Source organism: Sorangium sp. So ce185, from assembly GCF_051526825.1.
In the GTDB taxonomy this organism is placed as follows: domain Bacteria; phylum Myxococcota_A; class Polyangia; order Polyangiales; family Polyangiaceae; genus Sorangium; species Sorangium cellulosum_D.
The window spans coordinates 1,267,752-2,190,497 of sequence record NZ_CP150316.1 but is presented as its reverse complement, the minus strand read 5'-3'; the positions used below and the strand labels follow the sequence as shown (position 1 = coordinate 2,190,497).

The 922,746-nt window shown below is 71.7% G+C and carries 640 protein-coding genes, 1 tRNA gene, 8 pseudogenes and 1 riboswitch (2 of these 650 running past the window's edge); of the genes and pseudogenes, 359 read left to right on the top strand and 290 right to left on the bottom strand.

The genetic code is table 11. From position 1 onward, the window contains the following. The 3 genes from WMF26_RS08025 to WMF26_RS08015 form a co-directional block, all read left to right on the top strand. Nucleotides 1–701, top strand: the 3' end of a protein-coding gene (locus tag WMF26_RS08025; protein ID WP_437999829.1) for a DUF1156 domain-containing protein. Its footprint begins 2,512 nt before the window's first position; the window shows 701 of its 3,213 coding nt (coding positions 2,513–3,213); its start codon lies off the left edge, out of view; its stop codon occupies nucleotides 699–701. Nucleotides 702–724: 23 nt separating this feature from the next. Beyond that, nucleotides 725–1,219: a hypothetical protein gene (locus tag WMF26_RS08020; protein ID WP_437999828.1), complete on the top strand. Its 495-nt coding sequence runs from the start codon at nucleotides 725–727 to the stop codon at nucleotides 1,217–1,219. 107 nt (nucleotides 1,220–1,326) lie between these two features. After that, the gene (locus tag WMF26_RS08015) at nucleotides 1,327–1,596 is read left to right on the top strand and encodes a hypothetical protein (RefSeq protein ID WP_437999827.1); all 270 of its coding nucleotides are present in this window, start codon (nucleotides 1,327–1,329) and stop codon (nucleotides 1,594–1,596) included. Nucleotides 1,597–1,772: 176 nt separating this feature from the next. Here the strand turns inward: WMF26_RS08015 and WMF26_RS08010 are convergent, their stop codons facing one another. Continuing rightward, nucleotides 1,773–2,204, bottom strand: coding sequence for a hypothetical protein (locus WMF26_RS08010; RefSeq protein WP_437999826.1), 432 nt, complete (start codon nucleotides 2,202–2,204; stop codon nucleotides 1,773–1,775). A gap of 9 nt (nucleotides 2,205–2,213) precedes the next feature. Here WMF26_RS08010 and WMF26_RS08005 point away from each other — a divergent pair, with 9 nt between their 5' ends. Next, the gene (locus tag WMF26_RS08005; protein WP_437999825.1) at nucleotides 2,214–4,760 is read left to right on the top strand and encodes a DEAD/DEAH box helicase; all 2,547 of its coding nucleotides are present in this window, start codon (nucleotides 2,214–2,216) and stop codon (nucleotides 4,758–4,760) included. Here WMF26_RS08005 and WMF26_RS08000 read toward each other — a convergent pair. After that, nucleotides 4,729–5,220 (bottom strand): hypothetical protein, encoded by a 492-nt coding sequence (locus WMF26_RS08000; RefSeq protein ID WP_437999824.1) that lies wholly within the window; start codon nucleotides 5,218–5,220, stop codon nucleotides 4,729–4,731. The two genes, WMF26_RS08005 and WMF26_RS08000, sit on opposite strands and share 32 nt — an antisense overlap. A gap of 282 nt (nucleotides 5,221–5,502) precedes the next feature. Further along, a tRNA-Asn gene (locus WMF26_RS07995) sits at nucleotides 5,503–5,578 on the bottom strand. A gap of 85 nt (nucleotides 5,579–5,663) precedes the next feature. Between WMF26_RS07995 and WMF26_RS07990 the strand changes: the two genes are divergently transcribed. From WMF26_RS07990 to WMF26_RS07975, 4 genes are all read left to right on the top strand, one after another. Further along, complete coding sequence (locus WMF26_RS07990) at nucleotides 5,664–7,427, top strand: lipopolysaccharide biosynthesis protein (protein ID WP_437999823.1); 1,764 nt, start codon at nucleotides 5,664–5,666, stop codon at nucleotides 7,425–7,427. A gap of 204 nt (nucleotides 7,428–7,631) precedes the next feature. Continuing rightward, nucleotides 7,632–9,305 (top strand): energy-dependent translational throttle protein EttA, encoded by a 1,674-nt coding sequence (gene ettA / locus WMF26_RS07985; protein WP_020733565.1) that lies wholly within the window; start codon nucleotides 7,632–7,634, stop codon nucleotides 9,303–9,305. 136 nt (nucleotides 9,306–9,441) lie between these two features. Then, nucleotides 9,442–10,563: an endonuclease/exonuclease/phosphatase family protein gene (locus WMF26_RS07980; RefSeq protein ID WP_437999822.1), complete on the top strand. Its 1,122-nt coding sequence runs from the start codon at nucleotides 9,442–9,444 to the stop codon at nucleotides 10,561–10,563. A 97-nt stretch (nucleotides 10,564–10,660) separates the two neighbouring features. Continuing rightward, nucleotides 10,661–15,091: a translocation/assembly module TamB domain-containing protein gene (locus WMF26_RS07975; protein ID WP_437999821.1), complete on the top strand. Its 4,431-nt coding sequence runs from the start codon at nucleotides 10,661–10,663 to the stop codon at nucleotides 15,089–15,091. 17 nt (nucleotides 15,092–15,108) lie between these two features. Here the strand turns inward: WMF26_RS07975 and WMF26_RS07970 are convergent, their stop codons facing one another. Continuing rightward, complete coding sequence (locus WMF26_RS07970) at nucleotides 15,109–15,921, bottom strand: phosphate/phosphite/phosphonate ABC transporter substrate-binding protein (protein ID WP_437945500.1); 813 nt, start codon at nucleotides 15,919–15,921, stop codon at nucleotides 15,109–15,111. 329 nt (nucleotides 15,922–16,250) lie between these two features. Here WMF26_RS07970 and WMF26_RS07965 point away from each other — a divergent pair, with 329 nt between their 5' ends. After that, the gene (locus WMF26_RS07965; protein ID WP_437999820.1) at nucleotides 16,251–19,820 is read left to right on the top strand and encodes a POTRA domain-containing protein; all 3,570 of its coding nucleotides are present in this window, start codon (nucleotides 16,251–16,253) and stop codon (nucleotides 19,818–19,820) included. A gap of 49 nt (nucleotides 19,821–19,869) precedes the next feature. Here WMF26_RS07965 and WMF26_RS07960 read toward each other — a convergent pair whose 3' ends face one another. The 5 genes from WMF26_RS07960 to trpD all read right to left on the bottom strand — a co-directional run bounded on the left by WMF26_RS07960 (nucleotide 19,870) and on the right by trpD (nucleotide 25,052). Then, nucleotides 19,870–20,286 (bottom strand): hypothetical protein, encoded by a 417-nt coding sequence (locus tag WMF26_RS07960; protein ID WP_437999819.1) that lies wholly within the window; start codon nucleotides 20,284–20,286, stop codon nucleotides 19,870–19,872. Nucleotides 20,287–20,444: 158 nt separating this feature from the next. Next, nucleotides 20,445–21,269, bottom strand: a complete 825-nt coding sequence (trpA, locus tag WMF26_RS07955; RefSeq protein ID WP_437999818.1) for a tryptophan synthase subunit alpha — start codon at nucleotides 21,267–21,269, stop codon at nucleotides 20,445–20,447. Further along, complete coding sequence (gene trpB, locus WMF26_RS07950; protein WP_437318684.1) at nucleotides 21,266–22,459, bottom strand: tryptophan synthase subunit beta; 1,194 nt, start codon at nucleotides 22,457–22,459, stop codon at nucleotides 21,266–21,268. The genes trpA and trpB overlap by 4 nt, the downstream gene beginning before the upstream one ends. 51 nt (nucleotides 22,460–22,510) lie before the next feature. Next, complete coding sequence (gene trpCF, locus WMF26_RS07945) at nucleotides 22,511–24,016, bottom strand: bifunctional indole-3-glycerol-phosphate synthase TrpC/phosphoribosylanthranilate isomerase TrpF (protein ID WP_437999817.1); 1,506 nt, start codon at nucleotides 24,014–24,016, stop codon at nucleotides 22,511–22,513. After that, nucleotides 24,009–25,052, bottom strand: coding sequence for an anthranilate phosphoribosyltransferase (trpD, locus tag WMF26_RS07940; protein ID WP_438002385.1), 1,044 nt, complete (start codon nucleotides 25,050–25,052; stop codon nucleotides 24,009–24,011). Before trpD ends, trpCF begins: the two co-directional genes overlap by 8 nt. Nucleotides 25,053–26,093: 1,041 nt before the next feature. Between trpD and tsaA the strand changes: the two genes are divergently transcribed. Continuing rightward, entirely contained in the window at nucleotides 26,094–26,516 is a 423-nt protein-coding gene (gene tsaA, locus WMF26_RS07935) for a tRNA (N6-threonylcarbamoyladenosine(37)-N6)-methyltransferase TrmO (RefSeq protein ID WP_437999816.1), read from the top strand. A gap of 287 nt (nucleotides 26,517–26,803) precedes the next feature. After that, the gene (locus tag WMF26_RS07930; RefSeq protein WP_129573679.1) at nucleotides 26,804–27,277 is read left to right on the top strand and encodes a response regulator; all 474 of its coding nucleotides are present in this window, start codon (nucleotides 26,804–26,806) and stop codon (nucleotides 27,275–27,277) included. A 251-nt stretch (nucleotides 27,278–27,528) separates the two neighbouring features. On the opposite strand, the gene WMF26_RS07925 is transcribed toward WMF26_RS07930, so the two are convergent. Then, nucleotides 27,529–28,116, bottom strand: coding sequence for a Uma2 family endonuclease (locus WMF26_RS07925; protein WP_061623629.1), 588 nt, complete (start codon nucleotides 28,114–28,116; stop codon nucleotides 27,529–27,531). Between the two features lie 236 nt (nucleotides 28,117–28,352). Between WMF26_RS07925 and WMF26_RS07920 the strand changes: the two genes are divergently transcribed. From WMF26_RS07920 to WMF26_RS07905, 4 genes are all read left to right on the top strand, one after another. Then, the gene (locus WMF26_RS07920) at nucleotides 28,353–30,776 is read left to right on the top strand and encodes a sulfatase (protein WP_437999815.1); all 2,424 of its coding nucleotides are present in this window, start codon (nucleotides 28,353–28,355) and stop codon (nucleotides 30,774–30,776) included. A 15-nt stretch (nucleotides 30,777–30,791) separates the two neighbouring features. Next, nucleotides 30,792–31,883, top strand: coding sequence for a formylglycine-generating enzyme family protein (locus tag WMF26_RS07915; protein WP_437999814.1), 1,092 nt, complete (start codon nucleotides 30,792–30,794; stop codon nucleotides 31,881–31,883). 90 nt (nucleotides 31,884–31,973) lie between these two features. After that, nucleotides 31,974–32,585 (top strand): SH3 domain-containing protein, encoded by a 612-nt coding sequence (locus WMF26_RS07910; RefSeq protein WP_437999813.1) that lies wholly within the window; start codon nucleotides 31,974–31,976, stop codon nucleotides 32,583–32,585. Next, a complete protein-coding gene (locus WMF26_RS07905; protein ID WP_437999812.1) occupies nucleotides 32,582–33,886 on the top strand; it encodes a guanine deaminase in 1,305 nt (434 codons plus the stop codon). The genes WMF26_RS07910 and WMF26_RS07905 overlap by 4 nt, the downstream gene beginning before the upstream one ends. Here the strand turns inward: WMF26_RS07905 and WMF26_RS07900 are convergent. The 4 genes from WMF26_RS07900 to WMF26_RS07885 form a co-directional block, all read right to left on the bottom strand. After that, the gene (locus WMF26_RS07900; RefSeq protein WP_236644493.1) at nucleotides 33,874–34,062 is read right to left on the bottom strand and encodes a hypothetical protein; all 189 of its coding nucleotides are present in this window, start codon (nucleotides 34,060–34,062) and stop codon (nucleotides 33,874–33,876) included. The genes WMF26_RS07905 and WMF26_RS07900 overlap by 13 nt on opposite strands. A 195-nt stretch (nucleotides 34,063–34,257) precedes the next feature. After that, nucleotides 34,258–35,583 carry a hypothetical protein gene (locus WMF26_RS07895; protein WP_437945490.1) on the bottom strand — a complete coding sequence of 442 codons (1,326 nt, stop codon included), beginning with the start codon at nucleotides 35,581–35,583 and terminating at the stop codon, nucleotides 34,258–34,260. Between the two features lie 379 nt (nucleotides 35,584–35,962). Further along, entirely contained in the window at nucleotides 35,963–37,348 is a 1,386-nt protein-coding gene (locus WMF26_RS07890) for a CCA tRNA nucleotidyltransferase (protein ID WP_437999811.1), read from the bottom strand. 52 nt (nucleotides 37,349–37,400) lie between these two features. Next, the gene (locus tag WMF26_RS07885; protein WP_437999810.1) at nucleotides 37,401–39,311 is read right to left on the bottom strand and encodes a protein kinase domain-containing protein; all 1,911 of its coding nucleotides are present in this window, start codon (nucleotides 39,309–39,311) and stop codon (nucleotides 37,401–37,403) included. A 228-nt stretch (nucleotides 39,312–39,539) separates the two neighbouring features. Between WMF26_RS07885 and WMF26_RS07880 the strand changes: the two genes are divergently transcribed. After that, nucleotides 39,540–41,273, top strand: a complete 1,734-nt coding sequence (locus WMF26_RS07880) for an ABC transporter permease (protein ID WP_437999809.1) — start codon at nucleotides 39,540–39,542, stop codon at nucleotides 41,271–41,273. Between the two features lie 66 nt (nucleotides 41,274–41,339). Here WMF26_RS07880 and WMF26_RS07875 read toward each other — a convergent pair whose 3' ends face one another. The 7 genes from WMF26_RS07875 to WMF26_RS07845 all read right to left on the bottom strand — a co-directional run bounded on the left by WMF26_RS07875 (nucleotide 41,340) and on the right by WMF26_RS07845 (nucleotide 48,978). Then, nucleotides 41,340–42,485 carry a hypothetical protein gene (locus WMF26_RS07875; protein WP_437999808.1) on the bottom strand — a complete coding sequence of 382 codons (1,146 nt, stop codon included), beginning with the start codon at nucleotides 42,483–42,485 and terminating at the stop codon, nucleotides 41,340–41,342. A 52-nt stretch (nucleotides 42,486–42,537) separates the two neighbouring features. Beyond that, nucleotides 42,538–44,439 carry a 4Fe-4S binding protein gene (locus WMF26_RS07870; protein WP_437999807.1) on the bottom strand — a complete coding sequence of 634 codons (1,902 nt, stop codon included), beginning with the start codon at nucleotides 44,437–44,439 and terminating at the stop codon, nucleotides 42,538–42,540. Between the two features lie 4 nt (nucleotides 44,440–44,443). Next, a complete protein-coding gene (locus WMF26_RS07865) occupies nucleotides 44,444–45,436 on the bottom strand; it encodes a DUF362 domain-containing protein (RefSeq protein WP_437939444.1) in 993 nt (330 codons plus the stop codon). A 102-nt stretch (nucleotides 45,437–45,538) separates the two neighbouring features. After that, the gene (locus WMF26_RS07860; protein WP_437999806.1) at nucleotides 45,539–47,341 is read right to left on the bottom strand and encodes a protein kinase domain-containing protein; all 1,803 of its coding nucleotides are present in this window, start codon (nucleotides 47,339–47,341) and stop codon (nucleotides 45,539–45,541) included. Nucleotides 47,342–47,482: 141 nt separating this feature from the next. Beyond that, nucleotides 47,483–47,800, bottom strand: a complete 318-nt coding sequence (locus WMF26_RS07855; protein ID WP_437999805.1) for a type II toxin-antitoxin system RelE/ParE family toxin — start codon at nucleotides 47,798–47,800, stop codon at nucleotides 47,483–47,485. Then, entirely contained in the window at nucleotides 47,797–48,036 is a 240-nt protein-coding gene (locus WMF26_RS07850; protein ID WP_061622802.1) for a hypothetical protein, read from the bottom strand. The genes WMF26_RS07855 and WMF26_RS07850 overlap by 4 nt, the downstream gene beginning before the upstream one ends. 63 nt (nucleotides 48,037–48,099) lie before the next feature. Further along, a complete protein-coding gene (locus tag WMF26_RS07845; protein ID WP_437336564.1) occupies nucleotides 48,100–48,978 on the bottom strand; it encodes a hypothetical protein in 879 nt (292 codons plus the stop codon). Nucleotides 48,979–49,793: 815 nt separating this feature from the next. Between WMF26_RS07845 and WMF26_RS07840 the strand changes: the two genes are divergently transcribed. The 10 genes from WMF26_RS07840 to WMF26_RS07795 all read left to right on the top strand — a co-directional run bounded on the left by WMF26_RS07840 (nucleotide 49,794) and on the right by WMF26_RS07795 (nucleotide 57,166). Next, complete coding sequence (locus WMF26_RS07840; protein WP_437999804.1) at nucleotides 49,794–50,150, top strand: DUF4398 domain-containing protein; 357 nt, start codon at nucleotides 49,794–49,796, stop codon at nucleotides 50,148–50,150. Between the two features lie 8 nt (nucleotides 50,151–50,158). Then, a complete protein-coding gene (locus WMF26_RS07835) occupies nucleotides 50,159–50,635 on the top strand; it encodes a hypothetical protein (protein ID WP_437336562.1) in 477 nt (158 codons plus the stop codon). A 213-nt stretch (nucleotides 50,636–50,848) separates the two neighbouring features. After that, on the top strand, nucleotides 50,849–51,283 hold the full coding sequence (locus WMF26_RS07830) for a universal stress protein (protein ID WP_437336561.1): 435 nt from the start codon (nucleotides 50,849–50,851) through the stop codon (nucleotides 51,281–51,283). A 135-nt stretch (nucleotides 51,284–51,418) separates the two neighbouring features. Further along, a complete protein-coding gene (locus tag WMF26_RS07825) occupies nucleotides 51,419–51,994 on the top strand; it encodes a CDP-alcohol phosphatidyltransferase family protein (RefSeq protein WP_437999803.1) in 576 nt (191 codons plus the stop codon). Nucleotides 51,995–52,154: 160 nt separating this feature from the next. After that, nucleotides 52,155–53,126 (top strand): DUF4349 domain-containing protein, encoded by a 972-nt coding sequence (locus WMF26_RS07820; RefSeq protein WP_437999802.1) that lies wholly within the window; start codon nucleotides 52,155–52,157, stop codon nucleotides 53,124–53,126. Nucleotides 53,127–53,140: 14 nt separating this feature from the next. Continuing rightward, complete coding sequence (locus WMF26_RS07815) at nucleotides 53,141–53,623, top strand: hypothetical protein (protein ID WP_061623830.1); 483 nt, start codon at nucleotides 53,141–53,143, stop codon at nucleotides 53,621–53,623. 89 nt (nucleotides 53,624–53,712) lie between these two features. Then, nucleotides 53,713–54,510, top strand: coding sequence for a hypothetical protein (locus tag WMF26_RS07810; protein WP_437999801.1), 798 nt, complete (start codon nucleotides 53,713–53,715; stop codon nucleotides 54,508–54,510). Further along, the gene (locus WMF26_RS07805) at nucleotides 54,507–55,784 is read left to right on the top strand and encodes a hypothetical protein (RefSeq protein ID WP_437999800.1); all 1,278 of its coding nucleotides are present in this window, start codon (nucleotides 54,507–54,509) and stop codon (nucleotides 55,782–55,784) included. The genes WMF26_RS07810 and WMF26_RS07805 overlap by 4 nt, the downstream gene beginning before the upstream one ends. Before the next feature lie 98 nt (nucleotides 55,785–55,882). Continuing rightward, on the top strand, nucleotides 55,883–56,719 hold the full coding sequence (locus WMF26_RS07800) for a hypothetical protein (protein WP_437336555.1): 837 nt from the start codon (nucleotides 55,883–55,885) through the stop codon (nucleotides 56,717–56,719). A 180-nt stretch (nucleotides 56,720–56,899) separates the two neighbouring features. Continuing rightward, complete coding sequence (locus WMF26_RS07795; protein ID WP_020733528.1) at nucleotides 56,900–57,166, top strand: NifU family protein; 267 nt, start codon at nucleotides 56,900–56,902, stop codon at nucleotides 57,164–57,166. Between the two features lie 236 nt (nucleotides 57,167–57,402). Here the strand turns inward: WMF26_RS07795 and WMF26_RS07790 are convergent, their stop codons facing one another. After that, nucleotides 57,403–58,254 carry a hypothetical protein gene (locus tag WMF26_RS07790; RefSeq protein WP_437999799.1) on the bottom strand — a complete coding sequence of 284 codons (852 nt, stop codon included), beginning with the start codon at nucleotides 58,252–58,254 and terminating at the stop codon, nucleotides 57,403–57,405. A 364-nt stretch (nucleotides 58,255–58,618) separates the two neighbouring features. On the opposite strand from WMF26_RS07790, the gene WMF26_RS07785 reads away from it, so the two are divergent. The 3 genes from WMF26_RS07785 (at nucleotide 58,619) to WMF26_RS07775 (ending at nucleotide 61,724) form a co-directional block, all read left to right on the top strand. Continuing rightward, nucleotides 58,619–59,212, top strand: coding sequence for a hypothetical protein (locus WMF26_RS07785; RefSeq protein ID WP_061624555.1), 594 nt, complete (start codon nucleotides 58,619–58,621; stop codon nucleotides 59,210–59,212). After that, entirely contained in the window at nucleotides 59,209–60,027 is an 819-nt protein-coding gene (gene map, locus WMF26_RS07780; RefSeq protein ID WP_437999798.1) for a type I methionyl aminopeptidase, read from the top strand. The genes WMF26_RS07785 and map overlap by 4 nt, the downstream gene beginning before the upstream one ends. Before the next feature lie 206 nt (nucleotides 60,028–60,233). Further along, a complete protein-coding gene (locus WMF26_RS07775) occupies nucleotides 60,234–61,724 on the top strand; it encodes an FAD-dependent thymidylate synthase (protein WP_437945464.1) in 1,491 nt (496 codons plus the stop codon). Between the two features lie 159 nt (nucleotides 61,725–61,883). Here WMF26_RS07775 and recN read toward each other — a convergent pair whose 3' ends face one another. The 3 genes from recN to WMF26_RS07760 all read right to left on the bottom strand — a co-directional run bounded on the left by recN (nucleotide 61,884) and on the right by WMF26_RS07760 (nucleotide 67,239). Next, the gene (recN, locus tag WMF26_RS07770; RefSeq protein ID WP_437336552.1) at nucleotides 61,884–63,581 is read right to left on the bottom strand and encodes a DNA repair protein RecN; all 1,698 of its coding nucleotides are present in this window, start codon (nucleotides 63,579–63,581) and stop codon (nucleotides 61,884–61,886) included. 34 nt (nucleotides 63,582–63,615) lie between these two features. Then, a complete protein-coding gene (locus WMF26_RS07765) occupies nucleotides 63,616–66,195 on the bottom strand; it encodes a hypothetical protein (RefSeq protein WP_437999797.1) in 2,580 nt (859 codons plus the stop codon). Nucleotides 66,196–66,426: 231 nt separating this feature from the next. After that, nucleotides 66,427–67,239, bottom strand: a complete 813-nt coding sequence (locus WMF26_RS07760; protein WP_061624180.1) for a hypothetical protein — start codon at nucleotides 67,237–67,239, stop codon at nucleotides 66,427–66,429. A 195-nt stretch (nucleotides 67,240–67,434) separates the two neighbouring features. Here WMF26_RS07760 and WMF26_RS07755 point away from each other — a divergent pair, with 195 nt between their 5' ends. Then, complete coding sequence (locus WMF26_RS07755) at nucleotides 67,435–68,643, top strand: DUF3829 domain-containing protein (protein ID WP_437999796.1); 1,209 nt, start codon at nucleotides 67,435–67,437, stop codon at nucleotides 68,641–68,643. Between the two features lie 93 nt (nucleotides 68,644–68,736). Here the strand turns inward: WMF26_RS07755 and WMF26_RS07750 are convergent, their stop codons facing one another. Continuing rightward, entirely contained in the window at nucleotides 68,737–70,416 is a 1,680-nt protein-coding gene (locus tag WMF26_RS07750; RefSeq protein WP_437999795.1) for a glycogen synthase, read from the bottom strand. A 29-nt stretch (nucleotides 70,417–70,445) separates the two neighbouring features. Further along, nucleotides 70,446–71,324: a shikimate kinase gene (locus tag WMF26_RS07745; protein WP_437999794.1), complete on the bottom strand. Its 879-nt coding sequence runs from the start codon at nucleotides 71,322–71,324 to the stop codon at nucleotides 70,446–70,448. An 88-nt stretch (nucleotides 71,325–71,412) separates the two neighbouring features. Between WMF26_RS07745 and boxC the strand changes: the two genes are divergently transcribed. Together boxC and boxB are read left to right on the top strand one after the other, a co-directional pair. Beyond that, on the top strand, nucleotides 71,413–73,155 hold the full coding sequence (gene boxC / locus WMF26_RS07740; RefSeq protein WP_437999793.1) for a 2,3-epoxybenzoyl-CoA dihydrolase: 1,743 nt from the start codon (nucleotides 71,413–71,415) through the stop codon (nucleotides 73,153–73,155). Then, on the top strand, nucleotides 73,152–74,591 hold the full coding sequence (boxB, locus tag WMF26_RS07735) for a benzoyl-CoA 2,3-epoxidase subunit BoxB (protein WP_437999792.1): 1,440 nt from the start codon (nucleotides 73,152–73,154) through the stop codon (nucleotides 74,589–74,591). The genes boxC and boxB overlap by 4 nt, the downstream gene beginning before the upstream one ends. Before the next feature lie 58 nt (nucleotides 74,592–74,649). Here boxB and WMF26_RS07730 read toward each other — a convergent pair whose 3' ends face one another. Then, on the bottom strand, nucleotides 74,650–75,099 hold the full coding sequence (locus tag WMF26_RS07730; protein ID WP_437999791.1) for a hypothetical protein: 450 nt from the start codon (nucleotides 75,097–75,099) through the stop codon (nucleotides 74,650–74,652). A gap of 79 nt (nucleotides 75,100–75,178) precedes the next feature. On the opposite strand from WMF26_RS07730, the gene WMF26_RS07725 reads away from it, so the two are divergent. Next, entirely contained in the window at nucleotides 75,179–76,255 is a 1,077-nt protein-coding gene (locus WMF26_RS07725; RefSeq protein WP_437999790.1) for an AAA family ATPase, read from the top strand. Continuing rightward, complete coding sequence (locus WMF26_RS07720; RefSeq protein WP_438002384.1) at nucleotides 76,255–76,887, top strand: hypothetical protein; 633 nt, start codon at nucleotides 76,255–76,257, stop codon at nucleotides 76,885–76,887. Before WMF26_RS07725 ends, WMF26_RS07720 begins: the two co-directional genes overlap by 1 nt. Before the next feature lie 85 nt (nucleotides 76,888–76,972). Here WMF26_RS07720 and WMF26_RS07715 read toward each other — a convergent pair whose 3' ends face one another. Further along, entirely contained in the window at nucleotides 76,973–79,615 is a 2,643-nt protein-coding gene (locus WMF26_RS07715) for a HEAT repeat domain-containing protein (RefSeq protein ID WP_437999789.1), read from the bottom strand. A gap of 141 nt (nucleotides 79,616–79,756) precedes the next feature. Next, nucleotides 79,757–80,860, bottom strand: a complete 1,104-nt coding sequence (locus WMF26_RS07710; protein WP_437945456.1) for a hypothetical protein — start codon at nucleotides 80,858–80,860, stop codon at nucleotides 79,757–79,759. Nucleotides 80,861–81,158: 298 nt separating this feature from the next. Here WMF26_RS07710 and WMF26_RS07705 point away from each other — a divergent pair, with 298 nt between their 5' ends. Both WMF26_RS07705 and WMF26_RS07700 read left to right on the top strand, forming a co-directional pair. Then, complete coding sequence (locus WMF26_RS07705; RefSeq protein ID WP_061629580.1) at nucleotides 81,159–82,073, top strand: hypothetical protein; 915 nt, start codon at nucleotides 81,159–81,161, stop codon at nucleotides 82,071–82,073. Nucleotides 82,074–82,247: 174 nt separating this feature from the next. Next, nucleotides 82,248–83,171, top strand: coding sequence for a hypothetical protein (locus WMF26_RS07700; RefSeq protein WP_437999788.1), 924 nt, complete (start codon nucleotides 82,248–82,250; stop codon nucleotides 83,169–83,171). 34 nt (nucleotides 83,172–83,205) lie between these two features. Here WMF26_RS07700 and purS read toward each other — a convergent pair whose 3' ends face one another. Together purS and WMF26_RS07690 are read right to left on the bottom strand one after the other, a co-directional pair. Continuing rightward, nucleotides 83,206–83,454, bottom strand: a complete 249-nt coding sequence (gene purS / locus WMF26_RS07695; protein ID WP_437999787.1) for a phosphoribosylformylglycinamidine synthase subunit PurS — start codon at nucleotides 83,452–83,454, stop codon at nucleotides 83,206–83,208. A 62-nt stretch (nucleotides 83,455–83,516) separates the two neighbouring features. Beyond that, nucleotides 83,517–84,479 carry a phosphoribosylaminoimidazolesuccinocarboxamide synthase gene (locus WMF26_RS07690; RefSeq protein WP_437336537.1) on the bottom strand — a complete coding sequence of 321 codons (963 nt, stop codon included), beginning with the start codon at nucleotides 84,477–84,479 and terminating at the stop codon, nucleotides 83,517–83,519. Between the two features lie 130 nt (nucleotides 84,480–84,609). Between WMF26_RS07690 and mdh the strand changes: the two genes are divergently transcribed. Next, nucleotides 84,610–85,551 carry a malate dehydrogenase gene (mdh, locus tag WMF26_RS07685; protein ID WP_437572033.1) on the top strand — a complete coding sequence of 314 codons (942 nt, stop codon included), beginning with the start codon at nucleotides 84,610–84,612 and terminating at the stop codon, nucleotides 85,549–85,551. Between the two features lie 182 nt (nucleotides 85,552–85,733). Here mdh and WMF26_RS07680 read toward each other — a convergent pair whose 3' ends face one another. Continuing rightward, a complete protein-coding gene (locus tag WMF26_RS07680) occupies nucleotides 85,734–86,870 on the bottom strand; it encodes a hypothetical protein (protein WP_437999786.1) in 1,137 nt (378 codons plus the stop codon). A 302-nt stretch (nucleotides 86,871–87,172) separates the two neighbouring features. Between WMF26_RS07680 and WMF26_RS07675 the strand changes: the two genes are divergently transcribed. Further along, the gene (locus WMF26_RS07675) at nucleotides 87,173–87,649 is read left to right on the top strand and encodes an N-acetyltransferase family protein (protein WP_437999785.1); all 477 of its coding nucleotides are present in this window, start codon (nucleotides 87,173–87,175) and stop codon (nucleotides 87,647–87,649) included. 143 nt (nucleotides 87,650–87,792) lie between these two features. On the opposite strand, the gene WMF26_RS07670 is transcribed toward WMF26_RS07675, so the two are convergent. Continuing rightward, complete coding sequence (locus WMF26_RS07670) at nucleotides 87,793–88,263, bottom strand: NUDIX hydrolase (RefSeq protein ID WP_437336533.1); 471 nt, start codon at nucleotides 88,261–88,263, stop codon at nucleotides 87,793–87,795. A 404-nt stretch (nucleotides 88,264–88,667) separates the two neighbouring features. Between WMF26_RS07670 and WMF26_RS07665 the strand changes: the two genes are divergently transcribed. The 3 genes from WMF26_RS07665 (at nucleotide 88,668) to WMF26_RS07655 (ending at nucleotide 93,676) form a co-directional block, all read left to right on the top strand. Continuing rightward, complete coding sequence (locus WMF26_RS07665) at nucleotides 88,668–91,967, top strand: S8 family serine peptidase (RefSeq protein ID WP_437999784.1); 3,300 nt, start codon at nucleotides 88,668–88,670, stop codon at nucleotides 91,965–91,967. A gap of 873 nt (nucleotides 91,968–92,840) precedes the next feature. Continuing rightward, nucleotides 92,841–93,047, top strand: a complete 207-nt coding sequence (locus WMF26_RS07660; protein WP_437999783.1) for a hypothetical protein — start codon at nucleotides 92,841–92,843, stop codon at nucleotides 93,045–93,047. 23 nt (nucleotides 93,048–93,070) lie between these two features. Then, entirely contained in the window at nucleotides 93,071–93,676 is a 606-nt protein-coding gene (locus WMF26_RS07655; protein WP_437999782.1) for a hypothetical protein, read from the top strand. A 40-nt stretch (nucleotides 93,677–93,716) separates the two neighbouring features. On the opposite strand, the gene WMF26_RS07650 is transcribed toward WMF26_RS07655, so the two are convergent. Both WMF26_RS07650 and WMF26_RS07645 read right to left on the bottom strand, forming a co-directional pair. Further along, nucleotides 93,717–94,598, bottom strand: coding sequence for a Uma2 family endonuclease (locus tag WMF26_RS07650; RefSeq protein ID WP_437999781.1), 882 nt, complete (start codon nucleotides 94,596–94,598; stop codon nucleotides 93,717–93,719). 1,061 nt (nucleotides 94,599–95,659) lie between these two features. Then, nucleotides 95,660–96,850, bottom strand: coding sequence for a hypothetical protein (locus WMF26_RS07645; RefSeq protein ID WP_437999780.1), 1,191 nt, complete (start codon nucleotides 96,848–96,850; stop codon nucleotides 95,660–95,662). Nucleotides 96,851–97,180: 330 nt separating this feature from the next. Between WMF26_RS07645 and WMF26_RS07640 the strand changes: the two genes are divergently transcribed. The 5 genes from WMF26_RS07640 (at nucleotide 97,181) to WMF26_RS07620 (ending at nucleotide 106,904) form a co-directional block, all read left to right on the top strand. Next, nucleotides 97,181–98,275: a DUF1566 domain-containing protein gene (locus WMF26_RS07640; RefSeq protein ID WP_437999779.1), complete on the top strand. Its 1,095-nt coding sequence runs from the start codon at nucleotides 97,181–97,183 to the stop codon at nucleotides 98,273–98,275. A 140-nt stretch (nucleotides 98,276–98,415) separates the two neighbouring features. Further along, the gene (locus tag WMF26_RS07635) at nucleotides 98,416–100,836 is read left to right on the top strand and encodes a type VI secretion system Vgr family protein (protein WP_437945445.1); all 2,421 of its coding nucleotides are present in this window, start codon (nucleotides 98,416–98,418) and stop codon (nucleotides 100,834–100,836) included. A 60-nt stretch (nucleotides 100,837–100,896) separates the two neighbouring features. Next, nucleotides 100,897–101,907 (top strand): DUF2169 domain-containing protein, encoded by a 1,011-nt coding sequence (locus WMF26_RS07630; RefSeq protein WP_437999778.1) that lies wholly within the window; start codon nucleotides 100,897–100,899, stop codon nucleotides 101,905–101,907. A gap of 18 nt (nucleotides 101,908–101,925) precedes the next feature. Continuing rightward, complete coding sequence (locus tag WMF26_RS07625) at nucleotides 101,926–106,092, top strand: DUF6531 domain-containing protein (RefSeq protein WP_437999777.1); 4,167 nt, start codon at nucleotides 101,926–101,928, stop codon at nucleotides 106,090–106,092. Between the two features lie 50 nt (nucleotides 106,093–106,142). Then, the gene (locus WMF26_RS07620; RefSeq protein WP_437999776.1) at nucleotides 106,143–106,904 is read left to right on the top strand and encodes a hypothetical protein; all 762 of its coding nucleotides are present in this window, start codon (nucleotides 106,143–106,145) and stop codon (nucleotides 106,902–106,904) included. Nucleotides 106,905–106,959: 55 nt separating this feature from the next. On the opposite strand, the gene WMF26_RS07615 is transcribed toward WMF26_RS07620, so the two are convergent. Next, nucleotides 106,960–108,123, bottom strand: a complete 1,164-nt coding sequence (locus WMF26_RS07615; protein WP_437999775.1) for a DUF2169 domain-containing protein — start codon at nucleotides 108,121–108,123, stop codon at nucleotides 106,960–106,962. A gap of 122 nt (nucleotides 108,124–108,245) precedes the next feature. On the opposite strand from WMF26_RS07615, the gene WMF26_RS07610 reads away from it, so the two are divergent. Then, a complete protein-coding gene (locus tag WMF26_RS07610) occupies nucleotides 108,246–108,911 on the top strand; it encodes a hypothetical protein (RefSeq protein WP_437999774.1) in 666 nt (221 codons plus the stop codon). A gap of 23 nt (nucleotides 108,912–108,934) precedes the next feature. On the opposite strand, the gene WMF26_RS07605 is transcribed toward WMF26_RS07610, so the two are convergent. From WMF26_RS07605 to WMF26_RS07595, 3 genes are all read right to left on the bottom strand, one after another. After that, nucleotides 108,935–111,076: a DUF2169 domain-containing protein gene (locus WMF26_RS07605; RefSeq protein ID WP_437999773.1), complete on the bottom strand. Its 2,142-nt coding sequence runs from the start codon at nucleotides 111,074–111,076 to the stop codon at nucleotides 108,935–108,937. Nucleotides 111,077–111,141: 65 nt separating this feature from the next. Next, on the bottom strand, nucleotides 111,142–111,705 hold the full coding sequence (locus WMF26_RS07600; protein ID WP_020733487.1) for a Uma2 family endonuclease: 564 nt from the start codon (nucleotides 111,703–111,705) through the stop codon (nucleotides 111,142–111,144). 35 nt (nucleotides 111,706–111,740) lie between these two features. Next, nucleotides 111,741–112,163, bottom strand: coding sequence for a VOC family protein (locus WMF26_RS07595; RefSeq protein WP_061623374.1), 423 nt, complete (start codon nucleotides 112,161–112,163; stop codon nucleotides 111,741–111,743). Nucleotides 112,164–112,439: 276 nt separating this feature from the next. On the opposite strand from WMF26_RS07595, the gene gpmI reads away from it, so the two are divergent. After that, nucleotides 112,440–114,071, top strand: a complete 1,632-nt coding sequence (gene gpmI, locus WMF26_RS07590; RefSeq protein WP_061623439.1) for a 2,3-bisphosphoglycerate-independent phosphoglycerate mutase — start codon at nucleotides 112,440–112,442, stop codon at nucleotides 114,069–114,071. Further along, nucleotides 114,072–115,526 carry a protein kinase domain-containing protein gene (locus WMF26_RS07585; RefSeq protein ID WP_437999772.1) on the top strand — a complete coding sequence of 485 codons (1,455 nt, stop codon included), beginning with the start codon at nucleotides 114,072–114,074 and terminating at the stop codon, nucleotides 115,524–115,526. A 110-nt stretch (nucleotides 115,527–115,636) separates the two neighbouring features. Here WMF26_RS07585 and WMF26_RS07580 read toward each other — a convergent pair whose 3' ends face one another. The 3 genes from WMF26_RS07580 to WMF26_RS07570 form a co-directional block, all read right to left on the bottom strand. After that, on the bottom strand, nucleotides 115,637–120,925 hold the full coding sequence (locus tag WMF26_RS07580; RefSeq protein ID WP_437999771.1) for an AAA family ATPase: 5,289 nt from the start codon (nucleotides 120,923–120,925) through the stop codon (nucleotides 115,637–115,639). Nucleotides 120,926–121,051: 126 nt separating this feature from the next. Continuing rightward, nucleotides 121,052–121,405, bottom strand: coding sequence for a YkgJ family cysteine cluster protein (locus tag WMF26_RS07575; RefSeq protein WP_061623436.1), 354 nt, complete (start codon nucleotides 121,403–121,405; stop codon nucleotides 121,052–121,054). Between the two features lie 53 nt (nucleotides 121,406–121,458). After that, on the bottom strand, nucleotides 121,459–122,475 hold the full coding sequence (locus tag WMF26_RS07570; RefSeq protein ID WP_437999770.1) for a peptidylprolyl isomerase: 1,017 nt from the start codon (nucleotides 122,473–122,475) through the stop codon (nucleotides 121,459–121,461). Between the two features lie 415 nt (nucleotides 122,476–122,890). On the opposite strand from WMF26_RS07570, the gene WMF26_RS07565 reads away from it, so the two are divergent. Then, the gene (locus tag WMF26_RS07565; protein ID WP_437999769.1) at nucleotides 122,891–125,119 is read left to right on the top strand and encodes an NADP-dependent isocitrate dehydrogenase; all 2,229 of its coding nucleotides are present in this window, start codon (nucleotides 122,891–122,893) and stop codon (nucleotides 125,117–125,119) included. A gap of 227 nt (nucleotides 125,120–125,346) precedes the next feature. Here WMF26_RS07565 and WMF26_RS07560 read toward each other — a convergent pair whose 3' ends face one another. From WMF26_RS07560 to WMF26_RS07550, 3 genes are all read right to left on the bottom strand, one after another. Continuing rightward, nucleotides 125,347–126,120 carry a ribonuclease HI gene (locus tag WMF26_RS07560; protein WP_437336512.1) on the bottom strand — a complete coding sequence of 258 codons (774 nt, stop codon included), beginning with the start codon at nucleotides 126,118–126,120 and terminating at the stop codon, nucleotides 125,347–125,349. A gap of 294 nt (nucleotides 126,121–126,414) precedes the next feature. Beyond that, the gene (locus WMF26_RS07555) at nucleotides 126,415–128,523 is read right to left on the bottom strand and encodes a proprotein convertase P-domain-containing protein (protein WP_437999768.1); all 2,109 of its coding nucleotides are present in this window, start codon (nucleotides 128,521–128,523) and stop codon (nucleotides 126,415–126,417) included. Between the two features lie 256 nt (nucleotides 128,524–128,779). Then, entirely contained in the window at nucleotides 128,780–129,214 is a 435-nt protein-coding gene (locus WMF26_RS07550) for a hypothetical protein (protein WP_437999767.1), read from the bottom strand. Nucleotides 129,215–129,729: 515 nt separating this feature from the next. Between WMF26_RS07550 and WMF26_RS07545 the strand changes: the two genes are divergently transcribed. After that, nucleotides 129,730–130,197: a hypothetical protein gene (locus WMF26_RS07545; protein ID WP_437999766.1), complete on the top strand. Its 468-nt coding sequence runs from the start codon at nucleotides 129,730–129,732 to the stop codon at nucleotides 130,195–130,197. A 49-nt stretch (nucleotides 130,198–130,246) separates the two neighbouring features. On the opposite strand, the gene WMF26_RS07540 is transcribed toward WMF26_RS07545, so the two are convergent. From WMF26_RS07540 to WMF26_RS07500, 9 genes are all read right to left on the bottom strand, one after another. After that, a complete protein-coding gene (locus WMF26_RS07540; protein ID WP_437945429.1) occupies nucleotides 130,247–130,807 on the bottom strand; it encodes a lysophospholipid acyltransferase family protein in 561 nt (186 codons plus the stop codon). 290 nt (nucleotides 130,808–131,097) lie between these two features. Next, nucleotides 131,098–132,546: a GuaB1 family IMP dehydrogenase-related protein gene (locus WMF26_RS07535; protein WP_437999765.1), complete on the bottom strand. Its 1,449-nt coding sequence runs from the start codon at nucleotides 132,544–132,546 to the stop codon at nucleotides 131,098–131,100. Between the two features lie 54 nt (nucleotides 132,547–132,600). Next, nucleotides 132,601–133,926 carry a glycosyltransferase gene (locus WMF26_RS07530; RefSeq protein WP_437999764.1) on the bottom strand — a complete coding sequence of 442 codons (1,326 nt, stop codon included), beginning with the start codon at nucleotides 133,924–133,926 and terminating at the stop codon, nucleotides 132,601–132,603. Between the two features lie 42 nt (nucleotides 133,927–133,968). Next, nucleotides 133,969–135,165 (bottom strand): glycosyltransferase family 4 protein, encoded by a 1,197-nt coding sequence (locus WMF26_RS07525; RefSeq protein ID WP_020733467.1) that lies wholly within the window; start codon nucleotides 135,163–135,165, stop codon nucleotides 133,969–133,971. After that, nucleotides 135,162–137,807 (bottom strand): efflux RND transporter permease subunit, encoded by a 2,646-nt coding sequence (locus WMF26_RS07520; protein WP_437999763.1) that lies wholly within the window; start codon nucleotides 137,805–137,807, stop codon nucleotides 135,162–135,164. Before WMF26_RS07520 ends, WMF26_RS07525 begins: the two co-directional genes overlap by 4 nt. A 110-nt stretch (nucleotides 137,808–137,917) precedes the next feature. Then, nucleotides 137,918–139,507 (bottom strand): glycosyltransferase, encoded by a 1,590-nt coding sequence (locus tag WMF26_RS07515; RefSeq protein ID WP_437999762.1) that lies wholly within the window; start codon nucleotides 139,505–139,507, stop codon nucleotides 137,918–137,920. 248 nt (nucleotides 139,508–139,755) lie between these two features. Further along, complete coding sequence (locus WMF26_RS07510; RefSeq protein ID WP_437999761.1) at nucleotides 139,756–140,757, bottom strand: glycosyltransferase family protein; 1,002 nt, start codon at nucleotides 140,755–140,757, stop codon at nucleotides 139,756–139,758. Nucleotides 140,758–140,763: 6 nt separating this feature from the next. Continuing rightward, nucleotides 140,764–140,892: a hypothetical protein gene (locus tag WMF26_RS07505; RefSeq protein ID WP_437999760.1), complete on the bottom strand. Its 129-nt coding sequence runs from the start codon at nucleotides 140,890–140,892 to the stop codon at nucleotides 140,764–140,766. After that, nucleotides 140,889–141,494 carry a DNA-3-methyladenine glycosylase I gene (locus tag WMF26_RS07500; protein WP_437999759.1) on the bottom strand — a complete coding sequence of 202 codons (606 nt, stop codon included), beginning with the start codon at nucleotides 141,492–141,494 and terminating at the stop codon, nucleotides 140,889–140,891. Before WMF26_RS07500 ends, WMF26_RS07505 begins: the two co-directional genes overlap by 4 nt. A gap of 224 nt (nucleotides 141,495–141,718) precedes the next feature. On the opposite strand from WMF26_RS07500, the gene WMF26_RS07495 reads away from it, so the two are divergent. Further along, entirely contained in the window at nucleotides 141,719–143,227 is a 1,509-nt protein-coding gene (locus WMF26_RS07495; protein WP_437999758.1) for a serine/threonine-protein kinase, read from the top strand. A 41-nt stretch (nucleotides 143,228–143,268) separates the two neighbouring features. Here WMF26_RS07495 and WMF26_RS07490 read toward each other — a convergent pair whose 3' ends face one another. The 3 genes from WMF26_RS07490 to WMF26_RS07480 form a co-directional block, all read right to left on the bottom strand. Continuing rightward, on the bottom strand, nucleotides 143,269–144,558 hold the full coding sequence (locus WMF26_RS07490) for a glycosyltransferase family 4 protein (RefSeq protein ID WP_437999757.1): 1,290 nt from the start codon (nucleotides 144,556–144,558) through the stop codon (nucleotides 143,269–143,271). Nucleotides 144,559–144,841: 283 nt separating this feature from the next. After that, nucleotides 144,842–146,842: a nucleotide-binding protein gene (locus WMF26_RS07485; RefSeq protein WP_437999756.1), complete on the bottom strand. Its 2,001-nt coding sequence runs from the start codon at nucleotides 146,840–146,842 to the stop codon at nucleotides 144,842–144,844. A 1-nt stretch (nucleotide 146,843) separates the two neighbouring features. Beyond that, nucleotides 146,844–147,764 (bottom strand): hypothetical protein, encoded by a 921-nt coding sequence (locus tag WMF26_RS07480; RefSeq protein WP_437999755.1) that lies wholly within the window; start codon nucleotides 147,762–147,764, stop codon nucleotides 146,844–146,846. A 342-nt stretch (nucleotides 147,765–148,106) separates the two neighbouring features. Between WMF26_RS07480 and WMF26_RS07475 the strand changes: the two genes are divergently transcribed. The 8 genes from WMF26_RS07475 (at nucleotide 148,107) to WMF26_RS07440 (ending at nucleotide 159,819) form a co-directional block, all read left to right on the top strand. After that, on the top strand, nucleotides 148,107–149,813 hold the full coding sequence (locus WMF26_RS07475; protein WP_437336495.1) for a DUF1592 domain-containing protein: 1,707 nt from the start codon (nucleotides 148,107–148,109) through the stop codon (nucleotides 149,811–149,813). Continuing rightward, nucleotides 149,813–151,198 (top strand): DUF1552 domain-containing protein, encoded by a 1,386-nt coding sequence (locus WMF26_RS07470; RefSeq protein ID WP_437999754.1) that lies wholly within the window; start codon nucleotides 149,813–149,815, stop codon nucleotides 151,196–151,198. The genes WMF26_RS07475 and WMF26_RS07470 overlap by 1 nt, the downstream gene beginning before the upstream one ends. A gap of 185 nt (nucleotides 151,199–151,383) precedes the next feature. Next, on the top strand, nucleotides 151,384–153,018 hold the full coding sequence (locus tag WMF26_RS07465; RefSeq protein WP_437999753.1) for a hypothetical protein: 1,635 nt from the start codon (nucleotides 151,384–151,386) through the stop codon (nucleotides 153,016–153,018). Between the two features lie 107 nt (nucleotides 153,019–153,125). Then, nucleotides 153,126–153,731: a hypothetical protein gene (locus WMF26_RS07460; RefSeq protein WP_437945413.1), complete on the top strand. Its 606-nt coding sequence runs from the start codon at nucleotides 153,126–153,128 to the stop codon at nucleotides 153,729–153,731. Nucleotides 153,732–153,953: 222 nt separating this feature from the next. Beyond that, nucleotides 153,954–155,204, top strand: coding sequence for a flavin-dependent oxidoreductase (locus tag WMF26_RS07455; protein WP_437999752.1), 1,251 nt, complete (start codon nucleotides 153,954–153,956; stop codon nucleotides 155,202–155,204). Between the two features lie 223 nt (nucleotides 155,205–155,427). Beyond that, nucleotides 155,428–155,763 carry a helix-turn-helix domain-containing protein gene (locus WMF26_RS07450; RefSeq protein ID WP_437999751.1) on the top strand — a complete coding sequence of 112 codons (336 nt, stop codon included), beginning with the start codon at nucleotides 155,428–155,430 and terminating at the stop codon, nucleotides 155,761–155,763. A 522-nt stretch (nucleotides 155,764–156,285) separates the two neighbouring features. Beyond that, the gene (locus tag WMF26_RS07445) at nucleotides 156,286–158,265 is read left to right on the top strand and encodes a thrombospondin type 3 repeat-containing protein (RefSeq protein WP_437999750.1); all 1,980 of its coding nucleotides are present in this window, start codon (nucleotides 156,286–156,288) and stop codon (nucleotides 158,263–158,265) included. A 150-nt stretch (nucleotides 158,266–158,415) separates the two neighbouring features. Then, nucleotides 158,416–159,819 (top strand): thrombospondin type 3 repeat-containing protein, encoded by a 1,404-nt coding sequence (locus WMF26_RS07440; protein WP_437999749.1) that lies wholly within the window; start codon nucleotides 158,416–158,418, stop codon nucleotides 159,817–159,819. 279 nt (nucleotides 159,820–160,098) lie between these two features. On the opposite strand, the gene WMF26_RS07435 is transcribed toward WMF26_RS07440, so the two are convergent. The 5 genes from WMF26_RS07435 to WMF26_RS07415 form a co-directional block, all read right to left on the bottom strand. Beyond that, nucleotides 160,099–160,710: an HAD family hydrolase gene (locus tag WMF26_RS07435; protein WP_437999748.1), complete on the bottom strand. Its 612-nt coding sequence runs from the start codon at nucleotides 160,708–160,710 to the stop codon at nucleotides 160,099–160,101. A 96-nt stretch (nucleotides 160,711–160,806) separates the two neighbouring features. Continuing rightward, entirely contained in the window at nucleotides 160,807–161,334 is a 528-nt protein-coding gene (locus tag WMF26_RS07430; RefSeq protein WP_061626808.1) for a hypothetical protein, read from the bottom strand. A gap of 156 nt (nucleotides 161,335–161,490) precedes the next feature. Then, nucleotides 161,491–162,285 carry an alpha/beta fold hydrolase gene (locus WMF26_RS07425; RefSeq protein ID WP_437999747.1) on the bottom strand — a complete coding sequence of 265 codons (795 nt, stop codon included), beginning with the start codon at nucleotides 162,283–162,285 and terminating at the stop codon, nucleotides 161,491–161,493. Between the two features lie 204 nt (nucleotides 162,286–162,489). Next, on the bottom strand, nucleotides 162,490–163,173 hold the full coding sequence (locus WMF26_RS07420) for a YqiA/YcfP family alpha/beta fold hydrolase (RefSeq protein WP_437999746.1): 684 nt from the start codon (nucleotides 163,171–163,173) through the stop codon (nucleotides 162,490–162,492). Nucleotides 163,174–163,244: 71 nt separating this feature from the next. Then, nucleotides 163,245–164,180, bottom strand: coding sequence for an NAD-dependent epimerase/dehydratase family protein (locus tag WMF26_RS07415; protein ID WP_437999745.1), 936 nt, complete (start codon nucleotides 164,178–164,180; stop codon nucleotides 163,245–163,247). 364 nt (nucleotides 164,181–164,544) lie between these two features. Here WMF26_RS07415 and WMF26_RS07410 point away from each other — a divergent pair, with 364 nt between their 5' ends. The 3 genes from WMF26_RS07410 to WMF26_RS07400 all read left to right on the top strand — a co-directional run bounded on the left by WMF26_RS07410 (nucleotide 164,545) and on the right by WMF26_RS07400 (nucleotide 167,296). Continuing rightward, a complete protein-coding gene (locus WMF26_RS07410) occupies nucleotides 164,545–165,015 on the top strand; it encodes an N-acetyltransferase family protein (protein WP_437999744.1) in 471 nt (156 codons plus the stop codon). 186 nt (nucleotides 165,016–165,201) lie between these two features. Further along, entirely contained in the window at nucleotides 165,202–165,600 is a 399-nt protein-coding gene (locus tag WMF26_RS07405) for a PAS domain-containing protein (RefSeq protein ID WP_061626803.1), read from the top strand. A 409-nt stretch (nucleotides 165,601–166,009) separates the two neighbouring features. Then, nucleotides 166,010–167,296, top strand: coding sequence for an MFS transporter (locus tag WMF26_RS07400; RefSeq protein WP_437999743.1), 1,287 nt, complete (start codon nucleotides 166,010–166,012; stop codon nucleotides 167,294–167,296). Nucleotides 167,297–167,420: 124 nt separating this feature from the next. On the opposite strand, the gene WMF26_RS07395 is transcribed toward WMF26_RS07400, so the two are convergent. The 4 genes and pseudogenes from WMF26_RS07395 to WMF26_RS07380 all read right to left on the bottom strand — a co-directional run. Next, complete coding sequence (locus WMF26_RS07395; protein WP_437336483.1) at nucleotides 167,421–168,668, bottom strand: ABC transporter permease; 1,248 nt, start codon at nucleotides 168,666–168,668, stop codon at nucleotides 167,421–167,423. Next, on the bottom strand, nucleotides 168,665–169,891 hold the full coding sequence (locus WMF26_RS07390; RefSeq protein ID WP_437999742.1) for an ABC transporter permease: 1,227 nt from the start codon (nucleotides 169,889–169,891) through the stop codon (nucleotides 168,665–168,667). The genes WMF26_RS07395 and WMF26_RS07390 overlap by 4 nt, the downstream gene beginning before the upstream one ends. Further along, a complete protein-coding gene (locus WMF26_RS07385; RefSeq protein ID WP_437999741.1) occupies nucleotides 169,888–171,009 on the bottom strand; it encodes an efflux RND transporter periplasmic adaptor subunit in 1,122 nt (373 codons plus the stop codon). Before WMF26_RS07385 ends, WMF26_RS07390 begins: the two co-directional genes overlap by 4 nt. Before the next feature lie 332 nt (nucleotides 171,010–171,341). Beyond that, nucleotides 171,342–172,013: pseudogene (locus WMF26_RS07380) on the bottom strand (ABC transporter ATP-binding protein); the annotation flags it as partial. Between the two features lie 456 nt (nucleotides 172,014–172,469). Between WMF26_RS07380 and WMF26_RS07375 the strand changes: the two are divergent. The 6 genes from WMF26_RS07375 (at nucleotide 172,470) to WMF26_RS07350 (ending at nucleotide 180,290) form a co-directional block, all read left to right on the top strand. Beyond that, nucleotides 172,470–172,787 (top strand): hypothetical protein, encoded by a 318-nt coding sequence (locus WMF26_RS07375; RefSeq protein WP_061626796.1) that lies wholly within the window; start codon nucleotides 172,470–172,472, stop codon nucleotides 172,785–172,787. Between the two features lie 188 nt (nucleotides 172,788–172,975). Then, nucleotides 172,976–173,785 carry an SDR family NAD(P)-dependent oxidoreductase gene (locus WMF26_RS07370; RefSeq protein ID WP_437999740.1) on the top strand — a complete coding sequence of 270 codons (810 nt, stop codon included), beginning with the start codon at nucleotides 172,976–172,978 and terminating at the stop codon, nucleotides 173,783–173,785. 356 nt (nucleotides 173,786–174,141) lie between these two features. Then, nucleotides 174,142–176,655, top strand: coding sequence for a TIM-barrel domain-containing protein (locus tag WMF26_RS07365; RefSeq protein WP_437999739.1), 2,514 nt, complete (start codon nucleotides 174,142–174,144; stop codon nucleotides 176,653–176,655). 142 nt (nucleotides 176,656–176,797) lie between these two features. Further along, entirely contained in the window at nucleotides 176,798–177,646 is an 849-nt protein-coding gene (locus tag WMF26_RS07360) for an SDR family oxidoreductase (protein WP_437945390.1), read from the top strand. 11 nt (nucleotides 177,647–177,657) lie between these two features. Continuing rightward, nucleotides 177,658–179,997: a tetratricopeptide repeat protein gene (locus WMF26_RS07355; RefSeq protein WP_437999738.1), complete on the top strand. Its 2,340-nt coding sequence runs from the start codon at nucleotides 177,658–177,660 to the stop codon at nucleotides 179,995–179,997. Next, nucleotides 179,994–180,290 carry a GIY-YIG nuclease family protein gene (locus WMF26_RS07350; RefSeq protein WP_437999737.1) on the top strand — a complete coding sequence of 99 codons (297 nt, stop codon included), beginning with the start codon at nucleotides 179,994–179,996 and terminating at the stop codon, nucleotides 180,288–180,290. The genes WMF26_RS07355 and WMF26_RS07350 overlap by 4 nt, the downstream gene beginning before the upstream one ends. Nucleotides 180,291–180,387: 97 nt before the next feature. On the opposite strand, the gene WMF26_RS07345 is transcribed toward WMF26_RS07350, so the two are convergent. The 3 genes from WMF26_RS07345 to WMF26_RS07335 are packed head-to-tail and all read right to left on the bottom strand — an operon-like array spanning nucleotide 180,388 to nucleotide 184,267. Next, complete coding sequence (locus WMF26_RS07345) at nucleotides 180,388–182,040, bottom strand: response regulator (protein ID WP_437999736.1); 1,653 nt, start codon at nucleotides 182,038–182,040, stop codon at nucleotides 180,388–180,390. Next, on the bottom strand, nucleotides 182,037–182,462 hold the full coding sequence (locus WMF26_RS07340) for a response regulator (protein WP_437336465.1): 426 nt from the start codon (nucleotides 182,460–182,462) through the stop codon (nucleotides 182,037–182,039). Before WMF26_RS07340 ends, WMF26_RS07345 begins: the two co-directional genes overlap by 4 nt. Next, complete coding sequence (locus WMF26_RS07335; protein WP_437999735.1) at nucleotides 182,459–184,267, bottom strand: sensor histidine kinase; 1,809 nt, start codon at nucleotides 184,265–184,267, stop codon at nucleotides 182,459–182,461. The genes WMF26_RS07340 and WMF26_RS07335 overlap by 4 nt, the downstream gene beginning before the upstream one ends. A 440-nt stretch (nucleotides 184,268–184,707) precedes the next feature. Here WMF26_RS07335 and WMF26_RS07330 point away from each other — a divergent pair, with 440 nt between their 5' ends. Then, nucleotides 184,708–186,186: a phytoene desaturase family protein gene (locus tag WMF26_RS07330; RefSeq protein ID WP_437999734.1), complete on the top strand. Its 1,479-nt coding sequence runs from the start codon at nucleotides 184,708–184,710 to the stop codon at nucleotides 186,184–186,186. Nucleotides 186,187–186,234: 48 nt separating this feature from the next. Here WMF26_RS07330 and WMF26_RS07325 read toward each other — a convergent pair whose 3' ends face one another. Next, nucleotides 186,235–186,807 carry a hypothetical protein gene (locus WMF26_RS07325; protein ID WP_437336462.1) on the bottom strand — a complete coding sequence of 191 codons (573 nt, stop codon included), beginning with the start codon at nucleotides 186,805–186,807 and terminating at the stop codon, nucleotides 186,235–186,237. Nucleotides 186,808–186,977: 170 nt separating this feature from the next. Between WMF26_RS07325 and WMF26_RS07320 the strand changes: the two genes are divergently transcribed. Together WMF26_RS07320 and WMF26_RS07315 are read left to right on the top strand one after the other, a co-directional pair. Next, nucleotides 186,978–187,562 (top strand): PH domain-containing protein, encoded by a 585-nt coding sequence (locus tag WMF26_RS07320; RefSeq protein WP_061629658.1) that lies wholly within the window; start codon nucleotides 186,978–186,980, stop codon nucleotides 187,560–187,562. Between the two features lie 43 nt (nucleotides 187,563–187,605). Then, a complete protein-coding gene (locus tag WMF26_RS07315) occupies nucleotides 187,606–187,824 on the top strand; it encodes a hypothetical protein (protein WP_020733417.1) in 219 nt (72 codons plus the stop codon). A gap of 154 nt (nucleotides 187,825–187,978) precedes the next feature. On the opposite strand, the gene WMF26_RS07310 is transcribed toward WMF26_RS07315, so the two are convergent. After that, complete coding sequence (locus tag WMF26_RS07310) at nucleotides 187,979–188,308, bottom strand: DUF2325 domain-containing protein (protein ID WP_061629657.1); 330 nt, start codon at nucleotides 188,306–188,308, stop codon at nucleotides 187,979–187,981. A gap of 511 nt (nucleotides 188,309–188,819) precedes the next feature. Between WMF26_RS07310 and WMF26_RS07305 the strand changes: the two genes are divergently transcribed. The 10 genes from WMF26_RS07305 (at nucleotide 188,820) to WMF26_RS07260 (ending at nucleotide 199,043) form a co-directional block, all read left to right on the top strand. Continuing rightward, nucleotides 188,820–189,899: a ferritin-like domain-containing protein gene (locus WMF26_RS07305; RefSeq protein WP_437999733.1), complete on the top strand. Its 1,080-nt coding sequence runs from the start codon at nucleotides 188,820–188,822 to the stop codon at nucleotides 189,897–189,899. Continuing rightward, nucleotides 189,872–190,786, top strand: a complete 915-nt coding sequence (locus WMF26_RS07300; RefSeq protein ID WP_437999732.1) for a hypothetical protein — start codon at nucleotides 189,872–189,874, stop codon at nucleotides 190,784–190,786. The genes WMF26_RS07305 and WMF26_RS07300 overlap by 28 nt, the downstream gene beginning before the upstream one ends. Before the next feature lie 207 nt (nucleotides 190,787–190,993). Continuing rightward, nucleotides 190,994–191,650: a hypothetical protein gene (locus tag WMF26_RS07295; protein ID WP_437999731.1), complete on the top strand. Its 657-nt coding sequence runs from the start codon at nucleotides 190,994–190,996 to the stop codon at nucleotides 191,648–191,650. Between the two features lie 229 nt (nucleotides 191,651–191,879). Beyond that, nucleotides 191,880–193,577, top strand: a complete 1,698-nt coding sequence (locus tag WMF26_RS07290) for a DNRLRE domain-containing protein (protein WP_437999730.1) — start codon at nucleotides 191,880–191,882, stop codon at nucleotides 193,575–193,577. Nucleotides 193,578–193,875: 298 nt separating this feature from the next. After that, nucleotides 193,876–194,019 (top strand): hypothetical protein, encoded by a 144-nt coding sequence (locus tag WMF26_RS07285; RefSeq protein ID WP_437999729.1) that lies wholly within the window; start codon nucleotides 193,876–193,878, stop codon nucleotides 194,017–194,019. A gap of 243 nt (nucleotides 194,020–194,262) precedes the next feature. Continuing rightward, nucleotides 194,263–194,949 carry a Vgb family protein gene (locus WMF26_RS07280; protein WP_437999728.1) on the top strand — a complete coding sequence of 229 codons (687 nt, stop codon included), beginning with the start codon at nucleotides 194,263–194,265 and terminating at the stop codon, nucleotides 194,947–194,949. 101 nt (nucleotides 194,950–195,050) lie between these two features. Next, nucleotides 195,051–195,710: a glutathione S-transferase family protein gene (locus WMF26_RS07275; RefSeq protein ID WP_437999727.1), complete on the top strand. Its 660-nt coding sequence runs from the start codon at nucleotides 195,051–195,053 to the stop codon at nucleotides 195,708–195,710. Between the two features lie 183 nt (nucleotides 195,711–195,893). Further along, nucleotides 195,894–196,646, top strand: a complete 753-nt coding sequence (locus WMF26_RS07270; protein ID WP_437999726.1) for a dienelactone hydrolase family protein — start codon at nucleotides 195,894–195,896, stop codon at nucleotides 196,644–196,646. A gap of 88 nt (nucleotides 196,647–196,734) precedes the next feature. After that, the gene (locus tag WMF26_RS07265) at nucleotides 196,735–198,219 is read left to right on the top strand and encodes a DUF5924 family protein (RefSeq protein WP_437999725.1); all 1,485 of its coding nucleotides are present in this window, start codon (nucleotides 196,735–196,737) and stop codon (nucleotides 198,217–198,219) included. Then, the gene (locus tag WMF26_RS07260; RefSeq protein WP_437999724.1) at nucleotides 198,216–199,043 is read left to right on the top strand and encodes a hypothetical protein; all 828 of its coding nucleotides are present in this window, start codon (nucleotides 198,216–198,218) and stop codon (nucleotides 199,041–199,043) included. Before WMF26_RS07265 ends, WMF26_RS07260 begins: the two co-directional genes overlap by 4 nt. Nucleotides 199,044–199,328: 285 nt before the next feature. On the opposite strand, the gene WMF26_RS07255 is transcribed toward WMF26_RS07260, so the two are convergent. The 4 genes from WMF26_RS07255 to WMF26_RS07240 all read right to left on the bottom strand — a co-directional run bounded on the left by WMF26_RS07255 (nucleotide 199,329) and on the right by WMF26_RS07240 (nucleotide 203,365). Then, nucleotides 199,329–200,156 (bottom strand): DUF4328 domain-containing protein, encoded by an 828-nt coding sequence (locus tag WMF26_RS07255; RefSeq protein WP_437999723.1) that lies wholly within the window; start codon nucleotides 200,154–200,156, stop codon nucleotides 199,329–199,331. 233 nt (nucleotides 200,157–200,389) lie between these two features. Continuing rightward, complete coding sequence (locus tag WMF26_RS07250) at nucleotides 200,390–201,523, bottom strand: formimidoylglutamate deiminase (protein WP_437999722.1); 1,134 nt, start codon at nucleotides 201,521–201,523, stop codon at nucleotides 200,390–200,392. Between the two features lie 61 nt (nucleotides 201,524–201,584). Continuing rightward, nucleotides 201,585–202,214, bottom strand: coding sequence for a hypothetical protein (locus WMF26_RS07245; RefSeq protein ID WP_437999721.1), 630 nt, complete (start codon nucleotides 202,212–202,214; stop codon nucleotides 201,585–201,587). Between the two features lie 173 nt (nucleotides 202,215–202,387). Next, complete coding sequence (locus WMF26_RS07240) at nucleotides 202,388–203,365, bottom strand: YegS/Rv2252/BmrU family lipid kinase (protein ID WP_437999720.1); 978 nt, start codon at nucleotides 203,363–203,365, stop codon at nucleotides 202,388–202,390. 280 nt (nucleotides 203,366–203,645) lie between these two features. On the opposite strand from WMF26_RS07240, the gene WMF26_RS07235 reads away from it, so the two are divergent. Continuing rightward, the gene (locus WMF26_RS07235; protein ID WP_437999719.1) at nucleotides 203,646–206,714 is read left to right on the top strand and encodes a PEP/pyruvate-binding domain-containing protein; all 3,069 of its coding nucleotides are present in this window, start codon (nucleotides 203,646–203,648) and stop codon (nucleotides 206,712–206,714) included. 66 nt (nucleotides 206,715–206,780) lie between these two features. Here WMF26_RS07235 and WMF26_RS07230 read toward each other — a convergent pair whose 3' ends face one another. Continuing rightward, nucleotides 206,781–207,374: a Uma2 family endonuclease gene (locus tag WMF26_RS07230; protein ID WP_437945371.1), complete on the bottom strand. Its 594-nt coding sequence runs from the start codon at nucleotides 207,372–207,374 to the stop codon at nucleotides 206,781–206,783. Nucleotides 207,375–207,570: 196 nt separating this feature from the next. Between WMF26_RS07230 and WMF26_RS07225 the strand changes: the two genes are divergently transcribed. Further along, a complete protein-coding gene (locus tag WMF26_RS07225; RefSeq protein WP_437999718.1) occupies nucleotides 207,571–208,086 on the top strand; it encodes a DUF1993 domain-containing protein in 516 nt (171 codons plus the stop codon). An 89-nt stretch (nucleotides 208,087–208,175) separates the two neighbouring features. On the opposite strand, the gene WMF26_RS07220 is transcribed toward WMF26_RS07225, so the two are convergent. After that, nucleotides 208,176–210,128 carry a sulfatase-like hydrolase/transferase gene (locus tag WMF26_RS07220; protein WP_437999717.1) on the bottom strand — a complete coding sequence of 651 codons (1,953 nt, stop codon included), beginning with the start codon at nucleotides 210,126–210,128 and terminating at the stop codon, nucleotides 208,176–208,178. Between the two features lie 5 nt (nucleotides 210,129–210,133). Further along, complete coding sequence (locus tag WMF26_RS07215; protein WP_437999716.1) at nucleotides 210,134–212,176, bottom strand: sulfatase-like hydrolase/transferase; 2,043 nt, start codon at nucleotides 212,174–212,176, stop codon at nucleotides 210,134–210,136. A gap of 154 nt (nucleotides 212,177–212,330) precedes the next feature. Here WMF26_RS07215 and WMF26_RS07210 point away from each other — a divergent pair, with 154 nt between their 5' ends. The 13 genes from WMF26_RS07210 to panD all read left to right on the top strand — a co-directional run bounded on the left by WMF26_RS07210 (nucleotide 212,331) and on the right by panD (nucleotide 227,631). Continuing rightward, complete coding sequence (locus tag WMF26_RS07210; protein WP_437999715.1) at nucleotides 212,331–213,614, top strand: SprT-like domain-containing protein; 1,284 nt, start codon at nucleotides 212,331–212,333, stop codon at nucleotides 213,612–213,614. A gap of 164 nt (nucleotides 213,615–213,778) precedes the next feature. Beyond that, on the top strand, nucleotides 213,779–214,243 hold the full coding sequence (locus WMF26_RS07205; RefSeq protein ID WP_061621756.1) for an SRPBCC family protein: 465 nt from the start codon (nucleotides 213,779–213,781) through the stop codon (nucleotides 214,241–214,243). Nucleotides 214,244–214,528: 285 nt separating this feature from the next. Further along, nucleotides 214,529–214,909 carry a c-type cytochrome gene (locus WMF26_RS07200; RefSeq protein WP_061623163.1) on the top strand — a complete coding sequence of 127 codons (381 nt, stop codon included), beginning with the start codon at nucleotides 214,529–214,531 and terminating at the stop codon, nucleotides 214,907–214,909. Nucleotides 214,910–215,145: 236 nt separating this feature from the next. Next, nucleotides 215,146–215,649, top strand: coding sequence for a hypothetical protein (locus WMF26_RS07195; protein WP_437999714.1), 504 nt, complete (start codon nucleotides 215,146–215,148; stop codon nucleotides 215,647–215,649). A gap of 70 nt (nucleotides 215,650–215,719) precedes the next feature. Further along, entirely contained in the window at nucleotides 215,720–218,410 is a 2,691-nt protein-coding gene (locus WMF26_RS07190) for a transglycosylase SLT domain-containing protein (protein ID WP_437999713.1), read from the top strand. A 122-nt stretch (nucleotides 218,411–218,532) separates the two neighbouring features. Further along, nucleotides 218,533–219,945, top strand: a complete 1,413-nt coding sequence (locus WMF26_RS07185) for a serine/threonine-protein kinase (RefSeq protein WP_437999712.1) — start codon at nucleotides 218,533–218,535, stop codon at nucleotides 219,943–219,945. Continuing rightward, nucleotides 219,942–221,018: a dipeptidase gene (locus WMF26_RS07180; RefSeq protein WP_437999711.1), complete on the top strand. Its 1,077-nt coding sequence runs from the start codon at nucleotides 219,942–219,944 to the stop codon at nucleotides 221,016–221,018. The genes WMF26_RS07185 and WMF26_RS07180 overlap by 4 nt, the downstream gene beginning before the upstream one ends. Nucleotides 221,019–221,065: 47 nt before the next feature. Beyond that, the gene (locus WMF26_RS07175; RefSeq protein ID WP_437945357.1) at nucleotides 221,066–222,169 is read left to right on the top strand and encodes a hypothetical protein; all 1,104 of its coding nucleotides are present in this window, start codon (nucleotides 221,066–221,068) and stop codon (nucleotides 222,167–222,169) included. A gap of 278 nt (nucleotides 222,170–222,447) precedes the next feature. Further along, nucleotides 222,448–223,257, top strand: a complete 810-nt coding sequence (locus WMF26_RS07170) for a tachylectin-related carbohydrate-binding protein (protein ID WP_437999710.1) — start codon at nucleotides 222,448–222,450, stop codon at nucleotides 223,255–223,257. 337 nt (nucleotides 223,258–223,594) lie between these two features. Continuing rightward, a complete protein-coding gene (locus tag WMF26_RS07165; protein WP_437999709.1) occupies nucleotides 223,595–224,140 on the top strand; it encodes a DUF1232 domain-containing protein in 546 nt (181 codons plus the stop codon). Nucleotides 224,141–224,256: 116 nt separating this feature from the next. Continuing rightward, nucleotides 224,257–225,312 (top strand): metallophosphoesterase, encoded by a 1,056-nt coding sequence (locus tag WMF26_RS07160; protein WP_437999708.1) that lies wholly within the window; start codon nucleotides 224,257–224,259, stop codon nucleotides 225,310–225,312. 526 nt (nucleotides 225,313–225,838) lie between these two features. Then, nucleotides 225,839–227,029: a hypothetical protein gene (locus tag WMF26_RS07155; RefSeq protein ID WP_437999707.1), complete on the top strand. Its 1,191-nt coding sequence runs from the start codon at nucleotides 225,839–225,841 to the stop codon at nucleotides 227,027–227,029. A gap of 152 nt (nucleotides 227,030–227,181) precedes the next feature. Continuing rightward, nucleotides 227,182–227,631: an aspartate 1-decarboxylase gene (gene panD, locus WMF26_RS07150; protein ID WP_437336433.1), complete on the top strand. Its 450-nt coding sequence runs from the start codon at nucleotides 227,182–227,184 to the stop codon at nucleotides 227,629–227,631. Nucleotides 227,632–227,722: 91 nt separating this feature from the next. On the opposite strand, the gene WMF26_RS07145 is transcribed toward panD, so the two are convergent. The 7 genes from WMF26_RS07145 to WMF26_RS07115 form a co-directional block, all read right to left on the bottom strand. Continuing rightward, entirely contained in the window at nucleotides 227,723–229,108 is a 1,386-nt protein-coding gene (locus tag WMF26_RS07145) for an MATE family efflux transporter (RefSeq protein WP_437999706.1), read from the bottom strand. A gap of 387 nt (nucleotides 229,109–229,495) precedes the next feature. Further along, nucleotides 229,496–231,118, bottom strand: coding sequence for a hypothetical protein (locus WMF26_RS07140; protein WP_437999705.1), 1,623 nt, complete (start codon nucleotides 231,116–231,118; stop codon nucleotides 229,496–229,498). A 35-nt stretch (nucleotides 231,119–231,153) separates the two neighbouring features. Continuing rightward, a complete protein-coding gene (locus tag WMF26_RS07135) occupies nucleotides 231,154–233,595 on the bottom strand; it encodes an alkaline phosphatase PhoX (protein WP_437999704.1) in 2,442 nt (813 codons plus the stop codon). Between the two features lie 212 nt (nucleotides 233,596–233,807). Next, complete coding sequence (locus tag WMF26_RS07130; RefSeq protein ID WP_061626777.1) at nucleotides 233,808–234,011, bottom strand: hypothetical protein; 204 nt, start codon at nucleotides 234,009–234,011, stop codon at nucleotides 233,808–233,810. Between the two features lie 129 nt (nucleotides 234,012–234,140). Further along, nucleotides 234,141–236,591, bottom strand: coding sequence for a sodium-translocating pyrophosphatase (locus WMF26_RS07125; protein ID WP_061626776.1), 2,451 nt, complete (start codon nucleotides 236,589–236,591; stop codon nucleotides 234,141–234,143). 442 nt (nucleotides 236,592–237,033) lie between these two features. Then, on the bottom strand, nucleotides 237,034–238,785 hold the full coding sequence (locus WMF26_RS07120) for a serine/threonine-protein kinase (protein WP_080682014.1): 1,752 nt from the start codon (nucleotides 238,783–238,785) through the stop codon (nucleotides 237,034–237,036). Nucleotides 238,786–238,990: 205 nt separating this feature from the next. Continuing rightward, complete coding sequence (locus tag WMF26_RS07115; RefSeq protein ID WP_437999703.1) at nucleotides 238,991–241,465, bottom strand: ATP-binding protein; 2,475 nt, start codon at nucleotides 241,463–241,465, stop codon at nucleotides 238,991–238,993. 131 nt (nucleotides 241,466–241,596) lie between these two features. Between WMF26_RS07115 and WMF26_RS07110 the strand changes: the two genes are divergently transcribed. Next, nucleotides 241,597–242,526: a MerR family transcriptional regulator gene (locus tag WMF26_RS07110; protein WP_437999702.1), complete on the top strand. Its 930-nt coding sequence runs from the start codon at nucleotides 241,597–241,599 to the stop codon at nucleotides 242,524–242,526. Between the two features lie 359 nt (nucleotides 242,527–242,885). On the opposite strand, the gene WMF26_RS07105 is transcribed toward WMF26_RS07110, so the two are convergent. Then, nucleotides 242,886–245,009: a TonB-dependent receptor gene (locus WMF26_RS07105; protein WP_437999701.1), complete on the bottom strand. Its 2,124-nt coding sequence runs from the start codon at nucleotides 245,007–245,009 to the stop codon at nucleotides 242,886–242,888. Between the two features lie 233 nt (nucleotides 245,010–245,242). Then, a riboswitch (cobalamin riboswitch) is annotated at nucleotides 245,243–245,450 on the bottom strand. Nucleotides 245,451–245,644: 194 nt separating this feature from the next. Between WMF26_RS07105 and typA the strand changes: the two genes are divergently transcribed. Together typA and WMF26_RS07095 are read left to right on the top strand one after the other, a co-directional pair. Next, nucleotides 245,645–247,531, top strand: coding sequence for a translational GTPase TypA (gene typA, locus WMF26_RS07100; protein ID WP_020733377.1), 1,887 nt, complete (start codon nucleotides 245,645–245,647; stop codon nucleotides 247,529–247,531). Nucleotides 247,532–247,634: 103 nt separating this feature from the next. After that, on the top strand, nucleotides 247,635–248,162 hold the full coding sequence (locus WMF26_RS07095) for a hypothetical protein (protein ID WP_437999700.1): 528 nt from the start codon (nucleotides 247,635–247,637) through the stop codon (nucleotides 248,160–248,162). Between the two features lie 12 nt (nucleotides 248,163–248,174). Here the strand turns inward: WMF26_RS07095 and WMF26_RS07090 are convergent, their stop codons facing one another. After that, complete coding sequence (locus WMF26_RS07090) at nucleotides 248,175–249,089, bottom strand: LysR family transcriptional regulator (RefSeq protein ID WP_437999699.1); 915 nt, start codon at nucleotides 249,087–249,089, stop codon at nucleotides 248,175–248,177. Between the two features lie 278 nt (nucleotides 249,090–249,367). On the opposite strand from WMF26_RS07090, the gene WMF26_RS07085 reads away from it, so the two are divergent. Further along, nucleotides 249,368–250,132: a haloacid dehalogenase type II gene (locus tag WMF26_RS07085; RefSeq protein ID WP_437999698.1), complete on the top strand. Its 765-nt coding sequence runs from the start codon at nucleotides 249,368–249,370 to the stop codon at nucleotides 250,130–250,132. Between the two features lie 45 nt (nucleotides 250,133–250,177). Here the strand turns inward: WMF26_RS07085 and WMF26_RS07080 are convergent, their stop codons facing one another. Next, nucleotides 250,178–250,915 (bottom strand): DJ-1/PfpI family protein, encoded by a 738-nt coding sequence (locus tag WMF26_RS07080; RefSeq protein WP_437999697.1) that lies wholly within the window; start codon nucleotides 250,913–250,915, stop codon nucleotides 250,178–250,180. Nucleotides 250,916–251,207: 292 nt separating this feature from the next. On the opposite strand from WMF26_RS07080, the gene WMF26_RS07075 reads away from it, so the two are divergent. Both WMF26_RS07075 and WMF26_RS07070 read left to right on the top strand, forming a co-directional pair. Then, entirely contained in the window at nucleotides 251,208–252,167 is a 960-nt protein-coding gene (locus WMF26_RS07075; RefSeq protein WP_437999696.1) for a GlxA family transcriptional regulator, read from the top strand. 712 nt (nucleotides 252,168–252,879) lie between these two features. Then, nucleotides 252,880–254,394, top strand: a complete 1,515-nt coding sequence (locus tag WMF26_RS07070) for an FAD-dependent oxidoreductase (RefSeq protein ID WP_437999695.1) — start codon at nucleotides 252,880–252,882, stop codon at nucleotides 254,392–254,394. A 75-nt stretch (nucleotides 254,395–254,469) separates the two neighbouring features. Here WMF26_RS07070 and WMF26_RS07065 read toward each other — a convergent pair whose 3' ends face one another. After that, entirely contained in the window at nucleotides 254,470–255,081 is a 612-nt protein-coding gene (locus WMF26_RS07065; protein ID WP_061627179.1) for an acyl-CoA-like ligand-binding transcription factor, read from the bottom strand. 369 nt (nucleotides 255,082–255,450) lie between these two features. Here WMF26_RS07065 and WMF26_RS07060 point away from each other — a divergent pair, with 369 nt between their 5' ends. After that, a complete protein-coding gene (locus WMF26_RS07060; RefSeq protein ID WP_061627178.1) occupies nucleotides 255,451–256,299 on the top strand; it encodes an SDR family NAD(P)-dependent oxidoreductase in 849 nt (282 codons plus the stop codon). Nucleotides 256,300–256,364: 65 nt separating this feature from the next. Here WMF26_RS07060 and WMF26_RS07055 read toward each other — a convergent pair whose 3' ends face one another. After that, complete coding sequence (locus tag WMF26_RS07055; RefSeq protein WP_437999694.1) at nucleotides 256,365–257,507, bottom strand: serpin family protein; 1,143 nt, start codon at nucleotides 257,505–257,507, stop codon at nucleotides 256,365–256,367. Nucleotides 257,508–258,237: 730 nt separating this feature from the next. On the opposite strand from WMF26_RS07055, the gene WMF26_RS07050 reads away from it, so the two are divergent. Then, nucleotides 258,238–260,418, top strand: coding sequence for an FAD-binding protein (locus WMF26_RS07050; protein WP_437999693.1), 2,181 nt, complete (start codon nucleotides 258,238–258,240; stop codon nucleotides 260,416–260,418). Between the two features lie 34 nt (nucleotides 260,419–260,452). On the opposite strand, the gene WMF26_RS07045 is transcribed toward WMF26_RS07050, so the two are convergent. Together WMF26_RS07045 and gdhA are read right to left on the bottom strand one after the other, a co-directional pair. After that, the gene (locus tag WMF26_RS07045; protein WP_437999692.1) at nucleotides 260,453–261,565 is read right to left on the bottom strand and encodes an ABC transporter substrate-binding protein; all 1,113 of its coding nucleotides are present in this window, start codon (nucleotides 261,563–261,565) and stop codon (nucleotides 260,453–260,455) included. A 70-nt stretch (nucleotides 261,566–261,635) separates the two neighbouring features. Beyond that, nucleotides 261,636–262,985, bottom strand: coding sequence for an NADP-specific glutamate dehydrogenase (gdhA, locus tag WMF26_RS07040; RefSeq protein WP_437999691.1), 1,350 nt, complete (start codon nucleotides 262,983–262,985; stop codon nucleotides 261,636–261,638). Between the two features lie 618 nt (nucleotides 262,986–263,603). On the opposite strand from gdhA, the gene WMF26_RS07035 reads away from it, so the two are divergent. Together WMF26_RS07035 and WMF26_RS07030 are read left to right on the top strand one after the other, a co-directional pair. After that, nucleotides 263,604–265,043 carry a carotenoid oxygenase family protein gene (locus WMF26_RS07035; RefSeq protein WP_437999690.1) on the top strand — a complete coding sequence of 480 codons (1,440 nt, stop codon included), beginning with the start codon at nucleotides 263,604–263,606 and terminating at the stop codon, nucleotides 265,041–265,043. Nucleotides 265,044–265,146: 103 nt separating this feature from the next. Next, nucleotides 265,147–266,001: a PAS domain-containing protein gene (locus tag WMF26_RS07030; RefSeq protein WP_437999689.1), complete on the top strand. Its 855-nt coding sequence runs from the start codon at nucleotides 265,147–265,149 to the stop codon at nucleotides 265,999–266,001. 89 nt (nucleotides 266,002–266,090) lie between these two features. Here WMF26_RS07030 and WMF26_RS07025 read toward each other — a convergent pair whose 3' ends face one another. From WMF26_RS07025 to WMF26_RS07015, 3 genes are all read right to left on the bottom strand, one after another. Next, on the bottom strand, nucleotides 266,091–266,765 hold the full coding sequence (locus tag WMF26_RS07025) for a hypothetical protein (protein WP_437999688.1): 675 nt from the start codon (nucleotides 266,763–266,765) through the stop codon (nucleotides 266,091–266,093). 86 nt (nucleotides 266,766–266,851) lie between these two features. Further along, nucleotides 266,852–267,301: a hypothetical protein gene (locus WMF26_RS07020; RefSeq protein ID WP_437999687.1), complete on the bottom strand. Its 450-nt coding sequence runs from the start codon at nucleotides 267,299–267,301 to the stop codon at nucleotides 266,852–266,854. Nucleotides 267,302–267,505: 204 nt separating this feature from the next. Next, nucleotides 267,506–270,505 carry a CHAT domain-containing tetratricopeptide repeat protein gene (locus WMF26_RS07015; protein ID WP_437999686.1) on the bottom strand — a complete coding sequence of 1,000 codons (3,000 nt, stop codon included), beginning with the start codon at nucleotides 270,503–270,505 and terminating at the stop codon, nucleotides 267,506–267,508. A gap of 101 nt (nucleotides 270,506–270,606) precedes the next feature. Between WMF26_RS07015 and WMF26_RS07010 the strand changes: the two genes are divergently transcribed. Then, on the top strand, nucleotides 270,607–272,010 hold the full coding sequence (locus WMF26_RS07010) for a sigma 54-interacting transcriptional regulator (protein ID WP_437999685.1): 1,404 nt from the start codon (nucleotides 270,607–270,609) through the stop codon (nucleotides 272,008–272,010). Nucleotides 272,011–273,309: 1,299 nt separating this feature from the next. On the opposite strand, the gene WMF26_RS07005 is transcribed toward WMF26_RS07010, so the two are convergent. From WMF26_RS07005 to WMF26_RS06980, 6 genes are all read right to left on the bottom strand, one after another. After that, complete coding sequence (locus WMF26_RS07005; protein WP_437999684.1) at nucleotides 273,310–273,876, bottom strand: Mov34/MPN/PAD-1 family protein; 567 nt, start codon at nucleotides 273,874–273,876, stop codon at nucleotides 273,310–273,312. Then, nucleotides 273,873–275,540, bottom strand: coding sequence for a HesA/MoeB/ThiF family protein (locus WMF26_RS07000; RefSeq protein WP_437999683.1), 1,668 nt, complete (start codon nucleotides 275,538–275,540; stop codon nucleotides 273,873–273,875). The genes WMF26_RS07005 and WMF26_RS07000 overlap by 4 nt, the downstream gene beginning before the upstream one ends. Nucleotides 275,541–275,722: 182 nt before the next feature. Beyond that, entirely contained in the window at nucleotides 275,723–276,859 is a 1,137-nt protein-coding gene (locus tag WMF26_RS06995) for an SMODS domain-containing nucleotidyltransferase (protein ID WP_437999682.1), read from the bottom strand. 10 nt (nucleotides 276,860–276,869) lie between these two features. After that, on the bottom strand, nucleotides 276,870–277,988 hold the full coding sequence (locus WMF26_RS06990; protein WP_437999681.1) for an SAVED domain-containing protein: 1,119 nt from the start codon (nucleotides 277,986–277,988) through the stop codon (nucleotides 276,870–276,872). 138 nt (nucleotides 277,989–278,126) lie between these two features. After that, nucleotides 278,127–278,375, bottom strand: coding sequence for a hypothetical protein (locus WMF26_RS06985; protein ID WP_437999680.1), 249 nt, complete (start codon nucleotides 278,373–278,375; stop codon nucleotides 278,127–278,129). Between the two features lie 37 nt (nucleotides 278,376–278,412). After that, a complete protein-coding gene (locus tag WMF26_RS06980; RefSeq protein WP_437999679.1) occupies nucleotides 278,413–278,676 on the bottom strand; it encodes a hypothetical protein in 264 nt (87 codons plus the stop codon). 544 nt (nucleotides 278,677–279,220) lie between these two features. On the opposite strand from WMF26_RS06980, the gene WMF26_RS06975 reads away from it, so the two are divergent. Both WMF26_RS06975 and WMF26_RS06970 read left to right on the top strand, forming a co-directional pair. Then, a complete protein-coding gene (locus tag WMF26_RS06975) occupies nucleotides 279,221–279,391 on the top strand; it encodes a hypothetical protein (protein ID WP_437999678.1) in 171 nt (56 codons plus the stop codon). A gap of 1,046 nt (nucleotides 279,392–280,437) precedes the next feature. Beyond that, nucleotides 280,438–281,928 (top strand): hypothetical protein, encoded by a 1,491-nt coding sequence (locus WMF26_RS06970; RefSeq protein ID WP_437999677.1) that lies wholly within the window; start codon nucleotides 280,438–280,440, stop codon nucleotides 281,926–281,928. Nucleotides 281,929–282,725: 797 nt separating this feature from the next. On the opposite strand, the gene WMF26_RS06965 is transcribed toward WMF26_RS06970, so the two are convergent. Beyond that, nucleotides 282,726–283,103: a hypothetical protein gene (locus WMF26_RS06965; RefSeq protein ID WP_437999676.1), complete on the bottom strand. Its 378-nt coding sequence runs from the start codon at nucleotides 283,101–283,103 to the stop codon at nucleotides 282,726–282,728. A 944-nt stretch (nucleotides 283,104–284,047) separates the two neighbouring features. Between WMF26_RS06965 and WMF26_RS06960 the strand changes: the two are divergent. The 5 genes and pseudogenes from WMF26_RS06960 to WMF26_RS06940 form a co-directional block, all read left to right on the top strand. Beyond that, nucleotides 284,048–284,440 (top strand): annotated as a pseudogene (locus WMF26_RS06960) (tyrosine-type recombinase/integrase); the annotation flags it as partial. Between the two features lie 384 nt (nucleotides 284,441–284,824). Next, nucleotides 284,825–285,991, top strand: a complete 1,167-nt coding sequence (locus WMF26_RS06955) for a hypothetical protein (protein ID WP_437999675.1) — start codon at nucleotides 284,825–284,827, stop codon at nucleotides 285,989–285,991. 179 nt (nucleotides 285,992–286,170) lie between these two features. Further along, nucleotides 286,171–287,400: a hypothetical protein gene (locus tag WMF26_RS06950; RefSeq protein ID WP_437999674.1), complete on the top strand. Its 1,230-nt coding sequence runs from the start codon at nucleotides 286,171–286,173 to the stop codon at nucleotides 287,398–287,400. 364 nt (nucleotides 287,401–287,764) lie between these two features. Then, the gene (locus tag WMF26_RS06945; protein ID WP_437999673.1) at nucleotides 287,765–289,042 is read left to right on the top strand and encodes a hypothetical protein; all 1,278 of its coding nucleotides are present in this window, start codon (nucleotides 287,765–287,767) and stop codon (nucleotides 289,040–289,042) included. A 440-nt stretch (nucleotides 289,043–289,482) separates the two neighbouring features. After that, nucleotides 289,483–289,626, top strand: a complete 144-nt coding sequence (locus WMF26_RS06940; RefSeq protein WP_437999672.1) for a hypothetical protein — start codon at nucleotides 289,483–289,485, stop codon at nucleotides 289,624–289,626. Here the strand turns inward: WMF26_RS06940 and WMF26_RS06935 are convergent. The 8 genes from WMF26_RS06935 to WMF26_RS06900 all read right to left on the bottom strand — a co-directional run bounded on the left by WMF26_RS06935 (nucleotide 289,623) and on the right by WMF26_RS06900 (nucleotide 296,353). After that, nucleotides 289,623–289,886 (bottom strand): hypothetical protein, encoded by a 264-nt coding sequence (locus WMF26_RS06935; RefSeq protein ID WP_437999671.1) that lies wholly within the window; start codon nucleotides 289,884–289,886, stop codon nucleotides 289,623–289,625. The two genes, WMF26_RS06940 and WMF26_RS06935, sit on opposite strands and share 4 nt — an antisense overlap. Nucleotides 289,887–290,071: 185 nt before the next feature. Next, nucleotides 290,072–291,964, bottom strand: a complete 1,893-nt coding sequence (gene tnpC / locus WMF26_RS06930) for an IS66 family transposase (RefSeq protein WP_437999670.1) — start codon at nucleotides 291,962–291,964, stop codon at nucleotides 290,072–290,074. A 50-nt stretch (nucleotides 291,965–292,014) separates the two neighbouring features. Next, a complete protein-coding gene (gene tnpB / locus WMF26_RS06925; RefSeq protein WP_437999669.1) occupies nucleotides 292,015–292,371 on the bottom strand; it encodes an IS66 family insertion sequence element accessory protein TnpB in 357 nt (118 codons plus the stop codon). After that, nucleotides 292,368–292,676, bottom strand: coding sequence for an IS66 family insertion sequence element accessory protein TnpA (gene tnpA / locus WMF26_RS06920; protein ID WP_437996734.1), 309 nt, complete (start codon nucleotides 292,674–292,676; stop codon nucleotides 292,368–292,370). Before tnpA (WMF26_RS06920) ends, tnpB begins: the two co-directional genes overlap by 4 nt. 63 nt (nucleotides 292,677–292,739) lie before the next feature. Continuing rightward, nucleotides 292,740–293,429 carry a hypothetical protein gene (locus WMF26_RS06915; RefSeq protein WP_437999668.1) on the bottom strand — a complete coding sequence of 230 codons (690 nt, stop codon included), beginning with the start codon at nucleotides 293,427–293,429 and terminating at the stop codon, nucleotides 292,740–292,742. A gap of 2 nt (nucleotides 293,430–293,431) precedes the next feature. After that, nucleotides 293,432–294,124: a hypothetical protein gene (locus WMF26_RS06910; RefSeq protein ID WP_437999667.1), complete on the bottom strand. Its 693-nt coding sequence runs from the start codon at nucleotides 294,122–294,124 to the stop codon at nucleotides 293,432–293,434. 72 nt (nucleotides 294,125–294,196) lie between these two features. Then, nucleotides 294,197–295,093 (bottom strand): helix-turn-helix transcriptional regulator, encoded by an 897-nt coding sequence (locus WMF26_RS06905; RefSeq protein WP_437999666.1) that lies wholly within the window; start codon nucleotides 295,091–295,093, stop codon nucleotides 294,197–294,199. Nucleotides 295,094–295,213: 120 nt separating this feature from the next. Further along, entirely contained in the window at nucleotides 295,214–296,353 is a 1,140-nt protein-coding gene (locus WMF26_RS06900; protein WP_437999665.1) for an RNA polymerase sigma factor, read from the bottom strand. A 216-nt stretch (nucleotides 296,354–296,569) separates the two neighbouring features. Here WMF26_RS06900 and WMF26_RS06895 point away from each other — a divergent pair, with 216 nt between their 5' ends. From WMF26_RS06895 to WMF26_RS06885, 3 genes are all read left to right on the top strand, one after another. Then, a complete protein-coding gene (locus tag WMF26_RS06895; protein WP_437999664.1) occupies nucleotides 296,570–297,748 on the top strand; it encodes a PEGA domain-containing protein in 1,179 nt (392 codons plus the stop codon). Nucleotides 297,749–297,846: 98 nt separating this feature from the next. Further along, the gene (locus WMF26_RS06890) at nucleotides 297,847–299,412 is read left to right on the top strand and encodes a hypothetical protein (protein WP_437999663.1); all 1,566 of its coding nucleotides are present in this window, start codon (nucleotides 297,847–297,849) and stop codon (nucleotides 299,410–299,412) included. A gap of 37 nt (nucleotides 299,413–299,449) precedes the next feature. Further along, nucleotides 299,450–301,000 carry a hypothetical protein gene (locus tag WMF26_RS06885; protein WP_437999662.1) on the top strand — a complete coding sequence of 517 codons (1,551 nt, stop codon included), beginning with the start codon at nucleotides 299,450–299,452 and terminating at the stop codon, nucleotides 300,998–301,000. 110 nt (nucleotides 301,001–301,110) lie between these two features. On the opposite strand, the gene WMF26_RS06880 is transcribed toward WMF26_RS06885, so the two are convergent. Further along, on the bottom strand, nucleotides 301,111–301,659 hold the full coding sequence (locus WMF26_RS06880; protein ID WP_437999661.1) for an imm11 family protein: 549 nt from the start codon (nucleotides 301,657–301,659) through the stop codon (nucleotides 301,111–301,113). A 29-nt stretch (nucleotides 301,660–301,688) separates the two neighbouring features. Beyond that, nucleotides 301,689–308,414: an RHS repeat-associated core domain-containing protein gene (locus WMF26_RS06875; protein WP_437999660.1), complete on the bottom strand. Its 6,726-nt coding sequence runs from the start codon at nucleotides 308,412–308,414 to the stop codon at nucleotides 301,689–301,691. Between the two features lie 1,448 nt (nucleotides 308,415–309,862). Between WMF26_RS06875 and WMF26_RS06870 the strand changes: the two genes are divergently transcribed. The 4 genes from WMF26_RS06870 (at nucleotide 309,863) to WMF26_RS06855 (ending at nucleotide 316,805) form a co-directional block, all read left to right on the top strand. After that, nucleotides 309,863–310,378: a hypothetical protein gene (locus WMF26_RS06870; protein WP_437999659.1), complete on the top strand. Its 516-nt coding sequence runs from the start codon at nucleotides 309,863–309,865 to the stop codon at nucleotides 310,376–310,378. Between the two features lie 422 nt (nucleotides 310,379–310,800). Beyond that, nucleotides 310,801–311,328: a hypothetical protein gene (locus tag WMF26_RS06865; RefSeq protein WP_437999658.1), complete on the top strand. Its 528-nt coding sequence runs from the start codon at nucleotides 310,801–310,803 to the stop codon at nucleotides 311,326–311,328. 71 nt (nucleotides 311,329–311,399) lie between these two features. Further along, nucleotides 311,400–313,151, top strand: coding sequence for a tyrosine-type recombinase/integrase (locus WMF26_RS06860; RefSeq protein ID WP_437999657.1), 1,752 nt, complete (start codon nucleotides 311,400–311,402; stop codon nucleotides 313,149–313,151). A 30-nt stretch (nucleotides 313,152–313,181) separates the two neighbouring features. Beyond that, complete coding sequence (locus tag WMF26_RS06855; protein WP_437999656.1) at nucleotides 313,182–316,805, top strand: serine/threonine-protein kinase; 3,624 nt, start codon at nucleotides 313,182–313,184, stop codon at nucleotides 316,803–316,805. A 122-nt stretch (nucleotides 316,806–316,927) separates the two neighbouring features. On the opposite strand, the gene WMF26_RS06850 is transcribed toward WMF26_RS06855, so the two are convergent. Continuing rightward, complete coding sequence (locus tag WMF26_RS06850) at nucleotides 316,928–317,317, bottom strand: hypothetical protein (RefSeq protein WP_437999655.1); 390 nt, start codon at nucleotides 317,315–317,317, stop codon at nucleotides 316,928–316,930. Nucleotides 317,318–317,832: 515 nt separating this feature from the next. Here WMF26_RS06850 and WMF26_RS06845 point away from each other — a divergent pair. Continuing rightward, nucleotides 317,833–319,092, top strand: coding sequence for an ATP-grasp domain-containing protein (locus WMF26_RS06845; protein WP_437999654.1), 1,260 nt, complete (start codon nucleotides 317,833–317,835; stop codon nucleotides 319,090–319,092). Then, nucleotides 319,089–319,859: a 2OG-Fe(II) oxygenase gene (locus WMF26_RS06840; protein ID WP_437999653.1), complete on the top strand. Its 771-nt coding sequence runs from the start codon at nucleotides 319,089–319,091 to the stop codon at nucleotides 319,857–319,859. The genes WMF26_RS06845 and WMF26_RS06840 overlap by 4 nt, the downstream gene beginning before the upstream one ends. A gap of 263 nt (nucleotides 319,860–320,122) precedes the next feature. Here the strand turns inward: WMF26_RS06840 and WMF26_RS06835 are convergent, their stop codons facing one another. Beyond that, nucleotides 320,123–322,081: a multicopper oxidase family protein gene (locus tag WMF26_RS06835; RefSeq protein WP_437945323.1), complete on the bottom strand. Its 1,959-nt coding sequence runs from the start codon at nucleotides 322,079–322,081 to the stop codon at nucleotides 320,123–320,125. A 474-nt stretch (nucleotides 322,082–322,555) separates the two neighbouring features. Here WMF26_RS06835 and WMF26_RS06830 point away from each other — a divergent pair, with 474 nt between their 5' ends. From WMF26_RS06830 to WMF26_RS06815, 4 genes are all read left to right on the top strand, one after another. After that, on the top strand, nucleotides 322,556–322,711 hold the full coding sequence (locus WMF26_RS06830; protein WP_437945322.1) for a hypothetical protein: 156 nt from the start codon (nucleotides 322,556–322,558) through the stop codon (nucleotides 322,709–322,711). A 1,954-nt stretch (nucleotides 322,712–324,665) separates the two neighbouring features. Next, the gene (locus tag WMF26_RS06825; protein WP_437999652.1) at nucleotides 324,666–325,925 is read left to right on the top strand and encodes a lipase family protein; all 1,260 of its coding nucleotides are present in this window, start codon (nucleotides 324,666–324,668) and stop codon (nucleotides 325,923–325,925) included. A gap of 290 nt (nucleotides 325,926–326,215) precedes the next feature. Next, entirely contained in the window at nucleotides 326,216–326,650 is a 435-nt protein-coding gene (locus WMF26_RS06820; RefSeq protein ID WP_438002383.1) for an IS3 family transposase, read from the top strand. A 32-nt stretch (nucleotides 326,651–326,682) separates the two neighbouring features. Then, nucleotides 326,683–326,883 carry a hypothetical protein gene (locus WMF26_RS06815; protein ID WP_437999651.1) on the top strand — a complete coding sequence of 67 codons (201 nt, stop codon included), beginning with the start codon at nucleotides 326,683–326,685 and terminating at the stop codon, nucleotides 326,881–326,883. A 244-nt stretch (nucleotides 326,884–327,127) separates the two neighbouring features. On the opposite strand, the gene dctP is transcribed toward WMF26_RS06815, so the two are convergent. After that, nucleotides 327,128–328,126, bottom strand: coding sequence for a TRAP transporter substrate-binding protein DctP (gene dctP, locus WMF26_RS06810; protein ID WP_437999650.1), 999 nt, complete (start codon nucleotides 328,124–328,126; stop codon nucleotides 327,128–327,130). A 527-nt stretch (nucleotides 328,127–328,653) separates the two neighbouring features. Between dctP and WMF26_RS06805 the strand changes: the two are divergent. Continuing rightward, a pseudogene (locus tag WMF26_RS06805) lies at nucleotides 328,654–328,824 on the top strand (sigma 54-interacting transcriptional regulator); the annotation flags it as partial. 276 nt (nucleotides 328,825–329,100) lie between these two features. On the opposite strand, the gene WMF26_RS06800 reads toward WMF26_RS06805, so the two are convergent. After that, complete coding sequence (locus WMF26_RS06800) at nucleotides 329,101–330,021, bottom strand: AraC family transcriptional regulator (RefSeq protein ID WP_437999649.1); 921 nt, start codon at nucleotides 330,019–330,021, stop codon at nucleotides 329,101–329,103. A gap of 70 nt (nucleotides 330,022–330,091) precedes the next feature. Here WMF26_RS06800 and WMF26_RS06795 point away from each other — a divergent pair, with 70 nt between their 5' ends. From WMF26_RS06795 to WMF26_RS06745, 11 genes are all read left to right on the top strand, one after another. Next, nucleotides 330,092–330,826, top strand: coding sequence for an SDR family NAD(P)-dependent oxidoreductase (locus WMF26_RS06795; protein ID WP_437999648.1), 735 nt, complete (start codon nucleotides 330,092–330,094; stop codon nucleotides 330,824–330,826). A gap of 107 nt (nucleotides 330,827–330,933) precedes the next feature. Further along, on the top strand, nucleotides 330,934–331,803 hold the full coding sequence (locus WMF26_RS06790) for an SDR family NAD(P)-dependent oxidoreductase (protein WP_437999647.1): 870 nt from the start codon (nucleotides 330,934–330,936) through the stop codon (nucleotides 331,801–331,803). Nucleotides 331,804–331,909: 106 nt separating this feature from the next. Beyond that, a complete protein-coding gene (locus WMF26_RS06785; protein ID WP_437999646.1) occupies nucleotides 331,910–333,010 on the top strand; it encodes an alpha/beta hydrolase family esterase in 1,101 nt (366 codons plus the stop codon). Nucleotides 333,011–333,279: 269 nt separating this feature from the next. After that, nucleotides 333,280–334,290, top strand: coding sequence for an SGNH/GDSL hydrolase family protein (locus WMF26_RS06780; protein WP_437999645.1), 1,011 nt, complete (start codon nucleotides 333,280–333,282; stop codon nucleotides 334,288–334,290). 343 nt (nucleotides 334,291–334,633) lie between these two features. Next, a complete protein-coding gene (locus WMF26_RS06775) occupies nucleotides 334,634–335,740 on the top strand; it encodes a BPSS1187 family protein (RefSeq protein ID WP_437999644.1) in 1,107 nt (368 codons plus the stop codon). Between the two features lie 400 nt (nucleotides 335,741–336,140). Then, nucleotides 336,141–336,965 carry a CAP domain-containing protein gene (locus tag WMF26_RS06770; protein ID WP_437999643.1) on the top strand — a complete coding sequence of 275 codons (825 nt, stop codon included), beginning with the start codon at nucleotides 336,141–336,143 and terminating at the stop codon, nucleotides 336,963–336,965. Between the two features lie 8 nt (nucleotides 336,966–336,973). Beyond that, entirely contained in the window at nucleotides 336,974–337,534 is a 561-nt protein-coding gene (locus WMF26_RS06765) for an amidohydrolase family protein (protein WP_437999642.1), read from the top strand. Between the two features lie 290 nt (nucleotides 337,535–337,824). Next, nucleotides 337,825–338,379: a hypothetical protein gene (locus tag WMF26_RS06760; RefSeq protein ID WP_437999641.1), complete on the top strand. Its 555-nt coding sequence runs from the start codon at nucleotides 337,825–337,827 to the stop codon at nucleotides 338,377–338,379. Between the two features lie 1,653 nt (nucleotides 338,380–340,032). After that, on the top strand, nucleotides 340,033–341,190 hold the full coding sequence (locus WMF26_RS06755; RefSeq protein WP_437999640.1) for a DUF3500 domain-containing protein: 1,158 nt from the start codon (nucleotides 340,033–340,035) through the stop codon (nucleotides 341,188–341,190). Nucleotides 341,191–341,315: 125 nt separating this feature from the next. Continuing rightward, the gene (locus WMF26_RS06750) at nucleotides 341,316–341,918 is read left to right on the top strand and encodes a hypothetical protein (RefSeq protein WP_437333559.1); all 603 of its coding nucleotides are present in this window, start codon (nucleotides 341,316–341,318) and stop codon (nucleotides 341,916–341,918) included. Then, nucleotides 341,897–343,276, top strand: a complete 1,380-nt coding sequence (locus tag WMF26_RS06745; protein ID WP_437999639.1) for a hypothetical protein — start codon at nucleotides 341,897–341,899, stop codon at nucleotides 343,274–343,276. Before WMF26_RS06750 ends, WMF26_RS06745 begins: the two co-directional genes overlap by 22 nt. A gap of 67 nt (nucleotides 343,277–343,343) precedes the next feature. Here the strand turns inward: WMF26_RS06745 and WMF26_RS06740 are convergent, their stop codons facing one another. Beyond that, nucleotides 343,344–343,913 carry a dihydrofolate reductase family protein gene (locus tag WMF26_RS06740; RefSeq protein ID WP_437999638.1) on the bottom strand — a complete coding sequence of 190 codons (570 nt, stop codon included), beginning with the start codon at nucleotides 343,911–343,913 and terminating at the stop codon, nucleotides 343,344–343,346. 86 nt (nucleotides 343,914–343,999) lie between these two features. On the opposite strand from WMF26_RS06740, the gene WMF26_RS06735 reads away from it, so the two are divergent. Then, on the top strand, nucleotides 344,000–344,620 hold the full coding sequence (locus WMF26_RS06735; protein WP_437999637.1) for a winged helix-turn-helix transcriptional regulator: 621 nt from the start codon (nucleotides 344,000–344,002) through the stop codon (nucleotides 344,618–344,620). Nucleotides 344,621–344,698: 78 nt separating this feature from the next. Here WMF26_RS06735 and WMF26_RS06730 read toward each other — a convergent pair whose 3' ends face one another. The 3 genes from WMF26_RS06730 to WMF26_RS06720 form a co-directional block, all read right to left on the bottom strand. Further along, nucleotides 344,699–346,078 (bottom strand): cytochrome P450, encoded by a 1,380-nt coding sequence (locus WMF26_RS06730; protein WP_437999636.1) that lies wholly within the window; start codon nucleotides 346,076–346,078, stop codon nucleotides 344,699–344,701. A 118-nt stretch (nucleotides 346,079–346,196) separates the two neighbouring features. Then, the gene (locus WMF26_RS06725; protein ID WP_437999635.1) at nucleotides 346,197–348,770 is read right to left on the bottom strand and encodes a hypothetical protein; all 2,574 of its coding nucleotides are present in this window, start codon (nucleotides 348,768–348,770) and stop codon (nucleotides 346,197–346,199) included. Between the two features lie 3 nt (nucleotides 348,771–348,773). Next, nucleotides 348,774–352,100, bottom strand: a complete 3,327-nt coding sequence (locus WMF26_RS06720) for a hypothetical protein (RefSeq protein WP_437999634.1) — start codon at nucleotides 352,098–352,100, stop codon at nucleotides 348,774–348,776. Nucleotides 352,101–352,369: 269 nt separating this feature from the next. Between WMF26_RS06720 and WMF26_RS06715 the strand changes: the two genes are divergently transcribed. Next, the gene (locus WMF26_RS06715; protein ID WP_437999633.1) at nucleotides 352,370–354,898 is read left to right on the top strand and encodes a catalase; all 2,529 of its coding nucleotides are present in this window, start codon (nucleotides 352,370–352,372) and stop codon (nucleotides 354,896–354,898) included. A gap of 96 nt (nucleotides 354,899–354,994) precedes the next feature. Here the strand turns inward: WMF26_RS06715 and WMF26_RS06710 are convergent, their stop codons facing one another. Together WMF26_RS06710 and WMF26_RS06705 are read right to left on the bottom strand one after the other, a co-directional pair. Continuing rightward, the gene (locus WMF26_RS06710; protein ID WP_437999632.1) at nucleotides 354,995–355,594 is read right to left on the bottom strand and encodes a hypothetical protein; all 600 of its coding nucleotides are present in this window, start codon (nucleotides 355,592–355,594) and stop codon (nucleotides 354,995–354,997) included. 386 nt (nucleotides 355,595–355,980) lie between these two features. Next, entirely contained in the window at nucleotides 355,981–356,739 is a 759-nt protein-coding gene (locus WMF26_RS06705) for an MBL fold metallo-hydrolase (protein WP_437945305.1), read from the bottom strand. Between the two features lie 90 nt (nucleotides 356,740–356,829). On the opposite strand from WMF26_RS06705, the gene WMF26_RS06700 reads away from it, so the two are divergent. After that, a complete protein-coding gene (locus WMF26_RS06700) occupies nucleotides 356,830–357,750 on the top strand; it encodes a helix-turn-helix transcriptional regulator (protein ID WP_437999631.1) in 921 nt (306 codons plus the stop codon). Here WMF26_RS06700 and WMF26_RS06695 read toward each other — a convergent pair. Continuing rightward, nucleotides 357,687–359,285, bottom strand: coding sequence for a glycoside hydrolase family 30 protein (locus WMF26_RS06695; RefSeq protein ID WP_437999630.1), 1,599 nt, complete (start codon nucleotides 359,283–359,285; stop codon nucleotides 357,687–357,689). The two genes, WMF26_RS06700 and WMF26_RS06695, sit on opposite strands and share 64 nt — an antisense overlap. A 554-nt stretch (nucleotides 359,286–359,839) precedes the next feature. On the opposite strand from WMF26_RS06695, the gene WMF26_RS06690 reads away from it, so the two are divergent. The 4 genes from WMF26_RS06690 to WMF26_RS06675 all read left to right on the top strand — a co-directional run bounded on the left by WMF26_RS06690 (nucleotide 359,840) and on the right by WMF26_RS06675 (nucleotide 365,999). Further along, nucleotides 359,840–360,520, top strand: a complete 681-nt coding sequence (locus WMF26_RS06690; RefSeq protein WP_437999629.1) for a hypothetical protein — start codon at nucleotides 359,840–359,842, stop codon at nucleotides 360,518–360,520. 371 nt (nucleotides 360,521–360,891) lie between these two features. Further along, on the top strand, nucleotides 360,892–362,331 hold the full coding sequence (locus tag WMF26_RS06685; RefSeq protein ID WP_437999628.1) for a DUF5050 domain-containing protein: 1,440 nt from the start codon (nucleotides 360,892–360,894) through the stop codon (nucleotides 362,329–362,331). A 293-nt stretch (nucleotides 362,332–362,624) separates the two neighbouring features. Next, entirely contained in the window at nucleotides 362,625–364,679 is a 2,055-nt protein-coding gene (locus WMF26_RS06680) for a sodium-translocating pyrophosphatase (RefSeq protein ID WP_437999627.1), read from the top strand. A 156-nt stretch (nucleotides 364,680–364,835) separates the two neighbouring features. Continuing rightward, nucleotides 364,836–365,999, top strand: coding sequence for a pyridoxal phosphate-dependent aminotransferase (locus tag WMF26_RS06675; protein ID WP_437999626.1), 1,164 nt, complete (start codon nucleotides 364,836–364,838; stop codon nucleotides 365,997–365,999). A 37-nt stretch (nucleotides 366,000–366,036) separates the two neighbouring features. On the opposite strand, the gene WMF26_RS06670 is transcribed toward WMF26_RS06675, so the two are convergent. Next, the gene (locus tag WMF26_RS06670; RefSeq protein ID WP_020733298.1) at nucleotides 366,037–366,948 is read right to left on the bottom strand and encodes a LysR family transcriptional regulator; all 912 of its coding nucleotides are present in this window, start codon (nucleotides 366,946–366,948) and stop codon (nucleotides 366,037–366,039) included. Between the two features lie 168 nt (nucleotides 366,949–367,116). Between WMF26_RS06670 and WMF26_RS06665 the strand changes: the two genes are divergently transcribed. Further along, a complete protein-coding gene (locus WMF26_RS06665) occupies nucleotides 367,117–367,524 on the top strand; it encodes a RidA family protein (RefSeq protein WP_437999625.1) in 408 nt (135 codons plus the stop codon). 1,143 nt (nucleotides 367,525–368,667) lie between these two features. Here the strand turns inward: WMF26_RS06665 and WMF26_RS06660 are convergent. Continuing rightward, on the bottom strand, nucleotides 368,668–369,291 hold the full coding sequence (locus WMF26_RS06660; protein ID WP_437999624.1) for an RNA polymerase sigma factor: 624 nt from the start codon (nucleotides 369,289–369,291) through the stop codon (nucleotides 368,668–368,670). Between the two features lie 1,162 nt (nucleotides 369,292–370,453). On the opposite strand from WMF26_RS06660, the gene WMF26_RS06655 reads away from it, so the two are divergent. From WMF26_RS06655 to WMF26_RS06625, 7 genes are all read left to right on the top strand, one after another. Then, entirely contained in the window at nucleotides 370,454–371,074 is a 621-nt protein-coding gene (locus tag WMF26_RS06655) for an HD domain-containing protein (RefSeq protein ID WP_437999623.1), read from the top strand. Next, nucleotides 371,049–371,495 carry a sigma factor-like helix-turn-helix DNA-binding protein gene (locus tag WMF26_RS06650; protein ID WP_437999622.1) on the top strand — a complete coding sequence of 149 codons (447 nt, stop codon included), beginning with the start codon at nucleotides 371,049–371,051 and terminating at the stop codon, nucleotides 371,493–371,495. The genes WMF26_RS06655 and WMF26_RS06650 overlap by 26 nt, the downstream gene beginning before the upstream one ends. After that, nucleotides 371,492–372,325, top strand: coding sequence for a nucleotide-binding enzyme (locus WMF26_RS06645; protein ID WP_437999621.1), 834 nt, complete (start codon nucleotides 371,492–371,494; stop codon nucleotides 372,323–372,325). The genes WMF26_RS06650 and WMF26_RS06645 overlap by 4 nt, the downstream gene beginning before the upstream one ends. Before the next feature lie 203 nt (nucleotides 372,326–372,528). Continuing rightward, nucleotides 372,529–373,227: a class I SAM-dependent methyltransferase gene (locus WMF26_RS06640; protein WP_437945280.1), complete on the top strand. Its 699-nt coding sequence runs from the start codon at nucleotides 372,529–372,531 to the stop codon at nucleotides 373,225–373,227. A gap of 145 nt (nucleotides 373,228–373,372) precedes the next feature. Beyond that, entirely contained in the window at nucleotides 373,373–374,215 is an 843-nt protein-coding gene (locus WMF26_RS06635) for a helix-turn-helix domain-containing protein (protein ID WP_437999620.1), read from the top strand. Nucleotides 374,216–374,257: 42 nt separating this feature from the next. Then, a complete protein-coding gene (locus WMF26_RS06630; protein WP_437999619.1) occupies nucleotides 374,258–375,499 on the top strand; it encodes a methylated-DNA--[protein]-cysteine S-methyltransferase in 1,242 nt (413 codons plus the stop codon). A 337-nt stretch (nucleotides 375,500–375,836) separates the two neighbouring features. Beyond that, on the top strand, nucleotides 375,837–376,559 hold the full coding sequence (locus tag WMF26_RS06625) for a glutathione peroxidase (protein WP_061622110.1): 723 nt from the start codon (nucleotides 375,837–375,839) through the stop codon (nucleotides 376,557–376,559). Nucleotides 376,560–376,605: 46 nt separating this feature from the next. Here WMF26_RS06625 and WMF26_RS06620 read toward each other — a convergent pair whose 3' ends face one another. The 3 genes from WMF26_RS06620 to WMF26_RS06610 form a co-directional block, all read right to left on the bottom strand. Next, on the bottom strand, nucleotides 376,606–377,652 hold the full coding sequence (locus WMF26_RS06620; RefSeq protein ID WP_437999618.1) for a cytochrome-c peroxidase: 1,047 nt from the start codon (nucleotides 377,650–377,652) through the stop codon (nucleotides 376,606–376,608). After that, the gene (locus tag WMF26_RS06615; protein WP_437999617.1) at nucleotides 377,649–378,641 is read right to left on the bottom strand and encodes an MbnP family protein; all 993 of its coding nucleotides are present in this window, start codon (nucleotides 378,639–378,641) and stop codon (nucleotides 377,649–377,651) included. The genes WMF26_RS06620 and WMF26_RS06615 overlap by 4 nt, the downstream gene beginning before the upstream one ends. A 158-nt stretch (nucleotides 378,642–378,799) precedes the next feature. Then, nucleotides 378,800–380,593 (bottom strand): AMP-dependent synthetase/ligase, encoded by a 1,794-nt coding sequence (locus WMF26_RS06610; RefSeq protein WP_437999616.1) that lies wholly within the window; start codon nucleotides 380,591–380,593, stop codon nucleotides 378,800–378,802. 213 nt (nucleotides 380,594–380,806) lie between these two features. Between WMF26_RS06610 and WMF26_RS06605 the strand changes: the two genes are divergently transcribed. Beyond that, on the top strand, nucleotides 380,807–382,480 hold the full coding sequence (locus tag WMF26_RS06605; RefSeq protein WP_437999615.1) for a protein kinase domain-containing protein: 1,674 nt from the start codon (nucleotides 380,807–380,809) through the stop codon (nucleotides 382,478–382,480). On the opposite strand, the gene WMF26_RS06600 is transcribed toward WMF26_RS06605, so the two are convergent. Continuing rightward, nucleotides 382,473–386,450: a protein kinase domain-containing protein gene (locus tag WMF26_RS06600; RefSeq protein ID WP_437999614.1), complete on the bottom strand. Its 3,978-nt coding sequence runs from the start codon at nucleotides 386,448–386,450 to the stop codon at nucleotides 382,473–382,475. The two genes, WMF26_RS06605 and WMF26_RS06600, sit on opposite strands and share 8 nt — an antisense overlap. Nucleotides 386,451–386,561: 111 nt before the next feature. Between WMF26_RS06600 and WMF26_RS06595 the strand changes: the two genes are divergently transcribed. The 3 genes from WMF26_RS06595 to WMF26_RS06585 all read left to right on the top strand — a co-directional run bounded on the left by WMF26_RS06595 (nucleotide 386,562) and on the right by WMF26_RS06585 (nucleotide 389,438). Continuing rightward, the gene (locus tag WMF26_RS06595) at nucleotides 386,562–388,409 is read left to right on the top strand and encodes a sigma 54-interacting transcriptional regulator (RefSeq protein ID WP_437999613.1); all 1,848 of its coding nucleotides are present in this window, start codon (nucleotides 386,562–386,564) and stop codon (nucleotides 388,407–388,409) included. 196 nt (nucleotides 388,410–388,605) lie between these two features. Then, a complete protein-coding gene (locus WMF26_RS06590) occupies nucleotides 388,606–388,956 on the top strand; it encodes an ArsR/SmtB family transcription factor (protein ID WP_437945272.1) in 351 nt (116 codons plus the stop codon). Beyond that, nucleotides 388,953–389,438, top strand: a complete 486-nt coding sequence (locus tag WMF26_RS06585; protein WP_437999612.1) for an SRPBCC family protein — start codon at nucleotides 388,953–388,955, stop codon at nucleotides 389,436–389,438. The genes WMF26_RS06590 and WMF26_RS06585 overlap by 4 nt, the downstream gene beginning before the upstream one ends. A gap of 100 nt (nucleotides 389,439–389,538) precedes the next feature. On the opposite strand, the gene WMF26_RS06580 is transcribed toward WMF26_RS06585, so the two are convergent. Continuing rightward, nucleotides 389,539–391,905 (bottom strand): LamG-like jellyroll fold domain-containing protein, encoded by a 2,367-nt coding sequence (locus WMF26_RS06580; RefSeq protein ID WP_437999611.1) that lies wholly within the window; start codon nucleotides 391,903–391,905, stop codon nucleotides 389,539–389,541. 922 nt (nucleotides 391,906–392,827) lie between these two features. Here WMF26_RS06580 and WMF26_RS06575 point away from each other — a divergent pair. Further along, nucleotides 392,828–393,613, top strand: coding sequence for an RNA polymerase sigma factor (locus WMF26_RS06575; protein ID WP_437999610.1), 786 nt, complete (start codon nucleotides 392,828–392,830; stop codon nucleotides 393,611–393,613). Between the two features lie 85 nt (nucleotides 393,614–393,698). Next, complete coding sequence (locus WMF26_RS06570) at nucleotides 393,699–394,166, top strand: hypothetical protein (protein ID WP_437999609.1); 468 nt, start codon at nucleotides 393,699–393,701, stop codon at nucleotides 394,164–394,166. A gap of 91 nt (nucleotides 394,167–394,257) precedes the next feature. On the opposite strand, the gene WMF26_RS06565 is transcribed toward WMF26_RS06570, so the two are convergent. Next, nucleotides 394,258–394,644, bottom strand: a complete 387-nt coding sequence (locus tag WMF26_RS06565) for an NFACT RNA binding domain-containing protein (protein WP_061622015.1) — start codon at nucleotides 394,642–394,644, stop codon at nucleotides 394,258–394,260. A gap of 16 nt (nucleotides 394,645–394,660) precedes the next feature. After that, nucleotides 394,661–395,641: a lysophospholipase gene (locus tag WMF26_RS06560; protein WP_437999608.1), complete on the bottom strand. Its 981-nt coding sequence runs from the start codon at nucleotides 395,639–395,641 to the stop codon at nucleotides 394,661–394,663. A 118-nt stretch (nucleotides 395,642–395,759) separates the two neighbouring features. Here WMF26_RS06560 and lon point away from each other — a divergent pair, with 118 nt between their 5' ends. Continuing rightward, the gene (lon, locus tag WMF26_RS06555) at nucleotides 395,760–398,171 is read left to right on the top strand and encodes an endopeptidase La (protein WP_437999607.1); all 2,412 of its coding nucleotides are present in this window, start codon (nucleotides 395,760–395,762) and stop codon (nucleotides 398,169–398,171) included. A gap of 21 nt (nucleotides 398,172–398,192) precedes the next feature. Here the strand turns inward: lon and WMF26_RS06550 are convergent, their stop codons facing one another. The 4 genes from WMF26_RS06550 to WMF26_RS06535 are packed head-to-tail and all read right to left on the bottom strand — an operon-like array spanning nucleotide 398,193 to nucleotide 402,398. Further along, the gene (locus WMF26_RS06550) at nucleotides 398,193–398,954 is read right to left on the bottom strand and encodes a hypothetical protein (protein ID WP_437999606.1); all 762 of its coding nucleotides are present in this window, start codon (nucleotides 398,952–398,954) and stop codon (nucleotides 398,193–398,195) included. A 2-nt stretch (nucleotides 398,955–398,956) separates the two neighbouring features. Next, entirely contained in the window at nucleotides 398,957–400,282 is a 1,326-nt protein-coding gene (locus WMF26_RS06545; RefSeq protein WP_437999605.1) for a PAAR-like domain-containing protein, read from the bottom strand. Then, on the bottom strand, nucleotides 400,279–401,379 hold the full coding sequence (locus WMF26_RS06540) for a 3-oxoacyl-ACP synthase (RefSeq protein WP_437999604.1): 1,101 nt from the start codon (nucleotides 401,377–401,379) through the stop codon (nucleotides 400,279–400,281). The genes WMF26_RS06545 and WMF26_RS06540 overlap by 4 nt, the downstream gene beginning before the upstream one ends. Next, entirely contained in the window at nucleotides 401,376–402,398 is a 1,023-nt protein-coding gene (locus tag WMF26_RS06535; RefSeq protein WP_437999603.1) for a DUF2169 family type VI secretion system accessory protein, read from the bottom strand. Before WMF26_RS06535 ends, WMF26_RS06540 begins: the two co-directional genes overlap by 4 nt. 139 nt (nucleotides 402,399–402,537) lie before the next feature. On the opposite strand from WMF26_RS06535, the gene WMF26_RS06530 reads away from it, so the two are divergent. The 5 genes from WMF26_RS06530 (at nucleotide 402,538) to WMF26_RS06510 (ending at nucleotide 412,621) form a co-directional block, all read left to right on the top strand. Continuing rightward, nucleotides 402,538–404,700 carry a type VI secretion system Vgr family protein gene (locus tag WMF26_RS06530; protein WP_437999602.1) on the top strand — a complete coding sequence of 721 codons (2,163 nt, stop codon included), beginning with the start codon at nucleotides 402,538–402,540 and terminating at the stop codon, nucleotides 404,698–404,700. Between the two features lie 82 nt (nucleotides 404,701–404,782). Beyond that, nucleotides 404,783–406,096 (top strand): TIGR02270 family protein, encoded by a 1,314-nt coding sequence (locus tag WMF26_RS06525; RefSeq protein WP_437999601.1) that lies wholly within the window; start codon nucleotides 404,783–404,785, stop codon nucleotides 406,094–406,096. Between the two features lie 86 nt (nucleotides 406,097–406,182). Continuing rightward, nucleotides 406,183–407,433, top strand: a complete 1,251-nt coding sequence (locus WMF26_RS06520; RefSeq protein ID WP_437999600.1) for a hypothetical protein — start codon at nucleotides 406,183–406,185, stop codon at nucleotides 407,431–407,433. Beyond that, on the top strand, nucleotides 407,430–411,236 hold the full coding sequence (locus WMF26_RS06515) for a caspase family protein (protein WP_437999599.1): 3,807 nt from the start codon (nucleotides 407,430–407,432) through the stop codon (nucleotides 411,234–411,236). The genes WMF26_RS06520 and WMF26_RS06515 overlap by 4 nt, the downstream gene beginning before the upstream one ends. After that, nucleotides 411,233–412,621 carry a trypsin-like serine peptidase gene (locus WMF26_RS06510; RefSeq protein ID WP_061626959.1) on the top strand — a complete coding sequence of 463 codons (1,389 nt, stop codon included), beginning with the start codon at nucleotides 411,233–411,235 and terminating at the stop codon, nucleotides 412,619–412,621. The genes WMF26_RS06515 and WMF26_RS06510 overlap by 4 nt, the downstream gene beginning before the upstream one ends. Nucleotides 412,622–412,742: 121 nt before the next feature. On the opposite strand, the gene WMF26_RS06505 is transcribed toward WMF26_RS06510, so the two are convergent. Continuing rightward, entirely contained in the window at nucleotides 412,743–413,600 is an 858-nt protein-coding gene (locus WMF26_RS06505; RefSeq protein WP_437999598.1) for an alpha/beta hydrolase family protein, read from the bottom strand. Nucleotides 413,601–414,413: 813 nt separating this feature from the next. On the opposite strand from WMF26_RS06505, the gene WMF26_RS06500 reads away from it, so the two are divergent. Next, a complete protein-coding gene (locus WMF26_RS06500) occupies nucleotides 414,414–416,102 on the top strand; it encodes a right-handed parallel beta-helix repeat-containing protein (RefSeq protein ID WP_437999597.1) in 1,689 nt (562 codons plus the stop codon). 72 nt (nucleotides 416,103–416,174) lie between these two features. On the opposite strand, the gene WMF26_RS06495 is transcribed toward WMF26_RS06500, so the two are convergent. Next, nucleotides 416,175–419,117, bottom strand: a complete 2,943-nt coding sequence (locus WMF26_RS06495; protein ID WP_437999596.1) for an SBBP repeat-containing protein — start codon at nucleotides 419,115–419,117, stop codon at nucleotides 416,175–416,177. 732 nt (nucleotides 419,118–419,849) lie between these two features. After that, a complete protein-coding gene (locus tag WMF26_RS06490; protein WP_437999595.1) occupies nucleotides 419,850–420,689 on the bottom strand; it encodes an NADPH-dependent F420 reductase in 840 nt (279 codons plus the stop codon). Between the two features lie 485 nt (nucleotides 420,690–421,174). Between WMF26_RS06490 and WMF26_RS06485 the strand changes: the two genes are divergently transcribed. From WMF26_RS06485 to WMF26_RS06470, 4 genes are all read left to right on the top strand, one after another. Next, on the top strand, nucleotides 421,175–421,495 hold the full coding sequence (locus WMF26_RS06485; protein ID WP_437945254.1) for a hypothetical protein: 321 nt from the start codon (nucleotides 421,175–421,177) through the stop codon (nucleotides 421,493–421,495). A gap of 246 nt (nucleotides 421,496–421,741) precedes the next feature. After that, nucleotides 421,742–422,998, top strand: a complete 1,257-nt coding sequence (locus WMF26_RS06480) for a DUF2169 domain-containing protein (protein WP_437999594.1) — start codon at nucleotides 421,742–421,744, stop codon at nucleotides 422,996–422,998. 100 nt (nucleotides 422,999–423,098) lie between these two features. Further along, nucleotides 423,099–423,662: a hypothetical protein gene (locus WMF26_RS06475; RefSeq protein WP_437945252.1), complete on the top strand. Its 564-nt coding sequence runs from the start codon at nucleotides 423,099–423,101 to the stop codon at nucleotides 423,660–423,662. Nucleotides 423,663–423,679: 17 nt separating this feature from the next. Beyond that, nucleotides 423,680–424,468 (top strand): TIGR02996 domain-containing protein, encoded by a 789-nt coding sequence (locus tag WMF26_RS06470; RefSeq protein ID WP_437999593.1) that lies wholly within the window; start codon nucleotides 423,680–423,682, stop codon nucleotides 424,466–424,468. Here WMF26_RS06470 and WMF26_RS06465 read toward each other — a convergent pair whose 3' ends face one another. The 4 genes from WMF26_RS06465 to WMF26_RS06450 all read right to left on the bottom strand — a co-directional run bounded on the left by WMF26_RS06465 (nucleotide 424,469) and on the right by WMF26_RS06450 (nucleotide 430,266). After that, the gene (locus WMF26_RS06465) at nucleotides 424,469–426,919 is read right to left on the bottom strand and encodes a hypothetical protein (RefSeq protein ID WP_437999592.1); all 2,451 of its coding nucleotides are present in this window, start codon (nucleotides 426,917–426,919) and stop codon (nucleotides 424,469–424,471) included. A gap of 13 nt (nucleotides 426,920–426,932) precedes the next feature. Continuing rightward, nucleotides 426,933–427,568 carry a peptidoglycan-binding domain-containing protein gene (locus tag WMF26_RS06460; RefSeq protein WP_437999591.1) on the bottom strand — a complete coding sequence of 212 codons (636 nt, stop codon included), beginning with the start codon at nucleotides 427,566–427,568 and terminating at the stop codon, nucleotides 426,933–426,935. 379 nt (nucleotides 427,569–427,947) lie between these two features. Beyond that, nucleotides 427,948–428,841, bottom strand: a complete 894-nt coding sequence (locus tag WMF26_RS06455; RefSeq protein WP_437999590.1) for an N-acetylmuramoyl-L-alanine amidase family protein — start codon at nucleotides 428,839–428,841, stop codon at nucleotides 427,948–427,950. A gap of 177 nt (nucleotides 428,842–429,018) precedes the next feature. Beyond that, on the bottom strand, nucleotides 429,019–430,266 hold the full coding sequence (locus WMF26_RS06450) for a DNRLRE domain-containing protein (RefSeq protein ID WP_437999589.1): 1,248 nt from the start codon (nucleotides 430,264–430,266) through the stop codon (nucleotides 429,019–429,021). A gap of 750 nt (nucleotides 430,267–431,016) precedes the next feature. On the opposite strand from WMF26_RS06450, the gene WMF26_RS06445 reads away from it, so the two are divergent. Then, on the top strand, nucleotides 431,017–431,964 hold the full coding sequence (locus WMF26_RS06445; RefSeq protein ID WP_437999588.1) for an oxidoreductase: 948 nt from the start codon (nucleotides 431,017–431,019) through the stop codon (nucleotides 431,962–431,964). 48 nt (nucleotides 431,965–432,012) lie between these two features. On the opposite strand, the gene WMF26_RS06440 is transcribed toward WMF26_RS06445, so the two are convergent. Beyond that, nucleotides 432,013–433,236, bottom strand: a complete 1,224-nt coding sequence (locus WMF26_RS06440; RefSeq protein WP_437999587.1) for an MFS transporter — start codon at nucleotides 433,234–433,236, stop codon at nucleotides 432,013–432,015. 195 nt (nucleotides 433,237–433,431) lie between these two features. Here WMF26_RS06440 and WMF26_RS06435 point away from each other — a divergent pair, with 195 nt between their 5' ends. From WMF26_RS06435 to nudC, 3 genes are all read left to right on the top strand, one after another. Continuing rightward, nucleotides 433,432–434,292 carry an MBL fold metallo-hydrolase gene (locus tag WMF26_RS06435; protein WP_437999586.1) on the top strand — a complete coding sequence of 287 codons (861 nt, stop codon included), beginning with the start codon at nucleotides 433,432–433,434 and terminating at the stop codon, nucleotides 434,290–434,292. A 423-nt stretch (nucleotides 434,293–434,715) separates the two neighbouring features. Then, on the top strand, nucleotides 434,716–435,762 hold the full coding sequence (locus WMF26_RS06430; protein WP_437999585.1) for an ABC transporter substrate-binding protein: 1,047 nt from the start codon (nucleotides 434,716–434,718) through the stop codon (nucleotides 435,760–435,762). A gap of 114 nt (nucleotides 435,763–435,876) precedes the next feature. Then, on the top strand, nucleotides 435,877–436,686 hold the full coding sequence (gene nudC, locus WMF26_RS06425; RefSeq protein WP_437999584.1) for an NAD(+) diphosphatase: 810 nt from the start codon (nucleotides 435,877–435,879) through the stop codon (nucleotides 436,684–436,686). A 49-nt stretch (nucleotides 436,687–436,735) separates the two neighbouring features. Here nudC and WMF26_RS06420 read toward each other — a convergent pair whose 3' ends face one another. Beyond that, nucleotides 436,736–437,812 carry an ABC transporter substrate-binding protein gene (locus tag WMF26_RS06420; RefSeq protein WP_437999583.1) on the bottom strand — a complete coding sequence of 359 codons (1,077 nt, stop codon included), beginning with the start codon at nucleotides 437,810–437,812 and terminating at the stop codon, nucleotides 436,736–436,738. A 51-nt stretch (nucleotides 437,813–437,863) separates the two neighbouring features. On the opposite strand from WMF26_RS06420, the gene WMF26_RS06415 reads away from it, so the two are divergent. Beyond that, complete coding sequence (locus tag WMF26_RS06415) at nucleotides 437,864–438,835, top strand: D-2-hydroxyacid dehydrogenase family protein (protein WP_437999582.1); 972 nt, start codon at nucleotides 437,864–437,866, stop codon at nucleotides 438,833–438,835. An 87-nt stretch (nucleotides 438,836–438,922) separates the two neighbouring features. On the opposite strand, the gene WMF26_RS06410 is transcribed toward WMF26_RS06415, so the two are convergent. Together WMF26_RS06410 and WMF26_RS06405 are read right to left on the bottom strand one after the other, a co-directional pair. Continuing rightward, nucleotides 438,923–440,083 carry an RCC1 domain-containing protein gene (locus WMF26_RS06410; RefSeq protein WP_437999581.1) on the bottom strand — a complete coding sequence of 387 codons (1,161 nt, stop codon included), beginning with the start codon at nucleotides 440,081–440,083 and terminating at the stop codon, nucleotides 438,923–438,925. Nucleotides 440,084–440,280: 197 nt separating this feature from the next. Then, nucleotides 440,281–442,692 (bottom strand): cellulose binding domain-containing protein, encoded by a 2,412-nt coding sequence (locus WMF26_RS06405; RefSeq protein ID WP_437999580.1) that lies wholly within the window; start codon nucleotides 442,690–442,692, stop codon nucleotides 440,281–440,283. 668 nt (nucleotides 442,693–443,360) lie between these two features. Between WMF26_RS06405 and WMF26_RS06400 the strand changes: the two genes are divergently transcribed. The 3 genes from WMF26_RS06400 (at nucleotide 443,361) to WMF26_RS06390 (ending at nucleotide 445,416) form a co-directional block, all read left to right on the top strand. Then, a complete protein-coding gene (locus tag WMF26_RS06400) occupies nucleotides 443,361–444,431 on the top strand; it encodes a GH12 family glycosyl hydrolase domain-containing protein (RefSeq protein ID WP_437999579.1) in 1,071 nt (356 codons plus the stop codon). Nucleotides 444,432–444,810: 379 nt separating this feature from the next. Continuing rightward, nucleotides 444,811–445,125, top strand: coding sequence for a DUF6968 family protein (locus tag WMF26_RS06395; RefSeq protein ID WP_437999578.1), 315 nt, complete (start codon nucleotides 444,811–444,813; stop codon nucleotides 445,123–445,125). 90 nt (nucleotides 445,126–445,215) lie between these two features. Next, on the top strand, nucleotides 445,216–445,416 hold the full coding sequence (locus WMF26_RS06390; RefSeq protein ID WP_438002520.1) for a hypothetical protein: 201 nt from the start codon (nucleotides 445,216–445,218) through the stop codon (nucleotides 445,414–445,416). On the opposite strand, the gene WMF26_RS06385 is transcribed toward WMF26_RS06390, so the two are convergent. Further along, nucleotides 445,406–448,426 carry a hypothetical protein gene (locus WMF26_RS06385; protein ID WP_437999577.1) on the bottom strand — a complete coding sequence of 1,007 codons (3,021 nt, stop codon included), beginning with the start codon at nucleotides 448,424–448,426 and terminating at the stop codon, nucleotides 445,406–445,408. The two genes, WMF26_RS06390 and WMF26_RS06385, sit on opposite strands and share 11 nt — an antisense overlap. 384 nt (nucleotides 448,427–448,810) lie before the next feature. Between WMF26_RS06385 and WMF26_RS06380 the strand changes: the two genes are divergently transcribed. Beyond that, a complete protein-coding gene (locus tag WMF26_RS06380; protein WP_437999576.1) occupies nucleotides 448,811–450,397 on the top strand; it encodes an SNF2-related protein in 1,587 nt (528 codons plus the stop codon). A 50-nt stretch (nucleotides 450,398–450,447) separates the two neighbouring features. Here WMF26_RS06380 and WMF26_RS06375 read toward each other — a convergent pair whose 3' ends face one another. Then, entirely contained in the window at nucleotides 450,448–453,039 is a 2,592-nt protein-coding gene (locus tag WMF26_RS06375) for an RTX toxin (protein ID WP_437999575.1), read from the bottom strand. Nucleotides 453,040–453,352: 313 nt separating this feature from the next. Here WMF26_RS06375 and WMF26_RS06370 point away from each other — a divergent pair. Continuing rightward, nucleotides 453,353–453,655: pseudogene (locus WMF26_RS06370) on the top strand (ATP-binding protein); the annotation flags it as partial. A gap of 55 nt (nucleotides 453,656–453,710) precedes the next feature. On the opposite strand, the gene WMF26_RS06365 reads toward WMF26_RS06370, so the two are convergent. From WMF26_RS06365 to WMF26_RS06355, 3 genes are all read right to left on the bottom strand, one after another. After that, nucleotides 453,711–454,112, bottom strand: coding sequence for a hypothetical protein (locus WMF26_RS06365; RefSeq protein ID WP_438002519.1), 402 nt, complete (start codon nucleotides 454,110–454,112; stop codon nucleotides 453,711–453,713). A gap of 1,041 nt (nucleotides 454,113–455,153) precedes the next feature. Beyond that, nucleotides 455,154–456,137 carry a hypothetical protein gene (locus WMF26_RS06360; protein ID WP_437999574.1) on the bottom strand — a complete coding sequence of 328 codons (984 nt, stop codon included), beginning with the start codon at nucleotides 456,135–456,137 and terminating at the stop codon, nucleotides 455,154–455,156. 293 nt (nucleotides 456,138–456,430) lie between these two features. After that, on the bottom strand, nucleotides 456,431–456,610 hold the full coding sequence (locus tag WMF26_RS06355) for a hypothetical protein (RefSeq protein WP_437999573.1): 180 nt from the start codon (nucleotides 456,608–456,610) through the stop codon (nucleotides 456,431–456,433). A gap of 700 nt (nucleotides 456,611–457,310) precedes the next feature. Between WMF26_RS06355 and WMF26_RS06350 the strand changes: the two genes are divergently transcribed. The 3 genes from WMF26_RS06350 to WMF26_RS06340 all read left to right on the top strand — a co-directional run bounded on the left by WMF26_RS06350 (nucleotide 457,311) and on the right by WMF26_RS06340 (nucleotide 460,068). Then, nucleotides 457,311–457,811 (top strand): hypothetical protein, encoded by a 501-nt coding sequence (locus WMF26_RS06350; protein WP_437999572.1) that lies wholly within the window; start codon nucleotides 457,311–457,313, stop codon nucleotides 457,809–457,811. 9 nt (nucleotides 457,812–457,820) lie between these two features. Next, a complete protein-coding gene (locus tag WMF26_RS06345) occupies nucleotides 457,821–458,303 on the top strand; it encodes a hypothetical protein (RefSeq protein WP_437939133.1) in 483 nt (160 codons plus the stop codon). A gap of 691 nt (nucleotides 458,304–458,994) precedes the next feature. Further along, a complete protein-coding gene (locus WMF26_RS06340) occupies nucleotides 458,995–460,068 on the top strand; it encodes an FG-GAP repeat domain-containing protein (RefSeq protein WP_437999571.1) in 1,074 nt (357 codons plus the stop codon). A gap of 30 nt (nucleotides 460,069–460,098) precedes the next feature. Here WMF26_RS06340 and WMF26_RS06335 read toward each other — a convergent pair whose 3' ends face one another. Beyond that, entirely contained in the window at nucleotides 460,099–462,567 is a 2,469-nt protein-coding gene (locus WMF26_RS06335; protein WP_437999570.1) for an ATP-dependent helicase, read from the bottom strand. Between the two features lie 179 nt (nucleotides 462,568–462,746). On the opposite strand from WMF26_RS06335, the gene WMF26_RS06330 reads away from it, so the two are divergent. Further along, nucleotides 462,747–465,224: a D-alanine--D-alanine ligase family protein gene (locus tag WMF26_RS06330; protein WP_437999569.1), complete on the top strand. Its 2,478-nt coding sequence runs from the start codon at nucleotides 462,747–462,749 to the stop codon at nucleotides 465,222–465,224. After that, nucleotides 465,221–466,423: a P1 family peptidase gene (locus tag WMF26_RS06325; protein ID WP_437999568.1), complete on the top strand. Its 1,203-nt coding sequence runs from the start codon at nucleotides 465,221–465,223 to the stop codon at nucleotides 466,421–466,423. Before WMF26_RS06330 ends, WMF26_RS06325 begins: the two co-directional genes overlap by 4 nt. Before the next feature lie 218 nt (nucleotides 466,424–466,641). Here the strand turns inward: WMF26_RS06325 and WMF26_RS06320 are convergent, their stop codons facing one another. Both WMF26_RS06320 and WMF26_RS06315 read right to left on the bottom strand, forming a co-directional pair. Continuing rightward, nucleotides 466,642–467,019, bottom strand: a complete 378-nt coding sequence (locus WMF26_RS06320) for an STAS/SEC14 domain-containing protein (RefSeq protein WP_020733235.1) — start codon at nucleotides 467,017–467,019, stop codon at nucleotides 466,642–466,644. 336 nt (nucleotides 467,020–467,355) lie between these two features. Continuing rightward, on the bottom strand, nucleotides 467,356–468,597 hold the full coding sequence (locus tag WMF26_RS06315) for a glycosyltransferase (protein ID WP_437999567.1): 1,242 nt from the start codon (nucleotides 468,595–468,597) through the stop codon (nucleotides 467,356–467,358). Nucleotides 468,598–468,866: 269 nt separating this feature from the next. Here WMF26_RS06315 and WMF26_RS06310 point away from each other — a divergent pair, with 269 nt between their 5' ends. The 5 genes from WMF26_RS06310 (at nucleotide 468,867) to WMF26_RS06290 (ending at nucleotide 476,022) form a co-directional block, all read left to right on the top strand. Next, complete coding sequence (locus WMF26_RS06310) at nucleotides 468,867–469,955, top strand: Gfo/Idh/MocA family protein (protein ID WP_437999566.1); 1,089 nt, start codon at nucleotides 468,867–468,869, stop codon at nucleotides 469,953–469,955. After that, on the top strand, nucleotides 469,952–470,962 hold the full coding sequence (locus tag WMF26_RS06305) for an NAD-dependent epimerase/dehydratase family protein (RefSeq protein WP_437999565.1): 1,011 nt from the start codon (nucleotides 469,952–469,954) through the stop codon (nucleotides 470,960–470,962). Before WMF26_RS06310 ends, WMF26_RS06305 begins: the two co-directional genes overlap by 4 nt. Beyond that, the gene (locus tag WMF26_RS06300) at nucleotides 470,959–473,484 is read left to right on the top strand and encodes a hypothetical protein (protein WP_437999564.1); all 2,526 of its coding nucleotides are present in this window, start codon (nucleotides 470,959–470,961) and stop codon (nucleotides 473,482–473,484) included. The genes WMF26_RS06305 and WMF26_RS06300 overlap by 4 nt, the downstream gene beginning before the upstream one ends. Before the next feature lie 73 nt (nucleotides 473,485–473,557). Beyond that, nucleotides 473,558–474,523: a hypothetical protein gene (locus tag WMF26_RS06295; protein WP_437999563.1), complete on the top strand. Its 966-nt coding sequence runs from the start codon at nucleotides 473,558–473,560 to the stop codon at nucleotides 474,521–474,523. 122 nt (nucleotides 474,524–474,645) lie between these two features. Continuing rightward, on the top strand, nucleotides 474,646–476,022 hold the full coding sequence (locus WMF26_RS06290; RefSeq protein WP_437999562.1) for an O-antigen ligase family protein: 1,377 nt from the start codon (nucleotides 474,646–474,648) through the stop codon (nucleotides 476,020–476,022). Nucleotides 476,023–476,097: 75 nt separating this feature from the next. Here the strand turns inward: WMF26_RS06290 and WMF26_RS06285 are convergent, their stop codons facing one another. Continuing rightward, nucleotides 476,098–476,829 carry a sugar transferase gene (locus WMF26_RS06285; protein WP_044985571.1) on the bottom strand — a complete coding sequence of 244 codons (732 nt, stop codon included), beginning with the start codon at nucleotides 476,827–476,829 and terminating at the stop codon, nucleotides 476,098–476,100. Nucleotides 476,830–476,921: 92 nt separating this feature from the next. On the opposite strand from WMF26_RS06285, the gene WMF26_RS06280 reads away from it, so the two are divergent. From WMF26_RS06280 to WMF26_RS06260, 5 genes are all read left to right on the top strand, one after another. Continuing rightward, on the top strand, nucleotides 476,922–477,482 hold the full coding sequence (locus WMF26_RS06280) for an ATP-binding protein (protein WP_020733226.1): 561 nt from the start codon (nucleotides 476,922–476,924) through the stop codon (nucleotides 477,480–477,482). Further along, nucleotides 477,479–477,778, top strand: a complete 300-nt coding sequence (locus tag WMF26_RS06275; protein ID WP_044985570.1) for an STAS domain-containing protein — start codon at nucleotides 477,479–477,481, stop codon at nucleotides 477,776–477,778. Before WMF26_RS06280 ends, WMF26_RS06275 begins: the two co-directional genes overlap by 4 nt. A 324-nt stretch (nucleotides 477,779–478,102) precedes the next feature. Further along, entirely contained in the window at nucleotides 478,103–479,659 is a 1,557-nt protein-coding gene (locus tag WMF26_RS06270) for a GumC family protein (RefSeq protein WP_061621413.1), read from the top strand. Next, nucleotides 479,652–481,484 carry a hypothetical protein gene (locus WMF26_RS06265; RefSeq protein ID WP_437999561.1) on the top strand — a complete coding sequence of 611 codons (1,833 nt, stop codon included), beginning with the start codon at nucleotides 479,652–479,654 and terminating at the stop codon, nucleotides 481,482–481,484. The genes WMF26_RS06270 and WMF26_RS06265 overlap by 8 nt, the downstream gene beginning before the upstream one ends. Nucleotides 481,485–481,670: 186 nt before the next feature. Continuing rightward, nucleotides 481,671–483,050 carry a hypothetical protein gene (locus WMF26_RS06260; protein ID WP_437999560.1) on the top strand — a complete coding sequence of 460 codons (1,380 nt, stop codon included), beginning with the start codon at nucleotides 481,671–481,673 and terminating at the stop codon, nucleotides 483,048–483,050. Between the two features lie 255 nt (nucleotides 483,051–483,305). Here WMF26_RS06260 and WMF26_RS06255 read toward each other — a convergent pair whose 3' ends face one another. From WMF26_RS06255 to WMF26_RS06240, 4 genes are all read right to left on the bottom strand, one after another. Beyond that, complete coding sequence (locus WMF26_RS06255; RefSeq protein WP_020733221.1) at nucleotides 483,306–485,000, bottom strand: SpoIIE family protein phosphatase; 1,695 nt, start codon at nucleotides 484,998–485,000, stop codon at nucleotides 483,306–483,308. A 316-nt stretch (nucleotides 485,001–485,316) separates the two neighbouring features. Next, nucleotides 485,317–486,651 carry a nucleotide sugar dehydrogenase gene (locus WMF26_RS06250; protein WP_437336309.1) on the bottom strand — a complete coding sequence of 445 codons (1,335 nt, stop codon included), beginning with the start codon at nucleotides 486,649–486,651 and terminating at the stop codon, nucleotides 485,317–485,319. A gap of 185 nt (nucleotides 486,652–486,836) precedes the next feature. Further along, nucleotides 486,837–488,318, bottom strand: coding sequence for an oligosaccharide flippase family protein (locus tag WMF26_RS06245; RefSeq protein WP_437336308.1), 1,482 nt, complete (start codon nucleotides 488,316–488,318; stop codon nucleotides 486,837–486,839). A 2-nt stretch (nucleotides 488,319–488,320) separates the two neighbouring features. After that, nucleotides 488,321–488,923 carry a polysaccharide biosynthesis/export family protein gene (locus WMF26_RS06240; protein WP_236644468.1) on the bottom strand — a complete coding sequence of 201 codons (603 nt, stop codon included), beginning with the start codon at nucleotides 488,921–488,923 and terminating at the stop codon, nucleotides 488,321–488,323. A 254-nt stretch (nucleotides 488,924–489,177) separates the two neighbouring features. On the opposite strand from WMF26_RS06240, the gene WMF26_RS06235 reads away from it, so the two are divergent. From WMF26_RS06235 to WMF26_RS06225, 3 genes are read left to right on the top strand one after another with little or no spacing between them, the layout of a single operon-like run. Continuing rightward, nucleotides 489,178–490,398 carry a 3-dehydroquinate synthase gene (locus tag WMF26_RS06235; RefSeq protein WP_437999559.1) on the top strand — a complete coding sequence of 407 codons (1,221 nt, stop codon included), beginning with the start codon at nucleotides 489,178–489,180 and terminating at the stop codon, nucleotides 490,396–490,398. Next, nucleotides 490,395–491,744: a metabolite traffic protein EboE gene (gene eboE, locus WMF26_RS06230; protein WP_437999558.1), complete on the top strand. Its 1,350-nt coding sequence runs from the start codon at nucleotides 490,395–490,397 to the stop codon at nucleotides 491,742–491,744. Before WMF26_RS06235 ends, eboE begins: the two co-directional genes overlap by 4 nt. Before the next feature lie 2 nt (nucleotides 491,745–491,746). Further along, nucleotides 491,747–492,628: a UbiA family prenyltransferase gene (locus tag WMF26_RS06225; RefSeq protein WP_061622203.1), complete on the top strand. Its 882-nt coding sequence runs from the start codon at nucleotides 491,747–491,749 to the stop codon at nucleotides 492,626–492,628. A 34-nt stretch (nucleotides 492,629–492,662) separates the two neighbouring features. Here the strand turns inward: WMF26_RS06225 and WMF26_RS06220 are convergent, their stop codons facing one another. From WMF26_RS06220 to WMF26_RS06210, 3 genes are read right to left on the bottom strand one after another with little or no spacing between them, the layout of a single operon-like run. Then, entirely contained in the window at nucleotides 492,663–494,036 is a 1,374-nt protein-coding gene (locus WMF26_RS06220; RefSeq protein WP_437999557.1) for an alkaline phosphatase family protein, read from the bottom strand. A 12-nt stretch (nucleotides 494,037–494,048) separates the two neighbouring features. Next, nucleotides 494,049–494,933: a TatD family hydrolase gene (locus tag WMF26_RS06215; RefSeq protein ID WP_437318375.1), complete on the bottom strand. Its 885-nt coding sequence runs from the start codon at nucleotides 494,931–494,933 to the stop codon at nucleotides 494,049–494,051. Between the two features lie 22 nt (nucleotides 494,934–494,955). Then, entirely contained in the window at nucleotides 494,956–495,804 is an 849-nt protein-coding gene (locus WMF26_RS06210; protein ID WP_437999556.1) for an EboA domain-containing protein, read from the bottom strand. A gap of 51 nt (nucleotides 495,805–495,855) precedes the next feature. Between WMF26_RS06210 and WMF26_RS06205 the strand changes: the two genes are divergently transcribed. From WMF26_RS06205 to WMF26_RS06195, 3 genes are all read left to right on the top strand, one after another. Further along, nucleotides 495,856–497,325: a PQQ-dependent sugar dehydrogenase gene (locus tag WMF26_RS06205; protein WP_437999555.1), complete on the top strand. Its 1,470-nt coding sequence runs from the start codon at nucleotides 495,856–495,858 to the stop codon at nucleotides 497,323–497,325. A gap of 100 nt (nucleotides 497,326–497,425) precedes the next feature. Continuing rightward, nucleotides 497,426–499,258: an MYXO-CTERM sorting domain-containing protein gene (locus tag WMF26_RS06200; protein WP_437999554.1), complete on the top strand. Its 1,833-nt coding sequence runs from the start codon at nucleotides 497,426–497,428 to the stop codon at nucleotides 499,256–499,258. A 144-nt stretch (nucleotides 499,259–499,402) separates the two neighbouring features. Beyond that, nucleotides 499,403–500,164, top strand: coding sequence for a YdcF family protein (locus WMF26_RS06195; RefSeq protein WP_437999553.1), 762 nt, complete (start codon nucleotides 499,403–499,405; stop codon nucleotides 500,162–500,164). A gap of 72 nt (nucleotides 500,165–500,236) precedes the next feature. On the opposite strand, the gene WMF26_RS06190 is transcribed toward WMF26_RS06195, so the two are convergent. From WMF26_RS06190 to WMF26_RS06180, 3 genes are all read right to left on the bottom strand, one after another. Then, nucleotides 500,237–501,361 (bottom strand): glycosyltransferase family 2 protein, encoded by a 1,125-nt coding sequence (locus tag WMF26_RS06190; protein WP_437999552.1) that lies wholly within the window; start codon nucleotides 501,359–501,361, stop codon nucleotides 500,237–500,239. A 157-nt stretch (nucleotides 501,362–501,518) separates the two neighbouring features. After that, nucleotides 501,519–503,942 (bottom strand): peptidylprolyl isomerase, encoded by a 2,424-nt coding sequence (locus WMF26_RS06185; RefSeq protein WP_437999551.1) that lies wholly within the window; start codon nucleotides 503,940–503,942, stop codon nucleotides 501,519–501,521. A gap of 2 nt (nucleotides 503,943–503,944) precedes the next feature. Beyond that, entirely contained in the window at nucleotides 503,945–504,676 is a 732-nt protein-coding gene (locus WMF26_RS06180) for a YdcF family protein (RefSeq protein ID WP_437999550.1), read from the bottom strand. A 227-nt stretch (nucleotides 504,677–504,903) separates the two neighbouring features. Between WMF26_RS06180 and WMF26_RS06175 the strand changes: the two genes are divergently transcribed. Next, nucleotides 504,904–505,725, top strand: a complete 822-nt coding sequence (locus WMF26_RS06175; protein ID WP_236644465.1) for an MBL fold metallo-hydrolase — start codon at nucleotides 504,904–504,906, stop codon at nucleotides 505,723–505,725. A gap of 93 nt (nucleotides 505,726–505,818) precedes the next feature. Here WMF26_RS06175 and WMF26_RS06170 read toward each other — a convergent pair whose 3' ends face one another. Further along, nucleotides 505,819–506,646 carry a sigma-70 family RNA polymerase sigma factor gene (locus WMF26_RS06170; RefSeq protein WP_061621450.1) on the bottom strand — a complete coding sequence of 276 codons (828 nt, stop codon included), beginning with the start codon at nucleotides 506,644–506,646 and terminating at the stop codon, nucleotides 505,819–505,821. A 517-nt stretch (nucleotides 506,647–507,163) separates the two neighbouring features. Between WMF26_RS06170 and WMF26_RS06165 the strand changes: the two genes are divergently transcribed. Next, entirely contained in the window at nucleotides 507,164–509,047 is a 1,884-nt protein-coding gene (locus tag WMF26_RS06165) for a S41 family peptidase (protein WP_437999549.1), read from the top strand. Nucleotides 509,048–509,053: 6 nt separating this feature from the next. On the opposite strand, the gene WMF26_RS06160 is transcribed toward WMF26_RS06165, so the two are convergent. From WMF26_RS06160 to WMF26_RS06140, 5 genes are all read right to left on the bottom strand, one after another. After that, the gene (locus WMF26_RS06160; protein WP_437999548.1) at nucleotides 509,054–513,268 is read right to left on the bottom strand and encodes a DnaJ domain-containing protein; all 4,215 of its coding nucleotides are present in this window, start codon (nucleotides 513,266–513,268) and stop codon (nucleotides 509,054–509,056) included. Continuing rightward, nucleotides 513,265–516,090, bottom strand: a complete 2,826-nt coding sequence (locus WMF26_RS06155; protein ID WP_437999547.1) for a protein kinase domain-containing protein — start codon at nucleotides 516,088–516,090, stop codon at nucleotides 513,265–513,267. The genes WMF26_RS06160 and WMF26_RS06155 overlap by 4 nt, the downstream gene beginning before the upstream one ends. Nucleotides 516,091–516,279: 189 nt before the next feature. Further along, entirely contained in the window at nucleotides 516,280–517,233 is a 954-nt protein-coding gene (locus tag WMF26_RS06150) for a 3D domain-containing protein (RefSeq protein WP_437999546.1), read from the bottom strand. After that, nucleotides 517,230–518,966, bottom strand: coding sequence for a hypothetical protein (locus WMF26_RS06145; RefSeq protein WP_437999545.1), 1,737 nt, complete (start codon nucleotides 518,964–518,966; stop codon nucleotides 517,230–517,232). The genes WMF26_RS06150 and WMF26_RS06145 overlap by 4 nt, the downstream gene beginning before the upstream one ends. Nucleotides 518,967–519,082: 116 nt before the next feature. Then, nucleotides 519,083–522,745, bottom strand: coding sequence for a protein kinase domain-containing protein (locus WMF26_RS06140; protein WP_437999544.1), 3,663 nt, complete (start codon nucleotides 522,743–522,745; stop codon nucleotides 519,083–519,085). A 187-nt stretch (nucleotides 522,746–522,932) separates the two neighbouring features. Here WMF26_RS06140 and WMF26_RS06135 point away from each other — a divergent pair, with 187 nt between their 5' ends. The 6 genes from WMF26_RS06135 (at nucleotide 522,933) to WMF26_RS06110 (ending at nucleotide 533,472) form a co-directional block, all read left to right on the top strand. Further along, a complete protein-coding gene (locus tag WMF26_RS06135) occupies nucleotides 522,933–524,075 on the top strand; it encodes an SDR family oxidoreductase (protein ID WP_437999543.1) in 1,143 nt (380 codons plus the stop codon). Continuing rightward, the gene (locus WMF26_RS06130) at nucleotides 524,072–525,448 is read left to right on the top strand and encodes a GDSL-type esterase/lipase family protein (RefSeq protein WP_437999542.1); all 1,377 of its coding nucleotides are present in this window, start codon (nucleotides 524,072–524,074) and stop codon (nucleotides 525,446–525,448) included. Before WMF26_RS06135 ends, WMF26_RS06130 begins: the two co-directional genes overlap by 4 nt. A gap of 133 nt (nucleotides 525,449–525,581) precedes the next feature. After that, nucleotides 525,582–527,027 carry a serine/threonine-protein kinase gene (locus WMF26_RS06125; RefSeq protein WP_437999541.1) on the top strand — a complete coding sequence of 482 codons (1,446 nt, stop codon included), beginning with the start codon at nucleotides 525,582–525,584 and terminating at the stop codon, nucleotides 527,025–527,027. Continuing rightward, complete coding sequence (locus tag WMF26_RS06120) at nucleotides 527,027–527,647, top strand: tetratricopeptide repeat protein (protein ID WP_437999540.1); 621 nt, start codon at nucleotides 527,027–527,029, stop codon at nucleotides 527,645–527,647. The genes WMF26_RS06125 and WMF26_RS06120 overlap by 1 nt, the downstream gene beginning before the upstream one ends. 489 nt (nucleotides 527,648–528,136) lie before the next feature. Next, nucleotides 528,137–532,423 carry a protein kinase domain-containing protein gene (locus WMF26_RS06115; RefSeq protein WP_437999539.1) on the top strand — a complete coding sequence of 1,429 codons (4,287 nt, stop codon included), beginning with the start codon at nucleotides 528,137–528,139 and terminating at the stop codon, nucleotides 532,421–532,423. A gap of 128 nt (nucleotides 532,424–532,551) precedes the next feature. Beyond that, entirely contained in the window at nucleotides 532,552–533,472 is a 921-nt protein-coding gene (locus WMF26_RS06110; protein WP_437999538.1) for a tetratricopeptide repeat protein, read from the top strand. Between the two features lie 96 nt (nucleotides 533,473–533,568). On the opposite strand, the gene rpsS is transcribed toward WMF26_RS06110, so the two are convergent. From rpsS to WMF26_RS06060, 10 genes are all read right to left on the bottom strand, one after another. Beyond that, the gene (gene rpsS, locus WMF26_RS06105) at nucleotides 533,569–533,865 is read right to left on the bottom strand and encodes a 30S ribosomal protein S19 (protein WP_061621683.1); all 297 of its coding nucleotides are present in this window, start codon (nucleotides 533,863–533,865) and stop codon (nucleotides 533,569–533,571) included. 2 nt (nucleotides 533,866–533,867) lie between these two features. Next, nucleotides 533,868–534,698, bottom strand: coding sequence for a 50S ribosomal protein L2 (gene rplB / locus WMF26_RS06100; protein WP_129573399.1), 831 nt, complete (start codon nucleotides 534,696–534,698; stop codon nucleotides 533,868–533,870). Between the two features lie 2 nt (nucleotides 534,699–534,700). Beyond that, a complete protein-coding gene (locus tag WMF26_RS06095; protein ID WP_020733177.1) occupies nucleotides 534,701–534,997 on the bottom strand; it encodes a 50S ribosomal protein L23 in 297 nt (98 codons plus the stop codon). Nucleotides 534,998–535,012: 15 nt separating this feature from the next. After that, nucleotides 535,013–535,636: a 50S ribosomal protein L4 gene (gene rplD, locus WMF26_RS06090; RefSeq protein WP_061621681.1), complete on the bottom strand. Its 624-nt coding sequence runs from the start codon at nucleotides 535,634–535,636 to the stop codon at nucleotides 535,013–535,015. Nucleotides 535,637–535,649: 13 nt separating this feature from the next. Next, nucleotides 535,650–535,961: a 30S ribosomal protein S10 gene (gene rpsJ / locus WMF26_RS06085; RefSeq protein WP_012233476.1), complete on the bottom strand. Its 312-nt coding sequence runs from the start codon at nucleotides 535,959–535,961 to the stop codon at nucleotides 535,650–535,652. 10 nt (nucleotides 535,962–535,971) lie between these two features. Beyond that, nucleotides 535,972–537,162 carry an elongation factor Tu gene (tuf, locus tag WMF26_RS06080; protein ID WP_020733175.1) on the bottom strand — a complete coding sequence of 397 codons (1,191 nt, stop codon included), beginning with the start codon at nucleotides 537,160–537,162 and terminating at the stop codon, nucleotides 535,972–535,974. Nucleotides 537,163–537,171: 9 nt separating this feature from the next. Next, nucleotides 537,172–539,286: an elongation factor G gene (gene fusA, locus WMF26_RS06075; protein ID WP_437999537.1), complete on the bottom strand. Its 2,115-nt coding sequence runs from the start codon at nucleotides 539,284–539,286 to the stop codon at nucleotides 537,172–537,174. Nucleotides 539,287–539,603: 317 nt separating this feature from the next. Further along, entirely contained in the window at nucleotides 539,604–540,074 is a 471-nt protein-coding gene (gene rpsG, locus WMF26_RS06070; protein ID WP_012233474.1) for a 30S ribosomal protein S7, read from the bottom strand. A gap of 29 nt (nucleotides 540,075–540,103) precedes the next feature. After that, a complete protein-coding gene (rpsL, locus tag WMF26_RS06065; protein WP_012233473.1) occupies nucleotides 540,104–540,502 on the bottom strand; it encodes a 30S ribosomal protein S12 in 399 nt (132 codons plus the stop codon). 511 nt (nucleotides 540,503–541,013) lie between these two features. After that, the gene (locus WMF26_RS06060) at nucleotides 541,014–541,859 is read right to left on the bottom strand and encodes a hypothetical protein (RefSeq protein ID WP_437999536.1); all 846 of its coding nucleotides are present in this window, start codon (nucleotides 541,857–541,859) and stop codon (nucleotides 541,014–541,016) included. Nucleotides 541,860–541,939: 80 nt separating this feature from the next. Here WMF26_RS06060 and WMF26_RS06055 point away from each other — a divergent pair, with 80 nt between their 5' ends. Then, nucleotides 541,940–542,890: a hypothetical protein gene (locus tag WMF26_RS06055; protein ID WP_437999535.1), complete on the top strand. Its 951-nt coding sequence runs from the start codon at nucleotides 541,940–541,942 to the stop codon at nucleotides 542,888–542,890. Between the two features lie 196 nt (nucleotides 542,891–543,086). Here WMF26_RS06055 and ppk1 read toward each other — a convergent pair whose 3' ends face one another. Next, a complete protein-coding gene (ppk1, locus tag WMF26_RS06050) occupies nucleotides 543,087–545,450 on the bottom strand; it encodes a polyphosphate kinase 1 (protein ID WP_437999534.1) in 2,364 nt (787 codons plus the stop codon). Nucleotides 545,451–545,493: 43 nt separating this feature from the next. Between ppk1 and panC the strand changes: the two genes are divergently transcribed. Further along, nucleotides 545,494–546,378 (top strand): pantoate--beta-alanine ligase, encoded by an 885-nt coding sequence (gene panC, locus WMF26_RS06045; protein ID WP_437999533.1) that lies wholly within the window; start codon nucleotides 545,494–545,496, stop codon nucleotides 546,376–546,378. Further along, the gene (gene tmk, locus WMF26_RS06040) at nucleotides 546,379–547,083 is read left to right on the top strand and encodes a dTMP kinase (RefSeq protein ID WP_437999532.1); all 705 of its coding nucleotides are present in this window, start codon (nucleotides 546,379–546,381) and stop codon (nucleotides 547,081–547,083) included. 101 nt (nucleotides 547,084–547,184) lie between these two features. On the opposite strand, the gene WMF26_RS06035 is transcribed toward tmk, so the two are convergent. Then, complete coding sequence (locus WMF26_RS06035) at nucleotides 547,185–548,540, bottom strand: hypothetical protein (RefSeq protein WP_437999531.1); 1,356 nt, start codon at nucleotides 548,538–548,540, stop codon at nucleotides 547,185–547,187. Between the two features lie 630 nt (nucleotides 548,541–549,170). Between WMF26_RS06035 and WMF26_RS06030 the strand changes: the two genes are divergently transcribed. Beyond that, a complete protein-coding gene (locus WMF26_RS06030; protein ID WP_437999530.1) occupies nucleotides 549,171–550,301 on the top strand; it encodes a vWA domain-containing protein in 1,131 nt (376 codons plus the stop codon). A gap of 84 nt (nucleotides 550,302–550,385) precedes the next feature. On the opposite strand, the gene WMF26_RS06025 is transcribed toward WMF26_RS06030, so the two are convergent. After that, a complete protein-coding gene (locus WMF26_RS06025) occupies nucleotides 550,386–551,558 on the bottom strand; it encodes a tetratricopeptide repeat protein (protein WP_437999529.1) in 1,173 nt (390 codons plus the stop codon). Nucleotides 551,559–551,893: 335 nt separating this feature from the next. Between WMF26_RS06025 and WMF26_RS06020 the strand changes: the two genes are divergently transcribed. Continuing rightward, complete coding sequence (locus WMF26_RS06020) at nucleotides 551,894–552,115, top strand: YdcH family protein (RefSeq protein ID WP_020733166.1); 222 nt, start codon at nucleotides 551,894–551,896, stop codon at nucleotides 552,113–552,115. A 325-nt stretch (nucleotides 552,116–552,440) separates the two neighbouring features. Here the strand turns inward: WMF26_RS06020 and WMF26_RS06015 are convergent, their stop codons facing one another. The 5 genes from WMF26_RS06015 to WMF26_RS05995 form a co-directional block, all read right to left on the bottom strand. Then, entirely contained in the window at nucleotides 552,441–552,953 is a 513-nt protein-coding gene (locus WMF26_RS06015) for a hypothetical protein (protein WP_437999528.1), read from the bottom strand. A gap of 154 nt (nucleotides 552,954–553,107) precedes the next feature. Next, the gene (locus WMF26_RS06010) at nucleotides 553,108–554,331 is read right to left on the bottom strand and encodes a serine/threonine-protein kinase (protein ID WP_437999527.1); all 1,224 of its coding nucleotides are present in this window, start codon (nucleotides 554,329–554,331) and stop codon (nucleotides 553,108–553,110) included. A 39-nt stretch (nucleotides 554,332–554,370) separates the two neighbouring features. Beyond that, nucleotides 554,371–555,783, bottom strand: a complete 1,413-nt coding sequence (locus WMF26_RS06005) for a serine/threonine-protein kinase (protein ID WP_437999526.1) — start codon at nucleotides 555,781–555,783, stop codon at nucleotides 554,371–554,373. Between the two features lie 86 nt (nucleotides 555,784–555,869). Further along, entirely contained in the window at nucleotides 555,870–557,258 is a 1,389-nt protein-coding gene (locus WMF26_RS06000; RefSeq protein ID WP_437999525.1) for a formylglycine-generating enzyme family protein, read from the bottom strand. After that, on the bottom strand, nucleotides 557,255–558,667 hold the full coding sequence (locus WMF26_RS05995; RefSeq protein ID WP_438002382.1) for a formylglycine-generating enzyme family protein: 1,413 nt from the start codon (nucleotides 558,665–558,667) through the stop codon (nucleotides 557,255–557,257). Before WMF26_RS05995 ends, WMF26_RS06000 begins: the two co-directional genes overlap by 4 nt. Nucleotides 558,668–558,959: 292 nt before the next feature. Here WMF26_RS05995 and WMF26_RS05990 point away from each other — a divergent pair, with 292 nt between their 5' ends. Beyond that, entirely contained in the window at nucleotides 558,960–559,907 is a 948-nt protein-coding gene (locus WMF26_RS05990) for a hypothetical protein (protein WP_437999524.1), read from the top strand. A 26-nt stretch (nucleotides 559,908–559,933) separates the two neighbouring features. Next, a complete protein-coding gene (locus tag WMF26_RS05985; RefSeq protein ID WP_437999523.1) occupies nucleotides 559,934–560,968 on the top strand; it encodes a PEGA domain-containing protein in 1,035 nt (344 codons plus the stop codon). Between the two features lie 126 nt (nucleotides 560,969–561,094). On the opposite strand, the gene WMF26_RS05980 is transcribed toward WMF26_RS05985, so the two are convergent. The 4 genes from WMF26_RS05980 to WMF26_RS05965 form a co-directional block, all read right to left on the bottom strand. Further along, complete coding sequence (locus WMF26_RS05980) at nucleotides 561,095–569,014, bottom strand: beta-ketoacyl synthase N-terminal-like domain-containing protein (protein WP_437999522.1); 7,920 nt, start codon at nucleotides 569,012–569,014, stop codon at nucleotides 561,095–561,097. Between the two features lie 11 nt (nucleotides 569,015–569,025). After that, nucleotides 569,026–576,804 carry an SDR family NAD(P)-dependent oxidoreductase gene (locus tag WMF26_RS05975; RefSeq protein WP_437999521.1) on the bottom strand — a complete coding sequence of 2,593 codons (7,779 nt, stop codon included), beginning with the start codon at nucleotides 576,802–576,804 and terminating at the stop codon, nucleotides 569,026–569,028. A gap of 27 nt (nucleotides 576,805–576,831) precedes the next feature. After that, nucleotides 576,832–578,481, bottom strand: a complete 1,650-nt coding sequence (locus tag WMF26_RS05970; RefSeq protein ID WP_437999520.1) for a PfaD family polyunsaturated fatty acid/polyketide biosynthesis protein — start codon at nucleotides 578,479–578,481, stop codon at nucleotides 576,832–576,834. A gap of 767 nt (nucleotides 578,482–579,248) precedes the next feature. After that, nucleotides 579,249–580,019 carry an SDR family NAD(P)-dependent oxidoreductase gene (locus tag WMF26_RS05965; RefSeq protein ID WP_437999519.1) on the bottom strand — a complete coding sequence of 257 codons (771 nt, stop codon included), beginning with the start codon at nucleotides 580,017–580,019 and terminating at the stop codon, nucleotides 579,249–579,251. 341 nt (nucleotides 580,020–580,360) lie between these two features. Between WMF26_RS05965 and WMF26_RS05960 the strand changes: the two genes are divergently transcribed. The 11 genes from WMF26_RS05960 (at nucleotide 580,361) to WMF26_RS05910 (ending at nucleotide 596,131) form a co-directional block, all read left to right on the top strand. Next, a complete protein-coding gene (locus tag WMF26_RS05960; protein WP_437999518.1) occupies nucleotides 580,361–582,949 on the top strand; it encodes an ATP-binding protein in 2,589 nt (862 codons plus the stop codon). Nucleotides 582,950–583,175: 226 nt separating this feature from the next. Further along, on the top strand, nucleotides 583,176–584,510 hold the full coding sequence (locus tag WMF26_RS05955) for an ABC transporter substrate-binding protein (RefSeq protein ID WP_437999517.1): 1,335 nt from the start codon (nucleotides 583,176–583,178) through the stop codon (nucleotides 584,508–584,510). 71 nt (nucleotides 584,511–584,581) lie between these two features. Then, on the top strand, nucleotides 584,582–585,712 hold the full coding sequence (locus WMF26_RS05950; protein ID WP_437999516.1) for a substrate-binding domain-containing protein: 1,131 nt from the start codon (nucleotides 584,582–584,584) through the stop codon (nucleotides 585,710–585,712). A 359-nt stretch (nucleotides 585,713–586,071) separates the two neighbouring features. Beyond that, on the top strand, nucleotides 586,072–588,312 hold the full coding sequence (locus WMF26_RS05945) for a HAMP domain-containing protein (protein WP_437999515.1): 2,241 nt from the start codon (nucleotides 586,072–586,074) through the stop codon (nucleotides 588,310–588,312). Between the two features lie 4 nt (nucleotides 588,313–588,316). Further along, the gene (locus WMF26_RS05940) at nucleotides 588,317–588,727 is read left to right on the top strand and encodes a response regulator (RefSeq protein ID WP_437999514.1); all 411 of its coding nucleotides are present in this window, start codon (nucleotides 588,317–588,319) and stop codon (nucleotides 588,725–588,727) included. Then, the gene (locus WMF26_RS05935; RefSeq protein WP_437999513.1) at nucleotides 588,724–589,299 is read left to right on the top strand and encodes a YfiR family protein; all 576 of its coding nucleotides are present in this window, start codon (nucleotides 588,724–588,726) and stop codon (nucleotides 589,297–589,299) included. The genes WMF26_RS05940 and WMF26_RS05935 overlap by 4 nt, the downstream gene beginning before the upstream one ends. 1 nt (nucleotide 589,300) lies before the next feature. Then, nucleotides 589,301–591,730 carry a TonB-dependent receptor plug domain-containing protein gene (locus tag WMF26_RS05930; protein WP_437999512.1) on the top strand — a complete coding sequence of 810 codons (2,430 nt, stop codon included), beginning with the start codon at nucleotides 589,301–589,303 and terminating at the stop codon, nucleotides 591,728–591,730. An 8-nt stretch (nucleotides 591,731–591,738) separates the two neighbouring features. Continuing rightward, complete coding sequence (locus tag WMF26_RS05925; protein ID WP_437999511.1) at nucleotides 591,739–592,104, top strand: hypothetical protein; 366 nt, start codon at nucleotides 591,739–591,741, stop codon at nucleotides 592,102–592,104. A 91-nt stretch (nucleotides 592,105–592,195) separates the two neighbouring features. Then, nucleotides 592,196–593,299, top strand: a complete 1,104-nt coding sequence (locus WMF26_RS05920; protein ID WP_437999510.1) for a substrate-binding domain-containing protein — start codon at nucleotides 592,196–592,198, stop codon at nucleotides 593,297–593,299. Between the two features lie 256 nt (nucleotides 593,300–593,555). Beyond that, entirely contained in the window at nucleotides 593,556–594,764 is a 1,209-nt protein-coding gene (locus WMF26_RS05915) for a PAS domain-containing protein (protein ID WP_437999509.1), read from the top strand. A gap of 179 nt (nucleotides 594,765–594,943) precedes the next feature. Beyond that, nucleotides 594,944–596,131, top strand: a complete 1,188-nt coding sequence (locus tag WMF26_RS05910) for a hypothetical protein (protein WP_061629365.1) — start codon at nucleotides 594,944–594,946, stop codon at nucleotides 596,129–596,131. A 28-nt stretch (nucleotides 596,132–596,159) separates the two neighbouring features. On the opposite strand, the gene WMF26_RS05905 is transcribed toward WMF26_RS05910, so the two are convergent. Then, on the bottom strand, nucleotides 596,160–597,506 hold the full coding sequence (locus WMF26_RS05905) for an MBL fold metallo-hydrolase (protein WP_437999508.1): 1,347 nt from the start codon (nucleotides 597,504–597,506) through the stop codon (nucleotides 596,160–596,162). A gap of 254 nt (nucleotides 597,507–597,760) precedes the next feature. After that, nucleotides 597,761–597,955, bottom strand: coding sequence for a hypothetical protein (locus tag WMF26_RS05900; protein WP_437999507.1), 195 nt, complete (start codon nucleotides 597,953–597,955; stop codon nucleotides 597,761–597,763). Nucleotides 597,956–598,496: 541 nt separating this feature from the next. Between WMF26_RS05900 and WMF26_RS05895 the strand changes: the two genes are divergently transcribed. The 8 genes from WMF26_RS05895 (at nucleotide 598,497) to WMF26_RS05860 (ending at nucleotide 609,278) form a co-directional block, all read left to right on the top strand. Next, complete coding sequence (locus tag WMF26_RS05895; protein WP_437999506.1) at nucleotides 598,497–598,856, top strand: hypothetical protein; 360 nt, start codon at nucleotides 598,497–598,499, stop codon at nucleotides 598,854–598,856. A 99-nt stretch (nucleotides 598,857–598,955) separates the two neighbouring features. Then, nucleotides 598,956–599,312 carry a hypothetical protein gene (locus WMF26_RS05890; RefSeq protein WP_437999505.1) on the top strand — a complete coding sequence of 119 codons (357 nt, stop codon included), beginning with the start codon at nucleotides 598,956–598,958 and terminating at the stop codon, nucleotides 599,310–599,312. 470 nt (nucleotides 599,313–599,782) lie between these two features. Further along, the gene (locus WMF26_RS05885) at nucleotides 599,783–601,693 is read left to right on the top strand and encodes a glycosyl hydrolase (RefSeq protein WP_437999504.1); all 1,911 of its coding nucleotides are present in this window, start codon (nucleotides 599,783–599,785) and stop codon (nucleotides 601,691–601,693) included. Nucleotides 601,694–601,970: 277 nt separating this feature from the next. Beyond that, nucleotides 601,971–603,842, top strand: a complete 1,872-nt coding sequence (locus tag WMF26_RS05880) for a glycoside hydrolase family 15 protein (RefSeq protein ID WP_438002381.1) — start codon at nucleotides 601,971–601,973, stop codon at nucleotides 603,840–603,842. A gap of 311 nt (nucleotides 603,843–604,153) precedes the next feature. Beyond that, nucleotides 604,154–605,272 (top strand): glucose 1-dehydrogenase, encoded by a 1,119-nt coding sequence (locus tag WMF26_RS05875; protein ID WP_438002380.1) that lies wholly within the window; start codon nucleotides 604,154–604,156, stop codon nucleotides 605,270–605,272. Nucleotides 605,273–605,304: 32 nt separating this feature from the next. Next, nucleotides 605,305–607,080: an IlvD/Edd family dehydratase gene (locus tag WMF26_RS05870; protein ID WP_437945141.1), complete on the top strand. Its 1,776-nt coding sequence runs from the start codon at nucleotides 605,305–605,307 to the stop codon at nucleotides 607,078–607,080. Nucleotides 607,081–607,106: 26 nt separating this feature from the next. Then, on the top strand, nucleotides 607,107–608,102 hold the full coding sequence (locus WMF26_RS05865; RefSeq protein ID WP_437999503.1) for a C-terminal binding protein: 996 nt from the start codon (nucleotides 607,107–607,109) through the stop codon (nucleotides 608,100–608,102). 165 nt (nucleotides 608,103–608,267) lie between these two features. Next, complete coding sequence (locus WMF26_RS05860; protein ID WP_437999502.1) at nucleotides 608,268–609,278, top strand: aldo/keto reductase; 1,011 nt, start codon at nucleotides 608,268–608,270, stop codon at nucleotides 609,276–609,278. Nucleotides 609,279–609,344: 66 nt separating this feature from the next. Here the strand turns inward: WMF26_RS05860 and WMF26_RS05855 are convergent, their stop codons facing one another. From WMF26_RS05855 to WMF26_RS05840, 4 genes are all read right to left on the bottom strand, one after another. Then, nucleotides 609,345–611,399 carry an amylo-alpha-1,6-glucosidase gene (locus WMF26_RS05855; RefSeq protein ID WP_437999501.1) on the bottom strand — a complete coding sequence of 685 codons (2,055 nt, stop codon included), beginning with the start codon at nucleotides 611,397–611,399 and terminating at the stop codon, nucleotides 609,345–609,347. A gap of 23 nt (nucleotides 611,400–611,422) precedes the next feature. Further along, nucleotides 611,423–611,791: an SCP2 sterol-binding domain-containing protein gene (locus tag WMF26_RS05850; RefSeq protein WP_437999500.1), complete on the bottom strand. Its 369-nt coding sequence runs from the start codon at nucleotides 611,789–611,791 to the stop codon at nucleotides 611,423–611,425. Between the two features lie 68 nt (nucleotides 611,792–611,859). After that, complete coding sequence (locus WMF26_RS05845) at nucleotides 611,860–612,453, bottom strand: HdeD family acid-resistance protein (protein WP_061629372.1); 594 nt, start codon at nucleotides 612,451–612,453, stop codon at nucleotides 611,860–611,862. A 376-nt stretch (nucleotides 612,454–612,829) separates the two neighbouring features. Continuing rightward, nucleotides 612,830–614,245 carry an RICIN domain-containing protein gene (locus tag WMF26_RS05840; protein WP_437999499.1) on the bottom strand — a complete coding sequence of 472 codons (1,416 nt, stop codon included), beginning with the start codon at nucleotides 614,243–614,245 and terminating at the stop codon, nucleotides 612,830–612,832. Nucleotides 614,246–614,593: 348 nt separating this feature from the next. On the opposite strand from WMF26_RS05840, the gene WMF26_RS05835 reads away from it, so the two are divergent. Genes WMF26_RS05835 through WMF26_RS05820 form a run of 4 tightly spaced genes read left to right on the top strand, consistent with a single transcriptional unit; the run spans nucleotide 614,594 to nucleotide 621,261 of the window. Beyond that, nucleotides 614,594–618,163 carry an AAA family ATPase gene (locus WMF26_RS05835; RefSeq protein WP_437999498.1) on the top strand — a complete coding sequence of 1,190 codons (3,570 nt, stop codon included), beginning with the start codon at nucleotides 614,594–614,596 and terminating at the stop codon, nucleotides 618,161–618,163. 49 nt (nucleotides 618,164–618,212) lie between these two features. Further along, on the top strand, nucleotides 618,213–618,836 hold the full coding sequence (locus WMF26_RS05830) for a hypothetical protein (RefSeq protein ID WP_437999497.1): 624 nt from the start codon (nucleotides 618,213–618,215) through the stop codon (nucleotides 618,834–618,836). Continuing rightward, nucleotides 618,833–620,152 (top strand): radical SAM/SPASM domain-containing protein, encoded by a 1,320-nt coding sequence (locus WMF26_RS05825; protein WP_437999496.1) that lies wholly within the window; start codon nucleotides 618,833–618,835, stop codon nucleotides 620,150–620,152. The genes WMF26_RS05830 and WMF26_RS05825 overlap by 4 nt, the downstream gene beginning before the upstream one ends. After that, the gene (locus WMF26_RS05820; RefSeq protein WP_437999495.1) at nucleotides 620,149–621,261 is read left to right on the top strand and encodes a formylglycine-generating enzyme family protein; all 1,113 of its coding nucleotides are present in this window, start codon (nucleotides 620,149–620,151) and stop codon (nucleotides 621,259–621,261) included. The genes WMF26_RS05825 and WMF26_RS05820 overlap by 4 nt, the downstream gene beginning before the upstream one ends. 154 nt (nucleotides 621,262–621,415) lie before the next feature. Here WMF26_RS05820 and WMF26_RS05815 read toward each other — a convergent pair whose 3' ends face one another. The 3 genes from WMF26_RS05815 to WMF26_RS05805 are packed head-to-tail and all read right to left on the bottom strand — an operon-like array spanning nucleotide 621,416 to nucleotide 625,196. Then, on the bottom strand, nucleotides 621,416–621,793 hold the full coding sequence (locus tag WMF26_RS05815; RefSeq protein WP_061621796.1) for a response regulator: 378 nt from the start codon (nucleotides 621,791–621,793) through the stop codon (nucleotides 621,416–621,418). 35 nt (nucleotides 621,794–621,828) lie between these two features. Beyond that, nucleotides 621,829–622,365: a chemotaxis protein CheX gene (locus WMF26_RS05810; protein ID WP_129573335.1), complete on the bottom strand. Its 537-nt coding sequence runs from the start codon at nucleotides 622,363–622,365 to the stop codon at nucleotides 621,829–621,831. Continuing rightward, nucleotides 622,362–625,196 carry a nitrate- and nitrite sensing domain-containing protein gene (locus WMF26_RS05805; protein WP_437999494.1) on the bottom strand — a complete coding sequence of 945 codons (2,835 nt, stop codon included), beginning with the start codon at nucleotides 625,194–625,196 and terminating at the stop codon, nucleotides 622,362–622,364. The genes WMF26_RS05810 and WMF26_RS05805 overlap by 4 nt, the downstream gene beginning before the upstream one ends. Before the next feature lie 457 nt (nucleotides 625,197–625,653). On the opposite strand from WMF26_RS05805, the gene WMF26_RS05800 reads away from it, so the two are divergent. The 3 genes from WMF26_RS05800 to WMF26_RS05790 all read left to right on the top strand — a co-directional run bounded on the left by WMF26_RS05800 (nucleotide 625,654) and on the right by WMF26_RS05790 (nucleotide 628,097). Then, nucleotides 625,654–627,225, top strand: a complete 1,572-nt coding sequence (locus tag WMF26_RS05800) for a hypothetical protein (RefSeq protein ID WP_437999493.1) — start codon at nucleotides 625,654–625,656, stop codon at nucleotides 627,223–627,225. An 18-nt stretch (nucleotides 627,226–627,243) separates the two neighbouring features. Further along, entirely contained in the window at nucleotides 627,244–627,699 is a 456-nt protein-coding gene (locus tag WMF26_RS05795) for a hypothetical protein (protein WP_437336237.1), read from the top strand. Nucleotides 627,700–627,770: 71 nt separating this feature from the next. Continuing rightward, nucleotides 627,771–628,097 carry a hypothetical protein gene (locus WMF26_RS05790; protein WP_437999492.1) on the top strand — a complete coding sequence of 109 codons (327 nt, stop codon included), beginning with the start codon at nucleotides 627,771–627,773 and terminating at the stop codon, nucleotides 628,095–628,097. A 531-nt stretch (nucleotides 628,098–628,628) separates the two neighbouring features. Here WMF26_RS05790 and WMF26_RS05785 read toward each other — a convergent pair. Further along, on the bottom strand, nucleotides 628,629–629,138 hold the full coding sequence (locus tag WMF26_RS05785; protein ID WP_437999491.1) for a chemotaxis protein CheX: 510 nt from the start codon (nucleotides 629,136–629,138) through the stop codon (nucleotides 628,629–628,631). An 801-nt stretch (nucleotides 629,139–629,939) separates the two neighbouring features. Here WMF26_RS05785 and WMF26_RS05780 point away from each other — a divergent pair. Together WMF26_RS05780 and WMF26_RS05775 are read left to right on the top strand one after the other, a co-directional pair. Further along, the gene (locus WMF26_RS05780) at nucleotides 629,940–632,105 is read left to right on the top strand and encodes a hypothetical protein (RefSeq protein ID WP_437999490.1); all 2,166 of its coding nucleotides are present in this window, start codon (nucleotides 629,940–629,942) and stop codon (nucleotides 632,103–632,105) included. After that, nucleotides 632,102–633,529: a M48 family metalloprotease gene (locus WMF26_RS05775; protein ID WP_437999489.1), complete on the top strand. Its 1,428-nt coding sequence runs from the start codon at nucleotides 632,102–632,104 to the stop codon at nucleotides 633,527–633,529. The genes WMF26_RS05780 and WMF26_RS05775 overlap by 4 nt, the downstream gene beginning before the upstream one ends. A gap of 30 nt (nucleotides 633,530–633,559) precedes the next feature. Here WMF26_RS05775 and gcvA read toward each other — a convergent pair whose 3' ends face one another. Next, nucleotides 633,560–634,462 (bottom strand): transcriptional regulator GcvA, encoded by a 903-nt coding sequence (gcvA, locus tag WMF26_RS05770; protein WP_437999488.1) that lies wholly within the window; start codon nucleotides 634,460–634,462, stop codon nucleotides 633,560–633,562. 219 nt (nucleotides 634,463–634,681) lie between these two features. Between gcvA and WMF26_RS05765 the strand changes: the two genes are divergently transcribed. Together WMF26_RS05765 and WMF26_RS05760 are read left to right on the top strand one after the other, a co-directional pair. After that, nucleotides 634,682–635,461, top strand: a complete 780-nt coding sequence (locus WMF26_RS05765) for an FMN-dependent NADH-azoreductase (RefSeq protein ID WP_437999487.1) — start codon at nucleotides 634,682–634,684, stop codon at nucleotides 635,459–635,461. Nucleotides 635,462–635,468: 7 nt separating this feature from the next. Further along, nucleotides 635,469–637,649: an alkaline phosphatase D family protein gene (locus tag WMF26_RS05760; RefSeq protein WP_437999486.1), complete on the top strand. Its 2,181-nt coding sequence runs from the start codon at nucleotides 635,469–635,471 to the stop codon at nucleotides 637,647–637,649. Nucleotides 637,650–637,686: 37 nt separating this feature from the next. Here WMF26_RS05760 and WMF26_RS05755 read toward each other — a convergent pair whose 3' ends face one another. Continuing rightward, nucleotides 637,687–638,529: a PfkB family carbohydrate kinase gene (locus WMF26_RS05755; RefSeq protein WP_437999485.1), complete on the bottom strand. Its 843-nt coding sequence runs from the start codon at nucleotides 638,527–638,529 to the stop codon at nucleotides 637,687–637,689. A 218-nt stretch (nucleotides 638,530–638,747) separates the two neighbouring features. Here WMF26_RS05755 and WMF26_RS05750 point away from each other — a divergent pair, with 218 nt between their 5' ends. The 5 genes from WMF26_RS05750 to WMF26_RS05730 all read left to right on the top strand — a co-directional run bounded on the left by WMF26_RS05750 (nucleotide 638,748) and on the right by WMF26_RS05730 (nucleotide 647,082). Beyond that, nucleotides 638,748–642,554 (top strand): M23 family metallopeptidase, encoded by a 3,807-nt coding sequence (locus WMF26_RS05750; RefSeq protein WP_437999484.1) that lies wholly within the window; start codon nucleotides 638,748–638,750, stop codon nucleotides 642,552–642,554. Between the two features lie 160 nt (nucleotides 642,555–642,714). Then, entirely contained in the window at nucleotides 642,715–643,020 is a 306-nt protein-coding gene (locus WMF26_RS05745; RefSeq protein WP_437999483.1) for a hypothetical protein, read from the top strand. Nucleotides 643,021–643,119: 99 nt separating this feature from the next. Further along, a complete protein-coding gene (locus tag WMF26_RS05740) occupies nucleotides 643,120–644,988 on the top strand; it encodes a sensor histidine kinase (RefSeq protein ID WP_437999482.1) in 1,869 nt (622 codons plus the stop codon). Further along, nucleotides 644,985–645,716, top strand: a complete 732-nt coding sequence (locus WMF26_RS05735) for a response regulator transcription factor (protein ID WP_437336225.1) — start codon at nucleotides 644,985–644,987, stop codon at nucleotides 645,714–645,716. Before WMF26_RS05740 ends, WMF26_RS05735 begins: the two co-directional genes overlap by 4 nt. A gap of 91 nt (nucleotides 645,717–645,807) precedes the next feature. Continuing rightward, entirely contained in the window at nucleotides 645,808–647,082 is a 1,275-nt protein-coding gene (locus tag WMF26_RS05730) for an AgmX/PglI C-terminal domain-containing protein (RefSeq protein ID WP_437999481.1), read from the top strand. A 123-nt stretch (nucleotides 647,083–647,205) separates the two neighbouring features. Here the strand turns inward: WMF26_RS05730 and WMF26_RS05725 are convergent, their stop codons facing one another. Continuing rightward, nucleotides 647,206–648,735, bottom strand: coding sequence for a right-handed parallel beta-helix repeat-containing protein (locus tag WMF26_RS05725; RefSeq protein WP_437999480.1), 1,530 nt, complete (start codon nucleotides 648,733–648,735; stop codon nucleotides 647,206–647,208). Between the two features lie 558 nt (nucleotides 648,736–649,293). On the opposite strand from WMF26_RS05725, the gene WMF26_RS05720 reads away from it, so the two are divergent. The 3 genes from WMF26_RS05720 to WMF26_RS05710 all read left to right on the top strand — a co-directional run bounded on the left by WMF26_RS05720 (nucleotide 649,294) and on the right by WMF26_RS05710 (nucleotide 653,722). Next, nucleotides 649,294–650,370 carry a DUF4082 domain-containing protein gene (locus tag WMF26_RS05720; RefSeq protein ID WP_437999479.1) on the top strand — a complete coding sequence of 359 codons (1,077 nt, stop codon included), beginning with the start codon at nucleotides 649,294–649,296 and terminating at the stop codon, nucleotides 650,368–650,370. A gap of 117 nt (nucleotides 650,371–650,487) precedes the next feature. Then, complete coding sequence (locus WMF26_RS05715) at nucleotides 650,488–652,245, top strand: DUF1592 domain-containing protein (protein WP_437999478.1); 1,758 nt, start codon at nucleotides 650,488–650,490, stop codon at nucleotides 652,243–652,245. A gap of 4 nt (nucleotides 652,246–652,249) precedes the next feature. Beyond that, on the top strand, nucleotides 652,250–653,722 hold the full coding sequence (locus WMF26_RS05710) for a DUF1552 domain-containing protein (protein ID WP_437999477.1): 1,473 nt from the start codon (nucleotides 652,250–652,252) through the stop codon (nucleotides 653,720–653,722). A 130-nt stretch (nucleotides 653,723–653,852) separates the two neighbouring features. Here WMF26_RS05710 and WMF26_RS05705 read toward each other — a convergent pair whose 3' ends face one another. Continuing rightward, nucleotides 653,853–655,193 carry a hypothetical protein gene (locus WMF26_RS05705; protein ID WP_437999476.1) on the bottom strand — a complete coding sequence of 447 codons (1,341 nt, stop codon included), beginning with the start codon at nucleotides 655,191–655,193 and terminating at the stop codon, nucleotides 653,853–653,855. Nucleotides 655,194–655,345: 152 nt separating this feature from the next. On the opposite strand from WMF26_RS05705, the gene WMF26_RS05700 reads away from it, so the two are divergent. After that, a complete protein-coding gene (locus WMF26_RS05700) occupies nucleotides 655,346–656,359 on the top strand; it encodes a DUF4423 domain-containing protein (protein ID WP_437336219.1) in 1,014 nt (337 codons plus the stop codon). Nucleotides 656,360–656,882: 523 nt separating this feature from the next. After that, nucleotides 656,883–657,359, top strand: coding sequence for a hypothetical protein (locus WMF26_RS05695; protein ID WP_437999475.1), 477 nt, complete (start codon nucleotides 656,883–656,885; stop codon nucleotides 657,357–657,359). A 42-nt stretch (nucleotides 657,360–657,401) separates the two neighbouring features. Here WMF26_RS05695 and WMF26_RS05690 read toward each other — a convergent pair whose 3' ends face one another. Further along, on the bottom strand, nucleotides 657,402–659,570 hold the full coding sequence (locus tag WMF26_RS05690; RefSeq protein ID WP_437999474.1) for a beta-propeller domain-containing protein: 2,169 nt from the start codon (nucleotides 659,568–659,570) through the stop codon (nucleotides 657,402–657,404). A 209-nt stretch (nucleotides 659,571–659,779) separates the two neighbouring features. Between WMF26_RS05690 and WMF26_RS05685 the strand changes: the two genes are divergently transcribed. Together WMF26_RS05685 and WMF26_RS05680 are read left to right on the top strand one after the other, a co-directional pair. Continuing rightward, complete coding sequence (locus tag WMF26_RS05685; protein WP_437999473.1) at nucleotides 659,780–661,264, top strand: aryl-sulfate sulfotransferase; 1,485 nt, start codon at nucleotides 659,780–659,782, stop codon at nucleotides 661,262–661,264. A gap of 23 nt (nucleotides 661,265–661,287) precedes the next feature. Beyond that, nucleotides 661,288–666,462, top strand: a complete 5,175-nt coding sequence (locus WMF26_RS05680; protein ID WP_437999472.1) for a phosphorylase family protein — start codon at nucleotides 661,288–661,290, stop codon at nucleotides 666,460–666,462. Nucleotides 666,463–666,479: 17 nt separating this feature from the next. Here WMF26_RS05680 and WMF26_RS05675 read toward each other — a convergent pair whose 3' ends face one another. Then, complete coding sequence (locus WMF26_RS05675; RefSeq protein WP_437999471.1) at nucleotides 666,480–669,596, bottom strand: tetratricopeptide repeat protein; 3,117 nt, start codon at nucleotides 669,594–669,596, stop codon at nucleotides 666,480–666,482. Between the two features lie 186 nt (nucleotides 669,597–669,782). Between WMF26_RS05675 and WMF26_RS05670 the strand changes: the two genes are divergently transcribed. Continuing rightward, a complete protein-coding gene (locus WMF26_RS05670; RefSeq protein WP_437999470.1) occupies nucleotides 669,783–675,359 on the top strand; it encodes an AAA family ATPase in 5,577 nt (1,858 codons plus the stop codon). Between the two features lie 29 nt (nucleotides 675,360–675,388). Here the strand turns inward: WMF26_RS05670 and WMF26_RS05665 are convergent, their stop codons facing one another. Together WMF26_RS05665 and WMF26_RS05660 are read right to left on the bottom strand one after the other, a co-directional pair. Continuing rightward, the gene (locus tag WMF26_RS05665) at nucleotides 675,389–676,495 is read right to left on the bottom strand and encodes a response regulator (protein ID WP_437999469.1); all 1,107 of its coding nucleotides are present in this window, start codon (nucleotides 676,493–676,495) and stop codon (nucleotides 675,389–675,391) included. A 426-nt stretch (nucleotides 676,496–676,921) separates the two neighbouring features. Continuing rightward, nucleotides 676,922–677,590, bottom strand: a complete 669-nt coding sequence (locus tag WMF26_RS05660; RefSeq protein ID WP_437999468.1) for a TetR/AcrR family transcriptional regulator — start codon at nucleotides 677,588–677,590, stop codon at nucleotides 676,922–676,924. Nucleotides 677,591–677,648: 58 nt separating this feature from the next. On the opposite strand from WMF26_RS05660, the gene WMF26_RS05655 reads away from it, so the two are divergent. Then, nucleotides 677,649–678,968, top strand: a complete 1,320-nt coding sequence (locus tag WMF26_RS05655) for a serine hydrolase domain-containing protein (protein ID WP_437999467.1) — start codon at nucleotides 677,649–677,651, stop codon at nucleotides 678,966–678,968. A gap of 57 nt (nucleotides 678,969–679,025) precedes the next feature. Here WMF26_RS05655 and WMF26_RS05650 read toward each other — a convergent pair whose 3' ends face one another. Together WMF26_RS05650 and WMF26_RS05645 are read right to left on the bottom strand one after the other, a co-directional pair. Then, on the bottom strand, nucleotides 679,026–679,793 hold the full coding sequence (locus WMF26_RS05650) for an MXAN_6577-like cysteine-rich protein (RefSeq protein WP_437999466.1): 768 nt from the start codon (nucleotides 679,791–679,793) through the stop codon (nucleotides 679,026–679,028). Nucleotides 679,794–680,336: 543 nt separating this feature from the next. Continuing rightward, on the bottom strand, nucleotides 680,337–681,953 hold the full coding sequence (locus tag WMF26_RS05645; protein WP_437999465.1) for a spherulation-specific family 4 protein: 1,617 nt from the start codon (nucleotides 681,951–681,953) through the stop codon (nucleotides 680,337–680,339). A 261-nt stretch (nucleotides 681,954–682,214) separates the two neighbouring features. Here WMF26_RS05645 and WMF26_RS05640 point away from each other — a divergent pair, with 261 nt between their 5' ends. Further along, nucleotides 682,215–683,117, top strand: coding sequence for a right-handed parallel beta-helix repeat-containing protein (locus WMF26_RS05640; RefSeq protein ID WP_437999464.1), 903 nt, complete (start codon nucleotides 682,215–682,217; stop codon nucleotides 683,115–683,117). 75 nt (nucleotides 683,118–683,192) lie between these two features. Here the strand turns inward: WMF26_RS05640 and trmB are convergent, their stop codons facing one another. Then, nucleotides 683,193–683,870 (bottom strand): tRNA (guanine(46)-N(7))-methyltransferase TrmB, encoded by a 678-nt coding sequence (trmB, locus tag WMF26_RS05635; RefSeq protein ID WP_437999463.1) that lies wholly within the window; start codon nucleotides 683,868–683,870, stop codon nucleotides 683,193–683,195. Nucleotides 683,871–683,959: 89 nt separating this feature from the next. On the opposite strand from trmB, the gene WMF26_RS05630 reads away from it, so the two are divergent. From WMF26_RS05630 to WMF26_RS05620, 3 genes and pseudogenes are all read left to right on the top strand, one after another. After that, the gene (locus WMF26_RS05630) at nucleotides 683,960–686,338 is read left to right on the top strand and encodes a hypothetical protein (RefSeq protein WP_437999462.1); all 2,379 of its coding nucleotides are present in this window, start codon (nucleotides 683,960–683,962) and stop codon (nucleotides 686,336–686,338) included. A gap of 84 nt (nucleotides 686,339–686,422) precedes the next feature. Next, nucleotides 686,423–686,893: pseudogene (locus WMF26_RS05625) on the top strand (hypothetical protein); the annotation flags it as partial. A 507-nt stretch (nucleotides 686,894–687,400) separates the two neighbouring features. After that, complete coding sequence (locus WMF26_RS05620) at nucleotides 687,401–687,772, top strand: 6-pyruvoyl trahydropterin synthase family protein (RefSeq protein WP_437725630.1); 372 nt, start codon at nucleotides 687,401–687,403, stop codon at nucleotides 687,770–687,772. On the opposite strand, the gene WMF26_RS05615 is transcribed toward WMF26_RS05620, so the two are convergent. Together WMF26_RS05615 and WMF26_RS05610 are read right to left on the bottom strand one after the other, a co-directional pair. After that, nucleotides 687,769–687,975 carry a hypothetical protein gene (locus WMF26_RS05615; protein ID WP_437999461.1) on the bottom strand — a complete coding sequence of 69 codons (207 nt, stop codon included), beginning with the start codon at nucleotides 687,973–687,975 and terminating at the stop codon, nucleotides 687,769–687,771. The two genes, WMF26_RS05620 and WMF26_RS05615, sit on opposite strands and share 4 nt — an antisense overlap. A 180-nt stretch (nucleotides 687,976–688,155) precedes the next feature. After that, nucleotides 688,156–688,725 carry a GrpB family protein gene (locus tag WMF26_RS05610; RefSeq protein ID WP_437999460.1) on the bottom strand — a complete coding sequence of 190 codons (570 nt, stop codon included), beginning with the start codon at nucleotides 688,723–688,725 and terminating at the stop codon, nucleotides 688,156–688,158. An 803-nt stretch (nucleotides 688,726–689,528) separates the two neighbouring features. Between WMF26_RS05610 and WMF26_RS05605 the strand changes: the two genes are divergently transcribed. Together WMF26_RS05605 and WMF26_RS05600 are read left to right on the top strand one after the other, a co-directional pair. Further along, nucleotides 689,529–689,921, top strand: a complete 393-nt coding sequence (locus WMF26_RS05605) for a hypothetical protein (RefSeq protein ID WP_437999459.1) — start codon at nucleotides 689,529–689,531, stop codon at nucleotides 689,919–689,921. A gap of 547 nt (nucleotides 689,922–690,468) precedes the next feature. Beyond that, the gene (locus tag WMF26_RS05600; RefSeq protein WP_437999458.1) at nucleotides 690,469–690,738 is read left to right on the top strand and encodes a hypothetical protein; all 270 of its coding nucleotides are present in this window, start codon (nucleotides 690,469–690,471) and stop codon (nucleotides 690,736–690,738) included. A 180-nt stretch (nucleotides 690,739–690,918) separates the two neighbouring features. On the opposite strand, the gene WMF26_RS05595 is transcribed toward WMF26_RS05600, so the two are convergent. Together WMF26_RS05595 and WMF26_RS05590 are read right to left on the bottom strand one after the other, a co-directional pair. Next, a complete protein-coding gene (locus WMF26_RS05595) occupies nucleotides 690,919–691,152 on the bottom strand; it encodes a hypothetical protein (RefSeq protein ID WP_437999457.1) in 234 nt (77 codons plus the stop codon). Then, a complete protein-coding gene (locus tag WMF26_RS05590) occupies nucleotides 691,149–691,790 on the bottom strand; it encodes an RNA polymerase sigma factor (protein WP_437999456.1) in 642 nt (213 codons plus the stop codon). The genes WMF26_RS05595 and WMF26_RS05590 overlap by 4 nt, the downstream gene beginning before the upstream one ends. 126 nt (nucleotides 691,791–691,916) lie before the next feature. Between WMF26_RS05590 and WMF26_RS05585 the strand changes: the two genes are divergently transcribed. From WMF26_RS05585 to WMF26_RS05540, 10 genes are all read left to right on the top strand, one after another. Beyond that, nucleotides 691,917–692,447 carry a YkgB family protein gene (locus WMF26_RS05585; protein ID WP_437999455.1) on the top strand — a complete coding sequence of 177 codons (531 nt, stop codon included), beginning with the start codon at nucleotides 691,917–691,919 and terminating at the stop codon, nucleotides 692,445–692,447. Between the two features lie 467 nt (nucleotides 692,448–692,914). Then, nucleotides 692,915–693,376 carry an ecotin family protein gene (locus tag WMF26_RS05580; RefSeq protein ID WP_437999454.1) on the top strand — a complete coding sequence of 154 codons (462 nt, stop codon included), beginning with the start codon at nucleotides 692,915–692,917 and terminating at the stop codon, nucleotides 693,374–693,376. Between the two features lie 348 nt (nucleotides 693,377–693,724). Beyond that, a complete protein-coding gene (locus WMF26_RS05575; RefSeq protein WP_437999453.1) occupies nucleotides 693,725–694,234 on the top strand; it encodes a chemotaxis protein CheW in 510 nt (169 codons plus the stop codon). Beyond that, nucleotides 694,231–694,722, top strand: a complete 492-nt coding sequence (locus WMF26_RS05570) for a response regulator (RefSeq protein WP_437999452.1) — start codon at nucleotides 694,231–694,233, stop codon at nucleotides 694,720–694,722. Before WMF26_RS05575 ends, WMF26_RS05570 begins: the two co-directional genes overlap by 4 nt. Nucleotide 694,723: 1 nt before the next feature. After that, nucleotides 694,724–695,131: a hypothetical protein gene (locus WMF26_RS05565; RefSeq protein ID WP_437945085.1), complete on the top strand. Its 408-nt coding sequence runs from the start codon at nucleotides 694,724–694,726 to the stop codon at nucleotides 695,129–695,131. A 54-nt stretch (nucleotides 695,132–695,185) separates the two neighbouring features. After that, nucleotides 695,186–695,767, top strand: coding sequence for a YfiR family protein (locus tag WMF26_RS05560; protein WP_437999451.1), 582 nt, complete (start codon nucleotides 695,186–695,188; stop codon nucleotides 695,765–695,767). A 144-nt stretch (nucleotides 695,768–695,911) separates the two neighbouring features. After that, complete coding sequence (locus WMF26_RS05555; RefSeq protein WP_437999450.1) at nucleotides 695,912–697,498, top strand: methyl-accepting chemotaxis protein; 1,587 nt, start codon at nucleotides 695,912–695,914, stop codon at nucleotides 697,496–697,498. Next, nucleotides 697,482–699,674, top strand: coding sequence for a response regulator (locus WMF26_RS05550; RefSeq protein ID WP_437999449.1), 2,193 nt, complete (start codon nucleotides 697,482–697,484; stop codon nucleotides 699,672–699,674). The genes WMF26_RS05555 and WMF26_RS05550 overlap by 17 nt, the downstream gene beginning before the upstream one ends. Continuing rightward, entirely contained in the window at nucleotides 699,671–700,618 is a 948-nt protein-coding gene (locus WMF26_RS05545) for a chemotaxis protein CheB (protein WP_437999448.1), read from the top strand. Before WMF26_RS05550 ends, WMF26_RS05545 begins: the two co-directional genes overlap by 4 nt. Further along, a complete protein-coding gene (locus WMF26_RS05540; RefSeq protein ID WP_437999447.1) occupies nucleotides 700,608–701,780 on the top strand; it encodes a CheR family methyltransferase in 1,173 nt (390 codons plus the stop codon). The genes WMF26_RS05545 and WMF26_RS05540 overlap by 11 nt, the downstream gene beginning before the upstream one ends. Before the next feature lie 31 nt (nucleotides 701,781–701,811). Here the strand turns inward: WMF26_RS05540 and WMF26_RS05535 are convergent, their stop codons facing one another. Then, complete coding sequence (locus WMF26_RS05535) at nucleotides 701,812–702,597, bottom strand: OmpA/MotB family protein (protein WP_437999446.1); 786 nt, start codon at nucleotides 702,595–702,597, stop codon at nucleotides 701,812–701,814. Between the two features lie 186 nt (nucleotides 702,598–702,783). Between WMF26_RS05535 and WMF26_RS05530 the strand changes: the two genes are divergently transcribed. Together WMF26_RS05530 and WMF26_RS05525 are read left to right on the top strand one after the other, a co-directional pair. Next, on the top strand, nucleotides 702,784–702,981 hold the full coding sequence (locus WMF26_RS05530; RefSeq protein WP_437999445.1) for a hypothetical protein: 198 nt from the start codon (nucleotides 702,784–702,786) through the stop codon (nucleotides 702,979–702,981). A 46-nt stretch (nucleotides 702,982–703,027) separates the two neighbouring features. After that, the gene (locus WMF26_RS05525; RefSeq protein ID WP_437999444.1) at nucleotides 703,028–703,714 is read left to right on the top strand and encodes a DUF4339 domain-containing protein; all 687 of its coding nucleotides are present in this window, start codon (nucleotides 703,028–703,030) and stop codon (nucleotides 703,712–703,714) included. 274 nt (nucleotides 703,715–703,988) lie between these two features. On the opposite strand, the gene WMF26_RS05520 is transcribed toward WMF26_RS05525, so the two are convergent. From WMF26_RS05520 to WMF26_RS05510, 3 genes are all read right to left on the bottom strand, one after another. Continuing rightward, nucleotides 703,989–704,330, bottom strand: a complete 342-nt coding sequence (locus WMF26_RS05520) for a hypothetical protein (RefSeq protein ID WP_437999443.1) — start codon at nucleotides 704,328–704,330, stop codon at nucleotides 703,989–703,991. Nucleotides 704,331–704,483: 153 nt separating this feature from the next. Continuing rightward, nucleotides 704,484–705,158: a hypothetical protein gene (locus tag WMF26_RS05515; RefSeq protein WP_437999442.1), complete on the bottom strand. Its 675-nt coding sequence runs from the start codon at nucleotides 705,156–705,158 to the stop codon at nucleotides 704,484–704,486. A 205-nt stretch (nucleotides 705,159–705,363) separates the two neighbouring features. Then, nucleotides 705,364–706,377: a hypothetical protein gene (locus WMF26_RS05510; RefSeq protein ID WP_437999441.1), complete on the bottom strand. Its 1,014-nt coding sequence runs from the start codon at nucleotides 706,375–706,377 to the stop codon at nucleotides 705,364–705,366. Between the two features lie 1,006 nt (nucleotides 706,378–707,383). Between WMF26_RS05510 and WMF26_RS05505 the strand changes: the two genes are divergently transcribed. Both WMF26_RS05505 and WMF26_RS05500 read left to right on the top strand, forming a co-directional pair. Next, entirely contained in the window at nucleotides 707,384–708,826 is a 1,443-nt protein-coding gene (locus WMF26_RS05505) for a glucose/sorbosone family PQQ-dependent dehydrogenase (RefSeq protein WP_437999440.1), read from the top strand. Nucleotides 708,827–709,071: 245 nt separating this feature from the next. Then, on the top strand, nucleotides 709,072–715,095 hold the full coding sequence (locus WMF26_RS05500) for an AAA family ATPase (protein ID WP_437999439.1): 6,024 nt from the start codon (nucleotides 709,072–709,074) through the stop codon (nucleotides 715,093–715,095). A 140-nt stretch (nucleotides 715,096–715,235) separates the two neighbouring features. On the opposite strand, the gene WMF26_RS05495 is transcribed toward WMF26_RS05500, so the two are convergent. Continuing rightward, nucleotides 715,236–718,292, bottom strand: a complete 3,057-nt coding sequence (locus WMF26_RS05495) for a carboxypeptidase regulatory-like domain-containing protein (protein WP_437999438.1) — start codon at nucleotides 718,290–718,292, stop codon at nucleotides 715,236–715,238. A 223-nt stretch (nucleotides 718,293–718,515) separates the two neighbouring features. Between WMF26_RS05495 and WMF26_RS05490 the strand changes: the two genes are divergently transcribed. Together WMF26_RS05490 and WMF26_RS05485 are read left to right on the top strand one after the other, a co-directional pair. Further along, nucleotides 718,516–719,160, top strand: a complete 645-nt coding sequence (locus WMF26_RS05490) for a TetR/AcrR family transcriptional regulator (RefSeq protein ID WP_437999437.1) — start codon at nucleotides 718,516–718,518, stop codon at nucleotides 719,158–719,160. 439 nt (nucleotides 719,161–719,599) lie between these two features. Beyond that, complete coding sequence (locus tag WMF26_RS05485) at nucleotides 719,600–721,372, top strand: lamin tail domain-containing protein (protein WP_437999436.1); 1,773 nt, start codon at nucleotides 719,600–719,602, stop codon at nucleotides 721,370–721,372. Between the two features lie 101 nt (nucleotides 721,373–721,473). Here WMF26_RS05485 and WMF26_RS05480 read toward each other — a convergent pair whose 3' ends face one another. After that, nucleotides 721,474–723,186 (bottom strand): delta-60 repeat domain-containing protein, encoded by a 1,713-nt coding sequence (locus WMF26_RS05480; RefSeq protein WP_437999435.1) that lies wholly within the window; start codon nucleotides 723,184–723,186, stop codon nucleotides 721,474–721,476. 649 nt (nucleotides 723,187–723,835) lie between these two features. Here WMF26_RS05480 and WMF26_RS05475 point away from each other — a divergent pair. The 3 genes from WMF26_RS05475 (at nucleotide 723,836) to WMF26_RS05465 (ending at nucleotide 728,653) form a co-directional block, all read left to right on the top strand. Further along, complete coding sequence (locus WMF26_RS05475) at nucleotides 723,836–726,256, top strand: alpha-glucuronidase family glycosyl hydrolase (RefSeq protein WP_437999434.1); 2,421 nt, start codon at nucleotides 723,836–723,838, stop codon at nucleotides 726,254–726,256. Between the two features lie 275 nt (nucleotides 726,257–726,531). Then, on the top strand, nucleotides 726,532–727,800 hold the full coding sequence (locus WMF26_RS05470) for a PAS domain S-box protein (protein ID WP_437999433.1): 1,269 nt from the start codon (nucleotides 726,532–726,534) through the stop codon (nucleotides 727,798–727,800). A gap of 220 nt (nucleotides 727,801–728,020) precedes the next feature. Then, nucleotides 728,021–728,653 (top strand): hypothetical protein, encoded by a 633-nt coding sequence (locus WMF26_RS05465; protein WP_437999432.1) that lies wholly within the window; start codon nucleotides 728,021–728,023, stop codon nucleotides 728,651–728,653. Between the two features lie 43 nt (nucleotides 728,654–728,696). On the opposite strand, the gene WMF26_RS05460 is transcribed toward WMF26_RS05465, so the two are convergent. Together WMF26_RS05460 and WMF26_RS05455 are read right to left on the bottom strand one after the other, a co-directional pair. Beyond that, a complete protein-coding gene (locus WMF26_RS05460; RefSeq protein ID WP_437999431.1) occupies nucleotides 728,697–729,119 on the bottom strand; it encodes a DoxX family protein in 423 nt (140 codons plus the stop codon). Between the two features lie 97 nt (nucleotides 729,120–729,216). Further along, nucleotides 729,217–730,134 carry a LysR family transcriptional regulator gene (locus WMF26_RS05455; protein WP_437336160.1) on the bottom strand — a complete coding sequence of 306 codons (918 nt, stop codon included), beginning with the start codon at nucleotides 730,132–730,134 and terminating at the stop codon, nucleotides 729,217–729,219. Nucleotides 730,135–730,248: 114 nt separating this feature from the next. On the opposite strand from WMF26_RS05455, the gene WMF26_RS05450 reads away from it, so the two are divergent. Then, entirely contained in the window at nucleotides 730,249–731,175 is a 927-nt protein-coding gene (locus WMF26_RS05450) for a hypothetical protein (protein WP_437999430.1), read from the top strand. A gap of 377 nt (nucleotides 731,176–731,552) precedes the next feature. Then, a complete protein-coding gene (locus WMF26_RS05445) occupies nucleotides 731,553–732,500 on the top strand; it encodes an STAS domain-containing protein (protein WP_437999429.1) in 948 nt (315 codons plus the stop codon). A 174-nt stretch (nucleotides 732,501–732,674) separates the two neighbouring features. On the opposite strand, the gene WMF26_RS05440 is transcribed toward WMF26_RS05445, so the two are convergent. Beyond that, the gene (locus WMF26_RS05440; RefSeq protein WP_437999428.1) at nucleotides 732,675–732,830 is read right to left on the bottom strand and encodes a hypothetical protein; all 156 of its coding nucleotides are present in this window, start codon (nucleotides 732,828–732,830) and stop codon (nucleotides 732,675–732,677) included. Nucleotides 732,831–732,948: 118 nt separating this feature from the next. On the opposite strand from WMF26_RS05440, the gene WMF26_RS05435 reads away from it, so the two are divergent. From WMF26_RS05435 to WMF26_RS05425, 3 genes are all read left to right on the top strand, one after another. After that, nucleotides 732,949–733,641 (top strand): RNA polymerase sigma factor, encoded by a 693-nt coding sequence (locus WMF26_RS05435; protein WP_437999427.1) that lies wholly within the window; start codon nucleotides 732,949–732,951, stop codon nucleotides 733,639–733,641. Next, nucleotides 733,638–734,882 carry a FecR domain-containing protein gene (locus WMF26_RS05430; RefSeq protein ID WP_437999426.1) on the top strand — a complete coding sequence of 415 codons (1,245 nt, stop codon included), beginning with the start codon at nucleotides 733,638–733,640 and terminating at the stop codon, nucleotides 734,880–734,882. The genes WMF26_RS05435 and WMF26_RS05430 overlap by 4 nt, the downstream gene beginning before the upstream one ends. Nucleotides 734,883–735,081: 199 nt before the next feature. Continuing rightward, a complete protein-coding gene (locus WMF26_RS05425; protein ID WP_437999425.1) occupies nucleotides 735,082–736,209 on the top strand; it encodes a hypothetical protein in 1,128 nt (375 codons plus the stop codon). 54 nt (nucleotides 736,210–736,263) lie between these two features. On the opposite strand, the gene WMF26_RS05420 is transcribed toward WMF26_RS05425, so the two are convergent. Continuing rightward, nucleotides 736,264–737,148 carry a transglutaminase-like domain-containing protein gene (locus WMF26_RS05420; RefSeq protein ID WP_437999424.1) on the bottom strand — a complete coding sequence of 295 codons (885 nt, stop codon included), beginning with the start codon at nucleotides 737,146–737,148 and terminating at the stop codon, nucleotides 736,264–736,266. A 371-nt stretch (nucleotides 737,149–737,519) separates the two neighbouring features. On the opposite strand from WMF26_RS05420, the gene WMF26_RS05415 reads away from it, so the two are divergent. Both WMF26_RS05415 and WMF26_RS05410 read left to right on the top strand, forming a co-directional pair. Continuing rightward, on the top strand, nucleotides 737,520–738,581 hold the full coding sequence (locus WMF26_RS05415; RefSeq protein ID WP_437999423.1) for a pectate lyase: 1,062 nt from the start codon (nucleotides 737,520–737,522) through the stop codon (nucleotides 738,579–738,581). Between the two features lie 251 nt (nucleotides 738,582–738,832). Next, nucleotides 738,833–739,921, top strand: coding sequence for an L-type lectin-domain containing protein (locus WMF26_RS05410; protein ID WP_437999422.1), 1,089 nt, complete (start codon nucleotides 738,833–738,835; stop codon nucleotides 739,919–739,921). Nucleotides 739,922–740,233: 312 nt separating this feature from the next. Here WMF26_RS05410 and WMF26_RS05405 read toward each other — a convergent pair whose 3' ends face one another. Next, nucleotides 740,234–740,866, bottom strand: a complete 633-nt coding sequence (locus WMF26_RS05405) for a DUF6151 family protein (protein WP_437999421.1) — start codon at nucleotides 740,864–740,866, stop codon at nucleotides 740,234–740,236. Between the two features lie 162 nt (nucleotides 740,867–741,028). On the opposite strand from WMF26_RS05405, the gene WMF26_RS05400 reads away from it, so the two are divergent. Both WMF26_RS05400 and WMF26_RS05395 read left to right on the top strand, forming a co-directional pair. Then, complete coding sequence (locus WMF26_RS05400) at nucleotides 741,029–741,997, top strand: LysR family transcriptional regulator (RefSeq protein ID WP_437999420.1); 969 nt, start codon at nucleotides 741,029–741,031, stop codon at nucleotides 741,995–741,997. A gap of 150 nt (nucleotides 741,998–742,147) precedes the next feature. Next, nucleotides 742,148–743,182, top strand: a complete 1,035-nt coding sequence (locus WMF26_RS05395; RefSeq protein WP_437999419.1) for a Kelch repeat-containing protein — start codon at nucleotides 742,148–742,150, stop codon at nucleotides 743,180–743,182. A 133-nt stretch (nucleotides 743,183–743,315) separates the two neighbouring features. Here the strand turns inward: WMF26_RS05395 and WMF26_RS05390 are convergent, their stop codons facing one another. From WMF26_RS05390 to WMF26_RS05375, 4 genes are all read right to left on the bottom strand, one after another. Beyond that, nucleotides 743,316–744,140 carry a hypothetical protein gene (locus tag WMF26_RS05390; RefSeq protein WP_437999418.1) on the bottom strand — a complete coding sequence of 275 codons (825 nt, stop codon included), beginning with the start codon at nucleotides 744,138–744,140 and terminating at the stop codon, nucleotides 743,316–743,318. A 250-nt stretch (nucleotides 744,141–744,390) separates the two neighbouring features. Beyond that, nucleotides 744,391–745,233 (bottom strand): carbohydrate ABC transporter permease, encoded by an 843-nt coding sequence (locus tag WMF26_RS05385; RefSeq protein ID WP_437945054.1) that lies wholly within the window; start codon nucleotides 745,231–745,233, stop codon nucleotides 744,391–744,393. Then, nucleotides 745,226–746,209 carry a carbohydrate ABC transporter permease gene (locus tag WMF26_RS05380; protein WP_437999417.1) on the bottom strand — a complete coding sequence of 328 codons (984 nt, stop codon included), beginning with the start codon at nucleotides 746,207–746,209 and terminating at the stop codon, nucleotides 745,226–745,228. Before WMF26_RS05380 ends, WMF26_RS05385 begins: the two co-directional genes overlap by 8 nt. Further along, nucleotides 746,209–747,573: an ABC transporter substrate-binding protein gene (locus WMF26_RS05375; RefSeq protein WP_437999416.1), complete on the bottom strand. Its 1,365-nt coding sequence runs from the start codon at nucleotides 747,571–747,573 to the stop codon at nucleotides 746,209–746,211. Before WMF26_RS05375 ends, WMF26_RS05380 begins: the two co-directional genes overlap by 1 nt. A 767-nt stretch (nucleotides 747,574–748,340) precedes the next feature. Between WMF26_RS05375 and WMF26_RS05370 the strand changes: the two genes are divergently transcribed. The 4 genes from WMF26_RS05370 (at nucleotide 748,341) to WMF26_RS05355 (ending at nucleotide 756,649) form a co-directional block, all read left to right on the top strand. Next, entirely contained in the window at nucleotides 748,341–750,944 is a 2,604-nt protein-coding gene (locus WMF26_RS05370) for an RTX toxin (protein ID WP_437999415.1), read from the top strand. 854 nt (nucleotides 750,945–751,798) lie between these two features. Next, a complete protein-coding gene (locus WMF26_RS05365; RefSeq protein ID WP_437999414.1) occupies nucleotides 751,799–754,399 on the top strand; it encodes an RTX toxin in 2,601 nt (866 codons plus the stop codon). A gap of 206 nt (nucleotides 754,400–754,605) precedes the next feature. Continuing rightward, nucleotides 754,606–754,935, top strand: a complete 330-nt coding sequence (locus WMF26_RS05360; RefSeq protein ID WP_437999413.1) for a hypothetical protein — start codon at nucleotides 754,606–754,608, stop codon at nucleotides 754,933–754,935. A gap of 382 nt (nucleotides 754,936–755,317) precedes the next feature. Further along, nucleotides 755,318–756,649 carry a trypsin-like serine protease gene (locus WMF26_RS05355; protein ID WP_437999412.1) on the top strand — a complete coding sequence of 444 codons (1,332 nt, stop codon included), beginning with the start codon at nucleotides 755,318–755,320 and terminating at the stop codon, nucleotides 756,647–756,649. Between the two features lie 91 nt (nucleotides 756,650–756,740). Here the strand turns inward: WMF26_RS05355 and WMF26_RS05350 are convergent, their stop codons facing one another. Continuing rightward, nucleotides 756,741–758,987: a prolyl oligopeptidase family serine peptidase gene (locus tag WMF26_RS05350; protein ID WP_437999411.1), complete on the bottom strand. Its 2,247-nt coding sequence runs from the start codon at nucleotides 758,985–758,987 to the stop codon at nucleotides 756,741–756,743. 335 nt (nucleotides 758,988–759,322) lie between these two features. Here WMF26_RS05350 and WMF26_RS05345 point away from each other — a divergent pair, with 335 nt between their 5' ends. After that, nucleotides 759,323–759,580 (top strand): hypothetical protein, encoded by a 258-nt coding sequence (locus WMF26_RS05345; RefSeq protein ID WP_061621162.1) that lies wholly within the window; start codon nucleotides 759,323–759,325, stop codon nucleotides 759,578–759,580. Nucleotides 759,581–759,790: 210 nt separating this feature from the next. Here WMF26_RS05345 and WMF26_RS05340 read toward each other — a convergent pair whose 3' ends face one another. Continuing rightward, nucleotides 759,791–760,699: a LysR family transcriptional regulator gene (locus WMF26_RS05340; RefSeq protein WP_437999410.1), complete on the bottom strand. Its 909-nt coding sequence runs from the start codon at nucleotides 760,697–760,699 to the stop codon at nucleotides 759,791–759,793. Nucleotides 760,700–760,811: 112 nt separating this feature from the next. Between WMF26_RS05340 and WMF26_RS05335 the strand changes: the two genes are divergently transcribed. The 4 genes from WMF26_RS05335 to WMF26_RS05320 all read left to right on the top strand — a co-directional run bounded on the left by WMF26_RS05335 (nucleotide 760,812) and on the right by WMF26_RS05320 (nucleotide 765,855). Beyond that, nucleotides 760,812–761,666: an inositol monophosphatase family protein gene (locus WMF26_RS05335; RefSeq protein ID WP_437999409.1), complete on the top strand. Its 855-nt coding sequence runs from the start codon at nucleotides 760,812–760,814 to the stop codon at nucleotides 761,664–761,666. 17 nt (nucleotides 761,667–761,683) lie between these two features. Beyond that, complete coding sequence (locus WMF26_RS05330) at nucleotides 761,684–762,334, top strand: NADPH-dependent F420 reductase (RefSeq protein ID WP_438002379.1); 651 nt, start codon at nucleotides 761,684–761,686, stop codon at nucleotides 762,332–762,334. A 370-nt stretch (nucleotides 762,335–762,704) separates the two neighbouring features. After that, on the top strand, nucleotides 762,705–764,963 hold the full coding sequence (locus tag WMF26_RS05325; protein ID WP_437999408.1) for a TonB-dependent receptor domain-containing protein: 2,259 nt from the start codon (nucleotides 762,705–762,707) through the stop codon (nucleotides 764,961–764,963). A 16-nt stretch (nucleotides 764,964–764,979) separates the two neighbouring features. After that, nucleotides 764,980–765,855: a hypothetical protein gene (locus WMF26_RS05320; protein WP_437999407.1), complete on the top strand. Its 876-nt coding sequence runs from the start codon at nucleotides 764,980–764,982 to the stop codon at nucleotides 765,853–765,855. Nucleotides 765,856–765,896: 41 nt separating this feature from the next. On the opposite strand, the gene WMF26_RS05315 is transcribed toward WMF26_RS05320, so the two are convergent. Next, nucleotides 765,897–766,265 (bottom strand): hypothetical protein, encoded by a 369-nt coding sequence (locus WMF26_RS05315; protein ID WP_437999406.1) that lies wholly within the window; start codon nucleotides 766,263–766,265, stop codon nucleotides 765,897–765,899. Between the two features lie 138 nt (nucleotides 766,266–766,403). Next, on the bottom strand, nucleotides 766,404–767,396 hold the full coding sequence (locus WMF26_RS05310; RefSeq protein WP_437999405.1) for a quinone oxidoreductase family protein: 993 nt from the start codon (nucleotides 767,394–767,396) through the stop codon (nucleotides 766,404–766,406). Between the two features lie 91 nt (nucleotides 767,397–767,487). Here WMF26_RS05310 and WMF26_RS05305 point away from each other — a divergent pair, with 91 nt between their 5' ends. Beyond that, nucleotides 767,488–768,426 carry a LysR family transcriptional regulator gene (locus WMF26_RS05305; RefSeq protein WP_020733042.1) on the top strand — a complete coding sequence of 313 codons (939 nt, stop codon included), beginning with the start codon at nucleotides 767,488–767,490 and terminating at the stop codon, nucleotides 768,424–768,426. A 186-nt stretch (nucleotides 768,427–768,612) separates the two neighbouring features. Here WMF26_RS05305 and WMF26_RS05300 read toward each other — a convergent pair whose 3' ends face one another. Both WMF26_RS05300 and WMF26_RS05295 read right to left on the bottom strand, forming a co-directional pair. After that, entirely contained in the window at nucleotides 768,613–769,692 is a 1,080-nt protein-coding gene (locus tag WMF26_RS05300; RefSeq protein ID WP_437999404.1) for a calcium-binding EGF-like domain-containing protein, read from the bottom strand. A gap of 484 nt (nucleotides 769,693–770,176) precedes the next feature. Next, the gene (locus tag WMF26_RS05295) at nucleotides 770,177–770,572 is read right to left on the bottom strand and encodes a LamG domain-containing protein (RefSeq protein ID WP_438002378.1); all 396 of its coding nucleotides are present in this window, start codon (nucleotides 770,570–770,572) and stop codon (nucleotides 770,177–770,179) included. Between the two features lie 79 nt (nucleotides 770,573–770,651). On the opposite strand from WMF26_RS05295, the gene WMF26_RS05290 reads away from it, so the two are divergent. After that, complete coding sequence (locus tag WMF26_RS05290) at nucleotides 770,652–771,527, top strand: hypothetical protein (RefSeq protein WP_437999403.1); 876 nt, start codon at nucleotides 770,652–770,654, stop codon at nucleotides 771,525–771,527. 205 nt (nucleotides 771,528–771,732) lie between these two features. Here WMF26_RS05290 and WMF26_RS05285 read toward each other — a convergent pair whose 3' ends face one another. Then, entirely contained in the window at nucleotides 771,733–771,885 is a 153-nt protein-coding gene (locus WMF26_RS05285) for a hypothetical protein (RefSeq protein WP_437999402.1), read from the bottom strand. Continuing rightward, nucleotides 771,869–772,291, bottom strand: a pseudogene (locus WMF26_RS05280) (transposase); the annotation flags it as partial. The pseudogene WMF26_RS05280 and the gene WMF26_RS05285, both read right to left, overlap by 17 nt. A 555-nt stretch (nucleotides 772,292–772,846) precedes the next feature. Between WMF26_RS05280 and WMF26_RS05275 the strand changes: the two are divergent. Further along, nucleotides 772,847–773,665 carry a hypothetical protein gene (locus WMF26_RS05275; protein WP_438002518.1) on the top strand — a complete coding sequence of 273 codons (819 nt, stop codon included), beginning with the start codon at nucleotides 772,847–772,849 and terminating at the stop codon, nucleotides 773,663–773,665. Between the two features lie 132 nt (nucleotides 773,666–773,797). Here the strand turns inward: WMF26_RS05275 and tnpA (WMF26_RS05270) are convergent. From tnpA (WMF26_RS05270) to WMF26_RS05260, 3 genes and pseudogenes are all read right to left on the bottom strand, one after another. Beyond that, nucleotides 773,798–773,947 (bottom strand): annotated as a pseudogene (gene tnpA, locus WMF26_RS05270) (IS66 family insertion sequence element accessory protein TnpA); the annotation flags it as partial. A gap of 499 nt (nucleotides 773,948–774,446) precedes the next feature. Next, the gene (locus WMF26_RS05265; protein WP_437999401.1) at nucleotides 774,447–775,811 is read right to left on the bottom strand and encodes a TfuA-like protein; all 1,365 of its coding nucleotides are present in this window, start codon (nucleotides 775,809–775,811) and stop codon (nucleotides 774,447–774,449) included. Next, nucleotides 775,808–777,064 (bottom strand): YcaO-like family protein, encoded by a 1,257-nt coding sequence (locus tag WMF26_RS05260; RefSeq protein ID WP_437999400.1) that lies wholly within the window; start codon nucleotides 777,062–777,064, stop codon nucleotides 775,808–775,810. The genes WMF26_RS05265 and WMF26_RS05260 overlap by 4 nt, the downstream gene beginning before the upstream one ends. 316 nt (nucleotides 777,065–777,380) lie before the next feature. Between WMF26_RS05260 and WMF26_RS05255 the strand changes: the two genes are divergently transcribed. The 4 genes from WMF26_RS05255 to WMF26_RS05240 all read left to right on the top strand — a co-directional run bounded on the left by WMF26_RS05255 (nucleotide 777,381) and on the right by WMF26_RS05240 (nucleotide 784,874). Continuing rightward, on the top strand, nucleotides 777,381–779,393 hold the full coding sequence (locus WMF26_RS05255; protein ID WP_437999399.1) for a hypothetical protein: 2,013 nt from the start codon (nucleotides 777,381–777,383) through the stop codon (nucleotides 779,391–779,393). Nucleotides 779,394–779,561: 168 nt separating this feature from the next. Then, nucleotides 779,562–779,756: a hypothetical protein gene (locus WMF26_RS05250; RefSeq protein ID WP_437336113.1), complete on the top strand. Its 195-nt coding sequence runs from the start codon at nucleotides 779,562–779,564 to the stop codon at nucleotides 779,754–779,756. A gap of 208 nt (nucleotides 779,757–779,964) precedes the next feature. Continuing rightward, the gene (locus WMF26_RS05245; RefSeq protein WP_437999398.1) at nucleotides 779,965–782,130 is read left to right on the top strand and encodes a hypothetical protein; all 2,166 of its coding nucleotides are present in this window, start codon (nucleotides 779,965–779,967) and stop codon (nucleotides 782,128–782,130) included. Then, nucleotides 782,127–784,874 carry a M23 family metallopeptidase gene (locus tag WMF26_RS05240; RefSeq protein ID WP_437999397.1) on the top strand — a complete coding sequence of 916 codons (2,748 nt, stop codon included), beginning with the start codon at nucleotides 782,127–782,129 and terminating at the stop codon, nucleotides 784,872–784,874. Before WMF26_RS05245 ends, WMF26_RS05240 begins: the two co-directional genes overlap by 4 nt. 33 nt (nucleotides 784,875–784,907) lie before the next feature. On the opposite strand, the gene WMF26_RS05235 is transcribed toward WMF26_RS05240, so the two are convergent. Then, complete coding sequence (locus tag WMF26_RS05235; RefSeq protein WP_061629424.1) at nucleotides 784,908–785,414, bottom strand: DUF1993 domain-containing protein; 507 nt, start codon at nucleotides 785,412–785,414, stop codon at nucleotides 784,908–784,910. A gap of 377 nt (nucleotides 785,415–785,791) precedes the next feature. Here WMF26_RS05235 and WMF26_RS05230 point away from each other — a divergent pair, with 377 nt between their 5' ends. Together WMF26_RS05230 and WMF26_RS05225 are read left to right on the top strand one after the other, a co-directional pair. Further along, complete coding sequence (locus WMF26_RS05230) at nucleotides 785,792–787,297, top strand: carboxypeptidase-like regulatory domain-containing protein (RefSeq protein ID WP_437999396.1); 1,506 nt, start codon at nucleotides 785,792–785,794, stop codon at nucleotides 787,295–787,297. Between the two features lie 119 nt (nucleotides 787,298–787,416). Next, nucleotides 787,417–787,944, top strand: a complete 528-nt coding sequence (locus WMF26_RS05225; protein ID WP_437999395.1) for a hypothetical protein — start codon at nucleotides 787,417–787,419, stop codon at nucleotides 787,942–787,944. Between the two features lie 107 nt (nucleotides 787,945–788,051). Here the strand turns inward: WMF26_RS05225 and WMF26_RS05220 are convergent, their stop codons facing one another. Then, nucleotides 788,052–789,956, bottom strand: coding sequence for a response regulator (locus WMF26_RS05220; protein ID WP_437999394.1), 1,905 nt, complete (start codon nucleotides 789,954–789,956; stop codon nucleotides 788,052–788,054). 91 nt (nucleotides 789,957–790,047) lie between these two features. Between WMF26_RS05220 and WMF26_RS05215 the strand changes: the two genes are divergently transcribed. Continuing rightward, complete coding sequence (locus tag WMF26_RS05215; protein ID WP_437999393.1) at nucleotides 790,048–790,971, top strand: RNA ligase family protein; 924 nt, start codon at nucleotides 790,048–790,050, stop codon at nucleotides 790,969–790,971. A gap of 159 nt (nucleotides 790,972–791,130) precedes the next feature. Here the strand turns inward: WMF26_RS05215 and WMF26_RS05210 are convergent, their stop codons facing one another. After that, entirely contained in the window at nucleotides 791,131–792,186 is a 1,056-nt protein-coding gene (locus tag WMF26_RS05210; protein ID WP_437999392.1) for a hypothetical protein, read from the bottom strand. A 206-nt stretch (nucleotides 792,187–792,392) separates the two neighbouring features. Next, a complete protein-coding gene (locus tag WMF26_RS05205) occupies nucleotides 792,393–792,899 on the bottom strand; it encodes a hypothetical protein (RefSeq protein ID WP_437999391.1) in 507 nt (168 codons plus the stop codon). Between the two features lie 37 nt (nucleotides 792,900–792,936). Between WMF26_RS05205 and WMF26_RS05200 the strand changes: the two genes are divergently transcribed. From WMF26_RS05200 to WMF26_RS05190, 3 genes are all read left to right on the top strand, one after another. Next, nucleotides 792,937–793,959: a trypsin-like serine protease gene (locus tag WMF26_RS05200; RefSeq protein ID WP_437999390.1), complete on the top strand. Its 1,023-nt coding sequence runs from the start codon at nucleotides 792,937–792,939 to the stop codon at nucleotides 793,957–793,959. Between the two features lie 174 nt (nucleotides 793,960–794,133). Beyond that, complete coding sequence (locus tag WMF26_RS05195; protein WP_437999389.1) at nucleotides 794,134–795,159, top strand: trypsin-like serine protease; 1,026 nt, start codon at nucleotides 794,134–794,136, stop codon at nucleotides 795,157–795,159. Between the two features lie 454 nt (nucleotides 795,160–795,613). Next, the gene (locus tag WMF26_RS05190) at nucleotides 795,614–796,639 is read left to right on the top strand and encodes a trypsin-like serine protease (RefSeq protein ID WP_437999388.1); all 1,026 of its coding nucleotides are present in this window, start codon (nucleotides 795,614–795,616) and stop codon (nucleotides 796,637–796,639) included. Nucleotides 796,640–796,907: 268 nt separating this feature from the next. Here WMF26_RS05190 and WMF26_RS05185 read toward each other — a convergent pair whose 3' ends face one another. Next, nucleotides 796,908–801,905: an FG-GAP repeat domain-containing protein gene (locus WMF26_RS05185; protein WP_437999387.1), complete on the bottom strand. Its 4,998-nt coding sequence runs from the start codon at nucleotides 801,903–801,905 to the stop codon at nucleotides 796,908–796,910. Nucleotides 801,906–802,244: 339 nt separating this feature from the next. Further along, a complete protein-coding gene (locus WMF26_RS05180) occupies nucleotides 802,245–807,134 on the bottom strand; it encodes an FG-GAP repeat domain-containing protein (RefSeq protein ID WP_437999386.1) in 4,890 nt (1,629 codons plus the stop codon). Between the two features lie 692 nt (nucleotides 807,135–807,826). Here WMF26_RS05180 and WMF26_RS05175 point away from each other — a divergent pair. The 4 genes from WMF26_RS05175 (at nucleotide 807,827) to WMF26_RS05160 (ending at nucleotide 811,154) form a co-directional block, all read left to right on the top strand. Next, nucleotides 807,827–808,312 carry a VOC family protein gene (locus WMF26_RS05175; protein ID WP_437999385.1) on the top strand — a complete coding sequence of 162 codons (486 nt, stop codon included), beginning with the start codon at nucleotides 807,827–807,829 and terminating at the stop codon, nucleotides 808,310–808,312. 457 nt (nucleotides 808,313–808,769) lie between these two features. Beyond that, nucleotides 808,770–809,180, top strand: a complete 411-nt coding sequence (locus WMF26_RS05170) for a hypothetical protein (protein ID WP_437999384.1) — start codon at nucleotides 808,770–808,772, stop codon at nucleotides 809,178–809,180. A gap of 347 nt (nucleotides 809,181–809,527) precedes the next feature. After that, nucleotides 809,528–810,577, top strand: a complete 1,050-nt coding sequence (locus WMF26_RS05165; protein ID WP_437999383.1) for an NAD(P)-dependent alcohol dehydrogenase — start codon at nucleotides 809,528–809,530, stop codon at nucleotides 810,575–810,577. A 16-nt stretch (nucleotides 810,578–810,593) separates the two neighbouring features. Continuing rightward, on the top strand, nucleotides 810,594–811,154 hold the full coding sequence (locus tag WMF26_RS05160) for a flavin reductase family protein (protein WP_437999382.1): 561 nt from the start codon (nucleotides 810,594–810,596) through the stop codon (nucleotides 811,152–811,154). A gap of 51 nt (nucleotides 811,155–811,205) precedes the next feature. On the opposite strand, the gene WMF26_RS05155 is transcribed toward WMF26_RS05160, so the two are convergent. From WMF26_RS05155 to WMF26_RS05140, 4 genes are all read right to left on the bottom strand, one after another. Then, a complete protein-coding gene (locus WMF26_RS05155; RefSeq protein WP_437938928.1) occupies nucleotides 811,206–811,583 on the bottom strand; it encodes a hypothetical protein in 378 nt (125 codons plus the stop codon). 134 nt (nucleotides 811,584–811,717) lie between these two features. Then, the gene (locus WMF26_RS05150) at nucleotides 811,718–812,608 is read right to left on the bottom strand and encodes a LysR family transcriptional regulator (protein WP_061625879.1); all 891 of its coding nucleotides are present in this window, start codon (nucleotides 812,606–812,608) and stop codon (nucleotides 811,718–811,720) included. Nucleotides 812,609–812,895: 287 nt separating this feature from the next. Continuing rightward, the gene (locus tag WMF26_RS05145) at nucleotides 812,896–814,305 is read right to left on the bottom strand and encodes a hypothetical protein (protein ID WP_437999381.1); all 1,410 of its coding nucleotides are present in this window, start codon (nucleotides 814,303–814,305) and stop codon (nucleotides 812,896–812,898) included. A 109-nt stretch (nucleotides 814,306–814,414) separates the two neighbouring features. After that, nucleotides 814,415–814,561, bottom strand: a complete 147-nt coding sequence (locus tag WMF26_RS05140) for a helix-turn-helix domain-containing protein (RefSeq protein WP_437999380.1) — start codon at nucleotides 814,559–814,561, stop codon at nucleotides 814,415–814,417. Between the two features lie 127 nt (nucleotides 814,562–814,688). On the opposite strand from WMF26_RS05140, the gene WMF26_RS05135 reads away from it, so the two are divergent. Both WMF26_RS05135 and WMF26_RS05130 read left to right on the top strand, forming a co-directional pair. Further along, nucleotides 814,689–815,747 (top strand): SDR family oxidoreductase, encoded by a 1,059-nt coding sequence (locus WMF26_RS05135; RefSeq protein WP_437999379.1) that lies wholly within the window; start codon nucleotides 814,689–814,691, stop codon nucleotides 815,745–815,747. Between the two features lie 462 nt (nucleotides 815,748–816,209). Continuing rightward, nucleotides 816,210–817,229: a trypsin-like serine protease gene (locus tag WMF26_RS05130; RefSeq protein ID WP_437999378.1), complete on the top strand. Its 1,020-nt coding sequence runs from the start codon at nucleotides 816,210–816,212 to the stop codon at nucleotides 817,227–817,229. A 141-nt stretch (nucleotides 817,230–817,370) separates the two neighbouring features. Here the strand turns inward: WMF26_RS05130 and WMF26_RS05125 are convergent, their stop codons facing one another. From WMF26_RS05125 to WMF26_RS05115, 3 genes are all read right to left on the bottom strand, one after another. Then, nucleotides 817,371–818,672: an aminotransferase class V-fold PLP-dependent enzyme gene (locus WMF26_RS05125; RefSeq protein ID WP_437999377.1), complete on the bottom strand. Its 1,302-nt coding sequence runs from the start codon at nucleotides 818,670–818,672 to the stop codon at nucleotides 817,371–817,373. Nucleotides 818,673–818,991: 319 nt separating this feature from the next. Next, the gene (locus WMF26_RS05120) at nucleotides 818,992–819,399 is read right to left on the bottom strand and encodes a bifunctional diaminohydroxyphosphoribosylaminopyrimidine deaminase/5-amino-6-(5-phosphoribosylamino)uracil reductase RibD (protein ID WP_437339445.1); all 408 of its coding nucleotides are present in this window, start codon (nucleotides 819,397–819,399) and stop codon (nucleotides 818,992–818,994) included. 74 nt (nucleotides 819,400–819,473) lie between these two features. After that, nucleotides 819,474–820,511 carry an aldo/keto reductase gene (locus WMF26_RS05115; protein ID WP_437336093.1) on the bottom strand — a complete coding sequence of 346 codons (1,038 nt, stop codon included), beginning with the start codon at nucleotides 820,509–820,511 and terminating at the stop codon, nucleotides 819,474–819,476. Nucleotides 820,512–821,211: 700 nt separating this feature from the next. On the opposite strand from WMF26_RS05115, the gene WMF26_RS05110 reads away from it, so the two are divergent. From WMF26_RS05110 to WMF26_RS05075, 8 genes are read left to right on the top strand one after another with little or no spacing between them, the layout of a single operon-like run. Continuing rightward, nucleotides 821,212–823,212 (top strand): hypothetical protein, encoded by a 2,001-nt coding sequence (locus WMF26_RS05110; protein WP_437999376.1) that lies wholly within the window; start codon nucleotides 821,212–821,214, stop codon nucleotides 823,210–823,212. 26 nt (nucleotides 823,213–823,238) lie between these two features. Beyond that, on the top strand, nucleotides 823,239–824,429 hold the full coding sequence (locus WMF26_RS05105) for a hypothetical protein (RefSeq protein WP_437999375.1): 1,191 nt from the start codon (nucleotides 823,239–823,241) through the stop codon (nucleotides 824,427–824,429). Beyond that, a complete protein-coding gene (locus tag WMF26_RS05100) occupies nucleotides 824,426–825,811 on the top strand; it encodes a hypothetical protein (RefSeq protein WP_437999374.1) in 1,386 nt (461 codons plus the stop codon). Before WMF26_RS05105 ends, WMF26_RS05100 begins: the two co-directional genes overlap by 4 nt. 28 nt (nucleotides 825,812–825,839) lie before the next feature. Then, the gene (locus tag WMF26_RS05095; protein ID WP_437999373.1) at nucleotides 825,840–829,622 is read left to right on the top strand and encodes a hypothetical protein; all 3,783 of its coding nucleotides are present in this window, start codon (nucleotides 825,840–825,842) and stop codon (nucleotides 829,620–829,622) included. 60 nt (nucleotides 829,623–829,682) lie between these two features. Next, nucleotides 829,683–831,191 carry a hypothetical protein gene (locus tag WMF26_RS05090; RefSeq protein WP_437999372.1) on the top strand — a complete coding sequence of 503 codons (1,509 nt, stop codon included), beginning with the start codon at nucleotides 829,683–829,685 and terminating at the stop codon, nucleotides 831,189–831,191. 23 nt (nucleotides 831,192–831,214) lie between these two features. After that, nucleotides 831,215–833,503: a hypothetical protein gene (locus WMF26_RS05085; RefSeq protein ID WP_437999371.1), complete on the top strand. Its 2,289-nt coding sequence runs from the start codon at nucleotides 831,215–831,217 to the stop codon at nucleotides 833,501–833,503. Nucleotides 833,504–833,516: 13 nt separating this feature from the next. Then, nucleotides 833,517–834,635 (top strand): hypothetical protein, encoded by a 1,119-nt coding sequence (locus tag WMF26_RS05080; protein ID WP_437999370.1) that lies wholly within the window; start codon nucleotides 833,517–833,519, stop codon nucleotides 834,633–834,635. Nucleotides 834,636–834,653: 18 nt separating this feature from the next. Further along, nucleotides 834,654–841,112, top strand: coding sequence for an RHS repeat-associated core domain-containing protein (locus tag WMF26_RS05075; protein WP_437999369.1), 6,459 nt, complete (start codon nucleotides 834,654–834,656; stop codon nucleotides 841,110–841,112). A gap of 73 nt (nucleotides 841,113–841,185) precedes the next feature. On the opposite strand, the gene WMF26_RS05070 is transcribed toward WMF26_RS05075, so the two are convergent. Continuing rightward, complete coding sequence (locus WMF26_RS05070) at nucleotides 841,186–842,085, bottom strand: LysR family transcriptional regulator (protein WP_437999368.1); 900 nt, start codon at nucleotides 842,083–842,085, stop codon at nucleotides 841,186–841,188. Between the two features lie 146 nt (nucleotides 842,086–842,231). On the opposite strand from WMF26_RS05070, the gene WMF26_RS05065 reads away from it, so the two are divergent. Together WMF26_RS05065 and WMF26_RS05060 are read left to right on the top strand one after the other, a co-directional pair. Then, complete coding sequence (locus tag WMF26_RS05065; protein ID WP_437999367.1) at nucleotides 842,232–842,807, top strand: YceI family protein; 576 nt, start codon at nucleotides 842,232–842,234, stop codon at nucleotides 842,805–842,807. Nucleotides 842,808–843,142: 335 nt separating this feature from the next. After that, on the top strand, nucleotides 843,143–844,771 hold the full coding sequence (locus WMF26_RS05060; RefSeq protein WP_437999366.1) for an alpha/beta hydrolase family protein: 1,629 nt from the start codon (nucleotides 843,143–843,145) through the stop codon (nucleotides 844,769–844,771). 145 nt (nucleotides 844,772–844,916) lie between these two features. On the opposite strand, the gene WMF26_RS05055 is transcribed toward WMF26_RS05060, so the two are convergent. Beyond that, nucleotides 844,917–845,804 carry an NmrA family NAD(P)-binding protein gene (locus WMF26_RS05055; protein WP_437999365.1) on the bottom strand — a complete coding sequence of 296 codons (888 nt, stop codon included), beginning with the start codon at nucleotides 845,802–845,804 and terminating at the stop codon, nucleotides 844,917–844,919. Between the two features lie 145 nt (nucleotides 845,805–845,949). Between WMF26_RS05055 and WMF26_RS05050 the strand changes: the two genes are divergently transcribed. Next, nucleotides 845,950–846,882, top strand: a complete 933-nt coding sequence (locus tag WMF26_RS05050; protein WP_437999364.1) for an AraC family transcriptional regulator — start codon at nucleotides 845,950–845,952, stop codon at nucleotides 846,880–846,882. Nucleotides 846,883–846,955: 73 nt separating this feature from the next. On the opposite strand, the gene WMF26_RS05045 is transcribed toward WMF26_RS05050, so the two are convergent. Beyond that, entirely contained in the window at nucleotides 846,956–847,567 is a 612-nt protein-coding gene (locus WMF26_RS05045; RefSeq protein ID WP_437999363.1) for a hypothetical protein, read from the bottom strand. 812 nt (nucleotides 847,568–848,379) lie between these two features. Here WMF26_RS05045 and WMF26_RS05040 point away from each other — a divergent pair. From WMF26_RS05040 to WMF26_RS05030, 3 genes are all read left to right on the top strand, one after another. Further along, nucleotides 848,380–849,384, top strand: a complete 1,005-nt coding sequence (locus tag WMF26_RS05040; protein WP_437999362.1) for a fatty acid desaturase — start codon at nucleotides 848,380–848,382, stop codon at nucleotides 849,382–849,384. A 114-nt stretch (nucleotides 849,385–849,498) separates the two neighbouring features. Continuing rightward, entirely contained in the window at nucleotides 849,499–850,557 is a 1,059-nt protein-coding gene (locus WMF26_RS05035) for a hypothetical protein (RefSeq protein ID WP_061626398.1), read from the top strand. 64 nt (nucleotides 850,558–850,621) lie between these two features. Beyond that, a complete protein-coding gene (locus WMF26_RS05030) occupies nucleotides 850,622–851,797 on the top strand; it encodes a trans-sulfuration enzyme family protein (RefSeq protein ID WP_437999361.1) in 1,176 nt (391 codons plus the stop codon). 20 nt (nucleotides 851,798–851,817) lie between these two features. Here the strand turns inward: WMF26_RS05030 and WMF26_RS05025 are convergent, their stop codons facing one another. The 3 genes from WMF26_RS05025 to WMF26_RS05015 all read right to left on the bottom strand — a co-directional run bounded on the left by WMF26_RS05025 (nucleotide 851,818) and on the right by WMF26_RS05015 (nucleotide 854,315). Next, nucleotides 851,818–853,191 (bottom strand): pyridoxal phosphate-dependent decarboxylase family protein, encoded by a 1,374-nt coding sequence (locus WMF26_RS05025; RefSeq protein WP_438002377.1) that lies wholly within the window; start codon nucleotides 853,189–853,191, stop codon nucleotides 851,818–851,820. Nucleotides 853,192–853,447: 256 nt separating this feature from the next. After that, nucleotides 853,448–853,972 (bottom strand): SRPBCC family protein, encoded by a 525-nt coding sequence (locus tag WMF26_RS05020; RefSeq protein WP_437999360.1) that lies wholly within the window; start codon nucleotides 853,970–853,972, stop codon nucleotides 853,448–853,450. Further along, entirely contained in the window at nucleotides 853,959–854,315 is a 357-nt protein-coding gene (locus WMF26_RS05015) for an ArsR/SmtB family transcription factor (protein WP_061626394.1), read from the bottom strand. Before WMF26_RS05015 ends, WMF26_RS05020 begins: the two co-directional genes overlap by 14 nt. A 661-nt stretch (nucleotides 854,316–854,976) precedes the next feature. Here WMF26_RS05015 and WMF26_RS05010 point away from each other — a divergent pair. After that, nucleotides 854,977–856,320, top strand: a complete 1,344-nt coding sequence (locus WMF26_RS05010) for a cellulose binding domain-containing protein (protein ID WP_437999359.1) — start codon at nucleotides 854,977–854,979, stop codon at nucleotides 856,318–856,320. Nucleotides 856,321–856,732: 412 nt separating this feature from the next. On the opposite strand, the gene WMF26_RS05005 is transcribed toward WMF26_RS05010, so the two are convergent. Then, nucleotides 856,733–857,824, bottom strand: coding sequence for a hypothetical protein (locus WMF26_RS05005; RefSeq protein ID WP_437999358.1), 1,092 nt, complete (start codon nucleotides 857,822–857,824; stop codon nucleotides 856,733–856,735). A 307-nt stretch (nucleotides 857,825–858,131) separates the two neighbouring features. On the opposite strand from WMF26_RS05005, the gene WMF26_RS05000 reads away from it, so the two are divergent. Together WMF26_RS05000 and WMF26_RS04995 are read left to right on the top strand one after the other, a co-directional pair. Continuing rightward, the gene (locus WMF26_RS05000; RefSeq protein ID WP_437999357.1) at nucleotides 858,132–859,886 is read left to right on the top strand and encodes a sigma-54-dependent transcriptional regulator; all 1,755 of its coding nucleotides are present in this window, start codon (nucleotides 858,132–858,134) and stop codon (nucleotides 859,884–859,886) included. A gap of 145 nt (nucleotides 859,887–860,031) precedes the next feature. Further along, nucleotides 860,032–864,210 carry a TOMM system kinase/cyclase fusion protein gene (locus tag WMF26_RS04995; RefSeq protein ID WP_437999356.1) on the top strand — a complete coding sequence of 1,393 codons (4,179 nt, stop codon included), beginning with the start codon at nucleotides 860,032–860,034 and terminating at the stop codon, nucleotides 864,208–864,210. Between the two features lie 51 nt (nucleotides 864,211–864,261). On the opposite strand, the gene WMF26_RS04990 is transcribed toward WMF26_RS04995, so the two are convergent. The 4 genes from WMF26_RS04990 to WMF26_RS04975 form a co-directional block, all read right to left on the bottom strand. Beyond that, the gene (locus WMF26_RS04990; protein ID WP_437999355.1) at nucleotides 864,262–865,323 is read right to left on the bottom strand and encodes a hypothetical protein; all 1,062 of its coding nucleotides are present in this window, start codon (nucleotides 865,321–865,323) and stop codon (nucleotides 864,262–864,264) included. A gap of 29 nt (nucleotides 865,324–865,352) precedes the next feature. After that, the gene (locus WMF26_RS04985) at nucleotides 865,353–865,856 is read right to left on the bottom strand and encodes a hypothetical protein (protein WP_061626389.1); all 504 of its coding nucleotides are present in this window, start codon (nucleotides 865,854–865,856) and stop codon (nucleotides 865,353–865,355) included. A 12-nt stretch (nucleotides 865,857–865,868) separates the two neighbouring features. Beyond that, nucleotides 865,869–867,197 carry a hypothetical protein gene (locus WMF26_RS04980; protein ID WP_437999354.1) on the bottom strand — a complete coding sequence of 443 codons (1,329 nt, stop codon included), beginning with the start codon at nucleotides 867,195–867,197 and terminating at the stop codon, nucleotides 865,869–865,871. Nucleotides 867,198–868,025: 828 nt separating this feature from the next. Then, nucleotides 868,026–872,021: a protein kinase domain-containing protein gene (locus tag WMF26_RS04975; RefSeq protein WP_437999353.1), complete on the bottom strand. Its 3,996-nt coding sequence runs from the start codon at nucleotides 872,019–872,021 to the stop codon at nucleotides 868,026–868,028. A gap of 63 nt (nucleotides 872,022–872,084) precedes the next feature. Between WMF26_RS04975 and WMF26_RS04970 the strand changes: the two genes are divergently transcribed. Next, the gene (locus WMF26_RS04970; protein ID WP_437999352.1) at nucleotides 872,085–873,728 is read left to right on the top strand and encodes a cell wall anchor protein; all 1,644 of its coding nucleotides are present in this window, start codon (nucleotides 872,085–872,087) and stop codon (nucleotides 873,726–873,728) included. A gap of 73 nt (nucleotides 873,729–873,801) precedes the next feature. Here the strand turns inward: WMF26_RS04970 and WMF26_RS04965 are convergent, their stop codons facing one another. Continuing rightward, nucleotides 873,802–874,317 (bottom strand): hypothetical protein, encoded by a 516-nt coding sequence (locus tag WMF26_RS04965; RefSeq protein ID WP_437999351.1) that lies wholly within the window; start codon nucleotides 874,315–874,317, stop codon nucleotides 873,802–873,804. A gap of 32 nt (nucleotides 874,318–874,349) precedes the next feature. Beyond that, nucleotides 874,350–874,844, bottom strand: coding sequence for a hypothetical protein (locus WMF26_RS04960; protein WP_061626411.1), 495 nt, complete (start codon nucleotides 874,842–874,844; stop codon nucleotides 874,350–874,352). 345 nt (nucleotides 874,845–875,189) lie between these two features. Here WMF26_RS04960 and WMF26_RS04955 point away from each other — a divergent pair, with 345 nt between their 5' ends. Beyond that, nucleotides 875,190–875,531, top strand: coding sequence for a hypothetical protein (locus WMF26_RS04955; protein ID WP_437999350.1), 342 nt, complete (start codon nucleotides 875,190–875,192; stop codon nucleotides 875,529–875,531). Further along, the gene (locus WMF26_RS04950; RefSeq protein WP_437999349.1) at nucleotides 875,528–876,862 is read left to right on the top strand and encodes a hypothetical protein; all 1,335 of its coding nucleotides are present in this window, start codon (nucleotides 875,528–875,530) and stop codon (nucleotides 876,860–876,862) included. Before WMF26_RS04955 ends, WMF26_RS04950 begins: the two co-directional genes overlap by 4 nt. On the opposite strand, the gene WMF26_RS04945 is transcribed toward WMF26_RS04950, so the two are convergent. Both WMF26_RS04945 and WMF26_RS04940 read right to left on the bottom strand, forming a co-directional pair. Next, nucleotides 876,828–877,535 carry a flavodoxin family protein gene (locus WMF26_RS04945; RefSeq protein ID WP_437999348.1) on the bottom strand — a complete coding sequence of 236 codons (708 nt, stop codon included), beginning with the start codon at nucleotides 877,533–877,535 and terminating at the stop codon, nucleotides 876,828–876,830. The two genes, WMF26_RS04950 and WMF26_RS04945, sit on opposite strands and share 35 nt — an antisense overlap. A gap of 129 nt (nucleotides 877,536–877,664) precedes the next feature. After that, nucleotides 877,665–878,558, bottom strand: a complete 894-nt coding sequence (locus WMF26_RS04940; protein WP_437999347.1) for a sigma-70 family RNA polymerase sigma factor — start codon at nucleotides 878,556–878,558, stop codon at nucleotides 877,665–877,667. Nucleotides 878,559–879,214: 656 nt separating this feature from the next. Here WMF26_RS04940 and WMF26_RS04935 point away from each other — a divergent pair. Further along, nucleotides 879,215–880,672 carry an endo-1,4-beta-xylanase gene (locus WMF26_RS04935; protein ID WP_437999346.1) on the top strand — a complete coding sequence of 486 codons (1,458 nt, stop codon included), beginning with the start codon at nucleotides 879,215–879,217 and terminating at the stop codon, nucleotides 880,670–880,672. A gap of 89 nt (nucleotides 880,673–880,761) precedes the next feature. Here WMF26_RS04935 and WMF26_RS04930 read toward each other — a convergent pair whose 3' ends face one another. The 6 genes and pseudogenes from WMF26_RS04930 to WMF26_RS04905 all read right to left on the bottom strand — a co-directional run bounded on the left by WMF26_RS04930 (nucleotide 880,762) and on the right by WMF26_RS04905 (nucleotide 887,964). Continuing rightward, entirely contained in the window at nucleotides 880,762–881,667 is a 906-nt protein-coding gene (locus WMF26_RS04930) for an NAD-dependent epimerase/dehydratase family protein (protein ID WP_437999345.1), read from the bottom strand. 17 nt (nucleotides 881,668–881,684) lie between these two features. Then, a pseudogene (locus WMF26_RS04925) lies at nucleotides 881,685–882,173 on the bottom strand (FAD-dependent oxidoreductase); the annotation flags it as partial. Between the two features lies 1 nt (nucleotide 882,174). Continuing rightward, nucleotides 882,175–883,407 (bottom strand): CmlA/FloR family chloramphenicol efflux MFS transporter, encoded by a 1,233-nt coding sequence (gene cml / locus WMF26_RS04920; protein ID WP_437999344.1) that lies wholly within the window; start codon nucleotides 883,405–883,407, stop codon nucleotides 882,175–882,177. Nucleotides 883,408–883,677: 270 nt separating this feature from the next. Beyond that, entirely contained in the window at nucleotides 883,678–885,354 is a 1,677-nt protein-coding gene (locus tag WMF26_RS04915) for a right-handed parallel beta-helix repeat-containing protein (RefSeq protein WP_437999343.1), read from the bottom strand. A 113-nt stretch (nucleotides 885,355–885,467) separates the two neighbouring features. Further along, nucleotides 885,468–886,667 carry a leucine-rich repeat domain-containing protein gene (locus tag WMF26_RS04910; RefSeq protein ID WP_437999342.1) on the bottom strand — a complete coding sequence of 400 codons (1,200 nt, stop codon included), beginning with the start codon at nucleotides 886,665–886,667 and terminating at the stop codon, nucleotides 885,468–885,470. Nucleotides 886,668–887,025: 358 nt separating this feature from the next. Then, on the bottom strand, nucleotides 887,026–887,964 hold the full coding sequence (locus WMF26_RS04905) for a helix-turn-helix domain-containing protein (RefSeq protein WP_437999341.1): 939 nt from the start codon (nucleotides 887,962–887,964) through the stop codon (nucleotides 887,026–887,028). Nucleotides 887,965–888,147: 183 nt separating this feature from the next. On the opposite strand from WMF26_RS04905, the gene WMF26_RS04900 reads away from it, so the two are divergent. The 3 genes from WMF26_RS04900 to WMF26_RS04890 all read left to right on the top strand — a co-directional run bounded on the left by WMF26_RS04900 (nucleotide 888,148) and on the right by WMF26_RS04890 (nucleotide 890,066). Next, a complete protein-coding gene (locus tag WMF26_RS04900; protein WP_437999340.1) occupies nucleotides 888,148–888,600 on the top strand; it encodes a nuclear transport factor 2 family protein in 453 nt (150 codons plus the stop codon). Continuing rightward, nucleotides 888,597–889,505 carry an NmrA family NAD(P)-binding protein gene (locus WMF26_RS04895; RefSeq protein WP_437999339.1) on the top strand — a complete coding sequence of 303 codons (909 nt, stop codon included), beginning with the start codon at nucleotides 888,597–888,599 and terminating at the stop codon, nucleotides 889,503–889,505. The genes WMF26_RS04900 and WMF26_RS04895 overlap by 4 nt, the downstream gene beginning before the upstream one ends. A 138-nt stretch (nucleotides 889,506–889,643) precedes the next feature. Beyond that, nucleotides 889,644–890,066, top strand: a complete 423-nt coding sequence (locus WMF26_RS04890) for a PAS domain S-box protein (RefSeq protein ID WP_437999338.1) — start codon at nucleotides 889,644–889,646, stop codon at nucleotides 890,064–890,066. 25 nt (nucleotides 890,067–890,091) lie between these two features. On the opposite strand, the gene WMF26_RS04885 is transcribed toward WMF26_RS04890, so the two are convergent. From WMF26_RS04885 to WMF26_RS04870, 4 genes are all read right to left on the bottom strand, one after another. Beyond that, complete coding sequence (locus WMF26_RS04885) at nucleotides 890,092–890,724, bottom strand: MarC family protein (protein ID WP_061623211.1); 633 nt, start codon at nucleotides 890,722–890,724, stop codon at nucleotides 890,092–890,094. Between the two features lie 90 nt (nucleotides 890,725–890,814). Then, complete coding sequence (locus WMF26_RS04880) at nucleotides 890,815–893,109, bottom strand: multiheme c-type cytochrome (protein ID WP_437999337.1); 2,295 nt, start codon at nucleotides 893,107–893,109, stop codon at nucleotides 890,815–890,817. A gap of 80 nt (nucleotides 893,110–893,189) precedes the next feature. Further along, nucleotides 893,190–895,325 carry an arylsulfatase gene (locus WMF26_RS04875; RefSeq protein WP_437999336.1) on the bottom strand — a complete coding sequence of 712 codons (2,136 nt, stop codon included), beginning with the start codon at nucleotides 895,323–895,325 and terminating at the stop codon, nucleotides 893,190–893,192. Nucleotides 895,326–895,787: 462 nt separating this feature from the next. Next, nucleotides 895,788–897,026 carry a YncE family protein gene (locus WMF26_RS04870; protein WP_437999335.1) on the bottom strand — a complete coding sequence of 413 codons (1,239 nt, stop codon included), beginning with the start codon at nucleotides 897,024–897,026 and terminating at the stop codon, nucleotides 895,788–895,790. Between the two features lie 228 nt (nucleotides 897,027–897,254). On the opposite strand from WMF26_RS04870, the gene WMF26_RS04865 reads away from it, so the two are divergent. Continuing rightward, nucleotides 897,255–898,595, top strand: coding sequence for an MFS transporter (locus WMF26_RS04865; RefSeq protein ID WP_437999334.1), 1,341 nt, complete (start codon nucleotides 897,255–897,257; stop codon nucleotides 898,593–898,595). Nucleotides 898,596–898,656: 61 nt separating this feature from the next. Here the strand turns inward: WMF26_RS04865 and WMF26_RS04860 are convergent, their stop codons facing one another. The 4 genes from WMF26_RS04860 to WMF26_RS04845 all read right to left on the bottom strand — a co-directional run bounded on the left by WMF26_RS04860 (nucleotide 898,657) and on the right by WMF26_RS04845 (nucleotide 906,602). Further along, nucleotides 898,657–899,904, bottom strand: coding sequence for an FG-GAP repeat domain-containing protein (locus WMF26_RS04860; RefSeq protein WP_437999333.1), 1,248 nt, complete (start codon nucleotides 899,902–899,904; stop codon nucleotides 898,657–898,659). A 260-nt stretch (nucleotides 899,905–900,164) separates the two neighbouring features. Next, nucleotides 900,165–902,963 (bottom strand): phage head spike fiber domain-containing protein, encoded by a 2,799-nt coding sequence (locus WMF26_RS04855; RefSeq protein ID WP_437999332.1) that lies wholly within the window; start codon nucleotides 902,961–902,963, stop codon nucleotides 900,165–900,167. A 312-nt stretch (nucleotides 902,964–903,275) separates the two neighbouring features. Next, nucleotides 903,276–904,148: an NAD(P)-dependent oxidoreductase gene (locus WMF26_RS04850; protein ID WP_437999331.1), complete on the bottom strand. Its 873-nt coding sequence runs from the start codon at nucleotides 904,146–904,148 to the stop codon at nucleotides 903,276–903,278. Nucleotides 904,149–904,322: 174 nt separating this feature from the next. Further along, on the bottom strand, nucleotides 904,323–906,602 hold the full coding sequence (locus tag WMF26_RS04845) for a hypothetical protein (RefSeq protein WP_437999330.1): 2,280 nt from the start codon (nucleotides 906,600–906,602) through the stop codon (nucleotides 904,323–904,325). A gap of 415 nt (nucleotides 906,603–907,017) precedes the next feature. Here WMF26_RS04845 and WMF26_RS04840 point away from each other — a divergent pair, with 415 nt between their 5' ends. The 7 genes from WMF26_RS04840 to WMF26_RS04810 all read left to right on the top strand — a co-directional run bounded on the left by WMF26_RS04840 (nucleotide 907,018) and on the right by WMF26_RS04810 (nucleotide 916,123). Then, entirely contained in the window at nucleotides 907,018–908,148 is a 1,131-nt protein-coding gene (locus tag WMF26_RS04840) for a beta-ketoacyl-ACP synthase III (RefSeq protein ID WP_437999329.1), read from the top strand. 28 nt (nucleotides 908,149–908,176) lie between these two features. Next, the gene (locus tag WMF26_RS04835; protein ID WP_437999328.1) at nucleotides 908,177–908,875 is read left to right on the top strand and encodes an iron-containing redox enzyme family protein; all 699 of its coding nucleotides are present in this window, start codon (nucleotides 908,177–908,179) and stop codon (nucleotides 908,873–908,875) included. 1 nt (nucleotide 908,876) lies between these two features. Continuing rightward, on the top strand, nucleotides 908,877–909,782 hold the full coding sequence (locus tag WMF26_RS04830) for a DUF6999 family protein (protein ID WP_437999327.1): 906 nt from the start codon (nucleotides 908,877–908,879) through the stop codon (nucleotides 909,780–909,782). 452 nt (nucleotides 909,783–910,234) lie between these two features. Continuing rightward, a complete protein-coding gene (locus tag WMF26_RS04825) occupies nucleotides 910,235–913,051 on the top strand; it encodes a PAS domain-containing protein (RefSeq protein WP_437999326.1) in 2,817 nt (938 codons plus the stop codon). Between the two features lie 901 nt (nucleotides 913,052–913,952). Beyond that, nucleotides 913,953–914,336 (top strand): hypothetical protein, encoded by a 384-nt coding sequence (locus WMF26_RS04820; RefSeq protein WP_437999325.1) that lies wholly within the window; start codon nucleotides 913,953–913,955, stop codon nucleotides 914,334–914,336. Between the two features lie 77 nt (nucleotides 914,337–914,413). Beyond that, nucleotides 914,414–915,004, top strand: a complete 591-nt coding sequence (locus tag WMF26_RS04815) for a hypothetical protein (protein ID WP_437999324.1) — start codon at nucleotides 914,414–914,416, stop codon at nucleotides 915,002–915,004. A gap of 3 nt (nucleotides 915,005–915,007) precedes the next feature. Continuing rightward, nucleotides 915,008–916,123: a hypothetical protein gene (locus tag WMF26_RS04810; protein WP_437999323.1), complete on the top strand. Its 1,116-nt coding sequence runs from the start codon at nucleotides 915,008–915,010 to the stop codon at nucleotides 916,121–916,123. 49 nt (nucleotides 916,124–916,172) lie between these two features. Here WMF26_RS04810 and WMF26_RS04805 read toward each other — a convergent pair whose 3' ends face one another. After that, nucleotides 916,173–917,090 carry a LysR family transcriptional regulator gene (locus tag WMF26_RS04805; RefSeq protein WP_437999322.1) on the bottom strand — a complete coding sequence of 306 codons (918 nt, stop codon included), beginning with the start codon at nucleotides 917,088–917,090 and terminating at the stop codon, nucleotides 916,173–916,175. An 89-nt stretch (nucleotides 917,091–917,179) separates the two neighbouring features. Between WMF26_RS04805 and WMF26_RS04800 the strand changes: the two genes are divergently transcribed. From WMF26_RS04800 to WMF26_RS04790, 3 genes are all read left to right on the top strand, one after another. Then, nucleotides 917,180–917,770 (top strand): malonic semialdehyde reductase, encoded by a 591-nt coding sequence (locus WMF26_RS04800; RefSeq protein ID WP_437999321.1) that lies wholly within the window; start codon nucleotides 917,180–917,182, stop codon nucleotides 917,768–917,770. Nucleotides 917,771–918,114: 344 nt separating this feature from the next. Continuing rightward, nucleotides 918,115–918,837: a peptidoglycan-binding protein gene (locus WMF26_RS04795; RefSeq protein ID WP_437999320.1), complete on the top strand. Its 723-nt coding sequence runs from the start codon at nucleotides 918,115–918,117 to the stop codon at nucleotides 918,835–918,837. After that, nucleotides 918,834–921,323, top strand: a complete 2,490-nt coding sequence (locus WMF26_RS04790; RefSeq protein WP_437999319.1) for a hypothetical protein — start codon at nucleotides 918,834–918,836, stop codon at nucleotides 921,321–921,323. The genes WMF26_RS04795 and WMF26_RS04790 overlap by 4 nt, the downstream gene beginning before the upstream one ends. A 63-nt stretch (nucleotides 921,324–921,386) precedes the next feature. Here WMF26_RS04790 and WMF26_RS04785 read toward each other — a convergent pair whose 3' ends face one another. Beyond that, nucleotides 921,387–922,746, bottom strand: partial view of a dipeptidase gene (locus tag WMF26_RS04785; protein WP_437999318.1) — the 3' portion only. 161 nt of this gene lie beyond the right edge of the window; 1,360 of the gene's 1,521 nt are visible here — the last part of the coding sequence; its start codon lies beyond the right edge, outside the window; the stop codon is at nucleotides 921,387–921,389.

The window sequence follows — 922,746 nt, the reverse complement described above, 5'->3', positions numbered from 1 at the left end:
TACGCAGCCTGCGAACGATGCTTGAGCATCATCAGAAGGCTGGTCTCCCAGAGGCCGACCTCCAAGTCATCCGTCGAGGCAAGGCTCTCGAGTACTACTCGCGGCACTACGGCAAGGTGCTTGTCGACGACGGGCGCTCGATGACGGTGCTCGAGGCGCTGGTCGGCATCAACCAGCTCCTCGACGAGGAGACGGGCGGCATTAAGGACCCGCCGCCCGTAACCGCCGAGCCGTTCACGCGGCAGCTCCTTCGGCTCTTCGACGGCGTGAAGGAGCTGCCGCGCGACCAGATCCAGAAGTTCCTGCGCGGCACCGGCATCGCCCCGTCAGACTTCGAGGCGCGTGGGTGGTGCTCGGAGGACAAGAAGACGTACTATCTCACGTCACCGCTCGACATCGCGCGCGCGTGGCAGGGCAAGCACCGTCGAGGCATGACCAGCGACTACGACCAAGCCGCGTTCCTCATTGGTGCGTGCTTCGAGAACAGCGGCATCAACGCGACCGACACTCTCTCGAACGACAACTTTAAGCCGCATCCCGCGCTCGGCTCGCTCTTGGAGTGGTTCTCCACGCACGGAGCGAACTCCGAGATCCGCAACGCAGCGTCACGAGCGCAGACCATCCTGCGCTCGTGGCGGTCAAAGCACGAGAAGCAGCACCAGCAGATGACTCTATTCTTCGGAGACCAGGGGGCGGCATGAGGGTCGAGAGGTCACAACGATGGATGCGCCGCGGCTTCTCACTGCTGTGGGAGCCGCGCGTTCTGATCGGTGTCATCGCACCGACTGCCGTGGTCTCGATGCGCGACTTCTTCGCGCTCCGAAAAGCCTGGCCCGAACACCTACCTGGTTCTGAAGGCGATGCGCTCGTCGTCGCTGGACTCGACGGCTGTCTCGATTCGCTCTCCGAGCAGAACGCGGTGACGTGGCTCGAGACCGATCTGAAGTCGATGGTGTTCAGCTTCCAGGAGCACTACGAGGGGCAGGCCGCGCTCATCCTCTGGCTCGCGTCGGGACGTACCCGCATTGGGATGGACCTCGCCGACGAAGAATACTTCTGGAAGATCGGTGCCGGTCGTGAGGGTGCGCGTTTGCCCCTCGGCCGCTGCCTCTGGGGCGGCGCCGAGGCAGACGCCGCCCGCATCCTCGTCTCCGAGGAGAAGGACCCGGACTTCGACGGCAACGCGTACGTCGGCCTGCACCACCCGAGGATTTCTTGATGCAGCCTTCGAGCTTCTGTCCAGACGGATGCCCTCCCGACGATGCCGGACCTGCGGTTGGCAGGATCTTTCGTTTCGTGCAGGGCTCCCCGCCTTGTCGTGATGACATGAAGTCGTGGGCCGAGCAGGGACGTAATCCGGGGCAAGGAACCGAGTGCCAACGGTGCGCTCTCAGCGTCCTGGTCGATGAAGACGATGTCGCCAAGGCACGGAAGGCTGTCCCGCTGTTCCGCAAACGGAAGGTCGCTGTCGCGGAGTTCGTTCCCGGCCAGGGGAAGATCAAGCAGACAGGAAACAACGAGTGGCACCACAGCCTGTGGGTCGCGCGCGCCATCGAAGCGACGGTGCATGAGCAGTTTCAGGTGGTGGCGACATGAAGCCTCTCACCTCGTTCCAGGGTCAGCGCACGCAGTTCTCGTGGCCCAACGAACGGCACTCGCTATTGGACTTCGATGGGCCGGCTGCAGTTTTGGCGATCGCGGATTCCAGCGCCGTTTACGTGGGCGTACTGGTCGATGAAGTTAACGAAGTTCGGCGCTGGCTTGTAGGCGAGCTAGCATCGGATCAAGCGATTGAGCTGCTTAGAGGGCGCCCGATCCTTCGCGAAGCGATTGTCCACCGCCAAGGTATCCTCATCGACCAACGCGCATTCGAAGCCATCGTCGACGCTGTTCGAGTCAAGGGAGAGCTCATCCCTGAGGAGTATCTTCCAACGCAAGATGCCATATTCGAGCTCACGCCAACGGCTCGACGCATCCTGGTTCAGCGCCTCGAACGGCTCCTTCCTGTCGCTCAGCCGGGCGCTCGAGTCTATCACGCTGAGTTTGGAGACGGCGTCGTCGTCGGCGTAGCGCACGAGGGGTACGCACGCGTCTTCTTCACTTCGAGTGAGCGACTCGTACCGATAGCGAAGCTGACGCCCACTCTCGCGTGGGCAGACCGTGTGATCGGCGGTGTTGCTGCGTCCGCCGAGCGCATCCGCCAAGCATCGCTTGTGTATGAATCGTTCTCGCTGCCCCTCATGGAGAGTGCGGCTGCGCTGACAGCCGCGCCGATCGACCTGCTCCCACACCAGGTGGTGCTGACCCATCGGATAGCGACCGCATCTCCGCGCCGCTATCTCGTCGCCGACGAGGTGGGACTTGGCAAGACGATTGAGGCGGCGTTGCTGCTTCGCGAGCTGGCCAGTCGAGGCGAGCTCAATCGCGCGTTGATGGTCGTCCCAGCGGGCCTCGTGAACAACTGGCACCGGGAGATGAACGAGGTCTTTCGCCTCGACTTCGAGGTGTTCGGCAGCGAGGGCGACGTCACCGACCGCAAGTCCAACGCGTTCGCGAAGCACGACAGACTCATCGCCAGTATCGACACGCTCAAGCGCCCGGCCCGCATCAGGCGCCTTCTCGAGGCTCCGCCGTGGGACCTCGTCGTGTTCGACGAGGCGCATCACCTGACCGCCTTTCGCAACGGCAAGAAGGTCACGAAGACCGAGAACTATAAGCTCGCAGAGGCGCTGAAGGGCCACGCGCGCGACCTCGTGCTGCTCTCGGCGACGCCGCACCAGGGCGACCACTTCCGGTTCTGGATGCTCATCCAGCTTCTGAACCCTACGCTGTTCAAAAGCCCTGAGGACATGGTCGAGAACCGGCACCGCCTAAATTCGGTGGTGTTCCGACGCACCAAGGCCGACGCGTGCCGCCCCGACGGATCGCCGCTCTTCGCCCGGCGCTGGGTTCACACCGAGTCGTTCACGATGGTTGACGAGGAGCGCATGTTCTATGCGGCGCTCAAGGAATACCTTGAGGACGGCTTCGCGCTCGCCCAGCGGCAGGGAAACCAGGGTCGAGCACTCGGCTTCGTGATGACGATCTTCCAGAAGATCGCCGCGTCGAGCTTCGCGGCGGTCCGGCGCACGCTCCGTCGGCGCATCCTGATGCTCACGCTGCACGAGGCGATCCTCAAGGATCAGGAGCTGGACATCGACGCGCGCGAGCAGCTCCTTGCGGAAGCCCGAGATCTAATCCACGACGAGTTCGGGCTGGCGCGCGACTCTGTGGGACGCGGGCAGGTCGACGCAATGCTCGCCGAGCTTCGGGTGAAGGTGCTCAAGAAGCTCAATGAGGAGGATCTGGAGCTCGCATCGGACGCGCGCGCCGGCGAGCTTGCCTCCAGCGGTAGCGAGGACATGGCTGCGATGGCCGTGAGCCTCGCGCTACCTGAGGAGCGGCTGCGCATCCGCGATTTGCTCCGCCTCTTCCCCGAGCGTCGCGAGACCAAGGTCGACAAGCTGCTGCGTGGACTCGGCGCGCTGTGGGAGCAGGACCCGACCGAGAAGGTCGTCATCTTCGCGACGTACCTTGGCACGGTGGACCTCCTCGGTCGCGAGATCGAGAAGGCCTACCCGGGCCAGGGCGTCGTCGTCCTGCGCGGTGGCGATCATGGCGCGAAGCTGGCCGCCGAGCGGAAGTTCAAGAAGGCCGATGGCCCGCGCGTGTTGGTGTGCACGGCTGCGGGGCGCGAGGGAATCAACCTTCAGTTCGCGCGCATCCTCTTCAACTTCGACCTCCCGTGGAACCCGATGGATATGGAGCAGCGCATCGGGCGCATCCATCGCTACGGCCAGAAGCACACCGCGCAGGTCTACAACTTGGTCCTCTCAGACACAATCGAGGGGCGCATCTTCCTGCTGCTCGACGAAAAGCTGCAGGAGATCGCGAAGACGCTCGGCAAGGTCGACGAGCATGGCGACGTCGCGGAGGACCTGCGGAGCCAGGTGCTCGGCCAGCTCTCCGAGCGGCTCACGTACGATAAGCTCTACCGCGAGGCTCTCGGCGATCCCGAGTTGCGCCGCACGAAAGAGGAACTCGAAGCCGCACTCTCGAACGCGTCGGAGGCGCGCAAGGTCGTCTTCGAGCTGTTCCAGGACCTTGATGGCTTCTCGCTCGACGACTACAAGCCCTTCGCCGACGTGAAGCCGGGGCTCGAGCGCGTGCTGGAGTTCCTCCGCGCGTCGCTCGCCGCGGAAGGACGGCGCGTCGAGGCGCAGGAAGACGGCACCTACGTGGTCAAGGACGCGGAACAGAGGACCGTGTGCCGCTTCACGCTCGACCGAGAGGCGGCTCGCTCCCGCGCCGACCTCGACCTACTCGGTCTCGACCATCCGCTCGTGCAGGAGGCCATCAAGCGCTGGCAGGCCACGTCGCCCGAAAGCATCGGCGTGGCCGTGTCGGGCGCGGAAGGCCCCGGCGTGCTAACCTGGTGGCTCGTCGAGACCCGCGGCCCCTCGGGCGAGCACCGCGCCAGCGTGTTGCCCCTGGGCGTGAGCGACGACGGCAAGCGCAACGCGCGCCTCGAGCGGCTCGGAGCGGGCGTGTTCACGCGACCGGGGCACGTCAACGGCAGGACGTCCTCAGCGCGCAAGGCGCTGCTCCACGAGAAAGTCGAACCGATGCTCGAGCGCGAGCTGCAGCACCGCGAGGTCGTTCCCGAGGGCGGCAGCTACGCGGCGAAGCTCATCGGCTGGGTCGAGGTCGATGGACCATGAACGCATCACACCTCGCTGCCAGCATGTCCCAGATGGCACTACGCGAAGAGCTTTGTATTCGGTTCGGCGGGCTACACGATGCGACGCGGAGCTGATAGACGTGTTTCGTAAGTGCCTCATCGACTCGGGCTGGCGGATTCGCACTGCGGGGCGCGTACCCGATGCCGACACGGGCCGCCGCAGGTTCCGTCGTCAGCGTGATGACGTCGAGGCAGTACTCGTTGTTGCTCGAGTCGACGAAGCGAATGAGCTGCGCCATGAAGGGATCAAACTCTATCCTGTTGTTGCCACCGTCGGTACCTACGAAGGACACCGCGGTCGCCGGCCTCGCCATGATCCGGCGCGCATCGCCGAGCCCCGAGCGCACCTCAGCGCGCAGTTCCTCCAGGAATCTCCGGTCCTCGACCATCCGCGCCCGGAGCTGTTTGCGCAACTGCGCCATGCTCTCGGGGTCGATCATTGACTCGACAGTCTACCAGAGCACGGGTGGCCAGTTAAGCGTCAGCGGCTCCGTCCCGCCCCCGAAGGCCCTCCGCTGCTGAACGCTCTCGGTTCCTCTCTCCCCGAGCGCCGTTGTAGCGCGCTTCTTCACGCCACGGCGCTCTGCGCGAACACTGTTCACGCCGCGTCGCGAGCGCCGAAGGTCGCGGAAACGTGGAGGAGAAAAGGCAAAGGCCCCGAGGATCGCTCCTGAGGCCGCTGATTACTGATGCCTTTCGCGAAGTTCGCGAGGAGGAAGAAGTGGCTCCAGCTGCTGGACTCGAACCAGCGACCCGGCGGTTAACAGCCGCCTGCTCTACCGACTGAGCTAAGCTGGAATGCGTCGGAGACGGGCGCGAGAATAGTCGGTCAGCCCTTCCCGTCAAGGGAATCCGCACGACGCTTCACTTTGGTGACGGGCAGGTGAGCTCGCCCGCTCCCCTCCCCGCCCTACCGACCTGCCCGCGCGCGCCCCTCGCCCTCGCCCGCTCCCGCGAGATTGCCCGCCTGGCGTGCTTCTGCGACAACCGCGCCGTGTCGCGCGCCGCCGAGCCCCTCCCGCCGCCGCCCGAAGCCCCTGCCGCGTCGCAGGCCCCCCCGGACCCCGCGCAGGCCACCCCGGCCCCTGCTGCGCCTCCCTCGGCCCCGGCTGCCGCTGCCCCCCCCTCCACCGCCCGCTCCGCCGGCCGCGGCGGCCTCGCCATCGCTGGCGCCAAGGTCTCCTTCATCGTCTTCGGCTTCGTCCAGCAGCTCATCCTCCCCCGCCTGCTCGGCACCGACGGCTACGGCGCGGTCTCCGTCGTCTTCGCCGGCGTCAGCGTCGTCAACAACGTCATCGTCGCGACCGGCATCCAGGGCGTCTCCCGCGCCGTCTCCAGCGTCGCCGACCGCGACGCCGCCGAGGCCTTCCGCCGCACCCTCGCCCTCCACGCCGTCCTCGCCATCGCCGTCTCCTCGGCCTTCGCCCTCCTCGCCGGCTCCATCGCCGACTTCTCCGAGGCCCCGCACGTCGCCGGCCCGCTCCGCCTCGCCGCCGCCATCGTCCTCCTCTACGGCCTTTACGCCCCGCTCGTCGGCGCCCTCAACGGCCAGCGCCGCTTCCTCACCCAGGCCGGCTTCGACATCGGCTACGGCGCCCTCCGCACCGCCAGCGTCGCCGCCGGCGCCCTCCTCTTCCTCCGCGCCGGCCAGAGCGGCGTCCTCGGCGCCATCGCCGGCTTCGTCGCCGCCGCCGCCATCATCGTCCCCCTCGCCGCCCTCAAGACCGGCTTCGGCCGCCCCGGCAACGCCGGCCCCTCGGTCCGCGAGCACCTTGTCTTCCTCCTGCCCCTCGCTGTCTCGCAGACCTTCCTGAACTTCCTGCTCCAGACCGACTTCTTCCTCCTGCGCCGCTTCCTCGGCCAGGCCACGAACGGCCTCGCCCTCGGCGCCAGGGCCGCCGACGACCTCATCGGCGTCTACCGCGGCGCGCAGCTGTTCGCGTTCCTGCCCTACCAGCTGCTCCTCTCCGTCACCTTCATCCTCTTCCCCATGCTCGCCCGCGCCCACGCCGAGAACGATCGCGCCGCGGTCCGCCGCTACGCCATGACCGGCGTCCGCCTCTCGTTCCTGCTCACCGGCCTCCTCGTCGCCCCCATCTCGGGCCTCGCGCCCCACGTGCTGCGCTTCGCCTTCCCCGTCGAGATCTGGAGCCGCGGCGGCGACACGCTCCGCGTCCTCTCCCTCGGCATGGGCGCCTTCGCCATCCTCGGCGTCGCCTCGGCCGCCCTCACCAGCCTCCACCGCGAGCGCGTCGCCGCCGCGCTCACCGCCGCCACGGTCCTCCTCGTCGCCGTCGGCTGCTCCGTCGCCGTCCCCCGCGCCGCCTTCGGCCCCGACATGCTCGTGAGCTCCGCGACCGCCACCTCGCTCGCCCTCGCCACCGCCGCGGTCGTCGCCGGCGCCCTGCTCCACCGCGCCGCCGGCGGCTTCGTCCCCGCGACGACAGCGCTCCGCGTGGGCGTCGCGCTCGCCGCCGCGATCGCCGTCGGCGCGCGGCTGCCGTGGCTCGGCAAGATCGCCGTGCTCGGCGAGGCGATCGCCGTCGCGCTCGTCTACGTCGCCCTCCTCGTCGCCACGCGCGAGGTCGGCCGGGACGACCTCGCCGTCCTGCGGCAAGCGTTCGGCCGCAGAGGCCGCCCGGTGTGAGCCGAGCGGCGATCGCCGCCCCGCCAGCGCCGCCCCCGCCGCCCGCCCTCGACGCCTCTTGACCGACAGCCGGCAATCTCGCATACGCGGGTCTCCCCGATCCCGAACGCGGCCGGAGCCCGCTCGGTCGACGCGCGGTCGACCCAGCGCCCGCCCATTCCCCGCTCCCCTCTGCCCGCCGGGCTCGCACACGCAGGAGATACCGTGGCGCCTCAATTCATCTTCACGATGCAGGATGTCCGGAAGGTGCACCCCCCGAACAAGGAGGTGCTCAAGGGCCTGTGGCTCTCCTTCTACCCGGGCGCGAAGATCGGCGTCCTCGGCGCGAACGGCGCCGGCAAGAGCACCCTGCTCCGCATCATGGCGGGCGTCGACAAGGAGTACCTCGGCGAGGCCAAGCCCGCCGACGGCATCCGCATCGGCTACCTCCCCCAGGAACCGCAGCTCGAGGCCGGCAAGACCGTGCAAGAGCACGTCGAGATGGCCGTCCACGACGTCCGCTCCCTCGTCCAGCGCTTCGAGGAAATCGGCGCCAAGCTCGGCGAGTCGCCCCCCGACATGGAGGCGCTCCTCGAGGAGTACGCCGCCCTCCAGGACAAGATCGAGGCCGCCAACGGCTGGGAGATCGACCGCGTCGTCGAGCGCGCCATGGACGCCCTCCGGCTGCCCCCGCCCGACGCCGACGTCACAAAGCTCTCCGGCGGCGAGCGCCGGCGCGTCGCCCTCTGCAGGCTCCTCCTCGAGAAGCCGGACATCCTGCTCCTCGACGAGCCGACAAACCACCTCGACGCCGAGAGCGTCGCCTGGCTCGAGCGCTTCCTCCACGAGTACCCCGGCACCGTCGTCGCCGTCACCCACGACCGGTACTTCCTCGACAACGTCGCGGGCTGGATCCTCGAGCTCGACCGCGGCGCCGGCATCCCGTACGAGGGCAACTACACCGGCTGGCTCGAGCAGAAGAAGAAGCGCCTCGAGCTCGAGCAGAAGCAGGAGAGCGCGCGCAAGCGCACCCTCGAGCGCGAGCTCGAGTGGGTGCGCATGGCCCCGCGCGCCCGCCAGGCCAAGAGCAAGGCCCGCCTCGCCGCCTACGAGTCGCTCCTCGCCGAGGACAAGTCGAAGAAGGTCGAGGAGAACGAGATCGCCATCCCCGCCGGCAAGCGCCTCGGGAACGTGGTCGTCGAGGCCGACCACCTCCGCAAGGGCTTCGGCGATCGCGTCCTCATCGACGACCTCACCTTCTCGCTCCCGCGCGGCGGCATCGTCGGCGTCATCGGCCCGAACGGCGCCGGCAAGACCACGCTCTTCCGCATGATCATGGGCCAGGAGCAGCCCGACGGCGGCGCGCTCCGCATCGGCGAGACCGTGGAGCTCGCGTACGTCGACCAGTCGCGCGACGCCCTCAACCCGACCAACAGCGTCTGGCAGGAGATCTCCGGCGGCGAGGACCGCCTGCTCGTCGGCAAGCGCGAGGTCAACTCGCGCGCCTACGTCGCGAGCTTCAACTTCGCCGGCAGCGACCAGCAGAAGAAGGTCCGCGACCTGTCCGGCGGCGAGCGCAACCGCCTCCACCTCGCCAAGCTCCTCCGCCGCGGCGGCAACGTCCTCCTGCTCGACGAGCCCACGAACGACCTCGACGTCGACACGCTCCGCTCGCTCGAGGAGGCGCTGCTCAACTTCGCCGGCTGCGCCGTGGTCATCAGCCACGATCGCTGGTTCCTCGACCGGATCGCGACCCACATCCTCGCCTTCGAGGGCGACAGCAAGGTCGTCTGGTTCGAGGGCAACTACGCCGACTACGAGGCCGACCTGAAGCGCCGCCTCGGCGCCGACGCCGCCGAGCCCCGCAAGATCCGCTACCGCAAGCTCACCGCGAGCTGACGTGGCGCAGCGCACGGCCGCCCGCGGCGCACCACCCTCGGAGCACGGTTCCGAGCTGGCGTGACGCGGGCGCCCGCACTAGCTCTTTCCCCCCATGGTCCGGAGCCCCCTTGGCGCGTGGTGCGCACGGCTCGGCGTGGCCGCCGCGGTCGCGACGACGGCCGTGGCCGGCTGCCGGGACGCCGCCGAGACCCGCTCGCCGTTCACGGCGTCCCCGTCGCACGCGGGCAGCGGCGGGGCCGCGGCGGAGGGCGGCGCGGGCGGCGCCGGCAGCGCGGGCGTCGGTGGCTCGGACGGCCACGGCGCCGGCGGCTCGGGCGGCCGGGCCGAGGGCGCGGGCGGCCGGGCCGAGGGCGGCGCAGGGGGCGCCGGCGGCCACGGCGCGGGCGGCTCGGACGGCGGCGGCGGGCCGGTCGACCCGCCGCCGGACGCGCCGCTCTCGATCGTCACGTGGAACACCAAGGATTTCTTCAACGACAAGGACGACACCGAGGGCGACGCCGAGATCGTGCTCAGCCCCGCGGAGTACCGCGAGAAGCGCGAGGCGATCGCGGCGGTGCTCGAGGAGCTCGATCCCGACGTGGCGGTGCTCCAGGAGGTCGAGCACCTCAGCGTCCTCAAGGACCTGAACCGCATCGAGCTCGGCGGGGCGTACCCCCATGCCGCGCTCGTCGAGGCGTACGATCCGCGCGGGATCGACGTCGGCGCGCTGTCGAAGATCCCCTTCGACAAGGTCGTGTCGCACCGGGACGACCGCTTCACGCTGCGCGGAACATCGGGGCCCGTCTACACGTTCACCCGCGACTGCCTCGAGCTCCACCTCTCCCGGGGCGGCCGCAAGGTCATCCTGCTGGGGGTCCACTTCAAGGCCAAGGCGGCCCCCGACGACCCCGACCGGCGCCTCGCCGAGGCGCAGCGCGCCCGCGCCATCGCCGACGCGCTCGCCGCGGAGCACCCCACCGCCGCGATCGCCGTGCTCGGCGACTTCAACGACGTCCCCGGCTCCCCCCCGGTCGAGGCCGTCGCCGGCGCCGGCCCGGGCGCGTTCGAGGACGCCGCGGCCGCGGCGCCGCCCGCGGACCAGTGGACGTATGACTTCCGCGGACAGCTAGAGCTCATCGACCACCAGATGGTCAACCCGCTGCTCTGGCGGATGCTCGACCCGCGCTCGATCCGGATCCCCCACGGGCCGTCGATCGAGGGCGCGAGCGACCACGCGCCAATCTTTTCCGGATACAGGATCACCCCGCCCACGTAAGCGTTCGACCGCGCATCAGCTAAGCTGCGCCCCGATGCACGGCACGAGGAGAAAAGGCTCCCCGCCGAGAGCCCGCAGGGACTGGGGGCGCCTCGCCGTGCGCGTGCTGTGCGTCGTGTTCGCGGCGATCGGGGCGATCCCGCTCGCGGTCGGCTTCCTCGTGCGGACCGAGACGGTGCGGGCCTGGGCGGCCTTCGAGACGGCCGCGCTGCTGGAGAACAAGCTCGGCATCACGGCCCGCTACGACGTGCGCGTCCAGGCCTGGCCGCTGATGGTCGGCCTGAACCGCCTCGTCGTCGACTCCTCGGACGGCGGCGCGCCGTTCCTCGAGCTGGAGCGCGTGGCGATCCGCCCGCGCCTGTTCTCGCTGCTCGCGGGGCGCATCGACGCGGGCGACGTCGAGATCATCGGGCCGCGCGTCCGCGCGGTCGTGAAGGACGGGGAGCTCCGCAACTTCAAGCTCCCCGAGACCGGCAAGAGCAGCGGCGGCGGCGGGCTCGACCGCGCGCCGCTCTCCTCGGTCGCCATCACCGACGCGCGGGTCGACCTGACGATCGACAATGTCCGCGTCCAGGCCCGCGAGGTCGACGTCGACGTCTCCGCCGAGCCGTCCAACGTGTTCGAGATCGCGATGCGCTCCGGCTTCGCCTCGGTCGTGCACACGCACCCCGCGCCCGGCCGCGAGGCCGAGGAGGACAGCGTCGACGAGGACGTGATCTGCCGCTTCGACACGCGCATCAGCGTCGAGCCGGACCGCGCGCTCGTCCGCCGGCTCATCCTGGAGGGCGCCGCCGACTTCGATCCGGATCCCGGCACCGCGCCGCCGTGCGGGCTCCAGGGCGGCGACTGGCGGCGGGTGGAGCTCGAGCTCGGCGCCCTCCGCGCCGTCGGCCTCGGCGGCGGCATGCCCCACCGGATCGAGGGCCGCGTGCGGGCGCGCCTGCCGGTGCCGATCGTGCACCGCTTCGTCGACCTGCCGCCCGCCTCGGGCTCGGTCGCGATCGACGTGGACGCCGAGTACGACGCGGCGGCGGCGCCGCTCGGCCTCGCGCTGCCGCGCGTGAAGGGGACGCTCGCGCTCGACCAGCCGGGCCTCGACGGCCGGGTCTTCGTGACGCGCCTGTCGGGCAAGCTCTCGACGACCCCCGACGCCGTGCAGCTCTCCGAGGCCGACATCGCCTGGGCCGACGGCACGCTGAAGATCTCCAGCGCCGAGGTCAAGCCGTTCGAGAAGGGCGTGCCGCTCCACGCGGGGCCGATCGACCTCGCCAACATCGAGCTGCCCGGCCTGCTGCGCGACCTCGGCGTGCACCCGCAGGCGCACGTCGCCTGGACGCTGCGCGAGGGCCGGTTCGACCGCTTCGGCGGCACGCTGGTCCCGCTCTCCCTCGAGGGCCCGCTCGCCGTGCAGACGCGCGGCTTCGACATCTTCGATCGCCCGACCAAGGACCCGGCCCGCCAGCGCCTGATGGGCGTGAAGGAGGGCTCGGTCCGCGGCTCGTTCCAGGTGCGGCCGAACGCCGTCGTGCTCTCCGGCTTCTCGATCGACACGCCGAGCTCGCACCTCCGGACCACCGTCTCGCTCGGCTTCAACGACCAGCTCGGGGTCGAGGTCCACCCGGGCTCGCGCGTGGATCTCGCCGAGGTCTCGCCGCTCGCCGACCTCGAGCTCGCCGGCGTCGCGTCGATGAGCGCCTCGATGCACGGCTCCTACGCGCACCCGAAGCTCAAGGGCGAGGTCGGCATCGAGAAGTTCGTGTTCGCCGGGTTCCCCATCGGCGACCTCGAGCCGTCGCCGGTCGCGTTCGAGCCGCTCGCCCTGACGCTCGAGAACGCGCGGGTGCGGCACGGGGCGAGCCGCATGCGGGTCCCCTCGCTCAAGGTCGACTTCGACCCGGCGGGCAACCTGCCGAAGGGCCGCCCGCTCGACAGCTCGTCGGGGGTCGTCGTCGTGGACGCGGCCGTGGACACGCGCGAGGCGCCGCACCTCGCCGCGCGCGACCTGCTCGAGATCCTCCGCCTCGAGAAGGATCCGCGGTACGTCGCCTACAAGGCGACCGCGAGCGGGACGGCGCGGGCCCACTTCGCGCTCGGCGGCCCCGAGGACCGCTGCGGCGGCGGCTACCTCGCCGTGAGCGCCGGGATGCGGCTCAGCGGCATCGAGCTGCTCGAGGAGCGCTTCGACGAGGGCGAGGTCGACGTCAACCTGATCTGGGACGATCAGGCCGCCGGCGGCGACGGGATGCGGCTCGACGTCCGCTCGGCGTCGCTGCGCAAGGGCACGGGCTCGGTGCTGGCGAGCGTGTCCATCGCGCACGGCGGCGCGCTGAAGGGGAGCGTCATCGCGAGCGGCCTCCCGCTCACGCGCATCGACGCGCTCGGGCCGGCGGGCTCGCTGTTCGACGGCTCGGTGTCGCTCGTCGCCAGCCTGGGCGGCAGCGTGAGCAGGATGGCCGGCTTCGCGGACGTCCACGTCTCGCGCATCGGCATCCGGCGCTCGCACGCGAGCCTGCCCCCGTCGCGCGTCGAGCTCACGATCGTGCCCCAGGACAAGCCGCCCAAGGTCCTCGGCAGGACGCCGATCTGCGGCAACCCGATCGGCGCGCCGTTCGACCCCGCGGAGTTCGAGCGCGACCTGCCCGACGGCTCCTTCGTCGCGAACGGCTCGCTCTTCGGCGGGCAGGTCGCGCTGGAGGGGGTCCGCGTCACGCGCCAGCAGCGCAAGATCGTGGACGGCAGGGTGCGCATGGACGCGCTCGACCTCGGCACCCTCGCGAACCTGATCCCGGGCGTCGCGTTCTCGGCGGCGACGCCGAAGGGGACGCTGACGGCGTCGCTCGACATCGAGCGGCTCCCGCTCGCGGATCCGAAGCAGGCGGCGCTCACGCTGACCGTGGGCGCGCTGAAGCTCGAGCGGGAGGGCCAGGGGGTCCACCTCACGGCCCCGAGCGGGCCGATCCGCCTCGCGGGCAACGCGCTCACGGTGCCGGAGCTCCACATGGAGGCGCACACGGCCTCGCGCCTGTCGGCCGCGTTCACCGCGTCCGGGGAGGTGAAGCGGGTGTTCACCGCGCCGGACCTCGACGTCGGGATCCGGGTCAGCCCGACGAAGCTGGCGAGGCTCAGCGCCGACATCCCGCAGATCCGGCACGCGCGGGGGACGGTGCAGGCCGACGTCCGGATCACGGGTCCCCTCCAGGGGCTGCGCTACGCGGGCTCGGCGACGCTCAAGGAGGGGGAGCTCGACGTCGTGGGGCTGCCGGTGTCGCTCGACGACATCGACGTGGAGATCGCGATCGACGACGACCTGGTGCGGCTCACGCGGGCGACCGCGCGGGTCGGCACGGGCACGGTGAGCGCGGTCGGGAACATGCCGGTGCGGGGCCTGAACCTCGGCATGGCGACGGCCTCGATCGTGGCGACCGGCGTGAAGCTGCCGGTCGCGGACGGGGTGAACCTCACCGCGAACGCGAACCTCACGGCGCGCTTCCAGCCCGGCGTCGAGGACGACGGATCGGGCGAGAAGAACCTCCCGCACGTCGAGGGCAGGATCACGCTCACGTCGTTCAACTACACGCGCCCGATCCTGATGAGCATGGACCTCGGCGACCTCACGGGCCGCCAGCGGACGACGGTGCAGACCTACGACCCCGCCGCCGACGCGGTCCGGTTCAACGTGGTCGTGCTCTCGCCGAACCCGCTCCACTTCTCGAACGATCTCGCCGACATGCGGCTCGAGGTCTCGCCCACGGGGCTCGAGCTCTCGGGCACGAACCAGCGCTTCGGCGCGCGCGGGTCGCTGCGCATCCTGCCCGACTCGAAGCTCATGCTGCGGAGCACCGAGTTCAACGTGCGGGAGGGCTACGTCCGCTTCGACGATCCGTTCCGCATCGCCCCGAAGGTCGACGTGCGCGCCGAGAGCGAGTACCGCCGCTACACGGCGATGAGCAGCGCCGCGGCGGACCCGGCCGCCGGCGCGGAGGCGCCGGCGGCCGCGAGCGCGGGCATCGGCGCCGGCGCGAACGCCAGCGGGCACTGGCGCATCAAGCTGCACGCGCAGGGCGACGCCGACAACCTGCAGCTCAACCTGACGAGCGATCCGCCGCTCAGCCAGGAGGACATCGTCCTGCTCCTGACGCTCGGGATGACGCGCGCCGAGCTCAACCAGGGGGTGGTGTCGTCGCTCGGCGAGACGGTGGGCCTCGAGGCGCTCTCGTCGCTGACCGGCGCGGACAAGGCGGTGAAGACCATCGTCCCGATCATCGACGAGTTCCGGTTCGGCACGGGTTACTCGTCGAAGAACGGCGCGCCGGAGCCGACGGTGACCCTGGGCAAGCGCATCACGGACGCGGTGCGGGCCAACGTCACGACGGGGCTCTCGCAGGGCAGCCAGGTGCGCGCGGGCGTCGAGGTGAAGCTCAGCGACCGCATGAGCGTGCAGGGGTCGTACGACAACGCGAACGACGCCTCGAGCTCGCCGGTCGGCAACCTGGGCGCCGACCTCCGGTGGCGGCTCGAGTTCGAGTGACGCCCGGGCGGCGGCCGTCAGGTGGCCGCGGCGAGCGCCGCGGTGGCCGCGTCGAGCGCGCCGTACCGGTCGTCGCGGCCGGACACCCACTGCTTGTGGCCCATGAGCTCGAAGATGCGCCGGTGCTTCGGGTTCTTCCAGGTCATGGCGAGCAGCGCGCGCTGGAACGCCTCGGCCTTCGCCTCGGGCAGCGCCGGCAGCGCGTCGAACATGGCGAAGTCGTAGGCCGGCGTCGTCCAGAGGACGTCGACCCGGCGGAGGTCGATGTGGCCGTTCGCCTGCTCGGCCAGCCACACCGCGTCGCCGACCGCGGCCGCCTGCGCCTTGCCCTCGTGCAGCGCCGCGAGCGCCTGGACCTCGCTCGTCGCGGTGTCCCCGTGCTTGCCGAGGTCCACCTCGAACGGCATGAGCTGGATCTTGTCGACGGCCACCCCCGCCTGCCGGAGGAAGTGGAGCGGCAGGATGCGCGCGTGCGCGGAGTCGGCGCTCCCCACCGCGAGCACCTTGCCCTCGAGGTCGCTGAGCGCGCCGACCGCGGCGTCGCGGCGGACGAGGAGCTTGCTGTGGAAGTCACGGTCGACCTCGCGCATGGCGAGCGAGCGGGAGCGGCCCTCGGTCTGCCGCTTGACCCGCACGTGCGACATGGCGCTGTTCCAGGCGACGTCGATGTGCCCGCGGATCAGCGACTCTACCTGGCGCTCGTAGGTAGAGAAGAGCGCGAAATCAATCAGGATTCCATGTTCGCGGAAGTGCTCGCGCAGGCTCTCCCACAGCGTCACCACCTTGAGGTCGTGCGCCACGGCGCCGACAAGCATCGCCAGGTCCTTCATCCGGTGCCTCGCACGGGCGGCGACGCTAGCACGAGGTCCGCCCGCCGAGAGCCCCGCGTCTGGCACATCAGCGCCTCGAGGCGTGGATCGGGTGGGGCCTGGGCCTGCGGGGCGCTGGAGCTCGCGCGTCCCGTGTTGGGGCGCGAACGGGGCGCGGCGAGCGGCGGAGGGGGGCGGGCGCGCGTCGACGTCGCCGGGGTGGGGCGCGCCGGCGACGTCGACGCGCGGGCGGCCTCTTGCCAAAACGCGGCCCAACCGGGCTACGCTGCGCTCCTCGTGCACGCCGGCGCCGGTTCATTTCGTTTTCGTGCCCCGGCGCTCCGCGCTTGATGGCTCGCTTTCGCTCCGTCCTCATTCCCCTGGCGTTCGGCCTTTTGCCGCTCGGTGTGATCGCCGTCCCCGCGCGCGCCGAGCAGGCGCCCGTGCGCGTGGCCCAGGTGGACGACGAGGACGCCGGCGGCTCGAACCAGGTTCCGGTCAACCCGGGTCGGGCCAACCTCAACCCGGGTCGGGCCAGCAACCCCAACCCCGGTCAGGTCAGCCCGGCCCAGCCGAACCTCAACCCCGGTCAGCTCAACCCCGGTCAGGTCGACCCGGCCCAGCCGAACCCCAACCCGGGTCAGGTCAACCGGGGCCAGCCCAGCCCCGCGGAGCGCGCCGGGCCCCCGGGCAACGCCCGCACCGACGCCACCGACGTGCCGTCGCTCCAGCAGCCGCTCGCCGTCGGAGAGCTCGTCGGCAAGCCGATCGTCCGCATCGACGTCGCCGCGCTGGGCGACCGCTGGGTGATCGTCTCGCCGGTCACCAGCGTCGAGCTCGGTGAGCCGCTCAGCCCCGACGCCGCGCGCCGCGCCATGCGCGAGCTGCTCGCCTCCGGCAACTTCGCCCGCGCGTCGGCCGAGGCCTACCTCCTGCCGGACGGCGCCGCGCTCCGGATCCTCGTCGTTCCGCGCCGGCTCATCGCCACCATCCAGATCGCCGGCGGCGCGCTCGATCGGCAGAACACCCTCGAAGCCGCCGGCATCGCCGAGAACGGCGAGATCACCGCCGCGGCGCTCGCCGAAATCGGCCCCCGCGTCCGCGCGTTCTACGCGGAGCACGGCTACCCCGCCGCCAGGGTCACGGTCCGCGCGGTCGACACCGACGATCGGTCGCAGATCCTCCTCGCCCTCGACATCGAGGCCGGCGCCCCGCGCGTCGTCTCCCAGCGCGTCTTCGTCGCCGACCCGCGCGCGCACCGGGAGCTCGGCTCGCTCAAGGAGCGCTACGGCCTCGGCGTCGGCGCCCGCGTCGACGAGCCCGCCCTCGCCGAGGCCGACCGCGAGATGACCGAGCTCCTCCGCCGGAGCGGCTTTCACGACGCCGAGGTCTCCCACCGCGTCCTCGCGGTCGGCCCGAACAACTACCTCTACGTCTACCTCAACCCGGGCGCGCGCATCGTCCCCGCCTTCGACGGCAACCGCGCCTTCGACGACGACGCCCTCGAGGACGCGCTCGGCCTCGGCGAGACCACCGAGACGACGCCGGACGATCTCGCCGACCGGCTCACCGCGTTCTACGTCGCCCGCGGCTTCCTCGACGCCAAGGTCACCCCGTCGCTCGGCGGCAAGCCGGACGATCCGGTCCGCTACCTGACCTTCACCGTCCGCGAGCACGAGCAGGTGCGCGTCACGAAACGCGTCTTCCCCTGCCTCACCGGCGACCTCGGCCCCGACGACCTCGGCCGCGAGATCGAGAGCTTCCTCGAGGAGGACCTGCCCGGCGCCGACGCCTTCTCGATGCCCGACCCGCGCGGCATCTCGGACCTGTTCGGCCCGACCCGCGGCGCCGGCGGCCGGGCCAAGCCGGTCGAGCTCATCCCGGCGATGACGTACGCGCAGGAGACCTACGAGCGCGCCCTCAAGCACCTGCGCGACCTCTACTTCAGCAAGGGCTACCTGAACGCCGTCGTCGGTCCGGTCTCGGTGCTCCGCGCCACCTGCTCGCGTCGCTCCCCGCCGGGCGCCTGCATCCCAGAGCCGGTCGCCGAGCGCGTCACGGCCCAGTGCCGCACCGACGCGCTGGGCCTCCCCCTCCCCGAGCCGCCCGTCCCCGCCGCCCTCACCTGCCGGCCCGACCCGGCGCGGCACATCGCGTGCGCCCCCGAGGTGACCCTCCGCATCCCGGTCCACCCCGGTCCGCAGACGCGGCTCTACGATCTCGCCTTCGAGGGGAACAAGGGCTTCTGCGGCCAGCCCGGCCTGAGCGAGCGGGATCGGAATTTCTGCGCCGAGGAGCGGCCGTTCAGCGAGCGCTGGCTCAGCGACGTCGCCGACCTGAAGGTCGGCCGGCCGCTCTCGACGCTCGACCTCGACGCCGCGCGGCTGCGCATCCTCGATGCCTACCGCGACCTCGGGTACGCGTTCGCCGAGGTCCGCACGGCCATCGAGCCCTCGCCCGACCGCACGCGCGCCCGCGCGCGGTTCATCGTGTCGGAGCGGGATCGGGTGATGGTCACCGGCATCGTCGTCAAGGGCGCCGTCCGGACCGACGAGCAGCTGATCCTCCGCCGCGTGCTGCTCCGCGAGGGCGCGCCGTTCCGGCAGTCGCAGGCCCGCCTGAGCGAGGAGCGCATCGCCACGCTCGGCCCCTTCTCCAGCGTGGCCATCTCGCTGGAGGACCCGGAGGTCCCGCAGAAGAACAAGCGGGTCGTCATCCACGTGGTCGAGCAGCTGCCGCAGTACCTGAACCCGCAGATCGGGTTCTCGACCGGCGAGGGCGTGCGCTTCGCCTTCGAGTACGGGCACCGCAACATCGGAGGCCTCGCCATCGGCCTCACGATGCGCGTCCAGCTCAGCTACCTGTTCGAGTTCATGGTCGTGGACCCGGCGGCGCGCCGCCACTACCACGAGCTCGACGACGACGATCAGCTGGAGCGCCGCAACACGATCGCGGTCACGCTCCCGGACATCGGCCTCGGCCCGCTCGTCAGCCTGTCCCTGTCGGGCATCGACGTGCGCGACAACCAGCTCGACTTCGGCTTCACGAAGCAGGCGCTCATCCCCGCGCTCACCTACCGCCCGCGGCGCGCCGTGACGACGCAGCTCGCCGTCTCGACCGAGCTGAACGACGTCGGCTTCTTCCAGGGCGCCGTCGGCACCGAGAAGCGGGACATCCTCAATCAGCTGCGCATGCCCGAGGGCCGCACGATCGCCCTGGCGCAGCGGATCGACGCGTCCTGGGACACCCGCGACACCCCCTTCGCCGCGACCCGGGGATTCCTGCTCTCCGGCGGGGTCGAGCACGTCGACGCGTTCGACGTGTTCGCCTCGGGCGAGTCCCAGTCGGACTTCCCCGAGAGCCACTTCCTGCGGTTCACGGGCCGCGTGTCGGGCTACATCCCGCTCGCGCGTCGGGGGCCCGTCCTCGCGCTGAGCCTGTCGGGCGGCTACATCCACCCGCTCGTGGCCAACAGCGGCACGTATCCCGACCGCCTGTTCTTCATGGGCGGCGTCGACTCGCTCCGCTCGCACCTGGCCGAGTCGCTGTACCCCGAGGACGGGCTGGAGGAGGCGAGAGACGCGCTGTCGAAGAATCAGGACCCCGAGGACGATGACGTCCAGATCTCGACGGACGACATCCCCCGCGGCGGAACGGTGATGGTGAATCCGCGCGCCGAGCTGCGCATTCCGCTGACCGATCTGCTCCAGCTCGGGATCTTCCTCGACGCGGGCAACCTCTGGATCCGCGCGAAGAACGTGAACCTCGACCCGCGGCTGCTCCGCTACGGGCTCGGCGCCGGCCTGCGGGTGAACACCCCCATCGGCCCCCTGGCCTTCGACTACGGCTTCAATCTGGCCCCGCGCGAAGAGCTCGACGAGATCGACGGCGCCCTCCACTTCTCCGTGGGGCTCTTCTGAGAGGCGGCGCCGCGCGCGACGTGCGGCGCGGCGCCGCGCGCCCGCCAGGTCAGCTCGCCGCCTGCCACGAGAGCCACGCGCGGACGCGCCCGCTGGCGAGCGCCTCGACGAGGCGGATCGGCGCGCGGTCGCCGCTGCGCGCCGGCGCGGCGTAGCTCACGCGGTGGACGGCGCGCAGGCCGAGGGCCGGGATCGCCACGCCGATGGCCAGGTGGGCGCGAGCCGGCGTGCCCGGCGGCCACCCGTCGCGGTGGCCATCCAGCGCGGCCGCGTGGAGCGCGATCGACACGGGGCCGGTCGTGAGGTGAAAGGACGCGGTCGCGGGGGCTCGGTCGGCGTACGGCGCGTACGGCGCGTCCGGCGCGTCCGGCGCTGCCAGCAGGGCGACGGCGGCCTCGAGGTGCGCCGCGGCGGCGCCGAGGGCCGCAGCGGCGAGGAAGGCGGTCGTGTTCGCGGTGAGCCGCATGGCGATCTCCTGGGCGCGACGGCCATCCTGGAGCTGGCCGCCCTGGTGCGGAAGCGACGTGCAGCGAACCGCGCGGCCGCTGCAGGGAGCGGGGCGGGCGGCGCGGCGAGCCGCGCGGCGGGCCTCGACCCGACCGCACGGCTCGCCCCGACCGAGGGTCAGCGCGCCGTGGCCGCCTTCATCTCGCGGACGAAGCCCGCGACGGCGCGCGCGGCCGCCTCCGGATCGCCGAGGTTCGCCGCGACCCGCTGCACCACCGCGGACCCGCTGACCACGCCGAACGCCCCGGCGGCGAGGGCGTCGCGCACGTGCTCGGGCTTCGAGATGCCGAACCCGAGGATCGCGGGCGGCGCGCCGAACCGACGCAGCGTCTCGAAGAGCGACCCATGGCTGAGGCGCAGCTGCTCGTCCGCCCCCGTCACGCCCTTGCGCGTGACGCAGTAGGTGTACGCGGCGCACCGCTCCGCGAGCAGCTCCAGCGTCGACTCCGAGGCGTTGAGCGGCGCGATCAGCACCGGTGCCACGCCCGCCGCGCGCGCCGCCGCGACGTACGGCTCCGACTCCCTCACCGGCACGTCGGCGACGAGCACGCTGTCGACCCCGGCCGCGGCCACCGACGCATAGAAGCCCTTGAGATCGCGGTGCTTCACCAGGTTCGCGTACGTCAGGATGCCGACCGGCACCTCCGGCGCCTCCGCCCGGAACCGCGAGAGCAGCTCGATGCAGTCGGGCGGCCGCACCCCGGCCGCGAGCGCCCGCACGGCGGCGGCCTGGACCGTCGGGCCGTCCGCGATCGGATCCGAGAACGGGATCCCGACCTCGATCGCGTCCGCGCCGCCCTCCACCGCCGCGCGGAGCAGCCGCGCGCTGGTGGCGAGGTCGGGATCCCCGAGCATCAGGAAGGGGACGAACGCCCCCTCGCCCCGCTGCCGCAGCCGCTCGAATGCGCCATCGTAGCGCGTCTTCACCGCCACCCGACTCATGCCGACCTCCCGGGATCGAGCAGCTTCTGGGCCTGCTCCATGTCCTTGTCTCCGCGGCCCGACAGGTTCACGACGAGCACCGCCTCTCGCCCTGCCTGCGCCGCCTCCGCCGCCATCTTCAGCGCGTGCGCGATCGCGTGCGCCGACTCGAACGCCGGGATGATCCCCTCGCTGCGCGCGAGCCGCTGGAACGCGTCGAGCGCCTCGTCGTCGGTCGCCGCGACGTAGGTCGCCCGGCCCGACGTCATGAGGTGCGCGTGCTCCGGCCCGACGCCGGGATAATCGAGGCCCGCCGACACGGAGTGCGTCTCGGCGACCTGCCCGTGCTCGTCCTGGAGGATGTAGGTCTCCGACCCGTGCAGCACGCCCGGCCGGCCCTTGAGCAGCGTCGCGCCGTGCTTGTCGGTCGACAGGCCGTGTCCGGCGGGCTCGACGCCCACGAGCGCCACGCCCTTGTCCGGGATGAACTCCGAGAAGATCCCCATCGCGTTGCTGCCGCCGCCCACGCACGCGACCACCGCGTCGGGGAGGCGCCCCTCGACCTCCAGGATCTGGGCGCGGGCCTCGCGGCCGATCACCCACTGGAAGTCGCGCACGATGGTGGGGAACGGGTGAGGCCCGGCGACCGTCCCGATCAGGTAGTGCGTGTCCTCGTAGCTCTCGGTCCAGTAGCGCAGCGCCTCGTTGAGGGCGTCCTTCAGCGTCTGGGTGCCCGAGCTCACCGGCACCACCTCCGCCCCCATGAGGCGCATCCGGAAGACGTTGAGCCGCTGCCGCTCGACGTCCTTCGCGCCCATGTAGATGCGCGTGGGCATCCCGAGCAGGGCGCCGATCATCGCGGTCGCGACGCCGTGCTGGCCGGCCCCGGTCTCGGCGATCAGCCGCCGCTTGCCCATGCGCCGCGCGAGCAGCCCCTGGCCGAGCGCCTGGTTCGTCTTGTGCGCGCCGCCGTGGAGCAGGTCCTCGCGCTTGAGGTACACCTTCACCCGCGGGTCGCCGGTCAGGTTGCGGCACAGGGTCAGCGGCGTCGGGCGCCCGGCGTAGGTCGTCAGCAAGGCGTTGAACTCCGCCGCGAACGACGGATCGCCGCGCGCCTCCAGGTACGCGCGCTCGAGCTGCTCGAGCGCGGGTACGAGGATCTCCGGGACATAGGCGCCGCCGAAGGCGCCAAAGCGACCGCTTTGCTGCATGGTGATTGCCTCGATCGTCGATGGTGCGTGGTGCGTTGTAAAAGATGCGGTTCAGGGGGACGCGCGGTCCGCCGGGGCCGCGGGGCCAGGGTCGTGGCGCGAGGGGCCGCGCGCGGCGTCGAACAGCCGCGCGAGCAGCTCGGCGCACTTCTCGCCGGGCGCGCGCTCGACGCCCGAGCTCACGTCGAGCGCCCAGGTCCCCACCCGGCGCGCCGCGGCGATGTTGTCCGGCGTGAGCCCGCCCGCGAGCAGGCTCCGGCCCCGCGCCGGGTGGCCCTCGAGCGCGCTCCACGCGAACGTCCGCCCGGTGCCGCCGCGCGCCTCGGCCGTGCGCGTGTCGAAGACGAGCCGATCGGCGCGGCGCTCGACCTCGGCGCCCGCGCCGGATGCGCCCGGCTGACCGGCCGCGCCCTCGCCCGCGGCGCCGGGCCCGCCGGCCGCGCCCGCGGCGCCGGCCGGCGCCATCGGGACCGACTTCCAGACCTCGCACCCCTCCGGGAGCGCGCGCCGCAGCCCCTCGACGTACGCGGCGTCCTCGTCGCCGTGCAGCTGCACGGCGCGGAGCCCGAGCGCGCGCGCCGTATCGGCGACGAAGTCCGCGGGTTGATTCAGAAAAACGCCGACGAACGGCAGCCCCGCGGCGGTGGCGATCGCGATCTCGGCCTGCTCGCGCGTCACCCGCCGCGGCGAGGCCTCGGCGAAGACGAGGCCGCCGAAGCGGGCCCCGAGCCGCTCCACCTCGCGCGCGTCCCCGGGCCGGGTCAGGCCGCAGACCTTCACCCTGCCGTTCACCAGCGCGCGCGCGGCGTCGGCGATGTCGGGGCTGCGCATGAGCGAGGTGCCGACGAGGAATCCATCGACCGAGGGCGCGAGCCGCTCCACGTGGGCGCGCGACTCGACGCCCGACTCGGCGATGACGATCCGGTCGCGCGGCACGCGCGGGGCGAGCCGCTCCGAGACGGCGAGATCGACCTTGAGCGTCTTGAGATCGCGGTTGTTGACCCCGATCACGGGCGCGGGCAGCGCGAGCGCGCGGTCGAGCTCCGCCTCGTCGTGGACCTCGACGAGGCAGTCCATGCCGAGCGCCTCGGCGGCGCCCAGGCAGAGCAGCGCGGTCGCGTCGTCGAGCACCGACAGCATGAGCAGGATCGCGTCCGCGCCGTGCGCCCGCGCCTCGACCACCTGGTAGGGGCTCACGACGAAGTCCTTGCAGAGGATCGGGACGTCCAGGACCGCGCGCACGGCCTGGAGGATCTCGAAGCTGCCCTGGAAGAAGGGCTCGTCGGTCAGCACGCTCACCGCGTCCGCGACCCCGTAGTAGGCCGCGGCGACGGCGTGCGGGTCGAAGTCCGGCCGGATCACGCCCTCGGACGGGGATGCCTTCTTGCACTCCAGGATGAACCGCGCGCCCGGCGCGGAGAGAGCGCGCCTGAGGCTCCGCGAGGTGGGCGGGGCGTTCGCCCTGAGGCTGGCGAGCGGGGTGCGCCGCTCGCGCTCTGCCACGTCCGCCCGCTTCCGCTCCACGATGCGCCCGAGCACATTGCCTTGCTCAGCCATGATTCGCCTCCTTGCGCGCTTCTTGAGACGCCTCCCGGCTCAGCGCCACGAAGCGCGCGAGCCGCTCGGCCGCGCGGCCCGAGCTCAGCGCCTCGAGCGCGGAGGCCGTCCCTTCGCGCAGGCTGTCGGCGCGCCCGCCGATCCAGAGCAGCGCCCCCGCGTTGATGGCGACGGCCTCGCGGTGGGCCCGCTCGCCGCGGCCGGCGAGGAGGTCGCGGAGCCACGCCGCGTTCTCGGCCGGGCCGGCGCCCCGGAGCGCCTCGGGCGGCGCGGGCGCGACCCCGGCGTCCGACGGGTCGATCGTGAGCTCCTCGACGACCCCGTCGCGGAGCCGCGCCGCGCGCGTCGGCGCGTGCAGGGCGATCTCGTCGAGGCCTCCGCCGTGCACGACGAGCGCGGCCTGACACCCGAGCATCCCGAGCGTGCGGGCGGCGTGGCCGACGAGCGCGGGGTCGTAGATGCCCATCACCTGGATCGGCGGCGCGCTCGGGTTCACGAGGGGGCCGAGCAGGTTCATGATCGTGCGCACCTTGAGGGCGCGGCGCACCGGCATCGCGTGGCGCATGCCCGCGTGGTACTGCGGCGCGAAGAGGAAGCAGAAGCCGACCTCGTCGAGCGCGCGGCGCGAGACCTCGGCCGCCGGGTCGAGCCGGGCGCCGAGCGCCTCGAGGACATCGGCCGAGCCGCACTGGGACGAGACCGAGCGGTTGCCGTGCTTGGCCACCGGCAGCCCCGCTTCGGCGGCCACGAACGCCACGGCGGTCGACACGTTGACGGTGCACTGCCCATCTCCGCCGGTGCCGCAGCAGTCGGCGTACGCGTAGGCCGGCCGCGCGAACGGCGCCGCGGCACCCCGGAGCGCGCGCGCGGCGCCCGCGACCTCGACCGGTGTCTCGCCCTTCGCCTTGAGCGCGACCAGCAGCGCGGAGAGCTCGATCTCGCTCAGCGCTCCCGCGAACGCGTCGCGAAACAGCGCCTCCGCCTGCTCGGCGGAGAGGTCCACCCCCGCGCAGAGCGCGTCGATCACTGCATGCATCATGGTTCGCTCCTCATGTTCACGGTCGTTCCGGCAGACACTGCTCCTCGGGATTCAAGCGTCGGACCGCGGCGCCCTGCATAGCGGACAAAAACGAAAAGGCCCACCGTTGTTCGGCGGGCCCTCTTTCTTCTTTCTTCAGGTCGGCCTCCCCGGAGGGGGGCGCGTTACCCGTCGCTAGGGCCCGCCTTGGTACAACACCAGCGCCACCAGCGCAGCCCGGCCACGCGCGAGCTCACCCGGGCGGCCGCGTGCGACGCGACGCCGAGGACGAAGGCCTCGGAGCCGGGGCGAGCGGGGGACGCGGTGAACGCGCTGGGCATGCGGGGAACATAGCTTGCGGTCACGCGGGGGGTCAAGCGGGTTCGCGGCGGTTTCCGCTTCGCGGGTTCTGCCGGTCTTGTCTGTCGACCTGCCCGTCTCCCGCTGGGCTGCCTTCCCGCGCGCGCGCTGTTACCCCGCGTCACCCAGCGGCGCCCAGCGGCGCGATGAACGTCCGTGGGGTCCGGCGCGGGCGCGCGAGACAGCTCCCGTCGGGGACGTGGTGGATGCACACGTTTCACGGCGCCGCGGTGGCCACAACGCTCGACGGGCCCAATCGAACATGAACCAGAGGACAACCGAGGCGACCAAAACACTCTCGGCCTGCTCAGAGCGATGATGCATATCGATGGTCGACACTGTCCAAGTTGGCCGATTCGGACTCAGGTGTTGCACACGTCGACATGAGCCCCGCCTGACCTGCGGCCACGGGTAGTGCTCAAATTTGCCCGGAGAGGGTTCACATGACGGCGGGAAGGCAGGAAGATCATTGATCTTTTCTTCCCGCCTTCCCGCCTTCATGTTCAATTTTGAGCACTGCCCGGCCACGTCCGCCCCGGCGCGCGGCAAACCTCCCTCGCCGCCGTCCGTGCGGCCGTCCACGAAGGATGGCCGCGCCGCCGCGACGCGGCCTCGGCCGAGCGCTCCTCGATCGCCCGTGGAGGAGCAACGCGCTTCTCCGTTGACATCCTCGAGCCGCCTCGCTTCCCTCCCTGGGACATGAGCAGCGTGGCGATGGAGGCGGCGTCGGTGGGAGCTCACCTGCGTCCGATCGGCGTGATCCGGTCCGCGCTCAAGGGCCTCGGCGAGGCGCCCAGGCAGGGGTCGGAGGGCGCGCCCGATGCCTGGGTCGAGGTGCACACGTGGGCGGCGGAGGCGCTGAAAGGCCTCGTCGCTGGCGACGAGATCCTCCTCATCACGTGGCTTCACGAGGCGCGCCGCGACGTCCTCCAGGTCCACCCGCGCTCTGACACGAGCAACCCGCTCACGGGCGTCTTCGCGACGCGATCGCCGGACCGACCGAATCCGCTCGGCCTCCACCCCGTCGTCGTGCGCGCGATCGAAGGCGAACGCCTCCGCGTCGGGCCCCTCGAGGCCATCGACGGAACGCCGGTCGTCGACATCAAGCCGGTCCTGAAGTGAGGGACCGCACGTCGAACGCACCTCGTGCCCGATCGACCTCCAGCCGGGCGCGAGCGTCGCGATCCGCGAGCTTGCCGGCGCGCGCCCGCGATCGATCGGCGCCGTCGGCTCCGTTGCGTCGACGGTGACGGCCGGTCCACGCAGGGCGTCCCGAACCTCCCCGGGTGGGGCAAAACTCCCCTGCTCGCGCCGGCTCCCGGGCCCTGGCGGCACGAGGCATACGACGTGCAAAGCGCGTGTGCTTGCCGGCCTCGTCGGCACGGGATGGCTGGCGGAAGGAGCTGTGCATGAGCCTCATCGACCCGTGGGTCGGCGATCCGCCGCCCCCTCCGCCCGCCGACCGGTATGGCGCGGGCTGCCGGGTGCTCGTGGCCGAGGATGACGACGAGATGCGGGCGCTGCTGGCGTCCACGTTGAAGTGTGACGGCTTCGAGGTCGTCGAGGCGAAGAACGGCCTGGAGCTCCTCGATTACCTCCTGCCCTGGTTCTCTGGCCGGGAGCCGCCTGCGCACGTGGACGCGATCGTCAGCGACATCCAGATGCCGTGCTTCACGGGCATGGAGGTGCTCGCGGGCCTGTCCGCGGTGCGGCGCCGGCCGCCCATCGTCCTGATCACCGCCTTCGGCGAGAGCTCCACCCACGCGCTGGCGCGCTCCCTCGGCGCCGCCGCGGTGCTCGACAAGCCGTTCGACCTCGACGCGCTGCGAGGGGTGATGAGCCGGGTGATCGCGGCGCGGCCGGCGCCGGAGGACCCAGGTTGAGCTCCCCGACCGGGGTTGAGCTCTCGACCGGGGTTGAGCTCCCGACCGGGGTTGAGCTCCCGACCCAGGTTGAGCTCCCCGACCCAGGTTGAGCTCCCCGACCCGGGTTGAGCTCCCGACCCAGCGCCCCGACCGGGGTTGAGCGCCCCGACCGAGGTTGAGCTCCCGACCCGGGTTGAGCTCCCGGAGATCCCGACCCAGGTTGAGCTCCCCGCTCCCTGCCTCGTCGAGCTGCCGACCCGACGGCCGAGCTACTCCTCGTCCGGGTCGTCCCCGAAGAGCACGCCGACGGGCCACGCGATCGCGTCGAACGGCTCTGCCCTGACCCGCTCGCCCCGCTCCGCCGTGAGCACGTTCAGATACCCGCCCTCCGTCCAGCGAAGCACGGTGAGCACCTCGTTCATGGGATCCACGATCCAGTAATGGGGCACCTGGCATCGGTGGTACGTGCGCTGCTTCTTCACGACGTCGTTGCGCGCGTTCGATGCGCTCAGCACCTCGCAGACCCAGTCGGGACGCACGAGGATCGGCGTCTTCTCGGGCAGCTCGGGGAGGCGCTCGCGCCGCCAGCCCGCCACGTCCGGACGGTAGACTTCGTGCTCCTCGAGCTCCACCTCGACCTCGGTGGCGAACCACCACCCCCCGGGCCAGCGCCCCCCCGGACGACGGTTGTAGGGTCGGAACACGATCCCGGCGAGCGACGCCTGGGCCCCGCCGTGCTTCGGCGAGGGCATCGCCTTCGGGACCAGCTCGCCGTCGACGATCTCGTGAAAGCGCTGCGCCTCGGGGATGGCCAGCAGGTCCGCGATCGTGGCGAGCTTGCGCGCAGGGAGCGGCACGGCTCCGCCATGGTGCCGCAGCTGCCCGCAGCCCGCCAGCGCGCCTGCGCCGCGCGGGCCCCCGGCGCGGCGCCCGAGCGCCCCCTTCCCCGCCGCCCCCAGCCCATCCGCTCCCGCAGGATACTTTCCGGTTCCGTGCGCCGATGGTAGGCCCCCGTTCTGCAGGGCGCACGACCTCGCGGCCAGGCGCGACAGGCCCTCGCGAGGCGCCCGCGCGGCCCTCCCCCAGTGTGCCCATGATCACCGCCGAACCAGGTCCCCCGCCGCCGAGCGCCGCCGGCGCCCATGACAGCGTCCCGCCGCGATCCCCGAGCGGTCCGCCCGCCCGCCCGAGCGCGCCGCCGGCGCGGTCCGTCCCCCCGCCGGCGCGGTCCGCCCCCCCGCCGCCGCGCCGCAGCGCCTGGACCACCCGCCTCGGCGAGGCCTGCGTCCTCGGCCTCGGCGTCGCGTCGCTCTCCGCGGTCCCGACCGCGCTGCGCACCGCCCGCGCCGGCGCGTCGTTCCTCGACGGGCTCCTCGTCGGCACCGCGGTCCTGCTCCCGCTCGTCACGCTCGCGATCATCCTCTCGCGCGCCGCCGGCCGCGGCTTCCGCGGCATCGTCGGCGCGGGCGGCGAGCGCCTCGCGGTCCTCCGCGTCGCGCTCTGGATCGGCGTCGCCGTGCCCGTGCTCGCCGCGCTCGCCGCCCTCCTCAAGGCGACGACCCACCACCGCGGCCTCGCCGGCGCGACCTTCGGCGTCCTCGGCCTCGCCGGCGTCGCCGCCGCGGCGCTCCTCACCCAGCGCCTCGTCGCGCTCGGCGACCGCCTCGCCGCCCGCGGCGTCAAGCCGTGGATCCTCGCCGTCGCCGGCGCCGCCATCGGCGCCCTGCCCCTCGTCGCCGCCTTCGCGCCGCTCGCCGCCTTCGCGGGCAGCACCGCCGGCGACGCCGGCGCCGCCGTGCGCGCCGCCATCGTCGACGGCGCCATCGCGCTCGTGGCGACCGCGCTCGTCTCCAGCGTCGACCTCAGCGCCGCGGTCGGCCGCGTCGCCAGCCTCGCGGGCGTCCCGCTCGCCGCCCTGGTCCTCATGACCGCGACCGCCCGGGTCGAGTCGTTCCCCGCGCTCGGCCAGGCCGTCCGCGCCGGCGGCGGCCTCGCGGCCACCCTCTTCGGCGCGCTCGAGCGGTGGACCGACCGCGACGGCGACGGGATGGGCGCGCACTTCGGCGGCCTCGACTGCGACGAGGGCGACCCCACCCGGTACCACGGCGCGCCGGACATCCCGGGCGACGGCATCGACCAGGGTTGCGGCGCCGCGGCCCAGGGCGACGCCTCCCGGCCCGCGAGGGCGCTCGCGGCCCTCCCTGCCCCTGCCAGCGCCCCGCCGGCCGCTCCCGCCGCGCCGGCGCGCGCCGCCGCCGCGCCCGCGACGCGCGACGATCGCGGCGCGGTCGTCCCGGCCGTCCTGACCAGGACCACCACCCCCGCCGACGCCGTGGTGGCCGCCACCGCCGCGGCCCCCGCCACCGCCGCGGCCCCCGCCACCGCCGCCGCAGCCCCCGCCGCTGCCGCGACGTCCGCGCCGGCGCGCCCCGACATCCTCCTCGTCACCCTCGACACGGTGCGCGCCGACCACACGTCGGCCTACGGCTACGGCCGCGACACGAGCCCGCGGCTCGCCCAGCTCGCGGCGCGCGGCGTGCTGTTCGAGCGCGCCTATGCCGCCTCGAGCGAGACGCAGCGGGCCATCGCGCCCCTCGTCACCGGCCGCCGCCTCAACCGGGCGGCGCGCGACCGCCGCGCGTGGCCGACGCTGCTGCCCGAGAACGACACCCTCGCCGAGCGCATGAAGCGCGCCGGCTACCTCACCGCCGCGGTCAGCTCGTTCACGTGGATCAGCCAGGAGCGCGGCTTCGACCAGGGGTTCGACCGCTTCGAGACCGTCTACGGCGAGGCCCACCCCGAGCGCGAGGCGACCGGCCACCTCGCCGTCAAGAAGGCCATCGAGCTCCTCGACGGCTACGCCCAGCGCGCCCAGCCGGTCTTCCTCTGGCTCCACCTCTTCGACGCCCACGAGCGCTACGTCAGCCACCCCGGCATCCGCTTCGGCGCCGGCAGGACGGCCGCCTACGACGGCGAGATCGCCTACGTCGACCGGCAGCTCGGCGCCCTGCTCGACGCCGTGGCCAGCGGCCCCCGCGCCGGCCGCACCGCGATCATCGTCCACGGCGCGCAGGGCGAGGGCCTCGGCGAGCACGCCTCCGTCGGCCACGGGGTCGAGCTCTACGAGGAGGCGATCCGCGTCCCCCTCGTCGTCGCCCTCCCCGGCGCCGCGCCCGGCCGCTACCCGCACCCGGTGAGCACGATCGACCTCGCGCCCACCGTCCTCGATCTCGGCGGCGCGGACGCCGCGGCCGTCGAGGGCGGCTCCCTCGCCACCATCGCCGCCGGCGCGGACCGCGCGCCCCGCGGACCGGTGTTCGCCCGCACCGCCCGCCGCGCGGCGGTCGTCGACGGTCACCTCAAGCTCCTCGTCCTCAAGCGCAAGAAGCGCGACCGGATGCTCCTGTTCGATCTCGCGAGCGATCCCCGGGAGACCCGCGACCTGTCCGACGAACGCGAGGGCGACGTGGCGCGGCTCCGCGAAAAGTTGTCTGCCTTCGAGTCCCCCGCGCAGTAATCTACGCGAGGGAGCATGCACAGGTACGCCCACTCGCCGCGGAAGCCCGCGCCGCCCCGCGCGAGGGCGCTGCGCGCTGCCGTCGCCGCCGGCTTCGCGCTGGGCGTCGCCGGCCTCGCGCTGCTCGTGCTGCGGCTCGCCGACGCGCCGGCCGTGCCGCCGACGCTCGCCACGGGCGCCATCACGGGCGCGCTGCCGCGCCGGCTCCGGTTCGAGTGGCGCCTCGTGCGCGACCGCCACTGGCAGATCGCGTCGTCCCCCGCCGAGTCGCGCGAGGCCACCGACCAGATCGAGGGCAACCGCGGCGTCTGTCCGACGGGCATGGTCGAGGTCTCCGGCCCCATGAAGCTCGACCCCACGCCGAAGGCCCAGGGCGACCTGCGCTCCATCGACGAGATGCAGCGGACGACCTGCAAGCACTGGATCAGCAGGGATTACCCGGAGCGATGCGCGGAGTTCGATCGCGAAAAGTGGCTCGCGATGTCGAGCGATCTCGACACGAAGCCGATGCATTTCTGCATCGATCGCTACGAGTACCCCAACCAGAAGGGCGTCTATCCGGTCATCCTCGTCTCGTTCTACGAGGCGGGCGAGCTCTGCGCCGAGGAGGGCAAGCGCCTCTGCGACGAGGCCGAGTGGACCTTCGCCTGCGAGGGTGAGGAGGCGCGCCCCTACCCGTACGGTTACGTCCGCGACCCGGAAGCGTGCGTCGTCGACCAGCCGTGGCGCCCGTACATCGAGACCGCGCTGCGCCCGCGGGGCGGCCCTGCCGCCATGGGCGAGATGGATCGGCTCTGGCAGGGCATGCCGTCCGGCGTCCAGCCCCGCTGCCGGAGCCCCTTCGGCGTCTACGACATGACCGGCAACATCGATGAGTGGACCCGTTCCGTCCGCGAAGGCGAGCGCCCCTCCATCCTGAAGGGCGGCTACTGGGGCCCGGTCCGCACGCGCTGCCGCCCCTCGACCCGCTCGCACGACGAGAACCACATGTTTTACCAGCAGGGCTTCCGCTGCTGCGCGGACCCGGGCGCAGCGGGCGCCGCGCCGGCGGACCGCGCCGCCTCCGGCGACCCTGCCGCCGCCCCGCTGCCGCGCGAGCTCCGCTGACGCGCTCGCCGGCCGGCGGATCCGCGGCCGCGGCGCCGCGCGCCGCCGCGCAGTCGACCGCGCTGGCCGCAGCGCGTATCCTCTGCGCTGATGGACGACTCCCCCGCCGGACAGGGTGCCTCTCCTGGCTCCCGCGACGTGCGCGCCGCGCACGCCGGCACGCACCTCGCTGCCCGGGCGGAGCCGCCGCCGGGCGCCGCGCCCGCGCCGCCGCGCGCGCGCCGGCTCGATCGGCTGACCGGGCTCGCGCTCTTCGCCGCCACCGCCGTCGCGGCGCTCCCGACGGCGCCGCTCGTGCTGCGCGCGATCGCCGACGATCGCTCGCCGATGCAGAGCGCCGGCCGGTTCGCGCACCTCCTGGAGGGGCGTTCCCCGGGGGCGGGCCGCGCGCAGGCCCGCGCCCGCTTCCCCTTCGACGACGACCCTGGCGCCGACGAGCCGCGGTCGCCGCACGACGACGGCCCTGCCGGAGGCGAGGAGGACGACCCGGACGCGCCCGCGCGCCTCCAGGCGGGCATCGCCTCGCGCAGCATCACGCTGCTCGAGGAGCCGCGAGCGGACGGCGCCCGGATCGGCGCCGTCGCCGCGGGGGAGCTCGTGATGGTCATGCGCGAGTCGGGCGCGTGGGCGCTCGTCATGAAGCACGACGGGGGCAACATGGTGATGGGCTGGGCGCGCCGGAGCGAGATCGCCATCCGATGAGCGCGCGGCCGCCGGAGTCGCCGCGCGCCTACCGCGGTCGCCTGCTCACCCCGCTCGCCGCGGCGACGAACGGCGCTCCGGTCCGCTACCTGGACGACGCGCTGCTCGTGGTCGGCAGCGACGGCCGCATCGTGGAGGCAGCGCCGTTCGCCCCGGGCGCCTTCCGCGGCCCGGTGCTGGACTTGCGGCCATCGGTGTTGATGCCGGGCTTCATCGACGCGCACGTCCATTTCCCGCAGACGCGCATCATCGGCAGCGCCAGCGGCTCGCTGCTCGACTGGCTGGAGCGGTCGGTCTTCCCCGAGGAGGCGCGCTTCCGCGACGACGGCTATGCCGCGATCGTCGCGGGCGAGTTCACGGCGCGCCTCGCCGCGTCGGGCACGACGACGTGCGTGGTCTTCTCCAGCTCGTGCGCCGGCGCGACCGACCAGCTCTTCGACGCCCTCTCGAGCGCCGGCTTGCGCGGCATCGCTGGCCTCACGCTCATGGACCAGAACTGCCCCGAGGCGCTCTGCGTCCCTCGCGACGACGCGATCGCGATGGCCCGGGATCTCGTGCAGCGCTGGCACGGCGCGGGCGGCGGGCTGCTCGAGTTCGCGATCACCCCTCGCTTCGCGCTGTCGTGCTCGCGCGGGCTGATGGAGGCGGCCGCGCTCCTCGCTCACGACCACGGCCTCCTCGTGCAGACGCACGTCGCCGAGACGCCCGCCGAGGGCGAGGCCACGCTGCGCGAGCACCCGTGGGCGCGCGATTACATCGACGTCTACGACCGCGTCGGCCTGCTCACCGGGCGCGCCTTGCTCGCGCACGGCATCCACCTCACGCCGCGCGAGTGGGATCGCCTCGCCGAGACCCGCTCGTCGGTCGTCCACTGCCCCGACTCGAACTTCTTCCTGGGCAGCGGCCGCATGCGCCTCGCCGACGCGCGCGCCCGCGCGGTCTCGGTCGGGCTGGGCAGCGACGTCGGCGCCGGGCGCAGCTTCGACATGCGCCGCACCATGTCGAGCGCCTTCGACAATGCCCTCTGTCTGGGCGACCGCCTCCTCCCGTCCGCGCTCTTCGTCATGGCCACGCAGGGCACGGCCGACGCCCTCGGGCTCGGCCGGGTCATCGGCAGCCTCGAGGCCGGCAAGGAGGCCGACTTCATCGCCGTCCGTTTCCCCGAGCACCTCCTCGGCGAGGCGGAGCTCCTGAATCACCTCGTCTTCGCCCCCGAGACCGCCGCGGTCCACCGCGCCTTCGTCCGCGGCCGTCCCGTCCACCTCCGCCGCCTCGGAGCGCACCCCCATCATTCGCCGTAGGTATCCGTGGATGCCTCGTAGACCTCGAGCTCCCACACGAGGATCTCGAAATCGCGCCGCAGGATGTACCGTGCCCCGTCGTCCCCGCGCACCTTGAAGTAGAGGTGATCGCCCCCTGGCCACCGGTCGAGGATCTCGGTCACCCGCACGCGGCGCTCCCCCAGGGTGAACGCCACGGGCTCCTCGCTTCCGCCGTGGCCGGCACGGCACGCCACATCGACCCGCATCTGCGTTCGCAGGGTAGCAGGCCCGGGCGCCCGGCTCCCACGGTCCGCGCGCCTGTCCGACCGCCGACGCGCCGACGCTCGCCGGCCGGGCGGCGCCTCGGGCCGGCGCTCCCGGCGCGATGCGCTCGGGAGCGCCTCCTCGCTTCAGTTGGGGTTGACCGAGCAGCCGTAGAGCAGGTTCATGCCCGCCGTGTTGTCCTGGACCGCCATGGCGCACGTGTCCGGGCACAGCCGGATGATCCCCTCGTCGATGTAGAAGGACATCGGCTTGCACTCCTCGGGGGTCTTCACCTGAGAGAAGGTCTGCTTCTGCCCGCCGTTGCTCGGCGTGAACTCGATCTGCACCGTCTCCAGATCGATCGAGTGGCCGCCTGGCGCCTTGGGCACCTCGATCTCGCACGACAGCTTCGCGCCCGAGATCACGCTGTCGGCGATCGCCTGGAACACGGCGTCGTAGGTGTCGTCCTGGTTGATCGGATACCGCAGCCCTCCGGTCATCACGCTGAGCGTCTGGTACGTCGTCCCGGGGTCGACCGAGCCGGGCCGGCACTGCTCCCAGGTGACGGGCTCCTCCGGCGGCCAGGGCGCGGTCGGCGGCGTGTTCTCCACGATGCCCACGAAGCTGAAGAACATGTAGTTGCGCGCGCTCGGCGTGCCGAAGTATTCAGGCGCGACCGCCATCAGGGCCGCGTCGAAGGTCTCCGCCGACTTGGTGCCTCCGGCCAGGGTCTCCATGTCATCGTCGTCGACGTCTTTGAGCGCGATGTCGCCCTCGTCGGTCTTCGCGGGGTCCGCGCCGAGCGAGATCGACGAGCAGTCGACGCCGTCGTCGGTGATCTCGACGAACACCTTGAGCGAGTCCGGCCGCAGCCACTGCGACCACCCGGGCGAGGTGGTCTCGCCCTTGGGCGGGATCGCGCCCTTCAGGGTGTCGATGGCGAGACAGAGCGAGTTGAGGCTGCTGACCTCCAGGCTGTACTGGTAGAAGTGCGGCGGGTTGGTGTTCGGGGTCGTCGGGACCGGCGAACAGCTCCCGCTGCCGAGCGGCGCCTCGATGCAGACCGACTGCTCCAGATCCGAGCTGCCGTGCTTCGAGATCATGATGACGCGGTAATCGATGCCGCTCCGCTCGATGATCGAGGCGAAGTTCTGGTTGATGTTCCGCTGGACGCTGTTGATCTCGTCCGTCATGCTCTCGGAATTGTCGATGAGGAAGATGATGTCGGCCGGCCGCTGCTCGTAATCGGCCTGCAGCTTCGTCGCGACACACGCGGTGTCCTCGTTGAGCGACGCGTCCCCGGTCCCTCCATCGAAATCGAACCCGCCGCCGTCCCCGATCCCGCTCCCGGTCCCGGTCGTATCGTCGCCCCCGCCGCCGCTGCCGCTGCCAGAGCCGTTGTTGCCGGAGCTCGCCTCACCACCCCCGCCGGAGCATCCACCGATGGATGCCGCCGCCGCAAGCAAACCCAAACCAATCAGCCCAACAAGCGTCTTCGTCGAGAGCTTCAAAATGGACCTCCCAATGGGGGGCGCGACAGTGCGCAGCAACGGATGTTACACGAGACACGTCCGGATGGATGCGATCGGCATGAAATAATCGAGGCTGACGGCAGGTAGACAACCGACCACCGTTGTCGGCTCATGTACCTTGTCTGCGACCGATGGACTCGCGATCTGGGACAGGCTCCCCTAAGGAGCGAGGAGATGGCCGAGCGCGGGTGAACGGGCGCGACGCGCGACAAGGAGGGTCCGCGCGTCCCGCCGATACCACCCTCGTGCACACGCGGAGCGCGCCGAGCAGGCCAGCGCAGGGCCGGGCAGCCTCGTCGACAGCTCCCCCCTTACAACCCTACGCGCCGGCCGTCTTCGCGGCGACGAGCTCCCGCGCCGCCGCGAGCAGCCGCTCGGGCGTGTTCGCCTCGGGCTCCTCGGTCACGACCTCGACGAGCCGCTCCAGGAGCTCCCCCACGAGCCTGCTCGGCGGGATGCCGAGCTCTCTCATCAGCACGCTGCCGTTCACCGCGAGATCCTTGGCCGACAGCGCCGCGCCCGCGGCGAGCATCGCCTCTACCCGCGCCCGGAGCCGCCCGATCGTCGCGATGTCCTCGGTCACCTCGCGCCCCTTGCCGAGCGCGTCGGCGACGCCGATCTCGTAGAGATCCGGCGCGAGCGCCGGCGTCACCCGCCGCAGCCACCGCCGCACCGCGGCGTCGGTCCACGAGTCGTCGTAGCAGATCAAGTGGTGACGGATGAGCGCCACGATCCGCGCCCGCTCGTCGTTGGAGAAGCGCAGCCGCGACAGGATCGGCTCGGCCATCTCGGCGCCGACCCGCTCGTGCTCGTAGAACGTGTAGTCGCGGGTCTTGTCCGAGAACTCGCGCGTCCTCGGCTTGCCGATGTCGTGCATCAGCGCCGCCACGCGGAGGATCGGCTCCGGCTTGCACGCGTCGAGGCAGGCCATCGCGTGCCCCCACACGTCGTACGCGTGCCAGCGGTTCTGCTCGCACCCGACCGACTCCATCATCTCCGGGCAGGTGATCCCGAGCAGCTCCGTGCGCCGCATGATCTCGAACGCCACGCTCGGGCGGCGCGCGCGCATCGCCTTGAGCCACTCGTCGCGCACCCGCTCCGCGCTCACGCAGCGGAACGTCTGGTGCGACCGCGCGGTGCCCATGGCGCGCTCGGTCTCGGGATCGAGCGCCCCCTCCAGGGTCGCCGCGAACCGCGCCGCGCGCAGCACCCGCAGCCCGTCCTCGGCGAAGCGCTCGCCCGGGTCCCCCACCGCGCGGATGACCTTCGCCTCGAGATCCCGCTGCCCGCCGAACGGATCGATGAGGTGCCCGTCGACCGGATCGAGCGCGATGGCGTTCATGGTGAAGTCTCGCCGCGCGAGATCGGCCGTGATGTCGTCCACGAACTCGACCCGGTCCGGCCGCCGCCCGTCGCTGTAAGTCCCGTCGCCCCGCAGCGTCGTGACCTCGTACGGCACGCCGCGCACCATCACGGTCACGGTCCCGTGCTGGATCCCGGTCGGGATCACCTTCCGGAACGCGGCCATGACCTCCTCCGGCCGCGCGTCGGTCGCGACGTCCCAGTCCTTGGCGGGCTCGCCCCGGAGCAGGTCGCGCACGCAGCCGCCGACGATCCAGCCGCGCTTGCCGCGCTCGCGGAGGCGGCGACAGATGCCGAGCACGTCCTCGGGGACGAGGTCGATGAGGTGAGCTATCTGGGTCACCCCCGCGGCTTATCACGGCGCCCGGAGAGCGGGGCCCGCGCCGCGCGCCCGCTCACTTCTTCTGGTTCTGGTTCGCCCAGGGGTCCCGGACGTCCGAGCCCTTGGGCGGCTTGGCCGTCGTCTGCGGCGGCGGGCGCGGCGTCCCGCCGGGCCTCACCTTCGCGCCGCCCTTCTCGTCGACCTCGACGAGCTTCACGAGCTTGCTCTGCTCCGTCCCATCGAGCACGACCGTGCTGGTGTGGTACCCCTCGGCGCGGATGTCGATCGTGACCGTCTGCCCCTGCTCCACGTCGATGCTCGCGGGCAGCCTCAGCTCCACGCCGTTGCGGTAGCCGACCGCCGTCTCCGGCACGGCGGCCAGCGCGACCACCGTCTTCTGGACGGCGGGCGGCGGCGCGGGGGCCGGCCTGACCGCCGGCGCCTCGACCGGCGGCTTCTGCGCCTGCGGGGCCGTGTCGCGCGCGGACCCGCTCGCGCCGATGACGAAGATGGCGGTCACGATCCCCACCGCGGCCGCCGCGCCGGCGACCCACACGTAGCGAGGCCACGGCGAGCGCGGCGGCGACGGCGGCGTCGCCGGGACGATCACCTTCGACGTCTTGAAGTAGTCGTGCGGCACGTTGAAGCCGCCCGAGCGCGCCATCATCTCCGCGACCGCGCCGGGCACGCCCCCGCTCCGCACGCGCTCCAGGTCGTCGTGGAGATCGCTCATCGACTGGTAGCGCGACTCCGGCTTCTTGGAGAGGCACTTCAGGATCACCGCCTCGAGCCCAGGCGGGCAGTCCGGGCCGCCGACGAGCGCGCGGATGGGGACCGGCGCCTTGTACATGTGCTGCGTCAGGATCCCCATGAAGTTGTCGGCGTTGAACGGCAGCTGCCGGCTCACGAGCTCGTAGAGCATCACGCCGAGCGAGTAGATGTCGGTCCGGTGATCGATCGGCGCGCCGGCGGCCTGCTCGGGCGACATGTAGTGCGGCGTCCCGAACACCGCCCCGGCGCGCGTCAGCTTGGTCGTCGTGCTCGTCGACACCTTCGCGATCCCGAAGTCGAGGATCTTCACGAAGTTCGGATCGCTGCCGCGCGGCACCACGAACACGTTGTCCGGCTTGAGATCGCGGTGGATGATGCCCGCGTCGTGCGCGGCGGCGAGGCCCGCGGACAGCTGCAGCGCGATGTGGCAGATGCGGTCCATCGGCAGCTCGTTCGGCGAGTCGATGAGCTGCGCCAGGCTCACGCCCTCCAGGTACTCCATGACGAAGTACGTGGAGCCGTCCGGCAGGTCGCCGAAGTCGGAGATGTCGACGATGTGCGGGTTGCCGATGCTCGACGCGGCGCGGGCCTCCTGCACGAAGCGCTCGAAGATCTCGCGGTCCCGCGCGAGCTCGGCGCGGAGCACCTTCACGGCGACGCGCTTGTCGATGACCTTGTGGCGGGCGAGGTACACGAACCCCATCCCGCCTTCGCCGAGCAGCCGCTCGATCTTGTACCGGTGATCGAAGGTCGTCCCGATGTACGGATCCTTTGCGCCGGGCGGCCGCCGCTCGCGCGGCTCGACCTCGTCCGGCGGCGGGATCTCCAGGGAGGGCTCCGCCTCGCTGATCGGGGCCGCGCTCGTCCTGCCGCTCATCTCGTCGGCGTCCGGCTCGCTCTGCCGTCCGAGCCGCGGGGTCTTCTGGCGCAGCGGCGGCGGCGCGCGGAAGCTCGGCGGGATCTCGCTGTCCGGCCCCTCGACCCAGCCCGACCTGGAGGGCCTCGACGAGGGCCGGAGCTCGACGTCCACGGGCACGTCGTCGCCCGCGCCCTCGGGCGCCACGGCGGGCGCGAACGCGGTGCCGACCCCGGACGAGCGAGCGCCGCCAGCCGCGCCGGTGGGGCGCGACGCCGGTGCCTCATCGAGCGCGCCTGCCTCTTCCTCGAAAACTCTGCTGCGCGCGGTGTGGTGCTCGTTTTTGGTGGCGCTCATGAAAGGCTCGCGGGCAGAGGTGCACGCCACATGCCGGCATCAGCGGCAGGGTCGGATCCTAGCAGGTGTTCGGTCCGGGAAGCGAGGGCCAGCGGACGTCGCCCGCGAAAGCCGGCGCGGCCGATGACGCCGGGGCGCGGCCGCCGCGTCGGGGCACAGCCGCTCTGCCCTCTGCGGCGCAGCGGGCACCGTGCCGCGCGCGCCGCGTTCTGCTAGGAGGGCTGCGCGATGAGCTACCCCCTCAAGGTCGCGCTCTACTCGGCCTGGATTGCCCTTAATGTCGTCGTTCTTCTGGTTCTCGCCGCGCTGATCTACGATATCGCGACGCAGCGCTACACCATCCGGGTCGCGCTGCAGTACCTCGGCTCCAAGAAGCGGGCGTTCGTTTCGGTCGGCACCACGTTCGCGATCCTCGGGGTCGCGCTCGGTGTCGCGGCGCTCGCGACCGTGATCAGCGTGACCGGCGGCTTCCGGACGGAGTTCCGCGACAAGGTCCTCGGGGTCAACGCTCACGTCCTGGTGATCAAGTATTCCACGGATTTTCGGGAATACAGATCGGTCATGGATCAGGTCGCCAAGGTGCCGGGCGTCATCGGCGCGGCGCCCTTCAGCATCAACCCCATGATGCTGACGCACGGCGACGCGACCGCGACCAACGTGCTCGTGAAGGGGGTCGACCCGGCCAGGAGCCTCGGTGTGGGCGCCGACGGCGCCGCCGCGCCCGTGCTCGATCTGCCTCGGTACGTCCTCCCGGGCGGCGATCTCAGCGGGTTGCGGCGCCCCGGGGCGAAGCCCGCCGAGCGCGCGCCGTCGCCGTCGCCGTCCTTGCCCGACGTTCCTCTCCTGGACAAGGGCGCCCGCGGCGCGCTCGAGCCCGACGCGGGTGAGCTCGATCTGCTGAAGGCGTACGAGGAGCGCATCCTGGAGGACGAGCGCAAGGCGGCCGCGCGGGACGCCGGCGCCGAGCCTGCGCCCCCGCCGGCCGAGCTCGACGTCGCCGAGGGTGCTGGCGCCGAGGAGGCCGAGCTCGCGATCGCCGAGGGGGCCCCCCAGGGGTCGATCGAGCCGGAGGGCGGGTACGGCAGCAAGCTGCCCGAGGACGACGAGCTGCCGCCCGAGGTCGATCCGGATCCCTGCGCGGACAAGGAGAAGGTCGCCAAGCTGCCGGGCATCGTCATCGGCGCCGGGCTGGCGAAGAACCTGTCCCTCGAGATCGGCGAGTGCGTCACCGTCACCTCGCCGACCATCGGCTTCTCGTTCTCGGACGGCGCCATCAAGCCGCCGGTCGCCAAGCAGTTCCGGGTCATCGCGCTCTTCGAGGCGGGCTTCGAGCAGTACGACACCAAGCTCGCGTACGCCGATCTCTACGAGACGCAGGCGTTTTACGATCACGGCGACACGGTGACCGGCGTCGAGATGAAGGTCGATGACATCGACAACGCCAGCAACATCGCGCGCGAGATCACGAACCTCCTCAGCAACGGGCTTTACTACACGATGGACTGGGAGGAGCTGAACCACGGGCTCTTCACCGCGCTGGTCGTCCAGCAGCTGCTCATGAGCGTCGTGCTGGGGCTCATCATCGTGGTCGCCGCGTTCACGGTGATCGCGACGCTGATCATGGTCGTGCTCGACAAGAAGAAGGAGATCGCGGTCCTCAAGGCGATGGGCTCGACGGACTCCGAGATCCTCCGCATCTTCCTCTACCAGGGTGGGATCATCGGCCTCGCCGGCACCACGCTGGGGCTCCTGCTCGGCGTGGCGGTGTGCAAGGGGCTCCTGGTCTACGGCTTCCCGCTCGACCCGAAGGTCTACTTCATCTCCCGCCTCCCCGTGCACGCGACCCCGCAGGCGTTCGCCATCACGGGCGACGTCGCCATCCTCATCTGCCTCCTGGCCACCGTCGCGCCGAGCCTGTACGCCGGGCGCCTGCGCCCCGCCGAGGGCTTCCGCGCGCAGTGATCTCCCCCGCCTGACCGCGCTCCCCGGCCCTCTCCCCGAGGGCCGGGCACCTCGCCGAGCCCCCCTTTACCGCCGCGAGGCCGCGTAGAGCCGCTGCCGCCGGTCGACCATGTCCAGGTCGGACGCGACGTAGAGCGTGCACTCATCGGGCGAGAGCGACGGCGTCATGACGGCGATCTCCGGCTTGAGGCTCGCCAGCAGCATCTTGGCCTTCTCCCCGGGCACGGGCAGCCCGTCGGCCCCGAGCCGCACATAGAAGCTCCGCAGCACCGACGCCTGCGCGCAGTCGCCCCGCGCGCTGTACGGGGCCTGGAAGAAGAGCACGCTCCCGTCGGGCGTCACCCACGGCGCGAGGTCGTCGCCCTCCGCCGGGCAGTCGCCGGGCAGGACGATGTGGAGCTCCCGCGCCTCCGCGTCGGTGGCGAGCATCGTGAGGAGCCGGCTCGTGATCTGCCCGCCCTCCTGGTGCTTGTTCATGAACCAGTACCGGTAGGGCCAGACGCCGTGGGCCACCGCCACCGAGTGGCTCCCCCCGTCCAGGTTGAGCGCCTCGAGCGTCGCCGCCTGGCTCGCCTCGAGCCGGTCCGCGACGAACACCAGCGGCAGGCTGCCCGGCCCCGGGAGGAGGCGATCGAAGAGCAGCGAGCCCGCGGGGAAGTCCGTGCTCGGCGAGCGCGCGTCGACCGGCAGGAGGAGCGGGCCCGACTCCGACTGCGGCGAGTTGACCGCGTCGCTCGCGACCACCTCGCCCGTCGTCCAGGGCCGCCCCGTCGCCGTGGCGATCTGCGCGTCGCTCGACCCGAACGTGGCCACGTAGACGAGCCGCTGCGTCGCCGCGCCCTCGCCCTCGCCGGGCTCCTCGCGCACGCGCGGGAACGCGGGCTTCGCCCCGTCGACCTCGATCGCCGTCGGCGCGCCGAACGACAGCGCGCCGACGCGGTCGGCGCAGCGCACGCACGTGTCGCTGGCCGTGCAGAACTCCCCGGCCTTGCACGCCGCGCACCCGCCCTCGCCGCCTCCTCCCGCCGAGGAGGACGACGACGTCGCGGCCCCGCCCCCGCCCCCGTCGCCGCCGCCTCCGCCGCCTCCGCCGCCCCCCGAGCTCGACGACGACGCGGCCGGCGCCTCGGCCGCCGTGAACGGCTCGCCGCAGCCGGGCGCGCCCCACAGCGCGGCCAGCGAGAAGATCCCGAACAAGCGAAGCGTGCGCACCCGAGCTGCCTCCTGCCGTGTTCCCGCCGCGCGGAGCAGGCGCGCGCCCGGGTCAAGATGCCTTGTTGTAATCCGTGTCCTCAAGGAGGATGACGTTCGTCTTCGACCGGGTCTCGCCGACGCTGGTGACGTAGACCGCGGGCTTGTCCTGCACCGGGCAGACCTTCTCGCACGCGCCGCAGCCGATGCAGAGCGACGGATCGACGTGCGGGCGCTGCACGTGGACCATCTTCATCGGCGGCTCCTTGCCGTGCTCCGCGGGCACGGGCTCGCGCTTCGGGATGTCGACCTCCTCGACCCAGATCGCCTTGGGCGACGTCGGGCAGAACTCCTCGCAGACGATGCACGGCACGCTCATCGACCACGGCAGGCAGCGCCCCTGGTCGTAGAACGCCGTGCCGATCGAGATCGGCTTCTGGCCGATCCCCATCTTCTGCTCCTCGGTGATCTTCTGGATCGCGCCGGTCGGGCACACGTCGCCGCAGAGGACGCACGAGTGCTCGCAGTACCCGATGCGCGGGATGACGATCGGCGTCCAGAGCCCCTCGATCCCCGCCTCGAAGAACGCCGGGTGGATCGCGTTGTTCGGGCAGACCTTCATGCACTCGGCGCACCGGATGCAGCGCTCCAGGAACTCGCGCTCCTCGACCGAGCCCGGCGGCCGGATGACGCGGTGGTCGTAGTTCGCGTCGAGCACGTCGGCGATGCGCGCCGTCGGGATGATCACCGCGCCGGCGGCGGCGGTCGCGAGGGCGGTGCGGCGGCCCGTGTCGGGCGTCACGAGGGCGCTCTTCCGGTTCGGCAGGAAGCGGAACTTGATGACGTCCTCGGGGCAGGCGTTCTCGCAGTTGAGGCACATGTGGCACTCGTCCTGCCGCCACTTCACCCCGCCCTGGGGCGAGTCGGCGCCCTGGCAGTGCACGAGGCACAGGTTGCAGTCGGTGCACTTCGCGTGATCCTTCTGCATCCCGAAGAGCGCGAAGCGGGCGAACACCCCGAGGAAGGCGCCGAGCGGGCAGAGCACGCGGCACCAGAAGCGCGGGATGAAGCGGTTCATGAACAGGATCGCGACGAACAGGATCCCGACGAACCACGCCTGGTGGAAGTAGAACTGCTTCGTCTGCCACACGCTCGCGGCCAGGAAGTCCTGCGCCTGGTCCGCGGCGACCTGCACCTGCCGGCTCCCGGTCGCGGCCGCGGAGCCGGTCACCACGGCGGCGACGTACTGCGCGGCCGGGATGACCGCGAGGCCGATCGCCCGGACGGCCACGCAGATCGGATCGAACAGGCCGCCGATCACGCTGCCGGCCATGCTCGCCGCGAGGAACGCGTACATCAGGTAGTACTTCACCCGCTGCCGCGCGTACGTCTTGTTCGCCTCGACGCGCTTGCCGCCCTTGCCGTAGCGCGACGGGAAGATCCACCCGAAGAAGTGGTGGAGCGTGCCGAACGGGCAGATCCAGCCGCAGAACACGCGCCCGAAGACGAGCGTCAGCGCGAGGATCCCGAGCGACCAGAGCAGGCCGCGGTAGACGGTGTGCGTCGAGAGCAGGGTCATCGCGCCGACGAACGGGTCGGCGAGGAGGAACCCCTCGACGGGCAGCGGCAGGCGGACGCGCGCCTCGGACGAGGCGAACGAGCCGCGGAAGCCGGTCTGGAACAGGAAGTAGAGGAACAGCCCGAGGCAGCCCGCCTGCACGGCGCGGCGCACCCAGACGAGCACCTGGATCACCTTGCGCGCCGGCAGCCCCGAGCCGGGCCGCCGCTTCGCGCCCGGCCGGACGATCGCGCGCGCCTTGCGCAGCAGGGCGGTCCAGGGAGCGACGCGCGCGGGCCCCGCGGGCGCACCGGGCACCGTCGCGCCGTGAGGGATCGCCTTCGCGGGCGCCGCGGCCGCTGCAGCCGCCGAGGGACGGTGCGCCGGCCCGGCCGGCGTCGGATCGGAGTTTGCCATGATACTACACCTCGGCGAGCCGCAGGTTCTGCCAGTGCATCGTGCCCAGGCCCCGCTCGTGGCCCATCTTGAGGTACGGGATCTCCTCGGGCTTGCGGCCGATGAGCTGGCACCCGTACGCGTCGGCGGCGACCTGGTCGGTCGTCGCGATCACGGTGTGCATGTCCTTCGCGTCGGCGACGTTCCCGCCCTGCGGCCCGTTGCGCATGAGGACGCGGACGGCGTCCACGATCGTGAGCGTCGGCTGGATGAACGTCGCGAGGTCGGCGATCGACACGTCGATGTTCTGGTGGAGGCGGTTGCGCCGGCCGCCGAGCGCCCCGTACCAGTTCTTCATCGCCGCGGTGTACTTCGACAGGTTGTGGTGCTTCGCGATCGGGACGTTGATGACCTTGTCCGCGTTGACGAGCGGCGTGTAGACGGGCCAGTCGTCGAGCACCTCGCCCTTCAGGCGCATGCCGCGGAAGCGGTGCGCGGCGGGGATGACGACCTCGGCGCCGACGTCGTACGCGGCCTTCCAGATGCCGGAGCGCTGGAAGCAGCGGTTCGGCTCGTTGCACGAGGCGTCGGTCACGATGACGCTCTTGGCGCCGGCGTCGTAGGCGAGGCGCACCACCTCGGCCACGACCTTGGGGTTCGTGTTGGCGGCGTGGATGGGCGTGCGGTCCCACCCGATGTTGGGCTTCACGACCACGACGTCGCCGCGCGAGATGAAGCGGCGCATCCCGCCGAGCGCGTCGACCGCCTTGCGGACCAGGGCGGCGGGGTCCGGCGCGCCCCCGGCGAGCGCCTCGGCGCCGGCGCGGGCGACGACGAGCTGGGGCACCCCGGCGGGCGCGTCGCGGAGCCGGTAGTCGCGCGTCTGCTGGCGCTCGGCGGCGGCGGCGGCGGTGCCGCCGCGGTCCCACCGGGCCGCCGCGACCCCGGCCGCGCCCCCGAGGACGAGGCCCGCTGCGCCCAGCCGACGCAGCACTTCACGTCGAGAGATGTCACCCATGGCCCTCGCCTTCCCTGGCCCTACGGATAGCCTCCCCGGGCGGCTGCCACAAGCAGAGGCGGCCTGGCGGCGACGACGTGGGCCGCCTTCCAGCGCCGGCGATCAGGGAGGAGCGGCGGTGGACGGCGGCGAGGCCGCCGGGGCCGCCGTCGCGCCCGCTGCCGGGGACGCGCCCCCTGCGGGGGACGCGCCGGCCGCGGGGGGCGCGCCCGCGCTCGCCGGCGGCGGCGGCAGCTGCGGCAGCGCGCCGCTCGCGGCGGGCGCCGCCGGCTTCCCCGGCGAGGGCGGCGCGTCGTAGGGATCGGCCGCCTCGGCCCTCAGGCGGTCGCGCTCGGCGGCGCAGCTCGCGCGCTCCGCGTCGCAGGCGGCGCGCAGCTGCGTCGCGACGGCGAGCTCGGCGGCGCGCTGCTCGGCGAGCGTCTTGGCCTCGTCGCGCTCGGCGGCCATCGCCGCGCGCGCCTTCTCGGCCTCGGCGAGCCGCTCGCGGTCCGCCATGGCGGCCTTCTGCGCGGCGGCGGCGTCGTCCTCGCAGGCCTTGAGGCGCGCCGCCTGGGTCGCGTGCAGCGACTGGATCTGGCGGGCGTGCTCCGCCTCGGTCATCGAGCCGCTCTTCTGGAGGGTGGCGAGCGTCTCGTTGAACTCCACGCGGTCCTGCTCGCGGGCGGTGCGGCACGCGTTCTTCTCCGCCTCTGCGATCTGGTGGGAGGCGACGCAGGTGTCGAGCTTGTCGAACGACTCGGCGCCCTTCTGGCGGGCGTGCTCGAGCTCGTTGGCGAGCCGCAGGGTCTCGCGCTTCGAGAAGCCGAGCAGCACGACCGCGCAGCCGACGAGGGTCATCGCGCCGGCCGCGATGCGCACGCGCAGGTAGGAGGTCTTCTGCTTGATCCGCAGCCGCTCGGCCTCGCGCTCGGCCTCGCGCTCCGGCTCGAGCAGCACGTCGAGCTCCTCGGCGAGCTGGGTCATCGACGGGCGCTCGTTCGGGTCGATCGCGAGCCACCGCCGGAGCGCGTCCTGGAACATCTGGCGCGGGCGCCCGGTGAGGTCGGGCAGCGCGTTGTCGGCGAGCGGTTTGTCGGCGCGGACGTCGTGGGACGCGGCGAGCTCGGTGCGGGTCTGCGCGGACTCGCCCGGGAAGTCCCGCGGGTTGACGAGCGAGTAGAGGAGGGTCGTGGCGAGCCCGTACGTGTCCATCTTCTCGCTGAGCGGCACGACGCCGGGGAAGCCGTTCAGCGCGCGGATCTGCTCGGGCGAGGCGTAGAGCGCCGTGCCTGCGCAGAACGAGGCCTCGCGCTCCGCGGCCACGCCGAGGTCGAGCAGGATCGGGTGGACGCGGCCGGCGAACCTCGCGAGGAAGATGTTGTCGGGCTTCACGTCCTGGTGGCGGAGCCCTGCGGCGTGGAGCGCCTCGAGCCCGCGCGCGACGGCCAGGAAGATGTCGTGCGCCTCGCGCATGCCGAGGGGGCTGCGCTCGAGGCGCTGCGCGAGGGTCTCGCCCTCGTAGACGGGCATGGTGAGCCACACGTACTCGGCGTTCATGCCGTGGTCCTTCAGCTGGACGACGTGCGGGTGGCCGACGGTGGCGAGCATGACGAGCTCGCGCTCCACGTTCCGCATCGCGTACAGCGAGCGGGGCATGAGCTTGAGGGCGACCTGGTGCTCGGGGACGTCGACGCGCTGGGCGACGTAGACCTTGCCGAACATGCCCTGCCCGAGGAGGCGCCCGAGGCGGTAGAGCCCGCCGACGATCTGGCCGACGTCGGGGAGGATCGAGGGGCCGCGGCTGCTGGTTCCGGGGTCGTCGGTGCCCCCGCGCGAGGTGGTGCGCACCAGGCTCGACGGGTCCGCCACCGTGACGGCGAACGCATGGACCATCGTGGTGCGGAGGCTCGGATCGGCGGGCGGCACGGCGGTTGCCAGGGTAGCGGAAGCGGCGAGCGCAGAGAAAAAAGCCGGCAGGCGAAAGACGGCGGGCGCCGGGAGTTTATTCGCGGAACCTGGCGAAAACGGAAGGCCGCGCGCGGAGCGCCGCGTCGACGCCGGGGCGGCTCACCGGAGCGAGAGCCGCGGCGGCCGGCCGCGCAGCGAGCTCCAGACGGCCAGCACGAGGATCTCTCCGCTCTCACGGTCGTGGACGTAGTAGACGAGGTAGCGCGTCGTCGGGAGCGGGGCGCGGCGAATCCCTTTGATGCGACGATGTGCGTGGGGCGCGCCGGCGTCCGGCGCTGCCCTGAGCAGGCTCAGCAGGGCGGCGAGCTCCTCTCGGAACAGGGAGGGCGCGGCCGGGCGGTTCTCGATCCACCACGCGGCCGCGTCCCTGGTCTGGCGGGCTGCGTCCGTGGTGAGCTGGACGCGGGCTCGCTTCATCCGCGGGCCGGCTCGAGGCGCGCGATCTCGGCCAGGAGCTCGTCCGCGTCGATCGTCCCTTCGCGTGCGCTCGCCAGGGACGCCTCCAGCGCCTCGTCGAGGTGAGCCCGCTCCGCGTCGTCCAGGTCGTCGTTGTCGGCCACCATGAGCTCGAGGACGGTCCCCTCGGCGAAGCTCGTCGGCTCGTCGACGACCAGCCGGCCGCCCTGTACCTTGGCTCGCAGCGCGCTGCTCATGACGCGAGCGTATCACCGCAGGTTCTGGCCGGGTAGCTCACGGGCAGCGCACGGGCCTGCGGCTCAGCCGTCGAGGGGCGCGGCCGGCGCCGCCGGCGAGGGCGCTGCGGGCGGAGGCGCCGCGGGCGCCGGGCCCGGCTGGGCCTTGGACCGCCGGGCCGCGGCGCGCTTGCGGCGCTCGTAGGCGCTCGTCACCTCGCGCACGATCTCGGGCTGGCTCCGGAACACGAAGCGCGCCGCGGACCGCACGAGGCCCATGCGCTCGATCAGCAGCGCCGCGAGCTTGTTGCGGAGCAGCAGGGCCTCCTGCGCTTGCCGGGAGATCGCCTCCGCCTGCGCCGGCAGGCTCCGCAGCTCGGCCGCCACGGCGCGCGCCTCGTCCAGGTACTCCGCCTTGAAGCCGCCGAGCCCGTCGAGCGCGTCGCGGTGCTTCTCCCCGAGCGTCGCGTAGTCGTGGAGCGCGCTCGCCAGCGCGTCCGCCGTGTCGGGATCCCCCGCGTGCGCCGCGTCGATCCGGGCGAGCATCTCGTCCCGCTCGTCCTCGACGCCGTCGTCGAAATAGAAGCTCAGCGTCGCCCAGATCTCTCCGAGCAGGAACTTCCCCCGCTCGCGCGGGCTCTTGTTCTTCTCGACGGTCAGGAGATAGCGCGTCTGCGCCTCCTGCGTCGCGCGCTGGAGCGAGAGGATCTCCTCCGCCGTCTTCGGCCCGAGGCGCGCCCCGTCGCCCTTCTTGCTGTCCTTCGGGACCGCCGACTCGAGGCCCAGGCGGGTCACCCGCTTCTGGGCGTCGACCTGGGTCTTCCAGTACTTCTCGAAGAACTTCGCCACGTCCACCGCCTCCCCGAGGAGCACGTGCAAGGGCACCGTGTTCGCCGGAAGCTCGGCGGCGTTCATCTGCTGCACGACGTCGGACCACCGCTCGATATCGCTCTTCTTCGTCATGTCGACCTCCCCTGGGCTGCGGCGCCGGCCATCCCGTCCGGCCCCGCCATCCCGGGCATCCATTCCGGAGAGCCCTGGCGGGGCTCCCCTCTTCTCAAGGACCTGAATCAAGGACCCGATCGCGTAACTCTCGATCTTTCTCGCCCCGCAAGCAGTCCAGGATGGAGTTCGAAGCGCGCGGGACGCGGGAGCTGCGCGACAGGGCGACGGAGATTCAAGCGCCGTGCCCGGGGGGCGCCGCGCCAGGGACACGCGAAGACGCGCCGGGGGGTCCCTGGCGACGCACCTCCTGTCCCTGGCGACCGGCTCCGTGTCCCTGGCGGCTCCCCGCATGTCCCTGGCGACTGGCTCCGTGTCCCTGGCGAGGACGCTGCCTGTCGCGCTCGGTTCGGGCACTTGTCCCTGGCGGCGCGCGTCCTGTCCCTGACCATCCAGATCGTGTCCCTGGCACCTCGCGACGAGCAGCGCGCCGCGGTCGTCACCGCTCCGCTCGGATTGCCATCGTGGAAGTTTACGGCGAGAGCTGTCGACTCCGGAGCGCCGCTCGCTGCGGGAGGTGCGCGTGTTCGAGCGCGGGACCGAAGGCCATCGTCGTCCGATGCGCAAGTACGCAATCCCTTGCGCAAGTGGCGAGACGCGCGACCACGAGGGCCAGCAGCATGGTGCCGCCAGCGCCACGCAGCGGAACGCCCCCACCGCAACGAGCAGCTCGCGCGCAGGGCGCTTACTGGCCTGTTCGATGCACTGCCGTGTCCCGGACGCGCGCCGGGAGCAACGGTTGCACTCGAGCGCTGCAAGATCGGGAATCCACGCAAATGCTCGCCAGAATCGCGCTCGTGATGGTGTCTCTGGAGCTCGCCGGGTGCGCCGCCATCCGCCCGACGGCGCCGCCGCCCGAGCTCGCCCGCGCCGAGGCGACGATCCGCGGGGCAACGCAGGAGGGCGCGGGCGCGGACCGGCGCGCGGCCATGCACCTCGCGCTGGCGCGGAGCGAGCTCGCCCAGGCGAGGCGGCGGCTGTCGGTCGGCGACCTGGAAGCCGCCCGCTGGCTGCTGCGGCGGGCCGAGGTCGACGCGGAGCTCTCGACGCTCATCGTGAGGGAGGCGGGGCTGCGCGACGCGGCGGGCCGCACGCTGGACCAGGCGAGCACGCTCGCCGAGGGGGCACGGTAGGAGGCCGCATGCGCGCCGGAGCTCCGCTCGCGATGGCCCTCTCGCTCGCCGGCTGCGCGCGGGGCGCGGCCGGGCCACCCCCCGAGCTCGCCACCGCGCGAGCCGCGGTCGTGCAGGCGCAGGACAACCCGCTCTCGCCGCTCGCGGTCGCCGAGCTGAAGCAGGCGGAGCAGGCGCTCGCGATCGCCGAGCGAGAGGCGCGCGAGCGCCCGCGCTCCGCCGCGGCGCGCGACGCCGCCTACGTCGCGCGGCGGCGGGCGCAGTGCTCGCTGCTCGCGTCGCTCGTGCGCGCGAACCAGAGCGCGCTCGCGCGGGCGCGGCAGACGCGGAAGACGTGGGAGACCCTCGAAGAGCTCCGCGCGCGAGGCGCGACCGGCGCGCCTGAGCCCGCGGCGCGCGATCTTCCCCCCGCTCCTTCCGACGACGTCGACCTCGAGCCCGACGTCGACCGCGCGCGCGCACGGCCCCAGCAACCCGCCCGGTGATCGCGGCCGCGGTCCCGCGCGGCGTCGCGCGCGGCGTACCGCCCCGGGCGTCAGCTCCCCCTCGGCGGAGCAGTTTCTCCTGGGACTGACCGGTTTTTGGATCCAAGATGCGCGCGGCACGCCTCCGCCGGCGGCGAAAGCGTCCCGGGGGCGGGCAGCGGTCGAAGGTCCACGATCGAAGGGACGCTCGGTCCCGCGTGCGAGGAGAGCGCGATGAAGGAAGGCGCGAACGTGATACTGGTCCCCGTCGACTTCGAGGCGGCGTCGATGAAGGCCGTCGAGCTCGCGAAGGACCTCGGCCAGAGGCTGGGGCAGAAGGTCGTGCTGCTGCACGTCTACCAGCTCCCGGTCTACACGTACCCCGGGCTGGAGCCGGCGCTGATGCCCGGGTTCCACGCCGAGGTGAGCGCCGCCGCGTCGCGCGCGGTCCAGCAGCTCTCGGCGCAGACCGGCGGGCTCGATACGGCGCTGCGCGAGGGCGATCCCGCGACCGAGATCCTGGCCGCCGCCGAGGAGCAGCGGGCGGCGATGATCGTCATGGGGACCCACGGCCGCCGGGGGATCTCGCACCTGTTCCTCGGCAGCGTCGCCCAGCAGGTGATCCGGAAGAGCAGCGTCCCCGTGCTCACCGTGCGCGTGCCCAGCTGATCGCGCCGCGCGCGTGCGTCTCCTCTAGGGCGGCCGGCGCTGCCGCCGGCCAGGGCGCGGCGGGCTCGATCGCGCTCGACGTGAGCAAGGACCACCCCCTTACGCGGCGCACCTGCGCCGCATGGAGCTCCTCGCATGTCGACCCTGTCTGCACGCGATCTCGCGCTCCCGCCGAACCTCATGAGCCTGGCCCGGCTGCCGCTCGCGGCGCTGTTCCCGATCGTGGCCACGCGCCCCGCGCTCGCCCTCGCCGTCCTCTGCTGCGCGGGGCTCACCGACGTGCTCGACGGCTGGCTGGCCCGCCGCTCCGGCCAGGTGACCCGCACGGGGGCGATCGTCGATCCGATCGCGGACAAGGTGTTCGCGCTCGCCGTGGTCGCCACGCTGCTCCAGAGCGGCGCGCTCCCGCTCTGGGGCATCCCGGCGCTGCTCGCCCGCGAGCTCCTCGAGCTGCCGCTCGCGCTCTGGATCGCGGTGAGCCGCCGCTTCCGCGGCGCGCGCCTCTCGACCGCGAGCGCCAACATCCCCGGCAAGCTCGCCACGGCGGTGCAGTTCGGGGCGGTCTTCGCCGCGATCGCGCTCCCCGGGGCGCTGCCGGCGGCGCTCGCGGCGGCGGCGGGCGCGGGCGCGGCGGCGGGCGTCTCGTACTGGGCGCGCCAGCTCCGGCGCGCTCCAGGAGCGGCGAAGGGCCCGCCGGACGCGGGCGGCTAGCTCGCCGCGCCCCTCCTCGGCTGCCGGAGGTGTTGCCGCGCTGCCCGGCCCCCGGCGATGGCGCGCGCCGCGCGCCACGGCGCGGGCGCCTCGGCATGGTGTAAGGTCGGCCGGGGCAGCGCGTTCTGCGCCTGTCACCGGCTCCACGCTCCGAGGAACCATGCGAAGAACGCTGCCCGCCTGGGCTCTCCTTGCCGTGCTCGCAGGCCCCGTCGCCTGCGCATCCAGCAGCTCCAAGGCGGGCGACGCCGCGCGCGCGTCGATGTACCCCGGGAGCGCCCCGATGTACGCGACGACGCAGGCGCCGGCCCCGCCGCCGCCGGATCCGACCACGGGGAGGGAGATCTCCGCCGTGAGGATCAGCGAGGAGGCGGCGATCGACGTCGACACGTCGACGAGCTCGGTCGCGCTCGCCAAGGCCGCGCCGCCAGCGCCCGTGGCAGCGCCGGCGCCCGGGCGGGGGGCGCCCGGCCCCGCGCAGCCCGCGGCGACAAGCAGGCCGGCGCCGACGAGCCCTGCGCCGCAGCCCGGCGCGGCGCCGGCCGCCACCGGGCCGCAGGGCGCCCAGCAGGGGGCCGCCGAGGCGAGCGCGGCGCCCGCGCCCCTCCTCGTCTACACGGCGCAGGTCGCGATGGCGGTGTTCGAGGTGGGCGCGTCGCTCGGCAAGGTCGAGGAGCTCGCGCGGGACCTCGGCGGCTTCCTCGCTCGCCGCGACGACCGGGCGATCACCATCCGCGTCCCCGCCGCCAGGTTCGACGAGGCGCTGAAGCGCCTGGAGGGCCTCGGCGACGTCCTCCAGCGCAACGTGGTCGCGGAGGACGTCACCGAGGAGTTCCTCGATCTCGGGGTCCGCATCCGCAACGCGCGGGTCGTGCGCGACCGCCTGGAGAAGCTCCTCGAGAAGGCCGCGAAGGTCGAGGAGTCGATCCAGCTGGAGCGCGAGCTCGCGCGCGTCACGAGCGAGCTCGAGCGCCTCGAGGGGCGCCTCAAGTTCCTGCGCGACCGGGTCGCGTTCTCGACGCTCACCGTCTCGTTCCAGCCGCGCTCGACGGAGACCATCACCCCGTCGGGCCCGCGGCTCCCGATCGACTGGCTCAACGAGCTCGGCCTCTCGCGGCTCCTCAACCTGTGACCGGGGCGCTTCCGATGATCCACTCCCTCCGCCACGCCTTCGTCCTCATCGCCTCGCTCGCCGGCGCCGCGGCGCCGCTCGGCTGCGGCCGGCCCTTCGTGCCCGCGACCCCGCCGGGCTTCGTCGACCTCGGGGATCGCTACGGCGACGACGAGTACCGCGCGACCACCGCCGAGGGGCTGGTGCTCGGCGTCCGCGCCTTCGACAACGATCCGGAGGGCGACCTCGCGTTCTGGTCCCGCGTGGTCGAGAAGCGGCTGCGCGAGGGCGGCGGCTACGCGCTGCTCGGCAAGGCCGACGTGAAGAGCCGGAGCGGCCTGCCGGGCGTCCAGCTGCGCTTCGGGCACGACGAGGGCAAGGAGGCGCACCTTTATTACCTCACCGTCTTCGTCGACGACGATCACGTCTTCCTCCACGAGGCAGGCGGCAAGAAGGAGCTGGTCGAGCGCCACCAGCAGCAGATCGACTGGTCCATCCGCAATTTCCTGCCGGATTGATCCGCGCGCTGCCCGCGGCCGCCGCGCGGCGTTCTCGGCCGGCGGCCGCCGCGCTTGCTCGCGGAAGCCCTGTTTGCTACCTGGCGGACGTGCGTTCCCGCCCCATGCTCTGCGACGCGCGGCGGCGCCGGTCGAGCCAAGCGCTGCTCCTCGCCCTCGCGGCCTCGCTGGGCAGCGGCGAGGCCCTGGCGCATGGCGAAGGAGAGAGGCCGCTCGCCACGGTGCCCGCGCCGCCGCCCGGCGACGGCGCCAAGGCGGCGCAGATCCTCCGCGAGATCGAGGGGAGCGTCGCGATGGCGCCCCCGCCCGCCGCCCGCGACGAGGCCGACGGCGGCGGCAAGGCCGACGGCGGCGGCAAGGCCGACGGAGGCGGCAAGGCCGACGGAGGGCCCGCGAGGAACGCCTCGAAGGTCGTGGCCGAGCCGGTGGCGCAGGCGAAGCGGGCGCTCCAGCGCGCGCACGGCGCGCGCGCGGCGGGCGACGCGACGAACGCGCGGCGGCTCGACGCGGTGGCCCTCGAGTGGGCCGAGGCGGCGAGGGCGGTGCTGCGCGCCGCCGCGGTGGAGGCAGCGGCGGCAGAGGCGGCGAAGCAGGCGCGCGAGGTCGAGACGAAGCTCGAGCGGGCGCGCGCGCTGCTCGAAGAGACGCAGGCGCGCCGGGGCCGCGCCGCGGCGGAGCTCGAGCGGATCGAGGTCGAGGCGCGCGAGGCGACCAGGGCGGCGACCAACGTGGAAGCGCAGCGGATCGAGGCCGGCAAGAAGGCAGTTACCAGGGGGGCCACGCCGCGGGCGGAGCGGGCGCCGGCCGCCGCGCAGGGCGCCGGGGCCAAGGGCAGCCGGGACGCCGGCAAGGCGGCGGCGCCGGCCGGCAAGGAGGGCACGCCGTGAGCGCGCGCCGCCTCGCAACCGTCGCCGTCGCGGGGGTGGTCCTCGCCGCGTGCGCGCCGATCCCGCGGCCCGCGGTGCTCGACGAGCTCGATCACGTCCGCGCCGGGGCGGCCGCCGCCGAGTCGAAGCGGTACGCGCCGGGCGCGTTCGCCCGGGCGGAGAAGCTCCGCGGCGACGCGCTCGCCGCGCTCGACGAGAAGGATCGCGCCGGGGCGCAGATCCTCGGCGAGCAGGCGGTCGCCGCGCACGCGCACGCGCACGCGATCTCGCGGCTGGCCCGGGCCGAGGCGGCCGAGGCCGAGGCGAAGGCGCAGCGCTCCGCCGGCGAGGCGTCCCTCGCGGGCCTCGAGGCGGAGCACGCGCGCGTCGCGGCCGAGGTCGACGCGCTCGACATGCGGATCAAGGTCGCCCGCGACGCGCAGCCCGTGGTCCCCTCGGGCAAGGCCGACGCGGATCGCGAGAAGGCGCGCCTCGCCGCGGCGCGCTCGCTCGCGCTCCAGGCCCGGCTGTTGTGCGGCGCAGCGCGCCTCCTGACCGCGCCGGCGGGGAATCCGCAGCCCGACGGTACGCAGCCCAGCGCCGCGCAGCCCGGCGCCGCGCAGCCCGGCGCCGCGCAGCCCAGCGCCGCGCAGCCCGGCGCCGCGCAGCCCGGAAGCGCCAGCCTTGCGGCGCAGCTCGACGAGGCGACCGCCGCGATCAAGAAGCTCGACGCGGATCTCGCGGAGGCGGGCGTCGCCGGCCGCGCCATCCCGGCGCCCATCGACCAGGCCTCCCGCGCGCGCGCAGGCTGCCTCGCCGCGCTGACCGCCGCCCGCCGCGCCGCCACGCCGGTGACCCGCGCGCCCGGCGCCGGCGACGCGCTGCTCGCAGAGCTCTCGGCCGCAGGCAACTGGTCGCCCGCCCGCGACGATCGCGGCATCGTGGTCACGCTTCGCGGCCTGTTCGCCGGCAACGCCCTCACGAAGACCGGCGAGGCGCGCCTCCGCGACCTCTCGCGGGTCGCCGCCGCGCACCCCGCGTTCCCCGTGGCCGTGGTCGTGCACACGGACCGGGAGATCAGCGCCAGGGAAGAGCCCGCCTGGGCCGCGCGAGCCAATGCTGTCGTCCGCGCCCTCGACCCGGCGCAGGGCGCGAGCGCCGCTGCAGCCCCTCAGGCCCCGCGCATCGCGCCGTTCCTCGCGGGCTCCGCGGCCCCGGTCGTCGACCCGAGCGGCAGCGAGCGCGGCCGCAACGCCCGGGTCGAGATCGTCTTTGTAACCCCGGAAACCCTTTGAGGAGCGATGGTCCCGGCCGACGGAACTCCGCTCCCCGTGGAGAGTCGTTCTCGATGATGCGCTCTTCAACCCTCGCCCGAAGCGAAAACAAGCCCGTCGTGCTCACGTGTGCGCTGGTCGCCGCCCTCGCGAGCGCGTGTCAGGAGGACGGCAAGACGTCGCAGAAGCAGGCCGCGGAGCTCTGCGCCAAGCTCGCGCCGGTCGTGGCGGAGGACGTCGGTCAGGTGCGGACCGGCCTCCCCGCGGGCTCGCAGAAGCTCGCGGCGCTGATCGACACCGACCCGGGCGCGAACCTGCTCGGGCTCCAGCGGGCGATCGCGGGCGCGCGCGCCTCGGTGAAGGAGCTCGAGTTCGCGAAGAGCACCTTCTTCTCGTTCGCCGATCCGAGCGGCACGGTGCTGCGCAGCGAGGCCGATCCGGACATGCTCGCCAACCGCTCCGTCCTGGCCTCGTTCCCCGACCTCAGGAAGGTGCTGGCGCCGGGCAGCGGGCTGGTCGAGGCGTTCGGGGAGATGCAGGAGATGCGCGGCGTCCGGAACGGCCCCGATCTCCAGTGGGTCGCGGTGCATCCAGTCAAGGCGAGCGACGGCGAGCTCAAGGGCCTCTTCGTCACGGGCTGGTCGTTCCGCGCCTACGCGTACCGGCTGCAGGAGGCGGCCAAGCGCGACATCGCCGAGATCGCCAAGCGCGACGGCCTGAAGTCGACGCCGCTGCTCTACGTCTTCGCGTGGAAGGGCGCGAAGGCCTACGGCGGGCCGGTGACGCCCGATGTCAACACCGAGGCGCTCGAGAAGCTCGACCTGCCGTCGAAGACCGCCTCGGGCCCGTGGAGCGGGACGGTCGAGATCGCCGGGCGCACCTTCGGCGCCGCGGCGCAGCGCACGCCGGAGCTCGCCGCCGACGCGGGCGTCGCCGCGCTCGTCTCGACGCTGTAGGGGCGAGCGCCGGGCAATCGGCGAGGGCGAGCGCCGGGCAGGCTGTGGGGGCGAGCGCCGGGGGTGCGGGCCCTCCGGGCCGCGGCCAGGGCGCCCGGCGCGCTGGGGGCCGGGCGATCTCCCGCGATCGAGCGCTGCCGTGCTAGGCTTGCAGCTGGCTCGCGCTGCGAGCTCACCCCCATGCCGGCTTCCATCGATCAGCTTCTCAAGGTCTGCCGCGAGGTCATCGCGCCGCTCGTCCGAGCCGACGGCGGTGAGCTCTACATCGTGGCGGTCGAGCCCGACCACCTGACGCTCCACCTGGCCGGCGCATGCTCGGGCTGCCCCGGGGCGATGCTCACCGCGCGCGCGGTGATCGAGCCGGCGGTGCTCGCGGTCGCGCCGTCCGCGCGGGTCGTCGTGACCAACGGCATGCGCGTCCCCGACGGCGCCTCCCTCATCTCGTAGGGCGGGCGCCCGCTTCGGATACGGGCCCATCTCGACGTTTTCGGTGCTCGGCGTACGAGAGTACGCCTCCGCGCCGAAAACGCCGATCTGGGCCCGTCTCCTGTGCGGGCGACCGCCGCAAGCGTGGCTCTGGAGATGGGAGGGGGCGGAAGGAGGAGCCCGCGGGCGGGGCTCTGGGGATGGGGGGCGGAAGGAGGAGCCCGCGGGAGGGGCTCCGAGGGGAGGAACGGAGAGGGCTACTTCTTCTTGCCGGCCTTGTCGGTGGGAGGGGGGGCCGGGGGGGGCTCGTCCTTGCGGACGGCGGAGGCGACGGCGGGGTCGATGGCGTTCGCGTCAACCGGCTTGTTGGGACGGAGCGAATCGAGGCTGCTCAGCGTCACCAGGTCCTCATAGGCGAAGGCGATCTCGCTCTCGCTGCGCTCGATCGCGCGGAAATGCGTGGCCGCGTCCTTCCAGTCGACCTCGGTGACGTAGCGGCCCTTCTCCGGCTCGGGCGGCGTCACGCGGCCAGGCACCCCGAACGCCGTCGCGAGCTTGATGACCGCCGACTGGTAGTCCTTGCCGCGCGGGTTGCCCTCGCCCAGCGCATGCTCATCGATGATCTTCCAGAGCTTGTCCTGGATGAAGAAGAAGTAACGCTTCCCGCCGTCGGCGCGGGCCAGCGTCATCATCGATTCCTTGTTGAGGTAGGTGTACTCGCCCTTGAGCGGCGTCGCGTCGATGCCCGTCGGCAGCTTGCCGAAGTCGATGCGGCTGCGGCGGAACGCGCTCTTCTCCTCGGCGAGCTCGGCGTCGAGCGCCTTCATCTTCACGCCGGGCGACGTCGCCTTGTACCGCGGCACGTACGCCTCATCGAGCATCTTGTCGATCAACGCCGCGACCTGCTTGGTGCTCATCCCCCACGCGAGCCCGGCAGGGGTCAGCGCGATCGTCTTCTTCGTCGCCGGCGGCTCGGCAGGCCGGGCAGGGGCCGCGGCCGGCGCCCCGCTCTTCCCCTTCGGCTGGGCAGCCACCACGGTCGTGCTCGTGATCGCCGCAAGGCCCAGCCCAACGGCCAACGCTGCTCCCAGGAGCCTCTTCGCTTTCATGTTCTTCCTCCAGCCGGCGCAGGCCCTGTCCCTGCGCGCTCTGCAATCGCAAAAGTTAGGAACCCAGCCCGGCAAGCCCGGGAACGCTAGCACCTGCGGTAGGACAGGAGAATAGGATCCCCGCCGACCGGGGCCGCCCGCTGACGTTGGACGGCGGCTCCGCCCCGTCGATGGAAGCCGTGAAACCGGTGAAGGACGAACACAGGACGACGAGACGATTCAACGCTGGGCGCACGAAGCACCGCGCCGCGCGCGCGGTACAGCGAGAACGACGAGGGAAAAACGGCCTCAACAGCGCTTGTGGCCGATGTGTGCGGGGTCCTGACAGGGGCGAGCCGACGTGCTACGAGCTCCGGTCCCAAGGATGATTTCCGCCACCGGTGCTGCTCCGCTTCGCCTCGCGCTCGCCGCGCTGGCGACCGTTGGCCCCGCCGGCGGCTGCGTCGCCGACCAGGAGCGCGCCGCGACGTCCGCCGACGCGCTGGGCGGGGCGCCCGCGTGGGAGGGGCACGCGCGCGAGGTCTTCGACGACAACATCGAGCCCGCCGCCGTGGGCTTCTCCCTGGACGGCCCCTCCCCCAGGTCCGACCCGTTCCTCCGCGAGAGGGCGCAGACGGCCGACGTCGTCGCGCGGGTCCGCGTGAGCACGGTGACCGTCGACTCGATCGGAGACCAGAGCACCTATCACCTCGGGATCCAGGTCGGCTACCCTCCCCTGGCTACACCCCGGGTGCCGGATCGGACGTTCGAGCTCCACATCCGCCCGCAGAGCCGCGCGTTCGCCATCGCCAAGGCGATCGACGCGCGGCTCCGAGGGCTCATCTTCATCGCCTTCATCCGGCGCTTCGCCGGCGTGGACGGCGAGCCGGAGATCCACTGGCACCTTTCACCTGATACAGCGGAGGTCGCCGCGGCCGTCAAGGAGGCCGTCGTCCTCGGGGAGCTGTCTGCGCCGTGAGCAACGTGAGCATCAAGACGGTCAAGGAAGTCGACGCCCTGCGGGTGGCCTGCCAGATGGCGGCCGAGACGCTCCTCGGGGTGGGCGAGATGATCCGCGCCGGCATCACCACCGAGGACATCAACACCTTCGTCCACGAGGACACCCTCCGCCGCGGCGGCTACCCCGCGCCGCTCAACTACCACGGGTTCCCGAAGAGCGTCTGCACCTCGATCAACGAGGTGGTCTGCCACGGCATCCCGTGCGATCGCGTCCTCGAGCCGGGCGACATCATCAACGTGGACGTGACCACGATCTACAACGGCTTCTACGGGGACACCTCCGCGACCTTCTACATCGGCAAGCCGTCGCCGGAGGCGAAGCACGTGACCGAGGTCTCGCGGCGCAGCCTGCAGCTCGGCATCGCGCAGGTCCGGGACGGGGCGCGCCTCGGCGACATCGGGGCCGCCATCCAGGAGTTCGCCGAGGCCGAGGGCTGCTCGGTGGTGAGGGCCTTCGTCGGCCACGGCATCGGGCGGCGCTTCCACGAGGCGCCGCAGGTCTCGCACGTGGGCAAGTACGGCAGCGGCGCCCGGCTCCGCGCCGGCATGTGCTTCACGATCGAGCCGATGATCAACCTCGGCACGTACGAGGTCGAGGTCCAGGAGGACAAGTGGACCGCGCTGACGGCCGATCGCTCGCTGTCGGCGCAGTTCGAGCACACCATCGTGGTCACGAGGACCGGCTGCGAGGTGCTGACCCGGCGGAGCAGGCCGCTCGCGAACAGCGAGATCTTCCCGGATCCGTTCGCCGTCTCCGAGGCGCGGGCGCTCTGAGGCGCGCGCCGGCGCCGCGCCAAGGTGGGGCGCGCCGCGCCCCGCGAACGTAGGGCGCCGCGCGCCGGCCGGCCGCGGCCAGAGGGCCGAGGTGGACCGGCGCCGACGAGTGGAAACCGAGTTTTCTCGACCGATCGGCCGAGGATTAGGGGTAGAAGCAGGGCATGGCCTTGGACGAAGCGTCGCGTGCCAGAATCGCGCCGTATGTGTCGAGCCTGACGGCTGACGTCTTCTCGCTGTCGGGTCTGCCGGAAGAAGTCATCGCCGTCCTGTTCGCGTACTACTCGCGCAGCCGCGACGATCTGCGCACCAACCTGGCGCGCCTGCTCGGCGACGAGGAGCTCGACGTGGCCCCCGGCGCCGGCGACCGGCCGCACCGGGGGCTCGCGTTCGCGTCGGACAAGGCGCGGAGCTTCCACGAGAAGTGGGTCGTCGGCTACGGCCACGCGTCGGTCGCAGAGCACGCCGTGGTGCACCTCGCGATCGAGAACGTGAGCATCGTCGCCTCCAAGGTGATCGAGGACCTGCGGCTCGGCTCCTACACGGAGAAGAGCACGCGCTACGTCGTCTTCGATCAGCACTCGTTCGTCGACCTGCCGGAGCTCGATCCGGAGCACGGCGCGAGGTACCGCGCCGCGAGCGAGCGGCTCTTCGCGACCTACCTCGACCTGGTGCCGAAGGTGACCGAGCGGCTGAGCGCGCGCGAGCCGAAGCCCGAGAAGATGTCGGACGCGGCCTACCGGGGCGCGCTGCGCGCGCAGGCGTGCGATCTCCTGCGCGGGCTCCTGCCGGCGGGGACGCGGACGAACATCGGCCTCACCGCGAACGCGCGGGCGCTCGAGATCCTGCTCACGAAGATGCTGTCGCACCCGCTCGAGGAGGTGCGCAGGGTCGCCCGCGAGATGCACGCGGCTGCGCTCGCCGTGACCCCGACGCTGGTGAAGTACGCCGCGCCGAACGAGCTCCGGAAGGGGCTGCAAGCCACCGTCGCCGAGGCGATGAAGCGCGTCTACACGCCGCCGGAGGAGGGCGTGAGCGCGACGATGGTGATCAACCAGCCCGTCCGGCTCGTGCGCTACGACAAGGACGCGCTGGAGCGCATCGCGCTGGCGCTCGCGTACGAGGGCAGCGACCCGGGCGTGCACGCCTACAACCTCGGCGACGCGCTCCGCCGGGCGACGCTGCCGGAGCTCATCGCCATCGCGCAGGCGGCGTGCGCGAAGCGCGGCCCCTACGACGCGCCGCCGCGCGCGTTCGAGGCGTCGACGATGACCTTCGAGCTGATGCTCGACTACGGCGCGTACCGCGACCTGCAGCGCCACCGGATGCTGACGCCCGCGACGCAGCGGCTCACCTGCCGGCTCGGGTTCGAGACCCCGCAGGCCCTGTCGGACCTCGGCCACGCCGAGGCCTACCAGGACGCGATGCTCGCCGCGCGCGACGCCTGGCACGCGATGGAGGAGCGCTACCCCCTGGAGGCGCAGTACGCGGTGCCGCTCGGCTTCCGCGTGCGGACCCTGTGGACGCTGAACCTGCGCGAGCTCTTCCACGTGATCGAGCTCCGCTCGGCGAAGCAGGGGCACACGAGCTACCGGCGCATCGCCCAGGGGCTGTACCGCACCGCGATCACGGTGCACCCGTGGCTCAAGGACATGATCCGCGTCGATCTGAACGACTACGCGCTCGCGCGGAGCTGATCCGCGCCACGGACCCGCCTTGGCGACGCCGTCGCAGAGCGGCGGTCACCCGCACAGGAGACGGGCCCAGATCGGCGTTTTCGGCGCGCAAGCGCACTCCAGTGCGCTGAGCACCGAAAACGTCGAGGTGGGCCCGTCTCCGAAGCGGGTGCCCGCCGCTCAGAGGCGGGCCGCTTCGATGAGCTCCGTCGCGGCCCTGAGCGACGCGCCGGTGACCTTCGCGCCCGACAGCATCCGCGCCACCTCGGCGATGCGATCCTTCTTGTCGACGCGCGTCACCGAGCTCTTCGCGATGCCGCCCGCGTTCTCCTTGGCGACCACGAAGTGCGCGCTGGCGAACGCCGCGATGGGCGCGAGGTGCGTGATGCAGAGCACCTGGTGGTGGCGCGCCACGTCGCCGATCGCCCGCCCGATCTTGTCGGCGACGGCGCCGCCGACGCCGCTGTCGACCTCGTCGAAGACGTAGAGCCCCGCCGGCCCGCACTCCGCGAGCACGCGCTTGAGCGCGAGCAGCGCGCGCGACAGCTCGCCGCCCGAGGCGATGCGGCGCAGCGGGCGAGGCTCGATCCCCTTGTTGGGCGAGATGAGGAACTCGACGCGGTCGATGCCGTCCTGGCCGAGGCGGGCGCCGTCGACCACGAGCTCGGCGCGGTCGCCGCCGTGCGGCTCGATGTCCACGACCACCCGCGCGCCGCCCATGCCGAGGTCGGCGAGCTCCGCCGAGATCGCGGCGCCGAGCTTCTCGCCGGCCTTCCGCCGCTTCGCCGAGAGCTTGCGGGCGCGCTCGGCGGCGACGGCGAGCAGCGCGTCGCGCCGCCGCTCGAGCTCCGCGACGTGGCTCTCGACCCCCGCGAGGTGCTCCAGCTCGGCCGCGAGGCGCGCCCGCGCGGCGAGCACGTCGTCGAGCGTCGGGCCGTGCTGCCGGAGCAGGCCCTCGAGGCGGTACATGCGGTCCTCGATCTCGGAGAGGCGATCCGGATCGGCCTCCGCGCGCTCGGCGTAGCGGGCGATCTGGCGGGCCGCCTCGCTGAGCTCCGTCCAGCAGCCGTCGACGGCGCGGGCGACGTCGTCGAGCGCGGGGTCGATCTCCGCGGCGGCCCGGAGCTCCGAGGCGAGGCGCGCGAGCTCGTCGCACATCGCGTCGTCCCCTTGATCGAGGCGGGACGCCGCGCGCCGCGTGATGTCGTGCAGGCGGCCCGCGTGGCGGAGCCGGTTGCGCTCGGCCGCGAGATCGGCGAGCTCGCCGGGGCGCGGCGAGAGCGCGTCGATGGCCTGGAGCTGAAAGGAGAGGAACGCCTCGCGCTCGCCGCGGCCGCGCTCCAGCTCGCGGGCGGCCCGGAGCTGGGCGGAGAGCGCCTCGAGCTCGCCGACGTCCGCCGCGAGCTCGCTGCGCGCCGGCACCAGGCGGCCGAAGCGATCGAGGTAGCCGAGGTGCGTCGACGGATCGGTCAGCGCGACGCTCTCGTGCTGCGAGGCGACGTCGGCGAGCTCCGGGGCGAACGCCTGGAGCTCGCCCGCGGTGCAGAGGCGGCCGTTCAGGTAGGCGCGCGAGCGGCCGGTCGCCTGGACGACGCGGCGGATCACGAGCTCGCCGTCGCTCGCGATGCCGGCGGCGTCGAGCATCGCCATCGCGCGATCCGAGCTGCGCACGTCGAAGAGCGCCTCGATCTCGGCCTCGTCGGCGCCGGGCCGGACCTGCTCCGCGCTCGCGCGGCCGCCGAGGACCAGCGAGAGCGCGCCCACGACGATCGACTTGCCCGCGCCCGTCTCGCCGGTGAGCACGTTGAACCCAGGTTCGAGCCGGAGCTCGAGGGCATCCATCAGAATGAAGTTCTTGACCCGAAGGGCGACCAGCACAGCGGCGGGAGGATAGGAAGCTTTCGGCCCGTCGTCAGCGGATCTTCACCTGCTTCATGACGGTGACCGGGATGCCCTCGAAGGGCGGCACCGTGGCGCTGCGGAACGCGGCGGCGATGCACGCGGCGGTGGCGGTCCCGACGAGGTCGCCCCCTTCCACGCGGGCCGACATGGTCTTGCCCGAGGGCGCGAAGGTGACGGCCACGCGCGCCGTGCCCGTGAGCCCCTCGCCGGTGCACCCGGCGGCGGCGGCGGCCGCGGACGCGAGCGCGCTCGTCGCCGCGCTCTGATCGAAGCGGGCCGGCTCGTCCTTCGCTGGCAGGAGCGCCGAGGTCGCCGGCTGCTTGGCCGCCGGCTTCGCGCGCTCGGGCGCGCTCGGTGCCGCGGCCCGGGCCGGCCTCTCGGCCGCCTGAGACCCCTCGCCGGCCTGCGGGCCGGCGACCGCCGCCGGCGCAGCGGCCGTCGCCGGAGCAGCGGCCGTCGGCGGCGCAGCGGCCGTCGCCGGCGCAGCGGCCGCCGCGGGCGCGGCGCTCGGCAAAGGCGCCGGCCCGGGCGCAATGCCCGCCTTCGCCGGCTCGGACGGCGGCGGCGCGGCCGGCTCGCCCGTCGGCATGGCCGCGGCGGAGGCGGCCGGCGCCTCGGCGGCGGCGCCGAGGGCGGCGGACGGCGAGTCCGCGACCGGCTCGTCGTCGAGGGACGGCTCCCGGTCGGCGGCCTGGTCGGCGGGGGCAGGCGCGGCGGGCGGCGGCGCCACCTCGGGCGGAGCCGCCGCCTCCGGCGGGGCCGCGGCGAGCGCGCCGCTGCTGCTCGCCGGCGCGGCGTGATCCGCCGCGGCGGTGGACGAGCGGCCGCGGGCCTGCGCCAGGTACAGCGCCGCGCCGAACACGACGAAGACCACGGTCACCCAGCCGGCGATCGCCAGGTACTGGCGCGCAGCCGGCGTCGAGAGGACGCGCAGGAGAGGGCCGGCGGTGCTCGAGGTGCGCGGCGGCGCCTCTTCCCCGGCGTCCTCGGCGGACGTGTTCCCCTCGACGGCGACGAGGTCGGGCTCGACGGGCTGCGCCGGGAACGACGGGGACGAGCTGCGCTCAGCGGCGGCCCCCTCGAACAGCCCGCCGCTGATGCTCAGGATCTCGTCGTCGGCCCGGTCCTCGTTGCGGCGCGCGCCGTCCTCCGCGCCGGGCGGCGGCGCCATGCTGCGGAGGTCGATCAGGCCCGAGTCCTCCTTGCGACCGGCGCGCCCACGCAGGTCGGTCTGGCTGATCCGGTCGCCCGCCGAGCGGGCGGTCGCCCTGGGGGCGCTGCTCGCGCGCGCCGGCGGCTCGCGCGAGGGGCGCTCGTCGCTTCCCTGCTCGCGCAGCCCTTCCGCGGCGCCCGGGGCCCCGGACGCCCTCGGTCTGCCGCGCTCTCGCCGCGACGCCTCGGCGGCGGGCGGCGGGCTCGGGAACGGCGGCGGGCCCGCGGTCTGCCGGGAGCTCGGGAATGGCGGCGGGCCCGCGGTCGGCGGCGGGCTCGGGAACGGCGGCGGGCCCGCGGTCGGCGATGGAGCGAGCGACCCCAGCAGGGCCAGATCCGCCGGAGAGGCGTCGGCAGGCGCCGCGGGGCCCGGGCCCGACCGGGCGCGGCGCGTGGACGGCAGGGGCTGCGGGGCGAGCGCCGCCATGGCCTGCACGTCCTGGAGGCGGAGCTCGGGCGACGAGCGGTGCGACGAGGGCCGGCCCTCGTCGATCGACAGCGGCGCGGGGGGCAGCTCGGACAGCGGCGCCGGCGGCATCTCGGACGGCGGCGCCACGGGCCGCGGGGAGGCGCCCGCGCGCGGGGCCGCGGCGGACCGCGGTCGCATCGCCGCCGGCGCCGCCGTGATGCGGTGCTCGCGCCGCGCCGGCGGGCGGACCGGGACCGGCGTCCGCGGGACGGCGCGCGGCCTCGGGGGCGCCTCGGGCGCTGGCGCGGGCTGGCTCGCGCGCTCGTCCTCGGCGGCGTCCGCCCCGAAGGAGAGCGAGGGCGGCTCGACCCCGGGAGAGAGCATCTGCGCGAGGTCCTGGATCGAGACGGGATCGGAGTCGGCAGGAGGGAGCGCGGACGGGCTCCGGCTGGCCGCCGGCGGCGCCGCGACGCTGCGGCGCGCGTCGTCCCAGGAGACGCCGGCGAACGTGCGAGGACGCATCTGGACCTCGCGCCGCCCCAGCCCCCCGTCCGGCGTCACCACCGCGTGCTCGAGCGAGGCCTCCGCCGCCGCGTCGAGCGCGTCGAGCGCGTGCGGCCTCGGGCTGGACGCCGGCGCGTCCTCCAGCTCCTGCTGCGCGATCCGCTCCGCGAGCGTGAGCCCTCGCCGCCGCGCGGGGGGCGCCGACGCCGCCGACGCCGCGCGCCGCTCCGAGTCGCGCGCGGGCGCCGCCCTGCGCTGGATGCCCGCGCCCGGGAGCGTCGTCTCGGCGTCCAGCAGGTCGCTGGACAGCGCGGGCTCCCGCTCGAACGCGCGCCCGGAGGACGGCTTCGCCCGCTCCGGGTCGCTCGGCGGCTCGCGCCGGTCGCGCCCGCTCGCGGAGCTCGGAACGACCGAGGGGGACGACCGCGGCTCACCCCGCTCGGACGCCGACTGCTTGCTCTGCATGCGGCAGGATTTGCAGACAAACGGCAGCGACGGACGCATCTCGCGTCCTACCCCGATCTCCACGTAGGCCCTGCAGACAGAGCAGGCGAGTTGCACCTTGATGAAGAGAATCGCGCAGCTCGTCTGGGCGCGCAATCTTCTTGGCAATTGACCGGGGCGGCCGCCCTCGGGCTCGCCCGCTCCGCTCCGCGGGGCTCCCCCTCCACCCGGACCTTCCGCGGGGCTCGGCCCTCAGCCGGAGGGTGTTCCGGCGCGCACGGGGAGCGGCGCGGGAGGGCGCACCCAGCGCTGCTCCAGCCACGCCAGCGAGACCGGCGCGCTCCGCAGGGCCGCGTCGACGGCCCGGGCGACCGGATCGGGGGCGGGCGGCGACCCGGGAGCGCGCGTCGACAGGATCCAGTTCGACAGCTCGTAGTGGTGGAGGAGCGGGGCGAAGCGGTGCGCGTCGAAGCCGGAGAGGACCTCGGCCGCGCGGCTCAGGCGATCGCAGGGCAGGAGCGCGGTGGTCACGTCGAAGAGCAGGGCGCGGAGGTCCTCGAAGGCGCGCTCCGGATCCGCGGACACGCTCTCGAGGAGCGCCTCGAAGCCGTCGTCGGAGAGCCCGGCGGCCTCGGCCGCCTCGGCCATCGCCGGCACCTGCGTGGCCAGGAACTCGGCGTTCGGCGCGTGCCCAAGGAGGCGCCCGACGAGGTACAGATCGAAGGCGCTCGCGATGGCCTCGGCGAGCAGGAGCGCCTCCGCGCTGGGCGGAGCGCCGGCGCTCGCGGCCGTGAGGGCGCGGTGGGCGAGGTGGTGCCACGCGACGTGCGCGACCACGTCCGCGGCGAGGTGATCGCTGGCGATCAGGTCGCCCTGCTCGCTCTGGCTCCAGAACGTCAGGTTCAGGAAGACGACCCGGTCCCAGCTCGCCTCGCCCTCGGGCACGCGGAAGCGGTACCCGTCGCGCCGGAGCACCTGCTTCAGATCGTCGTACAGCGCGACGTGCCGGAAAGAGCGCTCGTCGTCGATGGTGAGCTCGTCCAGGGTCAGGCTTCGCAGCTTCACGCGGCGACCTTAGACCCGGATCGTTCCATCAGCTACAGCGGAGGCGAGGAAGAACCCGGAGAGCCCGCGTGTTTGGGGCCGGAGCCGGGTTTTTCCCGACCAGCGCCGCACGTTCCCGCCCATGGCCGGTGTTGCAAGCGCCGCCGGCTTAGGCATGATGCGCCCGTTCCTGCGCCAGCCGAGGAGGCACTCCGAATGATTTCCGTCAGGTCTCTCTGTTCCATCGCGCTCGTGCTCGTCGCCAGCGGTGTCGCCGGCTGCAAGGAGGACCCCCCTCCCCCCCAGCCGGAGCAGCCGGCAAGCTCCGCGGCGGCGAACAAGGGCAAGAACCTGCGGACGCCCGTGTCGCCGATCGCGAAGGTCGACCCGCAGTCGATGAAAGAGTACCGCGTCGACGTCTGCTACTTCGGGACGCTCTCGCTGAAACAGGCCCGCGACGCGTACCTCGCGAGCCTCGGCAAGGACGAGCCCAGCGAGAAGAAGATCCCGAAGTTCGGCACCGAGGACCAGGCGAAGGCCGGCGACGCCCCGAAGGGCTTGCTCCCCGCCAAGCCGCCCGTGCCCGGCGCGGCCGCGGCCGCGGCGTCCGGCAGCGCAGCCGCCGGCTCCGCCAAGGCCGGGCCGACGCCGCCCGGCAAGGACGACCGCCGGCCGTTCAACTTCAGCGCGCGCGCCCCGCACGAGCGCAACGCGCGGGCCTGCACCGTCGCCCTCAGCCTGAAGGAGCCGGCCATGCCGGACGTCGACGCGGCGCTCGCCGAGTACGCGCCGTTCGCGACCGAGCTCGCGAAGAACATCGCCACGGCGGCCAACTACTACCAGCGCGAGGAGTACAAGAAGGACAGCTTCGCGAAGGGCAAGGAGCTCCACGCGAAGCTCATCGCCGACTTCCAGAAGCTCGACGCGCACTCCGACAAGCTCGGCCTCGCGGTGTCGGCGTGGCACTCGTCGCACCTGCCCGACCTCTCGAAGGCGGAGGAGGGCCAGAAGGCGGCGATCACGGCCCTCGAGGACGCGCGCGCGCTCATGGTGATCCTCGCCAGCAAGAACGTCGACCCCGCGGCGGCGAAGACCGCGCTCCAGAAGGTGGAGACGTCGACGGCGGCGCTCAAGACCCACGGCACGAGCCATCAGACCGACCCGTGGGCCAAGATCATGACCCCGGCGCTCGAGGGCTTCGTCCGCGACGTGAAGGCGGCCGAGCCGAAGCTGACCGACCAGGGGATCTCCTCCCCCGCCCTGTTCCTGCCGGTCGTCACGAGCTTCGTGTCGGTGGTCGAGGGGAAGCACCGGGCGCTCTCGCGCTCGCTCATGGCGAAGGGCCAGGCGGCGACGCGTGAGGCCGCCGGGGCCGCGCAGCCGGCGGCGCCCGCCGCGCCCGCGGCCGAGCCGCAGAAGGAGTAGCGCGCCCCGGGCGGCGCTCCCCGGAAGGGAGGCGCGCCCGCGGCCGCGCGGCCGCCGATCGCGCCGCGCCTCCTGTCGGGGGCGCGGGTGCGATCAGAACGGGCGGCCGGTGCGGCGGGAGATGGCGAGGCGGTAGAGGGCCTCGTACTGCCGCGCCGCCTGCGCCCAGCCGGAGTTCTTCTTCATCGCCCGCAGCTGCATCGTCCGGAAGTAGGCCGGGTCGGCGCGGTAGAGGTGCACCGCCCAGGCGACGGTGTTCCCGAGCGCCATCGACGACATCTCCTCGAACTTGAAGCCCGTGACGTTGTTCTCGACGGTGTCGTCGAGGCCGCCGACGGCGCGCACGACCGGCAGCGTCCCGTAGCGCTGGCTGTAGAGCTGGTTCAGGCCGCAGGGCTCGTAGCGCGACGGCATGAGGAAGAGGTCGGCGCCCGCCTCGATGCGGTGGGCGAGCCCCTCGTTCATGCCCACGTAGACGCGGAAGCGGTCGCTCGAGCCGGCGATCCGCGAGAAGAGGTCCTCGGCCCAGCGCTCGCCGGAGCCGAGGACCACGAGCTGGACGTCGAGCGAGAGGATGTGGTCGAGCGCGCCCGCGAGGATGTCGATCCCCTTCTGGGTGGCCAGGCGGCTGATGAGCCCGAGGAGCGGGACGTCGGGGCGCTCCTCGAGGCCCATCTCGCGCTGGAGCGCCGCCTTGCAGAGCCGCTTGCCGCTCAGGTCCTCGGCCGAGTACGTCGCCGCGATGTGAGGGTCGGTCGCGGGGTTCCAGATCGAATCGTCGATGCCGTTGAGGATGCCGATCACGTCGGTGCCGCGATCCCGGAGCACGCCGTCGAGCCCCTCGCCGCCCTCCCACGTCTGGATCTCCTGCGCGTACCTGGGCGAGACCGTGGAGACGAGCGTGGCGTTGTAGATGCCGGCCTTGAGCAGGTTGATGCTGTCGTACGCCTCCAGGCAGAACCTGTGGAACTGATCCCAGCCGAGCCCCGTCGTGGGGAGCTGGTGCTTGTTGAACCAGCCCTGGTACCCGAGGTTGTGGATCGTCAGCACCGACGCGGCGCGCGCGAGCGGCGACCGGTGCTCGAGGACGTTGAGGTAGAGCGGCACCAGGGAGGTCTGCCAGTCGTGGACGTGGACGACGTCCGGCCAGAAGCCGAGCGCGTGGCACAGCTGCAGCGCGCCGCGCGACAGGAGCGCGTAACGGGCGAGGTTGTCGCCGAACTCGCCGTGCGCGTCCCCGTAGATGCCGTCGCGATCGTAGAGCACGTCGTGCTCGAGCAGGTAAGCGCGGGGCGCGGGCGCGCCGGGGGTCTCGGGATCGAGGCGCGTCTCCCAGACGGCGGTCCACACCTCGCCCGTGCCGAGCGGGATGCCGAGCGGCTCCGGCAGCCGGCGCGGCATGAAGCGCTCCGCCGGAGCCGGCACGTCCCCGCCCTGCGGAGCGGCGAGCGCCGGCGCGTCGGCCGGCGCGGCGGCCGCCGGCGCGGCATCCGCCGGGGGAGCGGCCTCGACAACGTCGGCCGACGGGCCGGCGGCCGCCGCGGCCACCGCCGGCGCGGCGACCGCCGCGCTGCCCGGCGACTGCTGCTCGGCGCGCTCGATCTGACGGGCGAGGTAACGCTTGGCGACCCGGTAGGCCGGCATCACGACGCGCACGTCGTGGCCCGCCGCGGCGAGCGCGATCGGCAGCGCGCCCGCCACGTCGGCGAGGCCGCCGGTCTTGCTGAAGGGGACGCATTCGGACACCACGAAGAGAATTTTCATGCGCGGCATGGACATGGGAGGGGGGAACGCGCCCCCGCTCAAGGCGAGCGCGTCGCGTCCCTTCTACCAGCTTCACGAGCGATCTTGACCACGCGATCGACAGAGCGGGCGAGTCCGAGCGCCGACGTGTCCACCACGAAGTCGGCTTGCTCATAGAGCGCGCGCCGCGCCTGGAAGAGCGCCCGGAGCTCCTTCATGGCGTCGGCCCGGTTGGCCATGGGGCGCGCGTCGCCCTGCTCGACCACGCGCAGCCAGTGGTCCTCGGGCTTCGCCCGCAGCCAGACCGTCACCGCGCAGCGCCGCAGCCGCTCGAAGGTCGCCGGATCGGTCACGAGGCCCCCGCCCGTGGCCATGATCCCGTGCGCGCGGGCGTCGGCGAGCCGCGCGAGCTCCTCGCGCTCCAGGCGACGGTAGTAGGCGTTTCCGTGGATCTCGAACAGGGCCGCGAGGCTCATCCCCGCGCGCGCGGCCACGAGCCCGTCGAGCTCGAGGAAGGGCACCCCGAGCCGCGCCGCGGCGCGGCCGCCGATCGTGGTCTTGCCGGCCCCGCGCAGGCCGAGCAGCGCGACGAGGACCCCGCCCGCCCCCGCCTCGCCGGAGGCCGGGCCGCGCGGCGCCTCCTCCGGGGCGAGCTCGCCCTCCGCGAGCAGCGCGGCGGCCGAGGTGCCGAGCGCGCGGCCGATGTCCTCCAGCTTCACCACGGACACGTTCGCCCGCCCGCTCTCGAGCAGGACCAGGAAGCGCTCGCTCACCCCGGCGAGCTCAGCCAGCTCGCGCAGCGTGAGCGCGAGCTCCTGGCGCCGCTGCCGGAGCCGCCCGGCGAGGTGCGCGAGGATCGGCGGCGCGCCGGCGTCGCCCGCGGCGGCCTCCGGGCCCTGCCCGGGGCGCTCCCGAGGCGATGTCTGACGGGGTGGCATCTCGATACTGCACTATATTTCATGAGAAGCGGGTCATCAAGAACTATACTGCTTGACTGAAGCCCGTCGCGGTGGTGGGCTCGTCGGTATGGAAGCGACCACCTCTTCTCCTTCCGCGGCGCCGTCGCCGCAGCCCCGAGCCCGGGAAGAGGGCTCGTCCGCCGACGGCTCGCCCGTCCGCTTCGAGGCGGAGCCGGGCCGGTACCGGCACTGGAAGCTCTCGTTCGAGGGGGCGATCGCGCGCGTCGCGATGGACGTCGACGAGGACGCGCCGATGCGGCCCGGCTACCAGCTGAAGCTGAACAGCTACGATCTCGCGGTCGACATCGAGCTCGCGGACATCGTGCAGCGGCTGCGCTTCGAGCACCCCGAGGTGAAGGCGGTGGTCGTGACCAGCGCGCAGCCGCGGATCTTCTGCGCGGGCGCGAACATCTACATGCTCGGGTCGTCGTCGCACGCGTTCAAGGTCAACTTCTGCAAGTTCACGAACGAGACGCGGCTCGCGCTGGAGGAGGCGTGCTCCGAGAGCGGGCAGCATTACCTCGCGGCGCTGAACGGCGTCGCGTCGGGCGGTGGCTACGAGCTCGCCCTCGCGTGCGAGGAGATCTTCCTCTGCGACGACGGGAGCAGCGCCGTCTCGTTCCCGGAGACGCCGCTGCTCGCCGTGCTCCCGGGCACGGGGGGGCTCACGCGGCTCGTGGACAAGCGCAAGGTGCGGCGCGATCTCGCGGACGTGTTCTCGACGCTGGCCGAGGGGGTGCGCGGCAAGCGCGCGCAGGAGTGGGGGCTCGTCGATCGCGCGATCCCGAGGAGCCGCTTCGATCAGGCGGTGGCCCAGCGCGCCGCGGAGCTCGCGGCGGCGACGCCGGACCGGCCGGGGCCCGGGGTGAAGCTCGCGCCGCTCGAGCCGCGGCGCGCCGAGGACGGCGACGTGTCGACCTGCGACTACCGCCACGTCTCGCTGAAGGTCGACCGCGCCGCGCGGACGGCGGAGATCCGCGTGCTCGGGCCGGACGGCGAGGGGCCGTCGGACGCCGCCGGGATGCGCCGGGCGGGCGCGGACCTGTGGGCGCTCCGCGCGTTCCGCGAGCTCGACGACGCGCTCCTCGACCTCCGCTTCAACCACCCCACGGTGGGCCTCGTCCTCCTCCGGACGGCCGGCTCGCCGGACGCGGTGCGGGCCGCGGACGAGGCGCTGTGGGCGGCCCGGGACGACTGGTTCGTCAAGGAGGTCCTGCTCCACATGCGGCGCGTGCTCAAGCGGCTCGACCTCACGGCCCGCAGCGTGTTCGCGCTGATCGAGCCGGGCTCGTGCTTCGCGGGGAGCCTGTTCGAGCTCGCCCTCGCGGCGGACCGGTCCTACATGCTGGACGGGGGAGACGACGACGCGTCGCGCGCGTCTGCCGCGACGGTCGCGCTGGGCTCGCTCAACTTCGGTCCGCTCGCGATGTCGAACGGGCTGACGCGGCTCGCGTCGCGCTTCCTGGGCGCGCCGGAGCGCGTGGCCGCGCTGAAGGAGCGGACGGGCCTCCTGTCCGCCGAGGAGGCGCTGGAGGAGGGCCTCTGCACCTTCGCGCCGGACGCGATGGACTGGGACGACGAGGTGCGGCTCGCGATCGAGGAGCGCGTGAGCCTGTCGCCCGACGCGCTCACCGGGATGGAGGCGAGCCTGCGCTTCTGCGGGCCGGAGACGATGGAGACGAAAATCTTCTCCCGGCTGTCGGCCTGGCAGAACTGGATCTTCCAGCGCCCGAACGCGGTGGGCCAGCGGGGCGCGCTGACCATGTACGGGCGCCCGGAGCGCCCCGAATTCGACTGGAGGCGGACGTGAGCGCGGTCATCAACTCGGAGCGGATCCCGAACAACGTCGACCTCGCGTCGGACAAGAAGCTCCAGCGCGCCCTCGAGGCGTGGCAGCCGAAGTTCCTCGACTGGTGGCGGGAGACGGGGCCCGAGGGCTTCCAGGCGGACGACATCTACCTGCGCACGGCGATCAGCGTCGACCACGAGGGGTGGGCGCACTTCGACTACGTGAAGATGCCCGAGTACCGCTGGGGCATCTTCCTCGCGGATCGGGTGCCGGACCGGAAGATCGGCTTCGGCGATCACCTGGGCGAGCCGGCGTGGCAGGAGGTGCCCGGGGAGCTCCGGAACATGCTGCGCCGGCTGGTGGTGACGCAGGGGGACACGGAGCCAGCGAGCGTGGAGCAGCAGCGGCTGCTCGGCCAGAGCTGCCCGAGCGTCTACGACCTGCGGAACCTGTTCCAGGTGAACGTCGAGGAGGGGCGGCACCTCTGGGCGATGGTGTACCTCCTGCACAGCCATTTCGGCCGCGACGGGCGGGAAGAGGCGGAGGCGCTCCTGGAGCGGCGGAGCGGCGACCCGGACAAGCCGCGGATCCTGGGCGCCTTCAACGAGCCGTGCACGAACTGGCTCTCGTTCTTCATGTTCACCTACTTCACGGATCGCGACGGCAAGTACCAGCTGCTCGCGCTCGCGGAGAGCGGCTTCGATCCGCTGTCGCGCACGACGCGGTTCATGTTGACCGAGGAGGCGCACCACATGTTCGTCGGCGAGACGGGCCTGCTCCGCGTCGTCCAGCGGACGTGCGAGCTGATGAAGCGCAACAAGAACGAGGACGCGCGCGCCGAGGGCGGCGTCGATCTGCCGACGATGCAGAAGTACCTGAACCTCTGGTACTCGCTGTCGCTCGATCTGTTCGGCGGGGAGATCTCCTCGAACGCCGCGTCGTTCTTCGCCTCGAGCGTGAAGGGCCGCGCGAAGGAGGAGTCGTACGAGGACCACCGGGCCATCGAGGGCGTGTACCGGCTCGACGTGCCCGTGGCGGCGGCGGGCGGCGCGGTGGCCGGGTGGCGGCGCGAGGAGGTGCCGCTCCGCAACGCGATGAACGAGGTGCTGCGCGACGAGTACGTGAGCGACTCGCAGCGCGGGATCGACAAGATGAACCGGGTGATCGAAGAGGCGGGCGTGCCGTTCAGGCTGAGGCTGCCGAGCCGGCGGTTCCACCGGAGCTCGGGGATCTACGCGGGGCTCCACTTCGACGTCGACGGCAACCCGCTCTCGAAGGAGGCGTGGGAGCGCCAGCGCGACGCGTGGCTGCCGACCGCGAGCGACGAGGCGTACGTGAAGAGCCTGATGGAGAAGCCGGTGTTCGATCCGAAGCAGATGGCGAACTGGATCGCGGCGCCGGCGAAGGGGCTCAAGGGCAAGCCCGTCGACTTCGAGTACGTGCGGCGCAGCGGCTAGGGCGACCTGCCCGGCCCTCGGAGGGCCTGCGGTCTGCGCGGGAGCAGGGACGAAGCGCTCAGGGGGCCGCGCCCGCGTCCGGGGGCGGCGCGCCCGCGTCGGCGGGCGGCGGCGGCGCCTTCTTCGGCGGATCGCCGTGCTCGGCGGCGAGCTTCTTCACGAGGGCGTCGAGGAGCACCTGCTCGTGGTACTGCGGCATCGCGGGGAGCTGCACGGCGACGTGCACGCCGGCGCCGCCGTTCACGACCTCGATCGAGCCCTGCGTCGCCCTGCCGCCGCTCTCCGGGCTCCTGTACTCGAAGAGCAGGTAGCCGCTCGCGACGTCCTTCTCGACGAGCTTGAAGCCGAGATCGACGCGCACGAGGCGCAGCGCCGTGCCGAAGGTCTGCTCGAATGTGTAGGGCGACGCGTAGGCGACGCTGGCGCTGGCGTGCCGCGCGCCGAGGCCGCCGGCCAGGGGCACGGCCAGCGCGACGAGGAGGACCGCGATCGACGGGAGGCGGCGCATGACCGCGGCGTAGAGGGGCCGGCGACGACGGGCCAAGTTTCTTGCCGGCGCGCGCGCGGGTATGCTGGCGTCGACGTCGATGGACCGACCCTACGTCGAGCAGCTCCGTATCCAGGGCTACGGCTGCGTCCAGGATACGACCCTGGAGCTCACGCCGCTGCACGCGCTCATCGGGCCGAACGACAGCGGCAAGAGCACCGTGCTGCGAGCGCTCCGGACCCTCTCGTCCGTGCTCGAGCGGGCGCTCGGGGCGCCGGCGCCGGACCCGCTCGGGCGCGGCGCGCCGGCGAGCCGGGCGCTCGGCGGCGCCGTGTTCGAGGTGTCGGCGGCGACCACGACGTGGCGCGTGGAGCTCGACGCCGCGGGGCGGGTCCGCTCGACGTCGTTCCCCAGGGACCTGGAGCCCCCCTCGTTGCTCGACGACGCGGACGAGGACGACGACGCGAGCGGCGGTCCGAGCCCCGAGCGCCCCGCCCCGGACATCGTCCAGGCCCTGCGCGGCACGCAGATGCTCCGCTTCGACCCGGACGCGCTGCGGGCCCCGCACCCGCTGATCCCCGACGGGCATCCGCTCTGCTTCGCCGACGAGCGCGGCACCGGCCTGCCGGCCCTCTACGACGCCGTCATCAGCCGCGACCTGTCGGCCTACATCGAGCTGAACGCGGAGCTCACCCGCCTCTTTCCCAGCGTGCGCAGCGTCCACCTCGCCAACCCGAGCTCCACCACGAAGGCCATCGGGGTGAAGCTAGAGGGCGGCGCCGTCGTGCCGGCGGCGCTGATGAGCGAGGGGATGCTCTACTACCTCGCGTTCGCGGCGCTGCCGCACCTCGATCCGACGCCCCTGCTCCTCGTCGAGGAGCCCGAGCACGGGCTCCACCCCGCGCGCATCGCCGACGTGATGCGCGCGCTGCGGCTCGTCTCCGAGAAGACCCAGGTCCTCCTCGCGACGCACAGCCCGCTCGTCGTGAACGAGCTCCAGCCCGAGGAGGTCACGGTCATCACCCGCGCCGGCGAGCAGGGGATGAGGGCCACGCGCATCCTGCACACGCCGGGCTTCGAGGACCGGGCGCGGGTGTACGCGCTCGGCGAGCTCTGGCTCAGCTACGCCAACGGCGCGGACGAGGCGCCGCTCCTCGGAGGAGGCGCGCGGCCGTGATGAAGCCGCTCGAGAGGACCCGGGTCTTCCTCGTCGGCGAGGGCGAGAACGAGCTCGGCAGCCGCGCCGGAGCCCCGGCCTACCAGTCGGACAAGCACCCCGGCGTGCTCTTCACGCTGCTCTCGCGCGTCCAGCCGAACGGGTGGGTCGTCGGCGGCGCCCGCGAGTGGAAGAGCATCCGGAAGTACCAGGCGCGCGGCGCGGCCCACGAGGACACGCACCACGTGCTCGGCGCGGCCCTCGACGCGAAGGAGGCCGGGTGCGACGTCCTCGCGTTCTCCCGCGACATCGACCGCGATCCGGCGCGACGCGAGGCGATCGCCGAGGGCATCCGCCGCGTCTCGTCGAGCCTGTCGTCGCCGCCCGAGGTGATCGGCGGCGTGGCCGCGCCGGCGCTCGAGGGCTGGATCCTCGCGCTCCTCGGCGAGAAGGCGACCGAGGAGCTGTCGCCGCTCCGGGCGCAGGCGATGCTCGCGGCGAAAGGGATGATGCCGGACGACGGCGCCGCCATGGTGCGCGTCGCGGAGGACGCCGACCTCGACGCGGTGCCCCCGGACGCCACCTCGCTCGGCGAGTGGCTCGCGCGCGCGCGCGCGGTGCTGCCGCGGCGGGCCGGCCGCGGCGCGCGATGAGGTGAGCTCCGCGCGGGCGGGCGCTCGACGCCCGATCACCCGCGTCGTGGGTCGCGCCGTCGGCCGTGCGCCCGGCCTGATGGCCTCACCGGCGGCACTGCGGCGCCGCAGCCAGCGCGGCCCTCGCCGTCTCGCGCAGGCCGTGGGGCGTGTCCTTGTCGAGCAGCGGCTTGAGGCGCGCGGGCAGATCCGCCGGGTGCACCGCCCCGAGCGCCGCGAGGGCCGCCGAGCCGAGCCGCTGATCGCGCTCGCCGATCGGCGCCTTCGCCCGCAGCGCGAGCCGCGTCCACAGGTCGACCGAGCTCGCGTCGCACATCGCCCCGAGCGCGAGGATCGCGCGCGCGCGCACCTCGACGTCCTCCTCCTTGTCCTCCGCCCGATCGCGCACGGCCTCGATGTGCGCGGTGGCCCGGTGCGCGCCGAGGCCGTCGAGCGCGTGCCGGCGCACCTCGGGCGACGGGTCGGCGAGCGCCCCGACGAGCGCCCGGTCGCCCGCCGGCGTCGCCGGCATCGCGCCGATCGCGAGCGCGGCGCCGCCGCGGATGAACGTCCACGGGTCGGAGGCGAGCCGCGCCGCGAGCGCCTCGGCCGCGCCGGCCGGCAGCCTCGCGCCGGCGGACGCCGCGCGCGAGAGCGCCACGATCGCCGCCTCGCGCACGCGCACGTCCGCGTCGGAGGCCGCCGCGAGCAGATCCTGCGCGAGGGCCGGCACCTCCGCCGCGACCTCGGCGGCGCGCAGGCGCACGTGCGGGTCCGCGTCCTTCCGGAGCGACGCGCGGAGGTACGCCTCCGCCGGCGCCTCGCCGGCGCGGGCGAGCGCCGCGGCCGGCGCCTGGAGCAGGTAGCGCCGCTCGAAAGGCGCGGGCGCCGCGGAGGCGAGCGCCTGGAACGCCGCGCCGCCGCCCTTCACGCGCCCGAGCGCCGGCCCGAGCGCGCGCAGCAGATCGAGCTGCGCGCCCTCCGGGCGGGCGCGGAGCCGATCGAGCTGCACCTCCTCCTCGACCACGGGCGCGGCCCGCTCGCTCCGCGCCGCCAGCGCGAGCGCGGCCCGGAGATCCCGCCGCGTCGCGCCGCGCGCCCCGGCGAGGGCGTCGAGCAGCGCCGGGACGGCCTCGGCCGGCGCCACGAGCGCGAGCTCGCGGGCCGCCGCCACCTTGGCCGTGGCGGCGCCCCCCTTCACGATCTCCGCGAGCGCCGGCGCGGCCGCGCGCCCGCAGCGGCGGATGCGATCGCGCGCGTGGTGGAGCTCCGGATCGGGCTCGGGCGCCGCCGCGCGAGGGGCGCGCCCCGGCGCGGCGGACGTGGACCGCGCGGCGGCCGCGGCGGACGCGGCCGCCGCCGCGCCGGACGCGAGCCGCGCGGTGAAGAACGGGATCTGCACCGCGCACGGCGCCGTGTCGATCACGCCGCGAGCGAGCTGCTTGCCCGCCGCGTCGAGCTTGTCGTACCCGGCGATCGCCGCGTCGACGGCCTCCGGCCCGCTGCGCGCGAGCAGCGCCGCCGCCGCCCTGGATCGCTCGCCGCCGCCCGCGAGCGCGCCCACGAGCGCCCCCGAGCCCTGCCCGTCGAACGCGGTGCGCGCCGTGATCTCGGCGATCGTCACGCGCACCTCCGGCGCGGACGGCGCGCCGCGGTCGCCCGCGCCCCGCGGCGCGTACGCCTCGTCGAGGACGACGGCGAGGCACGAGGCCCTGATCTCCTCGGGGAGCTTCACCTCGTAGCCGGCGGGCTCCTTGAGCCACGCGTCCTCGGGCAGGCTCACCTGGAAGAGCCGATCGGGCGTCGCCACGAAGAGCGTCCGCGGCGCGGCGCCGCCGTCGACGCCGTCCTGCGGCTTGATGCGCAGGCCGAGGCCCGTGATCCCGACCTCGTCGGCCGACGAGAACGACACGAACTCGCCCCGGCCCGCGCCCGCCTTCCCCTCGGACCACGCGGTCTTCGGGTCGCCGTCGGCGATCTCCGCGAAGCGCTTGCCGACCGCGCTCGAGGCCGCGGTCGGGCGCAGCAGCCGGAAGGCGGGCGCCGCCGCGTCGGCCTCGCGGCGCTCCGCGACAAGCTTGCCCGCGGCGCGGCGCTCCTCCGCCGGGAGGTTCTGGAAGCTCGCCCCCTTGAGGAGCGTCATCGTCCGGGGATCGACCTCGCTCGCGCCGACCAGCGCCGGCCGCCCGCAGATCGTCACGTCCTCGCGCAGCTGCCCGACGAGCACGCGGCTGCCGCTGCCGAGCGGCTCCACGACCACCGCGTCGCTCCGCCCCTCGCCGTGCTCCCCGGTCGCGACGCCGGTCCAGCCGCTCCAGAGCACGATCGGCTCCGTCCCCTTCCCGGCGAGCGGCGCGGCGACCAGCATCGCCCAGCTGCCGCCCGCGGCGCCCGGCGCGCTCGCGGGAGCCGGCTTTCCCGCGGCCGGCACCTCGATCTTCGCGAGGTGCTTGCCGTCGGCCAGCGCGATCGGCACGACGCGCGCGCCGCCGAGCAGCGGCGCGACCTCGGGCGGCACGGCGAGGACCTTGCCGCCGTCGGGCGCGCACGCGGCTTTCGCGGGACAGGCGCGGGCGGTGATGCCGCCGGGGTCGACGCGGACGGCGAGCGCTTGCTGGCCCGCCGCGTGCGGGAGCACCACGGGCGCGACCTGCGCGGCGGCGTTGCCGAGGAGGGTCGAAGAGGCTGCGATCACCCCGACGGCGGCGCCGACGCGAGGCCGCCGGGAACGAAACGGCGAACGGCTCATGCGCGCCATCCTAGTCGCCTCGGGCGGCCGAGCTCTCGAGAGTTGAGCGCCTCGAGCGGGGCGCCGCAGCGACCCTGACCGCGCTGCGGCGCGTCGTCCGGTCGGGCCCCCCGCGCTCCGCCGCGGGCCCGCGCGCCCTCGCTACTTCGGCGTCTCGGAGGCGGGGATCCAGAAGCCGCCCTCGTCGGGCGGCGTCATCCCGAGCGCCTTCGGGAGCACGTTCGTCCAGCCCGCGACCGTCTCGAGCAGGTAGATCTCCGCGCCGGCCTCGATCTCGCCGACCGGCTTCTCCTTCTCGTCGCGCCGCGCGCGCACCGGGATCGACCGCGTCGCCTTCACGATCGGCGGCGCCTTGTCGAGCGCGAGCTGCGCGCCGGCCACCGCGGTCGTCGGCGGGATGTACTGGTCCATCATCTCGCCCTTCTTCAGCGCCTCCAGGTCCTTGAGGCGCCCCCAGGCGTCGATCGTGAGGTCGCCCCGCGACATCAGGTGGACGAACCCGTTCTTGGCCTCGGTGCTCCAGAAGAGCTGGGCCGTCCCCTCCAGCATCTTCAGCGTGAAGATCACGTCGCCGTTCGGGCGATCGAACAGCTCGATCGTCGACGTCTTCATCAGGTAGCCGCGGGCGCTGCCGGGGACCTCCATCTTGGCGGGGACGCCGCGCTGCAGCGAGAAGGCGTCGCACGAGGCCGAGGCCCTCGCCGTCTGCCCCTCGGACCCGGAGATCGAGAGCTCCGCGCGCAGCGAGTCGCCCGTGGCCGCGACGAGCTTCACCTTGTGCGCGCTCGAGATCCAGATGTGCCCCTGGACGACCGGGATGTCGCGCGTCGTGTAGACCGCGACGTCCGAGGGCGCGACGTAGCCGTCGATCCGCAGCGCCGGCCCGCTGTCCGACGTGCTCAGCCGCGCCCGGCCCGAAGGCGGGTCCGCCGGGATCGCGCTCAGCGTCATCGGGACCAGCGCGCCGGTGAAGTTCGCGATCGTCCGGCCGCCGCTCGGCGCGTCGTAGAGCCGGGCGCCCTTGCCCACCGGCGCCGTCCCCTTGAGCTTGCAGGCGGGCCCCGTCACCACCGGCGCGGCCGCCCCCGCCGCCTGCACCGCCGCGCCCGTCGCCTGCGCGGCCGACACCGCCACCTGAGCGGGCTCTGCCCTCGCCTCGGAGACGGCCGGCGCGCCCGGGAGCCCGGCGCCGCAGAGCATCCCCCCAAGAGCCAGAAGACCAAGTCCCAGAACGTCGCTTCTCATCCACTTCCTCCGACGTACACGGGCAGCCCCGCTCGCGGCGATCCCGGGCGCGGTCCCCTCCTGTCGCGTCTGCCTGAGCCGCCAGCCTCCTGCGCGGCGGCGCACTGCTGGAACGCCCGGGAGCGCCGAGCCATCCCTGCCGTTGGTCGGATCATCCTAGCGGATCATTCAGGGCCCGCCCGAGAAAGGTCCTCCGCCGCAGCGCTTACGCCATTTCGGGTGTATGGAGCAAGGCGCCCGACGCGGCTCGCGCCGGGCAGCCCGGCGGGGCGGTGCCCGCCTCCCCGGAAGCGACGCCATGCACGGATTCGACCTCGCCTTCGCCTCCCCCCGCAAGCTCCCCCGCGCCCGCGATCTGCGCGGCAACGTCGCCGTGCTCGACATCGCCTTCGCCTCCGAGGCGGGGGGCAAGAGCTTCGAGACCGTCACGCTCCCCCTCATCCAGGAGCTCGGGCCGCGGCTCGCCGCCTGGGTCGACCACCACGACAGCGCCCACCACGCGCGCTTCGCGGGCGATCCCCGCTTCGTCCTGTCGACAAAGGCCGAGCACGGCGCCTGCCCCGAGATGATCACCCCCGAGGTCGTCGCCCGCGCCGGGCGCGTCGACACCCTCGTCTGCCACGTCGACTTCGACGGCCTCGCCAGCGGCGCCAAGTGGATGCGCGGCGGCGTCGAGCCCTACCCCGGCTGCGACGACGACGCCCGCGCCATCGACACCCGCATCGGCGTCCCGGGGCCCGTGGCCACCCGCATGGACCGCGCCCTCCGCGCCCGCCCCCGCGACCAGGCCCTCTTCGGCCTCATCGTCCGGCACCTCGCGTCCGGCCTCTCCGACCCGTCGCTCTGGACCCCCATCGACGCGGCCGGCGCCGAGCTCGCCGTCATGGAAGCCGAGACCCGCCGGATCGCGCTCCGCTACGAGCGCGTCGAGCCGGGCCTGGTCCTCGTCGACGCCTCCCAGCGAGGCGGGCCCTACGACAAGACCCTGCTCCTCCTCATCGGGCAGGAGCGCGCGCCCATCTCCGTCGTCGTCGACAACGACAGCGTCACCTTCGCCGCCCGCTTCGACAGCGGGGTGAACTTCCTCGAGACCTTCAAGATCTCCGGAGGGATGCCGACCCGCATCTCCCTCCAGCGCTCCAAGCTCAAGGACGCGCTCGTGGCGCTCGGGGTCAAGCCCGCCGACGCCGGCCGGCTCGCCGCGGCCCCCTGACCTTTCTCCGCGCCCTCCCTCCCCTCCCCCTGCCCCTCCCGCGATTCAACGGCCTCACCGACATCGTTGACGCTGTGGGCCCCGGCTGCTAGGGGGGCATTGCAGATCTGCAATTTGCAATTCTGCAATGACCGCGTGACCTGAGGCATCACGCCTGCGCCGAGCACGAGGGGTATGGCAGCGAGAAACTTGTCTTCGACGTCGAGCAGCGGTGTCGACGAGCTCCTGTTCCGGAACGACGCTGTTTCGCTCTGTCTCCTGGTCAACCGACGGCACCGGACGCTCCGCATCATCGACTTCCGGGCGGGGCCGACGCCGTCGAAGCGGAACTTCGTCCTGTCGGCCGCCAAGCGCGAGGGGGTCGAGAAGATCTTCACCCTGGTCGAGCGCGACGAGGTGCCGACCTGGACCCGCCTCGGGTTCGTCCGGGAAGGCTCGATCCCCGGCTTCTACAAGCGCAGCGACGCGTGGATCCTCGGGGCGGTCGTGTCGCAGATGTCCTCGCAGCTCCGCGAGGAGAGCGACGACGAGGAGGGCGCCGAGGGCGAGGACAGGGCGGGGTCGCCGGCGGTCCTGCTCGCGGAGCGCACCATCGCCCGCGCGAGGCGGCTGCTCCGGGAGGGCGAGGGGCGGCCGATGCCCGCGATCAAGATCGCGCCGGCGAGCGCCGCCGAGCTGCGTCGCGCGGTCGCGACGGCGCAGCGGGCCGGGCGGGCGCTCACGGGCTTCGAGCCGTTCGGGCGCGACGCCGTGCGGACGGGCTACGCGCTGTCCGCGCGGGGCGGCTTCACCCTCCACGCGGCGTGGGAGATGCAGTCATGCTTCGGGAACTCGTTCCTCGAGCTCCTCACCTCGCCGCGCCACGAGTCGGAGCGGCTCGCCACGACGGCGGCCATCGGCGCCCTGTGCGAGCGCCTCGTCGAGGAGAAGGCCGTGAGCACGTTCACCTTCGCCCCCGCCGACGACCAGGAGCTGTGCGCCGCCCTGCTCGCGAACGGCTTCCGCCGCTCGGCCGTGCTGGCGCGCCACCTCGTCGTCGGCCGCGCCCGCAAGGACGCGATCCTCTGGGCGAAGAAGCTCGTCGCGCCCGAGGCGTGAGCGCCGCCCGCGGCCGCGCCGCGCGGCGGCGGGGCTACGGCGCGAGCGTGACCTCGTAGTCCTCGATGACGGTGTTCGCCAGCATCTCGTCCGCCATCTTCTTCAGCCGCGCCTCGAGATCGGGCGCGCTGCCGAGCGAGGGGTCGAGCTCGATCTCGATGATCTTGCCCACGCGCACGCCCTTCACGCCCGGGAACCCGAGCGAGCTGAGGGCGCGCTTCACGGCGTCGCCCTGGGGATCGAGGACCTCTTTCTTCAGTCGGACGGTGACGACGGCTTTCACTGGCTTTGCTCCAAGCGCTCTCTGCGCGACGCTAGCACGGGCACGGGCGAGGCCGCGCCCACCTACACTCCCAGGTTGCGCGGGATGCGCACGGCCGGGTCCTCGAGGTCGGGGACGAACGCCGCGCCGGTGATCCGCTCGAACGCCTCGATGTAGCGGCGGGACGCCTCGATCCGGACCTCGTCGGGGATCGGCGGGATCGGCCCGTCGCCCTGGAAGCCGCGCGCGGCGAGCCAGCGGCGCACGTACTCCTTGTCGAACGACTCCGGGTCCTGGCCGGCCGCGAAGCGCTCGTCGTAGGACGAGGCGAACCAGAAGCGGGACGAGTCGGGGGTGTGGATCTCGTCGATGACGACGATGTTCCCGCTCCGGTCCTTGCCGAACTCGTACTTGGTGTCGACGAGGATCAGCCCCTGGTCCGCGCAGAAGCGGGCGCCGTGCTCGAAGAGCGCGAGCGCCATCTCGGCGGCGGCGTCGAAGTCGCGCGGCGCGATCGTCCCGAGGGCGAGGATCTCCTCGCGCGAGGCGGAGAGGTCGTGCCCGCCCTTCGGCGCCTTGGTGCTCGGCGTCAGGATGGGCCGCGGCAGGCGCTCGTTCTTGCGGAGGCCGTCGGGGAGCCGGTGGCCGCAGAAGACGCGCTCGCCGCGCGCGTAGTGCGTCCAGATGCTGGTCGAGGTCACGCCCGTCACGTAGGCGCGCACCACCATCTCGACCGGCAGCGGCGTGCACTCGATCGCCTCGAGGACGTTCGGGTCGGGCTGGGAGATCATGTGGTTCGGCGCGACGCCCCGCGTGCGCTCGAACCAGAACGAGGAGAGCCGGTTCAGCACCTGCCCCTTCAGCGGCAGCGTGCCGAGCACGCGGTCGAAGGCGCTGATGCGGTCGGTGACGACGAGCAGGCGCCGGCCGTCCGGCGTCGTGTAGCAGTCCCGCACCTTGCCCTCGTAGCGGGCGAAGGGGCCCTCGAGCGAGGTGCGCTCGAGCACCCGGCCGAGCGCGGTGCGCAGATCGTCCTCGGTGACCATGGGGCGCGGCTTACCCGGCCTCGCGGGCCGAGTCGACAGGTTTCCGAAGACCCCGGCCGAGTTCCTCCCCCCGCGCCCCGGCCGGGACCCCCGTTGGTCTCCGGCCGGGGGGGTGGTAAAGGGGCCGCCCATGGCAAACCGAAAGAAGATCGCCCTCATCGGCGCCGGGAACATCGGCGGGGAGCTCGCGGCCCTCATCGCGCGCAAGGAGCTCGGGGACGTCGTGCTCTTCGACATCCCCCAGAAGACCGACTTCGCGAAAGGCAAGGCGCTCGACCTCGAGCAGAACGGCGCCGTGCTCGGCTACGACGCGTCCATCAAGGGGACCTCGGACTGGGCCGACTGCGCCGGCGCCGACGTCCTCATCATCACGGCCGGCATCCCGCGCAAGCCGGGCCAGAGCCGCGACGACCTCGTCGCGACGAACCTGCCGATCATCCGCAGCGTGGCGGACGGCGCGAAGCAGCACTGCCCGAACGCGCTGGTGATCGTCATCTCGAACCCGATCGACGCGATGGTCTACGAGTTCAAGCGCCGCACGGGCTTCCCGCGCGAGCGCGTGCTCGGCATGGCGGGCGTGCTCGACAGCGCGCGCTTCCAGCTGTTCCTGGCGCGCGAGGCGAACGTGTCGGTGAAGGACGTGCGCGCGATGGTCCTCGGCGGCCACGGCGACGACATGGTGCCCATCCCGTCGGCGTGCACGATCAACGGCGTGCGCGCGACCGAGCTCATCAGCAAGGAGAAGCTCGACGCGCTCATCGCGAGGACCCGCAAGGGCGGCGGCGAGATCGTGCAGCTGATGGGGACGAGCGCTTACTACGCGCCCGCGTCGAGCGCCGTCGTGATGGCCGAGAGCTACCTGCTCGACCAGAAGCGGCTGCTCCCGGCCGCGGCGTACCTCGACGGCGAGTACGGCTACAAGGACATCTACATGGGCGTCCCGGTCGTCATCGGCGGCAAAGGCGTCGAGAAGATCGTCGAGCTGCCGCTGACCGCGGAAGAGAAAGAGATGCTCGCGAAGAGCGCGAAGAGCGTCCAGGGCATCACCGACGTGGTGAAGGCCGCGAGCTGACGCCGGGTCCACGGGCGATCACGGGCTCACGAACGAGGAGAAACCGCGGAGAGCGCAGAAGATACGAAGGACATCGATGAGAGAAAAGCTCTCATCTCTCCCTCTGTGTCCGCTGCGCCTCCGTGGCTCCTCTCTGCTCCTCGCTCCGCAGATCTTCTCCTCACATCCGAGATCTCCGCAGCTCACTCCGCGGCGGGAGCCATCGAGAGCTCCGCGCGCCCGCGCGAGATGTCGCCGGCGACGACGTCGGGCGCCGGGAGCGCCGCCGCCGCGCCGCAGCCGCGCTCGGCGATGTCGCTGATGCGCTGGCAGATCAGGTTCATCATCTGCCAGCCCTCGATCAGCGCGCCCCGGAGCGGGGCGATGTCCAGGCCGGGGAGGCTCTTCAGGAGCTCGTACCCGAGCCTGAAGTGCTCCGCGTCCACCTCGGCGTGCGTGGCGAAATAGTCCGAGTCGGGGAAGATCTGCTGGGCGGCGCTGAGGAGGATGTCGGCGCAGCGCTCGATGACGAAGTGGATGAGGACGGTCCGCTCCTCGGTGGACGCCGAGCCCATCCGCTCGATGAACCAGGACGACGCCGCGGCGATGCCCCGGTCCCAGGACGGCGAGGTCGACGGGCCGTGCATCCGGGCGAGCCGCCGGTTGTGACCGACCTCCTCGGCCAGATGACGCTCGGCGATCTTGATCGCGGCGGGGTGCGACTCGAACACGACCCTGGCACACAGGACCTTCTGGAAGGCGTTCGACCAGATCTGGAGCGCGCCGAGCATCCGTCGCTTCACGTCGTCGCCGAGCGCGCGCTCCGATCGGATGAGCTGCATGAGGGGGCTGCCGGCGAACTCCCGCGCGTGGGCCTCGTTCTCCTCGACGAGGCGATCCAGAGGAGACTCCGATCGATCCGGGGGAGCGCCGCCCGGGGCGGCCGTCGCGCACAGACACGGCGTGTCCCAGCCGGCGTCCTCTCCCTCGAAGTGGATGGATATCGCGGAGAGCCCGTCCGGCGCCGCGCCGATGAGCCCCTGCAGCCCGCCGGGAGGCACCAGCACGACGTCTCCCGCCTGGACCCTCCGGACCGAGCCTCCGATGACCTCGCCCGAACCGTCGGTGATGACGATCATGCCTTTGCCGGGGAGCTGACGAGGCCTGATCGGCTGACCCGGGGCGAGGCGCACCCATCTCAGGGAGAGGCGGCACGCCTCGGGCAGGAAAGCCGAGAGCTCCTCGTGTTTCCGGATATCCCTGAACAGCCCGAGCAGGGTGCGCTCATCCGCCTTGAGAGACTCTATCGCGGGGATGCTGGCTGTGTTGACTACGCGCATCGACACTGTCCTCCGGATGACTTCGTGATGCGGTGACTCTGCACGGCTTGATCGCTCGTGTCCAGACGGCACACGGCCACGAAGCGAATCCCAGAGACATAGAGAAGAGAGAGAGCCTGTAGTTCGATTCAACCCCGCTTTCTCTCCTGTTCGCGTGCTCGCGCGCCGTGGCCGGCCCGCGAGGATGGTTTCACGCGGCGCGTCGCCGAGCTCCTCGCGGCGAGCACGTCACGCGGGCGCCGGGAGCGGGCGGGCGCTGCACGGCGCCCATCGCCGGCTCGGGATGAGGCAGAATGCCGGGCATGAGTCAGCCGCAGCTCGCACCGACCATCCGCCGCGCCACCGAGGCAGACCTGCCGGCGGTCGTCCAGCTCTTCTCGATCCAGGACGAGGGCATCCTGAAGACGGATCACCCCGGTCCACCGCTCGATCCGCGCTACCGCGAGGCGCTCGCGGCGATCGCGGAGGATCCGAACAACGCGCTGCTCGTCGCCGAGGTCGACGGGCGCGTCGCCGGCGCATTCCAGCTGACCATCATCCAGCACGTGGCGTACCTCGGGGGACGGGTGGCGCAGGTCGAGAACGTGATCGTGGATCCGAGCCTGCGCAGCCGCGGGATCGGCGAGGCGATGATGCGATGGGTCATCGACGAGGCGCGGCGGCGGGGGTGCTTCCGCGTGCAGCTCACGTCGACCAAGGTGCGGCGGCGGGCGCACCGGTTCTACGAGCGGCTCGGCTTCGTGGCGAGCCACGAGGGGATGAAGCTGAAGCTCACGTGATCTCGTCGGTCGAGCTGTCGGCGGATCAGCCCGGAGCTCAAGGAGCGCATGCAGGGCAAGTCGTGCTTCGACTTCGAGACGAGAGAGCCCGCGCTCCTCGGCAACAGGGGCGCCGGCTCAGCGGCCTGCCGACGCGCGCCCGCTCACCGCCCGCTCACGAGGAGAGGCTCCCCCTCGGCCCCGAGCAGCGACAAAGGGAACACCTGCGCCCCGGCCAGCACGTCGGCGCAGTACGACTCCGCGTCGGGGCCGCGCAGCGGCAAGGCCCGGAGCTCCTTCAGCGTGACCCACCGCGCCTCGAGCGAGTGCTCGTCCGGCTGGCTCTTCGGCGGCGTGCCGTCCGCAGGGCGCGCGAGGAAGATGACCCGGAAGCGCGACTCGTAGCGGCTCGGGCTGTGCTCGACGCGCAGGATGCCCTCCAGCTCCACCGGGACGCCCGTCTCCTCCAGCGCCTCGCGCCGCGCCGCCTCGGCGAACGTCTCCCCGGGCTCGACGCGGCCCGCCGGCAGATACCAGAGCTGGCCGTGCTTGCGCTCGTGCACCAGCAAGAAGCGCTGCTGGAGCCTCACCAGCACGACGGCGAAGCACCAGGTCGGAATGGGCGTGCGGGACATGATCGCTCCGGCCGACAGCTTATCCGGAAAGGCCGCTCGGAATAAGATGCACGCGCCGCGGCGCAGGGCGGCGCGGCGACGGGCCGCTGCCCCGCGGAGGCGCTCGCCCTCGACGCGGATCCCGCGCGAGGCGAGGTTCTAGGCGCCGCCGTCGCGCTGAAGACGGCGGCGGCCGTGAAATCGAGGCACGAGCGGGCGGCACCGCGTTTGCTCCTACCGCCTGTGACGGAGCGATCGGCGCACGGCTCGACGCCGTGCGCGGAGCGCCGCGTCGGACAACGCATCGCGGGAACCGCCGTGTCGACGCGGCGCCGGCCCGCGTCGCCGCCCGCCGCCCTCGCGGACGCCCCAGCGCCTCTCTGCGCTCTCCGCGAATGCCGAGCTCACCGGAGGAGGAGGAATCCATGCTCAAGCGCCCGTGTTTCAGGTGGATGTCGCTGGCGTGCGGGGCCGTCGCGGCCTGCAGCGCCGGAGGCGGCGAGCGCCGCGGCGACGCGCCGAGCCCGCCGAGCGAGGCGACGTTCTCCCAGGTCGAGCGGCCGCCGAGGCTCGCGCTGCGCCTCGACCGCGTCGTGTACGATGCGGGCGACGCGCTGTCGGCGACGCTCGACCCGGGGGGCGTCGACCTCGGCCCCGGGCCGCTGACGATCGCCGTCGCGGCGCCCGAGACGGGCGACGTGGAGCTCCTCGAGCTCGTCGCCTCGCGAGCCGGCTTCGCCTCGACGGCCCCCCTGCGCGTCCAGGCCGACGGGGGCGGCGCGCTCAACGACGGCGTGCTCAGCGCGCGGCCCGGAAAGCTGTTCTATGCGCAGTACTTCGTCGACAAGACGCGGGCGCCGCAGGGCGCGCTCGAGGAGGACGTGGTCTTCGACTTCGCCTTGCTCGCGGACCCCGCGGCGGCAGCGCCGACCGTCGACGCCGGCGTCGCGATGAGCGACGACGAGGGCCGCGCAGGCGCGAAGCCGAACGGCACCCTGCTCCCCAGGGGAGGGCTGCCCGTGCAGATCGCGACGCGGGAGCTCATCCTCTACCCGGCCGACGGCGACGAGCTCGAGGCGTTCCTGAGGGACACGGGCGGCAGCGTCAAGGCGACGCTCGAGAGCGACGAGGAGGGGGGCCGCGACGCGGTGCTCGTCGAGGTCGACCCGAGCCGCGAGCGGGCCTCGGACGCGGCCGCGCTGCGGGCGCTGCTCGGGGAAGACGATCCGCTGTACGCCAGCGACGCGGGCGCGCTGCAGATCGCCTCGCTCGCCATGAAGCTGCAGCTCGACGGCTACCAGGTGGGGGTGAACCCGCGCTTGCAGCTGCAGGGAGCGCCCGTCATCTCGGCGACGGAGGAGGGGCACCTCACGCACTCGATGAAGATGACCCCGGCGCGAGGCAGCCCGCTGCCCTGCGTGCCGGGGGACGCGAGCCGGCCGTGCGTGGAGAACGTGCCGGCGGTGTGGGCGTTCAACGCGCTGTGGGAGATTGACGAGGAGCGGATCAACGTCGCCGTCCTCGATACGGGGTTCGCGCCGACCGACGATCTCCGCTGGCCGGACCGCGGCGATGTCGTCGCGTGCGACATGACCGCGGGTTGGTTCGGCGGCGTCCGCTGCGGGCCCGGAGCCGCGTGGGGGCCGCCGACCGTCGGCAACAGCTTCTTCGGCAAGCGATCGTGGCACGGGACCGGCGTGGTCGCGACGATCGGAGCGAGGGTGAACAACGGCGTCGGCGCGGCGGGTGTGGCGGGCCAGGTCGCCGTCCCGATGCTCTACAAGTACGACGCGGCCGCGTACGCGTTCGAGATCGGGCGCGGCGTCAAGCTCGCCGTGTCCCAGGGGGCCTCGGTCGTGAACATCAGCGGCGGGTACCCGTGCCGGATCCTCACGAACCTCGGCCCCGACGTCGACATCTGCGCGCCGGAAGGCCGCCTCGGGATCTGCGGCGTCGTCCTGGCGGGAGCGCACGCCGCCGCCGCGGCCACGTGCGCGGCGGCCAGCGCGATCCCGATCGTCGGCGCGATCGCGTGCGCCGCCGCGGTGGGCTCGGCCGCCGTCGCCACCGCGGCCTGCGTCGCGACGCTCTCGTTCGGCGATCTGAAGGGCCCGATCAGCGCCGGCGTCCGCAGCGCGGCCGCCGCGGGCGTCCCCGTGGTGACGATCGCCGGCAACGCGCTGTCGCGCGGGTCGCTCCCCGCGGTGGTGCGCGACCTCGTCGACCTGAGCGACCCGAGGACGGAGCGCTGGGGCATCGTCCCGGCCATGATCCCCGAGGCGATCGTGGCGGGCGCCGTCGGCGCGGGGCTCGACAACGCGGAGTTCTACGGAGACCGCGTCGACATCTGGGCCCCCATCCGCACGGCGTACCTCGCGCCCGAGGGCGTCGACGACATCGACGCGCCGCGGGTGCGCCGCGAGCTCGGCGGCACGAGCGCCGCCGCCCCGTTCATCGCCGGCGTCATCGCCAACATGCAGGCGGCGAACCGCCGTCTGAACCCGCGATCCGAGGGCCTGAGCGCGGCGGAGCGCTCCCGGATCGTCGCGCGCATCAAGGAGATCTTGCTGTCGCCGGACAACACGTTCAGCAACGCCGAGCTCGCGGCGCTCGGCTACGCCGACCAGCCCGATCGGCGCCGCAAGCTGGTGAACCCGCTCGCCGCGGTCATGGCCGCGGCCGACGTGCCGGACGTGGCCGCCCTGGGGTTCTCCGATGCGTCGCTGAACTTCAGCGAGCTCCTCGCGCGGAACGACACCGCCGAGACCGCGACGCCGCTGCCCTTCGGGCGATCGGTCAGCGGGACCATCCTGACCTTGCCGACCGATCGACCGATGACCGCGGCCCCCGACGTCGACTTCTACCGGCTGCAGCTGCCGGCCTCCCCGGCCGCGCCGCAGGAGGTCACGGTGACGCTGGAGATGCCCGACGCGACCGCGTACGGTCATGTGACGATCGTCCAGGGCCGGCTGCTGGCGGTCAGCGCTTCGTCGACGCGGCGCACGTACCGCGTCGTCGCCGAGGCGGGAGAGCGCATCGAGTTCGCCGTGGGGGCGGCGATGGGCGAAGACAACGTCTACAGGGTCACCGCCTCCGCGCCGGTCCCGGCGCGGCCGGTCGGGCGCATCACCCAGCCGGCGAGCGCGGTGGAGGTCTGCGCGAACGAGGAGATGACCTTGATGGCCGAGGTCCTGTTTCCGGGGTTCGGCTCGGTGGTCGTGCCGGACGCGCGGATCCGGTGGCGCGCGAACGGCGCGAGCCACGGGACGGGCAGGTCGCTCACGACGTCGTTCGCGGAGGGGACCTCTCGCGTGGAGCTCCTCGCGTACGACGATTCGGCGCCGCTCGACAGCGTGCTCATCTCCGCGAGGACCTGCACGGACGACCCGCCCGCCGCGAGCATCGTGGCGCCCGCCGGAGACCTGGAGCTCGAACCGTGGGACGGCTACGACAGCGAGCGCTCCAGGTGGTTCAAGGACGTGACGCTGGTCGGCTCGGCGATGGACATCGAGGACGGCCCCCTGAGCGGCGAGAGCCTGGTCTGGACCACGGACCGGACGAACGATCAGCCGGCGGAGCTCGGGAGGGGGAGCAGCGTGGTCGCGCGGCTGTACTCGGGGGAATGCTTCGGCGACACGCACAGGATCACGCTCCAGGCGATCGACTCCGGAGGAAACCGATCCGCGCCGGCGACGCGCACCGTGACGATCTGGCAGGTGTGCTGATACGGCAGCAACACGGTCGCCGTGCCCACGGAGCGCGCGATCAGCGTCATCCACCGTGGACGGGCGAATCTCGAGGTCGTGGATTTCGGCGGCCCCGAGATCACGTGAACGGAGCGCGAGGTGGCGCGGCAGAACCTCACCGCGATGCACATCGACGGAGGCCTTCAGGACGTCGGCTTCCCCTTCGCCGCATCCGGCGCTCACCCAGCGCCGGACAGTCGTCGATCGCAAGCTGCACAGCATAGCGCGTGCGTCGCGCCCGCGCTCGACAGGTTCGTGCGCGCGGAGGCGCGCGTCGTCTCGTGTCTCGTGATCGCCTCGCGCCTCGCTCTTCTAGCGCTCCTTCTCCATTCCGGCAGGAGCGCACCTCGTCGGCGGTACCCGATCGCATCGCGGCGCTATGCGGCGCTACGCGGCGCGATGAAAGAGCCCCCGCGCGCTCTTTCGAGGTGAAACGGGTAGTCTCGCAAATCTTCGTATGATATTTGCCATGATGGAGATACTTCTTTGGCACACGTGGGAAGCGAGTTGTCCGCAGCCGATGGCGGGATGCTCCGCATATCGGCATCTCATGTAGGAGACTCTCGCCCAGCATCGCCGAGCTGCTTCGATTCGGCGGGGTTGGCCTGGAAAGGTGCCGTCACACGCTGTTTCGGTTCTTTGCCGCGGCAGCTCGCGTCGCGGCCGCGGCGCTTCACAGTGCGGTGCGCGTCGCCAACGTCGTGACTTGTTGATGCATCTCGGAGAGCGGTGTCATGACCCTGAACAGCATGCTGGCTTTTGCGCGGTGGTCCGGCGGGTGCGCCATTGCGGTGCTCGGGCTTGGGTGTGCCCAGCTCTTCGGCTTCGACAAGAGCTACGGGCTCGGGCTCGATGGCGGAGGCGCGGGCGCAGGAGGTGAAGACAGAGGGGCGGGAGGCGACGGCGGCGGGGGCGCGGGAGGCGCGGGCGCGGGAGGCGAAGGCGCGGGCGCCGGAGGCGAGGGCGCGGGGACCGGAGGCGGAGGCGCGGGGACCGGAGGCGGAGGCGGCGGCGCGGGCGGTGACGGCGGAGGCGGAGGCGCTGGAGCTGGTTGCGTAGAAGAGCCGCCGACGGGCGAACCCATGGACCTGTCGCTGATCGACGATATGGAGGACGGCGACGGCACCATCATCCCCATCGACGATGCCGAGAACCCCCGGCGAGGGGCCTGGTTCGTGGGAAGCGACGGACTCGGCACGCAAGAGCCCGGAAGGAACGAGACGTTCTTCATGACGTCTATCGAACCACCGCGCGGCAGCAGCCTGTCCGCCGCGTATTCCGAGGCGGACGACAAGTTCACCGACTGGGGAGCCCTCTTCGGCTTTCGTCTGAACAGCAATGAGACGGAGACCAACCCGGGCGTCCACGACGCCTCCGAGTTCCGTGGCATCACCTTCTTCGCCCGTGCTGACAGCGGCTCCTCGACGAAGGTGCTCGTGGACGTCGTCGACGTGCAGACCTGGAACAAAGGCGGCGTCTGCACCAAGTGCGACGACCATTTCACCAAGATAGTCACGGTGACGCCTTGCTGGACTCAGTACAAGGTAGCCTTCTCCGAGCTCAAGCAGTCAGGATGGGGCCAGGCGTTCGCGGCGGTCGATCTGACGAAGGTCTGGGGCATCCAGTTTCGCTTCGGAGCGCGCAGCCCCTACAAACTCTGGATCGACGACGTGGCGTTCTACAGATAGGAGCGGAGCGGAACGGCCCGGGGTTCGGCCTGGTTCGTCGTCACGGCCAGCGGCGATCGCGCTTCAGGTGCTCGCGCAGCGCGCCTAGCGCGGCCTCGTCCATCGCGCCGAGCGACGCCTCGCGATCCGGGGAGAGCGTGATGCCGAGCAGCTCACACAGGTCTCGCACGGCGGCGCGCAGGCCCTGCCTGCGCCCCTCGTCCAGCACCGCGTCGAGACCGTCGTACCCCTTGCGCTGCAGCAGGTTGCGCAGGGTCGCCTCGTGCGCGGCGCGCCGGTCGTAGAGCGCCTCGACCGGAACCGCGTTCCGGAGCACCCCGGGCGCCTCGAGCGTCTCGCCGGCAACCGCGACGCGCGCCGGCTGCCGCACCTGCGGCCAGGCGCGCGCTGCCGCTCGCGCGGCGGGCGCCAGCGGAGGCGTCGCGCGAGCCGGGAGCGGCGCTGGCGCCGCATGCGTCGCGGATGCCGGCGCGTTTGGCTCGGGTGCGTCGGGCGCCGCCTCATGCACCTCGACCCGCCGCGTCCCGTGCAGCCGCACCACCCAGACCCAGCGCGTCCCTGCCGCCAGCAGCTCCTCGATCTTGCGCTGCAGCTCCGCCTCGTCCTGGCCCGTGTCCGCGTACTCGACCGCGAGCGGCGGCGCCGCCGTCGCCCACCCGGGCTCGTCGGGGATGCTCCCCACCACGATGTCCGGCGCTCGCAGCATCTCCGGCCTCGGCGAGATGCCGATGTCCACGCCGGCGGCCTCGACCGCTGGATCCGTGTCCAGCACCTCGCCGCCCACCAGGTTGCTCCGACCGCCGCGCCGCCCGGTCGGCAGGCACTCGACGAGGCGTCCCTCGGACAGCTCGTACGGATCGCCAGGGCGGAGCTGGTCGGCGGTCGCGGGGGAACGGGGCGGCGCGCTCACGGGATGTTTCATACCTCCTTGTTCCGGGGAGGCGCACGCGATGATGTCGGTTTTTCGATCCGGCGGGAGCACTTCCGGCGCGGAGCAGCGTTGGACGAGCCGTGGAGAAAGCTACCGAGGAATCGTCACGCCCACCAGGGCGCGCAGCGTCGTTGCAACGGCGGAGAGCGGGATCCCCGAGAGCGAGACCTTGTCGCGGGCGACCTGGGCCTCGACGTCGGGGCGGCGACGTCGCGGAGGGCGACGGTGGCGGGCGGCTCGCCGGCCCCGTCGGAAGGGCTGTGCGAGCGCTCGCGCTCGACCGCAGCTCGTGATGCAGAAGCCGGCTCGCCCGTCGACACGACGCTCGCACGCCGCTGGACGCGAGGATGCGTATTACGCGTCACCTCCGTCCATCGTGCGAAAATCGGCGAGGATTCGCCCGCACACTGGGCAGGGATCCCACCATTCCTTCTGGCTCGCGCTCTCAGGTTCGACGACTGATCTACCGGCCATGACGAAGCCCGAGTTACCTCCGTTGAGGCTCATTACCGCCGGGCCCTTGAGATTGGCTGCCTTTCTCGAAGTCTACTTGCCAGAGGGGTGGAAACTATCCCCGGAGCTCTCGCTGACCGGGCTCGCAGCCGCTCTCGGGGTCCTCGTCGCAGTCGCCGCGGTCCTCCTCGCATGCCGGCGGCTGGCAGACGCCGGCATGGCAGCTCGGCGTGCCGCCGACGGCCGAACAGACGACATCGCACGCGCCGCAGTGCTCCGCGTCCGTCCTTGTGTCGACGCTTGTGTCGACGCACACGCCGCCGCCCGGGCCCCCGTCGCCGCTCCCGCCGCTCCCGACACTGGACGTGGATGTTTGTCCCCCGTCGCCGATCCGGGGCCGCCGTACGCGTCCCATTCTGCGCCGGTGATCTGCGCACATCCGGCGGCCACAGAGGCCGCAAAGCCTACCAGAGTCACCGTCGCACGCGAAGCCACCGAGCTTCTGTGGGCCATGGGACACAAGCCTCCAGCACGAGCAATTCGTCGTCAAGAATCAAGCCACGGAAACCCGGAACACCTCATCTGGACACGACGCTGCCCTAGCGCCTCGATGAGGCATAAAGCCTCTGCTGCCGGTCCACCGGATCCAGATCGGACGCGACGTAGAGCGTGCACTCGTCTGGCGAGAGCGACGGCGTCATGACGGCGATCTCCGGCTTGAGGTTCGCCAGCAGCATCCTGGCATTCTCCCCGCTCAGAGGCAGCCCGTCGGCTCCGAGCCGCACGTAGAAGCTCCGCAGCACCGACGCCTCCGCGCAATCGCCCCGCGCGTTGTAGGGCGCCTGGAAGAAGAGCAGCCTCCCATCCGGCGTCACCCAGGGCGCCAGGTCGTCGCCCTGCGCCGGGCACCGGCCGGGCAGGACGATGTCGAGCTCCTGCGCCTCCGCGTCCTCGGCGAGCATCGTGAGGAGCCGACTCGTGATCTGCCCGCCCTCCTGGCGCTTGTTCATGAACCAGTACCGGTAGGGCCAAGCGCCGTGGGCCACCGCCACCGAGTGGCTCCCCCCGTCCAGGTTGAGCGCGTCGAACGTCTCCGCCTGGGTCGCCTCGAGCTCGTCCGCGACGAACAGCAACGGCAGGCTGCCCGGCCCCGTGAGGAGGCGATCGAAGAGCAGCGAGCCCTCGGGGAAGTCCGCGCGCGGCGAGCGCGCGTCGACGGGCAGGAGGAGCGGGCCCGATTCCGGCTGCGGCGAATTGACCGCAGCGCTCGCGATCACCTCGCCCGCCGTCCAGGGCCGCCCCGTCGCCGTGGCGATCTGCGTGTCGCTCGATCCGAACGTGGCCACGTAGACGAGCCGCTGCGTCGCCGCGCCCTCGCCCTCGCCGGGCTCCTCGCGCACGCGCGGGAACGCGGGCTTCGATCCCTCGACCTCGATCGCCGTCGGCGCGCCGAACGACAGCACGCCGCCGCGGTCGGCGCAGCGCACGCACGTCTCGCTGGGCGTGCAGAACTCCCCCGCCTTGCACGCCGCGCAGCCGCCCTCGCCTCCCCCGCCCGACACCGCTGTCGACGACGCGCCACCCCCGGAGCCGCCGTCGCCCGGCGCGCCTGCGGCTCCGCCACCGCCGCCGGTCCCCACCATGCCTCCGGTGTTGTCTCCGCCGCCCCCGCGTCTCGCGTACCCGTCCCAGTCTGCACCGATGACCTGCGCGCAACCCACGGCCGCGGAGACCGCAAGCCCGACCAACACCACCGTTGCCCACGCGTCCGTCATCGTCTCGCCAGCCATGGCGCCGGAGCCTCCGGCACCGACGCTCCCGCGGCAAGAAAGTCGACGCCTTGACCGCCGCCGGCTGGCCAGAGCTACGATGGACGCCTCACCGTCGCCAGGCGCGCAGGGGGGCGCCGCACTGCTCGATGTTGAGCAACTGGCCCGGGCGGCCTTGGTCGATCGCGCAGCGATGGACCAGAATCATCGCGGCAGCGTCAGCGTGGGTTGTACACAGTCACCACTCGTGCCCGCTCACGGCGGCCCCATCCCGCTTCTTGACGCCAGGTGCGCATGGGGTTGACGCTCCACGGGATGTCGAGGGGCATGGTTGCGAGGACGTGTGCGGCGATGACTCTGGTCGGGCTGGCGGCCTTCGCCGTCCTCGGGTGCGCGCAGATCATCGACGCGCGCTGGGATGAGTACGCGACCGGAGAAGACGCCGGCGGCACGACTGGGACGAGCGTCAGCAACGGTGCCGCGGGCGCGCAGGGCGATGGAGGATCGGGAGGCGGAGGCTCCGATGGCGCCGGGGGAGGAGCCGGCGGAGGGACGCCCACGGTGCCGGTGACGTGGCCGGACTCGCCGACGAGACGCTGCTCCGACGGGACGATCGTGCTCGAGGCGTGCCCGGGGCCGTCGGAGCCCGTCTTCGGACAGGACGGCAACTACGAGATCGCCGTCCCCTCCTACACGGAAGACGACGGCACCGTGAAAGACTCGGTGACCGGGCTCACGTGGGAAAAGGTGACGGAGAGCGGGATGTTCACGCTGCAGGGCGCGCTGGAGCACTGCGCGGCGCGCAGCGCCGATCAGCTCGGCGGCATCGCGAAGTGGCGCCTGCCGACGCGGCGCGAGCTCGTCTCCATCCTGGATTTCGGCCACACCACCGCGTTTCCAGACATCTTCTTCACGAGCCCCCAGGACAGCTTCTACTGGTCCGCGACCGACGTCGCCGACGACGACGGCTATGCGTGGGGCGTGCTCGCCGCCGACGCGTCCGTGGGGTTCTTCCGGAAGGACATGTCCGGCGCGCGAGCGCTGTGCGTGGGGGGCGAGGGCGGAGTGGAGTCGCCCGATCTGTCGTTCGGCGAGGAGTGGGTGCTCGATGGGCGGACGGGGCTCGTCTGGGAGCGTCACGCCTCCCTGACCCGCTTCATCTGGAACGGCGCGCTCGCCCACTGCGAGGAGCTCACCCTCGCGGGCAAGGAGGACTGGCGGCTGCCGAGCGCGAAGGAGCTGCTCTCGATCGTCGACGATCGACGCTCCGGGCCGGCGCTCGACCCGGAGGCCTTCTTGGGCGCGCCGTCCGACGCCTTCTGGTCGTCGACGCCCGCCATCGGCAGCGCCGACAAGGCGATCCTCGTCAACTTCACGATCGGCACATCGCAGGACCACTCGGTCCGCGATCGGCGGCTCACGCGCTGCGTCCGCTCCGACGGGTGAACGCCGATCGCGCCGCACGCGGCGCGCCGCGCTCGGGCCGACCTCGGCCCGGCGAGCGGCAACGCCGTGACTTTGCCCCCAGTTCCAGCCGGCGCCCGGACAGGTTAGGGTGACCCCACCTTCAACGGGAGGTCCGCGCCGTGAACGACGTCGATTTCGCCTTCGCCTGGGAGGGCGCCTCGGAAGCAGCTGGGCCCTGGCGACACCTGCAGGTCGTCGAGCTCCGCGGCAGCGAGGCGATCTCGAGCCTGTACCGCTACGAGCTCACGCTCGCCGCCCACGAGCCGGCCCCGGTCGTGGACCCCGAAGAGCTCATCGGGGCCCGGGCGACCCTGCGCCTCACCACGCACTCCGAGCCGGCCTACCGCGTGGTGCACGGCATCATCACCGAGGCGGAAGAGCTCGCGCCGATCTACGACGGCATGCTCTACCGCGTGGTGCTCTCGCCGCCGCTCGCGCGCTCGATGCACCGCACCCGCTGCCGGATCTTCCTCGAGAAGACGACGCGCCAGATCATCGACGCCGTGCTCCAGGGAGACTCGTCGCTGCACCGCGACGACGGCGCCTCGATCGAGCCCGACGGGGGCGACGCGGTCACGTTCCAGACGGCGCGGGAGCTCTATGCATGGCGGGTGACCGACCCCGCCCGCATCGACGACGTGGCCACGCGGCCCTACTGCGTGCAGTACAACGAGAGCGACCTCGCGTTCGTGTCGCGCCTCCTCGAGGAAGAGGGCATCAGCTACCACTTCGAGCACGGCGACAAGACGTGCCTCCTCGTCCTCGCCGACGCCGACGGCGGCCGGGCGCGCCTCGCCCCCTTCGCCCCGCTCGGCCCGGGGGTGCTCGGCCGCGAGATCGCCACGATGAAGCTCGGGGCGCGCCTCCGGCCCAAGAAGGTGTCGCTCGTCGACTACAACTGGAAGAAGCCCGCGCTCGACATGGCCGTCACCACGACGGCCCAGGAGGACGGCGAGGCGCTCGTCGACCACGAGTACCCGGGGCGCTACCCGGACACGCCCGACCAGGGGCGGCCGCTCGCCCAGGCGAAGCTCGATCGGCTGACCGTGGAGGCGAGCTACGCCGTCGGCGAGGGCACGGCGCGGATGCTCGGCGCAGGCAGCGTGTTCGCGCTGGACCACCCGATGGCGCGGTACGACGGGGAGTACCTGGTGACCCGCGTCGAGTCGCGCGGCGAGCAGCAAGGCACGCTGCCGCCGGAGCTCTCGGGGCGCTTCGCGCTGCAGGGCGTGCCGTTCACGGCGCGGTTCGAGTGCGCGCGGCGCGGCAAGAACGGGAGCGTCGCCGAGTCGCGCTTCCGGCCGGCGCGCGTCACGCCGAAGCCGCGCGTGCAGGGGACGCAGACGGCGTTCGTCACCGCGGAGCCGAGCGCGAAGGGCGCGGAGATCCACGTGGGCGGCCCGCCCGGCGCGGAGATCGGCTGCGTGCGGGTCAAGTTCCACTGGGACCAGGACGCCGAGCGGCTCGCGAAGGAGCCGTCCTCGTGCTGGGTGCGCGTGAACCAGGTGTTCGCCGGCGTCGGCGAGGGCGCGGTGTTCCACCCGCGCGTCGGCGTGGAGGTGATCGTCGACTTCGAGGAGGGCGACCCGGACCGGCCGATCGTCGTGGGCCGCGTCTACAACGGCCAGAACCGCCCGCCGGGCGGCGCGCCGACCGTGAGCACCTTCAAGACGATGACGAGCCCCGGCGGCGGCACCCACAACGAGCTGCGCTTCGACGACACCGCCGGCAGCCAGCAGATCCTGCTGCACACGCCGATGAACTGGAACAGCGAGGTCGGCAACGACCGGAGCGAGCAGGTGGCGGCGAACAGCGGCTCGTCCGTGGGCAGCAACCGCAACGAGTCGACCGGCGCGAACCGCAGCACCATGGTCGGCGGGAACAACTCGGAGCTCATCGGCGCGAACGAGTCGACCACCGTCGGCGCGAATCAGAACGTGACCATCGGCGCGAACCAGACGGTCTCCGTCGCGGCGAACCAGACCCTCACCGTCACCGGCAACCAGAGCGCGAGCATCACGGGGAACCAGGAAGAGAAGGTCACCGGCAACCGCTCCGGCGACGTCACCGGCAACGACACGCTCACGGTCACCGGGACCCGGAGCGTGACCGTGACCGGGGCGCAGACGACGTCGTACCTGGCCACCCACGAGGTGAGCGTCGCCGCGAGCCAGAAGATCAACGTCGGCGGCGAGCAGACCGTGGCGGCGACCGGGCCTCAGGGGCTGAAGTCCTCGGCGAGCCAGAAGATCGAGGCGCCGTCGCAGGAGATCAAGGCCGACGGGGTGCAGGCGCTCAAGTCGACGACCCTCGCCGTGAACGCGTCGAGCACGATGAAGGTCGACACGTCGCTCTTCGACGTGAACGGCTCGACGCTGGAGCTGAAGGGCGGCCAGATCCTGATCAAGGGCGGCCAGGTGGTCATCGAGGACGGCGAGATCGCCATCAAGGGCGGCAAGGTCACCGTGAACGGCTCGCCGATCGAGATGGACGGGGGCGGGATGGTCCAGGTGACGGCAGGGCTCATCAAGCTGAACTGACGGAACTGACGGGACTGACGGAACTACGGAACTACGGAACTGACGAGATCGACGGCCGCGATGCGCTTCTCGAACGACACGCCGCTGCCCGCGGCGATGCTCCCGAACGCGGAGCAGGACGACCGGGTGACGGCGATCTTCCTGGCCACGATCACGTACCGGATCGCCGGCGGCCGGCTCGCCCTCGCGCCCGCCCAGCGGCCGCTCCTGCTCGACCCGTCGCTTCCGTACCCGCACGACGGGATGCTCCAGAAGAGCGTCGCGTCGGTGTGCGCGACGGGGTTCGTCTACCCGAGGGAGGGGCGCGCGCGCGAGGCCACCGCGGTGCTGCGGGTGGGCGATCGCGACGCGGCGATCGTGGCGTACGGGCAGCGCGTGTGGCGGCGCTCGGTCGGCGGAGGGCTCGCGCCGAGCGCGCCGCTCGCGTTCGAGCGGGTCGAGATGAGCTGGCGCAACGCCTACGGCGGCGTCGTGCAGGAGCCGGCGCGGGTGGTGTCGCTCGGCGACGACGACGGCGGCGGCGAGGCGTTCGTCCCGGAGCACGAGAGCGGGTATCCGCACAACTTCGAGGGCAAGGGGTTCATCACCGACGCGGCGCGCGCGCAGGACCAGCCGCTGCCGCAGCTGGAGCACCCGGAGCAGCTCATCCGGCGCTGGAACGACCGCCCCGAGCCGGTCTGCTTCGCCCCCTACCCGCTCTGGGGCGGCCTGCGCGCGGCGCACGTGTGGCACGACCAGCAGTTCGACCAGAGCGGCGCGAGCAAGCTGGCGAGCCGAGCGGCGCCGCGGACGACGTTCGACGCGATCGCTCCCGGGACGCGGATCGCGCTCGGCGGGATGCGGCCCGGCGGGGAGGCGCTGGTGTTCGAGGCGCCGGCGCCGCCCGTCGCGGTGACGGTGGCCGTGGGCGGCGCGTCCGAGCGGCTCGTGCCGGCGCTCGACGCGGTCGACATCGACGCCGAGGCCGCCGAGGTGCGGCTGCTCTGGCGCGCCAGCGTGAGCTACGGCCTGGTGCAGCTGGAGCACCGGCGCGCGCGGCTCGAGGCGACCGAGGCCTTCCCGCGCGGGTGAGGCAGGAGAGGGGCGAACGTGGCGCACAACTTCCACGACATCAATGGCTGGCTGATCGTGGGCCTGGAGATGCACCAGGGGTTCCACATCTTCCCGCCGGCGCCGATGAAGTTCTTGAAGCTCGTGCTCCTGCACCCCTTCACGCTGGGGGACAAGCAGAAGCCGACGGTGCTGTTCAACGGCGTGCCCTCGGTGGCGCACCAGCACGAGCCCAAGTTCCTCTGGCCGCACCTCGGGATCGTCCCGGATCCGCTGGACGCGTTGACGCCGCTCCACATCCTGTTCGGCTCGCACAAGTGCTGGCTGCCGCGGGGCGCGGTGGAGATCTGCGGGGAGAAGGCGACCTGCTGCGTGATCGGCGGGCCGGTGTCGCTCAACGCGGACTGCTGGGACATCGGCCGGTGGCCGACCTCGCTGGTGCTCAACCCGGGGACGGTGCAGACGACGCCGACCTTCGGGGACTTCGCGATGGGGGCGGTGACGCTGGCGATCGACCTGGTGCTCGACCTGCTGTTCGAGGGGGCGGCCAAGATCGCGGGCGGGCTGCTGCTGAAATTCGGCGGCAAGGTGCTGAAGCCGCTGCTCAAGAAGGGGAAGGACCTCGTCGGCAAGGGGCTGCGGGCGGCGACCAAGCAGATGGGGAAGGCGGGGAAGGCCCTCGGGAAGGGGGCGCGCGCGCTCAAGGGCAAGGCGGCGTCGGCCTTGAAAAACCTGAAGTGCCGCGTCACCGGTCACCCGGTCGATACGACGTCTGGCCGGGTGATCGACGCCAAGCTGGACATCAAGCTTCCCGGCGCGATTCCGCTCGCGTGGGAGCGCCGTTACGCGTCCGACAGGGCGCTCGAGCGGACCTCCCTCGGGCGCGGGGGTTGGACGCACAGCTTCGAGCAGTGGATCGAGCGGACCGAAGACAGCCTCATCCTCCGCGACGAGGAGGGCCGCGACGTCTATTTTCGGCTGCAGGCGCCCGGATCGAGCGCGTTCCACCGGCCGGACCGGCTCACGCTCACCGCGCTCGAGGACGGCGGGTTCACCGTGTACAGCCACGAGACCCGGCTGACGCGCCGCTTCGCACCGGCGGAATCAGGAGAGAAGGCGCTCCTTCGCTCGATCAGCGACGCCCATGGCAACACCATCGCGCTCGAGTACACGGGGAGCCGGCTCCAGCGGATCGTCGACACCGCGGGCCGAGAGATCCGGGTCAAGCTAACCCACGGCGCCCGCATCGCGCGCCTGGAGGTGTGGGCAGGCGGTCGCCTCGAGCAGTGGGTCGATTATGCCTACTCCAAGATGGGTGAGCTCGCGAGCGCCACCGACGCGATCGGCCACGCGGAGCGCTACGAGTACGATGAAGACCACCGGATGGTCAAGACCACGCTGAAGAACGGCGTGAGCTTCTATTACGCTTACGATGAAGAGACCGGCCGATGCACGAGGACCTGGGGGGACGGCGGGCTGCACACGGTCGCCATCGAGGCCGATCTGGAGAGGCGGATCACCCGCCTCAGCGGTAATGACGAGCCTCGGCTGCTCTACTGGAACGAAGACGGGCTTGTCGTCCGGGAGGAGACGCCCGACGGGCTACTCCTCCGCGCGTGGGAGTATGACGAGGATCAGTACATCGCCGCCGAGATCAACGGGGCTGGAGAGGCGACGCGGTTCGAGTACGACGCGCAGGGCAACAAGACCCGACAGATCGACCCTGCGGGGAACGTCACGCAATGGCAGTACCAGGACGACCTGCCCGTACTGCACGTCGGGCCCGACGGGCTCGCGACACGATACCGGTACGACAGGAAGGGATCGCTCGTCGAGATCACCTACCCGTCCGAGCTCCGGTACGCGCTGGCTTACGACGGCCGTGGCCACCTGCGCGCCATCGCGCAAGGGCAGCGTAACCTGGTTGAGTATGCTTACGATATCCGCCACGACCTCGTCGAGGAGATCAACGCCTATGGCGGGAAGACGCGCTACGAGCACGACGCGCTCGGTCGCCCGACGCGCAGCGTGGATCCGCTGGGCCGGAGCACCCGGGTCCAGTACGATCGCCTCGGACAGCCGGTCATGGTCATGCGACCCGATGGCACGGCGAGGCACGCGGCTTACGATCCGCTGGGCAACCTGAGCAGGAGCATGGACGCGCTCGGGCGCGTCGTGGAGATGGAGCACGCCGGCACCGGCGTGCTCACCAAGATCACGCAACCCGACGGGAGCACGTGGAGGTTCGCCTACAGCGCAGGCGAGTCGCTGCGCAGGATCGTGAATCCGAAGGGGGAGATCTACGATCTCGCTTATGACGAGGCAGGCCGCCTGACGCGCGAGGCGGCGTTCGACGGGCGCGCGCTCTCCTACCGCTACTCGACGGCCGGACGCCTGGAGCGGGTGAGCTATCCGGACGGCAGCTTCCGCGCTTTCTCGTACGATGCGCTCGGCGGCCTCGTCGTCGAGCAATCCACGGACGGTCCTGTCACGTACCAGCGCGACCGGTTGGGGCGCCTGCTGGGCGCGGTGCTGGAGCAAGACGGGCAGACCGTGGTGACGCGCCTGGAGCGCGATCGCCTCGGGCGCGTGGTCGCCGAGACGCAGGGGGAGCGCCGGATCGGGTATCACCTCGACGCCTCTGGCAGGCGCGTCGCGCGCATCATGCCGACGGGAGAGGCGACACGGTATGCGTACGACGCGCTCGGGCGGCTGTCTGCCGTCGAGCACGCCGGGCGCAGGATCGCCTTCGAGCGCGATGCAGTAGGGCGCGAGATCGCGCGAGGTGAGCTGGGGGGTCGCTTCTCGCTCCGAAGCGAATACGACGCGATGGACCGGATCGTCGAGCAACGGCTCGATCTGCGCTCACCCGGCGCCGAGGCGGCCACGATGGCGATGCGGCGGCTCTGGCAATATGACGCGCTCGGGCGGGTGCAGCTGGTCAATGACGCTCGGTGGGGAGCCACCGCGTATCGCCACGGATCCATCGACGAGCTGATCGAGGCGCGCAGCGCGCGAGGCCGCGAGGTCTTCACCTACGATGCGGTCGGCGCCGTCCAGAAGGTCTTGCGGGCGCTGGAGGCCGGCGAGGCCGATGAGGCGGATCCGCCCTGGGAGATCGCTCGCGGCGACACGGTGCAACGCACCGATCGCGCCGAATACGCCTACGACGGGCGGTCTCGCAGGATCGCACGGACCGAGACCGCCGGCGAGGCTCAGGACGAGCGCGCGCGGACGGAGTACCGCTGGGACTGCCGCGATCGGCTGCGCGAGATCAGGTTGCCTTCGGGAAAGAGCATCTCGTTCACCTACGATGCCTTCGGACGGCGGGTGCGCAAGGAGGTCCGCGCCGACGACCCCCGTGAGAGCCATGTGGTCGAGTTCCTGTGGGACGGTGACGCGCTGGCCGCGGATATCCGCAGCGACGGCGGCTACCGCTGCTTCGTCCACGAGCCCGACTCGCTCGTGCCGCTCCTGCAAGCCGAGCAGGGCGAGGTCTTCGTCTACGTGACCGACCACGTGGGCACGCCGAGGGAGCTCATCGATGCGGAGGGCAGGGTGGCGTGGTCCGCGGCCCACTCCGCCTGGGGGTCCGTGGCCGCGATCCACCAGGCGCCGGAGCGCCGGCGCCCGGTGGAGTCTCCGTTCCGGCTGCTCGGACAGTACGCGGACGAGGAGACGGGGCTCTGCGTCACGAGGTTCCGTTACTTCGACGCCGAGCTGGCCCGGTGGCTGAGCCCGGATCCGCTGGGGTTCGCCAGCGGGGGATCGCTCTTCGCCTTCAACGCTTCCCCGGTCACGACCGTCGATCCGCTGGGTCTCAAGCTCTGCGATGGCACGATCTACCGCGCGCTGAGCGCCGACGATTACGACGCGTTCTTGCGTGGAGAGCGGATCATGCCAAAGGGCAGCGGAGGTTCCATCGGCGATCATGTGGCCGGGAAGCCGACGAAGTACATCTCGGCGTCCGAGACGCCGGCCGGGACCAGCCATTATCAAGGGGGCAGCCCCGTGCTGGTCGAGATCGACGTCAAGGCGCTCAGGGAGACCGGCAGCACTGTCGTCGACCACAACAACGTGCTCCAGGCGGTCAAGCGAGAGGGGACCGCGCTCGACCTGAGGAACGCGATCAAGGCAGAGGAGGTCCTCATCAAGGGCGGTATCGACCCGTCGGCCATCAAGGTGATCAAGAAATTCTGGGACTGAGCGGCCGCCGTCGCGCGGCAGCGCGCCGCTTGCTGCAGGAGGGCGGAACGATGAAATTCGTGCTTCGATCGCTGGACCGGTTCGGTGCCCCGAGGTGGGAGCGGCTCAGCCGGAGCGACGCGGCGGTGCTCGTCGGCTACTGGTACGGGAGAGGCGCGGCGGCGGAGCGGCCGCTCGAACGGTTGACGTGCGCTCGAGGCATGATGATGACGCTGTTCTGCGCTGGCGCACCGTGGGACGAGATCGCGAAAGCAGCGGACGGATACGTCAATGAGGCCCTCGCCGCCCCGCGCGACGCAGAGAGCACAATCATGCGGGCGATCCATCTTACCGAGTGCATGCAAATCCAGCTCGTCTTCCCGGACGACGCCGCGAGGCGAGCGCGGCTCATCGAGGCGGGGTCTGCGTTGCTCGCCGAGCAATCCGGGACACGCGGGGTCCCGGGACACGCGGAGACGCTCGCCGATCTGAAGCTCCACTTGGCTGCGGTGGACGAGCGCCGGGAGGCGCTGCCCGCCCTCGAAGGGCTGGAGTTAGGGTGCTACTCGCTGCTCGAACCGGTGCATCGCGCCGACGGCGCCGCCTTCGCTGAAGCCATCGATGCGATCGTGAGGGGCGCGAGGGACCGGGGCACGCGCTGCGCGCGCCCGGACAGCGCCCTGTTCGTGCAGCGGATCCAGGGCTTCGAGGATGTCGGCTCAGGCTTTCTGTACGGCGGATCGCGCCGGATCGGCGCGGTCTTCGGCCTCCGGGTGCCGGAGCCGCCCCCTGACACCTTGCCCTTCTATCCGCCGGACGCGCGCAGCGGGTGAGGCGGGGCGAGGGGGCCGCGGGCGACAGCAGGATCCCCCCCGGCGGCCCGCGCGATCACCACCGCCCCCACGTCACCCCGAGCTTCGTCTCCGCGAGCTGCTCCTCCGCGATCGGCGCGAGGAGCCGGACCGCCCCGCACCACGTCAGCGACACCGTCCGCCGCTCCCCGTCGATGCGGACGGTCTGCAGCACCGCCTCCGGCGTGAAGATCTTCGGCGCTCCCGGCGGCCGCACCGACAGGCCCGGCGCCTCCCCGGGGAGCGCGAACTGCACCTCCGGCTGCCCCTGCACCAGGTACTTCAGGATCACGAGCTCGTCGCCCCGCAGCCGCTCGGTCGCCAGCCCCGGCGCCGCGCCCTGCACGAACCGCGGCAGCACCTCGTTCTTCCGGAACGGCCCCCCGAGGTCCGCCCCGTCCGCGAACGCCATCTCCCGGATCGGCTTCGCCGGCGGATCGTGCTCCAGGAAGGCGCCGAGCCCCCGCATGATCCGCGGGTACCAGGTGTGCGCCACCCAGCCGAGCCCGCCGGAGGCCGGCGCGTCGAGCCAGGCGCGCGGCGCCTGCACGAAGAAGCGCGACGCCGCGAGCGGATCCCCCGGGTCCTCGATCTGCGGCAGGAGCTCGCCGTCGGCCCGGTCCCGGTCCACGTCGAGGAAATACCCCCGCCCGACCTTGTTCCGCGGGTAGGCGAAGACGCCCTCCTCGCGCGGCGAGGGCTCGACCCGCCGCCCCTTGCGGCGCTCGGGCGGGTCGAGCTCGTCGTGGGCGTACGCGTCGTAGCCGCCGTAGGCCAGGTCCCACGACAGCGGCACGCTCTCGAACGGCGCCGGATCCGGGAAGCGCACCTGCCCCTCGAGCGAGACCTCCACCCGGCGCTCGCCGAGCACCCGAAGCACGCGCGCGCTCCGCCCCGCGGCCACGCCGACCATGAGCTCGCGCACCTTGCCCGGCGCGTGCGCCCGGCCGGTCACCACCACGTCGGTGGCCGGCTTCGGCGGGAACAGGTCCATGTCGTCGCGCAGCGTGCGGTAGCGGTCGTGCGGGTCGGTCTCGATGTCGGGGTCGATGACGACCGGCGCCTGCTCGTCCGCGAGCGTCACCCGGCCGCCCGCGAAGGAGTAGGTGCGCTTGGCCACGCAGACCATCCACACCTTGCCGTCGTGGCTCTTCGCGCACCGCACGGTCTGGGTCACACGCGGGGAGGCCTCTGCGCTCATCGGGCTCCTTGCAGGGTCGCGTCCGACGGGTATCTCCGCCCACGCGCGCACGCAAGGGCGAGGTCCGGCGCGCGCTCGCGGCTCACCGCGCGCGGCGCCCGCCCCTGCGCTACGATGCGGCCGTGACGGACGCGCCCGCCCCTCTCCCCCCGCAGCCTCCCTCGCCGCAGGATCCTGCGCCGGAGGGTCCTCTGCCGCAGGCCGGCGCCCTCGCGCCCGCGCCCGGCGCGGAGCTCGCGCCGCCCGCTCGGGTGGTGCCCCTCGCCTCGGGGCGCTCCATCGAGATCGCCGAGGAGGGCGCCGGCGAGCGGATCCAGATCCGCGCCGCGGCCGGGCAGATCCTTGTCTCCATCCGGATGACCGACGACGGGCCGGTGCTGTCGCTCGCGGGCGCGTCGCTGGAGATCGCCGCCGCGAAGACGCTCTCGCTCTCGTGCGACACGCTGCAGATCCAGGCGGCGCAGGACGCCGCCATCGAGGTGGGCGGGAGCCTGCACGAGCGGGTGCGCGGCAGCGCGGTGCGCGAGGCCGGCCGGAGCGCGCGCACCACGGCGCGCGAGGTGAAGGTCGAGGCGTCGCCCGGCGGCGTGGAGATCCGGGCCAACGACGACGTCGACATCGTCGGCGAGCGGGTGCGGCTCAACTCCGAGGATCCGCCGATGCCGCTGTCCTGGGAGGAGTTCCGCGCGCGCCAGGCGCTCGCCGGCGGCCCCGGTCAGCCCGCCGCGCTGGCCGCCGGAGAGGCGGCGCCGCGCGCGCCGGACGACCGCTCCCGCCCCGGGGGGTGAGCCCGGGGGGGTGAGCGCCGGGCTCACTCGGCCCGCAGCTTGTCCAGGAGCGCCATCAGCTCGGCGGAGAGCGCCATGTTGCCCGCGGCCTTCTTCGTCCACACCCGCACGATCGGCATCAGCGCCGCCCGCTGGATGGCGAGCGCGTCGAGGACCTCGCCGGCCGCGCCGCGCTCCAGCCCCACCGCGATCCGGGCGTACTCCTCCAGGGCGATCGGGCCGCGGAACGCCTCCACGGCCGCCACGTAGGCGGCGTCGTGCGCGGCGCGCAGCCGGCCGCCGGCGCGCGCGTCCTTGTCCAGGAGGGCCCGGAAGCGGCGCTCCACCGCGTCCCAGGCGCGCTCGCCGAGCCCGTGCGCGCGCAGCACCTCCGGCCGCGGCGCGCGCCGCTCGGCGATCTCGGCGGAGATCGCCGCGAAGCGCTCCACCGGCACGTCCTCCGGTCGCACGGCCGGCTCCGGCGCGGGCGCGGGCGCGGGCGCGGCGAGCGGCGACGGGGGCTCCTTCGCGGGGCCGGTCGCCGAGCTCGGCGGCGCGGAGGGCGGCGGTGCGTTCGCCTGCGCCGCGGCCGGAGGCGGCAGCGAGCTCGACAGCCGTTGACCGAAGAGCGGGGGCGGAGGCGGCGGCGGCGCGCTCGGCAGCCGCTGATCGAAGAGCGGGGGCGCAGGCGGCGCGCTCGGCAGCGGCTGACCGAAGAGCGGGGGCGCAGGCGGCGGCGCGATGCCCGGGTCGGGGACAGGCGCCGCCGCGGCGCGCGCTGCCTGGAAAGGCAGCGGCTCCGCGGGCACAGGCACGAGGCCCGCGCTCAGGGTGCCCGGCGTCAGCGTGCGCGGCGCCAGGGTGTCCGCCCCCTCCTCGAGGGCGCTGGCCGCGGCGCTCGGCCGCGGCGCGGCGGGCGCCGGCGGGAGCGGCGCCGACGGCCGGTCGCTCGGCGCCGCCCCGGAGGGCCGCGCGGGCGCGCCGCTCCCCTCCCCGGCCGAGCCCTGCGCCGCCGGCGCGAAGGGCAGCGCCGACGGCGAAACGAACGGCAGCACGCCGGAGGAGCCCGCCGCGCTCAGATCCGGCACGAGCGTGCTCACCATCGCCGCCGGCAGAGCTCCGCCCGCCGCCCCGGGCGCGGGCGCGCCGGCGTCGCCCCGCTCCGGCGCGCTGGCGGCGACCGCCGGCATCAGCGTCTCCGCCAGCTCCGCCTCGGCCTCCGGCCGCTCCGCGGTCACCACCACCGTCACGTCCTCGGCCGCGTGCCGCAGCGGCACCGCCCCGCGCCACGTCAGCGTGCAGATCCCGCGATCCGCGTCGATCCACAGCGTGTCGCAGCGCAGCCGCATCTCCTGCGGCGCGGCGTCGCCGCGGAGCAGCGACGCGCGCGGGATCACGCCCTCCAGCACGGTCGCGAGCTCGGGGTGCTGCGGGTGCAGGTGCGCGAGGACGAGCCGCTCGCCCGCGGGCAACTGGTCGAGCTGCTGGTCGGGCGGCGCCGCGTTGAAGTAGCCGGGATCGATGTCCTCCGGCAGCGGCCGCTCCGCCCAGGCGTCGTGGCCGAACGTGACGGCGTGCCGGCGCAGCCTCGCGGCCCGCTCGGGCCACGACGGCGCGATCGGCCCGAAGCCCGCGGGCGGCAGCGGCTCCGCCGGGCCGCGGAGCTCGGCGCCGGGCGGCAGGAGGCTCGGCGCCGGCCGGAGCCCGCGCGCGTCGGGCGCCGCGTTCGCGGGGATGCCCACCGGGTTCCAGCCGTCGCGCCCGCGCGCCGCGCGCTCCCACCGGAGCGACGCCCTGTCGAACGGCGCGGCCGCCGTGAGCTGCCCGCCCGCCGTCCACGCGCGCTGGCCGTGCACCTCGATCCGCTTGTCGATCGCGCCGATCGCGAGCCGCGCCACGAGCGAGGCCGCGGGCTCGCCGTGGGGCGCGTGGGCGTGGCCGACCACGAGCACGTCCACGCGGCGCTTGAACGGCGCGAGATCGCTCGCGGCCCACAGGCTCGCCCGGGGGTCGTCGCCCCACGGGACGTCCGCCTCCCACGGCGCCTCCTGCGCGGGCGCGAGGCGCGAGCGCCCCGGCTCGAGCGCGAAGGTCGCCTTGCAGACCACGGTGAGCGCGAAGGCCTCGGGGCGAGGCCGCCAGACGAGGGACGCGACGCGGAGCGGGCAGGTCGAGGAGACGCGCACGCCGGAAGCTTATCGCTCCCGGGCGGCCCGTGACGGCGCGCGATGCGCCCGGCGCCGCGCCGGCGCTACTCCTGCCAGAGGACGCCGAGCTCGATCTCCACGGCGTCGAACGGCGCCGCGCGCACGGTGACGTCGCCCTCCCACGCGCCCATGCGCGCGAACCGCCCACCGTCGATGCGGAAGACCTCGAGGCTCCGGAGCCGCGGATCGATGAGCCAGTAGTGCGTCACCAGCTCGCGCGCGTAGATCTCCATCTTGTCGCGGCGGTCGACCGCCTCGGTGGACGGCGAGATCACCTCGCACACCCAGTCGGGCGCGAGGAAGATGGCCGCGTTCCGCATCGGGATCTGCGGCATCCGGTCGCGGCGCCACGCGGCGATGTCGGGGATCACGATGTCCGGATCGGTGCCGAGGTGCAGCTCGGGCTCGACCAGGAGCGCCCACCGGCCGGGCCCCTTGATGCCCCGGCGAAACGGGAGGTAGAGCTCGCCGGCCAGGACCGACGTGACGTTGCGGCAGGACAGGGACGGCCGCGGCGTCGCGTGGAGGACGCCGTTCAGGATCTCCGCCACCTGATTGGGGGGCGTGTCAAGGACATCCTGGTACGTGGCGCGACGACCGTCGGACATGGTCGGAACTTAGCACGCACGCCGCGCGCAGCGGCTCACGTCGCGAAGATCTGACGCGCGTCCTGGAACGACTTGAACTCGAGCGCGTGGCCGCTCGGGTCGACGACGAAGAGCGTCGCCTGCTCCCCCGGCTCGCCGACGAAGCGGATGTGCGGCTCGATCAGGAACGCGACCCCGAGCCCGCGCAGCCGCTCGACCAGCGCGTGCCAGGCGCGCCACTCGAGGATGGCGCCGAAGTGGCGCACCGGCACGTCCTTGCCGTCGACCGGGTTCGTGGGGAGCACGGCGCCGGGCTCATCGACGAGGTGGGCCGAGATCTGGTGGCCGAAGAAGTCGAAATCGATCCACCGGTCGGCCTCGCGGCCGACGCGGCATCCGAGCACGTCGACGTAGAAGCGGCGGGTCGCCTCGAGGTCCGAGACCGGGAAGGCGAGGTGGAACGGCGGGGCCTGCGTCATCGAGGTCCTCCCTTTGCGGCGCCCGCCATCGTAGGGGAGGCGGCGGCCTCGGGACAGGCCCGCCGCCGGGCCGGCGCCGCCCGCCGCCGGGCCGGCGCCGCCCGCCGCCGGGCCGGCGCCGCCCGCCGGCCCCTCCGCGCCGCCGGGCGCCGCCTGCGGGCCTGCCGCCGCCTGCCCCTGGACGCCCCCGGGACCCCGGCCGGGGCGCCCCGGCGCGGGTCGAAAATGCCCGAGCAGCCCCCCGATCGCCGCGGCTTCGTTGTAGATTCCGCCGCCATGAGCGAAGCCGCACCCTCTCCCAGTCAACGCCCCCGCCCGCTCGTCCTCTGTATCCTCGACGGATTCGGCGAGCGCGAAGAAAAGGACCAGAACGCGATCGCCCTCGCGAAGATGCCGAACCTCGACGCGATCAAGCGCGACGCGCAGACGACGCTGATCGGGACGAGCGGCCCCGACGTCGGCCTCCCCGTGGGGCAGATGGGCAACAGCGAGGTCGGCCACCTGAACTTCGGCGCGGGGAGGATCGCGCTGATGGACATCTCGCGCATCGACGTCGCGATCGCCGAGAACAAGCTCGGCTCGAACGAGATCATCGACCGCACGTTCCGCATCGCGCAGGACCGCAAGTGCCGGCTGCACCTGTTCGGCCTCGTCTCGGACGGCGGCGTGCACTCGTCGCTCGATCACTTCTTGGCGCTGTTCAAGCTCGCGAAGTTCCACGAGGTGCCCGTGGTCCTGCACGCGTTCCTCGACGGGCGCGACACGCCGCCGAAGAGCGCGTGGGGGTACGTCGAGAAGGTCCAGGAGGCGCTCGAGGGCGTCGGCGTCATCGGCACCGTGTCGGGCCGGTACTACGCCATGGACCGCGACAAGCGCTGGGACCGCGTGACAAAGGCCTACACGGCGATCGTGCGCGGCGACGCGCCGCGGGCCGACACGGCGTTCGACGCGATCCAGCAGTCGTACGCGCTCGGCAAGACGGACGAGTTCGTCGAGCCCGTGCGCATCGGCGACTACAGCGGCATCAAGGGCGACTTCATGGCCGACTTCGCCTCGAAGGAGGCTCGCTGGGAGTGGTTCGGGGAGGAGGTCGGCCTCTCCGTCAACTTCAGGCCGGACCGCATGCGCGAGATCTCGGCGATGCTCACGCGTCGCAACCTGCCGCCCGAGGTCGAGGAGCTCCTCACCGATCGCGGCAAGCCGGTCTACGCCTTCCAGGAGCACTGCTACAGCTGCATGACCGAGTACGACGCGGCCCTGAAGCTGCCGGTCGCGTTCCCGAAGGACGAGGTGACCGACTCGTTCCCCGAGGTGATCTCCCGCGCCGGGCTCACGCAGCTCCGGTGCGCCGAGACCGAGAAGTACGCGCACGTCACGTACTTCTTCAACGGCGGCCGCGAGGAGACGTTCCCGGGCGAGGACCGGAAGCTCGTGCCCTCCCCGCGCGACGTCGCCACCTACGACAAGAAGCCCGAGATGAGCGCGGCCGGCGTCGCGAGCGAGGTCGTGGCCGCGATCAAGAGCGGGAAGTACGACTTCATCCTCGTGAACTTCGCGAACCCGGACATGGTCGGGCACACGGGCATCCTCGAGGCCGCCATCCACGCCGTCGAGGCGGTCGACAAGGGGCTCGGCGACATCGCGGACGCCGTGCGCGAGGCCGGCGGCGCGCTGATGATCACCGCGGACCACGGCAACTGCGAGCAGATGAAGGACGATCAGGGCAACCCCCACACCGCCCACACGCTGAACCCGGTGCCGCTCTATTACCTGAACAAGCACGACGCCGGCGTCGTGCTCCGGTCGGGCGGCCGCATCTGCGACGTGGCGCCGACGATGCTCGAGATCCTCGGCATCCCGCAGCCCGCGGCGATGACGGGGCGCTCGCTCCGCGTTCGACAGCGCTAAGTGGGCGCCGCGGAGAGGCAGCTCGGCCCGTACATCCTGCGCGAGGCCGTCTCGTCGCGGGCGCTCACGGTCACGTACCGGGCCGAGCATGTCGAGCTCGGCCGGGCGGCGCTGATCAAGACGCTGAAGCCCACGGTGTCGGCCGCGAGCGCGTTCGCGGCCGGCCTCGAGCGCGAGGCGAAGATCCTCGCGCGCATCCGGCACCCCAACATCATCGACATCCACGATTTCCAGCGCGACGAGGACCGGATCTGGCTGGTGCTCGAGCCGCTCTCGGGCCCGACGCTCGCGGAGCTGTGCGCGCGCGCCGGCCGCCTCGACGAGGGCGCGGCGGCGGCCATCGCGCTGGAGATCGCGCGCGGCCTCGGGCACGCGCACGAGCGCGGGGTCGTGCACCGCGAGCTGCGCCCGGAGCGGGTCGTCGTCACGGCGCCCGGCGGCGTGAAGATCCTGGAGTTCGCGGCGGCGTTCGACGGCCGGCTGCCGTCGCTGCCCGAGCCGTTCGAGGGCAGCGACACGTTCGCGCGGCCCGACTACATGGCGCCGGAGCAGATCCTCGGGGCGGAGACCGGGCCGCAGGCCGACGTGTTCGCGCTCGGCGTGGTGCTGTTCGAGATGCTCGCCGGCGCGCGCCCGTTCGACGAGCCGAAGCAGGAGCCGGCGGACGCGGACGCTGCGCCTTCCGCGTCCCGCGCGTCGCGCGCGCCGCGCGAGCGCGAGGAGGACCGGTGGGCGGAGGGCCGGGCCGTCGCGCACCGCATCCGCAGCGCGCCGCCGCAGCCGCTGCGGGCGCTCGCGCCCGACGTGTCGCGCGGCCTGGAGCGGGTGGTGCTCCGGTGCCTCGAGAAGGAGCCGGAGCAGCGCTACGAGAACGGCCGCGCCGTCGCGGACGCCCTGGCCGAGGAGCTCGCCGAGCGCGGTCACGCGCAGCCGAGGGCGCTCATCGGGAGGGCGCTCGCGGCGGCGAAGCTCGGCGGGGACGAGCTCCCGCCCGCGCAGGTGCCGTCCGTCCGCCCGGCCGCCGAGCGGCGCCACGCGCCGTCGCTCGCGCCGGACGCGGTCCGGCTGCTCGGCATCTTCTCGCTGGTCGTCGCGGGCGGCGCGCTCATCGAGCTCGGCTTGCGCGAGCACGACGCGGTCGGCCCGCCCAGCGCCGAGGCCAGACAGCCCGGCGCGCCGTCGGAGGGGCGCGGGTACCTGAAGGTGCTCGCCAGGCCGTGGGCGGAGGTCGTCGTCGACGGGGAGCTCGTCGACGTGACGCCGATGGCGCGGTCGATCCCGCTCCAGGCGGGGCGGCACTACGTCACGTTCCGCCACCCGAACGCGCCCGAGGAGAAGCGCACGATCACCGTCTCCGCCGGGCAGACGGTCACGCTCGACGTCAGCATGCGGATCGACCGCAGCGCGCTCGACGCGGGGGCGCCGCCGGTGGAGGACAGGGACGCCTCACCCTGAAGCGCGGCGCCCTCGCCGGCGCGGCGCCGGGGGAACCGCAGCGCCGGCGCCGGATCGCTCCGGCGCTCGAGCCCGTCGGTCGACCGCGCTCCGTGCATCGGCGGGAGGCGTCAGCCCGTACGCTCTTCGGCGCGGCCGTGATGCGCGCTCGACGAGGCTTGCCCGCCGGGCGGCGCGCTCGGGACCTGCCCACGGGCCTCCCGAGGGGGCTCGCGCGGCAGCTCCACGATGAACGTGGCGCCCGCGCCGGGCTCGCTGTCGATCCGGATGCTCCCGCCGAGCGCGTCGACGATGCGCCGCGCGATCCATAGCCCGAGGCCGAGCCCCCCGAAATGGCGCTCCGACACGCCGCGCTCGAACCGCCCGAAGAGGCGCGCCTGCGTCGCGCGGGCGATGCCGGCGCCGCGGTCGCGCACGACGAGCCGGGCCCTGCCGTCGTCCGCCTCGATCCGGACATCGATGGGCTTGCCCTCACCGAACTTGACGGCGTTCGACAGCAGCTTGTCCGTCACCTGAACGAGGCACACGCGATCCCAGAGGCCCACGACCCCGGGCTCCGCGTCGAGGGACAGCGCCGAGCCCGCGTGCTCGAGCGCCGCCGCGTGCCTCGCGGCGACGTCGCGGACCACGAGCGACAGATCCACCGGCTCCATCCGCATCTCCGGCTCGCCCGCGGCGAGGCGCGCGACGTCGAGGAGATCGTTCGCGAGCCGCTCGAGGCGCCCGATCTGGCGCCCGGCGCGCTCCAGCTTCCTGGCCGCGCGATCGGACCCCTCGGCCCTCATCCGGCCGGCGCGCGCGTCCCGGAGCAAGGTCTGGACTTCCATCTGGAGCGGCGTGAGCGGCGTCCTCAGCTCGTGCGCGGCGAGCGTGAGGAACGTGTCGCGCGCCCGCACCCCCTCTTCGGCCTGCGCGAGCAGGCGCGTCCGCTCCTCCAGCAGGCGCGTCCGCTCCTCCAGCAGGCGCTCGAGGTCGCCGTAGAGGAACGCGTTCTCCAGCGCGACGGCGGCCTGGGCCGACAGGATCGCCACCACCTCCACGCGCTCGGCCGTGAACGCGCCCGTCACGAGGTCGTTCTCGAGGTACAGCACGCCGCGCAGCGCGCTCCCCGAGAGGACCGGCGCGCACAGCACGGAGCGGGACTGCCGCGACGCCACGTAGGGATCGTCGCGGGTCGCCGGAGACGTGCGCGCGTCCTCGAGGACCACCGGCGCCCGGGTCCGGGCCACCGTGCGCACGACGGACAGGCACGCGCGATCGCCGGCGAGCTCGACGGGCGCGCCCCCCGCGCGGACGGCCCCGCGGGACGGGTCGCCGGCCGCCTCCAGGACGAGCGCGCCCTCCCGCTCGACGAAGAGCGCCCCTCGCTGCGCGCCGGCGTTCTCCATGGCGACGGCGAGGAAGCGCGTCGGGAGCTCGTGGAGCACCAGGCTGCTCGCGATCGCGCGCGAGGCCTTGAAGAGCGACGCCGCGTCGAGCAGGACGGCCGGCGCCTGCGACGTCGTGATCAGCGCGCCCATGGGGGTGTGCATCGGCAGGAGCGTCGCGTGCTGCTGCTCGAGCTGCGCGACCTTGGCCACGGCGCCCCACCGCGCGTAGAGCCGCCGCGCTCGCTCCAGGTAGGCGCGCGCCAGGAAGTCCCTGCCAGCGGCCAGCCAGAAGCGCCCGGCGAGCTCGCACGCGAACGCGGCGTCCTGCACGAACCCGTGCGCCTCCGCCCCGGTGACGGCCTCGTCGTAGAGCCTGGCCGTCGCCCAGGGGTGCTCGCCCTGGATCCCGGACCGCACGGCCTCGATGAGCGCGACGAGGTGCCCGAAGTTCATCGGGGCGTGCCGCGCCGCCTGCCGCAGCCCGGCGAGGATGCCGTCGGCGCGCGCGACGAGCGCGCCGCGCCGCTCCCCCGCCTCTTCCGCGGCGACCATCAGGCAGGCCAGCGCCTCCGGGATCTGCATCCGGGTGAACAGGACGAGCCCGGGCACGGCCGCGAGGTGCGGCTCGATCCACGCGATCTCCTCGAGGACGCCGCGGAAATCGCCGAAGAGGCTGAGCAGGAAGGTGCGATGGAAGGCGATGTAGAACAGGGAGAACGAGTCGCCGGCGGCCTCCAGGCCGGGGCGCGCCGCCTCCGCGTCGAACGCCTCGCCCTTCAGGACCGTCGGCTGCCCGCCCGCCCCCAGGAGGTTCAGCGTGGCCTGCTGGAGGACCCTCAGGTACCGCGCGGTGCGCTCCTGGTGGAGCGGCGCGAAGGAGCGGCGCAGCTCCTCGATCTCCTGCAGGAGCCCGCGGAGCGGCGCGCCGCTGATGTAGCCGTGGATGCAATACCCCATGCCGCAGTGGCTCGCCCACTCGAAATCGCCGTGCGAGAGCCCCTCCTGGTGGCCGAGGCGCAGCGGCGCGAGCGTGTCGCGGAAGTGCGCCGTGCGCGGGTGGATCATGCACTCGAAGAGGTTGACGATCATGGCCGAGAGCTCGCGAGCTCGCAGCCGCGCCATCACCTCCATCGCGAGCCGGCCGAAGCGCGCGCCCCCCTCGACGTCGCCCTCCAGGACGACGAGGAGGTTACCGAAAAAGACATACGACTGCGGGGAAGACGGCGCATTGCCGTGCTCGATGGAGAGCCGCACGCCCTCGGTGACGAGGAGCGGGTAGTGCGCCGGCGCCACCTGAAAGGCCAGGCCCACGACCTGGCGGATGAGCTGCATGGCGGCGAGGGCGCATGGATCGCGCATGGGTGGCAGCTTCGCGAGCTCCTCCACGCCCTCGCCCGCGAGCCGCTCGCGGATGGCGGAGATGGCGCGCAGCACGTCCTCGACCGCGGGCTTCTCGGGGAATGTGAGCCCGATCCGCCCGAGCGCGCGGAGGCCCAGGCGCAGGGCTTCCCTGCTCCGGTCCTGCGCTTGCGCGCTGCGGATGCGGAGCCCGTCGACCTCGACCTCCTCGAGGACCGAGGCCGCGTGGGAGGAGAGCGCGGAGACGAGCCGCTCGACGCCGCCGAAATCTCCGATGAGGCAGGCCGCGAGCGCCGTCGCCCGGTACAGCGAGACGGCGAGCTCGCGCGCCCGCGCGAAGCCCTCCTCGCCCAGCACCCGGACGCCCGCGCCGAGCAGGCTCGCGGCCACCTCGAACGACGCCGCGCCGAGGGCCCGCTGGCCGCCGCGCAGGAACAGCCTGGCCACCTCGAGCCGCTCCCCCTCGTCCGCGAGCAGCGCCTGGCCGGCCTTGAGCTGGTCCAGGATCACGAACAGGCGCTCGTCCAGGCGCTCGGCCGGCGTCATGGCGATGAGCCGCCGTCCGAGCTCGAGGTGCACGGCAGGTCGCTCCCGCTCCTCGATGAGCGCGTAGGCCGCCTCCCGGATCCGATCGTGCGCGAACGCGAACGTCGCGCCCGAGGGGTGGCCGGCGGGCGCCCGGAGGCGGAGCGGGATCAGCATCCCGGCCTCCACCGGCTCCCGCAGGTCCGAGAGCGTGTCCTCCGCGGGGGCGCGGCAGACGGCCGCGAGCGTGGCCGCGTCGAACGTATCGCCGAGGCACGCGCCCACGCGCAGCGCGCTCCTCGCGGCCGGCGAGAGCTCGCCGAGCCGCGCGCGGAGCAGCTCGGCGGCGCTCTCCGCCATCGGCGCGGCCTCGACGCGGGCATCGTCCCACGTGAAGGAGGCGGCGGCCGGGTCGAACGTGATGACGCCGTCGCGGAGCAGCCGCTCCAGGAGCTGGCCGATGACGAACGGGTTGCCCCCCGTCTTCCGCGCCACGATCGACGCGAGGGTCCCCACGCGCGAGACCGGGACCCGCAGCGCGTCGGCGACGAGCGCGGCGACGGCGCGCTCGCGGAGCGGCGAGGGCGCGATCGAGGTGACCCTCGCGGCGCCGAGGCGCATGCGCTCCATCGCCGCGGGCAGGGGGTGCCCCGCGGCGAGGTCGTTGTCGCGGTACGCGAGGATCACGCAACAGAAGCGCAGCTCCGGATCGGCGGCGAGCTCGCAGAGCAGGTCGAGCGTCGCGGCGTCCGCCCACTGGAGGTCGTCGAGGAACAGGACCAGCGGACGGCCGTCCCGACACAGCGCGCGCACGAAGTTGCGGAGCACCATCGTCGCGCGGTTGCGCGCCTCCACGGGATCGAGCTCCCGCAGCGGCGGCTGCGGCCCGATCAGCAGCGTCAGATCCGGCACGAGCGCCGTGACCAGGGCGCCGTTCTCGCCCAGCGCGGACAGGAGCTCCTGCCGCCACGCCGCGACGGCGTCCGGCTCGGCCCCGAGCAGGTGCCGTACGACGCCCTGCAGCGCCTTGGCGAGGACGTCGAACGGCGTCGCGCGCTGGGACCTGTCGCACTTGCCCGCGCCGAACATCCCGCGCTTGCCCGTGATGGGGCGCAGCAGCTCGTGGGCCAGCGCCGACTTGCCGATGCCCGGGGGTCCGCCGACGAGGATGACCTCCGCGCGCCCCTCGACGGTGGCGCGCTCCAGGGCGAGCGCGACGGCCTCGATCTCGTCGTCGCGACCGTACAGCCGGCGGGGGATCGCCAGCCGATCGGGGATGTCGCGCCGGCCGAGCGGGAAGGGCTCGATCCGGCGCGCGCTGCGCCGCGACTCGACGCATCGGCGGAGGTCCGCCTCGACGCCCCACCCCGTCTGGTAGCGGTCCTGCGGCTCCTTGGCCATCAGGCGGAGCACGAGGTCGGACACGACCTCGGGGATCGCGGGGTCGACCTCGCGGGGCGCGACGGGGGCGCACGCCAGGTGGCAATACACGAGCTCGAGCGGGTCGCTCCGCTCGAAGGGCCGGCGGCCCGTGAGCATCTCGTAGAGCGTCACGCCGAGCGCGTAGAGATCGGCGCGGGCGTCGAGCGGCCGGTTCATGCGCCCCGTCTGCTCGGGCGCCATGTACGCGAGCGTCCCCTCGATCTCGGACGGCTGCGCGAGCTCGGCTTGCTCCAGCGGCAGCTCGCTCGCGACGCCGAAATCGATCAGCTGAACGGCGCCCGTGCGCTCGTTCCACACGACGTTCGACGGATTGACATCCTTGTGAATGACGTGTCGGCGGTGCACCTCGGTCAGCTCGCCCGCGACTGCAGCGCCGATCGCGAGCGCCTCGTCGATCGCGAGCCGCCGCCGAGCGCAGACGCTGGCGACGGAGACGCCGCCGATGTCCGGCATCTCCAGGCACCGCTTGCCGTCGAAGCTGAGGAGCTGAAAGGCGCGCCCCAGGCGGCGGAGCACCGCGGCCTCGTGGTCGGGGCCCTCGCTCTCATCGCTGTAGATCTTGAGGATCACGGAGCGGGCGGCGCGCCCGTCCGTCGGCGCGACCGCACGGAGCACGTGGCCCGACCTCGTGCGGGCGACCGCCTCGATCTGCCCGTAGCCGGCGGACTCCAAGGCTTTGACGATCTGAGCTGCGACGTCCATGGCCCACATCCAGGTCGCCCGTCTCGCGCGCGGAGCGCCCTTGCGAGCGGCTGGCGCTCGGCGCGCGAGGGACCTGCGAAGAGGATAGCGACATCGTGGCACCGCGCTGGGCGCCCGCGGCAGGGGCTAGCCGTCCCGTCCGCCGCGCGGCGCAGCGGCGCGCCGCAGCCGATCGAGCGCGATCAGCGGCCGCTCCCGCTTCTCGTGGAGCTCGCCGATGCACGCGCCGCTGCCGCGCTCGAGCGCGCGGCAGCAGTCGGGCCGCACCTCGTAGATCGAGCACAGGAAGCGGCCGCGCTCCGCGTCCAGCGTGAGCGCGGCGCAGCGGCCGTCCTCGACGTGCATGTAGCAGCGGTTGCCGATGAACCGCGTGAGCGCCCGCGCGCGATCGTCCATGCGGTCGTAGTCGCAGCCGAAGACCCGGACGTACTCGGGCAGGGTCGAGAAGCAGCAGGTGCCGCACGCGGTGCACTCGGGCACGCCCGCCTCGCCGCGGCCGCCCGCGCCCGCCGCGCCGCGCGCGCCGCCGCCCGTCAGAGCCGGACCTCCACGTGCGTCCCGCGCTTCAGCTCGTCGAGCCACTTCTGCTTGGCCTTCTGCAGGATCTCTGCCTGCAGCCGCTGGAGGATCTCCGGCCGGGCGGCGTCGAGCGTCGTGAAGCGCGACGGCTGGCGGCTGAGGAGCTTCATCACCACGAACGCGTCGCCCGCGCGCATCGGCCCGACCACGCCGCCCGGCTCGACCGCCATCAGCGCCGCCTCGAGCTCCGGGGCCATCACCTCGCGCTGGCCGCTCGCCGCGGCCTGCGTCCCCTGCGGCGCGCGGACCCCGAGGTCGCCGCCCTCGTCGCGGGTCGCGGTGTCGTCCGAGAACTGCCGCGCGAGCGCCGCGAAGTCCTCGCCCCGCCGCGCGCGGTCGGCGAGCGCCGCCGCGAGCGCGCGCCGCTCCTCGATCGCCTCGGCGCTCGAGCCGGGCAGGATGCGCAGGACGATCCACGCCGGGTGGTACTCGCGCCGCCGGCGCTCCTCGCGCACCATCCGGTCGTAAGCGGACAGCACGTCCTGCTCGGTGATGCGCACCCGGCCCTTCACCCGGAGCTGCAGCATCTTCCCCTCGAGGATCTGCCGGCGGATCTCGTCGCGGTACTCCTGCTCGGTGAGCCCGGAGGTCGCCCGCGCCATCCGGAACAGCTCCTCGACCGTCGTCTGCTCCGCGGCGGCGATGTTCCGGAAGGCGTTCTCGATCTCGTCGGAGGTGACGCGGATATTGGCCTTCTCGGCGGCCTGGCCCTCGAGCTCCTCTTCCACCATCTTCTGGACGAGCTCGCGAAAGAGCTGCGACTCGGCCGCCGCCTGCTGCGGGCCCGGCGGCACCCGGGCCTGGATCTGCAGGAGGAAGGGGCGGGCCCGCTGCCGCAGATCCGAGAGCAGGATGGCGCGATCGCCGACGACCGCGACGATCCGCTCGCTCACGACCGCGTGGGCGAGCGGCGAGGCGAGGGCGGCGGCGGTGATGAGCCCGGCGAGGGCGAGGCGGAGCGGGGCGCGCATCGCGCGGCTCTACCATTTGACCCCGGCCGGTTCCACGCGTTTCCGGCCCGGCGCGGCCCGACATGACGCGCCGCGCCTCGCTCCGGAGCGCGCCGCGAGCGCGCCGCGCCGCGGCTGTCCAGCCTGTTGCCGCAGCGATCCCGGCGCGGTAAGCGGCCGCCATGACGACCTTTGCCGAGGCGCACGCGAGGACAGCCGATCTCCATCTCGCGGGCAGGCACGCTGGTCGTACCGGACAACCCCATCGCCTCCCTTCATCTTCATCGAGCGCGCGTGGCCCCGCTCGGTCCCGCAGGCCTTGATAGCGATGCGGGGGTGTGAGTAGTGAAGTTGTCCAGCACCAGGTGAATCCGACTCGCCCGCGGGTAGGCACGGGCGATCCGACAATCCCGGCCCTTCAACCCTCGAGGAACAAGTGGAAACGCAAAATTCTACCATCATCTACACGAAGACAGACGAGGCGCCGGCCTTGGCCACGTATTCGCTCCTCCCGATCGTCGAGGCGTTCACGAAGGCCGCCGGGGTCCGGGTCGAGACGCGCGACATCTCCCTGGCGGGCCGCATCCTCGCCAACTTCCCGGAGCGCCTGACGGACAAGCAGAAGCTCGGCGACCACCTGGCAGAGCTCGGCGAGCTGGCCAAGACGCCAAACGCCAACATCATCAAACTGCCCAACATCAGCGCCTCCATCCCGCAGCTCGTGGCCGCCATCAAGGAGCTGCAGCAGCAGGGCTACGCCGTGCCGGACTATCCCTCCGAGCCGAAGACGGAGGAGGAGAAGGCGATCAAGGCACGTTACGCCAAGGTGCTCGGCAGCGCCGTGAACCCCGTCCTGCGCGAGGGCAACAGCGATCGCCGCGCCTCGCCCGCCGTCAAGGACTACGCCAAGAAGCACCCGCACTCGATGGGCGCGTGGAGCCGCGACTCGAAGAGCCACGTCGCGCACATGTCGGGCGGCGACTTCTACGGCAGCGAGAGGTCGGTCGTGGTGGACAAGGCGCAGGAGCTGAAGATCGAGCTCGTCGCCGGCGGCAAGACGACCGTGCTCAAGCCGAGCGTCAAGGTGCAGGCGGGCGAGGTCGTCGACGCCAGCGTGATGAGCGCCAAGGCCCTGCGCGCGTTCTACGCCGATCAGGTGGAGGACGCGCAGAAGCAGGGTGTGCTGTTCTCCCTGCATCTCAAGGCCACGATGATGAAGGTCAGCGACCCGATCCTCTTCGGGCACGCCGTCAGCGTGTTTTATGCCGAGGCGCTCGACAAGCACGCGGCCACGCTGGCCAAGGTCGGCTTCGACCCGAACAACGGCATCGGCGACCTGTACACCAAGATCCAGGGCTTGCCGGCGGACGAGAAGGCGAAGATCGAGGCGGACATCAAGGCCGTCTACGAGCGACGCCCGACGCTGGCCATGGTCGACTCCGACCGCGGCATCACCAACCTGCACGTGCCCTCGGACGTGATCATCGACGCCTCGATGCCGGCGGCCATCCGCTCCAGCGGCAAGATGTACGGCACGGACGGCAAGCTCTACGACGCCAAGTTCACGATCCCCGATCGCTCCTACGCCGGCATCTACCAGGCCACGATCGATTTCCACAAGCAGCACGGGGCGTTCGACCCGCGCACGATGGGCAGCTCGCCGAACGTGGGGCTCATGGCGCAGGCGGCGGAGGAGTACGGCTCACACGACAAGACCTTCAAGATCCCCGAGAGCGGCACGGTGCGCGTCGTCGACGCCTCCGGCAACGCCCTGCTGGAGCAGAAGGTCGAAGCTGGCGACATCTTCCGCGCTTGCCAGACGAAGGACATCGCGATCAAGGATTGGGTCAAGCTGGCCGTCGCCCGCGCGCGCGCCACGGGCGCCCCGGCGGTGTTCTGGCTCGACGAGAACCGCGCCCACGACAAGAACCTCATCGCCAAGGTCAAGGCCTACCTGCCCGAGCACGACACCAATGGCCTGGAGCTCCCGATCCTGAGCCCGGTGGAGGCGATGAAGTTCACGCTCGGCCGCATGAAGGACGGCAAGGACACCATCAGCGTCACCGGCAACGTGCTGCGCGACTACCTGACGGACCTGTTCCCCATCCTGGAGCTGGGCACCAGCGCCAAGATGCTCTCCATCGTGCCGCTCCTTGCCGGCGGCGGCCTCTACGAGACCGGCGCCGGCGGCTCGGCGCCGAAGCACGTCCAGCAGCTGCAGAAAGAGAACTACCTGCGCTGGGACTCGCTCGGTGAGTTCCTGGCGCTGCAGGTCTCGATCGAGGACCTCGCGAGCAAGACCAACAACGCCAAGGCCAAGGTGCTCGCCAAGGCGCTGGACACGGCGATCGGCCTGTTCCTCGAGAACAACAAGAGCCCGGCGCGCAAGGTCGGCGAGATCGACAACCGCGGCAGCCACTTCTACCTCGCGCTCTACTGGGCGCAGTCCCTCGCCAAGCAGACCGAGGACAAGGAGCTGGCGGCCAAGTTCGGCAAGCTCGCCACGACCCTGACGGACAACGAGCCCAAGATCAACGACGAGCTGCTCGGCGCGCAGGGTAAACCCGTCGATCTCGGCGGCTACTACCACTTCGACGATCAGAAGACGTTCGCCGCGATGCGGCCCAGCGCCACGCTGAACGCGGCCATCGACGGCTTCTCCTGAGCCGCGCGGGGCCCCCGCCGAGCGCGCGTGTACACAGGCGACGCGCTCGGCGGCCACGGCCGCCGAGCGTCGACATCAGGGCTGCTGGGGCGCCGCCCCCAGGGCTGCTGGGGCGCCGCCCCCAGGGCTGCTGGGGCCGTCTCCAGGGCTGCTGGGGCGCCGCCCCCAGGGCTGCTGGGGCCGCCTCCAGGGAGCCGGAGCTCCACCGTCTGCCGGAGAGCGCGCGCTCAGCCAGAGCCGGCAGCGCCGGGGTACACCGTCCGCCGGGACGCGCGCTCGCGGACGGCCTCGCGCGCGAGCGCGTCGGCGCGCTCGTTGAGCAGCACGCCCGCGTGCCCTGGAACGTAGACAAGGCGCGCGCGCGGCCGCGCCGCGAGCGCGTCGCGCAGCGAGGCGATGAGCTCGGCGTTCGCCTTGGCCTTCCACCCCTTCTGGAGCACGCCGATCGAGTACTGGCTGTCGGTGTGGATGACGATGGGCCGCTCCGGCTGGTCCACCTCCTCGAGCGACCGGAGGATCGCGGTCAGCTCCGCGATGTTGTTGGTCGCGGTGCCGAGGTACTCGCTGCGCTCGATCCGCCGGCCGCCGTCGATGATCACCACGCCGAGGCCCGCGGGCCCAGGGTTCCCCGAGCACGCGCCGTCGGCGTAGACGATGACGGCCCCCTCCGGGACAGGCGCCGCGGCGGTCGCCCCTCGCGCCGGCGCCTTGCGCTGCCCGCGCGCCGCCCCGGCCGGCGCCGGAGCGCCTGCGCCCCCTGCCCCGTCGGGCTGCTCGCCGGCGCGCGCCTTCACGACCGCCTCGGCCGGACCGCAGGTGTCGTCGGGCAGCACCTTCGGGTCGACGATGGTCAGGTTGTCCAGGCGGGCCTTGTACCTGCGGCCGTCGTTCGGCTTGTAGCGGATCTCGACGCCGCCCCCTTCCTCCGCGGTCAGGGCACCGGCGGCATCGGCGCGGGCGTAGACGGTTTGACCTCGAAGCGATGCGCGAACCCAGGGCACGCGCGCACCCTGGCATGAATCGCGGGCCGGCGGTACGGGAGACCCGGCCAGCCGAGCGCGGACGATCGGACCGGACGGGCGAGGCCGGGCGCGGCTGGGCGCGGCCGGGCGCGGCCGGGCGCGGCCGGACAACTAACGGCCGCAGCGCGGTGCGAGCCACGCGGTGCGAGCCGCGCGGGCGCGCCGCGCGAGCAGCAGCTTCGTGCAGACGGTCCACGCGTCGGTCAGCCGAAATAGTTAATAAGTCTAACTAAATTTACTGCGCGGGTCCTCGATGCGCTCGCCGCGGCATGGTCACCGCTCGATGCAGAGGGCGATGGACCACGAGTTCAGCCTGCCGGAGTCGGACCCGGCGTCGTCCCCGACCCGGAGCGTCCACGTGCCGCTCGCCGGGCGGGACACGAACGCCGTGAACGAGGCCTCCGGGCGGAAACACCCGCGGAACGGCGCCACGCCCGCCGTGACCGGGGTCCTGCACCCCATGTCGAAGAGGGTCCCGCGGTAGTCGTCGCCGGAGCCCCCGTTGTCGCTCGAGACATCGACCCTCGTCCCCGCCGGAGAGGCGAGCGAGATGTCGACGTCCGCGTCGAACGAGTGCGCGATATCGACCTCGAGCGTCACGCGCCGCACCGCGCCGCTCGCGCCGACCGCAAGGACGCTGGCGGCGACCGCGCGATCCGTGACCGTCTTGGGCACGTCCGTGGACGACTCCACCCACAGCACCTGCCCCGGCGAGCAACCGCCCACGCCGCCATCGCAGCCGGTCGCGCAGTCCGGGTCGTCGCAATCCGTCTCGCCGTCGAGGTCGTTGTCCTCCGCGTCCCCGCAGTTGCGCTCGCTCGAGTAGGTACACACGCTCGGCGTGCCCCGGCACGTGTACCTCGCCTCCACGACGCAGCTCGCGCTGCATCCGTCGCCGCTCGCCGTGTTGGCGTCGTCGCAGCCCTCGACGCCGGCCCGCACGAACCCGTCGCCGCACCGCGCGACGCGGCACGTGATGGGGCAGCCGTCGGTGCTGTCGGTGTCGCCGTCGTCGCACTCCTCGCCGGACCGGATCGCGCCGTCGCCGCACCCTTCGCGGAGGCACCCGGGGCTGCACCCGTCGCCGGCGTTCCGGTTGCCGTCGTCGCACGCCTCGACGCCGGTGCGCACGAACCCGTCGCCGCACGCGGCCGCCGCGCAGCCGGCCGGGCAGGCGTCGGTGTCGCTGGCGTTGGCGTCGTCGCACGCCTCGACGCCGGCCTGCACGAACCCGTCGCCGCACGAGGCCGCCTCGCACGTCGTGAGGCACGCGTCGGTGTTGCTCGCGTTGCCGTCGTCGCACGCCTCGCCGGCGGCGTTGACGACCCCGTCGCCGCACGCGGGCGGCGCGCACGTCCCCGCCGCGCTGCAGACGTGGCTCAGGCAATCGCGCCCGATCGCGCAGCGCATGCCGGCGGCGCACCCGACGCACGCCGGCCCGCCGCAGTCGACGTCCGTCTCCGCGCCGTTCCGCGCGACGTCGGTGCACGACGGGAGGCACGTCGTCCCCGAGCACCTGCCGCCGAGGCAATCGCCGTCCGACGCGCACGCCTTGCCGGTGGCGCACGGCGGGCACGCCGACCCGCCGCAGTCGACGTCGGTCTCCGCCCCGTTCGTCGCGCCGTCGGTGCACGAGGACGCCCTGCAGCTCCCGTCCCTGCAGATCCCGCTCCGGCAGTCCGCGTCGGCGAGGCACGCCGCCGCGTCCGGGCACGGCACGCACGCGGAGCCCCCGCAGTCGACGTCGGTCTCCGCCCCGTTCGTCGCGCCGTCGCCGCAATCGGGCGCCACGCACCTGTTCCCGACGCAGACGTTGCTCAGGCAATCGCCCGGGGCGAGGCACTCGACGCAGGCGCCGTTTCCGTCGCAATAGCGCCCTCCGGTTGGATCGGCCCCGCCGCACACCGTCGTGGCCGGGGCCGGCGGGTTCTCCGGCGCGCCGGCGACGCAGACGTCGGCCGAGCACGGGTCTCCATCGGAGAAGACGTCCTGCTCGTCCTCGATCTCGATCACGGCGCCCTGCCCGTCGCAGACGCTCTTCTTGCAGTCGCCCGGCACCTGTTCGGCCACGGGCTTTCCCCGCGGCGCCGGGTCGAGGCCGCACCGGCCGCCCTCGCAGGTGCGCCGCCGACACGCGCCGTCGACCCCGGGGCAATCCGCCGCCACGCTGCACGGCGCCCCGCCCGCTCCGCTTTCGCCGCCCGCTCCGCTTTCGCCGCCCTCGCCGCTTCCGCCGCCCTCGCCGCTCCCGCCGCCGGCCTCCGAGCCCGACGGCTCCCGGGGCTGATCGCAGCCGGCGGCGGCGATGGCAGCGGCGATGACGAGCGGCGGCAGGACCCTCGTGAACGGAGCGCTTCTGAAGAGGTCCGCTGGCACTGGCACCTCGATCTCCTCCGCGGCTCGCGGGAACGGCGATGTCCCTTCAAGGCCCGATCCGAGCCTGACGGACTCGCGCGGTCGATCTTCAGCGCACTAGACTGATATGGAATCGAGAGGACGCCAGCGGCCAGACGGCTCAGGAGAGGCCTTATCCAGGGACGTCGCCCCGGACGTCGCATCGAGGGTCCGCGCGCCGCGCGGCGCTCCGCTCCCGTCGCGATCCGCGCGGGCGCCAGGCGGCGCCCGCCGAGGGAGATCGCTAGTACTCGACGTCCTGCTTGAAGACGAGCTCCGAAGAGGGCGATTCGGGATTGGCGTTCTGCTCGAGGCTGATGACGAGCTCGAACCGGGTGAGCGGCACGCTCACGTCCTTGAGCTTGCCGGTGCGGGCATCGGCGTCGAAGTTGAGCGCGCCGACCCGCTGCCAGGGGGAGTCGCTGTCCGGGCGCGCCCAGACGACGTAGGCGGAGCCGCTCGAATCGAGGCGCTCGGGCGGCGGGAGGTTCTTCGCGCTGATGTCGAGGCGGGTCATGGCCGCGTCGAAATTGACGTCAGCCACGATCACGGCGTCGGCGCCCGGCGCTTTCCCTATGCCCTGCGGCGTGTAGCGCAGCGGGCCGCCGCAGCCCGCCATCATCGCGCACGCGAACGCCACGACAGCGAGCCGCAGCACCTTGGAAACAGTTCCTCTCATCTCGGTCGCTCCTCCTTCGTCGCTCTTTTGCGGGCGAAGACGCCTCGCGAGCCGCCGGCACCGGCCGGCGGCCGAGACCGCGGCGGCATCATAGCCGCTTTCGGCGGCGCCGACGGCGCTCGCGGATGCATCTCGGCGGCCGGACGCGCTGGACGAGCCGGCGGACCCGCTGCGCGGAGCCCCTGGCTCCGCCGCCGCGCCCCCCTGCTCCGCCGCCGCGCCCCCCTGGCTCCGCTCCGCCGCCGTGCGCGCTTCGTCCGCGGCCCCGCCGCCGCGCGCGCTTCGTCCGCGGCCCCGCCGCCGCGCGCGCTTCGTCCGCGGCCCCGCCGCCGCGCGCGCCCCGCGGACCCCGCGCGCTCCGCCGGCCCACCGCGACCGCGGGGCCCGCCCGCCGGGCAGGCGGCGCTCGGCCGCGAGCACGACGCCGGCGGCCGATCCCCGGGATCGGCGAGCGGCGCGGCACGGACGGATCGCATGGCGAAGCGCCGGCTATCGACTAAAGTCTCGAATTCGAGATGGATTTGGCACACACGCGGCTCGGAGCGCGGGGCGATCGCTGGTCGACCTCGAGGGGGGTCCTGGACGTCCGCACGCCCGCGTCCGACGTCGTGACGCGGCGCTTCGAGGGGTACGCGACGCTCGATCTCATCGAGCCGGCGGTCAGGCACCTGGAGACCCTGATCGACTCGGGCCTGCACCCGATCGTGTTCGACGATTTCGAGCTCGGCGCCGGCTACGACAGCGACGTCCGGGCCAAGCTCACGGCGTGGCACCTGCGGAACCCCGGCAAGCTGAAGGAGGTCCACGTCCTCGTGAAGCCGGGGCTCGTCGCCATGGGCGTCACGGTGGCCAACCTCGCCACGGGCGGCCGCTTCAACGTCTACACCGACCGCTCGGCGTTCGAGTGGGCGCTCGCGGGCGTGCTGACCGCGAGGATCACGACGGGGCCCGCCTCGTCGGCGCGCGTGCCGTCCCTGCGCTGACGAGCGCCCCCGGCGGCGCGCGAACGACCCGCGCGCCGCCGACCCGCGCTCACGGGTGCTGCGCGACCCCGTTCGCCGGGACATTCCGCGGGCCGAGCGTGATCTCGCTCATCCGGCTCGCGTGCTTTCCCTCGATGCCCTCGTAGTAACGGCGAATCGCCGCGATATCGGCGTCGATGTCGCCCGTCGGGTAGAAGACGTGGAGGATGCCGCCGCGCTTCCTGGGGAAATCGAGGTATCCGAGGATGATCGGCACGCCGGCGCCGAGCGCCACGTAATAGAAGCCCGTCTTCCAGCGCTTCGTGCGCGAGCGCGTCCCCTCGGGCGCGATGATCAGCTTGAGCTCGTCGTGCTGCTTCAGCACGTCGACCACGGCCGCGACGAGGTTGTTGCGGTCGCGGCGGTCGACGGGGATGCCGCCGAGCCACCGGAAGAAAGGGCCGAACGGCGGCTCGAAGAGCGTGTGCTTGCCGAGCCAGGAGAACTCGAGGTCGAGCACGTAGCTCACCGCGAGGGTGAACGGGAAATCCCAGTTCGAGGTGTGGGGCCAGGCGATCAGCACCGCCTTCGGCGGCAGATCCGTCACGCCCTCGACGCGCCAGCCGAACACGGACAGCCATGTGTGGCCGATGAACCGGCGAATGGCGCGGCGGGTGGCTGAAAGACGCGGTGCAGCGGCGCTCGGCATGGACGACCTCGACGGTAAGCAGCCGGAGATTCGTCGCGAGCCGGGTGGAAGTCACGTCACGCTTCCGTCATCCCGCGCCGCGCCGCGCGCGCCGCTCGCATGTGCAGCGCGGCGCGCGCACGGCGCTACGCGCCTCTACGACCGTGACGGAGCGCCGCGCGCGCCGCGCTCATCGCCGCGCGCGGCGCGCTCACCGCCGCTCATCCGCGCGCTCACCGCCGCTCTAGCCCGTGCGGCTTGCCCTCGCCGTAGCCGGCCAGCGTCTGCACGCCGATGACGGCCTTGTCGTGGAGCTCGTCGAGGTTCGCCGCGCCGGCGTAGGTGCACGCCGACTGCACGCCGGTGATCATCTCGATGAGGATGGCGCCGACGCTCTCGCGGCCCTCGTGGATGTAGATGCGCGACGTCGAGATGCCCTCGCGGAAGAAGACCTTCTTGGCGCGCTCGAACGGGTCGAGATCGGCGGTGCGCTCGCTGACGGCGCGGGCGCTCGCCATGCCGTAGTTCTCCTTGTAGAGCAGCCCCTCGCGGTCCTCCATCACGTCGCCCGGGCTCTCGTAGGTGCCGGCGAGGGTCGTCCCGACCATGACGCGCGAGGCGCCCGCGGCGAGGTAGAGCGCCACGTCGCGCGGGTGGCGGACGCCGCCGTCGGCCCAGACACGCTTGCCGTGGCGGCTCGCCTCGCGGGCGCACACGAGCACCGAGGAGAACGTCGGCCGGCCGGCGCCGGTCTGCATGCGCGTCGTGCACATGGCGCCGGGGCCGACGTTCACCTTCACGATGTCGGCGCCCGCCTCGATGAGGTCGCGCGTGCCCTCCGCCGTGCAGACGTTGCCGGCCACGAGCGGGACGGCGTCGCCGATCGTCCTCCGCACCGCGCGGACCGCCTCGATCATGCGCCGCTGGTGGCCGTGCGCGGTGTCGAGCACGATCGCGGAGACGCCGATCTCGAGCAGGCGCGCGGCGCTCTGGGCCGCCTGCGCGGAGATGCCGAGCGCCGCCGCGACCATGAGCTCGCCGCGGGCGTCGAGCGTCGGCCGGAGCAGCTCCAGGCGCACGGCGTCGTCGCGGGTCAGCACGCCGTGGAGCCGGCCCTCCTGGTCGAGCACGGGCACCGCCTTCACGCGCGCGTCCTCCATCAGGAGGAACGCCGTGCGGTTCGGCGTGCCCGCCGGGATGGTGATGAGGCGCGACGACATGAGCGCGGACGCGGGCGTGTACTGGTCGCGGTTGCGCAGGTCGGCATGGGTGACGATGCCGATGGGGCGGCGCTCGTCGTCGACCACGACCACCATGTCGTGCGACCGCTTCCGGATGATGCCGTGCACGTCGCGGAGCGTCGCCCGCGGCGAGACCGAGAGCGGCGTGTCGTACCGCGGGTCGGCGCGCTTGATGTGGCCGACGATGCGCTCGACCGTGTCGAGATCCATGTCCTGCGGGAGCACGCCGAGGCCGCCGAAGCGGGCCATCGTCTCGGCCATCCGCTTGCCGGTGACCGCGTTCATGTTCGCCGAGACGATCGGGTGCGAGCCGCCGGGGAAGTCCGTGGGGCGGAGGTCGGTGTCGAGGCGGGAGCCGCCGGCGAAGTACCCGGGGGTCAGGAACACGTCTTCGAGGGCGAGCTCCAGCGACTCGTCACGCTCGGGGTGGAGAAAGCGCATGCACAGCTCCGATCCAGGGTGATGGCGCCGCGAAGGCGGCGCGGCGCGCGCAGTCTAGTGCTTGCCGGCGGCGCGAGGCGCGTCGGCGAGGACGCGGTCGAGGATCGCGGCGATCCGGGCGGCCGCGGCCTCGGACGAGAGGTCCGGGGGCGGCGGGGCGGGCTCCGGGAGGGCGCCCGTCTCGCGGAAGCGCGCCAGGTGGCGCGCGAGCGCCGCGGCGAGGCCGTCGACGTCGTCGGGCGGCACGCGCGCGTTGTCGCTCCGGTGCGCGAGCAGCTCGTCGATCTCGGGGTTCGCCGCGGCGCTGACGATCGGCATGCCCGACGCGGCGTAGTCGTACGTCTTCGCGGCGATCCGCAGCACGACGCGCGGGCCCACCAGGGTGAGCAGCACGTGCGCCCGCCGCAGCTCGGCCATCACGTCGCGCTGCGGGATCGGCGGGAGGATCTCGATGTACGGGGTGAGCCCGAGCCGCTCGAAGCGGTCGCGATCGTAGGCGGACGTCCGGCCGATCTGCCGCAGGACGAGGTCGCCGGGCGCGAGCCGCTCGCGGTCGATCAGCCGCCGCAGCGCGGCCCCGATCGCGTCGGCCGAGGTCTCCTCGCGCAGCGTGCCGAGGTGGAGGATGACGAAGGAGCGCGGCGGCTCCGGCGCGGGGGCCGGCGCGTACAGCGCGAGATCGAAGTGGTTGCGCACGAACGACGACTTCGTCGCGAGCTCGGGGAAGCGCGCGCGGTAGGCCTCGAGCGCGTTCCTCGTGTTGAGGATCACGTGGTCGGCGCCCGCGAGCCAGCGGCGCTCGAGGCGCGGCACGAGGGCGCGCCGCGCCCGCTCGGCCAGGCCGGACGGGGGGCCGTTGCCGGTCTCGTGCAGCGACCACGGATCGCGCAGGTCGAAGACGAGCGGCACGCCGAGCGCGCGCTTCACGTGGAGGCCCACCGGGCACGCGGAGAACGGGCCGGCGCTCACCACGACGGCCTGCGCGCCGGCGCGGCGGGCGAGCGCGACGGCCACGCGCGCGGCGTGGAGCGCGTGCGGGGTGTAGCGATCGGTGAGCGCCCGGAACGGGCGGAGCCCCACGAGCGGACCCCCGAGCCCCGCCCGGCGCGGCAAGCGCGCGCGCAGGCCGGCGAACGCGGCCTCCGCGGCGAGCACGGCCGGGTCGAGGAACGCATCGGCGACCTCCACCTCGGGCGACAGCGCCGCGAGGAGGCCGTCGTCGCGCGTGTCTCCGGGGAAGGTCCCGGACAGGACCACGGGGCGGAAGCCGTGGCGCGGCAGGTGCCGCGCGAGCTTCACCCAGCGGAACGCGCCCACGCTCGTCTGCGGCGCGAAATACGGCGAGATCAACAGGAACGGGCGCACGGTCGCGGGCTCCATCGCAACGATCCAGGCGCTCGGGCGCTCCGGCGCTCCGGCCGCTCAGCCATCGCGCCCGCCGCCGGCGCGCCCGCCCTGGCCGCGGCCGAGCAGGTCCGCGTACAGCGCGAAGAGCGCGTCGAAGTGCTCGTCGCTCGCGGGCAGCCGCTCGCCCGCGGCGCGGGCCGCCGCGGCGCGCTCGGCCCGGGGGCGCTCCAGCACCCGCTCGATCGCGGCGGCGACCTCGGCGGCCGGGGCGCGCGGCGGGTACGCCTCCGCGGCGCCGGGGCTCACGAAGTCCATGGCCGCGCCGGCCGCGGGGACGACCAGCGGCAGGCCCGAGCAGAGCGCCTCGCCCAGCACGAAGCCGAACGTCTCGGCGGCGCCCCCGTGGACGAACACGTCGGCGCTGGCGAGCAGCGCCGCGTACGTGGCGCGGTCCTTCGCGAAGCCGAGGAAGCTCACCTGCGGCAGGCCGGCCGCGCGCCGCTCGAGCCGCGCCCGCTCGGGCCCGTCGCCCAGCACCGCCAGCGCCACCGGGCGCCGCGCCGCGAGCTCCCGCGCGGCGTCGATCACGAGCGCGACCCGCTTCTCGACGGCGAGCCGGCACGCGACGAGCAGCAGCGCCGCCGAGGGGTCGTCCGCGAAACGCCCGAGCAGGCTCCTCCGCAGCGCGGCGTCGGCGCGCGAGGGGTCGAACGACTCGCGGCGCACGCCGAACGTGACGCGATGGACGCGCTCGCAGCCGTGCGCGCGGAGCTGCTCGGCGATGAACGTCCCCGGCGCGATCGTCGCGTCGAACCGCCGCGACAGGGCCCGCGGCCAGGCGAACAGCGCGCCCTCCAGGGCGCGGGCGACCGCGCGCGGGCGCAGCCGGTCGAGCAGCGGCGCGGCGTACGTGCTGATCTGGTCGGAGTGGTACACGAACGTGCGGAGCGGGACCCCGCGCTCGGTCGCCGCGACGAGCGCGGCCGTGTACGGCGCGCTCGCCTGCAGCACGTCGGGCGCCTCGCGGCGGATGATCGCGCGGACCGCGCCGAGCCGGAGGAGGGCGTGGTACGTCGGGTCGTAGGGCATCGGCGGGCCGGCCACCCGCACGATGCGGCCCTGCTCGAGCGGCACCACCTCGTCGCGCGGCCCGGGCGCCACGACGACCACCTCGTGGCCGCGCCGGCTCCCCTGGCGCACGAGCTCCTCGAGGTACGACCGCACGCCGCCCCCGCGCGACGAGAAGAACTCCGCGACGTCGAGGATCTTCACGAGTGGTGGCTCCCTCTCCAGAGCAGGCCGCCCCTCCAGGCGCGCTGGAGCGCCCCGGAGCGGCTCATCACGTGGAGCAGCGCCGGCAGGAACAGGAGCGCGGTCGCCACGCACGCGATCTCGCCGCTCACCGCGACCCAGCCGAACGAGTTCAGCGCCTGGTTGTCGGCGAAGATGAGCGACCCGTAGCCCAGCACGGTCGTGTAGCTGCAGAGCGCCACCGGGCCGGCCGAGCGCTTCAGCGCGAGCGCCACGTCGCCGCCGAGCAGGCGCGCGCGATCGAAGACGTTGAACGGGTACTCGCAGCCGATGCCGAAGGTGATCGGCAGCGCGATGAAGTTCAGGAAGTTGATCTTCACGTCGAGCATGGCCATCGCGACCGCCGTCGCGAGCACGCCGAGCACGAGGGCCGACAGCACCGAGAACGCGCCCATCAGGCTGCCGGTCGCGAGCACCACGACGAAGGTGACGGCCAGGAACGACGCCGCCGTCGCCAGCGGGCCGTCGCGCTCCATCGACCGGATCATCTCGGCGAAGACCGTCGGCCGGCTCGCCGTGACCACGTGCGTCCCGTCGGGGAGGACCACGTTGCCGGTCGTGTTCGCCATCCGGAGGAGGTTCTTGCCGTTCGAGAACGAGACGTTGTTCTTGTACTTCACGTAGAACACCGTGCCCACGACCCCGTTGTTCTCCTCGAACCGCCGCCGGATGAGGTCGGGCAGCTCGTGGGGCGTGATCACGCGCAGGGACTCCGGCGGCCGCATGCTCTGGACGCGCTCCCGATCCTCCGGGGACAGCGACTTCAGCACGCGCGGGGTCAGCCGGTCGCGGATCCGCCCCAGGATCTCGAGCTTCTGGCGCTGCTCCTCGGGCGAGCCGGGCAGGACGTCCGCGATGGTCGCGACGTCGGCCACGAGCTTGCCCTCCGGGTCCTTCGCGTCGTTCGCCAGGATCTGCGCCTTGATGGCCGGCACCTGCTCGGGGGTGTCCGCCAGCATCATCGCGCCCGCGACGTTCATCTTGCCGCCGAACACCTCGGACGCCTTGAGCGACCAGCTCCCCGCGCCCTTCTCCCGCGAGCTCTTCGAGCCGAGGCGCGCGAAGTTGTACTCCCACGGGTCCCTCACGTACGCGGGGAGCTTCCACGCCGAGAGGATCAGGATGAGCGGCGCCACGGCGAGGATCACGACCGGCCAGCGCCTCGTGACCCGGGCGAGCAGCCGCGCCCCGGGCCCGGCGGTGCCCTCGTCCGAGACGCGCGGCGCCGGATCGCGCAGCCAGCGCGGGAGCCTCGCCTGGATGCGCTCGATGGCGACGAGCGTCGCCGGCACGAGCGGCACGATGGACGCCCAGACCATGAGCATCCCGACGAAGCCGATCGTGCCGAACTGGCTGAACCCCCGGAAGTGCGTGATCGTGAGCGAGCCGTACGCGATCGCCGCCACGCACGCCCCGACGAGCTCGGCCCGGAACGCGTTGACGACCGCCTCGCGCCGCGCCTCGTCCGCCGCCATGCCGCGCGCGCGGAAGTCGCGGTACCGGGACAGGAGCACGATCGGGTAGTTGACCCCGTTGCCGACGATGATCGCCCCGAGGAACGCGCCGACCGTGTTCACGTAGCCGTACGTCGCCGTCGCGAACGCGTACCCCGCGCTCGCGCCGAACGCCGTGGGCAGGGCGATCACGATCAGCGACCAGGGCGAGCGGTAATAGAGCGCCACGCCGCCGAGGATCAGCACGAGGGCGATGACCGTGGCCCACACCGCCTCGCTCACGAGCGACTTCTGCTCGGCGATCGCGTTCGGGATGTCGCCGGCGTACCCGACCTGCATGGCCGGGTGGAACTTCGCCGGCTCGAGGCGCCCGACGAGCGCCGTCACCTCGTCGAGGAGCTGGGCCGCGCTGCGATCGCCCATCCCGGCGCTCCGCGAGACGATGCGGATCGCGACCATGCGCCCGTCGGGCGTGGAGAAGTAGCCGCTCGGGAACTCGTCGATCTTCTTGAGCCGCCGCTGGAGCTCCGCCCACGTGTCGTCGAGCGACAGGCCCTTCTTCGCCGGCGCGCCCGCCGCCTGGCCCTGGCTGGCGGCGCCGTTCGCGCCGCCGCCCTCGCCCGCGTCGAGGTCATCGATGAGGCCGCTGCGGAGCGCGATCTCGAGCTCGATCGCCTCGTCCGCCTGCTCGAGCTCCCGGACGCCCGCGTAGAGCCACTTGTTCTCGTCGAAGAAGCGGCGCACGTCCTTGGTGCCGGTCTCCACGTAGCGGATGAGCGACGCGGGCCCGCACGCGCTCCGGCACGCGTCGTCGGCGCACGCCGCGAGGCAGGCCGCGCGCGCGGCGTGGTGACGGAGCGGCTCCTCCAGCTGCTCCGAGAGCGCGTCGATGAACCGCTCGTTCGCGCCGCGATCCGGCGACTCGGCGATCACGATGAGCTGCGCGCCGCCGTCCACGCGCTTGGCCTGGCGCTCGTAGGCCATGAACGCCGGGCTGTCGCTCGGCAGGAGCTCCCGGAGCTCCGTGCGCAGCTCGAGCCGCGAAGCGTAACCCCATAGCCCTGCCATGGTGGCGATCGCCAGGCCGATCACGAGCCAGGGACGGCGCCCGCTGAAGTCGACGAGCGCCCCGATCATCCTGAGGAGCATGCGAAAGACACCTCGAGCCGGCGCCGCGCGGAGGGCGGCGCCGGGCCGGTCTTACCACGCGCGCGAGGCGCGCACGGCGGCCAATGGCGAGAACGACCTCACGCGCAGAATCACGCGCAGAACGACGGCTGGATGCCCTTCGGCCGCGGCGCCGCGGCCGGGCGCAGGTGACCGAAGGCGAACAGGCCGCCGGTGAAGCCCACCCACGAGCGGAAGTGCCGGAAAGTCTCCCACCACTGGAGCGCCTTCGGCCCCTCGACGAGCGGCCGGATCCCGGCCTCCCGGGCGTGCTCGCGCGCGTTCACGAAGGCGTTCGCGAGCATCCGCTGCACCACGATCGGCGAGGACCGCTCGCGCGCGCGCTGCGCCGCCGCGCTCCCGAGCCGCGCGGCGGCCTGCGGATCGCGCGCGAGCGCGAGCGCGGCGTTGCCGAACGCGGCGTTCGCCCTGTCCTCCGCGAGCGCCCCGCGGCCGGGATCGAGCAGCAGGCCGTTGTAGCCGCTCTGGATCTGCGAGCTCACGCCCATGCCGTCGGCGAACGCCACCGTCGGGGAGCCGCACCAGAGCGCCTCGCTGAGCACGTTGCCGAACGTCTCGCTCAGCGACGCGTGCAGGAAGGCGGTCGCGTGCCGGTAGTAGTCCGAGATGCGGCTGTACGGCACCTCGCCCGTCATGATGACCCGCCGGGCGACGCCGAGCTCCCGCGCGAGCGCCGCGTACGCCGCGCTGTCGGGCCCGTCGCCGACCAGCGTGAGCGTCGCCTGCGGGTGGTGCGGGGCGATGTGCTCGGCGAAGATGCGGATCAGGCGGTGCTGCGACTTCTCGCGCGTGTGGCGCCCGGCGCAGACGAAGCGCGGGCCGCGCACGTCGAGCCCGCGCTCCTCGAGCAGCGGCGCGTACGGGTCGGGGCCGAGCGGGCGATCGAACACGTCCTCCGGGACCATCCGCGGGATGACGTGGATGGGCACCGCCACCCCCCGTTCGCGCCAGTAGTCGCGCAGGCCCTCGCTCAGCACGACGAGCCCGTCGCCCTGGTTGTAGAGGTCCACGAAGAGCCGCTCCATCGGGGCGCGCAGCGTCTTGTGGAGCACCGTGTGGACCGCGCCGATCCGGGACACGCGCTCGGGCAGGAGCACGTCGTACGCGGCCGCGAGGTGCGTCGTGTTCACGCAGAGCAGCGGGATGCCGCGCATCTTGCGCAGCCAGATGCCGAACTCGACAAGGAGCGTCGTGGTCTGGGCGAAGCAGATGTCGAAATCCCACCGCATCGGATCGAACACGAAGGACTCCAGGGGCATCGGCAGGTGCACCCCCGGATAGGTGCGCAACGGCAGGCTGGGCAGGGCGACGGTGCCGGGGGGCATCTCGTCGGCCGAGGCGTCAGGATCCCGGGGTCCGATCAGTGTTGCCTGGTGACCACAGGTGTTGAGCGCGCGATACAGGGCCCGCGTCTGGAAGACGGCCCCGTTCGCGTAAGGAATGCGCGTGAAGTCGCTGAGGATGGCGACCTTCAGCGGCCGCCCGTTGGCTCCGGAGAGGGCAGCGAAGGGATTTTCAGGAAGAGCCGCCTGCGCCCGGGCGGGGGAATGCCCTCCCCGCGCCGATCCCGTCGATGGAGTGTGGCGCACCGACGCGATCGCGTCGTGCTGTGCGCGATCGATGCGGTGCTCACCCAGCGGCCGAATTGCATCCATGGTCATCTTCGTTGCTCCTTCGAGAAGCGGCGCAGCCCTTCGTCAACGGCCGGCGCGCGCGGCGCGACGGGCGATATGACGTTCGTGTCGCGCTCCTGGCAGCCGTGTCGTCCTGCGCCTGCGAGCGCAGCCTGCTGCTCGCCACAGCAGCGATTCCTCGCCCTCGTCACTCCGAATCGACGGGGACGTTTAGCAAACCTCGTGCCTATCTCACCACCTGCCATCGTCGCGCGAGTGCGAACACGGCGATGCACCTAGGCCATTCGGCGCGCCTCATCAAGCATGGCGAGCACGGCCGAGGGTGCGTCCGGCAACGAGCCCGCGAGGTCGACGCGCGCGAAGTCGCCTGCGCGGACGCGCTCGAAGAAGCGCGCCACGCAGCGCGACGAGAGCGACGCGAACGAGCTCGCGACGGCGACCCCCGCGGCCGCGGCCAGGCTCGCGTTGAGCGCCTGCTCGTGATCGCGCGCTTCGTGGAGGGCGAGCACGGGCTTGCCCGCGACGACGCACTCGGCGAGCAGGTTGCTCCCGGCCGAGGCCACGACGGCGGACGCGGCGGCGAGGTGGGCGAGGAAATCGCGGCTGTCGAACGGCATCGCCCGCACGCCGGGCACGCGGAGGTCCGGGTCGCCGAACGCGATCACGCGCCGCCCGCCGGCCGCGACGAGCTCGATCGCCGCGCGCGCGTTGCGATCGCGGAAGTAGCAGACGACGGCGCCGGGCTCGATATCCTGCCCCGCGCCCGCGGGCGGCCGCCGCGGCGCCGGGCGCGCGACGATCGTGCGCGGCATCGCCGGCTCGGCGGGCAGGAAATGGACGGCGACCGCGTAGGTCCGCCGGGTGACGGCCCACGTGGTCCGGCGGCAGGCGAGCACCCCGAGGCGCGGCAGCTCCTCGGGCAGGCGGCAGCGCTTGAAGAGGAGGTCGTGGCCGAGCGCGACCGCGGGGATCCCGAGCGCGCGGGCGGCGAGCAGCGAGGGCACGTCGCCGTCGCTCAGGATGGCGTCGGGCCGGAAGTCCGCCTGCTCGACGAGCTCCCTGGCGAGGCGGCGCGGGAGCTCGATCGCGCCCCCGAGGCCGGGGTAGATGGGCCGGACGAGGCGGTGCTCCGGGAGGGCGCCGAGCAGATCCGCCGCCTGGCCGCCGCCGTAGATCCTGAGCTCGTGGCCGCGCTCGCGGAGCGCTCCCGCGATCGCCAGCGCGCGGCTCGCGTGCCCGCGCCCGCGGCCGTGGACGTAGTAGCCGATCTTCGCCACGGGCCCTCAGGGCTCGCCCGGCGCGGCGCGGCCGTCGCGCGGGTGATCGCCCATCCGGACGCCGGAGCCGCCCGGCGCCCGGTCGCCGTGGTCGTGCTGCCCCTCGGGGACGACGCGCGCGCGCCCCTGCTTCATCGCCGCTTCTTCCCCGCGCCGGCCCGAGCGCCGGCGATGGCCTTCACCGGCTCGTACCGGAAGCAGCTCACGAGGTGATCGTTGACCATCCCGGTCGCCTGCATGAGCGCGTAGCAGATGGTCGAGCCGACGAACTTGAAGCCGCGGCGCGCGAGGTCCTTGCTGAGCGCGTCCGAGATCTCCGTCTTCGCCGGGACCTCCGCGAGGGCGCGGAACGCGTTGACCACGGGCGCGCCGCCGACGAAGCCCCAGAGGTACGCGTCGAAGCTGCCGTGCTCGCGCTGCACCTCGAGGAAGCGCTGCGCGTTGACGACGGCCGACGCGACCTTGAGCCGGTTGCGCACGATCCCGGGGTTCGCGAGGAGCTTCTCGACGCGCGCGGGCGTGAAGCGGGCCACGCGGGCCGGGTCGAAGCCCGCGAACGCCTCGCGGTACGCCGCGCGCTTGCGCAGCACGGTGAGCCAGCTGAGCCCCGCCTGCGCGCCCTCGAGGATCAGCATCTCGAAGAGCGCCTGGTCGTCGTGCAGCGGCACGCCCCACTGCTCGTCGTGGTAGGCGACATACTCGGGATCCGCGGTCACCCACGGGCATCGCTCCGGCATCGCGCGGCACTGTAGCAGCTTCCTCTCCGCGCGATTCCGCGCAATCTTGCGCGATCACGCGCGCCGCTCCGCGGGGGCGACGTGCGCTTTGACTCCCCGCCAGCGCGGCGCTCCAATGCGGCCTGCACCCTGGGCCGCGCCGCACCATGAACGCCTCGAGCAGCTCTCATCCGACGGGATCCCAGGGAGCCTCCGGCCCGAGCTCGACGGAGGAGCGCCGCGCGATGGCGCGGGGCCTCCCCACCGCGCTGGTGACCTGGCCCACCTTCGCGGCGCTCGACGTGTTCGTCGTGCTGGCGGTGTTTCCGAGCGCCTCCGTCGCGCGGCTGCTGCTCTACCGGCTGTTCGGCGAGATCATCCTGCTCTGGCTCTACCTGCTCGCGCGGCGCGGGCAGACCTCGGCCGAGCTCCTCGACGCCGCCCACGTGTTCGCGGTCTGGAGCACGGGGGGGCTGATCTCGGTGATGGCCCTGGAGTTCGGGGATCTCACCTGGAACTACATGCACGGGCTGTCGATCGTGATGCTCGTCGACGCGACGATCCTGCCGACGCACTTCACGCGCTCGCTGCGGATGACGCTCCCCGTGGCGCTCAGCTTCCCGATCATCATGGGCGCGGGGGCGTCGCTCGACCCGTCGCTCGCGGCGCAGTGGACGTCGCCGCGGTCGCTCGTCGTCTTCGCCTGCAACTACATCTTCGTGCTCGCCACCGCGATCCTCGTGTCGGCGGCGAGCCACGGCCTCTGGTCGGCGCGCCAGCAGGTCTACGAGGCCCGCAAGCTCGGCCGCTACCGGCTCGTGGCGCCGGTCGGCCGGGGCGGGCAGAACGAGGTGTGGCTCGCGTGGGACGAGTCGCTCCGCCGCGACGTGGCGCTGAAGCTGCTCCGCAGCGAGAGCAAGTCCGAGGGCGACGTGCGCAGCTTCGAGCGCGAGGCGCGCGCGACGAGCCGGCTCACGTCGCCGCACACCATCCGGATCTTCGATTTCGGGGCGAGCAGCGACGGCATCTTCTACATCGCGATGGAGCACCTGGCCGGCGCCGACCTGGCCACCCTGGTGCGCGATCACGGCCCGATGCCCCCCTCGCGCGTCGTGCACTTCGCGCGGCAGATCTGCCTCTCGCTGGCGGAGGCGCACGACGCGGGCGTCATCCACCGCGACATCAAGCCGCACAACCTCTACATCACGCGCGTCGGCGACGAGCACGACGTGCTCAAGGTGCTCGACTTCGGGATCGCGAAGCAGGTGACCCTAGAAGGGGACGCGAGCATGACGGACGTCGGCGTGATCAAGGGAACGCCGACCTACATGTCCCCGGAGATGATCTCGGCCGGCGCGGTCGACGCGCGCAGCGACATCTACTCGCTCGGCGTCACGCTCTATTACCTGCTGACGGGGGTGGCCCCGTTCGAGGGCCGGAGCTTCGGCAAGCTCGTCTACTCCCACATGACGATGCCGCCGATCCCGCCGTCGCTGCGCGCGCCGTGGCCGCTCTCGTCGGAGCTGGAAGAGGTGGTGATGCGGTGCCTCGCCAAGCGGCCCGGCGACCGTTACCAGAGCGCGCGCGAGCTGCTCGCGGCGCTCGAGGCGTGCGCGCCGGAGCCGCACTGGACGCCGGAGGACGCGAGGAGCTTCTGGGCCGCGCGCGCCGCGATGCCGCGCGCCGAGCCGCCGCCCCCGGATCCCGGCCCCACCGTGCGCCTTCGGCCGGACAAGGCCGTGCCGGTGGCCTGAGGCGGGCCCGCGCCGAGGCGGGCCCGCGCCGCGCGGCCTCCTCAGGCCTGGCTGACCGCGACCTCGGGGAACCGCCGCGAGGCGGGCGGCGGCGCCCAGCGCGTGGACGGAGGGGGCTGCCCGTCGAGCTGGAGCGCCGGGCGCTTCTCGACGATCGCCGGCAGCGGCCGCTCGCCCCGCGCGGCGAGGATCGAGTTGTAGAAGGCGCGGGCGCTCTCGTCCCACCCCTTGCACCCCGAGATCGCCGCGATCCGCTCGGGATCGTACGGCGCGTGCGCCGCGCGCACCATGGCCTGGGCCAGCGCGTGCAGATCGCCGGGCGAGACGAGCTCGCCGAGCTCGGGGCTGCTCAGCACGTCGGGGATGCCCCCGACCCGCGTCGCCACCACGCGGCGGCCGGACGCGATCGACTCGATCACGACGTTCGGCGTGCCCTCGTGGTGGCTCGGCAGCACCAGCGCATCGCAGGCGGCGACCCAGCGCGCCACCTGGTCGTGCGGCAGGCGCCCCGTCAAGAGGACGCGGTCGCCGAGCCGCTCCGCCGCCGCGCGGCAGGCCTGCTCGTCGGCGCCGCTCCCGACCAGCACGAGGTCGATGTCCGGGTGCGCCGCGGCGATCCGCTCGAAGGCGGCGATCGCGTCGAGCGCGCCCTTGTCGCGGAGCAGGTGGCCGACGTAGAGCAGCATCCGGCGGTCCGCGGCGCGGCCCAGCGCGGCGCGGGCCTCGCCCCGGTCGCGCGGCCGGAACATGGCGCGATCGACGCCGTTCATGACGACATCGATGCGATCGCGCGGGACGCCGAGCGCGTGGACCCCCTCGGCGAGCTGCTTGCTCACGGCGACGACGCGCGTCGCGCGCCGGAGCCCCCACTCCAGCGCGGGCCGCACCGCCGGCTGCTGGGAGAGCACGTCGATGTCCGAGCCGTGCACCTTGACGACGGCCGGGACGCCGAGCAGCTCCGCCAGGCACACCGCGGCGAAGCCGTCCGGGTAGGCGAACGATCCGACGATCACGTCCGGCGCCGGGTGGTGCCGCGCGAGCTCGAAGAGCATCGAGGCCGCGTAGAGCGGGCCGTTGAGGTACGGCGCGACCTTCGGCAGGTACAGGAACCGCGGGTGGCGCACCGGCAATCCCTCGATCACCTCCTCGCGAGGCGCGTTGTCCGCGATTGACCACCTGGAGAACCTGGAGGCCCCCGGAAACCAGGGGATGGTGGCGAAGACGTCGATGTCACAATAACGCGACAGCGCGGCGAACTGCCGCCGGTTGAACGGCGCCTGGCCGGGGTTCATCGCGTTCGGGAAGACCTTGGTGATAAGCAGGATGCGCATACCTCTGCTCCTCCGGACTCGCCCGCAGGCTCGACAGGAGTCCTCCAAATAGGGGGGTGCGCGGCTCGCGCGCGGTCGAGCCACGGTCAGCAGAGAACATGCCACCTCGGAGAAGCTGGAAACGAGGCCGGAATGGCAGCGGCAGGCCCGCGCCAGCAACGAGCGAGCATCCAGCCTGCCTCAGGCGAGGCAAATTTGCACAGGACCGGCTGGGGTCGCCTGCGTGAGACAGTTCAGCAGACAGCGGGTTTGTACATCAGGGCGCCAATTTTACAACCCTGGGTTACAGGGAAAGCTTCGTCAGAAACGCATCTCCCTGGCCCGCGCCCGAGAGCGCCCCGTGACCGAAGTTGACTTTTCCGTAGAAACGGCCGGCGAGCAGCACGCTCGCTCCTGAGCCCGCCGTGACATCCAGGCCGACCTGCGTCTGACCGTCCCCGAACAGCGAGCTGAACAGGTGATCGCCCGCGGGGCCGAGCTTGACCAGGTAAACGTCGGTCTTGCCCCGGCTCGTCAGCAGCCCGCCGCCGAAGTCCGCCGCGCCGAAGAGCGGCCCCGCGAGCACGATGTTGCCGGCGGCGTCCACGTCGGCGCTCGCGCGCGCGCCCGTCTCGAAGTCGGTGAGCAGCTGGTCCTCCGCGTCGCCGAAGCGCCGGCTCAGGACGTGCGCGCCGTCGCTGGAGAGCCGGGCGACGTACAGGTCCCGCCCGCCGGCCGTCGTCAGCCGCCCGCCGCCGAAGTCGATGGTCGACGCGAACGTGCCCGTGAGCACCACGTCGCCCGTCGCCTCGTGAACCGCGACGTCGTGGGCCTCGTCGGCCTCGGCGCCGCCGAACCGGGCGCTCCAGAGGTGGTCGCCCGAGGGGCCGAGCTTGGCCACGAAGACGTCCGAGAGCCCCGCGCTCGCGAGCGGCGCCCCGCCGAGATCGATCGAGCCCGAGAAATGGCCCGCGACGAGCAGGTTGCCGTCCGCGTCGGCCGCGATCGCGTGGGCGTAGTCGTCGCCCTCGTCGCCGGCGCGCAGGGCGAGCAGCGTGCGGCCGTCCCCCGGGGCGAGCCGCAGCACGAAGGCGTCGCGCAGGCCCGCGCTCGTGAGCACGGCGCCGTCGACGTCGACCGCGCCGTGGAAGCCGCCCGCCACGAGGACGTTGCCCGCCGGATCGACGGCGACGCGATCGCAGCGATCCGCGCCGGATCCGCCGATCATCCGGCTCCAGACGTGCTCGCCGCCCGCGTCGAGCTTGACGACGAACACGTCGTCGCCCCCGTGCGACACGAGCACGCCGCCGCCGAGGTCGACGCTGCCGAACGCGCGGCCCGCCACGACGACGTCGCCGGCCGGGTCGACCGCGAGCGCCATCGCGAACTGGTTGCCGTCGCCCGCGAAGCGCTTGCTCCAGAGGTGCGTGCCGAACCTGTCGAACTTCGCCACGTACGCGTCGGCGCCCGTGGCCGTCAGCGGCCCGCCGCCGAAGTCGACCGTGCCCTCCATCTGGCCGGCCACGAACACGTTCCTGTCCGCGTCGACGGCCACGGCGCGGGCGTACTGGCCGTTCGCGTCGCCGAAGGCGCGGCTCCACACCTCCTCGCAGGCGGGCGCGCGCCCGTCGCAGTCCTCGTCCTCGGGCGTGTCGCACGCGTCGAACGCGGGCAGGACCTCGCCCGTGCACGGGCCCCACGACGTGCCCTCGGCGTTGCAGGTGCGGGTGCCGTCCGCGCAGCGCCCGACGCCGCGCGTGTCCTCCGCGCCGGAGTAGCACGCCTCCTGCGCGCCGGGCGCGCACACGCACCCGGGGCAGCCGCAGTCGGGGCCGCTGCACGCGGCCGGCGCGAGCTCCGCGATCCACGCGGCCACGCACGCGAGCTCCTCGGACGAGTACGGAGCCCCGCCGAGCGGCATGCGCGCGCCGCAGGACGGCGCGTCCGCGAGCTTCGCGTAGAGCACGCTCTCCTCCGGCCGGTCGGGGTCGGCGAGCACGCCCGCGCAGCTCTGGGCCGGGCGCCCGGCGACGCGATCGCCGACGCCGAGCGTGACGAGGTCGAGGGCGGCCGCGGGCTCTCCCGGACCGTGGCAGCTCGCGCCGCCGCAGCGCTCGGCGAACACCGCGGGCACGTCGGCGCAGTCGGCCGGCGGGCGGTCGTCGGGCGTCTCGAACCGCGCCTTGTCGTCGATCCTGCCGGGACACCCCGCGAGCAGCGGCAAGGCCGGCGCGGCGAGCGCGGCCGCCGCCCAGAAGCCGCGGCGGAGGCCGGACGCGCCGCGCGCCGCGCGCGCTCCGCGCACCTCAGTACCCATAATAAGCGACCCCCAGGTGAGCGGCGAAGAGCTGATCGAGCGCCCCACCGGCGATGTACGGGTCCCCGGGCTCGGCGTCGAAGTCGTAGAAGAACCGCGCGTACGACGCCCCGGCGCGCGCCTCGAGCCCCGGCGCGAACGGGACGGCGACCGCGACGCGGAGGTCGACGCCGCCGGCGCTGGGCTCGCGGAAATACGACGCGAGCGCGCCCATCGAGAGCGGCGCCTGGTAGCCCGCGCCGGCCTCCAGCGCGACCGGGCCGACAGGGAGGCGGCCGTCCGCGCCGAGGCGCAGGGCGACGTAAGACACCGCCGCCGCGTCGCGCGACGGGTCGCCGGTCGGCGCGACATCGAAGTCGGTCCAGCAGAGTCCGCCGCTCGCGAACAGGACCGGACCAGCCTGCCCGGCCGGGCGGTAACGGCCCTTGAGCCCGGCGTGCAGCCGGCTGAAGGAGGTCGATACGCTCGCTCCCCCGCCGCCCTCCGAGTCGAGGCCGACGGCGCGGGCGTACGAGAGGGCGATCCCGAGATCGCGGAGCACCGGCAAGGCGCTGCGCGCGAGCGGGTACAGCTCCGCTCGGAGCGACGGCATGGGCACGCCGAGCACCTCGTAGGTGCGGAGGTTCTCGGAGAGCAGGTCCGTATAGGACAGCGTACGACCCGCGATCTCGAGATCGACTCCAGCGCTGAAGAGCTCGGTGCCCACGGCGGCCCTCACGGCGGCCCCCTCGGTGGCCCCCTCGGTGGGTAGAGCGCGCCCCTCGTCGCGCTCCGCCGCCTCGGGGCGGAGCGCCGCCGCGGCCTCGGCCGCGCGCGCGGCAGACGGCGCGGCGAGCGCCGCGAGCGCCGCGCCGAGCAGCGCGGCCGCATGGGAGCGGCGCGCGCGGCGCCGCGATTGCGCGGGAAACACAGGACAGGCGCGCGTTCGCCTCGTTGGCATCGAGCGCGAGCATAGTCGCTCTTCACGTCGCGGGTCGAGCGTCGCTTTCGAGATACCGAGTCGGCGACGCCCCGCGGAGATCCGGGGCAATCCGCCGCGAACCGCGGCGAACCGAGCCCGCGGTAAGGCGAGCGCGCATGGGAGGATCGCATCGGCCCCAAGCTCCCACTTGATTCGCCCCCTCCTCGCGCGGCGCCTATCCTGGAGGAGTGGATTGCCATAGGCTCCCTGGAAGATGGCGAGAGGGCGCGCGCGGCACGGCGGCGCGCGATCCCGCCGTCGGCTCCTCTCCGCGCTCGCTGACGAGGCATCATGGCTGAACCACGAAGTCTCCGCTGGCCCATCGGCCTGCTCCTCCTCGCCTCCTGCACCGGTCAGTACGGCGATTTGCCCGCGCACGACGGCGACGGCGAGGCGACGGCCCCGCTGTGCACCGCGATCGAGCCCGGCGAGTCGCCGCTCCGGCGGATGACCCGCGCGGAGTACGACAACACGATCTTCGATCTCCTCGGCGACGACAGCCGCCCTGCGAGGGACTTCGTGCCTGAAGAGGAGTCGCTCGGCTTCAACAACCAGGCGGCGGCGCTCGTGGTGAGCCCGCTGCTCGCCGAGCAGTACATGACGGCGGCCGAGGGCGTCGCGGCCCGCGCGGTGGGCAAGCTCGTCCGCGAGGCGCCCGCGTGCCTCGAGGCCGCGGCGGGCGAGGCGTGCCGCGGCGAGGTCGCGGCGCTCGTCGCGTCCTTCGGCAAGCGGGCGTTCCGGCGGCCCCTCGCCGACGACGAGATCGCCGACTTCGTCGCGCTCTTCCGGCGCGGCATCGCCCTCGGGGACACGCCCGACGACGCGTCGACCGGCCTCGCGCTGGTCCTCCAGGCGATGCTGCAGTCGCCGCACTTCCTCTACCGGGTCGAGCTCGGCATGCCGGATCCGGTGGAGGACGACGTCGTGCCGCTCACGTCCTACGAGATCGCCTCGCGGCTCTCCTACCTGCTCTGGGGCACGATGCCCGACGGCGCGCTCTTCGCCGCCGCCGAGCGGGGGGCGCTCGGCACCGCCGCGGAGATCGAGGCGCAGGCGCGGCGCATGCTGGAGGACCCGCGGGCGCGCGAGGCCGTGAAGAGCTTCCACCGCCAGTGGCTCGGGCTCGCCAAGATCGACGAGATCGCCGCGGGCGGGAAGGATCCGAAGCTCTACCCCGAGTACAAGGACGAGCTCTTGCCGCTCTTCCAGGCCGAGACCGAGGCGTTCCTGGACCACGCGATCTTCGAGCAGGACGCGAGCGTGAGCGCGCTGTTCACGGCGCCGTACTCGATGATGAACCGGGAGCTCGCCGCGTTCTACGGCGTCGAGGGCGGCCCGAAGGGCGACGCGTTCGAGCGGGTCGAGCTCGATCCGTCGCAGCGCGCCGGCTTCGTGACGCACGCCGGGCTGCTCGCGCTCTACGCGAAGCCGAACCGGTCCTCGCCGGTCCACCGCGGCCGGTTCGTGCGCCAGAGCCTGCTCTGCCAGATCCCGCCGCCGCCGCCGGACGTGGTGCCGGAGCCGCCGATGGTGGACGCGACGAAGACGACCCGCGAGCAGTTCGCCCAGCACGTCTCGGATCCGGGGTGCAAGAGCTGCCACACGCTGCTCGACCCGATCGGGTTCGGCTTCGAGCACTACGACGCGCTCGGCCGCTGGCGCGACGCCGAGAACGGCATCCCCGTCGACGCGAGCGGCGAGCTCACGCAGACCGACATCGACGGCCCGTTCGACGGGGCGGTCGAGCTCGCGCACCGGCTCGCAGAGAGCGAGCAGGTGCGCGCGTGCGTGGTGAAGCAGTGGTTCCGCTTCGGCTACGGCCGCGCCGAGCAGAGCGAGGACAGCTGCAGCCTCGCGCAGGCGACGCAGGCGTTCGAGGCGTCCGGGTACAACATCCGGGCGCTGCTCGTGGCGCTCACCCAGACCGACGCGTTCCGCTACCGGCGCATGATCCGCGCAGCAGGCGCCGCAGAGGGCGGCGCAGAAGGAGAGCCGTGATGAAGCCGTTCCGACTCAGCCGCCGCGCCGTGCTCCGGGGCCTCGGCGGCGCGGCGCTCGCGCTGCCGTTCCTCGAGGTGATGGGCTGCTCGAAGCGGCTCGCCCCCGCGTCGGAGCAGACCGGGCGGGCCGCGTTCGGGGCCGAGTTCCCGAAGCGCTTCGTCGTCATCTACACGCCGAACGGCACCGTCCCGCCGGACTTCTGGCCGACGTCGTCGCAGCTCAAGAACGGCGAGGAGCTGTCGCCCATCCTGGCGCCGCTCAAGGACCACAACGAGGATCTGCTGGTCCTCGGCAACGTGAGCGCGCTGTCGGCGCTCGTGGGGCCGGGCGACGCGCACCAGAAGGGCACGGGGCAGTGCCTGACCGCGCGCCCGATGCAGGAGGGCGATTTCCCGGGCGACGCCGGGCTGTCGTGCGGCTGGGCCGACGGCATCTCGGTCGACCAGGAGATCGCGAACCACATCGGCACGAGGACCAAGTTCCTGTCGCTGGAGCTCGGCGTGCTCGTCTACGGCGCGAACGTGGGCGCGCGCATCGCCTACCGCGGCCCGGCGCAGCCGCTGCCGCCGGAGAACAGCCCTTACGCCGCGTTCGACCGCCTCTTCTCCGATCTGGCGGTCACGCCCGAGACGGCGACCCAGAAGACCGAGCAGCGCAGGGCGGTGCTCGACAAGGTGGCCGCCGACTACAAGCGGCTGCAGCGGCGCCTCGGCGCGGCGGATCAGGAGAAGCTCGCCGGGCACCTCGCGTCGGTGGAGGACATCGCGTCGCGCCTCGACCGCGGCGTGGCGCCGACCTCCGCGGCGTGCGCGCAGCCGGAGCTGACGCCGGACGTCGACCCGGACAAGGTCGCGAGCATGCCCGAGGTCACGAGGCTCCAGCTCGATCTCATGGCGATGGCCCTCGCCTGCGATCTGACGCGCGTGGCGAGCCTCCAGTTCACGAACTCCGCGACGACGAAGGTGCTGAGCTTCCTCGGCCCGGACATCAGCGAGGGCCACCACCCGATGGCGCACAACGGCTACGCCGACCCGGTGAACCGCCAGCGCCTCACGAAGATCAGCCGCTTCTACGCCGAGCAGCTCGCGTACCTCATCGCGAAGCTGAAGAGCATGCCGGAAGGGAACGGCTCGGTCTTCGACAACACGGTGATCTTCTGGACGAACGAGCACGCCGACGGCAATCACCTGCGCCAGAACATCCCTTATGTGCTCGCCGGGAGCGCGGCCGGTCATTTCAAGACGGGCCGCTTCGTCTCCCAGGCGAAGCAGGTCGGGCACAACGACCTGCTCGTGTCGCTGCTCCAGGCGATGGGCGTCGACGCCGAGTCGTTCGGCGACCCGAACTACTGCACCGGGCCCCTGAAGGGGCTGACCAGCTGAGGGGCAGAGGCGACGGCGCGCGGAGGGCGCGCGATCCAGGCCCGATCTCCCCGGGTCGGTGCGCAGGGACGTCCTGACGGCACGCCGCGAAGCAGGAAGCGGTACGGCGTACGCGCTCGCGCCGCGCGAGGGCTGCTGATATTCGTGGAGGGCTCCCCACCGCGCCGCTCGAAGGAGGCCTCACCTTGTATTGGTCGACACGCACCGGCCGGAAATCCCGGTGGTCGCTCTTCGAGAGCTCCGGGCGTGAAGCGAGCTTCGGGGACTGGTTCGCCGTGTGCTGCGTGCTCGGCTTTCTCGTGCCCGTCGGGGCCGGCCTGGGTTTCGGCTGGTGGGGTGTCCAGGCGATGGCTGCGGCGGTGGATCCCCGCGACCCGGTCCACGCGCTCCGGCGAATCACGCCGGAAGGCGACGGCCATCCGGATCGGGTCTATCTCTCCGGGACGATCGCCAGCGGCGCGGCGGATCCGTTCGCGCTCTGCCTCGCCGTCCGTGAGCGCCCCGACACGCGGGGGAGCCTCGTCGAGGACTACCGCGGGACGGCCAACGCTGGGGCATCGCTCGTCGCCCATGGCCGCGCCACGCGGATCCTCGGGCCAGTCACCTTCGATCCGATGCACCTGCAGCGCACGCCCGATGCCCCACGTCTGCGGGAGATGCTTTGCGAGATGCCCAGAGGCGGCCGCGTGCTCGCTCAGTGCGTCTCCGCCGGAGATCTCGTCTTCGCGGAGGGGTGCATCGAGGCGTTGCCCGACGGAACAGAGGCCCTGAAGGGATGCGGCGGCGAGCCGGTGATCCTGACGCCGGGGGACGGTACGCCGGCGCCGCGCATCGAGCATAGGATCTTCCATCTCGCTGGGCGCATCTTCGGCTTCTGCGCGGCATGCATCCTGCTGCTCGCCTATGGATGGCGCGTGGTGAGGGCGAGCCCGCTCTTGAAGGCGATGGCGGGCTACGCTGGTCACCGATCGAGCAGCCGCCCCTGGGCCCTTGTCGGGCCTGACCTGCTCGGCGCAACGTCGCTGGGCGTCGGGGTCGTCTGGATGCTCGGTGAGGTCATCGATGGGTCCATGGCCCTTCGACATGGCCTCGTCTGCTCCGCCGTGCTCGCGACCGTCGCCGTCTTCATCGCCTCGGCGAGCGAGCGGCGCCGCGCGCTCCGCGCCGCGGACGCGCTGCTGTCGTCGTCCGCGCGAGCTCCGCTGGTTCAGGCGACCGGCGGCGTCATCTCGCTGGACGTCAACGTCAGAAGCGATCACGCGGTCGAAGCAGGGCTGCTCACCGGCGAGCCGCGCGCCTTCTCGCAGGTCAAGGTCTGCGAGGTCGCTCGATCGAGGACGCGCGCCGGCGCTCGCCTGGAGTGGAGCCAAGCGACGCCGCGCACCGTCGCCTTCGAGCACGCGTCGGGCGAGGGGACGCTGGAGATGGCGGGAGCGGAGGTGGATCTGCGCGCGCTGCGCGGCATCAAACCGGGCAGGGACGCGCACCGGTCCGGTTGGTCTCGATGTTTCCCGTCCGTCGACCCATCGTCCCGTTACGAGGTCGAGGAGAGCTACATGGAACCGGGAGAGCCGCTCTTCGTCGTCGGCGCGGTGAAGAAGACGGTTCCTTCGGCGCAGGGGGCTGGCTACCGGAAGCACGCCGTTGCTCCCGTCATCGGCCAGGGTGAGGGCGCGCCGCTCCTCGTGTTTGCCGGTACCGGAGCCGACCTGCGCCGCGAGCTGCGCCTGGAAGCGCGGTACCTGAAGGCCGCGATGGCCGTCGCGCTCGTCGCGGGGCTCATTGCCGCTTCGCAGATGTGCTGGCTCGTGCTGCCATGACGGAAGAACCACCCCGCTCCCCTCGGGCGAAGAGGACCCAGGCGGCGGAGCGTCCACTCGCAGACGCTGTTCCCCCAGCGCTCGCCGGATGGCGATACGATGCGGCGATGACGCTCTCACCTCGACACATTTCCTGGGCGATAGGGACGGTCGCGCTGCTCGTTCACGCCGGGTGCGGCGGCGCGGTGATCATGGACGGCGGCGGAGACGGCGCTGGCGGAGCCGGCGGCGCGGGCTCGACGACGACCGCCTCCGTCGGCCCTTCGCCGACCCCCCATCCGCCGACGCCCGATCCTCCGCCGACGACCTCCGGCAGCCCGGCGCCGGGGGTGAGCGCGATCGTCTACGGCGACGCGACCGTGACCATCCGCATCGCCACCCTCGCCCTGTCTTGCAGCGATCCCGACGCGCGCCCCACGTTCTCGCCCTGCAGCGACTGGTGGAACCTGGAGCTCAGCATGCCCGCGTCGATGCTCGCCGTGGGCGAGGTGGATACGGCGAGCGGCGATTTCACGATCTACGGGATGTCGTCTCGCGCGGATTGCAGCAGCACCGGGGCCGCCACCGGCGGCGGCGACGGGGGCTTCGGCAGGCTCACCATCACGGCGATCGAGCCGACGTCGGTCACCTTCGAGCTCGACGGCGCGGGCGCGCTGCTCCTCGACCAGGACCCGAACGGCCGGTACGTCGCGGCCCGCTGCCCCGCGCGCTAGCGGACGCCAGGACTGCGTCGGCGCGAGCAAGCGCGGCGCGCAACGCCGTCCCGATCACCGGGGGCACGGTCGCCGGTGGAACGCTCGTCAGCGGGCCGTCGGGTTCGGTGCTCCCCGGGGTGAGAGAACCACCAGCTCCTGGGATCGCGCCCGGAGCTGGACGCCGGGTGCGTGCTGTCCTCGAGCGACGGCATCGTGGTAAGAAATCCTACTGGAGGACATATGCAGGCGATCGTTGTGGGCGCTGGCATCGGCGGCCTGGCCGCGGCTCTGGCGCTGCACGCCTCGGGTCATGAGGTGACGGTGTTCGAGTCCACGCCCACCATCCTGCCGCTCGGGGTCGGCATCAACCTCCTGCCCAACGCCGTCGAGGTGCTGGGCGAGCTGGGCCTTGTCGAGGCCCTGTTGGCCCACGGGGTGGCGACCCGCGAGATGCTCTATTTCAACCGCTTCGGCCAGCGCATCTGGGGCGAACCGCGCGGCCGCTTCGCCGGGCATGCCGCGCCGCAGATCTCCCTGCACCGCGGCGCCCTGCAGGGCGCGCTGTTCGACGCCGTCGTCGAGCGGCTGGGCCCTGAGCGGGTGATCTGCGACCGGCGCTTCATGGACCACGAAGAGGGCGGAGGCCGCATCGTGGCGCGCTTCCTCGATCGCGCGGGTGCGGCGTGGGAGGTCCCCGCCGATCTCCTGATCTGCGCCGACGGCATCCACTCGGCGGCGCGCGCCCGCCTCTATCCGGACGAGGGGCCGCCGATCTACGGCGGTCACATCCTGTGGCGGGGGACCAGCCTGGCGGCGCCCTTCCTCACCGGCGCCAGCATGGTCATTGCCGGGCATCGGGACCAGAAGTTCGTCATCTATCCGATTTCCCCACCGGGGCCGGACGGCCGTCAGAGGATCAACTGGGCCGCCGATCTCGCGGTCGCGAAGAACCTGCGACGGGAGGACTGGAACCGGCCGGGCGACCCTGCCGAGTTCCTGCCCAGGTTCGAATCCTGGCGCTTCGACTGGCTCGATGTGCCCGGCCTGGTCCGGGACGCCGAGGCGATCTACGAGTTCCCGCTGGTCGACCGCGACCCGGTGCCGCGCTGGAGCCACGGGCGCATGACGCTGCTGGGCGACGCCGCCCATCCCATGTATCCGAACGGCTCCAACGGGGCGAGCCAGGCCATCCTGGACGCCCGCGCCCTGGTCCGCGCGCTCGCAGCCCACGCCGATCCGGTGGAGGCGCTGGCCGCCTACGAGGCCGAGCGCCTGCCCGCCACCGCCGCCATCGTCGCGGCCAATCGCCGCGACGGCCCGGAGCAGTGCCTGCAGATCGCCTATGAACGCGCGCCCGACGGCTTCGACCGGATCGAGGACGTCTTCGCCCCCGGCGAGCTGGAGGACATCGCCGCCCGCTACAGGGTGCTCACCGGCCTGAAGCGCGCCTCGGAGCCGCTCACGCGCAAGCCCGTGCCCAACGACACCTGAAGCGCCGTCCGTGCGCAGCACCAGCGCTTGCGCGAGGGCACGGCAACGACATCCCGAGCGATGGAGATGCCACACTCGACCGTGGACGAGCCCGCGTGTCGTGTGACTCGCCCCACCTCGCGACGTCCGAGCGAAACGCCCAGCGGATCTACCTGGCTGGCTCACAATTTACATCCTCCAAAGGGTGTGATCCCTTCTCCTCGTCCGCAAGGCTGAAGAGTACATGGCCGCGCACGCTGCGGAGCCCATCACGCTGGCCGACATCGTCGCCGCGGCGGGCGTGCCGGAGCGGTCCCTGCGAGCAGCCTTCGTGGCGAGCCGGGGAATGCCGCCGATGGATTTCCTGCGGCGCCGTCGGTTCGAGCTCGCGCGCCGCCGGCTGGCCGAGCCCTCGGCCGGCACGTCGGTCGCGGGCGTCGTGGCCGCGCTCGGGCTCGGCAACCCGGGGCGGTTCAGCGTCGACTACAAGCGCCGGTTCGGCGAGAGCCCCTCCGAGACGCTGTCGGCGGGGCGCGCGGCCGCGGGCCTGCCGCGCCTCCGGCCGCGGCGCCGACCCTGAACATCACGAGCGCTGGCCCCCCCCACGAGCAACGACTCCAGCGACAACGCCGCCCCGGGCCAACCGCCCGCAGCTCACCATGGCGTACCCGTCGTCGGGCTCGACCTCAACGTATCGCGCAGATCGCCATCGCTCGTGTGCGCGAACGATGGTGCCTGTCCAGAAACGGCAGCGAACTGTCCACGAACGGCAAGACAAGCGCGCGGCCGAGCTCGTCGCTGTTGCATCCTCGCCTGAACCTATGGTGGAACATCGCTCCGTCATCGAACTCGGCAGGGTCGCCGCGGTCGGTCACGGCGGTGCGTCGTGGTCTCCGCAGGTGAGGCATTCAGGCAGCAGAAGGCGGCGCGCGACTGGACCTGGGCGACGGGAACCCGCGGCGCGCACACACCGAATGCCATGCAGGGGCCTGCGTCAACATCCCCTCCGAAAGCGCCGATTCGACGCTGGCCTCGAGCTTGCACAGGCCGACCCGACCCTTCGCCAGGCAGCGCAAGCACAACCTTGAAAGGATGACCCCCCATGCGGTCTCTTGCAGGCTCACTTCTCCACTCTCTGACGATCCCGGCGCTCTCCACCCTGCTGCTCGCGGGCTGCACCAGCGCCGGCCCCTCCGCGGCCGACGGCGACGAAAGCGGGGAGGCCGTGGGCGAGGCCCATGACGCGCTCACCCCGGCGGCGCACGCCGCGGCGGAGAAGCTGCTGCTGATGGAGGTCGTCGTCTCCCCGACACAGGCCGAGTCCGTCGCGATCCGGAACCCCGGAAGCACGCCGATCGTCCTGACCGATTATTACCTCGCCGATTACAATACCTATTACGACGTGGTCATCGCCGGGGCCCCCGCCGTCACCAGCGACTTCATCGTGCGATTCCCCGCCGGTGCTGTCATCCAGCCGGGTGAGACCCAGTACGTGGCGATCGCCGGCGGCGAGTGCTTCAGGACCTCCTGCGGCGCGACGAGCGCGTTCACCGGCTACGGCATCTATCCCACGTACGAGATCGCGACGGGCGCCGCGGCCACGACGAGCCCCGATGTCCCTGACATGCTCGTGCCGGTCATGAACGGGGTCGGCGCCGCGTGGGGGTTCACCAATGGGAGCGAGCCGGTCATTCTGTTTCACTGGGATGGCATGACGAACCTCGTGACCGACGTCGATTACGTGTTTTATGGAGCGGCGGGGCCCCAAGCCCCGGTGAACAAGACGGGCGTCACGGTCAACGGCTCGACGTACCTGCCGGATACGGCGGACAACCCCGCGCTGCACGCACCCCTGTCGACGGGTACGACGACGATCAACACGTGCCGCGTGGACCTCGCGGAGACCGGCCAGGTCATGACGGGCAGCAACGGCGTCAGCGGCCGCGACGAGACCAGCGAGCCCTGGTCGACGACCTGGACCGCGTGCGCCGTGCCGAGCGCCGCCGACATCGATCTCGACACGGTCCTCAACAGCTTGGATAACTGCCTCACGGTGTCCAACACCGCGCAGACCGACACCGACGCCGACGGCGTCGGGGACGCCTGCGACAACTGCCCGACCGTGCCGAACCCCGACCAGGCCGACTCCAATGGCACGTCCACGACGCTCGCGCCCTGCACGGCGGCCGAGCCCGACCTGACTGCAGCGCTCACGGACTCGGCCGATCCCGCCTCGCTCGGGGACAGCTACAGCTACACGCTTACCATCGACAACGTCGGCACGGCCGATGCGACGAACGTCGGTGCCAGCACGACGCTCTCCGGCGCGACGGGTACCGTGACTGCTGCCGTTGCATCCCAGGGCTCGTGCACGGTGACGGGTGCCACCATCGACTGTGCGCTGGGTACGCTCTCTGCCTCGGGACAGGCCACGGTCATTATCACGGTGGAGCCTGGTGCCACCGGTATCATCACCGCAAGCAGCACGGTGAGCGCCACCGAAAATGATCCGGATCCCGGGGACGATTCCGACAGCGAGTCGACGACCATCAATAATGCGCATGGGTGCACCATCGTCGGAACCAGCGGCAACGACACGCTCAACGGCACCAGCTCGAATGACGTGATTTGCGGCCTGGGCGGCAACGACACCATCAAAGGCAACAACGGCAGCGACACCCTGTACGGGGGCTCGGGCAACGACGTGCTTGATGGCGGCAACGGTGACGACGAGCTGCACGGCGGGGACGGCGACGATACGCTGGGCGGCGGTAACGGCCAGGACACGCTGTATGGAGAAGCGGGGAACGATTCGAACTATGGAGAAACGTTCCTGGGCAGCCTGCTGTACCTGTTCGACAACGGCAACGACACCATCTACGGCGGGCCCGGCAACGACAACCTCGACGGTCAGAAAGGAGACGACACGCTGATCGATCACGAGGGTACGGACATCATGTCCGGCGGCCTCGGCAACGATACGATCGACGTGGCGGATGGTCAGGGTGGCGATACGGCAAACGGCGATCTCGGATTCGACACGTGCATCACCGACGGGGGCGACACGGCCACGGGCTGCTGAGCGCGTGACGTGGGCGCAACGCCTAGCCGGATACGAGCGGCGCCATCCTCGGCTGTTTCCAGGTCCTGGCCCTGAATCGGTGTGACGGTCTTCGGACTGACGCCACCCTGTGCCTTCCACTCTCTCCGGATTCAATGTAGGGTACGCCCCATGAAGAGCCTCGCCTCGATTCTCTCCTTCTCCACGATGGTCTTGCTTCCAGCGGCGGCGCACGCCGCGGCGGAGAAGCTCCTGCTGATGGAGGTCGTCGTCTCCCCGACACAGGCCGAGTCCGTCGCGATCCGGAACGCCGGAGACACGCCGGTCGTCCTGACCGATTATTACCTCGCCGATTACAATACCTATTACGACGTGGTCATCGCCGGGGCCCCCGCCGTCACCAGCGACTTCATCGTGCGATTCCCCGCCGGTGCTGTCATCCAGCCGGGCGAGACCCAGTACGTGGCGATCGCCGGCGGCGAGTGCTTCAGGACCTCCTGCGGCGCGACGAGCGCGTTCACCGGCTACGGGATCTATCCCACGTACGAGATCGCGACGGGCGCCGCGACCGCGACGAGCCCCGATGTCCCTGACATGCTCGTGCCGGTCATGAACGGCGTCGGCGCCGCGTGGGGGTTCACCAATGGGAGCGAGCCGGTCGTTATGTTTCACTGGGATGGCATGACGAGCCTCGTGACCGACGTCGATTACGTGTTTTATGGAGCGGCGGGGCCCCAAGCCCCGGTGAACAAGACGGGCGTCACGGTCAACGGCTCGACGTACCTGCCGGATACGGCGGACAACCCCGCGCTGCACGCACCCCTGTCGACGGGTACGACGACGATCAACACGTGTCGCGTGGACCTCGCGGAGACCGGCCAGGTCATGATGGGCAGCAACGGCGTCAGCGGCCGCGACGAGACCAGCGAGCCCTGGTCGACGACCTGGACCGCGTGCGCCGTGCCCAGCGCCGCCGATGTCGACCTCGACACGGTCCTCAACAGCTTGGATAACTGCCTCACGGTGTCCAACACCGCGCAGACCGACACCGACGCCGACGGCGTCGGGGACGCCTGCGACAACTGCCCGACCGTGCCGAACCCCGACCAGGCCGACTCCAGTGGCAATGGCATCGGCGACGCCTGCGACGCGTCCGGCGCGGGCGGCGCGGGTGGAATGGGCGGTGGTATGGGTGTCGGCGGCGCCGGCGGCGATGGCGCCGGCGGCGATGGCACCGGCGGCAATGGCACCGGCGGCGATGGCACCGGCGGCATGGGCGTCGGCGGCGCCGGCGGCAATGACACCGGCGGCATGGGCGTCGGCGGCACCGGCGGCAATGACTCCGGCGGCGCCGGCGGCATGGGCGTCGGCGGTATGGGCACCGGCGGCGACACGACATCCACGACCACGGCTGCCACGACCGGCACCGGCGGCGCGGGCGGCAGCGACGATGACGGCGGCTGCGGCTGCCGCGTGACCGGCGAAGAGTCGCCGCGGGGCGCGTCCTACGCTTCGCTCTTCACGATCGCGGCGGCAGCGCTCGGGGTGCGGCGCCGGCGCTCGCGATCCCGGTAGACCGACAGCCGCGAGGAGCCCCGGCGGCACCGCTCCAAGCTCCTCGACAGCGCGCAAGCCGCCGCGCTCATCGCGCCGATCTGCGGTCCGCCGCCCGAGCGACGAGCGTGGTGGATCACCGCCCTGCTCGCTGACGAGGCCGAGCGGCGAAAGACCGTTCGCTCGGTCAGCCGAGAGACCCTACGAAGGACCCTCGCCGACCAGGACATCGAGCGCTGGCGGGATTTCTGACCCGAGTTGCTACCGACCGAGAGCCCCGTCTCCCAGCGCGCGCATGGATCAAGGATCCGACCGCCCGGCGCGGAGCGCCCGGGGATCGACGAGGACCCACTGCATGCCCGCGGCCCGCGCGGACTCGATCCCGAGCACCGCGTCCTCGAAGACCAGGCAACGCGACGGCTCGACGCCGAGGCGCGTCGCCGCCGTGAGGAACGGCTCGGGCGCCGGCTTGGGCCGCGCATAGTCCTCCGCCGCGACGATCTCGTCGACGTAGCCGCGGAGCCCCAGGAACGCGAGCGTCTTCTCCACCGACACGCGCGGGCTCCCCGAGACGACGGCGCGCTTCGTGCGCGGGGGAGCGTCGCGGAGCGCGGTCACGACCTCGGGCACGCCGCGCACGGCCGGCAGCAGCCGGTGGTACGCCGCTTCCTTCGCCTCGAAGACCTCGGCCACCGGCATCCGTAGCCCGTACTTGTGGTTCAGGAGCTCGACGATCCGCTCGGTCGTCATACCCGCCCAGCCGTAGAAGTCCTCGTCGGTGAACTCGCATCCATGCGGGGCGAGCGCCTCGAGCCAAGCCTGATGGTGAATCGGCATCGAGTCCGCGATCGTCCCATCGCAATCGAAGAGGTAGGCAGCGAACGACCCGGAGGGGAACACGAGCCCAGGCATGGGTCGGCACCCTAGCTCATCAACCTTCTTCCTGCTACTGCCATGAGGACGGATCCGACGGCGTTCTTTCTACGGTCCGCCTGACCAAACCCTGGTTCAGCTGAAGCGCGCCCGGATCGGCGCGGGGCTCTCGCAGATCGGGCACGCGTCCGCGCGCTCGGCGATCTTGCCGCAGTCCTTGCAGTCGACGCGATAGCCGTGGAACCCGGGGTCGTGCAGCTCGACGCTCGTCTGTGCCTTGTCCGCGCGCTTCCCCTCGTACTTCACGCGCGCCGGCACGAGCGCGATGAAGCGCACCTCGATGTGCTCGCAGCGCGGGCACCGCTCCGGCACGGCGTACGCGTTGGTCGTCGTGAGCCCGCGCGCGAGGCCGCCTTCGGCGTGGCACCGCGGGCAGCGGTCGTCCGTGAACAGGAGGTGCCGGCACGCGCCGCACGCGATCTCGTACAGCCCGTCGACGAACATCTCCCCCTTGTAGACCCACTTGACCGGGCCGACGGGCTCGCCCTCCATGAGCGGCACGAGCCCGTCGACATACGAGCGCAGGTTGAGCTGCCGTCCCCCGCACGCGGGACACCCCGCCTCGACCATCTCGGCAAACGCGCGCTCGGAGATCCTGCTCATATGGGCCCCCTTCTAGCACGCCTCGGCGGCGCGCGACCCCGGGGAACGCGTGGCGCCTCGGAGGCGCTCTCCCGGCCGCGTCACGGGCGGCGACCCCCGCCGGCGAGGCCGCGCGGGCGCCGCCGGCGCTCTCGAATTCCCTGGCTCGCCGTGGCGCTACGGCCGGACGGCCGCCTGCTCGCCCGGCTCGCCGCGCAGGAAGGCGAGCGCCGCGCGGGCGAACGGCTCCTTCCATTCGCCGAAGATGGGCCCGTGTCCGCCGTTCGGCACGACCCACAGGCAGGAGCGCGGGATGGCGCGGAACATCTCCAGGGCGATCTCGGCGGGATAGAGGGGATCGCTGTCGCCGCTCACGATCATCGTCCGCGCGGCGATGGTCGACAGGTAAGGAGGCGTGAAATTCATGTCGTCGTAGCTCTCGGCGAAGCGCCTCGGCTGGCGCCACAGCGCCCGGATCTGCGCGTCGCCGAGCTTGTGGCGGCCCCTCATCTCCTCCCATTCCCCCTCCGATCGCCCCTCGTCGGAGACCTGCCGCATGATCGCCCTGGCCTGCTCGGGGAAGTACGGAGCCGCGGACACGAGCACCATCGACGCTACGCGTTCCGGCTGCTGCGTGGCCAGGTGCAGCAGGGATTTGGCGCCGAAGCTGAGGCCCACGGCCCGGAACGTCGTCACCCCGAGGTGGTCGAGGAGGGCGAAGACGTCGAGGGCGCACTGGCGGAGGGTCAGCGCGCCGTCCGGGTTTGTCGACCGGCCGTGCCCGCGCAGATCGGGGACGATGACGCGGTGATCGCGCCCCAGCTCGGCGAGGTCGAACACGTGGCCCCAGTCGCCGCCCACCCCGGTGAAGCCGTGGAGCAGCACGAGCGGCGGCCCCTCGCCGCGAAGCTCGTAGTACAGGTCGATGCCGTTGACGGACGCGGTCCGCCCGATGGCCTGCGCAGTCTCCATTCGCTCCTCCGATCGCTCGGCCGCGGCCAATCCGCAGCCGGATGCACCGGAGGGATAAGCGAAGCACGCCGCTCTTGATAGCTGTGCTCTTTGCGCATACAATGCGACTCGCCTGACGAGGGAACCGGCGGATCACGCGACGGCGCGATGCGCTGAGCAGACGTTCAGCTCTCGCGGGCACCTTGGCTGGGAGGAGCGCGCTCTTCAGCCCTCGAGGAAGCACCGCAGGAACTCGTCCGCCTCGCGGAGGATGCGCGGAATCGAGGCCACGAGCTCGTGGCCGTCGTCCACCTCGACGAGCCGGACATGCCGCTTCCCCGCCGCGAACGTCCGCGAGAGCTCGATGTCCACCACGTCGTCGTTCCGGCCGTGGACGATCAGCGTCGGGACCCGCACGTCGGGCCAGCCGCCCGAGCGGTCATCCACCTCGGCCGCGTCGAGGGCAAACCCATAATCCACCCGGGCGCGCCGCTTCTCGGCGTAATCGTCGACCTCGAGCCACCCCCGCTCCTCCCAGGCCCGATAGGCCTCCTCGCCGAGCCGCCGCCGCCATCGCTCCATGATCCGGAACGCCGGCGCGAGCAGCACCAGCGCGCACACCCGCGCGTCCTCCTCGGCGACGCGGCACGCGGTGAGGCCCCCGAGGCTCGATCCCATCACCACGGCCCGCTCGCGCGCTCCGCCGAGCGCCTGCTTCACGGCGTCGATCATCGCGCGGAGGCGCAACCGCTCGAGCGAGGGCACCCGCAGGTCGAGCCGCTCGAGGGCGACCCCGCGCCGCGCGTAGTGCGCGGCGATCTGGACGCCCTTGGTCGAGCTCGGGCCCGAGGCGAAGCCGTGCAGGTAAAGCCAGCGCGGGCCGACGGCGGAGGGCGGTGTCGTGCTCATCGAGGTGCGGAGAGCCTAGGACGGGCGCGCGGCGAGCGGCAAGCCGCGCCGCGCCCTCACGGGCGGGCGCGTCAGAGCCGCGGCAGGTCGAGCGCCCGGATGCCCTCGCGGATGCGAGGGTACTTGAGCTCGAACCCGAGGCGCTTCAGGCGCGTGTTCCTGTGGACCATGTTCGCGCTGAGCTGCCCGGAATAGAACGGCGGGAGGAGCTCCCGGAGCGCGTCCTCGGACAAAAGGCTCACCGTCGGCGGCTTTCCGATCGCCTCGCTCATGTAGTCGACGAAGCGGCTCATCGGGGCGGGCTCGTCGTCCGCCAGGATGACCTCGCGGCCGAGCGCGTCGAGCCGGGCGCCGTCGACCGCCATCAGGAACTCGAGCGCCCTCACGCAATCCTCGATGTGGAGGTAAGGCCAGATGGCGGGCGGATCGCGCAGGACGATCGGCTCGGCCGCCTGGATCGCCCGGAGGCAGTGCTCCACAAACCATGTACCGCGGCCATAGACGCCGCCCGGGAAGGCCGCGACCCAGTCGAGGTCCTGGCCGAGGCCCCGCAGCGCCTGGACCCCGAGCGCATAGGAGGCGCCAAGGCCGGTCGGCCGCCTCGTCGGCACGGTCTCGTCGAGCGAGCCGCCCTCCTCGGTCCGGCCGTAATACGAGGAGCCGAACACCACCAGGACCCGCCGCAGCCGGCGCGCGTCGAGCGCGCGGAGGAGGCAACGATCCATGGCCGAACGCTCCGACGGGCGGCTGCCGATCGACGGCTGAGCGCAGTGGACGACGTACGCCGCCCGGGCGGCCGCCTCCCGCCAGGCGGCGACCTCGTCGAGGAGATCGCCGAACACCGGCTCACCGCCCGCCGCCCTCACCCGCGCCGCCCCCTCCGCGCTCCGCACCAGCCCTCGCACCGGGCCCCAGGGGCTCCCGGGGCGCGTGAGGTGCTTGATGAGGTTCGAGCCGATAAAGCCGCTGCCGCCGCACACGAACACGCCGTCAGAGCCAGTGGTCATCTCTCCCCCTGAGATGCGGGGCGCCGGCGGGGCCCCGAGGCCCGGCGCGCTGCCCGTGTGATGCAAAATTACGCGGATCGCGGCGGTGGACGCAAGCCGCTCACACCGCGAGGATCGGTGAGGGAGGGGCGGAGAGAAAGGCGAGTGTTCTCCGGTTTATCCAACTCCCTTTCCCAACGTCGAAGCCGGCTCCCACGCCCGAAGCTCGTTATTTTCGTGCGATATCTGGCTACCGCCGCGCGCAACCGACGTACAACCGACGTACAACCGACGCACGATGGCAGCGACGGCCCGGCGACCCCATCGGCGCCGCGCAGCCCTTCCGCTCCGGCGGGGCGATGCGGTATGACGCGCCGGAGACGCCATGATCCGCCCCGCCACCGCCGCCGACGTACCCACCATCGCCCGCCTGATCCGGATGCTCGCCGAGTACGAGCGGCTCGCGCACGAGGTCGTCTTCGACGAGAAGGAGCTCGAGGCGCACCTCTTCGGCCCGAGGCCCGCGGCGGAGGTCGTCCTGGCCGAGGCGGAGGGGGTCGCGGTCGGCTTCGCCCTCTTCTTCCAGAGCTTCTCCACCTTCCTCGGCAAGCCGGGGATCTACCTCGAAGACCTCTTCGTGCTCCCCGAGCACCGCGGAGCAGGCCACGGCAAGGCCCTCCTCGTGCACCTGGCGAGGCTCGCGGTCGAGCGCGGCTGCGGGCGGTTCGAGTGGTCCGTGCTCGACTGGAACGAGCCCGCCATCGGCTTCTACCGGAAGCTCGGCGCCAGGCCCATGGACGACTGGACCGTCTACCGCCTCACGGGCGAGGCGCTCGCCCAGCTCGCCCAGGGCTGAAGAGCTCGCCGCCCGCCCAGCCCGCCGTGGCGCGGCGACGCTGGACCTCCACGGCCGACGCTCGACCGGGGCGCCCCCCCTCCCCGCCCGACGGAACGATGCGGTCGCGCCGGATGGGCGCGCTCTGCCGTCCCCCCTACGATGGCGAGCATCTGTCGGGGGCAGCGCACGTCGGGAGGTTGTCTGATGCAGTCGCAGGAGGAGTCCGCGTCCGGTGGTGAGTTCGAGTTCGACATCGGCGTGTTCAACCTGGATGAACGCGGCCTCGACGCGCAGCCCTTCGGGATCATCCGCCTGAATCGCGAGGGCACGGTGCTCTCCTACAACCTCTACGAGGAACGCCAGGCCCGCCGGAAGCGGCAGGATGTGGTCGGGAAGAACTTCTTCACCGACATCGCCCCCTGCAGCCGGGTCAAGAAGTTCCACGGCCGGTTCCTGGTCGGGGTGGAGCAGCGCGAGCTCAACGCCACCTTCGGCTTCGTGTTCCACTTCCCGCACAAGACACGGCACGTCGATGTCTCGCTGTTCTACAAGGCGGCCGCTCGCCAAGAGGGCGATACGGTCTGGGTCATCATCCGCGGTTGAGCGGCGCGGGCGCGGTTGAGCGGCGCGGGCGCGGTTGAGCGGCGCGGGCGCGGTTGAGCGGCGCGGGCGCGGTTGAGCGGCGCGGGCGCGGTTGAGCGGCGCGGGCGCGGTTGAGCGGCGCGGGCGCGGTTGAGCGGCGCGGGCCGGCGCGGCGCCGGGAGCTGCTCGCGGGGGCGCAGCGGAGCAGCAGCGGCTGCTGCCGGGGCAGCAGCGGCGGCGGAGCCTCGCGTCGATCGCGGCCTGATCGCGCGCACGGACCTCGAGACGCGCGCCGTGGCGCGGGTGTTGCTGGAGCGGCGCGTGCTGGTGTCGGTGGCGCGGCTCCCGGGCTCGGTCGCGACATGCGCTGTTGCTCATCGAGCGTGAGCGTGAGTCCCCACGGCCCATCGAGGGTCGCCGCAGGCGTCGAATGTCCTCCAACCAACTCACCGGGCTCGGCGTGCTGCGCCACCGGAGCTTCTCGTTCTACCTCGCGTCGAGGCTGCTCTCCGCGATCGCGGTGCAGATGCAGAGCGTCGCGATCGGCTGGCAGGTCTACGCGCTCACCGGCGACGTCTTCGATCTCGGCCTCATCGGCCTCGCCCAGTTCGCGCCGTTCTTCGCCCTGATCCTCGTCGCCGGGCAGGCGGCGGACCGGTTCGACCGGCGCCGCATCATCACGGTCGGCCTCGGGGTGGAGCTCCTCTGCTCCGTGCTGCTGCTCGCGTTCACGCTGTCGGGCCTCACGGTGGTGTGGCCCGTGTTCGCGGTGCTTGTGCTGTTCGGCAGCGCGCGCGCCTTCATGATGCCGGCGCAGCAGGCGATCCTGATGAACCTGGTGCCGGCCGACAGCTTCGGGAAGGCGGTCGCGATCAGCTCGTCGAGCTTCCATGTCGCGGTCATCGTCGGGCCGACGCTGGGCGGGCTCCTCTACCTCGCCGGGTCGACGATCGTGTACGCGATCGTGGCGGCGCTGCTCCTCGCCTCCCTCCTGCTCATGGGCCTCGCGCGCGCGACCCAGCAGGCCAGGCGGAGCGAGCCGGCGTCGCTCGGCGCGGTGCTGGAGGGGCTGCGCTTCGTGTGGTCGAGGCCGGCCGTGCTCGGCGCGATCTCGCTCGACCTGTTCGCCGTGCTGTTCGGCGGCGCGGTCGCGCTCCTGCCCGCGTACGCGCGCGACGTGCTCCACGCCGGGCCGACCGGCCTCGGCATGCTCCGCACCGCGCCGGCCGTCGGCGCCGCGCTCACCGCGGGCGTCCTCGCCTTCCGGCCGATCACGCGGCACGTCGGCCGCTGGATGTTCGGCGGCGTCGCGGTGTTCGGGCTCGCCACGATCGGCCTCGGGCAGACGCACAGCTTCCCCGCCGCGCTCGTCGCCCTGTTCCTCGTCGGCGCTGGCGACATGGTGAGCGTCTATATCCGCCACATCCTCGTGCAGTTCGAGACGCCGGACGCGATCCGCGGGCGGGTGAGCGCGGTCAACGCGGTGTTCATCGGCGCCTCGAACGAGCTCGGAGAGTTCGAGTCCGGCCTCACCGCCGGCTGGCTCGGCCTGCTCCCCGCCATCCTCCTCGGCGGCGGCGCCACCGTCGTGGTCGCCGCGCTGTGGGCCCTCGGCTTCCCCGTGCTGAGCCGCATGGACCGCTTCCCGCACGCGAAGCGGGATCCCGAGGAGAGCGAGGGCCAGGCCGGGGAGCCGGAGGCCGCCGCCGCGGCGTAGTCGTGGTCAAATTTGAACATGAAGGCGGGAAGGCGGGAAGAAACCCTCCATGATCTTCCCGCCTTCATGGGGACTCTCTCCGGGCAAAGTTGATCACTACCCACGCGTCACCGGGGGGCGAGCGCTACTCCGCGCGGAGCGCCTCGATCGGATCGAGGCGCGCGGCGCGGTAGGCCGGGTAGAAGCCGAACACCACGCCGATCGTGGCCGAGAGGCCGAGGCCGAGGGCGATCGACCAGAGCTCCACGTGGAAGGCCCAGCGGCCGACCACCTGCGCGAGCAGCGCGCCGGCGAGCCACGACAGGCCCACGCCCGAGAGCACGCCGAGCGCGCCCCCGAGCAGCGAGACGGCCGCCGCCTCGCACAGGAACTGCAGCAGGATCGCGCGGGGCGAGGCGCCGACCGCGCGGCGGATGCCGATCTCCCGCGTCCGCTCGGTCACGGTCACCAGCATGATGTTCATGATGTTGATGCCCCCCACGATCAGCGCGACGACGCCGGTGCTGAGCAGCAGCATCTTGATGATGTCGAGGACGAGCGTCTCCTGGGCGTGGCTGTCCTTGTCCTCGATCTTGAAGTTCTTCACCCCGTGGTGGCGGCGCAGGAGCGTCGCGTCGATGACGCCGCGGAGCGCGGCGAGCGGCGAGCGGAAGGCCGCGAGCGGATCCTGCCGCACGTAGATGCGGCCGGTCGTGTGCGCCGGCGCGTACAGCGCGTCGTAGGTCGTCTCCGGGACGAGGACCTTGCGGTTCCAGATGTTCGTGTCGTCCGTGGAGCCGACGATCGGCCGGTCCTCGAGCACGCCGACCACCGTCCATACGTGGCCGTCGGCCGTCATGTGGACCGGCTCGGCCTGCGCGACCCGCGCGGGCGGGCCGCCGAAGAGCTCGGCCCAGACCTCGTGGCCGACGACGCACACGCGCCGCCGCGCCGCGAGATCCGCCTCGCCGAGGAACCGGCCCGCCGCGAGCTCGAGGTCGTAGAGCGCGGGCGCCGCCGGCGCCGCGCTGACGAGCGTGACGCGCTTCTTCTTGCGGCCGGCGCGCGCCTCGGTGGGGCGCGCCGACTCGCTCAGGGCCGAGGCGCCGCCGAGGGCGCGCGACCCGGCGAGCGCGCGGGCGTCGTCCCGCGAGAGGTCGCGCCGGGTGCGCCGCCGGTCCTTGACGCTCACCTCGGCGGGGTGGACCTGGATGAGGTCGGCCTCCACGGCCTGCTGGCTCGCCCGGAGCAGCGCCTCCTCGCCGCCCGCGAGGAGCGAGGCGAGCAGCACGATCGAGCCGGTGCCGATGATGATGCCGAGCAGCGTGAGCGCGGCGCGGGTGCGGTCGGCCACGACCGCGCGCGTCGAGTGGAGGAGGTCGGCGAGCCTCATCGCCGCATCGCCGCCACCGGGTCGAGCCGGCCCGCGCGCCGGGCCGGCAGCCACCCGAACGCCACGCCCACGCCGGAGGAGACGAGGAGCGCCGCGATCACCGCCGTCGTCGAGATCGCGCCGACCCACCCCGGCGTGAAGCGGCGGATGATCGACGAGGCGAGCCCGGCCGCGAGCGCGCCGCCGGCGACCCCGAGCAGGCCGCCCGCGCCGGAGAGCAGCGCCGCCTCGCACAGGAACTGCGCGCTGATGTCGCCCGGCGCCGCCCCGAGCGCCTTGCGGATGCCGATCTCGCGCACGCGCTCGGAGACGCTGACGAGCATCATGTTCATCACGCCCACGCCGCCGATGAGCAGCGCGACGCCGGCGATGAGGCCGACGATCGCCTTCATCGTCGCGAACACCGCCTCGAACTGCTCCATGATGCTGCTGAAATCGTAGAGGGTGAAGTCGTCGACGCCGTGGTGGCGCTCGACGAGGAGCGCGTTGACGATGCGCTTCACCGGGTCGTTGTTGCGGACGTCGTCGGTCTTGAGGACGAGGAGCGCCGAGGAGCGCACGTCCTTCTCGACGTCCGCCGCGGTGTCGATGGGCGCGACGAGCAGGTCGTCCCAGCTGAAGCCGAAGTTGAAGCCCATCCGCTCGCTCGCGGCCAGGACGCCGATGACGCGGCAGCGCAGGGCCCCGACCGTGACCCACCGGCCGATCGGGTCGCCGCGCCAGAGCCGCGCGGCGAGCTTGGGGCCGGCGACGCAGACGCGGGCGCGGCGGCGGTCCTCCTCGTCGGAGAAGGCGCGGCCGCGGCCGACGGGCATCCGGAAGGCGTCGAGGAAGCCGCTGTCGGCCGCGACGAGATCGGTGCGGTCCTCGTCGCCCTCGTCGGAGGTCACGTCGCGCGAGCCGAGCATGGCGTACAGGGTGTGCTCGGCGACGTGGGGGATGCCGCGCGCGAGGTGGTCGCGGTCCTTGCGGGTGAAGCCGGTGACGTACATCGCCTTCTTGCGCTCGGCGCGCACCGGCTCCTTCGGCGCGATGAGGATGAGCCGCGCCCCGCCGAGCTGCTCGATGCCGCGGCTCAGCGTGAGCAGGCCGCCCTCGGCGAGCGATGTCATGAGCACGATCGCGAAGGCGCCGAGGGTGATGCTGAGGACGGTGAGCATCGACCGCAGCTTGTGCGCCGAGAGCGCCTTGGCGGCGATCGCGAGGTAGACGGCCCACCTCACATCTTGGTCTCGTTCTCGGCCGCGGAGGGCGGGTTGATGAGCACGCGGGCCCCCTCCGGGACGCCGCTCAGGATCTCGACCTCGCGGTCGTTGCGCGCGCCGAGCGCGACCTCGACCTGCTCGGTGGTCGGCTTGCCGTCGGGCCCGTCGACCACGCGCGTGACGAGCTGCTTGCCGCCGTCGGCGGAGACGGCCTCGATCGGCAGGGAGACCACGCCTGGCCGATGGTCGAGCCGGATGCGCACATCGGCGGTCATGCCGGGCTTGATGAGGCCGTCGACCTGGGAGAGCTCGGCCTCGACCGGGAAGACGTCGACCTCGCGCCCCTCGAGCTTCACCGAGGCGGGCGCGATCGTGGTGACCTTGGCCGCGTACGTCTTGCCGGGCAGGGCGTCGAGCGTCAGGGTCGCCGGCTGTCCTGGGGCGACCTTGGCGACGTCGATCTGGTTGAGGTCCACCTTGACCACGAGCGTCGAGAGGTCGGCCACGGTGAGCAGCGCCTTGCCCTCGAAGGTCGACTGCACCCCCGGGGTGACGACCTCGCCGGGCTCGATGTTGCGCTGGATCACGGTGCCGTCGAGGGGCGAGTAGATCTTCGTGTACCGGAGCTGGTCGCGCGCGGCGCTGAGCGCGACCTCGGCGAGCCGGACGGCGATGGTCTTCTCGGCGAGCTCGTGCTTGGCGAGGTCGAGGTCCTCCGAGGGGGTGACGCTGGCCTCGACGCCGGCGGTCCGCCGCTCGACGACGCGCTTGGCGAAGGCCGCGGCGGCCCTGGCCCGGGCGAGCTCGGCCTCGGCGCGGGCGACCTCGCGCGCGTTGTCGGTCGGGTCGAGCACGAGCAGGAGCTGGTCCTTGGCGATGCGGGCGCCCTCGTCCGCGAGCACCTCGGCGACCTGGCCGGCGACCTTGGATTTGATCTCGACCTTCTCGCGGGCCTCGATGCGGCCGGTCTCGAGGATCTCGACGGCGAGGTCGCCGCGCTTCGCGGTCACGACGAGCGCGGGGTCGATGGGCGGGGGGCCGCCGCTGGCCTTGGCGACGACGACGGCGCCGATCCCGGCGAGCGCCAGGGCGGCGATGAGCCACGGCCAGAGGCGCCGCCGCCGCCGGGCGCTCACGAGGAGCCTCCGGGGGGCGTCGACGAACGTCCGGGGGGCGATGAGGCCGGTCCAGGAACCGATGACGCCGGTCCAGGAACCGATGACGCCGGTCCAGGAACCGATGACGCCCGTCCAGGAACCGACGACCCCGGTCCAGGAACCGATGACGCCGGTCCAGGAACCGACGACCCCGGTCCAGGAACCGATGACGCCGGTCCAGGAACCGATGACGCCGGTCCAGGAACCGATGACGCCGGTCCAGGAACCGATGACGCCGGTCCAGGAACCGACGACCCCGGTCCAGAAACCGACGACGCCGGGACGTCCACGCGCCGGCCGCGGGGGCCGGTGTCCTCGACGATGGCGCCGTCCCGGAACGTGACGACCCGGGTGGCGTACGCGGCGATCGAGGGGTCGTGGGTGACGACGACGACCGTCATGCCCTGCCCGTGCAGGGCGCAGAAGAGCTCCATGACCTGCTGGGTGGTGGCGGAGTCGAGCGCGCCGGTCGGCTCGTCCGCGAGGAGGAGCGGCGGCTCGTTGACGATGGCGCGGGCGATGGCCACGCGCTGCTGCTGGCCGCCGGAGAGCTGGTTCGGCAGGTGGTGCGACCGGTCCGCGAGCCCGACGCGCGCGAGGGCGCGCGCGGCCCGCTCCCGCCGATCGGCCGGGCGGACGCCGGCGTAGACCATGGGCAGCTCGACGTTGGCGAGGGCGCTGTCGCGCGGCAGGAGGTTGAACGACTGGAAGACGAACCCGATCTTGCGGTTGCGGAGCCGCGCGAGCTCGACCTCGTCGAGCTCCTCGACCGGCTCGTCGTCGAGGAGGTACCGGCCGGCGGTCGGCCGGTCGAGCGTGCCGATGACGTTCAGCGTGGTCGATTTGCCCGACCCCGAGGCGCCCATGATGGCGACCATCTCGCCCCGGGAGAGCTCCAGGGAGACGCCGCGGAGCGCCTGCACCTCCACCTCGCCCATCCAGTAGACCTTGGTGATCGCGTCGAGCTTCACGAGTGGAGACATGGGCTTGTCCGCTGCGGCCGGCGCGACGTCACCGGCGGCGGCGCGCGATCTGGGTTCTCCCGGCGCGGGCCTGAGGTCCCAGGGCGCGCCGCGCTTGCTGCTCCCGCCATCGTGCCCATGAGGACCGCTCGTCGCGGTGAGGCGTAGGCGAAGTGCGGCAGCGAAGCAACCGAAGCGCACGGGCGCGACGGGAGGGCGACGCGGCCCCGAGCGGCGCCCCGTGACGGCGCACCTGCGCAGGCTGCATCGAGCGCGCCCGCAGCGGCCTGAGCGGGAGGGGCGCGATCGCCGAGTGGTGCAATCCTGCGCGAGCGTCCGCCTGCTGTGGCGGAACGCGACGCGCATCGTCGCGCGATCGCGCCCGCAGCCGCGAATCCTCGCTGCTGCACGCTTTCCGCTGGGCGGCCTCCCGATTGCATTGCCCCGGCCGCGCTGGGGGGAATCGAGGAGGTTGGAATGGCGAACGAGCAGAAGCAGGGAGTCGGCGCGCAGGGACAGCAGGGCTCGGGCATTCAGGAAGGCCGCACCGAGAGCAGCGTTGTCCCCGACAAGGACTACAACCTGGTCAGCGTGCTCTACCATGCTCTCCAGGGCGCGGAGACCTATTCGAAGTACGTTCAGGACGCGCAGAAGCAGGGTGATCAGGAGCTCGCCTCCTTCTTCAGCGAGGTGCGGCAGGAGGAGCTGCGGCTCGCGGAGCGCGCGAAGCACCTGCTCGGCCAGCGGCTGAGCGGCGGGCGCTCGGGCCAGGGCGGCGCGCGCGGCAGCGCCTGAGCGATCCAGCGGTCGAATCGACGAGGCGCCAAGGACGCTCGGGGAGCACGGTCTTCCTCGGGCGTTCTCGGCGCCTTGTTTTGTCGTCGGATCGTCGAAGCGCGGGAGACGAGCCGTGGCGGGCGCCCGCTCGCGGCGCGCGCCGGAAGCTCGCGCGTGAGAGAGCCTCCGTGGTATGCGCCTGCGCCATGCCCCTCCCCAAGCACCCCCGCGCCGTCATCACCGGCGCCGCCTCGGGCCTCGGCCGCGCGCTCGCCGTCGAGCTCGCGGGCCGTCAGGCGAAGCTGCTCCTCGCCGACCTCCACGAGGAAGGCTCCCGGGAAACGGCGCGCCTCGTCGCCAGCGCCGGCGGCGAGGCGCACGTGGTCCACTGCGACGTGAGCCGCAGCGACGATGTCGCCGCGCTCGTGGGCGAGGCCGACCGCGCCCTCGGCGGCGTCGATCTCGTCGTGAACAACGCGGGCGTGTCCGCGGGCGGGCAGGTCGGCGAGACCCCCCTCGAGGACTGGGCGTGGGTCATGGGCGTCAACCTCTGGGGTGTCATCCACGGCTGCCACGCGTTCGCGCCGCGCTTCAAGGAGCAGAGGAGCGGGCACTTCCTGAACGTCGCCTCCGCCGCCGGCTTCCTCTCCATGCCCGGCGCCGCCTCGTACTGCGTGACCAAGGCCGGGGTCGTCGCCCTCTCCGAGACGCTGCGGCTCGAGCTCGCCCCGTACGGCGCCGGCGTGACGGTCCTCTGCCCGACCTTCTTCCTGACGAAGATCGTCGAGAGCGGGCGCGGGTTCGATCAAGCCACCCGGGACGCCGTCGTGAAGCTCATGGGGCGCAAGGGCGTCCAGGCCGACTACGTGGCGCGGCGCGCCATCGAGGCGGTCGACGCCGGCCGCCTCTACGCGGTGCCCCACCGCGACGGCCGCTGGTTCTGGCGGCTGAAGCGCGCCGTCCCCGAGCTGCTCCAGGACGTCGTCATGCCCCGGCTGACGCGCAAGGGGCACTGATCCGGAGCGCGCCGGCCACGGCGGGTCGACAAGGCGCAGGTCGGCGAGATCCCGTTCGCGCCGGACCGAGCGCGCATGACGTCGGTGCGACGGTGCTCTGTCCTACCTTCTCCAGGCTCTCGGGGTGAACCGCTCGATGCGAGAGCTCGGGGTTTCGAGAATCGATGTGATCCAACGCATGAGATCACCCCGTCTTCCGGAGAACAGGTAAGCGAGAGCGAGCTCGCTCGATAAGCCTTTTCTTCAAGCAATACGGGCGAACACCGGGCGTCGTGGAGCGGCGCTCGCCTCATCGCGCCTCCGGGTCGTCGCGTGTGCGTCGGACCGCGCCGGCCTCTGGTACCGTGGCATCTCCTATGCGTTCGCCGCTCCCTCCGCCGCTCGCCCTCATCGCCCTGCTCCTGCCCGCGTGCAGCTCCACGGCGCCTCCGGGGCCCGAGGACAGGCTGCTCCGGTTCGAGTCCCCCGACGCCGCGGTCGAGATCAACACCGCGCCCTTCGCGCTGCGCATCCTCGACGCCGAGGGCAACACCGTGCTCGAGACCGCGAAGGGGGCCGGAGACGGCGCCTACGGCGGCCCGGCGGCCACGATCGACGAGGCCGTCCACCGCACGGGCTTCCTGCCCGGCTGGGACGAGTTCACGCCCATCGAGGGCCCCTGGCGGCGCGCCGCCCACGCGACGGTCCGCGCGGAGCGGAGCGACGGCGCCACGATCGAGCTCGCGCGCGACGGGCTCTTTCTCACGCTCGACGTGTCGCTGGACGGCCCGCGCGTCCGCCTCGCGCTCGACGCCAGCGAGGCCGAAGGCCAGGCGGAGCCCGGCGCGCTGAACAAGACGAGCCTCTCGTTCGCGCTCCGCCAGGACGAGCACTTCTACGGCCTCGGCGAGCGCTTCGCGACCGTCGATCACCGGGGCCAATCGCTCTACGCGTGGGCCGAGGAGGGCGGCCTCGGCCAGGGCGAAGACGCGCCCGCGGGGCCGGGCAATCCGTATCCGAACGGCCCGTCGATGACCTATTTCCCCGTCCCGTTCTTCCTCTCGAGCCAGGGCTACGGCGTCTACCTCGACACCACGTTCCGGAGCGAGGTCCACCTCGGCAGCGAGGCGAGCGACACGTGGCGGATGGCCGTCGACGCGCCCTCGTTCGCGGCCACCATCTACGTGCGATCCGAGCCGCTCGCGGCGATCGCCGATTACACCGAGGACACCGGGCGCCCCCCCGTGCCCGCGCCGTGGGTGTTCGGCCCGCGACGGCGCGTCAACCGAGGATCGATGATCGACGGGGTCGATGAATACCTCCTCATGCGCCAGCGCGACATCCCGATCACCGGGATCGACGACGCCCTCCACTTCCTCCCGGCGCTCTCGCACCTCGGCGTCGAAGACGAGGTCGCGCAATGGACGAGCGACCTGCACGCCGCCGGCTACAAGGTCATGGCCTACAACAACCCGTACATCGCCGAGAACGCGCCGAACGCCGAGGCCGATTACACCTACGCAAAGGACCATGGCTTCCTCGTGAAGGGCCCAGACGGCGAGCCCTCGCTCACCACCTTCATCTCCGGCCAGCTCCTCACGGTGGCCGCGGTCGATCTCACGAACCCCGACGCGGTGGCCTGGTACAAGGACCTCCTGCGCCGCACGCTCGACCTCGGCTACGACGGCTGGATGCACGATTTCGGCGAGTACACGGCGCACGACGCCGTGTTCCACGACGGCCGCCGCGGCGACGAGGTCCACAACGAGTTCCCGGTCCTCTCGGCGCGCGCGGCGCACGAGCTCCTGGAGGAGGAGCGCCCCGGCGATTACCTCTTCTTCGTGCGCTCGGGCTACAGCGGGACCCAGGCGCTCGTGCCCGCCGTCTGGGGCGGCGACGCCGAGGCGACCTTCGACGAGACCCAGGGGCTCCCGTCGGCGGTGCGCGGCGGGCTCAACCTGTCCATGTCGGGCGTGCCCTACTGGGGCAGCGACGTGACCGGATTCAAGTGCATCACCAGCGCTCCCAACGACAAGGAGGTCTTCCTCCGGTGGGTCCAGCTCGGTGCCGCGTCGCCGATCATGATGGAACAGGACGCGTGCTCCAATCCGGTCACGAAGAAGACGAAATGGAAGCTCTGGAACGACCAGGAGACGCAGGACGTCTATGCGAAGTACGCCCGCCTGCACACGCGCCTCCTGCCGTATTTCATGACGCTGGCCGAGGAGGCGGCGAACAGCGGCAAGCCGCTCTCGATGCACCCGTTCCTGCTGCACCCGCGCGACCCGGCGGCGTGGTCGGTCGACGACGCGTACTACCTGGGCCCGGCCCTCTACGTGGCGCCGGTGGTGCGGCGCGGCGAGACGTCGAGGAAGGCGTGGCTGCCGCCCGCCGCCCAGTATGTCGATCTCGACGATCTCACGGCGTATCCGGGCGGCAGCGAGCAGGTGATCCCGGCGCCGCTCGAGAAGCTGCCGCTCCTGCTCGTCTCGGAGCAGATCCTCCCGCTCCTCGACCCGAGCATCGACACGCTGGCGCCCGCGGCCGACCCGTCGGTGGTGACGCTCGAGCAGGTGAGCGACCGGCTCGACGTCCTGGTGGCGCTCCCGCCTGGCGGGCGGGCGCGCCTGACGCTCGCCGACGGCACCACGCTCGAGGCGTCGCGCGGGGCGGAGCAGGGCAACCCGGGCGCCCTCGAGGAGGCGAGCGCGGCCACCATCGAGGCGTGCGCGTCGTGCTTCCTCGCGACCAGCGAGGGCGGCGTGGAGCGCCTCCGCGCGACCTCGAAGCTCGCCGAGAGCTCGGAGATCGCGCTCGAGGACGTCACGCTCACCGCCAAGGGCGGCCCCGCGCGCCGCGTGCGCTGGGACGTGCTCCGGCTCCGGCCGTGAGCGCGCGCGGGGGCGCGCTCGGGGGCGCCGCCGGCCGCGCCGCCGTTCTGCCTGGAACGCCGGGGAACCCCGGGGGAACGCCGGAGAACCCCGGGACCGCCAGCTTGTGGCGCCGCCCGCTGACCCGTTGTAAACGCGGGGCGTGACCCAGGCGCGCTCGATCTTCGCCCCAGGACTCTTCGCCGATCAGGTCGCCCTCGTCACGGGCGGGGGCAGCGGGATCGGCCTCGCGTGCGCGCGAGAGCTCGCGTCGCTCGGCGCCAGGGTCGCGATCTGCGGCCGCAAGCCCGACAAGCTCGAGGCGGCCGCCAAGGCGCTCGCCGGGGACGGCGTCGCCGAGGCCGACGTGCTCGCCGCGCCCTGCGACATCCGCGAGCCGGAGCAGATCGCCGCCTTCGTCGGCCAGGTCCTCGGGCGCTTCGGCCGCATCGACGTCCTCGTGAACAACGCCGGGGGCCAGTTCCCGAGCCCGGCCATCGACATGACCCCGAAGGGCTGGGAGGCGGTCGTCCGCAACAACCTGAACGGCACCTTCTTCATGACCCGCGAGGTCGCGCAGCGGGCGATGTTCCCGGCCCGGCGCGGCCGCATCGTGAACGTCACCGCGTCGGTGAGCCGCGGCTTCCCGGGCATGGCCCACACCGGCGCCGCGCGCGCCGGCGTCGAGAACCTCACCCGCTCGCTCGCCGTCGAGTGGGCGGCGCACGGCATCCGCATCAACGCCGTCGCCCCGGGCAGCAACATCCGATCGAGCGGCACGTCGCAGTACGGCGACGAGCTCCTCGAGCTCGCGCGGCGCGCCACCCCGCTCAAGCGCCTCGCCACCCCGGAGGAGGTCTCGCGGCTCATCGTCTTCCTCGCGAGCGACCAGAACGACTTCATCACCGGCGCGGTCTACGGGATCGACGGCGGGCAGCCGCTCTGGGGCGACATCTGGTCCATCCCCGAGCCGGGGGGCGCGCCGGGCGCTCCGCCGGACGGCAAAGGCTGAAGGGGCGCGGCGTGAACTACCCGCCCCCGTCCGCCGCCGGCCAGGCCGCACCGGAGCCCACCTCCGGCGCGCTCTCCGACGCCCTGGCGCCGCCGTTCGGGCCGCCGCCGTCCGCGCCCCCCTCCTCCGCGCCGCCGTCGTCCGCGCAGCCGCCGGCCGAGCCGACCACCCTGCTCGGGCGCGTCGCCCGGCGCGTGCGCGACTACTTCCTCGCGCTCGACCCGACCTTCCTGTCCGCGGTCGCGCCGCTCGCCGTGATCGCGGTCATCCTCTTCACGCGCGCCCCGTCGACGAACTACATCTTCGACGAGCAGGAGGCGCTCCTCGCCAACCCGTACGTGAACGCGAAGGGCGGGCTCCGCTTCATCGACGCGATCCACCGCGATTTCTGGGGCCTGCCGCCCGACCGGAGCGTCGGCTCCTACCGCCCGCTGCCGAACTTCCTCTGGCGCACCGTCTGGGCCGTCACCAAGCAGCCGTTCTTCCACCACTTTTACAACGTCCTCTTCCACGCGGCGAACGCCGCGCTGCTCACGTGCGTCACGTTCTGGCTCACGCGCAGGCGCGGGCTCGCCTACCTCGCCGGGCTGATCTTCGTCGGCTGCGCGGTGCTCACCGAGGCGGTGAGCGGCATCGTGGGCATCGCCGACGTGCTCGGGGGCCTCGGCGCGATCGCCGCCCTCGCCGCCCTGGCGCTGCCCGCGTGGGCGATGCCGTTCGGCGTGTTCGCGGCCGTGCTCTTCGGCCTCTTCTCCAAGGAGAGCGCGCTCGTCTGCGTGCCGCTGATCCCGTTCGCCGCCCTGATCGCGGCGCCGCTCACGCACCCGACGCGGCCGGCGCGGCTCGTCCGGTCGCTCCTCGCGCTGCTCGCCGCGGGCGCGGCGTTCGTGCTGTACGTCGAGCTCCGGCGGCGCTGGTTCCCGGCGCCCATGCCGGCCGAGCTCGCGACGCCGCTCCCGGAGGGGACGCCGCTCGCGAAGCGCGCGCTGCACGACCTGCTCGTCTGGTTCCACCAGGCGCCCCTGCCGCGCGATCCGCTCAACAACCCGCTCAGCACCGCGGACACCCCGCACCGGATCGCCGGCGCGCTGCGCGTTTACTGGCGCGGCCTCACCCAGGTCGTGTTCCCGTGGACGCTCAGCGGCGACTACTCGTACCCGCAGGAGCCGGCGCCCGATCGGCTGGTCTTCTTCGGCAGCGTCGCCGGCGCCGCGATGATGGCGCTGCCCCCGCTCGGCTCGCTCGCCCTCTGGATCGCGGCCCTCCGCCGCGAGCACCTCGAGCGGCGCGAGCGGCGCTCGGTGCGCGCCGCCTTCCTTGTCGACGGCGGCCCGGCGACGTCGCGCCGGTGGTCGCTGCTCCTCGCCGGGGCCTTGCTGGCGGGCGCGGCGGCCGCGCTCGCCGCGTACGACTGGCACGTGCTCCGCCCGGCGGGGCGCGTGGCGCCGCTCCGGGCGCTGCCGCTCGTGCTCTGGCCGCTGCCGTTCCTGCCCGCGCTGCTCCTCGGCCTCGGGCTGCTCGTCGAGGGCGGGCGCCCCCTGCCCTGCCCCGCGACCGCGGACCGGAGCGTATGGGTGCCGCTGCGCCGCGGCTACGCGGGGCTGTGCCTCCTGGCGATCGGGCTGACCTGGGTCGTGGTCAGCTACTTCCCGCACTCGAACATCCCGGTCGTCCTGCCGACGGTGCGCGCCGAGCGCTTCTGGTACTTCCCGGCCATCGGCTCGTCGCTGGTCCTCGCGGTCGCGTTCTCGTGGCTGCACGAGGCGCTCGCGGGCTCGACCCTCGCGCCGCGCAGGCGCTGGTCGTGGCGGGCGTGGCTGACGCCGGCGCTGTTCGTGCTCTTCTTCGGCTTCCAGTGCGTGCAGGCCTACCGGCACGCGATGGACTACCGCAACGATCTCGACTTCTGGGCGGCGACGAAGAAGGCCGTCCCGAACAGCGCCAAGGCGCACCTCAACTACTCGGTCATGAAGGGCGCCCGCGGCGACCTCCCGGCCCGGCTCGCCGAGAGCCAGATCGCGGTGGAGCTCGCCCCGACGTGGCCGATGGCCCACGTGTACACGGGCGACACGCTCTGCCGCATGCACCGCGCCGACGAGGCCTTCCCGCACTACCAGCGCGGCATGGAGCTCGGCCCGAACGAGCTGAGCCTGATCGCGCTCGCGCTGCAGTGCCTGCACGACGAGCAGCGCCTCGCGGCGCACGAGGCGGAGCTCCGGCAGCTCGCGGAGGAGCACCCGGGGACGTGGCTCGCGTACCTCGCGGTCGACACGCTCGACAACGGCGCGAAGCACGGGGGCGTGGACCCGAAATACCGGCCGCGCGGCTACAACGAGGGGCCGAAGGAGTGACCGCGGCCTGGCACGTGTACATCCTGCGCTGCGGCGACGGGTCGCTGTACACGGGCATCGCGCGCGACGTTGCGGCGCGGCTGGCCCAGCACGAGGCCGGGCGCGGGGCGCGGTACACGCGCGGCCGGGGGCCGCTCGCGCTGGTCCACGTGGAGACCGCGGCCGACAAGGGCGAGGCGCTGCGGCGGGAGGCGGCCATCCGGAGGCTCGGGCGCGCGGGGAAAGAGGCGCTCGCGAGGGTAGTGGTCAAATTTGAACATGAAGGCGGGAAGGCGGGAAGAAAACATGAATGATCTTCCCGCCTTCATGTGGACTCTCCCTGGGCAAAGTTGACCACTACCCTTCGCGTCTTGGCGGTCCATCCCTCGCGCGATCGACGTGATCGGCGTTCTACTCGTCGCCGAGGTCCACGGCGGCGCCGGGGGAGCGCGGACCGGGCGCGGCGCCGTTCCCCTCGGCCTCCACGCGCCAGCCGGACAGATCAGCGACGATGCTCAGGAGGCGCGACGCCGAGACCGGCTTCGGAAGGTGCATCTGATAGCCCTCCAGCATGGCCCGACGGGCGTCCTCGACGCTCGCGTAGGCCGTCAGCGCGATCGCCGGGACGACCCCGCCCTCCTCGGGCGGCAGCTCGCGGATGCGCCGGATGAGCTCGTATCCGTCCATCCCGGGCATCCCGATGTCGCTGAGGAGGAGGCGAGGCCGCGACGCGCGGAGCGCGCGCAGCGCTTCCTCCCCGGACTCGGCGAGGATGACCTCGGCGCCGTGATCCTCCAGGATGTAGCGCACGAGCTCGCGCGCGTCGTCGTCGTCGTCCACGACGAGGACGCGGACACCGTCGAGCTGCACGGCGCCCCCCGCCCGACCTCGCGCGCCGTCGCGCGACGGCGCCTGGCGAAGGGGCAGCGCCACCGTGAAGGTCGCCCCGTTGCCCTCGCCGCCGCTCTCGGCGCTCACCGTCCCTCCATGCAGCTCCACGAGCTGGCGCACGAGCGACAGCCCGAGCCCCAGGCCCCCGTGGACGCGGCGGATGCTGTTGTCCTCCTGTCGAAACCGGTCGAAGACATAGGGGAGAAAGCCGGCGGAGATCCCCTTGCCCGTGTCGCGGACCTGGAGCTGCGCCGCGTTGCCCTCGCGCCTCAGCGTGACCTCCACGCGCCCGCCGGCCGGGGTGAACCGGACCGCGTTGGAGAGCAGGTTCCAGGCGACCTGCTGGAGCCGCGCCGGGTCGCCGGCGATCGCCCCGGTCCGTGGGTCGAGGTGGACGTGAAGCGCGATCTGCCGCGCCAACGCGGCGGGGCGGATGGCGTCGACCGCCGCCTCGACGACGGGCCCCAGATCGACGTCTCTCACGTGCAGCACGAGCTTGCCGGAGCTGAGGTGCGAGACGTCGAGCAGATCCTCGATGAGCTGCGCCTGGGCCCTCGCGTTGCGCTCGATCACCTCGAAGGCTCGCCTCTGGAGCGAGGGCGCGACGCTCTGCGAGCAGAGGAGCTGCGCCCAGCCCAGGATCGCGTTGAGCGGCGTCCGCAGCTCATGCGACAGGGTGGCGAGGAACTCGTCCTTGATCCGGTTGGCCGCCTCGGCCTCGGCCCGCGCCTTCCGCTCCTTGTCGAGCAGCGCGTCGCGCTCCCGCTCGAGCGCGCGCCGCGCGTCCCGCTGCCGTCGCTCGGCCAGCTCCCGCTCGATCGCGGGGACGAGGCGCACCAGGTTCTCCTTGCGAAAATAGTCGTGCGCGCCCGCCTTCATCATCTCGACCGCGATGTCCTCGCCGATGCTGCCCGAGACCACGATGAAGGGGATGTCTCTGCCGCTCTGCTTCACCATCTCCAGCGCGTTCCGCGCGGTGAAGCTCGGGAGGCGGTAATCGGAGAGGATCACGTCCCAGTCCTCCTCCAGCGCGGCGGCGAGCTCTCCTGCGCTCTGGACGCGGCGGAAGGGATCGCCCGCGTAGCCCCCGCGCAGGAGCTCGGCGCGCACGAGCCGCGCGTCGTCGTCCGAGTCTTCGATGATCAGGACACGAATACGCCTGCGCTCGCTCACGTGGGAGGCTCCTCGTTGAGCGTGAGCCAGTACAGGCCCAGGCTCCGCACCACCTCGTGGAAGTCCTCGATATCCATGGGCTTGCAGATGTAGCTGCTCACGCCGGCATCGTAGCAGCGCTCGAGATCGCGCCGCTCCCGCGAGGAGCTCAGGACGACGACCGGCAGGCGCCGCGTCCGCGGGCTCGTGCGGATGCGCTGCAGCACCTGCGCGCCGTCGACCTTGGGCAGCTTGAGGTCGAGGAGGACGACCGCGGGCAGCGCTGGAGGATCGCCCTGCTGCGGGAACAGGTAACGGAGCGCCGCTTCACCGTCCCACACATGGACGATCGGCCTCGTGATCCCGGCCTTGCGGAGCGCGCGCTGGGTCAGGTGCGCGTCGTCCGGATCGTCTTCCACGAGGAGGATAGAGCCATGGCTCATGCGTCACCCGAGCTCGAGGTGCCGAGCGTGAAATAGAGCGTCGCGCCGCGTCCGACCGCGGCGTCGAACCATGTGCGCCCCCCGTGCTTCGCGATCACGCGTTGCACGATCGCCAGGCCGATCCCCGTCCCCTCGAACTCCGACGCGGCGTGGAGCCGCTGAAACGGCCCGAAGAGCTTGTCGGCGTACTCCATGTCGAAGCCCGCGCCGTTGTCGCGGACGAAGTAGGCTCTCCCCGCTCCCGCGCGCTGGGTCACGCCGAACGCTATCTCCGCGCGCGCGCTCTTCGAGGTGAATTTCCACGCGTTCCCCAGGAGGTTCTCGAGCACCACGCGGATGAGCCTCGGATCGCACAGGTCGACGAGGCCGTCCTCGATCCGCACGTCGACGTCCCTCGTCGGATGGCGGTGGCGCAGCTCGCCGATCACGCCGCGCGCGAGCTCGCTCAGGTCGACCCGCTCGCGGCGGAGCTCCGCCCGGGTGAGGCGCGACAGCGCGAGCAGGTCGTCGATGAGCTGCCCCATGCGCCGCGCCGCGGCGAGGGCGCGCGCGAGGGTGTCGCGCCCCTCCTCGTCGAAGGCGCCGGCGTACTCCTCGTCGAGGATGCGGCAGTAGCCGGCCACCGCGCGCACCGGGGCGCGGAGATCGTGAGAGACCGAATAGCTGAACGCCTCCAGCTCCGAGTTCGCCTGCTGGAGCGCCGTCGTCCGGTCGGCGACGCGCATCTCCAGCTCGGCGTTGAGGCGCGCGAGCGCCTCGTTGGCCTGGGCCAGCGCGCGCTCCGCCTGCCTCTTCTCGGTGATGTCCTTGGCCACGACGACGCCGAAGCGGACCTCCCCTGCGGGGCCATGCACGGGCGCGGCGCTCGCCAGCATCCAGACCTCGCCGCCGTTGCTCGACGTCGTCACCAGCTCCTCGTCGGGGACGACCTCGCCGCGGAGGGCGCGCGAGAGCGGCAGCTCGTCGGGCCGGTAAAGCTGGCCATCGGCGCGGCGGAGCGCGCCGGGCCGCCCTCCGGCGGACGCCTGGCCGGTGAGCCAACCGAGCTCGCCCGTGAGCCCCTTCATGCTCTGGTTGGCGTACACGATGGCCCCCGTCCGGGGCTCCGCGAGCGCGACGCCCACGGGCAGCTGCGCGAGCACCTCGTCTCGCTCGGCGTCGGAGCGGCGCCGCTGCACCGACGTCCTCCACGCCGCGGCGCCGACCGCGAGCGCCAGCCCGAGCGCCGCGCCCGAGCTGCTCACGAGGAACACGGTGACGCGATCGCTCCGGTCCGCCGCGCGCCGCCGGCGCGCGAGCAGCGCCTCCTCCGCGTCGAGGATCTCGCCGACGCGGACGCGGATCTCGTCCATGGTCTGCTTGCCCAGACGGCTGCGCTCGAGGTCGAGCGCGTCCTTCACCCGCCCTTGCCGTCGGAGCTCGATGAGCCTGGCCAGGTTCGCAAACCACCGATCGGTCAGGGCGTCCAGATCGACGAGCGACCGCAGCCGGCCCCCGTCGTGGGCCATGAGCTCACGGAGGCGGCTCAGCCGGCTCTCCGCCTCGTGAATGCCGGCATGGTACGGCTCCAGGAACTCCTCCTCACCGCTCAGCAGATAGCCGCGTTGGCCCGTCTCGGCGTTGAGCAGCGAGGTGAGGAGCCTCTGGAGCTCCACCTGGACGTCGGCGGTCCTGCGCACGAGCGCGGTCGATCGAGAGAAGCTGCGAAACGAGTAGAGCGACGAGCACACGAGCACCGCAGCGGCGGAGACGACGACGAGCAGCCAGGGCGTCCTGGCGCTGGAGCGTGAGATCGGTGAGGTCATCGGAAGGTCGGTTTTCCCGCCAAGCGCGCCCAGCTGCGCGCGGTGCTGCCGTCCGGGCCCCGCGTCGCGCCGACCTACCGTCTAGCACCGGATCCGGAGCTCTGGCACCGAGCGAGCCGCACGGAATGCGCAGGGCCCGGCCGGCAGGCTCGGCCGATATCCGGAGTGAAAGGCGCGGTATGGCGAGCTCGACCGTCGGTGAGCGGGCCTGCGGGTGAGCTCGCTAGGGCGTTCTCCTGCGGGTCGCAGGATGGATGAGACAGCATCTCTGCGGTGCGCCAGAGTGGGACGCGCATGGCCGATCCCATCATGATGGAGGGCTCCGCGCGCCGGAGGGGGCGCGGCCCGAGCGCCTCGGCCGTTCCATGGCCTTTTTCGTTCCCCTCCAGGCCGCGATCGGGTAGCCCACGGCCGGCGATGGCGGCCGCGGACTTCGGGTCATGGATGTCGTCGTGATCGGCGCGGGCCCGAACGGGCTCGCCGCGGCCGTCGCGCTGGCCGGGGCCGGCCTCTCGGTGCGCGTCGTCGAGGCGCGCGACACCATCGGCGGGGGCGCGCGCACGGCCGAGCTCACGGGCCCCGGCTTCCGGCACGACGTCTGCTCCGCCATCCACCCCACGGCGGTGATCTCGCCGTTCTTCCGGACGCTGCCGCTCGCGGAGCACGGCGTCGCCTGGATCTACCCCGAGGCGGCGCTCGCCCACCCGCTGCCCGACGGGAGGGCCGCCCTGCTCCACCCCGATCTCGACCGCATGGCGGAGACGCTCGGCGAGGAGGACGCGGCGTCCTGGCGCGGCCTGTTCGGGCCGCTGCTCGCGCACGGCGACGCGCTCTTCGCCGAGCTGCTCCGCCCGCTGCGCATCCCGCCGCGCCACCCGCTCCTGCTCGCGCGGTTCGGCCTCTCCGCCGTCCGCTCGGCGGCGGGGCTCGCGCGCGACACGTTCCGCGGCGACGCGGCGCGCGGGCTGTTCGGCGGCTGCGCGGCGCACGCGTTCCTGCCGCTCGAGGCGCTGTTCTCGGCGTCCTTCGGCCTCGTGCTCGCGCTCGCGGCGCACGCGGCGGGCTGGCCGATGGTGCGCACCGGCTCGCAGGCGCTCATGGACGCGCTGGCCGCCCTCCTGCGCGCGCGCGGCGGCGAGATCGAGACGGGCCGCGCGGTCGCGTCGCTCGACGAGCTGCCCGCGGCGCGCGCCTACCTCTTCGACACGACGCCGGCGGCCATGGCGCACATCGCGGGCGACCGGCTCCCGCCGGGCTACCGGCGCCGCCTCGAGCGCTTCCGCCACGGCCCCGGCGTGTTCAAGGTCGACTACGCGCTCGACGGCCCCATCCCGTGGAAGGCGGCCGCGGCGGCGCGCGCGGCGACGGTGCACGTGGGCGGCACGCTCGACGAGGTGGCGGCCTCGGAGCGGGCGCTCGCCGGCGACGCGCCCGCGGAGCGCCCCTTCTGCCTCGTGGCGCAGCAGAGCCTGTTCGACGCCACGCGCGCCCCCGCCGGCAAGCACACCGCCTGGGTCTACTGCCACGTGCCGCCCGGCTGCACGGTCGACATGACGGCGCGCATCGAGGCCCAGCTGGAGCGCTTCGCTCCCGGCTTCCGCGATCTCGTGCGCGCGCGCGCCGTCCACACCCCGGCCGCCTTCCAGCGGTACAACGAGAACTACGTCGGCGGCGACATCGCCGGCGGGGCCAACGACTGGATCCAGATCTTCGCGCGCCCCGTCGCGAGCCTCGACCCCTACGCGACGCCCAACCCCGCGATCTATCTCTGCTCCAGCTCGACGCCGCCCGGCGGCGGCGTCCACGGCATGTGCGGCTACCACGCCGCCGCGGCCGCCCTCCGGCGCGTGTTCCAGAGGCCGGCGCCCGCCCTCGCCGCGCCGGCGCCGCAGGCCGCGCTGCCGTCGCGCGGCGGCTGAGGCGCGCCGGACGGGCGGCGCCCGAGCGAGCGCGCCCTCGCGGCGCGGTCACCCCCACGACACGTCGAACTCGCAGGCCTTGGCGCCGCGGAAGCGGCAACGGGTGTGCAGGCAGCGGCCCTCCCGGGCGCCCATGTGGGACATGAGCCGCTCCTGCCATACCGGGATGCCCACCGAGCAGGTGATCGGCCCGGGGCCGCGGTCCGGGAGCCGCGACGCGGTGAGGCGGACCGTGTAGCGCTTCGGGGCGACCTCGCTCGCCTCCATCGTGCCCTCGTCGAAGTAGCGCTCCCAGAGCGAGGCGGACCTGCGCAGCACCGTGGCGGGGGACGCGGCCTTGAGCAGCACGGTGAAGAACCGTTGCAGGTCCTCCTCGGCGATGGCGGCGGCGATGGGCCGGAAGCACTGCGGATGGCCGCCGCCGAACAGCGTCAGGTAGCGGTCGGTGAGGCGGTTCCAGAGGCCCACCGGGTACCAGCCGTGCGGCAGGATGATGCCGCCGACCTGCGCGGCTTCCTGCGGGCTCAGGCCCTCCAGCCACTGCTCCACGCCGGCAGCGCCGTGCTGCGCGGCCACGAAGTTCTTGAACCCCCCCAGCGCGTTGCCCTTGACGTTGCTCATCGAGTCGCTCCACCGGGCGGCCATCGCCAGGCCCGTCGCGTGCCGGGTGCCGCGGATCCTGACGAGGGTCCCGGGCAGATGCAATCGCGTCGGTCGGGCGCTCCGCGGAACCGGCGGGCGTGGTCGTCGGCGCGCTGTCCGCCGGCGGGCGCCGTACTACAATCGCCGGCGTGAAACCGTGCCCCTTCTGCGCGGAGCAGATCCAGGACGCCGCGATCAAGTGCCGCTTCTGCGGCAGCATGCTCGAAGAACGAGCGCCCGCGGCGGCCACGGCCCTGGCCGCGCCGCTCGCCCCCGCGCCGGGCGCGCTCTCCCCTGCGCCCGGCGCGCTCGCCTCGCCGGGCGGGGCGCGCGTCCTCTTCGAGGGGACGCCGAGCTGGAAGGCGTGGTTCTGGTCCTACGTGGCCGCGAGCGTGCTCTCGCTCGTGCTGGTGGGCCTCGTGTGGCTCGGCATCCTGCACTGGAAGCGCAAGAGCCTCCGCTACAAGATCACCGACCGCACGATCGACTATGAGGCCGGCCTGCTCACGCGGCGGGTCGAGACGCTCCAGCTCTGGCGGGTGCACGACCTCGACCTCCGCCAGACGTTCATGGAGCGGCTGCTCGACATCGCCGAGATCCGCGTGTTCACGAAGGACGCGAGCGATCCCGAGCTCGTGATCCGGGGCCTGCCGGCGTCGCGCGAGCTGTTCGAGGCGCTCAAGAACGCGGCGGAGCTCGCGCGCCAGCAGCGCGTGCTCGGGGTCGTGCAGTAGCGCGGCCTTCGCGCGGCGGCGCAGGCCTGATAGGAGCCCATCCATGTCCCCCAGGCGATCCCCGCTCGACGATCTCCCGGATGTGCGCGACGGCCTGACCCGCGCCGAGCGCATCATCCTCTGGAAGCTCTCCGAGCTCGAGCGGGAGTTCGGCGGCCGCAACGTGCCCACGGCCACGCTCTACGGCCGCGTCGTCGAGCACATCGATCTCTCGGTTCCCGAGTTCCAGCGCCTCATGCAGCGCCTCGTCGGCGTGCGCTGAGGGCGCCCCGGAGCGGCTCGGGCCCCTTGTCACCGTGACATGGGAGCTCCCGTGAAGGCGGGGAGAGCATGCCTCTTGTCTGCCCGGCTCGTCATCGAATCCGACCACATCCACGGAGCGGCCCGGAACAGACATCCACGGGCTTGACGTCGTGTCAGGCGGTCCGCTGCTCGAGGGCGGCGCGCAGCGCGGAGACCGAGGCGCTGCGCAGGTACACGACGGGAGCGCCGTCCGCCGCGAGGGTCTGCATCTGCTCGCGCAGCGCATGCGAGACCATCGTCACCATGATCACGATGAGCGCGATCCTCCCCACGCCGTGGCGCGCCCCCGGGGGCACGCGGTTCTCATAATGGCGCAGCGACCAGCCGTGCTTCTCGACCACATCGCGGTAGCGGCTGGACATGCCGCCGCTGCCCCCGATGACCAGCACCGTCTGCTCCTCGCGCTTCCTGTCGACCGCCTGGGAACGCCTCTGCGCCTTCATGCGATCCCCTGGAGCAAGGCGTAAGCCACGCTCCTCGAGCGGGCATTTCCGCGCAAAACTCACGGTTCGGGTCTATTCCCCGGCAAAATGTCGCCGCATCGCGGAGGGCTATGTCATCGTGACATGGCGCGCGCGACGACCGGACGCTGCCCCGCAGTCGCGAGCATCGGGGAATATTCCCGTTCACAGCAGCCCCCCGCCGGCACGGCCAACGAGGATCCGGAAGACAGGGGACAACCGCGGGCGCCCGCCGAAGCTCCACAGCGGCGCAAGGGCGTCCCTCGACACAGGACCCCCCCACGAGCACCGCGACAGACCTACATACCGTCCCGGTTGCGCGCGGCGGAGGCCCCCGCGGGGGGTGGCCAGGCTCGACGGGAAAGATGGCGCAACATGATTAGTTTGTGACACTAACAATCTGCACGCGGGCGCGCTGCGGACACACGCCACGGCGACCCGCCGGCGACCTCGAGCTGTGGTAGGGAGCAGCGCCCCCCTGCCCTGCCGTGCCATGATGTCTCCCGTCCCGCCCAGCGCCCCGCCTCTGCCTCCGCCGGGCGCCGTCGAGCCGCCTCCGCCGGGCGCCGTCGAGCCGCCTCCGCCGGGCGCCGTCGAGCCGCCTCCGCCGGGCACCGTCCAACGCTGGGCCTGGGATTACGTCCTCGCGACCGATCTCGCGCACAAGCTCGAGCCGCCGCCCGTGCCATCGGTCTGGGAGCCCGACCCCACGACGCCGCGCCGCATCGCTCGCCCGGGCCGACCCGCCGAGCTGCGCATCTCCGCGCGCGCGTCGAAGAGCCCCGGGCCCGAGGCGCTGCGCAACCCGACGCGACGCGCGCAGCTCTTCCACGCGTTCATGCACCACGAGCTCCAGGCCGCAGAGCTGATGGCCTGGGCGCTGCTCGCCTTCCCGGAGACGCCGCGCGCGTTCCGCGGCGGCCTCGTCCGGATCGCCCTCGACGAGGTGCGCCACATGCGGCTCTACGCGGCCTACCTCGCCGCGATCGGCCACCGCTTCGGCGACTTCCCGGTGCGCGACTGGTTCTGGTCGCGGGTGCCCGCCGCCGCGTCGCCCGCGCAATTCGTGGCGGTGATGGGGATGGGCCTCGAGGGGGGCAACCTCGACCACACCGCGCGCTTCGCCGAGCGCTTCCGCGCCATCGGCGACGACGAGGGCGCGGCGCTCACCGAGCGGGTCTGCGCCGAGGAGATCCCGCACGTGCGCTTCGGGGTCCGCTGGTTCCGCCGCTTCACCCAGGCGCCGGGCGGCGCCTCGCCCAACGCGCCGGGCGGCGCCTCGCCCAACGCGCCGGGCGGCGCCTCGCCCAACGCGCCGGGCGGCGCCTCGCCCAACGCGCCGGGCGGCGCCTCGCCCAACGCGCCGGGCGGCGCCTCGCCCCACCCGCCGGGCGGCGCCTCGCCCCATCCGCCGGGCGACTTCGAGACGTGGGTCCGCCACATCCCGCCGCCCCTCTCGCCGCTGCTCATGCGGGGCGAGCCGATGAACCGCCGCGACCGGAGCCGGTCCGGCCTCTCCGAGCCGTTCCTCGACGCGCTGGCCGCATGGACCGAGCGAGCGCCTGGGTCCTGAACTTCGACGCCGACGAGGAGCTCGCCCGCCCCGCGGGGTACACCCCTCGCGCCGCGGTCGCCGGCCGGGCCCCGGAGCTCGCCGGCCGGGTCGCGGCCCTGCTGCGCCCCGGCGACGTCGTGCTCATCCCCGACCTCCCCGCGCCGCTGGTGCCGCCAGCGCCGCCCGGCGCCGCGCTCGTCGGCCGCGCGTGGTGCCCCACGCCCCGCGCCCGGCGCCTCCTCGGCCGCGCCGGCGTCCCCCTCGCGGACGCGCCGCCGCTCGAGGTGCTCCGCCGCGTCAACCACCGGAGGTTCTGCGCCGACCTCGGCCAGACGCTGCCCGGCGCGCGCCACGTTGTCACCCTGGCCGAGCTTGAGGCCGCGATCGCCGCGCCCACGCCGACCGGCCACTGGCTGCTCAAGCGGCCGTTCGGCTTCGCCGGGCGCGGCCGCCGCCGGGTCGCCCGCGGCCCCCTGCCGCCCGACGCGCGGCCCTGGGCGGCCGCGTCGCTCGACCCCGCCTCCCCGGACAGCGGCCTGCAGGTCGAGCCCTGGGTCGAGCGCCGCGGCGACTTCTCGCTGCACGGCCACGTCGCCCGCGGCGGCGCGGTCCGCCTCGGCGCCCCGTGCGTCCAGCGCTGCGACGACCGCGGGGCCTACCTCGGCGCCGCGCTCGCCGGCGAGGGCGACCTCGACGGCGACGAGCGCCGGCGGCTCGTCGAGGCCGCGCTCGAGGCGGGCGAGGCGCTCGCCGGCGCGGGCTATTTCGGGCCCTTCGGGATCGACGCCTTCCGCTGGGAGGACGAGCGCGGGCGCCTGCGCTGGAACCCCCGCTGCGAGATCAACGCGCGGTACACGATGGCGTGGGCGATCGGCATGGGCAGCGCCCGGCCCGACCTCGAGTGACCGGCGCGACGGACACGCCGCGCGGAGGCCGCGCCCCGATCCCGACACCGACTCGTTGCACAAGAGGCTGGCCGCTTCCTCTATAGCGGTGCTCCGACGACGAGACGAACCGTCGAGACGCCAAGCGGCGAATCCGGACGGCGCGGCGGCGGCCTCCGCGCGCGACCCCGGCGCCCGGCCGACGATCGCGCGAGAGGAGGGATCGACATGAGTCTTCCGGCAAGGACAGGAGCGCAGCGACAAGCGCGGCGTCGCGCGACCAGGGGGAGGCGCAGCGCGCTTTGGCTCGCGAGCGCCGCGGCCGTCGCCGCGCTGCTCGCGGCGTGCGGGCCAGAGGGAGCGGGCGCGGAGCCGGGGCCGTGCGGCGGCGCGACGTGCACCCCGGACCAGGTCTGCGTCTATCCGCCGGGCGACTGCGGCGAGGGGGGCATCGTCCCCGGGAACTACGGGGTGTGCCAGCCGCGCCCCGCGTCGTGCGACACCGCGACGCCCCGGGAGGTCTGCGCGTGCGATGGGCGCGTCTACGAGAACGCCTGCGAGGCCGCGCGGGCCGGCGTGAGCATCGGGAGCGGCGAGGAGTGCGGCGGCGCCGCGCCGCCAGGGACGATCGCCTGCGGCAGCTACTTCTGCGACGCGGCCTCCGAATACTGCCAGAGCGTCGAGGATCCTCACGACGAGCTCTTCAAGATGCCGACGCGGAGGACCTGTGAGGAGATACCGACCACCTGCATGGCAGCGCCGTCCTGCGACTGCCTGGCCGCCGCCGCCGCCGATCCCCGCGAGGGCGATTGCTCCAGCGCGCCGGCCTGCACACGAGGCGAGTCGGGGAGCTTCGCCGTCCGGTGTACAGGAGATCTGTATTGACATGCCGCCGCGCCGAGCACCACGTGCCGGCCTGGCGAGGGGGTCCCACGGGGGCTGGACAGACGTCCTCGGCGGCGCCCTCATGCTGCATCGAGCGCCAGCGGCACATCACGGAAAGGACACCGAATCACCACCAAAACGTTGAGGCTTTATCGAGAGGTCTTCCCGTAATTTGCTCGCGCAACGCCCACATCGAGGCTCGAATCCAGAAGAAGGAAGGCACGCATTCATGCAGAATTCGCGCGCGCGAGATGAATTCCCCGGACACAAGCGAATGACGGCGAGCTGGTCTCGGCTGTCGAAGGGCGTCCTCTGCGCCGCCCTCCCCGTGATCGCGATCGTCAATGCCTGCGGAGCCGAGGGCGAGATCGAGGAGATCTCGGAGGCGCGACAGGCGCTGACCACCGTCTCCTTCCAGCAGGGGTCGCTCCCGAGCTCGTCGTACGCGGGCTCGACCGACGCGACGATCCGGCAGGCCGCCGCCGCCACGAATTACGGCGGGGCGACCACGTGCGAGGCCGACGGCGACGACGGCTCGGGCGTGGACAAGTCCTGCCTGCTGAAGTGGACCCTCTCCGGCATCCCCGCGGGGAGCACCGTCCAGTCGGCGTCGATCACCCTCCAGGTCACCGACGGCTCCTCGAATACCTACAACGTCTACGAGGTGAAGCGCTCGTGGGACGAGGCGCAGGTCACGTGGAACAACGCGACCTCCGCGACGGCGTGGGCCACCGCGGGCGCGCTGGGCTCGACCGATCGCGGCAGCCTCGTGGGCAGCGTCACCGGCAGCGCCGGATCGAGGACGATCACCCTGAACGCGGCCGGCGTGGCGCTCGTGCAGGCGTGGGTCGACGGGGCGTCCAACAACGGTATCGTCATCGCGAGCCCGTCGAACACGGACGGCATCGACTTCGCCTCCTCGGAGCACGCCACCGCGGCGCAGCGGCCCAAGCTCACGATCACCTACGGAACGTCGAGCGGCACCGGAAGCTCGACCGACCCGGGGCTCCTCATCGCCTTCATCGGCGACCAGGGGAACAACGGCAACGCGGACGCGGTGCTCCAGCTCATCGAGGACGAGGGCGCCGCGGCGACCATCCACAACGGCGACTTCGACTACGCCGACGACCCGGCGGCGTGGGAGAACCGGATCAACAGCATCCTCGGCCCGAACTATCCTTATTTCGCCATCATCGGCAACCACGACGCCGCGGCGTGGGGCGGCAGCAGCGGGTACGCCAGCTACATCCAGGCCCGCCACGCGCGCGTGCCGGACATGAACTGCACGGGCGAGCTCGGCGTCAAGGCGACGTGCAACTTCCGCGGGCTGTTCATCGTGCAGTCCTGCATCGGCACCGGCGAGCTCCGCTCGACCTGCGCCGCCAACGCGGCCGATCAGGTGAGCTTCATCCAGGACGCGCTCGCCAATGACAGCTCGATCTGGTCGGTGTGCGCCTGGCACAAGAACCAGCACGACATGCAGGTCGGCGGCAAATCGAACGAGGTGGGCTGGAGCGCCTACCAGGCGTGCATGAACGACGGCGCGATCGTCGCGACGGGGCACGAGCACTCCTACTCGCGCACGCTGACCCTCACCGACGTCGGCAACGCCTCGACCGGGCACGGCAAGACGGGCGCCTTCAACCTGGTCGAGCTCGGCCCGAACCGGAATTTCGTGTTCGTGTCGGGCCTCGGCGGCGTGGGGATCCGCGATTACGAGGCGGCGAGCCACGACGACGACACGTGGTGGTCGTCGTACTACGCGAGCAACAAGTGGGTGAAGAACGGAACGCTGATGTCCGGCACCGCCGATTACGGCGCCCTGTTCATCCGCTTCAACGTGGGCGGGGACCCGAAGCGCGCGACCGCGTACTTCAAGGACGTGGACGGCCGCCTCGCCGACGAGTTCACGATCCAGGTCCAGTAAGGCGCGGCGCGCCCGCGCCGTCGGGCCCCGCGGCCGCGGGCCCACCTCCTCTCCCGGTCTGGCGCGGGGTCGCTCGTTGCGCGGCGCCCTCTGCTGCAGGCGCGGCGCTCCGACGCTCGAGCCGCTGACGCCTCCTCCGGCGGCGCGCGCCCGAGCGAGCCGGGAGGCGGCGGTTTCCTCGGACCGAACGGTGCTGGGATCCGGAAGACCGGCTCTGGTACGTGTCGAACATCGGGGGAGAGGGCGAGCCGGGCTGGATCAGCCGCCTCGACGAGAACGGAACGGTCCTCGACGCGAGGTGGTTGGCACCTGGACGGTCGCGTACGACCTGGCCGCGGATCATGGCGTCGCCTCGGCCGCGGACATCGGCTACGATCCGGAGCGCCGCATCCTCTGCGTCCCCGATCTGAACACCAGCGTCGCGTTCATCACGGTGGAATAGGCCCGCCAGGCCCGGCGGCGTCGAGCCGGGCCAGCCCAGCGCTCGTCGGCGCCCCGGTCCACGCGCGGCCCCCGCGCCGCGCGCCGGAGCGGCGCCTGCTCGCCGAGGTCGCGGTGCTCGCGCCGCCGCTCGCCAGATTCGCGACAACCTTGTTGCTCCCAGGGGCGCTGCCGCTGCGTTAAACCTCTCGTTGCCGGCGGACGGCGCGCGAGCACGCGCCGCGCGGGCGAGGGAGACCCCAGCATGAAGACCACGGAGAACAGGGCGGGCCGGGGGGCGCGCAAGAGCCCGAGGCGCGCGGAGATCGTGCGCGAGTACGGCCCCTTCCCGGGCACGCCGCGCATCCACGGCGTCACCTACGACGGCCAGAACGTCTGGTTCGCCAGGACCGAGAAGCTCGCCGCGATCGACCCGGCGAGCGGAGCGGTCGTGCGCGAGCTCGACGTCGCTGCCCACGCAGGGACCGCCTTCGACGGCGAACATCTCTGGCAGCTCGTCGAAGACCGGATCCAGAAGGTGGACCCGAAGACGGGGCGCGTCGTCGGTAGCATCCCCGCGCCTGCGCAGGGGCGCGACTCGGGCCTGACGTGGGCGGAGGGGACGCTCTGGGTGGGCGAGTACCGGGCGCGCAAGATCCACCAGATCGACGCGAAGACAGGCGCGATCCTTCGGACCATCGAGTCGGATCGGTTCGTCACCGGCGTCTCGTGGGTCGACGGGGAGCTCTGGCACGGCGCCCAGGAGGGCGAAGAGAGCGAGATCCGGCGGGTCGATCCCGGGAGCGGCGAGGTGCTGGACCGGCTGGAGATGCCCGAGGGGGTCGCCGTGACGGGGCTCGAGGGCGATCGCAAGGATCTCTTCTTCTGCGGCGGCGGGACGAGCGGCAAGGTGCGCGCCGTGCGCAGGCCGACCGCCCGCGCCCAGCGCTGACGAGGCTCGTCCTGGGCCCAGCCTGCCCCGCGTCGTTCGGCGCGCGCGTCGCCGCCGGCGCCATCGCCAAGGGACACAACTCCACAGAGGGAAAGAAGCAGATGAACAAGATCACCGTCACGGGATTTCGATGGGCGCCGCCGTTCGCCCAAGGGCTCGTTCGCGACCTGCGCGTGCGCTGGACGCTGGAGGAGGCAGGGCTTCCCTATGAGGTCAGGCTGATCGACCGCGGGGATCTGAGCTCGCAGGCCTACCGTCAGAAGCACCCCTTCGGGATGGTGCCGGCCTTCGAGGCGGAGGGTCGGTGGCTGTTCGAGTCGGGCGCCATCGTGCATCACATCGCCGCGGAGTCCGAGGCGCTGATGCCCGCCGATCGGGACGGCCGCGCCAACACGGTCACCTGGATGTTCGCCGCGCTCAACACGGTCGAGCCGCCGATCCAGAACCTCTTCGTGATGGACGTGCTGAAGAGCGATGAACCGTGGGCGAAGCTGCGGCGCCCCGGCGCCGTGGACGAGGTGAAAGCTCGGCTGGACGCGCTCTCCGCCTGGCTCGACGGGCGCGACTATCTGGTCGATCGCTTCACCGCGGCCGACGTCCTGATGACGACCGTGCTGAGGCTCATCCGGCACACAGACCTGGTGGCCGGATTTCCCGTGCTCGACGCCTACGTCAAGCGCTGTGAGGCGCGGCCGGCCTTCCAGTTGGCCTTGCGCGAGCAAATGGCGGACTACGCTCGAAACGCTCCGGTCGCGGCCTGAGGCTGCGCGCTGCGCTCGGCCTCGGAGCGCGCGGGCCGCGCCCGCCGGTCCCTGGCGAGCCGCTGGTGCCGCCCCGGCGACCTGCCCACGGCCGGATGCGGGCCGCGGGCTTCCTGACCTGGCGGCGACGTGCGCATCCGGGCTAGAACGCTGGCTCGCTCGAGCTCGCAAGGGACAAGGACAATGCCGCCCAAGCCACCCCCGCACATCCACACCGAACGCCTCGATTACACCGAGGGTGAGACGGTCTGCGAGGCGTACGTCGCGCACGACGCCTCGAGCGCCGCGAAGCGGCCCTGCGTCCTCATCGCCCACGCGTGGGCAGGGCTGAACGAGGCCATGCACGAGAAGGCCGTGGAGCTGGCCGGCCTGGGCTACGTCGGCTTCGCGCTCGACGTCTACGGCAAGGGCGTCCGCGGCGGCGAGATGGAGGACAACTCGCGGCTCATGGCGCCCTTCATGGAGGACCGCGGCCTGCTCCGCAGGCGCCTCGAGGCAGGCATCGCGGCGGCCAGACGGCACCCGCTCGCCGACCCCGACCGCATCGCGGCGATCGGATACTGCTTCGGAGGGCTGTGCGCCCTCGACCTGGCGCGGAGCGCGCCGCCGGGCCTGAAGGGCGTGGTGAGCTTCCACGGGCTGCTGCACCCGCCGAACCTGGGACCGCAGGCGCCCATCACGGCCAGCGTGCTCGTGCTCCACGGCTGGGAAGACCCGATGGCGCCGCCCGCCGACGTGCTCGCCCTCGCGCGCGAGCTCACCGAGGCGAAGGCCGACTGGCAGATCCACGCCCACGGCCACGCGATGCACGCGTTCACCTACCCGGGCGCGAGCCTCCCGCAGGCAGGCATCCAGTACGACGCCGCGGCCGCCAGGCGATCGTGGGCGGCGATGCGGAGCTTCCTCGAGGAGGTCCTCGAGCGCCGGTCAGGCTGAGTCGGGCCCGGCGGCTGGGCCCGCGTCGGGCCATGCCTCCCGAGACGCTCGATGGCAGAGCACCCGTCGGGTACGCTGCGCACCGGACATGAAACAGCCCGCGCCGCGCTCCCCTGACGCCTCGGCCCCCGAGGCCCACGCGAACGCGCCCTCGCGGCCCTCGCCGCCGTCCTCCAACGCCACGACCCTGGTCCAGAAGCCGCGCGTGCCCGACGCCTTCGGGGAGGCGCCGACCATCGTGTACATGCCGAGCGACGAGCCCGGCCGCGCGCCCGGCGACGCCGCGCCGCGCGCGCCCGGGGGCGCCGCGGCCGCCGCCGCGCCCGGCGGCCGGGAGCGCGGCGCCATCGACGACGTCACCCTGCGCATGCCGCCCAAGGCCGGCGCCCCGGGCGGCGACCACGACGACCGCACGCTCAAGATGCCCGCGCGGCCGGCGCGGGCCACCGCGGAGGACGACGCGCCGACCGTCAAGGCCGAGCCCAAGGCCTCCTTCGTCGACCTCGACGCCGAGGCGCAGGAGGAGGGCCGGCCTCAGGACCTCAAGTCGGCCGCCCGCGCCTTCTTCAAGCGCCACCACAAGAAGCTCTGGTGGCTGCACACCGCCTATGCGCTCAGCCTCGGCGCCTTCGTGGTCGCCTTCGCGCAGAAGGGGTTCCAGCACGCCCGCTTCCTCGCGATCTCGGTCAGCGTCGCCTGGCTGCTCGTGCTCCTGTTCTTCCGGCTCTTCGGCACCGGCGCCCGCCAGGACTTCGCGACCGCGTGGCGCGGCGCCCGGCTGCGCTTCCTCGTGATGACCTATGTCCTGAAGAACCTCTATCAGGGCATGCTCTTCTTCCTCCTCCCGTTCTACTGGAAGAGCGCCAGCCTGGATGCGCCGAACCGGTGGTTCGTCCTCCTCCTCGGCGCCTGCGCGGTGCTCTCGACGCTCGATCTCGTCTTCGACCGCGTGCTCATGCGCTGGAAGACGCTCGCCTCGGTGTTCTACGGGGTGACGCTGTTCGCCTGCCTGAACCTCGTCATCCCCGCGCTCCTCCCCAACACCCGGACGCTCTACACGCTGCTGTCGGCCGCCCTCGTGTCCGTGCTCGGCTTCTGCACGCTTCACCTGCCGTTCGGGGCGCTGTGGAGCCGGGTGGGCCTGGTGTTCCTGGTCCTCGCTTCGGCCGCCGGGGTCGGGCTCGCCTACGGCACGCGGGAGATCATCCCGCCGGTGCCGATGCACCTGTCCTCCGCGGCCGTGGGCCCCTCGGTGCTCCCGGACGGCCGCCTGGCCATGTCCGTGAAATCGCTGCATTTTTCCGTGATTCGAGAGCTGCGCGCGGTGACCGACGTGGTGGTGCCGGGCGGCGACGGGGACCGCCTCGTCCACGTGTGGCGGCACGAGGGGCGCGAGATCCTCCGTGCGCCGGAGGAGACGCTGCGGGTGCCTGGCCCGGAGGGCGCGGTGCGGCTCAAGTCGCAGCTCGTGGGCGGGAGCCTGCCGCGCCGCCTGGCCGGGCACTGGACCGTGGATGTCGAGACCGAGGACGGCCAGCTCGTCGGCCGCACCGCGTTCGAGGTGACCGAATGAAGGCGCCGCTCCATGGCGACCGGGCCGGCGCCGCGCAGCGCGCGCGCTGGGTCGACGTCGGCAACATGGCGAACGGGTTCCTCGTGTTCGGCAACGTCGTCACGGGCTTCATCGCGATCGGCAACGTCGCGCGCGGGTTCATCGCGATCGGCAATGTCGCCGTCGGCGTCATCGCGATCGGCAACGTCGCGTTCGGGGTCGTCGGCGGGTTCGGCGCGACGATCGCGGTCGGCGCCTTCGCCGCCGCGGGCGTGCTCTCCTTCCCGGTGCTCGACGGCGCGGCGGGCGTGGCCAGCGCGACCGATCTGCACCTCATCCTGTCGGTGTTCCCGATCGTGCTCTGGTTCGTCGCGGCGCGCCTCTTCCCGGGGCGGCGCGCGCCCCGCCTGGGCCCGAGCCCCGAGCTGACGCCGCTCCGCGCGCTGCTCCGCGGCGAGCGCTCCGACGGCTGGGTCCGCGCGCGCGTCGAGCGTGCCGGCGCGGGCGCGCTCCGGCTCGCGCAGGGCGGCGCGCGGCTCGAGCTGCCGGCGACGCCGGAGGCGCTCGGCGCGGGCGGGGCGCTGCTCCCGGAGGGCGGGAGCGCGCGGCTGTTCGCGTACGTGCGGGCGGAGGAGCACGTGCGCGGCGGCGAGGGCGGCTACCGCGAGGCGCAGCGGCGGGAGCGGGTGCTCACCGTCGCGGATCTGGTGAAGCCGCCGGCGTGGGTCCCGCCGTGGCTCGACGGCGGCGAGGCGCAGTGGTGGCTCTCGCGCGCGTGGAAGGTGGGGGCGATCGCGGCGGCGGTCCTGAGGGCGGCGCAGCTCGTCATGTACGCGATGGGGTGAGTGCCCGACGCCTCGACGCACGCCGGGCCAGCGCGCCTCGAGCACACCTGGTTACGCCTGCCGGACGCCCGGCCAGGGATCCGGAGAGAGATGTCGACGCGCCAGCCATCGAGACATCCCAACCAACTGGACAAATAGAACCACAATCCAGAAATAGCTCGGATATCTGGAAATAACCGGGTTAAATCCAGAATTATCCAGCCTACATCCGGTCAATCAGAGACTGGATCCAGAAAATCGGTTCAAACAACTGGACAAACATGCCCTGGATCCAGAAAAAATCGCTCAGAAATCGCCGAAGCCGGTGATCTTCGCCAGTTCCCGCCGCAACAGGAGATCGCGCTCCACGACGAGGCGGTCGAGCTCCTCGTCGGAAGCATACGCCAACCTTCGCTGGCGCTCCGCGACCCGGCTGTCGATCGCCCGGACCATGCGCACCGCGAGCCACGCTGCAGCGAACGACGCCACGTCGGACGCAATGAACGCATACCGGGACCGGATGAACTCCGCCACGGTCAGCTGCGGCATGACAGAGGCCAGCCACCCGAGGCCGCGGCTCGCGAGATAGAGCCCCCACCACGCGCCGAGCGCGGCATGGTGCACCGCGCCCGCCCGCGGGGCGTGCGCCATCTCGACGCGCCGGTAACCACCCCCGCCGTCCAGGAGAGGGCGCGGCGCAGGCTCAGGCACGCCCGCCGGAGCAAGGCCGTCGTGGAGATCGCGCAGCACCCTGTACGGCTGCACCAGGTTCACGACGGGAATCAAGAACGCCACGACCGACTCGGACGGCGTCCAGGAAAAACCCCGCACGGGATCCAGCTCGCCAGCCAGCGCGACAGCCCTGGCGAGCCAGCGCAGGAACAACACGCCCGCAACGATCCCGAACCCCAGCTCGAGCACCCCCCCGGCCTCGCGGAGCGTGTTGGCAAGCTGCCATGTCGACGCCGAGACCTCCGTCGAGCCGAGCAACGCAATGTGCCATGCCCCGACCAGCGCCGTGAACGCCGCCACCGCCCCCATCGAGATCAGCCCGGCAACCGCCGCACGAGCGCGCCGGCGCACGACGCGGACGTCGCGGCCCCACCCCTCCCGAGCTTCGGCCCAACCGCTCACGGCGAGCGAGGCTATCAGCGGAACGCGCCGCATTGCAATGCAACCGCTGCCGCACGGCAGGCCCTACCCGGCAACCCCTGCCGCCCAGCGAGGTTTGCCGGGCGCGCTCCCGCGCGCCCGCGCGACGGATGCCCGGGAATAGAGCCGATTCGCTCCTCGCGCCGCGTGGCACCAATCCCACACACCTGCATCCGCGTCCCGTCGGCAAACGCGAGCTTCCGTGCCTGCCGACGTCAATCGCCCACGATCGCCGGGCTCCCGCTGTACACCACCGCGTCGAGGAGCCGCTCCTCCCGCACCAGCGCGAGCGCCGGCGCGTCCCGGCGGATCGAGATGCTGCCGCCCGCGTCCGCGAACCCGCACGCCTCCGCCCCGCGCCGCGAGCCGATCTCCCAGAGCGCCTCGGCCGGCGTCCCCTCGCCCTCGCCCCGCAGCGTCACGCGCTTGCCCGTCCGCAGCCGCTCGCCGAGCTCGACGCCCCGCAGGTCCTCGAACGGATCGGTGATCACGTGGCTGTCGATCCCCACGCACAGCCGCACCCCCGCCCCGCGCAGCGCCCCCACGTCCGGCAGCCCGTCGCCGAGGTCGCGCTCGGTCGTCGGGCACAGGCACGCGAACGCCTGCGCCGCGCCGAGGAGCGCCGGCTCGTGCGGCGCGAGGTGCGTCGCGTGCACCGCCACGAAGCGCTCGCTCAGGACCCCGCGCTCGGCCAGGAGCTCCACGGGGCGCCGGCCCGTCTCGGCGAGGCACGCCTCGATCTCGGCCGGCTGCTCGGCCACGTGCATGTGCACCATGAGCCCGCGCTCCGCGGCGTACCGCGCGATCTCGCCGAGCCACGCCGGGGGCACGGCGCGGACGCTGTGCGGCGCCACGCCGACGCGCACGTCGTCGCAGCCCGCGTAGCGCGCCCGGAGCGCCTCGACGTCCGCGAGCGCGGCGTCGAGCGAGCCGTCCGAGAACCGCCGCTGCGCCCCCTCGGGCGCCCGGCCCGCGCCGGCGCGCGCGTAGACGACCCGGAGGAGCGCGATCCGGAGGCCCTCCGCGCGCGCGGCCTCGATCACCGCGTCCGCGAGCACCGTGCGATCCGCGTAGGGCGCGCCGTCCGGCTGGTGGTGCACGTAGTGGAACTCGCCCACCGTGCGGACGCCCGCGGCGCGGAGCTCGCGATAGGCCACCTTCGAGATCGCGTGAATGGACTCGGGCGTGAGCGACGCCGCGAGCGCGTACATGGCGGTCCGCCACGACCAGAAGTCGTCCGACCCCGACGGCCCCGGCCGCTGCGCCTCCCCGCGCATCCCGCGCTGGAACGCATGGGAGTGGGCGCTCGCCAGCGCCGGCAGCTCGATGGCCCCCGCCGTCAGCCTCATCGCCGCTCGACCTACCACGCCGGGGAGGCCGGCGGAAGGCGCGGCGCCCTCGCGCTGCCGGTCACTCCTCTTCCGGCTCTTCCGGCAGCGCGAAGAGCGCCATGCAGCCGGTGCTGAGCTTGCCGCAGGCCTCCATGACCGCTTCGGTGTCTCGTTCCTGGTCGTACCACGCCACGGTGAGCGCGCCGCACTCGGGGAGCACGTTGAGAGAGTACTCTCTCGTCGCGGCGGCGCACGCGTCGAGCTCCGCGATGGTCGCGGTGCACTGCGTGGGCTGCACACAGGGTCGCTCCTGCAGCTCTGCGAGGAACTGCTCGATCTGCGCCGCCTGCGCCGGGTCGGCCATGCAGCTCTCGTAGTGCTCGGCGCACCTCGCTCGCACCCCGGCGTCGTCGGTCCCGGGATTGTCCCCGAACTTCGCGCCCAGCACGCCGAACATGCGGCAAAAATAATTCATGTCCAGCCGGTCGGCCTCGCACGTGCGGTATCCCTTGCACGCCTGCTCGGCCTCCTCAGGCGTGAGCTCATCGACCACCGTCGACGGGTCGAGCCCCGTGCACGAGGCCTCGCCGGTCCCCTCACCGACCGTCGCCTCCTCCGGCGCCGGCGCCCCGTCATCCCCGCAGCCGAGGCCCGAGAGACCACACGCCAGACACACCCCCACCACCCCCGCCCAGAACGTCGATCGCATGCTTCCAAGCTCCCTTGAAGGAATCAGGATCAAGCTCCGCCCCACCGGCGAAACCACCTTTCCTTACGCAGGGCCGCTGTCGCTTTCCCCTCGTGTTCCGCGTCACAATGCTGCTGTCGCGCCGCGGCGGGCGCGCGCGTCGCGACGGCCGCCGCGCCGGCCGCGCGGTCGCCTCAGGCCTTCGGCTCGACCTCGAGCTCGGGCAGCCCTTCCAGCTTCACCTCGACCTCGGCGGCGGGCGGCGGCGCGGGGACCTCCTCGCGGCGGGCGGCCATGACCGTCAGGGCGCGCGGGAAGCACTCGACCGCGAGGGGCGTGGTCCCGACCTCCTCGCCGTCGATGAGCACGCGCTGCGGCGGATCGGTGCTGATGAGGACCCGCCGGGCGGCGAAGAACCCGACGTTGTCGCGCTCGGCCGGCTCGCCGTCCATCGCGGTCCGGAGGAGGTGCAGGCCCGTCGCGACCGCCTCGACAAGCGTCGTCGCCGACACGATGGTGACGTCGAGCCGCCCGTCCTCCGGCGACACGACCGGCGGCCCCTGCGCCAGCACCGTGCGCGCAGGCGCCATGTTCGCGACCGTCACCGCCACCGCCCGGCAGTGGATCCGCTGGTCGTCGGTCACGATCTCGACCCCGAACGGCTCCAGGCTCATCAGCTTCTTCAGCCCGGTGCCGATGTACGCGAGCACCCCCCAGCGCTGCTTGGCGTCCTGCGGGGTCTCGCCCACGGTGTCGGCGTGGAGCCCGACCGCTGACAGCAGGATCATGGTCCGCCCGTTCGCGCGGGCGGCGTCGATGCGCGTCGGCTCGCCGCGGACGAGGACCTCGATGGCCCCCTCCAGGTCGGCCGGGATGCCCAGCGTGAGCGCGATCGAGTTCGCCGTGCCGAGCGGCAGGATGCCCAGGCACGTGTCCGATCCGAGGAGCGCCGACGCGACGCTCGAGATCGTCCCGTCGCCGCCCGCCGCGATGACCAGGGGGGCGCCCTCCCGGCGCGCCGCCTCGGCGCACGCGGCGGCGCTGCGGTCCGCGCTCGTCTCGTAGACGCTCAGCGCGAACTCGCGCTGGAGCCGCGAAGGAAGCGACTCGACCGCATCCCCGGCGTGGCCAGCAGCAGGGTTGAAGATCAGCGCCGCTCTCCGCTCGGTCATCGCCGTATCCTAGAACGCCGAAGCGGTTGAAACCCCAAGAAAATTCGTCATGGAGCCCGCGGGCCGCCGCGCCGGCGCCGGCGGGCCGAGGGCGGCGCCGGCGCGCGTCGACGCGCCGCCCGCCCGCCCGCCCGCTCGGGCGCGCTCCGGCGGTTGTGCCTGCGTGCGCCATGCGCGCGACAGGAACGCCCCGCCGCGCACCGCGAAGGCGCTCTCGGCAGCACGGTGGCACGACGATTGTACATCAGCGTCTCCCATGAGGTTTCAACGAATCGGTCGAATGGCTTGCCTTGCGCTGGCGCTCCTCGGCGCAGGCACGCTCACCGCGTGCGACGACGGCTCCTCGGGTGGCTCCGGGGGCAGCGGCGCCGCGGGCGGCGGGGACGCCACCGGCGGAGCAGGTGGTACGGGCGGCGAAGGCGGTGACGGCGGTGACGGCGGCGAGGGTGGCGGTGACGGCTACGAGTGGCCCGTCGAGACCTACCCGATCGACATCACCCCGTCCGAGCTCTGGAAGAACCAGATCGAGATCCCCTTCGACCCCTTCGCGGCGTACTCGTCGTACGACGGGCCGACCTGGGTGAAGTTCACCGTGCTGATGCACGACCCCACCAAGGTCTATTACCAGAACAGCAACGAGTACCCGTTTCACGCCGAGTTCGCCACGGAGCGGCTCGACCCGTTCGTCGAGATGACGCTGGACGAGTTCGACCAGGTGTCGCTCTACGAAGAGGGGCAGAAGGCCATCCTCGGCGCGGTGCTCATCTCGCCCTTCGCGGCCACCGACCCGGAGTACGGCGTCCAGCTGGTCCGTCAGGACGCCTACGATCCCGAGATGGCGCGCGTCGTCCTGGATCTCGTGAAGGACAGCATCGTCGCGCCCGAGGGGACGAAGCCCTTCTATTTCCCGACCTACGAGCAGGCCGAGTCGGCCGCGGCGAACAGCGCGTTCTTCGCGGAGAGCGGGTTCCCCGTGAGCTCGGTCGAGCGATGGTTGAACGGCGACGCGTGCTACTCGACCGGCTGGGCCGTGGGCCGGCTCCGCTATGTCCCGCCGGACATGATCGACGCGGCCTACGCGAGCGGCGATCTCCAGGCCGAGGACATCCTCCTCACCGACTCCGTTCCCGCGGAGGTGCCCTATGTGGCGGGCATCATCTCGCTGTCGCCGTCGACCCCGAACGCGCACACCGCGCTCCTGGCGACGTCGTTCGGCATCCCGTTCGTGTACGTCGGGGACCCGGCCACGGCCGAGCAGGCGAAGGCGCTCGACGGCAAGGAGGTCGCGCTGCGCGCCTCGCTGGAGTGGGGGGTCGTGTGCCGGGCCGCGCTCTTCGACGCTGACGGGAAGCTCGCGCCGGCGGACAAGGAGCAGCTCCTCTCGCTGAAGCGGCCGGGCGATCTCGGGATCCAGCCCAAGGAGCCGCTCGGGGCCTACTCGGGCTCCACCGAGGATCTCGGCCCCGCGGACATCGTCCACTTCGGCGGCAAGGCCGCGAACTTCGGCCTCTTGCGGGACGCCATCCCCGAGAGCTCCGATGTCGCTGTCGCGCTGTCGTTCGATCTCTGGGACGATTTCCTCGATCAGGTCATGCCCGGCGGCAGCACGCTGCGCGCCGAGATCGCCGAGCGCCTCGGCGGCTACACGTATCCGCCCGACACGCGGGCGCTCAAGGTCGATCTCGCGGCGATCCGCGATCGGATCACCAAGGACACCGCCTTCTCCGCGGGGCAGCGGCAGGCGATCGAGGCGGCGATCGCGGACTTCTCGCCCACGAAGAAGATCCGGTTCCGGAGCTCGACCAACGTGGAGGACAGCGCGGTCTTCACGGGCGCGGGCCTCTACGACAGCTACAGCGGCTGCCTGGCCGACGACCAGGACGCCGACGAGGTGGGGCCGAGCCACTGCGAGGCCGGCGAGGACGAGGAGCGCGGCGTGTTCCGCGCGATCCGCAAGGTGTACGCGAGCTTCTACAACGACAACGCCTTCCTCGCCCGGCTCCTGTACGGCGTGGACGAGGCCGAGGTCGGCATGGGCGTCCTCGTCCACTACTCCTATCCTGACGAGGACGAGATGGCGAACGGCGTCGCCACGCTCTCGCGCGGGATCCCGCCCACGGACGAGATCAAGATCGTGACGCAGCTCGGGGCGACGTCCGTCACCAACCCGGAAGGGGGAGCGCTGCCGGAGGTCGTGAGCGTGATCAGCGATTTCGGCGAGACCTACGTGCAGCTCCGCGCCGGCTCGACGCTCGTCCCGCTCGGGGACCACGTGATGAAGTGGGAGGACGACTACCGCGCGCTCGCCTCCCTGCTCGGCCGGGTCGAGGAGCGGTTCAGGGAGGTGCACCCGAGCAAGACGGCGTTCCTGCTCGACTACGAGTTCAAGAAGATGAAGCCCGGGGAGCTCGTGGTGAAGCAGGTGCGCGAGGTCTCGGTCCCGAGCACGACGCCGACCCTCACGCCGTTCCTGCTCCCCGAGCCGCAGGAGCTCTGCACGTTCCAGGGCGAGTTCGGCGACGTGTTCGCGAACCACCGGCTCAAGGTGCGCGCGCGCCTCTCGCCGAAGAGCGCGTTCCTCACGCCGGCGGCCCTCGGCGCGACCCTCTTCGAGGACGCGACGCTCGACTACCTCTCTTCCGGCTCGGTGGCGACGCTGACGGGGAGCCCCGCGGCGTGGCCGGGCGCGACGCACACGTACGCCGACCAGACGGCCACGGACGCGTTCGTGGACGGCGACGGGGCCTCGGCGGTCACCTTCGCGCTCGCCACCTCGGCCGTGCCCGAGCTGCTGCCGCCGTCGGTGGGGCCGCTCGTCGCGCTGCGCGATTTCGGGCTCGAGGTCCGCGCCGAGTACGCCACGCCGGTGTCGTCGCTCGACTGGGACGGCACGCCGCTCAGCGTGTCGATGGAGGCGGTGCGGCTCGGCGCCTGCCCCGCGGAAGGTCCGCCCGTGGAGGGCGCGCTGCTCCAGGAGCGCTCGCTCGCGTCGGCGTCGTCCAGCGTCCAGGTGGAGACGTCGTTCTACTGGCCGCCCTCCCCGAAGGGCCCGACGGCCGGGTACACGGCGCCTCTCCACAAGTGGGTGGAGACGCGCATCACGGGGCTGACGAGCAGCCCGATCGTGCTCAAGGGCTACAACGCGCAGACGTACCGCCCGGCGCACCACAACTTCTCGGAGGATTTCGTCTTCGAGCCCCGGCTCGAGCCCGGCCTGGACCCGGCGCCCCTCGCCGAGCTCGAGGACAAGGGCATCCGGTGGATCTACATCCGCACCTCCGACATCGAGGGGATCCCGCCGCAGATGTGGACCGCCGACGCGGCGGGCGAGTTCACCCAGATCGACTGAGCGCCTCGCGGGCGGCCCGCGGAGCCCCGGCGCGCCGCGCGGCCGCCCGGGGCTCCGCCGGGGCCGTCACTCGTCCTCGCGCTCGTCCCCGAAGAGCACGCCCACCTGGAGCTCGATGGCGTCGAACGGCTCGGCCCTGACGCGCTCGCCCCGCTCCGCGCGGAGCGCCACGAGGTACCCCTCGGGAGTCCACCGGTACACGGTCATCGTCTCTTCCCTGGGATCGATGATCCAGTAGTGAGGCAGCTGGCAACGCTGGTAGACACGCATCTTCTTGACCGTGTCGTTTCGCGCGTTGTCCGGGGAGAGCACCTCGCAGACCCAGTCGGGCCGGATCCGGACGGGGCTCCCGCTGGGGCGCTCGGGCGCGCGTTCGCGACGCCACCCGACGACGTCGGGCCGGTACACCTGGTCCGGCGCGAGCTCGACCTCGACCTCGGTGGCGAACCACCATCCTCCGGGCCAGCGGCCGCCGGGGCGCCGCTGGAAGGGGATCTTCACGTGCGCGACGATGGCGGACTGCGCGTCGCCGTGCTCGAACGAAGGTACGGCCTTCTGCATGAGCTCGCCGTTGACGATCTCGTGGAAGCGCTGCTCCTCGGGGATGGCGAGGAGATCCGCCAGCGTGGCGGGGTGTGGCCTCTGCGCGGCGGTGGGCACGCATCGAGCATAGCGCCTCCGGGCGAGGGGTCGCGTCCCTCCGGATTGTCAAGCAATTTCAAAAAGTTACGGTCTAGCTCGGCCGCTGCTCCGGGTCACGGCGCGCCGTGGACCGGGGCCGGCGTGCGGGGGTTGACGCGCGGAGGCTGCGGATGGACCAGAGGCGCCGGTTCTCACCGTCGACGAGGAGAAGATCATGAGCCTTTATGAAAGCTCGTTCCCGCAGATGGCGCGCATGCTCGGTCAGGTGCTGGTCTGGCTCGACAAGGCGCAGGCCTACGCCGAGCAGAAGAAGTTCAACCCGGAGGAGCTCCTGACGGCGCGCCTCGCGCCCGACCAGTGGAACCTCCGGCGCCAGATCCAGACCGTCGCTCACTGGCCGGTGCGGCTGGCCGCGCTCCTCACCGGCGAGGAGCCGCCGGCGCGCGAGGACGCCGAGCAGGAGACGATCGCGGATCTGCGCGCGCGCATCGGGAAGGCGCTCGAGCAGGTGAAGGCGCTGAAGCCGGAGCAGCTGAAGGGCGCGGAGGAGCGCACGATCCCGCTGTTCTTTTTGCCGGGCAAGGGCATGAAGGCGGCGGACTTCATGTTCCAGTTCTCGCTGCCCAACTTCTACTTCCACGCCACCACGGCGTACTCGATCCTGCGGCACAACGGGATCGACGTCGGCAAGGGCGACTTCATCGGCGCGCTCGAGCTCCGCGACCTGTGACCGCGGCGGCGTTCCCCGCCCCACCAGCCCGCGACGCCGGCCCTCCCCTCGGATGAGCGGTGGGGCGACGCCGGGCCGCCCCGACAGGCTCAACCGCCCCAGTCGACCTTCGGCCTCCCCGGCGGCGTCACGTTCGGCATCTCGTGGAAGAGCGCGCGCCCGAGATCGGGCAGCGGCGCGCACGCCTGCTCTCCCAGGTTGGTCAGCTCGAGCGGATCCTCCAGCACGTTGAAGCAGTGGAACTCGCCGTCCCACTCGCGCGCCTCGATCTTCAGCGGCCCCTGCATCATCCCCCAGTTGCGGAAGGAACACCCCCACACCCACGTGCAGTTCGTGAGCGGCACCGGCGCGACCGTGCGCTCCGGCCGCGTCAACGGGTGCCCCATCATCCGGCCGCGGAACGGCGCGAGCCGCGGCTCGTCCCAGAGGCCCATCAGATCGAGGAACGTCGGCGCGAGATCGAGGTGCCACACGAAATCGTCCCGCGCGCCCGCGATGCTCGCCCGCTCCTCCGGGGTCAGCGTCCCCTCCGGCGCGTCGATCCACGCGGGGACGAGGATCTCCTCGTCCCACAGCGAGCTCGTGTGGCCGAGCTGCCAGTGCTCCCGGAACGACTCGCCATGATCCGAGGTGTACACGATCACCGTGCGCTCGCCGCTCGGCGTCCCCCGGATGTGCTCGATGAGCCGGCCGACCGCCATGTCCGACAGGTAAACGACGTTGCGATAGTAGTTCTTGAAATGCTCGTTCTTGTCGGGCGCCTTGCTCAGCTCGCTGGGCTGAAAGGGCGCATGCATCGGATCGCTCACGTACGGGAAGTGGATGTTCGAGTAATGCACGACCGCGAAGAACGGCTCGGCGAGCTCGCCCCACTCCTCGATCACGCGATCCGTGAGCTGCCGGTCATAGGCGCCGTAATCGAGGTCGGCGCCCGGATCGAGCTGGGTCGCGACGACCCGGTGCGAGACCGGGATGTCCTGCACATAGAGCCGGGCGTTCCCGAACATGAGGTTCTGGCTCGTCCAGTACGCCGTGTCCCACCCGGCCGCGTGGGCGTAATCCCAGAGCAGCGGGGCCGAGCTGAGCGCCGCGAGGCTCTCCGTCGGGGAGACGCCGGACCAGATGTTCGAGATGGAGATGGCCGTCGTCGAGTCGTGCGCCCGCATCTGCAAGAGCGGCATGCGCGCCGGCGCGGCGGCGTTGGAGAACGGCGTCGCCAGCGCGCAGTCCGGGTCGTACTCGACGCACGTCACGTCCGCCCGCTGGCTCTCCTGCAGGATGAGCACGACGTTCCGCGGCCGCGCAGGCCGCGCGGCGAGCGGCGGCACGCGCTCCGGGTCGCGGCGCTGCACCCGCAGATCCGGCGAGTCGTCGGTGATGCCGAGGTGCTCTTTGACCACGGCGGTGATGCCGTGGAAGTAGATCATGTCGGCCGACGACGACTGGATCACCCGGTAGCTCACCGGGATCCTCGTCACGCCGATCAGCGCGAGCGGCACGAGCGCCGCGGCGACGCGCCGCCGGAGCCGCCGCGGGCGCACGAACCGGCGGGAGAGCCGGAGCGCCGCAAGGGCGAGCCCGAGCGCGACGGCGAAGTGGGCGAGCACGCGCGGGTGCCCGAGCGGGAGCGTGCCCACGATCGACCAGGGGATCGACTGGGAGTGGATCTGCGAGTCGATCGAGCAGTAGATGTTGTAGAGGGCGTGGAAGCCGCCCTGGACGCCGCACGCGAGCGTGAAGAGCGCGACGAACAGGCCGCCCGTCACGCCGCGCAGGGCGCCGCGGCGGCCCGAGGCGACGTAGAGCAGGACGCCCCAGAACCCCAGCGACACGGCGACGGTCGCGGCGTACCCGGCCGCGTGGAGCCGGTCGAACGTGGTCATGTGGCGGGCCCGCCGCAGCACGTCGACGACGAGGAGCCAGAGCGCCGGCGACGCGAGCAGGGCGAGGCCGTGGAGGCGGCGCCGGCGGCGCGCGGCCCGGCGCGCGGCGCGCGGGCGAGCGGCGGGCGCGGCGCCCTGTCGATCGAGGTCCTGCGCCATCCGGATCAGTCGCGGCGAGGCGCCGCCGCGAGGCCGCGGAGGTGGGCCGGGACGTCGACGCTGCCGGCGGGGCCGCCGTAGATCGCGTCGGCGAGCCGGGGCAGGTCGCCGCAGGCGGCGGGCCCGAGGTCGCGCTGCTCGCGGGGGTCGGCGAGCACGTCGTAGCAGTGCCACGCGGTGTCCCAGGCGCGGGATTCGAGCTTCATGTTGCCGCGCATCATCCCCCAGTTCTTGAACGCGCAGCCCCAGATCCCGGTGCAGTTCGTGAGCGCCAGCGTCGCCGGCCCCGGCGACGGCCGGAGCAGGCTGCGGCCGACCATCGCCGCCCGGTAGCCCGCGAGCGCCGGCTCCTCCCACAGGCCCATGAGGTCGAGCAACGTCGGCGTCACGTCCGTGTGGAAGACGAGCTCGTCCCGCGCGGCGCGCAGCGCGGACTCCTCCGCGGACGTCAGCGTGCCCGGCGGCGCGTCGATCCAGCCGGGCACCCGGATCTCCTCGTCGAGGATGGATCCCGTGTGGCCGAGCTGGCCGTGCTCGCGGAACGCCTCGCCGTGATCCGAGGTGAAGACGATCACCGTGCGCTCGCCGACCGGAGAGCGCCGGACGAAGTCGATGAGCTCGGCGATCGCCGCGTCCTGCCGGTAGACCGCGTTCCTGTAGAAGTTGCGGTACGCCTCGTTGTCGTCCGGCGCCTTGCTCTCGAGGGCGGGCTGGAACGGCGCGTCCTCCGGGTCGACAAGGTACGGGACGTGGGTGTTGCCGAAGTGGGCGACCGCGAGGAACGGCTCGCGCAGCGAGAGCAGCTCGGACCGCGCGCGCGCCGACAGCTTCCGGTCGTCGGCCCCGAGATCGATGTCGGCGAGCGGATCGAGCTCGGTCGCGCCGCACTGGTGCGAGACCGGCAGGTCCTGCACGTAGAGGCGCGAGTTCGCGAACATCATGTGGTGGCTGGTCCAGTAGGCGCCGTCGAAGCCGGCGGCGTCCGCGTAATCGAAGACGAGCGGCGCGGTGTGGAGCTCCTCGCGCGTGGCGATCGGCTGGAGGCCGGACCAGAGCACCGCGAGCCCGATCGCCGTCGTCGAGGCGTTCGAGCGCATCTGCGTGAGCGGCAGCCGGCCGGGCACCGCCGCGTCGATGCGCGGCGTGCCGGGGCACCCGGAGGGCGCCGCGCCGGCGGCCGCGGGCGCCGAGCACGTGACGTCGGCGCGCACGCTCTCGGTCAGGATGAAGAGCACGTTGCGCCGCGGGCCGGGCTTCGGGGTCAGCGGCGGCAGCGCGGGCGGCGTGCGGAGGCCGGGGCGCACCTGCGCCGTGGTCTGGACGCCGACGAGCTCCTTGATGAGGCCGCCGATCGCGTGGAAGTAGATGACGTCGGGCGTGGACGCCTGCACCGTGCGGTACGAGCAGGGCAGCACGAAGGCGGCCACCACGCCCGCGGGCGCGGCGAGGCGCGCGGCGCGGGCCCACGCCGTGCGCCCGGGGCGCACGATCCGCCGGCCGAGCCAGACGAGCGCGACCGCGAGCAGGAGCGGCGGGAGGACCGAGCGGAGGAAGTTCTCCCCGTCGGCCCGGAGCTGGCCGAAGAGGCTCGCGGAGAGCGAGGTCCCGAAGAGCGTGGCGTCGAGGTTGAGGTACGTGGCGTACTGGCGGTGGAAATAGAGCTGGCCGCCGAGCGAGAGCGTCGCGAGCGCCACGAACAGCAGGGCCGCGATCCACCGCGACGCGCCCCGCCGCGACGAGGCCGCGAAGAGCAGGAGCCCCCAGAGCGCGGCGCTCTCGACCATCGCGCCGAGGTAGCTCGCCGCGTGCCTGGCGCTCAGGTCGAGCAGGCGATCGCCGCGGATGTGGACGTCCGCGAGCACGATGAGGAGCAGCGGGAGCGCGAGGAACAGGCGGCCGTAGCGGCGCCGGGCGCGGGCGAGGGAGCGCAGCCGCGCGCGCGCCGCCGCGCGATCCGGGCCGAGATCGCGGGCGAGGCCGCGGGACGAGCGGCTGGCGGCGTCGGCGTCGGCCGCCGGAGGATCGTTCAACGGCTGGAACGGGTGCACGGCGCGCGCGAGTGTAGTCAGGGCGTGGCGACTCGGGAACGTTTCTGCGGCGGGTCGGTGGCGCCCCGATGACGGTTCAGGCTAGCCGGGGGGGCGGACGGGCGGAGAAAACCCTTCGACAGCCGCCCGAGGCGTGCCATGAGAGGCGTCCGACATGGCGGAGCAGCTCTTCCTGAACGGGTTGCGCGGCGCTCAGCAGGCCCGAGAGGCCGCCGCGCCGCCGGCCGAACCGTCCTCGTCCCCCGCAGCCGGCGCGCCGCCCCCCGCAGCCGGCGCGCCGCCCGAGCCGCGACCGTCCCCCGGCGCGCCGGCGCCCGAGCCGCCGCGCCAGACGGCGGCGAGGCTCAGCGCCGAGCTCGAGGCGGCGCTCGTGCGCGAGCTGATGGCGGCGTACCAGAGCCTCAACTACACGCATTTCCGGCGGAAGCTGCGCCCTCCGTCGATCGAGCTGTCCGACGCCGCGAGCCGGCTCGGGCGCTGGATGTCCGAGGCGCGCGCGATCGAGATCTCGCGGCCGCTCGTGCTGACGCAGCCGTGGGGGGTCGTGATCGAGGTGCTCAAGCACGAGATGGCGCACCAGTACGTGCACGAGGTGCTGGGCGTCACGGACGAGGCGGCGCACGGACCGGCGTTCCGCGAGGTGTGCGAGCGCCTGGGCATCGACGCGACGGCGTCCGGGATGCCGTCGGCGGACGCGGGCGGGGCGGCGCGCGGCGACGGGAGCGTGGACAGCGCGGACGCCCGGATCCTCGACCGCATCGCGCGGCTGCTCGCGCTCGCGGACAGCCCGAACGCGAACGAGGCGCAGGCGGCGATGAGCGCCGCGCAGCGGCTGATGCTGAAGTACAACCTCGACGTCGCGAAGGCGCGCGCCGCGCGGCAGTACGGCTTCCGCCACCTCGGCGCGCCGAGCGGGCGCGTGGGCGAGAGCGAGCGGATCGTCGGGGGGATCCTCGGGAAGCATTTCTTCGTCGAGGCGATCTGGGTGCCGGTCTACGCGCCGCTCGAGGGCAAGCGGGGCAGCGTCCTCGAGATCTGCGGGACGCCGGCGAACCTCGAGATGGCGGCCTACGTGCACGCATTCCTGCACCACACGGCCGAGCAGCTGTGGAACGAGCACAAGCGGACGCACGGCGTGAAGGGCAACAAGGACCGTCGGACCTACCAGGCCGGCGTGATGCTCGGGTTCCTCGAGAAGCTGAACGCGGAGCGGAAGGTGTCCGCGGAGCAGGGGCTCGTCTGGGTGAGGGACGCCGACCTGGACGGCTACTACCGGACGCGCCACCCGCACGTGCAGCACCTGCGTCACGCGGGCAACCAGCGGACGCCGGCGCACGCGCACGGGCGCGAGGCGGGACGGAAGATCGTGCTGCACCGCCCGATGCAGGGGGCGACCGGCGAGCGGGGCATGCTGCTGCCGCCGGGCAAGAAGGGCTGATCGCCGCGGTCGCCGGCGTCGCCCCGGGCCGCGCGCGGCCCGGGCGGGCGACGGCGCGCGGCCCGCATCTGGAGGGCGGCGCGCGCTCGACGGGCGCGTTGACGGGGATGGAGCGGTTCCGGCACGATGGCCCGGTGCGCGGGCCAACCTAGGAGAAGAACGAGATGCCGCTCCGGTTCACCATTGAAGAGCGATTCGATGCGTCGCCCGAGGATGTCTTCCGGCTCGCGACCGACATCGACTCCTTCGGCGACTGGATGCCGAATTTCGTGCGGGTGGAGAAGCTCACGGGCGACGTCGCCGGAAAGGGTACGATGTGGCGTGAGACCCGCAAGATGTTCGGCAAGGAGTCGACCGAGCTGTTCGAGGTCACGGCGGCAGAGCCCGGCAAGAGCCTGGACCTCTTCGTCGACGGGAAGAAGGGCACGACGGGGCGCGGGGAATACCGCTTTCGCTACGTCTTCGAGCCCCAGGGCGCCGGGACGCTGCTCCGGATGGATGGCGAGATCGCCGGGATGGGGTGGTTCATGGAGACGCTCGGGCGGCTGTTCATCGGCAGCTTCAAGAAGGCCGTGCACGGGGATCTCAAGGCGATGAAGACGCACCTGGAGCGGCGGCGGGCGAGCTAGAAGCGCGGCGTGGCGCGGCGCGGCGCGGGGACGAGAGCGCGCGTCGAGCCGCTCGGCACGGCGAGGGAGGCCTTGGCGGCACGGCGCGGGCGCTCCGCGCGGCACCGCCCACGCGGCGGCGCGCGCCGACCGGAATCGCATCTCCCCCGCATCGAGCCCGTCCGTCTTTGTTGACCCGGTGCGCGGCGCCAGGCACCATCCCGCGCGGCGCCCGGCTAGCCTGCATGGCTGGAGGCTCGAACCCGGCTCGCCACCGTTCCTCTAACAAGCTGTTGAGGTGCTTTGATGCGCGTTCGTACGATTTTCCTGCTCTGCCTTGCGCCCTTCGTCATCGGTTCGCTCCAGGGCTGCGGCGGCGATGACCCCGACCCGAAGGGCGAGGAAGGACCGCTCGGCGCGTGCCCGCCCGACTCCGCGGCGGAGCAGGCGGCGGGCCTGGATGCGCTGATGGGCAACTGCAGTATCTGTCACTCGACGACGAAGGTGGGGGCGGCGGCCCGCGCCAACGCGCCCGAGGGCGCCAACGTCGACGATCCGACGTATGTCAGCGAGCACGCGGAGAAGATCTACGAGGAGATCGACGAGGGCGCGATGCCCCCGACCGGCCGGCTCCAGGACGCCACGGTCGAGTCGATCCGGATCTATCTCGCCTGCGAAACGCAGTAGTCGCCCCCCATCCCTCACGCCTCGTCTGAACGCCAGCGCGCCGTCTCGCGAGACGGCGCGCTGGCGACCCAGCCCAGAGCCGCCCGGCCCGCTTGCAGGCCCCGCCAGAGCAGCGATACCGTGGCCGCGGCGCACGCGGCACCCCCGGGACACCCCACCTCGGAAGCACGACGGCTCCCTTCGACATGAGACCTGACCCGATGCGTTTACAGCGGAGCTTCAGCTTTGTTGTGGCGTTGACGATTGCCCTCTCGGCCTTCGGGTGCTCCGACGACGTCCCCGGGGGCGAGGGCGCCGGCGGACAGGCGGGGCACGGGAGCACCACGACGAGCGGCGCCGGCGGAGACGGCGGCAGCGCCGGCGGCGGCGGCGGCGGCGGCGGCGGCGGGGACGGCGGCAGCGCCGGCGGCGGGGGCATGGACGCAGCGCCGGACTTCGCGCTGTTCATCGTCCCCGCCACCGTCGACATCCCCTATGACGGGCTGACGTCCGTCGATCTCTCGATCCGTCGATTCAACGGCTTCGACGAGCCGATCGAGATCATCGTCAACGCACCTCCCGCCGGGCTCGTGTACACGCCGCTCACGCTGCCGCCCGACGCCGCGTCCGGCGCGCTGGAGGTCGGAGCCTCGGGCGAGCTCACGGCGGGCACGACCTTCAACCTCGAGCTCGTGGCCCGCGCGGAGGACCTCCTGCGCTTCGCCGCGGTCGCCGCCACCGTGGTGACCGCCTCGCCCTGATCGCCTCGGGCCCCGGCGCGCCGCTGCCTCGAGCGCTGTGCGACCGCGCGATCCGGAGTATGGTGCAGGCATGTTCAGGCTGGATGCCCGCTCCGGGGCCGCGCTCGCGCTGGCCTCCGCGCTCGCGCTGACCGCCGCGCTCGGCGCCTCCTGCGCCGGCGCGCCCCCCGCGCAGCGCGGGACCGCGGCCTGCCCGCCGCGCTGCCCGCAGCCGACGGCGCCGCCGCCCCCAGCGGCGCCGGGGCCCGTCGTGCCGGGCACGGCGGGCGAGGCCCCGGTGTTCGATCCCGAGCGCCTCACGCTCGTGCTGGACGACCCGAGGCTCGCGCCGGTGCAGAAGCTCGTCGCAGAGGAGGCGTACGCGAGCGCGGCCGCCGCCATGGCCCAGGCGCTCTCCGCGCCCCTGCCGCCCGCGGATGCAGCGGCGTTTCGCTACCAGCTCGGTCGGCTGCGCGCGCTCGCGGGCGACCCGCTGGGCGCCGCGAGGGAGTACGACGCGGCGGCGGCCGCCGGCGGGCCGCTCGCCGATTACGCGCGGTTCGCGGCGGCCGATCTCCTCGCCAGGGCGGGGCAGCCGGACGCGGCGATCGAGCGCGCGCGCGCCGTCGCCTCGGACGTCGCGATCGCCGACGAGCTCGATCGCGTGATCGCCCATGCGCTCGCCGAGAAGGGCGACATCGGGGCCGCCGCCGCGAGCTGGCAGGCGTACCTCGCCCGGAGCTGGCCGGCATCGACGTGGGTGCCCGAGGCGCTCCGCTTCGCCCGCGCGCTGCTCCGCCACCCGAAAGAAGACCACGCCGAGGAGGCGATCCGGCTCGCCCGGCGCGTCATCGACGAGGCGCCGGGCGGCGCGGGCGCGGGCGAGGCGAAGGAGATCCTGGAGCAGGCCCTGTCGACGCTGCCGTTCGCGCGGCGCAAGCCGTTCCTCGACCCGGGCCCCGCCGACCTGCTCGCCCGCGCGCGCGCCCTGCTCGCCTCGCGCCAGGACAAGGAAGCGCTCGCCGTCACCGAGGCGCTGATCGCCCTGCCCGAGGCGCAGGCGCCCTCGGCCTTCGCCTGCGACGCGTTCGCCGCGCGCGGCGAGGCGCTCGGGCGCGTCCGGCGGCGGGCCGAGGCCGCCGACATCTACGGCACGGCGATCGAGCGCTGCGGGCCGGCCGCGCCCGCGGCCGCCGCATCGGCGAGCGCGCCCGCGGTGGCCGCCGTCGCGAGCGCCCCGGCCGCCGTCACGAGCGCCCCGGCCGCCGCCGCGAGCGCCCCCGCCGCCGCTGCGAGCGTCCCCGCCGCCGTCACGAGCGCCCCGGCCGCCGCGAGCGCCCCCGCGGCGCCCGCGGCGGCAGGAGCAGGCGCGCCCGCCCCCCGGCGGCCCGAGACGCTCTACAACGCCGCGCGCGCGTCGTTCCGCGTCGATCGGCACGCCGAGGCCGCCGCGCGCTTCGCGCTGCTCGAGAAGGAGTACCCGGATCACCGGCTCGCGGACGACGCGCGCTACCTCGGCGCGCGCGCCCTGCTCGCGCTCGGCGATCAGGCGCAGTTCGTCCAGATGCTCACCGCCATGCCCGACGACTACCCGTCGGGCGACATGGTCGCCGACGGCCTGTTCGAGCTCGCGCTCTTCGAGATGGAGCGCGACGGCTGGGCCGGCGCGGTCAGGCCGCTCGAGCTCGGGCTCGCGCGCTTCCCCCACGAGCGCGCGTACCACGCGGCGGGCAGGTTCCCCTACTACCTCGGGCGCGCCCACATCGAGACCGGCTCGCCCGACAAGGGAAAGGCGCTGCTCGAGCAGGTGATCCGCGATTACCCGCTCTCGTTCTACATGGCCCTCGCCCACGCCCGGCTCGCCGACGCCGATCCCGCGGCCGCCCAGCGGGCCCTGTCCGCGGCCCTCGAGCGCGACGCGAGCGCGCCGTACGCCGAGCTCCGGAGCCCCCTGTTCGCGCGCCCGGCGTTCACCCGCGCGGTCGAGCTCGCGCGCCAGGGCGAGGCGAAGCTCGCGCGCCGCGAGCTCGACGCGCTCGGCGTGGGGAGCCGCACGGCGCCGCGCGAGGTGATGTGGGCCTCGGCGTTCCTGCTCGCGCGCGCGGGCGCGCTGCCGCAGTCGTACAGCATCCTGCGCACGGCGATGGCGGCGCCGTCGGCGGACGACGGCCGCGTCGAGCTCGCGGGCGACTGGGTCGACCACTACCCGGCCGGGCGCTGGCGCAGCGCGTGGGAGCTCGCCTACCCGCGCCCGTTCGCCGCCCTCGTCGCCGCGGAGGCGAAGCGCAGCGGGATCCCCGAGGCCCTCGCCTACGCGATCATGCGCGAGGAGTCGGCCTTCGACCCGAAGGTGGCCTCGCCCGCGCAGGCGTACGGGCTCATGCAGCTCATCGTGCCGACCGCGAAGCGCATGGCCAAGCCGCTCGGGCTGCCGTCGAGCGCCGAGGCGCTGAGGCGGCCCGAGGTCAACATCGCGCTCGGCTGCCGGTACCTCTCGGTGCTGCGCGGCCAGTTCTCGGACAACCCGCTGCTCGCGATCCCCGCCTACAACGCGGGCGGCGGCGCGCCGAAGCGGTGGATCGCGGAGCGCCCCTCGCAGAGCTTCGACCTGTGGGTCGAGCGCATCCCGTACGAGGAGACGCGGCTCTACACGAAGCGCGTGCTCACGAGCCTCGCCGTCTACGAGCTCCTCTACGGCGGCGATCAGCCGAGCGAGGCCCTGCGCACCCCGCTGCCCGCGAGCCCGGCGGCGCGCTCGGCCGTGGCGAACGCCGCGCCCTGACGCGCCCCGGCGCGCCCCGTGCGCTCGCCGTGCGCCGGCGCCCCACGTCGACGGCCTGCTCGCGCGCCCCGCGCCGAGGTTTCGGCGAGCGGGCGGCGCGGAAGCTTTGGTAGAGTCCGCGCGTGGTCGACCCCTCGAGCCCTTCCCACCAGCTCGTGGGCGCCGTGCTGAACGGGCGCTTCCGGATCGTGCGTCTCCTCGGCGAGGGCGGCATGGGCGCCGTCTACGAGGCCGACGGGCTGCGCGGCGAGGGCAAGCGCGCCATCAAGGTGCTGCACCCCGAGTTCACGCAGGAAGAGCAGGTCCTGCAGCGCTTCTTCGCCGAGGCGGAGGCGACGAAGGGGTTCGTCCACCAGAACATCGCCTCGGTCTTCGAGGCGGCCCGCGCCGAGGACGGCACGCCCTACCTCGTCATGGAGCTCCTGCAGGGCGTCCCGCTCGCCGCGTACATCGACACGGGCAACCCCATCCCGCCGGCGCAGGCCGTGCCGATCATCCACGAGGTGCTCCAGGCCCTCATGGCGGCGCACAGCCACAGGGTGATCCACCGCGATCTGAAGCCGGAGAACCTGTTCCTCGTGCGCGATCCGCGCGGCGGCTTCCGCGTGAAGGTGCTCGATTTCGGCATCGCGAAGGTGATGGACGCGGCCGGCGGCATGGGCCTCAAGACCCGCGCCGGCACGCTCCTCGGCACCCCCGGCTACATGAGCCCCGAGCAGATCAAGAACGCGCAGGCCGTCGACGCGCGCACCGACCTCTGGAGCGTCGGCGTGATCTTCTACGAGATGCTCACCGCGACGCAGCCGTTCCCCGCCGAGAACGAGTTCGCGCGGCTCACCGCCGTGCTCGCCAAGGAGGTGCGCCCGATCGAGCAGGTCGCGCCGCACCTCGCCGCCTGGGGCCTCTTCTTCCAGCGCGCCCTCTCCAAGGACGTGAACGGGCGCTTCCAGACGGCCGAGGAGATGGCGCAGACGCTGAGCGCCGTCGCGCACCGCACCGGCATCGCGACGCCCGGCGCGTGGGCCGATCCGCAGGCGTCGCTCCCGCCGCCGCACCACCTGCCCTCGCTGCCGCCGCCGGCGCAGCCGCACCCGCAGGCGCACGCGTCGCAGCTGCACGCGTCGCAGCCGCAAGCGGGGCAGCCGCCGTCGCAGCTGTACGCGCCGCAGCCGCCGTCGCAGCTGCCCCCGCCGCCGCACGGGCCGGGCTCGACGACGAGCATGCCGGTCATGCCGAGGCCGGAGTCGGCGCCCCCGCCGCGCCCGACCGCGCCGCCGCCCCCGACGACCTCGCAGGTGGCGCCCACGGCGGCGTTCGCGGCGCCCCCGGTGCCCGCCGGGCCGACCCACGTCAGCGCGCAGCGGCCGACGGGCGTGCCGACGCTCACGGGCGGCCACTACGACGTGCGGGTCGTGGAGGTCCCCCTCCCCGCCGAGACGGCGCCCTCGGAGGGCGCCGCCTGGTGGCTCGTCGCGGTCATCGGCCTCGTGTGCCTCGGCGTCGGCTTCGCGCTCGGCGTGCTGGTGAGCGGATGAGCGCCGGAGGCCGCGTCCGCGCCCTGCTCGCCGCCGCGTGCGCCGCCTCGGCCCTGGGCGCGCCGCGGCCCACGCGCGGCGACCCGCCCGCCGGCGGCGGCCGCGAGCCCCCCGTGCACGTCGTCGACCTGCACGTCGACGTGCCCTGGCAGGTCCACTTCAAGGGGCGCGACCCTCGCCTGGGCGAGGGCCACGCCCGCAGCGACACGCTCGTCGCCGGCAACTATCTCGGCATCGTGCTGCCGATCTACCTGCCCGACCGGGCGCGGCCCGAGGGCCCGCAGATCGAGGACGCCAGCGCGGTCCTCGCGACGATCGAGGCGATCATCGCCGCGAGCCCCGTGCTCCTGCCGCTCGGCGCGGCGCGGGCCGAGCCGGGGAAGATCAGCACCTTCCTCTCGATCGAGGGGGCCGGCGCGTTCGCGGAGGACATCGCGCAGATCGACCGGTTCATCGCGCGCGGCGTGCGGCTCATCAGCCCGAACCACGCGAAGAACACGCGGCTCTCGTCGTCGGCGACCGGCGAGCCGGCCGCGTTCGGGCTGACGGAGCTCGGCAAGCGGTTCTGCGAGCGCGTCTACGCGCAGGGCGCGCTCATCGACGTCTCGCACATCTCGGACGCCGCGTTCGCGGACCTCGTGCCGATCGCGGCCGCGCACGGCGCGCCGATCGTGGCGACCCACTCGAACGCGCGCGCGGTGGCGAACCGGCCGCGCAACCTGACCGACGAGCAGCTGCGGCTCATCGGGCGGAGCGGCGGGGTCGCGGGGCTCAACTTCCACGCGCCGTTCGTGAACGGCACGAGCGAGGCGGACCTCGACGACGTGCTCGCGCAGGTCGACCACATGGTCCGGGTGGCCGGCGTCGATCACGTCGCGATCGGGTCGGATTTCGACGGCGGCATCATCCCCCCGAAGGGGCTCGACGACGCGTCGGCGCTGCCGGCGCTGGCCGCGCGGCTCCGGCAGCGCGGGATGTCGCGCGAGGACGTGGTGAAGATCTTCTCGCAGAACGCGCTGCGCATCCTCGGCTGGCGGCCGGCGGCTTCTGGCGGGGGGCAGCCGCCCAGGTAGGCGTCGACCGGCCGCGCGCCGCCGGTGCGGTCGTGGTAAGGGCACGCATGCGCACGGAAGTCGCTCGGTCGCCGCGAGGGCTCCTCGCCCTCGCGGTCGTGGCGTGCATCCCGGGCCTGAGCTGCGCGGAGCTCGGCCACATCGAGGGCGTCGGCGAGGCCGTCTGCCCCGAGCTGCGCGGGCCGGGCGACGTCCTCGGCGCCCAGTTCTCCGCGGACGCGCGGGCGAACGCCAAGGTGCGGACGTTCGTGCAGGCGGCCAAGGACATGGCCGCCGTGTCCGCGGCGATCGAGGCGCAGGTGGCCGACGCCTGCCGCCGGATCGGCGCGGACCTCGGGATCCCGCCCGCGCAGATGGCGCCGCGCGACGAGGCGGGGGGCCAGGCGAGCGGCGCCTGCGGCCCGGTCTCGGCGGCGATCGACGCCATCCTGCGCCAGGGCGCCGGGGTGCAGGTGGCGGTGACGCCGCCGGCCTGCCAGGCGAACGCCCAGGCCGGGGCGCGCTGCAGCGGCGCGTGCGACGTCCAGCTGGATCCGGGGCAGATCGTGGCGCAGTGCGAGCCCGCGCGGCTCTCCGGCTACTGCCAGGGCCGCTGCGCGGGGCGGTGCGAGGGGCGCTGCGCGGGGCAGTGCCGGGGGCAGTGCTCGGCGTACGACGCGCAGGGGCGCTGCGTGGGGTTCTGCAACGGCGAGTGCGACGGCGGCTGCGACGCGACCTGCCACGCGCGGTGCGAGGGCACCTGGCAGGCGCCGCAGTGCGCCGGGATGGTGCGGCCCCCGAGCGCCGACGCCGAGTGCGAGGCGAGCTGCCGCGCGCACGCCGACGTCTACGCCGCGTGCACGCCGGCGCTCGTGCAGGTGCGCGCGTCGTACGGCGCCGAGATGGCCGCGCGGCTCGCGGCGACGCTGCAGGCCAACCTGCCGGCGCTGCTGCACGCCGAGGTGGCGCTCGGGCGCAGGCTCCTCGGCGACGCCCAGACCGTGGTCCAGGTCGGCGCCGCGCTGCCGCGGATCGTGGGCGACGCGGGCGCGCGCGCGCTCGCGTGCGTCGCCGGCGCGGCCGAGGCCTCGACGAGCGCGTCGGTGCGCATCCAGGTGAGCGTGCGCGCGAGCGCGAGCGTCACGGGGCGGGTCGGGGCGACGGGCGGCTGATCCAGCGCGCGCCGCTCACGCGCCGCGCTCCCCTCCGCGCAGGGAGGCGATCCTTCGTTCGTCGGTCCCCCACCACACGGGTCGCCCAGGCTCCCGGCTCGTCCGGTGCTGCCCAGGTTCCCGATCCTCGCCGTCTCCTCGGTCGTCGGTTCGCGCCCGCGGCTTCGCGACCAGGCGCCGACCACCGAGGCTTCCCGCCGCGCCATGCGGCTTCATGAGATCCGGGGACGGAGCGCGCGCGACGAGGCGCCGAGCTCCTGCGAGACGAGGGGGAAGCGATGATACGAAGGGCATTCATCAGGGCGGTCGCTGCAGCCGCGGGGCTCTTGTCCCTCGCTGCGATCCAGGGAGCCGCCGCCCAGGAGAGCGTGATCTCCGCTGGCAGCGGCGTCATCTATGGCACCCGGCAGAACGGGAGCCTCCAGTGGTATCTCCACCGGGGCTGGCAGGAGGGAAAGGCGAGCTGGGCCGGCCCGCAGAGCGTCGGGACCGGCTGGAGCTCGTTCACGCGCGTGGTTCCGGGAGAAAACGGCGTCATCTACGGCATCCTGCCGAACGGGGACCTCCGCTGGCATCGCCACGACGGCTGGCAAACCGGGACCGTCGACTGGGCCGACGCGCGGACCGTCGGGACCGGCTGGAACGCGTTCACGCGCGTCTTCTCCGCAGGGCGCGGCGTCATCTACGGCGTCCTCCCGAACGGGGATCTCCACTGGTATCGCCACAACGGCTGGCAGACGGGCGCCGTCGACTGGACCGGTCCGCAGAAGGTCGGCAATGGCTGGAACGCGTTCACGAACGTCTTCTCCGGCGGGCGCGGCGTCGTCTACGGCATCCTCCCGAACGGGGATCTCCACTGGTATCGCCACAACGGCTGGCAGACGGGGGTCGTCGACTGGACCGGCCCGCAGAGGGTCGGCACGGTCTGGAACTCGTTCGCGCACGTCTTCTCCGGCGGGCGCGGCGTCATCTACGGCGTCCTCCCGAACGGGGATCTCCACTGGTATCGCCACAACGGCTGGCAGACGGGGGCCGTCGACTGGGCCGGTCCGCAGAAGGTCGGTGCTGGCTGGAACGCGTTCCTCTGAAGCGCTCGCGCGAGGGTGGTGGCCCAATCACCCCGGAGTGATTCCCATGAAGGCGGGAAGGCAGGAAGATCATCAATCTTGTCTTCCCGCCTTCCCGCCTTCATGTTCAAATCCGGCCCCCCGCGCGAGCCTGGCTCACCGAGCGATCTTGAAGAGCACGAGCTCGGCGTCCCGTCCTCGACGGAGCGCCACGAGGCGGGGCGTGCCCCTCATGGCCGGCGCCTCACGGCGGCCGCGCGTTGAGCGCCAGCAGGCGCCGCGCGCCGGCGTCCGCATCGACGGCATGGACGGCGCCGCGCCGGTCGGACTACCCTCCCGCTCCCGCCGGGAGGATCCCATGACCGATCTCGACGACCGCTGTCTCGACACGTTCCCCGAGTGGCTGCGCAGCCTCGCCTCCGACGCCACGGACCTGGCCGGCCTGCTCGCCTCGCCGGACAGCCCGGAGGCGGCGCGCCGCTCGCTCGCGGCCGGCCTGAACTACCTCTTCAAGTCGCTCGACCTCATCCCGGACGGCATCGAGGATCTCGGCTTCCTCGACGACGCCTTCGTGCTGCGCGTCGCGGCCTCCTTCGCCGCGGCCGAGAGCCAGGAGCTGCGCGACCAGGCGCCGGCCCTCGCGCGGCTCGCGCGCGACGCGGAGCTCATCGCCGAGCTGCTCGGCGGCGACTACGCGCGGCTCAAGGGCTACGTGCGCTCGCTGGAGAAGGGCGCCGCGCGCGGCCGCACCGTGGACGACATCCTCGGCGACGAGCAGGTCCGCGCCTCGTTCATGCACGAGATCGCCGGCTGGGCATCGAGCTACACCGCCCCGACCTTCAGCCGCGACGCGAAGAACCTGATCAAGCTGAAATCGTTCCTCGCCGCCAAGCTCCCGGCCTGACCGCCCGCGGGCGGCGCGCCGCCGCGCGGCGAGCCGCTGCAGGCGCGCCGCTCGCCGCGGCGCGCCCAGCCCCCGCGTAGTACATAACGCCCAGCCACCCCGGAGGACCGCGTCCGATGTCAGCCGCTCCCTGCCTCTCCGCGCTGCTCGCCGCGCTGCTCGCCGCGGGCTGCGACGCCGATCGCCCCGCCTCGACGGCGCAGCGGCCCGCGCCCGCCGCCACCTCGGCCGCGCCCGTCCGCGCCGCCGCCTCACCCGCGCCGCCGCCCGACACGGATCGCTCCTACGCCTACCCGGCCGCCGAGCGCGTCGTGGCCATCGGCGACGTCCACGGCGACCTCGCGGCCACCCGCGCGGCCCTGCGGATCGCGGGCGCGATCGACGGATCGGATCGCTGGATCGGCGGCAAGCTCGTGCTCGTCCAGACGGGCGACGAGATCGACCGCGGCGACGGCGAGCAGGCGATCGTCGACCTGTTCGATCGCCTCGCCGTCGAGGCGCGCGCGGCCGGCGGCGCCGTGTACGCGCTGAACGGCAACCACGAGGTGATGAATGTCCAGCTGGACTTCCGCTACGTCACCGAGGGCGGCTTCAAGGACTTCGAGGACGTGCCCGGGCTCGACGCCTCGTCGCCGCGCCTCGCGCCCGTGCCGCCCCCCGCGCGCGCCCGCGCCGCCGCGTTCTTCCCCGGCGGCGTCTACGCCAAGAAGCTCGCGGCGCGCGACGTGATCATCGCCGTCGGCGACACGGTCTTCGCGCACGGCGGCGTGCTCCCGTCGCACACGCGCTACGGCATCGCGCGGATCAACCGCGAGGTGCGCGCGTGGATGGAGGGGAAGAGCCCGTCCGCGCCGGCCGTGATCGCGGCCGAGGACAGCCCGGTGTGGGCGCGCCTCTACTCCACCGATCCGGCGCCGACCCCGGGCTCGAGCCCCTGCGCGGCGCTCGACCAGACCCTCGCGGCCATGTCCGCGAAGCGCATGGTCGTCGGCCACACGGTCCAGAGGAACGGCGTCACCTCGGCCTGCGGCGACAAGGTCTGGCGGATCGACGTCGGCATGGCCGCGCACTACGGCGGAAAGCCAGCGGCGCTGGAGATTGCCGGCGACACCGTGCGGATCTTGACAGGCGAGGCGACCGGCGCGAGCAGCGCGAGCGGCGAGAAAAAGTAGACGATCTCGTGAGAAGCTCTCGTCGCCGTTTGCAACGCGTTCTCGCGCGCGAGCTGCAGCGAGCGCGAGCGACGCAACCGACGCAACCGACGCGAACGACGCGAACGACGCGAACGACGCGAACGACGCGAACGACGCGAACGACGCGAACGACGCGAACGACGCGAACGACGCGAACGACGCGAACGACGCGAACGACGCAACCGACGCGAACGACGCACGCGGCGAGAACAGCGCGGACAGCGCGAGAAGCGCCGCGGCGCCCGTCTGCTCCATTGACGGGCGCCGCGCGGACCGGATAACGTCGATGGCAAACTGGGGCTCTTCGATCCCCAGGGGAAGGGAATCAGATGCCTGAGCGTCCGCTCGCGCTGATCCACGAGGCGAATCGGAGCAACGGGGAGCCCCCCCTGGTGTCCGGCGAGCAGCGCCTCCCCCTCCCGGCTCCTCGTGTCGCACCCACGCTGCTGCGCCGGTGCCGGCCGCCCGAACGCCGTACACCGCGGCGCGACGCGGGGAGCGGCTGATGGACGACGACGAGCTGCTGCGCACCTTGAAGCGCATCGCGCAGCAGGATCCGCCGGGCGATCCGCGCCGGCGGAAGCTCGGCGAGGCGGCGCGCCCGGACGACGCGCAGAGCGCGCAGCGAGACGCCGCGGACGCCTCGGGGCCCGCGGACGCCGCGACGACCGCGGGCGCCGAGGCGCCCACCTCGGGCGCAGGGCGCGAGGGGCGCGGGGCGCGGGTGCCCCTCGACGACGAGACCCGCGCCCGGCTCGCCGACGAGCTGATCGCCCAGCTGCGGGACACGCGCGGCGACGCGCCCGCGCCGCCGCCGCTGTCGCGCCCGATGGTCGACCGGAAGTCCGGGATCCGCTTCCGGAGCCCCCACGAGTGGGACGGCGACGCGGACGAGCCGGGCGACGCGGCGGACACGCCGCCGCTCGGCGCCGACGCCGACTCGCTCAGCGGGACGAGCTCGCCGTCCACCACGGATGCGCCCGTCTGCCGCGCGATCGGCGGCGAATCGGTGCCGCCCGGGCCCTCGGAGCCGCCCCGCGCCGCGCGCCCGAGCCCGGCGCCGGCGCCGCCCGCCCAGCGCGCGCCGGACGGGGCGGACGCCGGCGCCCTGGCGCCGCGCCCGGGGCCGCTGGTCCCCGAGCTGGTCGTCGAGCGGCGGAGCGCTCCGCGGGCGAAGCTAGGGGCGCGGGTGCGGACCGCCGTGGGCGTGGCCGGCTGGGTCGTGTCGGCGGCGCTCGTGTCGCTGCTCGCGCTGCGCCCTGCGCCGTTCGCGCCCGGCGCCGCCGCGCTCCCCGACTACACGATCGCGACGACCCTCGTCGGCGGCGCGCTGCAGGGCGATCGCGATCCGAGCGCCCCGCGCCGCGTCGGGCGGGGCGCCCGGATCACGATCGCGCTCTCGCCCGGCGCGCGCGTGCCCTCGCCGGTCGCCGTGAGCGCCTTTCTGGTGCAGGGCGGGAAGGCGCGCCCGTGGCCCGTCGACATCGAGCTCGACGGCAGCGGCGGCGCGCGCGTGTCGGGCACGCGCGAGGCGCTCTTCCGGGACGCCGCGGCGGGCCCGTGCGAGGTCGTCTTCGTGATCGGCCAGCCCGGGTCGCCGGCGGTCGACGTCGACGACGTCGAGGCGCCGCCCGACCAGGCCGCCGTCCAGCTCGCGGGCGGCCGGCTCCTCCGGCAGCGATTGTTCCTTGACTGACGGCCACTTGGACTAAGGAGAAAGGCTGTCCTTCCCGGCGGCCCTCGCGGAGCTCGTGACCGCGCGCGCCTCGCTCGCGGACCGACGCCGCGCGCGCGGTCGACAGCGCACGCGGCGCCGGCCCGAGCCGGGAGGAGCAGAGGTCAGCACGCATGAATCGACGGATGTTCAAGAGCAAGATCCACCGCGCGACCGTGACCCACGCGGATCTGCACTACGAGGGCAGCGTCACGATCGACGTGGACCTCCTGGAGGCCGCCGACATCCTGCCCTACGAGGCGGTCGACATCTGGAACGTGACGCGCGGCTCCCGGCTGACGACCTACGCGCTCGAGGGGGCGCGCGGCTCCGGCGTCGTGTGCATCAACGGCGCCGCGGCGCACCTCAATCAGCCCGGCGATCTCGTCATCATCGCCACGTTCGCGGACATGGACGACGCCGAGGCGCGGCGGCACGCGCCGCGCGTGCTCCGCGTCGACGGGCAGAACCGGCCGCTCGCCGACCAGCCGCCCGAGGCGCCGGGGCCGCTCGCGCCGGCGGCGCCGCTCGCGGGCCAGCCGGGCCCCTCGCCCGAGGCGCCGGCCCCGCGCGCGCCGAACTGAGCGCGCCGAACTGAGCGCGCCGAACTGAGCGCGCCGAACTGAGCGCGCCGAACTGAGCGCGCCGAACTGAGCGCGCCGAACTGAGCGCGCGTCACCCGGCGTGCGGCAGCACCCGCGCCACCGGCGCGCGGGCCAGCCGGACGAAGCGCATCGAGAGCACCCCCGCGACGGCGATGAGCCCCGCGGTGAGCCCGAACCAGAGGCCGCGGACGCCGAGGTCGAGCCCGAAGGCGAGCCCGATCGACAGCGGCAGGCCGAAGCCCCAGTGGGCCACGAGGTTGGCCCAGAAGGGGAACCGCACGTCGCCCGCGCCGCGCAGCGCCCCGGCGGCGACCGCCTGGATGCCGTCGAAGAGCTGGAAGAGCGCCGCGATGCGGAGCAGCGAGACGCCGATGGCGATGACCTGCGCGTCCGGGGTGAACGCGCCGATGAGGGCGCGGGGGAACGCGGCGTACGTCGAGGCGCTCACGCACATGACGCCGGCGCCGAGCAGGAGGCCGAGCAGACCGGGGCGCAGCGGCGGCCGGCCCGCGCCGACGGCGTGCCCCACGCGGACGGCGGTCGCCCCGCCGACGCCGGCCGCGCCCATGAACGCGAAGGCGGCGAGCCCGATCGCGACCTGGTGCGCCGAGACGACGGCGGCGCCGAGCCGGCCGGCGAGCAGCGCCGTCATCCCGAACACGCCGATCTCGGCGAGCAGCTGCAGCCCGATCGGGACGCCGAGCCGGTAGATCACGGCGACCGGCACGGCGGCCGCGTCCTCCGTGGACGGCCCGCGGCGGCGCCGCGCGGACCAGAGCACGATCGACGAGAGCACGGCGGTGGCGAGGCTCGCGGCGAGCCCCGCGCCGAGCGCGCCGAGCTGCGGCAAGCCGATCGGCGGCAGGCCCACCCAGCGCAGCGCCTCGTCGCCGCGGACCATCAGGTTGCAGGCCACGAGGTTGATGAGGTTCGCCACGATCACGCCGACGAGCGCGGGCCGCGTCGCGCCGTGGGCCTGGAGGAAGCTCTTGCTGGCGAGGAAGACGGGCCACAGGAAGATCCACAGCGCGTGGCCGAGGATGTACCGGCGCACGCCCGGGACCAGCGCGGGGTCGACGCCCATGGGGGCGAGCGCGAAGGTCGCGGCGAGCGCGGCCCCGAACGCGACGACGCTGACGAGCAGGCTCGCGCGCAGGGTCGCGCGCAGCGCCGCCCAGGCCTGCCCCGGGCGGCCGGCGCCGATCGCCTGCGACGCGAGCGGCTCGACCGCGGCCGAGACGCCGACCCCGACCGCGTTCGACATGTGGACGATGGTCCTGCCCATGGCGCAGGCGGCGAGCTCGTTGACCGAGACGCGCCCCACGATCGCCACGTCGACGAGCGACATCGCGACGAGCCCTGCCTGCGCGACCGCGATCGGCAGCGCGAGGCGCGCGAGCACGCGCAGCTCGGACCGCGCGCTGTCGGCGGCGAGCGAGGAGGAAGCGGGGTTCACGGGAGCACCGAGGGCGAAAAGGGGCGCCACCATAGCGCGCCGGCGGAGGAGCGCTCGCCGGAGGTGGGGTGAGCGCACAAAAATCTAATGATTACGCAAATTTATCGAAGCACGGACGAGCCGACTCGAGAGGAGAAGAAGAGAAAAAAACGCAAAGGCGCAAAGGCGCAAAGGCGCAAAGGCGCAAGGGAGAGAGATAGAACCTCTCCCAGCGCCGGGCGTCGTCTTGGGCAGACAGAACATCTCCGAGCTCCGGCCGCCGTGCGCTCAGCAGCGCCCAATCATTCCTCTCTCTTTTTTGCGCCTTTGCGCCTTTGCGTTTTTGCGTTTTTTCTTCTCGTTCCCGCCGCGCGTCGCTCCGCCCTCTTCGCGCCCGCGCCCCAGAGATCACCAGGCGAGATGCGCCCGCCCGTCGAGGTACACGCGCTCCGCCTCCGCGAGCCCCGTCGACTCGCCCTCCACGACGCGCAGGATCCCCGTCGCGGGCCCGAGCACGACATCGCGCCCCGCCTCGAAGCGCTGCGCCCGGACCAGGGCGCGGTAGGCCTTGTCGAGCAGCAGCGCCCGCTCGCGCGACGGCGCGACGAGGTACGCGAGATCGCGGTCGCCGCCGGGCGCGCCGCGCCGCACCTCCGCCTCGTCGAGCGCGCCGCCGGGGAAGAAGCGCGCGAGCATCTCCGCGTTCCCGCGGTAGTCGTCGGCGCCGCGGGCGCGGCGCAGGTAGGTCAGGACCTCCGGCTCCGCGTGGCCAGCCTGCGGCACGTCGGCCATGCCGCGCAGGTCCTGGTGCCGCCAGCCGGCGGCGCCGGGCACCTTGCGCGCCAGCGAGAAGGTGTGGTCCACCGTGACGCCCACGGCGCCGTGGCAGCCCATGCACGCGCGGTGCTCCTCCGCCGTCTGCAGGCGCAACCGGCCCCGCTCGTCCTCGATGAACGCCTGGATCTGCCAGCCGAACGCGTTCCGAAGGCCGACCTCGGGCCCGCCGGCGTGGAACGGCGGCTGCCCCTCCGCCTTCTCCTCGGCCTCGCGCTCGTACGCGCGCGCGATCGCCCAGTCGTCCGGCGCCTCGACCTTGCGCGCATAGCGCAGCTCCTTCATCCGCGCCGACAGCAACGTCGGGCGGTCCGGATCGAGGTACCGCACCGAATGCAAGAGCTCCGCCCCGCGCGGGTAGAGCCACGCGCGAACGGGGACGCCGGCCGCCCCGCCGGCGTACCGCGCGGGCAGGCGAACGATGCGCGTCACCGCCGGCTCGAGCGCGCCGTCGCCGTCCAGATCGAAGCCGGCGAGGAGCTCGCTCACCGGCTCGACCTCCCGCCCGGCGGGCGCCTCCGCGGGCGGCGCCGCGCCCCCCACGGGAAGCGGCGACGGCGACGCGATCGCCGCCTCGAGCAGCGCGAGGTTCAGCTTGTAGACCTCGCGCGACGACGCGCCGGAGGCGTCCTCGCGGAACGCGGCCGGCAGCCGGACGAACACGTCGCCGGCGCTGCCGTTCGTGGGCCAGAAGCTCCCCGGGAACGGCTTGTACCGCACCGCCCGGAAGCCGCTCCCGTCGCGCGCGAAGCCCTCGTCGTCGAAGCCGGCCTCGAGGTCGAGATCGGGCACGTAACCGGGGTAATCCGGGCGCGCGGCGAGCGCCTCGCGCAGCGGCGCGTAGTTGTCCTCCCGGATGTACTCGAGGATCTCCGCGTCGCTCGTCCGGGCGGCGGACGCCGAGAGGTCCTCGAGCAGGTTGGTCCAGGGGTTCTTCCGCGCCGCGTCCGAGAAGCTGTACGCGCGCTGGAGGTCGTGATCGGCGAGCGTGTTCGGGCCTCGCCCGATCGTGTGGCACGTCCAGCAGCCGTTCGCGCCGCCGGCCGTCGCCGCGTAACACATCGGCGGGATCGACGCCTCCGGGTTGCCCGCGTGCCCCGCGCGCGCCGCCGCGGCGGCGAGCGGATCGTAACCGCCCCCGCCGCAGCGCGGGGCCGCGGCGAGGACGGCGGACAGCGCCGCGAGGACCAGGGGCACGGACAGCGCGCGTTCGCGGCGAGCACCCACGGAGATCACTCGGGCAGGAAGGTGACCGCGATCACGCTCGACATGGCGCCGTCGCCCTTCGGCCAGGTGCTGTAGGCGTTCTCGCCGGGGTGCTGCACGGACATGAAGATCGTGCCCATGTCGGGCGTGAACGACGGCCCGGTCGCCTCCGCGTCGCTCGGCAGGGCCACCACGCGGAACGCCTTGCCGAAGCTCGGCTGGGTCACGCCCGGCTGGCCCTCGCGGTGGGTGGGGTCGAGATCGAGGTAGTAGAACGCGTCCGCGTGCGAGGCGACCCCGAAGTTGCCGTCCGTGCCGAACCACACGCCGCCCTCGCGGTCGAGGAGCAGGTTGTCCGGGCAGGAGGCGTCGAAGTCGCCCTGCGTCTTGGCGCCGTGCCACACCTCGAAGTACCGGAACGAGACCGACGCGCCCGGGTTCGCGGGGTCGGCCTCCTCCAGGGCGAAGATCGAGCCCACGGCGTCCGCGCGCTTCGGGGACGTGGTCGCGTGCGTGGCCGGATCGTAGAGCTTGCCCCCCTGATCGAGCGCCGTCTGCCCCGTGTGGTTGGTGAACGCCACGTAAACCCGCGGCGTGCCGCTCGGATCGCGCGGGTTCCACTCGATGTCCTCGGGCCGGTTCAGCTCCAGGATCCCGACCTTGTTGCTCGCCGTGAACAGCGCGCGCCACACGTCGTGGTCCGTCGCGAAGCCGCCGAGTCCGTTCCAGCTCGCGTCGCGCAGCGCGGCGCCGACGGTCCTCGTCGCGTCGCCGAGCGCGGCCGCGTTCGGCGCGACGGCGGCGCTGTCCACCGAGAGCTCGATCCACTGCCCCTCGCCGGGGGCCGCCTCGGTCGGGGCCGCGCCGGTCGCGAGCAGCGTGTTGCCGGTCGTGTTGTCGAGCCCCGCGAGGTGCGCCGCGTAGAGCTTGCCCTCGTCGAGCAGCCCGCGGATCTCCGCCCGCGTCATCCCGGCCGTGTAGCTGCCGGCCGTCACGTACTTGTAGATGCGACCGCCGCGGCGATCGTCGGTCCCGTAGACCACGATCGGCCGGCCCGGCAGGAGCTTCCAGTCGCCGTCGACGGCGAACGTCGCGGCCTCCCAGCGGGCGCGGCCCATGAAGCCGAACTTCTTGTGGCCCGTGCCCGCCGCCGTCTTGCCGTCGTACTCGTCCGCGGGCTTCCCGGGGTCGATCTCGGTGAGGTACCCGTAGTGATCGCGGGGCTGCCTGCCGTTCGGGTCCGAGATGCGCCCGAACTCCGCGCTGGTGCTCGCCTCGAAGGTCGGGCTCACCGGCGCGCCCGGGTCGAAGCCCCGGCCGGTGAGGAGCTTCTGATCGCCCGACCAGTTCGCCTCGAGATCGCCGTAGTAGTCCTGCACGTTCTCCTCGGCGGTGATCACCGTGCCCCAGGGCGTCTGCCCGCCGGCGCAATCGCCCATGATGCCGGCCACGATCCCCTCAGGGAGCGGCGCGCCCGTCAGGTCGTCCTTGCCCGGGCCCGAGAGCTCGTGCCCCGCGACCCGGCTCAGCGTCTTGCTCGTCGCGTCGTAGCGAACGGCGCGCGCGCTCCGGTCCACCGACCACGCGCCGGTCGCCGGGTCCTGCACGATCCGGAGCCAGGAGCCGCCGACCTCCTTCTTCTCCCAGCGGATGTACGTGTCGACGTCCTCCTGCGCCCAGACGTTCGCCTCGACGTCGTTGGCGAGGACGCCGAGCCTCTTCAGGTGCCGCGCCAGCGTGAGGTGCTGCCCGGTCGGCGCGGAGCTGGCCGTCGGGCTCTTTCCGGAGACGTACTCGTGGTTGACCCAGAGCCAGCCCGCGCTGCCGGAGCCGTTCCATTGCGGCGCGTTGCCCGCGGCGGCGGACCACCCCTCGCCGAAGAAGGCGGTGTAGTCGTTGTTGGCGCCAAACCGGGGCGCGTCCGGCGCGGTGCTGAAGGTCAACGGATCGAGCCAGGTCACCACGATGTCCGAGCGCACCCCGGCGAGCGTCCGGATGGTGTCGGTCGCGGCCGCGTGGAGCGGGAACTGCTCGCCCGCGGGCAAGGCGCCGGCGGCGAACATCTCCACGCGCTCCTTCACGTAGCCCGCGATGCTCGCGGCGCTGGTCCACGGGACCGCGTCCTCGCCGTCCTCGCCCTTGGGCCCGGGCGGCCCGTCCTGGCCCGGCGCCCCGTCCTCGCCCGGCGCCCCGTCCTGGCCCGGCGCCCCGTCCTGGCCCGGCGCCCCGTCCTGGCCCGGCGCCCCGTCCTGGCCCGGCGCCCCGTCTTCGCCGTCCTGCCCGTCCTCGCCGTCCTGGCCCGGCGCGCCGTCTTCGCCGTTCTGCCCGTCCTTGCCATCCAGCCCCGGCGCGCCGTCCTTGCCGGGCGGGCCCTGCTTCCCATCCTCACCGCAACCGCCTGCGCTCGCGGCAAGGCCGCTCGCGAGCACCAGAAGCAACGCTGTCCTCAGGGTCCGCCTCGTCATCATCGCATCTTCTCCGCCGGGGATTTGGCCGGAGACGATGCCTGCCCACCGTGGCGCCCCGATGCGACGATGGCGACGAGTTCTTGTCAGCGATCGTGCGGAGCGCGGGGCGCGGCGGCGCGCGCTCCGCCGCGCGGCGCTAAAAGCGCGAGATCACGGCGGGCATGGGGGGCGAGCTCCCCCTCGGAGGCGCCGCGCGCCTCGTCGGCGCGGCGCTACTCGTCGTCGTCGTCGGGCACGACGACGTCTTGATCGAAGCGCGCGCGCGCCTCGAGCAGCTCCTTGTCGGAGATCCAGGTGCGCTCGCAGCCCTGGAGCGGCGCGACCTGGTAGACGTCCTTGCGCTGCTCACCGTGCCCGTCGTCAAGGACCCGGACTACCTCGTGGTGGAGGCCGCAGGAGGGGCAGAGCGCTCGCATGAGGGGTCACTATAGTGCGGCCGCGCTGGGTGCAAGACCCTCCCCCGGCGCGCCCGTGGACGGGCGGCGGGGGAGGTCAGCGCGGGGGGAGAGGGGGCGCGGAGGGCGCGGGAGGACGGGACGCCCGGCTCAGGCCGTGGCGTTGGCGCGGACGGCGGCGGTCTTCTCGGCGTCCGACTTGATGCGCATCCCGTAGAAGGAGCGGTACACGAACACCATCGAGAGCACGAAGAAGATGGCCGCGAGCACGAGGCTCGTCGTGCGGTCGATCTCGATCGCCAGCTCGACCGCGAGGAGGCCGAACAGGGTCGTGAACTTGATGATGGGGTTCATCGCGACCGACGAGGTGTCCTTGAAGGGGTCGCCCACGGTGTCGCCGACGACCGTCGCCGCGTGGAGCGGCGTGCCCTTCTCCTTGAGCTCCACCTCGACGAGCTTCTTCGCGTTGTCCCAGGCGCCGCCGGCGTTCGCCATGAAGATCGCCTGGTAGAGCCCGAAGAGCGCGATGCTGATGAGGTAGCCGATGAAGAAGAACGGCTCGAGGCAGGCGAAGGCGAGCGTCGAGAAGAAGACGCCGAGGAAGATGTTGAACATCCCCCGCTGCGCGTACTGCGTGCAGATCTCGACGACCTTCTTGCTGTCGGTGATCGAGGCCTTCTCCACGCCCTCGAGGCGGATGTTCGCCTTGATGAACTCGACCGCGCGGTAGGCGCCCGTCGAGACCGCCTGGGTCGACGCGCCGGTGAACCAGTAGATGACCGCGCCGCCCGTCACGAGCCCGAGCAGGAACGGCGGGTGGAGCAGCGAGAGCTTGTCCACGTTCGTCGTCAGCTTGTTCGTGAGCACGACGATGATCGAGAAGATCAGCGTCGTCGCGCCGACGACCGCCGTCCCGATGAGCACCGGCTTCGCCGTCGCCTTGAACGTGTTGCCCGCGCCGTCGTTCTCCTCGAGGTAGTGCTTGGCCTTGTCGAAGTTCGGGGTGAAGCCGAAGTCCTTCTTGAGCTCGGCCTCGACGTTGGGGACGTTCTCGATGAGCGAGAGCTCGTAGACCGACTGCGCGTTGTCGGTCACCGGGCCGTAGGAGTCGACCGCGATGGTCACCGGGCCCATGCCGAGGAAGCCGAACGCCACGAGGCCGAAGGCGAAGACGCTCTCGGCGATCATGAGCCGATCGAGGCCCTGGGCCGAGAAGAAGTACGAGACGCCCATCAGCACGACAAGGACGATGCCCATCCAGTACGCGCTGAAGTTGCCGGCGGTCAGGCCCGACAGCACGTTCAGCGAGGCGCCGCCCTCGCGCGACGCGGTCACGACCTCGCGGACGTGGCGCGACTCGGTCGAGGTGAAGATCTTGATCATCTCCGGGATGATGGCGCCCGCCAGGGTGCCGCAGGTGATGATCGTCGACAGCTTCCACCAGAGCGTTGTGTCGCCGCCGAGGTTCGGGATCATGAACGCCGAGACGGCGTAGGTGAGCGCGACCGACACGATCGAGGTCAGCCAGACGAGGCGCGTCAGCGGGGCCTCGAAGTTCATCTTGTCGGCCTCGGCGTAGGACGCCTTCGCGATCGCCTCGTTGAGGAGGTACGAGCCGATGCTCGCGAGGACCATCACGATGCGCATCACGAAGATCCAGACGAGCAGCTGGACCTGGACGGCCGTGTCGGGGACGGCGAGGAGGATGAACGAGATGAGCGCGACGCCGGTCACGCCGTAGGTCTCGAAGCCGTCGGCGCTCGGGCCGACCGAGTCGCCGGCGTTGTCGCCGGTGCAGTCGGCGATGACGCCCGGGTTGCGCGCGTCGTCCTCCTTGATGTTGAAGACGATCTTCATGAGGTCGGAGCCGATGTCGGCGATCTTCGTGAAGATGCCGCCCGCGATGCGGAGCGCGGAGGCGCCGAGCGACTCGCCGATGGCGAAGCCGATGAAGCACGGGCCGGCGTAGTCGCCGGGGATGAAGAGCAGGATCACCAGCATGAGCATGAGCTCGGTGCTGATGAGGACCGCGCCGATGCTCATGCCCGCCTTGAGCGGGATGGCGTACGTCGGGAACGGCTTGCCCTTGAGGCTCGCGAACGCGGCGCGCGAGTTCGCGAACGTGTTGATGCGCATGCCGAACCACGCGACGCCGCAGCTGCCGGCGATGCCGACCAGGCTGCTCAGCAGGATGACCACGACCTTCGTGGCCTCCATGTGCCGCAGCACCCCGAAGTAGAGGACCATGACCGCGCCGATCAGGACCTCGAGGACCAGGATGAACTTGAACTGCGTGACGAGGTACGTCTTGCAGGTCTCGTAGATGAGCTCCGAGATCTCCCGCATCGCGCGGTGCACGGGGAGCTTGTTCAGCTGCGAGAAGATGACGATCCCGAACACGAACCCGAGGGCGCAGACGCCGATGCCGCCGAAGAGGAGCGTGCGGCCGTCGATGCCGCCGAACGACTGGGTGCCTAGGTCGGGGAGGACCAGATCGGATTCACTTGCGCTGGCGAGCCCGCCGCTGAGCAGCAGGGCGAGCGCAGCGAGCCCGGCCAGCAGCGGTGCGAGCCAGGCCTTTTGAGACCGGATGACGTTCATGGACGGTGTGCCTCCATCGCAAAATCCGAGGCAGAGGACGGCGCTATCGCCGCCCGCAGCTTCGTGGTTCCGAGGGGTTGGCCGCCTGCGTAAAGGGGAAGGACCGGCGCGCTGCCGGAGGGATCTTGCTCTAACGCCGACGCTTCAGCACAGCCTCGTCCCTCAGCGGCCGGTGGTGGCGGGGCGCCCAGAGAGTTTCCTCGCAAGCCCCCCGCCTCGACCGGGAACGCCGAGGCGCGCGCTAGCTACCATGTGTGGCAGACGCCGTCGAGAGGGTGCGATGCGCGCGCACGACGAGAGCGCTTGTCAGCGCCGCGATGTCAGGAGATCACGTAGGGAGATTGCGTAGGAGGATGGCGCGGAGCGCGGGGAGATCGCGGTGGAGGATGGAGCGGAGCGCGCATTGGCGCGCTCCTTCACCGATTGTCGCGTTCAGCCCTGTTCAGTTGCGCTCGGTCGCGTTGTTCAGCCTCCGGTCCGAGCCGGAGAGCCGCTGATCCGAGCCGGAGTCCGCGTTGGGGCTGGCGTGCGAGGTGAGGAGCTCGGCCACGAGGTCCCGGCATTCCGGCTTGTTGCGGAGGTGGCTGAGGAGCAGGTTCGAGGCCTCGCTGAACGACTTCTCGTAGGCGAGCCCCTCGCGCGTGCGCGCCGCGACGCGCTCGCGCCCCTGCGCGAGGTCCTCCTCGAGCGCCTCGGCGTAGCGGGCGAGCTGGGCGCGGAGCTCGTCGATCTGGCGGCGCAGGTCGCGCGCGTTCGCCTCGCGCGCGTTCTTCTTGTGCTCGTAGCGCCCGAGCTGCTCGCGCTTCGCCTGCGCGGTCGCGCCGGCGGCGCCGGCGCGCTCGTAGACGAGCGGATCGTGGTTGCCCTGGCGAGCCGCCGCGTCCGCGAGCTGGCGGGCGGACAGCGCGAGCTTCTCGGCGGCGGCGAGCTCGACGCGGACCTTCTCGACGTCCTCGCCGTCGGCCATCGCCTCGCGCATCACGCGCGACTCCTCGTGCGCGAGCTCCTCGACCTTGCGGCCGATCTCGGCGCGCAGCGCGCGGCCGCGGCGCTCGAGCGCCTCGAGCTTGCGGGTGAGGCTCGCCACCTCGCCCTCGAGCTTGTTGGCGCGCGCGGCGAGGTCCCAGGCCTGCGCGAGGCCGTTCTGGACCTCCTGCGGCACCTGCCCGGACGGGTAGGCGCGGGAGACCATGCGCGAGAAGAGGGCCGCGCGGCTCGCCCACTCGATGACGCCGGCGCTCTGCGGCGGCGGCGGGGGCGGGGGCACCGGGACGCCGTCGCCGCCCTCGACCTCCCACGCGTGGGCCGGGAGCCCGCGCTGGAGCGCCTTCAGCTCCTCCTGGAGGTGGTGGGCGTCGCGGTAGCGCTTGCGGATGTCCTTCTCGAGCAGGCGCAGCACGATCGCCTCGCCCTGCGAATGCGCGTCGGGGCGGATCGAGCGGGGGCGCGGCGGCGCGTGGGTCCGCTGCATCTCCAGCAGGGTGTCGCGGTCGTTCGCGCGGAAGGGGAGCTGCCCGGTGAGCATCTCGAAGAAGAGCACGCCGAGCGCGTAGAGGTCCGACTGCGCCGTCGCCTCCTCGCCGCGGGCCTGCTCGGGCGACATGTACTCGGGCGTCCCGAACACCGCGCCCTTCGGGGCGAGGCGCGGGTCGCGCGCGATGGCGGCGAGGCCGAAGTCGAGGATCTTGACGAAGTCCTTCCGGCCGCCGCGGTGGGTGAGCAGGATGTTGTCGCTCTTGAGATCGCGGTGCACGACGCCGAGGTCGTGGGCGCGCGCGAGCGCGGCGCACATCTGCTCGAGGATGTCCACCGACCGCGCGATCGGCATCGGGCCGCGCGCGAGCTCCGCCGAGAGCGGCGTGCCGACGAGGTACTCCATGACGAGGTAGAGCTCGCCCTCCTCGGTCTCGCCGATGTCGTGGATATCGATGATGTGGGCGTGATCAACGCGGTTTGCGGCGCGCGCCTCGCGCAGCATCCACGCGCGGAGATGGGTCTCTCCGCGGAGATCGGGCCGGATGAGCTTCAGGGCGACGACCCGGTCGATCAGCACGTGACGGGCGCGGTAAACGACGCCCATGCCGCCTTCGCCAAGCCGTGCCTCGAGCCGGTACCGGCCGGCCACGACCTTACCGATCAACGGATCGGTGCTCGAAGCCTTGGGACCTGCCGGTCGCTGAATCGCGCGCTCCATGGTGCCTTCGTTTCTCCTCAGCGCTCCCCGGAGAGCCGTTCGCGTCTCTCAGGGGCCTTATTGCGCTGTGCGGTGAGTCGGATCGCTCGCTGAACGTATCCGGTTTGAAACAGCCGGTCTACGGGGCCGCGGTCGGGTGCGGAGGAATCTGGAGCGCGCTCCGCGTGGAGGTGGGGTGGGAGACCGGCGCCGATTGCGCGCTGGTTCAAGCCTCCGCTGTCCGCGGAGCGGGGCGCGCCTCCGCCGTCCGCGGGGCCGGGCCGCCGTCGGAAGACGGCCGTGCAGGCGGGGGCGCATCGCCTTGCGGGCGGGCGCTCCCCGGGCGAGGATCGAGGGGCAGGCGACAGACGAAGCGCGCCCCGGCGGGCGCGCCGCAGCGCAGATCTCCAGCGCGGCCGTCCGCGGGGGCGAGGGCGAGCGTGCCGCCGTGCCGCCGGACGATGTCCGTCGAGATGGAGAGCCCGAGGCCGGTCCCCTGCCCTCGCGGCTTCGTGGTGAAGAACGGATCGAAGATGCGCTGCGCGAGGTCGGGCGGCACGCCTGGGCCGCTGTCGGAGATGGCGACGGCCGCCATGTCCTCGTCGATCCAGGTCTCGACGCAGATCACCGGCGCGCCGGGCGGGCCCTTCGCCGCGCCGCCGGCGCCCTCCGCGTCCGCCGCCCCGGCCGGCGCGGCGCTCGCCTCCTCCAGCGCCTGGATGGCGTTGACGAGGAGGTTCATGAAGACCTGGTTGATCTCTCCGCTCCGGCAGGTGACGGGCGGCAGCTCGCCGTAGCGCCGGACCACCTCGATGCGCGCCTGGCGGAGCCGCGGGCCGAGCAGGAGCAGCGTCTCCTCGAGCCCGGCGTGCAGGTCGACGGGCAGCGCCTCGCCGGAGACGCGCGAGAAGCTCTTCAGGTTGGTGACGATGCGGACGCTGCGCTCGACCGCGCGGTGGACGAGGGTGGAGATGCCGACGAGGTCGTCGAGCGCCGCCTCGGTCTGGAGCTGCTCGCGGAGCGCCTCGAGGGCGCGGCGGCGGTCGTCCGGGAGCTCGCGCTCGGCGGCGCGGTAGGCGTCGAGGACGGCGCGGAGCTCCGCGGCGAGCTCCTCGATCGGCTGGGCGGCGCCGGCGATGGCGTTCAGGGGGTTATAGATCTCGTGCGCGACGCCGGCGACGAGCTCGCCGATGGAGGCGAGCCGCTCGCCCTGGATGAGCGCGGCCTGCGTCCGCTTCAGCTCGGAGAGGGCGCGCGTGAGCTCCGCGGTGCGCGCGGCGACGTTCTCCTCGAGGCCGGCGCGCTCGCCCTCGAGCTCGGCGATCGTTCGGGACAGCGCCTGCCGCATGCGCTCGACGCTCTCGCCGAGGCCCACGACCTCCTTCGGCCCGGACAGCCGCGGCACGGCGGCGCCGAGCTCGCCGCGCGCGACCTCGTCGGCGGCGCGGGCGAGCTGCGCCATCGGCCGCGAGAGCTCGCGCGCCGCCCGCGCGACGACGCCGAGGGCGGCGAGCACGAGGAGGGAGAACGAGGCGAAGAGCGCGGTGATCGCGTTGAAATCCTCGTTGAACGACGAGCGGGTCGCGAGCGCGCGGTAGAGGCCGATGGAGGAGAAGAGCGAGAGGAGCCCGGTGAACAGGAGCGGCAGCCCGAAGTCGCGGAGCATGCGCCGCCGGAGGGGCGTCGGGGGCGCGCCGCCGCGCTCGGGGGCGCCGGTCCACGCGCGCAGGAGGTCGACGGCCCGCGCGACGGAGTCCCTGTGCCATGCGCGCTGGTAGAACGAGACGCCGAAGGCGAAGAGCGCGCCGAAGCCGAGCTGCATGAGCGCGTCGGCGGCGCTGAAGGGGGCGCCGGGGCGGAAGGTGGCGCCGGGGCGCACGTAGGCGATGCCGATCGCGGTGCACCCGAGCCAGAGCGCGAAGTTCAGGGAGGCGAGGACGTCGGGGAGCCGCTCGGCGCGGGCGAGGCCGCGGGCGAGCAGGGCGCGGTCGCCGGACGGGCCGGCGCGGAGGGCGGCGACGATCGCGCCCGTGGCGGGGCGCACGGCGAGGGTGAAGCCGAGGGTGCCGGAGAGCGCGAGGAGGGGGACGACCTCGAACCACGCCTGGAACACGACCTGGCTCTGGGTGCGGAGGAACGCGACGCAGAAGAGCAGCATGACGTGGCCGCCGACGATGCCGGCGGCCGTCGCGGACTCGGCGAGGCGCGGCCGGAGCGCCGCGGCGAGGGCGCGGGCCGAGGCGGCCTCGGAGGCGCCGCCGTCGGCCGCGTCGGCGCGGAGCAGGCTGCGGTAGATGGCGAGGCGCATGCCGCCGGCCATGACGCCGAAGGCGACGGCCGTGACCAGGAGTCCGAGCCACGACGGCGGCGTCGCGTGGCCGATCCCGAGCGGCCCGGGCCAGGAGGCGGGCGCCGCCGGGGCGCCGCGGAGGGCGAGCGGCGAGACGGCGAGCGGCCACGAGAGGGTGCGGATCGCCGCGGCGATGGCGAAGCCGCGGTCGCCGCGGCGGGCGAGCAGGCCCGAGAGCGCGGCGGAGAGGGCCATCGAGGCGAGCAGGAGGATCGCCGGCCACGGCGTGGTGAGGGCCGCGGGGACGACGGCGGAGAGGAACAGGAGGGCCGAGAACAGCTCCCAGCCGGTCGCGACGAGCTCGGCGCGGGCGCGCGGCGCGCGGAGCTTGGGGGGCGGCGGGGTGCTCACGGGGCCGGCGGCATGGAAGCCCAGGGCGCGCGGCTTCGCAACGGCGGCCGGCGGCGCGGGCGCGGCGCCGGCGGAGGATCGTGGGTGCTGGCGCTTGACTCTCCAGCCGCTGGAGACCTCAGGGTGGGGTCGTGGCGAAGGAGCGGCTCACCATCGGCGCGCTGTCGCGCCGGACGGGGATTCCGGTGAAAACGCTCCGCTTCTACTCCGACGAGGGGCTCCTGCCGCCGTCGGCGCGGTCGCGGAGCGGTTACCGGCTCTATGCCGAGCGCGACGTCGTCCGGCTCGATCTGATCCGCACCCTGCGCGAGGCGGGGCTGGGGCTGCAGGCGATCCGGGCGGTGCTCTCCCGCGACATGTCGCTGGGCGACGCGCTGCGGCTGCGCCTCACCGCGGTGGAGGCGCAGATGGCGGCCTTGCGCCGCGTGGCCGCCGCGCTCCGCGCCGCGCTGCGCTCGGAGCCCACCGAGCAGGAAATCGGGAGGTTATGCGCCGTGACTCGGTTATCGCATGAGCAGAGGAGAGCCACCGTCGAGCGCTTCTTCGCGCGCGTGTCGGACGGGATTGCCATCGACGAGCAGTGGGTGCGCGGGATGATCGAGGCGAGCACGCCGGAGCTGCCGGACGAGCCCACGCCCGCGCAGCTCGACGCGTGGATAGAGCTCTCCGGGATCCTGTCGGATCCGACGTTCGTCGAGGGCATGCGCGCGGCGGCCGCGAGCACGTGGGACGGGGGCTTCGATCTCGCGGCCTACAAGCGGGCGAACGACGAGGCGGCCCGGGCCGCGCGCGACGCCAGCGCTCGCGGCGTCGCGCCGTCGTCCGCCGCGGCGGCGTCGATCGTCGAGGCCTTCGTCTCGGGGCTCGCCGCGGCGGCCGGCAAGCCGGCGGACGGGGCGTTCCGCGCCTCGCTGCTCGACCGGTACCGCAGGCACGACCCGCGCGCGTCGCGGTACTGGGAGCTCGTCGCGATCATGAACGGACAGCCCGCCCAGGCGGGGCGGGCGCCGGAGTGGGACTGGCTGACGGAGGCGATGAAGCACCACCTCGCGGCGCCGTGACGTGTCACCGGCCGGAGAGGCGCACGCCGGGGAGGACCTTGCGGCGCTCGACGACCTCCTCGAGCGCGTCGGCGTCGATGAGGAGGTGCGCCCGCAGGCTCCTCAATCGGCTCGTTCCTCCCGTCTCCCGTCCTCGTATGGCCTCCGCGTGCGCGTGCGCGTGTTCGCTCTGGTTCGAATGAATCGCGCACGCGCACGCGCACGAAGAAGGGAGACGGAAGACGAGAGACGGAAGACGGGAGATGAGAGACAGGAGACAGGAGACAGGAGACAGGAGACAGGAGACGGAAGACGGGAGATGAGAGACAGGAGACGGAAAACGGAGGGCGGGGAACGACGGCCGGCGCTCTTGGCCCTGGCTACTCCCAGTACAGCGTCGCCCGCCCGATCGCCGTGAACGGCCACCCCGGCGAGTAGTGGATCCCCGTGACCGCGGCCGGCTCGTACGGCAGCCTCGAGTCGCTCGCGAACTGCACCTCGCGCCACGTCGCGTCAAAGAGGTTCTGGATGTCCACGGCCGCCTCGACGTTCCTCCACCGGAGCCCCGCGTTCGCGTCGACCACCGTGAACCCCTCGGCGGTGAGCGACTCGTCCTCGGTCGCGGGCCGCGCGCCGATCGCCTTCACCCGGAGCGCCGCGAACGGCGTGAGCGCGCCGAACGCCCTGCGCACCCCGATGCCCGCGGTCAGCGTCCGCGTCGGCGCGAGCGCGACCGCGCTCCCGTTGCCGGCGTTCGCGCGGAAGCGCGCGCGGGTGAAGGTCGCGTCCACGTCGGCGAAGAGCCAGCTCCCGAGCCGGTAGCGCGCGCCGATCTCGATCCCGTAGCGCCGCGTCTCCCCCGACGCCTCGGTCTCGCCGGCGTCGCCGCTCCAGACCAGCTCGGAGTCGAGATCGAGCAGAAACCCGGCCGCGCTCAGCGAGAGGCCGCGCACGGGCGCGACCCTCGCCCCGACCTCGTAGCCCTTCGCCGGGGTGATCAGCGTCGCCGCCCCCCGGCCCAGCACCGCGCCCCGGGCGTCGTTCGAGTGGAAGCCGCGCCCGTAGTGGGCGAAGAGATCGAGCCCGCCCACCGGCGAGACGACCGCCGTGAGCTTCGGGAGCAGCTGCATCTGCCCCCGCGCGCCGCTCGACCGGTTCCCCGTCCCCTCGAGGTCCTCGCGCAGATCGTCCACGTTGACGTCGATCCACTGCCCGCGCACGCCGAGCACGAGGCGGAGCCAGCGCCGGAGCCGGGCGTCCTGCTCGACGTACACGCCGATCTGGCCCTCGTCGACGTGGGTCCGATCCCGCTCCTCGAGCCGCTCGCGCGCCTCGTCGTGGTGGAGCGACTTGTCGATCGCGTCCGCGCGGACCTGCGCGCCGAGCGAGGTCGTGAACCTCGCCCCGCGGTGCTCGATCTGCTTGCGGAACCGGAGGTCGGCGCCCAGCACGGTGCGGTCGTCGTTCTGCTCGATCGCATCGCCGTGCACCGGATCCTCGGCGAAGAACGTGAAGTTCGAGTACAGCGTGAAGCGATAGCGAAGGAAGTAAGCCATCGCGCTCAGGTCGGCGTCCCGCCACGCGGTCGATGCAGAGACCGACGCCATGTGCCGCGCGGTCGCCCCGCCCTCGGTCGGATCGACCGCGCCGAAATGATCGATGCACGGCTGTCCGAAGGCGGAGGGCGGCGGGTTCAGGCCGCCCTGCTCCCCCTCGCCGCACACGGCGCGCGCCGGGATCTGGCCGGAGCCGTACCAGGTCGAGCCGTAGGACATCCACGTCGCCTGGACCTTGCCGGTGCTGCCGAGGTCGCGCGTCGCCCTCAGGAACACGTTGAAGCGCTTGAGCCGCTCCGGGCTCTGGAACGGCCCGTCGTTCCGGTAGACCTCCGCCGCGGCCACCGCGCGCCAGTCGTCGCCGAGCTCCGGCGAGGCGATCACGAGGCCGCGCAGGATGCCGTACTGCCCCACGCCGAGCTGCGCGGAGCTCTCGTCGAGCTTCTCGGCGAAGCGGAGGTTGACGGCGCCCGCCGTGCCGAAATCGCCGATGCTCGCGTAGTAGGGCCCCTTGTAGCCGTCGAGCCCGATCACGAGCTCCGGGATCATGAAGTAGAGGTCGGTGAAGCCGTGCCCGTGGCCGTGGCTGACCAGGTTGACGGGCACCCCGTCGACGAAGAACGCGACGTCCGTCCCGTGATCGGCGTCGAAGCCGCGCAGGAAGTACTGGTTCGCCTTGCCGCCGCCGGCGTGCTGCACGGCGAAGAGCCCGGGGACCGACTCGAGGAGATCGCCCGGCCGGAGCCTCGGCCGGAGCTCGAGCTCGCGGTGCCCGACCGAGACGCGCGAGGCGGCCTCGCTCCCCGGCTTCTCCGCGTGCACCGTGACCTCGATGGGCTCTCCCTGGGCCCGCGCTGGCCGCGCGGCGGACAGCAACATCGCCAGCGCGGCGATCCGAGGGAGTCGATGGCGGTGTCCGTGGCCCTTCGTGACGTTCTCGCGCAGCATTCATGTCCTCCTTCGCGCAATCGCGCGGAGCGGCGCCGGGCCGCTCGCATCGAGCTCCACGAGGAGGAAAAAGGACGCCCACGGCGCGATGCCCTGGACCGACCTCTCGCCCCCGCGGGCGACCGAGAGGCAACGCGGGGGCGGCTCGGGATCCGGGACGTGCGCAGGGCTGCACCGGCTCGGACCTCACCGCCTCCCTCGAGGCTCCCAGGTCGAACCGGCGTCGGATGTGTCCCCGTCGCCGGGCGCGGGCAGGTCTTCGGGCTCGCGAGCGCTCCGGCCGGGCCGGCTTCCTACTGTCCACCGCTTCCCAGCCCTCATCGGGCCAGTGCGTGTCGTGGAGGTCGTTCTCGCTTACCGCTGCGGGGCAGCCCCGGAATCTCACCGGGTTCCCTATTCAGCCTGAGCGAGCGCCCAGGCACCAGCGCGGCGCGCACCCTAGGAGGATGCGCCTCCGGCTGTCAATCGCTCCCGCTCACCTCGCCCGCTCCGCGCCGCGTCCGTCGCCACGCGCCCGCCTCGCGCGGGCCCCTGCGCGCGCGGCCCGCGCGCTCCTGCCCGCGCGACGCGCCACCTGAACGCGAGCGCTCGCCGCGCGACGTCCGCGCGGGCCGAACGTTCGGGCTCTGGCGAGGATGGGCTCGCTCCTCCGTGGGTCGCGTGCTACACGGCCGCCGCCGTATATGCCGCGTAACGACCTCCGCAACATCGCCATCGTCGCCCACGTCGACCACGGGAAGACGACCCTCGTCGATCACATGCTCCGCCAGTCGGGCGCCTTCCGAGAGAACGAGGTCGTGGCCGAGCGGGTCATGGACTCGAACGACCTCGAGCGGGAGCGCGGCATCACCATCCTCGCGAAGAACACCAGCATCCGGTACCGCGGGGTCAAGATCAACATCGTCGACACGCCCGGCCACTCCGACTTCGGCGGCGAGGTCGAGCGCACCCTGATGATGGCCGACGGGGCGCTGCTCCTCGTCGACGCCGCCGAGGGCCCGCTGCCGCAGACGCGGTTCGTGCTCTCGAAGTGCCTCCAGCGCGGCTTCCCGGTCATCGTGGTCATCAACAAGATCGACCGGAGCGACGCGCGCGCCCACGAGGTGCTCTCCGAGGTGTTCGACCTCTTCTGCGATCTCGAGGCGAGCGACGCGCAGATGGACTTCTCGACGCTCTACGCGATCGCGAAGTTCGGCCAGGCCAAGCGCGAGCTCGAGCACGAGGCCAAGGACCTGGAGCCGCTCTTCGAGACCATCCTCGAGCGCGTGCCCGGCCCCTCCGGCGACCCCGACGGGCCGCTCCAGGTCATCGTCTGCAACACGACCCACGACGACTACGTGGGCCGGCTCGCGGTCGGCCGCGTGGTCCGGGGCACCGCCCGGTCCGGCGCCGACGTCGCGCTCCTCGGCGAGGGCGGCCAGTCGCGCGGCTACGTGAAGATGCTCTACGCCTACGAGGGGCTGAAGCGGGTCCCGGTCGAGAGCGCCGCCGCGGGCGAGGTGATCGCCATCGCGGGGCTCGAGTCGGTCACGATCGGCGACACGATCGCGGACCCCGCGACCCCCGAGGCGCTGCCGCGGATCGTGGTCGAGGAGCCGACGATCAAGATGAGGATCGGCGTCAACACGTCGACGTTCGCCGGCAAGAGCAAGCAGTCGAAGTACCTGACGAGCCGTCACCTGAAGGAGCGGCTCGAGCGCGAGGCGATGAAGAACCTCGCGATCCGGGTGGAGCCGACCGAGGTGCCCGACACGTTCGTGGTGCTCGGCCGCGGCGAGCTCCAGCTCGCGATCCTCGTGGAGACGATGCGGCGCGAGGGGTACGAGATGCAGCTCTCGAACCCCGAGGTCGTGACGCGCGAGATCAACGGCGAGGTGATGGAGCCGATCGAGCTCGTGGTCGTCGACGTGCCCGACACCTACGTCGGCGTGGTGACCGAGCGCCTCAGCACCCGGCGCGGCCGGATGGTGAAGATGACGAACCCCGGCTTCGGGCGCGCCCGGCTCGAGTTCCGGGTGCCGTCGCGCGGGCTCATCGGCTTCCGGGGCGAGTTCCTGACGGCGACGCGCGGGACGGGCCTGCTCAACACGATGTTCGACGGCTGGGCGCCCTGGGGCGGCCCGATGATGCGCCGCCCGACCGGCGCCATCGTCGCCGATCGCGCCGGCGTGGCGACCCCGTACGCGCTGCACCACCTCCAGCCGCGCGGCATGTTCTTCATCGTCCCCGGCGTCGAGGTCTACGAGGGGATGATCATCGGCGAGCACAACCGGCCGAACGACACCGACGTCAACGTGATCAAGGAGAAGAAGCTGTCGAACGTGCGCAACCACGGCAAGGACGAGAACGTCCTCCTGGCCAGCCCGCGGCTGCTCACGATCGAGACGGCGATGGAGTGGATCGACGGCGACGAGCTCGTCGAGGTCACGCCCGACGCGGTGCGCGTCCGCAAGAAGGTTCTCGCGTGCAACCGCCGGGAGCGCCGCGAGGACGCGATCGAGCAGGCGCAGGCCGTGGAGTGAGCGGCGAGCGCGCGCCCGGCGAGCGCGCGCCAGGCGAGCGCGCGCCCGGCGAGCGACCCCCGCCCCTGCCCGCGCCGGCGTGGACCGGTGTAGACTCCCGGGCATGAGAACGACGCTGCATTCGGCGCTCCTCGCTTCGCTCATCGCCCTCGCGGGGGCGAGCGCTTGCGGCGGGGCCGTCGTGGTCGACGGCGCCCCGGGGGGCGACGACGGCTCCGGGGGCGCCGGCGCGAGCGCGACGTCGAGCGGGCGCGCGAGCGTCGGCGCGGGCCCGCAGTCCTCGAGCTCCAGCGCGGCGGGCTCGGGCGGCGGAGCGCGGGCCTCGTGCGATTTCTTCTGCGCCCTCTTCGACGGCACCGCCTGCCCGGACCCCGGCTGTCGCGACGCCTGCGACGAGCTGCTCTCGGTGCCACGCCCTTGCAACGACCTGACCGCGCCGTTCTTCGACTGCATGGGCAGGATGGTCCAGATCCCGTCGGTCACGCGCTGCGAGCAGATCTCGGCGTGGCTCGATCCGCTGTTCGCGTGCATGCCGTCCAGCGACCCGGCGTGCGACCCCGACTTCATCTACGTGGACTGCGCGCCGTTTTACGAAGATCAGCGGGCCTGCCAGCTCAGCGAGGGCCGGTAGCGGCGGGGCGCGTCACCGGCCGGGGCGCGGCCGCGCGCCTGGCCGGAGGGCGCCTCGCAGCGGCCCGAGGGCGTCGGTGACGAACGCGACGAGCGCCTTCACGCGCGGCACCCCGCGCGTGTCGCGGTGCACCCCGAGCCAGAGCGCGCGCTCGGGCGGCGGCGACGGCGGCGAGAGCAGGCGCAGGCCCGCCGTCGCGTCGCCCAGGTAGCGCGGCAGGCAGACGAGCCCGACCCCGGCGGCCCCCATCGTCGCCTGGGCCTCGCGGCCGTTGGTGCGGGCGGCGACGCGGGCCTTCGCGGCGACGGCGCGCAGCCACGCGAGGTCGGCGACCGCCGGCGGATCGTCGCTCATCGTGACGAGGGCGTGGCCCTCGCACTGCCGGTCGAAGTCCGGCGGGCCGCGCTCGGCGAGGTAGGCCTCCGACGCGTAGAGGCCGAACCCGATGCGCGCGACCTCGCGCTGGAAGACCTCGCGGTGCTCGAACGCGGCGGGGCGAAAGGCGATGTCCGCCTCCCGCCGCGGGAGGCTCAGCCAGCGCCCGTCCGCGACGAGCTCGACGGAGATGCCGGGGTGACGCGCGAGGAAGGGGGCGAGCAGCGGCCCGAGGACGCGGGCGGCGAGCCACTCGGACGCGGTGACGCGGAGGTGGCCTGCCAGGCCGGCGTCGCGTCCGGCGGCGGCGCGCTCGGCGGCGAGCGCGCCCTGCTCCATGCGCTCGGCGTGGCCGAGCACGCTCTCGCCCGCGGCCGAGAGCGCGAACCCCGACGGCGAGCGCCGGAAGAGCTTCGCCCCGAGGCGCCGCTCGAACGCGTCGATGCGCCGCCCCACGGTCGGCTGGGTGACCTTCAACGCGCGCGCGGCGGCCGAGAGGTTGCCGTGCCTGGCGACGGCGAGGAAATAGCGCAGATCGTCCCAGTCGAGCATGGTCTTCGCGCGGGGCGCTGCTGCGCGAGAGCGCCCCGCGCCATGCACAGATGCATGACGAGTATACGGCGATGGCGGATGTCCGGGCAACGGCGGAGGGTGCATGCTCTCTCCAGGCATTCGCGCGATCGTCTCTGGCGCAGCGCTCGCGTTTCTTTGCGTGAGCTCTCTTCGTGACGCTGCGCGCGTCTCGCGCGCTCGCGCGTCTTACCCACTCCATGTCGGATGACCCGATCGAGGCCAGCATGCATTCGAGTCGTCGTACGTTTCTCCATCGCGTGGCCGGGACGGCCGCGACAGGCCTGCTGGGCTCGGCCCCGCCGGCCGTGACCGCCTCGTGCGCCGCGGAGCGCGGGCCCGCGCCGGGCCGGAAGATCAAGGCCATCGCCTTCGACGCCTTTCCGATCTTCGATCCGCGGCCGATCGCCGCGCTGGCGGAGGAGCTCTGTCCGGGCAAGGGCGCATCGCTGAGCGACGCCTGGCGCACCCGTCAATTCGAGTACACGTGGCTCCGGGTCGCGGCCCGCGAGTACGCCGATTTCTGGCAGGTGACGGCGGACGCGCTCGTGTTCGCCGAGCGGGCGCTGCGGCTCGATCTCGGCGAGGAGAGGCGGGCGCGGCTCCTCGGGGCGTACCTCGAGCTCGAGGCGTGGCCCGACGCGCTCCCCGCGCTCGCGTCGCTGAGGCGCGCGGGCCTCCGGCTCTCGTTCCTGTCCAACTTCACGCCGAGGATGCTCGGCGCCGCGATCGAGCGCTCCGGCCTGGGAGGCCTGTTCGATCGCGTGCTCAGCACCGATCTGGCGAGGACCTACAAGCCGGATCCGCGCGCCTACCGGATGGCGCTCGACGCGCTCGGCCTCGAGCGCGAGGAGATCCTGTTCGTCCCGTTCGCCGGCTGGGACGCCGCGGGCGCCCGCTGGTTCGGCTATCCCACGTTCTGGGTCAACCGCCAGGGCCTGCCGGCCGAGGAGCTGGGCGTGAGCGCCGACGCCGCGGGAGCGAGCCTGAACGATCTTGTCGAGTTCGTCGCGGCGGGGGCGTGACCGCCGCCGGGCGCGACGGCGGAGAGGCGCGACCCGGAGCGCCGCTCAGGCGATCTCCAGCCGCCGGGAGGCGCGGATGCCCACCTGGCGCATCTCCTCGATCAGCGGCGCCATCCTCTGGAGCGACCGCGCCGTCCGCTCTGGCCCGGCGAGCTCGGGGCTGCCCGTGCCGTAGGGCGGCTCCGGCGCATACTCCATCTCCAGCTCGCACTCCCTGGCGACCTCGTCTCCGCACAGGCGCCCGATCAGGCGCAGCGCCAGATCGAATCCGCCGGACACCGGCCCTGAGGTGAGCCGATTCCGGTCTTCCACCACGTTCCCCTGGGTCGGGATGGCGCCGTAGTAAGGGAGCTGATCGTGCAGGTGAAAGTTGGTGGTAGCCCGGTAGCCCTTGAGCAGGCCCGCGGCGCCCAGCATCAGGGCGCCCGCGCAGACGCCGGACAGCCACGCCGCGCGGCCGCCGTACTCTGCGAGGAACGCGAGCGACTCCTTGTCCTCCATGACGTGGGGCGGAATCGCCGGCACATGGAGGACGTCGAGCGCCTTCGGGCATTCGGCGAAGGTGGTGGTGGCCCGCGTCGTGAAGCGCGGGACGCCCGCGATCTCGTCCCTGTTCTTCCAGACGAGGTGGAGGTCCACGTTGGGCAGGACCCCGAACACCGTCTGCAGGCCGATGTTGTCGGGCAAGAAGAAGCCGGGGCAGACGAAGAGCGCCACCTGGAGCTTGCGCTCCACGGGGAGGCTCAGGGGCAAGGTGAACGAGGCATCGTCATGAACGCTCATCGAGGAATCCTTTCTGGCTTCGCGCGAGGACGCGAAGGAGGCGCGCGTGAGCATGCGCCCCGCGCGGGGAGCCGGAGGGACAGAGCCCCTGCGTTTCCTGCCACGCGTCGGGCCCGCGGCGCGGCGGCGCCCTCGGCTCCGACCTCGGGAGACCTGGCAGGAAATGCGGGTGCTTTGTCGTTGCGGTCAGGTGCGCGGCGGGTACCGTCGTCGCGTGAGCCGGCCCCGTCCCTCGAAGCGCGCTCCGCGAAGCTCGCCGAGCGCGAGCCCGCACGCGCCGACGCGCAGGATCGTGGTCGTGGTCTACGACGGCGCGGGCGCCATCGACGTGATGGGGCCCGTCGATGTCTTCGCCTTGGCCTCGGAGTGCGCCGTCCCGAGGAGCCCTGGGGCTCCCCCGGCGTACGCCGTCGAGATCGCCTCCGTGTCGGGCGGCGTGATCCGGACGCTCTCCGGGGCGCAGATCGTCGCCCACAAGGCGCTCGAGGACGTGGCCCCCGGCGCCGATACGGTGCTCGTCGCGGGCGGCGATCCTCGCGAGGCGATGCGAGACGCCCGGCTGCTCGGCTGGCTGCGCGCGGCGACGCCCGAGGTGCGGCGCATGGGCGCCGTCTGCACGGGCACCTTCATCCTCGCCGCCGCGGGGCTGCTCGCGGGGCACCGCGCCGCCACGCACTGGCGCGAGGCGGCCGCGCTCGCGCGCCAGTTTCCCGCCATCGAGGTCGATCCCGACGCGATCTTCGTGCGGTCCGGGAAGATCTACACCTCTGCGGGCACGACCGCGAGCATCGATCTCGCGCTCTCGCTGGTGGAGGAGGATCTCGGGTACGACGTGGCGCTCGAGGTGGCGCGCGGCATGGTGGTGTTCCTCAAGCGCCCTGGCGGACAGTCGCAGTTCAGCCGCCCGCTCCGCGCGCAGGAGGCCGCCGCGGGGCCGCTCGGGCGCGTGATCGCGTGGGCCCTGCGGCACCTCGACGCCGACCTGCGCGTCGAGGTGCTGGCCGAGAGAGCCGGGATGAGCCCCCGCAATTTCGCGCGGACCTTCGCGAGGGCGCTGCAGACGACGCCCGCGAAGTTCGTCGAGGCGGCGCGGCTGGAGCAGGCGCGCTCGTGTCTGGAGGGGGGGCGAGCGTCGATCAAGCAGCTCGCGCGCGACTGCGGCTTCGGCACGGACGAGCGGATGCGGCGCGCCTTCCAGCGCACGCTCCAGGTCACGCCCGAGGAGTACCGGCGGCGCTTCGGGCGCTCGTGAGACGACGCCGCGGGGAGCGGCGGACTCGAGCGCGAGAGGCCGTGGCGCCGATCTGCGCGCAGCGGCCTCGGCTGAGCCTGCATGCATTCATGTGGAGGTACGCCGGCGGCGGCGGCGGCGGCGTGATAAATCGATTTCTTCGACACCGATGGATCAACATAGTTCTTAACAATTCATTGAACGATACGGGTGGCCGGGGAACGGCGGATCGATAAGCTGCCCGGAGCGCCTCCTCGTTCTGGGCCTTGCCCGGCGAGGCGCGAGCGAAAGGAGCTCTCGATGATGAGGATGGTTCGACGGGCTTTGGCCTCCGTGATTTTGCTTTCCGGCGTGGGCCTCTGGGTGTGCGCCGCCGGCGCTCCTGCGGCGGCGGCCACGGAGGCCCCCGCGGCGGAAGAGGCGCAGCCCGCGGCATGTTGGGAGTGCGTCAAGGACAGCGATTGCGACGCCAGATGCGACGGCCCGGGCACCGGTGTCTGCCGGTGGTCCGGCTGCACGCGCTGCCTCTGTACCCAGTAGCCGATCCCCGCGCCTGGCTGTCCGTGGGTCAGACGCCTGGTCGTCCGCCGCTTCGTTTGCCCCGGACGGCCCCTTTCGACATCCCTCGAGATCCTCATCCATCCCCAGGACGGCCGACGCCCGGAGGATCCGAGGGACACCTTGCCTCGCCCGCCGGAAAGCCTACGCTGCCTCGCGGGGGGGCTCCGACGACATGCAGTCGACGTCGCGCAGGGGTGCGGGCCAGCGCCATGTGGTCGTGATCGGCGGCGGGCTCGCGGGGACCGCGGCCGCCGTGCTCCTCGCCGAGCGGGGCGTCGCGGTGACGCTCGTCGAGCGCGAGGCTTACCTCGGGGGCCGCGCCGGGGCGTGGACCGAGCGCCTGCGGGGCGGGACGGCCTTCGAGATGGAACGAGGCTTTCACGCCTTCTTCCGGCACTACGCCAACGTGCGGGCGCTGCTCAGGCGCATCGATCCCGACCTCTCGCTCCTCACGCCGCTCTCCGACTATCCGCTGCTCGGCCCCGGCGGCGCGGTCGAGTCGTTCTCCGGCCTCCCCACGCGCACGCCGCTCAACGTCGCGGCGCTGCTCCTCCGCTCTCCCAGCGTGCGCCTCTCGGACCTCCTCCGGGTCGACCTGCGGGGCGCGCTCACGATGTTCACCTTCGATCCGGAGCAAACGTACCTCGATCTCGACGCGACGACCGCGAAGGAATACCTCGACGGGCTGCGCCTCGCCCCGGGGGCGCGGCAGATGCTGTTCGATGTGTTCGCGCATTCGTTCTTCAATCCGGACAGCGACTATTCGGCGGCCGAGCTCCTCGCGATGTTCCATTTCTATTTCCTGGGCAACCGGGAGGGGCTCGTGTTCGACGTCGTGAAGGAGCCCTTCAGCACCGCGGTGTGGCGGCCGATGGAGCGTTATCTCCGCGCCCGGGGCGTCGCGATCGCCTCCCGGCGCGAGGCCAAGGCCGTCGAGCGGGAGGAGGGGCGCTTCGCGGTGCGGCTCGGCGCCGGCGAACGGATCGCGTGTGATGGGGTCGTCCTCGCGGTCACCGTCCCGGCCGTGCGGCAGCTCGTCGCCGCCTCGCCCGCCCTCGCCGCGCTGGAGGGCGGCGTGGCCAGCCTGGAGGTCGCCCCGCCGTTCGCCGTGTGGCGGCTCTTCCTCGATCGCCCGTGCGCGCCCGAGCGGGCGCCGTTCGCGGGCACGACGGGGTTCGGCCTGCTCGACAACATCTCGCTCTATGAGCGCTTCGAGGGGGAGAGCCGGCGCATCGCCGGGGCCACGGGCGGGTCCGTGGTCGAGCTCCACGGCTACGCGCTGCCCGAGGCCATGGACGAGGGCGCGATCCGCGCCGACCTGCTGTCGAGCCTCCACCGGGCGTACCCCGAGACGGCCGCGGCGCGCGTCCTCGACGAGCGCTTCCTCCTCCGGCGCGACTGCCCGGCCTTTCGCCCGGGCTCCCACGCGCGCCGCCCCGGCGTCCGCACGCCCGTGCCCGCCGTCGTCCTCGCCGGCGATTACGTGAAGCTCCCTTTCCCGAGCGGCTTGATGGAGCGCGCGACGGCGAGCGGCTTCCTCGCCGCGAACGCCCTGCTCGAGCGCTTCGGGCTGCCGGCCGGCGAGGTCGCCCACGGGCCGATTCGCGGCCTCCTGCCCGCGCGGCTCGCGCGGCTGCTGCGTCCCTCGCGGACGGCGCCCGCGCGGCCTGTCCCTTCCGCGGCGTGAGCCCCCTCCCTCGCGCTCCGGCGGCCATCCGGCCCGCGGCCGACGTCGGCCCCGGACGCCGCCGCCGCGCCGGCCCTACCGGGCGCGCTCGTGCTCGAGCGCGAGCGCCCGGAAGCCCTCGTCCACGAGCTCGAGGAGATCCTCCGTCGCGCCGCGCGCGAGCCACGCGTCGATCGCGCACCCCATGATGGCGACCGCGCAGCTCGCCAGCACCCGCGGCGCGAGGTCGCGCCGCGGATCCAGCCCCATGCGCGCGGCCAGCGGCTCGCTGATGGCCTCCGCGCAATGGCCGAGCCGCTCGCTCTGCCTCGCGCGGATCGCCGGCGTCTTCGCGACGAACTGCTGCACCGCGACGAAGCGCGGCAGATTCCCCTCGTAGAGCCGGCCAAGGGTATCCCGGACCGCATTGCGGGTCGCGACGAGCGGCGGCTCGCTCCGAGGGCGCGCGCGGATCGACGCGCACGCCACCTCGATGAGCTGGTCCATCCAGGCGATGAGCAGATCTTCCTTCGACTCGAAGTAGCGGAAGAACGTCCTCCGCGAGATCTCGACCGCTCCGAGCACCTCGTCGAGCGTCGTCTGCTCGTAGCCATGTTTCAGGAAGAGGTCGATCGCGGTCTCGATGATCTGCGCGCGCGTCCGCTCCTTCTTGCGCTCTCGGAGCCCCGGGGCCTGGCCCTCCGCCATGGCGCCAGCCTACCACACGCAGGATCCGGGTGCCTCTCCTTGACAAATGCTACTCAGTAGCACATTCTTTCCCCTGTCGCGGCGCCCCGCCGACGTCGAGCGATCTCGGGCGGTTTCGGGCGAGGGTGCGCGCGTCCACGGGTCCACGGGTACGGAGTCGATCCATCGCCGCCGCCCTGAGCGGCGCCGAGGCCTCGGCGCGATCGTCGCGCGCCTGGGTCCTCGCGCCCGGGCGCACCGCCGGACGCCGCTTTGCTGCGGACACCGACATTTCTGTTGTACGCGCGCTGGTCGGCTCGGGCGACCGGCGCGCCAACGGCCGTCGTCCGCCGGAGGACGCGCGGAGAGGCGGCCCTCACAGGAGCCACGATGATCACCAAGGGACACGACAAGGTCGCGCTCATCACGGGCGCAAACCACGGTATCGGACTCGAGCTCACGCGCCGCCTGCTGTCGGAGGGCTTTCAGGTCATCGCGCTGAACCGCTCGGGGTTCCCCGAGGACGATCCCCTGATCCGGGAGAGCATCGAGCGCCGCAGGCTCCGTGTCCACCGGGCGGATCTGTCCGATTTCGAGAGCCTCAGACGCGCGCTCGGCGCGATCAGGGCGAGCGAAGAGAGGATCGATGTGCTGTTCAACAACGCCGGCGGCAGCGTCCCGGAGCTGACCTTCTCCAGGCAAGGCCGCGAGCTGCACTTCGAGCTCCAGACGGTGGCGCCGTACGTCATCGCGATGGAGCTCAGGGAGCTGCTGCGGAGGGGGTCCTTGAAGACGGTCGTGAACACCTCCTCGAACGCGTTCGACATGACGAGGCGCTTCGACCCCGACGCCCTGGAGCGCCCGGCGTCGTTCAAGCAGCTCTTCGGCCCGTACGCGACCTCCAAGCTCGCGCTCTCCCTCTGGACGCGTGAGGTGGCGCCGCTGCTCGAGAAGGACGGGATCAAGATCCGGAGCGTGGATCCAGGGGGCAACAACACGCTGAGGAAGGGGAAGCGGTCGGGGCTGCCGTTCTTCGTGAAGACGCTGATGAGGCTCTTCTTCCCGCCCCCGACCCAGGGCGCCTCGCGGCTGTACGAGGGGGCGTTCGGCGCGCACCGGGAGCTCTCGGGCGTCCATTTGAAGAAGGATCGCGCGATGGATCTCCCGTTCCGGGAGCATGGTCCGCGGGTGCTGGAGAAGGTGCGCTCCATCCACGAGCGGGAGTTCGCCGCCAGCTGATCGCCCGCTTCCTCGGGGCGGAGGCGCCCTGGCAGCGGCCTCGCTCCCCGGCGGGCTCGGAGCTCCTACTTGGACGGGTCGGCCACGCGGCCCACGAAGAGGATCGTGCGGGCGTCGTTGTCCCGGATGAAGAAGACGAACGGCCGATCGAAGCGGATGGCCGCGGCCGGGGACGCGCGTTCGTCGATCGCCACCGCCGTCGCCGCCGCGGCCTCGGTGCCGGCCTCGTTCACGTCGACGAACGCCTTGTGGACCACGGCGCTGATGGCCAGGTTTCGCGACCCGTCGATGCCCGAGAAATCCGCGTTGACGAACGGGGCGGTCATCCCCAGCTCCTTGAGGGGCGGGATGAGATCGAACCGCGACTCCACCCTGAACTTCGGCAACGTGATGGTGACGTCCCGCGTCTCCTGGAAGACGAGGAGGGTGCTGAGAGCCGAGAAATCGAGGCCCGCCTCGAACTCGCCGAGGTCCGAGGGCAGCACGAGCACCATCGACAGGCGGTCTTCCTGGTACGGCACCTCGACCGCCTGGTACCCGTCGTCCTCGTGATACCGCATGGGTGCCTTGTTGGTCATCATCGGCACGGACGCCTTGGACCCGTCCGCCAGCGTGAAGTCGCCGGGGGCCGTCGCGTCCTCGTCGAAGGGGAACTTCCAGGCCGCGTTGAAATAGATCGCGTTCGTCAACACGAGCCGCGTGGTGCTCTGGATATCGTTCTGCTGGAGGAGATCCTTGATCCGGTCCTCGGTGCGCTCGGCCACCCAGTTATTGATGACCTTCCGCGACGCCTCGGCCGCCCCGGCGAAATCGAGGAGGGTCATCCCCGCCCCGTAATGCTCCGCGAGCACGTCGAGGAACGAAGGCAGGAACGGATGGCCGTTCTGGCCCCAGAGCGCATTGGCGATGTTGAGCTGGAACTTGCCGCCGCCCGCTCCGCTCGCCCCCTCGCCGCGGCTCTCGAGCACACGATTGAGGGCGTTGAACGTCGGGTGCAGCCGCTCCTGGGACAGCGTCGTGAAGTGCAGCGTGCTCGCCATCTGCTCTTCCGTCTCCGTGCGCGCCCCTGCGTACGTCATCGCCAGCGCGCTCGAGATGCTGTAGGGCGAGTAGAAGAGGTTGCCCGGCTCGGCGCCGAGCTCGTGGTAGAGGTCGAGCGCGAACCTCGTGTTCCCGTCGGCGAGGTCGTCGCGCTCGACGTCCGACACCTGAGGGTCGAGGATCCGCTCTTTGTCGGAGGCGACGGCGCACGGCGGCGCGCCTCCGTCGCTGCACGCTGACTGTGGATTCGGTTCGGTTGTGTCGGAGACGCAGCCGGCGAAGATCAGGGATAGTGGGAGGAGGGCTGAGAGGACCTGGAGCTTGCGCATGCGCCCCGGCAGAGCAGGTGTTGTGCCAGGGCGGCGCGAGGAGCGTCGCGGCCCGTGGCGCCCCGCTCTCCGCCGACCCAGGGCGCCTGCCGATAACGACGCTCCGCTGGCCGGCAGCGCGGCGGCGGCCGCGATCGATGAGGCAGGGTTGGCCCACTGTGGCGCAGCTCCCGCGGTGCTCCTTGCGAAGCGCCGGGCGACGTGATCCCCTCGGCGCGCCGCCCCGCCAGCGCGGCCGTGGAGGCGCGCCTCGTGCTCCGGGCGGCCGCGGGAGAGGACGCGGAGCTCGCTCGGGCGGGGCGATGTGCTGGCGGGGCCGTCGGTCGAGCTCGTCGCCCCTCCCCGTCGCTCCTCCCGCGGAGCGCCTCGCGGCGGCGAGCGGGCTCAACGCAGCTGTGGCGTGAAGGCGGCCCGTCGGCGCACGCAAACGCCGATGAACCGCCATCGCTTTCCGGTGAGGTGGAGATCACCGGCGTCACCTTCTGAAGGCAGGAAGATCACTGTTCTTTTCTTCCCACCTCCCCGCCTTCATGTTCCAATCCGACCACCACCCGAACGAGGAGGTCAGATGTCACCGCCGATTTCCATGGGCTCCGATGGCTATTATCACCCTTCGACCGAGGCCGAGCTCGCCGCGCTCGTGAAATGGGCGCACGACACGAACCGCCAGGTGCGCGTCCGCGGCTCGACCCACACCTTCCCCCATCGCGCCATTTTCACCGATCGAGATCCAGGCAAGGTCAGGCTCGAGATCAACATCATGCTCGACCGATACCGCGCCGTTCGCTGGGTCGATGAGGTCCAGGGTATCGTCGAGGTCGAGGCGGGGTGCAACCTGTCGATCAACCCGTACGATCCGACGGGCACGTCCACCGTCGAGAACGGCCTCCTTTATCAGCTGCAGCAGAAGGGGTGGGCGCTCTCGGACCTCGGTGGCATCTCCCACCAGACGGTCTCCGGGTTTCTCGCCACGGGATCCTCGGGCGGGTCGCTCAAATTCGGGATCGACGAGAACATCCTGAAGCTCCGCTTGATCGACGGCACGGGTCAGATCCATGAGGTCTCGCGCGACCAGGACCCTGACCTCTTTCACGCGGCCGGCGTCTCGATGGGCCTCCTCGGGGTCATCTCATCGGTCACCTTCCAGTGCGTTCCCACGTACAACATCAAAGGATCCGAGTCGACCACCGCGGCCCACGACTGCGAGATCGATCTCTTCGGCCCCGGCACGGACGACAAGCCGAGCTTCGAGCAATTCCTCCGCGAGACCGACTATAGCCGCCTGATGTGGTGGCCTCAGCGAGGGTTGGACCGCATGGTGGTCTGGAAGGCGCGCCGGATCCCGGCATCACCCGGCTTCGTCCCGAAGCCCTACGAGGAGATGGGGCGTTACCCGGAGGGGTCCGAGGTGCTGGCGGGGTTGCTCCTGAGCATCCTCGGCAACCTCGACGATCTGCGCCTCCTGCCGCAGAAGGTCGAGCCCATCTTCAGCCAGCTCGACGCCACGCTGCTGGAGGACATCGAAAAGATGGGTTTCGAGCCGAGGGTGGCGGAAGCGCTCTCCACGGTCGTCGCGGCTCTCCTGGAGGCAGGGGTGGACGGCCTGCTCGAGTTCCCGGGCATCGAGCTCGCGGGGCGCCTCTTGAAGGAGGCCCTGCCGTCCATCGTGCCGGTGATCTACAAGGAGTTCGTCCCCCTCGACGGCGAGAAGCAGCCCCCGGGGCCGCAGGAGTTCTGTGACTACTGGTGGACCGGCCTGCCGATGGACAACGGGATGGATGACATCCTGATGCCCACGTGGTTCACGGAGATATGGATCCCCGTATCGAAGACGCAGGCCGTCATGACCACGCTGCGCGATTTCTTCGCGACCGGCGGTCTGAAGGCGACCGGGACCTTCTCCTTCGAGCTGTACGGCACGAAAGCGAGCCCGTTCTGGATGAGCGCCTCGTCGGACGGCGAGCCGGTGGTGCGCGTGGACGTGTTCTGGTTCGGCTACAACGCGGGGGACCCCGCGATCGATTTTTATCCGCAGTTCTGGGAGCTGCTCAAGCCGTTCGGGTTCAAGCTGCACTGGGGCAAGTTCCTGCCGAACGACCCGCCTCCGGCGAAGGTGTGGTCGAAGTACCTGGCGAAGCAGTTCAAGCGCTGGAACGACTTCATGGCCTTGCGGGCGCGGCTCGACCCGAAGAACATCTTCCTCACGGCCTACTGGCGGGAGCACCTCGGGCTGGAGGACGCGATGCCGAAGCGGCCTGTCCCCGCGCCGCTCCCCAAGCCTGACCCGTTCGCGACCGAGGCCTGGGCCTCGGCGGAGCGCGCGGTCACGCTGTACTCGTGGCTCATCCTGGTGGCCGTGGTTTACGGGCTCCTCGCCGCGCATATCCCGTTCTTGATCGGACATCCGTGGACGACCTGCAAGCCGTACGCGGATCCGCTCGGGTGCGTGATCACGTTCCATTTCTGGGAGGTGCCGATCGTGCTCTACCAGATCGCGTTCGCCGTTTATGGCCTGCGCGGGCTCAAGGCGCACGCGGCTCGATACGCCTCGCTCGTCGCGTTCACGGCGGCGCTGCTCGCGATCTTCGCGCTGTTCGAGGTGCTGCTCATCCTGGATAGCTTCCAGCGAGGCGCGCCGGCGTGGGAGATCGCGGCGCTCTTCTCGGTCGCGACGATGCTGATGGCGGGCGTCGCGCTCGGGCTCTACACCCGCCTGAAGCTCGCCAGCGCGCTCTCGCCCAAGCGCTGACCCGCGGGCCGGGCAGTCGGACCTCTGCGCTCGCTCAGCCGGCGTGAAGGATCCGAAGGCGACCGGGTTCCGCCGGATCTCGATCGACGACTTGGACCGGCGGCCAAGCCCATTGCCAGACGTTGACGCCCGGCGTGCGGGAGAACCGGATCTGCCCGCGGGTGCCTTCGACCGCGACGCGCGCCCAGGATCCGGCGACGCGCGCCCGGTCCGCGCCGTGAGAACGCAGCACATCGGCGAGGACGGCGACCGTGTCGTAGCCCTCGAAGGCGACGAAGGAGGGCGCTTCGGCCAGCCGCTCGCGCAGGGCCGTCTCGACTCGAGCGCCGAGTGGGCTGAGGCGCTCGGGCAGGTAGCGCAAGAACGGGATCGCGGCGCCGTCGCCGCCCAGCGACGTCGCCCATTCGGCGAACTCCGGTTGCCCGGCCGGAGCACCCATCATGATCCCGGCGACGCGCCGGTCGCGGCGGACGGACTTGACGAGCGACACCGCCGGCTCCGGGTAGCCGACGAGAAGAAGGAGGGCTGTCGCGCGATGGTCGACGAGCTCGTCGCACACGGCCGAGGGGGCGAGCGCGCGCATGTCGAGCTCGATGACGCTGCCGCCGCGTGGAGCGAGGTAGTCCCGCAGGACGCGGGCCCCAGACGCCCAGTAGACGCTCGGATCGGCGGCTACGGCGATGCGCCTGTGGCCCGCGTCGAGGAGGAAGCTCGCGTAGATCCGCCAGCCGTGGGACTGCGCCGGGGCGAGGCGCGCGACCCATTCCGTCGGCTGCTCGGTGAGCGCGTCGAGGACCGCTGACGAGCAGAGGAACGGCAGGCCGAGGGCGTCGGCCCTGGCGGCAGCCGCGCGAGCGACGACGCTGTGATACTCCCCCGCCAGGGCAGCCACGCCCAGGCGAGCCAGCTCATCGACCGCCGCCGCTGCCCTCTCTGGATCAGCCGCGGTGTCTCGGACCACCAGCTCGAGCGGTCTTCCGGCGATCCCGCCGGCGTCATTGACCTCGCGGGCGGCCAGCTCGAGCCCAGCGAGCAGGTGCCGGCCTGCCTCGACCCAGCCGGGCCGAGTCAGCGGAACGAGAGCGCCGATCTGGATGGATGAGCCGTCAGCCCGCTCCTCTCCAGGCAGCGACAGCGGCGTATCCATGCGTCGGCGTCTCCCCTGCGACGACTTCTTGTCGCCGCGTGCTCGGTTTTCTGTCCCTCGCGGCCAGCCGTCAGATCACGCCGAGCGCGATCATGGCGCGTGCGACCCGCAGGAACCCCGCGACGTTCGCGCCAACCACATAGTTGCCCGACACGCCGAGCTCCTCGGCCGTGTCGTAGCACGTGCGATGAATATTCGTCATGATCTCGGCGAGCCGCTTCTCGGTGTGCTCGAACGACCACGAGTCGCGGCTCGCGTTCTGCTGCATCTCGAGCGCCGAGGTCGCCACGCCGCCGGCGTTCGCCGCCTTGCCGGGGCCGAACGCCACCCCCGACTCGAGGAAGACGCGCACGCCGTCGGGCGTGGTGGGCATGTTCGCGCCCTCGGCGACGGCGCGGCAGCCGTTCTTCACCAGCGTCGCCGCGTCGCGCGCGTTCAGCTCGTTCTGCGTCGCGCAGGGGAGCGCGATCTGACACGGCACCTCCCAGACGTTGCCGCCCGACGCGAAGCGCGAGCGCCGGCCGCGCCGCGTCGCGTACTCGCTGATGCGAGCGCGTTCGACCTCCTTCACCTGCTTGAGCAGCGCGAGATCGATGCCGTCGGGGTCGTGCACGTAACCGCTCGAGTCCGAGCACGCGATGACGCGGGCCCCGAGCTGCTCCAGCTTCTGGATGGCGTAGATCGCGACGTTGCCCGAGCCCGACACCACGCACGTCTTGTCCGCGAGCTTCTCGCCGCGCACCCGCAGCATGTCGGCGACGAAGTAGACGGCGCCGTAGCCGGTCGCCTCCTTGCGCACCAGCGAGCCGCCCCAGGAGAGGCCCTTGCCGGTGAGCACGCCCGACTCGTAGCGGTTCGTGAGGCGCTTGTACTGCCCGAACATGTACCCGAGCTCGCGCTCGCCCACGCCGATGTCGCCCGCCGGCACGTCGGTGTACTCGCCGAGGTGGCGGTGGAGCTCGGTCATGAAGCTCTGGCAGAAGCGCATGATCTCGCCATCGGACTTCCCCTTGGGGTCGAAGTCCGCGCCGCCCTTACCGCCGCCGATCGGCATCCCGGTGAGCGCGTTCTTGAAGACCTGCTCGAACCCGAGGAACTTGATGGTCCCGAGGTAGACCGTCGGGTGGAAGCGGATGCCGCCCTTGTAAGGGCCGAGCGCGCTGTTCACCTGTACACGGAAGCCGCGGTTCAGCTGCACCTCGCCGCGGTCGTCGACCCACGGCACGCGGAAGATCACCTGGCGCTCGGGCTCACAGATGCGCTCGATGATCTTCTGCCGCGTCAGCTCGGGGTGCTTCGAGAGCACCGGGCCGAGGGACTCCAGGACCTCACGGACCGCCTGGTGGAACTCCGATTCGCCGGGGTTGCGGCGAACGATTTGCGCGAAAAGGGGCTCAACTTTCTCGTCCAAATGCACCATGTCGCGGGTGGTATACACCGGCGCAGCGCGCGGTGCAGTCGTCGTCGCCATCGCACCTGATGATTCGGAGTATGCAGCCCGCCGAGAGGGGCAGTATCGACGTCAAATTGTTGATACGATGTAACTTCCAGGAGAAGGCGGCTGACTGCGCGACGCGTCGAATGGATTCCTAGGACAGTAGTGATCCAGATCACCACTTACATCCTCCTTCGGCGCCGCTCCGGAGCCGGGCCATCGAGGCTGCGCGCTTCGCCAGCAGGCAGCGCCTGCTGGTCGGTGTCGTCGCGGGCCTGAACGACAGCGAGCGCCGACCCCGGAGAAAACCGCTTGACCCTCTCGCAGCGGCACGGTCTAGGATGCCTTCGACGCGAGAAAGAACGCATGTTTCTGAGGACTGGCGAGAGAGCCCGGCATCGACGACTGGCGCGTGGCGCAGCGCCGGCGGCATGACCACGCTGCGCCAGCACGACGTCGCGCAGACCGACGCATGGCCGCCGCTCATCGCCGAGCTCCGGCGACGGAGGACGGCAGACGCGCCTGCCGGCGATGCCGGGCGAGCCATCGCACGACGCGACGCCACGTCGACCTCTTGAATGAATTGAACCCCGAAGGCCTCACGTGAACGCAAAAACGCAGAAGAATCCTCATTTCTTTACCGGCAACTACGCGCCGCTCCGCGAGGAGCACGACATCGCGGCGCTCGAGATCGAGGGCACCCTGCCGCCCGGGCTGGAAGGGAGCCTGTACCGTGTCGGCCCGAACCCGCAGTACACGCCGCGCGACGACAACTACCACTGGTTCTCCGGCGACGGTATGGTGCATGCGTTCCACATCGGCGCCGGCAAGGTGTCGTACCGCAACCGCTGGGCGCGCACGCCGAAGTGGCAGCTCGAGCACGAAGCCGGGCGCGCGCTCTTCGGCACCTTCGGAAACCCCGCCACCACCGACCCGCTGGCGCAGGGCCGCAACGGCGGCACGGCCAACACCAGCATGCTTTGGCACGGCGATCGGCTGTTCGCGCTCGAAGAGTCGCATCAGCCCTTCGAGCTCGACCCCGGCACGCTGGCTTCCAAGGGGCACCAGAGCTTCGGCGGGCGCGTGACCTCGCGCTTCACCGCGCACCCCAAGATCGACCCCGAGCGCGGCGAGGTGCACTTCTTCGCGTACTCGCCCGACGGCCCCTGCTCGCCGAGCATGCTCTATGGCGTGATGGACGCGCGCTGCGAGGTCACGCAGCTTCAGTCGTTCACAGCGCCGTATGCCAGCATGGTGCACGACTTCATGGTGACGCGCGGGCATGTGCTCTTTCCCGTCACGCCGCTGACGCTCAGCGTGGAGCGCGCCATGCGCGGCAAGCCGCTGCTGGCCTGGGACGCGAGCTTGCGGACCCACGTCGGCGTGATGCAGCGCGGGAACGCGGCCGGCGCGCCGCGGTGGTTCCACACCGACGCCTGCCACATGTTCCATGTGATGAATGCCTGGGACGACGGCGACACCATCGTGGCCTACGTCATGCAATCGGAGGCTGCGCCCGGCCTGCCCGACGCCGAGGGCCGCCCCGGCGACCCCGAGGCGATGGCCGCGCGCCTGTGCCGCTGGACCTTCCACCTGGCGGACGCAGGCGCCGGGTTCCGGCGTGACTACCTCGACGATCTCGTGGCGGAGTTTCCACGGATCGACGAGCGCTACACGGGGCGGCGCAACCGCTACGGCTTCTACACCTGCCATGCGACCTCGCGCGCGCGAGGCGACTCGGAGAGCGTGCTCTACGACAGCCTCGCCCGATTCGACTTCGACACCGGCGAGCGCGGCATTCACACGCTGCCGCCCGGCGACGTGGTGTCCGAGCCGGTGTTCGTGCCGCGCGCGGAGGACGCGGCCGAGGGCGACGGCTGGCTGCTCGCCGTGGCCTGGCGTGAACGGGAGAAGCGCAGCGACTTGCTGGTGTTCGATGCCATGGGCCTCACCGCTGGACCCGTCGCGGTCGCCCGCTTGCCGCACCGCGTGCCATTCGGGTTCCACGGCACCTGGCGGCCCAGCCCCCCTCGAGCGCGGTGAGCGCGACGCCGAAGTTGCCGGGCGGCCGGAGCATCCCTTGAGCCGGCGGTCGTTCCTTGGTATGAAGGAAGCGGATGTTTCCAGCGGGGGTGCGCGAGTTGCAATGACCAGCCTCCCTGTCGATCCCTTCACCTGGCACCGCGTCGAGCTGCTCCAGCGCATCATCGATACCCTGCCCGATCCGATCTTCGTCAAGAACCGGGCGCATCGCTGGGTCGCCGTCAACGAGGGGTATTGCAAGCTCATCGGGCACCCGCGGGAGGAGCTCATCGGCAAGGACGACACGGGGTTCTGGCCCGCCGAGCAGGTCGCCGTCTTCTGGGAGCACGACGATCTCGTCGTGAACACGGGCGAGCCCGACGAGAACCAGGAGGTGGTCACCGGCGGCGACCGCGTCGAGCGGACGATGTGGACGCGCAAGTACCCCGTGCGCGACGACACCGGGCAGGTGGTCGGGCTCTGCGGCATCATCACGGACATCACGAACATGAAGGGCAAGCTCGTCGCGGCCGAGCGGCTCGAGGCTGAAAATCGCGCGCAGCTCGGCATCATCGAGGCCCAGCGCACGCTGCTCGAAACGCTCGCGGTGCCGGTCGTGCGCATCTGGCAGGGCGTCTTGCTCCTGCCGCTCGTCGGCGCGCTGAACCAGGAGCGGGCCGCGCAGGTCACCGAGAGCGTCCTCGCCGCGATCAGCGACGCTTCCGCGCGCTTCGTGATCATCGACGTGACGGGCGTCCCGCTCGTCGACACCATGGCCGCCGAGGCCCTGCTGCGCACCGTGCAGGCCGCGGCATTGCTCGGCTGCGAGAGCGTGCTCGTGGGCATGGGGCCCGCCGCGGCGCAGACCCTGGTCGGGCTCGACGTCGACCTCGGACGCATCACGACGCGCGGCAGCCTCGAGCGCGGGCTCGAGTATGCCCTCCGCCGCCTGTCCTACCGGATCGTCGCAGCGAGATAAGGTGCCCCCCGGGGAGCGGTGATGTCGCGGGCCCGTCCGCGCCCGGCCGGCGAGCAGGGTCCGGCACGTGGCGGGGGGCGCCGGTCGGATCACAGCGGCATCGGCAGCGCCTCGTCCTCGCGCGCGAGGTAGGACACGACCACCACCTTGCCGGTGTCCGGATCGCTCACGGGCATCGCGAAGAACCCGCCGTTCCAGGGCCTCTTCTGCGGATCCATGAACGCCTCCTGCATGAACTGCTGCATCTGCGCCATGTCGTCGTGCTCCGTCTCGATGCGGCACATCGAGCTGCGGCACTCCAGCGTGCGCAGCGACGATCGCTCGGGGAGGGCCGAGCTCAGCTTCTCGCGCGCCGTCTGGCTCGCGCGCGCGGTCCACTGCGCGTCGGTCCCCTGCTGCGCGAACGCGTCCTGGATCCGCGCGCTCACCGCGGCCATATCGACCGGGCGCGGCTCGGCCGGCGCGGGGCTCTCGCCCTCCTCGTCGTCGGGCTGCCCCGATGTTTCGGCCTCCTCCCCGGACGCAGGCCGCGGCGCGGCGCTCGGCCGGGCGGCGGCCTCCAGACGGCGCTCCAGCCGCCGCACCGACTCGGCGCTCGCGATGCCGCCGCGCGCCTCCTCCAGGTCGCGCGAGAGCTCGCCCATCGCGGCGCGCATGCGCGCGAGCTCGGCCTCCTGGGCCTTTTGGCGCCGCCACTCGACGCCGAACATGGTCACGGCGCCGATCACCGCGAGCGCGGTGAGAACCTGCCCTATCCGCTTCATGCCCATGACTCCCTCCGTTGCGCGGCCAGCCGGCCCGAGCAAAGCCGCGGGAGCCCCCCCGGCTCCCGCGGCGCACGCCGTCGATCTCAGTAGCGGACCTGGTTCACCTGCCCGCCGGGGCCGACGTAGCATCCGACATAGGCCGCGCCGTCGGGGTAGAAGAACGCCCCAGGCAGCACGATGTCCTGCCGCGAGCCGAACGCGGGCAGGTTCTGGTATTGGCCTCCCCAGTAATACCCCGTCGGCCTGTCGATCCCGAACGACGCGCACTGCACAAGCCCGGTCGCGTTGGGCGCATACGCGGTGACGGTCGCGTTCAAGTAGTTGTTGAAGGGCCCCGGATCCATGCTCACCGGGATGATCAGGAGCTTCGTGGTGCTGCAGTTGTTGACCGTGCTGCCGAAGATCTCGCCGAAGCACCCCGCGTCGGCGGGGTTCTGGGCGCGCCCGAGGAAACCGACGGAGCTGCGGGCCGCGGCGGGCAGCGTGATGGCGCCGAGGGCGAGGGCGGAGGCGACGACGAGGGTGCTTTTCACGAGAAGGTTCATGGCGAATCCCCTTTGATGGTTGTCGAGTCCGTCGCAATGTCGCGACGCCGGACTCGCCAGACTCTTCAGCACGCGCCGGGCCAAGGGCGCAGTCCGCCGATCTCCGCGGTATTCGCACTGCGGTGCGACAGCGCGGGGGCACCCCGCGCCCCGCCGTCCCCCGTCGGCGCGACAGCGCGGGGGCACCAGGGCTCACCCGGCGTTCGCGGAGCGCCTCGCCGCCCTCGAGCCGGCGCGTCGCCGACGGGCGGCCGCGGCGAGGCCGGCGGCGAGGCCAGCGGCGAGGTCGAGCCGCGGCGCGCCGCCGGCCGCTCCGCCCTGGACCTCGCAGGCGCACCCCCTCGGTCCCGGCCGCACCGGCTCCACCGGGTCGGTCTGCGGCTTCGAGGCCGCGCGGAGGAGCGGGCCACCGCGGAGCGGGCCACCGTTCCCGGACACGATGAACGCTGCCCAGTAGAACGGGTGCGCGGTGTCCGGTTGCCCCTTCAGCGACAGCTGGGCTTCCCGCAGGGCGCCGCTGCGCGCTCGCCCGGAGGCCAGCCGGTCGTAATAGGCCGTCATCAGGTGGCGCGTGGCCTGGTCGCCGATGCGCCAGAGGCTCATCACCTGGGTCTCCGCCCCCGCGATGACCAGCGCGCGCCGTAGCCCTTGCACCCCTTCGCCGTGGCTCGGCTCGCCGACGCCCGTGTCGCACGCGGAGAGCACGACGAGCTGCGTACCGGACAGGTCGAGCCCGGAGACCTCGGCCGCCGTCAGCACGCCGTCGTCGCCGCCGCTCTCGCGCAGGTTCGCGCCCGCGAACGCCAGCCCCGAGCGCAGGAGGGCGCTGTCCACCTCGGACACGGACGCGGCCACGGCCGCGCGAGCGACCGCATCGAGCCCATGGCGGGCCGGCGCCGGGGCAGAGGCCGCGGGCAGGAAGAAGCCGTGGGTCGCGATGTGGAGGATGCGCGGCCTGGCGAGGCCCTTCACGGCGCCCTCGGTCGCGCTCGCGCCCGTGAGCACCCGCGCGCCCGTGAGCTTCGCGCCGACCTCGGCCGCCTCCTTCGCGGTGCCCGGGAGCGGCAGGAACCTGAGCCTCGACAGATCGACGCCGCGCTGCGCCTGGCAATCCCAGCTGCAGGGCTCCTTGCCGGAACGCGGCGCCGGCGCGCCGCCGTCGAAGGCCGGATCGGCGATCACGACGAGCGCCTGCCCCGGCTCGGCAGGCGCCGTGAGCCGGAGGAGATCGCGTCCGGTGGTGAGATACGTGATCTCGTAGCGCTCCAGCAGGGATCTCTGGTCCTCGTCGATGAGCGCGCCGAAGGGCAGCAGGCTCAGCGCGCCGTCGGGGCTGATCAGGAGCTTCCGGGCTGGGCCAAGGAGCGGGCGCACCTTGGCCATGAGCTGGGCGTCCAGGCCGCGCGCGAGGCGCGTGGGGTCGCGCGACGGGTCGGACAGGGCGCGGCGCAGCTCCTCCACGGCCGCGTCGATCGGCTTCACCTCGCCGAGGTCGGCGAAGGCGGGCCCCCCCTTCCGTCGAAGGACGTAGGCGACGTAACGGGGCTCGCCCAGCCGGTCGCGTTGCGTGGCCCGGGGCTGGTAGGGCCGGTAGGCGAAGAGCTCGATCAGCGCCGCGTCCTCCGGGATCGCCGCCTGCACCTCGGCGAGGAGCACGGGGCGCTGCTCCGCCCGGAAGGCGGCGCTCCGCCGGCTCACCTCGGCCTCGACGCCCTCCCGCTCCTCCTCGAGCGCCTGCACGCGCGCGCGCTGCCCGGCGGGGTCGCGGTACGCGCGGGCGCTCAGCTCGGCGTCGATCTCACCGAGCCGGTCGAGCAGGGCCTGATCCTGCCTGGTCATGCTCCTGCGCAGGCTGGCCAGGCTGTCCGCCATCGCGTCGAGGGCGCGCGCCTTGCGGCGGAGGACGGTCGTGAGCGCGAGCGCCGCCGCTTCGGCGTTCTTCGGGGCGGAGATCGCGTGGAGCGAGATCGCCGCGCTCGTCGAGGGCTCGAGCCTGCCGAGGAAGGCGCGCTTCTCGCGCTCGGCGCCGCTGGTGAGCAGGCGCGTGAGGTGCCGATCCTCGGCGGAGACGGCGGCGAGCCGCAGGGTCAGGGCCTCCCGCAGCTTGCCCTGGGCGAGGGCGAGCCCCTCGAGGGCGCCCTCGCACTCGGCGACGCGCGGGTGCTCGGGTCCCAGGGCCTGCTGGAGGAGGGAGAGCGCGCGCCGGAACGTCGCTTCGGCGCGGCCGTACTGCTTCCTGTCCCGGTAAAGCGCGGCGAGGTGCGCCATGGGTTCGGCGACGTCGGGGTGCGTCGGCCCGAGCTCCTTCTCACGGATCGCGAGCGCCCGCTGGAAGAGCGGCTCGGCGCGCGCGTCGTCCCCCATGTCCTGGTAGAGGAGCGCCTGGTGGTCGAGGCACGTGGCCAGGGAGAGCTCCGGCCCGCCGCTCCATCTCTCCAGGATGCTCACGGCGCGCCGAAAGAGCGCTTCGGCTCTGGGATGGGACCCCTGGAGCCGGTAGACCTCCGCGAGGTTGTCCAGCGCGGCGCCGAGCTCGTGGCTGTCGAGCTTCGCCCCTTCGCTCCTGTTCCTGGCGTTCTCCTTCTCTTGTGCCGCGAGGAGGCGCTCGTAGAGCAACGCGGCCCTGTCGAGATCCCCCTGGGCCTTGGCCAGGGCTGCCAGCCCACGGAGCGCGTCGTCGCCGCTGCTCCCCACCAGCGCGTGCTCGGCCAGGAGGCGCCGGTAGAGCGCTTCCGCGCGCCGGAAGTCGCCCATCTCGCGGTACACGAGCGCGAGGGCCCCCACCTCGGCGAAGAGCAGATCGCCCGGGATGCGCTCCCGCTCCAGGAGGGCGAGGACGCGCTCCAGCAGGGACGCTGCCTTGTGGTACTCCGCGACCCTCCGGGAATGGCTCGCTGCCCAGATCGCGGCGAGCGCGGTCTGCAGGTGCTCCGGCCCGAGCACGCGCTGGCGCAGCTCGAGGAGCCGCTCGGCGGCGGAGAGCGCCTCGAAGTACCTCCCCTGCGCCGTCAGCTCCCAGAGCTCGTGGTCCAGGGCGCCGTCCAGCCGCTCGTCCTCGGGCGACGGCAGCGCCGTCCTCGGCGGGACCCACAGGGGCTGGGACTGCGCCTCGACCGGGGCCGGGGCCACCACCGCCGTGCAGAGCGCGGCGAGCGCGCCGCGGAGCCACGGTGTCCATCGCGTCCTGGCCATGAGGCTGCGGAGGATAACCCGGTGCCCGCGATCGCGTCGCGGCCGCGGGGGCCGCGGGCGATCCCCAGGCTGGGGATGCGCTTCCCGCCTATACTCACGCCGTGGCACAGGAGCTCACCCAGCCGCTGGAGCGCGACGGCAGCGCGTTCAGGCTCGCCTCACGCAAGATCCGCGTCGAGGTCGTGCACGGTCCGGATCGGGGGCTCGTCGCGGAGCTCCCGGGGCCGGAGGCGCGCGTCGGCCTCGGCCGGGAATGCGATCTCGTCCTCAAGGACCCCACGGTCAGCCGCCTGCACCTCGTCGTGCGCGTCGAGGGCGAGCGCATCCGCGTGATCGACGCCGGCAGCCGCAACGGCACGGCGGTCGACGGCGTGGAGGTGCGGGACGCCTACGCCCGCCCCGACGCGGCGATCTCGATCGGCGGCACCACGATGCGGCTGCGCATGCTGAGCGACGTCGTCGAGCTGCCGCTCTCCCAGCGCGAGCGCTTCGGCGGCATGCTCGGGCGCAGCGTGGCCATGCGCCGGCTGTTCGCGGTGCTGGAGCGGGTCGCGGCCACGGACGCCACCGTGCTCGTCGAGGGCGAGACCGGCACGGGCAAGGAGCTCGTCGCCGAGGCGGTGCACGAGGAGAGCCCGCGCCAGGGCGGAGCGTTCGTGGTCTTCGACTGCTCGGCGGTGAGCGCCACCCTGATCGAGAGCGAGCTGTTCGGCCACGTGCGGGGCGCCTTCACGGGCGCGTTCGCCGATCGCCCCGGCGCCTTCGAGGCGGCGGACGGCGGCACCCTGTTCCTCGACGAGATCGGCGAGCTGCCGCTCGATCTCCAGCCCAAGCTCCTGCGCGCCCTCGAGCGCCGCGAGGTGAGGCGGGTGGGGGCGAACGTGCCGCGGCGGGTGGACGTGCGCATCGTCGCCGCCACGAACCGGAACCTCGCCCGCGAGGTGGAGCGCGGGAAGTTCCGCGAGGATCTCTACTACCGCCTCGCGGTCATCCAGGTCGCGCTGCCGCCGCTCCGCGAGCGGCAGGGCGACATCCCGCAGCTCGTGCGCCACTTCGAGCAGGAGCTGCGCCCCCGCTCCGGGTCGCCCCCGCCGCTCTCCGAGGAGGTGGTGGCGGGGCTCGCGTCGCGCTCGTGGCCTGGCAACGTCCGCGAGCTGCGCAACGCGGTGGCCCGGGCGCTCTCGCTGGGGCCCGCCGGCGGCGCGGGCGGTCGTCCGGCGCACGCGGCGGCGCTCGATTCATCGCTCGATTCATCGCTCGATTCACGCGCGCCGGGCGAGCCCGCGGTGGACCTGAACGAGCCGCTGCTCGCGGGCCGCGAGCGCGTGGCCGAGGCGTACGAGAAGGCGTACCTGGACGCCGCGCTCCGGCAGACGGGCGGCAACGTGTCGCGCGCGGCGGAGCTCGCGCGGGTGAACCGCAAATTCATCCAGCGCGCCATGAAGCGCCACGGCCTGCGCGGGGACGCAGAGGGGAGCGGCGAGGGCGGGGACGCGGCCGGGTAGGCGCGCCCGCAGACGGCTCGACGCGCGCTAGTTCCGCCCGCCAGAAGTCCGGCCAGGGATCCGGAGAGAGAGTTCAACGCAAAGGCGCAAAGACGCAAAGGCGCAAAAAAGATTTGTAGTTTTGCGCCTTTGCGCCATTGCGTTTATTTCTCTATCGCTCGCGAGGCAGATCCCTGGCGGGACTGTTCCCCGGTGGCGAACCGTCGCGATCCGTCGCATCCCTGGGGATTCGGGGAGGGCGTGACGACGGATCGCACCCCTCGGAACGCATGGACCCAACCCGGGCCCAACCGCCGGGCCTCAGCCCCCGGGAGCTCGCGCGGGCCGAGCCACTACCTCGTGCCGCCGTGGTGGCCTCGCTCGCCGAGACGCTTACCCGCGCCGTCGCCCTTGGGGACGAGGCGGCAGCTCAGGTCGTTCACCAGGCGATCGGTCAGCTGCTCGGTCTGACGTCAGCACCGGAGCGGCGAGCGACCTTGGGTCAGTAGTCGGGCCGGGGGCCTATCCTGACCGCCCCGCTGAGCCCAGTAACTCCCAGGCCCGCCGGCCCCGCTGAACGCGGGAGGACTGGGTGAGCACGCGGCGCAGGGGGCCAAGCGCCCGCCCGCCGCGCCGACACAACCGCCACCGGTCACGATCGGACCCGAGGCGATCCTCGCTGAGACCTGGCTGCTGCACCACATGCTGACCAGGTGCGGCGTGCCTGCCCGGGATCGAGACGACGTGCTCTAAGAGTCGTACCGCCGCCGCGAGATCGCCGTCCCCGAACCGCGCGCTCACGTCGCCGGCCGGGTGCCGTAGATCGAGGCTCGCGCCCTCCTGGACCTGCTCTGGCGGGTCGAGCCCCGGGAGCTGCCCCTCGGGAGCGCGTTCTCGCGGCTCCGCCGAGGTCGTAGCCACTTTGCCGCCCTGCTGAAACGGTGGCGCCGCTTGTAGGCTCCGCCTTCTTGGCCTCAGCTGAAACCGGGTGGACCGGCGTACAGCCCGGCCCGCAATGCGCCGCCATGTAGTCGCTCGTGTACCTCCAAGCGAAACCACGCGCAAGCAGCATGCTCGACGCGCGGGTCTGGGCAGCATCGATGCTGGCGCGGTAAGAGCTGCGTGCGGTACTCGCGGCAGGAGGCGTCGATGCCGCGGGCTGCTTCGCGCGCCCGAGGGCGGACGCTGCCGGCGTGGCCGAGCACTGGGCGGAGAGCAGCCGCGCGGCGACGGGCCAGCGCTTGTCGCCGTCGAGCGTGTCGCCGGCGTCTTCCGTCGCCCCCGGCTCGGTCCGGCAATGGCCAGGGAACTCCGTGCGTCTCATACGCTCCGACGGAAGGCGGTCGTGCGCGAAGCTGGGGCCGAGCCCGCGGTCGATGCGCGCCCGGAGCTATCAACCGAAGGCCGAAGCTCCAACGGAGCACAACCTGCTGGGCAGACGAACGCACGAAGCGCGCGCGCGCCTTCGTGGGAGCCAGCGCCGAGGATGAGGAGTAACGGCGCCTTGCAGTCGTACTCCCTCCCCCGCGCTATCTCGAGCATCTGCGCGAAGTCCTCGGTGCTGGGTTCGACAGTCTGGACCGGGTGGAAGTGCCACTCGCCGACGTAGTAAGTCCTCTCCTTCGCTCGCCATCTCCGGCCAAGCATGTCGCGAAGGCCGCTGACGCCTCTCACGAACCAAGACCGCCCCCGGCGTGAATCTGCAGGTGGCGGCGTGGCCTCGCGCACGACAGCGACGGCGAGGTCATCGGAGTACCGACCGATCAGGATGCCCCCCGTTTCGGAGGCACCTGCTTCGCTGCAAAAGCGGTCAAGGTCGCGCAGTACGGGTGCCTGAAGGAGCACCGCATAGGATCCATCCACGGTTTGCGCCCTCCAGTCCGTCATGACGCCATCACCTCCACGGTGGGCAGGATGGTCTGAAGGAGGAAGCCCTGGAAGCCCTCGGCGGAATCGCTCTGCGAGAACACACGGAAACGAGGAGTATGCGGCTTCTGCGCCACGAGTGTCTCGACTTCCTTCACGCACGTTGCGGCCGCCATCACGACGTCATCGTGACGAGCCGGGAACAAGGGCGACCAGCATCCGGCTCCCTCAAGCACCTCTTCCCCGCCGGCCCAGGTCGCGGCCTCGTGCTCAAGCCACGGCCGCAGGCGCGCGGTGAAATCCTGCTGCGGAAACGCATGGCCGCTCACGCCGAACGAGAAGAGTCGCTTCCCGCCGTAGCCCATCGAGAACGAGGCGAACACACGAGGAATCGACCACCATGCCGTCGAGAGCAGCGCTACGACCTCGTCGGATGCGGTGCAGTCGATGATGACGTCGTACGGCTCGAGCTGATCGACAATCGTCTGCGCACTACCGCGAAGGTCCTTGTTCGTCTCAGCAACCCGAACTGCCGGCGAGATCTGTCGAAGTTGTTGAGCAACGACTTGCACCTTGCTCTTTCCGACATCGACGAGTGTTGCCACATGACGGCATACGTTGCCGGCCTCCACTAGGTCATCATCGACTAGAGCGATGTCGTTGAGGCCAGCGCGCACGAGTTGTTCGGCGAGGCTCGAGCCGAGGGCGCCGACACCGACGAGCGCCACTCGCAGGTCACGCACTGCCTTCGGAAGTCGGCCGCGAGCTTGAAGGCGCTCGCTGCTCCAGTTTTCGGTGAACAGGTATTCGAGCGGAACGTTGTCCGCGAACGCGCCGTACCGATCGCGGTGCCACCAGCCGCGCGCGTTCGGACGAAAACCGCTGGGCGGCTTCCCGGCCGCTTCGGCCAAGTGCGGGAGCAGCAGGGCATCCCAGTGCACTTCGCAAGGGGACGCCCCGACACGCAGCGGGACCGGGTAACCGAGCAGCAGAACGTGGCTCGTCTTGGAACCACGGAGCGAAGGAAAGAGCCACCGCAGCATCGCGTCGACGTCGAGCCCCATCGCCTTCGCGATTCGTCGAAGCTCTCCCCATGTGCTGGGTGCCTGCCACGGAGGCAGGACGATGGGCTTCGGCCACAGCCACCAAAAGCCTCTGACGTCGCTCTTACCCAGCTCGCGGCCAGACCATTCTCGGACAGCCGCTCCCTGCTGCCTTTCGAAGCGAGCCACTCCGATCGCGTTACCGATGTCGGTGAACGCACCCATGCGGGCGATCCCAAAGGTGCCTTCTCGTCCTCTCCACGCATGGAAGCATGCGGACGTATCGTCATGCACCACGCGTTGACGGAGCCACGCGCGTGCCGTCGTATGACGGAGGGCCGGCAGCTCGAACGGGTCCCCTGTTGCTAAGAGTTGCCCATCGGCTGCGCGCTGAAGCCAGTGCAACGCGCGCTCGACATGCCACCTGAGGCGCGCATCCGCGTCGCCGATGGGATCACGAACGACGGTCGGTCGTCGCTCACCACCGAACGGGGCGTCGAGACAGAGCTTGCCGTCTCGCCATCCTCGTCGCTGCCGGTCGGCTGCGTTCCGCTCTTGGTGTGGAAACGTCGACGTGAGCCCCCCCTCCGCAGCGGGGTAGAACGCGATGCTACCGGAGGGATAGATCTCGTCGATCAGCACGCACCAGCGCGTTGACGCTGCGACGAACGGAGCACCGGACTGGCGTCGAAGGCTCAACGTGATGATCCAGCACTTCGATCCGGTGTCAAACCTCGGCCCGTCCTCGACCGCGCATGCTGCTATGCCCCGCAGGCCCCGCAGGCCCCGTTCGATTGCGAGCGGTATGACGGGGGGCGTAGAGGTCACGCGAACCTTCCACTCCCCGGAACGGCCGGTCCCGTCGGCGGCGTGTAGCCACCACCGCGCGATCCTCCCGAGCCACCGTTCTCGGGCGGCTTCGGAAACTTGTTCCCAAGCAGCTCGCGCCAAAGATTGCCGCTTTCGGTCCGGTCCTCCGAGTCGAAGGCGCGGCGCGCGACCTCTGCACCGGTCTTGGCCTGCTCGTAGAACTTCCTGAACTCATCTGCCGTGATTCGCTTGAAGACGTCGTGCGTCGATACGCCGTAATCCGGGAGCTGCGGCTTGCTACCGGCCAGGACGAGAGGTGCATACTTGAAGGCGATCATCTCGAGCGTCTTCACAACACCTTCTGCGACGCTCGTGATGCTATCGGGGCAGCATTCGCCTATGAGCCGCTCGAGCGGGAAGCCCTTGGGGTGTTTGGGCTCCTCGTACTTCTCGACACGCCACCACTTGATCGCCTTGACGACGTTGACGAAGTGTCCATCGGTGCTAGCGTTCTTGTCGCGCGTCCAGCGAATCTGCGCGAGAGGATGCGTGGGTTCCCACCTGTTCGCGTCGCGGTCGGGGATGTGTAGCGGTTGCGCCTTCCACTCGTCCTGCCCCTTGGCCTCCGCAAGTAGCGTTCTCGCGTCGCTTCGGTATCGTGCGTCGAGCGCGAGCCAAGAACGATGCAGACGCCAGTCCTTCGCTTCTTCGAGGTCGTCATCGCTCGTGACGGCATCGGATTGCAGGATGCCTACCTCCGCTTCCGATGGGGCCGACGTGAGAACCAGGTCGAGCTCGACGTACGACAGCTCGATGCCGAACGAGCGGCCCTGCTGTCGCCACTTGCCCTTGTAGTATTTGCTGAGGAAAGGCTTGAAGAGGTCCATCGCCTGCGCGGGCGTGCACTCCTGCTCGGAGAGCTTCGTGACGACGATGATGTCAACGTCGGAGCGGCGGTCGTTCCTCGGACGGATTGCCGTCGCGCGTCGATAGCTCCCCTGGAGGAAGTCCGAGATGATGTACGTCTTCAGGTCCTCGTCGGCATTCAGCCGATCGCGTAACGTCTTGTGCCCGGTCTGAAGATCCTCACCCTGACTCTCGGTCGGCCGAATCTCACCCAGGAAGGTCTCGAAATCGCTCTTCAATTCCATGAGTCCCTCGTTATACCGGCAGGCGAATGCTAGGCGAGTACGAGCCTCCCCGTTCACCTTCGAAATCGAATTCGTAGAGCTGCACCTTGCCGAGCGCTCCTCGGTGTTGCCCGAGAAAGAACGCGAGGGCGTTGGGCGCTGCGATGAAGAGATGGGTCGTCCCGCCGCCCGTGGGCCGATGCGTCCGAATCAGCTCGGCGAGGCTGTCTGCGAGAGCTACGGCGTGATCGGCGTCGGCCACTGCGCGCTGTCCGACGCCCGAGACGGGCCTGGCATCGACGACGGCTCCGATCGTCGACGATCCACTCGCGTACGCCGTCACATCGGCGAGGGCATCGCGGGACACCGAAACAGCAATCGCCACATCCGAGCCGCCTCCAGTGGCGTTCCGGATCGTTCTCCATGTGCTGTTCGCCGTGCTCGTGGTCGCTCCGGGCTTCCAGAGCGCTTTCCGAACACCCTTTTGAACCGGGAATACCTGCGCCCCCGACTTGCGATCGAGCTCGTAGCCAGCGACGAATGCGAGCGAGCTGTGGCACTCGAGCAGGAGATGGTACTCGTCGGTGCGGAGCGAGGAGTCTTTCAAGAACGACGTGACCGCAGGCAGGATTACGCTCTGCCAGGCGTCAGGCGAGCGCACGTGGCGGCCATCGAAGTTAGCTGCCACGCAGACGAAGGCGTTGCATTCATCCTCCATGCGCTCTGCGAACCGCATGAAGCTGCGGATGCCAAGTACCGGTGGTCCGCCCGACGGCGCCGAAGCGAGCAGCCCCTCTCGTTCGCACATCGAGCGGAACGTCTGCGGGTCGAACGAGTTGGTCCCGTTCATGATAAACTGCTGCGTGAGCGAGTCGTAGACGTTCTGCGCCTTGTCGACGGGTATCTCCCGCAGGCCGACGTTGATGAAGCGCTCGTTCAGCAGCTCTTTGAGAGCCGGACGGCTGAGATAGTCGACGCGCAGGCGCAGCCGACGTGCGAAGTCCGCGAACTCGTCATCCGAGAGCCCGAGATGATCGCGCCATTTTCGCCGGATCTTGCCGAGTTCCGAGCGCGGCCCATCGGAGAAGAAGCGGTCAGGGAGTGCACCTTCCTCCGATTGACGCAAGGACGGTCCGAGCTTGTCGCTCACGGCCCACTGCCAGTTGCTGACTAGGTTCAAACGATGCCATCCGTCGCCGTCTCCGAGCCGAGCACGCGCGTCGTGGAAGCGCTGAAGAAGCGAGCGAGTGGCGCCGATGAACGATGGGTCGCAGAAGATCGCGGACGCTTACTCGGAGCTGCGGTCGACGTGATACTTCACTTGGAAGTAATCGGCCGCACACAACCGTCCACCGGCGTTGATACCAGGGGCCGCGTAGTGAACCGAAACGTCGTCGACTCCTGCCGCCTGATCGTGCTCGATCGACACGCGCACGACCTTCGAAGATGGCCGGAGAAGCATGGCCGCGTGCAGCCAGAAGACCATCCCCTGGAAGACGTCGCCTTCGATGCGGGCAGCGACTTGCTTCAGCGCCATGCTGCTTCTCCTTCATGGGTAGCCACGGTCGTCCTCATCACCCGACCGCCGTCTTCGTGACACCGCCGTGGCGCGTCACGCGAGGGCGGCAGCGGACCTTCACGGCGCCCTTCGTGAACGCCTCGTTCGTTGCCTTGCTGGACCAGATCAAGGCCTCTCCCGGACGCAGGTTCGTCATCTTGGCAGGCCATAGCTCGCCGAGGGCGGCGTTCGTCTTGTGGTTGTGGATGTGATTCAGCCACGCGGGCGAGCCCAACCACCCGTTGCTCGTCGGCTCCCGGCTGGTCGCGGCGTCGCGCACGCAGCGCGCCTTCGAACTACGCGAGCTCGGCGCGTCTCCAGGCTCCTGCGCGGCGGCGCGCACCCCGTGACCATGGCCGGCGAGGTGTAAGGGATCGACAGGCCTGCCGCGCTCGACCGGCTCGACGGGCCCCCGCGCTTCTACCGGCGTACGCGCATCGCCCTCGAGAATGTCAGGGCCCCCCTTCTCAGATCGCGCCCGGACCGGCCAAGCGGATCGCGGACAAGCGCCGCTCGGACCGCGCGCGGAGCAGGCACGGTGCTCGCTCGCGTCAAGGGTCCGCTGCGCGAGAATCATAACAAATTCAAGCCCTTGACGTGAGCTGCGCGCGGCGCGCTGGAAGGGCAGGTACGGGGTCCGAGCGGGGATTTTTGGCAGCTCCAGTCGTGATCCATTCTGCCGATCGCGTGGTGGACCATGAGGCCGGTCTCTAACACGAGGACGGCGCCGTCGTCGAGACCTACCTCCTCGCGCCCGAGCAGGTCGAAGGTAGCCCAGTCATCGCATCGGGCAGCTGGCGTGCGCGCCGGAAGGAGTGGAGACCATGAAAATCGTTATGAGAGACGGGCGCGTGTTCCAAGGCACGCCCCCCCCGCAGAGCAGCCGCGCGATGCAGGCCATCGCGTTCGGCGTCGAGGACTTCACGGTGCCGAAGTACATCGGGTGGGTCGCCGCGAACCCACGCAAGTTCGAGAAGGTGGGGCTCAGCGTGTAGGGCGAGCGATGAGCGTAACCCGAGGTGACGCCGTCGCTGCAGCCGGCGCAGCTGCGCTCTCGGCGGACGTACTCCTCGGCGCACCGGCCCGCTGCGGTGAGGCCGTGGCCGACGTGCTTGACTCAGCGCCCGAGCGCGAGCGGTGGGGCCCGGCCCGGGGGGGGGCGGTGAGGCCCGTTACAATCATCGCGGTCTTGTGCCCTCGGACGTGTTGGAAAGACGCATGGCGGGCCGATCCCGCCGCGCAGTCGCACCGCATCGGCTCCCGCGGGTCGAGCCCGGCACCGAGCGCGGACCGCACCCTCCGCGCGTGGCGATCATCTGCGCAAGAGCGCGCTGCCCCGGGCGCCGTGGCGTCGGGGGTAGGCAAGATCGGCGCAGTGGCGAAGGCCGACCGAATCGCGGCGCCTTGGCAGTCCTTCAAGGCAGTGAAGGCGGTAGGTCGGGCTGCCGCACCGCGCCCAGCTGCGTGTTACGCTGGAGTTCCACCTGTACGCGGCCGACACGTTCGCGGCGTTCTGGCGCTGCGGCGGGTGGCGGCGGAGGTCGAGGTGGGGAAAGCCAAGCAGAGAAGAGGCCGCGCTAATGCGTCAGGACGTAGCGCTCGTCGCCGCAAATAAGCGCGACGTTCAGCCGCCTGTCCATCGGATGCTCTCGGTACATCTTCTGGCACACTGAGCATACGGCGCTTGCCGCCGCCTTCGGCCATAGGCCGTACTCGTCCCGGTACCGGTGGCAGTTCTCCGGCAGGCCGGCGTCACACGGCCCGCACGGGTGGTTGTTCCGGAACAAAGAGCAGCCAGGTAGCGCCATCGGGTGGATGGTACGCCGGAAAACCAAAGGCCGCTACCCGATCGCATGCCTCGAACAGGAACTCCCTGGCGGCGTCGGCGCCACGCGCCGCATCGCGTCATCGCCGAAGCCGAGACGCCTAGCCTGGCGCAGGTCCACCAGCAGCGCCGGAGCTTCCTCCCGTCCGCGTGACCGCGTCCGTTGCGGAGTCGGCGCCATGTGGCAGGCATCCGATTCCGGCCATACCCGACGTCGTGGCCGGCGTCATCAAGAAGTTGTACAATCACATCGTGACAGGTATTCAAAAGTCCAGTGGATTGACTCCATCCGAGCAGTACTTGAAGAAGCTGTGCGAACGAAGCTTCTTAAGCCTCTGGAGCTATCCGAACTTATATAGGGATCAGGGGAGCGGACACGAATTATGCGATCTACTCGTGGTCTTCGAGGACGACGTCATTATCTTCTCTGACAAGTCCTGCTCGTTTCAGGACACCGGAGATCTGGAGAAGGACTGGGGTAGGTGGTTTCGCAGTGCAGTCTCGGAGTCCGCCAAGCAGATCTTCGGGGCGGAGCGGTGGATCAAGAACCACCCCGATCGTATCTATCTAGACAAGCGTTGTACTCAGAAGTTTCCGCTCGATCTGTCCAACGCGTCTCGGTTGCGGTTTCACCGCATTGTCGTCGCGCTCGGCGCTGGCGAACGCTGCAGGAGAGAGCTGGGCAACAATGGCAGTCTCGTGCTGATGCCGAAGCGCTCAGACGGGACTGAGAGCCCGTTCAACGCACCGTTGTCAGTTGGGTGGGTTGTCCCTGGAAAGCCATACGTTCATGTGCTGGACGACGTTTCTCTCGACGTGATCCTGAGAGAGCTCGACACGGTCGCCGACTTTACCAAATATCTTCGCAAGAAGGAAGATTTTGTTGCGTCCGGCCGCTTGTTGATTGCGTCGGGCGAATTGGATTTGCTCGGCTTGTACCTTCGTACAATGCGCGGAGAAGAGCACGACTTTTCGACTCATGATACCGATCTGGTGGCCCTTGATGACGGTGTTTGGGAGGAGCTTGTCGCCAGTCCAGAGTATAGTGCGAGGAAGCGGCGCAATCAGGTGTCCTACCTTTGGGACGGTCTGATCGAGGCATTTGCGACGCATCTCCAGGACGGCACCCTTGCGATAGGGCGAGATCTCGGTATACAAACGGTAGAGCCCGCGCTTCGATTGATGGCCTCAGAGTCACGTCTGGCTCGACGAATGCTAGGTGACGCCCTTGATGACTTGTTTCACAAAACTCCAACAAACGGAAAAAACACCCGGGTAGTTACCTCTCGCGATCGCGGGGAGCGCGCCTATGTTTTATCTTTGGTCAGCAGTCATGGGTATCCTGATTATAGCGAGTATCGCCGCATACGCGAAAATCGCCTGCTTGCCTACTGCCACGTAGCAAAGCACTTGTGGCCCAATCTTGAGCATGTCGTTGGTGTCGGTGCAGAGCCGGCCGGTTCTGCCGGCGGCTCCGAAGACCTTCTCTACCTCGACGCGCGCACTTGGACGCAGGAGCAAGAAGACTGGGCGCGCAGGCTCCACCAGGAGCATGGCTTGCTGAAGAGGGCAAGGTTCACCCAGACGATGGAGAACGAGTTCCCAGATCCTAGGCGAGCGACTATGACGATGGCTCAAAAGAGGGTGCTTCGCAATCAGAAGAAGAGGGAGCGACGGGAGAGGGCTAACAAGAACAAGAAGCGTTAAACCGCTTCAACGCCCACCGAGATTGGACCTCATGTGATCGGCGTGGGCCATCCAGGTTACCCCACCAGAGAAGCGAGTGGTTCTGTTGACCCGACCCGGTGGCGAAGCTGGCGGATGCTCACCGCTCCGGGCGCCCGCGCTCGCTCTCTTTCGGAGATCAATTGCGTAAGGGTGGAGGCCGACGCATGCCGCGATCCCAGCGACGCGAGCATCCCGGTCACTGACTGGTCGATCGCGCTGCTGGGCGACGACGTTAGGTCCTCGGCGGCTCCGCCCCGCTGCCGGCCGCCTCGGTGCCGGCGCGGCCGCGGTCGAGGGCGGGGGGGTGACGGAGCTGGCTTCCCCTCTGGCCCGAACTGGGGCACGTTACCGGCGACGAGGAGTTCGAGGGCAAGCTCGGACCGCGGTGGCTACGCCGAGCTCGCCGGCCCTGTCCCCGTCGCCGCGACGCGGCCGGATCTCCTCGCGAAGAGGCGAGCCGCCCAAACTCCCCCGGCACCCCTGGGCGATCCCATGCCGCTGCTGGACACGTCCCGCCTCGTCGAGTTACAGGCGAGCTCGGGGGCGAGACGGCCGAGCGATCCCCGGTGCCCTCGTCGCATCCACGCTGCCGCTGGCGGGCGCCCTCGTCGAGAGGGCAAGCATCCTCAGCACACCCACGCTGCCGCTGGGCGGCGCAGGTGGCGGCGACGCCGAGCTGGGCTCAGCGCGGCCGGCGTAGAGGCACTGGAGCGCAAGCTCGTCGAGCAGCACAAGGCTCCTCCGGGAGCTCTACCGCCTGGCCGTCGCACTCCAGGCTAATCACAGGTCTGATAATCTAGCGACGCCCTGCGCATATATCCGTAATTATATCCGGGTACTGAGTTGACATAGACGATGGTAAATTCGAGGCCGTTGTACGAGTCGGTGCCACCGCGCGGGCCGCTGATGGGGTCCCAATAGTCCTTTACCAGAAACGGAGTCACGTCCATGCGGGGCAAGTCGCGAACGCCGGAGTGATCCCAGCGAACCCGATAATAGTTCGTTGTACATAGTGCACCTTTTGCCTCGCCTATCTCCTCAACGGACTCGTTTTGCGGAGCCGTTGTCTCGTCATCTAGAGCGGCAACACAGCCGACCAGACCGACGCCGGCGACTACGGCCGCTATGAAAACCAATTTTATGCACATGCTCATTGACGTTTCCTCCTGTCGTGCCGGGCTCTTCCGTTGGTGCAGCCACCAAGCAGATCGGCGTCCGAGGATGCTAGCACGGATCGTGGTTCGCGGGTACAGCCGATTCAGAATCCTGCGCGAGAGCAAAGCAATGATGTTCGAGAATGCTGCCTTCTCGGGCGTCGGTGACTCCGGTGGGTAGCCGAGCCGCCCGAACTCCCACCGTGGCGCACCCACGCCGCCGCTGGACGGCGCTGCGGCCCTATGAGCGTGTCCACGCTCCTGCTGGGCGGCGCTGGCGGGTCGCCTCGCCGAGCTCGGCGCGGCCCGCGGTCCGAGCTCAACCTTGAGCTCCTTGTCGCTGGCAGCGTGCCCGAGCTCGGGCCAGGGCGAAGCCAGCGCCGCCACGCCTCGAACTCGACGCCATGGGCCGGGAGGCCTTGGGGCGAGAGCTCGCCGAGCGTATCGGCGTCGAGAGGCGCCAGCCGAGTACGCAAACGCGCCTGTTGGGCTTGCGTAGCACTACCAGCGCGTCGGAAGTTGGCTGTCTGGCGTCGAGGCGCGTTCCAACGAGCTCGGGGCGACGCCGGCGACGCGAACCTCGACGGCGTGTCCGGCCTCCGGCGGCGCATGCCGCTGAGGCAAGAGGCGCACGTCGGTGAACTCGGCGCCGTCGCTGGCTACGCCGAACTCGCGCCCCTATCCCCTGCGCCCGTGGCACGTCCGTGGTGTCGAGGCCGGCTTTTGCGGCGCTTCTACCTGGAGTAGTAGCGCGCGGGCGACAGGTGTCGCGAAGGCCGCAGAACCCAGGGAATCCGGAGCCGCTCGCGCCCGCTCGCGACGGCCGCCGCCGTTTTGGCGGCCCCTGCCGCCGTTTCGGCAGCCGACGCGGCGGCCCTCTCCGAGGAAATCCACGGGCTCCTCGCAGCCGGCCAGCTCGCCGCCGCTCGCGGCTTCCCACCGCCGTGCGCGCCCCGCACGCCGCCGATGTCGCGGCCGGCGCCGGCTGGGTGGCGCTCCCCGACGCCCTGAACCGCAAGTATCCGAACGCCGGCCGGGAATGGCCTGGCAACGGGTCTTGCCCGCGACGCGCCCCTATCGCGACCGGGAGATAGGTCAGCTCCGGCGGCATCATCTGCACGAGACGGTGCTCCAGCGCGCGGTGAGAGAGGCCGCCCTCGCCGCCGGTCTCTCGAGGCGCGAGCTGCCACACCCTGCGTCACTCCTTCGCCACGCACCTGCTGGAAGCCGGGTACGACATCCGCACGATCCAGGAGCTCCTCGGCCACCGCGACGTGAGCACGACGATAATCTACACCCACGTGCTGAACCGCGGCGGCCTGGCCGTCCGCAGCCCCCCTCGACGGCCCCTTCGGTCCGAGGTTGTGAACGGACCGGTATGTGTCCGGCAACGTCCCGATGAGGCGGCCGCGTCGGTCACCCAGGCGCGACGCCTCCGGCTGCGCGTCCGCCGCGTCTCGTCCAGGCGCCCCCGGCCCCCCGGAAAGGCGGCGACGGGCTCGGTGTTAGTGTTAGATGGATGTACCCTATGGCGCTGGACGGCATTTGGGGCTTGCAGCGCAGAGTCGATCCGTGAGACGTTTCGTGGGGAGGCGAAAGGCAACGATCTAGGCAGACCTGGTCCGGAAGATTCGGTTGGCCAACCGAGTGATAGTTCGGCAGGGTTCTGTGAGGCTCTTCATTATTGAGAATGATAACAGCGATACTGCACTGAGGCTCCAATGACCGATGATGCACAGCCGAGTTCCAATGGGCCGCGCGAACCGCCACCCCAACTGCGCGACCTCTTCGCGCAGTTGATCGCCATTCCATGGCCCCAGGTCGAACAGCTCAACGAGAACGTGGAACGAGCGATCCAGCTGTTGCGCTATGCGACGCAACCTGGCGCTCCGAATGATCCGAGCCGCGCGGACTCGTACGTCCCCTGGGCATGGCTTATCAGAGAGATCGCGAAGTCATCCACGCCGATCGCCGTCCGCATCGCACGAGAATGGTACGCTCACCTGCACGGGCATGATGTTCAGGTAGGTGCGTTCTCGAAGTCGCGGGGAATTGCGGCGTACGCTGCTGGGTCACTGGACCTCCAACGCGGCAATGTCGCAGCGGCGCGTCGATGGCTTCATCTTGCCGCGTTGGAGGACTCTCGTCATGGGCACCGCGGCGCAGCTCGCACCGTTCTCATGGCGTCACTCGCCGAGACAAGTGATGTGCTCGATGGCCTCGAGGCGGTCACACGCAGTGCTCCGATCGCTCCCGAGAAGCTTGGGGCGCAGGCTGAGTATATCCTCACGAAGTGGTATCTATCACAAGACATCCGACGCTCCGATCAATCCTTAGACGCCGAACATGCCGTCAACCCGCACGTCTTGTCGCTATTTATCGATCACATCCTGGCGCCCTTCGATACCACCAAGGCTCAGGGCGATGCGCTTGAGGAGCTTGCCGCATACCTACTAACCCACGTTGTGGGGTGCTTTCCAGTTCGCGGCGTGACGACGCCCGATTTCGAGAACGACCTCGTCGTCCGAAACCTCTCGCGCAACGTATCCCCCGCGCTCGATGTGCTGGGGAGGTACTTCGTTGCCGAGTGCAAGAACTGGACAAGCCCTGTCGGAAGCTCGCAACTGGCCTACTTCGCCAATCGTATCCGATACTGTCGCGCTAGCTTCGGCATCTTATTCGCACGAAAAGGGATTACAGGGGGAGGAGAGCGTCAGCTCGCGGACGCGCGGTTTATGCTTCATCGTGCCTACAGCCACGATGGTGTCGTGCTTGCGGTGATAACGCTTGAGGACCTTCGATCAATCGCCGCCCAGACTGAGACTGTGCTGCAGCTACTCCTTCGAAAACATGACGAGGTGCGCTTCGGCACCCGTGTCATCGCATGACGGCACTGCCGAACAAGGGCTTGCTGACCGACGCGTGGGTGCGCCCAGCGCACCGACGCGCGGCAGAAGCCCAGACGTTAGGCGGGCGGGCTTCTAGCTGCGCTTCCACCCGAGCCCTTGACATTCACGCGAGCCGGCGCGTACTGTGACGATGCAGTTGTGGGAGGTGTCACGCGTCCATGCGAGCTCTTGCCAACGTTCTACTCACCCAGGACCCGCCGAGGGATGACGCCACCATCAACGAGAGATCCTGGCTTCTCTCGTCCATCTCGACCTTCGCAGATCACCAGGTCCTAGCGTTCTTCGAGGACGGCGACAGCAGCGCCAGCAATCTTGGCAGCCACTTCTCCAGAGTATCTCCGAAGTCTGATGGGACATTTGACCTCGAACTTGGCGCCGTCCTGCCAGATTGGCTCCCGAATATCGAAGACGACCGAGCGGAATACACCCTCGAGGTTCGTGCTGGGGACGGCAACCTTTATGAGATCTGCGTGTCCAACCAGATGGGGCGGATGAGCTACCTTCGCGAAGAAAAGCAATATCACATCCTCTTTCCAAGGCACAAGCTCTGGCGTGCTTACGCCGCGGACTTTGCGAAGGTACCAGCCGATGCACCCGAAGTTGCGACGCGCTCGGTTGCCACTGCGCGGTTCTCGATCGAAGGTATCAATGCAGTCGAAGCTCTTGAGAATCACGTCAAGAGATGCCAGCGGACGCTTATTGAATGCCTCAACAACATAGCAACATCCGTTGTGGCGCTCACGCGCGCAAGCTTTCCGACACTGCTGGCGCCCATCTACGACGAGTCGACCTTCGATGCGTTCTATCTGCTACTTCGTGGCGAGCGCACTGACCTCATTACGAGTTGGCGAGTGGTGTCCTCATTGCGTCAGGCGATGCGTCGACCATCGATGAGATTCGATGCAGACACCGCCAGTCGCATGCGTGCCTCCCTCAAAGAGGCTGGAAAACTCGACGATCTTACAAGAGTCATTCACATGGCACGGTGTTACGCCGAGGGCGGACTGCTTGAATTCGCGCTTCTTCAGCTTGTCATCGCCGCGGAGGTCGCCACCGATAGGTTTGTAGCCCAGATGCGGGGCAAAACGAAGAGGTCGTCAGGCGCAGGGTTTGCAACGCTGCTGAACGTCGAGTTGCCAAGGCTCTGTCCCACCAGCATGAAGCCGGACGCGGTACTGATTGGCAGGCTTGACCTCGCTCGTCAGCAAAGAAACAAGGTCATGCACGAGGCTGTTTTTGCCGCGAGCAGAGAGTACATCCGTGCGCTTCACGACGATGTGCAGGCATTTGTGGAACACTTGAACGGCGTTCTCACACATTTGGGACACCGACGTTTGACCGCCGGCTCAGCGGCTCAGACCAACTTCGCACGTTCAGAGGCGATGTGAAATTGCACTGCTTCGCGGCGGGTGGCTCCCAACAAGCGGCTGCTGGCCGACGGTGCCACGCGCTTCGCACGCGTCCCCGAAGCAGAGCCGCAAGTCGTCGGACTGATGGGATGATGCGACAATTATGACCACGCTGGACTTTGCGGTTCTGCCTTTCGTGCGTGCGGACGCACCCATCGAGGTCGGCACACTCCACCTGTGACGCAATGACCCCCAGGCGTGGCAGTCACGGTTTGGATGCCAGCCACCCAGCCTGCTGACTCTCTACCGTGACCGTAATGGGAGACCGATTGATGGCGATCTGTCCATTCTGAGCCGTCCCAAAGGTGAACAGACCAGCTTTTCGGAGTACCAAGATGCCGTCGTGGTGCTCTCGACCGCCGACTGGGTGCGAGGTATCTCTGGCTCCGCATCCGACTCCTGGATCTTCGAACCGTGGCGAATCGATAGCGGTGACGATGATCATATTCGGGTTGGCAAGTTCTCTGTGAACTTGACCGACTCGGGTCACGATCGCCTCTACCCTGACCCCTATACGCGTTTCGTTCGCCTCAACGTCCTCAGTACGGCAAACGCCATAAGGAAGCTGAGTCCGCTCCTTACCGCCGATGACGCGGCATCGCGCGCGAAACTGACTGCTCTCTGGCATCTTTATCTTGCTCGCAGAGACGCCCCGTATTTCGGGTCTCCGTTCGAAGACCTTGAAGCTGTATGGTCGGCTTTTGAAGCATGGTATCGCTTACCCAAGTCTACTGGATACCGTGACGACTCGCCTTATGCCCGGTTCTTGAGAGAGTGGACGCCGCGAGCTGTCGCTCGGCGCTTGCGCAACGGTGTATGGGAACGACGCCCTCGGAGCGCACTCGTCTACGATGGCGTATCTCAGAGCCTCCACAAGATCCTCGACGCCCGCATCGAGCGTGACCTGAGCGGTCTCATTGACGAGTTGTACGCTTTGCGGAGCGAACAAACGCATGGCGGCGCTCCAGAGCGAGAACGACTTCGGCGCGAAGAGCAGGACGCGCATGTGTTGGGGCTTGCGTTCGCTGTCTGGCGATATCTCATCGAATATGAACTTTTCGAAGATAATATATTCGTCGCAGGAGAGCTCGCCTCCAAGTTGCGCGATACTTTTCTGGAGCGATCCATCTACGACCGCCTTCTGCAAGCCTTCGACAAGACAGACCGCAAAGACTGGTGCGACGACACCGGCGTTCCCAGCAATCCAGATATGGTGGCGTCTTGTCGTGGTCTCTTTCAAGAGGTACTTGATATTACGGTTGTTCCGCGTCGCTACCGTCATACGACTAAGGCACGCGACGCTCGGAGAAAGGCTCTTCTCGTACTGTCGGCCTGGATGAAGGCGGCGGCAACGAAGGACCCGACCACCTCCAACGAAAGACCGATTGTTGGATTGCTTCAGGAAATCAGCTCGGCAGCTGCCACTTACAAGAAGCAGTCGCCGGACAAGATGGACGACGCGATGGTCAAGGCGCTGCTTCGGCGCAACGTTCACGAAGAAGACTCTTTCGACGCTCACCTCCTTGCCAAGATGGGAGACCTCGCTGGCATCCATTTCCCGACTTGGTGCAGGCTTATCGTTCGCCTTCATGAACTCGCGTCGGGGTACCAGTTGATGTAAACAGTAACAGCCCAACAAGCCGCTGGTGCTGACGCCGCGCCGAGCCTCGCTTCGCTCGGCAAGGCGCGCCGCAGCACAGCGGCCATCCGTTCGGCGGCGGGGCAACGCTCCACCATTGTTTGTGGAACGGAATCCGTCGAGGCGATGCTTGACCTCCCGGCCCATTTCGCGCTCTCATGCCGGCAGAGCCGACGCCGGCCGTTCCGCCGTCGGGGGCGATGTGGCCGAGCTCGACCAGGCGGACGGCGACGGCCCCGAGCTCGCCAGCGTCCTCCTCGACGCTGTGGCCGCGGTGCCTGCTCCGGCGCCATGTACGACGCCAGCGCGATCACGCGCTCGCCGGCGTCCATCTCGACCCCGCGGCCGCTCCGCAGCCCGTGGCGCGGAGCCCGCGCTCGAGGAACTCGCCGGCGACGGTCCCGAGCTCGACCAGGTGGACGGTGGGCGGCGACAGTCCCGAGCTCGCGCGGCGCTGGGAGCTCCGCGGGCTCCTCGCGACCGGTCAGCTCGCCGCCGCTCGCGCCGTCCACGCCCGCCTCGGCGCCGTCGTGGCGCTGCTCAAGCTCCTGCCACCGCCCCGCTAGCGCGCCGAGGAGGACCGCCACGACCTCGCGCCGGTCCTCGGCGGCTCCGCCCCGCTATCGCCTGCGCGGTGCCGCCCTGGCGCCGCTCCTATCCTCGGGGGCGAGAGCTCGCCACGGAGCACCCTTGCCACGGCGGCGAGCGCCTCGGCGGCGGCCGCGAGCGCCACCGCGGAGGCGTCGAGCTCCGCGGCGGCCGCGGGGAGGGCCCGCCCTCCGAACAGCGTGACCGTGCTCGCTCTCGTGGCTTCCTCCTGCGACATTTTCCAATCCTCTGTTGTTAGAGGAGTCCAGATCTGCCCCTTGCTGCGCTTGCTCAGCTTCGATCGGCCACCGCTGCCGGGCGCGGAGCTCGTGCGACGAGTCTTACTGGTAAGCGCTGCGCGAAGCGCCGTAGCCCCCAACGTCGGTCAGCTGGTGCAGGATGGGCGCGATGGAACCGGCCCGGTCAGCTCGTCGCGCGCTGCTCTTCCGCGGGAAGCGGGGGCGGGACGGTGATCGGCCCGAGGGGCAGCTTCATCTCTTCGGCGACGAGGCGAGCGCGGGTGCGCGCCCAGTACCTCGGGGCGAGCTCGAGGTAGCGCTCGCGCGGCCAGTAGGGCATCACGCGGATGACGTCGGCGAGGTAGGCCTCGGGGTCGAGGTGGTGGAGCTTGCAGCTCGCGACGAGCGAGAAGAGGTTGGCCGCGGCGGAGGCGTGGTCGTCGCTGCCGAAGAACAGCCACGCCTTTCTCGCCACAGCGATGGATCGCAGAGCTCGCTCGCTCGCGTTGTTCTCCAGGCGCAAGCGGCCGTCGTCGAGGAAGCGCCGCAGGGGCTGCTCCTGGTTGAGGGCGTAGCCGAGTGCGGTGGAGACCAGGCCGCGCTCGCGGGGACGCGCGTGCTCGGCCTTGACCCAGGCGAAGAACGCGTCGACCAGGGGGCGGACGGCCGCGTCGCGGCGCACCTTGCGCTGCGCTGGCGCGAGATCCGCCAGCGTGCGATCGGCGGCGAACAGGGCATTGATCCGGCGCAGCCCCTCGACGCCGAGCTCGTGCTTGCAGACCGCCGCCTCCCAGAAGTTGGTGCGGCAATGCGACCAGCATCCGACCTCCGTCGGTGGCGGTCCACGTCCCTCGTCGGCGGAAGCGCCCCTTGGGGGCGTGCCGCGGAAGAGGGCGTCATAGATCGCGTGGGCGTCCGCCTGGATGTATCGCGAGAAGCCGCGGAACATCTCGCAGACCGCAGCGCTGGTATGCTTGGGCTGGTACTCGAAGAAGACGTGATCCTTGTCCGCGAGGACGACGAAGAAGTGTCCTTTGCGGCACGGTCCTGGCTTCTTGTCCTTGCGCTCCTGGATGGGCCCGGGCTGGATGGAGACCCCGGTGGCGTCCGTGGAGAGGCAGAAGGCGGTCTCGAAGGCCTCTTTCCGTGCGGCCTCGACGATGGCGCCCAGGGTCGCGCCCACATCTTCGGCGTAACGGCACATCGTGCCGCGATCGAGCGACGCCCCCTGAAGCTCCAGCTGCTGCTCCAGCCGATAGAACGGGACACCGAGCAGGTACTTGCTGGTGAGTATGTGCGCAACGACCGACGGCGCGAGAAACGACCTCCGGAACAGCTCCTTCGGAAGCGGCGTCGTGATGAAGACCGTGCAGGTCTCGCCCGTCGGCGCCGACGGCGGCGTGTCGAGAGGTGCGGACGAAGCGCTCGGCGCGCCGGCCGCGGCCGTGTCTTCCGGGCTGACGCTCACAGCAGGCGTCGGCGTCGGGACTTCTTTCGCGACGACCTGGAGCGGGGCAGCTTCCCCCTCGGCCGAGCTGCTCGCATCCGTGACGGACCTCTCGGCCTTGTACACGACGCGTGCGAGCACGATGCGGCGCATGCCTCCACGCTCGTAGCCGAGTCGTGAGGTCTCCTCGACCCCGATGCGCATCGCCGTCGCATCGAGCTCGGGACAGGAGAGCTCGATGCGGACGACGGGGAGGTCGGACTCGGACAGGTCGCGGCGGCCCTTGCCGCCGGGCCGTCGTTTCGGCCCCTTGGGGTCGTCGTGCTGCCGCTCGTCGCCGCTCTTGCGCTCGGCGGCATCCAGGGCCTTCTCGAGGCGCTGGACTTCGAGGAACATCGAGTCGAACGCGAGCTGCTCGGCGCTCACCTCGGCCCGCTCCGCCTTCGCCACGAACAAGCGGCGCCGCAGAAGCTGGAGCTGCTCGAGCGCACGTGTGTAGGCGCGCCGGAGCTGCGCGAGCGCGTCGCGCGCTCCCACGAGCTCGCTCTTCGCCGCGGCGAGCTCAGCTTCGAGCTGCGCGATGCGCTGCTGCTCGGGCGTCTGCGTCGGCTTGTCCGCAGCGTCGTGCACGGCGCCGCTCTACGTGCGCCGATCGTACTTGTCGAGCAAATTCGGCGGAGTCAGTGAACGCGGCGCGGGGCGCGCCTTGTGGGCTTCGGCGTGGGCGCGATCTCGATGCCGTCGAGCAGCGTCTCGAGCGTCGCGTCGTCCACCTCGACGTGCGTCGCGCCCTCGGCCGGCGGGTCGGGGAGCACGAAAGTACCGCGATCGAGGCGTTTCGAAAAGAGACAGAGTCCGCTGCCGTCGAAGAAGACGATCTTGATGGTGGTCCGCCGCTTTCCAATGAACGCGAACAGCGCGCCGCATCGGGCCTCGTACCCCACGCGTTCGCGAATGAGACCCGAGAGCCGCTCGAAGCCGTAGCGCATGTCCACCGGCTCCAGCGCGACAAACACCTGCACGCCCGCCGGAATCATCGCGCTGCACCGCCCAGGGCGCGGACCACCTCGGCCAGGAGCGTTGGGTCGAACCCCGCGACGACGCGCACCCGCGCGCCGCCGACCTCGACGACGAGCTCCGGAGCGCTCATCGCCGCTGGCGCCTTCGGCACCAGCCGCAGAAAGCGCGGGCGCTCCGCCCGCGAGAGCCGGCTCGACCAGCCGTGCAGCGTCGATGCCGCAAAGCCGCGGCTCCGCGCGAACTCCTCGGCCGACTCGCCGCTCTCGCGCCACGCCCGGACTCGATCCGCCCATTTTTCTTCTGTCGTCGATGTCCTTGTCATGCGCGCCATCATGCGCTGGACGTGGCGGCTGGGGAGAGACGGCGCTTCATGCAGCGCTTACTCTTACTGGCAGCCATGGTCTTGCTCGTCTACTCGCTTGGTGCAGCCCCAGAAGCGGCCCTCGGTCGATAAATAGAAGCGATCAAGGTACGCTAGCAGCGGTTCGCCAGGGCGCCGGATCACGCCTGCATCCTTCGCCTCGCCGTACATTCTCCACATGTCTGCATGACGGCAATGCGGCCCGTCTTTAGGGGGCTCCTGGCATCCGTGCCATTCCAGCCCGCATATCTCGCACGTGTCGAGCGGCGAGTCGATCTCGATAAGTTCGGTGGCAAACCGCTGGATCGGTCTGCGCACGTACGGCTCCGCATCTGGCACGAGCTCGGCTGCGCGGCGAAGATGCCGGATGGTTTCGAGCACCTTACCCGCTCGCTCGATCTGCTCCGTGCGGGACGGTTTCGGCGCACTGGCTTGCGACACGCGCGCTTGCATGCGCCGGAGCATCTCCCCGGCCCACCAGAACTGGCGGATCCCAAATTCTTTCCACTCATCAAGCGCGTCAAAACTGCGTGGGCGGAGCGGGCTATCGAGCTCTTGCAACGGGTATCCGATCTCGGCGAGCGCCGCCCGGATGTCAGCCATGGCCCGCTGCGCGCCCTCTCGCCGCGCCTCATCCTCGGCGGAAACCTTCATCAGGCGCCGATACTCCGCCACCTGCTGATCCGCCCGAACGATCCACGAAAGATCGATCATGTCTAGTCCTCCTTGTCTAGCGTGCAATCGAGCTCCTTGAGGCGCTCAAGCTCCGCGCGGAGAGCGGCACGAGCGCGAGCACGCATCTTATAAGCCGTCGACAGTGGGATTCCCGCCACCTCCGCGACCTTTCTCATCGGTCTTTCGTCCAAATTCCGCGCCAACAGGATCCCCGCGGCTTCGGGGTCGGCGCGAAGGAGCGCGTCGAGCAGATCGAGCCTGCTCTGTTCCGCGATCAGCTCCGCCTCAGCGTTCCGCCGAGGGTCAGGCGTCTCAGGATCGAGCGGCTCCTCCGTCAGGATCTCAACGGAGCGGAAGTGCTGCCTAAAGTACCTAGACACGCTCCGTGCGACAATGCGGTGTAGCCAGCGTGAGAAGAGCTTCCGGCGCCTCTCTGATGTCGCTGCGCTGCTTTCTTGTCCTGGCCGATTGAAATCAGGATTGAATCGGGGCCAGGCAGCGGCCGCCGTCTCCAGCGCGCACTGCGTAACGTCGGCCCGGTCGTTCCGTGGAACGCCCATGCCTGCGATCCATGCCGCTACAACCGCGAGCCCCCGCTCGCCCGCGGTGCTCCGGAGCGCAGCGAGCAGAGCAGCAAGCGTAGCGGGATCGCCGGACGTGGAGATTCGAGCAATCGCCAGAATAGCCGCCGCGAGCGCGAGCAACAGCGTTGTCGAGCCGTGTTCGGCGAGCATCGCATCACTCCGAATGAAGTGTGTACCGCCGGTCGCACGCCCGTTTCCACAGAACGCGAGGCGCGGCCGCGGTCACCCATGGCTCCCTACTCCTGGAAGTGTCGTGTTCAGCGCGGAGCGCTCAACGTCCTCCCAATCCGATCCGCGTGCAGGACTGGACCCGCCTTGGTCACGCTGCAGCGGGAAGCTCGTCAGCGTTGCAGCGCGGCGCGCGAACTCGGTCCCCGCCTCGACGCGAGCAGGCAGCGGCGATCTCAGCTGCGGCTGTGGAGGCGGCGGGAGCTTGGCGCGTGGGCTCCTGGCAGCCGGGTCAGGAGCCGGCACCACGGGCGGCGGAACATCAGGCGCGCGAGGGGGTATCGAGGGCGGGTTCGGTGGCACCGAGATCGACGCGGGCGAGGCCGCCGTACGCGTCGCGCTCTCGCGCCTGGTGGTCGGTTCATCAAGCTTGATCACGACCGTTTCGTCCGCGTCGGTTCGGTAGTCATCGTGCAGCCGCCACAGGCGCTCCCAGTACCGAGCGGGCGTGCCCGTGAAGACCTCCAACTGCCGCGCGAGGCCGGGCGAGATCGGGAGGTCGCTGTTCAGCAGCCGCTCCACGTCCCTCGGCGTGAGCCCCGTGCTCTCGGTCAGTCTTCGCTGCCACGCAGGTATCGTCGCGCAGAACGCTTCGAGAACCCTGCCCGGCCACGGGATAGGGCGCGCTCGGACGTCGGCCGTCGCAGCGATCAGCGCATCGACATGGCAGTCCAGCAGGCGCTGATACCGCCCCAGCTCCTGCTCGGCCTTTTCCTTCGCATCGGTGAGGGTTGCCTCCTCGTCGTCATGCGCCTGCTCGCGCGCCTCGCGAAGCCCGTGTTCGCGTCCCATCGCCTCGCGCGCCGTGACCGCGAAACCGATCGCGACGCAGGCCATCATTGCGAGAACGATCGGCGAGACGAGCCACATCGCACACAGCATGTCTTCCATGATATTTCGCCTCCTGGACGTGCGCGTTCCTGTCCGACGCAAGGCGGATCTCGGCCTTGTGCTGCCGGAAGACATCACCGGCGCCGCCGCCTGCTCAGCTGCTGATGGACGACCGACGATTCAGCGAAGCAGTTTGAGGAGTGCTTCGCGCTCGGCGGCGAGCCGCCCACGGGGGAACTCCCGCGCGTGGGCCTCAAGCAGCCGTAGAGCCTCGACGTCGGCCATGGCGTCGTGGGCCTCGATGGCTCTTCGGGCCTGGTTGACCAGGCTCCTCTCACGATCGCTGACAGTTGGTCGAGCGGCGCTCGCCGGAGTCGACGCGGGCCGGCGAGCTGTCGTCTCGACGGGAGCAGGCGTGCTGCTCACAATCGCCTCGGCGCCCGCGTTTCGTTGTTCCCTCGACGACGAGCTCTCGTGCGCGATCGGCGCTGCGGGCGCCGCGGCGCCCTGCGCGCCTCCACCTCTGGCAGGCGCCGCGGCGCTGAGCGCGCTGTCTCGCACGGGAGACGTGGCGGCGTCCCGCGCTCGGGGCGCGGTGGTAGGGGCGCGGACCGCCGCCGCCCCGACCCTCGATTTCAGGTCGGGCGGGGATGGCACTGAGGAGACGAGCGCGCCGGTCAGCAGGACGAGCGCGCCCTGAACGAGGACCCTCACCCCCAGACGGCGCAGCCAGGCCACCCACGACGCGCGACGGCCGAAGCCCAGTGCAAGCGGCACGCAGGCGCTGTCGTCCCATCCCCGAGAGCGCTGCTGCGCCTGCCACCGCTCCAGCTGCACCCGGAGCGCCTTGTGCGCCCGCCAGTGTCGCGTCCTCACGGTGTCCAGCGAAAGCCCCTGCTCGGAGGCGATCTCGGCCAGCGGGACCTCTTGGAGGTCGTGCTTGATCAAGAGATCCCGGTACTTGGGATCGAGTTGGTCTAGCAGTTGCCGCGCGAGCTTTTCCCGCTGCCGTCTGCGGAGCAGCTCTTCCGGCGTGAGACACTCATCTCGGATCTCGCACCCATCGAACGACGTCAGCACCTCGCCGCGGCAGCGTGCGTCACGGACGTGATTGCGCGCCTGGTTGACGGCGATCGTGACGCGGTACGGGGCCAGGTCTCCACCTAGATCGAGCCGCTTGTCGGCCTCTAGCCCCCGCAGCAGCGCTTCCTGGGCGACATCCTCGGCATTTCGCGCCGGCACACCGTGGCGCCGGGCGAGGCGCCGGAAGAGCTCGAAGCCGGGGGAGACGGTCGCTGGCCTGTCCACGGTAAGCAGCACACTTGAGCCGGCCAAAACGCTTCACAAAAAAGGAGCTGAGGAGCAACTTTGGTCGGATAATGTGCTCCAGGGTAACACCTTCGTCCACATAGAACCGGGCCCGCGAGGAAGGCTGAGCACATTCCGTCATCCGACCGCCAATTCTCGTCCAAGCGGCCGAGACGTTGCGGCTTCTGCCGGTTGACGCCGAGCGGCCGGCGTAAGTACCGTCACTGGATGCGTTACATTGCGCATTCGCTCTCGATTTTTCTCACACTCGGGGCCGCAACAGGTTTCACGAAGTCTGCCAGCGCCGATGATGTCTCCGCGAAGGCGCAACAGGATTCACGAAGTCTGCCAGCGCCGACGATATCGCCCCCGGCGGCGAGACGGAGCGACAGCTCATCGGTGAAGGACCATGTTCGCCGTGGTCAGAGAGCGCGCAATGCCGGGCGGTGGATCGAGGCACACGCTGCCTACAAGGCTGCCTTCGATGCCGTAGACCCGGCGACCAGCACCGAGCGAGAGCGCGCGGAGCTCGCCGGCGAGCTCGGCCTTTGCGAGATCGCGCTGCACCGATACCGCGATGCTGCCGAGCACCTTGCCAAGAGCCTCGAGCAGCGCGAAGTGCTGCCCGATGCGCTCCAGCGGCGATACGAGGCAGCACAGCGCGAGACAGCGAAGCGCGTCGCTATGCTTGTTCTCTCGGTCGACCCGCCCGACGCCGAGGTGCTCGTCGACGGCGAGCGCATCGGGCGGACCGCGCGGACCTACACGCTCTTCTTCGAGCCGGGCAAACACATGGTGCGGGGCCGTGCACCGGGCCATGAGGACGGGCTTCATTCGTTCCTCGCCGCGGCGGGCGCGGAGCACGAGATCACGATGAAGCTGCCGCGCACTGCGGTGAGCGGCACCAACGAGACCGCGCTGGTGTCACCGAAGGAAGCACCTAAGACCCTGAGCCTTTCGTCCGGGTCCGATGCTACGAGGAAGGCACAGCCTCCCAGCCCGTGGGTTTCCTGGCCGGGAGCGCTGCGCGTCGCGGGTATCGCCGTCACGACGGGCACCGTGCTCGGGGGCGGCGTCTTCATGCTCAGGGCCCGCAAGCTGAATGATGACCTCAGCGAGCGGCGCGACGGGCTCACGCGCGGCTCCACGTCAAGCTCGACGATGTGCTGGCAAGCGCCGCCGGACTCCCCATGCGCTGACCTGCTCCGCCTGCGAGACGCCCGCAACTTGTCCGCCGGCGTGGGGACTGCCCTAGTCATCACGGGTGGCGTGATCGGGGCAGTGACCGCCGCGTCGTTCTTCACCGATTTTTCCTTCCTGGGGGGCACGCCGACTCAGGAGCGGGTTCACGTCACGCCCGTGGCGGCCGGGGGTGAGACCGGCGTGAGGATCGAGGGACTCTGGTGAGGATGCGAGGAGCAGACGGGAGGCGTTCGCAAGCAGGTCCGGAGGGCCGAAGCGCTGCAACGTCCGTCGTCGCTGTCACGCTCTGCGCGGCGAGCGCGATGAGCTCGCTGACAGCGTGCGCTTACACCGACCTTTGCTCGGAGGTGGCGGGGTGCGCGCCTGAGCCGGAGCCTCCGCCAGGACCTTGCGCGGGAGAGCCCGGCACGGCACCGGCGCTCGACCAATGCGGGGTGTTCGTGAGTGCGTCAGGCAACGACAGCAGCCCGGGCACGAAGGACGCGCCGGTGAAGACGTTGCAGCACGCCATCGGGCTCGCCACGAGCGGACGAGAAGACGGCGAGGCGCCGACCCGGCGCGTGTACGCTTGTGGCGGGTCGTTCGAGGAGGCAATCACGCTGCGTTCGGGGATCGACCTCTGGGGCGGCCGTCGCTGTGATGACGGCGGCGATTGGTCGTATGAGGGGTCGTTCGGTGGACCGGATCACCCAACGTTCATCGCTCCGCCGGTGGGCATCCCGCTGCGGGTGATCGCGGGAGAACAAGAGGACGCGACGTCAACTGTGTTCGGCGTGCGCGTCGTGGCGGCGGACGCCTCGGCAATCGATGGGAAATCGTCGATCGCGATGATCTTGAGTCCTGGGGCCAGGGCGATCGTGCAGGCGAGCGCGATCGTCGCGGGTAATGGCAAGGGCGGGGAGCCGGGAGAAGACGCGCGCAGGGAGCGGGCCAACGACGGCCTGGAGGGAAACGACGGCGTGTCCGCCTGCTCCGCGGACTTCGCCACGGGCGCTCTCGCGGTCGTGACGGTGTGCGACGACGGGACCGAGTCCACGGGCGGAGACGGCGGTTACGGCGGGCTCGAATCGGGGGGGGACGGTGCGCCCGGGCAGCCGAAGCCGGCGGAGAATCCGGAGGGCCACGGCCGCGCAGGGCTCGGCGCGCAGATGACGAGATGCAGCGAAGGAAGCGATGGCGCGAAGGGTGCTGACGGGGGTCGCGCCGGCGGTGCGGTTGGCATAGGCCACCTCACAGAAGACGGTTGGATCGGCATTCGCGGTGAGGATGGGAAGAAAGGCGGCGTCGGTCAGGGCGGCGGGGGTGGCGGTGGCAGCAAATCGCGAGGCGAGATGACGGCGTGTCCAGCAGGCCGCCCGCAGGCGGGTGCGGCTGGCGGGTCAGGGGGCAGTGGCGGTTGCGGTGGCCTTGGAGGGAAAGGCGGCGGGTACGGCGGGTCGAGCATCGGCATCGTGGCCTTGTCGGGGAGCGCGTTGACCCTTGAGGCGACTCGGGTGACAACGGGCATCGGCGGCAACGGGGGTGTTGGCGGGACTGGCCAACCGGGCGGCTACGGTCGGTGGGGTGGCGACGGTGGGCAGGGCTTCACCGGCCCCGCCATCACATGGGGCGCATGTCGTGGAGGCGCGGGCGGCAACGGCGGCCGCGGCGGTGATGCCGGCGGCGGCCTCGGGGGGCATTCGTTGGGCGTCGCATCGGTGGGCGCGTTCGTGTCCCTTGCGCCGAGCGCGACCTTCAATCAGGGAAAAGCCGGCGCCGGCGGGCTCGCGGGCAATGCAGTTCCCGGCGACGAAGTCGGTAAGGGCAACGATGGAATTCCGACGTTCTGGTACAGGTTCGATGCGCCCGACCCGGAACCGCCTCGTTGAACCGCCCTGCACGGGCGGCAACCGTCAGGAGACGCTCATGGGAAAGACCACTGCCGCTGCTTTCTTCCTCTTGTTGTCACCGTCGGCAACCGGGTGTGGGACAGCACCCGGCATCAACGGTGCTGGCGGAGCGCCCTGCGATGGACTCTCGTGCCAGGACGAACCGCCCCCGGAGTCGGTCTGCATCGAGCACGTAGCCGCCCATATCCTCGACGATGGCTGCGGCGTGTTCGTTGCGGCAGCTTTGGGTGGCGGCGACGACAGGAACCCCGGCACGAAAGCGAAGCCAGTGTTCACGGTCCATCGCGCCGTCGAGCTCGCACGCGCTGGACGAGGGCGCGTGTTCATCTGCAACGACGGATTCGAGGTGAAGACGCACATCACGCTGCCCTCCGGCGTGGATCTCCTCGGGGGCTACGACTGCCGGCGATGGGTGCGCGACCCCGAAGACACGGTGTCCACGTTTGTTCACACGATGGATACCGACCCCTTGGTGATCATCGAGCCCTCGGGTTCCGAAGATAGGGGGGCCGCGGACGGGGTTTCGATCCTCGCCGATCTTGATATGCGGGCGAGGGGTCCGGTTGCGGTGCTCGTTCAGTCCAATACGGAGGTGGAGATCCTCCGAAGCCAATTGAGGGCTGGGGACGGCTGGGCAGGTCGCCCTGGCAAGCCATGGTCTGGGCTGAATCAGGCAGCGGCAGGAGCCGATGGGCTGTATGGGGGGGATGAGTGCTCGGCGACTATCGTCCACGGCGGCCCGGCAGTGGTGAACCCGTGCGAGGGTGGAATCCCGAGCACCGGCGGCAAAGGAGGCGACGGCCTTTCCGATGGCGCTGGCGACGGGGAAGATGGGCAGCCGATCACGAGTTCCCACCCGAGTGAAGGGCGCGGGGGAGATGGGAACGGGGAAGTGACGGGCATCCACTGCTACAACGGGGGCCCGGGGGCCCCCGGCGCGTTGGGCACCATCGGCGCATCGGGGCAGGGTATCGGGCATATCACCGGAACAGGATGGGTAGCCGACAGAGCAGGCGACGGCGGGAGGGGCATGCCGGGTCAAGGCGGCGGCGGCGGGGGCGGCCGTCGAGGCGGGCTCGCGGTGTGCGGCGTGGCCACCAAGGGAGGCGCCGGCGGCGGCTCTGGAGGCGCTGGCGGCTGCGGCGGTCGAGGGGGCCAAGGGGGCGAAAACGGGTACCCGACGATCGGCATCGTCGCGCTTCACGCTAAAGTGACGGTGCGCGATAGCGTGATCACCACCCTCCGCGCGGGCCCGGGCGGCGACGGCGGGCTGCCCGAGGAGGGCGGCGATGGTGGCCGAGGCGCACCGGGCGGCGCCTTGGGGGACGGCACGTGGTCCTGCGGCGGTGGCAGCGGGGGCCGAGGAGGCGACGGTGGTTACGGCGGCCCGGGGCGCGGCGGCGACTCGATCGGCATCGCCTACCTCGACGAGGACCAGCTCACGCTGGAGGGGGTCACGTACGAGCTGGGGCCGCCGGGCAAGGGCGGCGTGAGCTGGGATTGGTCTGGCGTCGAAATCCGAGGGGCGGACGGCATCGCTGTCAAAACGCTTCGGTTTCCCGAATAGTCGGAAGCAGCCCGCGGTGACGCATTGGCTTGGCGCGCTGAGTTGGCTGCTGGGCAACGGCGCCGGGTGTCAGCGGACACGGGCCCAGCGGACGACGACCGCCAGCACGCTCACGCCCCCGAACGCGAGCTCGAGAGCGGCACCTCAACAAACTTCGCTCCGAGGCATCCAACTGATTCCATACCAGCCTTCACAGCATCCGAGACAATCAGCTCCACAAGCGAGCCCTCGATGCGGAAGAAATGGGCATCATTCGGAAGCGCACTTTCGTTCAGCACGTGCTTCGTGATCTGTCGATACTGCCCGGCAAGATCCGATCGGTGATCCTGCATGGTCCATTTGATGAACTCGGCTCGTTCCTCGTCGAGGCATCGGATGACGCGAACCGAGTTCAGGACGAGCATGCCCGTCTGCCCCGCAATCTCCAGGGGAATGCACTGAACATCACGTCCCGCCACGGAACTCACCGCATTCGCGAGCTCCGTCGTCGCGACGGGAACATTGAAGCTGGTGAGACTGAATTCTAGGATGCGACCCGCGTGGGTTACTTCACCTCGCAATGGCTCAGTAGCATCCAGTCGATGACCCGCATCGAGCAGCGGTTCTAAGCCACTGCGGAGCCGGATTTCGCCCAGGTGCCATCGCCCTTTAATTGTCATCTCATCTTGAAGCAGAAAGAACCGTCGCATCACTGCCCCGTGAGGAGCCGGTTGAGTCCGGATCCGGCTGTGCCTGCCTCGATCCGAATCGCGTCGAGCTCCGCTCGGAACGCGTTCGAATAGGCGTCGCCCTGCAATCCACGTGTAGCCCTGCGCAGTCGGTTGAACACCTCCTGGTGATACGCCTCCGGATGCGGCCCTCGGTGACCGGGGATTCGAACTCGATTAGCCGCATCGTCCAGCGTCATGCCAGCTCGCTTGGCCATGTCCTCAAATCGCGGCGTCCACGGTCCTCCTTGGGTCGTCGACACGCGATTCTTGTTCGTCATGATGTGATGCTCGGGTTCCCCCCCTGCGGCAGGCGCCGCGCCCTGCGAGCCCGCACTGCCTGACCCGCTCGACATCAGTGCCTGCGACAGCCCCTGGAGCCCCGCCGCGATGTTACCGACCCCACCGACGACGAGCCCGGTCGACACCGCGATCGCAGGCACACCGATCGCCGCGCCGATTCCGGTGGCGCTCGTGATGCCCCCGAAGACCTCCCCCGTCAAGCCCCCGATCGTGACGGTGAGCCCACCCACTATCTGCCCGATGGCCAGCCCCATCCTGGCTTCCGGCGTCCCATGGGCCAGCACGCCCGCGGCGTCCAGCAGCTCATGACCCACGCCGGCGAACGGAACCAGACCGAGCAACAACCCGGCGACGAACCCGCCCTCAACCTGGACATAGGGGTTCTGCGACCAGTCGATCGGCGCCGTGGTCACCGGCTGCGGCACATACCCGGACGCGCTCCCGGTCGTGCTGACGTCGACCGGCGGCGCCGCCGCGCCGACCTCCGCGGCCTCGCGCGAACCTTCTACCTCGTTGGAAGGCGGTTTGGACTTGGAGCATTCGAAATCGCCGAAGCCGGCGCAACTCAATTCCTGGAGTCGCTGCACCTCGGGGTCCTTGGCGTACTCCGGATCGATGAAGAGCTCCTGGTCCGCTGGCTGAAATCCGGTCGGATCCACGAAGTTGAGCGGGCTGTTCAGCACGTAACTGTATGGATTCCAGCTCTGTCCGAAGAACGGAAAGGACACGATCGGGTCCGTGGTCAAGAACCGCCCGATCTTGGAATCGTACATCCTGCCCTTCAGGTTCACGAGCCCGAGTTCGTCGTCGCTTTCGTGCCCCGTGAACCCTTGCGTCGTCTTGCTGGCAAATGACGCCGGTGCGGGCTCTCCCCACACGGGGTTTCTCCGCTGCCCGAATGGGTCGTAGCTCCGCCGTTCGATCACGTCGCCGTCCTCGTCGGTGAGCGCGTCGACGGAGCCGAGGTGGTCGACATGAACGTACCGCGTGCCGTCATCCGCGCCGCCCCGGGTCACGATCGCCACGACCCGCTCCGGCGAGTGGACGTGGTATCGATGCTCTACGGTGCCCGACGCCGCGTCGGTAGCGCGCTCGAACAGGTCGCCGAGGTAGAGCGTCTCCTTCTCCGGCGTGGTCTTGCGGATCCGCTGCTGGTCGCCGTCGTAGGCGAACGTGATGGTGCTCGTGCCTTGCGTGATGCGCGCCGGCAGGTCGAACGGCGTATAGCGCACGGTCGTGGCGCCGGGGCGCGCGATCTGGTTTCCTACAGCGTCATAACCAAAGCTGCCGCCTGTGCCCGCATCGGTAACGGCATGCGGGTGCAACGGATCGTCGTAGGCGAGCGTGCCGACGTCGGACTTGAAGATGAGGTTGCCGTTTGGGTGGTAGTCGTAGCGGAGCGCGCAAGGCGCCGACGCTCTCTCGACCTCGCTGAAGTACGCGCAGGTCAGCCGGTGGAGCGCGTCGTACCTGAAGCGCTCCGTCGTGTTCCGGGGCTGAAGCGCATCGGTGCGGCGCGTGAGATTCAGCAGATCGTCGAACCCATAGTCCAGGTCTTGCACCTCGCCCGCGCCGCTCTGCGTCACCATGTGCCTGAGGCGCTGCTTGTCGGCGAAGTAGCTCCGCTCCGTGACGGCGCCGTTGCCAAACACCTCCTCCCGGAAGCGCCCCGCGTTGTCCACGTCCGTCAAACGCCAGTAGGCGAAGCGCGTGCTGCTGTCGCGCACGGCGAGCACATGGCCATGCGCGTCGTGCTCGTGTGCCACGACAAACGGCGCTGCGCCGGCCGACGCCGGATAGGTGACCGTCTCGACGCGACCGAGATCGTCGTAGCCGAGCCTGGCCTCCAGCGACGCGCGCTCTCCGTCGATGCGGAGCGAGGTCGTCTCGAGCTGGCTGAAGCGGGTGTAGCCGTACGTCTTCTCGCCATCGGGGCTCGTGAGCGTGTGGAGCTTGCCGATGCCATGCGCCGCGGTGTCCCAGGTCCACGTGGTCGTCAGACGCTCGGCGCCGTGCTGGTCCATGCGCGTGCGGGGTCGACCGAGCGCGTCATAGTCCCACGAGATCTCGCGCCCGAGCGCATCGGCCTCTGACATCAGCTCGCCGAAGCCGTCGTGGATCGAGACGGTCGTGCCCCGATCGGGGTCGTCGAGCTGCCGGACGCGGCCGAATGCGTCGCGCGTCGTGCGCGTCACGGCGTCGCCCGGATCGGTGACCGTGTGCAGCAGGCCGAATGGGCCATAGGCGTAGCGGGTCTCCCCGCCGGCCGCGTCGGTGATGGTTCTGATGCGCCCCAGCGGATCCTGCTCGGTCACCGTCACGTGATCGAGCGGGTCGGTGGCGCGCACGAGCAGGCCGTCGTATTCGGTGGTCGTGACCGCGTTCCACGGCGTTGTATGCCGCACCTCGCGGCCTACAGCATCGTGTTCATAGCGGTCGTAGAGCATCTCGCGCTCGGGCGTATCCTCGCTGACCGGCACCGAGCGCCGCGCGACGTGCTCACCGAGCGCGTCATACACGATTTCCTGCATCAAACGCGGCGCATCGCGCGACCCTTGCGACGGGTCGGGCCCGTACCACAGCCACCGGATCGCGCGGCCAAGGGTGTCGAATTCGACCGTGTCGTCGGCCCCGCCGGTGGTGGTGCTCCGCTGTCTCACCCGCCACGCATCCCGCCCCGGGCCGCCATCCTTGGTACGCGAGACCGTGACCGTCGTGGTGCCGTCTGGGCGCGTTTCGACGCCGACGCGCCCGAAGCCGTCGTACGCCCACGTCGTCACGAGCTGATTCGGATCGACCCGCTTGAGCAGCACGCCGAGCGCCCCGTCGAACTCCACGAGCGTGGTGTGCCCGGCCGCGTTCACGTACTTCTCGGGGAACATGCCCTCCGCGTCGTAGGGCGTGCTGAATGTCCGATGGTGCCCGAAGGCGTCCTCTGCCGTGACGCCGGTGATGTTCCCGAAGTCGTCGCGCGTGTATGTGAGCTTCAGCTTCGTGTCGGGAAGGCCGTCGTCGCTCTCGGCGGACTCGGTCTCCACCTCGCCGTAGATCGTGGTCGTTCGCGTGAGGGTCCGGCACTGCGACATCCCCGCCGCCGCGCTGCACTCCTTCTGCGTCTCGAGCTGGCCGAGGACCCAGCGCTCGGCGTCGTTCTTGAACGTCCGCGTGACGTTGAACGTCAGGTCGACGCCGCTCGTCGAGACCTCCTCGGCGCGCACGTTGCCGAACGTATCGAAGTCCGTCACCTTCGACACCGAATCGCGCAGCAACGTCGCGCCGTCGCCGCCGCGCTCGACCTCCCGCATGTATGCCTCGATGGCAGGCGTGGATCCGTTCGGTGGCGGATAGATGCCCTGCGCTTGCCTCATCCGGCGCTCGGTCGGCAGCGTGAAGTACGTCGCGCCGTCGTTCGTCGGTACGAGCGTCCGCCTTACGTCGGCGAACGAGAGCTCTATCTGCTCCGGCCTGGGCTGGCTCGGCAGTCCCGGAGCCCCGCGCCACGTCCGCTGGACGCGCCCCGCGAAGGGAAAGACCTGGAGATCGTCGTCGAAGGTGACGTGGTCGTAGGCGTCGATCGTCACATCGCCCGTGTCCAGGTCGGTGACGATCCGCTCGCCGAACCCGAGAAATCCGCGGCCCAGTCGGTGGTAGCGCCCGTCGCGGTAGCCGACCTCGAAGCGCCGCGGTCGATCGGCGCCGTTGTTGAGGGCATACGCGCTGACCACCCGCCGCGGCCCCACCGCGCAGCGGCGCGGATAGCCGCAGTCGTCCGGCGTGCCGGAACGCGCGAGGTAGAGCGCGCTCCGCCGCGCCGGATCCTCCGCAACGCCTTCGTTCGTGACCGAGGCATCGGTCATGTGGCCGTACGAGATGCTCACGTTGGGCACGAAGTCCGGCTCGGTCGGGTCGTGCGCGTTCATCCCGTCGGAGACCGCGATCAGCAGATCCTGATCGGCCGAGAGGTTCTGGAAGACGTTGAACACGCCGCCGAGCGACAGGATCACGTCCTGCGCGCCGTCCCCATCGACGTCGCCGGTGCGCGGCCCGCGCGGATCGGCGAGGGTGACCGCCGCATCGCCGAGGCTGGCCTCGAACGGCAGCCCCGGGTCGACGAGCCGGAAGGGCGGCCCAGCGCGGTCGCCCGTCGCGAGCAGGACGGCCCACGACGGGAGCGCATCGGAGCCGCCCAGCAGCATGCCTGGAGGAACCGGCATGACCAGATCCTGCCGCCCATCGCCATTAAAGTCGAGCGGTACGGCGAGCGGGAAGAACACGTCCTGATCGGGAAGACCGAACAGATCGCCGAAGCTGAACGCATCGACGGTCCGGAACGGCGAGGCCACGAAGGTCGGGCCCGTGTTGAAGTAGGTATAGAGCTGGTGGTCGCCCGGGCCAGATTCGACGGCATCGGGCAAGCCGTCGCCGTTCGCGTCGAGAAAGACGACGCGGCCCCCGGGCCACACGACAGGGAGCTCGGTGCCGATCACCTCCCAGCGCCCCTCGCCGCGGCGCATGATCGCGTCGTAGCTATCTCCGAGGAGGACCGTCCCGTCACCGAACCGTCGCAGGGACGGCACGATGAGATCGATCTTGCTGTCGGCATCGACGTCGAGCGTGTGGAGCTCCGTACCGCAGGGATAGCCGATGAGCAGCTCGATCGATTCGCCCGTGGAGTCGAATCCCGCAGGCGTCGCGCCGCTTGCCGGCCGCCACAGGTGGACGGTCCACACGGAAGAGGCCGGGATCGGCGACTGTCCCAGGCGGTCGTGGTCCTCGCACTGGATCAGATCCGGCACGCCGTCGCCGTCCAGGTCGGCGAGGTGCATCGAGGCGCCGGGGCTGCTCAGGCCTGGCGGCGGGGGCGTGCCCCCGAGCGGGAACGGCCGGCGGATGCCCGTGTCGTGGAGCGCGAATGTCCAGTCCGGCCGGGACAGGAGCACATGCCACGTGACCTCGGCACCGTAGACGTCATGGACCAGCACGTCCGTTCGCCCATCGTCGTCGTAGTCCAGGACCGTCCCGAGCTCCGGCTGAAGCATCGCCGGATCGGAGGGTCCAACCGGATCGGCGACGAACAGCCAATCCTCTAGGAAGGCGAGTTCGGCCGGTGCGAGAAAGGACGGCGAGGCAGGTGGCCCGAGGTTCCGCGCCACCTGCCACGCCGTGATCGGATTGCTCGGTGTGCTGAGCGCCGCGACCATGTCCGGAACCACGAGGTCGTCGCGCCCATTGCCGTCGACGTCGAACACCATCGGGCTCGCCCTCTCGGAGACCGGTTTGTCGATGTCCGTCGTGAGCCGCTTGAACCCGGGCTCTCCGCGGCTGTACTGAAATCGTGTTGGAGGCTTGCACACACCATCGCTTGCGCACTCCTCGACCTCGGTCAGGAGCGTGCGGCTCGTCGTCGGGCTGAGCTCGTAGCGGAACCCGTAGCTCCGGACCAGCGCGTCGCCAGGACCGAGCATCTGGATCTCTTCGAGGCGAAGCGAGTGCTGGAGCGCCATGCCGCCCGAGTACCCGGTGCGAATGGCAGCCGGATCCTTCGTCGCGTACACGAAGCGTACCGCCCGCGAAGGCTCGAGCGACGGCGTTCCCTCAAAAGCCGTGTAGCGGATCTCGTCCACCGCGTACTCGGCGGCATGGCCGTCCTCCGCCTCGGCGACGCAATATGCGTACGTCATGGCGTTGCCGCGGCCGTCGCGGGCCTTGTTCGCGAGCCAAACGCGCGGGACGCCGCCCCGCGCGAGCGGCTTGCTGCCCTCGGTGCGCCCGTATTCGACGACGCGGCCGGAAGGCAGAAACGCCTCGAAAAAGAGCGCCTCGGCAGGAGCACCGTCTTTCGGAGGGTAGTGCCCGACCACCTTGACGAGGGTATCCGGGAACGTGCGGTACTCGATGGTCCCCGGCGCCTGTCCCACGGGGACGAGGCGCTGGCCGTCGAGGCAGAGCGCGTCGTCCCCGTCGTACCTCACGCCGCGGATCTCCCCGTCTTGCGCGAGGCTCTTCGGACACCGCGCGATCGCGGACAGCCCGGCGATGGAGAAGCCGGCGCCGAGCACCCCGTCGCCGCTGTCGCTGTCGCTGCGATAGACGAGCTCGATCCGAGGACCCACGCCCGCGCGCGACGGCGGGGAGGCCAGTTCCATGGTGTATACGGCCTCCCCGGTGCTCGAAATGTAGAACGTCCCCGGGATCGTACCGGCGGCGACGGTCTCGACCTCCGGCACGGGGCGATCCGCGGCAGGGCTGTGTGCGCCCTGGGTCCGGCAGGCGATGAGGCCAGGAGGCGGCTCCAGGGGCGGGTCGCCGAAGATGCACTGGCATCCCCCCTGCGCGAGCACGCAAGCGAGAAACATCAAGAGCGGGATGATCGCCCGGAGCGCACATCTCGGAACGAGCGGCATTGCAGCCTCCCTCGCACCGAGGAGGCCACGGCGCGGCGGCCCGAGTCAAGCGTTGTTCTGGAGTCGATACCCTTCCCGATGCTGAGCTCAAGGCATTCATCAGGGTGTCTGTGCCCGGCTGGCGTCCGTGCAGCAACAGGGATGGCGCTGTGTCGAAAACGTCTTCGGCCGTCCGCGCTGGAGGCGCAGCAAGTCGAGCTCGATCGGACGGTGCATTCACACCATCGCCCGCCATCGTCCTGGTTGTGGCCCTTGCGGCGCTCGGCGGGGTCGGTCGTGCAATCGCCGGGGCCATGATGCCCTGCTCGACGAGCGTTCTCCTGCGCGTTGCCGACTTCCGCACTCCGGTTGTGCGTGATCAGCTCGGCCGCGATCCGAAGCGCGGCGCGCTGCTCGTGTTCCTCGCCGGGCGGCGAGGCCGCCGGGTGGACGTGCTCTTCCGCGGTCGCAGGGATGTCGTGGTCGCCGCTGCCGGCACGGACCTCCGCGACGGCGTCCCTGGGCAGCAGATCGGCGCCGGCCACCTCGGCGGCCGTGAGCCTCGGCGTGGGCTGGCTGCCGCCGGGAGCCAGAGAGAGACGCATGCTTCCTCGGCGGCATGGGCGCGCGCCTCTCAGGCCAGGCGTGCAGGTTCATCGGCATGCCGCACCGTGAACGCCCGGGCACATGCAGTGTCATTTCGGACGCCCTGCTGTAAACATCCGGGCACACGTAGTGTCATTTCGGATGCCCTCCTGTAAACGTTTGGGCACACGTAGTGTCACTCAGCGGGCTGGCGGGACGGTTCGGCCATGGCCAGGTGTCCCCGGCCTCCTGGTCGCCCTGGTTCCGTGGGTCCAATGCCCCGGGCGACCTGGCACAGCTGCGGCGGTGAGCCCTTGCGACGGCGGGCCCCCCCCGAGGAAGGCGGCCGAGGCGCACCGGGTGGCGCCTTGGGGGACGGGACAGCTTTGGGTCCTGGAAGGCGCGACGGCGGCCGAGGCGACGCCGACGGCTACAGTCGTCATGGGCCGGGCGGCGACTTGATCGGCATCGCCTACCTCGACGCGGACCAGCACATGCTCGAGGGGCGGCCTGGCGTCCTACGCGAGCGTCACGGGCCCGTCACGACGAAATCCTGCTGCCGTTGGCGCGCCTCGACGCGCGCGGGCGCTGGTCGCGTTCTGGGCGACGTGCCTACCGTGGCGCACCCGTCTGTGTCGCGTCCATGCGCGGTGCCGACGGAGCGCGCAGAATTACCAAAATTGACCCCTTCGCTCCCCCCTTTTCCGGCCGCTCAGCGGCGCTGTCCAGAACACCGAAATCCGCGATGCGACATAGCATTTTTCTTAGGCGCGTCTCCGGGTAATTCGAGGCGAATTACCTCAGGCGCAGAATTACCTTTTCGGGCTCCTTCCGGCGGTATCGGTCACCGTTGCTCGCGAACCCAATACGGATGGAGGTATGGAATGGCACAAGCGGCTCTCGCGCGTGTATCGGCACCGCTTGCTCTTCTTCAGGCGGACAGCGGCATGCGAGCGACCGAGAGAATGGTCCTGGAGCGGCCCGTCGGCGGATCGCAGCGCCCCAGCACGTTCAACCCCACCGCCACTGCGACGCTCGCGATCCCGCTGGACGGGCTCACGATCTCAGCGCCGCAGCCAGAGATGCTCTCGCAGAAGAACGTCGAGGCGGTCACCGGCATCCCGGCGCGCGTCTTCCTCGACACGATCCGCGCGCCGGGCTTCCCCTTGCCGGTCACGAAGCTCGGCAAGCTGCGCCTGGTTCAGCGGGAGGCGTTCGTCTCCCACCTCCAGGCGCTGGCCACTGCCCCTGCTTCGCGCCGTGACGCAGAGGGGGATGAGCGCACGCGGGTTGCTGCCGTGCTGGCGGCTGCCGGCCTCGAGGCGGTTCCGCGCGCATGTTCACGCCGCCCCTGCGCTCCTCCCGGAGGTGCGAGCCGTGGTCGGCTTCCGTCGAAGTAGAACGGGCTTGCTCGGCGGTGGCTCGCCGGACGAGCCCTTGATCGACCCCCACGCGACGCAGTTCCGTTGGCAGCGTGTGCCGATGTGCGACGGTGAAGATGCGATGCCGCCGATGATCATCACCGCCACGGCCGGCCACGCCCGCGATCGCAGCCGGTCCCGGCACGTCTCGGCGGCGCTTCGCCGGGCGGTGCCGACGGGTCGCGCAGAGATACAAAATCGACCCCTTCGCTCCCCCCGTTTTCGGCCCCTCTTGGGGGCCTCCCAGAACACCTAACCCCGCGACACGACGTGATTTTCCCCAGGCGCGTACCGAAGGTATCTCGTGAAGAGATACCTTCGGCTCAGAGATACCTTTTCGGGCACCTTGCAGCCGAGTCGGTCACGGTTGCGCACGAACCCAACACGGATGGAGGTATGGCATGACACGAGCGGCTCTCGCGCGTGTGTCGGCACCGCTTGCTCTTCGTCTTGCTGACAACGGCGTGCGCGCCATCGACGGAGAAAGCCTGGAAACGCCCGCAGGTGGGTGGTCCAGCCCGAAGGTGATCGACCGACCAGCGACCGCGACGGCAACCGCGACGCTCGCGATCCCGCTGGACGGGCTCACGATCACGGCGCCGCAGCCGGAGATGCTCTCGCAGAAGAACGTCGAGGCGGTCACCGGCATCCCGGCGCGCGTCTTCCTCGACACGATCCGCGCGCCAGGCTTTCCCCTGCTGATCACAAAACTCGGCAAGTTGCGCTTGGTCCAGCGCGAGGCATTCGTTGCCTACCTGCGATCGCTGGCCAGTGAGCCGGCCTCGCGTCGCACGACAGAGGCCGATGAGCGCACGCGGGTTGCCGCCGTGCTGGCCTCCGCCGGCCTCGAACCGGTCCCGTGTCCCCGCACCGGCCGGGCGAGCGCTCCTCATGCAGCGACAAGCCGTGCTAGGCTGCCGCCGAAGTAGAGCGGGCCCGCCCGGCGCTGCGAACGCCGGACGGGCCCTTGATCGACCCCCGAATCACCGGAGACCGATCCATGACCGACGTACCCCAGCGACGGGCGCGCGCCAAGCGCTCGGCTTCGTTCCCCACCTCATCCCTTCCTGCCCCCGCATCGACCGACCGGCGTTCGCGTTCGAGCCGCTCCGGCGGACGCCCCGCTCCGGCCGCGCCGGCAGTTGCACCCTTCGCCACCTCGCCGGGCGCTGCGAGCACGACGGAGCGCCCGAAGCCGGGCGCCCGTGCTTCCAGCAGGCCGGCAGGAGACAAGCGGGCCAACGGCTCCGGGTCCGTCCGGCTGCGCGGGAAGACGTGGACCGCACGGCTTAGCCTCGGCGAGGCCGGTCGACCGACGTTCAGCTTGCCGACGTGCCGGACCGAGCAGGAAGCCAACGCGCGCCTGGAGGTGCTGGCCGACCTCGCCGGCCGCCTGCTCGCAGCCGGCCAGATCGTGCTCGGCCTGCCGTTGCTGGAGCAGGCGGCCGCGCGCGAGGGACGCGCACTCCATGACGTCCGGCTTGCCATCGAGCAACTCTGCAAGGGCGAAGCGCGTGCTCGCCCGTCCGGGGAAATCACCTTCGCGGAGTTCGCCGAGTTGGTTGTCTCTGGAAGGCTCGCCGAGCAGTACCCGCTTCATGTGAAAGCGCTCCGTCGTCCCGAACCATACCGACACAAGCTGAATCATGTTCTGGATGTGCTCGGTCCCATTCCTCTCCCTCGTTTGACACTCGACCACGCGGATCGGGCGATCTCCATGCTGCCGGCGCACCTTGAGGCTTCGTCGCGTCAAGGCATCGCAAAGTTCATCCACAGGATACTCGCGCTCGCGACCTATCCGGCGCGGATCATCGCGAACAATCCGCTGCCGCGTGGCTGGATCCCCAAAGCAGACGACAACAAGGCCAAGGGCTCCCTCTATCCCGACGAGGATAGGCGTCTCATGGCGGCGGTGGACATTCCACTGTCCTATCGGATCTACTATGGCTTCCTGATCCGCGAGGGAATGCGGGCAGACGAGGCGGGAAGGCTGGAGCCGTCCGATCTCGATCTCGATCGCGGCGCCGTGGTGCTCGACGAGAACAAGACGGATGACCCACGCGCCTGGGCACTCTCACCAGATGTTGTGCGCGCGCTTCGGGCCTATTTCGCGATATGTCCGCCGAAGGAGCGTGTCTTCATCGGGCCGAACGGTCCCCTGCCGGGCCGCAGTGGAGCGAAGAACTTTCGGAATCACCTGCGCCGCGCTGGTATCGATCGGCCTGAGCTCTTCGAGACCACGCAGTCGAGGCTGAACATACGTTTGCACGACACCCGTGCGACCTTCATCACGATCAAGCTCGCGAACGGCCGCACGGAGACGTGGATCTCCGATCGGACCGGACATAAGTCGAGCCGTCAGATTCACAACTACAAGCGCGCGGCGCGCAAGGTCGCTGAGCTCGGCTTGGGGGACTTCGCGCCTTTGGACGAGGCGATTCCCGAGCTAAACGGCAAGGGCGGCCCCGTAGGTGGAAGTGCTCCTACGTCCGCAGGACTGGAGGCGCGCTCGCCGTCGCCGAGCCACGACGCGTCCCTTGTCCGCGCGCTGCCCGACCGAGCGCCCAGCGCGGTGGATGACGACGCCGGCCAGGCCGCAGGGGGCAACGCGACGGCTACCAGCGACGCGTTGGGCCCGCGTTGGGCCAAGCCGGCGGCTCGCCCGGCTGCGGATCGGCTAGAAGCATCTGAAATCGTTGAAGTTTCGTCCGACCCTGCCGCGTCGCCTCAGGAATCCTGGCGGGAATTCTGACCCGCGATACTAGCATTGCACCCGGCCCGGATGCCGTCCTCCGCCTCCTCCGCCGCGTCCGTTTACCTCCAGCGCCCCGACGCGGAGCGCTGGCTCGGCCCCTTCCGGCTGATCCGCCAGCTGGGGCGCGGCGGCTTCGCCCCCGTGTGGCTGGCCGAGGAGATCTACGACCGGCGCAAGCTCCGCGACGCCGCGGTCAAGCTCTTCTTCCTGCCGGACGGCATCGCCCCGGCCTCGCCCGCGGCCACGTCCTGGCGCGACGCCATCCTCGACGAGGCGCGCGCCCTCTGCCGGGTCGAGCACCCCAACATCGTCCGCTTCTACGCCCTGCACCGCGACGACGCCTGGGGCGCGGTCGGGCTCGCCATGGAGCACGTCGCCGGCCTCAGCCTCGATCGCCGCCTGGAGCAGGCCGGGTGCCTGAGCCCTCGAGACGCCGCCGAGGCCGCGCTGGCCGTCGCCTGGGCGCTCTCCGCCGTCCACGACGCCGGCCTCGTGCACCACGACGTCAAGCCGAGCAACATCGTCGAGCGCGCGGCGGCGCCGGAGCCGCCGTCCGCGGGCCGAGGCTCGGCGGCGCGCCCCGCGTACAAGCTCATCGACTTCGGCATCGTCGTCGACGACCCCTCCGTCGTGCCCGCGGGCGCGGCCGAGCGGCCGCTCTTCGGCTCCCCCGGTTACATGGCGCCGGAGCGGCTCCTCGGGGGCGCCGCCTCGCCCGGCACCGACCTCTACGCCCTCGGCGCCACGCTCTTCCGCCTGTGCACCGGCATGCTCCCGGTCGACGCCGTGGGCGGGCTGGAGGCCCTCCTCGACCGGCGGCGCCCGCCCCGGCTCGACGCGCTCTTGCCGCCCGGCGCGCCCGTGCTCGAGCCGCTCGCGCGCCTCACCGCGCTCCTGCTCGAGCCGGATCCCGGCGCGCGCCCGCGCCACGCCGAGTGGGTCGCGCGCGAGCTCGAGCGGGCGCTCGCCCTCTCCACGAGCGAGCGCCCGCCGCCGACGATCCGCGTCGGGCGCGGCTCCCCGGGCGCGGAGCCCGCCCGGCGCGACCTGCCGACCGCCGACCTGCCGCACGACGTCACCCTCCCCGCCGCGCCGGGCGCCATCCGGACGAGCGAGGCCGGAGGCCCGCCCGAGCCCTGCACGCACGCCGCGCTGGTCGGCCGCAGCGACGCCCTCGAGGTGCTCGCCCGCCTCGCCGCGGAGGTGCAGGAGGGCGCCGTCCGCGCCGCGGTGATCACAGGCCCGCTCGGCATCGGCCGTACCCGGCTGCTCGCCGCTGCGGTCGAGCGCGCCGGCATCGGCGACGCCCGCGTGCTCCGCGCCGCCTGCTCACCGGAGCGGAAGAGCCCCCTCCGGCCGCTGCTCCGCGCCCTGGAGGCGCTCCCGCCCGAGGCCGCCTCCGCGTTCGGCCTGCTGCAGGACACCATCGAGCGGGCGCTGTCGCCGAGCGTGCTCCCGGGCGCGCCGGACGCGGCCGCCGCGATGGAAGCCGTCGAGGACGCCTTGCTCTGGGCGAGCGTCGAGGCGCCGCTGCTGCTCGCCATCGACGACCTGCAGTGGGCCGACGCGCCCACCCTCATCCTGCTGCGGCTCGTGCTCGAGCGCGTCGGCGCGCGCGCAGGCGCGGCGAGCGCCCGCCCCGGCGCGGCGCCGCGCCTCCTCGTCCTCGCGGCCGCGCGCGACGAGCCGAACCCTCCGCCGCCGCTGCGCGCCCTGCTCGCCGAGCTGCGCGGGCGCACCCGCCCCGGCGCCCGGCACGTCGCCCTCGGCCCGCTCGGCGACGAGGACGCCGCCCGCCTCGTCCAGGCCACGCTCCCCGTCGCGCCCGCGCTCGAGCGCGCGGTGGTGCGCGGCGCGGGCGGCGTGCCCTTCTTCATCGTTCACGCGCTCGTCGCCTGGCGCGAGACGGGCGCGCTCGTCCACCGCTCCGGCGCCTGGGACGTCGCGGCGCCGGACGCCCTCGACCGCGGCGTCCCCGGCGTCGCCGACCTCGTGTCCGCGCGCCTCGCCGGCTACCTCGATCCGGCGAGCGACGCCGGGCGGCTCGCCCTGCGCGCGCTGGCCGCGGTCGCGCTCTATGGCGGCGGCCTCGGCGCCGACGTGCTCGCCGAGGTGATCGACAGCGACGATGACGCGCTGGAGGTCGCGTTGCTCGCCCTCGTCGATGCGGGCATCCTCGTCGCCGCGAGCGACGGGCAGGGGCACGGCTTCGCCCAGGAGATGGTGCGCCAGGCCGTGCTCAACCTCGCGCGGCCGCGGCCCTGGCTGCGCCGCCTGCACCGCGCGCTGCTCGACGCCATCGCGCGCGGCCCCACCGCCGCCGCGGACGCCGCGTTCCTCGCCACGGGCTACGAGCGCCTGGGCGCGGCCCCGGAGGCGCGGCGCTGGCTCGGCCGGGCCATGGAGGCCGCGCTGGCCTCGGGCCTGTTCGTCGAGGCGGTGGAGTTCGGCGACCGCCTCGCCGCGCTCGCCGAGGACCCGGACGAGCGCGCTGCCTTCGAGATCGAGGCGGTGCGCGCCCTCCTGCGCGGCAGGAAGCTCGAGGAGGCCCGGCGGCGGCTCGACGCGCTCGACGCGCGCGCGGCCGTGTTCCCCGCCCGCTGCGCGGCGGTGTCGCTGCGCCGCCGGCTCTGCCGGCTGGAGGTGGCGCGGGGGCTGCGGGAGGAGGGCTACGACGATCCGGTGCTGCTCGCCGACGCCGACGCCCAGCCCGACCTTTCGCTCCGCTGCGAGGCGCGCATGGCGCTCGCCGGCGTCGCCGCGCCGGAGCGGGCCCTCGCGCTCGCGGGCGAGGCGGTGGCGCTCGCGTCGCGCGCCGGCGCCGCGCTGGAGTTCGGGGCGCGCGTGCTGCGCTTCGAGCTGAACTACGCCTCGAACCACCGCGACCTCGCGCTGGCCGAGGAGGACCTCACGCGCGCGCTCACCATCGCGACCGCGCTCGGGTCGAGCTGGCACCGGCTGCACATCGAGGCCGATCTCGCGGTGCTCGAGGCGGAGCGCGGCCGGCTCGGCGCCGCGATCGACCGGCTTGGCCGCCTCGCCGCGCGGGCCGAGGCGGAGGGCATGCGCGGCCAGCTCCGCCTCGTGCTCACGAACCTCGCCGCCTTCCTGCTGCGGGAGGGTCGCGCGGCCGAGGCGGCGGAGACGGCGGGCCGCACGGCCGAGCTCGCGGCCGAGGCCGGGGATCCGGCGCTGCGCGCGAGCGCGCTGTCGCTGCGCGCGGACGCGCTCCGCCGCACCGGCGATCTCGCCGGCGCGCTCTCCGCCGCCGACGAGGCCGAGGCGCTGCAGCGCGCCCACCGCGACCGTCGCCAGGCGCTCACGCTGCTGCGGCGCGCGGAGATCCTGGCCCTGGCCGGCCGCTCCGCCGAGGCGCTCGCCGACGCCCGGGCGGCCCGCGAGGTCGCCGAGGCGCGAGGCGACCGCGACCTCGCCCTCGGGGCGCGGCTCTGGGAGCTGCTCTTCGTGGCGCGGCGGGGCGAGGTCGGGGCCGAGGCCATCGAGGCGGCGCTCGCGGAGGCGGCTGGATCGGGCGTGACGTTGCGCCCGCTCACGCTGGGGCTGATGGACGAGGCGCGCGCGTGGGTCGCTGCGGCGCGGAGGGTGCTGGAGCCGACGCTCCCGTCCGAGCCGGCGCCGGCGTCGGGGTGAGGCCGCGGCGCGCCGCCCTCGGCGCCCGACCTCTCCAGCCCCTGGCGCTCACGGTCCCAGGAGCCGTCGTTCGCCGGAGCGGCGGACGGCGCCGATCTCGGCCTGCCCGGGGCGCGCGCGGGTCACTTCGACGGCGTCGACGCTGGCGGCTGGATCGACGTCGGCGCTGGCTTCGGGACCAACGTCGGCGCGGGGCGCGGGTCGCGCACCGGCTCTTCCGGGCGCTGGTCGACGATCACGCCGCGATCCTGGATGCACTTCTGCTTGGGGCCGCTCCAGATGCAGCCCGGCGGGCAGACCGGCGGGTCGCCTGTCGGCTGCTGGTCCGAGCAGAGATCGTCCTCCTCGGAGGCCTCGCGGGTGTTCGGCACGGTCTCCGGCCCCGCATTCCGGGGCGTCTCGGCGGACGATGCCCCCGTCGGGGTCTCGACGGGCTGCGGCGGTGTGCTCGAACAAGCGGCGGCCGCGAGGGCGACGGACGAGAGGAGCATCGGGATCAGGCTTCGGCGCATGAGATCTCTCCGCGGATAAGCAGGTGGAAGGCTGCCCGCGGCCGGGGCTTCCGGCGCGGGTGGTGTCGCCGTTGTGTCGCACCAGGCACCCTCCTGGCAACGGGCATTCCACCGCCCGACAGGGCACCGGGCGTCCCGCGCCGCCGCCCCGAGGCGAGGAGAGGCCGCGGGCGAGGCGGGGGGCATCACGCCAGCGAGGCGTCCGCGACGTCGCCCCTGCGGGTTCCAGCGCCTGAGAGGCGCCCTTCGGCGGCGCCGTAGCTTTCCGGTGACGTGTCGACGTGGCCGGTGCGGTCGCCTTATTCGGAGATGCGACTTTCGGGACGGGAACGAGCCACGCGCTCGACCCGTCAGCGAGCGCTGCAAAGAGTCTATTGACTACCGGCGCCCCGTCTGGTTCGATTTCCCACCGTCTCCGCACCTGTCGACGTAGGAGTCCGCGCTTCTCGAGACTGTTGACCATTCTAGGGTAAATGGCGGACCCGGAGGGACGAATCCGAATCATGGGCCAACGGATGGGGATCCTCATCGACGGCTACTCTGGAGCCGCAGCCCTGCCGCGCGCGCTTCGGCGCTTTGGTTACGAGTGCGTGCACGTCCAAAGCATGCGTGAGATTCCTCGCGATTACCTGTCCGCTCACCGGGCGGGGCAGTGGCGAGAGGCCCTGGTCTTCACGGGTGACGTCGACGGCCTCGCGGCGCGGCTGCGCGAAGAATTCGCGCCAGCCTTCGTGGCCGTCGGCGCTCACGAGAGCATCTGGCTCGCGGACGTGCTGAGCGAGGCGCTGGGCCTACCAGCGAACGGGGAGATCGGCCGGCGGCTCTACCTCGATAAGCATTTCGCCGCGGAGGCCCTCGCCGCCGCGGGCGTGCCCGCTCCGCTGACCTTTGCGGCGACGACAGTGGCCGAGGGGCTCGAGAGCGCGGCTCGCATCGGCTCGTGGCCCGTGGTCGTCAAACCCATCAACAGCTCGGGCTCCGATGGGGTGTCGTTCTGTCACGGGCCGGCCGATGTCGAGCGTGCCTGTCGCGCGCTGCTCGGCGAAAGGAACATCTGCGGACAGATCAACGATAAGCTGGCGGTGCAGCAATTCGCCTCGGGGCGGGCCTACGCGACACATACCGTCAGCCTCGACGGCCACCACGTGCTGGTGGCTGTGTTCGAATTCGCCAAGAGAACCGGCCCGCTGGGGGGAGCCATTTACGACTGCTTTCGCTTGATCTCACCGGCCCAGCACGAGTCATGGCGAGAGCTGTACCACTACTCGCGCCGATGCCTGGACGCGCTGCACGTCAAGACGGGTCCGGTCCTCGGCGAGATCATGCTGACGGCTCAGGGGCCCATGCTGATCGAGATCAACGCCCGGCTCGCCGGGGCCGGGACCGGCTCCTGCGCCGAAATCGAGGCCGCCCTCGGGCACAGCCACGCGAGCGCCTACGCACAGCGCCTCTGTGATCCCCAGGGCTTCTTGCGGCGCTTCGAGGCGCCGATGACCATGAGCAAACACGTGTGGTTCGTCGCCGTGGCGGCGCTCGAGGCCGGAACCGTGAACTCGCTGGCCGGCCTTTCGCGCATCGAGTCGCTGGTGAGCTTCAGCGATTACATATGGAAGCCGGGGCTCGGCGATGCGCTGCGACCGTGCATCGATCAACAGTCCATCCCCGCCCTGGTCGTGCTCAGCCACCAGGATGAAGCCGTCGTCAGAGCTGACTACGAGGCCATTCGCGCGCTCGAGGCAGCCGACGTGTTCGGGCTGAAGGAAGAGCGACGATGACTGCCACGCGCGTCTGGCCGGTAGATGAGCCGCTCCAGCGCCCCGAGAGGAGCGCGCGCTTACTGACGACCCACAATTTTTTAGCGGTCGAGCTACTCGAGCGCTGGCGTCGCCACTGCGAGCGAGCCGAGCTCCCCGGACCCGATGGCGAGTGGAGCTACACGACCAACGACGGCACGGCCAAGATCCGCAGCAACGAAAACATCGTCGAGCGGCGGCGTCGCGTCGAGGCCGCCTACAAACGAGGCGAGTTCGCCTACTCCAAGTGGGAACCCCAGCGCACGTCGGCGTTTCATCAGGAGGTGCAGCGACACATGAGCTCGGCGGCGACCCTCGCCCAGCTTTCGGCGATCGTCGGGGAGGAGGTCGTGCGAATCAGCGATGTGTACGTGACGATTTTTCAGGATGGCGACTTTCTCAGCCTCCATGACGATCGTGGCCTCGGCAAATACGCATTTACCATCTCGCTTTCCAGCCTGGCCGAGGGCGAGGGAGGGCGGCTGCGCCTGTACGCGGCTCCCGAAGGGGGCGATGGCCAGCCCCGCATGCTCGGCGAGCTCCGCCCGCGGGCCAACGAACTTTTGATCTTCTCGCTCAGCCCCACGCTGTTGCCCCACGAGGTCGAGCCGGTTACCGGCACCACCCGTCGCTCGACCATCGCCGGCTTCCTCGAGACCCGAGACTTCACGTGCAACCAGGCCTTCATCGACGAGGCTGCGGGGGTCGACGCTCGAGCACCCTCGGATGCGCCCCACGCCGGAGCATGAACTTGCATAGCAGGCAACCGCTCCATCCCCGCACGCTGCGCTCATGACCGAAAACTCACGCCCGCCGGAGCGCCGGTCGCTCTGCCGAAGCACACCTTCTCCCTTCCAGGTTATGGCGGAGCGCAGCACTAATACGCCGAGCGGCAGAGACCGTGCGTCAAGATGTCGCACGGGAGGCGAATCGGTGGTGGCGGAGGTCGGGTTACCGGAGGCGCGCAGGGGCTCCGGGTCACCAGCGAGGACGAGGTGTCGGCGGGGAAGGCTCAGGGGCAGGTCATGTTCGAGGGCGGCGTGCAGATGCCGTCCTTTTCCACGTCGATGAGCTGCATCATGCCGAGGTCCTCGTGCTGCAACATGTGGCAATGCAGCACGTACGCGCCTTCGAAGTGCAGGAAGCGCGAGAGGAACGTGAACGTCCCGCCGAACCCGTCCATGTCGTAGCCGTCCCTGGGCAGGAGCAGCGTGTCGCGCCAGATGGGATACGCGGGCGGCTTGCCGTTGAGCGACGTCACCAGGAACGAGTTCACGTGGATGTGGAAGGGGTGCAGCGAGGCGCTCTTCTGGATGTTGTTCACGGTCCACTCCTCGGTGGCGCCCGTCGCCATGCACTGATCGACCCGGCCCTCGCAGAACTCCTTCCCGTCGATCGTGAAATGGTAGCCCGAGGTGCCCGTGGCGCCCTTGTCGACCACCACCTTGAACTCGAGCGAGCGCTTCTTCGAGACCATGTTGCCGGGCTTCATCGTGTCGTCGAAGCCCGGGTAGAGCGCGGGCGTCTTCATCGTCGCCGGGATCTCGATGCTGGTGTCCGGCTCCCCATCGACGATGATCGTGCCGAGGACCTGCGGCTCGGAGCAAGCGAAGCCGAGATCATAGCCGAGGGTCACCATCTGATAGGTGCCCTTCTGGAACTGGGCGAGGATGTCCACCCGGTTCCCCGGCCCGATGAGGTACTCGACCTCCGAGACCGCATCGGCCATGGGCATCGATATCGGTTTGGGGTAGGTGACCCCGTCGGTGGCGACCTGCACGTAGGGGACCGACTGCGCGCGCAGAGCGTTCTGCGCTGCCAGGAAGCCGGGGTCCTGCTTGCTGTCGAAATGCTTATTCGCCGGGCAGGCGTAGCTGAACGGCGTGTACCCTGCCTTCGGCAGCTTCGTCGCAGAGTCCACCTGATCGTCAGGCACGCGGACGAAGGCGACGTCGAGCGGCAGGTGGAAGCCGGCGTGGATCAGGCGATAGCGCTGCACCTCGCTCGGGCGCATGCGGATGATCGGGTTGACCTGGCCATTGACGGTGAAGAAATCGGTCGTCCCGTCCGCGTCGGTGACGATCTCGTTGTACGTCGCGAGGCGGGGCGCGCCGGGGCACGTATCCAGCGTCTGGAGCATGAACTCCCCGATGACGAGGAGCTGCTCCTTGCCCTGACCCGCCTGCGGCTCGGGCGCGAAGAGGGCGTCGAGGTCGTCGTTCGCCGGGTCGCGGATGAGAATGGCCCCGGCCATGCCGCCCATGACCTGGATCGCCGTGGAGCGGTGCACGTGCGGGTGATACCAGTACGTCCCGGCGGGGTGATTGGCCACGGTCCCGTCCGGCATGGGGAGATCCTTGGGGATCTTGAAGACGAAATCGTACGATTCGCCCGGAGCGATCTCGAGCAGGACGTCGTCTCCGGGCGGCCCGGGATCGACGTGCAGCCCGTGGACGTGCATGTTCGTGGTGTTGTTGGAGAACCCGGGGACGTGGTGCGAATCGCCGCCGGTGGTGCTCGAGCCGCTCGCGTTCGCGATGCCGCAATCGGTGGGATCCACGTTGAGGTTGTCGCTGGGGAGCTTGTTCATGAGCTTCATGATGATCGTGTCCCCGGGGCTGACCTCGAGGGTCGGGCCGGGCAGCTTGCCCGTGTAGGTGCCCGTGAAGCTCGCCGTGCCCTTGTTGACCGTCAGGCCCGTATAGGCGCGGGTCTTGAACGTGTATGCGCCCACCGTCACATCCGTCTCGGTGATGGTGATCTCGATATCGAGCACGCCGTCCTTGGAGCGGACCCAGGCGGGCTTCTGGATCTCGGGGTTCGGCGGCGTGACCGTCCCGGGGCTCACGGGATCGGAGCCGCAGCCGAGGACCTCGGGTAGGAAGAGACCCGCGCTCACCGTGGCGCCGAGCCTCAAGAAGTTGCGCCGGTCGATCGAAAGCGCGAGACCGGACGAACGCGTGTCACGCATGTTTCCGTTGTTGCTCATGAGAAGAATCTCCTGTGACCTTTCGTGAAAAGGACGTGTGCGAGCGCGCGCGCCCTGGCAGCGCGTCGCGTTCGTCATCGACGAGCACGGTCCCGCAATCCCCCGCCGTGCTCGCGGATGACTTCGCTTGAAACTAACATTTTACTTGGCGCTGACGGGACTGCCCTTGTGGACATGGATTCGCTCTCGCTCTTGTGCCGCCTCGCGGCCAGCGTCCCGCCGCCGCGCTTTCACACCGTCAAGTACGCTGGCGTGCTCGCCTCGGCAAGTCGCCCACGTTGGCGCGCAAGCGCATCGGACCGCGCCCTGCGAAGCCACAAGAGCCTACGAAGGCGGACGAAGACGCCGCTTCGAAACGCAAGCGTGGCGGCTGTCGGGCGATCGACAAACTGCGCCGAGCTCTTGCGCCGCACATTTGCGATCGATGTGCTCGAGTGCCCAGCTTGCAAGGGGCGGATGAAGCTCGTCGCCATGGTGACCGAGCCAAGGAACATCGCCCGCTTCCTCTCCGCGCTCGGCGAGCCGACCGATGTTCCAGCTCGCTCTCCCAGCGCCGACGCGGCGGCCGCCGTACTGGAAGAGCACCGTTGTGCGCTGCAAGGCGCCCGGTGACGCCGCATAACGTCTCGCGACGCGCCTCCCGGGCCAGACCAACGCCCGGACGGACACGTGTGCCCACGGCACGCCGATGCGCCCCGTAGCGCGCTCGGCGCCGCCCGGACCACGCTCTTTCGACCCAGGACCGAGCCATCACGACGCTCGCGGTCCCACTCTTTCGGTTTGCTGCGCTACACTTCCTCGCGCTGCGATCCGGCTTAATTTACCTACGCGTTGCGCCGCCCTGCAGGTGCTACTTGGCGGAGACGGAGATGACGATGTTCTCGGTCTTCGGCACGCTCCAGCAGAAGCTGGACAGGGTCACCATCATTGAATGTCGCTGGCACACCAACGACGTAGCGCCTGTCCCGCGTGCTGCGGATGACGTATGACATGCGAATGCTCACTTGCATGTCGTCCCATGCGCGTCCGATGGAAGACCTGGGGACGGGTTGTGTTGCACCTGCATGGTGCACTCCTGATCTACTTGCTCATGAAGGTTGCCTGCTCCGCGGCGAGAAACGCAGAGGTCACGTCCCTCGCCGGCGGTGCCTCGAGCCGTTTGTAGAGCCGCGTCATCTCGACCCGCTGCCCTGCCGGGTGCAGCTCGCATGCCAGGCGCTCGAACCGTCTCTCCCACGAGCCGCCGACGTGGCGATCGGCGCGGCGGCGTGCGTGGGCGGGCAGGGGCCTGCCGGCAGCCGGCAGCGACCGGGGCTGCGTGCGTCACCTGGAGACGCAGCGCCTCTTCTGAAGATGCACGCGGCCGGTCCGGCACCCCAGATGCGCTCGGCGCGCCGTGCTACGACGTGGTTGCGCTGGGTGGCCGGCCAGTGCCCAGCTCGCAAGGGGCGGTGAAGCTCGTCGCCATGGTCACCGAGCCCCGGAACATCGCCTGCTTCCTCTCCGCGCTCGGCGAGCCGACCGATGTTCCAGCACGCTCTCCAGCGTCCACGCGGCGGCCACCGTACTGGAAAAGCACCGTTGTGCGCCGCAAGGCGCCCGGTGACGCCGCATAGCGTCTCGCGACGCGCCTCCCTGGCCAGACCAACGCACGGACGGACACGTGTGCCCACGGCACGCCGATGCGCCCCGTAGCGCGCTCGGCGCCGCCCGGACCACGCTCTTTCGACCCAGGACCGAGCCATCACGACGCTCGCGGTTCCACCCTTTCAGTTTGCTGCGCTACACTTCTTCGCGCTGCGATCCGGCTTCGTTTACCTACGCGCCCGGTGACGCCGGCGCCGGCGTGCACCAGGCGGCCCGCGCGGTCGGCGGCCTCGCCGAGCGGGAGGTGCCCGCGGAGCACGCTGCGCCCGCTGGCCAGGGCGACCCGCGCCTCCGGCCAGCGCTCCTTGAGCCGCAGCGCGCACCGCGCCGCCTGCACGGCGAGGTCGGTCGCGGCGCCGTGGCGCGCCTGGTCCAGCGTGGCGATGATCGAGCCGTCCGCGAGCCCTCGACATGGCCGCCGTACGCCGAGCGGCGCCGCAGACGGCCTGGTGCGAGGCCTGCGACCGCGCGGCCTCGCCGGCGTCGATCATCGAGGCGCCGTCCACGCCGTGGTCGTGCGGCGAGGCGAGGATGACGCTGACGACGCCGTCGAGGTGGCCGTCCTCTCCTGGAGCCTGCGTCTGCGGGAGACGCGGCGCTGCATGCAGGGACGCAAGCCTCCGCTCCGCCGCCCCCTGCCTTGAACGAGCGCGGGTGCTTGCGCATCACTTTACTGCCTCGGTCTACGCCCACGTAGCCCAGCGGCACGAGCTTTGCCATCCCTTTGCCATCCGACGACGGCACGGCAGCGCGGCATGAGGCTCGCCCCTGCACCATGTCCGAAAGGGACAAGCCCACCAGCACACATTCGAGAGGAAACCAACGATTGTCATCTCTCATCGAGACTGACACCTTTCGCCCGCCTGACCCCACCCGGGAGTCAGTCGTGATTGGACATAGCGCTCAAGGAGGAGAAGCCATGGTACAGCAGGAGAACGCGGGAGTAGGGACCGACGTGAAGCAGCAGGTGATGATGACATTGGCTGGTCTGGCGTCGACGGCGCAGAATACGCTCCCGGGCGAATTGCCCGACCAGCAGACTGCGCGCATCCAGAAGGGCATCGAAACGCAGCTGGCGATGACGTCGCTGGCCACCGCCGGCCAGTGGACGTTGAAGTGGGTGCAGCAGTCGGGTTTCGGGTTCAACATGGCCTACATCGCGCAGAACGCCGCGGCCTCCGCGTTCGCGGTGGTATTTCGCGGCACAGTCAACCTCTTCAACTTCATGGAAGACTATGACGTGGCGACTCCGGAGGACTTCCTCGGCGGCGCGCAGTATGGCAAGGTGTCCCATGGATCCAATGTCGCATTCGCCGCGATCACGAACGATACGAATCTGGCGTCGACGCTCCAGGGATTCGTGAAGGAAAGTTCCGGTCCACAGACTGTATATGTCGTCGGCCATAGCCTCGGCGGAGCCATGGCCACCATGTTTAGCCTCTACCTTCGGGACCAGCTGAACGGCTATGGTTGCACCGTGCAGTGCTACACCTTCGCCGCGCCGAGCGCGGGTGACAGCAAGTTTGCCACCTCGTTCAACAACCAGCAGCCTGCGCCCGTTTGCGTCTGGAACGCATACGACGTCGTCCCCCACGCTTGGGCCGCGCTGGAGACGGTCCGGGATACTTTCTATCCCCTGCCGGGGCTCGCCGCCAGCAAGGACATGAAACAGCAGATTCAGAGCGCAATAGACAAGGCTAACGGGGTGGGCACACATTCCCAGTATACGCAGGTGGCCCAGCAGCCGCCGCTCAACACGAATCTATCTATTTATTTTACTGATTCCCGCCACGTTCTCAGAAATGACGAGGCGATGGCCGACGCCTATTGGAAGGAAGAGATGGCGTACCAGCACGGGGCCAACACCTACCTCGAGCTCCTCGGGCTCTCCGAGCAGCAGCAGCTCCCCAACCCGCCGGTGGCGACCAGCGTGAGCCCGAACAACGGGCACATGAACGACCTGCTGACCATCACCGGCAAGAACTTCTCCCAGGACTGCAAGGTGAGGTTCTACTTCTTGATCGGGTTCGGGGACGCGACCGATGTCACGGTCAAAGACGATAAGACCATCACATGTAAGGCACCGTTTGGCATCGGGGGCGCCGTCGCCGACGTGCGCGTGATCAACTGCGCCGGCGCCTCGGATCAAAGCGCCGCCACCCAGTTCAAGTTCGACTAAGCCGCTCGGTCCGCCAGTCAACGCCCGCGCGGGCGCGATGCTTCCTCCCCCTGATGTTCCATCGCCGGACCAAACAGACTGTAAAGCGCGATCGGTGTGGTCACCTGGCTCAACAAAGCCGCGGTCAGGTGACAGAGCTAAGAAGGGTAGCGAGAGCACCCATTGCCGCACGGGCACCGCTGGGAGCACGCGGTCCGTTATGTGCGCCGCCGTATTGCACATCCGGCGAGCATCGCAGCTCGGACACACGCTGGCGGCGCAGGCTCGCCCAGGACGGGGCGTTGTTCGGCGTGCTGACCCGCATCTTCGTCGAGAGCGTGGAGCGGTTCTACGAAGAGCGCGCCGCGCGCCGAGGCGCGTGCGGCGCGGTCAAGAGCGGCGCGGTGACCGTCGTGCAACGCACGTCCGGCGACATGCGGCTCAATCCGCATCTGCACGTGGTCTTCCTCGACGGGGCTTATCACGAAGACGGCACCGAGCTCGTGTGGACTGCCCTTGTGGACATGGATCCGCTCTCGCTCTTGTGCCGCCTCGCGGCCAGCGTCCCGCCGCCGCAGGCGGAGCTGGTCGAGTACGAGCGCTACCCGACGCGAGCGGCCGCCACCGCCTCGGTCAGAGACTACATCGACAACTTCTACAACCTGAAACGCCGGCACTCACGGCTCGCCTACATGAGCCCGATCGAGTTCGAATTGAAGACCTACGTGGCCGCGCGCGCGGCATAGTGAGACTGTCCGAGGAAGCGGGGGAGGATCACTTGTGGCTCATCGGGGACGACCCCGACACCACCGTCGGTAAGCAAAATTGCGCTTACGATCGAGTCGTCGTGGCAGGCGACGAGATGCGGGTGAATGCCGCGCAGGCTCGCACCGTGTATGTGGACGAGAGATTCAAATTGAACGGGGACGAGATGAGGGCGGAGAGCGACCGTTTTCCGATCGAGTTCGTCATCAAGTGATCGAGGCCCTCGAGGCTCGCTCTCGCTCCGTCGACCTCGATCTGTAAGTCATACGAATCGAGCTGCGCGCGCGCGACGTCATGCACCTCGCCATCCGTCGAGCGCCGGCACGCGCAGAGAGGACAGGCTGTCTCCAGCCAACTCCTCGCGCGGCACAACCACTTCATCCAGCGCCAGCGTATGCGCATGGGCATTCGGCCCAGGTTGATGCGAAAGTGGCGCGCAGCAACCGACCGCTCGAAGGCTACTTCGCGTAGCCTTCGACCTTCTTCACGAGATCCGGCGAGAAGGTGCCCTGGCCGAGCTTCTGCCGGGTCTGCTTGAAGACGGCCTCCCACTTGGTCTTGTCGTCGGCCGACGGCGTGGTGACCGTCATCTTCGCCTTGAGGCGGCTGCAGGCGGCGTCGTCCTCGCTGCGGACCTGGGTGGTGAGGGCGCTCACGGCCACCTTGCCGGTGTCGGTCAGGATGGCCTTGAGGTCGGCCGGGAGCGCGTCGATGGTCTTGCTCGAGAACACGACCGCGCCGATCGCGGTCGCGATCACGGCGTCGTTGATGTTGTCGAGCTTGCCAGCCCACTGGAGCTGCTCGGCGGCGAGGCACGGCGCGCTGACGACATTGACCGCGCCGGTGTTCAGGTTCGGCAGGACCTCGGGCACGTTGAGCGGCACGCCGGAGACGCCGCCGATCGTGGAGTAGAGCACGGGGAGGATGGCGTCGGCGCGGATGTAGTGCGGCTTCTTGCCCTTGAGGTTGCCGGGCACCTTGATCGCGAAGCCCTTCGACATGGTGCGCACGAGGCCGACGTCGAACCATCCAGAGATGAAAAAGCCCGCATCCTTCGCGCCCTTCTCGAAGTCCGTCTTGAGGGCGTCACGGGCCTCGTCGAGCTTGCTCCAGCTCGTGAACAGGCCCGGCATCTGCAGCGCGAGGATCGGCTTGTAAACCTTGCCGAGGCCGACGCCGGTGACGGCCGCGCCGTGGAGCTGGCCGCCCTTGATCTTGGCGATCATCGCGTCTTCATCGCCCTGCGTTCCGTTGTAGAAGAACTGGAGCTCGAGCCTGCCCGAGCTCTTCTCTTTGACGGCCTTTTCCCAAATCGTAAAGACCTTGCCCCACGTGCTGGACTTGGGCGCCAGCGTGCCGATCTTGATCGCCTCGGCGGCGCGTGCTTCGCGCGCCAACCCGAACCCGGCCACGAACGCCAAGGCGCCGAGGAACGCCATCACCTTCTGCAGCTTCATTGCGATTGCCTCCATGCAGGACGATGCGACCCGATGTCGCGGCCTTCTGCTCGGCGCTCCGGATCGCCCTGGGGCGGGTAGCAAATCCTAAAGCCCTTGTGAATGTCAAAGAAATTCATTCGCTCCAGTCTCATGGCCGGGCCGAGTTGACGTGATCGCCCTGTGCGAGCTCGCTCGCGTGACGAAAATTCAGAAGTTAAGATAGTGGCTCGCAGTGCCCCTACGTCGCCCCGGCGCGCTGCCCCTGTTCCTCGCACACCTCATATCCGATCGAGTACGAGATCGAGGGTTCGAGGCCCATCCAGCGCCAGCGTATGCGCATGGACATTCCGCCGCAGCGCCGGATCGAATCGCCGGAGGGCCGTCACGGCACGGCCAGCAGCTCCCGCGCCGCCCGCACGATGCTGGTCGCGTCGAGGACCCGAGCGGCGCCCGCGTGGAGGGCACCGGCTACATCACGTCCGCCAACGTGTGGCGATGGGTCGCGGAGCACCGCTGCTCGATCTCGATCGACGTCCACGTCGGCGGCGGGCCTGCTCCGCGTGCTGGAGGAGCGCCGCTTCCGCCCGCTCGGCGAGGACGCGAGCGAGCAACGCGCAGACGTGCGCTTCCTCGTCCGGACGAACGCCGACCTGCACGCGGACGTGCGCTCGGGGCGCTTCCGCGAGGACCTGTACTACCAGATCAACGTCCTGCCCGCCGGACCAAGCCCGATCCCGATGCCTACCTGACGACTACGGAGAAGCTGGGCCTGAGCCGCGGGCTGGGTGCCGCCGCTCCCCGGCAGCGCAGCGGGCCGACGAGGCGCCGCGCTCGATCACCGACCTGGCGAGGTCCGAGAAATCCTGCGACCGGGACCACGCATGCAGCGCCGCGTTTGCACGGATTACCTATGAACGTGCCAACCGCATGCTCTACCTCCACAAGGATCACAACGTCTCCGGTGGTGTGCTCGCCAGGAAGCAGCGCGCTCCTCAACCGACGCTCCGTGGCGGATATCCGAACGTGCGCTTGAACGCATGGGCGAAGGCGCTCTGCGAGCTATAGCCGACCTCGGCCGCCACGCTCGCGATGGGGTCCCGCCCTTCGCTCAGCAATCGTCGCGCCAGCACCATGCGCCAATGAGTGAGATAATCGAGCGGCGGCCGGCCAACGCGCGCCACGAAGCGGGCCGAGAAGGCGGAGCGCGACATGCCGACACGCGCTGCCAGCCTGGCCACCGTCCAGGGCTCGGCCACCTCGCTATGCATGAGCCGGAGCGCCGCGCCGACCTGCCGATCTGCCAGGGCGCCGATCCAGCTGACGCGAGCCTCGGCACCCATCGCGATATAAGCGCGGATCGCCTCGACCAGGAGGATTTCCGCCAGGCGGTCGGTGATGAGCGGGGCCCCCGGCCGGTCCTCGCCGATCTCCGCCTCCAGGCACGCCAACGTCCGCGCGACGGCTCCCGCCCCGGGCGAGGCACGATCGACCCGGAGGAACGCGGGCAGCGCCTCCAGGATGAAGGCCGCATCGCCATCGGCGAAGTCGACGCTCCCGCCCAGAAGCCCTGTCTGGAGGCCGTCGCCCAGGCGCAAGACGTCATGGTCCGGCTGCGCGTAGAGCGGCGCGCCGTCCACAGGCTCGATCGCAGGGTCGCTCGCTACCGTATAGGGAGTATCGCCGATCAGGAACACGTCGCCCTCGGTCAGCGCCTCCGGCGGGTGGTCGGGCAGGAGCATCCAGCACCGCCCGCGCAGGAGGGCGACGAACTTCAGCCTCGCCTTGCCGGGAAAGGCGAGCGCCCAGTCGCCCGACGCCTCGAACCGCGTGGACCTGACGCTGCGCACGCCCAGGGCCGACAGCACATGGGAAAATGGATCCAGCGTCTCTCTGGACGATCGCGACAAAATCATGGCCGAACAATCATGGACCGGCCGGCCTCGCCCGACTAGCCTTATTCGAACACAACCCAGGAGGCATCTCATGACCATCGAGGGCAAGGTCGTCGCGATCACGGGCGGCGGCAGAGGGATTGGCCGGGCCACAGCGATTCTTCTGGCCTCGCGCGGCGCGCGGATCGTGATCGGCGCCCGGCGCGAGGCGGAGATCGCGGCGGCGGCGGGAGAGATCGAGGCGGCCGGGGGGCGTGCGATTTATCGGATCACCGACGTCACCAAGCGAGCGGACCTTCAGGCGCTGGTGGACTTCGCCTGCGACCGGTTTGGACGGCTCGACGTCCTCGTCAACAACGCGGGCATCGCCCCGATCTCGCGCTTCGACGCGCTGCACGTCCATGATTGGGACGCAATGATCGACGTGAACCTCAAGGGCGTTCTTTACGGCATTGCCGCCGCGCTGCCCGTCTTCGGTCGGCAGAAGAGCGGCCACATCGTCAATGTCATTTCCGTCGCCGGCCTCAAGGTCGTGCCCACGATGGGCGTCTACGGCGCCACCAAGAACGCGGTCCGCACGATCACAGAGGCGCTGCGCCAGGAGTCCGGGCCGAACCTGCGCGTCACCGAGATCTCTCCCGGCATGATCGCGACGGACCTCGCGGACACGATCACCGACGAGGCGTCGCGGAGCGCGATCCGGTCGACCGCCGATTCAGTCGCGATCCCGGCGGACTCGATCGCCCGCGCCATTGCCTTCGCGATCGAGCAGCCGCCCGAGGTCAATGTCGGCAGCGTCGTTGTGTGGCCTACGGCGCAGGGCTGAGGACAGGGCGAGGGGGTGACGGCCCTCGTGCACGCGGAAGAACAGCGAAGTCCTGAAATGTCCGTTCCTTCCAATCGGTCTTTCGCGACAGGCGATAGAAGAGCGGCATGACGAACAAGCAACATCCGATCGGCAGCGGCTTCAGCGCAGCATCCACCGCCGACGACGTTCTCCGGGGCATCGACCTCAGCGGCAAGAACGTCATCGTCACCGGCGGTCACGCCGGCCTCGGCCTCGAGACGACGCGCGCGCTCGCGAAGGCCGGCGCGTCCGTGACCGTGGGCGCGCGCGATCCGGGCCGCGCTGCCAGCGCGGTCGCCGGGATCGAACGCGTCGAAGTGAGCCAGCTCGATTTGATCGATCCGAAGTCGATCGACGGATTCGCGGAGCGCTGGCTCGCGTCGGATCGGCCGCTTCACGTTCTCATCAACTGCGCCGCGCCGCCAGCGCCCAAGGAGATCGCGCGCGACGCGCGCGGTTACGCCGCCCCCGGCCCGCCGCTCCGCCATGGCGCCGCCATGGGCGATTGCCCGGCGGGTGCGCGGTCGCGTACGACAAGCCGCTGTGCGCTTCGTCCGTTTCCTCTCCGCGCTCGGCGAGCCGACCGATGTTCCAGCACGCTCTCGCAGCGTCCACGCGGCGGCCACCGTACTGGAAGAGCACCGTCGTGCGCCCCAAGGCGCTCGGTGACGCCGTATAGCGTCTCGCGCCGCGCCTCCCGGGCCAGACCAACGCCCGGACGGACACGTGTGCCCTCGGCACGCCGATGCGCCCCCGTAGCGCGCTCGGCGCCGCCCGGACCACGCTCTTTCGACCCAGGACCGAGCCATCACGACGCTCGCGGTCCCACCCTTTCGGTTTACTGCGTTACGCTTCTTCGCGCTGCGCTCCGGCTTCTTCTACCTACGCGCCCGGCCTCTTTTACCTACGCGCCGAACGATACGGTCGCGGCCGGTATGGTGACGCGCCAATTTTGAGCTGTTGCTTCACAACTGAACCGGCGCGCCTCAATCCATTGCTGGTCGGGAGGCCATGAGCTAGGGTCGAGTCCCAGTCGCGCCGTTCGCGCGCGCGGAGTTACCGATGACAAGCGCCCGTTGCTCCTCCCTGGTCCTCGCCCTGTTCTCATTCTCGGGTGTTGCTTGTTCGTCGAGCAGCACCCCTCCGTCGGAAGAACCGGGGGTCGCAGGCGCGGGCGGCCAAGAGCAGGCGGGCGCCGGTGGTAACGCCGCGAGCGCGGGCAGCACCCCGAGCGGTGGCCAGCCCGGCTCCGCGGGCGCGGGCGGAGCGGCCGCAGGCGACGCCGGCGCCGCGTCGGGTGGCTCCGATCCCGGCGGTGCCAGCGGCGGCGCGGGCGGCAGCGGCGGCAGCGGCGGCAGCGCAGGCGGCGCGACCGAGACGGACGCGGTCAAGAGCGCTGGCTGCGGCAAAGCGAAGACTCTGCAAAACGGCACGATCGACATCTCGTTCGGCGGCGCCTCTCGCAAGTACATCCTTCGCGTGCCGAGCGATTACGACAAGGACAAGCCGTATCGGCTCGTGTTCGCCTTCGCGGAGTCCGGCTCCTCCGCCATGTCGGTGGCGAACCGGAACTACTTCACGATGGCGACGCTCGACGCTGGAGCTACCACCATCTTCGTCGCGCCGGACGCCGCGAACGGCGCCGGTTCCTGGAGCAAGTCGGACGTGGAGCTGACGGACGCGATCCTGGAGGAGCTCGAGGGAGATCTCTGCATCGACAAAACTCGGATCTTCGCCACCGGCTTCAGCTTCGGGGGAGCGATGTCGTTGGCTCTCGCCTGCACCCGCGCGGACGTGTTCCGAGGCGTCGCCTTCTTCTCGGGGGCAGATCTCACGGGCTCCTGCACGGCGACGTTGACCAAGCCGATCGCCTACTACGCGTCGCAAGCCAGCGGTGACAGCAGCGGCCCCCCCCAGCCGACCAGCGGTCGCGTCAAACAAGCCGAGTTCGCGAAGGTCAACGGCTGCATGGAGGAGCCGTCGGCGACCACCTTCCCGGCAGCTGGCCAGCCCCACACGTGTACCGAGTACAAGGGCTGCTCCGCAGGTCACCCCACCAAGTACTGCGTGTTCGACGGCCCGCACGGCTGGGAGCCGAAGGACCCCGGGCAATCGACGAGCTGGAACGCCCCCGAGGCGTGGAAATTCATCACGCAATTCTGATTTCGAGTCGAGGGCTGCGTCGGGCGCAACGACGATGGGGAGGCGGTCGCCGGGCGACGCCGTCAAAGCTCGCAGTTGGCGGCGGAGTCGGCGGCCTCTACGAGGCACACGTCGCCGTCGGCGCCGTTGAGCTGCAGTTCTCGATGCGGGGCACCGGATGGGCGACCGGCGTCGCGCCGTGAGATCGCCATAGGCTGCCCGATCGTCGATTCCGGCTGCCGTCGTTTCAGTTGACAACGCCGTAGCCTTCGGCATTACCATCCTCCGGCATGAAGCCGATCACATCTTGGCCGGTCGTGGCCGGGCTCGTCGTCATCGCTCTCGGCTGCAGCGGCGGCAGCGCGGGCGCCGGCGGAGCGGGCGAAGCGGGCGGCGGCGCAGGCGGAACGAGCGACGGCGGCGGCACGGACAGCGCTGCCGCGAGCACCGGCGGAACGACCTCTGCGGCCGGCACCGGTGGATCGCTCGCGGGAACGGGCGGTGGCGGGGATGGCGGCGGCGCGGCGGCCGGCGGTAGCGGCGGCGCGGCGGCCGGCGGTAGCGGCGGCGACTCGGGCGCGCAGGGTGGCGCCGGCGGCAGCGCGGGCTCGACCTATCGGCCCTGCCCGACCGACGGTACGGCATGCAAGATCATGCCGTTCGGCGACTCTATCACCGACGGATACAACGGGGACACGCCGGGCGGCTATCGCGTCGAGCTGTTCCGGCTCGCGCACGCGGCGGGCAAGAACATCACGTTCGTCGGTTCGGGATCGAACGGACCGAACACCGTTGGCGGCGTGGCGTTCCCGCACAACCACGAGGGCCACAGCGGCTGGACGATCGCCCCCGCCGGCGGAAGGAGCGGCATTTCGACGCTGGTGTCGACCGTCATGCCGCAATACAAGCCCGACATCGTGCTCTTGATGATTGGAACCAACGACGCAATCGACAATTACGACATGCCCAACGCCCCCAAGCGTCTGGGCGCGTTGATTGACAGCATCTACGCGCAGCTCCCCGATGTTCTCATCGTGGTGGCCGCGCCCGTCCCGTCGCGCGGCGATGCGAGCAAGGGCGACGACACCGCGCTCAGCGCGCGCATCAAGACCTACGACGACGCCATTCCGGCGGTGGTGAAGGCCCGCGCGGACGCAGGCCGACACATCATCTCCGTCGACATGTACACGCCCTTCAATCCGAACAAGGCCACGTTGCTCGAAGATCAGTGGCACCCCAACCTCCAGGGCTACGTGCTGCTGGGCGAGCAGTGGTACGCGGCGTTGCAGCCTCTGCTCTGACGGCGCGGTCGCTCCTCCCGCCCGAGGAGCTCGAGGGAGGCGCCGCGCCTTCGAGGCCGCGGGATGCGCGATGGCGGGCGGCGTCTGCCTGCCGGCGGGCAGCTGCGTGCCGGAAGGGGGCACGGTCGCGTCCGGAGGGACGGGCGGCTGCCGGTTCGACGACGGTCCCGCGGAGTGCTGGCTCGCAATTTCGAGCGTGCCCGCGCCGCCGGACCGGCAGCCTTCTACCCGCGCGGGAAAATGACGGCCACGCGCGCCCGCACCGCGCTGCGCGACCGAGAGAATCGGGAGATCCGGCTCGTCCACCGCGTGGCGCCGGCGATGATCTGGTAACGTTTCGAGCATGCGGCTCACGGCGTGGATCGTTTGCGCCTGGTGGGCGCTCGGGTGCGTGGCGTGCGGCGGCTCGTCGAGCGACGGCGACCCCCCGGGCGCTGGCGGCGGAGCAGCCACGGGCACCGCGACTACCGGGACCGGCGGCGCCGCCGCGACCTCCGGAGTCGGTGACTCTGCGGGCGGCGCGAACGGCGCGGGCGGCGCGGGCGGCGCGAACGGCGCGGGCGGCGCGAACGGCGCGGGCGGCGCGGGCGGCGCGGGCGGCGCGCCGCGCGAGTTGCACGTGGACACGAGCTCGCCCGAGCTCAGCGAGATCCGGTTCAAGCCCAGCGAGCTCGATCCAGAGGTCTCCGACCGCGACCTGGAGCAGGTGGCGCTCCTCGACACTCGGGTCGCGCGGTTCGCGGGCAAGCTCGTCGTCACGCTGTCGGGGAGCAGCCAGCCTCCCGGCCCGCTCGACCTCACCCGCTTCGTCGCCGCGCGCGGCTTTCACGCGTTCGCGGTCGCCTACAAGAACGACTACAACATCGTTCAAAATGATCCGGACACGTTCGGCGACGCGCGGCTTGAGGCGTTCGACGGTCAGGACCACACCGCGCTCATCGAGGTGGCAAGGGCCGACAGCATCGAAGCGCGGCTGGCGAGGGCGCTCGCGCACCTGAAAGAGGTCCACCCGCGAGGCGACTGGGGCTACTTCCTCGAAGACGACGGGAGCCCGCGCTGGTCGGTCATCATCTTCAGCGGCCACTCGCACGGCGCGAGCTCGGCCGCCCGCATCGGCAAGGTCGTCCGGCTCGACCGGGTGGTGTCGCTCGCCGGGCCGCGCGACACGAACCCGGTGAGCGCCACCTGGCTCTCGGAGCCGTCGGCGACGCCCGTGGATCGCATGTTCGGATTGACCGGCGAGCGCGATGAGCAGCACCCGGATCACCTCAAGGCGTTCGACCTCATCGGCCTGCCCGGCGAGCTCGTCGAGGTGGACGTCCCGGGCGCGGCGCCGCCGTACGGCGGGTCGCACCGGCTCGCGCTCAAGGACGGCGACCACGGAGCCGCCGGCAATTGCGCCGCGCACGTCGCCGTCTGCGAGACGATGTTCGGCTTGCCGCTGCCGTGATGTCGCACTTCCCGTCGAGTGAGGCTGCCGCGAGCACCCGTTAGCGCTCGCCGGCCCATGCACTCCGCTGCTCAGTCAAGAGCCGCGCAGCGCCGACGATCCCGACGCTACGCGCGCGTCAGCGCGACGACGAACTCCAAGAAGGCGCGAACCTTGGCCGACATGAGCTGTGCGGCAGGGCAAGATACGCCGTTCACCAGACTTTACCGTGAACCGCTCGTCGCAATCTGGACTCTGCGTGGCGTGGACCCACGCGGCGTCGGTCGACATCAAGAGCTGTCCGTAACGAAGCGAGCGGTTGGAAGCGAATCTCGTCCAAACGCAGCGGAATTTTCGAACGCCTCGCGTCATCCTTCTTTTTACTTGATCGGTCAGTCGCAGCAGCTCCACAGTTGCAGGTATGCGTATCGCTTCCTTCAGCGTGCTCGCGTTCACATTCGCCTGCTCCAGCTCGCCGGACGAGCCCGGCGGCTCGGGAGGCGCAGGGGGCGCCGCCGCGGGCGCCCCGGGCACGAGCGGCACTGGCGGCGTCACCCAACCAAACGGAGGCGCGACGAGCGCCGGCGGCAATGCGACGAATGGCGGCGCAACGACAGGAGGAGCCGCGATGGGCGGAGCGTCGACGGGCGGCGAGCCAGCCGGCGGCTCCTCGGGAAGCGCGGGCACAGCGAGCGGCGGAGCGTCGGCAGGAGCTGGCGAAGCGAGTGGCGGAGCCGGCGGGGCGAGCGGCGGAGCCGGCGGAGCGAGCGGCGGAACCGGCGGCGGCGAGGCCTGCGTCAAGAACCTCGCCTGCAAGCTGGACCCACCGCCGAGCACCGGCGACCTCGCGCAAGACTGCGTCGATCGCATCAACCAGTTCCTCACGCAGTGCGCTTGCCTGCCGGCGCTCAAGCGCCGCAAGGACGGCGAAGCCTGCGCCAACGAGATGGCGAAATACGACGCCGATCACAACATGGCTCACGCCGGCATCCGAGCAAAAATCTGTGAGCCCGGCGGCTCGCAAAACTCCTGCCCTGGCTACTCCTCCAACAAGCAAGTCATCGGCCTGTGCATGCAACAGATGTGGGACGAAGGCCCGCCACCCACCGCAGACTGCACCGGCGACTGCTACGAAATGCACGGCCACTTCATCAACATGACCGACGACTCCGTCACCCAAGTCGCCTGCGGCTTCTACACGACGAGCAGCGGCAAAGTCTGGGCCGTCCAAAACTTCACGCGCTGAGAGCGCGGGTGGGCCCCGCGCTCGAGATCGAGGGCGGCGTCCTGCCCCGCGACGGGTTGGTGCCGATCGGCGCCTTCTCCAGGGGCCTGTACTTCAAGACGCGCTTCGGCCAGCACGCGTGCTCTCACCCGATGGAGGCGATGATGGCGCTGCTCTCACTCATCGAGGGCGGCGTCCTCGAGGCCCACCCGACGCTGCGGGTGGGCCTGCTCGAGGCGGGGTGCGGCTTTCTCCCATACTGGCTCTGGCGGCTCGATCACGTCGAGTGCGCGCAGATGCGCGGCGAGGTGCGCGGCCGGGTGCGCCGGCCGCCGTCGGAGTACTTCCGGCGGCAGTGCTGGATCGCGCTCGAGCCCGGCGAGGCGATGCTCGACCGCGTGGTGACGGAGATCGGCGCGCCACGGATGGTGTTCGGGACCGACTTCCCCCACCTCGACCATGGCACCGGGATGGTCGACGAGATGATGGCCCTGCGAGGCGTGCTCGGGGACGAGGCGCTGCGGGCGATCCTCTGGGATAGCCCGCGCGGGCTGATGGGGATGGACGCCAGAGCAGGGCGTGGCGCGTAGGGTCGGCACCTCTGGACGGCGGAAGAGGCGCTGCTTCTCCCCGGGAAGCGCAGCTTCTCCTCGGGACGCAGGCCCAGGACCGCCGGAGCGCCGGCGGCCGGCTTTGGCCTGCCGCCGAGGGTCTTTTCACCTGGCACGCGCGGTGCAGTGGGTCCTCGACGAAGTGAGAGCGCTGCCGCGCACACGGATGGGAACTGCCATCGCGAAGCCGGCAGCATCAACCGTCGCCCTCATCGCAATCGAAGCGAAATGAGGGTGACGAGCACGAGCGGAAGGAAGAGAGCAACGACATGGCTGACAGCGACACGTACGACATCCTCATCCTCATCGACGTCAATAACCAGACGGTGCAGATGTATGCTGCCGATACAGGCATCGTCCAGGCGGGCTCGCAGGGCACGAACGAGCTCTGGGTGAAAGTTCCGGCCGAATCGAACCTGCGGTGGCGCGTGGAGCCGCTCCAGGCCGCGACCTTCGAGAACGGCGAGCTCAAGCTCTACCACACGCTCATCACGAAGTTCCACCTCTGGGCGGCGAACGCCCAGGCAACCCCCCCCCAGGGTGACGCCAGCAAGTATCTCACCGAATGGGGGTGCGACAATGGCTCCGGGAATGCCCCCTTCTACGCAACCCCGGAGACCATCACGCCTGACACGAACATCGGCACCAGCACGCAGGGCATCTATCGCCCCTACATCCAGTGCACCACGGCGCTGGGCCGCGACGAGACGCAGAGCCAGAAGCTCGCCTATACCTTCTACGTCCAGGTCTACAAAGCGGGCAAGCCTTACGGCCCGCCGATCTCCTGGGATCCCTACGTGACGGTATACAGGAGCGCCGACTGAGGCCCGAGGCCCGAGGCCGCGACGCTGTCCCTCCCCTCCCCCTAGGCCCTCAGACGCCCAAAGCGTCCGACCGCAGCAGCAGCCCGCCGACAGACGGCCATAGCGGTCCGGGGTATGGGGGGTCCCACGGGCTTTGCCCGTGGGGGGAGAGGGCGCGAGCCCTCTCCCGGGACTAAAGCCCCACGGGCTTTGCCCGTGGGGGGAGAGGGCGCGAGCAGCACCAGCATGCTCCGGATGCGCTGCTCGGATGGGCCGGCGAGCCGTCGAGGAGCGGCGCTGGCGACGCCTCCGCCCCCAGGTCGATGAGCCGCGCGCGGACAGCGACCCAGACCTCGGTCGACACGAACGGGCCCTGCCACCACCCGAGCCACCGGCGCACCGTTCGCGCCGGCACCCCTCGCGCCCGCAGCACAAGCTGAACCGGCGCACCGACCCCTCTGCCCCAGGGGCGAGCCGCCCTCCGCGAGGTTTGCGGTCGTCGTCGCTGCGGTAAAGCGGGCCTTGACACACCGAGCCCCCCCGGCCGCGACCTGCACCGCGATCCGCTCGTCTTCCTGCTCCAGCAGCGCGAACAACTCGCGCTCGAACGAAAGCTGCTCCACCATCGCCCACCTCCGGTCCTCACAACCCCGGAGGCAAGCCACCCGCCCGAGATCGTCGGGCCTGCGGAGGACGTGGGCGACGACGATCGCCGTGCCCCCCCTGCCTTCGGCGACCGGCGTTCGCGCCTCGGCCAAAACGCTGGGGTTGCCGGCGGTCACGTCGATCACCCTCCGAATTTGGACCGTTTCGCCTTGCAAGTCGAAACCCAGGTCGAGGTCGAGCGCGATCCGGTCCCCTTCGCCGAGGTCGGGCTTGACCGTGAAACGGAATGGCATGCTGCCTGGCGCGTCCAGCCTGATCTCCGCCCCCACGCCTGGCGTCGCCAGGATATGAGGCGTCATGAGCACGCCCACGTCCGCTCGCGCAAGAGCTCTTGAATCGACGCGCTCCGCAGATCACGCGGACGCTTGGCGGGAACCACGAGGATTAGGACCTCAATGAAGACGTTCGGCACGCCGGCAGCCGGCGAGGAGACCTCCGGCGAAGGCGCGCACGGCGCGACCATCTGGGCGCGGAGCCTCGGCAGAGGGTCGGGCTCGGGCGACGACCCGCCGCACGAGCAGATCGACACGGCAACCCACAGCGACGGGAGCAAAGCGATTCGGGATCTACAGTGGCCTCGCACGCATTACATTATTGCTGGCGCCGTGCCACCGCGAAATACGCGGCATGCAGAGCTTTCGAGCCATGCGCCCCGTGTCATCGAGGCAGGACCTCGCGCTAGTTTTGGGCCTGCCGAGACAACTTGTCACTGCCATTGCGACCTCAGCAGGGCGCCGGCCAGGACCAGTTGGCCCAGGAACTCCGAGGAAAGCGACGGATCGCGGCGATTCGCCACCGTGGCGGAATCCTCGCGGGATTTCCGACACGCCGAAGTAGGCTACGCGCATGCGGAGCATCGCCGGGCGCGCCGCGGGCGCGGACACAGCGGGACATCGCCTCGCCAGCCCGGGCGACGGCACGATCGCCCGCACCGCTGCGCCTCCGCGCGCGCTCCGGTCGCGCTACCCCCGCCTATCCGGGCCGGGCTCGCGGATCGCGGCTACCCTCATGCTGGCGATGACGACCTCCTGCAACAGCATGCGACCCCAGGAAGCCCCGCCCGGCGAGCCCGCGGCCGCGCCGGCCAGCCCGTCCGCGCCGGCCCAGCAGGCCGCCGAGCCGGGCCCCCCGCCCGCCCCGCCCGCGCCGCCCGCGCCCGCGGGGCCTCCCGGCGCCGCGCCTCCGCCCGGCGGAGCCGCGGGGCGGGCCACGGCCGAGGCGATCGCGGCCTCCGCGCGCGCCTTCGTGGACGGCCTCGACGGCGAGGCGCGCGGCCGGGCGCTGCTCGCGTTCCAGAGCGGCGAGCGCGAGGACTGGCACTACGTCCCGCGCCGCCGCGCCGGCCTCGCGCTCGGCGACATGGACGGCGGCGAGCGCGGCGCGGCGCACGCGCTGCTCCGGGCCGGCCTCAGCCCGGAGGGATACCGCAAGGTGGAGGGCGTCCTGCTGCTCGAGGGCATCCTCGGGGGCATCGAGGGCAACCCGGCGTTCCGCGACCCGGGCCGCTACCACCTCGCCCTCTTCGGCCAGCCAGGGCCCGAGGCCCCGTGGGGCTTTCGCTTCGAGGGACACCACGTCTCGCTCAACTTCACCTCCGCGGGAGGCGGCGTGGCCACCACCCCGGCGTTCCTGGGCGCCAACCCGGCCGAGGTGCCCTCGGGGCCCCGCAAGGGCCTGCGCGTGCTCGCGGCCGAGGAGGATCTCGGCCGCGCCTTCCTGGCCTCCCTCACCCCCGCGCAGCGCCAGCGCGCCGTGATCGCCGCCACGGCGCCGCCCGACCTCGTGACCGAGGCCTCCCGCCGCGCCGCGCTGGCGAGCGTCGAGGGCCTGCCCGCGGCCGAGATGACCCCGGCCCAGCGCGCCGCGCTGCTGCGCCTGCTGGAGGCCTACGCCCGCAACTTCCCGGCCGACGTCGCCGACGGGCACCTCGACCGCATCGCGCGCGCCGGCGTGGAGCGCCTGCACTTCGCCTGGGCGGGCAGCGCCTCGCCGAAGCAGTCGCATTATTACCGCATCCACGGCCCCACCCACCTCATCGAGTACGACAACCGCGGCGGCGACCACATCCACACCGTGTTCCGCGACCTGCAGGACGACTTCGGCGACAGCCTGCTCGCGCGGCACCTCCAGGAGGGCCACGGCGCCCCCGCCCGCGGTCGGCCCTAGCACCAAACGCCCCCGATCCCTTCGGAGCGTTCACCGACGACTTCCGCCTCAACGCATGATCGTCGCCTGAGCCTGGCTGCTGCAGGCTTTCGTCGCTGTGGGATGCTCGTCGTAGGGAGGGCATCATGACGACGGACACGGCGACGACACAGGCGAGCGAGGCGCCGCAGCAGGCGTGGGTACGCTGGCAGCGCGAGCATGCGGACGTGCTGGAGGGGTCGACACGGTCGGAGCAAGTGCTGCTGGAGGCGGCGGTGCGGTTTGGGGCCGCCATCGCGGCCCAGCCGATCCTGCTGCGCGTCGCAGCCTATTTCCTCCTGCATGCGGACATGGGCCTGACCGCAGCGCAAGTGGGCGCGGCGGTCGGTCGCACCGACCGGGCCATGCGCACCGTGCGCACGCTCTCGGCCCACCAGATGCTCGAATCGATCTGGGCGGAGCTCGGGCGGCACCGGCAACCGCGGCTGCGCCCGGAGCATGCCGGTCCGATCGCGAAGTACCTCGTCGACCATCCGCGATGCACTCAGCCCGAGATGGTCGCGTTCATCGCGCGCGAGCTCGGTGTCGAGATCGAGCAGCAGACGCTCCGCCGGTTTCTCGACGCCTACGGCCTGTACGTCTTTCGCCCGGATCACGATCGCGCGGAGGCGCATGTCGCGCGCCCCACCTCATCGGGCGCACCCATTTCGGGGGCACCTTCCTCCTGTTGCCGGCCGCGCTCGCCCTGAGCCGCGTCGCGGAGCGCACGCTGGCCAGGGCGCTGGGAAGCGCGGACAAGGCGCGGCGCCTTGCGCTGTCGCTGTTCTTCCGCGCGGCCTTGGGCATCGAGCGCATCTTTCACTTCGAGACCCTCGACGATCCGGGCTTCGCGATCCTGTCCGGCGGCAAGAAGGTCATCTCTCGGTCTCGCCTCGGTGGGCTGGTGCGCGCGGTGACGACCGAAGGGGTCAAGAAGCTCACGCGCGCCACCGAGGCGTGGGGCGCGCTGCGAAACCGCAGGGTGACACTGAGTCTCGACGAGCACGTCGTCGCCCGCTTCACGCGCAAGTTCAAGATCCCGAAGGGCTTCCATACCCTCCGCAACAAGAAGATGCGCGCCGAGAAGCTCTTCTTCCTGCACTGGCCCCAGGCGCGCCGTTTCCTCGGGCTCGTTGTTACCCGCGGCAACGGCAAGCTGATCGAGCGGACCCTCGGCTTCCTCCGCGCTGTGCGTCGGTGCGTCCGAGTCCGTCAGCTGCGCTTGATCATCGACGCAGGCGCATCCGCCACCAACGAAGGCCTCCGGCGCCTCGACCGCTTCGGCAAGACCGTGTTCTTGATCCGCGCGCCTCGTCGGCCGGGCTACGTCGACGCCTGGAAGCGATTGCCGCGAACGCGCTTCACCCCCTACGAGGAGCCCGGCCGGTACAAGGGCGCCAAGCTCAAGAGGATCGAGCTCGCCGAGACGACCACCACGATCCGCGGCATCGCTCGGCCCCTGCGTACCGTGGTCGTGCGCGAGCACGCGATGAAGGGCAAGGACCGCTGGCACGCGCTCTTCATCTTGCACGACACCACGACGCCGGCCCTGGAGCTGCTGCACGAGTACCGCACTCGCCAGCACCACGAGCAGGGCCACCGCATCGGCGTGCACGACCTCTGGCTCGACACGTCGGCGAGCGGTTATCCCAAGCGCGGCCGTCCCGACCGCCCCGGATTTCGCCAAGGACCGCTCGCGCTCTGCGCCTGGCTCGCCGCGCTCGCCTGGGACGCGCTCCGCGCCTTGGGCGACGCTCTGCCCCCCCGCTTCCACTTCGCCCACCCGCGCACGCTGCGGCGCTGGGTCCTGATGCGCGACGCCGACCTGATCCTCACGCCCTCGCACCTGCTCGTCGTGCTGGCCTTCCTGCCGCATCGAGCCTGGCTCCGCTCGCTGGTCCAACGCTTCAATGCGGCAGGGGTCGGCTTGCCGTGGCTCGGCGGGCGCCGCGTCGTGATGGGGTTCGATGCCAGGGGCCGCACGCCGTCAGACGCACGGCCTGTGCTGCCAAATGCCGCGGAAGTGGGTTCTGGCAGCGCGAAGAGCTGTGGGAGCGTTTGGTGCTAGCGCTCTGACACGATTCCAGGATGCCGAGTCGCCGCGCCGCGGCGCGCGCGATCGTCCGGCGCGCGCGTCACCTCGGCTCGTACGTCGCGACGATGTTGCCGTTCTGGAAGGTGCGCTCGGAGACGCGGCGGAGCGCGATGGGGCGGTCGAGGCCCTCGAAGAGGGTGCGGCCAGCGCCGAGCAGGATCGGCACGATGACGAACGTGTAGCCGTCGATGAGCCCGGCCCGCGCGAGCTGCGCCACGATCGTGCCGCTCCCCATCACCAGGATCGGCTCGCCGCTGCCCTGCTTCATCGCGGCGATCCGCTCCACCAGGTCGCCGCGGAGCAGGGAGGCGTTCGTCCAGCCGACCTGCTCGAGCGTGCGCGAGACGACGAGCTTCTCCAGCCGGGACATGCCCTCGGCGACCTCGGGCATCTGCTGGCGCGCGGCCTCGGTGGTCCAGAAGCCCGCCATCAGCTCGTAGGTCTTGCGGCCAAAGAGCAGCGTGCCCCGGCCGCCCTTCGCGTTCTCGGCGGAGAAGCGCGCCCACTCGGGATCCCCCGCGGAGGACGCGTGAGCCCAGCTCATGTCGCCCCGCGCATCGACGAAGTAGCCGTCCAGCGAGACGTTCTCGAACACCGTCAGCCTTCTCATCGCAACCTCCTCGCGCGACCTCGTTGGAAGATCGTAGTCCTAAATTAGGACTGGACGGTCCTGAAGTCAAACTCCATCGTGTGCGCATGCGTAGCTACCAGGATCCGTGCGGGATCGCGCGCGCCCTCGACCGCGTGGGAGAGCGGTGGGCGCTCCTCGTCGTGCGCGAGCTCCTCCTCGGCCCGCGGCGCTTCACCGATCTGCGCGCCGGGCTCCCGTCCGCCAGCCCCAACGTGCTGTCGCAGCGGCTGCGGGAGCTGGAGGACGCCGGCGTGGTGCAGCGGCGCGCGCTCCCGCCGCCCGCCGCGGCGACGGTCTACGAGCTCACGCCCCGGGGGCGCGAGCTCGAGGCGGTGCTCGTGTCGCTGGCCCGCTGGGGGAGTCGGGCGGTCCCTCGGCCGCAGGGCGAGCTCAGCCCGAGCGCGCTGATGATCGCGCTCCGCACCACGTTCGACCCCGGCGCGCTCTCACGCGGGAGGCTCGCGGTCGTCCTCGACGGCGAGCCGTTCTCGGTCGAGATCGCGTGCGGCGCCCTGTCGGTGGCGCGCGGCGAGCCGGAGGCGCCCGACGCGACGATCACCGCGACCGCGCGCGCGCTCCGCGCCGTCGTCTTCGCTGGACACGAGCCGCGCGGGGTCGAGATCGCCGGCGACGCCGCCCTCGCGACGCGCTTCCTCGGCGCGTTCGCGCGCCCCGCGCCCGCCTGAGCGCGCACCGGCGGTTTCGGCGTGTTCGTCGCGCTCGCTCGCGGGGCGCGCGCTGCGTTACAGCCGGCCCACGCCGCTTCAGCCGTCGAAGCGGACGCGCGTGCCCGCCGCGGGCCGGAGCACCGGGAGGTAGCGCGAGGCCGGGAATCCGCCCTGGAGCCTCGGGCCCGAGGCCGGGAGCGCCCGCCCGAGCGCGACGAGGAACTGGACGATCTCCATCCAGGCGAGGTGATAGCCGAGGCAGAAGTGCGCGCCGCCGCCGAACTGGGCGATCTCGAGCGGCGATATCGCCTCTTTGCGGTCGAGCCAGCGCTCGGGGCGGTAGCTGTCCGGATCCGGGTAGAGCTCGGGATCGCGCGAGAGCAGGACCAGCGGGATCGCCACGTTGGTCCCTCGGGGGACGGTGCGGCCTTCGAGCTCGAAATCGGCGACGGCGCGGCGGGCGTCGTGGGGCACCGGCGGGTGGAGGCGGAGCGCCTCGCGGAACACGGCCTCTGCGAAGGGGAAGCGGCGGAGCTCCGCGGGCGAGCGTGGGAGATCCGGCGCGCTCGACGCCTCCTCGCGGAGCGCGCGCCAGATCGCGGGGCTCTCGGCGAGGTGGGCGACGCACCAGGCCATGGTCGAGGCCGAGGTCTCGTGGCCGGCGAGGAGGAGCAGGCGGAGGTTGCCCACCAGATCGTCCTCCGAGAGCGGCTCGCCGTCCTCGTCGCGCGCCGCCAGCAGCGCGGGCAGGAGCCCCTTCGCCTCGCCGCGGGCGCGCACGTCGGCGAGGATCCGGCGGATGCGCGCGTCGAGCCAGCCGCGGGCGTGGAGGCCGCGGCGCCTCGGCGAGCCTGGCACGTCGAAGGGCAGGTTGAGGATGAGGAGCATCAGATCCTCGTAGTGGCGGCGCCACTCGGGGAGCTCGTCGTCCTCGACGCCGGTGATCTTGAACATCACCTCCAGGGCCAGCTCGCGGGTCTCGCGCAGCACCAGGACGTCGCGCCGGCCGACCCAGGAGCGGACCTTGCGCTCGACGCTGGTCGCGACGATCGCGCCGACCTCCGCGGCGTCGAGGCCCTTGGGCGAGAAGGGACCGTTCATGGCGGTGCGGATGTGGCGGTGGGAGGCGCCGTCGTGGGCCATCAGCGACTGGCCGAAGAGGTGGCCGACCCCGCCTTCGGTCAGATACGAGGAGTCGACGGTCTTGCTCTTGAAGAGCGAGAAGGCGTCGTTCGAGGCGTAGATGAGCTGCCAGGCCTGGAAGCCGTGGGTCCAGAAGAACAGGGAGCCGAAGCGGCGCTGGCCCTCGCGGAGCAGGCCGAGCTCGTCGACGGCGATCGCCGGCATGTGGCCCACGACCGGGAAGCCGCCGGGGAGGACGGGGAAGCCATGCCGGGTCTGGACGCGGCGGGCGACGGGGTTGCGGCCCCGCAGGAGCGGGAGGGCGGTGGAGGAGAGGAGGCGGGGGGTGCTCATGGCGGGGGCGGGGTCGTGTTGTAGCATTGCGCTGGCGCGGATTGGGCGCCGGAATCGGCCCGGAGCGGCGTGGCTCGCGGGTCTCGCAGGAGCCCGCAACGGCTCGCTCGGCGACGAGCTACAGGAGCTCACGCACGATGCTCGGATCGCGGCTCGCGGCGAGTGTAAAACGGGATCGTAACCCGTCGTCGCGCCGCTCCGCGAGCCACCTCAGCGCGTCTTGGGCGCCGGCGCCTTCGCGCAGCAACGCGCCGTAGAGATAGACATACTCGTCTCCCAATGACGTTGCAAAGCTGATCGGGTCATCCGTATTGATCGACAGCTGTATCGCCTCCCCTTCACGACCTCGCCGGCCGGGAAGGGGCTGGAAGCGAAACGCCGGATGCGTGTCGATGACCCCCATGTCGTTGATGAGCAGGTTGCTGGTGGGGTTGGCCTCGATGGTCATCTCTCGGCGAGCGATCTCGCTCCGCAGCCAGGCGCCCGCGCGGGCGAGCATCCGGACCTCGCCCTCGCTCGCGCGAACTTCGAGCGGCTCCTGCCCGCGCGCGAACACCCCCGCGTCCGTCAGGTATCGGTGCACGAGCCGATCGACAGGATCCTCAGGGATACGCCCATGGACGAACGGATACCCGAGGCGCTGTAAAACGGAGCTCACGTGGAGCCGCTGCCGCGCAGCGCCCAGTTGGTCGAGATCCACGAGGGTGTTGAAGATCTTCTGCGCCAGGCGATGGGCCTCGGCACGCACCTGCTCGATGCGCGCGGCGTCCGCAGGCAACTCACCGGCCTTGTAGCGATCGATCTCCCACAACAGATCGTGCAGCCGCTCCTCGGCGGGCTGAACCGTCACGGAGTGATAGCGTGCCCAGAGCTCGGGATCGACCCCGGCAGCGAGCCCGTGGCCGATGCGATCGCTCGCCTCGAGGAGCCCGAACTGCAAGAGCTCGTGGATCCGGCGAACGCCCTCGACGAGGCGCCGGAAATCTTCCCCCGCGTGATAGGTGGCGCGCAGGTGGGTCACGTTCCACCGAGGACGCGCGCGCGAGAGCCTCGCCGCCGCTCGATGAGACGCGCGGCGGACTCTCATGAACGGTGGTACGAACACCCAGGTCGGCACGGACAGCTCATCGGAAGCGACGTCGATGCCGCGGAGGACGAGCAGCAGCTCCGGATGATGAGCGAGCGCCGCTTCTATCGCGGATGCCTCTTCCATGCGCGCAAACGAGAACGCGCCGAACCGGCAGCCGTGCCCCAGCTGGCGTGGGTCGGCGTTCAGCATCTTCTTTCCCGCGCGTGAACGCGACCCTTGCTTCAGGAAATGGAGGACGAGGCCGACCTCGGGTCGGCCATCGCCAGTGACCCGTGGGACCGCTGCTTCGCGGACGAGGTCGCGCACGCTCGCCCACGCCGGCTCCGGCGCCGTACGCATCTCCACCGCCGAAAGCCTGATGCCTCGGCCCGAGCAATGAACTGCCGCATCGAACCGCGCATGGTCGATGCACGCGCGCATGGGAGAGATCCGGTCGTAATGCTGCTGAAACCAGCCAAGACCTGCGGTGCCTGGCTCGACGGTGAGGTGGCGAAACGTCAGCGCTCGTATGCGCTGATACTGCCAGAATGCAGTTTCAAACCCGTCATCGCCGCGCCCCGCATCGAGCAGGTACATGAGGCCGCGTCGAGCGAAGCGCGTCTCGGGCGACGCCGCTGCGCCGCCGCTGCGGAGCCATGCGGCGGCGGGATCCGCGGCGAGCAGTTCCTCCACCGTCTTGGCCGAGGACCACTTCGACGGGCCCAGCAGGTGGCGATGCACCGAGGCCATAACCGCTGCGGAGGGCGACGGAGCCGCATGGATCGTCGCGCGGAGCGCCTGCACGCACGCGCGCTTGAAGTCATGTGGACCAGCGGGCCAGGCAGCGCGCGGCGCGATCTGGGTCGCGAGCGGGCCGTCGGGGTCGTCGACGAAGTCTCGGAACGAGGACGGATGGCCGAGGCGATCTCGGCGCCACAAGAAGCTCACCAGGAGGAGCCGCGTCACGGAGGCGGCTTGCAACATCCTCAGGAACTGATCGACCGTTCCGAAGGGGGGCTCTCCGCCGCGGGCGAGCTTCTTTCGATCCAGCGGATGGCGCGACAGGGCGGTCATCAGCCCGATCCAGACGAAGTGAAACGACACCGCGGCGCCCACATGCAAATGCGTGTCGGCAACGCCTTCTTGGAGCAGCCTCGCGACGTGTGGGGTCGAGGTGTCGACGTGGTCCGACGCCGGGTCGGTCGGCATATCCACAGAGCGAGCCGCGACGAGGAGATCGGCGGGTAAGAGCAGCGAGAGCCAGCGGAAGTGAGCGAGCGGCACGTCTATGGTCGGCTCGGTGCGAAGGGCGACGTGGCCGCCACGATGCGTCAGATGCCGCTCTGCAAGGCGGACCAGGTAGTCCGCCATGCTGACGGGTCGTGCTTCCTTGCCAAACCACGCGAGGTCGCGCACCTGCCGCAGCGAGTCGAGAGAATGGCCGCGGGCACGGAGCCGGATCCAGGCTTCGAGCTCGTCGGCGAGGCGTTGCGTCGGCCCGTCGAGAACGAGGGATGGGGTCTTGCGGAGCGCGAGGACGGCTTGTCGGTGCGATGCCTCCGACGCCAATGGGAAAGCCTCGCAGGCGGCACAGAGATAGGCGAAATCGACGGGGCCGGGCATGGCTCACGGACCGGAGGAGGCGTCGGGAGGCGTCTTGGGGCGAAGCGGCTCCTCGATGAGGACGGTCCAGGGGTGATCCGGGAAGGCGCCGTCGGCAGTGTTCGCACTCATGATTCTTCTTAATGTCGGCGGCATCGACTCGATCCAGTCACGGCGAAGTCTAGCGAGCTGTTCACGACGCTGATCCAGATCGGGTATACCCGCGAGGATGTTCTCGGCTACGGCACCGCTCAACCCGGACTCCGGGGCCGCAAGGAGTCCAATTCTGTCGAGCCATTCGTAAAATATGCGACGATGCAGAAACGGCGTATTCTGATCGCTCTTCCTCCGCCGGAACCATTCCCGGACTCTCGCTCGCCACTCCGTCGGGTCGGACTCGATCCTGAATTCCAGATGTTCTAGATCGCATCGCTCTAGGCTCATGTGGTCGATGGTGGTGACGTACCAGTACGCAGCGGAGTCACCAAAGACCTCGGTGCTGCTACCGGTGTCGGCAGCTTCTTGGGCGAGCGAGGCGACCCTTGGCACCACCTTGTCGTTCCATGCATCAATCAGGCGCTCCCAATCCAGGAACGTCGGCCACGCTGGTGCGGGCCACGGACATGGGATGTTCAAAGCTTGCGACAAAACCCCTCCCCCGAGCGGCCACCATGCGCGCAGAGGTGATATATCGTGTCCCTTCGTATCGCTCTCGATATCCCACACCATGCGTAGGACGGCGAGAATGGGTAGACCTACATTCTTGCCCAAAGACCAAAGGAGCTGCCCACGGGACAATCGAAGCATCATCTTGCCGGCGTCGCTCGAATCCAAGAGCAAACACTCAGTCGAATCCGCCTGGAGCACCGGATGCCCCGATTCTGCGAAGGCCTTCTCGCTATTTAACTCCAGCTTCCCGAGGTAGGATACCGCCTCTTTCAAGGCCGCGGAGGCGTCCTGCGTCACGACGCGCCAGAGCCTTTCGATCGCAGGAAGACCTGTATGTCCACGCTGTTTTGCCAGCTCTTCGAGAACATTCTTCAAGCGCTCGATCGTTCCGACGGGCGCGCTTCGCAGCTCTTGCCTGCGGCTCGGCGTCAGGTAGGAGAGCAGTGTCCCCGCCGAGCGTTCGCCCGGCACGGAGATCTGGTCCATTCGATTCAGAAGCGCTCGGAACGTGACGTCGGCGTCGCGTTCCACCATCGTGAGCCACGCGTATTCAGGCAACCTCCTCTTAATTATGCTCAGATCTCGCTCGACCAGCTTCGTCCCGTTCTCATCGAGCATATCGTGAGAGGGAGAAACGGTTCCAGCGTACGCCTTCCGAATCCGCGACCGCCGCCGTTCCATCAACATTGCGCGAAGCACGTCCCATCGTTCCTGCGTGAACAGCGCGCGCACCGCGTTTATCCAGGCGTTGGCGTCGTCCACGTCGAGGCCCGACTCAGGGGTCGCGAGCAGGGGGGCATCCAGGAGCGCCCAACCCTTCGTCGCAGCATCGGCATTCGGGTCCTGGAGAATAGCGCTCAATTGCTCCGCGCGGCTGCGCCATGGTTCGTTGCCGGTATGAGGCTCGGCCCCGAGCACCGAGTCGAGATAGGCCAGCGCTAACGCCGCCACGTTGTGTGTCTTCGCCCGCATCAGGTCGTTCAGCTGCCGAGACCAACGGTCGGCGAACGCAATATAGTCCAAGAACCTCGTCCATTGTGGCAATGGCCACGGGACCCAGGGCAGTTCGTCTCCCAAGCGCACGAGGACGGCGCCGAACTCGCTCGTTTCGATCGAAGGCGGGACCAGCGAGATCACGTGCCGGTTTTCCGGATTCGAACCGAGATCGAGCAAGGGAACGACGCAAGCCGCAAGAGCCTCGGGCACGAGCGCCCCGCCGGGCCCGTACACCGCGAGGTGCCATTCGCGTGCCACCTCGAAGCGCGTCTTTTCCGGCTCGCCGAACGGATGCATGCGTGTGGAGAACCGGAACTTGTTGGCGACATCCAGCCGGACGACGACCCGACGCTCGTCGTCCTCTGTCACCCAAGCCTCGAACTGCGGTATCGGCCATGCCTCATGGCTCGCGGAGGTCCACAGGTAGTGTAAGACTCGCGCCTCAACGACTCCATCCTCGATCGATTGGCCGCGATTGTAGATACCGCCGACCCAGAGCGCGAAGTCCTGCAAAGGCCGAAGCCGCCCGGGAAGCGCTGCCTTCAGGCCGGGATACCGTTCGAACAGCGCCCTCACGCGGGAGATGCGCTCCATCTCGACGGGCTTCGTTCTAGCCTCGAACCATCGTTCGAGCAGCGAATGTCGCTCGTGCACCCGCAGCGCCTTCAGCTCGAGGCGATGAAGCGGCGGGACGACTTTGTCGTAGATGTCTCTCGGCAAAGCCCGAACCAGGCGCTCCGCGGAGGCATCCACCTTTTGCCAAGTGCCCGTGAGCTCTCGCTCTGTTCGTAACTGAAGCGCGGCCAAGAACAGATTGGTATCGCCGGTCAACAGAAACACCACGCGTGGGTGCCAGAGCGTGCGTACGATGTCCAGAAGCTCTGACGACCTCGACACGTTCATGTCGGCGTCGTCGATGGCCATGACGAAAAGCGGCGGCTTATCTCGTGGCAATCGCCCCACATGCGCGTAGTCCGCCACGAGCGCGTCGATGAACCGCCGGAAGCTGGAGATGACGTCGAGCCTCTGCTCCTCCGCTTGCTCCAGCTCCACCGCATACGTCTCGGGGTCCGAGCGCGCTCGCCTCCCCTCGAGCGAGCCATCCCAGCCCGCCGCCGCAGCCTGCAAGAAGCTCCGCCATTCGGTCGCGCTCTTCAGGCCCTCTGGCTCGGCCGCGTGCCACGGCGCGCGCGCGCCGTCATGGCCCGTCGACATCTCGATCGCTTCGACGATGCGCTTGAACCGCGTCGCCACATAGACTAGCAGATTGGCGGCTTGCGGCAACGGCTGCAAATCGAGCAGCCCCACGGGGACGATCCTGCCGAGCGGCGCGAGCGCCTCTTGGAGCTCCTTGTCCGGCGCGCCATCGATACCCACCCGGGCTCCCTCGTGACGAACGCCGAAGCTCCATACGGCGATATGGGTGACGAGCAATGCGGTCTTCCCCGAACCTCGCCCGCCATCCAGGAGAACGACGTGATTCCTCCGCGTTGCATCGATAGGCGGCAGAAATCGTTCAGGGCCCTTCTGAGGCACCATGGGCGAGAAGGGCAGGTCCCCTAGGTCTCGCACGAGCTTGCCGACGCGTTTCGTCGCCTCCCTTTGCTCCTCGGTCATCTCGGCCCATGTGAGCGGCCGGGCTTCGGGACGAGGTTCGATCGAGTCGAGGCTCTCCGGGGTCAGCATCGCCGCCAGGGTAGGAGAAAAGCCAGAAGGAGGTCAACGCGTCGCCTTCCCTCGCGCTGGACTTCCTTCTCCCAGCCCTGCTCGCCCCGTGAGTCGCCCGCCCGGCCGTCGCCGCGGCCGGCGGCACGTCAACGCCCTGCGAATCCGCGGCGGGCCAACCGAAGCGCCGCCACGGCCCCGGCCGCGCGTCGGGCGACCGCACGGCGGCCCCAAGCTCGACCGTTGGTGCGCTCCTTGCTGAAGCCCCGGTCCCCCCAGGAGGCCATCTCATGACCGATCGCAAAGACCCTGCGAAGTCATCATCCAAAGATCCGGCGCCGGCCGAAAAAGGCGCCGGCAGCGCGAAGCAATCGATGGGCGGACCGTCCGCGAAGCCGCGGGCGGCGCGGCCCAAACGCAGCCTCCTCGAGCGCGCGGCGACCGCGCTCGGCAGCGGGACCAGCAGCGACGACGCGGGGGTGCGCAACCTCGCGGCCGCCGACCGCCTCGACGCGAAGGTCGACGCCACCGAAGCGCTCGTCGCCGCGATCCCCGAGAACGTGAACAAACCCGCCGAGTACGCGCTACGCGGCAAAGTGCCACAGCCGCCGCAAGGTGCCACAGCGAAGCCCGAGAACCTCGACGCGACCGCGAGCACGATCACCGAAAGCAACGAGTCCGAGAAGAACGGCGCCAAGGCGGCGCCCGGCGAGAACCTGAACCAGGGGCCGCTGCAGAAGCACCGGGCCGACTCGCTCGGCCGGGCCCTGACGACGAACCAGGGCGTGCCCGTCGGCGACAACCAGAACTCGCTGCGCGCGGGGCTGCGCGGCCCGACGCTGCTCGAAGACTTCATCCTGCGCGAGAAGATCACGCACTTCGACCACGAGCGCATCCCCGAGCGCGTGGTGCACGCGCGCGGCTCGGGCGCGCACGGCTACTTCGAGTGCACCGAGGACATCACCGCGCTCACCAAGGCCGCGCCCTTCGCGAAGGTCGGCAAGCGGACTCCGGTGTTCGTGCGCTTCTCGACCGTGGCGGGCGAGCGCGGCAGCGCCGATACCGTGCGCGACACGCGCGGCTTCGCCGTGAAGTTCTACACCGACGAGGGCAACTGGGACCTGGTCGGCAACAACATGCCGGTCTTCTTCATCCAGGACCCGATGAAGTTCCCCGACGTGGTTCACGCCGTGAAGCCCGAGCCGCACCACCAGATGCCGCAGGCCTCGAGCGCGCACGACACCTTCTGGGACTTCATCTCGCTCATGCCCGAGTCGACGCACCACATCATGTGGCAGATGAGCGACCGGGCGATCCCGCGCAGCTTCCGCACGATGCAGGGCTTCGGCGTGCACACCTTCCGGCTCGTCAACGAGGCCGGCCAGGCGACGCTCGTGAAATTCCACTGGACGCCCGTGCTCGGCACGCACTCGCTCGACTGGGACGAGGCGGTGAAGATCGCGGGCGCCGACCCCGACTTCCACCGCCGCGACCTCTGGGAGGCCATCGAGGGCGGCGCGTTCCCCGAGTACCTCTTGCAGATCCAGACGTTCACCGAGGAAGAGGCGGAGAAGTGGAGCTTCGACGTGCTCGACGCGACAAAGATCGTGCCGGAGGAGCTCGTGCCCCTGCGCACCGTCGGCCGGCTCGTCCTGAACCGCAACCCCGACAACTTCTTCGCCGAGACCGAGCAGGTCGCGTTCTGCACGCAGCACGTCGTCCCCGGCATCGACTTCACGAACGACCCCCTGCTGCAGGGGCGCAACTTCTCGTACCTCGACACGCAGCTCTCGCGCCTCGGCGGGCCGAACTTCCACGAGATCCCGATCAACACGCCGGTCGCCCAGGTTCATAACAACCAGCGCGACGGGTTCCACCGCCAGACGATCAACCGCGGCCGCGTGAACTACGAGCCCAACTCGCTCGCCGGCGGCTGCCCCTTCCAGGCCGGCGCGCGCGGCTTCGCCTCGGTCGCCGAGCGGCTCCTGGCGCAGCAGGCCGCGACCGCGCCGACGAAGCTGCGCGGCAAGCCCGAGAAGTTCGCCGACCACTACACGCAGGCGCGCCTCTTCTGGGCGAGCCAGACGCCCGTCGAGCGCGAGCACATCGCGCGCGCCTTCCGCTTCGAGCTGACGCGCGTGCAGACGCAGGCCGTCCGCGAGCGCGTGGTCCGGATGATTCGGAACGTCGACGAGGCGCTGGCCGCGCGCGTCGCGGCCGACCTCGGCATGCCGCTCCCCGAGCCGCTCCCGGTGGCCGTGCCGCCCGTCGAGAACCCCGAGGTCGCGGTGTCGCCGCCCCTGTCGCTGTTCGCCCGGCCGGGCGACGGCCGCATCCTCGGCCGCCGCGTCGCGCTCCTCGTCGCCGACGGCGTGAGCGGCGCGGCGGCGGGCGCCCTCTACGACGCGCTGCTGACGGCGGGCGCGGTGCCCCGCTACGTCGGCGAGCGCCTCGGCGTGGTGCGCACCGCCGAGGGCGACGAGCTGCCGGTCGAGGTCACGTTCGAGACCGCCCCGAGCGTCCTCTTCGACGCGGCGGCGCTGCCGACCGGCGCGAACGCGGCGGCGCTGGCGCGCGACGGGCTCGCGGTCGAGTTCGTCCAGCTCCAGTACCGCCACTGCAAGCCCCTGCTCGTGCCCGCGTCGGCCGCGCAGCTCGCCGCGGCCGCGGGCGTGAAGGCCGCCGCGGCCGGCGCGGACAACGACCCGGGCCTGCTCGTCCTGCCCGACGACGCGGTGGCCGAGGCGGCCCCGGCGTTCATCAAGGCGATCGCCATCCACCGCGCGTGGCAGCGCCAGACCGAGCCGCCGGCGGTCTGACCCCGGCGCGCCCGCGCCGAGAACATCCTCGGCGCCCGGGCGATACCGCCGTTCGAACCTCACCTCGCCAGCGTCGGCAGCGCCCGGTTCGGCGGCCTACTCGAGCGGAGCCTCGCATACTCCGAAGACGCGCTGCTTGTACCGCCGTCCCGAATCGAGGTCGACCTGCCGCCAGTCGAGGACCTGCCCGCCCTCATCGAGGAACAGCTCGGCCCCACGCGGGTACTCCTGCCCCCCGACGATCGACGGCGAGGCGAGCACCACGACGCTCGGACGGCCATCAGGGTAGACCCAGGCGTGAAGCTCGGCGGAGCACGGGAGCCCGCCGACCAGCTGATCCGCCTCCAGCCGCTGCGAGCGCTCGAGCAGCCGCCCGGCCTCGTCGAGCGTGACCCGCGCACGGGCCGGGACCGGCACGCCCGTGAACTCGTGGTCGGTGGCGAGGGTGGCGTTCAGAAGAGCGCCGCTCTCGTGAAGGTATACGATGCCGGAGGCGCAGGCCACGCCCCCGATGACCACCGGCCGGGAGAGCGAGGCGAGCCGGAGCCGGCCGCTGGAGAAGAACACCACGTCGCAGCCGCCGGCGCACGGAAGTCCCTGGATGTCGGTGTCGCGGGCAAGGGTCGCGTCGTGGATTGAGCCGTCGGGGAACAGCTCCGCGCCCTCATCCAGGACCTCGATGCCGCTTACCACCATCCGCGCCTCGCCTCCTGCCGCCGAACACCGCAATCAGCGATGCTGCACGACATATCTTCGCGCCCTCGCATGTAAGCCGCGAAGCGTGGCGCCTATCCCCGTATTCTCGGCGTGGTCAGTCCTCTCGACCGCTGACCGCGGCATCCGCGTGGAGCGCCTTGAACCCCGACCCTCCCCATGTGCGGCCCCCACGCATGGTGGCAAGATAGCGTAGCCGACGTCTGCCCCGCCTTGTCAAGGAGGGCCCACCGCTCGGTAGTGGTCAACTTTGTCCAGAGAGAGTCCACATGAAGGCGGGAAGGCGGGAAGATCATTAAGGTTTTCTTCCCGCCTTCCCGCCTTCATGTTCAAATTTGACCACTACTCACCTCTCCGTGGGACCGCGCTCACCGCGGCTGGGGCATCCGCTGCAGGTGCGGCACGCCCGCGACGGAGCCTGCCAGCACGCGGGCGTGCCGCCGCACCTCGCCGGCGCCGAGCGGCCCTCCGTGACCCAGGTGGAAGGTCTGCACCCCCTCGTCGACCAGCCGCTCCAGCGCGACGCCGACGGCGCGCGGGTCCAGCTCGAAGGGGGGCCGGATCGCATGGCCCAGCCGCGCCAGCCCGCCCAGCATCACCCCCGAGGCGACAAGATCCCCGACAAGCGCCTCGCGCGACTCGAGGACGACCGAGAGCGAGCCCCGGGTGTGCCCGGGCGTGTGGCGCACGCTGCCTGCGACCCCGTAGGGAGCCAGGTCGAGCGTCTCGTCGCCGGACAGCACGAGGTCGGGCGCGACGGGGGCGTAGCGCTCGTGCACGAGCGGGGCACGGACGAACACGCGACCGAACCAACCGGTCGGGCAGAAGGTCATCGGGGCACGCCCGTTGAGGTGCTCGACCTCGGCCTCGTGGGCGACGACGAGCGCTCCGGATCGCTCGCGCAGGGCGGCGGCGCTCCCGGCGTGGTCGACGTGGGCGTGCGTGACCACGATCAACTTCAGGTCGGACCAGCCGCGGCCCGCGCGGGCCAGCGCCTCGCCCACCTTGGGCGCCGCTTCCGGCACGCCGGCATCGACCAGCACGCAACCCGCAGCGCCGACGAGCAGGTGCGCGTTGACCATCCGAAAGGGTAAAATGGGCACGCGAATGATCTGGACCGCAGACATGATGTTCCTCCGGGGCCGAACGTCTGGCCCCAGCGTGCGGCGCCGCGGCGGGCGGCGCCTGGCCGGATCCGACGCGGCGGGTGGTCCACGATGGAACTGACCCACCTGGCGGCGCCTCCGGACGCGATGCTCGAGCGCGCGGTGCGGACCGGCCCGGGCGAGCTGCTCTGGCTCGGCGCCGAGCCGTTCGAGGTCCGCTGCGAGCCCGCGCGGGCCACGGGGCTGCTCAAGATCGTCGCCGTGGCCGAGGGCGAGGGGGTCATCGCGCAGGGCGGCCGCCGGACCCTCCTGCGCGAGGGGATGTTCGCCTGGGTCCAGTCGGACGCCCCCTTCGAGCTCTCGATGAGCCGGGGGCGGCGGCTGCTGCTGCGGCTGCCGGTCTCGGTGGTGCAGCAGCGGCACCCCGGGGTCGACCTCCGGACGGCGGTCGCGCGCGGTGAAGAGCACGCAGGCGAGCGGGTCGTGGCGGGGCTCCTGCGCCAGATCCTGCGCGAGGGCTCGTCGCTGTCGGAGCGCGACTGCGCGGCGGCCGTCGGCGTGGTGCTCGAGGCGATCGGAATGTGCGGCCGCGCGCCCGAGCTCTCGCGGACCCGGGTCGAGCGGGCGCTGGCGGAGATCGAGCTGCGCCTCGGCGACCCGGCGCTCCAGCCGGCGGACATCGCGCGGGCGCAGGGGGTGAGCCGCCGCTATCTCGACGGCGCGATGGCCGAGCAGCTCGGCAGCTCGCTGGCCGCGCACATCCGGCGGCGCCGCCTCGAGCGGGCGGCGAGCGAGCTCGCGACCCGCCAGGACGACGCGGTGTTCGAGATCGCCGCGCGCTGGGGCTTCCGCGACACGAGCCACTTCACGCGCCTGTTCCGGGGACACTTCGCCACGACGCCCGCGGCCTACCGGCGCGCGGCGCAGGAGCGGCCGGGCGACGCGCGGCCGGGGGCGCTGCGGCCCCGTCAAGGCATCGGGATGACCAAGGTGGTGACGGAGAAGGCGGGGGCCGTGACCACCAAGCGATAGTCTTCGATCGCGATGTCGGGGAGCCGCTCGAGGTCCTCCGTGCGCGAGGTGCGGTGCGCTTCCGCCGCGGGGCCGACCGTGGGGAGCCGCGTGAGATCGAGCGTGTAGCCGCGGCTCGCGTCGCGATCGCCGTTGCGGACCACGAGCGTGAGAGCGCGCCCGTCGGCGCTGACCGCGGCCACCATGTCCTCGCTGTCGACCTCGACGAAGGTCGCGCCGGGCCGGATGTACCGGCTGAAGCCGGCGTGCATGTAAAAGCGCTTGATGGGCGCGTAGGACTGCTCGCGGTCGTTCAGCGTGAAGCTCGCCCAGCTGCGCGACGGATCGCCCGACTGCCAATCCACCCAGGCCTCCGGCTGCAGCTCGCGCAGATCCCGGATGATGCGCTCCGCCATGAACAGCGCCGCGTCGGTGTCGTCGCTCAGGTTCTGCCCGAGGGGCCCCGACTCCGATTGCCACAGACGCTTGCCGAGCCGGGTCGCCAGCTGCCGGAGCTCCTTGCGCTGGCTGCCCGCGTAGGAGTGGACGTTGATCTGCTGGAGAGCGGCGAGCGTCTCCGCGCCGAACGCGCCGATGTTCCGGACGGCATCATCCATGCTGTTCTCGTCCGATGCGCTGACCACCGTCTCGTCGAGGCCCTTGCTGGCGAGCTGCGCGGCCACCTCTCGGATGATCTTCTCCTGGCTCGCCCGGTCGAAGTGGCAACCTTCCTGGGAGCCGTCCGACTTCCACCAGTTTGCGTAAGGCTCGTTCAGCGGCTCCAGCGTGCGAAAGGCGATCCCGTGCTCGTCCCTGTAATGACGCACGACCTCCGTGAGGTAGTGGGCGAAGTCGTCGTAGTGGTCGGCCTTGAGGTTGTCTCCGCCGCCCCTGCTGCCCGAGGCGCAGCCGCTGCTCGTCATCCAGTACGGGGGCGAGTTGGAGAACGCCTCGAAGATCAGGTCCGCTCCGCGCTCCGCGATGCGCAGGAGGATGGCGCGCTGGTTCTCGTCGTTCTCCCACGTGAAGGTCCCGTCGGCGCCCTGGAACCCCGGCATCTCGCGGTGCTCCTTCATGTGCTCGTGGGACGGGTTCTCCCCGCCACCGATGTTGTAGCGGAAGATGTTGTAGCCGAGCCCGCTCACCGGATCGACGACCGCTTCGACGACCGCGTTGCGCTTGGCTTCCTCCCATCCGCCAACGTGATGGGCCCACCAGCACAGGCTCGTGCCCCAGCCCTCGAACGATTGGTGGAGCACGCCCGTGTCGATCCTGACGAGCTCCGTGCCCGGCGCGGCGGTCACCGTGGGGCGTGGCTCGCTCGGTGAGCCCCCGCTCCCGCCCACGGCCCCCGTGCCGCCGGTGCTGCTCGGCGATCCGCCCCCCGAGCCCGCGGTCGATCCGCCGCCCGAGCCCGCGGTCGCGCTGCCTGCGCTTCCCCCCTGGCCGCCGCTCCCCGCCGCCGCGGCGTCCACGGAAGGGCCCGGATCGCTCGGGGAGCACGACACGGCCACGGTGAGCGCGGCGAACGACGCGACGATAGCTTGAAGTTTCATGGAGGTGCGTGCGGTTGCGGTGAGCGCGGTCTCGCTCACGACGGCGTGATGCCACTTCAGCGAGGCGCGGGCGGATCCCCACGGCCTCAGGAGCTTCTCATGAGCGAGTCTCGTCGAACGGGCAGCGTCTTTGCACTCGAAAAGTGCCTTCTGCAGAGAGGGCATGGCGCTCGGGGCGCAAGATTGCAACGAGCTTTCACCCAGTCGTACGCCGCGTGGCAGCGCTGCCAGCGCGCCGCTCCGGTCAGCGCCTCCGCTCCTTCGCGATCGACCCGCCGCTTCGCGGGCCCGGCGGGCTGCGCCCGCCCTCGCCCACGTGCACGGGAGCAGGGAGCTCGCCGAGGTGGAGGCGCGAGCCTCCATCGCCCTGCCGATGGAGGAGGCTGCCGCCTCCATCGCCTGGCGAGCGGCGATCAGCCCATGGCCCGCGTCGCAAACTTGCGCCGCGAGATCGTTGAACACGCAGGAGCGCTCGGCGGGATCGCCGTAGGCATGCTCCCTGCTCCTTGGTCGGGCGCGGTCTGACAGGCAGGCATACCAAGGGGAGTCGCACCATGAAGATTGCTGCGTATCATGTCGGTCTCGGTCTCATCACCTTCTCGAGCGTCATGGGCTGCGTGGCGGCGGAGGACGGCAGCTTCGGCGAGGAAGACACGGCGGAGAGCGCCGAGGCGCTCGGAGGAAACCCTGACCCCTGCGCGATGGGGCTCGACCCGAACTTCACCAGCCCGCAGCTCACCGCGGTCGGAGCAAGCGAGGATTACGCCCGCTCCTACCAGTGGATCGACAGCATCTGTCCGGCCGGCGGGCTGGATCGAGCGACGACGATCGTGGATTTCCCCGTGCCCAACTACTACCAGCACCAGTCCCCGGAGACGTACCGCTTCGACGTGGCGCCGACCTTCTGGGGCTCCTCTTCCACCTCGTGGAGCAACGCTTCGCAGGCGATGAGCGACTGTGAGAACACCAAGATGGCGACGCGCATGCAGCGCTGGGACTGGGCCACGAACAAGTTCGTGGAGCTCACGTTCAAGGAGCAGGCGGGCGCGTGGGTCTGGGACAACCCACTGGCCGGCCGCGGGCACTGCTCGACTCCGACGTTCACCTACTACCACGAGAATTACGGGACTGCGCAGCAGGTCGCCACGAGCAAGTACCGCGTCCGCACCTGGGCCAAGCAGTCCGACGGCTCCCACGCGACCGTCTGGATCACGGGGACGCACACCGCCCTGTAGCCCTGCGGCGCGGCCGCTCCGGTCGGGCCCGAGCAGGACGCCGCCGCCCCGCCCCGACGACCCATGAGCGGCCGGCGGCACGCGGTGCGGCTGCACACATGGGAAACCCCTGACGGGCAAAGACCATCGCAACTGCATACCTGGGGTTAACCCTGACATGTAAAGACTGCAGCGACTGCACGCGTGGCAAAACCCTGACGGGTAAACACCGTACGTTGTCTCGTGCTCCAGCTCAGCTCGCCAGCCGCGATTCAGGCGCTACGCTGTTGATTGGATCAATGGTGATGCCGCAGCCGCGCCGAGGGCGAGCTCAGCAGAACCATGGCCTTCCATGACATGGCGGCGACGGCCGCCCGCGGAGGAGCAAAGCGATGACAAGGAACTTGGTGTTGGTGTTGGCGTGCGCGGCTGCCGCGCTGAGCAGCGCGTCGTGCGGTGGGACGGACAAGGGCGACGAGGGTACCGACAGAAGCGATACGGGCGGCGGCGAGACCGGCGGCGGCGACACGTCGGAGACCGGCGCGCAGCCGGCGTCCGGCCAGTTCTCCGTCGACGCGCAGGGCGGGACCTTCACCGCGGAGGACGGCTTCACGATCGAGGTGCCGGCGGGCGCGGTGAGCGAGGAGACGGTGATCACCGTCGAGCGCGTCGACGACGCCCCCGAGGGCGCGGTGGGGCCCCTGTACGTCCTCGGCCCGGAGGGCCAGACGTTCGACAAGCCGATCACGCTCACGCTGCCGATCACCGTCGCGCTCAAGGCGGAGCTGGGCGAAGACACGGTCCTCGGCGCCTATGGCTTCACCGCGCAGGAGGGCTCGAACGCGTTCGCGCCGCTCGCGCGACACGACGTCTCCAGGGACAGCGTCATCACGGAGACCGACCGCCTCTCCAGCGTTTACCCGGGGATGCCCCTGCCGACCGCGATGGCGAGCCAGCACCGCTACCCGAGCGCGCTCGCCGCCGACGGGTCCTTCCTCTACTTCGCGAGCGGCGGCACCGAGGACGTCGCCACCGGGGACAACAACGACGGCTTCATCTACCGCGTGAAGCCGGGCGCCGACGCGGCGGAGGCGATGATCCCCGCCGATCCGGATCCAAAGTCGCTGTGGGTCAACGACTCCCACGTGTACTGGGCGAGCGGCGGCGACGATGATCCGGTGATCCCCTCCGCGCTCCGGCGCGTCGACAAGGCGAGCCAGGAGGTGGAGACCCTCGTCGAGGTCGGCTATGTCGTGAGCGTCATCGGCGACGCGTCGGCCCTCTACTTCGGCGACGGCTTCGGCGAGAAGATCTACACGATGCCGCTCGACGGCGGCGAGCCCGTCGTCCTCGCGGAAGGCGCCGGGAATCCCGAGCACCTCGCGCAGGACGCAGAGAACATCTACTGGACCGGCGGCTCCGCGACCAACAAGGTCTACAAGGTGGCGAAGTCGGGCGGGGAGGTGACCGTCATCGCCGAGAACGAGGCCGAGCCAACCGGGATCGCGGTGGACGCCGCGTTCGTCTACTGGGCGAATGTCGGCGACGGCGGCGTGTTCAAGGCGCCCATCGGCGGTGGGCAGAAGACGCTGGTCTATCAGGGGGTCTCGATGGCGGGGCTCGCCCTCCGGGGCTCGACGCTGTTCTCGACGGACACGGGCGGGAACCGCAGCGTCAACGCGCACGATCTCGAGAGCCACCGGACCGTCGTGCTCGCGCTCGGACAGCCCGTCGCCTGGCGCGTCCTCGCCCCGGAAGGCCAGGGCGTGTTCTGGTCCAACGCCGGCGACTATCGCTACCAGGGTCAAGTCGTGTCCTATCACGCCCCTTGATCGCCCCCGTCCGGACGGCGACCGCGAGCGCGCGCCAGCAGGGGCGACCCCGACGTACGCGCCTCGCGCATCATTTCTGCCTGTAATATTCCAACGCCACGGTCACCGCCGGCAGGCGCGGGCCCCAACAGGACGACGCCGCGGACGCCACGTTCCGCTGACGCTATCCCCGATTTCGCCCAGAGCGGCCCGGGGAACCGCGGCGCCACCATTTCCTACTTGATCCGCCGTCATGGACGGAAGAGGGAGCCGGCGCTCGCTCCGGCCGGGAGCGATCGAGAGGACCATCACCCGTGGATGCATTGTCGTATCAGTCGCTCGTGACGGGCGCCGTCGCGCTCGTGGTCGCACGCACCTTCTACGTGCGCGTCAAGAAGGCCCCCGAAGGCAACGAGACGATGGCGCGCATCGCGCGCTACGTCCGCGAGGGGGCGATGGCCTTCCTCGCGCGCGAGTACAAGGTGCTCGCCGTCTACGCCGCCGTCGTCTTCGCGCTCCTGGCCGCGACGCTCGGGCTCCTCGCCGCGGGCGCCTTCGCCGCCGGCGCGTTCCTGTCGCTCATCGCCGGCTTCTTCGGCATGAAGGCCGCGACGTACGCCAACGTCCGCACGGCCGAGGCCGCCCGCGCGCACGGCAAGCCCACCGCGCTCGTCACCGCGCTCGACGGCGGCGCCGTCATGGGCCTCTGCGTCGCGGGGCTCGGCCTCATCGGCCTCGGCGGCATCTACGCCCTGTTCCGCAACCACGAGCACCTCGCGACCATCGTCCACTCGTTCGCGGTCGGGGCGAGCTCGATCGCGCTCTTCGCCCGCATCGGCGGCGGCATCTACACGAAGGCCGCCGACGTCGGCGCCGACATCGTCGGCAAGGTCGAGGCGAACATCCCCGAGGACGACCCGCGCAACCCGGGCGTCATCGCCGACAACGTCGGCGACAACGTCGGCGACATCGCGGGCATGGGCGCCGACATCTACGAGAGCTACGTGGCCGCGGTCGTCGCCGCGATCGCGCTCGGCCTCACGATGCCGATCGCCAAGCTGCAGCAGCTCGCGCCGTCGGCGGGCGAGGTGGAGCTCCGCGCCATGGCCGTGTCGCTGCCGCTGCTCCTCGCGACGATCGGCCTCGCGGTGTCGGTCGTCGGCATCTTCATCACGCGCGCGCTCAAGAACCTGCCCCCGGCCCGGGTGCTGCGCCTCGCGCTCATCGTCCCGCCGTTCCTCGTCGTGCTCGCGGCGGCCGCCATCCTCCCGGGGCTCGGCTTCAGCTCCGGCGCGGTCGTCACCCTCGCGGCCGGCGCGGCGGGCGGCGCCATCGTCGGCCTCGTGACCGACTACTACACGTCGATGGGCCCCATCCACAAGGTGGCCCAGAGCTCGCTCACCGGCCCCGGCACCAACGTCATCCGCGGCATCGCCGTCGGCCTCGAGAGCGTCGCGATCCCCCTCGTGACCCTCGTCGCCGTGGGCTGGATCTCGAACCACTACCTCGGCCTCTACGGCATCGCGCTCGCCGCGGTCGGCATGCTCGCGGGCACCGCGATCGTCATGACCGTCGACGCGTACGGCCCGATCGCCGACAACGGCGGCGGCATCTCCGAGATGGCCGGCCTCGGCAAGGAGGTCCGCGCGATCACCGACGAGCTCGACGCGGTCGGCAACACCACCGCGGCCGTCGGCAAGGGCTTCGCGATCGGCTCGGCGGTGCTCACCGTCGTCGCGCTGTTCGCCGCGTTCAACATGGAGGTCGACGCGGTCCGTCGCGCGAAGGGGCTCCCGGAGCTCGTGCTCTACCTGACGGACGCGAAGGTCCTCATGGGGCTCCTCTTCGGCGCCCTCCTCCCCTGCCTCGTCGGCGCGCTGACGATGACCGCCGTCGGCCGCGCGGCCGGCTCGATCGTCGAGGAGATCCGCCGTCAGTTCCGCGAGATCCCCGGCCTGCTCGAGGGCAAGCCGGGCGTCGACCCGCAGCCGAAGGTCATCGTCGACATCGCCACGTCGGCCGCCATCCGCGAGATGATCGCGCCCGGCGCCATCGCGGTGCTCGCGCCGGTCGTCGTCGGCTTCGTGGCCGGCCCCGAGGTCCTCGCGGGCACGCTGGCCGGCGCGCTCGTCGTCGGCGCGGTGCTCTCGCTGATGATGGCGAACGGCGGCGGCGCCTGGGACAACGCCAAGAAGCACATCGAGAAGGGCGGCCTCGACGGCCACGCGAAGGGCTCCGACGCCCACAAGGCCGCCGTCGTCGGCGACACCGTCGGCGATCCCTTCAAGGACACGTCCGGCCCCGGCATCTCGATCCTCATCAAGGTGATGGGCGTCGTGTCGCTCCTCATCGCCCCGCTCATCGCCTGAGCGGACGCGCCGCCGCGACGCTCCTATCCGCGTCGTCCTCGCCCTGCCTCACGGGCCGAATCTCCTCGGCCGACGACATCGCTTCAGCGCTGCAGATGGCCGTTGAGCCGCTCGGGGTGATGGCGTAAACGTCATCATCCCGACTCGACAGGTCTCATGAGGATCAGCCGCCGTTCGCAGGTGCCGCCGTTCGCGGTCATGGAGGTGCTCGCCGCCGCCAACGCGCGGCGCGCGGCGGGCGAGCCGGTGATCAGCCTGTGCGCGGGCCAGCCGGGCTCCGGGGCGCCCGCCGTCGTGCGCGCGCGGGCGGCCGCGCTCCTCGCGGACGGCGACCTCGGGTACACCGAGGCGCTCGGCATCCCGGCGCTGCGCCGCGCGCTCGCGGAGCACTACGGCCGCTGGTACGGCGTGGACCTCGACCCGTCGCGCGTCGCCCTCACCACCGGGTCGTCGGGCGGGTTCCTGCTCGCGTTCCTCGCGGCGTTCGAGCCGGGCGACCGCGTGGCGCTCGCGCGCCCGGGCTACCCGGCGTACCGGAACATCCTCCGCTCCCTCGGGGTGGAGGCGGTCGAGCTGCCGTGCGGCCCGGAGAGCCGCTTCCAGCCGACCACGTCGCAGCTCGCGGCCGCGCACGACGGCGGGAAGCTCGACGGCCTGATCCTGGCGAGCCCGGCGAACCCGACGGGCACGATGATCGACGCCGCGGAGCTCGACGCGATCGCGCGCTGGTGCGCGGAGCATGGCGTCCGGCTGGTGAGCGACGAGATCTATCACGGCCTCACGTACGGCGCGTGGGCCGGGCGCCAGGCGACGGCGGCGCGCTACGGCGACGCGGGCGCCGTCGTCGTCTCGAGCTTCTCGAAGTACTGGGCCATGACGGGGTGGCGCCTGGGGTGGCTCGTGCTCCCGCCGAAGCTCGTCGCGCCGGTCGACGCGCTGGCGGGGAACCTCGCGCTGTGCCCGCCCGCCCTGGCGCAGCACGCGGCGCTCGCGGCCCTGACCCCGGAGGCGTACGCCGAGGCGGACCGGCTGGTGGAGGGCTACGCGGCGGCGCGCGACCTGCTGCTGCGACGGCTACCCGAGCTCGGCTGGAAGGTCGCGCCGCCCGACGGCGCCTTCTACCTGTACGCCGACGTCGGCACGGACGACTCGGTCGCGTGGTGCGAGCGGCTGCTCGCCGACACGGGCGTGGCGCTCACGCCGGGCACGGACTTCGACGGCGAAGGTGGCGCGCGGTGCGTCCGGCTGTCCTTCGCGGCCCCGGTCGAGCAGGTCGACGAGGCGGTGACGCGGATCGTCGCCTGGCAGCGCGCGCGGTGACCGACGCGCGACATCGGCGGCCTGCCTCGCGACCGCGTCAGCCGCCCTCCGGCATGAGCACGGCGAGCGCCGTATCGATGAACGCTCGCAGCTTCGCCTGCGTCTGCGCGCGGGCGGGGAAATAGAGGTAGAACCCGGGCCCCGTCGGCGCGCGGCGCTCGAGCGCCGTCGCGAGCGCCCCGCTCGCCAGGTCCTCCGCGACGGCGAGATCGAACACGTACGCGAGCCCGAGCCCCTCGCGCGCCAGGGACACCGCCAGATGGGCGTCGTTGACCGTGAGCGCGCCGGGAGCGTGCACGGCGACCTCGCGGTGATCGCGCACGAACTCCCAGCGATAGAGCGCGGCGCTCTGGAATCGGTACCGGATGCACGTGTGCGCGAGCAGATCCTCGGGCTCCTCGGGGCGGCCGTGGGCCGCGAAGTACGCCGGCGCGCCGACCACGAGCCAGCGGAGATCGCGCGTGAGGCGCACGGCGGTCATGTCCTGGGCGAGGCCGTCGCCGAGCCGCACGCCGGCGTCGAAGCCGGCGTCGGCGAGATCGACGAAGGCGTCGTTCACCGAGATCTCGACGGCCACGTCGGGGTAGGCGCGGCGGAAGCGCGGGAGCACCGGCTCGACCACGACGGGCACGGCCGTCCGAGGGACTGTGAGGCGGAGCAGCCCCGCAGGCCGGCTCCGGAGCTCGTCGAGCGCCTCGAGCGCAGCGCCGATCTCACCGGCCGCGGGCGCGAGGCGCTCGTGGAGCCGCTCGCCGGCCTCGGTGAGCCCCACGTGGCGCGTCGTGCGCGAGAAGAGCGGCAGGCCGACGCGGCGTTCGAGCGCGCGGATCGCCTGGCTCACGGCGCCCGTGGTCACGCCGAGCTCCGCGGCGGCGGCGCGGAAGCTCCGGTGCCTCGCCACGGTGAGGAAGACGGTCAGCCCTTCGAAGCGGTCCGCCGCGCGGTTCATGGCTCGATTGTATAGCAGCGCTCATCGGTCCGTTTCGCGCGGCGGGCCTACCGGTCGCGGCGGGGCGGGCGCATCTAGCCTGTGCGCGGCGGGGCATGCCGCCCTGCTCGACGGTCGGATGATTTGGAGAACACGAGCCCACGGGCTCCTACGATGAGGAGAAGCGGCATGGCCATCACACTGGTGAACCCCAGCGGGTTGCCGAAGATCGAGGCGTACCGACAGGTGTCGATCGCCACCGGGTCGAGACTGGTGTTCATCGCGGGCCAGGTCGCCTGGGACGCCGAAGGGCGCACGGTCGGCGTGGGCGACTTCGCCGCTCAGGTCGAGCAGTGCTATCTCAACGTCGCCACCGCCCTGGCGGCGGTCGGCGGCACCTTCAACGACGTGGCGAAGCTGACCATCTACGCCGTCGGCTGGACTCCCGACAAGATGCCCTTGTTGCTCGCGGGGATCGCTCGGGCGGCCGCGAAGCTGGGCGTGGTCCCGGTCCCGCCGGGCACGCTGCTGGGCATCAGCGCGCTCTCCGACCCCGATCACCTGGTCGAAGTCGAGGTCACCGCGGTCCTCGACTGAGCGCGGGACGGTGCGGCGGCGCGGACGGGAAACCCCTCACGGAACCAGCAACGCACCTCGGCGGCGCGGCGTTAGTTACGCCGGGCCGGACAGCAGAGCGCAGCGTCGTCGCTGGCTTGAGTGAGCCCCCTCGGCGGAGCGGCCGCGGTCATCGGAATCGCTATTTCCCCCCCAGCTTGCATCGGAGCCAGGTCAAGAACTTGAGACTCGCGCATGGATCTGGCGGAGCTTCGGTCCTGGGATGCGGGACATCTGTTGAGGGCCCAGACGCAACCGGACTCTCGGCGTTTCTCAGGCAATCCGCACGTAAAGACCCCTTGATGCTTGCACACGGCCCCGGCGCGGCTTCGGTATTGGCACGTGGACTGTCCGTTGAACGCCCTGGTGCAGGCGGAGCTGCGGAGCTCCTCAGGCAGCTCACGCGTAGAAACCCTTTGAGGCCCGCGCACGGATCCGGCGCGGTTTCGAGCTTGCGACGCTGGCCATTGGCTGCAGGTGCACGCCCAGTTGCACGCCACGCTTCGCAGCGCTGGCGTTCCAGGAACTTGAAACCCGCACACGGGTTCCATGGGGCTTCGGGCCTGGAATGTGGTGCATCAACCGATCGCGCCGGCTCAGGCGTCCGCGGTAGCCCAGGCGTCCGCTCTGGCTCAGTAGCCGGCACAGCTGCATCAGGCGGGCTCGCGGACGCCGAGCCCGCAGCTGCGGGGAACGCCGTCGCCGCCCCCTGGTCCACACTCCCGTGCGGCTGATGTACCCGCTCCATCAGTTCGTCTGGTTTGATTTCGACCACGGGTTCTGCCGCGGCCTGCTCCGGGGTCGGGATGAGCAGACCTCGCCCCACGACCACGAGCGCCAGCGCGAGAGCAACACCAAAGGAGGCCACCCCTACGACCCCCCAGTTGCCACGTCCTCGTGCCTCGTTCGCCCTGGGGGAATCGTGGCCATACACCGTGGCCAGGACACGCGACCTCCAGCCGGCGGGCGGTTTGACCGGCTGTCGTGCGGATGGCAGTGCGGCGATAAGGTTCACGTATGCCCGGTAGGCATCCTGGCAAGGCGCGCACGACGTGACGTGCTCGTCCAGCGCTCCGCCCCGCTCGAGCAGCAGGACGATGTCCCTTCCGAAGCGATCGCAGCCCGTCACAATCGAACTCCTTTCGCCTCCAGACACCGGCGCAGCGCCGGCATGGCTCGCGCCACGCGGGCCTGGAGTGTCGCTGGACGCTCTCGACACACCTGCGCCATCTGCTCGTAGGTGAACCCCTCCTGGTAGCGCAGGAGGACCGCGATGCGCACATGAGGACTCAGTTTTCCTAAGCAAGCGTCGATTTCCGACGCGAGCGAGCTGCGGACGAGCCTTTCCTCGCTGTTCGGCGCTGGATCCGGTTCTTCCGGCATGGAATCGCAGAAAATGAATCGCTTGAGCCAGCGCCGACTCACCTTGAGGGCGTCAAGGCACCGGTGATGAGCGATCGTGTAGAGCCATGGACGGAACGACGTTCCGGAGAATGTCTCGATGTCCCGGAAGGCCTGTACGAAAACGGACTGGTGGACGTCGTCGGCCATCGTCGCGCTGCGGACCACGTTGTAACAGTACCGGTATAGCGCGTCGCCGTACGCCTCCATCAAAATTGCTAGAGCCGCCGCCCGGTCGTGTCGCTCGAGCGCGTTCAATGCCCGCCGATCCACCCCGATCTCGGCAGAGTCCAGGCCCAGCTGGCCGCTGCCCGACGTTGCATCACCCAGCTTTCTGCTGCGCGCCATTCTCCACACGCATAGGCGACACAGGTGCGGTGACTGCAACAAAAATTTCGATCACGACACGCAACCCGTTAGAATTGTTTAGGAAACAAAGAGACCCGTCGGTTCGCTGTCGTGCAGGGACTAGGCGGGGCGCTCTGGTCGGTGCGGGCTCTCGGAGCGCTTGCCCGGTGCTCCACGGAGCTCCGGACCAACCACGAAGGTTACTCATGTTCACCGATGATAAGACAACTCCTGGCCGCATCATCGCTTCCGTCGTGGGCGTACGAGCTCCTGGCCTGCTCAGCGCTGCATGTCATATATCAAAGCGCTGGCGTCATATCCATCATGTCTCTTGAGAAGGAGGTCGCATGGCGCTCACATCCACGATCAACGTTTATCACCCCGACGGCTCGCCGTGTCGAAGGGTCCGGGTCGTGCTCGGCTTCCAATTTGGGGGGATGACAAAGGAGTCCCATACTGACGATCATGGTCGGGCTCAGATCACGCACAGCTCGACAGGTAATGCGACCGTCTACGTCTCCGGAAAGAACGTCGGGTCGTTTCACGCACCGGGGGCTACGACAGTCACCTACCGATAACGGGCACGGAGCGATCGTGCTTGCTGCGTGTGAGCAAAATTTGGCTTGCTCGGTCGATGTGCGATTAGGCGGTGGGAACCTGCCCCCGTCCGGCGGAACGGGCACGTCCGGCCGACCTGGCAGTTCGGGTCGTGGTGGCGGGTGGCCGGGATTGGGGAGGCATGGGCGCCGAGGCCCCAACGTGAAGTCAAGCGAAGGGACGCCGTCGCTCGTGAGCCGCAACAAGGCGGCTTGGTTGCGGGAAAGTGAGAAAGGCCGTCCCGGTGTAGCGAACACCTACCGGCGCGAGCCCGCTCGGCCCTCCGGTTCCACCGGCGGCCCGAGCAGCCGCCCGATCGCCTCGTGAATGATCCGGGCTGTCTGCTCATCGCCGAGCACGACGGCGCGGGTCAGGGTCTCGGCGAGCGACGCGACCCGGGGGCCGAGAGGAGGGATCGGTAGGCGCGAGCTCGTCGAGTCCGAGGCCCGGCGGTGGGGCCTGGGTTGGGTCCATGCCCCCCGAACGGAGGCGATCCGTCGTCAAGCCCTCCGGAAATGCCGGCGAATCCCACGGCTCGCGACGGTTCGCCACCGCAGATTCGTCCTTGGGCGACGCGCTACTCTTCTTCCCCTGCCCCGGCCAGCGCGGCCTCCCGGTGGGTGTGGCCGCGCCCCAGGGTGAAGGGCACCGCTCGCCCGCGCCCCGCGGGCGGCCCAACCGCCCTCCCCCGATGCACCAGGACCTCCTCGATCTCCTCCTCGCCCTCGACCGCGTGCCGCAGGATCCGCGCTGGCACCCCGAGGGCGACGCGCTCTTCCACTCCCTGCAGGTCTTCGACCTGGCCCGCCGCGAGACCGCGGATCGCTCGCTCTGGGCCGCGGCCCTGCTCCACGACGTCGGCAAGGCGTTCGCCGCCGCCGATCACGCCGAGGACGGGGCCGATGTACTCGCGGAGCTCGTCTGCCCGCGGGTGGTCTGGCTCGTGCGGCACCACCTGCACCTCTTGCGCGCGCCCGGCCCGACGAAGCGGCGCCTCCGGCGCACGAGGGCCCTCGCCGACCTCGCGCGGCTCCGGCGGTGGGACCTCGGCGGCCGCTCGCCGGCCGCGACCGTGCTGAGCCCCGAGGCCGCCGTGGAGCTCCTGCTCGGCGGCGCGGACCTCTCCCTGCTCTCGATCGGCGGCGAGCCCGCCCCCGCCCATGATCTGCGAAAGGAGCTCGCGTGAGCGCAAGGCGCGCCGGGAGGTCCTCTGCGGCGACGTAGATCGCTGGGGCGACGATCGCCGGCTCTGGGGTGACGAGGCCGGGTCGCCGGGGCGAGACCGGCTCTGCGCCGCGGTGCGGGATGCGGTCGAGACCGCGCTGACGGAGAAGCAGCGCGAGGTCGTCGAGGCCTATTTCTTCGACGGGCTGTCGCAGGGCGAGATCGCGCGCCGCCTCGGGGTGGCGCAGCAGGTCGTGCAGAAGCGCCTGTTCGGGGCGCCGCGGGGCGGCCGGCTGGTCGGCGGCGCGATGCTCCGGCTGCGGCAGGCCCTCGGGCCGGCGCTCGCCGCAGCGCCGGCAGGGCGCGGCGCCGCGGCAGGGCGCGGCGCGGCGGCAGGGCGCGGCGCGATGGCAGGGCGCGGCGCGGCGCGGGTGAGCCGATGAGCGCCGGGCGATCCGGCGGGCTGCGGACCCGCATCGCCGCCGAGGCCGCGCGCCTCATGTACGAGGAAGGCGTGGACCAGTACTTCACCGCCAAGCGCATGGCCGCGAAGCGGATCCTCGGCCAGGTCGAGGGGCGGCGGGCGCGGTACCGGCCCGCGGACCTGCCCTCGAACGGGGAGATCCGCGAGGCGCTGCTCCTCTTCGCCGAGCGCGCCGAGGGGAGCCAGCGCACGCGCCGGCTGTTCGCGCTGCGCATCGTGGCGCTGGAGGCCATGCGCGCGCTCGCGCCGTTCTCGCCCCGGCTGATCGGCTCGGTCTCCACCGGCCATATCCGCCGCGGCAGCGACGTCGATCTGCACGTCTTCCCCGCCGACGAAGAGGCGCTGGAGCGGCACGCGCGGGCGCTCGGCTGGACCTTCGAGCGCGAGCGCGTGACGATCCAGAAGGGCGGAGAGCTCCGGGAGTACGTGCACTATCACGTGGCGGACGTGGCGCCCCTCGAGCTCACGGTGTACGCCCCGCGCGAGCTGAGGGCGCGGCCCCGCAGCAGCACCGACGGGAAGCCGATCGTGCGCCTGGGCATCGCCGCCCTCTCGGCGCTCTGCGCCCGGGATCACCCCGCGGCGTGGGAGCGCTACCTCGCGACCGGCGAGGTGGAGGGGATGGACGCGCTGCTCGAGGCGGACGAGGACGAGCCGCTCCCGGGTCCGTTCGATGGGTTGCTCGGCGACACCGGCGGCACCGGAGCCGACGACGAGCCGGTCTGGGCCGAGCCCGGCGAGGAGGACGACCCCGAGCAGGCGTACGATCCGCTGCCCGGCTTCGAGTAGTGGTCAAATTTGAACATGAAGGCGGGAAGGCGGGAAGAAAACCTTAATGATCTTCCCGCCTTCATGTGGACTCTCTCTGGGCAAAGTTGACCACTACCCGGCCGGGCTTCGTGGGCCGGCGCGGGCGCACGCGCGACCCGGCAGGTGTAATGAGCTCGCGGCCGGTGCGTCGTCCCCGGCGAGACCCCCAACGAGGAGACGCCATGCAGACGAACGTTCGATATGTCCACGCCCTCGGCCCCGCCGCCCTGACGCGCTTCTACGACCCGGCGATCCGGCTGCTCTTCCGTGAAGACGCCTTCCGGAGCCAGCTCGTCGCGAATCTGGAGCTGGCCCCCGGCCAGCGGGTGCTCGACGTGGGCTGTGGCACCGGCACGCTCGCGGTGCTCGCGCAGCAGCGCTGCCCCGGGGTGGAGGTGCACGCGGTCGACGGCGACGCCGAGGTCCTCGCCCTCGCCCGCGCCAAGGCCGCGCGCGCCGGCGCGGGCGTGCGCTTCGAGCGGGCCATGGCGTGGGCGCTGCCGTATCCGGACGGGACCTTCGATCGCGTGGTGTCGAGCCTCATGTTCCACCACCTCGCCGCCGACGACAAACGGAGGACGGCGGAGGAGATCCTCCGCGTGCTCCGCCCGGGCGGCGCGCTGCTCCTCGCCGACTTCGGGTCGCCGCGCAACGCGCCGGGCCGGGCGGCCGTGCGGGCGCTCCGCTGGTTCGGCCGCATCGCGCACCGCCACGACGACGCCCTCGCGCGCCGCTTCGACGACAACCTAGCAGACCGGCTCCCCGCGGTGCTCACCGGCGCCGGGTTCTGCGACGTGGCCGAGATCGACCGGATCGGCACCGCGATCATGCCGATCGCGACGGTCAGGGGCCACAAGCGCGCCGACGCCCCGCAGGCCTGAGCGGCGCACGGGCGCGCGCGACGAGCGAGACGAGCGAGACGAGCGAGACGAGCGAGACGAGCGAGACAAGCGCCGCCGCGGCCGCGCGAGGCGGCCCGGGGCGCGCGTTGCTCCGCCTCTCCGCCGCGGGTACAGTCGGCGGGGCATGCTCGTCACGACGGTGCTGGCGCGCGAGGCCATCTCGGTGCTCGACTACCGGTGCAGCGCCGGCCCCGCCGACGCGCCGTTCGTCGAGCAACACCGCGGCTTCTCGCTCTCCTACGTGCGCAAGGGCAGCTTCGGTTACCGCGTCCGGGGGGCGTCGTTCGAGCTCGTCGCCGGGTCGCTCCTCATCGGCCACCCCGGCGACGAGTACATGTGCACGCACGAGCACGTCCGCGGCGACGAGTGCCTGTCCATCCACCTCGAGCCGCCGCTGCTCGACGCGCTCGGCGCCTCCACCGAGGCCTTCCGGACCGGCGGCGTGCCGCCCCTGCCCGAGCTGATGGTGCTCGGCGAGCTCGCCCAGGCGGCCGCCGACGGCAGGAGCGACATCGGCGTCGACGAGGCGGGAATGCTCTTCGCCGCCCGCTTCGTCGAGGTCGCCTCCGGGCGGGAGCAGCGGCCGCCCGAGGCCCTCGCGCGCGACCGCCGCCGCGCCGTGGAGGCGGCGATCTGGCTCGACGAGCACGCGCACGAGCCGGTCGATCTCGAGGGCGCCGCGCGCGAGGTCGGGCTCAGCCCGTTCCACTTCCTGCGGCTGTTCGCGCGGGTGGTCGGCGTGACCCCGCACCAGTACCTGGTCCGCGCCCGCCTGCGCCGCGCGGCGCGCCTCCTGGCCGACAGCGCCCGGTCGATCACCGACATCGCGCTCGACGTCGGGTTCGGCGACCTCTCCAACTTCGTCCGCACCTTCCACCGCGCCGCCGGCGTCTCCCCCCGCGGCTTCCGCCGGGCGGCGCGCGGGGATCGCAAGATCTTCCAAGACCGGCTCGCCGGGCGCTCCTAGGATGGCCGCCGGACGCGGACGCTCGGCCCGCGCCGCCCCCTCATGACGGCACACGGTTTCCTCCTCTTCGATACGGCGATCGGCCGGTGCGGCATCGCGTGGGGCGCGCGCGGCGTCGCCCTCTTGCAGCTCCCGGAGGGGCGCGAGGAGGGCACGCGCGCGCGCCTGCTGGAGCGCATGCCGGGCGCGCTCGAGGCGCCGCCCCCACCCGACGTGCAGCGCGCCATCGACGGCATCGCCGCGCTCCTCCGCGGCGAGGCGAGCGATCTGTCCGGCGTCCCGCTCGACATGGAGCGCGTGCCGCCGTTCCACCGCCGCGTCTACGAGGTCGCGCGCGCCATCCCGCCGGGCGCCACGCTGACCTACGGCGACATCGCGGCGCGGCTCGGGTCGATCGGCTCGGCGCGCGCCGTGGGGCAGGCGCTCGGGCGCAACCCGTTCGCGATCCTCGTGCCGTGCCACCGCGTGCTCGCGGCCGGCGGCAAGGTCGGCGGCTTCTCCGCCGACGGCGGCGTCACGACCAAGCTCCGCCTCCTCGAGATCGAGCGCGCCCGGCCGGCCGGCGCGCCTCAGGCCGGCGGCGCGGCGGCCAGCGCCCCTCAGGCCGACGGCGCGGCGGCCAGCGCGCCTCAGCCCGGCGGCGGCGACGCGTACGGCTTCGATCCGGCCGTCGCCGTCGAGCGCCTGCGCGCGTCCGACGCGGCCCTCCGACGGCTCATCGATCGGGTCGGGCCGTTCGGCATGCGGCTCGACCGGACGTCGAGCCTCTTCCTCGCGCTCGCCGAGTCGATCGTCTACCAGCAGCTCACCGGCAAGGCCGCGGCGACCATCTTCGCGCGCGTGCGCGCGCTCTTCCCCCCGGCGCACGAGGGCTTCACGCCCGAGCAGCTCCTGCGCGCCTCGGACGAGGAGCTCCGCGCGGCCGGCCTCTCGCGCGCGAAGCTGCTCGCGCTGCGCGACCTCGCGCGGAGGACGAAGGACGGCGAGCTCCCCACGCTCGCCGAGGTCCACGGCATGGACGACGAGGCGATCATCGAGCGCCTCACGCAGGTGCGCGGCATCGGCCGGTGGACGGCGGAGATGCTCCTCATGTTCCGGCTCGGCCGCCCCGACGTGCTGCCCGTGGACGACTACGGCATCCGCAAAGGTTTCGCGTTCGCGTTCAAGCAGCGCGACCTGCCGGGGCGCAAGGACCTCGAGCGGCGCGGGGCGCGCTGGAAGCCGTACCGCACGGTGGCGAGCTGGTACCTGTGGCGCGCGGCGGAGCTGGCGCGGGAAGACTGACCTCGCGCTCCCGCGGCGGCCGGGGCTGTCCCCGCGCCGCGCCCAAGGCGGCGCGGCTGTCGGCCGGCCCTGGCCTTGAAGCGCGGCCTGCGCAGGGGTCGCCTGTCAGGCACGCTCTGACGCCGGCGGCTGCAGAAACGCCACAGCGGGCTGTGCCGCATGGCGCGCGGCCGCGCGCACGACCTCCGGAGCACGCGCGACGGCTGGCCGGCGTCGATGCGCGGGGTTAAGTTCTCGCCGGCCACAGAGCGAGAGCGCCGCGTGGAGCGCCGCACGACGTTGGACAAGGGTCGCCGTCCCGACGGCGCCAGAAGAGCACTGGAGGAGCACGACAGTCATGCTGAAGAACCTCGAAGGGCAGCGCGTTCCGGATGTCACGTTTCGCACGCGTGTCGACGGTCAGTGGAAGGACGTGACCACGAAGGACGTGTTCGCGGGCAAGAAGGTGGTGGTGTTCGCGCTGCCGGGCGCCTTCACGCCCACCTGCTCGAGCAGCCATGTGCCGCGCTACAACGAGCTCGCGGCAGAGTTCAAGCGGCGCGGGGTCGACACGATCGCGTGCATCTCGGTGAACGACGCGTTCGTGATGGACGAGTGGTGCAAGGCGCAGGAGGCGGACAAGGTCCTGTTCCTGCCCGACGGGAACGGGGAGTTCACCGAGAAGATGGGGATGCTCGTCGACAAGGCGAACCTCGGGTTCGGCAAGCGCTCGTGGCGCTACTCGATGCTCGTCGAGGATGGCGTCATCAAGAAGATGTTCATCGAGCCCGAGAAGGACGGCGATCCCTTCGAGGTGTCGGACGCGGACACGATGCTGAAGCACCTGGATCCGTCGTCGAAGGCGCCGAACGACGTGCTGATGTTCACGAAGCCGGGGTGTGGCTACTGCGCGAAGGCGAAGCGGCTCCTGGAGGAGCGGGGCCTGGCGTACGAGGAGGTGGCGGCCTCGCCGCGCCGGCTGCGGGCGGTGAGCGGGAAGTCGTCGACGCCGCAGGTCTTCATCGACGGGAAGTACATCGGCGGGGCCGACGAGCTCGAGGCGTACTTCGCGAAGGCCTGATTGACACGGAGGCCTGGCTCCTCGTGGCCAGGTCTCTCCCTCTCGCTCAGGGGCGGTACCGCGGATCGTCGAGGAAGGCGGGATCGGTCAGCGACCGCAGGAACGCCGCCAGATCGGCCTTCTCGTCCGGCGAGAGCCCCAGCTCCTCGATCTGCGGATCGGTGGAGACATGGCCCAGGCCGCCGCGATCATAATGGTCGACAACGTCCTCCAGCGTCGCCAGCGATCCATCGTGCATGTAGGGGGCGCTCGCCGCGATGTTCCGCAGGCCGGGCACCTTGAATTTCCCGAGGTCTCCCGTCCGCCCGGTGATCCTTTGCCGCCCGACGTCGCCGCCGTCGAGGTAGGTGCCGTTGTTGAAGAAGCCCTCGTTGGTGAGCCTGCCGGCCGGGTGGCAATGGAAGCAGCCAGATCGCTCGCTCAGGAACAGCGCCTCGCCGCGGCGCTCCGCGTCTCCGAAGCTCGTGTCGTCCCCGCGCAGGTGCCGGTCGTAAGGGCTGTCGGCGCTGACGATCGAACGGACGAAGCTGGCGATGGCCTGGCGCAAGGGCTCCTCGCCGGGCGGCCCGCCATAGGCATTCGCGAACGCCTCGACGTAGGCGTCATCGCCGGCGACGCGAGCGACGGCCTCGGCGAGCGATAGACCCATCTCGTCGGGGTGCTCGATGGGCATCCCCGCCTGCTCTTCCAGGGTGGCCGCGCGGCCGTCCCACAGGAAGCTCTCGCCCCACGCCAGGTTCACAAGCGCGGGCGCGTTGCGCTGCCCCAGGTGGCCGTCGACCCCCCGGGAGACGGGGTCCGGCTCGGCGAAGGCGTGCTCCTGGCGGTGGCAGCTCGCGCACGCCACCTCGCCGGTGCGAGAGAGGCGCTCGTCGAAGAAGAGCCGCTTGCCGAGCTGGGCCCTCGCCTCGGTGAGCGCGTTTTCGGCCGGCGCCCTGGCCGCCGCGGCGCGCGCCGGAAACCCGGCGGGGATGGCGTCCGTGACGAGCGGCGGCACAGGTCCGGAGCCCACAGGCCCGTCGGCGCCGCATCCGCCCGCGAGGAGCAGCGCCGCCAGGCCGACGGCGCCTCCGCGGCGCAAGCTCGGCGTCACGGACCGAAGGCGAACACCGTCAGGTCGGGGAGGCTGCGCCGCAGGCGCTCGCCCGCGAGGAGCTCGTCGCCCACGGGCCCGGGCGGCCCCATGTACCCGGTCAGGTCGACGTCCGCCGTGGCGCCCGCGAAGACCTCGTCCATGGCGACCCGGACGACCTTGCCCGTCGAGCCGCTCTCGGGCACGGACACGGCGCCTCGTACCTCGACCCTGGGGACGAGATCCATGACCAGGTTGCCGCCCATGTGGACCGCCGGCGGGACCGTCCCGTCGTCCGGCTCGACGGGCTCACCTCCGGCCGGCGGATCCACCCTGCCCTCGTAGCGCAGCCAGAGGTAGCCGGTGTGCGGCCACGTCATCTGGGAGGCGTCCGACAAAGGCGCGACGTTTTGCGCGGGCTGGGAGACATTGCAGGCCTGGTGCAAGCCCCAGACGAAGCTGACGCCTTCATAGCTGCCAGCCGGAGCGCGCAGCCGGAGCGTGGCCGAGCCCGGGTCCTCGGCGTTGTAGAAGTAAACCCCGTGAGGGGCGGGGGCGCCGTCCGGGCCGACGATATCGACGGGCACGAGATCGCCGCCCGCCTGGATCAGCGCCGCGTGCGAGACGTAGAAGCGGGCGTTGAGCGGCGTGACGGTGCTGCCGTCCGGCGCGGCGTTCGGCTCGCCGAACACGAACGGCTCGCCGCCGAGGACGAGCTCGAACGCGAGCTCGACGATGGCGCCCTCGGTCCGGATGGGCGCCGGCTGCTGTGCGCAGCCGGCCGGCCACGTGGCCTCGGCCTCTCCGCCCGCGCCGCCGTCGCCGCCCGCACCACCCGCGCCGCCGTCGCCGGGTGCTCCACCCGTGTCGCTTGCTCCTCCGGCCTCGTCGGGCTCGCTGCCGCCCGCGCCGCCGGTCCCGGAGGCCGTCTGCTGAGGCGAGGGCGCGCCGCAAGCGGCTGCCACGCCCAAGAGCACCCCGATGAAGCCGAACAAGCTAGGAGATTTCATGGCGGGCTCGATTGTACGCGAGGACGCCCCCCACGGGAACGGGTGACGCATCTCAGGGATGGGCGAGAGGACGCGATGTGTCCTCTCCCTGGCGCGGCGTTTTCTTGCTCCGCGTACTCGGCCGACTCGGTTTACTCGGCCGACTTGGTTTACTGGGTTTACTCGGCGTACATCTGGTCGATCACGCCGCGGAAGCGCTGCTCGATCACGTTGCGCTTCATCTTGAGCGTCGGCGTCATCTCGCCGTCCTGCACCGAGAACTCGCGGCCGAGGACCGTGAACCGCTTGATCTGCTCGAAGCTCGCGAGCCCCGCGTTCAGGGCGTCGATGTGCGCCTTCACCTGGCCGACCACCTCGGGGGTCGTGATCGCGGCGTCGCCGTTCAGGGCGCCACGGCCCTTCAGCTCGGCGAGCTTCGCCTCGGTCAGGGTGATCAGCGCCGAGAGGTACTTGCGGCCGTCGCCCACCATGCACACCTGACTGATGATCTCCGCCGCCTTGAGCTTCTCCTCGATCGGCAGCGGCGCGATCATCTTGCCGCCGGAGGTCTTGAGGATCTCCTTCTTTCGACCGCGGATCTTGAGCTGCCCGCGCTCGTTCCACTCGCCGAGATCGCCCGTGTGCAGCCAGCCGTCCTCGAGCGCGGCCGCGGTCGCCGCCTCGTCCTTGTAATAGCCGACGAACACGTGCCGGCCGCGCGTCAGGATCTCGCCGTCGTCGGCCAGCTTGAACTCCACGCCGGGCACGGGCTTGCCCACGGTCCCCGCGCTCTCGACGCCAGGCTCGGTCATGCAGATGACGCCGGTCGACTCGGTCTGGCCGAAATCCTCGAGGATCTCCAGGCCGAGCGCGCGGAACCACGTCGAGATGTGCGGCGCGAGCGCCGCCGCGCCCGAGGCCAGCATCTCGGCCTTGCCCAGGCCGAGGGCGGCGCGCACCTTGCCGAGCACGAGCTTGTCCGCGAGCTTGAGCTGCAACGCGTCGAGCGGGCTCGGCGCCCGCTTCGCATACTTCGCCTCGGCCACGCGCGCGCCGACCGAGAGCGCCCACTCGGCGAGCTTCTTCTTCGCGCCCTTGCCGCCGCGCACCTTCGCCATCACGCCTTCCATCATCTTCTCCCAGAGGCGCGGCACGCAGAGCAGCAGCGTGGGCTGCACCTCGGGGAGCTCGACCGAGACGTTCTCGAACTTCGAGCAGAAATTGACGGCATAGCGCTGGGTGATGCCGACCCCCACGTTCTGCAGCTTCTCGGCGATATGACAGAGCGGGAGGAACGAGAACATCGTGCCGCGCGCGAACGGCAGGCCCCAGTACTTCACCACCATGTCCGACGTGTAGGCCAGGTTGTCGTGCGAGATCATCGCCCCCTTGGGGTTGCCCGTCGTGCCCGAGGTGTAGATCAGGAACGCGCCGGCCCTGGGGTCGATCTTCGCCAGGTAATCGGCGTACGTCTTCGCGCCCGGCCGCTGCGCGAGCGCGCGGCCCTCGGCCAGCGCCGATTCGTACGAGATCGCCTTCGGAGAGATCGACGTGTCGCCGTCGAAGACGAGGATCCATCGCACGCTGTCAGGGGCGGCGGATTCGCCCTTCTCCCCGGAGATCTTCTGGAAGTATTCCCGGTTTTGCACCGCGAGCAGCGTCGCCTCGGTATGCGTCAGGATGTAGTGGATGTCCTTCGCCGTGGAGTTCGGATAGAGCCCCGCCGACTTGCCCCCGACGAGCAGCGCCGCGAGATCGACGTGCACCCATTGCGGGCAGTTGTACGAGAGAATCGCGCCGATCTGGCTCGCGTCGAACCCCCTCGACTCGAGGAACAGCGCCAGGTGGTGGATCCGGTCGCGAACGTCTCGCGCCGTCAGCGTCGTCCATTCGCCCCCGGATTTATAACGCTGGGCCGGCGCGTACGGGGATTCGTTGGCCCACTGATCCAGACGGTGGAGAACGGTGCTCATGGCATCTTCCTGCGGCCTCGGGGCCTCGGGTGGGTGATCGGAGCCCAGGATGCGGGAGCCGCCAGGGCATTGTCAATCAGCCTCGAAAGCGCGCTGGCGCGCCGGTCCACCACCGGAGGCTTCCGAGGTTCCGGAGGCCGCGCTCGACGCTGGCCGCCGAGCGCCACGACCTGATACGGTCGCTCCACAGGGACCTCACCTCGCGTAGCCGCCATGCCGCATGTCCCCGAGCGCTTTCAGATCGTCCGGCGGCTCGGGGCAGGCGGCTTCGGGATCGTGTACGAGGCGCTCGATCGCGCGCGCGGCGAGCGCGTCGCCCTGAAGACCCTCGCGCGCGTGAGCGCGCCGGCGCTGTACCGCTTCAAGCGGGAATTCCGGGCGCTGGCCGACATCGCGCACGACAACCTGGTCCGGCTCCACGATCTCATCGGCAGCGGAGACGAGTGGCTCTTCACCATGGAGCTCATCCACGGTGTGGACTGGCTCACCTACGTGCGCGGGCAGGGCGCCGCAGGCGGCGCCGCGCCAACCACGGCCCCGGCCCCGGAGACCCATCTCCCGAGCACGGCGCCCCCGGACGAGGGAATCGATCTCGACGTCACGCAGGAAGAAGCCGTCGTGCGCTGGCCCGCATCGCCCACGTCGATCGATGTCGGCGCGGACCATCGCCCGGAGGCGCGCGCCGACGTCGCGCGGGTGCGGTCGTCGCTCGTCCAGGTCGCCCGGGCGCTGCTGGCCGTGCACGAGGCGCGGCTCGTCCACCGCGACCTCAAGCCCTCGAACGTGCTCGTCACGCCCGAGGGGCGCGCCGTCGTGCTCGATTTCGGCATCGCCTCGCGCCTGTCGCACAGCGGGCAGAGCGCGACCGACGCCGAGCAGCTCGTGGGGACGCCGCGGTACATGGCGCCGGAACAGGTGAGCGCGCGCGCCGTCACGCCGAGCGCCGACTGGTACGCCCTCGGCGTGATGCTCTTCGAGGCGCTCGCAGGAGAGCCGCCCTTCGCGGGGACGCCCCTCGAGATCCTCGCCGAGAAGCAACGCGCCGCGCCCCGCCGGCTCCAGGACGTCGCGCCGTGGGCGCCGGACGACCTCGCCAGCCTCGCCGACGATCTCCTGTGCACGGCGCCGGAGCGGCGCCCCTCCGGCCCCGAGGTGATCCGGCGCCTCGGCGGTGCGGGCAGCCCGGCGGCCCCGGCCCCGGCGCAGGGCGGCCGCGGCGCGCGCGCGGCGCGCCCGCCCGGGCCGGAGCTCGACGCGCTCGCCGGCGCGCTCCCGCGGGCGCGCGGGGGGCAGCCGTGCCTGGTCCTCGTCCACGGCGCCGCCGGGGCGGAGCCGGGCGCGCGCGTGCGCGCCTTCCTCGACGGCTTCGCCGAGGACGCGCTCGTCCTCGAGGGCCGGTGCCACGAGCGCGAGCAGGTGCCGTTCAAGGCGCTCGACGGCGCGATCGACGCGCTCAGCCGCCACCTCGTGCGGGCCCCGCCCGAGCAGGCCGCCGCGCTCATGCCCCGCGGCGCCGCCGCGCTCGCCCGCGTCTTTCCCGTGCTCGCGCGCGTCCCGGCCGTGCGCGCCTCGCCGCGGGGCCCCGCCGACGACGAGGGCGAGCCGCGCCTCCGGGCGCGCGCGTCGGCCGCGCTCCGCGACCTGCTCGGGCGGCTCTCCGATCGCCGCCCGGTGATCGTGTTCATCGACGACGCCCACTGGGGCGACGCGGACAGCGCCGCGCTGCTCGCGGAGATCCTGGCCCCGCCCGACCCGGCCGCGCTCCTGCTCATCGTCGCCCACCGGGCCGAGGGCGACGATCGGCAGGAGCGCGGCCCGCTGCTCGCGGCGCTCCGCGCCTCGCCGGCGATGGCCGCGGTGCACACCGTCGAGATCGACCTCAGCTGAACCCCGGCGCGAAGATCGCCGCGATGCGGGCCGGGTTCCGGATGCCCTGGCCCGCCATCCACGCGTCCGCGGCCTCGATCAGGGCGCGGCCCTCCTCCCCGCCGAGGAGCTGGCCGCGGCGGCGGCGGGCGCAGGCGGCGAACAGGGCCATCTCGCTCCCGTCGAACGCCGCCGCCGCCGCCTCGAGGAGCGAGAGCGCCCGGGCGGCCTCACCCCGCTGCGCCGCGATCGCGGCGCGCAGCGACGTCGCCATCGGCGCGACCCACGGCGCGCCCTCGCGCGAGAGCCGCCGCGCGTCCCGCTCCGCCTCGCCGAGCAGGCGCCGCGCGAGCCGGGCGTCGCCGGAGGCCGCGTGCGCGGCGGCCTCGAGCGCCGCGGAGGCGCGCAAATGATGAATCAATACGCGGTAGTACTGGAACCTCGGCAGGAACGACCAGGCGATCTTGCGCCAGCGGTCCCGGATCCGCCGCCGCGCCGCGAGCGGCGCCCCGGCGTAGAGATCGATGCGCCCGAGCGCCACGGTCTCCAGGCAGTCGAGGTGGTCGAACGAGCGGCGCGGCCACCGCGCCATGGCGGCCAGCACCTCGTCGCGCGCGGCGTCCGGCCGGTCCGCGGCGAGCGGCACGATGTACGTGAGCCCCACCCGGAAGAAGCTCGCGGCGTAGAGGTCGCCGCGCGCGTCCGCGTCGGCGATGCGCGGGGCCGCCAGCCGGGCCAGCGCGTCGAGCTCCCCGCGGTGGTAGTGGGCCACCATCATGAACCGGCTGCTCGTGCCGAGCTCCCACGCGACGCCGGCGCACCGCGCGCGCAGGAGATCCTCGGCCTCGCGGCAGAGCGCGAGGCCCTCGGCCCAGCGCCCGGAGAGGCACTCGACGACCCCGAGCATGCACTTGTTGACCGCGACGAGGTACGGATCGCCGACCTTCTCCGCGAGCGCCGCGGCCGTCGCGTAGCGCCGGTGGGCGAGGCGGCGCCCCACGACGTGATCGGTGCCGAGGTGCCCGATCTCGGTGGCGATAGCGCGGGCGAGGCGGTAGGGCTCGCCCGCGCGGAGCGCGAGGTAGAGGTGCCGCGCCTGGAGCGCGGCGCCCTGGAGGACGTCGGCCATCGCGAGCCCGACCGAGGCCGACCAGCAGATGTCGAGGCGCGTCAGGGTCTCGGCCGGCAGCGCGCGCGCGTCGCGCTCCCGGAAGCGGAACCCGCGCAGGCGCAGGAGGATCCGCCAGAACAGGAGCGAGAGCAGGACCGCCCACCGGCGCTCGGCGAGCCGCATCCCCACCGAGGCGAGCACCCCCGCGAGCGCGCGCTTGCCCTCCTCGATGTGGCCGCTCACGAGCAGCTGCTCGGCGGCGCAGCGCCGCAGATCGAGGCTCTCCCGCGGCGGCGCGCCCTCGGCCGCGGCGGCGTACGCCCGGGCCGCCTCGGCGCCGCGGCCGGCGTTGCGCAGGGCGTGGGCGAGCTTGATCCGGAGCGCGCGCGCGTCGTCCGCGCCGTCCGCGCCTGCGGGCGCCGCCTCGAGCGCGGCGGCGTAGTGCTCCGCGGCGCGATCGAACGCGAGCGCCTCGGCCGCGCGATCGCCCGCCTTCACCGCGTAGCGCGCCGCCTCGTCGGCGCGCCCGCCGCGCCGGAAGTGCATCGCGAGCACGTCCGCCTCGGCCCGCCCGGACGCCTCCAGGACGGCGGCGAGCGCGAGGTGGACCTCCGCGAGCTCCGCCGCGCCGAGCTGCGCGAGCGCCGCCTCGCGGATGCGGTCGTGGAACGTCTCGAGCTCCTGCTCGTCGCGCTGGCCCCGCGTGCGGATCGCGCTCCCGGCCCGGAGCGCCGCGAGCGCGGCCTGCTCCTCGTCGGGGGTGAGCCCCGCGGCCTCCCGGGCGTCGCGGCGGCCGAGCGGCTTGCCCGACACGGCGACCACCTCGAGCAGCCGCCGCGCCGCCGCGGGCAGGCGCAGGAGGCGGCCCGCGAGCACCGACCCGAGCCGGACGCCGGCGCCGCGCGACGACTCGGGCGCGGCGCGCCCCTCGACCTCGCGCGAGAGCTCGAGCACGAAGAACGGGTTCCCCTCGGCCTCCTCCGCGATCGCGTCGGCCTGCGCGGCGGCCCGGTCGCCGCCGCCGAGGAGGGCCAGGGCGAGGGCGCGCCCCTCCTCGGGCGAGAGCGCGCCGACGGCGAGGGCGCGGACGTCGCCCGCGTCCGCGCCGGCCGCGTCGGGCGGGAGCAGCCGCGCCACGAGCTCGCTCCGCGCGGCGTCCTCGCTCCGGTAGCAGAGGAGCAAGAGGAGCGCGGGCGCGTCGGGCTCGCGCAGGAGGTCGGTGAGGAGCGCGGCGCTGTCGGCGTCGCCCCACTGCAGGTCGTCGATGAACAGGACGAGCGGCCGCCGGTCCGCGATCCGCGCGAGGATCTCGCGGAGGGCAGCGAACCCGCGCCGGCGGAGCTCCCGGGCGTCCGGGGGCTCGACCTCGCGCCGCGGCGCCCGGGCGATCGCGTCGACCTGCCCGAGCACGGGGAAGAGCCGCACGACCGCGTGCACGTCGCGCGGCATGAGCTCGGCGGCGTCCAGGCGGGGGAGGCGCGCGAGGTGGCGGCTGAGCGCGTCGATGAGGCTGTCGACGGCCTTGTACGGGACGGACTCCCGCTCGTAGCAGCGGCCTTCGAGGACGACCGCCTCGCCCGCGGCCGAGAGCTCGTCGAGGAAGCGGCGGACGAGGGCGGTCTTGCCCGCGCCCGAGGTCCCGTGGATGTGCACGGTGGTCGCCCTGCCGCCCCTCGCGCGCGCGAAGGCGCCGCGCAGCGCCTCGAGGTGCCCCGCTCGCCCGACGAACGGCGCGCCCGGGGCCGGCGCGCTGCTCCGGGCCCGGGGCCGCTCGGGCGCGCCCGCCTCGCCGCGGGCGCGGCCCTCCGCCTCGCCGTCCGGCGGCGAGAGCCGCCGGAGCACCTCGTGCGCCGGGGGCCGCTCGCCGGGCTCGGGCCGCAGGAGCTCGGCGCAGAGCGCGTCGAGGTCGCCCGGGATCCCGTCCGCCAGCTCGCTCGGCGGGGGCGGCCGGTCCCGCTGCTTCTGCACGATGACCTCGAGCGCCCCGCCCTCGAACGGCCGCCGGCCCGTGAGCGCCTCGTAGAGCATGACGCCCACCGCGTACCAGTCGCAGGCGGGCGACAGCGTCCCGCGCCTCGCCTGCTCCGGCGCCATGTAGGCCGGCGTCCCCGCGATGTGGCTGCCGCTCTGGTCGATCGAGCCCGTCGAGAGCTCCGTGACGAGGCCGAAGTCGAGGATGACGACCCGGCCCTCGGGCGTCACGAGCACGTTCGACGGCTTCAGGTCGCGGTGGAGCTTGCCGGCCGCGTGGAGCGCGGCGAGGCCCTGGGCGAGCTGCAAGAGCGCGCTCCGGAGCGGCCCCCAGCGCGGCGGCGGGGCGGCGGCCGGCGCGCGCGCGGCGCCGCCAAGGCCGCGCGCGGCGTCGTCCAAGCCGCGCGCGGCGTCGTCCAAGCCGCGCGCGGCGTCGTCCAAGCCGCGCGCGGCGTCGTCCAAGCCGCGCGCGGCGTCGTCCAAGCCGCGCGCGGCGCCGGAGGCGACCGGCTCGGGCCACATCGACGAGACGACCGGCGCCGTCTCGTCCGGATCGCCGCCGGCGGGGGCGCGCATCGAGGCGCTCTGCGCCGGGGCGCGCTGCGCGGAGGGGCCGCGCACGGCGGAGAGGAAATCGGCGCCCTCGATGAGGTCCATCGTGAAAAACCACCGATCGTCCTCGGAAAACAGCTCGTGAAGCGCGACAAGGTTCGGGTGGACGACCTCGGACAGCGCCCGGAATTCGCGCTTGAACCGATAGAGCGCCACCGGGTCGAGGCGGTGGAGCGACTTCATTGCGACGCGCGCGCCTCGCTCGCGGTCGTGCGCCTCGTAGACGACGCCGAACGCGCCCTCGCCGAGGCGGCGGCCGATCGTGAATCGCGCTGTGCTGGAGAGCGGCCCCTGCATTCAATCGCTCTGCAATCCCGGCCTGCGGGCGGCGAGCCTACCATGCGGCGTGTCGCGGTTCCTGCCTGTGCAAGCGGTCGCCGGCGCCCGCCGCTAGCCTTGCGCGCGCTGGTGCCGAATGAGAGAGTCGGCCGCGAGGGGATGAGCGAGGCCACGGCGTCCTGGGGTCCGACCCGAACAGATGACGCGCCCCGCGGGGCCGGCGAGGGCGGCTCGTACCTGCTCGTCGTGCAGGGGAGCTCCTCGTCGGTGCTCCGCCTCCCGCGCAGCGGCGTGGTGCTCCTCGGCCGCGGGCCCCGGGCCGACGTGCGCCTCCGCAACACCTCGGCGTCGCGCGAGCACGCGAAGATCGTGCTGCTCGACGGGCGCGCGCAGCTCGTGGATCTCGGCAGCCGGAACGGCACCCTGCTGAACGGCGTCCCCGTCGACGGCGCGAGGCCGCTCGGCTCGGGCGACGTCGTGTCGATCGGCGACACGGTGGTGGTGATGCGGTGCCCCCGCCCCGCGCGGAGCCGGCAGATCCTCGAGCTCGCCGAGCTGCGGCGCCGGATCGAGGCGGAGATCGACCGGGCGCTGCGCCACGACCGGCCGGCGGCGGTGATCGCCGTCCAGCTCGGGGCGGCCGCCGCCCGCGAGGCCGTCGCCGGCGCGCTGGAGCGCGAGCTCGCGGTGACCGATTTCGCGGGCTTCGAGGCCGACGACCGGCTGCTCGTGCTCCTGCCGGAGGCGGACGCCGCGGCGGCGGGCCATGTCGTGCAGCGGCTGCTCGACGCGGCGCGCGCCGCGGGCGCCGCCCCGCCGGCGCACGCGGCGCCGAGGGCCGGCGTGGCGACGGCGCCCGCGGACGGGTGCGACGCGGACACCCTGGTCGCGTCGGCGCGCGCCGCGGCGGAGGTCGCCCTGCCCGGGCAGGCGGCGGCCGCCGCGGAGGCGGTGACCACGCTGGAGATCGGCGGGCAGCGCACGGTGCTCGCCGACGCGGCCACGGTGCGCGTGTTCGACCTGATCCGGCGGCTCGCGGCGACGGACCTCCCGGTGCTCGTGACCGGCGAGACCGGCGTCGGCAAGGAGAGCGCGGCGCGCGCGCTGCACGAGTGGTCGCCGAGGGCGAAGCGGCCGCTCGTCACGCTCAACTGCGCCGCGATGCCCGAGAGCCTGGTCGAGAGCGAGCTGTTCGGCTACGAGCGCGGCGCGTTCTCCGGGGCGGCGGGCCCGAAGCCCGGCCTCCTGGAGCACGGCAGCGGCGGGACGGTCTTCCTCGACGAGATCGGCGATCTCTCGGCGAGCGCGCAGGCGAAGATCCTGCGCGCGATCGAGGCCAAGAAGATCCTCCGGCTGGGCGACGTGCGCGAGCGCGAGGTCGACATCCGCCTCGTCGCCGCGACGCACAAGGATCTTCAGGGCGAGGTGAAGGCGGGCCGCTTCCGGCAGGATCTCTATTACCGCCTCGGCGCGGCCACCGTGATCCTGCCCCCGCTCCGGGAGCGCCCCCGGGAGATCCTCGCGCTCTCGCGGGCGTTTTTGGCCGACGCGTGCGCGCGGGCGGGGCGCGAGGAGATGGTCCTGTCGACCGAGGCGACGGAGCTCTTCGCGACCCATGCGTGGCCGGGCAACGTGCGCGAGCTGAAGAACGTGATCGAGTACATCGCGGCGACGGTCAGCGCGCGCATCGTCGAGCGGGGGCACCTGCCCGCGCCGCTCGCGCCGGCCCCGCCGCGCGCCGAGAGCGCGCCGCCCTCCGTGGCGCCGGCGGGCGCCGCGGCCCCCGCCTCGAGGGGGCCCGGCCGGAGCTTCCGGCCGCTCGCCGAGGAGGTGCGGGAGCTCGAGCGCACGCGCATCGCCGAGGCGCTCGCCGCGGCGGGCGGGGTGCAGACGAAGGCGGCGGAGGCGCTCCACATGCCGCTCCGGACCTTCGTGCTGAAGATGAACCGCTACGGGCTGGCGAAGCGCAGGCGGTGACGCGCCGCCGGGCGCGGCTCCGGGCGGAGTTGGCGAGTCTCGGGGCCGCGGGCCCCTTCCGGCGCTCCGCCGGCGGGGCAGCGCTCGGCTCGAGACTCGGCTCGAGAGCAGAGGGCGCTCGCCGAGGGGACGAGGCGCCCGCCGCGCGATCAAATATTCACTTGCATGTATATATACCAGTGCGTATGTTTAGCCCATGCCCAGCTCGGAATTGTTCGAAGTGCTGGCCGACCCGACGCGGCGTCTGATCCTGGAGGCGCTGCTCGACGGCGAGCGCGCGGTCGGTGAGCTCGTCGAGCTCGTCTCGATTCAGCAGTCCGGCGTCTCGCGCCACCTGCGCATCCTCGGGGAGGCCGGGTTCGTGGAGGTGCGGGCGGAGGGCACCCGGCGGCTCTATTCGCTGCGCCCGGAGCCTTTCCGAGAGCTCGACGACTGGGTGGGGCGCTACCGGTCGCTCTGGGAGAAGCGCCTGGATCGGTTTGGCCAGGCGCTCGAGGCGAGACGAACGGCGCGAAACAGCGGGACCAAGAAAGGACGAAGTGAATGAACGCGACAGCCGAAAAAGCCACCATCCTCATCGAACGCACCTATCCGGCGTCGGTCTCCGAGCTCTGGGAGCTCTGGGCGACCAAGGATGGATTCGAGTCCTGGTGGGGTCCGGAGGGGTTCCGGGTCGAGGTCCACGCGCTCGAGCCGAAGGAGAACGGGCTCCTTCATTACACGATGATCGCCGACGACCCGAAGGTGATCGAGGCCATGAAGCGCGGCGGGCAGCCGACGTCCACGGAGGTGCGCGCCCGCTTCAGCGCCTTCTCGCCGCAGAAGGCCCTCACCATCGCGAGCGTTATCGACTTTCTCCCGGGCGTCGAGGCGTACGAGAGCCGCATCGACGTCCTCTTCACCCCGCTGGCGCACGGCGCTCACATGGCCGTGACGCTCCACGCGATGCACGACGCGCAGACCACGGAGATGCAGAGGGCCGGCTTCACGAGCCAGCTCGGAAAGCTCGACAGGCGCTACACGAAGTGAGGGTCCCCTCGCGGGGCGCTCCCCGGCTCCGGCGGCTTTCCCGCGGCCGTTGCCCCGGCGGGCGCGGCCGAGTCGCCGCGCCCACCCGGGCTGTCGCGGATCAGTGAACGCGCCCGATGCCGCGGCGGATGAACGCCGAGCGGCTCGCGGCCGCGCCGGGCCGCTCCGCGGCCGCGGCGGCTGCGAAGCCCGGGACGGGCGCGCAGACCAGCGCCTTCAGATCCTGGTTGCGGCGCGCGAGGTCGTTCAGCATGCGCGGCGCGCCGGTCACGGGATCGGGGACCTCGATGCCGGTCATGAAGCCGGACAGCGTCCCCTCGTTCCCGGGCGCCCTCACGTTCACGTGCAGGAACGGCGTCCCGGTCTCGGCCGCCCCGTGGCACCCGTTGCAGGTGTTGAGCGAGAACTTGTGCCGCGCCTCGTTGTTGAGGATGCCCGGGGCCATCCACGCCGTGAGGTTGTTCAACGACGAGCCGGCGAGGAACGGGCTCCCCTGGAACGTGTCGGGCACCGTGTGCTGCTCCAGGAGGATCGCGGCCTCGTTCTGGTTCACGTAGGCCGCGAGCGTGGCCGAGCCGTCGAAGCCGATGTCCGGCGTCAGCTTGACGGTCTCCGGGCGCAGGAAGCCCGTCTCGGGCGAGAGGACGAACTCGCGCAGCTCCCACGGGTCCGAGAGCGCGATCTCGTTCGTGCGGAGCTGGCCGAGCGCGCTCCCGTTCGGCCTGCCGGGCGCGGCGTTCCGGCCCGCGAAGCGCGTGGTGATCGCCTGGAGGGCGGCGTTGTACTGCTCGGACGGGAAGGGCAGGCTGCCGAGCGCGTGCCACGCGTTCGCCCAGTCGAGCACGTCGGCCTCGGTCGACGCGGGGAGCTTGTACTCCAGGATGAGGGTGAACTGCTGCGCGAAGCCCTGGCTGAAGACGCCGAACACGAACCGCCCCTCGCCCGCGTGCCCCTCGGCGAGGTTCCGCACGTCGATCCTGTTGACGATGCCGAGCAGCATCAGCGGGGCCTGCCGGAGGTCGAGCGACCCGTCAGGGCTCCTCGGCCACTCGTCGAACACGACCTGTTGAATGGCCGGGCGCGCCGGCACCGTGAAGCCGTTCACGGCCTGATCGGTCAGCCAGGTATCGAACATCTGCTCGACCATGGCCGGCGCGTCGGCCGGCGTGGGGGCCATGTCCTCCATGAGCCGCGCGAACGTCCACGCGCCCGTCCGGGGATCGCCGGCCGGCCCGTTGAACGTGGTGCGGATGGGATCTTCGACGACGCTGAGGTGCTTCACGAAGATCTCGCGGTTCGTCCGGACGAAGCAGCCCGCCGGCGCGATCATCTCGTAGGTGAGGTTCCCTGACGCGACGAAGAAGGAATCGGGCGAGTCGGGGTTGATCACGTCGTACGTGAGCTGATAGACGCCCGGGTCCACGGCCTCGGTGCCGGTCACGGTGACCGAGAACGTCGCCGTGCTCCCGGGCCCGACGTCGGGGATGCTCCCGGGGCTCACGGTGGAGAGGATCCCCGGCCGGCCGAAGAGGTTGAGGCCGTACTTCCGGGGGCTGCACTCCGCCTCATCGTTGTTGGTGACCGCGATCTGGTACGTCACAGGCGTGCCCGGGGGGCCGCTGCTCTCCGGCGTGGCGACGACCGTGCCGAGGTGCCGGATGCAGGTGAGCTGGGCGATCTCGTCGCCGGTCAGCGGGTTGGCGGAGACCCAGACCTCGTCGATGAGGCCCGCGAAGCGCTGCCGCTGCGGGTTGTTGCCGATCTGGATGGGCGCGTTGATATCGCGGATCGCGCCCGTGGCGCTGGCCTGGCCGGCCTGCTGACCGTTGAGGAAGAGCCGCACGAGGCTGCCGTCGTAGATGCCCGCGACGTGCGTCCACACGTTGGCCTGGATCGGGGCGCGGGCGGTGACCGTCCGCCCGTTGGCCAGGGTGACGGCGAACCTCGCCTCGTTGCTCTGGACGGCGAGCGAGAAGCTCGATCCGCTGTTGTTCCGCTCCTGCGCGATCGTCCGCACCGTCGACCCCGACACCGAGGTGGGGTTGACCCACGCGGCGACCGCGAGGTTCTGCCCGAACGTGAAGCGAGGATCGTCGGCGATCGTGACGGTGTCGTTGCTGTCGTCGAAGGAGATACCGAGGCCGCTCTTGCCCTGCGCGCAGGCCGCTCCGGCCGAGCGGGTGGCCGTCGCGCCATTGCCCGACGCGTCGGACAGCTCTGTCGTCGAGCTGTCGCAATCGTCGAACCGCCAGAAGCCGACCGCCGACCGGGGCGCCGAGAGCGGCGCGATCGCCGCGCCGATCGGCGCGTCGGCCTGATCGAGCGCGAGCTCTGCATCACCGGATGAGCCTTCGCCGACATCATGGCTTCCGCATGCGGCGGCGCCCAGGGCGATGAGGGCGAGGACCGCGGCCGCGCTGGTTTTGGTCGCAAGAGGATGGGCGAAGCCGAAGGAGAGGTTCCGCATTGACGTTCTCGTTGGGTGAGAGTTGACCGCACGGGCTCCGACCGAGCGCGGAGCGCTGCAGCGGGTGTCCGTCTGACTCGACCGGGCTGTTCGGGTTTGGCGCTCGCGCGAGCCGTGGTCTCCAAGAGTCACCACGACCGCGCTGGCATCGAGCGCTTCCACCTGGCAGCTCGCGCTCCAGGCGACCGACGACCGGCCGATTCCTTAGCGAGCGGAGCTGCTCAATTCAATGCTCCAGCGCTGCTGAAGCAAGAACCTGACATCGTTAACGTATCTTTACATATCCCCAGTCCGGCGAGCCCATGTCTAACCGCGAAGCGGTCGCCTCGCAACTCATCGCCATCATGTGGCCCATGCAATCAATTCATCTTCCTGGCGGCGCCCGCGGCGGGCGCGGGCGGGGCATCGCGCCGCGAAGGCATCTCTCCGCCGACGCCGCGCTGGCGGCGGAGGCGGGCGCAACGCGGCGGCGGCCGGGCGGCCAGGTCCGCGCGGCGAGCGGCGCGCCGAGAGGCTCGCCCCGCGCAGGAGACCGCGCGCGACCGGGGGAGCCGCCGGATGCAGGAGTTACCGGGATCAGGCAAGAGTTACATGGCCCGGTCGTGCAAGAGTTGCACGAGCCCGCCCGGAAGGCGCGCCCTGCCCGGGAGAGCGCGCCGCGCCCGCGGCGACGGCTCAGGCACACGGGCTGCTAAGACGAAAGACGAACGACGACAGGGCCCGAGCTCCTCGCAGGACGCTCGAGCCACCGATGACGCATCAGGGCGTCGCGCGGGTCACGTCCGCCTCCTCGGCCTCTCGCCTCATGTCGCCTTCCTTCCTTGCGCGCGCGTACGCGCGCGGGCGCAGGCGAGGACCGCCTCCGAGCGGCGAGACGAGAGAGGAGAGGACGCTCCCCGCCGGCAGCCCCAAGGAGATCTGCTTGCCCGACTCCCCTCTGACGACCTCCGTTCTCGCCTCCGCGCTCGGCGGAGAGATCCAGTCACTCCGATCCGTGATCGCCGCGCTCACGCCGGTGATCCACGCGCGCGTCGGCCGGGCGCTCCACCGGCGCTTTGCCCGCTCCGCGGGCGGGGCGGACGACCGCCTGGACGACCTCGTGCAAGACGTGTTCGTCGAGCTGTTCCGCGACGGCAGCCGGGCGCTCCGCGCCTGGGATCCGGCCCGCGGGCTGAGCCTCGCCAACTGGGTGGGCCTCATCGCCGACCAGCGCGTGGCCGCGGCCCTCCGCCGCTGGCGGCGGCACCCGGAGGCCGCCGCGCTGCCGCTCGACGACGCGCCGGAGGAGGGCGCGCGGTCCGACGACGATCCGGAGGCACGGGTGCTCGCCCGCGACGCGCTGGAGCGCCCCCTCGGCCTGCTCCGCGCGGAGCTCAGCCCCCTCGGGCGGGAGCTCTTCGAGGCGCTCCTCATCGAAGAGGAGCCGATCGCCGCGGTGTGCGCGCGGACGGGGATGAGCACCGCCGCGGTGCAGGCCTGGAGCAGCCGCCTCAAGCGGCGGCTCGCGGAGCTCGCCGCCGGGGGCGGCCAGCGCGCGCCGAGCGCGCCCGGAGGACGGCGCAGGGCGATGGCGGCCGACGACAGCGGGACATCGCTCGACTCCGCGCGATCCCACGGCGCGCCACGAACCGCAGGCCGGGTCGCGCCGGGGCAGCGCACCAGAAAGAAGTCGGCGTCGGATGTCAGCCGCGTAGAGCATCGCTCCTAAACCCTCATCGACAACGAGGAGGCGCCGGCCCCCCGCGGGGCGGGAGCGGCAGAGCGCCTCTCATCGCAGGAAGGAAGAAGAACTCATGTCTCTTCAGAAGGCAGTGTTGCGCTCGGCCCACGGAGATCTCGTCTCGTATTCGGCGCTCGCCGCGATGATGGCGCTCGCGGCGCTCCTCCCCGCGTGCGGCGCCGCGCCCGCGGACGACCTCGAGCTCGGCGAGGCGGCGGCCCTCTCCGAGCAGGCCACCGCGGTCGTGGGGCCCGTGAAAGGCCGCGACGCCTGCGCCGGCGTCCGCTGCAAGGACGGCTTCGTCTGCGAAGCGCAGAACGGGAGCCCCGCGTGCGTGGCCGCCCCGCCGCCGGAGTGCCAGACCGACGACGATTGCAGCCTCCTCGCCAGCTATTGCGGGGACTGCACCTGCAGCGCCGTCCCGTCAGGCGAGGTCGAGCCCAAGTGCGTGGAAGGCGAGGTGGCGTGCGCGGTCTGGCCCTGTCTCGGCCTCACCGCCTCCTGCCAGGCCGGCACGTGCGTGCTCGCGGGCGAGCTGTGATCGGCGGTCCGGGGCAGGCGCGCTGGCCGGCGGCGGCCGGCGCGCCGCCCCGGCCCCGCGCCTCGCGGCGGCCGGTCCGCCGCCGCCCCGCTCACCCCGGCTCGCGCCCCGGGATCTCCGGCCGTACGCGCACGCTCTTCCACCGCGCGAGCTGCACGAGCCCGGCCGGGGCGCCGCGCGGCTTGCTCACGTCGGCGACGCGGCAGACGTGGACCTCCACCTTGGCCGCGCCCCGCGCCTTCGAGTACCACGCGGCCGCCGCGGCGGCGCGCTCGACCACCTCGCGCGGGACCTCCCCGCGCCCCGGGTTGCGCACGATCACGTGGCTGCCCGGCGTGCCGCCGGCCACGTGCAGCCAGAGGTCGTGCGGCTCGGCGATCTCGAAGGTGAGCGCGTCGTTGTCGTCGTCGCCGCGGCCGACGAGCACCTCGAAGCCGTCGAACGAGAGCGTGCGGTACGGCCGCCCCTTGCTGCCCATCCCCAGCCCCTCGCCGTCAGCCGGCCGCGGCGCCGGCGCTCGGCCGCGCGGGCCGCGCGGGCGCCGCCTCGGTCTTCACCTCGGCGTCGAGCCACGCGAGCAGGTCCCGCACGACCTCCTCGCGGTTGATCTCGTTCAGCATCTCGTGGCGCCCGCCGGGGTAGATCCGCTGGGTCACCCGGCGGAGGCCGGCGGCGCGGTACGCCTCGATCATCTGCGTCACGCCCCGGAGCGGGCCGCCGACCGGGTCGCGCGAGCCGGAGAAGACGTAGACCGGCAGATCCTTCGGGATCCGCGCCTGCCGCTCGGGCCGCGCGATGTCCACCAGCGCGTCGAGCAGGTCGATCCACAGCGAGACCGTCGCGGGGAAGCCGCAGCGGGGATCGGCGATGTACCCGTCGACCTCGGCGCGATCGCGAGAGAGCCAGTCGAAGGGCGTGCGCGCCGGCGCGAACAGCTTGTTGAAGCTGTCGAAGCTCATCGACTGGAGCAGCTGGCTCTTGCCCCGCTCGCCCAGGCGCCGCCGCTCCGCGCGCGCCACGAGCCGGCCCGCGTCGACGAGCGGGCTCGGCTTGCCCGAGGAGCCCGAGAGCACCGCGCCCTGGATCGATCCGCCGCGCTCGATCAGGTACTCCTGCACGAGCGAGGAGCCCATGCTGTGGCCGAAGAGCACGACCGGCAGGCCCGGGTGCTCCGCCTGCTCGCGGGCGATGAGCGCCGCGAGATCGCGCACGACCCGCTGGAAGCCGCCCTGGCTCGCGAAGAAGCCGAGCTCGCCGCGCTCGCGCGCCGTCCTGCCGTGGCCTCGGTGGTCGTTCGCGTAGACGGCCCACCCGGCGGCAGAGAGCGCGTGCGCGAGGCGCGCGTAGCGGCCCGCGTGCTCGGACATGCCGTGGGCGATGTGGAAGATGCCGCGCGCCCCGTCGTCCGGGAGCCAGCGGTACACGAAGAGCTCTCGACCGTCGTCCGCCTGAAACGTGAAGGTGTCCGCGGGCATCGGGAGAGGACCCTACCACCGCTCCGCGCGCGACTGACCACGATTCTCGATGCTTCCGCGCCGAAAGGACTTTTCGGTACGGTCCTCCGTGGCATGAGGTTCGCACGACGACGCGGCCATGCCCGAGCGCCGATCGATGCCCGTGCTGTCGTTGCGCGACACCGTGCTCTTCCCTGGGATAGCGACGCCCATCACGGTCGGACGGCTGAAGACGCTCCGCGCGGTGGAGGCCGCCCTCCGGATGGAGGGAGAAGACAAGCGCATCTTCGCGGTCGCCCAGCGGGACGCCGCCGAGGAGCCCACCACGGGCGGCCTCTTCTCGATCGGCGTGATCGCCCGCATCACCCAGGTGCAGCGGTTCGGCTCAGGCCTCCAGCTCGTGCTGTACTGCGAGCGGCGAGCGGCCGCGCCCCGCTACACCGAGGTCGATGGCGTGATCCGCGCCCCGGTCATCGAGCTGGCCGATCTCCCCCTCCGTCCAGAGGAGGACAGCGCCCTGGAGGCGCTCGCCCGCGAGGTGCGCGAGCGCGCCGTCGAGTACGGCCGTCACCGCGGCGCGCCCGAGGACGTGCTCAAGCAGTTCGTCGGCAGCATGTACGGGCCCGCCGAGCTCGTGAACCACATCGCCTTCTACCTGGACCTCCCGACCCCCGAGAAGCAGGCGCTGCTCGAGATCCTCTCGACGGAAGAGCGGATGCGCAGCCTCGCGCTCCACCTCTACCGGCAGATCGGGATCGTGGAGACCCAGGAGAAGATCCGGACGACCGTCGAGGAGGAGCTCGGCGAGCGGCAGCGGGAGCTCTACCTCCGCGAGCAGCTGCGCGCGATCCAGAAGGAGCTCGGCGAGGAGGACGACGAGAACGCCGCGGCACGTCTGGAGCACAAGCTGCAGCGGGCGGGCCTCCCGGCCGACGCCCTGCAGGAGGCCCGGCGCGACCTCTCGCGGCTCAAGCGCATGGGACGGGAGACATCGCCCGAGGCGCAGGTGCTGATGACCTGGCTCGAGTGGGTGGCCGATCTGCCCTGGAGCCAGCGCACCGACGACCACGTCGATCTCGATCGGGCCCGGGCGATCCTCGACGAGGATCACCACGGCCTCGGCGACGTGAAGGACCGGGTGCTCGAGTTCCTGGCGGTCCGCAAGCTGCGCGTCGAGCAGGCGCGGGGCGAGGGCGAGCGGAGCCGCGCGGTCTCCCGCGGCCCGATCCTGCTCTTCCTCGGTCCGCCCGGGACCGGCAAGACGTCCATCGCGGAGTCGATCGCGCGGGCGCTCGGGCGCAAGTACGTCCGCGTCTCGCTGGGCGGGGCGCGCGACGAGGCGGACATCCGGGGACATCGTCGCACCTACGTGGGCGCGATGCCGGGCCGCATCCTCCAGGGGATCAAGCGGGTGGGCTCGAAGAACCCCGTGATCGTCCTCGACGAGGTCGACAAGCTCGGCGCCTCGTTCCAGGGCGATCCGGGCGCGGCGCTGCTGGAGGTGCTCGATCCGGCGCAGAACGAGGGCTTCGTCGATCACTACCTCGGCCTGCCGTTCGACCTGTCCGAGGTGCTGTTCATCTGCACGGCGAACTTCCGGGAGACGATCCCCGCGCCGCTGTTCGACCGGATGGAGACCGCGCTGTTCGCCGGATACACGGAGCAGGAGAAGCACGAGATCGCCCGGAGGTACCTGCTCCCCCGGCAGCGGCGGGAGTGCGGGCTGATCGAGGATCAGCTGCGCGTGACGGGCGCGGCGCTCGGCGAGATCATCAGCGGCTACACGCGCGAGGCGGGCGTACGTCAGCTCGAACGGACGCTCGGCGCCCTGGCGAGAAAGGCCGCGCGCCGGATCGCGGGCGGCGAGATCGAGCGGGCCGTGGTGAGCGCGGGAGAGGACGTGAAGGAATTGCTCGGTCGCGCGAAGATGCGCCTGGAGCGGAGGCTGCAGCACGATCTGCCGGGCGTCGCGACCGGCATGTATTACACGCAGATGGGTGGCGACATCATGCACGTCGAGGCGAGCGTGATGCCCGGCAAGGGCGATTTCGTCCTGACGGGGCAGCTCGGCGAGGTCATGAAGGAGAGCGGCCGCGCGGCGCTGAGCTACGCGCGCGCGCACGCGGCGGAGCTCGGCGTGCCGCTCGATCGGCTGCTGCGGCGCGACGTGCACGTCCACGTTCCGGCGGGGGCGGTGCCCAAGGACGGCCCGAGCGCGGGCGTGACGATCGCGGTGGCGCTGGTGAGCGCCCTGTCGGGCAGGCCGGTGCGGAGCGACATCGCGATGACCGGGGAGATCACGCTGCGCGGCACGGTCCTGCCGATCGGGGGCCTCAAGGAGAAGGTGCTGGGGGCCCACCGGGCGGGGATCTTCGAGATCCTGATCCCGGCGGACAACGAGGCGGATCTCGACGATCTGCCGGCGGAGGTGCGGCGCTCGCTGGAGTTCACCCTGGTGAGCACGCTCGACGAGGCGATCGCGGTCTGCCTGCGGCTCCGCCCGATCCGCCTGGAGGCGCCGGAGGAGATGCCGCACGCGCGGGCGTCCTGAGGCGCGCGCTCCGGGACGGCCTCAGCGGCCCTCGGCGCTGCCGGTATTGACGGACGCGGCCCCGCGCCACTCGATCAACCCGGCCGAATCCTCGACGATCGCCTGGAAGCTCCGCAGCTTCGCGGCGTCGCGCATCCCCACACGGATGGAGAAGCCCGGCTCGTCCGGGCGCCGGTAGAGCAGGATGGCCGCGTCCTGCCGCTCGAACAGCAGGCAGCGCCGCGGGTACGGGAGCCGCGTGAACCCCAGCCGCTCGAAGACCACGGCCGCGTCCTCGGCGCTCGGAGGCGCGCCCGCCGGCCCGTCCGCGGAGAGGTGCTCGGCGCGGTGAGGGAAGGTCGGCAGGTGGACATTCCTCATCGCCAGCACGAACAGCATCTCCCGGAGGCTCGCGAACCGCCGGGTGAGTCGCGTCTTCCACGTCTGCTCGCCGAACGGAAAGCGGACGACCTGGCAGTCCTCGGCCTCGGACGGCGCGTCGAGATCGAGGAAGGTGTGCTGCCCGTCCGGGGAAGCGTCGCCGAGGATGTAGAGGAAGCGGCGCGGCGGCATCCACGGGGCAAGCTCGTAGAGCTCTGCGATCTTGGAAGGATGGTACTCGTGGAGGCCGTCGAGGAGCGGCCCGCCCTCGGCGCCCATCGCCAGGGCGAACGACCGGTAGAAGCCCGGGCAAGGGCGGCCGAAGCGCTCCTCGAGCTCGTCGAGCCGCCAGCCGTAGACGCCCTGGATCCGGCCGCGGTACCCCGGCGCGTACCGGTCCAGCAGCGCGAGGAGCTCTTCCATGATCAGGGACACTCCGCGTGGTTGTCACAGAGCATCTCCGGGACGAGCGCCTGGCAGGTCTCGCACGAAGGCACCGACTCTTCGTGCTGGAACTCCTGCGGGCCCCTCGCGCTCACCTCGCCCTCCGTCCTCGTGTACGTGACCTTGACCAGCTTGCCCAGGGGCGAATACCACTTCTCCGACATGGTCTTGACCTTGTGCCCGCCCGCGCCTCCGGCCTGGAGGAGCTTGGGAGCGGCGCAGTCCCAGGCATTGCGGTCCATCTTCTCGAGGGCGCTCTTCTGCCGCTCGCTCTGCGCGAAGCCGTCGACGAGCGCGAACGTCCCGGTGGCCTTCACGGCATCCCTGAAGCCGGGCGTGACCTCGCCGGAGGCGGCCGCGAGCTGCTTGGGGCTGCTCGTGCACTTGCAGATGCACGCGCCGATCATATAGGCCTTGGTGTACGTCCCGGACTTCTCGTCTTCCCCGAGGATAGGCCCCAAGTCCTTGATTTTATTGTTGATCTCGCGGAGCTCCGCCGAGAGGGCCTCGGTCGCGCGCTCGGCATCTCGCCGGAGGGCCTTGATCTCGTTCTCCTTCGCCGTGACCTTGCCGCGGGCTTCGCCGTAAGCCTCGCCGAGCGTGGCCTTGTCCTTCGCGGGCGCCTTCTTGAGGGCCGCAAGGGCGGACGCCGCGGTCGCCTGCAGCGCCTCCAGCGCCTTGCTCTCCTTGTCGATCTCCAGCTCGAGCTCGGCCCGCTTCTCCCGCCGCTCCTTCAAGGCATCGAGATACCTGCGCAGGTGCGCCTCTTGCGCGCGGAACCTGTCCCGGAGCTCCTTGAAGAGGTCGAGCAGGGTCGCCACCACCTCGCCCGTCTCGTGGACCCGGTGGCTGTCGACCGGCTTGTCGCACACCCCGCACGGCGTGTCGTCGCCATAGGCCAGCCCCGTCTGCCCGTTCGAGATGAACGCCGTGTTGAAGGTGTTGCCGTTCTGCAGGGTCGGGTCGAGGAACCGGGCCACGCCCTTGCCCTCCACCTTCACATCCATGCTCGACCCGCCCCAGGTCAGCTTGCCCTTGATCTTCGACGAGATGACGCCCCCCGCCGCCCCCGGCTCGTCGCCCGTGCTCGTGCTGAGCTCCGAGCTCGCGAGGGCCACGGGGTTGCCCGCGATGCTCGTCTGCTTGCTGCCCTTGGCCAGCATCGCGTCCTGCGCCGTGTTCACGAACGGCGTGGGCACCGGGCCGGCCGGCGTGGGCACCTTGCAGACGTCCGGCGGCGCCGCGACGTGCGTGAGGCCGTCGCCCTGATGCAGGACCAGCCGGCCGTTCGCGAAGACGTTGCTCATCGCCCCTCTCCTCCGCCGGCGCCCCCGACGGCCGCTTCCACCACGCAGGCCCCGACGCGCCCCCCGCGGCCCCGCGCGCCGTCCGCGCTGCCGTACACGAGCGCGCGCGGCGCCCGCCCCGCCGCCCGCGCCGCCTGCGCCCGCCTCCGCCGCCGGTGGAGCGCCGCGGCCAGCATCACCGGCGCGGCGCCCGCGCCCGCGTCGCCCAGCCACTCGCCCGCCGCGCGCAGAGAGAGCGGCTCCGGCATCCACGCGGCGTTGCGCAGGTACGCGCGCGAGAGCTCCGTCGCCCAGAACGACTCGCCCGGCTGGCAGCTCATCACCTCGTCCACGCGCCGCGCCCCCGCCGCCTCGTCCCCCCGGAGCGCGCGGAACACGCCCGTGAGCCCGTCGGCCGCGCTCGGCACCCGCGACGCGAACGGCGCGGGCTCGGCCCCGAGCGCGACGCCCAGCACGACGCCCAGCGCCTCGAGGCCCATCCCCGCCGCGGCCCCGGGCCGCGCCACGACGACGAAGCCCGCCGCCTCCCCCGGGATGCGCCCGTCGCGGTTCTGCGGCGAGAGGTGCAGCCGCGCCGCCGAGAGCGCCGCGAGCGAGTCCGCGTCGCAGAGCGAGTCGACCGCGCCCACCACCGCCATGGAGCCGACCCGGCCCGCGCGCAGGTCCCCGATCGCCGCGGAGAGCGCCTCGAAGAAGGCCGCGCGCCCGCCCTCGAACGCCCCGACCAGCGCGAGCGCGCCCCCCGCCTGGCCCGGCGGCGCGGAGAGGAGCGCGCCGAGGAGCGACTCGCGCGCCACCGGCGCGCCCAGCGACGGCTCCGGCAGCCCCAGGTAAAGCGGCACCCGCCCCATCGGAGAGGCCTTGAGCCGCTCCCGCACGCCGTCCAGCGCGGCGCGGCCGAGCGCGATCATCCGCTCCGTGCGGGTGGACGACGGATCGAGCGTCGCGAGCCGCGACGCGCGCACCGGCTCGCCCGCGCCCGGCGCCGCGGCCTCGGCGAAGCGGGCGAGCCCCGCCCGCATCGACGCGAGCGTCATCTCCTCGGTCGTCCCGATCGGCGTGCACAGCCCGAGGCCCACGACGCGCTCGCCGCTCACGGCGCGTTCTCCCAGGGCTCCAGCAGGCGGACGGTGGTGACCTCGTGCCCGGCGAGCTCGCCGTGGGCCGCGAACGTCGCGCGGTAGACGAGCGAGACGCGCCGCTCGTCCGGCTCCAGGTAGACCGCGTCGAGCGTCATGAGCCGCCGCTCCACGCGCCGCCCGAGGGCGCACTTCGCGACCACCCGGCACACGGGCAGCGAGAACGCGATCGGGCCGTCCGGCGAGACGCCGTCGAGGAGCACGGGCTCGCCGCCGCGCAGGTGTGGCGAGGCGGCGAGGCGCCGCGGCGCCGCCTGGAAGAAGCGCTCGTCGAAATCGGCGGGCCAGAGCGGGGCGCGCCGCTCGACCCACGCCGCGTCGTACGTGCCCGCGAGCCCGAGGCGCGGCTGCCAGCTCCGGGCCACCGGGCCGAAGCCGCACGGCGGAGGCCGGTCCGACCAGCCCTCGATGAGCGCGTCGGGGTCCTCGATGAACGGCAGGGGGCGGCCCTGCGCCTCGCGCTCGCTCGCATAGAGGCCCATGCCCACCGGGTTGCGCGCGTCGTACGCGCCGGCCGCCGCCCCGCCGAAGCTCTGCTCGTAGCGGAGCGGCATCGACCGGAAGGGCTCCGGGCTCGAGGGGGAGAGCCCCGCCCTGCCCCGCTGCCAGACGCGCGCGCCGAAGACCAGCGCCCGCTTCTCGACCCGGCCCACCCGGACCGCGACCGAGGCCGTGTTCGCCCGCCGCCCGCCGGCGGTCCACGCGTGGCCGTGGAGCAGCACGTCCGTCATCGGGCGCGTGTACGCGGCCTCCGATTCATAGCGAAGGCTCGACGCCCCGGGCTCGCCCCAGTACGCGTCGGCCGCGCGCGGCGCGGGCTGCTCGTCGCAGAGGCGCAGCGGCCCCGCGGCCGGCCGCCCCGGCGCCGGCAGGACGAAGCTGCCGGCGGCGACGACGACGAGGCATTCCACGCCGTCGCGCGTGAGCGAGGGGAAATCGGCCGCCGCGAGCGGGGTGAGGTTGTCGAGGGCGGGCATCCGGCCGGTGAGCGAGGATGGTTTCAGACTCGCTGGCCCGCGACAAGCCGCTCGACACCGCCCGGCGCGGAGCATGTAGTATCGGGGCGAGCTCGCGCGCGCGCTCCCGTGCGCTCGCCTCTCGGGAGGAGCGGGATCCGTGCACACATTCCAGATCGAAGGGGTCGGCGGAGATCTCCGGGTCGTCCATTTCGAGGGGCAGGAGGCGATCTCCGAGCTCTTCCGGTTCGATATCACGCTCGTGAGCCTCGCCGGCGATCTCGCCCTCGGCGCCGCGGTCGGGAAGCGCGCGTCGCTCGGCTTCCGGGTCAGCGAGGACGTCCGCCGCGTCCACGGGATCATCGCCCATTTCGAGCTCGGCGAAGAGGGAAAGAAGCTCACCACCTACAGGGCCGTGCTGGTGCCCGACGTCTTTCGCCTGCTCCACCGGCGCGACAGCCGCATCTTCCAGGAGCTCGCGGTCCCCGACATCCTGAAGAAGGTCTTCGAGGCCGCCGGCGTCGCCCCGGGCGACTGCCGCTTCGCGCTCCGGGGGCGCTACGCGCCCCGCGAGTATTGCGTGCAGTACCGCGAGACCGACTGGGCATTTGCCTGCCGGCTGATGGAGGAAGAGGGCATCGCCTACTGGTTCGATCACGACGCGGACGCGCACAAGCTCGTGCTCTGCGACGACCCCTCGGCCCACCCCCCGATCGACGGCGAGGCGACGCTCGTGTTCCGCCCGCCGCTCGGCGCGCTCATCAGCGGCGAGCACGTCTCCCGCTTCCGCTACGCCGAGCAGGTCCAGCCCGGCAAGGTCACGCTGCGCGATTACAATTTCAAGAAGCCGGCGCTCTCGCTGGAGAGCTCCGAGCAGGGCGAGCGCGACGACGATCTCGAGATCTACGACCACCCCGGCGATTACGACGCGCCAGGCGCGGGGCGCGAGCGCGCGCGCGTCCGCCTGGAGGAGCTCGCGGCGCGGCGCCGCATCGCCGAGGGCGAGGCCGCTTGCCCGCGCATGCTCGCCGGCCGCACGTTCTCGCTCGCCGAGCACCCGCGCGACGACGTGAACCAGGCTTATCTCCTCGTCCGCGTCGAGCACAGCGGCCACGAGCCCGCCATGGAATCCGTGATAGACGAGGGCAAGCCGCCCTGTGAAACGCGGTTCCAGGCCATCCCCGCCGGCGTCCCGTTCCGCCCGCCGCTCGTCACGCAGAAGCCCTCGATCAAGGGCGTCCAGACCGCGATCGTCACCGGCCCCGCGGGCGAGGAGATCTACACGGACGAGCACGGGCGCATCAAGGTGCAGTTCCACTGGGACCGGCAGGGCAAGCGGGACGAGCGCAGCTCGTGCTGGATCCGGGTGAGCCAGGTGTGGGCCGGCAGCGCGTGGGGCGCGGTCGTCCTGCCGCGCATCGGCCACGAGGTCGTGGTCGATTTCATCGAGGGCGACCCGGATCGCCCGCTCGTGGTCGGCAGCGTCTACCACGGCGCCAACGTGCCGCCGTACGCGCTGCCCGCCGAGAAGACGAAGAGCGCCTTCAAATCGAACAGCTCGTCCGGCGGCGAGGGCTACAACGAGCTCCGCTTCGAGGACCGGAAGGGCTCCGAGGAGGTCTTCCTCCACGCCCAGAAGGACTGGAACACCGTCGTTCGCAACGACAGGACCCAGGACGTCGGCCGCGACGAGGCGCTCCACGTCGCCCGCGACCGGACCAAGCGCGTGGACAACGATCAGCGCGAGGTCGTCGGCGGCCACAAGGCCATCGAGGTCACGAAGACGCACACGGAGAGCATCGGGCAGGACGAGCGCCTCGACGTCGGCGGCGACCGGACGGTCGCGGTGTCGGGCAGCCACGCCGAGTCGGTCGGCAAGGACCAGTCGATCGACGTGGGCGGCGGCCAGAGCGTCTCGATCGGCGCGTCGGCGACGATCTCGATCGGCAAGAGCAAGACCGAATCCGTCGGCGAGGCGAGCGACGAGACCGTCGGCAAGAGCAAGTCGGTGAGCGTGGACGAGGCCTACGCCATCACGGTCGGCAAGGACATGACCGTCACGGTCAGCAAGAGCGCGCGGGACGAGATCGGCGAGAACAAGGCCGTCATCGTGGGCAAAGCGCTCACCATCCAGGTCGGCGACGCGCAGATCCTGATCAAGCAGAGCGGCGAGGTCGTGCTGCAGGGAAAGCAGCTCGTCGTGAAGGCCGACGGCCCGATCCAGGTGGAAGGGCAGAAGCTCGCGGTCAAGTCCGGCGGCGACGTGAGCGTGCAAGCCTCGGGCAACGTGAGCGTCAAGGGCGGCAAGATCGGGATGAACTGACGGCGAGTCCGATCGAGGCCACGGATGGATCGAGCGGAGGAGGGCGCATGGCGAGGCGAGCGAGCGGGGGCGGAGCGGCGGCGTGCACCGGATCCGGGGCGGCTCGGCGCAGGTCGACGGAGCGCGCGGGCGAGAGGGGATGAGCGCGACCCTGCAAGCCTCGCTGTGCGAGGAGCACGCCGATCAGGCGGCGTTCCTGTGGCTCCTCCGGGATCGCGCCGCCCGGAGCGCGGCCTACGGCCTCGAGGACCTGGCCGAGCTCGACGACCGGCTGGAGGCGCACCTCGACGGGCTCAGGCTGGCGGGGGACGCCGGCTGGGAGGCGTGCCGCGCGCTGCTCCAGCAGGCCGAGGGGGGCGAGGTGTTCGGCGCGGCGATCGTGGCGGTGCATCGCTGGGATCTGCGGGGGCTCGCGCGGGTCCTCGACGTGGGCGGCGGGGCGCCGGACGTGTCGCGGGGCATCGCGTCGGCGCTCGGGTGGACGCCGCTCGAGCGCGTGCGGCGCCTCCTGCCCGGGCTCCTCTCGGGCCGGTCCCCGCCGGCGCTGCAATGGCTCGGGATCGCGGCGTGCGCGGCGCACGGCGAGGACCCCGGCGCGCCGCTCGGCTACGCGCTGCTCGCGCGCGACCCGCGGCTGCGCGCGCGGGCGCTGCGGGCCGCGGGGCAGCTCGGGCGGGTCGACCTGCTCCCCGAGGTGCGCGCGTCGCTCCGCGCCAACGACGAGGCGTGCCGCTTCTGGGCGGCGTGGTCGGCGGCGCTGCTCGGCGAGGGCGCGTCCGCGCAGGTGCTCTGGGAGCTCGCGAACGGCGGCGGGCCGTTCGCGGCCGAGTCCGCGAGCATGGCGATGCGGCGGATGGCCCCGGCGGTCGCGTCCACCTGGCTGCGCGCGCTGGAGCGGTCGGCGCGCGATCCGCGGGTGCCGGTTTCGGCGGCGTGGGCGCTGGGCGACCCGGCGGCCGTGCCGTGGCTCCTGGAGGTCGCGGGGGATCCGGCCCTCGCGCGCCTTTCGGGCCAGGCGATCTCGCTGATCACGGGGCTCGATCTGGCGGCGGAGCAGCTCGCGCAACGGGCGCCGAGCGGGCTCCGCGCGGGGCCGACGGACGACCCGAGCGATCATGACGTGGCGATGGATCCGGACGGGGATCTTCCCTTTCCCGACGTCGCGGGCGTCTCGGCCTGGTGGCGCCGTCGCGCGGCGGAGTACCGGCCGGGGACGCGGTACCTGCTCGGCCGGGCGATGACGCGCGAGGGGTTGGAGCACGCGCTGCGGGAGGGCCACCAGATCGCGCGCGGGGCCGCGGCGGTGGAGCTGAGCTTGCGGGAGCGAGGGCGGGCGGTGTTCGAGGTGCGGGGGCCGGGCTTCGCGCAGCAAGAGGCGCTCGGGCGACTCGGCTAGCTCCGCCCACCAGGAGTCGGCCAGGGATCAGGAGAGAGAGCTCAATGCAAAGGCGCAAAGGCGCGAAGGCGCAAAGAGAATAATTTATGCATGGCGTCGAAAAAGGCGCGTTGTCCTCCGCAAGCGCCCCTGCGATCGTTGACCGCACGACGAACGTTCCGCTGGCAATCGATGGAATGCGGCGCGCGGGGCAGACGGTCGTACGTTGCGCGCGGGCCCTGGCCTCCGTCGTGCTCGTCATGAGCTGCGCTTGCGGCGAGCTGCCGATCGCCCCGCCCGCGGCGGGACCGCCCGCGGCGGAACCGCCCGCGCCGACGTCGCTGCCTCCGCGGCCTCCGTCGGCCTCTCCATCCCCGCCTTCGGCTCGACTACCGTCCGTTCCGCCGGACGTCGAGGTCGCCTTCCAGTCTTCACCGGGAACCTGGACGGCTCTCGACGCGCGTGCGGTGAAGATCGGCGCGACGCGCACGGTCCTCGCCAACGACGAGGATCTGCTCGCCGTGCTGGAGAAGGCAGGCATCCAACCCGACGGTGAATCGCTCGGTCTGCTCTACGAGCTCAACAGCGCCCAGCTCACATCCACGCTGCCGAAGGGGTTTGCCATCGTGCTGCCTACGGTCGACGCAGCCGACGGCGCGACACCGCTCCCGAACGGTCGCCTCCGTCTCACGCGCGCGACGCCCGTGAAGAAGAGGATCGAAGACAACGCCGTGCTGCTTCAGCAGCACGCCGCGCCGCTGAAGCGGCAGCTCCCCAAGCTCAACGCATCCGTTTCCAAGGACATGAAGCGCGCGGCGCGATTCCGTGAGCTGGCCGGACCGCTGGTCGATCAATTCGATCTCATCCGGCTCGCCGTCCTCAGCCGGCGGCTGGCGCTGAACACCGAGGCGTTGGAGCAGATCGCCCTCGCGAGCGATCGGCTCGTGTCGCTCCTGCGCGACATCCGACGGCGGGGTCTGAACAGCGCGGATCTCGATTGGCTGAAGACCCTCGCCGAAGACATGGACGTCTGGATGCTGGCGTTCAAGGAGACCAAGGCGCCGGGGGAGCTCCCCGGCCGCTCGCGCCTCGTGAAGGTCCGCGTTCGCACCGTTCGAATGAGCGGGGGCGCGAAGGTCGAGGTGCCCGGGCTCCGCGTCCAATACGCGCCCGAGGCGCTGGCCTCCGCCGGCATCGGCGTTCGGCAATTCGCGCGCTTGACGTCGCCCGCGGAGCAACCGTTACCCGAGGCGAATTATCGGATCTGGACGGGCGACGGCCCGCCGAACGCGAGCTCGGTCCGCGCGGAGGTGCGTATGGCCTTCGGTGAGCACGAGGTGGAGCTCCTCGTGCCGTGAAGCCGACACCGCGACAGTCGATCTCCGGACTGCTCCTCCTCCTGGCAGCGAGCGCATCCGCCGCGCTGCCGTCCTGCCATCCCGAAGCGCCGCTCGTTGCGTCGGTCAGGCACGATATCGTCGCGTACAGCCCCGACAGGCGCGAGTTCATCGCTCGTCCGAGCCCCGACAGCGGCATCGTCACGCTCTACGACGCCACGACGTCCAGACCGATCCAGACGTACCGGGGCGGCGACCCCTTCACGGACTTCCAGTTCTCGAGCGACGGCCGCTACATCCTCGGAGTCAGCTCGACGAACGGGAGCGCCTGGCTCTGGGACCGCAGAACGGCGCGCGTCGTGGTCCATCGCGACGACGGCGTCACCGCGGGCGAGCTGTCGCCCAGAGGCGACCACGTGCTCTTGCGGCACGGCTGGTACGACACGTTCTTCTCGCTGCTGGTCGCCGAAAGCGGCGCGCAGCGGATGACGCTCCGGGGAAAGATGGTGCGGTTCGCAGACGGCGGGAGGACGCTCGTCTCCGAAACGGAGGTCGCCATCGACACGTGGGAGCTGGACTCGATGGCCCACAGCTCCAGGCCCAAGTCGTCGAGCCCGCCGACGTTGGTGCCCAATCGAGGGCACCCCCAGGGCGCGACCGTCGTCGCCTTCTCGCCGGACGGACGGGAGATCGCGACCGGCGGGGCCGACGGCACCGTTCGCTTCTGGAGCCTCGATGGCCGCGAGACGGGCCGCCTCGTTCCCAACGGCACCGTCAAGCGCCTCGAATATTCACCGGACGGCCGCCTCGTCCTGACGAGCGGCAGCGGAGGTGCCAACCTCTGGGATCGCGGCGGCGCCTCGCTCCGGAAATGGAAGGTCGACGCCGCGCAGTTCGCCGCCGATGGTCGACAGGTTCTCCTGGGCGGCACCTTCTCCCAGCGCGTGCCCTCGATCCACGACGTCGCCGCCGGAGCCGACGTCCTTTCGCTCGGAGAGCGCGTAACGACGCCGTCGTACTCTCCGCACCAGGACTTCATCATCGGTCGAGGCGAATCGCACGCTCGGGTCTTTCGCAGCTCGTCCGCCGAGCCGCTGGCCTGGCTCAACGACCTGCGTCTCCCCAGCGATGCGTTCGCGTTCTCCGATGACGATCGTTCGGTCCTCGTCTTCGCCGGGGATGTCGTCACGAGCAGGGCGGCCGCGAACGGCGCCGAGAGCTGGCGCGTCGCGATTCCGGGACTGCTCCAGAACAAATTCGTCCGCTGGCTCACCGGGAATCGGTTCTTCGTCACGGCCTCGTGGTTCAGTCCACCCGACGACTGGTTCGCGAGGACCACGTCGCTCCGGGTCTGGGACGCAGACGCCCGAACCGAACGCGCTTGGATCATCCCGCTCCAGGTGAGCTTGTGGGACTTCGCCGTCCCCCCCATCGCCGATCAGCTCCTGGTTCGAGCCGGAGGTCCGCTGCAGCTGCGAGACGCCGCCACGGGCGCCGTCCTCGTGCGGTTCGAAGGCCCTGCGCCGGCCCCGACGGAGGTGAAGTTCTCTCGCGACGGTCGCTACGCGGTCGCGCCGGGGGGGCCCGGGTTCCTCCTCTGGGACGCGCGAACGGGGAAGCTCCTCCAGCAAAGCGAGCGTGCGCCCTACATCTCCCGGATCGCGTTCTCGAAGAACCGTCGCCTCCTCGCCTTCACCGCGGGCGACGAGGCGTTCTTTTGGGATCTCGACGTAGGTAGAGAGGTCGCGCGGGTCACCGCCGCGGGCGCGAGCCGCGGCCATATCGCGGTCAGCGACGACGGGATGCACGTCGCCTTGAGCACCCATAACAAGGTCATCGTCTATTCGCGCTCGGGCCAGCTGAAAACGGTAATCCCCTACAACTTCATCAGCGGATTCAGGTTCTCCCAAGATGGGCGGTTTCTCTTCGCGAACTCCGGAGAGCAGCTATGGACGTTCTGCTTCGACCTCGCGATGCGTCGGCCGTGCAGCGGTCGCACGCGGTTTCCAGGACACCTGATGGTCCTGTCGCCCGCCGGCGACCGGCTGCTCTTCCACGATTCGTTCGCCGAACGGGGCGAGGTCCTCGATCCGCGCACGCAACGCCGCGTCGCCGAGTTCAAGGTCCCCTTCCGGCCCGCCTTCGGGCGCTTCGCGTCGGCGAGCTCGCGCTTCTTCGCAGTGTCCGGCCTCTCCGGCGCCGTCACGCAGTGGTACGAGACGGCGACGGGGAAGCCGGTCACGGCGGACGTCGCAGGAGAGGCAGGGAAGCCCGTCACCCGTCCGGCCGCTCCGCAATATCCCAGCGACCTGACGGAGCGCATCGCCATCGGTTCGTCGGCCGGGATGTTGACGCTGACGCAGACGAAGCCGGAGCGGAGGGTGCTCGCTCACCTCGGCTCCTTCCCCGACGGCGCGTGGGCCGTGACGGATCCGAGCGGCCGCTTCGACACCGATCTCGACCGAGCGAGCCTGCTGTCGTGGCAAGTGGAAGGCAAGGCCGCTCCCCTGCCCGTCGAGGTCTACAGCCGTGCGTACTTCGAGCCACGACTTCTCCCGCGGCTCCTCGCGGGCGAACCGTTGCCGGAGATCGCGCCGGTCACGCACCTCAGCACCGTTCGTCCCCGCGTCGAGATCACCTCCGTACGGCCGGTGACGCGCGATCTCGTCGAGGTCTCGATCCAGCTCGCCCCTGAGAGCGCGTCCGAGCCGCTCGGACCGGTGCACGACGTGCGGCTGTTCCGCGACGGCCAGCTGGTCGCTCGGCACCCGGCTCCTCAGCAGCGGCCAGCCTGCCGGCAGAGCGACGCCGTGGAGCGGTGGCGCTGCGAGACGCTCGTCCCCGAAGCCGAGAAGACGCACCCCATCACGTTCCGCGTCCGGGTGTCGGTGCGCGACGACATCGAGGACGTCGACTTCGCCGCGTACGCCTTCAATCGGGACCGGATCAAGTCGCCGACGGCCCGCGCGCCGTTCCAGCGACCGAAGGAGTGGGCCCGCAGGCCGGAGCGGCGCGCGCACGTGCTCGCCATCGGCGTCGGGTCGAACGACAACCTGGTCCATTTCGGGCTGACCCACCCCGAGAAGGACGCCCGAGATCTCGTCACGGCGCTCGAGGGCCGACTCACGGGCTTCACCGGCCCGAAGGACGTCGTCCTCCTCACCGACCCGAACGGGCCAGCCCCCGTGAACGGCGCGCCGACGAAGCGCGCGATCCGATCGGAGATCGTGAAGCTCGCGCGAAGGGCGGCGGCCGAGGACCTCGTCGTCATCTATTTCTCCGGCCACGGCGTGCGCGACGAGCGGGGCGAGTTCTATCTCGTCCCCTCCGACATGCCAGCCGGCGACCCGAAGAGCGACCTCGATCGGTTTCTCCCCCACGCCATCTCGTCGACCGAGCTCACCGGCTGGCTGGTCGACATCGACGCCGCGCGCGTCGTCTTGATCATCGATGCGTGTCACTCCGGCGCGCTCACGGAGGGCAGCGGGTTCAAGCCGGGCCCGATGGGCGACGCTTCGTTCGGACAGCTCGCGTTCGACAAGTCGATCCAGGTGCTCGCGGCGACGCAGCCGCAGTCTCTGGCGACGACCGCGAACCGCGGGCGGAGCCTGCTCACCGACGTCTTGATTCACGATTGCCTGTCGAGCTCGAAGACGCTCAGCCTGGCGCTGGCATGCGCCGCGAAGGCCGTACCGGAGCGCCAGCAGCGCGAGGAGCGAACGTCGGCGGAGGGGTCGGAGCGGCAGGTGCCCGCCCTCTTCGATTCTGGACGCGTCGCCCTCGAAGTGCCGCTCAAGGCCGAGGCGGGGGGACGCGCGCGATGAGCCCGGCGCGGAGAGAGCTCGTCGCGCGGCTCGCGCAACCCGCGGCCTTCGCCCTCGCGATCGGGGCGCCGCGCCTGTTGTGGACGGTGCCGCGAGAAGCGGACGCGTGGCTCGTCTCGGCCGCGAGCTCGCTCGCTGCGCTCGGCCTGTTCTTCGTCGCTCGGCGAGCGCGCTCCGCGACGGAGCGGCGGCGCCTGTGGACGGCGACCCTCGTGCTCGCGTCCGCGGGGGTCGTCCTCGCCGCGATCCTCTACGACAGGCACCTATCGCAGCTCACGTTCTTCTGGCCGCCCGAGCTCCCGACGGAGCGACGCGTGTGCGGGGCCCGGCTGACGGCGCTCGCCCAGGCGTGGCGCGACGCAAATCCGACGCTCGGTCTCTCCTCGGTGGTCGCCGACTACGGCGGGCTGGACAACACACACCTCGTGTGCCCCGAGGACGGCGTCGCGCGGGCGAGCCGCCTGCTCACCTTCGAGCTCGCCGGGTTGAGCGTCTCGCTCGGCGTCGCGCTCGCGACGGCGGTGACGCTGCTCGCGACCGACGAGCCGATCCAGCCCCGCACCACGAGCGCCAACCTCGAGAAAATCGTCCGGCAGCGCGCCGTGTTCGTCGACGTGCAGACCTGGCGGCGGGAGCTCTCGCGGTGCGAATCGACCGTGTGCCGCGTCGAGGTCCGGAGAAACGGCCAGTGGAGGCCCGCCGGCACCGGATTTCTCGTCGGCGCCGATCTGGTGATGACAAACCATCACGTGGTGGCCCTCGTGCTCGGCGAGGGCGCAGCGGCCGACGCGCTTCGCTTCCGGTTCGACTTCTTCGCCGTCGCCGGAGGGGCGGCTTCCGGCGGCGTCGTCTTCGAGCCCGTCGACGCGGACATGACGCTCGCCATCGTCGCGCAGTCGCCGCCGAGCCGGGCCGACGAGCTGCCCGACGGCGCGGCGCCCCCGCCCACCGACGACGAGCTCGACTTCGCCGTCGTGAGGCTCGCGAAGCCCGCGGGGACCCTCGCGATCGCGAGCGAGGACCCCACGGTCGCAGGCCGCGCCCGCGGCTGGCTCCACGTCCGCGAGGACAGCGCGGGGTTGCTCGTCGACAAGGGGACGGATCTCTTCGTGCTCCAGCACCCGAGCGGGGAGCCGCTGAAGCTCACGTTCGGCCAAACCCTGGCCGTGCTCGAACGACGCGTGCGCTACTCCACCAACACCCTCGAGGGCTCTTCCGGCTCACCCTGCCTCGACGCGAAGCTCCAGGTCGTCGCGCTCCATCATGCCGGCGATCCCGGGTATGGGCACCTCCAGCGTCCGGAGTACAACCAGGGGATTCCGATCTGGCGCATCGCCGCCGCGTGCCGCCGGCAGGGGCTGACGTTCGCGCCGCCGCCAGCCTGACTCCGATCGCTCCCGGGTCAGCCGCGCAGCTCGGAGGGCATGCGTCGATTGGCCTGCGGGGCCTCCTCGTCGGTCGAACCGCCCTGCTCCTCGGAGCAAGGCGGTTCGAGGGCGATCCGCGCTACGGCAGGTTGGCAGAAGAGATCTGCCAGCTTCTGTCGCTGCAGAAGCGGCAGCTCGCGCCGACGAGCGCGCCCTTGCCGGTGGCCGCCTCGTCGCCCTTGAGCCACCAGTTGAGCCACGCCAGGTTGACCTGGGTGAACTCGCCGCCGTTCCGAGCCCACAGATCGCCGCCATGGTCCGCGCCGACCTTGGCGAACATCATGACCGGGATATTGCCCAAGGCGGAGATGTTCTGGAAGTCTCTCGCGCCGTTCTCGTGCGCGCCCAGGCTATCCGCGGTGCCGGTGACGATCAACACGGGCGTGTGAATCGAGTTGTAGAAGGCCGGATCTGGCGAGAAAGTGCCGCTGCTCGTGTGTCCCCAGGTCGTCATCCTGGGATCTGCGGCGGTCCCCGCCGCCATCAAGCCACCGCAGGAGAAGCCGTTCGCGGCGACCTTCGTGGTCTCGATGCTCTTGTAGTAGGCGCTGCAAGGCTTCTCGTTCTCGGCGATGACCCAGTCGACGTAGGCGAGCAGCACGTCGCCTCCGCCCCCGAGATCGCGGTTGGGCTCCTTGCCTCCCGGTGTCCCGTCCGCCACCACGAAGTAGCCATGCGAGGCAATTTCGGCCATGGCCGCTTCAGTCGAGAGCCCGTCTCGCGAACATCCGCCCTGCCCCCAGACGAAGATCGGATACTTGGCGCCCCCACCGAGATCCGCCGGACGGAAGATGGTGCCCTCGTTGATGCCGGGGTCCGGGTTCGTCTCGACGACCACCTGATGAGGGCCGCTCCCCGACACCCTTCGATCGGTCGGTCGTGACTCGGTGCACGTGCCGGTGAAGACGCCGCCCGAGCCTCCGTCCCCGCCCGTCATGTCGCCGCCGCCGGCGGGCGCGCCTCCGCCTGCGGCGCCCGAGCCGGAGGGCTCTGCCCCTCCGGCCGTGCTCTGTGAGCCGCCCGAGCCCGCAGGCTGAGGCCCTCCGGTGGAGCTCGCCTGCTCGCCGCTCGAGCTGCTCGCGCCCCCTCCTGTGCCCGCCGCGGCTCCGCCGCTTCCCCCAGCGTTGCCGTCGTCACTCGAGCCGCTGCAAGCGCCGAGAATCATGCCCAGCGCGGCCCAGGTGAAAGCCCAAGTCGATTTGGTCTTCATAGCGACTCCATGTCAGATCGAGCAAGCAAAAGGATGACTTTTGCGGATATTGTGAGCGTTCACATTTCCGATGTCAATTCCAATCGTCAAGCCCCGGACCTGGGGAGCTCGCCGAGACCGATCCGTCGCCTCGGGCAGCCGTGGTCGCCCCGCTCGCCAGCCCACCGCGCCCGGCGCGCGCAGGCGGCGCTCGCCGAGCCGCCCGCACAGGCGAGCCCCTCAGGAGCCCACGACCGGGTGGGAAGGAGCCGTGGCGCCCTCTCTCGACGTAAACTTACCATCTGAGGGGAACCCTTCGTGTCCTCGATCACAAAGTCGAGCGACCCGTGATTGATCGAGAGCGCTCCAGTGCACGGGGAGAGAGGGACGATGCGCTCCCGATCTCCGTCGCCGCGCCCCCGGAACCACGCTCGGCGATCCGCGGTACTGCACCGGGCCGTTTCACGAACCTGACATAGCCGCTCGAACGAGACGCGAACAACTGGCAACAAAATCGGACGCTTCTTGTCGGCGACTTCACTCTCTCGCGAGGCTACACCGATGATCATGAATCGAAAGCAGTCTTTGGCGGCGACCTCGACGACCGCGGGCCTCTTCGTGCTGCTGGCGGCCGGATACGCGCGCGCCGCGGAGCACTATGTGGCCCCGGACGGCAGCGACTCCAACCGCGGGACCAAGGACGAGCCGTTCGCCACCCTCGCCAAGGCGAACAGCGCCGCCGCCGCCGGCGACACCATCTGGGTGCGCGGCGGCACCTACACCATCACGACCCAGCTCGTCCTCTCGAGGAGCGGCACCTCGGAGACGAGCCGCACCAAGATCTGGGCCTACCCAGGTGAGAAGCCGGTGCTCGACGCGTCGAGGTATGTCACCAGCAACCCGGCCGTCGACGTGCCGGTGGTCCTGGTGACCGGGAGCTGGATGCACCTTCGAGGGCTCGAGATCGGCAACGCCAAGGTGGGCAGGAGCGGCGACCACTCGTATTCACTGCTCCGCACCAAGGGCTCCAGCAACAACGTCTTCGAGCTGCTCGACCTCCATCATGGCTTCGGGTCCGGCCTGTTCATCGACAAAGGCAACGGCGGCAACCTGGTCCTCAACTGCGATTCGCACGACAACTACGACCAGAACGGCAGCCAGGGCGACGGCCAGAACGGAGACGGCTTCGGCGTCCATTACCAAACGACGGGTCCCAGCACGATCATCCGGGGGTGCCGCGCCTGGAACAACTCGGACGACGGCTACGACTACATCTCGCAGGAGGTGCCGGTCATCACCGAGGGCAGCTTCGCCATGTCGAACGGTCGGGGCAGCGAGGGCAACGGCAACGGGTTCAAGGTCGGCAGCAGCAAGACGGGCATCCGGCACGTCGTGCAGAACAACGTGGCCTGGAAGAACAAGGCCGCGGGCTTCTACGCGAACCATTCGTCGGGCGGCAATACCTGGCTCAACAACACGGCATACAAGAATGGAACCCAATACAACATGCTGGCGAGCCCGCCCGACGACAGCAGCCAGACGATCATCTTGACCGGAGCGCTCGCGCACAAGATGCGGAACAACATCGGCTTCCCGAACAAGAACTCGAACATGGGGGGCGTCGACACCGCGTTCAACTCGTGGGACCTGGACATCACGGAGGCGAGCGCGGCCTTCGAGAGCACGTCCGACGCCGGTTGCACCGGCCCCCGCGAGGCCGACGGCCGCATCCCCTCCGCGTGCGCGTTCATGAAGCTCACGGCCGAGAGCGGCTTGATCGACGAAGGCACGGACGTGGGGCTCCCGTTCGTCGGGTCGGCGCCGGACCTCGGCGCTTACGAGTTCGGCGCCGAGCCGACCGGAGGGACAGGCGGCGGCGCCGCCGGCGGCTCGGGCGCCGCAGGCGGCGGCACGGCGGCCCAGGGAAGCGGTGGCGACGGGTCCGGTGGCACGGTCGGCACCAGCGGTGGAACGGGCGCGGCGGGTGGCGCTGGTCAGGGTGGCGCGCCGGGTGTCGGCGGCTCCCCGGAGACCGGCGGCGCCGGCGGCGAATCGGCAGGCCGCGCCGGAGGCGCAGGGACCTCGGAAGACGAGAGCTCCGCGGCGGGTTGCGCGTGCGCCGTCGCTTCCGAGGACGCCACCGCCGGGTCGGGCGGGTTCGCGTTCCTCGCGCTCGCCTCGGCGTTCGCAACGCGCTCCCGCGATCGGAGGACGGCGCGACGCGAGGGCTGCCGGCGGTCGAGGTCCTGATCCGGCAGGCCCCTCGACAGCACGGCTACTGGCACGTCGTTCCCTGAAGCTCTTCGGCAGGGGTCGACGGCGTCAGCGCCCCTGGACCTCGATGTTGGTCACGCCCCAGCCCTCGTCGAACAGGCCGGTCAGCCCGGTCGCGGACAGGTCGAGCGCGAGGTCGGGCGCGGAGTGCGGGAAGACCAGCTTCATGCGGTATACAGAGTCGCCGTACGGATAGGCGAGGGTGTTCACCTCGCGCGCGCCCGACCCGGCCAGGCTCCCGTCCAGCGGATAGCTCTGGGTGCTCAGGGTGTTGGAGAAGGTCTCGGTGAGCAGCTCGACGCCATCCGCGGAGGCGGTCCACACGCTGGGACCCAAGGGCCCTTCGCCGTCCCAGGCGTTGATGAGGTAGAGGTCGAAGCTCACGGTCAGCTCGGTGTGGGGGGCGAGCTCGTCCAGCGTCAGGTGCGCCGTCTCGTTGCCGAACTGCCCCAGGAAGGTGCGGTCTCCGAGCGGGGTGACGCTGGTGACGATCGACTCCCACTCCGGGCCGATGGATCCGGTGAAGTTGTTGAAGTAGACGCTGCGGGGGCTGTCGATGACCGGCCCGCCCTGCCCGTGGCTCGCGAGATCCGTCGCGGCCTCCTCGGCCGAGTGCGCGAAGCTCGCGTCGCCGGTGAGGCCCACGTCGAGGATGCACGTCCGCTTGATCACCTCGTCGGCGATGCCGGCGCAGGCCAGCTCGCCCGCGGCCCTCTGCGCGGGGGTCAGGTCGTTGAGCCACACCGGCTGCCCGGGACCGGCCGGACCGCCGCACGGGGTGCCCTGCTGGATGAGCGCGACGTCGCCCGGGGCGGCGCCCACCCGCCAGACGTCCGCGTAGCTGTTCGTGTCCTGGTACATCTCGAAGAACGTCAGCCCGCTGCTCAGCGCGCTGCCGTCCCGGGCCATCATGAACTCGTTGGTCGGGTCGTCATCGGCGTTCCCGAAGAGGCCGACCATCTTGCCCACGCTGGCCGGCGGGACGAGGAAGAGCGTGTCCAGGTACAGGCCGAGGGAATAGCTCCTTGGACGCATCGCCAGCCGCTCTCCCGTCGGCCAGGCCAGCACGGTCCTGCCGCTCGCGGACGCGTAGACGCTCCCGCCGCCGGCGAGCGCGAGCGCGCCGCTCGACGGCACCGTCGTCGGCTGCCCGTTCACGTAGAGCGCGCCGTTCGCGTGATACTCCACGAGATCGCCCGCGATGCGCGCGCCCACCGCCCGGCCGGTCGAGACGCCCGGCGACACGGGGCACTGCCGGATCTGGATCTCCAGATCGGGCGTGGCCATGCTGGTCGCCAGCACGAAGTCGCCCTCCCCCTGGAAGTCGAAGGCGACACGATCGAAGCTGACGTAATGGGGGTCTCCGTTGCACGTGGCGGGCTTGCAGGACGGCTCCGGGGTGTCCACGCGGCACCCCTTCATGACCTTGACGAGGAGGGCGTCGCTGCCACCGCCGCCGAAGGAGTGACCGCAGAACGGCGCGTCCGTCCTGCCCGTCAGGAAGACGTTGCCCCTCGGATCGACGGCGACGCCTTGTCCCGCCTCCATCGCGTTCGTGCCGATGTACTCGGTGCGCAGGTGTGCCCCCGCCGCGCTGTACTCGCGCAGGTACATGTCCGCGCTCCCGAGGGGCGCGTCGGAGTCGAGGTCGCGGGCGGTCTGGCCGGTCAACACGACGGAGCCACCGACGACGACCACCGACGTCGCGGAGACGTTCTCGCTCGCCGATGTCTGCCGGATCCATTGCGTCGTGAGGCTCGCGTCCAGCTTGGCGAGGAAAGCGTCATACGTCGTCGAAGAGGCATACGAAGGGAAGTTCCCGTTCGTCGTGCCGGAGACGTAGACGACGGTCTGCCCCGCCTCCACCGCGGTGGTCAGGCTGAACGCCTGATCCTGGAGGTTCGTGCCGAGGAGGGCCACCCCGCCCAGAGCACCGCTGTCGCTGTAGCGGGCGACAAACGCGTCAGCGCTGCCGCCCGCGTACGGTTGGCCCGCCAGCGCGCCGGTGGTGTAACCGGCGACGTAGACCTGCCCATCGGCGCCGACGGAGACGCTGCGCGCGATGGTCGTCTTGTTGTTCACGCCGAGCTGCCTGGTCCAGACCAGATCGCCGCTCGGCGAGTACTTCGCCACGAACAGCGACGTGGTGCCGCTCGTCGGCGGCGGGCTCACCCCGGCGAGATTCCCGCCCGTGGAGCCCACCACGTAGACGCTGCCGTCAGGCGCGTGGGCCACGGACCACGCTTGATCCACCGCAGCCGTACCGAGCTGGCGCCGCCAGGCCTCGGTCCCGTTTGCGTTCAGCTTGACGAGGAAGGCGTCCGAAGATCCCTTGTGCTGGCCGGCCTCGATCGCGCCGCTCGTGTGGCCGACCACGTAGAGCGACGCGTTGCCGCTCGCGGGGCACTGGGCCGAGGAGAGGGCGACGCCCGTCGCCTGGTCGCTCGCCGACGTGCCGATCTGCGCGCCCCACACGAGGTCCCCGTCCTGACCGACCTTGCGGACGAAGGCGTCGCTCCCGCCGCTGTTCACCTCGCCCGAGATGGCCCCGGTGGTGGACCCGACCTGGTAGACGGCATCGCAGGACGCGGCGACCGCGTTCCCGAGGTCCGCGCCGGCCGTGGGCGTCTCGTCATGCCACGTGAATCCCTCGAAGCTCGGGCAGGTCACGTTCTGCAAGGGGAGCGGGCGGCCTTTCGCGCGATCTCCCCCCATCGGGTCGAACGGGAGGGTGGACAGGGGGGAGTCGTCCTCCTTGGGCCTCAGCTCCTCCTCGGTCGCGCTCGTATCGTCGTTCAGCGCTCCGCCGGGCGCGGGATCCTCCCCCTCCGCTCCGGCGCCGTCGTCCTCGGAGGAGATCGGCGCAGCCTGGTCGGGCTGGGGGCCCCTCGCCGAGCCCACCGGCAGAGGATCGCCGGTCGAGCCGCTGCAAGCGGCGACGCCTGCTGCCAGGATGCACACGGAGAGCGTCTCACCATGAAATCGTTTCATGCTCGAACCTCGCAGGAATGATGTCGACTCGAAATGGCCTGAGGCTGGGAGAAACCGATGTTTCATTCTCTTTGTCGGGTCCCTCCGAACCATCCAGCCGCCAGGGGGCCGCGAGCCCGGCCTCGACGCCGCCGGTCCTCGACGAGCGCGCGCTCCTCGTCACCGAAAGCTCAGAGCTCCCGGACGGCCCCTCATCGCGCTTCGATTCTCGCGGGGGCCACAAGCAACGAGAGTGCCAGACCTTTCAAGCTTCAGATCTGCACCGCCTGGCCGCAGGCCAGCTCCTCGGCCGGGCCCGTGGCGCGCGCAGGCGAGCGCCGCTCCAAGGACGGGATCGTTCCGCCTCCGCGCAGGGGGCACACGCGGCAGCGCGCTCGTCACCCAGGGACGCGGCGCTTCATCCAGGGACGCGGGCTCCATCGCGGCCCCCCTCTCCGGCGACCGCTCGCCATCGACCGTTCTCCTGTCGGTCCTGTTCCGCGGGGGCGAACCGCCGCGATCCGTCGCTTCATCCGGGATTTGGGGAGAGCGCCGGGCCCGCCGCTCGCGGCGACCCGCTGCCGGAGCTTTGCGGCTCGCCAGCGCCCGCAGGCTCTGCTGAGCGCGCCCGCGCGCGATGGTTACGGGGTGAAAGCGTCGAGCGTGACAGCGGTCCCGCCACTTGGGGAACTACCTGTCGTTGGCGTCGAGCGAGGACGGGAGCGGAATGACCCACCTCGCCGGCGAGATCGCTCACCTATGCACGGGCTGGATGGTGAGCGACGTGAAGAGACCATGGCCCCTGGCGCCGATGTGGAGCCGAATGAAATCCCCCACGGCCTCGAGGAGCCGGGCGCGTTTGAGCTCGCCGCTGTCGATGCCCACAAAGCCCAGCTCATCGGCGAGCCCCTTCACGATGGCCTTTGCCGCCGCGTCGTCCGAGCATAAGAAGACGGAGATGCGCTGCGGGGCGAGCTTGTCGCGCCCGAGCTCGGCGACCACGTGGGGGATCGTCTGGAACGCCGTGACGATCTTCGCCTGCGGCACGTCCGCGGCGAGCCGCTCGGCCAGCGAGGCCTCCGGCGTCGGGCGATCGACGCGGGCGTCGAAGTCGCGGTTGTTGCAGTCGATCACGACCTTTCCGGCCAGCGCCTGCGGGGCGCGCAGGAGCGTCGACGGAAAGGCGCCGCGCACCGTGTAGAGGATCACGTCGCCGAACGCAGCCGCGTCGTCGAAGTCACCCGCGCGCGCCCGCTCGTGCCCTGCGGCGACCGCCTCGGCCTTGGCGCGATCCCTCGAGCCGAAGAGGACGTCGTGCCCGCTGGACGCCCAGAGCAGGCCGAACGTACGTCCCATGTTCCCTGTGCCGATCACGCCGATTTTCACATCCACGCTCCCTTCGAGCGAGCGATCGCTCCGGACCCGCCTCTCGCTCTCGTGCGGGGGCCGGGCCTCCATTCTTGGAGTCGGCGCGGCGCGCGACCATGACCTTTTGTCTGAAATACGTAGCCGTTCGTCCGACGCCGCCAGAGAGGGCTCGATTCGCAGGCGCCCGGACCTTGCACGATCGAAGCCAGGGGCGGCGAGCGGCATCCGATGGCGGTTGTCTCCTACCTCGTGCCAACGATGTGTGGCGACATTGAAGTGTGTAAAGCATACGTGAAGATGCATGAACAAGGCGCATCGCCGGATGCGCTCCGCCACGGAGTCCTTCAAGCTCGTCCCCGGGTTCGGCGGAGCGTCGCGGTCGTTTGCGTAGCTCACGCGTGCCCTGTTGTTCGAGCGCTCACGTGAGCCTCGAATGACGAACGTAGATGGCTGGTCATCCGTTCGAGGGCGCTGGGAGGGCGGCGCGAGGCGGCTGAGCCGCTCCAGCTCCGGACTCCTGTGGCCCTCGGCGGATGGACGTCGTTCGCGGCGCGCGGCGCGCAGTGCGTCAGCGCGTCGGGGCGACAGCCCGGCATTCCGTGGCGCAGGTGTGGCGACCTCCGGGTCGCCCGGAACCGTGAAAGGCGAGGAAAGCAATGAACTTCATGCGGTTTGGTGTTGGCGGAGCTTTGATTGCTGGCGCGGCCCTCATGCTGCCTGCTTGCGCGGCCGAGTCGGACGACGGCGAGTCCTCCGAGATCGCGAGGACCTTCGTCGACATCGACGATCCGGCGGAGCTCGAGGGCGAGCAAGAGCTCCTTGGGACGTCGTCGGAAGCGCTGACGTCCTACTCGTTCCTGGCGTCGTGCGTCGACGTGACGATCGCGGAGTACTCGGATGGCTCCGTGCTGGTGGCCCACGCGTATTGCAGGAAGCGAGACGGCTCCTGGCATCACAGCTCGTGGGGCCGCGGGTACTGCAGCGGCGATCTGGCGAACTGTGACGGGAGCGTCGTCTGCGGGAGTTGCTGACAGCCCCTCCCGACGCCAGCGGCCGCGGCCGTGCCCGCGCCGATCTCGCGACGCCGGGGTAGCGCCCTGGTAGCTCCGGCGCGCTCGCGCTCCAGGTGAGCTCGACGCGCCGTGGATACCTGCCGGCGCTCGCCCCGGCGATCCCCACCCCACCATGCCTTCCGGGCATGCCCAAGACGTCCCTCACCCGCGGAGCCGCGCATCGCCCTCGCCTCGGGACGACGCGCCGTGGTACTGCCATGGACCGTGCGCTCCCCTCGATGGCCTGTCGCCATAACGTCGCTCGGCCGCGCCTCGGCCGCGACGCTGGTCTGGCGGCTGCGGGGGCAGCGGTACGTGACCGCGGTCGTCAAGGCGACGTTCGGGCTCGTGGCCGAGGGCACGATGACGCTCGGTGAGCCGGACCCGATCGTGCCCGACGAGGTGCCGGATCCCTCGGGCGTGGGGCTGCGCTCGGCGGGGGATCTGGCGCCGTACCTGCGCGAGGTGGACGTGCTGCTGACCGGACACGCCGAGGTGCCTCCGACGGTCGCGGGGGAGATCCAGGTCCGGCTGGCCGTGGTGCAGGAGGGCGCCCTGCGGCTCGACCGTTGCGTGACGCTCGACGGCAGCGCGCCGGGAGGCGAGGGTCAGCGGCGCGTGCGGGTGGACGGGATGGGGCCGCTGTCGCGCCGCTGGCCGCGGCGCGAGGCGCTGCTCGGGGCGGCGGATCCGAGGCGGCTCGAGGGCGTGGCGCTGGAGGTGCCCGAGGAGCTCGACTGGGGGTACTTCCAGGCGGCGCCAGCCGAGCAGCGGATGGAGCGGCTGCTCGGCGACGAGTGGGTGGTGCTGGGGGGCATCGTCGCGCAGCGACCGCGGCTGCGGACGCAGCTCGCGGGCGCGCGGGGCGTCGCGCGGCTCTACCGGCGCGAAGAGCGGGCGCCGCGCGAGGGAGCGGCGCTGTCCCTGCGGGCCGACACCCTGCAGATCGACGCGGATCGGCGGTGCTGCTCGGTGGTGTGGCGAGGGTACGCGGCCGTGGGCGAGGAGGATCTCGAGGCGCTCCGGGTCGTGGCCGGCGTGGAGCTGCCGGGCGAGGCGCTGCCGTGGGTCGACCCCTTCGCGCCGGAGGCGCGGGAGGCGGGGCGAACGGCGCCGCTTCCGGCCGCGCCCTCGCGCGCCACGCTGCCGCTGCCGGCCCAGGCGGCGCCGGTGGTGACGAACGTCGAGGATCATCCGCTCGAAGGCACCGTGGAGCCGCTGAGCGCGTACGTGCGCAGGCCGGCGACGCCGTTCGAGGCGCGGCCCGAGCTCCCTCCGGCCGCGCCCGCGCCGCTCACGCCGCCCGCGCCTGCGCCGCTCCTCTCGCCCGCCCCCGCGCCGCCCCCGTCGCCCGCGCCCGCTGCCCCCTCGGGGCCCATCGCCGCGGCCCCGCCGCTGCTGGACGCGGAGCTCTCCGCCGATCCCGCGGGCCTCGGCGACGCGTTCCTCTCCGCCATGACCGAAGCGGGCGCCTTCCCGTGACGATCGCGCGCCCGGCCTCGGATCGCCCCTCGCCTCGGGGCCTTCCTTGCGCAAGGGCGGGCTGATACGCTCGCGCGAGCCCGGGAAGGAGCATGGTGCTTTGAAGCGGCTGCTATCGCTGGGTCCGCGGCGCTTCGCGATCGAGCTCGCCGACGGCCGTGAAGGCGGCGCCGACCGGCTCGGCGATCGCGCGCGGGAGGCCGCGTGGCTGCGCCAGCTCTTCGCGGAGCCGCAGAACCGCCCGGCGCTCCGGCGGCTGCTCGACGACGCCGCGCCCGCGAGCGCCGTCCGCCGCCTGGCCGACGCGGACGTGCTCGGCGCGCTCGGCCGGCTGCTGCTGAGCGGCCGCGTGCGGCTCCGCGAGGCTCCCCTCCCCTGGCTGCCGTCCTACGGCGGCGACGAGGCCAGCGCCGAGGACCAGGCGCCCGCCGACGCCGCCCCGCGCGCGCCGAGGACCGAGCTCACCTGGGTCGAGATCCGCCTCATCGGCGAGGACGACAAGCCCATCCCGCACGAGCGCTACCGGGTGGAGCTGCCCGACGGCTCGATCCGGGAAGGCTCGCTCGACCACGAGGGCCGCGCCCGGCTCGACGGCATCGACCCGGGCACGTGCCTCGTCACCTTCCCGGCGCTCGACCAGGAGGCCTGGGAGCGCGTCGGTTGACCGCGTAGGCTCGCGCGGTGGCCACGGAAGCCGACCTCCTCCGCGATGTCCTCGCCGCGCCGGACGCCGACGCGCCGCGGCTCGCGTACGCCGCCTGGTGCGACGACCAGGACGACCCGGCCGTCGAGGCGCGGGGCAGCTTCATCCGCGCGCAGATCGCGCTGCTCGCGACCGACGAGGCCGCCGAGTCGGATCGCCACTTCCGCCTCTCGTGCCAGGCCCGCGACCTCGAGGAGGCCCACCGCGCCGCGTGGATCGCCGCGTTGCCGCCGGAGGCGCGCGATCCCGTCTTCGACCGCGGCTTCGTCGAGCTCGTCACCCTCGACGCCCGCGCCTTCCTGCAGCGCGCTGGCGCGCTCCTCGCGCTCGCGCCGATCCGCCACCTGACGATCGACGCGCTCGGCGGCGCGGCCGAGGAGCTCTTCGCGTCGCCGCGCCTGGCCGGCGTCCGCTCGCTCCGGCTCGACCGGGTGGGCCTCACCGACGACGACGTGGAGCGGCTCGCGGCGTCGCCGCACCTCGCCGAGCTGCGCTGGCTCTGGATCGGCAACAACCGCGTCACGCGCCGCGGCGCGGAGGCGCTCGCGGCGTCGCGGCGCCTCCCCGCGCTCGGCTACGTGGGCTTCGTCAACAACCCCTTCGACCCCTCGGAGCACCAGGGCCACGATCAGGGCGTCATCGTCGACCGCTGGCTCCCGCCCGAGGGCCGCGCGCTGGAGGCGAAGTTCGGCGCGCTGCGCTGGCTCCACACCGAGGCGCGCACGCTGCTCGAGGTGGTGCCGGACCGGCTGCGCATGCCCGGCTGATCAGTACACGAGCTCGTCCGCCGGCCGGTACTGGGCGGTGAGCTTCGCGATCGGCGCGTCCCAGGACGGCTTCCAGCCCGTCCGCGCGAACTCGGCCACCTTCGTGAGCTCGCCCTTGATCTTCGCCTTGAGCGCCTCGCGGTTCTTCCAGACATCGTCGAAGAGCGCGCCGTCGGTTCGCCTCACCGCGTCTCGCGCGTCCGCGATCTTTCCGGCCAGGACCTCGTCGTCGCCCACCTGCTTCGCGATGTTGTGGGGCTGTTTGTTCAGCGTCTTGTCGAAGCTCTTCCAGCCGTCGTACTTGCCCTCCCACCCCTCGGGCAGCGGCTCCGCCTGGCCGAGCGCGTGGCGAACGAGCGCCTTCTTCAGCTCGGCGATCGTCACGTACCCGCTCTGCGTCTTCTTCCGGACCTCGATGATCCTCCGCGCGAGATCGACGTCCCCGAGGAGGGCCTCGAGCTCCTTCTGGGACATGGTGTTCACGTTGGTGTTCGGGGCCTTGCCATTGCCAGGATCGAAGTAGTGATTGGCCTCCGCCACGTTGAGGGCGGAGAAGACGAATCCCACGAAGATGATCCGCCCCTGCGCCGGGAGCGTCTCGTGGTACGCGCGCATCTTCTTGACCGCGGCGTCCTCGGCGCTCACCAGCGCGGCGTTGCCGGTGGCGGCGGCGCCGAGCACGCGCACGGACTCGTCCTTGGTCTGGAGCCCGACCATCCGGCCGTCGGCGGGGGACACGAGGGGGACGAGCTCCAGCATGGCCGCGATCTTCTCGGCTTGCCCCACCTCGCGGATGTCCTGCCCCGCGCAGCGGATCACCCGGTCGTAGCTCCTGGGATCCTGGATCGCCTGCGGGCGCGCATAGCTGTCGTAGAATTTGAAGGCGCCGCCCTCGAGGTCGGACACCTGCTCGTCGTAGTCGCGGATCAGCGCGGGGATGGGCTGCTTGCTCATCTCGGGCGCGTTCGGCACCTTGTCGTACTTCGCGTCGGGGCTCTGCTTGAAGGTGACCCGGAGCCGCGGCGCGGCCTCCTCGACCCGGTCGAGATCGCACCCCTGGCCGAAGCGCCACTTTGGCTCCGCGGGCAGGATGACCGCGAGCTGATCGTTGCGCCCATAGGCGAAATCATCCATCCGCATCGGCTGACCTCGCCGCTCGCTCGCGCTGTCGGCCGGGTGCTTGAGCAGGATGTCGTTGCGGCCGATGGGGAACGACTCGTGCAGCGTCTTCGTCGCGAGCCAGTCGACCCATTTGTCCGTCTCCTCGGCGCGCTCCACCATGTTGACGCCGACCCCGCCCCCGCCCATCACGCAGTAGCGCTCGCCGACGCTCCAGTCGGTCTCTCGATAGAGCCCCTCGGTCCCGGAGAGGATGGCCCGCCGCTTCTTCGCGTCGTCCCAGCGCTCGACAGGCTCCCAGAGCCGGGTGCGCACCGCCTCGTAGAGCTCCGACGTGACCATCGTCTCGTCCACGGCGCGCGGCTTGCCGGCGCCGGTGCAGATATCGATCTTGTCGGCGTAGAGCCAGTGGAGGTGCGCCGTCGTGTCGGCGAGGAGCAGCCGGTAGCGCGGGAAATCGCGCGGGTGCGGCCAGCGGAGCATGAAATCGAGCTCGCCCTCGTCGATGCCCTCCCGGAGGATGGCGCCTCGGGCGCTGTCGTGGAGGGCCGTCGTCCCGCGCGGCACGATGGCGAGGACGCACATGGCGAGGCGCAGCAGCTCCAGCGGGCGCACCGCCGGCCCGTAGGCGGTCGCGATCAACAGCCGCTTGTTCGCGCGCACGTGCTCCGCGAGCCGCGCCCGCTCGGCCCGCGTGTCCGCGGCGAACCTCGTCGAGTCGCGCGGCCCGGTGACGTCCTCTTTCCCGTCCTCGTTCGGCCCGCCGAGCGCGGGCCGCTGCGCGAGGCCCGGCAGGCCGAGCAGCTGGGGGAACTGCCCCATCTTGTGCTGGTTGTAATGGCTCCAGGGATCCTCGAACCCGACGTGCAGGATCTCCGCCGGGGCGACCCGGGCCTTGCCCCACGCGCTCTGCCGCAGCGTCGTGTGGTCGACCGTCGCGGCCGTGCCGTCGCCGATGATCACATAAGGCGGGATCGGCCTGCGCAGCGCGTTCTGCCCCTCCCGCTCGGCGTGGGCCTCCGCCTTGTAACGGTCGTAGATCTCGGTGACGCGCTTGACGCTGCGGCTCTCCTTGTAGACGAACCGCCAGTTCTTGCCGAGCCCCGCGGCGATCGACCGGAGGACGATGAGCAGCAGCTCGCTGCTCACGGTCTTGCCGTGATAGACGACGCTCGCGGGCTTCGTCTCGCCGTCCCCTCCGACGATCAGCAGGCCCTTGTGGTCGCGCGGCCTCGACAGCTCGGTGCTGACCTTGTTCCTGGCCTCGTTGCCCGCGACGGAGGTGCCCGCGTCGGCGTCGGTGATCGTGATCTCGGTCCAGTAGATGTGCACGGCGCGCCCCTCCTCACTCCTCGTGCCTGCGCTCGATCTCCTGGAAGGTGTCGTCCTCCGGCAGCGACTCGTCGAGGTCGTGCGCGGCCCGGAAGCGGGCCAGCGCGTCGGCGAAGGCGGGGCTCCGATGCCCGTCGACCTCACCGTGATAAAAGCCCAGGTTGGCGAGGCGAGACTGGATGCCGCGGACCTCGTCCGAGGGCTGGAGGTGGCCGAGCGCGATCGTGACGACCTCCTCTCCGCCGGACAGGAAGAGCCGCGCCTGCCTGGCGTTGTTGGGGATGAACTCCTCGATGCGCCCGTCGCCGTCGGCCTTCTTGTCGTTCGGGCGGAGCTCGCCGTCGACCTCGAGGAAGTACTCCTCGTTCGCGCGGGGCCTGCCCTCGTGATCGAGGAGCCGGATCCTGAGCTTCGCCGGGACCCCGCGCCGCCGGAAGGTGTGCACCTTCGCGGTCTGGCAGCTCTCCTCCCTGGGCCGCGGATCCGGCACGACGACCTTGTCGGCGCCGGGGACCAGCGTGAACGGGTCCCTCCGGAGCTCGCGGAGCGCCCGGTTCTCCGGGTGATCCCAGAGCGTCTGCCAGAAGAACCCGTTCTCGTAGGCGATGCTGGTGAAGCAGTCGCCCGCGCGGACGCGATGCGCCTTCATCCCCGCCTCCGCGCAGCAGGGAGCGTCGCCGGGCGGCGCCCGGGTTCAGCGCCGCCCGCCACGCCCGCGCCCCGCCCACAGCCCATCTCATCAAAAGACCAAAGGGCCCCCGGGAAGTCAAGCGCCCGGCCCGCTCGACAGCGGTCGACTTTGCCCAGGGAGAGTCCACATGAAGGCGGGAAGGCGGGAAGATCATTGATGTTTTCTTCTTCCCACCTTCCCACCTTCCCACCTTCCCACCTTCCCACCTTCCCACCTTCCCACCTTCCCGCCTTCCCGCCTTCATGTTCAATTTTGACCACTGCCGCCCGCTCGACGGCCGGCGCCGGCGGCGCGCTCGCCACGCGCATTGCCCCTGTTCGCGCCGTGCCGGCGCGCTTCAGGTCGGCGGGTGCGACGCCAGCGCGCCCTCGCCGCCGAGCGCGTCGGCCAGCGCGGCGGCGGCGGCGGCGGCGAAGGCGTCGAGCGTGGCAGGCTCGGTCCAGCGGGTGGCCTCGCGGGCGTCGAGCGCGTGGTGGGTCTCGATGAGGATGGAGGGCATGGAGGGGCGGCGCAGGACGAAGATCCGCTGGTCCTGGGGCCGCCGGTCCACGAAGACGCCCGGCTGGGCGGCGTCCGGCGCGTACAGGCCGCTGTACGCGGCGCCGCCGTAGGGCAGCAGGCCGGCTTCCTCCATGCGCCGCGCGAAGGCGCGCGCGAGGGCGAGCCGGCGGGTGCCGAGGGCCGGGTCCCCCTCGTCGGACCAGAGCACGGCGAACCCCGGCGCGGCGAGGCTGAGCGGGCACGCGCGGCCTTCTGCGGGCGACCACGTGTCGATCCTGCCGCGCACGTCCGAGTGCAGGCTGACGAACGCGTCGGCGCCCCACCGGGCGGCGTCCTCGACGCGCTCCGCGTAGGGCAGCGGCCGGTCGCCGGTCCTGCCCACGCGCGCCTCGAAGCGCCGGGTGGCGTTGAGCCGCTCGGCGAGCGCGCGCGCCGCGGAGAGCGTGAACTCCTGCTCCTCGACGCAGAAGCAGGAGACGTTGCCGGTGTTGCCCGGGGCGCCGTGGCCCGCGTCGAGGTAGATGCGGCGGACCCCGAAGCCGGGCGGGAACACGGCGGCGGGCGCGACGACGCGGGCTCCCGGGAAGGGCCACCCGCTCGGCGCGATCGGGAGCTTGAGGGCGCGCCGCGCCGCGGTGTCGCGCGGGAGTCCGGGGGCGAGCGCCCGTGAGAGGGCGGCGGCGCCGGCGGCGCCTGCGAGACCGAGGACGAGCTTCCTGCGCGAGATCACCGCGGCCCCGCTTGCTACCAAAGGCGGGGCGCGGCGTCAGGTTCTCGGCAAACCAGCCCGGAGGAGGTGGCCGGGCTCGCCGCGACGAGCGACATCCCGGGATCGCCCGGGACGTCGGGATCGCGACCCGGCGCGGCCCTCCGCGCCTCGTCCGGAGACCCCGAGTCGGCGACTGCGCTACTGGGCCGACGTGTAGCAGACCTCGAGCTTCGGCCGGACGGCGATGTTCGCTTGCTCGCTCGACCGGATGTCGGTCCGGCCGTTCACGTCTTGGAGCGCGATGCCGTGGTTCGGCTGGGCGCCATCCACCCAGGTCTGGACGAGGGCCGCCACGTCGGCGGTCGCGACGGCGTCCGCGGCGACCGTGGACAGGGTGGCTTCGAGGGCCGCGTTGTACCCGGGGACGTTGCCTGCGTGGACGGTCGACTCCTGCCAGGGGCCGTTCACGCGGTGCAGCTCGATGGTGCCGGCGCTCGCCTTCCACGCGTGGGAGAGCGAGAGGGTCGCGGAATCGACGTCGGCTCCCGCCGGGATGAACGACAGATCGAAGGCCAGCAGGCCCACCTGCGGGCCCTCCGGGAGCGTGTTCAGGACGACGTACGGGTAATCGCCGTACGGCCACGAGACGCCGGGCTGGATATGCGCGTCCGCCACGCTCCCGTTGGTGCCGCGCTGCACGACGACGCACTGCGACTGGGCCGGGGGCTCGCAGGCGTTGCCGATGCCGTCGTTGTCGGCGTCGGCCTGGGAGGGGTTGGGCACCGCCGGGCAGTTGTCGCACGAGTCGAAGACCCCGTCTTGATCGGTGTCGGCGGCGACCACGGTCACCCGATCGAGGAGCGTCCCCTGGCCGTTCGAGAGGCCCAGATCGTTGAACTGGAGGCGCGTCGTCGCGCCGGTGGCCACGAGGGTATAGGTATAGTAGACCCACGCGGAGCTGGCGGTCGTGAGCGTGGCGACCTGCTGGCCGCCCCAGACGACGCCGAGCACGTTCTGGCTCGCGCTGGTGCCGGGGCGCGCGGCGAAGGCGAACCGGAGCTGGTACGTCGCGCCCGGGACGGTCGTGAGATCCTGGTAGATGCCGCTCGAGTTGCTGGCGTCGAGCTCGACGTGCTGGTCGAGGTGCGCGGGGCTCATGCCGTTCGAGTGGTCATGGATCTGGATCTGACCGTAGGCGGCCTGCCAGCCGTTGATCGAGCTGTAGATGGCCGAGTTGTTGCGCGTCACGTTCGGCTCTTCGAAGCTGCCGTTCCTGACGATGTCGCCGGAGGGCAGCACCGAGCAGGAGACGAGCGCCGCCGCGCCCTCGCCGACGGCTTCGTCGTTGTCCTCATGCGGCTCGGCGGCCGCCATGCAGCCGGAGATCATCGAGGCGAGCGCGAGGACAGAGACAGAGACAGAGATCGACGGATAGGTGGTTCTCATGGGAGAGCTCCTCGTTGCGGCGCCGGCATGGCGGCGCCGCGCCGTGCGGCGAGCTGCCGCACGCTATGGATTGAAAAACGTGTTTACAAAGTGTGAGCGATGCTGATAAACTGTTGGGTTTGCCGCGAAGGCGGACCGACGAAGGTCGTTATTCGTCCATCAGCGCGCGCGGCACGACGGCACGACGGGACGGCCGTTGCGAGGCGCTCGCCTCGCGCATCGTGCGCCGACCTCGAGCTGCGTCGACCGAGGAGGCCCGCGTCCCCCTGGGGGAGGACCACCGGCCTGCGATCGATGGACGGAGTCGGACGAGCGCGATCACGAGCATTTCTTGCAACTGCCAGCCGAGGCGCTGTCTTCGTTATATCATGAAATGGGCGAACGGATCACCATCATTCGCACCCGGTGTGCAAATCGAGAGATGGAACCACAGAGGCACAGAGGGAAGAGGAGAGAGAACAAATTTGAGAGAGATAAAATTTTCCAATCTCTCCTCTGTGCCCTCTGTGCCCTCTGTGGTTCCATTTTCTCCCCATCACGGGACCAGGGGGCGGCGGGGAGCGGCGGGATCAGCGGCCGCGGCGAGCGCGTCGCCCAGCGCCTTTCGCGAGCCCCGCCTCGCCCGCGCCGGCGAAGCAGCCGAAGAACGCCGCGTCGACGCGTTGACGCGTTGACGCGTTGACGAACCGCGCGCGCGTTCCGATCGTCGAAACCGGAACGGCCGTCCCGGTTTTGTGCGAGGAGAGGGCGATGGACCAAGGAAGAGATTCTCGCGCGCGGTGGACCGAGGCTGACATCCCCAGCCAGGCGGGCCGAGTCGCGGTCATCACGGGCGGAAACACCGGCATCGGCCTCGAGACGGCCCGGGCGCTGGCGGAGCGCGGGGCCACGGTCGTGCTCGCGTGCCGCGACCTGGAGAGGGCCGGCGCCGCGGTGGCGCAGATCGAGGCCCGCGCCCCGGGCGCGACCGTGCGCGCCGTGCGCCTCGATCTCGGCGCGCTCGCGTCGGTCCGCGAGGCCGCCGGCGAGCTCCGGGCCGCGTACGACCGCATCGACCTGCTCATCAACAACGCCGGCGTGCTGTCCTTCAAGCGCGAGGTCACCGCCGACGGCTTCGAGCTCCAGCTCGGCGTGAACCACCTCGGCCACTTCGCCCTCACCGGCCTCCTGCTCGACCGGCTGCGCGACGTCCCGGGCTCGCGCATCGTGACGGTGGCCAGCATGGCGCACCAGCAGGGCGCCATCGACTTCGACGACCTGCAGTGGGAGCGGTCGTTCCGGGGGTTTCCCGCGTACGGGCGGTCCAAGCTCGCGAACCTGCTGTTCACCTACGAGCTCCAACGCCGGCTCGCCGCGGCCGGCGCGAAGACGCTCGCGCTGGCCGCGCACCCCGGCGGCTCGAACACCTCGATCGCCCGCAACGGGCCCGGCTGGATGCGCGCCCTCGGCAAGATCACCAAGCGGTTCGACGTCTTGCAGAGCGTCTTGCAGAGCGTCCCGATGGCCGCCCTCGCGTCGCTCCGCTGCGCCGTCGATCCGGGCGCGCGGGGCGGCGAGTACTACGGGCCCCCGGGCCGCTTCGGGATCTCCGGCTTCCCCGAGCGCCTCGAGTCGAGCGCCCGCTCCCACGACGAGGTCACGCAGCGCCGCCTCTGGGAGGAGTCCGAGCGGCTCACCGGCGTGACGTACGGCCTCTGACGAGGACGAGGCCCCGTCGCCCGACGGATGGCGCGCGGCGAGGCCCGCTCACCCCTCGTCCGCGGTCCGCTCCCGGAGCGGCACGAGCAGCCCGAGGAAGGCGATCGAGAGCGCGGTCCCGAGGGCGAACAGCCCCGCATAGCCGAGCCGCTGCGCGAGGGCGCCCGACAGCCACACCGCGGGGGATTTCCCGAGCACCTCGACGCTCGCCAGCAGCGTGTAGTGCGTCGCGCCGACCGAGCGCCGGACGCGCGACATCATGAAGGCGAACACCGCGGTCGTGAGGGCGCCGCCGAAGAGGTGCTCGGCCACGGTGACCGCGATGACGGCCCCGGCGGTGGGCGGGCCGGCCGCGGCGAGATACCACTCGCCGGCCATCGCGGCGGACCGGAGCGCCGAGGTCACGCCGACGGCGGCGAGCAGCGGCACGCGCTGCGCGAGGAGGCCGCCCGCGAGCGAGCCGGCGATCGACGCGACCAGGCCGTACGTGCCCACCCAGAGGCCGATCTGGTGCGGCGGGAAGCCGGCGTCGACAAGGAAGGGCTTGAACATCATGTCGACCATCGCCTCGCCGAGCTTGTAGGTCCCGAGGAACGCGACGACCCAGAGCGCGCCCGGCGCCCGCAGGGCGACGGCGACCGTCGCGAGCACCTCGCGCAGCGAGCGGCGCGCGCGCGCCTCGACCTCGCTCGCGGGGGGCTCGCGCAGCGCGAGCGAGGCGAGCACCGAGGCGAGGACGAGCGCGGCCATCGCGCCGAACTGGCCGCGCCAGCCGATCCACGCGCTCGCCCAGACGAGGAGCCCGCCGGCGGCGAGCATGCCGACCTTGTAGCCGACCACCTGCGCCGCGTTCGCGAGGCCGAGCTCGCCGCGCCCGAGCAGGTCGATCGCGAGCCCGTCCACCGCGATGTCCTGCGTGGCCGCGAGCAGGTTCATGAGGAAGACGAGCGCGAGCAGGGCGCCGAGGTGGCGCGACGGCGGGACGAACGCCGCGGCCGCGCACGTGAGCGAGAGCAGCACCCCGAGCGGCAGGATCCACGAGCGGCGCCGGCCGAGCCGCTCCCACCCGAAGCGGTCGACGAGCGGCGCCCAGAGCGCCTTGGCGACCCAGGGGACCGCGAGCGCGCCCGCGAAGCCCACGCCGGCGAGGGAGACGCCGCTCGCGCGCAGGAAGACGGGCAGCGCCGTCGCCTGGAAGCCGAACGGGATGCCCTGAGCGAAGTAGAGCGCGGCGAGGGCGGCGATCTTGCCGGCGGACGTTCGGTCTGCCACGACCGACAATCGTAACCGAGCGGACGAGCTTTGGTCGCGCCAAACACGGATGCTGGCGCAGATCTCGATTCGGCCGCGGGCGCGGCGCGACCTCGATGAGCACGCCGCACCGACCTCGATGAGCACGCCGCACCGACCCTCGATGAGCACGCCGCACCGACACACCACGTCGACCGACCGGGCGAGCCCGCGCCGATGATCGCCGACACGTTCTCCCCGCGATCGCTCGCGCCGGCGGGCACGGTCCGGGTGCGGTGGCTGGGCACGGCGGGGTTCGCGATCGAGCACGCGGGCGCGGTGGTGCTCATCGATCCCTACCTCACGCGCGCCTCGCTCCGCCGTTGCGTGCTCGGCCGGCTCGCCCCCGACGCGGCCGCCGTCGCGCGCCACGCGCCGCGCGCCGACGCCGTCGTCGCCGGCCACACCCATTTCGATCACGCGCTCGACATCCCGGAGATCGCGCTCCGCACCGGGGCGACCGTCTTCGGCTCGCGCTCCGCGGTGGCGCTCTGCCGCGCGTCCGGCGTCCCCGCGGCGCGCGTGCGCGACGTCGAGCGCGCGCCGGGCGGCCAGCCGGTCGTCGCCGAGGTCGGCCCGTTCGAGCTGCGCTTCCTCCCGAGCGCCCATTCGCGCCTGCTGCTCGGCCGGGTCCCCTTCCCCGGCGACATCTCCGATTGCGACGAGGTCCCGCTCCGGGCCGAGCGCTACCGGTGCGGCGCCGTCTTCGCGGTGGAGATCCGGGTCGCGGGCCGGCGCATCGTCCACCTGGGCAGCGCGGAGCTCGTCGAGGCGGGCCTCGATTGCAGGGAGCCCGACCTGCTCCTGCTCTGCGTCGCCGGCTGGACCGCCTCGCGCGGCTTCCCCGAGCGCGTCGCGCGCGCCCTGTCGCCGCGCGCGGTGCTCTTCTCGCACTGGGACAACTTCTTTCTGCCCCTCGATCGCCCCGCCGTGGCGCTGCCCGCGATGCAGGGAGAGCGCCTGGCAGAGCGCCTCGGCCGGGCGGCGCGCGACGTGAAGATGGGCGTGCTGCCGCTCCTCGGCGAGCTGTGGATCTAGAGCGGTTTTTAGCTGGAACTGACACATCGTCCTCCGTCTCTCGTCCCCGTCTTCCGTCTCCGTCTTTCGTCTCCGTCTTTCGTCTTCGCTCTTCCGTGCGCGTGCGCGTGCGCGCTGACTCCGGGGAATCGCGCACGCGCACGCGCACGAAGGACGAGCACGGGAGACGGGAGACGGGAGACGGGAGACGGGAGACGGGAGACGGGAGACGGGAGACGGGAGACGGGCTTCTTGCTGCGCCGCTGCTCGAATTTCAGCAGCTCACCAACACCATTGCTGCTCCAGCAGCAGCTCCGCCGCAGCGCGACCGGCAGGCTCCTCGCCGCTGGCGATACCCGCTTTCGCAGGGCGACCGCGTCCGTTATAGTGGACGCGTCGTCGCTCGATAGCTTGCGAGGGACGCCAACCGGAAGGGAACGTTGCATGAAGTCCTTGTTGAGATTGCTCGCCCTCGTGCTCGCGCCGCTCGCCATCGCGCTGAGCGCCCGGGCCGCCGAAAAGCCCAGCGAGATCCGCGTCTCCAACCCCGGCGTGGGCGTCGGCAATCGCCCGGTGGTGGGGGGCTCGGCCTGGGCGCTGCTCAACCTGCGGGGCGCGCTCGAGAGCGAGTTCAAGAGCGACGGCTTCCCGGTGCGCTGGAACTTCCTGCGTGGCGCCGGGCCGGCCGTGAACGAGACCTACGCCAACGGGCTGACCGACTTCTCGCTGCTCGGCGATCTGCCGTCGATCATCGGCCGCGCCGGCGGCTTGAAGACCCGCATCCTCGCGAGCGGGCCGAAGACCAACCTGTACATCGCCGTGCCCGCGGACTCGCCGATCCAGAGCGTCAAGGATCTCAAGGGCAAGCGCTTCGCGGTGTTCAAGGGCACCTGCCTGCAGCTCTCGGCCGCGCGCATCCTCGAGGCCCACGGGCTCAGCGAGCGCGACGTCCGCGCCATCAACATGGACAACGCGACCACCAAGGCGGCCCTGGCCACCAAGGACGTCGACGCTGCCATCGGGCTCAATGACCTGCTCGCCCAGCGCGATCAAGGCCTCGTGCGCATCATCTACTCGACCAAGGGCGACCCCCGCTACACCTGCAACAGCACCATCATCGGCTCGGACGATTTCATCCGGAGGTACCCCGAGGTCACCAAGCGCGTGGTGCGGCAGTACGTCCTGGCAGCCAAGTGGCTGGCGGATCAGGACAAGGACCTGAGCGAGGCGTACCGCCTCTGGGCGCGCTCCGGCACGCCGTTCGCGTCGTTCAAGGAAGACTGGGCCGGCGAGTCCGCGCGCGAGAAAGACAGCCCGCTCGTGGACGCGTACGTGGTCGCCCGCTACAAGACGAGCATCGCGGACGCCAAGCGCCTGGGCTTGATCCGCGCGACGTTCGACTTCGAGCCCTGGGTCGATCGCAGCTTCCTCGATCAAGTCCTGAAAGAGGAGAAGCTCGAAGGCTTCTGGAAGCTCCGCCCGGCGCCCTGACGGCGCCTCGAGCCCGGAGCGAAGCTGCCGGGTGAGGCAGGCCGGATCGCCGCTGCCAGCCGTCGCGCGCGGCGCTGGCGGCGCTCGGCGAACGGCGTACACTGGCGCTCCGAGATGACGACCAACGACGATGTCGTGGTGATCGTGCGCGAGCTGGACGTCGTGGTGGAGCGCGCCGGCGGGCTGTTCCTCGGCCGGCGCGGCGCCCTCCCGGCGTTCGCCGATCCGCCCGTGTTCCTCGGCAGGTTCGACGATCGCGGCTGGTACGCGGCGCGCGCTCGGCCCGACGTCGCGCTCCCGGACGAGCTCGCGTTCGCGTCGGTCCGCTCCCTGTTCTCCGAGCTGCCCGAGCCCACGCTGAACATCCTGGGGCGCGCGCTCGCTGGCGTCGAGTTCGCCGAGACGCACCGCCACTGCGGGCGCTGCGGGACAGCCACCGAGCCGGGGCCGGCGGCGTCGGACGCGCGCGAGCCCAGCGCCGGGGAGCAGACGCGGCGCTGCCCGAGCTGCGGCTTGAGCGTGCACCCGCGGATCGCGCCCGCGGTGATCGTGCTGGTGGAGCGCGAGGACCGCGTGCTCCTGGCGCGCAGCGCGCGTTTTCCGCCCGGGCGCTTCAGCGCGGTGGCAGGCTTCGTGGAGATCGGCGAGTCGCTCGAGCAGGCGGCCGCGCGCGAGGTCGGCGAGGAGGTCGGCGTTCAGATCCGCGATCTGAGGTATTTCGGCAGCCAGCCGTGGCCGTTCGGCCGCTCGCTGATGATCGGCTTCTCGGCCACGTACGCCGGCGGCACGCTCACCCCGGACGGCGTCGAGATCGTCGAGGCCGACTGGTTCTCGCGCGACCAGCTGCCCGACCTCCCGCCCAAGGTCAGCATCGCGCGCCGCCTCATCGACGCCTTCGTTCAGCGCCCCACGCCGCGGTCTTGAGCGACGCCCGCGCGGCGCGCCGACGGGACAGCGCCGCTTCCGGCGCTCCCTATTTCACGGCCTGCTCGTTCGCGTAGGGGTTGAACTCGTTCGTGTAGAGGCGGCTCAGGGCGATCTCGCCCGGCTCGAGCTCGCCGCTCTTCACCATCCAATCGAGCCAGATCTGGAAATCGCGCTCCGCGATCGAGCCGCCCTTGCCGGCGACGCCGTAGCTGCGCCAGAACCGGATGGCCGCGTCCTCCTCGTTCCGACCGCGCTTCTTCATCAGCGCGATGAAGCGCTCCACCACCGTCTCGCGCGGGGTGCTCCGGGCCCACTCGATGGCCTTGGCCGTCGCCTCGACGAAGCGCCGCACGGTCTTGGGATTCTCCTTGATGAAGCTGGTCTTCATCACATAGCTGCCCGCGGTGAACTTGCCGTAGAGCTCGTAATCCGAGAACAGCGCGCGGACGCCGCCGCGCTCGAGCGCGCGATCCCGGTAGATGTCGCCGAGCGACGCCACGTCGACCTGCTTCTCGCGGAGCAGCTGCTCGCCGTTCACCGGGGGGACGACGAGCAGCGTGATGCGCCGGGCCTCCTCCAGCGTGATCTGGTTTCGCGACAGGAACTCCTTGACCATGAACTCGCTGTGAGCGCCGAGCGTGTTCATGGAGATCGACTTGTCCAGGAGGTCGCGCGCGGCGCGCAGCGGGCTGTCGTTCAGCACGTAGAAGCCGCTCTGGCGCTGCTCGTCGACGCCGTAGTAGCCCGCGACGGCGATGATGGGCGCCTTGGCCGCGATCAGCTTGATGATGGCGCCGTTGAAGGCGCCGCCGAAGTCGGTGTCCCCGGTGACCACCGCCTGCACGCTCTGCGGGCCGCTCACCGTGCTGCCGATGAAGTTCAGGCGGATCGGCGCGAGGTAGCCGAGATCCTCCGCGAGCTCGATCGGCGACACCGTGCCGTTGTTGCCCTGATACCGGAGCTCGAGCGTCTCGAATTCACCCTCCGGTCCGGCGGCGGAGGCGCGCGACGCGCCGTCGCGCGAGCAGCCCGCCGCGCCGCACAGCGCCAGCAGGACGAGCAGGAAGATCACAGGCGACGCGGCGCGGAGCAGGCCAGACCGGACAGGACGCGAAGGAGCCACGTCCGCAATATTGGACAACCATCCGCTAAAATGCAAGCATCCCCGGCAAGCATGTCCTCCAGCACCTCGCCTGCCTCGTTTCGTGTTGCCGTGCTCGACGACTACCAGCGCGTGGCGCGCTCGCTCGCGCCGTGGGGCTCGCTGGGCGCGGGCGTCGAGGTCGAGTTCTTTCACGATCACGTGGCCGACGCGCGAGCGCTCGTGAGCCGGCTTTCGCCGTTCGATGCCATCGTGGCGATGCGCGAGCGGACGCCGTTTCCGCGCGCCGTGCTCGCCGAGCTCCCCAGGCTGCGCTTGCTGGTCACCACCGGCGCGCGCAACGCCGCCATCGACGTGGCCGCCGCGCGCGAGCTCGGCGTGGTCGTGTCCGGCACCGGGGGCCTGCCCTACCCCACGGCCGAGCTCACCTGGGGCCTGCTGCTCGCGCTGGCGCGGAACATCCCGCGCGAAGATCGCGCGGTGCGCGCCGGCGAATGGCAGACGACCCTGGGAATCGGCCTGTCCGGCAAGACGCTCGGGCTGCTCGGCCTCGGCCGCCTCGGCGCGCAGGTCGCCCGCGTCGCGCTCGCTTTCGGCATGCGCGTGACCGCCTACAGCCAGAACCTCACGCGCGAGCGCGCCGCCGAGCACGGCGCGACGCTCCTCCCGCTCGACGAGCTCTTGGCCGGCGCCGACGTGGTCAGCATCCACCTGGTGCTCTCCGAGCGGACGCGCGGGCTGCTCGGGGCGCGCGAGCTCAACCTGCTCAAGCCCGGCGCGCTGCTCGTGAACACCTCGCGCGGGCCGATCGTCGACGAGCGCGCGCTGATCGACGCGCTCACGAGCGGTCGGCTCGCCGGCGCGGCGCTCGACGTGTTCGACACCGAGCCGCTGCCCGCGGAGCACCCCTTGCGCCGGCTGCCGAACACCGTGCTCACCCCGCACCTCGGGTACGTCACCGAGGAGACGTATCGTATCTTCTACCGCGACGCGATCGAGGACATCGCCGCGTTCCGCGCCAACCAGCCGGTGCGCGTGCTCTGATCCTGCGAGCGCTCGTCTACAGCGATTACGGCGATCTCGAGCGGTGGCTCGATATCCGCGCACGCCTGTTCCAAAGCGACGCCGAGGCTACAGCCCGAACACGCGGACATCGCCGCTGCCGCGCCAGGACCAGCAGGCGATCTCCCCGCTCGCGAGGGCGGCGCAGGTCTCGTCGTAGCCGACGGAGACGTGAACGACCTCCCCGGGTTCGACTTCCTGCGGTGTCGCCGTCGAGGAGGCATCCCAGCAGACGAGCCCGCCGCCCTGCCGCACCGCGCAGGTCCGGTTGTACCCGGCGCTCACCTGAATGGCATCGTCGATCCCGAGCACGTGGAGCGGCCCGCGGGCGCCGTCGTCTCCCTGGTAGTCGCCGCCCCAGCAGACGACCTTGCCCGACGCGAGGCGGGCGCAGTCGTGCGTCCAGCCGGCCGTGATCTCGACGGCGCCCTCGACACCCTCGACCTTCACGGCCGTCACCGCCTCCTCACCGGTGGTGAGCCATCCCCAGCACGCCACCTCTCCGGTGGCCCGCAGCGCGCAGGTGTGATCGATGTTCGCCGCGACCTGCACCGCGTCGTCGAGGCCGGTGACCGCGACCGGGGCCTGCGTCTGCCCGACGCCCTCGACGCCGAGCACCGGCGCGGGGGACGGGCCGCCCCAGCAGATGACCTTGCCCAAGCTGCGGACTCCGCAGACGTGGTGATGACCCGAGGACAGCTGGACGACGTCCTTGACGTCCCGCAGCATGAGCGGCTCCGCGCTGGACACGCCGACGGGAACGGCCTGCCCGAGCTGCCCTTCGTGGCTGAAGCCCTGGCAGGAGACGCGCCTGGTTGCGTGGAGGAAGCACATCTGCTCGGCCAGGCCGGACGCAGAGACGATATCGTCGAGGCCCGGCCGCTCGACCGGACCGCCGGTCAGGCGCTCTTCCAGCGTGACGCCGCCCCACCAGCAAAAGACCTTTCCGGAGGCGGCGACAGCGCATTTCGGCGCGCCCGCCGCGATGCGCACGGCGCACTCCGCGGCGACGCAGGAGGGCGTAGACACCGGGTCGGGAGGAGCGCCGCCCGAGCCGGTCGGGGACGCGCCCTCGCCGCCGGCACCGGAGCCGCCGGTGCCCACGACGGCAGGACCGCCGCCGGTGGCGCCAGACGTGTCGTACGGGACGATCTCGACGGAACCGCAGGCGGCCAGGGCGGCGGGGAGCGCGACGGTAGAGAAGAGAGGAGCGACGATGGAGCGGGGCATGGGATCCTCCGTTCGGCGGGCGTCTCCGCCGAACGGAGGAACTATGGAAGCGGGCGGCGGGGGCGCTCCTTAAGGAGACCTTAAAGCGATGCCGGCCCCGGCGTGCCTACCCTCATGAGTCGCTCGGCGCGCCGACCTGCGCGCGGAGCCGGCGCGCCCCGGCTCGGCCTCCGGGCCGGGGGCGCGCCGCCGCCGGCTCACGGAGCGAGCGCCGTCTTGTCGAGGCGACCGAAGTCCCAGACCACGGAGGAGCCAGGACCGTAGTCGACCGTCACCGGCTCGTGCGCGGCGAGGCGGTCGAAGGCGGCGCGCGGGAGCACGAACTGGACGGTGTGGAGATCGCCGTTCGGATGGCGCGCTCGGATGCTCCGCTCGGCGCCGACGGTGAGCACCAGGCTCGTGGCGCGGAGGTCGAAGAACTCGGCGCTGGTGAGCGTGAGCTCGACGGCGTCGGGGCCGCTGATCTTCAGGCTCTTGATGGCGTTGCCGGCCGTGATCCGCCGCGGCGCGAGGGCGGTCGCGCCGGCGGCGCGGGCGATGGACATGGGCGGCGCCGCGCTCGACAGGGCGGGGGCGAGCCGCGCCGCGGCCGCCGGCGCCTCGGTGGTGGCGCGCGTCGCGCGGAGGTTCGCCACGAACACGCTGTTTCCGTTGAGCGGGGTGGTGAAGGTCAGCCGAGCCCCGCGCACCGAATCGAGCGTGGCGCCGGTGAACAAGGACAGCGGGATGCGCGCGGTCGGCAGGGTGCTGCCGCCGCGCGGCGGCGGGCCGAGCTCCAGGTAGTCGCCGATGGCGACGGCGCTCGATCGGCTATCGTCGGCGTTCACGAGCTCCACAAGGAACGACGCCTCGGCCGGGTCGGAGCCCCAGCTGCGGTCGGCGCGGAGATCGAGGTAGTCGTACCCCGTGAGATCGAAGCCCGTGCCGACGGGGGACCAGTTCGATTGGAAGAACGTCGAGCTGCCCTCGACCACGTCGTGGATCCAAGCGCCCGAGTGCGAAGGATCATGTCCGCTCAGGGAGATGTGCTCCACCGTGATGGTGCCGCCGGTGGTGTTCGGCAGGCCGTAGGAGCTCGTGCCGGTCGGGCCGATGAAGTCCTCGAGCAACAGGCTGTCGGCGGAGTCGCCGCCCGGGTGATAGCCGCGGCGAACGCGGAAGGGGACGTTCGGGAACGGGAAGGCGGGGTCGAACAGGGCGTTCGCGGCCTCGTCGCGGTCCACGCCCACGTTGGCGGTGAAGAAGGAGACGGCCGCGAGGCGCCCCGTCTCGCGCTGCGCCGGCGACCCGTACTCCGTCGGGTCGAAGAGCGCCTCGTGATCGATGCAGCCCGTGATCCCGCCGCCGTTCGCGTCCGCGAGCTGCCACTCGCTGTTGTAGTAATTGTGGTTGGCGCCCCACACATGATAGAAGGACTTGAAGTAGGGCTCCGGCTCGGGGATGCTCATCATGCGATCGAACGGGCGCAACCCGGGCAGGTCGCTCAGGTCCCAGTCGCAGGCCGGCAGGATCACGTTCCAGGCCGTCTGGTCAGCGTTCAGGCGCTGGCCGTTCTGGCCCTGATCGGTCGGGCCGATCTCGAAGATCCCGCGGAAGCTCACCGGGCTCTCGATCAGCGCGGGCCACGGGCTGCCGCTCCGGCGGTATTCGTTGTAGGCGAACCGCACGGCCTCGCCGCCGCGCGAGTGCCCCATCAGCCCGACCTGATCGAAGTCGATGCGATCGTGCAGATCCACGCCGAGCGCCGTGGGGGTCGGCTCGGCGCCGCTGTCCCAGCGGCTCAGCCGCTCCAGGTGGCGGAGCAGCAGGCGCCCGCGCGGCCCGATGACCAGCTCGTCGGTCGGCGAGCTCGAGGCGGCGTGGATGCCGCGGTTCGTGTTGATGGACACCACGAAGTAGCCGCGCGCGGCGAGGTCCGTGGCGATGTAGTCGTAGCCGCGGTGGTTGGGGACGACGACGTAGTTCGCCGGGCACGTCCCGGTCGCGGCATACTGGTTGTTGTTGTCCACCCGCGGGTTCTGGCCCGTGCCGCAGGTGGGGTGGTTTCCGTGCATGAACACGAGCAGCGGATACTGCCGGCCGGCCTCGAGGCTCGCCGGGCGGTAGAAGGACGCCCAGAGCTCGGTCGCGTAATCAGGGCTGACGGTCGCGTCGATCGCGGCCGGGAACTTGTACTCCGCGATCGCCACGCCGTTGCCCATCGGCGGCAGGTCGCTGCTCACCGACAGGATGACCGGCTGGATCCCCGGGCTCGGGATGTTGGCGCAGAAGCCGAGCTGGACGTTGCCCGACGCGGGGATCGCCGCGTTGTTGCCCTGAGGGGTGACCGTGATCTGACCCGTGCTTCCGCTGAACGTGCCGTTCCAGCTCGAGAAGATGGCGCCCGAGCCGACGTCGAGCCCGACGCTCCATGTCCCCGTCGTGGCGGTCGCGTGCTGGTTGCTCACGGTGACGCTCGCGCAGTACCCCTGACCCCACTGCGAGTCGATCACGAGGTTGGCGCTGATCCCGTTCGCGCCCTGCAGCGCGGCCTGGGATGTGCCGATCGGCTCCGTCGAGCCTTCGCCGCATGCCGGCACGAGCGCCAGCGCTGCAGCGGCTACCCACATGTCCCATCTGCTCTGGAGGTTGTGCATAGATCTTACCCAAGTTGATGGCAAAGCGCCCCATCGTCGCGCCCTGGTTCGGCAGGGCCACGACGCGGCTGGCCCTCGGCCTCGCGAGGGAGGCGTCCAGCGAGCGCGGACACGAAAACGACGATGCCCTCATCACGAGGGCACAGGAACGATAAGCCCGCCGAACCGGTCACCCGTGTTGTTAGACGCGAATTTTCGTCTCGTCAATGGGCGCGCTACGTCGTATTCCCGGCATTCGCCATCACGGCCTGCGCGCGCGCGACGCTCGACGTCATCGTGTGAAGTATCGTAAAGAACCATGAAGTTGACTCATGGCTTCCTCACGAGAGCTCCCTGCGCCGCCGGCGACTCTGGTGGATGGTTCGACGGGTCGAGCAGCAGGCTCAGCGGTTGCCGACCGGCCTTCGCGCGAGCGCCGCGCCGTGGCGCGCGGCGCTGCTCCCACGCGAGGACGCAGAGCGTCAACATCGACGGAGCGACGTCAGGTTCGCGATGCGGCTGGTTCGAAGCACGCCACACTTTTGGAGCCGGGCGGTGGCGCCGTCGCTGTTGCTAAAATGTTCAAGCCGCGAGCAGCTTTTTGGCGAAACGGCATCACCGCGCGCCGCCGTGCGCCGGTATTCAGGTGTATGTTCCGCGGCATGCAAGCGCTTACCCTGACCAAGTCTTTCGCACGGCTCACGCTGACGGCGACCCTCGTCGCGGGTTGCTCTGGATCTTCTGACCCCGGAGGTGACGGCGGAGCGACGGGCTCCGGCGGGCTGCCGACCGCGAGCGGCTCGACGAGCGGCGGCGCGGGCAGCGGCGACGGCTCGACCACGGGCGGCACCGGCGGCACGAGCGTCGGCACCGGCGGCGCCAGCGGCGGCACCGGCGGCGCGGGCAGCAGCGTCGGCACCACGGCGGGGACGGGCGGCGGCGGAGCGGCAGGTACGGGTGGCGGCGGCGCGGGCGACAGCACCGGCACGGGCGGCACCGCGAACCCGGGCTCGGAGCTCGGCACCGGTGCCATGGAGGGCTCGGGCAGGTCGAGCGAGCGGTACGAGACGGGACTGGTCTCCCGCGATGGGAGGCCGTACGTGCTCATCACCAACGGCTGGGGCCCCGGGTTCGACAGCCACACCGTCTCGTGGGAGGGCACGTCGTTCACGGTGGAGAGCATGAGCGGCTCTGCTGGCTCGATGGGGCAGCCCGCCTCGTATCCGACCGTCTTTTGCGGCCGCTACTCGGTGAGGGAGGTGCCCGATTGCGGGTTGCCTGCGCCGAGCGCCTCGATCACGAGCCTGCGCACCGGCTGGCGCTGGGCCAAGAACGGGAACGAGGGCCAGTACAACGCCGCGTACGACATCTGGATGGGCAACGGCACGCAGCTCCAGGGCTACCTCATGGTGTGGCTGCGCGATCCGACGCGCTTTCAGCCCGCCGGGCAGCCGAACGCCGCGCACCAGGGCGTGACGGTCGCGAACGTCCCCGGCACGTGGAACATCTGGAACGGCATGGTGAACGGCCTGCCGATCGTGAACTGGGTGCGCGCCGAGGGCAACGACAGCTACGAGATCGAGTTCGACGTGATGGACTTCGTGCGCGACGCGCAGACGCGCGGGCTGAGCGTGCCCGGCAACCAGGTGAACGCGGTCGCCGTCGGGTTCGAGATCTGGGAGGGGCCGATCACGAACCTGAAGAGCGTCGATTTCTACGTCGACGTGAACTGACGCGAACTAACGCGAACTAACGCGAACTAAGTCGATCACAGCGGAAGAAAGGTGCCAGGACGCGGTAGACAAGGGGGTCGACATCTGGCATCTCATGTGCGGATCAGCGCTCGAAGTATTTATGACGCGTCCGCAGACAGCTCACTGCATTTCGGAGAGCAGCGAAGGGCGAGCCACGGGCTACAAGAAGTGTCGTTCCAGCTGCCCTACTGCATGCTTCGCGCTGTCGACGCGCTGGGAGCTTTACTGCCAAGAGCGCGCGCCCCTGCTCATGAGGAGCATTTGCGAGCAAGCGCGCAGAAATGGACAGAAGAAGTGCCTGAGCTCCTGTTGAGCTAGGGCGCTTGACATCATCGACGAAGGCGCTAGCTGGAGGGGCATGCCGGACATGATCGCCGAACGTACCCTCGAGCTGACACTTCCGAGCGGGACGCAAGAAAGCATTCGAGTTCGCGTGTGGGCCCCCCAGTACAGGCCGAGGCCATCCGCTCCGTTCTGGGAAGCTGATGTGGAGGTCGCGGGAGCGGGCAAAGCTCATAAGACCCAAGGAGTCGGGGTCGATGCTTTCCAGGCACTGTACAGCGCGCTTTTCTTGATTCCGGCGATGCTCGCCATCTATGAGGATGATGGCCGGCTCTCGTGGCTTGATGAGCCGCGGCTCGGGTTCCCTGAGTTCAAGCTGACCGCGCCGTGACTCCGGCGCGGTGGAGACACGTCTGTAGGTTCATCGGGAGCCTTCATTTCTGCCTGTATCAGGGTGGACGTCATGAATGAGGGCGCGCACGTGGGACTCACATTCGCATCGCAACCCCGGCTCGCGCGCCGCGCCGTCGCCAACGGCGAGCGGCTCGAGGTGCTCAAGGACTACCCAGCGTCGCCGGACTGCACGCCTCCGTTCGCGCCGGTGTGGATCGCGGATATGGTGCGGCGGCAGGAGGCGGGGCGGGTGATGGGGGGCGGCTCGCCCCTCGGCTTCAGGGATTGAACGTCGCGACGAAGATATCGGAGCCGCCGGCGTGGGGGATGGGGCCGGTCCCGAAGTCGACCGCCGCGCTCGCAGCGCCTGTGAGGGCGATCATGCCGCTCGGAGAGATCGTGATGCCATGCGCGCTGGCGTCGAAGCCGAGGGTCCAGAGCTCGGCGCCGCTCGGATCGAGCTTGGCGAGCCCGTCTCCGGCGACGACGATGTTACCGGCGGCGTCCAGCGCGAGCGTGTCGCCGAAGGGGATCGAATCGCTGAACACGTAGGCACCCGCGGCGTCCAGCTTGAGGAGCACGGGGCCGGCGGGCAGCACGCCCCCGCCGAGATCGACGGTCCCGTCCGCGACGCCGGCCACGAAGACCTCGTCAGCCGCATTGACGGCCACCGACCAGGCCGCCTTCCCCGCGCCGCCAGGGGGGATCGACGGATCCGGCGCGAACGGGCGGCTCCAGAGCAGGGCGCCGGTCGGGTCGAACTTGCTGACCGTGAGATCCCCTGCGGCGGACTCCGGCGCGGTCACGGTCAGCGCGTTGCCGGCGCTGTCGATCGCGAGATCGGCGTTGTAGAGCGGGTGGCCGTAATCGTCGGGAGGGGGCGTGATCTTTTGGTTCCAAAGGACATCGCCGCCAGGGCTCAGCTTCAGCAGGTAGGCACCGTCCGTCCAGATGTTGACGAAGACCAGGTAAGTGTTGCCGAGCGCATCGACGGCGATCCGCTCGGGAAAGCTGTAGATGTCGATTGAGTCCGACGGGTAGATGGGGGCTTGACTCCAGATGACGTCGCCATCGCGGTCGACCTTGGCCACGAAGGCTGCGGCATTATAGGCCGGAAAGGCGGGGAGGCACTGGTTCAACACCCTGGCGCCGTCCGGCCAGTATGTGCCGGCGAGCAGGAGGTCGCCGTTGCCGTCGACGGCCATGACGAGCGGGTGTCCGCTGGGCAGGAGTTCGCTCCAGAGCGGCGCGCCCGATGGATCGAGCTTGAGCAGGAAGCGGCCTCCGAGCGAGTAGGGGCCGGTCAGAGGGCCCGCGCCGAAGTCGACGGTTCCTGTGAAGGTGCCGGCCACATAGTAGTTGCCTGCGTCATCGCTCGCGATGTTCAGGCCCTCGTCGGCGCCGGTGCTGCCGAACCCGCGCGCCCACGACAGCATCGGGCAATGGGGGTCGCCGTCGCAGTCCTCGTCCTCCGGCGTGGAGCAGATATCCTCGGCAGGCGTCACCTCGCCCACGCAGTCGCCGAAGCCAAGGCCGTTGGGCCGGCAGGTCTGCGTCCCCGCAGCGCAGGGTCCGACGCCCCTGGTTCCGGCAGGGCCGGAGTAGCACGCGATGACCGAGCCCGGCACGCACGTCTCGGACGGGCCGCCCCCGTCGCCTCCTCCTCCTCCCTCGCCGCTGTCGCCGCTCGCCGGCGGATTGAACGCGGCGACATAGATATCCCTGCCTTCTGTATACGCGATCGGGCCGGTCCCGAAGTCCACCGGGCCACTCACAACGCCGGTGACGGCGACCGCGCCGTTCGGAGAGAAGGCGATGTCTCCCACGGAGGCCGCGAAGTCGAGCGTCCAGAGCTCGGTGCCGCTCGGGTCGAGCATCGTGAGCCCGCCCCCGCCGAGGAAGATGTTGCCCGCGGGGTCGACCGCGATGTTGCCGCTGCGGTGGACGGGCAGGGTGAACACTTCTTCGCCGTCCTGATCCAGCTTGATGAGAGCTCCCTCGACCAACACGAGGATCTCGCCCGCCGAGTCGACCGCCACCTTGTCACGGTAGCCGTAGCCGGACAACATCCGGGACCAGAGCAAGTCGCCATCCGGAGACAACTTCGAGACGTACGTATAGAGGAGAGTATAGTCGCCATTGATACCTGCGAGATCCACTGTCACCACGTTGCCGGCGCTGTCGAGCACGAGGTTCCTGTGGAAGCTCGGGGCGCCCGGAGTTCTACGACTCCAGAGGACATTGCCCATCGCGTCCACCTTCACCACCGCGGTCGCGTCCTCCAGCTCGACGGCGAGGTACGCGTTGTCGAGAGCATCGATCGCCATCTGCGTCACCGCAAAATCATACGGGGAGTAGAATTTGAATCCTTCGCTCCAGATGTGGTTGCCGTCGGGGTCGAGCTTGGCCATGAATTGCCCGGGACGATGGGACGGATCCGGTAGGGCGCACCCGCCGAAGCCGGGGTCCCTGCCAGTGGCAGACACGCCGCCCGTGTAGTTGCCGGCGATCAGGACGTTGCCGTTTCCGTCCATGGCCAGGGCATCTCCTGTCTCGCGCAAGGGCGAGCCGAAGCGCTTGCTCCAGAGCGGCGCGCCCGAGGGGTCGAGCTTGAGGAGGAAGATGTCGCTGTCACCGGCGCTGGTCAGAGGGCCGGCGCCGAAGTCGACCGTCCCTTCGAAGTCGCCGAGGATGTAGTAATTCCCCATGGCGTCGACGGCGATGGACGGCGTGGGAGAGGTGGTCTCGATGCCGAACCCGCGCGCCCAGGCGGCCGGCCGCGGGCAATGGGGGTCGCCGTCGCAGCTCTCGTCCTGCGGCGTGGCGCAGACCTCCGCAGCAGGGGTGATCTCACCCGTGCAGGGCCCGTAGCCGAAGCCGTCAGGACGACAGGTTTGCGTCCCGGCCGTACAGCGCCCGACACCGATGGTCCCCTCGGGGCCGGAGTAGCACGCGACGATGGATCCCGGCACGCATGTCGCGGTGGTAGCGGAGCCGCCGCTCCCGGTCGAGGTGCTCTCGTCGCCGCCGCCGTGGCCTGCGGAGCCGCCGCTGCCCGTGGCAGCGGAGCCGCCGCCTTCTCCTGTGGTCGCGGAGCCGCCGCTGCCCGTGGCAGCGGGGCCGCCGCCTTCTCCTGTAGTTGCGGAGCTGTACCCGCCGCCGCCCGCGGCGCCGCCGCTGCTGCCCGGCGCGCTCGGATCGCATTCGTTCGTGGGGCCGAGGGCCGCGAGGAGCACGGCGGCGGAGGCGCGCCGGTGAAGCCTGGATCTCGAACCGATGGATTCGGAGGCTCTGGCCATGCCGCCTCCGATGCTCGCGGCAGACGCCACATTCAACCCGCGAGCGAGAATGACGCGCGTCCGGGGACCCGAGGGCTAGCAAGCTCCCCCTCGGCGCTGGCTCGCAGCGGCGGCCGCCCACCGTACCCGCGATCGTCCCGAGCGGGTTCCTCCAGGCGCGTTCGCGGGGGCCACCCGTGGCGCCCGGCCGGCCCGGCGCGCTGGCTGGGGAGGCTCGACCCCTCGCCATGAAGACCGATTCCTGCGCAATCGCGCGGCCGCGCTGGTATCAGGGCCGTCATGACGACGATGCGCGCCAAGCGAAGTGTCTCGGCCCCTCGTAGAGCCCCCGGCGCGGCCGCTCCAGCGGTCGCTGCTCCGCGTACGGCGCCGGAGCGAGCCCATGTGCTCGACGTCCCGTTCGCGATGCGCGCGGTCGCGTCCGCGAGCGGCGCGCGCTGGGACGCGGCGCACGGCGTGTTCGTCGCTCGCGCAGAGACGCTCCCGCCGGCCCTCGCGCCGTTCCGCGCCGCGCCATACTCGTGGGAGCGACGCATCGAGCGCGAGCTCAACGACGACCCAGCGCCCGCGCCGGCCGCCCCCGCGGGGGCGATCGTCCTCCGCCCGCACCAGCTGGACGGCGTGCGGGCCATCGCCGCCGCGAAGGGCGAGAGGCGCGCCGGGTTCCTCCTCGCCGACGACGTCGGCCTCGGCAAGACGATCACCGCCTGGGCCGCGGTCCTCCGCATGCCGGACGTCGCGACGGTGCTGATCGTTTGCCCGCTCGCCGTCGTCGCGCACTGGCGCCGCACGGTCGAGGCGATGGGCGACGCAGGCAAAGAGATCGTCATCATCAATTATGATCGGCTCGGCAAGCTCTTCGAGGTGACCCCGGAGGCGCGGCGGAGGATCCGATCGAAGAAGGGCCTCGCGCGCGCCGGCAGCGCCGCGGAGTTCGACGTGGTGATCTGGGACGAGAGCCACCGCTGCAAGAACCCGGCGGCGGCGCGCTCCAAGCTCGCGGTGAAGCTCAACGCACGCGCAGGGTTCGCGCTTTGGCTCTCGGCCACCGCGGGGCAGAACCCGCTGGAGCTATCGTATCTCGCGCCGCTCTTGGCGAGCGCGACCGGGAGCCGCTCCGCGGATCTCAAGGACTTCGAGCAGTGGTGCGAAGGCCAGGGGCTCGGGGTCACGCGCGGCGCGTTCGGCAGGTGGGACTGGCGCGGCGATCCGGCGGACTGCGAGAAGGTGCGCGCGCTCCTGTTCGACGGCCGTCCCGCGGTGGGGATGCGGCGTCGCCCGGAGGACGTGGCCGGCTGGCCCGAGATCAACCGCATCCTCACCCCCATCGAGCTCGACGCCTCCGCGCGCGAGCTCTACGCGCGCGCGTGGACCGCGTTCCGCCGGGAGATGGAGCTCGTGCCGAAGGGCGCGAACCCGAGGTCGGCCCTCGCCGCGACGCTGCGCCTGCGGCAGAAGAGCTCGCTCATCCGCGTGGCGGGCACCGTGGAGCTCGTGCGTGAGCTGCTCGACAACGGGCATCAGGTCGCGGTCTCCGTCGCCTTCCTGGAGACGCTCGAGGCCGTGCAGGCCGCGCTGGCCCGCGAGCGCGTCCCGTGCGCGCTGATCCACGGCGCGATGCCGGCCGGCGAGAAGGAGGCCGAGCGCCTCCGCTTCCAGCGCGGCGAGCCGCGCGTCGCGCTCTTCACCGTGGAAGAAGGGATCTCGCTCCACCAGGGAGAGCACAACGAGGTCCCGCGCTCGGAGGTGATCCACGATCTGCGGTGGTCGGCGATCCAGATGGCGCAGATCGAGGGCCGCTGTCACCGCGATGGACGTTTCGCGCAGGTCTACTGGGCCTATGCCGACGGCACCGTCGAAGAGAAGATCGCCGCGATCGTGTGCCGCAGGATCCAGTCGATGAAGGCGATGGTCGGCGACGACGTCGAGACGATGCACGAGATCGAGCGGCTGCTCGCCGGAGCCGATTGAGGCGCGCCCTGCAGTGAAGCCGACGACTAGACCTGTCTCTCCCTCGGTCGTCACTCCGGGAGCGGGGGCACGATCTGGTAATACGAGTTGGCGCCCCAGCACTGGACCATGCCGTCCGTCCTCAGCGCGCAGGCGTGGTCGGCACCGACGGCGATCTGGGTGAAGCTGCCGGACGGAGCGCTCGCGGTAGCACCATAGATGTGCCCCCAGCAGGTCACCGTGTTGTTCGACCTCAGCCCGCAGGAGAAGTAGTTGCCGACGCCCACCTGGGTGAACGTGCCCGACGGCGGCGTGGCCCGGCCGTACAGATCAGTCCCCCAGCACTTGATCGTGCCATCTGCCTTCAGCGCGCAGCTATGCGCGTAGCGCGTGCTGACCTGGGTAAACGAGCCCGTGGTCTGGTCGGCGCTCTGACCGGAATAGTTCTCTCCCCAGCAGTTGATCGTGCCGTCCGCCATCACCGCGCAGGCGTTCAACAACCCCGCGCTGATCTGGGTGACCGTGCCGGAGGGAGTATCGACCGTCTGGCCATGGTCGTGGTAGGGGTCCTGCCAGCAGTGCGCCGTGTGGTCGGTCCTGATCCCGCAGGTGTGGGAGCCGCCCGCGCTGACCTGAAGGAATTGGCCGCTCGGCACGGTGATCGTATCGGCTTCGAGCGATCCCTGGCAGGCCACCGTGCCGTCCACCTTCACGCCGCACGTGTGGCTCTGGCCGGCGCTGATCTGGGTGAACGTGTGCGGGCTCTCGTCGCTCCGGCCGTCCCAGTTGGCGCCCCAGCATTTCAGCTTCCCATCTGCCTTCAAGCCGCACGTATGATCCCTGCCCGCGGTGATCTGGGTGAACACGTCGGTGGGCGGCACGGTCCGGTCCGACATTTCCCATCCCCAGCAGTGCAGCCCCATGTGGATATCTACGCCGCACGTATGGTCCCTGCCCGCGCTGATCTGAACGAACTTGCCGACCGGCTCCGAGGTCTGGTTGTGCGTGTTGTTCCCCCAGCAACGTACGTTCCCGAAATCGGTGATCGCGCAGCTATGTCCCATCCCTGAGGTGACCTGCCTGAACGTGCCGGTCGGCGTCGAGGACTCCACGTCGTCCGCGCCCCAGCAAACCACTGTACCGTTCGGCCTCACGCCGCAGCTATGGTTGCCCCCAGCGCTGACCTGGATGAACGAGCCGACCTGCTGGGCGGACTGGCCCTCGCTGTTTGCGCCCCAGCAAACCACCAGGCCGCTCGTCCGCAGCGCGCACGAATGGCTGGCGCCCGCGCTGACCTGCGTGAACGTCCCGGTGGGCGGCGCCAATTCGAGAGAGGAGTCGATGCCCCAGCAGGACAGCGTGCCGTCGGTCTTCACCCCGCAGCTATGATTGCTGCCCACGCTGACCTGCGTGAACGTCCCGGTGGGCGGCGTCGACTTATCGAAGAGGTCGCTGCCCCAGCAGGACACCGTGCCGTCGGTCCTCACGCCGCAGTTGTGACTGTCGCCCGCGCTGATCTGGGTGAACGTCCCGGCGGGCGGCGTCGCTTGTAGAGAGGAGTCGCTGCCCCAGCAGAGCACCTCGCCGTTCGGCCGCAGCACGCAGGAGTGCCAGCCGCCCGACGAGACGATGTTCCGCCCGAAGGTGTCGCTGGGAGGGTTCGTCACCCCGGCATCCACGCCCCAGCAGATCATCGCGCCGTCAGTCCGTGTGGCGCAGTTGTTCCCGTACTGCACGCTGATTTCGGTGAACGTGCCCGTGGGCGGCAACACTGAGACATCGTACACAGAGCTGTTGCCCGAGCACGCGATCTCTCCGTTCGTCTTCAGCCCGCACACGTGGTTATCTCCCACGCCGACCTGGGTGAACGTGCCGGAAGGGGGCGAGAACAACGACGACCCCCAGCAAGCGATCGTGCCGGTCATCGTGACGCCGCAGCCGCGGCCACCGCCGACGCTGATCTGGCTGAACCTCGAGGAGAGCGACAAGGAAGTCCCGGTGTACCCTTGCCCCCAGCACACCACATCGCCGTCCGCCTTCAGCCCGCACGAAAAGTGGAGCCCCGCGTCGACCTGGACGAAGGTGACGCCAACGGGCGGCGAGGCTTTGTCGAGCGTGTCATCTCCCCAGCACACCGCCGTGCCGTCCACTTTCAGGCCGCAGGTGTGGAAGCGGCCTGCGTCGACCTGCACGAACTCCTCGTTGGGCGCGTCGAGCTGACCTTCGTTGTTGCGCCCCTTGCAGTATACTGTGCCATACTCGTACAGCGTGCACGTGTGATACCTGTCTACGCTCACCTGATAGACATTCTCGTCAGACCATGTAGACTGGCCCTGAGCATTGCCCCCCCAGCAGGCGAGCGTGGCGTCCGGCTTCACCGCGCAAGCATGGGCATAGCCCACGCTCAAGCGAGGCTTGCGGGCGCGGATGTCGAGCGGCGTGTCGTCCGACACGAGCGCCTGCGGGGCCGCGATGAGCTCGGAGTCGTCCGCGGCGAGCTGCCCGGGCTCGTCTCCATGGCACCCGAGCACGGACAGCGCGACCGCCGCGAGCGCCAGCCAGACAGAGGGCCTCCGCGCGGATGCATCGCGCGGGGGCGGGGTGAAGGGATCGCCGTCGCGCGAGCGTACGGCGAAAGAATCGTTATCTGCTTCGAGGGACATGAGGGAAAGCACCTCCAGGCCGGTCCGGAGCGCCAGACCGGCGCGAAGCGACGGACGTAGAGAGAGCGGCCCCGGCGGGCCCGGGTCCGCGGCTGCCCGGCGTCGCGCCGTGGTTCGGACCGGCGCCGGGCGCGCGCCCGTTTTGCCGTTATACAAGCGGCGTGCCAGTCCGCCGCAGGCGCGTCGCCCTCGCCTCCAGGCGCTCCTCCGCGCGCGGCGCCTGCCACGGCCAGGAGCGCGCCGCCCGGGAGGCGCTCCGTCTCGATGACGCCGCGCCGCGTCCCGGGGGACGTGTCACGCTCTGTCCCGTGACATGTCCTGGTCCCACCGTGACATGTCACGCTGGCGGACCCCGGGCTCGACGAGCCGACCGCGGCGCAGCGGCGCCCGGGCGGGCGCGCCGCAGACAGCCGATTCCGCCATCGGTAAGGTCGGATTCATCCGGCGGCAACCTGATGCGAGACTTGCTGGTATGATGTCTCGCTCGGAGGATGCGTGGATTCGGGAGCGCCCTCGCCTGTCCTTCGTCGATGGCACGCGCAACATCGTGCTCTTCGCTCCCCGCGGGCTAGGCAAGACGATGATCGCGCAGAACATCGCGCACCAGGCCATCCTCGCCGGCCACTCGGCCCCCCACCACCCACCCCCCGGCACCGCAGCGGAAGCGCCCTTCAATCACCTTCCCGAGTCTGGGGGTCATCCGGGAAGCCCTCGAAGTTGTCCCACCCCTCGTCCGGTCCGGCGATACCGAAAGCTTCAAGGAATTCGCGCGCTGCCTGCACGATCTCTTGGGGAATCTGGTTCGATGGCGTCCAGGCGGAGAACAGCTCACGTAGCTTCAAAGCATGCGGTGTCGTGTCTTGCCGGGGGATGCACCCTACTGGCGCAGTCATCTTGGGGGCGATGATCAAATAAGCCTCCAAGTGCTCCAGAATCCCTTCGCGGGGCGGCACGCGACCGATCTTTGCGGCCAGCTTCGGAGCGGCGAACAGAGCCATGGCGTCCAGCAGGCACACCAGCGATGCCATGGTCCTCGAGAAGGCGGCCTGTCTTGCCGATTCGCTGTCGCTCATTGTCACAAAGGCCAGCCGGATTGCCCGTCCACCATGCAGAACGATACCGGAATGCTCCTGAACCTGCTGATGAGGGATCCGGCAGATCCGACGACCTCAGCGTCAACCATGCAAACATAGGAGCACCACGCAGACATGACGATCCTGGAGAAATCTCCGAACCATTCTGGACAAGCCCTGCACCGCGCGTCGGCGCAGTCATTGGGCGCACACACTGCCGGCCTACCCTTGGAGGGAGACCAGCATTTCAGAGTATAAGGGCATCCGAACTCGTCTGCGCACTCGTATCTTAGTGGATGGCCCATGGGGAACATGGACAGTGTTGCAGGATCGACCGTGGACAGCCACGCGTCAGCTTGCCCCATAGCCCATGGCAGGTAAGTAGCTACCAGGGAGTCGAGCGCCTCACGGTCGAGGCTTTCGGGATCAATCCCCTCAGACTCGATCGAACCGTTGATCAGGTATCCGACGAAGCTCGCCTTGGCGGTAGCAAGGGCGACTAGCTGAGGATCCGCCTGTTGTACCGCATCAAAGGCCGCTTGCTCTTCGGGGATTGAGTCGCCTCCCGCGCCGGAGCCTGCCGGCTCGTCCCTGCCGCCCGCCGCGCCGGGAGGGTTGGGTTGTGTTCCAGCTCCGCCAGCTGGGTCAGGCTACCTTCCGTCCGTTTCGTCCACATCCTCTTTCCCGATGCGGATAGTGCATCCTGGCACCATCAACGAGACGGTTGAAGCTGAGAACAAAAGAGCGGCGACGCAGGCTGGAGCACGTTTCGGCATCGAGCGTCCTCACTGAGGGTTCATATTACTCCGACGGAAGCAAGCTCGCCAAGCGTCTGCTTCGCGGCGGCGGTCACTGCGCGGCGTGAGCCGTTTCGCTGTTCAGCCGTCACCAACCAGACACAGCCGTGTAACAGGAATCGACTCCAGATTCCAGCGTCGGATGCGGCTTGTAACTTGCGCTCGGACACCCGGGACGGGCGGCCTGCGCTCAACCGATCGAGGTACCCCTACGTTGGTTCAGTGCGAGGACATGGCCGACCGCTCACCCAGGGCACGACGCGTCGCACCCCTTGCCGCCGCAGTCCACGCCGAGCTCGTCGCCGTTCTCTACGCCGTCCTTGCAGCTGGGCTCCTCGCACGCGCCGGCCCAGCAGACGCCGCTCGCGCAATCCTCGCCGGACGTGCAGCCGCCGCCGTCCGGGCAGCGGCGGGGGCATGGACCGCTGCAGTCCACGCCGGTCTCGTCGCCGTTCTTCACGCCGTCGTCGCACGTCGGCGCCTTGCAATGCGCCATCGTGCAAACCCCCGATTGGCAGTCCGTCGCGGCGTCGCATGGATCCCCATCCCTGCACGGCGCGCAATCCCCACCACAGTCCTGAGCGGTCTCTCCGCGACCGGCGTCGAACACCATGTTGACGCAGTGGGGCGGGACGCAGAACACACCGTCACACGCGAACCCTGCAGCGCAGTGCAGCGTGGGGTCGTCGTGGAGGCACTCGACGCACCGCCCCTCATGGCACCGACCCGAGCCCGAAATTGGACAGATCACCCCGTCGAGCAGCGCGTTGAGCGGCCGATCATAATCGCAGAGATCGTTCGTGCACTGGTTGCCGTCGTTGTACACGTCGTACGCCGGCACGCTGACCACGCGCCCCTCCTCCGTGCACTCGTCCTGCTTGCAGTCGCCGCGGAGCTGCGATGCGAGCCGACCCGGCTTGATGTCGAGCTCGCATTTTCCCTCGACGCAGCGCCCCGCGCCGCACCGCGGATCCGGCGGACCGGGGCACTCCGTGTCGGTCTCGCACTGCGCCGACGGGTCGACCACGCCCGAGCACTCCGCCGTCCCCTCCGCGCACTCGTCGCAGGGCCGGCACATCAGGAAGCAGCCCGGCTCCTCCTCGCCGCGCGCGCAGCAGACCACCTTGCCCGGCTCGACGCACGTGCAGCGCTCGTTGATGCACACCGTCCCCGGCGCGCTCTGCCCCTCGGACAGGCAGTCGTCCGTGGTCGCGCAGTCGCCCCCCACGTACGGCTCGTCACCACATGCGAAAGAAAGCGCTACGCCCGTGAGAAACAAAAAACTCCCGATACAAAGCTTGATAGAGCTCATCGTGCGTCCAGTCCTCCGGCACAAGGCTGGGCAGCCGGCAGCCCCGGCGGCCCCAATCCGCCGGGAGAGTCGTTGGCCTGATCCTCGAACGAGCCCACTATGCCGCGCTCTGCCCGCGGCCGTCACGCAAGTTTTCGCAAGTGAGCGGCGCGCGGACGCCGCCGTCCGGTCACGCGCGGGTCAGGCCAGGATCGATGTCGAATCCGTGGTCAGAAGACGCCGCTGACCGTAAAGCCATCCGCGGACACCCGCACATCGGCCTGAGCGCGCGGGTAGAACGTGTATCCGAGCGTGACCGCCAGGACCGCGCCACCGGTGACGAGCCCGGCCACCCCGAGCTGCCGGAAGGTGCGCATCTCGCCGTGGGCGGCGGCGGCATGCTGGCACATCGGCCAGCGCGAACGCCGCGGAGCCGGCAGCCAGGGCGCGCGAGGGCTCACGTACCGAAGGGACGGCGGCCGTGGAAGCAGCAGCGGCGCCCAGACGGGGGTCGCCCCCCCTTCGGACCTGGCCGTGCAGGGGTGGGAGCGGCGGTCGATCCGCGCGGGAGCTGGCCTTGTGCCTGCTCGAGGGGGGTTCGACCCCCCCCGCACGCCTGGCCGGACATCTGCTCGAGGGGGGGGTCGACCCCCGTCACGCCTGGCCGGGCATCCGATCGCGCCGGGGTCGACCTCCGCGGGAGCTGGCCTGGTACCCGATCGAGAGGGGCGCGATGCCCGTCGAGCCTGGCCCGGCACCTGCTCGCCGGGGGTTCGACCCCCCGCCGGCCTGACCTGCGCACCGGCTGGGGGCGCATTGACGGCGGCGGTGCGCCATGTAACTCCGGACTTCCGGAAGGAGGGGCGATGTCCGGCAAGCCAGGTCCGACACTGTCCGCCGTCCTGCTGGCGGCAATAGTGGGATACATTACGGTCCCGGGGTGTACGATCACGATCCGACCAGGGCACGGCGACCCCGCCTGAGGAGGGGAGCGCGGCGGGCGAGGCCCCAGAGGAGCCGGGGGGCGAGACGACCCCCGAGGCGCCGGGCGAGCCGGAGGAAGCGGCCGAGGAGGCGGCGGCCGAGCCGGAGGAGCCGTCGTTCGAGGACATGGATCCGCAGGAGCTGGCGCTCGCCTCGGCGAGGGCCGGGTTCGCCGCGTACTACCTGACGGGAACCGTGGAGTCGCTCGGCCTCGATCCCGCCACGCTCGACGAGGCGACGCTCGCGCAGCTCATCGAGCAGTACCTCCCCGTGGCGGTGGCCGAGGCGGACAGGTGGCTTGCGACCCTCGATCCCGCCACACTGCCGCTGGCCGTGATTCCGAGGACCGAATGCCTGGAGGACTTCGGCTGCCCCTACCGCACGCCATGTTCGCTTTTTGGTCCGCCCGTCAATCACCAGTGCTACGTGACCGACTGTGCTGATGCGAAGTGCCGCCAGTGTCCCGAGATCTTCGGCGAGCTCGTGTCGCATCTCGTCTACAAGTCTTGGTGCTCCTATGTTTGTGTACAAACTGGAACCTCTCCGCCCAAGGAGGTCGCTATCGGCATCGGCGTCATCACCTACTTCGGCGGCCAATTCGCCGGGCCCTGGTGCCTGCCGCCGTGAGGTTTCGCCATGACCAAGCGCGACGAGCAAGCCGCTCACGAGCTGGCGAACGAGGTGTACGAGAGCTTCGAGGCCCTAGATCCCGCCTACGCAACGCCACGGGTTAGAGCCGGGCTCCAGGAGGCCTGTAAGCATTTGTTGCTCATGGCGACCGTCGAGCTGGTCATAGGCGTCCTGGCCGCGCGACGCTTCCGTGAGAAATTCGCCCTGAAAGCACCGACGCGAGAGGAGCTCCTCGAGCTCCTCGACAGGTATCTTGCTGCGATCTCTACGGTCAACATGGCGCCGACCGCACCCGCGCTGCGTACCACCGAGCCCACGCGCAAGTTGCGCGCCCTGCTGGAGACGTGGGAGTTCAGCCTCGATGTCCCCGAGCCGATCGTGAGGCTCGCCCGCGCATGGCTCGCGGCCAACGGAATCGACGAGCCGCCCGAAGGCTGGGACGACTGGCCCGGTCCAGACGACGCCCCGCTTCGATCGCCTTCTCGGTAGCTCTCCCGATGTGCTCGCGGCCCACGAGACCTCCGAGCCGCCCGAAGGCTGGGACGAGTGGCCTGGCCCCGAAGACATGCCTCAATTCGAGCTCCCTGAGCAGCCCTCGCGAGGCGGCCCATAGGCCCGACCGGCGCCGTTTCGTGGGCGCCCGCACCGGGTATCCATCCCCTGATTCTTTATCCACCGTAGGCCACCGGACCCGCGCTCGCCCCCCCCGCCCCCTACGACCCCGCCCGCAAGAACGCCAGGCCGCGCCAAGCACGGGTGGTACCCACTTCGAACATGGAAGGCGGGAAGAGAAGATCAAGGATCTTCCCGCCTTCCTGTGAATCGCTCCGGGGCCATTGAGGCCACCACCCAACGACGACCTTCCCCTCGGCTGTGGACATGCTCGCGCCGCTGGTTGCGCCCGGAACAGCCCGACGGCCCGAGTTGTCGGATCGCCCGGGCGCCGTGAGCAGAGGCGATCTCCCCCGATGCCCTCGACGCCCCGGTGATTCTCCTCTTCCGAGGGCGATCCCCTGTGCGCGCAACGCCGGGGTTCGGCGCGGAGGCGGGCTCCGGATGGCATGGACCGGCATTTGCCGCCTCTCCCGGCGCGTGAGCCGCGCGCCCACGGGCGGAGGCCAGGCGGCGGCCGGACATCGCCGGCGGCCAATGCACCGCACGCGCGGCAGGAGAGGCGCGCGTGAGAACGTCCATGAATGTCGTGATGACGCTGTGTGTGGCCGCGGCGCTCCCTGCGGCAGGCGGCTGCGCGCGCGGCGCCGGCCTGGACGACGAGGGCCGCTCCATCGAGCCTTCGGCCCCACCCCCCGGCGCCGCGAGGCAGCGGCGCGACGGCCGCGGTTGGACGATCACCCAGACGGCCGACTTCAACGCCGACAGGATGGCGGATGTGGTCTGGTACGACGCCGAACGAAACCGGATCGCCGTGTGGTTGATGAACGGAAGCGACCTCCTGGCGCCCGGACCGTTCATCCCGGGGCCCGGCGGCGACGGCTGGATCGTCTGGGCGAACGATTTCGACGCCGACGACATGGCGGACCTGCTCTGGTCCCACGACGAGCGGAACCTGATGGCGGTCTGGCTGATGGACGGCAGCCGCCTGCGCGCGCCCGGACCGTCCATTCCGGGGCCGATCGGCGATGGCTGGATGGCCCTGCCCGGCGATTTCAACTTCGATCGAATGTCGGATGTGCTCTGGATCGATGCCGAGCACAACCGGATGGCGGTCTGGCCGATGAACGTCACCCAGCCGCTCGCGGCGGAGCCCCCGATCCCGGGGCCGATCGGCGGCTTCGCCTTCGGCTTTCCGATCGACGTCGATTTCGATGGAATGGCGGATGTGGTCTGGAACGATATCGAGCGGAACCTGCTGCGGGTCTGGCTGATGCACGGAGGTCAACCGCTCGCGGAAGGACCGGCGATCCCCGGGCCGATCGGCGACGGCTGGGTCGCCGGCGGCGTGGGCGACTTCAACGCCGACGGCGTGCTCGACGTACTCTGGAGCAACCGAGAGAGAGGGCTGATGGCCGTCTGGATGCTGGAGGGGACCCAGCTGCTCGCGGCGGGACCCGTGATCCCGGGGCCGATCGGCGACGGCTGGGAAGCGCGCGCCGCCGGCGACGTCAACCTGGATCGGATGGCGGATGTGATCTGGCAGAGGGCCGGGACGGGCGAGATGGCCGTGTGGCTGATGGACGGGAGCCGCGTCCTCGCGCCGGGACCGGTGATCCCGGGCCCTTACGGCGGCGACTGATCGGCCGCCGCCGGTCGTCGCGACGCGCCCTCACGATCCGGCGCGCAAAAACGCCGCCTTGATCCGCTTCTTCCCCCACCCCGAGAACTTCACCGTCGCGATCGGATCCGCCCCCGGGTCCACGCTCTCCACCACGCCCGGCCCGAACCGCTCGTGGAACACCCGCATCCCGCGCCGCAGCGCCACCCCCTCGCCGCCCTCGCCCCCCGCGTCGACCGCCTCCCGCTCGACGTACCGCTCGCCCGGCGCCCGCTCGACGCGGTCCACCCCGCGCGCCGCCGGCGCCCTCGCCGCCTCGCCGTCCCGGGCGAACCGCGACCACGCGAGCCGCTCCTCGGGCTGCGCCGCGGGCCTGCGGCCCTCCCACGAGCCCCGGCCCTCCCACGCGCGCTCACCGGAGCCGCCGAACCTCCCCCCGGACGCCGCGTACCCGCCGCCCCCGACGTCGACCCGCCGCTGCGCCATCATCGACGTCGGCGTCGCCATCGGGCGCACCGACGCCGGCGGGAGATCCGCGAGGAACCGGCTCGGCAGGCAGTAACGCGTCTGGCCGAAGATCGCCCGCCGCGCCGCGTGCGTGATCCAGAGCCGCTGCCGTGCCCGCGTGATCGCGACGTACGCGAGCCGGCGCTCCTCCTCGATGTCGCCCTTGCGGTTCGGATCCTGGCTCCGGAACGGGAACAGGTCCTCCTCCATGCCGGTCAGGAACACCGCGTGGAACTCCAGCCCCTTCGCCGCGTGGATCGTCATCATCGCGACCTTCGGCATGTCCACGAGCGCGTCGACGTCCGACACCAGGCTCACCCGCTCGAGGTAGCCCTCGAGCGTCGCGTCCTCGCCGGCGGCGATCGCCTCCTGCTCGTAGTCCACGATCGACTGCACGAGCTCGCGCAGGTTCTGGAGCCGCGCCTCGGACTCGACGCTCTCGTCCTGCTCGAGCATCCGCGCGTAGCCCGACCGCGCGAGCACCTCCTCCGCGAGCGCGCTCGGCGACGCGCCCCTCGCCTCGGTCATGAGCCCCTGGATCAGATCGCGGAAGCCGAGCAGGCTGCGCTTCGCCGCCGTGGCGAGCGGCTCGAGCTTGGCCCCCGGCATCGCCGACGGCGGCACCCGCCCCTCGATGATCGGATCGATCGCCTCGAAGAGCGACACGCCGAGCAGATCCGCCGCCTGGATGAGCTTGTCCACCGTGCTCTGGCCGATCTTGCGCGCCGGCACGTTGATGATGCGGTTGAGATCCACGTCGCTGCGGGGGTTGGCCACGACGCGCAGGTACGAGAGCAGGTTCTTCACCTCCGCCCGCTCGAAGAAGCGCGTGCCGCCGATGATCTGGTACGGGATGCGCGCCTCGCGCAGCACCTCCTCGAGCACGCGCGACTGCGCGTGGATCCGGTAGAACACCGCGATCTCGTTCGGCGACACCCCCTGCGCGATGAGCTCCTTGACGCACTCGACCACCCACGCGGCCTCGTCGTGCTCGCTGTCGGCCGCGACCACGTCGATCTGCGGGCCGTCCGCGTTCGCCGTCCAGAGCTCCTTCGGCTCGCGGTCCGACGCGTGGCGGATCACGCCGAGCGCGCCGCGCACGACGTGCCCGACCGAGCGGTAGTTCTGCTCGAGCTTCACCACCGTCGCGTGCGGGAAATCGCGCCGGAAGCCGCGGACGATGCGCACGTCCGCGCCGCGCCAGCGGTAGATGCTCTGGTCGTCGTCGCCGACCACGCAGAGGTTGTCGTGGGCCTTGCAGAACGCCCGGACGAGCCGGTACTGCACCTGGTTCACGTCCTGGAACTCGTCGACGAGCACGTGGCGGAAGCGCGCCCGGAGATCCTCGCCGGCGAGGCTCGTCGGGTCCTCCGCGATGCGGAGCACGGAGAGCAAGAGGTCGTCGAAGTCCACCGCGTTCGCCGCCTTGAGGTGCCGCTCGTACGCCTCGAAGCACCGCGCGATCGCGTCGTCGAAATAGCCGTTCCGCTCGAACTCGCCGGGCCCCCGCCCCTCCTGCTTCTCGGCGTGGATGCGCGAGAGCACCTGGCGCGGCGGGTAGCGCCGCTCGTCGAGGTTGAGCTCCTTCAGCACGCGGTTCATGACGGCGCGCTGGTCGTCGTCGTCGTAGATGACGAAGTTCTTCTCGAGCCCGGCCGCTTCGTGGTGCCGGCGCAGGAGGCGCGCGCACACGGCGTGGAACGTGCCGACCCAGAGGTCCTTCACGATGTCGGGCCCGATGAGCCCCTCCAGCCGGCGCTTCATCTCGGTCGCCGCCTTGTTCGTGAACGTCACCGCGAGGATCCGGTAGGGCGGGACACGGTGCGTCACGATGAGGTTCGCGATGCGGTACACGATGACGCGCGTCTTGCCGCTCCCCGCGCCCGCGAAGATGAGCAGCGGCCCCGCCGCGTGGCGGGCCGCCTGCGCCTGCGGCTCGTTCAGCTCCTCGTGGGGGAGGCCAGGCTCGGGCGGCGGAGAGCGGTCGGCGTCGGGTGCGGCAATACGATCCACACGGGGTCGCTAGCACGACCATCGCGCGAGCGGGAGCCCGGCCAGGCCCCTGGACCACCGCGCCGCTGCCCCGTTTTTTCCGCCGCAAAAAAGGCGCGCTCGCCGTAATCTGCCCCGCGCGTGCGCCGCCGACAGGGCACAGGAACGACGCGGCCCGGACGAGCGGCCCAGGAGAGATCATGCGCATCGCGCTCACGCACAACCTGAAGATCACGGGGTCCGCCGAGGAAGCGGAGTTCGACAGCCCGGAGACGATCGCCGCCATCGCCGGCGCGCTCGAGCGGGCCGGGCACGAGGTGGAGCGGATCGAGGTCAGCGGGCCGGCCTCCCGGGTCCTGGCGCGGCTCGAGGCGCTCCAGCCGGACCTCATCTTCAACACGGCCGAGGGCCACAAGGGCAAGACGCGCGAGGCGTTCTACCCGTCGCTCTTCGACGAGCTCGGCATCCCGTACACCGGCTCCGACGCGTACGCGCTGAACGTCGCGCTCGACAAATCGCTCACCAAGCGCGTCCTCGCGAGCTACGGCGTCACGACCCCGCGCGCCCGCCTCGTCAACCGGACCACCCTGGAGAGCGGCGCCCTCGACGACGTGAGCTTCCCGGTCATCGTGAAGCCGAACTTCGAGGGCTCCTCGAAGGGGATCCACCGGGAGTGGAGCGTCTGCGAGGACGCGCACCACCTCGCCGAGGTGGTCGAGCGGCAGCTCGCGCGCTTCGAGGCGGGGCTGCTCGTCGAGCACTACATCGCCGGCATCGACGTCGCGTGCGCCTTCGTCGACGGCCTCAAGGAGGCGAGCGGCGCGCGGCCGAGCGCCGCGGGCGTCCCCGAGGGGGTCCTCACGCCCATCGAGTTCGTGATCGATCCCCAGGTGGCGGGCAGGCACAACGTGTACGACTTCAACCTGAAGCACGCGAAGCCCGAGCACGTCACGCGCCGGCCCGCGCAGCTGCCCCCGGCGACGATCGAGCGCATCCGGTCGCTCACCGCGCGCATCGTGCGCGCCCTCGACCTCAAGGACCACGCGCGCTGCGAGTTCCGGGTCACGCCGTCGTCGGCGCGCGGCCTGGAGCACGACGTGCACTTCCTCGAGGTCGACGGGCTGCCCACGCTCCAGCCGGGCGCCAGCGTCTTCGTGGCCGCGGCGCAGCGCGGCGTCGACTTCGACGGCGTGATCCGGGCCATCGTGAGGAGCGCCTGCAAGCGGCGCGGGCTGCTGCCGCTCCTGGAGAGCAACCCGCCGCGCCGGGCGAAGCGGACCGCGCTCCGCGTCGGCTTCACCTTCAACATGAAGCGGAGCGACACGGCCGCGACCGACGGGGGCCCCGGCAAGGGGGGCGGGAGCGCGGCGAACGACTCCGAGGCCGAGTTCGACTCGCCGCGCACCATCCAGGCGATCGCGAGCGCCATCGAGAGCTACGGCCACACCGTGGTCCCGCTCGAGGCGACCCCGGATCTGCCGCGCGCGCTCGGCGCCTCCGGGGTCGACGTCGTCTTCAACATCGCCGAGGGGCTCCGCGGCCGCGGCCGGGAGGCGCAGGTCCCGGCGCTCTGCGAGCTGCTCGGCATCCCGTACAGCGGCTCGGACGCGACGACGCTCTCGCTGGCCCTCGACAAGGGGCTCACGAAGCAGATCCTGCGGGCCGCCGGCATCGAGACGGCCGAGTGGCAGGTGGTCACGACCGGGCGCGAGAAGCTGAAGCCGTTCCGCTACCCGGTGATCGTGAAGCCCAACGCCGAGGGGACCTCGAAGGGGATCACCTCCGCGTCCGTGGTCAAGGACGAGGCCGCCGCGCGCGCCGCGGCGAAGCAGCTGGTCGATCGCTACCACCAGCCGGCGCTCATCGAGGAGTACATCACGGGGCGCGAGTTCACCGTGGGCCTGCTCGGGGAGCGGCGGCCGAAGGTGCTGCCGCCGATGGAGGTCGTCTTCGTCGACCCGCCCTCGTACCCCGTCTACGGCTACGACGAGAAGCAGTCGGACACGCCGCGGGTGCGCTTCGAGTGCCCCGCGCAGCTCACGCCGTCCGAGCTCCGCCGCATCGAGAAGGTCGTGCGCGACACGTTCGCGGCCCTCGCCTGCCGCGACGTGGCCCGGGTCGACCTGCGCATGACCAAGGACGGCCGGGTGTACGTCATCGAGATCAACCCGCTGCCCGGCCTGACCCCCGACTTCAGCGATCTCTGCGTGATCGCGAAGGTGGCGGGGATGGATTACCGCATGCTCATCGGCGAGATCATGGCCGGCTGCCTCAAGCGCTACCGGGACGCCCGCGCCGCGGCGCCGCAGTCCGCGGGCGCCGCGGCGCCGCAGGCCGCAGGCGCCCTCGCCGCGGCGCCGCAGGCCGCAGGCGCCCTCGCCGCGGCGCCGCAGGCCGCGCCGGCCTTGCAGGCCGAGCCGGCCCCGCAGGCCGCGCCGGCCCCGCAGGCCACGCCGGCCTCGCAGCCTGCGCCGGCCCCGCAGCCTGCGCCGTCCTCGCAGCCCGCGCCGGCGCCGCAGCCCGCGTCGGCCTCGCAGCCCGCGTCGGCCTCGCAGCCCGCGTCGGCCTCGCAGCCCGCGTCCGGCCCTGCGCTCGCCGGGCCGGCGCCGCTCGCGGCGGAGCCCGCGCCACCGGCGTCCGCGGCCTCGGCCATGGAGCGCGAGGTCGCCGGCCCGTGAGCGCGCCCTCGATCTCGATCAGGCGCCCTCGGCTGCGCGATCTCGGCGTCGCGATCGGCCGCTTTCCCACCGGTCCCGAGAACGCGATCACGGACGTCGCCGGCGTCCGGGTCCACCACGTGACCAAGGTCGAGGGCGGCGGCGAGCTCCTCCCCGGCATCGGCCCGGTGCGCACGGGCGTCACCGCGGTCATGCCCGCCGACGGCGACATCTTCCTGGATCGGGTCTTCTCCGCCAGCTACGTGCTGAACGGCGCCGGCGAGGTGACCGGCCTCGCGCAGATCAACGAGTGGGGCCTCTGCGAGACGCCGATCCTGCTCTGCAGCACGCTCTGCGTCGGCCGCGTCCTCGACGCGACCGTCGCGTGGCTCTCGCAGCGCCATCCGAAGATCGGCAAGGAGTACGACGTCGTGATCCCGGTCGTCGCCGAGTGCGACGACAGCTACCTCAACGACGCGGTGGGGCGGCACGTGACGCAGGCCGACGTCGACGAGGCGCTCTCCAACGTCCGCGGCGGTCCGGTGGCCGAGGGGTGCGTCGGCGCCGGCACGGGCATGCAGACCTTCCATTTCGCGGGCGGGATCGGCACCTCCAGCCGCTCGGTCCCGGTCGGCGGGGTCGACTCGATGGTCGGCGCGCTCGTGCTCTCGAACTTCGGCGATCGCGAGCTGCTCCGGGTCGATGGCGTCCCGGTGGGCCGGCTCATCAGCGATCGCTTCACGCACGTCCCGCGGCGGGGCCCTGCCGGCTCCATCATCGTGCTCGTCGCCACGGACGCCCCGCTCATCCACCGCCAGCTCGCGCGCCTCGCGCGTCGCGCCGCGCTCGCGATCGGCCGGACGGGCGGGTACGCGGCCAACAACTCGGGGGAGATCGTCCTCGCGTGGAGCACCGCGAACCGGGTGCCTCGCGTCGCCACCGAGCAATGGAGCGCCCCGCGGTCGAGCCGCTCGCTCAGCGTTCACCCCCTCGCGCCCGGGCGGCACATGGCCGAGCTGGTCCTCGACACCGAGATCGACGGCCTCTACGAGGCCACGGTCGACGTGGTGGAGGAGGCGATCCTCAACGCCATGTGCGCGGGCGTGGACATGACCGGCCACAGCGGTCACCACGCGCCCGCGTTGCCGCTCGACGCCGTGGCCGAGGTCCTGAAGCGGTACCGGCCACCGCACCCGTGCGACCCGCCGCCGCTGCGCTAGCCCCACGCACCAGGGGTCCGGCCAGGGTTCCGGAGCGAGATTTCAACGCCAAGACGCCAAGGCGCAAAGACGCAAAAATGCCTGAATCTATTGTTTTTTTGCGCCTTTGCGCCTTTGCGCCTTGGCGTTGAAATCTCTCCGCTCGCGCGGCAGAGCCCTGGCAGGACTTCTGCCCCGAGGTAACCGGGCGCTGCCCTGACGATCGGCCGCCCGCCGCGCTATTCGGGGTCGCCGTGGAGCAGCCACTCGTGCGCGGCGTCCTCGTCCCAGAAGCGCCGGAGCACCTTGTCCGTGCCGCTCTCGCGCGCGACGCGGTTGAGCTGGAGCGCGACGATGTCGCTCTCGATGATCTCGGCCACGCGCATCACCCCGAGCTCCAGCCCGAACTCCTGGACCGCGCGGATCTTCTCCGCCACTTCCGGGGACATCGGCCGGAAGCCCCGCACATCGGCCTTGATCTTGATCTCCCGCCCCTGGAGGCCCTCGCACGCCTTCCTCAGCTCGCTGACGAAGTTCTCCATCTCTTCGAGGCGGACGCGCCCCTCGAGGACGAAATCCACGATGGAGTGGATCCGGTCGACTTTGATCTCGAACACGTTGGGGGACCTCCTGCCGGTTCCCGAAGGGGCGGGATGGGGCCGCGTAATCATACTCCGGATCGCGCTGGGCGAGCCCCGGGATCGCGCCGCGCGCGCGGCGGCGATGCTGGCGGTCGGCCGTGGGGAGAACGCCGGGAGCGCGGACGGCGCCGCTCCGGCGCGGCGCGGACGGCGTGGTTTTCCTGGAAAGGCACCGCCCGCAAGCGCCGCGCCGGAGGGCCTGAAGGGCCCGCGGCGCGCCGTGCGGGGCTCACGCGCGGCGCGCCGTGCGGGGCTCACGCGCGGCGGGAGCGCGCCGGGCGCCGCGCCTCCCGGGCGCCGGCGCGCGGCGGCTCACGCCGCGCGCGCCTCGCCGGCGGGCGACTTGCCCCGCCCGCGCCGCGCGGCGATCGCCTGCTCGTAGATGGCCGGGTACCGCGAGAGCAGCGTGGGCCACTGCCGCTCCTTGAGGATCCACTCCCGCGCGTTCTTGCCGACCCGATCGAGGCGCTCCGGATCCTTGAGGGCCTCGACGCAGCGCCGCGTGAGGTCGGCGCTGTCGCCCGCCTTGAAGACGAACCCGGTCTCGCCGTAGCGCACGAGCTCCCCCATCGCCGGCACGTCGCTGACCATCACCGGCCGGGCCATGGACATCGCCTCGAGCGGCTTCAGCGGCGTCGTGAGCGCGGTCGTCCGGGTCCGGATGCGCGGATACACGAGCAGGCTCGCCATCGCGTAGATGTTGAACACCTCGTCGTGCGGCACCCGCCCCGTGAACGTCACCTTGGACTCCACGCCTCTCTCGCGGGCGAACGCCTTGAGCTCCATCTCCTGGCCGCCGGCCCCCGTGATCACGACGTGCGCGTCCGGGATCTCCCGCGCGATGTCGCCGATCGCCGCGATGAGCGTCTGGAGCCCCTCGTACGGCTGGAACGTGCCGACATACCCGATGAGCCTCTTCCCGGCGAGCCCGAAGCGCTCCCAGGCGCCGGGCGGGGCCTCCCGCGGCGCGAACTTGTCCGAGTCGACGCCGTTGCCGACCACGTAGAGCGCGTCCGTGCTGCGCACCCGCGGCGCGACGGCGTTCTTCAGGCTCTCGCAGATCGTCACCGTCGCGTCGGCGTACTTGTAGACCACCGTCTCGAGGCCGGCCGCGATCTTGTAGGGCACCGAGTCCTCGGCGAACTTGCCCCGGTCGACGGAGGCGTTCTCCCAGAGGTCGCGCACCTCGTAGACGAGCGGCAGCCCGAAGCGGCGCGCCGCCGCGAGCGCCGGCAGCCCGACCAGCATCGGCGAGTGCGCGTGCACGACGTCGGGCTGGAACTCCCGAATCGCGTCCTCGACGCGCGCCTCGAGCGCCCGCACGAGCGAGAGCTCCCGGACGAGCGGCAGCTTCTTGCCGGAAGGCTCGCGCGTCCGCCAGTAGGAGATGCCGCCGATCTCCTCCTTCAGCGCGTCCCCGGACCCCTGCTGCGCCGACGTCACCACCGCCGGACGCATCCCGTGCTCGGCCTGATGCTTGACGATGTAGTCGCTGCGGATCGTGTACCCCGCAATCACCGGCAGCGACGTATGAAGAACATGAAGCACGCGCACGAACCACCACCCTTCTTTATGATGATGCGCCGCGCAGCCTACCCGAGGCCGCCGCGACCGTCACGAGGCTCGTCCACGCCGAGGCGCGCTCGACGCGGACGCACGACCTCGACGTCGCCGCCTCGCCCGGCGCCACCTCGCGCGCGGGGTGGCGCCGGACGACCCGCCGCGGCCTCGCTGCGATCGCCGCGCGCCGGCCACCCCGCGCGCGGCGACAACCCCGAGAGCCTAGCTCTCGCCTGCCCCGTTGCGGTACGCTCCGCCGCCCCATGACCCTCAAAATCGCGATCGTCGGCTGCGGCAAGATCGCCGACGGCCACATAGAAGAGATCCAGAAGATGCCGGAGCGGGCTCGGGTCGTCGCCGTATGCGACCTGGAGCTCCTGATGGCCGAGCAGATCGCGGTGCGCTACGGCATCCCGAGCCACTACGACTCGTTCGACCGGATGCTCGACGTCGAGAAGCCCGACGTCGTCCACATCACCACCCCTCCGCAGTCGCACCTGTTCCTCGCGCGGCGGGCCATCGAGGCCGGCGCCCACGTCTACGTGGAGAAGCCGATTGCGCTGAACCTCTCGGACGTGCGGCGCCTCATCGAGCTCTGTACCGCCGCCGGGAAGAAGATGACCGTCGGCTGGGAGTACAACTTCGATCCGCCGGCCATCGAGATGCGGCGGCTCATCGGCGACGGCGTGCTCGGCGACCCCGTCCACGTGGAGAGCTGCTTCGGCTACAACCTCTCCGGCCCCTTCGGCGCGGCGCTCCTCGGCGACGGCTCGCACTGGGTCCATCGCCTCCCGGGCAAGCTGTTTCACAACAACATCGATCACCTGCTGAACAAGATCGTCGAGTTCGTGGACGACGAGCAGCCGAAGGTGACCGCCACGGCCTACGCCCTCCGGGAGAAGCGGTTTGGCGACGCCCGCGACGACATGCTCGACGAGCTCCGCGTCACGGTGCAGGGCGCGCGCGTCAGCGCCTACGGGACCTTCTCGTCGCACGCGCGGCCGCCCGGGCACTTCCTCCGCGTCTACGGCACGAAGAACACGCTCCACGTCGACTACACGAGCCGCACGGTCACGCTCGACGCGTCGCCGAAGCTCCCGAGCGCCATCGGGCGCGTCGTCCCCGCCTTCGATCAGGCCCTCTCGTACCTGCGCGAAGGGGGCAAGAACGTGGCGAGGTTCGCCCGCAGCGACTTCCACTTCTTCTCGGGGATGAACCGCCTGTTCGGGCTCTTCTACGACAGCATCACGCGGGGCGCCGAGCTGCCCATCTCGTACCGGGACATGATCCGGGTCGCGTGGATGATGGATGAGATCTTCCGGCAGGTCCCGCAGGAGAAGGCGCGCACATGAAAGTCCTTGTCACCGGCTCCAACGGCTTCCTTGGGTCGGCCCTCGTCGACCGGCTGCTCGCCCACGGCGAGACCGACCTCCGCTGCCTCGTCCGCCCCGCGAGCAACCGCGCGCGGCTCGAGGAGATCGAGCAGCGCCGCGGCGTCCCCCTCGAGGTCGTCGTGGGCTCCCTCGCCACGAAGGAGGCCGCCGAGCGCGCGGTCGAGGGCGTCGACGTCGTCTACCACGTCGCCGCGGCCATGGGCGGCGCGCCCGCCGACATGTTCCTGAACACCGTGGTCGCCTCGAAGAACCTGCTCGAGGCGCTGGTCCACACCGGGAGGTCGCCGCGCGTCGTCCTCATCAGCTCCTTCGGCGTCTACGGCGTGGCCGACCTCCCGCGGGGGTACATCGTCGACGAGAACACGCCCCTCGAGGCGAAGCCCGCGCAGCGGGATCTCTACTCGCAGGCGAAGCTCCGGCAGGAGAAGCTCTTCTGGGAGTACCAGGCGCGCTACGGCTTCCCGCTCACGGTGCTCCGCCCCGGCGTCATCTACGGCCCGGGCGGCAACGCCTTCTCCAGCCGCGTCGGGATGAGCCTGTTCGGCGTGTTCCTGCACCTCGGCGGCAGCAACATCCTGCCGCTCACGTACGTCGACAACTGCGCCGAGGCGATCGCCGTCGCCGGCCGGAGCGAGGTCGCGAAGGGGCAGGTCTACAACGTCCACGACGACGACCTGCCCACGGCCGACGTCTACCTCGCCCGCTACAAGCGCGAGGTGAAGCCTATCCGCTCGCTCAAGGTGCCGTATTTCGCCCTCGCCGGGATATCGAAGCTCGTCGAGCGCTACCACGCCTACTCGAAGGGGCAGCTGCCGGCGATCTTCACGCCCTACAAGGCCGCGACCTCGTGGAAGGGGAACCGGTTCGACAACACGAAGCTGAAGGCGCTCGGCTGGAAGCAGCTCGTCTCGACGGAGGAGGGCCTGCAGCGGACGTTCGCCTATCTCCGGGACCGCGCGACATGACGCGTCGGCGGTCGCTTGCGTCGTGCGCGCCCCTCGCGCCGCTCGCGCCGGTCACGCTAGCGCTCGGCCTCGCGGGCCTCTCCGCCGGCTGCGACCGGCGGATGACCCCGGGGCCCCCCGCGGTCCACAGCGGCGCGGATCCGCAGACGCAAGCCGCCGCCGCGGCCGTGCAGGCGGCAGCGCCGGGCGTCGCGGCGCCGCGCTTCGAGGCGCCGCCGGCCCCGCCCGCCGCGCCGGTCACGGGGCACCCGCGGCTCTGGGTGCGCGCGGCCGACCTGCCGAAGCTCCGGGCGCGCGCCACGCCGGCGAACCCGATGTTCAAGGAGCTCGCCGCCGTCGCCGCCGAGGCCGCGGCCGCGATGGACAAGGGCAGCATCCCCTCCGAGGGCGACTGCGAGTTCAGCCGCGTCTACTGCGAGGCGCACGCCGAGCTCTTCGCCTTCATGTCGCTCGTCTCGAGCGACGAGGCGGCCCGCAACGACTACGCCGCCCGCGCGCGGAAGATCCTCCTCTACATCGTCGACCGCGTGAACAAGGGGGATCCGAAGGATCCCTTCAACCACCCCAAGTTCTCGACCGGCGACCGCGCCCGCTGGGCCGGCGAGTCGTTCGGCCTCACGGTCGACTGGATCTACGGGTACCTCTCGCCCCAGGACAAGGCGGCGATACGGCCCGTCTTCCTGCGATGGGCGGAGGCCCAGCTGACCTCGTCGACGACGAGCCACGACCACCCCGAGCCGGCGGGCAAGCTGAACGACCCGGCCCTGCTGAAGGAGCCGCGGAAGCGCAGGTACGCCGTGAACAACTACTTCACGTCGCACATGCGCAACCTCGCGCTGATGTCGCTCGCGTTCGACGAGGCCGACGATCCGCCGGCCCCGAACCACAAGGGCACCTACCCGCGGCTCAGGGACTACTTCGCCAACGTCACCGGGGCGTGGCTCTACATGACCGACAGCGTCCTCCGGAACGACGCGCGGGGCGGCACGCCGCCGGAGGGCTTCCAGTACGGCCCCGCGACGCTCGCCTACGTGACCCAGACGATGCTCGCCATCCAGACGGCCGGCGAGGCCGACCCGGCGAAGTGGGGCCCGCAGGTGCACCTCGACGGCAATCCCTTCTGGCACGAGTTCATCCCGGCCCACCTCCACAGCCTGAGCCCCGCCGCGCCGGCGGGGCGGATCGGGCCGACCCACGAGGCCGCGTGGACGGGCGACGGCCAGCGCTACGAGTACACCGATCACATCGATCCGTTCGCGGCGCTCGGCCTCCACGCCCAGAACAGCGGCAACGCCGAGCGCCTCAACGCGCTGCGCTGGATGGCCGTCCACGCGGGCCCGGGCGGCGCCGCCGGCCTCGCGCGGCGCGCCCGCTCGCAGCTCGGCCAGGTCCACAAGCGCCACTCGATCCTGTACTTCCTGCTGATCGACCCGGCGGTCACCCCGACCGATCCGCGCCCCTCCGTCCCGCTCACGCACTACGGCCCCGGCATGGGCCAGGTGTTCGCGAGGACGAGCTGGGGCCCCGAGGCGGCGTGGTTCCAGTTCCAGCTCGGCTGGGAGCACATCGACCACCAGCACGGCGACGGCCTGAGCTTCGGATTCTACCGCGGCGGCGAGTGGCTCACGAAGGAGCGCATCGGCTACGGCGCCTTCTTCGGCAACTCCGAGCAGCACAACACGCTCGCCGTCGAGAACGACAGGAACCGCCGCCACGACGACCCGAACCGCGGCGGCCTGTGGCAGCGCGGGTCCCAGTGGCCGCTCGTGCACACGCACGATCCCCGGGTGCTCGCGAAGAGCTTCGCGCAGGACTACGTCTACGTCCTCGGCGACGCGACCGCGCTCTACAACTCCGACTACGAGGACATCCACGACGTCACGCACGTCAGCCGCTCGCTCGTGTGGCTCAAGCCGGACCACCTCGTCATCTACGATCGCGCCGCGACGGGCAAGGCGGGGCGGTTCAAGCGGTTCTTCCTGCAGACGCCGAGCGCCGCGCAGATCGCGGGGAAGCTCGCGACCGTCACGACGCCCAAGGGGCAGAAGCTCTTCGTGACCGCGCTGCTGCCGGAGAGCGCCGTCCTCGTGGCCGAGCCGTACAAGCCGACCGGCACCTGGGACACCAAGCCGGCCGAGTTCGAGCCGATGCTCGCGACCCTCAGGACCGAGCCGCCGGCGCCGATGCCGAAGGACGCGCGCTTCCTCCACGTGATCGAGGGGGCCGCCGCGGGCGCCGCGGCGCAGCCGGCGACGCTCGTGCGCACGAAGCAGGGCACGCCGTACGCGGGCGCGGCGGTGAAGGGCACCCTGGTCCTGTTCCCGGTCGCGCTGGGCGCCGTGTCCCAGGTGCAGTTCACCTCGCTGCCCGGCGTCACGAGGCACCTCGTCACGGGGCTCACCCCCGGCGCCTCGTACGACGTGATCAGGGAGCCGGCGAGCGGCGGGGACGAGATCACGATCCGCCCCGGCTCCGGCGCCAGCGCCGTCAAAGCCGACGAGGGCGGCGTCCTCGCGCTCTGAGCCGGCGGCTTGTCCTCGGCGCGCCGCGCTGCGATAATTTAGCTTCCCTGCCCACGTCCTCCACGGAGATGCCATGAGCAAGAAGCACCTCGTGTCTGCCGGCGCATTCCTCGTCGCGCTGGGCGCCCTGTTCATCCCCATCGAGGGCAAGGCCCCCGCCGCCACCGGCCCCATCGCGAAGGCCGGCTCGCTCGACCTGTCGGGCTTCTCGAGCGCCCCGCCCGGCGCCCCGCTGGATCTGCTGTTCATCCACCACTCCGTCGGCGGCCAGCTGCTCGCGGACCCGGGCCCCGAGAAGGAGAAGGCGTCGTGCGTCTACGAGACGCACCCGAACGGCGGCGGCCTCAAGAAGCGGCTCCTCGAGCAGGGCTACCGCGTCCACGAGGCCTCCTACGGCAGCGCGATCGGCGAGGACACCGACCTCTTCCACTGGGCGCCCAAGTTCCGCGACAGGATGGACAGCGTGCTCCGGGTCGCGCTCAACGACCAGAAGCACCCGGACGGCGTGGTCAACCGGATCGTCGTCTTCAAGTCCTGTTATCCGAACAACCGCTTCGTCGGCGAGGGCGCCGCCCCCGGCAACCCGGCCGGCCCGGAGCTGACCGTCTGGAACGCGAAGGCCACGCTCTCGTCGCTCCTGCCCGAGCTCGCGAAGCGCAAGGACACGCTGTTCGTCTACATGACCGCCCCGGCCAACATCCTCAAGCGCTCGAAGGAGCCCGCCTGGAAGTGGAGCGCGAAGAAGATCCTCGGCAAGCCGTCGGAGGCCGAGGTCGCGCAGCGCCAGGCCGACCTCGCCCGCTCGTTCAACAACTGGGTCAAGTCGCCCGAAGGCTGGCTCAGCGGTTATCCGGAGAAGAACGTCGTCGTCTTCGACTACTACGACGTGCTCACGAACAAGGGCGAGTCCAACTTCTCGCAGCACGGCTCGGAGGGGAACACCGACAACCACCCCTCGCGCGAGGGCAACGAGAGGGCCGCGGACGAGTTCGTGCCGTTCCTGAACCAGGCCGTGCGCCGCATGGGCCTCACCACGTAGCGTCGCGCGCGCGGCGACGGCGATCTCGCCGGGAGGCGCCGGCGCAAGCCGCTTGACGCGGGCCGCGATCCTCCGGAACGTCCCCCTCCACCCGAACCGCGTCTTCGCTGAGGACCCTCGTCATGCTCGCGCTCCCCGGGGTCATCCTTCTCATCATCTTCATCTACGGCAGGCCCCAGGAGTGGGACGAGCGCTTCGAGAGCCTGCCGTTCCTGTACCTCTGGCTCGCCCTCGCCTTCATGGGCATGGGCCTCGACCTCGCCCTGGGCAAGGTCAGGCTGAAGGCGACCCCGCAGCTGCGCTGGGCGATCGTCGTCTACTTCTGGTGCGTGCTCACGCTCGGCCTGCGGAACCCCGCCGAGTTCTCCGAGGGCTTCGTCTCGATCAGCGTGACGTTCGTCCTCTTCTTCCTGATCGGGCACAGCCCCGAGGGCTTCAAGGGCTTCCAGAAGCTCGCCGGCACGGTGCTCATCATGGGCCTCTTCGTGGCGGGCGTCGCGGTGCACCAGGGGTTCTCGTCGTTCCAGTGCCTCGCGATGACGCAGACCATCGGCGGCTCGCGCGGCGAGGCCGGCATCCCCGACGGCCGGCCCTGCGAGATGCGCGTGGACTGCCGCGAGGGCCCCGGCGCCGATCCCGAGGCCGAGTACCTGTGCGAGCGCGTCGGCCTCTTCAAGACGTCGACGATCAACGGCCGGGTGCGCTGGCGCGGCGTGCTCCAGGATCCGAACGAGCTCGCGCTCACGTCCGGCATCGTCCTGCCGTTCAGCTTCGCCCTGTTCGAGCAGAAGCGCTCGTTCACGCGCGCGCTCCTGGTCCTCGTCTCGCTCCTCGTGATCGCGACCGCGATCATCCTCACGCAGTCGCGCGGCGGCCAGCTCGTCTTCGCGACGGTGCTGGGCGTCTACTTCGTCAAGAAGTACGGCGTCCGCGGCGCGATCTTCGGCGCGGTCTTCGCGGCGCCGCTCATGCTCCTCGGCGGCCGCGGCGGCGGCGAGGCGGACGAGTCGGCGAACGAGCGCACGGAGATCCTGGCCGAGGGCCTGCTCATCTACCGGGCGTTCCCGCTGATGGGCGCGGGCTTCCGCCAGTTCACGGAGCACCACTGGCTCACCGCGCACAACGCGTACCTCCTCGCGCTCTCGGAGCTCGGTCCGCTCGGGATGTTCGCGTGGACGGCGATGATCTACCTCACGCTGAAGATCTCGCTGGTCGCGCTCAAGCGGTACGAGCACGGCGCCCAGTTCGCGACGATCCGCGCCTGGGCCATGGCGGTCATGGCCGGGTTCTGCGGGATGATGGTCGGGATCTTCTTCCTCTCGTTCACCTACCACTACGTGCTCTGGATCTACTTCGGCCTCGCGGGGGCGCTGTACTGCGCCATCCGGAGCGTCGATCCGAACTTCTCGATCCGGCTCGAGAAGCGCGACGTCTACCGGCTCATCCTGGCCGACCTCGCCATCGTGCTGGTGATCTTCGTGCTCAGCAAGCGAGCATAGCGCCGCCCGCCGGCGATCCCGCCGGGGATCGCTGGCGCGCGGCGCTGGGGCGGCCGCGCCGGGCGCGGCGCCGGCTCAGCGCCCGAGGCCGAGGACCATCACGAGCGGCGTCTTCAGGATGATGGAGAGCTCCATCGACAGGAACGTCGAGAGCTTCTCGAGCGACGCGGCGTACGCGAGGTCGAACAGCAGCTTCATCCGCATGTCGTCGGCCTCGGCCCCCTCCGCCTCCTCGAGGCCGAACGGGTTCGTCAGCGTCGCCTCGAACGCGGCGACCTCGCTCTCCGCCGGGGCGCGGCCGGTGTAGCCCAGCGACACCTGCGCGAGCCCCGTGATGCCCGGCTTGATGTCGCGCATCCGCTCCTCGAAGAACGGGATGGCGAGCGCCAGGTTGACGAGCAGCTCCGGCCGCTCGGGGCGCGGCCCCACGATGCTCATGTCGCCCATGAGCACGCTCCAGAACTGCGGGATCTCGTCGAGGCGCGTCTTGCGCAGGAAGCGCCCGACGCGCGTGATGCGCGGGTCGTCCTGCTGCGCGAGCACGGGCCCGGTCATCTTCTCGGCATCCACGCGCATGGAACGGAACTTGCGCATATGGAATTCGACGAACCGCGGGTAGCTCACGCCATCCCGAACTTCCGTGCCGATCAGCATGCCCGCGCGGCGCTGCATGTAGAAGATCGGCCCGGGCGACTCGAGGTAGATGGCCGCGCCGATGATCGGGTAGAGCGGGAGGGTCAGCGTGAGACCCACGAGCGAGCCCGCGATGTCGATCGCACGTTTCGCTACACGAACGCCAGGTGTCACTGTTTACCTTGTGGCTCCCATAGTCGAGAACGTGGTAGGGTACAAGCTCGGATGGAGGTTTGGGCGTGATCCGACTCCGCGTACCAGGTTCGTTGACCTATCGCCACCTCGCCCTCCGCGTGGTGGCGGCCGCATGCAAGATGGCCGCGCCTGGGAGGGTCGAAGGCGGATCGCCCGGCCTGACCCAGGAAGACTTCGAGGACCAGACAGTCTCGGCGTTCGGGGAGGCGTTCAACAACATCGCGATTCATGGATACCGGGCTGGCCCGCCCGGCGACGTGGACATCGAGATCGAGTCCGACGCGGACGGCATCATCATCCGCCTGATGGACACGGGATGCAGCTTCGACCCCGCGGCCATCGACAACCCTCCCATCGACGACCTCCCCGAGTCCGGCATGGGGCTCTTCATCATCAAGTCGTTCATGGATGAGGTCGATTACTGTCCCGGCAGCCCGAATGTCCTCCGCCTCGTGAAGCGGCGGGAGGGCAGCTCGTGCGTCGCCGGCGACGGCAGTGAAGGCAGCAGCGAACAAGAGCATTCCGATGCCGATTTCGCCGAGGCGACGGGGCATCGGACGAGCAGTTTCCGAATGCGGAGCGTCTCCCGCTTGGGCGCAGCCCGCGCCGCTGGGGGAATCAAAATCCAATGAGCTATACGCGGACCGATAACGGCAATGAGACGGTTGTGCAGTTCGAGGGGACCCTCGACGCGGTGACCGCACCGGAGTTCAGGACGTTGGTGGACGAGCTGGTGGCCGAGAACCGGCAGAACATCACGCTCGAGCTCTCGTCCCTCCGGCTGATCGACAGCTCCGGCGTCGGCGTCATCGTCTCGCTGTTCAAGCGGGTACGAGCCAACGGCGGCCAGGTGCGCATCGTGGGCCTCCGGGATCAGCCGCGCGCCATCTTCCGCCTGCTGCGCCTCGATCGGGTGTTCCCCACGTGACGCTCCGGGGCGGCGCGCTCGCCGCCGGCCCTGCGGCAGCGGCCGGTGCCGCGCGCGGGGGCGCGCGGGGCGGGGGCGCGCAGGGGCGAGGGCGCGCGGGGACGGGAGCGCGCCGCGCGCCGTGATCCTGGCCACGCCGCCTCACGCGTGTGCCGGGGGCGTGATGGGCTCGGGGCCAGGATCACGGCGCGCGGCGAGCGCGGGCCGCGTGCAACAAGCTGGCGCTCGGGCGGCACACGTCTACGATAGGCAGCCGTCCGCCGGACGTAGGTGCGCGTTCTCCGGGTCGGACGGAGCAAGGGCAACCTTCGAGGAGCGCGAACAATGGACAAGAAGATGAACCAGCAGACCTCCGGGCCTCTCCCGCCCCAGGAGGCGCTCGGGGCGCTTCCCGTCGATGCGACGGCGCGACCTGCGGGTCCGCAGCCGCCCAGCATCAGCGCGATGATCAACCGGACCCTGGCGCACTGGTACGTGGCCGTGCTCGTGGCGCTCGCGGGGATCGCGTTCACGGTGCTCGTCGTGCAGTCGAGGAAGCCCGCGTACCGCTCCGAGACGGTGATCTTCTACCGGGAGGGCGTGAAGGCGACGTACCTCGGGCCGGACGGGCCCGACCCGCTCCGCACCCTCTCCGCGCGCCTGAAGGAGACGCTGCTCGCGCGCTCCAACCTCGAGAAGGTCGTGACCGAGTTCAACCTCTTCCCCGACGTCCTCGAGAAGCGGGGCATGGTCGACGCGGTCGACCGGCTCCGCATGAAGATCACCTTCAAGGCCCGCTCGACCGACACCTTCGCGATCTCGGCCGAGGGGGAGACGCGCGAGCAGGCGCAGGAGGTGACGCAGCGGCTCGCCGACATCCTCGTCGAGGAGACGACGCGCATGCGCAGGTCGCAGGCGAAGCTGACCAACGAGTTCCTCGACGCCGAGCTGAAGCGCGCCGAGCAGGACGTCGAGAAGGCGGAGACCGAGCTCGCGGCGTTCCTGGCCGAGCACCCCGAGTTCGCCGCCGAGCAGGCCGCGCCCGGCGGCGCGCAGACCGGCGCCGCCATCCGCGCGCAGGAGCGCCGCTCCACCACCACGGACCCGACGCTGGAGGCCCTCGAGCGGCAGGCGCCCCGCCTGCGGGCCCGGCTCACCGGCAAGCCGGAGCAGGCGGCGCCGAGCGTCGGGGGGGCGCCCTCCCCCGTGCTGGTCCGCCAGAGGGATCAGGCCGAGCAGGAGCTCGCGACCGCGCGGCGGGACCTGGCCGACAAGCAGTCCCGGTTCACCGAGCAGCACCCGGACGTCCGGGCCGCGGCCGCCCGCGTGAGCAACGCCGAGGCGGCGCTGCGGCGCGCCGAGGAGGCGCTGATCATGCCGCCCGCGCCGGTCGTGGAGGTCGCCGCGACCGACGAGGCCGAGAAGGCGAAGATCAAGGCCCAGCTCGCGAAGATCGAGCGGGAGATCGCCGCGCGCAGGAGCGCGAAGATGGGGAACCCGGCCGACGCGAGCGAGACGGCCAAGGCGATCATCAACACCGAGACCGAGTGGTCGCGGCTCAGCCGCGAGAAGGCGCGCGCGCAGCAGCGGCTCGCCGACCTCGAGGGCAAGTCGTTCCGCGCGGAGATGGCCGCGAGCTCGGAGCAGGGCGGCTACTCGGCGCAGATCGAGGTGCTCGACCCGGCGTACAGGCCGAGCGCGCCCTCGAGCCCGTCGCGGCTGATCCTCGCCATCGCGGGGCTCTTCGTGTCCGTCGCGGCCGGGATCGCCGCCGCGGCGGCGCGTGGCATCGTGCTCGACGATCGGGTTTACGACATGGAAGATATCGATCGAATGGCGCTCGCTCCGGTGCTCGTCGTCGTGCCGGCCAACGCGCGCGGGCCCCGAGGACGCCGTGGCTGAAACAGGCGGAGCTGAGCCGGGGAAGCCCCCGCCGGTCGCGTCTCTGGAGCGGGCGCTCGATCAGGTCTGCGACTTCCTGAGTCGCGCGGAGCAGACCGCGCGGGTCCGCGCCCTCGTCATCGAGGCGCGCCGGCTCCGCAACGTGGTCGGCAACTGGCGCTCGATCGCGCCGGATCCGGACGTGCGCGAGGAGATGATCGCCCGCGTCCTGCGCCTCGCCAACGACGCCGAGGACGTGGTCTCGGCGGAGCGCCCGAGCCAGGACGACTCGGGCGCCGCGTTCGACTCGCCGACCATCCGCCACGACCTGCCGCACGCGGGGCAGCACGGGATGGGGCTGCGCCTCGGCCCCGGGGCGGCGGCCGGCGGTCATCCCGGCATGCAGGCGCCGCTCCGGTCGCCGCCCCAGGCGGCGGCGATGTTCCTGGCGGGGCTGTCCGGGGAGCACGGGGAGCACGGCGCGCCTCACGGCCACCCGGCGATGCACGGCGTGCCCGCGCCCGCGCTGCCGCCCGGCCCCGAGCGGCCCTACGCGGCCCCGGTGGTGACGCGCGTCGTCGATCTGAGCGCCACGCTGAGCAGCCCCGGGCTCGCGCCGAGCGGCCCGGGCGCGCCGGCGATGCCGGTGCCGATCGAGCGGGTCATCGCGCCGCCGGCGCGCGACGTGGGCGTCCGCGAAGCGGCGCCGCACGCCGCGGGCGCGCCGCCCCTGGAGCGCTCGTTCAGCGGGACGTTCCCCTCGCCCCCGTCGCTCGTCTTCGACCGCGTGGTGCCGGGCGCCGCGCGCGAGGTGACGGTGCGCGAGGTGCCGCAGCCGCAGCCGCAGCAGCCGCCGCCGCCCGAGAGGCCGCTGGAGCGCTCGGGCACCGCCACGTTCTCGTCGCCGCCGTCGCTCATCTTCAACCGCGTGGTGTCGACCCCGGCGCAGCAGGCCGTGGACGCGAAGCTGCAGTCGCTGGATCCGACGTTCGAGGAGCCGCCGTCGCTGCACATCGAGCACATGCGCTCGCTGCCGAGCGGCCCGGAGAACGCCGGGCTGCTCCCGGAGGAGGGCCTGGGCGGCTTCGGCGAGGTCACCGTGCGCCCGCTGCCGCTGCCGGACGCCGTGGCTCCGAGCATCGTGATGATCCACGCGCCGTACTCGCCGCAGGCGGACGCCTACCGGACGCTCCGGCGCAAGCTGCCGTCGGCCGTCGGGACCACGATCGCCGTGACGAGCGCCGGGCCGGGCGAGGGCAAGACGTCGTGCGCCATCAACCTGGCGCTCGCCCTGCGCGAGACCGTCCGCGGGAAGATCCTCCTCGTCGAGGCGAACATCCGCCAGCCCGGCATCGCGAAGGCGCTGCGGTTCGATCCCCCGAGCTGCTTCAGCGAGCAGCTCCAGCGCCACGCCGCCGATCGGTTCGCCCCCTGGGTCGTGGTCGACCAGGCGGCGCCGGCGCCCGCCGTGGCGCCCGGCGACGACGGCCTCGACTCGTCGGACAGGAACGCGGCGCCGGCGGGCGGCAGGTCGCCGGACCCGAGGCTCTCCCTCCAGACGCCGGTCCACATCCTGGCCGTCGACCCGCGCACGGAGCGGCCGCCGATCCTCGACGCGGTGGCGTTCTCGAGCGCGATCGAGAGCCTCAAGCGCGCGGGTTACTCGTACATCATCATCGACACGCCCCCCGTGCTCGGCAGCATGGACATGAACGTGATCGGCGACTCGGTGGACGGCGTGATCCTGACGTCGCAGGTCAAGAAGTCGACCCGCAAGGCGATCCGCCAGGCCATCGAGCAGCTCCGGCCGGCGCCCATCCTCGGTGTCGTCCTGCTCGACGCCTAGCTCCGCGTGTCAGAAATCCCGCCAGGGATTGCTGACGCGCGGAACTGCGGCGGCCGCGAAGCGGACGCCGGGGTGCGGAGCGGGGCGGAGCCCCGAGGGGGCTCGGCGCGCGGCCCGCGGCTTCCCTGCTCGAAAGGTCGGGGAGGCGTAGCCGCGCGCCGGCTCCATTGTTACCTTGCGGCCCTCATGCGCTCCGGACGAGGCATTGCGGTCGCGGCCTTCGGCTGCGCGATCCTCACCCACGACGACGCTCGAGCGCAGGACGCGTATCTCCAGGGCGTCTTCACGGGCTCGATCGGCGTCACCGACAACGTGAGCTCGGCGGCCGAGCCCCCGGCCGGGCCCGGCCCCGACGCCGACGGCTTCGGGACCGTGAGCCCCGGCCTGATCTTCACCTACACGACGCCGCGGACCTCGCAGACGCTGTCGTACACGTTCTCGGCGAGCTTCTTCTTCCGGCACTGGGAGGCGAGCTCGTACTCGAACATGGCCATGTGGTCCGGCCGCTTCGTCACGTCGCCGAGGACCACGCTGACGCTCGGCGCGGCCGGGTCGCAGGGCCAGCTCAACACCTTCCAGCTCGAGCAGACGCCGGGGACCACGACGATCCAGGGCACCGCGGGCGGGACGACGAACTTCGTGCAGGCGTCGTTCAACGAGGGGTTCTCGTTCCAGCCGTCGCCGGTCTGGGCGCTCGGGCAGGGGGCGACGTTCCTCGTCTACAACCCGCTCCAGGATCTCCCGCAGCGCACGTTCACCGTGTCGAACACGCTGAGCGCGCAGCGCATCTTCCGCCACGACACCGTGTCCGGCGCGCTCTCGGTCGGCTACACCCACTTCGACAACGTCCCGGTGACCGCGGACGCGGTCGAGGATCGCGATCAGCTCCTGACCACGCTCGTGGCGAGCTGGCAGCACGACCTCGGCCGCCGCTTCTCGAGCCAGCTCGACGTCGGCGGGGTGGTCGCGACGGACCTGAACGGCGGCGCCGACTCGCTCGTGCGGCCGGCGGGGCTCGCGGCGCTGCGCTACACGCACGACCGTGGCGAGGCCGAGCTCGCGTACGCCTACACGGCCACGCCCAACGTCTTTTTGCAGCAGATCCAGCTCTCGCACCAGCTGACGCTCCGCGCCGCCGCGCCCATCCGCCCGGCGTGGCACCTGTCGGTCGAGGGCTCGGCCGGCGGTCAGATCGCGCAGCCGCTCGAGGCGAACGCGGCCGGGGAGCTCGTGACGGGGCCGACGACGATCGCCGTGGTCACCGACGTGGCCTTGCTCTGGAGCCCCGTCGTCGTCATCCCGGATTTCGCGCTCGCGCTCCGGTACCAGCACACGAACCAGCGCACCGAGGCGAGGACGTCGGAGCTCCCCGACACGCGCATCGTCCGCAACGCGGTCCTCGTGTCCGTGTCGGGCGCGTTCCCGCGGCGGATGGAGCCCGGCTCGCGCATCACGATGACCCAGCCGTTCGGCTCCGCGGGCCCCGTGGGGCCGCCTCACCGCGATCCCACGCCGATCGAGCCGCCCGAGGGCACGGAGCCGTCGGCCAACGACGCCACGCCCTAGTTCCGCCCACCAGAGGTCCGGCCAGGGATCCGGAGAGAGAGTTCAACGCAAAGGCGCAAAGACGCAAAAAAGATCTGTAGTTTTGCGCCTTTGCGCCTTTGCGCCCTTGCGTTTATTTCTCTTCGCTCGCGAGGCAGATCCCTGGCGGGAGTTCTGCCCCGCGGTACTAGCCACCAGCACCGCGTCGCCGACGCTCGTCCCGGCCCCGCGCCCACCGTAGCCCCCTCCGCCGGGGCCGGGCAGCTCGGCGAGGCCTCAGGTACGCCGCGCGAGCAGGAACGCCCTATCGTCCTCGGGCAGCTGGTCCCCGCGGAACTCCTCGAGCATCTGCGTGAGCTTGTCGGCGATCGACGCCACCGGCCGCCCCGCGCTCGCCGCGCACAGCTTGGCGAAGCCGGTGCCGAGCGCGTGCAGCCCGAGCATCTGCTTCGACGAGTTCCGCAGCTCGGTGAGCCCGTCCGTGTACATCGCGAGCACCTCGCCCGGCGCGAGCACGCTCTGGTGCGCCTCCATGGGCACCGGCCCGATCCCGAGCGCCGGGTTGACCGCCGCCTGGAGGTGCCGCAGGCCGCCCTCCGCGGTCGCCACCAGCGCCGGCGGGTGCCCCGCGTTGACGCACTCCATGCGGCCCGTCGCCGGGTCCAGGGCGACCGCCACCATCGTCACGAACGACTGCTCCGGCAGGTACTCGCAGAGGTAGGCGTTCAGCCGGTCCATCATGCCCGTGATGCCGCGGCCCGCGTCGACCGTCGCCCGCACCATCGTGTGCACGCTCGACCCGATGAGCGCGGCCTGGAGCCCCTTGCCGCAGACGTCCGCCACCGCGAGCATCAGCCGGCCGTCGGGCATCGGGACGATGTCCACGTAGTCGCCGCCGACCCACCGGCACGGCTCGAAGCCGAGCGCCACGTCGAGCGCCTTGAACTCCAGCCGCTTCGGGACGAACGTCCGCTGGATCTGGTGCGCCATCTCGAGCTCGCGCTCGATCGCCGCGTGCGCCTGCGCGTGGCGCCGCGCCTCCCACGCCGACTCGGCCTGCTGGTAGACCTCCGCCGCGAGCGCGATGAGCCCGAGCCACTCGACGCTGCCGAAGTCGGGCGGCAGGGTCACGTAGAGCAGGTTCATCAGCTGCTCCTCGACGCGCAGCGGACAGGCGACGACCCAGAGCGCCATGACGTCGCGCGACATCGTGAGCTCGACCGTGGCGCTGTCGCTCACCAGGTTGCCGGCGAGCACCGGCTCGCGCGTGTCCTGCACGGCCGCGAGCACGCGGCGCGAGATGTACGGCGGGGCGACCGAGTCCTCGCGCCGGAGCGACTGGAACGGGCGGTGGGGCCCGGACAGGATCGTGAGCGCGCCGTTCTGCCGGAGCCGCAGCGCGAGCGCCATGCTGCCGTGGAAGTCCTCCCGGACCATCAGCTGGCAGAGCGCGTCGAACCGGTCCGTGGCGTCCTCGATGCTGAGGAGCCGCCGCGACAGGTCCATCAGGGTGAACAGGTGCTTCGCGGCGATCCGCGGCGGGTCGAGCTCGCCGAGCTTGCGGATCGCGGTCGGTTTGTCCTCCTCGAAATGGAGCCCGCCCGGGTCGAGCGGCACGCGGGGGGCGCGCGCCGTGAGCTGGAACTCGAGGATGTAGTCGCCGATCCCGATGCGATCTCCCGGCTTCAGCACCTTCTCGTTGATCCGCTCGTCGTTGACGAGCGTGCCGTTGGTGCTGCCGAGGTCGCGGATCCACCACCGGCCGAACGGGTCGCAGAAGAGCTCCGCGTGGCGCCGGGAGACCGTGTAGTGGTCGAGCGTGAGCTGCACGCCCGGCGCCCTGCCGATGACGATGTGCGACTCGGTCAGCGGCCGCCGCGTCCCCGGGAGATCGCCGAGCCGGATCTCCAGGTGCCCCTTCCAATCCGAGCTCGACGGCGCAGGGCCCAGGTTCTCATCTGCAGGCGACATCGTTCGACCTGGCCCGACCATGGGCGGCGGCGTGGACATGGACCGTCTTCGATGGGTACCGAACCGGCGCCCTGACATCAAGGGGATGCTCGCGATTTCGCGAGCGCAGCGAGATCCGCGTACGTAAAGGCCGTTGTTCAGGCGTTCGCAGGCGCTCGCGGGCGCCCGCGAGCGTTTCCGCGCCGCGGCGCCCACAGCGCGGGCGCTTTGCGACACGCCGCGGCGCGGGCGGGCGAGGCGGCGAGGACGTCGCCGATGGGTGCCCGGTCACCAAACCGCCGCACCCGCCGGCGCGTGCCGCTCGGGGCGTCCTCGGCTAGGCCTTGATCACCTTGGGGTGCACGTTGCGGTAGACGCCGCGGGCGTCGACGATCAGGGCGGCGTGGTTGAGCACGAAGTCGTAATCGACCACGGAGTGATCGGTGACGACCATGACCGCGTCGTGGCTCTTGAGGGTGGCCTCGTTGAGGGGCACCGACGAGAGCTCCGGCAGGTGCGGCCAGGTGCGCATGCGCGGCAGCTTGGGCACGTGCGGGTCGTGGTAGCTGAGCACGGCGCCGAGGCGGCGCAGGAGCTCGATGATCTCGAACGCAGGGCTCTCGCGCGGATCGTCGATGTCCTTCTTGTAGGCGACGCCGAGGAGCAGGACCTTCGTGCCCTTCATCGGCTTGCCGCGCTCGTTCAGCCCGAGCTGGAGCTTGTTGACGACGTAGTGCGGCATCTCGACGTTCACCTCGCCCGCGAGCTCGATGAACTTCGTGGACACGCCGAACTCGCGCGCCTTCCAGGCGAGGTAGAACGGGTCGAGCGGGATGCAGTGGCCGCCCCAGCCCGGGCCCGGGTTGAACCGCATGAAGCCGAACGGCTTGGTCGAGGCGGCGTCGAGCACCTCCCAGACGTCGATGCCCATGGCGTCGTAGACGACCTTGAGCTCGTTCACGAGGGCGATGTTGATGGCCCGGAAGATGTTCTCGGTGAGCTTCGCCGCCTCGGCCGCGCGCGCCGACGACACGGCCACGGTGCGCGCGATCGCCTGGGAGTACAGCGCCTGCGAGAGGACCAGCGACGCGCGATCCACGCCGCCGACGACCTTCGGGATGGTCGCGGTGCTGTGATCGCGGTTGCCCGGGTCCTCGCGCTCGGGCGAGAAGGCAAGGTAGAAATCCTCGCCCATGCGGAGGCCTGATTGCTCGAGGATGCCCTTGACCAGCTCGTCGGTGGTGCCGGGGTACGTGGTCGACTCGAGGACGACGAGCTGCCCCTTCCGCAGCCGCTCCTTGATCTTCTGGGCCGAGATGACGACGTAGCTCATGTCGGGCTCCCGCTGGGCGGTCAGCGGGGTGGGGACGCAGATGAGGATGGCGTCGGGCTCGTTGAGCCGGCCGAAGTCCGCCGTCGCCTCGAACCGACCCGTCTTGGATGCCGCCGCGACGCGCGAGGGATCGAGGTGCTTGATGTAGCTCTTCCCCTCGCTGAGCGCGGTGACCTTCTCGGGGTCGACGTCGAAGCCCAGCACGCGGAAGCCCTTCTCGATGAACGTGAGCGCCAGCGGCAGGCCGACATAGCCCATGCCGATGATGCCCACCTGGGCTTCGCGCGAGTTGATCTTCGCCAGGAGGCTCTCGACCGCAGCGGGATGCGTCTCTGCCATTTCCTTTGATCTCCAGTGGTGGAAGGGAGCCGCCACGCGGACCCCGACCCATGTTGAAGAGAGGGGCCCGACGCTACCACAGGCCCCCAAATTTCGCTCGATTGTCGAAAGGGGTCCCGCGGTCGACCGTGGAGCGTCGGCGGCCGGCGGCTGGCGGCCGTCAGCCAGCAACCGCGCGTCACACGTCAGCGACGGCGGCGCACCGCCTCGCGGGCGAGCTGGAGGAAGTCGCGCGACGCCTGCCGCGCGATGATCAGCGCGGAGCCGGCGAAGACCAGCGCGCCCGCGAGGACCTCGGCGCCGAGGCGGAAGCCGCGGGGCAGCTCGCCGAGCGGCCGTATGGCGTAACGGACGGCGAGCACAGCAATGACCATGGGCACGCACGCGACCAGCGGGCGGACCAGCGGGCGCAGCAGCCGCATGTACGGCACGCCGTCGGCGCGCTTCACCACCCAGAGGCTCCCGAGGGCGTGCACCCCGAACGCGACGCCCACCCCGGCGCACGCCCAGAGGACGCCGCCGATCGTGCCGAGCAGCGCGATGCCGCTGACGATCGCGACCACCTTGAGCCACTCCAGGACCATGATCGCCCGCGTCCGGCCATAGACCTGCATGTACGAGGACATGACCCAGCCGATCGGGCGGGTGACGCCGAGCGCCGACAGCACGGCGAGGAGCGGGCCGGCCGGCTCCCAGGCGTCGTTGAAGAACGTGTCGTTGAGGATCGTCGGGGCGACCGCGCCGAGGCCGACGGCGAGCGGGAAGATGAGCAGCGAGAGCAGCGTGAGCGCGCGGACCAGGGCGACCTTGCGCTGCTCCGGCTCGAGCTTCGAGAACGACGGGACGAGCACGTCGCCGATGCGCTCGCCGACCTGCGAGGCCGGGATGTCGGCGAGGTTCCACGCGAGGTTGTAGAGCCCGCCGACGTGCTCGCCGAACAGCCGGATCATGACGAGGTTGTCCCACTTCGAGGCCCCGAAGTTCGCCAGCGACCCGAAGTTGAGCGGGATGCCGAAGGCGAACAGGTCGCGCGCCTTCTCGCGCGACAGCGGGCTCGGCGTCAGCCACTCGGCGAGGCTCACCGCCGGGACCGTGGTGACGACGCGGACGAGGGCGCGCAGGAGCGTCGCGACCACGATGGCGTTGCCCCCCCAGCCGCGCACGGCGAGGAGGACCGACGCCGCGGTGTAGGTGAGCTCGCCGGCCGCGTTGCGGAGGCTGACGCTGCGGAAGCGCATCTCGCGGATGAGCAGGCGATCGGGGACGTACCAGATCCGATCGATGAGCATCGCGACGATGAGCCCGGGCATGAACTCGAGCATCCCGGGCGCGCCGACGAGGTGCACCGCGATCGGCTCCCGCAGGAGATAGATGACGCCGATGGCGAGCAGCCCCGCCGCGTGGAAATAGACTGTGGCGTTGAAGACGGTCTGACGGTCGAGCTGCGGCTGCGACGCGATGTACTGGCCGATACCGAGGCTCGACACGAAGTGCGCCGTCATGATGACGACGGACGCGGCCGAGACCTCGCCGTACACGTCCGGCGCGATGAACCGGGTGAGGACGAGGGTGCCAATCAGCCCGATGACGCGCGAGCCGAGCCCGGTCGCGATCGTCCAGACCGCGCCGAGGACGGCCTTGCGGGCGAGCGCGGAGGAGCCGGCCACGATCAGGGCACGAAGACGGTATCGCCCGCCTTGAGCACGAGATCCTGCTCGGGCCGCTTGCGCGAGGCGATATCGTCGTAGTTGATGGGGATGTGCCGGTATTTACCCGGGCTATCCATGCGGATGAGCAGGATCTGATCGGTCGAGGCGAACTGGTTCGGGCCGCCGGCCATCGCGAGCGCCTCGGAGACGGAGACGAAGTAGTTCGCGTTGAAGATGCCGGCGCGCGCGACGTTGCCGCTGACCACGAACCGGTAGCTGTTGATCCCGGTCACGGCGACGGTGATCACGGCCGTCTCGTCCTTCACGAACTCGGAGAGCCGCTTCTTCAGCTCCTCGCGCACCTGGGTCGGCGTCCTGCCGGAGACGTAGACGTCGCCGATGAGCGGCATCGTGATGTACCCGTCGGCCCTGACCAGCGCCTCGCTCGACAGGTCGGCCATGCGCCACACGTTGACCCGGATCTGGTCGCCCACGCCGATCACGTATTCGTGCTTGCGCGGATCGTACTCCTTCGCGTAGTTCGCCGGGTTGTAGACGTACGTGGGCGCGCACCCGGCCGAGAGCGCGGCGAGCGCGAGGGCTGCCGCTGCTGTCAAAAGCACTCCTCTCATGAAGGACCGTTTCGTGGGACGGGTTGTGCCTTCCATGGGCGTCTGCATTGAGGAGGATGTCAGGCAGTACAGGGTTGCGATCACGAGGCGATCGCGGCCGTAGGGCCGCGCAGCTCACGAGCGGGGCCAGCATTGCAGGAAGGCCGTCCGCCGCCAAGGGGAAGTTTTCATCCTGCGGCAGGGCGCGGGATCCTCGCGCGGAACGAGCTTGACGGCCCGATGGCCGCTCTCAAAGCTCGGCTCTGATGCTGCTTCACGTCCAACGGATCGCCGTCCCCTTCGAGTACCCCGTCTACCTCACGGACGGCGTCTTTTCGCCGAGCAACGGCGATCTCGCGTCCGCCATCGCCTCGAAGGAGCCGCGCCGGCGCCACCGCGTGCTGCCGGTGATCGACGGCGGCGTCGCCGCGGCGTGGCCGTCGCTCGCGGAGGACATCGCGCGGTACGTGGGCGCGCACGCGGACAGGCTCGCGCTCGCAGCCGATCCGATCGTGGTGCCCGGCGGCGAGGCGGCGAAGAACGACGCCGCGGCGACGGCGGCGCTGCAGGCGAGGCTCGACGCGCTCGGGATGGATCGGCAGTCGTTCGTGATGATCGTCGGCGGGGGCGCGGTGCTCGACATGGCCGGCTACGCGGCGGCGACGGTGCACCGCGGCGTGCGGGTCGTGCGCGTCCCGACCACGGTGCTCGCGCAGGCCGACTCCGGCGTCGGCGTGAAGAACGGCGTCAACGCGTTCGGGAAGAAGAACCTGCTCGGCACGTTCGCCCCGCCGTTCGCGGTGATGATCGACCCGCGCTTCCTGGAGACGCTGCCCCTGCGCGACAAGGTGGCCGGGATGGCCGAGGCGGTGAAGGTCGCGCTGATCCGGGACGCAAGGCTGTTCTCGTGGCTGTCGGAGCACGCCCCCGCGCTCGCGTCGGGCGCGCTCGCGCCGCTCGCGGAGCTCGTGCGCCGCTCGGCGGAGATCCACCTCCAGCACATCGCGACCGCGGGCGATCCGTTCGAGCTCGGGAGCGCGCGGCCGCTCGATTTCGGGCACTGGGCCGCGCACAAGCTCGAGTCGCTCACGAGGCACCGGCTCCGTCACGGCGAGGCGGTCGCCATCGGCATCGCGATCGACACGCTGTACGCGGAGCTCGCCGGCCTCTGCGGCGAGGCGACGTCGGCCGCGGTGGTCTCGACGCTCGAGGCGCTCGGCTTCGCGCTGTGGGACGACGCGCTGGCGCTCTCCCGGCCGGGGGGCGAGCGGGGCGAGCGGCTCTGCGTGCTCGACGGGCTGGACGAGTTCCGCGAGCACCTCGGCGGCGAGCTCACGGTGACGCTCCTCGAGGACGTGGGGCGCGCGCGCGAGGTGCACGCGATGGACGAGCGGCACATCGTCGCGGCGATCGCGCGGCTCCGCGAGCGCGCCGGGCGGCGGGGCGCGCTCGCGGCGGCCGGCGCGGCCGGGGCGGCGCGGTCGTGAGGCTCGCGTGCGCGGGGGCGCCGCACCTCACCTACTGCACGAACATCCACCCGGGCGAGACGTGGCCCGAGGTGAAGCGGAGCCTGGAGACGCACCTGCTCGAGATCTGGTCGCGCGCGGCGCGAGGGCGGGAGGACGCGCCGGAGGGCGGAGGCGCAGCGCGCGCGGGGACCGCCGAGCGCCGCCGCTCGGGCGTGGGCCTGCGGCTCTCGGCGCGGGCGGCGGCGGAGCTCGCGGCCCCGGCGGAGCTCGAGGCGTTCCGCGACTTTCTCGAGCGGAACGGGCTCTACGTGTTCACGCTGAACGGGTTCCCTTACGGCCGCTTCCACGGCGCGCCCGTGAAGGAGCGCGTGTACCTGCCGGACTGGCTCTCCGACGAGCGCCTCGCGTACAGCGATCTCCTGGCGACGCTCCTCGCCGCGCTCTTGCCGGCCGAGGAGGGCCTGATGGGCAGCGTCAGCACCGTGCCCGGCGCGTTCCGGCCGCGGGTGCGCGGGCGGGACGACGCGGAGGCGATGGCGCGGCGGCTGGTCCAGCACGCGGCGCACCTCGTCGAGATCCGCCGCCGCACGGGCAAGCGCGTCGCGCTGGCGCTCGAGCCGGAGCCGCGCTGCTTCCTCGAGACGACGCCCGAGGCGATCGGCTTCTTCACCGAGCACGTGTTCGCGCGGGAGCGGGCGCGGGAGCTCGCGGCGCTCTCCGGGATGAGCCTCTCGGCCGCGGAGGAGGCGCTCCGCGAGCACCTCGGCCTCTGCTTCGACGCGTGCCACATGGCGGTCGAGTTCGAGGACGCGCCGGCGTCGCTCGCGGCGCTCCGCGCGGCGGGCGTCGGCGTGCACAAGGTGCAGATCAGCGCCGGGCTGCGCGCGCGCGTGGCGGAGCGCGATCCGGCGACGATGGCGCGGCTGCGCGCGTACGCGGAGGACGTCGTGTACCTGCACCAGGTGGTCGAGCGCCGCGGCGGCGCGGCCGGGGGCGAGCTCGTCCGCTACCTGGATCTGCCCGAGGCGCTGTCCGCGCTCGAGGGCGCGGGCGCGGCGCCGCCGGAGGCGCGGCCGGAGGAGTGGCGCATCCACTTCCACATGCCGATCTTCCGGGGGTTCGAGGGCGCGCTCGCGACGACGCAGCCCGAGCTCGCGGCGCTGCTGTCGCACCTCGGGGAGGTACCCGCGACGCAGCACCTCGAGGTGGAGACCTATACCTGGGATGTCCTGCCGGAGGATCAGCGGCGCGGCGGCGTGGTCGAGGCGGTGGCGCGGGAGCTCCGCTGGGTGGAGGAGCGGATGGTGGCGGAAGGGAGCGGCGATGACGGCGTCCTCGGCGCCGGCAGCGGAGAGGGGGTGTGACGATGAGCTCACGCGCGCGGGTGTATCTGCGGCTCGGCCGCGTCTCGAACTTGCCGACGGTCTGGACGAACGTGCTGTGCGGCATGGCGCTGTCCGGGGCCGGCGTGCGGGCGCCCGAGGTGGCGCTGGTGGGGTTCGCGGTGTCGCTGATGTACGTGGGCGGCATGTTCCTGAACGACGCGTTCGATCGGGAGATCGACGCGCGCGAGCGGCCCGAGCGGCCGATCCCGTCCGGTTTGGTGAGCGCCCGCGAGGTGTTCGCGGTGGGGTACGGCCTGCTCGGCGCGGGGGTGCTGCTCGTGGGCGGCCACGCGCACCTCGCGGGCCGGGGCGCGGCGCCGGCCGTGGCGAGCGCGCTGCTCGCGGGGGCGATCGTGCTGTACGACGCCTGGCACAAGGGGAATCCGCTGAGCCCGGCGCTCATGGGGCTGTGCCGCGTGCTGGTCTACGGGACGGCGGCGCTCGCGGCGGGGGGGCAGCTCGGGAGCGCGGTGCTCGGCGGGGGGATGGCGCTGCTCTTCTACCTGATCGGGCTGACGGCGATCGCGAAGCAGGAGAACTTGCTGGCCGTGCGCAGCCTGTGGGCGCTCGGCTTCATGGCGGTGCCGTTCCTCTACACGCTCGGGGCGCCGCTCACGGGGCTCGTGGGGACGATCGCGTACGGCGCGCTCGCGGGCTGCGTGATCCACGCGGTGAGGCTCTTGCGGGGGACGCGGAAGGACCGGATCCCGCGCGCCGTGGTGACGCTCATCGCCGGGATATCGCTGCTCGACGCGGTGCTCATCGCGCGGACCGGGGCGCCGGGCGCCGGCGGCGCGGCGGCGCTGTCGCTGCTGGGATTCCCGCTGACGCTGGCGATGCAGCGGGTGGTGCGGGGGACGTGAGGCAGCGGGGGGCGAGGGTCCCCCGCCCCGCCGATCAATCGAACAGGTGGCTCAAGACGACCTTGCCGACGTCGGTGGCGTGGACGCTCTCCCCCGGCGGCAGCGAACCGCAGCTGGACATGAGCAGGGGTCCCCGCCCGGGCCCCTCGAGCAGCCGCCCGTGGGACCCCCGGACGAGCCCGGCGTCGAGCGGGATCACATCCATCAGGTACCGGAACCCGAGCTTCTTCTTGAGCAGCCTCCACGCGACGCTGGCCGGCAGGGCGCGCAGCGCGGGATCGGCGAACAGCTCGACGGGGTCGTAGCCGGGCTTGCGGTGGATATCGACGGTCCTCGCGTACTCGGGCGCCTTCTCGTCGTCGAGCCAGTAGTAGTAGCTGAACCATCGATCCTCGCGTGAGACGGCGACGAGCTCGCCGGACCTCGGATGATTCAGGCCGGCGGCGCGCTTGCCCTCCTCGTCGAGGACGACGTCCACGCCGGGCAGCGCCTCGAGCAGCGCCTTCACCTCGGCGACGCGCTCCGGGCGGCGCACGTAGACGTGCGCGACCTGGTGGTCCGCCACCGCGAACGCCTCGGACGCGCCGGCGTCGAGCTTCTCGAGCCCGCGCTCGACCCGGACGCGCACGAGGCCCTGCTCCCGGAGCGCCCGGTTGATGTGCACGACCCCGGACACCCGCGTGATGCCGTATTCGGACAGGACGATCACCCGCGCCCCGTCCTTGCGCACGTGGTCGATCAGCTCGCCGCACACGGCGTCCACGGCGCGCAGATCGTCCTGGATGGCGGGATCGTCCGGCCCGAGCCGCTGGAGGTTGTAATCGAGGTGCGGGAGATAGACGAGCGTCAGCGTCGGCCGCCGCGTGTCGTACACGTGGCGCGCGCACCGCGCGATCCACGCCGTCGACCGGATATCCGCGTTCGGGCCCCAGAAGTTGAAGAGCGGAAACTCGCCCAGCCGGAAGACGAGCTCATCGCGCAGCGACGCCGGCTCGGTGTAGATGTCCGGCAGCTTGAGCCCGTCCGCCCAGTAGATCGGCCTCGGCGTCACCGCGTAATCGGCCGAGCTGTACATGTTGTACCACCAGAACAGCTTGGCGCAGGTGAAGGTCGGATCGCGGCGGCGCGCCGCCTCCCAGATCTTCTCCCCCGCCACGAGCTGGTTCGCCTGGCGCCACAGGTTCACCTCGGCGATGTCGCGGAAGTACCAGCCGTTGGCGACGCAGCCGTGCCCGCTCGGGAGGAGGCCTGTCGTGAAGGTCGACTGGACCGCGCACGTGACCGCCGGCAGCACGGTCTCTAGCGGGCGCATCGCCCCTTCGCGCGCGAGCCGCTGCAGGTTCGGCGTGGCGTCGCCGAGGAGATCGCCGGTGAGCCCGACGACGTTGAGGACGACGGTGCGGTGCATGGGCGCGCTCGGTCAGCCCTGCACGACGGGGGTTTGCCCGCGCAGGACCGAGTTGCCCTCGAACAGCGCGCGCTGGTCCACGGCGGGCGCCTCTCCGAACTCCGCGAGATCGAGCCGGCCGCTCTGGGCGAAGAAGGCGAGCGGGTTCTTCCAGACGATCCGCTGGATCACCTCGTCCGCGATCCCGTTCTCGCGCATCCGCGCCGCCGTCTTCGGCACCTTCAGGGGATCGCTCACGCCCCAGTCCGCCGCGCTGTTGATCAGGATCCGCTCGGCGCCGTATTTCTTGACCAGCGCGACCATCCGGTCCTCGTCCATCTTCGTGTTCGGGTAGATCGAGTGGCCGGCCCAGCAGCCGGTCGCGAGCACGAGCGGCAGCGTCTCCTCGTTGTTGTGATCGACGAGCACGCGCTCCTCGGGGAACTTGAGCTCCCGCACCAGGGCGAGCGTCCGCTCGGTCCCGCGCTTCTTGTCGCGGTGAGGCGTGTGCACGAGGATGGGAAGATCGTGCGCGCGCGCGAGCTCGACCTGCAGGGCGAAGTACTTCTCTTCCTCGGGCGTCATGTCGTCGAACCCGATCTCGCCGACGGCGACCACGCCCTCCTTGTCGAGGTAGCGCGGCAAGAGATCGATGACGCCCTGCGCGACGCGCGGGTTGTTGGCCTCCTTGGGGTTGAGCGCCAGCGTGCAGAGGTGGCGGACGCCGAACTGGCTGGCCCGGAAGCGCTCCCAGCCGAGCAGGGACGCGAAGTAGTCCTCGAACGTGCCGACGTGCGTCCTCGGCTGACCGAGCCAGAACGCGGGCTCGAGGACGGCGGCGATGCCGGCGTCGGCCATCGCCTGGTAGTCGTCCGTGGTCCGCGATGTCATGTGGATATGGGGATCGAATAGCTTCACTTGTCCCTCCGCCTCGCGCGCTTCACTCGGGGATGCGCGTCGCGCGCTCGTGCTCGTGCTCGTGCTCGTGCTCCGGCGTGAGCAGGCCGATGTCCGCCGGGACGCTCCGGCCGGCCGCCCTGCGCTCGCTCGCGAAGTCCTCTGCCATCCTGGCGAGCTCGCTCGTTCGCCGCCGCTCCAGCCCGACGATCCGCGCGAGCGCGACGCCCATGAACATGGCCTTGAGGACCATCTGGTTGAAATTGAGGTCCGGAAAATACGCCGCCGGGTAACGATTCTCGCAGGCGATCGCCTCGAACACGGGCAGCTCGTTCGTGCGGCACGCGTCGACCGCGAGCGGCAGAGAGCGCTCCGCGCCGGTCACGAGCGGCAGGGCCCGCAGGAGCGCTTGCCGTTCCCGGCTATCGCCCTGCTGATAGCAAGTCCAGAGCAGCGACTCGACCTCGATTTCGGGCAGGCGCCTCGACACGAGCGCGAGCAGGGTCACCCGGCCCAGCTCGTCCAGCCGCCAGCCCTCCGCCGCCCTGGACCCCAACGCCGCTTCCAGCGCGTCGCGCTCGTCTGCCTGAAGCGCGAGCGGCGCCTTGCCGAGCGCGCGCGCAGCGGCGGTGAACGTCGACAGGAACTGGTCGCGATCGAACCAGGTGGACGTCTCGCCGGCCACCGCATCAGGCGCCTCGCGCACAAGCCGGGCGCGCGCACCAATCCCGGTCACCTGCTCGACGCGTTTTCGCCAGGAGGCGGCCGCAGACGGAATCCGGCGTGACAGGATTTCGAGCAGCAGTAGGGAAGCGTCTTGCATTGTAGTTGCGTTCACCGTTCCCGGGTGGATGCGGAATCGCGACGTGCGACGTGCGAGATGCGGCGCCATGAGGTGGAAATTTATACCAATGGGCGCGTTGTTCGGATAGTCTCCTACGGCATGATGGACCAGAAGCGTTTCCTTTTGTCTTTCATGCCCATCGCGGCCGCCGTCGTCGGTCTGAGCTTCACCTTGAATGGGTGCGGGAGCGATGAAAATAGCGGATCAGGGGGCAGCGGCGGGGCCGGTCCTGGCGGAACCGGCACGGGCGGCGGCGCCACCACGGGGCCGGGCTCGGGGCCGGGCTCGGGCTCGGGCTCGGGCTCGGGCGCCACGACGGGCACGGACGCTTCCGCGACGGGCAGCGGAGGCGGTCCGGCCGCGACGACGAGCGGGACGGGGGGGTCGGGCGCCGGCGCGACGACCGGAACCGGCGCGGGCGGGAGTGGGACGATCGAGTGCGACGAGCCGGGAGGGACCGTGCCGCCGCTCAAGCTCACCGAGGTGGCGAGCGGCCTGCGTAGTCCCGTGTTCGTGACGAGCGAGCCGGAAGATGCCAGCCGGCTTTACGTGGTGGAGCAGGGCGGGACCATCCGGATCATCAGCGGAGGCGTGGTGCAGAGCACCCCGTTCCTCGATATCACCGCGCAGGTCCAGCAGATCCAGTACGACGAGGATGAGCGAGGTCTCCTCGGGCTCGCGTTCCACCCTGACTACGCGACCAACGGGCGGTTCTTCGTCTACCACAACACGAGGTCGAGGACGCTGGCCCTCCGCGAGTTCAAGCGTTCGGCGTCCAATCCAGACCAGGCGGACGCGGCGCAGGTCCGCGAGCTCTTCTCGTTCCCGGTGCTGGTCGGCAACCACAACGGCGGGATGCTCGCGTTCGGTCCCGATGGAATGCTCTACGTGGGCGTCGGAGACGGCGGCGGCGACACCTCGAATCCGGACCCGGACAACAACGGGCAGAACATCGAGGTGAAGTACGCGAAGATCCTCCGCGTCGACGTCGACAACCACCCGACGCCGCCGGCCGGGAACGTCGCCGGCGGAGACCCGTTCGTGTGGAATTACGGGCTGCGCAACCCGTGGCGCTTCAGCTTCGACCGCTGCCGGGGCGATCTCTACATCGGAGACGTCGGCGGCCGCCTGTTCGAGGAGATCAACGTCCAGCCGCGCGGCGAGGGCCACAAGAACTTCGGTTGGAGCGTCACCGAGGGGGACGTCTGCCTCCAGAGCGACCAGGGAATTCCGTGCACCTCGCCGATGATCACGCCGCCCGTCAAGCGCTATGATCACGACAACGGCGACGGCTCGATCACCGGCGGCTACGTCTACCGCGGCAGCAAGATCCCGGCGCTCCGGGGCAAGTACCTGTACGGGGACTTCGCGTCGGACCGGGTGTGGATGTTCACCTGGCGGGACGGCGTCGCCACGCCCTCGAGCCCGACCGATCTCGGCACCCAGCTCAGCCAGGATCTCAACTCCGTGAGCACCATCGAGGGCCTCGCCTCGTTCGGCGAGGACGCCGCGGGCGAGCTCTACATCGTCTCTTACGGCGGCAAGATCTTCCGGATCGATCCGGAATAGGTCGCCCCGCGCCGCGAGGCCATCACGCCGTTCATCGTCGGTTCACGCTGTCCGAAGAGCAGCTTGCCAGATCTGGATCCGCGCTATGCAGAAGAAGTCGATGTTGGGGGTTGGTTGGGTGCTCGCGCTCGGGTTGCTGAGCGGCGGAGCAGCAGCCGGAATCGATGATCTCCAGGGGACCAAGGCGGGCGCGATGCCGCAGCCGAACAACCTCGGCACCGCCGAGCGCTGCGCTGGATGCCACCGCGCGGAAGGCCAGGACCCGCTGGATTACATGCCCACGGACACGTGGGCAGGCACCATGATGGCCAACGCGTGGCGCGATCCGGTCTTCAAGGCGGCGCTCACGATCGCCAACCAGGACGTGCCGGGGATCGGCACGTTCTGCTTGCGCTGCCACACTCCGGTCGGCTTCGTGAACGGGAGGGCGACGCCGCCGGACGGCTCCGGGCTCGACCCGAACGCCGCGTCCGACGGGAAGATCGTCGATGGCCAGGGCGTCAGCTGCAACGTGTGCCACCGCGCGAAGCCGACCCTCGGCGAGGACGATAAGCCGTCGTACCACCTCGGCAACGCGCAGCTCGTGTTCGACACCACGCCGGAGGCCGCCGGGTTCACCAGCACGCCCGTGATGTACGGGCCCTACGAGAACGTGGAGTCGAACTCCCACGTCGGCGAGCGGGACCCCATGCTCGCCAGCTCGCAGTTCTGCGGGCAATGCCACCAGGTCACGAACCCGGAGGTCATGCTCAGGAACGCGGACGGCACCGAGACCACGATCGAGTTTCCGCTCGATACGACCTTCGAGGAGTGGGCCTCCAGCGACTTCCGCGACGGCGGCGCGGACCCTCGGAGCTGCGTCGACTGCCACATGAAGAGGAAGACCGGGGAGCTGGCCGTGGCCGATCTCGGCCCGCTCCGCACCGATCCGCGCGACCACGTCCTCGTCGGCGGCAACCACTGGGGCATCCAGGCGGTCATGGCGGCCGAGAAGGAGTACGTCGCGGAGCGCGAAGCCTCCTTCCAGCTCGCGCTCGACCGCACCCTCGAGAGCCTCGCGTCGGCCGCCTCGGTCGCGCTCATCGAGGCCCCCGGGGAAGCGAGGCCCGGCGACGAGATCACCGTCGCCGTCCGCGTCGAGAACCTCACCGGCCACAAGTTCCCGACCGGCTACGCCGAGAGCCGGCGCGCCTGGATCGCCGTGTTCCTCGTCGGCGAGGACGGCGTCGAGCGGCCGCTGCTCGGCGGCTACGACGCGGACACCGGCGAGATCCAGCACGAGCCGCCCACCCACGAGTACCGGGCCGTGCACGGGCGCTGGGACGGCGACGCGGGCGCGGGGGAGAAAGAGGAGCACCTCGCGCTCCACGACATGATCATCTCCGACACCCGCATCCCGCCGAAGGGCTTCGTGCCGTCGCAGAAGACCCAGCCGACGCCGGAGATCGACTTCGGCGACGGGAACGGCGGATACCGCAACTACGACGAGGCGCGCTTCACGCTCACCGTCCCCGCCGGCGCCTTCGGCGCCCAGACGCTCTCGGCGCGCGTCTACTACCAGTCGATGACGAAGGAGTACATCGACTTCCTGCGCTCCGAGAACGTCACGGACGACCTGGGAGAGCGGCTCCACGCCATCTACGAGGAGACCGGCGAGGCGCCGCCGATCCTCGTCGCGAGCGCCGACGCGTCGATCGATCTGGGGGAGGCGCCCGACAACACCGGCGGCGGCGACGCGAGCGGCGGCGGGGACGCCAGCGGCGGCGGCGGCGACAGCTCGACCGGCAGCGGCCCGGACGGCGCCCGCGAGGCGGGCGGGTGCGGCTGCCGGACACCCGAGAGCGGCCACGGCGGGTGGCTCCCCGCGGGCCTCGCCGGGCTCGCCCTCGCCTCCGCCGCAGCCCGGCGGCGGCGCGCGCACCGGCGGCGCTGAGCGCCGTCCGTCGCGAGCAGCAGCGCCGGGGCGGGCGCGTCGCGCGCGCCCGTCCCCCACCTTCGCGGCGCGCCCTTTTCGCTCGCCTCACCCCCCGACGACAGCATAGATAAAGCGCCGAGCGCCTCCTCGGCGAGCCTCGCCTTGTCCATCTCCCGCCTCGTCGATCCGCTCCTCGTGCTCCTCGTCGTCGGGGGCATCGGCCTCGCGCTCTCCGGCGGCGGCTTTCCGTACCGCGCGCGCTGGTCGAAGGTCGGGCGGGCGCTCGCGTGGAGCGCCTGGCTCGCGCTGTGGCTCCTCTCGATGCCCGAGGTCTCCACCGCGATCTCGCGCCGGATGAGCACGGCGCCGAGGGACCTGCGGCCGGAGCTCGCCCAGAGCTCGCCCGAGCGGCGGGTCCTGATCGTCCTCACCGCCGGGATCGACGCCGACGAGTTCGGCACGCCCGCCCTGGAACGGCAGACGGCGGACGGCATCGAGCGCGGCCTCGGCGCCGCGCGGGTCTACCGCACCTACGGCTTCGGCCACGTCATCGTCTCGGGGCGGGACCTCCGGCGCGCGCCCACCGAGCTCGCCGGCGCCATGGCCGACCTGCTCGTCGAGCTGGGCGTGCCGAGGAAGAAGATCATCCTCGAGACCGAGTCGCGCGACACCCGGGAGAACGCGCTCCACTCCGCCCGGATCGCGCGCAGCCTCTCGCCCGACGCCGTGGTGCTCGTGACGAGCGCGCTCCACATGCCGCGCTCGCTCCGCATGTTCGAGCGCGCGGGCCTCGACGTCCTCCCCGCGCCGGTCAGGTTCCAGGCGCCGCCGCACGAGGGGCTGGGGCGGCTGCTCCCGTCGTCGCTCGCCCTCCTGCGATCGCACCGCGCCGCCCACGAGCTCGTGGGCCTGCTCGAGCCGTAGCCCGCGCGATCGCCGCGAGCGGCCCGCGAGCGCGCGGGCCTCGGCTGCGGCGATGACGGCTGCGCCCCCGCGCTACCAGGTGACCTTCTGCGAGCCGCGGACGAAGCGCCAGAGGCCGACCACGGCCGCCGCGTTGAGCACCACGAACGTGCGCGCGAGCGCGCCGAGCTTGCCCGCGGCGCCCCCGAGCGCCGCGAGCAGGTAGAACGCCGCCTGGCCGCCGAACAGCGCGCGCGCCGCGTAGAGCGTCCACGACGCGTCGCCGCTCGCCTCGGCGCCGACCCAGGCGACCGTCGACGTGAGCAGCAGCGCGACGAGCGCCCAGGGGCACACGAGGCGAAGCAGCTTGTGAGAGAAGATCTCGAACCAGGACGGGTTCCGGAACGGGACGAGCAGCGCCGGGAGCAGCGAGAAGAGCTGGTAGTTGCCCGCCAGCGTGCGCACCTTGCGGCCGAACTCGCGCTCGTCGCCGAAGGCGTCGTCGTACGCGATCGCGTCCTCTGCGAAGAGGATCGAGCGGCCCTCGAGCCGGAGCCGCATCGGCACCCACATATCGTCGAGGATGACGCCCTCCGGGAGCTGGCTCATGTCGGCGCGGCGGATGGCGTAGATGGGGCCGGTCACCCCGACCATGCTCCTGAACCGCCCCTCCTGGAGGCGGATCCAGTTCTCGTAACGCCAGTACGCCCCCGAGCCCGCCGAGCCTTTCAGCACCAGGTTGCCGGAGACGCAGCCCGCGCCGGGATCGGCCAGGAGCCGCACGAGCGCGCGCAGCGCCCCGGGCACGAGCGGCTGGCGGACGTCCGTCATGAGCAGCACCTCGCCCGTCGCGACCCCGAGCATCGTGTTCACGCCGATCGGCTTGCCGCGCCGCGCCTCGCTGACGATCACCTTCACCCGGGGGTCGCGCTCCGAGAGCTGCTGGGCCACGCGTACCGTGTCGTCGGTCGACCCGTCCGAGTAGAGCAGGACCTCGAGCTTGTCCCTGGGATAGTCGAGCGCGAAGAGGCTCTCGACCTTCGCCGGCAGATACGACGCCGCGTTGTAGACGGGGATGCACGCCGTCACCGTGGGGACGTAGCTCGGGTCGTCCTTCCGCTGCGCGGGCCAGAGGCGCGCCAGGATGCCGATAACGATCGGGTACCCGAAGTACGTGTACACGAGCACCGCGACGGCCAGGAAGGAGGCGATGACCACGCTACACTGTAAAGCGCCGGTCGGGGGCGCTTGTCAATCGACATGGAGGGACGCCGCCGAGCCCCAGCGGTTTGCGTTTGCGTTGCTCGCGCGTCGCGCGTCGCGAGCGGCGCGCGCGGTGATGCGCGTCGCGAGCGGTGACGCGCGCCGCGCGCGATCAGTCGCGCACCTTCACGCTCCGGATGGCGTCCCCGTCCACGAGCGCAGCCCACGGCCCGGCGGCGACGCCGACCGCCGCGTACTGGCCGTCGAGGTGCGGCGCGCGCGCGTGCATGACGAAGAGCTGGCTCGATCCGGTGTCGCGGCCGGCGAGGGCCACGCCGACGCGCAGCGGCTCGAACGGGACCGGCGACGTCTCGCAGCGGAGCGCCGGCCTGCCGGGCGGCCCTCCGGCGCCGTCGCCGAACGGAGCGCCGAACTGGGTGACGAAGCCCGGCACCACGCGGTGGACGATCTTGCCGTCGTAATAACCGGAGCGCGCGAGATCCACGAAGCGGGTCACCGCGACGGGCGCGAGCGCGGGGTCGAGCGTCATCGTGAGCTCGCCGGCGTCCGTGTCGAAGGTCAGCGCCGCCGGCGCGCGCGCGAGCGCGGCGGCCTCCGCCGGCAGCTCGCCGGCCGGCGGCGCGGCGGCCGGCCGACCGGCGTCGCCCGGCGGCCCGGCGTCGCACGCGATCTTGCGGCCGCGGAGCACGCCGAGCGCCGTCCCCGCGCGCGCCCGCGTCGTGGGGTAGCTCGAGCGGCAGAGCTCCTCGAGCCGCGCCTCGGCCTGCTTGAGCGAGAGCGCCCCCGCCGCGTCGATGACCGCGCCGATCAGCTCCGGATCGTCGCGCACGCCGGGGCGGTCGAGGAGCGAGAGCAGCGCGCCCTCGATCGCGGGCGACGTGACCGCGGCGGGCGCGCCCTTGTCGTCGAGCCGCCGCTTGCGCTTCCGCTTCCCCTGCGCCGGCGCCTCCGACGCGCGCTGGGGCTGCCGCGCGATGACGTCCGCCGCGGCGGCGACGAGGCCCGGCTCCTCCGCGGCGAGCGCCTTCGCGAGCAGGTCGGGCGCGCCGTCGATCTCCTCGTGCGAGGCGATGAGGTCGATCGCAGCCTCCCGCGCGCGCAGATCGCCCGACCCGGCGTAGGCGCGGTACGCGGCGAGCCGCGCGCCCGTGATCGCCTCGCGGCCGATCACCTCGACGACCGCCCGGGCGCCGATCGAGCCGCGCACCGGCGCGGCGGCGTCCGGCTTGCTCCCCGGATCCGGCGGCACCGTGACGTCGCAGCCGAGGAGCAGCGGATCGCGGTGGTTCGCGCCGGCGAGGAGCTTGGCCGCGCCGCAGCGGAGCCACGCGAGGCGGCGGAGGATCGCCGCGGGCGCGCTCGGCGGCGGCGGCAGGGCGGCGAGCTCGCGGAGCGGCTTGCGCGCGGCGCCCGCGGATCCGAGCGCGTCGAGGGCGGTGAGCAGCACGCCGAGGTCCTCGCCCACGAGGCCGGTGAGCGCGATGGGATCCGCGCTCGGGACGAGCGCGGGGAGCGCGTCGGCGAGGGCGCGCTGGCCGGGCGCGCCGAGCCGCTTGAGCGCGCGCGCGGCCTCGGCGCGCTCGCTCGGGGCGAACACGCCCTTCGTGCCGAGCACGCGCGCGAGCTCGGGGGCGGCCGCCTCCCCTGCCCGACCCAGCGCGCGCACCGCGAAGAGCCGCGCGTCGCCCGCCTCCGCGAGCCGCGCGGCGGCGACGTCGCGGATGCGGGGGATGACCGTGAGCGGGACGTGCTCGAGCCGCCCGATCGGGTAGAGCGCCTCCGGGACCGGCGGGCTGGCCGCGCTGCCCGCGGCGAGGTTGAGCAGCGCGACGAGCGTCTCCTCGCGCAGCTTGAGCTTGATCGCGGCGAGATCCCCGAGCGCGTACGCCGCGTGGATCGCGCGCTCGCGCGGCCCCTCGAGCCACGCGACGAGCGTCGGCTCCGACGCCTCGGCGCCGCACCGCCCGATGGCCCGGGCGAGCGCGCCGCCCGCGTCGAGCCGCGGCGCTCCCGCGGACGCGGCGGCGCTCGCGGACGCGGCGGCGCTCGCGGACGCGCCGGCGCTCGCGGACGCGCCGGCGCTCGCGGACGCGCCGGCGCTCGCGGACACGGCGCCGTTCGCGGACGCGGCGGCGCCCGGCGCGGCCGCCTGAGCCGGGCGGGCGTCGCGGGCGAGCGCGCGCGCGACGAGCGCGGAGACCGTCTCCGCCTCGTGGCCCTTGCACGAGAACCCGAGGCCGTAGGCGGCCCACGCGACCACCTCGTCGTCCTCGTCGGCGAGCGCGCGCGCGAGCCCGGGCCGCGCCGCGTCGCCGCCGATGCGCGCGAGCGCCCGCGCGGCGGCGCGCCGCACGTCGACGTCCCGGCTCTGCTGATCGGCGGCGCTCACCTCCAGGGCGGCGCGGCGCTGCTCCGCGGCGAGGAGGGCGTCGAGCCGCGCCTTCGCGCTGGCGCTCGGGGCCGGCGCCGCCGCGGAGCTCCCCGCGTCCGGCGCGGGGCCGGGCGCGGGCTGCTCGGTGCAGGCGGCGAGCGAGAGGAGCAGAGCGAGGAGCGGGGAGGGGCGCCTTCTCGGCATGATCACGTCTCACCCCGGCGCGCGCCGTCGAGCAGCCAGTCGGCGCTCTCGCAGAGGATCTGCCGGCGGCGCATCGCGCGCGCGTCGAGCCACATCGAGACCACCTCGTGACCGCGCAGCCACGCGCGCGCAACCATCGGAGCGCGCACGTGCGGCGATGGCAGCGCGCAGGCGTCGATCCCGACCTCGCGGAAGTTCTGGAGAGCCCTCGCCATGTGCCAGGGGCAGGTGACGATCGCCGCGCGCCGCGCGCCCATGCGGCGCAGGAGGGCCGCGCTGAAGATCGCGTTCTCGTGCGTCGTCAGCGACCAGAGGTCCTGCAGGATGGCGCGGGCCGGGACGCCGGCGCGCAGCAGCTCGGCGGAGAGCACGCGCGCCTCGATCTGCGCGCCCCAGCGCCGCCCGCCGCTGGCGATCACCCACGGCGCGACGCCGTCGCGGTAGGCCTGGGCCGCGCGCGCCGCGCGGCGCGCGCCGGGGGCCGCCGGGCGCCCGGACGGGAGCATCCTGCAGCCGAGGACGACGATGGCGTCCGCGTGGAGCGGCATGCGCCCGACCATAGCCCATCGGCCGTGGCCGTCGCGCGTCTGCTGCGCGGGGCGTGCCCTGCCCTCCGGCCGCCAGGACGCCGCCGCGGCCTCCCGCCCCGCCGCCCGCGCCGCCGCCTCCCCCGGCGCCGCCGCCGCCGCGGCCTCCCCCGCCCCGCCTGCGAGCCCCCGCGCCGCGGGCTCCATGCCGAGACGTGGCCGGCTTCCTGGCGCTTTTGCGGCCTGTCGCTGGGCTGCCGCCTACCCTGCAACTACATTGGCGCCGTGCCCCTGCTCCCCCGGCCAGGTCTCCACGTCTGCGACCTTCCTTGCTCCCGGTGCACCTGCCGGCTTGACGCTGCCCGCGCTCGGAATCTAATAGCTCTACCTTGAAACGGGCGGGGTTCAGCGAGCGAGGCAGGATGCGGATCAAGATGTGGGGGGTTCGCGGAAGCATCCCCACGCCCGGTGCAGGCACGGTCGAAGTCGGCGGCAACACGAGCTGCTACGAGATTCGTGCCGGCGAGACGCTGGTCATCCTCGATGGCGGGACGGGGCTCCGTCTCCTCGGCCAGGAGCTGGTCAAGGAGATGCCCTTCGAAGCCTGGATGTTCTTCAGTCACGTGCACTGGGATCACATCCAGGGCTTCCCGTTCTTCACGCCCGCGTTCGTGCGCGGGAACAAGATCCATCTCTACGGCGGCCTCAACGTCTCGCGGACGCTCGAGGAGACGCTCGCCGGGCAGATGGACTACCCGAGCTTCCCGGTGCACCTCACGGAGATGGGCGCGGCGATGACGTTCCGCGATCTCTACGAGGGCGAGGTGGTCACGATCGGCCCGAACGACGACGTGCGCGTGACCAACGCGCGCGGCAACCACCCGAACGGCGTCTACGCGTACCGCGTCGAGCACGAGGGGAAGGTCGTCGTGTACATCACCGACTCCGAGCACTACGCCATCGTGGATCCGAAGCTGAAGAAGCTCGCGATGGGCGCCGACGTGTTGATCTTCGACGCGATGTACACGCCCGAGGAGTACGCGGGCGAGGTGGGCGGCGGCCCGAAGACGGGCTGGGGTCACGCCACGTTCGTCGCGGGCTGCGAGCTCGCGAAGGCGGCGGGCGCCAAGCAGCTCGTCCTGCACCACCACGACCCCAACCAGACCGACGCGATGGTGCGCGAGAAGGAAATGCGCGCCCGCGAGCTCTTCCCGAACACCATCGCCGCGCGCGAAGGCACCGTCATCGAGATCTAGCGCGCCGCCCCGCCGGCCGTGGGGCGGGCGCCGCTCGGCGCTCTGGAGGAGGCGGCGTCGCTCGCCGCCCACCCCGAGCGCGCTCTCTCCGGATCACGCGCTCTTGGCCATCGGCTCGCGGGTGATCTCCTCGATGCGCGCGCGCATCCGCTTCTTCGCGCGCTCCTCGATCTGCCGCACGCGCTCCTTGCTGACGCCGAAGTCGGCGCCGAGCTGCTCGAGCGTCACGGGGCTGTCGGTCAGCCAGCGCTGGCTCATGATGCGGCGCTCGCGGGGCGACAGCTCGCTCACGACCTTCTGCAGCGCGCGCGAGAGCTGCTCGCGCTCGTCGGCGGCGCAGGCCTCCTCCTCGGGCGTGTGCGAGCTCGACGCGAGCCGCTCCATCGGGGCCACGCCGTCGTCGCTCGGAGAGCGCTCCAGGCTCACGTCGCGCGCCATGAGCAGCGGCAAGAGCTCGGCCGCCCGCTCCTCCGACAGGCCGCTCAGCTCCGCCAGCACCGCCGGGTCCTTCTCGTGCGTCTTGCGGTAGATGCGCAGCGCGCGGCGCTCGCTCTTCGACGAGCCGAGGCGCACGATCCGGTACCCCCGCGCCACGTGCTCGCGGATCTCCGCCCGGATCCAGTAGGCCGCGTAGGTCGCCAGGCGGCAGCCGCGGTCCGGATCGAAGCGCTCCGCCGCCTTCAGGAGGCCGATGTTCCCCTCCTGGACGATGTCCTCCATCGGGAGCCCCCACCGGCGGTACTCGAGCGCGATCGTCATGACGAACGGCAGGCACGCCTCGATGAGGCGCCGGCCCGCGTCCCGGTCACCAGCGCGCCAGCGGAGCGCGAGCTCCCGCTCGGCCTCCGGGCTCAGGGTGGCGTAGTTCGCGAGCTCTGTACGATAAGCCGAGAATGCCGCACGATCCCAGGTGGTGCTCATGGTCTCTTTGCTCTCCGCCGCGCGCCGATCAAGGAGGACGTGGGTCGAGAGACCCGTGCGAACCCGGTGGGCGGCACCAGGCCAGATGCAGGCGCGATGCCGGGATAAACCCTACGAAATCGCCTTTTTTTGCGCTGGAATGCGCAACGTGTTCGGATCCCCGGAGGGACGCGAAAGCTTTGCGGGAAAGCGGAGGAGCACGGATGCGCGGCGCTGAGCGCAGATCCAGGGCGCGCGAGCGGCGAATGAGAACGGGATGTTGCGTCCAGGTTTCGGGCGCGGACCGGGCCGCCCGCGCGGAGGGCGTGGGCAGCGCCCGCAGGGCCGTCCGCGCGTCGCGCGCGCCGATGACCGCGGTCGCCCCTGCCCCCGCGACGCGCGCACCGATGACCGCGGTCGCCCCTGCCCCCGCGACGCGCGCGCCGATGACCGCGGTCGCCCCTGCCCGCGCGGCCCGCGCGCCGATGACCGCGGTCGCCCCTGCCCGCGCGGCCCGCGTCGTGATATCCGGAGAGCAGTGAGGACACGCGTCGCGAGCTCCGTCGCGTGCATCGCCGCCTGCCTGGCGACGCTCGCCTTGCTCTCGCGCGAGGCGGAGACGCCCGCGGCGAAGGCGCGGCGCGGGCTCTCGCGGCCCCTGCTCCACGCCCTCGCGCCGGACGACGAGGAGATCGACGGCGTCGGCTGCGACCCGAACGCCCTCGACCGCGGCATCGCCGTGCCCACCGGGGCGCCGACCTCGCTCGGCTGCGAGCAGGCGCGCGCCATCGTCGCCCAGGCCCGCACCACGCTGGCCGCCCCGCCGCTCCGCATCGATCCCGCAAAGTTTGCCGAGGCGACGTCCGACTGGCTCGATCCGCACGGGCTGTGGTCGGTCGCGCCCGACGCGCCCGTGGGGGCGTCGCTGCGGCGGGAGGCCGCCGCGCTCCTCGCCGATCTGCAGGCGCCCGTGGGCAGCGGGCCGTGCTCGGCGGCGCTGCGCGTGGGCCAGGAGCTGTCCCGGTGGTCGCGCGAGCTCGACGGGGTCTTCGACGAGGGCTACCGCCGCGGGCTGGCCCGCCCGCCCGCGACGGCCGCCGAGGCGTGGGCGCTGATCTCCGCGGCGCCGTTCGAGGACGGCGAGGTGACGCGGAGCGCCCGGGATCTCGCGCGCGAGCTCGGCCGGGAGGTCGGCGCGCTGCGCGCGCACTTCGGGGAGCCGCTCGCCCGCTACGCCGACGCCGTGCGCGAGCGCGCGGCGCCCTCGATGAGCGACGAGGGCTGGGCGCGCACGGTGATCGCGGCCGCGGTGCGCGCCTACGTGCCCCAGCTGGACGCCCACGGCGCCTGGGCGCCGCTCGAGGAGGAGGTCTCCATCTACGACCTCGATCTCGAGGCGCACCCGCCGGCCCGGCTCTGGCAGGAGATGACGCGCACCGCGATCGGGGTGCGCATCGATCGCGGCGCGCTCGCGCCGCTCGCGGACGGCGACGTGGTGATCCGGATCCAGGATCTTCCGATCTCCGGGATGAGCGTCGAGCAGGCCGAGCAGCTCGCCGTCCTCGCCGACGTGCGCCCCGGGACGACCGCGCGCGTGGCGCTGCTCCGGCGCGGCGCCGCGGCGCCGCTCGAGCTGAGCGTGGCGCCGCACCCGATCGGGCCGCAGCCCGCGGAGGCCGCGCCGGCGGAGCTGCCGCTCGATCTGGTGCGGTTCGGCGACGGCAAGGTCGCGGTGATCAGCATCCCCGACGTCCCCGACGACCTCGGGGACCGGGTCGCGGCGGCGCTCCACCGCGCGCGCGCGCAGGGCGACACGCGGGGCGTGATGCTCGACGTGCGCGCGAACGGCGGCGGCTCGACCGACGGGGCGATCGCCGCGCTGGGGCTGTTCCTGCCGGGCGTGCCGCTGTTCCCGATGCGGCGCCGCGACGGCGGCGTCGAGGTGGAGCGCTCGCCCGACGTGCCCACGGAGCGCGGGTGGAGCGGGCCGCTCGCGGTGCTCGTCGACGGCGACTCGGCGAGCGCGGCCGAGATGATCGCCGGCGCGCTCGGCAGCTACCGGCGCGGCGTGGTCATCGGCGATCGCACCTACGGCAAGGGGTGCGCCCAGGAGTACCTCGACGACGACGCCCACGTCGGCGTCCTGCGCCTCACCACGCTGCTCTACGCGCTGCCGGACGGCGCGCCGGTGCAGAAGGTCGGCATCGTGCCGCAGGTGCAGCTCTCGCTGCCGGCGACGAACGAGCGGGAGGCGCGCGTGGACCGGGCGCTCGGCCCGTGGCGCGGCCCCGACGTGCGCGATCTGCACCGCGTGCGCGAGGTGCCCTGGCCGGCGCACGCGGGGCGGGTGGGGCCCTGCCGCGACGAGACGATCTGCCGCGCGCTGCGGTCGCTCGGCGCCGCGCCGGCGGCGGCGCGCTGACGCGCGTCAGCGCTTCCAGAACTTGCCGAGGAGGCCGCCGGCGGGCGTCGGGTCGTTGGTCGTGCGGCTGCGCATCTCCTGCACGCGCACCTCGCGGATCGCGTCGAGGTTCTTCGGGTTGATCTCGGCCGCGAGGCGGAAATCGCGGATCGCGCGGTCGATCCGGCCCGAGCGCTTGAGGAGCATGCCGCGGTAGAAGAGCGCCCGCTCGTAGCGGGGCTCCTTCCGCAGGACGACGTCCAGCGTCTGGATCAGGTCGTCGTAGTGCGCGCTCGTGGCCCCCTCCGCGAGCGCGGGCGGCTCGCCGCGCCGCTGCGCCTGGATCCAGACGAGCAGCGTCATGTACTCCGGCTGCTCCGGGTCGGCGTTCAGCGCGCGGCGCGCGCGGATCTCGGCGCCGGCGAGGTCGTTCTTCTTGAGCAGGATCTCGGCCTTCTGGAACTCGAGCGCGGCGTCGACGACGCGGGCGATCTTCTCCTCGTCCTCCGCGGGGGGCGCGGCCTCCTTCGGCCCCTGCAGGTACTCGGCGCGCCGCTTGGGGTCGCTCAGCGTCTGGTAGGCCTCGCTGATGCGGGCGAACACGCGCGCGACGAGCGGCTTGACGTCCTGGAGCTCCGGCGGCGTCCGGTCGGGGTGCCACTGCTTGGCGAGCGCGAAATAGGCGCTCTGCACGCGCTCCGGGGGGACGTCGTCCGCGACGCCGAGCATCTGGAAGAAGCTCTCGCCGTCGATCGCGGCGGCGCGCGCCTCGATCTCGGCGCGGCGCGCGGCCAGCTCGGGGCTCAGCGCGGCGCGCGGCGGCGGCGGGAGATCGGAGGCAGGCGCGGCGCCCGCCTGCGGCCTCGCGGGCTCCGGCGCGCGCGGGGGCGGGAGCGGCGACGCCGCCTCGGTCCGCCCCGCCCGCGCGGCCCTGCCCTCCGCGCCGACGGCCGCCATCTTGACGGTGGGCGCCTGCTGCATCGGCGGCTGCGCGCGCGCCCCGGCGAACGACGGCGCGAGGGGCTGCTTCGGGACCCTCGGCTCGGCGCCGCGGGGCGCGCCGCCCGGCTCGCCGCCGGCCGCGCGCGGATCGAAGGGCGCCGCCGGGCCCGGGAGCGGCGCGCCGCGGCCGTCCGGCGCGCCGGACGGGGGCGGCACGGTCGACCGGCGCGGGGCGATCGGCTCGGCGAACGGCGACCCCGACCGCCTGCTGGACGGCGCCGGGGCATCGTCGGGCTGCCGCGGCGACGCGCGGCCGTCGGCCTCGCCGCGCGCCGCGCGCGCCGCGGGCGCCGTCGAGCCCGAGGTGGGGCGCGGCGACCGCGCCGCCGCGCCGGCCGGCTCGCGCTGGGCCTGGCCCGCGTCGGCCGGGGCGGCGCTGGCGGACCGCTCCCGGCCGGAGCCGGCGGGCGCGCCGAGCCCGACGGGGCGCCGGCCCGGCGCGCCGAGATCGAGGTGCCGCGTGATCGCGAGCGCGTAGATCGTCAGCCGCACGACGCGCTCCTGCGCGACGCCCGCCCCGACGAGCTCGGCGAGCGTCATGCGCCGCGTGCGCAGGAGGTCGACGACGGCCGCCTCGTCGCGGTGGAGCTGGAACCGCTTCATCTCGGCCTCGACGTGGAGGCCGAGCTGCCGGCTCTGGATCCGGTCGAGGGTCGCGTCGATCAGCGGATCGTCGGCGTGGAGCCGGACGCCCGCCATGATCACCGCGAGCGGCTCGCACCCGATGAGCTCCGGGCCGCCGTAGGACGACAGCAGGTTCTGGCCGTCGTAGTAGGCGTAGCGCGTCTCGGGCGGGAGATCGTAGAGCGCGACGAGCTTGCGCACGAGCTGCTCGCGCAGCACGCCGAAGACCGTCTCCCGGTCGAGCAGGCCCCGGGAGACGAGCAGCCGGCCGTGCAGCACCCGCCGCTTCGTGATGTCCCGGAGCGTCTCCCGGAGGGTCGCCTCGTCGAGGAGGCCGAGCTCGAGGATCACCCGATCGAGCGGGGCGACGATCGTCCCGGTCCAGATCTTCGCCGGCACGCCGTCGCTGAAGAAGATGCCGTGGCGGACGCCCTGGGGGTCGATGAAGCACGCGGTGCCGGTGAGGCGCCGGTCGAGCATGTACACGAGCAGGTGGACGAGCGGCGTGCGCGCGAGCGCGCCCTCCGCGGTCGGCGGCTCGCCCGGCAGCGACAGCACGGCGATGGGGCCGGCCATCGCCGAGGGCGGCAGCTCCGACACCGGATCGCGCTCGCGCCGCGATGGCTGCTCTCCCCAGCCGCGGGCGCGCAGCGCGGCCGGCCGCGCGCTCTCCTCGGGGACCTCGTCCGGATGATCGCTGTCTGTCTGCACCGACCACGACTCCTCTCCGTGAGCGCCCTTCGGGGGCGGGTACGGGTCCGCCGGCGCGGCGGGCTCCTGCGGCTGCGGTGGATCCGGCCAGCGCGCGGTGGTGCGCCCGGGCTGCAACGTGGGCGAGAGCCTGCCGGACGGGGCCGGCGGCAGATCCGCGAGCATCCTGGCCTCCGCGCCGCCGTCGTCGACCGGCGCCGGCGGCGCGGCCTCGGGCGGCGAGGCGGGCCCGCGGCCGGCGTCGCCGGGCCGCGGCTGCGTCCTCCGGCTCGCCGGCGAGCTGGTCATCGGCAGCGTCGGCGACGAGGGCCGCGTGATCGGCTGCGGCGGCGGCATGCGCAGGCTGGCGAGCGGCGACGCCGGCGCCTGCGCCGAGCGGACGGGCGGCTCTGCAGGGATCGTCGGCGTCCTCAGCGACACCTGCGGCGCCTCCTGGACGGCCGCGTGGGCGCGCATCGACGCGGCGGCGGGGTCGTCGCTGGTCGCGACGATCCGGCGGATGTGCCGCGTCGGCTCGCCCTGGCGAGGCCGCTCGGCGAGATCGACCTCGAGCGCGCGCCCGATCGGCCCGCCGGAGGCGTCGAGGACCAGCCGGACGCGCGGTTGCGAGTAGCGGGCCGGGTGCGCCGGCGTCTGCACCACCAGCGCGACCTCGCCGGTCGAGAGCTCCACGAGCGTGCCGGTCGGAAAGATGCCGAGCGCGCCGACGAGCAGCCGCAGCACCGCGCGGTCCGCCGGATCGGTCGCCTCCTGCTCGAGCTTGGCGATCGCCTCGTCGGCGGAGAGCGGCGCCTCGCCCGGCGCGGGCGTCAGGAGGTCGTTGAAGGCGCGGGCGGTCGCGAGGATGCGCGCCTGCAGCGTCGGCTGGCGGAGGCCGCGGTAGACCGGGCCGAGCGCGGCCTGGCGGCGCACCCAGTGCGCCTCGTAGGCGACCACGGTGCGCGTGACGCTGGGCTCGTTGACGAGGCCGAGCGCGGTCAGCACGACCGCCGTGCCGGCCGGGACGTCCGCGTCCTGCTGCTCGCTCAGCTGCGGGACGAGCCCGCCGCCGCCGCTCCGCGCGACGCCGGTGAGCCGCGGCCGCGCGATGTCGAAGAGCAGCGCCGCCATCGAGAGCCGCTGCAGGAGCACGACGTCGCCCGTGATCTGCCGGGCCATGGCGAGGCTCAGGATCGCGGTGTTCACCGCGCGCCCGGCGTCGTCGTGGTTCTGGTTGCGGAGCGCGGTGACGCCGAGGAACGCCGGCGTCTCATTCGCGGAGAGATCGACGAGGCGCTGCGTGATGCGCTTGACGCCCTGCCGCAGGGCGTAGCGGCCCTGCCGCAGGTCGTCGTAGAACCGGCGGAGGATCACGATCGCCGTCGCGTAGGTCCGCACGATCGCCGACGTCTCGTCGCCCTCGCGATCGACGGCCACCTCGCGGCGGAGCACCTCCTCGTCCACGGCGCGCAGGCGGACGCGCGGCGCCGGGCGGTCCGCGAGCGCCGGCCTCGCGCTCCGGAGGGCCTCCGCGAGCGCGGAGGCGAGCGCGTAGAGGTCGCTCGCGCGGACGTCCTTCGCGATGCCGATCTCGGAGTAGCCGCAGCGGCCCAGGATGTCGCCGAGCTCGAGCGCGCCCTCGTAGACGGCGCGGTTCGCCTTGAGGAGCTGCCCGGAGACGAAGACCGAGCCGCGGGTGAACAGGATGGAGACGTTGTGGCCGGAGCGCTGGCCGAAGTCCTGGACCAGCGAGACCGTCTCCTCGACCTGCCGCACCATGGCCTGGTTGTCGATGGCGTGCAGCGTCGAGAGCTTCACCAGCCGGAAGAGCGCCTGCACGACGCTGGCGGCGAGATCGCGCGCCTGCTCGCGCCGGATGTTCTCGGACACGTTCTGGCTGATGACGTCGACCTGGGGAGCCGTCACGGGAGATCTCCGACCGTCGAGATCCGCTTGCCGAGGCGGCCGGCGATCGCCTCGGCGGCGGCGCTCGCGGCGTCGCGCAGCGCCTGGCTGTTCCAGGGCCGCCGCTTCGAGGCCGCGAGCGCGGCGTCGAGCGCCTCCTGGGAGCGCGCCTCTCGGCCGAGCAGCTCGGCCGAGAGGCAGCGGGTCTGCTCCGCGGCGTCGTCCGCGAGCAGGCCGTGCCGCTGGAGCAGCTCGACGGCGACCGACTCGCCGCGCGCCGGGTTCAGCGTGTAGAGCGCGCCGAGGAACTCGCGCCGCTCGTCGAGCGTGAGCTGGTGGAACGAGCTGTCCTGCACGCGGCGGACGAGCAGCGGGCCGGCCGCGCGGACCTGGTGGTGCGCCAGCGTGCGGAGCGCCGCGACGCGCACCTCCGGGGGCGCCGACTCGGCGAGCGAGAGCAGCTCGTCCCGGATCTGCTCGGGGCTCGTCGCGAGGTGGGCGATCGCCTCGCAGCGGAGCGCCGCGTTCGCGCACCCGGAGAGGCGCTTCAGCGCGCCGGTGGCGCCCTGCGTCCGCGACGCGGCGAACATCTTGAGGATCGGGCGGGCGACGTCGAGATCCAGGGTCATGAGCGCGTCGACGACCCCCTCCTCGTGCCCGGGCAGCGTGCGCTCGAGGTGGCCGAGGAGCGCGCGGCGCAGGGGCTCGTGGCCGACGTGCCCGACGACCTCCATGGCGACCGGCAGGGTCTCGCTGCCGAGCTTGTGCAGGATGGGCGCGAGGCGCTGCGCGACGAGATCGAGGTCCACGGGCGCGGGCGGCGCCGCGGCGCCGGGGGCGCCCGGCGCGACGACGCGCGTCGCCTCGCGGAGGAGCAGCCGCATCGTGTCGGGCGGGAACATGCCCCGGGCGAGCTCCGTCGCGAGCGCGCCGCCCTGCTGCCTCGGCGCGAGCGCGTCGAGCGCCTTCTCCAGCGCGTCGTGCATGCCGAAGAGCACGTCGAAGCGGCGCGCGAGGATGAGATCGCGCGCCGAGGCGGCCATCGGCTCGGTGACGAGCTCGACGTCCTGGTAGCGCTTCGCGTTCAGGAAGGCGTCCGCCACGATCTCGACGAAGCGCTCGCTCCAGCGATCCGGGCTGAGCACGAGCTGCGTGCCGAGCGCGCGCTGCGCGACCGGGTCGAGCGCGAGCGCGCTCGCGGCGCGGCGCGCCGCCCGCAGCGCGGCCGCGTCGGTGTCGATCACCATCGCGGCCGCCTCGGCGCGGTTCGCCCGCTCCTCGGCGGCGCGCCGGGCCATGCTCTCGACGTCGTCGGCCTCGTGCCAGAACTGCTCGCGATCGGCGGCGTCCCCCTCGGCGAAGACGCTCACGACGTCGTAGCGCACGTGCTCGAGGCGGCGCTCCCACAGGGCCGCCGCGACGTCGTCCTCGGGGGCGAGGTCGCGCAGCGGGTCGAGCAGCAGCACCTCGCAGAAGGCGCGCAGCTCTTCCTCGGTGATGCCCGGGAGCAGCTGCACGCGCCGCACGCCGGCCGCGAAGAGGTTGTACGGGACGAGATCGAGCGGGTGCTGCGGCTCCCACACGGTCCGCCGGCGGTGCTCGAAGGCGTACGGCGAGAGCGCCCAGTGGACGAGGCCCCCGTCCGCGCGCAGCGCCTCCACGATCGCCTGGAAGGTCGCGCGGAGCTTGTTGTCGGCGTCCGGGTGGGTCCAGCCGTAGTGACGCACCGCCGGGAGCAGCCGCTCCATGCGGCGGAACACCTCCGTGAGGCGCGTGACCGCGGGGTCGTCCGGCTCCGCGTCCCCCGGCTCTTCCTGGGGCGCGGGCTCCGCTGGCGGCCGCATCCCGACGGCCGTGGGGGACTCGTCCGGCGGGGGGCGCCCCGTGCTCGGCGGCGCGGGGCGGCGCGGGACGGCCGCGCCGAGCTCCTCGAGGACGCGCAGCACCTCCTGCCGCATCTGCGCGGCCGAGTCGAAGCGGTTGCGCCGATCCCAGGCGAGCGCCTTGTCGACGAGGCCGATGACCGAGGCGGGCAGCTCGGGCGCGATCCGCGCGAGCGACGGGGCCGGCGTCGTCGCGGCGAGGATGAACGCCTCGTTGTCCGAGCGGCCCTGGTGCAGGCGCTGCCCGCTGAGCACGGCGTACAGGGTCGCGCCGATCGAGAAGAGGTCCGCCCGCCCGTCGACCCCCTCGGTCAGCCCCATCGCCTGCTCCGGCGCCATGAACGACGGGGTCCCGAGCGCCGTGCCCGCCTTGGTCTTGTCGCCGGGCGCGCCGCGCAGCCTGGCCACGCCGAAGTCGAGCAGCTTCACCACGTTGTCCTTCGTGATGAAGATGTTCGCGGGCTTCAGGTCGCGGTGGACGATGCCCTCGGCGTGGAAGCTCTCCAGCGTCTTGAGCACCTCCCCGGCGATCCAGAGCGCCTCGGCGACGGGGAGCTTCCGGCTCTTGCGCTTCCAGAGCTGCTGCACGGTCTCGCCGTCGAGCAGCTCCATGACGAGGAACGGCTCGTCCTGCTCGGTGATGTCGTCGTCGAGGATCGCGACCCGGCCGGGGTGATCGATCTTGTTGGCGACGTACCCCTCGCGCAAAAAGCGGTCGCGGATGCCGACGTCCCGCGCGAACTCGGCGTGGAGGATCTTCAGCGCGGCGCGCGAGCCGTTCCGGTGGGTGGCGGCGTACACCGACGCCATGCCGCCCACGCCGAGGAGGGCGTCGATCCGCCACTTGTTCTTGAGGGTCATCCCGACGCGGGCGCGCGCCCGCTGCTTCTCGTCCGGGGCGTCCGAGACCTCCGAGGGAGGAGGGATGACGGACTCGGGGATGACGCCACGTGAGGTCATTCGGCCACCGGAAGGCGGGAAATCGTATCACCTCCGCGCCCTCGCCAGGTTCCGGATTTCACCCGGGAGCGCGGCCCGCCTCACGGCCGTCGCGCGCCGTCCCTCGACGTCGCTCGACCTCCTCGGCTCGCCGGCGTTTCCGCGCATTTCCGAGCATTTCCGCGCACTTCCGCGGGGGTGGACCGCCGGTCAGGACGGCCCGGGCGCGGCGACGACCGCGCGACATCGCGCGTCATCGAGCACGAGGCGCACGCCGCGGTTCGACGGGAAGAGCGCGTTGAGCCGGGCGGTGACCGCGGGATCGCCGGTGAAGACGTCGATCTGCCGCCCGACGACCTTGATGCCGCGATCCTCGGCGACGAAGCAGCCGTCGTGGCGGCCCCCGCCCGGGAGCGGCAGGCCGACGAGCTCGGGCACGTAGAGGGCCGTGCCGAGCGGAATGACGCTCGAGTCGACCGCGACCGTGCGCAGCGGCGTGATGGGGCGCCCGGTCGCGCCGCGGCCGTACGGGAAGCGCCGCGGGTCGAGCCGCTCGAAGCAGACCTGCTGGTCGGTGCGCGGGCAGACGTCGGCGCACGCGCACCCGCGCCGCGCGAAGCTCACCGTGTCGCCCGACGCGAGCCGGCCGCTCCCCTGGACGCAGACCTGGTCGTGGAACGCGCGCGGGACGCTCGCGAGCGGCGCGCACGCGGCGTCGTAGAGCACCGCGTCCTTCGGCCCGCCGCCCTCGGTCGGGAAGTCGTAGTAGGTGTTCCGGAACAGCCCGGGCGCGAGCCCCGGCGCCGCGGCCGCGCGCGCCGCGCGCGGGGACGGTGCGGCGCGCGCGGGCCGGCCGTGCTCGCGGACGAGGATCGCGGGCTCGTCCTCCGCGGGAGCCGCGCCCGCGGCGCCGCGCGGGTCGGCGCGCGCCGCGTCGGCCGCCTCGCCCGGCGCGGCGGCGTCGCGGCCCACGGCGCCGGCGCCCGGGGCGCGATCGCCTTCGCCCGGCGGCGGCGCGTGGAGCCAGCCGCCGCCGCCGCGCGCGATCCGCGGATCGCTCGCGCCGTCCTGGACCCAGTCCGCGCCGCCCTTCGCCGCGCACCCCGCGGCGAGCGCGAGGAGCAGCGCGCCGAGCCCGCGCACGGCGGGCGCCGCGCTCGTCAAAAGGCGGCTCCGAAACGCGCGAGCTCCCGGATCGCCGCGGCGGCGACGTCGGCGCGCGCCCAGAGCGCGGCGGGGGCGCCGGCGCCGGCCGGCGCGGCGCCGGCGGCGATCACCACGGGCGCCGGATCGCCCGCGCCCGGCTGGCCGAGGCGGTTCGCGACGAGCCGCAGCGGCTCGAGCACCAGCGCGAACGCGATGTCCGCGCCGAGCGGGGCCAGCGCGGCCTTCATGGCCGGGACGTCGCCGAGGCTCTCCCCCTGGATCGCGGCGACGGCGCTGCGGAGCCCCGCGCTCGGATCGTTGCCGACCGACGCGAAGAGGCCGTCGTCGCGGATCAGGTAGTGCAGCTCGATCGCGGGCGGCGGCGCCGCGCCCGGCGCGCCCTTCCGCGCCGGCCGCGCCGGCGGCGCGCCCGCGCCGCCGGGCTGGCCGGCCGCGGCGGTCTGCTCGATGCGCACGCGCCGCACCTCGCCGCCCTGCGGCGCGACCTCGGCCTTGCCCGCGGAGACCCGGAACCCCTCCCGCTTGAGCGCCGCCTGGATCGGCGGGAGCTCGGCGGTCCCGACGAGGTCCTGGATCGCGGCCTCGAGCTTGGTCCGGTCGGCCACCGCGGCGCGCACGAACGCCGTGGGGCCCGCGCCGTCGAAGCGGAGGCCGCCGGCGAACCACTCGCCGCGCGCGTCCGACGCCGCGCGGATCGCGGCGCCGATCCGCTCCCGCTCGGCGGGGGGGAGGCCGCCCTCGACGAGCCCCGAGACGGCGTCGACGAGCTTGGGCACGTTCTCGGCGCGCGACGCGGCCCGGTCGCGGACCAGGATCCCGACGAGCGCGTCGGCGGGCAGATCGAGCAGCGGCGTCACGTCGCCGACCGCGAGATCGGCCGACGCCTTGGACGCCGGGCCGCCCCCGGGCTTCGGCGTCCCGGAGGCGCGCAGGTGCGCGCTCTCGTCCAGCGTGAGCGTGAGGCGCGCGCGCTCGAGATCGCCGAGCACCGCGAGCGCGCCCTCGACCATCGGGGCGAGCGGGACCGCGGTGGCGGCCGGCGCGCCGTCCGGCCCGCGCGCCCTGTCCCAGGCGCTCCGCGCCGCCCTGAGCACCGGGCCCTCGAGCGCGTGCCGCGGGAGCTCGATCGCGAGATCCTCCTTCGGCACCTGCGCCTGCGGCATCGTCCGCGCGACGTAGGGGCCCAGGGCGGTCAGGTCGCCCGGGGTCTCCGCGACGAGCAGGTAGTTGCCGAGGACGCCGAGGGCCACCGGGCTCGCCCCCTGCAGCGGCTCGAGCAGCGCGATCGAGGTCGCCGCGTCGGGCGTCGCGCGGAAGCGCGCCCCCTCGCCCCGCGTGAGCTGATCGATCAGGCGCGCGCCGTCCTTCACGTGGAGGCCGAGCGCGGCCCGGGGGCGCGGCCGGTCGGGGGCGTCCACGGCCACGCCGAGCGCCGGGACGTTGCCGTCGATCTCGGACGCGACGGCGATGGGCAGGCCGAGCAGCGACGCGGCGAGGGCGCCGACGCTGCCCGGGAGGAGCGCCGCCGAGCCGCCGATGAGGGCGCGCATCTTGGCCCAGGTGGCGTCGGGCGTCGGCAGGAACGCCTCGGCGATGAGCCCGGCCGGCGCAGGCACGGGGCTCGGGCCCTGGACGCCGGCGTCGTCCGGCGCGCCCCGCGATTTGCAGCCGAGGGCGCCCGCGCTCAGGCCGAGGACGAGGGCCAGGAGCGCGGCGGCGCGCCGGGACATGGCGGAGGTCGATCGTACGCTCACGCCCGAACCGTAGCGCCTTCCTGCCGCGGTCGACCACGAACCTGCAAAACCGCCGCGCGCTGCGGCGCGGCGCGGGGGCGCGTCAGGGCCTCTCAGGGCCTCGAGGGGCGGCGGGCCGCGGCGACCCCGGCGGACTCCCCGAGGCAGATGCGCGCGAGCGAGAGCAGCATCGCGTTCTCGCGGACGCGGTGCAGGAAGCTCTCGCGCAGGGCGGGCTCCGGGATCTCCGCGGCCCGGGCGAGGAGCCGGTCGCGGCCCCGGGCCGCGGCGGCGCGGGCGCCCTCGGCGTCGCCCGCGGCGCGCGCCGCCTCGACGACGGCCACGAGGACGAGCGACTCGAACTCCTCGATGCCGCCGTAGCGCGCGAGGATGCCCTCGGCCTCGCGCGCCGACGAGAGCGCGGCGTCGGCGCGCCCCTGGGCGGAGAGGGCGCGCGCGAGCGCGGCGAGCGCGCCGGCGCGGGCGGGGGGCACGACCTGGAGGAGCTCCGCGGCGTCGCGGGCGTCGGACTCGGCCGCGGCGAAGTCCCCGGCCGCGTGGGCGATGAGGGCGGCGTAGATGCGAGAGCCGCCCTCGAAGCGCAGGTTGCCCTGCGCGCGGGCCTCCAGGATGACCTGCCGCGAGAGCGCGAGCGCGTCGTCGAGCCGGCCGCTCGCCGCGAGCACGCGGCCGAGGTTCTGCCGGGCGCGCGTGGCGACGGTGCGCAGCCCCATGCGCTCGGCCGCCGCGAGCGCGGCGGTGAGCTCCTCGCCGGCCCGCTCGAAGTCGCCGAGCTCGAGGAGCGCGAAGCCGAGGCTGACGCGCGCGTTGCACGCGTCGCGGACGTCGCCGGCCCGCTCGAACGCGTCGACGGCGGCCGCGTAGCCCGCCACGTCGCCCGCGGGATCGCCGAGGTGCCGCGCCCGCGCGCCGCGCAGCCGGTGCACCTCGGCCGCGGCGCGCGGCGCGAGGGTCGCGAGATCCCCCGCGAGGGCGCGGACCCGCGCGATCAGCGCGTCGGCCTCGGCGTAGCGCCCCGCGGGGAAGAGCTGGCGCGCCGCCGAGCACAGGGCGATGACGCGCGCCGATCGGATGTCCGCGGCGATGCGGGCCCCGGGCGGCGCGCTGCCTGCCGGCGCGCTTCCAGGCGGCGCGCTTCCAGGTGACGCGCTCCCGGCCAGCGCGCTCCCGGCCAGCGCGCTTCCAGGTGGCGCGCTCCCCGGCGCCCCCGCGTCGCCGGGGGCGCCCTCCGCGGCCGCGGCGCCGCCGCACGCGGCGACCTCCTTCGCCCAGGAGGTCGTGAGCACGTAGTCGCCCCTCCGGCCGCTCGCGCTCATCAGCTCGTCGGCGGCGCGGAACCAGAGCGGCGCGCCGCGGGGCAGGCGCCGCGCCGCCTGGGCCGCGCAGCGCTGGGCCTGCTCGAACTCGCCGCGCCAGCGGTGCGCCTCCGCCTGGACCAGGCGCAGCGCGCTCAGCGTGTCGCCTTCGCGCGCGCCGCTCGGGCCGGCCGGGGCGCCGTGGTCCCCGGCCGGCTCCTCGCCCGCGAGCCGATCGCAGAGGTCGCCGTGCCGCGCCCCCCGCTCCGCGAGCGTGATCGCCGCGGCGAGATCGCCGCGCTCGAGCGCCTGCTCGGCGCCGCGCAGGAACCACTGCATCGCCCGGCCGTGCTCTCCGCCGTGGTCGAAGTGCTCCGCCAGCGCGATCGCGTCGCGCTCCCCTGCCTCCTCGAGCCACGCGCCCGCGAGCCGGTGGCCGAGGAGCCGGTCGCCCCGGGTGAGCGTCGCGTAGGCGGCCTCGCGAAGGCGCGCGTGCCGGAACGCGTACTCCTCCTCGCCCGGGAACCTGCACGCGGGCCGCCGCTCGATGAGCGCGCGCGCGGCGAGCTCGAGGAGCCACCTGTCCAGGTCCTGCGCGCCCTGCGCCCCGCCGAGCAGGGCGGCCACGCCGCCGCGCCAGAACGCCTCGCCGAAGACGCTCGCCGCGCGGAGGATGCGGCGCACCGCCGGGTGCAGATCGTCGAGGCGGGCGTGCGCCATCGCGAGCACCGTCTCGGGCGAGCCCTCGGCGTCGCCGCGGGCGACCGACCGGATCAGCTCCTCGAGGTGGAACGCGCGCACCGGCGCGCGGCCGTCGGCGCGCGCCTCCGCCGCGGCGCCCGGCCCGAGCGCCTCGCGGGCGAGCTGCCCCGGGGCGCCGGGAGAGCGCTCCCCGGGCCGAGGCTCGGCGGGGCCCGCGCCGGCGCAGAGCTCCGGGAAGAGGCGCTCCATCTCGCCGCGGCCGAGCGCGAGCAGGCCGGCCGTCACGTCGTCGATCAGCACGCCGCCGCGCGGCGGGGCGCCGTCGCTCCCGTCGCTCCCGCCGGCCGCCGCGCGCTCGCCCCCGGCGCGCGGGCGGGCGCCGAGCAGCGCCGCGGCGCGATCGATCACCTGCCGCGCCGGCCAGCGACCGGAGGCGACGTCCTGGCCCGTCGCGAGCGCGATGGAGACGTCCGCGGGCAGCAGCGCGCGCAGCGCGAGCGCGCAGCGCGCCGCGTGCGCCGCCTGGTCCGTCGGCGCCCTCGCCTGCGCCCCGGGGCGCGGCGGCTCCGCCAGCAGATCCGCCTCGCCCGGGATCGTGACGAGGAGCCACCTGGCGGCGAGCCGGTCGACGCGCCCCCCGAACGGCGCGACCGCGGCCCGGACCGCCGCCTCGGTCGCGGCCCTCGGCGCGGGCTCCTGGAGCTGCGGCGGCGGCCGAGCGGCGCCCGGCGCGCCGGGCCCGGCGCCCGCGCCGTCGCCCGGGAGCGCGCCGTGGATGAGCACCACGCTGATGAGCCGCGGCTCGCCCGCGGCGCTCTCGGCCAGCGCCCGGGGCCTCGTGCTCGGCGTGCCGCTCTCGCCGGGATCCCTGGCCTGCTCGCGGGCGACGCGGAGCTGCGCCGCGCTCGCGAGCACCTCGTTCCCGTCCCGCGGGCGGCCGTCCGGGTCCTTCTCGAGCATCCACGCGACCAGCTCGTCGAGCGCGGCGGGCACGTCGGGTCGCAGCTCCGAGAGCCGGCGCGGGCCCACGAGGGCGGCCTTGGCCAGGATCGCCATCACCTGGTCCCCGGCGAAGGGCGGCCGACCGGTGAGGCAGTTCCAGATCACGCACCCGAGCGAGAACACGTCCGCGCGGGCGTCCACGTGCGCGTCGCCGCGCGCCTGCTCGGGCGCCATGTACCCCGGCGTCCCGAGCGTCACCCCGTTGCGCCCGCCCTCGCCGTCCCGGAGGACGGCGCCGTCGTGCCCGCGCGCGGGCAGCCCCGCGGAGGCCCCCGCGCCCGCGCCGGCGCGGGCGATGCCGAAATCGACGATCTTGGCGCCCTCCAGCGCGCCGCCCGGCAGGAAGATGTTCCCGGGCGTGACGTCGCGGTGGACGATGCCCCGCTCGTGCGCCGCGCCGAGCGCGCCCGCGAGGCGCTCCAGCAGCGTCACCGCGCCGTCCACGCTGAGCCGCGCGCGCGCCACGCGCGCGGCGAGATCCTCGCCGTCGAGCCACTCGAGCGCGAGGTACCGCTGCTGATCCGGGGTGACCCCGTGCGCGACGTAGCGGACGATCCCCGGATGGCGCAGCCCGGCGAGCAGCTGCGCCTCGCGCTCAAGCCGCCGCTCCTGATGCTCGTCCCCGCGGTGCGGGATCTTCAGCGCGACCGGGCTGTCGTCGGTCAGGTCGGTGGCCCGGTACACCGAGCCCATCCCGCCCGATCCCGCCAGGCCCTCGATCCTGAAACGGTCCGCGACCGTGACTCCCGGGCGCATCAACCGGGCGATTATACGTGGGGCCGCGGTCGGGGATAGGGGAAGCCCTCGGCGCCGCGGCGGCGCGCGACCCCGGCCGGCGCCCGGCGCGCGCCGCCGCCATATGCCCCCGTCGCTCCGCGCGCGTCCGAGGCGGCGTCAGCGGAAAGCTGCGGAGCAGGCGCACCGCTGCGGTAAGCTCTGGTCGATGCCTCGCCCCGGCTACGACAGCGTGGTGCTCATCACCGGCTTCCCCTCGTTCATCGCGCGGAAGATGCTGCAGCACGTCCTCGCGGCGGAGCCGCGCGCGCTCGTGTATGCCGTGGTGCTCGCGAAGTCGTCGGCGCAGGCGAGCGCGGAGCGCGACGCGCTCGCGCCGGCGGATCGCGAGCGCGTCGTGCTGATGGAGGGGGACGTCGCGGCGATGGATCTCGGGCTGTCGGGCGCCGAGTTCCGGCAGCTCGCGCGCGAGGTCGACCGGATCCACCACCTCGCGCACGTGGGCCACGCCGGCGCCGACCGGAGCACCGCCCACGCCCAGAATGTCGTCGGGACCGCCGAGGTGCTCGAGCTCGCCCGGGCCTGCACCTCGCTCCAGTGCCTCGTGCACCAGTCGACCGCGTTCGTGGCCGGAGATCGCACCGGTACGGTGTACGAGGATGATCTCGAGGCGGGTCAGGCGTTCCGCAACCCCGTGGAGGAGACGCGGATGCGCGCGGAGGTGCTCGTGCGGCGGGCGATGCGCCACGTGCCGGCGGCGGTGGTCCGGCCGACCACGGTGGTGGGCGACTCGGCGACCGGGGAGATCGACCGGCTCGACGGGCTGTACCTCGTCGTGCTGCTCATCATGGCGGCGCCGGCCGACATGGCGATCCCGATGCCCGGCCGCGGGGACGTGGCGCTCAACATCGTCCCCATCGACTTCGTGGTCCGCGCGACGCACGCGATCGGCCTGCACCGGCTCGCGCCGCGCCGCACGTTCCACATCGCCGACCCGCACCCGCTGTCGGCGCGGCGGGTCTTCGACCTCATCGCGCGGGCGAGCGGCCGCCGCGCCGCGCGCGGCCACATCCCGTCGAACCTCGCCAAGGCGCTGCTCCGCACGCCCGGGATCGAGCGCTTCGTCCGCAGCCCGCGCGCCTTCGTCGAGCAGCTGATGACCCCGGTGCGCTACGACGCCCGGAACGCCGATCTCGCGCTCGGCGGCGCCGGGATCGCCTGCCCCCCCTTCGAGTCGTACGTCGACGTGCTCGTCGGCGCCGTGCAGGAGCGCGTCCGCGAGCGGCGCGAGCGCCAGGAGATCGAGGCCAGCGCGGACGCCGAGCTCGACATCGAGGATCCGCTGTCGTGAGCGGCGCAGCCTGCGCCGCGGCCCGCGCGGACGTCCCGGAGCGCCTCCGCGCCGCGCCGCCGCGCCGCCTCGCCGCGGCGCTGCTCGCGGCCGCGGCGCTGGCGCTCGGCTGCAGCTCGACGCGCGAGCACGTCGCGCCGCCGTCGCCCGAGGTGGGGGCCGCGCCGCCCGCGCCCGCCGCGCCCCCGCCCCGCCCGGCGGAGGCCGCCGCGCCCGCGCCCGCCGCGCCGCGCGTCGGCGACGCCCCGCTGGCGCGCCCGCCGGAGCTGGAGCTCCTGCGCCCGGAGGACGGGCCCTACGCCCACTTCTTCGCGGCGCTCCGCGCCCTCGAGCAGGGGCGCCGCAAGGACCACGTGCGCGTCGCCTGGCTCGGCGACTCGCACGCCGCGGCGGACTTCTGGAGCGGCGCGGTCCGCACGGCGCTCCAGCGGCGCTTCGGCGACGGCGGCGTCGGCTTCGTGCACCTCGGCTACGCCGCCTACCGCCACGACGGCGCGCGGCTCACGGCCGACGGCAAGTGGCGGACCCGCCCGAAGGCGCCGGGCGGCTCCACGCCGGTCGACGACGGCGTCTTCGGGCTCGGGGGGATCCTCTTCAGCGCGCATCAGGGCCCGGCGCGGGCGGAGATCACGGTGACCGGGGCCGGGCCGTCCACGCGGCTGCTCTGGGACGTGTGCTTCCGGTCCAGCGCGCCGACCGACGAGCTCGCGGTGACGATCGAGGGCGGCCCGAGCGAGATCCTCCGCGGCGCCGCGGGCGACGACCCCGGGGCGCTGCAGCACGCGAAGCTCGCGAGCGTCGGCGCGACGAAGCTCGGCGTCGTGCCGTCGGGCGCGCCCGAGCTGTGCGGGCTCGTCGTCGAGGCCGATCCGGAGGTGAAGCCCGGGGTGGTGCTCGACACGCTCGGCATCAACGGCGCCCGCCTGGCGACGCCGCTGCGGTGGAACGAGCTCGCCTGGGCCGCGGAGCTCGGGCGGCGCTCGCCGGAGCTCGTGGTGCTGGAGTACGGCACGAACGAGGCGGGCGACGTCACCACGGATCCGTCCCTCTACGCAAAGCAGCTCGCCGAGCTGCTCGCGCGCACGCGCAGGGTCGAGCCGGACGCCGACTGCCTCGTCCTCGCGCCCACGGACCGGAGGGACACGCCCGAGCGCACGCCCGTCGTCCGGGACGTGCTGCGCGACGCCGCTCGGGAGGGCGGCTGCGCGTTCTGGGACACCTACGAGGCGATGGGCGGGCGGGGCTCGATCGAGACCTGGTACCGCGAGCGCCCGCCGCGCGCGTCGCGCGACGGCGTCCACCTGACCTTCCGCGGCTACCGCGAGCTCGGCGTGAAGCTCTCGAACGAGATCCTCGAGCGCTACCGCCCCTGACGCGCGCGTCCGCGGGGCGGCGCCGTCCGACGGCGACGGCGGATCGAGGGGCCCGTGGCCTTGCTCGTGCCTTTCGGCTCTCGGTGCCCGATCGGCGTGAAGGCTTCTCACGCGCGATGGGCGAAGGGGGCACATGCTGCATGCCGGGGACGTCGCAGGAGGTCGCTTCCGACTGATTCGGCCGATCGGCTCGGGCGGGATGGCGAGCGTCTGGTGGGCGCGCCACGAGCTCATCGGCCGGGACGTCGCGCTCAAGCTGTCCCCGGCGCTCCGGGACGACCAGGTCGTCGCGCGGTTCATCCGCGAGGCGAAGATCATCGGCAAGTTCCAGCACCGGAACATCGTCGGCGTGGTCGACGCCGGGGAGCTCCCGGACGAGGGCTACCTCTTCCTCGCCCTGGAGCTCCTGCGGGGCTCGCCGTTCGCGGATCGCCTCGTCCCGAGCCGGCCGCTGCCGCCCGAGGAGGTCGTGCCCGTCCTCATCGAGGTCTGCTGCGGGCTCTCGGCCGCCCACGCCGAGGGCGTCGTGCACCGCGACATCAAGCCCGAGAACATCGTGATGGCCATGGTCCCCGGCGAGGGGATCGTGCCGAAGATCGTCGACTTCGGCATCAGCCAGCTCACGGACGCGGGCGACGCGATCACCGTCGACGGGCAGCTGCTCGGGACGCCCTCGTACATGAGCCCGGAGCAGGCCCTGGGCAAGCGCACCATCGACGCGCGCGCCGACATCTGGGCGGTCGGCGTGATGCTGTACGAGGCGCTCAGCGGCGCGCAGCCGTTCCGGGGGGGCAACCACCACGCGGTCCTGCGGCGCATCCTCGAGACCGACCCCGCGCCGCTCCCGCCCTCCGTCCCGCAGCGGCTCCGGAAGATCGCCGCCCGCTGCCTCGAGAAGGACCCGGCGCGGCGCTACCCGGACGCGGCCTCGCTGCGCGCCGATCTGACGGCCGCGCTCGACGACCTCGGCGCGAGCGCGCCCGCGCCGATCGTGATCCTCTCGCCGGCGTCCGTGGGCCGGCGGTCGCTCGAGACGACGCGCCCCCGCGGCGCGCTCGCCGCGCCCCCGCGGCTCGCCCTCCGCGCCCTCGGGCGGCTCTGGACCTCGGGCGCGCGGGCGCCCCGGTGGCGCGAGGCGACGACGCTCGGGAGCGCGCCGCGCGCCGCGCCGCCGGACGCGCCGCGGCGCGCGCGGGCGATCACGGCGCTCCGGGTCGCGGGCGCGGCGGTGCTCGCGGCGGCGGCGCTCAGCTCGGCCGCGCTGCGCGCGCCGACGGACGAGGAGGCCGGGAGCGCGGCGCGCGAGAGCCTCCGCCCCGTGCTGGCCGCGGCCTTCGCCGAGAGCGGCGCGTGGCGGCGCGGCGCGGGCGCGCCCGGGGCGGCGGGGGTCGACGCGCCGCACGCGCCGGGCGCGCCCGCCGGCAAGGCGGCGGGCCGCGGCGGCGCGATGGGCTCGCCCGAGCTCGCCTCGGCGGACCCGGGCGGCCCCGAGATCACGGCGGCGCCCGAGGACAAGCCCCCGCGCTCGCAGGCGCCGCGCGGCGCCTCGAGATCCCGCATCACGAGCCCCGGGTTCTGATGAGCGGCGCCGCACGGATCCCCGCTCTGCGCGCGCGCCCCCGCCGGCGCGCCGCCGCGCTCGGGCTCGCTGCCTGGGCGCTGCTCTCGGCGCCCTGGGTCCACGCCCAGGACGACGGCGCGACGCGCGCGCTGCGGCTCCAGTTCGCGCAGGGGCTGACGCTCGAGGGCGCCGGACGCTGGGCCGACGCGCTCGCTCGGTTCGAGGTGATCGCCCGCCACCGGCCCACGGCGAACGTGGCGTTCCACATCGGCCTCTGCCACGAGCGGCTCGGCCGGCTGCGGACGGCCGAGCGGACGTACCAGGACGCGCGCGCCACCGCGCGGGCCGCGGCGCCCGCGGTGCTCGCCGAGATCGACGCGCGCCTCCAGGACCTCGAGGGGCGGATGCCCCGCATCGTGCTGAACCTCGCCGGCGCGACCGAGGGCGTGACGCTGCTGCTCGACGGCGAGGTGGCGCAGCCCTCGCGCGCGATCCGGGTCGATCCGGGCCCGCACGTGGCCGTGGCGCTGCGGCGCGGGATCCCCGTCGCCGCGAGCGCGTTCTCGAGCCACGAGCGCCGCACGCGGTTCGTGACGCTGACCGTTCACCCCGTCGCGATCGGCGCGCCGCGCCCCTGATCTGGCCGGGCCGCCGGCCTCGCTCGCCCGCGGCCCCGCGATCCCGGGCGGGCTCTCTGCCGCGTGGAGCGCGCGCGCCTCGCCGGCCGATCGCCGGCGCGCCGCGCTCCGCCTCGCGCGGCGCCGACCGGGACGGCCCGCGCCGGGCCCCCCACACCCGAGCACTTGTGTGCGCGCGGAGGTGCCGCACCCCTCGCCGCGAGCGCAGGCGCGCCGCCGCCACGCTCGCAGCAAGAGCGATCGCGTCGCGCGGCTTAGCGCTCGTCGCGGTCATGTCAAGCCGCGAGCGCGGCGGCGGCGCGCCGTCGAGAACGCGCCGATTTGAACGCTTTTCGCGGCGCGCGCGGCGCTGGCCAGCGGCGCCAGGCGCCCGCGCGGACCGCGCTCTAGGTTCGCCTGACAGGGAGCTCCGGACACGGCCAAGCTCGCCAAGTCCTCGGCCATGAACGCTGGATCCAGCTTCTGACGTCCTGATAGCATGCAAGTCCCATGGCGCTCGACAGGCCGCCCGGTGCGGGCTCTGCTTCGCGACTCGGCAATTATGAGCTGCTGAAAGAGCTCTCCGGCGGCGGGATCGGGTCCACGTGGCTCGCGCGGGCGGCGTCCGATGACGGTGAGGCGACGAGCGCCTCGCCGGTCACGATCCTGCGCATCTACCGGCACCTCACGAAGAAGCCCGAGACCGCGGACGGCATCCTCCGCGAGGCCGGGATGGCGCAGCAGGTCCGCTTCCCCAACGTGCTCTCGGTGGTCGACGCGCGCGTCGCCGACGGCGAGGTCTTCATCGTCTCGGAGTACGTGGAGGGCGAGCCGCTCGGCGCGCTCGTCTCGGCGGCCGGCGCCGAGGGGCTGCCGCTCCCGGTCGCGCTCCGGATCGGGGTCGACGTGCTGCGCGCGCTCGCGTCCGCGCACGCGACCGAGCCGGCGCCGCTCGTGCATGGCGAGCTGAACCCGACCCACGTCACCGTCGGCATCGACGGGGTCGCGCGGGTGAGCGGGCTCGGCGTCGCGCGGGCCATCGCCGGGCTCGCGCCCATGGGGACGAGGAACCCCGATCGCCTGGCCTATGCCGCGCCGGAGCGGGTCAAGGCGATGGCGGCGCACGCGGAGGCCCCGCTCGATCCGCCCGCCGATCTCTTCTCGGTCGGCGTGATCCTCTGGGAGCTGCTCGCGCGGCAGCGGCTGTTCTCGTCGAAGCTGGAGTCCGCGGTCATCCAGAAGGTGCAGAACGCGCCCATCCCGCCGCTCGCGGCCGGCGCCGTCCCGGCCGAGGTCGCCGAGGTCGTCCGGACCGCGCTCGAGCGCGATCCGGCGCGCCGGTTCGAGAGCGCGTCGGCGATGCTCGCGGCGCTGGAGGCCGCGGGCGCGGGGCGGATCGCCGCGGCGGAGGACGTCGCCGCGACGGTGAGCCGGCTGGCCGGCAAGACGATCGAGCCGCGCAGGACGATGATCGCGGCGGCGATGGCCGGCGCCGCCGGCGCGATCGGATCGCCGCTGTCGCCGCCGCCGCCGCGCGCGCGCGGCGCGACGCTGGTGGGCGTGGCGATCCCCGGCGTCGAGAGCGCGCTCTCCCCGCGCGGCGATGGCCCGCGTCACGCGATCACCGCGCCGTCTCCGCGCCCGCGTGGGACGCCAGGCCCGCCGGCGGTCGCGGGCGCCGCGGTCGCCGCGAGCCAGCTCCGCCCGTCGGGCGGCGCGACCGCGCCGAAGGAGGCCGCGGCGCTGAAGAACGGCCTCGCGGCCAAGGCAGGGGCCGGCGCGTCGAACGGCGCCGGGCCGGCGGCGCACGCCGACGTGGACGTGGACGTCGACTGGGGCTCGCCGGACGACGTCGCCGGCCGCGGCTTGCCCGCGCCGCGGCCCCCCGCGGCGACGCTGCCGCGGATCGAGCTGTCGAGCGAGAGGACGGAGAGCCGCGACGCCGCCGTGGCGAGGCCCGAGGTCCCCGCGCCGACGGCCGCGCGGAAGGAGCAGCCGCCTGCGCGGCCGGGCGTGCCGCGGCCCGGCGATCCGGGCGACGGCCTCGTTGCGGCGCGGATGACGCCGACGCCGGCCGAGGGCACGGTGCCGAAGCGGCCGACGCCCGTTCCGGCCGCGCCGCTCGCGAGGCCGCCGCGCCCGCCGGCCCCGCGAGGGGTGCCGTCGCCGCCTGCGGCGCCCGCGGCTTCCGGCGCTGCGGCGCCCGCGGCCGCCGGGCCTGCGACCGCGGCGAGCCCGGTGACGCCGCGCGTGCCCGTGCCGCCCGCGGCGCCGCCGGCTCCTGCCGCGCCGCGCGTCCCGGTGGTGCCCGCCGTGCCGCCGGCGCCGCGCGCCGCCGGCGCGCCCGCGGCATCGCCGGCGCCGGCCACGCCGCGCGCGCCGGTGGTGCCCGCCGTGCCCGTGGCGCCGATCATGCCGCGGTCCCCCGCCGCGCCCGCGCCAGCCGCAGCGCCCGCCGTGGCGGCCGCCGCGCCGGCGACCCCCGCGCCCGCCGCGGCGCCTGCGCCTCTCCAGGCGCCGCCCGCTCCTGGGCCGGCGTCGTCCACCTCGCCGGCCAGCCCTGCCGCGCTGAAGGCCCCGCCCGCGCCGGTGTTCGCCCCGCCAGGCGGCGGCGCGGCAGCGGCGCAGGAGATCGCGATCGTCGGCGAGCCGGCGCCGACCTCCGGCAGGACGCTCCACACGCCGACGGGAGCCCAGGGCCCGACGAAGCTGTGGGGTCGCGCCGCGTCGGCGGTCGACCGCCTCGGGCCGGGGAGCACCCTCGGCCGGTACGAGATCCTCATGCCGGTCGCCAAGGGAGGCATGGCGGCCGTCTGGGCCGCGCGCCTGCAGGGCACCCGCGGCTTCCGGAAGATCGTCGCGATCAAGACGATGCTGCCCGACGTCTCCGACGACCCCGACTTCGAGTCGATGTTCCTCGACGAGGCGCGGGTCGCGGCGCGCATCCGGCACCCCAACGTGGTCGAGATCCTCGACCTCGGCGAGGAGGACGACGTCCTCTACATCGTCATGGAGTGGGTCGACGGCGAGACGGCCGGCACGCTGCAGAAGGCCGCCAAGCGGCTCGGCGGCATCCCGCAGCGCATCGTGCTCCGCATCGCCTCCCAGATCTGCGCGGGCCTCCACAACGCGCACGAGCTCCGCGACGACAGCGGCGCGCTGCTCGACCTGGTCCACCGCGACATCTCGCCGGCGAACGTGCTCATCTCGACCGCCGGCTTCGTGAAGATCGTCGACTTCGGCGTGGCGAAGTCGAAGGGGCGCCTGCACGTCACGCGCGCCGGCGGCATCATCAAGGGGAAGACGCCGTACCTGTCGCCCGAGCAGCTCGGCGGGCTCCCCATCGATCGCCGGAGCGACATCTTCTCGCTCGGCGCGCTGCTGTACGTGCTCACGACGGGCCTGCACCCGTTCCGCGCCGAGACCGAGCTCTCGACCGTCGAGAACATCACGATCAAGAACCCGCTCCCCCCGCGCGAGCTGAACGGCGCGATCCACCCCGAGCTCGAGCGGATCATCCTCAAGGCGCTCGAGAAGGATCGCGAGAACCGCTTCTCGACGTGCGCCGAGATGCAGCGGGCGATCGATCAGGTGGCGTCGACGCTCGGCGAGCCCACGACCGACGAGGACGTCGCGGCCTTCGTGCGGCAGGCGATCGGCGAGATCCAGTCGAAGCGCGCGCAGGAGCTCCGCGACGCGATCGCCGCCGTCGACGCCGGCGCGGCCCTGAACTCGGAGCCGCGCTCCAACGCATCGCCGGATCTCCACGCCGCGCCGCCCGACCCGGGCCCCGGCGCGCGCGAGGGCGCGGCCGCCGCCGGCGCGGCGGCCCTCGCGACGTCGGCGCCGGCCGGCGCCGACGCGGCCTCGAGCGCCGCGGCGGCGCCCCCGGCTGCAGCGCAGGAAGAGGAGAGCCCCGTCAGCCTGGAGCCGATCTCGTTCGAGGAGATCGCCGCGCCGGCGAAGCCCGCCGAGGCCCCGCCGCGGCTCATCATCGCGCCCGCGCTGCAGGCCGACATCTCGCCCGCCGAGCCGGCCGAGCCGTCGAGCCCGCGGCCCTCCTCGCGCGACGGCAAGCCGCTCGGCTCGTCCGTGCCGCGGGTCCTCCCGGCGGCCGGCATGCCCGCCACGAAGGTGCTCGCGGCGGCGGACCCGCCCGCCTCCAGGGCGGCGGCGCTCGGCGCGCGCTTCACGAGGGGCGGCTCCCGCAGCCTGGCCAACGACGTCGGCGAGGTCACGGCCGTCGACCGGTCGTTCGAGACCGGGCAGCGACGCAAGCGGCTCCAGCTCATCGTCGCCGGCGCGGCGCTGTTCTGCGTGGCGATCGGCGCCGTGGCGCTGGTCGTGCGCGGCGGCGACGAGCGCGCGACCTCGGAGAGCGGCAAGGCGCGCGTCGACGCGCTGCCCGCGCCCGAGACCACGGCGTCCGCCGCGCCCGCGGGCGCGACCACGAGCGCGGCGGAGGCCGTGCCGGCCGCGCCGCCCGCGACCGCGGAGCCTCCGCAGGCAGCGCCGGCGCCTCCCGAGGAGGCGCCGGCCCCTGCAGCCGCGCCTCCTGACGAGCCGCCGGCGCCTGCCGCCGCACCTCCGGACGAGGCGCCGGCACCGGCGGCCAAGGCGCCCCCGGCGCCGACGCCGGCGCCCGCGGCGACGCAGGCCGCGCGCCCCACGTCGACCGCGCGCCCCACGTCGACCGCGCGGCCTCGGCCGACGTCCACCTCGACGAAGCCTGCGCCCAAGCCGGCATCGACGGCCAAATCGACCACCAAAAAGAAGTACAACCCCTCGGGTATCTGACCACCGTGCGACCTCGACCCTGGCTCCGTGCGCTGCTCTTCGGTGCGGCCTCTTGCCTCTGCCTGTGCACGCTCCCCGCGCCCGCAGCGGGCGCGGACGCCCCTGCGGCCACGCCGTCGCCGGACGCGGTGGAGAAGGCGCAGAGCCTGTTCAAGAAGGGCGCGGCCCTCTACGAGAGCAAGCGCTACGCGCTCGCGCTGGAGCAGTTCCGGGCCTCGTACGCCGCGGTGGCGAGCCCGAACTCACGCCTCTACATCGCGCGCTGCCTCGCGGAACTCGGCGAGCACACCGAGGCGTACCTCGAGTTCGACCAGGTCGCGGCGGAGGCCGCGGCCCGCGCGGCGACCGAGGCGCGCTACGCCCAGACAGAGCAGACGGCGCAGCTCGAGCGCGACGAGCTCGCGCGCAAGATCGCGCTCGTGACGGTCTCGGTGGCGCGCCCGGACGCCGCGATCGCCGTCTCGATCGCCGGCAAGGACGTCCCGCGCGAGCGGTGGGGCAAGCCGTTCCCGGTCAAGCCCGGCAAGACCGAGGTCGTCCTGCGCACGAGGACCACCTCGATCCCGCAGACCCTGGATCTCTCGGCGGGTGAAGCGAAGACCGTCAAGCTCGACCCGGAGGAGCCCGGCCAGGCCGGCGCTGCGGACCGCGGTCCGGCGCTCCTCGACGAGGGGCCGAGCTTGCCCGAGGAGGTGCCCTCGGCGCGGGCGTACCTGCGCCCTTACGCCTATGCCGCCGGCGGCGTGGGCGTGGCGGGGCTCGCGGTGTTCACGGTCGCCGGCTTAATGGCGAACAGCACCTACAGCGATCTCGCCGAGAGCTGCCGGGGCCCCTGCCCCGCCGAGCGGAAGGACGACGTCGACGCGGGCAAGGCCCAGCAGACGGTCGCGAACGTCGGGGTCGTGGTCGGCGCGATCGGGCTCGTCGCGGGCACCACGCTGCTGGTCCTGAGCTTCACGGGCGGCAGCGCCGGCGAGCCGCAGCGCAACACCGCCTCGACGCAGCTGCTCGTCGGGCCCGGCTTCGCCGGCGTGCGCGGCACGTTCTAGCTCCGCCCGCCCGAGCTCGGCTGCAAAACGAACGGGCGGGATCGCTGCCGCGACCCCGCCCGCCTGCCGTCGATCGCTCTCGTTACCGCCGAGCGATCAGCGACCGCCACCGCCCTTGGCGACCTTGGCCTTCTTGTCCCCGGAGTGGCCGTGGAACGTGCGCGTCGGCGCGAACTCGCCCAGCTTGTGGCCGACCATGTTCTCCGTCACGAACACGGGGACGAACTTCCTCCCGTTGTGCACGGCGAAGGTCAGGCCGACCGACTCGGGCAGGATCGTCGAGCGGCGCGACCACGTCTTGATCACCTTCTTGGCGTTGGTCGCCTGGGCCGCCTGGATCTTCTCCAGCAGGTGACCGTCGATGAAGGGCCCCTTCTTGATGCTCCTCGGCATGACTAACCCTTGGTCCCGCGCCGACGGACGATCATCGTGTCGGTGCGCTTGTTGTTCCGCGTCTTGAGGCCCTTGGCGAGCTGACCCCACGGCGAGCACGGGTGGCGCCCGCCGCTCGTCCGGCCCTCACCGCCGCCCATCGGATGATCGACGGGGTTCATCGTCACGCCGCGGTTGTGCGGCCGGCGACCGAGCCAGCGGGATCGCCCCGCCTTGCCGAGGCTGATGTTCGCGTGCTCGGCGTTCGACACCTGCCCGATCGTGGCGCGGCAGTCGAGGTGCACCTTGCGGATCTCGCCGCTCGGGAGGCGGACCTGCGCGTAATCGCCGTCCTTCGCCATGAGCTGCGCGGCGACGCCGGCCGAGCGGACGAGCTGGCCGCCCTTGCCCTTCTTGACCTCCACGTTGTGGATGGAGGTGCCGGGCGGGATGAAGCGGAGCGTCAGGCTGTTGCCCGGCTTGATGTCCGCGTTCCGGCTCGCGAGCAGCGTCGCCCCGACCGCGAGGCCGTCGGGCGCCAGGATGTAGCGCTTCTCGCCGTCCACGTAGTGCAGGAGCGCGATGCGCGCCGTCCGGTTCGGGTCGTACTCGATGGCGGCGACCTTCGCCGGGACGCCGATCTTGTCGCGCCGGAAATCGATGATCCGGTAGCGCTGCTTGTGACCGCCGCCGCGGAACCGCGACGTGATGCGGCCGTTGTTGTTCCGACCGCCGGTGGACGTCTGCTGCTCGAGCAACGACCGCTCGGGCTCGACCTTCGTGATGTCCTTGAAGTCGCTGACCGAGTAGTAGCGCCGCGCCGGCGAGGTCGGCTTGAAGGATCTGATTCCCATGGCTATTCCGCCTTCTCGTCGAAGAACTGGATCTCGTCGCCCTCTTTGAGGGTGACGATCGCCTTCTTCCAATTGCGCAGCTTCGCATAGCCGCGCCCCATGCGCTTTTCCTTGCCGCGCATGATCATGGTGTTGACGTCCACCACGCCCACCTTGAAGAGCGTCTGGATGGCGTCCTTGATCTGGATCTTGTTCGCCTCGCGGCGGACCTCAAAGATGACCTTGTTGCCTTGGTCGCGGAGCCGGCTCGACTTCTCCGTGAGGATGATGGGCCGGCGGATGATCTGCTCGGGCTGCATGGCGGACTCCCCTGACTAGCGAAGGCAACGCGCCTCGAGCGCCTTGGCGGCGTCCCTCGAGACGATGAGGTGGTCGTGCCTGAGGAGGTCGTAGACGTTGACCCCCTCCGGCGGCAGATACTGGTGGTTCTCCAGGTTGCGGAGGCTCTTCACCAGCTTCTCGTTCCCGGCCGTGTCGACGACCAGCGACTTCTTGTCCGCCTGCAGCGTCGTGAGCGTGGCCGCGATCGCCTTGGTCTTGACCTCGGGGACCTCCAGGCTGTCGAGCACGATGAGCCGGCCCTCCTTCGCGAAGAGGGAGAGCGCGCTCTTCAGGGCGCCGATGCGCACCTTGCGGGGCGGACGGTACGACCAGTCCTTCGGCTCCAGGGCGTGCGCCATGCCGCCGCCCGCGTGGTGCGGCGCGCGGATCGAGCCCTGGCGAGCGCGGCCGGTGCCCTTCTGGCGGTAGAGCTTCTTCGTGGAGCCGGCGACCGCGCTCCGCTCCTTGGTGGCCTTGGTGCCCGAGCGGCGAGAGGCGAGCTGCGCCTTCACGACCTCGTAGAAGAGGTGCTCCTTCACCTCGGTCCCGAAGACCTCGTCCGAGAGGTCGAGCTCGCCGACCTGCTCCCGCTTGAGGTTGTAGACGGTAACCTTCATGGTACCTGGACTCCTAGCTCTTGATCTCGACGTCGACGCCGGCCGAAAGGTCGAGCTTCATCAGCGCGTCGAGGGTCTGTTGAGTCGGCTCGATGATGTCGAGAAGCCGCTTGTGCGTCCGGATCTCGAACTGCTCGCGCGACTTCTTGTCGACGTGGGGCCCCCGGAGCACCGTGTAGCGGCGGATCTCGGTGGGCAGCGGGATGGGTCCCGCGACGTGCGCGCCGGTCCGCTTCGCCGTCTCGACGATATCGCTCGTCGACTTGTCGAGCAGCTGGTGGTCGAACGCTTTGAGGCGAATCCGGATCTTCGTTGTATCAGCCATGGTGCTCTTCCTACGCGAGGATCTTCGTGACGACGCCGGCGCCCACCGTCTTGCCGCCCTCGCGGATGGCGAAGCGCATCTGCTCCTCCAGCGCGACCGGGGCGATGAGCTCGATCGTCATCGTGATGTTGTCGCCCGGCATCACCATCTTCACCCCCTCGGGGAGGTTCACCGTGCCGGTCACGTCCGTCGTCCGGATGTAGAACTGCGGCCGGTAGTTGGTGAAGAACGGCGTGTGGCGCCCGCCCTCCTCCTTCTTGAGGACGTACACCTCACCGGTGAACTTCGTGTGCGGCGTGATCGACCCGGGCTTCGCGAGCACCTGGCCGCGCTCGATCTCTTCCTTCTCCACGCCGCGGAGCAGACACCCGACGTTGTCGCCCGCCTGCCCCTGATCGAGCAGCTTCCGGAACATCTCGACGCCGGTCACGACCGACTTCTTCGTGTCCTTGAAGCCGATGATCTGCACCTCGTCGCCGACCTTGATCACGCCGCGCTCGATGCGGCCCGTGGCCACCGTGCCGCGGCCCTTGATCGAGAACACGTCCTCGATCGCCATCAGGAACGGCTTGTCGATGTCGCGCACCGGCTCGGGGATGTAGCTGTCGAGCGCGTTGAGCAGCTGCTGGATCGTCTCCTCCCACTTCGGGTCGCCCTGCAGCGCCGGCAGCGACGCGCCCCGGACGACCGGCGCGTTGTCGCCGTCGAACTTGTACTTCGACAGGAGCTCGCGGACCTCCATCTCGACCAGGTCCAGCATCTCCGGGTCGTCCACGGCGTCGCACTTGTTCAGGAACACGACGATGTGGTTCAGGCCGACCTGCCGGGCGAGCAGCACGTGCTCGCGCGTCTGCGGCATCACGCTGTCGAGCGACGACACGACGAGGATCGCCCCGTCCATCTGCGCCGCGCCCGTGATCATGTTCTTGATGTAGTCGGCGTGCCCGGGGCAGTCGACGTGCGCGTAGTGGCGCTTCTCGGACTCGTACTCGACGTGCGCGGCCGCGATGGTCACCGTCTTGGTCTCGTCACGGACCGTCCCGCCCTTCGCGATGTCGGCGTACGAGATCGCCTTCGCCAGCTGGCGCTTCGACTGCACCTTGACGAGCGCGGCCGTGAGCGTGGTCTTGCCGTGGTCGATGTGACCGATGGTGCCCACGTTCACGTGCGGCTTCGTACGAGTGAATTTCTCCTTGGCCATGGCGTCTTCTTAACCTCGCTGCTTGGCGACGATCTCTTCCTGGATCGCGGCCGGAACCGGTGCGTAATGAGAGAACTGCATCGAATGAGTCGCGCGGCCCTGCGTCTTGGAACGGACGTCGGTCGCGTAACCGAACATGGTGGCGAGCGGGACCTCCGCGCGGATCACCCGGGTGTTCGCGCGTTGCCCCATATCGATGATGCGGCCACGTCGCGAGTTGAGGTCGCCGATGACGTCCCCGAGGTAGTTCTCGGGAGACACAACCTCGACGGCCATCATCGGCTCGAGGAGGACGAGGCCCGCCCTCTTCGCGCCGTCCTGGAAGGCCATCGACGCGGCGACCTCGAACGCGGGCCCCGAGGAGTCGACCTCGTGGTAGCTGCCGAAGTGGAGCCGCACCTTGATGTCGACGACCGGGTAGCCCGCGAGCACGCCGCGGCCCATCGCGTCCCGGATGCCCTTCTCGATCGAGGGGATGAACTCCTTCGGGATGATGCCGCCGACGATCGCGTTCTCGAACACGAAGCCCGCGCCGCGCTCGGCCGGCTCGATGTCGATCCGCACGTGGCCGAACTGGCCGTGCCCGCCCGACTGCCGGACGAAGCGCCCCTCGACGTCGGTCGCCTTCTTCGAGATGGTCTCGCGGTAGGCGACCTCGGGCTTGCCGACGTTGGCGTCGACCTTGAACTCGCGCTTCAGGCGGTCGACGATGATCTCCAGGTGGAGCTCGCCCATCCCGGCGATGATCGTCTGCCCCGTGTCCTCGTTCGTGTAGGTGCGGAACGAGGGATCTTCATACGCGAGCTTCTGCAGGCTGAGCCCGAGCTTGTCGAGATCGACCTTGGTCTTCGGCTCGATGGCGATCGAGATCACCGGGTCGGGGAACTCCATCCGCTCCAGCACGATCGGGTGCTTCTCGTCGCAGAGCGTGTCCCCGGTGCGGGTGTCGCGCAGCCCGACGGCGGCGTAGATGTTGCCGGCGTAGCAGACGTCGATCTCCTCGCGCTTGTTCGCGTGCATCCGGAGGATGCGCCCGAACCGCTCCCGCTTGCCGCGGGTCGAGTTGAGCACGCTGACGCCGCTCTTCGTCGTGCCGGAGTAGACGCGGAAGAAGGTGAGGTTGCCGAACTGGTCGTTCATGATCTTGAACGCCAGGGCGGCGAACGGCTCGTCGTCGCCCGCCTTGCGCGCGACGACCTTGTCCTTCTTGTCGGGCAGCGTCCCCTCGACGGCCGGGATGTCGACCGGCGACGGCAGGTAGTTCACCACGCCGTCGAGCAGCAGCTGAACCCCCTTGTTCTTGAACGCCGAGCCGCACAGGACCGGGACGAACTTGAAGCTGAGGGTGCCCGCGCGGAGCGCCGCGTGGATCTCCTGCTCGGTGATCTGGTCGAAGTCGCCGGCGATGAACTTCTCCATCACCTTGTCGCTCGCGTCGGCGCACGCCTCGATGAGCTTCTCCCGGAGCTCCTTGCACCGCGGCAAGAGGTCGGCCGGGATCTCCTGCCACTCGTAGCGCTGGCCCTTCGTCTCCTCGTCGAAGACGGCGGCCCGGAGGGTCACGAGGTCGATGACGCCGCGGAACGAGTCCTCCGCGCCGAGCGGGTAGTGGATCGCCACCGGGGTCGCGCCGAGGCGCTCGCGGATCGAGTCGACGCACATCTCGAAGTCGGCGCCGACCTTGTCCATCTTGTTGATGAACGCGATGCGGGGGACGCCGTACTTGTCCGCCTGCCGCCAGACGGTCTCGCTCTGCGGCTCGACGCCGTTGCCGCCGTCGAACACCGCGACCGCGCCGTCGAGCACGCGGAGGCTGCGCTCGACCTCGATCGTGAAGTCGACGTGACCGGGGGTGTCGATGATGTTGATCCGGTGAGAGACGCCCTTCTGGGGCCCCTGCTCCGGCGACCAGAAGCAGTTCGTCGCGGCGGACGTGATGGTGATGCCGCGCTCCTGCTCCTGGACCATCCAGTCCATCGTGGCGGCGCCCTCGTGGACCTCGCCGATCTTGTAGTTGACACCCGAGTAATAAAGGATGCGCTCGGTGACCGTCGTCTTGCCCGCGTCGATGTGGGCCATGATCCCGATGTTGCGCGTCCGTTCCAGGCTGTACTCGCGTGCCACTTTTCCTTCTCCGTCGTGTGATGCGTGGGGTGAGGGTTCCGGACTCAGGATGCAAAACACCCTCTCCAGCCCGTCCCGCCTCCGTTGTGGCGGGCACTTGAACCTGGAGAGGGTGTCGGGGTACAGCAGCAGCTTTTCTAGGTCTCCGGGCGGCGAGCGCTGTCGCGCTCCCTCGAGAAGACCGGCTCTGTAACCCGATCCTTATGTCGACTGTGCCATCTCGCTCTACGCGTCTCCTCGCCTGGGAATGCGACGTGACGAATCGTCAAATGGCGAACCAGCGCAGATCCGGGATCCGCGCTGGCCGCCTCGGTGACCTACCACCGGTAGTGGGCGAACGCCTTGTTGGCCTCCGCCATCTTGTGCGTGTCGTCCCGCTTCTTGACCGCGTTGCCGCGGTTCTGCGCCGCGTCGACGAGCTCGGCGGCGAGCCGCTCGCGCATCGTCTTCTCGCCGCGGCCGCGGGAGTAGGTCACGAGCCACCGCATCGCCAGCGCGACGCGCCGCTCCGGGCGGACCTCGACGGGGACCTGGTAGGTCGCGCCGCCGACGCGCCGGCTCTTCACCTCGAGCTTCGGCTTCACGTTGTCGAGCGCCTTCCGGAAGACGTCGATCGGCTCCTCCTTGAAGCGGTCGCGCACGATGTCGAACGCGCCGTAGAGGATCCCCTCGGCCGTCGCCTTCTTGCCCGACTGCATCAGGGAGTTCGTGAACTTGGCGACGAGCTTGTCCTTGTACTTCGGGTCCGGAATGATCTTCCGCTTCGGGACTTCGCGACGACGGGGCATCTTCGTTCCTCTGCTCGGCTATCGACCGGTCAGGCCTTCGGGCGCTTCACGCCGTACTTCGAGCGCTTGCGGTTGCGGGTGGCTTTGTTGGTGGAGCTCGGCCCGGCGGCGCCGGACGCGTCGAGCGTGCCGCGGACGACGTGGTAGCGCACGCCCGGCAGGTCCTTCACGCGGCCGCCACGGATGAGGACGACCGAGTGCTCCTGCAGGTTGTGGCCTTCGCCCGGGATGTAGCTCGTCACTTCCATCTGGTTGCTCAGCCTGACACGGCAGACCTTGCGGAGCGCCGAGTTGGGCTTCTTCGGCGTCGTGGTATAAACACGTACGCACACGCCTCGCCGCTGCGGGCAGGACTTGAGCGCAGGAGAGGCCGTCTTGTAGCGGGCGGCCTCGCGGCCTTGGCGGATGAGCTGGCTGATGGTCGGCATAGAGACGCGGATTTCCACCTGAGGGATGGGGACGCGCAGGATACCCAGGAGCCGAACCATGTCAAGCGGTACGACGCCCGTTCCTGCTGGATGCGTCCGCGCGCTGATTTTTGGCGGATCTTTGGCGCTTCTTCGGCGTGGGTGCGGTGCGCGGGCGCGTCCTCGACGCGGTTGATCGGCGCGCGACCCGCGCGCTCTGGTTGACCGGCGCGCGACCCGCGCGCTCTGGTTGACCGGCGCGCGACCCGCGCGCTCTGGTTGACCGGCGCGCGACCCGCGCGCTCTGGTTGACCGGCGCGCGACCCGCGCGCTCTGGTTGACCGGCGCGCGACCCGCGCGCTCTGGTTGCCCGGCGCGCGACCCGCGCTCTGGGGGCGCGGCGCGCTCGGGAGGAGCGCTGCGCAGGGCGCTGGCGCGCGGCACGAAGCGGACGCCGATGTGCGCCCGCGGCTCTTGGCGGCCCGGCTGCTGTTCGGTACGGTCGCTGCGTGGCGAAAAAGCTTTCACGCGCTCAGCGTAAAGAAAGCCGGCGGAGGGCGCCGCAGAGCGGCGCCACGTCAGGGGCTGCGTCCCGCGTGGACGCGAGGATCGCGGGACCGCCGTCGCGCAGCGACCCGGTCGACGGCGCGGCGGATCGAGCACGGGCCGATCCCGCGACGGGCCGCGAGGGACGCGCGGGCGACGACGCGCTCCGCGCGCGAGCGCGCGGCGCCGCCGCCGCGAAGGCCGCGGAGCCCGCGCGAGCCCGCGGCGGCGGGGCGCGCTCGAAGGCGGGGAGAGATCGCGTGCTCCTCGTCTTCCTGGGCATCGTGGCGCTCGCCGCGGTGATCGTGTTCGTCGCGCAGTCGCCCCGCGCGCCGGAGCGCGCCAGGGCAGAGCCCGCGAGCGCCGCTCGCCCGCCGCAGGAGCCCGCCGCGCCGGAGGCCTCCAGCGCGCCTCCTGCTGCGCCGGCGGAGGCGAGCGAGCCGCCGGCGCGGCCTCCCGTCGACTCGTCGCCGCCGACCATCGTGACGGCCGAAGCGACCGCAGCGGCGCCGGCGAGCGCTGCAGCCTCGCAGCGCGCTGCGACCAGCGCCGCCCCGCCGGCGGAAACGGCGGGCGCGGCGTCGGCGGCGGCAGCGCCGCCGAAGAAACGCGCGAGCGCGGCGAAGCCAGCCGCCGTGCCGGCCGGAGCCACGCCGCAGGCCTCGGCAACGCAGGCAGCGGGCACGACGGCGCCGGCCGGAGCCACGCCGCCGGCCGGAGCCACGCCGCCGGCCGGAGCCACGCCGCCGGCCGGAGCCACGCCGCAGGCCGGAGCCACGCCGCCGGCCGGAGCCACGCCGCAGGCCGGAACCACGCCGCCGGCCGGAGCCACGCCGCGACCGGAGCCAGCGCCGCGGCCCGCCGACGCTCCGTACGATTGACCGAAACCGCTGCGATGAAAGGACGCCCGAGATGCTTCGCTTGAATGCTTCGCCCGACGCCTCCCGAACGCCGCGCCGATCGCCGCTCTCCTGCGGGCGGACGCTCGCCGTGCCGCTCGGCGTCGCGCTGTCCGGCCTCCTCATCGCGACGACCTCGGCCGCGCAACCGGCGCCGCAACGGCAGCCTCTTGGGGCGCCGCCGGCCCATCCAGGGGCCGCTCCACGGCAGCCCGGCGCGGCCGCTGCGCCGCCGGTCACGGCGCAGCCGGGCGCGGCGCCGCCGGGCGCTGCGTCGCCCGCTGCGCCGCAGCCCGGCAGCGCTCCCCCGGCGGCGACGGACGCTGCGACGCCGGCTCCCGTTGCGCCCGACGGCGGCGCGCCGCCCGGCGCCGCGCCGCCCTCCCCTGCGGCCCCGTACCCTGCGGCGCCATACCCCGCGCCGCCGCAGCAGGTCCCTCCGCCCGCGCCGGGAGCATCGCCCGGCTACCCGCCGCCCGGCTACCCGCCGCCGCCCGGCTACCCGCCGCCCGGCTACCCCGGCGGCTACGCGCCCTACGGCGGCGCCTACCCGCCGCTCCCGCCGGGCTACCCGTCGCGCGCCGAGGACATGCCGCCTGCGCCGCCGCCGGTCCCGATGCGCCGGAACAGCCCGGGCTTGATGCTGGGCGGCATCGCGCTCACCGCCGGCGGCACGATCGCGTTCTTCGCCGGCACCGGCCTGCTCGCCTCGGCGAGCGAGCGTTACGAGATCTATTGCGATCGCGACGGCTTCATCGGCATCTGCGACACGCGCACCGACGGCCCCCGCCAGGTCGCCGGCGCGCTCGTCGCGATCGGAGGCGGCATCATGCTCGCCGTGGGCATCCCGCTCTGGGTCATCGGCGGCAAGAAGGTGCCGGCCAACGCCGAGGCGCCCGAGGAGCCCGCCCAGACGACGCTCTCGTTCGGCCCGGGCTCCGCCGCGCTGCGGACGCGGTTCTGACGCCGCTCGCTCGCCCGCACCCGGCCCGCGCACCGCGGTTCTGACGCCGCTCCCTCGCTCGCGCCCGGGTAGTGCTCAAATTTGCCCGGAGAGAGTTCACATGAAGGCGGGAAGGCAGGAAGATCATTGATCTTTTCTTCCGCCTTCCCGCCTTCATGTTCAATTTTGAGCACTGCCCGCCCGGGCGCGCCGTCGCTCAGGACAGGCCCTTCTTCTTCTTGCCGCCCTTGCGGTGCCGCGACTCCCCGTCCGGCGCGCTCGCGGGCACGCGGAGGATGTGGAAGCGCCCGCCGCCGCGCGCCAGCGGATCGCTGAGCTTCACCCGCTCGCGCGCGAGCTCGATGAAGCGCTGCTGCGACCGCAGCGGCGGGGCGCCGCCGGGCAGCTGGAGCTTGTGGTAGCTGCCGTCGCTCGCGAGCTCCCAGGTCTTCGCCGTGTCCGAGGTCACGGTGTTCAGCATGTCGTCGACGCGCGAGCGGATGGCCGGCTCGATGATCGGGACCATCAGCTCCACCCGGCGGTGGAAATTGCGCGGCATCCAGTCGGCGCTCGACATGTAGACCTCCTCGTTGCCGCCGTTCGCGAACCGGAACAGCCGCTTGTGCTCGAGGAAGCGATCGACGATCGCGCGCACCTGGATCCGCTCCGAGAGGCCCGGGATCCCCGGCCGAAGGCAGCAGATGCCGCGCACCGCGAGCTTGATGTCGACCCCGGCCTGCGACGCCGCGTAGAGCGCGTCGATGACGTCGACGTCCACGAGCGCGTTCATCTGCGCCACGATCTCCGCCTTGCGCCCGGCCCGCGCGTGCGCCGCCTCGCGCGCGATGAGCCCCAGCACCGCCTCGTGCAGGCCGAGCGGCGCCACGATGAGGCGGTTCCACTTGGGCGGCGCGCTGTAGCCGGTCAGCAGGTTGAAGAGCGACGTCATGTCCTCGCCGATCTCCCGGTTCGCGGTGAACAGGCCGATGTCGGTGTAGAGCCGCGCGGTCTGCGGGTTGTAGTTGCCCGTCGACAGGTGCACGTAGCGGCGCAGCTTGTCCTTCTCGCGCCGCACGACCAGCAGCGCCTTCGCGTGCGTCTTCAGCCCGAGCAGGCCGTAGATCACCTGCACGCCGCTCTGCTCGAGCGTCCTCGCCCACTGGATGTTGCTCGCCTCGTCGAAGCGCGCCTTCAGCTCGACGATGGCCGTCACCTGCTTGCCGCTCTCGGCCGCGCGCGCGAGCGCCTTCAAGATCGGCGAGTCACCGCCGGTCCGGTAGAGCGTCTGCTTGATCGCGAGGACGTTCGGATCGTCCGCCGCGCGGGAGACGAACTCGGCGATCGGATCGAACGACTCGTACGGGTGGTGCAGGAGCACGTCCTGCTCCCGGATGACGGCGAAGATGTCCTCGACGTCGCGGAAGAGCGGCGGGACCTGCGGCGAGAACGGCTCGTCGCGGTACTCGCGACGCTCGTCGTCCGCGACGATGCCCATGAGATCGGCGATGTGGAGCGGCCCAGGCACCCGGTAGACGGCGAGCGACGCGTCGACCTTGAGGGCGCGGCAGAGCCGCTGGACCGAGGTGCCGGCGCCCTCGCCGATGCCGATCTCCAGCCGCACGGCGTTGCCGCGGTCGCGCCGGCGGAGCTCGGCCTGGATGGTCTCGAGGAGGTCCTCGCCCTCCTCCTCGTCGATCTCGAGGTCCCAGTTCCGGGTGACGCGGAAGGGGTACGTGCCGCGCAGCCTGCCGGAGGGGAAGAAATCCTTCACGTGGCGGGCGATCACGTCCTCGAGCAGGACGAAGGCGCGCGTCGCGCCCTCCACGCGGACCTTCATCAGCCGGCTCAGCATCGGCGGCACCTGGATGACCGCGAAGCCGGGCTCCTGCGCCTCGTGCTCCCGGGAGAACATGATCCCGAGGTTGATCATCTTGTTGCGCAGGTGCGGGAACGGGTGCCCCGGGTCGATGGCGATCGGCGTGAGGATCGGGAAGATGTCCGTGCGGAACCGATCGTCGAGCGCGCTGAGCTCTGTCGGGCCGAGCTCGTCCGGCTTGACGATCACGATGCCGGCGCGCTGGAGCGACGGGATGAGGTCCGAGTTCCACAGCTGGTAGGCGTCGTCGACGAGCGCGTGGACCCGCGCGCCGATCGCCACGAGCTGCTCGTGCGGCGTGAGCCCGTCCGGCGGGACCTCCGCGATCGTGCGCAGCGTCTGCGCCTGCAGGCCGGCGACGCGCACCATGAAGAACTCGTCGAGGTTGGAGAAGAAGATGCTCAGGAACTTGAGGCGCTCGAACAGCGGCACCTCGTGCGATCTCGCCTCCGCCAGCACCCGCGCGTTGAACTCGAGCCACGAGAGCTCCCGGTTCAAGTAATGATTCGGGTCCCCCTCGATCGGGATCGGCCCCGACGCGGCAGGGATCGACACCGGGCCGCTCGCCGGGGCGGCGCTCGACCCCGACCTCGCGCCGGCCGAGTCGCCGGAGCCCGCGGCGGGCCGGTCGGCCTGAGCGGTATCCGAGTCGCCGCCTGGGCCGGAGGCGAAGGTGGTGTCGCTGGAAGAGGGCAGGTCGATCATGGTCGAAGCTCCGAATTTAGCCCAGGTCTGGTAGGGTCCGCCCATGGAATTCTGGCGACATCCGGACGAGCTGAGGCGCGCTTGCGAGCGGGCGCGCGCGGCGGGGCGCCGCGTCGGCCTCGTTCCGACGATGGGCGCGCTCCACGCAGGCCACCTCGCGCTGATCGCCGAAGCGCGGCGGAGAGCGGACTTCGTGGCGGTGACCATCTTCGTCAACCCGACGCAGTTCGGCGCGGGCGAGGACCTCGCGCGCTACCCGCGGACGCTCGAGCGCGACCGTTCCGCCTGCACCGAGGCCGGCGCCGCCGGCGTGTTCGCTCCGGACGTCGACGCGATGTACCCGCCCGGCGAGGAGACGCGCGTGCGCGTCGGCGCGACGGCGGCCCCGCTCTGCGGCGTCCACCGGCCCGGGCACTTCGAGGGCGTCGCCACCGTGGTCGCGAAGCTGCTCGCGCTCGCCGGCCCGTGCGTCGCCGTCTTCGGCCGGAAGGACTACCAGCAGCTCCAGGTGATCCGGCGGCTCGTCGCCGACCTGTTCCTGCCCGTCGAGGTCGTGGGGTCGACGACGGTGCGCGAGCCCGACGGCCTCGCCATGTCGTCGCGCAACGCCTACCTCTCGCCCGAGCAGCGGAGCGCGGCGCGCGCCATCCCGCGCGCGCTGGCCGAGGCGTGCCGCGCCTTCTCCCGCGGCGAGCGGCGCCCCGCCGCGCTCCTCGAGCCGGCGCGCGCGCGCCTCGCGGCCGTGGCGACGAGCATCGATTACGTCGACCTCGCCGACCCGGAGTCCCTCGCGATCCGGAGCGAGGAAGCCGCGGTCGGCGACCGGGCGCTGCTCGCGGTCGCCGTCCGCCTCGGGACGGCGCGCCTCATCGACAACGTCGTCCTCGGGGAGGACGCGCCGCCCGTCGCGGCCGAGGAGATCGGGTAGATGATGGCGAGGACGAGCGCCGAGCAGGAGGGCCCCACCCCGTCCCCGCGCCCGGCCGGACAGGCCGGCCGCGGCGTCTTCCTCGTCTTCGAGGGCATCGACGGCGCCGGCACGAGCACGCAGGCCGAGCGCTACGCGGCGCACCTCAGGGCCGCGCGGCGCCTCGTCCATGTCACCCGCGAGCCGAGCGCCGGGCCGGTGGGTGCGCTGCTCCGGCAGGTGCTGACCCACCGGATCTCGCTGCCCAGCGCCCGCCAGGCCGAGGTGATGGCGCTCCTCTTCTCGGCCGACCGCCTCGATCACCTCGGCGCGGAGGTCGAGCCGCTCCTCCGCGACGGGTACGTCGTGATCTCGGATCGCTACGACCTCTCGAGCCTCGCCTACCAGTCCACGACGGCGGCCGGCGGCGGGGAGCCCGGGGATATCCTCGAATGGATCCGGACGCTGAACCGTTACGCACGGCGGCCCGACGCCACGGTGGTGATCGACGTCGCGCCGGAGATCGCCGAGCAGCGGCGCCGCCGCCGCGGGGGGGCGGAGGAGCTGTTCGAGAAGACCGAGCTGCAGGCGCGGCTCGCGGAGGCCTACCGCCGGGCGGAGGAGCTCGTGCCGGGGGACCGCGTCATCCACATCGACGGGGGTGGCGCGGTCGAGGAGGTCTCCCGCGCGATCGCCGCCGCGCTCGCGCCGGTCGTGGAGCGGTGAGCCGGGGCGGCGGCTCCTCGAGCCGCCGCGCGGAGCGCGCAGCGCCCCTGTGCCGCCGCGCGCCCTCCGCGCCTCGCTGGCCCGAGCCTCCGAGTCGCGCGCTACGGGCAAGCCGCGTTCGCGATCTCCACGTCGTCGATGTTCCAGCTCGATACGGTGTCGACGAAGGAGTCCCGCCCGATCTCGTAGCCAAACCGGATCCGCAGGCGCGCGCTTTTGTGGGGGGTCAGGTCGTAACGGATCTTCGTCCAGGCCGGGTCGCGGACGCCTGGGTAGGTCCCCGACTCGAAGAGCACATGCCACCGGACGCCGTCGTGGACCTCGACCCGGTTCGTCATGTGGGGCGCCTCATCGCTGTTCAGGAGGCGCCAGAAGGTCAGATACACGCCGCCCTCGACATCGGCGTCGATCACCGGGCTCGTCAGATAGAAATACGGGTGAACGCCGGGAGGCGCGTTCCCTCCGATGACCACGCCGGCCACCCCGTTGTCCGGCGTCTCCGTATGATCGAGCGCCGGATCGGCGTGCCCGTAGCTCTGCCCGGTGGACGCCGCCGCCGGGCCGATCTGCCAGGTCGGACCGAGCTCCCACCCGGCCGCGTTGCTCTCGAACGTATCCCGGAAATAGACGGCCGGCGTCGCCGCGGCGCCGCCGCCCTGGCAGACGCCGGCCAGGCAGGACTCCCCCACGGTGCACCAGTCGCTGTCGACGCAGACGCCCCCGTCGGGGACCGAGCGCGCCGTGCACACCCCGGCGTCGCTGCAGACGCCGCGCGTGCAGCCGACCGTCTGTGAAGAGCACGACGCCCCGGGGGTAGGCATGGAAATACAGGCGCCGTGCTCGTCGCAGACGCCACGATTGCACTCGTCGGTCCCGGAGAGGCAGGCGCCGCCCGGCGCGATCGGCTCAGCATAGCAATTGCCAGAGCCCGGATCACAGGCGCCATCGTTGCACCCGGCGCTCAGCGCGCTGCAGTCCTTGGGGACGCCTCCCTCGCAGCGGCCGCTCTGGCAGGTCTTGCCGACCATGCACAGGTCGCCGGAGTCCGCGCACGGCGCGCCCTCGTTCCCGGGGACCGCCTCGCACGCACCGGTGGCCGGGTTGCACTCGCCCACATGACAGGAGTCCGGCACTTGGAAGAAGAAGCAATCCCGCTGGGTCCCGACGCACGCGCCGTCCGCGCACGCGGCGTTGAGGACGCAGCGATCTTCCGTCGCGCACGGCGCCCCGTCCTCCTTCGGCTCCACCCCGCAACGGGGCTCGCCGCGCGCGTCGACGCACGTGACGACATGACAGCTGTCCGGCTCGATACCGCAGTCCTCCTGCGCGCCGCCCTGACAGGCGCCGTCCGCGCACGCCTCGCCGACCGTGCAGGCGTCCCGGTCGTCGCAGGGCTCCCCGCCCGCGCTGGGGACGAGCTCGCACTTGCGCGTCGCCTCGTTGCACACGGCCGCCATGCACTGCGGCGTCGGGACGAGCGAACAGTCGATCTCGCACGGAGCGCCGGCCCCGCCCCCGCCGCCCCCGCTCGCGCCCGCCGCGCCGGCAGCGCCGCCGTCACCCGCCGCGCCCGAGCTGCCAGCGGACGTCGCGGTCGAACAGCCGAGATCCGTCAGGGCGACAGCGTAAATTACCCATGGAATCCACCTAGTCATGTTCGCCTCTCTCGAGCAATCGTGACGCACCTCGTGGGAATTACGCGTCCTTCGCGGCTGCGCAAGGAAACATGATGTTCCGGCGCGCGAGCACCCGGAACGGTCCGCGCGCGCCGCGGCCACCGGCGGCCGCGGCGCGCGCCGAACGCGGAACGCGGGGAGCAGCGCGCGGCGTCGACGAGCACACGAGGCCTCTCGCGCCGCGAGAGGCCGTGAGGAGCCACGAAAGCAAAGACAGCGACGAGAGCAAAGACATCACGTCGCCAAGAAGGCCCACAAACCGGAGAGCCCCTATCGCCCCTCCCTCGAGAGTTGCAGTATGCTGACGAGATCGTCTCGGAGCTCGGCCACCCCTCGATAGACAGACCACTTCGCGCGTGGAGCCCTCGCGACCGCGAGCCACATCGCATCAATTTGAAGAGGAGCGCAGAGATGTCCTTCCGACGTCATTTGGTGTTTGCCCCTTTCCTCGTCGCCGCCGGGCTGGCCGCGCCATCGGGCGGCTGCGCGGCCACCGACGAGAGGAGGCCCGCGCGCGTCGACCCGCCGGAGGACGGCGGGGACGGCGGCGGCACCTTCGGAGCGAGCGCCACGGGCGGAGGCGCGTCGCTCGGCGCGGGAGGGTTCGGCGCGACCGGCGAGGGCGGCTTCGACGAGGGGTCCTCCTGCGCCCAGACGAGCGCGGCGGCCGCGCTCATGCCGCTCGATATGCTCATTCTGCTCGATCGCTCCGGGAGCATGCTCGGCGAGAAATGGAGGGGCGTCACGAGCGCGCTCTCCACGTTCGTGAACGACGCCGCCTCCGCCGGGATGAACGTGGGGCTGACCTACTTCCCGCGCGGCAACAACGGAACGAACGACTGCGAGCACACGGCCTATGACGAGCTCGCGGTCTCCATCGGGGAGCTGCCGCTGCACACGCCGGAGATCTGCGCCTCCATCCAGGGCACCGCGCCGGGCGGGGGGACGCCCATGCGCCCGGCCCTCCAGGGGGTGCTCTCGAACGCGACCGCCTACAAGGACGCCAACCCGTCCCACAAGGTCATCGTCGTGCTCGCGACCGACGGCGATCCCTCCGGGTGCGCCGACAACACCGTCGCGAGCACCGCGCAGATCGCGCAGCGGGCGCTCAACTACAACGGTGTCCAGACCTACGTCGTCGCCGTGGAAGGCTCGACCGTGGCCAACCTGGATCAGATCGCCGCCGCGGGCGGGACGGCGCGCGCGTTCGACGTCACCGCGGACGTCGCCGCGTTCTCGGCGAAGATGGCCGAGATCCGCGCGTCGGCGCTGCCGTGCGAGCTCCTCATCCCCGCCCCGCCCGCGGGCGCGACGCTGGACACGAGCCGGGTCGCGGTGAAGTTCGCGACGGCGAGCGCCAGCGCGCTGGAGATCCCGAAGGCGGACGGCGAGGACGACTGCGGCGCGGGGCCAGGGTGGTATTACGACGACGAGCTGCTCCCGAAGAAGATCGTCCTCTGCCCCGCGTCCTGCAGGGCGGTGCAAGGCGAGGTGCATGCGAAGCTCGACGTGCTCTTCGGGTGCGAGCCGACGCTGAACTGAGCGCCGCGCGCCCGGCCGCCGCCCCCCGCGCATGGCCTAGGGCCACCGCCCGCGCGCGGCGCTCGGGCCGCCGCCCGCGCGGGATCACGGCCGCCGCGGCGCCTCGGTCTTCAGGGCGTCGAGCGCGGCCAGGAGCTCGGTCTCGGTGAACGGGAGCCGCGCCAGGGCCGCCTGCTCGTCGGCGAGCGAGAGCTCGATCTCGCGCTGCGCGTCGCGGGCCCGGAGCACCCACGAAGGCGCCTCCCCGGTGCGATCGCCGAGGCGCACGGTGCCCGCCAGCATCTTCTGCCCCTTCTCCAGGAGCACGCGGTAGCGCAGGCGCATCGCCCCCTCGAAGAGCTGCTTCTTCCTCGGGGTGTCGGCGCTCGGCGGCGGCGGGACCTGCATCACGTCGCGGTGGAGCTCCTTGTAGAGCTGCCCGATGCGGTAGCCGGCCATCGCCGACCAGTGGGCGTCGAGGCTCCGCATGGCCTCGGTGTAGGCGCTCTGCGCGTCGAGCAGCCCCTGGCAGCGCCGCTCCAGCGCCTCGGCGAAGTTCGCCGGCACCGGCGCGAAGGTGATCGCCTCGCTCCGGCGCCGCCGCACCTCGCCGAGCGCGAAGCTCACCTGCGCGAGCTCGAGCGGCGGCTTGCCCGCCTCGCCCAGCCGGTGCGCCTCGATGAGATCGCGCGCGAGCCCGACCTGACGCGCCGCCTCATCCACGAGATCCTGCTCGACGAGGCCGAGCGCGAGGGCGCCGCGCGCCTCGATCGCCTCGAGGACGCTCAGATCGCCGAGGCCGAGCAGGCGGCGCGCGACCTCGACGAGCTCGGGCCACCGCTCGAGGGCGGCCGCCGCGCGCGCGAGCCGGAAGAGGGCGCCGCGCGCGACCGCGTGGTCCGGGAAGCGCCGCGCGACCTCGCGGTAGCGCTCGGCCGCGAGCGCGCGATCGCCGAGCGCCTCGTGCGCGAGCCCGGCGTTGAACAGGCTGGGCGGCGCGACCTCGCCGTCCGGCGCGAGGCGGACCAGCCGATCGAACAGGGGCGCCGCCTCGCGCGCCTTGTCGGCCAGGAGCAGCGCGCGCGCCCGCTCGAACTCCGCCGCGAGCTCCGCGTCCGAGTAGGGCGAGACGACGACCGGCGCGAGCTCGACCGGCGACCGCGCCGAGGCCGCCTGCGGGGACCGCGCCGGGGCCGGCGCCGTGGCCTGGGAGGTGCATCCCACCAGGGCGACCACTGCGATCAGGACGGCGAGCGGGGCGATGCGTGGAAGCGACATGGCCCGGGAAGAATAGCCCCACGGTCGAGGTTGTCCCTCTCGCGCGGACGGAGACGGAGATGCCAGCCTGGCCGTCCGGAACGAAGGTGTACTGCTGTGCGCCTGTAGGGCAATCCCTGGTTTCAGCTGATGATCCGGGATGTTACAGAGGGTACCCCCCGACAAAAAGCCTGCATCGAGCCGCCATGATGCGGTAATCTCGCTTCGTTCAACAGGCCGCTGTTCGCTCATAGCTCGCGGCGGCGATCTCCTCTCCAGCGACGATCGGAACGAGGGCTTCTGCTGTGGGCTCTCGAAGGCATCACGGCCCTCTTGTGGGCCTTGGAGGTGGGTACATGAAGCATCAGATCATCTCTCCTCGCGCGGTGACGGCAGTCGGCCCGGAGCAGCGGCTGAGTATGGCGGAAGCGCGTCATCGCGAGCTCGATTCGCGGCTCAGGCAGCTGGGTCGACGGGCCTTCTTAACACCGGGGGAGAGGATGGAGGCAGCCCAGCTCAAGAAACACAAGCTCGCAGCGAAGGACGAGATCGAGTCGCTGCGCCGGCGGATGTCGTAGCGCGACCCGGCTGACCAGCGATCCCACAGCGCCGCGCACGGCGCCCCGCCCTACGTCTCCTCTCGCAGTTCCTGTCCAGGCCATCCAGCGCGCCCACACGGTGGGACGCTCGCACGAAGCGCACCACGAGCGCGCGGTGCAGTACCGGTGCGCGACGCGGGCGCGGAACGATGCAGGCGCCCGGAACGACGCGGACGCGCGGAACGACGCGGGCGCCCGGAACGATGCGCGAGCGCGGAACGATGCGCGAGCGCGGAACGACGCAGACGCGCGGGCGCCGGTGATGCGCAGGGGCGCGAGCACCGCGGACGCGGGCGCGCTGCGGTCAGAGCGTGGGCGCCGAGGGCTCCGGCGATTCGGCGGGCGATGCAGGCGCAGCGTCGGGCTGCGGCGCGGCTCCGGGTGCGGCGCCCTCCGGCAGCGTCTCGGCGCCGCCGTACACGTCGCGGTTGAGATCCGCGAGCGTCTCGGTGAGCCGGCCCTTCTGCTCGCTCGTGATGCCGCCGGGGGTCTGCTTCTCGATCGCCGCGGCGAGCCCGAGCCAGTGGCGCGCGTTGTCGCGGTAGCCCTTGCGCGGATCGGCGACACCGGTGCCCTGCGGCGCAAGATCGGCCAGGCGGTAGTCCGTCATGCCCCGGAGGTAGGCGTACTGCGCCCGCTCCGGGACCGAGAACGAGTCCATGTCGTGCTCGAGCACGCGGAACAGCGCCAGCGCCTGCTCGAACCGGTTCGCCTCGTAGTGGCTGCGGGCACGATCGAGATCCTGATTGTAGGTCGCGCAACCCGGCGCGAGGGCGAACGACGAGAGGAGAAGGACGCACGAGACCAGGCGGCGCATGCGCGGAGGGTATCTCCCGCGTCGCGGCGCGATCAAGCGGGAAGGCAGCGCACCGCGCGACACGGCGACGGGGGCCGCGATCGGAGCGGAGCGTCGAGGCGCCGCGCCCGAGGGTCGGGGGCCCGCCCGCGCGCCGCGAGACCGCCGGCGCCGCTCACCGCAGGAGGGTCGCCGCGAGCACGCCGCCCACCGCGAGGAGCGCGATCCCGAGCACGACGACCGCCCAGATCAGGCCGCGCACGGCCGGCGGCGCCGCCGCGACCGCGCCAGGCGCCGCCGCCGAGGCCAGGGGGGCCGCCGGGGCGCGCGGCGCGGCGGGGACCGACGGCGCGACGGCCGGCGGCGTCACGGCGGCGACCGCCAGCGTCGCGGCCGGCAGCGTCGCGGCGGCGGCGGGCGGGGCGGCGTCGCTCGAGGCCAGGGCGACGGTGTCGGCCGCGTCCCACGCCTCGGCCCGGGAGCCCGCGGCGGACGGCGACCGCGCGCCCGGGAGGCCCGCCGAGGGGCCGCGCTCCATCGAGTCGGCCGTGCCCGACGCCACCATGAACGCCTCCGCGAGCTCCCTGGCCGAGGCGAAGCGCGCGTCCGGATCGACGGCGAGCGCCTTGCGCATCCAGGCCTCGACCTCCGCGGGGATGCGCGCGGAAGGCGCCGCCGCCGACAGCGCGGGCGCGGGCGTCCCCAGGATCTTCGCGATGAGCGGGCCGAGGGCCGGGGCCGTGAAGGGGCGCTGGCCGGTGAGGCACTCGAAGACCACGATTCCCAGGGACCACAGGTCAGACCGGTAATCGACGCTCTTCAGGCCTTTCGCCTGCTCCGGGCTCATGTAGTAAGGCGTCCCGAGGAGCGCGCCGGTGCGCGTGGGATCCATCCCTGCGATGGAGAGCGCGTCCGTCGCCTTCGCCACCCCGAAATCGAGGATCTTGACGATCTCGCCGTCATCCTCGCGCGCCATGAAGATGTTCTCGGGCTTGATGTCGCGGTGCACGAGCCCGGCCTCGTGGGCGCGCGCGAGGGCGCGGCACACGTGAGACACGATCTTCGCCGTCTCCGACAGCGTGATTCGCCCGCGCGCGGAGAGCCGGTCGCGCAGCGTCTCGCCCGCGAGGCACTCCATCGCGATGTAGGGCAATCCATGGTCGGTCAGGCCATGGTCGAGCACCTTGACCACATGGGCGCTGCGGATCCGCGCGGCGAGCTGCGCTTCGCGATCGAACCGCGCGCGGGCGCTCGCGTTCTTCGCGACCTCGACGTCGATGAGCTTGATGGCCACCGGCGTGCGGAGCGACAGGTGCTCTGCCAGCCACACCGAGCCCATTCCGCCCTTGCCGAGGAGCCGGGCAAGGCGGTACTTCCCGGCGATACATTGACCTTCCATGGCGTGCGCTCACGGTAACGCGGAGCGCGCCGGTCGTCATCAGTACGGGAGTTGGTCGACGATCCCCCTCGCCGGCTGGCTCGGCGCCGGGGGCGTCACAGGCGGCGTCGCCGAGGGCGCCGGCGCCTTCGCCGCCGTACCGGAGGGCGCCTTGGGCGAAGGCCGCCTCGCAGGAGGCACGGCGGACGGCGCGGCGGCCTCCGCGGCGCGATCGTCTCGGGCGAGGGCGGCCGGGGGCGCCGCGCTCGGCGCGGGGGACGGAGGGGGCGCCGGGCCGGACGCGCGCGCGCCCGCCGCTTCGGCCGACGTGGACGCCGGAGGCGCGGGCGCGCCCTCCGCTGCGGCCGGCGTGGAGACCAGCGGGGCGGGCGCGTCCGCCGGAGGGCGACGGAGCGCCACGAACGCCGCGACGCCGATCGCCGCGAGGAGCGCGGCGCCTGCGCCCGCCCGCCTCAGCGACCTCGCGGGGCCGCCTCGATCCGTGACGGCGGCGGGCGCGGCGGAGCGCGGGGGCGCGGCGAGCGGCGCGAGCGCGCCGACCACCTTGCCGCCCGCGAGCGCGCCCGGCGACGCCGGGTCCGCGTGGCGGCCGAGGACCTCGACGAGGGGGCCGAGATCGGCGAGCCGATCCTCGCGCCGCTTCCGCAGGCAGCGGTCGAGCACGTCGGCGACGTCCGCGGGCAGGTCGGGGACGGCCGACCGGATCGACGGCACCTCGCGCTGCAGGAACGCCGTGTACATCTCGCCGAGGGTCTCGAATTCGAGCGGCCTCCGGCCGGCGAGCGCCTCGAAGAGGATGACGCCCATGGCCCAGATGTCCGCCCGATGATCGATGTCCTTCTCGCTCATCGCCTGTTCGAAGGACATGTAATGCGGCGTCCCGAGGATCGAGCCAGTGCTGGTGTTGGCTCCATGGGTCTCCGCGCTGATGGACGTCGGGTCGAGCACCTTGGCGATCCCGAAGTCGAGCACCTTGGGCACGCACCCGCCGGCCTGGGGCTCGGAGAGGAAGATGTTGTCCGGCTTGAGATCGCGGTGGACGATCCCCTTGTCGTGCGCGGCGCGGAGCGCGGCGGCGACCGGCGAGAGGAGCCGCGCCGCCTCGTGGAGGTGCAGGGCGCCCCTCCGCCTGCGCAGCGCGGAGAGCGGCTCGCCGCGGAGCAGCTCCATGACCATCACGGGCGTGTGATCGTCGCCCTCGAAGACGTCGAGCACCTCGATCACGTTCGGGTGCTGGATCGCGGTCGCCGCCCTGGCCTCGCGGAGGAAGCGCCGAGTCTGCGCGGTGTCGGCGACGCCGCGGACGACCTTGAGCGCCACGTCGCGCCCGGTGCCGAGGTTCCTGGCCGCGTACACCTCGCCCATCCCCCCGCGGCCGATGAGGCGCTCGATCCGGAAGTGCCCGGCGACGACCTTGCCGGCCGGGAAGGAGCCCTGGAGATCGTCCGACACGAGCGCAGCGTACCGTGGTTCCCGGCCGGACCCAATCCTCGGCGGCGCGGTCACATCGGTCACACCGGTCACATCGATCACATCGATCACATGGATTGCGCGCACCGGAAGCCCGTCGCCTGATTGAACGTCGACCGCCCGTCATGGCTGCGCGCGGTGGCCTGCGCCGAGAGCTTGTAACCCGCCCAGGAGCTCCCGCGATAGGAGAAGGCCTGCGCCGCCCCGGGCGCCGGCGCGCGGCACACCGGATCGACGAGGAGCGCTCCACCCGGCCGCCAGCACGGCGCCGTGTAGGGGGCGAAGGTGTCGGCCACCCACTCGGACATGCTGCCCGCGAGGTTCCGGACGCCGAGCGCGGTCACGTCGCCCGGCGCGCCTCCGGCGACCGGCCCCCAGGGCACCGTCCCGCCGAGCGGGCGACAGCCGGCGTTCTCGAACACGCCCGCGTCGGCTTCCATGGGGTGCCGGCCCCTGCCGAGCAGGGCCGTCGCGCAGAGATCGCCGGCGTTGCCCCACGGATAGGCCGTCTCGTCGGCGAGGTTGCCGGCCGTATATTCCCACTCGGCCTCGGTCGGGAGCCGCTTCCCCAGCGCGGAACAGACCTCCTCCGCCTGCGCGTGCGTGACGCAGTTGACCGATAAGGCGTCGTCGTCGCGAACCTCGGCGCCGAGGTACGTGCACGCGCCCCGGCCGGACCCCGGCGCGTCGAGGTCCCGGACGCCGGGCTCGGACCGGAGCTGCCCTGTCGCCACGAGCTCCCGGACCGCGCCCACGGTCACCTCGTCCACGTCGATGGCGAAGGCGCCGAGCTGCACGAGGTGCTCGGGCTGGCTCAGCTCGTCGAGGTCGACGGCGAAGCTCGGTCGGGGCGCGCCGAGCAGGAAGACCCCCCCGGGCACGCACACCATGCCGGCGGGCGCCGGCCCCGCGCAGGGCACCAGGGCCGCGCCCGGCCAGGAACCGGGCCGGGGCTGGGGCTCGACGTCGGAGAGCAGCGGGAGCACCGGCTCCGGCGCGAGCGCGCCCGTCTCCGGGTCGCAGGTCGCGCCCTCCTCGGGGGCGCTCGGGACGCCGAAGCAGCGCATGGACAGGTCGAGGGCCACGCGCGTCTCGCCCTCGAGCAGCGGCGGGAGCACGGCGACGGCGTCGATCAGCGCCGCGGCGTCGGGCAGGCCGTCCGGGCCCGCCTGCTCGGCCCGGTAGAGCCGCGCGCGGACCCGCACGGCGGCGCCCTCGCTCCGCGGGACCACACCGAAGCTGACCGGGAGGCTGTCCGGCCCGTCCACCCCGATGAGCCGCATGCACCCGGTGCAGCTCGCGTCGGTGCCCATCACCTCGAGCAGCAGGTGATCGCCGAACCGGGGCACCGGCGCGTCCGTCGAGACGCTGACGAGCCACTGGCGAGGCTCCGCTCCGCACCCGGAGAGCAGGAGCCCCGCGGCCGCGAGCGCCCCCAGGGAGCGCCGGGCCGTCACGGTGCCCCTCCCGCGTAAACGCACCGGAAGCCGTGCAGCGCGTCCAGCACATCGCCCCTCCGGAACGCAGCGCGGGTGTTCGCGGGGCCGCTGGCCCAGTCTCCCCCGCGGGCAGCGCGCGACCTGGTGGTGTCGTCGTCGCACCGGGGATCGACGAAGATCCCGGGAGCGCCCCAGCAGCCCTCTCCGTAAGGAACCAGCCTGTCGGCGCACAGCTCGCTCAGGTTCCCGCCGAGATCCAGGACGCCATCCCTGGACACGTCGCCGAGGCCGCCGCACGCCGCCGACGGCGGATGGGCGCCGACCTCCTCCGGCCCCGTCCCGCCGGGGCACAGCGTCCCGCGCCCAGCGCTCGCCGTGCAGCACGCGGGCGACGCGTCGCCCCAGGGATAGACGCGCCCCTGCCCTCGACCTCGCGCGGCGTGCTCCCACTGCGCCTCGGTGGGCAGATCGCCGCCGCTCGCCCTGCACGCCTCCCGCGCCAGCTTCCACGAGAGGCAGTTGAGGGGGTGATCGTCGTTCGCGCCGTCCGCGGCGCCGAGCCAGCGGCAGCCCGCGAGCGCGCCCCTGTCCGGATCGGGCCCGCTGGGGAGCTCGCCCGCCGCGGCGAGGAGGCCGTCGTTCAGCAGATCGCGGAAGCGGCCGACCGTGAACTCCGTGCGACCCATGAAGAAGGGGCTCACGTAGACCGGCCGCGGGGGCGCGGCGGCGGCGTCGCTCTGCTCGTCGACGTCGGCGAGCTCGGCCTGGCCGAGGAAGCCGAGCCCGCCCGGGATGCAGACGGCGTCGGCGCCCGGCGGCGCGGCCCCGCAGGGCACCTCGCGCGCGCGGCGCCATGTGCCGGCCCGCGTCGCGGAGGCCGGGCCGACGACGAGGCCCTCGGCGGGGGCCGCCGCGCGCCGGGAGCCGTCGAGGCACGTGCGCGGCGGATCGCGCAGCGACACGGGCACGCCGAGGCAGTCGGCGGAGAGCACGAGCAGGGCCGTCTCCACGCCGGACGCGGGGAGCGCGACCTCGAGCAGCCGGTCGATCGCGGCCTCGGGCGGAGGATCGATGGTCGAGAACGCCCTGCCCTCGACAGCGTCCTTGCCTCTCGTGGCGACGGCGCCGCGGAACGCCCGGATGCGCAGGCGGAGCACGGCGCTGCCCGCCTCGGGCGTGGCCACCCCGAAGGAGAACGGCCAGGACGACGGATCCGGCAACACGAAGTTGGCCGTGCAGTCGACGTCGTCGATGCAGCTCGGGCGCCACGCGTCGTCGAACCTGTCGATACGCACCGTATCGACGACCGCCTCCGGAGAGATCGACGGATCCGCGAGGAGCTGCGCTGCGACCGGCGCGTCGGTGTCCACGACGACGAGGAGCTGCGGTCGCTCTCGCCCGCCGCAGGCGCCCGAGTGCACAGCCATGCTGATCACGGCGAGACTCGAGAGCGCGCGCCTCGGTTCCACCACGTTCCGCCTTTCTCGTTGCCGTTCGACCTGCGCCAGGGGTAGCATTCACTGCTACCACCTAGGAGAGGCAGAGCCAAGAAAGATCGAAGGAAGATCGAGTACGAAGATCGAGTACGAAGATCGAGTACGAAGATCGAGTACGAAGATCGAGTACGAAGATCGAGTACGAAGATCGAGTACGAAGATCGATTGCCGCTCTCGCCGACCGACGAACGCCAAACGCTGCTACCGCTCGCGAGGAGATTGTATGTCGTGGGTAACCCGGCCCGTGCTCGCCGCGCTCTCTCTCTCCCTCGCGGCGGCGCTCTCCCCCGCGTGCGACGGGGGCCCCCTACCCGCGAGCTCGGGGACGTCGACGAGCACGGGATCGGGGATCGGCGGAGGCGGCGGCGCCGGCGGAGGCGAGGTCACCTACCGGACGAGCGCGTGCGGCGCGTGCGTCGTGGAGACAGCGTGCGTGTCCCAGGTGAACGCCTGCGCGGCCGATCCGGGCTGCGCCGCCTACCTCGACTGCCTCGACGCGTGCCCGCTGGGCCCGAACGGGGACGCGGACGTCGCGTGCGAGAGGGCATGTCCGCCCGTCTCCGGCTCCGCTGGCCAGAGCGCGCAGCAGGCCTTCATCGACTGCCGCGCCTCGGGTCCGGGCGCGCGGTGCGCCGGCTGCGGCCAGGTCCCCGCCGCGAACGACCCGGACTTCAACCAGACGTGCCCGCCGTCGATGGAAGAGAACGAGTGTTACAAGTGCGAAGACGAGCGCTGCTGCGAGACCTACCAGGCGTGCAAAGACGACCAGGACTGCCAGGATCTCGTCGCGTGCATCAAGGCTTGTCCCGGGGGCGCGGACTACCCGCCCTGTGAGGGCCAGTGCTACCAGGATCACGCCGCCGGCTACGAGCGCTACGGTCACCGGGTCGCCTGCATGGAGCACTTCTGCTTCGACGACGACGCCTGCGGCGAGGAGCCGCTCCACCCTTGTGTCGAGTGCCAGATCTCGCACTGCGCCGACGAGATGGCGGCTTGCCATCACGATCTCCAGTGCGCGTTGCTCGAGAGCTGCCAGGTCCAGTGCGAATCCGGGGACCAGGCGTGCCTCACGGCGTGCGAGGAGACGTTCCCGACCGCGGTGGAGACGCACAACGCTCGCCTCGGCTGCGCGCTCGCCCACTGCTTGCCCTCCTGCGGCGGGACCGAATGACGAGGCCGTCGGCGGAGAGCGGCGCGATGCGGACGCGATGGATCCTGGGTGGCCTGGTCGTGGCGGGGTTCGCGCTCTTGGCCGAGGGGCGCGCGAGCGCCGAGGAGCCGAGCGGGCACGCGGCTCCGGCGGAGGCGCCGGCGGCGGACGAGCGCACCGCGCGCGGTAGGGCGGCGTTCCTGCTCGGCGTGCAGCGGTCGAAGGACGCGCAGTGGGGCGAGGCGCTCGCCGCCTTCGAGGAGGCGGCGGCGGCGCGGGACGCGCCGATCGTGCAGTACAACATCGGCTTCTGCGAGCGCGCGCTGGGCCGCTACGTCGCGGCGCGCCGCACCTTCCGCCGCGTGCTCGCGAGCGCGGACGGCCTCGCGCCCGCGCAGCTCGACGACGCCAGGGCGTTCGTCGCCGAGCTGGACGAGCTCGTCGTCCGCGTGGCGGTGACGCTGGATCCCGCGGGGACGCCGCTGACCGTGGACGGGCGCCCGCTCCGCCTGGACACCGAAGGCGGAACCAGGGTCTTCGTCGCGCTTCCGGGGCCGGCGGGGCGCGCGGAGGCGCCGGCGGAGAAGACCTTCACGGTGGAGCTCGATCCCGGCGTCCACCTCTTCCGGGCGGCGCGGCCGGGGCGGCAGGATGCGTTCGTCCAGAAGACCTACCGGCCCGGGGAGAGGGCCACGCTCGATCTCCGGCTGGACCTCCTCCCCGCGCGCGTCGCGGTGCGCGCCGAGCCGGCGCAGGCGCTCGTCCGCGTGGACGGCCGCGAGGCCGGGCTCGCGCCGATCGACATCGAGCGGCCGCCGGGGAAGTACCGGATCGAGGTGGTGCGCGACGGGTTCGAGACGTACGCGGCGACGCTCGATCTGCACGCGGGGCAGCGGGCGGATCTGACGGCCAAGCTGGTCCCGGTGCGACCATCGGTGCTGAAGACGTGGTGGTTCTGGACGGGCGCGGCGGCGGTGCTGGCGGGGGGCGCGGCGCTGACATACGCGCTGACGCGACCGCCGCCGCCCTACGACGGGGGGAGCCTGAACTGGGTCGCGGAGCCGACGGCGATCCGGTGGTGAGGGAGGTGGCGGCCAGGAGCGACGACGAAGGCGGAAGCAGGAACAAAGCTCAACGATTTTGCATATTTGTCGCGAGCTCCCGTTGCGCCGTGCGATCAAGCCTGAGGGGTGTCGTCCCCGCCCGGCTCACCCCACGAGCCGCCTCCCCAGGAGCCGCGCCGCCAGCTTCCGCAGCCAGTCGGCCCGCCGCGCGTCAGGCGGCGCGAGCCGCCCCGTGCGCGCGGCCTCCACGATCGCGGCCGTCTCGGGCGTCGGGTCGGCGCACGCCTCCAGCACCCGGAAGACCGTCGCGTCCTCGTGCCCGACCCCCGCCTCCGCCACCCACGCGTCCACCGACGCCGCGAACGCAGGGTCGCCGGGGAACGGCTGCTCGACCTCGTTGCTCGGCCCGAGCCCGTTGATGCCGGCGATCACGAGGTCCTTGCGCTCCTTGTAGGTCAGCCCCGCGAGCTCCTCGGGCAGCAGCGGGCGGCCGATCCAGATGTCCTGCACGCCCATGCCCAGCGGGAACTCGAGCCGCTTCTCGAGCGGCTCCGGCGGCAGCGCGCCGGCGAAGCGCACCGGCACCACCGGGACGCCCACCGCGAGCGCCATGTCGATGAACGCGCCGCTCATCTTCCGCACCGGCGTGCGGCACTCGAGCGACCTCGTGCCCTCGACGTGCACCATCACCCCCTTGCCCGAGCCCTGCATCTCCGCCCCGAGCTCCGCGATGATGCCCCCGAGCGACGCCTTGTCCTCGCGATCGAAGTACGTGATCACCTTCGGATCGCGCGCGCCCGGGTACGCGAAGCAGTGCGCGAGCATCGTGCCGAGCCACGTGGTCCGGTGCTCGGCCTTGGCCAGCGTCACCGTGGAGACCTCCGTGAGCCCGGAGACGGCGATGCCGAACAAGAGCGACTCGACGCCGACCTGGTGGTTGCCCAGGTAGAGCAGGCTCCGGCCCTTCACCGCGCGGAACGCGGCGGGATCGGCGACGTGCACCCGGCGGATGAACCGCTCGATGAGGCCGAAATACAGGTCCTCCGCGGGCCACCGGCCGAGGCCCATGGCCGCGCCCCAGTAGCGGCGCACCGGCGCGATGTCGATCGCGGGCGGGCCCGCGTCGCGGACCACGACCTCGGAGCCCTCGCGCGCCACCGCGAACGGCCAGCGCGTCAGCGGCTGCGCCGAGGAGACCCCGGCGAGCGAGACCGTCGACGGGTGCACGCCGGCGCGCCGCGCGACGTGATCCTTCACGGCCACCGCCTCGACGAGATCGCCCGACGCGTCGTACAGGTGCGCCACCGTGCCCGGCATCCAGTCCATCGTGCGCACGTCGGCCGGGCTGCAGCGCGCCTCGCCCGACGCCGCGTCGACCCGCGAGACGCCGAGGTCGACCGGCGCGCGGTCGCGCAGGAACGCCCGGCGGATCCCGGGCGGCGCGCCGCCCACCGACCCCTGCGGGAGCAGCACCTCGACGAGGCGGAGCTCCAGCCAGACGCGCTCGCCGGCGGCCTCCGCCCCGGCGCCCGCGATGGCCTGCACCCGGAACGAGACGAAGCGATCGTCGCGGCCCTCGTAGCGCACCTCGACGCGCACCGGCGCCTCGGGGATCGGCCCGTAGAGGCGCAGCGACGGGATGCGCGACGGGAACGCGATGTGCGCGGGCGGGCTCGCCGGATCCCACTGGAACAGCCGGTCGTGCGGGATGGTGTGGGTCAGCGCGTCGAGCATGCCCTGGTGCAGCGTCCCGGGAGGCACCGAGCCCTTGCCGGGATCGAGCACCGCCGAGGAGCCGCGCGCGCCGAGCCGGAGCGAGGTCAGGTACTGGAACGCGGGGCCGTGGAACAGCGTGCCCGCCGCGTAGGGATCGTCGGCCTCGGGCGCGTCGAGCGCCGGCTCCGGCGCGGGCGCGGGCGGGTACGCGCCGGCCACGCGCACGCGGCCGGTGCACACGGGCTCGAACCGCGAGAGCGCCGGGTTCGAGGCCTCGCGCCACGCGAGGAGCCGCACGTCGAGGACATCGCCCGTGCCGGTGGCCTCGGCCTTGATGCGCACCGGCCCCGGCACGGTCAGCCAGCGGAGCACCACCACGTCCTCCACGGCCACGACCACGCTCCCCGGGCGCGCCCGCAAGGCGGCGCCGGCCAGCCGATCGACCATGCTCATCCCCGGGAGCGCCGGGACCGTCCAGGTGGGGCAGTGGTCCGCCACCCAGCCGGCCGGATCCAGCACCTCCTCGGCGCCCTCGGCCTCCGGCGGCGCGGCGCGCCCCGCGAGCGCTCGCGGGCTCCGGCCCTCGGCCTCCGGCGGCGCGGCGCGCCCCGCGGCCTGCTCGTTCGGGCGGGATCCCTGGCTCCGGAGCACGGCGCCCGGCAGCGAGGCGAGGTGGCGCGCGCCGCCGCGCGGGTCGAAGCCGACGTCGCGGCGCGCGCGGGGCGGCGAGGCGCCGTCGACGATGCGCACGCCGAGCGTCGCGCCGTAGATGCGGAGGCCGTCCACCCAGAGGTAGGACTCGGCGACGACGTACGGCCCGCGATCGTCGCGGCCGACCTCGAGGATGTCGGTCTCGACCGTCACCCGCCGGCTGCTCGGCAGCACCTGGCCGCGGTAGCGCCAGCTGTGCTCGTGCCCCGTCATCACCGGCTCGAACCGCGGGTCGCGGAGGCCCGCGTGGAGGTCGTGGTGCAGCATCCAGAACTGGATCGTCTGCAGCATCGCCTCGATGCCGAGCGAGCCGGGTTGCACCGGATCGCCCAGGAAATGGGCCTTGAAGAACCACTCCGACGGCTGGACGTCCCGCCGCGCGTGCAGCCGGCCGAGCCCCTTCCGGCCGCCGCCCTGCCACAGGCCGTCGATGCGGTCGATCATCAGCAGCGACGGCCGCGCGAGCCCGAGCTTGCCCCCGCAGTACCGCTCGGGGCGCGCGCGGAGATCGACCTCGAAATCGGACGGCGCGTCCAGCGCGGCGACCTCCTCGGGCTTCGGCGGGATGCCGATCTGCGTCGCGAGCGCGGCCTTCGGGAAGAAGCCGAACACCGTGTCGAGGTCGTACACCCGGATGGCGCCGACGCTGCACTCGACGCGGAACGACAGGATGATCATGCCGCCCGACCGCGAGATGTTCGTGAGCTGCGACGTCGTGCGCAGCGCGCCCGCGTCCGGCAGCACCTCGGCGCGCACCGTGCCCTTGCCGTCGAGGTTGCGGAAGTACAGCGCGCCCTCGCTCGAGAGCGCGCAGCCGGCGTAGCTCGCGAGCCAGCCGCACGTCTGGAGCGCGGCCTCGAGCACCACCGCGAACGGCATGGTGAGGCTCGCGTTCTCGTCGAAGTACCAGGCGTCCGCCGGGACGTCGTACTCGACCTCGACCTTCGCGCCGGCCTTCATCGCCGCCATGGGGCTCGAGACCGAGAGGACCCGGCTCATGAAGTGGTACGGCGGGCCCGGGAGCCGCGCGACGTGCCGGCCCTCGTCGAACCTGCGGTAGAGCGGGCCGAACGCGTCCGACGGCCTGCCCCAGGCGCACGAGAGCAGGCTCTTGTAGTCGAACGGGAACCCGCCGGCGTCCACGGCGCCGCCGGCGGGCGGCGCGCCGAGCTCGGACCAGGGGACCCGCGCGACCGGCTTCGGCTCGACGTGGCCGTCGAGCAGCTCGGGGGCGCTCGAGAGCGGCCAGTCCGGCCGGAGGCGCAGGCCGACGCGGCGGGCATGGAACGCCTTGAGGCCGTCGACCGTGCACAGGAAGTCAGCGAACACGGTCGGCTGGGGGCCGTCGTGGACCTCCTCGACGAAGACCTCGTACGTGAGCAGCCGGCTCTGCGGGACCACCTGGCCGCGGCAGCGGAGCAGGTAGGGGATCTCGGGCACGGGCTCGAAGCGGAAGCCGTCCGCGTCCACCGTGAAGCCCATGGCCGCCATGTAGAACGCGAGCGCCTGGAAGCAGCCCTCGAACATGAGCGTGCCCGGCATGCACGGGTCGTCCTTGAAGTGGCCCTCGAAGTACCAGCCGTCCTTCGTGATCGGCAGCGTGGCCCTGAGGTAGCCGCGCTTCCACGGGCCGCCCGCCGGGTCGAACACGTCGACGCGCTCGAAGAACAGCATGGGCGGCGCGCTGATCCGCGGCGTCCGGACGTGGGTGCTCAGGCGCTCGAAGCCGGGGCCGAACGCCGCCGCGCCGTCGCCGGCCGCGAACGCGAGGAGATCGGCGCGGTCGAAGGCGGATTTCTGGCAGGCGATGCGCGGCGGATCGAGGCGGGCGGTCGCCGCGTGCTCGGCGGAGTCCGCGTCCCAGAGGACGCCGCCCGAGTTCGCGAGCTCCTCGTCGGTGAAGAAGCCGGCCTGGCCCTTGCGCGTCTTCAGGCGCAGCTCGCCGTTGATGCGGCAGTCGTAGTGGAAGAAGAAGAGGCGGACGTCGCCGTGCTTCGCGTGCCCGTCGACGTGGATGTCGTAGACGAGGGTGTCGCCCGGGCGCGGCAGCCCGCCGTAGAAGGTGAGCTCGCAGCCGAGCAGCCGGTAGACGCGCTCGCCCTTGTTCTCGAAGTCCGCGCCGAGCCAGCTGATGAGCAGGAGATCGGCCTGGCCGCTCTCGATCATGATGCCGGCCGGCATCGCGCCGTCGTGCAGGTACCAGGAGTCCCACCGCACGTCGGTCTCGGTCCACATCGTGCCGAGCTTCATCGAGCCGGGCTCGGCGTCGATCCCGGTGACCCGATCGGCGAGCAGCAGCGGCGGCATGGGCATGCGCACCTGGCGGCGGTAGCCGTCCTGCCGGGCGAAGAGCGGGCCGAACACGTCGGAGATCCGGCCCGAGGCGAGGTGCTCGAGCTGCTCGCGGCTGAACCGGGGACCGCGCGGCGCGAGGGCAGCCGCCGCGGGGAGGTCCGGCGCCGCGGCGTGGCGCGGCGGAGGCGGCGGCGCGGCGGCGGAGGCGCGCGGCGGGGGCGGCGACGCGGCGGGGGGGCGCGGCGGATCGATCGACCGCGGCGGCTCGACGGGGCGCGGCGACTCGGCGCGGGGCGGGCGCGGCGGCTCGACGGGGCGCGGCGCCTCGACGCGGGGCGGGCGCGGCGGCTCGACGGGGCGCGGCGCCTCGGCTCGGATCAGGCGCGGCGCCTCAGACGGCCGCGGCGACTCGGCGCGGACCGGCGCGACGGGGACGACCTGCGCCGACGGCGCCGCGTGCACCGCCGCAGCCGCGCCGGACGACGCCTCGACGAGCGCGTCCAGCGCGCGCTGCCGCATCTGCAGGAACCGGCGGTGGACCTGGGCCTGCTGCTCCGCCCACGCCTTGTGGATCTGCGCCATCTGGACGGTGAACGCCGCGGCGCCGGCGATCACGTCGCCGGGGATGTCCACGGCCGCGGCCTCGACGAACGCCGGCGCCATCGTCAGCGGCGCGACCGCGGTGTCCGCTGCGGCCTCGACGAGCGCCGGCGCGACCTGCAGCGGCTCGACCGCGACGCCCTCGGCCGCGGCCTCGACGAGCGCCGGCGCCATCGGCGGCGGCTCGTCCCAGGACGGCGGCGAGGCCGCGTCGGCGGCAGAGAACCCCGTGGGCCCGGGGTACAGCGGCGGCAGGTCGTCGAGGGCGGACGGCAGAGGCGGCGCAGGTTCCATCGAGTCTCCAGGGGATGAGCGGGGGGCCGCGCCGGGCACGACGATCGCCGGCGGGTGGGCGGGGAGCGTGAGCGCCGGCCCCGCCGAAGGTCGCGGCGGCGGGAGCGGCGCGGCCGGACCGCCGGCCCCGATGCGGACCGACAGCGAGCCCCCGCCGAGGCCGGCGCAGCGGACCTCGGCGACGCGGACGTCGTCGGTCCACGGCGCTCCGTCGGGCTTCCGGGCATGACGGCAGGCGAGCACCGCGGCGGCGACGTGCAGCAGGCCGGAGGCGGCGTGCGCATGGCCGAACCGCGGCGCGAGATCCGTGGCCGACAGCACGAGGCCCGGCTCGGCCGGCTCGTCCACGACCACGGCCAGGACCGGGTGCCGCTCCCGAACGGCGTCGTCGAGCCGCTCGAGCACGAGCACGACCGCGGCGTCGCCGGGAGGCAGGTGGACGCCGAGCGCCTCGAGCGCGGCCACGTGGGCGGGCTCGCACGAGAGGTCCACGGCGCCGACGATCGCCGCGTCCACGGCGCCCGCGCGCAGGGCGCGGGACGCGACGCGCAGCGCCCAGGGCCCGGAGAGCTCCTCCGCCGCGATCGTGAACGACGGCCCGCCGACGTCGAGGTGGCTGTTCAGCCGGTTCGCCGGGATGTTGGGCATGTTCCCGACGACGCCCGCCGCCCGGAGGGGCGCGATGATCGCGTCCTTGAGCGCGTCGACGTCGACCGACGGGCCGAGCCGCGCCGGCGCCGACTCGGCGAGCCGCCAGCGCGCCATGTACCGGCACACCTCGGTGTCGGCGCCCATGCCGATGAGCACGGCGGTGCGATCGCGCGGCAGCGCGAGCCCCTCGGTCGCCTCGATCGCCGCCTCGAGCAGCAGCGTCTGCTGGGCGAGCGCCTGCTCCAGATCGCGCGGCGGGAACCGGAGGCGATCCGCGGGCAGCGCCACGGTCGCGCGGCGGGGCTCCGCGCCGCCGCCCGAGAGGAGCGGCTCGGCGAAGGCGCGGACGCCGCTGAGCTCACCGACGCACACGCCCATCGCCACCACGGCCAGGTGGCCCGCCGGGGCGGGGCGCGCCGCCGGGGCGGCCGGCGCGGCGGGCGCGGCGCGGCCCTTCGGCGCGGCCGGCTCGTACGCCTCCACGAGCAGGTGCGCGTTGTTCCCGCCGAACCCGAACGCCGACAGGCCCGCGAGCCGCCGGCCCTCCCAGGGCTCGGCCCGCTGGAGCACCCGGAACGGGCTCGCCGCCACCGCGTCGCTCAGCGGATCGGCGTGCAACGTGGGCGGGCGGATCCCCGCCGCCATGGCGCCGAGCAGCTTGAGGAGCCCGGCCGCGCCGGCCGTCGTGACGAGGTGGCCGAGGTTCGACTTGAGCGATCCGAGCGGGACCTCGCGGCGGCCGAACACCTCGGTGAGGGTCGCGATCTCGGTCGCGTCGCCGAGGGGCGTGCCCGTCGCGTGGCACTCGAGGAGCGAGACCTCGCCAGGATCGACGCCGGCCATGGCGTACGCGGACCGCATCGCGCGCAGCTGGCCCTCGACCGCCGGCGCGAGCAGGCCGCGGCCGCGGCCGTCGTTCGACAGGCCGATCCCGCGGATCACGCCGAGGATGGGCCTCTGCGCGGCCTCCGCGTCGGCCAGGCGCTCGAGGACCACGAACGCCGCGCCCTCGGCCGGGACCAGGCCGTCGGCCGCCGACGAGAACGGGCGGCTGCGCCCGGTGCGGCTCAGGGCCGACAGCGCGCAGAACCCGATGTGCATGAAGAGGTCGTCCGACCGGCACACCGCGCCGGCGAGCATCCGGTCGACCTCGCGGTCCTGCAGGCGCTCGCAGGCGAGCGCGATCGCGTAGAGCGACGACGCGCACGCGGCGTCGAGCGCGAACGCCCCGGCCCCGAGGCCGAGCGCGTCGGCGAGCAGGTGGGCGGGCAGGCCCGACATGAACCGGTTGCGCGGATCGGGCCGCGCGACGCCGGCGAGATCGCCGAGCCACGTCGCCTCGGCCCACGCCGACATCGCCGACGAGGGGAACGAGAGGTTGCCGAGCACCGCGCCCGCGCGGTCGGACCTGCCCTCGTGGCCGGCCTCGCGCAGCGCCTCGCGGCCCGCGTAGAGCACCCACTGGAAGAGCGGATCGAGCGCGAGCAGCGACTCGGGCGGGCCGCTCCTCTTGGGGAACGGGTCCCGGGCGAGCACGCGGCGGAAGTGCTCGTCGAACCCGGCGACGTAGCCGCCGCGGTCGCTCCACGCGCGGTCCTTCGCGTCGCGCACGTCGCGCGCGCCGCGCCCGTCGCCCTGGCCGGAGGCGAGCGCGCGCTCGCGCGACAGGCGCCAGCGGCCGTCGGGGGCGGCGGACAGGAGGTCCCTGCCCGCGAGCACGTTGTCCCAGAGGGCCGCGGGGTGGAGCGCGCCGGGCAGGACGCACCCGCGGCCGACGATGGCGATGGGCTCGAACACGCTGGCCTCGATCACGCCTGGCCGCGCGCCGTGTCGGGGCGGAGCACGTACTGCACGTCGCGCAGCTCGGCGACCATCGCGCCCGTCTGGTCGACGAACGCGATGTCCGCCTTCGTGCGGTCGCGGGCCACGATCTGCCCGCGCACCACCGCGCGCAGCGGGCCGTCGGACGGCCCCTCGGCGAAGGTGTGCAGCGCGCCCACGGACATCGGGAGCGCCGCGCCGCCGAGCACGTGCTGCGTCCACAGCGTCGCGAGCTGCAGCCCGCCGTCGAGCGCCGCCGGGTCGGTCTTCCACGGCTGCGCCACCCAGCCGGCCTCGCGCAGGCCCACGACCGTCCCCGCGATCCCGTCGCGGCTCACGCCGTCGAGCTGCCGGATCACCTGGAAGTCGCGGCCGTGGAACAGCGTGCGGCCGTCGTACAGGTCGCCGCCGGAGGGCCACGGGCCGAGCGACGGCAGGGCCGGGCCCTTCGGGGCCGCGCGCCCCTCGGGCTGCGCCATCTCGATGGTCGCCGCGTAGTGCAGCGCCCCCTGGGGCCCGCGCAGCTCGGCCGCGAGCACCGCGCCGTGGCCGTTGCTCACCTCGCGGCAGTCCACGCGGAACACCTCGCCGCCCGACTCGTACGCCGCGAGCTTGATCCCGCGCAGCACCCGCACGTCGCGGAGCTCGGTCACGACGAGATCCGGCCGGCAGGCGCGCGCGGCCCGCGCGAACCACTCGAGGGCGATCACCACCGGCACCACGGGCACGCCGTTGATGGCGTGATCGCCGAGGTAGGGGTGCGTCGCGCGGTCCGCGCGGACGGCCAGCGCGACCCGGCGGCCGTGGCCCTGGGCGGCGAGCGTCGTCGGCTCGGCGCCGAGCACGAGCTCGACCGCGCCGCCGTCGCCCGAGCCGTCGCAGAGCTCGTCGAGCAGCATCCTCGCGCCCACGTCGAGCGGGATGAGCGGCACGCTGAGCTGCGCGAAGTGCGCCTCGAGCGCCGCGTTCACCATGCCGCCCTGCCAGGGCCCCCAGCCGAGCGACCTCACGCGGCAGCCCGGGCGCCGGGCGGCCTCGGCGGCGGCGACCTTGTTCAGGACCTCGTTCGCCATCGCGTAGTCGCACTGCCCCTTGTTGCCGCTGCGCGCCGCGATGGAGCTGAAGAGCACGATCGCCTTGAGCGGGTCGCCCTCGGTCGCGCCGAGCAGGGCCCGGAGGCCGTCGACCTTCGTGCGGAACACGCGCTCGAGCTGCTCGACCGTCTTCTCGGCGATGAGCTTGTCGGCGAGCACGCCCGCGCCGTGGACGATCGCGGTGACGGGGCCGAAGGCGCCGCGCACCTGGTCGAGCGCCGCGGCCACGGCGCGCGGGTCGTTCACGTCGACCGGCACGTAGAGGGCCTCGCCGCCGGCCGCGCGGATCGCGTCGAGGGTCGCGCGGACCTCGCGGCTCGCGAGGATCTTCGCGACCTGGCGGCCGATCTCCGCCGGCGTCGCCTTGTGGCCCGCGGAGGCCGCGGCCTTGACGAGCGCCGCCTTGAGCGCGGCCTCGCCGCCGACGCCGCGGCACACGGCCGGATCCTCCTCGAGCGCGGAGCGGCCGAGCAGCGCGAACCGCGCGCGGCTGGCCTTTGCGAGCGCGATCAGCGTCGCCGCGGTCACGCCGCGGGCGCCGCCGCTCGCCACGACCACATCGGACGGCCCGAGGGGGAGCGGCCCGGGCTGCGCGTCCTGCCGGACGCTGCGCAGCGTGGTGCGGCGGCCGTCCGCGCGCAGGCCGATCTCGAGCTCGACGCCGCCGGACAGGAGCTCCGCGGCGATCGCCTCGGCGAGCTCGGCGGCGGGCCGGCCGCTCCGCTCGAGGTCGATCGCGCGGCACGACGCCTCGGTCCACTCCAGGGCCGCGGTCTTCACGAGGCCCGGCAGCCCGCCCACCCAGGCGCGGTCCGAGCCGGCGAGGCCGAAGTCGCCGCCCGTGTCCTGGACCGTGACGAACAGCGCCGGCTGCGCCGCGATCGCCTGGGCCGCGAGGAACGCCTCGCGGTGGACGGCGAGCGCCTCGTCGGCCGTGGCGGCGCCGCGCAGGCCGCCGAGGAACACGGCGCCGCGGGCCCCGCGGGGCACGGCGGCGGCGTACTCGGCGGCGATCCCGCGCGCCGCGAGGGCGGCGGCGAGCGCGGGGCCGACCGCGTCGTCGCCGGTGACCACCACGGCGCCGGCGTCGAAGAGGCCGGGCATCGCCATGCCGGCGGCGGGCGCCGGCACCTCGACGAGCGTCCACCGGCCGAGGTGCGCGGCGGTGGGGTCCTCGGCGGGCTTCGCGGGGGCGTCGTCGCCGGCGGCGGACCCGAGGCGCGCGCGGAGGTGATCGACCACCTGGCCGAGCGTGCGCAGCTGCGCCAGCGCCGAGGCGTCCACCTCCGACAGCCCGGGCGTCCGGTCCCGCACCGCCGACAGGATCTCCACCCGCTTGATGCTGTCGATCCCGAGGTCGCTCTCCAGCTCCATCTGCAACCCGAGCATCTCGGCCGGGTACCCCGTCGTCTCGGCCACCACCGCCATCACCACCCGCTCGACCTCGGCGGCACCGGGCGTCGCCGCGGAAGCGCTGGCCGGCGCGGGGGCGGGCAGCGAGGCGCGGAGGTGATCGACCACCTGGCCGAGCGTGCGCAGCTGCGCCAGCGCCGAGGCGTCCACCTCCGACAGCCCGGGCGTCCGGTCCCGCACCGCCGACAGGATCTCCACCCGCTTGATGCTGTCGATCCCGAGGTCGCTCTCCAGCTCCATCTGCAACCCGAGCATCTCGGCCGGGTAGCCCGTCGTCTCGGCCACCACCGCCATCACCACCCGCTCGACGTCGGACGCCGCGGGCGACGCCGCCGCGGGAGCGGCGGCCGGCGCGGCCGGAGCGGCCGGCGTGACCGCGGCGGACGCCGTCGCGGCGGAGGGGGCGGCAGCCGGCCTGACGGCGGCCGCGGGCGCGGCGGCGGGCAGCGAGGCGCGGAGGTGGTCGACCACCTGGCCGAGCGTGCGCAGCTGCGCCAGCGCCGAGGCGTCCACCTCCGACAGCCCGGGCGTCCGGTCCCGCACCGCCGACAGGATCTCCACCCGCTTGATGCTGTCGATCCCGAGATCGCTCTCCAGCTCCATCTGCAGCCCGAGCATCTCGGCCGGGTACCCCGTCGTCTCGGCCACCACCGCCATCACGATCCGCTCGACGTCGGCTGCCGCGGGCGACGCCGCCGCGGCGGCCGGTGCGGCCGCAGCAGGAGCGGCGGGCGCCGTCGCCGCGGCGGGCGGGGCGGCAGCCGGCCTGACGGCGGCCGCGGGCGCGGCGGGCAGCGAGGCGCGGAGGTGATCGACCACCTGGCCGAGCGTGCGCAGCTGCGCCAGCGCCGAGGCGTCCACCTCCGACAGCCCGGGCGTCCGGTCCCGCACCGCCGACAGGATCTCCACCCGCTTGATGCTGTCGATCCCGAGGTCGCTCTCCAGCTCCATCTGCAGCCCGAGCATCTCGGCCGGGTACCCCGTCGTCTCGGCCACCACCGCCATCACGATCCGCTCGACCTCCGCGGATGCCGCGGGCGCCGCCGCGGCTGCGCCCGCCGGCGCGGCTGCTGCGGGCGCCGCTGCGGCGGCGGGGGCGGCGACGGCCGGCGTTGCGCCGACCGACGGCGCGGCGGCGGGCATCGAGGCGCGGAGGTGGTCGACCACCTGGCCGAGCGTGCGCAGCTGCGCCAAGGCCGAGGCGTCCACCTCCGACAGCCCGGGCGTCCGATCCCGGACCGAGGACAGGATCTCCACGCGCTTGATGCTGTCGATCCCGAGATCGCTCTCCAGCTCCATCTGCAGCCCGAGCATGGAGACGGGGTATCCGGTCTTGTCCGCGACCACCTCGAGGACCATCCGCTCGAGATCGACCCCCGGCGCGGCGGCGCCTGCCGCCTGCGTTGCCGTGGCGGGCGACGCGACCGCCGGCTTCGCTGCCGCGGTGGGGGCGGTGGGCGGCGGTGCGACCGCCGCCTTCGCTGCCGCGACGGGCGCCGCGGCCGCCGGCGCCGCGGCCTTCGCTGCCGCGACGGGCGCCGCAGCCGCCGGCGCCGCGGCCTTCGCTGCCGCGGCAGGCGCCGCCGGCACGGGCGGCGCGACCGCCGCCTTTGCCGCGACAGGCGCCGCAGACGCCGCTGCGAACGCCGCGTGATGCTCCCCGCCCGCGCCGTTCAGGCCGTCCTGGATGGCGTTGCTCCTGTCGCCGCCGAGGAGCAGCGCCGGCGCCCCTGCGGACCGCAGCGACGCCTCCGAGACCGGCCCTCGATGCACCGGCGCGAGGATCGTGGGCGAGATCCGCGCCTCGGGCGCCGCCGTGACCGGGTACGGAGCGCCGGTCGCGAGCGCGGCGAGCCCTGCGAAGGAGGCCTCGGCCGCCTGCAGGAAGGCGATGTGGGTCTCGGCCATGGCGCGCTGGTACACGCTGTGGGCTTCCGCCGTGGCGCGTTGCGCCTCCTGGTAGGCAGCGAGCCACGACGCGCTCGCTGCCGGCGCCGGCGGACGCACCACCGGCGCAGACGCGCTCACCACCGGCGTCGACGCGCGCACCACGGCCGGCGACGATGCGCTCACCGCCGCCGACGACGCGCTCACCGCCGGCGACGATGCGCTCACGGCCGCCGACGACGCGCTCACCGCCGGCGACGATGCGCTCACCGCCGGCGACGATGCGCTCACCACGGGCGCAGACGCGCGCACCACCGGCGCAGACGCGCTCGCCACCGGCGCAGACGCGCGCACCACCGGCGCAGACGCGCTCGCCACCGGCGTCGACGCGCTCGCCACCGGCGCCGGCGCGCTCGCAACCGGCGCCGCCGGCCTCACCGCCGCCGGCGCGCTCGCCACCGGCGCCGCCGGCCTCGCCGCCGCCGGCGCCCGCGCCGCCTCGGGCGCCGGCCTCGCCGCGCTCGCCGCGCTCGCCTTCGGCAGCTCCTTCGCGCCGCCCTGCGGCGGGTACGGCTTGCCGTAATTGCTCCCGTTGATCGCCAGCGACAGCTTCGGCTTCGGCAGCGCCCGCGGATCGACCGGCGCCGCGACCCCGTCCCAGAGCACCCGCGCGTCGAGCGGGACCCCGGCCACGGCGAGCCGCGCCACCGCCTCGAACAGGCTCGTCACCCCGTGCTTGCCCTTGCGGTCGAGCGCCACGGCGCGGTGCGGCCGCCCGCTCAGGATGTCGCCGACCAGGTTCGTGAGCACCGAGCCCGGCCCGACCTCCACGAACGTGCGCACCCCGGCCGCGTACATCCGCTCGATCTCCTCCACGAACCGCACCGGCTCGGCCAGCTGGCGCGCCAGCCGGTCGCGCACCGCGTCGCCGCCGCCCGGGTACGGCTCGACCTCCGCGTTGCTGTACACCGGCGCCCCCGGCGCCTGCACCGCGATGCCCCCCAGGAACTCGCGGAACGGCGCGCTCGCCTCCGCCACGAGCGGCGAGTGGAACGCCGCCGCCACGTCGAGGCGCCGCGCCTGGATCCCCATGCCCGCGAGCCGCTTCTCCGCCGCCTCGATCGCCGCGACCGACCCGGACAGGACCACCTGCTTCGGGCCGTTGTGGTTCGCGACCACCACGTCGCCGAGCCCGAGCCCCCGCACCTCCTCGATCGCCCGCGGGACCGCGATCATCGCGCCCCGCTCGGACGACGCCGCGCCCATCAGCTCGCCGCGCCGCCGGGCCACGCGCAGGAGGTCCGCCGCGGACAGCGCGCCCGCCGCGTGCAGCGCCGCGATCTCGCCGAAGCTGTGGCCCGCGAACGCGTCGGCCCGCACCCCGAGCGCCCCGAGCAGCGCGAGGTGCGCGAGGCTCGTCGCGCCGATCGCCGGCTGCGCCCACCGCGTCTCGCGGAGCCGCGCGTCCTGCGCCGCGCGGTCCTCGTCCGAGAACACCGGCCGCGGGAACACCACCTCGTGCAGCGCCGCGTCCGCGAGCGGTACGCTCGCCGCCGCGTCCCACGCCTCGCGGGCCGCGTCGAACGTCATCAGCACGTCGGCGCCCATCGCGAGGTACTGGCTCCCCTGCCCCGGGAACAGGAACGCCACCTGCCCCGGCGCCTCCCCGTTCGCGTAATGCACGAGCGGCGCGGCGAGCGCCTGCTCGGGCTTCGACCCGAGGTGCGCCGCGACCTGCTCGAGCTTCTTCCGGAGATCCGCCTCGTCCGTGGCGCACAGCCCGAGCCGCGCGGGTCGCGACCCGTCGAACGAGAGCACCGACTCCCGCGCGAGGAAGCGCAGGCTCTCCGGGGTCTCCGCCGCCTTCGCCGTCGCCCGGACGCGGTCCGCCAGCGCCGCCGGGGTGTCCGCCGACAGGAGGACGAGCTCCGCCGGGACCGACCGCACCCGGTGCGCCCGCGGCGCCGGGCCCGTGTACTCCTCCAGCGCCACGTGGAAGTTCGAGCCGCCGAAGCCGAACGAGCTCACCGACGCCCGCCGCGGGTGGCCCGCCGGCCGGATCCACGGCCGCGCCTCGGTGTTGAGGTAGAACGCGGTCTTCTCGATCTCGAGCTTGGGGTTCGGCTTGTCGACCTTGATGGTCGGCGGCAGCACCTTGTGGTGCAGCGCCATGATCGCCTTGAACAGGCCCGCAGCGCCCGCGGCCGCCTTGGTGTGGCCGATCTGCGACTTCACGCTGCCGAGCGCGCACCACTGCCGGTCCTGCCGCCCCGACTCGTCGAACATCGTGCGCAGGCCCTCGAACTCGGCCGCGTCGCCGGCCTTGGTCCCGGTGCCGTGGGCCTCCATCAGCTCCACGGTCTCCGCGCCGTACCCGGCGGCGGCGTAGGTCCGGCGCAGCGCCTTGGCCTGCCCTTCCGGCACCGGCGCGTACACGCTCTTGCTCCGCCCGTCCGACGACGACCCGATCCCGCGGATCACCGCGTACACCCGGTCCCCGTCGCGCTCGGCGTCGTCGAGCCGCTTGAGCGCCACCATCGCGATGCCCTCGCCGAGCAGCGTGCCGTCGGCCTTGTCCGAGAACGGGCGGCAGTCGCCCGACCGCGACAGGGCCGGCGTCTTGCTGAAGCACATGTACATGAAGGCGTCGTTCATCGTGTCGCAGCCGCCCGCGATCACGAGGTCGGACTGGCCGAGCGCGAGCTCGTTGATCGCCATCGACATCGCCGACAGCGACGACGCGCACGCGGCGTCGGTCACGCAGTTGGTCCCGCCGAGGTCGAGCCGGTTCGCGATGCGCCCGGCCACCACGTTGCCGAGCAGGCCCGGGAAGCTCGACTCCTGCCAGGGCACGTAGCTGCCCGCGATCCGGTCGCAGGCGCGCTTCACCTCGTCCTCCGGATACCCGAGGTCCCGGAGCGCGTTGGCCCAGACCGGCCGCTGGATCCGGCTCACCATCGAGGCGAGGAGCTCCTGCGCCGAGGTGACGCCGAGGATCACGCTGATCCGCTCGCGGTTCATCGCCTCGAACTGCCCCTGCGCCGCGTCCTCCAGCACGCGCTTCGCCACGATCAGCGCGAGCAGCTGCGTCGTGTCCGTCGCCGGCACGATCGACGGCGGCACGCCCCACTCCAGCGGATCGAACGGCACGTCCCTCAGGAAGGCGCCGCGCTTCGCGTACGTCTTGTCCGGAGCGGACGGATCGGGATCGTAGTAGTCCTCCACGAGCCAGTGGGTGCTCGGAACGTCGGTGATGAGGTCGGTTCCAGCGAGGATGTCGCGCCAGAAGCCGTGAGCGTCGAGCGAGCCGGGGAAGATGGCGCTCACGCCGACGACGGCGATGGCCGGAGTACGCGGGGACGAAGGGTGCATGACGGACCTCAGCAGGGGTTCGGGCGCTCAGGCGAGCGGGCGAGGGGTGAAGTGGAAGGCGGCGCTCGGCACGGGGACGCCGTAGGTCCGCAGCTGCTGCGCGCGCGTGACGACGGCCGCGCCCTCGAGCAGGTTGCGCGCGACCTGGACCACGGTGCGGTTCGCGGGGTCCTCGAGGAACGACCCCTTGACCCAGCGGTTGAAGGCGCCCATGGCCGGGCCACACCAGATCTGATAATCGGCGCGGCGCTTCGGATCCCCGGCGATCGCCCACTTGCTGGACATGCCGAGATACCACCGGAAGATCAGCGCCATCTTGTGCTTCGGATCGCGGGCGGCGCGCTCGAGCTCGGCCGGGTCGCGCTCGGCGAAGAACCGCTCGCAGCCGGCCCACACCTCGTCGCACGACATCTGGAACTGCTCCCGCTCGACGCGCGCGCGCACGCCTTCGGGCAGCGACTCGATGGAAGCGTGGGCGACGTACAGGTCGTAGAGCCGCTGCGCGCGGACGCCGAACATCGTGCCGCGCTTGAGCACCTGGACCTGCACGCCGAGCTCGAACATGTCGGCGGCCGGCGTCATGGTCACGTCCGGCAGGTCGGCCTGGGCCAGCATCTTCTTGCCCTCCTCGGACAGGCCCGACTCGACGCATGCCTGGTTGACCGAGCCCGTGAGCACGTACGCGGCCCCGAGCGCGAACGCCGCGGCGACCGTGGACGGCGTGGAGAGGCCGCCGGCGGCGCCGACGCGGATCGGGCGCTGATACCCGTGCTTGGCCGCGAGCTCGTCGCGGACGCCGAGGATGACCGGGAACAGCGCGACGAGCGGCTGGTTGTCGGTGTGCCCGCCGGAGTCGGCCTCCACCGTGATGTCCTCGGCCACCGGCAGGGACCGCGCGAGCTCCGCCTCTTCCCGGGTGAGCCACCCGTTGCGAACGCACGTATCGAGGATCTCGGCCGGCGCGGGCGACAGGAAGCGCGCGGCGACCTCCGGGCGCGAGATCTTCGCGAACAGGTGGTTCTGCCGGTCGATGCGGCCGTCGGGCAGGCGCCTGATGCCGCTGTAGGCGAACCGCACGACCATCGGGTTCAGGCCCATGTAGGCCGCGGCCTCGGCCCGCCGGACTCCCTTCCTCAGGTAGAGCTCCACCGTGTCGCTCTCCAGCCGCGGCTGGTTCGGAGCGTGGATGAGGTTACAGCCCCAGGTGGGGCCTTCCGTGCCGAGCGCGGCGACGATCTCGTCGACCGCCTGCTCGATCCGGTGGAGCCCGAGGCCGGCGGCGCCGAAGAACCCCATCATCCCCGCCCTGGCCATCTCGATGGTGAGCCGCGTGGTGTGGATACCGTTCGCCATCGCGCCGGCCACGTAGGGGAAGCGCAGGCGGTGGACCTCGAGGAAGGAGCGGTCCCCGAGCCACTCCGGATACAGCGCCGGCAGCGTGCCGAGGAGCGGGAACGTGGGGACCCCGTTGACCTGATCTTCGCGGATGACGGCGCCGCCGCGCGAGACGCCGACGCGCCCCTCCGGCGTCTCGCGCACCACGTGCACCGGCTCGCGCACGCAGGAGATGGCCTCCCGCAGATCGGTCGACGTGAACGCGGGGAGCCACGGTCCGCTGCGCCAGATCCCGATCGGCTGGAGGCCGGCGCTGCGGAGGGCCTGCGGTTCCTTTATCATGCTGAGCTGCCTCCCAATGACAAGCTCGCGGTCTATAACATCCGTGGTCTCCGGCCCGCGGTAATGGTTCGGTCACGGAACGACGGCACGCCCCGATCGCGCCGTCCCCCGGGTTCGGCCCATGAAAGCGCTTTCCCTCGGCACCTTCGCGCCCGCGCCTCATGACGCATCGCGCCTCCGTTTCCCTGGCGATCCCTGAGCCGAAGGCTTCGAAATCGCTTGCTTTTTTCAGCGCCTCGCGTCTCCGGGTCGAGCGCCGCGCGGCACCCCGGGCGCGGGCCGGCGCGCATTGTCAGCGTCTCGTCATGAACCCCTTACCGGCCGGCGCGGCGCGCCCTCAGAGAGAGAGACTGAACCGCCAAGGCGCCAAGGACGCCAGGAGAAGAGAACAGGCGTGCTCCCTGGTTCTCCTCACGCTCTTCACGTCCAGGCGGTTCAACCCCCTCTCCCGCTGGAAGGCGGTTTGCTCTCGCCTAACTACGTCCCCGTAAAAGAATTCGAACCACAGAGGCACAGAGGGCACAGAAAAAAAATAGGATTCTATTTCTCTCCCCTCTGTGCCCTCTGTGGTTCATTTCCTCGAGGTTTCAGACCGTTCCGTGTCCTAGAGCGGTTTTCGCCCGTCTCTGGTACATGCGTTACAGAGCGGCGGTCACCCGCACAGGAGACGGGTCCAGCTCGGCGTTTTCGGCGCGGAAGCGCACTCCAGTGCGCTGAGCACCGAAAACGCCGAGATGGGCCCGTATCCGAAGCGGGTGACCGCCGCTCTAGAGCGAGTACCCGCCGTCGCTGACGAGGAGCGCCCCCGTCATGGTGCCCGACGCGTCCGAGAGCAGGAACGCGATGAGCCCCGCGATCTCGTCGGCGCTCGCATACCGACCGAGGGGCGTGGACATCGCCGCCATCTGATCGAACGCGGCGCGCTCGCTCCCGGCGGTCGCGACGAGCTCCTGGAAGAATGGCGTCTGCGTCCAGATCGGCGTCTCGACGCCCCCGGGCAGGACGCCGTTCACGCGGATCTTGTCGCGCGCGCCCTCCTTCGCCGCGACGCGGACCAGCTGCGCCGCGCCCGCCTTCGAGGCCGCGTACGCGGCGATGCCCGGCTCGGCCTTGACGGCCGCGACCGAGGAGACCACGACGGCCGTCCCGCCCTCGCCCGACTTCCTGAGCAGGCGAAGGCCCGTCCGCAGCGTCAGAAAGGCGCCATCGAGGTTCACCGAGAGCACGCGCCGCCAGTCCTCGAACGAGGTCTCCGCGAGCGGCGCCCCGTGGGCGATACCGGCGTTCGCCACGACATGGTCGAGCCTCCCGAACCGACGCTCGACCGCCTCCTCGATCTCGGCCCACGGGGCCTCGGTCCCCACGTCGCCGTCGCGCACCAAGAGCTCCGGCCCACGGAGCTCCGCCGCGAGCGCGTCGAGCGCCGCGCGGTTCCGGTCGACGAGGACCAGGCCACCCACGGTTTGCGAAATCCTGCGTGCGGTGGCCGCGCCGATACCCGACGCCGCCCCGGTGACGAGCGCGACTCGACCTGACATAGGCGCAGCTCCTCTACCACAGCGAAGCCGCCGTGGGCACCCGCTCCGTCCCGCGGCGGGTGGCTCGGAGAGAGGAGACGCGCTCTCGCTGGCACCGCCCGCCATGAGCCAGGTGTCTTTCCACGCGGACGCACGCGGACGCAGCCGGGCGCGCCGCAAACCAGGGCTCGCCAACCGCGACGGAACGGTTCCATGGAGGGCACACCCGGCCGGCGCAACACGAGAACCGCCGCGCTCGTTCGCCGGATCTCCCCGCCGGCCGCCCGTGCTCGGCTACGTTCCGGTGCGGTGATGCTTTGAGGTCGCTCGCGCTCGTTTTATGCTGTCGCGACGAGCCAACGATGCGACGCCCCTACCGGCTCTCTGCCAGGGTCAGCAAGCTCCTCCAGGCCCGTCGAGCGCGCGCCGAAAAGTCACGGGCGTCCAGGGCGGTGTCACCGGCCGAGGCGCGGGTGCACGCCGCCGACATCGCCGCGCAGCAGCAGGCTCAGGCGAGCCTCGAGCGACAGCAGGCGGTCCTCAAGTACGTCATCGCCAACGTCCCCCACGCCATCTTCTGGAAAGACCGTGAGGGCCGGTTTCTCGGAGGAAATCAGAACTTCCTCAACGACACGAACACGAGGGTCCTCGAGAATCTCGTCGGCAAGACCGACTTCGATGTGTGGGGGAAGCAAGACGCTGAGTCGTTCGTGCGCGTCGACCGGGAGGTCATCGAGCGCGGCACACCGATGCTCGACATCGAGGAGCCGCTGCTCCGCCCGGACGGCGAGCGGCGGGTCCTGCTCACCAGCAAGGTGCCCATCCGCGACGAGCGCGGCGACATCATCGGGCTCCTCGGGATCTACGCCGACATCACCGAGCGCAAGCGGATGGAGGTCGAGCTCCAGAAGGCCAAGGAGGCCGCCGACGCCGCCGCCCGCGCCAAGGGGGAGTTCCTCACGGTGATGAGCCACGAGCTCCGGACGCCGCTCTCGCTCATCCTCGGTCCGCTCCAATCGCTCCTGTCGAGCCAGGACGAGCCGCTCTCGGCGCGGGTGCAGGCCGATCTCGAGCGCATCCAGCGCAGCGGGCGGCGGCTCCGCCGGCTCGTCGACGACGTCCTCGACTACCAGAAGATCGAGGCCGGCAAGATGCACGTCGACTGGGAGGCGGTCGACGTGACAGAGCTCGTCGCGGACATGGTCGAAGAGGCTCGCCCCGCGGCGGAGCGCGGCGGCGTGAGGCTGTCGCTCGAGGCGGATCCGGCGCTCGGGACGGTCCCCCTCGATCGGCGCAAATTCGAGAAGATCGCGCTCAACCTGCTGGGCAACGCGCTGAAGTTCACCCCGGCGGGCGGCCGGGTCGACGTCCGGCTGCGGGCGGCGGACGGGCTCTTCGAGCTCTCGGTCGAGGACACCGGTCCTGGCATCCCGCCGGACCAGAGACACCTGCTCTTCCAGCGGTTCCAGCAGATCGACGCGTCCGCCACGCGCAAGCACGAGGGGACCGGGGTCGGGCTGTCGCTGGCCAAAGAGTTCGCGGAGCTCATGGGGGGCACGGTCGGCGTGGAGAGCGAGCCCGGGGTCGGCTCCCGCTTCTTCGTGCGGCTCCCGCGCGCGGCGGACGGCGTGATGGCGTCGCGGGCGCCTCGCGCGCCGGAGCCGCCGAGGTCGTCGGGGCCGCCCGGCGGCGCGGACGACCCCGCGGCGTCCAGGCCGCGCGTCGCGGACCACCTCGCGGCGCCCGCGCCTCGGGCCGCGCCGGCGGTCCGCGGAGACGGCCGCGCAGAGGCGCCCGCGTCGCGCGTGCTCGTCGTGGAGGACAACCCGGACATGGCGTCTTACCTGGAGGGCATCCTGGCCACCGAGCACCAGGTCCTGCGCGCGACGAACGGCCGGGAGGCGCTCGAGGCGGTCGGGGCGACGAGGCCCGACGTCATCGTGTCGGACGTGATGATGCCCGAGATGGACGGCTTCGAGCTGGTCCGGCGGCTCAAGGGGGATGCCGGGCTCCGAGACATCCCGATCCTCCTGCTCACGGCCAGGGCGAGCCGCGCCGAGGCCGTCGGCGGGCTCGAGGTCGGCGCCGACGAGTACCTGAGCAAGCCGTTCGACCCGCTGGAGCTCAAGGCGCGGGTCCGCGCGGCCGAGCGGCTGCACCGCGCCTACCTGGAGCTCGCCGCGAAGAATCGCGAGCTCGCGGACGCGCTCAAGCGGCTCTCGGAGACGCAGGAGGAGCTCCTCCAGGCGGGCAAGATGGCGGCGATAGGCACGCTGGTCGCGGGGCTGTCGCACGAGATGAACAACCCGGTCTCGGTCATCGTGATGACCGCGCAGCTCCTGCTCCGGCGGCACCGCAAGGGGCACGGCCTGCCCGACGAGGCCGCGATCGTGAAGGCGCTCGGCACCATCGAGCGGCAGGCGAACCGCTGCTCGGACCTCGTGACCGCGCTGCTCGAGTACGCGCGCGGCAAGCCGGTCGGCCGGCAGGCGTGCGACGTGCGCGAGGCGCTCCGCCGCGCGGTCGACCTCTCCGCGCCGCGGGCGCGCGAGCGGCGGGTCCACCTCCAGGCGAACAGCGCCGCGTCGGCGCTGCCCCCGGTGCTCGTCAACACGTCGCAGCTCGAGTCGGCCCTGCTCAACGTGATCGGCAACGCCCTCGACGCCAGCCCCCAGGGCGGCGCCGTCGTCGTCGGGGCGCGCGCGCTGCCGCGCGGCGACGTCCACGGCGTGGAGATCGACGTGCGCGACACCGGCTGCGGCATCCGCGCCGAGGACCTGAGCCGCATCTTCGAGCCGTTCTTCACGACGAAGCCGCCCGGGCAAGGGACCGGGCTCGGCCTGTCGCTGACGCACCGGTTCATCCAGGAGCACCAGGGCAGCATCCGTGTCGAGAGCGCGCTCGGCGAAGGCACGACGGTCCGCATGTGGCTGCCAGCCCTTCAGGAGTGAGCGCGCAAGAGGGCGCCTGAGGCGCGCAAGAGGCGCGTCAGAGAGCGGCCGGCCCGAGGCGTGAGTCACATCAAGTAATACGGGCTACAGCGCATCATCTCCCACTTCAGCCCGCATCGTCGACTCTTCCACGTCCTTGACAGACACATCCTGTTTGGGATGTCATCGAGAGGCCTGCATGTACCTTGGGAGCCATGCCTCTTCGCGGTGCGTCCATCGAGCCGGCATGGGATCCACGCATCGCGGACGACGCCTGCGCTGCCTGGAGGCCGGGCTGCTCGTCGGGCTCGCGTCCCTCCTCTCGGCGTCCTGCGCGCCGAGCGAGCCCGAGCGCCCCGAGAACGCGGTCGTCATCGGCGCCCTCCTGCCCTTCACCGGCAGCGAGTCGGCCATCGGCCGCAACCTCGAGCAAGCGATGCTGCTCGCGATCGAGCACCTGAACGCCGCGGGCGGGCTCGACGGGCGGCCGTTCGACCTCCGGAGCCGGGACAGCCACTCGAGCTCGGAGCGCGGGATCCACCAGCTGGCCGCGCTGCTCTACAAGGATCAGGTCGCCTACCTGGTGGGGCCCGAAGAGAACGACCTCGCCAACGAGATCTCGCGGGACGTGAAGGAGCTCGACCGGTTTCACATGCTGCCGGGGTATGCCGCCCCCCCCGTTGCGCGCAGCGAGAGGAAGGGGGGCTGGATGCGGCTCGCCCCTACCCCGTTCGACATCGGCTGCGCGCTGGCGAAGGACGCCATTCGCGACGGCATCCGCACCGTGAACAGCCTCGCCGCGTGGGACGACTACAACGCCAAGGTCAACAGCGAGTTCACGACCAACTTCGTGGCGCTCAGGGGAAGGGCGTTCCCGTCGGTGCCGCTCACCGCGGGCGAGCATACCTACACGGACAAGATCGCGTACGCCTTCGATATGCTCCCCGACCGCACGCTCCTGGCCGCCTTTCCTGCCACCGCCTCGACCGTCGTGACCGAATGGACCGTCGCCGGGCGCCCGGGCGCCTGGCTCCTCGGCCCCGCGCTGCGCGCCGAGGCGCTCCTCGCCAACATTCCTGCGGGCGTCCTCGATGGCTACTCCGGCGTCTCGCCCTCGCTGAGCCTGCGGAGCGAGTGCCAAATCGTGGACGAAGCGGAGGAGAGGGTCGAGTGCACGACCGGGAACGCCGCCGCCTTCATCGACCACTTCTCCCGCCGGTGGGGCGGGGAGGTGCCGTTCCCCGCGGCGCACTTCTATTACGACGGCGTCGTCCTCATCGCGATGGGCCTCGTGTACGCCCAGGCCACGAGCGGGGAGATCCCCTCCTCCGGAAACGCGCTGCAGAAGATCATCCGCGAGCTCAACAGCCCCGACAACGAGCCGGCCTCGTGGCGGGATCTGAAGACGGCGCTGACCAGGCTTCGCGAGGGGGTCCCTCTCCGGTACGTGGGTGCGGCCGCGGAGTATGAGTTCGACATCTACGGGGCGAACAAGCACCACTTCATGCAGAAGTGGACCATCCGCGACGAGACGTTCGTCGATCTCGACCCCGTCCCCGTCACCTGCAGCGTCAGGCAATGATCTCGCGGCGAGCGTGACGTTCACGCAGGAGTGCGCACGATCGACGAGCCACGGGCGAGGAGGAGCTGCTCATGGGGCGGATTGGACGATGGAGTACGACGGTCCTCGGTCTCGCGCTGACGACGGCGTCATGCGGGTCCGACCAGCCCCCCGGCGCGGGCGAGCAGCTCACGCCCATCCAGCGAGCCCCGATCCCCGACAACGAGTTCACGCCCGTGGAGCTCGAGGACACGGTCGACCGCCTCGTCGCCGAGATCAACGCGAGCGCGCTCCGGCCGATGCGGATGGCGGTCGTGCTGAAGAACGCCGCGGGCTTCTGGGGGCCGGTCGTGACGGCCGCGACCCGGGCCATGGCGGAGCTCGGGGTCGTGGGGAGCGTGATCGGGCCGATCGCGCTGTCGGAGGACGGCCCTCAGCCGGATGAGGTCCAAAACGAGCAAATCGCGCAGGCGGTGGAGGACCAGGCGGAAGGGATCGGCCTCGCGCCCTTCGGCGACCTCCAGACCACCGCCGTCGACGAGGCCGTGGCGAGCGGGGTCCACGTCGTGACGCTCGACAACGACGTGGCGGCCTCGAAGCGCTCGATCTACGTCGGGACGCTCAACGAGTCTGCCGGCACCACGGCGGCGGAGACCCTGCTCGCGATGCTGCCCTCGCCCCCTGGGACGGTGATCCTCCACGGCAGCACCGACGAGGCCGGGAGCGCCGGCCTGGAGCGAACGCAGGGCGCCCAGGACAGGCTCGAGGCAGCCGGCTACGAGGTCGTCGTGGGCCAAGCCCACTGGGACCTCTCGGGCGAGACCGACGACGTCGAGTGGATGACGGCCCAGATCGAGGAGGCGGACCCGCCCGTCGTGGGAATGCTCGGCCTGTTCAACGTCTCGTACCGGTGCGCGATGGCCGCGGAGGCCGCGGGCGAGGCGGCTCTCCCCATCGTCGCCTTCGACTTCGATCCGATAACCGTCGAGTACATGCGCCAAGGGCGCATCCGGGCCACGCACATCCAGCGGCAGTACTACCAGGGCTATCTCGTGCCCTACATCCTCTACGGCATCGAGAACCTCGGCCTCGAGGCGACAAAGAACATCCTCGCCCCGCAGATGGTCGACGGCACCCGGGTCAACACGGGCCTCGACGTGGTCCGCGGGGACAAGGTCGACGACTACAACGACTTCCTCAGCTCGATCGACGCGAACCAGTAGCGGCGCCGCGGCCCAGCGCCCGAGCTCGCCCGTGACTTCATGAGAGCGCCGCGCCTGCCCCGCGCCGCGCGCCCAGCGCCGGCACGCGCCGTGAGCAGCGGGTCATACAACAGGCGCCACGAGCCGACATGTCTTCCAATGTGGGTAAGGAAATTCCTGTTGCAAATATGAAATAAGCTACGTACCGTCGGGGACTGAAGGGTATTCTCCGTGCGCCTGTCCTCGCTCCTCCGGGGGGACGCTGACACTGCGCGCCGGCGCCCGGACATGCCTTTGTCTTTCGTGGGGGCGCGGATGACGTACGCTCTTGGATTCGACCGTTCCTTGCATCGGGTACGAGCTGCCGCGCCGGTCGCCTGATGCTGGACGCCGGCGCCGCCTCCACGTCCTCGACGCCCGACCGGCAGCGCGCCGGGCGCGCCGGCGTTCCCCTCGGCATCGGCGTCAAGCTCGCGGCGGCGACCGTGGTCGTCCTCACCAGCGTCACCGTGCTGGTGGCCAATCAGGTCATCGAAAAGACACGGGATGATCTCGTGTCGGCGAAGGCGAACGCCGCCTCGATGATGGCGGATCTGCTCGCGGGGTCCCTGACCGCGCCGCTCGATTTCGGCGATCGCGACGCGGCCCAGGGCGAGCTCGACCAGCTCCGGTCGAACCGGGCGCTGATCGGCGCGATCGCGTGGGGCAGCGACGCCGAGCCCGTCGCCAAGGTCGGGGATCCGCCAGAGGGCCTGTCGGTCTTCATCGCGCGCGGCGCCGAGAACCAGGTCCTCGAGCGCGAGATCCGCGTCGCCCGCGCGGTCGTGCGCGACGACGGGCGGCGCCTCGGGACGCTCGCCCTCGTCTTCTCCCTCGATCCCGAGAACGCCGCGTTCGCCGCGGCGCGCCGCGACATCCTCGAATACGCGGGGCTCGTCGGCGCGGTGACCGCCTTCCTCCTCCTCGGGTTCGCCCGGTGGCAGATCGTGCGCCCGCTCTCGCGGCTCGTCGACGCCGCGCGGCGCCTCGGCGAGGGCGACCGCACCGTCCGCGTGCGCGTCCGCACGAACGACGAGCTCGGCCGGCTCGCCGACGTCTTCAACGCGATGAGCTCCGCCATCCTCGAGCGCGAGGGCAAGCTGGAGATGGCCACGGAGAGCCTCCGCGAGCTCTTCGACAACATGCGCGAGGCGATCGTCGCCTTCGGCCCCGACGGCCGGCTGGGCGTCGAGGCCTCGAAGCACGCGAGGCAGCTGTTCGGCGAGCGCGCCGAGGCGGGCCGACACGTCGCGGAGCTCCTCTACGGCGACGAGCCCCTCGGCGTCGAGAGCCAGGCGCTCCGGCAGTGGATCGACGCCGCGTTCGGCGCGGAGCTCGACCTCTTCCCGGAGGTCGCCGAGCTCGCCCCGCGCTCGCTCTGGTTCGAGCGCGCGCCGGGCGACCGCAGGTTCTTGCGGCTCGAGTTCTGCCCCGTCGTCTCCGGCCAGCAGGTCGCGCGCATCATGCTGCTCGCGACCGACGAGACCGAGCTCCGGCGCCTCGAGGCGAGCGTCAAGACCAAGGACGAGGAGCACGCGCGCCAGATCGCGGCCATGCGCCGCCTCGTCGCCGGCGGCGGCCAGGTCTTCGTCCGCTTCGTCGAGATCTCGCGCGAGCGCGTGGCCCGGTGCGCCGAGATCCTGGGCGACGGCGGGCGGCTCGGCGCCGCGGACCTCGACGAGCTCTTGCAGCAGCTGCACACCCTGAAGGGCGAGGCCCGCTCGTTCGACCTCGAGCGCCTCGCGGACGAGGTCATGACCCTCGAGGACGAGCTCGCCGCGGCCCAGGCGCGCGCGCGCTCGGAGGACGAGCTCTCCGTCGACCTCGGCGCGGCGGCCCTTCGCGCGCGGCTCGAGCGCGTCGCGGAGGAGCTCGCGCGCGCGCAGGAGACGTTCGTCGACGCGTCGCCCGTGGGCCGCGCGGTCCTCGACCAGATCACCGTCCGCCGCACCGACGTGAGCCGGCTGGGCGAGCTCCTCGCCGGGCAGGGCGGCGAGGCCGCCGAGATCGCCCGCCGCCTCGCGGCCCGTCCGTTCGGCGAGGTGCTCGCGGCGCTGGTCGAGCGCGTGCCGCGCTGGGCCGAGAAGGAGGGCAAGCGCGCCCGCCTCGAGATCGAGGGCCGCGAGGTCCCCGTCCCCGCCGATCTCGCCGGCCTGCTCCCGGGCGTGCTCATCCACCTCGTGCGCAACGCGATCGCCCACGGCATCGAGACCCCCGACGCGCGCGCCCAGGCGGGCAAGCCCGAGCTCGGCGTGATCCGCGCCGTCTGCGCCGAGGCTCAGCCGCTGCCCACGATCGTCGTCGAGGACGACGGCCGGGGGCTCGACCTCCACGCCCTCGCGGCGCGCGCCGGCGTCGACCCGACCGATCTGCGCCGCGCGCGCGAGCTCCCGTTCGCCCCCGGCGTGAGCACGAAGGGCGACGTGAGCGACCTGGCCGGCCGCGGCGTCGGCCTCTCGGCGGTCCGCGCCGACCTCCTCTCGGTCGGCTGGCTCATCGAGGTGGACGCGTCGCGCCAGACCGGGACGGCGTTCGTGATCCGGCCCCGCGACCGGGCCGTTCCCCTCAGCAACGGAGATTGAACCGATGGCACAAGGCGGACGCATCCTGGTGATCGATGACAGCGAGATCGTGCTGATGCGGATCCGCGTCGAGCTGTCGAGCGCCGGCTACGACGTCGTCACGACGACGCAGCTCGTCGGCACCGCCCGCCACCTGCGCGGCTGCGATCTGGTCATCATCGACTTCTTCATGCCGGGCCTCGACGGCGGCGCCGTCCTGCGCTCGCTCAAGGCGGCGGTGCCCGCGACCGAGCGGCCTCCGCTCTTCTACCTCTACACGACCGACGCCAAGGCCGGGGCCCGGTACGCGGAGCTCGGCTTCGACGGCGTCTTCGGCAGGAAGGGCGATCTCCTCGCCCTCACCCCGCAGGTGGAGGCGGCGCTCCGCATCCGCAAGCTCTCCAGCCTCGCCCGCGCCAAGGAACGCAGGGCGTGACGCTCTGCCGGCGCGCCTTCGTGCTCGGCCTCCTCGCCGCGGCCGCCCTCGCCCCGCGCCGCGCGCGGGCCGAGACGGCGACGGCGCCCTTCGACGTGCAGGCGGAGATCGTCACGCGCATCCTGCCGTACGACCGGGGCTTCCCGGAGCGGGTGAAGGCGCAGGTCTCCTTCCTGCTGCTCACGAGGGCGCGCGACGCGGACTCGGCGAGCGCCGCGCACCAGATGAGGCGGGCGCTCCTCGACATCGGCAAGGTGCGCGACCGGCCGATCCGCGTCGAGGCCATCGAGTACTCCAGCGCGGCCGAGCTCGCCGCGGCGTGCCGCGCGCGCGACATCCACGTCGTCTACATCTCCTCCGGGCTCGCGAAGGACGTCGCCGCCATCCGCGGCGCGCTCGCGGACACGGGCGTCTTGAGCTTCGCGGCCGTCGAGCCCTACGTCGCGCAGGGCGCCGTGCTCGGCGTCGACGTCGCCAACGGCAAGCCGCGCATGAGCATCAACCTCGCGCAGGCCCGGGCCCAGCGCATCGATTTCCCGGCGTCCATCCTCAAACTGGCAAGGATCTACTGACGTGCGCTCGCCCGGTTTGGCACTGCTCTGCACAGCGTCGCTCGCGTGGTCGACCGCCGCCTCGCGCGAGGCGCGGGCCGAGGACGTCAGCTCCCTCCTCGAGATCCTCGAGGAGAACGTCGTGTCCGGCGCCTCCCGCGCCGCGGAGCGCGCGAGCGACGCGCCCGCCATGTCGTCGGTGATCACCGGCCAGCAGCTCAAGCGCTTCGGCATCCAGCGCCTCGCCGACGCGCTCAACTTCCTCGGGAGCGGCGTCTTCGCGCACTACCGCATGTCGGCCCCCGAGGTCGGCGCGCGCGGGGTCGCGCTGACCCGGGACGCGAACAGCCACGTGCTGCTCGTGCTCGACGGCATGGTCGTGAACGAGCAGGGCGGCGGCACGGTCTTCCTGCACGACATCCCGGTCGACGTCATCGACCACATCGAGGTGGTCCTGGGCCCGGGCTCCGTGCTCTACGGCGCGCAGGCCATGCTGGGGGTCATCAACGTCGTCACGAAGAAGGCCGCCGACCACCAGGGCCTCCACGCCTCGCTCATGCTCGGGGCGTCGCCGCCGCTCGACGAGTCGGGGAACATCAGGACCCCCACGGTCGACAGCCCCGGGGGCGAGAACACGGTGGCGCTGAGCCTCGGGCGCAGCTTCACGGTGCTCGGGCAGCCCGCGGGCGTGGTGGCGGCGGCCGACATGCACACGTTCAAGGGCCCGCACTTCGCCTTCCCGAAGCAGCCCATCCCGGTCGGGCCCGACGGCGCGCCCTCGCTGGATCTCGGCTCGCACGCCGAGCCCGGCACCTGGGGCGGCCCGGTGAAAGAGCAGTGGTTCCGCCGCAAGGCGGGCGCGTTCCTGCGCGTCGACGTCGGCGACCTGAGCGCCGCCGCGCAGGTGACGCGCTCGGTGTGGGCGGCGCCCCAGATGGATCTCTACGAGAACCGCATCGGCGCCTACGACGACGCGCACAACAGCAACACGCAGTCGCTCTCCCTGGCGAGCGTGCGCTACCGCGCCCGCTGGAGCGAGCGGCTCGAGGGCGTGGCGCGCGCGTATTTCGGGTACAGCCGCCTCCTGCGCTCGCGCTACGTCGTCGGCCACGACGCGCTCTTGCCGGGCGTGCCGATCGCGCTGATGGATCCGGAGCAGTGCCCGCGCGGGCCGTCCGGGCCCTGCCGGAAGGAGGCGCTGTTCCTCTCCCGCTGGGTCGGGCTGGAGCTCCAGGCGGTGGTCGACTGGGCGGGCGACGGCGCCTTCTCGACCCTGGCGGGCGTCGACGGGCGCCTCCGCACGTCCGCGTACGAGATCGTCGCCTTCGACGACCTCACGGGCAAGAGCTACGGCTCCGACCCGTCGCTCACGCGCTGGCACGGCGGCGGGCACCGCCTCGAGGACGAGGCCGCGCTCGGGGCCTACGTGCAGCAGACGCTGCGCCCTTTCCGGCCCATCGCGCTCAACGCGGGCATCCGGGTCGACCTCGACTCGCGCATCCCGCTCGAGCACCTGCCGTCCGCGATCTCGCCGCGCGCCGCGCTGATCGCCGAGCCGGACGATCGCGTCTCGCTCAAGCTCATCTATTCGAGCGCGTTCCGCGCGCCCAGCTTCGTCGAGCTCTACATGCTGAGCGGCAGGCTCCTGCCGGACCCGGACGGCCTCAAGCCGGAGAAGGTCTCGTCGGTGGAGGCGGTGTCGTCGTTCCGGACCGGCGCGTACGCGATCACGGCCGGCGGCTTCGCCTCGACCTGGCGGGACGTCATCGAGCTCCAGATCGTGAAGGCCAAGGCGCCCAGCGTCTCGAGCTTCAAGAACGTACCGGGCATCCGGAACTACGGCGCGAACCTCGGGTTCGAGGCGAGCTTCCTCGATCGGCGGCTGCGCGTCGGCGCGAACTCCACGTTCGCGGTGACGCGGCGCCGCATGTCGGAGCAGCAGATCAAGGACAACGCGAGGTTCGGCGTCGGGGACGAGGTCCCCCTCACCGTCGCGCCGTCGGTGTACGGCAACGCGCACGTCTCGTACGAGATCGGCGCCGGCGCCGTGTCGCTGGCGGCCGCGTACATGGGCCGCCGGATCGCGGATCAGGCGTATTACGGCGGCAATCCGTCGAACCTCACCCCGCGCCCCGAGGTGTCGCCGCAGCTCGAGCTCCGCGCGGCGCTGACGGGCGCGTTGCCCGGGGTGAAGGGCGCCGGGTACACGCTCGGCGGGCAATACGCGTTCTCGGCCTACGAGCCCTACGTCGTCGGCCCCAACCAGGGACGGCCGCGCCACCTCGTGGAGCACGGCCCCAGCGCGGATTTCGCGCTGACGAACCGGCTCACGGTCTTCGCCGGGATCGAGCTTCACCTGGGCGGCGATGACGCCGCCGCCGGCCCGCCCGCGGCGGCCGGGCCCTCCTCCCGCGCGACGGCCTCGCGCGCGCACCTGGGGGCTTTGCCGTGAGCTTTGCCGTGAAGAAGAGATCGCCCCTCTCCTCATTCCTCGTCGGCGCGTCGGCCGCCGCGTGCCTCTTTTCGTGGGGCTGCATCGAGGTCGGCCACCCCGTCGAGGTGGGCTGTTACGTCGAGGTCGACAACCCGAATTGCGTGGACACGGGCGTCTCCGCGAGCTCCTCCCACGCGAGCGGGACCGCCTCGACCGGCGGCGGGGGCGGCGGCGGCGCGGACACTGACGGCGGGACGGGCGGCCATGGCGGCGACGGCGGCGCTGGCGGGACGGGCGGCCATGGCGGCGACGGCGGCGCTGGCGGGACAGGCGGTCACGGCGGCGACGGCGGCGCTGGCGGGACAGGCGGTCACGGCGGCGACGAACCGTGATGGATAACGAGCGTCGACCGCCAAACATCTCTCACCCAATCGCAACATCGTTCTCGACGGCTCTTTTGCATCTCGAGCGTGGAGGGGGTTCATGCGCCATCAAACATTCTCCGGTATTCTCCTGGCGGCCAGCCTGGTCGCCTGCAGCGAAAGCGAGAGCGCGACGGGTGAGCCGATCACCATCGCCTACATCACGCACAACAAGTGCAATCGGTTCCACGACCTCGGGCGCGAGGGCGCCAGGCAGGCGAGCACGGAGCTCGCGGCCACGAGCGCGCGCCCGGTCGAGGTGAGGATCATCGATCCCGAGTGCCCGGAGCTCGACGAAAACGGCGATCCGCTCGTTGCCGACGACGAGTGCTACTTCTCCCGGCCGCAGATGGCGGAGCTGGAGAAGGTCATCGACGAGAAGGTGGACGCCATCTCCGTCGACGTCTTCGACGGGGTCTGCGAGAACGACCTCATCAACCGGGCCGTGGACGCCGGCATCAAGGTCGTCACCTACGGCGGCGACGCGCCGGACAGCAGGCGCCACACCTACTACGGCATGGACAACAAGGCCGCTGCCGCCTTCCTCATGGACGCGCTCGCGACCATCAACGGGAAGACCGGGAAGATCGCCTTCCAGACGATGATGGAAGAGAACAGGGACGGCGGCTACACCCCCACCGCCGCAGGGACCTTCATCGACCGGACCGCCGGCTTCTCCGAGGCGCTGAAGAAATACCCGGGCATGACGAACGCCGCGACCCTCCCCTGCCTCTGCTGCGACTATCAAGACCCCTTCTGCACGCAGCAGGCGCAGCAGGCGCTGGAGGACGACCCGGAGATCACGGGCTTCTTCTTCTCCTACAGCAAGCTCCTCGGCGAGCCGGACCTCGAGGCCCACGCGCCGTTGCTCGCCGAGAAGGCGATGGCGAAGGAGATCCACTCGGTCGCGTTCGATACGCTGCCGGAGTACCTGGATCGCATGCGCGCCGGCTACGTCGACGTGCTCCTCGGCCAGAAGCTGTTCGGCTGGGGCTACGACACCGTGATGCTGGCGTACGACCTGGTCACCACCGATCGGCGCGTGGACCCCTTCACCGACGCTGGCTGGTACGTCGTCTGTCCGAACAACCTGGACGAGTTCGAGCGCAATACCCAGGCGATGGACTACCGGACGCCCCTGTCCGACTGCAGCCTGCTCCCCTGAGCCCGGCGGTGCGGCGCGCCGCAGGCGACGCCGCGTGACGCGCGCCGCGAGCGACGTCGCGTGACGCGCTCCGCCATCGCTGCTCGCGCCTGTGCCAAGTGGCTGGCGCGCCGCGCCGGGCGCCCTCGACGACGAGGCGGCACCGTCGATTCGGCCGCGCGCCCCGCGGCCAGTGGCTATCATGTGGCAAGCTCAGGCCCGCGCGCTTGCCGCCGCCCGACGTCGAAGGAGCCACCATGAACAAGGCCGTGCCGGGATGAAAGAGACCAGGGGCAAGGACCACCCTGAGGCGACCGGCGGGCGCGCTCAGCGGATGCTCGACGCGACGCCGGCGATCCTGTGTGTCGTGGACATGAGAGAGCGGCGGCTCACCGCGCACAATGCCGCCCTCGCCCGCGCGCTCGGCTGCTCCGACGAGGAGCTCTCGACGCGCGGCCTCGCGGCGCTCTCGGCCCGCATCCACCCCGACGACCTCGCCGGCCTGGCCGCGCGCGCCGAGCGGCTCTCGGCGGCGCGGGACGGCGAGGTCGTGGACGGCGAGCTGCGGGCGCTGGGCCGCGAGGGGGACGAGCGGGTCTTCGCCGTCCGCGCCGAGGTCTTCACCCGCGGCGAGGACGGCGCCGCGCGCGAGATCTTCCTGTCGGCCGAGGACGTGACCGAGCGGCGGCGCCGCGAGCGGCGCCTGCTCCGGAGCGAGGCGCTGCTCGCCGCGTTCTGCGAGCGCGCGCCGGTCCTGCTTTACGCGAAGGACGGGGACGGCGCCTTTCTCCTGGTGAGCCGCTCGCTCGAGGAGATCGTCGGCGCGGCCCCGGGCAGCATGGTCGGCAAGACCGACAAGGACTTCTTCCCGCCGGAGGTCGCGGCGATTTACAACGATGTCGACGCGCTCGTGCGCAGCAGCGGCACCCCGTTCGAGGCCGAGGATCCCGTGCCGCACCCCGGGGGCGAGAAGACGTATTTCACGATCAAGTTCCCGGTCTCGGGCGAGGGCATCCCGGAGGGCTCGATGGCCGGCGTCTCGCTCGACATCACCCGCGTCAAGGAGGCGGAGCGCGAGCGGGAGGCGGCGCGGGACGAGCTCATCGTCGCCCAGCAGGACACGATACGGGAGCTCGTCACGCCGCTCTTGCCGATCGCCGAGGGCGTCCTCGTCATGCCGCTCATCGGCTTCTTCGACAGCGCGCGGGCGGGCGGCATCATCGAGACGCTGCTCCAGGGCGTCGAGCGGCACGCGGCCCGCATCGCGATCATCGACATCACCGGCGTCAAGGCGGTCGACGAGCGCGTCGCCGAGATGCTGGTGCAGGCCGCGCGCGCGGCCGGGCTGCTCGGCGCCGAGGTCGTCTTGACCGGCATCCAGCCCGCGATCGCGCGGACGATGATCGAGCTCGACATCGACCTGCGCGGCCTGGTCACGGAGGGCACCTTGCAAGGCGGCATCGCGTACGCCCTGAAGCGCCGGTGACGGGCGGCCGGCCGCGCATCGGCGCGAGGCCCGCGGACTCCCGTTCGATCCATCGGTAAAGTTGCGCCACGAGCGCCGATCGCCGGCCTCCGGCGCGCCCGCGCGGGCGCTCGCGCGCGCGGCGTTCGTACGGGCTTCGATGAAGGATGTGGCGCGCCCCCGTGTGGTAACTTCGGCGCATGACCAGCGCGAGCGTGACGCTGCCAGTCCCGGTCGCGGCGCCGCGCCGGGAGGCCTCGGGCGCCCGCCTCATCGAGTTCCTGCTCGTGGGCGGCGCGACGCTCGTGCTCTTTCCGCTCGCGTGGCTGCTCCGCCGGGCGGTCGGGCTCGACGCGTCGGAGCTCGCGATCGGCTTCTTGACGTTCCACGCCGCGTCCGTGATCAACGATCCTCACTTCGCGGTCACGTACCTGCTGTTCTACAGGGACGCGAGGCGCCGCGCGTTCGACGGCGCGCTCCCCCCGGCGCAGCGGGCCCGCACCGTCGTCGCGGGGCTCCTCGTCCCGCTCGCGCTGCTCGCCTGGGCGGCCTTCGCGCTCTCGACCGGCTCCGCGCGGGCGATGGGCTTCATGATCCAGCTCATGTTTCTCCTGGTGGGCTGGCATTACGTGAAGCAGGGCTTCGGCGTCCTGACGGTGCTGTCGGCGCGGCGCGGGTTCCGGTTCAGCCCGCTGGAGCGCAGGGTGATCCTCGCGCACTGCTTCGCGGCCTGGGCCTATGCGTGGGCGAGCCCGGCCGATCCGGGCAGGGAGCTCGAGGAGAAGGGCGTGGTCTACACCTCGATCGCGCACCCGCCGGCCCTCGAGCCCATCGCCGGCGCGGCCTTCGCGCTGAGCGCGCTCGCGCTGTGCTGGGCGCTCGCGCGGCGGTGGCGCGCGGACCGGCGGCTACCGCCGCTCTCGCCGCTCGCGGGGTTCCTCATCACGGTGTGGCTCTGGACGGTGTACTCGAGCCTCGACCGGCTCATGATGTACGTGATTCCGGCGCTGCACTCCGTCCAGTATCTGTATTTCGTCTGGCTCCTGAAGCGGAACGAGGCGCGCGACGCCGAGGGCCCGCCGCTGTTCGGGAGGCCGACAAGCCTGCGCCTCGGCCTCCTGGCCGCCTCCGCCGTCGGCCTCGGGTGGGTCGTGCTCCGCGGCGCGCCCGCGCTCCTCGACGGCGCGCTGGTGCTGAGCGCGAGCGGCGACGAGACGATGGCCGGGCTGGGCCCGACACCCTACCTCGCGGCCATCTACGTGTTCGTGAACATCCACCACTATTTCATGGATAACGTGATCTGGCGCCGGGAGAACCCCGAGACACGGTACCTGCTGCGCCAGGACGGCGAGGACGGCGAGGACGGCGAGGACGGCGCGAGCGGCTGAGCGGCGAGCGCGCGCCCCCGCGCCCGCGTCACGCCCTCCGCTTCACCACCGCCCCCACCGCGCGCGCGGCGAGCCAGACGACGGACGCCGCGGCGCCGATCGCGCTCGCCGCCGCGAGGGAAGCCCGCATCAGCGCCGGATTGACCTTCTCCGGCCGGTGATCGGGCAGGTACGGGTGGAGGGCGCGCGGCAGCACCCACGCCTCGCTCCCGGGGCCCTCGCCGCCGATCGCGCGCACCGCGCGGGCGATGCGGCCGCGGGGCTGCACGCGGCTCTGCACCCAGGGGATGAAGCGGGCGATCGGGAGGCGGCCAGGCGCCTGCCGCTCCATCCAGGCCACCGTGCGCCTCAGCTCGTCCGCCGTCGCGGCGGCGCTGCCGTCGCCGTCGAGGCGGTGCCACTCGCCGTGGCTGGGCAGGAGCCACGCGAACCGGAGGTGGCCCGCCTCCGCAAGGGCGACCAGCCGGCGCACGGAGCCGGTCTGGCGCTCCCAGTCGTGCCAGCACTGGAGCCGGAACGCCATGATCTGGCCGAGGCGGCGCGAGTAGGCGAGGTGATCGCCGGTGAACAGGAAGCGGCCGCGGTACAGCAGGCACATCGACCCCGCGGTGTGGCCGGGCTGCGAGAGCACGGCGAGCTCGGCGCCGGCGAGCGCGGCGTCGGCGAGCGGCGCGCCCTCGAGGGTCATGGGCTCGGGGCGGTCGGGGAGCTGGATCTCCACGTCGGTGGTGACCGCGGTGTACGCGCCGCCGCGCGCGCTCACGTCCGCGTAGCCGAGGATGCGGCGAGCGCCGGGAAAGCGGGCCGCGAACTCGGCGTGGTGCGCGGTGTTGTCACTGTGGGTGAGGAAGATCCACCGCACGCCGCCGCGCTCCTCGAGGAAGCGGAAGATGGCCTCGCTCGGCTTGGGCAGATCGACGAGCACGTTCCCGCCGGGGCGCTCGATGAAGTAGGCCGTGGCCCCGACGGTTTCCCTCGAGGGCTCGCCGAGCGCCCAGACGTCCTCCTCGATGCGGCGCGGCCAGGTGCTGAAAGGAGCGCCGAGCTCGCCGGCGCGAGGGCGCGCGGCGGGCGGCTTGAGGCGCAAGGCGTTGACCGGGCAGGAGGCCACGGCCGTGCGCGCCGCCTCGAAGTCGGCCCGGCTCCGCGGCTGGCGCAGGACGCCCGTGAACGCCCCCTCGTCGTACGTGCCCTCCAGCACGGCGGGGCCGCGACGCTTCACGTCGCCGTCCATGGCCTCCCAGTGCGCGGGCGCCACCTCGCCCAGGAGCTCTGGCGCGAAGTTCCTGCAGACACCGACGCCGCAGCAAGCTCGCGTGACGTGCAGTCGTCCCCAATCTTCCCCATCGATGCCGTCGGTAGGCGTGTTGTTCATGGGCGCGCAGACTATCACGCTCCACCCGGGCCGCCATGGGCGCCCAGCTGTCCGAGCCGGTGAGTAATCGCACCGAAGCAGACCGAGCGCTGCCGCTCCGCCGCCCTCCCCGGTCGTCCAGGTTGTACACACCCGCGGTTCGCGCGAGCAGCTTTACGACGCTGCGGCGGCGCCCGTCATCCGCCGCGCGCTCCCGCCCCGGTGACCCGGGTCCTCTCCGGCGCCGGCGAGGCCGCCGCGCCGGCCGCCTCCTCTCAGGCGCCGAAGGTCTTCGACCTCTTCTGGCCGCAGGTGGAGGTGATCGCCGCGCCCTCGGCGTCGCGCCCGCGGGCGATCGGCGCGCACCCGAACCGAGGCACGTTATTGCGCGCGTCGAAGGGTTGCCACTGCCCACCACGATAGGCCTCCAACCACACCGAGGAGTCCATGGCCCCGTGGAGAGGACTCACGCCGATGTCGCCGAGGTATCCAGCGCACGACCGGGCCCGATTCGCGCCCGAGGTGATAGTGCCGAGGAACGAAATCACAGATGGCCCGCGCGCGGGCCCACGGGCTCGCCCATCGCGGGCTCGCCTCACGGACGAGATCGAATCGAGTGGCGCGGGGACATACTCGCGCGACAAACGCGGTTCCGGAGTTGTCGGATTCGATGCCCTACAAGCGCCAGGTCGCCCGGCTGGACACCGGGGCCGCGGGCGCCGAGGGGTGAGCGCCCTCCCCGGAAGAGACAGCTCGCACCACGCCCGAGCAGCCACGACGCGAAAAAGCGTCGCCCCGGCGAAATCGGCGCCTGCTGCGCCGATATGCGTGGTGCCGTGGCGCATCTTTCTGCTATACATTGGCGTACACGCAGTGAAGTTGTCGGCGATGCCGTCTGGCCCATCGACCAGGCCCGGCAAACACGGCCGTCATGCGACGTTCGAGGCAACTTTCGCACAGCCGTGGGATGCACGCGCGTCTCGTGCCTTCCACCGTCGGAGGAACGTCGAGATGACTCACACGTGCACGCCGAGCATCACCGCCGCGCCGGTCGAAGCGACCCAGGGCGACAGCCCTGCCTCGGCCACGAGCTCGCGCGCTGAGCGCGGGGAGGTACAGACCGTGAAGCCGTGGTTGTCGCGGGTGGTGGACGGTGTGGAACAAAGGCTCTGCTGGCGCTTCCAGGTGCACGGGCGGAGCGACGTCACGTACGAGCCGGCGAGCGGCCAGCACGGCCCCTTCGATCGCGACAGGCAGCGGCACCTCAAGACGGGTGAGACGTTCCAGCGGCTCGACCGCTCGGGCTCTCCTCGGAAGTACGGCGGGCTCGTCTGGCAGTCGAAGCGCTCGCTCGCCGGCTCGGGCCGGTGAGCGACGGCTCCACGCGAGCCCGGCCGCCAGGCCGTCACGGAAAGACACGTCACCCGGTCCGCACGCAAGGGCCGTCCACGGAGCTTGTTGATCACCGCCATGTCCATCCCCCAGAAGCCAGTCGCCTCCGCCCAGTTGCTCGCCACCGCTGCCCCCCTCAGCTTCCGCGCCACGTCGCGCGACCGGAGCGGCTCGACGCTCGGGGTGCTGCTCGACGCGTCCGGCGCTCAGCAGCACCTCGTGATCGAAGAGGGCGGCCAGGAGGGTACCTGGATGCTGTCGAGCGCGTTGCCCTACGGCCACGCCTCCTTTCTTCTGTACGAGAGCGCCGCCAACGTGCTGCGCGGCGGAAACCTGAGTGAGGGCGGGAGCATTTCGTACCAGGGAGCGCTGTACACGATCGAGACGTCGCTCGACGGGAATACCCGTACAGCGAAGGTGAGCGGCAGCGTGTGATCGGCCGCCGGTCGCTCACGCTCACCGGCCGGATCGATCCGCGGCCGCTCGTGCGGCGCCGTCGCCGTTCTCCGGGTCGGAGCGGCGAGCGCGGCGACGACCGTCAACGCGGCTGACGCAGGGCGCGCCCCTTCAGGGCGTGAACGATCCCCCACATCCGGCGGATCGAAGGTGAGGGTCGGCGTCGCGCCGGCGCCCTCGATCACCGCGCCAACAGCACAAGCGAAAACTTCCGTTACAGGCGCCCCCCCGGGTGATTCTACCCGGCGTGCGTTCCGCGCCGCCGCCGACCCCGAGCGATCCAGGCGCGCCGCTGACCGTGATCCCGGCAACATGAACCGGTTAACTTTGTGGGCCCGACGCGGCCCGAAACTGACGACGGCCCCTCGTACCGGAAATCGGCATTGACGCTGAACCGATTCAGATCTTACTGCTTCCCCCACCACTCGTATCTTCGCGGGGAAGCCACCATGAATCTCAACCAGCTCAGCCCACGCCTGTGCGCCGCGTTCCTTCTGTGCTTGGCAGCCGCGTGCGGGTCGTCGAACGACGGCGCGCCGCCGGGGGATCCCCCTCCCGGAGACAACCCGCCCGGAGACGACCCCCCGGACGACAACCCCCCGGACGACAACCTGCCGGACGACAATCCGCCGGACGACAACCCCCCGGACGACAACCCGCCCGGCGATGATCCGGAGTTCCCGGACACGCCCCGGGGCAAGCTCCTCGAGGACCTCTGGACCTCGTCGCGAGCCGGCAAGTTCCGGTTCGGATACGAGCACAGCATCCTGTGGGGGCTCTACGACCCGGGCACGAAGGGGCTCATCTCGACCAACGACTGGTTCGCGACCCTCGCGGGCGCGGCCAGCCGCGACGAGCGCGCGTGGGCGTCGGACGCCGGCGCGACCGTGGGAGAGAACCCCGGGCTGCTCGGCCTCTCCCTCGACGCGATGGTCTTCGACCCGGTCGCCTGGAACCGGCGCGACGTCGCCGCCGCCGCCGTGGCGTACACGCTGGAGCAGCCGGGCGGCATGGTGGCCATCGACTGGCACACGCCCCCGTGCAACTACGACATCGCGAGCTCGGACTTCGCGGCCGACATCGCGACGCCGCTCGCCACCATCACGGTCGACGGCCAGAGCGTCCCGATCCACGCCCAGGGCGGCGGCACCCCGTTCTACGCCGAGACGTACTATTCGGCGTCCCTGGGCTCCAGCGCCGATATCCCGGAGAACCTGAAGTGCGTCTGCAAGATCGCCAATGACGTGCCGATCGCGGAGGGGACCTTCGCCGGGATCTCGGCGCGCGACTGGCTCGTGGCCCACGCGAAGTACGTGGCCCAGTTCTTCCGCGACCACGGGCTCGACGGCAAGCCGGTCGTCCTCAGGCCGTTCCACGAGCACACCGGCGCGTGGTTCTGGTGGGGTCAGCCGTACTGGAACTGCCAGGCCCTGCTCGGCGACGATCAGGCCGTCACCGGCCCCGACGCCTACCGCGCCGCGTACCGCACGTTCGCCGAGGCCGTCCGGAGCGAGCCGGGGATGGAGAACGTGATCTTCGCGTACTCGACCGACAAGCTGCGGAAGCTGAGCGACAGCGAGGTGACGCCCGCCGAGGCGAAGATCCGAGATCCAGAGAGCCTCTCTCGCGACCTGCTCCGAGCGCGCCTGGTCGAGGAGCTCTCCGAGCTCGGCGCGGCCTACGAGAGCCCGCCCCAGCAGGCGATCCTCGACCACGACGGCCAGCCGCCGTCCGAGCTGCTGGAGGCGTACTACCTTGAGGCGTACCCCGGGGACGACCTCATCGACATCCTCGGCATCGATCTCTATTACCCGTACGAGCGGGCGGCGTCCCCGGCCGACCTCGAGGACATGAAGGCGATGGCGAGCGCCGTCGCGGCGGTCGGCGCGGCCAAGGGCAAGCCGCACGCGCTCAGCGAGACGGGCACCTACCGGCTGCACCTCCTGCACCGGATCAGCAAGCTCGCGGCGGGCCAGTCGCTCGCGCTGTATCCGGCGGACCACGTGAGCCGGTGGTACGACACCCTGTTCGATCAGGGCATGAAGGCCGAGTTCCTGGACAACTACGGCCTCAGCGCGGCGTCCGCCGTCGCGCTCTCCTCGACCGAGGTGACGAGCCTCTTCCCGGACGCGGGGCAGGGCGCCGTCACGGAGGACTGGTACAACGAGCACCTGCTCGAGATCGCGAAGAGCGCGGGCGTCTCCTACGCGCTGACGTGGCAGACCTACTATGACGGCAGCGACTTCGACGACAAGGCCGTCTACTATTATGTCCCGTTCCCGGGCCACCCCGAGGCGGACAACTTCCGTCGCTTCGCGGAGGACCCCGCGGTCTGCTTCGGCCCGATGGCGTGCGAGTAGGCGCCGCCGCGGGGTCGCCCGCTCCTCGAGCTCCACCCGGCTTTCACCCGGCAGGGGTCCTGCCCGGGATCCGGAGAGAGAGATTTCAACGCAAAGGCGCAAAGACGCAAAGACGCAAAGACGCAAAAAGGGAACAAATATCATGCATTTTTGCGCCTTTGCGCCCCTTGCGCCTTTGCGCTAAAATTCATCTTCGCTCGCGAGCCAGATCCCTGGCAGGATTTCTGATCCGCGGCACCAGGATTGCGGTCCAGGCATGACCCTGCATATTGCAGCGATGCCAGCTCCGCTCGAACACTACGGTCTCATCGGTGACACGACCACGGTCGGTCTGGTCTCACGTAACGGCTCGCTCGACTGGCTCTGCTTGCCACGCATCGACTCAGACGCGTGTTTCGCGAAGCTGCTCGGACGCGACGAACACGGCTACTGGACCATCCGGCCAGCCACGGCGATACGAAGCTTGGAGCGGCGCTATCGGCGGGACACGCTGGTCCTCGAGACCGAGTTCGTCTGTGAGAGCGGCCGCGCGCGCCTGATCGACTTCATGCCCCCAGGCGTGGCCGCGCACGAGGCCCCCCGGCTCGTCGACGGAGCCTATGGCATCGTCGAGCACGACGTCATCCGGATCGTCGAGGGAGTCGAGGGCGAAGTCCCGATGCACTCCGATCTGAGGGCGCGGTTCGGCTACGGCCGCGTGATCCCGTGGATCCAGTGTGACGGAGGCCGCGCGACGCTCACGTCTGGACCCGCCGCGATCGCGTTCAGCAGCCCAGCGTCGCTCAACCCCGACTGGAACGCCGCCCGGTTGGAGACGAGCTTCGTCGTCCGCGCGGGTCAGCGCCTGCCGTTCACCCTCACGTTCTACCCGTCGCATGAGCACGCGCCGGCCCACCCCGTCGACGCGGAGCAGGAGCTCGCGCGAACCGAGCGTCACTGGCGCGAGTGGGCGGGCCGTTGTCGTTACCAGGGCCGCTGGCGTGATGCCGTCGTGCGGTCGCTCCTCACGCTGAAGGCGCTCACCTACGCGCCTACGGGTGGGATCGTGGCGGCGCCGACCACGTCCTTGCCGGAGGACCTCGGCGGCGTTCGCAACTGGGACTATCGCTACTGCTGGTTGCGCGACTCCACGCTCACGCTCGACGCCCTGATGCGCGGCGGGTACCTCGAGGAAGCTCGGGCCTGGCGCGACTGGCTCATGCGCGCGGTCGCCGGTGCTCCTGCGCAGCTGCAGATCATGTACGGCGTCGCCGGGGAGCATCGGCTCACCGAGGTCGAGCTGCCGTGGCTCCCGGGATACGAGGAATCGAGACCGGTGAGGATCGGCAACGGCGCATACGATCAGTTTCAACTCGACGTCTACGGTGAGGTGCTCAACACGCTCTACGATGCCCACGCACACGGCCTGCCGGATCTGCCGCACACGTGGGACCCTATCGTGGAGATCGTGGACTTCGTCGAGGAGTCCTGGCAGCGGCCGGACGAAGGCATCTGGGAGGTACGCGGGGGAAAGCAGCTGCACTTCACGCACTCGAAGCTGATGACCTGGGTGGCCGTGGATCGCGCCGTACGCATGATCGAGGAGTTCGGTGTAGGCGGACAGCATCGACTGGAGAAGCGGCTCCAGCGCTGGCGCGCGTTGCGCGAGCAGATCCGCGGCGACCTGCTCTCGCGCGGATTCAACACGCGCGTCGGCGCCTTCACGCAATCGTACGGCTCGGAAGCCCTCGACGCCAGCGTGCTCCTGATCCCGCACATGGGCTTCCTGGCCGCCGATGATCCCCGCATGCTGTCCACCGTCGCGGCGATCGAGAAGGGCCTCACCCGGGATGGCCTCGTCCTGCGCTACGCGACCGAAACGGGCGTGGACGGTCTGCCGGGGGACGAAGGGACCTTCCTCATCTGCAGCTTCTGGCTCGCCGACAACTACGCGATGGTCGGTCGCCTCGACGAGGCGGAGGCGCTCCTCGATCGCTTGGTCTCCTTCGGCAATGATGTCGGCCTGCTCGCCGAGGAGTACAGCCCCGAGCTGCGCCGCCAGCTCGGCAATTTTCCACAGGCGTTCTCTCACGTCGGGGTCGTCAACACCGCACACATCATCGACGCAAGGAGAGCCGGGAAGGAAGTGTCCTTGCCATCCGCGGCGTAAGCCTTGCTGACGGTAACTGACGATAGCCGACGGTAGCCGACGGTCGCTGGCGACAGTGGGTAAGCGGCCGGTCGAGTCCCGTCAATTCCTGTCAAACGCGATCGAGCGAGAAGCTCACCGCCGCCGCGCTCGTCGGGGAGCGACCGCCTTCTCCGAAGCGGTGGGTCACCGGCGGGTGGTCGCCTCGGGCTTGCCGCCCCCGAACGAACGCCCCATGGGACCCGTCGCCGACGTGCGCTGCCTGGCACGCACGACGACGAGCGGGCACGGCTCGCAGGAAGGGGGGACGCGTGAAGTCGGTCGCTGCCTTGATGGCCGAGAGGGTGGTGTGTCTCGTGGAAGAGGAAGACCAGCCGGACGCTCGGCGGCTTCCGTACGGGCACGCGCTGCTCCGCACCCTCGCAGTCGGACTGTGCGGAACCGACCGGGAGATTGCCGCGTTCACCTACGGGTCCGCCCCGGCAGGGACGGACCGGCTCGTGCTGGGACACGAGGCTCTCGCCGAGGTCGTACAGACGGGTGACGGCGTGGTTCGCCTTCGTCCCGGAGATCTCGTGGTGCCGACCGTGCGTCGGGCCTGTACCAGAATCGAGTGCCCGGCCTGCCGCGTCGGGCACCAGGACTTCTGCGCGACGGGCGAGTTCATCGAGCGCGGCATCTGCGGAGCGGACGGCTTCATGACCGAGCTCTTCGTCGAGGAGGAGCGTTACCTCGTCCCCGTCCCTCAGGCGGTCGGCGAGCTCGGCGTCCTCGTCGAGCCGCTGAGCGTCGTGGCCAAAGCGTTCGCCCAGCTCGACGCCACCCTGACGCGCCTGCCATGGGAGGACGGCGGGGCGCGGGGCCTGGTCCTCGGCGCCGGACCGATCGGCGTGCTCACGGCGATGGGGCTGGTCGCGAACGGAGCGCGGGCGGTCGTGTATTCGAGGGAGCCGAAGGACGGCGATCGGGCGCGCTTGGTGCGCAGCATCGGCGCCGACTACGTATCGAGCGAGGCCACCGACGTGCCGGGGCTGGTGAGGCGCCTCGGGCGGTTCGACGTGATCATCGAAGCGGTCGGCGTGCCGGAGTTCGCGTTCAAGACCCTCCCCGCGCTGGCGGCGAACGGCGCGTTCATCCTCACCGGCATCCCTGCGCCGCGGCCCGCGATCGACTTCGACGCATCCGGTCTGATGCGCGATTTCGTCCTCCAGAACCAGCTGATGTTCGGGACCGTGAACGCCGGACGCAAGTCGTACGAGGCAGCCGTCCGGATGCTCGAGCAGTTCCTTCTCCTGTTCCCCGACGCCGCGCGCCGGGTGATCGCGCGGCGGATCGCGCTCGACGAGGCGCCGGCCTTGCTGCGAGCAGCGGGGGGCGGAGCGAAGACGGTGATCCACATCGCAGCGGCCGGAACGGCGATGCGCGACGAAGGGCTTCGGGCTGCTGGGTAGGCCGTAGCGCCCCCCGTCCAGGAAGGTGAACGATGAACCAGAAGCGAAGGCTGCGGAGCCAAGCGTGGTGGGACGACGCGACAAATCCGGATATGACGGCGCTGTACCTCGAGCGCTACCTGAACTTCGGGCTGACCCGCGGAGAGCTCCAATCCGGCCGCCCCGTCATCGGGATCGCCCAGACGGGGAGCGACCTCGTGCCATGCAACCGCCATCATCTGAGCCTCGCCGTCCGAGTCAAGGAGGGCGTGCGCGACGCCGGCGGGATCCCGCTGGAATTCCCGGCGCACCCTCTCCAGGAGACAGGCAAGAGGCCCACCGCAGGCCTCGACAGGAACCTCGCGTACATCGGGTTGGTGGAGGTGCTCTTCGGATACGCCATCGACGGCGTCGTCCTCATGACGGGCTGCGACAAGACCACGCCGTCCTGCCTGATGGCGGCGGCGACGGTCGACCTGCCGGCGATCGTGCTCTCGGGCGGGCCGATGTTGAACGGATATTACCGGGGAAGGCTCGCCGGCTCGGGGCTCGTGATCTGGGAGGCACGCCGGCTCCTGGCGGCCGGCAGCATCGACTACGCGGAGTTCATGGACATGGTCGCCGCGGCGGCGCCCAGCGCGGGACACTGCAACACCATGGGAACGGCCTTGTCGATGAACGTCCTCGCCGAGGCCGTCGGGATGTCGCTGCCCGGATGCGCGGCGATCCCGGCGCCCTATCGGGAGCGGGCGCAGATGGCATACGCGACCGGGCGCCGGATCGTGGAGATGGTGCACGAGGACCTGACGCCGAGCGCGATCATGACCAAGGCGGCGTTCGAGAACGCGATCGCCGTCGCTTCGGCGATCGGCGCGTCGACCAACTGCCCCATCCACATGAACGCCATCGCGCGCCACGTCGGGGTCGACTTGACCAACGACGATTGGCAGAGGGTCGGGCAAGACGTCCACTTGCTCGTCGACTGCCAGCCCGCCGGGCGATTCCTGGGAGAGGATTTCTATCGCGCGGGGGGCGCGCCCGCCGTCATGAACGAGCTGCTCCGCGCGGGCCGTCTCCACGGGGATGCGCTCACGGTGTCCGGACGAACCGTGGGTGAGAACGTGGCGAGCGCCGTCGCCGCCAACCGCGACGTGATCCGACCGTACGAAGATCCGCTGCGCCGCGCCGCCGGCCTGCTCGTCATGAGCGGGAACCTCTTCGACTCGGCCGTCATGAAGAGCTGCGTCATAGGAGAGAGCTTCCGCAACCGCTACCTCTCGGACCCCGCGCATCCCGACGTCTTCGTGGCGCGGGCCGTCGTCTTCGAGGGGCCGGAGGATTACCACGCTCGCATCAACGATCCGTCGCTCGGCATCGACGAGAGCTGCATCCTCGTCATGCGCAACACGGGGCCCGTCGGCTATCCGGGCTCCGCGGAGGTCGTGAACATGCAGCCGCCCGACGCGCTGGTTCGGGAGGGGACGACGCTGCCGACGCTCGGCGATGGCCGCCAGAGCGGCACCTCGGACTGCCCCTCGATCCTGAACGCGTCGCCCGAGTCCGCGGTGGGCGGCGGCCTCGCGCTGATCCGGACGGGGGATCGCATCCAGGTCGATCTGCGCCGGCGTCGCGTGGACGTGTTGCTCTCCGACGAGGAGATCGAGCAGCGCCGCAAGTCGCTGAAGCTGCCGGAGCTCGAGAGCCAGACACCATGGCAGGAGATCTACCGGAACGCGGTCGGTCCCCTGTCCACCGGCGCCTGCTTCGAACCGGCCGTTCGGTACCAGCACCTCGTTCAGCTTCACGGGCTGCCTCGTCACTCACACTGAACGGCACGGGAACGGAGGTAAGGACCATGAGCGTGGAACGGACGGGGCAGGTCGTCGTGCTGGACTACGATTTCGGCGACGTCGACATCGAGCGCTCTCTCGTGGAGCCGGCCGGCTTCGAGGTGGTCGCCGCACAGTGCAAGACCGAAGAGGACGTCGTGGCCGTCGCGCGCGACGCCGTCGGCGTGCTCACGCAGTACGCCGAGGTCAAGGGGCGAGCCATCTCGGGGCTCCGGCGCTGCCAGGTCATCGCTCGGTACGGCACCGGGGTCGACACCGTCGACGTCGCGGCAGCGACCCGCCGTGGGATCCGCGTGACGAACGCGCCGAACGACTGGTGCGCCGACGAGGTCGCTGACCACGCCGTGGCGCTCTTGCTCACGCTCGCCCGCAAGCTGCCCGCGTACGATCGTGCCACGCGCGGTGGATCCTGGTCCTGGCAGGATGGCCGGCCGATCCACCGGATGCGGGGCGCGACCCTGGGGCTCCTGTCGTTCGGCGCGATCGCCCGGAACATCGCCGCGCGGATGGCGAGCTTCGGTGTGCGCGTCACAGCGCACGACCCCTTCCTCGACACGGACGAGGTCCGCGCCGCCGGCGCTGCCCCGGTGTCCTTCGACGAGCTCCTGGAGCGCTCCGACTACCTCGTCATCCAGGCGCCGCTGACCCGCGGGACCCGTGGTCTCATCGGAGAACGCGAGCTCCGGCGCATGAAGCGGACGGCGATCCTCGTCAACACCGCCCGTGGTCCGATCATCGACGACGGCGCTCTGTACCGGGCGCTCGCGGAGGGATGGATCGCGGGGGCCGGGCTCGACGATATCGCCGAGGAGCCGGCGAAGCGCCGGGACTGGAGTCCGACGAGCCCGCTCTTCTCGCTCGAGAATGTCGTCATCTCGCCCCACGCAGCTTACTACTCGGAAGAGTCGATCGAGTTCGTCCGACGATTTGCGGCGAGCGAGGTCGTTCGGGTCCTGTCCGGGCAGGAGCCGATGTCGCCCGTGAACCTCATGGCCGCTTGAGCCCGCCGTCTCGCCGGCGCCGGCGGGTATGGCGGATGCATTGAAGGAGATGGAACGAGATGGGAGGAGATGGGAGGAGGTGAAACGAGATGGGAGAGGATTGGAGGGCTCCCGCGCGGGTCATCTTGCGTCGGCGGCGAGCGGAAGAAACGAAGGAGGTGCACCATGGAGCGAGCGAACATTCGTGAGGTCCCGATTCCAGCGAGCCGGGTCGGCCTAGGGACCTGGGCCATGGGCGGGGTTCAATGGGGGGGCGCCGACGACGACGCGTCGGTCCGCACGATTCACGCGGCGCTCGACCTCGGGATCAACCTGATCGACACCGCGCCGGCCTACGGGTTCGGTCACTCCGAGGAGGTCGTCGGACGGGCCATCGCCGAGCGGGGCCAGCGCGAGCGGGTGGTCCTCGCGACAAAAGTGGGCCTCGAGCGGCGGGGCGATGCGCTCTTCCGGAACGGGACGCGCAAGCAGATCCTGGAGGAGGTCGAGCTCTCGCTCATGCGTCTGCGCACCGACTACATCGATCTGTATCAGGTACACTGGCCGGACCCACAAACGCCCTACGAAGAGACGGCCCAGGCCCTCCTCGATCTCCAGCGTGAAGGCAAAATCCGCGCGATCGGCGTCTCCAATTACTCGATCGACGCGATGCAGCGGTTCCGCTCCGTCGCGCCGATCGCCTCGGCGCAGCCGCCGCTCAACCTCTTCGAGAGGCAGGCGGAAGGGGACATCCTGCCTTGGTGCCGCGACAACGGGATCGCCACGCTCACGTACGGCGCGCTCTGCCGCGGGCTCCTGAGCGGCGCGATCGACGAAGAGACCGCGTTCAAGGGGGACGACCTCAGGAGGACCGATCCGAAGTTCCAACCTCCACGCTTCGCGCAGTACCTCGACGCGGTGAGGGACCTCGATCGATTCGCGCGCGACCGCTACGCGCGGGGCGTGCTCGCGCTCGCGGTGCGCTGGGTGCTCGACCACCCGGGTGTCTCGGTGGCTCTCTGGGGAGCTCGACGGCCGGAGGAGCTCGCGCCGATCAACGATGTGGTGGGATGGAGCCTCGACGACGAAGCCCGCGCCCACATCGACGCCGTGCTCACCCGAGCCGTGCGCGACCCGGTGGGTCCAGAGTTCATGGCGCCGCCGGAGCGCCCCGCCGAGGCGCGCAGCGCAGCCTGACGCTGCCGGGGCACGGCTCCTGCGAATCCATGGCGACGGCTACGGGCCAGCCGTCGCCATGGCGATTCACGCCGCCCGGAGGCCCGACTCCGGGCGCGCTCGACCGAAGGCGTCGCTCCTGCCCCAGCGCCCGGGGATGTCGAGCAGTCGGATCTCCCCGAGCTCGGCGGGGACCGCCGGATCGACGAACAGGCGATTGCCCATCGGCTCCAGCCCGAGCACGGCGCGCAGAAAGAGCAAGGGAGCCCCGGCGGCCCAGGCCTGGGGGCTGCACGCGGTCGGATACTCGACCGGGAACTTGGTGAGCTCTCGTGGGTACCCGGCAAACGCCTCCGGCAAGCGGTAGTGGAAGAAGGGCGCCGCGGCCAGGTTGCCCGTCGCGATACGCCCGGCCTCCACGCTGAAGCCGTAACGCCGGAGCCCGAGCGCGATCAGAGAGTTGTCGTGCGGCCAGACCGTGCCCACGTGATATCCGATGGGATTGTACCCGCCCTCGTCGTCGGCCAGGGTACGCACGCCCCAGCCGCTGAACAGATGAGGTCCGAGGAGGTGCTCCACCACTCGTTCGGCCTTCGATGTTTCGACGATACCGCTCCAGAGCAAGTGGCCGATGTTCGAGGTCAAGGAGTCGACCGGTCGCTTCCGGCCATCCAGCGCGAGCGCGAAGAACCCGCGATCGTCGAGCCAGAAGTCCTGATTGAATCGACGTTTCAGCTCAGCCGCGTCTCGCTCCAGGCGCGCCGCCAGCTCGGGGTCCCGCCAGAGCTCGCGCGCGAGCCGGGCGCAGCGCACCTTCGCGTCGTAGACGTAGCCCTGGATCTCACAACACGCGAGAGGCCGCGGCGCGAGCGATCCGTCATGAAAGACGATGGCGTCCCACGAGTCTTTCCAGCACTGGTTCTCCAGGCCGGTCTCGGGGTTGCGCGTGTCGTATTCGACATACCCGTCGCCGTCGCGGTCGCCCCACTGGTCGAGCCATCGAAGCGCGGCGCGCGCGGTGTGCTCCATCGACAGGACGAGCTCCGCGTCGCCGGTCCAGCGCTCGTACTCGTCCAGCAGGATCAAGAAGAGCGGCGTCGAGTCGGCAGCGCCGAAGTAGGGAGAATGCGGCCGCTCTTCGAAGGCGGTCAGCTCGCCCCAGCGGACCTCGTGGAGGATCTTCCCCGGCTCCTCGTCGCGGAAATCGTCCCGGCGGCTGCCCTGGCGGCGCGCGAGATAGCGGAGCGTGGAGCGCGAGAGCTCGGGGACGAACGGCAACGCTTGCAGGCTCGTGATGATGCTGTCGCGGCCGAAGGCCGCCATGAACCACGGCAGACCAGCGGCCGGAATGGCGGCGTCCGGCATCAGCTTGGAGAAGAAGCGCAGCGCGGCCAGGTCGATGAGGCTCCGCTCGTACGTCCGGGCGAGCGTCTCGTTCGAGGTGACGAGCCGTGGGGCGTGGTCCATCCAGCTCTCGAGGCTGATGCCGATGTTCGGGCGCGCGTGGCGCTCGCCGTGGGCGTACTTCACCCGGGTGTGCCGCTCCTCGAGGCCGTCGATCGCCGCCACGACGTCGAGGCACGTGCTCCAGCGGCCGTGCGGCGCGATGCTCGCCCGAAAGGTCAAGCCGTTCGGATCGATCTGCGCGGGCTGCGAGGCGGAGATCCACGTCTCGCGCACGAAGCGCTCGCGTCGATAGCCGAGGACGAGCCGATTGTCTTCGATGCGGTGATAGCGCTCGCCCTTCTTCGGGAGCATGTCCTTGACCTCGAACAGGTCGGCGAAATCGGCGGCGGCCTGGATGCGGACCTCGAGGTCGACGGGATCCTTGCCGTGGTTCATGAGCAGGAGGTCCTCGTGGAAGCCATCGCCCGCAAACCGGCTCCGGACGATCGAGAGGGTCGATTGGACGTACATCGCCGCAGGCCTCGGGACGAGGAAGAACTGGGCCTGGAAGTACTGCACGTCGTCGGTGGACAGCGCGGCGGGGACGACGCCGTCGATCGTCAGGATCCATTCGGAGAGAAAGCGCGTATCGAGGTGAAAGAGGCCGAGCGGCCGGCTGACGGAGTGTTCGATGTTGCCACGCAGATCGCTGACGACGAACGTGCCGCCGTCCAGAATGCTCACTTGCCGTTCCATGGGTCCCCTCCGATGACGGTGGCTCAGCGCGTCGCTCCTGGAGTCTGTTGGTCCCCCGGGGAGAAGACGCTCTGAAACATCTGGGCGACGCCCAGGTCTCCTCGCACGCCGACGCGGCCCTGCATGATCGCCGTGATCAGGTTCTGCTCACCGCGAAAGATCCGCAGGAAATCGTCGAGCGAGCAGGAAAGCTGGCAGTCCTCGCTCGCCCCGTCGGGCGCGATTCCGAAGGACCCGTCGGCGATCTCGACGACGATGCGCTCGTCGTCGCTGAGCTGCACGGCGCACACCTTCCGTATTCCTCGCAGACGGGCGTCGTAGCGTCCTGCCGCGAGGGCCTCGATGAGCTTCCTTGCTTGCGACATGGCCAAAACGTGTGTCCGGGTTGTCAACCTAGCCTTCGCGCTTCGCACCCCACGCAAGGGATGTACCCTTCTGCACGGCGCGGAGGCCGCCTCCTTCACGCTCGCGTGTGGAGCACGCGAGCGCCGCCCAGCGCGATCAGGATCATCGACGTGCCGCCGGTCAGGAGGCTGATTCCGACGAGCAAGCCGAGCACCCTCGCGGCGGTGGTGACGCCGCCCGTGACGATCAGCACCCCGAGCCCCAGCGCCAGGATGCCGTCGAACACGAGCCACCCCGAGCCCCGCAGCCCGCGGTGCTGATAGGCGCGGACGAGCTTGAGCGCGCCCTCGGCGGCGAAGTACGCCGAGGCGAGCACCATCAGCGCGAGCTTGCCGGTCATCGGGAAAGCCACGAGGAGAAGGCCGAACGCCACCTGCACCAGGGCGCTCACGAGCTCCCAGCCGGCCCCGGCCCAGCCGCGGCTCTGGATGGCGTGACAGCCCTCGGCCACGCCGGCGACCACGATCAACCAGCCGAGCGCGATGGCGGCGACCCGAGAGGCGACGAAGGGCAGGAGGAACGCGAGCACGCCGAGCACCATCGAGGTCACGCCGATCGCGAGGAACCAGCCGCGGTTCTCCCGCACGGTGTGAAGGTCGACCGGCGCAAAGCGTAGCGGCTTCGTGGACTCTTCGAGCGGACCAACCATGGGCACCCCTCTGGTTCGTGGAGCACGCGTATCCCGTCGGTCCCCCGCCCCACGCGGACGAGGTGGCCGGGACCGCGTCCTCTTCGAGCATCGTCGTCGAGCATCGTCCGTGCCAGCGCGCCGGCGGGAACATTGTGCCTGGCGCTCGCGGGAGACGTCACGGCCGAGGGCGGCCAGGAGCGCGCCGCCTCATCAGCAGGCGATTGCCCGCGCGGCCCTGACGCGCGGAGCGGCCGCCCTTCGAGCCCTGCTTCGCGCGATTTTCACGCTTGCGCGTCGACGTGAGCGACCGGCGCTCCCGCGCCGGGCCTTCCGGCGTCGCGTTGGCCTTCCGCGCCCTCCGCATCGACGCGCCGAACGCGCTCCGTGCCGCGGATCACGGGCAGAAGGTGACCTCGAAGCTCGTCTCCGACGAGCAGGCGTGGAGCCCGGCGGCGTCGTCGTAAGCATAGCTGTACGCGGTGGGGCACATCTGGTGCATCCGGATCACGTAGTCCGTGTGCTCCACGCTCCGCGGATCCGCGGTGTCCCGGCACGCGTCCGACGTCATGCACCCTCGCTCGGCGGTGCACTGGCCCGTGGCCGGATCGATGGGCGTCGGACAGCAGAGGTGGAGCCCGGGATCGGCGCTCTCCGGCTGGCCCAGGCCCCAGGGCGCCGGGTAATTCCACTTCTTGCACGGGGCCATGCAGCCGACCACGACGCCGTTTCTGTCGCGCACCCGGAGGTCCTGGTGCGCGTATCCGGGAAACTGGCCGTTGCCGAGGTCCTCGTCGCCGGGGCAGAGCGAGAGCGACAGCCCGGAGCAGTCCGAGGTGATGCAGCTGCCCTGCTCGGCGCCGGCGCCCTTGGGGACGACCTTGAAGGGCAGCGTGTAGCCGTCCACCTGGCTGAGGTTGTACCAGGTCTGGTCCGCGCTGCCCCTGGGCGCGAAGGTGGCCTCGAACTTCGACTCGATCGGCGGCTGACAGCCGCCCGCCGGACAAGGGGCGACGCTGTCGCCCGTGGTGCAGTTGCGGCCGCCGTCGTCACAGCCGGTCTTCGGCCAGAAGCGCGTCGCGCTGATGCCGCCGTCGGGCACGTCGTAGGTGTACGCGGCGCCCCGGGTGAGCTTGACGTTCTGCGGGCCCTGCACGTTGGTCGAGTGGGCGACCCAGATCGGCGCCGAGCAGTTGTTGACGATCGTGAGGGTGCGGGCGCCGGAGCCGGTGGAGGAGCCGCCGCTCACCTTGTCGAGCGTCCAGCGCTGGTTGGTGGTGCCGCCGTAGGGATACTGGAGGATATCCGTCCCGTCGGCGGCGTTGCCCCACGCGAGGTCGACGACCTGATCGGTGTGGCGCGCGTGGATGCTGAACTGGTTGCCCCCGCGATTCACGAGCTTCCACTGCTGGTTGGCGCCGCCGACATAGGTCCACTGGTGGATGACCGCGTTCGGCGCGGTGCTCACGTCGCGCACGTCGAGGGCCTTGTTGCTGCCCACGTTGACGATCTTCCAGTAGCCGTCGGTCGTCGGGGAGATGTGGAATTTCTGCGCGTTCGTCCCGTTGCAGGTCCACTGCTGCATCCGCGTGCCGTCGGCGGTGCTGGCCCCGGGCACGTCGAGGCACTTGTTCGTGGCGACCGAGCGGATGACGTAGTCCCCCTCGGTGACGCTGGACACGAGCACCGCGTCCGCGTCCTCGGCGCTGGCCTCGGTCCGCGCCGCCTCGTCGTCGGCGACGAGACACCCGCCCAGCAGCACGATCCACCCCAGCGCCAGCGACAGACCCCCCACCGCGATCTTGCGAGCCATGATGCCCTCCTCGTGGTTGCGATGCGCCCTGGATGCCGGCGCGACCGCTGGTCGAGGCGCCAGTGCACGCGACGTTCCACGCCGGCGGCGCGGGCGCGCACGGCCAGGCCGCGGGCGCGCACGGCCAGGCCGCCGAGGCTCCACCGGGCTTCGCCGAGATCCGGCGGGGCCCGGGGGCGATCCGCGGGATCGCCCCTCGCCAGCGCGAGGCGATCCGCGCGATCACCCTCCGGCCTCGAGGGGCGATCCCGCGGAGCGCTCCCGCGCCGCGCAGCAAACCGGCGTTGGGCGCATCACAGTCCCGCGTGGAAGCCATTTACCCACGTGGTGCGCGGGTGTTATTCAACGATGATGGGCAGTGACGACGATCGCGGTCACGGGCTGCCCATCCCGCAGAAGCTCTATGGCCGAGACGCGGAGATCGCGGCGCTCCTCGCGGCGTGGGAGCGGGCGAGCCGGGGCGCCGCCGAGCTCGCGCTGATCTCCGGTCACGCCGGCATCGGCAAATCGGCGGTGGTGAGCGAGCTGCACCGGGCGATCGCCGGGCACGGCGCGCGCTTCATCTCGGGCAAGTTCGACCAGTTCAACCGGAGCGTCCCGTACGCCTCGCTGGCGCAGGCGTTGCGGGAGCTCGCGCGGCACCTGCTCACCGAGCGCGGCGAGGCGCTCTCGCGCCTGCGGCGCAAGCTCGCGACCGCCCTCGGCCAGAGCGGGCAGGTCCTCGTCGACCTGCTGCCGGAGCTGGAGCTCATCATCGGCCCCCAGCCGCCCGTGCCCGAGCTCGGGGCGGCCGAGTCCCAGAACCGGCTCGACCTTGTATTTCAGAGCTTCCTGCGCGTCTTCGCCACGGCGGAGCACCCGCTGGTCCTCTTCCTCGACGATCTGCAGTGGGCGGATCTCGCCTCGCTCCGGCTCCTCACGCTGCTCCTGTCGGATCCGGAGCGCGGCCACCTGCTCGTGATCGGCGCCTACCGCGACGACGAGGTCGACGCGGGACACCCGCTCTCCGCGGCTCGGGCGGAGCTCCGGAAGGCGGGGGCGAGCATGGTCGAGATCACCCTCGATCCGCTGCGCCCCGCGGACCTCAATCAGCTCCTCGCCGACGCGCTCGGCTGCGGCCCGGAGCGGTCCGCCGCGCTGGCGACGCTCGTCCTCGACAAGACCCAGGGGAACCCCTTCTTCATCAATCAGTTCCTCGTCTCGCTCTACAAGGACCGCCTGATCGCCTTCGATCCGCAGTCCGGCGCGTTCTCCTGGGATCTCGATCGCATCCGGAGGGCGGGGATCACGGACAACGTGGTCGATTTCATGGCGAAGAAGCTGCGGCGTCTCTCGCCGAGCGCGCAGCGTGTCCTCACGCTCGCCGCGTGCATCGGCCACAAGTTCGACCTGGAGACGCTCGCGCTTGTCGACGAGCGGCCGCCCGAGGCCACCGCCGCCGATCTCCGGGAGGCGCTCCGGGAGGGCGTCGTCCTGCCCCTGGACGCCGAGCACCGGTACGTCCGCGCCGCGCCCGACCACGGCGGCGAGGGCGGGCTGCCGGCCGGGGACATCGACGTCTCTTACCGGTTCTTGCACGATCGCGTGCGGCAGGCGGCCTACTCGCTCGTCGACGAGGACCGCAAGCAGGACCTGCACCTCCGGATCGGGCGCCTCATGCTCGCGCGGCGGGAGCTCGGCGAGCGGGACGAGCACCTGTTCGACACGGTGAACCACCTGAACCTCGGCGCCTCGCGGATCGCCTCGCCGGACGAGCGGACCATCCTCGCGCGCCTGAACCTCGCCGCCGGCATGAAGGCGAAGGCGTCGGCCGCCTACGACGTGGCCGCCGGCTACTTCGGCGCCGGCGTGTCGCTCGTCGACGACGAGGGGTGGGAGCAGGACTACGAGCTCGCGTTCGCGCTCCACCTCGAGGGCGCCGACTGCGGGTTCCTGAGCGGCCGCTCGGCGGAGGCCGAACCGCTGTTCAACGTCTCCCTGACCCGCGCCAGGACCGACCTCGATCGCGCGCACGTCTACGCCCGGCGCATCTTGCTCTTCAACACCGTCGCGAGGTTCGACGAGTCCGTGCGCTGCGCGCGCACGGCGCTCGCCCTGCTCGGGATCGAGCTGCCCGAGCGCGAAGACCGGATCCGGGCGGCCCTCGCGGCGGAGCTCGCCGAGGTGCCGCGCAACCTGGCGAGCCGCCAGATCACCGAGCTGTGCGACGCCCCGGAGCTCAAGAGCCCCGAGCACAAGGCCGCGCTGACGATCCTCACGAACGTGAGCGCCGCCATCCTCGTCGCGGAGCCGTCCCTCCACGCCCTCGTGTGCGTCAAGCACGCCAACATCTCGCTCAAGCACGGCCACGCGGAGGTCTCCGCCTGGGGATATCTGATCTACGCGATCGTCCTGATCGAGCAGGGCCGGTACGCGGAAGCCTACGAGTTCGGCAGGCTCGCGATGGATCTCGACGAGAAGATGGGCTGCGCCGTGATGTCGTCCAAGGTGAAGTCGAGCTTCGCGGTGTTCATCTCGCCCTATCGGGAGCCGCTCCGGCGGTCGTTCGCGTACCTGGCGCAGGCGCACCGGGACGGGCGCGAAACGGGGGACTTCCAGTTCGCCAGCTACTCCCTCCTCCACGGGGTCACGAGCCGGCTGAGCCACGGCGTCGCGCTCGGCGCGGTGTCCGAGGAGATCGAGCGGTCCCTCCCGTTCTTGCAGCGGACGAGAGACGTGATGTCGGGCCTCATCGTGACCTCGTCGAAGCAGATGATCGCGAACCTGCGAGGCTGCACGCTGGGCCACCACACCCTGAGCGACGGCGTCTTCGACGAGGACGAGTTCAGCGCGACGCTTGGCGCGCCGAACCACGAGTTCATGGCGGCGTTCTATCATATCCAGAGAGCGCAGCTCGCGTACCTCTACGGCGACCACGAGCGCGCCCTCGCGCTCATCGCCCTGGCGGAGCCGCTGCGCCCGTACCTGGCGAACATGTGGATGTCGACCGAGGTCCCGTTCTACGCGAGCCTCATCCTGCTGGCCCTCTGCCCGAAGGCGCCGGGCGCCGAGCAGGCGCGCTACGCGCGCGAGATCGCGCGCCACGCGGCCGACGTCGCGGCGTGGGCGGAGAGCTGCCCGGAGAACTTCCGCCACAAGCATCTCCTGGTCTCCGCCGAGCGCGCGCGCGTCTCGGGGGACGACGCGGCGGCGACGGATCTCTACGAGGAGGCGATCAGGGCCGCTCAGGAGAGCGAGTTCCTGCACCACGAGGCGCTCTCGAACGAGCTCGCCGCGAGGTTCCACCTGGCGAAGGGGCGGACGAAGATCGCGCGCATGTACATGGCCGACGCCGTCCACGGCTACGCGCGGTGGGGCGCGGAGGCCAAGGTCGCGCAGCTCCATGAGACGTACGCGGAGCTCACGCCGCGGGGGCCCGCGGCGGAGACGGCGAGGCCTCCGCGCCGGACGATGAACCCCGAGCCCGGCGCCACCTCGATCGAGGACGGCCCACTGTACGGCGCGCTGGAGGAGAAGGTCCGGGAGCGCACGGCAGCGCTGGAGGAGGCGCAGGCGAAGGTGATCCGGCTGGAGCGCGAGGTCGCCGACAAGCGGATGGCGGGCGGCTTCGCGCGCGAGATCGAGGACGCGCTGGCGGGCGCGAAGCTGGCGCTCGCGAGGGCGCTCGGACAGGACGAGTCGAGCTCGCGACCGTGCCTCACCTTCGACTCGGGGGTGGAGCTCGGCAAGCTGCACGAGGAGCTGAGCCTGCGCTTCTCCGACGAAGAGATGGAGCGGATGAGCGGGCGGCTCCAGCACATCTTCGAGAACCAGGAGGAGCTCGACGCCGCGCTGAGGCTCGCGTTCAAGGCGACGGACCACGCGCTCGCCGTCGCCAGGGAGATCATCCGCCTCTCCGCTGAAGCCCACGGCGGATAGACCTGCGAACGGACGCCGCCGAGGCGCCCAGGCACGCTATCCTCGGCGCATGGCCAAGAAGCGAGACCTCGTCGTCAACGACCTCGCGCGTTACGAGAAATCGTCGGAGCGCCTCGTGCTCGAGGACTACTCGAGCTGCGAGGTCCCGGCGGGGTGCGGCGGCGGGATCCTTCGCTGGATCGATCCGCAGGAGGCGCTGCCGCTGACGCTGCGCCTCTGGACGGCGGGCAAGGCGGAGGTCTTCTTCGACGGCGCGCCCGTGCGATCGAGCCGGATCCTGGCTCGCCCGGGCGCGCACGTCCTCGCGGTCGCCATCCGAGCCGCGGACGACGCGCCCGCCCGGCTCGCGCTCTCCCTGCGCTACAGCGACGAGGCCAACACCCGCGCCCCGCTCGAGCCCCGGCGCGACAGGTCGATCGGGCGCACGCTCGACGTCCGCTCGGGCGCCGGCGCGGCGATCGTCGGGACCACCCGCGACCCCGGCGGCGACGCGTGGAAGCTGCCCGGCTTCGACGAGCGCGGCTGGCGCGCGCTCGCGCCCGCGCAGGGCGGCGCCGGCTGGCACTTCAACGACCTCATGAGCCGTGGAGCGCGCGCCGTCGGGCTGCCGGACGCGCAAGGCGACCTCTGGGCCCGGTGCTCGTTCGACGTCGACCTCGGGGGCGCGCCGTGACCGCGCGCCCGCCGCTCGCCCTCGTCCCGCAGCACTTCGGGTCGACCGTCTTCGACCGCCGCACGTCGCGTTACCTGCCGTTCGATCACGAGACCACGGATATCCTGCTCCGCGCCCGCGCGACCCCGATCGGCGCGATCGTCGACGCCGCGCCGCCCGAGCGCCGCGGCGCGCTCGCCGCGTTCGCCTCCGCCTTCTACGAGCGGGCCTTCTTCACGCACGACCTCCTCTTCGACGGCGTCGCGCTCGACGTGATGCCGCCCGCCGATCACCTCACCGGGCCGCTGGCCGTGCACCTCGAGGTCGTCGCCGCGTGCAACCTCGCCTGCACGCACTGCTTCGCGGGCGAGCTCCCGCGCCGAGAGCCGCCGCTCACCCTCGCCGAGCTGGACGCGCTGTTCGCCTCGCTCGCGCGCCTCGGCTCGTTCCGGCTGGGCCTCACCGGCGGCGAGCCGCTGCTCCGCAAGGATCTGTTCGACATCCTCGATCTCGCGACCTCGCACGGCCTGCACCCGTGCCTCACCACGAACGCGCTCCTCCTCACCGAGGAGACCGCGAAGAAGCTCGGCGAGCGCTCCCTCGTGTGGCTCAACGTCAGCCTCGACGGCGCCACGGCCGCGACGAACGACGCCGTCCGCGGCGAAGGCACGTTCGCGCGCGTGCTGGAGAAGGTCGCCCTGCTCCGCGAGCACGCGCGCTTCTCGCTCGCGTTCACGATCATGCGCCATAACGCGTCCGAGGCGGCGGCGTTCGCCGAGCTGGCCGCGGCCGCCGGCGCGCACACCGCTGTGTTCCGGCCGCTCTACCCGGTGGGCGCCGCCGGGTCGCGCGCCGAGCTGTGGCCCTCGTTCGACGACTACGAGGCCGCGCTGGGCGCCCTCTGGACGCTCGGCGCGACCGGCGACGGCCGCGCCACGGCCGCGCGCGCGATCGACCCCTTCTCGCCGAGGAGCCGCGGCGAGACGCGGGCCGTCGTGCACGACAACTGGGGCTGCGGCGCTGGCAACACCGTGTGCTCCATCTCGGTCGGCGGCGACGTGAACCCGTGCAGCTTCCTCGGCCCCGGCTTCGTCGCCGAGAACCTCCGCCGCGCCCCCTTCGAGCACATCTGGCGCGAGAGCGAGCGCTTCCGCGCCATCCGCGGCCTCCCCGGCGACGGCGCCGGCACCGCCTCCTTCGGCGGCGGGTGCCGCGCGCGCTCGCTCGTCATGGCCGGCGACGTGAACGCCCCCGATCCGTGGCTCGCGCGGCACGAGGCGGCGCCGCAGCGCCACAACCCGCTCACCGTGCTGCGCGCGCAGCGGAGGCTCGCGTGAGCGCGCCCGACCCGACCTGGCTCCTGTCCGCGGACCGCGAGCTCCCCTCGGCCGCGGAGCTCCTCGGCCTCGCCGCGCGCCTCGCCGGGGAGGGGCGCCTCGAGCTGGCCGCCACCGCCTGCGACGCCGCCTTCGGCCTCGCGCCCGGGGACCCGGCGCTCGCCGAGGCGCGCGCCCGCCTGCTCGATCGGCTCCAGATCGAGGAGCACGGCCTCGTGTTCCGCTACGTGCCCGCGGGCCCATTCCTCATGGGCGCGGACGACGGCGACCCCGACGAGCGGCCCGTGCACCCGGTGGAGCTCGGCGCGTTCTGGATCACCGACGTGCCGATCACCTGGGCCGCGTACCACGCGCTCATCGGCTGGCCGCCCCCGCCGGACGGCGGGCCTCCGTCGAAACCGACGAGGGAGGGCAAGATCGACGTGGACGCGTTCCGGGTCTACAACGACGGCAAGATCCGCCGGCAGTACTGCGAGAGCGAGACGGTCCGCGCGCACGACTGGCATGCCCATGCGCCGGACGCCGAGTGGCGGTCGGGCGGCCGTGTCATGACGGCGCGCGAGCTGTTCGGGGAGGTCGCGCGCGGCGATCCGGCGCGCCCGTGGACCTACGATCAGAAGCCCATGGTCGCGGTCCGGTGGGATCAGGCGGTGGCGCTCGGCGATTCGCTCTCCGCAGAACAGGAGCAGGTCACCTATCGCTTGCCGACCGAGGCCGAGTGGGAGAAGGCCGCGCGCGGCGGACTCGTCGGCTGCCCGTACCCCTGGGGCGACGCGCCGCCGTCCCCGGCGCTCTGCGATTTCGATCGGTTCGAGGATTTCTCGCTCCGCCCGCCGCGCAGCTTCCCGCCCAACGGATATGGCCTGTTCGGCATGAGCGGCGGCGTCCGCGAGTGGACGGGCGACGGCTACGACGCGCTCTATTATGCCGAGGGCCCGCGCGCCGCCCCGGTCGGGCCGGCCGCCGCGAAGCAGCGCGTCCTGCGCGGGGGTTCCTGGGCCGACTGCGCGTGGGCGGTGCGCGTCTCGTTCCGGATGGGCAGTCCCCCGGATCTGCACGGCGATCCCACGATTGGCTTCCGGCTGTGCCGCGTCGCGCGCCCCGGGTGAGCGCCTCTTCGTGGACCCCTGCCCCCCTTCGATGCATGGATAAAGCTGTTGCATCAGCGTCGTTGGGGGGAGCTAACCAGCCCTAGGCTGGAGCGACAGACGGGTTGAAACGGCGGAACAGGTCGTAGAAGCCGCGGGCGGCGCGACCGGCGCATCAGGGCTCGCCGGCGAGCTTCTTCACCGCGGCGAGCAGGAGGTCCGGCTTGAACGGCTTGATGATCCAGCCCTTCGCGCCGGCCTTGCGGGCCTTGTCGATGAGCTCGGGCTGCCCCTCGGTCGTGAGCATGAGGATCGGCACGCCGGACGCGAGGCCCTTGTCCCGCAGGCTCTCCAGCATCTCGATGCCGTTCATCACGGGCATGTTCACGTCGGCGATGATCATCGCCAGATCGCCCTTGTGGGCGTTGACCGCCGCGACCGCGTCCCGGCCGTTGTCCGCCTCCACGATGCTGTAGCCCGCCCCGGACAGGAGAATGCCGACCTGCTGGCGGACCGTGTTCGAATCCTCGACGAGAAGAATTTTCTTGGCCATCTGTCGTATCTCCTTCGGCGCGCGCGGTCCGCGGCTCAGAACAGCAGCACTTCCCCCTCGCGCTGCGGATCGGGCATGTCGACCTCCTCGAGCTCCAGCGCCGTGTCGGGGGCCATCGCGTCGAACAGCACGGCGAGCCGGTCGGTCCCGGCGTCGAAGAGGAGCCGCCGGAAGCCCTCGCTCTGCTCCTCCCGGGCGCGCAGGTGCTCGCCGATCGCGGCGCTCGGCGTCGAGAGCACGATGATGAGCCCGAGGTGGCGCAGCCGGTTCTTCACCCGCCCGAGGAGCTGGTTCGCGAGCTCGCTCGCCCAGTCGCACACCATGTCCTCGTCGAGCTGGCGCCGCTCTCGCAGCGGGTGGCAGCGGGTGATGAGCGCCACGGGAGCGACGATCGTCAGGCTCCCGCGGAGGTGATCGCCCGTGAAACCGATGAACGAGACCACCGCGTTGCCAGGCGTCGCCTCGGAGTCCTGGTGCTCCAGGAGCCGGAGCTCGACGCCGTTGTCGCGAAACAGGTGGACGCACGACGCCGCAAGCTCGTCATAGATGCGGTGCCAGCTCTCCGAGTTCATTGCGCTCTCCTCGATCTGTCGCTGTCCATGGTCGACGCGCTCATCGCGACACCCGATCCGGGCGGCTCGCGCCCGGCGAGGGGGCCCGCGCTCGAGCCGCGCGGAGGGCCGGCGAGGGGCGCGCCGCGCCGGCTCGACGGCGGCAGCGGCGCGCCGGCCGCATCGAGCTTCCGGGGGAACCGGAAGCGGAAGGTCGTCCCCTGCCCTCGCTCCGTCTCGATCTCCACCCGGCCGCCGAGCCGGCGGCACTCGTGGAGCGCGACGCCGAGGCCGACGCCGCGGCCGGAGACGTCCGTGACCTGCTCGGCGGTGGTGAAGCCGGGGGCGAACAGCGCGGCCTCGAGATCCCGCCGCGTGGCGTTCGGCAACCCGACCGCCCCGGCCTTCTCGCGCACGCGCTCCCAGTCGATGCCGGCGCCGTCGTCGCCCACCTCGATGAGGACCTCGTCCGCCGTCGCGCTCGAGCGGAGGGTGAGCGCGCCGCGCGGCGGCTTGCCGGCCGCCTCGCGCGCCTCCGGCCGCTCGATCCCGTGGTCCATCACGTTGCGCACGACGTGCCCGAGCGCCTGCCACATCGCGGCGAAGCGCGGCGCGGGGAGCCGGACGCCGCCCGCGTCGATGCGCACGTCGGGCCTCGGCTTGCCGAGCTTCCGCGCGAGCGTCTCGGCCTGATCCTTCATCCGGTTGAACCGCACCTCCGTGCGCTCGTCGCGGAGGGACGCGACGGCCCGCTCGAGATCGGCGTGGTCGCGCCGCTCCTGCACCATCGCGAGCAGGGCCTCGACCTCCGCGTCGTCGACGTCGACGCGCGAGGCCTGCCCCGCCCCGGCGAGCAGGCCGCCTACCCGCGCGACGAACGCGGACCACGCGTCCTTCAGCGCGTCGATCTGCTCGTCGGGCGGCAGCGAGCGCTCCTCGACGACGAAGCTCTCGATCTCGTGCGCCACCTTCGCCACGCTCGTCACGTCCCAGAGCCCGGCGTTCCCCTTGATGGTGTGCACGAGGCGCATCACGTGGTCCACGTCGGCGATGCTCCGCGCGCTCACCGCGTCGACGAGCTTGCTCGTGTCGCTCACGAACCCGAGGAGACCGAGCCGGTCCTTCACGGCGCGCTCGAACACCTGGATGTGCTCGCGCTGCCGCTCGGCCTCCCGCAAGGAGTCCATCGTGGCCGTGACGTCCGTGATCACCATCAGCGCGCCGCTGAACTGGCCCTCGTGGGACAGGATCGGCTTGAAGCCGAGCGTGAGGTGGCGGCCCTCGCGGTGCAGGGCCTTCGGCAGCTGATCGAGGACGACCTCGAGCGGGAGGAAGTCGTCGCACGCGGCCTCCCACCCCATCGTGAGCAGCGCGCGGGCCCGGGGGTCATGGCCGGCGATGCGCTCGGCGAAGTGCTCGTCGTGCGCCGGCACGCCGAAGAGGCGCTCGAAGGCGGCGGAGCGCGCGGGCTCCATCGTGCCGTCGCGGTGGATCGTCACGAGGGCCTGGTCGACGTTGTCGAGCACGAGGCGCATCTCCCGGTTGCGCTCCGCGAGCTCGCACGTCCGCTGGGCGACGGTGGCCTCGAGGTTCTGCCGGTGGCTCTCCAGGGCCTCGTCGCGCGCCTGGATGCCCGCCAGCATCTCGTTGAAGGCGTCGGTGAGCGCCCCGAACTCGTCGTCGGCGGTCTTGCGGGCGCGCGTCGTGTAGTCGCGCGTCCGCCGGACGTGGGCCGCGGCCTCGCCGAGGACCTCGAGCGACCGGGACAGCCCCCGCACGAGCACGAGCGCGAGCGCGCCCGACACGAGCAGCACGACCCCGGAGACCGCGATGCCGTTGAGCACCGTCCTCCGCGTGTCCGCGACCTTGTCGGAGGCGGCGCGCCGCATGCCCGCGATCGCCTCGTGCTCGATCGCGGCGAGCCGGTCGAGGCGCCCTTGCTGCGCGTCGAACCACGCGTCGTGGTCGATGGCCAGGTCCTCGTCCGTCGACGCGATCGCCGCGGCGCGCAGCTCGTCGGCGCGCCGCACGCGCGGGTCGTCACGGGCGGCGTCGTGGAGCGCCCGCGCCGGCTCCGACGCGTTGGCCAGGAACATCTCGCGATAGAGCTGCTCCTCCGTCATGAGCGTCACGAGCGTCTTGAAGGCGCCCGGCTCGAACTGCGTCGACGCGAAGGCGTGGGCGAGCAGCGCGTGCTGGCGGCTGGCGCGCTCGGCGAGCTCGTGCACGGCGACGATCGACTGGATCCTCCGCAGGAGCTCGCCCTCGTCGCTCAGCTCGGAGAGCCCGGCGTTGGCCCGGATCAGGCTCGCGTTGATGCCGCCGAAGATCTGGAGGGCGCTGTCGAGCGGCGCCGCCTTCGCGTCGGCCTGGCGCCGGAACGCGCCGAGCTCGCCGACGTGGGCGCGCGCGTCTGCGAGGTCGCGCGCGAGCCGGGACGGCAGGCGGGAGAGATCGCGCTCGGCCAGGAACGCGTCGAGGTGGGCGAGGCTCTCGTCGGTCGCCGCCCGCGCGGTCTCGAGCTGGGCGCTCGCGCGCGCGAGCGCCACGGCGCGCTGGAACGGCCGCGCGGCGCCCCGCGCGGCCTCGGCGTCCCGCGCGTCCGGCGGCCGGATCTCCAGCCCCTCGACCAGCGCGGTCCACGCCCGCTCCCTCTGGAGCGCGTGCAGCGGCTGCGCCATGATCGACGAGAGCTGCGCGAGGTCCTCAATCGAGCCGATCGCCGCCGCCCTCGCGGCCTGCTGCCGCGCGTCGCCCGCGATCATCGCCGCGAGCAGCAGGGCGCCGACGACGGGCACGCCGGCGAGCGACCACAGCTTCAGACGAATCGACGCCTTACGCAAGGTAGGCATGCCCCCGTTTCCTCGACGCGGCCTCTGCGGCGCGACGACGGCTCGCCCTCTCTACAGCGAGACGCCCCGCGAGCACGCATGAAATCGCGCGCCGTGTCCTCACGTTGGCCCCAAAAGGATTGAAGCTGACGAGCGACCGGCGAGGCGCGCGGACGCGGCCGTCATCGCCGCGCCTTCGCGCACCATGTGCGTCTTCCTGATTCAGGCTCTTTCTTGTTGCGACGTTTCACTGGCCGTGTTCTGCGGACCCGGGCGGATCGCGTTGTTTCCCCGCGGCATCGACGCTGTGTATGCTACGCGTGAAGGTCGCGAGTCCGCAAGAGCGCGCGCGGCGCCGCGCCTGTACCGCAATGGAAGCTCTTCGGACAGGGAGAGAGCAATGATCATGGGTCGGAGTTCACCGCGGCGAGCGCGCGCAGAGCGCCTCGCGCGCGCTTCGAGCGCTGCGATCGCAGGGGTGCTTGTCACGGCATCTCTCGCGCACGCGCAGAGCCCTGCCGCCGGCGTCGCCCCGCGGCCCGCTGCGCCTGCGGCCGCCGCTGCGCCTGCGCCCCCTGCGCCAGCCGCTGCGCCTGCGCCCGCCGCTGCGCCTGCGCCCGCCGCTGCGCCTGCGCCCGGCGCGACCGCCGCCGCGGCTGCGCCCGCCGCTGCGCCTGCGCCGCCCGCTGCGCCTGAGACGGGCGCGGCCGCCGCCGCGCCTGCGGCCGACGCTGCGCCCGCCGCGGCCGGAGAGGCTGCCATCCTCGCGCGGCTCGAGGCGGCGGAGAAGCGCTCGGCGGACCTCGAGAAGCGCCTCGCGGCGATCGAGGACGCGCAGGTCGCGCCGGCGCAGGATGAGGGCAGAGAGCTACTCCAGCTCTACGGGTTCATCGACGTCGGCGTCCAGCGCACGTGGGCACCGGAGAACTCGGGCCTCGCGGCCGCCCTCCCGCAGGCCAACGCCCTGAACTTCGTCGTGGGGAATTTGAACCTCTACCTCGACGCGCAGCCGAGCGATCATTTTCGCTTCCTCGGGGAGCTGCGGTTCACGACCGCGCCCGGCGGCGCCCCGGTCCCGGTGACGACGCCGCTGCCGCCCGACGTCGCGTACCGGATGACCACGCAGGAGTACGGTGCCTTCGACTCGACGTCGATCGCGCTCGGCTCGCCGACCTTGTATGGCGGGCTGGTGTCGATCGAGCGCGCCCACATCGACTGGACGCGCTTCAACCTCTTCAAGGTGCGCGTCGGGCAGTTCTTCACCCCGATCGGCATCTACAACGTCGACCATGGGAGCCCGGTGCTCATCACCGCCGCCATCCCGTATTTCATCACCTCGCGCCTGTTTCCCACGCGGCAGACCGGGGTGATGATCTACGGCAATGCGTTCGCGGGCCCGTGGGACCTCGGGTACAACGCGTACGTGAGCAACGGGCGCAACGAGAACGCGCCGTTCGCCTTCGACGACAACCGCGGGTTCGGCGGCCGCCTGCACGCCAGCTACGAGGACCCCGGCAAGCTGACCTTGAAGCTCGGGGCGTCGTTCATCGCGAGCCACGCTCGCGACTGGGTCGTCGATTACAAGCTCAACGCCCCCAGCCCGGACATCCATTCGACGTGGTCCTTCCAGGAGTACACCGGCGCCGGAGACGTCTCGCTCGACATCGGGAAGACGCGCGTGCGCGCGGAGGCGGCGGTCGTCCGCGTGGTGTACGACGAAGGGAAGCGCCAGGGGGGATTCGGGTCCTACGCGCCGGACGCCTGGAAGACCTCCACGTATGCCGTGGCGGCGCACCGGCTGGATTTCCTGAACATGGAGCCGTTCGTCATCGGCGCCATGTTGCACGCGCCGTTCCTGGGGCACGACACGATGTTCCAGGTCGGCGGCGGTCTGAACTTCTACATCACGCCGGACGTCACGCTTCGGACCCAGGTGCTGCGCACGATCATGACCGTCCTGCGCGAGCAGGAGAGCACGGCGCCGGCGCTCCCGTCGCCGGAGGACTTCCACACCACGGCCGCGCTCGCTCGTCTGATTCTGGCCTTCTGAGAGAGGTTCAACGCAATCATGAAGCGTTTATCCCTTCTGCTCCTCCTGGCCTTGCTCGGCATGACCCCGTCGGCCTCGTCCTTCGCCGACGCGGATGAGATCGTCGTCGTCGTCAACCAGGCCAATCCCGTGCGGTCGGCCGGGCGCGACACGCTCCGCCCGATCTTCCAGACGACGCGCACGGAGTGGTACGGCAAGTCGGCGGTGCCCGTGAACCTCCCCGAGGACTCCCCGCTGCGGCAGCGCTTCGACATGGCGGTGCTGGGGCTCGATCCCGACGGCGTCGCCCGCTACTGGATCGATCGGAAGATCCGCGGCGGCGAGCGGCCGCCGCGCAAGGTGCCGACGGCGAGCGCCGTCCTCCGCGCGGTGGGCGAGGAGGCGGGCGGCATCGGGTACGTCGCTGCCAGCGATCTCAACCCGACCGTCAAGGTGATCGCGCGCATCCGCGACGGACAGGTGGTGCCGCCGTGAGCCGGTCGAGAGAGGAACGAACGATGGATATCCAGCCGTCTTGCGTGTTGCTGCCCAGCCGCCGAGGCGCCTTGGCTTCTGCGCTCGTCGTCACGTGCGCGGCGCTGCTGGCGGGGTGCTGGGATTCCGATCCTTGCGATCCGGGCCAGCTCGTCGTGTGGAATGTCTGCGCTGACCCTCTTCCGCCGATCCCCCCCACCACGGCCAGCGGCAGCGCCACCGGGACGGGGAGCGCCACGGGCGCCGGCGGCGGCGCCACGGGCACCAGCGGTGACGGGGGCGCCACGGGCACCGCCGGCGGAGGTGGTGACGGCGGCGCCACGGGCACCGGCGGCAGCGGCGGTGACGGGGGCGCGATGGGCACCGCCGGTGGGGGGGGCGGAGGCGGAGGTCCCTAGGCTAGAGCGGTGTTCAGCTGGTCCTGGTACACCGTCTCTCGTCTCCGTCATCCGCCCTCCCTCTTCCGTCTCCCCTCTTCCGTCTCCCCTCTTCCGTCTCCCCTCTTCCCTCTTCGTGCGCGTGCGCGTGCGCGATTCGCCCGGAGTCAGCGCGCACGCGCACGCGCACGCAGAAGCGCACGGAGACGAGAGACGGGGGACGAGCGACGGGGGACGAGAGACGGGGGACGAGCGACGGGGGACGAGAGACGGGGGACGAGCGACGGGGGACGAGCGACGGGGGACGAGAGACGGGGGACGAGAGACGGGGGACGAGCGACGAACCACGGAAGATGTCTGCATTGATCCCGAGCGAAAACCACGTCGCCCGGCCGTCCGTCGATCCCCGCCCCGGCCACCCGCGCCGCCGAGCGGCGGTCGCCCGCACAGGAGACGGGCCCAGATCGGCGTTTTCGGCGCGCAAGCGTGCTCCTGCACGCTGAGCACCGAAAACGTCGAGATGGGCCCGTATCCGAAGCGGGCGCCCGCCGCTCAGAAGAGGATGACTTTGCCGTCGAGGGGGAGCGGGGACGCGTTCGAGAACACCAGGGAGCTCTCGTCGAAGTCGCCGCTCAACGTGACGAGCACCTCGCCCTTCAATGTCCTGAAAGAATAACAGCACTGCTGCTTACAGCTCCGGCTCCGGCGCTCCACGTCGCTCGGGTGGCGCAGCTGCGGCAGCTCGGTCTGAAGCGCTATCTGGAACCGGGCGAGGCGGCTCTTCACCTTCCCCATGAGCTGATTGGCCACCTCCCGCATCCAGTCGCCGACGCCGTCGACCATGGGCGGCACCCCCGTCATGGCGCGAAACACGCCCTGGTTCGCGGACAGCGCCAGAAAGCCGGAGAAGCCGCGCGCCGAGAACTCCACCGTGCTCGCGGGATCGGTGTGAAGGCGCACCTCCTCGCGGCTATCCCCGGTATTCGCCGGCGCGATGGCGACGCCGTAAAAGTGAAAGAGCTCCACGGTCGCGCCCTGAACGAGGACGTCGATCGTCCGCACCTTGCGCGACGCGGGCGGCCGAGACGACGGCGAAGGCGGAGGCGACGGCTCGCTGGGCGGGCTGGGGCGCCCCGACGAGGACGGCGGGGGCCGCTGCGAGGAGCTCGGGGCGCGGCGATCGGTGCTCGGGCGTTCATGGATGCTAGGCCCGGGCCGCGCCTCGGACTGCCCATCGCTCGCGATGCCCCGCCGATGCCCCATGATAAACGCACAGCGTAGCTCATCTATCCCATATGGAGCAATGATGTTCTCAAAAGAGATGCGCGAGCACGCCGCGACACGTGCACCCACGTCGATCGACATATCGACGACATCGGCGCCCCCTGTGGGCATGTCCGATTGCGGAAATTTCACGCGCGGCCGCCCAGACGCGGCGCGCCAACATCGGGCCTGAGGTTGGCGCCCGCTCCGGGGAGGGCAGTGCTCAAAATTGAGCATGAAGGCGGGAAGGCGGGAAGGCGGGAAGAAAAGATCAATGTTCTTCCTGCCTTCCCGCCTTCATGTGAACTCTCTCCGGGCAAATTTGAGCACTACCCCGGGGAGACACCGCACGCGCGGTGACCGCGCTTACCGGCTTACCGGCTCCGGCAAAGGGCTCATGACCGAATTTTTCACCGGAGAGCGACGGCGGTGGGCGCGGCCCGGCGGGACTCTGCTCCAACGCCGCGCGCCGCGCGCCGCGTGCCGAGGCGCGCCCGATCCGTTCAGAAGAGAGCGCTGCTCCGCGCGGCGCCTCCCGCGGCGACGCGCTCCTGCGCGCCTCTTCCCAGTGGAGCGGAGCGCCCAGTAACGTGGTCGTTCATGGGTGGCGTGGATCGGGACCCCGCCGGGCTCCTCGAGCGGGTGCCAGAGCTCGCGGATCTGGCGCAGATGAACCCCGGCGTGCGCCGGGCGATCGAGCAGGGTCGTCCGCACGCCGTCTACCGGCGGCTCTTCTGGATGCGGTGGCGCGAGCGCCTCCTGCCGCGGCCCGGCGCCGCGGGCGCCCAGCTGCGCGCGTTGCTCGACGCCCTCCTCGCGCGCCGGCGGCTCTTCCTCGAGCCCATGCGGCGGAGCCCCTGGCTCATGACGATGAACGGCGTCGGAGCCACGGTGTACGGCGAGTCCGACCGCGACCCGGAGGACGGCACGTACATCAAGACGCTGTTCTTCGTCTTCCTCTTCGTCCCGCTCTATCCGTTCGGGAGCTACCTGGTCGCCAACGGCACAGAGGCGCGCTCGTGGCGGTTCATCGCGCGCGCGCCGCTCGGCCCGGCGCTCTACGCCTGGCAACGCGCGGTGGCGCTCGGGATCACCACGGTCGTCGCGCTCGGCGCCTGGAACGCGCTCGCCGCCGCCCGCTATACCACCGTCCGGGTCGCGAACGCGCTCCCCTACCCCGTCGAGGTGAGCGTCGGCGACGCCTCCGTCCAGGTGCCGGCGCAAGGCCTGGAGCGGCTCGAGGGCCGTGTCGGGCGGAGGCCCGTCAAGGTCACCGCCCAGGGCCGGACGATCGAGGAGGGCGAGCTCGACGTCCCGCGCGGCACCGACGTCGTCGCGTGGAACGTGCTCGGGCTCGCGCCCATCTACCAGCTGGAGGTGCGGTACACGGCCGACCGCAACGCGGGCTCGAGCGACGACGCGGCCCCGACCCTCTTTTGCGGGCAATCGGCCGTGATCGTGGACGACGTCGACTTCGTCTTCGAGCCCCCGCCCGAGCAGCTCAGCATGCCCAAGGGGGAGTCGTTCGTCTCGCGCACGCTCGTGACGATGGCGCCCGTGGAGCCGGGCGGGTGCGCCTTCGCGCTCGTCAGCGCAGGGAAAGCGGCGCTCGGCGCCGAGCTCGCGGCGCGCTACGCGGAGCACACGGGCTACGACGTCCCGGCCTCGGAGCGGGCGGTCGGGCTCCTGATGAACGCCGAGGACGAGCAGGGCGCCGCCGCCGTCGCGGACAGGGCGCGGCGCGCTCACCCGGATTCCATCGAGCTCCACCGCCAGTACCAGAAGGTGATGACCATGGTCGGGCGCCGCCACGAGCTCATCGACGAGTACAAGGGCCGCCACGAGGGCGACCCGGGCTCGGCGGACGCGGCGTACCTCTACGTGCGCCTGCTCTCCGGGCCGGCCGCGGACGAGGTCCTCGCCGGCATGCTGGAGCGCTTCCCGGACCACCCCTACCTGCTGCGCACGCTGGCGTACCAGGCCGGCCACGGCGGAAAACATCAGCTCGCCCTCGACACCCTGGAGAAGCTGCGCGGCGTCGATCGCGCCCTCGCCGAAGACAGCGTCGCGCTCGAGGTGACCGCCGCCGTCGGGCTCGGGCAGGTGGAGCGGGCGCGGAGCCTCGTCGCCGCGGCCCTCGCCGCGGGCCAGGAGAGCCCGCTCGAGCGCCGCGAGCTCGCCGAGCAGGCCCTGCTCCTCGCCCAGATCGAGCCGAAGGCCTCGATCGAGCGCGCGCTCGATTCGCTCCGCGGGAAAAGCGACGAGGAGACGGCGCTGCTGCGCCTCCGGGCGCGCGTCGACGCGGGGCTCGAGGTGAGCGCGCCCGAGCTCGCCCGGGTGAGCGACCCGGCGCTGCGCGACGCCCTCGAGCTCGCGGTGCTGTCGCGCGCCGATCCGCGCGCGGCCGTCGCGCGCCTGACCGGCGCCGAGAGGGCCGTCTTCCACCACCTGTCCCTGCCCGTCTGGGTGCTGCTCATGGCCGAGGCCGTCCACGCGGAGGGCGCAGGGGCCGCGCTCGCGAGGCTGGAGCAGCACTCGCAGCTCGGGCGCGCGTTCACGCGCGGGCTCATCGAGTACGTGCGCGACGGGACCCGCTTCCCCGAGATCGACGATCTGCCGGACGCGGTGCGCGCCGCCCTGCACTTCGGCCGGGCCCGGCACCGCGCCCTCGCCGCCGAGGAGCGGCGGTCGCTCCTCGCGCTGGCGCGGCGCGAGGACGCCCTGCACGGCGCCGTCAGCGTCGCGATGGAGTCGTGGCCGCCGTGAGGCCGCGCGGCCTGGCGCACCGCGCCGCGTGGCTGCTCGGCATGGCGGTGGGCTTCTACCTGCTCGCCGCCGGGATCGCGCTCGGGCTCTTGTGGGTGCCGTACGCGCAATCCGAGTACGGCGACGGCATCGAGCCGTCCGGCTTCCTCTGCGGCGCCGGCGCGCTCTGGGTCGCCTGGGGCCTGGTCCCGCGGCGGCGGCGCGCCCAGGACCCGGGCGTCCCGCTCGGCGAGGGCCGGCACCCGCGCCTCCAGTCGTTGATCCGCGACGTCGCCGCGCGCACCGGCCACGCCACCCCGGCCGACATCCACCTCTTCCACGACGCCAACGCCTTCACCGCGGTGCGGCGCGAGGCGTGGCTCCGGAGCCGCACGGTGGTGGGCGCCGGGCTCCCGCTGCTCGCCTGGCTGAGCCGGAGCGAGCTCGAGTCGGTGATCGCGCACGAGTTCGGGCACCACGTCTCGGGCGACCTCGCGCTCGGCCCCTGGGTGCACAGGACGCGGCGCACCATCGGCGGCGCCCTCGACCACCTCGACGGCTCGAGCTTCTGGCTGCACCTGCCGTTCGTCGCGTACGCCGAGCTGTTCGTCCGCTCGAGCTCGGGGATCTCGCGCGCGCAGGAGCTCGAGGCCGACGCGGTGGCCGCGCGGATCGCCGGGCGCGGTCCCACCGCGCGCGCGCTCCGGATCACGCACGAGAAGGGGCCGCTCTGGACCGCCTACCTCGAGATGGAGGTGCTGCCCGTGGTCGCCGCCGGGCGCTTCCCTCCGCTGCTCGAGGGCTTCCGGTGGTTCGAGGGCGCCGTGGCCGCGGAGCAGGGCGCCCTCGCCGAGCGGCAGGCCGAGCGGGCGGGCGAGAAGTCGACGGTCTACGACACGCACCCGTCGCTGTCGGAGCGGCTCGCCGCGCTCGGCGCCGAGGCGGGCGGGCCGGAGCCGGGCGCGCACTGCCTCGACCTCCTCGACGACGTCGCCGCGGCCGAGGAGGCCGTCCTGCGGTCGCTGCTGATCGACCCGTCGCGGCCCCTGCCGCGCATCGCCTGGGCGGACGTCACGCGCGAGGTGTGGCTGCCGCGCTGGCGCCAGCAGCTCGAGGCGCACCGGGCGCATTTCCGCGAGCTCCGCCCGAGCCAGCTGCCCGAGGCGCTGGCGCAGATCGACGCCTGGGCGGAGCGCACGCGGGTGGGCCTGGCGCTGCTCTCGCCCGCGGCCGAGCGCCGGCGGATGACGGGCCTGTTCAGCGTCTGGCTCGCCGCTGCGCTGGCGGAGCTCGGCTTCGAGCTCGACGGCCTGCCCGGCGCGCCCGTCCGCGCGCGCCGCGGCGAGCACGCGCTGGAGCCGTTCCTCGTGGTGCGGCGCCTGCTCGACGGCAAGCTCGACGCCGGCGCGTGGCGCGCGCGCTGCGCCGAGGCGGGGGTGCCGTAGCCCCGGCGCCAGCGCAGAGGGGCGTCCGGCTCACCGCTTCGGCCGCGGCCGCTCCCCGGTCGTGGCCGCGGCGAGCCAGCCCCGGAGCGCCGCGAGCTCCTCGCGCGCCGCCGCGCCCGGGAGGTGCACGAAATGGTAGCGATAGCCGTCGAGCGCCGGGCCGAAAGGCTGCACGAGGGCGCCGCTCTTCAGGTCGTCGGCGACGAGGACCAGGCTGAGGAGCGCGACGCCCTGGCCGGCGATCGCCGCCTGGATCGCGTGGGCCTCGTCGGAGAACGTGGTGCCGCCGTCGTCGCGGACGCCGGAGAGGCCGGCGCGCTCGAGCCACAGGCGCCACGTCGGCGTGTCGCGCTCGACGCGCCGCCACTCGAAGTGGAGCAGCGGCGCGCGGCGCAGGTCCTCCGGGCGGCGGACGGCGAGCCCGGGGCTGCAGACGGGCGCGAAGCGATCGGCGATCAGCGCCTCGGCGGCGAGCCCGGGGTACGGGCCTCGCCCGTACCGGATCGCCGCGTCGACCTCGCCCGCGGCGAGGTCGACCGGCTCGTCCGACGCGTGGAGCCGCAGGTCGAACCCGGGGCACGCCTCGCGGAAGGCCGCGACGCGGGGCACGAGCCACTTGGCGGTGAACGCGGTCGTGGCCGACAGGGTGATCCCGCGGCGCGCGCGGCGGGCGGTCAGCTCGTCGATCGCCCGCGCGAACGCGTCGAACCCGTCGCGGAGCACCGGATAGAGGCGCTGCGCCTCGCGCGTGGCCACGACCTGCCGCGCGTGGCGCTCGAACAGCCGGACGCCGATCGTCTCCTCGAGCAGCCGGACCTGGTGGCTGATCGCGGTCGGCGTCACCCCGAGCTCCCGGGCGGCCCGCTTGAAGCTGAGGTGGCGCGCGGCGGCCTCGAAGGCGCGGAGCGCCGTGAGCGGTGGGAGCCTTCGCATGGGGGTGAGATAGCTGATCCCAGCTCATCTATCAGCTGAGAATTACTCGTTGGTCATCCGCGCGCGGCGGCCCATATTCATCGCGTGAACGCGCCCGCCACGGGCCCAGGAGCAGAGAGATCGGCGCCGCGCCGGCGCTTCGACAGGTGAATGTCGATCATCCCGGATCGACCCCGCTCGGCCGCGGGCGGCGCCCCCACCCCGCTCAGGAGACAGGCCATGTCCACGATACTGCACATCGACTCGAGCGCTCGTCCGGGCGGCTCGGATGCGATCCGCCACGGCTCTCACACCCGGCGCCTCACCGCCCGCTTCGTCGCGCGCTGGCGCGCGGCGCGTCCAGGCGACGAGATCCTTTACCGGGACGTCGGCCAGAGCCCGCCCTCGCCCGTGACCGGCCGCTGGATCCAGGCCGCGTTCACGAAGCCCGACCGGCGCGAGCCCTGGATGTGGCAGGCGCTCGCGGAGAGCGACGCGCTCGTCGACGAGCTCCTCGCCGCCGACCTCGTCGTGGCCGGCGTGCCGATGTACAACTTCAACGTGCCCGCGCAGTTCAAGGCCTATATCGACAACATCGTCCGCGTGGGGCGCACGTTCGGCTTCGACCGCGCGCGGCCGGGCGAGCCGTACTGGCCGCTCCTCGACGGGCACGGGAAGAAGCTCGTCCTCCTGACGTCGCGCGGCGACCACGGATACGGCAAAGGCGGGCGGATCGAGGCCATGAACCACGTCGAGCCGAGCGTCCGGACCGCGTTCGGCTACATCGGGATTACCGACGTCGAGTCCGTGGCGATCGAGTACGACGAGTTCGCCGACGAGCGGCTCACGGCGTCGATCGCGAGAGCAGAGCTCGAGGTGGACGCCCTCGTCGACCGCCTGCTGTCGGCGCGCCGAACGGCGGCCGGATCGTCGCCCGCCCGTCGAGATCTTGCTCACGCGCCGGCGCGGGGCGGGGTCCACAAGGAGGTTGACACCGGAGAAAGTTCCAGGATTCCCTGAACGCGCGATGCTGAAGCGCAGAGAGTTCCTTCGAGCCACCCTCGTCACCGCCGGCGCGCTGGTCGTCCCGGCCTGCGGCGATCCCGAGATCGTCAATCCGCTCGGCGCCGAGCCCGGGCGCGAGCTCGCCGACGGGTCGGCGTACTTCCCGCAGTCGATCGCCTCCGGCGACCCTCGCCCCGGCAGCGTCGTCCTCTGGGCCCGCGTGCAGGACGGCGACGAGGATCTCGATCTCGAGGTCGAGGTCGCGACCGACGCCGAGTTCACCCAACGGGTGGCGCTCGACGCCGAGCAGGCGAAGCTGAAGGCGCTCGCGCGGCACGATCACTGCGTCAAGGTGAAGGTCCGCGGGCTCTCGGCGGGCACGGTCTATTACTACCGCTTCATCTACGTGAAGGGCGGCACGGCCTACGTGTCCCGCGTGGGGCGCACCAAGACCGCGCCGGCCGAGGACGACGACGTCAAGGTCCGCTTCGCGTACGTGTCGTGCCAGGACTACATCGGGCGCTTCTACAATACCTACCTGGCGCTCGCCGAGGAGGAGCTCGACTTCTTCGTCCACCTCGGCGACTACGTCTACGAGACGACCGGCGATCCGAGCTTCCAGAGCACCTCCGGGCGCCGCGTCGTCTTCACCGACGCGGCCGGCGCCATCGCCCTCGGCGAGGGCGAGAACGCCTATCAAGCGGCCAGGTCGCTCAGCAACTACCGGGAGCTCTACAAGACGTATCGCTCCGACGCGAACCTCCAGCGGGTCCACGAGCGCTTCCCGATGATCGCCACGTGGGACGATCACGAGTTCTCGAACGACTGCTACGGCGCGACGGCCACCTACTTCGACGACCGGGAGGACGAGACCGACGTGGAGCGCCGCAGGGCCGCGAACCAGGCCTGGTTCGAGTACCAGCCCGTCGATTACGGCGACGACGTCGAGCAGGACCCCGGCGCCTCGCTCCCGGACGATTTCCGCATCTACCGCGACTTCGTGTTCGGCAAGCACGTCCACCTGGTGATGACGGATCTGCGCAGCTACCGGCCGGATCACCTCGTCCCCGAGGGCGCCTTCCCCGGCAAGGTGGTGCTCGACCAGGCGACGCTCATCGAGGAGCTCGAGGAGCTCCCCGAGTTCGCCATGCCCTACGTCTCGGACATCGAGACGTACGAGGGCGGCCTGTACGCCTCGGTCCTCAAGGAGGCCGCGGAGGCCGCCGGCTACGACGCCGCCGACGTGACGGGCGATATCAGCGTGCTCGTCATCAACCAGATCGTCGCCGGCGTGAACGAGGGTTTGCCGGAGGACATGCAGATCCCGCTCATCGACGCCGCGGCCTCGGCGTCCTTCGATCGGGGCATCGCGTACGTGGATCTCGGCAAGTTCAGCGCCCACGGCGCGGTCGGCTCGCGCTACCTCGCGGTCAAGGACACGTTCGAGCTCTACGCCGCCTTCCGTTACAAGGAGACGCAGGGCGCGAGCGAGGACGTGATGGGCGCCGAGCAGGAGGCCTGGTTCCTCGAGACCATGGAAGGCTCGAAGGCGACCTGGAAGGTCTGGGGCAACGAGTTCTGCCTGCTCCCGCTCGCCGTCGATCTCTCCCCCTACGCCATCCCCGAGCAGTTCAAGCGCCGCTTCACCATGAACGTCGACGCCTGGGACGGGTTTCCCAACAAGCGGAACGAGCTCCTGGAACGGCTCGTGGACGTGGGCGGCGTCGTGGCGATCACCGGCGACATCCACGCCTTCTACGCGGGGACCGCGGGCCTCGCCGGCGACCCCTCGAAGAAGATCGTCGAGCTCGTGGGCGGCGCGGTCTCGTCGGGCGCCTTCCGCGAGCTGCTGACGAGCCAGGTGACCGGCGATCCGGTGCTGGGCTCGGTCCCGGGGGCCGCGCTGCTCGCCGCCGGCATCGACGATCTGCTCACGTCGGCCGAGACGAAGGTCAACCCGCACCTCGCGCACGCCGACAGCAACGCCCACGGCTACGTGGTGGTCGAGGCGAGCGGGGAAGAGCTCGTGGCCGAGATGCGGCGCATCGGCGCCGCCGACGCGCTGATCGACTACTCGGACAAGCGCGGCGAGCTGGAGATCGGGAGCAAGCGCTTCCGCACCCTGCGCGGGGAGAGCGAGCTCTACCTGCACGACCGCGGCGCCTGGAAGCGCTGGGATCCCGACACGCAGACGTGGATCTGAGCCGGCGCGCGCGGAAGGCGCTGGCGCCGCGGCGGGATCACGGCGAGACGAGGGGGATCTGCGTCTCGAGCGGATCGATCCCGCGCAGCACCGCGGCGCCGTGCGGCCCGGCGCGGCGACAGGCCTCCTCGACCGGGAGGCCGTGGGCGAGGTGGAAGGTGAGGGCGCCGGCGAAGCTGTCGCCGGCGCCGTAATCGCCGAGGACGCGGTCGGGCGCGGGCGGCGCGTCGACCAGCGCGGCGCCCCCGGGGCGGAGGACGCGGACCGGGCGCGGGCCGTCGGTGAGGACCAGCGCGCCGGGGCGAGGGTCGTAGGCGTCGAGCGGGGCGTTCTCGCGCGGGTCGGAGGCGCTGCCGAGGACGACGTCGGGCGCGACCGCCGCGGCCCGGAGCGCGGCGCCCCTGCGGGCGGTCACCACGAGGCGGCGGGCGGCGCGCGCGAGGCGCAGGCTCTCCGGGTCGGCGCCGGTGAAGTAGGCGGCGTCGCAGCCGGCGAGGATCGACCAGGGGAGCGGGTCGGTCGCGGCGGGCTGGAGCGGGGCGCCGGTGACGATGATGGTGCGGCGGCCCTCGGCGTCCACGACGACGACCACGCGCGGGTGATCCACGGCGCGCACGGCGGCGTGGACGTGGACGCGGCCCGGCGCGACCCGGATGCGCGCCTCGACGGCGCGCGCCGCGGCGTCGTGGCCGAGCGCCGTGAAGAGGTGGATCTCGGCGTCGCTGCGGCAGAGCTGCGCGAAGGCGAGGCCGCCGCCCCCGCCGGGGAGGAAGCGCGCGTCGAGCAGGTGCACGATGTCGCCCGGCGCGGGGACGCCCTCGGCGCGGCCGAGCGTCACGTGCTCGACGTGGCCCACGACGGCGATGCGCGGCGCTGGCATGGGGGGCGACATACCACGGCGGCGGGGGCGCGGCGGGAAAGGACGGCGAGGGCTGTCAGAAGCCGGAGGGACGCGGCGTAGGAAAGGGGGTGGCCCGAGAACTCATGTGCAGAGGAGATCATCCCCATGTCCCAGGACGCATTCGACAGACCCATTCCTCACCCAGCGTCACGCCTCGCCGCCGCGATCGTCGCGGGCCGCGAGAGGACGGACGCGTCATGAGGCGGCTCGGCAAGAGCGCGCTCCCAGCGGTCCTCGCCGCGCTGGGCATCTGCGCGAGCACGGGCGACGCGCGCGCGGCCGAGGGCGCCACCGCGTTCTGGAACAACGCCTTCGAGGTGCAGGTGGGCGACGGCGCGCTCACCCGCGGCCCGGGCTGGGGGTGGAGCGCCGGCGCGTCGTCGGTCCAGCAGATCGAGGCGGGCGACGGGTTCGTGGAGTTCTCCACGAACGAGGCGGACCGGACCAAGATCGCCGGGTTGAGCCACGGCGACGACAGCCAGGCGTTCTGGGACATCGATTACGGGCTGCTCCTGCGCGCCGACGGGGGCGTGGAGATCCTCGAGCAGGGGTCCGGGAAGGGCTACTTCGGGACGTACCAGGCCGGTGACGTCTTCCGCGTCGAGGTGTTCGGCGGCCAGGTGCGCTACCGCAAGAACGGGGTGGTGTTCTACACGAGCGCCACGGCGCCCACCTACCCGCTCGGGCTCGACGCCAGCCTGCACGACGAGGGCGCGACCGTCACCAGCGCCCAGGTTTCGAGCTGCGCTGCCGGGGACACGAGCTGCATGCCGCCGGGGTTCTGGAAGAACGTCCGTTACGCCCCGGCCAACGGGACCTTGCTGACGCGCAGCCCCGGCTGGGGCTGGCACGCCGGGGCCTCGTCGGTCGAGCAGATCGAGGCGGGCGACGGGTTCGTGGAGTTCTCCACGAACGAGGCGAGCCTCCAGAAGATGGCGGGCCTCGGCAACGGCGACGCCGATCAGGGCTTCGGAGACATCGATTACGCCGTCTACCTGCGCGCCGACGGAGGCCTGGAGATCTTCGAGCAGGGAGCTGGGAAGGGCTATTTCGGGACCTACCAGGCCGGCGACGTCTTCCGCGTCGAGGCGTTCAATGGCCAGGTTCGCTATCGCAAGAACGGGCTCGTGTTCTACACGAGCCACACGCCGCCCACCTACCCGCTCGCGCTGGACACGAGCCTGCACGACGAGGGCGCGACCGTCACCAGTGCCCAGGTCGCGAGCTGCGCGGCCGGCGACACCAGCTGCATGCCGCCGGGGCTGTGGAGGAACGTCCGCTACGTCACCGCCAACGGAGGCTTGCTGACGCGCTCCGCCGGCTGGGGCTGGCACGCAGGGGCCTCGTCGGTCGAGCAGATCGAGGCGGGCGACGGGTTCGTGGAGTTCTCCACGAACGAGGCGAACCTCCAGAAGATGGCCGGGCTCAACAACGGCGACGGCGATCAGGGCTACGGGGACATCGATTACGCGGTCTACCTGCGCGCCGACGGAGGACTGGAGATCTTCGAGCAGGGGTCCGGACAGGGGTACTTCGGCACGTACCAGGCCGGCGACGTCTTCCGCGTCGAGGTGTTCAACGGCCAGGTGCGCTACCGGCAGAACGGGATGGTGTTCCACACGAGCAACACGGCGCCGACCTACCCGCTCGGGCTCGACACGAGCCTGCACGACGAGGGCGCGACCGTCACAAGCGCCCAGGTCATGAGCTGCGCGGCCGGCGACGCGAGCTGCATGCCGCCGCAGGAATGGAAGAACGTCCGCTACGCCACGGCGAACGGAGGCCTGCTGACCCGCGACGCCGGCTGGGGCTGGCACGCAGGGGCCTCGTCGGCCGGCCAGATCGAGGGGGGCGACGGCTACGTGGAGTTCTCCACGAACGAGGCGGACCTCCAGAAGATGGCCGGCCTCAGCAACGGCGACGTCGACCAGGGCTACGGGGACATCGATTACGCGATCTACCTGCGCGACGACGGGGGCGTGGAGATCCTCGAGCAGGGGGTCGGACAGGGATACTTCGGGACCTACCAGGCCGGGGACGTCTTCCGCGTCGAGGTGTTCGATGGACAGGTGCGCTACCGCAAGAACGAGCTTGTGTTCCACACGAGCAACGCGGCGCCCACCTACCCGCTCGGGCTCGACACGAGCCTGCACGACGAGGGCGCGACCATCGCCAGCGCCCAGGTCATCCGCTGCGCGCCCGGCGACACGAGCTGCATGCCGCCGGGGCTGTGGAGCGACGTCCGGTACGTCACCGCCAACGGGGGCTTGCTGACCCGCAACGCCGGCTGGGGCTGGCACGCCGGGGCCTCGTCGGCCGAGCAGATCGACGCGGGCGACGGCTATGTGGAGTTCTCCACGAACGAGGCGAACCTCCAGAAGATGGCGGGCCTGAGCCACGGCGACGCCGATCAGGGCTACGGGGACATCGATTATGCGATCTACCTGCGCGCCGATGGAGGGCTGGAGATCTACGAGCAGGGGTACGCACAGGGCTACTTCGGGACCTACCAGGCCGGCGACGTCTTCCGCGTCGAGGTGTTCAACGGCCAGGTGCGCTACCGCAAGAACGGCCTCGTGTTCCACACGAGCCTGACGGCGCCGACCTACCCGCTCGGGCTCGACACGAGCCTGTATGACGAGGGCGCGACCGTCGCCAGCGCCCAGGTCGTGAGCTGCGCGGCCGGGGACACGAGCTGCATGGCGCCGGGGTTCTGGAAGAACGTCCGCTACGCCCCGGCGAGCGGGAGCTCGCTGACGCGCGCCGCCGGCTGGGGGTGGCACGCCGGCGCCTCGTCCGTGCAGCAGCTCGCGTCGGGCGACGGCTACGCGGAGTTCTCCACGAACGAGACGAGCCGGTACAAGATGGCGGGCCTCGGCCACGCCGACACGGATCAGGGGTACGGGGACATCGATTATGCGATCTACCTGCGCGGCGACGGGGGCCTGGAGGTCGTGGAGCACGGCTATGTCCAGGGCTACTTCGGGACCTACCAGGCCGGCGACGTCTTCCGTGTCGAGGTGCAGGGCGGCCAGGTGCGCTACCTGAAGAACGGGACCGTGTTCCACACGAGCAGCACGGCGCCCACCTACCCGCTCGAGCTGGACACGAGCCTGTACGACGAGGGCGCGACCATCACGAACGCGACGCTCTCGGGCGCCGGCGGCGGGGGCGACCCGACCACCGGCTGCGGCGAGGTGGGGCCCGGCGACGAGCTCAGCGACACGAAGACGCCGACGTTCTGCAATCACCCCACCACGATGCCGAACGGCGATGCGCCCCCCATGGGCCAGTACTTCGGCCACACGTGCACCTCCGTCGTGCTCCAGACCGTCTATTACACGCACACCTCCGGCAACCACAGCGGGCTCGATTTCTCCGTCCCTGCGCGCAGCCCCCTGTACTCGGTCGGCTATGGACAGGTCATGTGCGCCGGGCCGAGCGCCTGCACGGGCCGGTACCCCACCGCCCGCGGCGCGCCCTCCCAGATCGATCTGACGATCCGCTACGGCTCCGTATACGTCATCTACGGCCACGCCGCGTCGAGCCTGGTCGCGGAGGGCGATCTCGTCGTCCCGGGGCAGGAGATCGGCGAGTCGTCGGACTGGCCGGGCAACGACCACCTGCACTTCGAGGTCCGCCGCGTCGCCGACAACAAGGCGCCGAATCCGGTGCCGTTCTTCTCGCAGGACCTCCGGAGCTATCTCGAGGGCACCGTCACCGACGCGCACTTCTGCACGGGGCACTTCGACGATCAGGCGGACGTGGGCTTCACGTCGCACACCCAGCTCGACGAGCGGCCGTGCACCGACGCGAACGACGGGACGACCGGCCCGATCCGCTGCGAGGGGGTGTGCACCCAGTACAGCATCGAGGACTGCGAGGTGAAGACCTACCCGAACGGGCGCAAGGAAGTGCACGAGTACTGCAGCGTCTTCAGCTGCGGCGGAGGCGCCTCCGTCTGCGGGCTCCGCCGGAACACGGCCGCCCAGGCGTGCCAGTGACGCCCGCGCCGTGACGCCGCCCCTCCACCCCGCCTGCTGAGCCGAGCTCGCCGGCGCCGCCGCCCCGTGGCCGCGCGGCGCCGGCGAGCGAGCCGCTCACCGGTCACGGAGCACGACGGCGCCGCTGGACGGCTCGCGCGCCGAAACGGAGGATCAACGCATGCGCCCGCGCACCTCTCGCATCCTTCAGCTCGCCGTCGGCGCCTTCGGCCTGGCGGGCCTCCTGCTCTCGGCCAGCATCCTCCACCGGGTGATGCGCTCGCCGGGGGACGACAACCCCATCGGCATGCTCGCGGCTTTCGGCGTCTACCTGTCGCTGATTCCGAGCTGGGGGCTCGTCCGCGCCGCCCGTGGGCTGCCGCTCGGCTCCGGGAAGCTCGGGAAGCTGTGGGCGGCGGCCGCCGCGCTGTCGCTCGTGCCGCTCGGGTTCCTCATGACGATGTTCGCCGCGATCTGGATGGCCTGAGCGGCGCGGCAGGCGCGCGCTCCGCCGGCGGCGAGGAGGCGGCCGCGCGCCTCCCCCGCCCGTGACACTCCGGTGACCTTCCCGTGCGATCCTGCGCCCGTGCTCTCCCCTCGGGCCAGCCGCCTGCGCGACTGGGCGCTCTTCGCCGCCGCCGCGAGCGTCCCCGCGATCTGCGTCGGCGTCCTCGGCCTGCGCGCCGTCTCCAACGAGGCCGACGGCGCCCGCCGCGAGGTGACGCTCGGGCTGGCCACCGCCTCCGCGCGCCTGTCGCGCGCCATCGACCAGGAGACCGACCGCGCCGAGGCCGCCCTCGCCGCCCTCCCCCTCACCGGTCCCCTCACCGACCCCCTTACCGGCCCCCCCGAGGCCGCCGCGGCGGCGCTCGCCGAGATCGCGCCGCCGTTCGCCGCGCCGGTGCTGCTCGCCCCGGATCGCTCCGTGCTGCTGCCGCCCCAGGCCGCGCCGCCGGCCGCGCCCGCGCCCGACGGGTGCGCCGCGCTCGCCCGCGCCGCCGCCGGGCCGGACGCCCAGGCCCGCGCCGCCGCGCGGCGCGACTTCCTCGCGCGCTGCGCCGAGGCCCGCTCGCCCGCGGGGCGGTGGCTCTGGCCCGTCCTCGCGCTCGACGCCGCGGCCGATCGCGCCGTCGACCAGGGCGCCGTCGCCGCGTGGCTCGAGGCGCACGCGGCGGGGCTCTCCGAGCCGGAGCGGAAGGCCGCCGCGCTCGAGGTCGACGCCGCGCTCTCGGGCGAGCCGCGCGAGCGGGCGCGCGCGGCCCTCGCGGCCCCGCGCCCCGAGCGGGACGCGCTCGTCGCCGAGCTCCGGCGCGGAGGCCTCGACGCCGCGCTGCGCGCGCGCCCCGACGCGCGCGGGCTCGTCTCCTTCCGCGCGGGCGCCGCCGCGGGCGCGCTGCGGGCGCTCCCGGACGGGCGCTCCGTCGGCTTCGTCATCCACGCGAGCTCGCTCGCCGGCTGGCTCCGCGGCGACGCGCGCCCGCTGCCGCCCGACGTCCGCGCCGACGTCCTCGCCGGGGCCGCCGCCGCCGGGGCCGGCCGGGCGCCCGTCGCGCCCGAGCTCGGCGGCGCGCCCGCGACCCTCCTGCCGATCGCGCCGGAGCTCGCCGTGCGGCTCTCGCCCGCGGATCCGGCGGCCGTCGAGCGGCACGCGGCGCGCGGCAAGCGCCTGCTCGTCGGCGTCGGCGCCGCCGCCACGGCGCTCGCCCTGGGGCTGGCCGCGCTCCTGTTCGCGCGCATGCGCGCCGCCCGGCGCTCCAGCGAGCTGCGCACCGACTTCGTCGCCGCCGTCTCCCACGAGCTCCGCACGCCGATCGCGTCGGTGCGCATGCTCTCGGAGCTGCTCGAGGAGGGGCGGCTCGCGCCCGACGAGCACCGCGAGGTGTTCGACGCGCTCGGCCGCGAGTCGCGGCGGCTCGGCGAGACCGTGGAGCGGCTGCTCGGCTTCAGCCGGATGATGGCCGGACGCGCGGCCGCCGAGCGCGCCCCGGCCCGCGTCGCCGAGGCGGTCGCGGCCTCGATCGACACGTTCGAGGAGCGGAACCCGGAGATGCCCAGGGTCGTGCGCGATCTCGACCCGGCCGCGGAGGCGAGCATCGACGCGGGCCAGATCCAGCTCGCGGTCGACAACCTCCTCGCCAACGCCCTGAAATACGCGCCGCTCGCCGCCCCCTACCGCGTGCGCGTCGCCCGCGAGCGGGGCGGCGTCGCGATCGCCGTCGAGGACCGCGGCCCGGGCATCGCCCGGCGCGACCAGCGCCGCATCTTCGAGCCGTTCGAGCGCGCCGACGACCGGCTGAGCCGCGCCGTCTCCGGCAGCGGCATCGGGCTGTCGCTGGTCCGGCACGTCGCCCGCGCGCACGGCGGCGGCGCCCGCGTCGACAGCGAGCCGGGCCGCGGCGCCGCGTTCACCCTGTGGATCCCGGGACCCCGAGGGCCGAAGGAGCAGACGCCATGACCCAGAAGACGCCCGAAGGCAGGCTGGAGACCGTCCTCGTCGTCGAGGACGACCCGACGCTGCGCCTCGGCCTCCAGAAGACGCTGCGCTCCGCGGGCTTCCGCGTCGAGGTGGCGAAGACCGGCGCCGAGGGGCTGTCGATGGCGCTCGCCGCGCGGCCCGACCTCGTGCTGCTCGACGTGATGCTGCCCGGGCTGAACGGCTTCGAGATCTGCGAGGAGCTCCGCCGGCACGACGCCGACCTGCCCATCCTGATGGTCACCGCCAAGGGCGAGGAGCAGGACAAGGTGCGGGGGCTCCGGCTCGGCGCGGACGACTACATCGTCAAGCCGTTCGGCGTCTCCGAGCTCCTCGCCCGCGTCGACGCGGCGCTGCGGCGGCGGCGGCTCGGCGAGGCCGAGCGCGCCGTCGTGCGGTTCGCGGAGGTCGTCATCGACTTCCGCGCCCACCGCGTGGAGCGGCGCGGGGCGCCGGTCGAGCTCACGGCGCTCGAGATGAAGCTCCTCCGCTTCTTCGTCGAGCGCGAGGGCGCGCTCCTGCCGCGCCAGCGCATCCTCGACGCGGTCTGGGGCGCGGACTACTTCGGCACCGATCGCACGGTCGACAACTTCATCAACCGGCTGCGCGCGAAGCTCGAGCCCGACCCGAGATCGCCGCGGCACCTCGTGACCGTGCGCGGCGCCGGCTACCGGTTCACCCGCGCTCCGGCGCCGGAGACAGAACGGTGACATGGCGAAGACGGAGCCAACAAGGCCAGTGTGCAGACTCCCCCTCACGCGCCGCCGCAAACGGGCCGCGCGCAGGAGGACATCGATCGTCATGAACATCATCCATCGCTCCGCCGCCGCCGCCGTCGCCTTGAGTCTGATCTCGCTCGCCTCGTGCGTGGAGGGGCCGGAGACCGCCGCGCCGGGCGCCGAGGCGCGCGTCGACCTCGCCGCCGGCGCGGACAGGCGGCCCGACGTCTCGCTCGCGATCGAGCAGGCCGAGCGCCGGCTCGACGCGGGCCGGGAGATCGCCGCCGCGCGGCAGGCGCTCTCCGAGGCGCTCGCCGATCCGGCGCTGACGCGGGATCAGCGCGATCAGGCGAGGCTCGCGATGAGCCGGGTGCTCGAGGCGGAGGGCGACCGGGAGGCCGCGATCGCCGCCGTGGAGTCGATGCTCGGCGAGCACGCCGTCGACGAGCCCTGGCCGCTCCAGCGGGCCGCCGAGCGGCGCCTGCGCCTCCTGGTCACCGGGAGCGAGGAGAAGCCGCTGCCGGACGAGCCGGCCGACGCGGAGCAGGCGTCGCCGTTCGCCCGCGCGCTCGCGCGGTATTTCCCCGTGCCGGAGTCGGGCCCCCGGGAGCTCACGGTCACCGTGCTCACGTTCGGCGGGAGCCGGGAGGCGAGCGAGCGCCTCAAGACCTTCGCGATCCCGACCGCGATCCGAGCGCTCCGGCAGGAGGCCTGCCCGCGTTGCGACAAGGTGTCGATCAACCGCATGTCGCACGGGACCGACGGCTGGACCCAGATCCCGGCGGCCCGGCCGCTGCTCGGGTCGAGCCTCGCGGTCTTCTACTTCGATCTCGGCAACCAGCGCATCCCCGCGCGGTACGACGCGGACCTGCCGCTGCCCACGGCGGACATCGTCGCGCGGCTCGAGAAGGGCGAGGGGCTCATCGCGGTGCGCGAGCGCGCCGGGGCGCCGCCCGCGATCCTGATCGCCGCGCCGCGGAGGGCGCAGCTCCCCGCGGTCGAGGAGGCGCTCGCCGCGATGGCGGAGGTGCCCGCGGGGCCGGTCGCGGTGCCGCTGCCGGACGGCCTCACGCCGGCGGAGATCCAGGCCGTGGTGCGGAGCGCCTTCCCGGCGTACCGGACCTGCTACGACGCGCTGCTCGCGCGGCGCCCGGACGCGGCGGGGAAGATCCCGCTCTCGTTCGCGATCCACGGCGACGGGACGGCGGCCGACGTCCAGGTCGACGCGGCGGCGGCGACGCTGCGCGACGCGACGACGGACCGTTGCATGGTGGAGGCGACGAGGGGGCTGCGGTTCCCGGCGATCGGGAAGAAGACCACGGTCGTCTATCCGATCGAGTTCTCGCCCGGCGACTGATGAGAGAGGGCCGGTGACCGAGGCGGGCGCGCCGGCGTCGATGCGCCGCGGCCCCCGCCTCGCGAGCGTGGCTGGGCGCGGCGCGCCGCGCATCGACGCCGGCGCGCCCGCCCGCCCTCCAGCTTATTGCGCGAACGCGCCGATGGTGAGCTTCGCGCCGTCGCTGCGCCGCTTGGCCTGCTGGTGCGGCTCGTACTGGTAGTCGACCGCCGGGAGGCCTTCGAGCGCCGCGCCGGCCTCGATGAGCGGCGCGCCCGAGGCCGGGATGAAGTCGTGGCTCGCCGCCGAGGCGAACGCCGGGTCGACGCCGAAGATCGAGCTCTCCAGGCCGTCCACCCTCCCGATCACCTTCGGGCCCGGCACGGGGTCGAACGCCGTCCACCCCTTCCTCACCCAGTTGCCGGCGAGGACGAGGACCCCGGCCGCCACGTCGTCGCGATCCCCGAGGAAGGTGACCGCGCGGATGTCCGTCGGCTCCTGGGTGCTGGCGAACACGTTGTTGCGCGCGTGGATCCGCTCGTCGTTGGTCGAGGCCTCGAACACCGCGGAGCGCTGGTAATCCCGGTACGTGTCGTTCTTGACGAAGACGGTGTTGGAGAAGAAGTGGAGCGTGCCCTTCCGGTAGTACTCCTTCTCCCCGCTGTCCCCGCCGTAGTGGATCATCGACGCGCCGTAGCCGGTGCGCAGGAGCACGTTGCCGTAGATGAAGGTCTCGTGGAACGACGGCAGCGCGACCGAGTCGGTCGCCTCCTGCGCGTCGACGAGGTCGATCAGGTGGGCGCCGTCCTCGATCCAGTTGTACCGGATCACGACGCCGGCCGAGCGCTCCTTGATGTTGTTGCCGTTCCCGCCGCGCGTGGGGCCGAAGCGGTTGAACTGGTAGATGACGTTCGACGCCTCGTTGTAGACGTTGTGCTCGTTATAGTCGCTCAGGCTGCCGTTGTCGTGGATGTAGTTCGACTCGATGAGCACGTTCTCGGTGAGGATGTCGCCGCCGGCGGTGCCGACGAAGAGGCCGTTGGCGTTCTCGTGCACCTCGCAGGCGCGGATGGTCACGTAGTCGCCGCGCTCCACGAAGATGCCGGCCGCGTTGTCCGCGTAGGACGCCGCCGACCCCGACTTGTCGGTGAAGCGGTGGGGGGGCGAAGCATTCTTGATCTCGAGCCCCTCGATGACGATGTGGCTTGGATCGAGATCGTACGGGTCGTCGTGCTTGTGCCCGACGATGATGAGCCCCCGCACCTGGTGGCCGTCGAAGGGGAAATCGAGCTCGGGCCGGGTGGTGGCGCCCTCGCCGTCGATCACCGGCAGCTCGCCGTTCGGCCCAGGGACGCCGCAGAGCCGGATCGGCTGCTCCGCCGTGCCCTGGCCGCCGAGCATGATCTTCTCGTGGTACCCCTCGGCGCGCCAGAAGACGCGCACCGTGTCGCCGGCCGCGAGCGTCTCGAACGGCACGTCGCCGAGCGCCTCGAACGCCTTGCCGGGGCCGACCTGGAAGTCCCGGCCGCTCCCGACGTGCGTGCAGTCGATGCTGACCGGCGGGATGTTGACCGGCGGAGGGAGGGTCACCGGTCCGTCCGCCGTCGCTCCACCGAGCTCGCCGGTACACCCGGCCGTGAGGAGCAACCCGATCGCGCAAGCTCGAATTTTCACAGAAGCGTCCTCCTCGTCATGGGCTACAAAAGCTCCACTGTAATTTTTCAGAGACACGGTGAGGCATTCTCGCCGTGGCGAGGCAAGATGACACAACATTGCCCGTTGTCATGCGACCAGACACTGCTGTGGTCGCAGATCCTGCGCTTTAGGTAGCAGGATGTAATCCAGCCTGTGCTCGATGCGGCTTCGGCGGATTCGTCACGGCACGCGCCGACCACCGAGAATGTCAGTGTGCTGGCGACGAGCTGTCGAGTCGTCAGGGCGAGAGGACAACGAGAGAGGAATATTCCTGAGCGCTCTCGGCGCCCCTGACCTCTCGGCGGCTCGCATCATCGGCCGCTTGTTCACTGGTTTCGAGGCGATGACGTGCGCCATGCACGGTGTGCATGCATCGCATGCGGCCTATGAGTTGGCTCGCACCGATGAGCTGGTTAGTTATCCAACCACGGAGACGAGCCCCGGCTCGGCGCTCGCTCGAACCCTGCCTTCGGCGGGTCGACGGGCGCGCCGCACAGCACGGCTCGACAATTCCTGAGAGAATCCGTTAGGAGGACCATGCGCCCGAGTCCGCTGTTTTCCGCGCCCGTCGTGCTCACCGCGCTCGCCCTTGGGGGCGTCGCGCTCGCCTCCGCGCCTGGGTCGATCTTCACGACCCAGACGCCTGCCGTCTTCGCCAACGACGGTTTTTACGAGCTGGGCACCCGTTTCCACACGCTCCGCGACGGCAACATCACCAAGGTACGGATCTACACGAACGCCGCGGAGAGCGGCGCCCACGGGGTGCGGATCTGGGGCCTCGGCGCGGACGCGCCCCTCGCCTCCCACACATGGAACATCCCCGGTGGAACCGCTGGATGGAAGGAGTTCACGCTGCCTGCACCGGTGCGGGTCGCGGCCAACAGGACCTATACGATCTCGGTGTCGACAAGCGGAGATCACTGGTACGCTGCTACGAATGGAGGGTTCAACGCCCCGATCGTGAACGGCGATCTCGTCACCGAAGTCGGCAGCGGCGTCTACGGCACCTCGGCCGGCGAGAGGCCCTGGATGGTGTACAAGAACAGCAACTATTTCCGCGACGTCGTGTTCGAGCCGGAGCCGCCGAGCACGTTCGCCGACGATTTCGAGGACGGCGATCTCGACGGCTGGGACCAGTCCTACGCGGGCTTCCTCATCACGACGGACGGGAGCAACAAGGTGCTGTCGTACTCGACCACCGACTCGAACGCCAAGCTCTTCCCCGAGGCGACCAACTGGCAGGACTCGGTCGTGGAGGCCAGGATCAAGATCCCGAGCTGGTCGGGCCCGGGGAGCGTGGGGCTCAACTCGAGGTACAACATCTATGAGCTCGACCGGTATACCTTCATGTACAAGAGCACGGGCGAGCTCGAGATCGCCGTGCGCGATCTCGATGTGATCGTGTCCTCCGTGTCGAAGCCGCTCACCCTGGCCCCGGGGACGTGGCACACCTTCAAGGCGGTGACGGTCGGAACCACGCTCGAGTTCTATATCGACGGGGTGCTGGAGCTGACCACCACGGACACGACCTACGCCGCCGGCACGTCCGGGGTCGAGGTCCTCCGGCAAGGGGGCGCGGCGTATTTCGACGACGTCTCGATAACCGCGCCGTGATTGGGCACCGCGCCGTGATTGGGCACCGCGCCGTGATTGGGCGCCGCGCCGTGAGGGCGCGGCGCTGCGATCCCGTCCCTAGCTTTCTCTTGCTCTGACCGCGCGAGGACCGAAGCCATGAAGCGAACGAAGCCGGACGGCGTGATCCCCCTCGAAGAGCTCCAACGCTCGGCCGCGCGCCGGCGGCGCGGGGCGGCGCTCCTCGGCGCGGCCGCCCTCGCGGCGTCGGGCGCGCTCTCGGGCTGCGTCGGCGACGTCGGCGGCGACCGCGACGGGCGCGACGAGGCGCCGGGCGACAGCGGGCTCGTCGACGTCGCCAGCGCGGGCATGCGCCGGATGACGCCGGAGCAGTTCACGAGCTCGATGCGCGACCTGTTCGGCGATCCGGGGCTCGAGCTCGACCTCGACCCGGACGCGGGCGAGGTCGCCTCGCTCCTCGCCGTGGACAAGCTCAACGCCGCGGCGGAGGCGATCGTCGCGCGGCGCGCGTCGTGGGGGACCCAGGTGTTCCCGTGCGACACGCGCGGCGCCGACGACGAGGCGTGCGTGGACGGCTTCGTGCGGACGTTCGGGCGCCGCGCGTTCCGGCACACGCTCGACGAGGCCGAGGTCGCGATGCTCAAGGGTCAGTTCGCCCGGGCGCGGGAGGAGCAGTCGTTCGAGGACGCCCTCCTCGTCGTGCTCAAGACCATGATCCAGTCGCCCAACGTCTATTATTTCGTCGAGCTCGGCCGCGACGGGGACGGGAGCGACGCCCTCGCCTCCGGCGTCCGCCCGCTCACCGGGTGGGAGCGGGCGTCGCGCCTGTCGTATTTCCTGTGGAACACGACGCCGGACGACGCGCTGCTCGACGCCGCCGAGTCGGGCGCGCTCGACACGGCGGAGGGCGTGCGCGCGCAGGCGGAGCGGCTGCTCGCGCACGACCGCGCCCGCGGTACGGCGAAGCGCTTCTTCGCCGACTGGCTAGAGCTCGACGGCACGAACAAGCACGCTTCGCTCGAGAACGCGCCGAAGAGCCGCGAGCTCTACCCCGAGGACTCCCCCGCGCTGCGCGCCGCCATGCGCGCCGAGATCGAGGCGCTCGCCGAGCGCGTGCTCTTCGAGGGGGACGGCCGCTTCGAGACGCTGCTCACGACCACGGACGCGTACGTCAACGGGCCGCTCGCCGCGCTCTACGGGGTGGAGGGCCCCGCGGGCGACGGCGCGTTCGCGTGGGTCTCGCTCCCGGCCGATCAGCGCGCGGGGATCTTCACGCGGGCGGCCTTCCTGAGCGTGTTCGGCAGCGTCGAGGTCAAATCGCCGATCCGCCGCGGCGCGTACATCCTGAAGGAGGTGCTCTGCCGCCCCCTCGGCCCCCCGCCGCCCAACGCGAGCGACGTGCCGGTCAAGGGCGGCGCCGTCGAGGAGGACGGCGCGCTGGTGCACAGGACGATCCGAGAGGACGTCGAGGCCAAGACGTCGAGCGAGACCTGCGCGAGCTGCCACAAGGCCATCAACCCGATCGGGTTCGCGTTCGAGCATTACGACGCGCTCGGGCGCTGGCAGGCGCAGGAGACGGGCGGGGACGCGGAGAACCCGTACGCGCTCGACATCGACGCGCGCGGCGTCCTCCCGGCGCTCGGTCCGGACGAGGAGGGCGTGGAGGTCGACGGCGGGGTCGAGATGTCGGCGGCGCTCGCGGCGAGCGCCGCGGCGCGCGCTTGCCTCACGAGGCACTTCTTCCAGACGGCGCTCCGGCGCGTCCCCGTCGACCAGGATCTCGCGTCGGTCGAGGCGGCCACGCCCGCGCCCGAGAGCGGCGGCAGCCTGCGCGACCTGATCCTCGACCTCACGACGAGCAATGCCTTCTTGCACCTGCGAAAGCCCGAGGGGTGAGCCCATGAACCGCGCCGCATTCAGCCGAAGGAATTTCCTCCGAACCGCGACCGGCCTGTGCATCGCGCTGCCGTTCCTCGAGGCGACCCACGGCGCCGTCTGGGCCGCGGACGGCAGGGCCAGGCGGTTCATCGTGTTCTTCAGCCACGGCGGCACGATCACGTCCCGCCACAACTCGGGGGAGCTGGGCGATCCGTGGAAGCCGGGCGCCTGGAGCATGCTCGACCTCTGGCGCCCGGGCGGCGAGGGGCAGGCGCTCGAGGTCCTCGGCGAGGAGATGGCCGCGCTCGAGGCCCACAAGGGCGATCTCACCCTGCTCCGCGGGGTCGACGACGCCGCCGGGTACGTCCAGGGAGACTACGGCGGGCACCACGGCTGCTCGAACGCGACCGTGCTCACGTGCGCCGACACGACCTCGGGCGGCGACGACGCCAGGGCGCTCGGCCCGTCGATCGATCAGGTGCTCGCGGAGCGGCTCGCCGCCGAGCGCCCGACGCCCTTCTCGTCCATCGATCTCATGGTCGACGGGCACAACTACGGAGAGCCGCTGTACCGCGCGTCGGGCGAGCCGTTGTCCACCGAGAAGGACCCGACGAGCGCCTTCGACCGGCTCTTCAAGGACGTCACGGAGACCGGTTCGGGCCCGACGCCCGAGCAGCTCCGGATCCGCGCTCAGCGCAAGAGCGTGCTCGACGGGGTGAGCGAGCACCTCGCGGCCTTGAAGGGGCGCGTGAGCGCGAGCGACAGGCACCTGCTCGACGCGCACGCGGAGCACATCCGCAGCCTGGAGAAGAAGCTCGAAGGCGTCGCCAACCTGGCGGCGTGCACGAAGCCGGACGTCGGCGGCGCGCCCGTGTACCAGGGATACGGGTCCTACACGGGAGGAGGGATCAAGGAGGCCGCGCCGCTCCTTGTCGACATCCTCCTGCACGCGCTCCGCTGCGGCCTCACGAACGTCGCCACGTTCCAGATCGCCGACGTCCTGACGAGCTGGCTGCCCCAGCCCTACAACACCGACCTGGGCCACAGCCTCGGCCACGCCGGCCTCGACGTCGGCCCGAACGGCGCGGAGCCCGACAAGCTCGAGGACTGGCGCGCGACCATCCTCGCGAACCGCGGCTGGCGCATGGAGATCTTCGCGCGCCTGCTCGACGGGTTGAAGAGCACCCCCGAGGGCGACGGCACGATGCTCGACAACAGCGTCGTGCTGTTCACGAGCGAGTTCGGGTGCGGCGGCGCGCACTCGCCCCGCGACATCCCGGTCCTGCTCGCCGGCAAGGCCGGCGGCAGGTGGCAGGGCGGACGGCACGTCAATTACAACAAGCGCGCGGGCGAGGATCCTGGGCAGTCCGCGTACGAGACGGACGTGTCGATGCACAACGTCTACACGTCGATCCTGCGCGCGTTCGGCTACGAGGACGCGCACTTCGGGAACGACACCGCGTACAAGAAGGGGCCTTTGGCGGAGCTGCCGTGAGGGCGCGCTCCGCGCGAGGCGCGGACGTGTACCGGCCGCGCCTGGCTCCTTAGCTCCGTGCGTCAGAAATCCCGCTCGGACCCCGTACCTGCTCTTCCACCGCGCGGCGCGCGCAGCTCACGTCAACGGCTCAGGGCGCCCAGGTGCCGTCGCCGAGCTCGGTGATGTCGATGCCCTCGCACCCGCCGCCGGGGTTCGAGGCGGGATCGCTCACGCACTCGGGCACGGTGAGGCCGAGCACCTTCAGCGCGCCGGTGCTGCTGCCGCCGGTGAACGTGCCGCGCACGATGGACGACGCCTCGTCGTAGCCGCTCACGTCGAAGCCGGTGATCCCGTACGTCGCCTCGAAGTCGTCGGGCGCGACGCCGCGCATGCGCACGCTCTGGAACGAGGCGTCGACGAGGCGCCCCTCGGCGTCGGCGAGCGCGTACACGTCGACGTCGGTCTCGAGATCCACGCGGCCGTCCTCGGTCACGAGGTGGAGGCGCGCCGGGATGCGCATGCCCGCCTCGTCGAACTCCCCTCCGAGCGACACGCACGCGACGTCGTCCGCCGCCTCGAGCGACAGCGCGATCCGCGTCGTCGTCCCCTGGTCCCAGGTGAACGTCGCCGCGACCTCGGCGTTCTCCGCCAGCACGTCGGCGGCGGAGAACGCGAGCAGCGCGGTGTCGAGGGGCAGCGGCAGGCCGCCTCGGGCGCACGTCTCGGCGGTCGGCCACGACGCGAACGAGCGGAACCCCGCGCCTGTCACCTCGCCGTCCGAGTACTCGAGCCGCGCGCCGATCGATCCCCACGAGGCGCCGGCCGCCATGCCGCCGCGGATGGTGAGATCGGCCAGCGCCCAGCCCTCCCTCTGCGGCGTGAAGACCAGCGATCCGGAGAGCGCGTCGGGATCGAGCTCGGCCTCGAGGGCGACGTGGCGCGGATCCGACGACGAGAGGACGGCGGGCACCGTCTCCGCGAGCGCGCCGCCGCTCGTCGCGATCGTCAGCTCCACGTCGATCTCGATGCGGCTCTTGCACAGGTCGCCGGCGATCGCGGGGCCGCCCTCCATTTCGTCGTTCGACTCCCGGGGCCGCGGCTCGACGAACCGCGACTCGACGAACCGGATCGCGCCGCCGCCGTGGGCGACGTTGATCGTGATCTCGCCTTCGCCCTGCTCGGGGCCGGCGTTCACCATGTCGCCGGGTGGCGCCCACACGATGGGGCTCTCGAACGTCCCCTCGGCCTGGGCCAGCACCTCGCCGGCGGTGAAGCCGAGCGCGGTGGCCTCCTCGAGCGAGCCGACGACGATGGATGTCTCCTCGCAGGCGCCGTCGCCGGTCCCGAGGCCGTCGTGACCGGTCTGGCTGCCGCCCTGGGGGGCGGTGCACGCCGCCGCGAGGAGCGCGGCGACGACGAGGAGACCGCGCCCACCGGCGCGAACGGACGAGTGACGAAGCGAAGACGAGCGACGAAGTGAAGACGACACGGCGACCTCCCGGGCGCGCGCGTCACGCGGCGCCTCATGCGGTTCGAGACCAGCTGCGATCACGATGCTGTGCCTCGCCCCCGTCTGTCGCAAGGGCCGTTTCGCACATATCGTGTGGTCGGGCGGCCCTCCAGTGTGCAAATCTCCAAGACATGAACAACCTCGATCTCGACGTCCTCGCGAGCGAGCTCCTGCGCGCCGTGCGGGGAAAACGCTCGCAGCGCGCGTTCAGCCGCCGGCTCGGGTACCGCACGAACATCGCGTACACGTGGGAGTCGGGGCGCAGCTTTCCGACGGCGGCGAAGGCGTTCGCAGTGGCGGAGCGGGCGGGGGTCGACACCGCCGCCGGGATCGCCCGCTTCTTCGGCGCCGCGCCGCCGTGGCTCGCGCGGGCTTCGCTCGGAACCCCGGAGGGCGTGGTGCAGCTCCTCGGCGAGCTGCGGGCCGGGCGCACCATCGTGGAGATCGCGCGGAGCGCGGGGCGGAGCCGCTTCGCGGTCGCGCGCTGGCTGCAGGGCGACGCCGAGCCGCGCCTGCCGGACTTCCTCCGCCTCGTCGACGTGTGCTCGCTGCGCCTCCTCGACTTCCTGGCGACGCTCGTCGACCCCCGGGCGCTGCCGAGCGCGCGCGCGGCGTGGAAGCAGCTCGAGACGCGCCGGCGCGCTGCCTACGAGGTCCCGTGGTCGCAAGCGGTGCTCCTCGCGCTCGAGCTGCGCGCGTACGAGGAGCTGCCGCGGCACCGCGACGGGTGGATCGCCGAGCGGATCGGCATCACGCCCAAGGAGGAGCGCGAGTGCCTCGCGCTCCTCGAGCGCACCGGACAGATTCACCTGGTCGGCCGCAAGTACGCGATCGCACCGTCGCGCACGGTGGACACGCGGCGCGATCCGAAGGCGGCGCACCAGGTGAAGGTGTGGTGGAGCCAGCGCGCGGTGGAGCGGCTCGAGCTCGGCGCGCCGGGGCCGAGCTCGTACAACCTGTTCACTGTCTCCGCGCCCGACCTCGAGCGCCTGCGCGAGCTGCACCGCGCGTATTTCCAGCAGATGCGCGCCATCGTCGCGGCGTCGCAGCCGTGCGAGCGGCTCGTGCTCGCGTGCGCGCAAATGCTCGACCTCTCGGTCCAGCCGGCGCCGGCGATCAGCGGCGGATCGCCAGCACCGGCGTGAAGACCGCGCGCCGCCGGGCGACGGCGAGCTCGGTGCCCTGACGGGCGTGCTTCCACTTCACGGCCCCGCCGGCCTACCTGACCGAATCCGGGTGCGGGGCGTTGAACGTGCTGCTGTTCCTGGCGGTGACCGCGCTCTCCGTGTTCCGGCCGTCGCTGAGCCTGGCCAAGGGGAATCTCCCCGCGACGGATGCGAGGTGACAGGCGGCATCCGCCTCCCGTCTCCCGCCTCCGCCGAACGGGTCGGGGGAGCGAGCGCCGGTCTGCCCCCCTGGCGCGGCCTGCGCGATCGTGTATCCTCGGCGCTGCCGAGGTGGCGCCATGAAGGTCTTCCGGTAGCAGCGCGGTCCCTTTCGCCGGGCGGGTTCTTCCGCCGCCCGCGTTGCTCGCGCTCCGGCGCCGTTGCCCTCTGTTTCGCCTGTTCCGCGCTCCCGTCGCGCGGGCGGAGCGGCGTGCGTTCGACCTTCGACTCCACCCCTCGGGCCCGCTCGGACGAGCCGAGCGGGGCCTCGAGCCCGTGCATCATGGCGCCTCGTCTTCCGCTCTCGATCAAGCTCACGCGCCGCGCGGTCGCGCGGCGAGACCTCTTCTGCGAGCTCGTGCAGAAGGCCGTCCGTCCGTGCCAGGCCGACGCCGCTTTCGCCTTTCACGCGTTCGCGTTCAAGGCCGATGAGGATGGCTTCGCGCGCGAGCTCATGGACCGCCGGACCGAGCTCTGGCTCTTCCGCTCCAACCAGCGCGCCTCCTGCGGCGACTTCCTGGCCGTCGACATGTCGAGCCCATGGCCGGCCCGGCGTCGCGCTTACGTGATCGAGCTGAAGCGCGGGATGCCGGTGCGGCTCGGGGGCGGCGCGGTGGGCGTGCAGCTGCGCAACGCGGCGAGCGCCGTGCAGGGGCTCGCGCAGCAGGGGGACGTGCTCGGAGCCGAGGCGGCGTATGTCACGGTGTCGGGGGACGGGGCGGAGATCGCGGCGATGCTCGCGAGGGGCGGGCGGAGCTAGGCACGTCGCGGCGGCACGGCCCCTCGCCGGAGGGCAGCGCCGTTACTGCATCGTGAGCGTGACGAGCTCCTTCGACGGGGCCTGAATCCGCCGCACCTTCACCTCCTGGTCGCTCACGGAGAGCACGTGATCCCCGGTCACGAAGCTGCGCTTCACCGCGGAGGACGCGCTCGACCACCAGGCGCCACAGAACGCCTGTCCCTGCGCGACGCGGCCGAGCGGCTGGAAGCCGCGCTGCGCGCTCGCCCGGTAGAGCAGGAGACCCGAGAACTGCGAGGTGCCGTGCTGGGGCCCCTGCCCTCCCTCGCAGATCGTCATCGGCAGACTCAAGAGCTCCTTGGGCGCGAAGTAGGTGAAGGCGAGGTGATTGGTGAGCGCCTCGGAGCTCGATCCGCGCGTGCCGATCACCGCGCGATGGAGGAGCCGCGGCTCGCTCGGTTTCTGTACGTCGAAGATCTGGAGGAGCACGCCCTGGAAATAGGCGAATTTGCCCTGATCCTCGGCGTCGTACCCGATCGTGAGCAGGTGCTCCGGGTCCATCAGGTGCATGTAGGTGGAGAACCCGGGGATCTTGAGCTCGGCGAGGACCCGCGGCGCGGTCGGCTGCGACAGGTCGAGCGCGAACAGGGGATCGGTCTTCTTGAACGTGACAACGAACCCCCGCGGGCCGTCGAAGCGCACCGAGCGGATGTCCTCGCTCGGCGCGAGGCGATCGAGCACGCCGACCGTGACGAGCTCGGCTCGCTGGCGGCGCAGCACGCTCACGAGGCTGCGGGCCGCCGGGTCCGGGGCGCGGCCGACCGTGGTGGCGACGCGCAGGTGGCCCTCGTGCTCATCCATGGAGAACTGGTTCAGCAGGCGGCCGCGCACCACCCCGCTCGCCGCGTAGGTCGACGCGCCTCCGGCGAGGTCGAAGGCGTGGATCAGCGTGTCGCCGGTGTGCGCCCAGTCAGGGTAGAGCTCGCGCCGCGCGAGCTGCGGGACGGCCAGGTAAAGCGCGCCCTTCGAGGCGTACGCGAAGCCCGGCTGGGTCTGCACCATCTCCCGGTGGAACCCGCCGGACGCGCCGAGATCGAGGCTGATGATCGAGGTGAAGCCCGCGGCGTCAGCCCCCGGCGCGAGGTGGATCCGGCACGCGCCGGCGCCAGGCTGCCCGGCCTCCCGCGCGCTCGGCAGGAACACCGCGGGGTCCGCCGCGAGGATGGCGCGCCGGTTCTCCTCTCGGAGCCGCGCGAACTCCCGCTCTGCGTCCTCGGGCCCGGCGAGCGGCCTCTCCGGCGCGAAGCGCAGCCCGGGCGGCCCGATCCGGTCGTCGTGGACGACGGTGTGCACCGCGTCGCCGATGCGCCGGGCCGCGATGAAGGAGCCCGAGACGTCGATCGTGCGCAGCGTCTTCGGGGCGCCTGGCTGGGAGACGTCCAGCACGCTGATCCGCGTCGCGGCGCCGTCGCCGGCGGGCACGCAGTCGTAGCCGTACGTGCACTCGGGCGTGGCGGCGCGCCCCGCGGGCGGGTCCATGGACGAGTACACGACGAGGCGATTGCCGGCGGCGAACAGCTTGCGCGCGGGGCCGTCGAGCGTGGCCTCGCCGACCGCGCGCGCCCTCGCGGGCGCGGCGACGTCGAAGATGCGCAGCTTCGTCCCGCTGAGCGTGTAGAGGCGCGGGCCGTCGAGCTTCACGAAATCGGGCTCGTCCACCCCCGGCACCTGCACGTTGGTCCCGGACTGGCGCACGACCGACCCTTTTTCGGAGACGAAGACCAGGCGCGGAGGCGTGCACTGGAACAGCAGGTACTCGCGGCGCGCCGCCTCGATCCGATGGTCCGCGGCGCGGAGCGCGACCTCGCGCAGGCGGGGCGCGTGCTCGGCGCAGCCGCGGGTGGACGGCGCCACCCCGGCGCCCGCCGGCCTGTCGACCCGCGGCGGCGGCACCGGCGCCTCGAGCTGCGCCAGGAGCTCGGGGCTGCACTGCCAGTTCGGCGGCCGGTCGCCGGGGCCGAAGTCTCGCCGGGGGGCGACCGGCCGTGGCTGCGGCGGCGGTCCGCTCGCGACCGCCGCAGGGGTCGCGCTCGCGCTCGCCACGGGCGCGACCGCGCCGCGCTCCGCGACCCGCGCGCCGCAGGCCGCGGCGGCAACCCCGCTCCCCGCGAGGATCGCCGCGCCGGCGAGCCGCCATGTCCTCCCGTCCACCGTCGCGCCGCCTCTCGCCATACCCGCCTCCCGCAACGTCAACCACGCCGCCCGATGCGGCTCGCGAGCATACTCCGGTGCTGGCCAGCTGCTCCCTGCGCAGCAGCGTTGCGCCGCGGCGCTCGGCGCCACGCCTTCGCGCGCGGCTTCTGGCCCTGGTACGCCGCGTGCACCTCCATGCCAGCCGCCACGCCGTCCTTGCCTTCACCGCAGACCTGGAGACGCGAAGCATGGGCCATCCGACCATCTACCCCACCGGGGTCACCCTCTATGACCCCGAACGAAGCTGGAACGGCTACACGATCTTCCAGGCCGCGGGCCTCGGCGCGCTGCTCATCGACATGAACGGTCGCGAGGTGCAGCTCTGGAAAGGGCTGCACGGGTTCCCCAACAAGCTCCTGCCCGGCGGACAGGTGTTCGGCAGCACCGGCGAGCGCAACCCGAAGCACGGCACGCAGGACCAGATCGACCTCGTGCAGGTCGACTGGGAAGGCAACGTGGTGTGGCGCTTCGACCGCCTCGAGCACATCCACGATCCGGGCGAGGCGCCCCGCTGGTTCGCGCGCCAGCACCACGATTTCCAGCGGCAGGGCAATCCGGTCGGGTATTACGCGCCCGGCCAGGAGCCGCTGATCGACCGGGGGAGCACGTTCCTGCTCGTGCACGAGAACGTGCAGAATTACGCGATCTCCGAGCACCCGCTGCTCGACGACAAGATCGTCGAGGTGGACTGGAAGGGGAACATCGTCTGGCAGTGGCGCGCCCACGAGCACGTCGAGGAGCTGGGCTTCGACGAGGCGGCGCGCGCCGCCCTGCGCCGCGATCCAAACCTGCGCGCGCCGGGCGCGGGCGCCCTCGGCGGGAGCGCCGCGGCCGGAGGCGTCGGCGACTGGCTGCACATCAACTCGATGTCGCTGCTCGGGCCGAACCGGTGGTACGACGCGGGCGACGAGCGGTTTCACCCGGACAACCTGATCTGGGACGCGCGCGAGGCGAACATCATCGCCATCGTCGACAAGAAGACGGGGCGGATCGTGTGGAAGCTCGGCCCGCGGTACGACGGCAGCGACGCGGAGCGCCGCCTCGGCTGGATCATCGGCCAGCACCACGCCCACCTCATCCCGCGCGGGCTGCCCGGCGAGGGTAACCTCCTCGTCTTCGACAACGGGGGCTGGGCCGGCTACGGCGCTCCGAGCCCCGGCGCGCCAAAGGGCCTCAAGACCGCCCTGCGCGACCACTCGCGGGTGCTCGAGATCGACCCCACAACGCTGGAGATCCGGTGGCAGTACACGCCCAGGGAAGCGGGCTTCGTGATGCCCCTCGACGCGTCGCGCTTCTACAGCCCCTTCATCAGCAGCGCCCAGCGGCTGCCCAACGGCAACACGCTGATCACGGAGGGCTCCGACGGCCGCATCTTCGAGGTGACCCCGGGGCACGAGATCGTCTGGGAGTACATCAGCCCTTACTGGCGCAAACCGCCGCTCAGCCTCAACCTGGTTTACCGCGCCTACCGCGCGCCGTACACGTGGGTGCCCCAGCTGCCCGCGCCGCGGCAGAAGCCGGTGCCGCGGCTCGACGTCGCCACCTTCCGCGTTCCGGGCGCGGCGCCCCTCGGCCGGGACCGGGTGGTGGAGCTCAAGGGCGCCGAGGGCTACGCCGCCGAGGGCGACTTCTGCGTCGCGCCCGCCGCGGGGAGCGGCGCGACGCGCCCCTGAGCCGGTCATGATAGAAGGGCGCAATGGCGTCCTTGAAGCCTCGTCCGGCGCCGGGGCCCGCGCCCGACGAACGCGCCCGAGCGCTGCGCGATCGCGTGACGGTGGGGCTCGTCACGGCCCTGCCCAAGGAGCTCGCGGCGGCGAAGGCGATGCTCGACGGCCCCGTCGAGCACTCGGCCGGGGGCGAAGGCGCGGGCCGGGACTACGTGCTCGGGGAGATCCCGGCGAAGGGCGGCGGCGCGCACGCGGTCGCGCTGGTGAGCACGGGCATGGGCAACAACCTCGCGTCGATCCGGGTGACGCAGATGCTCGAGCACTTCCCGCAGATCCGCAGCGTGGTGATGGTCGGGATCGCCGGCGGGGTGCCGCACCCGGACAAGCCCGCCGAGCACGTGCGCCTCGGCGACGTCGTCGTCGTCGATCGGCGCGGGGTGGTGCAGTACGATTTCGACAAGGAGACCGCCCGCGGCAAGACCCCTCGCCCCTCGCCGAGGGCGCCGGGCGCGTGGCTCCTCGAGGGCGTCGACGCGCTCGAGGTCCTGGCCTACGAGCGGAAGGCGCCGTGGGTGAAGCTGATCGACCGCGGGCGCAGGCTCGTGGGCGCAAAGCGGCCTCCCGACGCGGAAGACGTGCTGCGCGATCCGCTCGACCCGTCGGAGGTCCGCCCGCACCCGGCGGATCCGCAGCGCAAGAAGGGGCAGCCGCGCGTCTTCCAGGGGCCGATCGGGTCGGGCAACACGCTGCTCAAGGCCGCGCGCCGCCGCGACCAGCTCCGCGACGAGCTCGGCATCAAGGCCGTGGAGATGGAGGGCTCGGGGCTCGCCGACGCCGCGTGGCAGCACGACGTGGGGTACCTGGTGGTGCGCGGCATCTGCGACTACTGCGATGAGCAGAAGGGCGACGCATGGCAGATGTACGCGGCCATCGTGGCGGCGGCCTACGCCCGCGCGGTGCTCGAGCGGATGCGGGCGAGCCGCGCGAGCGCGACGGAGCCCCCCGCCGCGGCCGCTCGAGGCGCGCGGGCGCGCGACGGGGGCGAGCGCGGCGAGCGCGGCCGCGCGGGGGACGACGAGCGCGACGAGCGCGACGAGGACCTCCTCGACCACGTCGTGCGCATCTGCCGGATGCGCGAGGAGGCGCGCGGCAAGCGCGTCACGATCGCCTGGCGGGAGGCCCCGCCCCCGTTTCATGCGGTCGCCGAGGTGGTCACGGCCGAGCCGCTGGGGCCGGCGCTCCTGGGGCCGGCGCTGGCCTTCGCCGTGGGCGCCGTGGCGGGCCCCGTCACCCCCGCCGCGATCGAGCTCTTCCGGACCCAGGTGCACGCGCGCACCCAGCGGCGCAGCGCCGGGACGTTCTCCCAGCTCGTCTACGACGGCCCGCCGGCGCCCGAGGCGCTCGTGCGGGAGGCGCACCGCAAGGGCGTCTGGCTGGCCAGCATCGCCGAGTACCAGGGCCTGATCCACTTCGGGCCGTATGTCGAGCGGCTGATCCACCGGCTGGAGCGCGATCCGATCTACCCGCCGCGGCTCTATGTCCCCCAGCGCGCGGCGCTGACCGCCGCCGGCGGCCCGAGGCAGGAGGTCGACCACGCGCTGGACGCGATCGACGACCTGCTCGCCTCGCCCGCGGCCCGGTTCGTCCTGGTCCTCGGCGACTTCGGGACCGGAAAGACCTTCTTGCTCCACGAGCTGGCGCGCCGCCTCGGGGCGCGGGAGGGGCCGCCGTACCCGGTGCTCATCGAGATGCGATCGCTCGAGAAGGCGCACTCGCTCGACGCGCTGGTCGCCAACCACCTCGCGCTCTCGGGCATGGAGCGGTTCGATCTGCCGAGCTTCCGGTACATGCTCGCCGAGGGCCTGATCGCGCTCCTCTTCGACGGCTTCGACGAGCTGGCGCTCCGCGTGCGCTACAGCCGCGCCGCCGACCACTTCGACACGCTGATCCAGGCGGCGCAGGGCAAGGCCAAGGTCGTGCTCACCAGCCGGACGCAGCACTTCTATTCCGACGACCAGATCCGGACCAAGCTCGGCGAGCAGGCGGAGCGGATCCCCGGCCACCGGATCGCCACGCTCACGACGTTCTCGCCGGTCCAGGTGCGCCAGTTCCTCGTCAACCTGCTCGGCAGCAGGGAGGCCGCCGACGCCCGGGTGCGGCTGCTCGACGACGTGAAGGACCTCCTGCGCCTCTCCGAGAACCCGCGCCTGCTCGGCTTCATCTCCGAGATCCCCGAGCGAGAGCTCCTCGAGGCGCGCGACCGGACCGGGAAGATCACCGCCGCCGGGCTGTACCAGAGCCTGATCGACCGGTGGTTCCGGAGCGAGGACGCGCGCGTCCACGTGCGGGGCGCGGCGGCGTCCCTGGTCGCCGAGGATCGATGGAAGGCCGTGACGACGCTCGCGCTCCGGCTCTGGTCCAAGATGGAGCCGAGCGTCCACGCGGACGAGCTCCCCGCCGAGGTGGCGAAGGCGATCGCCGACCTGAGCACGCGGCAGATCGATCTCGAGGAGGCGGTCCACGCGGTCGGCTCCGGCACGCTGCTGGTGCGCGATCCGGAGGGCAATTTCTCGTTCCTCCACGCCTCGGTGCTCGAGTGGCTCGTCGCGCGGGAGGCGGCCGCCGAGCTCGGCCGTGGCGGCGAGGCCACGGTGCTCGGCTGGCGCGAGATGTCCGACCTGATGGTCGAGCTCTTCACGGCGATGGCCGATCGCGAGGCGAGCGTCGCCTGGGCGAGGCGGGCGCTCAGCGGCACGTCGGGCGAGATCGCCAAGCGGAACGCCATCGGCGTGCTGAAGCGGCTGAACGTCGAGGCCGAGGAGCGGGTGAACCTCGCCGGCCAGGACCTGCGCGGCAAGGACCTCTCGCGCCGGAACCTCCGCAGCGCGGACCTCCGCGGGGCGGATCTGCGGGAAGCGCTGCTGATCGAGACCGACCTCGGCGGCGCGTCGCTCGCCGGGGCCGCGCTTTCGCGCGCCGACCTGTCCGGGGCGCGGCTCGCGGGGGCGGACCTGGAGGGCGCCGACGCGTCGTCCGCGCGGCTCCTCGGCGCCGATCTGCGCGGCGCGCGGCTCGCGTCGGCCCGGCTGCGCTACGCCCAGCTCGTCGGCGCGCGGCTCGACGAGGGCGCGCTCGCCGGCCTGGACGCGTTCGGGAGCGCGGCCCCCGGCGCCGCCCACGCCGACGTCGTGACGGCCGCGGCCGCGTCTCCCTGCATGGCCGTGGCGGTGAGCCCCGACGGGCAGCTCATCGCGTCGGCGCACCGGAGCGGCCCGGTGTGGCTGTGGGACGCGGCCACCGGCGCGGCGCGCCGCGCGCTGGCCGGGCACGCGGCGACGGTCCGGAGCGTCGCGTTCAGCCCGGATGGCGCCCTCCTGGCCGCGGGCAGCAGCGACGCGACGATCCGGCTCTGGGACGTGGCCACGGGGCGGGAGGTCGGTGTGCTGCGAGGCCACGCCGCCCCGGTCACGAGCGTCGCGTTCGGCCCTGGAGGCGCCGTGCTCGCGTCGGGCAGCAACGACAGGACCGTCCGGCTCTGGGACGTGGCCACGCCGGCCGAGCCGCGCGTGCTGACGGGGCACACGGCCATCGTCCGGAGCGTCGCGTTCAGCCCGGATGGCGCCTCGCTGGCCTCGGCGGCGGACGACCAGACCGTCCGGCTCTGGGACGTGGCCAGGGCCGCCGAGCGGCGCACCTTGATGGGCCACGCCGGCATTTCGAGGAGCGTCGCGTTCAGCCCGGATGGCGCGTGGCTGGCCTCGGGCGCGCACGACAGCACCGTCTGGCTCTGGGATCTGACCGCGGGGGCCGACCCCCGCGTCCTGATCGGCCATGAGGCGTCGGTGAGGAGCGTGGCCTTCGACGGGAGCGGCCATCTGCTCGCGTCGGCCGGCAACGACAACACCATCCGGCTGTGGGACGTGACCCTGGCGGCCCAGCGCGAGGTCCTCCGGGGCCATGCGGCCACCGTCAGGAGCGTCGCGTTCAGCCCGGATGGCGCGACCCTGGTCTCGGGCTCCACGGACAGCGCCGTCGTGCTGTGGGACGTGGCCACGGGGGCGAGGCGCAGGGTCCTCCGGGGCCACGCGTCGACGATCCGGAGCATCGCCTTCAGCCCGGATGGCGCCTCGCTCGCGACGGCCTCGGAGGGGGGCGCCATTCGCCTCTGGGACACGGGCGCGGGGGCGGAGCGCGGCGTCCTCGAAGGCCACGTGGACCACGTGAGGAGCGTCGCCTTCAGCCCGGATGGCGCCTCGATCGCGAGCGCCTCCGCGGACGGCACCGTGCGGCTGTGGGATGCGGCGACGCGGGCCGGGCAGCGCATCATGAAGGATTTCCCCCTGTCGGCGATCACCATCGCCTTCAGCCCCGATGGCGCCTCGCTGGCGTGGGGTGGAAAGGACAGGACGGTCCGGCTGTGGGACGTGGCCACGGGCGCCCAGCATCGCGTCCTGAAGGGCCACGCGGACGCCGTCCGGAGCATCGCCTTCAGCCCGGACGGGGCGTCGCTGGCGTCGGGCGCCGACGACGGGATCGTCCTCCTGTGGAACGTGGCCGCGGGGGCGGTGCGTCACGTGCTGAAATGCCGTTCGGCGCTCGTCAGGAGCGTCGCGTTCCACCCGGACAGCGCCTCGCTGGCGGCGGGCGCGGGCGACGGCGCCGTGCAGGTGTGGGACGCGGCCACGGGCGACGAGCGGCTCGTCCTCCGAGGCCACGCGTCCGCCGTGGCCGGCGTCGCCTTCAGCCCGGATGGCGCCTTGCTGGCCTCCGCCGCCGAGGATTGCGCGATCCGCCTCTGGGACGCGCTCACCGGGGCCGAGCGCCGCGTCCTGCTGGCCCACGCGAGCGCCGTCCAGGGGATCGCCTTCAGCCCGGACGGCGCCTGGCTCGCGAGCGCCTCGGACGACGGGACCGTCCGGCTGTGGGAGGTGGCGACAGGGGCCTGCCGCGCGGTGCTCCTCTCGCGCGCCGAGGGCTGGGCGGCGTTCACGCCCGACGGCCGCCGCTACAAGCTCGGCGGCGCGCTCGCGGGGTCGTTCTGGTACGCGATCGGCCTCTGCCGGTTCGAGCCGGGGGAGCTCGACGCGCTCCTCCCCTCCCTCCAGCGCGTCCCCGACGGCGAGCCGCTCCTCCTGTCTCCGCACCTCACCGCCGCGGGGGGCGCGCCCGACGGGCGGCGCGCGGGCTCGCCGCTTCGACGATGAGCTGGCGCGGTGAGCGCTCAGGCGCCCGTCTTCCCGGACGCCGGCGCACGCTCGACGGCGGCGGCTTGCTGCTGCACCGCCGCCGCGCCGGCAGGACGGCCACTTAACCGGTTTACCTTTGCGAGCTCGGAGAGCAACCTTGCCTCTTCGATCCGGTTGCCGGTCTGTCCCGCGATCTCGAGCGCCTGCGCATAGAGGGCTCGGGCGGCGTCGACCCGACCTTGGACGGCGTGTGCCATCCCGAGGCTCGCGAGCGTGTCCCCCTCGGTCGCCGGGTTGCCCGCCTCGCGCGCGGCGCGCAGCCCCTCTTCCCAGTACGCGCGCGCGCCATCCGGCTGCTGCATCGCCCAGCACGCGCGGCCGAGGCCGAGCAAGCCGAGCGCCTCCGACGCGCGATCGCCGAGCTTCTGCGCCTCATTGACCGCCTGGCGGTGCTCCTGCTGCGCCTCAGGATACCGCCCCATCCGCTCGAGCACATCGCGCGCGAACTCGGAACGGACGGCGACGCTTTCGCGCGTCGGGCCCGGTGAGAGCTTGAAGTAGATGCGATAGAAGCACGTCGCGTCCTCGTGGGCGTAGCGCGCGGCCGCCCTGCGCGCGCCCGCGAGGAAGTAGCGGCGCGCGTCGTCCACCTTGCCCGCGCGACGACAGTGGTGGCCGAGCGCCACGAGCTGGCCCTCGAGGTCGTCGCCGTGGACGCTCTCGATCGCCTCGGCAGCGAGCCGGTGGAGCTCCTGGAGCCGCGGGCGGGACTGCGAATCGTAGGCCGCGTCGCGCAGGAGCGTGCTGCTGAACTGAAAACGGCGCTCGCCCTTCGCCGACCAGATGCACTCCGCCTCGCCGATGCGCAGGTGCTCCTCCATCACCGACGCATCGGCGAGCATCAGCGCGAGCACGCGCAGGTCGAACTCGCGGCCGATCACCGCCGCGGCGGCGACGGTTTGCTTCACCTTCGCGTCGAGCCGCTCGATCCGCGAGGTGAGCAGCCTGCTCACGCTCCTCGCCGCCGTGAACGTGGTCGAGAGGGAGAGGGTCATGGAGGCGGAGCTCGAGCCCGATCCGTGTCCGTCGCGCCCGTCCTCGACCCAGTGGGCGAGGAACTCCTGCGCGAAGAACGGGTTGCCGCCCGCCCTGTCGCAGAGGGTCGTCGCGAGGATGTCCGGCATCGGGCCGCCGAACAGGGGGAGCGCGAGCGCGAGGAGCTGCTCGCGCGACAGCGGCTTCATCTCGATCGCCCGCACGGAGATGTCTGGGTCGAGCGGGATGCGCACCGGGCTGCCGTCCTCCTTGCTCCGCGCCGTGCAGAGGATCGCGAGGGGCAGCTCCTTGCATACCTGCGCGATCACCCGCACCGCCTCGCGCGAGCCCGCGTCGGCCCAGTGGGCGTCCTCGAGGTGGAGGATCACTGGCTGGAGCGACGCCTCGGCCATGAAGAGACAGCACAGCACCGAGAGCGTGCTCGTGTACCTGTGCTTCGGCTGCAGCCGCTCGTAGGGCGAGTCGTCCCAGCGGACACCGATGAGCGCCGCGAGGACGGAGCGCGCACGTTCGAGCTCCCGCTTCAGCGAGCGCTGGCTCGCTGGCAGCCGCTCGAGGAGGGATTCGAGCGCGTCGTCGAAGCTCGTGAGCCTCTCTTCCTTGCCGAGCTCGGAGGGCGCCCGAAAGTGCTCCTTCAGCGCGAACTCGAGCGCGTTCAGCGAGCCGCGGAGCGTCGGATCGCAGCGCGCGTCGCGCCACAGGAAGGGCCGATCGTGCCGGCGCTCCTCGCACCGGTCGCGGAAGCGCTGAACGAGGTAGCTCTTGCCCATCCCCGCCTCGCCGTCGATGTAGATGATCCCGGCGGGCTTGCCCTCGAAGATCGGCTCGACATGGCGCGACAGGAGCTCGAGCTCGGCTTCGCGACCGAGGAGGCCGAGCTTGTAGAACTCCTTATGAACCGAGATGCGCCGCCGCTGGAGCGAGTAGACGAGGACCGGCAGGTCGAGGCCCTCGAACCGGAAGAGGTTCTCCGTCCTCCACTGATAGCCCGCCTCGCTGACGGAGAAGACCTGCGCGTCGACCCAGACCGCCGACCAGGGGGCCTTCTCGGCGAGGCGCGCGGCGAGCCTCGTCGCGCGGCCGAGGCACGCGAGCTCGCGCCGCCCCGCGCCGCCGCTCAAGCCCACGTACCCGACGCCGCGGGCGATGCCCACGCGGAGGCGCGGCTGCCGCAGGCCGCGCTTCTTCAGCTCGAGCGCGAAGTCGAGCGCGCGATCGTTGTCGTTCCCGAGGGTGATCGGCGCGCCGAAGTGGATGAGCGCGGAGACGCCGAGATCGCCCGCCTCGACGCCGGTGAAGGTGCCGCCGTGGAGGTCCGAGAGCTCGTGCAGCAGGCGCGTGAGCTCCGCGACGCCCGGGATCTGCTCGAACGAGAGAAAGACGCTCGTGACCTCGCGGAGCTCCCCCTCCGAGGGCACGCCGGCGACGCCGCTCGCCACGAACGCGGCGCCATCGCCGGCGGGCGGGCACCTCGGGACCTCGGGCAGCTCGCGCACCGGCGCGTCGCCGACCTTATAGACTTTCCGCCCGTGGCGCCCGGCTCTCCCGGGCCGAAGTCGCTCGTACAGGGCGCGACCGATGAGGATATCCGCAGTCTGCGCCTGTCGCTCGAGCGCGGCGCACTCGGACAGCGCCTGTCCACGAAAGTGGTAGTAAGCCCGCTCCGGGGAGATGCGCACGATCCCCCATTCGACCGCTCCCCACGCGATCCCCATCCGGAACGAGAGCGGGAAGCTGCCGGACGGCGTCTGTCGCGCCGGGCGCTCGGCGAAGAGGCGGCGCATCGAGAGCGCCGCGGCGAGCGCGTGCTCTGCGACGTCGCGCTCCGGCGCGTCCGGGAACAGCGCGGTGAACCCGTCGCCCGTTAGCCTCGCGATGAAGCCTCCGGCGCGATGCACCGCCTCGATCAGCGGGTCGAAGCAGGCCTGGAGGGAGCGCGCGAGCTCCTCCGCGCCCGCGCGCCCGTGCGGCATCAGCGCCTCGGCGATCTCGACGAGGCCGGCGAGTTCGATCCTCAGCGCCGCCCCCGTGAAGCTCCCCTCCGCCCGACCGAGCGCGTCTTGCTGGAGGATGAAGTCGGGGACGAGCGGGTTCATTTCCTTGCTCCTCGGCCAGGCACGCCCTCTGGGCCCAACCCTCAATCCAGCGCTCCCGCGCCGCGGAGGCAAGCTGGACCTCGCATATCCACCCTACAGCAGCGCTCCGCCAGCCGTCCACGCTCGCCGCGGCGCGGCGCCGCAGGAAAGCGACACGCGGCGCAGGACTTCGGCGAAGATGAACCGATGCCGATGGACTACCGGCTCGGGAAGGTGCTGTACACCGGCGTGGAGACGCGGGTCGTCGCAGGCGTCGACCTGACCAGCCGGGCCGACGTCGTGCTGAAGATCCCGCGCCACGAGGTGCCGGACGCCCGCGTCGTGGCGCGGCTCCGCGGCGAATACGCGCTGCTCCGCGAGCTCGGCCTCCCCGGGACCGCCCGCGCCCTCGACCTCGTGCCCTACGGCGCCGGGGTGGCCCTCGTGCTGGAGCGCTGGGGGGACTGCTCCCTCGACCTCGCTCTGGCCCACGGGCCCCTGCCGGTCGAGGCCGCGCTGCGCCTCGGCGCGTCGCTCGCGCGCCTGCTCGGGCAGCTGCACCGCCGGGGCGTCATCCACCGCGACGTCACGCCGCAGAACGTCCTCGTCGACGCCGAGCGCGCCCAGGTCCGGCTCATCGATTTCGGCCTGGCCGCGCGGCGGGCGGCGGCCGGCGACGCCGCCGAGGCGGACGGCGCGGTCGTCGGGACGCTCGCCTACGCGGCGCCCGAGCAGACCGGCCGCATGAAGCGCGCCCCCGACGCGCGCGCGGACCTCTACGCGCTGGGCTGCGCGCTCTACCAGATGCTCACGGGCAAGCTGCCCTTCGAGCAGACCGACGAGCTGTCGCTGATCCACGCGCACATCGCCCGGAGGCCGCCGCCGCCGCACGAGCGCGCGCCGGCGCTCCGGATCCCCGAGGCGGTCAGCGCCGTCGTGATGCGGCTCCTGGAGAAGAGCCCGGAGCAGCGCTACCAGACCGGCGACGGCGCGGCGCACGACCTCTCGCGCGCCCTCGAGGAGCTCCGCGCGACGGGCGCGATCCGGCCGTTCGCGCTCGGCGCGCGCGACTGGGAGGACCGCCTCCGCAGGCCGTCGCGGCTCGTCGGCCGGGAGCGGGAGCAGCGCGCGCTCCGGGAGGCCCTCGCGCGCGCGCGGGGGGGCGAGACCGAGCTCATGCTGTTCTCCGGGCCGTCCGGCGTCGGCAAATCGGCGCTCGCCGGCGCGCTGCGCGAGGAGGCGCGCCTCGCCGGCGGCCTGTTCGCGCCCGGCAAGTTCGACGCTCTCCAGCGCGGCGCCCCCTGCGCGGCGCTCGCGCAAGCCTTCCGCGCCATCGCCCGCCGCAGGCTCTCGGACAGCGCCGAGGCGCTCGAGGGGTGGGCCGCGACCTGCCGCGCCGCGCTCGGCGAGAGCGCGCGCGTCCTCGTCGACATGGCGCCGGAGCTCGCCCGCATCCTCGGCGAGCCCCCGCCGCTCCTCGAGGTGAGCCCGGCCGACGCGAAGCACCGCTTCCAGCGCGCCGTGCAGCGCTTCGTCCGGGCGACGGCGAGCGCCGAGCCCCCGCTCGTGCTGTTCATCGACGACCTCCAGTGGGCCGACGCGCCGTCGCTCGCCCTGCTCGAGGCGATCGCGACCGACCCGGAGATGAAGCACCTCCTCCTGCTCGGCGCCTGCCGCGACGGCGAGGTGGGCGAGGCGCCCCCGCTGCGCGCGCTGCTCGAGGCGATCCGGGCGAGCGGGCGGCGCGCCGAGGTGCACGCGCTCGGGCCCCTCGACGGCGAGGCGCTCGCCGGGATGGTCCTCGACATGCTGCCGGGCGCCGGCGACGAGGCGCGGGCCCTCTGCGCGATCGTGCGGGCGAAGACCGACGGCAGCCCGCTGTTCGTCGAGCAGTTCCTGCGGGCGCTGCACGAGCAGGGGCTGCTCTCCCGCGACCTCGCCACGGGCCGGTGGCGGTGGGAGGCGGAGCGCATCGAGCGGGCCGCGGTCACCGACAACGTCGTGGCGCTCTTGACGGCGAAGATGGGGCGCCTGCCCGAGGAGCTCCGGCGGACGCTGGCCGCGGGGGCGTGCGTGGGGGCGGGCTTCGAGGCCTCCCTGGTGAGCGCCGCCGCGGGGCTCCCGGCCGCGGCGCTGCGGAGGGGGGCCGAGGCGCTGCTCCACGAGGGGCTGCTCGTGGCCGCGGGCGAGGGCGAGGGCGAGGCGTACGCGTTCGCGCACGACCGGGTGCAGCAGGCCGCGTACGAGCTGCTCGGGGACGGCGAGCGCCTCGACCTCCACCTCGCGCTCGCGCGCGAGCTCGATCGGCGCTGGTCCGACGGCGGCGGGGACGCCGAGCTGTTCGCCCTCCTCGACCACTACCTCCGGGCCGCGGAGCGCCTGAGCGCGCCGGCCGAGCGGCGCCGGGTGGCCGACCGCTGCCTCGCCGGCGGGCTGCGGGCCAAGGCGGCCTCGGCCTACGCCGAAGCGGCGCGGTTCCTGCGGGCGGGCCGCGAGCTGCTGGGCGGCGGCGGCGGCGCCCCGGCCGCCGACGGCGGCGCCCACGATCTCCACTTCGAGATCCTGCTCGCGCTCGCGGAGACCGAGTGGCTCGCCGGGCAGCCCGAGGTGGGCGAGCGGCTGTTCGCGGCGTGCCGGGAGCGCGCCAGGGACGCCGTCGCGCGCGGCCGCGTGGCGCTCGCGCAGGTGCCGCTGCTCACCGTCGCCGGGCGCTACCCCGAGGGCCTCGGCGTCGGGCTCGCCGCGCTCGTGGAGCTCGGCTGGTCGTTCCCGCGCGAGCCCGAGGCGCTGGCCGCGTTCTTCGCCGCCCAGGCAGCGCGCATCGCCCCGCTGATCGCGGCGATGAGCCCGGCGTCGTTCCGCGCCCTGCCCCGCTGCGCCGATCCGGTCGCCCGCGTGGCCGGCGAGCTGATCGGCGCCTCCATCACCGCGGCGGCGCTCAGCGAGCCGCCGCTCGCGGCGAGCCTGATCTTCGCGATGCCGGAGATCGCCCTGCTGCACGGGCTGTATCCGCGCGCGGCCTACGGGCTGAGCATGAGCGCCGTCGTGTTCACCGGCGTGCTCCAGGAGCTGCCCCTGGGGGCCCGGTGCGTCGAGCTCGTGTACGCCGCGGAATCGGCGCAAGGCCTGCTCCTCGCCGGCGCCCTCCACACGGGCAGCATCGCCGCCCAGTGCGTGCACCCGGACCTCGCCGCCGTCCACGAGCGCTGGCGCGACGTGCCCGAGCTCGGCGCCCGCGAGGGGGCCATCACCCACAGCGAGGTCGGCCAGGTCATCCTCCCCGCCGCGCGGATGGCCGCGGGGGCGCGGCTGTCGAGCTGTCCGATCCCCGCGAGGCCCTGGAGAGACCTCATCGCCGGCCAGAGCGCCCCGGCGTGCCGCGCCGTCCACGAGCTGCTCGCCCAGGCGGGCGAGGCGGACGTCGGCGAGGCGATCCGCCGCATCGCCGCGCTCCCCGCCGGCTCGCCGATGCTGCGGGTCATCGTGCTCGGCGCCGCCGCGTTCGCCGCCGCGCACCTCGGCGAGGATCGCGACGCGCTGCGGCTCGCCGCGGAGGCGAGCGCCGAGTGGACGGCCGGCTGGTGCAACCCGCCGGCCCTCTGGGCCCTCGAGATCGTCACGATCCTCGGCGCCGCGCTGCCGCCCGCCGCGGCCCCGGACGCCGCCGACGAGGACCGCGGCGCCCGCGCCGCCTTCGCCGCCCAGCGCGCGCGGCTCGCCCGGCTCTCGGCGTTCAACCCGGCGACCTTCCGCCACGCCCTCCTGCTCGCCGAGGCGCGCGAGGCGCAGGCCGCGGGGCGGCACGAGGACGCCGAGCGCCTCTACGACGACGCCATCGAGCACGCCCACCGGCAGGGCTTCGTCAGCGGCGAGGCCCTCGGCCTGCGCCTCGCGGGCGAGCACCTGCTCGGCCGCGGCCGCGCCCGGATGGCGCGCGCCTACCTGCGCGACGCGCACGGCGCCTACCTGCGCTGGGAGGCCGCCGGCGCCGCGGCGGTCCTGCGCCGCCGGCACCCCGAGGTCTTCCCGGCGGCCGAGGCGGCCCGCGACGAGCCGGCGGGCGCCGCGGCGTACCCGGCCGGGGCGCGCGCCGCGACGACCGCGGCGGGCCCGGCGAGCAGCCGGATCGACGTGGTCTCGCTGCTCAAGGCCGCCCAGGCCCTGGCCAGCGACCGGGATCCCGGGTCGCTCATCGCGCGCATGATGCGGCTCCTCGCCGAGAACGCCGGCGCCGAGCGCGCCGTGCTGGTGCTCTCGCGCGGCGAGCGCCTCGTCGTCCGCGCGGAGCTCACCGTCGATCCCGAGCGGATCACGCTCCACCCCGACGAGCCGGCCCTCAGCTCGGCGCTCCTGCCCGAAAAGGTCGTGCGCTACGTGGCCCGCAGCCGCGAGCCGCTCGTGCTCGGGCGCGACGGCGGCGACGGGCGCTTCGACGACGACCCGTACCTCGAGCGCCGCGGCCCCGCCTCGCTGCTGCTCGTGCCGCTGCTCCACCAGGGCCGGCTGCTCGGCGTGATGGTGCTGGAGCACGCCGGCGTCTCGGGCGCCTTCCCCGAGGCGCGCGTCCAGGTGGTCTCGCTCCTGGCCGCGCAGGCGGCGACCGCCGTCGAGAACGCCGCCCTCTACAGCGAGCTCTCGAGCTCGCACCACCGCCTGGAGCAGCTCGTCGAGGAGCGCACCGCCGAGCTCAAGGCGGCCAAGGAGGCGGCCGACGCGGCGAGCCGCGCCAAGAGCGATTTCCTCGCGAGCATGAGCCACGAGCTGCGCACGCCGCTCAACGGCATCCTGGGCTACGCGCAGATCCTGGGGCGCCTGGACGGGCTGTCGCCCCGGCACCTGCGCGCCGTGCAGATCATCCAGTCCTCCGGCGAGCACCTGCTCACGCTGATCAACGACGTGCTCGATCTCGCCAAGATCGAGGCCGGCAAGCTGACCCTGATCCCCGACGAGGTGCATTTCCCCTCGTTCGTGCAGGCGGTGCTCGGCATCTGCCAGGTGCGCGCCGAGGCCAAGGGCCTGACGTTCCTGTTCGAGCAGGAGGGCGCCGCGCTCGGGACCGTGATCACCGACCAGAAGCGGCTCATGCAGGTCTTGCTCAACCTGCTCGGCAACGCCATCAAGTTCACCGAGAGCGGCCGCGTGGTGCTGCGCGTGACGGCGGGCGAGGCCCCTCCGGGCTCGGGCGCGGGCGCCGCGCGGCCGGCGCGCTTCCGCGTGGAGGACACGGGCCCCGGCATCGCGCCCGAGCACCTCGAGCGGATCTTCGAGCCGTTCGAGCAGGTGCCGACCGAGGGCGCGCCGGTCGAGGGCACGGGCCTCGGGCTCGCGATCGCGCGGCGGATCGTGGCGCAGATGGGCGGCGCGCTGCGGGTCGAGAGCCAGCCCGGGCAGGGCAGCACCTTCGAGTTCGAGGTGCCGCTCGTCGACGCGAGCGCCGCGCCGGCCGACGCCGCGCCCGCGCCCGCGCCCGCGCCGGAGCGCTGGGCGCGGGTGATCGCCGACGAGGGGCCAGGCCGCGCCGCGGTCGAGGCGCCGGGGCGCGCGCTGCCGCCGGCGGAGACGCTCGCCGGGCTGCTCGACCTGGTGAACCGAGGCCGGCTGAGCGGGCTGCTCCTGGAGATCGAGCGGCTCGAGCGCGAGGACGCGCGCCTCCGCCCGTTCCTCGACGAGCTGCGCGGCCTGGCCAGGGGCTTTCAGGTCAACCGGCTGCGCGAGCTCCTCCGCGCCGCCGCCGGCCCCGCCCCGGCGGCGGCGCCGTCCGAGAGCGGCGCCGCGCCCCGGTGAGCGTCACCCGCGCGCCGGACGCCGCCGCGTCACTCGCGCGCCGCGGGCGCCGCCGCGCGGCGCGACGGCGCCCGCGTCATGCTCATCGCGTAGGCGATGCCGTCCTGGAGCGTGCTCTGCGTCACCATCCCCGTCATCTCGGCGCCGAGCGCCACCAGCTCCCGGGCGACCTCCGGGCGGATGCCGGTGATCACGACCCGCGCGCCGAGCAGGCGCACCGCTCGGGCCGCCCGCACCAGCGCCTCGGACACGCGCGCGTCGACGCGCGACACGCCGGTGATGTCGAGGATCATCACCGCCGCCCTGCGCGCGCTCACCCCCAGCGTCGCCGCGTCGACCATGCCTTGCGCGCGCTCCTCGTCGACCACGCCGATGAGGGGCATGACCAGGATCTGGTCGTTGATCGGGATGATGGGCGTCGACAGCTCGGCCAGCCTCGCCGCCTGCCCCCCGATGATCTGCGCCTGGAGCGCCGAGCGGGCCTCCTCGAGCGACGCCCGCTCGGCGAGCTCGCGCTCGAGCCGCTCGTTCGCGCGCTGCAGCTCGCGGGTGCGCCGCTCCACCGTCTCCTCGAGCGACTCCTTGGCGCGCTCGAGCTCCGCCACCGCGCGGGCGAGCGCCTGCGTCCGCTCTTCCACCCGGCGCTCGAGATCGTCCGTCAGCCGGGCGAGATCCGCCTGCGCGGCGGCGCGCACCTCGATCTCGTTCTCGAGCTCGGCGTTCTTCCTGGCCAGCGCGGTCAGGGCGCGCCGGAGCGACAGCTGCGTCTTCACGCGCGCGAGGAGCTCGTCGCGCGCGAACGGCTTTGTCACGTAGTCGACCGCGCCCAGGCGGAACCCACGCAGCTTGTCCGCGATCTCGGCGTGCGCGGTGGTGAAGATGACGGGGATATCGGCGGTCGCGGGGCTCGACTTCAGCCGCTCGCAGACCTCGAAGCCCGTCATGCCCGGCATGGTGACGTCGAGCATGATGAGGTCGGGAGTCTCGTACTCCAGACGTTCGAGCACCATGGGACCGTCGGTCGCGACGCTGACCTCGATCCCCGCGGACTCCAGCGTGCTTGAGAGCACCTCGAGGTTCACGAGAACGTCGTCCGCGATGAGCACGAGCCCTGGCGACGGCTGCTCAGCCCGCATCCCTTCACCTCCCCTGAGCGCCTGCGCAGGAACGCTCGCGTTCCCCCCGGCGTGAGTGCGTTATCCGATCAGCCTCGTGGCTGACCTCGGCCGCATCGTCACGTACCCGGTTTCGGCTGTCAAGCGCCTTACATCGCGGGCCTCATCGGCCGCAGTCCCGCCCTCGCGACGAGGGCATGAGTCGACCAGCGTCGGCGACGCGCGGCGGAGCACCCAGGCGTTCGCCGCGTAAGCCATGACCGTCGGCGCGAGGACGCAGAAGGCGGCGAGGAGGGAAAGAGGCAACGAGATGGATGGATGAAGAGAGACGCGGAGGGAGAACGAAGCCACTACCGTACAGGTCACGTCCTGTCGTTTCTCGTCGTCTCATTCCCCTTGAACGTCGTGGGGTCCTTTCGTCGTTGCGTCTTCGTTCTTCTCGCCGGCTCACCGCGCCGGGAGCGCTCGCCGGGCGCCGCGGGTCGCGGGCGCCGCGCCCCGCCGACGCCGCGGCCACGCCCGGAGGGCGGCCTGCGCGACGCGCTCCAGCTCTTCCCTCGAGGCGCCGTCGCGCGCCTGCACCGACATGCCCTGGATCACCGCGCCGTAATACTTGGCGAGCGCCGCCCCGTCGGTGTCGGCGGGGAGGTCGCCCTCCGCGATCCCCTGCTCGATGCGCCGGCGGAGCGCGGCTTCGCTCGCCGCCCGGCGCTCGCGCAGCGCGGCCTCCACCTCGGCGGACCCCGGCGTGCAGTTGGCGGCCCCGTGGACCATGAGGCACCCGAGCGGATGATCCGGCGAGCTCGAGAACGCCGCGAACTCCAGGAGCACGCGTGCCACCGCGGCCCGGGCGGTCGGCTCCTCGGACAGCGCTCGCGGGACGCTCGCCCCGTACATCTCGGCATACAGCGCCACCGCCTCGAGGAACAGCTCCCTCTTGCTGCCGAACGCCGCATACAGGCTCGGCGGCGTGATCTTCATCGCGGCCGTCAGCTCGGCGAGCGACGTCGCGTCGTATCCGTGCCGCCAGAACACGCGCAGCGCAGCCTCGAGGGCGACACCGCGATCGAAGGCGCGCGGCCGGCCGCGCGCCGCCCGGGGGGACACGTTCTTCATAGCGATCACTATAGAATGCCTTGACGGGCGGGCTCCTCCAATTTACATAGCGCTCACTATGAAATTCTTCCGTTCATCTGCTGTCGTGCTCGCCTCGGGCTTGTTGCTCTCGCTGCTGCCTGCCGCGCTGGGAGGGTGCGCGAGCCCGGCGCCGCCGGCCGCTGCCTCGGCGCCGGCCGCTGCCTCGGCGCCGGCCGCTCCTTCGACGCCGCCGGCCGAGGCGGCCGCACCTCGGGGCGATGAGGCGCTTCAACGCCGGCTCGACGAGGTGGTCGAGGCGGCCACGGCCCAGGGGCGGATCGTGGGCGCGGTCGTCGTCGTGGCGCGCGACGGCCAGGTCGTTTACCGGCGCGCCGCCGGCTTCGCCGATCGGGAGGCGCAGCGGCCGGTGCGCGAAGACACGGTGTTTCGCCTCGCGTCGATGACCAAGCCGATCGTGTCGGCGGCGGCCCTCGCGCTCGTGGACGCGGGCACGCTCGGGCTCGACGATCCGGTGACGAAATGGCTCCCTTCGTTCGCGCCGCGGCTCGCGGACGGCCGGGCCGCGACGATCACGGTGCGCCACCTGCTCACCCACACCGCGGGCCTCAACTACACCTTCATGGAGGCCCCGGACGGGCCTTATCACCGCGCGCGCGTGTCCGACGGGCTCGATCAGCCCGGCCTCTCCCTCGAGGAGAACCTCGCGCGGATCGCCAAGGCGCCGCTCCTCTTCGAGCCTGGCAAGGCGTGGCACTACTCGCTGGCCACCGACGTGCTCGGGGGCGTCGTGGCCAAGGCGGGCGGCGCGCCCCTCCCGGACGTGGTGCGCCGGCTCGTGACCGGGCCGCTCGGGATGGACGCCGCGTTCACGGTCGCCGACCCGGGCCGGCTCGCGGTCCCGTACGGCGACGCGGGCGCGCGCCCGGCGCGGATGGCCGATCCGCAGGTCGTGCCGTTCGGGCCGGCCAAGATCACGTATTCGCCGTCCCGGATCCTCGATCCGCGCTCGTACCCGTCGGGCGGCGCCGGCATGGTCGGCACGGCGGACGACTACCTCAAGTTCCTCGAGGCGCTGCGCACCGGCGGGGGGAAGATCCTGCGGCCTGCGACGGTCCAGGCCATGACCTCGAACCAGACCGGTGAGCTCGAGGTGCAGCAGCCGGGCGGGAAATGGGGGTTCGGCTTCGGGTTCGCGGTCCTGAAGGCGCCGGACCCGGGCACGATGCCGTCCGCCGCCGGCACGTGGCAGTGGGGCGGCGCCTACGGCAGCAACTTCTGGGTCGACCCGAGCGCCAAGCTCACGGTGATCGTCTTGACCAACACGGCCCTGGCCGGCATGGCGGGCGAGTTCCCGGACGCCGTGCGGCGCGCTGTCTACGGCCAGGCGCAGCCGTGACGCCGAGGCGCGCGCCGCTGCCGAGCGGCGCGGCCCCCGGCGGGGTGAACCGGCCCGCTACCGGCAAATACCCGTGACGCACATCTGTCCATCGGGACAGACGGTGCCGCAGGCTCCGCAGTTGCCCTCATCGTTGCTCAGGTTCACGCAGCGGCTGCCGCAGTACGCCAGCCCCGCATTGCAGGTGCACTCGCCGGCGGTGCAGAAGGAGCCGCCGCCGCACGCGTTGCCGCACGCCCCGCAATTGAACTGATCGAGGTTCGTGTTGGTGCAGAGCGGATCGCAGTAGGTCTGCCCCGTCAGCGGGCAAGTGCAGGCGCCGGCCTGGCAAGTCGAGCCTCCCGCGCACGTGGTGCCGCAGGCCCCACAGTTCGCGTTGTCCGATTGCGTATCGACGCACACGGGATCGCAGAACGTCTCGGTCGGGGCGCACGGAGATTCGCTCTCGCCGCCCTGTCCACCCGCGCCGCCGAGGCCACCTTGCCCCCCGGCGCCGCCGACGCCGCCCTCACCGCTCCCTCCTTGGCCTCCTGCGCCGCCGGCGCCGCCCTCACCGGCCCCGCCTTGGCCCCCCGAGCCGCCGGTGCCGCCAGCGCCGCCCTCGCCGCTCCCTCCAGCGCCGCCTATCCCCCCGGTGCCCCCCTGAATGTCTCCGCCACTCCCGGCGCCCCCTCCAGCGGTGCCGCTCGTGCTCGTGGCGGCGTCTGACGTGGTGCTCGTCGCCTGGCTGCTCTCGCCGCCGCCGCACCCGACCACCGGCACCGAACAGGCGACCACGCCCGCCATCCAACCCAGGATCCACATGCGTACGCGCGCACGATGCATCTCGTCCTCCAATGTAAGTGGAGCAATGCTCAAGATCTGTTCTGTCCTGGGGAATCACCACGACTCCCACGCATCGCTGTTGCGGCAGGCCGCGCGCGCGGCTCAGCTTTTCTCATCTCCCGATCAGAGAAGCGACGACATCTGTCGGGGAAGCCACAGAGCACCCGGGCCGAGGCCCTCCGCTCGAGCCATCGAGTAGCCCCCATGACATAGGCAACGGTGTTTCCGCAGGAGAGATGAGCCAGGATACGGGCGGACCGGTCCATCCGTGCTCGCGGCGAAGAGGCGCTGTACCCCAGCTTGCTACATCACGTCGGAACCGGTCCACGACAGGAGTCGGCGGCGTACATGCAGCGATGTGCGCCGCTCCGAGCGCAGGCTTGGCTTCCTCGCGCGATTCGGCAGCACCTGGATCGCTGACGTGCGGGCCCTGGCGAGCCCAGAGAGCGAGCGGCCTCCGCCGCGCAGCCGGCGGTCCCCGCCCCGTGGTGATTCAGGAGCAGCCGCGGGGAGCTCCCGCAGACGGGGAGCGACGTCGAGGGCTCAGCAGCCCGTGCTCTGCGAGACCGTGAGCGTCGCGCTGTAGGCGTCGGGCGAGCCGGCCTGGAACACCACCACCTGCGTGGCCGCCGCCCCGACGAGCGCGCTGACCGGCACCTCCCAGACGTAGACGTCGTCCGTCGTGGAGACCAGCGGCGAGACGCCGCTCACCTGGACCCACGCCCAGCCCGGGCCGACGTACCGGTACAGCGCGCCGTTCTCGATCATGTGATCGACGCCGGCGGGCTGCCCCGGAGGGAGGTGGTAGCCGGTGGTCGTGTCGTTGTCGCTGTCGATGAACACGCGGTGATGGGTGAACGGATCCACGTACGCGGCCTCGTACCGCGCGACCGAGGCGCTCAGGCACGAGGACGGGCTCAGGATCGACGCCGAGGCCGGCGCGGGCGTGGTCACGGTCAGCGGGTCGCTGAGGTCGCTCACGTTGCCCGCCGCGTCCCAGGCCTTGACCTGAAATCCGTAGCTCGTGGACGGCGAGAGGCCGGTCACCGTCATGCGGTTGTCGTACGTCGTCCCGATCGACACACCGTCCTTGAACACCTCGTAGCCCGCGGTCGCGACGTTGTCCCAGGGGTTGTTCCACGTCAGGGTCGCGCGCGCCGTCGAGGTGCCCGACACGGCCGCCGCGCCGAGGCCGTCCGGCGGATCCGGCACGAGGGTGTCGTCGACGCCGGCCGCCTCGACAAGCTCGGCGTCCCAGTAGGCCGGGAGGGTGTCCCAGGGATGGCCGAGCGCGGCCCCGTTCGCGTCGAGGACGAGCTGGTCGTCGGTGACGTACACGAAGCCGGCGTTCTGCTGCTTGCTGCGCGCGACGACCGCGGCCATCGCCGCCGCGTCCGGCACGTCGTAGACGAGGTGCCAGAACTTCTCGGGATTCGCGCTCTCGAGCTGCCACGGCGCGGTCGGAAAGGCGTCGTCGTCCATGTAGCTGGCGTAGCTGCCCTCGAACGTGACGATCGTATCGGCGATGTCCTCGTAACACGGCTCCACCGGCATGCCGGGATTGAGGATGACGTACGCCCCGGGGTAGTTGTCGCTGATGTAGTCGCTGACGGCCGCGTACAGGTCCACGTAAAGGTCGGGATCGGCCGCGGTGCCGCACTGCGCGGTGACCTGGTCGAGGAAGATGCCGTCGACGCCGTACGCGCCGTAAAGCGCGAACCAGTCGTCGATGTCCTGCTGAATCTGCGCTGTCCAGTCGGCCACCGAGCTGCCCCCGCCCCCGGGGCCGTCCGGCCTGGTGGCGTGCGGCGCCGCCGGCGGGAAGCCGAAGCCGTAGTAGCCGGTGTCGACGTACACGATGGCGAGGGAGCCCGCGTCGTGAACCTTCGCGATCGCGTCGGCCCACGCCTCGTGGAACGGCGCCTCTGGCTTCGAGGCGCTGCCGTTGACGACGACGATGTCGCTCGTCGGGACGTTCTGCGCGAGCCGCGCGAACATCTCGGCCCCGCCGGCGGTGTCCGGCCCCCAGTACGCCGGGATCGCCGTGCGCTGGTGGGCCGCCTCGTTCGGCGCGGCCGCCGCGGGCGCCGGCGCCAGCAGCGCTGCTCCGGCGAGCGCGGCAGCCGCCGCGCCCGGGGGGTTCCTGTGCTTCCAGGTCATCTCGGCCTCTTCGAGCAAGAAAGTCGACAATGGATGATGCCGGAGCCCCCGAGGCACGCCGGGGAGGCCTCCAGACATCGAGCCTCCGGCAGCGTACCGGCAAACGCTGCTCGGTCAAGCGACGATGGCGAGGCAGATCCCTCGCGGGGGCGGTCGCGAGCGGCGGAGCTCGCGTTTTCACCGAGAAAGCGAGCGCCGGCGTGGCTCTTTGAAGTAGTGCAAAGACCCACGCCCCGCCCTGGGCTGTAGTACGCTCGGACGATGCGGATCTCGTTCGGCGGTGTCCTCGTCGTGCTGTCCTCGATCGCGTGCTCCTCGAGCACGGGAGCGCCCGGCGGCGCGGACGGCGGCGGGGGTGGCGCGACGGCGAGCGCGGGCGCGTCCGGCGGCGGTGCGCTCCTCCCTGGCTGCCTCACCCCGGCCCCGAGCGAGTGGCCGACGGCGGAGACGACCGGCGTCCCGCCGGGCACGCCGCCGCTCACGCCGATCGCCGACACGATCCACACCGAGCGCGAGGGCCAGGTGTTCGATGCGGTCGAGCTCTTGGGCCGGCTCTATGTGGACCACCCGAACGTGACCATCCGGAGATCGCGCCTGGTGGGCGACGAGCATTATGCGGTCTACACGACGATCGAGGACGCGCATCTGACCATCGAGGACTGCGACGTCACCGGCGGCCTGCTGCTCACCGATCACAGCGTCGCGCGGCGCAACCACCTGCACGCCGGCGATGGCAAGGGCCGAGACGACGGCTTCATCTTCGGCGCCAGCCATGTCGTGCTCGAGCACAACCTCATCGACGGGCTGCTCGGCGGCGCGGGATCGCATATCGACGGCATCCAGGTCATGGCCGGACAGGACATCGTGATATGCCACAACTGGATCGATCCCTCGGCGCCGCCGGTCGACGACGGCGGCGTGAACGCCGCGCTCTTCTTCGGCCCCGACAACGGGCCCATCTCGGACGTGGTGGTGAGCCACAACCGGCTGCTCGGCGGCGGGAGCTGGTACACGCTCCGCCTCGACTGCGGCGGCACCATCGACGTGCGCGGCAACCGCTTCGATCGCGACGTGATGGGCACCCCGGTCCTGAACAACGGCGACCCGCCCACGACCTGGGAGGACAACGCGTTCGACGACGGCACGCCGATCCCGGCCCCGTGACGGGGGAAGGATGACGTGCCCTGTTCACCCGACCCGGCGCGAGGATCGCCCGCGACGACGGCTGCCGGAGAGGGCTTATCCGCCGTCCGCCGGCGCTCCGTCCCCGGCGCCGGCCTCACGCGGCCGCCTGCGGTAGAGCAGCCGGCTCACCGGCAGCCCGTCGGCGATGGCGTGGTGCTCGCGGGGGCTCCTGGCGCCGTAGGGGTTCTCGCCGAGGTGCGGCGAGCCGGGCGCGTCGCCCGCCGGCTCGAACGCCGGGTGCGCGCCGATCTGCTCGGCGTACAGCGCGGCGCGCTCCTCCACGTCGGTCTGCACGAACAGCTCGCCGCCGTCCACGAGCAGGCGCGCGAGGCTGTCGAGCAGCGCCGGGCCCATCACCAGGCGCTTCTCGTGGCGCTTCTTCCACCACGGATCCGGAAAGTGCAGGAAGAACCGCGCGATCGACGCGTCCGGCCGCAGCCGTCCGAGCGCCTCTCGCGCGTCGGCGTTCAGCGCCCGCACCCGGCCGCCCAGGCCGCCTTTGCGCAGGCGCTCGTCGACGATGGCCGACCACTTCAGGCGGATCTCCAGCCCGAGCAGCCGCGACGCGGGGCTCGCCGCCGCGCGCTCGAACAGGAAGCCGCCGCGGCCGGGGCCGATCTCGATCTCGACGGGGCCGGTGCCCGGGAGCAGGTCGTCGATGGAGACGTCGTCCCCGTCGGGGAAGCGGGGCGCGTCGGCGTAGGGGTGGTTCGGGCGCGGCTGGAAGACCATGGAGCCCCGGCGCTCTACCAAATGCCGGCCACGCGCGCGCGGGAAATCGCGGCCCCGGGGCGGGGGCGCGGTGGTATTCGTCGGGCCCCATGGCGGCTCCCCAAGCGCCCTCCCCGCTGCGCGCCCTCGCCGCGCGCGCCCTCCCCTACGCGCCCGCGCTCGCCGCGAGCGGCGCGCTCGGGGCGCTGTGCATCCGGGCGGTCCTCGATCAGGCGGGGCGCCCGGCGCTGCCGCTCGACGACGCGTTCATCCACATGCAGTACGCCCGGCGGCTCGCGGAGGGCGGCTTCTTCAGCTTCGTCGCCGGCGAGGGGTACTCGACGGGCGCCACGAGCCTGCTCTGGCCGCTGCTGCTCGCCCCCTTCTACGCGCTCGGCCTGCGCGATCTCTCGCTGGTCTACGCGATCTGGGCGCTCGGGCTCGTGTTCCACGCCGCCCTCGCCGTCGAGACCGCGCGCCTCGCGCGCCCCCTCGCCGGCCCCGCCGCGGCCGCCGGCGCGGGCGCGATGTGCGCCGGGTTCGCGGCGTTCGCGTGGTTCGCGTGGAGCGGGATGGAGACGGTCGCGTTCGCGTGGATCCTCACCCGGACCGCCCGGCTGGCCGCCGGGCTCCTCGAGCCGGCGAAGGCGGAGGCGGCCGAGGATGTCGGGGAGCCTGCGATGCCGGCCGGGTCCGGTGCGACACCGAGCGGCTCCGATGCGATGCCGGCCGGCTCCGATACGATGCCGGCCGGCTCCGCTGCGCCGCTTGCCGGCTTCGCTGCGCCGCCGAGCGGCTCCGATGCGCCGCTGGCCGGCTCCGATGCGACGCCGACCGCCTCTGCCCTGCTGCCCTCCGCTTCCGCCGAGCGGCCCCCCGCCGCCGTCGCCCGCGCCCTCGCGCTCGCCGGCTTCGCGGCTCCCCTGCTCCGCCCCGAAGGCGCGCTCGCCTCCCTCCTCGCCGCGCTCGCGCTCGCCGTCTGGGCGGCCCGCCCGGCGCCGCCATCGCCCCTCCCGGCGTCGCCGCCCCCGGCGCCCATCGCGCCGCCTCGCCGCGGCAGCGCCATCCCCCGCCTCCTCGACCGGCGCCTCCTCGTCCTCGCGCCGCTCCTCGGCCCGCTGGTCGTCCCGGCCTTGAACCAGCTGCTCGCGGGCCACCCGACCTCGTCGACGACCACGGTTAAGTGGCTGCTCGGCAACCCCAACTACGACGGACCGGCGCTCCGGGACGCCCTTCTCCAGAACATCCGGCTGCTCGTGACCGACGTCCTCGACGGCGGCCAGTGGACCGCCGTCTTCCTCCCCGAGGGCTCCGCCGTCGTCATCGCGCTCGGCGCCGTCGCGCTCGCCGTGGCCGCGCACCGGCGCGGCCGGCCCGCGCACGCCGCGATCGTGGCCGCGCTCGCGCTCGGCGCGCTGCTGCCGTGCACGTACCTGAGCTTCCTCTGGAACCGCGTGCGCTACGTCTGGCCGTTCGCCCCGGCGTGGCTCGTCATGGCCGCGTGCCTCGCGCGCGAGCTCGGCGACGCCGCCCAGCGGGTCCGGCGCTCGCTCCATTACGTGACGCCGCTCATCGCCGGCGCGTTCGCCGGCGCCCTGGCCGCGCGGCTCCCGTGGGCCATCCACGACCTCGCCAACTCCGCGCGCGCCATCGACCGGCAGCAGGTCTGGCTCGGCCGCTGGGCCGCGCAGCACCTGCCCGAGGACGCGCGGATCGGCGTCAACGACACCGGCGCGCTCGCCTACTTCAGCGGCCGGAGGACCTTCGACGTCGTCGGCCTGACGACCGAGGGCGAGGCGCGCTACTGGGTGGCCGGCGCGGGCTCCAGGTTCGAGCACTACGAGAAGCTGCCGCCGGAGCGCCGGCCGACGCACTTCATCGTCTACCCGCACTGGATGGCCTGCGCGCCGGTGCTCGGCCGCGAGCTCGTCGACGCCACGGTGGAGGATCAGGCGATCCTCGGCGGCACGACGATGATCGCGTACGAGGCGCGGTGGGACCTGCTCGGCTCGGGGGCGCTGCCGGTGCGGTCGGCGCCTGGCGAGCGGATCCTCGATGAGGTCGACGTGTCGGATCTCGAGTCCGAGGCGGCGCACGGATATGCGCTGGAGCCGCTCGCCGACCAGCGCAACGTGGCGGTCGCGCTCGCTGCGCCGGAGAGCGACGCGCCCGGAGAGGTCGACAGGGCCCGCGCGGAGATCGCCGACGGGGGCCGGTACTACAGGGCGGCCGACCGGTTCGTCGTTCACGTCGCCGCGCCGCCGGCCGAGGCGCGCCTCGTGATGCGGGTGGCGTCGGACGATGGCGCCGAGCTCGCGATCTCGGTGGCAGGCGAGGAGGCCGGGACCGTCGAGGTGCCGGCCGGAACGTGGGTGGAGCGGGCGGTGCCCCTGCCCGCCGCGCGCCTCTCCGGGGCGACGCCGATCGCGATCACCCTGCGGCGCGGGGCTGGATTTCACGCGTTTCATTACTGGCTCGTAGGACGCTGACGCGCTGTTGCGTCACCACCGCGCCTGCGCCCGGTGGTGACGCCTGCATCCGGTCGCGCGGCAATCCGATGCTGCCGATCATCCCCTGAGGGCGTCCCGGTCGTCACGGACGCCGAGCAGGCGAAGGCGGCGCCCGAGGTGGTCGTGCTCTCGGCGATGGCGCACGGGCAGGAGGAGGCCGGTGAGGCGATCGGCGTGGCGTTCCTGGCGGCGGCAGCCGGGCTCGATCAGGAGCGGCGCGGCCTGTACGCGGACGTGGTGCTATCCTCGCTGAACGCAGCGGCGAGGCGGACGTTGGAGGCGATGATGAAGAGCGGATACGAGTATCAGAGTGAATTCGCGCGCAGCTACGTGGCAAAGGGTCGGCAGGAGGGGCTCCTCGAAGCCAAGACGCAGAGCGTGCTCGCCGTGTTCGAAGCGCGCGGGCTGGAGGTCCCCGCCGACGTACGGGAGCGCGTCGTCGCGAGCAAGGACCTCGCCGAGCTGGACCGGTGGATCCGCCGCGCCGCGGTCGTCAGCGATGCCAGGGAGCTGCTCGACACGAACGGCTCCTGAGTGCGCGGGGGCTCCGGAGGCTGCCGCGCGGCGGTCCCGTTCCTCCGGAACCTGATCGTAGAGCTGCTCGTAAGCAGGGGGCGACGTCGATCAATCCGCTCGAGACGCACTGATCCAAGGAAGCCCCCACCTTCCCTCCTCCAGCACAGTGCGGGAGAGCCAGCGTCAATGACGCTCTACAGGCTGATTGCTGCATCGATCCCTGGCTCTGATTGCGGCGATGGCGCCAGTCCGTCAGGCACGGACCCGGGGTCGACTCCGCCGGCTCGTGCGCGCCGTGCGGTGCCGTGGAGCCCCTGCCCTCGCGTCACCCGCCACGCTGGTTTCCGGCTCGCGCTCTCTCACCGGGTCGGCTGAGGCTTGGGCCGGGCCAGCGGATCTCATGCCCCGGTGCTATGATTGCCGCCGGCGAGGGGACGTGTACCTCGCCGTCGCGCGCGTGGCCGAGGTGCTGGCGAGCGTCGGGGCCGATCGCGCCCGGGGGGGCGCCCAACCGAGGACACCGAGATGTACGAGCTCACGATCGAACGCTTCCTGCATGTCGCCCACGCGCTGCGACTGTACGACGGCAAGTACGAGCCGCTGCACTGCCACCGGTGGCAGGTCCAGGCCCAGGTGTCGGCGGAACGGCTCGACGCGATCGGCGGGGTCATGGACTTCAACGAGCTCGACCGGTTGCTCGCCGACGCTGTCGGCACGCTCGACGGCAAGACGCTGAACCATCTGTCCGAGTTCGCGGACGTCAACAGCTCCAGCGAGCGCATGGCCGAGGTCCTCTATCGCAAGCTCGCGCCGCGGCTACCACCTGGCGTACGCCTCGACTGCGTAACCCTCCTGCGCGACGAGGCGATCCGCGCCCGGTTTGCGTACAGACCCTAGCCTATCCACGCTTCACCCGCCGCGCCGCCTCCCGCCTTCGCCACGCGCGCGACGGCGGTGTGTGAGAGCTGCTCGACCCAGTACACGTGCGACGCGTCGACCGCGATGCCGTGATCGATGGACACGTGCTTCCCGGCGTGCGCGAGCACCGTGCAGCCGCCGGCCGACACGCCCACGGGGAGGCACGCGCCATTGCAGGACACCTGCGCTGCTGGGCAGTCGGCGGGCCGCTCACGACTGCGCCGAGGTCGCCCCTCGGTGTCCGCTCCCTGGTGGCCCGCGACTCGCTCAGGTAGCGAGCCGCCGGCTCGGCGCCTGCCCTGGAGCTCCGCGAAGCCCCGTACCCTCGCGTCACCCGCAGCGGTGGCTTCCGGCGATCTCGCTCATACCGGGTCGTCTCTCCCGCCGGGTTGTTCGGTTCGCCATCTCTTCGCAGCGCTCAACAAAGCGGTGACGGCGTGACCTTTGTGTTCCGAGTACGTCAGAAGGGTCCTCGCCCCGCTCTGCCACGCTTCCTCTTTCGAGCGCGCATACTCGGCAGCCGCGCCCTCATTCGCCCGCAGGAAGTCCCGAAGGAGAAGGTTGTCGCGCCAAAGGTTGGCCCCCCACTCGACGACCGCAAGGTTGGTATCGTGCGCGCCTCTTCGCCTGAAGTACTCGCGTCCGGCTACGCCAGCTTCGCCGAGGTACTGGTACCCGAGCGCCTCGAGTGCTCTCCTGTCATGCGCGGCCAGCGGCCACTCTACAGGCGCAACGAGAATGTCGATGATCGGCTTGGCCGCCATTCCGGGCACCGAGGTGCTACCAAAGTGCTGCACCTCTCGGATCCGGGCGCCGAGGGTGTTCGACAATTCATCCGCATCTGCAGTGTACCAAATCGGCCAGGAGGGGTCGTATTCGACCACCTTGATCGGCTCATCGATGTCTTCGCTACATCTGTTCAGACGGCTCATAATCGTTTCTATCCCCGGGTCCGCGGATCCAGCCGCTGCTGCGGCACCGTATATCAGAGGCGCGACGGCGACGGGAGGCGAGACTCTGGCAGAGGGACCGCGCCGCACTGCGGCCACCTCCGCTCGGCCTCAGGGACGGCGCGTCTCGCACCGCAGGCGGGGGGGAAAGCGGCGCGAGCGAAATGCGGACGCGGCGGCACCGAGGATCTACCCTGCCGCCACCGTGATCCGCCTGCGCCGTGAGAGTCTCTTCCGCGCCGATGTCGCTACGCTGGAGCGCCTCGCCCGGTGGCTCGGTCTGCCGGAGCCGCGGCGCTGGCGAACGGAGCGCGAGCGCAAGGCGAAGATCGTCGAGGCGATCGAGAGGTGCGAGAAGCGGCTCGCGAAGGTGGAGGGGGCCGGGTCACGGGTCATGACGGGCGGGCGGTAGCTCGCCTGCCTTGACGAGAGCGCGGCCAGTCCGCCCTCCGCGGGGGCTCCGGGCGCGGGGCTGTCATTCAGAGCCTCGCTCGTAAGCACGGGTCGGAGCCCCTCGGGGCCAGCGCACGGCTCGCGCCGCAGAGATGAAAACGATGCGGACATAATTGCAGCCTGGGTTACCCGTTGACGCCGACTTCCCGTAGGAGGACGGTGCCCGTGGGGGTGGATGCATGGGGTACGGGCCGAAGGGGACGGCGAGCGCGCTCGTGTTGTGCGGCTGTGCCTGTGCGCTGGTCGTCCCTCCGGCGCCGGCGAGGGCGCTCGAGTTCAGCGGTGGCGTGAGTGTGGGCGGGCTCCAGATTGGGACCGGCCCGAGGCTCGCGGTGAGCCCCTTCGGCGGGTTGCTCTGGCGCCGAGAGAGCGAGTTTCAGCTCGAACTTCACAACATGTTCAGCGTCGTTCCTGGCGCCCGCATCGGGATCTACGATCGAACGGCGATCTCCCTGGTGCACGTCTGGAAAACAGGCAAAGTCGGGCTTGGGCCGGCCCTGTCGATCTACTCGATGCCGGTGTGCGGCCTCATGAGCTGCAACCGAGTGCTGGGGATCGCTCCAGGCGGTCACACCCAGACCGACTGGTACTTCTCCGAGCCCTTGGGCGTGTCCGTGAGCGCCAACCTGGATTGGGCCGGCGGAGATAGTCGCGTACTTCATGGTGACTGGGTGGCGATGGTCACCGCTGGACCTGTCTGGAGATTCGGGGGAGAGTCGAGATGAACAGAGCTTTTGTTGTCCTGCTCCTCGGGCTTACCGCTTGCAACTACGACGTCGGGGAGTGTTGGCTCCCCGGTGATGACCCGAGCGGCGCCGGGGGCGGCATTATCAACCCGACAGGTGCCGGAGGATTCGGCGATGTACCGAGGAAGCCGCAAAGCACCGACGATGACGACTACTCCTACGATCTATGTAGCTCGCAGTCGGCAACGTGTACGGTTACATGGAAAGCGGGTTCGGCTGCTTGCAGAGGAAGCACATCCAGCTGCACGACCCTGTACCAGGGCCAGCATGCGTCGCTCGATGAAGCCGAGGAGGAGTGCGAGAGGGTTAGTGGGGTCGGAAACGGCTCCGGAGCGCAGTCGTGTGGCTCTTGTGAATGGGGCACGAGATCGAGCTCGTCCGACTGCAAAGAGGCATGCAAGGAAAAGTGCGATCAGATATTAGGACTCTGCCGTGACAACTGCCCGAGGGGCGACAAGAACTGTCTAAAGGAGTGCAGCGACGAATATAGCCGGTGCCTCAAAGATTGCGACAGGAGGTGTAAGCAATGATCGAGCTGACGTTTAAGCTAACCCCAGAAGAAGGCGACCCGCGCGAAATCCTAGTGCGCATCCACGAGCCGACGCGAAACCCTCCGGAAAAAAAGTGGCCTTGGGCTGTCGTTGTTGACATCGATGGGCGCCCGTCTACTACATACGGGGTAGATCCTCTCGATGCAGTCGAGAACGGAGCCCAGCACGCCGCGATCGTGTTGCGTGGGGTCCATGGCGATGCGCTCGATCCGCCCCTCGAGCCGCGAATGAAGGATAGCCAATGAGCGACTCACGGATGCGCCAAGCCTCCCATGGCCCGGACCGAGGCGTACTCCGCTTCGGCTCCCTGGTGCTGCTCGAAGACGGACGGCTCGCTCGACGCTGAGGGTCAGCCTTTGGCAGGGTCTCGGTAGGTTTCCACGATGAGACGAGCGCCACCCCCAGCGCGTCGGTGGCGCTCGCCTTCAGCGCGCCGCCAGCGCGAGGAGGCAGGCGCGCAGCTCCTCGGCGCACTCGGGGCACAGGTCGAGGTGCCGCGCGGCCTCGCGCAGCGCCTCCGGCACCGGGGCGCCCTCCGCGACGAGCTCGGCGTACTGCGCCGCGTAGTCCAGCCATTCATCGCACGTCAGCTCGTCAGGCTTCGTCGCGAGGACTACCTTGGCCAGATCGCGGATCTCTTCCTGGGACAGGCGCTTCATGGCGCTCCTCTCGAGGGCATCCCTCCCTGGGACGGAGTATCGAACGCTTCTCTTACGTCGTCCTCGCCGAATCCGGCCGCAGCGAGGCCTTCTCGCAGCTTGAGGCGAGCGTCGTGGGTCAGTTTGTACAGGGCATTCCGGGTCGTCCCGAGCTGCTCGGCGATCGCGGCCTGGGGCATGCCCCTGAGCTCGGCGATGAGCGCCCGGCGCTGCCGATCCGTCAGCTCGGTATCGAGCACCTGGTACAGGGCGGCGATCATTCGCTCCCTGGCCACGTGAGCGCTCGCGTCAGGGGCCGCGATCGGGATCGGCCCGCCCGCGCTCTCGGTCATCTGATCCAGCGACACGTCCTTCCACCGGGCCCTCCGCAGCTCGGTGAGCGCCACGCGGATGGCGATGGTGATCGCCCAGGTGGTGAAGCGGCTGGCGCCCCGGAAGGAATCGAGCGCGCCGAGCACCTTCAGCGTGGCGTCCTGGGTCAGGTCGTCGATCACGGCGTCCCCCACCCCGGCGCGTCCGGCGAGCGCCCTCCGCAGACCTCCCCGCACGACGTCCCGCAGCTCGGCGACAGCGGCGCTCGCCTGCGCCTCGGGCTCGCGGAGGAGCCGCAGCCACTCCTCGTTCGTCCGCTCGCTCATCCGGCCGCCTCGAAAAGAGTCGCCCCGCGGAAGTAAGAACCGGCGCCCCCACGGCGTCCCATGGACCGAGAAGGGGCCGCCGACGAGGCGGGCCCGAGAGACCGAATCCATGAGGGAGAGACCACCATGTCGACCGCCGACCGCACCGCCCAGCTCGCCGACATCCACATTACGAAGCGCACGGAGCCCAGCCTAGCCGAGTGGGGCGTCCGGATCGAGGCCCTCGGCGGCCGCCTGCTCCGCGCCGGTCTGGCGCTCACGCTGCTGTGGATCGGCGGCATGAAGTTCACCGGGCTCGAGGCGCAGGCGATCCGCCCGTTCATCGAGAACAGCCCGCTGTTCGCCTGGACGTATCCCGTGCTGGGGTTCCAGGGGATGTCCAACCTGCTCGGCATCACGGAGATCGCGATCGGGCTCGCGATCCTGTCCCGGCCGTGGTCCGCTCGGATCGCGGCCGTCGGCAGCCTGCTCGGGGTGCTGACGTTCCTGAGCACGCTGAGCTTCCTGATCACGACGCCCGGGGTGTGGGCGGATGACATCGGCGGGTTCCCCGCGATCGGCGCGCTCGGTCAGTTCCTGATCAAGGACGTGGCCCTGCTGGCGATCTCGGTTTGGTCCCTCGGAGAGGCGCTCCGCGCTGCAAGTCGCGAGGCGTAGGGCCGAAGCAGCGACCATGGCGACGAGCGTCCGTCGATCGAATCGAGACCGATCACCACGAACGAACCCAGGCTGCGTTCCGCGAGGCCGAAGTCTTCGCTCGGCCGCGCAGGTCGAGTCCGTCGGCCTTGCGCAAGGCCCTGAAACATGAATCCGCTCGTCGAGCCCGGCCGCCGTAGGCAGGCGATGGCTCGATCCAGCCAGGCCGCCCGGCGGAGCGCGCGTCCCTCCCCCAGACGCTCTCCGGCGCTGCGTCGCGCCTGCTTCAGGTCACCGCGCCAGGCGGCGCATGGAATGGACCCTGTAGGCCCCCGCGGCGGCGCCAGCTGCCGCATTCGCGCCACCACGTCCAGAAGCAAGCTCATCACGGCGCCGGGCGCGCCGGCACGGATCCACGAGCCGCTCGCGCTCGCCGCGCGCCTGACCGACGACACACGTTGCGCATCAAACAGAAAAGGAGACTCCCAATGAAACGTCTCATGCTGCTGCTGACCGCCACATTGCTCGCCACGCCCGCTTCCGCGTACGACGTCGAGAATCTGAAGCCTTACCCGCAGACCATGAACGGCAAACGTCGCATCGTCATCGATCTCCCTCAGCTCGAGCACGAAGACCGCGCACGCGTGGAGATCTCGTTCTCCAAGCTCCTGGAAAATTCAGACTGCAATCACAAGTGGGTCAGCGGCACAATCAAGGAAGGCACGATCGAAGGCTGGGGTTACCCCTACTGGGAGGTGAGCAGCAACGGCGAGATCATGAGCACGCTCATCGGCTGCGGGAACACGCCGACAAAGACCGAACCCGTATTCGGCGCGAGAGAAATGATCCGTTACAACTCAAAGCTTCCGCTCGTGATCTACGTTCCGGATGGCCTCGACGCGGCATTCCGGACGTTCACCACGCCTGGCGGGTTCCAGACGAGGAGCTGAAGCCGCTTCCATGATGGGATCCGGTCGTGGAGCATCGCGCACGCCGAGCCGAGCCGCCTGGACCACCATGTCGGCGCCTCGGCCGAAGCCGCTCACGGACGCCGCCAGGCGTCCAGCTGCACTGGGGTCAGGCTCGCGCGCGGGCGTCACTGCGCGCGCGCTCAGCCAGCGCGCCGCCCGGGCCCAGCGCAGCGCGCCACCCCCGAGCGCCGCATGGGAGGGAGAGGGCGCCGCAGGACAGCGCGGCTGGCCTGGTGAGTCAGAAGACGCCCGATACCCCATGAATCCACGAGGGCGAGCGCAAAACCAGCTCCCCGGCCTCAGCCGTTGTGGTACACCGAGGACACCTTGTCCGACGCGCTCACGCACGTTCACGCGCTGCTCGACCTGCGCGACGACGCCCCGGACAAGGGGCCGCGCGAGAGGGCCGCTGTCGACCTCCTGCTCTTCGAGCTCGGCCCGGTGACCTTCGCCCTGAGGGCGCAGCAGGTCGAAGAGGTGATCGCGTGGCGCACGCCCCTGCCGCTGCCGCGCGCCGATCCGCGGGTGATGGGCATCCTCCAGGACCGCGGCAGGATCGTCGTGATCGTGTCGGCCCCGCTCGCCGCGCCGGCGGCCGCGCCGCTCCGCATCGTCGTCTGCCGCACGCAGCGGGGTTACCTGGGTTTGCCCGCCGGCAAGACGCGGTGTGTTGCCGCGGTAAAAGTGTTCGGAGAGCTCGCGCCGAAAGCTGTGGTCGACACCAGCGAGGGAGTAGTAACCTTCCTCGACGTGATCCACCTGCTCGACGCTTCCGAGGGCGCGCCGCAGCCGTCCGTCGCGCCGCGCGGCGATCCGGCCGCCTGGTCGGGTCGATGAGCGATCCGAGCTCCCGGACTCCCACGACGAGGCCCAGACCACCGGCCGATCCGGTCGATGAAGCGGGGACGCCCGCGAGCGCGTTCCCGCCGCCGAGATCGCCGTCGAGCGCGCCGCCGAGCCCCCCGGTGCTCGTCATCGATGACAGCGAGATCGCCCGGGAGGAGGTCTCCCGCTTGCTGCGCGCGGCCGGCTTTCAGGTGGTCGCGCTCCCCTCCCCCATCGGGGCGACCCAGGCCATCGTCCGGCATCAGGCGCGGATCGTCGTCGTCGACGTCTTCATGCCGACCATCCGCGGGGACCGGCTGCTCACCCTGTTCCGGAAGAACCAGCGGCTCGGGCACCTCAGCGTCATCCTGATGTCCGGGCACTCCGAGCGCGAGCTCGAGCAGCTGCAGATGGAGGTCCAGGCGGACGCGGTCCTCTCGAAGCGCAACCTCGATCGCCTGCCGGCCCTCGTCCGGCGGCTCGCCGGCAAGGAGCGGTGACGTGGGAGCCGTGGTCGCCATGCTGCACGCCGGGGTGCGATGCGCGGTGCCAGCGCAGCAGGTGCTCCTCGCCGAGGGCGACCCCGCGCCAGAGCCCGGCGCCTGCCTTTGGGGCGACCCCGCGCCAGAGCCCGGCGCCTGCCTCTGGGGCGACCCCGCCCCGGGCCGCGCGGCGGACGCGGCCCCCGAGCCGGCCACGCGGACCGTGCGCCTGTCGACCGGCGGCGCCCCCAGAGCGATCGCCTGCGCGCGCCCCCGGCTCGTGGAGGTCGACCGGGAGCGCGTGTGGCCGCTGCCGGAGCTCCTCGCCGACATCCTGGCGCTGCCCCACGTCGTCGGGCTCGCCGAGATCGACGGCGCCCTGCACTGGGTGCTCGACGCCCGCCGCCTCCCCGACATCGGCGCCTGATGCGGCGCGCATCGAAGATCCCGTTCGAGGTCGTTCAAGGCTGATCAGAGACACATGGCGTTTCCGAGCTCCTCGATTCGAATGCTGACGGCCCTCCTGCTCGTCACCACCGCGAGCGCCGAGGGCCGCTCGGCCGCTTCCGTCCCGTACGAGCTGAGGGGCGCCATCCTCCTGCGCTCGATCGGCTACGAGAGCGGGTTCGCGAGCCGGAAGGGCGCGGCCGTGCTCGCCGTCGTCGGGGGGGAGTCGGGCGAGAGCGCGGACGACGCGAACGCGATGGCCGCCGTGCTCTCGAAGCTGGCCGCGAAGACGACCGTGGCCAGCCGGCAGGCGACCGTCCTGCGCGTGACGTACACCGGAAAGGCCCAGCTGCAGGAGGCGCTGCGCGCCGGCGGCGCCGAGGTGGTCTACGTGGCGCGCGGGCTCGCCGCGGCCATCCCGGACATCCCGCCGCGCGAGGGTCCCGTGGTCCGCATCGTCGTGTGCGGCGACGGCGACGACACCAAGCGCGGCTGCGCCGTGGCCGTGACGCTCGCCGGCACCAAGCCCGAGCTCCTCCTGAACGTGAAGCACGCCAACGCCATCGGCCTCCGCTTCGATCCGCAGTTCCTCCGGCTCGCCCGCATCGTCGACTAGGGCCCTCGCGACGCCGGCCGCCGGCCGGCCGACACGGCGCGTCGCCCCTCTCAGGATTCACGGTTCACGGCTCGCGACTCACGATCTCCGCTCCAGCGTCCGCCATCGATCAGCGACCCTCATCGATCCTCCTCCTCCGCCGCCATGCTCAACTTTCGCTCCATCCGCTGGAAGATCGCCGCCCTCGTGGCGTCGGTCGCCATCGTGCTGTCGGCGCTCGATCTGTGGCTGATCCCCGACCGCACGGCGCGGGCCAGCGAGGCCGAGCTGCGCGAGCGCGCCGGGATCCTCGCCACGATGCTGAAGGAGCCCATCGGCGTCGCCATGGACCTCGAGCAGCCCCCAGAGACCTTCCCGGACACCCTGCGGACCGCCATGACCGATCCCCTGGTCAGCTGGGTGTCCGTCTACGACGCCAAGGGCGCGCGCATCGCCGCGATCGGCGCGGTGCAGGCGCCCGGGAGCGCGGCGGACGTGCAGGGCGAGGGCGACGGGGGCGTCGTCGTCAGCGAGGCGCCGATCCGGTCGCGGAACGGCGACCGCCAGCTCGGGACGCTCGCCGTGGGGCTGCGCAGCGACCGGATCGCCCACCGCCGCGCCGACGCGCGCAGGACCATCGCCCTCCAGTCGGCGGGGATCATGCTGCTCGGCCTCGGCCTCGCGTGGGTCATCTCGGCGCGCATGACCCGCTCGATGGCCCACATCAAGGAGGCGGCCGACCGCATCGCCCGCGGCGACGTGTCGGCGCGGCTGTCGCTCCGGATCTCGGGCGACGAGCTCGGGGACATGGCCAGCGCCTTCGAGCGGATGAACACCCAGCTGCGCGAGCTCCAGGAGACGGCGAAGCGGGTCGCGGGCGGCGATTTCACCTGCAAGATCACCGGCGACGGGGAGCTCTTCGCCGCCTTCCGGGCCATGGTCGCGAGCCTCCAGGGGCTCGCCACGCGCATCGGCAACACCTCGTCGGAGGTCGCGTCGGCCGCGGCCGGGATGTTCTCGTCGGTGCGCGAGCAGGAGACCACCGCCAACCAGCAGAACGCGGCGCTCGAGGAGATCCGCCGGACCGTGGAGGCCCTGACCGCCAGCGCCGATCACATCGCCAAGGACGCGGCCACCGTGCACGAGATGGCCCAGCGGAGCCTCGTCAGCGTCCAGCGCACCGCGGAGCAGACCCGCCTCGTCAGCTCCCACTCGGACCGCATCGGCGAGATCCTCTCGCTGATCCAGAGCATCGCCGACAAGTCGGACCTGCTCGCCCTGAACGCCGCGCTCGAGGGCACCAAGGCCGGCGAGGTGGGGCGCGGGTTCTCGCTCGTGGCCGCCGAGATGCGCCGGCTGTCCGAGCACGTCATGGACTCGGTGCGCGACATCCGCAAGCTCGTGGCGGACATGCACGCGGCCTCCCACGCGTCCGTGCTCGCGACCGAGGACGGCATCAAGCTGGCCCGCGACACGGCCGCCGCCGCCGCCAAGATCTCGGACGCCGTGGACCACCAGCGCGAGGGGACGGCGCAGGTGAAGACCGCGATCGTCGACATCGTCGGGGCGGTGAACGACACGCTGACGAGCAGCGCGGACGCGACGCGCTCGGCCGAGTCGCTGCTCCAGCTGTCGCACGCGCTCAAGGCGACGGCGAGGGCCTTCCGGGTGAAGCCGGCCGGGGCGAAGCGCGAGGCGACGGCGCCGGCGCCGGCCAACGACGAGGCGGACGCGGATGAGGAGCCGGGCTGACCTCGTCGCCGCGTTCCACCGGGCCATGCCGGACCGCGTGGCCCAGGCGACCGACCTCTGGCTCGGCTTCGAGCAGGGCCAGGCCGGCAACCTCCCGGTCCTGCGCCGCCTCCTGCACACGCTGAAGGGCGAGGCGCACATGCTGGAGCTCGCCGCGTGCGGCGACCTCGCCGAGCTGACCGAGACCGTCATCGACGCGGTGCGGGGCGGCGCGCGCCCCACGCAGCTCACCGGCGACAGCCTCCTCGGCGCGCTGGAGGCGCTCGGGCTCCTGTCGGCGAGCGCCGGCGAGGCGGCCCCGCTCGACCTCGGCCCCGTGCAGGAGACCCTCCGCGCGGCGCACGCGGAGCTCACGGGCGCGGGCGCCCCCGCCCGGGAGGCCGCGCCGCCGCGCGCCCCCGCGACCGAGAGCGCCCTGCCGCCGCGGTTCGACCCCGCGGCCGCGCCGGACCCGGCCGCCCCGCCCGCGGCCCTCGACGCCGCGGCGGTCGGGGCGCTCCTGCACGAGATGCAGCGGCTGCACGGCGAGCGGGAGGTCCTCCAGCGGCGGCTCCGCGAGGCGCAGCGCATGCTCCGCGCGCTGCTCGTCGAGATCGACCCCCGGGGCGCCGCGGACCGGGTCGCGGAGCGCATCACGAAGACGCTCGGCTACGGCGCGGAGATCGAGCGCCTCCTCGGCGCCGTGCGGGCCGACTGGTCGAGCAACGAGTTCGCGGCCGGGCGCGCGCTCGGCGAGCTCGACGAGGTGGTCCGCAGGGCGTCGGTGGTGCGCACCGAGCGCCTCCTGAACCAGGTGTCGCTCGCCGCCCGGAGCGCGGCGCGCATGCTCGGCAAGGACGTCGAGGTGCGCGTCGAGGGGACGGGGCTCCTCGACGCGGCCGTGGAGCGCCGCCTCGAGCCGGCGCTGCTGCACCTCGTGCGCAACGCCGTCGACCACGGCATCGAGCCGGCGGACGTCCGCGCCCGCCGCGGCAAGCCCGCCCGCGGGGCGGTGGCGGTGACCGTGGTCCAGACCGACGCCGCCGTGCGGGTCGAGGTGAAGGACGACGGCGGCGGGGTCGATTTCGCGCGCCTGCGCGAGGTGCTCGCCGAGGCGGTGCCGGACGTCGCGTCCCTCGACGACGCCGAGCTCATCCCGTACCTGTTCGCGCACGGGCTCACCACGACCCGCAGCGTCGGCGCGATCTCGGGCCGGGGCGTCGGGCTCGACGTCGTGGCGCGGGAGATCGGCGCGCTGGGCGGGCAGGTCCGGGTCGACTCAAGGCCCGGCCTCGGGACGACGATCCTGCTCGTCGTGCCGAAGAGCCCCCACGGCGAGGAGGTGGTCCCCGTCACCTGCGGCCGGTTCCGGTGCGCGGTGCCGACGCACGCCGTGCACTCGGTGATGCTGCTGGAGGAGCTGCTGCACACCTCGGACGGGCCGCGCGTGCGCCTGGCCGGCGGCTCGGGGGTCGAGCTCGTGCCGCTCTACGCGCTCGGGGCGGTGCTCGGCGACGGGGGCCAGCCCGCGCCGGGGGACGCGGCGCTCGTGCTGCACCACGCCGCGGGGCTGTTCGCGGTGAGCGTGGACGGCTACGAGAACCCGCGGCTCGTCGCCCTCGTCCGGTCGGAGGAGCTGCCGTGGAGCTCGCCGCTCGTGCGCGGCGTGGCGCCGACGGCGGACGGCGAGGCGATGCTGCTCCTCGACGTCGAGCGGGTGTTCGCGTGGGCGCGGCAGGCGCCCCGGGAGGCGCCGGCGCGCGCCGCGGCCGCCGCGCCGAAGCGCGAGCCGCTCGCGCTGGTCGTCCCCAAGCGCGAGCCGCTCGCGCTGGTCGTAGAAGACGCCCCGGTCGCGCGGGAGCTGCTCTCCGGGATCCTGCGGGCGATCGGCCTGCGCGTGGAGGAGGCGAGCGACGGCCGGGAGGGGCTCGCGCGGGCGCGGGCGGCGCCGCCGGACGTGGTGCTGACCGACCTCGAGATGCCCTACATGAACGGCCTCGAGATGGTGGCGGAGCTCCGGCGCACGCCCGCGCTCGCCCGGGTGCCGGTCGTGGTGCTGACGACGCAGACCGCCGCGACCCACGCCGAGAACGTCGCCGCGCTGCGCGAGCTCGGCGTGCGGGCCGTGCTGTCGAAGCAGCGGTTCGTCGAGGAGGAGCTGCGCCGGATCGTCGCGGAAAGCCTCGGTGGCGCGTGACGACGCGGGTCGTGATCGCCGACGACTCGGACATCGCCGCGGGCCTGCTCGAGGCGATCCTCGAGGAGGACGCGGGGATCCGCGTGGTGGGCCGGGCGCGGACCGGGGCGGAGCTCCTGGCGTTGCCGGCGGTCGCGATCGCCGACGTGGTGCTCGTCGACCTGCTCATGCCCGAGCTCGACGGGCTGTCCGTGATCCGGGCCATCGCCGCCCGCGCCGGGGTGATCGTGGTCAGCTCGCTCCCGCGCGGCTCGGCCGCGGTCCGCGAGGCGCTGGCGCAGGGCGCCGTCGACGGCCTCGAGAAGCGCGACCTCGCCGGCGCCCCGGCCCGGGCGCGGCTGCGCGCCGCGGTGCTCCGCGCGGCCCGGCGGCCGGTCGCGGCGCGGGGCGGGCGCGTGATCCTCGTCGCGGGCTCGACCGGGGCGATCCCCGCGCTGGAGGCGCTGGCGCGGGGGCTCGGGCCCCTCGAGGTGCCGGTGCTGGTCGTGCAGCACCTGCCGGATCGGCGGGAGCGCGACCTCGCGCGGGCGCTCCGCGCGCTGGGCGCGCGGGCGCGGCCGGCGCGGGCCGGCGACGCGCTCGCGCCGGAGTTCCTGCTCGCGCCGTCGGGGTCGCACATGGCCCTCGACGGGCGCGGGCGGATCCAGCTGACGGGCGACGGGCCCGTGGGCGGGCACCGGCCGTCGGCGGAGGTCCTGTTCGCGTCGGCGGCGCCGCTCGCCCGGCGGGTCGCCGCGCTTGTGCTGTCGGGCCTCGGGAGCGACGGCGCCCGCGCGCTGCCGGCGCTCGTGGACGGCGGGGGCCTCGGCTTCGCGCAGGATCCCTCGGAGTGCAGCGCGCCGGCCATGCCGCGCGCGGCGCTGCTCGCGTCGCCGCGGGTGAGGCCGATCCGCGTCGCGGATTTCGTCGAGCTCGCGCGGAGGTGGGTGCTCGGTGAAGGATGATCGCCCGCTGGAGCGCGCCCTCGCGCGGGTCCTGTCGCCGCGGCTCGGCCACGCGCCGTCGCGGTGGCCCGAGACGCTCTACCTGCACGTGCGGGAGCGCGCGCAGCGGGCCGGGCTGGGCGAGGCGGAGTACGTCGAGCGCGCGGGCCAGGCCGGGGAGGCGGCCTCGCTGGCGATGCTGCTCGACGCCGCAACGATCGGGCACACGGCCGCTTACCGGCACCCGGAGCAGTTCGAGCGCCTCGGGCGCGTGCTGGCCGACCTCGCGCCGCGGCGGCCGGGCCCGCTGCGCCTCTGGTGCGCGGGCTGCTCGACGGGCGAGGAGGCGTACAGCGCCGCCGCGTGCGCGGAGGCGGCGGGGGTGGACGCGGCGGTGCTGGGCACCGACGTCAACCCGGTCGCGATCGCGGTGGCGCGGAGCGGCCTGCTGCCGCAGCGGCGCTCGGTGGGCGCGCCCTTGCCGGCGCCGTGGGCCGAGGGGGTGCCGGAGGCGCTGCGGCGGCGCGTGCGCTTCGAGGTGGCGTCGCTGACGGACGCGCAGCCGGCGCTCGGGGCGGGGCCGTTCGACGTCATCCTCTGCCGCAACGTCCTCATCTATTTCGAGCGGGACCAGGTGCCGCGCCTGCTCGGGCGGCTCGCCGCGGAGCTCGTCCCTGGCGGCCACGTCGTCCTGTCGCCGGCGGAGGGCATCTTGCCGCTGCCGCCGGAGCTCCGGCGGGGCTCGGCGCCGGGCTGGCTGCAGCGGCCGGAGGGCGACGACGGGGCGGCGCCGGCGAGCCGGGTGGAGCCGTCGAGCGGGGTCGAGCCGGCGAGCTCGCGGGCGCCCGGCGCGCAGGCCGAGGAGGGGCCGGCGTCAGCGGGCGCGGGCGCGGGCACGGCGACGCGGGAGCCCGGCGCGGAGGCGGCGGCCCGGCTGCTGGGCGCCGGGCGCGCCGACGAGGCAGAGCAGGTGCTGGCGGCGCTGCTCAACGCAGACCCGGAGCACCTCGAGGGGTGGTTCCTGCTCGGGGAGGCGCTGCTGGCGCGGGGCGAGCGGGCGCAGGCGCGGGCGGCGTTCCAGCGGGTGCTCCGCTGCTCGTCCGCCGGCGCGCGCCACGTCGACGCGGGCGCGCTGCGGCGCGCGGCGGCGCGGCGCGCCGAGGCGCTGCGCGACCCGCGCTGAGCCGCGGGCGCGCCGCGCCTCCGCGCGCCGGTCACTTCGCGTCGCCCGGCTCGCCCGGCAGCGCGATGGAGATCTCGACCCGCCCCGCGGGCAGCTTGCTCTCTCCGAGCGCGGCGCCGGCGGGGTCGTGCTCGGCGTGCCCGACCGCGGACAGCCGGGCTCCTGGCAGCGAGCACGCGTCCTGGAGGGTCTGCGCGACGCTCGCCGCGCGGGCCGCGGAGAGCGCCCACGGCGTCGGATAGCCGCTCTGCAGCGCGGGCGACTCGAGGTCCGGAGGGCCGCTGACCGCGCCCACGCGGATCGGCGCCTGGCCGATGGCCGCGACGGCGCCCGCGACATGGCACAAGAGGGCGCGGCCCTGCGGGCTCACGTCGAGCTTGTGGGGGAGGAACACCGCCGTCTCCGGGAGCGCGACGAGCGCCTGACCGTCCGCGACGGCGACGGCCGCGGTCCCCTTCTTGATCTGCTTGTCGAGCTTCCCTGCGAGCTCGGTCTTGAGCTGCTCGACCCGCGCGAGGCCCGATTTCTTGGCGTCCTCGGTCTGCCGTCGCTCCGCTTCGACCTTCTCGACCTGCGCCGTCTTCTGCTGGAGCTCTCCGCGCACCTGGCTCAGCGTCTGTTCGAGGTCTTTGCCCCGCTGGTTCGACCTGCGCTGCTCCTCGATCAGGAGCAGGTGAGCGCGGCGGAGCGGAACGTAGTAGGCCGCCACGAACGTCGCGCTCGCGACGAGGAGGAGCGCCGGCACGAGCCGGACCCAGCGCCGGAAGCCGGACGATCCAGCGCTGTTGCTGGCCCCGACCTCATCCGCTGTGCTCATGAATGCCTCCATGCTCCGCCCCCATCGGCCGCGAGAATACCTACATGGCGAGGATCCCGCCAGCGCCACGGGTCGCGCCTCAATTCGCTGAAAAAATCCGTACCGTCTCGAAAGCGCGCCGCGCCGCATGTCGGTGTGTACAGGTGCGCTCGGACCGTGGCATCCTCACGCGCGCAAGGGAGGACTTTGTATGAAACCGCCGCCCCTTCCGGCCAGGCGTCCGGCGCCGCCCGCTTCAACTACCCGCTCTGCGCCGCCTGCTTCGACCATGCGCCCGGCGCCGCCTGCTTCGACCATGCGCCCGGCGCCGCCTGCTTCGACCATGCGCCCGGCGCCGCCCGCTTCGACCATGCGCCCGGCGCCGCCCGCTCCGGCGACCGATGATCGCGAGAGCCTCTGGCACGTCGCGATCGCGCCCGACGACATTAAGGTGCTCACGTTGGAGAAGCTCGACGATCTGTTCCGGCTCGACGTCATCGACGAGTCCACGAAGATATGGAAGCCCGGGATGGCCACCTGGCAGCCGCTCGGCGTGGTGGCGGGGCTCGACTCGGACCCGCCGGCCGAGTCGGCGCGGGCCCCGGCTCCGGCCAGCACGGCGCGGCGGGTCCCGCCGCCGCCGCCCAGTCCTCCGTCGCGGAACATGGATTCCGATCATCCGACGCCGGTGGTGTCGAGCCTGTCGTCCATCATGTTTCCGACCTCACCCACGATGCCGATCGGGGAGCTGGACAGCTCGCCGCATCTGGTGACGCGGACCGAGGTGCAGGCGCCCCCGGCGGCGATCCTCGCGGCGTCCCGGCCGACGCCGCCGCCCGGGATGCCGGATCTGCGCGCCCCGCTGCTCATGATCCAGCCGGCCGAGGCGGTCGAGGCGCCGCCGCGCGCGCGTGCGCGCGACACGGGCCGTGCGCAGCGCCTGATGCTCGCGCTGTCGGTCGTGACGGGGCTGATGATGACGCTCTACCGCAATGACGTCCTCCTCGACGCGGCGCGCTCCGCGGGGCGGGAGGGCGTGTATCAGAAGATCGAGACCGCGCTCGGCGGCCCCGGGTTCGGGACCCCGCGCTCGATCGAGCCGCTCCGCGCGCCCGCGGAGCCGGCGCCCGCCAAGTAAGCGCGCGGCGCTCCTGCGCGCCTGCAACGAGCGGCGCTCAGCCCTCCCGACATCGCCACCCAGAGAAGAAGACCGCCGAGGCGCGAAGGACGCCGGGGGAATCGAGCGATTCTCTCCTTGGCGTCCTGGCGGTTTATCGTCTTCTCACCAGAACGCCTCGAACGAGAGAGCCACAAAGGCGCCAAGGACGCCAAGAAAATGAAGAGAGAGGCTCTACGAGAAACGAGGCGAACAGCACCTGTCCAGCGTCACGTCGGCAGCTGTCCGCCTGCGGTTACGCGCGTTTGCCGACACGCCCTGACAGGATGGCGATGTCTTGCGGCTTGATCCCGTACTTCGCGGCCGAGCTCAACCTGTTTTTCTCATCAGCGTTGCGCCGATGCCAACGCTCGAGCGCGCTGACGAGGGCCGCGAGGAGCCTGCCCAACGCTGCCCCGAGGCCAGGCGAAGGCTCGTCGCACAGCGTCGGCGCGACCGAGAGTCGCAGCCGGTCCTGGAGGATCTCCTGAGCGCGGCGAATGGATCGTGGATCCCGGCGGTCGAACCAGATGGCCTCGCCAAGCGACTCGTTGGCCTCGGGGCCCTGGTCCTCCGCGGGCCCGAGGTACAGGGTCACGGTGTGTCGTCCCAGCGTGGCTGGTGGATCGATCCGCATGTTCCTGGGGAACAGCTTGCCTCCGCGCTCGTGACAGATCGGTGGCGCAAGCGAAGACTCTCCGTTACAGCGCGGCGCTCGCCCCGCAGGTCGTGGAGCGTCGACGTCGCGACGTCAGTCGACGGAGAGCTCGACCGCCGTGTCGTCCGGGTACGTGAACCCCTGCTCGACGGTGAACGGCTCGCTGAGGGAGCATAGACCCTCGTCTTCACACGTGGCCGCGCCGAAGAGCTCGAAAGCGATCTTGAACGCTCCGGGCTGCACGGCGACCGCGCGCGGGCAGTCGTCGGCGAACGGATTGTCCGGCTGCGCCGCGCAGGCGATCGGCATCTGCTGGGTCTCGTACAGCAGGCCGCTCCAGGAGAACGTCGCGCTCTCTCCTGCGGCGATCTCGAACGTGCTTCCGCCGAAGCAGTCTTGCGGCCAGTCGTCTGCCGTCTGGACCTCTTCGCAGGTCATATACACCCAAGGGTAATCCGCCGTGCCGAGGCGCCCGCCGTCCGGACCGATGCGGAAGCGCTCGACGCACTCGTTGTCAGGGTAATAGATGGACGTCGCGCGGTGGTTGGTCACCGTGATCGACACCGGGGTTCCCGGCGCGTCGTCCTCGAACGCCGAGCAATCGACCTCGCCGCCGCTGCCACCGTTGCCGCCGCTGCCGCCCCCTCCGCCGGAGCCGCCGTCCCCGCCCTGGCCGCCGCCGCTGGCGGAGCTGCTCGTGGAGCCGGACGGGCTCCCCCCCGTCGTGTCGTCGCCGCATGCGGACGCCAGCAGACAAACGCAAACCATCGCCAAGAATCTCGCCATGAGGGCCACCTCTCGAGCCCGCGGGCTGCAAGCGGTGGGCCAGGCTGGGAGATCCCGAAGGACGCGTGGGTTTGCCGCGTCGTAAGAGGTATCGTGTGCCTCGGTGAGCCTCTCTGTGTCGGAGAGGCGAGGACGTCGAATGCCCCTTCGAAGACACGTGAGCGGATCGAGGGGCGGCGCGCGGGCGTCAGGGCGTCAGCGCAAAGCAGTAGATCCCGCCGTAACCGCCGCCGGCGCCGACGCTGGTCGAGCCCTGCTGCGGTCCCCCCGCGTCCACGAGGTTGACGCCCGGGGTGCACCCGGGCGCTTCGTGGGCCGACATCCAGTGGGCCATGTTGATGCCGCCCGGGCCGCCGCCGCCGAAGTTCCTCGGCCACGAGTGCCCGAGACGCGGTTTCGAGTTCCTGTCCGCTACGGCGCTCGTCCAATCGCTGCACGTGGCCGTCGGGCCATAGAGCCGCCCCTCCGCGTTGCTCCCGGTCAACGTGTCGTGGTTGTCCACCTCGGGCTGGCTCGGCTCGGGCTGGTGGTTGGGGACGCCGTCCTCGTTCGGCAGATCGTCGGCGACCGCCTCGTCGGCCCCGGAGGGGCGCTCGTTCAAGAGCTCTTCCTTGTTGTTGGCGACCAGCCGGCCGAGGCGGTCGTACCAGGGCCCCTCGCCGATCCGATCGATCGCGTCGACCTGCTTGCCGTCCTCGCCTGCCGCGGCGCTCAGGAACGCGCGCCACGTCTTGCTCCCCGCGCCCGGCAGGCTCTTCTCGGCGATCGTCGCGCAGATCTTGTCCGCGCCGCGGAGACCGGCGCCCGGGCCGGTCTCCCCGAAGCGGAGATCGCCCCCGAAGCCGTCCTGGGAGCCCGACAGCTCCCGCATGGCGGCGAGGCTGGTTACGAAGAAGCTGAACTTTTCGGTCGTACCGCCGCCGGTGGACGCGGTGGTGGTGCCGCCGCCGGTGGTCGCGGTGGTGCCGCCGCCGCCGGTGGTCGCGGTGGTGCTGCCGCCGCCGGTGGACGCGGTGGTGCCGCCGCCGCCGGTGGTCGCGGTGGTGCCGCCGCCGCCGGTGGTCGCGGAGCCGCCGGAGCTCGACGACGCGCCGGTCGCTCCGTCGCTCGAGGACCCGGTGTCCGAGCCGGAGCAGCCGAGCGCGGGAGAGAGCAGCGCCAGGGTGAGGGGGAGCAAGGAGAGGGGGTAAGCGCGTTTCATGGTCTCGTTTCCTTGTCTTGGTAAGCTGGACTGTCGGTCGCGCCGCGATCGGCGAGGCTCACTGGCAGGTGAGATCGGGCTGGCAGGTCTGGCCGTCGGGGCACTTTGCGCTGTGTTGCAGGAGGTGAGCCCCGCGCTCTCCACCGGTCGCTCGACCTGCGACGAGACGACCAGATCGACGAGCGGGCTCACGCCCTTGGCCTCCACGCCGGCGCGGCCTCCGCACCAAGGGGAGAATTTTACAATTCCCAGGCGTTCTCTGTGACATCTCGATGACGAAGTGGAGGTGTCGCAGGAACGGGCGTCAATCTTTTTTATGGGCGCCGCGCCCGCGCGTTCGAGGCGCGGCGCTTCGCCCGCGAGGCCATGGGGTCTCCCGTGCGACGTGGGACGGGGCTCCGTCCCAGATCAGGTGCACGCGTCGCGCGTTGCGGCATTCGTGGCGTACCTCGGGCAGGATCGCGCGCAGGCGCTCGCTATCGTTCCGGTCGGGGCCCCCATCGAAACGATTGAGATGTCTGCCGTGGCGCCTCGGCGCCGGAGAGGTCCTCACGGCGCCTCGTCGATTCATCTCTTCGCGTGCGAGCATCGCTATCGTGCGCTCGCCGCCAGCGATGGCTCGCTCCGAGGGTCGCCTCCGCGTCGCGCTCCGCGTCGCCATCGCGTGACGCGCTGCCCAGAGCAGCAACCTCCGTGCCACTGGACTCGTCGTCTCGGCCACGCGCTGTTACTGTGCCGGCGTCGTAAATCAACCTTGACAGTGCGGACGACCTCTGCGCTTGCTATAGTAAAGACCTTACCCTAATCGGGGGTCCAACTTACCGGAAGCCATGCGGTCCCCGGTAGATGCCGGAGCTTTGTCCAGCGCGTCCACCGCGCCTGGAGCGGTGGCATTTGGTCGGCAACGTCACTTGAAACGAAACAGTGAGGTAGTTCTATGTCGCTTGTTATCTCACGCGGCCCAGCTGTTTTCCTGGCTCAAGTTGGTTTGCTCGCCACGGCTTCGTTGGCCGTCATCGGGTGCGTCCAGGCGGATCCCCTGGACGAGCCGGTCGAAGCGGACGCCGATGCCCTCGTCGCCCATGACTTCGACCATGACCATGACCAGGCCGCCGCCGACGATACGTCCTTCACGTCGCGCGAGATCACCCGGGGTTTCGACTATCCGATGCGGCTCGTCTGGGGGCCGGACGACCACCTGTGGTTGACCGAGCGCACCGGAAAGCGCGTCGTGCGCGTGAGGCCGGAGGACGGCGTGCGGACCACGGTGATCACCATCTCGGAGGTGTACCAGGCGGGGGGCCAGGACGGCCTCCTGGCCCTGGCGCTGCACCCGGATCTGCTGAAGGGCAAGGGGAGAGACTACGTGTACGTCTCGTACACCTATGACGCCGATCCCGGCACGGCGGTGGACCTCAGGACGAAGATCCGCCGCTACACGTACGACCCGGCGACCGAGACGCTGGGGAGCCCCTTCGACCTGATCAAGGGCCTGCCGGGGAGCAACGATCACAACTCCGCGCGGCTCCTGTTCGGCCCTGATCAGAAGCTCTATTACACGATCGGCGATCAGGGGAACAACCAGTTCGACAGGAAGTGCCTCCCGATCCGCGCGCAGGCTCTGCCCACGAAGGCCCAGGTCGCGGCGAAGGACTGGTCGACGTACGTCGGCAAGGTCCTGCGCTTGAACCTCGACGGCTCGATCCCGCACGACAACCCGCGGATCGATGGCGTCCGGAGCCATGTCTACTCGTACGGCCACCGCAACCCGCAGGGCCTCACGTTCGGGCGCGGCGGCAAGCTGTATGCGAACGAGCACGGGCCGAAGACCGACGACGAGCTGAACCTCATCAAGCCCGGCAAGAACTACGGCTGGCCTCACGTCGCGGGGTATCAGGACAACCAGGCCTACACGTACGACAACTGGTCGGCCTCGAGCCCGACGCCGTGCGAGGAGCTCGCGTGGAACGACTACCAGGCCCCGCCCTCCGTCCCGCAGCAAGAGGAGAGCGCCTTCAGCCATCCGGACTTCAAGGAGCCGCTCCTCACCTTCTTCACCGTCGAGGACGACTACCAGTTCTTCGATCCGGCGTGCGGGTTCCTCCAGTACATGTGCTGGCCCACGATCGCGCCCTCGTCGCTCCACTACTACCCCACCGGGTGGCACGGCATCCCCGGGTGGGGGAACTCGCTCCTGATGACCAGCCTGAAGAAGGGCGCGCTCTACCGGGTGAAGCTGAGCCCGAACGGGAAATCCGTGGTCGGCGAGCCCGTCGTCCACTTCGACACCACGAACCGCTACCGCGATCTCGCCTGGAGCCCGGACCGCCGGACGCTCTACATCATCACGGACACCGCCGGGAACACGGGCGGACCGAACGGCGGCGCCACGAACGTCCTGGAGAACCCGGGGGCGCTCCTCGAGTTCAAGTACACCGGCTCGCCCTGAGCCAGCGCCGGAGTCGCGGGCCCTGCGCCGGTGCGGCGCAGGCCCGCGACCGCGCCCGGTCCCGCGCTCGGAGATCCCGCTCGGCCCGCGCCTGGCCCCTCCCCTGCGCGGCCGCGGCTCACGCCAGGCGCTCGAGCTCCAGGGTTCCCGCGGAGCGGCCCCTCGACGATCGCCCCGCTCAAAGCGATGGCGATGCGCGCCGACCATGGCAGCATGCGTCGCACATTCCCCGTCGCACCGCTCCCGTGAACACGATTCCCGTCTGCACCGATCACGGGGCGTCGTCCCGTTATGCCATCATCGCGGTCCTCCACGAGGGTTCAGACACCCTTCTCTACCGGGCCGTGCGCGAGGACGACGGCCTCCCCGTGGTGCTCAAGGTCCTGCGACGCGACCACGCCGACGCTCGCGCCCTCGGGCGGCTGCGCCACGAGCGCGAGGTCGCCGCGGCGCTGAGCACGCCGGCCATCGCCAAGGTCTACGCGCTCGGATCGGCCGGCGGCCAGGCGGCGCTGATCCTGGAGGATTTCGGCGGCCGCTCGCTCGAACGGCTCCTCGGAGAGCCGATGCCGCTCGAACGCTTCTTCCCCCTCGCCCTGCGCCTCTCCGACGCGCTCGCCGAGCTGCACCGGCACCACGTCATCCACAAGGACATCAAGCCCCAGAACCTGCTCTACAACGCCGAGACCGGGCAGGTGAAGATCACCGACCTCGGGATCGCCTGCCTCTCGCCCCGGGAGCCCCAGGACGTCGTCCACCACGGGCTCATCGAGGGGACGCTGGCCTACATGGCGCCCGAGCAGACAGGCCGGATGAACCGCTGGATCGACGAGCGGACCGATCTTTACTCCCTTGGCGTCACCTTCCACGAGATGCTGACTGGCACCTTGCCGTTCCGGGCCGGCGATCCCGTCGCGTGGGTCTATTGCCACATCGCGAAGAAGCCGCCGGCGGCGCACGCGATCGTCCCCTCGATTCCCCCGCTCCTGTCCGCGCTCGTGCTCAAGCTGCTCTCCAAGGCCCCCGAGGAGCGCTACCAGAGCGCGCTCGGGCTGCGGCACGACCTGGACGAGTGCTTCGCCCGGTGGCGGGCGAGCGGCGCCATCGAGCGCTTCCCGCTCGGGCAGCGCGACCTCTCGGACCGGTTCCAGGTCCCGCAGCGGCTGTACGGGCGCGAGCGCGAGGTGGAGGCGCTGCTCGCCGTGTTCGAGCGGGTGGTGACGCAGGACCGGCCAGAGCTCGTGCTCGTGTCGGGCTATTCGGGCATCGGCAAGTCGTCGCTCGTCGCCGAGCTGCACCGGCCGGTCGTGAGGGAGCGGGGGTTCTTCCTCTCCGGCAAGTTCGACCAGCTCGAGAGGGAACGCCCGTACCACGCCTTTCTCCAGGCGTTCCGGGGGCTGGTGCAGGAGATCCTGTGCGTGAGCGAGGGGGAGATCGAGCGCTGGAGGCAGCGCCTCCGGGAGGCCCTCGGACCGAACGGCGGGCTGCTCGCCGGCGTGCTCCCCGAGCTCGAGCTGCTCCTCGGCCCGCAGCCGCCCGCGCCGGAGCTCCCCGCGGTCGAGGCCCGGCACCGCGTCCACGCGACGCTCCAGCGCTTCGTCGCGGCGTGCGCGCAGAAGGAGCGCCCGATGGTGCTCTTCCTGGACGATCTGCAATGGGCCGACGCGGCGAGCCTCCAGCTGCTCGATCAGCTCATCACGCACGCCGAGGCCGAGCACCTGCTCTTGATCGGCGCCTGCCGGGACAACGAGGTCGGCCCGGCGCACCCGCTGTCGCTCATGCTGGCCGACGCGCGGAAGCGCGGCGCCGCCATCAGCGACATCGTCCTCGCGCCGCTCTCGACCTCCGACGTCGGCGCGCTCGTCGCCGGGGCGGTCCACGCCGGCGCCGACCGGGTCGAGCCGCTCTCGCGGCTGGTCTACGAGAAGACCGGCGGCAACCCGTTCTTCGTGCTCCAGTTCCTGCTCGCGCTGCACGAAGAGGGGCTCATCGCCTTCGACGCGGGCGAGGCGGCGTGGCGGTGGGACATCGCCGCGATCCGCGACAAGGGCTTCAGCGACAACGTCGTCGACCTGATGGTGGGCAAGCTGAAGCGGCTCTCGGCCTCGACGCAGGACGCGCTCAAGCTCGCCGCGTGCCTCGGCAGCAGCCTCGCCCTCGACACCCTCGCGGTGGTCGCGAACCGCAAGGCGGCGGAGCTCCGCGACGCGCTCGAGGAGGCGGTGCGCGAGGGGCTGCTCCTCCGCCGGAACGGCGACTACCGGTTCCTCCACGACCGCGTGCAGCAGGCCGCCCACGCGCTCATCCCGGCGGCGCAGCGCGCCGAGGTGCACCTCTGCATCGGCCGGCTGCTCCTCAGGGGTCGAAGCGCGGGAGAGCGCGAGGAGACGCTCTTCGACATCGTCGGCCACCTCAACCGCGGCGCCGCGCTCATCCGCTCCCCGGCGGAGCGGGCCGAGCTCGCCGCGCTGAACCTCCGCGCCGGCAGGCGAGCCCGGGCCGCGGCGGCCCACGAGTCCGCCGCCGCCCTCTTCGCCGCGGGCATGGCCCTCCTCGGCGAGGATCGCTGGGAGACGCAGTACCAGCTGACCTATGACCTGAGCCTCGAGCGCGCGCGCTCCGCGTACATCACCGGCAGCGTCGAGGAAGCCGAGCGGCTCCTCGAAGAGCTCATGGATCGCGCGAGGACCAAGATCGAGACGGCCGCCGTCGTCGAGCTCGCCGCCGCCGTCTCCCAGACCCACGGACAATGCGCTCGCGCGGTGGAGCTCGGGCTCTCGTGGCTCCGCGCCTGCGACATCGATCTTCCGCTTCACCCCTCGAGCGCGCGGCTCGAAGAGGAGACGAAGAGCGTCTGGCAGGCCCTGCGCGACCGGCCGATCGAGGACCTGATCCGCCTGCCGCCGATGACGCACCCGGAGATCAAGGTCATGATGGACGTGCTGCAGGGGGTGACGGCCCCTGCGATCTTCGTGGACCACGACCTGCACTGTCTGCTCGTCATGCGCATGGTCAAGCTCAGCCTGCACCACGGCAACGCCGAGAGCTCCGCCCTCGCGTACGCCGCGTTCGCGAGGCTGATCGGCCCGAGGTTCGGGCGATACCAGGAGGCTTACCTGTTCGGCAAGCTCGGCCATGACCTGGCGGACAGGAGCGGCTCTCTCACCACGAAATCGCAGGTGTTCACCCTCTTCGGACAGATGGTCGTCTTCTGGACACGCCACTACCGGGAGACGTATCCGTATACGCGCGCCGGCTTCAGCGCCGCGACCGAGTCCGGCCATCTGAACATGGCTTGCTTCAACGGCATCTGGGCCGCGCTGTTCCCGCTGCTCTCTGGCGAGCCGCTGGAGGACGTGCTCCACGAGGTCGAAGAGCGCCTCGGCTTCGTGCGCAGGGCCGGCTACGCGTTCGCGCACAGCGCCCTCGTCGGCGTCCACGCGATGATCCAGGCGCTGCGAGGTCGGCCGGTCCGCTTCCCGGTGCTGGATGGCTCCGATCTGGATCGGCCGGCGTTCGAGGCGCGGCTGGAGGAGGGGGATCTCCTGGGCGCTCGCGGGCTCTATCACAGCCTGGAGGCCCAGGCGCTCTTCGTGCTCGGCTCTCCCAGGGAGGCGCTGGCGGCGGCGACCCGCGTGACGGTCGAGCACCCCTGGAGGACCGAGCCGTACGCGCTCATCGCCGAGAACGTCTATTACCTCGCGCTCTCGCTCGCGACCCTCGGCGGCGAGGCGCAGCCGTCCCCTCCCGGGGCGCTCCCCGCGCAGCTCCTCGATTGCGAGCGGCAGCTCGGCGAGTGGGCGAGGAGCTGCCCCGACAATTTCCTCCACAAGCACGCGCTGGTCCGCGCCGAGATCGCCCGGCTCCGAGGGCACGACCCGGAGGCCGCCCGGCTCTACGAGCAGGCCATCGCGTCGGCGCGGGAGGGCGGCTTCGTCCAGCACGAGGCCATCGCCTGCGAGCTCGCCGCGGGGTTCTACCGCGCGCGCGGCCTGTCCATACCCGAGGGCGCCTACCTGCAAAAGGCCCGCGCTGGCTTCTTTCGCTGGGGCGCCCACGCCAAGGTGGAGCAGCTCGACCAGCGCTATTCCCACCTGGTCGACCGCAAGCCGATCGCGCCCACCGTCACCTTCGCCGTGCGGGCCGAGCAGTTCGACGTCCTGTCCGTGGTCAAGGCCTCGCAGCGCATCTCCGGCGAGCTCAAGCTCCCGCGCCTGCTCGAGATGCTGCTGCGCATCGTGGTCGAGCACGCGGGCGCCGAGGTGGGATGCGTGTTCCTGGTCCGGGGTGAACACGCGTGGACCGCGGCGATCGAGGCGCCGAGCGGCGCGGTGCGGCTGCTCGGCGCCGACGAGGCGTCTTCGGCCGCGCTGCCGCAGTCGGTCCTCAACTATGTTCGCCGCAGCCACGAGCGCGTGCTGCTCGACGACGCCACCGCCCGCCACCCCTTCATGGAGGACGAGTATTTCCGGCGCAGGCGCCCGAGATCGGTGCTGTGCCTCCCGATCGTGCGCCAGGACCGGCTGCTCGGCCTGCTCTACCTGGAGAACAACCTCGTCACCGGCGCCTTCACCCCCGGGCGGCTCAGCGTCGTCGAGCTGCTCGCCTCGCAGTCGGCGATCTCGCTGGAGAACGCCCTGCTCTATGCCGAGCTGGAGCAGGAGAACGCCGAGCGACGGCGGGCGGAACAGGCGCTGAAGACCAACCAGCAGATCCTCCAGGCCATCATCGACAACTCACCGGCGTCCATCTACGTCAAGGATCACCGAGGCCGGCACCTGCTCGCCAACCGGCACGTGAGCAGCACCTTGCGCCTGCCGCCCGAGCAGATCCTCGGCAAGACGATCGCCGATGTGTTCGCCGCTCCGCTCGCCGCGGCCATCGAAGACCACGACCGGCGGGTGCTCGCTGCGGGCGTGCCGATGGAGTGGGAGGAGGAGGTGCCGCTGGAGGACGGGCTGCACACCTTCCTGTCGGTCAAGTTCCCTCTCGGCGAGGGGCCGACGCCCTCCGCGCTCTGCGGCATCTCCACCGACATCACGGAGCGCAAGCGCGCCGAGCGGGCCGAGCGCTTCCTGGCCGAGGCGAGCCGGAGGCTGATGGCCCTCGGCTACAGCGCGACCCTCGAGAGCGTGGCGCAGCTCGCGGTGCCCGAGCTGGCCGACCAGTGCGTCATCGAGGTCGACCTCGCCCGCGGCGGCCTGGGACACACGGTGACCGCAGGGGTGCCCGCCGAGCTGGCCGACGCGGTCGTGGACGCGCTGCGGCCCCTGGCAGCGGCGTCGCTCGACCGGCCCGAGGTGGGCGACCTCCGCGCCGCGCCCCGGCTCCAGCAGCTCGATCTCCACGCGTTCCTCCGGGTCCCGCTGGTCGCGCGCGACCGGTGCTTCGGGGTCATGACCCTCCTCTCGACCACGCCCCGGCGCCGCTACGGCCCCGCCGACCTGCGGCTGGCCGAGGAGCTCGGGTACCGCGCGGCGCTCGCGCTCGACAACGTCCGTCTGTTCGCCGACGCCCAGGAGGCCATCGCGCGGAGGGATGAGTTCCTCGTCGTCGCCTCCCACGAGCTCAAGACGCCGCTGACCTCGCTGCAGCTGCAGGCGCAGCGCGTCGAGCTGCTCTTGCGTCGCCACCAGCGCGCGGAGCTCACCCCGGAGCGGATCGAGGGGGCGCTCCGCGTCTTCCATCGTCAGCTCGCGCGGCTCGGACACCTCGTGAACGAGCTGCTCGACGTCACGACGCTGAACGCCGGGCGGCTGACGCTCGCGCGGGCGCCCGTCGGTCTCGCGGAGCTGATCCGCGACGTGATCGAGCGGCTGAGCCAGCAGCTCGCCGACGCAGGCTGCCGGACCGAGCTCGATCTGGACGAGCCCGTGATCGGGCGCTGGGACCCGTCTCGCGTGGAGCAGGTCGTGCTCAACCTCCTGTCGAACGCGATGAAATACGGCTCCGGCGGCCCCATTCACGTCAGCGCGCGCCAGCGGGAAGGCCGCGCCCTGCTGGCGGTCCGAGATCACGGGATCGGGATCGCGGAGGCGGATCAGGCCAGGATCTTCGAGCGCTTCGAGCGCGCGGTGTCGGTCTGCAACTTCGGCGGCCTCGGCCTTGGGCTGTATATCGCGCGCTGCATCGTAAGCGCGCATGGCGGATCCATCCGCGTGGAGAGCCAGCCGGGCGCCGGCGCGACGTTCATCGTGGAGCTCCCGCTGAGCCCCACAGAGGCGGACGAACGCGGCGCCGAGCCTGGACTGGAACGCCGAACGGGTTGAGACCCTGAGACAATGAACCACCGAGGCACAGAGGACACAGAGGAAGAGGAGAGAGAGCTCAGGATTTTTTCTTCATCTCTGTGTCCTCTGTGCCTCTGCGGTTCGAATCTCTTCATTCTCGGGCTCCTCGGGCGCAACCGTCACCGCGCGGGTACGCCGGCCGGCAACCCCGGGGGCATCGGCATTTCGCCGGCCGTGATGGAGACGGCCGCCCCGCGCGAGAGCCCGAGCGTCACCTGCGTCCCCGCGGGGACGGTGGAGAGCGGCCGGTAGAGATACGCCATCTTCCCGCGGACATCGTGGCCGTCGACGGACACGATCGCGTCGCCCACCTGGAGGCCCGCCCGCGCGGCGGGCCCTCCGGGGCGCACCTCGCTCACCTCCAGGGTCTGCGCGGACAGATCCATGGCGAAAGCGTCCTTGATCGAGAACCCGAGATCGCCGGGCGGATTCTCCGGCCCGACGCGGCGCTTCGCCATGACGACGCGCCCCACGTCGGTCGCCGCGCCCGGCTGCGCGTCCACCGGGAGCACGGCGGTATCGTAGGGTGAGCCCATCGGATCGGACGGCGCACAGACGAGCATGATGGGCCCGGAGGGGGCCTGATTCACCTCGAAGCGCCCCGCCTCGTCCGTGCGGAGCTCCTGCTGGAAGCTGCCCGGGCCCACGGACGGCCCCCCCTTGCGAGGATAGACGTTGATCCGCACCCCGGCGATCGGCGCGCCGCCGTCGAGCGACACCACCTGCCCTGTCAACGAGGCGCGCGGCGCGAGCGCGAGCACCACGCCGCTCCGCTGCTCCCCTGGCGCGAGCGCGACGTCCACGGACGCCGTCCCTTCCTGCGTCTCGGTGGAGAGCTCGTATTTCCCCTCCGGGAGGTCGCTGATCGTGAATGCGCCTCCCGTGAAGGCGAAGGTCTCGGCGCGGAAGAGCGCCGCTTCCCGCTCGAGCGCGCGGACGGTGAACTGCTCGGGGACCTTCCCGGACGGCACCGAGAGGGTGCCCGAGATCGCGCCGGCCGGCTTCAGGGTGAGGGTCACGCTGTCGCCGGTGTGGACGTGCTCGGCGAAGGCCTCGCCCCCTCCCTTGCGGTACGCGTGGACCGTGTAGGTGCCCTGGGGCAGGCTCCCGACGACGAACTTGCCCTCGGGATCGGTGAGCACCGGCGATTGCGCGAAGGCGCCCCACCGCGCCCTGCCCTGGTTGCTCGCCCCCGGCGGGCTCGCGCCCTCGAGCTCGCGCTCGGCGTGGACGAAGGCGTCCGTCACCGGCTCGCCGATGTCGTCCACGACGCGCCCGTGAATCTCGCCGTTCCGGCGCTCCACGACCAGCGTGACGCGCGCGCTCGCCCCCGCCTGCACGCGCGCGGAGACCGCCTGCGGCGCCCCGCCGAGCGCGCCCGGGCCTGGCGGCGGCAGCGCCGGCGGCGCGTCGCTGGCCGAGACCCGGTAATCGCCCGGCGGGAGCCCCCGCATTGCGAAGCTCCCGTCGTCGAGCGATCTCGCCATCCCGCCCGCGGGCGGCCGCATGGGCCCCATCGCCGCGCCCGGCGCCCCCATGTCCGGCGGAGTCCCCAGGATCGAGACGTTCACGCCCGCGACGGGCTTCCGGTCCTCGTCGACGACGACCCCCTCGATCGCGCCCCCGCGGTCGACGACGATCGTCACCTCGGGGGCGCGCTCGTCGCGGAGCTCGACCTCGACGGGCGCGGGCTCGGCATGGCTCACCGGGCGCGTCATGATCATGTACTTCGCGGGCGCGAGCCCCTTCAGCGCGAAGGTCCCGTCGGCCTCGGTCCGGGCGGCCGCTCCGGTGGCGCCTCGGGCTCCCATCATCGCGGGCGCGTACGCGTGCACGGCGGCGAGGACCGGGTTCTGGTCGCGGTCCACGACCCGGCCGCGGATCGCCAGGCCGGCGCGCACGGTCCACACGAGGTCTTCGACGTCGGCGTCCCCCACCTCCACGACCGGGTAGGTCGGCTCTGCCACGTGGTCGGCGCAGGCCACGAGCACCTCGTAGGAGCCGCGGACCACGGCCTCGAAGAGCACCGAGCCGTCGGCCTCGATGGCGGCGCTCTGGATCCCGGCCTGCCCCGGGCTCAGCAGGGCGACGTTGCCGCGCTTGCAGGGCGCGCCGTCCGGCGCGACGTCCACGCGGCCCGCGACGACGCGCGCGGGGTGGACCTCGATCACCACCTCGCGCGAGGTCTGGCCCAGGCCGAGGAGCACGCTCTCGCGCGCCTGGCCGAGCTTGCCGAGCGCGCGGGCGACCAGCCGGTAGCGCCCCGGCGCGAGCCGCTCGACGCGGAAGCGCCCGTCCGCGTCGCTGCGCGCCGCGGGCATACCGTGCATCGGCCCCCACGCGCCCTCGCTGTCGATGGAGATCGTCGCCCCCTCGACCGGCGTCCCGGTGCCTGCCTCGACGACCCGCCCGACGAGCGCGGACGCCGGCGTCAGCAGGAGCTTGAGCGAGGGCCCCGGCGCCACGCCGTCCCTGAACGCCTCGGCGTAGCCGTCGGCCTGAGCGCGCGCGAAGTAGGGCCCCTCGTCGATCCACGCGGCGTATCGGCCCTCGGCGTCGGATCTCGCCACCACCGAGCCCATTCCTGGCTCGAGCCAGTCGAGCGTGACCAGCGCGCCGGAGATGGCGCCGCCGCCGATGTCCTCGACCTGCCCCCGGACCTCGACCCCGCCGGCCGGGAGGACCAGATCGACGCCGGCGCGCGCCTCGCCGGCGCCGAGCTCGACGAACGGCGTGCGGGCGGCGTCGGGAGAGGCGTGGCGCGCTGGGCGGTGATGCGGCGCCGAGGCGGTGATCATCCAGCGCGCGGGCGGCAGGCCGGAGAGCTCGTAGCGGCCGTCCTCCGCGGAGGGCGCGCACACCGGCTCGCGCGCCTCCGCGGGCGGCGGCGCGCCCGGCGCGGCCGGCTCGACGGCGGCGCAGACCAGGGCGCCGGCGATCGGCGCGCCCGCGGGCTCGGCGACGCGGCCGGCGATGCTCCCGGGCTCGCGCGGCTTTGGCTCGGTGGCGCGCCGGCGCGCCTTTCCCGCGGCCGGCGCCGCGCTCGCGGGCGGAGGCGCGGCGCTGCTCGGCGGCGCCGGGGTGGAGCGGGAGCAGGAGGAGCGGACGAGGAGAACCAGGAAGGCGAGCCAGAGCACGCCGAGCACGCCCATCGTCTTGGTCCAAGGTCGCTTCATCGGGCTTTCTCCGGGGCGATCGCGAGGGCCGCCAGGGTAGGGCACGGGGAGCGAGCGGAGCACGAAGAGCACGTCGCCGGCGCGGAGGCTCCTTCGTGATGCCGTCCACGCGCACCGCCGCGGCGTCGCGGGGGCTGCGGAACGCTCGCTGCGGCGCCTCGCCGTCGATACCGTTTGTCAGGGGCGGAGCGCTGGCGCACGATTCGACCGAGGCAGGGACGACGTGAAGCCATCGGCGAGAGCAGAGAAGCCCGAAGCGCAGGGGCCTGCGGCGCGGGGCGTGCGCGCCGACGCCCAGCGCAACCTCGACGCGCTGCTCGAGGCGGCCAAGGCCGTCTTCGGCGACAAGGGCGTGGACGCGCCCGTGCGTGAGATCGCCGCGCGGGCCGGCGTCGGCGTCGCGACCGTCTACCGTCACTTCCCGCAGCGCTCCGACCTCGTCGCGGCGGTGTTTCGACGCGAGGTCGACGCATGCGCCGCCGCCGCCCCCGCGCTTTCGCGCGAGCACGAGCCGGTCGAGGCGCTGGCGCGTTGGCTTCGCCGATACACGAGCTTCATCGCGACGAAGCGCGGGCTCGCCGCGGCCCTGCACTCCGGAGACCCTGCCTTCGACGCCCTGCCGGAGTACTTCCGGCAGCACCTCGAGCCGGCCCTCCAGTCGCTGCTCGACGCGGCGGTGAGCGCGGGTCAGGTCCGCGCCGACGTCGAGCCGTACGAGCTGTTGCGCGCGGTCGGCAACCTCTGCATCGCCCCCGGCGAGGACGGAGCTCTCCATGGTCGGCGCATGGTCGACCTGCTGATCGACGGGCTGCGCTACGGCGCCCCGGGGGCGGGTCTCGCTCCGGGAGAGCGACGCCGCGCGCGCTGAAGAGGCGCGACGACGTTCTGCGCCAGCCGTGGCGCCTGGGGAGCGGCGGCGACGCCGAACAGGTTGGTGTCGAACACCGCGCGCGGCGCATCGAGGGATGCGTTGCTCACGAGGGGCGACTTGGCGTGATCGTTGAGGCTCCCGTTGATTTCGGACTGGCCCGACGCCAATGCGCGCTCTCTTGTGCGCGAGTTGCTCCGGGTCCGAGATCACGCGCACGCGCACGGGAGAGGGAAGACGGGAGACGGAAGACGGAAGGCGGGAGACGGGAGGTCCGGGGCTCGCGACGGAACTGGCGTAAGGCAGAATACGCAACTTTAGCGCACATGGGCTCCCAATGGCTCAGATGGGGACCGCGCCCACGATCAGGGTATCTGCCGCGCTCGTCTTCATGCTCTCATGAAAGGAACCAAGAAAGGTCCGGTGTAACGAGATGCGCGTGTTGTCTTCCTTGACCGTGGGGCACCTGCTCCTGCGGCTCTCCTTGCTCCTGTCCGCCGTCGCCGGAACCGCCTGCGGCGCCGATTCGCCGCCGGTGGAAGGGGAAGACCTCCCGTCGTCGGCATCGTCCGGTGGGGAGGGCGGCACCGCGGGCGCCGGCGGGCTGGGCGGCGGCGGCGATGCCAGCGGCGGGGGCGGCGCCGGCGGGCTGGGCGGCGGCGGCGGCCAAGGCGGCCAGGGTGGCGCCGGTGGTCAAGGCGGCGACGGCGGCCAGGGCGGCGACGGCGGCCAGGGCGGCGCCGGCGGCCAAGGCGGCGCCGGCGGCCAAGGCGGCGCCGGCGGCCAGGGCGGCACCGGCGGCCAAGGCGGCGCCGGCGGCCAGGGTGGCGCCGGTGGCCAAGGCGCTGGCGGCGAGGCCGGCTCCGGTGGCTCCGGCGGCGAGGCCGGCTCCGGCGGCTCAGGTGGCTCCGGCGGCGGCGAGGACGTCCCCCCGGTGCGCGTCCGGCTCATGGCCGCGAACCTCACGAGCGGAACGCGCCAGAGCTACGACCCCGGCCACGGCCAGCGCATCATGCAGGGGGTCAGACCGGATATCGTCCTGCTCCAGGAGCTCAACTACGGCACCAACGGCGCGGACGCGCTCCGCACCTTCGTCGACGACACCTTCGGCAGCGCGTTCAGCTACTACCGCGAAGCGGGCGCGCAGATCCCGAACGGCATCGTGAGCCGCTATCCGATCCTCGAAGCCGGCGAGTGGGAGGACAGCGAGGCGCCCAACCGGGACTTCGCCTGGGCGCGCATCGACATCCCCGGGCCGATCGACCTCTGGGCCGTCAGCGTGCACTTCCTGACCGCCAGTTCGAGCGTGCGCCAGGCCGAGGCGCGGCAGCTCGTCGAGCGCCTCCGCGAGCGCATGCCCGAGGGCGATTACCTGGTCATCGGCGGCGACTTCAACACCGATAGCCGGACAGAGCCGTGCATCTCGTCCCTGTCGGAGGTCGTCGTCACGTCCAGCCCCTACCCCGCCGACAGGAACGGAGACACCGATACGAACGCCGGCAGGAGCAAGCCGTACGACTGGGTGCTCGTCGACACCGACCTGGATGCGCACGAGACCGCCGTCGTGATCGGCGAGAGCAGCTTCGCGAACGGCCTCGTGGCGGACACCCGCGTCTACACGCCGATCGCGGAGCTCAGCCCCGCCCTCGCGACCGACAGCGGCGCCGACCAGATGCAGCACATGGGCGTCGTGCGCGACTTCTTGATCCCCGTGGACGCGTCCCCCGTCGATCCGACGCCGGGCACGGCCGCCGTCTTCCTCAACGAGATCCTCGCCAACGAGCCCGAGAGCGTCACGGCCAGCGAGTTCGTCGAGATCGTGAACCTCGGCGCGTCGGCCGCCGATCTCGGCGGGTGGACGCTCTCCGACCGCGTGTCGGCGCGGCACACCTTCGCCGCCGGGACGACGCTCGCGCCCGACGCGGCCATCGTGGTGTACGGCGGCGCGACCGCCGTGCCCCCCGGCGCGAGCTGGGCCGTGGCCGCGTCCACGGGGCGCCTCGAGCTCACCAACGCGGGCGACACCGTGACGCTCAAGGACGCGTCCGGCGCCACCGTGGACGCGATGACCTACGACGCGACCCTCTCCATCGACGGCGTCTCGATGAACCGCGACCCCGACGCCACCCCGGGAGAGCCCTTCGCGCTGCACACCGCCCTCGCCGCGAGCGACAGCTCGCCCGGCACGCGCGTGGACGGCTCGCCGTTCTGAGCCGCGGCGGCCCGCCGGGCGCCGCCCCCCGCCGCGCCCGGCAGCGGCCGCCGCGCCAGGCGGGCGGCCGCCGCGACGCCGCGCCCAGAGCGCGCCCGCGCTCAGTTCCAGAGCCGCGCGACGAGGCCGTACGTGGGGAACGTCTGCCGCGTGCCGGCCACGAGCAGCTTGCCGTCGGCCGAGACCGTCATCGACTGCACGGCGTTCTCCTCGCCGAGGAACACCGCCTGCACCCCGCCCTCGCCGAACGTCGGATCGAGCGCGCCGTCGGGCAGGAAGCGCGCGAGCGTGGGCCGGCTGGCCGCGTGCTCCCCCACGTTGCCGGCGACCACGATGCGGCCGTCGGGCTGGAGCGCCATGTCGACCGCCGCGCCGCCCGGGACCCCGGCGAGCGCTTGCCCGTCCTCCCCGAAGGTCTCGTCGATCGTGCCGTCCGCCTCGAAGCGCACCACGAGATAGTCGCTCGAGCCCGCCTCCTCGCTCCGCGCGGCCACGAGGATGCGGCCGTCGGGCTGGACGGCCATCGCGACCGGCTCCTGAAGGCCGGCGCGCTTCACCTGCATCATCCCGAGGCCGCCGATCGCGCCTTCCGCGGTGAGCTCCAGCAGCACGAGGTCCCGATCGCCGCCGTCCTCCACCCAGCCGGCCACCAACGTCGAGCCGCGCGCGCCCGCCGCGAGCGCCGTGCCCGCGCTCGCGCCCGGGCTGCCCATGAACGGGACGGTCCACCCCTCCGCGCCGAAGTCGCGGTCGAGCCACCCGTAGGTGGGGTTGATGGCCGCCACGAAGAGCTGGTCGTCGCGCTGGCCGGTCACGAGGAGCCGCTCCGAGGCCGACAGATCCATGGCCGCGACGCGCTCCTCGCCGCCGAGATCGATCAGATCCATGCCCGTATTTGCCGAGTCGACGCGGTCCAGGGTCCCGTCGTCGCGGTAGCGGAGGAAGGCGATGTCGTCCGTCGTGTCTCCGGGGGCGTAGCCGACGAGGAAGACGGAGCCGTTCAGGAGCCGCGTGATCCCGCGGAGCACCTGGTACTTCGTGCATCCGCAGAAGCGCTCCGACACGCCGCCGCCGCCCGCGAAGGACGGGTCGGCCGCGCCGTCGCCGAGCAGGCGGAAGCCCTCGAGGCGGGCCCCGCCGAGGCCGTCGATGCTGTTGCCGGCGGTGAGGATCTTCCCCTGCGCCGTCTGCCGGAGGTCGTAGAGGCCCCCGCCGTCGGAGCCGAGGTTCCAGGCGGAGATGCCCGCCTCGCCGAAGCTCTCGTCGAGCGTGCCGGGCTTTCCCGTGACCACGGCGCGCACGGTGTCGGTGCGCGCGGTCCCGCCGGAGGTCGCGATGAGCTCGAGGTCGAACGCGGTGCCCAGCGTGAGCGCGCCGGAGGCGCCGACCTCCAGCCTGCCCGCGCTGCTGCCCGGCGGGATGGTGATCGCCTTCGCGACGAGGCCCGGGGGCGGCGCCTGCACGTCGACATCGACCGGCCCGTCGAAGCCGCCGATCCGGGTGATCGCGACGTCGACGTGATTGACGCCGTTGTAGGGCACGTTGACCCCGGTCGACTGGATGGCGAACGTGAAGTCGCCCTGGGCCTGGCCCCCCTGCCCTCCGCCCCCCTCGGCCGGCCCCCCGCCGTTCGTCGAGGCCGAGGCCGAGGACGACGACACGCTGGCGCCGCCGCCGCCCGCGCCCGGGTCGAGCGACACGTCCTCGATGCCGAGGAGCGCCTCGCAGCCGAGGAGCGCCGCGGCGCCCCCGAGGAGGGCCGTGCGGGCGATGGAGGCCAGGAAAACGGTGGTTCGGCGGGGTGTGCGGTTCACGGCATCGAGCAGGCTAGGCCACCGGCGCCACCGCGTCGAGACGGCGGCCGCGGCGCTCGCGCTCGGGGGCGCCGCGCGCGCAGCCCGACGTGCCCCGTCCGGGCCCCCTGACCTGCTCCGCCGGCGCCGTGACATGTCACGGCGCCGGCGGAGCAGCAGCGACATGATCGCCGGCGCCCGGCCCCGCTCGCGCCGCAGCTCACGGAGGTCGTCGACGGGGATCCGTACGAGTTTCGATTGACGGTCACCGACCTGGTCCAGCCCGGGACGAACCAGCTCTCCTTCCGTGTGAACCACTATCTCATCTGAGATCCCGGGCTCCAGGCGAAGGTCGAGGACCTCCCGGTCATCGCGCCGCGAGCCGGGCGCCGCGCGCGGCTCCGCCCGAGCGCACCGCCACCCGAGACGGAAGCCACCATGATGAAAAAAAACGCAAGCAATGCAGTGAGACGGAGCGCGCCGGAGTCGAGCCGGAGCCTCCGTGTCAGCCCGAGGCGAGCGTCGCGATTCACCCTTGACGCCGGCAAACCGCTTTGGTCTTGCTTCTCCCTGGCCCCCTCCACTGGAAAGGCTGATGCAGATGATGCCTCCTTCGGAAAATGAGATTTCAAATCGCTCAGGCCCACCGCCGGCAAAGCGATCCCCTTCGATGACGATCCGGAGAGCCCCGCTCCTCTTCGTCGGGCTCCTCGGCGTCGCGCTCGCGAGCGCCTGCTCCTCGAGCGGCGCCGACGGACCGAACGGGACGACCGGCAGCGGCGGCGGGTCCAGCTCGACGGGAGGCTCCACCGAGGCGACCGGCTCGACCAGCGCGAGCGGCGGCTCAGGCGGCGGCGCCACGACCGGCGCCGGCGGCGATGGCGCCGGAGGCGAGGGCGGAATGCTGGGCTCCGACGAGGAGTACCCCTTGCCGGACTCCCTGCCGGACGAGACCGGAGCAGACCTCTGGCTCCGGTACCCGAAGGTCCCGATTCCGAGGCGCCTCGCCGAGTACCAGGCTGCCTTCAAGCGCGTCGTCAAATCGGGCAGCGGCGCGAGCCTCGACATCGCCGAGGCCGAGCTGGTCAAGGGCCTGAGCGGCCTCATCGGCGGGACCGTCGAGACCGGCGCGGCCGTCGACGGCCCGGGCGCCGTGGTGATCGGCACGGCCGCCGCCGACATCATCAAGGGCCTGCCGCTCGCGGCGCGCCTCGGCGACCTGGGCCCCGAGGGCTACCTCGTCGAGGCCGCGGACGTGGGAGGCCAATCGGTGATCGCCGTGGCGGGCAACACGGAGGTGGGCGTGCTCTATGGCGCCTTCGCCCTCCTCCGGCACCTCCAGAGCCACAGCGCCCTCGCCGGGCTGTCGCTCGGGGGCTCTCCCAAGATCGAGCATCGCATCCTGAACCACTGGGACAACCTCGATCGCAGCGTGGAGCGCGGCTACGCGGGCCGCTCCATCTGGGACTGGAGCGCGCTGCCGGGCACGCTCTCCCCCCGTTACAAGGACTACGCGAGGGCCAACGCCTCCCTCGGCATCAACGGGACCGTGCTCACCAACGTGAACGCCAACGCGCAGGTCCTCACGCCGTCGTACCTCACGAAGGTCAAGGCGCTCGCCGACGTCTTCCGCCCTTATGGCATCAAGGTCTACCTCACGGCCCGCTTCAGCGCTCCGGTCGAGATCGGCAACCTGAGCACGGCCGACCCGACCAACGCCAACGTCAAGCAGTGGTGGGCGAACAAGGTCGACGAGATCTACCGACAGATCCCCGACTTCGGCGGCTTCCTCGTGAAGGCGAACTCCGAGGGTCAGCCGGGGCCGCAGGACTATAACCGCACGCACGCCGACGGCGCCAACATGCTCGCCGACGCCCTCGCGCCCCACAAGGGCATCGTGATGTGGCGCGCCTTCGTCTACTCGGACACGAGCCCTCCGGACCGCATCAAGCAGGCGTACGAAGAGTTCAAGCCCCTGGACGGCAAGTTCAAGGCGAACGTCCTCGTGCAAGCCAAGAACGGCCCCCTCGACTTCCAGCCTCGAGAGCCGTTCCATCCGCTGTTCGGGGCCATGCCGAAGACGCCGCTGGTCCTCGAGCTCCAGATCACCAAGGAGTACCTCGGCGAAGATACGCACCTCGCCTACCTCGGCCCGCTCTACGAGGAGGTCCTCAGGGCGGACACCCACGCGAACGGCGAGGGCTCGACCGTGGCGCGGGTCATCGACGGCTCCCTCCACGACTACGCGACCACCGCGATCGCCGGCGTCTCCAACGTCGGCGACGACGCGAACTGGACCGGGTCCCACATGAACCAGGCGAACTGGTACGTGTTCGGGCGGATGGCATGGAATCCGGACCTCTCCGCGGAGGCCATCGCCGAGGAGTGGGTCCGCCAGACGTTCTCGAACGACCCCGCCGTCGTCGAGCCGGTCGTTCAGATGATGATGAGCTCTCACCAGACGCTCGTCGACTACATGACGCCGCTCGGCCTGGTCCACATCATGGGCAGCGACCACCACTACGGGCCGGCCCCCTGGGTGAACAACCTGGGCCGCGCCGAGTGGAACCCGGTCTACTACCACAAGGCGGACGCGACCGGCATCGGCTTCAACCGCTCTCCCTCGGGCAGCAACGCGGTCGCCCAGTACGCCGCGCCCGTGGGGCAGCAGTTCGGGAGTCGGGACACGGTGCCTGACGACTTTCTTCTCTTCTTCCACAAAGTCGGCTGGCAGGACGAGCTGAGCTCCGGGCGGACGGTCTGGGAGGAGCTCGTCCATCGCTACAGCCTCGGCGTGGACGGGGTGGGGCTCCTGCGAGATGCATGGAAGTCCGTCGAGGGTCGCATCGACGCCAAGCGGTTCAAAGACGTGACCGATTTCCTGCAGATCCAGCACTACGAGGCGCGCTGGTGGCGCGACGCGTGCCTCACCTACTTCGCCCAGGTCGGGAGGCTGGAGGTCCCGAGCGGCTATGCCCCCCCGGCGAACTCGCTGAGCTTCTACCAGGGGCTCGGCTGCCCCGCCGACGCAAAGAAGCCCCGCTGCTCGCAGGTCTACAAGGGCGAGCCGTCGCCCGCCATCCTCCCATGAGCTCGTCCGGCGCGCTCGGCCCCGCCCGAGCGGCCTGAGGCGCGACACCGGATCATCGATAGCAACCGGGCTGTGCGGCGCGCCGCCGCGCCCCTCCACGTCTCTCGCCACGCGCACCGGCGCGCTGGGGGCGACCAGGTGCCCCGGTCTCCTCCTCGTCCACATCCCCGCGGCGACGCCGCGGGGATGCGCGCGCTGGGCCATGTGGCCTGGCCCTCTGTCGAGCGCGCGGCGAGTCGACGCTCAGCGCCGAAGCTGATACCGATAGACGGCACATGACGGAATCATGGCAGCTGGACGAGCTCGGCCGCTTCTTCGAGCTGTCCGTCGATCTGGTGGGCATCGCCGGCTTCGACGGGCACTTCAAGCGCATCGGCCAGGCCTGGGAGCGCACGCTCGGCTACTCGCGCGAAGAGCTCCTCTCCAAACCCTTCCTCGACTTCGTCCATCCGGACGATCGAGAGCGCACCCTCGCGGAGTCGGCGCAGGCGTTCGCCGGCACCGGCAGCGTCACGTTCACGAACCGTTACCGGTGCCACGACGGCTCGTACCGATGGATCGAGTGGAACTCATCGGCCAACCAGGAGGCGCAGGTCGTCTATTTCGTCGCGCGCGACATCACGGACCGCAAGCGCGCCGAGGAGGCGCTGATCGCGGCCGAGGCCCGGTTCCGGGCGGCGATCGACGGCAGCCTGGACGTCTTCTGCGTGCTCCGGCGCGCGCCGGGCGAGCGCGGGGCGGACGGGGGCTTCGAGTTCACCGAGGCCAACGCCAAGCTGGTCGAGATGTTCGGGAGGCCGCGCGAGGCCGTCATCGGCCGGTCGGTCGACGAGATCACGCCGGAGACCCGTCAGGTGGGGGTCGTGGCGCTGATGGAGCGCGCCCTCCGGACCCGCGAGCGGGTGCTCGAGGTGATCGAGTTCCGCGCGCCCGACGGCGGGAGCTTCTGGATGCACTACCAGATCATCCCGCTGAGCGACGACGACGTCGCGGTCACGGCCAGGGACATCACGCCGTTCAAGCGGCTGGAGGGCGACCTCAGGGACTCGCTCCAGCGCCGCGAGGCCGACGCCGAGGAGCTCGAGCAGAAGAACCGGATGCTCGCGGAGGAGAACGCCGAGCGCGAGCGCGCCGAGGCGCTCTTGCGGCAGCAGCAGGACACGATGCTCGCCATGTCCACGCCGATCATCCAGGCGTGGGAGGGGGTCCTCGTGCTGCCGGTCATCGGGACGGTGGATACCGCGCGGGCGGCGCAGATCATGGAGCGCCTCCTCCCCGAGATCGTGCGCACGCAGGCGCGTTATGCCGTCCTCGACCTGACCGGCGTCAGCGCCGTGGACGCCGCGACCGTGTCTCACCTGCTCGCCGTGGTGCGCGCGGCGAGCTTGCTCGGCAGCAGGTGCCTCGTCTCGGGGATCTCGCCCGCGATCGCCCGGACCATGACCGAGATCGGCGGCGCCGAGGGGGCGTTCATGACCTTCGGCCTGCTCCAGAACGCCCTGCGCTACGCGCTCTCCCGTTGCACGGGCGGCGGCGCGGGCTGACGCGGCGCGCCCGCCCGGAGCTTTGCGCAGGCGCGCTGCGCGGCTGCCGGAACCGTGCTGGACCGCGCCGCGGCGCCCCGCGGGCGTGGATCTCGCTTGCTGGCCCCGCGTGTGGGTGAGATCCTCGACACATCTGCTTATCACCCAGCCTGGATGGCACGACCCCGCACCGGAGCTCCGGCCAGCCCACGGCGCGTTCGCCAGCGTCAACGAGGGTATCATGAAGGAGACCGACACCTCGGCCGCAGCCATCCGGAGCATCGGGCCGTCCTCCTCGCGGCGCGGGGGCCCCCACGCCGGAGGCGGGCGGCGCGGCCGGGCGGCGCTGCGCGCGGCCGCCGCCGGGACGGCCCTGTTCGCGCTCGCCGCGCTCGTCGCCGGATGTCCGTTGTGCAACGGCAACGACGTCGGCTGCTCGGACGGCGCCCACATCTCGGGGCCTATCGGGCTCGCCGCGAACGCGTCGGCGCACATCGAGGTCCGGGCCTGCAGGAACGGGAGCTGCGGGGAAGCGACGCTCGGCTCGGACCCGGGCGATTCGCGGAGCTCGCCGGGCCCGACCAACGCCGCGACCGCCAGCATCGACGGCGGGCGGTTCGCCATCTCGCTCTTCGATGACGACCCGACCAACGCGCAGTGGGAGCTCTCGATCGATTTCTCGCCGGACTTCGGCAAGGAGCTCGAGGACGGAGACGTCTACTCGGTCAGCGTCATCGACGCCGACACGCAACGCGAGCTCGTGAGCTTCGAGCGCACCATCCTCTACGGTGAATTCCAGCCCAACGGCGAGGGCCCCGTCTGCACGTCCTGCAACGTCGCGGACGTCAAGCTCCCTCCGCCCGCGGCGCCGTGATCGCGAGAGCGCCGCCGGCGGTGGCGCTCCGCGGCCGGCGGGGTCAGCCGCGCTGGAGCCGGCTGACGGCGAACGCGCCGTCGCCGAGCAACGCCTGCGCGCCGAGCCCGATCATCAGGAAGGCGACGTACTCCCAGCCGCCCCCCTGGCCGGAGAACATCCAGCCGTTCGGGAGGTGCACGAGCAGCGCGCCGGCCATCACGGGCAGGAGCGCCAGCGCGACCAGGCGCGTCCGGAGCCCGGCCAGGAGCGCCGCGCCGCCGAGCAGCTCGGCGAGGAACACCGGGTACGCCGTCCAGCCCGGGAAGCCGCTCGCCGCGAAGAACGCCACGGTGCCCGGCAGCGTGAACACGAGCGGCTTGGCCAGCGCGTGCGCCAGGAACACGGCGCCCAGGCCGAGGCGCAAGAGGAGCGCGGCCAGGTCGGTCGAGCGGGGGGCGGTGAGGATCGTGTCGATTCGGTTCATGGGTGATGCCTCCATGCCCCGAGGAGTAAGCCCCGGCGCGGCGCGCCGGTAGAGCGCGCCCCGGAACGAATTGTTCTCTCCGGAGAACGATCCGCCGCTACGCCCACGAGACCCCGCGGAACGCCGCGGCCAGGTGCTCGACGAGCCGGCGCACCCGCGCGGGCGGGCGCCGGCCGGCGGCGTGCACGGCGTAGATGCCCATGGGCCGGGGCGCGAAGGCGTCGAGCAGCGTGACCAGGCGCCCGGCCCGGAGATCCTCGTCGACCATGAAGCGCGGCAGCACCGCGAGGCCGATCCCGGAGACGGCCGCCTCGCGGAGCGCCGTCCCGTTGCTCGCCGTGAGCGGGCCCGAGACGGGGACGGAGATGCGCCCCGAGGCGCCGTAGAAGCGCCACTCGTCCTCGACGCGCAGGTGCAGGTACCGCAGGCAGTCGTGGCGCAGGAGATCCCCCGGCTGCTCGGGCCGCCCCCGCCGCTCGAGGTAGCCGGGCGCGCCGACCACGTGCAGCGCGGTCGTGGCGAGCTTCTGCGCGACGAGGCTCGAGTCCTTGAGCTTCGTGATCCGGATGGCCAGGTCCACGCGCTCCTCCACCAGGTCGACGAGCCGGTCGTTCAGCGCGAGCTCGACGTGCGCCCCCGGGGTCGCCCGCAGGAACCGCGCGAGCGGCTCCGCCAGGTACATCTGCGCGAAGGTGACCGGCGCGTTGAGCCGGATGCGGCCGCGGTCGGCGTCGGACGCGCCCCGCACCGCCGCCGCGGCCTCCTCGAGCACGCGCGCGCAGCGGGCGTAGAGGTTCATGCCGGCGTCCGTGACGGTGAGCTTGCGCGTGGTGCGCACGAGCAGCCGCTCGCCGAGGCGCTCCTCCAGGCGCGCGACCCGGGTGCTCACCATCGACTTCGACACCCCGAGCTCGGCCGCCGCGGCGGTGAACGAGCGGCGCTCCACGACGCGGGCGAAGCACAGCATGGCGGGCAGGTCGTCGAAGAGCGGGTCGAGCATGCGCCCACGGTGCACGGCGGGGCGGATTGTTCGCAAGGGAGAACGAGACCCGCGGCCGCGAGGACCGGGCGGCTCCGGCTTGCCTTCGCCCCTCCCCCTCCGGTAGCGTCGGCCCCGGGTAGAATTATCGTGGCGGCCCCGATCGTCGTCGACATCGCGTCGGGCCCTGCCGTGGACGGCGAGCTGCCGGCGCTCCTCATCGAGGCGTGCTCCCGCGCCGCCGGGGGCGGCGGGTGCGCGCTCGGCGACCCGAAGCGCACCGGGACCCCGGTGCGGGCGCTCGCCGTGGTCTGGCTGGACGGGCCGGACCACCGCCGCCTGCGGGTCGACGTCGCCTCGCTCGGCGCGCCCGGGGGCACGCTGTCGTCGCGCGAGATCGAGTTCCGCGAGGAGGATCCGCTGCCCGACCGCTACCGCACCGCGGGGCTCCTGGTCGCGGCCCTCTCGTCGGAGCGCGCCGGCGCCCCCGTCGACGCCGCGCCGGTCGACGCCGACGCCGAGCAGGCCGACGCCGAGCAGGCCGCGGGTGCGCCGCCGCCGCGCCCGCTGGGCTGGTTCATCGGCGCCGGCGGGCTCGCCGGCAGCGGGCTCGAGGGCGGCCCCCCCAGCGCCGGCGGCTGGGTCATGGCCACGGCGCTCGACCGGCGCTCGGGCTTCTTCGGGGCGCTGTCGGCGTCCTATGCCACGACCCTGCGCGAGCCGGCCCCGGGGCTGTCCGTCCAGTGGCTCGGGCTGGGGGTCGGCGGCGGCATCGCCGCGCCCGTCGCGCCGCTCGACGCGCTCGTGCGCGCGAGGATCCAGGCCGCGACCGAGTGGGTGATGGGCTCCCCGCGCGACCCGAAGGCGCCGGAGGAGACGGGGCACGGGTGGACCTTCGGGACGCGCACGGCGATCGACCTCGCGTGGCCCGCCGAGGGCAGCGTGGCCCTCTTCGGCAGCGCCGAGGCGTTCGTGCGGATCCATCAGACCGATCTCCACGTCCACCCGAAGCCCAAGGCGACGCTGCCGAGCGGCGGCTTCACGGGGATGCTGGGGGTACAGCTGCGCCTGCGCTAGGTAGCTCCGCACCCCTCCTGGGAACGTGACGCTCTACCAGCGACTTACTCATGCATCGAGGAAGCCGCTTTCACGCCACAGCCTGCGGGCCGATGCGCTCCCTCGAAGAGCGGATCGCCGATGAGACCGCGATACGCGCGCTCCGGGCCATGGCGGTTTCGGCGAGGACGGCCGGCGCGACGCGCTGGTCCGGCGCGCGGCGACTGGCGCGCCGCGCGCGAGCGATGGAGCGAACGAGGCTTTGGATGTCGCCCCGCTCGGTGAGCACGGTAGAGGCCGACGGTCTGGCTGTGGTCGACGTGCTCTGAGGGGGCTGCCGTGGCATCCCGGTCCTGGGCGCTTGCGCTCCCGGCAGCAACCGATCGAGCATGACATCGATGAACACGAGTGACGACCTGACGCAGCTACGCCGGCGGATCGAGGAGCTCGAGCGGGGCGAGGCGCGTTACCGCGGTATCTTCGAGAGCTCCCCGATCTCCCTCTGGGAGGAGGACTGGTCGGCGGTCAGGCGGCACATCGACCAGATCATCGCGTCGGGCGTCACCGACCTGGACAGGCACTTCCAAGCCCGTGTCGACGATGTCTTCACGGGCATCGCCCTCGTGAAGATCCTCGACGTGAACAAGGCCACGCTGGAGCTCTGCCGCGCCTCGAGCAAGGAGCAGATCCTCGCCGGGCTGTCGGTCATCTTCGACGAGCCCGCGGTGATGACCTTCCACCGCGAGCTCGTCGCCTTGGGGGGCGGGGCGACGTCCTTCGAGGAAGAGACGTTCATCTCCACGCTCGACGGCGAGCGGAGGACCGTAACGCTCCGGCTCGCGATGAGCGCGGGCTCCGAGCAGACGTGGGAGCGCTGTTTCGTGTCGCTCCTGGACATCACGGATCGCAAGCGGGCCGAGGAGGCGCTGCGCCAGAGCAAGGAGGAGACCATCCGCGCGCAGATGACCATGCTGGCGCAGCTGTCCACGCCGGTGATCCCCATCAGCGACGACGTCATCGTCATGCCGCTCATCGGGGCGCTGGACCGAGCCCGGATGCAGCAGGCCACGGGCGCGCTCCTGGACGAGCTCCAGCGACGCGCGGCGAGGGTCGCCATCCTGGACATCACCGGCGTCCCCGGGATGGACGCGGAGGCCACCCACGGGATCCTCCAGGCGGCGGGCGCCGTGCGGCTGCTCGGGGCGAAGGTGGTGCTGACGGGGATCCGCCCGGAGGTCGCGCGGTGCCTGGTCGATCTCGGCTCCGACCTGCCCGACATCGTGACCCGCGGCACCCTGCAAGCCGGGATCGCCTACGCGATGCAGGGCGGCGCCGGGCGACGCTGAAGCTACGGGGCCACGTCCGCGACCTGGTCCTCGGCGAGCCGATGACCGGAAGCTCCAATCACGATCTGATGGACTTCACTGCCCCCATGCTGCTTCAGGTCGTCAGCCAGAACCGTCGTTTTCGATCGGCGGATGGGGGGAGACGGATCCCGGAGCCGAGGTGTCGGCGCCGGCTCAAGCGCGGGAGTCCGCGGTGAGCAGGTGGCGAGCTCGGTCGTAGAGGCGCTGGGCGACGGCCGGGTCCAGGGTCGGCAAGGACGTGGGGAGCGGGGTGCGGCGGTCGTAGGCGAGGAGGCGGCCCGCCGGCGGGTCGTCCATGAGGTGCGTCACCCGCGCACCCCGCGGCAGATCGGGGTCGACGTGTGGCGGGCGGGACCAGGGCGGCGGCGCGGCGGGCGTCGAAAAAAGCGCCGCGGCTCAGCCTGCTTTCCGGCGGAACGGCTACTGCATGAGCATGGGAACCGCCGAGCCACGACCAGCTGACCGCCGGCTCAGGCTCGTCTCCGCCCAGGCCGACGGGCAACCCGCGCCCGCCAGCGACGAGGAGCTCCTGCGCGCCTTCCACCGGGGCGAACGCGGGATCGGCCTGCGCCTGTACGAGCACCTGCTCCCCGTGGTCGACCGGACCCTGTACCGGATCCTGGGTTGCCGCGAGCAGGACCACGCCGACCTCGTGCAGGGCGCGTTCGAGCAGATCGTGAGCACGCTCGCGAAGCGCCGCTTCGCGGGGGAGTGCAGCCTGGCGGGCTGGGCGTCCGTCATCGCCTGCCACGTCGGGCTGAGCGCGCTGCGCGCCCGCCGGCGCGAGCGCAAGGTCATCGATCGCGCGCCGGGGCCCTCGGAGGACGCCGGCGCCGCGCCCGAGCCGCCCGCGCAGAGCGCCGACCCCGAGCGGGCGGTGAGCGCGCAGCGCGACCTCGAGGCGCTGCGCCGGCACCTCGCGGCGATGGACGGCGACCGCGCGACCGCGCTGCTGCTCCACGCCATGGGCTATTCTGTCAATGAAATCGCACACTTGACCGGCGTCTCCGAGGCCGCGGCCCAGTCGCGGCTGTCGCGGGGGCGGCGGGAGCTGAAGGCGCGCTGCGAGCCCGACGCAGCGGCGCGACGCGACGCCGATCGGCCCGAGGAGCCACGATGAAGCAGGACGACGTTGACGCCACCCCGGAGGACCGCGCCGATGCGCCCGGCGTGGAGGCCTCGCTGCGGGCGCTTGTCGAGCAGCCGGTGCCGCCGCTGCCCAGGGCCCAGGCGCGGTACCTCCAGCAGCGGATCGCCGGCCGCATCGACCAGCTCGCCGCCGAGGAGGCGGAGCGGCGCGGCCGCGTCGCCCGGCGGAAGCGGGACGCCCTCGTCGCGGGGGCGCTGGCGGCCGCCCTGGCGGCGGCGGTCGCCGGCGTGCTGATCGGGGTCCGGGCGCAGGACGCCTCGCCCGCGGCGGCGCAGGTGACGGCGCTCCAGGGCGCGGTCGAGATCGCGGCCGGGGGCGCGACGCGCTCGCCGCCGTCGCTCGCCCTCGTGCCGCTCACGAGCGACGAGGAGCTGCGGACCGGCGAGGGCGCGCGGGCGAAGGCGTCGCTCGCGACGGGCGCGACCGTCGAGGTCGGGCCGTCGACCCGCGTGCGGTTCGCGCCGGTGGGGGCCGGGCGCGACCGCCTCGGCGATGTCGTCACCCTCGAGCAGGGCAGGATCGCCGTCGAGGTGCCGCCGCTGCCAACGGGCGTGACCCTGTCGGTGCGGACCCTGGACGCCGTGGTCACGGTCCACGGGACGCGCTTCTCCGTCGAGCGGCAGCCCGGCGCGGCGGGGGCGCCGGCCGAGACGCGCGTGTCGGTCATGGAAGGTCGGGTCGCCGTGCACAGCGACGCGGTCGAGCGCGCCCTGAGCCCCGGCGAGACGTGGTCGTCCCGCGACGAGGAGCGCCGGGTGGACCGGCCCGCCGAGGGGCGGCCGGGCGACGCGCCGGCGCCGCCGCACGGGGAGGCGCAGGACGGCGCCGCCGGCGAGGGCGGCAAGGCCGGCGGCGGGGCCGGCGAGGGCGGCAAGGCCGGCGAGGGGGAGCCGCGCGCGCCGCGCGACGCGCGCGAGGCGCCGGCGCGGGCCTCGCTCACGGCCGAGAACGCGCTGCTCCAGAGCGCGATGGCGGCCCGGAGGGGCGGGCAGCCGGGCCGGGCGATCGAGCGGCTCGACCTCCTCCTCGGCCGCTACCCGGACTCGCCGCTCGCCGAGATCGCCCGCGTGGAGCGCCTGCGCGCGATCGAGATGCTCGGCGACAAGCAACGCACGGCGGCGGAGGCGCGCCGCTATCTCAAGGACTACCCGCAGGGCTTCGGGCGCGAGGAAGCCACGTCCGCCTCGCGCCCGAGCGGCGCTCGCCCGTGAGCGCCCGCGCGCGGCGCCGTGTCGATTTTTAGACAACGCCTGCCTGCTCTCGGCGCCTCCGGCGACTTTCACTTCATCAGAGGCAATCGCCGCCCCGGCGAGCGGGTTCGCCGGCGGCGGCAGGGTCGTGCTTGCTCTTCGATTTGGGAGGATCCCGATGCGTTCGTTCGCGTTGACTGGGTGTTTGTGTGGTGGGCTGTTGTCGCTCGCGATCGTCGGCCCGGCCTGTACCGTGCTGGGGACGGGAGATGCCGGCAGCAACATGGTCTCCGGGGACGACTGCGTCCCGTCGGACGAGGGAGGGAGCGCGCCGGCGCCGAGCTTCCCGGGGTCCGGCACGTCGGGCGCCGGCGAGCCGATCACCGCCGATCTCGATGCGCTGTCGTGTGGAGCGAGCCGCCTGGGCACCCCGGTGGACGAGACCGCCCAGGTCGACTGCTATTACACGAACAGCAACCCGACGACGCCGATGGCCTTCGTCGAGCGGGTCGTCGAGATCGCCGAGAGCGAGGAGCTCGTGCACGTGCGGCTGACGCTCAACCCCGCGTTCGTCGACAACACGTACGGCGAGACGGCCATCGGCTGGGGCGGCGAAGAGCAGGTCGGGCAGCCGCCCGCGCCCGGCGGCGGGCCCGGGCAGCCGCCCGCGCCCGGGCCCGGGCCCGGCGGCGAGCCGAAGCCGAAGGGGCACAAGGGGCACACGTTCAAGGATCTCGTGGGCAGCGACAAGGCCCAGTTCCAGATGACGGACGGGAAGGGAGAGCTCGTGCTCGACTTCTTCGTCGACTACATCTCGGCCGACGAGACCGAGCCGTCGGGCTACGGATCGCTGGGCGTCGTCGGCGGAGAGGGCAAGATGCTCCTCGGAGACGCCGGGGCCGTCGTCGCGGCGACCACCTCGCTCGACCGCGATCTCAACGCGTGCGGGTACGGCGCGTACGTCGTCGACTCCCCGGAGACGGACGAGAGCTACACCCCGAATCCGCAGACGCCGGGCTGGGATTACCGGGTCGTGTACGACGTGTGGGTGAGCGCCTCGGCGTTCGGCGCGGCGGGCTTCGGCGACGCGACCATCAGCTATGTGCACGCGTCGCCGAGCAAGTACCCGTCGGACACGCTCACCGTGACGCCGGGGCCGTGCCCCCCCACGACGTGCGAGGGCGAGGACCCGCCCGCCGGCGAAGGCGGCAGCGATCCCGGCGAGGAGCCGGGCGGGGGTGAGGAGTGCAGGGATTCGGGTGGGGAGTGCACGGCGAACGCGGACTGCTGCTGGGACAGCGACGTGTGCCTGGGCGGCGTGTGCCAGCCGTTCGATATCCCCCAGTGATGCGGCGCTCCCCGGCGCCGGGGCGACCGTCCGCCCCGGCTCGGGCGGCCCAGCTCAGACCGGGTCCGGGCGGTCCAGCACGGCGTTGAAGACGGTCGGCGGCACCCGCAGGCGCTCGTCGCTCTCGTAGCGCTGGCGCAGCTCGGCGAAGCTCGCGTCGGGCGAGCGCGTGAGGGCGGCGAGCCGGTCGAACAGCGCGAACCGCTCGTCCCCGTGCGGCTCGTTGGGGCGGCTCATCCCGCCCCAGCAATCCCAGGGCAGCATCTCCATGTTGTTGAGCGCCGCCGCGTCGCGCACGATGTTCCCGTCGATGAACCAGTACCCGTGCTCGTCGAGGAAGCCGAACTTCGACGGATCGGCCTCCCCGGCGCGGCACCGCGCCCAGGCGTCGCCCGCGACGACGAAGCGGTCGCGGGGCACGTCGAGCGCGTCGAAGTCGGGGTTCAGCGCCGCCCGCTGGACGTCGTCGAGCTGCGCGTCGACGAGGACCCAGCGCGCCTCGGCGGCGTTCCAGTGCTCTGCGACCCAGTGGTCCATGAAGCTGTCGGGGTGGAAATAGCCGCCGAAGCCGCAGCGCGCCCGGGCGGGGACCCCCTTGGCGCGCAGCAGGGCGACCAGGAGCACCGTGAAGTGGCGGCAATTGCCGACGAGGCGCGCGCCGGGCGGCCGGGCGGCGGAGAGCGGCCGGCCGTCGTGGGCGAGGAGGCGCTCCAGCATCCGGTCTGCGGGACGGAGGTGGGGCTCGCCGCGGCGCTCGTCGGAGAGCTCCACGCCGTAGGCCTGCGCCCAGTGCTGGTGCAGCAGCAGGCCCTGCACGACGCGGACGAGCGAGGCCACGTCGCTCGGCAGCTCGTCGAGCCGGGGCGCGTGCGCGCCGGCGGACGTCATCGCGCCGGGGCGCGTGTAGAAATCGAAGATCTCGTGTGCAAGCGTTGTCATCCGTCGTCCGCGAGGTGTGGTGTTCCAGGGGGGTGCAGCGCGCTGCCCGGTGGAGTCTCCCATCCATTCGGGGATGCGGGAAGAGCTCGGGGCTGAATCCGCGGCGCCGAGCTGCCGCGCGGCCGGCCTGACGCCGGGCGTCCCCTCCCCCGCTTCCGCCGTCAACCAAGGGTTGACGCGGTTGACGTCAGCGGTGTTGACCGCACGCCGACCGGCGCCTGCATTCCACGAGAGCTCCGCCGGCGCCCCCATGGACGCCGCCGCCCACGCCGGCAGGCGCCGCGATGACAGGGCGATCGTACCCGCATGGGGCCTACGGGCACACCCGTTGCACTGGCGACCTCCGGAAATGTTCTTCTGAGCGAGGTCCCATGTCGACGAGAGCTTTCAATGCGTCTGCCCGGCTCCGGGCCGGTATCCTGATCCCCGCGGTCTCTCTCATGTGGGCGTGCTCGTCGCCGTCCGACGACGCGGCGTCCGAGACGGGCGGGAGCACCAGCATCGGCGGCTCGGGAGGCGGGCCTGTCGCCAGCGGAGCGGCGAGCTCGAGCGCTGCAGGCGCGGGCAGCGGCGGCTCCGGCGCCGGCGCGACGAGCTCGAGCAGCGGCGCGACGAGCTCGAGCGCTGCGGCTTCAGGCAGCGGCGGCGCCGCCGCGAGCTCGAGCGGCGCGGGGGGCGGGGGCGTCGTCCCGACCGGCGATCCGCTCGACATCCTCAGGGAGCTCACGCCGTCGGACGAAGAGCTGGCCGAGGCCTACGAGGGATATATCACCGACGAGGTCGGACCGCTGACCTACGCCACGGAGGGGACGGGGACCGCTCGGACGATCTCCCAGACCATCTTCGTTCCCCCTCATGCCGTGTACGACGGCAAAGGCGAGACGCTGAGCGCCGACGTCGACGCGATGAAATGCGACACCTCGAGCGGTGAGCAGGGCGAGAGCCAGCGGCCGTTCTTCCTCCTTGCGCCGGGCGCCAGCGTGAAGAACGTGACCATCACCTACCCCGGCTGCGAGGGGATCCACATGATGGGCGACAACGCGCTCGAGAACATCACCTGGGAGGACGTCGGAGAGGACGCGGCCTCGGTCCGCAGCTACTTCCCCGGCGGGCGCATCACGATCAAAGACAGCAAGGGGTTCAAGGCCGCCGACAAGATGTTCCAGTTCAACGCGCCCTGCGACGTCCGGATCGAGAACTTCACGGGCGCCGAGATGGGCAAGCTCCTGCGCCAGAACGGCGGGACGGAGTTCGAGCTGAACATCGACCTCAACACCGTCACGGTGACGGGCGTCGTCTCCGCCGTCGTGCAGAGCGACAGCCCGCTCTGCTTCGTCCGTCATCACGACCTCACGTACGAGTTCACCGGCTCGGGGGACAAGAGCGACCGCGTCTTCCGCGATGTTCCGCCGGAGAACATCACCGAGTACTGAGCCTCTCGCTCGCCCGGGTCGCCCGGGTCGCCCGGGTCGCCCGGGCGCTCGGTGTCCGGCGTCGTCGCCGAGGGCTGCCGCCAGCGCTCGCCTCAGGCGCAGCCCCCGGGCTGCGCGCGGGGTCTCGGCCAGGAGGTCGCCCGGAGGCGCGCTCCGCTCGATTTGGTACACTGCGGCGCAGAAAGGGCTGGCGCGCGAGGGTGCTCCGCATCGATCGCGCGATCCCCGGTCGCGCGCCGCATCGACAGGACATGCAGCCATCCCAGCCAACCTCCTCCTCACGCGCGGCGCCGCGCGCAGACCAGCGGCCGCGCGCGCGCCTCCTTCTCCCGGCGCTCGCCGCCGCGCTCTCCACGTGCGGCGGCCGGAGCGACGTCCTCGAGGAGGGCGGCGCCGAGGAGGTCGCCCCAGTCCCCGCGTGCGAGCCCGCGCCGGAGGTGTGCGACGGCCTCGACAACGATTGCGACCGCGTCGTCGACGAGGGCTGCCCTTGCGCGGAGGGGCGAGAACGGGGCTGCTACTCGGGCCCGCAGGGCAGCGTGGGCATCGGGGCGTGCAGGGCCGGCGTGCAGGTCTGCTCCCGGGGCGCGTGGGGTCCGTGCACCGGCGAGAGCACGCCGGCGCCCGAGGCGTGCGACCTCGTCGACAACGACTGCGATGGACAGACCGACGAGGGCACGTGCCCCGACGGAACGGCGTGCGGCGCGAGCCTCACCGCGGACATGGCGTCGCCGCCGGAGGGATGGTCCTTCAACGGGTCGGCCTTCTGGGACCCGGAGTCGCGGACCGCCGTGCTCACCGAGGCCAGGGGCCAGCAGGCCGGCACCGTCGTCTACCGGAATCCCCTCGTCGCCGACGCCTTCACCGCGACGTTCCAGTTCCGCCTCGGCCGGGGCGACGGCGTGGGCTTCATGCTCCAGGCGACGGGAGCGACGGCCGTGGGCGAGCCCGGCGGCGGCCTGGGCATGGCCGGGCTCGCCGGCTACGGCGTCGAGTTCGATACATACGAGAACTTCGATTGCGATGACGCGAGCGGCGAGCACATGGGCATCGCCGATCTCGCCCGGCCTTGCGCCGGGGGCGTCCTCGGCTCGCTGCTCCAGGTGGAGGGCGACCTCCGGCTCGGCGACGCCGCGTTCCATACGGCCCGCATCGAGCTCAATCAGGGCGAGGCGAGCGTGAGCCTCGACGGCAAGCCGCTGATCGAGAAGTTCGCCATCCCCGGCTTCCCCGTCGGGTCGGAGCTCTTCTATGGCTTCGCCGCCGGCACCGGAGCTGCCGTCGCGCGCCAGGAGATCCGGAATGTGACGATCGCGTTCCCCGCTCCACGCTGCCTGTAGAGCGGTTTTCGCTCGGGTTCAACGCAGGCGTCTTCCGTACTTCGTCTCTCGTCTCCGTTCACGTCTGCGTGCGCGTTGACTCCGGCGAATCGCGCACGCGCACGCGCACGCGCACGAAGGACGAGCACGGAAGACGGAAGACGGAAGACGGAAGACGGAAGACGGAAGACGGAAGACGGGGACGAGAGACACCGTACGTCGTCTCTCATCCCCGTCTTCCGTTCTCCGCTCCCTCTTACTTCTTCCCTCTTCCGTCTCCCCTCTTACGTCTTCGTGCGCGTGCGCGTGCGCGATTCCCCGGAAATCACGCCGTCACGCGCTCGCGGGGCGCGGGCCGCACAGCGGGCGCAGCGCGTCGCGCTCGGCCTGGGGCAGGACCGTGACCGGGTACTTCGGATTGCCGCTCGCGCGATCGAAGAACGGGTGCGGCCACGTCTTGCCGCGGATCTTCCAGCCGAGCACCTTCCCGATCGTGCGCGCGAGCAGCGGCACGTTCGGCTTCACCGTCCCGGGCGGAGGCTCGCCGATCGCGAACTTGCCGAAGATCCCGCCGCGCGGCGGGCCGAAGACCTCGTCGCACGGGCTCGCGCTCGGCGCTTGCTGGAACAGCTCGGTGGCGATGCCGAGGACCGGCAGCCGCGGCGTCGGCGTGTTGCCGAGCGGCGTCTTGCAGCAGCTCGCGTACCACCGATACAGGCCCCGCGGCGTGAGGCGCACGGCGGCGATGACCTCGGCGCCGCGGTCGAACGAGATCGCCGACGGAGGGACCTGCACGATGTCCGAGCCGCCGTGCTCGTCGAGCAGGTCCGCGCGGCCGAGGTGGTGCAGAAACGCCTGGCAGTCGGCGCAGTAGCAGATGGCGCGGTTCACCGCGCTCGGCGACGCATCGCGCAGCCATCCGTGGAGCTTTCCGCAACGACACTGGAGCTCGATATCTCGGGACATGGAGCCCACATATCATGTTCTGACGCGCGGCGCGCGCGCTTCTCGACGCGCGCGCTTCTCGACGCGCGCGCTTCTCGACGCGCGCGCCTCCCCTGAGCCGCTGGCGACCGCCGGCGCCGCGGCGCGACCCGGGCCACGGCTGGCAGTGTTATTGCTCGCACGATGAGCCGCCGCGCCCGCCTCGCCTCTCTGGATCTGAACTTGCTTGTCGTGCTCGACGAGCTGCTCCGGAGCCAGAGCACCGTCGTCGCGGCGAAGCGCCTCGGTCGGGCGCAGTCGTCGGTGAGCCACGCGCTCGGCCGGCTCCGCGAGGTGTTCGGCGATCCGCTCTTCGTCCGCACCGGAACGGCGCTCCGGCCGACGAGCTTCGCCGAGGAGCTCGCGGCGCCGCTGCGCGCGCAGCTCGACGCGCTGGAGCAGCTCCTCGAGCCGACGGCGGGCGTGGAGCCGTCGCGCCTCGAGCGGACGTTCACGCTCTCCGCGCCTGACTGGGCCGTGATCCTGATGCTGCCGCCGCTCATGGCGCGGCTGCGCCGCGAGGCGCCTGGCGTCGATATCGTGCTGCGCTCTTTCAGGATGGATGTGGATCGGGCGGTCCAGTCGAGCGAGATCGACGTGGCGCTCGGCGTGAGGTTCCAGCCGCTCTCCGGCCTCGTGATGCAGCGGCTGCTGGAGGAGCCGTTCGTGTGCATCGCGCACCGCGACCACCCCGACCTCGGGGAGCGCATCACGCTCGACGCGTACGCCGCCGCCGCCCATGTCCTGGTCGCGCCCTACGAGCTGCCCGGGAGCCCTCTGGACGACGAGCTCGCGCGGCTCGGGCACCGCCGGCGCGTCGTGCTCCGGGTCCCGCACTTCTCGGCGGCCCTGTTCGTCGTCGCGCAGACGGACCTCATCGCGACGCTTCCGAGCAGCTTCGTCCACGCGACCGCGCCGCTCCTCCGCCTCCGCGTGATCGAGCCGCCGCTCGCGATCCCGCCCTTTTCGTTCTCATGCCTCTTCAGCGCAACACGGCGGAAGGATCCCGCGCACGTCTGGCTCCGCAGGTGCATCTCCGAGATCTGTCGCGAGATCCATGCCGGGACGCCGCGCGCGGTCGCCGGCCGGCCTATCGACACCATCGATAGATAGTAACAGCCAGTCGGGCGCGCCCCGGCGTGGACCGCCCTCGGGGCCGCCATTACGCTTTGGTCCGACGACGGCAGGCCGTCGCGCGGCGCTACGCGCCGCCGCGATCCGCGAGGCACGGGGCCTCGCGAGCCACCGAAAGGAAAGAACATCATGCGATCCATCACCGCGCTCGGCTTCTCTCTCTGCCTCTCCCTGGCCGCGGCCGCGTGCGCCGACGACGGGTCGGGCGGGAGCGAGGGCAGCGCGGCCTCCGGCGACGGCGTCGACCAGGGCGCGCGCCCGGGCTGGCGCGGGCTCGCTCCGATCGCGGGCGGCCCGCGCCAGGAGCACGGCGTGGTCGCGCTCGACGGCAAGATCTATGTCATCGCGGGCGTCGGCGGCGAGCTGCTCAACACCGGGCGCGTCGAGGTCTACGATCCTCGCGAGGACGCGTGGTCCGAGGCCGCGCCGCTGCCGATGGCCCTGAACCACCCGAACGTCGCTGCCCTGCACGGCAAGATCTACCTGCTCGGCGGCATGATCGGCGAGTTCCCCTGGACGGCCGTCGGAAATGCGTTCGAGTACGATCCGGAGTCCGATACGTGGACGGAGATCGAGCCCATGCCGGAGGGGACCGAGCGCGGGAGCGCGGCCGTCGGCGTGGAGGGCACGAAGATCTACCTCGCGGGCGGGCTGCGTTCGCTGACACCCCGCTTCCAGGACACGGTGCTCGACGTCTCCTCGTACGACGTCGTGACCGGCGCCTGGGAGGCGCTGCCGGACCTGCCCGAGCCGCGCGATCACGTCGGCGGCGCGGTCGTGGGCTCGACGTTCTACGTGCTCGGCGGCCGGGCGAACGGCCAGGGGAACGTGAAGGACACCGTGTTCGCGTACGACCTCTCGGAGCGCGCCTGGTCGACGCGCGCGCCGATGCCGACGGCGCGCGGCGGCGTCGCGGCGGCCGTGAAAGGCGAGACGATCTACGTCATCGGCGGCGAGGGCAACGAGGAGCCGGGCTCGCTGGGTGTCTTCGACGACAACGAGGCCTACGACGCCGCGCGCGACGCGTGGCAGGTGCTCGCGCCGATGACGACGCCGCGCCACGGCACCGGCGCGGTCGCGGTCGACGCGGCGATCTACGTTCCCGGCGGCGGGACCCAGCAAGGCTTCGGCTCGACCGACGTCACGGATGCGTTCATGCCCTGAGCGGGGCGCGACCGCGCGAGGCCGGAACGACCGTGTTCCATCGCCGGCACGTTCGAAGAGGGAGCAGGGCCGCGCCAGGATAGGGATATCACGGCGCCGGGCGTCCCGGCGCGAGCGCTCTGGCGACCGAGCGCTACTTCTTCATCCACGCCGCGCTTTCGGGATGGACTTCGACGAGCAGGTGGATGGCCGCGGCGGTCACGGCGATGGACGGACGCAGCGCGGAAGGCGCGTCGCGCGCGATGTACGTGCGCCGAAGGCCCGCGGTGATGTCGACCGCCCCGATGATGCTGCCGTCGGCCAGCACGTAGTAGCCGCCGACGTTGCTCGAGCGCACCGTCTGGTGCGCCCACTCGACCAGGAGGACGCGCCCGTCCTCGCTGCGCACGAGCGCGTCCCAGTCCAGCAGCTCGCGCGGTTCAGGCTTGGGTCCCCCGAGCTTGCGCATCTCCTTCACCCACTCGGGCACCCACTCGGGCTCTTTCGGCCAGGTGCTGTTCAGATCGACGTCGAACCGCATCGCCCAGGCGCGCGTGCCGTCGTTCAGGCGGCAGCCGAGCTGGCGCGAGTCGCGGTGCCTCCAGGGGTCGCTCGGTCCGGCGCAATCGATGCTGCCCGCCGGCATGTCGGGCCCGGTCATGGCGGCGCGGAGCCGCCAGCCGCCGTCATAGCTCCCCTTCACCGAGCCGAAATTCAGGGCAACGCCCTTGCCGGGGTCGTAGTCGATGGCGGTCACGCGGTAGCGGCCGATGCGGAGGTACTCAGGCGGAAAGAAGCCAAACGCCCTCTCCATCGGCAGCTCTTCCGCCCGGGGGGCGAACTTGGGATCGAGCTCGAGCTGCGGGGCGCAGCCCGCGCAAAGCCAGCCCATCAGGAGAGCGCCCAGCGCGGACGACATCGCACGGCGCCGCGGGGTCGCCGTCTCTCGGAGCGAGCAGTTGACCGGGGAGTTCGACACGAAGGCGCTCCTGGAAGGTGGAGGGGAAAGGGCACGCGCCGAGCGCGTCGCGCAGCGACGAGCGCTCGTCGTCGGTGAATCAGCCGCCGGCCACCAAGCAAGCCACGTGCCTCGCGGTCCGGCGCTCGGACCGCCGGAGCGCCGCGCGCGCGAGCACGCAGCGGCCAGGCGTGACGCCCGGGCGACGCGGCGGCTGTAGCTGCCCGTTCATGGTCCGGACGAGGTGCCCCCCGGTCTCCCTCCAACCCGGTCAGGTCTTCACGGCGCCCGCGGTGAGCCCCTGGACGAGGTAGCGCTGGAGCAGGAGGAACCCGGCCACCACGGGCACGCTGACGACCACCGAGGCGGCCATCACCTGGTTCCAGTAGATGTTCGACTGCGTCGCATACCCCTGCAGCCCCACGGCCAGGGTGCGGCCGTCGTCGTCGGTGAGCACGGAGGCGAACAGGACCTCTCCCCACGCGGTCATGAAGGCGTAGATCGCGACCGCGACCACGCCCGGCTTGGCCGCCGGGAGCACGACTCGGAGCAGCGCGGTGAGCGGCCCGGCGCCGTCCACGAGCGCGGCCTCGTCGAGCTCGCGCGGGATGGTGTCGAAATACCCGGCGATGAGCCAGATGGAGAACGGCAGCGAGAACGTCAGGTACGTGAGGATGAGGCCGAGCCGCGTCCCGTGCAGCGCGAGCCCGGTGGACCGCTCGATCGTGACGAAGAGGAGGAAGAGCGGGAGCAAAAAGAGGATCCCGGGGAACATCTGCGTCGACAGCACGGTGGTGAGGAACGCGCGCCGGCCCCGGAAGCGGTACCGGCTCACCGCATACCCGGCGAGGATCGCCAGCGCCACCGAGAACACCGTCGCGGCCGCCGCGACGACGGCGCTGTTCACGAAGTAGCGCGCGAGCGGCACCGTCCGCCACATGTCGACGAACGGCTGGAGCGTGACCTCCGTCGGCACCCAGGTGAAGGGCCCCTGGACGTCGCGCAGCGGCTTGATCGCCGAGATCAGCATCACGTAGAGCGGGACGACCGTGAAGAGCGCGAGCGCCGCGAGCACGGCGCGCCGCAGCCAGGCGACCCACGCAGCCTCACGCATGGCGAGCGCTCCTGCCGGTGATCAAGAGATAGCCTGTCGTGACGACGAGCAGAAAGCCCACGAGGAGCACGGACATCGCCGAGCCCAGCCCGAAATTCCAGGTGATGAACGACGCCTGGTAGATGTGGATGGCGATCACGTCGGCCTCCGGCGGCGCCGCCCGCCCGAAGAGCGTGTAAGGCGTCGTGAAGTCGTTGAAGCTCCACAGGAACAGGACGAGCAAGAGCACCTGGTTGACCGGCCGGAGCATCGGGAGCGTGATCGACCGGAAGCGCGTCCACGGGCCGGCGCCGTCGACGCTGGCCGCCTCGTAGAGGTCCGACGGGATGGCCTGGAGGCCCGCCGTCACCGTGAGGAAGGCGAACGGCCACGTCCGCCAGATCGCCACCACCACCAGGCTGAGGAAGCTGTTGCCACCGAGCAGCCAGAAGGGGCGATCCTGGATGAGGCCGAGCTGGTCGACGAGCACCGTGTTCACGATGCCCGTGTCGCGCTGGAGCATGAAGCTCCACGTGATGACGCCGGTGAAGATCGGCATCGCGAACGGGATGAGGAACAGCGTCCGCAGCGCCGAGCGGCCGCGGAACGGCTTCTGCAGCGCGACCGCGGCGGCCGTGCCGAGGAGCCACGAGCCGCTGACCACGAGGACGCTGACGGCGACCGTGATCGCGAAGGAGCGCAGGAGCTCGACGCCGATCGGAGAGCCGAAGTCGACCGCGATGCGGTAGTTGGCGAGCCCCGCGAACGGCGCCTTGCCCCAGTTGCGGATGTAGCGCTGCGTGAGCTGGAGGAAGCTCATCCACGCCCCGACGAACATCGGGACGATATGCACGGCGAGCTCGGCGGCGAGCGCGGGCAAGAGGAGCACGTACGGGAACGCCCGCGGCCAGCGCGAGCCCGCCCGCGGCCCCGCGGCGCCGTGCGCCGCCCCGGCGGGCGCCCCTCCCCCGGCGCCTCCCGCGCCGCCCTCCCGCATTACTTGCCGCTCACCATCTGCTGGTTGGCCTTGGTCAGCTTGGCGCGGATCGCGGCCTCGTCCACCGCCTTGCCGGAGGCGGCCTCGGCCAGGAGATCCTTCATGGCCGTGCCCACCAGCGTCTCGAACTGCGTCGTCTCCTCCATCATCGGCATCGACTCCGCCGTCTCGGCGAGCACCTTCTGGAACACCTGGATGTTCGCGGTCTTGAAGCGCTCATCGGAGTAGGCCTCGGTCACGACCGGCAGCGAGTTGAAGGCGGCGTTCAGGATCCGCTGCTCCTCGGGGCTCGTCATGAACGCGACGAGCTTGAGCGCGGCGTCCTTGTGCTTGCTGTCCTCGAAGACGGCGATGTTGATGCCGGCCACGTGGCTGTTCACCCGCTTGCCGTTCGCGGGCAGCGGGTCGGGCAGCGGGATCGGCGCCACGCCGTAGGCGTCGCGGGCGAGGCCGTTCTGCTCGATCGCCGTGGCGGCGTAGCTCTGGATCATGAGCATCGCCGCCTTGCCGGCGGCGAAGTCCTTGAGGATCTGCGTGTCGTTCACGTACTCGGCGTTGCTCGGGTTCACGACCTTGTGGACGCCGAGCAGGTCGATGTACTGCTTGACGCCGGCGACGAGCTCCGGGTCGTCGAAGCGCGCCTGCTTGCCCTCGAAGATCCTGGCGCCCTGCTGGCGGCCGAACATGAACGCGAAATGAGCGTTCTCGGTGTAGCTCGCGCCCATGATGGCGAGCCCGTAACGGCCGCTCTTCGCGTCGGTCAGCTTCTTGGCGACCGCGACGAGCTCGGCCCACGTGGCGGGCGGCTTCTCGACGCCGCCGTCGGCGAACATCTTCTTGTTGTAGAAGAGCCCATAAGCGAGGCCGTAGAGCGGCACCGACGCGGGCGGCTGGCCGGGCGCGCCGGTGGCGGACATGCTCGCCGGGATGAACCGGTCCTTGCCGCCGACCTTGGCGAGCGCGGCGTCGTCGAACGGCAGGAACGCGCCGGTCGCCTGGAGCGACGCAGACCACGAGTTGCCGATGTTGAGGACGTCGGGCCCCTTGCCGCTCGTGGTGGCGCCGAGGATCCGGTTGAGCAGGTCCGGCCAGGGGATGACCTCGAGCTTGACCTTGATCCCGGTCTGCTTCTCGAACTTGTCGAGCTCGGGCTGCAGCACCTTCTTGTCGTCCTCGAGACTGGGCCCCTGGTTGCTCGCCCAGTACGACAGCGTCACCGGCCCGGACCCCGGCGGAGCCGCGGCGGCCGACCCTGACGGCGAGGGTGACGACGACGGCGCGTCGCCCCCGCTCTTGCCGCACGCGGCGGCCCCGAGGGCGAACAGGGCAAATGCGGCTACGGCCTCGATCGTGCGTGACCTCACGGTAGGCTCCCTCTCCGGCTTGCAGGTTCACATGCAATCGCGCGCTGTCGCGCGGCGACGCGCAGACTATCCGCGGCGAGGCCAGGCCTGCAAGCCAGGTATGGCGAGCAGAGCGCCGCGGCCGATCGCAGATCCACGGCGCACCGGGCGAGTGCCGCGCAACCCCGCTCGGCGCACGCAGCACGCGCAGGCTGCCCCCTGCGACATTTCCAGGCGTTCAAGCACGGCGACGCGAGTGAAGCACTTAATCGGTTCAGTGTCAACGGTCGTCGCGCCGCAGGCGATGGGCTGCTCCGGCGGCGTGCCTCCAGGTGGCACGTGCCACCCGGGCGCGTGCCACGTGCCACCTGCCCGGGCACCGCCGGCCTGCTGCCGGACGGGGAGCGCCCGCCGCGAAGCACCTCGGAGCGCGACGCGCGCCGTGAACACCGCCGCCCGGCGGCGGGCTGCGCGTCGGGATCGAGCGGACGCTGGCACGGCACGCCGATTGCCACTCACTTCTCCGCCACGCGACGTCGTGTGGCGGCCAGCGCGCACCGCTCGGGGACATCACCGCCGCCAAGAAGGCAGGCGAGGAGCTCCGCGCACGAACGACATCGAGGCCGAGCGGCCACGCCCATCGAGGCGGATGCGCAGCGCGCTGGCCGTGTCGTTTCATTCGCGACTGTCGTGAGCAGGGCGTCCGGTCCGGCGGAGCGCGCCGGGCGCCCTGCCGCTGCAGCGCTCACCTTGGGTCGACATAACTTCTGCCATCACATCGAGGGTCCATGACCATGCATTTGCCTGAAAAACCTGGGGCCACGCGCCCGCGCGAGAGGGGGGGTCGGCGGCTCGGCCCCTGGCTCGCGCTGGGGGTCGTGGAGGTGTCCCTGCTCGGGTGCGCCGCGGAGGCGCCGAAGGAGCCCGAGCCTGCGGCCGGCGAGGTCGCCACCGTCGCGCAGGCGGTGCGCGACGACGACACGCCGTTCCATGCCGGCTCCGAGGATCCGATCGTGAGCGTCGGTGAACTCCATGCCTGCGCGGTGAAGCCGAGCGGCGAGGTGCTCTGCTGGGGCCTCAACGGCGACGGCCAGGCCGATGATCCCACGAACGACATCTCCTACATCCAGGTCGCCGCCGGCGCATACCACAGCTGCGCGTTGACGCGGTCCGGCAATATCGACTGCTGGGGGCGCGATACCGACGCTCAGGCGACGCCTCCCGGCGGTTCATGGTCCCCTGTCCCGTGGCCACCAGATCCCGATGACACCTACATCCAGATCAGCGCGGGCAAATACCACAGCTGCGCGCTGACGGCGGCCAACGAGGTCGATTGCTGGGGGAGCAACACCGCTGGACAGGGCAGCGATCCCGCGGGCGTCTTCACGCAGATCAGCTCGGGCGATTTCCACAACTGCGCGATCAGACCGGACGGGACGGTCCACTGCTGGGGGTACAACATCATGGGGCAGAGCACGCACCCCGCTGGCACCTACGTTCAGATCAGCGCGGGCGCCTACCACAACTGTGGGGTGAAGACGGACGGGACGATCCACTGCTGGGGACGCAACCTCGAAGGCCAGGCCACGGCTCCCACGGGCACGTTCGTCCAGGTCAGCGCGGGCTACCTCCAGACGTGCGGGTTGAGGACGAACGGCGCCGTCGACTGCTGGGGGGACAACGCGGATGGCGGCGCCGTCGATCCGACGGGGTCCTTCACCCAGATCAGCACGAGCCACGGGCTCACCTGCGGCGTGAGGCTGAACGGCACCATCGAGTGCTGGGGAGAGGACGACGCAGATCCGCCCAGCGAGGCCGTTTTCGGCCGCCTCGCGGTCGCGTCGGGCGACCAGCACACCTGCGCGCTGAGGGCGAACGGCACGGTGATCTGCTGGGGGGACAACTCCGACGGGCAGGCCACGCCGCCGGCAGGTGTCTTCCGGCAGCTCAGCGCGGGCGCGTGGCACACGTGCGGCGTGCGCCCCAGCGGCGCGGTGCGCTGCTGGGGCGACGACAGCGACGGCCAGGCCGCGGATCCTTCTGGCACGTTCACCCATGTCAGCTCGGGCTACAACCACAACTGCGGGATCAAGACGGATGGCACGATCCACTGCTGGGGGAGCAACTCCGAGAACAAGGCCACGGCTCCCCCGGGCACGTACACGCACGTCAGCGCGGGCGATTACCACACGTGCGCGGTCAGGACCGACGGCACCATCGACTGCTGGGGGAGCAACCTCGAGGGCCAGGGCACGGATCCCGCGGGCACGTTCACCCAGGTGAGCGCGGCCAACCACCACAACTGCGCCGTCCGGACCGACGGCGCCATCCTCTGCTGGGGCGAGAACGACCACGGCAAGGCCACAGCCCCGTCCGGCACGTTCACCCAGGTCACCACGGGCTTCGACCACAGCTGCGGGCGGCGGCTCGATGGCGTCGTGCAGTGCTGGGGCATCAACGACCAAGGCCAGTCGTCGCCGCCCTTCACCAGCTCCATGTTCGTTCAGATCAACGCGAAAAGACACCATACCTGCGGCGTGACCTCGACCGGCGCCATCACCTGCTGGGGGGACACCCTGCACGGGAAGGCCACGGTGCCGTCGGGGCCGTTCGCGCATGTGAGCGCGGGACAGCACAACAGCTGCGCCGTCACGGCGGGCGGACAAAAATGGTGCTGGGGGGGCGACGAGGAGGGCGAGAGCACGGAGCCTACCGGCTTCTTCTCCCACGTCAGCACGGGCTATCTCCACACCTGCTGGCTGCGGACGAACGGCACGCTGCACTGCCACGGCAACGACAGCTACGCACAGGTCTCCGACAAGCCCAGCGGCACCTTCGTCCAGCTCGATGCCGGCACCTTCCACACCTGCGCCGTGAAGGCGGACCAAACGGTGGACTGCTGGGGGCGCAACAGCTCCGGCGAAGCCGCGGATCCGGCAGGCGCGTACCGCCAGGTCAGCGCCGGCACCGCTCACAACTGCGGGGTGAAGACGAACGACAAGGTGCACTGCTGGGGAGCCAACATCAGCGGTGAGGCCACGGCTCCGGCGGGCGACTTCCTCGAGGTCAGCGCCGGCGACTTTCACAGCTGCGGGGTGAAGACGAACGGCACCGTCCACTGCTGGGGGCGCAACGTGGAAGGCCAGACCACGGCTCCCTCGGGCACCTTCAGCCACGTAGGCGCGGGCCGCCTTCACAGCTGCGGGTTGAGGACGGACGGCACCATCCGCTGCTGGGGGAGAAACGAGGAGGGAGAAGCCACGGCTCCGCCGGGCACCTTCGTCGAGCTCAGCGTGGGTGAGTTTCACAATTGCGCGTTGAGAGCGGACGGCTCGGTCCACTGCTGGGGGCGCAGCGACCTCGACCAGCTCTGGCCCCCGCTGGCGAACTGACGCCGCGCTCTCCGGTCGGCGCCGCCGTCGGGTGGACCGGGAGGGCTCCTCCGTCGCGGGGGACGGCTCGTGGTGGCGCCGAGGATCCGGTTGAGCAGATCCGACCAGGGGATGACCTCGATCTTGACCTTGATCCAGGTCGGCTTCTCGAACTGTCGAGCTCGGGCTGCAGCACCTTCTTGGCCTGCAAGCAGAGCATGGCGAGCAGAGCGCCGGATCGGATCGCAGGTTCACAGCTGGCCGCGCGCGCGTGGCGCCGCCGTGCGCCGCGCGCGATCCCCTGCGAGCTTTCCGGGCGTACCAGCAAGGCGCGTCGCGCGAAGCACTTAATCGGCTCATATTCAACGATCATGCGCGGCGCCCGATGGGCTGCTCCGGCGGTGCGGCTCGGGTGGCACGTGCCACAGGCCCGGGTGGCACGTGCCACCCGAGCCGCGCCGCCGGCTTGCTGCCGGACGGCCAGCGCCGCGCGACGAGGGCCGCTCGTCGCGCGGCGCGCGCCGCGGAGGCTGCGGCCGCGTCGATGGGCTGCGCGGCGGGGCCGAGCCGGCGTCGACCCGGGCACGCCGATTGCCACTCGCCTCGTCGCCACGCGGCGCCGCGTGACGGTCAGCGCGCATCTCTCGGAGGAACCACCGCCATGAACAAGGCAGGTAAAGAGCTCTACGCACGATGAGCGTCGAGGCTGCGCGTTCAGGCCCACCGCGGCGGACGCGCAGCGCGCTGGCCTTCTCGTCATTCGCGCCTGTCGCGAGCAGGGCGCCCGGTCCGACGGAGCGCGCCGGGCGCCCTGCCGCGTTAGCGCTCACCTTGGGTCGACATAACTTCCACCATCCTATCGAGGCTCTATGTCCATGCATCTTCCTGAAAGACCTGCGGTCACGGGCACGCGCGAGCGGGCGGGCCGGCGGCTCCGCTCCTGGCTCGCGCTGGAGGTCGTGGCGGTATCCCTGCTCGGGTGCCTCGGCGAGGCGCCGAAGGAGACGGCGCCGGCGGACGGCGAGCTCGCCTCGATCGCGCAGGCCCTGCGCGACGACGACACGCCGATCCATGCCGCCTCCGAGGAGCCGTTCGTGAGCGTGGGCGAGGCGCATGCCTGCGCGGTGAAGTCAAACGGCACGGCGCTCTGCTGGGGCCTCAACGACCATGGCCAGACCACGGTCCCCTCAAACAGTGGCCCCTACGTTCAGGTGAGCGCGGGCGGCCACCACAGCTGCGGGTTGACCCCGTCCGGCGGGATCCACTGCTGGGGGCGCGACGACGACGGTCAGGCCTCGCCTCCCGTCTCTCCGTGGAGCCCTTTGCCGGAACCGCCGGATCCCAATAAGACCTACGTTCAGGTCAGCACGGGTGCATACCACACCTGCGCGCTGAGGACGACCGGCACGATCGACTGCTGGGGGCGCAACAACTTTGGAGAGGGCGGCGACCCCACGGGCACCTTCACGCAGGTCAGCTCGGGCGAATACCACAACTGCGGGCTGAGGGAGAACGGCACGGTCACCTGCTGGGGGTACGGCGTCTTTGGACAGACCGCGGCCCCCGGGGGCACCTTCGTCCAGCTCAGCGCGGGCGCCTACCACACCTGTGGGTTGAAAACGGACGGGGCGATCCTCTGCTGGGGCCTCGACGACGAAGGCCAGGCCACGGCTCCCACGGGCACCTTCGTCCAGGTCAGCGCGGGCAACCTCCAGACGTGCGGGCTGAGGTACAACGGCACAGTCGATTGCTGGGGGGACAACGCGGATGGCGGCGCTGTCGATCCCTCAGGGACCTTCTACCAGATCAGCACGAGCCGTGGGCTCACCTGCGGACTCAAGATGGACGGGACGGTGGACTGCTGGGGAACCGACGAGGCGGATCCGCCCAGCTCGGGCCCCTTCGGTCGCCTCGCGGTCGTGTCGGGCGACAGGCACACGTGCGCGCTGAGGGCGAACGGCGCTCCGATCTGCTGGGGGGACAACTCCGACGGTCAGACCACGGTGCCGACCGGTTTCTTCAAGCAGCTCAGCGCGGGCTCCTCGCACACGTGCGGTTTGCGCCCCAACGGTGCGGTGACATGCTGGGGGAGCAACTCCGACGGCCAGAGCGCGCATCCTTCTGGCACATACACCCAGGTCAGCTCGGGCTACAACCACAACTGCGCGATCAAGACGGATGGTACGCTCCACTGCTGGGGGAGCAACTCCGAGAACAAGGCCACGCCCCCCTCGGGCACGTACGTGCACGTCAGCGCGGGCGATTATCACACGTGCGCGGTGAGGACCAATGGCACCATCGACTGCTGGGGGAGCAACCTCGAGGGTCAGGGCACGGACCCGACGGGCACGTACATCCAGGTCAGCGCGGGCAATCACCATAATTGCGCGGTCAAGACCGACGGCACCGTCCACTGCTGGGGAGAGAATGACAACGGGAAGGCCACGGCGCCGTCCGGCACGTTCACGCAGGTCAGCGTGGGCTTCGACCACAGCTGCGGGCTGGCGACCGATGGCTTCGTGCGCTGCTGGGGCGCGGACGCGGACGACGAGTCGTCGCCGCCCGTCACCTACTTCGGTTTCGTTCAGATCAACGCCCGGCGCCATCACACCTGCGGCGTGACGTCGAACGGCCTGATCGCCTGCTGGGGGAACACCCTGTACGGGAGCACCGCGCCGCCGACGGAGACGTTCTCCCATATCAGCGCCGGCGAAATCATCAGCTGCGCTATCAGGCCGAATGGAACCTCGGAATGCTGGGGTGACGATTCGGACGGTCAGGGCGCAGAGCCCTCCGGATCGTTCACCCAGGTCAGCGCTGGCTACCTCCACACCTGCTGGTTGAAGACGAACGGCTCCCTGGACTGCCGGGGAAACGACTCTTACAATCAGGTCTCCGGCAGGCCCACCAGCGGTAGCTTCCTCCAGGTCGACGCGGGTACCTTCCACAACTGCGCCGTGAGATCGGACCACAAGCTGTTCTGCTGGGGGGACAACACCACCGGCAAGGCCGTGGCTCCGACGGGCGACTTCCTCCAGGTCAGCGCAGGCGCCACTCACAGCTGCGGGGTGAAGACGAACCACAAGGTGGCGTGCTGGGGACACAACGGCAGCGGTCAGACCGCGGCGCCGACGGACGACTTCCTCCAGGTCAGCGCCGGCGCCCACCACAGCTGCGGGGTGAGGACGAACGGCACCGTCCGCTGCTGGGGGCGCAACGTCGAAGGTCAGACCACGGCTCCCTCGGGCATCTATGCCCAGGTGGGCGCGGGCGACTACCACAGCTGCGGGCTGAAGACCGACGGCACCATCCACTGCTGGGGAGCGGACGCCCAGGGAGAATCCACCGATCCCGCGGGCACCTTCGTCGAGCTGAGCGTGGGCGGCGAGCACAGCTGCGGGGTGAAGACCAACGGGATGGTCCACTGCTGGGGAAGCGCTGACCACGATCAGCTCTGGCTCCCGCTGCCGAACTGACGCCGATCCAAAAGGCGTGCGCCGCCGTCCGATGGCCGGACGGCTCCTCCACCGCGGAAGACGCCGGAGGAGCCGCCCGGTCGGGCCGGCGAAAGCGGCGCGCTGTCGCTCCCCACGGGCCTCGGAGGACGCCGGGCGGCGGGCATGCCGGCGCGGGGAGCCGCGCCGGCTTGACGCGCCGCGGATGCGCAGGGAGTCTCCGCGGCATGGCGCCTTTGCCCCCCACGGGCCGCGATCGGCTCATCGCCATGCTCCGCGCCCCGGACGCCCGCGACCGGCTCCCGATCCGCGTCGGGGGGCCCACGCTCCAGGTCGGCGTCACCTGCGAGGACGGGCGGTGGCGGCTACGCCGGCTCGTGCTCGATCACGACGCGCTCACGGAGTTCGGGCGCCGGCAGCTCGCCGCGGGTCGAGGGTTCTTCCCCGACCACGCCAACATGTTCCTCATGCCGGTCGGGGAGGTGCTCGCCGAGGCGGGCGATCTCGATGCCTTCTGCGAGGCGCTCCGGCGGCTCGCCTGGGATCCTGGCTGGTGAAACGACGACGTGACAACCGGGCGACCTCATGCATGCCGTGCATAGCGTCCATGCTGCATTCTCATTGGAAAGATACTTTCCAATGACATAGACATCGCCGTCGCGCCGATACGACGAGACCTCGCGCAGGCGGTCCCGCTGGACGGCCGCGCCTGCCCTTGCGCTCGACGTGGGATCACCACGGGACGCGTCCTCCACTGACGTTCGCACCTCGGAGAGCGAGACACGGCGCGTGCGCGCCGCGTCGAGCGCGAGCGCGGCCGACGGAGGACGCCGGCCCGCGGGCACGGAGCGCGAGGCGGGCGACCGGGCGTGGTGCTCGAGACCATCGGGGCGACAGGAGAAGCCACCAGTGCGCGCACCTGTATATGCTTTGCTCTCATTGTCCTTGGTCGCCTGCAGCGTGGAGGGCTACGGCGAGCCCTCCGAGGAGATCGGCGCGGCGGATGACGCGCTGATCGGGGGGCGACCGGCGCTCGAATCGGAGTATCCGTCGACGGTCCTCGGCCCGGGGTGCACCGCGGCGAAGGTCGGGCCGCGCCACTTCCTCACCGCCGCTCACTGCGTGGATGACGAGTACAACGCCGCCGTGTCCCCGAGCTACGGGCCGGGCGGCTCCTACTGGGTCAGCGCCACGAACACGCCCCCGATCTGGCCCTACGTCGAGCTGACGATCGAGCAGACGTACATCCACCCGCAGTGGCTCGCGGACTGCGCCGCCGCGCTGAGTAACGGAGCGACCGATTGCGCGGTCAACGTCCTCAACCCGGGGCACACGCCCGACCTCGCGCTCGTCGTCGTCAACGAGCTCTCGCCGACGATCCCGGCCGCCGTGGTGGACGGGGCGCCGGTCGCGGTGGGCGATCCCGTCGTGGCGACCGGCTACGGCTGCGAGGACCCGAGCGGCACGGGCGGCGGCCTCTTCAAGCTCCAGGAGCTCACCGCGTCGGCCTCCTCGATCCTGAATCACCCAGGCTCCTACGTCTCGGGCCAGGGCATCATCGACGTCGCGGCGGCGTACGTGCTCACGCCGGGGTACGCCAGCAGCACCAGCTACGCCAGCCTGTGCCCCGGCGACTCGGGCGGCCCGCTCTATCGCCAGAGCTCGACGAGCCTCGTGGTCGTCGGCGTCAACGCCTATTACACGTTCCCGTCCGGCTGGTCTGGCCCGGCGCCCTCGCAGACCAACTGGCACACGCGGCTCGACACGTCGGCGCGCTACCCGGTGACGTCGTGGCTCCAGTCCCTCGGGGTGAGCGTGATCAACGGCGGCACCGCGCCGACCTGCACCGACGGCGTGCAGAACGGCACCGAGACCGACGTGGACTGCGGCGGCACGTGCGCGGCCGACTGCGCGAACGGCGATACGTGCAGCACCAACGCGGACTGCACGAGCCAGAACTGCGTGGCCGGGGTGTGCCAGCCCAGCACCGGGACGGCGCCGTGCAGCAACCTGTGCACGAGCCCGACCGCGTTCACCGGCCCGAGCTACAACTCGGGCAACCTCGGCACCGGCGCGCGCTGCTTCGAGACCACGGCGAACCTGACCGGCGCCAACTGCGGCAACTTCGCGAGCGGCCGCACGTTCTCGGTCAACGGCACGGCCGTGACCTGCAACGGCGGCAACATCTCGCTGCCCGCGAAGCGCAACGGCGGCTACTGCTTCCAGGCGTCCGCCGGCAACCAGTCGTGGGCGTACTTCAGCACCTGGTAGACGAGATCTCGTGAACCGAGGCGCCTCGACCGAGGCGCGCCGTGACCGGGCCGCGGCCGCACCCCGAGCGGGGGCGGCCGCGGCCGCTCCATCACCGGAGCTTCTCGTTCGCCGGCGGCGCCTCGAGCCCGAGGTGCTTGAAGAGGAACGCGAACACGTCCGTTTGCTCCTCGATCTTCTCCCCGAGCGGCGTCCCGATCCCGTGGCCCGTCGAGCCGCTCGCCCTGAGCAGGATGGGCGCCGGGCTCGACGTGGCCGCTTGCAGCCGCGCCGCCATCTTCCTCGAGTGGAACGGGTCCACCCGCGCGTCGTTCGCGCCCGTCAGCAGCAGCGTGGCCGGGTACGCGGTCCCGTCCTTCACGTGGTGGTACGGCGAGTAGGCATAGAGCGCCTTGAACTGCTCCGGGTCCTTCACCGTGCCGAACTCGGTCACGTTGAACGCCCCGTTCGGCGTGAGCTCGACCCGGAGCATGTCGTAGATGCCGACGTGCGAGATCACCGCCTTGACCATCTCCGGGTGCTGCGTGAGCTGCGCTCCCATGAGCAGGCCGCCGTTCGAGCCGCCCATGATCGCGAGCCGGTCCGGGCGCGTCATGCGGCCGTCGACGAGGTGCTTGGCGCAGGCCGCGAAGTCGTCGAAGACGTTCTGCTTCTTCGTCAGGTTGCCGCCGTGGTGCCACGCCTCGCCGAACTCGCCGCCGCCCCGCAGGTTGGCGACCGCGAACACCCCTCCCTGGTCGAACCACAGCCGCCAGAGCGGGTTGAACCCGGGAGCGATGCTCATCCCGTACCCACCGTATCCGGTGAGCAGCGCGGGCGCGCTCCCGTCGAGGGCCGTGTCCTTGCGGCGCAGGATGTTGATGGGCACCTTCGTCCCGTCCTTCGAGGTGCACGCCTCGCGGACGACCTCCACGTCGGCGTAGGACACCGGGGACGTCATCGCGAGCGGCGTCTTCGTCACCTTGCCGTCCTTGGCCGCGACCGCGAACCAGGCCGCCGGCTCGGTGTAGCTGACCCCGCGGAAGAGCATGTCGTCGCCGTCCGCGCGCACGAGCTGCCGCACCGAGGACACCGGCGGGATCGGCACGGCCCCGAGCGCCTTGCCCTTGAGATCGAAGACGCGGACCTGGGACGGGCCGCCGAGCAGATCCCGGACGTAGAGCCGGCCCTTCGTGGGCAAGAAATCCTGGATCACCGCCTCGCTCTCGGGCACGACGAGCTCCGCCTTCGCGAGATCGAGCTTGCCCGGCGCGAGGCGCACCACCTTGCCGCGCGGCGCGTCCTTGCGCGAGAGGAGGTAGAGCCGGTCGTCGGCGCCGAACTCGGCGTGGATGATCTTGTCGGGGAGGTCGGCGAAGCGGGTCCACTTGCCCGCGGCGTCGAGGAGGTAATGCCAGTACTCGCCGCCGTCGCCGTTCTGCACGCTGGCGAGCACGAGCTTGCCGCTCTCGCTCGTCCGGAGCTCCACCTCGGCGATGCGGGGGAAGTCCTTGCCGAGCGAGTACTTGTCTTCCTTCTCCGGCGCGCCGAGCTTGTGGAAGTAGATCTGCTGGTAAAACCCCATGTCCTCCTGCGGGCGCTCGCCGGCGTGCGGGTGGCGGGTGAAGTAGAACCCCTTGCCATCGCCGGTCCAGGCGAGGCTGCCGCCCGCCGTGCCGGTGCTCGCGTAAGGGACGATGTCGCCCGTCTCCTTGCCGGTCGCGACGTCGTAGACGCGCACGGTGCCGTTCTCGCTGCCGCCCTGGGACAGGGAGACCGCGACCTTCTTGCCGTCGCGCGAGGGGACGAACCAGTCGATGGTCGTGTGCCCCTTCGGGTCGACGACCTCCGGATCGACGACGATCCGCTCGGAGCCGGGATCGTTCGCGGATTTCATGACCACGAGGAAGGGCTGCTGCTTCGGCGGCTGGTCCTTGAGGGCGAAGAGCTGCCCGCCGGCGTCGTCGACCGCGTAGTAGTTCGTGGAGGTCGCCGACATGATCGCCTCGACGCGCGCCCGGACGGCGCCGCGCGCGGGCAGCGCGTCGAGGGCGCCGCGCGTGAGCCGGTTCTGGTCCTCGATCCAGCGCTGGACCTCGGGAGAGCTCGAGTCCTCGAGCCATTGATACGGGTCGACGACCTTGGTGCCGTGGTACTCGTTCGTGACGGGCCGCTTCGGGGTCTCCGGGTACGGCAGGCGAGCTCCGCCTGCCGCGGGCGCGGCAGGCGCGAGGGCCGGCGGCGGGGCCGCGGCGGCGGGCGCGGCCGGCTCGTCCGGCGGCCTCGGCGCGGGCGCGCTGCACGCCGCGAGCAGCGGCAGCGCCAGGGTGATGGCGGGGATCGGGCGCAGGCGGTTCATGCCGTCGAAGCTAGCCCCCGCCGCGCCCGCCGCGGAAGAGAATCGGCCCGTCGGCGGCGCCACGCGATCCTGCAACGCTGCAACGCCGCCCTCGCAGGATCGAAACCGCCGGGTCGACGTCCCCGACAGAAAATGCGGGGAATTCCGGGGGGATGAGCTTGGTACGGAGGATGCTTATCCGCCGGCCAGCTCCGCCGGCGGCCTCCGCTACCCCCTGAGGCGCCCGGCGGCGCTGCTATTTTGTGACTTGATCTCGGGCGGCGCGTTCCCCGAGCCCACGCGGTTGCGGCGCCGCGCGCGCCGGGCGCGGCGCCCTTCGTGCTAGCGTGCGCCGCATGGCGAACGACGTGAACGAGGGAGCGACCACGACCGCTGACGTCGAGGTCCGCGAGGTCGACGACAGCGTCCTGAAGGACCTCGAGTCGAAGTACGCCGACGTGGCCTGTCCGATGCACGGCGGGCCGCCGACGTTCGAGCTCGCCTCCGACGGGTCGGTGGTGGAGCGCTTCTGCTGTCCGGCCCTGCTCTCGATCGTCCGCGAGCTCCAGGTCGCCGCGGGCGAGCGGCCTCCGCCGCCGGACGAGGGCGCGTGAGGGTCCAGGGAAAACCAGCGGAGATCGCTCCAGGACGCGGCCCTGGTCCAGTTCCGCGGATCAGAACTCCCGCAAGGGTTCTGCCTCACGAGCGATAGAGCAATAAACGCAAAGACGCAAAACTACAAATCTTTTTTGCGTCTTTGCGCCTTTGCGCCTTTGCGTTGAACTCTCGCTCCGGATCCCTGGCCGAACTTCTGGCGGGCGGAACTAGGCCTCTCCACGGCAGATGGCCTGAAGGATCTCGCGCGTGAGCCCGCGCAGCCACGCGTGCGCCTTGTCGCTCTCGAAGCGCTGGTGCCACAGCTGGACGATCCGGACCTCCGGCACGTCGAGCGGCAGCGGCCGGGCGCTGAGGTGGAGCGCCCGCAACATCGGACCGCAGACCCGCGCCGGCAGCGCGACAACGAGGTCGCTCTCGCGGGCGAAATGGGCGGCGGCCGCGGTCGTGGGGGCCGCCGCGACGACGCGCCGCCGGAGCCCCTGGGACTCCAGCGCGTCGTCGATCCGATCGCGCAGGCGGCCGCGCCGCGACACCGTGACGTGGAGCGCCTCCGCGTAGCGCCTGGCGGTGAGCCGGCCGCGCGCGAGCGGATGACCCTGGCGAACGGCCACGACGAGGCGATCCTCGCCGATCGACTCCCCGCGGATCTCCGGGAGGGCCGGCTCCGTCGCGCCGATCTCGAGATCGACGCGCCCGTGACGCAGCTCGTCGGTGTCCCCGGCGGGCTCGCCGAGGAGCCGGAGCTTCACGTGAGGAGCCTGCTCCTGCACCGCGAAGAGCAGCCGCATACCGAGCGCCGTCGTGAGCGCGTCGTGGCAGCGGACGGTGAAGGTCCGCTCGAGCTTCTCGAGGTCGAGCGCCCGCTCCGGCGCGAACACCGCGTGCGCCCGCTGGACGAGGGCGTGGACCTCCTGACGTAAGGCCAGCGCGCGGGGCGTCAGCGTCATCGTCCGCCCGGTGCGCACGAGGATCGGGTCCCCCGTGGCGTCCCGGATGCGCCCCAGCGTCCGGCTCATCGCGGGCTGCGAGAGGTGCAATCGGGCCGCGGCGGCGCTGACGCTCCGCTCCTCGAGCAGCGCGTCCAGCGCCGTCAACAGGTTCATGTCCACATGCATCTGGGTAATCCTTCGTATAGCAAGGATGCATTGGACGACATACCATGTCCAGGGTTTACTCCTCCGCGCTGGAGCTCGCGAGGACGCGCGAGCCGCACGCCCAGGAGGATTCATGTCGACCCATTCGGAGCCGATGACCGACCATTCCATGCGACGGGACCCGAGCGCGGCCCGCGCGGACGACGAGGCCCTGCTGCCCGCGGTCGTCGCGGCGCTCACCGCGGCAGGAGAGCGGCTCGTCGCTCGCTTCTCGACAGCGCCGCGCCTCGGGAGCCGCGAGGAGATCTTCGCCGCCCTCGGCGACAACGACGCGGTGTCGCTCGACGCGCTCCGCGAGCCGCTCGCGCGCGCTCGCCCGGGCGCCGGGTGGGTTGAGGACGAGCTCGAGCGCGGGCCGCTCCCGCCCGGCGAGTGGTGGGTCACCGACGCGGTCGAGGGGAACATCAACCACGTTCACGGGATGACGGACTGGTGCGTCACGGCGACGCTCGTCCGCGACAACGAGCCGGTCCTGACGGCGGTGCACCTGCCCCTCCGCGACGAGACGTACACCGCCCGGAAGGGCGCCGGCGCGACCCTCGGGTCGAGGAGGCTCCGGGCCTCGACGAAGACGGCGCTCGACGCCGCCTTCGTCGGGACCGGCCAGGCCATGCCGGGCGAGGACCAGGAGACGCACCGGCGGATCGGCCAGTCGGTCGCCGCGATGCTAGGAAGCGCGCTGGTGCTGCGCGTCTCGGTCCCGGCCACCCTCCAGCTCGTGGAGGTCGCCGCCGGCCGGATGGACGTCTTCTGGCAATACAGCCAGGTCCTCTCCGGGCTCGTCGCTGGCGCGCTGCTCGTCGCGGAGGCCGGGGGCGCGGTCACGGACACCCGCGGAAACCGCTGGAGCCTGACCAGCGAAAACTTCCTGGCCGCAGCGCCGGGGCTTCACGCCGGCGCGGTCGCCGTCCTGTCCACCGTTCGCTGAGGAGAGAGGTCTTGAAGATGGAACGCGTCTCGGAAAACATCGGAATCCTCGGATCGGGCCGGGTCGGAAGGGCCCTGGCGGGCAAGCTCGCGAGCGCCGGACACGCCGTCACCGTCGGCACCAGGGACCCCGCGCGCGCGGCGGCGAGCTTTTCGGGGGCGCGCGTCGCGTTCGGCGATCCCGCGGAGGCCGCGCGGAGGGCCGCGATCGTCGTCAACGCCACCCCCGGAGACACGAGCGTCGAGCGGCTCGGCGCCCTCCGCGACGCGCTGAAGGGGAAGATCTTGATCGACGTGTCGAATGCGACGCTGCGCGCCGAGGACGGCCTGCCCGGCAGCCTGCTTTACCCGAACGGCAGCGTCGCCGAGCGCCTCCAGGCGGCGCTGCCGGAGACGGCGGTGGTCAAGACGCTGAACACGATGCTGTTCACCGTCATGGCGGATCCCACGAGCCTCGGCGTCCGCCCGACCGCGTTCCTCTCCGGCAACGACGAGAGCGCGAAGGCGGTGGTCGCGCGGCTCCTCGGCGATCTGGGGTGGCCGGCGGACTGGATCGAGGATCTCGGGGACATCGCGACCGCCCGCGGGCCCGAGGCGGCCGCCTTGCTCGTTCTCTCGGTGCTGCGGCGGCGAGGGCTCGCGCCGTTCGCCATCGCGCTCGCCCGGTGACGTCGCGGCGCGGCGATGGGCCTCCCTCCGCGCGAACCGCACCGGGCGCGTCGTTTTCGTGCTGGGCGGGCGGATGCGGCCGCGCCGTTCGGCCGGCAGCGATAGAAGCGGCGGCGCGCTGCGGGCATGGCGCCCGCTCCGCGGGGCCGAGCGCGAGAAATCGTCAGGCATGGTTAAAGGGCCCCGGGTGTGACGCGGAATAGGCTCATCGATGAGGCTGCGCTACCCGGGCACACATCGGCTGCAGATCGCGGATCGCGCGCCGGTCGCGGCACCAGGGCGCGCTCCTGGGCCGCGGGCGTGGCGCGGCCCTCCCCTCGCCTCGCGAACGAAGCGCGGGGCGGGCTCGCTGCTGCCACGGCTCCTCGGCATGGCGGGGTGGCTCCTGCCGGCGCTCGCCGGAGCTCAGCCGGCCGCCGGCCCCCAGGGGTCGCGCGAGGCCGCGGCGACGCCCTCCGAGGCGCAGAGCTCGGTGGTCCCCCCACGCCTCCTGTCCGCCCCCGAAGCGCCGTATCCGCCGGGGGCGACGGGCGACGCCGCCGTCGTCCTCACCGTGACCGTCGATGCAAAGGGGTCTGTTCGCGAGGCAGCGCCGGTCGAGCAGCACGAGCCGTTCTCCAGCGCCGCCGTCCGCGCCGCCCTCGCCTATCGCTTCGAGCCTGCGACCCGGAACGGCGTCGCCGTGGCGGCGAAGATCCGGATGCGGGTGGACTTCACGGCGCCCCGCGAGGCCGCCGCGCCGCCGCCGGACGCGGCGCCCGCCCCGGCGCCGGGCGCCGCGCCACGTCACGACCGCCCGGCAGACCGGGACGCTAGCCCGGCGCCGATCGAGGTCGTCGTTCGCGGCGAGCAGCTCCCGCCCGCCACCCAGTCCATCGCGCGCGGCGAGGTCCGGCAGCTGCCCGGCGCGTTCGGGGACGCCTTTCGCGCCGTCGAGATCCTCCCCGGGGTGATCCCCGCCATCTCCGGGCTTCCGTACTTCTATGTCCGCGGGGCGCCGCCGGCGAACGTCGGATATCTCCTCGACGGCGTCCGCGTCCCGCTCCTGTACCACTTCGCCGCCGGGCCGTCGGTCGTCCATCCGGCGCTCGTCGAGCGCGTCGACCTCTACCCCGGAGGCTACCCCGCCCGGTACGGGCGCTATGTCGGCGGCATCGTGGCGGCCGAGACCGCGGAGCCGCGGCCCGAGCTCCACGGCGAGGGGAACATCCGCCTGTTCGACGCGGGCGCGATGGTGGAGGCGCCGTTCGCCGACGGGCGCGGGACCGTCCTGCTCGGCGGCCGGTACTCGTACACGGCGGCGGTCGCGTCGCTGATCGCGCCGGACGCGGTGATCGACTACCGCGACTACCAGGCTCGCCTGACCTACGACGTCACGCCGGACGATCGCCTCACCGTCTTCAGCTTCGGATCGTACGATCTCCTCGGGGAGGAGCGGGACGACGGGCTCTCGGTCCTGTTCGGCGTGGAGTTCTACCGCCTCGACCTCAGGTACCGACATCGGTTTCAGAACGGCGAGCTGCGGCTCGGCGCGCTCCTCGGGTTCGATCGGACGGCGCTGGACGGCAATCGCACCGCGCGAGACCGCATGGTCGCGACCCGGGCCGACGTCATCTATCGCGTCCACCCCGACGCCGAGGTCCGCGTGGGCGTGGACGGGTCCATCGACTCTTACGTCACCGACATCGTCGGTTATACCGTCAGCCGCGGGGGCTCCAAGCGGCTCGAGCAGCAGTTCGGCTCGCGCGACGACGCGGCGCTGGGCGCCCACGCCGACGTGGTCCTCAGGCTCGCGCCCCGGTTCGAGCTGACCGCCGGCGTGCGCGCGGACCTGTTCGCCTCCGGCGGCGCGACGGCCGTCGGCGTGGATGGCCGGCTCGCGTCCCGGCTCGACGTGACGAAGAGGCTGCGCCTCGTGAACGCGTTCGGCGTCGCGCATCAGCCGCCCTCGACCGTGGCGCCGCTCCCCGGGGTTCAGGTGGCGGGCCTGCGCGGTGGGCTCCAGAAGAGCGCTCAGGGGAGCGCCGGCGTCGAGGCGGATCTCCCCGAGGGGGTCACCGCCGGCGCGACCGCGTTCTACAACGCGTTCTTCGACATGACGGACGCGCTGGGCGCCGTGGCGCACGGGTGGACGGACGACTTCGACGACCTCGCGGACGTGCCCCGGACCCTCGGGTCGAGCTACGGAATCGAGCTCTACGCGAGGCGCCGCCTCACCCGGAAGCTCGGCGGGTTCGCCTCGTACACGCTGTCGCGCTCGACCCAGGCCGCCGGGCGCTCGCGGTCCCCCGCCCCGTTCGACCGGACCCACGTCGCCAACCTCGCGCTGACCTACCAGCTCGACCGGAACTGGCGCGCCGGAGCGAGGTTCCTGTTCTACACGGGCAGCCCGGGCGCCTCGCTCGCCGCCGAGGAGCGCGACGGCTCGGGCGAGCAAGCGAGGATCGACCGCGATCCTCCATTCTACCGGCTCGACGCGCGCATCGAGAGGCGCTGGTCCATCGGCGAGCGCGGCTGGATCTCGGCGGTCCTCGAAGGGATGAACGTGACCGCGCACAAGGAGGTGATCGGTGGAGAAGCGATCGGCCCTGTCACGATTCCGAGCATCGGTGTGGAGGGTGGGTTCTGAGCCCAGGAGGGGAACGATGAGCTCCCGTGCTTCGCTCCTCACGACCGCCGCGCTCCTCGCCCTGGGCGCTTGCCTGCCGAGCGAGACAAGGCCCGAGCCCGGCGAGCTCGTCTACACGATCTCGGGCGCGGCCGTCGTCGTCGGCGGCGTGCAGAGCTCCGACGGCTGGAGCATCGAGTTTTCGAAATTCCTGCTCGCGGCGCGGTACGTGACCACCCACGAGTCCTCCGCGTGCGCCGTCACCGCCATCGCGGACACGCCCACGCTCGTCGACGCGCGGGTGGCGGGGAAGCACGAGGTCGCCAGGGTCCTCGCCACCGGGGAGTGCGGCTTCACCTACCATGTCGGGCCCCTCCCGCCGCGCGAGTACTACGACGCCGAGGAGTGGCTAGGTCCTGGGGTGACCGACGAGGATCTGGCCCTGGTCGAGTCGCTGACGACCGGCGCGTACGTGGAGGGCAAGGCGACCAAGGGGGAGGTGACCAAGGTGTTCCGGTGGAGCTTCCTCTTCCAGGATTTCTGCAGCGGTGGATTGCTGTGGAGCGCCGACGAGGGCTCGGGTCCGACGATCCGTCTGCGCTCCGGCGCGACCGAGCGGGCCGACCTCGTGATCCGCGGCGATCACCTGTTCTTCGATCGCATGGACGAAGCGGCGGCCCAGGTGCGATTCGACCCCATCGCCGGCGCGGACAACCATCCGACCCATGGAAACGCCGACGGCGAGGTGACCCGGGAAGAGCTGGTGAACGTACCGCTCTCGGCCATCGCGCGGGCCGACGGCCGTTATTCGAGCGAATGGGCGCTCGACCTCGGCACGTGGATGGACATGCGCATGGCCAACGTGGGCCACCTCAACGGTACGGAAGCTTGCTCGTCCCTGGACCTGGAGTAGACGCCGACGAGGCGCCCCTCGCGGCAGGCCGAAGGAGCCCGTCAATCGGTCTCGGGGAGCACCGTGGCGGCGATGATGCCGTCCATCGCGGCGGGCGAGCCGTCCGCGTTCTTGGGGTCGTGGATCTCGATGGTGGCATACACCGCCTCGAGCCGAGCGTGCGAGACGTCCGCCGACGGCTGGCTCGGCTCCTGGCCGAGCAGCGGCTCGACGCGGGCCCTCGACGTGTCGAAGACGCGGAAGAGCGGGAGCCGGTGATCTGGGATGAAGTACAGGTCGCCGTCCGCGCCGCGAAAGAGCGTGCCCGACACGTGCTCCGCGCCGTCCTGCGCCCGCGGGCGCGCGTCGGACACCGGCGCTGTGGCGTCCGCCCCCTCGGAGGGCATCTCTGCTGCTTGTCGCTCCGCCATGACTCAGGTCCTCCTTGAACGGCTCGCCGACGCCGACGAGCGACGGCCGGCACGAGGTTCGCGGCCGGCGATCCGCGTAGTCTAGGGCAGAGCCTGGGGGCCCCACAAGCGCCTGGTGGTGCCTCCGTCGCCGCGTCCTCAGGCAGCGCAGCGCAGCAGGACCTTCCCCTGAACAGCGCGCGCCCGCAGCGCATCGAGCGCGTCGGCGACGCGCTCGAGCGGCCATGTCGCGTGAACGACCGGATCGAGCGCTCCGCGCTCGACGAGCGCGAGCACCTCGTCCATCGTGCTCGAGAACCGCTCCGGCGCCTCATTGGCCACCGTGAACAGGTCGCTCATGGCGAGCGATACGCTGCGTCCGAAGCCGTCCGCGAGCGCGGCGCCGAGCTCGACGCCTGGCGGCCCTTCGAGGAAGCCGAAGGACACGAGGCGGCCGAAGGGGGCGAGCAAGCCGAGGTCGCGCGCGAGCGTCGCGCCGCCGGTCGCGTTGAGCGCTGCATCGACGCCGCGCCCGTCGGTCAGCGCGCGCGCCCGCGCCGCGACGTCCTCGCGGCCGTGGACGATCACCGCGGCGGCGCCGTTGCGCGTCGCATGATCCACCTTGGAGGCGTCGCCGACGAGCGCCACCGCGCGCGCGCCGAGGTGCCGCGCGAGCTGCAGAGCGGCGGTCCCGACGCCGCCGGCCCCGCCGTGCACGAGCACCGTCTCGCCGGGTGCGATCCGGGCGCGCTCGCGCAGGAGCACCCACGCCGTCGCGTAGTTGACGATCGACGCGGCGGCGCGGTCGAGCGGCACCCCGTCGGGCACGAGCGCGGCGCGGCGCGCCTCGACGTCGGCGAGCTCGGCGAACGCGCCGGTGTGCGGCGTGCCCATCGCGACGACGCGCGCGCCCACCGCCGGCCCGCGCGCGCCCTCGCCCAGCGCCTCGACCGTCCCCGCGAGCTCGAGGCCGAGCCCCACGGGCATCGGCGAGAGGGGGAGCTTCCCGTCGGCGAGGAGCAGATCGATGTGGTTTACCCCGGCGAACGCCACGCGCACGCGCACGTGCCCGCGTGGAACGGGGCCGAGCTCCCGCTCGCCGATCACAGCGCCGCCCGCGCCCGGGCCCGGCCTCAACAATGCAGCTCTCATCCGTGCTGTCCCTCCGCGTTGGACAGGCCCCAGCGTGCGGGCGCGCGGTCCGCCCGTCCAATGGATGCACCGGATGCTATGCATTCACGTCGTGAATCTCTCCGCGCTCGACCTCAATCTGCTCGTCGTCCTGGAGGCGCTGCTCGAGGAGCGCAGCGTGACCGCCGCCGGCAAGCGCGTGGGCCTGAGCCAGCCCGCGACGAGCAATGCCCTCGGCCGGCTCCGCGCGCTGCTCGGCGATCGCCTGCTCGTCCGGCGCGGCCGCGCGCTCTTCCTGACCCCCCGCGGCGAGCAGCTCCGGCGCGACGTGCGCCCGGCCCTGGACCGCCTGCGGGCGGCGCTCGCCCGCCGTCCGGCGTTCGACCCCGCGGCGCTCTGCGACGAGCTGCGGGTGGGCATGAACGACTACGCCGCGTACGTGCTGCTGCCGCGGCTCGTCCGGCGGCTCCGGGCGCGCGCGCCGAGGGCCAGGCTCGCGGTGCTGGCGTTCGAGACGCGCGACGCCGCCCGGGCGCTCGACGCGGGCGAGGTCCACGTCGGCCTCGCGGTGGAGGGGCCCGGGCTGGCCGGGCTCGAGTCCCGGCCGCTCCTGCGCGACGACTTCGCCCTCGTCTGCCAGCCTCCCGCGCCGCGCACGCTGCGCTCGTTCCTCGCGCGGCCGCACCTGCTCGTCTCACCGCACGGCGGGCGCGTCGGGGTGGTCGATCGCGCGCTCGCCGCCCAGCAGCTCGAGCGCGACGTCCACGTCACGCTGCCGCACTTCCTGATGGCGCCTCACCTGCTTTCGGGCACCGACCTCATCGGCGTCCTGGCCGGCGCGGTCGCGCGGGACATCGCCCCCGCGCTGAAGCTCGTCGTCGCGCGGCCGCCGCTCGCTCTCCCGGGCTTCACGCTCTCGGCCGTCTGGCACCCCAGGCTCACGGACGACCCGGCGCACGCGTGGCTGCGCGAGCAGCTCGCGGAGGCCGCGGCCGAGCAGCAGGCGTCGCGGCCGGCCTCCGCGCCCGCCCGGCGGTCGCGCGACGCCTGACACAAGAGCGCGGGTGGGCGCGACGTCCTCGTGGCCAAGCTCGCACTGGAGACGCTGAAGCGCGGGGCGCATCGCGAGCGCGGAGCCCGCGCCCCTCCGTCGGGCGAAGCAGGCGCCGCGCCCGCGCCGAGAGATCAGCGGAGGATCTCGGCCCCTGCGTCGCCGCTGGGCGGCGCTAGTGGCAGCTCACGGGCCGCACGTCAGGCCGCGGGAGGCGGCGATCTCCCTGACGCGGTCCAAGCAGACCTGCAGTTCCGCATCGTTGACCGGCAGGGACTGGGGGCCGTAGCCCGCCCACACCCCCGAGCACTGTTGCGGCTCTCCGAGCTGCTCATTCGCGGGCGACGCGGCGATGCCCGTCCCCAGGTCTCCTCCGTTCCAGGTGATGTGCGTTTGACCTTTCAGATAGACGAACGGGTAGTTGAATGACTCGTAGTCGATGCAATCAGCGTACGCCGTCTCATTGGCGACGAACGCCTGCCACGCGTCCAGCGTCTCACACGGGCACGGCGGCGCCGTGGGCTGGCAGGTGCCGCTCTGGCAGGTGAAGCCCGACCCGCACGAGCCGCAGTCGAGCGTCCCGCCGCAGCCATCGGCGATCGAGCCGCAGGTCGCGCCCTGCGCGGCGCAGGTCGTGGGGACGCAGAGCTGGGTCTCGCAGTTCGTCCCCGTCCAGCCGGGATAGCAGAGGCACTCGTACTGGTTGGTTCCGTCGACGCAGTCGCCATTGACGCACGGGCTCGCGGCGCATTCGTCGATGTCGATCTCGCAGTTCGTCCCCGTGAAGCCGGGCGCGCACGTGCAGGTGTACCCGCTCTCGGTCGCCGCGCAGGCGCCGCCGTTCTGGCAGGGGGCCGAGGCGCAGGGGTCGATGCAGGTGCCGCTCTGGCACAAGAGGCCTTCGCAGCACGGGAGGGTGGCGTCGCACGGCGCGTTCACGGGGAGACAGCCGCCGCCCTCGCAGGTCGGATCGCCGACGGCGACGTAGTCGTGCGCGTGGCCGGCGTGCCCGTTGATGCAGCCCTGCTCGCTGGTCTTGATGATGGTGTAGGGGTGCTTGGCCGAGCCGGTGTGGTGGCAGATGGTGGTCGTGCCGTTGACGTCGAAGTAGCTGCACTGCGCGGCGGTCAGCGCGGCCTCGTCCGCGCCGTGGTGCTCGTCGGTCCCCACCGGCTGCGAACAGCCGCCCGCGAGGAGCACGAGGCCGCTCACGGCGAAAGCGGGGAGGAGGAAGGCGGTGTGCAGAAGCGTTCTTTCATGGTTCATGGGCGCTCTCCAGCTCCCGGGTCGGGCACCGGCAGGAGGGCCGGGCAACGCCGGGAAGTGACTGACGGCGTAGGGTGGATCGCGGAGCCGGCCGGCCGGTACCCCGACCTTGTGGGGATTGTCAGGAGAGAGCGGGCGTGGTATCGTGGCGGGTTCCCGCGCCGCAGCCCGACATCTCCGCGCTCGCGTCGACCGCGCTGCACCTGCTGGAGCGCGAAGACCCGCCGGCCCGTGGTGAAGACGTGAAGCGTGAAGATCGAGGAGCGACTCGCGAGCTGCTTCGTTTGCCATACATGCCCCTTTCGTGAGCCTGGGATGGTCGCCCGGCACGATGCCCTGTCACGGCAAATCGCGCGCGCCGCCGCGCGCGGGCCCTCCCGCACCTCGGGTCTCGGCCGGAGCGACCGAGGGAGGCCAGGAGCGACGGCGCGCGGCAGCTCGAGCGGGCGGATGGTCAACACATCCGCCCGGCTGCCGCGGGGGGTTACGGCGTCGCCAGCGCGGCGACGTCACAGGCGCCGAGCGCGCGGCTGTAGGTCCGCACGTCGTCGAACGAAGCCGGGATGCTGTAGAAGTTCGACAGGCAGGAGGGCAAGCTGCGGCCGATGCGGAACGAGCTCGCGCCCGTGAGGTTGGTCGTCGCGGCGCTGGTCCCGCTGCCGATCTGCACCCCGTCGACGAACATCTTCAGCGAGGTCCCGCTGCGCGTGTAAGCGACGTGGTGCCAGGTCCCGCTATTGAGCGGCGACGGCGAGAGGCTGACGGAGTTGCCGTTCGTGCCCGCCCGGTCCTGGTAGATCTCGACGGACGTCCCGGAGGACGCGCCGCTGAGCCGCCCCGAGAGGAAGTTGCAGGCGCCCCCGGCGACCCGGTTGCCGATGAGATCGCCGCCGCCGTTGCTGTTGAGCTCAGCCGGTCAGACTTTCGCTTCCTCCCCGGGACAGGTAGACTTCGACATCATGTTGGCTGTCGCCACCACTCGTTGTCATCGCATTGGTGCCACACTTCTGCTTGTCCTGCTCCTCGCCGGCTGCGCTCCGCCGACGATGTCCGCGCTCACAACTTGCCAGGCGCTCGCCGCCGCGCGCCTCTCGCGCAACGCGCCCCTGGCCGGCATGCTCGCGGGCTCGCCCGACGCGCTCGCGCGGGCCCTCGCGAAGGCCGCGGGTGACCCCGTGACCCAGGGGCCGCGCGCGGCGACCGACTTCACGGGGCGTCCGGTCACGCGCTGGGACACGGGCGAGGGGCGCGTCGAGCGCTACAACGACGAAAACGGGCGCTTCCTGCTCTTGCGCTGGTGGAGCAAGCGTCACTTCACGCCCCTCGACGGCTCGCGCGCCGAGAGCGACATCACCGGCGTGCTCACGGCGCTCGGGCTGACGCCTGACGCGCGGCCCGTTCTGCGGCAGCAGCCGGACCGCCTGACCATCCACGTCTCCCGATCCTACCGCGGGACACAGCTCGTCTACTACAAGAGCGACCTCGACGGCGCATTGCAAGCGTACGAGATGGAGCGTGGCAACGAGCCCGAGGGACTGCGCGCGCAGATCACGGTCGGGCCGTTCTTCGACCTCTCCAAGGTGACGACGACGCTGTCCGGTGAGGACGCGAAGCGCGTCGGGCTGCTCGCGGCGCGGTGCCTGCACGGCGCGCCGGACGACGCGACGTCCGGGAGCCAGCCGATGTTCGGTATCGCCAACGAGACGCTCGCATACGTAATCGGCGTCGGCTGGGGCGGCGAATGCGAAGATAAACGCTACGTCCAAATACATGTAGACGCGGTCACCGGCGCTGTGGTGGACCCCGGCGTCGTCGGCTCAGGCTGCATCCAATGACGCTGGTCCTCCACCGAGGTTCCACCGAGGTTTTCTTCGCCCACGTCACCCGGAGCACCACCGACACCGCCTGCCCGAGGAGCTGGCCGAGGAAGATGCCTTCGCCACCGGGGAACTGCGCCTCGAGGTTCGCCTCGGCGAGCGCGAGCTGGGCCGAGCGGGAAGGCGGGAAGAAAACATTAATGATCTTCCCGCCTTCCCGCCTTCATGTGGACTCTCCATGGGCAAAGTTGACCACTACCCGCGATTTGATCCTCCAGGTCCGCTCGACGATCTTCACAAAGCCGCCGAGCTTGACCACGTCCGCTCGGACTTCTGCCTTGAACTTCTCGTCGTCGCGCTCACCCCGGATCGTCATCCGCTGCGATGCGCACCGCGCAATGCACGTCGAACCCGTCGCACGCCGCGGAGAAGCGTCGCTCTCGGCGCTCGAAAGCCGCGTCGGGACTGTCCTTGTGCTCGAAAGGCCGCGCAAGACACGCTCCACCTGCGAGCGCGAGCTGGGTACACGCATCGAGCGCGGAGGGCTCGATGGTCTCGTTGCTGCGCTCCTCGGCCGCGCGCTCGTCGAGGTAGCCGCGGCGCCGTAGCCAAAGAAGCGCACGCTCGCGCACCCGTCGCGCCACCTCGCTGACATCGTCCTTTGAAGGCGGCGGCGCATCGTGGAAGCGCGCGCCCATGGCGGTCTTCTCGAAAACGCCATCGATTGCCAGCGTGTGAAAATGCACGTGAACGTTCAAGCTCGAGCCGAATCTCTGAGGGAGCCCGACCGAGCCCGTCCGTGCGCCGGCGATGCTCGCGAGCCGCGGCTCGCGGTGACGGCCACACGCTGAATCAGCGGCTGTCGTGTCCTCCAACTCGCCGGCACAAGAGCTCCTCGCTCGCCGCGGTGCGCCCGCGTGGATCCGCCTGCATGCCTCAGGACGCCTCGTGATGCACCATGCGTACCACCCCTCGCGCGCCGCGGCGGGCTCTCCCCGCGCCTGCCCATGACCGCCGTGATCGGCCCTGCCGAGGCCCTGCTTGCCGTCCGCGGTGTGCTCCCTTCCGTGCTCCTCCTTGTCCTGGCAATCTCGCTCCCGGAGATCCACCGCGGCCACTCTTTGCCGGCAAGGTCTTGCCCGCCGGCAAGGAGTTGCTGACCTACCGGGCGCGTGCACACGATCCCGGTGGGGTGAACTGCGCCAGCGCCCCGAGAGGCCCCTGGCACGGTCGTTGCGATGGCTGCCCCGCGTCGCATCGATGAAATCGCTCGCCGATCCTGCCGGAGAGCGGGCCCTGCAACGTTGGGTAAGCACGCAGGAGCGATGGAGATTCACATGAAGCTCGTCCGTTTTGCCTTTCTCGCGTCCGTGATGGCCTCCGCCGTGGCTTGCGCCGCTTCGACCGACAGCTCGGGCTCGCTCGAGGAGAGCGTGGGCGTGGACGATGTGGACAGCGGGCACGAGGTGGCCGAAGCGTCGTTCGCGCTCGGCGTGGCCACCAGGGTCGTCGGCGATACCGCCTGCCCCACCGGCTATAGCCTGGCCACGCCGGCCGAGGCGCTCGCGAACCAGGCGGCCGTCTGCAGCAAGCTGGGCACCTGGGACATCGCGCGGCTCTCGGGCGGAGGGTCGATGGATGGCCCCGGCTACGGCTGCGGGATCCGCAGCACCGATACCCGCAGCCTCGGCCACTCGGTCTGCAAGCAGGCCGTGCAGTTCACGAGGGGGATCGGCGACGGCGTTTGCCCGAGCGGCTACACGGTCGCAAACTCGATGGTGGCGCGGGCGAATCAGTCGTCCATCTGCAGCACGCTGGGCACGTGGGACATCGCGCGGCTCGCGGGCGGAGGGTCGATGGATGGCCCCGGCTACGGCTGCGGGATCCGCGACGCCGACAGCCGCTCTCTCGGGAACACGGTCTGCGTGCAGCTCGATTTCGTGAGACCAGTCGGCGACAAGCCGTGCCCGGCGGGCTCGGCCCTCATCTCGCCGCAGGAGGCGCGGGCGCGGCAGGCGGAGCTGTGCGGCAAGCTCGGCACGTGGGACATCGCGCGTCTGGACGGCGGCGGCTCGATGGACGGCCCCGGCTATGGCTGCGCGATCCGCGACTCGGATACGCGGACCCTGGGCAACGCGCTGTGCGGCGCCCTCTGAAAGGATCTCCGTTGTCCCAGCCCCCATCGCGCCCAGCTCGCGGGCCAGCGCGTCGTCGGGAGCCTTCTCGCCGCGCAGCACCGCTTCGGCGACTGTCTGCGCTCGAGCGCAGGCGCAGAGGTCCTTGTCGTCGCGCGCCAGCAGCCACTTCCAGTACATCAGCGTGCGCGGGTTGATGCCGAGCTCGCCGGCGAATTCGTCGGCCGTCAGCCCGCTGTCACGCCACCGCTCGACACGTATCCGCCACTCCTCCCGAGGGACCCGAGAACACTCTTCTGCCATGCCCGGCGCTCTGCGCCCCTGGCTCAGCGCTCGTCACGACGCGGTTACACGAACGGATACCACCAATCGCCACATCCTACGGCGCCAGCATCGCATGCATCGTTCAATCGCAGATCCGCTGTTCTCATCCAAGCGGCGCAATCAGCGGATGCTGCCGGTCGCATTTCACGCGGCGGCAGATCCGCACGTCGTTGGGCCGGCAGAGCGCGGGGACGCAGGCACGATCCCGAAACAGGCGGCAGCGCATGAAAGGGCCCGGCGACAGGGCGGCGAGCGAAGCAGAATCCCTCGGCGCTGCGCCGCCAGGCCAGGCGCCGACCCCGATCGGTGATGCCGCGGGCCCTTCACCGCGGGCGATGCGGCGGAAGAGGGCGCCCCGTTGGGCCACACCGGAGCCGCCCTCGGCGGCGAAGCAGGCGGAAACCATGAAAATCGCTACTGCTTCCGGCGACCGCTCGCCATCGACCGGTTTCTCTGGCGGTATTTCTGACGCACGGCACTAACGCTCGCGGAGCTCGCGCAGCCGCACATAATGGTACTCGCGGAGCAGGGCGCGCAGGAACATCGGCTCGTCGCGGAACCCGGCCCGGCGCGCGGCCTCGGCGAGGTCGCGGGGCGCGGCGCCCTCGCCGCGCCGCTCGAGGTACCATGAAAGGAGCGCTTCCCGCGAGAGCGGCGCCGCCGCTAGGTCCGGGTCGGCGAGCCCGGCCTCCTCCAGCGAGCGCTGCTTGTCGCGCGCGCGGGCCCATAGCCCCACATACAGGTCGTCGAGGCGCAGCTGATCCACGAGGTGCGCGCTGATGTGCGGCGCCGCCCAGCGCTGCACCGCCGCGACCTGGGCCTCGCTCTCCATGAGGCGCGCGAACTCCTCGGCGCGGAGGCCGTTCTCGCGCAGCCAGCCCTCCATCGCGTCCGCGTCCCAGAGCCCGCGCGCGCGACGGAAGCTCAGGATCGCCGCGTCGACCTCCTCGCCCAGCGGGCGCGGCGCGTGCTCGTCCGAGAGCGCCTGGGAGAGCAGGCGCGTCAGCGCGCCCTTGCGCGCCAGCGCGTAGGCGACGGGGTGGAGCCGCGCCTCGTCGAGCAGCGCGCTCTGCATCCACGACCCCTCCCCGCCCTCGTCGCGCGGCTCGTCGACCGGCGCGGCGGCCTGGCGCAGCGAGTCCCAGAAGATCGTCGCCTCGAAGTGATACCGCACCTGCTTCGGCGCGAGCCCGGCCGCGAGCCTCGCCTCGATCGCGCGCAGCATCGCGAGCGCGTCGGCGCGCTTTCGATCGACCTGGCCTTCGGGCAAAAAGCCCTTCAGGGCCGAGAGCTCTCCCGGGTCGAGCCCCGCGGCGGCGGCCTCCGAGAGCAGCCGCGGATAGCTGCGGTCCGGATAGAACAGCTGCTTCGCGATCCGCAGCAGCGCGGCGCACGTCGCCGGCCGGACGACCCCGCGCGCCTCCGCCGCCGCCAGCGTGGCGCGGATGTTGACCATCGCCACGGAGAGCGCGCGGTAGCCGTAGGCGGCGGGCGCGTGCGCGACGGCGACCTCGTCGTCGTCCTCCAGCTCGCCCCGCTGGTACGCCTCGAACACGTCGCCGACGCCCTCCATGCCGAACGACGCCAGCTCCGCCGCGCGCAGCGCGCCCATGCTGGCGCTGCCGAACACGTGGACGCCCTCGCGCATCGCCCAGAGGATCTCCTTGTGCCAGACCGACGGCACGCCCTCGAAATAGCCGTCGACGATGCCGATCACCCTCGCGCCCCGCTGCGCCGCGCGGTAGACGTCGCCGTGGGCCACCGGCGGCAGGATGACCGCGTCGAGCACCTCGGCCGCCTCGGCGGCGGACAGCGTCGGCCCCAGGAAGAGGTGGACCGTCATCCGGCCTGCCCCTTCTGCGCCCTGGCGCGCGCGCCGGGCACGTAGCTGCGGTCGCCGGACAGCGGCTCCAGGCCGGGCACCACCACGCGCACCACCGGGATCCCCAGCTCCGGGCGGGTCAGCTCGACGGCGATCGCCCGCTTCACGCCCGCGGCGCGGAGCTGCTCGAGCTCCCAGGCGACATCGGCGTTGAAGGTGTCGGCGTGGAAGGTCGGCCCCTCGGCGAAGCGGCGCCGCGGGCCGGGCCGCTCCAGCTCTTCGCGCGCAAGAGCGGTGATGTTCGGGTCGCGCTGCCGCACGTACTGGCTGGGCGTGCGATCGTCGCGGGAGCCGGCGATCTGGGTCAGCCGGCTCTGGGCCGCCTCGGTCAACGCGCGCAGGAGCGCGATCTCGCGCGCGGGGTGACAACCCATGCCCTCCGTGACGCCGAGCCTGCGCAAGGGGTTGTCGCGCCGGTCGCAGATCTTGCACAGGAAGGCGGGGATGCCGATGTCCGACGTGATCTCCCAGACGCCGACGGCGACCTCCGCGCGCGCGTACAGGTCGAGCACCGCGCGGCAGCTCCCCTCCGGAACGCTGTCGAGGTCGATCCGCGTGGCCGCGCGCGACGCCGGGCTGCGCTGCCGCCACAGGGTCGTCGCGTCGCGCTCCACCGCCTCGCACAGCCCGTGGCTGATCGCCTCGAGCGCGCCGTTGCCGGAGGCCAGGCCGTTCGAGCTCGCGACGAAGCCGACCAGGGTCCGGTGCATCGCGACCGTGTAGTTGGTGTGCACCACCTCGAACGGCACCCACACCGGCTCGCGCTGGAGCAGGTCGACCCCCTCGACCCAGAGGATCGGCAGATCGGCGTGGAGCTGGGCGCCCGCGATGCGAGGAAGATCGTCGACCTCGACGGCGCGGTGGGTGTAGCGGAGCTCCTCGTACGAGGCCAGCTTGAGCGGCAGGTCGATCCGCTCCGCGTGATACGCCTCGACCGACTCCATGAGGCCAGACGCCTGCGCCGTCGGGAGATCCAGCCCCTTGCCCTGCGATACGGAGAGCGAGCGGGAGTTCGGCCGACAGACCATCACGACCGGAATACCGATGTTGTCGAGGCCGGTGACGTTGGCGACGCGGGTGATGCCCATGACGGGCATCAGGCGGCGCACCCGGCGCAGCGTCTCCTCGGGCGGCACCTGGCGGTGGGTGCCGGCGAGGCATCCCTTGGGGACCGGGCTGTCCAGCGTGCTCGGATCGAACCGGTAGGGCGCCATGGGCGACGGATCGGCACCCTACCATGAAAGCGCGCCGGCTCGCCTCTCCCCTCGCGTTCGAGGACCCCCATGCAGGAGGTGACGATCCGCTCGCGGACGTCGGCCGACCCCCCTTCCCTCATGCCTCCGCCGTGCTAGAGCAGCCGCCCCGCGCCATCGTCGACCCCGGGCCTTGACAACGCGTCCGTCCATGCTAAACATTCGTTTCAATCATTTGTTTCATACGGATGTCGACGGAGTCTGACTCCTTGACGTCGTCGCTGGCGGCGTCGCGCTCGCGCATCTCTTTCCTGTTCGTCTAGAAGGATACTTGTCCATGAAATTGAAGCATCTTCCATACACTTCAACAGCGATTGCATCGATTCTACTGCTCGGAGCGGCGGGCTCGGCGCACGCGGCCGTCTATCCTGCGAGCTCGTCCAGCGGTGGGCCCGGCGTGAGCGGGTGCACGGGCGGCGCGAACTGCACGAATGAAAGCTGGGGGGTCGACCTCAATGACAACACCGGATTCGTCTGGAACGTGGCGGGCGGCGCCGGCGGCAACGCGGACCTCTATGTGAAGATCGCCGTGCTGTCGCAGACCAGAGCGATGAGCCTCTGGCTGAACGGCAGCCAGATCGCCGTCGTCACGTCCACCGCCACGGAGAGCCCGCGCCCGACCGGCAAAGAGCTCGGCCCGTTCCCGGTGACGCTGCAGGCCGGGAACAACACGGTAGAGCTGCGGGATACGCAAGGCACCGCGGAGTTCGACGTGCACAGCCTGCGCGTCGAGCCGACGATCGCCGGCGACGATGAGCTCGAGATCGGGCTCTGGCGGCTGATGTCCCGCGCCGACCGCGGCACGTTGAGCCGCGATGCCATCACCGGGCAGCTGGTCGGCGCCGATTACTCGGGCGGTGACTATCAACACTGGCGCTTGGTCGGCGTCGGCGCGAGCAAGTATCAGTTTTTCCACGAGGAGACCGGCCAGTGCTTGGTCGCGTCGAGCGGCACGACGGTGCTCGGCGGCTGCAGCGGCAGCGCGGCGGAGTGGACCGTGGAGACCCTGCGTGCCCGCACGGTGGAGCGCCCTGCCCTGCATCGCTTGCGCTCGAGCGGGAACAGCTGCGCTGTCCCCAATGGCGGCGCGCAGCCCACCCTGGGGACCTGCGACGACAGCGCGCGCTGGTACCTGGAGCCTGTCGGCTTCGGTGAGCGCCTCGCGAGCGTAGAGTTCGATTTTCATGGGCTCCTCCTCGTCAAGCCCAACACCAACGTCCCTGGCGTCACGCAGGGCTCGCTGTCGACCAGCGTCGTCGACGCGGTGCAGGTCGCCTTCGAAGAGCGGGTCGCTTACTGGATGGATCTGATCACGGACGGCCGGGTCGCTTGGCATGGCTCCAGCGTCGTATCCAACGATCCTATCACGTCGCTGTCGGGCTCGGGCAATGACAATTATTTGCCGGCGGCCGTCCACCTCCAGCAAGACGTGCAGAGCTTCGTGCCCCGCGGCGAGTACGACACCGTGCAGGTGTTCTTCACGCCCGGCGACAGCAAGCCGGGGGGCTGGGGGTGGGGCCCGGGGAGCAACTACGAGTCGAACTACACCATGTGGACGACGGTGAACGGGAAGAATACTTTCGCCTCGGAGTGGCTGTCCACCGTCAACAGCGAGCCTGCGGAAGTGTTCATCCACGAACCCATGCACGGCCTCGATGGGTTCTACGAAGAGCTGGGGGTCCCGCTCCCCGAAGGGGTGCTGCATGGATCCGAAGCCAATCGTTATATCAAATCCAAGACTCCCGGCCGTTCGTACCTGCACTGGTACCGCGACTACTGGTTGGGGACCGTCATCGCCTCCGATGACACCTACCGCGGCTTCGGCCCGCGCGCGTTCGCCCAGATCACGCCGAGAGATTACGCGTTGAGCCCCGCGGTGGACGAGTACAAGATCGTGCAGCACACAAGCGGCAAATGCTTCGTCCCGCAAGGCGGCGCCATGAAGCCGGCCGACGACACGCCGCTGGTGCTGTCGAGCAACTGCAGCACGCTCGCCTCTTCCTTCAGGGTCCTGGCCAGCGGCCTGCTGAAGCATCTCCCGAGCGGACTTTGTATTCACCCGAACCAAGGCACCGCCTACAACGGCGTTGGCCTGATCCTCAACCCCTACTGCGGTCCCGAGGTGCGCCTCTCTTTCGACGTGACGTCCGGTGGGAGCCTGCAGAACAGCGAGACCGGCCGCTGCGTCCACCCGGAAGGCGGATCGGCGACCCCCGCCGAAGGGACCAACCTGATTTTTCACGACGGTTGCGATGAAGAGCGCTTGCGCTTCAACCTGGTCTTGCAGTAGACGAACCCGGTGCAGATCGTGAGTGATTCCATGCAATCGAAGATGAACGTCCTGATGCTATGTGTTGTCGGTGCCCTGGCGATGGGGTGCAACGTCTGTGAGGATCTGGACGCACGGATGTGCGCAGACCTCGGGGCAGAGGATTGCGCCCTCTGGCGAGAGAAAGGGATGAACTTCGTCGCCCAGGCGAAGTCGAGGCCCCGCCGAATGATGAAGGACACGCTGTTCGGGGCCGACGCGCAGACGTGCGAGTCAGCGGGGAGCGACGCGGCGTATTCGCAGATCCTCCAGGCGACGAAGACGCAGATGGCCGCCTACCGCAAGGCGCAGCAGGCCGTAGAGGCAGCGGGGAAGGGGAAGTAGGTGTGCGCCGCCCCGCGAACGCGCCCGAAACAGACGGAAGCCACGGCGATCGCTGACGTTTCCGGCGACCGCTCATGATCGCCCGGTCGTGCTCGCGGGGTTCCTGACGCACCGGCCCCCTACCCTGAACGGGCGCCCGCTCGCCTCACCCCGCCCGTGGTGATCGTTGACATGGCGAACGCGCCCCGCGAGCATCGCGCGTCCAACCATGCGTCGACCTCCCCTCGTCTTGTGTCTCGTGGTGGTGTCGGCGCTCGCGTACGGCGGCCCCGGCTGCGGCGATGACCAGCTCTGCGCGCCGGGCGCGCTCTCCGCGTGCTTCCTCCCCGACGGGTCGCTCGGCGCGCAGCGCTGCAACGACGACGGCACCGCCCTCGGCGCCTGCGGCAGCGCGCCGGGGGCGCTCGGCGGCGGGTGCGGCCCCCTCGGCGAGGCGTGCTGTCCGTCGCTCCCGGCCGAGCTCCGCGCGGGCTGCGACGCGGTCGCGGCGCAGGCGGACGACGCCGCGTGCGACGACTACGCCGGCAGCGCGAGCGCGGCCGGGTTTTGCAGCGGCGGCGCCGCGCCGGACGGCGTCCCCTACGGCCCGGGCTGCGCCGGCCTGCTGAACGACTGCTGCGCGTCGTTGCCCGCGCGGCTCGCGTCCGCCTGCCACGCCACGGGGTTCCGCGGCAACGAGGCGCTCTGCGGCAGCTTCCTCGAGCGGGAGGCCCAGGCGAACGGCCTCTGCGAGGGGGCCGATCCCGCGGCCGAGAGCTGCGATTACCTCGCCGAGCAGTGCTGTCCCTCGCTGCCCGGAGGGCCGCGCGAGCGCTGCGAGGACCTCGCCGCCGAGGCGGACGCGGACACCTGCCTGGACTACCTGAGCGGCGCCGCGGACGCGGGCCGGTGCCCCACGCTCGGCGGCGAGCCGCTCGCCTCGGCGGCCTGCGACGCGCTGCTCGAGACCTGCTGCGGCACGCTTGAGCCCGCGCTCGCTTACGAGTGCGACCTGAGCGCGCTCTCCGGCAGCCGCGCGCGCTGCGAGGCGTTCGAGAGCGCCGCCCGGGCCGCCGGCCTGTGCCTCGACGGCGGCGGCGGCGCGGGCGGGGGCTGCGGCGATACGTCGAGCGACGTGGACAACTGCGGCTTCTGCGGGAACGTGTGCGGCGACCAGCACGCCGTCCCCTCCTGCGCGGCCGGCGCCTGCTCGCTCGCCTGCGACCTCGGCTACGGCGACTGCGATCGCGACGCCGCGACCGGCTGCGAGATCGATTTCGAGGGCGACGTGGACAACTGCGGCGCCTGCGGCAAGGGCTGCAGCGACAGGAACGCCGCGGCCGCCTGCGAGGCCGGCGCGTGCGTGCTCGAGTGCGACGCGGGCTTCGCCGACTGCGACGGCGAGGCCTCGACCGGCTGCGAGGTCGAGCTCGACGCCGACCCGTCCCACTGCGGCGCCTGCGGCAACGACTGCTCCGGCGGCGCCTGCGAGGCCGGGACGTGCGGCCCGGGCGCGCTCCAGCTCGCCTCGGGCCTCGCGGTCCCCTCCGCGATCGCGGTCGACGCCGCCGCCGTCTACGTCGTCGGCTTCCGGCCCGCCGGCGGCGTCGCCGTCCGCGTCGACAAGGCGTCCGGCGCGACGACCTGCCTCGCCACCGGCGCCGCGCCGGGCGCCGCGGCCTGCGGGGCGAGCGAGCGCTTCGAGGGCATCGCCCTGACGGACGCCGGCGCGCTCGTCACCGGCTCCGCCGGCGTGCTCCGGTTCCCGCCGTCCGGCGCCGCGACCACCGTCACCGCGAGCGTCCCCGACCCGTGGGCCGTCGTCAGCGACGGCGCCGCGGTCTGGTTCACGTCGCTCTCGCAGGGCGGCCTGTACCGCACCGACGCGCTCTTCGCCGGGCAGCTCGCCGCCGAGATCACCGGCGCCACCGGCGAAGTGGGCGGCGCGCTCGCCGCCGACGCCGATCACCTCTACTGGACCTGGGCGGACGGCACCGTCATGAAGCTCCGCAAGGACGGCTCCGAGCCGCGCCAGATCGCGTCGGCGCAGGATTTCGAGCGCACCAACCTGACGCCGCAATACCTCGCGGCCGACGCCGCCCACCTCTTCTGGAGCACGCCGAGCGGCTATCTCTTCCGGCTCGACAAGGACGGCTCCGGCCTCGTGGCGCTCGCCGACGGACAGCCCGGTCCCGCGGGGATCGCGGTGGATCCCGAGGGCGGCGGGGCGCTCTACTGGGTCAACCGCCTCGGCTCGGTGCGCCGGGTGCCCAAGGCGGGCGGCGCCGTGGACACGCTCGCCGTGGGGCAGACCGGCGCGATCGCGATCGCCGTGGACGAGGCGTTCGTCTACTGGGCGACGCAGGCGGGCGACCTGCGGAGGATCGCCAAGTGAGCCTCTCCCGCAGGCCCGGCCGCCGCGCGCTCTCGCGGCTGTGCGGCGCGGCCGCCGTCCTGCTCGGCGGCGGAGGGGTGATCGGCGTGGGCTGCGGCCAGGAGCCGCCGGCGGGCGACGTCGCGCCGCCGCCGCTCGGGCCGCAGGACGACACCGATGCGTGCGAGTGCGCCGGGGGCTTCTATTACAACAACCAGCCGATCCCGCTCGCGGAGACGCGCTGCGATACGTTCGTGTGCGGGCGCGACCTCATCTCCTATCAATGCCTCGACGGCGACACCGCCGCCGACACGTGGCGGAGCTATCCGGAGAACCGGTGCGGCGATCTCGCGTGTCCGGCCGAGGGGACGTTCTGCGGCGAGGACATGGTGAACGGCGAGCCGGCCGCGCTCTACCAGTGCCCGGGCGCGGGGCAGATCCCGCTCGAGTGGCGCATCTGCCCGGGCGGCTGCGACGACGGCGCGTGCACGGGCGCGGCGAGCGGCGAGTGCCCGTGCGAGGTCCCGCCGATCCCGGGGGGCGAGCGCATCCCGGTGCGCTGCGGGCTGACCCTCTGCATGCCGACGGGCGTCGGCGGCGCCGGCGTGAAGCAGGTGTGCACGGCCGAGGGCTGGCGCAACCTCGGGCTCGCGTGCAATCAGCCGCAGGGCGATTGTCCGGCGTGCCGCGGCGTGCAGGGCAGCTCCGGCCGCGAGATCACGACCACGGCCTGCGGCGCGGAGGTGTGCGGCCTCGGCGTCGGGAACCAGAGCCGCTGGATGTGCGGCGAGGAAGGCTGGCTCGACCTCAACCTCCCCTGCGATCCCGGCGCCTCGAACGGCGAGGCGGGCGCGGCGCTCGGCCGGTGTCCGGTGGAGTTCCGCGACAACGACGGCCAGTGGAAGCCCGTCGAGCCGGGACAGACCTTCTGCGGAGATCAGGTGTTCGGCGGCCGCGCCAACAAGGACCTCGCGATCAACCTGGGTGAGCTCGACCTCCGCATCCACGGCAGGGCGGATCGGCTCTACGCCTGCCCGGGCCCCGGCGCGCGACCCGTGCTTTACCGCGACTGCGGCGGTCGCCACGGGAGCGGCGCGTGCATGCGCGTGCGGGAGATCCCGCCCGTGCGCTGGCACGAGGCGATCGGCGCCCATGCCGGCGCGAACGAGCCGAAGATCCGCGACTGGGACCGCTGCGACGAATCGTGCCCGCCGGTCAGCGACGCCCTTCGCTACTTCCCGGCCTACACCAACGGCGGCACGCTCGCCCAGTGCGAGCACGTCTTCTGCGGACAGGACGTGATCACGGGTCGCGTCGGGACGCTGTATCACTGCGCCTACGACCTCGTCAGCGCGAACTACACGTGCCCGCCCTCGAGCGACACGGCGGTCGTGGGGCGCCCCGTCCCGTACGAGGAGTGCCCGGGCGGCTGCGGGCTCCGGGACCTCACGAAGAGCAGCGACAGGTGCGACGCCCACTCGGAGCAGCAGCCGCACGGCATGCCCGATCCCACGCCCACGCCGAGCATCACGTCGACGTGCGATCCGATCGTCGACTACCGGGGGAACGCGGTGCCCGTGCGATCGCTCCGCATCGGCTCGCAGGTCTGCGGTCCCGGCGGGCAGGTGCTCGCGTGCGACGAGCGCCAGCTGAGCCGCCCCGACGGCTGGCGCGCCACGGGGATCCCCTGCGGCACCTCCTGCGGCGTCTGCGGCCCCGACCCGTACGGCGACCAGACCCCGGTCTGCGCGTACTTCGCCGACGCGGAGGGCCTCGCGTGCGACGACGCGAGCTTCGCGCAGAGCTGGAACCCGTGCTCGAACGCCCCTGGTGTCCGGATCAACACCCCGGCGTATTGCGGTCACAGCCTCCCCGGCATCGACCAGGGCGACCCGAACATGCTGTATGTCTGCAAGGCCTACTGTCCGCGCTGGGAGGGCGGGCCGGGGCACATGGCGCCGTGCGAGGGCTCCGAGGGGCTCGGCGGCGGCGGTGCCCCCCGGACGCGCCGCTACTTCCTCGATCACACGGTGTACTGCGCCCTCGGCTGCCAGGGCAACGGGGCGGCGAAGAGCGACGAATGCAAGCGGCCCGGGGGCGGCAAGCGGGCGGCTCCCATCGACGACAGCCGCGTGATCCGGGGGTTCGGCGTCGTGGCCGAGGACTACGGCGGCCGCCACCTCGGCGAGGATCTCGTCAGGAGCTCGGGCGGCACGGCGGGCGCGGAGGTGCACCCGGTGGCCGACGGCCGGCTCCTCTGGAAGGGCATCAACAGATCCCAGTACCTCGGCGCGGCGCTCGTCGAGCACCCGCCCAAGAGCGGGACGGGGGAGCGCTACTGCTCGTTCTATGGCCACCTGGACGTCGACGGGCTGGCGCCGGGCCTGGAGGCGGGACAGCAGGTGACGACCGACGATGTGCTCGGGAACGTGGTGCGCTGGAACGATATCCCCCGCCTGCACAACCTCCACTTCCCCGACAAGTGGACCGAGTGCCCCACGTCCTCGGACAAGTTCACGTGCTACGCCGACGGACGGACGGAGAACTCGCACCTGCACTACGCGGTGCTCTCCGACGCGGAGTGCCGGCGCTTCGCCGGAAGCTGGAACACGCCCTATGGGTACGACGAGTGCAAGACGCCGGACGAGGACGCCGTCGCCCTCACCGCGATGAAGGCCGCGGACGGATGCACGAAGCCCATGGACGGTGCGACGACGGAGGGATACGTCTCGCCGACGTGGTTCATCGAAGCGCCGCCGCAGTGAGCGGCGGCCTCCGCGGCGATGACGGCCGCCCGCTCAGGGCTTGCCGAGGAAGTCCATCTTGCCGATGTCGAGCCCGTTGTGGCGCAAGATCGCGTAGGCGGTCGTCACGTGGAAGAAGAAGTTGGGCAGCACGAAGCCGAGCAGGTACGGCAGGCCCTTGAACTTCATCGGCTGATCGCGCGTGGGGATCGTGACCTCGCGGTCCTCGGAGCCGTCGATCTGCTCGGCCTTCAGGGTGTTCAGGAACGCGATCGTCTTGGCGATGCGGGCCTGCAGATCGTCGAAGCTGGCCTCGTTGTCCTCGTACTTCGGCACGTCGACGGCTGCGAGCCGCGCACCACAGCCCTTGGCGCTGTCGCTCGCGATCTGGATCTGGCGGGTGAGCGGGAGCATGTCCGGGGCGAGGCGCGCGTCGAGCAGGACGCGCGGCTCGATCTTCTTCGCCTCGGCGTACGCCTCGGCCTTCTTGAGGATCGCCGAGAGGTTGTTGAGCCCCCTCACGAGCACGGGGACCGACGCCTGATACATCGAGATCGCCATCTTCATCTCCTTGCTATCGCACGGTGCGGAAAGCGTGTCCCCCGTACGTCAGGGGCAGCGCGGTGCGGGAGCACCGCCTGTGGGGGCGCGCGCGGGCGCGAACATAGTGGTCGCCCCGCGCCCCCGGCAAGCGCGCCAGCGCACAGAAATCGCCTGCGGCCTCCCGACCGCTCCCGCTCCCGGCAGGGCGCGGGCCCGCCGGCCGCCGCGCACGCCGCCGCTGAGCGCGCGCCGCGGAGGCGCTCCGCCCCGTGGAAACCACGTGAAGTAATGTAAAGCCTCTTGACGTACCGGGCTTTCGACCTTCTTAGAGGCCCAGGATCGGGCGAGCGCCGCCGCGTCCGCTGGTTCCACCTGTCTTGAAAGGATCCTTGTCGATGAAAACCAAGTTACGGCGATCGCCCTCTCGCCTGCTCGCGCTCTCGGCCCTTGCCCTGGCGTCCTGCGGAGTCGAGCCGCTCGAGGAGCAGCCGCCGCTCGGCGGCGCCGAGGCGGCGTTGAACGGCGCTGTCGCGATCGCGGGGCACGTCGGCAACGACGCGTCGAACGCGGGGATGAGCGGCGTCATCGTGCAGCTCAGCGGCGCCGCGAGCGCGCAGGCCGTCACCGACAGCCACGGCAACTTCCTCTTCGCCGGCTTGCCCGCGGGCGCGTACACGCTCACCGCGGTAAAGCCGGGCGCGACGCTCACGCCGAGCACCGTCAACCTCGGCAGCGTCACGACCGACCAGATCCAGAGCTTCACCTGCGCCGGCGCGTGCGGCGGGGGCCCGGCGGTCGATCCGTACAAGGAGATCGCGATCGTCGACCCGTCGGTCACGCAGGACGCGCGCGCCTCGAACGCGACCGGCGGGCCCTGGAGCTTCCGGTACCTGATCGAGCAGATGACCCCGAGCGGCGTCGACCCCGCGGATTTCGTGGCGGAGTGGCTGGAGGGCTTCCAGCCGCTGACGATCAACGGCTATCCCACGACGAGCCGGGGGCTGTTCTCGCTCTTGAACCTCTGGCCGACGCGGCCGGACGGCAAGCTCGACCTCGCGCAGGCGCCGTTCCGGCTCCTCGGCATCTTCAACCGGACCGACCTGCACGCGAGCGGCAGCGGCGAGGCGCGCTTCGTGTTCGGCATCGTCCCCCCGAACCACTTCATCGGCGGCATGACGGTGATCTTCGAGTACCGCCTGCCGACCAACTCGATCGCGCCGGACCGGCACAGCTGGATCGCCCGCTTCCACGCGCTCGGGCAGCGCGCCTTCGGCGCCCAGTACAACCAGGAGCTCCAGGCGATCACGGATCTCTTCACGCAGCGCGGCGCCGAGCGCAGCACGATGGGCAACCCCAACGCGAGCGCGCTCGCCCAGCTCCGCACGAGCGAGGATCTGATGGGCGCCCCCTGGTCGTGGCGGGAGTTCCACCTCGTCCCGGAGCCGACCGGCTATCAGGCCTTCCTGCGGCTCGCGGAGGCCGCCCAGACGCCGGATCAGCAGCTCAACGGCGACGCCGGCCTCGAGGCCTTCCTGCTCGCGAACCGCACCGGGATCATCGCCGGCGCGACGCCGCTCGATCCCTCGTTCCTCGGCGGGGAGGCGGAGGGCAACATCGTCCCTTCCGCCACGAAATGGGTCTTCCCCGGCGTGGACGAGCCGCTGCGCCACGCGTTCGCCGGGCAGACCTGCAACGGGTGCCATAACGCCGAGACCCAGCAGCTCGCCACCTTCTATCATGTGGCGCCGTTCGCGACGCCCGGCCCCGACGGCACCGGGGTCCTCTCGAGCTTCGTCAAAGAGGTCGAGATCCCGCGGCGGGTGAGCTTCATGCAGAACCGGCTCACCTGCGCCCCTCTCGCGGGCGACTGCTCGCCCGGGTCCGAGTCGGTCGCGCCCTGATCTTCCGTTTGGCGCCTGAATGCGGGCGCGCCGATTCGGTCGATAGCGGTGGCGCGCTCCGGAGGAGCGCGGCGGTGGTCCTCGACGGCCGCGCCGCCGCCGCGCTATAGGGGGAGGTCATGCGAAACCCTCTTGTCCTCTGCTTGATCGCCGCAGCGCTCGCGGCCGCGTGCGGCTCGACGACGACCGACCCGGACCCGACCGGGAGCGGCGGGTCGGCCGCCAGCTCGACGAGCGCCAGCTCGGCCAGCGGGACGTCGTGCGTGCCCGGCTCGACCATGTCGTGCACCTGTCACGCCGTGCGCCCTCCGGGCGTCGCGACGTGCCTCCCCGACGGCAGCGGCTACGGGGCGTGCATGGACGTGGACGGCAGCGACTGCGCCTGTCCCCTGGGGCGCGGCGACGGGTGCTGTGCGGGCGACGGCATCTGCTGCGCGTGCGTGCAAGGCTGCGATCCGGCCGCGGACATGCTGCAGGACGCCGAGACGGACGCGCTCATCGCCTGCGTCTGCGCGGCGGGCGTGTGCGCGGACGAGTGCGAGGTGGAGTGCGCCGGCGGGGGCATCACGGCGGACTGCGCGCCGTGCGTGCAGCAGGCGGGCATGGACGCGTGCAAGGCGGAGTACGAGGCCTGCGGCGGAATGTGAGCCCCGCGGGCGCGCTCCGCGAGGCCGCGGCGCGCGTCATTTTCGGTGCACGATCGAGCGAAGCTCCAAGCACGCCGCGCTCGCGCTCCGGTCCCCGGACCTCCCCGCTACGTCCCCGCCCCCGTCTCCGCCGCCTTCGCCGGCAGCAGCGCCTCGACCCGGCGGATCAGCTCCGCCGGCTCGATCGGCTTCGGCAGCACGCGCCCCCCGTACGCCGCCAGGAACCGCCGGCTCACCTCGCTCGTCCCGCCTCCGGTCATGAACAGCACCCGGTCCGCGAGCGCCGGCAGCTCCGCCTCGATCCACTCGTGGAGCTCTATCCCCGAGCCTTCCTGCATGACGAGATCGCAGAGCACGACGTCGAAGCCCGCGTCCCGCCGGAGCGTCCTTTGCGCCTGCGCGCCCGAGCCCACGCACACGACCTCGTGCGATGACCCGAGCAGCCCCCCGAGCGCCCGCAGGATGAGCGGCTCGTCGTCCACGACGAGGATCCGGGCGCGCCGCGCCGGCCCCTCGTCGCGCGCCGGCGCCGGCGGCGCCGCGGGCTCGGCGCTCGTCCAGACGGGCAGCCGGACGCGGACGCAGGTGCCCACGCCGGCCTTGCTGCTGATCCCGATGCTCCCGCCGCACGACTCGACGATGCTCCGGCAGATCGCGAGCCCGAGCCCGGTCCCCTCGCCCGCGCGCTTCGTGGTGAAGAACGGCTCGAACAGCCGGGGCATGTGCTCCTCGGCCACGCCGCAGCCCGAGTCCACGACCTCCGCGACGACCTCGCGGCCCTGCTGGCGGGTGCGCACCTCGACGAGGTTGTCGGCGACGCGCCCCTCCCGGATCGACTGCGCCGCGTTGATCAGCAGGTTCACGAACACCTGCGTGAGGCGCCCCTCGGCCCCGCCCACGCGCGAGACCGGGGCGAGCTCGCGCACGACGCGCGCGCGGTGCTTGATCTGCGCGTGCACGATGTTGAGCGCGCCCTCGATCACCGCGTTGACGTCCGTCGGCCCGATCGCCTCGTTCGCCTCGCTGCGCGCGAACACCCCGAGATCCCGGACGATGTGCATCACCCGCGCCGCGCCGTGGCGGGCGTCGTCGAGCGGCTGGGCGAGGTGCTCCGTGGCCGCGCCCTGGCTGGCCAGCCGCCGGATCTCGCGGGCGAGCAGCTCGAGGTTCGCCACCACGTACGCGAGCGGGTTGTTGATCTCGTGGGCCACGCCCGCCGCCAGCTGGCCGACCGCGGCGAGCCGCTCGGTTCGCTCGAGCCGCAGCCGCAGCTCCTCGGCCCGGCGCCGCCCGGTCACGTCGCGCAGGAGCGCCATGCGCGACGGCCGCCCCTGCCAGTCCACGTCGACCCATCGAACATCGATGAAGGCCGTGTGCCCCCCGAGCTCCAGGCTCGTCTCGCCGGCCGGCAGCGCCACCGGGCAGCCCCGCCCGGCGACGAGGCGCCCCTCGCCGAGCAGCGCCTCCGCGGCGGGGTTCGCGAACAGCACCGCCCCGCCGGGGTCGAGCACGATCACCCCGTCGGCGCTGCGGGCGATGAGCTGGTGCAGGTTGGCCTCGTTCTCCCGCGCCTCCGCCATGGTCCGCGCGAGCTGCGTCACGAGCTGCTGGCGGCTGACCGCGTAGCGGATGGCGCGCCACAGCGCGTCGGCGTCGAGGCTGCGCTTCACGAGGTAATCCTGCACCGAGGCGCCGAGCACGCGCTCCGCGAGGCGCACGTCGTCGTGGCCGGTCAGCACCACGATGGGCACGTGCGCGTCCACGTCGCGAATGCGCTCGACCACCTCCAGGCCCTCCCCGTCGGGCAGGGAGAGGTCGAGGAGGACGACGTCCCACCCCTCTTTCACGCGCGCGAGCCCCGCCGCGAGCGTCTCCGCGTGCGCGAGCTCGGCGCGCTGCCACGGCACGGCGTCGAGGTGGCTCTGGACGATCGAGGCGGCGATGGCGCTGTCCTCGATCAAGAGTAGGCGAAAGCGCGGCGCCGGCGGAGCCTGGCTGGATTCGGCGGACATAGGTGACCCCCCCTTCGATCAAAGAACTCGAAGGCTTTCCCGGAAGTCAAGCACCTAACGCGGGCGCCGGCATCCGCGTTATCGTCGCGCAATGGAGTTCCTCGCCTTTCCCAAGATGCCGTGCCTCGGCGCAAGCGAGGCTCCGACCTGGGTCGCGCTCGAGAAGCTCCACGGCGCGCAGCTCGTGATCGGCGTCGACGCGGCCGGCGTCCGCTTCGGCAAGCGCAAGGAGTGGCTCCGGGACGAGGACCCGTTCTTCGGCTGGCAGCTCCTCCGCGCGTCGCTCCGGGACGCCGCCCGCGCGGCGTTCGCGGCGGTCGGGGCGGAGCGGCTCGTCCTCTATGGCGAGCTCTTCGGCGGCGGCTATCCCCACCCGGACGTCCCCGCTGGCGGCGTGATCCCGGTGCAGACCGGCGTCTGGTACGCGCCCGATCTGCGGTGGGCGGTCTTCGAGCTCCGCGCCGTCGACGGCGGCGAGGACGCGTTCCTCGCCTTCAGCGAGGCGGCGCCGGTCGCCGCCGCGGCGGGGCTGATGATGCCCCCGCTCCTCGCCCGCGGGCGCAAGGCGGAGATCGCCTCCCTGCCCGAGCGCTTCCCGTCGCGCGTCGCGTCCGCCCTGGGCTTTCCGCCGCTCGGCCCGGCCAACCTCGCGGAGGGGCTGGTCGCAAAGCCCGATGTCCGCATGCCGGCGGGCGCGTACATGGCGTTGAAGCGCAAGATCGCCGAGATGCGGGAGGACCGCTTCGACGAGAGCGCGCCGTGGGATCCGGAGCGCCCGGTGGATCTGCCCACGCTGGTCGGCTGGGGGCAGCGGCTCGCGAACGGCCCGCGCCTGGCCTCCGCCGCCTCGAAGGTCGGGCGCCACGATCGCGCGGCGATCGACGAGGAGGCGGCCCTCGACGTGCTCGTGGACCTGGAAGCGGCGTTCCCTGGCGCGATGCGCGCGCTCTCGCCCGAGGACGGCGAGGCGCTCGAGCGCGCCGTCAGGGCGGCCGTCGCGGGGCTGCCGATCTAGCGCCGCGTCGCCCTAGGGCGAACCTGCGGCGGCGAACCGTCGCGGCTCGTCGCTCACGCCGGGATTTCCCGGGAGCGGGGCGCTTCTCCGGCGCGCAGCGCGCGAGATTCTACCGGCAGCCCCGACCGCAGCGGCCCGCGCGCGCCCCTCTGCTGGAGCTCACTTCACGCATGCCCACTTCGCCGTCTTGCCTGCCGAGACGGTCATCGTCCAGGTTCCGTCGAGCGTCGAGGGCGGATTGATGAGCACGCCGTCGGTCCAGCTGTTCTGGTTGAAGGCGCCGAAGATCGACACGAGAGCGCACGCCTTGATGCCCGGATCCGAGGCGATGACCTCGGTCTTCGTTCCTCCCTCACTGGCGTCCACCCAGCCTGAGGAAAACTCTGTGCCTTCAGGGAAATCCACGCATGTCGCCTGAACGCTCGCGCCATACGAATTTTCGACTGTACGCATGAGGTTGCCAGCGATGTACCATCCAGCCGTCGGATACTGGGGGGGTATGGGAGTCGTCAGCTTGATCACCATCGCATAGTCTTCCGCGCGGTTCCACGTTCCGTCGGAGCCGAGCAGCCCAGAGAGGAAGCATTGCCGCCGGTCGGCGGGGTCCAGATCGGCGAGCTTCCATGGGCGAGCCACCCCGTCAAAGTCCGCATGCCAAGCCTCCCAAGTCCGGTTGAGCGTGGCAAAGAAGCACGTCGCATAGGCGACGACAGGATTGTTGCGCCAGATGATACTACCGGCGCTGTTCACGTGTGACCCCCCATGTCCATACAGCTTGTTGTCGCTGCTTGCGCTGCCCACCTGGGCCCGCGACAGCGAGCCCAAGGCCGTAAGTATATCGCTAGATCCGCCCCGACCGAGATTCCCCTGGACACCTCTGAGGACGCAGGTGCGATCGGCTTTCGGTCCCATGTTGACGAAGGTCTCGTCGTTCGTGCTCCCCTTCCAGTAGTGATGCCAGCCGGTCAGCTCGTCCGCGGCCTCGCCCAGCTCCTCTTCCGTATCGATCCCTGCATCGGCGACACAACCGAGGGAGAGCCCTCCCGCGAGGAGCGCCGCGCCGACGCAGATGAGGGAACGAGATGTCCATGCGGTGGTAGCAAACTTGGAGTTCATCGAATCCTCTTTCGTGACTTCGAGCCTCGAGGCGTGGCCTTGGTGTGTTTGCGGTCGAGGTGCATCGCGGCGGTGCGACCGCTCGATTTCGATCTCCATGCTCCGGATGAGCCTCCGAGCGCCTTCGCCAGACCGAGCAACCGCTTCGAGCGAGCGGGCTCGCACGCAAGCTTCGGGCCACCTCCGCAGCACGTCGTCTCAGGGTCTTTCCGACGAGAAATCGTGGAGCGAGGAGTCCGTGCGGCGTGACATGTCACGGCGCAGGGCGTGACATGTCACGGCGCGGGGCGTGACATGTCACGGTTTCAGGCGACCGCCTCCTGACGCGCCAGAGCGCGGGGGCTGACGCCGAGCTCGCGGCCCAGCGCCCGCAACGAGAGGTGCTCCGCCCGCTGATGCGCGAGCGCGCGCAGCGCAGCATCGATGAGCGCCTGCCGGAGGTCGCCATGATGGTGGGCGCTCGACGTCCCCGCGACGACGTTCATGCACGATTTTGCCCCGACGCTGCAGCGTAGCTCCTCGTCGGTCACGTTCACCCTTGCCTGGAGGTCCTGCCAAGCTGCCCGCCGCCGAAGGGCGCGGGCGCGGTGCCAGCGCTGCGTGCCAGCGGTGCCAGCGGTGCCACCGCGCTCCGAGCGTCGGGTGACCTTCGCACATTGGCCGAGTTTCCCGCGCAGATCCCGCGGTGCGCACGCATCGAATCGCGGGTCGCCGCGCGCGGCACGGCGACTGCAAAGCGCGAGAACCGAACAAGCGCGCGATGCGAGATACGCAATCGCGGCACGCCCTCGGGAACGCTGGGCGGCCAGCACGACGGCAGCTCATCCTGAGAATCAAGGAGTGAATCTCGTGACCAATCTCATGAAATTGAACCGGCTCCACAGCATGTACGCAGCCCTCGGGCTCCTCGCGTGCGCGGCCTTCGGGCCGGCCTGTGTGGCCGAGGGCGCGACCGGCGACGGCGAGACAGAGCTCGCGACCGGCGGCGACGAGACCGAGCTCGTCGACAGCGGCTCGAGCGCCATCATCAACGGGACCGCCGCCACGTCGTGGATGCGGAAGCGCGTCGTGTCGCTCGGCAACTGCACCGGCGTCATCGTCAGCAGAAATCATGTCCTCACGGCCTCGCACTGCAAGCCCGTCGCAGGGACCACGACGGCGCAATTCTATAGCACCAGCAACACGCCCGACTCGCCTAGCACCAGCGTCACCGACGTTGTCTTCAGGCCCGGCGTCAATCCGTGGATTGACGACCTCGAAGACACCGCGGGCGACTACGCCGACATCGCGATCCTCACGCTCGCGAGCCCGATCCCGTCGACCTCCGTGGTGGCCGGCATCGACGTCAATTACCCAGGAGAAGACGGGACCGGCACCCAGGTCGGCCGCGGGCGGCATGACGACGTGGCCAACCCGACGAGCTTGCTGAAGTATGCGACGAACGGCCTCTATTCGGACAACGTGGATGGCGGATACTTCTACACCAACGACGAACGCACCAACAAGGGGGACTCGGGCGGACCGATCTTCACCCACGGGCAGCTCGTGTCCGGAGTGCTCTTCGGCGATACATGGGTCGCCTTCGCCACGCGCAACAAGTACACGAGCACCGAGTACCACTTCGAGTGGATCCTCGACAACATCGGATACACCGGGAACGGCGTGTACTCGCAGACGCTGACGAACAAGTTCATCGACGGCTGGCCGTACGATCTCGTATCCGGCAACCTGAGGAAGTGCAAGTACGTCTGCGAGCACGATTCGCAGTGCATCGCATACAGCCACGTCGCCCTGGACAATCACTGCTTTCTTTACGACGACATGGGCGAAGGACCGGTGACCTTCAGCGGCGGCACGACCGGCATCAAATGAGGCGCGCGGCCCGGCGCGGGCTCACCAGGAGCGCACCGCGCCGTCCAGGCGCCACCCGATGACGCCGCGCCCATCTCACACAACCCAACGCATCATGGCGTTGCGGCACGCCCTCGGGAACGCTGGGCGGCCAGCTCTACGGCAATTCATCCTGCGAATCAAGGAGTGGATCTCGTGACCAATCTCTTCAACTTGAACCGACTTCACCGCATCTACGCTGCCCTCGGACTCCTCGCGTGCGCGGCCTTCGCGCCGGCCTGTGTGGCCGAGGACGTGACCGGCGACGACGAGACAGAGCTCGGCGCCGGCGGTGAGGAGACAGAGCTCGTCGACAGCGGATCGAGCGCCATCACCGACGGGATCACCGCCTCGGCGTGGATGCGGACGCGGACCGTGTCGCTCGGCAACTGCACGGGCGTCATCATCAGCAGAAACCATGTCCTCACGTCAGCGCGCTGCAAGCCCGTCGCCGGGAGCACGACGGTGCGGTTCTATAGCACCAGCGACACGCCCAACGCGACCGTCATCGGCGTCACCACCGTCACCTACAAGGCCGGCGTGGATCCGTGGAACGACGACTTCGAAGACACGGCGGGCGACTACGCCGACATGGCGGTCCTGACGCTCGCGAGCCCGATCCCGTCGACCTCCGCGGTGGCCGGCATCGATCTCAATTATCCCGGAGAAGACGGGAGCGGCATCCAGGTCGGCCGCGGGAACCACAACGGGACGGTCAACACGACGAACGCGCTCAAGTATGCGACGAACGGCCTCTATTCGGACAACGTGGACGATGGATACTTCTACACCAACGACGAGCTCGCCGATGCTGGGGACGCGGGCGGGCCGATCTTCACCCACGGGCCGCTCCTGTCGGGGGTGCTCAGCACCAACACGTGGGTCGCCTTCGCCACGCGCAACAAGTACACGAGCACCCTCTACCACTTCAACTGGCTCCTCGACCGCATCGGGTACACCGGGAACGGCTCGTACTCGCAGACGCTGCAAAACAGGTTCATCGACGGCTGGCCGTACGATCTCATCAACGGCGATCTGAGGACGTGCAAGTACGCCTGCGAGCACGACGCGCAGTGCATCGCATACACCCACGTCTCAGCCCCGGAGAACGATTGCTATCTCTTCGACAACCTGGGCGACGGACCGGTGACCTTCAGCGGCGGGACTGTCGGGATCAAGTGAGGCGCGCGGCGCGGCGCGGGCTCATCAGGAGCGCACGGCGCGGTCCAAGCACCGCCCGCTGATGCCGCGGCCATCGCGCACGACACCGGAGCTCGTGTCCCACGAGCTCCGTCACACCCATCATCACGGTCACGTTCGTCCTTGCTCGGGGGTGGTGCCGAGCTGCCCGCCTCCGAACGCCGCGGCGCGGTGCCAGCGGTGCCAGCGGCGCCAGCGGCGCCAGCGGCGCCAGCGGCGCCAGCGTAGCATCGCCGCCGAGCTTCGAGCGTTGTTCGGAGATCGGCCGAGTTCCCGGCGCCGATACCGCGGTGGTCCCGCCTCAATCCTCGGGTGACTGCGCTCGGCACGGCGCGTGCAAACGCGCGAGGCGAAACACGCGATCGCGGCGCGCCCTCGGGAACGCTGGGCAGCCGGATCAACGGCAAATCAGCCTGGGATGCAAGGAGTGAATCTCGTGACCAATCTCTTCACCTCGAACCGGCTTCACCGCATGTACGCAACCCTCGGCCTCCTCGCGTGCGCGGCCATCGCGCCGGCCTGTGTGGCCGAAGGCGCGACAGGCGACGACGAGGCAGATCTCCCCGCCGGCGGCGACGAGGCCGAGCTCGTCGGCAGCGAATCGAGCGCCATCATCAACGGGACCGCCGCCACGGCGTGGATGCGGCAGCGGGTCGTGTCGCTCGGCGGCTGCACCGGCGTCATCGTCAGCCGAAATCATGTCCTCACGGCCGCGCACTGCCTGCCCGTCCCGGGGACCACGAAGGTGCGGTTCTATAGCACCAGCAACACGCCCGACTCGCCTGCCACCGACGTCACCGACGTCGTCTTCAGACCCGGCGTGGATCCGTGGAACGACGAGCTCGACGACAGCTCGGGCAACTTCGCCGACATCGCGGTCCTCACGCTCGCGAGCCCCATCCCGTCGACCTCTGTGGTGGCCGCCATCGACCTCAATTACCCCGGAGAAGACGGGACCGGCACCCAGGTCGGCCGCGGGCGGCATGACGACGCGGCCAACCCGACGAGCCTGCTCAAGTATGCGACGAACGGCCTGTACTCGGACAACGTCGATGGTGGATACTTCTACACCAACGACGATCGCGTCAACAAGGGGGATTCGGGCGGGCCGATCTTCACCCACGGACAGCGCCTGTCCGGGGTTCTCTTCGGCTATCAATGGGTCGCCTTCGCCACGCGCAACAAGTACACGAGCCCGCTCTACTATCTCAACTGGGTTCTCGACAACATCGGGTACACCGGGAGCGGCACATACTCGCAGACGCTGCAAAACAAGCTCATCGACGGATGGCCTTACGACCTCGTGTCCGGCGACCTGAGGAAGTGCAAGTACGCCTGCGAGCACGATTCGCAGTGCATCGCCTACAGCCACATCGGTGGCCTGGAGAACCACTGCTATCTTTACGATGACATGGGCGACGGGCCGGTGACCTTCAGCGGCGGCACGACCGGCATCAAATGAGGCGCGCTGCCTGGCGCCGCTGATCGCGCGCGCTCCATCAAGACGGCGACGGCGCGCTCACGCCCTCGGGGACGAGCGCGCGCCCGTGTCGCCGGCTCTTTCGTCCCGACATGCCGTGACGTCAGACAGAGGGGACAGCCGAGCCGCGTCTCGGCGCGCGGGCGCGTCGATGAGGCGTAGCCCATGAGGGCTTCGCGGAGCTCGGGGCCGGCGGCGCGCTACGTGCGCAGGGCCGCGCGGGGTCGCGCGGCCCTGCAGGGCGGTTGTGTCAGAAGGCGAAGCGCAGGTTGTCGAGCACGTAGGTGCCTGCGTTCGTGGGGGCGTTGAGCGCGAGCCTAAGCTGGCACTCGTTGTCCTGGGCGAGGAGCGCGAGACCCGCCGGAGGCACGACGAAGTTGACGACGTGGGCGCCCGAGCCCTGCGGGAGCGGGACGGTGTTCGTCGCGACCTCCTGGTGCGACATGTTCGCTCCCATGCACTCCAGGAACATCGTGGCATCGCCGAACCAGCCGGGGTTGACCGGCGGCGGCGACACGACGTCGAGCTTCAGCGTCGGCCCGAACGAGGCGAGCTCGCTCGTCGGGAACGACGTGCTCTCGATGACCGTGTAGTTCGAGGCCGCGATCGAGAGCGCGTTCGTCTCCGGATTCGTCGGCGATTCGACGAGGCTCACCGTGGTCCCCTGCACGACGTGCCAGGCGTCCCCGGTCTCGAAGCCGAGCACGCGCTCGGCGGTGGTGACCGGCACGAACGGACCGTCGTCCACGCCGGGGCTCGTCCCCGCGTTCCACTGCAGCTCCCCCATGAACCGCACGTTGTCGAACCGGAAGCAGTCGCCGTTCGCCGCGTCGGCCATGAGCGAGACCTGCAGGGTGGAGCCGCGGTCGTTCTCCTGGAGGGCAGCGAAGACCGCCTCGGGGAGCGTGAAGTGCGCCGTGACCCACTCGCCCGCCGGGTAGCCGGTCAGCTCGAACTGGCCGGCGTACTGGGACACGGTGTCCTCGGGCCGATCATGGTAGTAGAGCTGGAGGGAGCCCTGCCATGCCGGGTTCGGCAGCCCGGTGGGGATCCGGACGTCGAGCGCGAGGTGGCGAGAGATCCAGGTGAAGTCCCTCGGGGTGATGGGCGGGCTCTCGAGCGCGCGGGACCCCGAGGAGCACACCCGCTGCGACGTCGCGCCCACGGTCGCGACAGGGCTCATCGAGTTGCTGGCCGTGGTGGTCCAGGGATCGTCCCAGGTGCCGACCCTGGCCTGGCCGCGCGGAGTGGTGCGGTAGGTGGTGGCCCGCAGCGACTTGATGTGCACGGTGGCGCCGGCAGCGCCCGCGACGTCGATGGCGAGGGTGACGGGCTCCTGCGTCTGCTCGAGCGCCGCCAGGGTGTCGGCAGGGACGTTGAAGAGCACGTCCGTCTCGCCCGCGGTGAGGACATCGGCGAGCACGACGGTCGAGCCGAGCTGGACGGTGCCGGTCGAGGCGGCGTTCAGGGTGACCTTGAGCCGGGCGCTGCGGGTCGGGTTGCCGGTGACCGCGACCGAGAACGACACCGACCCCGGCGTCCAGCTCGTCCCCTCGCGCTGGTACTCGCGGTCGATACGGGCGTTGCCAGCGCCGTTCGGGGTGATGGTCAAGCCGCTGCCGTCGGCGTTTTGCTCGGCGGAGCCGGGCTGGGCGGTCAGCCAGCTCTCGTCGAACCGGATCTGGCTGGGCGGGTCCGCGGCCGCGTCCCCTGCAGCGATGCGGGTCGGGTTCTGGTGGTCTCTCGAGTCGAGGGTCAACGTCGAGTTCAGGTGCGGGTTGTGGATCGTGACGAGCCCGTCGCCCATGGCGCGCACGTACTCGACGCCCGTGAACCCGTAGTCCGCGTCGACCTGCTGGACCAAGAGCAGCGGGAAGTCGATGATCTCCTGGGGCTCCCGCGGGTCGAACGCGCCCGCGGGGTTGCCGCCGATCTTGTCGATCCACATCAGGGACGCCTCCTCCGAGAAGCCGATGTCGAGCCGCTCGTTGCTCACCACCGTCTGGTAGGGGAGCACGTTGCCCTGCGCCGTCAGGCCGGCGTTCCTGGACACGACCGCGCTCAGGACCTCCGCGGCCGGGACGCTCTCCGTCTCCGTGCCCGAGCCCCAGTGACCAGGGACGACCTCCCACAGACCGCCGTGCATGACGGGGAAGGAGACCAGGACGACGTGCAGGTTGCCGTCCGGCTTGGTGATCACCTTGGCCCTCGATCCGTTGTCCAGCATGACGACGTCGGTAAAGCCCCAGCCAACCGGAGTCCGCGCAGGCCAGTCTTCTTGGGGATCGAAGCCGAGCGTGACGTTCTTGTACACGGGCCCGTTGTTCGAGCTGTAGCCGTTCCCTCTCATGATCGGGGTGACGTCCTGGGCCTCGGTCACGCCCCAGTTGCCCTGATCACCGGGGAGCAACAGCACGCTCGGCTTCGCGAGGAAGTCGTGCGCGTGCTTCTTGTCCGGCATCCCATCCTCGATTTCCGACTCGAGGGGCCCCAGCCCCGCGTTCTCGAAGTGCCGGTACCTGCCGCCCGAGCTGTTCAGGAAATCGCTCGTGGAGAAGTAGTGCTCGGCCGCGGGCTCGTATCGGTAAGGGCGGAGGATGCCTTCCAGATGCTCGCTCGGCACGCTCGACGGGTTCCAGTCGAGGTCACGCGCGATGGCGTCGAGGTCCGGGTCGCCCATCACGTTGGGCGCCGGATAGCGCGCCGGCTCGTGGATCTCGTACATCATCGGGGAGTAGCGCGCCGCGGCGCGCGTGTACGCGCCGAACCCGGGCTGCTCGTTGTCGGGCTTCAGCATGAAGTGGTGGATCAGCTCCGGCACCTGGTAGCCGCTGAGCACGGCGTCGAGGGCGAACCCTTTGTACTGGTCTCCGCCGTTCCACCACATGCAGTTGCGAGCGGTTTCTGGACAATTCGGATCATCATTGAATGAATACGCGCCCGTCAGGATGCCGAACATGATGGGCGGATAATCGGAGGTGTACAGCTCCAGGACGTTGTTGTACTGCCAGCGACGCCGCATCGGGGCATACCGCTTGCCGTGGTAGGACTGGAAGGCGACCATGGCGGCGGTGTAATCGACGGCGTTGCGCGCGGCGGTCCGCACCTTCTCGCCCTCGGCATGGCTCGCGAGCTGCATCAAGGCGCGCAGCGTGAGGCCCTGGTACGGGCGCGCGTTGGTCTCGAAGAAGCCGTTCTTCGTGACCCGGCCGAGGATGGAGAGCAGCGCTTGCTCGAGCTCCGTGCCGTCGTTGACGTACTTCTCGGGGCTCAGGTCGTGAATGGCCTGGAGCTCCGGGTCGTGTCGTGGGTTGTTGCGGATCCACTGGTTCGCCAGGTAGATCCAGGCGTTGATCATCAGGACGTGGTTCTCGGTCTCCGGGACGTTCACCCAGAAAGTTTCATATATCAGCTTACGCACCTTGTCTCCGGCGTACGGGACGAAGGGGGTGCAGCGAATCTTGTAGAGAACGTCCTCGGGGGGCAGGCCCATGTTGGCGCACTCCGCCCGAGTCCTCTTCGCGTACAAGAGGAGCGCATTGACGGCCTTGTCCGTGAGCAGCGGCTGCGTGCCCTCCGGCGTATTCCCGAACGCGTTCAGCAGCGTCATCGCGTTCATGAGATAGAAATCGAAGTCCGTCTCCGATCCGACGTCAGCGCTATAATACGCGTTGTTGACGAGCCAGTCCTCGACGATCTGCGGGAAGTTCTCCGGCGGCCTGAGCGCGTCCCCTTCGTCCAGGTGGACGAGCGCCGCGAGCCCCGCGGAGATGCGGCGGAAGCTCGCGGTCTCCGCGTCTTCCCAGGTCCCGATGTTGGTGAAGTCGCCCCTGAAGGTGAGCATCCATGCCTTCAGGAGCCTCTCGAAGCGGTCGCCCATCTCTGCGTCGGCGTCCGCGACCGAGCCGGGGATCGGGTGCGGATCCCCGTAAATGGCGCACAGCTTGTCGCCGACGGCGATGTCGGTGACGTAGTAGTCCTCGTCCCAGTCGGTGGTCCCCCCTTTCCGGTAGACGACGCCTGTGAGCAGGTCGTCGTAGACGCCCCACCTCGGGTTCCGGCTCTCGGTGCGGCCGAACAGGAGCTCGCCCCGGCCATCCAGATCCGTGTCGGCGATGGCGACCGCGCTCGCGCCGACGTCTTCGCCCCAATCCTGGCCGCGGGTGGTCTCGGAGATGATCCCGTTCTCGTCCTTGCTGTAGATCACCAGCCTCGAGCGCTGGTCACCGCCGCTCCGCCCGATCACCAGCTCGTCCCTTTCATCCCCGTTCATGTCCCCGGAGCTGATGGAGATGGCCTGGTGGTCGCCGTCCCAATTGCTGCTGCCGGGGTCGAAAGGAGCCCCGAAGCCGATGTCCAAGGAGAGGAAGTCGTGCGCGCCCGGGAAGACGAACACGCGCTGGTCGCCGTGACCTCCTTCGGCGATCGCCGCGAGGTCCCCGTTCCCGTCGCCGTCGAAGTCGAGGAGCTTGACCCCGAACACGACGGGGGCATCGCCGAACACGTCGTCGCCCGCGCTGAAGACGGTGGTGAGATCGCCGCTGCCGCCATCCAGGGTCGCGACCTCGACGCGGCGCCCGATGCCGCTGCACCCGAGGCCGCACTGCCTGTCCCTGGAGATGGCGACGTCGTCGCGACCGTCTCCGTTGACGTCGCGAACGTCGAGCCCCGTCACGTAGTAGTCCGGTCCCCATTCCGGGTTCGAGCGCTGCTCGTGGACCACCTGGAAACGGGAGTTCTCGCCGTCATGGATGAAGTCGTCCAGGACCAGCACCCTGGCCGCCAGCCCATCGGTGCTTTCGTTCAAGCCGACGACGACCTCGTCGTCGCCGTCACCGTCCAGATCGCCCGCCGCCAGGGCCTCCACGCCCTTGCTCGTGCCCCAGTTGCCCAGCGTGGCGATCTGCTTGAATTGGGTGGTTTTGTCGTCGTAGACGACCAGGCGCGGCACGACGTCGCAGTTCACGCAATTGCGCCAGTTGCGCCCCGCGATGAGCTCGAGGTCCGGATCGCCGTCGATGTTGGCGAACGTGATGGCCGTGGCGTAATGGGGCTCGCCGTAGTTGTCGCCGCGCACGGTGAAGACGTGGTCGCCGTCGTACACGTAGATCGACGGTTGGTCCTCGGTGTCGCGGTACCGCGAGACCGCGAAGATCTGAGCTTCGCCCCGGCATTCGGTCTGCGCATCGGCGGTGATTGGAACGCCGATCAGGACGATGGATCCAAGCAATGTTAACCAGTGACGCATCGGTCTCCCTCTCTGGGCCTGCAGGCTGGCTGCGGCGTGAAGGCGGCCCTTTCGCAGCAGCGCACCGCGAAAGCAGCGGCCGTGCCACTACACGCGCGCCTCCCCGCAGGGCGCGGCGAGATGGCCGGCGAGCCGAAGTTGCCCGCTCTCGCTACCCGGCGCGCAGTGCGGCACGTGGCACGTGCCGACTGGCACAAGGCACGTGGTCGAAGGCGGCGTGCCACCTGGCGGCGGGCGCGCAGGTTTCCAGCGTGGGGTGGGGGTGGGGATGGCCTCGCCGCAGAGCGCGCGAGGCGGGCAGGGCCGCGCGGGGTCGCGCGGCCCTGCGGGGCGCTCGTGTCAGGGGGCGAAGCGCAGGTGATCGATCACGTAGGTGCCCGCGTTGGTCGGGCCGTTGATCGCGAGCCGGAGCTGGCACTCGTTGTCCTGGGCGAGGAGCGCGAGACCCGCCGGAGGCACGGTGAAGCTGACGACGTGGGAGCCCGAGCCCTGCGGCAGCGGGACGGTGTTCGTCGCGACCTCCGCGTGCGACATGTTCGCGCCCATGCACTCCAGGAACATGGTGGCATCGCCCGCCCAGCCGGGGTTGACCGGAGGCGGCGACACCACCTGGAGCTTCAGCGTCGGACCGAACGAGGCGAGCTCGCTCGTCGGGAACGACGTGCTCTCGATGACGGTGTAGTTCGAGACCGCGACCGACAGCGCGTTCGCCTCCGGCTGGCTCGGCGACTCGACGAGGCTCGCCGAGGTCCCCTGCACGACGTGCCAGGTATCCGCGGTCTCGAAGCCGAAGACGCGCGCGGCGGTGGTGACCGGCACGAACGGCCCGTCGTTCGCGGGCAAGCGCATCGTCCCGTTCCACTGGAGCCCCCCCATGAACCGCACGTTGTCGAACTGAAAGCAGTCGCCGTTCGCCGCGTCGGCCATGAGCGAGACCTGCAGGGTGGAGCCGCGGTCGGTCTCCTGGAGGGCGGCGAAGACCGGCTCGGGGAGCGTGAAGTGCGCCGTGACCCACTCGCCCGCGGGATAACCGGTCAGATCGAACTGCCCGGCGAACTGGGACACGGTGTCCTCGGGCCGATCATGGTAGTAGAGCTGCACGGAGCCCTGCCATGCCGGGTTCGGCAGGCCGGTGGGGATCCGGACGTCGAGCGCGAGGTGGCGAGAGATCCAGCTGAAGTCCTTCGGGGTGAAGGGCGGGCTCTCGAGCGTGCGGGAGCCCGAGGAGCACACCCGCTGCGACGTCTCGCCCACGGTCGCGACCGGGCTCATCGAGTTGCTGGCCGTGGTCGTCCAGGGGTCGTCCCAGCGGCCGACGAGGGCCTGGCCGGGCGACGTGGTGCGATAGGTCTTGGCCCGCAGCGACTTGATGTCCACGATGGCGCCGGCAGCGCCCGCGACGTCGATGGCGAGGGTGACCGGCTCCTGCGTCTGCTGGAGCGCCTCCAGCGTCGCGGCAGGGACGTTGAAGAGCACGTCCGTCTCGCCCGCCGTCAGGACGTCGGCGAGCACCACGGTCGAGCCGAGCTGGACGGTGCCGGTCGAGGCCGCGCTCAGCGTGACCTTCAGCCGGGCGCTGCGGGTCGGGTTGCCGGTGACCGCGACGGAGAACCGCACCGACCCCGGCGTCCAGCTCGTCCCCTCGCGCAGGTACTCGCGTTCGATGCGGGCGTTGCCAGCGCCGTTCGGGGTGATGGTGAAGCCGCTGCCGTCGGCGTTTTGCGCGGCGGAGCCGGACTGGGCGGGCAGCCAGCTCCCGTCGAACCGGACCCGGCTGGGCAGGTCCCCGTCGCGGTCCGGGTTCTGGTGGTCCCTCGAGTCGAGGATCAACGTCGAGTTCAGGTGCGGGTTGTGGATTGTGACGAGCCCGTCGCCCATGGCGCGCACGTACTCGACCCCCGTGAACTGGTAGTCCGCGTCGACCTGCTGGACCAAGAGGAGCGGGAAATCGATGACTTCCTGCGGCTGCCGCGGGTCGACCGCGCCCGCGGAGTTGCCACCGATCTTGTCAATCCACATCAGGGACTCCTCCTCCGAGATGCCGATGTCGAGCCGCTCGTCGCTCACCACCGTCTTGTAGGGGAGCGTGTTGCCCTGCGCCGTCAGGCCGGCGTTCCTGGACACGACCGCGCTCAGGACCTCCGCGGCCGGGACGCCCGCCTCCTCGGTGCCTGAGCCCCAGTGACCAGGGACGACCTCCCACAGACCGCCGTGCATGACGGGGAAGGAGACCAGGACGACGTGCAGGTTGCCGTCCGGCTTGGTGATCACCTTGGCCCTCGACCCGTTGTCCAGCATGACGACGTCGGTAAAGCCCCAGTCATCCGGAGTCTGCGCAGGCCAATCTGCATTGGGATCGAAGCCCAGCGTGACGTTCTTGTACACGGGCCCGTTGTTCGAGGTATAGCCGTTCCCTCTCATCATCGGCGTGACGTGCTGAGCCTCCGTCACACCCCAGTTACCGTGATCGTCCGGGAGCAGCAGCACGCTCGGCTTCGCGAGGAAGTCGTGCGCGTGCTTCTTGTCCGGCATCGTATCCTCGATATCCTCTTCAGAGATCGGTCCTGGGAGAGGCCCCAGTCCCGGGTCAGTATCCAGTCCCGCGTTGTCGAACGGCCGGTACCTGCCGCCCGAGCTGTTCAGGAAGCCGCTGGTGGAGAAGTAGTGCTCGAACGCCGGCTCGTAATTCCAGGTCCCGGAATACTCGCCTTGCTCTCTCGCTGTCTCTTCCAGGACGCGGTCCATATCACGCGCGATGGCGTCGAGGTCCGGGTCGCCCATCACGTTGGGCGCCGGGTAGCGCGCCGGCCCGTGAATGCGGTAAAACTGCGTGGAGTAGCGCGCCGCGGCGCGCGTGTACGCGCCGAACCCGGGCTGCTCGTTGTCCGGCTTCAGCATGAAGTGGTGGATCACCTCCGGCACCTGGTAGCCGCTGAGCACGGCGTCGAGGGCGAACCCTCTGTACTGATCTCCGCCGTTCCACCACATGCAGTTGCGAGAATGCTTCGGGCAGTCCGGATCGTCGTTGAACGAATACACGCCCGTCAGGATACCGAACATGATCGGCGGATAGTCGCCGGTGTACAGCTCCAGCCGGTCTTTGTACTCCCATTGACGTCGCATCGGAGCATAGCGCTTGCCATGGTACGACTGGAAGGCGACCATGGCGGCCATGTAGTCCACGGCGTTGCGCGCGGCGGTTCGCACCTTCTCGCCTTCGGCGTTTCCCGCGAGCTGCATCAAGGCTCGCAGCGCGAGGCCCTGGTACGGGCGCGCGTTGGTCTCAAACAAGCCGTTCTTCGTGACCCGTCCGAGGATGGCGAGCAGCGCTTGCTCGAGCTCCGTGCCGTCGTTGACGTACTTCTCCGGGCTCCAGTCGTGAAGGGCCTGGATGTCCGGATCTTGCCGTGGATTGTTGCGGATCCACTGGTTGGCCAGGTAGATCCACGTGTTGATCATGAGGACGTGGTTCTCCGTCTCCGGAACGTCGATGCTGAACCCCAACAAATCCGTGAGTGGCGCGTCGTACACCAGCTTGCGCACCCTGTCTCCGGCGTACGGGACTTTGGGTGTGCAAAAGAGCTCGTAACGGCCGGGCGGATAGGTGTTGTTCTCGAACTGGAGGAAGGATTCACAGCCCGCCGGGGTCAGCGTCGTGTACTGGAGGAGCGCCTTGACGGACGCGTCTGTGAGCAGCGGCGTGTTCCCGAACGCGTTCAGCAGCGTCATCGCGCCCATGAGATGAAAATCGAAGTCCGCCTTCGTACCGACGTCGTCATGCATGTGCGCGTTCTCGAGGAGCCAGTCCTCGACGAGCTGCGGGAAGTCGTCCGGCGGCCTGAGATCGTCCCCCTGGGGCAGGTGGACGAGCGCCGCGAGCCCCGCGGCGATGCGGCGGAAGCCCGTGAGGGCCGCCCTGTCCCAGGTCCCGAAGTTGGTCCAGTCGCCTTCGAAGGTGCGCATCCACACCCGCAGCAGCTTCTGAAAGCGGTCGTCCATCTCGTCGTTGGCGTCCGCGATCGAGTCGGGGATGGGGTGCGGCTCGCCCTGGATGATGCACAACTTGTCGCCGGCGGCGATGTCGGTGATGTAGTAGTCCTCGTCCTCGGACCAGTCGCTGGTACCCCCTCTCCGGTAGGCAACGCCTGTGAGCAGGTCGTCGTAGAAGCCCCACCTCGGGTTCGGGCTGTCGGTGCGCCCGAACACGAGCTCGCCCCGGCCATCCATATCCGTGTCGATGACGGCGACCGCGTTCGCGCCGACGTCCTCGCCCCAGTCCAGACCGCGGGTGGTCTCGGAGATGCTCCCGTCGGCGTTCTTGCTGTAGATCACCAGCTTCGAGCGCTTGTCACCCGGGCTCCGCCCGATCACCAGCTCTTCCCGTTGATCATCGTTCATGTGCCCGGAGCTGATGGAGATGGCCTGGAGGTCGCCGTCCCAGTTGCTGCTGCCGGGGTCGAAAGGAGCGTCGAAGTCGATCGGCATGAAGATCTGGTCGTGCGCGCCGGGGAAGACGAACACGCGCTGGTCGCCGTGATCTCCTTCGGCGATCGCCGCGAGGTCCCCCTTCCCGTCGCCGTCGAAGTCGAGGAGCTTGACCCCGAGCACGACAGTGTCATTGCCGAACACGCCATTACCCGCGCTGAAGCGGGTGGTGAGCTCACCGCTGCTATCCAGGTTCGCGACCTCGACGCGGAGCCCGATGCCGCCGCACGTGATACCGCACGGGCTGTCCCTGGAGATGGCGACCTCGGCGCGACCGTCTCCGTTGATGTCGCGCACGTCGAGCCCCGTCACGTAGTAGTCCGGGCCCCATTCCGGGTTCTCGCGCTGCTCGAGGATCGTCTGGAAATGGGGGTTCCCGCCATCGCGGGTGAAGTCATCCAGGATCAGCACCCTGGCCGGCACGTCATCGGTCGCTTCGCTCAAGCCGACGACGACCTCGTCCTTGCCATCGCCGTCCAGATCGCCCGCTGCCAGGGCATGCACGCCCTTGCTCGTGTCCCATTCGCCCAGCGTCGCGATCTGCTTGAACTCGTTGTTCTTGTCGTCGTAGACGACGAGGCGCGGCTGGACGTCGCAGCCCAGCGTGCAGTTGCGCGCGTTGCGCCCCGCGATGAGCTCGAGGTCCTGATCGTCGTCGATGTTGGCGAACGTGATGGCCGTGGCGTAATAGGGCTCGCCGTAGTTGTCGCCGCGCAAGGTGAAGACGTGGTCGCCGTCGTACACGTAGATCGACGGGTCATTCGCCGTTTCGCGATACCGCGAGACGGCAAAGAGCTGAGCTTCGCCTCTGCATTGAGAGCTCTGCGCATCGGCGGTGATTGGAACGCCGACCAGGACGATGGATCCAAGCAATGTTGACCAGTGACGCATCGGTCTCTCTCTCTGGGCCTGCAGGCTGGCTGTGACGTGAAGGCGGCCCTTCGCAGCAGCGCGCCGCGAAAGCAGCAGCCGTGCCACTGCACGCGCGCCGCCCCGCAGGGCGCGGTGAGGCGGCCGGTGAGCGAAGCAGCCCGCGCTTTCGCGACCCCGCGCGCATCGCGGAACGAGGCACATGGCACGTGGCACGTGGCACATGGTCGAAGGCCGCGTGCCACCTGGCGGGGGCGCTCAGGTTTCCAGCGTGGGGTGGGGGCGGGGATGGCCTCGCCGGCGAACGCGCGAGGCGCGCAGGGCCGCGCGGGTCGCGCGGCACTCTTGTGTGCACATCATCCCGCCCTCGCACGCGGGCGCAGCGGCCTTGCAAGCCCGCCCCCGGGCCCCCTCCGCCGCCCGGCGGCCAGGGCGGCCCTCCCTCAAAAAAAATCTCGGTGCCATGTCGAGGCGGCGCGTCGTGCTCCGACATCCAGGCGAGGCGAGGTCGAGGTGACCGCGCCCCCACCCCACCGCCGGGCTCGACCCGGCCAGGAGTCACGATCATGACCACCACGACCGCGCAGAAGATCAAGACGTTCCTCTGGTTCGACAACAACGCCGAGGAGGCCGTGCGGCTCTACACCTCCGTCTTCGTGCGCTCGCGCGTCGTCGAAGAGGTCCGCTGCGGCGACGCGGGCCCGGGGCCCAAGGGCGCGCTCCTGACCGTCGAGTTCGAGCTCGAGGGCCAGCGCTTCGTCGCCATGAACGGCGGCCCGCACTTCAAGTTCAACGAGGCCATCTCGCTCGCCGTCACCTGCGAGACACAGGAGGAGGTCGACGAGCTCTGGAGCAAGCTCACCGAAGGCGGCGGGGCCGAGAGCCAGTGCGGGTGGCTCAAGGACAGGTTCGGCCTGTCCTGGCAGATCGTCCCCTCGGCGCTGCCGCGGCTCCTCCAGCACCCGGACCCGGTCAAGGCGGCGCGGGTCATGCAAGCCATGATGCAGATGAAGAAGCTCGACATCGCGCGGCTCGAAGAGGCCGCCCTCTAGAGCACCCGCGGCGCCGGGCCGCCATCTCATCGCCCGCGGGAGCTCTCCACCAGATGGTCCACGAGGGCGCGGACGCGGCGCGGGAGATGGCGGCCAGCCGGGTAGACGACCGACAGATCCGCCGCGCGGACGAACCGGTTCAGCACGGACTCGAGCCGGCCCGCCTCGAGGTCGCCCTCGACGTCCCGGAGCGACGTCTGCCCGCCCCGTGCTCCCTCGAACGCTCCGGCTAAGTCCCGCAGGGGCCAGAGCAGACGCGTCTCATTCTCAAATTCCGGGCAGCTCCCCGGATTCGCCACGCCGTGCGACCTGCGTGTGCCCCGACGCCGGGCACGGGCCCTCACTGGACCGGATCTTCGTCGCCCCGAACGTCTGCGTCGGCCGGGCCTGCATCCAATCGCTTCGGAACGCCAGACCACAACCAAGCACGTCGCTCCAACGCGCACTTTTCACGTCGATGTTCTGGCGAGTCGAGGCGATCTCCGGCACATTGGATTTATTGATGAAGGCAGCGCCGCGACACGAATCAAAAGACGAGCTACTGCTAGAAATTGAGTCGCGCGCAGCATGGCTTACTCACATAGACTCGCGAGCAGACGCCGCAGCACCATCACAGGACGCTCACCTTTACCACGAAGAGCGACGAATTTTCCAGGCGTCCTACAAACAGAAGTTTCATGCGGCCGCGCTGGAACGCTGGAGAGAGAGAGCCAAGCAGCTGCGTGACGAGCCGGACGCTTACCTTGCGCTCAAGGAGCACGAAACGCTACGTCGCGAGTGCGAGCCCTACGCCGAGCTGGTATTTGAAGCGGCAGCCGAGATGGATGCCGAACTCCAGCGCCAGTTCGACGAAGCATTTGGAAGATGAGCGACGCCGCTTCTTCGCCCAGCCCGCCCGCGTTCAGCGGGGCCGGCGGGCGTCGAGGAGCTGCCGGGCTCAGCGGGCGACCAGGGGCGAGCGCGAGCGATGGACCGCCCGGCTCCTCCGCGGAAGCGGTCCTCGGCGACGACCTCCACCTCGACCCGGCGCCTGGCCCTCGGCGGGACCGGGGCGTCGGTTTCTTCGTGCGCGGGGCTCGACGGCACGAACCCACGGAGACAGGAACCGAGAAGAGGTCATGCAAAGCGCGCGAGGCGTCGCCCGTCCGAGGCCTACACGCAGCCGATCGATCGCTGAACGCCGCGAGCATCGCCGATCACGAGGAGCATCGAACCATGTACAGCACGAAGGCTTACTCCGCCGCCAGCGCGACATCGCCGCTGGCCCCCACCCAGATCCCGCGGCGCGATCCGACCGCGCACGACGTGCAGATCGAGATCCTCTTCTGCGGGATCTGCCACTCCGACCTCCACGCCGCCCGCGGCGAGTGGGGCCGCACGGTCTACCCCATCGTGCCGGGCCACGAGATCGTCGGCCGCGTCGCCGAGGTCGGCTCGGCGGTCACCAGGTACAAGCCCGGCGACCTCGCCGCGGTCGGCTGCATCGTCGACTCGGACAGGACCTGCCCGAGCTGCATGGAAGGGCTGGAGCAGTTCTGCCCGAACCAGATCATCGTCTTCGGCTCCCCGGACAAGCACCTCGGGGGCGTCACGTATGGCGGCTACTCCGACAGCATCGTCGTCGATGAGCGGTACGTCCTGCGCATCCCCTCGAACCTCGACCCCGCCAGCGCGGCGCCGCTCCTCTGCGCTGGGATCACCACGTACTCGCCTTTGCGCCACTGGGGCATCGAGAAGGGCAAGAAGGTCGGCGTGGTCGGCCTCGGCGGGCTGGGCCATATGGGCGTGAAGTTCGCCCGCGCGTTCGGGGCGCACGTCGTCGTCTTCACCACCTCGCGCGGCAAGACGGAGGACGCCCTGCGTCTGGGCGCCGATGAGGTCGTCGTCTCCCGCGATGCGAGCGAGATGCAGAAGCACGCCGGCAGCCTCGACTACATCCTCGACACCGTCTCCGCGGACCATGACGTCAACGCCTTCCTCAACCTGCTCCGCCGCGACGGCAACATGACCCTCGTCGGGGCGCCCGCGAAGCCCCTGAGCGTCGCCGCGTTCGGGCTCATCATGGGGCGCCGCAGCCTCTCCGGCTCGAACATCGGCGGCATCGCCGAGACCCAGGAGATGATCGATTTCTGCGCGGCGAACGACATCACCGCAGACGTCGAGATCATCCCCATCCAGAAGGTCAACGAAGCGTATGAGAGGCTGCTCAAGTCCGACGTGAAGTACCGCTTCTCCATCGACATGGCGTCGCTCCGATCCGAGTGAGCGGCGCGACGCGCCCATGAAGACAGCTCCCAAGAAAGACTTCCCGGTCGCCGAGATCCGCCGGTTCCTCGAGCCCGGCCCGATCGTGCTCGTCAGCTCGGCGTGGCGGCGCGAGACCAACATCATGACCATGGGCTGGCACACGGTCATGGAGTTCGCGCCGTCGCTGGTCGGGTGCGTCATCAGCAGCGCGAACCACAGCTTCGAGCTGATCCGCCGGAGCAAGGAGTGCGCGATCAACGTCCCCACCGCGGAGCTCGCCGAGGCGGTGGTCGGCATCGGCAACTGCTCGGGCCGCGACACGGACAAGTTCTCCGCCTTCGGGCTCACGCCGGTGCCCGGCGCGGCGGTCGGGGCGCCGCTCATCGCCGAGTGCTACGCGAGCCTCGAGTGCCGGCTCGCGGACGCTCGGCTCGTGAAGACCTACAACTTCTTCATCTTCGAGGTGGTCAAGGCGCACGCCGCGACCGCGCCGCGCTACCCGCGCACGCTCCATTATCACGGCGGCGGTATCTTCATGCTCTCGGGGGAGACCACGCGCCGGTATCGCCGGCTCTTTCGTCCCGACAGGCTGTGACGCGCCGCCGGCGCGCAGCGCCGGGGCAGCGCGCCCCGCCCGGGCCGCGGCTCAGCGCGCCGGCGCGTTGACGAGCCGGGCCGCGCACCGGCCCTCGTGGCAAAGGCAGCCGCCGCCGCAATCCATCGTCCCCGGCCGGCACTCCTGCGTGCACATCATCCCGCCCTCGCACGCGGGCGCCGTGGCCTTCGCGACGCAGGCGGCCGGGTGGCACCCGCAGACGGGCACGCAGTCCGCGTCGCTCTGGCACGGGTCGCTGCCCACGGCGATCGAGTCGTCCGTCGGGGTGGCCGTGGGCGTCGTCGTGGCCGGATCCGGCGCCGGCGGCGCGTTCGAGCCGGGAGGCTCGTTCCGCGAGGCGCTGCACGCAGCACAGCAGAGCACGGCGGCCAGGAGGAGCCCCATCGAGCGATCGAGGATGTGTCTCATACGCGTGCTCTCTCACGGATCACCACGAGGTTCCATCACGACCTGCGAGCTCATCCGGGCGCGGCGCCCGATCCCGCGCCGCCGCGCGCGCCGGAGGCCGCCCTCTGGAGCCCCGGCGGCGCCGGGCCGCCATCTCATCGCCCGCGGAAGCTCTCCACCAGATGGTCCACGAGGGCGCGGACGCGGCGCGGGAGATGGCGGCCCGCCGGGTAGACGACCGACAGATCCGCCGCGCGGACGAACCGGTTCAGCACGGACTCGAGCCGGCCCGCCTCGAGGTCGCCCTCGACGTCCCAGAACGACTTCTGCGCGACCCCGAGGCCCGCGAGCGCCCACGCGCGCACCAGCTCGCCGTCGCTCGAGCTGCGCCGCCCGCGCACCCGCACCGCCTGCGTCCCCTCGCCCTCCGCCGCGAACGTCCACGTCGCCTCGTTCCGGCCCTCCGCGTTCCAGAGCAGGCACTCGTGGTCGGCGAGATCGCCCGGCGCGCTCGGCCGCGGGTGCCGGGCCCAGTAGCCGGGCGCCGCGCACACGACCCGGTGCCCGGTGGCGAGCCTGCGCGCGGTCAGGCTGCTCCCCTGCAGCGGTCCCACGCGCAAGGCCACGTCGAAGCCCCCGCGCACGAGGTCGACGACCTCGTCCGAGAGGTGGAGGTACACGCTGATGCGCGGGTGCGCCTCCAGGAACGCCTCGAGGACGGCGCGCAGGCGGCCGCGCCCGAGATCCGAGGGCGCGGTGATGCGCAGGCTGCCCCGCAGCGAGCTCTGCCCGCGCCGGATGCACGCCTCGCTCCGCTCGATCTCGTCGAGGATGCGGCGGCAGTCGACCAGGTAGCGCTCGCCCTCCTCGGTGAGGCGGAGCCGCCGCGTGCTCCGGACCACGAGCTGCACGCCCAGCCGCTCCTCCAGGGCCGCGAGCCGCGCGCTGACGGTCGACGGCACGGTCGCGAGCGAACGCGCGGCCGCGCTGAGGCTGCCGCGATCGACGATCTCCAGAAACGTCTGCATCTCGAGGAGCGCGCTCATCGTTCGGTCTTACCGAAGAGTGTTGCGCGGCTCGAGCCCGTACTCGCCCGCGCCGCCGCGCTCTACCGTTGCCTTGCGCTCGCGGGCACGGACCGGGCGCGGACAGACCTCGAGCTGCTCGCGCGCTCGCCGGGGCCATGGCGGAGACGGGAGGAGGAGGAGATCGGGAAGAACGGCGTGAACGCTGAGGGGCTCGGACAGCTCATGTGCCGGAGAGCCCGTCGTCGTCAGGTGCGACGAGGCCGGGGCGGCGCGCGGCCCCGGCCTCGTCCCCGAGCGGCGCCGCGCTACGGCGTGAACAGGGCTTTGCGCACGTGATGATCCGAGCCGCGGACGTAGAAGACAAAGAAGCCGCCGCCGCCCCCGACGACCGCCGGGTCATAACCGGCGGTCGTCGTCATCGCGCCGGAGCACGCGTTACCGCTGGTTGCGCCGTCCAGCTTGAACGCGCTCCAGGCGGAGCTGCTGAACGAAGCCCCGCGAAGCGTGTGGTTGGTCTGGTCGGTATAGAAGACGTACGGCTTGCTATAGCTAATAACGTCAGCGGCATAGCTGAACGCGTCGATCTGCGTGGCGATGTCTCCGCTGGTCGCTCCGCTCGCGATGCCGCCCGTACCGTCGACAACGCTGAACGTGTAGGTGCTTCCATCGAAGTCGGCGACGCGCAGGTTCTCCTGGGTCAGATTGATGTAGAAGACCATGAGCTTGATGGTCGTGAAAGGACTACCGTACGACACGACCGCGATGTCTCCGCCGACGATATCCGACGTTCGCCCGTTGGCACCCCCGTCCCCGTCGAGGACGGAGAGGGTCCAGCTCGTGCCGTTGCTGGTGACGGCCTGGCGAACATTGCCGCCATCTTTGTAATAGACCCGCAGCTTTCCGTCATAGACAATGGGCTTGGCCCCGCTGATTCCACTCGTATTATCGACCAGCTGGTAGCTCCATGTCGATCCATCATAGACGGCGACGCGTAGCACCCGGTCGCTAGGGAAGAAGCTCTGCGGCGTATAGAAGATGTAGAGCTTGCCGTCGAAGACGACAGCGGCGGGTTCGGCGCCCATGTCCCCGAAGATGTTCTCACCCTCTCCGTCGACGCCGATATGGGTCCAGCTGCCGGTAGCGCTGCTCTTGGAGGCGACCTTCAGCGCCCCGGTCCAGTGGTCCACATAGGGGGCGTAGAAGGTGCCGTTGTAGGTCGCTGCCTTCCCGGGCGATATGAAGGTCCCGTCCTCGTCCGGATCGCCCGCTAGTGTCTGGTGGGTCCATGTGGTATGGCTGGCGTCCGGGAACGCCGTGTGCAGCAGTGGTGTCGAGTTGCTCGGCGAGGTGACGTAGAACAGGTGAGGCCTGCCGTTGTACGACGCGGCCTTCATGTTCGTATCCACGTACTCGTTCACGAAGTTGCTGCACGTCCATCCCGCGCTCGCCTCGCCCGCTCCCCCGGCGAGCGCGAGCATGCCGCTCAGCGCAGCAGCGGAGGTGGCGATGAGACGATGGGTCCTACGTTCGACTCGATCTATCAACGAAGACATGTTGATTGTCCTTTCGGCATCGGCGTTCAGGCACTGGCCGAACGCTCGATCACGCATCTTGATACCCTGGTCGAGTGTCGCGCGACTCGCCGCGTCCGCCGCGCAGGCAGCAAGCGTGCCACCCCTGCCCCAAGGTACAGCCCATGCGACGGGAGACAGCAACGCAGGCGAAATCCTGGATGAAGCGACGCGGCGCGGGGCTCGGGGATGAGCTGCCCGGCGTGACATGTCACGGTGCCGGCGTGACATGTCACGGTGCCGGCGTGACATGTCACGCCCAGCCGGCCTGCCCACGGCTCAAGGCCGCGAGCCGCGCGCTGACGGTCGACGGCACGGTCGCGAGCGAACGCGCTGCCGCGCTGAGGCTGCCGCGATCGACGATCTCCAGAAACGTCTGCATCTCGAGGAGCGCGCTCATCTTTCGATTTTATCGAAAGGTGTTGCGCGGCTCGAGCCCGTACTCGCCCTGGCCGCCGCGCTCCACCTTTCCCCTGCGCTCGCGAGCACGGACCGGGCGCGGACAGACCTCGAAGCAGGAGCAAACCATGAGCATCCAGAACAAGGTCGCCCTGGTCGTCGGCGCGCAAGGGATCATCGGCCGCAACCTCATCGATCACCTCGAGGCGCTCGGCGAATGGGACGTGATCGGCCTGTCCCGGCGCGGCGGCGCGCCCGCGGGCCGCGTCCGCCACGTGGTGGTCGATCTGCTCGACCGGGAGGACTGCCGGAAGAAGCTCGGAGGTCTCGCCGAGGTCACGCACATCTTCTACGCCGCCTATCAGGACCGGCCCACGTGGGCCGAGCTCGTGCCGCCCAACCTCGCCATGCTCGTCAACGTGGTCGACGCTGTCGAGCCGGTCGCGTCGGGCCTCCAGCACATCAGCTTGATGCAGGGCTACAAGGTCTACGGCGCGCACCTCGGCCCGTTCAAGACGCCGGCCCGCGAGACCGACGCGCACCACATGCCGCCCGAGTTCAACGTCGACCAGCAGGCGTTCCTCGAGGCCCGGCAGAAGGGCAGGGCCTGGTCCTGGTCGGCCCTCCGGCCGTCGGTGGTGTGCGGCTTCGCGCTGGGCGTCCCGATGAACCTCGCCATGGTCATCGCGGTCTACGCGGCGATGTCGAAGGAGCTCGGCCTGCCCCTGCGGTTCCCCGGCAAGCCGGCCGCCTACGACAGGCTGATCGAGATGACCGACGCGCGCCTGCTCGGCAGGGCCACGGTCTGGGCGGCGACCAGCGCGCCGTGCCGCAACCAGGCGTTCAACATCAACAACGGCGACATGTTCCGCTGGAGCGAGATGTGGCCGAAGATCGCCCGCATGTTCGACATGGAGGCGGCGCCCCCGCTGCCGATGCCGCTCGCGGACGTCATGGCCGACAAGGAGCCGCTCTGGAACGCCATGATCGAGAAACACGGCCTGGCGCGGCACCCGTACCGGGACGTGTCGTCGTGGCGCTTCGGAGATGCGGTGTTCTCGTGGGACTACGACGTGATCGCGGACGGCTCGAAGGCGCGCCGGTTCGGCTTCCACGAGCACGTCGAGACGGAGGCGATGTTCCGGGGGATCTTCGAGGATCTCCGGCGGCGGCGGATCATCCCGTGATCGGCCCGCGTCCCCTCACGCTCTCGAGAGCGGTCCACCTGCCGTGCCGCGTCCCGCTGGGGCTCCACGGCGAAGGGCTCCCCGACACGGCAGCGTAGCTCCTCGCCGGCGGCGTTCGCCCTTGCCTGGAGGTCCTGCCGAGCTGCCCGCCTCCGAAGGTCGCCGCCGCGGTGCCAGCTGTGAGTGCCAGCGGTGCCACCGGTGCCAGAGGGCTCCGAGCGTCGCGTGGCCTTGGCGGATCGGCTGGGTTTCCGGCGCAGATCCCGCGCGCTCACGCCTCCATCCCCGGGTGGCCGCGCGCGGCACGGCGAGTGCAGACACGAAACGCCAGACGCCAGACGCCAGACGCCAGACGCCAGACGCCAGACGCCAGGCGCAAGGCAGGCGATTGCGACTCGCCCTCGGGAACGCTGGGCGGACAGATCGACGCGTTTCAACCTGCGAAGCTAAGGAGTGGATCCAGTGACCAGCCTCTTGAACTTGAACCGGCTTCACCGCATGTACGCAACCCTCGGCCTCCTCGCGTCCGCGGCCTTCGCGCCGGCCTGTGCGGCCGAGGGCGTGACCGGCGACGAGGCAGCGCTCGCGGCCGGCGACGAGGCCGAGCTCGTCGACAGCGAATCGAGCGCCATCACCAGCGGGAGCGCCCCCGCGGCGTGGATGCGGCAGCGGGTCGTGTCGCTCGGCAACTGCACCGGCGTCATCGTCAGCAAGAATCACGTCCTCACGGCCGCGCACTGCCTGCCCGCCGTGGGGACCACGAAGGTGCAGTTCTATAGCACCATGAACACGCCCGACGCGCCGAAGACCGACGTCATCGACGTCGCCTTCAAGCCCGGCGTGGATCCGTGGGATGACGAGCTCGACGACAACGGGGGCAACTTCGCCGACATCGCGGTCCTCACGCTCGCGAAGCCGATCCCGTCGACCTCCGTGGTGGCCAGCCTCGACCTCCATTACCCGGGAGACGACGCGACCGGCACCCAGGTGGGCCGCGGGCTGCACGACGGCGGGAGCAACTCGACGAGCCTGCTCAAGTATGCGACGAACGGCCTCTATTCGGACAACGTGGACGACGGATACTTCTACACCAACGACGACCGTACCGACGACGGGGACTCGGGCGGGCCGATCTTCACCAACGGGCAGCGCGTGTCCGGGGTGCTCTGGGGCTCTTGGTGGGTCGCCTTCGCCATGCGCAACAAGTACACGAGCACCCAGTACCACCTCAACTGGATCCTCGACAACATCGGGTACACCGGGAGCGGCGCGTACTCGCAGACGCTGACCAACAAGCTCATCGACGGATGGCCCTACGGTTTCGTATCCGGCGACCTGAGGAAGTGCAAGTACGCCTGTCAGCACGACTCGCAGTGCATCGCCTACAGCCACGAAGGAGGCGGGGAGAACAACTGCTACCTCTACGACGACATGGGCGACGGACCGGTGACCTACAGCGGCTTCACGACCGGCATCAAATGAGGCGCGCGGCGCGGGCGCATCAGGAGCTCACCGCGCCGCCCGAGCCCACCCCGGGGATGCCGCGCCCCTCGCGCACGACGCGACGCCTCACGGCGTTGCGTCGTGGCGGACGCGGTCATCCCGTGATGCGCCCGCGCTCCCTCACGCGAGCGCCCGGATCGCCCGCAGCACCGTGTCCACCTCCGCCTCGTCGTTGAGCAGGCTCGGCGCGACGCGCGCGTACGAGGTCCGGTACGGCGACGTCGACGCGACGATCTTCCTCTCGCGAAGCCTCTTCACCGCGGCCTCCGGCGTCATCCCCGCCACCTCGAAGCAGATGATCCCCGCGGAGAGCGCGTCGTCGAGCGGCGTGTGCAGCGTGACGTGGCGCATGCCCTTGAGCCCCTCCTTGCACTGCCGGTTCAGCGCGTGGATGCGGTCCGCGACCCTCGCCTTGCCGATGCGCCGGTGGAACGCGAACGCCGCGGGCAGCGCCCAGCGGTGCTCGAAGGAGTGGAATCCCCCCGGAGTCATCATGTTGGCGTTCGTGGGCGGCGGCGGCTGCCCCCGTAGCCAGGCCTCGTAGGCCTCCTTGCCGAACTGCGGGATGCTCGGGCGGAGCAGCGGCCAGAGCTCGGCCTTGCCCCAGAGCACGCCCGTGCCCCGCGGCCCGAAGATCCACTTGTGACAGCCGGCCGAGAAGAAATCGCAGCCGAGGTCGGCCATCGTGGCGTCCTCGACCCCGAAGCCGTGCACGCCGTCCACGCCGCAGACGACGCGATCCTCCGGCGCCCGCCCCTGGTTCGCCCTGGCGACGACCTCCGCGATCGCGCGCACCGGCGTCTTCACCCCCGTGCTCGAGTGGACCCACGTGATCGCCACGACCCGCGTGGCCGGCGTGATCGCTCGCTCGATCGCGCCCGCCATCTCCGCCTCCGTCGCGTCGCTGCCCCGCTCGTAGAGCGCGATCTTCCGCACCACCGCGCCCGACCGCTCCGCGGCGAGCCGGAGCGACTCGTGCATCGCATAGTGATCGTGCTCCGTCGTGAGCACCTCGTCCCCGGCCTTGAGCGGCAGGCCGAGGTACAGCAAGGCGAGCCCCATCGTGGTGCTGTCCGTCAGCGCGATCTCGTCGGCCTGGACGCCCATGTACGCCGCGGCGGCCTCCCGCACCGGCGTCGTGTCCTCGTGCTCGTGGACCGCGTCCACCGGGTTCTCGTCGAGCTCCCGCCGCAGCGCCTCGATCGCCGCGCGCACGGGCCGCGGGTGCGAGTCGAGATAGAAGCTCGTCATGTGGATCCACGCCGGCGACACCTCGAACTCGTCCCGGACGCGCTGCCACGCGTCGGCCGGCGCCTTCACCCCATCGCCCGCGGCCGCAGCCGCCTCCGGGGCCGCGCAGCCCGCGGCGCCGATCAACAGCATGCCTTCGAGCAGGCTGCGCCTCGATAGCTTCGTCGTCATCTACAGCTTCCTCCCTCCGTGCCGGGCGCGGTCCCTCTGGAGCCGCGAGCTCGCGCGCCAACGGGCGCTTCGATGCCGCGCCAGGGAGGTCCCCCCTCGCCGCGCCGGCAGGGGAGTATGCACCGGGGCTCCAGACAAGCAGTCACTATCTGACACCAAACAACGTTTCACCGCGCGGCGCTCACCGCGCGACGCGCGGGTGAATCGCGTCAATCCGCGCTCTCGGCCTCATCCCGTCACGCCGCTCGAGCGCGACATTCCCGGGTTGCCATGGATGGCCGGTGTCTCCCGCGCGGGGTCGCGCGCCGGTGCCGGGATCTCAGCGGATGAGGTAGCCGTCGATGAACGACGCGACGTCGTCGGCGAGCGTGCCGACCTCGACGGGGACGCCGGCGGCGCGCAGCAGCGCGATCCCGCGGCCGAGGTTCCGCGGGTGGCTGTCGATCACGGCCACGAACACCGCGCCGACGCGCCGGGCGATCAGGGCCTTGGCGCAGGACGGGGTGCGGCCGAAGAACGAGCACGGCTCCAGCGTCACGAACGCCGCGCAGTCCGAGAGATCGCCGGGGAGCGTCGCGAGCGCCATGGCCTCGGCGTGGTGGCAGCCGGGCGCCTGCGTGAAGCCCTCCGCGACGACGCTCCCGCCGCGCACCACCACGCAGCCGACGGGCGGGTTCGGGCGGCAGCTCGGGAGCGCGCCGCGCGACAGCTCCAGCGCCCGCGCCATGAAGCGCCGCTTCTCGGCCTCGGTGTACGAGGGCCGAGCCCGCCGGGCGATCTGCGCCTCCACGGCCGGCGCGCTCACGGCGCCGGGCTCGGGTAGCGGGCGTGGATCTGCTCGATCTCGGCGAGCACCTCCTTGCCGAGCTCCACCCCCGCGCTCTTCACGTTCTCCTCGAGCTGCGCGAGCGTGGTCGCCCCGATGATGGTGCTCGCCACGAACCAGCGGCTGCGCACGAAGGCGAGCGCGAGCGTCGCCGGGGTGAGGCCGTGGGCGCGCGCGAGCTTCACGTAGGCCTGCACCGCCTCGTCCACGTTGACCTTCCGGTAGCGCTGGCCGAACGCCTCGAACCGGGCGAGGCGCGAGCCCGGCGGGGGGCCGCCGACGTACTTGCCCGTCAGGAGGCCGAAGGCGAGCGGGCTGTAGGCGAGCAGCGGCACGTCCTCGCGGCGCGAGGCCTCCGCCAGCGCCGCGTCGAACGTGCGGTTGATGAGGCTGTACGCGTTCTGGATCGACACCGGCCGCGGCAGCCCCAGGTGCTCCGCGATGCGGCTGAACTGCGTCACCCCCCACGCGGTCTCGTTGCTGAGCCCGAGATAGCGGACCTTGCCGTCGCGGATCACGTCCGCGAACGCCGCGAGCTGCTCGGGGATCGGCGTGCTCGAGCGCTCGTTCGCCGGGTCGTACGCGGTGGCGCCGAACTGCGGCACGTACCGATCCGGCCAGTGGATCTGGTAGAGATCGATGTAGTCCGTCTTGAGGCGCCGCAGGCTGTCCTCGACCGCGCGCCGGACGTTCGCGCGGTTGACGGCGAGAGAGCCGCCCCGGATCCACGGGAAAGGGCGGCCCGACGCGGCGATCTTCGTCGCGAGGACCACCTTGTCGCGCGGCCTCTGGCTCAGCCACTCGCCCACGTAGCTCTCGGTGCGCCCCTGCGTCTCGGCGCGGGTCGGCACCGGGTACATCTCCGCCGCGTCGACGAAGTTGATGCCCGCGTCGAACGCGTAGTCGAGCTGCGCTTTCGCGTCCTCGAGCGTGTTCTGCTCGCCGAACGTCATCGTCCCAAGGCAGAGCTCCGAGACCCGGAGCTCGCTGTCACCCAGCTGTCGGTAGTGCATCGCTGTTCCGTCCGTGGGCCTCCAGTACCACGGAGCGGCGGCATCGTCCACCATAACGGACGATGGCTCTCTTATAGCGGACACCACGTGGCGGCGTGGCGGTGCCCGACGAGCGCGTGGAGCGCACCGGCGACCGAGGGCGGCCTCCGTTCAGGCCGCGGGTTTGCGCCGGCAGCAGAAGCGCATCGCAGGGGACCACGGTCGATCCCCCGCCTCCCCCGCTCCCCGGCGGCACCAGCGCCAAGCGGCCCACAACGCTCTCCGATTCCGCCAAGCATGCTGCGCGGACAGCGTGGGTGAAGCCGCGCTCCAGGCGGGCGCATCAGCGAACGGGGCAGTGAGACCACTCAAAATAATCTGAAGGGTCGCTCCCCTTGGCGGCACTAAGAGCAGTGAGCTGGCCGAACGGTGCGGCGGGGAGCACGCCATCGGCGAGATCAGACGCAACTCTGCTCGAATTCTCTTCGGCGAATCCGTGTCCACGGCTCGTCGACGCCGTCGACACGAGGCAACGAGCTGGAGTCCGCGCTGCGCTCGCATCCCGCACGTTCACCCAGAACGCCTCTCAGCGCATTTACGCATTCCGATCATAACGAGATTGGGATCCGGGATCGATCTGCTTCGCGCGATCGGGCATGGGCTCGGATCGCGGCGGTCGGTCCGACGCTCCGGGGTAGGACGAATCAAGGCGGAGGACGAGGTGAAGATCTTACAACGACAGTGCGTCGCGGCCCTGGCGGCCGCCTCGCTGGGCTGGGTGTCTGGCTGCGTCGGCGAGGCGGAGTCCGACGTCGACGCGCCGATCACGGGCACGGCCGCGGCGGAGGTCATCGGGCCGAACGTGACCGAGGTCCTCGTCTACGACAATCCGGACCTCGCAGACGACCTGCCGCGCGAAGTGCCGGTCGTCGTGAGCTTCAAGGACAACAAGCCCAACGTGGTGTTCCAGATCGGCTGCGGCTCGAATTATGGGCCGATCCTGGAGGGCTTCGGGTACCCGCGTACGCTCGACCTCAACCAGGCCGCGTTCTACGACTCGTTCGACGCGATGCAGAGGCAGCTCGAGCGCGACGCGGGCGGGCCGGTCCCCATCCATACGCTGCGCTGCGACGCCGATCCCAACGTCACGCGCCAGCAAATTTTCCAGGTCTATCGCCGCGTCGACGCCGATCTGGGGAAGGGCGAGTCCGAGTACTACCTCCGGCTCCGCGACGACCCCGGGACGATCTACACCGTAGGATGCAGCAACGTGCTCTCGGCGCTCTCGTGGACGAAGGCGGACGGCAGCAACCTCGAGCAGGTGAGCATCCCCATCAACCGCGCCGTCCTCGATGTCTGGAACGCGCAGGGGATCGCCACGCGGGACATCAACTGCCACACGAGCACCGGGAAGGCGCTCCCGCGGGCCCGCCGCGATCTCCCGCAGCAGACGGCCGATACGAGCTACGCCGCCGAGGCGGAGCTCTACCTGGTTCGCTATTCCTTCACCGGGATCAGGACGCGCGTGACGCCCTACCTGATCGCCGGCGGGAAGGGCTACGCGATCGACTGCGGCTCGAACGCAGACATGATGAAGCGGGCATTCGGCTTCGACCCCGCGGCGACGCTCGAGGAGCTGTCGACGAGCGACCCGCGCTTCACCGCCTCGGATCCCGACCGGCAGCCGCACCTCGCGTGCGACAGGAGCGTGAAGATCTTCCAGACCGCCGATCAGTCGCCCTCGGCGCGCTATTTCCAGCTCGGCGGCGGCAAGACGCTGGTGCGCTTCACGTGCCCGACGGCCGCGAATTTCTTCGCCGAAGGGGCGCCGGCGGCGCAGTCGGTCCCGAGGGCGGCCGTGCCGTACCTCTTCGTCGACCCGAACGCGCCAGCCAGCAAGACGCGGATGCTGGAGGTCGGGTGCTGGGGCCCCGGTCGCGCCAGGATTGCGCAGCTGTTCTTCTGGGTGTTCGGGCGGGAGCCGAACGACCGCGAGCTCCAGGACACGATGGCGGCCTATGCGGAGTACAGCAAAACGGGCGACACGAGCGAGGCCGAGGCCAATACGATGATGTCGCGCGCCTACGCCGTCTACCTCGGGCTCGCCGACCCGCTCAACGACATCCTCGGTCGCGCCGTCGGAAACGGCAAGAGGAGCAACCCGCGCCGCACGAACCTGGACGGCGGGCGTGTCTTCGACGAGGAGCGGACGTACTTCACGAACGAGATCAACGCGAACCTCGAGCAGGCGGCCCGGTATGGCCTCTACAGGTGGATGAACGAGCGCGTGACGAACGCGACGCCCGCGTCGCGCGACGAGCTCCTGGCGAGCTACGATTGGGCCTACGGGTGCTGGCAGACGCCCGTGGAGGTCGGCCCGTGCCCCGCGCCCGAGGGGATCGCGTGGTGGACCGGCGAGTTCTACACCCCCGCGAACAAGGACAAGGGCTACACGCAACGCTCGCTCGAAGCGGAGCACGCGAGCTACCTCAAGAGGTGCTCTGACAAGGCGAACGGCTGCTTCTACGAGATCGAGAACGTGACCGACCGCGCCTGCCACAGGAGCGGCAGACCGTGCGTCGGGGACGCGGCCTGGGCGGACTACATCGGGGCGTTGATCCGCGGCAACCATATCCCCGGGAACTACCTCTCCATCATCTGCGTCGTGGAGACCTGGGGCAATTCTTCGCCGAACATCGCGGCCTGCCGCAAAGAGCGCTGAGCGACCGCGCCGACGGGAGTGACACCATGAAGATCAGGGTTCTCAGCATCGTCGCCGGCGCGGCGTGCGTCGTCGGCTCGGCCGGCGCCGCGCACGCCGGCGTCGCTCCGCCTCCCGCGTGCGGGGCGGCGGCCTCGGAAGGGCCTGTGTTCACGCAGAACAAGCGCCTCTGTTACGAGACGCTCGCGGCGCGCGGGAGCTACCAGGAGATCGTCGATCTCATCGAGGTGGAGACCCTCGGGCTCGCGCCGCAGGAGCGGTACTTCCTCGGGATGGCCTACTTCGGGCTGTCGAACCGGACGGGCGCCGACAGCCTCCGGTGCCACGCCGCGGTCCGCGCCAGCGCGCTCCTCGAGGCGTTCCTGACCGAGCAGCAGGTGCTCTATCGCGAGCAGCACTCGTTCGGCACGTCCGACGACATGAAGTACACGTACCACGCGACGAAGATGGTGGCCGCCCTCGAGGCCGTGACCGGGTGCGAGGAGTCGTCCCACACGCCGGCCAGCCTGGAGCGCTACGGCCGGCGGTACGCGGTGGGGCGCCTGCGGGGGCTCTTCTACGAGACGTCGGGGCCGGACGCGCTCCGCGACCGCTTCGACGAGAAGATGACGCAGCTCGGCGACCAGATGAAGGCGTTCGTGGCGACGGCGTCCAGCGTGGAGACGCGCTACGGCCTCAACCTGACCGAGATCGACGTGGGGCGGCAATACCTCTTCGGGATCCGTGACCGCATCAACGGCCTCTTCGGCGCCGAGGCGGTCAAGGTCGCAGCGCAGCCCGTCGGAGGTGACGAGTCGTTCCCCAGCTTCGTGTACGACGCGACGTGGAAAGCGCAGATCCTCGGGACGATCGGCGCCAAGACGACCCGCTTCACGGATCTCCTGCTGCCGGAGAAGCGCGGGGAGATCGCGATCATCGAGGCGGAGATCATCGCCGCGATCGGCGGCCTGTCGATGGAGGATTACGTGAGTCGCAAGGAGCGAACGGTGATCGAGCTCAGGGATCTCTCGACGTCGCTGATCCTGGGGACGAACTTCTGGACGGCCATGGAGGCGCCCGAGCGAGCCGGCAGGGCCGCGCTGGACGACGCCCTCGCGAAGCCGAACCGGAACGAGCTCACGCGGACCGCCGCGCACGTCGAGACGCTCTGGAAGGAAGGGATGGCGAAGTACTGCAATTCCTCGAGGCCGGCCTGGTACTGCAGGAGGACGCCGTGAAGAAGATCACGTGGCGTGTCGCCCTGGCCATCGTGCCCCTCTCGGCGCTCGCGTCGCTCGCCTCGCACGCGGCCTCGCTCCCGACCCCGAGCGGCCCCGCGATCGCGGCGCCGTCGTACGTCGATGTCGACGAGGCGTTCCGCCGGGCGACCGCAGGGCGGCCGCTCGAAACGGCGCTCCTCTCCTTCGCCTCGAACGAGCTGCGCCCGCCGGCGTCGGGCGGCGGCAGCTCGGGCGGAGAGATCATCGAGGACGACGCCGTGCTCATCGAGGAGGTCACCGGATCCGTGACGACCGTGCGTCTCCTGCCCATCGCCGGCGTCGAGCCGGCCGCGGCGCGCGAGCTCCACCGCCGCGTCGCGCTCCTCGAGCTCCTCGTCGGGGCGCTCCGGAGCTACCGCGAGCCGGAAGGCGCCCCGGCGGGCCGGAGCGACGAGGTCCTGCAGATGGCGAACACCGCGCACCTCGAGCTCTTCGTGGCCCATAGCCTCGCGTACCTCGAAGGGCAGACGCGCGAGGAGAAGTGCCTGTCGTACCAGCGGGCGAACGAGCACGCGCGGTATGTCGGGTTCGGCGTCGACTTCGGCCTCCCCGTGCCGGTCCGCGCCGGCTGGGAGACCCTCCTCGAGGAGGCGCGGGCGTTCTACGCGGGGCCCTTCGCCGACCAGATCCCGGCGAACCTCTGCTCGATGCGCAAGGCGGTGCGCAAAGCCGAGGTGGAGTCGATGCTCCGCGCCGGCATCGACCAGCGGATACGTCAGCGCGTCGAGGCGGAGATCGACGCGACGTCGCGGAGCCTCGCCGAGAAAGAGCGGCAGTACGCGGCGGCCCTCCGGGACTCGGCCGTGGAGCTCCCGACGCGCGAGATCTTCCTGCTCAAGAAGACCGTCGAGGACACGGCTTCGCTCTACGAGTTCGTGGAGCGGGACACGCTCGGCCTCGAGCGGGCGCCGGCGACGACGCCGCCGGGACAGCCGCTCATGGCGCGCCTCCGCGCGAAGCGCAGCGAGATCGACCGCATCCGGAGCAACGCCAGCGCCGCCGGGGTCGACGCCGACGTGGCGGCGGCGCGCGCCACGCTCGAGCGGCACGCGGCGCTCCTCGGCGCCGTGGTGGAGGCCCTCCGCGAGATCGCGAATACGCCCGGGCTCGACTGGTCGACCCAGGAGAAGCTCGGCGTGTGCGCGACGATCCCGGGCGCGCTCACGCCGGAGAACTTCGCGGAGTACGCCGGACGGGTCGACGCCTGCCTGACCGAGGCGGCGCGGGCCTACGGCGCGCTCAAGGACGAAGCGGGCGCGAGCGACCCGGCCCGGACGGCCTTCGTCGAGAAGGTCTCGGGGCTCTCGAAGGCTTATATCGGGTACATCAATAGTCTTTAGCCGACGGCAAAGCTTGCTGGAGCGATCCATGAAACGACTGTTGTCTTCATTCGCCCTCGGTCTGCTGCTGCTGCCTTCGCCCGCGCGCGCCGAGGAGATCGAGTGCACCCCTTCGAACGAGACCGCGATCCGCGCGGAGGTCGGGCGGCTCGTCTCGGAGCTGAAGATCGCGCAGTACGGCGCGAGCATGGCGCTCCTCGAGGACAGCTTCGGCGATCTCGAGGCGCTCGTCGGCGCGAGGGGGAGGTGCCCCGAGTCCATGACCACGCGCGTCTGCGATGCGGAGTGCTACTACCAGCGCGCGAACGTCTATCGCTTTCGCGCCACGGGGCTGCCGCTCCTCAACGCGAAGGGGGCCGCGGCGCCCGGCGATGCGCTGACGAGCCCCGCGGAGCTCCTCGCGCAGGCCACGGCGGGGCTCGAGATCGTGGAGCAGGGGATCGCGCGCCTCCCGCGGCAGGCGAGCTCGGGGACGGGCGAGGAGCAGAAGAACATCGCCTTCAACAAGTATCTCAAGGCGATGGCGCAGCTCCAGGGGCTCAAGGCGAAGCTGCTCGTGGCGGCGGGCGACGTCTGGTACCGCGAGGCGTCCGTCGCGCGGCTCGACCACATGGGCTACCTGGTCGGCGAGGCGCTCGGCGACGCGCCCGCGGCGGACGGGGACAAAGGGAGCGAGTACTACAAGGCGGCCACGTATTACGATCAGGCGTTCTGGCTCGTCCTCGAGGCCAAGGGCTCCCTCCCCGATCGGGACCTCTTCACCGCCGAGCTCGCGACGCTCGCCACCATCGAGAAGGACGTGACGCTCCGCCTCGACTCGGTGCGCAAAGGCTACCTGTACATCAACATCGATCCCGAGGATTTCCCGCTCGTCAGCATCGAGCGGCTCGGCCAGCAGCTGCGGATGCAGGAGGCCGCGATCGAGCAGCAGGACGGGAACATCGAGCGCATGCTCGAGACGTGGGCACGGAAATACACCGATCTTCAGAACCAGAAGTTCGACATGGCCAACATGAAGCACTCTCGGGCCATCGAGCTCGAGGTGTACAAGATGGCGCAGCTCCAGGACATGGCCGAGCAGCTCAAGAACGACGTGCAGCAGAAGCTGAGCGCGCTCCAGAGCGACATCTCCACGTTCGAGCTCGAGCAGAGGATCCGCGTGCTCGAGCTGGCCTTGAAGCGCGAGACGAAGGAGCTCGAGAACCAGATCGTGCTCCTCCGGGGCCAGCGCGAGCAAGATCTCCTCGCGCTCGACCAGGACGCGGTGCGCGAGCAGATCGCCGAGATCCAGTTCAACATCGACATGACGCTCGCCGGCTTCAACTTCGAGATGCAGCGCGGCGGCCTCGAGCTGCAGATCGACGAGCTCTTGAACCGCGTCGCGTCCGACGACAAGGAGCTCGAGCTCGTCGACAACCGCAAGGCGCAGATCGAGCGACAGATCGCGCTCGAGCAGAAGCGCATCGAGGGCTCCGAGATCATCACGAGCCGGCTCCGGGCCTCGCAGGAGACGGTGTTCGAATCGATGCGCGTCCCCGTCGTGCACCAGATCTGCTCGGTCGACGCCGAGCTCGCGTTCTACACCGGGGCGGCGCAGGGGTTCACCGATCCGATCTCCGGGGCCTCGTGCACGAGCCCGCCGTCCATCGAGGCGCCGAAGCCGGCGCTCCTCGATGAGATCTGCATGGCGCGGAAGGAGCTCTCCACCAAGAGCAAGGAGGAGATCGACAAGATCAGGGCGTGCATCGACGGCTCTGGCACGAGCTGCTCCACGAAGGACGAGAACCTGAAGCGGGTCGCGGAGGAGCTCTACAATCAGAACCTCAAGATCTTCGACCACCAGCGCGACATGTGGCAAACGACGATCAATCAGATCAACGATCGCATGCGGGCGCTCGACGCCGCGATGGCCGAACAGAACGGCCTCGACGCGCTGAAGGGGGCTGCGCTCGCGCTCTCGGCCACGGCCGCCGTCCTCGCGGCCATCCCGGACGGCGACACCGGCATCATGGGCATCTTCCCCGTCAAGACGTTCCGCTTCGTCGAGGCGGCGGCGGCGGCGGCGAAGGTCGCGGCCGACACGGCGGCGCAGGTCTACGAGTGGCAGTTCGGAGAGCTGCAGTTCGAGCAGATGATCGCGCAGGAGCGGCACGAGCTCAACGTCCGGGTCGAGGAGCTGAGGAGGGAGATCAACGCCCTCGACATCCACAAGCTGATCGAAGAGTGGACGAAGAAGCGGGCGCTCGCCGAGATCTCCGTCCAGCTCGCGGAGCTCGACAAGGAGGTCGTCGAGATCACCGGCGAGGAGAAGCTGCACGCGATCCAGTGCAGGCTGGACCGGGGTGAGATCGCGGCGACGGTCGCCAAGCTGCGGGCCGACCGCGCGGCGCTGGTGGCCGATCTCCAGACCAAGTCGGACGAGTCGGCGCTCGTCGACTTCGACATCGACGAGCAGGAGAACGTGCGCGAGCAGGCCCAGATCGAGATCCAGCGGCTCACCCTCGCGCTCGGGGAGCTCGACATCGAGGCGAGCAGGCTAGAGCAGGACAAGCAGAACCTCCTCGCCATGAAGTCGTCGATCGACGCGCAGATCAGCCGGATCGGCCACTACCAGGGGAGGGTGCACGATCTCGAGGGGCACTACGACGCGAAGCGCCAGGTGCTGAACGACATCCGGGAGAAGATCCGGCAGAACACCATCAACATCTCGGAGGGGCAGATGGCGTTCCTCGCGTCGGTCATCGAGGACGAGCGGGCGGCGACCTTCGTCCAGATCGAGGACCTCCGCCGGCAGATCCGGATGGTGGAAGAGGCGAAGGATCTCGAGCACGAGCTGCTCGCCATCGAGCGGGAGATGCGCGAGGCGGTGCTGGAGAGCCGCACGCGCATCATGGGGCTCGTCGAGATGGCGCCCGTGAACGACGCCGCCGAGGTCCTCTTCTGGGACTTCGAGGACATGCAGGCGGAGCTCACGCGGGGAGCGAGCGAGTTCCTCGAGGCCAAGCGCCGCGTCGTCGAGAACGTCAACTTCACCTACAACCTGTACCGGAACCGCTACAACATGCTGAGCGACTTCGCCGGCGACGTCGGGCACCTGTCTCCGGACAGGACGTTCATCGGGACGGCGGCCGAGCTGGATTCGTTCCTCAGCGACTGCGGGACGGTCGGCACGAGCGAGGTCTGCCGGCCTTCTTCGCTCGCCTGGAGCACCGAGACGATGGCGGGCAGCGTGGCCGAGTTCACGCTGGAGAAGACGAGCGGGCTCGTGTCCGAGCTCCTCGAGAACGGGCGCGCGCGCTTCGAGATCTCGCCGTTCGCCGCCTCGCAGGCCGATAGCCGGAACCTCGGCAACTTCGTCCTCTGGGACGAGATGACGATGAACGAGCGCGAGCCGATGCGCCTCGTGCACGTCATGGCCGGGGTCTCGAGCTCGGCGTGCCGCTCTCAGCAGATGCAGATGACCCACCTCGGGTTCGGGACCGTCTTCTCGCGCCTGTCGAAGGACAGCAGCGAGATCGTGCCGAGCCTCGTGGTGAAGCGGCCGGTCACGGCGCTCATCCCGGTGTACGGCGGCTCGGACATGGATCTCATGAACGACGAGTACCTCCGCTTCCGTCGCGGCCCGTACACCGCGGAGGGGCTCGAGCGGCGCCTGACCGACGGCCTGATCCAGAACGCGTATCCGTTCGTGGGCCATCCGCTCGTGGGGACGTACGAGATCATCGCCGACGAGAACCTGGTTCGCTGCCTGAACCAGGGTGCTCCGTCGTTGAAGCTCGGGTTCATCTTCGTGCGCAAGCCGGTGCGCTGACGTCCGCGCGCAGGCCGGCGAGCTGAAGATTTACATCTGATGAGAGAAGGAGTCTGTCCGATGGATCGACAGGATTTGGCGTCCTACATCCCGCTGGTCGTTGCGGCGGTGTTCGCGACGCTCCCGGGGATGAGGATGGCGGCGGCCCAGGAGGACGACGAGTGCTCGCGCACGCTCGCGTCGTGCGACCTGCAGGAGCGGAAGACCCACCTGCGAGCGCAGATCTGGTCCGGTCCGTGCGAGCCGTCGCAGTGGGACGCGCTCCCGCGGCAGGGTTATCCCATCGAGAGGGTCGATGGGATCCTGAAGGTCAAGGTGGGGCCGCGCGCGCCGGTGCACTTCCTGAACGGGGTGTGCGAGGCGCATCGCCCGGACGGCGACGTCGACCACGGCCTCCACGAGCTCGAGAAGGCCGCGACCGTGGGCCTGCTCCCGTCGCAGAGGAACGCGGCGGCGCTGTTCGAGGGGCTCCTCCACTGCCGCAAGCTCGCAGAGCTCGACGATCGTTACCAGGGCGAGCTCACCACGAAGCTCGCTCCCCGCGAGGCGTTCTGCATGCACCGGGGCATGGCCAAGGCGAGCTTCACGCGCGTGCGGTGGGAGGGGCTCGAGATGAGCTACGACACCTCGAGCTTCAGCCTGACGGGGCACGCCGAGAGCATGGCGCAATGCTACGCGGAGTACCTGCACGGGGGGTACGACGCCACGTGCGGCGTCGTGTCGTCGCCCTCGCCGGCGGCGATCGACGCGGCGGCGGAGACCGTCTCCCGCGAGCTCCTCGCGGATTACTTCGGCACCGCGACGGAGGACGCCCCGCCCGAAGGCAGCGCGATCCCGCCGCTCAAGGCGATGCTGGCGCGCAAGATCGAGATGGCCGACAGCTCGCTCCGGGACTCGGCGGCGCTCCTCGGCGGCCTCGTGCAAAAGAAGGACCTCCTCGTCGGCTCCTACCAGGGGATCGCGTCGATGTTCTGCCTCCCGGAGAGCGAGACCGCGGGGCTCTGCGCGGGTCCCCTCCCCTCGGCCGTGGCGCGCCTCCACGAAGGGTACGAGCGCGCGGTGCTGCGGAGCCAGACGATCCTCGATTTCGTCGATCGCTGGGTCAGCGGTCTCTACGAGCACCAGGGCAAGGACGTCCGCGTCGAGCTGCAGAAGAGCCATGAGGGTCTCCGCGACATGCTCGCGCGCGCCGAGCTGCCGGCGGTCCCGAACGAGATGACCCTCCTCGAGAAGCTCGACCTCATGAAGCGCGACATGGCGCTCCTCGCCGACCGGAGCGCCGTGGAGAACGACCTCATGAAGCGGCAGTGCAGCATCTACTTCTGCGAGATCCGGAATCGCAACCGGACGTTCTTCACGAACGCCTGCAACCAGGTCGACGCGACCGCCGGCCGCCCGGTGAAGGACGTGAACGCGCTCTGCGCGGCGGACGTCGCCGGGACGGTCGTCTCCGGCGCGCAGACGGCCGCCGCGCTGTGCAGCGGCGTCGGCCTTCCGGCGTCGTACGTGTCCAACACCGCGATGACCGCGAGGGCGGTCGACACCTGCATGAGCGAGTTCCACCCGTGACCGCGCGCAGCGAGGCGAGCAAGATGAACACGCGAAGATGGTTGTGGGCGCTCGTCCCGGTCGTCGCGAGCGCGTGCGGAGATGCGGGCGAGCCTGAGATGGCGACGACGAGCGCGCGCGCCCTTCTGACCGCCAAGCCGACGCTGTTTCGCTACCGCGCGATCGGCGCGGCGGGCTCGGAGATGCGGTATGCTGCCGAGCTGCCGCAGGAGGACGGGACGACGATCCTGCTCCGCCTGGAGGGGTGCCTCGACGAGCGCGTCGTGCGCGAGCTCTTCGGCGTGAGGCGGAGCGCGATCGCCGAGCGGACCGACGTCGTCATCGACGCGGCGGCGCCGATGATCGCGTGTCCGGACCGCATCGCCGCGGAGGCGAGCGTCTACGCGGAGCCGAGGACGCAAGGCCTGTCGCTCCTCGACTACCGGCTCGACGGCGAGCCCCCTCAGGCCGGGCCCGGGCGCTATTTCGTGATTCCCAACCGCTGCGGGGGGCTGATGAAGCACCTCGGGATCGCCGAGCGCGCGCGGCGCGCGCCATCCCCTCCCCTGGGGAGCCCCGGCTGGACGCCCGAGCCGGGCGCCGCGCCGATCCAGCTCTCGTGCGCGAATGAGCGCGCGGCGGAGGCCTACGACGGCTGGGAGGTCCACTCGGCCTGGTTGCCGAGCGTGGAATTCCGGTGGATGGTGCTCGTCAAGAAGGGGAATACGTCGTTCTTCGTCGAGTCGCTCGACGGGCGGCCCTACAACGACCTCACCGACGCCGAGCGCGCCAAGGCGCTCAGCGACGTCAGGAAGCTCCTTGCCGTGCCGAGCTCGTGGGAGTCGACCGACGTCGTCCCGGAAGACGAAGAGATCCAGCCCGACATGCCGTTCTTCGACGTGTGCCTGGAGCGGTGCGGCACGGCCAGCTGGGTCCCGGCGCACAAGGTCCTGAGGGACGGCTACCTCGAGTGCGAGAGCGGCTCGCTCGATCCGAGCACCGGCGGGTGCCTGGACGGCGAGCGGAAGGGCTATACCGACCGCCTCGAGCTGAGCGGGACGACGAGCCGCCGCGCGCCGCTCGGCGGCGTCACCCTGGATCTGCCCATCTGCACCGCGAGCGAGGCGTGGGAGCGCCGCTTCGGCCTCTCGGGCCACGACGGCGGCGGGACGTGGCTGACGCGGCTCATCGCGGCCTACAACGCCGGCAAGAGCGAGGGCGCGGCGCCCCGTCTGGTCTCGCTTCCGTGCCTCGTGCCGGACCGCACGTGCTCGGTCACGCTCCGCGAGGGCGCGGACCTGTCGACCACGACCGTCGCCACCCTGACGCGCAACTGCGCGGCGGACGCCGAGGCCCTGGAGGTCCGCGTGGGCAAGCGCGCCGCGGTGAGCCGGCCGCCGTTCACCCTGGACGCGGCGACGCTCCCCGCGAGGATGCGCAAGGTGCGCATGATCGGCGAGCCGGAGGGCTCGACCATCACCGTGGCGCAACCGACCTGCGGTTTCGGCACGAGCACCGCGTGCACCGACGCGCAGCCGGCCCTCCTGGTGCAGGGGGATCTGACGGTCGATCTCGAGCACCTCCGGCTCGTGTCGCGCGCCCCCACGGGGAGCACCGCGGGCCCGCCGGCGCCGCTCGCGCGCGTGGGCGTGCAGGCCGCGGGCAGCGCTGCGCGAGGGCTCGTCCTGCGGGTCCGCGACGTGGTCATCGGCGGCGACACGGCGCCGGTGTTCTACAAAGGCATCGTGTTCTCGGGAGGCACGCTCGCGCTCCACAGCTCGAGCGTGCGCGCCTTCACCGACGGGGTGTCGGCCGACCGGGCGCGCGTGTCTATCGTTTCGTGGCCGGTCGCCGGGGGCCATAGCATCGAGTCGCTCGCACAGCCCGACCTCACGGCGGATGATCTCGTGGATCTCCGGGGGGAGTGGCTCGGGGGCTCGGTCGCGAACTTCCGCGCGCTGACGCTCAGCGCCGACGTGCAGGCGTTCGTCGTCGGGATGCGCGTGTCAGGCCCGATGGCGGTCGCGTGGAACGACGACCGCGCGACGTGGAGCGAGGACGGGCTCCTCGCGGTCGACAGCACGTTCACGAGCGCTCCTGGCTACTTCGATCGCGAGTCGGTCATGCTCTCGGTGGCGGGCAGGGGCCAGCTCAACTTCGTGAACTCCACGGTCGTCAACTTCGGACACGTGCTCCGCTGCCCCTCGCGGCTGTCGGGAGGGACGGCGAAGATCATCTTCGACAGGCCGGAGTTCGACGAGATCACGTATGGCCTGAGGCAGGGAGCCTGCACCTTCGAATCGGCGACGCTGTGGGAGCCCACAGGCGAATAAGGCGAGAAGGACCATGACAAACAGAAAGAGAATCGTCGCCGCGGCCGCGGCGGTGGGGGTCGTGTCGCTTGCGCTGTCGCTCGCGTACCTCGTGCTGCGCCGCGCCGAGCGCGACCGTGGGGTCGATCTCGAGCTCGCGCAGTCGGTGAGCGCCGACTTCGGGGCGCGCGTCGAGGAGCTCTTGAAGCCTTACCTGGAGGCGCAGCCGGGCGTGCGCGTGCGCGTGACCTACAGGCCCCGCGCGGCCGAGGAGGGCCTCTCGGGGGCCCGAGGCGCGCACCTCGTCCTGCGCCCCTTCGAGCCGTCGGAGGCGGACAAGGTCGCGCCGCTCTTCGCCGCGGACTACGCGGTGCTCGCGTATGACCGCAGCCGCGTCGCCGAGCCGCCGGCGAGCTTTCCGGATCTCGTGACGCAGGCGCTCGCGCTGAAGGCGAAGGGCGATGTGGCGTATGGCCTCGCGCTGCCCGAGGAGACCTATCCCCTCCTCCCGCTCTTCTCGGACGTCTTCTGGCCTGCCACGCCGCCGCGAGAGGCGAAGACGGCCGCGAAGGAGGCCTTCGCGCTCCTCGGCGATCTGCGCTTCACGTACGGCCTCTCGCCTCACGCGTGCACGTCGGACTGCGCGGCACGCCTGCTCGCGGAGGGGCAGGTCCCGTTCGCGGTCCTCGGCGAGTGGCGGATCCCCGAGCTCCGGCGCGCGCTCGGCGAGCGCCTCGGGCTGGCGCCGTTGCCGTCGCTCTCGCGCGGGGGGCCGCCGCTCAGGAGCGTGGGGCGCACGTACGGCGTGGAGCGCGCGCCGGCGCTGAAGGAGCGCGAGGCGGGCGCCGCGGACGGCGTTGTCGCCTACCTCCGCGGCGAGGGGCAGAAGCGCGTCTTCGCGGCGCTCGGGAAGCTGCCGCTCGCGGAGCCGCCGGCCGCGGCCGATGGCGCCGCGGAGGCGCCGGCGCCCGAGCAGGTGGAGCAGGAGCGCGCGCTGCGCGCGCCAGCCGTCTCGGCGGATCCGGCGAGCGTGCGGGCCGCGGACGCGGCCCTCGCTCCGGTCTGGATCGAGTTTGCCGACGGGCGCATCGGCGCGGAGGGGGCCGCGCGCGCGCTCGTCGAGAACATCACGGCAATCCATACGGATTCTTAGATGGGCGGAGATCGAACAATGAAGCGAAAATTCTTATGGTCCAGCGGTCTAGCCTTCGTGCTGACCGCGTGCGGGGGCAGCGCGCCCGGGGACGACGTAACGAGCTCCGAGAAGGGGGTTTCGCCTGCGGCGTCGTCGGCGGGCGCGTCGCCCGGCGATGTCTCGGCGCTGGCGCCGCGGCCGGCGCTCAATGTCGCGGTCTCGCCGGAGCGCGGTGAGCTGTCGGCGGGTCTTGCGTTCCCCGCCTTGCCGTCGCGCGCGTCGTCCGCCACGGAGGTCCTGCTGTCGTACGGGTCGGTGCCCGCGGACGTCTCGGCGGGGTTCGGCGTGGGGTTCAGCCTGAGCGTGCCGTCGATCCAGATGACGACCGACTGGGGCGTGCCCTACCGCGCTCGCCTGAGCAGCTCGCAGGACGTGACGGCGCGCCTGTCGCTGGGCGCCGAGCGCCTCGTCTGGGTGAAGACGGACACGGTGAGCGGCAAGACGAGGATCGAGTACCGGCTCGACGCCTCGGAGACGACCGTTCGGCTCTACCGGTATCCGCAAGGCGGGACCGTGGCGATGCGCGACGCATCGGGCGCGCTACAGAATGTGGCGTTCACCGGGTTCGAGGTCGTGTATCCGGACGGCCGGCGGGAGATCTACAGCGAGGAGCCGACCGTCGCCGAGGGGGTGGCGGGCGCGTCGACGTTCTCCCCGACGCGGTGGCCGCTCGTGCACGCCATCTCGCCGACAGGCGATGCGGTGTCGTACGAGTACACGAAGGCGGGCGACCGGTCGTACCTCAAGAGCGTGCGGTTCGCCGGCGGGCGCTCGGTCTACACGCTGGAGTCGGTGCCGCGGCGCGAAGGGCGGGTGAGCCACCTGATGGGCTACCCGCAGGGGCCGGGGCAGCTGTACACGAAGCTCGTGGCGAGCTTCGACGGCGAGCCGATGTACACCTGGTGCTTCGTGCACGCGGTGCACGGCGAGAGCGGCTCGGAGATCGTGACGCACCCGGATTGCCAGGCGCTGGCGAGCGAAGACTTCGCGTCGGACCGGCAGCGCGTGGCGGCCTCGCTCAGCAGCGAGAGCAAGCTCCTGGGGGTATATCGGTTCGGGCGCAGCCAGGCGCCGTTCGACCGGTCGACGCCGGCAGAGCCGCTGATCCGGTTCCGGTACACGGCGTGGGGAGCGGACGACATCGCCGGCCACGAGCTGGTCTATGACATGGACGTGCCGGACGTGTTCGGCTTCGGGCCGAGCGGCGGCTCGGAGCTGATGGACATCAACTCCGATGGCCTCGCGGACATCGTGCGGTATTCGGCGCGCGAGGGGACCAGCGTGCCGTCGTACAACGGCGGTGATCTCGCCGAGGCGAGCCTGTTCGCGACCAGCGGCGCGCCGCTCACGGTGGAGCGGACCGTCGGCGGCGTGTCGCGGACCGACGTTCCCCGGTTCGACGCGGCGGCGCAGGCGACGAGCGTGTTTCTCTCGGGCGACTTCGACGCTGACGGTCGAACGGACCTCGTGCAGGCAACAGCGTCGGGGACGCGAACGGAGCTCGCGCACTACGCGGGCCGCGGGGAGCGGACGCGACCGTTCTCCGCGGCGCCGAGCTCGACGGTGGTCGATGTCGAGCTGCCGCGGTTCGCGCGCGGCCGGACCCAGGCGATCGACCTCAACGCCGACGGCAAGGCGGACCTGCTCACCACGGTGGCCGGGTCGACGGACAGCACGTGGACGGCGTTCATCAACGTCACCGAGCCGGGCGCCAGCGCGCTGTCGTTCAAGCCGCTCGTGGGGCTGACCTTCCCGTTCCGGCAGGGCGCGGGGACGGAGCTCGACAACCCGGCCTATCGCTTCCTGGACGCGAACGGCGACGGGCTGACCGACTTCGCGGTCATCCGGTCGAGCGGCGCCGGCGAGAAGGGCATTTGCATCTACGAGAACCAGGGCAAGGTGGTGGCATACCCGGCTGGCTCGTCCTCGGTGGCGAAGCTGACGGGAGGGCTGCTGTTCGGGGACGCGAGCGCGAGCGACCCGGTGTGCGGGCAGGGCCGGTTCGTGTCGGTGCCTGATCTCGCGGCGAGCCAGAACATCAACGCCATGTGGCTGATCGACGTCAACGGAGACGGGGACATGGACCTGGTCAACGTGACGGCGGCCGCCAACGAGCTCGGCGTCTGGCTCGGACGAGGGCAGAAGGGCTTCGCCGCCGAGCGACGGATGCCTCTGGACGAAGGGGTGTCGGTCGATCCGGACAACAAGTGGAACACCCGGGTCCTCGATATCGACGCCGACGGCGCGGAGGAGATCCTCGTCTACGAGTCGAACCTGGGTGGAGGCCGGATCAAGGTCATCGACTTCAACCGAGACGGGGTGAAGAACCTGATCGGCCCTGACCTCCTGTCGGAGGTGGAGGAGGGCCCGGGCCTGAAGCACGCGGTGCAGTACGCGACGAGCACGGATGAGTTGATCCGCGACGCGCGCCGCTTCGGCCGGGACGACGCGCGGGTGCGGGCGCTGCCGTATCCGGTGACCGTGGTGAAGCGGCACCTGACGGCGGTGGGCGCCGAGGCGCCGCGGGTGCGGGAGCTCCAGTACCACGCGCCGTATTTCAACGAGCGGGAGCGCGACTTCGCGGGCTTCGGGCAGTGCGAGGAGCTGGATGTTGGAGACGACAGCGCGGCGAGCGTCGTTCGCCGGCGCGTCTACCAGGTGGCGTCGGCGGCTGCGCCGGTGAGGCGCTTCTTCGCCGGCAAGCTGCGCACCGAGGAGTTCTTCGAGCCGCGGCTCTCGAGCGCGCACGCGGCGCGGATCGCGGCGAGCGCGGGCGCGTGGCCGAGCGGCGTCGAGGCGGCGTCGCAGACGGCGGAGACCTGGAGCGAGGAGCCCTACGAGGTGGAGTCGCTGCACAGCGTGCACGAGGAGGCGTGGGCCCTTTTGCCCTCGGCGCCCGACCCGAAGACGCCGGCGTTCTTGCGACAGACCGGCACGCGCGACGTGCAGTGCAGCGGAGCGGGGTCGTGCGCGGAGGGGGCGACCGTAACGCAGACCAACACGTACGACACGACCTACAACCGGCTCGTCCGCCGGGAACAGTCGCTGCCCGCGGTCGCCGGGCCGAACGGGACGGAGCTGCCGGCGCGCCGCTACGTGAGCACATTCACGTACGACGCGGGCTGGGAGGCGCGCGGCGTGCTCACGGCGGTGCGGGAGCAGTCGCTGCTCTCGGGGCCATCGGGGCGCGTGCTGCAGAGGACGTTGTATGAATACGGGCCCGACGTGCCGCTGCCGGTGCGCGTGACCCAGCCTCTCCTCATCGACGCCGAGGCGCTCGCCTCATTGCCCGCGGCGGTGAGCGCGCCGCTCCTCTCATCGCGCACCCAGGTGCGTGCGTCGCGGTACGACGCCTTCGGCAACGTGGTGGAGACCTCGGACGAGCACGGGCTCCTGATCAGGAACATCTATGACGCGACCGGCGTCTTGCTGGTCGGGAGGCAGAACGCCCTCGGGCACGCCGCGCAGTACTGCTACGGCACCGCGGGCTGCGCGCTGGCATCGCTCGCCCCGCCGGCCGAGGGCCTCGTCCCGGCGCGGAGCCTGTTGCCCACGCATGTCCGGACGCCGCAGGGCGACGTGGAGCTCACCGAGTACGACGCGCGCCATCGCCCCGTTCATCGGGTGCACTCGAGCGGCGCGGAGGGCCGCTACGCCTACCGCGACGCTGGCGCGCAGACCCCCGCGCTGGTTCACATCGCCGATCGGCGCACGGCGGCGGACGCGGGGAGCGAGCCCGTCGAGCGCCTCGCCGCCTTCCGGGCGGATGGGCTCCCCGTCGGTCAAGCGGTGGAGCACGAGGAGGCAGGGGGCGCGCGCGTCGTCGCGTTCACCCGGCATGGGCGCCGCGGCGACCCGATCTTCGAGGCGCTCCCGTACTCGACCGCGGTGGGTATCGATACAGCCTTCGATGCCGGTCGATTCCCCTCGCCCGAGGGCGCGGCGCGCGGCACGAGCACGGTTTACGACGGGCTCGGGCGCGTCGTGGTCCGCACCGACGCCGCGGGGCTCGTGACGCGCATCGCACAGAAGCCGTGGGGCCAGCGCGTCGAGGAGAACCGCGGCGGGAGCGATGCGCGCGTCGAGACGCGCCTCATGGTGGCGCGCGGCGACGAGGTCTACGCGATCGTCGACGAGCTCGGCCAGGTGCAGCGCTACGAGCGCGACGAGCGCGGCAGCCTGCGTGCCGTCACGCTCGCGGGGGCCGGAGCCCCGCGCCGCATGGCCTACGACTCGGCGGGCAAGCTCGTGATGACGTCGCTCTCTTCCGGTCTCACGCGCCTGTGGGTCCGCGACACGCGCGGGCGGGCGACGGAGATGCGCACGTGGGATCGGGCGTTCGCGGCGTGGGAGAGCGTCGAGATGACCTACGACGCGCTCGACCGTCCGGCGGACATGTTCGCGTCATCCTCGTCGCGCCCGGAGGGCTGGGACGAGCGCTCCTTCCTCTACGATGGTCGAGAAGGCGAAGCGCCGCGCCCCGAGCTCATCGGGAAGCTCGTCGAGGCGACGACCTTCGATCGGATCAGCGGGCAGCGCGTCCAGGAGTCCTTCGCGTACGATCGCGATGGGCGGACGACGGCCCGGACGAAGTCCGTCGATGCCGGCGACGCGCGCCGCGACTACGAGGAGCGGTGGACGTACGACCTCGATGGGACGGTCGCCTCGTACCGCGATCCGTTCGGCAACACGCTGTCGTTCACGCGCACGCCCTCGGGCGAGCCGTCCTCCGTCGCCTGGTCGGCCGGCGATCGCGCGGCGGCGCCGCTCATGACGGACATCACCTATGATCCGCGCGGCCAGCTCGCGAGCTACCGCGTCCCGTCCACCCGCCTGCACCGGACGCTCGGCTATGATCCGAGCTCAGGGCTGCTCACGCACCTCAAGGCGTGCGTGGGCGAAGGGGCCGACCCCTGCGCGCTCGGGCCGCTGCAGGACGTGGCCTATGATCGCCGCGCCGATGGCCGTGTCGTCGCGGCGCGCGAGAGCGCTCCGGGCGCGGCGGGCTCCGGCGTCTCGTCGTACACGTACAGCGCGCGCGGCGAGCTGCTCGGCGCCTCGGAGGCGGGCGTGGCGCACACCTATGCTTATACGCCCGCTGGCCTGGTCGCGTCGCTCGGCGAGGGGGCGGAGGCACAGCCGTTCGTCGTCGAGGACGGGCGCGACGCGTTGCCGTTGCCCGAAGCGGGCCGTGGTCAGCTCGACAGCTTTGGCCGGCTCACCGCGTTTGGGCGCCTCCGCAACGCCGAGTACGACCCCTGGGGCAGGCTCCGGCGGGTCGAGGTCGACGGCGGCGTCCTGGAGTACGGCTACGATTCTGCCGGCGAGCGGCTCTCCAGGCGGCAGCTCCGCCGCGAGGGGGACATCGAGGTCCCCGGGTCGCTCGTGGTGTATCCCACGCGGGCGACGCGTGACGACGGCGTAGAGCGCCAGAGCCTCGTCCGCGTCGGGGGCCACCGCGCAGTGGTGCTCGTCGACGAGGCGCGCGTCCTCTCGCTCCTCGACGACCAGCTCGGGGTCGTCCAGCGCGTGGTCGACGAGCGCGGCGAGACGGTCCTCACGGCCGACACGACGCCGTTCGGAGCGCTCGCGCGCGACATCCAGGCCGCCCCTCCGGGCCTCGGCAGCACCGAGCTCGTCCTCGCCTTCACCGGCCAGCTGCGCGATCCGGAGACCGGGCTCGTCCACATGGGGGCGCGCGACTACGTGCCCGCCATCGCGAGCTTCGCGACGCCGGATCCCTATGCGCTCGGCGACCCCGAGCTCTGCGCGAGGAGCCCGCTCGAGTGCCACCCCTACGCTTATGCGATCCACGACCCCGTCAACTTCGTTGACGAGTCGGGCTTCCTGGGGCAGTGGGCTAGCCGGCATCGGTCCACAGCGCGGCAGCAGCGGCAGCAGCAGCGGCAGCAGCAGCAGCAGCGGGAGGCGCTGCACCGGCAGATCCTCGACGCGATCGGCCCTGCGAGCGCGGTGCACACGAATCGTCCAGGCGAGATCCCCTACAGGAACCCGCCGGAGATGTACACCACGGATCCAGGACACCCGACGGCGACGAGGTTCACGGGCTTCCATCAGCTGGACGCCACCAGGACGTACCTGTGGGTCGTCAGCCCAGCTGGGCACTTCCACGTGGCGCCCGAACGGCAGCGAGGGTTCCTGCGGAATGACGGGCGAGAGCACAGCGTCAAGCACGGCGATCTGACGCCTGGCAACCGGGGGCTCGTGCGTGGAGAAGCGCGCGCGGGTGGCGAGATCCGTTGGTACGATCATCCCTCCCCGCTCTGGCTGGTGGACCTCAACTCCAGCTATGCCTTCAACCGTACGGATGGCTTGACGCTGGTCCAGGACAGCCTGTCGGCCGTGCAAGAGCTCCTCGAGTTTCATGGAATCAATACGGATAGTGCCCTCTTCTATGATTCTTCGTCGAACTAGCAGCGACGCATCGGCGGGAGGGCCGGCGCCCTCGCTGCCGGAGCAGTCGCTCGCGTCGCGATAGAAGCGGCGGTCACGGCGAGCGCTGGAATCGCCGCGTGAGCGATTCGACGAGGAAGTCGCGGAACACCGCGACGCGATGAGGCAGGTATCGCGCGGACGGGTACACGAGGTGCAAGGGGGCGTCCGAGGCCATGTGCGACGGCAGCACGCGCACGAGGCGGCCCCGCGCGACCTCGCGGCCGCAGAGGATCATCGGGAGGAGGCCGACGCCGACGCCCGCCAGCACCGCGCGGCGCGCGAAGCTGAGCTCGTCGACGGCGAGCGGCCCCTCGACCTCCACCGTCTCCTCCCCCGCGGGCCCCGTGAGCCTCCACGCGGCGCGGTTCCGCGTCGCGCGGAAGAGGACGCACCGGTGCGTCGCCAGGTCGGCGAGGCTGCCGGGCACCCCGGCGCGCTCGAGGTAGCGCGGCGAGGCGTACAGCGCGTCCTCCACCTGCCCGATCTTCCGCGCGATGATCGAGCCGTCGCGGAGCGGCCCGGCCCGCAGCGCGAGGTCGAAGCCCTCCTCCACGAGATCCACGACGCGCCCCGTGAGGACGACGTCGACGCGGACCGCCGGGTGGCGCCGCACGAACCGGGCGACCGCCGGCTCGAGCATGGCGACGCCGACGTCGACGGGCGCGGTGATGCGGATCGGGCCGCGCACCACCGACTGGAGGTCGGCCACCATCGCGGCGGCCTCCTCGAGGCTCGCGACGCCGCGCGACGCCCGCTCGTAGAACGCCGCGCCCGCCTCCGTGAGCCGCACGCTGCGCGTCGAGCGGTGCAGGAGGCGCGCCCCGAGCGCCTCCTCGAGCAGCGCGACGGAGCGGCTGATCGACGACTTCGGCAGCCCGAGGACCCTGGCCGCCGCGGTGAAGCCCTGCTCATCGACGACGCGCACGAAGACGGCGATGCGGTTGAGGTCCATTGTTCGTCCCAGGAGAACAACCCGTTCTCGAACGCCTGTCTAGTGCATCCACGAGCAACGGCGCATGGTGGGTCCTGTGCCGCACGGCGCGCGCGCCCCGGATGAGCCGGGCGCGGCGGGCCCCTCTTCACGAAGGACGACGAGCCATGGACAACACGACCATCACCAGCACCCCGAGCGCGATTTCCTCCCAGGCCGCCCGGTGGACGATCGACGCGAGCCACTCGAGCGTCTCGTTCTCCGTACGCCACATGATGATCTCGAACGTGCGCGGCGGGTTCGCGGGCGTCGCCGGCGAGGTCACCTACGATCCGCGGCGCCCCGAGGCGTCGAGGGTCTCGGCCACGATCGACGCGGCGTCGATCCACACGCGCGAGGACAAGCGCGACGAGCACCTCCGGAGCGCCGACTTCTTCGACGTCGAGGCGCACCCGACGATCACCTTCGTCTCCAGGAGCGTCCGCCGCCGCGGCGAGGGGCTCGACATCGTCGGCGACCTGACGATCCGCGGCGTCTCGCGCGAGGTGACGCTCGCGGTGAGCGAGCTCTCGGGCGAGCACGACGATCCGTACGGCAACCGCCGGCTGGGCGCGTCCGCCACGACGAAGATCCGCCGCAGCGATTTCGGGATGAGCTTCAACGCGGTCCTCGAGACCGGCGGCGTCCTCGTGGGGGATGAGATCTCGATCACGCTCGATATCCAGCTGATCAAGCAGGCGTGAGCGCGGGAGGGCCGCCGCCCGGCCCCGCGCGGTCCTCGGCAGCCTCCCGTCTGAATTTCAATTCTGCCAGGGGGTTCCCGGCAGGGTAGTGGTCAAATTTGAACATGAAGGCGGGAAGACGGGAAGAAAACATGAATGATCTTCCCGCCTTCCCGCCTTCATGTGGACTCTCCCTGGGCAAAGTTGACCACTACCCCCGGCTGCCTCCGGTCTGAATTTCAATTCTCCCGGGAGGCTCCCGAAGAGTCGTGTACCATGGCGACGGCCAGCGAGGCGCCGTCCCCGCGCTCCAGCGGGGCGCGCTCACGCTGGAATGACCCATGGAGAAGCGACGCATGCACCACCGCGGAGCGGCGCCCGATGCGGTCGGCGGGGAGCCGACGCCGCGCGCCGGCGAGAACGCGCAGAAGAGCACCCCTCCGGACCTCGCGCGGGACGAGCGCCCGAAGCGCGCCGAGAGCGCCCGCGCGAACGCCCCCGCCGCGCGCTCCCCGCGCCTCCGCTCCTGGATCGCCGCCGCAATCCTGCTGGCCGGTTGCGACCGGACGCCGGACGCGAGCCATGCCGCAGCGCCGAGACAGGGGCCTGTCTCGCGCGCCGTCCCGGGGTGCGGGGCCGCGATCGACGCTCCGGATGCATTTCGGACCGAAGCGACGGAGCGCCAGCAAGAGCACCTGCGCTTGCTCGGCCCCGACGGAGCGACACTCTCGGTCTCCTGTCTGCCCAAGCGCAGCTCGGGGCCGATGACGCTTGTCGAGCTCGCGCAGTGGGTGCTGAGCGACATCGTGAAGCTCGACCGCGCGAACGGCGTCGGGCGGACGAGGCGAACGGACGAGCCGCCGATCGACGGGCGCCCCGTCCTCGCGCTGGAGACCGATACGGACGCCGGCGGCAGGCGCTCCACGCTGCTGTTCACCGAACGGGCGCAGGTATTCTACTGGGTCGAGTACACCGCGCCCGCCTCCTCCTGGGACAAGGGCGCAGAGGGACGGACGACGCTGCTCCGGTCCTTTCGCGTCACCGATCCTGGTGCCGACCGCGGGCCGACACGCTGGTGGCACCCCGAGGTCAAGGAAGATCCCCGGACGCTGGCCGAGGCGCGGGCGGCCTTTCGCACCAAGGTCCGGAAGGGCAGGCCGGAGAAGGGGTTCGATGGACTGCCCGCGCCCACGCCTCCGCGAGGGACGTTCGAGAAGGTGCACGTCAAGGGGCCGGTCGGGCGCCTGACGGCGTACATCACCCCGGACCCGAAGGACTCGCGGAAACACCCGGCCGTCGTCTGGGCGCACGGCGGGTTCGGCGGCATCGACCGCTGGTTCTGGGAGGCCGCTCCCCGGAGCAATGACCAGTCGGCGCGCGCGTTCCGGGAGGCGGGTATCGTGCTCGCCGTCGGCTCCTGGCGCGCCGAGAACGACAACCCCGGCGACTACGAGCTGTACTACGGCGAGGTCGACGACCTCCTCGCGCTGCGAGATCACGTGGCCAAGCGCCCGTATGTGGACCCGGATCGCATCTACCTCGCCGGCCATAGCTCCGGGGGTACCCTCGTGCTGCTGGCCGCCGAGAGGAGCGACGGTTTTCGCGCGGCGTTCTCGATCGGCGGGAGCCCGCTCTTCCGCGATCCAGCGAGCTACGATCCGTACGGCGGGGTGCCGTTCGATCCGACGGACGCCGCCGAGGTCCTCCTCCGCTCGGCCGCGCCGTTCGTCCGGTCGATCCGGCGTCCAACGTTCTACTTCGAGGGGAGCGGCTCCAGCCATGTAGGGCTCGCGCAGTGGATGGCCGACCGAGCCGCTCAGGCGGGCGTCCCGTTCCAGGCCTTCACCGCGATGCAGGCCGATCATTTCTCCATCCTCGCCCCGCTCACGGAGCTGCTCGCGAAGAAGGTCGTCGCCGACACCGGCGCTGCGGCGAATATCGGCTTCACCCAGGAGGAGATCGATCGGCTTCGCGTGGAGGAGTGAGGGCGTGCACGGGCAAACCGCCGGTCGTGGTCAACTTTGCCCAGAGAGAGTCCACATGAAGGCGGGAAGGCGGGAAGATCATCAAGGTTTTCTTCCCGCCTTCCCGCCTTCATGTTCAAATTCGACCACTACTCGCGGGCGGCCTTCAGCGCGGCGTCACGGGAATGCGCGCGGCGCCCCCTGCGTCGAGCCAGGCCGCGAGCGTCTTCAGCCCCGGGTGGATCGCCCGCAGCGAGGGGATGTCGACGTCGACGCGGAGCTTGATCGCGACCTCGACGACGCGCTCGATCAAGGGATTCTGGCGCAGCGCCTCGGCCGGAACGGTCGCATACGCGAGCGGCCGCCCCGTCGCGCGCCCGAGCGCGGCCGCCACCGCCTCGCCCGTGAGCACGTCGCCCGCGAGCTCGAGCGTCTGGCCCGCGAAGGCGTCCGGCGCCGCGAAGACCGCGGCCGCGATCGCGCCGATGTCGTCGGCCGCGATGAAGGGGATACGATGCCCCGGCGGGTAGAGGAACGTGAACGCGCCCGGCGTCGCGTAGAACTGCGGCTGGGTGAGCAGCTCGAAGAACGCGCCGGGGCGCAGGAGGGTGAACGGCACGTCGAGCGAACGGACGTACGCCTCGATCTGCCACTTGCTCTCGAAGTGGCCGACGCCCGTGCCCGGCACGAGGCCGGCCATCGAGGTGTAGACGAGGTGCCGAACCCCCGCCGCACGCGCGGCGTCGGCGACGTTCTTGCCGAAGCGCAGCTCGTCGTCCGAGGTGACGCCATACTGAGGCTGCCCCTCGCTCGGCTGCACGCTGAAGACGGCATCGGCCCCGCGGGCCGCGGCCTCGAGCGAGGCGCGATCGCCGAGGTCGCCGCCCACGACGTCGGCCCCGAGCCGGCGCAGCGCCGCGGCGGGCTCGCCGCTCGGGTCCCTGACGAGCGCCCGGACGCGAACGCCGCGCGAGAGCAGCGCTCGCGCGGCGCCGCCGCCCTGCTGTCCCGTGGCGCCCGTGACGAGGACGAGCCTCTCCTTGTTCGTTGTCATGACGAGCTCTCCCTTCGCAGGTGGGTCGCGGGCCCGCGGCGCCCCGGCGCCGGCCGCCCGCGCACGTCACGATAAGGGCTCGATAACGGACGGGCAGCGTTGTAGCGTCCATAAAAATGGTTCGATCGTCCAGCAGAGAGGACGCATGGACATCCTGACGGAAACGCTGCGCAGCGTGCAGCTGCGGAGCCAGATCTACGGGCGGCTCGAGATGAAGGCGCCCTGGGGCATGCGGGTCGACGGGCACGACGTGACGACCTTTTACGCCCTCTCGCGGGGCGGGTGCGTCCTCGACGTGGGCGGGCGCCGGCTGACGCTGGCGCCCGGCGATGTCGTCTTCCTGCGCGCCCGGCTCGCGCACGCGCTGCGCGATCGCCCCGGCTCGCGCGCGGTCTCGGCCGAGGAGGTGTACGCCCAGCGCGGGGGCCGCTGCGGCGGCATCGTGCATTACGGCGGCGAGGGGGCGCCGACAACGATCGTCGCCGGCGGCCTCCACTTCACCGACGCGCGCCTGAACCCGCTCGTCGCGAGCCTCCCCGAGCTCATGCACGTGAAGGGCGACGGCGGCGTCGCGACTCGATGGCTGGAGTCCACGCTGCAGTTCGTCGCCGCCGAGATGGACGCGGAGCTGCCCGGCCACGAGCTTGTCGCGGGCCGCCTGGCCGACGTGCTGTTCGTGCAGGCGCTGCGCACCCACGTCGCGGGCGTCACGTGCGAGGAGGCGGGGTGGCTGCGGGCCCTCTGGGATCCGACGCTCGGCGTCGCCTTGCAGCGGATGCACGAGCGGCCCGCCGACCCGTGGACCGTCGAGGCGCTCGCGCGCGCCGCGGGCGTGTCGCGCTCGGCCTTCGCCGCCCGCTTCAAAGGGGTGCTCGGCCTCGCGCCCCTCGAGTACCTGACGCGCTGGCGCATGCACCGCGCCGCCGACATGCTCGCCGACGAGGCCGCGAGCACCGCGGCGGTGGCGACCGCGGTGGGCTACGACACCGACGGCGCGTTCGTGAAGGCGTTCAAGCGCCACATGGGCGAGACCCCGGGCGCCTACCGGCGCAAGGCGCGCGCCCGGGAGAGCCGCTAGCTCCGCCCGCCAGGCGTCCGGCCAGGGGCGTTCAACGCGCCCGCCTGGCGGCCGCGCCGGGTGCGCCCGCGCCTCAACTGCCGTCGAGGTGCCACGCGAGGCGAGGATCCGCCGCGCATGCGGACTGGACGAAATCCGCCATGAAGGCGGCGCTCTGAGCAGGCCAGACCGTGCCGAGCTCATAGGGGACACCGCCAATCTCGATCGCCAGTCCACTTCCGTGAAAGAGGCCGCTCAGCAACACGACCTTGGATGCTGCATTCGTGATGACGGCGATTACCGGATAGCCCCGGCGGTGGGCATGGAGGACGCACGCGGCCATCAGGAGCCGGGTGAGCTGCTTGGCCCGGTGGGGCTTCTCCAGGTAGAGCCAATCGACCTCGACGAGATCCTCGCGCCGGAGGTCGGTCCGCCCCGTCAGGGCGCGCACGTCGATACGCTGCCACACGTCACGGATCACCCTCTCAAAGACGAAGGGGGCGCTGGAGGCGCGCATGATGCTCATCATCCCGACGGCGCGCCTCGAGCTCCCATCCACCGCCTCGGCGAGGATGAAGTCGCTGCGGTCGAAGTCGGACTCGACGAGCTCCAGAGGATCCTCGATCTCCGCCATGAACTGTTCCTGCAAGCAACGAATTGCCGGCTTGTCGGCCTGGACTGCCAGCCGGATGATGTACTGTGTCATGTTGCCCCTTGTGCGACGAGAAAATCAAACAGCAAGTGCGTCGGACAGGTCCACAGCAAGAGCTGTGCCCGCGGGATCCGTGGCGACATACCAGAGCGGCCGGACCGGGATCGCTCGCCTCCGGGACGGGTAGTGGACAACTTTGCCCAGAGAGAGTCCACATGAAGGCGGGAAGGCGGGAAGATCATCAAGGTATTCTTCCCGCCTTCCCGCCTTCATGTTCGAATTCGACCACGACTCCGGGACGGGTCGCGATCAGCTGCGGGGCAGTCGCCCTCCCCGGGCGCGAGCGCGGAAATGGATGAGCGCGCAGCTACGCCTGCTCGGCGATAGCGCGCAGCCAGGGCTCCTCGCCGGGCACGTGTAACATGAGACGTGGCACGCGGCGCGTGGCACGTGACCTGTGCCACGTCTCATGTTACACGTGCCCCCCCTCGCCCCCGCGTCGAAATCGGGCCATTGCTCGATCGGCGGCATTACGGCGCGGCACGAGGTGAGGCCTCCCTCCCTCCCTCGAACGCCTCGGCGTGCGCGCTGAGCCGCGATGTTCGCCGCGCGCTGCGAGGCGCGAGCGGTCTCTCCAGCGAAGATACGCCCCGTCCCTATCCGCATGTCCGACCCAGCTGCGGGCGTCACGCAGGCGACGAGATGCGCCTTCCCCAGACGGCACGGCCTGGCACATGCATTGCAAATCCTACGTGAGCCCGCCACGCAGCAAGCGAGCGCGCGATGGGGAGGCCGAGCTCAGGGATCCTGTCCGGCGCCCCGAGCTAAAAACTCAGTTCAGCGAGTGAAGCCAGGAGAATGCAGCCTTGGGAACAACGGCGAGCTCGGTCAAGAGACACAAGTTCTCGAAAGACATCCTCAAAGACGTCAGGGCCTGCTACACGGCGGACAACTGGCATGGCCCCCTGGAGATCGTCAGGCACTGGCTGTTCATTTCATTGTGGGTTTGGTTTTCATGCTGGTCGTGGCGGCATCTCCCTCTGGCGGCGGGCGCCGCGTCGTACCTCGTCGCGATCTTCTTCATAGGCGGGCGGCAGCGCGCGTTGGCGGGCGTGCTCCATCAGGCCTGCCACGGCACGCTCATGTCGAACACCAAGATAGGCTCCATCATCGGAGCGGCGCTCGCGGGACATCCTGTGCTTCAGAGCTACACTGGATACCGCCTTTCCCACGTGGTCAACCATCACGGTCGTTTCGGCGATCCCCAGCGAGATCCCGACTACCTCCAGTACCAGCGCAGCGGGCTGTGCGGGCCAAACCTCCAGCGAGCAAAGCTGCGCGACTATTTGATGAGCCTGGCTGGCCCACGCTCGACGTTGTCGTACATCGCGTACCTGATTCGACACAGGATCTTGCACAAGGAAGAAGCGAGCTGGGAGCGCTACGTCAGGCTCGTCGGCCTCCTGACCATCGTCGCCGCCGCCGCGGCCGCGGGGTGGCTCGGCGCGCTCGCGGCGTACTGGATAGTCCCGCTCGTCACCACGCAGGTCTGGATAGGGGCCGTCGCAGAGCTGCTGGAGCATTATCCGCTGATCGAGACCGCGTCGCGCGTCGACATACGCATGACGTGGAACCGAGATTACGGACCAGCCGAGCGGCTCCTGCTCGGAGAGGAGGAGGGCGAAGGATACCACCTGGTGCATCACCTCTTCCCCAGAGTCCCCCTCTGGCGCTTGAAGGAAGCGCACACCATCTTGAGGAGGGATCCTGCGTACGCCGAGCTGAAGCGCCCGAAGGGCCTGGCCGCGCTCTCCACGGTCTTCGCGTCGCTGCCCGGGCCGGAGATGGAGAGATCCGTCGCGAGCGCCTGACCAGGCGGGCGACCGGGCGCTCGGCTCGAGCCGGCGACGCGAGGACGCGCAGGCAGCGCGGCCGGCGAGCGCTCAATAACGATGACAAACCTTTACAGGATCGAGAGCAGGAACATGCTTACGAACACAAGAATCAGCGTTGAAGTGCACAACGAGTGGGATCCGCTGGAAGAGGTGATCGTCGGCAGCGCGAAGTTCGCGCAGCTGCCGTATTTCGACCACGGGATGAACGCGATCGAGCCCAGCACGCGGCACATCCTCGAGTCGGCCCAGGACCGAAGGTTCCCGGCCAGGGTGATCGAGGAGACCGAAGAGGATCTCGAGCGCTTCATCGAGATCCTGGACAGGCTGGGCATCGTCGTCCAGAGGCCGAAGCCGATCGACTTCCCTGGCCTCGTCCGAACGCCGTTCTGGGAATCCGAATACTACTTTCCGTACTGCCCGCGAGACGTCCTCCTCGCGATCGGCGACACGGTCATCGAGTCACCGAACCCGTTCCGATCGCGGTACTTCGAGTCCATGGCCTACCGTGACATCATCGTCGGCTACTTGAGGCACGGCTCTCGCTGGCTCTCGGCGCCGAAGCCGTCGCTGAGGGATGAGCTCTACGAGACCAGCAACCCCGCTCAGCCGACCCTGCGAGAGATAGAGCCCGCCTTCGACGCTGCCAACGTGCTCCGCCTCGGGCGCGACATCATCTACCTCGTGTCATCCACCGGCAACGAGCTGGGCGCACGGTGGCTGCAGAGCGCGCTCGGGCCGGAGTACCGCGTCCATCCCTGCCGCGATCTCTATTGCGGCTCGCATATCGACACCACCCTGGCGCCCATACGTCCTGGCCTCGTGCTGATCAATCCAGAGCGCGTCAACAAGGACAACCTCCCGGCTCCGCTCAGGGGGTGGGAGGTCATCGAAGCTCCCGAGATGGAGGTCGTGCGCTACTCGGATCTCGCGCCGAGCGCGTCGATCTGGCTGGGGATCAACCTGCTGATGCTCAGCCCGCACCTGGCCGTCGTGGACGCAGATCAGACGCGCCTGATTCGCTTGCTCGAACGGCACCGCGTGGAGGTGATCCCGCTGCGGCTGCGCCACGGCCGCACCCTCGGCGGGGGCTTCCACTGCGTCACGCTGGACGTCCGACGTCGAGGGAAGCTGGAATCGTATTGCGAATGAAGCACCTCATCTATCGACCAGGGAGCGCCGAGCGGCGATCGCCGCGGGCTCCTACGAGGTTCTGGTGAAAAGCAGCTCTAGGCTACTCCTTACGAAGCCGGTCGCCGCGGAGAATGTGCCGGTAGTTCAGCCGATCTATCAGACCACGCTCTTCCGCATGCCGAGCTACGATGCCGCTGTCGGCGCGGAGCATGCGACGCGGCCGAGCTCTTACTACACGCGCTGGGGCAACCCGACGGTCAGCTTCCTGGAGAAGCAGCTGGCGTCGCTCGCCGAGACGGAGACCGCGATCGGCTTCCCTTCGGGCATGTCGGCGATCACGACCGCGCTGCTCGCCCTCAACGACCCTGGCGACACGCTCGCGGTGTCGACCCGTATTTACGGCGACAGCCTCAGGTTCTGCGCCGAAGAGATGCGACGCTTCGGCTACGAGGTTCGCTTCTTCGTGCCCGAGGAGACGGAGCAGCTCGAGGAGCTGCTCCGACGCGGCTGCCGATCGGTGTACTTCGAGACGCTGAGCAATCCAGAGCTCATCTTGCCGGACTGCAAGCAGATTTGCCGGCTGGCCTCTCGGTATGGGGCGACGAGCATCTGCGACGCGACGTTCACCCCTCCCGGGGTCCTGGAGACCTCGACCCTGGGAGCCGATGTCGTGGTTCATAGCCTGACGAAGTACTTGAGCGGCCACTTCGCCGTCCACGGCGGCGCCGTGATGTGCTCGGACGCGCTCGCCGAGAAGATCTGGCGCAAGCAGACGCTGTATGGCTCTTGTATGGATCCGCACGCGGCCTGGCTCGTCTCCGAGGGTCTCAAGACGATTCATGTGCGCGTGGCGCAACAAAACGCGAGCGCCGCCCGCATCGCCGAGTTCCTCGAGATGCATCCCCGGGTCACGTCGGTTCGGTATCCGCGCCTGCGGTCGCATCCGCAGCACGACCGGGCGCGCGAGCTCCTCGGCGGCGGTGGGGGCGTCATCTCCTTCTCCGTGGCGGGTCCTGCGAGCAACATCGCGCGGCTCCTGGAGGCGCCCCGGATCATCGGGCTCTCGGTGAGCCTGGGAGGGATCTATAGCGTCATCGAGCACGCCCAATCGATGTCGCACTCGATGGTCCAGGACGCCGGCGGGGAGGCCTCGGAAGGGAGCAGGCCAGCCGACGATCTCTTCCGCCTCTCGGTCGGGCTGGAAGACGCGGACGACCTGATCGCGGATCTCGCGCAAGCCCTCGCGAAGCTGAGCTGAGGCGCGGCCTTCAGGCCCGGTCAGCGAGGAGCGTCCTTCATCGAGTCGAGCACCCTCTCGATGTCGGCATGCGTCTTGCGCGGGTCGATGATGACGATCCGCACGGCCGGCTCGCCCTGGAACGTCGTGGGGACGACGAACCCCGCGCCCGAGGCGATCAGGTGGGCCGACCAGGCGTCGTAGTCCGCCGCGGACCAGCCGCGGCGGCGGAACACGAGGACGCTCAGCTCGGGTTCGATGAGCAGCTCCAAGAACGGCCTCGCGCGGATCGCCTCTGCCGCCTGCTGCGTCAGCGCCAGCGTCGTCTCGATCGCCTCGGAGTACGCGTCCGTCCCGTGAACGGCGAGCGAGAACCAGAACGGCAGCCCGCGAGCGCGTCGGCTCAGCTGCAACGCGTAGTCCGCGGGATTCCAATCGGCGCCATCGTTGATGGGATCCAGGTAGGCCGCCGACTGGTTGTGCGCCGCCCTCGCCTGGGCCGGGTCGCGGTAGATGAGCGCGCAGCAGTCGTAGGGCGCGAAGAGCCATTTGTGTGGATTGACGGTGAAGCTGTCGGCCATCTCGATGCCGGCGAAGGCCGCTCGCTTGCTCGGCGCGGCCAGCGCCGCGAGCCCGTAGGCTCCGTCGACGTGCAGCCATGCGCCCCGTTCGCGGCAGACCTGCGCGACACCGGAGAGATCATCGATCAGGCCCAGGTTCGTTCCTCCCGCCGACGCGACCACCGCGAAGAGCCCATCGTCCCCCTGCGCGTCGAGCGCTCCCCGGAGGGTCGTGCTCGTCATGCGGTGGCGGCCATCGACGGGGACCTCGATCAGCTCGACGTCCATGATGCGCGCCGCCTGCTTGATCGACGAGTGGCCGTCGGTCGACGCCGCCAGCTTCCAGCGGGCCGGCCGCGCCCCATGGCGCCGCACGAGCGCTGCATGTCGCGCCGCATGGAGCGCCGAGAGGGTGCCCAGCGTCCCGCCGGGCACGAAGGTGCCCCCGGCCGCCGCGGGGAAGCCGGCGAGGTCGGCGATCCAGCGCAAGGCCTCGTTCTCGGCGTAGACGGCGCCCGCAGCTTCGAGCCAGCTGGCCGCGCAGAGCCCGGCTCCGCTCACGACAAGGTCGAAGAGCACCGACGCCTCCGTCGGCGCATGGGGGATGAACGCGAAGTACCGGGGGTGATCGGCCGCGACCGTCGCCGGCGCCAGCTCGTCGACCCAGCGCCGCAGCGCCTCCTTTCCCCCGAGGCCCGCTCTCGTGATCGTCTCCCCGGCCCGCTGCGCCAGCACCTCCGGCGCCACCGGGCCGCCGAGCGGCCAAGCGTCCCGATTGCGGCGCAATACGAGGTCGATCACTTGACGCGCCAAGTGCTCCGATTCGTCCGTCGAGCCATGTAAGGTCTTCGTCATTGCGATAGAAAGCAGGTGAACCCCAGCGGCGCTGGAGAATTCCATGGTTCTTATCCATCGGGAGATGGATGCCGTACGAGATCATCCTCGAACGGGCGCCTCGTTCCCGCTCCGAAGGTGATCTTTGCGATGCCACGAGAGGCTAGAGCGCTGCAAATCGAGACGCAAGCGCCGCGCAGGATTTATCCCTAAGCATCTCAGGACGACTGCGCTCGCAGGGTGTCGCGCTCCCCGGCGTCCCTCCGGCGCGATGGCTTCAGGACGGTCGCGCCGTCGTACCGAGCGTGACGAGAAGCTCATCGAGCTGCTCGAACGTCTCGCCCATCCCGCTGTACGCGCCCGAGGCCAGGGCGGCGTCGCGCGCTTGCTTCGATCGATAGAGCTCGTGCAGCACCTGCAGCGTCTTGCCGCCTCTCTCCTCGAGGGTCACGGTCGTGACGGCGCCATCGTCGCCCGCTTCGTCGTTCGTCCACACGATGCGCGAATGCGGTGTCACTTCGAGGTACGTGCCGAAGAACGCCATCGGCTGCGCGGCATCGTGACCAAAGACCAGGCGGTAGCTGCCGCCGGTGCGAATATCCGCTTCGTAGGAAAGTAGAGGCACGGGCATCGACTTCGGTATCCACCACCGCCTGAACAGCTCCGGCGTGGTCCACGCCTGGAACACGATGCGCGCCGGGGCATCGAAGGTCCGTGTGACGACGATCTCGCGATCGGACTTCGGTTCCACCGTCGTGCGATTACTCGTCAATTTGGGCTCACTCTCTTTACTTGCGTCCATCGACGTTCTCCTTTCGCTTCAGCTCCTCGATGACCTTGTCCAGCTCGTCGAAGCGCGCGGCCCAGATCTGGCGGTACCTCTCGATCCACGCCGTCTCTTCGTCGAGCCCCCGCGGGCCGAGCTTGCAGGTACGCACGCGGCCGACCTTCTCGGTGGTGACGAGCCCGGCCCGCTCGAGGACGCCGACGTGCTTCTTCATGCCCGTGAGGGTCATGTGAAACTTCTCGGCGAGGTCCGTGATCGAAGCGTCGGCTCGTCCGAGCTGCTCCAGAACGCCGCGCCGGGTCGCGTCGGAAAGCGCGGCGAAGGAAGCGTCGAGGCGGGCACTCGAAAACTGAACCATGTGGTTCAGTATTTAACGCGCGCGTCGGCGTCGTGCAAGAGGAGATCGAGCGCGTGCTCCGTCGCGAGCCGACTTTGCTTCAGAAACTTGCGACCGTTTGCAGTGACAGCGGAATGCGGCTCGGCGCCGCCACCCCGCCCCGCCGGGCCAACGCGCCCCCCGCCGCGGGGGTACGGGGCCAGCAGGCGGTTGGACTACCTGATCCCCCCTGCATCCGACGCCACAGAGCCAGGTGCGCTACGACCTCATCATTTTCCCGCTGTAGTTTCGTAGGGCCCCCTCGTTCGCGCTGCAGCCGCTTTGGCTTTGACTCCGTTCCGTGGAATAGCGGCTACCGACTGCGGGCGCGCCGGGGGCGCGCCGCCGCGGCACGTTCCGGGTTGCTCATGGCGAGATGAATCCATTGCATGGGGTCTATGATGCCATTTCATTAGAATCACGCCCTCCGGTGATCCATGAATATGGAGTATACGAGCCGCTCGCGGCCTCACCCTTCCGCCTTGCTGCGCTACGCTTCCTCGCGCTGCGATCCGGCTTAATTTGCCTGCGCGTCGAGACTCTAATGGCGCTGAGAGTCTGAAACGAAGAACCCGGGTCCGGTCGACCTGCTCACTGCGCGTGAGCTCACCAAAAGTGTATTTCTACCGAAGTAGGAGCGACGATGCGACGAGTCACGGTTTCGATGATGTCGGCCTTCTCTTCTTCATTGTACCTCGCGGCACCGCTGGTTCTCCTCGCGTGCGGTGCGGACGCATCCGGCGAGGCGGACGTCGTCTCGGAGGCGCATGCGCTCGCAGGCGGCGGGCATTGCGCAGCCGGTTTGCTGCAGAATCCGGAGACGCAGCGGTGCGCGCCGATCGCCGATCGCCGCGCTGAAGCGCAGCGTGCCGCCGCGCGCAGGCCGGAGCGGCTGCCGCCGAATCTCAAGGCGATGCGCGGTACGGCGGACGGCGCGCCGCGCGCGGCGCGCTCGCGCGAGATCGTCCCCGACCACGTGCCGGGCGGGCTCGGCGCGGGCGTGAGTTACAAGAGCGGCGCGCTGCCCGTAACCGAATCATCGACGCTCTACACGCACATGATCGTGTATCCGGACGGTCTCGGCTTCGACGTACCGGCGGACTTGTTCACGACGGCCACGAATCGCACGGAAAAGACCGTCGAGGTCGTCGGCTGGTACCGCGAGGCCAGCGTGCATCACATCGGCGTTTTCGACTGGTCGTGCTCGGCGACCGATCCGTGCGCGGGCGGTCAGACCGTGCCCTCCTGGATCTGGACGCGACCATTCAGCGACAACACCTGCCAGCTCACGCAAATGGCGGACGGCGCCGGCGTGAACCACGAGACGCTGTACTACGCCAATGCCACCGTCTCCACCGCGAGCGGCTGGGAGAACCGCGTTTTGTTCTGGAATTATTGCACGAGTCAGTGGGATCTCGAGTACGCGCACGCGTTCACGGGTCCGCAACAAGACTGCAGTGTGACCGGCTGCGGCTGGTGGGGCCCGATCGTCGAAAACTTTTCTCCGCTCGAGGATCAGCCGTTCCCGCAGCTCGGCTTCATCGATACGAGCCTCGTTCACGACGGCGTGACGAGCCTTTTGCCGCCGAGCGAGACGGACTTCAACGGCCCGCCTTCGAATTGGGACCTGTGTTTCATCGATCCGAATACGTCCTGGACGACGAGCCAGATCCCGTGCGGCGCGAGCACGACGCCGTGGACCGCGACGCTCACCGTGACCAGCAATTGGAACACGGGCTATTGCGCGAGTGTCGCGGTTCACAACGGCGGCACGACCGCGATCTCCACTTGGTCCGTGTCGCTCGCGATGAATCAATCCACGCTGACGAGCAGCCACAGCGCGAACTTTCAGGCGGCTTCCGCCGGTCAGTATCAGGTCACTCCGCTGAGTTGGAATGCGAACCTCGCGCCCGGCGCCACGACCTCGTTCGGCTTCTGCGCGAACAAGACCGGCACAAACTACACGCCGACCGCCACCACGCCCTGAGCGCCGTGAAGCATCTCCGCTCGGCGCAGCGGAGTGCTCGATGATCACTCGTCCCGGCACGGACCGGCGCAGCCTCCGGCGGCGAGTTTGCCGGCCCGGAGCCGGGACGCGAGATCATCGACTCGAACGGGCAAGTGGTTCTCCCGAGATTTGATAACGGAGCGCGCCGCACGCGCAGCCGCCGGTGTACGCGTCGCGGCAGCCAGCTGGGTCGCGCGCCAGCAGCCACTTCCAGTACATCAGCATGCGCGGGTCGATGCCGAGCTCGCCGGCGAATTCGGCCGCCTATAGCGACCACGTCGCGCCCGAGCAACACGAGGGGCCGCGATTGCTGCCCACGCAGCAGCGCGCTCCCCCCGATTCAGCGGATTGAGGAGATGTCGAGTCGCTCGGTGCCTGATCCGGGGCGGCCCTACGGCGTGCAGTAAGCGACGGTGCGCCCGCCCTGCTCGGCCGTGGCGCAGCCGGTGTATCCCGCGGCGCGGCAGTCGAGCGCCGCGGGCTCTCCCCAGCTGCAGTACCGGAGGACGGCGCCGTCGCACGCCTCGTCGCTGCCGAGATCGCACGCGCCGCCGACCAGCCCGCAGGAGGCCGCGCCGGCGAACGGCCCGCTCTGGACGAAGCCGCAGCCCTGGCCGGCCGGCTCCAGCGCGGCGCAGTCGCGGCGGCCCAGCTTGCCGCCCGCGCAGGTCTCGAGCACCGCGCCGTCGCACCGCTGCGAGAAGAAGGAGCACGCCTCGCCCGTGCCCACGCACCCGAGCGCGCTGCGCTGCTCGTCGAACCCGCAGGTCTCCCCCGCGATCGAGAAGACCTGCTCCCCCTCACGGCCGTTCACGTGGACCAGGTTGTACTGGCTCGGACAGTGGACCCGCGTCAGGAAGCCGGCAGGGCTGCACTCGACGAGCACGTCCGCGTCCTCGGGATCGCACGCCGCCGGCGTGGTGGCGTAATCGCACGGCTCGGCGCCGCACCCGGCGTTGAAATCGGACATGCAGGAGAGCCCGGCGGCCGCGCAGTCCATCGCGGCGAGCGGCGCGCCCAGGTCGTCGCAAATCACCCAGGTATCGCCCTCGCACAGATCGGCGCCGGCCCGCTCGCTGCACGCCGCGCCGAGCTCCTCGACGGCCGGCGTGCACGCGCGGACCCCGGCGCAGTCGGCCGCCGCGAGCTTGCAGTCCATGGCCGCGAGGCCGAGGCGCCTCGCCCCGGTGGTGGCCCAGGCCCACCGCTGATCGAGCTCGTGGCCGAGGCAGGCCTGGAGTCCCACCGGCGCACCGCCGTCGGCGTCACATGCGTTGATCCGCAGGCACGCCTCGACGCGCGGGTCGAGCTGCGCCGGGCCGCCTCCGCCGCCGCCTTCACCGCCGCTGCCCCCTCCCCCGCCGGCGCCGCTGCTCGTGCCGCCGGGGCCGCCGCCGCCCTTGCCGTCGTCGTCGCCGCAGGCCAGGAGCGAGAGGCCCAGCAACATCATGCTCACACAACGTGAGGTGTAGATCGAGATCATGGCGTGTCTTATCACGATGGCCAGATCCGATGGCTGCTGTCAGAGGGACATCGACGTTCCTCGATCGCGCCTGCCTGCGGCGCCCGGCGCCGCGGACCGGCAGCGGCTCGCTCCGCGGGCGTTCGGGCGGCCAGCGCCTCGCGCCAGCACAGACGGAACCCCTGCGTCGCGTGGGACGCAGATGCGTCAGCCGAGGACGTCCGCCATCCCCCCGGCGAGGCACCCGGATGCGGGTTGGCCGACCCTTTGCTCCGCTCATCCAGCCTCATGCCTGGACACATCTCGTGTATGCTGGCCTGCGTTCGCCATGGCTCATGATCTGCTTCCTGCGCTGATCGGCTCCCTCGTGGAGGCGACCTGCTTCGAGGACGCTGCCACGGCGGTGCTGCGCAAGATGCTCGGTTGCGCCGAGCAGGCCCTCACGGCGACCCCGCTCGCCCCGCGCGGGCGCCTGCTCCGTGGGGTGGTGCACCTCCGGCCCGAGGGCGGCTATCAGCGCCTCTTCGGCATCGAGCACCGCAACGGCGCGCGGGTCGAGGGCACCGGCTATCTCACCTCGGCGAGCGTCTGGCGCTGGCTCGTCGAGCACCGCTGCTCGGTCTCGATCGACGTTCAGCTCGGCGTGCTCCGCCCCTGGCTCCCGGACGGGGCGGCCGCGCTCGTCGAGCGGCGCGGCGGCGCCGGTCTGCCCGGCGACGAGACGCGCGACCGGATGCTCGAGCGCGACGCCACGCACGTGCACGTGGTGCCGCTGCGCGCCCCCGGCGGCGCCGTCGAGGGGATGGTCGCGCTCGAGGCCAGCTGCAAGGCGGCCGCCGGGGGCGAGCCGATGTGGCGCGGGTGCTACGAGCAGCTCGAGCTCCTCGCCAGCATCGCGGCGCCCTACCTGCGCGCGCTGCCGCCCCGGCCGGCCGGCCCGGCGCGCGTCGACGAGTTCCTGCCGGTGGTCGGCCCCACGACCGGGCCCCTCATCGACCTGCTGCGCGTGTTCGCCCGGCAGGAGGAGACCATCCTCATCAGCGGCCCGACCGGCGCCGGCAAGTCCCGGCTCGCGCGCTGGTGCCACGAGCAGTCGGGGCGCGTCGGCCAGCGGTTCGAGACGCTCGACCTGCTCAGCGTCCCCGAGGACCTCCAGATGGCCGAGCTGTTCGGCTGGAAGCGCGGGGCCTTCACCGGGGCGGTGCGGGACAACCCGGGCGCGATCGCGCGCGCCGCGCAGGGGACGCTCTTCATCGACGAGGTCGACAAGCTCTCGCTCAAGGCGCAGGCCGGCCTGCTCCACGTGCTCGAGGAGCGGCGTTACCGGGCGCTCGGCGACGAGGGGGGCGAGCGCCGCGCCGACGTGCGCTTCCTCATCGGCACCAACGAAAACCTGCGCGCGGCCGCGCGCGACGGCCGCTTCCGCGAGGATCTCTACTACCGGATCAACGTGCTGCCCGTCCGGCTGCCGCCGCTCGCCGAGCGGCTCGACGAGCTGCCGCTCTGGGCCGACTACATGCTGAGCCGCCGCCACCGCGAGGGCGGCGCGCACGGCGCGGCGCGGCTGGCGCCGGAGGCGGTGGCGCTCCTCTGCGAGGTGCCGTGGCCGGGCAACCTGCGGCAGCTCGACAACATCATCCGCCGCGCGTACGCGCTCTCGGTCGCGGAGCGCGGCGGCGCGGGCGGCGAGCTCGCGCTCGATCGGAGCCACCTCGCGCGCGCCCTCGCCTACGACGGCGCGCCGGAGACCGGCGCGCTGCTCGCCCAGCTCTGGCGCGCGGCGCACGCCTTCGTCCTGGAGGCGGAGCGGCGCGCGCGCGGGGGGGAGCCGCTGTCGCTCGATCTCAGCGAGGGCTTCCGCGGCCTGGTGCTCGGCGCGGCGCTGCAGCGCGCCGGCAGCCGCGAGGAGGCGTTCGCGCTCCTCGGCCAGCAGCAGCTCGTCAAGAACCGCAATCACCACCGGGCGCTGCGGCGGGAGCTCGATCGCGTCCGCGAGCTGACCGAGGCGCTCGGCGGAGAGATCGATCGCGACCTCGTCGCGCTGCTGAAGGAGGATGTCGAGGCGCCGTCGGAGGGGCGCTGATCCGCGCTGTTCCTTGAGGTTTACCGCCGCGCAGCGCCGTAAGGCTCGAGGCGCCGCGGCCGTTCGTCGCTCGCCGAGGGTCGTCCGTGGCCCCTCCGGGCCCTCGCCCGGGAAACGCCGGGCATGTCACCACAACGAGGCCGGAATGCATCAGGGCAGTCCGTTGCTGGCCGCCGAATCGACGTTCGCGGGGCGATACGAGATCGTCTCCGAGCTGGGCGCAGGCGGCTTCGGCAGGGTCTACAAGGCGCGGCAGCTCACCACCGGCCAGACGGTGGCGCTCAAGATCATGACGCTGCCGGAGCGCGGCGACGCGGCCGCGATCGAGCGACGGATCGCGCGGTTCCTCCGCGAGGCGGAGCTCTGCGGGCAGCTGCGTCACCCCAACATCGTGACGCTCATCGACGCGGGGCGCGCCGGCAACGAGCTCCTTTACACCGTCTTCTCGTACGTGCCCGGCGAGACGCTCGAGGAGGTGCTCGCCCGGGAGGGCGCGCTCGCGCCCGCGGAGGCGAGGCACCTCATGGTGCAGGTGCTCGACGCCCTCTCGTGCGCCCACGCCCAAGGGGTCATCCACCGCGACCTCAAGCCGCGCAACATCATGGTGCTCCCCTCCGGCGCTCGCCGGAACGCGGTGGTGCTCGACTTCGGCATCGGCGTGATCGCCGGGGCGAGCGGCGGCCGGAGCGCGCGCCTGACGGCCACCGGCGAGACGCTCGGCACGCCCGGCTACGCCGCGCCCGAGCAGCTCCGCGGGCTCGAGCCGACGCCGCGCGTCGACCTGTTCTCGTGGGGGCTCGTCTTCCTCGAGTGCCTCACGGGCGTGCCCGTGTACGCCGGCGGCTCGGCGGCCGACATCCTGTACCAGCAGCTCAACCCCGCCCCCGTCCCCATCCCGGCCGCGCTCCAGGGGCACTGGCTGGGGGCGCTGCTCCGCCACGTGACGCAGAAGGACGAGGCTGCCCGCGAGGCGAGCGCCGCGGCGCTCGTCCCGGCGCTCGACGCCTGCGACGTCGCGGCGCTGTCGCGGGACGCGATCGCCCGGGGAGCCGCCTCCGGCGAGCCGCAGGACACCCCGGTCGAGCCGGTCGGGGGAGGGTCGGCGGCCGGCGCGCCGCGGGCGTACGCGTTCTTCGCGCCGACCGTCACCCACCCGCCCGACGCCGCGACGCTCGCCACGCTCGACGGCGAGCGGCGGCAGCTCACCGTGGTCTGCTGCGCGCTCGACGCGATCGCCGCGACGCCCGAGGGGCTCGACGTGGAAGAGATCGACGGGCTCTTGCGCGCGGAGGTCGCCGCCTGCGCCGACATCGCGCGCAGCCACCGGGGGCACGTGGCCGCCGCGCTCGGCGACCGCGTGCTGATCTACTTCGGCTACCCGCGCGCCGAGGAGGACGACGCGCGGCGCGCCGCCCGGGCGGCGCTCGCGATCGCGGACGCGGTGCGCGCCAAGAACGACCGGCGCGCGGCGCCGGGCGCGCGGATCGAGGTGCGGATCGGCGTCCACAGCGGCGTGCTCGTCGCGCAGGACCTCCGGGGCGGCTCGGCGCCCGGCGTGGGGGAGACGCCGCGCACCGCCGCGCGCGTCGCGGCGCTCGCGCCGCCCGGCGGCGTCGCGGTGTCGGCCGAGGTCCGGCGGCTCCTGCGGGGCGCGTTCGAGTTCGAAGGCGGCGAGGGGCCGCAGGCGGATCGCGCGGGCGCGTCCGGGAAGACGTTCGTCCTCCGCGCGGCGTCGGACCGGCCGCCCACCCCGGACTCCATCAGCAACGAGGCGCCGCTCGTCGGCAGGGAGCAGGAGATGGCGATCCTGCTCGAGCGCTGGCGCCGCGCGCGCGCGGGCGCGGGGCAGTGCACGATGATCAGCGGGGAGCCCGGCCTCGGCAAGAGCCGCCTCGTGCGCGAGCTGCGGGCGCGGGTGGCGCGCGAGCCGCACACCTTCGTGGAGTGCCGCTGCGCGCCGGACACGCAGCACAGCGCGCTCTTCCCGATCGTCGAGATGCTCGCGCGCATCCTGGAGCTCGATCACGAGGCGCCGCCGGACGCCCGCGTCGCGCGGCTCGAGGCGCGCCTCGCGGGCCACGGCTTCACGCCGCCGGAGGTGATGCCGCTGTTCCTGCCGCTCCTCTCCCTCCCCGTCGCGCCCCCTTACGCCCCGCTCGACGTCTCCCCGCAGCGGCGGAAGGAGATGACGCTGAACGCCGTTCTGTCGCTGCTGTTCGCGATGGCCGAGGAGCGCCCGCTGATCTTCGTGGCAGAGGACTTGCACTGGGCCGAGGCAACAACCCTGGAGCTGCTCACGCTGCTCGTCCAAGAGGCTCCCTCGGCCCCGGTGTCCTTGATCATGACCTCACGCCCCGAGTTCTCGATTCCCTTCCCTACCGCCGGTGTCCAGCACCTCTCCCTCAACCGCCTCGAGCGCGCCCAGGTCGAGCCGATGATCGCGGCGCTCCTCGGCGGCAAGGCGCTTCCCGCCGAGGTCCTCGATCAGGTGCTCGACCGCACCGACGGCGTGCCGCTCTTCGTGGAGGAGCTGATCTGGATGCTGGTGGACACAGGCGCGCTCGTGGAGGGGGAGGACAGGTACGATCTGGCCCGTCCGCTCGCGCAGACGGAGATCCCGAGCACGCTGCGCAACCTGCTGACGGCCCGCCTGGATCGGCTGGGTCGCGCCAGGGAGACAGCGCAGGTCGCGGCGGCGCTGGGCCGGGAGTTCAGCCTCGACGTGCTCTCGGTCGTGAGCCCGCTCGGCGCCGCCGCGGTGCAGGAGGATCTCGACCGGCTGACGGACACTGGCCTCGTGTACCGCAAGCGCCGCATCAAGAACCCGAGTTACGTGTTCAAGCACGCGCTCATCCGCGACGCGGCCTACGACAGCATGACCCGCGCGACCCAGCAGGCCATGCACAAGCGTATCGCCACCGCGCTGGAGGCCGAGTTCCACGATCTGCCGCGGGAGAGGCCCGATCTCGTGGCCCGTCATTGGTCCGACGCGGATCGCCCGGACAAGGCCGTCGGGTACTGGCACGACGCGGCGAAGAAGGCCTCCAGCGCGTCGGCGTACACCGATGCGCTGCACCACATCGCGCGAGGGCTCTCCGATGTCGGCCTGCTCCCCCCCGGAGCAGCGCGCGACGACCAGGAGATGGATCTGCTCCTGACGCGCGGGGCAATCCTGATGTCCAAGGTCGGTTATAGCGATCCGGAGGTGGAGCGGTCGTTCACGCGGGTCGTGGAGCTCGCCGCGGCCGGCCAAGCGTCCTCCGAGCGCGCCTTCGTGGCGCGGCGGGGGCTCTGGTATTTCCACAACACGCGCGCTTCCTTGCCGGAGGCGCTGCGCCTCGGGCGCGAGCTGCTCGCGATCGCCGAGCAGGATGGGCGGCCGGAGCGGCTGCTCGGGGCGCACCAGGCGCTCTGCATGACGAGCTTCTGCATGGGGCGCCTCGCGGACGCCGTCGCGCATAGCCGGAAGTGCGACTCCATCTACGTCTTCGAGCGGCACCGCGATCTGGCGGTCATTTACGGCGACGATCCGCTGCTCTCCTCGCTGTCCTTCGAGGCGCTGGCCGAGCTCCTCCTCGGGCACGTCGACCTCGCCCTCGCCCGGAAGCAGCAAGGGATCGACCATGCAATGCGGCTGGGATACACGAGCCGCATCGCCGGCATGCACGGCCAGGCGGCGTGGCTTCACCTGGTGCTCGGCTGCACGGGCACGGGCGCGCCGCTCCTCGACGGCGCGCGGGAGCACGCTCAGCAGGCCATCACGGTGGCGCAAGAGCACGGCTTTCCGTTCTGGGAAGCCTACGGGCGCATGATCGACGCCGCGGCGCGCGCCCTCTCGGGGGACGGCGGGGGGATCGAGCCTCTCCGGCGCGGCATGGCGATGTGGCGGCGGGTGGGGGCCGAGCTCGGCACGATCTGGCAGCTCACGTTCCTCTCCGCGGCGCTCCGGCTCCAGGGGGACTTCGGCGGAGCGCTCCGAACGCTCGACGAGGCGACGGCGCACTACGAACGCACGGAGGAGCGTTATCTCGAGCCGGAGGTCCACCGCCAGCGGGCGGAGATCCTCCTCTCGCCGGAGAACCCTCGGCGCGACGAGGCCGCGGGCGAGCTCGAGCTCGAGCGCGCGCTCACCCGGGCGAGGGAGCTCTCGGCGCGGTGGCTCGAGCTGAGCGCGCTCTTGAGCCTGCACCGCGCCCGCTCGCGGCGCGGCGGGTCAGGGGGAGCGCGCGCCGAGATCGCGGCCGCGCTCGCCGCGATCGACGGCGATGATGCCTCCGCCGCCGCGCTCCGCGAGGCGCACCGTATCGTCGCAACGCCGGCGTGAGCGGGCGGCGGCGGACGTCCGCCGCCCGCTCAGCGGACGTCCGCCGCCCGCTCAGAAGAGCCCTGATGGCCAGCTGGTGCCGAGATAGGCCTTCGCCGAGGGACCCTGGTCCTCGTCCCAGACCAGCTTGATGTCGAGGAAGCGCAGGAAGCGCCGCGGCCAGGCCTCTCCAGCGACCTGCTCGCGCGACTCGCCGGGCCACCCGGCGACGGCGGCCGCCTTGGCCGGGTGGCAGAGCCCGGCTTCCACCAGCCGGTCCAGGATCGCGCGCCGGCGCGGATCCTGGCAGGGGCCGCGAGCGACCTGCTGCTGGCTGAACGCGAGCCCCAGCGACGCGCGCCCGGGAGCGTCGTAGTTGGCCAGGTTCAGATCGAAGTACACGTCGTCTCCGGTGTACGCCTCCGGATACAACGCCCGCTGAGCTCGCTCCAGCGCTGCCAGCTCGCCGCTCCATCCGATGGCCTTCAGGTACGGTGAGAGCGCGGCGCGCGGCACCTTGCCGTAGAGCTTCACCGCCTTTGGATCGCGGCCCAGCATCACCGAGAGGTGGATGAGCCGCCCCCCTCGCGGGAGGGCGGCGAAGCACCGCCCGAGCGCGCCGCCGAGGCGCGCTGACGCGGGCACGCCCAAGAGGTCGAGGACCCGGTGGACGGTGTCGATCTCCTCGTCGGGCCGAGGCGCACCGAGGGGCTCGAGCGGTCGCGCGTACCCCGACACGAGGCACACGCTCACGCACGGCGGCGCGGCCGCCGGCCCGCGCACGTCGTCGAGCTCGAGCCACACGGTGGGGACGCGCGGCCAGAGGGGCGCCTCGGGGCCGGACCAAGCGGCCCCGAGGCGCGCGACGGGGAGCCAGGCGTGGCGCTCCTGCTCGGTCCAGCTCCGCGAGCGCTCCTCGAGATCCCGGAACACCCGGGTGCCCTGCGGCCCCGGCCGATCCAGGGCGACGAGGAAGTCCACCTGATCGTCCGCTGGACCGAGCCGCCACTCGACGTACTGCGCGGTGACGTCGCCCTCGAGGCCCGATCGGAACAAGCGCGCGTGGGCCCTCGCTCGATCGAAGCCGACCTCGGCGGGCATCCGCGCGGATGCGACTGTCAGGATGTCGTTCATCGTGTCCTCACCTTCTCCGGCCGGACCGCCTACCAGGCCGAGTACACGGGGCCGAGGAGCTCTGCCTTCACGACCGCCAAGATGGCGTTCAGCTGGCTGTGGCTCAGCTCCTTGCCGTTGCCCGGCGACGCCAGGGCCGCCACCGCGACCTCGGTGCCCGGGAAATGGATCTGCACGCCGCCGTCGAAGGGCTTGCGCGACGAGCTCCCCCCGTCGCCGGCGTAGACAGCGTAGAGGAGCCCCTGCATCGGCGACTGGTGCGTGACGTAGCGCGTGTCGTACATCAGCCGATCGGGCACCCGGATCAGCTCCTGCCGCACCAGCACGCAGATCTCATCCGCGAGCTCGGCCGTCGGCTTCGCGCCGGGCTGCAGGCCGACCTTGTTGCAGATATTCGCCGCCTTGGCGGAGAGGGAATACTCCTTGTAGGCGGGCTTGGGATTATTGCGGATCCGCTGCTTCTCTGCCGTGTCGTTCGAGTAGAGCGCATAGAGGAATGAGAGGGTCGGATGCTTCGGGTTCGCGTAGCTCATGGTGAGTCTCCTTCACTGCTCCGTGTTGACGATGGGATTCCAGGCAGCCCTGGCGGCCTGCCAGAGGAAATCGGCGCAGCCTTCCGCGAAGCGGACGTCGCCCTCCTTGGCCATCGGGCAGGTGTCCGTGTCGCAGTCCATGCAATCGGTCGCCGGGGATTTGAACACGACCCCTTTGGCGCGCGCGTGGCACTCGAAGCAGGAGATGTCCTGCCGGTCCCACTCGATGACGGCGTTCGCCAGCCGAGCGGGCCTGAGCCCGTCGAGCGGGACGTGGGTGGGCTTCCCGTCGAGGGAGCACGCCACGTACTCTCCGCTGTCCCGGCGCTGGGCGCCGATCAACTGGTAGTGCTGGAGCACGTGCCCGCGCTGCGCGAACAGCGCCCGCACCTCGTCGTTGAGGGCCGCCACGCCCTCCGGGATCGGCGTCAGCCGCTCGATCTGGGTCCGGCGCTGCTGGCCGGGCGCCGGCTGAGGGCACTTGTTCGGGACGCAGTCCTGACACGACGGATCCCGGAACAGCGGCGTGCGCCAAGGCTCGGACGGCTCGAGGTTGTCGACGTGCTCGAACGTCGCCCAGAACCAGGACCCCTTGGTCATCAGGGTCCTGGCGACGATGTGCATGGCCACGAGCCCGTGCGCTCCGTCCTCGTGGACGATGAAGCGACCTGGGTCGTCGGACGGGCCCAGCTTTTTCCACGCCAGCTTGAGGTGCACCAGCGGCTCGTTCGCTCCTCCAGGGTACTCGCTGGCGCAGTTGGGATACCGGCCCCACGTGGAGTTCTGCTCGCTGAGCCCGAAGCAACGGGCCGAGCCCGGGTCTTGGCACTCGGGCGCGAAGCACTGGACTGCCAGCTGGCCAGCAATATCGTTCACGCGAAGGTTGGCCACGAACTGCTGGTACGAGCGCTCATTGATGCGCGCTTCGAACTTCACGGGGTTCCCGTTCTGGTCCCACACGGGGTTGTTGCGCGGCGGCAAGGGGTCGGTCCACCCCGACGACATCACCTGCTTGACGTTCACGTCCTGGCACTCCTCTCCATCGTGAGGCGCGTCGCGCTCGAACGCCTCGGAGACGTCGTGCCACGTGCACCACAGGGGCACGCCGGCGCCGGAGAGCTGCGGCGCCGGCTGGGTCGCCGCGCCGACCAGGTCCTTGCAGCTGCCGGTGCTTCCGGAGCTCTGGGGTCCAGTCGCGGTGTGTGGCCAGTTGGTGGCGACGAAGAGGCGCCACGCGAAGATGTCGTGCAGCCGATCCAGCGCGACCTCGTCGCACGCGCCGCCGGGGCAGACGCTGGCGCAACGGAGCTCGGGCGAGGGAGGGCACACGTCTGGCGGCATCTCGCCGAGCGAATCGAGGGCGGTCGGGAAGCTGAGCAGCTCCGGGCCGGCTTTGTACGCGCACGGATCCTGCCCGGCGGCGGTGCCGCCGGTGCCGCCGTCAGTTGTGGTGGAGCGGCCGCCGCGACAGGCCGCGATCAGGAGCGCGCTCGTCAGAGCGGCGTTCAACCCACGATACAGCGAACCTCTTACCCTGCTCATGATACACGTCTCCGGCTGTGCGTAAGCTGTTGTATCCGTGTCGCGAATCCCTGGACGCGGTACGCGCCCGGTTGCGAGCCCCGTCGGGTGCGCCCGAGTAGCTCCCAGCCGCTGATCGCGATGCGATGAGTGGCCAAGCAAGAACAGAGCCATCGACTCTCGTACAGGCCTCATGCGCTCGCCGCCCCCAGCTCGGGCCGGGTGAGGAGGATACGAGGCGTGCGCCGGGCGGCCGCCGGCGCCCGTCTCGACCGATCAACGCACGTTGCGCCCCGCTGCGCGCGTCCCCGGGGACGCGCGTACGTCACCCCGCGACGCGGGCGCCTCCCTGCCGTTCACCCGCGCTCCTCCTCGCGGGCGCGCGGGGTGTTCGTGCGGAGACGCCCGATGCTGCGCGCGTGCGCGCACGTGCACGGTCATCTCGCGTGCGCGAACACCCGCACGGTCATCTCTCGTGTGCGCGCACGCGGCGCACGGTCATCTCGCGTGTGCGCGCACGCGCATGGCCATCTGCCATGCGCACGATGCCGACGAGCGCTCGTCCGATGGCGCGAACCGTGGTAGGCTGCCCCCGAAGTAGGGCGAGCCGACCTCAGGTGCGCGCGTGTCGGGGTCTGCCCGACGCGCCTACGCCCATGCGCTCGCCAGCCGGCGGGCGCGCGCGATCTCCGGCACACACGCCGTGTACCGCGCGCGCCAGGCCGCGTCGGGGATCGCCTCGGCCCGCGCCGCGATCCCGCGAATCGCTTCGCCGAGCGCCGCCCGCGCCTCGTCTTGCCTGCCGCCGGTCCAATACGCCTCCGCCAGCGCCACCCGCGCGTCGATCTCGACGTAGCCGCCGCCGCCCAGACACGCGAGCCCGGGCTCGATGCGGCTGGCCACGCGCGCCGCCTCATCGCGGTCACCCAGCTGGATCAGCCCGCGGACGAGCAACGCCGTCACCCAGAGCCGCCGCAGCGGGATGCGGGCGCACAGCGCATCTGCCTCGCGCGCCTGCCGCACGGCATCGTCGTACGAGCCACGCTGGAGGAGAACCTCTGCGCAGATCCCGTGGGCCCAGCCTCGGTATCCCACGCTCACCCCCGCAGCGCCGAGCAACGATCCGGCCATGTCGCTCGCTTCTCCCCATTTCGACGGATCCGATCCGCGCGAGAGCAGCGCCGCCAGGTGCAATGCGGATTGGCGTTGCGCAAACGGGATCGCGATGCGCTGCGCCAGCGCCACCGCCCGCCGCAGCGTGGCCTCGCCCGCCGCCGGATCGCCGAGCTCGGCCTCGGCCTGGCCGAGCCGGTTCAAGGCCGTGATCTGGTTCCTGAGATCCTCGATCGCCTGGAACGCCTCCACCGCCTGTCGCGTCAGCTGGAGCTGCCGCCACGGATCCCGCTCGAAGGCGCGGACGTAATCGCTGCGCCCGATGGCGAGCGCGCCCCTGAGATCGAGATCCAGGACGGGCAGCGCGGCCGCCAGCGCGTCCGCGCGATCGAGCAAGGCTTTGCAGAGCTCGCGGCGCCCGTAGGTCTGGAGCAGCGACGCGGCGAGCGGCGCCCAGAGCATGTATTCCCGGCCCGCTTCCGCGTCCGGTTGAAACTGGACGAAGCGGTCGGCCGTCTCCATGAAATCGTCCTCTGCGTCGAGGACGAGCGACGCCCACGCGCGGTGGAACAGCGCGATGCACGCCCACCGGCTCCCGCGCCCCGTGAGCGGCAGCGCAGCGGCGCTCGCCTGCTTCGCTGCATCGAACTCCGAGCGCCAGCAATGCGCCATCGCCCGCAGCGCCATCAGGTTGCCGAGGGTCTCGCCCTGCACGCCGCAGTCGACGCCGCGCTGCGCGCGCGCGAGGGCGCTCGCGAAGTCGCCGCGATCGCACGACTGGCGGCCCGCGCGCAGGTAATGGCACGCGGCCTGATCGAGCGCTCGCCCGCGCTGGAGATGCTCGGCCAGCACCACGGGATCCGGCTCCCCCGCCCGCTCCAGCCATTCCCCTGCCAGCCGGTGGCCGAGCACCCGATCCCCCTCGGTCAGCATGGCATACGCGCCCTCGCGCAGGAGCGCGTGCCGGAACGAGAGCTCCTCCTCCGCCGGAAAGCGGCTCTCGCGGCGGCGCACCAGGATCTCGAGCGCCACCAGCGCCTCGAGCCCGGCGGCGACCCGGCTCCGGCGCGCCTCGCCGCCGACGAGCGCCGCCACCCCTCCAGCCCAGCAGACCTCTCCGAAGACGCTCGCCGCGCGCAGGAGCCGCCGGGCCTCGTCGTCCAGCGCCCCGAGGCGCGACTCCACCATGGCGACCACCGTCCCCGGCACGTCCGGGCCTCGGCCCTCCGCGGTCCAGCGGATCAGCTCTTCCAGGTAAAACGCGTTGCCCTCCGACAGGCGCACGATCCGCGCGATTGCGTCGGCGTCCGCGCGTTCGCCCAGCACGTGCCGCGCGAGCCGCTCGCCCGCGCGCCGGCTCAGCTCGTTGAGCCGCAGCTCGTGCAGCCGCCGCCCCTCCCAGAGCTTCGGGAACAGCTCGCGCACCTCCGGCCGCGCCAGGGCGAGCACGAACAGCGGCCGATCCGAGAGGTCGCGCAGCGCCGCGTCGAGGAGCGACACCGTGGGTCGGTCGCCCCAGTGCAGATCCTCCAGCACGACGATCAGCGGGCCGCCGGCGACGATCGCAGCGAGGTAATCGAGGAAGGCGGCGCGCACCTGGTCCGCCATGCGCTGCGCGTCGCGGCGCGCGGCCCGGAGCGGCAGGCTGTCCTCGTCCGGGAAGGCAGCGCCCACGATCTCGCCGAGGAACTCCTCGACGCGCCGCCGGTGGCCGGGCGGCACCCGCGCCTCGATCTCTGCCGAGAGCTTCCGGCGCCGCACTTCGACCGGCTCGCCCTCGTGAATCCCGCACGCGCTCCGCAGCGCCTGGCCCAGCATGCCGAGGGGCGAGCCGGCCCGCAGCGCGTCGCCGCGCACCGCCCACACCGACACCCCCGCGCCCTGCCCCCGGATCTCCTGCAGGAACTCCTGCGCCAGGCGCGACTTGCCCACGCCGGGCGGCGCCGTCACCAGCGCCGCCTGCGCCGTGCTCTCCTCGATGCTCTCCATCACGAGCGCCCGGAGCATGCCGAGCTCGAGCTCTCGCCCCACGCACGGCGTGACCCTGCCGAGGAGCAGGCGCGTCCCCTCCGCGAGCGGGCGCTCGCCGTGCAGCGTGAAGAACCCCTCGCTCTCCCGCACCTCGAAGCGCGCGTCGAGCAGGCCAGCGACGACCTCGTCGATGATCGCCGCGCCCTCCGGGGCAACGTGGCGCGCCGTGGTGCTCGCGAGCCGCGCCGCCCGGTCGATCGCCGGCCCCATCGACCGCGCCGTCCGCTCCCCCCGCCCCATGGCCAGCGCCACGCGCCGGCCCGCGGCGCACCGGCGCAGCGCGAGCGCGCACCGCGCCGCTTGCGCGCACAGATCCGTCGCCGTCTCGGTGCCCGCCAGCATCACCACGACCGACCCGTCGAGCAAACGCTCGCTCCGGCCGCCATGCGCCTCGGCCTCGCGCAGGACGGCCTCGTCGCCGGGCGAGAGGATCAGGGTCGTGTCCCCGCCGAACGCCCTCACCTCGGCGTCCGCCGCCGCGCTCACCACGATCACCGCCACGGCGCGCTGCTCGCTGCTCGTGAGCGAGGGCGAGCGGGCCGAGCTCACGGCCGGCGACCGCGACGCATCCTCGAGCGCGCGCAGCGCCGCCGCCGCCGCGTGCCCGCCGAGAGGCCGCTCCTCCCGGCGCTTCGACAGCATGCTCCGGAGCAGATCGTCGAGCGCCTCGGGCACTCCGGTCCGCAGGGTTTGCAGGCGCGGCGTCTCCTCGAACAGCACCTTGGTCAGGATCGCCGCCACGTGTTGACCGCCGAACGCAGGCCTGCCCGTCAGACACTCGAACAGCACGCAGCCGAGGGAAAACACGTCCGCGCGAGCGTCGATGCTCGCCTCGCCCCGCGCCTGCTCGGGCGCCATGTACCCTGGCGTCCCGATCAGCACGCCCGGGCGCGTCATCCGCGTCGCCTGCCCGAGCCGCGCGATGCCGAAATCGAGCACCTTCACGCCGTCGAGGCGCCCCCCTGGCAAGAACAGATTGCTTGGCTTCAGGTCGCGGTGCACGACGCCGCGCTCGTGCGCAAAACCGAGGATGTCCGCGACCGTGGTCGCCAGCGCCACGCTCTCGTCGATCTCGAGCGGACCACGCGCGAGCCGCGCCGCGAGATCCTCGCCCTCGAGCCACTCCATGACCAAGTAGGGCATACCGTCGGCGCACGCCCCGTGCGCCACGTACCGGACCACGTGGGGATGCGACATGCCCGCGAGGATCTGCGCCTCTCGCTCGAACCTCGCCGCCTCCTCTGCGTCGCGCTGGGGCGAGAGCTTCACCGCCACCGCCTCGCGCGTCTCCTGGTCGTGCGCCTTCCACACCTCGCCCATGCCCCCCGCGTCCGCGCGGTGCTCAAGGCGGTAGCGTCCGGCCAAGACCGCTCCTTGCTCCACGATGGCAATTATCCGTCGACGCGGCGAGGGATGTAAAGAGGCTCGCCTCGGCGCCCCCCGCGCGGCGGCGCCGGCCGGCCGCGGCTGGACGCCGGACGTCGTGGGGCCGGGTTGCATCGCATGCTTTTTGTGGTTTAGTTGCGCCTCCTAAAAAACTTGCTTACCCGAAAGGAAACAACATTGATCTCGAGGAATCTCAGCGCCAGAGCTCTTCTCGTCGCCTCGATTTCGCTGCTCGGATGGGCTGGCTGCATCTCCGTCGATCACCAGGACACGGACTTCGACGGTGACGGCGCCGATGAAACAGGCGCGGCCGATCAGCCGCTCTCGACGGTGACCTTCCGCTCCAGCTCGACGGCGACCGGGAAGAACCTGACCGCGTTGACCCTCGCGAAGCCGGCGGGCGTCGCGCAAGGCGACGTCCTGCTCGCGCGCATCGCCATCCGGAACCAGGTGGGCGCGGTGATCGCTCCGCCGGCGGGATGGACGCTCCTCCGCTCGGATCAGAGCGCGTCCGCCCTCAAGTCGTGGGTCCTCTGGAAGGTGGCGAGCGGCGCGGAGCCCGCGAGCTACTCCTTCGGCTTCGACGTCTCGGCCTACCTGGCGGGCAGCATCGTGGCGTTCAGCGGCGCCGATCCCGCGAGCCCGATCGACGCGGCGAGCGGCCAGAAGAACGGCAACTCCGCGACCCTGGCCGCGCCCCCGGTCACCACCACGGCGGCGAACGGCGTCGCGGTCTGGTTCGGCACGCAGGTCTGGACGGGCTCGTCCTGCCCGGCGAGCCCGATCGTGCCGCCGTCGGGCTTCACCGAGCCGCTCGACACGTGCCTGCTCTCGTCATCGACGGGTCTCCTGTTCGACGCGGCGTACAAGCAGCTCGGCGCTGCGGGCTCGCAGCCGGCGTGGAGCGGCGCCTCTCCCTTCGCCAACACGAACACCGCGCAGGTCGTCGCGCTGAGGCCCGCCGGCGCTCCGAGCTGCTCCGCGGGCGATACGTTCGCAAGCACATCCACGACGGTCGGGAGCCTGACCTCGACGGCCATCGTGGAGATCTCCGGCCTCGCCGCGAGCCGCGTCAACCCCGGCATCCTGTACGCGCACAGCGAGAACAACGCGAACTTCGTCGCCATCCAGAAGACGAACGCGGCGGTCGTCGGGAGCTACGTTGCCGGCGTGTTCCCCTGGGACTGGGAGGACATCGCGACCGGTCCGTGCCCGGCGGGGAGCTGCATCTTCATGGGGGACATCGGCCGCATCAGCGGACACCCGCTGCCCTACCCGACGACCTTCGCCGTGGTCCGCATGAAGGAGCCGAACCTCGCCGCGGGGGAGACGAGCGGCACGGTGTCCGGCGATCGGTTCCCCTTCCAGTACCCGGACACGCCGCAGAACGCCGAGGCGCTGATGGTGCACCCGACGACGGGGGACATCTACGTCGTCACGAAGGAGGGCACGACCGGGGTCAGCAAGGTGTACAAGTTCCCGAGCCCGCTGCCGGCGCCTGGCACCCTGTCCACGCTGATTCACGTGGCCGACCTCCAGATGCCCCTCGGCCCGGACGAGAACTTCCGGTCGGTCACCGCCGGGGCGATCCACCCGTGCGCCGACCGGTTTCTGCTGCGCACCTACCGGGCGGTCTACGAGTACCGAGCGCCGGCCGGCGCGGGCTTCGAGGCGGCCTTCGCGGCGCCGCCCGTCGCGCTCACGGACACGGTCGAGGGTCAGGGCGAGTCGATCGAGTACGAGGCGGACGGCTCTGGGTATTTCACGATGACCGAACGGGAAGCCGCGCCATACCCGCTCAAGCGCGTGGCGCGCCAGTAGGCTCCGCGTCGAGGCGCCCGTCGACCGGCCGCGGTCGACGGGCCCGCGGACCGCGCGAAGCCGCGGGGCGGTTCTACGTTCTTCCGAACGAGTCCTCGTGGGACATCGTCACGTCGTCCACCGTCAAGGAAGACATGACGCTCTCGTAGCTCCGGAGCAGCATGCGGCACGAGACGGCGTCTGCGGGATCTCCCACCAGGAGATCCTTGCTGGCGTCGTCCCAGATGTCCGGACCGCGATCCGAGCTCACGGGGATGGGCCTGTCCCGGCGGTTGTACTTGATCCGCTCCAGCTTCGTGTTCGGCACCCGGACCCGCTCGAGATCGGCCTTCAGGTGCGATATCGCTCTGGCGAAGCGCTCCGAGAAGCACCGGCTCGCCTGACACATCGTCCTGACCACCTCGTAGGCGCCCAGCGTCCACAGCCACATGAGATCCGAGGCGCGCGCCCTCGCCTCGTGGGGAAAGGCCCCCTCGCTGGAGGCGCACGCGTCGAGGCCCTCGAGGATCTCCTTGGAGATCGACAGCAGGACCTGGTGCCGGCCGGACAGGTAGAACGAGAATGCCGCCAGCGGATGCGGGGTGGACATCTCTTCTCTTCGCGTGAGCAGGCGGGGTGCCGTCACGGCTCCGGCGGAGACGCGCGCAGCTCGTCGACGAGCTCCCGGAGCGCGCCCTCCAGCGCCGCCGGGTCGCTCGCGTCGATCTCCCAGTCCTTCCGGCTGTAGTACTTCGCGGCGCCCCGCGGGGCCCCGCTCAGATCGAGGCAGTAGTCGAAGCCCTTCGCGTCGCACGGCCGCGCGTCGAAGGCGACCTCGTGCTTCGACTTGTTCTGCGGGAAGAGCAGCTGCAGCTTGTCGCTACCGCGCAGCTCGTAACGGAACAGGGCATACGAGCCCTCGAACTGGGACGTGCGCCGGAAGATGCCGATCGGCTCGTCGGCGAGCATCACCATGAGCTCGATCTGGTCCGTGTCGTCCCTCGGGATCCGCTCGATCCAGAGGCGGCCGACCAGCGTCTTCGCGTCGGACCCGCGCGAGCTCAGGAGCCCGTAGCCGCCCGCGGCCGCCGCGAGGGCGATCGCCGCCGCCGTCATCATCTTGGAAACGCGGTTCATGGACGGCATCCTACCCCTTTCCGGCGCCGCGCGGGGCCCGGGCTCGAGGCCCCGCCGCGATCTTTCCTGCCGCGCCGCCGCGCTCCGCCGCGTTTCAGCGTCATGGTCCGGCGGGCGGAGCCTCCTGTCGCTCGAGCTCCGCGGTGTATCGGCTGCGCCGAAGGCGCTTCGGCTTGGGCGCGCGGCTGGAGCGGTGTCCAGTTTTCTGGATATCGCGTACACCGGAATGGACACGGTCGCGAGGCGAAAACGGCTGAAAGCCCGTGGCACGGATGTTGAACACGCAGGGACGGTCGTCGCCGCGAGCGCCGCCCCGGAGGGCGGCCGCGTGAAGAGGAGCGTTCCATGCCGAAGCTGCACTTCAAATTCGTCCTCGCGAAGCACATGGGGTTTCCGCCGCCGGAGGTCTTCGCCGCTGTCGATCTGAACTCGGACGGCCAGGCGCAGAACAACGAGAAGTTCGACCTGAAGCGAGACAAGCTCACATGGACCGGCGGAATCGAGTTCGCGTCGCCGACGAAGGTGGACCGGCTCGTGGTGATGGTTGCATTCATCGCCTCGCCCGGCGTGAAGTTCTCGATGGAGGTCCGGAAAGAGGGCCCGGAGGGAGCCATCCTGGCCAAGGGGGAGGACATCGTGCAGATGTTCCCCGAGGCGCGCTTCCTCATGCTGAAGGACGAGACATGAATCTCTCGTTCCGCCTCGCCCTGGGCTTGCAGGTCCTCTGCGTCGCCGGTCTCTCGTCCGCGCAGGAGCAGCCGCCGCTGCCACAGGTCGCGCAGGCGCCGCAGCCACAGGTCGCGCAGCCGCCGCAGCCCGTGGCCACGACGACGCCGGCCGCCGTGCCAGATCCGCCGCCGGTGGATGCCGCAGCGGCCGCGCTCCAGAAGGCAGCGGAAAAGCTGGACGCCGCCAGCAAGAAGCTCGACGCCGCCGCGGGCAAGCTGGCGCCGGCGTCCGCGGACGCGACGGAGCTCTTCTCCGGCAGGGCCCCCTGGAACGGCTTCGCGCTCAAGCTCGCCGAGAAGGACAAGAAGGCCATCGTGGGCGCTTCGGGGCCTCTGGACGGCGGGCGCTTCACGCTCACGGGAGAGCTCACCGTTCCCCTCGACGAGGAGACACGGCGTGCACCGCTGCTCGACGCCCGCGGGCGGCCGTCGCCGTTCCAGCTCAAGCTGTCCCTGGAGCGCAACTTCGTCGCGGAGGAGCTCCAGGAGTTCCTGAACACCAATCCGGGCGCTCAGGCGCTGCAGGAGGCCTGCAGGCTTTACATGGCTCAGCCTGGAAAGCCAGGCTCGATGTGCCCGTCCGACGACTTCTGGCGATGGATGCGCGACGAACCGGAGCTGACGCGCCAGGTGTTGACCGCGAACCCGGATCTCGCGCCGCATGCGCCCGAGGGTGTCTTCTCTCGCAGGGTCCCGATGGGCATGCGGTTCTCGTTCGGCCTCGAGCTCGCCGGCTCGTTCGACCGGCAGGACGTCTACGAGAGCGACGTCGCCGCGGAGGCGGTGGCAAAGAGCAAGTGGGAGTTCACCCCGAACCTCGTCGGCCGATATTACCCCACGACCTCCATGGCCATCCCCGTTCGCGTCGGCGCCACGGTCGGCGACGGGTACAAGGCCAAGGAGTTCGATCGCTGCAAGACGCTGACGAGCTCAGACACGGCCGTCACCGGGAAGCAATGCGCCAAGGCGCTGATGCTCGAGTCCGACGACTCCGTCGAGCTCACGGCGTTCATCGACGCTGCCGTCGTCTACGTGCCTCAGGCCTCGGTCTCCTGGGATTTGCAGCCGGGCGTCGAGGCGCGCGCGCGCCTCGACGGCCTGGGCGCGACGAAGCTGGCCCATTTTTACGGCACCCTGTTCGTGGCGCCGACGGATCGACCCATCGCGCTGCGGCTGGGCGCTGGGTTCGAATACGTCTACGCCATCGACGGCGACACGGGGTCCTCGCCGAGCTTCGGCGCGGGCGACACGTGGGTCATCCCCTTCGTGCTGGCGGGCGGCAGCCTCTGACGCCGCCACCCCCGAGGACGACGCGGCCGCACACGAGCTGACGCGCGACCTCGGCGACGCGGCGGCCGAGGTGCTCGGCCGTGCGCAGATCCGCCTCCGGCGGGGCGACGTCGGGGCCCTGGTCGACGTTCGACTGCGCGCCGGCGCCGAGCCAGAAGCCGAGTCGATTCAGGTCTTCCTCCGATCCCTTCGTGGAGTTGTTCGCGGGCGGCAGGCCGAGGTTGACCCAGTGCATGCCGTGCTGGGCGGCGAAGAGGGCGATCTGGATCAGCGTCGCCAGCTTGTCGCCGGAGCGGGAGCCCGAGTTGGTGAAGCCGGCCGCGACTTTGTCTCTCCAGCCGAAGCCCCTGGCCATGACCGCGCGGGAGCTCGCCTCCTGGAAGACCTTGAACGCCGCCGAGGCGCTCGCCATGTAGGTCGGCGCGCCGAAGACGATCGCGTCGGCGGAGGCCAGATCGCCCCAGCGCGCCTGCGCTTCCTCGACGGTCAGCAGCAGGGCCTCGGCGCCCTCCACCTGCTGCGCGCCTGCTCGGACGGCCTCGGCCTGCCGCCCGGTGTGGCCGTGGCCGCTGTGGTAGACGACCGCGACGCGGACCCCCGGCGAGGGCGCTTCTCCGCTCGCCGCCGGCCGCGCGCCCTGCTGCGCCCTGCGCTGCACCGTGTGCACACTCAACGTACTTCCTCCTTGGCTATCGCCGCCGGTCGCGGGCGCGTCCGGCGCGTCACCGCTCTGACGACGCGCGGCGAGGAAAGGTGACCGGCACGGGCGCGCGACCGCTAGCCGCCCCGCCCGCTCGGCCCGTCAGGGCGGCGCGGCGTCGACGACCGCGAGCCGGAGCCGGCGGAGGCGGGCCGGGTCGCCGATCGCGTCGATCGCGGCGATGCGGTCGCCCTCGATGGCGACCGCGAGGACGAGCTGCAGCCGCCCGCGCGGGGCGACGACGACGCCGACGGCGCCGTTCACGAGGGCGGGCCGGGCGAAGCGCGCCCGACCGGCGTTGGTGGCCGTCTCCTCGGCGACGCGCCGGGCGCCGCGCACCTCGGCCTCCGCGCCTCCCCGCAGCGCGGCGCGATCGGCGCGCCGGACGACGTCCGGGGCCAGCACCGCGAGCAGCGCGCCCAGATCGCCGGTGCGCGAGGCGACGAGGAACGCCTCCACGACCTCCCGCTGCCTGGCGAGCGCGGCGGCGGGCGCGGCGGCCCCGCCGCGCACGCGATGGCGGGCGCGGCTCGCCAGCTTCTTCGCGGCGGCCGGCGACCGGTCGACGATCGCGGCGATCTCGTCGAACGGGACGGCGAACAGGTCATGGAGCACGAAGGCGACGCGCTCGGCGGGCCCGAGCGTGTCGAGGACCACGAGCAACGCGAGCCCGACGGCGTCGGCCAGCGCCGCCTCGTCCTCGGGGCCGGAGGGCCCCTCGCGGTCGACCGCCTGATCCAGCTCGCCGATCTCGGTGAGCTCCTCGCGCCGGCGCCGGCGCGCGCGCAGCATGTCGAGGCAGACGCGGCCGAGGATCGTGGTCAGCCACCCCGTCACGTTGGCGACGTCGCTGGCGTCGGCGCGGCTGGCGCGCAGCCAGACCTCCTGCACCGCGTCCTCCGCCTCGTCCACCGAGCCGAGCATGCGGAACGCGACCGCCCGCAGGTGGCTGCGGGCCCGGTCGAGCTGCTCGGCCAGCTCGGCTTGACTGATCATCGGTCACCTTTCGTCGTCGCGGCTCGTCATACACCTCGTGAGAGGACGGCGCAACGTCGAGGGCTGTCGTCGCGAGGGGATGTCGGGAGCCGATCACGAGGCGACGAGCCGTGGAGATCACACCCGTCGTTCGCGCGCTCCCCCCGCCGCGCGGAGCCCTCGGCGCGCCCGAGCGCACAATGGGCGTCCTCCGCGCGGACGATTGGATGTTCGAGCCATCATCGCTTTTCCGGGAGGGCGGACGGCGCGCTCCGCGTTCCGTCGAGAGCCCGTCAATGCAACATGGCTGTACGGCAAAATCGGCTGCACGTGGCGATTGTCGCTCCTTCCACCAAAACACACGTGACTGCAACATGGCTGTACGACAAATCGTTGAAAGGCGCTTGACTCCGGCGCGCGCTTGCGTGCTTTATTCTCATGACATGCTCGGGCCCATCTCGCACCGGGCATGTCCGCGCAAGACTCACCTCGACAGCCACGGTGTGACCGGGCATACGACCCGTGCAAATGGGTGCACGCGGTCGTGGTGAACAGGCTTTGGCCGGGAATCATGCTGCCCCGGCCCATGGGCGGCGGGGCTCGCAGGCGCTTCTGGTTTACTTGTCCATCTTGAACAGAAGCCTGAGACCCGTCCGTCCGGATCATGGAGAACCTTGATGCGTATCGATCGCTTGCTTGGCCCTGTGTCCCTCTCCTTCGCGTGCGGCCTGCTCGCCTGCGCCGTCGAGCCAGCTGACCTGGAGGACAGCGAGGCGTACGAGTCCGCCGCGAGCAGCGCGGACAACACGATGAAGGCGGATCTCGCGCTCCAGTCGCAGTGGGGCAGCGGCTACTGCGCGAGCGTGACGGTGACGAACACGAGCACCGGCCGGTCCACCTCCTGGGGCCTGGTCGTCGGGCTCAACGGCTCGACGTTGGCCAACCTGTGGAACGGGCGCTCCTCGGCCTCGGGCGGGCAGCTGACCGTCACCAACGAGAGCTACAACGGGGCGCTGGGCGCGGGCCAGTCGACGTCGTTCGGGTTCTGCGCGAACGGCACCGGGATGCCGACGATCGTCTCGGTCAACGGCAACGGGGGCACGGGCACCGGCACGACCACCTCGTCGTCGAGCAGCTCGTCCAGCAGCAGCTCGAGCTCGTCGTCGAGCAGCTCGTCCAGCAGCGGCGCGGGCGGCTCCGGCGGCGCCGGCGGCTCGGGTGGCGCCGGCGGCTCGGGCGGCTCGGGCGGCTCGGGCGGCTCCGGCGGCGGCACCACCGGGAAGTTCGTCGGCAACATCACGACGAGCGGCTCCGTGCGCAACGGCTTCGCGAACTACTGGAACCAGATCACGCCCGAGAACGAGGGCAAGTGGGGCGAGGTCGAGCGGTCGCGCGGCGTCCGCGACTGGAGCAGGCTCGACGCGATCTACAAGTACGCGAAGGACAACAAGATCATCTTCAAGCACCACGTGTTCGTGTGGGGTGCCCAGCAACCCAGCTGGCTCGGGGGCCTGTCCGGCTCGGATCAGCAGGCGGCCGTGAGGGACTGGATGCGGTCGTTCTGCGCGCGATACCCCGACACGAAGTACATCGACGTCGTCAACGAGCCGCCGCCCCACACCACGCCTTCCTACAAGAACGGCATCGGCGGCGACGGCGCCAGCGGCTACGACTGGATCGTCAACTCGTTCAAGTGGGCCCGCGAGTTCTGCCCGGGCGCGGTCCTGATCCTCAATGACTACAACAACATCGAGTACGAGAACGATCACCAGAACTTCATGCGGATCGCGCGGGCGGTGATCAACGCGGGCGCCCCCGTCGACGCGCTCGGCGCGCAGGCCCACGACGCCTACAAGATCAACACGAACACCGTGAAGGGGTACATCGACAAGCTCGCCTCGCTGGGCAAGCCCGTGTACATCACCGAGTACGACATCGGCATCGCGGACGACAACCAGCAGAAGAGGGTGATGGAGGAGCAGTTCACGATGTTCTGGAACCACCCCTCCGTGAAGGGCATCACGCTGTGGGGTTACATCGTCGGCGCCACCTGGCGGGACAACACGGGCATCCAGCACTCGAACGGCACCATGCGGCCGGCCATGAGCTGGCTCATGAACTTCCTCGGCCGCTGACGAGCCGCCGCCCCGGCCGCCGAGCCCGGTGATCCGTGGCTCGGCGGCGCGGCTCTCGGAGCCCCAGCCCTTCGCGCGGCGCGGGAGGCCTACGCCGCCAGCTCGGCCGAGATCCACGCCAGGAGCGACGGGCATTGCGGAGCCCATCCGAGCTCACGACGGGCGCGAACGGCCCGAACACGACTGTTCGAGCCCAAGAGGTAACGCGCCGGGATCTCGCCCCACAGGGCCGTCGCTTGCTGGAGGCTGCAGTTCCGGATCGGACTGAGACGCAAGCGCGCGGCGATGGCCGCGGCGATCTCCTCGAACGAGGCTTCGCCGGCCTCGACGAAGTAGAACGCGCCGGCGGGAGCACCGCGGAGCGCCAGCGCATAGAGCGACGACATGTCGCGTACGTGCACGTTCGACCATCGATTGACGCCCCTGCCAACGACGCACACCGCGCCGACCTCGCGGGCCGCCCTGACGAGCATCGGGACCTGGACGCTCTCCGCGCGCAGGCCGAGGCCGATGCCGTAGACCATCGCGTTGGACAGGACGACGCCGCGCACGCCCACCCGTGCTGCATGGAGGACCTGGACCTCCACCTCACGCAAGGCCTTCTGCATGGGATGCCCCCCCTCGACGATCGGCTCGTCATCGCTGGAGATTCGCTCGCTGACGACGTCGCCGCACGCGTCCTCCGACACGAGGCCGATCCCGCTGCTGTGGATCAGCGCCTTACCAGAACCTTCCAGTCCGCGCAGAAGCGCCGTCACCACGTCGCCGCGGAGGCTGTCTGCGGCGTTGACCACGGCGTCCGCTCGGCGCGCCTCGGCCTCGAGCAGCCCATGGTCGCTCAAGTCGCCGAGCACCGCGCCGATGCCCTGCGCCTCGAGCGATGCCGCCAGCTCGCGGCGCCGGACCAAGCCTCGAACCGAGTGTCCCTGCTCGGTGAGGTGCTTGGCAACAGAGCCGCCGATGTACCCCGTTGCTCCCGTGAGGAAGATCTTCATTCCGGTCCTCCGGACCCCTCCACGCTCGGGTACGCCGCGAGCTCTCGGCGGCCGATCGCCCGGAGCTCGTCCGGCGGCGTCCCGTCGCGCGTGACGAAGTTGTGGATGTGCTCCGCGGCGGCGTTCCTGCGAGCCCCCGCATCGCAGAGCAGGACACGCTTGCGCGCGCGGCCGAGGGCCAGCGCGGCGGAGAGCCCGGCGGGGCCGCCTCCCACGATGACGACGTCGTATGACATGTTGGCTTTCCTCGCAGAGGGTGATGGTCGCGAAGCTCCGCGACCCGATGCGCAGCCCGGGACGGCCAGGGCGGTGCCGAGCGCCGCGCCCGCCCGAAGCCACGCGCGTCGCGTGAGCCGCGGGTCGTCGGTCTCGCTCGCCATGTCCCCGTCGTAGCTCCGCGCGCGGAGGCCCTGAAGGGCGGGGCTTTCGGTCCGATCGACGAGGTTTTCGATGGGGTCCCGCTGGAGCGGGAGGAGGAGAGGCTCCTCCTCCCGCTGGCGAAGCACCTTACGTCTCGCGAGCGCGCGCCGGATCCGGCGAGACGGCGGTCGCCGGGGACCTCTCCACGCGCCGGACGAGGCCCAGCACGACCACGGCCATGAGCGTGCAATAGGCCGAGAGCGGCCACGCCGTGTCCCCAGGCAGCAGGACGACCAGCGTCGTTCCGACGATCCCCACGACGAGGCTCTCGATGCAGTAGTAGAGCGCGGTCGCGGTGCCCGCGACGTGGCCGAAGCGCTGGAGCGCGCCGTTGGCCGCCACCGAATTCGCGAAGACGATGCCGATCGCGATGATCCACATGGGCGGGACGAAGGTCCAGAACGACGGGGCGGCGATCCCCTGTCCGACGGCCAGCAGCGCGGCGCCCAGGAGCAGCATCCCCATCCCGCGGACGAGGCTCCCGGCCCTCCCCCACCGCGCCACGAACCGCTTCGCGAACCGGGTCGTCGCGATCATGACGAGCGCGACGGTGGCAAACAGGAGGCTGAAGGCGAGCTGCGAGAAGCCTGCCCGATCGATCAGGACGCGCGACGCCGTCGAGAAGAAGACGAAGAACGCGCCCATGGCCGCGCTGAAGCCGAGCGTGTAGGTCCAGAACGAGGCGTCCGTCAGGATCTCGCCGAACGCGGCGCGCGGCCTCGACGCGTGCAGGGGCCGGGTCTCGCGCCACCTCGGCGCGGCGTTCAGCGCAGCCGCGGTGGCGGCGGCGCCGAGCGCGACGAAGATCGCCCGCCAGCCGAGGTGGTCCGCGAGCAGCGCGCCGATCACGGGCCCGAGCGCGGGCACGAACGCCAGCATCGAACCGAACAGGCTGTAGATCACCGCCCCCTCGGCGCGCTCCGCGTAGACGTCGCGCACCGTCGCGAAGGTCGCGACGAGCGCCGCGGCCGCGCCCATCGCCTGGAGGACGCGGAGGGCGACGAACGCCGCGGCGGACCCGGCGCCCGCGAGCAGAAACGACGCGGCGGCGAACAGGACGGCGCCGCCGAGCAGGACCGGCCGCCGGCCCACCCGGTCCGAGATGGGCCCGAACACGAGCTGCCCCGCGCCCAGGACGACCATGTAGAGGCTCAACGTCAGCTGAACGACCGACGGCGACGTGCCGAGGATGCCTGGCATGCTCGGCACCACCGGCAGATAGACATCCATGGCCAGCGAGGCCAGGAGGTCGAACGGGGCCATCAGCAGCAGCGCTGCGGACAGCGAGAGATTCCAATGTGTTGAACGATTTCGAGGCACGACGATACACCCGCGCAAATGGTGGACATTCGGCGGCGATCTGCCTCAAGGACGGCGCTCGTCGGACGATCGAGAGCAGATAGCCGCAGCAACGAATTCAGGGGTTGCTGCGGCTCACTCGTCTGACTGGGCTGTATCCATCCTTACACCTCGGCCTGCGTTCCTCGCAGGCGACCAGAGAATAGCGGTGTTCGAGCGGTCCGTCGAGGGATCGCGCGAGCTCGACGCCGGCCGCTCTCGGCGGCCATGCGGCGACGACCCGCGCTCGCCTCAGGGGGGAGGCCAGCGGACGCCGAGGCCCTGGTGCGGCGAGTCGGCGCTCAGGCGGACGTCGTCCGCGGGGGGCGGGAGCGCGCGCCACGCGTCGGGGTGCTGGTCGGGCTGCTTGCCGTGGCTCTCCTCGAGCGCCTCGTAGAGCGCGCCCTGGTGGAGGACGTAGGCGCCCTTCGGGTACACAACGGCGCGCTCGTCGGGGCTGAGCGTCGCGCGGTCGGTCCACCACTCCAGGCGGCGGTAGTCCTCGTCGATGGCGCCCACCATGAAGTCGCGGAAGCGCGCCCGGGGCACCGCGACCGTGGGGTTGTCCTCGGCCGTCACGCTGTCGAAGAGCCACTTGATGAACGGATAGGGCCCGTCCACCCGGTTGTCCCGGAGGATGTGCGGATTTGGCGCGTTGCTCCCCACGCCGAAGACCTGCACCGGCTCCTCCGTGTCGGGGTACACCTCGCCGTAGTTGAAGTGGAACCCCAGGAACACGTTGCGCTCGAACCGTATCATGGCCCCGGTGTCCACCGCGTGCGTGTACACGCCGCTGAGCGAGGTGTCGGCGAAGTAGTTGTCCGTGAACGAGATCGTGTCTCCGGGCGAGCGCGGGTCCTGGTCCACGCGGGTCGGGAACAGCTCGACGAAGAGGTCGCCCGTCCCGATCACGATGTTGTGGTGGAAGGTCGAGCTGCCGTAGCGCTGGCCGAACTGCACGTTGCCGTCCTGGTAATGGTCGAACGCCGACCGCCACCGGACCGCCCCGGGTCCGAGGACGTTGTGGTGGATCTCGCAGTCGGACCCGAGCTGGCCGACCTGCAGCGCCTCGGTGCCGGTGCGGAGAAGCCGGTTGTCGTACACCTCGAGGCGCTCGAACGCGTGCTGCGGCTGCGCCTGCGTGCTGCCGAAATAGATGCCCTCGGACCCGACGTCGTGCACGTAGAGGTCGTGGACCTTCACGTTGCGCATCGTGGCCTGCCCGTCGTCGTCGGTCTTGGCGATGACCCCGGCGAACTCGACGCGCGCGACCTCGATGACCTCCAGCTCGAAGTCCGACGCGCCGCCGCCGATGGCCAGCCCGGACAGGCCCTCCTTGCTGAACGCGTCGTCGATGAAGATGCCGTAGGTGCCCTGGCTGTGGGCGAAGCCGCCCTCGGCGTGCCCGCGGAACCCCGCGTCGCCGGTCTTCGAGACGGGATCGTGGCGGCCGGTCAGGATCCAGCCCTTTCCGCCCTTCAGCACGAACAGGTGATTGGCGGCGTCGCAGCCGACCTTGACCTGACCGCCGAGGTTCGTGATGACGAGCGGGCGCTCGGCGCTGCGCTCGGGCAGGCCGCCGAGCAGGATGCTCCGGTACTCGCCGGCCGGGATGTAGAGCCGATCGAGCGCGCTCCAGTCGACCTCCGGGAACGCCTCGGCGAGGTCGGGGACCGCGATCGCGGGGCGCTCGCCCTCCTTCGGGGCCGGCGCCGGCAGCGTGAAGGTGGTCCTGGGCTCGCCGAAGCGGCCGTAGGACGGGACGCCGGGCGCCTCGCCGCCGGCCCCGGCGCCGCTCGCCCCGGCGGCCCCGCCGGCGCTGCCCGCGCCCGCCGAGGCGCCTCCGGCGCCGGCCGCGGACATCGCCTCCTCGCCGCCGCACGCCGCCATGGCGACGAGCAGGGCCCCTATCCTCGCGCTTTGCCTCATACGATGGAGAATACACTCAAGGCCGCGCCGCGGAGCGCGGTCCCTCCGGCGCAGGCTTGAAATTTCGGGTCAGCGTCGCCCGACGATGAAGCTGCGCCTCGCCGGGGGCGGCGTCATAGACAGGTCGAGCCGAGGTTCGTTCCACGCGCCCTGAGCTCGGCGATGTTGCTCGCCTGAGCGACGCAGTCGATCGGGTTGCCGCCCACGTTCAGGGAGACCCCTGCGCCGATGCTCGGGTTGGCGACGAGGGGCGACAGGTCGGACACCGAGTTGCTCAAGAGCGTGATGTAGAACAGGTGAGGAAGGCTCGAGAGCGGAGACAGATCGGAGATGCGGTTCGAGGTGAGCAACACCTGGCGCAGGTTCGTCATGGTCGACAGGGCCGAGATGTCGCTGATCCCCGCCTCGTTCGCCACGAGGACGTGGAGCGCCTCCAGACCAGCCAGCGGCGCCAGCGTCGGGAGCGGGGCGCCGCCGAGGTACAGCTGAGTGAGGTTGACCAGCGAGCCGAGCGGGCCGAGATCGCCGATCGGATTCGCGATCAGCCGCAAGGTGAGCAGCTCGGTCATCGCGCCGACGACGGTCACGTCCGAGATCTCGTTGTTCGACAAACCCAGGTGCTCCAGCTTGAGGAGCGAGGACAGCGGCGCGATGTCCGAGATCTGGTTGGACCCGAGCTCGAGGTAGCTCAGCTCCGTGAGCGAGGACAGCGGCGTGACGTCGGTCACGAGGTTCCCGGTGAGGTCCAGCGCGATGAGCGAGCTGATGCAGTCGAGGCCGGAGAGCGACTGGATATCGCGGTACCTGGCGTCGATGAAGTCGAGCGACGCGACGTCGGCCGGGAGGAGCGGGCCGTCCGGCATGCCCGCGGCCTCGCGCACGGCTGCCTCGAGCGCCGCATCGGCGAACGCGAGCGGTCCGGCGCACGCTTCGCCGCCGCCCGTGCCGCCAGCGCCGCCGCCCACGCCCGTGTCGCCCGCGCCCGTGCCGCCCGCGCCCGTGCCGCCCGCGCCCGTGCCGCCCGCGCCGCCGACGCCCCCCGTGCCGCCGGCGCCAGCGCCCCCGACGCCCGTGCCACCGCCGCCAGCGCCACCCGTGCCGCCGGCACCGCCGCTGCCGCTGCCGTCCGTCCCAGGCTCCTCCACAGGGTCCGTCGACCCGCCAGCGCCCTCGCCGGTCGTGACGCCAGCAGGATCATCCGTACCGCTCGCGCCCGGCACCGGATCAACGGCGATCCACCCGCACCCGGTGCTCGCCGCTCCGGTCAGGAGCGCAATACTCAACCATCGGCCGACGCTGTCTAGATTGTACATATCCCCTCGTACTTAATAAGGTCAGACAGAGCGCCGCCCCGTCGAGCACGGGGATCGGCGAGCAAGCTGCACGGGAAGGAAGCGCGCCTCTCAAAGCACGAGAGATGCCAGCCATGCCTGCGCGTCGCTCCGGCCCGGAAGAGCGATGGGCACCGCGTACCGCGGAGCGCCTGGGTCCGCGAGCGCTCGCGGTCACCCGCGAGGACGCATGTGCCCGCGTGCCCGCGTGCCAGCGTGCCAGCGTGCCAGCGTGCCCGCGTGCCCGCGTGCCGCCGCGCCCCTGCCGGCGCCTGCGCGGGTGTCCGGAGCCGCACCGGCGCGAGGCCCGCCGCGCCGCGCTCCGGCGCTCCCGCGCCCGTCACCCCGCGCGACGGATCTCGGGCGCGCCGTCCTCTCGCCGCCTCGCCTGCCGGTAGGCGATGGGGCTCACGCCGTGGGCCCGCGCGAAGGCCCGCGCGAACGCGGGCTCGCTGTCGTAGCCGACGCGGGCGGCGATGAGCTTCACGGGGAGCGTCGTCTCGCCGAGCAGCACCGCGGCGCGCTGGAGCCGCAGCCGGCGCACGTGGTGGCCGAGCGGCTCGCCGAGCAGCGCCGTCGCGCGCGCCGCGAACGCCGAGCGCGAGAGCCCGGCCTGCCGCGCGAGCTCCCCGAGCTCCCACGCGCGCTCGGGCGAGGCGCGCACCCGCGCGAGCGCGGCCACGACCGGCTCGTCCCGGAGCGCCTCGGCCCGCGGCAGCGACGCCCCGGGGTCGCGCAGCGCGCTCGCGAACAGCGCGTGCGCCCACGTCTCGCCGATCGACCGGCGCAGCGCCGGCGACAGGTCCCGCGCGCCCGCGAGCAGCGCGAGCGTCTCGCCCAGCCAGCGCGCGAGGCCCGGCGTCGCGCCCGTGACGTGCACGGCCGGCGGCAGCAGCGCGATCCACGGGGCGCCCGCCGCGTCGAGGTGCAGGTCGACGATGACGAGGTGCGCCTCCGGCGGGGCCTCCGTCGCCAGGGCGCCGTCGGCCACGGCGTGCATCCCGCGGCAGAGGGCCTCCGGCTGCTCGAGCGAGGTCGTCGGCCGATCGCGGATGGCGTGCGCGTCGGCCCGCGGCAGGAACACGAGCTCTCCCGCGCCGAACGCGAGCCGCCGCCGCGCGACATCGATCCACCCGCCGCCGCGCTCCGCCGCGTAGACCCGGGCGGACGCGCGCCGCGCCGGCTGCCGCTTGCCCCAGCGATCGCCGAGCGCGAAGCGCATCACCTCGGCCTCGCGGAGGGCGACGCTCCGGGCCATTTCATCGAGCGCGGCAGACATGCGCGCTCGATTGTACCGCACGCGCGGGGCCCCGCCAGAGGCGCCGTCGGTGGACATGCGACGCGCAACGCGCGGACTGGACGCGCGGATCGGAGAGCCGGACGCGCGGCAATCGCGGCCTGGCTACGCTGCCCCCGTCAGCACGAGAGCTGGACACGTCACCACGAGAGAAAGAGGCCCTCCATGACTCACCCTCTGCCGCATCCTCGCCCGCTCGACGCCGCGCAGGCGCTCGACGCCCTCCTCGACCTCGTCGTCCGCGACATCGAGGGATGGCTCGCCCTCTTCGCCGACGACGCCACCGTGGAGTTCCCGTACGCGACCGCGCTCGGCGTGCCCGGCCGATTCGAGGGCAAAGAGGCCATCCGGCGCCATTTCCAGGGCACCATCGAGCGCTTTCGCGACCTGTCGCTCCGGGACGTGCGGCGGTATCCGACGACCGATCCGGACGTCGCGCTCGCCGAGGTGCACGGCTCGGCGATCATCCTGCCGTCGGGCAAGCGCTATGAGCAGGACTACGTGATGGTCGTCGCCACGCGCGACGGCAAGGTCGTGCGGTACCGCGAGTACTGGAACCCGGCGCCCGTCGCCGAGGCGTTCGGCGAGCTCGCCGCGCCTCGCGAGGGGGCGTCGTGAGCGCGCGCGCAGGGGGCGGCGGGCCGCGCGTCCTCGTCATCGGCGGGACGGGCACCACCGGGCGGGCGCTCGCCGCGCGGCTCGAGGCCGCCGGCGCGCGCGTCCGCGTCGCGAGCCGGACGGCGCCCGCCGACCGCGAGGGCGTGGAGCACGCGCGCTTCGACTGGACCGACCCGGCGACGCACGAGGAGGCGCTCCGCGGCGTCGATCGCGCCTACCTCCTGGCGCCCGCGCTGGTCGAGGACCCCTCGACGCTCATGCTGCCCTTCGTCGAGCGCGCGCTCGCGGGCGGCGTGCGCCGCCTCGTGCTGCTCAGCGCGTCGGTCGTGCCGGAGGGGAGCGCCGGCCTCGGCGTCGTCCACCGCGCGCTCCGCGAGCGCGCGCCGGAGTGGACCGTGCTCCAGCCGTCGTGGTTCATGCAGAACTTCGTCGATCCGCGCCACGCGCGCTGGGCCGGGATCGTCGGGCCCGGCGAGATCACGACCGCGGCCGGCGGCGGCCGCGTCGGCTTCGTCGACGCCGAGGACATCGCGGAGGTCGCCGCGCGCGCGCTGCTCGACGAGGCGCCCCACGACGCCGCGCACGTCATCACCGGTCCGGAGGCGCTCAGCCACGACGACGTGGCGGCCGTCCTGTCCGAGGTCGCCGGCCGGCCGATACGCCACGTCCGCGCCGACGAGGACGCCGCCCGCGCGCACCTCGTGAACGCGGGGATGCCCGCGCCGTACGCCGCGTTCCTCGCGCGGCTCGACCTCGCCATCCGCGACGGGGCCGAGGACCGCGTCACCGACACGGTGCGGCGCGTGACCGGCCGCGCGCCGCGCGCCTTCCGCGACCTCGCGCGCGCCCACGCGCACGTCTTCCGCGGGGCGCCCGCCGCGCGCCGCGACGCCCCGGCCGCGTAGCCGCCCGCCGGCCGGGCCGAGCCGCGGAGCCCGCGCCCCGGCTCGGCCGACCGCGCCCGCGGCGCGGACTCCACCGCTCGCCCACCTGCCGATCCCCTTGTCGACCGTGCTGTGACTGGCAGACTGCCCCGCTGGATCATGCATGCAGCGAGCCGTTTCGAGGACTGGCAAGATTTCTTGGACAACGCCTCCTTGGGTGTCCACCTGGTCGACGCGGGCGGGAAGATCCTGTGGGCGAACAAGCTCGAGCTCGAGCTCCTCGGCTACGCGTCTCACGAGTACATCGGTCGGCGGTTCGCGGAGTTCCATGTCGACAGGGACGCGATCGACCACATCCTGACCGTCCTCGCCGGGGCCGGCCGGCTGCTCTCCTATCCGGCCCGCCTGTGCGCCAAGGACGGCAGCGTGAAGCACGTGCTGATCAACTCGAACGCCTTCCGGCGCGACGGGCGGTTCGTTCACACGCGCTGCTTCACGACCTGCATCTCGGAGGCCGCCTACGCGCAGCGGAAGGGCGAGCTGGCCCGGGGCCCCCGCTCCACGGGGGAGCCCTCGACGTGATCCGCGGCGCCGCGCCGCGCGGCCGTCACCCGCGCCAGAGCTCCTTCACGCCGTCGGCCATGAACTGCACGGCGATGGCGGCCAGGATGAGGCCCATGACGCGCTCGAGCACGGCCACGCCGGACGCCTTGAGCGCCCGCTGCACGAGCCCGGCGCCGCGCAGCACGAGGTAGGAGGCCGCGAAGGTGATGGCCACGCTGGCGAGCACCAGCGCCATGGCCACGGGGTCGTCGCCGCCGCGCGCCATCAGCACCAGCACCGTGGCGATGGCGCCCGGCCCGGCCAGGAGCGGCATGGCGAGCGGCACGAGCGCCACGTCCTCCTTCTCGATGCCCTCCTGCTGCTCGGACGGGGTGGTGCGCGTCGCCGAGGCGCGGGCGCGCAGCATGTCGAGCGCCGTGATGAGCAGCAGGAGGCCGCCCGCGACGCGGAACGCGGCCAGCGAGACGCCGAAGACCTTGAAGATGACGCCGCCGAAGAGCGCGAAGAAGAGCATGAGCCCGCCGGCGACGGCGCACGCGCGCCGCGCCGTGCGCCGCACCTTCTCCGGGGGATCGCCGGCGGTCATCGTCAGGAACAGCGGCACGATGCCGATGGGATCCACGACGAAGAAGATCGCCGACAGCGACACGAGGAAGACCGAGACGTAATTGGCCATGCTCACCGGACGCGTCGCGGATCCCGCGGGCCCGACGCTCTCCCACATCGCCGACGGCCGCGCTAGCGGCGCGGGCGAGCGACGGAGAGCTCACGGCCGCCCGAGCGGGGGCCGGGCGTGAGGCGCCGGGCTGGAGGACCGCAAGGCGGCCAGCGCGGCCTGGTAGACGGTCTGGAAGCGCGCCTGCTCGGGCGCGAGCTCGGCGGCGCGCTTCAGCGGCTCGAGCGCCTCGTCTCGGTGGCCTTGCCGGACCAGGGCGAGGCCCAGCGCGTGGAGCAGCTCGGCCTGCCCGGGGAGGCGGGCGATGCCGCGCCGGAGCAGCGCGACGCCGTCCGCGTCGCGGCCGAGCGCGCGATAGAGGTCGGCGAGGTTCACGTAGGTGGGGACGTAGCCGGGCTCGATGCGGAGCGCGGCGAGGTAGGCCTGCTCGGCGTCGCGCGGCTTGCCGGTCCGGGAGAAGACGAGCCCCAGGTTGTTCTGGGCCTCGGCGCGATCGGCGTGGAGGGTCTGCGTGGCGATGTACTCGCGCAGCGCTCCGTCCAGCTGCTGCGCGGCGGGCCCGGGCAAGGCGCCGAGGTTGACGCCCGCGAGCACGCGCGCGGCTTCGACGCGCACGCCGCGCACCGGATCGGCGAGGAGCGGCGCGGCGACGGCCGCGATGCGGCGAGGGTCGTAGCCCTCCAGCGCGCCGAGCGCGGCGCGCCGGAGCAGCGGGTCGGGATCGGCGAGCGCGGCGCGGAGGACGGCGAGCGACGCGGCCGTCGGGGCGGCGCGCAGCGAGGCGAGCGCGGTGGCGCGCGCGATGGCGGGCGTGGCGCGGTCTTCCGCGAGCCGCTGGAGCTCGGCGGCGACGGCCGGGTCGCCGGGCGCGGCGCGCGCGCGCGCGAAGACCTCGGCGTACCCCTGGTAGCCCTGCGCCGGCCGGCCGAGCCAGGATCGCACCGCGTCGGCGGACCAGCTCGCGGGCTTCTGCGCGTGGCAGTCGGTGCATGGATTCGGGAGCCCGAGGGAGACCGAGAGATCCGGCCGAGGCACGCGGAAGCCGTGATCGTGACGGACGTCGACGCCCATGTACGTGCGCGCCGGCATGTGGCAATCGACGCAGCGCGGGGCGGCGGGCGCGCCGGGCGCGGCGGCGGCGTCCGCGGCGCGGTGGTGGTGGTGCTCGGGGACATCGAAGCGCGCCGGATCGTGGCAGGACGCGCACACGGCGTTGCCCTCGGCGCGCAGGCGGCCGGCGTGCGGATCGTGGCAATCGCTGCACGTCACGCCGGCGTTCGCCATCTTGCTCTGCTGGAACGAGCCGTAGGTGAAGACCTCGTCGCTCATCACGCCGTCGGGCGTGGTGAAGGGGGCGGTCAGCAGCTCGAGCGCGGCGCTGTCGAGCAGCGGGGCGCCGTGCCGGAACGGCTGCGAGAGGCTCTCGCGGCGGCTGTGGCAGAGCGCGCACGTGGCGCTCTCGGTGCCGCTCGACGGGCCCTTGTCGCGCCGCGCGGTGCCGCTGGGGAGCCGCGTCCACGTGGCGTTCTGGCGCTCGTCGAAGCGCACGTCGAGGCCCTTCGCGGGGTCCGGCGTCCGCGCCTCGGCCCAGTCGAGGTGGCGCGCGCCGCCGCCGTGGCAGCCTTCGCACCCGACGCTGATCTCGGACCAGGTGGTGGCGAAGCGGTCCGCCGTCGCGTCGTACCCTTTCGTGACGTGCGTCGAGTGGCACTCGGCGCACATGTGGTTCCAGTTCTGGCTGGCGGCGGTCCAGTGCAGCACGTCGCCCGCGCGCACGCCGTCGCGCTCGTGCAGGTGGTACCAGCGCTGCCCGCCGCGCGCGCGGGGGCGCGCGTCCCACGCGAACGGCAGCGCCTGCAAGCGTCCGCCCGGGCCGGCGACGAGGTACTGCTGGAGCGGCTCGACGCCGAAGGTGTACAGCACCTCGTAACGGTGCAGCTGGCCATCGGGGCCGTCGGTGGTGACCCAGTATTTGCCGTCCTGGCGATCGAAGCGGTGGACTTGCCCGGCGTAACGCAGGCGCGCCCCCTCGAAGTCCCCGAGCACGGTGGCGGCGCTCGCGTGCTGCATGGCCCGCGCGTGCTGCGAGCCCTGCCACGCGGCGTGCTCTCCGGCGTGGCAGGGCGCGCAGCGGTCGCTGCCGACGAAGCCGGCCGCCGCGCGCTCCGGAGAGCGCTCCGGCTGCGCGGGAGCCGACGAGGCCGGCGAGGCCTCCGCGGCGTCGCCGTGCGCCGCCCCGGGCCTCGCGCCCGGAGCGCTCGCCGTGGAGGCGTCGGCTGGCGTGAGCGAGGATGCGCGCGTGGGCGCGCGAAAGACCACGATCCCGGCGAGCACCAGGGTCAGGGCGGCGATGGGCCACCAGCGAACGGGACGGGGATGAGCCATGGGCGGGGCAGAGGCAAGCGCCGCCGCGAGACCCGGGTCGCGCAGGGGCGCCCGGGTCTCGCGCACGGCGCGGTGCGCGGTTACTCGGTGAGGATGACGCCGCGTTCGGTGGCGTACTGCGTCCACGCGGCGGCGAGCTCGGCCGCCAGCTCGGGATGCGCCGCGGACACGTCGTTGATCTCGCCGCGGTCGGTGGCCAGATCGTACAGCGTCCAGGCGCGCGGCGTCGGGCCGTAGGGCGCGCCGAGCCACAAGAGCTTCCAGTTGTCGCGGATCACGTAGCGGTGATTGCCGTGCTCCCAGATCAACGTCTCACCGGGCGCGCGCACGGCGGTCGCCCGATCGTCGAGCACCGGCAGGATCGAGTGCCCGCTGATCGGCTCGACGTCCCTGCCCTTGTAGGTGCTCCCCGGATTGGGCACGCCGGCCAGCTCGAGCACGGTCGGCAGGAAATCGACCACGTGCGTGGTCCCGTCGAACTGCGGCTTGGCGTGGTGCTGTCCCGGCAGGCGTGCGATGGCCGGAACGGCGACGCCGCCCTCGGTCGTGTAGCTCTTCCACAGCCGGAACGGCGTGGCGCTCACCTCGGCCCAGCGGGGTCCGACGCCGATGTACGAGCCCGGTCGACCCAGGTTCTCGAGCGTGTTCACCACCTCTCCGGAGCGGCTCGGGTCGTTCGCGGCGAAGCCCTCGCGATTGCCGCCTTCCGCGCCGTTGTCGGACTGGAAGAAGATGAAGGTGTTCTCGTACTCGCCCACGCGCTTGAGGTACTGGATCAACCTGCCGATGTTGGCGTCGAGGTTCTCGACCATGGCGGCGTAGATCTCCATGCGCCGCGCCTCGTAGATCCTCTCCTCCGGCGTCAGCTGCTCCCAGGTCTTCGGGTTCGTGCCGTCGCTCGGCAAGCGCGGGTTCGGCGTGAACGATTCGGGGATGATGCCGCGGCTCTTGAGCCGCGCGAGGCGCTGCTCGCGGATGGCGTCGTAGCCCGCGTCGTAGCGGCCGCGGTACCTGTCGATGTACTCGGGCGGAGCCTGGAGCGGCCAGTGCGGCGCGGTGTACGTCGCGAACGCGAAGAACGGCTTGCCGTCGGCGCGGTTGCTCTCGATGTACTGGATGAGCTTGTCCGTGTAGAGCTCGGTCGCGTAGAAGCCGCGCGGCGGCTGCGCGTACACGCCGTCCTCGCGATAGAGCCGAGCCTGCGCGGTCGTCGGCGGGTCGGCGTACTCGTTGAAGAACGCCGCCACGCCGCCGAGCAGGACGTACGATCTCTCGAAGCCGCGCGCCGGCGGGCTCTGGTCCTCGTCGTCGCCGAGGTGCCACTTGCCGGCGATGTACGTGTGGTAACCGGCGTCTTTCAGGATCTCGGCGACGGACAGCGCGTTGTCGGTCAGGTAGCCCTCGTAGCCGGGCTGCCCTGCTTGCGGGCCGGTGCCACCGCCCATGCGACCGAGTCCGACCGAGTGGCTGTCGGTGCCGGAGACCAGCATCGCGCGGGTCGGCGCGCACAGCGATCCGGAGCGGTGCCCGGTGAGGATGCGGCCTTCGGCGGCGAGCGTATCGAGGTTCGGGGTGCTGATCTCGCCGCCGAACGCGCCGAGGTCCGAGAAGCCCAGGTCGTCGGCCACGATGGTGACGATGTTGGGCAGCTCGGCGCCCGTGCCGCCGCCGCCGGCGCCGCCCGTCCCGCCGCCCGCGCCGCCCGAGCCCGCGGCGGCGCCGCCGCCTTCGCCCGCCGCGCCAGCTTCACCCGAGCTGCCGCCGCCGCCGGCGCCGCCGGTCCCGCCGCCAGCGCCGCCCGTCCCGCCGCCCGTGCCGCCGCCGCCGGCGCCGCCGGTCCCGCCGCCGGCGCCGCCGGTCCCGCCGCCAGCGCCGCCCGTCCCGCCGCCCGTGCCGCCGCCGCCGGCGCCGCCGGTCCCGCCGCCAGCGCCGCCGGTCCCGCCGCCCGCGCCGCCCGCGCCGCCGCCCGCGCCGCCCGCGCCGCCCGCGCCGCCCGTCCCGCCGCCCGCGCCGCCGGTCCCGCCGCCCGCGCCGCCCGTCGCGCTGCCGGTGCCGCCCGATCCGCTGCTCGAGCTGCTGGCCTGACTGGCGCTGCCGCCGTTGCCCGCGTCGTCGTCGCTCCCGCAGCCGATCGGGCCGACCAGCGTGGCGAGCAACCAGGGCCCGCTCGCGAGCGCCGAACCAATCCATCCATGACGTCCGAAGAACCGCTTCATACCTGTCTCCTCAGGAGTGCTGAAAGCGCCGCATGCCGGAGCCGATCGCCGTCGGAAGCGAGCCCCCGCCGTCGTCCCGAAGGGACGCCTCGCTCCGCGCGCCGGCGAAAGCTCGGCCGGCGCGCCACGAGAAGGGCGGACGCTGACGGTGATGAGCCGCGTGGCTCGGCCGTCACGACGAACGACAGCGTGGCGCGTCGCCGTGGACACGGGTGCGCTGCCTCGCTGTTCTCCTCACCGCAGCTCGCGCCACGGCGTATGCGGCTAACTACAGCACGAAGGGCAACCGCTCGTTCGACGGCGCGCGCCTCTGGCCCCTAGGTGAGAACCGAACGTCCGCGCGGCGACGAGGCAAGGAGACATTCATCCGCTATAACGGAAACAAGGACGCTATACAAGACGATTTTCACGTCCCGAGCCGATCGGCCAGCTGCCCGGGTTGCCGATGGCGCCATCGGGCCCTCATCGCGCCCCCGCCGCGACGCGCGCGAACGCGTCGGGGAAGAGGCCCACCTCGGCCTCGCTGCGCGTCTCCAGCGTCTCGGGATCGAGCCGGAGCACCTTGCCCGGCGTCACGGTCTGGTCGCCCTCGCAGACGATGAAGAGCCCGTGCTCCTCGTCGAGCGCCGCGAGGTGCGGCCTGAAGCACTCCTCGCTGATGTTCCGGGAGACGGCGCCGCGGGCGTCCGCGGTCATCCCGATCCGCGCGATCGTGTCGGGCACCTGCGTCGGCACGTAGATGGCGCTCCCATCAGGGGTCCACGCGGCGAAATAGGGCGCGCCGATCGTGAGGATCGTCTTTTCCTCGTCGAACGTCCCCGACGCGACATCGAAGAAGCGCACTTCCCTGCTGTCCGTGTTGCTCACGGCGATGGTCTTCTGATCGGGCGACATGACGGCGGCGTAGGGCCCGTAGGACGACGCGTGGGCGTCGGACGAGAGCGGCGGCCCGACCGGGACGAGCTTCACCTCGGCGTCCGGGTCCGTCAGGTCGACGATCGCGAGGGCGTCGTCGCCATAACAGGCCACATAGGCCCGAGCGCCGTCCGGCCGCGAGAGGGCGATCCCGTTCGCGGCCTTGCAGACCGGGATGCGCGTCGGCGCGGCCGAGCCATGAGGCAAGATCGCGTCCGGATCCACGACCGCGAGCGAGGAGCGCGCCGCCTCGAGGTCGTCCGGGTTGTCGAGCGCGCGCTTGAGATCGAAATGAGAGACCACCACGCGCCGGCCGTCCTCCGAGATCGCGATGTCGCCCGGGTTGGCCTCGACGCGCACCTGCCCGAGGATGCGCAGATCGTCGAGCGCGAGCTTCTGGACATAGCCGGCCACCGCGCTCCCGCCGTGCACCGCGTGGGGGCCGCTCGATCCGGCGGTGTCGGGGTACGACAGCGCGATGTAGAGCGCGCCGCCCGCGGCGTCCACGGCCACGCGGTGAGGCCCATCGATCGTCACGGGCTCGCGGCCCACGGGGCGGACGCCGAACCGCTCCCCGGTATCGAGCGCGATGAGGGAGATCGTATCGGAGAGGCTATCGGTCACCACGCCCATCCCGCCCTCCGGGATCGCGATCTCCGGACGCCGGTTCGGATAGGGGTCGCCCTCGTAAGCACCGTAGCGAACTTCGATGATGGAATCGGGGTCGCTGCAGCCCGCCAGCGCCGCCGCCGCGAGCGCGCAACCCAGGAATCGCGCGATGACCATGGATGACCTCGAGACGAGCGCCGCCAGCCCGGCCCCTCCGCATCCTAGCAGCCGCCCGCGCTGGACGCGGCTCGCCGTACCACGGATCCGCCCGCCCGTGCGCGCCGCGGCGCTGGGCGACCGGCGGCCGCGAGGCGCTGCACCCGGGGAACCAAATTGCGCTGCCACGGGCGCCCGCGGCCGCCCGGGCCGGCGCCGCGCCGCGCCCCGGTGCTAGGCTCACGCCTCGTGGATTCACCCGCTCGCACGGCTCCCAACGACTCGACGCTCGCCGTGATGGGGCGCGCGCTCCGGCACCGCAATTACCGCCTCTTCTTCTTCGGTCAGGGCGCGTCGCTCATCGGCACATGGCTGACGCGCGTCGCCACGAGCTGGCTCGTCTATCGCCTCACGAGCTCCGCGCTGCTCCTCGGCATCGTCGGGTTCGCCGGCCAGATACCCACGTTCCTCATCGCCCCGATCGCCGGCGTCCTCGTCGATCGCTGGGATCGCCACCGCGTCCTCGTGATCACGCAGGTGCTGGCGATGGTGCAATCGGCGCTGCTCGCCGCCTTCGCGCTCACGGGCACCATCACCGTGTGGCACGTCCTCGTCCTGGCCGCGTTCCAGGGGGTGATCAACGCCTTCGACACCCCGGCGCGGCAGGCGTTCGTCGTCCAGATGGTCGAGGCGCGCGAGGACCTCTCCAACGCCATCGCGCTGAACTCCTCGATGGTCAACGGCGCTCGGCTGCTCGGCCCCTCGATCGCCGGCGTGCTCATCGCCGCCGTGGGCGAGGGCTGGTGCTTCGCCATCGACTCCATCAGCTACCTCGCCGTCATCGCCTCGCTCCTCGCGATGCGCATCGCCCGCCCGGCGCAGCGCGCGGCCAAGCGCGGCGACGTCCTCGCCGACCTGCGCGAGGGGTTCCGTTACGTGTCCTCGTTCGCGCCCATCCGCGCGATCCTGCTGCTGCTCGCCGTGGTGAGCCTGACCGGCATGCCCTACACGATCCTGATGCCCGTGTTCGCGGGCGAGGTGCTGCACGGGGGCGCGTACACGCTCGGGCTGCTCATGGCGGCGTCGGGGGTCGGCGCGGTCGCGGGCGCGCTCTGGCTCGCCTCGCGGCGGAGCGTCCTCGGGCTCGGGCGCGCGCTGTGGATCGCCGGCGCGCTGTTCGGCCTGGGCCTCGTGGGGTTCTCGTTCTCGCGCTCGGTGTGGCTGTCGGCGCCGCTGCTGGCGCTCATCGGCGGCGGCATGATGGTGCAGATGGCGGCCAGCAACACGCTCCTCCAGACGATCGTCGAGGAGGACAAGCGCGGCCGCGTCATGAGCTTCTACACGATGGCCTTCTTCGGCATGGCCCCGTTCGGCAGCCTGATCGCCGGCTGGCTGGGCGGCCGCATCGGCGCGCCGGCGACCGTGCTGTGGGGCGGCGTCGCGACGCTCGCCGCGATCGGCGTGTTCGTGCGCAAGCTGCCGGAGCTGCGGCGGCTCACCCGGCCGATCTACGTGCGGCTCGGCATCCTGCCCGAGATCGCCGAGGCCCTGGGCCAGACCACCGAGATGACGTCCCCGGCCAAGGAGTGAGCGCAGCGCGAGAGGTCGAAGCGAGCCTCGGGTCAGCGCTCGAGGGCGCCACGCCGGGCGATCAAGGCGTCCAGAGCAGGACAGCCAGATCGCCGGTCTCGCCCCGGGTGACCAGGAGGTCGGGGTGAGCGTCGCCGTTCATGTCGGCCACGGCGAGCGAGAGCAGCTCGGAGCCGACCTGGATCGCGGGCGCGGGGCGGAACGTGTCGCCCTCGCCGATCAACACGGTCACGCTGTCCCCCTGGAGGACCAGCACGTCGTCGCGCTCCCCATCGCCGTCGAAGTCGGTCACCACCGGCGACAGGAGGGGCGCCTCGAACATCCAATCTTCCTGGGAAAAGGTCGCCGCGTCGCCCGCGCCGAGCAGCAGCGAGAGCGACGCGTAGTTCACCGCGACGAGGTCCTGGTCGCCGTCCGCGTTCAGATCGCCTGTCGCGATGGCGGAGGCCCCGGTGTTCGCCACCGACACGGGCGTGGGGAACGACCCGTCCCCCTCGTTGCGGATCACCACGGTGGAGGACAGCTCCGCGTCCACCGCCCCGCCCGCCAGGTCGAGCTCGCCGTCGCCGTCGAGGTCGACGAGCGCCGGCGCATCGAGCGCGCGCACGCTCTCGCTGGTGAAGCTGCCGTCTTCGCCCCGCCGGATCAGCCAGGCGTACAGCTCGGAGCTCTGGGAGGCGTAGATCTCGGCGCGCCCGTCGCCGTCGAGATCGCCCAGCGCGGCGTGCGCCATCATCGGCTCGTGGAGCCCGTCGTCGGGCACCTCCAGCGCCACGACCGGGGCATCGAACGTCCCGTCGCCCAGCCCCGGGTAGACCTCCACCGCGGCGCACGGAAAGGCGTCGCAGCCCCTGATGGTCACCAGATCGAGGACCGCGTCGGCGTCGATCGCGGCCAGGAAGACGCCCGAGGGGGCGCCGCCGAGCTCGATGGTGTCGACGGGCTCGAGCGCGCCGTCGCCCGTGTTGCGCAGCGCCACGGCGGACGCGCCCTCGACGCCCGCGAGGACCACGTCGTTCGCGCCGTCGCCGTCGAGGTCGCCGACGGCCACGAGGCGCGCCTTGTCCCCGCCGCTCGCAGGGTAAGCGCCCGCCAGCTCGTATCCCCCCTCTCCCCCGCCCGCATCCCCGCCCGCGCCCGCATCCCCGCCCGCGCCCGCATCCCCTCCCGCGCCTGCGCCGCCTTCCGCGCCTGCGCCGCCTCCCGCGCCGCCGGCATCCGCGGGCGACGTCGCCTCGTCACTGCACCCGCCCAGGATCGAGCCCAGCGCCACGAGAGCTCCCCAGATCAACCCCATTCTCTTCGGCATCGTCAGCATCCCTTCTCGGTACTGTACCCGCGCGCGTCCGTCCGATCGACCGTGCGCCGCGGGCCATCCACAAAGTGCTCGGCGGCCGCGTCCACGAGCAGCGGCGCCTTTCCGGCGCTCGCGGCTCGTGGACGCGTGGCGCAGCCCACGCCTCGCTCCCGCTGACCGGACGCCTCTCGGCTGCCTGGAGGCGAAAGGCGCTGTTCGGCGCCCTTCGCCCCCTGGTGGACATGACGAGGCGAGCGGGAGACCTCAAGACGTCACGCGAGCACGTGGTAGTTGATCCTGTATTTCTTGCCGGCGGCGAGCGCCGCCCCGTTCGTCGACCAGGCCACCGTGAAGTCCGTGCTGCTCGACGCGCTGAGGCGCGCCTGCGCCGTCCCCGCCCACGGCTGGTTCCCGTCGGCGAGCGTCGCGATGACGACGGGCGCGTTGCCCGTCGCGTAGTCGCTCCCCACGAAGGCGACGGTGACCGAGCCCGCGCTCGACGCGCCGGCGGAGCCGGCCGTCAGCTCGATGGTCCCGGACACCTGGGTAGAGCCGGCCACCAGGGCGGCGCTCCCGCCCGTGCCGAGCCCCGACGGGGTCCCCTGAATGCTCGGCGCGCTCGTGCCGGCGCGGCGGCTCGTCTTGATCGCCGTGAAGATGGCCGCCTGTTCGAACCGGCTCCCGGCGGTCTTGTCGTACGCCGATTGCGTGCCCGGGTTCGGGAGGTAATCCGCGTCGAGCTCGGACACCTGGGGCCCGAACAAGGTCACCTCGCCCTGGAGCCGGTCGAAATAGCCGGGATAGAAATGCAGCCTGTACGTGTGCCCGGCGACGATGCCGTTGGTCACGAGCTTGTATTTCTTCCACTGATTGCCCAGGTTGACCGTGAACATGTCGCCCGCGGTCGTCGAGTCCGTGAGATCGCGCATCGACACCACCATGGTCGCGGCGTCCGCCGTCGATCCGGCCGGGATCCTCGCCCAGAACGTGATGAACAGCCGCGTGCCGGTCGCCAGCGCGCTCGACGGGTTGACGATATCGACGACGCTGGCGATGTACTGGCTGCTCGTCGTTCCTCCCAGCGTGACCTTGAACGCGCGGGCGCCGCCGAACGGATCGGCCTCCCCCGCCGCGACGACGATGCTCCCGTTCTTGGTCCACCCGTCGAGCTGCTCGGATTTGTGCAGCCGGTTGATGAGGTATCTCGTCTCCACCTGGCGCGCCTCGCCGTCGACGGGCTCGAGCGCGGACCCGGCGCTCGGCCGGACGACCGAGAACTCTCGGCCCTCGTTGACGAACTCCCTGTACCCGCCGCCCCGCGGCGCGATGACGTGGTTGTTCGCGAAGATCGACCCGCCGTAGGAGCCATCGACCCGGCTCTGGGCGTCCTTGATGAGGGTCGCGTAGTTCGCGAAGATGTTCTGGCTGATGTCGTGCATGAACCCGGGGTTATCGAGCTCGATCGCGAACGTCTCCGCCGAGCTGACGCCGCCGCCCGTCCCCGAGGTCGCCGTCGTCGCCAGCGCGTACTGGAACGTCGTCGGGGTCACCGCCGTGACGGTGAACTCGCCGTTGAACTCCGCCGGGGTCACGTCGGTGATCGTCACCCGGTCCCCGACGGCGAGGCCCTGGGTGGGCACGGAGCTGAAGGTCGTCGAGTTGAGCGTGACGGTGACGACGTTCGACGACGCCGAGACCGACACGATCGGCGCCGCGTTGCCCAGGAACAGGTTCCCGCGGACCATGAGGGGCCCGCCCACGGTCGCCAGATCCTCGGCTCCTTCCGACCTTCCACGGACCTTGATGCGCACGCGCGCCTTGTTGAAATTCTCTCGCTCGCTCGCGAATCGATTGTCCAGGATCCAGGCGTACCCGCCGGCCTGGCGGTTCCCCCGCTTGTCCTGGCTGGGGACGAGGAGGATGTCCGGCTCCGCGACGGTGTCGTAGATCGGCGCGCGCAGGAAGTAGTTGTTGACGACGCGCACCGCGGGCCCGAGCACCGTGAGCGTCGGGCCGCTGCTCGGGCCTTGCAGCGCCTGCCAGAACCAGTTCTCCTTGATGGACCCGTCCGCGAAGAGCCCGATGTGGATGGAGGCCGCGTTGGATTTGAACTGGTTGCCGTTGATCCGGTAGACGTAGACCGAGTCGTCGATGTGGACGGCGGTGCCGCCGAAGTTCTGGATCGCGTTGTGCTCGATGCGGATCAGCCCGTCCTGGAAGTCGAGCGTCGGATACGGGTGGGTCTTGAGCATCATGCTGCCGCTGACGACGGTGCTCCCCGAGTTTCCGCCGTCGAGCGTCATCTGCTCGACCGCGAAATACTCCCTGCCTCGGCCGACGGTGTTCGTGAAGTCGCCCGACAGCTCGAAGAGGACGCCGTCCTCGAGGGTCGTCTTGAACGTCGAGGCGTACGGGTCCAGGCCGACGACCGCGAAGTTCGGCCTCGAGGCGCCGCACACCGTCGTGTTCGGCTGGATGTCGAACATCGGGTTGGCGGCCGTCGCGGCCGGGGTGCTCGCCTTGGCCGTGTAGGTCGCCGCGCCGATCAGCAGCGTGACCGGCCGATCCACGACGATCGGCGCGGTGACCTCGACGCTGCCGGTGATCCCGCGCGCGTCGACGACGCCGCCGGTGCACGGGAGCGCGAGGATCGCGTTCCGGATCTGCTCGCCCGCGTTCGCGCCCGGCTGCTCGCTCGCGTGCACCGTCGGCGCGCGGGCGGGGCCGAACATGCGCTGCTTGAAGGTGAGGCTCGTCGTCCCGAGGGTGATCGGGCCGGTCGCCGTGAGCACCCATTCGGTGTTGGCGTACAGCGTCCCTTCGGGGCCCACGCAGACGCTCATCCCGGGGGTGAAATCGCTCGACGCGTCGGCGTCGGGCGCCCGCGCGAGCGTGACGTTCGGCGCCGAGACGGACTGCACGTAATAGATGCCGTTTTGCGGCGCATGCGACTGCCCGACCAGCAAGACACGGTCGTCCAACGCGAGCGTCACGCCGTTCTGCACCTGGGAGGTCGTGGCGTTGATGTTCGTGGGGATGCAGATCCTGACCGGCTCTTTCCAAGCGCTCATGAAAGGTCCTCTCTGTCGGCTCAACCGCCCTCGCGGCAGATCGCGGCACGAGCGACAGCCCGCCCACCCATCGATCCAGCCGTCCCGGTTGAAGCGTAATAAGCATGACCATGCGGAGCGCGCGGCGCAAAGCACCTGAGGACGTACTCCGTCACACCGCACTCCAGCGATCGCTCGCGCACGGCAGCCGGGATGCATCGATGGCGTCGTTCGAAGCGCAGGATAACGACAGGTGCCCCGTCAACAGGCGAATCGGCGCTGAACCGCTGTTCGTCAGCGTGACGAATCGAACCGTCGAGCCGCTCCAGCGCGTCAGGCGCCCGCGCGCAGCACCTTGATGAGCGCGGCCGGCGCCTCGCTCCCGTAGCCTGCCGCCATTCCCCTCCTGAAGAGCCCCGCGACGAACGCCGGCAGCTCGTCGTTGATCCCCGCCGCCTTCGCCTGGCGCAGGAGCAGGTCCATGCTCTTCGCGCAGATCTCCAGCGATGCCTCGGGGTTCTCGTAGTCTCCGGCGTGAATGGCATCGCCACCTCGCCTGACCATCCCGCCGATGGCCGGAGCTGCGCCGGCCATCATGGCTCCGAATTGGTCCACGCGGAGCCCCTCGGCCTCGCAGATGCGAGCGCCGTGATAGAAGCCCACGAGTCCCGCGAACAGGTACGAGAGGAACGCGAGGTCCAGCGCGGACGCCCCGCCGACCTGCCCCCCGAGGTACGTCACGGTCCCGACCATGCTCTCGAGGAGCGCCTTGCTCTTCCGGTACGCCGGCTCCGCCCCCGAGACGAGGATGGCGCTCTCGGGCTTCCCTATCTGGTTCGGGATCGCCAGGATGGCTCCGTCGAGGTACTCGATTCCCCGCTGCTTCGCCCATGCCTCGCCCTCGCGGGCATCGTCCGGGCTCCCCGTGCTCAGCTGGATGAGCACCTTGCCGGCGAGGGCGGAGGTCACGTCCGTCGACGCCAGCGCGCGGTACGTCGCCTGGTAGTCGGTGACGCAGACGATGACGACCGCGCTCGCCTGGACCGCAGCTGCGACGCTCGACGCGAGCGCCGCTCCCTCCGCGACGAGCGGCTCAGCCTTCGCGCTCGTCCGGTTCCAGACGGTGACCCGGAAGCCGCCGCGGAGCAGCGCCCGAGCGAGCTCGCAACCCATGAGACCCAGACCGATGACCGAAACGTCGCGCATACGATGTCCTCCATTGGCGCCCCCGCAGTCGACGGCGGGCGCCGCTTGCCAGCGGGCCCGCGCGGATGCTCGCCATGAGTGCGTCCTGCGCGAGCCGCCGTCGCGCACGAATGGGTGCTCGGAGAGCACGTTCGGACGATCGTCGCCGGTCCGCGGGTCCACCGCCCGCGCCGCTCAGTCGAGCGGCACCGGCCAGGCCGCCGCGTCGACGAGGTAATCGCGCGCGTCGACACCCCGCTCGCGCGCGAGGGTGAGCGGGACGGGCCGGTAGAGCAGCGTGGCCGTGACGTTCGCCGTCCCCGAGCAGCCCGCGGGGACCGCGAAGCCGTGCGAGGTCACCGCGACGTGCCCCGGCGGAATGCGGTTGTCGCTGGCGATGTCGACGGCGCGGTGCTGCGGCGCGTGCCGCGCGCCCGCCGGATCGACGAGCACCTTGGCGAACGTGTAGCCCGCCGCGCCGGCGAACGCGGCCGCCGGCCGTTCGACGTCGACCGGCGGCGCGGGCGCCGGCGCGCCGAGGTAAACGACGTCCCCGTCCTGCGCCGCGATCGCGCCGCTCAGCGCGATCGCGCCGCCGCCCGCCTCGACCACCCGCGCCTCGCCGACCGGCGCGCGGATCTCGAGCCCCTTGTCGGCCGCGTCGAGCGACGGATCCGCGAAGCGGCCGACGCCGGTGTAATCGTCGTACGCGCCGGTGGGGCGGACGACCCGCACCACGTCCCCTGCCCTCGCGCGCGCCGCGCCCTCCGGCCAGGCGAGCGCCGCGCCCGAGAGCCGCGCGCCCTGGCCCACGCGCGCCTCCGCGAGCGCGCCGCCCGTGTCGTGCACCGTCATCCCGCTCGACGGCGTCATGGGCGCGCCGCAGGCCTCCGCGGCGACGAGGAGCACGAGCGCGCGCATCGGCTCCCCGGTCGGGACCGCGTGGCCCGCGAGCTCGCTCGTCAGGGCGACCGTGACCTCGAGCTCGCCCGACGCGACCGAGGCGGCGGCGACGCGGACCTCGACCGAGCCCCGGAGGAGCGGCGGCTCGCCCTGCAGCGGCCCGAGAAAGACGTGCGAGAGGACCGACCCCGGCGGGCGGACGAAGCCGAGCGAGACGCTCGCGTTCGCCTCGGTCGTCACGTCGACGCTGCTCTTCAGCGAGGGGGTCTCCGGCATGTGGCAGGCCTGGCACTGCGACGTGGGGCGGTTCCACGCGCTCCCGGCCCACTCGGAGAACGTCTCGTGGATCGGCAGCCCATCGGGCCAGCGCGCCGGGTCGAGCGCCGCGCCCGGCAGGAGCGCCGCCTGCTTCTGCTCGTGGCAGCCGCCGCAGTACGCCGAGGTCGAGTACTTCGGCTGGTAGCTCCCGCCCATGAACCTGTTCGGCACGTCGGGCCGCGGGCCGAACATCACGTCGAGCAGCTTCGAGGCAGGATCGGCGGAGCTCCGCTCCCGCGGGCGCTGGATCATCAGGGCGCCGGCGACCCCGGGCGGCTTGCTCAGATCGACGTCGCGGACCTTGTGGCACGCGTCGCAGTGGTCGCCCTTCTCGAAGGCGATGCCGGTGGCGTCGAGCAGGTCGCGCCCGCCCGCGGGGCCGTCGATCCCCGCGGCGTGGCAGTCGGCGCACGCGCCGAAGGCCGCCGGCCGCTCCGCCGCGGGCAGCGCGGGGTCGTCGCACGACGGCCGCCCCGCGCCGCCGCAGGACGGGTTGAGATCCGGCAGCACGCCGCTCCCGAGGTAGCACCGCATCGCGACGCCGGCCTCGGTCCCCGGGACGCGGCCGGCCTTCCAGCGCCCGCCCGCGGCCGCGCACGACGCCTCGTCGCCGTGCGCCAGCGAGACCCCGGCGTAGACGGCCTGGAGGAGCGGGCGCTTCGCCGACCGCGCGTGCCCCGACTCGAGGAACTGGGCCACGAGCGTCGTGTGGCAGTGATCGCAGAAACGCGTCGAATTGTGGGGATCGCCCTCGCCCGGGTCTCCGTAGGTGTAGCCGAGCGCGTTGTCCGGCGGCGACACGCCGCGCAGGGCGATCTCCACCGGCCCGTCGGGGACAGCCTCGAATTCGATGCCGTCGGTCCGATACCCGATCTTCGCCGCGACCACGGTCGGCTGGCCCGGGATGTCGCGCGTGATCTCGACGGAGAACGCGCCGTCCGGGCCGGTGACCAGGGCCGGCTCGCCGCCGGCCTGCATCACGATGGCGCCCTCGAGCGGCGCCGCGCCGTCCGTGACCACGCCGGTCACGACGAACGAGCGCGGCAGCTCCTCCGGGGCGCCGCCGAAGCCGGCGCCGACGCTCACGTAGGTGGTCGTCGCGGACGTCGCGCCGGCGCCGCCCGGCCCGGCGCCGCCCTGGCCGACCGGGGCCGGCGGCGCCTCCGAGCAAGCGCCGCCGAGCACGCAGGCGGCGAGCGCCGCCGGAAGCGCGGTCGCTCGTCGCCGGGTCAGGGATCGCGCCGCCGTTCGCATCGCGGGAGATCGGTACGGTAGACCCGGCCAGGCGGCCTGTCGACCGGCAGCGGTCGCGCTCCGGCCCGGAGGGGATGTCCGCCTATCAGGGACAGCTCGGCCGCCACGCGTCGTCGGCGAAGGACCTGGCGATGAAGCGGGCGATCGTGCTCGCGCAGCTCCGCGCGTGAGTCGATCTCGTCGTGGATCCCATTCCCCGGGATCGACTCGATGTTTGTATCGGCCGTTCCTGCACGAGACGCCCGCGAAGCCGCGGATCTCGATGCTCCCGCAGGTTCCGGCCAAGACGGACGCGCGACAGCGCGACGACGCGACCGACGGACATCGTTGGAACTCGGCCCGCCAAGGGCGACTGAGGTAGTGTTGCTGGCCGCCGTGACGAGCTCCCAGCCCATCGCTGCCGCGAAGAGGGATCATGGATCGTTCCGTCTACATCACCAGCACTGGCGCTTTCTTGCCTGGCAAGCCGGTCCCCAACGACGAGATGGAGCAGTACATCGGCAAGATCGACGACAGGCGCTCCAGGCTCGGGCGCTTCGTCCTCCGGCAGAACGGCATCAAGACACGTCATTACGCGGTGACGCCGGACGGGGCGCACCTCCACACCAGCGCGGACATGGCGGCTCGCGCGATCCGCGACGCGCTCTCCCGCAGCGAGATCGCCGCGGAGAGGCTCTCGTTCCTGGCGGCGGCCACCACGCAGGGCGACCTCCTCGTCCCCGGCTTCGCCAGCGCGGTCCACGGCGAGCTCGGCCTGCGGCCCATGGAGATCGCCAGCTTCCAGAGCGTCTGTGCCAGCAGCATGATGGCGTTCAAGTCCGCCTACCTCCAGCTCAAGGCGGGCGAGCACGACTGCGCCGTGGCCTGCGCCGCCGAGCTCTCCAGCCGCTTCTTCCGGCCCGGCTTCTACGCCGGTCGGGCGCAGGAAGGCGAGGGCTCCTCCGCCCTGATGGAGACCGAGTTCCTCCGCTGGACCCTCTCCGACGGGGCCGGCGCCTGGCTCCTGGAGACCCGGCCGAACGAAGGGCGCCGCTCGCTGAGGGTGGACTGGATCGATCTCTGCTCCTACGCCGACCGCTTCGACCCCTGCATGTACGCGGGGACCTCCAGGAACCGAGCGGGCGAGAGGAAGCCCTGGAGTCACTACGACAGCCCCGCGCTCGCGGCGCAGGAGGGCGCCGTCGTCCTCAAGCAGGACTTCGAGCTGCTTTACCGCATGTTCCCCGTCTGGGCGAAGCACTACCTCGAGCTCGTGGATCGGCGGCGGCTGAGGCCCGGGGCCATCGACCACTTCCTCGCGCACTACTCGTCCCACTCTCTCCGCGGAGAGATGGTCAAGCTGCTCGCGAAGACCGGCGCGATGGTGCCCGAAGCTCGCTGGTTCACGAACCTCTATTCCCAGGGGAACACGGGGGCCGCATCCATCCTCCTCATGCTGCACCAGCTGATCGAGGAGCGGGATCTGCAGCCGGGCCAGCAGGTCCTCGGCTTCGTCCCGGAGAGCGGCCGCTGCGTCATCGCCTTCATGCTGCTCACCGTCGTCTGACCCGCCGTCATCCCCAGGGAGGTTCAGGATGCTTCCGGAAACCACGTCGCCTCGAGACGAAGATTCACCGCAGGCCGTCCTGCGCGGGCTGTCGTCCACCTGGCTGGATTTCGAGTCCCAGGTGCATCACATCCCGATCGTGCGGCGCGTGATCGAGCGTCGGATTCGCCTGGCCGATTACCACGAGCTCCTCTTGAACCACCGGGCGCAGGTCATGAACGGGGCGCTCTGGATCGCGCGCGCCGCCTCCAACATCGGCCACGAGTTCGCCGAGCTGCGCTCGCGCTTCATCCGCCACGCGGCCGCGGAGCACCGCGATTACCTGATGCTGGAGCAGGACTACCTGGAGAGCGGCGGCGACCCGGCCGGGCTCGCGCGGCACGAGCTGAACATCGGCAGCGAGGCCCTGTCTGCCTGGATCTTCCACCGGGCCGATCAGCCGAACCCGTTCGATCTCCTCGGCGCCATGTACATCATCGAGGGCCTCGGCAAGCGGGTCGCGGCCCAGTGGGCCGAGCACGTGCGGTCCGCGCTTCGCCTGGAGGCGCAGGCCGTCAGCTTCTACCTCTATCACGCGAAGGCCGACGAAGATCACCTCGGCGAGCTGGAGGAGGCGCTCCGCTCTGGCATCTTGGACCTCCCGCGGATGGCGCCGAGGATCCTCAAGACCGCCCGGGTCACCGCGCGGCTCTACCGCCTCCAGCTCGAGGAGATCGGGAGTTATTGACATGGATTTTCAGGACTTTTTCAGGAAGATGAAGCACGACCCCAGCGATCCCGATCCGTGGCTCGCCTTGTACCTGGACCGGTCGTTGCCGATCGACGACAAGGCCAAGGCCGCCCTCCTGAAGAGCCAGCGCAGCTTCACGCGCAGGGTCGTGATGCCGATCGTCAGGCCGTTCGCCCGCCTGTCGATCTCCGGGATCAAGCTCATGAAGATCCTCGCCCCGGCGAGCTGGCAATCTCCGTGGCTCTTGCATCGGTCCATTTACTGGGGCCTGAGGCTCTTCGTCGCCCCGGAGGCCAATTACCTCATCCTGCGCCACTTCACGATCGGCACGGAGATCTTGAAGTTCATCGAGGACAACGTCCCGGGCATCGACATCGAGACGACCACGCCGCTGAGGACCAGGAGGTTGGAGGACCTGCTGGACAACACGTTCACGGTCCATGATCTGACGTTCTACAACTTCATCATCGAGCTGAACGAGAAGCTCCGCGCAGCGGGGCGTGAGATCGAGCCCCGGAGCGAGATCGACTACTCTGCCATCACCGATGACGACGCGAGCCTGGACGACCTCCCGAACACCTGGCTGAACGTCGTCGACCTGCAGACCGCCATCGAGCTCTACACGCCGCTCTACGCGCTGTTCCTGTCTGACCACCATTTCTGGCGGGCGAGCAACTCGCTGCAGCTGGACGAGATCATCGCGCTCTACGTCGGCAAGATCCTGAACGACCCGCTGCCTGTCGCCTTGGTCCACAACCATCATCCCATGGTGCCCAGATCGACGCTGGAGGCTGGCTTTCGGTTGACGCTGCATGGCCTCGACTCGGAGACCCTGCACGGACACCTGAAGAAGCTGAAGGCAGGAGCGAAGAGCGCGGCGGCCCGGGGATCCGCCGCGCCGTGACGCTCTCCTGAACCCTCCTCCTGAAGCCGATCGGCCCCGCCGGCGGGCCAGGGACCATCCCGCGCAGTCCGGCCGGCGGCAGGCGCCCACCGCCGCCGCGACCCGTGCCGCCGCCGCGCGCTGCGCTCGCCAGCGCAGCGGCTGGGAGGCTGGGAGTCTGGACGGCTCCTCCTCCATGCGTAAGAAAAAGAGCGCACGCAGGTCCGAGAGACGTTTATCCATAAAATGCCACCTCGCCATTCAATTCGCTCTGGCGCCTCGGAGACGCATCGCCGAGGAGGTTTTCGCCTGCGTCTCGGGCCCCGCGAGCGAGGTGATCCGCGAGGTGCCGAAGCCGCCGACCGAGCGAGAGCCGGCCCGCGCGCCCCGCGCATCGCGGCGGAAGGAGGTGCGTCGTGAAAACAGGCGGACACGCTGGCAGGTCACGTCGCCTTGGCCCTGCCGCCGCGTTGTTGACGAGCTACTTCCTCCTGGCTTTGTTGGGTCTCCAGTGGGCGACGGTCCGCGGCGCCGCCTCCCCGGTGTTTCCCGCCGCGGGGGTCGCGCTCGCCGGGCTCCTCCTCGGGGGCTCGCGGCTGTGGCCGGCGGTGTTCGTCGGGACGATGGCCGCGTTCCTCCTGGAAGCGCCGTCCCTCCCGCTGTGGGCCAAGGCCGCCCTTGCGTCCGGGAACACGCTGGCAGCCCTGGGCGGCGCATGGGCGCTGCGCCGCGCTCGCCTGCGGCCGGCGCTCACGCGCCTGACCGACGTGCTCGTCGTCAGCGCCGTCGCCCTGGGCAGCTCGGCCATCGCCGCCACTGCAGGGACGTTCGCGCTGGCCGGCGCGTTCGACCAGGGCTCCGGGCAGGCGCTCGCGACATGGTTCACCTGGTGGGTCGGCGACGTGACGGGGGTGATCGTGGTGACGCCCCTCGTGCTGAGCTGGGCGCGCGGCGAGCCGGTCGGCCGGGACCGGGGGCGGTGGCTGCACCTCGCGCTGTGCACGGCGGCTGCCTGGGCCCTGGCCTTGCTGAGCTTCGGGCCTGGATCCTCCCGCATGGTCCGCCCATGGCTGACCTTTCCCGCCCTGACCTGGGCCGCATTGACGTGGGGCGTTCGTGGCGCGACGACGGCGATGCTCCCGGTCGCGGTCGTCGCGATCCAGGCCACGACCGACGGGCACGGGCCGTTCGGCACGCCCGAGGGGTTCCAGTTCGCGCTGCTCCAGCAGTTCATCGGCGCTACCACCATGACCACGCTGGTGCTGGCCGTCGTCGCCGACGAGCGACGCAACAGCGAGGCGTTGCGCAGGAACGAGGAGCGGCTGCGGCGAGCCAGCCGCGCCGGCCGGATCGGCCTGTGGGAATTCAACATCGACAGCGGAGCCGCAGCCTGGACGCCCGAGGCGCGGGCGCTCTTCGAGGGGCGCCGTCCGGGGAGCGGCCGGGTGGACTACGCGCGCTGGCTCGAGACCATCCATCCCGAGGACCGCGCGGCCGTCGTCCGCACGGTCGACCAGGCGATAGAGCAGGCGCGATCCAGGCTGTCCGAAGCCCATTACAAGGATGAGTACCGCGTCCTGCACGCCGACGGCACCGTCCTGTGGGTGGCGTCGACCGGCGCCTTCGAGCGCGCGGGGAACGAGCTCGTGATGCTCGGGGTCGTCCGGGATATCACCGAGCGCAAGCACGCCGAGGAGGCGCTGCAGGAGAACGAGGCGCGGCTGCGGCTGGCGCTGCGCGCCGGGCAGACCGGCGTGTGGGAGTGGGATCTCGTCACCGGCCGCGTCGTCTGGTCCGACGAGGTGTGCGGCATCTTCGGCATCCCGCCTGGCACGTTCGAGGGGACGCTCGAGGCGTTCGAGCGGAGGATTCACCCCGACGACCGGACGCGGGTCCGGGCGGAGGCGCAAACGGCCATGAGGGGGCGGGCCGGCTATGCGATCGAGTTCCGCATCGTCCGCCCCGACGGGCAGATCCGCTGGGTCACGGACTTCGGCACCGTCGAGCACGACGAGGCCGGACAGCCTCGTTCCATGATCGGCATGGTCACCGACATCACGGAGAAGCGAGCGGCCGCGGACGCGATGCGCGAGAGCGAGGAGCGATTCCGCAACATCGCCGACAACTCCCCCGTGATCATCTGGGTGACCGGGCCCGACGGCTGCTGCACCTACGTCAACAAGGTCTGGTCCGACTTCACGGGGCAGGCTCAGGCCGCCGGCCTCGGGTTCGGTTGGCTCTCCACGCTTCATCCGGAGGACGCCGAGCGCGCGGCTAGCATCTTCCGCGCCGCCAATGGCAGGCGGGAGCCGTTCCGCCTCGACTACCGCCTCCGCCGCCGTGACGGGCAGTACCGGTGGTGCATCGACGCGGCGGCCCCGCGGTTCAGCCCGAGCGGCGAGTTTCTTGGTTATATCGGCTCGGTGATCGATATCACCGACCGCAAGCAGGCCGAGGAGGAGCGGACTCGCCTGCTCGAGGTGGAGCAGGCCGCGCGCAGCGAGGCGGAGCGGGCGAACCGGCTGAAGGACGAGTTCCTCTCGACGGTCAGCCACGAGCTGCGCACCCCGCTCACCTCCATCCTCGGCTGGTCGCACCTCCTGCGCCGTCGGTCGAGCTGCGAGGACGAGGACCTCTGCAAGGGGCTCGCGGTCATCGACCGCAACGCCCGCGCGCAGGCGCAGCTCATCGAGGACCTGCTCGACATGGGCCGCATCACGTCTGGCAAGCTCCGTCTGGACGTGCAGCCCCTCGACCTGCACGACGTGGTCAGCGCGGCCGTCTCGTCCGCCGCGCCCTCGGCGGAGGCGAAGCGGATCCAGCTCGAGCAGATCTCGAGCCCCGCCGTGGGCGTGACGCGCGGCGATCCGAGCCGGCTGCAACAGGTGGTGTGGAACCTCCTGAGCAATGCCATCAAGTTCACCCCGGAGGGCGGGAGCGTGCAGGTGAAGGTCTCCCGCGCCGGCGATCGCGTCGAAATCACCGTCTCGGACACCGGGGAAGGCATCAAGCCCGAGTTCCTCCCCCACGTCTTCGAGCGCTTCCGCCAGGCCGACGCCTCGACGACTCGGCGGCACGGCGGGCTGGGCCTGGGGCTCGCCATCGTGAAGCACCTGGTCGAGCTCCACGGCGGCGCCGTGCGGGCGACGAGCGCTGGCGTGGGAGAGGGCGCGACCTTCACCGTGGAGCTCCCGCTCGGCGTCGCCCACGCCCCGGCGGACGGCGCCACGGACGGGCGGGAGGTCGATGCCGGGCGAGCGTCGATGACCTCTGCGAGCTCTCCGACCTGAGCGGCATCTCGGTGCTCTTCGTGGACGATGCCCGAGCCCACGAGCAGACCGCGCCGCCTCAGCTCCTCACGCTGCGACCCGTGACTTGTCACGGTGCAACCCGTGACTTGTCACGGTGCAACCCGTGACAGGTAACGGCGAATCGGCCTGCATTTCCATCTCGTCCGTGCCTTTTCCGCACGGAGCGTGATGTCCGGACGACCCAGGCCATTGCTGAAGCTGGCACGGGACGTGCGACGACCTCCGGGCAGCGCTCAAGGACGATCGTCGTTCCCAACGACCACGAGGCCTCGGGCCTCCGCGCATCAGTCCTCCGGACGATGAGCGCCCCGGCAGAGCTGGCAGCCAGCGCGCAGGCGACACGGCTGCCACGAGCCCGCGCCGCGCCGATCGTTCGTCCACGTTCTTGCGGATCTTCGAAGCCGAGCTCGAACCGATACAAGGAGCTCGCCAGCTCCGGCCATGGGGGCCCGAGCGGCACGGTCCAGGCTGCAGAAGTAAGGATGGAAGTGACGGGATGAGTCAGCTGGTCAAGCATGATACCGGGACAGGGACGGGGCTGCATTCGAACCCACGGGACTCGAGCTCTCCGGGGCCTCGGGCGGAGCGCTCCAACGGCCGCTTGATAGGGCGGCTGCTCGCTGGCTGCGCGGTGATCGGGTCGCTGTTCTTCGCCTATGAGCTCGGCGCCCGGGCGACGCTTCCAGAGCGCGAGCGGCAGCACGAAGACGCTCCGAACGCCGCGCCGGGAGCGGAGGATCTCGCGCAGCAGGCCCGCGCGGATGAGCGCGGCGCCGGCGCTGCCTCGCCGCCCGTCCGGCCCGGAGAGCCGGGGCCGCCTTCGAGCGAGCCCGCCGCGCCGCCCAGGGAGCCATCGCCGCGCGAGCATCGAGATCGTGTCTTGCGTGAGCTGCGGGCTTCGGGCCCGGACCACCGCTTGTTCGCGCCTGCGTCGGCCGTCGTCGGCGCGTGGACGAGCAAGCTCGCGCAGCTGGGGGCCGCGGGGGCGTTCGAGCCGCTGGAGTGCTACGCGAAAGGCTGCTCCGTGACGGTCGTCCACGCGTCCGCGGCGAAAGCGGAGGAGGCCACCGAGGTCATCACCCGGACCCGCGAGTTCCACGGCTGGCAAGCTGGCAAGATGCGCAGCGGCTTGATCGAGCGCGACGGCGATCGGGTGGAGGTCACCTGGATCCTCGACGCGCCGCCGCCGGACAGCCCCGTGCTTCCGGAGGAGCTGCCTCGGGACAACCTCGACGAGCTCGTGGAGCGCGGCGCTGGCCGATGAGGGCTGCGCTGCCGCGGCGCGGCGTGGAGCCTTGATCGGCTCGACGTCGAAGTGAACGGAGAACAGAGGAGGACGGTATGGGATACAAGGTACGAATAGGGGCGCTGGCATTCTGCGCGATCGGCCTGGTCACGGTCGGGGCGCACGCGCAATACGTTTACACTCGAGGTCCGAACCACGTCAACATGAGCGGCACCCGCTGCCGCGCCGCGTTCGGTGACGAGCAAGACGACCTGACGCACTCGGTGCAGGAGACCTCGGTCAAAGGGAACGTTTCTGCGCCCATATTTGTCGTTTGCCCGATCACGAGGCGCGCGACCGCCTACTACGGGGATTCGCTCTCATCAAGCCTGGCGACCGAAGTGACCGCGACCGCGTTGAAGGCCGACGTCGAGGACGATAATACGGGAGAGTCGGTGCGCTGCACACCGTTCGCGCAATCGATCGGCGGCAGCATCGTTTGGGGCACCTCCCGCTACGCGTGCTCCACCGCCGGGGGCTGCACCAGCACGCCGGCGGGGTCCTACACGAGTCCTCCCGGTGGAATCAGCACCCTCACCTGGAGCAACCCTTTCACGTCGCAGACCTCGGTTCAGTGGGGTCTGGCCTGCACCATGCCAGCCAACTCCAGCATCCACTCCTACGAAGCAACGGTCTCTTCGAATTGACAGGTGAACGGCATGAAGAAGATCACAATCGTGGCGCTCGTCGCCGCAGCTCTCTCGTTGAGCCATTCGGCGCTCGCGACGCACAAAGCCTGGCTGATGAAGGACGGGGGGGCAGAGTGTACATTCGCGTACCCGCTCGCCACCGATCGGATGGATTCGAGCGGCGCGCTCTACAACTCCGGCACCTCGGAGCGCAGCGTCGTCTGCCCGCTCGCCGTGTCGGGCCGCTGGGGCTCGAACGGGACGCCGGCGTTCAACGCCAAGCGCTGGGCGGACGCGCTCTCGGCGATCGTCTACTTCGATCGCAGAGGAGCGGGGACGCGGACCGTGAGCTGCTATGCCGCGATGCGCGCCTCCGATAACGCGCTTTTCTACACCGCCTCGGTCTCGGACACCGGCGGCTCCGGCGTCGATCGGCTCGACCTGGCGGGGTCGACGAGCGGCGGTGGCCAGTGGGCGGGCGGTACGGGCAACGGCACCACGCTGGAGGCCCATGAGGATACCGTCGTGAAGAGCCTGGAGTTCGTGTGCTTGGTGCCCGGACAAACGGCGATCCTCGGTTACAAGGCCAAGCTCTGCCAGCTCACGGGTGACTGCACTCACGGAAGCGGCGATCCAGAGGACGACACCACCATATCGACCAGCGGCTGGAACTACGTTCAGACGAGCGGCATCGAATGTTCGGCGGCGGGCACGGAAGGTACGGTCGCGAGCGTCTATCGGAACGGGTCTGGGGCCACGAACCTCGGGAGCTCTCCCGTCGACATCTTCTGCCCGATCGCTCCACCCTCGGACGACAGTCGGGAGCACAATCGCAGCGTCACAGACACGACGGTCTACTACTCGGATCTCTACAACACAAGTAGCTCGAACTTGAACTCCTGCGTGGGCGGCGCGACTTGCCCGAGCTGCCGGCTCATGTGGTACGACAGGGATGGGGTCATGCAAGACACCGGCGCACTCTCGAAGATCGCCGGCGTTCGTAAGTTGCACCAGGCCGGCACGGAGCTCATCGGCAAAGAGCTACAGTTCGGGGTGATGTGCCGGACGCCGCCGGGGTTGACCATCGAAGGGATCACCTCTCTCGTGACCGTGAGCGATATCTCAGGCGGAATTTGATCGTCGTGGGTCCTGCTGTCGAAGAGGAAGCCGGTGACGAGCCCCGAGCCTACGGTTCGCTCGAAAGGAGAGGCCGTAGCTTCTCCGTCAAGAGTGGGACGATCTCCCGGACCTTGGGGAGCTGGGTTCGATGCGCCGGGAAGACGAGGTGCACCGGGATGGGGCCGCTCGACCACTCCGGGAGGACCTGGGCGATCTCTCCGCGGCCGAGGGATCCCCGGATGATGCTCTCGGGGACGAAGCCGATCCCTTCATGGGCCTTCATCAGCTCTTCGAGCGCCGCGAACGAGTTCGCGCTCGTGGTGATCCTCGCTTTTATTTTTGCCTTCAGGCCCGAGGCCGTCTGCAGGTTCCAGACGGCTTCGGAGCCGGCCTTGTCCGGGCCGAGGAAGCCCAGGCACGCGTGCGCGCGCAGGTCCGCTGGACCGGTGATCCGGGCGGACCGCCGCAGGTATTTCGGGCTCGCCGCCAGGATCATACGGCCGACGCCCAGCCTCTTCGCCTTGAGGCTCGAGTCCTTCAGGTGGCCTCCGCGGATCGCGACGTCGATCCGGTCGCGATGGAGGTGCGCGAGCTCGTTCGAGAACATGATCTCGACGCTCATCTGCGGAAATCTCCTCCGGTACTGGGCCACCGCCTCGGCGATCTGAAGCGGCGCGAACTCCGCCGGACAGGCGAGGCGCAACGTCCCGCTCGGCTGCGCCTGCGCCCCGGAGGTCTCATCGAACGCGTCGACGAGCTGACGGACCGCCGGCGCGCTCTTGTTGAAGTACTCCTCGCCCGCGTCGGTCAGCCGCAGGCTCCGCGTCGTCCGCGTGAGCAGGCTCACGCCGAGGGCCTTCTCCAGGGCGGCGACCCGGTCGCTCACCGTCGACGAGGGCATCTCCAGGCGCTTCGCGGCCTCCGTGAAGGAGCCCGCGGCGACGACCTCGACGAAGATCCTCGTGGCATTCAGGTCCCAGCTCATTATCCGTATCCCCGGACAGACTATCCGGATTATCCGGCGTAGTCAAACCGCCCGTCGCGACGAACAATGGGGCCGACGGGAGACGACACATGACAAAGATCTTGCCGCCCGAGGCCCTGAGACAGATCTTCACCGAGGCACGCTCGTATCACGACTGGACCGAGCAGGACGTGACCGACGACGACCTGAAGGCCATTTACGAGCTGTTCAAATGGGGACCGACGTCGGTGAACTCGATGCCGGCCCGCTTCCTCAACATCCGCTCGAAGGAGGCGAAGGAGAAGCTCTACCCCGCGCTGATGGAGTCGAACAGGCGCCAGGTCGAGCGCGCCCCCGCGACGATCGTCATCGCCTACGATGAGAGGTTTTACGAGCGGCTCGACGAGCTGTGGCCCGCGTTCGACGTCAAGCCGTACTTCACGTCGAACCTCCAGCTGAGCTACGAGACGGCTTTCCGGAACAGCTCGCTGCAAGGCGCTTACCTCATGCTGGCCGCGCGAGCGCTCGGGTTCGACGTCGGTCCGCTCTCGGGGTTCGACAACGCGCTCGTCGACGAGGCCTTCTTCAAGGACACCTCGCTGCGATCGAACTTCATCTGCATGGTCGGCCATGGCAGACCGGAAGGGCTCTACCCGCGCGGCCCCCGGCTCAGCTACGAGACGTCCGTGCGGACGATTTGAGATGGCCCCAGGCCGTTCGGATGGCCCGAGGCGCCGCCGCGCGGCGCAGGCCTCCAACATCGGCCACGAGTTCGCCGAGCTGCGCTCGCGCTTCATCCGCCACGCGGCCGCGGAGCATCGCGATCACCTGATGCTGGAGCAGGACTACCTGAAGAGCGGCGGCGACCCGGCCGGGCTCGCGCGGCACGAGCTGAACATCGGCAGCGAGGCCCTGCCTGGCTGGATCTTCCATCGAGCCGATCAGCCGCAGGGCGCCTGCCCCTACCTCCACCGGAAAGGCGCGCGTCGGCCCCTCCGTGACGGGGCGGAGGGCGTCGTGTATCGTGCTCGGCGGGAGGGTAACATTGGCCGCGAAGCACATCGTACAAAAGGGCGAGGGGCTCTCGAAGCTGGCGCAGCGCTATGGCTTCGCGCCGGAGACGATCTGGGATCACCCCCGGAACGCCGAGCTGAAGAGGCTCCGGCGAGACGGCAACATCCTCTTGCCCGGCGACGAGCTGTGGATCCCCGACAAGACGCCGAAGGATGTCGCCGTTCCAACGGGCGCACGGCACCGATTCCGGCTGAAGGGGGTGCCCGCGAAGTTTCGCCTCCAGGTCTTCAAGAACGAAGAGCCCAGGAGGGGGCTCTCGTACCGGCTCGTGGTGGACGGGAGCGAGCTCAAGGGCACCACCGACGGGGACGGCTTCCTGGAGGTCTATGTGTCGCCCGGGGCCGAGAGAGGCCAGCTCTTCCTGGAGGACGAGCGGCCGGTGACGATCCGCTTCGGCTCCCTTGTTCCCGCCGGGGAGCTGCTCGGGGTCCAGAATCGGCTGAGGAACCTGGGATTTTTCCGCGGGCCCTGCGACGGCGCGAGCAGCCGGCGCCTGCGCTCCGCCGTCGCCGCCTTTCAGGCGCGCTGCGGCCTGCCGCCCACCGGCGAGATCGACGACGCCACGCGCGCTCGCCTCCGCGCGATCCACGATGACAAAGAGGTGTTCCCCTCGAACCAGGCCGCCCCGGACGACGAGCAGGGCACGGGAGAGGCCGCGCCAAGCCCGTCGCCGGACGAGGAGCCCGGGCCATGAGGAAGGTGATCCGCCTCGTCTATCGTTCGAACAGCATCAATGCCGAGATGTTCAGCGTCACCGTCAAGGTCGAGTGCGAGCAGCGCGAGTCCTCACAGATCGCGGTCAGCTACATCCCGAACTCAGGCAAGGTGCTCACCGAGCGGACGGTGTTCGTCCTCGACGGCGACGAGAACGCTGAGGTGCGATTCGACGTAAACTTCGTGTTCTACGACGTCAAAACGAAGCTGCCCGCTTTCCCGGACGGCCTGCGCGGGTCCGCGCGCGGCCCGCTGCGGGAGATCCAGACCTGCTCGCTGACCGTGACGGTCGAGTACGGGATCGAGCTCAGATTCGATCTTACCCTGCTGAATTGCAGCGGCATCGCCCTCGCGCCGGCGCTTGTGCCAGAGGAGCCCTATCCGAGCGGAGAGCCCTTCGAAGACGAGGTGGACATGGCGCTCGACGCGCCCTCCGGGAGCAGCTCGACGGACAACCGCAACGGGATCAACGTCTCTGAGCGGTACCTCTGCCAGCCGGGCACTTACTCGGGCGACGCGTGGCACGTCGCCGCCGCGCTGCTCTACGATCCGGAGCTGCGGCTGGTCGTGCCGCGCCCTCCCATCCTGGCGTGGGCGCTCCGGGTCGATGCCATCGCCGTCGGCGCCGATGCCTGGGAGGTCCAGCTGCGCTCCTCGCTCGGCATGACCAAGACCGTGACCCAGGAGAGCCAGCTACCTCAGGTGTTCTATTTCGCCGGGAACCTCGAGCTCTGGATGACGGCGTGGCAGGTCGCGCTCGATAGGGGCCACGTGATCGAGTTCTTCCATGCCGCCAGCGTCGGGGCGCTCCAGCCCGGCCAGACCAAAACGTTCTCCCTCAACCTCCAGCCGGATCACACGATGACGCTCGCCAGCTACCTCAACTTCGAGGACGACGGGCTACCGCTCCCGCAGCCGAAGCCGGGTCCGTTGACCATTAAGCTCACGGTGGCCACGCAGCGCATCGAGCAGGACATCCAGGAGGTCCGCGGGCAGCTGGGCCCAGGCGAGTTCGCGTTCGACAACCTCGTCAGCATCTTGAGAAATTCGGCGCAGGCCCCCGTCTGGGACCTCATCAAGACGCTGAACGGCGGGCCCCTCTACGCGACACGGTCGGAGTCGGAGCAGCAGCACGGCGAGCCAGAGGTATTATCCAAGGAGGGCTGCGAGGCGCTCGCGGACGACGCGCTCCTCTTCGTGAACCACATCCCCTGGAGGCTCTTGAGCCAGAACCTCGCACGATCCATTCAAAGGAGGCTCTTTTCGGCCGTGCGCGACGCCTTGCACAAATACTTCCGAGGGCCAGAGATCCTGGCCGCCCGGATCAAGTCGCTCACCGACGCTTTTGACGCGTTCGCGCAGACGGCGAACGAGATCGTCGCCCAGCTCCAAAAGGTGCTCAACAAAAAGAACAAGGCTGTCCAGAAGACGAAGCACATCGCGAAGTCCAATCAGTTCCTCGACTTCTACGTGGACTGCGAGCTCCCCGACATCGACGACAGGATCTTCGTGAAGTTCTTCGACTACAACCCCCGGAAGGGCCCACAGCTCTTCTCGATGGGCCGGGAGATCGTCAAGGAGATCGCCGACGGTGCGCCGATCTGCGGGATGACGTTCTCGGCCACCTCGGTGCTGATGCGCGCGGTCGAGATGTATGGGATCGACAAGGTCCGCGCCGACCTGCGCGATCACTTCACCCGCGGGCTCTCGTACAGGAAGCGACAGGAGATCGCGCGCAAGGTCGATGCGCTGCGAGGAGGCGGCAAGTGCCTGCTCCTGAACATGCGGCTCGGCGGCTACCACCCGGAGCACGACGTCACCGAAGGGATCTATCGACAGCTCCAGCGGCTCGCGAGGCGGCACGGCTGGACCCTGGTCTGCGCCGGGAAGCCTCCGGCGCAGTGGAATGAGCTCCTGGGGGTCACCGTGAATACGCTGGACGTGTACTCGGACGCGGATCTCGGCTCGGGCATGCCCACGGAGGTGGACATGCGGCAGACCGCCTATCTCTGGAGCCTCATCGCCGATTGCGACGAGGTGGTCGGCATTGTCGGAGGGATGAGCGGCTCGCTGGACATCGCCGCCTACATGGGCGTAAAGACCTTCTGCTGGGACATCTCGCTGAAGGATCGCCGGAAGATCAAGCTCAAGCAAAGCGCCGAGTACCCGGACTCCGTTCGACTGCTCCTCTCGTACCCTTTCATGTCCATCGGAACGAGGCGCATCGACGGGCTGATCAAGGACTCGTATCTGGTGTCCGACAAGACAGAGTCCGCGCTCCTGGACGAAGCCGCCCTCGAGCTCTGGCTCCTCGATTACGACGTGATCCCCAGGGTCACTCGAGCTTGCTTCAATCCGACGCACGTGCCGAGCGTGAAAGTAAAGCAGAAACTTGCGTTCGCGGCAGTGCTGCTCGCCGATTTGCAGGCGATCCCCGAGAACATCCTGAATGCCGAGGGCGTGTAACGGGCGCCCCGCAGCCAGGTGGGCTCGGAGAGCGGGCGCAGACCGGGGGCCCGCCGCGAGACGCTACCGCGACGGCGCGAGATCCGGCGGCGGGGGCGGCGGCGCCGCGCCCTTCGCGGGCCGCGGGGCCGGCGCGGGCGGCGGAGCCAGCCACCACTGCGGCTCCCGCGACGACGGGGGCGGCGGCGGCGCGTCCAGCAGCTGCAGCTCGCGCAGCTCGGCCGCGGTGAGCTGCCGCGTGCTGCCGTGCCCGGACAGCGTGGTCGCCGTGGCGGCCGCGTAGGCCTCGGCTTGCTCGAGCGCCCGCACGAAGTTCCCGCCCAGCAGGCTGAGGATGTCCCCCTCCGAGTAGCCGCGGCGGAGGAGCTCCAGCGTGACGCCCGTGAGCCCGTCGGCGCCGGCGCTCCCCGCCTGGAGCGCCTCGCCCTCGCCGAAGACCGAGCCGACGGCGACGTGATCGATCCCCGCGATCTTCACCAGGTAATCGATATGGTCCGCGATCCACGAGGGCGGCGGCGGCGTCATCGGCGCTTCCTGGGCCTTGAGCTTCTCGAGCTCCTCGCGGAGCGCCTGCGCGTCGCCCTGGAGCCGCTCGCCGAGCTCCTTGAGGTGCGCCCCGTGCTTCTGCACGAAGCGCTCGGACTGCTCCGCGTAGGTCGCGTCGAGGAAGAGCGCCCAGGCGTTCACCAGGACGACGCCGCCGTTCTCCGCGACGGCGCGCAGCATGTAGTCGTCGAGGTTGCGCCGGAGATGGCCGGCGGCGGGCATCGTGGACGAGGTGATGACCGGCGCCTTGGCCACCTTCATGACGTCCTGGAACGTGTCGTCCGACGCGTGCGAGAGGTCGACAAGCATACCGATCCGTTGCATCTCGCGGACCACGGTCTCGCCGAAGGAGGAGAGGCCGCGGTGGCGGGCGAGCCCGGGCTCGAGGGGCCCTCCCGCGGAGTCCGCCCAGCTGTTCGTGGTGGTGTGCGTGAGCGCCATGCTGCGGACGCCGAGCCGGTAGAGCGAGCGCAGCGCCGGCAGGGAGTTCTCGATCGCGTGCCCGCCGTCGACGCTGAGGAACGCGGCGATCTTGCCCTCGCGCTTGGCGCGGCGCACGTCCCGCGCGCTCCGCGCGAGCATAAGCGCGTCGCGGTGGCGCTCGATCTGCCGGTGGGTCGCGTCGATGAGATCGAGCGCGCGGCGCGCGGCGCCGGCGCCGAACGCGGCCTGCGCCGAGGACACGCCGACATGGATCGAGAAGAACGCGCCGGCGACGCCTGACGCCTTCATCCTGGCGAGCTCCTCGGCCGTCGCCTCGTGGTCCGGGCTCGCCCGGCGGGGCGCGCCGCCGAGGAGCGGCGAGGGCACGCTGCTGTGGCCGTCCACGAGGGTCGCCTTGACGAGCAACCGCGCGACCCGCTGCTCCGGCGTCTCG

What these genes read in the sequence shown, in the direction of transcription:
- WMF26_RS08020 (WP_437999828.1), top strand. Translation starts at nt 725, where the DNA reads ATGCGCCGCGGCTTCTCACTGCTGTGGGAGCCGCGCGTTCTGATCGGT.
- WMF26_RS08015 (WP_437999827.1), top strand. Translation starts at nt 1,327, where the DNA reads ATGAAGTCGTGGGCCGAGCAGGGACGTAATCCGGGGCAAGGAACCGAG.
- WMF26_RS08000 (WP_437999824.1), bottom strand. Translation starts at nt 5,220, where the DNA reads ATGATCGACCCCGAGAGCATGGCGCAGTTGCGCAAACAGCTCCGGGCG.
- WMF26_RS07970 (WP_437945500.1), bottom strand. Translation starts at nt 15,921, where the DNA reads ATGAAGGACCTGGCGATGCTTGTCGGCGCCGTGGCGCACGACCTCAAG.
- WMF26_RS07965 (WP_437999820.1), top strand. Translation starts at nt 16,251, where the DNA reads ATGGCTCGCTTTCGCTCCGTCCTCATTCCCCTGGCGTTCGGCCTTTTG.
- WMF26_RS07960 (WP_437999819.1), bottom strand. Translation starts at nt 20,286, where the DNA reads ATGCGGCTCACCGCGAACACGACCGCCTTCCTCGCCGCTGCGGCCCTC.
- trpA (WP_437999818.1), bottom strand. Translation starts at nt 21,269, where the DNA reads ATGAGTCGGGTGGCGGTGAAGACGCGCTACGATGGCGCATTCGAGCGG.
- trpB (WP_437318684.1), bottom strand. Translation starts at nt 22,459, where the DNA reads ATGCAGCAAAGCGGTCGCTTTGGCGCCTTCGGCGGCGCCTATGTCCCG.
- trpCF (WP_437999817.1), bottom strand. Translation starts at nt 24,016, where the DNA reads ATGGCTGAGCAAGGCAATGTGCTCGGGCGCATCGTGGAGCGGAAGCGG.
- trpD (WP_438002385.1), bottom strand. Translation starts at nt 25,052, where the DNA reads ATGCATGCAGTGATCGACGCGCTCTGCGCGGGGGTGGACCTCTCCGCC.
- tsaA (WP_437999816.1), top strand. Translation starts at nt 26,094, where the DNA reads ATGAGCAGCGTGGCGATGGAGGCGGCGTCGGTGGGAGCTCACCTGCGT.
- WMF26_RS07930 (WP_129573679.1), top strand. Translation starts at nt 26,804, where the DNA reads ATGAGCCTCATCGACCCGTGGGTCGGCGATCCGCCGCCCCCTCCGCCC.
- WMF26_RS07920 (WP_437999815.1), top strand. Translation starts at nt 28,353, where the DNA reads ATGATCACCGCCGAACCAGGTCCCCCGCCGCCGAGCGCCGCCGGCGCC.
- WMF26_RS07915 (WP_437999814.1), top strand. Translation starts at nt 30,792, where the DNA reads ATGCACAGGTACGCCCACTCGCCGCGGAAGCCCGCGCCGCCCCGCGCG.
- WMF26_RS07910 (WP_437999813.1), top strand. Translation starts at nt 31,974, where the DNA reads ATGGACGACTCCCCCGCCGGACAGGGTGCCTCTCCTGGCTCCCGCGAC.
- WMF26_RS07905 (WP_437999812.1), top strand. Translation starts at nt 32,582, where the DNA reads ATGAGCGCGCGGCCGCCGGAGTCGCCGCGCGCCTACCGCGGTCGCCTG.
- WMF26_RS07885 (WP_437999810.1), bottom strand. Translation starts at nt 39,311, where the DNA reads ATGAGCGCCACCAAAAACGAGCACCACACCGCGCGCAGCAGAGTTTTC.
- WMF26_RS07880 (WP_437999809.1), top strand. Translation starts at nt 39,540, where the DNA reads ATGAGCTACCCCCTCAAGGTCGCGCTCTACTCGGCCTGGATTGCCCTT.
- WMF26_RS07870 (WP_437999807.1), bottom strand. Translation starts at nt 44,439, where the DNA reads ATGGCAAACTCCGATCCGACGCCGGCCGGGCCGGCGCACCGTCCCTCG.
- WMF26_RS07865 (WP_437939444.1), bottom strand. Translation starts at nt 45,436, where the DNA reads ATGGGTGACATCTCTCGACGTGAAGTGCTGCGTCGGCTGGGCGCAGCG.
- WMF26_RS07855 (WP_437999805.1), bottom strand. Translation starts at nt 47,800, where the DNA reads ATGAAGCGAGCCCGCGTCCAGCTCACCACGGACGCAGCCCGCCAGACC.
- WMF26_RS07850 (WP_061622802.1), bottom strand. Translation starts at nt 48,036, where the DNA reads ATGAGCAGCGCGCTGCGAGCCAAGGTACAGGGCGGCCGGCTGGTCGTC.
- WMF26_RS07845 (WP_437336564.1), bottom strand. Translation starts at nt 48,978, where the DNA reads ATGACGAAGAAGAGCGATATCGAGCGGTGGTCCGACGTCGTGCAGCAG.
- WMF26_RS07840 (WP_437999804.1), top strand. Translation starts at nt 49,794, where the DNA reads ATGCTCGCCAGAATCGCGCTCGTGATGGTGTCTCTGGAGCTCGCCGGG.
- WMF26_RS07835 (WP_437336562.1), top strand. Translation starts at nt 50,159, where the DNA reads ATGCGCGCCGGAGCTCCGCTCGCGATGGCCCTCTCGCTCGCCGGCTGC.
- WMF26_RS07830 (WP_437336561.1), top strand. Translation starts at nt 50,849, where the DNA reads ATGAAGGAAGGCGCGAACGTGATACTGGTCCCCGTCGACTTCGAGGCG.
- WMF26_RS07825 (WP_437999803.1), top strand. Translation starts at nt 51,419, where the DNA reads ATGTCGACCCTGTCTGCACGCGATCTCGCGCTCCCGCCGAACCTCATG.
- WMF26_RS07820 (WP_437999802.1), top strand. Translation starts at nt 52,155, where the DNA reads ATGCGAAGAACGCTGCCCGCCTGGGCTCTCCTTGCCGTGCTCGCAGGC.
- WMF26_RS07815 (WP_061623830.1), top strand. Translation starts at nt 53,141, where the DNA reads ATGATCCACTCCCTCCGCCACGCCTTCGTCCTCATCGCCTCGCTCGCC.
- WMF26_RS07795 (WP_020733528.1), top strand. Translation starts at nt 56,900, where the DNA reads ATGCCGGCTTCCATCGATCAGCTTCTCAAGGTCTGCCGCGAGGTCATC.
- WMF26_RS07790 (WP_437999799.1), bottom strand. Translation starts at nt 58,254, where the DNA reads ATGAAAGCGAAGAGGCTCCTGGGAGCAGCGTTGGCCGTTGGGCTGGGC.
- WMF26_RS07785 (WP_061624555.1), top strand. Translation starts at nt 58,619, where the DNA reads ATGATTTCCGCCACCGGTGCTGCTCCGCTTCGCCTCGCGCTCGCCGCG.
- WMF26_RS07765 (WP_437999797.1), bottom strand. Translation starts at nt 66,195, where the DNA reads ATGCAGAGCAAGCAGTCGGCGTCCGAGCGGGGTGAGCCGCGGTCGTCC.
- WMF26_RS07755 (WP_437999796.1), top strand. Translation starts at nt 67,435, where the DNA reads ATGATTTCCGTCAGGTCTCTCTGTTCCATCGCGCTCGTGCTCGTCGCC.
- WMF26_RS07750 (WP_437999795.1), bottom strand. Translation starts at nt 70,416, where the DNA reads ATGCCGCGCATGAAAATTCTCTTCGTGGTGTCCGAATGCGTCCCCTTC.
- WMF26_RS07745 (WP_437999794.1), bottom strand. Translation starts at nt 71,324, where the DNA reads ATGCCACCCCGTCAGACATCGCCTCGGGAGCGCCCCGGGCAGGGCCCG.
- boxC (WP_437999793.1), top strand. Translation starts at nt 71,413, where the DNA reads ATGGAAGCGACCACCTCTTCTCCTTCCGCGGCGCCGTCGCCGCAGCCC.
- WMF26_RS07730 (WP_437999791.1), bottom strand. Translation starts at nt 75,099, where the DNA reads ATGCGCCGCCTCCCGTCGATCGCGGTCCTCCTCGTCGCGCTGGCCGTG.
- WMF26_RS07725 (WP_437999790.1), top strand. Translation starts at nt 75,179, where the DNA reads ATGGACCGACCCTACGTCGAGCAGCTCCGTATCCAGGGCTACGGCTGC.
- WMF26_RS07720 (WP_438002384.1), top strand. Translation starts at nt 76,255, where the DNA reads ATGAAGCCGCTCGAGAGGACCCGGGTCTTCCTCGTCGGCGAGGGCGAG.
- WMF26_RS07715 (WP_437999789.1), bottom strand. Translation starts at nt 79,615, where the DNA reads ATGAGCCGTTCGCCGTTTCGTTCCCGGCGGCCTCGCGTCGGCGCCGCC.
- WMF26_RS07710 (WP_437945456.1), bottom strand. Translation starts at nt 80,860, where the DNA reads ATGAGAAGCGACGTTCTGGGACTTGGTCTTCTGGCTCTTGGGGGGATG.
- WMF26_RS07705 (WP_061629580.1), top strand. Translation starts at nt 81,159, where the DNA reads ATGCACGGATTCGACCTCGCCTTCGCCTCCCCCCGCAAGCTCCCCCGC.
- WMF26_RS07700 (WP_437999788.1), top strand. Translation starts at nt 82,248, where the DNA reads ATGGCAGCGAGAAACTTGTCTTCGACGTCGAGCAGCGGTGTCGACGAG.
- WMF26_RS07690 (WP_437336537.1), bottom strand. Translation starts at nt 84,479, where the DNA reads ATGGTCACCGAGGACGATCTGCGCACCGCGCTCGGCCGGGTGCTCGAG.
- mdh (WP_437572033.1), top strand. Translation starts at nt 84,610, where the DNA reads ATGGCAAACCGAAAGAAGATCGCCCTCATCGGCGCCGGGAACATCGGC.
- WMF26_RS07680 (WP_437999786.1), bottom strand. Translation starts at nt 86,870, where the DNA reads ATGCGCGTAGTCAACACAGCCAGCATCCCCGCGATAGAGTCTCTCAAG.
- WMF26_RS07675 (WP_437999785.1), top strand. Translation starts at nt 87,173, where the DNA reads ATGAGTCAGCCGCAGCTCGCACCGACCATCCGCCGCGCCACCGAGGCA.
- WMF26_RS07670 (WP_437336533.1), bottom strand. Translation starts at nt 88,263, where the DNA reads ATGTCCCGCACGCCCATTCCGACCTGGTGCTTCGCCGTCGTGCTGGTG.
- WMF26_RS07665 (WP_437999784.1), top strand. Translation starts at nt 88,668, where the DNA reads ATGCTCAAGCGCCCGTGTTTCAGGTGGATGTCGCTGGCGTGCGGGGCC.
- WMF26_RS07660 (WP_437999783.1), top strand. Translation starts at nt 92,841, where the DNA reads ATGGCGGAGGCGCGGGCGCAGGAGGTGAAGACAGAGGGGCGGGAGGCG.
- WMF26_RS07655 (WP_437999782.1), top strand. Translation starts at nt 93,071, where the DNA reads ATGGACCTGTCGCTGATCGACGATATGGAGGACGGCGACGGCACCATC.
- WMF26_RS07650 (WP_437999781.1), bottom strand. Translation starts at nt 94,598, where the DNA reads ATGAAACATCCCGTGAGCGCGCCGCCCCGTTCCCCCGCGACCGCCGAC.
- WMF26_RS07645 (WP_437999780.1), bottom strand. Translation starts at nt 96,850, where the DNA reads ATGGCTGGCGAGACGATGACGGACGCGTGGGCAACGGTGGTGTTGGTC.
- WMF26_RS07640 (WP_437999779.1), top strand. Translation starts at nt 97,181, where the DNA reads ATGACTCTGGTCGGGCTGGCGGCCTTCGCCGTCCTCGGGTGCGCGCAG.
- WMF26_RS07630 (WP_437999778.1), top strand. Translation starts at nt 100,897, where the DNA reads ATGCGCTTCTCGAACGACACGCCGCTGCCCGCGGCGATGCTCCCGAAC.
- WMF26_RS07620 (WP_437999776.1), top strand. Translation starts at nt 106,143, where the DNA reads ATGAAATTCGTGCTTCGATCGCTGGACCGGTTCGGTGCCCCGAGGTGG.
- WMF26_RS07615 (WP_437999775.1), bottom strand. Translation starts at nt 108,123, where the DNA reads ATGAGCGCAGAGGCCTCCCCGCGTGTGACCCAGACCGTGCGGTGCGCG.
- WMF26_RS07600 (WP_020733487.1), bottom strand. Translation starts at nt 111,705, where the DNA reads ATGTCCGACGGTCGTCGCGCCACGTACCAGGATGTCCTTGACACGCCC.
- WMF26_RS07595 (WP_061623374.1), bottom strand. Translation starts at nt 112,163, where the DNA reads ATGACGCAGGCCCCGCCGTTCCACCTCGCCTTCCCGGTCTCGGACCTC.
- gpmI (WP_061623439.1), top strand. Translation starts at nt 112,440, where the DNA reads ATGAGCGAAGCCGCACCCTCTCCCAGTCAACGCCCCCGCCCGCTCGTC.
- WMF26_RS07580 (WP_437999771.1), bottom strand. Translation starts at nt 120,925, where the DNA reads ATGGACGTCGCAGCTCAGATCGTCAAAGCCTTGGAGTCCGCCGGCTAC.
- WMF26_RS07570 (WP_437999770.1), bottom strand. Translation starts at nt 122,475, where the DNA reads ATGCGCGCCCCGCTCCGCCTCGCCCTCGCCGGGCTCATCACCGCCGCC.
- WMF26_RS07550 (WP_437999767.1), bottom strand. Translation starts at nt 129,214, where the DNA reads ATGAGAGGAACTGTTTCCAAGGTGCTGCGGCTCGCTGTCGTGGCGTTC.
- WMF26_RS07545 (WP_437999766.1), top strand. Translation starts at nt 129,730, where the DNA reads ATGGATTTGGCACACACGCGGCTCGGAGCGCGGGGCGATCGCTGGTCG.
- WMF26_RS07535 (WP_437999765.1), bottom strand. Translation starts at nt 132,546, where the DNA reads ATGCGCTTTCTCCACCCCGAGCGTGACGAGTCGCTGGAGCTCGCCCTC.
- WMF26_RS07530 (WP_437999764.1), bottom strand. Translation starts at nt 133,926, where the DNA reads ATGGAGCCCGCGACCGTGCGCCCGTTCCTGTTGATCTCGCCGTATTTC.
- WMF26_RS07520 (WP_437999763.1), bottom strand. Translation starts at nt 137,807, where the DNA reads ATGCTCCTCAGGATGATCGGGGCGCTCGTCGACTTCAGCGGGCGCCGT.
- WMF26_RS07515 (WP_437999762.1), bottom strand. Translation starts at nt 139,507, where the DNA reads ATGACCATGGATGCAATTCGGCCGCTGGGTGAGCACCGCATCGATCGC.
- WMF26_RS07505 (WP_437999760.1), bottom strand. Translation starts at nt 140,892, where the DNA reads ATGAAGCAGGGGCGCGCGCGCGTCGTCCCCGAGGGGCAGCACGACCAC.
- WMF26_RS07500 (WP_437999759.1), bottom strand. Translation starts at nt 141,494, where the DNA reads ATGCCGGAGCGATGCCCGTGGGTGACCGCGGATCCCGAGTATGTCGCC.
- WMF26_RS07495 (WP_437999758.1), top strand. Translation starts at nt 141,719, where the DNA reads ATGGCGCGGGGCCTCCCCACCGCGCTGGTGACCTGGCCCACCTTCGCG.
- WMF26_RS07490 (WP_437999757.1), bottom strand. Translation starts at nt 144,558, where the DNA reads ATGCGCATCCTGCTTATCACCAAGGTCTTCCCGAACGCGATGAACCCC.
- WMF26_RS07475 (WP_437336495.1), top strand. Translation starts at nt 148,107, where the DNA reads ATGGCTGAACCACGAAGTCTCCGCTGGCCCATCGGCCTGCTCCTCCTC.
- WMF26_RS07470 (WP_437999754.1), top strand. Translation starts at nt 149,813, where the DNA reads ATGAAGCCGTTCCGACTCAGCCGCCGCGCCGTGCTCCGGGGCCTCGGC.
- WMF26_RS07460 (WP_437945413.1), top strand. Translation starts at nt 153,126, where the DNA reads ATGACGCTCTCACCTCGACACATTTCCTGGGCGATAGGGACGGTCGCG.
- WMF26_RS07455 (WP_437999752.1), top strand. Translation starts at nt 153,954, where the DNA reads ATGCAGGCGATCGTTGTGGGCGCTGGCATCGGCGGCCTGGCCGCGGCT.
- WMF26_RS07450 (WP_437999751.1), top strand. Translation starts at nt 155,428, where the DNA reads ATGGCCGCGCACGCTGCGGAGCCCATCACGCTGGCCGACATCGTCGCC.
- WMF26_RS07445 (WP_437999750.1), top strand. Translation starts at nt 156,286, where the DNA reads ATGCGGTCTCTTGCAGGCTCACTTCTCCACTCTCTGACGATCCCGGCG.
- WMF26_RS07440 (WP_437999749.1), top strand. Translation starts at nt 158,416, where the DNA reads ATGAAGAGCCTCGCCTCGATTCTCTCCTTCTCCACGATGGTCTTGCTT.
- WMF26_RS07435 (WP_437999748.1), bottom strand. Translation starts at nt 160,710, where the DNA reads ATGCCTGGGCTCGTGTTCCCCTCCGGGTCGTTCGCTGCCTACCTCTTC.
- WMF26_RS07430 (WP_061626808.1), bottom strand. Translation starts at nt 161,334, where the DNA reads ATGAGCAGGATCTCCGAGCGCGCGTTTGCCGAGATGGTCGAGGCGGGG.
- WMF26_RS07425 (WP_437999747.1), bottom strand. Translation starts at nt 162,285, where the DNA reads ATGGAGACTGCGCAGGCCATCGGGCGGACCGCGTCCGTCAACGGCATC.
- WMF26_RS07420 (WP_437999746.1), bottom strand. Translation starts at nt 163,173, where the DNA reads ATGAGCACGACACCGCCCTCCGCCGTCGGCCCGCGCTGGCTTTACCTG.
- WMF26_RS07415 (WP_437999745.1), bottom strand. Translation starts at nt 164,180, where the DNA reads ATGACCACTGGCTCTGACGGCGTGTTCGTGTGCGGCGGCAGCGGCTTT.
- WMF26_RS07410 (WP_437999744.1), top strand. Translation starts at nt 164,545, where the DNA reads ATGATCCGCCCCGCCACCGCCGCCGACGTACCCACCATCGCCCGCCTG.
- WMF26_RS07405 (WP_061626803.1), top strand. Translation starts at nt 165,202, where the DNA reads ATGCAGTCGCAGGAGGAGTCCGCGTCCGGTGGTGAGTTCGAGTTCGAC.
- WMF26_RS07400 (WP_437999743.1), top strand. Translation starts at nt 166,010, where the DNA reads ATGTCCTCCAACCAACTCACCGGGCTCGGCGTGCTGCGCCACCGGAGC.
- WMF26_RS07395 (WP_437336483.1), bottom strand. Translation starts at nt 168,668, where the DNA reads ATGAGGCTCGCCGACCTCCTCCACTCGACGCGCGCGGTCGTGGCCGAC.
- WMF26_RS07375 (WP_061626796.1), top strand. Translation starts at nt 172,470, where the DNA reads ATGGCGAACGAGCAGAAGCAGGGAGTCGGCGCGCAGGGACAGCAGGGC.
- WMF26_RS07370 (WP_437999740.1), top strand. Translation starts at nt 172,976, where the DNA reads ATGCCCCTCCCCAAGCACCCCCGCGCCGTCATCACCGGCGCCGCCTCG.
- WMF26_RS07365 (WP_437999739.1), top strand. Translation starts at nt 174,142, where the DNA reads ATGCGTTCGCCGCTCCCTCCGCCGCTCGCCCTCATCGCCCTGCTCCTG.
- WMF26_RS07340 (WP_437336465.1), bottom strand. Translation starts at nt 182,462, where the DNA reads ATGAGCCATGGCTCTATCCTCCTCGTGGAAGACGATCCGGACGACGCG.
- WMF26_RS07335 (WP_437999735.1), bottom strand. Translation starts at nt 184,267, where the DNA reads ATGACCTCACCGATCTCACGCTCCAGCGCCAGGACGCCCTGGCTGCTC.
- WMF26_RS07330 (WP_437999734.1), top strand. Translation starts at nt 184,708, where the DNA reads ATGGATGTCGTCGTGATCGGCGCGGGCCCGAACGGGCTCGCCGCGGCC.
- WMF26_RS07325 (WP_437336462.1), bottom strand. Translation starts at nt 186,807, where the DNA reads ATGAGCAACGTCAAGGGCAACGCGCTGGGGGGGTTCAAGAACTTCGTG.
- WMF26_RS07315 (WP_020733417.1), top strand. Translation starts at nt 187,606, where the DNA reads ATGTCCCCCAGGCGATCCCCGCTCGACGATCTCCCGGATGTGCGCGAC.
- WMF26_RS07310 (WP_061629657.1), bottom strand. Translation starts at nt 188,308, where the DNA reads ATGAAGGCGCAGAGGCGTTCCCAGGCGGTCGACAGGAAGCGCGAGGAG.
- WMF26_RS07305 (WP_437999733.1), top strand. Translation starts at nt 188,820, where the DNA reads ATGATGTCTCCCGTCCCGCCCAGCGCCCCGCCTCTGCCTCCGCCGGGC.
- WMF26_RS07300 (WP_437999732.1), top strand. Translation starts at nt 189,872, where the DNA reads ATGGACCGAGCGAGCGCCTGGGTCCTGAACTTCGACGCCGACGAGGAG.
- WMF26_RS07295 (WP_437999731.1), top strand. Translation starts at nt 190,994, where the DNA reads ATGAGTCTTCCGGCAAGGACAGGAGCGCAGCGACAAGCGCGGCGTCGC.
- WMF26_RS07290 (WP_437999730.1), top strand. Translation starts at nt 191,880, where the DNA reads ATGCAGAATTCGCGCGCGCGAGATGAATTCCCCGGACACAAGCGAATG.
- WMF26_RS07280 (WP_437999728.1), top strand. Translation starts at nt 194,263, where the DNA reads ATGAAGACCACGGAGAACAGGGCGGGCCGGGGGGCGCGCAAGAGCCCG.
- WMF26_RS07275 (WP_437999727.1), top strand. Translation starts at nt 195,051, where the DNA reads ATGAACAAGATCACCGTCACGGGATTTCGATGGGCGCCGCCGTTCGCC.
- WMF26_RS07270 (WP_437999726.1), top strand. Translation starts at nt 195,894, where the DNA reads ATGCCGCCCAAGCCACCCCCGCACATCCACACCGAACGCCTCGATTAC.
- WMF26_RS07265 (WP_437999725.1), top strand. Translation starts at nt 196,735, where the DNA reads ATGAAACAGCCCGCGCCGCGCTCCCCTGACGCCTCGGCCCCCGAGGCC.
- WMF26_RS07260 (WP_437999724.1), top strand. Translation starts at nt 198,216, where the DNA reads ATGAAGGCGCCGCTCCATGGCGACCGGGCCGGCGCCGCGCAGCGCGCG.
- WMF26_RS07250 (WP_437999722.1), bottom strand. Translation starts at nt 201,523, where the DNA reads ATGAGGCTGACGGCGGGGGCCATCGAGCTGCCGGCGCTGGCGAGCGCC.
- WMF26_RS07245 (WP_437999721.1), bottom strand. Translation starts at nt 202,214, where the DNA reads ATGCGATCGACGTTCTGGGCGGGGGTGGTGGGGGTGTGTCTGGCGTGT.
- WMF26_RS07240 (WP_437999720.1), bottom strand. Translation starts at nt 203,365, where the DNA reads ATGACCGAGCGGAGAGCGGCGCTGATCTTCAACCCTGCTGCTGGCCAC.
- WMF26_RS07235 (WP_437999719.1), top strand. Translation starts at nt 203,646, where the DNA reads ATGGCTTGCCTTGCGCTGGCGCTCCTCGGCGCAGGCACGCTCACCGCG.
- WMF26_RS07225 (WP_437999718.1), top strand. Translation starts at nt 207,571, where the DNA reads ATGAGCCTTTATGAAAGCTCGTTCCCGCAGATGGCGCGCATGCTCGGT.
- WMF26_RS07220 (WP_437999717.1), bottom strand. Translation starts at nt 210,128, where the DNA reads ATGGCGCAGGACCTCGATCGACAGGGCGCCGCGCCCGCCGCTCGCCCG.
- WMF26_RS07210 (WP_437999715.1), top strand. Translation starts at nt 212,331, where the DNA reads ATGGCGGAGCAGCTCTTCCTGAACGGGTTGCGCGGCGCTCAGCAGGCC.
- WMF26_RS07205 (WP_061621756.1), top strand. Translation starts at nt 213,779, where the DNA reads ATGCCGCTCCGGTTCACCATTGAAGAGCGATTCGATGCGTCGCCCGAG.
- WMF26_RS07200 (WP_061623163.1), top strand. Translation starts at nt 214,529, where the DNA reads ATGCGCGTTCGTACGATTTTCCTGCTCTGCCTTGCGCCCTTCGTCATC.
- WMF26_RS07190 (WP_437999713.1), top strand. Translation starts at nt 215,720, where the DNA reads ATGTTCAGGCTGGATGCCCGCTCCGGGGCCGCGCTCGCGCTGGCCTCC.
- WMF26_RS07180 (WP_437999711.1), top strand. Translation starts at nt 219,942, where the DNA reads ATGAGCGCCGGAGGCCGCGTCCGCGCCCTGCTCGCCGCCGCGTGCGCC.
- WMF26_RS07175 (WP_437945357.1), top strand. Translation starts at nt 221,066, where the DNA reads ATGCGCACGGAAGTCGCTCGGTCGCCGCGAGGGCTCCTCGCCCTCGCG.
- WMF26_RS07170 (WP_437999710.1), top strand. Translation starts at nt 222,448, where the DNA reads ATGATACGAAGGGCATTCATCAGGGCGGTCGCTGCAGCCGCGGGGCTC.
- WMF26_RS07165 (WP_437999709.1), top strand. Translation starts at nt 223,595, where the DNA reads ATGACCGATCTCGACGACCGCTGTCTCGACACGTTCCCCGAGTGGCTG.
- WMF26_RS07160 (WP_437999708.1), top strand. Translation starts at nt 224,257, where the DNA reads ATGTCAGCCGCTCCCTGCCTCTCCGCGCTGCTCGCCGCGCTGCTCGCC.
- WMF26_RS07155 (WP_437999707.1), top strand. Translation starts at nt 225,839, where the DNA reads ATGGACGACGACGAGCTGCTGCGCACCTTGAAGCGCATCGCGCAGCAG.
- panD (WP_437336433.1), top strand. Translation starts at nt 227,182, where the DNA reads ATGAATCGACGGATGTTCAAGAGCAAGATCCACCGCGCGACCGTGACC.
- WMF26_RS07135 (WP_437999704.1), bottom strand. Translation starts at nt 233,595, where the DNA reads ATGATGACGAGGCGGACCCTGAGGACAGCGTTGCTTCTGGTGCTCGCG.
- WMF26_RS07130 (WP_061626777.1), bottom strand. Translation starts at nt 234,011, where the DNA reads ATGCGAGCGCTCTGCCCCTCCTGCGGCCTCCACCACGAGGTAGTCCGG.
- WMF26_RS07125 (WP_061626776.1), bottom strand. Translation starts at nt 236,591, where the DNA reads ATGAACGTCATCCGGTCTCAAAAGGCCTGGCTCGCACCGCTGCTGGCC.
- WMF26_RS07120 (WP_080682014.1), bottom strand. Translation starts at nt 238,785, where the DNA reads ATGGAGCGCGCGATTCAGCGACCGGCAGGTCCCAAGGCTTCGAGCACC.
- WMF26_RS07105 (WP_437999701.1), bottom strand. Translation starts at nt 245,009, where the DNA reads ATGCTGCGCGAGAACGTCACGAAGGGCCACGGACACCGCCATCGACTC.
- typA (WP_020733377.1), top strand. Translation starts at nt 245,645, where the DNA reads ATGGGCTCGCTCCTCCGTGGGTCGCGTGCTACACGGCCGCCGCCGTAT.
- WMF26_RS07095 (WP_437999700.1), top strand. Translation starts at nt 247,635, where the DNA reads ATGAGAACGACGCTGCATTCGGCGCTCCTCGCTTCGCTCATCGCCCTC.
- WMF26_RS07090 (WP_437999699.1), bottom strand. Translation starts at nt 249,089, where the DNA reads ATGCTCGACTGGGACGATCTGCGCTATTTCCTCGCCGTCGCCAGGCAC.
- WMF26_RS07080 (WP_437999697.1), bottom strand. Translation starts at nt 250,915, where the DNA reads ATGAGCGTTCATGACGATGCCTCGTTCACCTTGCCCCTGAGCCTCCCC.
- WMF26_RS07070 (WP_437999695.1), top strand. Translation starts at nt 252,880, where the DNA reads ATGCAGTCGACGTCGCGCAGGGGTGCGGGCCAGCGCCATGTGGTCGTG.
- WMF26_RS07065 (WP_061627179.1), bottom strand. Translation starts at nt 255,081, where the DNA reads ATGGCGGAGGGCCAGGCCCCGGGGCTCCGAGAGCGCAAGAAGGAGCGG.
- WMF26_RS07060 (WP_061627178.1), top strand. Translation starts at nt 255,451, where the DNA reads ATGATCACCAAGGGACACGACAAGGTCGCGCTCATCACGGGCGCAAAC.
- WMF26_RS07050 (WP_437999693.1), top strand. Translation starts at nt 258,238, where the DNA reads ATGTCACCGCCGATTTCCATGGGCTCCGATGGCTATTATCACCCTTCG.
- WMF26_RS07045 (WP_437999692.1), bottom strand. Translation starts at nt 261,565, where the DNA reads ATGGATACGCCGCTGTCGCTGCCTGGAGAGGAGCGGGCTGACGGCTCA.
- gdhA (WP_437999691.1), bottom strand. Translation starts at nt 262,985, where the DNA reads ATGGTGCATTTGGACGAGAAAGTTGAGCCCCTTTTCGCGCAAATCGTT.
- WMF26_RS07030 (WP_437999689.1), top strand. Translation starts at nt 265,147, where the DNA reads ATGACCAGCCTCCCTGTCGATCCCTTCACCTGGCACCGCGTCGAGCTG.
- WMF26_RS07025 (WP_437999688.1), bottom strand. Translation starts at nt 266,765, where the DNA reads ATGAAGCGGATAGGGCAGGTTCTCACCGCGCTCGCGGTGATCGGCGCC.
- WMF26_RS07015 (WP_437999686.1), bottom strand. Translation starts at nt 270,505, where the DNA reads ATGGCCAGGACGCGATGGACACCGTGGCTCCGCGGCGCGCTCGCCGCG.
- WMF26_RS07005 (WP_437999684.1), bottom strand. Translation starts at nt 273,876, where the DNA reads ATGACGGACTGGAGGGCGCAAACCGTGGATGGATCCTATGCGGTGCTC.
- WMF26_RS06995 (WP_437999682.1), bottom strand. Translation starts at nt 276,859, where the DNA reads ATGGAATTGAAGAGCGATTTCGAGACCTTCCTGGGTGAGATTCGGCCG.
- WMF26_RS06985 (WP_437999680.1), bottom strand. Translation starts at nt 278,375, where the DNA reads ATGGCGCTGAAGCAAGTCGCTGCCCGCATCGAAGGCGACGTCTTCCAG.
- WMF26_RS06975 (WP_437999678.1), top strand. Translation starts at nt 279,221, where the DNA reads ATGAAAATCGTTATGAGAGACGGGCGCGTGTTCCAAGGCACGCCCCCC.
- WMF26_RS06965 (WP_437999676.1), bottom strand. Translation starts at nt 283,103, where the DNA reads ATGAGCATGTGCATAAAATTGGTTTTCATAGCGGCCGTAGTCGCCGGC.
- WMF26_RS06955 (WP_437999675.1), top strand. Translation starts at nt 284,825, where the DNA reads ATGACCGATGATGCACAGCCGAGTTCCAATGGGCCGCGCGAACCGCCA.
- WMF26_RS06950 (WP_437999674.1), top strand. Translation starts at nt 286,171, where the DNA reads ATGCGAGCTCTTGCCAACGTTCTACTCACCCAGGACCCGCCGAGGGAT.
- WMF26_RS06935 (WP_437999671.1), bottom strand. Translation starts at nt 289,886, where the DNA reads ATGTCGCAGGAGGAAGCCACGAGAGCGAGCACGGTCACGCTGTTCGGA.
- tnpB (WP_437999669.1), bottom strand. Translation starts at nt 292,371, where the DNA reads ATGATTCCGGCGGGCGTGCAGGTGTTTGTCGCGCTGGAGCCGGTGGAC.
- tnpA (WP_437996734.1), bottom strand. Translation starts at nt 292,676, where the DNA reads ATGACAAGGACATCGACGACAGAAGAAAAATGGGCGGATCGAGTCCGG.
- WMF26_RS06915 (WP_437999668.1), bottom strand. Translation starts at nt 293,429, where the DNA reads ATGATCGATCTTTCGTGGATCGTTCGGGCGGATCAGCAGGTGGCGGAG.
- WMF26_RS06910 (WP_437999667.1), bottom strand. Translation starts at nt 294,124, where the DNA reads ATGCTCGCCGAACACGGCTCGACAACGCTGTTGCTCGCGCTCGCGGCG.
- WMF26_RS06905 (WP_437999666.1), bottom strand. Translation starts at nt 295,093, where the DNA reads ATGGAAGACATGCTGTGTGCGATGTGGCTCGTCTCGCCGATCGTTCTC.
- WMF26_RS06895 (WP_437999664.1), top strand. Translation starts at nt 296,570, where the DNA reads ATGCGTTACATTGCGCATTCGCTCTCGATTTTTCTCACACTCGGGGCC.
- WMF26_RS06890 (WP_437999663.1), top strand. Translation starts at nt 297,847, where the DNA reads ATGAGCTCGCTGACAGCGTGCGCTTACACCGACCTTTGCTCGGAGGTG.
- WMF26_RS06885 (WP_437999662.1), top strand. Translation starts at nt 299,450, where the DNA reads ATGGGAAAGACCACTGCCGCTGCTTTCTTCCTCTTGTTGTCACCGTCG.
- WMF26_RS06880 (WP_437999661.1), bottom strand. Translation starts at nt 301,659, where the DNA reads ATGACAATTAAAGGGCGATGGCACCTGGGCGAAATCCGGCTCCGCAGT.
- WMF26_RS06875 (WP_437999660.1), bottom strand. Translation starts at nt 308,414, where the DNA reads ATGCCGCTCGTTCCGAGATGTGCGCTCCGGGCGATCATCCCGCTCTTG.
- WMF26_RS06870 (WP_437999659.1), top strand. Translation starts at nt 309,863, where the DNA reads ATGGCACAAGCGGCTCTCGCGCGTGTATCGGCACCGCTTGCTCTTCTT.
- WMF26_RS06865 (WP_437999658.1), top strand. Translation starts at nt 310,801, where the DNA reads ATGACACGAGCGGCTCTCGCGCGTGTGTCGGCACCGCTTGCTCTTCGT.
- WMF26_RS06860 (WP_437999657.1), top strand. Translation starts at nt 311,400, where the DNA reads ATGACCGACGTACCCCAGCGACGGGCGCGCGCCAAGCGCTCGGCTTCG.
- WMF26_RS06855 (WP_437999656.1), top strand. Translation starts at nt 313,182, where the DNA reads ATGCCGTCCTCCGCCTCCTCCGCCGCGTCCGTTTACCTCCAGCGCCCC.
- WMF26_RS06850 (WP_437999655.1), bottom strand. Translation starts at nt 317,317, where the DNA reads ATGCGCCGAAGCCTGATCCCGATGCTCCTCTCGTCCGTCGCCCTCGCG.
- WMF26_RS06845 (WP_437999654.1), top strand. Translation starts at nt 317,833, where the DNA reads ATGGGGATCCTCATCGACGGCTACTCTGGAGCCGCAGCCCTGCCGCGC.
- WMF26_RS06840 (WP_437999653.1), top strand. Translation starts at nt 319,089, where the DNA reads ATGACTGCCACGCGCGTCTGGCCGGTAGATGAGCCGCTCCAGCGCCCC.
- WMF26_RS06835 (WP_437945323.1), bottom strand. Translation starts at nt 322,081, where the DNA reads ATGCGTGACACGCGTTCGTCCGGTCTCGCGCTTTCGATCGACCGGCGC.
- WMF26_RS06830 (WP_437945322.1), top strand. Translation starts at nt 322,556, where the DNA reads ATGAAGCTCGTCGCCATGGTGACCGAGCCAAGGAACATCGCCCGCTTC.
- WMF26_RS06825 (WP_437999652.1), top strand. Translation starts at nt 324,666, where the DNA reads ATGGTACAGCAGGAGAACGCGGGAGTAGGGACCGACGTGAAGCAGCAG.
- dctP (WP_437999650.1), bottom strand. Translation starts at nt 328,126, where the DNA reads ATGAAGCTGCAGAAGGTGATGGCGTTCCTCGGCGCCTTGGCGTTCGTG.
- WMF26_RS06800 (WP_437999649.1), bottom strand. Translation starts at nt 330,021, where the DNA reads ATGATTTTGTCGCGATCGTCCAGAGAGACGCTGGATCCATTTTCCCAT.
- WMF26_RS06795 (WP_437999648.1), top strand. Translation starts at nt 330,092, where the DNA reads ATGACCATCGAGGGCAAGGTCGTCGCGATCACGGGCGGCGGCAGAGGG.
- WMF26_RS06790 (WP_437999647.1), top strand. Translation starts at nt 330,934, where the DNA reads ATGACGAACAAGCAACATCCGATCGGCAGCGGCTTCAGCGCAGCATCC.
- WMF26_RS06785 (WP_437999646.1), top strand. Translation starts at nt 331,910, where the DNA reads ATGACAAGCGCCCGTTGCTCCTCCCTGGTCCTCGCCCTGTTCTCATTC.
- WMF26_RS06780 (WP_437999645.1), top strand. Translation starts at nt 333,280, where the DNA reads ATGAAGCCGATCACATCTTGGCCGGTCGTGGCCGGGCTCGTCGTCATC.
- WMF26_RS06775 (WP_437999644.1), top strand. Translation starts at nt 334,634, where the DNA reads ATGCGGCTCACGGCGTGGATCGTTTGCGCCTGGTGGGCGCTCGGGTGC.
- WMF26_RS06770 (WP_437999643.1), top strand. Translation starts at nt 336,141, where the DNA reads ATGCGTATCGCTTCCTTCAGCGTGCTCGCGTTCACATTCGCCTGCTCC.
- WMF26_RS06760 (WP_437999641.1), top strand. Translation starts at nt 337,825, where the DNA reads ATGGCTGACAGCGACACGTACGACATCCTCATCCTCATCGACGTCAAT.
- WMF26_RS06755 (WP_437999640.1), top strand. Translation starts at nt 340,033, where the DNA reads ATGCTGGCGATGACGACCTCCTGCAACAGCATGCGACCCCAGGAAGCC.
- WMF26_RS06750 (WP_437333559.1), top strand. Translation starts at nt 341,316, where the DNA reads ATGACGACGGACACGGCGACGACACAGGCGAGCGAGGCGCCGCAGCAG.
- WMF26_RS06740 (WP_437999638.1), bottom strand. Translation starts at nt 343,913, where the DNA reads ATGAGAAGGCTGACGGTGTTCGAGAACGTCTCGCTGGACGGCTACTTC.
- WMF26_RS06735 (WP_437999637.1), top strand. Translation starts at nt 344,000, where the DNA reads ATGCGTAGCTACCAGGATCCGTGCGGGATCGCGCGCGCCCTCGACCGC.
- WMF26_RS06730 (WP_437999636.1), bottom strand. Translation starts at nt 346,078, where the DNA reads ATGAGCACCCCCCGCCTCCTCTCCTCCACCGCCCTCCCGCTCCTGCGG.
- WMF26_RS06725 (WP_437999635.1), bottom strand. Translation starts at nt 348,770, where the DNA reads ATGCCCGGCCCCGTCGATTTCGCCTATCTCTGTGCCGCCTGCGAGGCT.
- WMF26_RS06720 (WP_437999634.1), bottom strand. Translation starts at nt 352,100, where the DNA reads ATGCTGACCCCGGAGAGCCTCGACTCGATCGAACCTCGTCCCGAAGCC.
- WMF26_RS06715 (WP_437999633.1), top strand. Translation starts at nt 352,370, where the DNA reads ATGACCGATCGCAAAGACCCTGCGAAGTCATCATCCAAAGATCCGGCG.
- WMF26_RS06710 (WP_437999632.1), bottom strand. Translation starts at nt 355,594, where the DNA reads ATGGTGGTAAGCGGCATCGAGGTCCTGGATGAGGGCGCGGAGCTGTTC.
- WMF26_RS06705 (WP_437945305.1), bottom strand. Translation starts at nt 356,739, where the DNA reads ATGTCTGCGGTCCAGATCATTCGCGTGCCCATTTTACCCTTTCGGATG.
- WMF26_RS06700 (WP_437999631.1), top strand. Translation starts at nt 356,830, where the DNA reads ATGGAACTGACCCACCTGGCGGCGCCTCCGGACGCGATGCTCGAGCGC.
- WMF26_RS06695 (WP_437999630.1), bottom strand. Translation starts at nt 359,285, where the DNA reads ATGAAACTTCAAGCTATCGTCGCGTCGTTCGCCGCGCTCACCGTGGCC.
- WMF26_RS06690 (WP_437999629.1), top strand. Translation starts at nt 359,840, where the DNA reads ATGAAGATTGCTGCGTATCATGTCGGTCTCGGTCTCATCACCTTCTCG.
- WMF26_RS06685 (WP_437999628.1), top strand. Translation starts at nt 360,892, where the DNA reads ATGACAAGGAACTTGGTGTTGGTGTTGGCGTGCGCGGCTGCCGCGCTG.
- WMF26_RS06675 (WP_437999626.1), top strand. Translation starts at nt 364,836, where the DNA reads ATGAGGATCAGCCGCCGTTCGCAGGTGCCGCCGTTCGCGGTCATGGAG.
- WMF26_RS06670 (WP_020733298.1), bottom strand. Translation starts at nt 366,948, where the DNA reads ATGAACCGCGCGGCGGACCGCTTCGAAGGGCTGACCGTCTTCCTCACC.
- WMF26_RS06665 (WP_437999625.1), top strand. Translation starts at nt 367,117, where the DNA reads ATGGCCATCACACTGGTGAACCCCAGCGGGTTGCCGAAGATCGAGGCG.
- WMF26_RS06660 (WP_437999624.1), bottom strand. Translation starts at nt 369,291, where the DNA reads ATGGCGCGCAGCAGAAAGCTGGGTGATGCAACGTCGGGCAGCGGCCAG.
- WMF26_RS06650 (WP_437999622.1), top strand. Translation starts at nt 371,049, where the DNA reads ATGATCTGCGAAAGGAGCTCGCGTGAGCGCAAGGCGCGCCGGGAGGTC.
- WMF26_RS06645 (WP_437999621.1), top strand. Translation starts at nt 371,492, where the DNA reads ATGAGCGCCGGGCGATCCGGCGGGCTGCGGACCCGCATCGCCGCCGAG.
- WMF26_RS06640 (WP_437945280.1), top strand. Translation starts at nt 372,529, where the DNA reads ATGCAGACGAACGTTCGATATGTCCACGCCCTCGGCCCCGCCGCCCTG.
- WMF26_RS06635 (WP_437999620.1), top strand. Translation starts at nt 373,373, where the DNA reads ATGCTCGTCACGACGGTGCTGGCGCGCGAGGCCATCTCGGTGCTCGAC.
- WMF26_RS06630 (WP_437999619.1), top strand. Translation starts at nt 374,258, where the DNA reads ATGACGGCACACGGTTTCCTCCTCTTCGATACGGCGATCGGCCGGTGC.
- WMF26_RS06625 (WP_061622110.1), top strand. Translation starts at nt 375,837, where the DNA reads ATGCTGAAGAACCTCGAAGGGCAGCGCGTTCCGGATGTCACGTTTCGC.
- WMF26_RS06615 (WP_437999617.1), bottom strand. Translation starts at nt 378,641, where the DNA reads ATGAAATCTCCTAGCTTGTTCGGCTTCATCGGGGTGCTCTTGGGCGTG.
- WMF26_RS06610 (WP_437999616.1), bottom strand. Translation starts at nt 380,593, where the DNA reads ATGAGCACCGTTCTCCACCGTCTGGATCAGTGGGCCAACGAATCCCCG.
- WMF26_RS06605 (WP_437999615.1), top strand. Translation starts at nt 380,807, where the DNA reads ATGCCGCATGTCCCCGAGCGCTTTCAGATCGTCCGGCGGCTCGGGGCA.
- WMF26_RS06600 (WP_437999614.1), bottom strand. Translation starts at nt 386,450, where the DNA reads ATGCAGGGGCCGCTCTCCAGCACAGCGCGATTCACGATCGGCCGCCGC.
- WMF26_RS06590 (WP_437945272.1), top strand. Translation starts at nt 388,606, where the DNA reads ATGCCCAGCTCGGAATTGTTCGAAGTGCTGGCCGACCCGACGCGGCGT.
- WMF26_RS06585 (WP_437999612.1), top strand. Translation starts at nt 388,953, where the DNA reads ATGAACGCGACAGCCGAAAAAGCCACCATCCTCATCGAACGCACCTAT.
- WMF26_RS06580 (WP_437999611.1), bottom strand. Translation starts at nt 391,905, where the DNA reads ATGCGGAACCTCTCCTTCGGCTTCGCCCATCCTCTTGCGACCAAAACC.
- WMF26_RS06570 (WP_437999609.1), top strand. Translation starts at nt 393,699, where the DNA reads ATGTCTCTTCAGAAGGCAGTGTTGCGCTCGGCCCACGGAGATCTCGTC.
- WMF26_RS06565 (WP_061622015.1), bottom strand. Translation starts at nt 394,644, where the DNA reads ATGGGCAGCAAGGGGCGGCCGTACCGCACGCTCTCGTTCGACGGCTTC.
- WMF26_RS06560 (WP_437999608.1), bottom strand. Translation starts at nt 395,641, where the DNA reads ATGCCCGCGGACACCTTCACGTTTCAGGCGGACGACGGTCGAGAGCTC.
- lon (WP_437999607.1), top strand. Translation starts at nt 395,760, where the DNA reads ATGCCCGAGCGCCGATCGATGCCCGTGCTGTCGTTGCGCGACACCGTG.
- WMF26_RS06550 (WP_437999606.1), bottom strand. Translation starts at nt 398,954, where the DNA reads ATGGAAGAGCTCCTCGCGCTGCTGGACCGGTACGCGCCGGGGTACCGC.
- WMF26_RS06545 (WP_437999605.1), bottom strand. Translation starts at nt 400,282, where the DNA reads ATGAGCAACGTCTTCGCGAACGGCCGGCTGGTCCTGCATCAGGGCGAC.
- WMF26_RS06535 (WP_437999603.1), bottom strand. Translation starts at nt 402,398, where the DNA reads ATGCCCGCCCTCGACAACCTCACCCCGCTCGCGGCGGCCGATTTCCCC.
- WMF26_RS06520 (WP_437999600.1), top strand. Translation starts at nt 406,183, where the DNA reads ATGCATGGCGTCGAAAAAGGCGCGTTGTCCTCCGCAAGCGCCCCTGCG.
- WMF26_RS06510 (WP_061626959.1), top strand. Translation starts at nt 411,233, where the DNA reads ATGAGCCCGGCGCGGAGAGAGCTCGTCGCGCGGCTCGCGCAACCCGCG.
- WMF26_RS06505 (WP_437999598.1), bottom strand. Translation starts at nt 413,600, where the DNA reads ATGACGGGCGGGGACGGAGGCTCGGGCGGCGTCTTCACCGGCACGTGC.
- WMF26_RS06500 (WP_437999597.1), top strand. Translation starts at nt 414,414, where the DNA reads ATGATCATGAATCGAAAGCAGTCTTTGGCGGCGACCTCGACGACCGCG.
- WMF26_RS06495 (WP_437999596.1), bottom strand. Translation starts at nt 419,117, where the DNA reads ATGAAACGATTTCATGGTGAGACGCTCTCCGTGTGCATCCTGGCAGCA.
- WMF26_RS06490 (WP_437999595.1), bottom strand. Translation starts at nt 420,689, where the DNA reads ATGCCGCTCGCCGCCCCTGGCTTCGATCGTGCAAGGTCCGGGCGCCTG.
- WMF26_RS06485 (WP_437945254.1), top strand. Translation starts at nt 421,175, where the DNA reads ATGCTGCCTGCTTGCGCGGCCGAGTCGGACGACGGCGAGTCCTCCGAG.
- WMF26_RS06460 (WP_437999591.1), bottom strand. Translation starts at nt 427,568, where the DNA reads ATGAAGGCGCATCGCGTCCGCGCGGGCGACTGCTTCACCAGCATCGCC.
- WMF26_RS06450 (WP_437999589.1), bottom strand. Translation starts at nt 430,266, where the DNA reads ATGAGAACCACCTATCCGTCGATCTCTGTCTCTGTCTCTGTCCTCGCG.
- WMF26_RS06445 (WP_437999588.1), top strand. Translation starts at nt 431,017, where the DNA reads ATGGACCAAGGAAGAGATTCTCGCGCGCGGTGGACCGAGGCTGACATC.
- WMF26_RS06435 (WP_437999586.1), top strand. Translation starts at nt 433,432, where the DNA reads ATGATCGCCGACACGTTCTCCCCGCGATCGCTCGCGCCGGCGGGCACG.
- WMF26_RS06430 (WP_437999585.1), top strand. Translation starts at nt 434,716, where the DNA reads ATGAAGTCCTTGTTGAGATTGCTCGCCCTCGTGCTCGCGCCGCTCGCC.
- nudC (WP_437999584.1), top strand. Translation starts at nt 435,877, where the DNA reads ATGACGACCAACGACGATGTCGTGGTGATCGTGCGCGAGCTGGACGTC.
- WMF26_RS06415 (WP_437999582.1), top strand. Translation starts at nt 437,864, where the DNA reads ATGTCCTCCAGCACCTCGCCTGCCTCGTTTCGTGTTGCCGTGCTCGAC.
- WMF26_RS06410 (WP_437999581.1), bottom strand. Translation starts at nt 440,083, where the DNA reads ATGCCCCGCTCCATCGTCGCTCCTCTCTTCTCTACCGTCGCGCTCCCC.
- WMF26_RS06405 (WP_437999580.1), bottom strand. Translation starts at nt 442,692, where the DNA reads ATGTGGGTAGCCGCTGCAGCGCTGGCGCTCGTGCCGGCATGCGGCGAA.
- WMF26_RS06400 (WP_437999579.1), top strand. Translation starts at nt 443,361, where the DNA reads ATGCAAGCGCTTACCCTGACCAAGTCTTTCGCACGGCTCACGCTGACG.
- WMF26_RS06395 (WP_437999578.1), top strand. Translation starts at nt 444,811, where the DNA reads ATGCCGGACATGATCGCCGAACGTACCCTCGAGCTGACACTTCCGAGC.
- WMF26_RS06385 (WP_437999577.1), bottom strand. Translation starts at nt 448,426, where the DNA reads ATGGCCAGAGCCTCCGAATCCATCGGTTCGAGATCCAGGCTTCACCGG.
- WMF26_RS06375 (WP_437999575.1), bottom strand. Translation starts at nt 453,039, where the DNA reads ATGTCCCTCGAAGCAGATAACGATTCTTTCGCCGTACGCTCGCGCGAC.
- WMF26_RS06365 (WP_438002519.1), bottom strand. Translation starts at nt 454,112, where the DNA reads ATGAGCGACAGCGAATCGGCAAGACAGGCCGCCTTCTCGAGGACCATG.
- WMF26_RS06355 (WP_437999573.1), bottom strand. Translation starts at nt 456,610, where the DNA reads ATGTGCCAGCATGCCGCCGCCGCCCACGGCGAGATGCGCACCTTCCGG.
- WMF26_RS06350 (WP_437999572.1), top strand. Translation starts at nt 457,311, where the DNA reads ATGGATCCGCAGGAGCTGGCGCTCGCCTCGGCGAGGGCCGGGTTCGCC.
- WMF26_RS06345 (WP_437939133.1), top strand. Translation starts at nt 457,821, where the DNA reads ATGACCAAGCGCGACGAGCAAGCCGCTCACGAGCTGGCGAACGAGGTG.
- WMF26_RS06330 (WP_437999569.1), top strand. Translation starts at nt 462,747, where the DNA reads ATGCGCATCGCGCTCACGCACAACCTGAAGATCACGGGGTCCGCCGAG.
- WMF26_RS06310 (WP_437999566.1), top strand. Translation starts at nt 468,867, where the DNA reads ATGACCCTCAAAATCGCGATCGTCGGCTGCGGCAAGATCGCCGACGGC.
- WMF26_RS06305 (WP_437999565.1), top strand. Translation starts at nt 469,952, where the DNA reads ATGAAAGTCCTTGTCACCGGCTCCAACGGCTTCCTTGGGTCGGCCCTC.
- WMF26_RS06300 (WP_437999564.1), top strand. Translation starts at nt 470,959, where the DNA reads ATGACGCGTCGGCGGTCGCTTGCGTCGTGCGCGCCCCTCGCGCCGCTC.
- WMF26_RS06295 (WP_437999563.1), top strand. Translation starts at nt 473,558, where the DNA reads ATGAGCAAGAAGCACCTCGTGTCTGCCGGCGCATTCCTCGTCGCGCTG.
- WMF26_RS06290 (WP_437999562.1), top strand. Translation starts at nt 474,646, where the DNA reads ATGCTCGCGCTCCCCGGGGTCATCCTTCTCATCATCTTCATCTACGGC.
- WMF26_RS06275 (WP_044985570.1), top strand. Translation starts at nt 477,479, where the DNA reads ATGAGCTATACGCGGACCGATAACGGCAATGAGACGGTTGTGCAGTTC.
- WMF26_RS06270 (WP_061621413.1), top strand. Translation starts at nt 478,103, where the DNA reads ATGGACAAGAAGATGAACCAGCAGACCTCCGGGCCTCTCCCGCCCCAG.
- WMF26_RS06260 (WP_437999560.1), top strand. Translation starts at nt 481,671, where the DNA reads ATGCGCTCCGGACGAGGCATTGCGGTCGCGGCCTTCGGCTGCGCGATC.
- WMF26_RS06255 (WP_020733221.1), bottom strand. Translation starts at nt 485,000, where the DNA reads ATGTCGCCTGCAGATGAGAACCTGGGCCCTGCGCCGTCGAGCTCGGAT.
- WMF26_RS06250 (WP_437336309.1), bottom strand. Translation starts at nt 486,651, where the DNA reads ATGGCAGAGACGCATCCCGCTGCGGTCGAGAGCCTCCTGGCGAAGATC.
- WMF26_RS06235 (WP_437999559.1), top strand. Translation starts at nt 489,178, where the DNA reads ATGCTGCTTCACGTCCAACGGATCGCCGTCCCCTTCGAGTACCCCGTC.
- WMF26_RS06225 (WP_061622203.1), top strand. Translation starts at nt 491,747, where the DNA reads ATGAGCTCACGCGCGCGGGTGTATCTGCGGCTCGGCCGCGTCTCGAAC.
- WMF26_RS06220 (WP_437999557.1), bottom strand. Translation starts at nt 494,036, where the DNA reads ATGCACCGCACCGTCGTCCTCAACGTCGTCGGGCTCACCGGCGATCTC.
- WMF26_RS06210 (WP_437999556.1), bottom strand. Translation starts at nt 495,804, where the DNA reads ATGGCGCCGCATCTCGCACGTCGCACGTCGCGATTCCGCATCCACCCG.
- WMF26_RS06205 (WP_437999555.1), top strand. Translation starts at nt 495,856, where the DNA reads ATGATGGACCAGAAGCGTTTCCTTTTGTCTTTCATGCCCATCGCGGCC.
- WMF26_RS06200 (WP_437999554.1), top strand. Translation starts at nt 497,426, where the DNA reads ATGTTGGGGGTTGGTTGGGTGCTCGCGCTCGGGTTGCTGAGCGGCGGA.
- WMF26_RS06185 (WP_437999551.1), bottom strand. Translation starts at nt 503,942, where the DNA reads ATGCCGAGAAGGCGCCCCTCCCCGCTCCTCGCTCTGCTCCTCTCGCTC.
- WMF26_RS06180 (WP_437999550.1), bottom strand. Translation starts at nt 504,676, where the DNA reads ATGGAGCCCGCGGCGCGGGGGCTCGCAGGCGGGGCGGGGGAGGCCGCG.
- WMF26_RS06175 (WP_236644465.1), top strand. Translation starts at nt 504,904, where the DNA reads ATGTGGGGGGTTCGCGGAAGCATCCCCACGCCCGGTGCAGGCACGGTC.
- WMF26_RS06170 (WP_061621450.1), bottom strand. Translation starts at nt 506,646, where the DNA reads ATGAGCACCACCTGGGATCGTGCGGCATTCTCGGCTTATCGTACAGAG.
- WMF26_RS06155 (WP_437999547.1), bottom strand. Translation starts at nt 516,090, where the DNA reads ATGACCTCACGTGGCGTCATCCCCGAGTCCGTCATCCCTCCTCCCTCG.
- WMF26_RS06145 (WP_437999545.1), bottom strand. Translation starts at nt 518,966, where the DNA reads ATGTCCCGGCGCGCCGCCGCGCTCCTGGCCCTCGTCCTCGGCCTGAGC.
- WMF26_RS06140 (WP_437999544.1), bottom strand. Translation starts at nt 522,745, where the DNA reads ATGCGCCCGGGAGTCACGGTCGCGGACCGTTTCAGGATCGAGGGCCTG.
- WMF26_RS06135 (WP_437999543.1), top strand. Translation starts at nt 522,933, where the DNA reads ATGCCTCGCCCCGGCTACGACAGCGTGGTGCTCATCACCGGCTTCCCC.
- WMF26_RS06125 (WP_437999541.1), top strand. Translation starts at nt 525,582, where the DNA reads ATGCTGCATGCCGGGGACGTCGCAGGAGGTCGCTTCCGACTGATTCGG.
- WMF26_RS06120 (WP_437999540.1), top strand. Translation starts at nt 527,027, where the DNA reads ATGAGCGGCGCCGCACGGATCCCCGCTCTGCGCGCGCGCCCCCGCCGG.
- WMF26_RS06115 (WP_437999539.1), top strand. Translation starts at nt 528,137, where the DNA reads ATGGCGCTCGACAGGCCGCCCGGTGCGGGCTCTGCTTCGCGACTCGGC.
- rpsS (WP_061621683.1), bottom strand. Translation starts at nt 533,865, where the DNA reads ATGCCGAGGAGCATCAAGAAGGGGCCCTTCATCGACGGTCACCTGCTG.
- rplB (WP_129573399.1), bottom strand. Translation starts at nt 534,698, where the DNA reads ATGGGAATCAGATCCTTCAAGCCGACCTCGCCGGCGCGGCGCTACTAC.
- WMF26_RS06095 (WP_020733177.1), bottom strand. Translation starts at nt 534,997, where the DNA reads ATGCAGCCCGAGCAGATCATCCGCCGGCCCATCATCCTCACGGAGAAG.
- rplD (WP_061621681.1), bottom strand. Translation starts at nt 535,636, where the DNA reads ATGAAGGTTACCGTCTACAACCTCAAGCGGGAGCAGGTCGGCGAGCTC.
- rpsJ (WP_012233476.1), bottom strand. Translation starts at nt 535,961, where the DNA reads ATGGCTGATACAACGAAGATCCGGATTCGCCTCAAAGCGTTCGACCAC.
- tuf (WP_020733175.1), bottom strand. Translation starts at nt 537,162, where the DNA reads ATGGCCAAGGAGAAATTCACTCGTACGAAGCCGCACGTGAACGTGGGC.
- rpsG (WP_012233474.1), bottom strand. Translation starts at nt 540,074, where the DNA reads ATGCCCCGTCGTCGCGAAGTCCCGAAGCGGAAGATCATTCCGGACCCG.
- rpsL (WP_012233473.1), bottom strand. Translation starts at nt 540,502, where the DNA reads ATGCCGACCATCAGCCAGCTCATCCGCCAAGGCCGCGAGGCCGCCCGC.
- WMF26_RS06055 (WP_437999535.1), top strand. Translation starts at nt 541,940, where the DNA reads ATGCTTCGCTTGAATGCTTCGCCCGACGCCTCCCGAACGCCGCGCCGA.
- ppk1 (WP_437999534.1), bottom strand. Translation starts at nt 545,450, where the DNA reads ATGATCGACCTGCCCTCTTCCAGCGACACCACCTTCGCCTCCGGCCCA.
- panC (WP_437999533.1), top strand. Translation starts at nt 545,494, where the DNA reads ATGGAATTCTGGCGACATCCGGACGAGCTGAGGCGCGCTTGCGAGCGG.
- tmk (WP_437999532.1), top strand. Translation starts at nt 546,379, where the DNA reads ATGATGGCGAGGACGAGCGCCGAGCAGGAGGGCCCCACCCCGTCCCCG.
- WMF26_RS06035 (WP_437999531.1), bottom strand. Translation starts at nt 548,540, where the DNA reads ATGGCGGCCGTGTGCAACGAGGCGACGCGCAAGTGCGAGCTCGTCCCC.
- WMF26_RS06030 (WP_437999530.1), top strand. Translation starts at nt 549,171, where the DNA reads ATGTCCTTCCGACGTCATTTGGTGTTTGCCCCTTTCCTCGTCGCCGCC.
- WMF26_RS06025 (WP_437999529.1), bottom strand. Translation starts at nt 551,558, where the DNA reads ATGTCGCTTCCACGCATCGCCCCGCTCGCCGTCCTGATCGCAGTGGTC.
- WMF26_RS06020 (WP_020733166.1), top strand. Translation starts at nt 551,894, where the DNA reads ATGAAGCATCAGATCATCTCTCCTCGCGCGGTGACGGCAGTCGGCCCG.
- WMF26_RS06015 (WP_437999528.1), bottom strand. Translation starts at nt 552,953, where the DNA reads ATGCGCCGCCTGGTCTCGTGCGTCCTTCTCCTCTCGTCGTTCGCCCTC.
- WMF26_RS06010 (WP_437999527.1), bottom strand. Translation starts at nt 554,331, where the DNA reads ATGGAAGGTCAATGTATCGCCGGGAAGTACCGCCTTGCCCGGCTCCTC.
- WMF26_RS05995 (WP_438002382.1), bottom strand. Translation starts at nt 558,667, where the DNA reads ATGGCTGTGCACTCGGGCGCCTGCGGCGGGCGAGAGCGACCGCAGCTC.
- WMF26_RS05990 (WP_437999524.1), top strand. Translation starts at nt 558,960, where the DNA reads ATGTCGTGGGTAACCCGGCCCGTGCTCGCCGCGCTCTCTCTCTCCCTC.
- WMF26_RS05985 (WP_437999523.1), top strand. Translation starts at nt 559,934, where the DNA reads ATGCGGACGCGATGGATCCTGGGTGGCCTGGTCGTGGCGGGGTTCGCG.
- WMF26_RS05975 (WP_437999521.1), bottom strand. Translation starts at nt 576,804, where the DNA reads ATGCACCCTTCGTCCCCGCGTACTCCGGCCATCGCCGTCGTCGGCGTG.
- WMF26_RS05970 (WP_437999520.1), bottom strand. Translation starts at nt 578,481, where the DNA reads ATGATAAAGGAACCGCAGGCCCTCCGCAGCGCCGGCCTCCAGCCGATC.
- WMF26_RS05965 (WP_437999519.1), bottom strand. Translation starts at nt 580,019, where the DNA reads ATGTCAGGTCGAGTCGCGCTCGTCACCGGGGCGGCGTCGGGTATCGGC.
- WMF26_RS05960 (WP_437999518.1), top strand. Translation starts at nt 580,361, where the DNA reads ATGCGACGCCCCTACCGGCTCTCTGCCAGGGTCAGCAAGCTCCTCCAG.
- WMF26_RS05955 (WP_437999517.1), top strand. Translation starts at nt 583,176, where the DNA reads ATGGGATCCACGCATCGCGGACGACGCCTGCGCTGCCTGGAGGCCGGG.
- WMF26_RS05950 (WP_437999516.1), top strand. Translation starts at nt 584,582, where the DNA reads ATGGGGCGGATTGGACGATGGAGTACGACGGTCCTCGGTCTCGCGCTG.
- WMF26_RS05945 (WP_437999515.1), top strand. Translation starts at nt 586,072, where the DNA reads ATGCTGGACGCCGGCGCCGCCTCCACGTCCTCGACGCCCGACCGGCAG.
- WMF26_RS05940 (WP_437999514.1), top strand. Translation starts at nt 588,317, where the DNA reads ATGGCACAAGGCGGACGCATCCTGGTGATCGATGACAGCGAGATCGTG.
- WMF26_RS05920 (WP_437999510.1), top strand. Translation starts at nt 592,196, where the DNA reads ATGCGCCATCAAACATTCTCCGGTATTCTCCTGGCGGCCAGCCTGGTC.
- WMF26_RS05915 (WP_437999509.1), top strand. Translation starts at nt 593,556, where the DNA reads ATGAAAGAGACCAGGGGCAAGGACCACCCTGAGGCGACCGGCGGGCGC.
- WMF26_RS05910 (WP_061629365.1), top strand. Translation starts at nt 594,944, where the DNA reads ATGACCAGCGCGAGCGTGACGCTGCCAGTCCCGGTCGCGGCGCCGCGC.
- WMF26_RS05905 (WP_437999508.1), bottom strand. Translation starts at nt 597,506, where the DNA reads ATGAACAACACGCCTACCGACGGCATCGATGGGGAAGATTGGGGACGA.
- WMF26_RS05895 (WP_437999506.1), top strand. Translation starts at nt 598,497, where the DNA reads ATGACTCACACGTGCACGCCGAGCATCACCGCCGCGCCGGTCGAAGCG.
- WMF26_RS05890 (WP_437999505.1), top strand. Translation starts at nt 598,956, where the DNA reads ATGTCCATCCCCCAGAAGCCAGTCGCCTCCGCCCAGTTGCTCGCCACC.
- WMF26_RS05885 (WP_437999504.1), top strand. Translation starts at nt 599,783, where the DNA reads ATGAATCTCAACCAGCTCAGCCCACGCCTGTGCGCCGCGTTCCTTCTG.
- WMF26_RS05880 (WP_438002381.1), top strand. Translation starts at nt 601,971, where the DNA reads ATGCCAGCTCCGCTCGAACACTACGGTCTCATCGGTGACACGACCACG.
- WMF26_RS05875 (WP_438002380.1), top strand. Translation starts at nt 604,154, where the DNA reads ATGGCCGAGAGGGTGGTGTGTCTCGTGGAAGAGGAAGACCAGCCGGAC.
- WMF26_RS05870 (WP_437945141.1), top strand. Translation starts at nt 605,305, where the DNA reads ATGAACCAGAAGCGAAGGCTGCGGAGCCAAGCGTGGTGGGACGACGCG.
- WMF26_RS05865 (WP_437999503.1), top strand. Translation starts at nt 607,107, where the DNA reads ATGAGCGTGGAACGGACGGGGCAGGTCGTCGTGCTGGACTACGATTTC.
- WMF26_RS05860 (WP_437999502.1), top strand. Translation starts at nt 608,268, where the DNA reads ATGGAGCGAGCGAACATTCGTGAGGTCCCGATTCCAGCGAGCCGGGTC.
- WMF26_RS05855 (WP_437999501.1), bottom strand. Translation starts at nt 611,399, where the DNA reads ATGGAACGGCAAGTGAGCATTCTGGACGGCGGCACGTTCGTCGTCAGC.
- WMF26_RS05845 (WP_061629372.1), bottom strand. Translation starts at nt 612,453, where the DNA reads ATGGTTGGTCCGCTCGAAGAGTCCACGAAGCCGCTACGCTTTGCGCCG.
- WMF26_RS05840 (WP_437999499.1), bottom strand. Translation starts at nt 614,245, where the DNA reads ATGGCTCGCAAGATCGCGGTGGGGGGTCTGTCGCTGGCGCTGGGGTGG.
- WMF26_RS05835 (WP_437999498.1), top strand. Translation starts at nt 614,594, where the DNA reads ATGATGGGCAGTGACGACGATCGCGGTCACGGGCTGCCCATCCCGCAG.
- WMF26_RS05830 (WP_437999497.1), top strand. Translation starts at nt 618,213, where the DNA reads ATGGCCAAGAAGCGAGACCTCGTCGTCAACGACCTCGCGCGTTACGAG.
- WMF26_RS05815 (WP_061621796.1), bottom strand. Translation starts at nt 621,793, where the DNA reads ATGGCCAAGAAAATTCTTCTCGTCGAGGATTCGAACACGGTCCGCCAG.
- WMF26_RS05810 (WP_129573335.1), bottom strand. Translation starts at nt 622,365, where the DNA reads ATGAACTCGGAGAGCTGGCACCGCATCTATGACGAGCTTGCGGCGTCG.
- WMF26_RS05805 (WP_437999494.1), bottom strand. Translation starts at nt 625,196, where the DNA reads ATGCCTACCTTGCGTAAGGCGTCGATTCGTCTGAAGCTGTGGTCGCTC.
- WMF26_RS05795 (WP_437336237.1), top strand. Translation starts at nt 627,244, where the DNA reads ATGAAGCGTTTATCCCTTCTGCTCCTCCTGGCCTTGCTCGGCATGACC.
- WMF26_RS05780 (WP_437999490.1), top strand. Translation starts at nt 629,940, where the DNA reads ATGGGTGGCGTGGATCGGGACCCCGCCGGGCTCCTCGAGCGGGTGCCA.
- gcvA (WP_437999488.1), bottom strand. Translation starts at nt 634,462, where the DNA reads ATGCGAAGGCTCCCACCGCTCACGGCGCTCCGCGCCTTCGAGGCCGCC.
- WMF26_RS05765 (WP_437999487.1), top strand. Translation starts at nt 634,682, where the DNA reads ATGTCCACGATACTGCACATCGACTCGAGCGCTCGTCCGGGCGGCTCG.
- WMF26_RS05760 (WP_437999486.1), top strand. Translation starts at nt 635,469, where the DNA reads ATGCTGAAGCGCAGAGAGTTCCTTCGAGCCACCCTCGTCACCGCCGGC.
- WMF26_RS05755 (WP_437999485.1), bottom strand. Translation starts at nt 638,529, where the DNA reads ATGCCAGCGCCGCGCATCGCCGTCGTGGGCCACGTCGAGCACGTGACG.
- WMF26_RS05750 (WP_437999484.1), top strand. Translation starts at nt 638,748, where the DNA reads ATGAGGCGGCTCGGCAAGAGCGCGCTCCCAGCGGTCCTCGCCGCGCTG.
- WMF26_RS05745 (WP_437999483.1), top strand. Translation starts at nt 642,715, where the DNA reads ATGCGCCCGCGCACCTCTCGCATCCTTCAGCTCGCCGTCGGCGCCTTC.
- WMF26_RS05735 (WP_437336225.1), top strand. Translation starts at nt 644,985, where the DNA reads ATGACCCAGAAGACGCCCGAAGGCAGGCTGGAGACCGTCCTCGTCGTC.
- WMF26_RS05730 (WP_437999481.1), top strand. Translation starts at nt 645,808, where the DNA reads ATGAACATCATCCATCGCTCCGCCGCCGCCGCCGTCGCCTTGAGTCTG.
- WMF26_RS05720 (WP_437999479.1), top strand. Translation starts at nt 649,294, where the DNA reads ATGCGCCCGAGTCCGCTGTTTTCCGCGCCCGTCGTGCTCACCGCGCTC.
- WMF26_RS05715 (WP_437999478.1), top strand. Translation starts at nt 650,488, where the DNA reads ATGAAGCGAACGAAGCCGGACGGCGTGATCCCCCTCGAAGAGCTCCAA.
- WMF26_RS05710 (WP_437999477.1), top strand. Translation starts at nt 652,250, where the DNA reads ATGAACCGCGCCGCATTCAGCCGAAGGAATTTCCTCCGAACCGCGACC.
- WMF26_RS05700 (WP_437336219.1), top strand. Translation starts at nt 655,346, where the DNA reads ATGAACAACCTCGATCTCGACGTCCTCGCGAGCGAGCTCCTGCGCGCC.
- WMF26_RS05695 (WP_437999475.1), top strand. Translation starts at nt 656,883, where the DNA reads ATGGCGCCTCGTCTTCCGCTCTCGATCAAGCTCACGCGCCGCGCGGTC.
- WMF26_RS05690 (WP_437999474.1), bottom strand. Translation starts at nt 659,570, where the DNA reads ATGGCGAGAGGCGGCGCGACGGTGGACGGGAGGACATGGCGGCTCGCC.
- WMF26_RS05685 (WP_437999473.1), top strand. Translation starts at nt 659,780, where the DNA reads ATGGGCCATCCGACCATCTACCCCACCGGGGTCACCCTCTATGACCCC.
- WMF26_RS05680 (WP_437999472.1), top strand. Translation starts at nt 661,288, where the DNA reads ATGGCGTCCTTGAAGCCTCGTCCGGCGCCGGGGCCCGCGCCCGACGAA.
- WMF26_RS05675 (WP_437999471.1), bottom strand. Translation starts at nt 669,596, where the DNA reads ATGAACCCGCTCGTCCCCGACTTCATCCTCCAGCAAGACGCGCTCGGT.
- WMF26_RS05670 (WP_437999470.1), top strand. Translation starts at nt 669,783, where the DNA reads ATGCCGATGGACTACCGGCTCGGGAAGGTGCTGTACACCGGCGTGGAG.
- WMF26_RS05665 (WP_437999469.1), bottom strand. Translation starts at nt 676,495, where the DNA reads ATGCGGGCTGAGCAGCCGTCGCCAGGGCTCGTGCTCATCGCGGACGAC.
- WMF26_RS05660 (WP_437999468.1), bottom strand. Translation starts at nt 677,590, where the DNA reads ATGAAGAACGTGTCCCCCCGGGCGGCGCGCGGCCGGCCGCGCGCCTTC.
- WMF26_RS05655 (WP_437999467.1), top strand. Translation starts at nt 677,649, where the DNA reads ATGAAATTCTTCCGTTCATCTGCTGTCGTGCTCGCCTCGGGCTTGTTG.
- WMF26_RS05650 (WP_437999466.1), bottom strand. Translation starts at nt 679,793, where the DNA reads ATGCATCGTGCGCGCGTACGCATGTGGATCCTGGGTTGGATGGCGGGC.
- WMF26_RS05645 (WP_437999465.1), bottom strand. Translation starts at nt 681,953, where the DNA reads ATGACCTGGAAGCACAGGAACCCCCCGGGCGCGGCGGCTGCCGCGCTC.
- WMF26_RS05640 (WP_437999464.1), top strand. Translation starts at nt 682,215, where the DNA reads ATGCGGATCTCGTTCGGCGGTGTCCTCGTCGTGCTGTCCTCGATCGCG.
- trmB (WP_437999463.1), bottom strand. Translation starts at nt 683,870, where the DNA reads ATGGTCTTCCAGCCGCGCCCGAACCACCCCTACGCCGACGCGCCCCGC.
- WMF26_RS05630 (WP_437999462.1), top strand. Translation starts at nt 683,960, where the DNA reads ATGGCGGCTCCCCAAGCGCCCTCCCCGCTGCGCGCCCTCGCCGCGCGC.
- WMF26_RS05620 (WP_437725630.1), top strand. Translation starts at nt 687,401, where the DNA reads ATGTACGAGCTCACGATCGAACGCTTCCTGCATGTCGCCCACGCGCTG.
- WMF26_RS05610 (WP_437999460.1), bottom strand. Translation starts at nt 688,725, where the DNA reads ATGAGCCGTCTGAACAGATGTAGCGAAGACATCGATGAGCCGATCAAG.
- WMF26_RS05600 (WP_437999458.1), top strand. Translation starts at nt 690,469, where the DNA reads ATGATCGAGCTGACGTTTAAGCTAACCCCAGAAGAAGGCGACCCGCGC.
- WMF26_RS05595 (WP_437999457.1), bottom strand. Translation starts at nt 691,152, where the DNA reads ATGAAGCGCCTGTCCCAGGAAGAGATCCGCGATCTGGCCAAGGTAGTC.
- WMF26_RS05590 (WP_437999456.1), bottom strand. Translation starts at nt 691,790, where the DNA reads ATGAGCGAGCGGACGAACGAGGAGTGGCTGCGGCTCCTCCGCGAGCCC.
- WMF26_RS05585 (WP_437999455.1), top strand. Translation starts at nt 691,917, where the DNA reads ATGTCGACCGCCGACCGCACCGCCCAGCTCGCCGACATCCACATTACG.
- WMF26_RS05580 (WP_437999454.1), top strand. Translation starts at nt 692,915, where the DNA reads ATGAAACGTCTCATGCTGCTGCTGACCGCCACATTGCTCGCCACGCCC.
- WMF26_RS05570 (WP_437999452.1), top strand. Translation starts at nt 694,231, where the DNA reads ATGAGCGATCCGAGCTCCCGGACTCCCACGACGAGGCCCAGACCACCG.
- WMF26_RS05560 (WP_437999451.1), top strand. Translation starts at nt 695,186, where the DNA reads ATGGCGTTTCCGAGCTCCTCGATTCGAATGCTGACGGCCCTCCTGCTC.
- WMF26_RS05555 (WP_437999450.1), top strand. Translation starts at nt 695,912, where the DNA reads ATGCTCAACTTTCGCTCCATCCGCTGGAAGATCGCCGCCCTCGTGGCG.
- WMF26_RS05550 (WP_437999449.1), top strand. Translation starts at nt 697,482, where the DNA reads ATGAGGAGCCGGGCTGACCTCGTCGCCGCGTTCCACCGGGCCATGCCG.
- WMF26_RS05535 (WP_437999446.1), bottom strand. Translation starts at nt 702,597, where the DNA reads ATGAGCACAGCGGATGAGGTCGGGGCCAGCAACAGCGCTGGATCGTCC.
- WMF26_RS05515 (WP_437999442.1), bottom strand. Translation starts at nt 705,158, where the DNA reads ATGGTTTGCGTTTGTCTGCTGGCGTCCGCATGCGGCGACGACACGACG.
- WMF26_RS05510 (WP_437999441.1), bottom strand. Translation starts at nt 706,377, where the DNA reads ATGAAACGCGCTTACCCCCTCTCCTTGCTCCCCCTCACCCTGGCGCTG.
- WMF26_RS05495 (WP_437999438.1), bottom strand. Translation starts at nt 718,292, where the DNA reads ATGAAGCGACCTTGGACCAAGACGATGGGCGTGCTCGGCGTGCTCTGG.
- WMF26_RS05475 (WP_437999434.1), top strand. Translation starts at nt 723,836, where the DNA reads ATGACGATCCGGAGAGCCCCGCTCCTCTTCGTCGGGCTCCTCGGCGTC.
- WMF26_RS05470 (WP_437999433.1), top strand. Translation starts at nt 726,532, where the DNA reads ATGACGGAATCATGGCAGCTGGACGAGCTCGGCCGCTTCTTCGAGCTG.
- WMF26_RS05465 (WP_437999432.1), top strand. Translation starts at nt 728,021, where the DNA reads ATGAAGGAGACCGACACCTCGGCCGCAGCCATCCGGAGCATCGGGCCG.
- WMF26_RS05460 (WP_437999431.1), bottom strand. Translation starts at nt 729,119, where the DNA reads ATGAACCGAATCGACACGATCCTCACCGCCCCCCGCTCGACCGACCTG.
- WMF26_RS05445 (WP_437999429.1), top strand. Translation starts at nt 731,553, where the DNA reads ATGAACACGAGTGACGACCTGACGCAGCTACGCCGGCGGATCGAGGAG.
- WMF26_RS05435 (WP_437999427.1), top strand. Translation starts at nt 732,949, where the DNA reads ATGAGCATGGGAACCGCCGAGCCACGACCAGCTGACCGCCGGCTCAGG.
- WMF26_RS05430 (WP_437999426.1), top strand. Translation starts at nt 733,638, where the DNA reads ATGAAGCAGGACGACGTTGACGCCACCCCGGAGGACCGCGCCGATGCG.
- WMF26_RS05420 (WP_437999424.1), bottom strand. Translation starts at nt 737,148, where the DNA reads ATGACAACGCTTGCACACGAGATCTTCGATTTCTACACGCGCCCCGGC.
- WMF26_RS05415 (WP_437999423.1), top strand. Translation starts at nt 737,520, where the DNA reads ATGTCGACGAGAGCTTTCAATGCGTCTGCCCGGCTCCGGGCCGGTATC.
- WMF26_RS05410 (WP_437999422.1), top strand. Translation starts at nt 738,833, where the DNA reads ATGCAGCCATCCCAGCCAACCTCCTCCTCACGCGCGGCGCCGCGCGCA.
- WMF26_RS05405 (WP_437999421.1), bottom strand. Translation starts at nt 740,866, where the DNA reads ATGTCCCGAGATATCGAGCTCCAGTGTCGTTGCGGAAAGCTCCACGGA.
- WMF26_RS05400 (WP_437999420.1), top strand. Translation starts at nt 741,029, where the DNA reads ATGAGCCGCCGCGCCCGCCTCGCCTCTCTGGATCTGAACTTGCTTGTC.
- WMF26_RS05395 (WP_437999419.1), top strand. Translation starts at nt 742,148, where the DNA reads ATGCGATCCATCACCGCGCTCGGCTTCTCTCTCTGCCTCTCCCTGGCC.
- WMF26_RS05385 (WP_437945054.1), bottom strand. Translation starts at nt 745,233, where the DNA reads ATGCGTGAGGCTGCGTGGGTCGCCTGGCTGCGGCGCGCCGTGCTCGCG.
- WMF26_RS05380 (WP_437999417.1), bottom strand. Translation starts at nt 746,209, where the DNA reads ATGCGGGAGGGCGGCGCGGGAGGCGCCGGGGGAGGGGCGCCCGCCGGG.
- WMF26_RS05370 (WP_437999415.1), top strand. Translation starts at nt 748,341, where the DNA reads ATGACCATGCATTTGCCTGAAAAACCTGGGGCCACGCGCCCGCGCGAG.
- WMF26_RS05365 (WP_437999414.1), top strand. Translation starts at nt 751,799, where the DNA reads ATGCATCTTCCTGAAAGACCTGCGGTCACGGGCACGCGCGAGCGGGCG.
- WMF26_RS05360 (WP_437999413.1), top strand. Translation starts at nt 754,606, where the DNA reads ATGGCGCCTTTGCCCCCCACGGGCCGCGATCGGCTCATCGCCATGCTC.
- WMF26_RS05350 (WP_437999411.1), bottom strand. Translation starts at nt 758,987, where the DNA reads ATGAACCGCCTGCGCCCGATCCCCGCCATCACCCTGGCGCTGCCGCTG.
- WMF26_RS05345 (WP_061621162.1), top strand. Translation starts at nt 759,323, where the DNA reads ATGGCGAACGACGTGAACGAGGGAGCGACCACGACCGCTGACGTCGAG.
- WMF26_RS05340 (WP_437999410.1), bottom strand. Translation starts at nt 760,699, where the DNA reads ATGCATGTGGACATGAACCTGTTGACGGCGCTGGACGCGCTGCTCGAG.
- WMF26_RS05335 (WP_437999409.1), top strand. Translation starts at nt 760,812, where the DNA reads ATGTCGACCCATTCGGAGCCGATGACCGACCATTCCATGCGACGGGAC.
- WMF26_RS05330 (WP_438002379.1), top strand. Translation starts at nt 761,684, where the DNA reads ATGGAACGCGTCTCGGAAAACATCGGAATCCTCGGATCGGGCCGGGTC.
- WMF26_RS05325 (WP_437999408.1), top strand. Translation starts at nt 762,705, where the DNA reads ATGGCGGGGTGGCTCCTGCCGGCGCTCGCCGGAGCTCAGCCGGCCGCC.
- WMF26_RS05320 (WP_437999407.1), top strand. Translation starts at nt 764,980, where the DNA reads ATGAGCTCCCGTGCTTCGCTCCTCACGACCGCCGCGCTCCTCGCCCTG.
- WMF26_RS05315 (WP_437999406.1), bottom strand. Translation starts at nt 766,265, where the DNA reads ATGGCGGAGCGACAAGCAGCAGAGATGCCCTCCGAGGGGGCGGACGCC.
- WMF26_RS05310 (WP_437999405.1), bottom strand. Translation starts at nt 767,396, where the DNA reads ATGAGAGCTGCATTGTTGAGGCCGGGCCCGGGCGCGGGCGGCGCTGTG.
- WMF26_RS05300 (WP_437999404.1), bottom strand. Translation starts at nt 769,692, where the DNA reads ATGAACCATGAAAGAACGCTTCTGCACACCGCCTTCCTCCTCCCCGCT.
- WMF26_RS05290 (WP_437999403.1), top strand. Translation starts at nt 770,652, where the DNA reads ATGTTGGCTGTCGCCACCACTCGTTGTCATCGCATTGGTGCCACACTT.
- WMF26_RS05285 (WP_437999402.1), bottom strand. Translation starts at nt 771,885, where the DNA reads ATGACGATCCGGGGTGAGCGCGACGACGAGAAGTTCAAGGCAGAAGTC.
- WMF26_RS05275 (WP_438002518.1), top strand. Translation starts at nt 772,847, where the DNA reads ATGAAGCTCGTCCGTTTTGCCTTTCTCGCGTCCGTGATGGCCTCCGCC.
- WMF26_RS05265 (WP_437999401.1), bottom strand. Translation starts at nt 775,811, where the DNA reads ATGACGGTCCACCTCTTCCTGGGGCCGACGCTGTCCGCCGCCGAGGCG.
- WMF26_RS05260 (WP_437999400.1), bottom strand. Translation starts at nt 777,064, where the DNA reads ATGGCGCCCTACCGGTTCGATCCGAGCACGCTGGACAGCCCGGTCCCC.
- WMF26_RS05255 (WP_437999399.1), top strand. Translation starts at nt 777,381, where the DNA reads ATGAAATTGAAGCATCTTCCATACACTTCAACAGCGATTGCATCGATT.
- WMF26_RS05250 (WP_437336113.1), top strand. Translation starts at nt 779,562, where the DNA reads ATGAACTTCGTCGCCCAGGCGAAGTCGAGGCCCCGCCGAATGATGAAG.
- WMF26_RS05245 (WP_437999398.1), top strand. Translation starts at nt 779,965, where the DNA reads ATGCGTCGACCTCCCCTCGTCTTGTGTCTCGTGGTGGTGTCGGCGCTC.
- WMF26_RS05235 (WP_061629424.1), bottom strand. Translation starts at nt 785,414, where the DNA reads ATGGCGATCTCGATGTATCAGGCGTCGGTCCCCGTGCTCGTGAGGGGG.
- WMF26_RS05230 (WP_437999396.1), top strand. Translation starts at nt 785,792, where the DNA reads ATGAAAACCAAGTTACGGCGATCGCCCTCTCGCCTGCTCGCGCTCTCG.
- WMF26_RS05225 (WP_437999395.1), top strand. Translation starts at nt 787,417, where the DNA reads ATGCGAAACCCTCTTGTCCTCTGCTTGATCGCCGCAGCGCTCGCGGCC.
- WMF26_RS05220 (WP_437999394.1), bottom strand. Translation starts at nt 789,956, where the DNA reads ATGTCCGCCGAATCCAGCCAGGCTCCGCCGGCGCCGCGCTTTCGCCTA.
- WMF26_RS05215 (WP_437999393.1), top strand. Translation starts at nt 790,048, where the DNA reads ATGGAGTTCCTCGCCTTTCCCAAGATGCCGTGCCTCGGCGCAAGCGAG.
- WMF26_RS05210 (WP_437999392.1), bottom strand. Translation starts at nt 792,186, where the DNA reads ATGGAGATCGAAATCGAGCGGTCGCACCGCCGCGATGCACCTCGACCG.
- WMF26_RS05185 (WP_437999387.1), bottom strand. Translation starts at nt 801,905, where the DNA reads ATGCGTCACTGGTTAACATTGCTTGGATCCATCGTCCTGATCGGCGTT.
- WMF26_RS05175 (WP_437999385.1), top strand. Translation starts at nt 807,827, where the DNA reads ATGACCACCACGACCGCGCAGAAGATCAAGACGTTCCTCTGGTTCGAC.
- WMF26_RS05170 (WP_437999384.1), top strand. Translation starts at nt 808,770, where the DNA reads ATGTTCTGGCGAGTCGAGGCGATCTCCGGCACATTGGATTTATTGATG.
- WMF26_RS05165 (WP_437999383.1), top strand. Translation starts at nt 809,528, where the DNA reads ATGTACAGCACGAAGGCTTACTCCGCCGCCAGCGCGACATCGCCGCTG.
- WMF26_RS05160 (WP_437999382.1), top strand. Translation starts at nt 810,594, where the DNA reads ATGAAGACAGCTCCCAAGAAAGACTTCCCGGTCGCCGAGATCCGCCGG.
- WMF26_RS05155 (WP_437938928.1), bottom strand. Translation starts at nt 811,583, where the DNA reads ATGAGACACATCCTCGATCGCTCGATGGGGCTCCTCCTGGCCGCCGTG.
- WMF26_RS05150 (WP_061625879.1), bottom strand. Translation starts at nt 812,608, where the DNA reads ATGAGCGCGCTCCTCGAGATGCAGACGTTTCTGGAGATCGTCGATCGC.
- WMF26_RS05140 (WP_437999380.1), bottom strand. Translation starts at nt 814,561, where the DNA reads ATGAGCGCGCTCCTCGAGATGCAGACGTTTCTGGAGATCGTCGATCGC.
- WMF26_RS05135 (WP_437999379.1), top strand. Translation starts at nt 814,689, where the DNA reads ATGAGCATCCAGAACAAGGTCGCCCTGGTCGTCGGCGCGCAAGGGATC.
- WMF26_RS05125 (WP_437999377.1), bottom strand. Translation starts at nt 818,672, where the DNA reads ATGACGACGAAGCTATCGAGGCGCAGCCTGCTCGAAGGCATGCTGTTG.
- WMF26_RS05120 (WP_437339445.1), bottom strand. Translation starts at nt 819,399, where the DNA reads ATGGCGCGGGCGCTGGAGCTGTCGCGCGGCGCGCTCCCGAGCTGCCGC.
- WMF26_RS05115 (WP_437336093.1), bottom strand. Translation starts at nt 820,511, where the DNA reads ATGCACTACCGACAGCTGGGTGACAGCGAGCTCCGGGTCTCGGAGCTC.
- WMF26_RS05105 (WP_437999375.1), top strand. Translation starts at nt 823,239, where the DNA reads ATGAAGATCAGGGTTCTCAGCATCGTCGCCGGCGCGGCGTGCGTCGTC.
- WMF26_RS05095 (WP_437999373.1), top strand. Translation starts at nt 825,840, where the DNA reads ATGAAACGACTGTTGTCTTCATTCGCCCTCGGTCTGCTGCTGCTGCCT.
- WMF26_RS05090 (WP_437999372.1), top strand. Translation starts at nt 829,683, where the DNA reads ATGGATCGACAGGATTTGGCGTCCTACATCCCGCTGGTCGTTGCGGCG.
- WMF26_RS05085 (WP_437999371.1), top strand. Translation starts at nt 831,215, where the DNA reads ATGAACACGCGAAGATGGTTGTGGGCGCTCGTCCCGGTCGTCGCGAGC.
- WMF26_RS05080 (WP_437999370.1), top strand. Translation starts at nt 833,517, where the DNA reads ATGACAAACAGAAAGAGAATCGTCGCCGCGGCCGCGGCGGTGGGGGTC.
- WMF26_RS05075 (WP_437999369.1), top strand. Translation starts at nt 834,654, where the DNA reads ATGAAGCGAAAATTCTTATGGTCCAGCGGTCTAGCCTTCGTGCTGACC.
- WMF26_RS05070 (WP_437999368.1), bottom strand. Translation starts at nt 842,085, where the DNA reads ATGGACCTCAACCGCATCGCCGTCTTCGTGCGCGTCGTCGATGAGCAG.
- WMF26_RS05065 (WP_437999367.1), top strand. Translation starts at nt 842,232, where the DNA reads ATGGACAACACGACCATCACCAGCACCCCGAGCGCGATTTCCTCCCAG.
- WMF26_RS05060 (WP_437999366.1), top strand. Translation starts at nt 843,143, where the DNA reads ATGCACCACCGCGGAGCGGCGCCCGATGCGGTCGGCGGGGAGCCGACG.
- WMF26_RS05055 (WP_437999365.1), bottom strand. Translation starts at nt 845,804, where the DNA reads ATGACAACGAACAAGGAGAGGCTCGTCCTCGTCACGGGCGCCACGGGA.
- WMF26_RS05050 (WP_437999364.1), top strand. Translation starts at nt 845,950, where the DNA reads ATGGACATCCTGACGGAAACGCTGCGCAGCGTGCAGCTGCGGAGCCAG.
- WMF26_RS05045 (WP_437999363.1), bottom strand. Translation starts at nt 847,567, where the DNA reads ATGACACAGTACATCATCCGGCTGGCAGTCCAGGCCGACAAGCCGGCA.
- WMF26_RS05035 (WP_061626398.1), top strand. Translation starts at nt 849,499, where the DNA reads ATGCTTACGAACACAAGAATCAGCGTTGAAGTGCACAACGAGTGGGAT.
- WMF26_RS05025 (WP_438002377.1), bottom strand. Translation starts at nt 853,191, where the DNA reads ATGACGAAGACCTTACATGGCTCGACGGACGAATCGGAGCACTTGGCG.
- WMF26_RS05020 (WP_437999360.1), bottom strand. Translation starts at nt 853,972, where the DNA reads ATGGACGCAAGTAAAGAGAGTGAGCCCAAATTGACGAGTAATCGCACG.
- WMF26_RS05015 (WP_061626394.1), bottom strand. Translation starts at nt 854,315, where the DNA reads ATGGTTCAGTTTTCGAGTGCCCGCCTCGACGCTTCCTTCGCCGCGCTT.
- WMF26_RS05010 (WP_437999359.1), top strand. Translation starts at nt 854,977, where the DNA reads ATGCGACGAGTCACGGTTTCGATGATGTCGGCCTTCTCTTCTTCATTG.
- WMF26_RS05005 (WP_437999358.1), bottom strand. Translation starts at nt 857,824, where the DNA reads ATGATCTCGATCTACACCTCACGTTGTGTGAGCATGATGTTGCTGGGC.
- WMF26_RS05000 (WP_437999357.1), top strand. Translation starts at nt 858,132, where the DNA reads ATGGCTCATGATCTGCTTCCTGCGCTGATCGGCTCCCTCGTGGAGGCG.
- WMF26_RS04995 (WP_437999356.1), top strand. Translation starts at nt 860,032, where the DNA reads ATGCATCAGGGCAGTCCGTTGCTGGCCGCCGAATCGACGTTCGCGGGG.
- WMF26_RS04990 (WP_437999355.1), bottom strand. Translation starts at nt 865,323, where the DNA reads ATGAACGACATCCTGACAGTCGCATCCGCGCGGATGCCCGCCGAGGTC.
- WMF26_RS04985 (WP_061626389.1), bottom strand. Translation starts at nt 865,856, where the DNA reads ATGAGCTACGCGAACCCGAAGCATCCGACCCTCTCATTCCTCTATGCG.
- WMF26_RS04980 (WP_437999354.1), bottom strand. Translation starts at nt 867,197, where the DNA reads ATGCCGCCAGACGTGTGCCCTCCCTCGCCCGAGCTCCGTTGCGCCAGC.
- WMF26_RS04975 (WP_437999353.1), bottom strand. Translation starts at nt 872,021, where the DNA reads ATGCAACCCGGCCCCACGACGTCCGGCGTCCAGCCGCGGCCGGCCGGC.
- WMF26_RS04965 (WP_437999351.1), bottom strand. Translation starts at nt 874,317, where the DNA reads ATGTCCACCCCGCATCCGCTGGCGGCATTCTCGTTCTACCTGTCCGGC.
- WMF26_RS04960 (WP_061626411.1), bottom strand. Translation starts at nt 874,844, where the DNA reads ATGAACCGCGTTTCCAAGATGATGACGGCGGCGGCGATCGCCCTCGCG.
- WMF26_RS04955 (WP_437999350.1), top strand. Translation starts at nt 875,190, where the DNA reads ATGCCGAAGCTGCACTTCAAATTCGTCCTCGCGAAGCACATGGGGTTT.
- WMF26_RS04950 (WP_437999349.1), top strand. Translation starts at nt 875,528, where the DNA reads ATGAATCTCTCGTTCCGCCTCGCCCTGGGCTTGCAGGTCCTCTGCGTC.
- WMF26_RS04940 (WP_437999347.1), bottom strand. Translation starts at nt 878,558, where the DNA reads ATGATCAGTCAAGCCGAGCTGGCCGAGCAGCTCGACCGGGCCCGCAGC.
- WMF26_RS04935 (WP_437999346.1), top strand. Translation starts at nt 879,215, where the DNA reads ATGCGTATCGATCGCTTGCTTGGCCCTGTGTCCCTCTCCTTCGCGTGC.
- WMF26_RS04930 (WP_437999345.1), bottom strand. Translation starts at nt 881,667, where the DNA reads ATGAAGATCTTCCTCACGGGAGCAACGGGGTACATCGGCGGCTCTGTT.
- WMF26_RS04915 (WP_437999343.1), bottom strand. Translation starts at nt 885,354, where the DNA reads ATGAGGCAAAGCGCGAGGATAGGGGCCCTGCTCGTCGCCATGGCGGCG.
- WMF26_RS04910 (WP_437999342.1), bottom strand. Translation starts at nt 886,667, where the DNA reads ATGTACAATCTAGACAGCGTCGGCCGATGGTTGAGTATTGCGCTCCTG.
- WMF26_RS04905 (WP_437999341.1), bottom strand. Translation starts at nt 887,964, where the DNA reads ATGTCTGCCGCGCTCGATGAAATGGCCCGGAGCGTCGCCCTCCGCGAG.
- WMF26_RS04900 (WP_437999340.1), top strand. Translation starts at nt 888,148, where the DNA reads ATGACTCACCCTCTGCCGCATCCTCGCCCGCTCGACGCCGCGCAGGCG.
- WMF26_RS04890 (WP_437999338.1), top strand. Translation starts at nt 889,644, where the DNA reads ATGCATGCAGCGAGCCGTTTCGAGGACTGGCAAGATTTCTTGGACAAC.
- WMF26_RS04885 (WP_061623211.1), bottom strand. Translation starts at nt 890,724, where the DNA reads ATGGCCAATTACGTCTCGGTCTTCCTCGTGTCGCTGTCGGCGATCTTC.
- WMF26_RS04880 (WP_437999337.1), bottom strand. Translation starts at nt 893,109, where the DNA reads ATGGCTCATCCCCGTCCCGTTCGCTGGTGGCCCATCGCCGCCCTGACC.
- WMF26_RS04875 (WP_437999336.1), bottom strand. Translation starts at nt 895,325, where the DNA reads ATGAAGCGGTTCTTCGGACGTCATGGATGGATTGGTTCGGCGCTCGCG.
- WMF26_RS04870 (WP_437999335.1), bottom strand. Translation starts at nt 897,026, where the DNA reads ATGGTCATCGCGCGATTCCTGGGTTGCGCGCTCGCGGCGGCGGCGCTG.
- WMF26_RS04860 (WP_437999333.1), bottom strand. Translation starts at nt 899,904, where the DNA reads ATGCCGAAGAGAATGGGGTTGATCTGGGGAGCTCTCGTGGCGCTGGGC.
- WMF26_RS04855 (WP_437999332.1), bottom strand. Translation starts at nt 902,963, where the DNA reads ATGAGCGCTTGGAAAGAGCCGGTCAGGATCTGCATCCCCACGAACATC.
- WMF26_RS04850 (WP_437999331.1), bottom strand. Translation starts at nt 904,148, where the DNA reads ATGCGCGACGTTTCGGTCATCGGTCTGGGTCTCATGGGTTGCGAGCTC.
- WMF26_RS04845 (WP_437999330.1), bottom strand. Translation starts at nt 906,602, where the DNA reads ATGCGAACGGCGGCGCGATCCCTGACCCGGCGACGAGCGACCGCGCTT.
- WMF26_RS04840 (WP_437999329.1), top strand. Translation starts at nt 907,018, where the DNA reads ATGGATCGTTCCGTCTACATCACCAGCACTGGCGCTTTCTTGCCTGGC.
- WMF26_RS04835 (WP_437999328.1), top strand. Translation starts at nt 908,177, where the DNA reads ATGCTTCCGGAAACCACGTCGCCTCGAGACGAAGATTCACCGCAGGCC.
- WMF26_RS04830 (WP_437999327.1), top strand. Translation starts at nt 908,877, where the DNA reads ATGGATTTTCAGGACTTTTTCAGGAAGATGAAGCACGACCCCAGCGAT.
- WMF26_RS04815 (WP_437999324.1), top strand. Translation starts at nt 914,414, where the DNA reads ATGGGATACAAGGTACGAATAGGGGCGCTGGCATTCTGCGCGATCGGC.
- WMF26_RS04805 (WP_437999322.1), bottom strand. Translation starts at nt 917,090, where the DNA reads ATGAGCTGGGACCTGAATGCCACGAGGATCTTCGTCGAGGTCGTCGCC.
- WMF26_RS04800 (WP_437999321.1), top strand. Translation starts at nt 917,180, where the DNA reads ATGACAAAGATCTTGCCGCCCGAGGCCCTGAGACAGATCTTCACCGAG.
- WMF26_RS04790 (WP_437999319.1), top strand. Translation starts at nt 918,834, where the DNA reads ATGAGGAAGGTGATCCGCCTCGTCTATCGTTCGAACAGCATCAATGCC.